Source organism: Variovorax dokdonensis (genome assembly GCF_030316895.1).
In the GTDB taxonomy this organism is placed as follows: Bacteria; Pseudomonadota; Gammaproteobacteria; order Burkholderiales; family Burkholderiaceae_C; genus Variovorax; species Variovorax dokdonensis.
This window is the reverse complement of record NZ_JASZYV010000002.1, coordinates 343,113-1,121,229: the sequence shown is the minus strand read 5'-3', so window position 1 is coordinate 1,121,229 and position 778,117 is coordinate 343,113. Positions and strand designations below refer to the sequence as shown.

Sequence of the window (778,117 nt, the reverse complement as noted above, 5' to 3'; positions counted from 1 at the left end):
CCGGGCCGACCTGGGCGCCAGCCGCAGCGACCCGCGCCCCACCGGGCAGGCCGACGCCGAGGTCTACCAATGGCACGGCGCCCAAGGAGCCAGCCACTACGCGCAGCCCCAAGCTGGCTCCGGCTCCGGCAGCGGTACCAGCACCGACACCGACAGCACCCAGAACGACAGCGCACAAGAAAGCCGCCTGATCGCCTTGCTGCGCATGCAGGAGCTTCGCAATGCCGGCGCCCGCGCCCAGGCCAGCGGCAACCTGCGCGCCATGGTGCCCGGCCACACCTTCCACCTGAGCGGCCACCCCCGGCAAGGCGCCAACGCCGAATACCTGATCCTGCAGACCCAGTTCCTGATCGAGGACACCGGCCAGCACAGCCAGATCCAAGGCGCCACCTCAGCCGGCCGCGGCCAGCAGTGGCGCGTGCAGGTGGACTTCACCACCCACCCGGTGGGCGAGCAGTTGCGCCCCGCGCACACCCGCATCAAACCCCACACCCACGGGCCGCAGACGGCACTGGTGGTCGGCCCCGAGGATCAGAACCTGTGGACCGACGAGCTCGGGCGCATCAAGGTGCAGTTCCCCTGGGACCGCATCGGTCAGAAGAACCAGCACAGCTCATGCTGGGTGCGCGTGTCCGGCGCCTGGGCGGGCAACCAGTTGGGGAGCATCCACATCCCGCGCATTGGCCAAGAGGTGGTGATCGACTTCATCGGGGGCGATCCGGACCTGCCGCTGTGCACCGGGCGGGTGGCCAACGCGGTGAACCTGCCGCCGTGGAAGCTGCCCGAGCAAAGTGCGCTCAGTGGCTTTCGAAGCCGCGAACTCGATGAGGGGGGCGGCAACAGCGCTGCCGGGCGCAGCAACCACCTGGTGATGGACGACACGGCCGGGCAGATTCAGGTGCAGCTCAAGAGCGATCACCAGCATTCGAGCCTGAGCCTGGGGCACATCACGCGCATCGAGGACCACCAGGGGCGCAAGGACCAACGGGGCGACGGCTTCGAGCTTCGCACCGATGGGCACGGGGTGGCGCGGGCGGCCGAGGGCTTGCTGATCAGCACGGAAGGACACGAGCAGGCCCAGGCGCATGCGAAGGACATGGGAGAGACGGTGCAGCGGCTGGAGCAGGCCCAGCAACAGCACGAGATGCTCGAAGACCTGGCGGTGACGCACGGGGCGTGGGATGAACTGGAGCAGTCCCAGAGCCATGCATCGATCAGTCAAAGCCTCAAGGCGCAGAACGACGCCTTGCGAGGCAACGGCCAAGCCGATCGCGCCAAAGGCACATTCCCCGAGCTCGACGATCCGCACCTGCTGCTGGCCAGTGCAGCGGGCATCCAGGCCAGTGCCAGCGGCAACATTGCGCTGGACGCGCAAGAGCACATCGCCATCACCAGCGGTGGGCACGCCAGCGTGGCGGCAAAGAAAAGCGTCCTGATGAGCGCCCTGAAGGGGCTGCGCCTGTTTGCCTACCAAGGTGGCGTTCGGATGTTCGCGCGCAAGGGCGCCGTGCAGATCCAGTCGCACGACGACAAGGTCCAACTGGTGGCCCAGCGGATGCTGCAGATGCTCACCCACGGCGAGGCCACGCTCAAGGCCAGGAAAGGCATCGTGCTGCAGGCCCAGGGCAGCACGCTGTACATCGACCAGCAGGGCTTCAGGTTTTACACGCCCAACGGGCATCAGGTTTGGGCGGCGGGGCATGGGACGCATGGGCCGCAAACACGTGCTGCCGATCTGCCAGATCTGCCGCGCTCGGTGTCTCCGGGCAGCAAGTTCCCGCCGTCGTTCTGAAGGGGAGCCAGCGACATGATCATCAGCCCCCCATTCCTGCCGGAACAAGGCAATGCCGCCCACGCGGACGACGAAGCCTATGTCGAATCGGCCATGCTCGACTCCATGGACAAGGTGATCGCGACGGGCGGCGCCCCAGCAGGCTCGTACCCGCTCGGCGCGGCACTGACCTGGCACAACGGATTGCACTTGCGGGCGCCCAGTGACGCCACGCAGCAAGGCCGCCTGCCCGTGCGAGCCATTGCAGACGGCACCGTCATCTTCAAACGCGCACCAAAGCCTGCCAACACCGACGCGACGGACCCGCAGAACTACAACCCGTCCGGAAGCGAGGCAAGCTGGACCGACAACGGCATCGTGATCGTGCGCCACACCACCGACATCGGCGCAACTGACAGCACGCCCACCAGCGTGACCTACCTCAGCGTGTACATGCACCTGTCGAGCATTGAGAGCACGGTGCTGGAAAGCAAGCCCATCTGGCGCAAGGACAAGATCGGCAAGGCCGGACAGATCTTCGGACAGGACAACCAGATCCACTTCGAGATCTGCATGGACGCGGCCAACCTGCAAAAGCTTGTGGGCGCATCACGACCGATTAGCTGGACTGACCCGAGCGTGCCGCCCACGGCGCATGGTCGAACGGATGCAGTGTTTGGCAGCGTCTACATCTACCTGCCCAAAGACACACCCACAAGTGCGACGGCGCCGACCAGTCATTTGCAGCCCCAAAAGGGCGCAGCATCCATTGCCTCTGGCAAGTTGGCCGAGGCGCAATGGGTGGAGATCCGCTACAGCAAGGGCCAAGGCATCGTCCGCAGCTACCGCGCCACTGACGTCAAAGATGGCGCCAAAGCGGGCACCCTGATCGGCAAGTCTCTTGCCGAACCGGACTTCGAATACAACCTCTACACCGAAGCCAACAAGCGACACAACAGTCTGGATACGGCAAACCAAATATCAAGCAGCCCCAGTGGATGGTATGAACTGCTTCGATTCGGCCGCAATCTTGGACCCGATAACTTGCCACGCAACGCGGCGCATTGGCGGCAGATTCCGACGGCAGGTGGAACCGTATGGGCCGATCTGAATGCGGATAACACGTTCAAGTTCAGCGATGCAGACTTCCCCGCTTTCAAGGGCTGGCAGTTCTTCGACGACGACACCAGCCAGGAAGATCAGCGCTGTGACTCCGTGGAACTCAAGCGAGTCATTCGCGACCCAAAGGCGGCGCCCGAAAGCATCCGCGCGCGAGTGGCGTTAACCAAGAGATTGAGCAACACCGACGTCCGCGAGAAGCTCAAACGCGCGATCTGCAAATTTCCCACCGAGTGGGACAGGAGCACCATTGCCCAGCGCTACGGATGGCTGAAGGTTGACGAAGAATTCAAAGTTGAGCAAGGCAAACCTTGGGATGACTTCAGTGCTCACTGCGAGGCAATTTCTTTTGAGAGACTACCGCAAGAATACAAGGATGCCATTTGGCATATTCATCCCAGGACGTTTATCTCGCATATGCGCAATTGCCCATGGCTCAGCGCGTTCGAGTTAAAAACAATCTACCCAAACGTCAAGAAGGACAGCTCAATCGAATTTCTGGCTCCCTTGAATAGTGGAATGAGAAAATATGGAATCAATACTCCATTGCGAAAGACGCTATTTCTGGGACAAGGGGCGGTTGAAGCAAGCGAACTTAACAGAATGGCAGAAGGCGGAAACACCCGTGGAAGTTACACTCGAGAAACGACCACTTGGTACGATAATCCGGATGAACATTACTTCGATGGCTATGCCCATCGAAACGGAAACATTGACACTCGAGATCACATCAAATTCCGCGGACGCGGTTTGAAGCAACTCACAGGTCGCTATAACTACGCCTATTATTGGGTATTTCGGGGATGGTTATCGCTTTCTGATTTTGACGATAGATGGTGGTCCCCACCGGTCGGCAGCAGAAGAGCTCCGGTCATCGTCAATCCTCAATTTATTAGCGTCGATCTACATAGCACCATCGATGCAGGCGGATGGTATTGGGAAGCAACACCGATTCGCGGAACTGGGAAAAATGGGCTGGGTCGATCTCGAAGCACCATCAACGTTATTGATGGCACACCATACTCCCACGCGCTTGTGGAGATGGTCACTCGCCTCATCAACGGCGGGACTATTGGCCTGCCTTCACGTTTGGCTGCTTGCGACAGAGCATTCAAATTACTAGGAGATACAACGTGATCAACTGGGCAATTCCATTCTTGTTGCTTCTCCTTTCCTTTAGTTCAATTGCGCAACCTTATTCGCAAGAAATTCAAACTCCCAATGAATTCAGTTTGACAGCAACTCAAAACAGAGGAGTGCTGACAGCAAGAATTTACATGAAAAGCAATGGGGAATCAATTCTCGTCTCAACGCTCACCAAGGCAAACAATGAAACACCGTTTGCCAACTACGCGCTTATCGACATCGAAAACGATGGCACACCCGAGGTAGAGTTCACGGGGGCATGCGACAAAGCGTGCTATCACGAAATATACAAGTACTCTAATGGGAGTTATAGACTTGCCTTCAAACGTTGGTACTCTGAAATAACAGTGGAGAACGGATACTATTTAGTCAGTGAGCGCGGGGGGTGCTGCACCGAAGAAATTCACATATTCAGCACCCCGCTTCACATGAATTCGAAGCCTCTACTTACAATAGAAAAAGAACGGTCGAACGAGGGCATTCGATGCACGAGAAATCAAGAGGCCTTAGAACCAAAATTGGATGAAATATCAGCACTCGTTTGCTCTCGATGAAGACTTGAAATCTATTCCAGATATTGAATTCGTTATTTTGACTTGAGCGCTGTGCTTCAAGCGTCGTCGGCGCCCTTCGACCAGACTCCACCCGCGACGCCCAGCATGGCAGCATCAACAGTTGCTCCCAATCCCTCGCCAGCTGTGTGAAGCCCGTCCATGCGCATGCGTGCCACCAGCGCGTGGTGTCCAAAGCCTTGGAGTTATGCATTCGGCGGCAGCCCAGAAGGTTGCCCGAAATGGGAATTGCCGACGAAGATGCTCACTGAGCAAGTCTAGTTGCACGGCGATCTCAATCCCTACTTAACGTGTTGATGTTGCTCGACGAACCCTCGTCTCTCTCGCAAGCACGCAATCGCCGCTATGGCTGGAAAACTGCCGAACTCAAAGCTTCTCATTGCCCTACTCCTAGTGTTATTGGCCTCCAATTTAAATGCACAAGTTGTGATGTGCTTTCAAGAAGACAACCAAAATCCCAGGAACCCAATTCGACTGAAAATGACTCTCTCAGCGTCTGATCCATTGACTGCGACAGTTCAATACAACAAATCTGAGAACGAAATTTTACTTTCGAAAATCTCAGAAAAAAAGTTGTCTACCGATGTTCCCGTAACAACGGAGAGCAAATGGCTCGAAAAAATTGGTGAGAAAGCAAACGGAATTTATGCATTGACAACCCGAGGGGCGGCGGTCGGCGCATTGAGTTACACCCGAAAAGACGGCAAGCGTTTTCTATTCTTCGACGATCCTGATTGCGTCGCATCCTCGGGAGGCAAATAGGTTGGCTTCAGGCGTCACCGCTCCAGAGTACCCCGCCCTTCCCTCCCCCCCAATACATCCTCCACCCTCAACGACTGCAACGGCGCCTTGGACCAAACCCCCGCCAGCGACGCGTCGCGTGGCAGCATCAATTGCCGCACCAACGGTTCGAGCATCGTGGTCGCGGGGTTGGCCAACAGGACCAAGCGGGGGTCTTCATCGTCACGGTCTTCGGCCAGGCGGCCGATCCAATCCAGCGCCAGCAGCGTCTCGACCACCGGCACCAGTTGAAGTGCGTCGATGCGCATGCGGGCGACCAGCGCGGCGTTGCCCAAACCTTTGGTCGGTGTGCCTTGAGCAGCAGCCAGGTGCTGCAGGACTTCCACCGCCAACTGGAATGACCACCCAGGCACCCCACCGCGGCGCGCCACCCCGGCGAGCAAACTCGGCAGGTAAGCCGCGATCACCGCGCCGAATAGCACGATCACCCAGGCCACATAGATCCACACCAGCAGGATCGGGAACGTGGCGAAGGCGCCATACATCACCGAGTAGGTCGGCACGAAGTTGAAGTAGATGGCCAGCAGGCGCTTGGCGACTTCCAACGTCACCGCCACGAACAGGCCACCGGCCCATGCGTGCGACCACTTCACCTCGGTGTTGGGCACGTAGTGATACAGCAGCGCCATGCCGCCGGCCAACACACTGAACTCGACAAGGTCCAGGAGCACCTTGAGCCCCTCGGCCCGGAGCAGGCCCGAGGAATTGGAGAACACGTACGACGTGGTGCTCAGGCTCAGCGCCAGCAGCAATGGACCCAGCGTGGCGGCCGACCAATAGATCAATACGCGCTGCGCTAGCGGCCGCTTGGTGCGCACCCGCCATATGTTGTTGAAGGTCTGGTCCATCGTGAGGACCAGCGCCACGGCCGTCACCAGCAGCACCAGCAGGCCCAGCACGCCCAGGCCACTGGCTTTGCTGGCGAACTGCGTCAGGTAGCCCAGCACCTGGCGCGCGATGTTGTCCGGAATCAGGCTCTGCACCAGCCACTGCTGCACCATGCCCTGCATGCGCGCAAAGATCGGGAATGCCGTGAACAACGCCAGTGCCACGGTAAAGAACGGCACCATCGCGATGGTGGTGGTGAAGGTCAGGCTGGCCGCCGACAGTCCCAGCTGGTCTTCGCGGAAGCGCTCGCGCAACACGGTCGCCGTGCCATGCCACGGGAATTCGGAAAGCTCCCTCCAAAGCGAACGGCGATTCATGGGCCGCTATCATGCCACCGGGTCCTTTCGCGCCATGTCTACTTCAAGCCCATCTGCCCCCTCTACATCGCACACCACGGGCTTCGATCCCGTGGCCGCTACACGCGTTCTGGCGGTGGGCAGCCTCGCGGGCCTGATCGCACTCGGCCTGGCCTGGGAGCTTTGGCTGGCGCCGCTTCGCCCGGGCGGCTCGCTGATGGCGCTGAAGGTGTTGCCGTTGGTGGTGCCGCTGGCAGGCCTGCTCAAGCGCCGCATGTACACCTACCGCTGGGTCAGCCTGCTCATCTGGATCTATTTCACCGAAGGCGTGGTGCGCGCATGGAGCGACACACAGCTTGCCGGCCGCGTCTGCGCTGGCATCGAAATCGTGCTGTGTCTGATGCTCTTCGTCGCCTGCGCCTGGCATGTGCGTACGCGCCTCGCACGCGCCGACGCCTTGAAGGCCGAGGCGCCTGAGCAACCAGCTACCAACCCGACCCCATGAACGAACAACTCATCGCGCGGCTGCGCGGCATCGTCGGCAACACGCAGGTGCTCGACCAGGGCGACCTCACGGCCTACGAATTGGATTGGCGCAAGCGCTCACGGGGCAAGGCTCTGGCCGTCGTCCGCCCCGGCAGCACGGCCGAAGTGGCTGAAGTGGTCAAGGCATGCGCAGCGGCCGGCGTTTCCATCGTCCCGCAGGGCGGCAACACCGGCCTGGCGGTGGGCTCGGTGCCTGACGAAAGCGGCACGCAAGTCGTGCTGAGCCTGTCGCGCATGAATGCCGTGCGCGGCATCGACCCGGCCAACCTGACGATGACGGTCGAAGCAGGGTGCGTGCTGCAAACGCTGCAAGACGCGGCCGAGCAGGCCGGTTTTCTCTTTCCGCTGAGCCTGGCTGCCGAGGGCAGCTGCACCATCGGCGGCAACCTGGCCACCAACGCCGGTGGCACCCAGGTGCTGCGCTATGGCAATGCGCGCGAGTTGTGCCTGGGCGTCGAAGTGGTCACGGCGCAGGGCGAAGTGTGGGAAGGCACCAGCGGCCTGCGCAAGGACAACACCGGCTATGACCTGCGAGACCTGCTGGTGGGCAGCGAGGGCACGCTGGGCATCATCACCGCCGCGACGATGAAGCTGTACCCACTGCCGGCGGCGCAACTCACCGCCTGGGCGGCCGTGCCCTCGCTGGAACATGCGGTGCAGCTGCTGGGCCTCGCGCACAAGCAATTGGGAGCGGGCCTTACCGGCTTCGAGGTCATGGGGCGCTTTGCGCTCAGTCTGGTGACCAAGCACTTTCCCCAGCAGCGGGTGCCCTTCGTCGACGCCGACAACGACACACCCTGGTGCGTGCTGCTCGAGAACTCCGACAGCGAATCCGAGGAACATGCGCGCGCGCGCTTCGAGGCGCTGCTGGAACAAGCCTTTGAACTCGGCTGCGCCACCGACGCGGTCGTGGCCGAGAACATCGCGCAGGCGCGCGCCCTGTGGCATGTGCGCGAAAGCATTCCAATGGCTCAAGCGGAAGAAGGGCTGAACATCAAGCACGACATCTCGGTGGCCGTCTCGCGCATTCCCGAGTTCGTGTCGGAAACCGATGCGCTGCTGCGAAAAGAGATTGCCGGCGTCCGCCTGGTCAACTTCGGCCACCTGGGCGACGGCAACCTGCACTACAACGTGCAAGCGCCAGAAGGCGGCGATGCCCGGCGCTTTCTGGAAGAGCAGGAAGAGCGCGTCAACACGCTCGTCTACGACCAGGTCGAGCGCTTTGGCGGTTCGTTCTCGGCCGAGCACGGCATCGGCTCGCTCAAGGTCCACAAGCTGCAAAAGCACAAGTCGCCAGTGGCGCTTGGCATGATGCGCGCCATCAAGCAGGCGCTGGACCCCAAGGGCACGCTCAACCCAGGTCGGGTGCTGGGCGACATCGCTTCTTAGCCCGCAACAGCAGGCGCTTGAAGCAGGTTTAGAAAAGCTTGCCCACGTTGAGCAGCGTCAGCACGCCCAACACGCCGAAGATGAACGCCGCGATGCCGTGGACCAGCGTCATCGATACCTTGCTGGCGATCTTTTCGCCCAGGAACACGGCGGGCACGTTGGCGATCATCATGCCCAGCGTGGTGCCAAGCACGACCGGCACCACGTCGGCATAGCGGGCCGCCAGCGCCACGGTGGCGATCTGGGTCTTGTCGCCCATCTCCGCCAGGAAGAAAGAGACGACGGTCGTTCCGAACACACCCAGGCGCGAGCGCGTCTGCGATTCGTCTTCGTCGATCTTGTCGGGAATCAACATCCACCCTGCCATGAGCAGGAAGGAAACGCCGATCACCCAGCGCAACACATCCGGCCCCAGCGCGCTGGCGACCCAGCCACCGACGGCGCCGGCCGCCGCGTGATTGACGAGGGTCGCGACGAAGATGCCGCCAATGATCGGTAGCGGCTTGCGAAACGCCGCCGCAAGCACGATGGCGAGCAACTGCGTCTTGTCGCCCATTTCGCCGAGCGCGACGATGCCGGTGGATACGAGAAAGGCTTCCATGAGATTCGTGGGTGCGAGAGGGCCGGACCAAACAATGACCACGCCGCTCCCCGGCCCGATCCGGAGGCAGTGTGGTCAAAGGTCTTGCCAGGCTCGAAAGCTGCGCACGCCATGGCCATTTGGCCAAGTCTGTTGACGTGAGCCCCTGCATTGCGCAGGGCAGCTACTCCCCAATGACTGAGTGCGCGATCTTAGTCGACGCGCATTTCAATGCATGAAACGCCGGCGGCGCCTAGACCGCCATGGGTGCCGTCAGTGGCGGATGGTGCTCGTAGCCCACCAGCGAGAAGTCCGAAGGCTCCACCTTCTCCAGCCACTCGGGTTCGTAGCGACCGGTGACGGCGTAGTCCGGGATGCGGTCGGACAACTGGAGTTGCGGCGCAGGCAATGGCGTGCGCTTGAGTTGCTCTTGCAGCATGTCCACGTGGTTCTCGTAGATGTGGGCGTCGCCGATGAAGTAGGTGAACCACCGAGGCGTGTAACCCGTCAGGCGTCCGACAAGGTGAAGCAGCGCCGCGCCTTCGGTCAGATTGAATGGCGTGCCCAGTCCGATGTCATTGCTGCGCACATACAGGCACAGCGAGATCTCGCGCTTGCTGGCGTTGACCAGGAACTGATAGAGCAGATGGCACGGCGGCAATGCCATTTCCTCGAGCTGCGCCCAGTTCCAGCCGTGGAAGAGGATGCGGCGATCGGACGGATTCTTGATGATGGTGTCCAGGCACTGGCGCAGTTGGTCCACCGCCTTGTAGAGCAAGACTTGCGGCGCAGCGCCCTGCTCGCCGGCCAGTTCGCCAATGCGGCTGTAGCCGCGCGCCAGGGCGTCTTCCACTTGCCGCTGAGCCTGCGCCTGGCTCATGTCAACGAGCTTGTAGGCTGGCCACTGGCGCCATTGCACGCCGTAAACCGGGCCGAGGTCATCCATCTGAAGGCGATACGGATTGGCCAGCCATTGGGCGTTCTCGTTCGCATTCTGGTCCCACACCTTGCAGCCCAGGGCGCGGAATTCGGCCGCGCTTCGCGACGCCCTCAAGAAGCCCACCATCTCGCCGACCGCCGACTTGAAGGCCAGCTTCTTCGTCGTCACCGCCGGAAACCCCTGCTGCAAGTCGAAGCGCAGCATCGCGCCCGGGATGCTCAGCGTACGGATGCCGGTGCGGTTGTCCTGCCAGCTGCCTTGATCGAAGACGTTGCGGACGAGGTCGAGGTATTGCTGCATGGCGAAAAACGCTGGGGTCGAATGGCGTGGAAAGGTCGCGCGGCGGCTGTGGCCGAGCCGGTCGGCATTGTCTCATCCTGCTGCCCGGCGCGTCGGGGCGCCTGTCAGGTCGCCTTGCTAGAAGCGGCCCAGGGCGCCCATCCGCCACGCCAGGTAGAGGCCGGTCACCGCCAGCGTCGACAGCGTGACCGGAATGCCGACCCGCGCATGCCGCCGCCAGTCGATCACCACGCCGCGCCGGGCCGCGGCATCCACCACGATCAGGTTGGCGATGCTGCCGACGATGAACAGGTTGCCGGCGAACGTGCTCGCCAGCGCCAGCAGCGGCCCGGCCATCGGGTCCTTGGCAACGGGCAGCAAGAGCATGACAGCAGGCACGTTCGAGACGATGTTCGACAGCACGAAGGCCGCGCCGAACAGCGTGGCCGGGTGCTCCAGATGCAAGCCCAGCGCCGCCATGTCCTGCACGGCCCGGGCTGGCAGCCCGGTTCGCTGCAGCGCTGCATTGACGACGAACAGGCCCACGAACAGCACCAGCAGCTCCCAATCCACGAGCCCGAGCATTCGGCTCGATTGCAGCTTGCGGCTCATCAACAAGACGCCCGCACCCGTGAGCGCCACGACCTCGTGCGGCCACGGCGCGAACAGGAAGGCCAGCAGGATGATCAGCGCCACGCCCAGACCTTTGACCGTCTGCCAGCGATCCAGCGCGATCTGCGCTGCCTGCGGCGCCGCGACGCGCGCGCCCAGGTCCGGCAACAGCCAACGCCCGCGCGAGCCAAAGGCGATGATGGCCCAGGTGAGGATCAACCCGGCCAGCACGGGCAACGCCGCCTCGGCCGCATAGCCGGCGAACGGCAGACCCAGCGTCTGGCCGATCAGCATGTTCTGGGGATTGCCGATGAGCGTGGCCGCCGACCCGATGTTGGCCGCGCACGCCAGCCCCAGCAGGAAGGGAACCGGGTCGAGCCTGCGGCGCAGGCAGGCGTCCAGCAGCAGCGGTGTCATGGCCAGGCAGACGATGTCGTTGGAGAAAACAGCGGACAAAAGTGCCGCCGCCGCGATCAGCACAGCCAGCAACGCGCCCGGGGGAATCGACAGCCCAGCCAGTCTCAGCGTCACCCAGTCGTAAAAGCCGCCCAGGCGGATCTGCGCAGACACCACCATGAACGAGAACAGCAGCAGGACCGTCGGCAAGTGAATGGACTTCGCCGCCTGCTCCACGGTGAGCGCCTCGGTCGCGATCATCGCGATGGCGCCCAGCAGCGCGACCCCCGTGCGATCGAGCTGCAGGAAGGGCAGTCCGCCCAGGATCATCCCGAGGTAGACGAGGCCGAAAATGGTCAGGACGGTGAGAGTCACTCAGCCCCGAACAAGCAATGAACGTGCGACGAAGAAGCCAATGGCCGTCAGCGAAAGCGAGCCCGCCAGATGCAGACCCGCGGTGCCGAGTGCCCAGGCGTACTGCTGGCGGACGACCAGGCCCACCACTTCGAGCGAGAACGTCGAAAACGTGGTCAGCCCGCCCAGAAAGCCGGTGATGACCAGCAGCCGCCATTCGGACGCCAGCCCGACGCGGTGGCCGAAGTAGGCACTGGCCACGCCGATCAGCAGACCACCGACCAGGTTGGCTGCCACCGTGCCCATGGGCACCAGCGGAAACACCGGGTTGAGCCAAAGGCCCAGCCCCCAGCGCAACAAGGCGCCGAAACCGGCGCCGCAGAACACTGCAAGAAAGGGAAGAGCGCTCATCTTTGATGTGGGATGGCGTAGTGCACGCCGATGGCGCATCAGTTTAGCGGGCGACTGCCGTACTCGAAGGTGCCAGGCCATGGCGGTAGACTGGTGTGCATTCACTTCACGCACTGCCATGTCCGCCCCGTCCGCCGCCTCTGCCCCTGGTCCGCGCATTCACCTGATCTTCGCGCGGGCGCGCAACGGCGTGATCGGCAAGGGCGGCCAGATGCCCTGGCACCTTCCCGAAGACCTGGCCCACTTCAAGCGCCAGACCCAAGGCGCACCGGTGCTGATGGGGCGCAAGACCTGGGATTCGCTGCCGGCGCGCTTTCGGCCCCTGCCCGGCCGCCGCAACATCGTCATCACACGTCAGGCCGAATGGCAAGGCGAAGGCGCCGAACGCGCCTCGAGCCTGCATGACGCCATCGCCCTTTGCGCCGCAGCACCGCAGTTGTGGGTGATCGGCGGCGGCGAAATCTACGCGCAGGCCCTTCCGCTGGCCGCCAGCGTGGTCGTGACCGAGATCGAACGCGACTTCGACGGCGACACTTTCGCGCCGCAGCTCGATGCCTCCTGGCAAGAGGCGGCCCGCAGCGAACCGCAGATTGCCGCAAGCGACGGCCTGCCTTTTTCCTTCGTCACCTATGAGCGGCATCGGCCGTCCGGCGCTGCCTGAGGCACGCCTGCCCGACCCGCGGCGGCGCCGGCTCGCGCGCCTGCCGCTTCACCTCGCAGTGCTTGCCCTGGCGGCAGCGGCCTATCCGCAACGCACGCTCGCCAAGACCTCCGGCCTGGACGACGACGAGGATGTTCTCTTTCTGCCCGCGATAGCGCGCCTTCTCGACAACGGCCAGATCGAGGTCGACCTTCAGGCGTGGATCTTCGAGCGCGAGCGGATCCGCCTGCTCGATGCCGGGCTGGCACGCTACCTCGGTATCCAGCTGGAAAAGCTGTCGGCGACCGATCGCCTTCGCTACCTGCGACGCACCGAGATGTTTCATGCCGAACCCGAAGAGGGCAAGTCGCTGACGGTCGAGTTCGGACACGGCACGCCCACGATCAAGATGCCTGCGAGCAATGCTTCCGGACGCACCGGCCTGCGCGCCGTGGTGGAGCACCTGCCACTCAGGCCCATGTCGATGCAGAGCCAGCTGGACAAGTCGATGAGCTGGGTGCACTTCCACACCGTGCTGGGCGGCTCCCCGCCCCGGCGCATCGAAGGCCGCGCGTTGCTGGTGCCCAGCGAGGGCTTGTCGGTGGTCTCGGACATCGACGACACCGTCAAGAGAACCGACGTGCGCAACCAGCATCAGATGATGCTCAACACGTTTGCACGTCTCTTCGAGGCGGTGCCTGGAATGGCCAGGCGCTATCGGGAGCTCGCCCGGGAACCGAACACCTGCTTTCACTACCTGTCATCGAGCCCGCTGCAACTGCTGCCCTCACTCAAGCGCTTTCTCAACGAGGCCAAGTTTCCGCCCGGCAGCATGCACCTGCGCGAGAGCACGCGCATGCGCGACTGGGTGCCCGCGGACGGCGACTCCCGGGCGCACAAGCTGGGCGTCCTGCAGCGGCTCGTGGCTGACTTTCCCAACCGGCGCTTCCTGCTGGTGGGCGATTCCGGCGAAGTGGATCCCGAGGTCTATGGCGAGATGGCACGCACGCGAACCGACCGCATCGAAGCCGTGCTGATCCGCGACGTGACCAGCGAAGGCCGCAATGCCGAACGCTACCGCCAGGCCTTCGCCGGCGTGGATGAATCGCGCTGGCACATCTTCAAGGATGGCGAGGACTGGCCGCTGGGCTGAGCATGCCCGCCCTGGAGTCAGTCGAGCGCGACGAACACCCGGCCGTTTTCGATCTTCACCGGGTAGGTGCGCACATCGTCGATGAGCGGTGCGCACATTGCCTTGCCGCTGCGCACGTCGAAGCGACCTTGATGCAATGGGCATTCGATTTCGTAGCCTTCGAGAAAGCCTTCGCACAGGCGTGCGTGGGCGTGGGTGCACAAGTCGTCCGTTGCGAAAACCTCGGCGCCGACGCGATAGAGCGCCAGTTCCAGCCCCTCGACCTGGACGCCCTTGACGTCTTCGGCCGGCAACTCGTCGAGGGCCGCGGCGTCGACCCAGAAGTCGTGGTTCGCCGGCTGTGCGCCGCCCACGGAAGGTGAATCAGGTTGCTGGCTCATGTCAGATCGGATAGATGATGGAGTTGGGCACCAGTTCGGTGTCGTACACCGCCAGGCGTGATGCGAACTTCAAGCCGGTGTCGGTGCGGACGACGATGTCGATGTAGCGGCCCACGTTGAAGACGGTGCTGGGTTCGCTCAGCTTGGTGCGAAATACGGCGTAGTTGGCTTCGCTATGGATGGTGCCGTCGGCGTCGACACGATGCACGAGCGGCATACCGACCACATGCCGCTGGTAGTACGGGTCGTGGAACAACGTCTCGCGGATGCCGTAGACGCGGTCTTCCAGCATGCCCCTGCTTTCGAAGGAGAGCGTGGCCAGCGGCAAGCCCTGCTCGTGGTTCTCGCGCGGCTGTAGGCGGTAGCTGCACGTCTCGGTGAAGAAGGCGGGCCACGCATCCCACTGGCCGGAATCGACGGCGCGTGCGTAGTCGGCGTAGAGCTGCGCCAGGGCAAGGTAGTCCTTGGGATCGATCATCTCAGCGCTCCATCACTTCACGCCAGTAGCGGTACATGCCGCGGATGAGCGTCTCGGTGACCATGTGCTCGGTGTTCTCCACCTCGCGCCCGCCCAGTTCGGCCATGGCACGGTGAAAGGGCTTCTGCTCGAAGCCCTGCTGGGAAAACTCGATCACCTCGCCATCGTCCGCCGACACGAATCCGGCCGGGCCGAACAGGTTGGCCTGGCGCAGGCGACGCTGCGTCATTTCCTCGGTGTCGTCCTCGAAGCCGAAATGCGTCCACACGAAGTCGAAGGTGTCCGGGCCCACGGGCTGGATGTGCCGCGTCGACACGCTGTTGACCTGCTGCTGGAGGATCACGCTGGGAAACAGCGTCGTCATCACCGCAGTCGGCCCACCCCACCAAGGTTCGGGGACGATGTCCAGGAAGCGCGGGTCCTTGAGCTGCATGCTTTGCTTGAAGCTCGACACCTGCGTCACCTGACTGGCCTGCGACGCGTCGCCGCCTGTGCCGCGCGTCGAGATCATCGCCGCGTGCCGCCCATGAGCGTCCATCCTGAGCTGCGACTTGTTGTCCGCGCGCCAGAGCCCGAAGGTGACGAACCAGGTGTGCAGCAACCCAGGGTGGTAGGGGTCCTTGATGTTCTCCTGCATCAACTTCCAGTTGCCCGGGATTCGCTGGCGGTTGTAGCCGAGGATCTTGAGTTTTCGGCCATTGAACAGGCGGTCGAAGTAGTGCAGCACCTCAGGACCGATGAACTCCTCCAGCGACGGAACGTCCGGATCGAACGAAGCGAACACCACGCCGCCCCGGCAAGCCACCTTCAGCTTGTTGAGGCTGTTGTCTTCCAGTTTGAAGTCGGCCGGCATGCCGCCATGCACCTGGCCGTCCTGCTTCACGCCGCGGCGAAACGGCACCCCTTGCAGATCGCCCGAAAGCGAATAGTTCCATTGGTGATAAGGGCAGGTGAAATCCTTGCGGTTGCCGCTGCGCTCGCGGCAAAACCGCATTCCGCGGTGGGCGCAGACGTTTTCCACCACATGCACCCGGCCCTCCATGTCGCGCACCATGATGACGGAGCGCTCGCCGATCACGCTGCGACGAAAGTCGCCAGGCTCGGGGATCTCCGCTTCCAGGCCCACGTAGCACCAGTGGCCCTTGTAGAAGAAGCGCTCCAGTTCCTTGCGATGCTGGCTCTCGCCCTGGTAGACCATGAATGGAATGCGGCTGGTCTTGTCCGATTCCCAGCGAGGCTCGGCCGGAAAGACGGGCACGCCGTCGATTGGACTGTTCATGGGGTGTCTCCTGATCAAGCTTCGGACCCGCGAGCAGGTCCTGAATACGCATGATCGGAAGCTCGAAGACATTTGCCAATAGAATTTTGTGAATTCACGAAATCACGGATGTGAATACCGCAACGACCGAAGACCGATGAACCTGCGCGACATCGACTTGAACCTGCTGCTGGTGTTCGATCGCATGCTGGCCGAAAGGCGCGTGTCGGCGGTGGCTCAAAGCCTCGGCCTTTCGCAGCCGGCGGTAAGCAATGCATTGGCACGACTGCGGCGCGCGTTGGGCGATGAGCTGTTCCTGCGCACTGCCCAGGGCATGGTCCCCACCCCTTTGGCCATGCAGTTGGCCGAGCCGGTGGCCGCCGCCATGAGCGCACTGCACGGGGCGCTCAACCAGAGCACGGCCTTCGATCCGGCGACCAGCACGCGCAGCTTCACACTGGCGATGACCGACATCGGAGAGGTCTACTTCACACCACGCCTCATGGAGCGGCTGAACCAGGTGGCGCCCGGCATTCGCATCAGCACGGTGCGCAACACCGCCGTGAACCTGCGCGACGAGATGGAAGCGGGCCAGGTGGACATCGCCATCGGCCTGTTGCCGCAACTCAAGGCGGGCTTTTATCAGCGGCGCCTTTTCATGCAGCGCTACGTCTGCCTCTTCGGCAAGCAGCATCCACTTGCGGCGAAGTCACGCTTGACGCTGAAGGACTTCGCGTCGGCCGATCATGTCCTGATCCAGGCCGCTGGCACCGGGCATGGCCAGGTGGACGAACAGATGGCCGCGCAGGGCATCGCGCGGAAGGTGCGGCTGGTGGTGCCGCATTTCGTGGCGGTGGGCCACATCCTTCAGAGCCAGCCGATGATCGCCACCGTGCCTGAAAAGCTGGCGCGCGCACTCGCCGAGCCTTTCGGGCTGGCGGTGCGCGCGCATCCTGCAGATCTGCCGCAGGTGGCCATCAATGCCTTCTGGCACGCGCGCTTTCATCGCGAGCCCGGCAATCGATGGCTTCGAGAGCTGCTGACCGAGACCTTCGCCGAAGGCTGATCGGACCAGCAGCCCGACGATCAGGCCGGCAGCAGGACCTTGTCGATGATGTGGATCACGCCGTTGGTGTTGAACACATCGGGCGTCGTGATGTTGGCCACGCGGTTCTTCACGTCGGTGATCTGATAGCTGTCGCTGATCCGCACCACGCCACCTTGCAGCGTCGTGCGCGAGCTGTCGCGGCGCAGTTCCACCTTGGTCAGGCGCGCCTGCAGCACGTGATAACTCAGGATCTTCTTCAGGTTCTCAGTGTCGGCGAGCATCGCTGCTTCGGTCAGGTTGAGTTCGACCAGCAGCGCGGCGAAGGCGGCGTTGCTCGGTGCGAGCACGGTGAACGGGCCGGCGCCTTCCAGGGTCTGGGTCATTCCTGCTGCAGCCAGAGCGGCCGTGAAGCTGGTCAGCTCAGAGTTGGTTGCAGCCGTCTGCGAGATGTTCTTGTTCTCGGGCAACATGACACGGTCGAGCGTGTGCAGCACGCCGTTCGCCGCGAGCGAATCGGTGCTGATGACGCGGCCGGTGCGGCTGCGGCCGTCCGTGAACTGCAGCGTGTTGTTGCCCACGTCGTCGATCTTGAAGAAGCCGCCGCCGATCGGCTCGATTGCCTCGCCTTCCGGGATGGTTTCGCGAAGCATCGTCTTGCCCAGGATGTGGAAGTTCAGCACGGCCGTCAGCGTCTGCTTGTCTGCAAACAACTGATCCTTGCTCACGCCCAGTTCGCCCAGAAGCGCGTTGAAGGCATCGTTGGTCGGCGCGAAGGCGGTGTTGCTGCCCGACTGGCTCAGGCGCTCGCGCAGCCCGGCGGTGTTGATGGCTTCGACCCAGACGCTCAGCTCGGGCTTGGACTCGCTCAACTGCATCAGGTTCTTGCGATCGTTGATCTCCGAGCTGATGCTGTCGCCACCGCCCCCGCCGCAGGCTTGCAGCAGAGCAGCGCCACCAAAGGCAGCGAAGGACAGCAGCACCTGGCGGCGGCGCTTGAAGGGGGCAGTTGCGTTTTGCATTGTTGGACTCCTGGTCTCGGGCAGTTGAAAACTTCGCATGCACTCAATCGATGCAGCGCATAAAACTTGGTGGCCGAAGTTTCTGCGTCACATCCACGCCGATCGGCAAGCCAGTGGCGCGACCGGGCGTAGGACGACCCGGGGGTAATGAAGGACAGCGCAAGTCCTGTCCGACACGCTTTTGTCAGCCGTCACGCTGCGGCTTAAGACGAAGTTCTGCACTGCCGCCTGGGCGACTGCGGCGCCCGGCCGTCGCCGGCTATGCTTGCGCCGAGACATCCGCAACCGAAAAGGACACGCTCCATGAAGACACGCATCACCGAACTCTTCGGCATCGAACACCCCATCATTCAGGGCGGCATGCACTTCGTCGGCCTGGCCGAACTGGCGGCGGCCGTCTCCAATGCGGGCGGGCTGGGCATCATCACCGGCCTGACGCAGAAGACCCCGGAACTGCTGGCCCGCGAAATCGCCCGCTGCCGCGAGATGACGGACAAGCCCTTCGGCGTGAACCTCACATTCCTGCCGACCGTGTCGTCGCCGGACTATCCGGGCTACATCAAGGCGATCATCGATGGCGGCGTGAAGGCGGTCGAGACGGCCGGCAACAACCCGCAGAAGTGGCTGCCCGTGCTCAAGGAGGCCGGCATCAAGGTGATCCACAAGTGCACGTCGGTGCGCCATTCGCTCAAGGCGGAGGCGATCGGCTGCGACGCGGTGAGCGTCGACGGCTTCGAATGCGGCGGCCATCCTGGCGAGGACGACATTCCCAACTTCATCCTGCTGCCCAGGGCGGCCGAAGAACTCAAGATCCCCTTCGTCGCCTCCGGCGGCATGGCCGATGGCCGTTCGCTGGTGGCTGCCCTGGCGCTGGGCGCCGAGGGCATGAACATGGGCACGCGCTTCATCGCCACCAAGGAGGCGCCAGTGCACGAGAACGTCAAGCAGGCCATCGTCGCCGCCAGCGAACTCGACACGCGCCTGGTCATGCGGCCGCTGCGCAATACCGAGCGGGTGCTGACCAACGAAGCGGTGGAGCGCCTGCTGCAGAAGGAGCGCGAACTCGGTGCCTCGATCAAGTTCGAGGACATCATCGAGGAGGTGGCCGGCGTCTACCCGCGCATCATGCAAAAGGGCGAGATGGAAGCCGGCGCCTGGTCGTGCGGCATGGTGGCTGGCCTGATCCACGACGTGCCGACGGTCAAGGAACTGATCGACGGCATCATGGCGCAAGCCGAAGGCCTGATCCGCCAGCGCCTCGCTGGCATGCTGGGCTGACGCGACGGCCCCGGGCGGCGCGGCCGGGCAGGCTGACAATACGGGCCATGCCCACCAGACGCTCCCGGGATCAAGCCATCGACCAGCAGGTGCCGCTGCCCACGGCGCCTGAAGTGCGGCGACGGCCGCGCCAGTCACGGGCTCAGCAGAGCGAGAAGGCGTTGCGGGATGCCTTCGTCCGCGTGTTGCTCGAACGCGGCTACGCCAAGACCACCATCCGGGAAGTCGCCGCGGTGGCTGGCGTCGGGGTAGGCACCTTCTACGAGTATTTCGGGAACATGCGCGCGCTGGCCGCCAAGTGGATCAGCGACACCGTCAAGGACGCCGAACGCCAGTTGCGGCAGACCTTCGACGCCCGGTGCGGGCAGCCGGCAACCAGCATCGTGGACGCCATGATCGACACGCAGGTGCGCACGATCCTCGATCAAGCGCAGACCTGGACGCTGCTCTTCACCCTGGAGCGCCAGATCTCCACGCCCAGCGCGTTTCGACGCCACTACGACGCATGGGTCCAGACGTGGGGCGACGCGCTGGCATGCGCGTCGGACCCGCCACCTGCCGATCGCCTGCCGATGGTCGCGCGCATGGTCCATGCCGTCACCTATGGCTGGATCTCGCAATGCCTGCTGACGGCCGAGCCGCCGCTTTCCGAACAGACGCTGCGTGACGAGCTCAAGCTGGCGGTGCATGGCTACATGCAGCATTCGCGCACAATGCCCTGATCATTTTCGCCAAGCCGACCGAAGCTTCCATCGTCATGAGAATCGCCACCTGGAACGTCAACTCCCTCACCGCCCGACTGCAGCACGTGCTGGATTGGCTTGCGGCCAATCCGGTCGACGTGCTGTGCCTGCAAGAGCTCAAGCTCACGGACGACAAGTTCCCGCTGGACGCCCTCGCCGCTGCCGGCTACGAGGCGGCCGTGTTCGGCCAGAAAACCTACAACGGCGTGGCCATCCTGAGCCGCGCCCCCGTGCAAGACGTGGTGCGTAACATCGTGGGCTTCACGGATGAGCATTCGCGCGTGATCAGCGCCACCATCGAAACCCCTCTGGGCAGCGCGCGCCTTGTCAACGGCTACTTCGTCAACGGCCAGGCGCCGGGCACGGACAAGTTCGACTACAAGATGCGCTGGCTTGAGGCATTGCGCGACTGGCTCCAGAAGGAACTGCAGGCCAACCCCCGGCTGGTTCTAGTGGGTGACTTCAACATCGCGCCGGAAGATCGCGACAGCTTCGACCCCGTGGGCTTGCGCGAGACCATCCATCACACGACCCAGGAACGCGATCATTTCCGGGCCTTGCTGCAATTGGGGCTTGTCGACAGCTTTCGCCTGTTCGACCAGCCCGAGAAGAGCTATTCGTGGTGGGACTACCGCATGCTGGGCTACCAGAAGAACCGCGGCCTGCGCATCGATCACATCCTGGTCAGTCAGGACCTGGTACCGGCGGTCAAGGCCTGCACCATCGACCGCGTGCCGCGCAAGTGGGCCAAGCCGAGCGACCACGCACCGGTGATCCTGGAGCTTTGAACGCGCACAAGGTCGGGCACAATGCCGCGACCATGCGAAGCTCCACCTCGTCCTTTCGCGGCGGGATCCATGCCCTGGCGTTGATCCTGTTTCTCTCCGGCTGTGCCCAGTCGCCTTTTGGCTCCAAAGACGAACAACCGCCTTCGAGTCAGGCTGTGGACGAGACCACCATCTCCGTTCAGACGCCCCAGATCAAGGCCTACCGCAAAGTGGCTGCGCGCCACGTCTACAGCAAGTACGCCAAGCGCATCTACCCGAGCAAGATTCCACCGCTGGTCTACGCCGTGGTGGTGGTCGAGACTCACCTGGATGCCAACGGCAACGTGACGCGCGTTGCCTTCAGCCGCACGCCCGAGCATGCGCCGGAAGTGCCGCCGCAGATTGCCGAGATGATTCGTTCGGCCTCGCCGTTTCCCAATCCCGGCTCGGTCGGCGCGCACACCTACGTCGACACCTGGCTTTGGGACAAGAGCGAGCGCTTCCAGCTCGATACGCTGACCAAAGGCCAGCTGAGCCGCTGACGGCCGGGCGCGGGCGCCCTACTCTTCGCCTTCGCCAGCGCGGTCCAGGTGCAGCTCCGCGATCTTGCGGGTGATGGTGTTGCGCCCGATGCCGAGCTTTTGCGCAGCCTCGATGCGGCGTCCCCGCGTGTTGGCCAGGGCCGTGAGGATGAGCCGCGATTCGAAGCGGCGGGTCAGCGCCTCCCAGACATCGTGATGACCGGCAGCCAGCAAGGCCTGCGCCTCTTGTTCGAGCCCTGCTTCCCAAGAGGCCGAACTCGATGCAGGCACGGATGGCGCCGCTGGCGACGCCAACGCAGGAGTCCCAGCCATCGTCGACGCAGTCGCAGTGGTCACCGCGATGGCCGCGGCAGGGTCCGCGCCGGCATCGGAAGCGGACGCTGGCGTGGCGATCGCGCCAGCGAAGGCCGGCATCGCCGCCTCGCCAGACGCACCTGCGGCCAGGCCAGCCGAAGCGCCCGCATTGCCCACCAGCACTTCGGGCGGAAGATCCTTGGGTTCGATCAACTGCGCGGGCGCCATCACCGTCAGCCAATGGCAGATGTTCTCCAGTTGCCGCACGTTGCCCGGGAAGCCGAAGAACGACAGCTGCGACAACGCCGCATCCGAGATCCGCTTCGGGTCGACGCCCAACTGCTTGGCGCTTTGCTGCAGGAAGTGGCGGGTCAGCGAAGGGACATCTTCGCGCCGCTCGCGCAGCGCCGGCAGACGCAGGCGAATGACGTTGAGCCGATGGAACAAGTCTTCGCGGAACACGCCCTGCTTGACGCGCTGCTCCAGGTCCTGATGGGTGGCGGCGATCACGCGCACATTGGCCTTGACGGCATTGTGGCCACCGACGCGATAGAAGTGGCCATCGCTCAGCACGCGCAGCAGGCGCGTCTGCAGGTCGAACGGCATGTCGCCGATTTCGTCCAAGAACAGGGTACCGCCCTCGGCCTGCTCGAAGCGGCCGCGACGCATGGTCTGTGCGCCGGTGAACGCGCCGCGTTCATGGCCGAAGAGTTCGCTTTCCAGCAGGTCCTTGGGAATCGCCGCCGTGTTGATGGCCACGAAAGGCCCGCTGGCGCGCGGCGAATGCTTGTGCAGCGCGCGCGCCACGAGTTCCTTGCCCGAGCCCGATTCGCCGGTGATGAGCACCGTCACATTGCTTTGCGACAGGCGGCCAATGGCGCGGAACACGTCCTGCATCGCAGGTGCCTGGCCCAGCATTTCGGGCGCCGCCACCATGCGTTCTTCGGCCACTTCCTCGCGTTGGCTCTCGTCCACGGCGCGGCGGATGAGCTCGACGGCGCGGGGCAGGTCGAATGGCTTGGGCAGGTATTCGAAGGCGCCACCCTGGAAGGCCGATACGGCACTGTCCAGGTCGGAATAGGCGGTCATGATGATGACGGGCAGCCCTGGCAGCTTCTCCTTGATCTTTTCGAGCAGGTCCAGGCCCGAGCCGCCGGGCATACGGATGTCGCTGACCAGCACCTGCGGCCCCTGGCTTTCGTCGTCGGCGGCGTCCTCGAGTGCCGCGAGTACTTCGCGCGTGTTGGTGAAGCTGCGCGTGGGCAGTTCTTCGCGCAGCAGCGCCTTCTCGAGTACGAAGCGGATCGATTGGTCGTCGTCAACTATCCAGATCGGCTTCATGCAGTTCCTTGTGGCTTGCTGTTCATGGCAGCGGTATCAGTATCTTGAAATCGGTTCGGCCCGGCTTGCTCTCGCATTCGATCACGCCATGGTGTTGTTGTACGAAAGTCTGCGCCAGCGTGAGCCCCAGTCCGGTACCGCCTTCACGCCCCGATACAAGGGGCAGAAAGATGCGGTCCTTGATCGTGTCCTGCACGCCGGGGCCGTTGTCGATGACATGCAATTCCAGTGCCAATCGATACCACTGCTTGTTGAAGATCACCTGGCGCACGACGCGCGTCTTGAACGTGATGACGGCGTCGCCCGCCGCGCGGCGTTCGGCCAAAGCCTGCGCGGCGTTGTGCGCGATGTTGAGCGTGGCCTGGATGAGCTGCTCGCGATCGCCGCGGAATTCGGGAATCGACGGATCGAAGTCGCGCTCCACCGTGAGACCGGTCGGAAACTCGGCCATGAGCACCGAGCGCACTCGCTCGCAGACCTCGTGAATATTCACGTCGCCCACCACATGCGGACGACGATGCGGCGCAAGCAAGCGATCGACCAGGGTCTGCAGTCGATCAGCCTCGTGGATGATGACCTGCGTGTACTCGATCAGGTCGCGCGATTCCACTTCCATTTGCAGCAGCTGTGCGGCGCCGCGAATGCCGCCCAGCGGATTCTTGATCTCGTGCGCGAGGTTGCGGATGAGTTCCTTGTTGGCCCGCGCCTGTTCCAGAAGACGCTCCTCGCGATCGGCGCGCACCTGCTGATCGAGCGGCGTCATCTCGATCACCAGTTCGCCTTTTCGCTCGGCCATGGCCAGCGTGACTTGCACGGCCATGGGCTCGTGGCTCGCGCGACGCAGTTGGGCCTCGTAGCGCAAAGTGGCGAAGTCGTTGGCGCGAGCGCCTTCGATGGCGGTGGCCAGCACATGCGGCTCGAAGAAGAAGGCGCCGAAGTTCAGCCCTTCGAGCGTTCGGCGCGAGCTGCCCAACGCGTCTTCGAGCGCTGCGTTGGCAAAGATCAGCGTGCCGTCATCCTTGATGACGGCAATCAGCGTGGCCAGCAGGTCGAAGGCCAGGAAGCGCTTGGCGGGAAGGATGGGTTTGCCGAAGGCCATGATGCGTCAGGCCTTCCTGCAGTCCCGCGCACGGCCCGTTGGCCGCGCGTTGGATGCGATCAGTTGGAGGTTGGCGGCAGGCGCTGGAGTTCGCGGCGAATGCCCGCGATGTCGCTCTCGTTGCGCTCGACCTGCGCCTTCATCTCGGCCACGCGGTCCAGGTACTTCTGGTAGTTGCGTGATTCGGAGCCCTGCTTCTCGGGCTCGCCATTGTTGTATTCCTTGAGCAGCTCGGCCTGTCGCGCCTCGGCCTTGCGCAGTTCGGACTCGAGCACGGTGCGAGCCTCGCCGTCGCGCTGGCGCTGCAGCGTGTCTTCCACACGCGGGCTGCCCGCCGGGGAACGCGCGGCGCTGGCCGTGCTGGTGGACGAGCCGCCGCTGTAGCGCGGCGTCTGCACCACCGTCACATTGCCGCCTTCGATGGGCTTGCAGTTGCGCTTCTGCGCTGACACCGCATCGTTCGTGTATTCGTTGCCGCAGCGCCAGACGCGGGTCTGCGCATTGGCAGACAGGGCAAGAAAGGTCAACGTGGCGGCCAGCAGGCATGGGATGTGGCGAAGCTTCATGATCTTGGCGAGGTGGCTGGCAATTGACGCATTTTGAAGCAAATTGCGGTCAACGCACACGGGCATCACCCCACTAACAAAAAGGGACGGCACTGCCGTCCCTTGCGCTTTGGAACCAAAGGCCTCAGGTCCAACGACCATGAGGCCGCATGGCTTACAGCGAGTAGTACATGTCGAATTCGACCGGGTGCGGCGCCATGCGGAAGCGCGTCACTTCCTGCATCTTCAGTTCGATGTACGCATCGATGAAGGCGTCGGTGAACACGCCACCCTTGGTCAGGAAGCCGCGGCCCTTGTCCAGGTATTCGAGCGCCTGGTCGAGGCTGTGGCAGACGGTCGGGATCTTCGCGTCTTCTTCCGGCGGCAGGTGGTACAGATCCTTGGTGGCGGCTTCGCCCGGATGGATCTTGTTCTCGATGCCGTCGAGGCCAGCCATCAGCAGGGCCGAGAAGCACAGGTACGGGTTGGCCAGTGGATCGGGGAAGCGCGCTTCGATGCGGCGGCCCTTGGGGTTGCTCACGAACGGGATGCGGATCGAGGCCGAGCGGTTCTTGGCCGAGTAGGCCAGCTTGACCGGGGCTTCGAAGCCGGGCACCAGGCGCTTGTAGCTGTTGGTGCCGGGGTTGGTGATGGCGTTGAGCGCGCGAGCGTGCTTGATGATGCCGCCGATGTAGTACAGCGCGGTGTCGGACAGGCCGGCATAGCCGTCGCCGGCGAACAGGTTCTTGCCGTCCTTCCAGATCGACTGGTGCACGTGCATGCCGGAGCCGTTGTCGCCCTGGATGGGCTTGGGCATGAAGGTGGCCGTCTTGCCGTAGGCGTGGCAGACATTCCAGATCACGTACTTGAGCTTCTGCGTCCAGTCGGCGCGCTCGACCAGCGTGCTGAACTTGGTGCCGATTTCGTTTTGGCCAGCGCCAGCGACTTCGTGGTGGAACACTTCGACCGGGATGCCCAGGCTCTCGAGCACCAGCGAGATTTCGGCGCGGATGTCTTGCGTGCTGTCGACCGGGGGAACCGGGAAGTAGCCGCCCTTGACGGTGGGACGGTGGCCGGAGTTGCCGCTTTCGTACTTCTTGCCGGTGTTCCACGGTGCTTCGTCCACGTCGACTTCGACGAAGCTGCCCGACATGTCGGCCTTCCAGCGCACGTCGTCGAAGATGAAGAACTCTGGCTCGGGACCGAAGAAGGCGGTGTCGCCCAGGCCCGTGGACTTCAGGTAGGCCTCGGCCTTCTTGGCGATGGAGCGCGGATCGCGATCGTAGGGCTTGCCGTCGGCGGGCTCGAGCACGTCGCAGGTCAGGTTGAGGGTGGTTTCCTCGAAGAACGGATCGATGACGGCCGAGTTGGGATCGGGCATCAGCAGCATGTCGGACGCTTCGATACCCTTCCAGCCGGCGATGGAGGAGCCGTCGAAGGCGTGGCCAGCCGAGAACTTGTCTTCGTCAAAAGCCGAAACAGGCACGGTCACGTGCTGTTCCTTGCCGCGGGTATCGGTGAAGCGGAAGTCGACGAACTTGACCTCGTTTTCCTTGACGAGTTTGAGTACATCGGCGACGGACTTGGCCATCAATTTCTCCTGATTGGACGGGTTGTGAAGATTTGCTGTGAGCAAGGATGCAGGTTCTGTGCCACTTGCCGGCGCATGAGCGCCCCACAATTGGATCAGTGGATTGCACCATTATGGTGCCTACTGAGATTGGACGAAAAAGACTCTCGTTAGCGCACCAATTCGGGGCCAAGGCGCGCATCAAAGCTGTGCAAGCCCTGCAGGAGCGAAGTGTAGGCCTCGTCGAGGCGTTCCGGGTCGCCTTTGACGCCGAGTTCGATGTGACGACCGTATTGCGGGTGGTCGACGCTGGGGAGACTGAAGACCTTGATGCCCGCGAACCGGGCTTCGATGGCCTGCATGAGGGGCGTCAGCGTCGCTTCCATGGCGCCGAAGACGATCACCGACTTCTCGCGCACCGTGCTCGCCGCAAAAAGGTGCGCGTACTGTTGGTCGAGCACCTGCTCGATCATGGGCCAGGCCATGACGGGAAAGCCCGGGACGAAGTGCACGTCCGCCACGCTGAAGCCGGGAATCTTGTTGTACGGATTGAGGATCAGGCGTGCGCCCTGCGGAAACACGCCCATGTTCAGCCGGTGGACGTTGTCGGCGCGGTCGGGCTCGTAGGGCACGCCCTGTTCACGCGCCGTGTCCTGCATGCGCTCCCGGATCAGCGCTTCGGCCTGGGGATGCAGCTCGAGCGGCAATCCCAAGGCCGCAGCGGCGCACTGGCGCGTGTGGTCGTCCGGCGTGGCGCCAATGCCGCCGGTGGAGAACACCACGTCGCCACTTTCGAATGCGTGGCGCAAGGCCGCCGTGATGCGCGCCGGCTCGTCGCCGACGTATTGCGCCCACGACAGCGAAAGCCCGCGTGCGGCGAGCAGTTCGATCACCTTGGGCATGTGCTTGTCCAGGCGCTTGCCCGACAGGATTTCGTCGCCGACGATGATGAGGCCGAAGCTGCGTGGTTCTGAGGTGGTCATGTCAGGGAGCTTTCCATTGACTGGTCGCGGCCGCCGTGACGTCGGTCGTGGCGCTTTCGGGCAGCGCCGGGACTGCCGCCGCTTGTTCGGCGGCGCGCTCGGCGCGTTGCCGGGCCAGCGCGTCCAGGCAGTAGTGTGCGAACCAGAGCGCTGAGAAGGCGAACACCAGGGTGTAGATCCAGATGGCCAGCGGAATGAGCACGAAGAACGCCGCCGCGAACACCACCCCCGAAGCCCAGACAATGCTCGGCGCCGCCCCCAGGTATCCGCACAGCACGCCGATCCCCATCAGCGGCCAGCGGTGCGCACGCAGCAGTTGCCGCCGTTCGTCCGCACTGGCGTGCTCGGCCAGGGCATCGAAGCTCATCACCTGGTAGGTGAGCCAGCCCCAGATGATGGGTGGCAGAACGATCACCAGCGGGGGAACCAGCCACAAGGGAATGGAAACCACCAGGGCCAGCATGGCCAGCAACGTCAAGCCGAGCGAGCGGAACACGCTCAGAAAGAACGATGCACCATGCTTTTCCTGCAGGACAGGAAATCGCCGCTTAGCCACCAGTCCCGTCAGCGCCGGCGCCATCATGCCGGCCACGATCAGCAGCGAAACAACCACGACGACCGGCGTGGCCAGGAAGATGACGCCCATGGGGGCCAGCACGTCCTTGAAGTTGGCGGCGTCGGCGCCGATCCAGCCCCAGAAGGTCGACAGGATGGGCCAGGCGTCGAGCGCCTCGCGCATCCAGGCCACGGCGGGCGTCCAGTAGAAGTAGCCCAGCCCAACGCCCACGATCGCCATCAACGCCAGCGGCGCCAATGAAAGGACGATGACGCGCGGATGCAGGCAGTAGGCGACGGCGCGCCAGAAGGAATCGAGTAGGAGTCGCATCGGTGCCCGAGCATAGCGCGGGCGGCCCCCGCCTCAGCCCTGTCCGGCCAAGCGCTTCAGGCCCAGCCACTGCTGCGCCCAGAACCCGCGCCCGTAGTCGCGCAGACGGCCCTGGTCGTCGGGCTCGACCTGGTCGCGAATGCCGGTCGGGTCGTAGCGGTGACTGAAGTCGCCGCTGCGAAAGAGCATGTCCCACCAGGGCAGGAGCACGCCGAAGTTGTGTCCGCCCAGGCGCGGTATGGCCTTCTCGGCAAACTCGCCGTCGCGCACCGGCGCCTCGTGGCCCAGCCCGATCGAGTGATGCAGGCGGTGGAAACGTGGGCTGACCCACAGCCGCTCGCCCAGCGTGCCGAAGTGCAGGCGCAGGTTGGCGTGCTGCAGGCTTTCGCTAAGTTGCGTCAGCGCCACCAGCGCAATGAATTGGCCGGGCGCCACGCCGATCAACTGTGCAACGACCACGAAGATGAGGTCTCGCAACGCATCGTCGAGCAGATGGTTGCGGTTGTCGGACCACATCGTCATCTGGCGTTGCGAGTGATGCAGCGAATGCAGGCTCCACCACCAGCTCAGTCCATGCTGGCCGCGGTGGATCCAGTAGTCGACGAAATCCATCACGACCAGGTACAGCAGGAACGAGACCCACGCCACGTCGGTCACGCCCGGCCAGATGGCATCGAGCTGCCAACCATTCCATCCGGCGGCGTGAAGCGGCCCCACCACGCCATCGAAGAAAGGCTGCAGCAGGAAGAACATCACCAGACGGAACAACCCCAGCCGATGCAGCAGCGTGTAGAGCACGTCGGTGCGCACGGCGGCGCGGTCGGTCACCCGATACACCGGCCGAAGCCGCTCCAGCGGACCGATGATCGCGAGCATCACGGCAAGCTGGACGACACCGACCAGCAGCCAGCCCGTGGCATCGAAGGCGTCTTCCACCCAGCCGCCCAGCCCGACCGCGAAGACGACCGGCTGCACGACCGTCTCGAACAGCCAGACCTGGGCTGCCGAGAAGACATCGGACAAGGCGTCGAAGATCATTCCAATCCCTCGATCAGGCCATCAAGGCTGCCGAGCCGGCGTGGGCGTGGCGGCCGCGGCGGGCTGATCATGCGCGGCGATCCATTCCTTGTATTTCGGATGCTCGCGCAGCGTGCGAAAGCAGAAGCCTTCGCGCTTGAGGCCGACGATCAGGGGCTCCAGGACCGCCGGCGCCCAAGGGTCCTGGCGGGAGCGAATGCCCAGGTGTGCCAGGAGGATGTCGCCCGCACGGATGTTCTGCAGGGCCTGCGCCAGCAGCTTGTCGTTCGGATACTTGTCGCTGGGCAGCTCATCCCCCAGGAAGCCGGCGGGCGACCAGCCCACATGCTCGTAGCCGCATTTGCGGGCCTCGGCCAGCAGCTTGGGCGACGTCTTGCCGCCCGGGGCGCGGAACAGCGGCAAGGGTTTCTTTCCGGTCAGGTCGACGATGCGCTGCGAGGCCTGTTCGATGTTGGCGCAGTACTCGGCCGCCGTCCAGGTGAACTGCCGGCCCGCCAGCGCACCGGCGCTGGGTTGCACGCGAAAGCGCGGAGCGACGCTCTTCTCGTCACCGCGCCAATACACGTGGTCGTACGTGTGCGAGGCAAACTCGTCGCCCGCCGCAGCGCGCGCCTTCCACCATGCGCGCCAATGGTTGTCCAGGCTGTCGCCGCCTTCCACCGTGCGCTCGGCCGCGGCGAAGAAGGTGACATTCACCTTCTGCCGGTCCAGCACTTCGGCCACCAGCGGGGCGACGCTCATGGTGCCGGTGTCCAGGGTCAGGTAGACCGGCTTGTCGCACGCCGGCGCAGCCGCGCTGGCCGCGACGGTCCACAGAGAAAGTGCGGCCAGTCCGATCCTGGCCATGTTCAATGCCTTATCGCCGCGCATGTTCGAGCGTCCAGACGCCATGTGGAGAACGACCGACCTTGACCTGGCGCACCACCTGCAGGCTGGCCAGATCCACGACGCTGAGTTTCTTGGCCCAGCGCGAGGTCACGAGAAGCGTCTTGCCATCGGCCGAGACGTCCATGCAATCCGGGCCGCCCGGCACCGGAAAGCTGGCAAGCACGCGCAGGGTTTCGGTGTCGATGCGGCTGATGCTGTTGGCCACGCGGTTGCTCACAAGCACCGTGCGGCCGTCGCCCATGGCGCGAAAGGCGTGGGCGCCCTTGCCGGTGGGAATGATGCCGACGGCGCGCGGCGCGGGTCCGGCCACGTCGAAGACCTGCACGCCGTCACCACCGGTCAGGCCCACGAGCAAGGTGCGGTCCTGGTGGACGCCGTAGATGTCGGCCGGCATGGGGCCGGTGGGCACGCGCCAGCGGATGGTCTGGCTGGCCAGGTCGACCGCGATGAGCTCGTCGCTGTCCTGCATCGTCACATAGGCGGTGGTGCTCTTGCCGTCGATCCAGATGTGGCTGGGGGTCTTGCCGGTGGCGATGCGCTTGGCGAGCGTCAGGTCGCGTCCATCCCAACGGTAAAGGTCGACGTGGTTCAGGCGGTTGCCCGCCGTCACGAACCACTTCATGTCGGGCGAGAACCGCAGGTGATACGGATCGATGATGCCGGTCACCGTCCGCTGGATCTGCGCCGTGCGCGGGTCGAAGAAGGTGAGCGAATCGCTGGCCGAGTTGGCCACGATCACGGAACGCTCGTCGGGCGTGAGGTAGAGGTGATGCGGCTCTTTGCCGGTGGGAATGCGGGCTTTTTCTTCCCAGGTCTTGGGGTCGATCACGCTGACCGACGCATCCAGCGAGTTCAGCACGAACACTGGCGTCGACAGTTGGCTTTCAGCAGCGGTGGCGCCCGCCATGCTCGCCGACAACAAGGACGCCGCACAAATGAAAACGGCCGCAACGCGGCTCGAAAGGAATACGGAAAGTTGCAACTCGCGGCTCCGGGAAGGTTTCCCGATATTAACGAGCCAGCGGTGCATCCGGCCGACATCCCAGACGCCGCGGCAGGGGCTTGCCGAACGAAAGTGCGGCGCCTGTCAGTCCCGCGCAACGCGCCCGGCCTGCTATGGCGCCTTGCGCGAGGCCGGGCTTCTGAGCTTGGCGAGATCGTCGGCATCGAGCCAGCGCCACTGTCCCGGCGCCAGATCGTCGGGCAGTTCCAGTTCGCCGATCCGCGAGCGGTGCAAAGTCTCCACGCGATTACCCACCGCCGCCAGCATGCGCTTGACCTGGTGGTATTTGCCTTCGGTGAGTGTCAGGCGCAGCGCGGTCTCGCCGGTGGCCTCGCACGCGGCGGCGCGCACCGGCTTCGGGTCGTCATCCAGCACCACGCCGGCCAACAGGCGCTCGATCTGGCGAGCATCGACCGCATGCTTGGTGCCCACTTCGTACACCTTGGGCACGTGATGGCGCGGAGAGTTCATTCGGTGAATGAACGGCCCGTCGTCGGTGAGCAGCAACAAGCCCGTCGTGTCCTGATCCAACCGCCCGATGGCCTGCACCCCCTGCACCGCACCCTTGTTCGGCCGCAGGCGCAGCGGCGACGGCAGCAAGGTATAGACGCTCGGATAGGTCGAAGGTTTTTGCGAGCATTCCGTCCCTGCCGGCTTGTGCAGCATCAAGTAGGCCTTCTCGTGGTATTGCCAGGCCTGGCCCTGCACGGTGAACGGGAGGCCGTCAGCGGCCTCGAACTCGGCAAGGGAATCGCTAACCGGCTTGCCCTCGACCGTCACGTGGCCTTGCTGAACCAGGCCCGCGCACACGCGCCGCGTGCCGAAGCCCTGGGTGAAAAGAATCTCCTGGATCTGCATCGGTTTCAGTAGCCCATGGCCAGGCCGGTATTGCGGCGCGGATCGTTGGCGCCGTAGAAGCGGTTCGTGCCCATCGGCTTGCCCCCGAGCGATGGCGCCCCGACAAGGATCGCCGCCATGTGGTTGGCCGGTTGCGGCACGCCCAGGTTGTGGCCCATGTCCCGAAGGATCTTCGCCGTGTCGGGGCTCAACGCGAACATCTCGACGTTGGTCACGTCGGGCAGCCATTGCTGGTGGAAGCGCGGTGCATCCACCGCCTCTTGCACCGTCATGCCGTAGTCGATCACGTTGAGGATGGTGTGCAGCACCGCCGTGATGATGCGGCTGCCGCCGGGCGTGCCGACCACCATGACCGGCTTGCCGTCTTGCGAGACGATGGTCGGGCTCATGGAGGACAGCGGGCGCTTGCCCGGCGCGATGGCATTGGCCTCGCCCTGCACCAGGCCATAGAGATTGGGCACGCCCACCTTGGAAGTGAAGTCGTCCATCTCGTTGTTGAGCAGCACGCCCGTGCCCGGCACTGTCAGGCGCACGCCGAACCAGTCATTGAGCGTGTAGGTGACCGAGGCGGCATTGCCCCACTTGTCCACGATCGAATAGTGCGTGGTGTTGATGCCCTCGTGCGGCGGCACGCCCGGCTTGATGTCCTTGGAAACGCCGGCCTTGTTCGGATCGATGGCCGCGCGGATGCTGGCGGCATACGCCTTGTCGGTCAGACGTTCGACCGGGTTCTTGACGAAGTCCGGATCGCCCAGGTAGCTGTTGCGGTCCACGTAGGCGTGCCGCATGGCCTCAATCTGGTAGTGCACGGCCTGCGCGGAGCGAAAGCCGAGGTCCTTGAGCGGATAGCCCTCCAGGATGTTGAGCATCTCGCAGATGATCACGCCGCCGGAGCTGGGCGGCGGTGCCGACACCACGCGATAGCCGCGGTAGTCGCATTCGATGGGCGCAAGTTCGCGCGTGCGGTATTGGTCGAGGTCGGCTTGCGTGATGATGCCCTTGCCGGCCGTGCTGGCGGCAACCAGCGAGCGAGCGGTCGCGCCCTTGTAGAACCCGTCGACGCCATTGCGGCCAATGGCGCGCAGGGTCTTGGCCAGGTCTTTCTGCACCAGGCGTTGGCCGGCAACATAGGGCTGGCCCTTGTTCAGGAAGATCGCGGCGGAGGGCGCGTCCTTGCGGAAGTCGTCCGTCGCCGTCGAAAGCAGATCGACATCGCCTTGCTGCAGGACGAAGCCCTTGTCGGCCAACGCGATCGCAGGGCCGATCAGCTCCGCTCGCTTGAGTGTTCCGTATTTCTCGCGCGCGTACTCCATCCCCGACACGGTGCCGGGCACGCCCACCGCCAGGAAGCTGCGCGTGCTCAGGCCCTTGACGACGTTGCCGTCCTTGTCCAGGTACATGTTGGCCGTGGCTGCCAAAGGTGCCTTTTCGCGAAAGTCGAGGAAGGTCTTGCGGCCATCGGCCAGTTGCAGCGTCATGAAGCCACCGCCGCCCAGATTGCCTGCCGCCGGGTAGACCACCGCCAACGCATAGCCGACGGCCACCGCCGCATCGACCGCGTTGCCGCCGCGTTTGAGCACGTCCACGCCGACCTGGGTCGCCAGGTGCTGCGCCGTGACGACCATGCCGTTCTCGGCCGCCGCGGGCGCCGCCGATGCGGCATGCGCACCCGGCGCGTTGAGCACGAATGCGAGGCCAAGGCCCACTGAGATGGCCTTGAGGCGAATCGATGGCATCCATTGCATGATTTGTCTTCCTTCCTGTTCGATGATGGTCAGTGTCGCGTGCACCCACCGGCCCGCGACATGCGCTTATGCCTGCAGCATGGCTTTCTGGCGCAGGTCGCGCAGTGCCATCGCCACCTGCTCGGCGGCAAACGCGCGCAGTGTATCGGCGTCGGTGAGTGCCTGCTCGTGCTTGAAGAAGCGAAGACGTTGCGCGCGAGCCTCCTCCACCAGGAAGTCGACGAGGTCTTCTGCCGAGTGTTCGCCATCGAGCAAGGGCAGCAGGCAGCGTTCGAGCACCGAAAGCTCGACCATCTCGTGCCACAGGTTGCAGGCATAGGCCTGCGGGCCCTCGCTCAACGCGAGCGCCGGAAGACTCCTGACAAACGATGGCGCTTGCGGACGCGCACCGACCGAAGCAGCCGCAGCGACGGGCGTTCGCCGCACGCGCACCGCGTTCAGGATGAACAGCTCTTCGAGCATCGTCATCACGACGCCGTCGACGGCCGCTCGGGACGCCCCGAGTCGCTCGGCCACGGCCGTCATCAAGGCGTCGACCGAAAGCGCGGCAGGGTAGAACTCGCTCAACACCTGGGCCACCGCCTTATGCGCCGGAAGGCGCAGCGTAAAGCGGGCACCGGACAACGCATGACACGGCTGCTCCTGCGCGTCGAGCGCGAACGCGGCCCCGTCATCGCTTCGGATCGATCCGGCATAGAAAAGCTGACGCAGGCGACCGGCGTCCAGGCGATAGCGAACGCGCGACGCCGTGGCCGCGGGCACCAGCAGCGTGTGGCGAAAGCTGCGGTTGACCAGGAAGTCCAGATACTGCTCCATCATCACCTGGCTGCCGCCGCACTCGCGCAGCAAGGGTTCTCGCACGTCTTCGCCGTAGTTCTGGACGAACATGGCGGCGGTCTCTGCGTCGGCCAGGTAGCCCAGGCCCGCGCCCTCGGCGTTTGCCACGAAGTCGCGCAAGTAGCACGGCGCGTTGCACGTCTCGAGAAACTCGTGAAGAAGGTAGGACGGCCTGGCCTGGCGGACCGTGGGCATCATCTCGTCCAGCGCCGCCTTGATCGGGGTGCCAGGCCGAACGAAGCGATCGAGAAACTCCATCATTCCCCGTGCGTACGCCAACTGCTCCTGCGCCGAAGCGCGGGAGCCTCCGCGCAGCAGCATCGCATCGCGCACGATCTCGCGCGACTTCCAGCCGGGATAGACGTTGTAGCTGACACACGCGATGCCATTGGGCGCAAGTTGGGTGGCACACACCCGCATGATGGCCTCCTGCACCGATGGCGGCACCCAGCTGTAGACGCCGTGGCAGACGATGTAGTCGAACTGGCCCAGGCTCGCGTCGATGTCGGCGATGTCCATGGTTCGCAACTGCACGTTCGACAGGCCTGCGTGGCGCAATGCCTGTACGCCCTGGCTGACCTGCACGGCCGACAGGTCGACGCCGACGGCCGTGGCCTGCGGATGCCGCGCCGCGAATGGAATCAGGTTGCCACCCGACGCACACCCCAACTCCAGTACGCGTGCCATGGAAGGCGGCGGCGCGTCGACTCCGAAGACGTAGGCCACTGCCTCCAGATGCTCCGGTGACGTCAGTGGATAGGGATGGGAGTCGTAGGGCGTCGCGTCGTAGGACTGGCCGATGAGGCGATTGACAGGATCTTGCATGGGGCGATCGTCAGCAAGGTGAAGGGCGTGTCGCCGCCTGCCTGTGCTGCGTCTGCGCGATGCGCTCAGGCGGCCTCAACGCCTTTCACTATACGGGCTGGCGACGCCGGGCTGGAAATGCGCCAATCGTCGAGCGCTCTTCTCAGACGCTCACCGCATTCTCGCGGTGGGCAATCTGGCGCAAGGTCTCGAAGATCAGCCGGCGCGGCTCGATGCGCAAGCCGAGCGATCGATGGGCTTCGGCCACCATTCGCATCGCGAGCAGGGAGTGGCCGCCGAGATCGAAGAAGTTGTCTTGCGCTTCCACGGCATCGATCCCGAGCAGATCCGCCCAGATGGCGCCCACCGCGCGCTCGTCCTGCGTCTCCAGGGGCTGGTGGATGGGGTGCCGCGCACGCTCGGATTCGAGCAGCGGCGCGGGCAAGGCGCTCCGGTCGACCTTGCCGTTGGGCAACACGGGCATCGACTGCAGCGTGACGAAGTGCTGCGGCACCATGTAGTCGGGAAGCGATTCATGCAGATGCGAACGGATCGTCGCCATGCATACGTCGTCGCCCGAAGGCACCACGTGACCCACGAGTCGGACATCATGCGCATTGACCGCGTGGGTAGCGACCACACACTCGGCCACCTGCGGATGATCGAGCAATGCGGATTCGATCTCGCCGAGTTCGATTCGAAACCCTCGAATCTTGACCTGGTGATCGAGCCGACCGAGGTGCTCGAGCAAGCCGTCATGACGCCAGCGGCAGAGGTCTCCCGTCCGGTAAAGCCGCGCGCCTGGCTCGTCGCTCAAGTGGTCGGCGATGAAACGTTCTGCCGTCAGTTCGCTGCGCTGGTGATAGCCCAGTGCCACACCGGTGCCCCCGATGCACAACTCTCCGGGCACGCCGATGGGGCATGGCAGCCCATGCGGATCGAGCACCCACGCGCTTGTGTTGGCAATGGGCCTGCCGATCGAAACGCCGTTGCGTGGCTCGCGCACTGGCCACGTGGTCGACCAGACGGTCGTTTCCGTGGGGCCGTACATGTTCCAGAGCTCGGCGCCATGCGCGAGCAACTGCTCTGCCAGAGCCGCGTGCAGCGGCTCGCCGCCCACCAGGCAGCGCAGTCCCGGCTCGGCGCTCCAGCCTGTGTCCAACAAGGCTCGCCAAGTGGATGGGGTGGCCTGCATCACCGTCGCCCGGTGCTCCTGGAGCAGCATGCGCAATTCGTTCGGGTCGCGGGCCTGGTCGGCGCTCGCGATGATCACCTGCCCCCCCACCGACAGCGGCAGCAGCAGTTCGAGCACGGCGATGTCGAACGACAGGGTGGTCACCGCGAGCAGTCGATCCTTCGGTCCCAGTCCGGGCTCCCGCGCCATCGCATCCAGGAAGTTCACCACCGCGATGTGCGGCACGGCCACGGCCTTCGGACGGCCCGTGGAACCGGAGGTGAAGATGTAGTAGGCCGCATCTTGCGCCTGAGCATCCAACGCCGGATCAGACACAAGGATGCTGGCGGCCTCCCTCGCTTCTTGCACGAGCGCTTGCGGATCGAGCAAGGCAACCTGTGCGCCCTTCAGGTGACCGGCACGATTTGCCGGCGCCAGCACGGCAGAGAGGTCCGCGTCACGCACCATGAAATCAAGGCGCTCCTGCGGGAACTCCGGGTCGAGCGGGACATAGGCCGCGCCCGACTTGAGCACGCCGATCAAGGCGATCAGCATGTCGTTGTTGCGCGGCATGCTCAGGCCCACTCGGTGGCCACGCCCGATGCCGCGTGCACGCAGCGCAGCGGCAAGCCAGTCAGACGCCGTATGCAGTTCGCCATGGCTGAGCCGGCGCCCGCTCGCATCGATGGCGGCGACGCGCTCCGCCAAGCGGGTGTGCGCGCAGCTCAGGTGACGATGGATGAGCGGCTCCTTGGGCAGCGCGTTGCGCGTCGCATTCCATGCGTCCCGGATCATCGCGAGCTGGGCCGGTGCCAGCACCGAAAAGTCCGCGATCTGTCGATGCTCATCCGCAAGAACCTGCTCGACCAGTGCCACGTAGTTTTCGAGCATCCGCCGTGCCGAGACGCCCGCGAACAAGTCGGTCGAATACTCCAGATGGATGCAATGCCCGAACTCCGTATCGACATGGATCGAGAGGTCGAACTGCGCGGCATTGCGTTCGAGGTCGAAGGGCTCGTACACGAAGTTCGTCTGACAAGGTTTCCCGAGTGGCGCATTCGGCACGTTGAACAAGGTGCGCACCAACCCTTCCGGATGGACCTTGCGGTCCATAGCCAGCGCTTCGACGATTTCGTCGAAGGGCGCGTCCTGATGCGCATAGGCTTCAAGCGCCGTATTGCGCACCCGTTGCACGAGCTGCGAAAAGTCAGGGTTGCCGCCCAGATCGGTGCGCATCACGAGCGTGTTGACCAGCGACCCCACCAGTTGTTCCGTGACCAGGTGGTGGCGATTGGCGATGGGCGTGCCCACCGCAATATCCTGACTTGCGCAGTAGCGCGACAACATCAGCTTGTAGGCCGCCAGCAGGACCACGAACGGCGTGACCGCATGACGCCCGCAGAAGCTGCGCAAGGCGCTGCGCAACGTCGGTGACAGGGCGGCGGACACCTTGGCACCCTGGAAAGTCGGCTTGGCCGGCCTCGCGAAGTCGGTCGGCAGGTTCAGCGGCGCGAGCCCCGCCAGCCTGCGAACCCAGAACTGGATCTGCGCCTCGCGGCGCGAAGTGGCCTCGGCAGAGCGCTGCCAAGCCGCGTAGTCCGCAAACTCGACGCCGAGCGCCGGAAGATCGGTGGGCTCGCCCGTTTCCAATGACGAATACAGCGCCAGCAGATCACGCATCAGGATCGTGACCGACCAGTTGTCGGTGATGGCGTGATGCATCACCCACAGAAACACGTAGTCGCCCTCAGCCAGCGTGGCAAGCGTGGGCCGATGCAGCGGTGCTACCTTGAGATCGAAAGGCATGCATGCGCGCTCGCCCAGAATGGCGCGGGCCCGAGCGAGCCTGTGCATGGCCGTCAGACTGCGCAGGTCGATACGCTCGATGGGCACGGACATCTCGGCCGCGACCCACTGTACCGGCTCACCGTTTTCGAGCGAGAAGCGCGTTCTGAGTCCTTCGTGCCGCGCCACCAGGAGATCGAAGGCGCTCTGAAGCAACTCGGGGTCCGCCGAGCCACGCAGGCGCAGCGACACCGAGACGTTGTACGCCACGGAATCCGGATCGAACTGCTGGATGACCCACATGCGCCTTTGAGAAAGCGAAACGGGCAAGGGCCCGTCGCGGGACACGCGTGGAATCGTCGCCGACATGCTGGCCCACGTGCGCGGCAACTCCTCGTCGAGACGCGCCGCCAATGCCGCAATGGTCGGATGCTCGAACAAGAGCGCCAACGGCGGCTCGATGCCCATGCGCTGGCGAATGCGCGAAACCACCTGCATCGTCAGCAGCGAATGGCCGCCAAGCTCGAAGAAGCTGTCCTCGATGCCGAACGCCTCGATGTGCAGCACGTCGCGCCAGATCTGCCAGAGCAGGCGCTCGGTATCGCTGCGCGGCATCACGCTGTCGGCGCCTTCGCGGCCACGCGCGGGCGGCGCGAGCGCGCGCCGGTCCACCTTGCCGCTCGGCGTGAGCGGCAGTCGATCGACTAGCACGAAGTCCGCCGGCACCATGTATTCGGGCAGCATGGCCGCAAGGTGGCGCTTGAGCCCCGCGATCGTCCACGACGCTGGCGCATCCTTTGACAATGCGACGTAGGCGGCGAGCCGCTTTTGACCGGGAATGTCCTCGCGCACCATGACGGTGGCGCCGGCGACGCCCGCAAATTGGCCGATGTGCGCCTCGATTTCGCCCGGCTCGATCCGAAAGCCTCGCAGCTTGACCTGATCGTCGCGGCGAGCCACATAGTCGATGCAGCCGTCGCTGCGCCAGCGGCCGATGTCGCCCGTCTTGTAGAGGCGTTCGCCCTGTCCTGCTCCCCAGCGGTCGTCGACGAACGCCGGCCCCTCATGCGCCGGATGCCCCATGTAGCCCAGCGCCATGCCTGCGCCGCCCAAATGGATTTCTCCATGGACGCCGATCGGGACCAGCTGCCCTTGGCCATCCAGGATGCGCACCACGGTGTTGTCGATCGGTTGACCAATGGAAGGCAGGTGCGGCCAATCGTCCGGATCGCCCTCCAGGTCGAGCGCGGTGGCGACAGGGTATTCGCTGGGGCCGTATTGGTTCTGCAGCCGCACGCCGCCCAGCCTCTTGAAGAACTCGCGGATGTCGTGGCCGATCCGGAGTTGCTCGGCCCCGGTCACGATCTGCTTCAGTTCGGGCAATGCTGCGGCCGACAGCACGGCCTGCTCGGCCAGCTGCTGCAAGGCGACAAATGGGAGGATCAGCCTTTCGACCTTCTGCGCCTGCATGACCTGGATGAGGCCCGCCATATCGCGCCGCACCCCCTCGTGGATCAACACCAGGGTGCCGCCTGCGCAAAGCGTGCTGAAGATCTCCTGGAAAGCGACGTCGAATCCGATCGCCACGTATTGCAGCGTGCGCGGCGCTGGCGCACCCGATCGCTGTCGCCGCTGCCAGCCAATGACGTTCGCCAGAGCGACATGAGACACCACGACACCCTTGGGACGCCCCGTCGAACCCGAGGTGTAGACGACATAGGCCGGCTGCAAAGGATCGACCTCGGGCAGATCGCCCTGCCCTGCCGGCGCGTCCACCTTTTCGTACTCGTCGACCGTCACAACCTGGCTCGTCCATGCATCGGGCACGCGATGACGAAGCCTCGATTCGATCAGCACCAGCCGTGGCGCGGCGTCGGCGAGCATTTGTTCGGTCCGCTCCTGCGGATCAGCAGCATCCAGCGGAACACAGGCTGCGCCGCACTTGAGCACGGCCATCATGCTCGCGACCAGATGAGCACCGCGTCCCATGAACAGCGCTGCGCGTGTGCCTGGCGCCAATCCCTCTTCGCGCAACTTGAACGCCAGGCTCGTCGCCTGCGCTTCCAGTTCCGCGAAGCGCCAGCGTCGGCGGTCGGTCGCCAGGGCAATCGCCTCTGGTGTCCGCGCGGCCTGGGCTTCGAACAACGCGTGGATGGCCGTCGATGGGCCATGCGAGAAGCGCGTGTCGTTGAACCGGTGCAGCAACGTCGCTTGCTCGACCTCATCGAGCATCGGCAGCATGCCGATCCGTTGCGTTCCGTCTGCAGCCATCGCACCGAGCAAGCGCACGAAGCAGCGCCCCCAGCGCTCGATGGTCGAACGTTCGAACAACGCACGCGAATACGCGAGTCGGCCCACCATGCCGTCGCCCGCCTGGCGAAAGAGCACCATCAAATCGGTCGCGACGCTCTGCGGTGGCAGTTCGACCAGACGCAGGACGGCACCCGGCAAGGCAATGGGCTCTGTGTCGAAGTTCTGGATGACCATCAGCACCTGTGCCAGCGGGCTGTGGCTCGCATTTCTGGTCGGGTGAACCAGTTCGACGATCTGCTCGAACGGAACGTCCTGGCGCAGATAGGCCGCTTGCCCAACGCTGCGCACGCGATCCAGAACATCGTTGGCGGACGGATCGCCGCTCAGGTCGGTGCGCAAGGCCAGCGTGTTGACGAAGAAACCCATCGTCTCCCGATATGCAGGTCGACGCCGGTTTGCAGCGGGCATGCCGATCACGATGTCCTGCTGACCACTCAAGCGTGCCAGCAGCACATTCAGGCAGGCGTGCAGGGCCATGGGCACGGTCGCATTCCGGCTGCGCGCCCATTCACGCGCGGCGCCGAGCAGTTGCGGTGAAAGGCGGAGGTCAACCGCATCCCCGGCATGCCCCTGCACTGGCGGCCGAGGGCGGTCGGTGGGCAGTTCGAGGAGCGCCGGGGCCCCCGCCAACTGACGCTGCCAATACTCAAGGCGCCTGCGACGGACCGGCGAATCTGCCAATGCCGATTCTTCGGAAACGTGGTCCGCGTACTGCGCCTCCAGCGGCTTCAAAGGATTGGGCAAGCCCTGGGCAAACGCCGAATACAGCGTCGCAACCTCCTTCATGAAGATGGCGATCGATTGACCGTCGCAGACCATGTGGTGCGCACTCATGACGAGCAGGTGCTGCGCTTCAGCCAAACGCAGGAGGCGCGCCCGGACCATGGGCCCGTTTTCGAGATCGAACGGCGCCGAACACGCTTGTCGCACGAGGTCCGCCTCGTGCTTGTCCCTTGCGGAAGCGCTGAAGTGGCTCAGATCGTCCAGTTGCAGCGAAAACGGACCGGGCACCGCAATGCGCTGTGTCAGTTTTCCGTGGGTCTCGCAGAAGGTCGCCCGCAGGATTTCGTGGCGTTCCAAGAGCGCCTGCAGCGTGTGCTCCAGAACCCTCTGATCGAGCTCCCCCTCGAACATCAAGGCGCCCGAAAGGTTGTATGCATCGCCGACGCTTGCCTCGACGCGGCTCAGGAACCACAACCGCGCCTGGGCCGAGGAAACTGGCATGAGAATCTGCGTCGATTCGTTACAAGCGTGCATCGGAAAACTATAGCAACACTTAATACGAAGGTTTGATCACTGGCGCTTGTTACATTTCAGGGTTTCAAAACGTGTTGAAAAGTTGCGAAATCCGCGAAAAACGTCTCCACAGTTTGGGTGACGGCGTTGATTTATCCGGACGCATCAAGATAGGAGATGACCGCTTGAGGATGTCATCGCGCCGGGGTCTGGACTTGCGATGAGAACGAAGCAGGCCCGCGCGCTCGAGCCGTGCGAACTGATCGATGCGAGGGCCACCTCCGTCAATATGATCCGGCTTTTCTAACCGGTGGAAATAGTGAAGAGGCGAAAATTCTCCGTCGCAGTGGCATGCGCCGCTCTTGGTTCTGGTGCGATCTACTCCAAGAAAGGCTTTGCACTGGCTCAGCAAACTCAGATGACGGAGTCGTTGCAGCAGCTTGAGGTCAAGGCCCAGGGTCGGCTCGGCGTGCATGTGGTGGACACAGCGAGTGGTCGCGAATTTGGTTATCGCTCGGACGAACGTTTCATGATGCTCAGCTCGTTCAAGCTGCTGGCGAGTGCGTTGGTGCTGGCGCGCGTTGATCGCGGAGACGAGTCGCTGGATCGGCGCATTCGCTTCCGCAAACAGGACTTGGTGCCTTGGTCCCCCGTGACGGAGGCACATGCCGGTGGCGAAGGGCTGACGTTGGCCCAGCTTTGTCATGCCACGATCACGACCAGTGACAACACAGCGGGCAACCTGATTCTGGCCAGTTACGGCGGCCCGCAAGCGCTCACACAGTTTGCACGTCAGATCGGCGACAGGGTCACGAGACTCGATCGCAATGAGCCCGACCTCAATACGCGGGTCGAAGGCGGCGCCCTGGACACGACCTCGCCGCGAGCCATGGCAGTCACCATGAGCAAGCTGCTCGTGGGCGACGTTCTCGCTCACTCGTCACGTGATCAGCTCCGTCGATGGCTGCTCGCCAACACGACTGGCACGAAGCGCCTCAGGGCTGGCGTGCCTGTTGATTGGGCCGTCGGAGACAAGACGGGCACCAACAACACCGATGCCAACGACATTGGAATATTGCTTCCCCCGCAAGGCGCCCCGATTCTCGTGACTGCCTACCTCTCAGACAGTGTGGCAAGCAGTCAGATCAAGGATGCAACGCTTGCAGAAGTAGGCAGGCTCGCTGCGACGCGTAGATGATCTGAAACCGCTGCCTCCAAGGCGCCACGCGCGGACATGCCCGGAAAGCTCTTCAACAGTGGAGAAGCAGGCGAAAAAAAACCAACCGGGGACCGGTTGGTTTTTCTGAATGGTGGTGGAGCTGGGGGGATTCGAACCCCCGTCCGCAAACCTTCCTCGCGCAGTTCTACATGTTTAGCGATCTGATTTGGATCTCGCCGCCAATGTCGCGCAGTCGCACGCTACACCAGCCGCCAGTGCCCTATTTTCTCGCCCTGAACCAAGGCACCCGGTTCAAGACCAGCCCATGTAGATTCCCTCGCAGCCTGGACGCCTTGCGGCCCCCTTGCCCAGCCCATCGGCCAACTGTTGCGAGGCTCACCGGTGTTTAAGCGGCGAGTGCGAAACGTTCGTCGTTTGCAGTTAGTTTGTTTGAATCGGTTTTACGAGCGAATCCAGCTCGACATGCCCTACTGCGATTCCGAGCCTACGTCGAAACCAATGCAGCCCCTTGGAAAGCGTATTTTAGGCGCCTGGGGCCGATTTAAAGGGTGCGGCAAAAAATTCATTGGAATGGAGCAGGGCCAAGAGCGCCGATGGCGCGTCGATGCTGGCATCCGCCTCCCAGCGAGCGGTGTCGACATGCTCGCCAAGGTAGCCGTACTCGGCCGCCACGGTGCGCATGCCGGCTGCACGACCGGCCAGGATGTCGCGTTCGTCGTCGCCAACATAGATGCATCGCGCCGGGTCGACTGCGAGACGCCGAGCTGCTTCGAGCAAAGGTTCGGGATGCGGCTTGGCATATGGCGTTGTGTCCCCGCACACCAACGCGGCCATTTGGGCAAAAAGCGGCATCGAAGCCGTCAACGGAGCGGCAAAACGCACCGACTTGTTGGTGACGACGCCCCAGGGCAAGCCAAGTTGAGACAGTCCCGCCAACAATTCCGGAATGCCGTCGAAGGCGCAGGTGCGAACCGCCATGGCATTTTCATAGTTGACAAAGAACTCTTCTCGCATAGCGGGAAAGTCGGGATGGTCGACTGACATGTCGAACGCCACCCCCAACATGCCGCGTGCCCCTGCGCCCGCCATGGGACGGTAGCGTTCCAGCGGCAAGGAGGGCAGGCCACGGGCGACGCGCATCTTGTCTGCGGCTGCGCCCAAGTCGGGCGCGCTATCGATCAAAGTCCCGTCCAGATCGAACAGAACGGCATCAACGAAAGAGAGCTTCATTCGACGACGGAATCCGCCTTGCGGGTGGCAAAAAGATAGTTGACGCTCACATCGCTGCTCAGCCTGTAGCGGCGAGTCAGCGGGTTGAACTCGAGTCCACGAGTCTGCTGAACGTCAAGCCCGGCGGCACGACAGAAGCCGGCGAGTTCGCTTGGCCGAATGAGCTTGCGGTATTCGTGAGTGCCTTTGGGCAGCATGTTGAGCACGTATTCGGCGCCGACGATGGCCAGCGCAAACGCCTTGGCATTCCGATTGATGGTCGAAAAGAAGACCCAGCCTCCCGGCTTGACCAGGGTCGAGCAAGCCCGTACGACAGAACTCGGATCGGGCACGTGCTCCAGCATTTCCATGCACGTCACGACGTCGAAACTGCCAGGTTGCTCCGCCGCCAAGCCTTCGGCGCTCACATGCCGGTAGTTGATATTGGGCGTGGCCGCCTCTAGCGCATGAAGCTGCGCAACCTTGAGTGCCTTCTCGGCAAGATCGATACCCAGGACCTCGGCGCCCTTGCGAGCCATGGAATCAGCCAGGATCCCGCCTCCGCAACCGACGTCCAAAGTGCGCTTGCCAGCCAACGGCGACAGGCCATCAATCCATTCCAGCCGCAGAGGATTGATGTCGTGCAGAGGACGAAACTCGCTTTCCATGTCCCACCAGCGGTGAGCCAGTTCGGAGAACTTGGCCAATTCGGCCGCGTCCGCATTCAGAATCTCAGTCATTTCTCGATTATCGGCAGGCTCGGCCCAAAGCCTGCAAATGCAGCTTCAAAAAAGAAAAAACCCCGCCGAGGCGGGGTTTGATGGCAATCCCTGAGGATTACTTGGCTTGCGTGCCGACCACTTCGATCTCCACGCGACGGTTCTTGGCGCGGCCTTCCTTGGTGCGGTTGTCCGCAACAGGCTGCTTCTCGCCCTTGCCTTCGGTGTAGACGCGGTTGCGTTCGATGCCCTTGCTGACCAGGTAAGCCTTGACAGCTTCTGCACGGCGAACCGACAGCTTCTGGTTGTAGGCGTCGGTACCGATCGAGTCGGTGTGGCCCACTGCGATGATCACTTCGAGGTTGATGCCACGGATCTTCTGCACCAGATCGTCCAGCTTGGCACGGCCTTCAGGCTTGAGCACCGACTTGTCGAAGTCGAAGAATGCATCAGCAGCGAAGGTCACCTTGGAAGCCACAGGAGCCGGGCGAACGGCAGGCGGAGGCGTCACGGCAGGAGCGGCGGGAACCAGAGCGCCGTCGCAACCGACAGCGGCGGTGGCCGGGGTCCAGTTGGCATCGCGCCAGCACAGTTCGTTCGTACCGTTCTTCCAGACCAGTTCGCCGGTGCCGTTTTGCCAGTTGTCGATCACAGGACCGCCATTGGCAGCGGTGACACGGGTCTGGGCGCCAGCGGCAGTGGCGAGCGCAGCGACCGCAAACACCATCGCCACTTTATTCAGTTTCTTCATGGTTCTCCTCTTGGGGAAAAAGCCGCAGCCGCGCTGCGAATCAAGGGGACGCTTCAAGTGACCACCACCCAAAACGCTGAAGATGATTGTGCCATAGGGACTTTGGCAAACAGGGCGTAACGCCCCCCCCAAAAGCCAGTCAGAGCCTTGAATCCGTCCCATGTGTTGCGGCTTTGCGACAACGCCATGGGCGTAAAATTCACGGCTTCGCTCTCGGCCGGCCCCCTTCATGACCTCGTTCGCCAAAGAAACGCTACCCATCAGTCTCGAAGAGGAGATGCGGCGCAGTTACCTCGACTACGCCATGAGCGTCATCGTCGGGCGCGCCCTCCCCGACGCGCGCGACGGCCTCAAGCCGGTCCACCGGCGCGTGCTCTTTGCGATGCACGAGCTCAACAACGATTGGAACCGGGCCTACAAGAAGTCGGCCCGTATCGTCGGCGACGTCATTGGTAAATACCACCCGCACGGCGATCAATCGGTCTACGACACGATCGTTCGTCTAGCCCAGGATTTCTCCATGCGCCACATGCTGGTGGATGGGCAGGGCAATTTCGGCTCGGTCGACGGCGACAGCGCGGCTGCAATGCGCTATACGGAAATTCGCCTGGCCAAGATTGCGCATGAAATGCTTGCCGATATCGACAAGGAAACCGTCGATTTCGGGCCGAATTACGATGGCAGCGAAAAAGAGCCGCTGGTATTGCCCAGCCGCCTTCCGAATTTGCTGGTCAATGGGTCTGGCGGTATTGCGGTCGGTATGGCGACCAATATTCCACCGCACAACATCAATGAAGTGGTGGATGCCTGCCTGCATCTTCTGGCGCACCCCGAGGCGACCATTGATCAACTGATGGAAATCGTGCCGGCACCCGACTTCCCGACCGCCGGCATCATCTACGGCATCGAAGGCATCCGCGAAGGCTATCGGACCGGTCGAGGCAAGGTGGTCATGCGGGCGAAGGTCCACTTCGAGGACATCGACCGCGGGCAGCGCCAGGCCATCGTGGTGGACGAACTGCCCTACCAGGTCAACAAGAAGACGCTTCAAGAGCGAATGGCGGAGCTCTGGCGCGAGAAGAAGCTCGAAGGCATCAGCCACATCCAGGACGAATCCGACAAATCGGGCATGCGTCTGGTGATCGAGCTCAAGCGCGGCGAAGTGCCCGAAGTCGTGCTGAACAACCTGTACAAGCAGACGCAGATGCAGGACACCTTCGGGATCAACATGGTCGCCCTGGTGGACGGCCAGCCGAAGCTGTGCAACCTCAAGGATCTGGTGCAGGTTTTCCTGCAGCATCGCCGGGAAGTGGTCACACGCCGTACGGTGTACAACCTGCGCAAGGCACGCGATCGCGGCCACGTGCTGGAAGGCCTGGCCGTTGCACTGGCCAACATCGACGAATTCATCGCCATCATCCGCAACGCGCCCACGCCGCCAGTCGCCAAAGCCGAACTGATGGCACGAAGCTGGGACAGCAAGCTCGTGCGCGAGATGCTTACCCGCACTCGCGCCGATGGCGGCGTGGTCAATGCCGACGACTACCGCCCCGAGGGGCTGGACCGCATCTACGGCATGGGCGGTGACGGCCTGTATCGCCTGTCGGACACCCAGGCGCAGGAAATCCTGCAGATGCGTCTGCAACGCCTGACCGGCCTGGAGCAGGACAAGATCGTCGCTGAATACAAGGATGTGATGGCCGAGATCGAGGATCTGCTGGACATCCTGGCTCATCCGGCTCGCGTGTCCGTGATCATCGGCGACGAGCTCAAGGCGCTCAAGCAGGAGTTCGGCCAGACGAAGCTGGGCGCTCGCCGCAGCCAGGTCGAGCACAGCGCTTTCGACCTTTCGACCGAAGACCTCATCACCCCCACCGACATGGTGGTGACCCTATCGCACAGCGGCTACATCAAGAGTCAGCCCCTGGGCGAATATCGCGCGCAGCGGCGCGGCGGACGCGGCAAGCAGGCCACCGCCACCAAGGAAGACGACTGGATCGACCAGTTGTTCATCGCCAACACGCACGATTACATCCTTTGCTTCTCCAACCGTGGCCGCCTCTACTGGCTCAAGGTCTGGGAAGTGCCGGCCGGCTCGCGCAATTCGCGCGGGCGCCCGATCGTCAACATGTTCCCGTTGCAAGAAGGCGAGAAGATCAACGTCGTGCTGCCCCTCACCGGCGAGGCGCGAACCTTCCCGTCCAATCGCTACGTGTTCATGGGAACGTCGATGGGCACCGTCAAGAAGACCGCGCTCGACGAATTCAGCAACCCGCGAAAGGCCGGCATCATCGCTGTCGACCTGGATGCAGGCGACTACCTCATCGGCGCCGCGCTGACCGATGGCGTCCACGACGTCATGCTGTTCTCGGACGGCGGCAAGGCCGTTCGTTTCGACGAGAACGATGTTCGACCCATGGGCCGCAATGCCCGCGGCGTGCGCGGCATGTCACTCGAAGAAGGCCAGCGGGTCATCGCCATGCTGGTGGCCGAGGACGAGCAGCAGAGTGTGCTGACCGCCACCGAAAACGGTTACGGAAAGCGCACTTCGATTACCGAATACACGCGCCACGGCCGCGGAACCAAAGGCATGATTGCCATCTCTCAAAGCGAGCGCAACGGCAAGGTCGTGGCTGCCACGTTGGTGCATGCCGACGACGAGATCATGCTGATCACCGATACTGGCGTGCTCGTCCGCACCCGCGTAGCAGAAATCCGCGAGCTTGGACGTGCCACGCAAGGCGTGACCTTGATCGGCCTGGACGATGACGCCAAGCTCAGCGGGCTTCAGCGCATCGTCGAGAATGACGCCAATGGCGAGCCCGAACCAGGCGCCGCCGACGATCCAAACTCTTCTTCGGAGAACCTCTAAGTGAAACGAATCAAACTTGCCGTGCTGGCCGCGGCGATGTCGGCCTCTTCCTTCGTGTGGGCACAAGGCAAGGCCGATCTCATCAAGCAGTTCCTCGAATTCCAGCGGCCGGGCATCGAAGCGCTGGCGCGCGGCCTCGTCACCCAGGCAAGCGATCCGATCGCCATGGCTGGCTCTGAATACCTGCGCACACAAGTGCCAGCCGAAAAGCGTGAATCGCTGGCCAAGGCCGCCGATGCCGAGTTGAAGAAGTACTTCGACGACGCCTATCCCTATGTTCGCGACAAGGCGGTGCAAGCCGCGCCGGGTGCCATTGGCCCCGTACTCGAGAACAACTTCAGCGAAGAAGAGCTGCGCCAGCTGATCGCCTGGATCAGTTCGCCCTTGGCCAAGAAGTACCAGGAACTCAATCCTCAGATGCAGGCAGCGCTGATGAAGCAGGTGGTGGCCGACACCCGCAGCAGCATCGAACCGAAGATCCGCGCCCTGGACACCAGCGTTGCCAAGGCCCTGGGTGCCCCGACCGGCCCTGCGCCGAGCAATTCCGGCGGCAAGTCCTCATCCGGCAGCAAGTCCCAGCAGCAGCAGAAAAAGTGACGGCAAGCGTGGCTGCGGGCCGGCGCCCCTACAACTTCTCGGCCGGCCCGGCGGCCATGCCGCAAGCGGTGCTCGAACGCGCCGCGGCCGACATGCTCAGCTGGCAGGGCTGTGGCATGGGCGTGATGGAAATGAGCCATCGCGGCAAGGAATTCGGCATCATCCTGGCGAAAGCCGAGGCCGACCTGCGCAAGCTGTTGTCCATCCCTGCGCAGTTCCATGTGCTGTTCATGCAGGGTGGGGGCATTGGCGAGAACGCCATCGTTCCGCTGAACCTCTCGCGCGGTGCGGCCGTGGACTTCGTCATCAGCGGCAGTTGGAGCCAGAAATCCTTCAAGGAAGCTCAGCGTTACTGTGCCCCGCACCAAGCCGCCAGCAACGCAGCGAACGGGCACACCCGCTTGCCTGACCCTGCCCAGTGGCAGTTGAGCGCAGATGCCGCCTACGTGCACGTTTGCAGCAACGAGACCATCCACGGTGTCGAATTCCAAGAGTTGCCCGATCTCGCAGCCCTCGGAAGCCGCGCCCCACTGGTGATCGACTTCTCGTCTCACGTCGCGTCGAGGCCGGTCGACTGGTCACGTGTCGGCCTGGCTTTCGGCGGTGCCCAGAAGAACCTGGGGCCTGCGGGGTTGACACTCGTGGTGGTTCGCGAAGATCTGCTTGGTCACGCGCTGGAGATCTGTCCCAGCGCGTTCAACTACAAGACGGTGGCCGACAACCAATCCATGTACAACACCCCGCCGACCTGGGGCATCTACATGGCTGGTCTCACTTTTTCCTGGCTGCTCGAACAGGAAGAGGGTGACCTGCAGGGCATTGCCGCCATCGAGGCGCGCAACATCGCCAAGGCCGCCTTGCTCTACGGCTTCATCGACAGCTCCGACTTCTATTCGAACAAGGTCGCTCCCGATTGCCGCTCGCGCATGAACGTTCCGTTCTTCCTGGCCGACGAAAGCCGCAATGCGGCCTTCCTGGCCGGCGCCAATGAGCGCGGCCTGCTGCAACTGAAGGGACACAAGTCGGTAGGCGGCATGCGGGCGAGCATCTACAACGCCATGCCGCTGGCGGGCGTACAGGCGCTCGTGGACTACATGCGAGAATTCGAGCGCTCTTCCGCTTGATCTGCATGACCGTTCCAGCCGCACCCACTCCCTCCGACAACTCCTCCAGCCTTTCGGACCTGCGCGTCCAGATCGATTCGCTGGACGCGCAGCTGCTGCAGTTGCTCAACGACCGCGCGCGCGTCGCCGAGAAGGTCGGCGAGGTCAAAAAGCGCGAAGGCACGCCCTTCTTCCGTCCGGACCGCGTCGCACAGGTGATCGCCAAGGTGCAGCAGGCCAACCCGGGGCCGCTCAAGGGCTCGCACGTGGCCGCCATCTGGCGCGAGATCACCTCGGCATGCCTAGCGCTCGAGTCACCGCAGCGCGTTGCGGTGCTTGGCCCCGAGGGGACTTTCTGCGAACAGGCAGCCATTGAATATTTCGGCGGGGCAGCCGACCTGATCTATTGCGCAAGCTTCGACGAGGTCTTCCACGCGACGGCGTCCGGAAGCGCCCAATACGGCGTGGTCGGTGTCGAGAACTCCAATGAGGGCGTCGTCACCCGCTCGCTCGACAATTTCCTGCACACGCCGACACACGTGGTGGGCGAAGTCAGCCTGTTGATCCGGCACAACCTTCTGCGGCGAGAAAACTCCCTGGTCGGCATCGAAGCCGTGCTGGCTCACCCACAAGCGCTGGCCCAGTGCCAGGGCTGGCTGGCAAAGCACCTGCCCCATGCAGAGCGCCGGGCCGTATCGAGCAACGCCGAAGGCGCGCGCCTGGCAGCTGAAAACCCCGCCTGGGCTGGCCTTGCCAGTGAGCGCGCCGCCACCCAGTACGGACTGCACATCGTTGCCCACGCCGTCCAGGACGACGCCTACAACCGCACACGGTTCGCCGTGATTGCGCTGCCGCAAACGCTCGACATGCCGCCGGCCTCTGGACACGACTGCACTAGCCTCGTGGTGTCCGTTCCCAACAAGCCCGGTGCCGTGCACGACCTGCTGGTCCCGCTGAAAACCAACAAGGTTTCCATGACGCGGTTCGAATCCCGGCCCGCCCGTACCGGCCAGTGGGAGTATTACTTCTACATCGATCTCGACGGTCACCCTTCCCAGCCGCACGTCGCGGCGGCGCTGGCCGAACTGCGCCAGCTGTGCGCGTTCTACAAGGTTCTGGGCGCCTACCCAGTCAAGGCCTGAGGACGGCGCACGGATGTTCGAGCAACTCGGACTGATTGGCTGCGGCCTGATGGGCGGCTCGTTTGCCCTGGCGCTCAAGCGCGCCAAATTGGTCAAGCGCGTGGTCGGGTACAGCAAGTCGCCGTCGACCACCGAGCGGGCCAGGCAACTGGGCGTGATCGATGTGGCAGCGCCTTCGGCGTTGCTCGCGGTCTCGGGTGCCGACCTCGTTCTGCTCGCCGTGCCCGTTGCCGCCTCCGAAGGGACCTTCAAGGCGATTCGCCACGGCATCGGCGCGCAAACGCTGGTGATGGACGTGGGCTCCACCAAGGGTGACGTCATTGCCGCTGCTCGCCTGGGCCTGCAGGGCAAGCTCGGGTGCTTCGTCCCGGCGCACCCCATCGCCGGCAAGGAACTGGCCGGCGTCGAGCATGCCGAGGCCAGTCTTTTCGACGGCCGCCAAGTGGTGTTGACACCCATCAAGCCCACGCTGCGGTCCAATGTCCAACGTGCCACGCAGGTGTGGGCAGGTGTGGGCGCCCGGGTGACCACCATGACGCCCGAGGCCCACGACAGCGCCTTCGCCGCCGTCAGCCACCTGCCACACCTTCTGGCCTTCGCCTTCATCAACGGCCTGACCGAGCAACCCGAGGGCGCCGCGTTCCTCGAGCTTGCCGGCCCAGGGTTTCGCGACTTCTCCCGCATCGCCGCGGCCGATCCGACCATGTGGCGCGACGTGCTGATGGCCAACAGCGAACAGGTGCTGCGCCAGTCGCACGCCTTCCGCCAGGCCCTTCAGCAGTTCGAATCGCTCATGATCAAGGGCGACGCTCAGGCGCTGGAACAAGCCATTGCGGCCGCCAGCCGTTCGCGCGCCGGATGGCAGCTGGGCAGCAGCACCGAATCGGACGCCTGAGTCTTCCTATGTTCGATACCGAATTCCTCGACCTGCCGCCCTTGGTCGAAGCCGGCGGCACGGTTCGCCTGCCAGGTTCCAAGAGCATTTCAAACCGCGTCCTGCTGCTCGCCGCACTGGCGGAGGGCGAAACGCTGGTTCAGGACCTGCTCGACTCGGATGACACGCGCGTCATGCTGGCAGCCCTGGCGCAACTGGGCTGCAGGGTTGAACTCCCTGCCTCAACCGGCAATACGGACGGCGCCACCCGCATTACCGGGCTCGGCGGCGCATTGAAGGACATCCGTCAGGCCGAACTGTTCCTTGGCAATGCCGGCACGGCGATGCGCCCCCTCACGGCGGCACTGAGTCTTCTCGGTGGCGAGTTCGAGCTGCGCGGCGTGCCCCGCATGCACGAGAGGCCCATCGGCGACCTGGTCGATGCGCTCGTTCAACTGGGCTGCGAGATCGACTACCTCGGCAACCCCGGCTACCCACCACTGCGCATCCATCCCGTTGCGCAGGAAGACTTGCACCTGGACGCCCCCATTCGAGTGCGGGGCGATGTGTCGAGCCAGTTCCTCACGGCCCTGCTCTTGGCGCTGCCGCTGGCCGCGCGGGAACAAACCATCACCATCGAGGTGGTGGGTGAGCTGATCTCCAAGCCATACGTCGAAATCACGCTGAACCTGCTTGCGCGCTTCGGCATCGCCATTGAGCGCGACGGCTGGAGCCGCTTCACAATTCCGGCCGGCAGCCGCTACCGATCGCCCGGCAGCATCCACGTCGAGGCCGATGCCTCGTCGGCGAGCTATTTCATTGCCCTGGGCGCCATCGCGCCCGCCATGACTGGCACGGATGGCATCCGCATCGAAGGCGTCGGCGGGGACTCGATCCAGGGCGACATCCGCTTCGTCGAAGCTGCCCGGGCCATGGGCGCTCAGATCGTGAGTGGCCCCAACTGGCTGCAGATTCGCCGCGGCGCCTGGCCGCTGACAGCCATCGACCTGGATGCCAACCACATCCCCGACGCCGCGATGACGCTGGGCGTCATGGCGCTCTACGCCGATGGCCCCAGCACCTTGCGCAACATTGCCAGTTGGCGGGTCAAGGAAACCGATCGGATCGATGCCATGGCGGCCGAGTTGCGCAAGCTCGGTGCCGAGGTCGAGACCGGCCCCGATTTCATCCGCATTCAGCCGCTTGCCGCAGGTACCTGGCGCGCCGCTTCCATCCACACTTACGACGACCATCGCGTCGCCATGTGCTTTTCGCTGGCCGCCTTCAATCCGGATGCCCGGCCGGTGCGCATCCTTGATCCGAAGTGCGTGGCGAAGACGTTCCCCGATTATTTCGAGACGCTGTTCGCGGTGTGCAAACCGGCCACCGTGCCGGTGATCAGCATCGACGGTCCGACCGCCTCCGGCAAGGGAACCCTGGCGGCCGAGGTCGCCCGGCAACTGGGGTACCACTACCTGGATTCAGGCGCGCTCTACCGTGTCACCGGTCTGGCGGCGCGGAGGGCGGGGCTTGAGCCCAACGAGTCGAATGAAACGGAAATTGCCCGCATTGCGTTGCATTTGCCGCTCGAGTTCATCCGTGGCCAGGTCCTGCTCGACGGCGAAGATGTCGGCGACGACATTCGCACCGAAGCAGCCGGCATGGACGCTTCGCGCGTATCGGCGCTTCCCGCGGTGCGCGCCGCGTTGGTCGACCTTCAAAAACGCTTTCGCCGTCTGCCAGGACTGGTCGCCGACGGGCGTGACATGGGCACCGTGATCTTCCCCGACGCTCCCCTGAAAGTGTTCCTGACCGCGAGTGCCGCCCATCGCGCGGAGCGGCGCTATAAGCAGTTGATTTCAAAGGGTATTTCGGTTACACTCGACAGTCTTCGCCTGGACTTGGAAGCACGCGACGCTCGCGACATGAATCGCAGCACCGCGCCTCTCAAACCAGCGGAAGATGCCAAGCTGCTGGACAACTCTGAGCAATCGGTCGTGCAATCGGTCGATCAGGTTCTGCAGTGGTGGCACCAAGCGCAGCCTTTCAAGTCATCTTGAAAGACTGGCCTTCGGACACAGATCGAAGGCACACCGTCCACCGGGCCCCCTCCGCGCGTCAGCGCACCGGCTCAGGTGGGTTGTTCAACCAACCCGGGCCCACAGCCCAAAACCCAACCACCGTCGCCAGTCCTAGAAACAGCCGTTCCGCAATCTTGCATTTGCGGCTGGAAACCTGCGTGACGGAAGGAAACTCAATGTCTGAATCTTTTGCCGCCCTATTCGAAGAATCCCTGAAGCGCTCCGAGATGCGCGCGGGCGAAGTCATCACCGCCGAGGTCGTGCGCGTCGAGCACAACCACGTGGTGGTCAACGCCGGCCTCAAGTCCGAAGCCTACGTGCCGATCGAAGAGTTCAAGAACGATCAGGGTGAGATCGAAGTCGAGGCTGGCGATTTCGTCTCCGTGGCCATCGGCTCCGTCGAGAACGGCTACGGCGACACCATCCTCTCGCGCGACACCGCCAAGCGTCTGGCTTCGTGGATGGCGCTGGAGAAGGCCCTGGAATCCGGCGACTTCGTCACCGGCACCACCAGTGGCAAGGTCAAGGGTGGCCTGACCGTTCTGGTCAACGGCATCCGCGCCTTCCTGCCCGGTTCGCTGATCGACACGCGTCCGGTCAAGGACCTGGCTCCCTACGAGAACAAGACCCTCGAGTTCAAGGTCATCAAGCTCGACCGCAAGCGCAACAACGTGGTGCTGAGCCGCCGCGCCGTGGTCGAAGCCAGCATGGGCGAAGAGCGCGCCAAGCTGATGGAGACCCTCAAGGAAGGCGCGATCGTGCGCGGCGTGGTCAAGAACATCACCGAATACGGTGCGTTCGTCGACCTCGGCGGCATCGATGGTCTGCTGCACATCACCGACATGGCATGGCGCCGCGTGCGTCACCCCAGCGAAGTGGTGCAGGCCGGCCAGGAAATCACTGCCAAGATCCTCAAGTTCGACACCGAGAAGAACCGCGTCTCGCTGGGCCTCAAGCAGATGGGCGACGATCCGTGGCTGGGCGTCTCGCGTCGCTACCCGCAAGGCACGCGCCTGTTCGGCCGCGTCACCAACATCGCCGACTACGGCGCGTTTGTCGAGCTCGAGCCCGGCATCGAAGGCCTGGTGCACGTTTCCGAAATGGACTGGACCAACAAGAACGTTGCGCCCAACAAGATCGTGTCGCTGGGTGACGAAGTCGAAGTCATGGTCCTGGAGATCGACGAAGACAAGCGCCGCATCAGCCTGGGCATGAAGCAGTGCAAGGCCAACCCCTGGCAAGAGTTCGCGCAAAACACCAAGCGCGGCGACCGCGTCAAGGGCCCGATCAAGTCGATCACCGACTTCGGCGTGTTCGTCGGCCTGGCTGCCGGCATCGACGGCCTGGTTCACCTGTCCGACCTGTCGTGGTCCGAGCCCGGCGAAACCGCCGTGCGCGCCTACAAGAAGGGCCAGGAAGTCGACGCCATCGTGTTGGCAGTCGATGTCGACCGCGAGCGCATCAGCCTGGGCATCAAGCAACTCGACGGCGACCCGTTCACCACCTTCACTTCGGTGAACGACAAGGGTCAGGTCGTGACCGGCAAGGTCAAGACCGTTGACGCTCGTGGCGCCGAGATCGATCTGGGCAACGACGTGATCGGCTACCTGCGCGCCAGCGAAATCTCGCGTGACCGCGTGGAAGACGCTCGCAACGTGCTCAAGGAAGGCGACGAAGTCACCGCCGTGGTGATCAACGTCGACCGCAAGACCCGCAACATCCAGTTGTCGGTCAAGCAAAAGGACATGGTCGACGAGCAAGGCGCCATGGCCAACCTGCAACAGCAATCGGCTCGCGAAAACGCCGGCACCACCAGCCTGGGCGCCCTGCTGCGCGCCAAGCTGGACGGCAGCAGCGACAAGTAAGCCGCTGCAGCCAAGGGACAGGGTCGGCCCGGGGGGCCCCCTGTCCCTTTTCTTTTGTATGCTGGCAGCCGCTTCCCATATTTCTCCAAATTCTTGACATGACCCGTTCCGACATCGTCGAAGAACTCGCCGCTCGATTCGCGCAACTCACCCACCGCGACGCAGAGTCCGCAGTCAAGACCATCCTGGACGCCATGAGCGACGCCTTGGTGCGTGGGAATCGCATTGAGATTCGCGGCTTCGGCAGCTTTTCGGTCAGCCGCCGCCCGCCTCGCATCGGACGCAACCCACGCTCGGGCGAACGCGTGCAGGTGCCCGAGAAGCGCGTACCGCATTTCAAGCCTGGCAAGGCCTTGCGCGAATCGGTCGATGAACAGGGCCTGGGCAACGCAGAAGCGCCCGCCCCGTAGAATCTTTCCGGCCCAGTCGGAAAGCGACCATGAAATACCTGCTGTGGCTGCTCAAGGCAGCCATTTTTTTTACGCTCTTCGCCTTCGCGCTGAACAATCAGCACGACGCTACCGTCAATTTCTTCTTTGGCACCTACTGGCGCGCGCCGCTCGTGCTCGTGGTGCTCGTGGCCTTTGCCGGCGGCATGGTGGTCGGTGCGCTGGGCATGCTGCCCGGCTGGTGGCGGCATCGACAGAAAGTGACCCTGGCTCCGCTGCAGCCCACCGACGCCGCGACGGCCTCTGCCACTGCGCCGGCGTCACCCACCTCCAACGACAACGACCTTCCGATCCCGCGCCATGGACTTTGACCTCAGCTGGTTGCTGCTCGGCCTGCCGTTGGCCTTCATCCTGGGATGGCTGGCCTCGCGCTTCGATCTTCGGCAACTGCGCCTTGAAAATCGCCAGGCGCCAAAGGCTTACTTTCGCGGCCTGAACTTCCTGCTCAACGAACAGCAGGATCAGGCCATCGATGCCTTCATCGAGGCGGTGCAGAACGATCCCGACACGCAGGAACTCCACTTCGCACTGGGGAACCTGTTTCGCCGCCGAGGCGAATACCAGCGTGCCGTGCGGGTGCATGAGCATCTGCTGTCTCGCGCAGACCTGAGCCGTGCCGACCGCAACCGCGCGCAGCATGCGCTGGCCCAGGACTTCCTGCGCGCGGGTCTGCTCGATCGTGCCGAGGCCGCACTTCAGAAGCTCGAAGGCACCATCTACGAGAACGATGCACGCATGGCCCTTCTGGGCATCTACGAGCGATCGCGCGAATGGACGCAAGCCGAGGCCGTGGCCCGCAAGCTGGATGAATCGGAACAAGCCAGTTACGGCACCCGGCGCGGCCACTACCTCTGCGAACAAGCTTCGGAGCTTGCCGCTCGCGGCGATGCCGACGGCGCCATCGCCTTGCTGCAGCAAGCTGCGCAGGTCGCCCCCGCGGCGCCGCGGCCCGCCATCGATCTGGCCGCGTTGCAGTTGCAGCAAGGCGCACCTGCGCAGGCCTTTGCCACGCTGAAGGCGCTGGCTGAAACTGCGCCGCTTGCATTGCCGCTGTATGCCACGCTCATGCAGCAGGCCGCGGCGGCATCGCAGCATTCCGGCGAAGCGCTCGCATTGCTGCAGCGGCGCTACGCGGCGGCGCCATCCATCGACGTGCTCGACGCGATCGTCGCCCTGGGTGGCAGCACCAGCCTTGAAGAAATCGACGACGCCGGTAGTTCCGACACCGTGACAGTGGCGAATCCGCGCGACAGCTACGTGGCACACCTGCAGCACCATCCCTCCCTGGTCGCCGCCAGTCGCTGGCTTGCCGGAGAGCGCTTCGAACGCGAGGCCTTGCACCCGCCGGTGCAACGCGCCCTCGACCAGGCTGTGAGGCCCTTGATGCGCTATCGCTGCGCGGCCTGCGGCTTCGAGGCGCACCAGTACTTCTGGCACTGCCCCGGCTGCCAGGCCTGGGACAGCTACCCGCCGCGCCGCGTCGAAGAGCTCTGAGGCACTGGCTCGTCAACGTTCGAGCCTGCTGCATCGTTGAGTTGGAGCCGACGCAAACACTGCGCCGGTAGCGTCTTTTGAATTGACGCTTAATCAAAACCATCTCAGGGAGAAAACCAATGTTCAAGAAAATCCTGGCCTGCATGGCCATGCTCGCGGCTGCCAGCTGCTTTGCCGCCGTCGATGCCAACAAGGCCAGCGTCGCCGAACTCGACGACGTCAAGGGCGTCGGCCCCGCCATGTCGCAGCGCATCGTGGATGCACGCAAACAGGGCGAGTTCAAGAGCTGGGATGACTTCATGGCCCGCGTCAAGGGCGTGAAGACCAAGAGCGCCGAGCGTCTTTCTTCGAACGGGCTGACCATCAACGGCCAGGCTTTCAAGACAGCGGCTGCGCCCGCCGCCACGGCACCCTCGGCCGCCCCCTCGAAGGCCGCCAAGCCTGCAGCCAGCAGCACGGCCAAGTAGAGCGACAGAGCGCAAGCCACTGATCACAAAGGCGCCGGCGCGGCATGCGTTCGGCGCCTTTTCCATTGGGCCGCCTTGTCACGCGCGAAAAGGCGATGCAGGGAAATGCCTCACAGATGGCCTGATATTTGCACGTAAGCTCGTCTGCTCACATTCCTAGTCCAGTTCTGGAGAACACATGACACCTAAGCTCAGCGTTGCTCTCGCCGCCTTTGCATTCACCGCCGCCGCATCCGCCCAAACCAAATGGGATCTGCCGACGGCTTATCCGGCCAACAACTTCCACACCGAGAACATCACGCAATTCGCTGCGGACGTGGACAAGGCCACGGGCGGCAAGCTCAAAATCACGGTGCATTCGAACGCCTCCCTGTTCAAGGCCCCCGAGATCAAGCGCGCTGTGCAGGGCGGGCAAGCCCAGGCTGGCGAAGTGCTGCTGGTCAACTTCCAGAACGAATGGCCGCTGTTCGGCCTGGACGGCCAACCGTTCCTCGCCGACAGCTACGAAAGCGCCTGGAAGCTTTACCAGGCCCAGAAGCCGGTCCTCGAAAAGAAGCTGGCCGAGCAGGGAATGATGCTGCTGTACACCGTGGCCTGGCCGCCGCAGGGCATCTTCGTCAAGAAGGAAATCAACAGCGCTGCCGACCTCAAGGGCGTGAAGTGGCGCGCTTACAGCCCGGCCACGGCACGCATCGGCGAACTGGTGGGCGCACAGCCCGTCACGGTGCAGCAGGCCGAGTTGTCGCAGGCCATGGCCACCGGCGTGATCGAGGCGTACATGTCTTCCGGCTCCACCGGCTATGACACCAAGACCTACGAATACATCAAGAACTTCTACGACACCCAGGCCTGGCTGCCCAAGAACGCGGTGCTCGTGAACAAGAAGGCCTTCGACGCGCTGTCCAAGCCAGAACAGGACGCCGTGCTCAAGGCTGGCGCCGACGCCGAGAAGCGCGGCTGGGAAACCTCGCGGAAGAAAACGGCCGAATACCTCGATCTGCTCAAGAAGAACGGCATGGCCATCCATGCGCCTTCGACCCAGCTGAAGACCGACATGAAGAAGGTCGGCGACACCATGCTCAAGGAGTACCTGGAAAAGGCTGGCCCCGAAGGCCAGGCCGTGGTGGACGCCTACCGCAAGATGTAAGGCGCCTCGCATGAGAAAGATCCTCGACTGGATCTACGACAGCGCCGCCGTCCTGGCGGCGCTTTGCATGATCGGCCTGCTCGTGATGGTGCTGCTGTCCATCCTCGGACGGCAGTTGCACTTCAACGTTCCGGGCGTCGACGCGTACGCGGGCTACCTGATGGCTGGCGCTGGCTTCCTCGCACTCGCCCATACCCTCAAGAAGGGCGAGCACATCCGGGTGACGCTGATCCTGTCGCGGCTGACGGCAAAGCCTCGCCGCTGGATGGAGCGCTGGGCTGCCGGCGCCGCCACCTTCTTGGCCTTGCTGTTCGCCTGGTTCAGCGTTCGGCTGGTCATGCAGTCGCTGGAATTCAACGACATCTCCACCGGCAACGACGCCACGCCGCTGTGGATCCCGCAACTGGCGATGGCCGTGGGCACCGTGGTGCTGGCCATCGCCACCGTCGACGAGTTCGTGTTGGAGTGGCGCGGGCAATCGCAGGCGCGTGCCAAGGAGGCCGCTTTCCATGAATGAACTGGCGGTCGCCGGCCTGCTGATCCTGGTCCTTTTCCTGATGCTGGGCAGCGGCGTCTGGATCGGGCTGACACTCTCGGGCGTCGCCTGGATCGGTATGGAGCTTTTTTCCTCGCGGCCTGCGGGCGATGCCATGTCCGTCACGATCTGGGGTGCTGCCTCGAGCTGGACACTGACGGCGCTGCCGCTGTTCGTTTGGATGGGCGAGATCCTGTTCCGCACACGGCTGTCGCAGGACATGTTCAAAGGCCTGGCCCCATGGATGCAGGCGCTCCCGGGCCGGCTGCTTCATACCAACGTGGCGGGCTGCGCGATCTTCGCGGCCGTCTCCGGCTCCAGCGCGGCCACCTGCGCCACGATCGGCAAGATGACCCTGCCGGAGCTCGGCCGGCGCGGCTACCCCGAGCGGATGGTGGTGGGCACGCTGGCCGGCGCGGGCACGCTTGGTCTGCTCATTCCACCGTCGATCATCATGATCGTCTATGGCGTGAGCGCGGACGTTTCCATTGCCAAGCTGTTCATCGCCGGCATCCTGCCGGGGATCATGCTGGGGCTGCTCTTTTCGGGCTACATCGCCGTCTGGGCGTTGCGCCATCCTGACCAGGTGCCGCCCGCGGACGCCCGCATGAGCTTCTTGAACAAGCTGAAGGCCTCGGGGAGCCTCATTCCGGTCGCGCTGCTGATCCTGGCCGTGCTGGGTTCGATCTATTCCGGCGTGGCCACCGCGACCGAGGCCGCGGCCGTGGGCGTGGTGGGCGCGCTGGTCATCTCGGCCACGCAGGGTTCCCTGAACTGGCAGACGTTCAAGGATTCGCTGCTCGGCGCCACGCGGCTGTACTGCATGATGGCACTCATCCTTGCGGGCGCAGCCTTTCTCACGCTGGCCATGGGCTACATCGGGCTGCCGCGCCATCTGGCGGAATGGATCGGCTCGCTGGGCCTGACCCAGTTCCAGCTGATCGCGATGCTGGCGGTGTTCTACATCGTGCTGGGTTGCTTCCTCGACGGCATCTCGATGGTGGTCCTCACGATGGGCGTCATCATGCCGACGGTGACCGCCGCGGGCATCGACCCGCTGTGGTTCGGCATCTACATCGTGCTGGTGGTCGAGATGGCGCAGATCACGCCGCCCGTGGGCTTCAACCTCTTCGTGCTGCAAAGCATGACGGGCCGCGAGCTGACCTACATCGCCCGCGCCACGCTGCCGATGTTCGCGCTCATGGTCGTGGCGGTGCTGATCATCTACTTCGTGCCGGGCATCGTGACCTGGCTGCCTCAGCATATGAAGCTGTAGCCACCGCAAAGCGGCGGCGGCCCTGGCAGGCAATGCCCTTCCGGGGCCGCCGGTGGAACGACGATGGCACAGGGTCGGTCGATAGAATCGACCGCAATGGCCCTGCTCCTGATCGTCGTCCTCCCATTTGTCGCAAGCCTGTTCGCGGCTCTCATGCCGCACGACGCACGCAACCGGGAATCGACGTTGGCGGGCCTCGTGGCGCTGGGGCTCACGGTGCAGATGGCGCTGCTGTTCCCGCAGGTCTCGGGCGGCCAAATCATCGACATGCGCGTCGAGTGGATCCCGGTGCTGGGACTCGAATTCCACCTGCGCCTGGACGGCTTCGCATGGATGTTCGCGATGCTGGTGCTCGGCATCGGCTCGCTGGTGGTGCTGTATGCGCGCTACTACATGTCACCGTCCGATCCGGTGCCCCGCTTCTTCAGCTTCTTCCTGGCATTCATGGGAGCAATGCTCGGAGTGGTGCTTTCGGGCAACCTGATCCAGATGGTGGTGTTCTGGGAACTCACCAGCCTGTTCTCGTTCCTGCTGATCGGCTACTGGCACCACCGCCGCGACGCACGGCGCGGCGCACGCATGGCGCTCACCGTGACGGGCGCCGGTGGACTGTGCCTCTTGGGCGGCGTGCTGCTGCTCGGGCGGATCACGGGCAGCTACGAGCTCGAAGCAGTGCTGGCCGCCGGCGAGAAGATCCGCGCCAGCACGCTGTACCTGCCTGCGCTGGGGCTCGTGCTGCTGGGCGCCTTCACCAAGAGCGCCCAGTTCCCCTTCCATTTCTGGCTTCCGCGCGCCATGGCTGCGCCGACGCCCGTGTCGGCCTACCTGCACTCGGCCACGATGGTCAAGCTGGGCGTGTTTCTACTGGCGCGGCTGTGGCCATCGCTTTCCGGTACCGAGGCGTGGTTCAGGGCAGTCAGCGGCGCGGGCGTCTGCACGATGCTGCTGGGCGGCTATGCCGCCATGTACCAGCGCGACCTGAAGGGCCTCCTGGCCTATTCGACGATTTCGCACCTGGGCCTGATCGTGCTGCTGCTGGGCCTGAACAGCCCGCTGGCCGCCGTGGCGGCCGTGTTCCACGTGATGAACCATGCGACCTTCAAGGCCTCGCTGTTCATGGCCGCCGGCATCATCGACCACGAGACCGGAACGCGGGACATCAACAAGCTCAGCGGCCTGATCGGCCCGATGCCCATCACGGCCACGCTGGCCATCATCGCCAGCGCGGCCATGGCGGGCGTGCCGCTTCTCAATGGCTTCATCTCCAAGGAGATGTTCTTCGCCGAGACCACCTTCATCCAGGCCTCGCGCTGGGTCGAACTGGGCCTGCCGCTGGCCGCCACGGTGGCGGGCATGTTCAGCGTGGCCTATTCGCTGCGCCTTGTGGTCGACGTGTTCTTCGGTCCGCCCTGCAATGACCAGGTGCCCCGTCCGCCGCACGAGCCGCCGCACTGGATGCGCGTGCCGTCCGAGATCCTGGTGGTGCTGTGCCTGGTGGTCGGCATCGTCCCGGCTTGGTCGGTCGGTCCGTTGCTGGCCGCCGCCGCTGCGCCCGTCGTTGGTGGAACGCTGCCCGAATACGAACTGGCCCTGTGGCATGGCTTCAACATGGCGCTCCTGATGAGCGTGCTCGCGCTGGTGGGCGGCACCCTCATCTACCTGGTGCAGCGCGCACTGCGGGCCCGCGGCCACCTGGACACCGCACCGCTGCTGCGGCACTTCGACGGGCAACGGATCTTCGAGAACGCCCTGGCGCGCCTGAGCGAAGCCGGCAGGCGCAGCCGGCGCATTTTGGGCACGCGCCGCCTGCAGCCCCAGCTGACGGTCATGGCCGCGCTGGCGGTGCTCGGGCCGTTGGCCGTCCTTTGGTACATGCCGCCTTTTGGCGAGAAGGCCGCGCTGCTGCCCTTCTCGCCGATGTTCGCCATGCTCTGGGTCATCGGCGGCACCTGCGCCGTGATGGCCGCGGTCCAGGCCAAGTTCCACCGCCTCGCCGCCATCATGCTCGCCTCCGGCGCCGGCCTCATCTGCTGCGTGACCTTCATCTGGTTCTCGGCGCCGGACCTCGCGCTCACCCAACTCATCGCGGAAGTCGTCACCACTGTGCTGCTGCTGCTGGGCCTGCGCTGGCTGCCGCTGCGGCGCGAGACGGCACCGCCGGCCGGCACGCCCTGGCGTCGCTTTGGCCGGCGCACGCGCGACCTCGTCATCGCGGTCTCGGCTGGCACCGGCCTGGCGGCCTTGTCGTGGACGATGATGACGCGCCCCTTTCCGCAAAGCATCTCCGGCTTCTTCCTGGACAACGCACTCACGCAAGGGGGCGGCACCAACGTGGTCAACGTGATGCTGGTGGACTTCCGCGGCTTCGACACCTTCGGCGAAATCTGCGTGCTGGGGATCGTCGCGCTGACGGTCTACGCCTTGCTGCGACGCTTCCGTCCCGCCGTCGAATCGATGGCCCTGCCACCCCAGCAACTCGCCGCGCCGGACGACGGCGCCACCGATCTGCTCAACCCGCGACTGGCCCACGACACCGCCGTCGGCTACCTGATGGTGCCGGCCGTGCTGGTGCGCCTGCTGCTTCCCTTGTCGGTGCTGGTGTCGGTGTACTTCTTCATGCGCGGCCACAACCAGCCCGGCGGCGGTTTCGTCGCGGGGCTGGTGATGTCGGTCGCGCTGCTTCTGCAGTACATCGTCTCCGGCGCCGAGTGGGTCGAGGAGCACCTGCGCATCTTCCCGCGCCGCTGGATCGCCACGGGCCTGCTGCTTGCCCTGGCCACCGGCGGCGGCGCCGTGGTGCTGGGCTTCCCCTTCATGACCACGCACACCGCGCACTTCTCTCTTCCTGTACTGGGCGACATCCATGTTCCCAGCGCGCTGTTCTTCGACATCGGCGTCTTCTCGCTGGTGCTCGGGGCCACGATGCTGATCCTCACCGCACTGGCCCACCAATCCATCCGCAGCCACCGGTGGGCCGAAGAGCAGGCCGAGCGCGCCGAGCGCGAAGCGGCCGAAGGAGCGAGCGCCTGATGGAAGCCGTGCTTGCCATTGCCATCGGCGTGCTGTGCGGCTCCGGCGTCTACCTGCTGCTGCGCCCGCGCACCTTCCAGGTCATCATGGGCCTGACGCTGCTTTCCTACGCGGTCAACATGTTCATCTTCAGCATGGGCCGGCTGAAGGTCGACAGCGAGCCCATCCTCAACCCGGCGATCAGCGCCACGCTGGCCAACACGGCCGATCCGATGCCGCAGGCACTCGTGCTCACCGCCATCGTGATCGGCTTTGCGATGACCGCGCTTTTCCTGGTGGTGCTGCTCGCCTCGCGCGGCCTGCACGGCACCGATCACGTCGATGCTGAAGAGCGTCCCGCCGGCGAGGACGACGAGCGATGATGGATCAGCTCTTTCGCCTCCTCGACCGGCTGCTCGAGGCCACCATGCCCCACCTGGTGGCGGCGCCGATCCTGCTGCCCCTGCTCACGGCTGCGCTGATGCTCATGCTTGGCGAGCAGCGCCGGCAGCTCAAGGCCATCCTGAGCGTGGTTTCCGGCCTGGCCGGGCTTCTGGTGGCGCTGGCGCTGCTGCGCTGGGTGAATGCGCCCGACACGGGCACCGGTCCGGGATCGGTGGGTGTGTACCTGCCGGGCAACTGGCCGGCGCCTTTCGGCATCGTGCTGGTGGCAGACCGCCTTTCGAGCATGATGGTCGCGCTTACGGGCGTGGTGGCCTTCGCCGTATCGCTGTATTCCACGTCGCGCTGGGACCGCGCCGGCGTGCATTTCCATCCTCTGCTGCAGTTGCAGTTGATGGGCCTCAATGGCGCTTTCCTCACCGGCGACCTGTTCAACCTCTTCGTGTTCTTCGAAGTGATGCTCGCCGCCTCGTACGGCCTGCTGCTCCACGGCTCGGGCAAGCACCGGGTTCGTGCCGGTCTGCACTACATCGCGATCAACCTGGCGGCATCGGCGCTGTTCCTTGTGGGCGCGGCACTGATGTACGGCGTGACCGGCACGCTCAACATGGCCGACCTGAGCGCGCGCATCGCCGAACTGCCGCCAGGCGACCTGGGTCTGGCGCGGGCCGCCGGCGCCATCCTGGCCGTCGCCTTCTTCGCCAAGGCCGGCGCCTGGCCGCTCAACTTCTGGCTGGTGCCCGCCTACACCGCTGCCGTGTCGCCGGTGGGTGCCGTCTTCACGCTGCTCACCAAACTGGGCGTCTACACATTGCTGCGCGTGTGGTCGCTGTTCTATGCCTTCGACGGCTTCGGCGAAAACGTGCTGACGGGCATCGGGCTGTCGACCTTGTTCCTGGCGGCCTGGGGGCTCATCGGCACGCAGCGGCTGTCGAACATCGCGGGCTTTTCGGTGCTCATTTCCGCCGGCACGCTGATCGCGGCGATCGGGCTGGGCCTGCCCGGGATCTGGGCCGGCGCCCTTTACTACATGCTCAGCTCCACGCTGGCGGCTGCCGCTTTCTTCCTGCTGATCGACATGATCGAGCGCTGGCGCAACGCGGGCGCCAGCATCGCCGCCTACGAGTCGGGCGACGCCGCACCCTTCCTGGCCGAAGACCTGCGCCCCATGACCGAAGTCAACCTCGACGACGACGCGCAGGCGCTGTACGGGCGTGCCATTCCGGCCGGCGTGGCCTTCCTCGGCCTGGCCTTCACCGCCAGCGCGGTGCTGCTGGCGGGCCTGCCGCCGCTGTCGGGCTTCCTGGGCAAGTTCGCCATGCTTTCGGCCGTCATGGCGGCGCCGTGGGTCTATCCCTCGGGCTGGATCTTCGTCGCCCTCATGCTCGTCGCGGGCTTTTTCATGCTGGTGGCGTTCAGCCGTGCCGGCATTCGCCATTTCTGGACCCTGCCCGAGGGCACGCAGCCGACGTTGCGCGCTCTCGAAGTTGGGCCGGTGGTGCTCCTGCTGGGCGTCTGCCTGGCCTTGACCGTGGGCGCCGGACGCGTGATGGAACACGCCCGCGCCACCGCCAAGGACCTGCGCTCGCCGGAGGTGTACCGCGATGCCGTGATGTCCGCCGAGCAGAAGCCCGCCCCGGCCAAAGCAACGGAGGACAAGCCATGAAGCGATGGTTCCCCGCGCCTGCGCTCTCGTTCGTCCTGTTCGTGGTGTGGATCCTGCTCAACCAGTCGGTGGCTGCGGGCACGCTGCTGCTGGGCCTGATCCTGGCCGTCGTGGTGCCGGTGCTCACGCGCAGCCTGCGGCCGGCCAATGCGGTGGTGCGCCGTCCGCTCGTCATGCTGCGCCTGGGCGCCCATGTGATCTACGACCTGCTCATCTCCGCCCGCGATGTGGCGCGCCTGCTGCTCACCCATCGCACCGAAGACATCGCCTCGCATTTCGTGACCGTGCCGCTCGACATGCGCGATCCCAGCGGCTTGGCCGTGCTGGCCATGATCTTCTGCCTGACGCCGGGCACCGCGTGGGCCGAACTGTCTCGTGACCGCAGCCAGCTGCGGGTGCACATGTTCGACCTGCGCGACGACCAGGCCTTCATCAACATGGTCAAGTCGCGCTACGAGCGTCCTCTGATGGAGATTTTCGGATCATGACTCCCGTCCTCTTCTGGGCCCTCAAGGTGGGCATCTTCCTGCTGTCGGTGGCGATGCTTTGCGCATTCGCACGCCTGCTCATGGGCCCCTCGGCGCAAGACCGGATCATGGCGCTGGACTGCCTCTACATCAACGGCATGCTGATGATGCTGGTGCTGGGGATCAACTACACCAGCGCGGTGTACTTCGAGGCCGCGATGCTCATCGCGCTCTTCGGCTTCGTCAGCTCTACCGCCCTGGCCAAGTTCCTGCTGCGCGGCGAGGTGATCGAATGACGGAAGACATGATCTTCGGGCCCCTGCCCTACTGGGCGGAGATCCTCACGGGCGTGCTGGTGGTGATCGGCGCGGCCTTCGCTGCCATCGGCTCGTTCGGCCTGGTGCGCCTGCCGAGCTTCTACCGCCGCATCCACGCGCCCACGCTGGGCGCGACGGTGGGCGTGTGGGCCATGATGCTGGCCACCATCACGTACTTCTCGGTGCAGGGCAACAGCCTGTTCCTGCATGCGGTGCTCATCGCATTCTTCGTGGCGGTGACGGCGCCGGTCACGACCATCTTCCTGATGCGCGCGGCGCTGTTCCGCGCGCGCGGCGGCCCCGGGCCGGACGCACACGTTACCCGCCCGGCAAAGCGCCCACCGCGCTGAGCAATGAACCTCAGCCTGCGCCAGCTGCGCGCCTTTACGGCCGTGGCCGACAGCGGCAGCTTCACCGGGGCAGCGCGCCAGTTGCACCTGACGCAGGCGGCCGTGAGCGTGCTGGTGCGCGAACTCGAATCGGAACTCGGCGTGCGCCTGTTCGATCGCAGCACCCGCAAGGTGGCGCTGTCGGATGCCGGTCGGGAATTCCATCCCCAGGCGCAGCGCGTGTTGCGCGAACTCGAAAACGCCGTGGCCAGCATCGGCGAGCTGCGCGACAAGAAGCGCGGACTCTTGCGCGTGGCCGCACCGCAGCTCATGGCCTGCACGCTGATGCCGCGCGTCATCGCCGCCTATGGCCTGCGCTTTCCGGACGTACGTGTGCATTTGGTCGACACCCTGCCCGAGCAGATGCATGGCCTGGTGCATGCGTGCGATGTGGAACTCGCCATCGGTCCGGATCAGCCCGAAGCCGCCGAGCCATCTGCCGCCGAACCGCTGGCCCGCCGCCCACTGCTGCGCGACCGCCACGACCTCATCTGTCCGCCCGACCATCCACTGGCAAGGCGCCGGCAGGTGCGCTGGAGCGACTTGGCCCAGGTCCCGTTCATCGCGCCCACGCTCGACTTCATGCGCCGGCTGCAGCCTGAACTGATCGGCGCAGGGCTTGCGCCCATCGTGCCCGTCCGGCAGGTGTCGTACATGACGACCGCGCTGGGGCTGGTGGCCGCTGGCCTGGGCGTATCGGCGGTGCCGACTTACGCGCAGGCGCTGGTGCAGGGGCATGGACTGGTAATGCGTCCGCTCGTCGCGCCGGTGTTCTTCCGCGAGGTGTGCGTCTTCACGAGCCGCGCCCGGTCGCTCTCTCCGGCGGCACAGAGCTTCGTGGACTTCATGGCCGAATTCGTCGAGCCGGCAACGGCGGACTGAGCCCCGCGCCCTGCTCCCGGTTCAATCGGCCCGCAGGCTCTTGGCGCGTGCCACTTCGGTCTCAGGCGGCAGCTGCACGGCGTTCTTCACCGCGAGGATCTCGGCCATCACGCTGACCGCAATCTCCGGCGGCGTCTTGCTGCCGATGTAGATGCCGATCGGGCCGCGCAGGCGCGCCAGCGACGCCTCGGTCTGATCGAAGTGCTCGATCATGCGATCCCTGCGTGCCTGCGCATTGCGCCGCGAGCCGATGGCCCCCACGTAGAAGGCGTCGGTCTCCAGCGCCTCCAGCAACGCCAGGTCGTCCAGCTTGGGGTCGTGGGTGAGCGCGACCACGCAGCTGCGCCGATCGGGCTTGAAGGTCTTGACCGCGTCGTCCGGCATCTCGGTGCTGACGCTCACGCCAGGAATGTCGGATGCCGTACGGTATTCGGCGCGCGGGTCGCACAGCGTGACGGCAAAGCCCGAAAAGCGCGCCATCGTCGCCAGGTATTCGCTCAACTGGCCGGCGCCGATGAGCAGCATGCGGTACTCGGGGCCGAAGGTGTTCACCAGGTGCTCGCCATTCACTTCGAGCGCGGCGGGTGAAGCGGCGGGCGCGATGGTCACGGCGCCGTCGGCCAGCCGCACCGTGCGCTGCATCAGCTGGCCCTGCTCCAGTTGTGCCACCAGCGCCTGCAGCGATTCGGGATCAGGATCGAATTCGAGCAGCAGTTCGAGCGTGCCGCCGCACGGCAGGCCGAAGCGATGGGCCTCGTCGGCGGTGATGCCGTACTTGACGAAGGCCGGCGCGCCGCCCGGCATGTGTTGATCGCCACCGTGCGCCTGCGTGTAGCGGGCAACCAGGTCGTCCTCGATGCAGCCGCCCGAGACGGAGCCCACCACCGCGCCTTTTTCGGCCAGCGCCATGATCGAGCCGATGGGCCGAGGCGAAGAGCCCCAGGTCCGCACCACCGTGGCCAACATCGCCCGTTCGCCCGCCTGGCGCCAGTCGCGCAGGGTGCGCAGCACCATCACATCCAGGTTTTCCATCGCTCGCTTTCCGTCGCCTCGATCAGCTCTTGCCGCGCAGGCGCGCCCACAGGCCGGGCTTGGCGCCTTCGTCGGTGGCGGCCTCGCCGCCCTCCGCTGGCGCCACAGCGGCATCGGCCTCTGCATCGGCCGGTGGCGGCGCATGGCGCAGCTGCATCTCGTTGTCGAAGCGCTTGAAGAAGTCATCGGCCATCGACTTCGCGGCGCCGTCGATCAAGCGCTGGCCCAACTGCGCGATCTTGCCGCCCACCTGCGCCGAGACGGTGTAGCCCAATTCGCACCCCGCGTCGTTGGGCGTGAGGGTGACGGCGGAAGAGCCCTTGCCGAAGCCCGCCACGCCGCCCTGCCCTTCGAAGGCGAGCCGGTAGCCCGAAGGCGGCGTCATCTCGCTGATGGTGACCTTGCCGCTGAACTTGGCCGACACCGGCCCCACCTTGACCGCCATGCCGACGTTGTAGGTGTCGTCGCCAGTCGGCTCGAATCGATCGCAACCGGCCAGGCACTTCTTCAGGACCTCCGGGTCGTTGAGCGCGTCCCAGGCCAGCTGCTGGGTGATGGCCAGTTGCCGGGTGCCTTGCATGTCCATGATGTCGGTTCCTTGGTTGTGTGCGGCTGCGGCCGCAGCGTGTTCAACGCCTCGCGCTGCGCATCAGCGCCGCCAGGCTGCGGGCCAGTTGTTCCAGCGCGTTCAGATTGTGGACCGCCAGCATCGCGTCCGCATGGCGATGCAGCATTGCCGCACCACGCGCCAGGGGCGCATAGCCCTCGAAGCGCAGCAGCGGATTGAGCCACAGCACCTGACGCGCATGGCGCTTGAGCCAGCGCAGCTGATCGTCCAGATGCTCCGGATCGCCCGTGTCGAGGCCATCGCTGACCAGCAGCACCAGGGTGCGGCGCCCGATCAGACGCCTGGCATGCAGTTGGCGCAACTGGGCCAGCGAATCGCCCAGGCGCGTGCCACCGGCGAAGTCGTCGATGGCCGCCCCGGCGCGCAAAAGCATCTCGTCGGTGTCGGCCAGGCGGAAGGCTGGCGTCAGGTCGGTCAGATGGGTGCCGAACGCGAACACATCGCGCCGCCCGGCACGATGCGTCGCCGCATGCAGGAAGGCGAGCAGCAGGCGCGCATAGCGCTCCATCGATCCGGAAACATCCACCAGCACCAGCAGGGGCAGCGGCTCCTCGCGCCGCGTCAGGCGCGGCAGGCGAACGATCTCCGCGCCGGTGCGGCCGGCCTCGTGCATCACACCGGGCCAATGCATGCGCGAATGCGGACGGCCGCTGGAAGCACGCAGACGCCTTGCCGGCAATGTCGGCAGCGGCAGTGTCACGTCTCGCGCCAGGCGCTCCACCAGCCGGTATTCGGACGCGCCCAGCGCGTTGAAGTCAGCATGATGAAGGCGCTGGCGTTCGCTTGCGGTCATGGCGGCGTCGAACTGGACTTCCTGCTCGCCCTTGTTTTCAGGCCGGGGCGCCTTGGGTGCGGCCAGCGCTTCGCGCACGCGCGGCCTGCGCTGCACGGGCTGGGCCTTTCCTTCGGCACTGGGCAGCATCTGCGCGAGCATCTTGTGAGCGAGGTCCGGGTCCTGGAACCAGGCATCGAAGAGTTCACGAAACACCATGCGATCCTGCTCGCGACTGACCATCACCGATTCGATGGCCGCCGACAAGTCCAGCTTGCGCTCCACGCCCACGAGCATGGCGGCCTGGGTGGCCAGCGCGATGCGCGTGGCGTCGGTGCGCACGCCGGCTCGGCGCAAGGCGCGGCCGAATGCGGCGATGTTGCCGGCGAGCTTGCCGCGTCGCGCGTCGCCCAGTTGGTGGATGCGCGTGGGCTGCTGGCCCGAAGCATTGCCGGGCGCCGGATTGGCTGGCGTGCCTGGCGTCGTCATGCTCTTTCGCATCGAAAAGGCAGGCCCTGCGCTCAGGACCCGCCGGGCGCTGCTGCGGCAGGCGCGGGCTGCAGCAGTTCCTCGGCCAAGGTGTTCGTCAGCGCGGCCACGTCGTCACGCTGCTTGAACAGGATGCCCGCCGTGTCGACAACGACTTCGGGGTCGAGTTCGAGCGTATCGAGCGCGACCAGCGCACGCGCCCATTCGACACTTTCGGCGATACCGGGCACGCGCTGGAAGGCACTCGGCTGCGGCATCGAACGCAGGCGCCCCACGAAGTCAGCCACCTGGTCCGACAGCCGCTCGCTGGCTTGCGGCACCTGGGCCCGCACGATGGCCAACTCGCGCTCGCGCTCGGGATAGTCGAGCCAGTGGTAGAGGCAGCGCCGCTTGACGGCGTCGTTCAGGTCGCGCGTCCGGTTGCTGGTGAGGATGGTCACCGGCGGCGAAAAAGCCTGGATGGTGCCCAGCTCCGGAATGCTGACCTGGTACTCGCCGAGGTATTCGAGCAGGAAGGCCTCGAAGGGCTCGTCGGCACGGTCGACCTCGTCGATGAGCAGCACGGCGCCGGGCGGCGGCGCCTCCAGCGCTTGCAGCAAAGGGCGGCGGACCAGGTAGCGCGGTTGGTAGACCTCGGATTCGACATCGGTCGCCACGCCTTGCGCCTCTGCTGCGCGCATGTGCAGCAATTGCGCGGCGTAGTTCCACTCGTACAGCGCCTCGCGCTGCTCCAGACCGTCGTAGCACTGCAGGCGCAGCATCTGGCGGCCGAGCGCCTGCGCCAGCGCCTTGGCGAGTTCGGTCTTGCCCACGCCGGGCTCGCCTTCGAGCAGCAAGGGCCGCTGCAGCCGCAATGCCAGGAAGACGGCGGTGGCGAGCCGACGATCGGCAAAGTAGCCCGCGCCCTGCAGCGCCTGCACCACCGCGTCGATCGAGGAGAAGGGCGTCGTGGTGGCTTCAGGCGTTGCAGTCATCGCGAGAGACTATCCCATCGCCTTCGTGACCGCGCGCTGCGTCAGCACCCCGATCAGGTTGGCGCGGTACGCCGCCGAGCCATGCAGGTCGCTGTTGAGGTCGCTGGCGTCGATCTTCACGCCGGCGGCCGCCTGGGGCGTGAAGCTCTTGGACAGCGCGTCCTCCAGACCCTTGTGCCGGAACACGCCGTTGCCCGCGCCGGTGACGGCCACGCGCACGCCGCTGTCGTACTTCGCAACGAACACGCCCACGAGCGGAAAGTGCGAGGCGCGCTGGATGAGCTTTTCGTAAGCCGCCTGCCGGGGCACGGGAAAGCGCACGGCGGTGATGAGTTCGCCGTCTTCCAGCGCCGTGGTGAACAGCCCCTGGAAAAAGTCGTCCGCCGCGATCTCGCGCTTGTTGGTAACCACCGTGGCGCCGGTGGCCAGGACCGCGCTGGGGTAGCAGGCGGCCGGGTCGTTGTTCGCCAGCGATCCGCCGATGGTGCCCATCGCCCGCACCTGACGGTCGCCGATGTGGGCCGCCAGCCAGGCCAGCGCAGGGAATGCCGACTTCACATCGGCACTTCTGGCTACTTGCGCATGGCGGGTCATGGCACCGATGACGAGCTGGTCGCCATCCTTGCGCACGCCCGACAGCTCGGCGATGCCGCCCAGATCGACCAGTTGCTCGGGCGCCGACAGGCGCAGCTTCATCGAAGCCAGCAGGGTCTGCCCGCCTGCCAGAGGCTTGCCGCCGGCACCGGCGAGCTTGACGGCATCGGCCAGCGAGGCGGGGCGTTCAAATGTGAATGCGTACATGGTGTGTCCTTCCGTTCAGCTCAGGCCTTGCCGGCGCCGTGCAGGGCTTCCCACACGCGATTGGGCGTGACGGGCATGTCGATGTCCTTGATGCCCAGCGGTGCCAGCGCGTCGAGCACCGCGTTGATGACCGCGGGCGGCGAGCCGATGGCCCCGGCCTCGCCGCAGCCCTTGGTGCCCAGCGGGTTGTGCGTGCAGGGCGTGCAGACGGTATCGAGCTTGAACTGCGGGAAGTCGCGGGCTCGCGGCATGGCGTAGTCCATAAAGCTGCCGGTGAGCAGCTGGCCGGTCTCGCTGTCGTAGACGCAGTTCTCGAGCAGCGCCTGGCCGATGCCCTGGACGATGCCGCCCTGGACCTGGCCTTCCACGATCATCGGGTTGATGATGGTGCCGAAGTCGTCCACCGCGGTGAACTTGTCCACCTTCACCTCGCCGGTCGATGCGTCGACCTCCACCTCGCAGATGTAGGTGCCACCAGGGAAGGTGAAATTGGTCGGGTCGTAGAAGGCCGTCTCGTTCAGGCCCGGCTCCAGCTTGTCGAGCGGATAGTTGTGCGGCACATAGGCCGTGAGCGCCACCTGTCCGAAGGGGATCTTCTTGTCGGTGCCCTTGACGCTGAACTCGCCGCCGGCGAATTCGATGTCGGCATCGCTGGCTTCCATCAGGTGCGCGGCGATCTTCTTGGCCTTGGTCTCGATCTTGTCCAGCGCCTTCATGATGGCCGCGCCGCCCACCGAGATGGAACGCGAGCCATAGGTGCCCATGCCGAAGGGCACCCGGCCGGTGTCGCCGTGGACCACGTCGACGTTCTCGACCGGGATGCCCAGGCGCGCCGCCACCACCTGCGCGAAGGTGGTCTCGTGGCCCTGGCCGTGGCTGTGCGAGCCGGTGAAGACCGTCACGCTGCCGGTGGGATGCACGCGGATCTCGCCGCATTCGAACAGACCCGCCCGCGCGCCCAGCGCCCCGGCGATGTTCGACGGCGCGATGCCGCAGGCCTCGATGTAGCTCGAATAACCGATGCCGCGCAGCTTGCCCTTCTTTTCGCTTTCGGCCTTGCGTGCTGCAAAGCCGTCGACCTCGGCCAGCGTCTTGGCCTTGTCCATCGCAGCGTGGAAGTCGCCCGTGTCGTACTGCAGCGCCACCGGCGTCTGGTAGGGGAACTGGGTGATGAAGTTGCGCTTGCGGATCTCGTCCTGGCCCAGCTTCATCTCCCAGGCACAGCGAGTGACGAGGCGTTCGAGCAGGTAGGTGGCTTCGGGCCGGCCGGCGCCACGGTAGGCATCGACCGGCGCGGTGTTGGTGAACCAGGCATCCACTTCGACGTAGATCTGCGGGGTCAGGTACTGGCCCGCCAGCAGCGTCGCATACAGGATGGTGGGCACCGCGGTGGAGAAGGTGGACAGGTAGGCGCCCAGGTTGGCGTCGGTGTGCACGCGCAGCGCGAGGAACTTGCCGTCCTTGTCCATCGCCATCTCGGCATGGCTGACGTGGTCGCGGCCGTGGGCGTCGGTCAGGAAGGATTCGGACCGGTCGGCCACCCACTTGATGTTGCGGTTGATCTGCTTGGACGCCCAGGTGAGCGCCACGTCTTCGGCATACAGGAAGATCTTGGAGCCGAAGCCGCCGCCCACATCCGGCGCGATCACGCGGACCTTGTGTTCGGGAAGGCCGAGCACGAAGGCGGTCATCAGCAGCCGCTCGACGTGCGGATTCTGGTTGGCCACGTAGAGCACGTATTCGTCGGTGGCGCGGCTGAAGCTCGCGACGGCCACGCGCGGCTCGATGGCGTTGGGCACCAGGCGGTTGTTGACAAGGTCGAGCTTGGTGACATGGGCCGCGCTGGCAAAAGCGGCGTCCACCGCGGCCTTGTCGCCCAGCACCCACTTGTAGCACTGGTTGTCGGGCGCCGCATCGTGCAGCGTCACGCCGCCCTTCTTGGCGGCTGCATCCGACACCTTGACCAGCGCGGGCAGCGGTTCGTAGTCGACCTGCACGGCTTCGGCGGCATTGCGCGCCTGCTCCTGCGTCTCGGCCACCACCATCGCCACCTGGTCGCCCACATAGCGCACCTTGCCGATGGCCAGGATGGGGTGCGGCGGCTCCTTCATCGGCGTGCCGTCGGGGTTATTGATGAGCCAGCCGCAAGGCAGGCCACCCATCTTGCCGTCGATGTCCTTGCCCGAGAAGACGCTGATCACGCCGGGCATGGCGAGCGCCGCGGTGGCGTCCACCGACTTGATGTTGGCGTGCGCGTGCGGCGAACGCACGAACACCGCATGCGCCTGGCGATCCAGCACCACGTCGGCCGTGTACTGGCCGCTGCCGGTGATGAAGCGATAGTCTTCCTTGCGCTTGTACGCCTCGCCGATGTGCGGGAGGTTCGCGAAATCGGATGCACCCATTTGCTGTCTCCTGATCGTTGTTCTGCGGACCGCTCAGGCCGGGGCGGCCATGTTCTTGCCACCCAGCATCACCGCCTTGACGATGTTCTGGTAGCCGGTGCAGCGGCACAGGTTGCCGTCGAGCAGTTCGCGAACCTCGGCCTCGTTCGCGTTCGGATGGTTCTTGCACAGGTCGATGGCGCTCATGACCATGCCGGGGGTGCAGAAGCCGCACTGGAGGCCGTGGCACTCCTTGAACGCCGCCTGCATGGGATGCAGAGTGCCATCAGGCTGGGCAATGCCTTCGATGGTGGTGATCTCGGCGCCCTGCACCTGCGCCAGCAGCACGTTGCAGGACTTGATCGCCTGCCCGTTCACATGGACCGTGCAGGCGCCGCACTGGGCCGTATCGCAGCCCACATGGGTGCCCGTCAACCGCAGATGCTCGCGGATGGCCTGGACCAGCAAGGTGTTGGGGGGAGCGTCGACCGTGGTCGCCTGGCCGTTGACTTTCAGGGATACCTGCATGTGGCTGTCTCCAAACTTGGTGATGGCTGATGGGCGAAGCGATATTGGACGCGGTGCCCCTACGGGGTGCTAGGCAAAACCCTAGACGGATTGCGGCCCGGCTCGGAAATTCTCAAAATGAAACAGGGCGCTTTGGATGCACCGTTTTGTGGATTGCGCGGACGCTTGCTTCTGGCAGCATCCCCGGGCCCCCATCCGGTGCCAGCCCGCCGCCGGATCGCATTCCCGAAAGCACATGCTCACCTCCGCCATCCAGACCGAGCGCCCCGAACGCGGCGCCCTCATCGCGCAGGCCCGCCGCCAGTGGATCGAAGGCGATGACGGCGCAGGCCGGCTGCCCGCCCCGATCGAGCCCTGGATCACCCGGTCCTGGCAGCGATGCCTCGGCGCTGGCCGACGACCGCACGATTCGGTCGATTTCGACCCGGTGTCGCGTGCCCGGCTGCGCGAAGTGCGCGATCGCAATCACCGACTGGTGGAAGCGGCCCAACCCGTCATGGCGCACCTGTCGCGCACGCTGGCCGACACGCGGTATTTCCCCATCCTCACCGATGCACAAGGGCTGGTGGTCGATGTCGGCACCCTGCCCGATCTGACGCAAAGCGATGAGCGCCGCGCACTCGACCTGGCGCGGGTGGGCGTGGACCTGTCGGAGTCCCGCGTGGGCACCACCGCCATCGGCGCCGCACTGGCCGAGCAGCAGCCGGTGTGGCTGCACCGCGGCGAACACTTCTTCGACGTCACCAGCGTCTACAGCTGCGCCGGCGCTCCATTGTTCGGGCCGCAGGGCGAATGCGTGGGCATGCTCGACCTCACCGGCGTGAACGAGCAGGAGCGCCCGGAGCTGGTCCATCTGGCGGCGATGTCGGCGCGCAGCATCGAGAACGCGCTGGTCCAGCAGCATCGATGCGCCCTCCTGCTGCACCTGGCATGGCCCGGCTACAGCGTCGGCCCCGAAGCCATGGGCCTCGTGGCGCTGGATGCCGAAGGCCACGTGACCGGCACCAACGCCTGCGCGCGCCAGATGCTGCACCGCCCGCTGCTGCGAGAGCCGGGGCCGCTGCATGCGAGCGACCTGTTCGCAGTGCCCTTGAACATGCTCTTCGACGCTGCGCGTCGGGACGACGTCGCGATCGAAGTGCCGCTGTGGTCCGGCCTGCGCGTTCGCGCGCGCGTCCAGCGGGGTGGACGCGCCGTGACTGACGATGGCGAGCAGGCCGCCCGTCCGAGCCTTCGCGAGGTCGAAGGCGAAATGATCCGCCGGGCCGTGGACGATGCCATGGGCAACGTGGCGGAAGCCGCACGCGCCCTGGGCATCAGCCGCGCGACCGTATATCGCAAGCTCTGGCAGGCGCGGCGGCAGCCGCCCGGCTGAAAGGCGCCTGCAAGCGAAGCCGAGCGCTCAAGCCCCGAGCGCCACCACCACCGCCGCCTCGTCCACCCATGCGACCACGCGCTGGCGCGCACGCAGCCCGCTGTGGGCTTCTGCGAATCCGACCAGTTGCAGCCCCGGCGACAGCGTCACGCTGACCTCGTCGCCGCTTTCGCTGCGATCCAGGCGGCCCACCGTGCCTTGCAGGACGTTGCCGCCCAGCGTCGCCAGTTCGCTCTCGGCGGGTCGCGACACCCGCACCGCCGTCGCCTTGCACAGGGCGATCACCGCCATGCCGGGCTCCAGGCCCAGCAGCTGCGCACTCTCGCGCGTGATGCGCGCCGCGATCTGCCCATCGCCCAGCGACAGGATGACGCGAACAACGTGGCCGCTGCCCTCCAGCGACCGCACCAGCGCCGGCAGTTGGTTGCGCATGCTGGTGCGCAAGGCGAGGCCGGACAAACCAGCCAGCGCGTGCGCGCCGAGGTGGGCCTTTCCGCCATTGCCGCCCGCGCCGCCGGCCATGTCGCGACGCGCATGCAGGGCGCGCCTGGCCTCGCCCAGTTCTTCGGCCAGCGACAGCAGTTGCAACCCCTGTGGCGTGAGGCGCGCACCGCCGCCGCCCGCGCCGCCGACCACCCGCTCGACCAGCGCGACGCCGGCCAGGTTGCTCAAGGTATCGATGGCCTGCCAGGCCGCCTTGTAGCTGACCGCTGCCTCGCGCGCCGCCTGCGAAATGCTGCCTGTGCGCCCGATGCCGCGCAGGATGTCGATGCGCTTGTCCGTCAGGCCATGGCCCAGGGCGTCGCTGTAGCGGGGTTCAACCATGGCGGCGATTGTCATGGCAGCGGCGCTACACTTGCGCTATTCCTTTTTTGAATAGCGACCGGACAGAGCGACCATGAAACTCAAGTCGAAGCGCCTGCGCGCAAGCCTCGCGCCGCTCACCGCCCTGCTCCTTTGCCTTCCAGCCCATGCCGAGGATCTGGTGGTCTCGGCAGCCGCTAGCCTGACCCAGGCCTTCAACGCAGTGGGCGAAGCGTATGAAAAGCACCACCCCGGACAGAAGGTCATCTTCAATTTCGCGGCCTCGGGCGCGTTGCTGTCACAGATGCGGCAAGGCGCGCCGGTCGACGTGTTCGCCTCGGCCGACCAGGCCACGATGGACCGCGCGGCCGATGCCAGGCTGCTCGCCCCGGGCAGCCGCGTCGATTTCGCGCGCAACACGTTGGTAGCGGTGGTGCCTGCCGGCAGCGCTCGCCATCCGAAGTCCCTGAAGGACCTGACGGACCCTGGCTATGCACGCATCGCCGCCGGCACGCCCGCCTCGGTGCCGGCCGGCAAGTACACCGCCGACGCCGTTGCGGCCGCGGGCCTCGATGGCGCGCTGCAGACGCGCTGGGTCTATGGCGAAAGCGTGCGCCAGGTGCTGAACTACGTGGCGCGCGCCGAGGTGGACGCCGGCCTCGTCTACCGCACCGACGCCTTGCTCGATCCCGACAAGACCCGCGTCGCTTTCACCGTGCCGACTTCGACCGCGGTGACCTACCCGATCGCGCGCGTGGCGGCCAGCAACAGGTCGAAGGCAGCCGGCGAATTCATCGAGTTCGTGCGCGGCAGCGAAGGCCAGGCCATCCTGCAGCGCTTCGGCTTCTCGCCGCCGTGAGTCTGTTCGGCCCCTTCACGCCGGCCATGCTGCAGCCCCTGCTGCTCACGCTGCAGGTGGCCTTGCTGGCTACGCTGATCGCCGGCGCCCTGGGCATCGGAGCCGGCCATTGGATGGCGCGACACCGCTTTGCCGGCCAGGGCACGCTCGACGCCATCCTGGTGCTGCCCATGGTGTTGCCCCCCACCGTGCTGGGCTACTACCTCATCGTGCTCATCGGCCGCAATGGGCCGATCGGCCGTTGGCTGGATGCGGCCTTCGGCATTCAGTTGCTGTTCACGTGGCAGGGCGCCGTTCTGGCATCGGCGGTGGTGGGCTTTCCGCTGGCCTACAAGGCTGCGCGGGCCGCGTTCGAAGAGATCGACCCGCGCCTGCTGCAGGCCGCACGCACGCTCGGCTCCAGCGAGCGCGAGGTGTTCTGGCGCATCGCCCTGCCGCTGGCAAAGCGCGGCATCGGCGCCGGTCTGGCGCTGACGCTGGCGCGTTGCATTGGCGAGTTCGGCGCCACGCTCATGGTGGCGGGCAACCTGCCGGGGCGCACCCAGACGCTGTCGGTGGCCATCTACAGCGCGGTGCAGGCGGGCGACGATCCGCTGGCGCTCACGCTGACGGTGATCGTCTCGGTGCTGTGCATCGTGCTGCTCGTGCTGGCCAACCGGCTGCTGCAAAGTCCCAGGAGCTGAAGTCGTGAGCACCATCGACATCGCCATCCAGCTCGAGCTGCACTCGCCCGGCCGCAGCTTCGACATCGACGTGGCCTTGAACTCCACGAGCCCGCGCACCGCCCTGCTCGGCCCGTCCGGCGCCGGCAAGTCGACGGTGCTGCAGGCCATCGCGGGGTTGCTGCCCGGTGTGCGCGGGCACGTGCGCGTCGACGGCAGCACGCTTCTCGACAGCGAACGCGGCATCGACCTGCCGGCGCGCGAACGCGGCATCGGCCTGGTGTTCCAGGACTACGCGCTGTTCCCGCATCTCGATGTGGAGCGCAATCTGCTGTATGGCCTTCGACGCCTGGGCCGCCCCTTGCCCACCGGCGCGCGCGAGCGTGTCGATGCGCTGCTGGCGCAGTTCGGGCTCGACGGCGTGCGGCATGCGCTGCCGCGTCACCTGTCCGGCGGGCAGCGGCAGCGGGTTGCGCTGGCCCGCGCCATCGCCCCCGGGCCCCGGCTGTTGCTGCTCGACGAACCGCTCTCGGCGCTGGACCCCGATCTGCGGATCCGCCTGCGCGACGAGTTGGCCGAGATGCTCGAACGCGTGCGCATGCCGACCTTGCTCGTGAGCCACGACCAGGAAGACGTTCGCGCTCTGGCGCAGGCGGTGGTTCGCATCGAGCACGGGCGGGTGGTGAGCGCCTAGCCCAGGCGCGACCTCATGCCCTTCACGCGCCTTCGGGCACCTTGTCGAGAAAACCGGTCACGCTGCGCAGCCGTCCATCGCTCAACTGCGCGAAGTCGGTGCCTTGGATCATGTCCCCGGCATGCTGTGGACCCAGCTCCCAAGAAAAGCGAAGGTGCTCGCCGTGCGAATCGGGCTGCCCGAGCAGCCGGAACCGAAAGCCCGGAAAGCGCGCCTGCACCGCGCCGATCAGCGTGCTGATGCCTTCGCGGCCGCTGGCCTGGGCCAGCGGGTCCACATAGCGCGCGTCGTCAGTCCAGCTCTGCGCAAGCAGCGCCAGGCGGCGCTGCGGATCGGTTTCGTTCCACAGGGCGATGTAGTCGTTGGCGACGTCCATGGCGTCGGCGGCGTTCACGGTGTTCATGGCTTGTCCTTTCGTTGGCGTTGCATGGGCGCCAACCAAAGATCGGGTGGCGTGACCAGATGCTCTGCGCAAGCGCGCCGCGAAGCCATGACCCGGGAGGTCATGGGGCGCGCGCCGGCGACGCTACAACGCGCAGGTGCGAAAGCCGAAGAAGCCGTCGTCGGCGTCAGGCAGCGCGAAGGCTCGTCCGCGCAACGTGCGCAGTCGGGCGCGGGTGGCGAAGGACGCGCCGCGCAGCACGCGCGCTTGACCGAAGAGCGGCTGCGGATCGAATTCGGTTCCGGCGCTCCAAGGATCGGGACGGAAACCATCGAAGGGCCGCAGGGTGCCAGCCGTCCACTCGCGCACTTCGCCCCAGCGAAAGCCTCGCCGCGCCGCATGCGTTGCCGCGATCTCCCACTCGGCTTCGGTCGCCACGCGCCGGCCTGCCCAGCGCGCCCAGGCATCGGCCTCCCACCACGCGACGTGCATCGCGCTGTGGTGGCCCGACACGCGCAGGGTGGCGCCGAAGCGCTGCTGCAGCACCGATCCGCCACTGCCACGGTGGGCTGCGCCGATCTGCTCGACATACCGTGGTGCGCGTCGACCCTCCTGCTGAAGCCAGCGCCAGCCTTCGCCGGCCCAGAGTTCCTCGCGGTCGTAGCCGCCATCGTCGACGAACTCGACGTACTGCTGCCAGGTGACGGGTTGGGCGTCGATCTCGAATTCGGGAACCGACAGCGTTTCGTGACCAGCCTCCTGCGCGAACACGAAGCCGTTGCCCTCGCCGGCGTCCAGGCCCAGGCGCCAACGCGTGGCGGGCAGCAACAGGGGCGCAGCCGATGTGGATGGGGGCGGCAGCTCGGCACCGATGGGCAGGCCCAGCGCCTGAGCCATCACCACGAGTTGCTCGCCGCGCAGGTCTTCGTGGAACAGCGCCAATCGATAGAAGTACAAGGCAGCGTCGGTCTCGCCGGCGCGCTCGAGCAGATCGAGCGTGGCTTCGAGGGTCTCGAGCAGGTAGGCCTTGGTGGCGGAGAGGTCCGGCAGGTCGGGCGCCCAGCGGTCGGCGGGCGGGCGTTGCGTCGGATTCCACCAGAGATCGGCATGCGGTTCGATGGAAGCCAGCCGCGTGGGCCGCACCGGGCAATCCATGCCGTAGGCCCGCTGCGTATTGCGCGCGATCCACCATTCCGCGAACCAGCCGATGTGGCCGGCCAGCCAGATCGGCGGCGTGACCTGCGCTGTCGGCGCAATGCGCGCCTGACCGGCCTGTTCGAGCGCCTGTTCGTACAGCGACAACAGGTGCAGCGTGTGATTGCGCGCGTCGATCAGGGCCAGCGAGAGCAGTTCGCGGTCGGCGCGGCGCATGTCCGGCGAATCGATGGACGTCGGCTTGGCGGCCGCGCCCGGTCCCGCACCAAAAGAGGGAGGTGACATCGCGGCCATTATGGGCGTTGGGCTTCAGCCCGAAAATCGAGATTGCCCGGCCTCATCCGCAAGCTCACGTAGGGGAATCCACGTAGATTCACAAACCGGGCGCCTCTTGGGCGACCGATAGAATCCTCGCACCCTAGACACACCCGGCCGACCTGTCCACAAGGCAGGTCCCGGGTGTGCTTGCATGGGCCGCACCCTCTACCAGGAGCCACGGGACAAATGAGTGCTTTATTGAAGATATGCAGGGCCATCGACTGGCTCAATACGCAGGTGGGCAAGTGGTCCATCTGGCTGATCCTGGCATCGACGCTGATCAGCGCCATCAACGCCATCGTGCGAAAGGTGTTCGACATGGGCTCGAACGCCTACCTCGAACTGCAGTGGTATCTGTTCGCCGCCAGCTTCCTGCTCGCCGCCGGCTACACCTTCCTGCAGGGCGAGCACGTTCGCATCGATGTGATCGCCGGACGCTTCACGCGTCGTACGCAGGTCAAGATGGAGATCTTCGGCGGGTTGGTGTTCCTGCTCCCGGTGTGCCTGGCAGTGATCTACTTCAGCTGGCCCTTCTTCATGAACGCCTGGGTCTCGGGCGAGATGTCGAACAACTCGGGCGGCTTGATCCGCTGGCCGGTCTATCTGCTGATTCCGGCCGGCTTCGCCCTCTTGCTGCTGCAGTGCCTGTCCGAAGTCATCAAGCGCTTCGCTTACCTGTCGGGCAAGGCGCCCGATCCAGGCGTCAAGAGCGAGAAGAAGAGCGCAGAGGAAGAGCTCGCGGAGGAGATTCGCCGCCTGGCCGAGCAGAATCCCGCGCCTGCGACCAAGTGACCGCCTGACAAGAACAAGAGACGCATCACATGGACTTCGTCATCGCCAATTTCGCCCCCATCATGTTCGTGGGGCTCATCTGCTTTCTGCTGTTCGGCTTTCCCGTGGCGTTCAGCCTGGGTGCCTGCGGCCTGTTCTTTGCCTTCATCGGCATCGAACTGGGCGTGCTGCCCGAGCCACTGCTCCAGGCACTGCCGCTGCGCATCTTCGGCATCATGCAGAACGAGACACTGCTCGCCATTCCCTTCTTCACCCTGATGGGGCTCATATTGGAGCGAAGCGGAATGGCCGAGGACCTGCTCGAGACCATCGGTCAGCTGTTCGGCCCCATCCGCGGTGGCCTGGCACTGGCCGTGATCTTCGTGGGCGCGCTGCTGGCCGCAACCACCGGCGTGGTGGCCGCATCGGTCATCTCGATGGGCCTGATCTCGCTGCCCATCATGATGCGCTACGGCTACGACCGCCGCCTGGCGACCGGCGTGATCGCCGCCTCCGGCACGCTCGCGCAGATCATCCCGCCTTCGCTGGTGCTCATCATCCTGGCCGACCAGTTGGGCCGCAGCGTGGGCGACATGTACAAGGGCGCCTTCATTCCGGGCTTCGTGCTGACCGCGTTCTACGCCGGCTACGTGATCCTGATGGCGATCCTGCGCCCGCAGATGGCCCCGGCCATGCCGCCCGAGGCGCGCACCCTGCGCGAACCCAATGGTTCCAGCGGCCTCACGTCGCTGGGCATCCTGACCGCCTTGTGCGCCGCCCTGGGCATCTGGGTCGGCGAGAACTACGACCTGGTGATGGAAACGATCACCGGCAAGGAGGTGACGCACGCGCCCACGGACGAGGTGATCGTGGTGTCGATGTGCGGCGCGGTGATCCTGGCTTTCGTGATCGCCGTGATCAACCGCGTCACTCGCATGGGCCTGCTTTCGCGCATGGCTGAACGGGTGACCTTCGTGCTGATCCCGCCGCTGCTGCTGATCTTCCTGGTGCTGGGCACCATCTTCCTGGGCGTGGCCACGCCTACCGAAGGCGGCGCCATGGGTGCGCTGGGCGCCTTCATCCTGGCGCTGGCGCGCGGGCGCATCACCTTCTCGCTGCTGCGCCAGGCCCTGTTCTCGACCACCAAGCTGTCGTGCTTCGTGGTGTTCATCCTCTTGGGCTCGACCATCTTCAGCCTGACCTTCCAGGGCGCCGACGGGCCGCGCTGGGTGGAGCACCTGCTGTCCGGCCTGCCCGGCGGTCAGATCGGCTTCCTGATCCTGGTCAACATCCTGATCTTTGTCCTGGCCTTCTTCCTGGACTTCTTCGAGCTGTCGTTCATCGTCATCCCGCTGCTGGCGCCGGTGGCCGACAAGCTGGGCATCGACCTGATCTGGTTCGGCGTCCTGCTGGGCGTGAACATGCAGACCTCGTTCATGCACCCGCCCTTCGGCTTCGCGCTGTTCTACCTGCGCAGCGTCGCGGCCGACAAGCCCTACACCGACAAGGTGACGGGCAAGACGATCGAGCCGATCAAGACCACGCAGATCTACTGGGGCGCCGTGCCCTTCGTGATCATCCAGATCATCATGGTGGGTCTGATCATCTCCTTCCCTGGCATCGTCTCTTCGGGCCTGGGCAAGAAGGAAGCCGTCGACATGGAAAAGGCGACGCAGCAGCTCGACTCGCTGCTGCCCGATGCGACCTACAGCGCCCCGTCCGCGCCTTCGCTGGGCGGCAGCGCGCCGGCGACGCCCGCGGCACCCTCCACCGAAGCCGCCGATCCGATGAAGGCGCTGGAGGAGTCCACCGGAGGTTCGGCCGCGGACAACGATCCCGCCAAGGCGCTCGAAAACGCTGCCCCTTCCAACGACAACGACCCGATGAAGGCGTTGCAGGATTCGCTCCAAACCGAGCCCAAGAAGTAGGTGGTGCATACCGTTGCCTGACGAATGCGCAGGCAACGGCCAATGAAAAAGCCCCGCGATGCGGGGCTTTTTTTTGCCTGACCCGCAAGGCGGGTCGGACTGAACTCGATCAGAGCTTGACGGTCGCCATGAACGAGTCGTAGGTCTGCTCGGCGAAGCGGAACCACAGCACCTGGTCGCGCTGGAAGTTGCGCATGTCGGCAATGATCTTCTTCCAGGCCTGGCTCTTCTCGCTGTTGGTTTCGTAGACTTCCTGCGAAGCCTTGAAAGCAGCGTCCATCACCGACTTGGGGAAGGCCAGAACCTTGGTCTTGGCAGCAGCCAGTTGCTTCAGGGCGATCGGGTTCAGCGCGTCGTACTTCGCCAGCATGTCCTGCGCGGCGTAGGCCGAGGCGGCGTTGACGATCGCCTTGTTCTCGGGCGAGAGAGCGTCGAAAGCCTTCTGGTTGATGAAGAAGTCGACCTCAGGGCCGCCTTCCCACCAGCCGGGGTAGTAGTAGAACGGAGCGACCTTGTTGAAGCCCAGCTTCTGGTCGTCGTAGGGGCCGACCCACTCGGCGGCATCCAGCGTGCCCTTCTCGAGCGCCTGGTAGACCTCGCCACCGGGGATGCTTTGCGGCACGGCGCCCATCTTGGTCATCACGTCGCCGACCAGGCCGCCGCCCAGACGCATCTTCAGGCCCTTGATGTCGGCCACGCCCTTGATTTCCTTGCGGAACCAGCCGCCCATCTGCGTGCCGGTGTTGCCGCCGTTGAAGCTCAGCATGCCGTAGTTGGCATAGAACTCGTTCATCAGCTTGCGGCCGTTGCCGTGCATCATCCAGGCATTCATCTGGCGAGCGTTGAAGCCGAAGGGAATGGCCGAGCCGATGGCGAAGGCGGGGTCCTTGCCGTAAAAGTAGTAGGGCACGGTGTGGCAGGCTTCGATCGAGCCTTGCTGCACGCCGTCCACCACGCCGAAGGCGGGCATCAGTTCACCAGCAGCGTGGACCGAGATCTCGAACTTGCCGCCCGACATGTCCTTGACGGCCTTGGAGAACACTTCGGCGCCACCGTAGATGGTGTCGAGCGATTTCGGGAAGCTGGAAGCCAGGCGCCAGCGGACGGCTGCTTGCGCATGGACAGCAGGTGCAATGCCAGCCGCCAGGACGCCGGCGATGCCAGCGTTTTTGATTAGGGAACGACGATCCATCAGGTTCACTCCGAATGCATGAAAAAAACAAACGCGGCTCTTGGCCGCGCATGCGCTTTGGTTTTAGCGAGACGATTGTAAAAAAGCACTTACACCGCGCTCGCCCGGGTTTTCCCTGCGGAATGCTCTTCACCGGTCAAATAGGCGAAGCGCTCGCGTATCGATTTCTCGATGCCGGCCGCATCCAGACCCACTGCGGCGAGCAACTTGGCGGGATCACCGTGCTCGATGAAGCGGTCCGGCAGCCCCAACTGAAGAATGGGCCGCTGAAGACCGGCCTCTTGCAGGGCTTCCGAGACGGCGCTGCCTGCACCGCCCATGACGGCGCCCTCTTCCACCGTGACGATCGCCTCGTGGGTGCGGGCGATTTCGAGTAGCAGTTCGCGGTCCAGTGGCTTGACCCACCGCATGTTGGCCACCGTGGCACCCAGCGCCTCGCCGGCAGTGAGCGCAGGATAAAGCAGTGTGCCGAAAGCGAGGATGGCGATGCGCGCGCCCTGAGCGCGGATCTCGCCCTTCCCCAGCGGCAGCGAGTCGAGGGTCAGGTGCGGGACCTTGCCAACACCGGCTCCACGCGGATATCGCACCGCCACCGGATGATCCTGTTCGTACGCGCTGGTCAGCAATTGCCGGCACTCGGCTTCGTCGGCCGGAGCCGCAATGCTCATGTTGGGAATGCAGCGCAGGAAGGGAATGTCGTACGCGCCGGCATGCGTCGCGCCATCGGCGCCGACCAAGCCAGCGCGATCCAGCGCGAAGACCACCGGCAGATTCTGGATCGCGACGTCGTGCACCAGCTGGTCGTAGGCGCGCTGCAGGAACGTCGAATAGATCGCCACCACCGGCTTGAGGCCTTCGCAGGCAAGACCGGCGGCAAAGGTCACTGCATGCTGCTCGGCGATGCCGACGTCGTGGTAGCGGCCCGGGAAGCGCTTCTCGAACTCCACCATGCCGGAGCCTTCGCGCATGGCTGGGGTGATGCCCACCAGGCGGCCGTCTTGCGCGGCCATGTCGCACAGCCACTGGCCGAAGACCTGCGTGAAGGTGGTCTTGGGCGCGGTGGTCGGCTTGACCAACCCCACCAAGGGGTCGAACTTGCCAGGCCCGTGGTAGGCCACGGGGTCGGCCTCGGCCAGCTTGTAGCCCTGCCCTTTCTTGGTGACCACGTGCAGGAACTGCGGGCCATCCAGATGCTTGAGGTTTTCAAGCGTCGGAATGAGCGATTCGAGATCGTGCCCGTCGATCGGGCCGACGTAGTTGAAGCCGAACTTCTCGAACAGCGTGGCCGGGACCACCATGCCCTTGGCGTGTTCCTCGAGCCGCTTTGCCAGCTCGAACAGCGGCGGCGCCTTCGACAGCACGTTCTTGCCCACGGTCTTGGCCTTGGCGTAGAACTGGCCGCTCATCAACTGCGCCAGGTAGCGGTTGAGCGCTCCCACGGGCGGGCTGATCGACATGTCGTTGTCGTTCAGGATGACGAGCAGCTTGCACTCGGCAACGCCCGCGTTGTTCAAGGCCTCGAAAGCCATGCCCGCCGTCATCGCGCCGTCGCCGATCACTGCGATGCAGTGGCGGTCCTCGCCCTTTTGCTTGGCGGCCACCGCCATGCCCAGCGCAGCCGAAATGCTGGTGGACGAATGCGCGGTGCCGAACGTGTCGTATTCGCTCTCGCCGCGCTGCGGAAATCCGGAAAGGCCGCCCAACTGCCGCAGCGTGGCCATGCGCTCGCGCCGGCCGGTGAGGATCTTGTGGGGATAGGTCTGGTGCCCGACGTCCCAGACGATGCGGTCTTCCGGCGTATCGAACACGTAGTGCAACGCAACGGTGAGTTCGACCGTACCCAGGTTGGAGCTCAGGTGCCCGCCGGTGCGCGAGACGTTGTCCAGCACGCAGGCGCGCACTTCGTCGGCCAACTGCGGCAATTGCGTTCGGTCCAGGCGGCGCAGGTCCTGCGGCGAGGAAATGGAGGGAAGAATCGGAACCATCGAGAGCCTTGTCGTTATCGGTCGCGCTCGACGACCATGCGAGCCAATGCCCGCAGCGCCCCGGTGTCGGGCAGATGACTGCGATCGAGCGCCGACAGCGCCTCGCCCAGCAGGTGCGCGGCTTCGGCGCGAGCGGCATCCAGCCCGAGCAGTGAAACATAGGTGGGCTTGTCGCTGGCGGCGTCCTTGCCTGCGGTCTTGCCCAGCGTCTGGGAGTCGGCGGTCACGTCGAGGATATCGTCGACGACCTGGAATGCCAGGCCAAGCGCGGCGCCGTATTCGCGCAATGCCTTCATCACCGCGGCCGGCACCTGCGGCGCGCATGCCGCGCCCATCTCGACGCTGCCTTGCAGGAGAGCGCCCGTCTTGAGCCGGTGCATTCGGCGCAGGCTGGCTTCGTCCAGGGCCTTGCCGACGCTGGCAAGGTCGATGGCCTGGCCGCCTGCCATCCCTTCCGAGCCGGCGGCGCGTGCCAGCAGACGGCACAGGCTCGCCTGCACGGCCGGAGCGATGTCGGTCTCGTCGGGCACCAGCAGTTCGAAGGCCAGAGCTTGCAGCGCATCGCCGGCCAGGAGCGCGTCGGCCTCGCCGTACTTCACATGGACGGTGGGCTTGCCGCGACGCAGGACATCGTTGTCCATGCAGGGCAAGTCGTCATGGACCAGCGAGTAGGCGTGAATGAGTTCGGTGGCACAGGCGGCACGCAGCATCGCGTCCTGGTGGCCGCCGACTGCTTCGCCGGCCGCCAGCACCAGCAGCGGGCGCAGGCGCTTGCCGCCGTCGAGCACCGCATAGCGCATCGCATCGCCCAGTTCCACCGGCGCGTTGACGCCCACCCAACGCGACAGCGCGGCCTCGACGCGATCGAGATGCGGCGTCATCCAACCGGCCAGCCGGGCCTGGTCCCAGTCGTTCTCGAATGTGGGGTTGAGCGTCATTCAGTCGTCCATGCTTTCAGATTGCCTGCATCGAGGACCTTGATCTGGTCCTCGACCGCCTGCAGCTTGCCTCGGCAGAACTCCAGCAGCGCAGCGCCCCGCCGATAGCTGCCCAGCAATTCGTCGAGAGGCAACTGGCCGGACTCCAGCGCCCCCACCAGTTGCTCCAACTCCTGCAAGGCGGCCTCGTAAGTGGCGGGCATCGCCTGGGCGACGGACACTTCGCGGTCCTCCTGGAAGAGCGCATCGGTGGGGGGAACGGGGGCAGCCTTGGGCATGTACTTGTCGGTGAAACATGTCATTTTAGGGGCCGACCCGGAAGCAGCATCGCCGGGGTACAATTGACGGTTCTCCGCCTGCGACTTGGCGAGTGCTGCCGATGGTCGGTTCTGCACTCAGGGAAGGCCACCAGCAGTGCCCGTGCAGATCGCCCATCAGAGGTGAGCATGGCACCGCAATTTGGGCTGCAACGGGCCAAGTCGTGTGATTTCGCGTTTCTATCTCCCTGTGGGGAGCTTGGTCAGGTCACCCATGTCTGATTTAAGTCTTCAACTGCAGCAGGCCACGAGCCAACTCCACGTTTCCTCCTATTTCGACGAAGCGCTCTTCGCGCAGGAAATGGCGCACCTGTTTGCCAAGGGGCCCCGCTACGTGGGCCATCGGCTGTCGGTGCCGGAGCGTGGCGACTACTTCGCCTTGCCTCAGGAGCACGAAGGCCGGGCGCTGCTGAACACGCCCAACGGCGTCGAACTGGTCTCGAACGTCTGCCGCCACCGCCAGGCGGTCATGCTTCGCGGCCGAGGTGCGCTGCCGGCGCAATCGGGGGGCAACATCATCTGCCCCCTGCACCGCTGGACCTACTCCGCCTCCGACCCCTCCAGGCCCTCGGGAACGCTGATCGGCGCGCCGCATTTCGCGCAAGACCCCTGCCTGAACCTGCGCAACTATCCGCTCACCGAGTGGAACGGGATGCTGTTCGAGGACAACGGCCGCAACATCGCCGCCGACCTGGCACGCCTGGGCCCGCGCGCGGAACTCGACTTCGACGGCTACGTGCTCGACCACGTCGAGATGCACGAGTGCGACTACAACTGGAAGACCTTCATCGAGGTCTATCTGGAGGACTACCACGTGGGCCCGTTCCATCCGGGCTTGGGCAATTTCGTCACCTGCGACGATCTGCGCTGGGAGTTCGGCAAGCACTACTCGGTCCAGACGGTGGGGGTGGCCAATCGGCTCGGCCGCGCCGGCAGCCCGATCTACGAACGCTGGCATGAGCAACTGCTGGCCTATCGCCAGGGCAAGCCGCCCAAGCACGGCGCCATCTGGCTCACCTACTACCCGCACATCATGGTCGAGTGGTATCCGCACGTGCTCACCGTCTCGACGCTGCATCCGATCTCGCCGCAGAAGACGATGAACATGGTCGAGTTCTACTATCCCGAGGAAATCACCGCCTTCGAACGCGAGTTCGTCGAGGCCCAGCGCGCCGCGTACATGGAAACCTGCGTGGAAGACGACGAGATCGCCTTGCGCATGGATGCCGGCCGGCGCGCGCTGCTGCAGCGCGGCGACGACGAGCGCGGCCCCTACCAGAGCCCGATGGAAGACGGCATGCAGCACTTCCACGAGTGGTACCGGGAACAGATGGCGCCTTCCGGCCTCGAGCCCTGATCCTCCTGCGACAATCCACATTCCTGCCCCGGTGCCTGTTCTCAGCGCCGGGGCTTTTTCCTGCCAGCTCCACACGTTCGACATGCAAGCGCTCTGGATGATTCTTGCCGCCTTCCTCTTCGCCTCGATGGGGGTGTGCGTGAAGATCGCTTCCAACTGGTTCACGATGACCGAACTGGTGTTCTGGCGCGGCGTGATCGGCATGATCTTCCTCGCGCTGCTGGCGCGGCGCCAGGGCGTTCGGCTGGGCACCCAGTATCCGGGCATGCACGTCTGGCGCAGCGTCATCGGCGTGTTTTCGTTGGGCGCCTGGTTCTATGCGATCGCCGGCATGCCGCTGGCCACGGCCATGACGCTGAACTACATGAGCAGTGTGTGGATCGCCGCCTTCCTCGTCGGCGGCGCATTGCTGGCCTGGGTGCCGCTGCGAGGGCGGGATGGGCGCGTCGCTCCGCCACCGCTGCAGGTTCCGCTGGTGATGACCGTGCTGGTGGGTTTCGGCGGCGTGGTGCTCGTCCTGCGGCCAAGTGTGGGCGCAGACCAGGGACTGGCGGGCTTGTCGGGACTGCTTTCAGGCATGACCGCCGCGTTTGCCTACATGCAGGTGATCGCGCTGTCGCGCATTGGTGAGCCCGAGACCCGCACCGTCTTCTATTTCGCGATGGGTTCGGCCGTGTTCGGCGGCCTGGGGACGCTGATCACCGGCATGTCCCCATGGGACTGGGGCCATGCACTCTGGCTACTGCCGGTCGGCCTGCTGGCTGCCGGAGGGCAGTTGTGCATGACGCGCGCCTATTCCAGCGCTAGAACCTCGGCGGCGACGCTGGTCGTGGCCAACCTGCAATATTCGGGGATCATCTTTGCCGCCCTCTACAGCCTGCTGCTGTTCAAGGACCCGATCGATGGCCTTGCCTGGGCCGGCATGGCCCTGATCATCGTCAGCGGCATTGCCGCCACCGTGCTGCGGCAGCGGGCAGTTCCCAAGGCACCGGCGGAAGAACACTGAGCACGTTGTGCGCAAGAGGCGAGACAATGCGCCTCATGGCCTACGACACACTCATTTCCGTCGAGCAACTACGTGACCTGCAATCCCGCCCAGACAGCGCGACCGCGCTGATGGTCTTCGACTGCAGTTTCGACCTGATGAAGCCCGATGCGGGCGAGCATGCCTATCGCGAGGCGCACATCCCGGGCGCGGTCTATGCCCATCTCGACACCGCGCTGAGCGCCAAGCACGGCGCGCCTGGCAAGGACGGCAACGTGATCACGCAGCGTGAAGCCGACGCACCGGCCTCAGGCGGTCGCCATCCGCTGCCCAGCCGGGAACGCTTCGCGGCCTGGCTCAGCAGCGTCGGATTCTCCAATTCGATGCAGGCCGTGGTCTACGACCGCAATGGCTGCAACTACTGCGGCCGCCTGTGGTGGATGCTGCGGTGGATGGGCCACGAGGCCGTCGCCGTGCTCGACGGCGGCTTGCAGGCCTGGACGGCGGCTGGCTACGAGGTCACCAGCCGCGAGGAGCCGGCGCACTTCCAGTCGAATTACGTGATCGGCGAGCCGTTGGCCCGACTGGTCGGCACTTCGGAGGTCGTCGCTGCGCTCGAGAGCCCCGCACAGACCATGATCGACGCGCGCGCCGCGGCGCGATACCGGGGCGAAGTCGAGCCACTGGACCCGGTGGCCGGCCACATCCCCGGCGCGCTCAACCGCCCCTTTGCCGACAACCTGGGCCCGGATGGCAAGTTCAAGCCAGCCGCTCAGTTGCGCTCGGAGTTCGAATCCCTGCTGGGCGACCGCGACCCCGCCACGGTGGTGCATCAGTGCGGCAGCGGCGTGAGCGCCGTGCCCAATCTGCTGGCCATGCGCATTGCCGGCTTCGCGCCCACGGCGCTCTATGCCGGCAGCTGGAGCGAATGGAGCAACACCCCCGGAACGCCAAAGCGCCAAGGCGCCGAGCCTTGAAGGCTGGGCGCTCGCGCTGATCCCGCGGCGCCGCTAGTCCGGCGCGCGCAGGACCCGATCTGACTCCTCGTCAGCCGGCACGTTGTCGGCGTCGAGATCGCTGGCATCGTGCAGATCCAGGCCTGTTTCCTCGGCCAGTTCATCCGGCACGTCGGAATCGTCCTCCTCCTCGTTCTCCGGAGGCTCGAAAAGGTGGGCGCCGGGCTTCGGTTTGTCCCGTGCAGTCTTGGCCGCCGCGACGGGCGCGGCCTTGCTTGGCTGACGCTTCATGGTCGGATTCCTGATGCTCGAAGAATCATCTTCGGAAGTCGGACCCCCAATGTTGCGCGCGTTCGCGCCTCAACGCCAGCCCAGGCTACTACTCAGTGCGCATGATTTTCATGGCCGGCCGCCGATCCGTGCTCGTGATCGTGGTCGTGGCTTCCCTCGTGCACCAGGTGGCTCACCAGCGTGACCAGCACAATGCCGGCCAGCAGCCAGGCGACCTGCGCGGCCGTCTGGCGCGCGCTGAGTCGGCGCTGCAGCTGCGGAATCAAGTCCGCCAGCGCCACGTAGATGAAGCTGCTGGCGGCCAGGACCAGGAAATAGGGCAAGAGACCGTGCAGGCGATCGACCAGCCACCAACCGAGCACTCCGCCAAGGGCCGTCACCGTGCCGGCCAACGACACCTTGATCAGCGCAGCACGCGCATCCGACGACGATTGGCGAAGCACGGCCAGGTCGCCGATGTGGTGGGGCACTTCGTGCGCCAGCACTGCCAGGGCGGCCACCGCCCCCAGCTTGATGTCGGCCATGAAGGCCGATGCGATCAGCACCCCATCGCCGAAACAGTGGACGCTGTCTCCCGCCAGCACCGCCCATCCGCCGGGGCGATGCCCATCGTCGTGGTGATGCGCGTGGTGGGCATGCCCATGATGGTCATGCGAGTGCGCTGGAGCTTCCCCTCCGTGATGGTGCTCGTGGCCGTGGTGCCAAAGCTCCGCCTTGTCGAGCAGGAAAAAGAGCACCAGCCCGCCCAGCAGGACGGCAAACAGCAGTTCCGGACGGACGCCGGCCTCGAAGGCTTCCGGCAGCAGATGCATGAAGGCCGTGGCGAGCAGCGCGCCCGCCGCCAGGCTGAGCAGCGACTGAGCGCCAGACGAGCCGCCGTCCGCGCCAGGACGACCCAGGCGGATCAGCAGGGCCGCGATCCAGACACTGCCGATGCCGGCGATCAGCGTCGCCAGCAAGATTGCGAAGAGTTGCATGGTGTGAGAACAATGAAGCCGGCGGTGGGCCGGCTTGCGAAGTGAGACGGGCCATGTGTCTTTCGCGAAAAGCCGCGACAAGCACAAGCGCTTTTTGATCTTAGCAATCGCGTCAAGCCCCCCCGCGCGATCCGGCGCCTGCCCGGCGGGACACCGCCCCACTGGCGCGGTTCATGCGATGCTCGAAGGCATGAATTCGAAACACGTCTGCGTCCTGGGGGCGGGCATTGTCGGACTGGCCACGGCCTGGCAATTGCAGCGCGACGGCTACAGCGTCACCATCGTCGACCGGGCAGCGCCAGGCAGCGGAACCAGCAGCGGCAATGGGGCGCAACTGAGCTATTCGTACGTCCAGCCGCTGGCCGACCCGTCGATCTGGGCGCAGTTGCCCAAGCTCCTGCTGGCACCGGATTCACCCTTGAAGCTGCGCCCTCGGCTCGATCCCGCGCAGTGGCGCTGGGGCTTGAGCTTTCTGGGCGCTTGCAACGCCGTCCAATCGCGCGAGACCACTGCCCGACTGCTGGCACTGGCGGCCGCCAGCCGCACCGCGCTCGAAGGCGCCTTGTCCGAGCTGTCGACCCACTGCGACTTCTCTCAGACCGGCAAGCTGGTCCTGCAACCGACGTTGGCCGCCTTGGAAGGCGCCCGCCAACAGGTGCTGCTGCAAAGTCAGTTGGGCGGAGCGCCGCAGGAGGTTCTCGACGCCGCCCAGTGCGTGGCCATCGAGCCCGCGCTCGACGGCTATCGCCAGCATTTCGCGGGCGCCGTCTACACCCCCAGCGAGTGCGCCATCGACAGCCTGAAGCTCTGCCAGTCGTTGGCAGAAGCCCTCGTGCGCAAGGGCGCGCAGGTGCACCTGAACTGCGAGGTGCAGGGCTTTCGTCGCGAGCGCGGTCTCGTGACGGCACTGCGCACCAGTGCGGGCGACCTGCAGGCGGATGCCTTCGTGATGGCGCTTGGCAGCGACTCTCCGCGGCTCGCTCGGATGTTGGGCGTCGGGCTTGCGGTCTACCCGCTCAAGGGGTACAGCATCACGCTCGACGTCGACCCTGGAGCAGGCGCTCACTCGGCGCCCCGCGTGAGCGTCACCGACACCAGGCGCAAGGTGGTCTTCGCCCGTCTGGGCGATCGGCTGCGGGTCGCAGGCATGGCGGAACTGGTCGGCCATGACCGGACCGTGGCGCCGGAGCGCATCCAGTCGCTGGCCGATGCCGCGCGAGCCTTGTTTCCAGCGTGCAGCCGCTTCGAAACGCTGAACCCCTGGGCCGGCTTGCGGCCCGCCACGCCCACGGGGCAGCCGATCATCGGCAGGATCGAGGGGGCGCCGACCAACCTGCTGTTCAACACCGGGCACGGCGCGCTGGGACTGACGCTGGCGTTCGGATCGGCCGTGCAGGTCGTCAACGAACTGGGCTGAGACAGACGGCGCAGACGCCGGCCTTTCGCCTCAGTGAGCCTTGTCCCAGTTGGGCCCCATGCCCACTTCCGCCAGCAGAGGAACCTTCAACGCCGCCACGCCAGCCATCAGGCGAGGCACTTCGGCGCGCACCCATTGGACCTCGTCTTCGGGCACCTCGAACACCAGTTCGTCATGCACCTGCATGATCATCCGCGTGCCGCGTGCCTCCTCGTCGAGCACACGCTGGACCTTGACCATGCTCAGCTTGATGAGATCGGCGGCGGTGCCCTGCATGGGCGCATTGATCGCGGCTCGCTCGGCGCCGCCACGGCGCGGGCCATTGGGTGAATTGATCTCGGGCAGATAGAGCCGCCGGCCGAATACGGTCTCGACATAACCCTTCGACTTGGCCGACAGCCGGGTCTCGTCCATGTAGGCCTTCACCCCTGGATAGCGCGCAAAGTAGCGGTCGATGTAGGACTTGGCGGCCGCATTCTGGATGCCCAGGTTGCGCGCGAGCCCGAAGCTGCTCATGCCGTAGATCAGCCCGAAGTTGATCACCTTGGCGTAGCGGCGCTGCTCGCTGCTCACTTCTTCCGGCGGTACACCGAAGACTTCGCCAGCGGTGGCGCGATGCACGTCCATGCCTTCGGTGAAGGCACGCAGCAGTGCTTCGTCACCGCTGATGTGCGCCATGATGCGCAATTCGATCTGCGAATAGTCGGCGCTGGCGATCACATGACCCGGCGGGGCGATGAACGCCTCCCGGACCCGCCGCCCTTCGGCCGTGCGGATCGGGATGTTCTGGAGATTGGGGTCGTTGCTCGACAAGCGGCCGGTCACGGCCACTGCTTGCGCGTAATGCGTGTGGACCCGGCCCGTCCTCGGCAGGGCCAGTTGGCCCAGCTTGTCGGTGTAGGTGCCCTTGAGCTTCGAGAGGCCGCGATGCTCCAGGATGCGCGCGGGCAATGGATAGTCTTCGGCAAGCTTCTCGAGCACTTCCTCGTCGGTGCTCGGCGCGCCGCTCGGCGTCTTCTTCACCACGGGCAAGCCCAGCTTGCCGAAGAAGATCTCGCCGATCTGCTTGGGGCTGCCCAGGTTGAAAGGCTGGCCCGCCAGTTCGTGCGCCTCTTTCTCGAGCGCCAGCATCCGCGCGCCCAGTTCCTGGCTCTGCTGCGCCAGCACGGGCGCGTCGATCAGCACGCCGTGCCGCTCCACGCGACAGAGCGTCTCGCTGCTGTCCATCTCCAGTTGATAGATGAAGCGCAACTTCTCGTCCGCCTCGATCTGAGGCCACAGCACACGGTGCACGTCCAGCGTGAGGTCGGAGTCTTCACACGAATATTCGGCGGCGCGGGCGATGTCCACCTGGGCAAACGGGATCTGGTGCGCACCCTTGCCGCACAGGTCTTCGTAGTCGATGCCGCTGCGCCCCACATGCCGCTCGGCCAGGCTCGACAAGCCATGCGGACGATGCGCTTCGAGCACGTAGCTTTGGAGCATCGTGTCGTGCGCATAACCGCGCACTTCGATGCCGTGATTGGCAAAGACGTGCCGGTCGTACTTGATGTGCTGGCCGAGTTTCTTGCGGCCCTCGTCTTCCAGCCACGGCCGCAGGCGCGCCAGCACCTCGTCGCGCGGCAACTGGGCTGGGGCACCGGGGTAGTTGTGGCCCAGCGGGATGTAGGCCGCCTCGCCGGGCTCCACCGAGAGCGAAATGCCGACGATCTGAGCGACCATTTCGTCGAGCGAGTCGGTCTCGGTGTCGATCGCGACAAGGTCGGCCGCCATGGCCCGCGCCAACCAGCGATCGAAGTCGGGCCATTCGAAGATCGTGTCGTAGCGCAGGTTGCTGGCGACCGATGCGGCCGCATCGCTGGCGGCATCGAACAGTCCCGGTCCCGCCTGGGGCCCGGCCTTGGCGCCCTGCCCCGCCTTTCGCACCGCGTCTTCGAGCAGTTCGGGCGGCACCTCCTGCGCCTCCAGCGCCTTGACCAGGGACTTGAAGCCGAAGCGGTCGTAAAAGGCCTTGAGTTCCTCGACCTGCTGCGGGCCGATGGCAAGGGCATCCAGCGCCGGCAAGCCCGGCACGTGGCCGTCCAGATCGCAGTCGGTGCGGATGGTGACGAGACGGCGCCCCTGCGGCAGCCAATCCAGCGCCTTGCGCAGGTTCTCACCAGCGGCACCCTTGATCTCGCCCGCGTGGGCGATCAGCGCATCGAGCGATCCATACTGCGTGAGCCACTTGGCGGCGGTCTTGGGCCCGACCTTCTCCACGCCCGGCACGTTGTCCACGGTGTCGCCGACCAGCGTCTGGTAGTCGACCATCAGCGCGGGGGGCACGCCGAACTCGGCCGTCACGCCGGCAACATCGCGCTTCTTGCCGTTCATCGTGTCGATGATGGTGATGTGCTCCGTCACCAGTTGGCTCAGGTCCTTGTCGCCGCTGGAGACGATCACCTCCACGCCCTGGGACTGCCCGGTGCGCGCCAGGGTGCCGATCACGTCATCGGCCTCGACGTCGGGAACGCAAAGCACCGGCCAGCCAAGCAGGCGGACCACCTGATGGATGGGGTCGATCTGGCTGCGCAGATCGTCCGGCATGGGGGAGCGGTTGGCCTTGTACTGGGGGTACCAGTCGTCGCGAAAGGTCTTGCCTGGCGCGTCGAAGATGCAGGCGGCGTAGTCGGCTCGGACCTCGCGGCGCAGCGCCGTCATCATGTTGATCATGCCGCGGATGGCGCCGGTGGCGGCGCTGGTCGGGTCGCCAGGCACGGCGCGCAGGTCCGGCATGGCGTGAAATGCGCGGTAGAGATAGCTCGATCCGTCCACCAGCAGCAGGGTCTTGTTGTCGCTCATCCAGGCATTTTGCCTGCCGCGGTCGACCTGCCCGGGGCGTGCCCACTGCGTTCGAGTACCTGTGCGAGGCACCCGGCCATGGCGCGCACGCACGGGGCAGCAGACCTACAATAGCCGCCATCATGCCCCGCCCGAACCTTCCTTCCCTTCCCGCCACGCTGCTGACGCTCGCCTGCGCGGCGCTGGCCGGCTCTGCACTGGCCCAGGCCCCCGCAACCTCGGCGCCTCCCGCGGCCGAGTCCATCCCGGGCAAGGATCTGCAGCGCGAAGAGGGACGACAGAACCAGAAGATCGAGCGCATCCACATCGATGACGGCGGCACCAAGGTCGACGAACTCCGTGTCGGCGGCGAAACCAAGGACATCACGGTAACGCCCAAGGGCAATATGCCTCAGTACGAAGTCAAGCCGACCAACCCGTCGCGCACCAACTCGCAGGGGCAAGGCGAGGCGACCGGCGGCACCGGGCCGGCCGTCTGGAATGTCCTGAAGTTCTGACCGCCCTGTGGCTGTCTTTACGGAAGTCGGCTTCGATGAAGCCCGCGAGTTGATGGCGCGCCTGGGCCTTGGATCGCTGCATGCGCTCAAGGGCATCGAAGGCGGCATCGAGAACACCAACTACTTCGCCAGCACCGACCAAGGCGAATACGTGCTCACGCTTTTCGAGCGCCTGGGTGCCGAACAGTTGCCGTACTACCTTTGCCTGATGAAGCATCTGGCAAGCAAGGGCATCGAGGTGCCCGAGCCATTTGCCGATCCGGCCATCGTGCCACCAGAAGGGCACGCGCTCGAGATTCCTGCCAACGCGCCGTGCGAGTTCATCCACATGGTGGCCGGCAAGCCTGCCGCGGTGGTCCATCGCCTGGCCGGACGCAGCGAACTCGCCCCCACCGAGGCCCATTGCGCCGAGTTGGGCGTCGCGCTTGCGCGCATGCACATCGCCGCGCGCGACTTTCCGCGCATCCAGCCGAACCTGCGTGGTTTGACCTGGTGGAACGAAACCGCGCCGGTGGTCATGCCTTACCTGGATGAAGCGCAGTCCACGCTGCTCGCCAGCGAACTGGCCTACCAGAACCATGTGGCCCAGACGCCCGCCTTTGCGGCCATGCCGCGCGGTCCGGTGCATGCCGATCTGTTCCGCGACAACGTGATGTTCGCCGTCCGCGAGGATGAACCGGGGCATCCGCCCCATCTGTCCGGCGTGTTCGACTTCTACTTTGCGGGCACCGACCACTGGGCGTTCGATCTGGCGGTGTGCCTGAACGACTGGGCGATCGACCTGCCGACGGGCGAAGCGCACGAAGGCCGCACGGCTGCGCTGCTCTCGGCCTACGAATCGGTCCGGCCCCTGACGGCCGCCGAACGCACGCTGCTGCCCGCCATGCTGCGCGCGGCGGCGTTGCGTTTCTGGATCTCCCGACTGTGGGACTTCTACCTCCCGCGCGAAGCAGCCATGCTCAAGCCGCATGATCCGCGCCATTTCGAGCGTGTGCTGCGGCATCGCTCCCGCGCCCTGCATCCCTTCGACACCGCAGCGCAGGCCGATGCGCCGGCCTGCGCCGCCTAGGCCCCCGGTGCCGCGGGGTCAGATTCCATGAAACTGCAAATCGTCTCCGCCCGCACGGGCATCCTCTGGGTGCGCCAAGGCCTGTCCACGTTCTGGCGCCAGCCGCTGGCGTTCATCTCGTTGTTCTTCTTCTTCATGGCCATCATGTCGATCGCCTCGCAGTTGCCGTTTGTCGGCAGCGCGGTGGCGTTGGCCTTGCTCCCCACCATGACGCTGGCCCTGCTGGCCGCCACTGCCGCTGCGGCCAGCGCAGCGCCGGGCAGGCCGCCCGCGGGCAGTGTGTTCATGGCAGCCTTGAACGCCGTGCGTCGCGACCTCAAGCCCCTGGCGGTGCTGGGCGTCATCTATGCCGTGGGCTTCCTGGCGGTCATGGCCGTGTCCGCGCTGGCCGACGGCGGGCAGTTTGCATCCATCTACCTGTTCGGCGGCGAGCTCACGCAGGAGATCGCGCAGCAGGACAGCTTCCGGATGGCGGTGTGGATCGCCATGGCGCTTTACCTGCCACTGTCGCTGGCCTTCTGGCATGCGCCGGCGCTGCTGCACTGGCACGGCGTGCCCCCGGTCAAGAGCATCTTCTTCAGCCTGGTGGCCTGCTTTCGCAATTTCGGAGCGTTGACGGTATTCGGCATCGTCTGGTTTGGCGTGTTCATCGGCGCGGGCATCGTGATCAGCCTCCTGACTGGCCTCTTGATGGCCGTGGGCGCCATGGCAGGCGGCGCCACGGCGATGGGCAGCGTGCTGATGATCGGCGGCGCGCTGGTTCTGGCCGCGATGTTCTTCAGCTCGGTCTGGTTCACCTTCCGCGACAGCTTCTCCGAATAGCGGCGCGCCGCCCCGGCAGCATCAGATCGGCGTCAGCTTCGCCACGGCCAAAGCCAGCCACTTGACGCCGTGGCGTCCGAACTTGACCTGGGCTCTGGCGTCGTCTCCGGTGCCCTCCAGCGCCAGCACCGTGCCTTCGCCAAACTTGTTGTGAAACACCTGCATGCCTGAGCGCAGGCCATGTGCGGGAGCCGCTTTCTGCGGTGGCACCGGCGCCCCGGCCAGGCTGTCGCGGTCGTAGTTCCAGCCTCCTGCGCCACCGGCGCGTTGGCCGCCCCAGCTTGACCGCTCGTAGGAAGACGATCCGGCGCCAAAGCCAGCGCGCGCAGGCGTGAGCCACTTGAGCGCGCTTTCAGGCAACTCCTCGAAGAAGCGGCTGCGAAGGTTGTAGCGCGTCTTGCCATGCAGGAGCCGAGTCTGCGAATGGGTCAGGTACAGGCGCTGGCGAGCCCGCGTGATGGCCACGTACATCAGGCGGCGCTCTTCCTCCAGGCTTTCACGGTCACTCATCGAGTTCTCGTGCGGGAAGATGCCGTCCTCCAGTCCGGTGATGAAGACGCAGTCGAATTCCAGGCCCTTGGCAGCGTGCACCGTCATGAGTTGCACCGCGTCCTGGCCGGGCTGCGCCTGGTTGTCGCCTGATTCCAGGGCGGCGTGGGTCAGGAATGCCGCCAGCGGGCTGAGCGTCTCGCCCGTCTCGGCGTCTGGCGCCACCAGCGCCTCGTCGATGAGCGGCTGGCTGGTATCGATGCCCTGGCTGGCCGCGGACTGCCGCAGTTCGTCGACCGGCAGCGCCACGGCATCGCGGCCGAAGCCTTCCTGGGTCACGAAGCTCTCGGCCGCATTGACCAGTTCCTCCAGGTTCTCGACCCGATCGGCGCCTTCGCGCTCCGCGCGGTAGTGCTCGACCAGGCCGCTGTGCTGCAGCACCAATTCGATGATCTCGCGCAGGCTGATGCCTTGCGTCTGCTCTCGCAGAACATCCAGACGTGCAACGAAGGCGGCCAGGTTGGCGCCGGCCTTGCCGCTCACCGCGCCAACCGCCGCATGCAGCGACGTGCCCGCGCTGCGCGCCGCATCCTGAAGCTGCTCGATCGTTCGCGCGCCGATGCCCCGCGGCGGGAAGTTGACCACGCGCAGAAAGCTCGTGTCGTCTTCCTTGTTCTCGAGCAGGCGCAGGTAGGCCAGCGCATGCTTGATCTCGGCACGCTCGAAGAAGCGCAGGCCGCCATACACGCGATACGGCACGCCGGCATTGAAAAGCGCGGTCTCGAGTACCCGGCTCTGCGCGTTGCTGCGATAGAGCACCGCAATCTCCTTGCGCTCGATGCCGTTTTCTCGCACGAGTTGCCGCATTTCCTCGACCACCCACTGCGCCTCGGCGAAATCGGTCGGCGACTCGTAGACGCGAACCGGCTCGCCCGGCCCCTGGTCGGTTCGCAGGTTCTTGCCCAGTCGCTGCGTGTTGTGGTCGATGAGGTGATTGGCCGAGTCCAGGATGTTGCTGAAGCTGCGGTAGTTCTGCTCCAGCTTGATCTGGTGGTCGACGTGGAACTCGCGCACGAAGTCGGCCATGTTGCCCACGCGTGCGCCGCGAAAGGCGTAGATGCTCTGGTCGTCGTCGCCCACCGCCAGGACGCTGTTGCCGCCCGGGACGAAGCGCCCATCAACCGTGTTGCCGGCCAGCATCTTGAGCCAGGCGTATTGCAGGCGGTTGGTGTCCTGGAACTCGTCGACCAGCAGATGCCGGAAGCGCCGCTGGTAGTGCTCGCGCACAGCATCGTTGTCGCGAAGCAATTCGTAGCTGCGCAGCATGAGTTCGCCGAAGTCGACCACGCCTTCGCGCTGGCACTGCTCCTCATACAGCTGATACAGCTCCACACGCTTGCGGTCGTCATCGCGGCGAATCTCGACGTCACGCGGTCGCAGGCCATCTTCCTTGGCGCCGGCGATGAACCACTGGGTCTCCTTGGCAGGGAAGCGTTCGTCGTCGACGTTGTGTTGCTTCATCAGCCGCTTGATGGCCGACAACTGGTCTTGCGTATCCAGGATCTGGAACGTGGCGGGCAAGCCGGCCAGCTTCCAGTGCGCGCGCAGGAAGCGGTTGCACAGGCCGTGGAAGGTGCCGATCCACATGCCGCGCACGTTGATCGGCAGCATGGCGGACAGGCGCGTGAGCATCTCCTTGGCGGCCTTGTTGGTAAAGGTCACAGCAAGGATCCCTCCCGGGCTCACCTGCCCGGTCTGCAGCAACCACGCAATCCGGGTCGTCAACACGCGCGTCTTGCCCGACCCTGCGCCCGCAAGGATCAGCGCGTGGCCCTCGGGCAAGGTAACGGCGGCACGCTGTTCGGGGTTGAGGTTCGCGAGCAGCGGGGAATAAGCGGCAACCGCCGGAAGTTCGAGGGACATTCTCTCGATTGTAGAAAGCACCGCGTATGCGCCCTATACAAATTCCCCAGGCAGCAGCAAGGGGCGTGATGGCGTAGAATCAATCACCGGGCCCAAGTTTCTTGCGCCCGGTTTTTTGTGGCCGAATCGTCCGGGTGCTACTCGTCGCGTCCCGCGAATTCGCTCCAGCCGCCACAAGAAGACCGGCCAAGCCAAGCGCTCATCCGTTTGTGCTTTTTCGACATCCTTTCATAGGACTTGGCCATGCAAATCTTCGACTACGACAACATCCTCCTGCTTCCCCGCAAGTGCCGCGTGGAAAGCCGCTCCGAATGCGACGCCAGCGTCGAGCTGGGCGGGCGCAGCTTCCGCATCCCGGTCGTTCCGGCCAACATGAAGACGGTGGTCGACGAGACCATCTGCACGTGGCTGGCCAAGAACGGCTACTTCTACGTCATGCACCGCTTCGACCTCGACAACGTCAAGTTCGTCAAGGACATGCATGCCCAAGGCGTTTTCGCCTCGATCTCGCTGGGTGTGAAGAAGGCCGACTACGAGACCGTCGACCAACTGGTCGAGCAAGGCCTGGTGCCCGAATACATCACCATCGACATCGCGCACGGCCATGCGGACAGCGTGAAGAACATGATCGGCTACCTGAAGCAGAAGCTGCCGAAGTCCTTCGTCATTGCCGGCAACGTCGGGACGCCCGAGGCCGTGATCGACCTCGAAAACTGGGGAGCCGACGCCACGAAGGTGGGCATCGGTCCGGGCAAGGTCTGCATCACCAAGCTCAAGACCGGCTTCGGCACAGGCGGCTGGCAGCTGTCGGCGCTCAAGTGGTGCGCACGCGTGGCCACCAAGCCCATCATTGCCGACGGCGGCATCCGCGACCACGGCGACATTGCCAAGAGCATCCGCTTCGGCGCATCGATGGTCATGATCGGCTCCTTGTTTGCCGGGCATGAGGAATCGCCCGGCAAGACGGTCGAGGTCGACGGGATGCTCTACAAGGAGTACTACGGCTCGGCGAGCGACTTCAACAAGGGCGAATACAAGCACGTGGAAGGCAAGCGCATCCTCGAGCCGATCAAGGGCAAGCTGGCCAATACGCTCATCGAAATGGAGCAGGACGTGCAAAGCTCAATCAGCTACGCGGGCGGCCGCAAGCTGATGGACATCCGCAAGGTCAACTACGTGACGCTGGGCGGCGACAACGCAGGCGAGCATTTGCTGATGTAACTGGCCGAGCCATCGCGCATCGATGGCCTCGCAAATGCCCGCAGAACATGGCCGCCCCAGGGCGGCCATTTCGCTTTTCAGGCTTGCAGCAGTTGAAACGCCTGTTGATTCAGCGAATGGCCGGGTTCGGCCAGCGCATCGAGCACGCTGAAGTGCTGCATGCCGGGTACGGCTTCGCACACGGGAACGGTCGCCTTGCCCCACGCCTTCCTGATCAGCTTGTTCTGGCGCAGGAACTCCGGGCTTTCGTCACCACCGACCACAGCGTAGAGCTGGCCGCGTTGAGGCCGGGGCCACATCGCCGGGCTCACGAGTCGCACCTCGTCGGGCGTCAGCTTGAGCGACTGCTGGAACGACGGCGCTCGCCGCAACGGTTCCAGATCGAACAGACCCGATACCGACAACGCATTGCGCGCCAGATCAGGCGGCAGGTCGGGTGCAACGCGCGACCAGTCGCAGCCGAGCAACATGGCCGCCAGATGGCCGCCCGCGGAGTGGCCCGCCACTGTGATCCGGCGCGGATCGCCGCCGTAGGCGGAGATATGGCGCCAGGTCCAGGCCAGCGCGCGGGTCATCTGCAGCGCGATGTGCGAGATCGAAACAGGCGCCTGTTCACTGCCTGGGCACAGAGCGTAGTTCGGGACCACCACGCACACCTTTCGGCTTGTGAATGCAGGGGCAATGAAAGAATGCTGGCTCTTGTCCAGCGAGCGCCAGTAGCCACCGTGGATGAACACCAGCACTGGCGCGCCCGCGGCGTCGGTGGGAAACACATCGAGCTTCTCGCCCTCGCCATCGCCGAAGGGAAGATCGATGCTGCAGGTTTGCGTGGCGCGCACTTTCTCGGACTGCAGGGTCCAGCGCTCGAAGTAGTCGCCGAAGTCAGGCACCAGGGCGCGGTTGTTGTACATGCGCTCCAGCCAGTCGGGATCCTTCAGCCGGGGCTTGCTCGAAGTCTTCTTGTGTGAATCCATGCCGGCGATGATGGCATGGTCAGCGGGGGCCGCGACGCCGATGTGCCGATCGCGGGCTTTCACGCTAGACTTGCGATCTGCGTTGGGGGGGTAGCTCAGCTGGGAGAGCGCCGCGTTCGCAATGCGGAGGTCGGGAGTTCGATCCTCCTCCTCTCCACCAAAGTCCCAAAAGCCAGGCCCTCGGTTCGCGATGGCCTGGCTTTTCTTTTGGGGTGACGCGCGACTCCCGCCGCGCGCCACCAGTTGGTCAATCCGCCTCGACGAAGGCCTCTTCGCGCTTGCTGCGCACAGACGGGCTCAGCACCACGATCAGCAGCAGCACCGCGCCGATCAAGAGGCCCGCGGAGATCGGCCTGGTGACCAACACCCCCCAGTCTCCACGCGACAGGAGCAGCGCCCGCCGCAGGTTCTCTTCCATCATCGGCCCGAGGATCAGGCCAAGCAGCAGCGGCGCCGGCTCGCATTCGAGCTTGTGAAAGATATAGCCGACGATGCCGAACAGGCCAACCATCCAGACGTCGAAAGTGTTGTTGTTGGTCGAGTACACGCCAATGGCACAGAACAGCACGATCGCGGGAAACAGCCACCGGTACGGGATCGTCAGCAGCTTGATCCAGATGCTGATGAGCGGAAGGTTCAGGATGATCAGCATCAGGTTGCCGATCCACATCGAAGCGATGAGGCCCCAGAACAACTCGGGGTTGCTCGACATGACCTGAGGGCCAGGCTGGATGTTGTGGATGGTCATCGCGCCAACCATGAGCGCCATGACCGGGTTGCCCGGGATGCCCAGCGTCAGCAGCGGGATGAAGGACGTCTGCGCGCCCGCATTGTTGGCCGACTCCGGCCCGGCAACGCCTCGGATGTTGCCCGTTCCCAGGGGCTTCTCGCCAGCTCGCAGGGGCATCTTCTTCTCGAGCGTGTACGAGGCAAATGAAGACAGCAGCGAGCCGCCGCCCGGCAGGATGCCCAGCGTGCAACCGAGTGCCGTCCCGCGCAGGACTGCGGGGGTCATGTCGCGGAAGTCTTGTGCTGTCGGCCACAGGTGGGTCACGCTCGCCACGCCGACGTCGCGCTCCTGTTCGGGCTTGGACAGGTTGGCGATGATCTCGCCGTAGCCGAAGATGCCCATCGCGATGGCGATGAAGCTGATGCCGTCGGTCAATTCGGGAATGTCGAAGGAATAGCGGGCAACGCCCGAATTCACGTCGGTGCCGATCAGCCCGATGAGCAAGCCCAGGAAGATCATGCAGATGGCCTTGAGCAGCGAGCCCGAAGCCAGCACCACGGCGCCGATGAGGCCCAGCACCATCAGCGAGAAATACTCAGCCGGCCCGAACTTGAATGCAAGCTCAGTGAGCGGCGGCGCGAAAGCTGCCAGGATCAAGGTGCCGACGCACCCCGCAAAGAACGATCCAAGGCCGGCGGCGGCAAGCGCAGGGCCACCGCGTCCCTGCTTGGCCATCTGGTGCCCATCGAGCGTTGTCACGACCGACGCCGATTCGCCTGGCAGATTGACCAGGATGGCCGTGGTCGACCCCCCGTATTGCGATCCGTAGTAGATGCCCGCCAGGGCGATCAGCGCAGCCACCGGCGGCAGTGCGTAGGTGGCCGGCAGAAGCATGGCGATCGTTGCCACGGGTCCGATGCCCGGAAGCACACCGATCAGCGTGCCAAGCAGGCAGCCGACGAAGGCGTACATCAGGTTCTGGATGGTGAATGCGTGCTCGAAACCGAGCGCCAGGTGTTGGAACAGTTCCATCGTCGTACCCCTGGGTCAACCCGAAATGAAAGTGGGCCAGACCTGGAATTGCAGACTCAGGCCAACGATGAAAGTGAGGTAGCTGCCAATCGCCAGCACTGTCGCCAGGACCAGCGCTGACTTGAGCGAAAACTTCGTTCCCGCCATGGCCGCCACGACCACGAGCGCATAGATGGCGACGATCAAGCCCATGGCGGGCAAGTCGATGGTGGGCATTCCGCCGAGCAGGATGCCGAAGACCAAGTTGGCACCGATCACCAGCAACAGGGGCTTCCACGCAATCGAACCGATGGTGTTGGGCTCCTCGGACGAGCGCAGCGACAGCGCCGCGACCACCAGTCCCAGAAGGCTCAGGATCCCACCGAGCAGCAGCGGAAAGTAGCCCGGGCCCATGCGCGCAGCACTGCCGATGTTGTAGTTGCCGGCACCAATGGCAAAGCTGGCGCCGGCAATGGCGAACATGAGTCCTGAATAGAAGTCCTTCTGGCGCTTGATCTTCATCTGATGAGCGGTCCTTTTAGTCCCGGGAAAATTGAAGAGAGAGATATGCCCGCACGGCAGAAGCCATGCGGTTTCGCAACCGCATGGCATGACCAGGGGGAATCAGTACGGGCCAACGCCGATCGAGTGAGTGGCCGGCCGCAGTCGATTACTTCATGATATGAATAACTTTACATCATGTCGTGAGTAATATCCCTGAGAGATTGAAAGCGCGCTGAAATTGCGCCTTCGACCGCACTGTTACAGTGCGCGCACATTTCAAAACACCGGTATTTGGCGATGTCTGGGGACCCCATGAGCGACAAGCAGCGCTTCGAGGCGTTGTCGGAGTTTCGCTACCACCTGCGCAGCTTTCTGCGCTTCAGCGAAGACGCGGCGCGAGTTCAAGGCGTGACAGCACTGCAGTACCAGTTGATGCTTCACACCCAAGGCTTCGAGGGGCGAGACTGGGCCACGGTGAGCGAGCTGGCCGAGCGCCTGCAGGCGCAGCTGCATGGCGTCGTGGCTCTGGTTTCACGATGCGAAGACCTGGACTTGGTGCGCCGGCAACCCAGTCAGACCGATCGCCGTTCCGTTGAAGTCCATCTGACGCCCAAAGGCCGCCGCACGCTCGGCAGCCTTGCGATCCAGCATGCGGACCAGCTTTCAAACCTCGCCGAGGCTGTCCGCAAGGCCAGCTTGATCGCCGACGCCTGACCGGGCTTGCCGGCCGACGTCGCGCAATCACGGCGCGCGGAGGGTCTGTTATTTCGGAGCGGGTTGTGCCGAACGTGTCGGTCGGCCATCTCGCTCGGGAATGAATGCGTAGGCCGCATCGGCGTCGCGCAAGCGCACGGCCGCCATCTGGGGCGCGGCGATTCGACTCGCCACGGCATCGGAGGACCCTTGCTGCGAGCCTTGCATCGATGGATTGGCTTCGCACGGCCGATCCGAGATCACCAGTTGACCGCTTTCATCCTTGCAGCGATGAATTTGCGCTGCAACGCCAAGGCTTGCACCGGAGAGCACAAGCAGCACAGTTGCGCGACGCGCGTAAGAGTGAAAGAGGGCCGGCATGTGCAATGGAGTGCTTGTTGCGGATGGGTCATCGTAGGTCCACAAAGCACGCGCATGGGCGATTCGCACTGCCCGAAGACCGGCACTATTTGGCAGTTTTGCGAACCAGCAACACATTGAAACATTTGTTTTGTGCCGCTGAATACCTCCGGTCTATCCATCGATAGTCTTTCAACATTGCCAGCGCTCGTTGGACTCCACGCTAAAAAGTGGGCTATAATCGACGGATTGCCTGAAATCAAACAACAAAGTTTATTCGGGCACGCCAAAAGCCTACGAGGCAGCATTGAGTCAGTGCACCCCTTCGTCAGGCGCCTTGAGCGAACAGTTCAAGGGCTCTTAGCTCAGTTGGTAGAGCAGCGGACTCTTAATCCGTAGGTCGAGTGTTCGAGTCACTCAGGGCCCACCAACATTGAAGGCACCCAGGTCTCCAGACCCGGGTGCCTTTTTCATTTCCGCCCGGCGAAGACATTCGAGCGACCCCGTGGCCTTTGCCAGCCGCGATGCGAACTCCAGGACTAAGCACTTCGCACTAGGTCTGCGAGTCGGCGTGGCAAGAAATAGACACACAACTCGAGGCGACAGCGATCGTGAGCACCCGCTACCGGCATTGCGCTATCCTTCGCCGACTGTGCCGGCGAACGGTCCGCCAGAGGGGAAACATGCCATGGCGCCCCTTGAGACTTTGGGCCGAGTAATGCCAAATGCTGCGCAGCACTCGCCCATCATCACGATTTACACCGCCGGTGCGATCGGCGATGATGAAGAATCATTTTGTGACGACTTCTAACAACAGTTGATGGCTGCCGCAGCAGATCCGCTCGCAAGAGACAGCACCCCCGTGGCATTGCCGGGGCTGGCTCGTGCACTCATTGCCGCCGGCAACCTGCAGGCCCGGACTGCAGAAGACATCTATCGCAAATCCAAGGCATCGCGCAACAGCTTCATTGCAGAACTGACGGGCAGTGGCGCGGTTTCCGCGTCCGACCTTGCACATACCCTGTCCAGCGCATTTGGTGCACCGCTGCTGGACCTCGATGCCGTCGACCCGCAACGCCTTCCCAAGGACCTCCTAGATCCAAAGTTGTGCGTCGACTATCGCGTCGTCGTCCTCAGCAAGCGCAACAATCGGTTGATCGTGGCCACGGCCGATCCGTCGGACCAACAGGCCGTCGAGAAGATCAAGTTCGCCTCGCAAATGGGCGTCGACCTGGTCATCGCCGAATACGACAAGCTGACCCGCCTGATCGAGGCTGCCGCTGTCAGCGCTTCGGAGACCATCGACAGCATCGTCGGCACGGAATTCGAGTTCGACGAGAGCTCAGATTCGCAGGAATCGAACGATCAGGCGGTGGCCGCCGAGGTCGAGGACGCGCCAGTCGTGCGCTTTCTTCACAAGATGCTGCTGGATGCCTTCAGCATGCGGGCATCGGACATTCACTTCGAACCGTACGAGCACAGCTACCGGGTGCGCTTCCGGGTCGATGGGGAACTGCGCGAAATCGCAACCCCACCGGTCGTCATCAAGGAAAAGCTGGCGTCTCGCATCAAGGTCATCTCTCGCCTCGACATCTCGGAAAAGCGGATTCCGCAAGACGGCCGGATGAAGCTCAAGGTGGGCCCCGACCGCGTGATCGACTTCCGCGTCAGCACGCTGCCCACCCTGTTCGGCGAAAAGATCGTGATCCGTATTCTCGATCCCAGCAGCGCTCGGCTGGGCATCGACGCTCTCGGCTACGACGCTCAGGAAAAGGAACGCCTGCTCAACGCCATTGGCCGTCCTTACGGCATGGTGCTGGTAACGGGGCCGACGGGCTCGGGCAAGACGGTGTCGCTGTACACCTGCCTGAACCTGCTCAACAAGCCCGGCGTGAACATCGCGACCGCTGAGGACCCATCCGAAATCAACCTGCCCGGCGTCAACCAGGTCAACGTCAACGACAAGGCGGGGCTGACGTTTGCGGCAGCGCTGCGCGCCTTCCTGCGCCAGGATCCCGACATCATCATGGTCGGCGAAATCCGCGACCTCGAAACGGCCGATATCGCCATCAAGGCGGCGCAGACCGGTCACTTGGTGCTGTCGACGCTGCACACCAACGACGCGCCAACCACGCTCACACGGATGCGCAACATGGGCATCGCGCCCTTCAACATCGCGTCCAGCGTGATCTTGATCACCGCTCAGCGCCTGGCGCGGCGCCTTTGCGTGGTCTGCCGCGAGCCGCACGACGTACCGACCGAGGCCCTGATCGATGCGGGCTTCAAGCCGAGCGAACTCGGCGGGTGGAAGCCCTATCGACCTGTCGGCTGCAACGCCTGCAATGGCGGCTACAAGGGTCGCGTCGGCATCTACCAGGTGATGCCGATCAGCGAAGAGATCCAGAAGATCATCCTGCGCGATGGAAGTGCTCTCGAAATCTCGCAGCAAGCCGAGACCGAGGGCGTCCGCACGCTGCGGCAATCTGGCCTGCAGAAGGTCATGCAGGGCCTGACATCACTCGAGGAAGTGGTGGCAGTCACCAACGAATAACAGCCGATTTCCGGAGAATCCATGGCCACCGCCGCATCTGCTCGCACTCACAAGGAATTCGTCTTCGAATGGGAAGGCAAGGACCGCAACGGCAAAGTCGTTCGCGGCGAAACGCGGGCCGCGGGCGAGAACCAGGTCATGGCTTCGCTGCGCCGACAAGGCGTTCTGACGACCAAGATCAAGAAGAAGCGGATGAGCTCCGGCAAGGCCATCAAGCCGAAGGACATCGCGATCTTCACCCGGCAGTTGGCCACCATGATGAAGGCCGGCGTGCCTTTGCTGCAGGCATTCGACATCGTGGGTCGGGGCAACGCCAACGCCAGCGTGAGCAGGTTGCTCAACGACATCCGCGCGGATGTCGAGACCGGCACGTCCCTGTCGTCGGCCTTCCGCAAGTACCCCAAGTACTTCGACAGCCTCTACTGCAACCTGGTCGAGGCCGGTGAAGCGGCCGGTATCCTGGAAGACTTGCTCGACCGGCTGGCCACTTACATGGAAAAGACCGAGGCGATCAAGGGCAAGATCAAGTCGGCCCTGATGTATCCGACCTCCGTGATCGTGGTGGCCTTCGTGGTCGTGTCGATCATCATGATCTTCGTGATTCCGGCCTTCAAGCAGGTGTTCACCTCGTTTGGCGCAGACCTCCCGGCCCCTACCCTCTTCGTGATGGGAATGAGCGAGTTCTTCGTGTCCTACTGGTGGTTGATCTTCGGCGTCATCGGCGGCGGCCTGTATTTCTTCATGCAGGCCTGGAAGCGCAACGAGCGCGTGCAGCAGGTCATGGACCGACTGCTGCTGCGCATGCCGATCTTCGGCGACCTGATCAACAAGTCCTGCATCGCGCGCTGGACGCGCACCCTGGCCACCATGTTCGCCGCCGGCGTTCCGCTGGTGGAGGCTTTGGATTCGGTCGGCGGTGCGTCGGGCAACTCGGTGTACGCAGACGCGACGACCAAGATCCAGCAAGAGGTATCGACCGGCACGAGCCTGACCAGCGCGATGACCAATGCCAACCTGTTCCCCTCGATGGTGATTCAGATGACGGCAATCGGCGAGGAATCCGGTTCGATCGATCACATGCTGGGCAAGGCCGCCGACTTCTACGAGCAAGAGGTCGACGACATGGTGGCGGGCCTGTCCAGCCTGATGGAGCCGATCATCATCGTCTTCCTGGGTGTGATCATCGGCGGCATCGTGGTGTCGATGTATCTGCCCATCTTCAAGCTCGGCCAGGTCGTCTGATGCTCGGTTCGCAAGGGCTGGACGCCGTCTTCGGCGGCGTTCTCGGTTTGCTCGTCGGCAGCTTTCTCAATGTGGTGGTCTACCGCGTCCCGGTGATGATGTATCGCCAGTGGCTGAACGACGCGATCGGCAACCTCATGAAGGTCGATGGCGTTCCCTCGCTGTGGAGCCTGGTCTTCGGACCGAACGCCAACACCCCGCCTGCCCTCGAGAAGGCGGCCACGGCAGCGGCCGAGCAAGTCGACGCCCTGCCCGCGTTCAACCTGATGCGGCCGGCGTCGCGCTGCGGACATTGCGGGGCACCGGTGCGCTTCTATCAGAACGTTCCGGTGATCAGTTACTTGTTCCTGCGCGGCCGCTGCGCGTCGTGCAAGGCGCGCATCAGCCTGCGCTATCCAGTCGTCGAACTCGTGACGGGCGCACTGTTTGCTCTTTGCGCCTGGCGCTTCGGTCTGACAATGACCGGCGCGCTTTGGGCTGCCTTTGCCGCGTTGCTGGTGTGCCAGTTCCTGATCGATCTGGACACGCAATATCTGCCCGATTCGCTCAACTACGCATTGCTGTGGTTGGGCTTGATCGGCGCGGCGCTGGGTCTGACCGGCGTTCCGCTTGCGTCCGCGATCTGGGGAGCCGTTTTCGGCTACCTCGGACTTTGGTTGATCTACCACGCCTACCGCTTGGCCACGGGCAAGCAAGGCATGGGCTACGGCGACTTCAAGCTGTTGGCCGCGCTCGGCGCATGGCTGGGTTCGGGTTATCTGATTGCCATCGTGCTGGTCTCGTCTCTCGTAGGCGCTGTGCTCGGCAGCATCCTGCTGCTAGCGGGCAAGCTGGCGCACAAGGACATTCCCATCTCCTTCGGGCCGTTCCTGGCAGGCGCGGGCCTGGTTTGCCTCGTCGCCGGGCCGGATACAGTTCGGCAATGGATTCCGTTCGCCTTTCCGCTGGGTTGACCCCCGGACAGCAGACGCGCGTGCATCGAATCGGCCTGACCGGCGGCATCGGAAGCGGCAAGAGCACCGTCGCCCGGATGCTGGTTGGCCTGGGGGCCACGCTGGTGGACACCGATGCCATCGCGCGCTCCATGACGCTCGCACACGGGGCCGCCATGCCAGCCATCGCGGCCGAGTTCGGCACGCAGATGGTTGCCCCGGACGGCAGCCTCGATCGGGACAGGATGCGATCCCTGGTGTTTGCCGACGCGCAGGCGAAGCGCCGGCTCGAAGCCATTCTTCACCCCCTCATCGGGCAGGAATGCGAGCGTCAGGCCGCCGCGGCGAGCGGCAATGCCGTCGTCTTTGATGTGCCACTTCTTGTGGAATCGCAGCGATGGCGCAGAATTGTCGATTTCGTCCTCGTCATCGATGCAAGCGAAGCGCATCAAATGCAACGAGTCGTCGACCGATCCGGCTGGTCCCCCGAGGCGGTAAGGGCTGTGATCGCTCAGCAAGCATCAAGAGCACAACGACGCGCTGCTGCCGACGCCATCATTTGCAACGAAAATCTGACTTTCGCGCAACTCGAAGACGAAGTACGCAAACTGTGGCGACAATGGGCGCTACCTGCCGTCTGAGCGCTGCGGCCCTTGCCGAATCCTGCAATCTGACGATCCCGACTGGAAACCAACCCGCGTGATCCTCTACGAATACCCTTTCAACGAACGCATCCGCACCTACCTGCGGCTCGAACACCTGTTTCGCCGTCTTGGCGAACTGGTGCCTAGCGATTCGCCCCTGCTTCACCACTACGCGCTGGTGACCATCTTCGAAATCATGGATGTCTCGGCGCGTGCCGATCTCAAGTCCGACGTGATGCGCGACCTGGACAAGCACAAGAGCGTGTTCGCCAGCTATCGCGGCAATCCCGCCATCTCGGAGGAGGTGCTGGAGCAAGTCATCGGACAGTTGGAGCGCAACTTCAACACGCTCAACGCCGCTACAGGCAAGGCGGGACAAGGACTGACCGAGAACGAATGGCTGATGAGCATTCGCAGTCGGGCCAACATACCCGGCGGCACCTGTGAGTTCGACCTGCCTGCTTACTATGCCTGGCAACATCACTCACCCGCGGAGCGACGCGCCGACATCGAGCGCTGGGCTTCCACCCTGGCGCCGATGGCCGAGTCGATCTATCTGCTGCTCAAACTGCTGCGCGAAGCGGACGTGCCCTACAAGGTCATGTCGTCCGGCGGGCAGTACCAGCAAACCTTGCCGCAGGGGCGCAGCTTTCAACTGCTGCGGCTTCGCATCGACCCGGCACTCGGGCTGATTCCGGAGATCAGCGGGAATCGACTGATGGTGTCGGTGCGGCTGATGCGCCATGGCTCCGACGATCGACTCCACGCCACCAACGACGACGCGAGCTTCGAACTGACGCTTTGCGCCTGACCTTGCTGCGCATTCTTCTGCCGATCTCGCCCCGATGGCCCGCATGACAGACACCAAGCCAAAGTTCAGCGCCCGCACAGTCCGCTGCCCAGCCTGCGGACGCGACAGTGTGTACAGCCCAGAGAATCCCTACCGACCTTTTTGCAGCGCGCGCTGCAAGGGGGTGGACCTGGGCGCTTGGGCGAATGAGGAGTTCAAATTGCCCGCGGAGGCTCCTCCCGACGACGAGCCTTTTGGCGATCCGCGCTTGCAATAGCGCCGCAGCAGTCGGCGGGCGATCTGCAAGTGAGATATCGCTTCAGGTCTGCGCCTGACCGCGTTCCTCTGCCATCCAAGCCAGCACCGGCAATGCCCCTGGCAAAACGGGCGTGACCGTCAGCGGCAATTGCTGCCAGCACATCGCTTGGCCTTCCCGCATCTCGAATTCGCCTTGCCATTCGCGCACCTTGCACCAGTGGAGGCGAACCAGTGCATGGGGATAGTCGTGCTCGGTGGTCTTCCAGACCTCGGCGGCGCCGATGGTGATGCCCAGTTCTTCGTGCAGTTCGCGCCGCAAGGCCTGCTCGACCGTTTCTCCGGCTTCGATCTTGCCGCCCGGAAACTCCCAATACCCGGCGTAAGGTTTGCCGTCGGGCCGCGTGGAGAGCAAGAGCGCGTCGTCTTCGCTGCGAATCAGGATGCCGACGGCGACCTCGGTGTGCTTGCGAGCGCCCGCCATCGTCATGCGCCCGCGCGCCCCGTGAAGTCACGGGCGAACTGGTAGGCCACGCGCCCGCTGCGAGAGCCGCGCTCCAACGCCCACACCAAGGCCTCTGGTCTGGCCGCCTCGATGGCGTTCGCGTCGGCGCCAAAGTGCGACAGCCATTGCGCGACGATCGCCAGATACTCGCTCTGGCTGAATGGATAGAAGCTCACCCACAAGCCGAAGCGCTCGGAAAGAGAAATCTTCTCTTCAATGACCTCGCCCGGATGCACCTCGCCATCCTCGGTGTGGGTATAGGTGAGGTTTTCCTTCATGTACTCGGGAAGGAGGTGGCGTCGGTTGCTGGTCGCGTAGATCAGCACATTCGGCGTGGCCGCGGCCACCGAGCCGTCCAGGATGCTCTTGAGCGCCTTGTAGCCCGGCTCGCCCTCGTCGAAGCTCAGATCGTCGCTGAAGATGATGAACTTCTCGGGCCGGTTGGAGACCACCTCGATGATGTCGGGAAGATCGGTCAGCTCAGCCTTGTCGACCTCGATCAGGCGCAAGCCCTGCGGCGCAAAGGCATGCAGGCACGCACGGATGAGCGAAGACTTGCCGGTCCCGCGCGCACCGGTCAGCAGCACGTTGTTGGCCGGCTTGCCCTGCACGAACTGGCGCGTGTTGCGCTCGATCTTTTCTTTCTGCGCGTCGATCTCTTTCAGATCCTCCAGCGCCATCTGGGCCACATGGCGGACGGGCTCCAGCGTGCCATGCCCCGAACTGCGGCGGCGGTAGCGCCACGCAATGGAAGCGTTCCAGTCTGCAGGCGCCGTCAGCGGCTGAGGCAGCACCGCCTGGACGCGATCGATGAGTTGCTCGACGCGCTCGATCAGGCGTTCGAATTTGTCGTTCATCGGAAAATCAGCTGCGGTAGTCCGCATTGATGGACACATAGTCGTAGCTGAGGTCGCAGGTCCAGACGGTGTCCGATGCCTGACCACGGCCGAGCACCACGCGCACCGTGATCTCGCTCCTGGCCATGACGCGCTGTCCGTCTTCCTCTCTGTAGGCGGGATTGCGTCCGCCCTTGACGGCCACATGCACATCGTCCAGGAAGAGGTCGATGCCGGTCTGGTCAAGGTCTGCGATCCCTGCATAGCCCACCGCCGCCAGGATGCGGCCCAGGTTCGGGTCACTCGCGAAGAACGCCGTCTTGACCAGCGGCGAGTGGGCAATCGCGTACGCCACCTGCCGGCACTCGGCAGCGTCGCGGCCGCCTTCCACCTTGACGGTGATGAACTTGGTCGCGCCTTCGCCGTCGCGCACGATCGCCTGCGCCAGCAGACGCGCCACTTCCTGCATCGCCTCCAGGAGCGCTTGCCCCTCGGCGGAGTCGAGCGTACGAATGACCGCATGCGACGCCTTGCCCGTGGCGATGACCACGAAGGAATCATTGGTGGATGTATCGCCATCCACCGTCACGCGATTGAAGGAGCCCTCGGCCAACTGGCGAGCCAATGGCTGCATCAACTCAGGCGCGACACACGCGTCAGTCGCCATGAAGCCCAGCATCGTGGCCATGTTCGGGCGAATCATGCCGGCGCCCTTGCTGACACCTGTGATATTGATGGTAGCTCCGCCGACTTGCACCTGGCGGCTGAAGGCCTTGGGTACGGTGTCGGTCGTCATGATGCCCTCGGCGGCGCGCGCCCAATGCTCTGGTTTGGCATCGTCGATGGCTGCGGGCAGGCCGGCCTCGATGCGGTCCAGTGGCAACGGCTCCATGATCACGCCGGTGGAGAACGGCAGCACCTGCTCCGGTGCGACGTCCAGCAACCGCGCCGCCGCAATGCACGTGGCGCGCGCGCGAGTGAGGCCGTCTTCGCCGGTACCGGCATTGGCGTTACCCGTGTTGATCACGAGCGCGCGAATGCCGAAATTTGCGGCCAGATGGTCGCGGCAAACCTGGACGGGCGCCGCACAGAAGCGATTCTGGGTAAAGACGCCACCGACGCTGGCGCCCTCGTCCAGCAGCACGACGGTCAGGTCCTTGCGACCGGCCTTGCGTACGCCGGCTTCGGTCACACCGATGCGCACGCCACTGACGGAATGCAGAGCCTTCGGGTCGGGAGCTGAAAGGTTGACGGGCATGAGACGACTCTCCTGAAACTGATGGATCCGCGTTGAGACAGCCTGCGCAGGCCGGACCATGCACCTCAGCGCATCGCCCGGCGCAGCATCAAGTCAGCTTGCCGTGGCACTGCTTGAACTTCTTGCCGCTGCCGCATGGGCAAGGATCGTTGCGGCCAACGCGAGCGAATTCGCCGGCCGGCAGTGCGCCTGCAGCCGCCGAGGCAATCCGGCGCTGGCTCGCCTCGTCGGTCCGAGTCTCGGGCTCACCGGTTTCATTGGGCGCGCTGTACGTGATGTTGGAAATGCTTTCGCCGCGGTCTTCCATGACCTGCGCTGCCTCTTCCAACTGCTCGCTGGATTGGATTCGCACCGTCATGAGCTGGCGCGTCACTTCGTTCTTGACGGCGTCCAGCAGTTGCCCAAACAGCTCGAAGGCTTCGCGCTTGTACTCCTGCTTGGGTTGCTTCTGCGCATAGCCCCGCAGATGAATGCCTTGACGAAGATAGTCCAGTGCGGCCAGGTGCTCGCGCCAATGAACGTCGATACTCTGCAGCAGCACCATGCGCTCGAACTGGGTGAAGTTTTCCTGTCCGATCAGCTGGACCTTCGCATCGAAGGCGGCATTTGCGGCCTCCAGCACCTTCTCGACGACGTCTTCGTCCGCAATGGCGCTGGACTGCTCAACGATCTGCGTGAGCGGCAACTGGATATCCCAGTCGTTGGCGAGCGCCTTCTCCAGCCCCGCCAGATCCCACTGCTCCTCCACCGACTCGGCCGGAACGTATTGGCGAACGAGGTCAATAAAGCAGCCTTCGCGCAAGGCCTGAATCTGAGCGCCCAGGTCGGCCGCGTCGAGGATGTCGTTGCGCTGCTGGTAGATGACCTTGCGTTGATCGTTCGACACGTCGTCGTATTCGAGCAGCTGCTTGCGCACATCGAAGTTGCGCGCCTCGACCTTGCGCTGCGCACTCTCGATGCTGCGAGTGACGATGCCGGCCTCGATGGCCTCGCCCTCGGGCATCTTCAGGCGATCCATGATGGCGCGCACCCGGTCGCCAGCAAAAATGCGCATGAGCGGATCGTCCAGGCTCAGGTAGAAGCGCGACGAACCCCTGTCACCCTGCCGGCCCGAGCGGCCGCGCAACTGGTTGTCGATGCGCCGCGACTCGTGACGCTCCGTCGCAATGATGCGCAAGCCGCCCTGCTCCGTGACGAATGCATGGTCCTTGGCCCATTGCTCCCGCAATTGTTCGATCTGTACCCGGCGAGTCGCATCGTCCACTTCAGGATCGAGTTCGAGCGCCTCGATGGCCTTCTCGACGTTGCCACCCAGCACGATATCGGTGCCGCGGCCGGCCATGTTGGTGGCGATCGTGATCATCTTGGGCCGACCGGCCTGAGCCACGATGTCGGCTTCGCGCGCGTGCTGCTTGGCATTGAGCACCTGATGCGGCAGTTGCGCCTGCGTCAGCAGCGCAGAGATGATTTCCGAGTTTTCGATGGAAGACGTGCCCACCAAGACAGGCTGGCCGCGCTCGTAGCATTCGCGGATATCGTCGATCGCTGCCTGATATTTTTCAGGCGTGGTCTTGTAGACCCGGTCGAGCTGATCGTCGCGGCTGCTTTTCTTGTTCGGGGGAATGATGACGGTCTCGAGACCGTAGATTTCCTGAAACTCGTACGCTTCGGTGTCGGCGGTGCCGGTCATGCCGGCGAGCTTGCCGTACAGGCGGAAGTAGTTCTGGAAAGTGATGGAGGCCAGGGTCTGATTCTCGGCCTGGATGTTCACGCCTTCCTTGGCTTCCACGGCCTGGTGCAAACCGTCGCTCCAGCGGCGGCCCGACATCAATCGCCCGGTGAACTCGTCGACGATGATCACCTCGCCCTGCTGGACCACGTAGTGCTGGTCACGGTGGTACAGATGCTGCGCCCGCAGTGCCGCATTCAAGTGGTGCATCAGCGTGATGTTGGCGGGGTCGTACAGCGACGCGCCTTCCGGCAGCAGCTTGAACTGCGACAACAGTTGCTCGGCCTTTTCGTGACCGTCTTCCGTGAGATGGACCTGATGGGTCTTTTCATCGACGGTGAAGTCGCCGGGCTTGGTCACCCCCTCGCCGGTACGCGGATCGGCTTCGCCTTCCTGCCGCACCAGCAAAGGCACCACCTTGCGCATGGCAAGGTACAGCTCCGTGTGATCCTCGGCTTGCCCACTGATGATGAGCGGCGTGCGCGCCTCGTCGATCAGGATGGAGTCCACCTCGTCCACGATGGCGTAGTTCAGGCCACGCTGCACGCGGTCGCGCGTCTCGTAGACCATGTTGTCGCGCAGGTAGTCGAAGCCGTATTCGTTGTTCGTGCCGTAGGTGATGTCGGCCCCGTAGGCGGCCTGCTTCTCCTCGCGCGGCATGTTCGGCAGGTTGACGCCCACCGTCAGGCCCAGGAAGTTGTACAGACGGCCCATCCACTGAGCGTCGCGATTGGCCAGGTAGTCGTTGACCGTGACCACGTGCACACCCTTGCCGGCCAGTGCATTCAGGTAGACCGGCAGTGTGGCCGTCAGCGTCTTGCCCTCGCCGGTGCGCATTTCGGCGATCTTGCCGAAGTGCAGTGCCATGCCGCCGAGCATCTGCACATCGAAGTGCCGCATCTTCATGATGCGCTTGGAAGCTTCGCGAACGACGGCAAAAGCCTCGGGGAGAAGGTCGTCGGGCGTTTCACCCTTGGCCAGGCGATCCTTGAACTCCTGCGTCATGGCGCGCAGCGCGTCGTCGTCGAGCTTCTCGAACTGCGCCTCGAGTCCGTTGATGCGCGTCACCGTCTTGCGGTATTGCTTCAAGAGACGGTCGTTGCGACTGCCGAAGATCTGGGTCAGGAAATTGGTGGCCATGCGTGCTGGTCGGACACCGTGCCTTTTCAGAAAGACACGGAGCGGGACCGGAATCCTAGGATTGACAATATCGGCACTTGGGATCGCCCCCCTACCATTGCAAGGTCTTGCAAGGCCTGTGGGTGGTCCCGTGTACCACGCAGGTGACAAAAAAGCCCGCATTGGCAGGCCGCTTCCATCGCCGGCAAACCCTTCATTCTACGCATCTTGTCTTCCAGCAACCGCCGCAATACCTCGTTCACGCTCCAGCAGGCCGCGGACGCGTCCCCCGCGCTGGCCGGCCTGGCCGAGCGTGCTCGGGACGCGGCCGAGCGGCTCAAGGCCATCGAGGATCTGATTCCCCTGCCCTTGCGCTCTTCACTCGCGGCCGGGCCAGCCGACGGCGAAGAATGGTGCCTGCTCGTACAGGGCAATGCCGCGGCTGCCAAGCTGCGGCAAATGACGCCGATGCTGGTCAACCGCCTGCGGCAACGCGGCTGGAATGTGACGACGCTGCGCCTGAAAATTCGGTCGCATCGGTAGAAACGGCGTTCTCTCGGGTCTGCCAGTGCCGCAAGCACCCCGTGGCGACGCGATACCGCGTACTTGCAGACATTTAATAAGCATCTTTATAATATGCATGCTTATGAAAAAAGATTTCAGCCAGCGCCTGGGTTTCCTGGTCAATGACGTTGCGCGCATGTTCGGGGCGCAGTTCGATCGCTTGGCTCGCGAACGCATCGGCCTGTCGCGAGCCCAATGCCGCGTCCTTGGTGAGTTGGCGCGAGACGAAGAGCCACTTTCGCAAGCCGACCTGGCCCAACGGATGGAACTGACGCCGATGGCCATCGGCGGCTTGTGCGAGCGCCTGGAAGCAGGCGGGTGGATCGAGCGTCGTCCAAGCGCGGCCGACCGACGGGCCTACGAAGTTCATCTGGCGCCCAATGCCACGAAAGCCTTGGAAGACGCGATGGCCATCAGCGACGACATCCAGGCCGTGGCGCTGGCCGATCTGAATGCGGCTGAGAAGACTCAACTGATGGCCCTGCTCGGCCGCGTACGGCGCACGCTACTCGAAAGCCCCGGCAACGTCGCGACGAAGAGGCAAGACAGATGAGCCGCGCAGCCTCCGCTCCGGTACAGCACCGCGGCATGATCACCGTGGCCATCATGTTGGCCACCATCATGCAGGCGCTCGACACGACCATCGCCAATGTGGCTCTGCCGCACATGCAGGGCAGTCTGCAAGCCTCGCAGGACCAGATCACATGGGTGCTCACCTCCTACATCGTCGCGGCCGCTATCGCGCTTCCACTCACAGGCTGGCTCTGTGGCCAGTTCGGACGACGCAAGGTCTTTCTGGTTTCGGTTGTCGGCTTCACCATCGCTTCAGCGTTGTGCGGTCTGGCCGCATCAATGCCACAGATCGTGGCGGCCAGATTGCTGCAGGGGATCTTCGGCGCGGCCCTGGTCCCCTTGTCGCAGGCTGTGCTGCTGGACATCAATCCGCCTGAAAAAGTCGGACAGGCCATGGCCATCTGGGGCGCGGGGATCATGGTCGGCCCCATCCTGGGCCCTCTGCTGGGCGGATGGCTGACGGACAACTTCGATTGGCGATGGGTCTTCTTCATCAATCTCCCAGTGGGCATCGTGGCCTGGTGGGGCATCGCCCGCTTCCTTCCGGAAAATCGTCCCAAGGGCGAAAAGCTCGACGTCTTCGGCTTCGTGACGCTCAGCCTTTCCATCGGGATGTTGCAGCTCTTTCTAGACCGCGGCGAACAACTCGATTGGTTCGATTCCTGGGAGATCCGTCTTGAGGCTGCGACGGCCCTGGTGGCGTTCTGCTTCTTCGCGGTACACACTTGGACGGTCCAGGGCGTTTCCTTCTTCGATCGGCGGCTGCTCAAGGATCGCAACTTCGTCACCGGGCTGTTCTTTGCTTTCGTGGTCGGGATGATCCTGTATGCCACGATGGCGCTGCTGCCCAACTTCCTTCAAGGGCTGATGGGCTATCCCGTGGTCTACACCGGAGAAGTGACGGCGCCCCGAGGCATCGGGACCATGATCGCCATGATCATCGTTGGCCGGTTGGTGCAGCGCTTCGACGTCCGCGCCATCATGGCGGTGGGCTTCGGACTTACCGCCTTCTCGCTGTGGCAAATGACCCGCTTGACGCTGCAGATGGACAGCACCTTGATCGTCCTGTCCGGCTTCATCCAGGGCCTGGGTATCGGCTTCACGTTCGTGCCCCTGTCGACTGCAGCTTTCGCAACGCTGGCCCCCGAACTGCGCAATCAAGGCACGCCGGTGTTCAGCCTGCTGCGCAATATCGGCAGCAGCGTGGGCATCTCCATCGTGCAATCCATGCTCACCCAGGGCAGCGGCCGCGCTCATGCGCAAATCGCCGCCACTGTCGGCCCGGGCAACCACGCCTTGGCCAGCTTTCCGGCACTCGACAGTGCCACCAACTCGATGGCTGGGCTCGCGATGCTCAATAGCGAGGTGACGCGTCAGGGCGCGATGATCGGCTATCTGGACGATTTCGCCGTCATGATGATCATCACGTTGGTGACGATCCCGCTGCTGCTGCTCATCCGAAGCCCGAAACGCAAGGCATCGGGATCCGCCGTCGAGTTACCGCACTGAGCGGACTCTTCGCGGACCTTGCGTGCTCCGTGGCGAAGCGCGAATGGAATGGGGTGGTGCCGCTTGTCGGAATCGAACTGACGACCTACCGCTTACAAGGCGGTTGCTCTACCAACTGAGCTAAAGCGGCGCGGAAAGGATTCTACGATCGCCGACGCCCCGGCCGGGCGCGGCGCTGCTAATTACTTGACCCGCTTGAGCGAGGGCCTCGCACCACCGCCCGCAGGTGGCTTGGGCGGTGTTTCGTCGTCCCTGCTCGGCTTGGCACCTGTTGGCGAGCCTTCGGCATCCGCGCCGTCGGCAGGAACCAGATGGACCACGCGAGCGGGGTCCGAGTCGGCGCCACGACTCGCACCCTTGGTCTTTGCGGCGACCGGCGCGGCACCTTTGTCCGCCGGGACCGGTTGCGGCAGATCCTGCACCGAGGCGGGCTGAACTGGCGGAAACGCCATGCCTTGCCCGTTTTCGCGGGCATAGATGGCGATCACGCGGTTGACGGGCACCATGATGTCGCGTGCCACGCCAGCGAACCGGGCCTTGAACTCGATGTAGTCGTTGCCAAGCTTGAGTGCGCTGGTGGCGTCGAAGCTGATGTTCAGCACGATCTCGCCGTTCTTCACGTATTCGCGCGGGACTTGGACACTCTCGTCGACCTGCACCGCGACGTACGGCGTGAAGCCGTTGTCAGTGCACCATTCGTACAGAGCCCGGATCAAATAGGGCCGGGTGGAAGATGACTCGATCGCGCTGATCATTGATTGCTTGTCGTGCCGGTGTGTTGCCAGGCGTTAGCCTGCTCACCACTCTACTACCTGTGCGATTACGGCTCGCGCTTACTTGCGCATGACCTTCTCGGACGGCGTCAACGCCTCGATGTAGGCAGGCCGCGAGAAGATTCGCTCTGCGTACTTCAGGAGCGGAGCGGCGTTCTTGCTGAGGTCGATGCCGTAGTAGTCGAGTCGCCACAGCAGCGGAGCGATCGCCACGTCAAGCATCGAGAAGTTGTCGCCCAGCATGTACTTGTTCTTCAGGAACACGGGCGCAAGCTGAGTCAGGCGGTCGCGGATGTGCGAGCGGGCCTTTTCCAGTGCCTTGTCGTTGCCCTTGGTGCCACGATTTTCCAGAGCGGCAACGTGGACGAACAGTTCCTTCTCGAAATTGAGCAGAAACAGGCGGACGCGAGCACGGTCGACCGGATCGCCAGGCATCAGTTGCGGATGCGGGAAGCGCTCGTCGATGTATTCGTTGATGATGTTGGACTCATACAGGATGAGATCGCGCTCGACCAGGATCGGAACCTGGCCGTAGGGGTTCATTACACCGATGTCTTCGGGCTTGTTGTACAGATCGACGTCGCGAATCTCGAAATCCATGCCTTTCTCGAACAACACGAAGCGGCAACGGTGAGAGAAGGGGCAGGTGGTTCCTGAATAAAGCACCATCATGGCGAGAGACTCCTAAAAATCAAAAAGAGTGGGTCGCTCTACGCAACCCACTCTGAGGGACCGGCGGGCGCAGTCAGCGCGCCCTTTTCGACACCTTCGGACTTACTTGATGTCCTTCCAGTAAGCGGCATTGAGCCGCCACACGAATACCAGCAGAACGGACAGGAACAACAGCACCCATACGCCAAGGCGGATCCTGGTGTTCTGGGCCGGCTCGGCCATCCACTGCATGTAGCCAACCAGATCGCCGACCGCTTGGTCGAACTGAACCGGCGTCAACTTGCCAGGCTTGACCTGTTCCCACCCGGCAAAGGCATGAACCTTGTGGCCATGCTCTTCGACTTCCTTGTAGACGGGTCGGCGCTCGCCTTGCAGTTCCCAAAGCGCATTCGGCATAGCCACACTCGGAAACACCAAGTTGTCCCAACCCGTGGCTTTGCTCGAATCACGATAGAACGTACGAAGGTAGGTGTAGAGGTAATCAGCACCCGTGCCACCGTGTCCGGCCCGCGAACGCGCCACCAGCGTGAGGTCGGGAGGAACCGTGCCAAACCAGCCCTTTGCGTCGCGCGCATTGAAGTTGGCCTGCATGGTTTCGCCCACCTTGTCGGTGGTGAACAGCAGATTATCCTTGATCTGCTGTTCGGTGATTCCGATGTCCTTCAGGCGGTTGTAGCGCATGAACGCTGCCGAGTGGCAGTTGAGGCAGTAGTTGACGAACAACTTGGCCCCATTTTGCAATGCGCCCATATCGGTCGTCCGGTCGGGTGCCTTGTCCCATGCGATGCCGCCTTCGGAAGCATGCGCACCTACAGCAATGCCCAGGGCCGCAACGATCGTGAGGATGATCTTCTTCATTGTTCTACGCTCCCGCCATCAGTGGGCCGAATAGGTCACGCGATCGGGCACCACCTTGAACTCACCCAGGCGACTCCACCAGGGCATCAGCAGGAAGAAACCGAAATAGAAGAGCGTGCCGACCTGCGAAACCCGCTCGCCGGTGGGCGACGGAGGCTGCACGCCCAGGTAGGCCAGCACCACGAAGTTGATGACAAAAACGCCGTAGACGTACTTGTGCCAATCGGGGCGGTAGCGGATCGACTTGACCGGGCTGTGATCGAGCCAGGGCAGGAAGAAGAGGATGATCACGGCGCCACCCATGACGACCACACCCCAGAACTTGGCGTCGATGGTCAACATCATTGCAGCCACCGCCACCGCGGCGATCACGATGAGCACCTTGAAAGCAGTGATCAGCCGAGCCTTCCAGACCCCGAGCGCAGCGGCAGCGACGACGCAAGCGATGAGCGCGTACATCATCTCGCCGGTGATCGCACGCAACATCGAATAGAAGGGCGTGAAATACCAGACCGGAGCGATGTGGTTGGGCGTCTTGAGCGAGTCGGCCGGGATGAAGTTGTTGTACTCCAGGAAATAGCCGCCTGCCTCGGGGGCAAAAAAGATTACCGCCGAGAAGATCATCAAGAAGACCACCACGCCGAAGATGTCGTGCACCGTGTAGTACGGATGGAACGGAATCCCGTCGATGGGGCGGCCCTTTGCGTCCTTGTTGGCCTTGATCTCCACACCATCAGGATTGTTGGAGCCGACTTCGTGCAGCGCGATCAGGTGCGCTACCACCAGGCCCAGCAGCACCAGCGGCACCGCAATCACGTGGAAGCTGAAGAAGCGATTGAGCGTAGCGTCGCTCACCACGTAATCGCCGCGGATCAGCAGAGCCAGGTCCGGGCCGATGAAGGGAATGGCGGAGAACAGGTTCACGATCACCTGTGCACCCCAGTAGCTCATCTGGCCCCAAGGCAGCAGGTAACCCATGAAGGCCTCGGCCATAAGGCACAGGAAGATGGCGCAACCGAAGATCCACACGAGTTCACGCGGCTTGCGGTAACTGCCGTACAGCAGCCCGCGGAACATGTGCAGATACACCACCACGAAGAACGCCGAGGCGCCAGTGGAGTGCATGTAGCGGATGAGCCAACCCCACGGCACGTCCCGCATGATGTACTCGACGGACGCGAAGGCAAGGTTCGCGTCGGGCTTGTAGTGCATCACGAGGAAGATGCCGGTAACGATCTGGATGACCAGCACCAGCAATGCCAACGAGCCGAAGATGTACCAAAAATTGAAGTTCTTCGGCGCGTAGTACTCGCCCATGTGCTCGTTGTAGAGCTTGGACAGGGGAAAGCGGTTGTCGACCCAGTTCAGCAGCTTCTGGCTGGCGGCGGCGTTGGGAGAGATTTCCTTGTATTCAGCCATGTTCCTGTCCTCAAGCCTTCTTGTCTTCGCCAATCAGAAGGCGCGTGTCGGACAGATACATGTGCGGCGGCACCGGGAGGTTGTCCGGCGCCGGCTTGTTCTTGAAGACCCGCCCCGCCAGGTCGAAGGTCGATCCGTGGCATGGGCAGAGAAAGCCCCCTTGCCAGTCCGCCGGCAACGAAGGCTGCGGGCCCGCTTGAAGCTTGTCGATGGGGGAGCAGCCCAAGTGCGTGCAGATCCCGACCACGACCAGGACGTCGGGCTTGATCGAGCGATGCTCGTTCTGGGCGTACTTGGGCGTGAATTCGTCCGGATGGCGCTTGGACTGGGGATCCGCCAATTCGCCGTCGTGCTTGGGCAACTCGGCGATCTGCTCCGGCGTGCGCTTGAGGATCCACACCGGCTTGCCACGCCATTCGACGGTGACCTTTTCACCCGGCTTGAGGGCGCCGATGTCCACCTCGACCGGAGCGCCAGCAGCCTTGGCCCGTTCGGAGGGCTCGAATGTGCTCACAAAGGGAACGGCAGTGGCCACTCCTCCCACCACACCCGCACAACTGGATGCGATCAACCATGTCCTCTTGCTACTGTCGATCCGGCCCGGGCCGACGGATGTCTCACTCATGGGTTCCTCAATCTTTTGCGTTGGGGTACTACTGGGAGGGTCAGCGGACGATTGTAGCGGAGCGTAATTGTTGAACTCAACGATCAAGCCGGGTAGAACTGTCCCTGTGTTGTGGGCACGCGTCCCTATACTGGCGCTTCTTGTAACCAAACATCGGAATCACCATGGGTTTCATGACCGAGTTTCGCGAATTTGCCGTCAGGGGCAACGTGGTCGACCTCGCCGTGGGCGTCATCATCGGCGGCGCATTCGGCAAGATCGTCGACTCGCTGGTCAAGGACATCATCATGCCGTTGGTCGGCCTGGTCTTTGGCAAGCTGGATTTCTCCAATCTGTATGTCGTCCTGGGCAACGTTCCCGCCGGGGTCAACAACAATCTGCCCGAGCTGCAGAAGGCGGGCGTGCCGGTCCTGGCCTATGGCAACTTCATCACCATCGCAGTCAACTTCATCATCCTGGCCTTTGTCATCTTCTTGATGATCAAGCAGATCAATCGACTGCGGGCCGAGCCGGATCCGAAGCCTGCCGAGGCGCCTCCGCCGCCCGAAGACATCGCGCTGCTGCGCGAGATCCGCGACAGTCTCAAGCGCCCCTGAGCATCCGGCGCGCCATGCGGATGGCCTCGATCAGACTCGAGGCATCCGCGCGGCCTGTGCCCGCGAGGTCGAAGGCCGTGCCGTGATCAGGGCTGGTGCGCACCAGCGGCAGCCCAAGGGTGACGTTCACGCCCTGCTCCACACCGAGGTACTTGACCGGAATCAGACCCTGGTCGTGATACATCGCGATAACGGCATCGAACTCACCCTGCCGTGCACGCATGAAAACGGTGTCCGGGGCATGGGGGCCGCTGGCGTCGATGCCTCGAGCGCGCGCCGCGGCGACAGCGGGCTCGATGACCTCCCGCTCCTCCGAACCGAAAAGCCCACCCTCTCCCGCATGCGGGTTCAGGCCAGCGACGCCCAGACGCGGCGAGCGGCCGAGCAGGCGTTGCAGAGAGGCCTCGGCAATGTCCAGCGTCTGAGAAATGCCTTCGAAGGTCACCGCGTCGATCGCATGACGCAGTGACATGTGAATGCTCACCAGCACCGTGCGCAACTCCTGATTGGCCAGCATCATGCGCACCGGCATCTGGGTTGGCGAAACGCCTGCATGCCGAGCCGCCTCGTACTGCAGCAGTTCCGTATGGCCGGGAAACTCGAACCCGGCTGCGGACAGTGCTTCCTTGTGCAGCGGCGCCGTCACCAGGCCCGCCACATCGCCGGCCAGTGCGGCCCTGGCGGCCCACTGCACCGACTCACCTGCTGCGCGTCCCGCCGATGCGCTCACTTCGCCCCAGCGGACGCCTGTCGGCACCGCCGCCGCCTGCAATACCGGCAGACAACCAGGCGGCACTTGCATGACCTGCAGCGGAGATTCGATCAGGGCGACGGGGATCGGAGGAGTTCCGGGCGCTGCGACGGCGACCGCCGCCTTGCGCATGCAGCCCAGGTCGCCGGCCACGAAGGCCGCGCGAGTCAATTCGGGCTGATCACGAAACGCCTTGACGACGATCTCGGGCCCGATGCCGGCCGGATCGCCCATCGTGATGGCCAGCGGTGCGGTGGAGTCCATCAAAAGCTTCGCTCGCTCATGCGGGATTGTCGATATCGATGAACTCATGCTGAAGGCCCAACTGGGCCGCGACATGCCCGGCAACGGCAGGCGCGCCGTAGCGCTCGGACGCGTGGTGTCCACAGGCGATGAACGTGACGCCCATCTCACGCGCGTAGTGAGCCTGCGGCTCCGAGATCTCGCCGGTGATGAACGCATCTGCACCGGCCGCGATCGCCGCCTCGAAGTACCCCTGTGCACCGCCAGTGCACCAGGCAATCTGCCGGATGGGACGATCCGCGCCTTCAACCGTCACGACATGGCGCCCCAGCGCCTTTTCCACATGCGCGGCAAGTTCGCCACTCGAGGCAAAAGCCTCGCCGTTCACTGGCGAGCCGAGAAACCCCAGTTCCTGGTCACCGAAACGGCCTGAAGTGCCGGCGTGGGCGGACAAGCCCAGCTTGACGCCCAGCTGGGCATTGTTGCCAAGCTCCGGATGCGCGTCCAACGGCAGGTGATAGGCAAAGAGGTTCACATCGTCGCCAAGCAGAAGCCCCAGCCGCTGGCGCATCCAGCCCGTGACACGCCCGTCCTGGCCGCGCCAGAACAAGCCGTGATGCACGAAGATGGCATCCGCCTGCGCCTGAATGGCCGCCTCGATCAGGTCCCGGCTTGCCGTCACGCCGGAGACGATCTTTCGGACGGTCGTACGCCCTTCCACCTGCAGGCCGTTGGGTCCGTAGTCCCGGAAGCGCTCAGGCGCAAGCAGCAGGTCGAAGGCGTGGAGAAGTTCGTGCCGTGTCGTGCTCATCGCGGCATTGTCGCGCCGGCGGCTGCCTCGCGCATGCCGTGGCCGCGGTGCGCCAGCGGCAAAAGCGCCAGCAGCGCGCCGAGGATGGCCACCGCGCCTACATAGTGGGCCGGGGCCAGAGGAGCGCGCTGCAACCACACCGTAAGAACGATGGGCGTCAAGCCACCGAAGATGGCATAGGACATGTTGTAGGCGAATGACAGCCCAGAAAAGCGCACTGCCGCCGGGAATGCGCGCACGCCGGCGATCGGCACCGTGGCGATCGTTCCCACGAACAGACCGACCAGACCGTATTGCCATACCAGCGAAGCGCTGTTGCCAGGCAGGCTGGTGTAGAAAAGATAAGAGCTGGCAAACAGGCCAGCCCAACCCACCAGCATGACGGCGCGCGTGCCGAAGCGATCGGTGGCCCAACCGACCAGAATGCAACCGAGCGTCAGCGTGAGTGTTGCCAGGCAGTTGGCTTGAAGCGCCAGTGTTGCCGGTACGTGATGCACCTTCTGCAAATAGGTCGGCGTGTACAGGACAACCACGACAATCGCCGCCGACAGGACCCAGGTCAACAGACCCACGTAGAGCGCCGCCCCTCGGTGATCGCGCAGCACGGTCTTGATCGGCAGTTCAGCGTCCTGCCGGCGACGCTGTGCCAGTTCCTTGAACACCGGGGTCTCGTGCAGGAAGCGACGCAGGTAGACCGACACCAAGCCGAACACACCGCCGAGGATGAACGGAATGCGCCATGCGTGGTCATGGATCTGCTCCGCCGAGAAATGGGCGTTGATCGCCACCGCCACCAGCGAGCCGAGCAGGATGCCGCCAGTGATGCCCGCGGTCAGTGTCCCCACACCCAGTCCATAGCGCTGAGACGGCACGTGCTCGGCCACGAAGACCCATGCACCCGGCATCTCTCCGCCAATGGCCGCGCCCTGCAGGATGCGCATCGCCAACAACAGCAACGGCGCCGCCACGCCGATCGCGGCATAAGTCGGGAGCAAGCCGATCACGAGGGTGGGCGCAGCCATGAGGAAGATGCTGAGGCTGAACATGCGCTTGCGGCCCAGTCGGTCACCAAAGTGCGCAATGACGATGCCGCCGAGCGGCCGCGCCAGATAGCCTGCCGCAAAGATGCCGAAGGTCTGCAATTGCCGCAGCCAGTCGGGCATGTCGACCGGGAAAAACAGGGCGCTGAGTACCGTGGCAAAGAAGACGTAGATGACGAAGTCGTAGAACTCGAGCGTGCCGCCGAGTGCAGACAGGGCAAGGGTCTTGTAGTCGCGAGCGTCGAGCAGGCGCTGCGGCGCCTCGGCCGCATTTGAATTGGCTTGGGAGATCATGTCGTTCTGTCGAGCTGGAAAAGGTCGTACGCGCTGTCCCCGGGGTGCGGGACAGAAAGACGCCAGACGAAGAAGCGAGGGTGTTTGCCTTGCCGGCGGGGATGCGGCCCGTTTTGAGACACGCATGCCAATGCTAAGGGTTAACCCTCTATAGCGCCTGACGACCGACGCATAGTCGACCGATGCACCGGTGATTGAGGCTTTCGGGCAAATGGGACAATGCGGCGCATCATTACCCTCAACTTTCAATGAAGCGCTTCTGGTTGCTCTTTTCGCAGGCCGTCACGGTCCTGTTGGCCGGCTACTTCGTCGTCTCGACGCTCAAACCCGAATGGGTGCGCCAGGGACCAACCTCGCTGGGCGGCGTGGTCTCCGTGATCCAGGCGCCGTCGAGCGGCGTGAGTCAGCCAGCTGCCGGCAGCTTGGCGGCCGCGGCCCAGCGTGCTTCGCCGGCGGTCGTGAGCATCAATACCAGCAAAGCCGCATCGCGCGACCCTCGCAGTGACGATCCGTGGTTTCGCTTCTTCTTCGGCGACCAGGACAATCAGCCGCAAATGGGCCTGGGCAGCGGGGTGATCGTCAGCCCACAGGGCTACATCCTCACGAACAACCACGTCGTCGCTGGAGCCGACGAGATCGAAGTCACGCTCAATGACGCTCGCCGCGCCGATGCGAAGATCATCGGGACCGATCCCGACACCGATCTGGCGGTCCTCAAGATCGAACTGGACCGCCTGCCTACCATCTCGCTGGGCAACTCCGATTCGCTGCAGGTGGGCGATCAGGTCCTTGCCATCGGCAACCCCTTCGGCGTAGGTCAGACCGTCACCAGTGGGATCGTCTCGGCATTGGGGCGCAACCAGCTGGGCATCAATACCTTCGAGAATTTCATCCAGACCGATGCGGCCATCAACCCGGGCAATTCAGGTGGGGCGCTGGTCGATGTGAACGGGAATCTCGAAGGCATCAATACCGCCATCTATTCGCGCTCCGGGGGAAGCATGGGCATCGGGTTTGCCATTCCCGTCTCGACGGCAAAGCAGGTGCTGCAGGACATCGTCAAGGATGGCAAGGTCACCCGGGGCTGGATCGGCGTCGAGCCGAACGACCTGTCCACCGAACTGGCCGAGACGTTTGGCGTCAAGGCAGACCGGGGCGTGATCATCACAGGCGTTCTTCAAAACGGCCCGGCCGCACGCGCCGGCCTGCGACCCGGTGACGTCATCACCAAAGTGGCGGACACGGAAATCGGGAACGTGCAGCAGCTTCTGACAACCGTGGCTGCGCTGAAACCGGGCACGGCCACTCGGTTCGACCTTCAGCGCGGGAGTTCATCGCTCCAAGTGGACGTCACGCCGGTACCGCGTCCGAGCACGCCGCTGCGCAGGCTGCCGGAACGCGAATAGCGTCTCGGTTACGAGGAAGACGGGGTGGAGTCCGCCTTGTCGCCGCCCTCTCGCTCTTCCGGCGACCTGGAGAAGCGCACGTAGTAGCGTGCGCCCCAGATGCCCACCTCGTAGAGCAGGATCATCGGCACCGCCAGCGCCAGTTGCGAGATCACATCCGGCGGCGTGAGCACGGCTGCGACGATGAAGGCGCCGACGACGAAATAGCCCCGCATCGCCTTGAGCTTTTCGATGGTCACCATCTCGAAGCGCACCAGCAGCATCACGACGATCGGGACCTGAAAAGCCACGCCGAAGGCCAGATACAGCGACAGAATCGACTCGACGTAAGACGCGATGTCCGGCGTGGCCGCCACGCTGGCCGGCGTGAAGTGCTGAATAAAGTTGAACATCTTGTCCAGCACGAAGAACTGCACGAAGGCAATGCCAGCGTAGGCAAGAAGGCTGCCGAAGATGATGAGCGGCAACGCGAATTTCTTTTCGTGGCTGTAAAGGCCAGGCGCCACGAACATCCAGATCTGGTACATCAACCAGGGCAGAGACAGCAGCACCGCCGCCATCATCAGCACCTTGACCGGCACGAAGAAGGGCGAGAACACACCCACAGCGATCAGCTTGGCGTCCGGAGGCATGTGCGCGCGGATCGGGGTGGCGACCCAGTCGATGAGCCCGGAGGGCCCGGGCCAGATCGCCAGCAGCACTCCGGCGATAACCAGGCCGTAAATGCAATAGATCAGCCTGTCGCGCAACTCCATCAGGTGCGCAACGAAAGGCTGCTCGGTGCCCTCGAGCTCGTCTTCCTTGTTCTTGTCGGTATCGGATTTGGCCATGGAGTGGGGCGCAATCAGCCGGGATTCGGCTCGGGTTCGAGTTGATCAGGATGTGGCGCGCAAGGCGCCACCGCGCGGCTGTTGCTAGTCGATCCTGTGGGGGCGAAAGCGCGCGACACGCGCCGCACCGGACTGCGCCCGGGTACGCACGCCGCTGCGGGACTTGTACCACTGGGGCGTGGCGCCACGCTTGAGGCGCCAGTTCTTGCGCGGGTTTTTGTACTCCGGATAGCTCACCGGCGTTTCCAGCGGTGTGTTCCAGGCGCCGTCGGACGCGGCCGCCTCGGCGCCGACACCCTCGAGCTGCTGCTGCACGTCGCGCGCATTGTCGCGCACGCTCTGCTCGGCTTCGCGGGCAGCGTCTTCGAAGCTGTCCTTCATCTTGCGCAGCTCGTCCAACTCCATCGACCGATTGACCTCGGCCTTGACGTCGTTGACGTAGCGCTGCGCCTTGCCGAGCAGCGTGCCCACCGTGCGGGCTACGCGCGGCAGCTTTTCCGGACCAATGACGATCAGCGCAACGACGCCGATCAACGCCAGCTTGGAGATGCCAAGGTCAAGCACGTCGAATTCTTCGGACCGTCAACCGCAGCTCAGGACTTGTGACGCGCTTCGACATCAATGGTCGGCTTCTCGGCCTGCGCATTGTTGTTGGTCACTTGCTGCGCCGGGGCTTCCGGTGCGTCGGCCGAACCGTCCTTCATGCCGTCCTTGAATCCCTTGACGGCGCCACCGAGATCGGAGCCGATGTTCTTCAACTTCTTGGTGCCGAAGACGAGCAAGACGATCACCAGCACGACCAGCCAATGCCAGATGGAAAACGAACCCATGGAAATGCTCCTGAAATGTTGCTTGAATTTTACGCGGCGTGGGGCATCAGCCCTTCAACCAGGGTCTGGGGCCGCCCATGACGTGCACATGGAGATGATGCACCTCCTGTCCGCCCTCGACACCCGTATTGACCACCACACGATAACCGCCATCCGGATAGGGCCGGCAGCCATTCTCCACGGCCAGGCTCGGCGCCAGCGTCATGATCTTGCCCATGAGGGCAGCATCTTCCTGGGTCAACTGAGCCATCGAGGCGATGTGTCTTTTGGGCACCAGCAAAAAGTGCACCGGCGCCCAGGGCGCAATGTCGTGGAAGCCGATCAGCTCGTCATCTTCGTAGATTTTGCGCGCAGGAATCTTGCCGTCGACGATCTTGCAGAAGATGCAGTTGGGATCAGACGACATTCGCGGGCTCCATGGGTTGGTTGGCGTTCATGCGCACCATGCCTTTGACAATGCGGTAGAGGAACCAAAGAGAGATCAATCCCCAGGCGATCCAGCCGGGCACCAGGAACAGAAGCCAAAGCGGCGCCGTCACCAGGTAGAGCACGCCCGCCCAAAGCACCGAGCGGATGCGCCAGCTGAAATGCGAGGCTTGCCAGGTTCCGGTGGCATCGTCTCGCTTGACCAGATCGATGACCAGGGCCAGCAGCAGCAGCGCAATCGAAGCCTGTGCCATTGGCAAGACGGCCCGATGGCCACGACCAGATGGAGCAGATAGCTCACCCACCCCCAGGTCTTGAGGGAATCGTTGTCCGGTACGGGGACGAGTTCTTGGCTCATGGGAACCTCCTTGAAGCGATCAGGGGCATGCGGCCGATTGGGGAAACAGCAAAGCTCAGTCTTCATTGGCCTCACGGGCCTGGGCCTTGCGCAGCGCTTTTTCCTCGATGCCACTGGTGCCTTCTCGGCGAGCCAGCTCGGCGACGACGTCTGCGGGCGACAGGCCGAAGTGGGCCAGAGCAATCATGCTGTGGAACCACAGATCAGCCACTTCGTTGACCAGCTTGATGCGGTCGCCACCATGTTCAGCATCCTTGGCGGCCATGACCACCTCGGTCGCTTCCTCGCCCACCTTCTTTAGAAACGCATCGGGCCCCTTGTGCAGCAGCCGCGCCACGTAGCTGGCGTCGGGGTTGCCACCATGGGCGGGCAGCCTGCTCTCGATCACGGCGGCGAGGCGGTTGAGGGTATCGGTGCTGCTCATCATCGGTTCGGGCCTATTTGTAGATGCTTTCCGGGTCTTTCAAGACAGGCTCGGTCGCAACCCACTGCCCATTGTCGTACTTGCTGAAGAAGCAACTGTGGCGGCCGGTGTGGCAGGCAATGCCGGGCTCGTGGCCCAGTTGCGTGACCTTGAGCAGCACCACGTCGTTGTCGCAATCGATGCGGATTTCGTGCACCGACTGCATGTGGCCGGACTCCTCGCCCTTGAACCACAACTTGCCGCGCGAGCGGCTGAAATACACGGCGCGGCCCAACTCGGCCGTCTTGGCGAGCGCCTCGCGGTTCATCCAGGCGAACATCAGCACATCGCCGGATCCGGCTTCCTGCGCGATCACGGGCACGAGGCCGTTCGCATCCCACTTCACTTCATCGAGCCAGTTCATCGGAACATTGTCCCATCCCGGCAATACCCGGTGTGGCGCATGCTCACAGCCGGACCGGAATGCCGCGCGCGGCCATGCAGGCCTTGGCCTCACCCACCGTGAATTCGCCGTAGTGGAAGATGCTGGCCGCCAGGACCGCATCGGCGCCACCGGCCTGGATGCCGTCGGCCAGATGGTCCAAGTTGCCGACCCCGCCGGATGCGATGACGGGCACGCTGACCGCATCGCTCACCTGACGCGTCAATTCGAGGTCGAAGCCGCTCTTGGTGCCATCGCGATCCATGCTGGTCAGGAGGATCTCACCAGCACCTCGACGCGCCATTTCAACTGCCCATCGGACAGCGTCCAGGCCAGTGTTCTTGCGCCCGCCATGGCTGTAGACATCCCAGCCGGGGCCGACCGGCCGCCCGTCCGCGCCGATGCGCTGCGCATCGTCGGCGGTGCGACGCTTGGCGTCGATGGCTACCACGATGCATTGCGCGCCGTACTTGGCCGACGCGTCCGATATCACTTGCGGATTGGCAATTGCCGCAGAGTTGAAGCTGGTCTTGTCCGCTCCCGCATTGAGCAGGCGACGCACATCGGCCACCGTGCGCACGCCGCCGCCCACCGTCAGCGGAATGAAGACCTGCGACGCGACAGCCTCGATGATCGGCAGGATGAGGTCGCGCTCGTCACTGGTGGCGGTGATGTCGAGGAAGGTCAGTTCGTCGGCGCCCTGGGCGTTGTAGCGGGCGGCAATTTCTACCGGGTCGCCGGCATCGCGCAACTCCACGAAATTGACGCCTTTGACGACGCGACCGCCGGTCACGTCCAGGCAAGGGATGATTCGCTTGGCAAGCATGGGGTTTGATGAGGTAGATCGCGTTCTGCGCGTTGGGGCTGGCTCAATCGAGGCTCAGTTCCTGCCAGCCGGTCCACTGCCCGCCGCCTGTCAGCATCACGGGCTCGTCGATGCGGGCTGCCTCGACGCACAGCATGTGGCGAAACCCGTCATCCGGCATGTCGGCCAGGCGGGCCGAAAGGTCCACACCGGGGTTCCAGACCACGGTTTCGGACAGGCTCGCGCTTTGCGTGACGCTCAAGGCGCCCGCGGGCTGCGTCACCCGTACGCCTTGGGCCGGCGCCGCATAGACGCTGTCGAACTCGCTGGTGAAACGCAGGACAGCCGCCGTCTCGACGTGCCGGTCGTCACGGACCGCATCCCAGCGACGGGCGCCTTGGAGCCCCTCGAGAGCAACGTCCGAGATGTCGTCCACGCGCAGATACGTGTGCAGCGCAGCAGCGAACGTCCAGGGCTCGCCACCCGTGTTGGCAACCTCGAGTTCGACGCGCAACCGCCGGGGCAGCAGGCGGACCCGGAGGCGCACGCTGAACGAATGAGGCCACCATTCGCGTGTCGCGGCATCATCGTGCAGCACCAGCGAAAGCACGTCATCCCCCGCCGCGTCGCCGTCGGACTGCCAGACGACATTGCGGGCGAACCCGTGCTTGGGCAATGGTCCACGCAGATTGAACTGGGGAAAGCAGATCGGAATGCCGCCGCGAATCGCGCTGTGGCCATCGAGCAACGCACGCGGGCTGAGATACAGGCGCTCCTTGCCCTCGCAAACCCAGGACAGCACCTGGGCCCCCTGGAGCGCGACCACGACGCTGTCACCTGAATGCAGTTCGAGCCGCAACGCCGGAAGTCCGTGGAAATTGATGGTTTGGACAGTCATGGCGGCCGGCTCGTCAACCGGTGGATGCGGGTGGTGGATGAACGTCGCGATCAGTCGCTTGCGCCAGCCAGTGCATCGGCACGTTGCTGCGCGGCGGCGAAGTCGAGGTCGCCCGTGTAGATGGCGCGCCCGCAGATCACACCTTCGACGCCTTCGCGCTCGACGGCGCACAACTGCTCGATGTCCGCCATGCCGGACAAGCCACCGGAGGCGATGACCGAAATGCTCAGTGCCTGCGCCAGGCGAACCGTGGCGTCGATGTTGATGCCCGAGAGCATGCCGTCGCGACCGATGTCGGTATAGATGATCGACTCGACACCATAGTCTTCGAACTTCTTGCCCAGGTCGGCCACCTCGTGGCCGGTGAGCTTGCTCCAGCCATCGGTGGCCACCTTGCCGTCCTTGGCATCCAGGCCCACGATGATGTGACCGCCAAAGGCACTGCACGCATCCTTGAGAAAACCGGGGCTCTTAACCGCCGCGGTCCCGATGATGACGTAACGCAGGCCGTCGTCGATGTAGCGCTCGATCGTGTCTAGGTCGCGGATGCCGCCGCCCAGTTGGACGGGGATCTCGTCACCCACTTCTCGCAAGATGGCCTTGATGGCCGCATGGTTCTGCGGCTTGCCGGCAAACGCACCATTGAGGTCGACCAGATGCAACCGGCGCGCGCCGGCCTCCACCCACTTGCGCGCCATGGCGGCGGGGTCTTCGCCAAAGGTGGTGGATTGGTCCATGTCGCCTTGCTTCAGGCGAACGCAACGGCCGTCCTTGAGATCGATAGCGGGAATCAGCAGCATGGCAAGGGCACCCCGAAATGGGGGCTCAGGGGGTCCAGTGGAGAAAGTTTTGATACAGGCGCAACCCGAAGTCCGCGCTCTTTTCTGGGTGGAACTGGGTCGCAAAAATATTATCGCGGGCCACGGCGGCGGTAAAGCTGCCACCGTAATCCGCCTCGCCCACGCTGTGGAGGGGATCGTCCGGCCGAGCATAGAAGCTGTGGACGAAGTAGAACCACGCGTCATCTGGCACGCCGCCCCAGATCGGATGGGGTCGGGCCTGCCGCACCTGGTTCCAACCCATCTGAGGCACTTTGTAACGGCTGCCGTCCGGCTGCAGCCTGCCGTCGAGCTCGAAGCGCACGACGCGGCCGGGAATCAGGTCCAGGCCATCCGTACCACCTTCTTCGCTGTGCGAAAGCAGCATCTGCATGCCCACACACACGCCGAAAAGTGGCTTGCTGGCCGCCGCCTCGAGCACCGACTCGAGCAAGCCGGACTCACGAAGCTCGCGCATGCAGTCGGGCATCGCCCCCTGCCCGGGAAGGACCACGCGTGTGGCGTCACGCACCACCTGCGGATCGGAGGTGACAAAAACCTGAACCCCGGCCCGATCGGCCGCATGCATGACCGCCTGCGATACCGATCGCAGGTTGCCCATGCCGTAGTCGACCACGGCCACCGTATCAGCCATGGCGAGGGCTCCCGAAAGACTGGAACATCAAGGATTGCACGAGAAAGGGCGACGGATCAGAGCGATCCCTTGGTCGACGGAATGATGCCGGCTGCGCGAGGATCGAGCTCCAGCGCGGCGCGCAGTGCGCGGGCGAAAGCCTTGAAGATGGTCTCGCACTGATGGTGCGCATTGACGCCCTTGAGGTTGTCGATGTGCAGGGTGACCAGCGCGTGATTGGCAAAGCCCTGGAAGAATTCGAAGGCCAGCTGCGTGTCGAAACCGCCGATGGCGCCGCTCGTGAACTTGACGTCCATCTCGAGGCCAGGCCGGCCCGAAAAATCGATGACCACGCGCGACAGGGCCTCGTCCAGCGGAACGTAGGCATGGCCGTAGCGGCGGATGCCGCGCTTGTCGCCCACGGCCTTGGCCACCGCCTGGCCGAGCGTGATGCCAACATCTTCCACCGTGTGGTGGCCGTCGATGTGCAAGTCGCCCTCGCAATCGATGGCCAGGTCGATCAGGCCGTGGCGGGCGATCTGGTCGAGCATGTGGTCGAAAAAGCCGATGCCTGTGGCCAGTTGCGCCTTGCCGCTCCCGTCCAGGTTCAGGCTGACTTTGATTTTGGTCTCGGCCGTGTTGCGCTGCACCTGCGCGGTGCGCGCCTCAGCAACAGCGGTGACGGATTCGGGGGCCGTGGGGGTATTCATAGTGATTGCTCGAGCGCCGCCAGCATCTGCCTGTTCTCGTCGGTCGTCCCGACCGTCAGGCGCAGACAATTGGCCAGCAACGGGTGCATTTTAGAAACGTTCTTGATGAGTACGCCGCGTTCCTTCATGCCTTCGAAGGTCTTGCCGGCGTCCCGCACGCGGATGAGCACCATGTTGGCCTGGCTTGGCCAGCGCTGCACGCCCAGCCGATCGAGTGCCGATTCGACCACGTCTCGTTCCTTGCGGATGGCCGCCGCCTGCTCGGCGAAGACGTCCGCATGCTCCAGGGCAAAGAGCGCAGTCTCGCAATTGAGGACGCTGACGTTGTAGGGCGGCCGCACCTTGTCCACCTCGGCGATCAGCGCCTGCGGCCCCATCAGGTAGCCCAGGCGAATCCCGGCCAGGCCGAACTTGCTGAGCGTGCGCATGAGCAAGACGTGCTGATGCCGTGCCATGCGCTCGATGTAGCTCTTGGAGGCAAAGGGTTGGTAGGCCTCGTCGATCACCACCAGTCCGCCCTGCCGGCCCTGGGCCATGACGATGCGCTCGATCGACTCGTCATCCCAGAGATTCGCGGTGGGGTTGTTCGGATAGGCCAGGTAGACGATGGCTGGGTTTTCCTTCTCGATGGCAGCGAGCATGGCCGCCTCGTCCAGTTCGAAGTCGGCGCTCAGAGGTACGCCGACGAAGCGCAGACCCTGCAACTGGGCGCTCATCGCGTACATGACAAACCCCGGGACCGGAGCCAGGATGGCGGCGCCCGGCAGGTCGCAGGCCATCGCCAGAAGCGAAATGAGTTCGTCCGAGCCATTGCCCAACATGAGCGAAAAGCCCTCGGGCAGTCCCGCATGGTTTGCCAGCGCACGCACCAGGTCAGCGCCGCGATCGCCCGGATATCGGTTGATCGCAAGCTGGCCCAGGCGCCGGCCCAGGGCTTCCTGGAGCATCGGCGGCAGGGCGTACGGATTCTCCATCGCGTCGAGCTTGATCAGGCCGCGCGCGTCCTGGACGGCATAGGCGTGCATGGATTGCACGTCATCGCGGATGCGCTGCAATGCGGGGATGTCGGATTTCGTACTCTGGGCGGTCATCGCATGAATTCGGGTGGTTCGGGACACGGCAACGGCGTCAGCGAGTGCAGCGGTAGCTGCCCTGAAGCGCTGCCTCCATGACCAGTTGGACCGGCATGTCGGCCTCGTACAGGTCGGCATGACGACTGATCTCGCCCTGATAGAGCAGGCGCGCCATTGAAGGCTCCAGGCGGCGACCCTCGACGCAGAACGACGGTTTCTGGCCACGGCGCTGCGCACTCTCGTTCGCATAACGGATGCCCTCCATCACGCCCACGAGGTAATAGCTGGCCAGCAGCTTGCCGTTGTCCTTGTCGTCGGCCTCCAGGGTGCGCAGTTCGCGGATGCTCATAGCTTGGGCGGCCTCCGCGCCGAGCAGCAGGAGCCCGCCCAGCACAAGAATCGGCATGGCACGCAACAGACGCATGTCTAGCCCAGGCGCAGGCGAGCGGCCTCGGCGTGAGCCTGAAGGCCCTCGCCTTCGGCCAGGATGACCGCCACCGGGCCTAGTACCTGAGCCCCCGCCGCGCTGACTTCGATCAGGCTGCTGCGCTTCTGGAAGTCGTAGACACCGAGCGGACTCGAGAAGCGCGCCGTCCCGCTGGTGGGCAGCACGTGGTTGGGCCCGGCGCAGTAGTCGCCCAGGCTCTCGCTGGTATAGCTGCCAAGGAAGATGGCACCGGCGTGACGCAACAGCGGTTCCCAACGATGGGGTTCGTTGCTGCTCACCTCGAGGTGTTCCGGCGCAATGCGGTTGCTGATCTCACAGGCCTCCTGCATGGTGCGCGTATGAATCAAGGCACCGCGGCCATTGAGGCTCGCCGCGATGATTTCGGCGCGGGGCATGGTGGGCAGGAGTCGGTCGATTTCAGCTTGCACGCGATCGATGTAGGCGGGCTCGGGGCACAGAAGAATGCTTTGCGCCAATTCGTCGTGCTCCGCCTGGCTGAACAGGTCCATCGCCACCCAGTCGGGCGGCGTGGTTCCATCGGCCAGAACCAGGATTTCGCTTGGACCGGCGATCATGTCGATGCCCACCGTACCGAACACCCGGCGCTTGGCGGCCGCCACGTAAGCATTGCCGGGGCCGGTGATCTTGTCGACCGCCGGCACCGTTGCCGTGCCGTACGCGAGCGCACCTATCGCCTGCGCCCCGCCGATGGTGAAGGCGCGGCTGACGCCGGCCACATGGGCCGCGGCGAGCACCAGCGGATTGCGCTCGCCTCCGGGTGTCGGGACGACCATGATGATTTCAGAAACGCCAGCCACATGCGCAGGAATGGCGTTCATGAGCACGCTGGACGGATACGCGGCCTTGCCGCCCGGCACATAGATGCCCACGCGGTCCAGGGGCGTCACTTTCTGCCCGAGCAGACTGCCATCCGCGTCCCTGTAGCTCCAGCTTTCGCCGCAGGCCTTTTTCTGCGCTTCGTGATAGCTGCGTACGCGCTGCGCGGCGTTTTCGAGGGCGCTTCGCTGCGCAGGCGGCAACGACTCGAAGGCGGCGCGCAGTTCGTCGGCGCCCAGTTCGAGCGCCTGCATGTTCTTCGCATCCAGACGGTCGAAACGCGCGGTGTACGCCATCACAGCCTCGTCGCCGCGTGACTGGACATCGGCCAGGATCTCGGCGACGCGCTGCTCGATGGCCGCGTCGGTATCCGCCGACCAATGCAGCCGCGCCTTGAACTGGGCCTCGAAGTCCGGCGAGTCCGTGGACAGTCTCAGGGGCTTGGCTTGCAAATTCATGGTTCAGGCTTGCGGCGTGGCCGACGCGAAAGCGTCGATGATTCGGCGGATGGGCTCGCGCTTGAGCTTGAGCGCGGCCTGGTTGACAACCAGTCTCGCGCTGATGTCCATGATGCGCTCCACCTCCACCAATTGGTTGGCGCGCAAGGTGTTGCCCGTGGAAACGAGGTCGACGATGGCGTCGGCCAGTCCAGTCAGCGGGGCAAGCTCCATGCTGCCGTAGAGTTTGATCAGGTCGACGTGAACGCCCTTGGTGGCGAAGAATTCGCGCGCCAGGCCGACGTATTTGGTGGCCACCTTGATGCGCGCGCCCTGGCGCACGGCCGAGGCGTAGTCGTAGTCCGCCCGCACCGCCACGCTCAGGCGGCAAGCGGCAATCTTCAGGTCGAGCGGCGAATACAGCCCCTGATTGCCATGCTCGAGCAGCACGTCCAACCCTGTCACGCCGAGGTCGGCGCCGCCATACTGCACGTAGGTCGGCACGTCGGAGGCGCGCACCAGAACCACCTGCACATCGGGCCGGTTGGTCGGGAGGATGAGCTTGCGTGACTTGTCCGGGTCTTCGCTCACCTCGATGCCGGCCGCAGCAAGCAGCGGGATGGTCTCCTCGAAGATGCGTCCCTTGGAGAGAGCAAGCGTGATCACGCGGCCACCCCTTTCACGCGCTCGATGTCGGCGCCCAGCAGCCGCAGCTTGTGTTCCATGCGTTCGTAGCCGCGGTCGAGGTGGTAGATGCGGTCGACCAGGGTCTCTCCGTCGGCCACCAGGCCGGCGATGACCAGGCTGGCGGAGGCGCGCAGGTCCGTGGCCATGACGGTCGCGCCCGACAACTGCTGCACACCCTTGATGACGGCCACCTTGCCGTCGGTCTGAATGTCGGCGCCCAGCCGCATCATCTCGTCGACGTGCATGAAGCGATTCTCGAAGATGGTTTCGGTGACCGTGGACGTGCCTTGCGCAATGACGTTGAGCGCCATGAACTGCGCCTGCATGTCGGTCGGGAACCCGGGGTATTCGGTGGTGCGAAAGCTCTGCGCACGCAGCCGGCCGGAAGCCTTGACGCGCACGCCATCGGGCGTGGCCGTCACCTCGGCGCCCGCCTCCCGCAGCTTCTCGATCACGGCGTCCATGTGGTCGGCGCGGGCGTGGCGCAGTAGCACGTCACCCCCCGCCGCCGCGACGGCACACAGGAAGGTGCCTGCCTCGATACGGTCGGCCACCACCTGATGCGTGCAGCCGGACAAGCGCTCGACGCCCTGGATCCGAATTCGGCTGGTGCCGTGGCCCTCGATACGTGCGCCCATTGCGATCAGCATCTCTGCCAGATCGGTGATCTCGGGTTCTTGAGCGGCGTTCTCCAGAACGGTCTCGCCTTCGGCCAGCGCGGCAGCCATCAGGAAGTTCTCGGTGCCTGTGACGGTCACCATGTCGGTGGTGATGCGCGCACCGTGAAGGCGACGGCGACCACCGCCGATTCGCGCCATCATGTAGCCGTGCTCGACCGTGATGTCGGCGCCCATGGCGTGCAGGCCCTTGATGTGCTGGTCGACCGGGCGCGAACCGATGGCACATCCGCCAGGCAGCGACACCTTCGCCTGTCCGAACCGAGCGACGAGCGGCCCCAGGGCCAGCACCGACGCACGCATGGTCTTGACCAACTCATACGGCGCCTCGGGATTGCCGAGGTCGCTGGCGTTCAAGGTGACGGTGCCATCGTCCTGGCGGTCGACGGCAACGCCCATGTTGCGCACCAGCTTGAGCATGGTGGACACGTCCTGCAAGGCCGGCACATTGCGCAGCACGACTTCCTGATCGGTCAGGAGTGCCGCGCACAGTTCGGGCAAGGCGGCATTCTTGGCGCCGGAGACGGAAACTTCGCCGTGGAGCTGGCGCCCACCGCGAATCAGCAGTTTGTCCATGATGTTCTCAGGAGGATTGGCGCGGCTGGGATGCCCACTCGGCCGGCGTGAAGGTTTTCATCGACAGGGCATGGACTTCGTCCGTATGCATTTTGTCACCCAGCGTCCTGTACACGCGCTGATGGCGCCATACGGCGCGCTTGCCTTCGAACTCGGGCGAGACGATGGTGGCAAACCAGTGCCGGCCGTCGCCTTCGAGTTCGATGTGCTCGCAAGGCAGTCCGGCGGCGATGATGGTCTTGAGTTCGTCTGCGGTCATGGGTTGGCTCTTTGGATGCGCGCCCGCGCTCAGCCCCGGATCTTGTAGCCGATGCGCAGCAGGTGGACCGCAACGGCGCTCACGATCAACCATGCGCTGCCGACAATGGCCAGGCTCAGCCAGGGCGAGACGTCGCTCACGCCGAAGAAGCCGAAGCGAAAGCCGTCGATCATGTAGAAAAAGGGATTGAGGTGGCTCACCTGCTGCCAGAAGGGCGGCAGCGAGTGGATGGAATAGAACACGCCCGACAGGAAGGTCATGGGCATGATCAGGAAGTTCTGGAACACCGCCATCTGGTCGAACTTCTCCGCCCAAAGCCCGGCGATCAGCCCCAGCGTACCGAGGAGCGCAGCGCCCAAAACGCCGAATGCCAGAGCCCACAGCGGCGACGCAAACCCGGTGCGCGCAAAGAACAGCGTGACGATGAAAACACCCGCCCCCACCACCAGGCCGCGCACCACCGAGGACCCCACGTAGGCCAGGAACCAGCCCCAGTGCGACAACGGCGTGAGCAGGATGAACACGAGGTTCCCCATGATCTTGCTCTGAATGATCGACGAGGAACTGTTGGCGAAGGCGTTCTGCAGCACGCTCATCATGACCAGGCCGGGCACGAGGAACGCGGTATAGCTGACGGTGCCGTAGACCTTGACCCGATCTTCGAGCACGTGGCCGAAGACCATGAGGTAGAGCACGGCGGTCAACACAGGCGCGCCGACCGTCTGGAAGCCGACCTTCCAGAAGCGAAGCACTTCCTTGTACAAAAGCGCCTGCCAGCCGATGGCGTTGACTCTCATCGCGCCACCTCCAGCGGCGTCTGCTCGCCGGCCATGAGGTCAATGAAGACATCCTCCAAGTCGGCCTTGCGCATCTCGACGTCTTCCACGGCCAGGCCTGCCTGCCGCACCGCGGCCAGAAGTTGCTCGACCTCATGGGCATTGTGAGCCGGCAACTGGACGATCCGTCCGGTCACGCGGGCCTGGCCGGCCAGCGCCGCAGGCAGCGCGCCGTCGGTCTTGAACCGCAGTACGTTGCTGGCGGCAGCGCGCAGCAATTCGCTGGTGCGATCCAGCGCAATCACCCGGCCTTGCTTGAGCATGGCGATGCGATTGCACAGTGCCTCGGCTTCTTCCAGGTAGTGGGTGGTCAGCAACACGGTGCTGCCTTGCTTGTTGAGCTTGGCGACGAAGTGCCACAGCGTCTGGCGCAACTCCACATCCACACCGGCGGTGGGCTCGTCCAGCACGATCACCGGTGGCTTGTGCACCAGCGCCTGCGCCACCAGCACGCGTCGCTTCATGCCGCCGGACAGCTGGCGCATGTTGGCCTCGGCCTTGTCCGCCAGGCCCAGGCTCTGCAGCAGTTCATCGATCCAGGCATCGTTGTTGCGAATGCCGAAGTAGCCCGACTGGATGCGCAGTGACTCGCGCACGTTGAAGAAGGGATCGAACACGAGTTCCTGCGGGACCACACCCAGTTTCCGCCGCGCCTGGGCGAAGTCGGCCTGAACGTCGAAGCCGTGCACGCGCACGCTGCCGCTGCTCGGTCGGGAAAGGCCGGCAAGAATGCTGATAAGAGTGGTTTTTCCGGCCCCGTTGGGGCCCAGGAGGCCGAAGAACTCGCCCTCTTCGATGTCGAAAGTGACCTGGTCCAGGGCACGTAGGCCGGCGCTGCCTTGAGCGCGCTGCTGACGGGACGCGGGATAGGTCTTGGTGACGGATTGGAAGGAGACGGCGGGCATGGGAACCCGGCATTTTACGAGGCCCGGGAAGATTCCTGCCGAGCGACCGACAGCAGCCCTTCGCCGGCTCCGGATCCCGACGCGCTTAGGGTGCCGCCGGAAGTAGCGCCGCTACGCCATAGAGAGTGGCCAGCTCGCGCAGTCGCAATGGCAAGCCGCGGACCGCAAAGCCTCTTCCCAGCGCGATCACTTCGCGCCTGCACTCCAGCAGGACGGCCAATGCTGACGAATCGAACTGGGCCAGGGCGCTGGCATCGACCACCGTCGACGAGCCCTGCTGGGCGCCTGCGCCCTGGCTTAGCATGCGCATGCAGGCAGGCGCCTCCTGGTGGGTCAGTTTGGCAGGCAGGACCAGCATTTGGCTCATTGGAGTAGGGCTTTGCGGGCTCGCGAGATCAGCTCTTGGCCTTGTCCGCGGCCATCGAGCGGTTGCGCGTCTCCAGGGACGAAATCAGCCCGTCGATGCCCTTGCTGTTGATCTCTTGCGCAAATTGGGAGCGGTAGGTGTCGACCAGCCAGATGCCCAGCACATTCAGGTTGTAGATCTTCCAGCCGCCAGCTTCGCCGGGCGTCTTTTCGAGGCGGTAGTCGATTTGGATGGGGTCACCCGTACCGCGAACTTCGGTGCGCACCAGAACTTCCTTGTCATCGGCAGAGCCGCGGAAAGGCTTGACCACCACTTCCTGATTGGTCACCTGCGACAAGGCGCCGGCATAGGTGCGAACCAGCAACACCTTGAATTGCTCCTGCAGACGCTGCTTCTGCTCCGGCGAAGCCTCGCGCCACTTGGGGCCGACGGTCGAAGCCGTCATGCGCTGGAAGTCGACGTTCGGCATGATCCGGGCATCGACCAGCGCCATCATCTTGTCCATGTCGCCACTCTTGAGTGCGCTGTCGGAGCGGATCTGCTGCAGGGTTTCGCTCGTCAGTCGCTTGACCAGCGCGTCCGGCGCCTCATCGGCAGCAAACGCCTTAGATGCCAAGCCAACGGCGGCCCCGGCCAGCAGCAAGCCGGCCAACATGAAGCGCCCGAGCTGACGCCGACCGACGTGCGCCACCAAGGACGCGGACTCTTGCAATTTTTTCTGCATGGTGAAAATCCCTTTTTTGATTCTTGATGCACAGATCGCGACTGTGCGCGAGCTCTTTGGCCCCACACAGTACGCGAGGTTCCCCCGTGCGTGTCAGCGCATGTGCCGACGACCCTGCGCAGTCATGGGTTGTCTGGCGGATTGCCGTCGTAGACGTCGTTGAGCCGTCGCTGCAGGAACACGTCACGCGTGAAGCTGTAGCGGTCCAGCGCCATCTGGTCCAGCAGTTTGTCGACCTTGAGCAGATCGGCCCGCGCGTCGATCAAGCGCATGCCATACATGGTGTTGCGGATCGGGATGTTGTCGACGTTTGAAATCAGCCCGCCCATGTAGTCCACAGGCAGTGCGGCCGTGTCGCGGACCGTGGACGGCCCCAGGATGGGCAGCATCAGGTAAGGGCCCGACGGCACACCCCAGCGGCCCAACGTCTGGCCGAAATCTTCGCGGTGACGCTCCAGCCCGACTTCGGTCGCGACGTCCAGCAGGCCACCGAGGCCGAAGAACGTGTTGACGTTGACGCGCATGAAAGTCTGCGCACTTTGCTGGGCGCGCGCCTGCATGACGCTGTTCGCAAAGCTCCAGACATCCACAAGATTGTTGAAGAAGTTGTTCACGCCGTTGCGAACCGGTTCGGGCACGACGTCGACGTAGGCCACAGCCACCGGCCGCATCACCGCGCGGTCGACCACATCGTTGAACTTGTAGACGCCGCGGTTGAACGATTCGTAAGGGTCGGCCGGGTTCTTCTCCACCGGAGCGCTGGCGCAGCCGAGCAGTCCGAGGCTCAGGAATACGGTGCCCAGCCACCGCGCTGCGCGGCCGAATGCGGAATTTCGAAGAAGGGGCGAGCTCATTTTTTGTTGGCGGAATCGGCGGTATTGCCTTCCGCCGCCTTGCTGTAGAGGAATTGGCTGATGAGATTCTCCAGCACCACCGCCGACTGGGTGGCGGTGATGACGTCGCCCGCCTGCAGCGTCTTCTCTTCGGCGCCGGGTTCGATGCCGATGTATTGCTCGCCGAGCAGGCCGCTCGTCAGGATCTTGAGCGAACTGTCCTTGGGAAAGGCGTAGCGCGTTTGCATGTCGATGGCGACATCGGCCTGGAAGCGCTTGTCGTCGAAGCTGATCGAGGCCACGCGGCCGACCACCACGCCGGCGCTCTTGATGGCCGTCTGCGGCTTCAGACCTCCGATGTTGTCGAAGCGCGCGTGCACGCGGTAGGTGCTTTGCAGGCTCAGGCCCAGCAGATTGGCCGACTGCAGGGCCAGGAACAGCACCGCCGCGGCGCCGATCAGCACGAACAGGCCGACCCACACATCATTCTTGGAGCGTTGCATATGTCGTACTCCGGTCCCTTCAAATACTGAACATCATGGCGGTGAGCAGGAAGTCCAGGCCCAGCACCGACAGCGACGCCACCACCACAGTGCGGGTGGTAGCGCGCGAAACACCTTCCGGCGTCGGCCGCGCCTCGAAACCCTGCAGCAGGGCCACAAAAGTCACGGTGACGCCGAACACCAGGCTCTTGATCACCCCATTGCCCACGTCCGCCCACACGTCGACGCCGGATTGCATCTGGCCCCAGAAGGCGCCGCTGTCCAGTCCTAGCAGCAACACGCCCACCACGTAGCCACCCAGGATCCCGACAGCACTGAAGACGGCGGCAAGGATCGGCATCGTGATCACGCCCGCCCAGAAGCGCGGCGCAAGAATGCGCTGCACCGGATCGACCGCCATCATCTCCATTGCGCTGAGTTGCTCACCCGCCTTCATCAAGCCGATCTCTGCCGTGAGCGAAGTGCCGGCACGCCCGGCAAACAGCAGCGCCGCCACGACCGGACCGAGCTCGCGCACCAGGCTGAGCGCCACCAGCAGGCCCAGGGCGTCGGCCGAACCATAGCGCTGGAGCGTGTAGTAGCCCTGCAGTCCCAGCACAAAGCCTACAAACAGCCCGGACACCGCAATGATGGCCAGCGAATAGTTGCCCAGAAAATGGATCTGGTCGCGCACCAGCCCGAAACGGCGCAGGCTGGACGCACCGCGCAGCAGAAGCTGCAGAAACAGGCGCAATCCCCAACCGAGGCCGGCCAGCTTGCTGCGCACGGCGAAGCCGACGTCGGACGGATGCCACCACCTCATGCGCGTGCGCCTCCGTCCTGGCCGAAATCCTCGTCGACGGTCGGACCGGGATAGTGAAACTGCACCGGTCCGTCGGCCAACGCATGTACGAACTGGTGAACCAGCGGATCTGTGCTGGCCCGCACCTCGGCGGGCGCTCCTTGCGCCGCGACCTTGCCGTTGGCAAGGATGACGACGTGATCGGCGATCGCAAACGTTTCTTGCAAATCGTGAGAGACCACCACGCTCGTCAGCGCCAGGCTGTCGTTCAGGCGGCGGATCAACTGGGCGGCCGTGCCCAGCGAGATGGGGTCGAGCCCGGCGAAGGGCTCGTCGTACATGATGAGTTCGGGGTCGAGCGCAATTGCCCGCGCCAGGGCCACGCGACGAGCCATCCCTCCTGACACCTCGGAAGGCATCAGGTCGCGGGCGCCACGCAAACCTACAGCGTCGAGTTTCATGAGCACGATGTCGCGCACGAGCGACTCCGGCAACTGGGTATGTTCACGCAGCGGGAAGGCGACGTTGTCGAACACGCTCATGTCGGTGAACAACGCGCCGAACTGGAACAGCATCCCCATGCGACGGCGGGCACGGTAGAGCTCCGCCGTATCCATGTTTGCGACCGACTTGCCATCGAACAGCACCTCGCCTGCCAAGGGCCGCTGTTGGCCACCGATGAGGCGCAGCAGCGTCGTCTTGCCACCGCCGGACGCCCCCATGACTGCCGTGACCTTGCCGCGCGGCACCGACAGCGAAACGCCATCCAGCACGCGACGCGTGTCGTAGCCGAAGACGACGTTCCTGAATTCAACGAGGGCGGTGGGAGCAGTCAAATGCGTGATGGCAAAAAAAGAAGCCGGGCACTCCAGAACGGAGCCCCGGCTCACGGTAACAAGATGATATCGGATGCCGCTCAGCGCGGCAGATCGCTGAAACCCATCAAGAATTCGTCCACCGCACGGGCTGCCTGACGGCCTTCGCGGATGGCCCACACCACGAGCGACTGGCCGCGGCGCATGTCACCCGCAGCGAAAACCTTCGGCACGCTGGTCGCATAGCCACCACTGAAGTCGACGCTGGCCTTGGCATTGCCCCGGGCATCCTTCTCGACGCCGAAGGCTTCCAGAATGGGCGACACCGGGCTGACGAAGCCCATGGCCAGCAGCACCAGGTCGGCCTTGAGCGTCTGCTCGGAGCCAGGCACTTCGACCATCTTGCCGTCCTTCCATTCGACGCGAACCGTCTTCAGGCCGGTGACCTTGCCCTTCTCGCCGATGAATTCCTTGGTCGCGATCGCGAACTCGCGCTCGCAGCCTTCTTCGTGGCTGGAGCTGGTGCGCAGCTTGATCGGCCAGTAGGGCCACGTCAGCGGGCGGTTTTCCTCTTCCGGCGGCTGTGGCATCAGCTCGAACTGGGTGACGCTGGCGGCGCCATGGCGGTTGCTCGTACCCACGCAATCGGAGCCGGTGTCGCCGCCGCCGATCACGATGACATGCCTGCCCTCGGCGCGCAGTTGGCCCTTGACCTTGTCGCCGGCATTGACGCGGTTCTGCTGAGGCAGGAACTCCATCGCGAAGTGAATGCCGTCCAGTTCACGCCCCGGCACCGGCAGGTCGCGCGATTGCTCGGCGCCACCGGCCAGGACGACTGCGTCGAACTCGGCCTGCAGTTGCTCGGGCGTGACGGTTTCCTTGGCCAGGTTGGTGACCTTCGATCCTTTGCCCAGTGGATCCTTGGCGCTGCCCACGACAACGCCAGTGCGAAACACCACGCCCTCGGCCGTCATCTGCTCGATGCGGCGATCGATGTGCGACTTCTCCATCTTGAAGTCGGGAATGCCGTAACGCAGCAGCCCGCCGATACGGTCATTCTTCTCGAAAAGCGTGACATCGTGACCGGCGCGGGCCAGTTGCTGGGCTGCCGCCAAGCCCGCGGGGCCCGAGCCAACGACAGCTACCTTCTTGCCAGTCTTGTGACGCGCGGGGCGTGCTTGCACCCAGCCAGCGTCCCAAGCGCGGTCGATGATGGCGTGTTCCAGCGACTTGATGCCGACCGGATCGTCGTTCACGTTGAGCACGCAGGCCGCCTCGCAAGGCGCGGGGCAGATGCGGCCGGTGAACTCCGGAAAGTTATTGGTCGAATCCAGCACCGCGAAGGCGTTCTGCCAGTCGTCGCGATAGACCAGGTCGTTGAAATCCGGAATGATGTTGTTGACCGGGCAGCCGTTGTTGCAGAACGGCGTGCCGCAGTCCATGCAGCGGGCGCCCTGCACCTTGGCCTGAGCGTCGTCGAGGCCGATGACGAATTCCTTGTAGTGCTTGACGCGCTCATCGACGGGCTTGTAGCCCTCCTCGACGCGCTCGTACTCCATGAAGCCGGTGATCTTTCCCATCGTGCAATCCTTGTATTTCGTTCTCGAGCGCGCTCGTTCAAACCTTGGCCGGCTGGCGCGTGGCGTGCGGCTCCAGGCCGACGTGGGCGTTGTTGCCGGTGCTCGTCTGCTCCACCTTGCGATCGTGGATTTCCTGCAGCGCACGCTTGTATTCGTTCGGGAACACCTTCACGAAGCGTGTGCGGGCCGAGGCCCAGTTGTCCAACAGCTCGCGAGCGCGCTTGCTGCCTGTCCAGCGGTGATGGTCTTCGAGCAGTTTGCGCAGCAGGGCTTCATCGGTCTGGCCGCCGTGCCAGATGGCGCGGTTGACGCTGGCCGTCTGCTCGGCGCTCGTGAGCACCTTGTCCAGCGACACCATGGCCATGTTGCAGCGTGAGGCGAACTGGCCGTCTTCGTCATAGACGAAGGCAACGCCGCCGCTCATGCCCGCGGCAAAGTTGCGGCCGGTCTTGCCCAGCACCGCGACGGTGCCGCCGGTCATGTATTCGCAACCGTGGTCGCCCGTGCCTTCGACCACTGCGGTCGCGCCCGAAAGACGCACCGCAAAGCGCTCGCCGGCGACGCCGCAAAGGTACGCTTCGCCCGTCGTCGCTCCGTACAGCGCGGTGTTGCCCACCACGATGTTCTTGACCGCCTCGCCACCGAAATCGAGGCTCGGCCGCACGACCACTCGACCGCCCGAGAGGCCCTTGCCCGTGTAGTCGTTGGCGTCGCCGATCAGATAGAGCGTGATGCCACGCTGCAGGAAAGCGCCGAACGACTGGCCGCCCGTGCCTTCGAGCTGGATGCGGATGGAATCATCGGGCAGTCCCTGCGGATGCACCTTGGTCAGCGCCCCCGAGAGCATGGCGCCCACGGAACGATTGACGTTGCGCGCCACCTCGATGAACTGCACCTTCTCGCCGCGGTCGATGGCGGGACGGGACTTCTCGATCAGTCGCATGTCGAGGGCCTTGTCCAGGCCGTGATCCTGCGCGTCCACATGGAAGCGCGGCACGTCGGCTGGCACCGTCGGTTGCGCAAACAGGCGCGAGAAGTCGAGGCCACGGGCCTTCCAATGGGCCAAGCCCTTGCGCATGTCGAGCAGGTCGGCGCGGCCGATCAGGTCGTCGAACTTGCGGATGCCCAGCTGGGCCATGATCTGACGCACTTCCTCGGCAACGAAGAAGAAGTAGTTGACGACATGCTCGGGCTTGCCCGAAAACTTCTTGCGCAGCACCGGGTCTTGCGTCGCCACGCCCACCGGGCAGGTGTTCAGGTGGCACTTGCGCATCATGATGCAACCTTCGACGACCAGCGGCGCGGTGGCGAAGCCGAATTCGTCGGCGCCCAGAAGCGCGCCGATGGCAACGTCGCGGCCGGTCTTCATCTGGCCGTCGGCCTGCACGCGGATGCGGCCGCGCAAGCGGTTGAGCACCAGCGTCTGCTGGGTCTCGGCCAAGCCGATCTCCCACGGGCTGCCGGCGTGCTTGATGGACGACCACGGCGAGGCGCCAGTGCCGCCGTCGTGCCCGGCGATCACGACGTGGTCGCTCTTGCACTTGGCCACGCCCGCGGCAATGGTGCCCACGCCCACTTCGGACACCAGCTTGACGCTGATGGAAGCATGCGGCGCCACGTTCTTCAGGTCGTGGATGAGTTGCGCCAGGTCCTCGATTGAATAGATGTCGTGGTGCGGCGGGGGGCTGATGAGGCCCACGCCCGGGACCGAGTAGCGCAGCAAGCCGATGTAGTTGCTGACCTTGCCGCCCGGCAGTTGGCCGCCCTCGCCGGGCTTGGCGCCCTGCGCCATCTTGATCTGGATCTGGTCTGCCGATGCGAGGTACTCGGCGGTGACGCCGAAGCGGCCCGACGCGACCTGCTTGATGCGCGAGCGCAGCGAATCGCCGTCCTTCAACGGCAGATCGACCTCGACGTTCTCGGCACCGATCACGCTCTTGAGCGTGTCGCCCTGCTTGATCGGAATGCCCTTGAGCTCGTTGCGGTAGCGCATGGGATCTTCGCCGCCCTCGCCCGTGTTGCTCTTGCCGCCGATGCGGTTCATGGCAATGGCCAGCGTCGAGTGGGCCTCGGTGCTGATGGAGCCGAGCGACATGGCGCCGGTGGCGAATCGCTTGACGATCTCGGCCGCCGGTTCGACCTCGTCGACCGAGATGGCCTTGGCGGGATCGAACTTGAACTCGAACAGGCCGCGCAGCGTGAGATGGCGGCGGCTCTGGTCGTTGATGAGCTGCGCGTACTCCTTGTACGTGCTGAAGTTGTTCGCACGCGTGCTGTGCTGCAGCTTGGCGATGGCGTCGGGCGTCCACATGTGGTCTTCGCCACGGGTGCGCCAGGCGTATTCACCGCCTGCATCGAGCATGTTGGCCAGCACCGGGTCGTCGCCGAAGGCGGCCTTGTGCATGCGGATCGCTTCCTTGGCGATCTCGAACACGCCGATGCCCTCGACGCGGCTGGCGGTGCCGGTGAAGTACTTTTCGACCGTCTCGGTGTTCAGGCCGATGGCCTCGAACAACTGGGCGCCGCAATAGCTCATGTAGGTGCTCACGCCCATCTTGGACATGATCTTCGACAAGCCCTTGCCGATCGCCTTGACGTAGTTGTAGATGGCCTTCTCGGCCGACAGTTCGCCGGGCAGGTCCTCGTGCATGGCCGCCAGGGTTTCCATCGCCAGGTAGGGATGGACCGCCTCGGCACCGTAGCCGGCCAGCACTGCGAAGTGGTGCACTTCGCGCGCAGATCCGGTCTCGACCACCAGACCGGCCGTGGTGCGCAGCCCTTCGCGCACCAGGTACTGGTGCACTGCGGACAGCGCCAGCGCGGCCGGAATGGCAACCTGCTGGGCATTCACAGCGCGGTCGCTCAGGATGAGGATGTTGTGGCCGCCCTTGATGGCGTCCACGGCTTCTGCGCACAGCGATGCCAGCTTGGCCTCGACGCCCTCCTCGCCCCACGACACCGGATAGCAGATGTCGAGCGTGTGGCTCTTGAACTTGCCCTGGGTCACGGTGGCGATGTCGCGCACCTTGGCCATGTCGTTGAAGTCGAGGATCGGCTGGCTCACTTCGAGCCGCATCGGCGGGTTGACCTGGTTGATGTCCAGCAGGTTGGGCTTGGGGCCCACGAAGCTGACCAGCGACATCACGATCGCTTCGCGGATCGGGTCGATCGGCGGGTTGGTCACTTGCGCGAACAACTGCTTGAAGTAGTTGTACAGCGGCTTGTTCTTGTCCGACAGCACGGCCAGGGGCGAGTCGTTGCCCATGGAGCCGATGCCTTCTTCGCCGGCCTGGGCCATCGGGCTCATCAGGAACTTGATGTCTTCCTGGGTGTAGCCGAAGGACTGCTGGCGGTCGAGCAGCGAGACTTGGCTGGCCGGGGCTTCGCCGGCGCCTTCCACGTCATCGAGCTTGATGCGCAGGTTCTCGATCCACTGCTTGTAGGGCTTGCTGTTGGCGAGGCTGGCCTTGACCTCCTCGTCGTCGATCATGCGGCCTTGCTCCAGGTCGATCAGGAACATCTTGCCGGGCTGCAGCCGCCACTTGCGCACGATCTTGCTCTCGGGCACGGGCAGGACGCCCGACTCGGAGGCCATGATGACCAGGTCGTCATCGGTCACGCAGTAGCGCGACGGGCGCAGGCCGTTCCGGTCCAGCGTGGCGCCGATCTGGCGTCCGTCGGTGAAGACGATGGAAGCAGGGCCGTCCCACGGCTCGAGCATCGCGGCGTGATATTCGTAGAAGGCCCGGCGGCGCGGGTCCATGGTGGCGTGCTGCTCCCACGGCTCGGGGATCATCATCATCACGGCCTGGCTGATCGGGTAGCCGGCCATGGTGAGCAGTTCGAGGCAGTTGTCGAAGGTCGCGGTGTCGGACTGGCCGGCAAAGCTGATCGGGTACAGCTTGGCCAGGTCGGCGCCCAGCACCGGCGAGGACATCACGCCTTCGCGTGCCTTCATCCAGTTGTAGTTGCCCTTGACCGTGTTGATTTCGCCGTTGTGCGCGACATAGCGGTACGGGTGCGCCAGCGGCCATTCGGGGAAGGTGTTGGTCGAGAAGCGCTGGTGCACCAGGCCCAGGGCCGAAACGCAGCGCTTGTCCTGCAGATCCAGGTAGTAGGTGCCCACTTGATCGGCCAACAGCAGGCCCTTGTAGACCACCGTCCGGCTCGACATCGACGGAACGTAGTATTCCTTGCTGTGCTTGAGCTTCAGGCGCTGGATGTTGGCGCTGGCAGTCTTGCGGATGACGTACAGCTTGCGCTCCAGGGCGTCTTGCACGATCACGTCCGCGCCGCGGCCGATGAAGACCTGGCGAAGAATCGGTTCCTTTTCGCGCACGGTCGGCGACATGGGCATGTCGCGGTTGACGGGCACATCGCGCCAGCCGAGCAGCACCTGACCTTCGGCCTTGATGGCGCGCTCCATCTCCTGCTCGCAAGCCAGGCGCGAAGCGTGCTCCTTGGGCAGGAAGATCATGCCCACGCCGTATTCGCCGAGCGGCGGCAGCGCGACGCCCTGCTTGGCCATTTCCTCGCGGTAGAGCGTGTCGGGCAGCTGGATCAGAATGCCGGCGCCGTCGCCCATCAGCTTGTCCGCGCCCACGGCGCCGCGATGGTCGAGGTTTTCAAGAATCTTGAGGGCCTGGCCAACGATCGCGTGGCTCTTTTCGCCCTTGATGTGGGCCACGAAGCCGACGCCGCAGGCGTCGTGCTCGTCGGCGCCCGAATACAGGCCGTGTTCTTGCAGGTGTTGGATTTCGGCAGCCGTCGTCATGGCGCACTCCTTCTAGCTAGCTCTTCGCAGGGACCGTAAGGATATTGCGTTGCACAAACAATGCCAAATGGTTTAAATGGGGTCAGATGCGATTTTTAAACTCCACCAAGGCATCGCCATTAATTCGGGGACACATCAATTTTCATAGCGCTCCAAGCTGATGAATCGGGCGCTGTCAGTCGATTCAGGCGTCTGGCACAGGTGCTTTTGGTGGCCTGCCGGGCCGCATCTTCACAGCTCGACGATCGGTGCTCCCCTGAATCCGAGCCGCAAACTCTTCGTCGCCCGCCGCCCATCCCAGCAGTGCGGAGTCAGTCAGAAGGTTCACGTCGGCCTGCGAAATGCCCGTGCGCACCATTTCGGCATACGCCGCCTCGCGCGAAAAAGGCGTGTTGCCCAGTTCCCAGTAAAGAGGGTGAGGCGTGATGAGCTTGTCCACACGGGTGCCAGCGTAGTGCCCGTAGCTCGACCATGGGAAATCGCGCGAGTCGGCGACCAAGCCGGCTCTCACGGGATTGAGGTCGATGTAGACCATGCAGCGGATCAGGTGTCGGTCCGGCTGGATGAGCGTGGAGCGGTAGCGCCCCTCCCACAACGTGCCGCTTCGGCCATGCCGGTCATTGAAGTAGCGCACGTACTGTCGCCCCACCGACTGCATCCACTGCGGAAGGGCGGTGGCGGTCGACGGCGTCGCCAGGAGATGAAAATGGTTGTCCATCAGGACATAAGCGTGGACGGCGACCCCTTGGCGCGTCGCATGCTCGGCCAGCAGCGACAGCATCTTTTCGCGGTCGGCGCGGTCGACAAAGATGAACTGCCGGTTGTTCCCCCGCTGAATCACGTGGTGCGGAAGTCCGGGCAGCGTCAGTCGCGGAAGGCGTGCCATGACGAATCCAATGCGCAGCAGCCAGGGATCAGGCGGGCAGCGGGAAGCGGCTTGCGCCGAGCGATTCCAGACCGAATTGCGCCAGCAGTTCCTTCATCCTTTCTGCGGCGCTCGCCTTGCGCTGACCTGTGTGGCGCGCAATGATGAGTTCGTTCTTCATGCTGTGCTCCCAACCGACCAGTTCGGTGACGGTGACCTGGTAGCCCTGCGCCTCCAGGTACAGACAACGAAGCACATTGGTCAACTGACTGCCCATCTCGCGGGTGTGCAGCGGATGGCGCCACAGTTCGGCCAGCGGCGTGCGCGACAAGGCCAGCGCCTTTCCCATACGCAAATTTGCCGCGACCTCGGCCTGGCAACACGGCACCAGCGCCATGAATCGCGCGTTCTTGGCCAAGCCGAAGGCGATGGCGTCATCGGTCGCGGTGTCGCAGGCATGCAGCGCAGTCACGAGGTCGATGCGTTCGGGCAGATCCGGCGACGTGCGTGCCTGTGCGGCGCTCACGTTGAGGAAGCTCATGCGCGAAAAGCCCAGCCTGCTGGCCAGTTCCCGCGAGCGCTCGACGAGTTCCGGACGGGTCTCGATTCCGTACACATGGCCCGCGCCACGCTCGCGGAAGAACAGGTCGTAAATGATGAAGCCCAGATAGGACTTGCCAGCCCCATGATCGGCGAGCGTGGCGTTTGCGCCGCCCTCGGGCAGCTCTAGCAAGAGCTTCTCGATGAACTGGAACAGGTGATAGACCTGCTTGAGCTTGCGCCTCGAATCCTGGTTGAGACGACCTTCGCTCGTGAGGATGTGCAGGTCTTTCAGCAGTTCGACGGACTGCCCAGGACGCAGTTCGGCAAGAACATCGGCGCGGGCCTTTTCGGCCTTGGACGCCCGCGCCGCAGGCTGTTCGCGACGCTGCTTGGCCACTTGCGACTTGCGTTCGGCTTGATCGATCTGCTGGCTCATTCGTTTGCTCCGTGTCGACCGACATCCAGCGCGTGCCAACCCGCCTCGCCCAATGCGCGCAGCGTATCGATGTTGCGTTCGTAGATGCTCGCAGCGTCCGGAAACGCTGCCACGGCCTTGTCGATGCTTTCTTCCCTAAGCAGATGCAAGGTGGGGTACGGGGCTTGGTTGGTTGCGTTGGTGATGTCGCTCTCCTCGCAGCCGGCGAACTGGAATCGCGGATGAAAGCTTGCCAATTGCAGCACGCCTTCGAACCCCGCGCGCGCCAGGCGGCGCTCGGCGCGGGCAATGAAATCGTTGAAATCAAGAAAGTCGGCGAGCATGCGCGGCGCTATCAGCAGGGTCGTGTCCCTCTCCTGTGCCGGCAGGTTCGTCAATGCATTCGCCTCGTCCAGCATCAGAGCCAGCAGATCGCCTTCGTCCTCCGACATGCAGACCGCGTAGTGGATCTGTCCGCGCACATGAACGGCCTTGGCGAACGGGCAAAGGTTCAGGCCGATGACGGCTCGCTCCAACCAGCGTACCGTATCGGAAACGACAGCGTCCGGTACCGACGGGGCGTGCGACACGTGAGCATGGGTCGGTCCTGCGCTCATCGTGCGGCCTCCTCCTGCCTGCGCTGCTGCAGGGCGAGTTGCCCTGCCACCAGCATCCCCAGAACCGAAAGCGCTGCCGTAGCGGCCCATGTCCAATGCCATCCACCCACGCGCGATGCCAGCCAGGCCACAAACGGCGGTGCAAGGAACTGACCGAGCGAAGAGGTCTGCTGCATCAGGCCGACCGTGGTCGACACCGTGGCTGGCGACGGAGCCAAGCGGACGGAAAGCATGAACAATGTGGCAGGCACCATTCCTCCAGCCAACGAAAACACGCACACAGCCGCATAGCGGACCATCGGCGGCAGGCCGACCGCCGCTTCGCCGTGGCCCCACTGGGCAAAGGCCGCGACGCTGCCCAACAGCATGGCGCCAAAGCCCCATCGCAGCAGCCGTTCTGGCGCAACACCATGATGCAGCAGGCGCCCGCCGCTCACATTGCCCACGATGTTGGCAGCGGCAGCCAGCGAAGTCATCAGGCCCGCCCACGATGCCGCAACCCCTGCGCTTTCGTACACCGTGGGCAAGAAACCGATCACGGCCATCCACTGCGCCGAGTAGACGGCAAATGCGAGACCAAGGGTGCGCGGCGCACTGGCCCGCAACGTCAATTGAAGCCGTGCGGGAATCCCACTTCCAAGCGTAGGCGAGTTCGCCTCGGGTTTGGATCTACGCAGAGCATCGGGAGGGATCACTGCCCACACCAGAAAGAGCGCAACCAGCGAAATGGCGGACATGACCAGCCACCACGAATGCCAGCCCCAAGCCTGGATGATCGTGGGCCCGCCCAGCAGCGCAAGCGCCACCCCCAGCGGCATGTAGGCACCCCACAACCCCATGGCGGCCTTGTCGGCGCCCTTCGGCACCAGGGCGCGAACCAGGCCGGGCCCGGGCATGACCACCATCAGAAAGCCGATCCCTTCGACCGCTCGCAGCAAGAGCAGCCACGTCAGCGCGTGCGGCCCAGGAGTCACCATGCCTCCCAGTGCGCTCGCCAGCGTCAGCGTCGCAAGTCCGATGAGCATGCTGCGGCGCAAACCCACCGCGTCGGCCAGCAAGCCAGCCAGCAGCCCCAGCGTCATGCCGGCCACCTGAACGAGCGAGAGCAGGAAGCCAGCTTCGACCAAATCGATGCCCAGCGCGTCGCGCAACGCCGGCACCGCTGGCGGCAGCTTGCCCAAGTGCAGGGCTGCGCTCACCCCAGCCGCGACGACCACGAGCGCGGCGCCACGGACCGCCGGTACAGCCGTTGCACCATCGAGACGGTCGATCCGGCCGGGCGGCATCACGCCGGGATCTTGCTTGTCCATACGACTGCCATTCATTGCACCCAGGGCCGGCCGGTCAAGCGCTCATGCTCGCGCATCGCGAAGCGATCCGTCATCCCCGCGATGTAGTCGGCAACGGCACGCTCACGATGTGGGTTGGCTGCATAGTCATGCGGCATCTCAGAAGGACGGTCGCAATAGGCGCGGAAGAGTTCGCGCACGACGTCTTGGGCTTGCTCCGTGGTCTGGCACACCTGAGGGTGGCGATAGAGGTTCGAGAAAAGGAACTGCTTGAGCACATGAGACTGCTCGCGCATCGCCGTGCCGAATCCCACCAGCGGTGGGCTGCGGCGAACGTCGTGCGAGTCGGCCGGGCGAGCGCTCGCAATGGCTGCGCGAGTGGCGTCGATCACGTCATAGACCTGCGCGCTCAACATTCGGCGGATGCTCTCGTACAGAAGCCGGCGCCCAGCCAGATCGGGATGCTCGTCCACAGCCTCGCGCCGGAATCGCTCGAACAGCGCCACCTCGGCCAGTTGATCGGTATCGATCAGGCCCGAGCGAACGCCATCGTCGATATCGTGGGCGTTGTAGGCGATCTCGTCGGCCAGGTTGCACAGTTGAGCTTCAAGGCTTGGCTGCGTGCGATCCAGAAAGCGTCGGCCGACACCGGCAGGCTCCTGCAATTCGAGGCGTTGTGCGTTGACGCGCGAACAATGCTTGAGGATCCCTTCGCGTGTCTCGAAACTGAGGTTGAGGCCGTCGTACCTGGGATAGCGATGCTCCAGCTCGTCCACCACGCGCAGGCTCTGAAGGTTGTGCTCGAAGCCGCCGTGGCCGGACATGCATTCGTTCAACGTGTCCTGCCCAGCGTGGCCGAACGGCGTGTGACCCAGATCATGCGCAAGGGCCACGGCTTCGACGAGATCTTCGTTGAGGCCCAGAGGGCGTGCGATGGACCGGCCAAGCTGCGCCACTTCCAGCGAGTGCGTCAACCGGGTGCGAAACAGGTCGCCCTCGTGATTGAGAAAGACCTGGGTCTTGTAGACCAGGCGACGAAAGGCCGTCGAATGGACGATGCGGTCTCGGTCGCGCTGATAGTCGTCGCGGGTGGGCGCGGGCGGCTCGGCGTGACGGCGCCCACGCGACGCCGCCGGATGACTGGCATAAGTGGCCAGAGCCATCTCAGCCGCCCCTTGAACAGCCGCTGCCGTACGCGGCCTGACACCTTGCGGCCACGTCAGGCCCCACAGCTTTCTTCGATGACGGCGCGCACCATGTCGTCGGGCGCACTGCGCAGTGACGCATGCCCCGGCGAGTCGATCACGATGAAACGGATCTCGCCGGCCTCTGACTTCTTGTCGACTTGCATCAGGTCGACGTAGCGTTGAGCGCCGAGCGGCGGTGCCTGCACAGGAAGACCTGCTGCAGCGATGAGACGCATCAGGCGCTCGACAAAAGCCGCGTCGATTCCGCCCAGGCGTTGTGACAGGCGCGCCGCCATCACCATGCCGCAACCGACGGCCTCGCCGTGCAGCCATTCTCCGTAGCCCAGCCCGGACTCGATGGCATGGCCGAAGGTGTGGCCGAAATTGAGAATGGCGCGAAGGCCCGATTCGCGTTCATCCTGCCCGACGACCATGGCCTTGATTTCGCAACTGCGGCGCACGGCATGCGCAAGCGCAGCGGGCTCTCGCGCCAGCAGGGCCGCCAGGTTGCTCTCGATCCAGTCGAGGAACGCCATGTCGTGGATCGGCCCGTACTTGATCACCTCTGCCAAGCCGGCACTCAACTCGCGCGCCGGGAGGCTCTGGATCGTCGACAGGTCGCACAACACCCGCTGCGGCTGGTAGAAGGCGCCGATCATGTTCTTGCCCAGCGGATGATTGATGGCCGTCTTGCCGCCCACGGAAGAGTCCACTTGCGCCAGCAGGGTCGTCGGCACCTGCACGAAGGGCACGCCACGCATGTAGCAGGCAGCTGCAAAGCCCGTCATGTCTCCGATCACGCCGCCGCCCAATGCGTACAGCACGCACTTGCGATCGCTGCCGTGGCCCAGCAGCGCGTCGAAGATGAGGTTCAGCATCGACCAATCCTTGAACTGCTCGCCATCAGGCAGTTCGAGCACATGCACCCGAGCGTAGCGGGCCGCAAGCTGCTCGCGAAGCGCCTGCGCATACAGCGGACCGACCGTCGTATTGGTGACGATGAGCGCGCTCGTCGCGCCCGGAATCCCATCGAATGCCCTGGCGTCTGACAGCAGGTCGTTGCCGATCAGGATGGAATAGCTGCGGTCGTCGAGATTGATCTCGACGCGCTCGAATAGTGCGGGGACGGACATGCCTCAAGTGTAGGCGTTGACCGCACAGGGCTGCGCCGGTTCGCGGGCAACCCTCCTGGCTGCGGGTGCTGCTCAGGCTGAGCCTGCGCGCTCAGTGGGGCGACGGCGGCATGACGGCGACACCGGCCGCCTGCAAGCGATCGAGGATTTCGACAACCAAGGCCTGGATGCTGGGGCGGCCCGTCTCGACGCTTTCATGGGCGACCTCCCGGTAGAGCGGATCCCTGGCGGAAAAGAGTTCGCGCAGTCGGCCCAGTGGATCTGCCACCTGAAGAAGTGGCCGCTTCACGTCGTGGCGAAGGCGCCGATACAGATCCTCGGGCGAGGATCGCAAGTACACGACGTGGAAACTCTGGCGCAACTGACGGCGGTTCTCCTCCCGAAGGACGGCTCCGCCGCCGGTCGAAAGCACCGTGTTCGCAGTTCGGCCCTGTTCGCCGATCACCTGGGCCTCGATGTCGCGAAAGCGGCCTTCGCCTTCGCGCTCGAAGAATTCCCGGATGGTGCAGCCGATGCGCTCTTCAATCAGCTGGTCGGTGTCGACGAAGTCCCACTGCAGGCGCTGGGCCAGGCGCCGCCCGACGGCGGTTTTACCCGAACCTGGAAGACCAACCAGCGCTACCGGCACTACGCTCCATTTTCACGCGGGCGCTCCTCAGCGCGCCGCGTTGCGGTCGGTGATCATCTTCGGCGTGATGAAGACAAGCATCTCGGTCTTGTTGTAGGTACGGTTACGTGTACGGAACAGGCCGCCGAGGTAGGGGATTTCTCCCAGAACCGGGATCCGCGACTCGTCGTTCTGTTCGGTGAGTTCGAAGATACCACCGATCACGACCGTGCCGCCGTTTTCCACCAGCACTTCGGTCTGCACGTGCTTGGTGTTGATGGCGAAGCCCGCCAGCGTCTGTTGGCCCACCGTGTCCTTGTTGACGTCCAGCGTCAGGATGATGTTGCCCTCAGGCGTGATCTGCGGCGTGACTTCCAGCTTCAGGTTGGCCTTGCGGAACGCGATGGACGTCGCGCCGCTCGAGGTCGCCACCTGGTAGGGCAGTTCGGTACCCTGCTCGATCAACGCCTTGGTCTGGTCGGCCGTCACGACGCGGGGGCTCGAGACCACCCGGCCCTTGCCGTCGGCTTCCAACGCGGAGATTTCCAGGTTCAACAGGCGCGTCAGCGAAGAATTGAACAGCGAGATCGCGAAGGCCCCCGGCGTATTGCCCGTGCCGCTCGGACTGACCGCCGGCAAGCTGACGAAGTTGCCCGCGCTGGCCGACCCGAAGGTTGCCCCGCCGTTGCTGATCGTCGGCTGCACGCCGATGGAGCTGTTGCTGTTGATGGCCTGGCCGCCCAATCGCACACCGAGCGATTTACCGAAGGTGTCGGCCGCTTCGACGATGCGCGCTTCGATCAGCACCTGCCGCACGGGGATGTCCAGCTTGCGGATCAGCTCGGCCACGTCGGCCAGCTTCGACGGAATATCCGACACGAAGATCTGGTTGGTCCGAGTCTCGGCAATCACGCTGCCACGCGGGCTCAGGATGCGGGTGGCCGTGCTGCCACCACCACCGCCGCCGCCCAGGCCTTGTCCTGCGAGGCCCTGAGCAATGACCTGTGCCTTGGTGTAGTTGAGCTGGAATGCCTGCGTGCGCACCGGCTCCAGGTTGGCGATAGCGGCCTGCGCCTCGAACTCGCGCTTTTCCTTGGCGTCGATCTCATCCTTCGGCGCGATCCACAGCACGGAGCCGTTCTTGCGCATGCCCAGGTTCTTGGCCTGCAAGATGATGTCCAGGGCTTGATCCCACGGCACGTCCTTCAGGCGCAAGGTCAGCGAACCCGTGACGGAGTCGGAAGTGACGATGTTGAAGTTCGTGAAGTCGGCAATGACCTGCAGCAGCGAACGAATTTCGATGTTCTGGAAGTTCAACGACAGCTTTTCGCCGTTGTAGCCCACGCCTTGCGTCAGCTTGGTCGGGTCGACCTTGCGTGGGCGCACTTCCACCACGAACTGGTTGTCGCTCTGGTAGGCGCTGTGCTCCCACTCGCCGGTCGGCTCGATGGTCATGCGGACGCGATCGCCCACCTGCTGCGAACTGATGATGCGCACCGGCGTGCCGAAGTCGGCCACGTCGAGGCGGCGGCGCAAGCCTTCCGGCAAGGTCGACTTCGTGAAGTCGACGACCAGGTTCTTGCCCTGCGGCCGGATGTCCACGCCCACCTGGTTGTTGGCCAGGTCGACGATCACGCGGCCGGTCTTGTCCGGTCCGAGACGGAAATCGATGTCGCGGATCGGTTGCGAGTCGCGATTGAGGTTTTCGGCAAACGCCGAAGTGGTCGTCTGCGGCGGGGCTGCGGCCACCGTCTGCCCCAGCGAGACGAGCACGGACTTGCCTTGCAGCTCCGCCTTGTACGTCGTGGGCTCTTTCAGGTTCAGCACCAGGCGCGTACGGTCGCCGGCCTGGACCACATTGATCGAACGCAGGTTGCCCTGGTTCACGTCGACCGTCGAACGGCCCATTGAGTTGGTGACACCGGGGAAGTCGAGCGCGATGCGCGCCGGCGACTGAACCACGAAGCCGTTGGGCGTCGCGCTCAGCGGTTGGCTGAGATCGATGCGAATCAGTTCGGAGCCCGACTGCGTCGAAGTGGTCACCGACTCGATCGCGTTCTGCGCATAGGCACCGACCGTAGCGCATAGCGCCAACATGCCGGCTCCGAACGCACGCAACCACCTGCCGGCGGCGAATTGTTCTCTTCTCATTTCTTCGACCTCTCTTGCAACACCAGCGTCGCCGGGCGTTCGATCCACTCACCTGCAGCGTCTTGCACGATCTCGCGCAGCGTGAGTTCGGTTTCGGTGATACGGGTGATTCGCCCGTAGTTCTGACCCAGGTAGTTGCCCACCCGAACTTGATAGAGCAACTTGTCGACGGTCACCAGTGCCACCGGCTGGCCATTGCGGGCAAGGCTGCCGACCATCGCCATGGCGTCGAGCGGATAGGCCTCCAGGGCCTCCTTGCGACGTGCCAGCTCAGGTGCGATCAGGCCCGACAGACTCGGGACATTCGATTCGCGACGCAGCGCCTGCGTGAGCTTCAGGCTGTTGAACGGCTCCATGGCAGCACGCTCGGTGTAGGCCTGGGGCGTGAACTTCTTGGGCTCGGAGATCGGCGGCACGTTGGGCTTGACCTGCGCACGCTGCTGATTCATCCAGGCCTGCAGTTCGTCGATGTTCGAACCCGAGCAACCGGCCAGGCTCGCGAGGCCCAGCGCCATGGCGGTGATGCTGACCAGGCGCTTCATTTCCTCTTGCCCTTCTGTGCGGCCGCTGCAGCACGCTTTTGAGCCGCTTGCTCTTCCGGATCCAGGTAGCGGAAGGTCTTGGCCGTGGCGTCCATCGTCAACGTACCGTCCTTGCCCGGCGCGATCGACAGGTTGTTCAAGGTCACGATTCGCGAGAGGTTGGCGACATCCGCCGCAAAGGAACCCATGTCGTGGAAGGCGCCAGTGACGCGCACCGCGATCGGCAATTCGGCGTAGTAATCCTTGACCGAGGTCTGGCCCGGCCGGAACAACTCGAACTGAAGGCTGCGACCCAGGCCCGCCTGGTTGATGTCAGACAGCAGTGCGTCCATTTCGGCCTTGCTGGGCAACTGCTTTTCCAGAAGGATCACGTATTGCTGGACCTGCTCGCGCTGCTTCTTCAGCAGATCGAGCGTGGCAGCCTGGGCGACCTTCTTGGTGTAGTCGGCGCGCAGCGCGACTTCCTTGGAGCGAGCCGCCTCCAACTCGTCATTGGAGTTGGTGAGCCAGACGAACCAGAGCGCAACCACGACGGCTGCAGCCACCAGCACGAACAGACACCAGCGCGGCAGCGGTGGCCAGACCGATGGATCGTTCGGATTGAGACCGCGGAACTGGTCGCCCAACCGCTGGAACGAAGCACCGATGTTGAGCTTTCGAGAAGCGCGTTTGCGTGCCATGCGCCTTCTCCTAACCCTTGACCGCGGCAGCGGCTGGCTTGGCACCAGGCGCGGCAGCAGCCGGCTTGTTGACGTCAGTGGGTCGCTTGAGCGCGACACGCACCGTGAAGTTGGCCACCCGCCGCACGTCGCGTGGGCTCAGCGTGACGGTGGCTGCCGTGATCTCGATCAGATCGGCCTTGTCCAGCCAGGGGCTGTTGTTGCCCAGGTTACGCAGGAGTTCGGACACGCGCTCGTTCGACTGAGCCATACCGCGCATCGTGACGATCTGATTCTCCTGCTTCATGTTGGTCAGGTAGACGCCATCGGGCATCTGCTTGACGAGTTCATTGAGCAGGTAGACGGGCATGTTCCGATCGGCCTGCAGGTCTTCGACCGCCTGCTGGCGTGCGCGCAGCGCGGCGATCTCGGCCTGGAGCGTGGAGATCTCGCGAATCTCGGCGTCGAGCTTGGTGATGGCGGACTGCAGATACTGGTTGCGCGATGTCTGGGCGGAGATCTGCATCTCGAACCACACGTAGGCAATACCGGCGAGCAACAGCCCCACCAGCGCCGACGCGCCCAGCGCCGCATAGAAATTCTCGCGGCGACGCTTTCGCGCCGCCTCGCGATGCGGGAGCAGGTTGATGAGAATCACTGCGCAAACCTCCGCATGGCCAGGCCGCAGGATGTGAGATAGGACGGCGCCTCACGACGCACCTTCTTTTCCCGGATACCACCGGCCATGCCCATGCCCTCGAAGGGATTGATGAGCGAGCAGGCAAACGAGGTCTGGCGAGTCACGGCGCTCGTCAACCCAGGCAAAGAGGCCGAACCACCCGCCAGCAGAACGTAGTCCACGCGGTTGTACGGCGTACTGGTGAAGAAGAATTGCAGCGCGCGCGCAATCTCCTGAGCGATGCTGGCCACGAACGGCTTGAGCACGCCCGTGCCATAGTCATCCGGCAGGTCGCCGTTGCGCTTCTTCGTTTCGGCTTCCTCGATCGAGAAGCCATACTGGCGCACGATGAGTTGAGTGAGCTGCGCGCCGCCGAACGCCTGATCACGGTCGTACAGGACTTCCTGATTGCGCAAGACCTGCATGCTGGTGGTTGATGCGCCCACTTCGAAGAGCGCGACCACCGCATCCTGACCCTGGCCAGGCAGTTGCTCGATCAGTCTCGACGCCGCCAAGCGCGAGGCGTAAGACTCGACATCCAGGATCACGGCCTTCAGGCCAGCGGCTTCGGCCAGACCTTGGCGATCCTGAACCTTTTCCTTGCGGGATGCCGCGATCAGCACCTCGACGTCGCCGGCCGACTGATTGCTCGGGCCGATGACGCAAAAGTCCAGGCTGACCTCATCGAGGGAAAACGGAATGTACTGATTGGCCTCGGATTCGACTTGAATCTCGAGTTCCTGCTCGCTCATGCCACCCGGAAGAATGATCTTCTTGCTGATGACGGCCGAAGGCGGTAAAGCCAGCGCGACATTCTTGGTGCGCGTGCCGCTCTTTCGGACAACGCGCCGCACCGCCTCGGCCACTTCGTCGAACTTCTCGACGTTGCCGTCCGTGATCCAGCCGCGTTCCAGGGGTTCGATCGCGCAACGCTCGAGCACCATCTGGCCCGACGCATCGCGTCCGAGTTCCACCAACTTCACGCTGGAGGAACTGACGTCCAACCCAAGCAGAGGCGCGGGTTGACGGCGAAGGAGCGATCCAAATGCAGCCAAGATTGATCCCGAGGTTTAAATGTAACTAACTGAAAGAAATGCGTGAAATTTCGGGTGCTGGCACATGCTATTCCAAAGCTTCACGCCCCACCAAGCGACAAACTGCACTGTTCGCAACAATCGTTGTCAAAAGCTGACGTAAATGTGGCTCAATGCAACCTGACTCAACGGTACCGAGTACTTGGGTCTTACCCTCCTCCAAACGCCCGGGGATCAGCGCACTTTTTATAATGTGCACTGACTCTGCCCGACGAAATGCCAGATAAAAAACGCCCGTCCGGGCCTCCAAACTCCCCCAATTCCAACGCCAACCCGGCACCGCCTCGTCGCCCGACCTGGTTGACCTGGATCGTGCGCATCGTTCTTTGGTGCCTCGGCCTGGCGGCTGCGGGAGTGGTGGCCGTGGCTTCGATCATCGCCGTGGCCCTGGCGGTGGCCTATCCAAATTTGCCCGATGTGTCGGATTTGTCCGACTATCGCCCGAAACTGCCTTTGCGCGTCTTTTCTGCCGACGGCGTGCTGATCGGCGAGTTCGGTGAAGAGCGGCGCAACATGACGCCGATCGCCACCGTCCCCCAAGTGATGAAGGACGCCGTGCTGGCGGCCGAGGACGCACGTTTCTATTCGCACGGTGGCCTTGACTACAAGGGCGTGATGCGCGCTGCCATCGCCAACCTGAACCGCGTCAAGAGCCAAGGTGCCTCCACGATTTCGATGCAGGTGGCCCGCAACGTCTACCTCAGTTCGGAAAAGACCTTCACACGGAAGATCTACGAAATCCTTCTGACGTTCAAGCTCGAGCACCAACTCAGCAAGGACCAGATTTTCGAGATCTACCTCAATCAGATCTACCTGGGCAACCGTGCCTATGGCTTTGCCGCGGCCAGCGAAGCCTATTTCGGCAAGCCGCTTCAGGAGATCACGATCGCCGAAGCCGCCATGCTGGCGGGTCTTCCCAAGGCCCCCGGCGCCAACAACCCGGTGAGCAACCCGACCCGTGCCCGCGCCCGTCAGCTCTATGTCATCGACCGGATGGTCGAGGCGGGCTTCATCACCGAAGCCCAGGCGCAGACAGCCAGGGCCGAACAACTGCACCTGCGCGAACGCAACAACCCGGACCGCCTGCATGCGGAATATGTGGCCGAGATGGCCCGCCAACTGGTGTACGCCAACTATGGCGACGAGACCTACACCAGTGGCCTGGAGGTCTACACCTCCATCAATTCAGCAGACCAGGCGGTGGCCTACCAGGCGCTGCGCTCGGGCATCATGGATTACGAGCGCAAGCAGATCTATCGCGGCCCCGAGAAGTTCATCGAACTGCCGAAAGACCCGCAGGAGTTGGACGAGGCCGTCGATGACGCGCTGGCCGAGCACCCTGACAACGGTGACGTCTTGGCCGCGGTGGTGACGTCTGCCTCGCCCAAGGAAGTGGTTGCGGTGCGCGGCAATGGCGAAACCATCCGCATCGAAGGCGACGGACTGCGCCCTGCCCGATCGGGCCTTTCGCCCAAGGCGCAACCCAAGGTGCGCATCCAGCCAGGTGCGGTGATCCGCGTGGCGCGCACTGCCAAGGACGGCTGGGAAATCACGCAACTGCCCGAAGTCGAAGGCGCCTTCGTCGCCATGGACCCGCGTGACGGTGCCATCAAGGCGTTGGTTGGAGGCTTCGATTTCGGCAAGAACAAGTTCAACCACGTCACGCAGGCATGGCGCCAACCTGGATCGAGCTTCAAGCCCTTCATCTATTCGGCAGCCCTGGAAAAGGGCTTCACCCCGGCCACGGTGATCAACGACGGCCCGCTTTTCTTCGATGCCGGCACAACGGGCGGACAGCCCTGGGAGCCGAAGAACTACGGCGGTGGATTCGACGGCCCCATGCCGATGCGACGCGCGCTGGCCAAGTCGAAAAACATGGTGTCGATCCGCATCCTGCAGTCGATCGGCACGCACTACGCACAAGACTGGATCACCAATTTCGGCTTCGATCGCGAAAAGCACCCGGCCTACCTTCCCATGGCGCTCGGCGCCGGCGCCGTCACACCCATGCAGCTGGCAGTGGGCTACTCGGTGTTCGCCAATGGCGGCTATCGCGTCAAGCCGCAACTGATCACTCGGGTGACCGACTATCGCGGCAAGGTGCTCGTGGATGCGCAGCCACCCTTGCTGAACGAGACCATGCGCGCCATCCCCGCGCGCAATGCCTTCATCATGGACAGCCTCTTGCAGGAAGTGGCTCGCTCCGGCACGGCAGCCAACGCGCAGCGCCAGCTCAAGCGCCCCGACCTGTATGGCAAGACTGGCACGACCAACGACTCGCTCGACGCCTGGTTCGCCGGCTTTCAGCCCACGATGACTGCCATCGCCTGGATGGGCTACGACACGCCGCGCAGCCTTGGCGATCGCGAGACCGGCGGCGGGCTGAGCCTGCCGATCTGGATCAACTTCATGCAAAGCGCCCTCAAGGGCGTCCAGGTGGCTGAACTTGCACCGCCGCCGGGTGTTGTTCGGGTGGGCGGCGAATGGTTCTTCGATGACTACGCCCCTGGGCGCGGCATCGAGAGCCTGGGCGTCGAGCCGACGCCGGCAACGGCGCCCGATCCGGCCTTGGGCGGCCTGGAAAATGCCCCCGTGGCACCGCCGCGCGAGGAGCGCAATCGCATCCTCGATATGTTCCGCAACTGACGGCGCTCAGGGGGTCTCTTCAAAGACGTGGGCGTCAGTTCCCGCTGAAGCTCAACGTCATCCCGGCCTGCGCTGTCGCCTCGCGCGACAGCTGGGCAAAGAACTCCTCTCCCGTCTTGGTGTCGACCCACGCCTTGCCGTCGAAGCGGTAGTGGTAGCCACCCGAGCGCGCCGCCAGCCAGATCTCATGCAGGGGCTTCTGCAGGTTCACGATAAGCTGGCTGCCGTTGACGAAGGTGATGGTGATCATCCCGCCGACGCGCTGGTTGTCGAGGTCGGCGTCGGTGCGGTCGTTGAGTTGGTCGCAACAACGTTCGATCGCCGCCAATGCCTCCTCGGCGTGGTCCATGTACTCAAGGTCGGTCATTACAATTTCGTCAATGTTGAATGCTTGTCAAATTCTAGTGAGCAGCGTAGCCCTTGCCACGCTCGTGGTCGGTCTGCAGGGCTGTGGCCAGCGCGGGCCACTTTATCTGCCCACCGAGCCGGAGGCCGCCAACCGCGCCACGCTGCCCCAGCTCATCATCCCCGGCGGGGCACCAGGCAATGCGGATGCCGCCAAGCCGGCGAGCGCCGCCTCGCCAAGCAGCCAGAGCACGGATTCGGGCGCGCGCAAGACCACTGAAGGATCGAAATGAGCAAGCCCGACCACGCCCTCCCCGGCGAGCCCCATGTGGCCCGCCGAGATGGCCAACTCTGGATGGAAGGCGCCTCGCTGCAGGCGCTGGCGCGTGAACACGGCACGCCACTGTTCGCGTATTCGAGGCAATGGATGCTCGACGCGCTGGCGGCCTACCAGCGAGGCTTTGCCGGCCGTGATGCGCTGGTTTGCTATGCGATGAAAGCCAATTCTTCGCTGGGCATTCTGAACGTGTTCGCACAGGCTGGTTGCGGCTTCGACATCGTGTCGGGCGGCGAACTCGAGCGTGCGCTCGCCGTCGGAGCCGACCCGGCCAAGATCATCTTCAGCGGCGTCGGAAAGACCCGCGCTGAGATGCGCCAGGCCCTGTCTGCCAGCATCGGCTGCTTCAACGTCGAAAGCGAAGAAGAACTGGACGTCCTGAATGAGGTGGCGCTGGCCCAAGGTCAGCGCGCCAAGGTCAGCATCCGCATCAATCCCGATGTCGATCCGAAGACGCACCCTTACATCTCTACGGGCCTGAAAGGCAACAAGTTCGGCATCGCGCACAGCCGCGCGCTGCACGCCTACCGTCATGCGGCGTCGCTGCCGGGCCTGGACGTCAAAGGCATCGATTGCCACATCGGCTCGCAGATCACCGAGACCGCACCGTACCTCGACGCGATGGAACGCGTGCTGGACCTCGTCGAGTCGATCGAGGCGGCCGGTATTCCGCTGTCGCACATCGACTTCGGAGGCGGACTTGGCATCGACTACAACGGCGACACGCCGCCAGCGGCCGATGATCTGTGGCGCCAATTGCTGGCGCGCCTGGACGCGCGCGGGTTCGGCGACCGCAAGCTGATCATCGAGCCGGGCCGCTCCCTGGTCGGCAACGCCGGTGTCTGCGTGACCGAAGTGCTGTTCACCAAGCCGGGCGAAGACCGCAACTTCTGCATCGTCGATGCCGCCATGAACGACCTGCCGCGGCCCGCGATGTATCAGGCGTTCCATCGCATCGAAGCCGTGGATGCCAATCGCGAGGGTGCGCCGCTTCGTTACGACGTGGTCGGGCCGGTGTGCGAAAGCGGTGACTGGATCGGGCGCGATCGCGATCTGAATGTCCGTGCCGGCGACCTGCTGGCCGTCTTGTCTGCCGGCGCCTACTGCATGAGCATGGCCAGCAACTACAACACCCGCAACCGCGCGGCTGAAGTGCTGGTTGGCGGCGAGAAAGCCACGTTGATCCGCAAGCGCGAAACGATTGCCGACCAGCTGCGCAGCGAGTCGGTCGGCGACTGAACCTACTTGCCTGGCTGGACGCGCGAAGCGGGGGCAGCCGGCATGGTCCGTGTGCGCTGCCGACTGGCAAGCGCGCGCCACAGGCGCCACGCCAAGAGCGCCCCGATGATGGCGGCATACACGAACACTTCACCGAAGTTGTTCTTGCCGGCACGCATCCAGAAGAAGTGAAGCAGCCCCAGGCCTGCGGTCACATAGACCAGCCTGTGCAGCCACTGCCAGCGCCTTGCGCCCAGCGCCTTGATCGCGCGGTTGAACGAAGTGGCGGCCAGCGGCGTCAACAGCACGAAGGCGGCAAAGCCCACCAGGATGAACGGCCGCTTGGGGATGTCCTTCACGATCGCATCGAAGTCGAGCCCCATGTCGAACCAGGCATAGGCCAGGAAGTGCAGGCAGACGTAGAAGTACACGTAGAGCCCCAGCATGCGCCGATAGCGCGCCATCGCAGGCGTGCCCGTCATCACTCGCAACGGCGTCACCGCCAGGACGATGCACAGAAAGCGCAGCGTCCAGTCCCCGGTGGCGCGCAACAGGTACTCGGCAGGATTGGCGCCCAGCCCATCCGTGAAGGCGCCCCACACCAGCCAGGCAAAGGGCAGCAGGCAAGCGATAAAAACGACCGGCTTGCCCGCCTTGTGCAGCAGGAACTTGTTCATGCGACGGGCCCGCGTCCGCTCAGTAGAACTTCTTGAGGTCCATGCCGGCGTAAAGCTGGCCGACCTGGGGTTCGTAGCCGTTGAACATCAACGTCTTGCGCCGCTTGGCGAACAAGCCGCCAGGCTCTCCGATGCGTCGCTCCGTGGCCTGGCTCCAGCGCGGGTGGTCGACCTCGGGATTCACGTTGGAATAGAAGCCATATTCATTGGCCGCAGCCTTGTTCCAGGCCGTGCCCGGCTCCTTCTCGACGAACCGGATCTTGACGATCGACTTGGCCGACTTAAAGCCGTATTTCCACGGCACCACCAAGCGCACAGGCGCACCGTTCTGGTTGGGCAGCACTTCGCCATACATGCCGAAGCTCAGCAGGGTCAACGGATGCATGGCCTCGTCCATGCGCAGGCCTTCGGCATACGGCCAGTCGAGCACGCGCGAGCCGACGAAGGGCATGGTCTTGGGATCGGCGAGCGTCAGGAACTCGACGTACTTGGCGCTGCCCTGTGGCTCGACCTTCTTGATCAGTTCGGACAGCGAATAGCCGATCCACGGAATGACCATCGACCAGCCTTCGACGCAGCGAAGGCGGTAGATACGCTCTTCCTGCGCGCTCAGCTTGAGCAGATCCTCGATGCCGAACTTGCCCGGCTTGTTCACCAGGCCCTCGACCTCGACCGTCCAGGGGCGCGTCTTCAGCGTGTGGGCATTGCGGGCGGGATCGCTCTTGTCCGTGCCGAATTCGTAGAAGTTGTTGTAGCTGGCCGCATCCTTGTAGTCGGTCACGACCTCCATGGTCTGCGCACCCGCCACCTTCGACGGCACCGAAGCCAGCGCGGGCAGCTTGCCCGGCGCAGTGGCTGCCCAGGCGTCGCGGCCCACCCAGCCCGCCAGGGTCGCGCCCGCAGCGCCGCCGGCAAGCATGCGCAGGAAGTCGCGCCGGCCTTCATAGAGATGCCGGCTGGTGATTTCGCTGGAATGAGGATGCAGGAAACCAGCGTCTTTGGATCGGATCAGCATTCGTCGCCTCGGTCGTATTGGGGTGTAGGACTCTCGCCGCGCGTGCGCGATCGAAGAGTGTCGCCCAATAGTTCGCGTCGCGCTTGAGGTTGGTTACAGCGCCTGCACACGAAGTTCCGTCCAGGCGGACGGCGAGGCTTACAACGTGCCGTAGCTGTGCAGGCCGCTCAGGAACATGTTGACCCCCAGGAAGGCGAAGGTCGTCACGCCCAGGCCCACCAACGCCCACCAGGCCGCCACCGTGCCGCGCAAGCCCTTGACCAGGCGCATGTGCAGCCACGTGGCGTAGTTCAGCCAGACGATCAGTGCCCAGGTCTCCTTGGGGTCCCAGCTCCAGTAGCCACCCCAGGCATCGGCCGCCCACAGCGCACCAAGCACCGTGGCGATGGTGAAGAAGGCAAAACCGACCGTGATCGCCTTGTACATGACGTCGTCCAGCACCTCCAGCGAGGGCAGCCGCTGCGCGATGCGCCGGCGTCCGATCAGGATGGCCGCCATGATCACCGCGGAGATGGCGGCATAGACGAGCCAATAGCTGCCCCCCGCTTCCTGCGCGCGCTGCCTGAAGGCCACCGGCACGAAACACAGCGCAATGCCCAGCAGCCAGATCGGCGCCAGCTTGTACCAGCGAGCCTCGTCAGCCTGCGACTTGATCAGGTAGGCGAAGGCCACCATGGCCGACAGCGAGAAGGTGCCATAGCCGATGAAATTGGCCGGCACATGCAGCTTCATCCACCAACTCTGCAAGGCCGGTACCAGCGGCTGGATCTGCTGGGCGTCGCGCACCAGCGTGTACCAGAGCAGGAAACCCACCGCCGCGCTGACCACCAGCATCACGAAGGCCCCGAGCGCGCGAGTGCGGTAGCGCGCTTCGTAGTAGAGATAGAACACCGTGGTGATCCAGCAGAACAGCACGAACACTTCGTAGAGGTTGCTGACCGGGATGTGGCCGATGTCCGGGCCCAGCTGATGGCTTTCGTACCACCGCACCATCGTGCCGATCAGCGCCATCGTGACCGCCGCCCAGGCGACTCGCGAGCCGATCAGTTCCATGGTGGCCGATTGCGATGTGGCCATGAAGCCCAGCCAGTAGAACAACGTGCTCATGAAGAACAGCACGCTCATCCAGAGAATGGCCGATTGGCTCGACAGGAAGTACTTGAGCCAGAACACCGTGTCGGCGCGCGACAGATCGCCGCCATACGACGCAATGGCCAGCAGCGAGGCCGCAGCCACCACGAGCCCCAGCACGGCCAGCGGCCGCCAGAACCAGCCCAGCCAGACCACGGCCGGAATGGCTGCGAGCAGGATCACCCGCTCGTAGATGTCCATGTGCGCCAGATAGCGCGCAAAGGCCCACAAGCCACCGGCCACCACCAGGGCCGCGAAACCCCAGTCGAAGGCGTTGCGACGGGAAAGCCAGCTGTCGTTTAGGGTCAGGGTGGTGGTGCTCGTGGTCATGACGCCGTTTCCTTCCGTATGCCGAGCAGGCGCTGCTTGAGCTGCTCGAACTCGCGATCGTTGTCGAGGGTCTTGCGATTGACCGACAAGGCCATCGTGGCCGAACTGCCTGCCTGCGGGCCGACGGCCGGCGCCAGCCAGACCCACAGCCGGCGCTCGCGCACATAGAGCATGGCAAAGATGCCGATGATCAGCAACAGGCAGCCCAGGTAGACGATGCCCTTGCCCGGGGCGCGCGCCACTTGGAAGACACTGGCCTGCACCTGCTTGAAGTCCTGCAGCATCATGGCCACCGGGGCAGCATAGAAGTAGGCGTCGCTCAGCGCCAGCACCGACTGGGTGAGATAAGCCTGCGTCTTCTCGTCGGCAGGCATGGCGGCCAGGCCCGCACGCTCACGGCTGAGGTTGAGCAGATCGAACAGCACGTCGTTCAGGATGCGCACCAGCACGCCGCCGGCGCGTTCGCGCTCGGCCTCGGGCACGTTGGCCTCCATGAATTCGGCAATGGCCTGCCAACCGCCACGCGCCTTGGCATCCTGCCGCGCACGCTCGCTGCCGGCGAACAGCGCCAGCGCCCGCATCGTCGATGCACGCAATTGCGCAGCCAGTTCAGGACGCTTTTCATCCGTGCTGCGGGCGATGTAGCGGTCCACCGCCGCCTGCCGCAGTGCGGGATCATCAAGGGCGGCTCGAAGCCGCACGAAGCCGTCCATCGAACCGCTGTCGTCGGCGGGAATGCGCAGATAGCGGAACGCCTCGTTGGGCGCGTCGCGCATGCCCAGCAGGAACACGGGCAGTCCGTCTCCGGTGTCGACCGGCAGCATGTAGTTCTGGAACTCGCGCGCCTGACCCGACGCGTCGCGCAGCTTGTAGCCGATGCTCGGGCCCACGTTGCGCAGTTCCAGGGGATTGGCGCTCTTATTGGCAGCGCCCAGTTTCGATTCCACCGAACTGGCCAGATCCACCTTGCGCACGTCGACCGCGCTGCCTCCGGTGGGCGAGCCCATGTTCTCGACGTTGATCACGCGCAGCGCCGTCAACTCCAGCGTCAATTGCTCGTTGCCGTTGGTCAGCTGCTTGGTCGTGCCGATCGTGCCTTCCACCTCGAAGGGCTTGGCCGCGGCGTTGATCGGCACGGCCTTGAGCTTGACGCTCGAGCCGCCGTCATCGAAGCTGGACTGGTAGATCTCCACGCCCTTGTAGCTTGCCGGGTGATTGACCTCGATGCGCGCCGGCACCTGCTCGCCGGTGGCCAGGTCGTGCAGCACCACCTCGCTGGCAAAGAGCTTGGGCATGCCGGTGGAGTAGTAGTCGACGATGAACTTCTTGAGCTCGATCGAAAATGGCAGCTCCTGCAGCAGCACACCATCGGACTGATTCAGGATGGCGACACTGGCACGCTGCCCTTCCGGCACCAGGATGTTGCCGCGGAACGTCGGGTTGGACGACGACAGCCGATGCTCCGGTGCCACTTCGGAGATGAGGCCGCCACCCGAGTAGACGCTCTTGCCGTTCAGCCAGGTCTGGGCGCGCACGATCAGGTCGCCGTCAAGCAGTCCCCCCACGCACACCAGCACCACCGCACCATGCGCGGCCAGGTACCCGAGCTTGTGGGCACCGCCTGCGCGAGCGGCCACCATCCATCCGCCGTCGGCGCCATCCGTTTCACGCCGTTGCAACTTCACCTTCCAGCCACCGCCGGCGAGCATGCCGCCGATGCGCTGCGCTGCTGCTTCGGGCGTCTCGCCGAGCAAATCCGCCTGCGCCCGGTGCCCGAAGGCACGCAGGCTGGCGGCTCGGATGTCTTCCTTGACGGTACGCAATTCGCGCACGATGTGCGGCGCGTTGCGCGCGATGCACAGCGACGTGCTGATCACCAGGAACAACAGGATCAGCAGGAACCACCACGCGCTGTAGATCGAGTCCAGCTGGGCCTTCAGGAACACCTGCGCCCAGAACGGGCCGAACTGATTGACGTAGTTGCCAATGGGTTCGTGCTGCTTGAGCACGGTGCCGATGATCGACGCAATGCAGATGACGGTCAGCAGCGCGATGGCAAATCGCATCGACGACAGCAGCTCCACCGCAAGCCGCCATGCGTGGGGCCCGCGGTGAACGCGAATGCCGTGGGTAGAGACCGACATGAAGAAAGGTAGAAGAAAGAAAAGGGGCTGAACGCTGTCTGAATGACGAAAGGCGGGCGATCCGCTGAGAGGATCGGCCCGCCTTCTTGGGTTTGTTGTGCGGCGGTTGGTTCAGCGGCGAGTTGCCGCGACCGGATCAGCGCAAGCCGGCGATGTAGTCCGCCAGGGCCTTGACCTCGCGGTCATTGAGCTTGGCGGCCACGGAGTTCATGACAGGATTGTTCAGCCGCACGCCGTCACGGAAGGCCACCAGTTGCGCGGAGGTGTAGTCGGCGTGCTGGCCACCCAGGCGCGGATACTGGGCGGGAATGCCGGCGCCGTTGGGGCTGTGGCAGCCTGCGCAAGCGGGAACCTGGCGGTCGGCAATGCCGCCGCGGTAGATGCGCTCGCCCAGCGAGACCAGATCCTTTTCCTTGGCGAACCCTGGCTTGACCGTCTTGCTGCCGACGAACCAGGCGATGTTGCGCATGTCTTCCTCGCTCAGCGCGGAAGCGAGCGGCTTCATGATCGCGCTCTTGCGCTTGCCCGACTTGAAGTCTTCGAGCTGCTTGAGGATGTACTCGGGATGTTGCTCGGCCAGCTTCGGATTGGCCGCGATGGCGGAGTTGCCATCGGCGTTGTGGCACGAAGCGCAGCTCTGGCTGTTGGGCGGCGTGGCGTTGAAAATGGTGTCACCCTTGGCCGGATCCGGCTTGGCAACCTTGGGCTGCGCTGCGGCGTGAGTGGCCTCTTGGGCCCCAAAACTGACACTGACACTGGCAAGGGCGGTTGCAGCCAGCAAGGCCGCACGCAAGACGTTGACAAGCTTCATATCGAGGGGTTGGTTTTAGGGCGCAAAACCTCGCGATTCTACAATGTGGCCTCCTATGGAAAACCCTCAATGAACGCTTCGCCTCCCCCGCCGGCCTCTGGTCGCAACCCTGATGCCGGTCGAGCACGCGAAGCCATGGGATGGCTTCACACCGCCCATTTCCTGCTCAGCGCCCCTCAACTGGATCTGCTTCCCACCCTCGACCTTCCCGAAATCGCCTTCGTCGGCCGCTCGAACGCCGGCAAATCCACGGCGATCAATACGCTCACCCAGCAAAAGCGCTTGGCCTACGCCTCCAAGACGCCTGGACGAACCCAGCACATCAACCTCTTCGGCGTGGGCAAGGGCCAGGTGGACGACGCGGTGCTGGCCGACCTCCCGGGCTACGGCTATGCCGCCGTGCCCCAGGAAGCCAAGCACCGCTGGCAGCGCGTGATGGGCAACTACCTCGCCACCCGCCCCGCCTTGCGCGGCGTGGTGCTGATGTGCGACCCGCGCCTGGGCCTGACCGAACTGGACGAACTCCTGCTGGAACTCATCCGCCCGCGCGTCGAGGAGGGGCTGAAATTCCTGGTGCTGCTCACTAAAGCGGACAAGCTCTCCCGCGCCGAAGCCAACAAGGTGCTGTCGATCACGCGACTGCAGGCCGGCGGCGGCGAGGTCAAACTCTTCTCCGCCCTCAAGCGTCAGGGTGTGGATGCGGTGGCCGAACTGCTCTGGCAGTGGACACACGCCGCACCCGAGACCCCCGAAACCACCGAAGCGCCCGCCGCACCCGAGTCCTGACGAGTTCGCTGGACACGCGGACGGGCACCAGGAGACGACCGCATGATCCAGACCTTCGAACGCGCCCTGCCCCACGGCATCACGCTGAGTTGCCGCGCTGCCGGCGAACCCGGCCGCCCGCTGATGATGTTCCTGCACGGGTTCCCCGAGGCGGCGTTCATCTGGGACACGCTGCTCGAACACTTCGCGCAGCCACAGCACGGTGGCTTTCGCTGCGTGGCGCCCAATCTGCGCGGCTTTGAAAAGTCCAGCGCGCCGACGGAGGTCGAAGCCTACCGAGCCCATCACCTGATCAAGGACATCCTCGCCCTGGCCGACATCGAATCGCCGTCGGGCGGCCACATCCACACGCTGGTCGCGCACGACTGGGGCGGTGCCTTCGGCTGGGGCCTGGCCAATGCGGCGCCGGACCGGCTGGACCGCCTCGTCATCATCAACTCGCCGCATCCAGGCACCTTCCTGCGCGAGTTGCAGCGAAGCCCGGAACAGCAAGCCGCCAGCGCCTACATGACCTTCCTGGCCCGCCCCGACGCGGAACAGCTTCTGGCAGAAGACGACTATCGCCGCATGTGGCCGTTCTTCCTCAACATGGGCGCCGGCGCTGACCGCTACGGCTGGCTCACCGAAGCGGTGAAGGCGCAGTATCGCGAGGTGTGGGATGCGGGGCTGACCGGCGCACTCAATCTCTATCGCGTCACCCCGCTCAAGCCCGCAGCGCCGGGCGAGCCTGCGCCGAACTATCCCGACATTCCGCGCGAACGCCTGATGGTGAACATGCCGACGCTGGTGCTCTGGGCGATGGACGATGTCGCGCTGCGGCCAGGTCTCATCGAGGGACTGCAGGACTTCGTACCGCAGCTCCAGCTCGAGCAAGTGCCCGATGCCACACACTGGGTGATCCACGAACGGCCGGGGTTCGTGGCCGAGCGCATCGAGCGCTTCGTCTCGGCTCAGTAGACCGGCGGCGCGCCTTCGGGCCGCGTCTTGAATCGGCGGTGCACCCAGTAGTACTGCTCCGGCATCTTGCGGATGTGCTCTTCCAGCACCTGGTTCATGCGCAGCGTATCGGCCTGCACGTCGCCTGTCGGGAAGTTTTCCCAACGCGGCAGGAGCTCGACCTCGTAACCATCGTCCGTCACCTTGGAGATGGCAGGCATGACGATGGCGCGACCGAGCTGCGCAAAGCGCGACAGGGATGGCACCGTCGCAGACGGCACGCCGAAGAACGGGACGAAGATCGATTGGCTCGGACCGAAGTCCATGTCCGGGAGCAGGTACAGCACTTCGCCCCGGCGAAGGCGTTGCAGCACGGGCTTGACGCCGTCCTGGCGCTCCAGCGCGGTCACGTTCCCGAAGCGGGTGCGCCCCTCGCGAGCCCATTCGTTGATCATCGGGTCGCGCGGCGTGGTGTAGATCGTCATCGACGGCCGCGACATGTGCATGGTCAGCGCGGTGGCAGCGGCGTCCAGGCCGTGGAAGTGCGGCGCGAACAGGATCAGCGCCTGCTGGCCATTGGCCAGTTCCTGCAGGTCCTGCGGCGCACCACGGATGGTGAGCCGCTTTTCCACGACTGCGCGCGGGGCATGCCACAGCCAGCTGCGGTCCAGCCAGGACTGCGCCACGTAGGTGAAGGTCTGGCGGGCAATGTCCGCCCGCTCGCGAGCGGACATCTCGGGAAAGCAAAGCGCCAGGTTGGCGTCCACCACCTTGCGCCGCGGCCGCGCGATGTGAAAGAGCAAGCGGCCCATCACGGCGCCAAAGCCGCGCAGCACCGGAAGCGGCAGATGCGCGATCACCTTCATGAAGCCAATGCCCAGACGTGCCGACAAGCTCAACTTCCCACCTCCAGCTCGGCGCGCGGGTCCTTGTATCGCGCATAGTCCCAGATGTACTGGCCGGGCAGCTCGCGGATGAGACCCTCGATGCCACGGTTCATCGCCGCAGCCGCTTCTTCCACAGGTGCCTTCGGATCGCGCAAAGCCGGCTCGTCGAGCGGCGCGAAGCGGATCGCATAGCCCTCACCCGGCGCCAGTCGCTCGCACACGGCCGTGAACACCTTGGCGCCCGTCTGCTGTGCGAGTCGTGGCACCAGCGTCATCGTGTAGGCCTGTCGCCCGAAGAACGGCGCCCACACGCCCTGTCCTCGGGGTGGCACCTGGTCCGGAAGGATGCCGGTGTAGCCGCCGGACTTGAGCGCGCGCATGAGGCCACGCACGCCGGACGTGTTGGTGGGCAGCATCTTCAGGCCGCGGCGATCGCGCGAGCCATCGACCAGTTCGGTCATCCAGGCCTTCCGCGCGGGGCGGTAAAGCGCGGTCATCGGACCGAAGTCATCGACGAAGCGCTCGGCCATCGCCTGGCCCAGCAGTTCCCAGCTTCCGACGTGGGGAGCCAGGAAGATGACGCCGCGGCGCTCGGCCAGCGCCGCTTCCACGGTATCGACACCGCTCCAGCTGACCACCTTGGGCAGCACGCTCTCGCCCTGGGGCCGGCCCCACAGCCAGGGCAACTCGGCCAGCGCAGCGCCAGCGGCGGCAATGGCGGGACGGTATTGCTCTTTGGTGAAGCCTGCCGCCTCGGCATTGGTCCGGAACCGACGGCGATAGCCCGATGAACCCCACCACGCCAGCCAGCCCAGCAAGGTGCCCAATCGGTGCATGAGCGGAAGTGGCAAACGCGCAAGAAGGCGAAAGAGGGCAAGCATCCGAACCAGAGGCGAAGCAATGAACGAAAAGAACGGGAGGAAATGACCCGACACACATCGCCCGAAGGCCCACCAGTGCGGTGCAGCTTGGACGCGGCTCCTATAGAATGTAAATTGTCGCCGAGTTATGGAACTACTTGCAGGGCGACGTTAAACAAGGACTGCTAAAGCGTTCGCCAGTGCTCCCCAAGGCCGGCAACGCGCCGATCAACTGCCTCGGGTCAACAAGGAGCAATCAAGCAAATGGCGAGCGACTTCCTCTTCACTTCCGAATCCGTTTCCGAAGGCCATCCGGACAAGGTGGCCGATCAGGTTTCCGATGCCATCCTCGACGCGATCTTCGAGCAGGATCCCCGCTCGCGCGTGGCCGCCGAGACGCTGTGCAACACCGGCCTGGTCGTGCTCGCTGGCGAAATCACGACCAACGCGCACGTCGACTACATCCAGGTCGCGCGAGACACCATCAAGCGCATCGGCTACGACAACACCGACTACGGCATCGATTACAAGGGCTGCGCGGTGCTGGTCGCTTACGACAAGCAGAGCAACGACATCGCGCAGGGCGTGGACCACGCCAGCGACGACCACCTGAACACCGGCGCCGGCGACCAGGGCCTGATGTTCGGCTACGCCTGCGACGAAACGCCCGAGCTGATGCCCGCGCCCATCTATTACGCGCACCGCCTGGTGGAGCGCCAGGCCCAACTGCGCAAGGACGGCCGACTGCCCTTCCTGCGTCCGGATGCCAAGAGCCAGGTGACCATGCGCTATGTGGACGGCAAGCCCCACAGCATCGACACGGTGGTGCTGTCGACGCAGCACAGCCCCGACCAGAGCGAATCGCCCACCAAGATGAAGGCCAGCTTCAACGAAGCCATCATCGAGGAGATCATCAAGCCGGTGCTGCCCAGCGAATGGCTCAAGGACACCAAGTACCTGATCAACCCGACCGGCCGCTTCGTCATCGGCGGCCCGCAGGGTGACTGCGGCCTCACCGGCCGCAAGATCATCGTCGACACCTACGGCGGCGCCTGCCCGCACGGCGGCGGCGCGTTCTCAGGCAAGGACCCGAGCAAGGTCGACCGCTCGGCGGCGTACGCCGCGCGCTACGTGGCCAAGAACATCGTGGCGGCCGGCCTGGCTCGCCAGTGCCAGATCCAGGTCGCCTACGCGATTGGCGTCGCGCGCCCGATGAACATCACCGTCTATACCGAGGGCACCGGCGTCATGCCCGACGCCAAGCTGGCCGAACTGGTGCAGGAACACTTCGACCTGCGTCCCAAGGGCATCATCCAGATGCTCGACCTGCTGCGCCCCATCTACAGCAAGACCGCGGCCTACGGCCATTTCGGCCGCGACGAGCCCGAGTTCACCTGGGAACGCACCGACAAGGCTGCCGCGCTGCGTGCGGCCGCGGGCCTGTAAGAAGGTCCTCAGCCCAGCAGCCTGAGCACCTCCTCGTCGGAGGTCTGATCGAAGTCGCGATACCAGAGCCCGACCGCATGGAAGGGCTCGGGCGTGCTCAGGCAGATCACCTCGTCGGCCAGGGCTGAAACGGCGGCGAGGGCCTCTTGCGAGGCCACCGGCACCGCCACGGTGATGCGCTGGGCACCGCCGGCGCGTGCAGCGCGCACTGCGGCCTGCATGGTTGCGCCAGTGGCCAGACCGTCGTCCACCAGCACGACGTGACGGCCTTGCAGGCGCAACGCGGGGCGCTCGCCGCGATAGGCGCGTTCGCGCCGGGCCAGTTCGGCTTCCTCTCGCTTCAACACCGCTTCGAGCTCCCGCGTCGAGACAGGCCACTGACCGCCGGCTTGAGCCATGACGCGCACGCCACCTGGCGCGATGGCGCCCATGGCGAACTCCTCCTGTCCCGGGTGCCCGAGCTTGCGCACCACCAGCACGTCGAGTGGCGCGCCCAGCGCGCGAGCCAAAGGTGCCGCGACCGGCACGCCACCGCGTGGCAGCGCCAGCACCAGCAGATCGCCACTGGCCCGAAGTGACTCGCACCGCTTCGCCAGGAGCTGCCCGGCCTGCGCACGATCGGCAAAGCGCTCGTCCATGACGCACCCCCCTTCTTGCGAACGTGAACGCCGCGGGGTTGGGCCGCTCGGCGCTCAGAACTGGTAGGTCGCCGACAGGCCCGCCATCCAGGCACGCCCAGGCGCCGGCTCGATGTATCGCCCGTTGGACTCGTTGACGATCACCGAGCCGATATACCCCTTGTCGAAGACGTTGTCGACGCGGGCGAAGGCATTGAGCGTCCAGCGGTCGAGCCGGAGCAGGTAGCCACCGTAGAGGGAAGCGACCGCATAACCCGGCACGCTGACCGTGTTCTGGTCGTTGGCCTGGATGCGCGCCGCCGCACGCAACTCGACGCCCGCACGCCAGCCTTGCGCTGGCTGATAGCCGAAACCGGCGTAGAAGAACTGAGGCGCCACGCCGGGAATCTGGTTGCCGTCCGCCACCAGATTGCTGCCGCTGCAGGGCAGGGGCGCGCAGAACGCATCGGCGTAGCGCGCCCGCGTATAGGTGTAGGCCAGTTGCGTGCGCCAGTTGCTGACCGTTTCGTGCAGCCAGCTCAGCTCGACACCGTCCCGTTCGGTGCTGGGCGCGTTGCGGAAGGTGGAGCGCCCGCCGCTGCTGCTGTTGGTCACGATTTCGTCGGCGGTCCGGGTGTGGAACACGGCGGCAGTGAGAAAGCCGTTGGCCAGCAGTGTCTTGGCCCCCAACTCGAAGTTGTCGCTGGTCGATGGCTTGAGCGCGAAGTTGAAGCCGCTCTGTCCGTCCGGGCGGTAGGACAGTTCGTTGAGCGTCGGCGTCTCGTAGCCGCGGCCCCAGGCGCCATACAACGAGAGGTCCGACGATGGCGCGTAGCGGAGCGACAGCACCGGCAACGCCTTCTCGTAGCTGGCCGATCCGCTGTCGTTGCCGTTGCCCGGGGCGATGTAGTGATCGGTCGAATCGAAGCTCACCGTGCTGTAGCGAAGCCCCGCCTCCAAAGTCCACTGCTCGGCAAACTGCCACTTGCCCTGCACATAGGGGTCGACGTTGTGGACGTTGTTGGACTCGTCGCGCCGCAAGCGGCCCTGCACCCCCAGCGTTGGCGATGCGGGGCTGCCGATGAAGTTGTTGTAGCCCAGCCGGTCCTCGTCCATGTTGTCGTAGGCGATGCCGCTCGCAAGCTCGAAGGGGCGCCCCGCCAGTTGGCCGCGCGTCGTCCAGCGTGCGTCCATGCCGGCGTAGTTGCGCTTCAGATCGATCACGCCGCCCGCGCTCGAAGCCGCCAGCTGGGCGCTGGGCGGTATGGATTGGTATTGGGTGGTGCTGCGCTCGCCGGCATAGACCATCAGCCGCAGATCGTTGTCGGCATTGATCCGGCGCTCGTAGATGGCGCCGGCCTGCATCTGATCGACGGTCTTGCGCGTGTTGTATTGCTCGGCCAGCGCGGCGCTGCGCGGGTCCTGCGCGTACTGCTGGGGCGTCAGGCCCAGCGGGTCTTGCGCGCGCACCCGCACGCCGTTCATCACCACCGTCAGCTTGCTGTCGTCATCGAGCTGGATGCCCAGCTTGCCATTGAGGATGCTGCGCTCGGCGGCACTGTGGTCGCGATAGCCGTCGGTTTCGAAGTGGCTTGCGCCCAGCATGTAGCTGAATGGCCCCGTGGAGCCGCCCAGTTGCAGGCTTTCGCGCCAGCTGCCGAAACTGCCGCCACTCACGCCGAAGCCCAGTTGCGGCGCGCCCTGCCCGTCCTGGGTGAAAACCTGCATCACACCGCCGGATGAATTGCCATAGAGCGCCGAGAACGGTCCGCGCAGCACTTCCACGCGATCGGCGGTGCCGATGTCGATGTTCGACGTCTGGCCCTGGCCGTCGGGCATGGTGGCCGGCACGCCGTCGACATAGATGCGAACGCCGCGCACACCGAAGGTGGCGCGAGCACCGAAGCCGCGCACCGACAACTGCAGGTCTTGCGCATAGTTCTGTCGGTTCTGGATCTGAAGGCCAGGCACGCTGCCCATGGCCTCGGACAGGTTGACCTGCATCTGCGCGTTGCGCAACTGGTCGCCAGGCACCGAATCCACCGAGCCTGCCACCGACAGCGGCGGCGTTGCGCCCAGCGGCGTGGTGACGGTGATGGCGGGCAAGGTGCCGACCGAGCTTTGCGCGAGTGCCGGCGCCGCGATCGCGGCACCGATGAAGGCCAGGCTTGTCTTGTTCATCGAGCGCGATTCTGCTGTGCGTGGTTGCGGAGGGCCACCCGCCGCAAACCCTATGTGATGGGTGCGGCGTCGTAAATAATAGGCGCGCGGCGCCGACCCCGACAACGGCCGGACACCCACGGCGCGCATCCTTCCCCTGTTCCAGGGCGGCTCCACCGACCACTGCATTCCCATGAAGCGACGATTTCTCCAGAGCCTGCTGGCTCTCCTGCTCGCCCCGACCCTCGGCCTGTCGGCTCACGCGCAATCCACGCCGGCCACGGTCCTGCGCGTGTCCGCCATCCCCGACGAAGCGCCGACCGAACTGCAGCGAAAGTTCAAGCCGCTGGGCGAATACCTGCAGAAGGCGACCGGCTTGCCGGTGCAGTTCACGCCGGTCACCGACTACGCTGCCGTGGTCGAAGGCCTGGCGACGAACAAGATCGACCTGGCCTGGCTGGGCGGCTTTACCTTCGTGCAGGCCCGCAAGCGCACCGATGGCGGTGCCGTGCCGATCGTCCAACGCGCCGAGGACGCCGTGTTCACCAGCAAGTTCATCGTGCCGGCCGACAGCACGGCCAAGACGCTGAAGGACCTCAAGGGCGCCACCTTCGCCTTCGGTGCGCCCTCCTCCACATCGGGCAGCCTGATGCCGCGCTACTTCCTGATGCAGGACGGCATCAACCCCGAGCGCGATTTCAAGACCGTGGCCTTCTCCGGCGCCCACGACGCGACCGTCGCCTTCGTCGCCTCGGGGCGGGCCGAAGCGGGCGTGCTCAACGCATCGGTGTGGGACAAGCTGGTCGAGCAGAAGAACCCCAACGCGCTCAAGGTCCGGGTGCTGGCCACCACACCCACCTACTACGACTACAACTGGACCGTGCGGCCCGGACTCGATCCGGCCATCACGCGCAAGTTGACCGAGGCTTTTCTCGCCCTCGATCCGGCCAATCCGGCGCACAAGGAAATCCTGGGCCTGCAACGCGCCAGCCGCTTCATTCCCACCCAGGCCTCGAACTACGACGGCATCGAGGCGGCAGGCAAGTCGGCCGGGCTGATCAAGTAAACATGCTCGATCTGCGCGGTCTCAGACTGGTGCATCCGAATGGCCAGCGCGCGCTCGACGGCGTCAGCCTTCACGTCAAGCGCGGCGAGCGCCTGGCAGTGATCGGACCATCAGGCGCCGGCAAGACCACGCTGCTGCGCATCGCCGGCACCTCGCTTCGGCCGAACACGGGCGATGTGCAAGTGCTGGGCGAGGCGCCCTGGGGCCTGGCCGCGCGTCAGCTGCGCACATTGCGCGCGCGCATCGGAACGATCCACCAGGCGGCACCGATTCCGCCGCGCTTGCGCGTGGTTTCCGCCGTGCTCGCCGGCAGGCTGGGCCGGTGGGGCACCTGGCGCGCGCTGGCCTCGCTCGCACACCCGGCCGACGCGGCAGGCGCGCACGCGGCGCTCGCCCGCCTCGACCTGGGCGATCGCCTGTTCGATCGCTGCGACCGCCTTTCGGGCGGGCAATTGCAACGTGTCGGCATTGCGCGGGTGCTTTACCAGGCGCCCGACCTGATCCTGGCCGACGAGCCCGTCTCCGCGCTCGACCCCACCAGCGCAGACGCCGCGCTTCGCGCGTTGGTGGCCCAGTGCGAAGGCACCGGCGTCACGCTGGTCGCGTCGTTGCACGCGCTGGACCTTGCGCTGCGCTGGTTCGATCGCATCGTCGGCATGCGGGAGGGACGCATCGAGTTCGATCTGCCACGCGAGCAGGTGACTCAGGCCATGCTCCAGCAACTCTATGCCGGCGATCCGCTGCTGCCGATTCAGCCGCCCGTGGATGCAGATTCCGCGCTCGACGGCGAAGCGCGCGCTCCCGTGCTCATGTGCCGATGAACCCGGCGGCTGGCTTCTCGCCTGAAACGAGCGCCTCGCTGCGCGATCCGCTCGCGCGACGGCGCCTGACCTTGCTGGTGTTGGCCCTCGTGCTGCTCTGGCCGGCGCTGCACGTGGCGCAGTTCCGGCCGGCCGCGCTCTTCGATGCCAACAGCCTGCGCGTGATGGGCGGCTTCCTGGCCGGGTTCGTGCCGCCGTCGACCGACTCCGAGTTCCTGAAGCTGCTGGGCCGCGCCACGCTGGAGACCCTGGCCATGGCCACGGCCGGCATGGCCCTGGCGTTTGTGTTGGCGGTGCCGCTGTCGCTGGTGGTCACGCGGTCCTTGTCCGTCTCTCGCATCGGGCCAGGCCCCGGCCGCTGGCCGGCAGCGGCGGTGCGCGCCGCCGCACGAAGCTTGCTCATGGTGCTGCGCGCCTGTCCGGAAGTCGTGTGGGCGCTGCTCTTCGTGCGCGCTTTCGGCCTGGGCCCGGCGGCCGGCGTGCTGGCACTGGCCATCACCTACGGGGGCATGCTGGGCAAGGTCTATTCCGAGATTCTCGAATCGGTCGACACGCGGCCCGCCCGCGCGCTGCTCGAAGCCGGCAGCGGACGCCTTGCCGCCCTGGGCTACGGCCTGCTGCCCGCCGCGGCGCAAGAGTTGGCGTCGTACACCGTCTACCGCTGGGAATGCGCCGTGCGCGCCTCGGTGGTGATGGGCTTCGTCGGCGCCGGCGGCCTGGGCCAGTTGATGGACCAGTCGATGAAGATGCTCAACGGTGGCGAAGCCAGTTCCATCCTCATCGTCTTCCTGCTGCTCGTGCTGCTGGCCGATGGCGTCAGCATGCTCTTGCGCAAGGTGCTGGCATGAGCGCTCGCGACGCGACGCTTCCGGCGCAGCCCAAGCCTTGCGTGCCGTGCCTGTTGGTGTGGGCAGGCCTCGTGGCGGCCGTGGTGGCCAGCTTCGCATGGCTGTCGCTCGACCTGCGCACACTGTTCAGCGCGGAGTCGCTGGCATCCATGGGGCGCTTCATTCGCGAATTCTTTCCCCCCGACTTGAGCGCGTCGTTCCTCGCCAGGACAGCCGAGGGCATGCTTCAGACGCTGGCCGTGTCTGCATTGGGCACGCTGCTGGCGTTCGGCTCCGGTGCGCTGCTCGCGCTTCCCGCCGCGGGGCGATGGGGTGCGCTCACTCGGGCGGGCGCCCGCTTCTTCCTCAATCTGTTGCGCAGCGTGCCTGAACTGGTGTGGGGCGTGCTGACGGTCTTGCTGGTCGGACTGGGCCCGTTCGCCGGCGTGCTGGCGCTCGCTCTTCATACGGCGGGCGTGCTGGGCCGTCTGTTTGCCGAGGCGCTGGAAAACGCGCCGCCTGCGCCCGAGCGCGCCCTGCGCGAAGCCGGTGCCGCGGCCGCCCCCGCCTTTGCCTATGGCTGCCTTCCGCTCGTATGGCCGCAATGGCTGGCCTACGGGCTGTACCGTTGGGAGATGAACATCCGCATGGCCGCCGCCCTGGGCTTCGTCGGTGCCGGCGGTCTTGGGCAGATGCTGTACTTTCACCTGTCGTTGTTCCAGCAGGCGCAGGCGGCCACCGTGATCGCCGCGATGTTCGTGCTGGTGGCAGCGGTGGACGGCGCCAGCGCCCGACTGAGAAGGGCGCTCGTTCCCGCGCACGCCTGAGCACGCGAGCACGCGAGCACGCGCTGTCGGTCTGCGCCTACGCGAACTTCGGAGCGCATCGGCGGCCCCGGGCGGCGCCGGCGGGCTACGCTCCTTCCGAGCCCGGAGGATGTCTTCCGGTACGCGCCCCGCGCGCCTTCTAGCTGGACTCGTACCCATGTCTGCGCCCCGCCCCTACGCCTTCTCGCGCCTCGATTTCGTGGATAGCGATTTCGATCCTTTGGCCTCGCACCTGCAGGACTGCACCAACGACCGGTCGTTCATGCGCCAAGGGCCGACCATTCGCAACGCGCTGATCCTGGCCGCCGGCCTGCTCGCGTTGGCAGCGCTGTTGACGGTGCTCTAGGCACCGCCGCTCCCTTTCCAGCCTCATCCTCCCGTCTTGGGCAGGGCGTAGGCAATCACCGAGTCGCCGGGCTTGGTCCCGGTGGAGCCGTGGCCTCCCGCCACCACCAGCAGGTATTGCCGGCCGTCTTCGCCGGAGTAGGTCATCGGCGTCGCCTGGCCGCCGGCGGGCAGGCGGCTTTCCCAAAGCTGGCGACCGTTGGCCATCGCATAGGCCCTCGCGTAGTTGTCGAGGTTGCCCGAATAGAACGCGACGCCGCCAGCCGTGACGATCGGACCGCCGATGCCCGGCACGCCCATGTGGAAGGGCAGCGGCACTGGCGACAGATCTCGCACCGTGCCATTGCGGTGCTGCCACACGATCTTGCCGGTGCGCAGGTCCGCGCCTGCCACGTATCCCCAAGGCGGCTGCTGGCACGGAATGCCCAGCGGGGAAAGGAAAGGCTTCATCTTGGCGCCATAGGGAGCGCCGAAGTTCTCGTTGATGGCGGGCAGGCTGCCCTTGGGCGGCTCGTCGTTGACCACCAGCGCGTGGTCATTGGGCCTCGGAACCAGGCGCGAGACGAATGCCAGGTACGCCGGCGTTGCAAACACCACCTGATGCACCGGGTCGACCGCCACCGCACCCCAGTTGAACACGCCGAAGTTGCCGGGATAGACGATGGTCCCCTGCTCGCTCGGCGGGGTGAAACGCCCGTCGTACTTGAGCTTGTGGAATGCAATGCGGCACGCCAACTGGTCCGCCAGGGTCGCACCCCACATGCGCTTGCCGGACAACGGCTCGGGCGCGAACGACAGCGCCGATACCGGCTGTGTCGGCGCCGTGTGATCGCCAGGCGCTGCGCCACCCGGTGCCGGCGTTTCCGTCACCGGAAGCACCGGCTCGCCAGTGCGACGGTCGAGCACGAACAACTCGCCCTGCTTGGTCGGCTGCACCAGCGCCGGAATGGTCTGGCCGTTGCGGCGGATGTCCACGAGCGAGGGCTGAGCGGGCACGTCGTAGTCCCACAGGTCATGATGCGCACCCTGGAAAACCCAGCGCACTTGCCCGGTGGCGAGATCGAGCGCCACCACGGACGAGGAATAGCGCTCCACCGCGGCCGATCGGTTCGCGCCCCACTGGTCAGGCGGCTGATTGCCCATGGGCAGGTAGACCAGCCCCAGGCTCTCGTCCACGCTGGCGGCCGACCAACTGTTGGGCGAATTGGCGGTGTAGGTCTTGCCGGGCTCAATCGGCGTGGTCACATCGGGGTTGCCGGAATCCCAGTTCCACAGCAGCTTGCCGCTGTCGATGTCGAAGGCCCTCACGACGCCCGATTCTTCCTTCGTCGAAACGTTGTCCAAAACCGTTCCGCCGACGATCAGCGCATGCTGCGTCACCACCACCGGCGATGTCGAGTAATACGAGCCAGGGTTCGAGTTCGGCATGTTGGCCTTCAGGTCGATGGCGCCATCCTTGCCAAAACCGGGGCAGGCATGGCCATCCTGCGCGCTCATGGCAAGAAGGCGACCATCGGGCGTGGCCATGAACAGGCGTGCGCCGCAGGCCTTCGATGCGTCCACGCCGCCAGTGGATGACGTTGGCGCAGCGTTGGCGGCAGCCGCTGCTGGTGCATACGACAGCCCCCTGCAGGTCAGATGCTGCAAGGCCAGCCCTTGCGGCAGGCCCAGTTCTCGCCGCCACACCTGCGCACCCGTGGTCGCGTCGAGCGCAATCACGGACTGATGCGGCGTGCACAGGTACAGCCGATTGCCCACCTTCAGCGGCGTGACTTCATAGGTCGTCTCTTCCGGATCGCCAGGACGACCGCGCACGTCGCCGGTGTGGAACTCCCAGGCCTTCTGCAACTGGCCGACGTTGGCCGGCGTGATCTGTGCCAGCGGCGAATAGCGCTGGCCAAAGGCCGTGCGTCCGTAGGCGTGCCATTCACCCGCTGGAACTGCGTCGCCCGCAGCGGATTCGGGCAACGGCGATGCCGCCGAGGATTCAAAGTCGAACTGCCCCGCCACGCGATGCTGGTCCCTCGCCACGGAAAGCCCCGCCACGCCGACGCACGCAATCGCGGCGATGCCGAGCGCCAGCGTGCCGGAGCGGGTCGCCGCACGCCACGTCGGCGTGGCGGTCGAGGCATCGGCACCGGTCGCGGTCGAGACGACGAGGCCGCGACGCACCCACGGCGTGAGCAGCAGCAGCGCTAGCACGAACAGCACGTCCAAGCGCGCCGCCAGCGGCCACCAGTCCATGCCGGCCTCCCAGATGGCCCACGCCAAGGTGCCGCCCAGCAGGATGGCGAAGAGCCAGAGCGCCGATGGGCGACGTTGCAGGAGCAGGATGCCGTCGACAAGCATCAACACACCCGCGACCGTGTAGTAGGCGCTGCCGCCCAGCACGAGCAGCCACGCACCGAAGCCGGCCAATGCCAGACCGCCAACAAGAAAGAGGACGCCGAGCGGCGCGCGTAGCCAGCCGCTGCCGGCCGGCTGAGGGTTGTGATGAGCGAGAGTCATGGCGATGCCGGGAAAGGGTGAAAGCGATCACCTGACCCTATGACTCGCAGCGGGACACGCATGTCGGTCGATCGCTGACAGGACTGTGCGCGATCGTCCTCCTTAGCTTGCGGTCCGCTATCAACTTAAGCGAAAGCCCCGCCGGAGGCGACCCCAAAAAAGACGCCATGGGGGCCCTTGAAAGTCGCGCGAGCAACTCTAAATCCCTGTCCGAAGGCCGGGACAGGCCCGGCGCTTCATCCTTTATTTCACGGAGGTTTCGCCATGTACCGATCTTTATTTCCGCGCGACATGTTCGCCGAGATGGATCGCCTGCAGCGCGAAATGCAGCAGGCCTTCGATCTCTCTCCCACCATCCGCGGCTTCGGCCGCTCGGGCTTCCCGGCACTGAATGTCGGCAGTACGCCGGGCGCGTTCGAGATTTATGCCTTCGCGCCCGGAATCGACCCCGCGACGCTGGACGTTCAACTCGAGCGCAACCTGCTGACCATCGCCGGCGAGCGCAAGCTTGCCCTGGACGATGCCAGCAAGGCGACGGTCGTCCACATCCATGAGCGCTTCGAGGGCCCGTTCCGCCGCGTCGTCACGCTGCCGGAAGACGCCGATCCAGACGCCGTGCAGGCCCGTTACCGCGACGGGATTCTTCGCATCACCGTGCAACGCCAGGCAGCGGCCCAACCGCGCCGCATCGCCGTGAACTAAGGAGAGCAGCCATGAACGCCTACGAAAGCCTGAACACGCGACGCGCGCCTGCGACCCGACCTCAAGAAGGTCCGCGCTACGACCCATCGGCGCTGACGCCGCCGGTCGATGTCACTGAAGACCCGGCCGGCATCACCTTGCATGCCGACTTGCCGGGCGTTTCGAGCGACAAGCTCCAACTGCAGGTCGAGGCCGACACCTTGACCATCGCCGCCGATGTGGGCCTGACCCTGCCTGAGGGCCTGCAGACCACGCACACCGAAGTCGGTATCGGTCGATTCCATCGGTCCTTCACGCTCAGCAAGGAGCTGGATACCGAGAAGATCAGCGCCCAACTGGTCAACGGTGTGCTGACGCTGCGCATCCCGAAGGCGCAGCACGCTCAGCCGCGCCGGATTTCGATCGACGTGAATTCGGACTAGCTGGCGCCGCGGCACGACCTCGCCTGAAACACCGGCGAGGGTCGTGCGGATCGCTGACGCCATCGACGAGGCGGCCACCGACACGCCAAGTCGAAGCCGGTCGACAAACGAGCGGCGCAGCGGAACGTACCGTTGCAGCCGCCGATTCTTGGAAAGGAGTGCGTCATGTCCGTTGAATTTCTGAGGCAGATTGCTGCCACACCACTGCCCAAGTCGTTCACTGCCAAGAAAGAGCTCGACGCCATCAAGATCCTGCGCCAGGCGGGTTTGGTCCTTGCCATGTTCGACGAACCACCAGAGTTCGGTGCGCGGGTGCTGGCCATCACCGAAAAAGGGCGGGCCGAGCTGCTGCAATTGCACTACCCGACCCATGCGCACGGCTGCGGCTCCACCTCTTTCTGGTTGCCGCGCGTGGCGAAACGTGCCAAGGACGTCCTGAAAAGAAGCATCGGCGTCGGCTAGGCGCGGCCGTCTTTCAGCAGATCCTCGGGATCGCCGGCGCTGCGGAGGCTCTTGAAAGGCGCTCAAAAGGCCTTATCATTAGCACTCGCTGGGGATGAGTGCTAACAAGCCTGTCCCCGCGTCGGATCCAGACCCGACCGCACGTCGGCGGGTCACGAATCAAAACCCCGTTTCAAATCCAGGAGATGCAATTGAAACTTCGTCCTTTGGCCGATCGCGTGATCGTCAAGCGCATTGAAAGCGAAACCAAGACCGCCTCGGGCATCGTCATTCCCGACAATGCCGCCGAGAAGCCCGATCAGGGCGAAGTCCTGGCCGTCGGCCCGGGCAAGCGGAACGACAAGGGCGACCTGACCGCACTGACCGTCAAGGTCGGCGACCGCGTCCTGTTCGGCAAGTACAGCGGCCAGACCGTCAAGGTCGATGGCGACGAACTGCTGGTCATGAAGGAAGACGACCTGTTCGCAGTCGTCGAAGCGAAGTAATCCTTCGTCGTCCAACATTCATTGAATTTTTTCGGAGTTAACTGAAAATGGCAGCAAAAGACGTAGTGTTTGGCGGCGATGCCCGCGCACGCATGGTTGAAGGCGTGAACATCCTGGCCAACGCGGTCAAGGTCACGCTGGGCCCGAAGGGTCGCAACGTGGTGCTGGAGCGTTCGTTCGGCGCCCCCACGGTGACCAAGGACGGCGTGTCCGTCGCCAAGGAAATCGAACTGAAGGACAAGCTGCAGAACATGGGCGCCCAACTCGTGAAGGAAGTGGCTTCCAAGACCAGCGACAACGCTGGTGACGGCACCACCACCGCCACCGTGCTGGCACAAGCCATCGTTCGCGAAGGCAGCAAGTACGTGGCCGCCGGCCTGAACCCCATGGACCTCAAGCGCGGCATCGACAAGGCCGTGGCTGCCCTGGTGGAAGAGCTGAAGAAGGCTTCGAAGGCCACCACCACCAGCAAGGAAATCGCGCAAGTCGGCTCGATCTCGGCCAACAGCGACGAAACCATCGGCAAGATCATCGCTGACGCGATGGACAAGGTCGGCAAGGAAGGCGTGATCACCGTCGAAGACGGCAAGTCGCTCGAGAGCGAACTGGACGTCGTCGAAGGCATGCAGTTCGACCGCGGCTACCTGTCGCCCTACTTCATCAACAGCCCCGAAAAGCAAGTTGCCCTGCTGGACAACCCCTTCGTGCTGTTGTTCGACAAGAAGATCAGCAACATCCGCGACCTGCTGCCCACGCTGGAGCAAGTGGCCAAGGCCAGCCGTCCGCTGCTGATCATCGCCGAGGAAGTCGAAGGCGAAGCCCTGGCGACCCTGGTGGTCAACACCATCCGCGGCATCCTGAAGGTCGTGGCCGTCAAGGCGCCTGGCTTCGGCGACCGCCGCAAGGCCATGCTGGAAGACATCGCCATCCTGACCGGCGGCAAGGTCATCGCTGAAGAAGTGGGCCTGTCGCTCGAGAAGGTGACGCTGGCCGACCTGGGCCAAGCCAAGCGCATCGAAGTGGGCAAGGAAAACACCATCGTCATCGACGGCGCTGGTGCCGCTGCCGACATCGAAGCTCGCGTCAAGCAGATCCGCATCCAGATCGAAGAAGCGACCAGCGACTACGACCGTGAGAAGCTGCAAGAGCGCGTGGCCAAGCTGGCCGGCGGTGTTGCCGTGATCAAGGTTGGCGCTGCCACCGAAGTCGAGATGAAGGAAAAGAAGGCTCGCGTCGAAGACGCCCTGCACGCCACCCGCGCTGCAGTGGAAGAAGGCGTTGTGGCTGGTGGCGGCGTTGCGCTGCTGCGTGCCAAGCAAGCCGTGGGCGACCGGGTCAAGGGCGACAACGTCGACCAGGACGCTGGCATCAAGCTGGTCCTGAAGGCCATCGAAGCCCCGCTGCGCGAGATCGTGGCCAACGCCGGTGGCGAGCCGTCGGTCGTCGTGAACAAGGTGCTGGAAGGCAAGGGCAACTTCGGCTTCAACGCTGCCAACGACAGCTACGGCGACATGCTCGAGCTGGGCATCCTGGACCCGACCAAGGTGACCCGCACTGCCCTGCAGAACGCCGCTTCCGTGGCTTCGCTGCTGCTGACGACCGAAGCCATGGTGGCCGAGGCTCCGAAGGAAGATGCTCCTGCCGGCGGCATGCCTGGCGGCATGGGCGGCATGGGTGGCATGGGCGGCATGGACATGTAATGTCCGCCGGCTGAGCCTTCCGGTTCATCCAGAAAAAAACCCCGCGGCTTGCAAAAGCCGCGGGGTTTTTTCTTGCATTCAACCGCAAGGATCAGGACGTCGCCGGCTGCGTGCGACCTTGGATCACTCTCGTCACGAAATACATGATCACCGACACCGCGAACGCCAGCAGGCTCAGGTAGAGCTGCGACGCGGTTTCCGGATTGGTGCCCATCTGCACCAGCAGCGTCACCAATGCCGCAATGGTGGCCATCGTGAGCCACGGGAAGAGCCACATCTTCACGAGGCGCGTCTTCTGGGGCTCACGCAAGCGAAGCACGAGTTGCGTGACGGCGATGAACAGATAGACGAACAGAATCACGGCGCCCGAGGAGTTGAGCAGGAACATGAAGACGGTTTCTGGCGAGATGTAGGCGGCCACGACGCACGCGAAGCCACCCACGCTCGACACCAGAATGGCCGTGACCGGCACGCCCTTGGCGCTCAGCGCCGTGAAGCTCGCGGGCGCCTGCCTGCGTTCGGCCAGCACGAACAACATGCGCGAAGCCGTATAGATGCCCGAGTTGAGGCACGACAGCACCGCTGTGAGCACGACGGCATTCATGATGTGATCGGCCCCCGGAATGCCCATGACCTTGAACGCGCTCACGAACGGCGAGTCGCCAAGCACGAACGAGTTCCACGGCAGGATCAGCGTCAGCAGCAGAATCGCCAGGACGTAGAAGACGCCCAGGCGCATCACCACCGAGCGCGTCGCGTGCGTGATGGCCTTGACCGGGTCGTCGGATTCAGCCGCCGCAATGGTGGCAATCTCGGCGCCGACCATCGAGAACACCACCACGACGATGCTGCTGAAGATGGCCATCCCTCCCTTGGGCAGGAAGCCGCCATTGCCGAGGAAGCCGCTGAAGTCCATCGCATGGCCGCGCCAGAGGCCGAACACGTAGAGCCCGCCCAGCACGATGAACACCACGATCGCCATGACCTTGATGCCGGCGAACCAGAACTCGAACTCGCCGAAGGAGCCCACCGAAAACAGGTTGCTGCCCACCATCAGCACCATGAGTCCGAACGCGAGCGGCCACAGCGGCACGTCGCCCAACCAGTAGGTGAGGATCTTCGCGCCCGCCACCGCCTCGAAGCCGACGACCACGACCCAGAAGTACCAATACAGCCAGGCGACCGAGAAGCCGGCCCAGTTGCCCAGCGCGTCGCTGGCGTACGCTGCGAATGAACCGGTGGTGGGTCGCGTGGTTGCCATTTCACCCAGCATGCGCATCACCAGCACGATGAGCACGCCGGTCACGGCATAGGTGAGAAACGAGGCGGGGCCGGTATTGAGAATGACCGCCGCCGAGCCGACGAACAAGCCGGCTCCGATCACGCCGCCAAGGGCGATCATGGTCAGATGGCGTTGCTTCAGGCCCTTCTTGAGCTCAGTTTGGCACGTGGGTGTGCTCATGTTTTGTCTCCCTGTACTTGTAGACCACGGCACCCGCGTGCCGCGGCCTTCGGGAGACTAGCACCGCGAACTGGCGCGCAGTTCGCTCTTCACTGACGCGTTGTTTTTGACCTTTGACGCAGAGGTTTTCGGTACGCCGGCACACGCCGCGGCGTACACCTTGCGTTGCAACCTGCTCGTGCTTAGAAAGTCTTGTAGGGCAGGAACTTGCCCGAAAGAACGACGTTCACGCGGTCACCCTTGGGGTCGGATTCGCGGCTGATGTCCATCTTGAAGTCAATGGCGCTCATGATGCCGTCGCCGAACTCCTCGTGGATCAGCTCCTTGATGGTGGTGCCATAGACGTTGACGACTTCGTACCAACGGTAGATCAGCGGATCGGTCGGAATGGCGGTCGGCAGCGAGCCCTTGTAGGGCACGATCTGCAGCCACTTCTGCTCCTCGCCGGTCAGCTCGAAGATCTCGCCGAGTACGGCTGCCTGCTCCGAGGTGGCGGTCATCTGGCCCAGGCACAGCGCCGTCGTCCATTCCTTCGACTGACCGACCTTGGCGGCAATGGATTCCCAGGTCAGGCCATTGGCAACCTTGGCGGTGATGATCTTTTCGGTGACGTCGTTGCGATTCATGAGTTGCTCCTTCTGAAATGGTGCATGGCGGAAGAGAGTTGAAGAAAGTCAGGCCGAAGGCGGCGCACCCAGCGCGCGGCTGACGAGAAAATCGACGATGTGGTTGCGCAGCTCGTAGTAGCCGTCCAGGTGGTGCAGGCCACGCCGGGTGCGCTCGCGCGGGAGCGGATTGACCACGACTTCGGCAATGCGGCCGGGCACGTATCGCCCATCCGGTGCGTCGTGGCCATTGCTCATGAGCAGGATGCGATCGGCCAGCAGGATGGCTTCGTCCACGTCGTGCGTGATCATGAAGACCGTCTGCGCCGTCTCGCGCACGATGGCCATGAGTTCGTCCTGGATCGTGCCGCGCGTCAACGCGTCAAGCGCGCCGAAGGGTTCGTCGAGCAGCAGCATGCGCGGCTGGATCGAGAAGGCGCGTGCGATGCCCACACGCTGCTTCATGCCGCCGGACAGCTGCGCCGGCTTCTTGTCGATGGCGGCGCTCAAGCCCACCAGGTCGACAAAACGCCGCACCTGCGCATCGACCTGCTCACGGCTCCATTGCGGCCAGCGCGATTCCACGGCGAACGCGATGTTGCGCCGTACGGTCAGCCAGGGCATGAGGGCATGGCCCTGGAAGACAACGCCACGCTCCAGGCCTGGGCTGTCGATCTCGCGACCGCTCATCAGCACATGGCCGGCGCTGGCCTGCTCCAGGCCGGCCAGCACGTTCAGGATGGTCGTCTTGCCGCAGCCGGAATGGCCGATCACGCAGACGAACTCGCCCGCATTCAGCGCGAAGTCGACACCGGCGAATACCGGGCGCCCCGGCACGAAGGCCTTGCCCAGCCCTTCCACGCGCAGCAGCGGTGCATCGACCGAAGGCGGTGTTGAAAGGTCCGGTGGTGGCGCGGCAACGGCCGCTGGCGGATAGGTGGGGCTGAGCATTTCACTCCACATAGGTCACCAGCTTCTGCAAAGACGCGAACATGCGGTCCAGCAACATGCCCACCACGCCGATCAGCACGATCGCCAGGATCACATGCGTGAGCGACAGGTTGTTCCACTCGTTCCAGACGAAGTAGCCGATACCGGTGCCGCCCACCAGCATCTCGGCCGCCACGATCACCAGCCAGGCGATGCTCATGCTGATGCGCATGCCCGTCAGGATGGTGGGCGCCGCAGCCGGCAGGATCACCCGCAGTGCCTTGCGCATGGGCGTCACCTCCAGCGTGCGCGCCACGTTCAGCCACTCGCGCCGTACCGATGCCACGCCGAAAGCCGTGTTGAGCAGCATGGGCCAGACCGAGCAGATGAAGATCACGAACACCCCCGAGACCGAGCTGTCCTTGATGGTGTAGAGCGCCAGCGGCATCCACGCCAGCGGACTGATCGGCTTGAGCACCTGGATGAACGGATCCAATGCCTTGTGCAGAAGCGGACTCATGCCGATCAGGAAGCCCAGCGGCACCGCCACCACGCAGGCGAGCAGAAAGCCCAGCGCGACGCGGCCGAGCGAATAGGCCAATTGCACGGCAATGCCCTTGTCGTTGGGCCCGTTGTCGTAGAAGGGATTCGACAACTGGCGCCACGCCGCCTCGGCCATCTGCGCCGGCGTCGGAAAGCCGCTGCTCTTCTCGGCACCGGGGTCCTTGCCCATCAGCTTGGCGTATTCGAGCTGCTCCGGCGTCATGGACGCCGGAGCACCCGAGCCTGCTTCGGGCAAGGTGACGACATGCCACAGCGCCAGCAGCGACAAGGCAATGCAAAGCGACAGCAGCGTCGCCTGCCACTGGGTTCGCGTCATGCCGCGGCGGCCTTCTGGATCGCGAAGCTGTTCAAGTACTCGTCAGGACGTGCCGGATCGAACTCCTTGCCCATCACCTTGAACTTGCGATAGGCGCCCTCTGGCGGGCGGAAGCCCACCTGCGACATGTACTTCTTGGCGTCGGTCAGCAGGAACACCTGCTCCGCGATGGTGCGGTAGTCCACCTCGCCCTTGACGTAGCCCCAGCGCTTCATCTGCGTGAGCATCCACACCGCCATGCTCTGCCAGGGCATGGGATCGAAGGTTGCGCGATCGGGCACGTCGCGGATGTTGCCCAGCCCGTCGGCGAACTTGCCGGTGAGCACCTGTGCCACCACGGTTTCGGGCTGGTTGAGGTACTGGGTGGGCGAGATCACCTTGGCGATCAACGCCCGGTCCTTCGTCTGATTGGCCATGTAGCTGGCCGTCAGGACCGCGCGATAGAGGGCCGCAAAAGTGTTGGGGTTCTGCTGGATGAACGCTTCGCTCATGCCGAAGGCGCAACAGGGGTGGCCGTCCCAGATCTCCTTCGAAAGGATATGGATGAAGCCCACCTCGTCGTACACGGCGCGTTGGTTGAACGGATCCGGCCCCAGAAAGCCATCGATGTTGCCGGCGCGCAGGTTGGCCACCATCTCCGGCGGTGGCGTCACGCGGATCTGCACGTCGGTGTCGGGGTTCACGCCATGCTCGGCCAGGTAGTAGCGCAGCAGGAAGTTGTGCATGCTGTACTCGAACGGAACGGCGAACTTGAAGCCCTTCCACTGCTTGGGGTCGCGCTTGTCCTTGTGCTTGACGTGCAGCGTGATGGCCTGGCCGTTGGTGTTCTGGATGCTGGCGACTTTCATCGCCGACCGGTTCGAGCCCATGCCCATCGAGATGGCCAACGGCATGGGCGACAGGAAGTGGCTCGCGTCGTACTCCTTGTTGAGCATCTTGTCGCGGATCAGCGCCCAGCCTGCCGTCTTGTTGAGCTGGACGTTCAGCCCTTCCTTGCGATAGAAGCCCAGCGGGTCGGCCATGATCAGCGGACTGGCGCAGGTGATGGCGATGAAGCCGATTTTGAGGTCCTTCTTTTCCAGCGGACCGCGCTCTTGCGCCATGGCTTGCAGCGCGCCCACGGGCAGCAGCGAGGCGATGGCCGCCCGTGCCGTGCCCGCGCCCACCGCCTTCAGGAAACGCCGGCGCACGCCATCGTGCGGAAAGATCGCCTTGACCAGCGTCGCCTCGACGAAGTCACGCGAAAGCTCTTCCTCGCTCTGGCGGGCCACGGCAAGTTCCTTGCCGGCGGACGGCGTGAACAGCGCATGCTGGTCAGGCGCATGGTCCTCGCCACAGGCGCAACGCATCAGCAGCGGGCGGTCGGCGTCGTAGGCGTCGTAGCTCGGGCTTGGGCTCGTGGCCTTGTCGGTCGGAGTGGTCATGGGCAGTCACCTGTTTGCGAATGAACGTGCATCGCTCATCGCAAACGCCGCGCCAGGAACGCCCGCCACAAGTCTCGATGCAGGAAATCGCGCCGCGCAGCGCTACGCCGTGTAAGGCCAGCCCTACAAGTTCAGGCCGCTGGATCGCCGCGAGCGTGCCGCTCGGCGTAGAGCGCGAGCTCCACATCGTTTCGCGTCCCCGTCTTTTCCAGGATGCGGGCGCGGTAGGTGCTGACGGTATTGGGCGCCAATTGAAGCCTTGCACCAATCTCGGTCACGTTGTGCCCCGTCGTGAGCAGGCGGAACACCTGGTACTCGCGGTGCGACAGGGCTTCGTGGCCGACGCGCGCCCGATCCCGGTCGAGCGCGCCGGCCAGTTGTTCGGCCGTCGCCGGGGTGATGTAGCGCCCACCCGCCGCCACCTTGCGCACTGCCGCGATCATGTCGTCCGGGTCCGCGCCCTTGTTGAGGTAGCCAGCCGCGCCCAGGCGGATGCAGCGCACGGCGTACTGCCGCTCGGGGTAGGTGCTGAGCATGAGCACCGGCAGCATGGGCCAACCCTTGCGCAGGGCCTGCAGCACGTCCAGCCCGTCGCCCTCAGGCATGGCGATGTCCAGCAGCACGACATGCAGCGCCGGCGGGCCGCCTGACGCCTGCACCGCGGCCAGCGCCTCCGCGCCACTGGTGGCCTCGGCGGCGATCTCGATCTCCGGCGCATCGGCCAGCACCTGCTTGAGGCCCTCGCGCACGATGCGATGGTCGTCTGCGAGCAGGACTCGGATCGGAGCGCTCATGGGCGTTCCGCCGCCTGGGCAGCGATTGGCAGCCGCAAGTCGAATGCGCACCCCTGCCCGAGGCGGCTCTCGATGGTCAGCGTGCCGCCCAGGTGCAGTGCGCGCTCACGCATGCCCATCACGCCGTAGGCATCAGGCGCGTCGAAGGCCTCCGGCAATGCGCCGCGGCCGTCGTCCTGCACGCGCAGGGCCAGCAACCCCGGCGTGCATTCGATGCGCACCCGAACCCGCCGAGCCTGCGCATGCCGGCCGATGTTCGACAGCATCTCCTGGAAGATGCGGAACACCGCCATCGCCGCCGGCTCGGGCAGTTCGGGCAACGGCGCATCCGGCACATCCCAATCCAGCGCCAGTTCGCCAGCCTGGGCGAATTCCTGCGCCTGCCATTCGAGCGCTGCCCACAGGCCCTGATGGTCAAGGATGCTGGGACGCAGGTCGGTGATGATGCGGCCCACGTTGTCCACCGCGCTTTCGATCAAGCGGCTCATGTTTCCGCACTTGCAGCGCATGCGATCGCGCATGGCCTGCGCCTCCCCCGGCTCGCGCGCCTGCTGCTCTCCCAGGCGCTTGTCCAGCCAGTTGACGTCCATGCGCAGTGCGACCAGCAGACTGCCCAGTTCATCGTGGACCTCTCTGGCGATGCGGGTCCGCTCTTCCTCACGCACCGATTCGAGATAGGCGGACAGTTCGCGCAACTGGCCCAGCGCAGCGGAAAGCTCGCGGGTGCGCTCGTTCACGCGTTGCTCCAATTCGTCCTTGGCGCGCTGGAGCGCCTGCTCCGCCCGCTTGCGCTCGGTGATGTCCAAGAACGTGATGACGGCGCCACGCACCTGTTCGCCATCCAGGATCGGGTGGCTCGAATACTCCACGGCGAAGGCGCTGCCATCGCGCCGCCAGAACACCTCCGTGTCGATGCGGCAAGGCAAACCCTGCCGGAAGGCGTTGAAGATGGGGCACTCGCTGTCCGGGTAGGCGCTGCCGTCGGCATGCGAATGGTGCGTCAGCCAGTGCATGTTGCGGCCGAGCACTGCATCCGCCTCCCAACCGAGCATGCGCGCGCCGGCAGGATTGATGAACATGCAGTGGCCTGCAAGGTCGATGCCGAAGATGCCCTCCCCGGTCGACTCGAGCAGCAGGCCGAGTTGCCGCTGCCAGAGCGGATCGGCCGCGACGCTGGGGGCGCAGGGGGAAAGGGTGGCAAGGGCCGGGGACATGGCCAGCCGGCATGCAACCGCCGTGCCGGGTCAGTGCGACCGCCCCCGCTGGTTCAGCCTTGCTTCAGACGGGCCAACAGGCCTGCGGTGGAGGCGTCCAGGCCGGTCACGTCGCCCGATGAGAGCCGCGGCTCGAGGTCCTTGGCCAGCACCTTGCCCAGTTCCACGCCCCATTGGTCGAAGCTGTTGAGCCCCCACAAAGCGCCGCTGGTGAACACACGGTGCTCGTACATCGCGATGAAGGCACCCAGCGATTCGGGCGTGAGCCGCTCCAGCACAAAGAAGGTGCTGGGCCGGTTGCCCGGGAAGTCGCGGTGTCCGCCTGCATCGGCGCGCCCCTGCATCAGCGCCTGGGCCTGGGCCAAGGCGTTGGCCAGCAACGCCGGATGATGGCCCGACAAGTCGTGATCAGCATCGCGCACCGCGAGGAATTCCAGCGGGACGACGTCGGTGCCCTGGTGCAGCATCTGGAAGTAGGCATGCTGGCCGTTCGTGCCCGGCTCGCCCCACAGCACGGGCGACGTGCCAAACGGCAGCGCGGCGCCCTGCAGGTCCACGCGCTTGCCATTGCTTTCCATCTCCAGTTGCTGCAAGTAGGCGGGCAGCCGGCGCAGCGCGCTGTGATAAGGAGCGATGCAGCGGCTGGTAAAGCCTAGGAAGTTGCGATACCAGACATCGAGCAGGCCCAGGCGCACCGGCAGGTTCTTCGCCAGCGGCGCGGTGCGAAAGTGCTCGTCCATCGCATGCGCGCCTGCCAGTAGCTTTCGGAAGCCGTCCGAGCCGATGGCCAGCGCGATGGGCAGGCCGATCGCCGACCACAGCGAATAGCGGCCGCCCACCCAGTCCCAGAAGCCGAAGGTGGTCTCGATGCCGAATTCGCGCGCCGCCGCCACATTGGTGGTCAGCGCCGCGAAGTGGCGCGCCACGTCCTTGCCGCCGGACTGCTCGAACCAGCGTCGCGCGGATCGGGCATTGGCCATCGTCTCGGCGGTGGTGAACGTCTTCGACGCGACCAGGAACAAGGTGTGCTCCGGGGCCAGTCCCTTGAGCACACCCGCAAGTTCATGGCCGTCGACGTTCGAGACGAAATGAAAGCGCTTGCCCGGCGCCACGAATTCGGCCAGCGCCAGCACCACCATCTGCGGGCCAAGGTCGGAGCCGCCGATGCCGATGTTGACCACATCGGTGATCGTGTGATCGGCGCGGATGGTCTCGGCGTATTCCAGCATCGCGTCGAGCGTCTCGTGGACCTTCGCCAGCTCGCCGGCCACGCCGCTCCTGCTGCCGGGCGGCACCGCGCCCTGCGCGCGCAGGAGCGTGTGCATCACGGCCCGGTCTTCGGTGCTGTTGATGTGTTCGCCCGCGAACATGGCGTCGCGCCGCGCCTGCAGCCCGCATTGCTGGGCCAGGTCCAGCAGCAGCTCCTGCGTGCGCTGGTCGATGAGGTTCTTCGACAGGTCGGCGAAGACATGCGGCGCCTCCTGACTGAAGCTGGCGAAGCGACCGGCATCGGCCGCGAAGGCCTGGCGCAGATCGAAGCCGCGGCCGACCTTGTCGGCGTGCTGCTGCAGTGCTTGCCAGGCGGGGGTTCGGTCGCAGCGAACGGTCATGCAGCCTCCGTCATCAGCTTTTCGAGCTTGACCGCATCGGCCGCAAATGCGCGGATGCCCTCGGCCAGCTTCTCGGTGGCCATGGCGTCTTCGTTGAGCGCCAGGCGGAAGGCCGCTTCGTCCAGCGTGACGCGCGCGATGTCGCGCGTGCCCGCGGCCTGCGGGTCGAGCGCACGGACCAGGGGAGCGTCGCTGTTCGGACGGCTCGACAACTCGGCGAGCAGCTCCGGGCTGATTGTCAGCAGGTCGCAGCCCGCCAAGGCGGCGATCTGGCCGACGTTGCGGAAACTCGCGCCCATCACTTCGGTCTCGATGCCGTGGCGCTTGTAGTAGTCGTAGATTTGCCGCACCGACTTCACACCGGGATCGTTGGGGCCGGCATTCGCCGCTTCGTCCCAGCTTGCACCGGCAGATTTCTTGTACCAGTCGTAGATCCGCCCCACGAAAGGCGAGATCAACTTGACCCCGGCATCACCGCATGCCGCAGCCTGGCAGAAGGAAAAGAGAAGCGTCAGGTTGGTATGGATGCCTTTCTGCTCCAGCCGACGGGCCGCCTCGATACCTTCCCAGGTCGACGCCACCTTGATCAGCAGGCGAGATGCGGTGTCGATCCCTTCGGCCCGATACAAGCCGACGATGCGCTCCGCGCGCGCCACCGTGGCATCAGCATCGAAACTGAGCCGGGCGTCGACCTCGGTCGACACGCGGCCGGGAATGATCGAAAGGATCTCGCAGCCGAAGCGCACCAGCAGTCGATCGATCTTTTCGTCCATCGGCAGGCCGTCGTGCTTGCGCAGCACGTCGTCGAGCAAAGGGCGATAGTCGCTCTTCTGCACTGCCTTGAGGATCAGCGACGGATTGGTGGTCGCATCCTGCGGCTTGAAGGCGTCGAGCTGGCGAAAGTCGCCGGTGTCGGCAACCACGGTGGTCCATTGGCGAAGGGCGTCGAGCTGGTTCATGCGGTCATTATCTCGCCGGCTCACTACAGCACGTGTGCGCCCTGTCCGACGCTGCCGCCGCGCCTCGGTGGGTACCGTGGGAGTCGACACAACGAAACCTCGGGAGCCATCCTCATGAAACCTCGTCGCCATTACCGCGCCGACGTAGACAACTACGCGCCTGCCCGGCGCCCCGGCCCGCGTGGGCCTTCCGCCGGAACCACGGCCCTGGCTTTTGCGCTGGGCGGTGTGCTGGCGCTTGCAGCCATCGGCGGCGCCAAGGCAGTGCGAGCGCAAGCTGCCACCGCAGGCCCGGCGGACGGCGCGCCATTGATGCGCGCCGGTCTTCAGGCCGTGGCGCCCGTCGATCTGCAGCGCTATGCCGGCCTGTGGCACGAGCAGGCCCGACTGCCCAACCGTTTCGAAAAGGACTGCACCGGCGCAGTCACCGCCGAATACACGCCGATGCCCGATGGCACGGTGCAGGTCGTCAATCGCTGCGTGCGGGACGACGGGCGCGTGGACGAGGCGATGGGCATCGCACGGCCCGTTCAGGTCTCCGGCCAACCGGGTGCCGGCCGGCTCAAGGTGCGCTTCGCCCCGAGTTGGCTCGGCTGGTTGCCGTTCGTCTGGGGCGACTACTGGATCCTCAAACTCGATCGCGACTACGAAGTCTCGCTGGTCGGCACGCCTGACCGCGAGTACCTCTGGGTGCTATCGCGCGCTCCTCGGCTCGACGAGGCCGTGTTGCAGGCCCATCTGGACTACGCCCGCAGCCTCGGCTTCGATGTCGATCGTGTGATCCGCGTCGCTCAATGACTTGAACAACCGTTAAAGTCGGGCCGAACAACAGCGGCCTGGCACGAAATCGGCTCGTGGCCGCCTGAAGAGCAACTTCCAGGTGACTGCGGCCCATGAGCTTTGATCTCGTACTTTTCGGTGGCACCGGCGACCTGGCATGGCGAAAGCTCATGCCGGCGCTTTTCCAGGCATTCAGGCACGGCAGCCTGCCGGACGGAGGCCGCATCATCGGCGTGGCCCGTGACGAGCTGTCGGACGACGACTATCGCGAGCTGATCCGCTCCCGCTTCAAGGCCGTGGAAGGCGCCAAGCGGCCGACCGAGGAGGAGTTCAAGGCCTTCGCGTCGATGCTCTACTTTCTGCGTATGGATCTGTCGCGTCCCGAAGACTATGCGCGGCTCGCGGAAATGATCAGCGGACGCGGGGCGGATACGGTGGTGATGTACCTCGCCACCGCACCTAACCTGTTCACCGCAGTGGTCAAGCAGATTGCGGCTGCGGGCTTGAACACCCCTCGCACCCGCATGGTGCTCGAAAAGCCTCTTGGCCATGACCTGGCCTCGAACCGGGCCATCAACGATGCGGTGCAGGAAGTGCTGAGCGAGAACCAGATCTTCCGCATCGACCACTACCTCGGCAAGCCGTCGGTGCAGAACCTGTTCGCGATGCGGTTCGGCAACGCCTTGTTCGAGCCCATCTGGCGGCGTGAACACGTGGCCAACATCCAGATCACCATCGCCGAGGACCTCGGCGTCGAAAAGCGCGGCAGCTTCTACGACCAGACGGGTGCCTTGCGTGACATGGTGCAAAACCATGCGCTGCAGCTGGTGTGCGCGCTTGCGATGGAGCCGCCGATCAACGCGCATGCCGACGCCATCCGAGACGAAAAGCTCAAGGTGCTTCGATCGCTCAAGCCTTGGACAGCCGAATCGATCGGCCTGCATGCCGTGCGCGGTCAATACGCGGCCGGAACGGCGTACGGAGAACGGGTTGGCGGCTACCTGGATGAGCCCGGTGTCGATCCTGACAGCCGCACCGAAACTTTCGTCGCGCTTCGCACCGAGATCGCCAACTGGCGCTGGGCCGGCGTTCCGATCTATCTGCGCACGGGCAAGCGGCTGTCGTCGCGCGATGCGCGCATCGAGATCAACTTCCGCGCCGTGCCGCACGCGATCTTCCGTGTGCCCGCTGGCAATGCGAACAAGCTGGTGATCAACCTTCAGCCCAAGGACGGGTTGGAGTTGCATCTGCTCGCGCAAGGCCAGGATCAGCGCGCCCGCACGAATGGCCACAGCGCCCGCGCCGCGCAGTCGCTTGCGCCGGTGCAACTGGACCTCGACTTCGACAAGCGCTTCGGCTCCGAGCGGGTGGGTGCCTATGAGCGCTTGCTGCTGGACGTGATCGACGGTCGCTTGAATCTCTTCGTGCGCCGCGACGAACAGGAAGAAGCCTGGCGCTGGGTCGAACCGCTGCTCGACAGCTGGGGTGCGGATGGGCGCCCGCGAAGCTACGCTGCCGGCACGTGGGGGCCAAGCACATCCAGCGCGATGATCGCGCGCGACGGCTTCGCCTGGGGCGAAGAACAGTAGCCTGACAGCGCCCGCCGTGGCGAGCCGGGCCGCCGGTCGCTGCGGTGCTAGATGCGGCCTTCTTCGACCGCGTGGCAGGCCACACGAATCCCACCGATCTGCAGCAGCTTGGGCCGCTCGACCTTGCAGCGCTCGTTCGCGTGCGGGCATCGTGGGTGGAAGGTGCACCCTGGCGGCGGCGACAAGGGATTGGGCACCTCGCCCTGCACCGGCGTGCGCGCACGACCGACCGCATGCATCTGCGGGATCGCGTCGAGCAGCATGCGGGTGTACGGATGGCGCGGCGACTCGAACAGCTCCCGCTTCTCGGCGATCTCGACGATGCGGCCCAGATACATCACGCCCACGCTGTCGCTCACATGGCGCACCACGGCAAGGTTGTGCGAGATGAACAGGTAGGTCAGCCCGCGCTCGCGCTGCAGGTCCTTCATGATGTTGAGCACCTGCGCCTGCACGCTGACGTCGAGCGCAGACGTGGGCTCGTCGCACACCAGGAACTCCGGCGCCGTGGCGAGCGCCCGCGCAATGGAGATGCGCTGGCGCTGCCCGCCCGAGAACTGGTGCGGATACTTCACGCGATCCAGTGGACTCAGGCCCACCGACTGAAGCAATTCGCCCACCCGGTCGAGCAGCGCATCGCCATCGGTGACGAGGCCATGCTCAAGCAAGGGCTCTGCAACGATGTCCTGGACCTTCCAGCGGGGGTTGAGACTCGCGTAAGGATCCTGGAAGATCATCTGGATGCGCTTGCGCAAAGCCCGACCTTGGCCCGATGCAAAGGTGGCGTGGGCGTCCTGTCCGTCGAAGGTCACGGAGCCTCGGCTGGGCGCATAGAGGCCGACCAGCAGGCGCGCCACGGTGCTCTTGCCGCATCCGGATTCACCGACGAGGGCCAGCGTCTTGCCACGCTCGATGGAAAAGCTCACGCCATCAACGGCATGCAGCAGTGTTCGCGGCCTGCGTTCCAGCACTCGATTGAGCCACGGGGCCGAGACGTCGAACGTCTTGGCCAGGTCGTGAACCTCGACCAGCGTGCGCGTTTCCACAGCGGCTTCGGTACTCATGCGCCTACCTCCGCCGCGCTGTGCGCATCGTGGAGCCAGCAGGCCGCGCGTGTGGCGCCTGCGGCCATCAGCTCAGGCCGTTCGCGAGAGCATCGGTCAAAGGCCTGCGGGCAGCGCGGATGGTAGGCGCAGCCGCTGGGAATGGCATTGAGCCGAGGCATGGCGCCATCGATCTGGTTGAGGCGCTCGCGGTCTTGGCTCATGTCGGGAATGGAGGCCATCAGGCCCGCGGTGTAGGGATGCGCCGGCTCGTGGATGACCTGGGCAACCGGGCCGATCTCGGCAATGCGTCCGGCATACATCACGGCCACACGGTCGCAGGTCTCGGCAATCACGCCCATGTCATGCGTGATGAGCATGACGGCCGCGCCGCGCTCATGGCACAGGCGCTTGAGCAGCGAAATGATCTGCGCCTGGATCGAGACGTCGAGCGCGGTGGTCGGTTCGTCGGCCACGATCAGCGTCGGCTCCGCCGCCAGCGCCAGCGCGATGACCACACGCTGGCGCATGCCGCCGGAGAACTGATGCGGGTAGTGGTCGATACGCTGGGCCGCTGCCGGAATGCCGGTGTCCTCAAGAAGGCCGATGGCACGGCGTCGCGCCTCGGCGGACGTGACCGGCAGGTGCGCACGGATGGTCTCTTCGATTTGCTGTCCCACCGTGTACAGCGGGTTGAGCGAGGTCAGCGGGTCCTGGAAGATCGCGCCAATGCGCCGCCCGCGGATGTGCTGCATGCGAGCATGGCCGAGGTGATCGATGCGTTCGCCCTGCAGGATGATCTCGCCGCCAGCCACTCGCGCCGGGGGTTCCAGCAGTCCGATGATGGAAGCGCCCGTGAGCGACTTGCCGGCGCCGGATTCGCCGACCACGCCCAGGATCTCGCCGGGTTCGATCGAAAACGAGATGTCGTTCAGCGCGCGCAGCGAGCCGCGCCGGTTGGGAATCTCGACCACGAGGTTCTTGACTTCAAGCAATGCCATGGGTGCGTGCCGATCAGCGCAGTCGTGGGTTGAGCGCGTCGCGCAGCCAATCGCCCAGCAGGTTCACCGACAAGGCGATCAGCACCAGGGTGATGCCAGGAAAGACGGTCATCCACCATTCGCCGGAATAGAGAAACTGGTTGCCGTTGCTGATCAGAGTGCCGAGCGACGGCGAAGTGGGCGGGACACCCACGCCCAGGAAGGACAAGGTGGCCTCGGTGATGATGGCCGTTGCCACCTGGATCGTCGAGATGACGAACACCGGCCCCAGCACGTTGGGCAGCACATGCTTGCGCATGATCCGCAGCGGCGAGACACCGGTGACGCGTGCGGCCTGAACGTATTCCTTGTTGCGCTCCACCAGCGTGGATCCGCGGACGGTGCGCGCGTAGTCCACCCACTTGGTCAGGGCGATGGCCAGGATCAGCACGCCGAAGGCGACGGTGTTGTGCGCATCCGGAAAGAGTGCGCGTCCGACGCCGGCGATCAGCAAAGCAATGAGGATGGCCGGGAACGAAAGCATCACGTCGCAAAGCCGCATGAGGAACGCATCGATCCAGCCGCCCCGAAAACCGGCGATGAGCCCCAGCGTCACGCCCACGATCATCGACAGGATGACCGAGGCGATGCCCACCACCAGCGAGATGCGTGCGCCATACATCAGTGTCGAGACGATGTCGCGCCCCTGTTCATCGGTACCGAGCAGGTACTTGGTGGAGCCATCCGCCATCCATGCCGGTGGCAGGCGCGCATCCGACAGTTCGAGCGTGGACAGGTCGTACGGATTGTGAGGTGCGAGCCACGGCGCGAAGATGGCGCAGAACACGCAGAAGAAGCCGACCACCGCCGCGGCGATGGCCACCGGCGAAGTGCGGAAGCTGTAGCCGACGTCGCCGTCGAACCAGCGCTTGAGAAGACTGATCATCCGTGGGATTGTGGGGAACCGCGTAAGAGGCCGACAGCGACACCGGTTCGGGTGTCGCTGTCGCAGGTCAGGCCAACGCCGCTATGGCGATGGCCATCGTCTTCGATCACTTGTCGCTGATCGACATCCACTTGAAGAGCATGAAGTTGTCGGCCAGCTGAACGAGCTTGACCTTCTTGCTCACGCCCCAAGCCAGCGACTGCTGGTGCAGGGGCAGGTGGCCGATGTCTGCGGTGTGCAGTTCAAACGCTTCCTTGATCATCTGGTCGCGCTTGGACTTGTCGGTCTCGGCCTGGATCTTCTTGGTCAGCTCGTCGAGCTTGGGGTTGCTGTAGGCGCCCAGGTTGAACTGGCCCGTACCGCTATCGTCGGGCGTGGCCATCAACGCGTTGAGCGCGTTGTGCGCGTCATAGGTCGATGGCGTCCAGCCGAGCATGTAGAAGCTGGTGTCGCGGCGCAGGATCTTCGGGAAGTAGGTGCCCTTCGTTTCGGCAACCAGGTTGATCTTCACGTTGATCTTGGCCAGGTTGGCGGCAACGGCCTGGCAGATCTGGGCGTCGTTCACATAGCGATCGTTCGGGCAGTTCATCGACACTTCGAAGCCCTGCGGATAGCCCGCATCGGCCAGCAGCTTCTTGGCGGCTTCCACGTCGTAAGGCAGGCGCTTGTCCTGGGCTTCGTTCCAGCCGTTGATGCCGGGGCCCACCATGAGCGCGGTGGGCCGCGAAGCGCCGCGCATCACGGTGCGCTTGATGCCCTCGATGTCGATGGCCTGGTAGAAGGCCTGGCGCACCCGCTTGTCCTTGAACGGGTTCTTTCCCTTGACGCTCGAGTAGAGCAATTCGTCGCGCTTCTGGTCCATGCCCAGGAAGATGGTGCGCAATTCGGGGCCGACGACCACGGTGGCGTTGGGCGTGGCGTTGACGCGCGCAACGTCCTGCACCGGCACCGGCTCCATCACATCGACCTCGCCCGACAGCAGTGCAGCGACGCGCGTCGAGGGGTTGCCGATCTTGGTGAAGATGACTTCCTGCACGTTGCCTTCGATCTTGCCCCAGTAGTTGGGGTTGCGCTGGAAGGTGGTGCGTACGTCAGGCTGGCGCTCGCGCACGATGAACGGACCCGTGCCGTTGGCCTTGAACGATGCGGTGTTCTCGATGCCCTTGCGGCGATCCACCGGTTGCGTGGCCTTGTTTTCCTCGCACCACTTCTTGCTCATGATGGCCACTTGCGAGACCACGTCGGGGAGGATCGGGAACGGCACCTTGGTCTCGATTTCCACGGTGTGGTCGTCGATCTTGCGCACTTCCTTGAAGTCGTTGGTGTAGCTCTTCATGTCAGAGCCTTCACCAGCGGCGCGCGCCATGCTGAACACCACGTCGTCGGCCGTGAACGGCGTGCCGTCGTGGAACTTGACGCCCTTGCGCAGTTCGAAGCGCCACACCGTCGGGCTGGTCTGCTTCCAGCTGGTCGCCAGCAGCGGCGCAAGGCTGAGATCCTTGTTGCGGCCGGTGAGCGTCTCGTAAACGTTTTGCGTCACGCTCAACTGCAGCGACTCGTTGAGCGAATGCGGGTCCATCGAAAGGGCATCGCCCTGGTTGGCGATGCGGATGGTCTGGGCATTTGCCGCCAGGCTGGCCACCGAAAGCGCGACAGCCACCGACGCCGCAAGCATGGTCCGCTTAAAACTCATGAATCACTCCTCGAAAATGGTAAATAGCTAGACGGTGGATGATGCTTGCAATTCCGATGCCCGAACCTTGGCGTTTTCCATTGCCTGTCCGCCGGCCGAAAGCGGCATTCCCTGCTCGATCAGACCAGCGTGCATCGCCGCGCCCAGAGGCAGGATCTCGTCGTTGAAGTCGTAGCGGCTGTTGTGCAGGTACGCGCCCTCCTTCACGCCCTGGCCGATGCGCAGGTAGGCGCCAGGCTTGACGCCCAACATGAATGAGAAGTCTTCGGCGCCCATGCTCGGCTCCATGTTGCGCTCCAGGTTGCGCGCCCCCACGAGGGCCTGGGCCACGTCGCCGGCAAACAGCGCTTCCGCGGCGGTATTGATCGTGGCTGGGTAGATCTTCTCGAACTTCACCTGAGCGCTCGCGCCGAATCCCCGCGCCACCGAACTGCACAGTTCGACTAGACGCCATTCGACCTCCGCCTGGACCTTCGGGTTGAACGTGCGAACGGTACCCACCAGCGTCGCCCTACCCGGAACAACGCTGAACGCACCCAGGTCGCCGGCCTGCATCGCACACAAGCTGACCACGGCAGTGTCCAGCGGCCGGACGTTGCGCGACACGATGGTCTGGATGGCGGTAATGAGGTGCGCCGTGACCACCACCGGATCCACCGTCTGGTAGGCGTGCGCGCCATGGCCGCCTTTGCCCGTCACGTCGATGGTGATCCGGTCCGCCGCCGCCATCATCGGCCCGGAATTGATGCCGACTGTACCGGGCGCCATGCCCGGCCAGTTGTGCATGGCGTACACGGAGTCGACTGGAAAGCGTTCGAACAAGCCTTCTTCGACCATCACGCGCGCACCGGCAAACCCTTCTTCGCCCGGCTGGAAGATCAACACGGCCGTGCCGTCGAAGTGTCGGGTGGCGGCCAGATAGCGCGCGGCGCCCACGAGCATGGCGGTGTGGCCATCGTGCCCACAACCGTGCATCAAGCCGCCTTTGGCGGATCGCCAGGCAAAGTCGTTGTCCTCGCACATGGGCAGTGCGTCCATGTCGGCACGAAGTCCGATCATGCGGCCACTTCCCGTGGACTGACCGCGGATAACCGCCACGACGCCTGTCTTTCCAATGCCCGTGTGAATCTCGTCGACGCCTGCTGCCCGCAGGGCCTCCTCGACGCGGGCGGAGGTGTAGACCTCCTCGAATCCCAGCTCTGGATGGGCATGGAGGTCACGCCGCAGCGCGGTCAATTCGGGATGGAAGCGCGCAATGTGGGCGAAGGCGCGCCCATTGGCCTGGTAGCGAATCGTGCTCATGTTCAATGCCCTGCCTGCGTCGACACGCGCAGGCGGGGATCCACAACGAAGTAAAGCATGTCCACCACCAAGTTGATGGTGACAAAGATCAGGGCGATGAGGCAGAGATACGCCGCCATGATCGGAATGTCGGCATAGGTGACGGCCTGGATGAAGAGCAGGCCCATGCCCGGCCACTGGAACACCGTCTCGGTAATGATGGCGAAGGCGATCAACTGTCCGAGTTGCAGGCCGGTGATGGTCAGCACAGGCACCAGAGTGTTGCGCAGCGCATGGCCGAAATGAATGGCGCGGTCGGAAAGGCCCCGAGCCCGGGCGAACTTGATGTAGTCCGTGCGAAGCACTTCCAGCATCTCGGAACGCACGAGGCGCATGATCAGCGTGAGCTGGAAAACGGCCAGCGTGATCGCCGGCAGGATCATGTGCGCCCAACCGTCCATCGTCAGAAGGCCTGTGGTCCATCGGCCAATGCTCACCGTCTCGCCGCGTCCGAAGCTTGGCAGCCAGCCCAACCAGACGGAAAACACCAGGATGAGAAGAATGCCGATCAGGAAGGTCGGCAAAGACACGCCGAGCAGCGACAGCGACATGAACATCTGCGTGGTGAAGGTGCCGCGGCGAAGCGCCGCATAGACGCCCATTGGCACACCGATCACGACTGCGAGGATCGCGGCGACGATCGACAGTTCCAGCGTTGCCGGCAGACGTTCGATGATCAGGCGCGACACCTTGGCGCCCTGGCGCAGACTCAGCCCGAATTCGCCTTGGGCGGCATTGACCAGAAAGTGCCAGAACTGCACGAAGAAGGGGCGATCCAGTCCCAGGTCGGCGCGCATCTGGCGAATCTGTTCTGGCTTGGCATCTTGCCCCAGAAGAAAAACGACGGGGTCACCCACGTACTGGAACAGCAGGAAGGCGAAGAAGGCCACAACCACCATGACGATGATCGCCTGGGCCAGTCGGCGAAGCACAAAAGCAAGCATGTAGTCAGTATCCGAATTTCATTCAATACCGTGCAAGGCACGTGCCCGCGCACCCTTGGTGGATGGCCAGCGTCCACGAAACAAAAAAGGCCACCCGACTTGCGTCGAGTGGCCTTTTACGTCTTTCGATCAGAACTGGCCTAAGCCAGCGCTAGATCAGAACGAGTGACGGATACCGAAGTCGTAGCCGTACGAGCTGTCAGGCGTACCAGCCGTCACAGCACCGTTCAGGCCCAGGGGCATGCCGTTCTTGTTGTCGACGTAGGCGACGGTAGCGTACAGAGCGGTGCGCTTCGACAGGTTGTGCACGTAACCCAGGGCGAACTTCTGAGCCGACGGATCGTTGGCAACAGGGAAGTCTTCCAGGCGAGCGTACGAGTACGAAGCGCGGATCAGGCCAGGACCAACCGGGAAGGTTGCGCCAACCAGGCCGCCCCAAGCGGTGCGCTTGACATCAGCCAGGTAGGACGGATCGTAGGTGCGCTTGAGTTCGTACGAACCATACTCACCGAACAGCTTCATGAAACCGAAGTCCCAGGAAATGCCCGCGTTCCAGGTGAAGTTTTCGTCGTTGTAGCCAGCGTAGTACGACGAACCGATCGTGCCTTGACCAGCCGACAGAGCCACGTCGAGCGGGCCATTGGCGTAGCCGATACGGCCGCCGACGTAGTCGCCGCTGCGGGTGTCAGCGCCAGCCGGGGGCAGGCCGTCGGTGTACTTGGTCTTCTCGTCAAAGCCGTACTGGACTTGACCGTAGAAGCCGCCCAGGTTCGGGGGCAGGAAGTAGCCAACGGTGTTGCTCTGACGGACGTTGTCGCTATCGAAAGCCAGTGCGCCGACGCCGGTGGTGGTGCCCACGACGTTTTGCAGCACGTTGGTGCCTTGGCCGTTGGTGCCGAAGGGGTCGAACACGGTGTTGTTCCAGAAGGTCGGCTTGTAGTCACGACCCAGGCGGATTTCACCGAAACCACCCGACAGGCTGACCGTCGAACGACGGTTGAACAGCTGACCGGTCACCGAGCCCGAACCAGCACCGCCGGCGTCGTTGCTCAGACCAGCTTCCAGCCAGAAGCTAGCAGCCAGACCGCCACCCAGATCTTCCGTGCCACGGAAGCCCAGACGGCTGGAGTTGTAGCCCGAGTTGTCCAGGCGGGTCGACGAAGCCTTCGAGCCATCGGCGAACTTGGTGGTCGTGCCGCTGATGGAAGCGTCAACGATACCGAACAGCGTCACCGACGACTGAGCCGAGGCAACACCTGCGACAGCCAGGGCAGCCAGAGCAACGAGAGATTTTTTCATTGCAAGTTTCTCCAAGGTTAAACATAGGGCACCGGTGCAGAGGGTTCACACACCGTGACGGGCACTGTCGTGCTCCCACCGGACCCCGGGCCAACCTCCTTTTGGGAAGTTGTTGCTATTGCACCAGACGCCCCGCCCGGGGCAAAGCAAATCAGCCGAAATATCTACGCTGTGTTGGCGTTTCGTTGCAGTGACACAACAAAGCTTCGAATGCCCTCCAAAGTTCACAATGCGCAATAAAAACATGCGCCAGCACTCTTGCGCTGGGAGGTTTCACAATGCTGGATATGAATCGATCGATGGATCCCTTCGTCGCCCTGGCCGACGACGCCCTGCGTACCTTGTTCGCGCGCCCACCGGCTGCCCGGGAAACGCCAAAGGCGGCACAGCCTGCACCTCCCTTGACCGACAGCGAGCGCCGGGAAGCGGGCGCATTGATGCGCGTGAACCATGTGGGCGAGGTGTGCGCCCAGGCGCTGTACACGGCGCAAGCGGCCTCCACACGCGACCCTGCGCTGCGAGAGCACTTTCTGGAAGCAGCGCGCGAGGAAACCGATCACCTCGCCTGGATCCGGGAGCGCCTGCAGGAACTGGGCGCGCGACCCTCCCTGCTCAATCCCCTCTGGTACGCCGGAGCCTTCGGGCTTGGGCTTGTCGCTGGCCGCCTGGGCGACAAAATCAGCCTGGGCTTCGTGGCTGAAACCGAACGGCAGGTCGAGGCCCACCTGGATGGCCACCTGGGCCGCCTGCCACCGGGCGATGCAAGTTCACGGGCTGTCGTCACCCAGATGAAACTGGACGAAGCCAGGCACGCTGCTCATGCCTGGAGCGCCGGGGCGGTCGAGTTGCCCGCGCCAGCCCGGGCGCTCATGCGCGCCGCCGCCAAGGTGATGACCACCGTGGCGCACCGCGTCTGACGCTCCTCGGCACCTGCGCCAACGGCGCTGCGGCGCACACGTCAAGCAATAGAGGGGCGTTTCAGACTTCGATCAGTTCGAAACTTGTCGTGATTTCGGCCGTCTTGGCCAGCATGATGGTCGCCGAACAATAGGTTTCGTGACTGAGCGCAATCGCTCGCTCGACCGCGGCGGCGGGAATGCCCGTGCCCGCGACCGTGAAGTGAAGATGGATCTTCGTGAAAACCTTCGGATCCTTTTCAGCACGCTCGCTGGTGAGCTTGACGCTGCATCGCTGTACCTTGTGGCGGCCGCGCTTCAAGATCAGGACCACGTCATAGGCCGTACAACCGCCGGCGCCAGCCAACAGTGTCTCCATGGGCCGCGGCGCCAGATTGCGCCCCCCGTTTTCCGGCCGGACAGCATCCGCAGCGCCATCCATGACGAGGACATGGCCGCTTCCGGTTTCGGCCAAGAAGCCCATGGGCGACTCGGTGCCGGCCCCGCCGGTCCAACTGACAGTGCATTCCATTGCTGAAAATAGACCCAGGTTCAGGGCAAAGTTCTGACGCAGTAGCGAGAAACTTCACGCAAGTGTTGCAAAAATGCTGCTGGCGACGTGTTGCATCGCAGCAAGAGGTAGGTATACTTTATTTCAACGCACGTTACGACGTGCACCGGTTGTCTCCTCCACCCTCCCAATTGGTGGATTTAGCCCCGAGTCGCAAGACTCGGGGCTTTTTTCTTGGGCGAATCGGCCCTAAGCGAGGCCGATGGTGCAGCGCCGTATCATTGCCGGCCCCCTTCAGTGCGCCGCCATCGTCTGCGCGGACCGCCAGCGATCTGGCCAAGGGATACGAGCCGCCAATCATGAAATCCAGCCCCAAGCCATCCGATGCCGCTCCAACCGGCACCACGTCGCTCACGCCTGCCGATTACCTGCGCAAGATCCTCACGGCGCGTGTCTACGACGTGGCAGTTGAATCGGCCTTGGAGCCGGCGCGCGCTCTGGGAGCCCGGCTCGGCAACACTGTTCTGCTCAAGCGCGAAGATCAGCAACCGGTGTTCAGCTTCAAGCTGCGCGGCGCCTACAACAAGATGGCCCACCTGACCGCCGAACAGCTGGCGCGTGGCGTCATCTGCGCATCGGCGGGCAATCATGCGCAAGGCGTCGCATTGGGGGCTCGCAAACTGGGAACGCGCGCGGTCATCGTCATGCCGGTGACCACTCCTCAACTCAAGATCGACGCGGTGCGCGCCCTTGGCGGAGACGTCCACCTGCACGGCGACAGCTACTCCGATGCCCATGTTTACGCGCTCGAGCAACAGAAGCTTCATGGGCTGACCTTCGTCCATCCATTCGACGATCCTGACGTCATCGCTGGCCAGGGCACCATTGCGATGGAGATCCTGCGCCAGCACCAGGGGCCGCTGGACGCAGTGTTCGTGGCTATTGGCGGCGGCGGGCTCATCTCGGGCGTGGCCAACTACATCAAGGCTTTGCGTCCAGAGATTCGCGTGATCGGCGTGCAGATGAACGATTCCGACGCAATGGCGCAATCGGTAGATGCACACGAGCGCGTCACGCTGCCCGACGTCGGACTGTTCTCGGACGGCACCGCCGTCAAGCTGGTGGGCGCCGAAACCTTCCGCATTGCAAGCGAACTGGTGGACGAGTTCATCACGGTCGACACCGACGCCGTGTGCGCGGCGATCAAGGACGTCTTCGTCGACACCCGCAGCATCGTCGAGCCAGCAGGCGCATTGGCCGTCGCCGCCATCAAGCAATACGTGGAGCAGCGTGGCACACGTGGCGAAACGTACGCAGCCATCCTGTGCGGCGCCAACATGAACTTCGATCGCCTGCGGTTCGTGGCCGAGCGCGCCGAAGTTGGCGAGGAACGCGAAGCCTTGTTTGCCGTGACCATCCCGGAGGAGCGCGGCAGCTTCCGGCGTTTCTGCGAGCTGGTAGGGCAATTGCCCGGCGCGTCCCGCAACGTGACCGAGTTCAACTACCGCATCAGCGACGCACGAAGCGCGCATGTGTTTGTCGGTCTGACGACCACTGCGCGCGGCGAATCCGAGACCATCGCACGGACCTTTACCGAGCACGGCTTCGACGCCATCGACCTCACGCACGACGAACTGGCCAAGGAGCACCTGCGCCACATGGTGGGAGGGCGCACCAGCCTGGCCCACGACGAACGGTTGCTGCGCTTCGTGTTTCCCGAGCGTCCTGGCGCCTTGCTCAAGTTCCTGAGCCTGATGCGGCCCACGTGGAACATCAGCCTGTTCCATTACCGCAATCAAGGGGCGGACTACGGGCGAATCCTGGTTGGTCTTCAGGTGCCGGAATCGGACAGCGAAAGCTTCTCGGCCTTCCTCGACACCTTGGGCTACCCCTGCGTGGAAGAGACTGCGAATCCTGCCTATCGCTTGTTCCTGCAAGCCTGAAGGCGGGCGGGCGAGACGCGCAGCCGGCCCAGGGCCTAGACCTCGGGCCTACTGCGTCTGACTGCCGCGGATGACGATACCCGGCGCGGTCGGCGGATCAGGCAGGCGAAGGGTCAGCAGCGTCGGTGTGTCCAGACGCGCACCCAAGGCGGCAGCGCGCTTGTCCAGCGACTGAAGCACGTAGCCGCTGCCCAATTCCTGACCGACGCGAAACGGTCTTGGCGGCTGGCCATCGATCTGAATGAGGGCCGCGCCCTGCTGGTCGACGTCTGCCACCACGCCGAGCAGAACAAAGCGACTGCCTGCATCAGGACCGGGGGCCACCGCCGGTGCGGCACCCGTCGCACCCAGCACACGCGAAACGTCGTCCGTATCGACCGCGAGCGCTGCTGCCACCGGTGTTGCCGGCGGCATCGAATCGGGCGGCGCCGCCAGCTTGAGTCCCCAATAGACGAGGCAGGCCGCAGCCAAGGTCCACACTGCGGTGGTACCGAGGGCGACCGGCCAACGTGCTGGCGTGTGGGAAAGTGCTGACATGGGCGCGCATTATCATTGAACGCAACGTCGCGCAGCCCGCGCGATACCAGTTTTCAATGGCTTGACATTCATGAACGCAACCCCCATCCGGACCCTTCGCCGGGCCGCCGTGCGAGGCTTCACCCTGATCGAACTCATGGTGGTGCTGGTGATCATCGGTGTGCTGGCCGCGCTCATCGTGCCCAACGTCATCGATCGCGCGGACGATGCCCGCGTCACTGCTGCACGCACCGACGTCAACAACCTGATGCAGGCTCTCAAGCTCTACCGACTGGACAACCAGCGTTACCCAACGGCGGAGCAAGGCCTGCAAGCCCTGCTCACACGCCCGTCCACCGGGCCCGCCGCACCCAATTGGAAGCCCTACGTCGAAAAGCTGCCCAAGGATCCCTGGGGACAGTCGTACCAATACCTCAACCCCGGCGTGAAGGGCGAGATCGACGTGTTCTCTTTCGGCGCCGATGGCCAACCCGGCGGCGAGGGCCGCGATGCCGACATCGGCAGTTGGCAATAGCCGTTCCGTGGCGCTGCGCATGGGCGGCGGCGCCTCGCGGAGCAAGGCTTCGAGGGGTTTCACGCTCATCGAACTGCTGGTCGTGATCGCCATCGTCGCCATGGCGATGGCAGGTGTGGGGCTCGCGCTGCGCGACACGCGCCAGGCTGCGCTGGACCGCGAAGCCGAGCGGCTGGCCGCATTGTTCGAATCGGCGCGTGCGCAATCGCGCGCCAGTGGCTCGCCGGTGCGCTGGCGCGTCACGGAGCGGGGCTTTGTGTTCGATGGACTCGAACCCGATGCGCTACCCGATCATTGGCTGGCCGCCGACGTCCGGGTGCTCGCCCTCGCAGCCAATGGGCGACGCGTGCCCGCGTTGGTGCTCGGCCCAGAGCCCATCATCGCAGCACAGCAGGTGGTGCTCTCCGATGCGCAAGAGCCCACGCGCAGCCTCATCGTCGGCAGCGACGGGCTTCGGCCGTTTTCGGTGATCACGCCATGAAGCGCGCAAGCCGGCGCGGATTCATGCGCGGATTCACGCTGATCGAAGTGCTGGTGGCGCTGTCCATCGTCGCACTCGCGCTGGCAGCGGGAACGCAAGCGACCTCTGCGCTGGTGCGAAACGGGCAGCGCGAGGCCGACCTCGTACTGGCTCAGCTTTGCGCCGAGAACCAGTTCGCAAAACTGAGGCTGGCGCGCGTCATGCCTGCCATCGGCGACGCCGGCTTGAGCTGCGAGCAGGCTGGCCGGGTGCTCAACCTCACCGTGTCGACCACGGCAACGCTCAATCCCAATTTCCGACGAGTCGACGTGCAGGTTCGCGACGAGGAAAACTGGCCGATCATCCGGCTGTCGACGGTGGTGGGGCGCTACTGATGCGTGCAGACCTTCCCCGTCGCAGAGCGCGCGGCTTCACGCTCATCGAACTGCTGGTGGCCATCGCCCTGCTCGCCTTGCTGTCGCTGATGAGCTGGCGCGGCATCGACGGCATGGCCCGCGCACAGAGCCAGATGCGCGAGCGCGGCGACGCCATGCTCGCGCTGCAAGGCGCATTGGCGCAATGGCAGACCGACCTCGATTCGGTCGTGACCACCGCACCGATGACGGCCATCGACTGGAACGGCGCGGTGCTTCGCATCACGCGGCGCGGCAGTTCCGCCGAAGACCCCGCCGTACGAGTCGTCGCCTGGGCCCTGCGCACGGATCCGGACGGCAGGCGCTGGCACCGTTGGCAGTCCCCACCCGTGGCCACTCGCGGTGACTGGCAGCAGGCCTGGCAGCAAGCGGCCACGTGGGCCGAAGGCGCCAGCAGCCCAGACCCGACAGGCAGCGACGTTCCGCTCGTTCCCTCGCTCGGCTGGCGACTGCTCTACTTCACGAACAACGCCTGGACGCCGGCCATGCCCGCCGATTCGCTGGGCACCAATACGCCCGTGCCAGATGGCGTGCGCCTGGTGATCGAACTCGCGCCCGGGCCGGGTCTGGCGGGCACGATCGTGCGCGACTGGGTGCGGCCCGACCTCACGGTGACTCGTTCATGAACGGCCTGCGTTTCACCGCGGGCAAGCTGGCGTCGCGCAATCGAAGCGCGCAGCGTGGTGCAGCCTTGCTGGCCGCCATGCTCATCGTCACGCTGGTCGCCACGTTTTCCGCCGCAGCGCTTTGGCGCCAATGGCGTTCGGTCGAGATCGAATCGGCGGAACGTTCTCGCGTGCAGTCCGCGTGGGTGCTGGTGGGCGCGCTGGACTGGTCGCGCCTCATCCTGCGCGAAGACGGACGGGCTGGCGGCGCCGACCACCTCGCCGAGCCGTGGGCCGTGCCGCTCGCCGAAGCGCGGCTGTCCAGCTTCCTTGCCGCCGACAAGAACATCGCCAGCGATGCGATCGAGGGCTTGCCCGACGCCTTCATGTCCGGCGGCATCACCGATGCGCAATCCAAGCTCAACGTCCGCAATCTGGTGGTTGGCAATCGCAAGGTCGATACGGCCGTGGAGGCCTTTACCCGTCTGTTCGACCTGCTTGGTCTGCCGACCCAGGAAGTGGACGTATTGGCCAACAACCTGCAACGCGCCGGCACAGGTGTGGCCCAGACCGCGAGCGCGTCGACGGGAACAAGCACGAGCACCACGGGAACCGGCAACTCCAACACATCCACCGCCGCCCTGGTCACAGCCGCAACGAATAGCACCACCGGCAGTACGCCCGGTAGCGCGACCGGCACTGCGAACAGCGACCCGTTCTCCGACGGCGGCGCTCCGCTCATGCCGCAGACCGAAGCGGAGCTGGTGTGGCTGGGCTTGTCCCCCAGCACCGTTGCTGCGCTCGAGCCCTACGTCACCATCCTGCCCAGAAGCACCGCCCTCAACATCAACACCGCGAGCGCCGAAGCCATGGCTGCCAGCATTCCGGGGCTGGACCTGGCCGGCGCGCGTCGTCTGGTGCAACAGCGCAGCCAGCGCTTTTTCTCGACGCTGGACGACGCGCGCCAGGCGCTGCCGGGCAGCAATGCCAAGTTCACGGAAGGCCAGCAAAGTGTCTCGACAAACTACTTCGAGGTGATCGGCCGCCTTCGGCTCGATCGCATCTGGGTGCAGGAGCATTCGATGCTGGAGCGCCAGGGCACGCAGGTGACCATCGTCTGGCGCCATCGTGGTGCAGGCGCAACAAATGCGGGCATGCGGCCTTGATTGCCATGGCTGTGCGGCGCGCCTCGGGTGAAATCGGTGCTTGCCTTGTCCTTGACCTCGCACGTGTGCAGAAAAGCTCGCGGCACTTGCGAATCAAGCTATCAAATTTGTAGCGAAAACCCGGTGCCGCCTTAGAATGGCCGGCCCCTGCGCACCTCGCCATACATGTCTGTGCTCCTCGTCGCCCCGCCCTTCGCCCCCACGCCGCCCAATGCCGAGAGCCATTGGGTGCGTGGCAATGACGACGACAGCGCCGTGGCCGACCAAGGCAGCGCACCGCTGGCCCTGCTGCCCACTGGCAACGACGTCGTTCTGATGGTGCCAGGCCATGCCATTTCGTGGCACCACCTGGTTGTCCCGCCGGGCGGCATGGCTAGCGGCAGGCTGCGGCCGGTGCTGGAGGGCCTGCTCGAAGATCGCCTGCTCGACGACGCAGCCGACACGCACTTTGCAGTGCAGCCCGGCGCCAAGGCGGGCGCAGCCATCTGGATCGCCGTGTGCAACCGGGCCGCCCTGCGCGCAGCGGTGGACGCGGTGGAAGCTACCGGCCGGCGCGTGGTGCGCATCGTTCCCGAATTCGCGCCGCAGCCAGAAGGCGCACCGCCTCTTCTCTTTGCCACCGGGGAGTCGCAGTCGCCACAGCTCACCGTCTGCGACGCCAGCGGCGTGCTGACCCTGCCGCTTACCAGCCTGCACCTGCAGGCCGTGCTCCAGTCGCCGATCGACACCATGGTGGTCACCGGCGAACCCGCGGTCGCGGCACAGGCCGAGGAACTGCTGGGCGTGCAACTGCCCATCGTGCAGCGTGCGCAGCGCTGGCTCCAGGCCGCGCGCGGTCCTTGGGATCTGGCCCAATTCGACCTGGCCAGCAGCAACCGCGCGCGCGCTGGCAAGAAGCTTGCCGCATGGTGGCAGGAACTGCGCCATGCACCACAGTGGCGTGCCGCGCGCTGGGGGGTTGTGCTGCTGATACTCGCCCAATTGATCGGCCTGAACGCCTGGGCCTGGAAAGAGCGCCGCGCGCTCGAGGCCAAGCGAGAGGCCGTCCGAAACGTGCTCACCCGCACATTCCCATCGGTCAAGCTGGTGGTCGATGCGCCGGTGCAAATGGCACGAGAAGTTGCCATGTTGCGCCAGGCGACGGGCGGCACTGCGGCATCCGATCTCGAACCCATGCTTGCGGCATTGGGCAGCGCCCTGCCGGCGGGGCGTGTGCCCACTGCCATCGACTTCAGCGGTGGGCAATTGCGGCTGCGTGGGTTGCGCCTGTCACAGGCCGAACTGACGCAGGTGAGCGGTCAACTCGTGCCGCGCGGTTACCAGGCGCGCAGCGAAGGCGACCTGTTGCTGGTGCAAGCGGAGGCTGCGCGATGAATCCAGTCATGCAACAGCTGCGTGCCCGCTGGGCTGCCCTGGCGCCACGCGAACGTCAACTCGTCGCCGTCGCCGTCGGCCTGGTTGCCTTGGGCATCGTGTGGTGGGTGGCACTGGCACCGGCCCTGCGCGTCCTGCGCGCGGCGCCCGCCGAACATGCCAGGCTCGATACGCAACTGCAGCAGATGAACGCATTGGCTCAGCAAGCCAAGGCGCTGCAATCGCAGGCGCGCCCCAATTCCGCAGACGCCACGCGTGCATTGGAGACGGCAGTCCAGGATCAACTCGGCGCCGGCGCTCAGATGCAATCGCAAGGCGCCGGAGACGGTGTCCGGGTGTCGATGAAAGGCGTCAGTGCAGAAGCGCTGGCCCGTTGGCTGGCCCAAGCACGCAACAACGCGCGTGCGCTTCCGCGCGAAGCCCACCTGACGCGCGCCGCCGACTCATCAGGCGCCGTCGCTCGCCCGGCACCGTCCGCGGCGCGGCCTGCATCTGGCGCAATCGGCGGATCCCTTCTTGGGCGCGGCGGCGCCCCCTTCGTGGCGGGCTCGCCCACCGCACCGTCGACCAGAAACGAAGCCGACAGCAACGGCGCGCGTTGGGACGGCAACATCGTCCTCGGCTTGCCCGCCGAACGTTGAGCATGGCCAAGCGATCGCTTCGACCGCTCATCCCCGCAGAGCGCCGCCAGGGCTGGCGCTGGGCGCTTCTCGGCGTGTTGCTGGGCGGCTTGGTCACGTTGACGCTTTCTGCGCCGGCGCGCTGGCTGGCTCAATTGCTGCGCGTGCAGACCCAAGGACACCTGCTGATCCTCAATCCGCGAGGCACCGTCTGGAACGGCTCGGGCAACGTCGTGTTCGCCAGCGGCGTGGGCGGCGCCGATGCCATCTCGCTGCCTGGCGTGGTGGGCTGGCGCCTTCGCCCTGACTGGCGTGGACTGTCGGCGCAACTTGACCTTTCCTGCTGCACGTCGACTCCGATGGGCGTCAAGATTCGGCCGGGCGCCGACGGCATTCACCTGCAACTGGTCGATGGCAGCTCCCGCTGGCCTGCGGGGTTGCTGACGGGCTTCGGGGCTCCGTTCAATACGCTCAGGCTTGAAGGCGTGCTCGACCTGAGCACCCAGAACCTGTCGCTGGCGTTTCGAGGTCGAACGCTTTCCTTCGACGGGCGAGCCACGCTCGACGCCACCGACATCTCATCGAGCCTGTCGACGTTGCGCCCCATGGGCAGCTATCGCGTCGTGCTCGATGGCGGCAACGCCTCCAGCATGATCGTCACCACGCGCGACGGCAGCTTGCGGCTGTCGGGCACCGGCCGCTGGAACGGACAGGCAATGCGCTTTTCCGGCGAAGCAAGTGCCGCCCCTGGGCGCGAAGACGCCCTGTCCAATCTCTTGAACATCATCGGGCGGCGCGACGGCGCGCGCTCGATCATCACCCTGGGTTGATCCACATGAAGCTTTCCTCCACATCGAACCGCATGCGCCTGGCCACGCTGACCATTGCCGCGCAGATGGTGATGCTCGCTGCGCTGGGCACGGTGCCGGCCCAGGCGCAAAATCCGGCCCCGCGACGCGGCGAGCCGATCACATTGAACTTCACCAATGCCGAGATCGAAGCCGTCGCCCGCACCATGGCCGTGGTGACCGGACGGGACGTGGTGGTCGATCCAAGGGTGAAGGGCAACATCACCCTGATCACCGACCGCGCGGTGTCGCCGGCTGCAGCATTCAACCAGTTCGCCTCCACGCTGCGCCTTCAGGGCTTTGCGATCGTCGAATCGGAAGGCCTCTACAAGATCGTTCCCGAGGCCGAGGCCAAGCTGCAGTCCAACACGGTCACCACCTCCACCAGCGCCACCGAGCGAGTGGGTGGCAGCCAGATCATCACGCAGGTGTTCAAGCTCAACTACGAGTCGCCCAACAACCTGCTGCCAGTGCTGCGGCCGCTGATCGCTCCCAACAACACCATCAACGTCAACCCGGGCAACAACTCGCTGGTCATCACCGACTACGCGACCAACATGAACCGGCTGGCCCGCATCATTGCCGCGCTCGACGTGCCCAATGCATCCGAGGTCGAGGTGATCCAATTGCGTCACTCGATCGCGTCGGACCTGGTGCCGCTGGTCTACCAGTTGATCGAAGGCGGCAGCAGCGGCGCTGTCCCAGGTGGCCCTGGCGGAGGCCGCCCGGGCGGTGCACCAGGACAGGTCGACGCCTCGTTCCGCACCACGCTGATGGCCGATCCGCGCAGCAACGCCATCATCATGCGCGCCGCCAATCCTGCTCGCGCGCAACTGGTTCGCACGCTGATCGACAAGCTCGACCGTCCCCCCGTCGAGACGGGCAACGGCGAAGCCGGCAACATCTACGTGGTCTACCTGAAGAACGCGGACGCCGTCAGATTGGCACAGACGCTGCGCGCCGCCATCGCCGCAGATCCGAAGAATTCGCAGTCCGGATCGATGGGAGTGGCCGGCGGCGGCGCGGCTTCGGCCTCGTCGACCCAAGGACAATCGTCGATGCTCAACTCTGCCTTGCAGGGCATGAGCGGCAATTCCTCCTCCTCGTTTGGCGCAAGCTCGGCGGCCACTTCACCGCTCAACAACGCCAACCAACCGTCGACCGGCGGCCAGGTGCAGGCAGACCCGTCCACCAACTCGCTGATCATCACCGCGTCGGAGCCGCAATACCGGCAGCTGCGCGCCGTGATCGATCGCCTCGACAGCCGGCGCGCGCAAGTGATGGTGGAGGCACTGATCGCCGAAGTCCGGGCCGACAAGGCCGCCCAGTTCGGCATCCAGTGGCAAGGGCTGCTTGGTGGCAAGGACAACCAGTACGCCGGCTTCAATTCGAGCGTGACGGGCGCCAACATCCTCAACCTGAGTCTGGGCAATGGCACGGCTTCCGGCGCGCCGTCGCAGGGCCTGAACATTGGCATCGGCGCCACGATCAATGGACAGAATGTGCTTGGCTTCCTGGCGAACTTCCTGCAATCCAACGATGAGGCCAACATCCTCTCGACACCGAATCTGATCACGCTGGACAACGAGGAGGCGAAGATCGTCGTCGGCCAGAACGCGCCGTTTCCGACCGGCACGTACACGAACACCAGCGGGATCGGCAACACGGTCAACCCATTCACGACGGTGGAGCGCAAGGACGTGGGCCTGACCCTCAGAGTGCGCCCGACCATCAACGAGGACAACACCGTCAAGCTGCAGATATTCCAGGAGGTCTCGACCATCCAGGGCGGCACCCTGAACAACGCCTATGGCCCCACCACGAACAAGCGCGCGATCGAATCGAGCGTCGTCGTAGACGACGGTAACGTCATTTTGCTGGGCGGTCTGCTGCAGGACGAATACTCCAACACGACCGACAAGGTTCCGCTGGCAGGCGACATTCCGGTCGTTGGCGCGCTGTTCCGCAACGAGGCGCGCACACGCACCAAGACCAACCTGATGGTGTTCCTGCGCCCCGTCGTGATCCGCGAAAACAACACCAGCAACGTGCTCGCCTACGACCGCTACGAAGCGCTGCGCTCCATCCAGTCGCGCGTGCAGCCGGATGCGGATCAGATCTTCCTGCGCAACGTGAAGGACGCGCCGATGCTGCCGCCCATGCCGTTGCCGCCGCCCACGCCGGCACCGACGCAGTCGAATGCCGCCAAGTCAAGCAACAACGACCGCCGCATCGAAGGCACGCGCCTGGTGCCGCCGCCCATCGCGCCGCTGGAGCCGTCGCTGGGCCCAAGCCCGCTCAAGGGCGCGCTGCCCCCGACGGCCGACCCGGCCAGCGCGCGCGAGCTGCCCTGACGCCGAACCGACCTCGCCCACTGCCATGCGCTACCCGCTTCCCTACGCCTTCGCCCGCAGCCAGCAGCTGCTGCTGGAAGAAACCGACAGCGGCGAACTGCTGCTGCGCATGCCCACCGTGCCGGCCAGGAGCGGCCTGGGCGAGGTCATGCGCAAGTACCACGTCAGCGCCGTCGAAGTGATGCCGCCGGCCGAACTGGCGCATCGCATCAGCGTGGCTTACGCCCAGGGCGAATCGAATGCCGCCGCCATCGTGAGCGAAGTGCAAAGCGATGCCGACCTCTCGCGCATGATGCAAGAGCTTCCCGCGGTGGAAGACCTGCTCGAATCCGCAGGCGACGCGCCCATCATCCGCATGCTCAATGCCTTGCTCACGCAGGCGGCGCGCGATGGTGCGAGCGATATTCACATCGAACCCTACGAACGCACATCGTGCGTGCGCTTTCGCATCGACGGCGACCTGCGCGAAATCGTCCGGCCAAACCGCGCACTGCATGCAGCCCTGATCTCGCGGCTGAAGATCATGGCCGACCTCGACATCGCCGAGAAGCGCCTGCCCCAGGACGGGCGCATCTCGCTGCGCATCGGCACGCGGGCGGTCGACGTGCGCGTCTCCACCCTGCCCTCGGCCCACGGCGAGCGCGCGGTGCTGCGCCTGCTGGACAAGAACGAGGACCGTCTCACGCTGGAAGCAGTGGGCATGCTCGGCGACACGCTGACGCGCTTCGAGCGCCTGATCGCCCAGCCGCACGGCATCATCCTCGTGACCGGCCCCACCGGCTCCGGCAAGACCACCACGCTGTATGCGGCGCTGGCCCGGCTCGATTCCAGCCACAGCAACATCATGACGGTGGAAGACCCCATCGAATACGAGTTGCCGGGCATCGGCCAGACTCAGGTCAACCCGAAGATCGACCTGACGTTCGCCAAGGCCCTGCGCGCGATCCTGCGCCAGGATCCGGACGTGATCATGATCGGCGAGATCCGAGATTTCGAGACCGCGCAGATCGCCATCCAGGCCTCGCTCACGGGCCACCTGGTGCTGGCCACGCTGCACACGAACGATTCGGTGAGCGCCATCACGCGACTGACCGACATGGGCGTCGAGCCCTTCCTGCTCAGCTCTTCTCTTCTTGGTGTGCTGGCGCAGCGCCTGGTGCGCAAGATCTGCCCCGTCTGCCAAGGCAGCGGCTGCGAGACCTGCGGCAGTTCGGGCTATCAGGGCCGCACCGGCATCTTCGAATTGCTGGTGGCCGACGCCACGGTGCAGTCGCTGGTGCACAGCGGCGCGCCCGAAACCCAGATCTTCGCCGCCGCGGAAAAGGGCGGACTGCGTTCGATGCGCGAGGACGGCGAGCGGCTGGTGCAGGAAGGCATCACCTCGCGCGCCGAACTGCTGCGCGTAACGCGCGACTAGACCCTGCCCGCACGCACCCATGCCCGCCTATTCCTTCGAAGCCATCGACGCCCGGGGCCAGCCGCGCAAGGGCGTCCTGGAAGCCGACACTGCGCGCGCCGCACGCGGTCTGTTGCGCGCTCAGGCGCTGATTCCGCTGTCGGTGACGCCAGTTGCAGGCGACGCCAAGCACGCACCATCCGGCAGCGGCTGGCGACGCTGGATGGGCGGCAGCCGCGCCTTCAACAGCACCATGCTGGCCGTCTGGACGCGCCAGCTCGCCGGCCTCATGGCTGCAGGGCTGCCGTTGGAGCGCGCGCTCACCGCCCTGACCGATGAAGCCGAGGACGAGGCGCAGCGCAACCTGGTGGCCTCGCTGCGTGCCGAAGTCAATGCCGGCTCGTCCTTTGCGCGCGCCTTGTCCAGCCATCCGCGCGAGTTCTCGACCATCTACACCGCCGTGGTCGGTGCTGGCGAGCAAAGCGGCAACCTCTCGCTGGTGCTGGAGCGCCTGGCCGACGACCTGGAACAACGTCAGGCCCTGCAACAGAAGCTCGTCGGCGCCGCGCTCTATCCGGCGATCGTCACGGTGGTGGCCATTGCCATCGTCATCTTCCTGATGAGCTACGTGGTGCCGCAGGTGGCCAACGTCTTTGCCGGCACCAAGCGGGCCCTGCCCACCATCACGGCCGTGATGCTGTCGCTCAGCGCCATGATCCGCGAACACGGCTGGTTGATGCTTGGCGGCATCATCATCGCCGTCATCGGCGCGCGCGTCGCGCTGGCGCAGGAGTCCATCGCGCTCAAGTTCGACGCATTCTGGTTGCGCCTGCCGATGGTGGGGCGACTGGCGCGCGGCTACAACGCGGCGCGCTTTTCCAGCACCCTGGCCATGCTGGCCGCCGCCGGCGTGCCCATCCTGCGCGCGTTGCAGGCCGCGTCCGAGACGCTGAGCAACCGCCAGCTTCGTGCCGACGCGATGGACGCGCTGGTGCTGGTGCGCGAGGGTGCGCCCCTGGCATCGGCCCTGGCGCAGAAGAAGCGCTTCCCGGGCCTGGTCGCGATGTTCGCGCGTCTGGGCGAGCAGACGGGCCAACTGCCCGAGATGCTGCAGCGCGCCGCCAACCAGCTGGGCGCCGAAGTGCAGCGCCGCGCGATGCACCTGGCCACCATCCTCGAGCCGCTGCTCATCGTCGCGATGGGCGTGGTGGTGATGATGATCGTGCTGGCCGTGCTGCTGCCCATCATCCAGCTCAACCAGTTCGTCAAATAAGGCGCCGGCGGCTTCTGCGGGTCAACGCCCCCGGAACACCGGTTCGCGCTTGTCGACGAAGGCGCGAGCCGCTTCCTTGTGGTCCTCGGTCTGGCCGCAATGGATGTGATGGGTGGCCTCCAGGTCCATGCAGTCCTCCACATCGCCTGCCATCGCGCGGTTCAGGTTTTCCTTCATGTAGCGATAGGCGACGGTGGGGCCGGCGGCCAGGCGTTTGGCAACGGTGCGGGTGCGCTCGGCCAGTTCCTCCGGCGGGCAGACCCAGTTGGCCAAGCCCAGGCGCAGGGCCTCGTCGGCACTGACGCGCTCGGAAAGAAAGTACAGCTCGCGCGCCTTGGCTGAGCCCACCAGCTGCGTCATGAAGTAGGTGCCACCGTAGTCGCCGGAGAAGCCGACACGCGCGAAGGCGGTCGTCATGATCGCGTGGCTGGCCATGATGCGCAGGTCGCAGGCGAGCGCGAGCGACAGGCCGGCACCAGCCGCCGGGCCTGGCAGCGCCGCCAGCGTCGGCTTGGGCATGCGAAACAGGCGGCCTGCCGTCTCGCGCTGATTCAGGCGTTGCAGGTGGATCGCCTCGTCGATGGTGCGCGGCCCCACCGTGCCGTCACCCGCGGCGGCCATGCCCTTCACGTCGCCGCCCGCGCAAAAGCCCTGGCCAGCGCCGGTGAGTACGATGCAGCGCACCTCGGGGTCGAGTTCCGCCGACGCCAACTGGCGTGCCAGGGCCATGTTCATGGCGCGCGACATCGCATTGCGCGCCTGGGGTCGGTTCAACGTCAGGGTAAGCACTCCCTCCTCGAGTTCGGCGACGAGTTCTGGCGTGCCGGTGTCCAGGCTTCGGGCTTGGGCGGTCATTCGGTCTCCTTGGCTGTGACGGCGATGGCAGCCCCGTGTCGAAGAGCCGCTCGCCACGATGTTGACCCAAGGTGAGCGCCCCCGCTGTCACCTTCGAGCCTCGACGGCGGCGCGCTGCGCCCCGGTTCACGGGCGACAATGCGCGTCGGTACCGGATTCCTTTCGCAGCGCATTCACCTCAGCCGTAGCCATGCCCGTCACCCTGGACGACAAGCTCGTGGTCGCGATCTCCTCGCGCGCCCTGTTCAACCTCGAGGAAGAGAACCGCCTGTTCGAGGCTGGCGACCCCGAGGCCTACATGCGCCTGCAGTTCGAGCGACTCGACCAGCCCGCGCAGCCAGGCATCGCCTACTCGCTGGTGCAAAAGCTCCTGCGCTTCAACGATGACGGGGTGCAGCGCGTCGAGGTCGTCATCCTCTCGCGCAACGACCCGGTCTCGGGCATGCGCATCTTCCGTTCCAGCAACGCCGCCGGCATCAAGCTGCAGCGCGGCGTCTTTACTCAGGGGCGTCCACCCTTCGGCTACCTGCGCGCCTTGCGCGCGCACCTGTTCCTTTCCGTCAACGCCGCCGACGTGCGCGAGGCGCTGCTCGCGGGTTTCCCGGCCGCGCGCGTCCTGGTCGAATCGGTGAAGGCGAGCGACGCCTTTCCCAACGAGGTCCGCATCGCCTTCGACGGCGACGCCGTGCTGTTCAGCGACGAAGCCGAGCGCATCTTCCAGAGCGAAGGCCTCGACGCTTTCCAGGCGCACGAGCAGAGCAAGGCCGAACTGCCGCTGCCCGAAGGTCCGTTCAAGCCTTTGCTGATGGCATTGCATCGTCTGCAGATGGCGGGCAACTCGTCCATGCGCATCCGCACCGCACTGGTCACGGCGCGCAGCGCGCCGGCGCACGAGCGCGCCATCCGCACGCTGATGGCCTGGAACATCCGCGTCGACGAAGCCATGTTCCTGGGCGGGCTGCCCAAGGGCGAGTTCCTGCGCGAGTTCGAGCCCGATTTCTTCTTCGACGACCAGACCGGCCACGTGGACGCAGCGGCACGCCACGTGCCCGCCGGACACGTCGCCAGCGGCATCAGCAACCCGTAAGCGCAAGCGCCCTATGGCGGCGCGCCGCTAAGTCCCGCTTAAGCCCCACCCGGCTACGATGCGCGGCTGAACGCCGCTCCTGGCGCAACCCTTGCGAGCACACACGGCATGGCCACATCTGCTTCCACCACGTCCTCCAACCCCTCGCTGATGCAGACGATGCGCCGCATCGGCCGCTTGGCGGCACCCTACTTCCGCTCCGAGGAACGATGGATGGCGCGCGGGCTGCTGCTGGCGGTGGTGGCGCTCAACCTGGGCACGGTCTACATGCTGGTGCTCAACAACCAGTGGTTCGCGCGCTTCTACGACGCGCTGCAGGAAAAGAACGAGACCGTGTTCTGGCGCGAGATCGTCGTCTTCTGCTGGATCGCCGCCGGCTTCATCGTGATGGCGATCCTCAAGTTCTACCTGACACAGCTGCTTCAATTGAAATGGCGCGCCTGGATGACGCGCAACTACCTCCAGCGCTGGATGTCCAACAACACCTTCTACCGGCTCGAACTGGCCCGCTACGCGCAGCACCTCGACGCGCCGCCCGACAACCCGGACCAGCGCATCCAGGAAGACATGCAGCTGTTCACCGACTACACGATGAACCTGTCGATGGGCCTGCTCAATGCGGTGGTCACCCTGGTGAGCTTCGTCGGCATCCTGTGGGGCTTGTCGGGCGACTTCAGCTTCACGCTGGGCGGCCGTGAGTTCACCGTGGCCGGCTCGATGGTCTGGCTGGCACTGGTGTACTGCATTGCCGGCACCATCATCACCCACTACATCGGCCGGCCGCTGATCGGCCTGAACTTCCGGCAGCAGCGCTACGAGGCCGACTTCCGGCATCACCTCGTCCGCGTGCGCGAGTACAGCGAGGCGATCGCGCTCGACCGCGGCGCGCAGGTGGAGCATGGCCAACTGGGCAAGCGATTCGGCGCGGTGCTCGGCAACTACCTGCAGCTCATCAAGAAGCAGAAGAACCTTGTGGCCTTCACGGCTTCGTTCAGCCAGGCCTCGGTCATCTTCGCCTTCATCGTGCAGGCGCCGCGCTTCTTCTCCGGCGCCATCCAGTTGGGGCAGCTGATGCAGGTCAACTCGGCCTTCGGGCGCGTTCAGGATTCGCTGAGCTGGTTCGTCGACAACTACGACCGCGTGGCCGTCTGGCGCGCCACCGCCGATCGACTGACCAGCTTCGAAGCCGCGATGCAGGCGCACGCAAACACCGCCGGCGCGCTGGAACAGATGCCCGCAACCGGCGGCGCTCCCGCGCTGCAGGCCGACAGCCTTTCAATCGCCCTGCCCGATGGCAGCACCTTGCTCGACAACGCCGCCCTGTCCGTGCAACCCGGTGACAGCGTGCTGCTGCAGGGGCCTTCCGGAAGCGGCAAGTCCACGCTCTTCCGCGCCCTGGCCGGGATCTGGCCTTTTGCCAAAGGACGGGCCCAGGTGCCCGAGAACGCGATGTTCATTCCGCAGCGCCCCTACGTGCCCGACGGAACGCTGCGCGACGCGTTGGCCTATCCAGAGCCTGCCGATCACTACAGCGACGCGCTATTGCGCCAAGCCCTCGAAGATGCGTTGCTGCCCGACCTTGCGCTGCGGCTGGACGACAGCGACGCCTGGAGCCAGAAGCTGTCCGGCGGCGAGCAGCAACGCCTGGCCATCGCCCGCGTGTTGTTGAAGAAGCCGGCCTGGTTGTTCGCCGACGAAGCGACCAGTGCGCTCGACGCGCAAGCGGAGCGCACGCTCTATCAGCGCCTGGCCGCCCAGGTGCATGCCGCCGGTGGCGCGATGGTGTCGATCGCGCATCGGGCTGCGGTGGGCGATCACCACCAGCGTCGCTGGACGCTCACGCCCGAGCCCGAAGGCGCAGGCGCGCGCTACCGGATCGTGCAGAGCGCGGCCTGACGCCTGTCGGCGACGACGCCGACGCCGACGCCGATAGCGCGGCTTCGGTGTCGGCCGTCTCGCGCGCTCCAGCCTTCCTTTCTCTCAGTCAGCCCCGTCGTGCCGATGCGCGCCGGTGGCTTTACATGACACATAGAGATACGACAACTGATGACTAAGCACGACAGTCATCTTGTCAGGGCCGACCGTAAAGCTGCGCTCTGAAAACCGAAGTCCTCGTTGTCCTACGCGTTTCTGAGAGTGAAGCGTGGCTTGGAGCAGGACATCATCCAAAACGTGGAGGCCAGCCCCCGGGTTCTTCCCGATCTTTCATTTTCCTTTCTCAGTTGTACGATGACTGATGATTAGTCGTGCTTTTGCACCTTGCTCATCCACCAACAAAAGGAGACTGAATCCATGCAACGCCGTGCATTTCTTTCTGCCAGCCTGAGCCCCATTGCTCTTGCCGCGTGTGGCGGCAGCAGCGACGATCCGCCCCCCGGGCCGGCACCGGCGCCGCCCCCGGCGCCCGCCACCCCGCAGGCCAAGGCAGCAGATGCCATGAAGCGCGCCGTCAGCTACTTGGACGAAGTGGTCTCGTATCGGGGCGGCTACGTGTGGTCGTATTCGCCCGACCTGACGCAGACCTTCGGCGAAATGGAAGCCAAGCGCACCATGTGCTGGATCCAGCCGCCGGGCACGCCGTCGATGGGGCACATCTTCCTGGACGCCTATCACGCCACCGGAGACGAGCGCTTCTACCAGGCTGCAGAGCGCACTGCCTTGGCCGTGGTCGCCGCGCAGCACGCCTCGGGAGGCTGGAACTACATCTACGATTTCGCCGGCGAAGAATCGCTCAAGCATTGGTACGAGACCATCGGCCGCAACGGCTGGCGGCTCGAGGAATTCCAGAACTACTACGGCAATGCCACGTTCGACGATGCCGGCACCGCCGTCGCATCGCAGTTCATGCTGCGCATGTGGATGGAAAAGAAAGACCCGCGCTTCGAAGCGCCCGTCAACAAGGCCATCGACTTCATCCGCAACGCCCAATTCGGCCCCGAATACGGCATCGCTTCAGGCGGATGGCCGCAGCGGTTTCCGCACTATGCCGGCTCCAAGGCGAGCATGCCGCAGCCCAACATCGACCAGATGCCCACCGGTGCGCGCTACGGCATGGAAGACGGCGACTACACGCTGCACGTGACCTTCAACGACGACGTGATGGGCGAGAACATCAAGTTCCTCACCTTGTGCGTGATGACGCTGGGCCGTACCGACCTGATCGACACCATCACGCGGGCGATGGAATGCATGCGCTCCTTGCAGAACCCCGGCGCACAGGCGGGTTGGAGCCTGCAGCATCTGTCGCGAGAGACGAATGGCCGCCCTGCTGGATCACCCGCCGGAGCACGCACCTACGAACCGCGCTCGCTGGCCACACACACCACGCAGACCAACATCCAGCAGTTGTTCAACTACTTCACGCTGACCGGCGACCGAAAGTTTCTCGCGCGCATTCCCGAGGCCATCGCCTGGCTCAAGTCCGTGCCGCTGCCTGCCGATGCCGTGCAGAAGAACCCCCTGCTGGGCGGCGGCAGAACGCATCCGACCTTCATCGAGCTGGATACCAACGAGCCGCTGTACGTGCACCGCTACGGCTCCAACATCAACAACGGCGCCTATTTCTTCGACAAGGACATTACCAACACCATCAGCCACTATTCGGCCGGCCGCGCACTGAACATCGCCAGCCTGGAAAAGCGCTACGCCGAACTGAATGGCATGAGCGACACCGACGTGGCAGCCATGGTGGCGCGTTCGCCGCTCAAGGTGACTCAGCCCACGGCGCTGCCAAAGTACTTCGGCATCCGCGAGGTGGACTTTCCCGACCTGTTCGTCGGCGCAAAGATGACCACGCCGACCGTGCCCGAAACCGAGGTGAATCAACTCATCGACGAACTGGGTACCAAGAACTACTGGACGTCGGCGGTGCCTGAGATCGTGAATCCCTTCCGCGGCCCCGGGCCGGTCACGCCCTACACCGGCACTGCCTATCGCAGCAAGCATGTGGGCGATGTCTACGACACCTCGCCCTATCCGGCCGACAATCCCCCGGAGATCGCGCCATATGTGAAGCGCGACAAGCCGCAGTTCATCGTCACGTCCGACGTGATCCGCCGGCTCGGTCGACTGATCGCCTACGTCGCGCCGGTGGTGTAGTTCAGGCCGCCTGCACGTAGCGCTCCCAGCCCCGAGCCCGCAACTCGCAGGCCGGGCAGGCGCCGCAGCCATAGCCCCAGTCGTGCAGCACGCCTCGCTCCCCTTGGTAGCAGGTGTGCGTCTCCTCCACGATCAGGCGCACCAGCGCATCGCCGCCCAGGCGATTCGCCATGCGCCAGGTGTCGGCCTTGTCGATCCACATGAGCGGCGTCTCGATCACCAGGCGCCGGTCCATGCCCAGCGACAGCGCGAGCTGCATGGCCTTCATGGTGTCGTCGCGGCAATCGGGATAGCCGGAATAGTCGGTCTCGCACACGCCCGTGACGATCACGTCCAGCCCGCGCCGATAGGCCAGCGCGCCGGCAAGCGTGAGGAACAGCAGGTTCCGTCCCGGCACGAAGGTGTTGGGCAGCCCATTGGCTTGCATGGCGAACGCGATGTCCTGCGTGAGCGACGAACTGCTGACCTGCGCCAGCACGTCGACCTGCAGCACATGGTCATCGCCCAGACGCGCCGCCCATTGCGGAAACGCGCTGCAAAGCCGATCTCGGACGGTCGAACGCACATCCATCTCGATGCGATGGCGCTGGCCGTAGTCGAAGCCCAGCGTCTCTACACGCTCGTAGCGCGACAGTGCGTCGGCCAGGCAGGTGGTCGAGTCCTGCCCGCCGGAGAAAAGCACGAGTGCGGATCGATGCATGGTCATTCCTGATTACAAGAAGCGTTCCAGCAGCTTGCGGGAATGCCGGTCCAGCGCGCCGGGATCGGGCACGCGGAACTGCACGCCGTCGCCGCTGGCGATCAAGAGCGCACCGCCTTCGAGCCGGCGGATGTCTTCCTCGGCCTTGAGCACGAAGCGTGTCTCGCCGCGGTCGGTGCTCACGGTCCAGGTGCTGGGCACGCCGAAGCTCGACACCGAATGCAATCGCTGCAGGCAGGGCGCGAAGTCGCGCACCGCCAGGGCTTCGCGCAGCAACTGCCGCACCGGTTCGGCCAGGTCGTGCAAGGTGTCGATCCAGGCGCGCTCGCGACCGTCTTCGCCGACGAGCGAAACGCCCTCATCGGCCGCGGACAGCGGAAAGGCACGCACCGGCTGCACCACTTCGGCGCGCCCTTCGACGCTCTTGAGCAGCAGGCGACCGAAGGGGTCCCGCTCGATATCGATGTGCGTCATGGTTCAGGCGCTCCCTGCCGGATGGGCGGCGTGTTCGTTGGCGGGCATGGCTGCGGGCGGATCGCCCTCGTCGTCCACCTGGCGAGCCTGCGCCTGGTAGAGCCGCCAATAAGCGCCCTGGCGTTCCATCAGTTCGTCGTGTGGGCCGACCTCGACGATCTCGCCACGGTCCATCACCACCAGCCGGTCGGCCTTGCGCAGCGTCGACAGGCGGTGGGCAATGGCGATGGTGGTGCGGCCCTGCACCAGGTTGTCGAGCGCCTTCTGGATTTCCTTCTCGGTCTCGGTGTCCACCGCCGAGGTCGCTTCGTCCAGGATCAGGATGCGCGGATCGATCAGGAGCGCCCGCGCGATGGAGATGCGCTGGCGCTCGCCGCCCGACAGGCCCTGCCCGCGTTCGCCCACGATCGAGTCGTAGCCGTGCGGCAGCCGCAGGATGAATTCATGCGCGTGCGCCGCGCGGGCCGCCGCCACGATTTCGGCGCGCGTGGCGTTCGGCTTGCCATAGGCGATGTTCTGCGCCACCGTGCCGAAGAACAGGAAGGGCTCCTGCAGCACCAGGCCTACATGCCTGCGATAGTCGGCCACGGCAAATCGACGGATGTCGGTGCCATCCACCAGGATGGCGCCCTCGGTCACGTCGTAGAAGCGGCAGATGAGGTTGACCAGCGTGCTCTTGCCCGAACCGCTGTGGCCCACCAGGCCGATCATTTCGCCGGGGCGAATGGAAAGATCGAGGTTGCGGATGACGGAGCGGCTGCCGTAGCGAAAGCCCAGCCCGCGCATCTCGATGCGGCCCGACACGCTGGACGGCCGCACCGGATCGGCCGGCTCGGGCACATTGCTCACGTGGTCCAGGATGTCGAAGATGCGCTTGGCGCCCGCCGCCGCCTTCTGCGTGACGGAGACGATGCGGCTCATCGAATCGAGCCGGATGTAGAAGCGGCCGATGTAGGCGATGAATGCGGTAAGCACACCCACGGTGATTCGGCCGCGCGCCACCTGCCAGATGCCGAAGGCCCAGACCACCAGCAGGCCGACTTCCGTCAGCAGCGAAACGGTGGGCGTGAACAGCGACCAGGTGCGGTTGAGCTTGTCGTTCACCTTGAGGTTGTACGCATTGGCCAACCGGAAGCGCTCGGCCTCGCGCGCCTCTTGCGCGAAGGCCTTCACCACGCGGATGCCGGGAATGGTGTCGGCCAGCACGTTGGTCACTTCGCCCCACACGCGGTCGATTTTCTCGAAGCCGGTGCGCAGCCGGTCGCGCACCACGTGGATCAGCCATGCGATGAAGGGCAGCGGCACGAGCGTGACCAGCGCCAGCAGCGGATTGATCGACACGAGGATGACGGCCGTCATCGCGATCATCAGCACGTCGTTGATGAAGTCCAGCGCGTGCAGCGACAGGAACACGTTGATGCGGTCGGTCTCGGAGCCGATGCGCGCCATCAGGTCGCCGGTCCGCTTGTTGCCGAAGTAATCCAGCGGCAGCGTCAGCAGGTGCTCGTAGGTGGTGGTGCGCAGGTCCGCGCCCATGCGCTCGGACACCAGCGCCAGCAAGTAGGTGCGCGCCCAGCCCAGGCCCCAGCCGGCAAGTGCAGCCGCCAGCAGCGCGCCCAGGTAGACCAGCACCTTGTTCGCCTCGATGGCCTGCCCGTTCTGGAACGGAATCAGGATGTCGTCCATCAGCGGAATGGTGAGGTAGGGCGGCACCAGCGTCGCCGCGGTGGACGCCAACGTCAGCAAAAACCCGATGATCAGTTGCCGCCGATAGGGCCGGGCGAATCGGCCCAGCCGCAAGAGGACCCAGGTGGAAGGCGGACTTTGCGTCTCCGATTCCGGATCGATGGCAGCGGCAGGCTCGATGGCCGCGGCCGGCGCCTCGCCGTGTGCCGCGTTGATGCACTGCTCGAACAGGCGCACCAGACGCAGCGCTGCTGCTTGTTGCGACAGCGTGTAGTGCCAGCGTTGCAGCAGGCCTCGTCCATCTGCCAGGTCCAGCATGCCCACGCCGGCATGGTCGGACATGGTCAGGGTAATCCCGGGCGTGGTGAGCGGCCACTCGCGCCATTGGCCAGCGCCATCCTTCGACAGAAGCCGGCGCCCAGTCAATGCCACGACGCCGCTGACGAAACGCAGGTCGGCATCGAGGTCAACCGCGAAGGTTTCCAAAACGTTTTCGTCGGAAGCCAATCGGCTTCGTGGCACTTGGACGAGTGCGGCGGCGTCGAGGGAATCTGGATGTTGCATGGAGTGCTTGGTGTCGGAGCAAGAATGCAGAGGCCGAAACCCACGCCTGGCGATCGCGCCGGGCACCGATTCTGACCGAATGCCCGCGTGCCCGATCTCGGATATCGGAACCAGGGCCGTCCACACCTCGCTCTCTGAAACCTTACAAACGTATTCATGACCCGTTTCGACGACATCCGCCTGCTCCGTGTCAACTACCTGCGGGGACCGAACATCTGGACTTACCGTCCGGTGCTGGAGGTCTGGCTGGACCTGGGCGAGTTGGAGGAATTCCCGTCCAACAAGATCGATGGGTTCACCACGCGCCTCACCGCACTGCTGCCGGCGCTGATCGAGCACCACTGCGGCGTGGGCGAGCGAGGCGGCTTCATCCAGCGCCTGGAGGAAGGCACCTGGTCCGGCCATGTGCTCGAGCATGTGGTGATCGAACTGCTCAACCTCGCGGGCATGCCCACCGGTTTCGGCCAGACGCGCAGCACCTCGCGCCACGGTGTCTATCGCATGGTGTTCCGGGCGCGTGACGAGCAGGTCGCGCGCGCGGCCCTCGCCGAAGGCCACAAGCTGCTGATGGCGAGCATCAACAACGACCCGTTCGGCGCGTCCGATGTCCAGGCCGCCGTCGACGCGGTGCGTGCCAAGCTCGACGCCTGCTACCTCGGCCCGTCCACCGCCAGCATCGTCGGCGCCGCTGCCGACCGCGGCATTCCCCACATCCGCCTGAACGACGGCAACCTCGTCCAGCTGGGCTATGGCGCCACGCAGCGACGCATCTGGACGGCCGAGACCGACTACACCAGCGCGATTGCCGAATCCATCGCCAGCGACAAGGAACTGACCAAGTCCCTGCTGCAAAGCTGCGGCGTGCCGGTGCCCGAAGGCCAGGTCGTCGCCGACGCCGAGGAAGCCTGGGAGGCCGCCCAAGACATCGGCCTGCCGGTGGCGGTGAAGCCGTCGGACGCCAACCACGGGCGCGGCGTGTCGCTCGAACTGCACACGCGTGACGAGGTCATGGCCGCCTTCGCGGTGGCCGAGCCCGAAGGCAGCGACGTGATGGTCGAGCGCTTCGTGCCCGGCTCGGAGCACCGCCTGCTGGTGGTGGGCGGCCGCGTGGTGGCGGCTGCCCGCGGCGAAGTGATCACCGTGACCGGCGACGGCCGCCAGAGCGTGGCCCAGCTCATCGACAGCCAACTCAACAGCGACCCGCGCCGCGGCGTCGAGGAAGAATTTCCGCTCGACTTCATCGACCTCCCGAACGATGCCAAGCTCCAGCTCGAACTCAAGCGCCAGCAGCTCGACGGCGAATCGGTGCCGGCGGCCGGGCGCGTGGTGACCATCCAGCGTAACGGCAACCTCGGCACCGACTGCACCGACCTCGTCCACCCCGAAGTGGCGTATGCGGCGGTGCTCGCCGCCCGAACGGTGGGCCTGGACATCGCCGGCATCGACCTGGTGGCGCGCGACATCTCGCGGCCCCTGCAGGCCCAAGGCGGCGCCATCGTCGAAGTCAACGCCGGACCGGGGCTGCTGATGCACCTGAAGCCTGGCGTGGGCTCGCCCAGACCGGTGGGCCGCGCCATCTGCGACCACCTGTTCCCCGACAGCGACGAAGAAGGCAGCGCGCCGGGGCGCATCCCCATCGTCGGCGTCGCGGGCTCGCACAACACCGCCGCCTTGGCGCGGCTGGTGGCCTGGCTGGTCAGCCTGGGCGGGCAGCACACGGGCCTGGCCTGCCGCGACGGCCTGTTCCTCGAACGCCGGCGCATCGATTCGCGCGACAGCGCCAACTTCGAGGCCGGCCATCGCCTGCTGGTCAACAGCACGGTGCAGGCAGTGGTCATCGAAACGAGTGCCGAGGCCATCCTGCTCGACGGCCTGCCCTACGACCGCTGCAAGGTCGGCATCGTCACCGACCTCGAAGGCGCGGACCGGCTGGGCCAGTTCGACATCACCGAAAGCGACCAGATGGTGAAGGTGCTGCGCACCCAGGTCGACGTGGTGCTGGCCGAAGGCACGGCTGTGCTCAACGCCGCCGATCCGCGCGTCGCCGGCATGGCGCCGCTTTGCGATGGCGATGTGATCCTCTACAGCACCGACCCGCATGCCGATTCGCTGTCCAGTCACCAGCGCGAGGGCGGCAAGGCCGTGCTGGTGCGGCAGGACCGCGTGGTGCTGGCCACCGGCAGCAGCGAGAGCTTCCTGCCCGGCCTGGGTCGCCTGACCGTATGGCGCGCCACGCATGCGGGCATCGAACTAGAAAGCCTGCTCGCCGCTGTGGCCGCAGGCTGGGCGATGGGCATTCCGTTCAACCTGATCGGTGCCGGCGCGCAGGCCTTCGAAGCCGACCTGGGCACGGCCCTGTCGTCGCTCCAGCTGTCGCAAGGCCACCTTCCCATCGAGGCCGCACCGACCGTGCCGCAGCAGCTGGCCTGACGAGCCGATTCGCCCCACGACAAGACAACACGACAAGTAGACGAGCGACCATGGACATCATCCGCACACGCGCCTTGCGCGGCCCCAACCTGTGGAGCAGGCACACCTCCATCGAGTCTGTGGTGCACTGCAAGGGCGCCGAGCAGAGCATCGAGCAGTTGCCCGGTTTCGAGCAGCACCTGCGTGCGCTGTTCCCCGGCATCGGAGAGCTCCATCCGGTCGTGCTCGGCCAACCGCTATCTCTGGCCCATGTGTTGGAAGCGGCTGCTCTGGCGCTGCAGGTGCAGGCCGGCATCGCCGTCACGTTCGGCCACACCGCGGGCACCGCCGAGGAAGGCGTGTACCAGGTGGTGGTGCAGTACGTCGAAGAACCGGTCGGCCGCCTGGCCGTGAAGCTGGCACACCAGCTGATCGAGGCCGCGCTGAGCGAGGCCGGCAGCTTCGACGCCGCCGCCGCCATCGCGCAGTTGCGCGAGCTGGACGAAGACGAGCGCCTGGGCCCGAGCACCGGCGCCATCGTCGATGCCGCCGTGGCGCGCGGCATTCCGTTCCGGCGCCTGACGCGCGGCAGCCTCGTGCAGTTCGGCTGGGGCGTGCGCCAGCGGCGCATCCAGGCGGCGGAAGTCGATTCGACGTCCGGCGTGGCCGAGTCGATTGCGCAGGACAAGGAACTGACCAAGCAGCTGCTCAATGCCGCCGGCGTTCCGGTGCCGCGCGGCCGCCCCGTCACCAGCCTGGACGATGCCTGGGAGGCCGCCCACGAGATCGGCCTGCCCGTTGTGGTCAAGCCGCAGGACGGCAACCAGGGCAAGGGCGTCACCGTCAACATCGTCAGCCGCGAACAGCTCGCGGCGGCCTACGCCTCCGCAGCCGAATACGGAGAGGTGATGGTCGAGAAGTACCTGCCCGGCTTCGACTTCCGGCTGCTCGTGGTGGGCGACCGCCTGGTGGCCGCCGCGCGGCGCGATCCGCCCAACGTGGTGGGCGACGGCACGAGCACGGTGCGCCAGCTGGTCGACGCCATCAATCTCGATCCGCGCCGTGGCGAAGGCCATGCCACGTCGCTCACCAAGATCCGGCTGGACGACATCGCCATCGGCCGCCTGGAGGCGCAGGGGCTCACCGCCGACAGCGTGCCCGAGCCCGGCCAGCGCGTGGTGCTTCGCAACAACGCCAATCTGTCCACCGGCGGGACCGCCACCGACGTGACCGACACCGTGCATCCTGAAGTGGCCGCGCGCGCCGTGGATGCCGCGCAGATGGTGGGCCTGCACATCTGCGGCGTCGACCTCGTCTGCGAAAGCGTGCAGGTGCCGTTGGAAGAGCAGTCGGGCGGCGTGGTCGAAGTCAATGCGGCTCCCGGGCTGCGCATGCACATCTCGCCATCGTTCGGCCGCGGCCGCGCGGTGGGCGAGGCGGTGGTCGACCAGCTGTTCGCCGACGGCGACGACGGCCGCATCCCGGTGGTGGCCGTGACCGGCACCAACGGCAAGACCACCACCGCGCGCCTCATCAACCACCTGCTGGCTTCCAGCGGCCGGGTGACCGGCATGACCAATACCGACGGCGTCTACATCGACGGCCGCCAGACCGACAGCGGCGACTGCAGCGGGCCCAAGAGCGCGCGCAACGTGCTGCTGCACCCCGACGTCGAAGCGGCCGTGTTCGAGGTGGCGCGCGGCGGCATCCTGCGCGAGGGCCTGGGCTTCGACCGCTGCGAGGTGGCGGTGGTCACCAACCTCGGCGAAGGCGATCACCTGGGGCTGAACTACATCAACTCGGTGGAAGAACTGGCGGTGCTCAAGCGCGTGATCGTGCGCAACGTGGCGCCGCAAGGTTTTGCCGTGCTCAACGCGGCCGACCCCAACGTGGCGGCCATGGCGCCCACCTGCCCGGGCAGCGTCATCTTCTTCGCCGCCGACCGCACCCATCCCGTGATGGCCACGCACCGCGCGCAAGGCCGCCGCACCGTGTATGTGGACCAGGACGCCGTCATAGCCGCCGAAGGCGCCTGGCGCGAACGCGTGCCACTGCGCGACGTGCCGATCACACGCGGCGGCACCATCGGCTTTCAGGTGGACAACGTCATGGCGGCGGTGGCCTCGGCCTGGGCCCTGGGCCTGGACTGGGACACCATCCGCAGTGGTCTGGCGAGCTTCAAGAGCGACGCCGCCGGCGTGCCCGGCCGCTTCAACGTGATGGACTATCGCGGCGCGACGGTCATCGCTGACTATGGCCACAACACGGACGCGATGCGCGCGCTGGTGGCCGCCGTCGACAGCATGCCGGCCAGGCGCAGGCAGGTGGTCATCAGCGGCGCAGGCGACCGGCGCGACCAGGACATCCGCGAGCAGACCGCCATCCTTGGCAAGGCTTTCGACGAAGTCATCCTGTACCAGGACGCGGCCCAGCGTGGCCGCGCCGACGGCGAGGTGATGGCGCTGCTGCGCCAGGGCCTGCACGGAGCCACTCGCACCCACCACATCGAGGAGATCCGTGGCGAGTTCGCCGCCATCGACCATGCGCTGGATCGCCTGGAGCCCGGCGACCTGTCGTTGATCCTGGTGGACCAGGTGGAAGAAGCACTGGCGCATCTGGCCCGGCGCATGACCGAGGCCGCGGCCTGAGCGGACTTTGAGCGGCCCGCGCGGCGTAGGACAGCACCTCCGCCCACGCGGCCACCGGCTCCGACATGGCCGTGCCGCCTGTGCCCACAGGCGCGGCGCGACCAGCCGGCCAAACTGGCGACTCCGAAGATCGAGCCGCACACCGGCGCCACACGGCGATCCGCTGCGGCACTTTCGCGAACAGAGGAGTCCGACCATGAATGCCATTTTGAGAACGACCTGTGCCTCCGCGCTGCTGGCCGTGGGCAGCCTTGCCATGCTGCCTGCCCATGCACAGAAAAACCAATTCCAGGCCGAACGCGCCACCTGCGACGGTGTGATGCAAGACAAGCAGGCCTGCCTGCGCGAGGCCGGTGCCGCCGCCCAGGCGTCCAGCCGCGGCAACCTGACGCACGCCTCGCCCGACGTCTATCGCCAGAACGCCCTGGCGCGTTGCAGTGCGCAGCCGCCGGCCGACAAGCTGGCCTGCGAGCAGCGTGTGCTCGGCACCGGCGACACCACCATCGAAGGCAGCGTGATGGGCGGCGGCGCGATCCGTGAAACCGTGACCACCGTGCCGCTGACCAGCGTCACGCCCACCTCGGGCATGCCGCCGCCGCGGCCCATGCCGCCGCCGGCGACGATGCCGCCCGCCCGCACTTACAACACGATGCCTGCGCCCGCCGTCTCGCCGCCGCCCCCGCCGATGCCGATGCAAAGCGCGCCCATCGCGCCGATGACGCCGGCCACGCCGCGCTGATCGGCAAAAGCGCGCAGCGCCTAGTGACTGCCTGAGCGCGCCGTCAAAAGGCGCTGCATCAGGCAGAACACGAACAGCAGCGCGCCCACGGCGATGCGCGTCCACCACGAGCTGAGCGTGCCGTCGAAGGCAATCAGCGTCTGGATGATTCCGAGCATCATCACGCCGAACAACGTTCCGACCACGTAGCCGACGCCGCCGGTGAGTAGCGTCCCGCCGATCACCACGGCGGCGATGGCGTCTAGCTCCAGCCCCAGGGCATGGAGCCCGTAGCCGGAGAGCATGTAGAAGGTGAACAGCACGCCGCCAAGCGCCGAGCAGAAGCCCGACAGCGCATAGACGCCGACAACCGTGGCGCGCACCGGCAAGCCCATCAACAACGCCGACTGCTCGTTGCCACCAACCGCATAGACCGTGCGCCCGAACTGGGTGTAGTGCGCGAGGTAGGCGCCTGCCGCAACCACCACCAGCGCGATGACCGCGCTCAGGGTGACGGTGGCCCCGCCACCAACCGGTATGCGGATGAACGACAGATCCGAGTAGAACTCGTTCGAAATGCTGATCGAGTCGATGCTGATCACATAGCAAAGGCCGCGCGCCAGGAACATGCCAGCCAGCGTGACGATGAAGGGCTGCAGCCGGAAGCGCTCGATCAAGAAGCCCATCAGCGCGCCGAAGCCCGTGCCCATTACAAGCACCAGCGGCATGGCTGCGAGCGGATGCCACCCGTGGTGCTCCACCAGCGACGCGCACACCATCGTCGTGAGCGCGATGACCGACCCCACCGACAGGTCGATGCCGCCGGACAGGATCACGAAGGTCATGCCCACAGCCACCACGCACAGGAAGGCGTTGTCGATCAGCAGGTTGAGGAACACCTGCGCCGAGAAAAAGCCCGGATAGGCCACGGAGCCGAGCGTGGCCATGATGGCGAACAGCGCCATCGTCACCATGAGTGGCAGCGAGCGACGCTGCAAACGCGCTCCGGCGAATGCGGGCGTGCCGGCATGGACGGCTGAGCCGGCCGATGCCGCGTCGGCGCCCTCGCGATCGGTGGCGAGTGCGCTCACGGGCGCGCTCCCTTGCGCGCAGGCCTGAACGCCAGGTCACGCATCTGCGCCCGGAATTCTGGCGACTGCAGCAGCATCACGGTGAAGACCACCACGGCCTTGACGACCAGGTTGATCTCGGGCGGCACGCCCATGGAATAGATGGCGTAGGTCAGTGTCTGGATGATGAGCGCGCCGATCACGCTGCCCACCAGGCTGAATCGCCCCCCGTTGAGCGACGTGCCACCGAGCGTGACGGCCAGGATCGCATCGAGCTCCAGCAGCAGCCCCGCGTTGTTGCCGTCGGCGCTCTTCACGTTCGAGCTGATGATCAGGCCCGCCAGTCCGGCGCAGAAGGCACACAGCATGTAGACGCCAACGGTCAGGCTGCGCGCCCGCACGCCGGCCAGTCGCGCCGCGGCCGGGTTGATGCCCACCGACTGGATGAACAGCCCGAGCGCGCTGCGCGACACGGCCAGGTGCAGCAGCGCGAACACCGCCGCCGCGATGAAGAGCGCAAATGGCAGGCCCAGCAGGTAACCACCCCCCATGAAGAAATAGGGCGCGTAGTAGATCGTGATGATCTGGCCCTCGGTGATGAGCTGCGCGATGCCACGGCCCGCCACCATCAGAATGAGCGTGGCAATGATCGGCTGCATGCCGATGCGCGCCACCAGCAGGCCATTCCACAGACCGCAGGCCAGGGCCACGCCCAGTGCCGCAGCGATGGCCAGCCACATCGGGAAGCGGCTGACATCGGCGGCCGCGCCATCCTTCACCACCAGCGAGCCTCCGATCATCGAGGCCGCCAGCGCCGCGGCGATCGCCACCACCGCGCCCACCGAGATGTCGATGCCGCGCGTGGCGATCACCAGCGTCATGCCCAGCGCCACCAGCACCAGCGGCGCGGCCCGATTGAGGATGTCGATCAGGCTGCCGTACAAGTGGCCGTCGCGCCACTCGATGTGCAGGAAGGTCGGATTGAACGCGGCATTGAGCGCAAGCAGCAGACACAGCGTGACCACCGGCCACATGAGCCGATGCCGCAAGGCCGCGGCGACGAGCGAAGCGCCTGGTTGTCGGGCCTGGGTCATGTCCTTGCGATCATTTCGTAGACGTCTTCCTCGCTGCACCCCGCGGGCAACTCGCCCACCTTGCGCCGGTCGCGCAGCACGGCCACTCGGTGCGACAGGCGCACCACCTCGTCCATCTCCGAGGAGATGAACAGCACCGACATGCCCTCGCCGGCCAGGCGAAGGATCTCCTGCAGGATCTCCTGCTTGGCGGCAACGTCGATGCCCCGCGTGGGCTCGTCGAGCAGCAGCAGGCGGGGCTGAGTGGCCAGCCAGCGTGCGAGCACCGCCTTCTGCTGGTTGCCGCCCGACAGCAGGCCGATGGGCGTCTCCACGCTGGCAGTCTTGATGCCCAGCGCTTTCACGAACGCTTCGGCCAGGCGGGTCTGCTCGGCGCGCGAGAGGTTGCGCTTGAGCCCCAGGCTGGCCTGCAACGCCAGCGCAATGTTCTCGCGCACCGACAGTTCGGCCACGATGCCGTCCGTCTTGCGCTCCTCGGGACACATCGCCAGGCCCTGCGCCACCGCATCGGCCGGCGCCTGGAAGCGCACCGCCTTGCCGTCGATGCGCAGCTCGCCGCTGTCCGGACGCGCCAGGCCGAACAGCAGGCGCGCCAGCTCCGTGCGGCCCGAGCCGAGCAGCCCGGCCAGGCCGACCACCTCGCCCTGGCGCAGGCCGATGTCCAGAGGCTGCAACTGCCCGCGCTGCCCCAGGCCACTGGCCTGCAGCAACACCGGCGCGCCCTCGGGCACCGGTGGACGGGCCGCATCCGAGCCGGCCGCCATGTCGAACTCGCGCCCCACCATGGCCGAGATGAGCGCCTGCGGCCCCAGGTCGGCCGCGGCCCATTCGCCCACCCAGGCCCCGTTGCGCAGAACGGTGATGCGATCGGACACCGCATACACCTGGTTCAGAAAGTGCGTCACGAACAGGATGGCCAGCCCCTCGGCGCGCAACCGGCGCAGCACGTCGAACAGCTTGTTCACCTCTTCCTCGTCGAGGCTGGACGTCGGCTCGTCGAGGATCAGCACCTTCGCCTGCACCCCCAGCGCGCGGGCGATGGCCACCATCTGCTGCACCGCCACCGGGTAGCTCGACAGCAGCCGCGATACGTCGAGCCGCACATCGAGGCGAGCCAGCAGCTCCTCCGCGCCGCGCCTGGCCGCGGGCCAGTCGATGCGTTGCAGCAGGCCACGACGCGGATAGCGCCCGGCGAAGATGTTCTCGGCCACCGACAGATTGGGGCAGAGGTTCACTTCCTGGTAGACCGTGCTGATGCCCAGCTGCTGGGCCGCCAGCGGAGACGCGGGGCGGATGGCCGACCCGTCCAGCCGCATCTCGCCGGCGTCGAACGGGTAGACGCCGGTCAGCACCTTGATCAGCGTGGACTTGCCGGCGCCGTTCTGGCCCATCAGCGTGTGGATCTCGCCGGCCCGCAGCGTGAGCCGCACATCCGCCAACGCAGGAATGCCGTTGAACTGCTTGTGGATGCCCGAGAGTTCGAGCACCGGCCGGGACGGTGCGGGCGCGCTCATGCCTTGTTCTTGTTGTAGACATCGACGAAGACGGCCGCCAGCAACACCAGTCCCTTGATCACCTGCTGGTAGTCGATGCCCACGCCGAGGATCGACATGCCGTTGTTCATGACGCCCATGATGAAGGCGCCGATCACGGCGCCCATGACCTTGCCCACGCCGCCCGACGCGGAGGCCCCGCCGATGAAGCAGGCGGCGATGACGTCCAGCTCGAACCCGAGTCCGGCCTTGGGGGTTGCCGTGTTCAGGCGCGCCGCGAAGACCAGGCCCGCCAGCGCCGCCAGCATGCCCATGTTGACGAAGGCCAGGAAGGTCAGGCGCTGCGTGCGGATGCCCGACAGGCGCGCCGCCTTCTCGTTGCCGCCCAGGGCGTAGATGCGCCGTCCCACCGTGGTCTGGTTGGTCAGGAACTCGTAGGCGACGATCAGTATCGCCATGATCACCAGCACATTGGGCAGCCCCTTGTAGGTGGAAAGCAGGTAGCTCAGCAGCAGGATGGCAGCGGCAAACAGGATGTTGCGCGCCAGGAAGAAACCCAGCGGTTCGGTGGTCATGGCGTCGCGCGCCAGCTTGTTGCGCCCGCGCAGCTTGAAGAACACCAGCGCGGCGGCCGCCAGGGCGCCCAGCAGGAGCGAGGTGAGGCGCAATCCCTGCCCGGGCGCGGCGCCGGTCAACTCGGGCACGAAGCCCGAACTCAGCCGCTGGAAAGTCTCGGGAAAGGGCCCGACCGACTGACCGGCCAGAAGCGCCAGCGTCAGCCCCTTGAACACCAGCATGCCCGCCAGCGTGACGATGAACGACGGCACCCGGAAGTACGCGACGAACCAGCCCTGCGACGCGCCGATCAGCCCGCCCGCCACCAGGCAGGCGAGCAGCGCGGGCAGGTAGTGCCAGTGGTACTCCACCATGAGCACCGCAGCCAGCGCGCCGATGAAGCCGCAAACCGAACCGACCGACAGGTCGATGTGGCCGCTGACGATGACCAGCAGCATGCCCAGCGCCATGATGACGATGTAGCTGTTCTGCAGCACCAGGTTGGTCAGGTTGAGCGGACGCATCAGCGTGCCGTCCGTCAGCACCTGGAACAGCACCATGATCGCCACCAGCGAGATCAGCATGCCGTACTCGCGCAGGTTGCTCTTCAGGAAGCCGGCATGCGCGCGCGGCTTGCCGGGCACGCGCGCGTCAGGCGCCGCGCGCACGCTCATGTCGACCTTGGCGGTGCTGTCAGGCATGGACGCTGCTCCCCGATGCGACGATGGCATGCATGATGCGCTCCTGCGAGGCTTCATGCACCGGCATCTGCGCCACGAAGCGCCCTTCGTTCATCACGTAGATGCGATCGCACATGCCCAGCAGTTCGGGCAATTCCGATGAAATCATCAATACTCCCTTGCCCTCGCCGGCCAGCCGGTCGATGAGCGTGTAGATCTCGTACTTGGCGCCCACGTCGATGCCGCGCGTGGGCTCATCCAGGATCAGCAGTTCCGGCTGCGCGAACAGCCACTTGCCGAGCACCACCTTCTGCTGGTTGCCGCCCGACAGGTTCAGCACGCGCTGGTCGACGCTGGAACAGCGGATGGCCAGCGATTCGCGCAGTTGCTGCGCCGTGCGGTAGTCCAGCGCATCGTCGATCACGCCATGCCGCGCAATGCCCGAAAGACGCGCCAGGCTCAGGTTGCGGCGGATGTCCTGCTCCAGGACCAGGCCGGCGTCCTTGCGGTCTTCGGTGGCATAGGCAATGCCGTGCGCGATGGCCTTGCCCACCGTGCTCACGTCCACTTCGCGCCCGTGCATGTGCACGCTGCCGCTGATGCGGCGGCCCCAGGAGCGGCCGAACACGCTCATGGCGAACTCCGTGCGGCCCGCGCCCATCAGCCCGGCAATGCCGACGATCTCGCCGCGCCGCACCGACAGGCCGACGCCCATGATGTGCTCGCGCTCCGGATGCTGCGGGTGATGCACACGCCAGTCGCGCACCTCGAACAGCACGTCCCCGATGCGCGGGCTGCGCTGCGGATAGCGGTGCGCCATGTCGCGGCCGACCATGCCGCGCACGATGCGCTCCTCGCTCGCCGCGTGCTCGCGGCAATCCATGGTCTCGACGGTCGTGCCGTCGCGCAGCACGGTGATGGCATCGGCCACGCGGGTGATCTCGCCCAGCTTGTGAGAGATCAGGATCGAGGCGATGCCTTGCGCCTTCAGCTCCAGCAGCAGGTTCAGCAGTGCATCGCTGTCGCTCTCGTTGAGGCTGGCCGTCGGCTCGTCGAGAATCAGCAGGCGCACCTTCTTCGACAGTGCCTTGGCGATCTCCACCAGCTGTTGCTTGCCCATGCCCAGCTCGCCCACCAGCGCCGTGGGCGGCTCGTGGAGGCCCACCTTGGCCAGCAGCTCGCGCGTGCGCGCGAAAGTCCTGCCCCAGTCGATCACACCGCCCTGGGCGATCTCGTTGCCCAGGAAAATGTTCTCGGCGATGGACAGTTGCGGCACCAGCGCCAGCTCCTGGTGGATGATGATGATGCCCACCGCCTCGCTGTCCGCGATGCCGCGAAACCGGCGCGGCTGGCCGTCGAAGCGGATCTCTCCCTCGTAGTCGCCCGTCGGATAGACGCCGCTGAGCACCTTCATCAACGTGGACTTGCCGGCGCCGTTCTCGCCCACCACCGCATGGATCGTGTCGGCGCCCACGTCGAGGTTGACGTTGTCCAGCGCATTGACGCCCGGAAAGCGCTTGATGATGCCGCGCATCTCCAGCAGGGGTCCACTCATTCGTTGTCGTCCTTCCTGCAAGGGCCGCGCCTTCCGGCTCAGCGGATCTGGCTTTCCTTGTAGTAGCCGCTGTCGACCAGCACCTGCTTCCAGTTGCCGGCATCCACCGTCACCGGCTTGAGCAGGTACGAAGGCACGACCTTCACGCCGTTGTTGTAGGTCTTGGTGTCGTTCACCTCCGGCGCCTTGCCGGCCATCATGGCGTCCACCATCGCCACCGTCACCTTGGCCAGTTCGCGGGTGTCCTTGAAGACGGTTGAGGTCTGCTCCTTCTTCAGGATGGACTTGATCGAAGGCACCTCGGCGTCCTGGCCCGTCACCACCGGCATCGGCGACTGCGCCGAGCCATAGCCCACGCCCTTGAGCGACGAGATGATGCCGATCGACAGGCCGTCGTAGGGCGAGAGCACCGCATCGACGTGGGCATTGCTGTAGAAGGCCGACAGCAGGTTGTCCATGCGCGCCTGCGCCACCGCGCCGTCCCAGCGCAGGGTGGAGACCTTGTCCATGCCCAGCTGCTTGCTGCGCACCACCAGCTTGCCCTTGTCGATGTAGGGCTGCAGCACCGACATCGCGCCGTTGTAGAAGAAGAATGCGTTGTTGTCGTCCGGCGAGCCGCCGAACAGCTCGATGTTGAACGGCCCCTTGCCATCCTTGAGGCCCAGGGCCTTCTCGATGTACTGCGCCTGCAGCATGCCCACCTGGAAGTTGTCGAAGGTCGCGTAGTAGTCGACGTTCTTGCTGCCGCGGATCAGGCGGTCGTAGGCGATCACCTTCACGCCGCGATCCGCTGCCTTCTGCAGCACGTCGGAAAGCGTGGTGCCGTCGATCGCCGCGATGACCAGCACCTTCGGCCCCTTGGTCACCATGTTCTCGATCTGCGCCAGCTGGTTGGGAATGTCGTCCTCGGCGTACTGCAGGTCGGTCTTGTAGCCCTTCTCCTGGAAGAACTTGACCATGTTGTTGCCGTCGGCGATCCAGCGCGCAGAGGACTTGGTGGGCATCGAGATCGCGACCAGGCCCTTGTCCTGCGCATGCACTTGCGTCAAGCCGACCGCAAGCGCCGCGCCCACCAGCAATGTCTTCAGGAATGCTCTTTTCATGTTGTCTTTTCTTTCATGTGACGCCACGCCGAACCGTCGTGGCAAGCGGTGCGAATTCCCTTTGGCGAACACCCGGGAAGCCGGCTTGGCCGGGCCCGAGGATGTGGCCCCTTGAAGGGGCAGCCGGGCCTGCGAGGCAGGCCGGCCTGGGGGTCAGTACTTTCTGGACGGGAACTCGGCCTTGGCGGTCTCCATCGGGAAGATGCCCTCCTTGGTGATGATCCGCTTGGGCACCGGCTTGCCGGCGACGATGTCCTTCACCGCACTCATCAGTTGCGGCCCGAGCAGCGGGCTGCATTCGACCGACACGTTGAGCTTGCCGGCCATCATGGCCTCGAAGGCGCCCTTCACCGCGTCGATCGAGATGATGGTGATGTCCTTGGCCGGCTTCATGCCCGCTTCCTCGATCGCCTGGATGGCGCCGATGGCCATGTCGTCGTTGTGCGCGAACAGCACATTGATGTTCTTGCCCTCGGCCTTCAGGAAGGCTTCCATCACCTCCTTGCCCTTGGCGCGGGTGAAGTCGCCGGTCTGCGAGCGGATGATCTTGAACTTGGGATCGGCCTTGATGATTTCCTCGAAGCCCTTCTTGCGGTCGATGGCCGGCGCCGAGCCCACCGTGCCCTGCAGTTCGACGATGTTGACGGGGCCCTTGTTGCCCTTCTGGTTCTCGACCAGCCAGCGTCCGGCCTTGCGGCCTTCTTCCACGAAGTCCGAGCCCATGAAGGTCACATAGAGGCTGTCGTCCTTGACCTTCACCGAGCGGTCGGTCAGCACGACGGGGATCTTGGCCGCCTTGGCCTCGCGCAGCACGTTCTCGAAGCCGGTCTCCACCACCGGCGAGAAGGCGATCACGTCCACCTTCTGCGCGATGTACGAGCGGATGGCCTTGATCTGGTTCTCCTGCTTCTGCTGCGCGTCGGAGAACTTGAGGTCGATGCCCGCCTCCTGCGCGGCCGACTTGATGGATTCGGTGTTGGCGGTGCGCCACTCGCTCTCGGCGCCGACCTGGGCGAAGCCCAGCACGATCTTCTTTTGCGCAAAGGCCGACGTCATCGGCAATGCGCCTGCCACGCAAGCGGCCGCCGCAGCGGCGGAGAAGGTACGACGGTTCATGCTCATGGATGTCTCCTTGGTAGGTCTTGGTTGAGCGTCGAGGGAAACGGATGGATGGGATGAAAGTGCCTAGGCCTGCAGATAGCTCGTCTTGAGGGTGGTGAAGAACTCGGCCGCCTGCCGCCCCTGGGCGCGTGCGCCATCGCCGGACGCCTTTCGCGCGCCGTAGGGCACGTGGTAGTCCTCGGCCACGGTCGGCAGGTTGACCAGCGTCATGCCCACGCGCGCATGCCTGCGAAAGTGGGTCGCATGCGCCAGCGAGCGCGTGCAGATGCCGGCGCACAGGCCGTAGGCCGAATCGTTGGCGAGCGCCAGCGCGTGGTCGTAGTCCAGCGCCTCCAGCACGCAGGCCACCGGGCCGAACAATGCATCGCGCGCGACCTTCTGGCCCGGCAGTGCCAGCAGCAGGGCCGGGCTCATGTAGTGACCACGGCTCGGACGTTCGATCGCCTCGCCGCCATGGACCAGTTCAGCGCCCTCCTCGCACGCGATGCGCACCGCCTCGAGATTGCGCACGAGTTGTTCGGCGTCCACCACCGGCCCCATGACCACGCCTTTTTCCAAAGCGTGACCCACGCGCATGGCGGCAAGCCGCTGGCGCAGACGCGCGACGAAGGCGGCATGCACCGGTGCTTCGACGATCAGTCGGCTCGATGCGGTGCAACGCTGTCCGCTGCAGGAATAGGCCCCCTGCACGGCACATTCCACCGCTCGCTCGAGATCGGCATCGGCCATGACGACGAGCGCGTTGCGCGCGCCCATCTCCAGGTGCACGCGGGCGCGCCGCTTGGCCGCCGCCTGCACGATGCGGGCGCCCACCGACTCGGGGCCGGTGAAGCTGATGGCGTCCACCAGGCCGCCATCGACCAGGGCCGCACCCAATTCCCGGCCGCTGCCCATCAGGAGGTTGAACGCGCCCGCCGGCAGCGCTGCGCGGCTGATGATCTCGGCCAACGCCCAGCCGCAGCCCGGCACGCGCTCCGAGGGCTTGAACACCACGCTGTTGCCGAAGGCCAATGCGGCGGCAATCTTGCGGGCAGGCACGGCCAGCGGCGAACTCCACGGCGTCATCAGCGCCACCACGCCCACGGGTTCGCGCGTCACGTCCACCTGCACCCCTGGTCGCACCGAGGCCAGCGTCTCGCCATGGGCGCGCAGCGCTTCTCCGGCGAAGTACTTGAACAGTTGCCCGGCGCGCTGCGCCTCGGCCACCGCATCGGCCAGCGGCTTGCCTTGCTCGCGCGCCAGCAGCAGCCCGAGTTCGTCCTGTCGCAACAGGATCTCGCTGCCGATGGCGTCCAGCGCGTCCGCGCGGCGCTGCGGCGTGCTGTGGCTCCAGGCGGGAAAAGCGTCGGCGGCTGCGCGCACCGCGCGTTCGGCCTGGCGGCGATCTGCACGGGCGTACTCGACGACCACCTCGGCGGTGTCGGACGGATTGCGCCGCACGCCGGTGGTCGCGCCCGTCTCCCACCGGCCATTGATGTACTGGCGGGCGTTGTGTTGCTGATGCAGGTCGCTTCGCTTCAAGGTGCCGCGCAGTGTAGGGATGCGACCGATAGCTTTCCAATAGAGATTTGGGCTCAATCGATACCCGAATCGAGATTCATGGAAACCCTGTAACTCCAAGGCATGACGCACTACACCCACTGGTTCATCCGAGCCCGGCTCAAGACGCGACAGCTCCTTCTGTTGGTCGCCCTGGCGGAGGAAGGCAACATCCACCGCGCCGCGCAGGTGCTCAACATGACGCAGCCGGCCGCCTCCAAGTTGCTCAAGGATCTGGAGGACGTGCTGGAGGTGCCCCTGTTCGAACGCCTGCCGCGCGGCATGCGGCCCACCTGGTACGGCGAGACCATGATCCGCCACGCCCGGGTGGCGCTGGCCAGCCTGAACCAGGCACACGACGAGTTGGCGGGCCTCAAGGCCGGCCGCTTCGGTCAGGTGGCGGTGGGGTGCATCACCGCGCCGGGGCTGGCGCTTCTTCCGACGGCTGTGGCGCAAGTGAAGCGCGAACATCCGAGCCTGCAGGTCGCCGTCGACATCGAGACCAGCCCGGTGCTGATGGAGCGGCTGGCTCAGGGCAAGCTGGACATCCTGGTCGCGCGCCTGTTTGCCGAGCACGACAAGTCGCAGTTGCGCTACGAGGCGCTGGTGGAAGAGCCGATCAGCGCCATCGTGCGCCCCGGCCATCCGCTGCTCGACCTTCAGGGCTTGACGCTGCGCGACCTGCTGTCGACCGGCTGGATCGTTCCGCCAAGCGGCAGCGTGCTGCGCCACCGCTTCGAGCTCATGTTCCAGGAAGAAGGACTGGCCCCGCCCATCAACCTGATCGAAAGCTCTGCGCTCCTGTTCATCACGCGCATGCTGCAAAGCAGCGACATGCTGGCGATCGTGGCCACCGACGTGGCTCGCTACTACGCGGCGCACAACATCGTCTCGATCCTGCCGGTGGCCATGGATTGCCACATGGACGCCTTCGGCCTCATCACCCGCACCGACCGGCTGCTCTCTCCGGCCGCGCAGGTCATGATGCGGGCGCTGAAGGCGGTCAGCCTGGATGTCTATGGGCGGCGCCTCGATCCTGTCTGAACGGACAGCCGAACTGACATTGCAATTTCAGCATGGCTTCATGCCGCAATTGACTCTTTCGTACATCTCGGCTCGTTGTTAGCATCGGTCGGCCAAAGCGCTGCTGCCCCGATTGCAGCCAAGAAGGAGACTCCCCTGCTGCCCGCTTCCCTCCCCGCGCCCCGCCTGCTGGATGCGCCCGCCTGCGTGTGGGACGCACAGGCCGAACTCGGCGAGGGCACGCTCTGGTCCACGCGCGAGTCCGCGCTGTACTGGGTCGACATCCTAGGCCGGCGTCTGCATCGATGGCGCCCGGAGGACGGCCAGCGGCGCAGCTGGACCTTCGACGAGCAGATCAGCGCCGTGGCCGAACGCGCCAACGGCCAAGGGCTGCTCGTCACCCTGCGTCGCGGCTTCGCGGTGTTCGACCCATGCAGCCCCGGCACGCCGCCGCGCTACCTGCACCAGCCCGACGAGCCCGCCGGGAACCGCTTCAACGACGGCAAGTGCGATCCGCAAGGCCGCTTCTGGGGTGGCACGATGGACGACGACTGTCAGGCGCCCGCCGGCACCCTGTACCGCTTCGATGCCGACGGCCGCTGCAGCCCGCAAGAAGCCGGCATCACCGTCAGCAACGGCCCGACCTGGTCCGCCGACGGACGCACTTTCTATTTCAGCGACACGGCGATCGGCCGTACCTATGCTTACGACTTCGACCCCGACAAAGGCAGCCTTTCGAACCGCCGCGAGTGGCTGCGACTGCCAAAATCGCAGGGCTTTCCGGACGGCATGACGACCGACGCCGCGGGCCGCATCTGGATCTGCCATTGGGCCGGTCATTGCGTGAGTTGCCACGACCCGATCAGCGCGCAGGAGCTGTGCCGCATCGAGTTGCCGGTGGCCAACGTCACCGACTGCGCCTTCGGCGGCCCTGACCTGTGCACGCTCTACATCAGCACCGCATGGAGCGGCCTGGACGAGGCGCAGCGCGCGCGGCAGCCGCTTGCCGGCGGCCTTTTCGCGGTCACGCTCGACAGTCCAGGCGTCGCGTCGCCGCAGTTCGAAGGCTAGAAGCGCGGCGTTGCACCCTGCTCCGGCGCGCGCGCATTGTTCACGTACCACCCAATCTCATGACGACACCCAATCCCAACGCCCGTTATCCCAGTCTGGTCGACCGCAGCGTCTTCATCACCGGCGGCGCCAGCGGCATCGGCGCCACGCTGGTCGAGCGCTTCGTCGAGCAAGGCGCCCGCGTGGGCTTCATCGACATCGACGAAGCCGCCGGGCAAGCGCTGGCCGCGCAGCTGACCAGCGCCGGCGCCCGGAACGCGCCGCTCTTTGTGAAGGCGGACGTGACCGACATCGACGCCCTGTTCGCCGCCATCGACCGCGTGCGCGCCGCAAACGGCCCGATCACCGCGCTGCTCAACAACGCGGCGAACGACATGCGCCACAGCATCGAAGAAACCACGCCGCAGTCCTGGGACAAGGGCGTGGCCGTGAACCTGCGCCACCAGTTCTTCTGCGCGCAGAAGGTCGCGCCCGACATGCGCGAAGCCGGCGGCGGTTCGATCATCAACTTCGGCTCGGTGAGCTGGATGCTCAAGCAAGGCGGCATGCCCGTCTACACGACGTCCAAGTCCGCGGTGCAGGGCCTCACGCGCAGCCTGGCGCGCGACCTCGGCCACGCCAACATCCGCGTCAACACGCTGGTGCCCGGCTGGGTGATGACCGAAAAGCAGATCCGGATGTGGGTCAAGGAAGACTCCTACGAAGAGATCGCGCGCGGCCAGTGCATCAACAAGAAGCTGATGCCCGAGCACATCGCCGCGATGGCCCTGTTCCTGGCGGCGGACGACAGCGCGATGTGCACCGCACAGGACTTCGTCGTGGACGGCGGGTGGACCTGAAGCACGACGCGGACGCCGGCGCGGCGCGCGTCGAACGCCGCCCCTACGGCCGGCTCGCCGACGGCCGCGAGGTGCACGAATACACGCTGGCTGCGGGCGGACTGACGCTCTGCGCCATCGAGTTCGGCGGCATCGTGACGGCGCTGCGTGTGCCGGACCGGCGCGGCCGCATGGACAACATCGTGCTGGGCCTGCCCACGCTGCATGACTATGAAAGCCGCAACCCGCACCTGGGCACGATCGTCGGACGCTATGCGAACCGCATCGCCGGCGGGCGCTTCATGCTAGACGCGCACACCGCCGAATTGAACCGGAACGAAGGCGCCAACACGCTGCACGGAGGCACCCGCGGATTCGGCCAGCGCTGGTGGGACATCGAAGCAAACCCGCCCGCCGGCGACGGCAGCGTGTCGATCACCCTGCGCCGGACCAGCAACGATGGCGAGGAAGGTTTTCCGGGCACGATGGCTGTCGAGGTGGTCTACACCCTGGGCCCCGGGCCGCAATGGCGCATCGACTACCGGGCCACCTGCGATCGGCCCACGGTGGTCAACCTCAGCCACCACGACTACTTCAACCTGCGCGGCCATGGCGACGCGATGGATCACCGCCTGTGGCTGCCCGCGAGCCGCTATTGCCCGGTCGACGAAGGCCTGATTCCGCTGGGCATCGCGCCCGTCGCGGGAACGCCATTCGACTTTCGCGACACGACCCGCATCGGCGAGCGCATCCGACAGCCGCACGAGCAACTCCTGCGCGCACGCGGCTACGACCACAACTGGGTGCTGGACGCCGATCGGCCGGCGCAAGCCGACGGCCTGCGTCTGTCGGCACGGCTGGAAGACCCGCACTCCGGACGCACGATGGACGTGCTGAGCACCGAGCCCGGCGTGCAGTTCTATTCCGGCAACTTCCTCGACGGCTCGCTGACCGGCAGCGCCGGGCAGACGCTGCGCCAAGGCGATGGCCTGTGCCTGGAGACGCAGCACTTTCCCGACTCGCCCAACCGCCCGGCGAGCGAGTTTCCGAGCACCCGGCTCGAACCCGGCCAGACCTTCCGCAGCCGCACCGTGCACCGCTTCGGCTGCCTGCCCGAATCGACATCCAACTGAGGAGACCGACCGCATGACCCAACGCCAGCGCCGCTACCAGGGCGTGTTCCCCGTGGTGCCCACCATCTTTGCCGAGAACGGCGAACTGGACATGCCCGGCCAGAAACGCTGCATCGACTTCATGATCGACGCCGGCTCCGACGGCCTGTGCGTCCTGGCCAACTTCTCGGAGCAGTTCGCGCTGTCGGACGGCGAGCGCGAGCGGCTGACCTCCGAGTTGCTCGCCCACGTGGCCGGCCGAGTGCCGGTCATCGTCACCACCACCCACTTCAGCACCGCGGTGTGCGCCGAACGCAGCCGCAGCGCGCAGGCCGAGGGTGCCGCCATGGTCATGGTGATGCCGCCCTACCACGGCGCCACCATCCGCGTCTCGGAGGCGCAGGTCCACGCCTTCTACGCGGGCGTGTCGGCCGCCATCGACATCCCCATCATGATCCAGGACGCCCCGGTCGCCGGCACGCCGCTGTCGGCCGAGTTCCTGGCGCGCATGGCGCGAGAGATCGAACAGGTGTCGTACTTCAAGATCGAGACCGCCGGCGCCGCCAGCAAGCTGCGCGAGTTGATCCGGCTGGGCGGCGACGCGATCGAAGGCCCGTGGGACGGCGAGGAAGGCATCACGCTCATGCCCGACCTGGAAGCCGGCGCCACCGGCGCCATGACCGGCGGCGGCTACCCCGACGGCATGCGGCGGATCGTCGATGCCTGGCGCCAGGGCCGGCAGGACGAGGCCGCCGAGCTCTACCAGCAGTGGCTGCCGCTCATCAACTACGAGAACCGGCAGACCGGCCTGCTGGCGGCCAAGGCGCTGATGAAGGCGGGCGGCATCATCGACTGCGAGGCGCCTCGGCACCCCTTCCCGCCCATGAATCCGGCCGTGCGCGAAGGCCTGCTGCGCACCGCGCGCCGGCTCGATCCGATGGTGCTGCGCTGGGGGCGCTGAAGCCCTGAGGGCCATGGGCCGGACCGGGGCCCTGTCGCACAATGGCGGCCACATGCCCCAAGTGATCCTTCTTCCCGGCCTGGCCTGCGACGCGCGCCTGTGGCAGTCGCAGATGAGCGTCGTTCCCGATCGGCTTTCGCCCGTGGCGAGCGATGCCCATATGCGCCACGAGCGCATCGAGGACATGGCCGCCGCCGTCCTGCGTGAGCATGCGGGCCCGCTCGTGCTCGTGGGTGCGTCGATGGGCGGCATGGTGGCCATGGAAGCGGCCAGGCAGGAGCCGTCGCGCATCGCCGGACTGGCGCTGCTGGGCACCAACGCCCAGCCGGAGAGCGCCGAGACTTATGCCCTGCGCGAGTCGGCCATCGAGCTGTTCGCCGCCGGCGAAGTGCGCGAAGTGCTGGAGCCGAACCTGGTCTTCGCCTTCCACCCCAAGCGCGCGGACGACCCCGCCCTGGTGCAGCGCTACATGGCCATGATGCTCGATGCCGGCGCCGGGCAGTTGATCCGCCAGAACCGGGCGCTGATGCAGCGCCCCGATGCGCGGCCGCATCTGCGGTCCGTTCTATGCCCGACGCTCGTGATGTGCGGCGAGCAAGACCTGCTCACGCCCCCAGCCTGCTCGCGCGAGATTGCCGCCCTCATCCCCGGCTCGGCGATGCGCTGGGTGCCCGAATGCGGGCACATGCTGACGATGGAAAAACCCCGCTTCGTCAATGCGGTGCTGGGGGAGTGGCTGCAGCAGTTCGCGTCTTGATGCGGCGGCCCCGCGCGGGCTGCTAGTGCAGCGCGCCGCCGGTTTCTCGCAAGTCCGTCTGGACCGTCAGCGAAGTGCGCACCGAGATCCGCAGTCCTTCGACCAGCGTATCGAGCGCGAGGCTGGGCAAGGCGCCGGGCAATCGCGCGGCCTGCTCGGGCAACAGCGGCACATGGATGAACCCGCCGCGCATGCCGGGCCTGGATGGCCGCGTCGCCATGCGATGCATCAGGCCGAAGAAGAGGTGGTTGCACACGAAGGTGCCCGCACTGTTCGAGACGGACGCCGGTATGCCCGCCGCGCGCAGCGCATTCACCACGGCCTTGATCGGCAGGCTCGAGAAATAGCCGGCCGGTGCGCCGGGAACGACCGGCTGGTCGATCGGCTGGCAGCCGGCGTTGTCGCAGATGCGCCCATCGTCCACGTTGATGGCCACGCGTTCGGGCGTGATTTCGCTGCGCCCGCCGGCAAGGCCCAGGCAGAGCACCAGGTCCGGCTGGAGTTCGTCGATGGCCGCATCCAGCGCCGTCAGCGCGGCGCCGAAGACGCACGGCATCCGCCGCGCATGGACCACGGCAGCGCCCTTTCCTTCGCCAAGATCGCACTGCCAGCCATCGAGCCGGCGCGCGGCCTCCCAGGACGGGTTGATGCGATCGGCGTCGAAGGGTTCGAAGCCGGTGACGAGGACTTGCAGCACGGGTTGGGAATTCGGGGCCATCGACTCGGTCCTGGTGTGGGCGCGGGATGGATCGGTGGGTCGATCCGCTCCGGCCTCAGGTGAGTCGCTAGCTTACAGCGAGCGCTTCGGCCGTGATCTGGTGCCAACGCGACTGCGCGAAGGGCAGCAGGGTGCACACCGCCGCCCAGTAGTCGGGCAGAGCCCGAAGGCTGCAATGCCAGTTGGCGGGCACAGCCGCGGGCGCTTCGGCAGCCTCCACGGCAACGGTGCGCACGTGCCGAAAGCCGGTGCGCTGGAACGTGAAGCCGCCCAGCCCGCCCGGAAGACCCGCGCCCTGCATCTTCAGGCAAGCCTCCTTCAAAGCCCACAGTGCGCCGAAGCGCTGGCTGATCCTGGGCCCGCCGCTTTCGATCCATTGCGCCTCGGCCGGCGCGAAGAAGCGCCGGGCCAGGGCCGGCGCATCGATGTCGGGCGCACGCCGTTCGATGTCGATGCCGACCTCGCATTCCGCCAGCGCCAGGGCCACGCGTTCCCCGCTGTGGCTGATGTTGAAGTGCACGGAGATCGCCGCACCATCGAGCAGGGCGTAAGGCTTTCCGGATGGCGCCGAAGCGAAGCTGACGCGCCGTGGCGCCACGCCGAGCCGATGGGCCAGACGCGTGCGGGCCAGGACCCGGCCCATGAGATGCTGACGGCGAATGAGCGGATGGCGCAGCCCGCGTGCGCCATCCCACTCGCTCGCGCTCAGCCAGCCCGCCATCAGCCACGAAAGTTCGTCCGGTGGTCTGTCGCCCTCATCGGCGCGCTGTGCGATGTCGACGATCCAGACTTCTGTGTGTGCATTTGGCATGTTCGTCTGCCCTTGTCCTAGTTCGCAACCTGGGCTGCCCCGGCGCCTGCAGTCCGCGTGACCTGCGCCGCATGCAAGGCCAGCGGCACACCGGCCCTGCGCAAACGGTCCCGTGCACACTGGCGCATGGCGCATGCATCGAGCGGACGCCCGGCGTTCGCGGGCCATGTGGCTCGCAACATCTGCTCCGCGCATTCCAGCCAACCGAGCACAGCGGCGAACTCCGAGGGCGCCATGTAGCCGCTGCCGCCACAGATCTGCTGGGCGTCGACACGAAGCGCATCGGCCAGTTCCAGCAAGGCGGCGCCAGGCTCGCAGGTCTCGTCCGCGAAAGCGGCATCGGCCAGTTCTTCTGCCGTCAACAGTTGGAGATGCAGCCGCAGCAGGCGCAGCTGGACCGTGGGGAAGTCGATCAATCGGCGGCCGAACATCGGACGGTTGGCCGCATGCGCCCGCGTGACATCCAGAAGCCGCCACAGCAGCCCGCTGACCAGCGCGAGTGCGTTGTGGTGGCGCCAGCGCCTGATCTGCTGCCCGACGGGCGCACACGATTCGGCCCCGTGCATCGGGAAGATCGAAAGCCAGGCACCGCACGCCTGCAGCGAAGCGTCTTGCGCCAAGGCCGAATCGATGACGTGCACGTCGTCGCCGATCAAGAAGCGCCAACGCGAATGGCGCTCCGGTGGCTCGGGCGACCAGAGCTGGAGCCAGCCGTCGGTCATGCTGGCATGCAGTGCCCAGCCCTGCCCATCCATGTCGCCGATGCCGCTTCGCACGCGCGTGCCCAGCGCGGCCAGCGTGACCGCGAGGTCTGGCCGGCGACTGGCCATGCCCCGCAAGAGGATGAACCAATCCGCCGGGTTCAACGTGTTCCAGGGCGCCGCGTCCGGGTCGTCGCCGACCAGGCCAAGGCTGCGAAGCTGAGCCTCGGCCGTCCTGCAGCCTCGGTGCGAGTCGTGGTCGCCATCTGGGGACGCCACGTCCGCCGATGGCACCGGCAAGGCCTCGATCTGCGCCAGGAAAGGCGCCAGATCGCCGGCCTCGAACCAAGGCGCACTGCCGCGGGCAAGCATGTGCGGGCCTCAGGCGTGTGTTTGTGGCGCGTCGTGGCCCGCGTCATGGCGCGACAGCCGCAGGCCGAGCTCTTCGGCCGTCTCGCGCACGATGCCGACCGCGGTGTCGATGTCGGCCTGCGTGTGACGAGCCATGAGCGAGAAGCGCAGGCGCTCCGCCCCCGGCGACACCATGGGGTACTCCATGACGTTGACGAACAGGCCACGTTCGTCGAGCCTGCGGTTGAAGCGCCCTGCCATGCCGTCCGGAAGATAGACGGGCACGATGCCCGTTTCCGACGGGCCGACCTGGAAGCCCGAGCGGGTCAGTGCGTCGGCCAGGGCTGCGCGGTTGTCATGCAATTGCCTGCGCAGCGAGGGTTCGTTGGCCAGCACGTCGAGGCCGTAGTCGATGTACGCAAGGCGCTCGACAGTGGGCAGCGCCTCTGCGCGGTAGAGCGCATCGAGCTCGTCCAGCCATTGCATCAGCGTGACGCCGTCGGCGATGGCGTGATGCACGCACAGCGCCAGGGCGCAAGACTCGGTGTCGCGCCGCGTGACCAGCGCGATGCGCCACAAGGGGCCGGTCTCCGGCTCGAAGGCTTCGCACTGGAGCGCCTCGATGGCGCGCGCCGCCTCGGTCTCGTCTTCCACGTGGAGATGACGAAGCGCTGGTGCATCCGCGTCGTAGCGCACGCGCAGGCCTTCCGGCGTTGCCATGAACCGGCTGCGCAGTTCGGGATGACAATCCACCAGCCGGTCAGCCGCCAGACTCAGGCGCGCAGGATCGATGGGACCGGCCAGCGCCAGGCTCAGCGGGATGTTGTTCATGGCCGAGCCGGCGTGCTGGCGCTGAAGGAACACCATCCGCGCCTGCGCTTCGGAGGCAGGCCCTTCAACGCGCGATTCGCCGCGCGTCGGCACCGCCTCCGCGGCAGGCGCTGCCTGGTCGATGCAAGCCGCCATCTCGGCCAGAACCGGCGTCTGCATGATCGTGGTCAACGCGATGCGGCAGCCGAAGCGCTCGCGGATGCGATTGGCCAACTGTGCGGCGGTGAGCGAGCTGCCGCCAAGCAGGAAGAAGTGCGCGTCGCGCCCGATCTGGCCCGCGCCCAGCAACCCGCTCCACAGCAAGGCCAGCGCCTGTTCGGTGGCGCTTTCCGGTCGCGCATGGCCGGCGTCGGCGACCTCGTCCTCCCATTCGGGCGGCGGCAACTGCTGGCGGTCGACCTTGCGGTTCGCCGCCCATGATCAAAAGCCGCAGGCTGCCTAGCGCGCGGGCACAGGCCTCGGGCGTTTCGTTGATGACGGCCAGATAGGCAGGCGTCAGCGTGGCCACCCAGGGGCTCCTGCCGCCTTGAAGCTTCGTTCATCGCGCGCTGCAGGCCATCGACGCTGGCGCCCTGCCAACGGCCGGCCCATTCACTTGGCGTGAGTCCGCCGCCGTTGTAGTCGTATTCGAGAGTCAGCGTCTGGCGCGTCTCGGTGGTGTAGCTCAGCGCGAGGGCAGCCTGGCCATAGCGCTCGGTCGATGGCGATGCGCTCTGCGCAAGATCGGCGAAGCGGCTGCGCCGCGTGCTCGCCATTTCAAGGCTGGCGACCCAGGCCTGCCCGAGGTTCTTGCTGACATTCAAGCCGAAGGTGCTGTTGCCGTCCTGCTGCTGATGGGCAAGCACATTGGCGTAGATGCCTTCCAGACCGGGCGGCGTGTACATCACATAGGCCTGCGACTGCCCGCCGTTGACGGCGCCCCATTGGGGGTCGTACCAATGCGGCGTCGACGACGTATCCAGGTGCGGCACCAGCATCGCCGACAACGAACCGCCGCCCAGAGCCGTCTGCGCGCGCAGCCCCACCACGCCCAGGCGGCTTTCCTTGAGGCGGGTCGGGTTCTCGGTGCGCCGTGCGGTCAGGGCTCCGGTGCGAAAGACATCGGAAGGGTTGAAATTGGGCGAAACGCCATCTCGAACGTTGATCCGGCCGACATTCAGACCCAACGCGCCGACTTGCCTGCTGGCATAGAGCTCGCGCAGCGTGAGGCTGCGGCTCTGATGGCGACGACCCTCGGTGGAAACACCATCCACGTCGACACGCCCGCCAAGCTGCAAGTTCCAACCGGCGCCGAGCGTCTCCGTCGCCTGCACGTCCAGACCGAGGTTGCCCCGGTATTCGTGAGACGCAGGCGCGTCGTGGCTGAGGCGATAGGCGCTGCTCTCGACGAACCAGCGCTGGCGCCTCGGCGACTCGGTCGATGGCACCGGCGCGGCGGCGACGCGGTCGGACCCATCGCCATCCACCTTGTCCAGCCATTCGGGCAATTCGTCGGCCAGAACGACGGAACCGCCCGGCCCGATGAGAAGCACGCCCGCAACGGCCAGCGCAAGCCGGGCGCCAAATCCGGCGCCACGGCGACGCCACGGCACCTGTAAGTTCAAGCGGCGAAGGGGTGCTTGACCAAGCGATGCCGAGAAGCTCGCCAAAAGCCAGCGCACATTCATTTCTTGATCGCCGGGAATAAAAAACAGATTTGCCCATTCCATTCAGAATGAACAAAGATGCCATCCGACATCCCGGAATATCCAGGCGCGCAATTTTCAGTAATTGGCCATGAAGGCACCTGGAGCGCGAATACCGAATTGTCCCTTCTCCGGTAATAATTTTCACGTCCTATATATGAATAGGAGAAAGGCGTGACTGGGCGTCCTCGTTTGCGAGAAAGCCGACGTTGCCAGTGACACGGGGCGCCTCTCACGCCTGTACACCATCGCTTGGCTGGCGCGACGCCTATAAAAAACTGTATCTCCCAATCCCATTGGCGGACACATTCTTTTAGGCAACGCTCATTCCCACTCACCAAGGGAAATGTCAATTCCCTTGAAACTCCCGCAGCAACACAATGCACGTGTCACCTCTCCCTTTTTCTGATGGGAGGCAATTTATCACGGAATTCAGAAGGCCGTCAAAAGATCGACCCTATCAAGTGGATTTAGTTGCCAAACGAAACCAATCAACAATGCAAATTAAAACCAATGACTTACTATTCGTAGATCTTTTGCAAATACAAAAGTTTTTGAATTTAAATTTTTGACTGTTAATCTCAATTCAAATTAAAGGCAAATATTTGCGTAAAGACGACGTACTTGCTCATGGCTCAGGTGAGTGACGGAATCCGGAAACGCCGCCCGCCCAGGCAGGCCGGGTTGCAGGCGATCCGTCCAAGGCCAGCCTTGGATCAGAAAGCCATGGCGCGCAGGGGGAAGCTGCCCGCGTGCGAACTGCACCGGGAACCGCGGTCGACTGACCTGGGTGGGACTGAAAGCTGGGCGGGAGGCGGCGACGAAGCAGCCGCAGACCCATCAGCGCGGTCGGATGGCGATGCCCTCGTTCGTCAGCCGCTCGCGGATGCGCCTTGCGAAAGCCAGCGCATGGGCGCCGTCGCCATGCAGGCAAACACTTTGGGCATTGACGCTGACTTGGGTGCCGTCGATCGCACGTACAGAATGATCGCGGACCAGCGACATCGTCTGCGCCAGCGATTGCTCTTCGTCGTCGATCAACGCGCCCGGCTGGCTGCGGGGCACCAGACTGCCGTCGGGCATGTAGCCGCGATCGGCGAACACTTCTTCCACGGGTGTCAGGCCGGCGCGGCGCGCTGCCTCGATCATGCCGCTTCCCGCCAGTCCGAAGAACTTCAGGCCGGGATCGAAGCGGCGCACGGCCTCGACGATGGCCTGCGCCAGTTGGGGCTCCTTCACCGCCTGGTTGTAGAGCTGACCATGCGGCTTGACGTGCGAGAGCACCCCGCCCTCGGCCTTGACGATCGCGGCCAGCGCGCCGATCTGGTAGAGCACGTTGGCCGTGATCTCTTCCGGCGGCAGGTGCATGGTGCTGCGGCCGAAGTTCTCGCGGTCCGGAAAACTCGGATGCGCGCCGATGGCCACACCGTGGTCGAGCGCCCAGCGCACGCATTGCTGCATCGTCTTCGCGTCGCCCGCGTGCCAGCCGCAGGCGATGTTGGCCGAGCTGACCAATGCCAGCAGTTCTTCGTCGCTGCCTGCGCCCTCGCCGAGGTCGGCGTTCAGATCAATTTCCATCTTGCGGATCTCCTGGAGTGCTGCCTGGCCAGCCCAGCAAGGCCAGCCCCGTCGCCACCGATGAAAGATAGCGCTGTTGCGCATCCCATGCCGCCAGTGCGGCCGCGGCGTCGACCGGCTGAAGTCGCAGCAGCCCGCCCAGAGGCGCCTGCGCCAACTTGCACAGATCGGCGCGGATCACGACCGCGATGCGCGGGTAGCCGCCGGTGGTTTGCGAGTCGCCCATGAGGATGATCGGCTGACCCGAGGGCGGCACCTGCACGGTACCGGGGATGACGCCCGCCGAAAGCATGTCGCCCACACCGCGCTTGCGCTTGAGCTCCGGCCCCGACAGACGGCTGCCCATCCGGTTGCTCTGCGGCGTGATGCGCCAGGGCGCAGCATGCAGATCCTTGAGAGATGCGAGCGTGAATTGCGCGGACTCCGGCCCGGCCATCACGCGCAGCACCGTGGCGTCGTCTTCGGCGGGTGCGTCTTCGGGCAGACGCACGCCGAAGGCGCGCCGCGCGCGCTGTGCGTCGGTCAGGCGCGACTCGCCGACCGGCAACCGATCGCCCTTGCGCAGGGCACGTCCTTCCAGGCCGCCGAAGCCGGCCTTGAGATCGGTGCTGCGCGAGCCCAGCATGGGCTCGACATCGATGCCGCCAGCCACTGCCAGCCAGGTGCGCAAGCCCGGTCGATCGCCACTCGCCTGTCCTTGCAGGCGCAGCACGTCGCCGGCTTCGACCGGCACGCTCCAACCGGCGCGCACATCTCTCGTCCCCAGGCGCGCACCAAACGCTTCGCCCGTCAAGGCGATGCGCGTCGGCGTGTGAAAGCGGATCTCGGCATTGCCCAGGGTGAGTTCCAGTCCGGCGGCGCCGTCCGGGTTGCCGACGAGCCGATTGGCCACCGTGAGCGAAAGCGTGTCTAGCGCGCCGCCGGGGCAGATGCCCAACTGCCGATGACCGTGGCGGCCAAGGTCTTGTACCGACGCCAGCGGTCCGGGCTTGACGATCTCGATCATGCGTTCACGCTTTCGGCGACGAAGCGGACCCGGTCGCCAGGACGCAGCAATGTCGCCGGGTCAGCCTTGGGGTCGAACAGTTCGAGCCGCGTGCGGCCGATGAGCTGCCATCCCCCCGGCGACTGCAGCGGATAGATGCCGGTTTGCTCGCCGCCGATGCCCACCGAGCGCGCCGGCACGGCCACGCGCGGCTCGCTGCGGCGCGGCGTGGCCAGTTCGGGCGGCAGACCGCCCATGAACGCGAACCCAGGCAGAAAGCCCAGGAAATACACAACGTACTCGGCCTGGCTGTGGCGGCGAACCACTTCTTGCGCAGTCAATCCGGTGTGGCGCGCCACGTCGTGCAGGTCGGGCCCGTCTTCACCGCCATAAGCGACAGGGATCTCCACTTGACGGCCGGCAGAGCCCGTCGGTTTGAGCTTGGGCCATGCCTCGGCCACCTGCGCTTCGAGCTGCTGCTGGTCGACGCGCCCCGGGTCGAAGCACAGGGTCAGGTTGTTCATGCCGGGCAGCAGTTCGACCACACCCGGCCATTGAGCAGCCTCGGCCGCCAGCGCCCACCATTTCTGCTGGTCGGCCAGCAAGGCAGGCGGGGGCAGTTCGCACAGCAGGGCGGCCTCGCCCAGCGCATGCATGCGGGGAAGGCGGTTCGCCGCGCTCATCGACAAAACCACGGGCTTTGCGCCGCGGCGCAAGCCCACGCGGAGGCCCGGCGACAGCGCGTCATTCGCGCCCGAGGCTGCGCACCTTGGCGGCCAGGCGGTCCTGTACGTCGGCCGAGACGAACTTGTCGGTCTCCCCGCCCAGCATGGCAATCTCGCGCACGAAGGTGCTGGATATGAACTGGTACTTGTCGCTCGGCGTGAGGAACACCGTCTCGACCTCGGGCATGAGCGAACGGTTCATGCCGGCCAGCTGGAACTCGTAGTCGAAATCGGTCACCGCGCGCAGCCCGCGCACCATGGCCTTGCCGCCACGGGCCACCACGAAGTCCCGCAGAAGGCCGGAAAAGCTTTCGACGGTCACGCGGTCGCCGAATGGCGCCGCCACGGTGCGCGCCATGTCGATGCGCTCCTGCAGCGAGAACAGCGTCTTCTTGTGGTGGCCGGCGGCGACCGCCACGATCACCCTGGAAAACAGTTGAGTGGCACGTCGAACCACGTCTTCATGGCCCAACGTCATGGGGTCGAAGGTGCCGGGGTAGACCGCAATCACTTCGGACATCGTGTTCCTCCTCAATGCGGGGTATGCCTCGGACGATTATGTACGCAGCAGGTGCGCATGGACCGCACCCGCCCGAAGGTGGCGCAGAAGTTGGAGTCCGACGGCGGCCAGTTCGTCCTCGGTCCAGGCTCGGGACGCCTCCAGGTAGATCACGCCGCCCGGGCGCAACGCAGGCACAGCGGCGCCAAGCGCAGCCGGGTAGAGATCGGCGCGATCGAAAGGCGGATCGAGAAACACCGCATGAAGGCTTGCCGGCGCCGCACGCTTGAGTGCAGCCACGCCATCGCCCCGCTCGATGCGGACCGCCGTCGCCTCGAGCTTGGCCTGGGTGGTGCGCATCTGCGCGATGAGCGCCGGATCCTGCTCGCACAGCAGGACCGAGGCGGCGCCGCGCGAGGCAGCCTCGAATCCGAGCGCGCCTGTGCCCGCGAAGGCATCGAGACAGTGCCAACCCGGCAGCTCGCCTCCACTGGCGCCCGCCAGGCTGGCCAGCCAGTTGAAGAGCGTCTCGCGCACGCGGTCGGGCGTGGGCCGCAGTCCGGGTCGATCGGCCACGGGCAATCGCGTGCGCTTCCATCGGCCGCCGATGATGCGCACCTCGTGCGCGCGCCGCGACGGCGGTGGCGGCGAGGGCGAGGCCCTCAAGGCTTGGCTCCGACGATCACGGTCACCATGTCGGCCGGCCTCAGCTTGTGCCGGAATGCGTCCTTGACCTGCGCCACCGTGACCGCGTTCATGCGCTCGATCCAGGTGTCGAGGTAGTCGAGCGGCAGATCGTTCCAGGCGATGTTGGCCACGTTCCCCAGCAGCTTGCGGTTGCTGTCGAGCAGCAGCGGAAAACCACCGATCAGGTTGTCCTTGGCCGCTTGCAACTCGGCTTCGGTCGGGCCGTCGGCGACGAACTTTTCCAGCACCTCGCGCGACACCTTGACCGCCGCATCGGCCTGGTCGGGCCGGGTCTGGAAGCCGATGGCGAAGGCGCCCGCGTGCAGGCCCGGCGAGAAGCCGCTGTAGACGCTGTAGGCCAGGCCGCGCTTCTCGCGCACCTGCTCGGTCAGGCGCGACACGAAGCCTCCGCCGCCGAGCACGTAGTTGCCCAGCGTGAGCGCGAAATGGTCCGGATCGCGGCGCGGATAGCCCGGCTGGCCGATCAGCACATGCGCCTGCGCGGAGGCGAAGGGGATTCGGTCCACTTTCGGCGCGGCCAGCGGCGCGATTTCGGACACCGGCGGCAATGCGCTGCAATCGGATTGCGCGGGCAGGCGAGCGAGCAAGGCCGTGGCCACACGGTCGGCCTGCTCGCGGCTGAGCGCGCCGACGATGCTGACCTTGGCGCGGCAAGGCGCGATGTAGCGCGCGTGGAACGCACGCATGTCTTCCACGCCGATCGCATTCAGGCTTTGCTCGTCGGGGTCGTAGCCATAGGGATGGGTGCCGTACACGTCCTTCGAGAACGCGCGATTGGCCACCGTGCCCGGTCGCGTATTGGCTTCCTTGATGGCGGCGATGTAGCGTTCGCGTTCACGCTTCCAGACGTCTGGTGCCAGCGTGGGCTGTCCGATCTCGCGGGCCGCCAGCGCAACGGCCTTGTCCAGCAGATCGGGGCGCGCCAGCGTGCGCAGCGTGAAACTCATGCGATCGCTGCCGGCGCCGGCATCGAAGCTCGCGCCCAGGTCCGCCCAGGCTTCGCCAAGCTCGTTCTCGTCAAGCGCCGGCCGATCACCCTGGGCCTGCACGCCCTTTTCGCTCATCTCGGCCGTGGTATCGGCCAGGCCCGCCTGGCGGCCCGGATCGCGGCGGCTTCCGGCGTCGAAGTCGATCTGCGCATCAACGATGGGCAGCGCATCGACCGCGACGAAATAGATCTTGGCGCCCGAAGGCTGCGTCCAATGCTGGATCGGCAAGGCAGCGCTCGCGCCGAGGCTGGCCAGGGCCCATGTGGCGAACGTAACAAGTCGAAGGGCGGCGCCGCGGTGCATCACAGGTTTGTGTTTGAGGTTCGTGGTCATCAGCGCATCTCCCCATCGTGCACGGTGGCGGCGGGCTTGCGCTTGTTGGGGTCGAGGGGCAGCGGGCGGAGCGTGGCCACGGTCAATTGGTCGTCTCCGAAATAGCGGCCCGCGACCGCCTTGACCTGCTCGGGCGTGACGGCGTTCAGCCGCGCCATGATGCGATCGCTGGCGTCCAGCGGCAGTCCCTGGATCCAGTTGGCGCCCAGTTCGCGAGCCTGTGCCATCACCGAATCGCGCTTGTAGGTCTCGCTCGCTTCCCATTGGGTTTTCACGCGTGCGAGCTCGGATGGTGAGACACCCTCGCGCGCGATGCGGGCCACCTCCGCGCGCAGGGCGGCCTCGACGGCTTCGGGGGTCTTGCCCGAGGCTGGCACGCCTTGCAGCCCGAAGAGCTGAGGGCCACGCCCCGTGAAGCCCGAATAGGCACCCACGGAATCGGCCACCCGGTCGGGCCCCTGCGTCAGGCCCCGTTCGAGCCGGGCGCCCGAATAGCCGTCGAGCACGGCGGACAGGACCACCAGCGCCCAGACATCGCTGTCCTCATCGACCGATCGAAGCTGCGGCATGCGAAAGGCGAGCGACACGAAGGCCTGCTCGGCAGGCGCCTTGAACTCGATGCGGCGCAGGCCGCGCTGCTCGGGCTCGGTGCGCGGCTTGCGTTCGGGCACGGGGCGCGCCGCGATGGCGCCATAGTATTTGTCGGCCAGCCGCCGAACGGCATCGACGTCGACGTCGCCGGCCACCACCAGCGCGGCATTGGCGGGGACGTACCAGCGCTGGTGGAAGTCACGCACGTCCTGCGCGGTCATGGCGTCCAGGTCGCTCATCCAGCCCACCACCGGGCGCCGGTAGGGCGATGCGATGAAGGTGACGGCGTTCTGCTGCTCGCCCAGCAAGGAACGCGGCTGGTCCTCGGTGCGCATGCGGCGCTCTTCCTTGACCACCTCGATCTCGCGCTTGAACTCGTCGTCCGGCCACTGGTTGGTGGCAAAGCGGTCGGACTCGAGTTTCATCACCTCTTCCAGCTTGCCAACGGGAATCTGCTGGTAGTAGCCGGTGTAGTCGCGCGTGGTGAAGGCATTCTCGCGCCCGCCCAGCGCCGCCACCTTGCGGGAGAACTCGCCCGGCCGGGTGTGGGCGCTGCCCTTGAACATCATGTGCTCGAGCGCATGTGCCACGCCGCTGGTGCCGTCCACCTCTTCCACCGATCCTGCGCGCACCCACACCATCTGGACAGCCACCGGCGCGCGACGATCGGGCAGCACGATGAGCGTCATGCCATTGGCAAGGGTGAACTGCTGGGCACGAGCGGCGGCCGAAGTCGCGGGCGCCGCAGGCTGGCCCTCCACCGCGTTCTGCGCAGACCACGCAACGGGCATCGCGAGCAAGGACAGCGTCATGGCCACAGGCCCGAACGCCCGACGCCAGGATGGCGGTCGCCCGGACTTGGCCTGGCGAGATGGTTCGGCCGCGAACGGGCGATGGGGGCTGAAGGGCTGTTTCATAGAATCGCTGTGATTCTAGAAACCCTTCAATGTTCAGCTTCTTCAAGAGAAACAAATCGACCGAGGTGCCTGCCGAGGACGCGCGGTCGCCGGACGTGGCGCCCCCGCCTGCTCCGGCCGATGCGCCGGCAGGCGCGGACACCGCCGCGGCCGACGGCGGTGGCGCCGTGAACGCGGCGCGCTCGGTGTTCTCTCCCTCGACCTGGTTTGGCCGAGGCAACAAGGAAGCACCGACGGCCGCTCCCGCGCCTTCGCCAGAACCTCAGCCTGTCGCCCTCGAGCCGGTGGTGACGCCCGCACCGGCACCGGCACCGGCACCGGCGCCGACACCTGCACCTGCACCTGCACCTGCACCTGCACCGACACCGACACCGACACCGGCTCCGGCTCCGCCTCCGGCTCCGGAAGCTGAACCCGCGCCGCCCGAGCCCGCGGCTGAGCCCGTCGCGGCGCCCACGCCAAGCATCCCGACTTATTCGGTCCCGATACAAACATCGGCACCCGTCAAGCCCGCGCCAGCGAAGCCCGCCGCCGAGACCACGGCTCCAGAGCGCCAAGGGTGGATGTCTCGCCTGAAGTCCGGCCTTCGCAAGACCGGCACCAACATCCAGGCCGTCTTCGTCAATGCACAGATCGACGACGCACTCTATGAAGAACTCGAGGCCGCCCTGCTCATGTCGGACGCAGGCGTCAAAGCCACGGAGTTCCTGCTGGACGACTTGCGCGCTCGCGTGCGCGCCAACATGGCGACCAACGCCGTCCAGGTGCGCAAGCTCCTGGGCGATGCCATCGCCGATCTGCTGAAGCCATTGGAAAAGCCGCTGGAGATCGGCCGCTTCACGCCCACCGTCATCATGGTGGCCGGCGTCAATGGCGCTGGCAAGACCACCTCCATTGGCAAACTGACCAAGCACCTGGCGACCGAGGGTTGTTCCGTCCTGCTGGCGGCAGCCGACACCTTCCGCGCCGCGGCTCGCGAGCAATTGGGCGTCTGGGCCGATCGCAACACGGTGGAGATCATCAGCCAGGAAGGGGGCGATCCTTCCGCCGTCAGCTTCGACGCCGTCAATGCCGGGCGTGCCCGCGGGCGCGACGTGGTCCTGGTCGATACCGCGGGCAGGCTGCCTACCCAACTGCACCTGATGGACGAGCTCAAGAAGATCAAGCGCGTCATCGGCAAGGCGGACGCAGGCGCCCCGCACGAAGTGCTGCTGGTCATCGACGGCAACACCGGCCAGAATGCGCTGGCACAAGTGCGAGCCTTCGATGATGCACTGGGCCTGACAGGCCTGGTCGTCACCAAGCTCGACGGCACGGCCAAGGGTGGCGTGCTGTGCGCCATCGCCCGCGAAAAGCCCATTCCGGTCTATTTCATCGGCGTTGGCGAGAAGCTGGAAGACCTCGAGACCTTCGACGCCCGAGAGTTTGCGCAAGCGCTGCTCGGCTGAAGGCTCGGAGCCTGAATCGAGACTTAGAAGCAACGCGCCGCAATGACGGCCAGGAGGACGACACGATGAGCGACACCGCATTTCACGGACTTGGCGACGAACCCACTGGCCAACGGCCTACCAGTCGATTGGACCGCCTGCTCGCACACTATGGGGAAAGCCATCGGCATCCCACCAACGAACTGATCCACCTGATCGCCATCCCGGCGATCATGGTGAGCATCGTCGGTCTGCTGTATGCGCTGCATCCCTGGGTGGCCTACGCGTTCGTGGCAGCCAGCATGGTCTATTACGCGATGCTGCGGGCGCCGCTGCTCCTGGCCATCATGGCGGTGTGGACGGTCGCTGTGTTCGCGCTCGTCCATGCCATGGGCGAGCGTGTGTTGTCGATCTCGGCCGGAATCTTCATCGTCGGCTGGATCTTCCAGTTCATCGGCCACAAGATCGAAGGGAAGAAGCCTTCTTTCTTCGAGGATCTGCAGTACCTGTATGTGGGTCCGCTGTTCGTCGTGGTGCAACTGCTGGGGCGCATGGGGTTCAAGCAAGGAACCGCCGCTAACAGGCACTGAAAGCCATTTTTTTACCCGGTCAAAACTACAAAGAAAACACCTATCACAGTTTTCAAGACCATTTGGGAACTCTTTCCTTAGCACTCCCTCCAACCGAGTGCTAACATGACCGCAATGAAGGAGTCATCCCCTATGACCGCTTTGACCGCAGCCCCCGCCAACCAGCTCGCCGTCGCCAATCCCTGGTCGATGGTGCCGCCGCTTGGCAATCTGGACGCCTACATTTCGGCGGCCAACAGGCTGCCGATGCTGAGCGCCGAAGACGAGCAGAAGTTCGCCCGTCGTCTGCGCGACAACAACGATCTCGAGGCCGCCGGTGCCCTGATCCTGTCGCACTTGCGCCTGGTGGTTTCCATTTCTCGCCAATACCTGGGCTATGGCCTGCCGCACGGCGACCTCATCCAGGAGGGCAACGTGGGCCTGATGAAGGCCGTTCGTCGCTTCGATCCCGACCAGGGCGTTCGCCTGGTCAGCTACGCCATGCACTGGATCAAGGCCGAGATCCACGAATACATCCTGAAGAACTGGCGCATGGTCAAGGTCGCCACGACCAAGGCCCAACGCAAGCTGTTCTTCAATCTGCGATCGCTCAAGCAAGGTTTCAAGGCCGACGCTGCGGCGCAGGACGCCAGCGCCAGCCATCGCGACACGCTGAGCGAGTCCGAAGTCGACCGCATGGCCAGCCAGCTCAACGTCAAGCGCGAAGAGGTGCTGGAAATGGAAACCCGCCTGTCGGGCGGCGACGTGGTGCTCGATCCCGGCCCGGCCGACGATGGCGACGAAGGCTTCGGCCCGATCGCCTATCTGGCCGATGCTGGCATGGAGCCGACGGCGCAGCTCGAATCGCGTGAACGCGATCGGTTGTCAAGCGACGGCATCTCTACGGCGCTGGACGCTCTTGACGAACGCAGCCGCCGCATCGTGGAAGAGCGCTGGCTCAAGGTCAACGACGACGGTTCGGGTGGCATGACGCTGCATGAGCTGGCTGCCGTCTACGGCGTCAGCGCCGAGCGGATCCGCCAGATCGAAGTGGCCGCCATGAAGAAGATGCGCAAGTCGCTGGCCGAATACGCCTGAACTCGAACTTGCGCAGCCGCAAGACGCAGCACACTGCGCACAGCAAAAAGCCCGGCCGAGCCGGGCTTTTTTGTTGGCCAAGAGCGCTGGATCCGCAGATACCGCGCCCGGCCGACGCGTCAGAAGCGCGGCATGCCGCCGCCACCGCCGCCCAGGCCGGGGAAGCCACCGCCGCCCTTCATGCCGCCCATGCGCTTCATCATCTTCATGAGACCGCCACCCTTCATCTTCTTCATCATGCCCTGCATCTGCTCGAACTCATTGAGCAGGCGGTTGACTTCCTGCACCTGAACGCCGGCACCGGCGGCGATGCGACGCTTGCGCGTGGCCTTGAGCAGTTCGGGCTTGCGTCGCTCCAGCGGCGTCATGCTGTTGATGATGCCTTCCTTGCGACGGATGTCGCGCTCGGCGCGGGACAGGTCGGCCTCGCTGGCCTTGGCGGCCATCTGCGCGGGCAGCTTGTCCATGAGGCTGGACAAGCCTCCCATCTGCTTCATCTGCTGCAACTGAGCCAGGAAGTCGTTGAGATCGAAGCCGCCGCTCTTGACCTTGGCAGCCAGTTTCTGCGCCGCAGCCACGTCCACATTGGAAGTGACCTGCTCCACCAGCGCCACGATGTCGCCCATGCCCAGGATGCGGCCGGCATGGCGTTCGGCGTCGAAGACCTCGAGACCGTCGATCTTCTCGCTCGTGCCAGCGAACTTGATCGGCACGCCGGTGACTTGGCGGACCGACAGCGCCGCGCCGCCGCGGGAATCACCGTCGGTCTTGGTCAGGATGATGCCGGTCAGCGGCAACGCGTCCTTGAAGGCCTTGGCCGTGTTCACCGCGTCCTGGCCCTGCATGGCATCGACCACGAACAGCGTTTCGACGGGATTGATGGCGGCGTGCAGCTCGCGGATTTCGTTCATCAGCACTTCGTCGATCGCAAGGCGGCCGGCCGTGTCGACCAGCAGCACGTCGAAGAAATGGCGACGGGCGTGATCGAGCGCCGCGCGCGCGATGTCCAGTGGCTTCTGGTCCGGCGTGCTGGGGAACCATTCGGCGCCAGCCTGCTTGGTCACCGTCTTGAGCTGTTCGATGGCGGCCGGACGGTACACGTCGCCCGACACGGTCAGGACCTTCTTCTTGCGCTTCTCGATCAGGTGCTTGGCCAGCTTGGCGGTCGTGGTGGTCTTGCCGGCGCCCTGCAGACCGGCCATGAGGATGACGGCGGGCGGTTGGGCGACCAGGTTGATGTCCGAAACCCCCTCGCCCATCGTCGCGGCCAGTTCGCGATTGACGATGCCCACCAGCGCCTGGCCCGGCTTGAGCGAGCCCAGCACCTCCTGCCCCATGGCCTTTTCCTTGACCCGGGCGACGAAGTCCCGCACGACCGGCAGGGCAACGTCCGCTTCGAGCAAGGCCATGCGCACCTCGCGCAGCATGTCCTGCACGTTGCTTTCGGTGATGCGGGCCTGCCCGCTCATCTGCTTGACGAGACGGGAGAATTTTTCGGTAAGGGCGCTGGCCATGATGCGGCCCGACAACACAGGCCGGGTGAGAGAGGTGCGGGACACGCCCCGGCAGGCAGGGCGCAGCAAGTCGAGAAGCTAAACTCCGATCGATGATTCTAGCGAGCCCCTCCCCACTCGGTGTGGCACTGGGCATCGCCACCGCGCTTGCCTACGGCAGCACCGCCGCCGCGGCCTCCAGGCTTGACCGCAAGGCGTCTCAGATTCTGCTGGGCCTGGCCTGGCTGCTCCATGCCGCGACCCTCATCCATGGCTTGGCCACGGGGCACGCGCGTTTCGGATTTGCGCCCGCGCTTTCCGTGACCGCCTGGCTGGTGCTCACGGTGTACGCGGTCGAAAGCCGCATGTATCCCCACCTGAACGTGCGCCGCGTCCTGGCGCTGATGGGCGGCGCCGCAGTGTTGCTGGCCCTGGTCTTTCCCGGCAGCCCGCTCCATGTCTCCGCGTCGCCCTGGCTGCCGCTGCACCTTGCATTGGGCATTGCGTCCTATGGCTTGTTCGCCGCCGCGGTGATCCACGCCTGGCTGATGGGCCGGGCCGAAACCCAGATGCGACAAGCCACCGCGCCCGAGGGTGGATTGCCGCTGCTGACCCTGGAGCGACTCACGTTCCGGTTCGTCACCGGCGGCTTCGTCCTGCTGACGGCCACGCTGGTCGCCGGCCTGCTTTTCTCCGAGCAGCTCTACGGCACGTCCGTGCGCGCGTGGAAGTGGGATCACAAATCGGTGTTCTCAGTGCTCGCATGGCTGACCTTCGGCGTGCTGCTCATCGGCCGCGCGCGTTTCGGTTGGCGCGGGCGCGCGGCAACCCGCGTGCTTTACGCCGGCAGCTTGCTGCTCCTGCTGGCCTACGTCGGCTCCCGCTTCGTGCTCGAGGTCATCCTTCACCGCACCATTGCCTGATGAAATACCTGTTGGTTATCGCGGTCGTCTGGATCGCCTTCATGATCTGGCGGGCAAATCGTCGCGACGAGATTGCGCGCAAGCAGCCGCCAGCCGGCCTGCCGCGCAATCGCACGCCGGGCGAGCCCCAGTCCATGCTGCGCTGCGCCCACTGCGGGCTGCATCTGCCTGCGGCAGACGCGCTGCCGGGCCCGGACGGCAAGGTCTATTGCAGTCCCGCGCACCGCAGCGCCGGGCCCGCATGACGAACCGAGCGGCCGCCTGCGCGAGTCGACCATGCTCAAGAGCCCGGCGGACGGAGACTCACGCATGAGCCCGCTGCTCTGGTCGCGTGGCGAAGGCGCCACCGATTGGGGCGGGCTCGAACTGCGTCCCGGCCTGGATGGCCGCAGCAGCGCCCTGAGGCGCCTGTTGCGCGGTTTCATGACCGCCCGCTGCTTCGTCGCCGTGGTGCTGGTGGTGTTGCAGGCGCTCACCTGGGGGATGGGCTCCACGGCGCCCATGTTGCCGCTTGTGATCGCCACGCTCTATATGGTGGCCACCGTTCTGGGCTGGCGCTACGGGCAGTTCTCGCCTCCGTTCCGTGGCTTCGGCGCGGCTTGGTTGAGCACCGTCGCGGTCGATCTGGCGGCGTTCACCGTGCTGCAACTGCTGCAGCAGACCAACATCAACTACACGCCGCTCTTCGCGTTGCCGGTGCTCATGGCGGCCGTGCTCGGCAGCGTTTCGGTGGGCCTGGGCACGACGGCGGCGGCCACGCTCCTCCTGCTTTTCGACGCCGGCTGGCACTGGTTCAACACTGGCGGCGACTCGCCCACGCGCTTCGTCCAGGCGGCGCTGACGGGCACCGGCCTCTTCGTCGTGGCATTGCTGGCGCACGAACTGGCCCTGCGCCTGGCGCGCGAGGAATCCATTGCATTGCACAACCGCAGCACCGCGCATCTGCATGCCTTGGTCAACGACCTGGTCATCGAAGCCTTGAGCGAAGGGGTGCTGGTGATCGACGCGCGTGGTCGAGTTCATGCCGCCAATCCGGCGGCCGACGAGATCCTCGGCGATGGACTGGCCCATCTGGCCACGCCATTCCCCCTGGAGATGCGCCCCGCCTGGCACGTACTTGCAGCGCTGGCCCGCGAAACCTTCGCGCTCGGGCGGGGCCTTTCGCAGGAAGTGCCTGTCGCACAACCACAAGGCTCGGCCCGCGAAGTGCGGGTGCGCACTCGCCTGACGCCGGCCGCGGCGCCGGGCGAAGGCCTGTGCGTGATGTTCCTGCAGGACCTGCGTGAACTTGAGGCGCGGATCCGCACCGAGAAGCTCGCGGCGATGGGGCGCATGTCGGCGGCGGTGGCGCACGAGATCCGCAACCCGCTGGCGGCGATCACGCAGGCCAGCGATCTGCTGGCGGAAGATCTTCAGGAACCGGGGCAAAGGCGCCTGACCGAGATGGTGCAGCACAACGCGCAGCGCCTGGCGCGAATCGTGGACGACGTGCTGGACGTTGCGCGGGCACGGCAGCAGCGCGCGTTGCCACTGGCCGAGCAGGTGGCCCTGGACAGCAGCGTGCGTTCCCTGGCCGAGGAATGGGTGCGCCAAAGCCGCCGGCAGGGCGTGTTGCTGCAGCTGGACGCGAAAGGTGCGGTGGTGCCTTTCGACGGCGAACACCTGCGCCGCATCCTGGTCAACCTGCTGGACAACGCTGCGCGCTACGCGGGCGAGCGCGAAGGCGCCATACAGATCGCGACACGCGTCGAGGACAAAGGGCGTGCCTTCCTGCAAGTGTGGAGCGACGGGGCACCGCTGGAGGCAGCCGTTCGCCTGCATCTGTTCGAGCCGTTCTTCTCGTCGGAAAGCCGCTCTTCCGGGCTCGGCCTGTTCATTTGCCGCGAACTGTGCGAGCGGCATGGCGCCAGCATCGGCTACGAACGCCGGGCGCTGGCGGCCAATGGCCCAGAGGGCAACGAGTTCTACATCTGCTTCGCGCGCAACAGCGGGGCGCTGACACAATAGGCGCGTGACCCAAGCCACCGCCCCCTCCCAGTCCGCGCGCATCCTGGTCGTCGACGACGAGCCGGATCTGCGCACGCTGTACGAACTGACGTTGCTGCGCGAAGGCTACCGCGTCGAGGCGGCAGGCACGGTGTCCGAGGCTTGGGAGTTGCTGCGTGCCCGCCAGTTCGATGCGGTGATCACCGACATGCGACTGCCGGACGGTCTTGGCATGGACCTTCTGCAGCGCATCCAGCTCGCACAACGCAGCGAGCGCTGCGTTGTGATGACCGCCTACGGCTCGGCCGAGAACGCCGTCGAAGCCCTCAAGGCCGGTGCCTTCGACTACCTGACCAAGCCGGTCGACCTCAAGCAGTTCCGCGCCGTGGTGGCCTCGGCACTGCACGCTCAGACGGCCCATGTGACCAACAGGGACAACGCCGCCGCCAGCGTTCCGTTGGCCAACACTCCCCCGGTCGGCACCTTGGATGCGGCGGCCGAGACGCGCATGGCCACGGGCACGGGCGAAGTCGCTCTGGCTCGGCTGGTCGGACAGTCCGAGGCCATGCGGCAGGTCAAGGCACGCATCGCCAAAGTCGCGCGGGGTATGGCCCCGATCCACGTGCGCGGCGAGTCCGGCACCGGCAAGGAACTGGTGGCGCAAGCCGTGCACGCGTGCAGCCAGCGCAGCGACGGGCCCTTCATCGCGGTCAACTGCGGCGCCATTCCCGAGAACCTGCTCGAAGCCGAGTTCTTCGGCGCCCGCAAGGGCTCTTACACAGGTTCGTCCGCCGATCGCGACGGCTACTTCCAAGCGGCGCGAGGCGGCACACTGTTTCTCGACGAGATCGGCGACCTTCCACTGGCCATGCAGTCCAAGCTGCTTCGCGCCATCCAGGAGCGCATCGTGCGTCCCATCGGCTCGACCCAGGAAGACGCGGTCGACGTGCGCATCGTCAGCGCGACCCACAAGGATCTGCAGGCGGAGGTGGCTGCGGGCCGCTTCCGGCAGGATCTTTTCTATCGCCTGAACGTCATCGAGATTCCCGTGCCGGCGCTGCGCGATCGCCGAGAGGACCTGCCCGCCCTGTGCGCCGCCTTGCTGGATCGCATCAGCCGCGAAAGTGGCCTTCCAACCGTGCGCCTGTCCACCACGGCACTGTCGCAACTGGCTGCGCATCCGCTGCATGGCAACGTGCGCGAACTCGAAAACCTCCTGCATCGCGCGGTCGCGCTGGCCGACGGCGACGAACTCCACCTCGACTTCGACGGAACGGGCGAGATGGCGCGTCATGGCGATGCCGCCACGACAGACATCCCCGAACCTTCCATGTCGTCGATCGCCGAGGCCTCCGCAACAGAAACTGGCACAGGCAGCGACGCGTCGACCATTGCGGCGCCTGAAGCGTTCGCGCCCCGCCTGGGCGTCCTGCCTTCCGATCTGCAGAGCTACCTGGATCGACACGAGCGCGACATCCTCGTCAAGGCGCTGAACGAAAGCGGATTCAACCGCACCGCCGCCGCCGCCCGATTGGGCCTGAGCCTGCGCCAGATGCGCTATCGCATCGCGCGCCTGGGCATCAGCACGCCGCATGGCGACGACGGAACGGTCAACGGCGGCGATGAGTGAGACGTCGTCCGCCCTGTGGCATCAGGGCTGGTATGCACCTGCGCATGCATTGCCCTCACCCAACTTCGGCTCGCGGCCGGTAGGCGCGCAGATCGACCTGGTGGTGCTGCATTCCATCAGCCTGCCGCCGGGCCAATACGGCGGCGACGAGGTATTGCGCCTCTTTACCAACCAGCTCGACTGGGACGCGCACCCTTATTTCCAATCCATTCGCGGCATCGAGGTTTCGGCCCATTTCTTCGTGCGGCGCGATGGCATGTTGTGGCAATTCGTGGATTGCGACGCCCGCGCCTGGCATGCAGGCGCATCGTGCTGGCGCGGGCGCGACAACTGCAACGACGACTCCATCGGCATCGAACTCGAAGGACTGGAAGGCGAGCGATTCGAGCCTGCCCAGTACGACGCGCTCACGCGCCTGATTCACGCCATTTCGCAGCGCTATCCGATTCGCCATGTGGCCGGGCATGAGCACATCGCGCCGGGCCGCAAGCTCGATCCGGGGCCGGGCTTCGACTGGCATCGGCTGCAAGCTTCACTGGCTTGGCCCGCGGCCATGTTTCCACCCGGCAGCGGCCGCTAAATTTTCTCAATCGCCGCGCTGCCTTCGATGGGGTGGGTTCAGCGCGCCATCTTTTCCGGCGGCGCAAGCGGCATCTCCAGCAACCATGCGGCCTGTAGCGGCGAATGCGCCGGAAAACCGCATCAATGCTGCCTTTGTGTTGAAGTGATGAGTTCGGATGGGAGCGCAACGCCGACTGCGCGCGCGACATACGTGTTGGCAACTGTCAACGACACTGGAAAACACCATATCTAGTAGATTGCGACCCCCTCGCACCCCATATATAGTGTGTGCACCGCGGGCCGCCGAATGAGGCGGCAGCCCGCGATGACGGCAACGGCCGACCTCCGCACAACAAAAGTCATCCCAAAAGGACATATCGAATGCAGACTGCCCTGAACCCTTCGTCCTCCGCACTTCAGCGCCCCATGCCGGCCAGTTCGGCTGCCCCGCGCGACGTGGCCGGCCAGCCCAACGGCGTGGCCCTTGCCAACTACCAGATCATTCGACGCAACGGGGCAGTGGTGCCCTTCGAGCCGAACAAGATCGCCATTGCGATGATGAAGGCCTTCCTGGCAGTGCACGGCACCCAAGGCGCGGCTTCGGCCAGCGTGCGCGAAACCGTGGACGAGCTCACGCAGGCTGTCGTTCGCGCCCTGCTGCGCTCGCGTCCGGGCGGCGGCACCTTCCACATCGAGGACGTGCAGGACCAGGTCGAGCTGGGCCTGATGCGCGGCAGCCACCATGAAGTGGCGCGCGCCTACGTGCTTTATCGCGAGCGGCGCACCCAGGAGCGCGCGCGCCAGGGCGTGGTCGAGCAACCCGCCGCCGCGCCCCAGCTGTACGTGCTGGACGGTGGCGAGCGCGTGGCGCTCGACCTGGCGGAGCTGAAGTCGCTGATGGAATCGGCCTGCGCCGGCCTGGGAGACGGCGTCAGCGCCGACCCGATCGTGGCCGAGACGATGCGCAACCTGTACGACGGCGTGCCGCTGGACGAGGTGTACAAGGCGTCGATCCTGGCCGCACGCACGCTGATCGAGAAGGATCCCGACTACACCTTCGCGACCGCGCGTCTGCTGCTGCACACGATCTTCAAGGAGATCATCGGCCGCGAAGTGGCGCCTGCCGAGCGCGCCACCACCTACGCCGACTATTTCCCGCAGTTCATCAAGAAGGGCGTCGAGAACGAACTGCTTGATGAGAAGCTGCTGCAGTACGACCTCGCCCGCCTGGGCGGCGCGCTCAAGGCCGACCGCGACCTGAAGTTCGACTACCTCGGCCTGCAGACCCTGTACGACCGCTACTTCCTGCACGTGCGCAAGGCGCGCATCGAACTGCCCCAAGCGTTCTTCATGCGTGTGGCAATGGGCTTGGCCCTCAACGAAATCGACCGCGAGGCGCGTGCCATCGAGTTCTACGAAGTGCTCTCGTCCTTCGATTTCATGTCGAGCACGCCCACCCTGTTCAACAGCGGCACGCTTCGCTCGCAGTTGTCGAGCTGCTACCTGACGACGGTGCCGGACGACCTGGACGGCATCTACGAATCGATCAAGGAAAACGCGCTGCTGTCGAAGTTCGCGGGCGGCCTGGGCAACGACTGGACTCGCGTCCGGGCGCTCGGCAGCCACATCAAGGGCACCAACGGCGAATCGCAAGGTGTCGTGCCCTTCCTGAAGGTGGTCAATGACACGGCGGTCGCCGTGAACCAGGGCGGCAAGCGCAAGGGCGCAGTCTGCACCTACCTGGAGACCTGGCACCTCGACATCGAGGAATTCCTCGAACTGCGCAAGAACACGGGCGACGACCGCCGCCGCACGCACGACATGAACACGGCGAACTGGATTCCCGACCTGTTCATGCGCCGCGTGATGGAAAAGGGCAACTGGACGCTGTTCTCGCCCTCCAACGTGCCGGACCTGCACGACAAGTTCGGCGCCGACTTCGAGGCCGCCTACACGGCCTACGAGGAAAAGGCCGCGCGTGGCGAAATCAAGCCCAGCCGCACCGTGCAAGCCACCGACCTGTGGCGCAAGATGCTCACGATGCTGTTCGAAACCGGGCATCCCTGGATCACCTTCAAGGACGCCTGCAACGTGCGCTCGCCCCAGCAGCATGCCGGCGTGGTCCATTCGTCGAACCTCTGCACCGAGATCACGCTGAACACCAGCGACACCGAAACCGCCGTGTGCAACCTCGGCTCGGTCAACCTGCTTCAGCACTTGAAGGATGGCGGCGTCGACCAGGAAAAGCTGGCACGCACCGTGGCCACCGCCATGCGGATGCTCGACAACGTGATCGACATCAACTACTACGCGGTCAAGAAGGCGCGCGACTCCAACCTGCGCCACCGTCCGGTCGGCCTCGGCCTCATGGGCTTCCAGGATGCGCTGTACGAACTGCGCATTCCCTACGCCAGTCAGGATGCCGTGGAGTTTGCCGATCGCTCGATGGAAGCGATCTGCTATCACGCCTACTGGGCTTCGACCGAACTGGCCAAGGAACGCGGCCGCTATTCCAGCTACAAGGGTTCGCTGTGGGACAAGGGCGTCCTGCCCCCCGACACGCTCGACATGCTGGAGAAGGCGCGCGGCGGTTTTGTCGAGGTCGACCGTTCCTCCACGCTCGACTGGGACCAACTGCGCGCCAAGATCAAGCAGGACGGCATGCGCAACTCCAACTGCGTGGCCATCGCACCGACGGCGACGATCTCCAACATCATCGGCGTCGATGCGTCGATCGAGCCCTGCTTCGGCAACCTGTCTGTCAAGTCGAACCTGTCTGGCGAATTCACCGTCATCAACCACTACCTGGTGCGCGATCTCAAGCGTCTGGGCCTGTGGGACGACGTGATGGTGATGGACCTCAAGCACTTCGACGGCTCGCTGCGCCCCATCGATCGCGTGCCGCAGGACGTCAAGGCGCTGTACGCCACCGCCTTCGAGGTGGAGACGCACTGGCTGGTCGAAGCGGCCGCGCGCCGTCAGAAATGGATCGACCAGGCGCAGTCGCTCAACATCTACATGGCTGGCGCTTCGGGCAAGAAGCTCGACGAGACCTACAAGCTCGCCTGGCTGCGCGGCCTGAAGACCACGTACTACCTGCGCACCATCAGCGCCACGCACGCCGAGAAGTCGACCGTGCAATCGGGCAGGCTCAACGCCGTGTCTTCGGGCGCCGACAACGGTGGCATGAGCGCACTGGAGGCAGCGGCCGCTGCCGCGCAGCAGCAGATGAATTCGGTGCCTGCCACCGACATCAAGTTCTGCGCGATCGACGATCCGACCTGCGAAGCCTGCCAGTAAGAACGCGCGTGCATGCGTCGTCGAAGTGCTCACAAGCATGTACGGCGCAGCGATATCGCGATGCATGCGAGCAACATGAACGCGTGATCGAAGCACGCGGTGAGGATGAGCACTTTGCAACTCACCGCGTTGCTCACATAATTTGAGTATTGGAATTTCTATGTTGACCTGGGACGAAGAAGTCAAGCACAACGCAGCGCCCCCGAACCCGATGGGCCGCGCGATGGATCTGTCGACTTCGCAGCACGCCGAGCCGTCGCTGCAGCCCGTGGCTTCCCGCCAGAGCCCCGCATCTGCCACGAGCGCAACGCCAGTGGCGAGCGCACGCCGCGTCGTCGCGGCCGACAAGCGCATCATCAACGGCCAGACCGACGTCAACCAGCTGGTGCCGTTCAAGTACAAGTGGGCTTGGGAAAAGTATCTCGCCACCTGCGCCAACCACTGGATGCCGCAGGAAGTGAACATGACGCGCGACATCGCGTTGTGGAAAGACCCGAACGGCCTGACCGAAGACGAGCGCCGCATCGTCAAGCGCAATCTGGGTTTCTTCGTCACCGCCGACTCGCTGGCCGCCAACAACATCGTGCTGGGCACCTATCGCCACATCACGGCGCCCGAATGCCGCCAGTTCCTGCTGCGCCAGGCATTCGAGGAAGCGATCCACACCCACGCCTACCAGTACATCGTCGAGTCGCTGGGTCTGGACGAATCGGAAATCTTCAACGCCTACAACGAAGTCGCCTCCATCCGCGACAAGGACCAGTTCCTGATCCCCTTCATCGAGGCGATCATGGATCCGGACTTCCACACCGGCACGCCGGAAAACGACCAGACGCTGCTCAAGAGCCTGATCGTCTTCGCCTGCCTGATGGAAGGCCTGTTCTTCTACGTCGGCTTCACCCAGATCCTGGCGCTGGGTCGCCAGAACAAGATGACCGGCGCGGCTGAGCAGTACCAGTACATCCTGCGCGACGAGTCGATGCACTGCAACTTCGGCATCGACCTGATCAACCAGCTCAAGCTCGAGAATCCGCACTTGTGGACCGCCGACTTCAAGGCCGAGATCAAGGCTTTGTTCCTCAAGGCCGTTGAGCTCGAATATCGCTATGCCGAAGACACCATGCCGCGCGGCGTGCTCGGCATGAATGCCTCCATGTTCAAGGGCTACCTGCGCTATATCGCGAATCGTCGCGCCACGCAGATCGGCCTGGAAGCGCTCTTCCCGAACGAGGAAAACCCGTTCCCATGGATGAGCGAGATGATTGACCTGAAGAAAGAGCGCAACTTTTTCGAAACCCGCGTGATCGAGTATCAGTCGGGTGGCGCGCTTTCCTGGGATTGAGTTCGCTTCGCTGAAACGTAAAACAAGATCGGTTTTGCCCTTGGCGCCAGATGCACCGGTAGAGTGCGGCGCCCGGGGTACAGGTGTTCATGGCGCTGGGCAGTTCCCAACGCCATGGATCGCTTCAAGGACTCGATGAGAGATCCTGAAGTGCTTCAAGAGGTTGATTCTTCAACTTGATCAAGGAGAAAGTAATGGCAACTGCAAAGAAAGCGCCGGCCAAGAAAGCCGTCGCCAAGAAGGTAGCGAAGACCGCGGCCAAGAAGGCTGTGGCAAAGAAGGTCGCCAAGACCGCTGTGAAGAAGGCCGTCGCCAAGAAGGTCATGAAGACTGCAGCGAAGAAGGCCGTCGCCAAGAAGGTCGTGAAGACCGCAGCGAAGAAGGCCGTCGCCAAGAAGGTCGTGAAGACCGCAGCGAAGAAGGCCGTCGCCAAGAAGGTCGCCAAGACCGCGGCGAAGAAAGCCGTCGCCAAGAAGGCGGTGAAGGCAACGGCGAAGAAGGCCGTCGCCAAGAAAGTAGCGAAGAAGGCCGTCGCCAAGAAGGCCGTCAAGACCGCTGCGAAGAAGGCTGTTGCGAAAAAGGCCGCGAAAAAGCCCGCTGCCAAGAAAGCCGCGAAAGCACCCGCTGCCGCTGCCCCTGCGCCTGCCCCTGCGGCTCAGACAACGCTGAACCCGCAAGCTGCTTGGCCGTTCCCGACGGCTGGCAAGCCCTGAAAGCGTAGGCTCTCCAAGGCAAAGGCCCGACGCCGCAAGGTGTCGGGCCTTTTTTTGTTCTAAACGCTCGCGCCTGGCCTCAGCCGACGAGACCCAGCGCGGATCGATCGACCTCGTAGTTCTGCGGACCACGCTGCGCGATCTTGAGTGCTCCCAGTTGGTTGCCCAGTGCGGCACATCGCTCCAGGGGCCAGCCTTGCTCCAGGCCGAAGAGCAAGGCCCCACGCCACGCATCACCGCATCCGGTCGGATCGATCACCGCTGACGGCGTGACCGCCGGCACATGGGACTTGTTGCCGTCCTTCCAGACGTCGCAACCTTGCGCTCCCAAGGTCACCACCAGACCGCGCACGCGTCGCGAAATCTCTTCTTCGCTCAGGCCGGTGCGTTCGCTGAGCATGCGTGCTTCGTAGTCGTTGACCGTGACCCAGTCGGCCAAATCGATGAAGCGCGTCAACTCTTCGCCATTGAACATCGGCAGGCCCTGGCCGGGATCGAACACGAATGGAATGCCAGCCGCGTGGAACTGCTCGGCATGCTCGAGCATGGCATTGCGCCCGTCCGGAGAAATGATGCCAAGGCGAATGTCCGGGCGCGCCTCGATACGGGTGACGTGCGCCTGCTGCATGGCGCCAGGGTGGAAGGCCGTGATCTGATTGTTGTCGCGGTCCGTCATGATCATCGCCTGAGCGGTGTAGGTGTCAGGCAGCTCGCGGACGAATTCGGTAGAGATGCCCAGCTCGCGCAAGCGCTTGACGTAGTCGGCCCCGTCACTCCCCACGGTGGCCATCGGCAATGCGACGCCACCTAGCGCATTCAGGCTGTAGGCCACGTTGCCCGCGCAACCGCCGAAGTCGCGCCTCAAGGCCGGCACGAGGAACGACACGTTGAGAATGTGCAACTGATCCGGAAGAATCTGGTCGGCAAAGCGCCCTTCGAAACTCATGATGGTGTCGAAGGCAAGGGAGCCGCAGATGACGGTAGCCATATGGAGTGATCCAGGTTGAGTCGGTGAAGATGGTGGCGCGAAGATGCGCTCAAGGATAAAACGCCACGAGCCGATAGCCCGCCACAGGTGGCAGCCCCGCCGCGTCAGGTCCGGCAAGGCGCAACGGCAACGAGGCAGTGCGCTCGGCACCGGCGCCGAGCACAGTTGGCGCCCCGTAATCAGTGGGCAGCAGTACACGGCGGAGTAGCGCGCGCTCCTGCGTATCGAGCAAGGTCAGTTCGACCGCGGGCATGGCCAACGGCGTGCGCGCACGGTTTCGCAAACTGAAGTCCAGGCGATAGCCCTCGGCTTCACGCGAGAACGACGCCCCTTCAATGCTGATGTCCGCAATGCTGCGCGGTGGCGACAAGGTGCAGCGCGTCCAATCGCAAAGCGTTTGCAGCATTGGGCGCAGCGCAGGCTCGCGAGCGGCGAGCACGTCGCGCTCGTGCCTTGCGTATTGCAAGCCGAGCAAGACCAGCGCCACCAGACAGGCCAGCGCCCACAGCCAACCCGTGCGACGCGCTGGCCCCGACGGCGAGTCCAGGCCGATGAAGCTGGGCACCGAGGCGGCATCGGGCATCGGTTCGATGCCCTCCGCAGACGGCGCGGGCGACGCAACATCGAGTGGTGCGCGAGCGTCGAGGGCCTGATCGCTCGCCGGCGCTTTCGGGCCGGCGGCGTCCTCTTTGGCCTCGGGCAAAGCGCCAAACAATGGATCTGCGGTGCTGGCACCTGTTCGTTCGCGTTCGCGCTTTTGGGCTCGCTCCTCGCGCAGGGCCTTGACACGCTCGCGCCGCAGCGCTTTCTTCAACTGCGCGTTCACCGCTTCCTCGATGGGCGACATCACCGGCGAAGGCGCGGTCAACTGCGGCGAAAAGGCGGGCTCGCGTCGTTGCACTTCGGGCTCGGCGAACGAAGGCGCACCGATATCCAACGAGGGAAGCGCATCGAAGCGTGGCTCCTGGATCGAGTACCCCGACCGAGACGATGCGCCAGTGACAAGCGCAGATGCATCCAATTGCCGGGGTGCCGCGACTGGCACGGCGCCAGGCATGGGGCGGGCCGCGGCCAGGTCGAGCATGTCGGCGCTGGGCCATGACGACAGGGCCGAAGGAGGAAGGCCTGTCGACAAGGGCGGCGGATCGGGCCCGAGGTCGAAGGGTTCTTCTGTCCCGAGTTCGTCGTGGAATTCTGGCGCAGTGATCGGAGGTGGCGTCAGCGCGGCGGGAACTGCGGGCGGCGTTGAAGCCTGTGGAGCAGGCATCGGGGCAGCAGGCGTACCGTCGTCGTTCGCCTCCCAAAGCGCCTGGGTGGCGTCAAAGACTTCGCTGCATCGGCCGCAACGGACCCACCCATCCGAGATGCGAAGCTGGTCCCGGACGACCTTGAAAGTGGTCGAGCAAGCCGGGCAGCGGGTCACAAGTCTCATTTGTCGCAAATTGTAGGGGCGCACCTTCGCGCGAAGCGCGGGCGCGAGCCTCGCGCCGTGCCCGGTGTGGCGTGCGCGCTCAGGCGCGCGCCGTCATCAGGATCCAGCCGTCTTCGCTGTCGCTCACCGACAGCGCCAAGTAGGGCGCGTAGGCTTCTTGCAACTCCTGCGCCTGACGCTCGAGGATCCCGGCGAGCACCAACGATCCGCCCGCGGCGACATGCTGGCACAGCAGCGGCGCCAACACCTTGAGCGGGGTGGCCAGGATGTTGGCCAGCACGACGCCGTATTGGCCCCGCGCGGCGTCTGGCAGGCCGGCCTTCAATTGCACATGGTTGGCCTGCGCGTTCAGGCGCGTGGACTCGACGGCCGCCTCGTCGATGTCGACCGCGTCGATGTCAGTCGCTCCGAACTTGGCGGCGCCGATGGCCAGGATGCCTGAACCGCACCCATAGTCCAGCACGCGATGCCCCGACAGGTCGCCCGCGCCAGCGATCCAGCGCAGACACATGCGCGTCGTCGGATGGGTGCCGGTGCCAAAGGCGAGTCCGGGATCGAGACGGATCACCTGGCGCGCTGCAGATGGTGGCTCGTGCCAAGTCGGCACGATCCAGAATTCGGGCGTGATCTCGACCGGCGCAAACTGCGATTGCGTGAGACGCACCCAATCCTGCTCTGGCACCTCGGCCACGCCGACCAGTTCGCAGCCCTCGAAAAAGTCCTGAGCGGACAGCACCAGCGCCGCCTCGCGCGCAGCGGCTTCGTCAGGGAATTGCGCGATCACACGGGAACGTTCCCAGCCCGCCTTGGGCGGCGGCATGCCAGGTTCGCCGAACAGGGCCTGCTCGGCTTCGGTCTGGGCATCGGCATCCTCCACCGAGATGCTCAGTGCATCCAAGGCGTCCAGCGCCTCGCCGAGGATCTCGATTTTTGTCTCCGGGGCCAGCAGGCGCAGTTCGAACATGATGCCTTTGAAGGCTGGCTCAACGCGCGTGCGTGCCGAGCCACTCTTCCAGATAGTGGATGTTGGTGCCGCCGTTCATGAACTTGGCGTCGACCATCAGTTCGCGATGCAGCGGAATGTTGGTCTGGATGCCTTCGATCACCGTCTCGTTCAGCGCCTGGCGCATGCGGGCCAGCGCCTGCTCACGCGTGTCGCCGTGCGCGATGATCTTGCCGATCATCGAGTCGTAGTTCGGCGGCACGAAGTAGTTGGTGTAGGCATGCGAATCCACCCGCACGCCTGGACCACCAGGCGGGTGCCACATGGTCACGCGGCCCGGTGAGGGGGTGAACTTGTAGGGATGCTCGGCATTGATGCGGCATTCGATGGCATGGCCCCGAATCTCGATCTGGCGCTGGGTGAACGGCAGCTTTTCACCAGCCGCCACCATGATCTGCGTCTTCACGATGTCGATGCCGGTGACCATTTCCGTGACCGGATGCTCCACCTGCACGCGCGTGTTCATCTCGATGAAATAGAACTCGCCGTCTTCATACAGGAACTCGAAGGTGCCTGCACCGCGGTAGCCGATCTTCTTGCACGCAGCAGCGCAACGTTCGCCGATGCGCTCGATCAGCTTGCGTGGAATGCCCGGCGCCGGGGATTCCTCGATGACCTTCTGGTGCCGCCGCTGCATGGAGCAATCGCGCTCGCCGAGGTAGACCGCGTTCTTGTGCTTGTCGGCCAGGATCTGGATTTCGACGTGACGGGGGTTCTGGAGGAACTTCTCCATGTACACCGCGCCGTTGTTGAAGGCGGCCTGAGCCTCCGCCTTCGTCATCTGGATGGCATTGACCAGCGCAGCCTCGGTGTGGACCACGCGCATGCCGCGTCCGCCGCCGCCGCCGGCGGCCTTGATGATCACCGGGTAGCCAATGGCGCGCGCGATGCGCTTGTTGGTTGCCGGATCGTCCGAGAGTTCGCCTTCGGACCCGGGCACGCAGGGCACGCCCGCCTTGATCATGGCCTGCTTGGCCGACACCTTGTCGCCCATGATGCGGATCGACTCGGGCGATGGACCGATGAACTGGAACCCACTTTGCTCGACGCGCTCGGCAAAGTCTGCGTTCTCGCTCAGGAACCCGTAGCCGGGGTGGATGGCTTCGGAATCCGTCACCTCGGCCGCCGAGATGATGGCAGGCATGTTGAGGTAGCTCTGGCCCGATGGCGCCGGGCCGATGCACACGGCCTCCTGGGCCAGCTTGACGTACTTGGCGTCGCGATCGGCCTCGGAATACACCATGACGGCCTTGATGCCCATCTCGGCGCACGCTCGCTGAACCCGCAGGGCAATCTCGCCCCGGTTGGCCACTAGGATCTTCTTAAACATCGTTTCTCCCGCGGCCAACAGTCGCCCGCGCTCGAGCGCGGCAAGAGGGCCGGGTTTCGCCCGCGGAAGCCACGGCACATGCGCCGCGATCCGCCCCGAGCTTCATTGGCATGCTTATTCGATGATGAACAGCGGCTGGCCATATTCGACCGCCTGACCGTTCTCGCCGAGGATCTGGGTGATGGTGCCGCTCTTGTCGGCTTCGATCTCGTTGAGGATCTTCATCGCCTCGACGATGCAGATCGTGTCGCCCTCCTTGACCTGCGAGCCGATCTCCACAAAGGGCGCGGCGCCGGGGCTGGAGGCGCGATAGAAGGTGCCTACCATCGGCGACTTGACTACGTGGCCGGACTGGGCCGGAGCCGCGGCGGGCGCAGGCTGCGCCGACGCTGCTGGCGCCGCAGCGGCAGGCGCCGTGGCTGCGCCGGGGGCTGCCAAGGCTTGCACGTACTGAATGGGAGCGGCTTCGGCGCCCGCCTTCACGATTCGCACCTTGCCTTCGGCTTCGGTGATTTCCAGTTCGGAAATATTGGATTCGGACACCAGGTCGATCAGTGTCTTGAGCTTGCGCAGGTCCATGAGCCTCCAAACGCCGGCATCGCCGGTCTTCGAGCGCTCAATGAGCGCCCAATTAGTGTCAAGTTGGTATCAAACCAAAATAAGTTCGGCCAACTCCGGCGTACTTGCGCCAAAGAACCGAAAGCAACCGGCGATTCTAACCGTGAAAAAGTTCGCGGCGCCAGCCTTCGAGATCAGGAGGCTCTAGCTTGCCCATTTTACGAGCGAGCACTTCGCCGCCCGCAGATATGGACACCGTGAAGGGCAAGCCGCCTTGTGCATTGCCGAGCTGCCGGACCATTTCGGTCCCACCCATTCCTGCAAGCCCGATCTCATAGCCAACCGGCGTCCGTTGCAGGAACTTGCGCACGGCGCTTGGCTGATCGATGGCCAATCCAAGCACTTGCAAGCCGTTCGCAGCATTTTGCTTGAAGAATGCATCGATCATCGGCATTTCCTCAACGCACGGCGCGCACCAGGTCGCCCAGAAATTCAACAGCATGGGTTTGCCACGAAATGCTTCCATGCGCACCTCGCCGCCGTCGGGGCGCTCGAAAGTGCGCGCCCAGAAATCCGCTCCAACGGCGTCGCCACTGCCGCCCCGCGCCTGCCACCATGCGGCACCAGCTCCCGCCGTCGCAGCCGCTGCAGCAGCGGCGACGAACAGAAAATTGCGCCGCGAGGCGGCGGATGCGGATGTCGCAGAAGCAGAAGAAGCGGGATCAGTCATCGTCATGTATCGGCCAGCAGCCTGCGAAGCGTGGCCAGATCGGCCCTGGGGACGCGCCCTTGCGAGTCGGGTTTGAGCGCGCCGCGCATATCGTCCAGATCGTAGACCAGCAGGTGCACACCCACTTCCTCCCCGAGCTCAAGACATTTGGCATGGATGCTCAACGCCTCGACCTGCTCGCCGTGAAAGCCCGTGACCATCCGCGGCTCATAGTCCACATGATGGTCGATGAGGCTGATTTCAGCGGATTTGGAGTCATCGCAGAACAACTGGATGTAAATATCCGACAGACGCGTGGCTGTGCCATGCCAGACCGCTCCGCCCAGATGGGGTCGGAAAGGTGCCATTCGATCCATCCATTCCAGAGCCAGGCGCCGCAGCGCCAGGAGTTCGCGCGGCTGCGTGTCCGCACAGAAGAGGTCGATGTATTCGCGAACTGCCGCTTCGACCTCGTCGTTGTTCGGCAAGGCAGCCCGCGCGGGCAACCCGAGTTCCCGCACGGCTCGCCGTTTGGCGGGGCCGTACTCCAGCCCCTCCTCGACCACGAGCCGGGCGGCGCTTGCAGCGATTTCTCGCTTTGCGGAGAAAGAGTTGTCCATCGACCCATTGTGCCCTTGGCAAGACGATGCACGAAGAGGCCGGACATGTCGCGGGGACAGCGCGCCTGCAAAAGCGCGGGGGCGTGGTGGCGCCTCAGCAGTCAGGCGAAAGTGGCGAGATGGGTGTTGCGGCGCTTTTCCCTGACCGCCTTGAAGGCCAGGAACGCCTCCAGGCTGCTCTTCGCCGGCGCATATCCGAACTCGGTCTTGAGCCGGTGGTTCGACAACACGGGCCTATAGCGCAGGAAGTCGAGTTGCTCCGGTCCGTATCGGGAGACGCGCAAGCGTGAACCCACGCGCAATGCCAGGCGCAGCAGTGGGGCCGGCAGCGCCAGCAGGGGTTTGCGCAAGAGTGCGGCAATCTGCGCGAGCGTGAGCGCGCCGTCGCCGGCCACGTTGAAGCAGCCCGCGTGCCCGGTGCGAATGGCGTGCACGATGCAGCCGATCACGTCCTCGTCCCAGATGAAGACGAACGGGCTGTCGCTCCCGCGCACGGCCAGGATCTGGGGTTTGTCGAACAACGCGGTGATCTGGTTGTTGACCCGCTCGCCCAGGATGGTGCCGATGCGCAGAACGGTCTGCTGCAACTGGGGATGGCGCTGGCGATAGGTGGCCAGCATCTCTTCCACCAGGCGCTTGTGATGCGAATAGGCGAAGCTCTCGTTGCCCCGAAGCGCGTGGTCTTCGTCGATCCATGCGGGGTTGTCGGCGTGATAGCCGTAGGCGGCACCGCTCGACGAGACGACCAGATGCCGGACGCCTGCCGCGACGCAGCCCTTGAGGACGTTGCGCGTGCCGAGCACATCGACGGAATACTCGAGTTCGCGGTTGCTCTCGGCGCCTGGCGTGACGATGGCTGCCAGGTGAATCACGGCGTCCACGGCATGGCGTTGCATGACGCCCTGGAGTTCGGCCCCGCGCACATCCTGCACTTCATAGATGACGCCCGGCACGCGGCGGGTGGCCGGTACCTCGCGGACATCCAGCGCGACGACGGTATCGATGTCCGGCAGTTGGGCCAGCGCGGCCACGACGCCGCGTCCGAGGAAGCCGTCCGCGCCGGTGATGAGCACGCGGCGCAAGGGAAGATTCAGAGTGTTGTCCATCGATTAGCAAGGAAAGGAGAAATGACTCAGGCGGATGGACCCACTGAGGTGGCAGGCGCTGCAGGCGGGTTCAAGGGTCGTCTTGCCCACCAGCCTGCCAGTGCGAGGCCGGCAATGATGTCCCAAAAACCCCATACCCCTGCCACCACGGCCATGCCACCCAGGCCACCGAAGAAGCTGAAGATCAGAACCAGACCCAACCCGGCGTTGCGGATGCCCACTTCGAAGCTCACAGCCCGCCGGTCGAACTCCGCCAGCCGCAACGCACTCGCGCAGGCGTAGCCAGTGCCGAAGGCCAGCGCATCGTGCAGCGCCACCGCCAACAGCACCAGGCCTACGTATTCGAGGAAGTACCGCCAGTTGCCGGCCACTGCGCCCACGATGAACCCGATGAGGCACAGGAAGCTGAGCAGCCTTACCGGCTTTTTCACGCGCTCCGTCATGCGCGGAAACCGGTGGGCCAGCGCAACGCCGACTACGAAGGGCAAGCCGATGATCGCCACGATGTGCCCGACCATCTCGACCGGGTCGAGGGCGATCGTTTGCAGCAGTCCAGAGGCCGTCGGATGAATGCCCCCCCAGAAGGCGAAGTTCAGCGGCATGATGAAGATCGAAAGCAGGTTCGAAACCGCCGTCATCGACACCGACAACGCCACGTTGCCGCCTGCGCGGTGCGTCAGGATGTTCGACACGTTGCCCGGCGGACAGCAAGCCACCAGGATCATGCCCAGTGCAATGCTGGGCGCCGGCTTGAGCAGCAGCGTCAGGCAGAACGTGACGGCTGGCAGCACGAGGAACTGGGCAGCGATGCCGACGCCCATGGCCAGCGGCATGCGCGCGACGCGCCGGAAGTCGGACACGCGGGTGTCCAGCGCAATGCCGAACATCAGGAAGCCGAGCACCGCATTGAGCAGCACCAGCGATGCGGGGTTGAAGTTCAGCCTTATCTCGTCAACGGGGACCATGCGGTTCCTTTGCGCTATTGATCAGAGGAAATCGGGACTGCGCGAGAGCGCTCAGGCCAGCGCCGCCGAGGCTTCGCGCACCGCGCGGCGGTACGCATCCTTGTTGACGTAGTAGGACATCCGCTCGAGCTTGAGGTAGCTGTAGCCGCCCGAAAGATCGGGCGTCGGACCTGACTTGGCCGACTTGAACTGCGCAGCCTGCGGCTTCCGGTCGGCCATGGCCTTGAAGTAGCGCGCCACGAGTTCGGCTTGCTCGTAACGACCCTGCCAACCGATCCCGCTGGCCTCGATCATGCCGAGCACCGCCAGGTTGTCGAAGCCGGGGGCGAAGATGTTCAGGTAAAGCTGCGGCGCCATGCCTTGCCAGTTGAGCCAGGTCCGATCGATGAACGGATAGTGCAGCTTGTAGCCGGTGGCGCAGAGGATCAGGTCGTATTCGCGCGTGCTGCCATCCTTGAAGTGGACGGCATGCCCCTCCAGACGCTTGATGTCCGCTCGAACGCCGATGTCGCCGTGACCGATGTGGTGCAGGATGAGCGAGTTGACCACCGGATGCGACTCATACATCCGGTAGTCAGGCTTGGGAAAGCCGAAGCGAACCGGGTCGCCCGTGAACCACTTCAGAACCTTCGCATCCACGCGCTGCTTGATCCAAGCCGGCAGCGGCCGTTTTCCGCCCAGGGTGTCGGCAGGCTTGCCGAAGATGTACTTGGGCACGAAGTAGTAGCCGCGTCGCACAGAGATGTCGACGCTTTGCGCCCGGTGCACCGCGTCCACGGCGATGTCGCAGCCACTGTTGCCTGCCCCAACGATCAGCACGCGCTTGCCCGCGAACAGCTCGGCCGACTTGTAGGCGCTGGTGTGCAGCAGCTCGCCGTCGAAGTGGCCATCGAAGCGGGGCATGCTGGGCTCTGAAAGGGTGCCGTTGGCGATCACGACGCCTCGATAGTCGGCCGTCTCGATGCGCCCGTCTCCGGCATCCACACTCACGCGCCACAAGGTGGACGCGGACTCGGCGACCGGCTCGACACGCAGGACGCGCGTGTTGAAGCGGAAGTGCCGACGCAGATCGAAGTGGTCGGCAAAGTCGCTGAAGTAGCGGCGCAGTTCGGCGTGGCTGGGGTAGTCGGCCACGCGGTCGGCCATCGGAAACTCCGCGAATTCCGTCGTGCGCTTGGAAGAGATCAGGTGCGCCGATTGGTAGACAGTGCTGCGCGGGTTGTCGATGTTCCAAAGCCCCCCGACATCTGCGAATGCCTCGAAGCCCTGGAAGGGAATGCCAAGCTTTTGAAGATTGCGCGCGCCAGCAAGGCCCGAGGGGCCGGCGCCGATCAGGGCGATCTGTTGATGGGTCGGGACGAATACAGACTCGGGAACGGACACGAACAGGACTCCAGGGGAAATGTCGAATGCAGGCGAGGTGGTCAGCGGCTCAATGCCGGCTTTCCTGAACGGCCGGCGAAGCGGGTGGTGGGCTGACCGAATCGGGCTGCGCCGATCCGTGCGGATGAGTCGACAGGCCCGGGATCGGCGTGTCGCCGGCTTCGCCGGGCCGCGGCTTGCGAGGCTGTCGCCGTAGCAACGAATCGTGCCAGCGGTCGGGCAGCAGCGCCAGCGCGCGGGACAGCCATCCGACCTGCCGAGGCAGGACCATCTTTTCCCGGCCACGCTCCAAGCCACGAAGGATGGCCTCGGCGGCGTCCTGCGGCTCCATCAGGCCGGGCATGGCGAACCGGTTCCCGGCCGTGAGCGCGGTGCGCAGGTAGCCGGGGCTGATGGTGCAGACCGTCAGCCCCGTGCCACGCATCTCAGCCCGCAGGCTTTGCAAATATCGGATCAGCCCGCCCTTGCTGGCGCAGTAGGCGCCGTTTCCGGGCATGCCCCGCCAGCCCGCGATGCTGGCCACGCCAGCGAGCGTGCCGCTGCCGCGCTCGCGCATCGGCGCCAGAAACGGTTGGAAGGTGGTGGCCACGCCGATCAGATTGATCTCCAGCATCCGGCGCAGCACCTGCAGGTCAGAGGCGATGGCGGTGTCGAATCCGCCGGCGACACCTGCGTTGGCGATCACGGCATCCGGCACGCCGAAGCGCGTCATCCAGTCCTGCGCCATGGCCGACATGGCGGCGGCGTCGCTCACATCGGGTGTGTATATCGCGCAACGATAGGGGGCCGTTTCTGAAACTTTTTGAAGCACTTGGGCGTTCAATCCAACCAGTGCAACCCGCGAACCCCGGGCCAACGCAGCCGTTGCCAGCGCCTGCCCCAGCCCGCCACACGCCCCGGTGATCACCAAATTGTTGACAAAATGCTTCATGGAAACTGCTTTAGAACTCACGCAGTTTACCTGCTTTGAGGCAAAATCTCACAATTGCTAGCGTAATAGTCTCGTTATTCGAGATATCTTTCCGATGACCCCCTACGAAATTGCCGCCGCCCAACAAGAACAAGCTCACACACCAGGCCTGCGGCTCTTGCAGCTTCTCGAACTGGTCGCATCGACCGGCGAAGCTCAGTCGCTGGCCGACGTGGTTCGGTTGAGCGGCCAACCCAAGCCTTCCGTTCACCGCATGCTCCAGCAGATGGAAGTCGGTGGCCTGCTTTCGCGCGGCGCGGATGGCCGCCGCTATGCCGTCACCCCTCGCCTGGCGCGGTTCGCCGAAACAGTGTTGCGAGCAAGCAGCACCACCGGCCTTCGCCATACGCTCCTGCGCCAACTCGTGGACGACGTCGGCGAGAGCTGCAACCTGACCGCGCTGTCCGGCGCAGAGGTGGTCTACCTGGACCGCGTGGAGACCAACTTTCCACTGCGGCTCGAACTGCGCGCCGGTTCGCGCGTCCCGCTGCACTGCTCGGCAAGCGGCAAGCTGCTGCTGGCCCATCTGCCCGCCGGAGCGCGCGAGCGCATGCTCGATTCACTGACCTTCAAGCGCCACACGGCTCACACCATCGACAGCCGCGAGCGCATGCTGCAAGAACTCGATCGAATTCGCGAGGCGGGCCATTCCGTGGACGCAGAGGAATTCGTCGACGGTCTGGTTTGCGTTGCCGTGCCCGTGCGTGACCATCCCCAAGGCCCGGTGCGCTGCGCCGTCGCTTTGCAGGCGCCGGTGGCGCGCATGACGATGCAGGAGGCCTTGTCGCAAGTGGGCAAGCTGCACGCCGCTGCAGAAAGCATGGCGCGCGCCTGAGCGCCATGCTGGGCTGCCGCGCGACCGTGGGTCTCGTGCGCGGCTCCTAGAATCGCCCGATGCATATTCACATCCTCGGCATCTGCGGCACCTTCATGGGCGGTCTGGCCGCCCTGGCACGCGAAGCCGGTCATCGGGTGACCGGCTGCGACGCCGGCGTCTATCCGCCGATGAGCGATCAGTTGCGCGCATTGGGCATTGACCTGATCGAAGGCTTCGGCGCCGACCAACTGGCAATGGCGCCAGACATTTATGTGGTGGGCAACGTGGTCTCGCGCGCCCGCGGCCCGGACGGCAAGCCCAAGTTCCCCCTGATGGAGGCCATCCTCGAGTCCGGCGCCCGCTACACGAGCGGTCCGCAATGGCTGGCCGAAACCTTGCTGCCCGGTCGCCATGTGCTGGCCGTCGCCGGCACGCACGGCAAGACCACCACCACCTCGATGCTGGCCTGGATCCTGGACAGCGCGGGCCGCACGCCCGGCTTTCTGGTCGGCGGCGTGCCCTTGGATTTCGGCGTGTCGGCCCGGCTGGACTCGACCAACCATGCACAACAACGGCCGCTCTTCGTGATCGAGGCGGACGAGTACGACACGGCGTTCTTCGACAAGCGCAGCAAGTTCGTTCACTACCGTCCGAGAACGGCAGTGCTCAACAACCTCGAGTTCGATCACGCGGACATCTTCGACGACCTGGCAGCCATCGAAAGGCAGTTCCACCACCTGGTGCGCACCGTCCCGGGCTCCGGACGGCTGGTCGTCAACGGGACCGAAGCCAGCCTGCGGCGTGTGCTGGAGCAAGGCTGCTGGAGCGAAACCGCCACCTTCGGCGGCAGCGGCGACTGGCGTTCGACCGGTCCGGACGACGCCTTCGACGTCCTGCTGCGCGGTGAACGCGTTGGACATGTCGACTGGGCCCTGTCGGGCGAGCACAACCGGATGAATGCGCTCGCCGCCATCGCGGCAGCCGAGCATGTGGGCGTCGATCCGGCGCAGGCGTGCGAAGCGCTCGGGCGCTTTCAGAACGTGCGTCGCCGCATGGAATTGCGCGGCACCGTCGAACTTGCCGATGGTCCGGTTCGGGTCTACGACGATTTCGCCCATCACCCGACCGCCATACGCACCACGCTCGATGGTCTTCGTCGCAAGCTCGATGCAGGCGGACATCAAGCCGAGCGCATCCTGGCCGTGTTCGAGCCGCGCAGCAACACCATGAAGCTGGGGGCCATGGCGGCGCAGTTGCCCTGGAGCCTGGAGAACGCCGCCCTTTCCTTCTGCCATGCCGCCGGGCTCGGCTGGGATGCTGCGGCCGCGCTCGCTCCACTCGGCGACAGAGTGCAGGTGGCGCAGGATATCGATTCACTCGTGCGACAGGTCCTGGCCTCGGCGCGGCCGGGCGACCACATCGTCTGCATGAGCAACGGCGGCTTCGGCGGCATTCACCAGAAGCTGCTCGACGCGCTGGCAAACGCCACTTAAAGTGCGGACATGCGCTCGCGCGAACTGATCGACAGCTTGGGCCTGCAGCCGCACCCGGAAGGCGGCTGGTACCGCGAAGTCTTCCGGTCCAGCGCCCGCGTCGCTCCTGCCGATGGGCGACCGCGTCGCGATGCACTCACGACCATCTACTTCCTGCTCGAGGCGGGCCAGCATTCGCGCTGGCACCGCGTGAGCTCGGACGAAGTTTGGGTGCACGTGGGGGGCGATGCACTGGCTCTCTACACCTGCGACGCCGCGCTGCGCACCGCACCGGCCCACATCAAGCTGGGTCCGGTCGACATGCCTGGTTTTCATCCACAGCACGTGGTGCCGGCCGGCCAATGGCAGGCAGCTCGCCCAATCACCAAGCCCGACAGCCTCGGCTATTGCCTCACAACCTGCACCGTGGGCCCGGGATTCGACTTTGACGATTTCTCGTTCATGGCGCAGGACAGCGACGAGGCCGCCGCCATGCGCCACCATTGGCCCGAACTTGCGGACCTGATCTGAGCGAGTTGTTTAGCCGCGGCGCTGCTTGACAGCGCGCGACAGCGTCTCGAGCACAGCCACGGAATCATCCCAGCCGATGCAGGCATCGGTGATGCTCTTGCCGTACTCCAGGGCATCGACCTTGTCCTTGCCGGGGCTGAACTTCTGCGCGCCGGCATGCAGATGGCTTTCGACCATCACCCCGAACACGCTGGTGGATCCGCCGGCGATCTGTGAAGCCACATCCGCCACCACCTCGATCTGTTTCTGATGCTGCTTGGAACTGTTGGCATGGCTGCAGTCCACCATCAGCGTCGGCGGCAACTTGGCCGCGACGAGGTCCTTGCAGGCTAGAGCGACGCTGCTCTCGTCGTAGTTCGGCGCCTTGCCGCCACGCAGGATCACATGGCAATCCGGATTGCCCTGCGTCTGCACGATGGCGACCTGGCCATTCTTGTGCACCGACAGGAAGTGATGGCCGCGCGCCGCAGCCTGGATGGCATCGGTCGCGATCCGGATGTTGCCGTCGGTGCCGTTCTTGAATCCGATCGGGGCCGACAGGCCAGAGGCCAGCTCGCGATGCACCTGGCTCTCGGTCGTGCGAGCGCCGATCGCGCCCCAGGAAATCAGGTCACCGATGTATTGCGGCGAGATCACGTCGAGGAACTCGCTGCCCGCCGGCAAGCCCATGCGGTTGATCTCGATGAGCAGTTGCCTGGCCATGCGAAGGCCTTCGTCGATGCGGAAGCTCTCATCCAGGTAGGGATCGTTGATCAATCCCTTCCACCCGACGGTCGTGCGGGGCTTCTCGAAATAGACGCGCATGACGACCTCCAGCGTGTCCGAGAAGCGTTCGCGCATGGCCTTGAGCCGGCGTGCGTAGTCCATGGCCGCCACCGGATCGTGGATGGAGCACGGCCCCATGACAACCAGCACCCGGTCGTCCTTGCCGGCCATGATCCTGTGGATCGACTTTCGCGTATGGCTGATCAGCGATTCCACAGGCGTTCCCCGGATCGGGAAGAAGCGGATCAGATGTTCGGGAGGAGGCAGCACGTTGATGTCCTTGATGCGTTCGTCGTCGGTCTTGCTGGTTTTTTCGACGCGCGCATACCAGGCATCGCTGGCGTTGGCAGTGTTGGGACTCATCGTTGTCTTCCTTCGAAAGTTATTGCTGGTGGATGTGCTGGGACGAAAAAAAACCGCCGGGCTTTTGGCACCGGCGGTTTCTTCGAGGATTCTGTCTAGTCTGCTTGCCCTTTAGGCGCGCACCCCTCGTCCGCCGGAAACCGGGAACCAAAAGTACGCAAAATAAAAGGCGCGGATGGCGGACATAGGCGCGAACTCTAGCACAGGCTTGAAGGAGGCGGCAACACCGGGCGTCAGGCAGTGCCGCCGACCGTCAGACCATCGATGCGCAACGTGGGCTGGCCGACGCCGACCGGGACGCTCTGCCCTTCCTTGCCGCAGGTGCCGACGCCCGAATCAAGTGCCATGTCGTTGCCGATCAGTTTGACGCGCTTGAGCGCCTCCGGGCCGTTGCCCACGATGGTCGCGCCCTTGACCGGATAAAGGACCTTGCCCTTCTCGACCCAGTAGGCTTCGCTGGCCGAGAACACGAACTTGCCGCTGGTGATGTCCACCTGCCCGCCGCCGAAGTTCGTGGCGTACAGGCCTCGCTCGATGCTGGCGACGATTTCCTTCGGGTCTCGGTCCCCGCCGAGCATGTAGGTGTTGGTCATGCGCGGCATGGGCACATGCGCATAGCTTTCGCGCCGCCCGTTACCAGTCGGCTTGACGCCCATCAGGCGAGCATTGAGGGAGTCCTGGATATAGGCCTTGAGAATGCCGTCCTCGATCAACACGTTGCGCTGGCTGGCATGGCCTTCATCGTCGATGTTGAGCGAGCCGCGGCGATCGGCAAGGGTGCCGTCGTCGAGCACCGTGACGCCCTTGGCCGCCACACGCTGGCCGATGCGCCCAGAAAACGCGCTGGAGCCCTTGCGGTTGAAGTCGCCCTCCAGCCCGTGGCCCACCGCCTCGTGCAGGAGGATGCCGGGCCAGCCCGGGCCCAGCACCACCGTCATCTCGCCGGCAGGCGCCGGGCGCGACTCGAGGTTGACCAGGGCAGTGCTGACCGCCTGTTCCACGTAGGTCCGAACCTGCTCATCGTCGAAGTAGGCCAATCCGAAGCGGCCGCCGCCGCCACCGGAGCCCACTTCCCGGCGCCCGTTCTGCTCCGCGATGACGGTGATGGACAGCCGTACCAGCGGACGCACATCGGCAGCCAGGGTGCCATCCAGGCGGGCAACCAGGACCACGTCGTACTCGGCGGCCAGACCGGCCATCACCTGGACGATTCGCGGATCGCGCGCGCGCGCCAGACGCTCGGCCTTTTCCAGCAGTTGCACCTTGGCCGTACTGTCGAGGGTGGCGATGGGATCGATGCCGCCATACAGCGCACGGCTGGCCGCCACGCGCCGAGCCGGCGTCTTCACCTTGGCCGATCGGCCGGCGGACGAAATGGCCCGCACCGTGCGCGCGGCATCGAGCAGGGAACTTTCGGAAATGTCGTCGGAGTAGGCGAACGCCGTTTTTTCGCCGCTGACGGCGCGCACGCCCACACCCTGGTCGATGCTGAAGCTGCCCGTCTTGACGATGCCTTCTTCCAGGCTCCAGCCTTCGCTGCGGGTGTACTGGAAATAGAGGTCGGCGTCATCCACCCAGTGCGCAGCCATTTCAGACAGCGCCCGCGTGAGATGCGATTCGTCGAGTCCGAAAGGCGCCAGCAGCAGTTCTTGGGCCGTGGCCAGGCGTTCGATGGTGGGTTCGCGCGAGATCATCGAAGGATTATGAGCCTGTCGGCAAAACCCCTTCAGCCGATCTCCATGCGCTCGGCGTTCTTGATGGCCAGGGCCTTGGCGCGCGAGATCGACATCAGGATGCCCAGTCCCAGGCCGAGCGTCACCATCGCCGTGCCGCCGTAGCTGATGAAAGGCAGCGGCACGCCCACAACCGGCAGGATGCCGCTGACCATGCCCATGTTCACGAAGGCATAGGTAAAGAAGATCATCGACACGGCGCCAGCCATCAGGCGCGAGAAAAGCGTCGGCGCGCTGGCCGCGATCATCAGCCCCCGGAAGATGAGGAACACGAAGCAGAAGACCAAAAACAGGTTGCCCATCAAGCCGAACTCCTCGGAATAGGCGGCGAAGATGAAGTCGGTCGTGCGCTCGGGAATGAATTCCAGGTGCGTCTGCGTGCCTTGCATGAAGCCTTTTCCATTCAAGCCGCCGGAGCCGATCGCGATCATGCCCTGGATGATGTGGAAGCCCTTGCCCAGCGGATCCTTGGTCGGATCGAGCAAAGTGCACACGCGCTGCTTCTGGTAGTCGTGCAGCACGCGCCAGTCGAAACCGTCGGCGCACAGGGTGGGCTCATAGATCACGATGAGCACGATGGCGATGACGCCGATGATCACCGGCGGCACGATCAACTTCCACGGCAGCCCGGCAAAGAAGATCACGGCCAGACCAGCCGCCATGACCAGCAACGCCGTTCCCAGGTCGGGCTGCTTCATGATCAGTCCCACCGGCACGGCCAGCAAGGCGGCCGCAACCACGAAATCGAGCGCGCGCAACTGGCCTTCGCGACGCTGGAACCACCAGGCCAGCATGAGCGGCATGGCGATCTTGAGGATCTCGCTGGGCTGGATGACGACGCCCACGTTCAGCCAGCGCGTCGCTCCCTTCTTGGTCAGGCCGAACATCGCGACGGCCACCAGCAGGCCGACGCCCAGCAGATAAAGAGGCACCGCAAAGTGCATGATTCGCTGCGGCGGCACCTGGGCCACCACTAGCATGATGCCGCCGGCCAGCATCATGTTTCGTGCATGGTCGAAAAAGCGCGTGCCGTGGTCGTAGCCGGACGAATACATCGTCACCAGACCCGCCGCGCACAGCAGCAGCACGGCAAGGATCAGAAAGGCGTCGTAGCCCTGAAAGACGGGCAGGAGGCGGCGTGCAAGTGGGGGCTGGTTGAAGACGGCGGCCATGAGGGCGCGATTATCCCGCGCGCGGCCGCCACGACGGCTGGTGCCAAGCGGATAGCATGCGGTTCATGTCAACCACGCACCTGCTGTACCTCCACGGTTTCCGCTCTTCGCCCCAGTCGGCCAAGGCAAGGGTCATGGCGCGGCACGTGGCACAACGGCACCCGGGCGTCACATGGTGGGCGCCGCAACTGCCGCCGTCGCCGCGCGCGGCCATGGACGGCATCCTGGCTGGCATTCGCGACTGGCCGCGCGACAGGATCGCGGTGGTGGGTTCGTCGCTCGGCGGCTTCTATGCCACCCACGTCGCTGCGGCCACGGGCTGCCGGGCCGTGCTGCTCAATCCGGCGGTGCATCCTGAACGAGACCTGGCGCGCTACGTGGGCGACCAGACCCTGTGGCACTCGCCCGAGGACCACTTCTTCTTTCGCCCCGAATACATCGAAGAATTGCGCCTGCTGCAGGCCGGGCCGTTGCCGCATCCGGAGCGCTGCATGGCCGTCGTCGCCAAGGGCGACGAGGTGCTCGATTGGCGCGAAATGACGGCACGCTATCCGGGAAGCCCGCTTCGCCTGATCGAGGGCGGCGACCATGCGCTCTCCGATTTCGAGACTGCACACCTCGACGCGGTGGTCGCCTTCTTGCAACTGACCGGCTGAACCCTGACCGACAGCGCGCCGGGCTGAGGGACAATCGCCGGATGTTCGTATTGTTTGAAGAAGCCGGGAAATTCCTGGGTGGGCGGGTGATGTCGGAGGCCGAGTCCTCAGCCCAGGTGGAACTCGACACCGGCAAGCGGGTCAAGGTCAAGGCCGCCAACATCGTGCTTCGCTTCGACCAGACCGCGCCAGCGCGATTGCTGGAAGACGCCCGCGCGCTTGCAGCGACGATTGAACTCGACCTGGCGTGGGAGTTCGCGCCCGAGGGCGAGTTTGCCTTTGCCGAGTTGGCGTCCGACTATTTCAATGCCAACCCGACGACCGTGCAACAGGCAGCGGCCCTGCTCGCGCTGTACGAGGCGCCGCACTACTTCCGGCGCGCAGGCAAAGGACGCTTCAAGAAAGCCCCGGCCGAAATTCTTCAACAGGCGCTGGCCGCCATCGAGAAGAAGAAGGCCATCCAGGCGCAGATCGACGAATGGGCTGCCGAACTTGCGGCTGGCCGATGCCCGGCGCCGGTGCGCGAGCAGCTCTACCGAATCCTGTTCAAGCCCGACAAGAACGCGCCCGAATACAAGGCCGTTGTCGATGCGGCGCGTGCCACCCATCGGGCGCCCCTTGCGCTGCTCGAGGCGGCAGGCGCCATCGACTCGCCCTACGAGTTCCACTGGAAGCGTTTCCTGTTCGAGAACTTCCCCAAGGGCACCGGCTTTGCGTCGTTGCAGGCGCCAGCCATCGCCGACGAACTGCCGCTGGCCTCCGTGCGCGCCTTTTCGATCGACGACTCGCACACGACCGAAATCGACGATGCGCTGTCGGTGCAAGGCCTTGGCAGCGGGTCCGTGACGCTGGGCATCCACATTGCCGCGCCCGGCCTTGCATTGACGCCTGACAGCCCGTTGGACCAGGTGGCGCGCAGCCGTCTTTCCACCGTCTACATGCCGGGCCACAAGATCACGATGCTGCCGGACGAGGTGGTGAACGCCTACACGCTGGAAGAAGGCCGCGATTGCCCCGCCGTTTCGCTGTACGTGCGCTTCGACGAGGCATCGCTGGAGTTGCAGGGAAGCGAAACCCGCCTGGAGCGCGTGCCGATCGTCAGCAACCTGCGCCACGACAAGCTCGACGCCTTCATCAGCCGCGACTGGCTTGAAAGCGCCGAAGCCGCGCCGCCGCAACCCGTGCCTGAACCCGCTGCCAGCCTGCGGCCGGAACTGTCGTTCCTGTGGCGACTCGCGCAGCATCTGAAGGCCCAGCGAGAAGTCGCGCGCGGCAAGCCCGAGAACTTCAACCGGCCCGACTACACCTTCCGCCTGGAAGGCAACGACGGCGAGCCGGACGGCAGTGAAAAGGTCCGCATCTCGACCCGCCAACGTGGGGCGCCGCTGGACCTGATCGTTTCCGAGGCGATGATCCTGGCCAACAGCACCTGGGGCAGTTGGCTGGGTGACCTGGGCGTGCCCGCGCTGTATCGCAGCCAGGCCAGCCTGGCGCCGGGCATCAAGGTGCGCATGGGCACCAAATCGCTGCCGCATGCGGGCCTGGGCGTGAAGAGCTATGCCTGGAGCACCTCGCCCCTGCGCCGCTATACCGACCTGGTCAACCAGTGGCAGATCATCGCTGCGGCTAGACACGGCAAGACCGCCGCGCTGGCCGCGCACTTCAAGCCCAAGGACGCCGCGCTCTTTTCCATCCTCTCCGCCTTCGACGCGGCCTACAGCACCTACAACGGCTATCAGGCGGCGATGGAGCGCTTCTGGACGCTGCGCTACCTCGCGCAGGAAGGAATCACCGAGATCGAGGCGACGATCATCAAGGACATGCCCAATGGCGCCCTGGCCCGCGCCGAGACACTGCCGCTGGTCTTCGGCCTGACCGGCACCCAGGGCCTGGCGCGCGGTGCCCGCGTTCGCGCCCGGCTGGAGTCCGTCGACGAGATCTCGCTGGACGTTCACGCCGCCGTGCTCGAACGCCTGGATGCGCCGGAGGCCGGTTCGGACGCCGAAGACGACGAAGAAGAAGTCGTCGCCGGCCCGCTGGCGATCGCGGTCGATGTGGACGAGCAAGGCGATGGCCCTGCCGACACCGCAGCGCCGGCCACTCCTTCGTAAGACGCTTGCCATGTCCCGCCACTCCAACGCCAAGAAGAAGCCGCAGCGCCAGTACAGCACCTTGCAGATCGCGCTGGTCATTTCGGTGCTGGCGCATGCCGCCCTGCTGGCCGTGCGCTTCGTCGATCCGCAGACCTTCAACCGGGTGTTCCAGGACAACGCGCTCGAGGTGATCCTGGTCAATGCCAGGACCAACGAGCGGGCGGACGAAGCCAAGGCCATCGCGCAGACGTCGCTGGCCGGCGGCGGCGATCTGGACAAGGGACGTGCGACGAGCCCGCTGCCCCCTTCGGCATTCACGGCGATCGGAGACTCCATCGAGGACGCGCAGCGGCAGATCGAATCCCTGCAGACGCAGCAGATGATGCTGCTCGCGCAGATCAAGCAGCAACTGGCCAACATGCCGGTGCCGGATCCGCGCGCGGCGGGCGCGCCCAACCAGGACAGCGCACAGGAAGAAAAGCGCAAGCAACTGCTCGACTTGCTGGCCGAGATCGAACGGCGCGTGAACGAAGAAAATGCGCGCCCACGCAAACGCTACGTGAGCCCCGCCACGCGCGAGGCGGCCTACGCGGTCTACGTCGATGCGCTTCGCCGGCGCATCGAGGCACGCGGCACCGAGAACTTCCCGACCAGCAACGGCAAGAAACTGTATGGCGAGCTGACCATGCTGGTCACCGTCAACTTCGACGGCAACCTGCTGGGAACCGAGGTCGTCGAAAGCTCTGGCGATGCGCAACTCGACCGGCGTGCACAGGCCATCGTGCGCAGCGCCGGCAACTTCGGTAGCTTCAACCCGGAGATGCGCAAGACCACCGACCAGATCGTGCTACCTTCGCGATTCAAGTTCACGCGCGACCAGACGCTCGAGGCGCAGGTCACCTCGACGCGCTAGCCGCGCCGCGCCAGAAGAAGTCAGACACAGGAAGGAGACGGCCATGGATCTTTATTGCGTGATGGGCAATCCCGTCGAGCACAGCCGCTCCCCCTGGATTCATGCCCGCTTTGCGGAACTCACCGGCCAGACGCTCCAGTACGGGCGCTTGCTGGCCCCGGTCGATGGTTTTGCACAGGCGCTGGCCCAGTTCCGGTCCAGTGCGGAAGGCACCGCACGCGGCTGCAACGTCACGGTCCCCTTCAAGTTCGACGCTGGGGCCTCCGCCCAATTCCTCACGCCCCGCGCGCAATTGGCCCAGGCGGTCAATTGCCTGTCCTTCCGCGAAGACGGCATCCACGGCGACAACACCGATGGCGCAGGCCTGGTGAACGACATCGTTCAGAACGCAGGCGTTGCGCTGGAAGGCAAGGACGTGCTGCTGCTGGGCGCAGGGGGTGCCGCTGCCGGCGTGCTCGGCCCCTTGCTGGCATCCGGCGCCCGGCGCGTGGTCGTGGCCAACCGCACGCTGGGCAAGGCCATTGCACTGGTGCAACGCCATGCGGCCGTCGCCCTGCCCCATCACGCGGACGTCGAGGCGCGCAGCCTCGGAGACGTTTCGGGCAGCTTCGACGTGCTGGTCAATGCGACGGCGTCTAGCCTGGCCGGCGACGAGGTCCCGGTCGATGCACGCGTGCTCAAGCCCGGCGCCCTGGCCATGGACATGATGTACGGCCCCGCCGCCGCCGGCTTTCTCGACTGGGCTGCAAGGCATGGCGCCGCGCCGCGCGACGGATTGGGCATGCTGGTGGAGCAAGCGGCCGAAGCCTTCGAGATCTGGCGCGGGGTGCGCCCGCCATCGGCGCAGGTGCTGTCCGAATTGCGGGCCATCGTCGGCTGAAGCAGCGGATGCGTTCGCTCCTGCGTTGGCTGGGCTTCCTGGTGCTTGGGGGTTTGGCGCTTCAATTGTTCTTCCTGGTGCGCATTGCTGCGATGAGCGTGGTCGATCCCCAGTCCACGGCCTTCCAGCGTTCGGAAGCGTGGCAGTTGACCACGCACGGGCGACGAAATGGCGACAAGGATTGGGCCCAGGAATGGGTGCCCGACAGCCGCATTTCCGCCAATCTCAAGCGTGCGGTGGTGGCCAGCGAAGACGGCGGCTTCATGACGCACCACGGTGTCGAGTGGGAAGCCATCGAGCGCGCCTACGAGCGCAACGAACGCGCCGAAGCTCAAGCCGCCCGACGGGCTGCGCAGGCGGCACGGCGCGGCAAGGCCGCCCGGCCCGCGCAATTGCGTGGCGGATCCACCATCACCCAGCAACTGGCCAAGAACCTTTTCCTCTCGGGCGAGCGGAACTTGCTGCGCAAAGGGCAAGAGCTGGTGATCGCCGTCGCGCTCGAAATGCTGCTGGACAAGCGCCGGATCCTCGAGATCTATCTGAACAGCGTCGAGTGGGGCGAAGGGGTCTTCGGTGCCGAAGCCGCGGCGCAACGCTACTTCGACAGGAGTGCCGCGCGCCTTTCGGCCAGCCAGGCCGCGCGTCTGGCCGTGATGCTGCCCAGCCCCAAGTACTACGAGACGCGCCAAGGCTCGGGCTACCTCGCCAGCCGCACCAACACCATCGTGGCGCGCATGCCATCGGCGGACATTCCATGATCCAGCGCCTGCACTGCGCCGCTTCCTATCATTGACAACATGCTTGCACGCTTGATCGGCTGGGTACTTCTGGCGCTGGTGCGTCTGCTCACCGGTGCGCAGGCCCGCTGGCTGGGCTGCCCGCCCAAGGCGGAGCAGCGCATCTATTTCGCCAACCACCAGAGCCACCTCGACCTGGTCATGATCTGGGCCGCGCTGCCCGAGGAACTTCGTTCCACCACGCGGCCGATTGCTGCGCGCGACTACTGGGCCAACACCCCGCTCAAGCGCTGGATCACCACCGAGGTGTTCAATGCCATCTACGTGGAGCGTGGCGGCAGCGCCGCTCAACCGGCCGAGCCCGGGAGTGCGGCGGCCATGGAACCGTTGCTGCCGCTGATCGAGGCGCTCAAGAGCGGAGACTCGATCATCATCTTTCCGGAGGGAACGCGCGGCCACACGGGCGAGCCGCAGAAGTTCAAGTCGGGCCTCTACACGTTGGCCACGCTGTTTCCCGACGTGGTTTTGGTGCCCGCCTGGATCGACAACGTGCAGCGCGTGATGCCCAAGGGCGAAGTCGTGCCAGTTCCGATTCTTTGCTCGGTGACCTTCGGTGCGCCCATCCGGTTGGCGCCTTCCGAAGAGCGTCGCAGCTTCCTGGACCGCGCCCGTGCCGCCGTGCTGGCACTGCGCGACGAATAGGCGAAGACGCTCATGATGAACTTTCTTCGCGGACTCAGCCCCACTCAGCAGGTGGCGATGCTCTTCGTCATCGTGTTCGGGATCCTGACGGTGGCCAGCGTGACGGCGCTGTTGCTGTCCATGCGCGAACGGCGCCATCCGGTGCACGGCGAGCGCTGGCAGGCGGAACTGGCTCACTGGCAGACACTGTTGGGCACCACCTGGTTCATGGTGGTCGTGTTCTGGATCGGCTGGGCGCTGGGCGAGACCGTGGCAACGGTGCTGTTCGCGCTGCTCTCGTTCTTCGCGCTGCGCGAATTCATCACCTTGTCGCCCACCCGGCGCGGTGACCACAGGAGCCTGATCCTGGCGTTCTTCGTCGTGCTGCCGCTTCAGTATGTGCTGGTCGGAACGGCCCGCTTCGATCTCTTCTCGGTGCTGATCCCGGTCTATGTGTTTCTGGCCATTCCGGTGGTGAGCGCGCTGTCCAACGATCCGCGCCACTTTCTGGAGCGCAACGCCAAGCTGCAGTGGGGCATCATGGTCTGCGTTTACGGGCTGAGCCATGTGCCCGCGCTGCTGCTGCTGAAGTTCCCGGGCTACGAGGGCAAGAACGCGTTCCTGGTGTTCTTCCTGGTGGGTGTGGTGCAGACCAGCATGCTGGTGCAGCACGCGGTGGCCCGCAACGTGGAGCGCCCCCCTGTCGCCCCCGAAGTCAGCCGCAGCTTCAACTGGACCACATGGGCGATCGGGCTGGCACCTGGCGTGGTGCTCGGTGCGGTACTTTCATTCATCACGCCCTTCAAGATCGGGCAGTCGATGGTCATGGCCCTGATTGCCTGCGTGGCGGGCTCCATGGGCCATCTAGTGATGAAGGCGCTCAAGCGCGATCGCGGTATCCCGAACTGGGGAAAGCGCGGCGTCGGCGTGACCGGCGCCAACGGCCTGCTGGACCGCATCGACGCGCTGTGCTTCGCGGCGCCGATCTTCTTCCATTCGGTCCGCTGGTACTTCGGTGTCTAAGCCCATGCGTATCCTCGGCATCGACCCAGGCTTGCAGACCACCGGCTTCGGCGTGGTCGATGCCCAAGGCCAGAAGCTGGCCTACGTGGCCAGTGGCACCATCAGCACCCGGCACATGGTCGGACAGCCGTTGGCGCTGCGGCTGAAGGTGCTGTTCGACGGCATCGGCGAGATCATCGGCCGCTATCAGCCGGATTCGGCGGCGGTCGAGATCATTTTCGTCAACGTCAATCCGCAGTCCACGCTCATGCTGGGCCAGGCGCGCGGCGCCTGCATGACCGCGCTCGTGACGCGCGAACTCGACGTGGCCGAATACACCGCCCTACAGATGAAGCAGGCGGTGGCTGGCCACGGAAATGCAGCCAAGGCGCAGGTGCAGGAAATGGTCAAGCGGCTGCTCAACCTGCCTGGCCTTCCCGGAGCGGATGCGGCCGACGCCTTGGGCATCGCCATCACGCACGCCCATGCGGGCACATCGCTGGCGCGTCTGGGCGAAGCGGCACGGCGCGGAGCCGGCAGCGCCTATCGCCAGGGACGCACGCGCTGATTTCGCAAAGAGCCAGCGCGGAGAAAGGACTTTAGAAACCGCGCTCCGCGATGAGCACCGCGAAGAAGCCCAGCGCCGCGATCAATGTCCACTTGAGCACGATCCAGCCGAAGCGCCGGTACTTGGCCTGGCCTGTGCCCGCATAGAAAGCGAATGAAGCGCCGGCCACGAGCAAGAGCAGGATGATGGCCCAGCGGAAGATCAGCATCGAGGCTCGTGCTTGTTTTTGGAGGGGCCTGGCCTACCAGGCCCGAGCCACTTCAGCAAAGCCTTCGGGCGCATCCGACTCGCGATCGAAGGTGACGACCTCGTACGCGTCGCGATGTGCCAGCAGTTCGCGCAGCAGCTTGTTGTTGAGCGCGTGGCCCGAACGGAATGCGGTGTAGGCAGCCAGCAGCGGCTTGCCGATGATGTACAGGTCGCCCATCGCATCGAGCATCTTGTGCTTGACGAACTCGTCGTCGTAGCGCAACCCGCCGGAATTGAGGACCTTGGTGTCGTCCACGACGATCGCGTTGTCCATGCCGCCGCCCAGAGCCAACCCCTTGGAGCGCATGTATTCGACTTCCTTGGTGAAGCCGAAGGTGCGGGCGCGCGCGATGTCGCGACTGTAGGAGTCGCGGCCGAGGTCGAACTCGACGCGCTGGCCGGTGGAACTGACCACCCTGTGCGCGAAGTCGATCTCGAAGACCAGCTTGAAGCCGTGATAGGGCTCAAGGCGCGCCCACTTCAGGTTGGCGCCCTCGCCTTCGCGGACTTCCACCGGACGAGTCACGCGGATGAAGCGGCGAGGCGCCTTCTGCTGCACGATGCCCGCGCTTTGCAGAAGGAACACGAACGACGAGGCCGAGCCGTCGAGGATCGGAACCTCGTCGGCGGTGATGTCGATGTAAAGGTTGTCGATGCCCAGCCCAGCGCAGGCGGACATGATGTGCTCCACCGTCTGGACCTTGGCATTGCCATTGGAGACCGTGGATGCCAGGCGCGTATCGGTGACGAACTCGGCCTCCATCGGGATCTCGACGGGTTCCGGCAGGTCCACGCGCCGGAACACGATGCCCGTATCCGGCGGCGCCGGCCGCAACGTCAGTTCCACCCGCTGTCCGCTGTGGAGCCCCACGCCGACGGCGTGACTGATGGAGCGGAGGGTTCTTTGTTGCAGCACACCCGGGATTTTAGGTGTCGCCGCCCCATCCCGCATCAGCCGCCTGCCTATCAGCCCAATAGCCGACACGGTTTACGCTCGCCCCGTGGGGACGTCGATGGATGTGCCAGAAGGCGTCGCGAGCGCCCCGATCTCGCGCCGGGCAGGCGCGAGATCGGAAGACGCAGCGGCCTGGTGGCTCATCAATCGGCCTGGCGGCGCAGGAACGCGGGGATCTCGAAGTCGTCCATGCCGCCCGACGACAGCGCATCCACCTTGGCCGCCGCCATCGTGCGGTTGGTACGCCAGACGCTGGGCACCGACATGCCGTCGTAGTTCGTCTTCTGCATGCCGGCGCCGGCCGCGGCAGCGCCCATCCCGCCCAGGGTCGGCACGGTGAAGGGCACGTTGTCGGTACCGGTGCGGATGACTTCCAGCTGCGGCTTGCTGCTGTTGGCGGCATTGCGCGACAGGCCGGTGGCCACCACGGTGACGCGCATCTCGTCGCCCAGCTTCTCGTCGTACGCAGCGCCGTAGATCACGTGCGCTTCGGGCGAGGCATAGGCGCGGATGGTGTTCATGGCCAGCTTCGATTCCGACAGCTTGAGCGAAGCCTTGGACGCGGTGACCAGCACCAGCACGCCCTTGGCACCCGACAGGTCGACGCCTTCGAGCAGCGGGCAGGCCACGGCCTGCTCTGCGGCGATGCGTGCGCGGTCCGGGCCGGAGGCGGCGGCCGTCCCCATCATGGCCTTGCCGGGCTCGCCCATCACCGTGCGCACGTCTTCGAAGTCGACGTTGACGTTGCCGTACTCGTTGATGATCTCGGCAATGCCGCCCACGGCGTTCTTCAGCACGTCGTTGGCGTGGCCGAAGGCTTCTTCCTGGGTGACGTCGTCGCCCAGCACTTCGAGCAGCTTCTCGTTGAGGATCACGATCAGCGAATCGACGTTCGCCTCGAGCTCGGCCAGGCCGTTCTCTGCGTTGGTCATGCGCTTGCCGCCTTCCCAGTCGAACGGCTTGGTCACCACGCCGACCGTCAGGATGCCCATCTCCTTGGCCACGCGGGCAATGACGGGTGCAGCGCCGGTGCCGGTGCCGCCGCCCATGCCGGCCGTGATGAACAGCATGTGCGCGCCGTCGATCGCGGCGCGGATGTCGTCCAACGCCATCTCTGCCGACTCACGGCCCACGTCGGGCTTGCTGCCGGCGCCGCGGCCGGTCATGCCCAGCTGGATGGTCTTGTGCGCATTGCTGCGCGTCAGTGCCTGCGCGTCAGTGTTCGCGCAGACGAACTCCACGCCCTGCACGCTGCGCTCGATCATGTGGGCCACGGCGTTGCCGCCGCCACCGCCGACGCCGATCACCTTGATCTGCGTGCCCTGGTTGAATTCTTCGACTTCGATCATTTCGATGGTCATCGTTAGCTCCTTGAAAATTTGCAGTTGCCGTTTGCTGTTGCTGTATGAATCTGATTCGAGTTCTGTTCGGACATGCCGATGGCGCTCAACAGGAAGGTGGTCCTGTGCGCCGCCATCGCTCGTTGAAGTGACGTGGCGGCCCGGTGGACGATGCTAGGTGCAAGAGGCCTGTTCTCATGTCGGAGAACCTCCCGCATCGTCTTGAATGACGTGTGCCACTTGCATCAGAAGTTCCCCACGATAAAGTCCTTGAAGCGACCGAAGGCCGACTTGACCGAGCCGCTCTGCTGCGCGACCTTGTAGCCGCGCATGCGCGCATGACGTGCCTCTTCGAGCAAGCCCATCACGGTCGCGGCCCGAGGCTGCGCCACCATGTCCGACAACGCGCTGGCGTACTTGGGAATGCCGCGTCGCACGGGCTTGAGGAAGATGTCCTCGCCCAGCTCGACCATCCCCGGCATCACGGCGCTGCCGCCGGTGAGCACCACGCCTGACGAAAGCACTTCCTCGTAGCCCGATTCGCGGATCACCTGCTGCACGAGCGAGAAGATCTCTTCGATGCGCGGCTCGATCACGCCGGCCAGCGCCTGTTTGCTCAAGAGGCGAGGGCCGCGATCGCCCAGGCCCGGCACTTCGAGTTGCGTCTCGGGGTCTGCCAGCAGTTGCTTGGCGAAGCCGTGCTCGACCTTGATGTCCTCGGCATCCTTGGTCGGCGTGCGCAATGCCATCGCGATGTCGCTGGTCACCAGGTCGCCCGCGATCGGAATCACCGCCGTGTGACGGATGGCGCCGTTGGTGAAGATGGCCACGTCGGTCGTGCCCGCACCGATGTCCACCAGCGCCACGCCGAGCTCGCGCTCGTCCTCGGTCAGCACCGCCTGGCTGGATGCCAGCGGATTGAGCATGAGCTGATCCACTTCCAGCCCACAGCGGCGCACGCACTTGATGATGTTCTCGGCCGCGCTCTGGGCACCGGTCACGATGTGCACCTTGGCTTCCAGGCGCATGCCGCTCATCCCGATCGGCTCCTTCACGTCCTGGCCGTCGATGACGAATTCCTGCGGCTCCACCAGCAGCAGGCGCTGGTCGCTGGAGATGTTGATGGCGCGCGCCGTTTCGACCACGCGCGCCACATCGGCCGGCGTGACCTCCTTGTCCTTCACCGCCACCATGCCGCTGGAGTTGATGCCGCGAATATGGCTGCCGGTGATGCCGGTGTAGACGCGGCCAATCTTGCAGTCGGCCATGAGCTCTGCTTCCTTGAGCGCCTGCTGGATGCTCTGCACCGTGGCGTCGATGTTCACCACCACGCCGCGCTTGAGCCCGTTGCTCGGCGCGATGCCCAGTCCGGCGAGCTTGAGGTCGCCGCTGGGCAGCACTTCGGCCACCACCGCCATCACCTTGGCGGTGCCGATGTCGAGGCCGACGACCAGGTCCTTGTAGTCTTTGGGCATGAATGAATGTCCTCGTGTTCGCTATCTCTTTTTGGCTTCGTCCGGCCCGACCGTGCTCACCCCGCGCATGCGCAGGGCGTAGGCGTCCTTGTGGCGCATGTCCGCGCCTTGCACCGACTCGATGGATCGCCCGTAGTGCGCGGCGACCTGCCGAACCGACGTCAGGAATCGCTTGGTCCGCCCAGCCAGTTCATCGGCATTTCCGCGTCCAAGTTCAATGTGCGCACCGGTGTCGAGATCGATGGACCAGCTCCCGCGCGACGACAGCGTCAGCTGCTCGACGGTGAGATCGTCCGCATGGAACATCGGCGCCAGTTCGCGGTACATGCCCAGCACGAGGCTGGCGTCGCTGGCCGGCCCCTTCAGTCGCGGCAGCGGATGCTCGACCTCGGCCACGTTCGCCTCGAAGACCTCGCCGAAGCCATTGATCAGCTGCGAACCCGTGTCGTCGCCCCAATAGGCGACCGGGTCCTGCTCGGTGAGTGTCACGCGCAGGCGGTTGGGGAACTCGCGCCGCACCACCGCCTTGCGCACCCAGGGCACCGACTCGAAGGCGGTCCGGGTGCGTGCCAGGTCGACGGTGAAGAAGTTGCCCGCCAGTTGCGGCACGACGTTGGCGCGCAGCGAGACGTCGCTGACATGCGCCACCTGCCCGTCCACCCGGATGCCGGCAAGCGGGAAGAAGGGTTGACGCAGCACCCACCAGACACCGCCGGCCAGCAGCATGAATCCGCACGACGCAAACAACAGCGTCGCGACGATGTTCATGAGCTTGACGTCCAGCGGCACTGGGATGCTTTCGGCCATGGTCAGTCCGTGGCTCCCCCGGCCAGCGGCCGGTCGGCGTCGAGCGCGGCGTGCGACAGCACGCGCACGCACAGTTCCTCGTAGTCGATGCCGGCTGCTCGCGCGGCCATCGGCACCAGCGAATGGCTGGTCATCCCCGGCGACGTGTTCATCTCCAGCAGGAAGGGCTTGCGATCGCTGGCGCGGATCATCAGGTCCGCCCGGCCCCAGCCACGGCAACCCAAGGTTCGGTAGGCGGCCAGCGACAGGTGCTGGATCTCGGCCTCCAGTTCGGGCGACAGGCCGCTCGGGCAGTGGTACTTCACGTCGTCGGTGAAGTACTTGTTCTGGTAGTCGTAGGCGCCATCGGGCGCGGCGATGCGCACCACCGGCAGCGCCTGGGCGTATTGGCCGGTACCGAGGATGGCGCAGGTCACTTCCTCGCCTTCGATGAACTCCTCGCACAGCACGTCGGGGTCGTAGCGCGCGGCCAGTTCCACCGCCTCCTGCATCTGCGAATAGCCCTGCACCTTGGTCACGCCGATGGAGGAGCCCTCCCGCGGCGGCTTGACGATCAGCGGCAGGCCGAGCACGTCCGGCACCGCACGCACCTGCTCGCGCGATTGCTGGTCGAAGGCCAGTCGCGCATAGCGCGGGGTCGAGAGGCCATCGGCCAGCCAGAGGCGCTTGGTCATGACCTTGTCCATCGCCAGGCTCGAGGCCAGAACGCCGGAGCCGGTATAGGGAATGCCCATCAACTCCAGTGCGCCTTGCACCGTGCCGTCTTCGCCATGCCGGCCATGCAGCACGATGAAGCAGCGATCGAAGCCGTCGCTCTTGAGTTCACCCAGGGCGCGGGTCGAAGGGTCGAAGGCATGGGCATCGACGCCGCGGGCACGCAATGCCCCCAGCACGCCGTCGCCTGACATCAAGGAGACCTCGCGCTCGGCGGAATCGCCACCCATCAGGACGGCCACCTTGCCCAAAGAGGATGCGTCAATCGCGCTCACAGCTTCGCTCCCATGTCAGTGCCGGCGGCGCCGCGCAGCCCCACCACCTTGGCTGGCACACCGCCGATCGAGCCGGCGCCCATGCAAATGACGACATCGCCCGCCTTGGCGTTGTCGAGAATGGTCTGCGGCATCGCCACGATGTCGTCCACGAAGACCGGCTCCACCTTGCCCGCCACACGCAGCGCACGGGTCAGGGTCCGTCCGTCGGCGGCGACGATCGGCGCCTCGCCTGCTGCATAGACCTCTGCGAGCAACACGGCGTCGGCCTGGCCGATGACCTTGACGAAATCCTCGAAGCAGTCGCGCGTGCGGGTGTAGCGGTGCGGCTGGAACGCCAGCACCAGCCGACGGCCGGGAAAGGCGCCGCGCGCAGCGGCGATGGTGGCCGCCATCTCGACCGGATGGTGGCCATAGTCGTCGATCAGCGTGAAGCTCTGGCCATCCGCCAGTGGCACTTCGCCGTAGCGCTGGAAGCGCCGGCCGACACCCTTGAACTCGGCCAGGCCGCGCTGGACGGCCTCGTCCGCGATACCGAGCTCGACGCCCATCGCGATGACCGACAGCGCGTTGCGCACGTTGTGCTCGCCGGGCAGGTTGAGCGTGATCTCCAGGTCCGGCAGCGTGACGCCGTTGCGGCGCTGCACGGTGAAATGCATCTGACCACCCACTGCGCGCACGTTCACGGCGCGCACCTGGGCGTCCTCGTTGAAGCCGTAGCTGGTCACCGGGCAGGACACCTGGGGCACGATCTCGCGCACGGCTTCGTCGTCGGTGCACAGGATGGCAACGCCGTAGAAGGGCATGCGGTGCAGGAAGTCGACAAAGGTGCTCTTGAGCTTTCCGAAGTCGTGCCCGTAGGTCTCCATGTGGTCGGCATCGATGTTCGTCACCACGGCCATGATCGGCAGCAGGTTCAGGAACGACGCGTCCGATTCGTCGGCTTCGACCACGATGTAGTCGCCCTGCCCCAGCCGCGCGTTGGTGCCGGCGCTGTTGAGGCGCCCGCCGATGACGAAGGTCGGATCGAGCCCGGCAGCAGCCAGCACGCTGGCGGCCAGGCTGGTGGTGGTGGTCTTGCCGTGGGTGCCGGCGATCGCGATGCCCTGCTTGAGGCGCATCAGCTCGGCCAGCATGAGGGCGCGCGGCACCACCGGAATCTTCTTCTCGCGCGCGGCCAGGACTTCGGGGTTGTCGGCGCGCACGGCGGTGGACGTGACCACCGCATCGGCCCCGTCGATGTTGGACGCCTGGTGGCCAACCTGTGTGGCGATGCCCAGTTGCGCCAAGCGGTGCAGCGTGGCGCTGTCGGCCAGATCGGAGCCGGAGATCTTGTAGCCCAGGTTGAACAGCACTTCGGCAATGCCGCTCATCCCGGAGCCGCCGACTCCGACAAAGTGAATGTGGCGAATGGCGTGCTTCATTTCGCAAGCTCCTCGCAGGCGTGGACAACCTCGGCCACCGCATCGGTCTTTTGCAGGCTCTTGGCCTTCTGGGCGCGCTCGAGCAGCGCCTCTCGTGTGATCTTCTGTAGCAAGTCGGACAGCAATTCAGGGGTCAGGTCGGACTGGGCGACGAGCCAGCCGGCGCCCGCATCGACGAGGAAGCGGGCGTTGGTGGTCTGGTGGTCGTCGACCGCCGATGGAAATGGAACGAACAGCGCAGCCGCACCCACCGCCGCGATCTCGGTCACGGTGCTGGCGCCGGCGCGCGCGATGACGAGATCGGCCTCGGCAAAAGCCTGGGCCGTGTCGTCGATGAAAGGTGTGAGCTCGGCCTGCACGCCGGCCGCCGTGTAGTTGGCCCGCAACTCGTCGATCTGCTTGGCACCGCTTTGATGCAACGTGATGGGCCGCTCCGCCGGCGCAATTCGCGCCAGCGCCTGCGGCACGATGGCATTGAGCGCCTTGGCACCCAGGCTGCCACCGACGACCAGCAGCTTCAGCGGACCGCTGCGCTGCGCGAAGCGGGTCGCGGGATCGGGCTGCGTCACGAAGGCCTCGCGCAGCGGGTTGCCCACCCAGCGCGCATTCTTGAGCACGTCGGGGAACGCGCTGAACACGCGGTCGGCCACGCCGGCCAGCACCTTGTTGGCCATGCCGGCCACCGAGTTCTGCTCGTGCAACACCAGCGGCTTGCCCAGCAGCACGCTCATCATGCCGCCCGGAAACGTGATGTAGCCACCCAGGCCCACCACCACGTCGGGCTTGACGCGCCGCACCACCTGGATGCTTTGCCAGAACGCGCGCAGCAGCTTGAGCGGCAGCAGCGCCAGCGTCAGCGGTCCCTTGCCGCGCACGCCGCCGAACTGCACCGGCTCGAACGGAAAGCCGCGGGCAGGCACGAGGTCATGCTCCATGCCCGTGGGTGCTCCCAGCCAATGGACACGCCAGCCGCGCGCACGCAGCGCCTCGGCGACCGCCAGACCAGGAAAGATGTGGCCGCCGGTGCCGCCCGCCATGACGAGGGCAGTCCTCATACGCGGCCTCCACGCATCAGCACGCGGTTCTCGTAGTCGATGCGCAGCACGATGGCCAGGGCCGCCATGTTCATGATGATGGCCGAGCCGCCATAGCTCATCAGCGGCAGCGTGAGCCCCTTGGTGGGCAGCGCGCCGAGATTGACGCCCATGTTGATGAAGGTCTGGAAGCCGATCCAGACGCCGATGCCCTGCGCCACCAGTCCCGAGAACACACGGTCCAGGGCGATGGCTTGCCGGCCGATGTGCATGATGCGGCGGGTGAGCCACAGGAACAGCACGATCGCCACGAGCACGCCGATCAGGCCGAACTCCTCGCCGATCACCGCCAGCAGAAAGTCGGTGTGCGCTTCGGGCAGCCAGTGCAGCTTCTCGACGCTGCCGCCCAGGCCGACGCCGAAGACCTCGCCGCGCCCGATGGCAATGAGCGAGTGCGACAGCTGATATCCCTTGCCCAGCGCGTTGGTTTCGCTCCACGGATCGAGATAGGCAAAGATGCGCTCGCGCCGCCAGGGCGAGGACGCCACCATCATCGCGAAGGCCACCACCACCAGCACAGTGATGACGAAGAACATGCGCGCGTTGACGCCGCCCAGGAACAGGATGCCCATCGCGATCACCGCGATCACCATGAAGGCGCCCATGTCGGGCTCGGCCAGGAGCAGCATGCCCACCACCACGACCGCGATGCCCATCGGCAGCACGGCGCGGAAGAAGCGCTCCTTGATCTCCATCTTGCGCACCATGTAGCTGGCCGCATACATCACCATGGCCAGCTTGGCCAACTCCGAAGGCTGGAAATTGGTGAAGCCCAGAGGAATCCAGCGCCGCGCACCGTTCACGCTGCGGCCGATGTGGGGAATGAGCACCAGCACCAACAGGATGATCGATGCGACGAACAGCCAGGGCGCGGCGCGTTCCCAGGTGCGCATCGGCACCTGGAAGGACAGCAGCGCCACCACGAAAGCCACCACCAGGGCGAAGGCGTGGCGCATCAGGAAGTAGGTCTCCTGATAGTTGGCACGGGCAAAGCGCGGGTTGTCGCCGATGGCGATCGAGGCCGAATAGACCATCACCAGGCCCCATGCCAGCAGCGCAACCGTGACCCAGAGCAATGCCTGGTCGAAGCCCAGCACGCGCACCGGCGCCGCCTTGGTCTGGGTGACGCCGGCCCCGCCCAGATGCACCGGCAGGTGCATGGGCAACGCATCGCCCGCGCTGCTGCGCAGACGTCCGAACAGACTGCGCCAGCCCCCGCGGCTTTCCGGTGCGTCGTTCATCTCGTTGGCCTTGGCGGCGCGTGCACTGCTCATGCGGCACCTCCGTGCTCGCCGGATTCGTCCAGATCTGCGCCGGGCCGATCAGGGGAGTCGGCCAGTTCCTGCACCGCGGCGCAGAAGACCTCGGCGCGGTGCGGATAGTTGCGGAACATGTCGAAGCTCGCGCAGGCCGGCGACAGCAGCACCGCATCGCCACGGTGCGCCCGGTGCGCGCAAGCCATGACGGCCTGATGCATGTCGCTCGCATGGTGCATCGGCACGCCGGTGGCGGACAGGGCCTCTTCGATCAGCGGCGCGTCGCGGCCGAGCAGCACCACGGCGCGCGCATATCGCGCCACAGGTTCGGCCAACGGTGAAAAGTCCTGCCCCTTGCCGTCGCCGCCGAGGATGACGACGACCTTGCGCTCCTCGCCCAGCCCGGTGAGCGCGGCGGCCGTGGCCCCGACGTTGGTGCCCTTGCTGTCGTCGAAATATTCGACGTCGTCGATGATCGCCACCGGTTGAACGCGGTGCGGCTCGCCGTGATATTCGCGAAGGCCGTAGAGCATGGGTGCGAGCGCACAGCCAGCGGCAGTTGCCAGCGCCAAAGCCGCCAGCGCATTGAGCGCGTTGTGCTGCCCACGGATGCGCAGCGCGTCGGCCGGCATGAATCGCTGCAGGTGGATTTCCTCTTCTTCCTGCACGGCGCCGCGCTTGCGCTTGATGGTTTCGTCCGCCTCGTGGGCACGCACCAGCCAGGCCATGCCGTTCACGCGTTCGATGCCGTAGTCGCCGGGGCGCCTGGGCAATTGGGCGCCGAAGGTGACGTGCGTGCGCACCTGCGGGCGCTGCAACTTCACACGCACCGGCGGCGGCAGCATCTGCATGACCTGCGGGTCGTCACGGTTGAGCAGCATCAGACCGCGCTGGCCGAAGATGCGGGCCTTGGCAGCCGCGTAGGCGGCCATGTCGCCGTGCCAGTCCAGGTGGTCCTGGCTGATGTTGAGCACCGTGGCGGCGGTCGGCTCGAAGCCGTGCGAGGTGTCGAGCTGGAAGCTCGACAGTTCGAGCACCCAGACATCGGGCAGGTCTTGCGCATCCATGCGCTCGGCCAGCGTGTCGAGCAGGGTTGGGCCGATGTTGCCGGCCACCGCGACGCTCTTGCCCGCGCGCTCAACCAGGATGCCGGTGAGCGATGTGACGGTCGTCTTGCCGTTGGTGCCGGTCACGGCCAGCACTGCCGGCTGGTAGCCGCGCTTTGCGGGCGGAACCTGGACGACGATGGGTGTGGGCTCGTCTTCCGATTCGGATGCGGCGCCTTCGGCGTCGGCCGGGAGGGCATCGACCACGGATTCCGGCAACGCGTTCGGCTCCGACTCCGGCTGCAGGTCGTCAGCATCCTGTGCAGGCTCGGGGGCTTCAGCCTCGGATTCCAGGGCTACCGTTGCCTCGACCTGATTCGATTGCGCTTGTTCAACGCCGTCGTCGCCGTCTTGCGAGGATTCATCTTCCTGCGGCGGTTGCGCGAGGTCGGCCAGCGCCAGCGTGAACAGGTCCAGTTCGCCGCCCACCGGCAGGCCGATGGCGCGGGCTGCGTCCACCACCGGCGCACGCTCGGCTGGGGCGATGCCTGGCGAGCAGTAGACCGCCCGGATCGGCGTACCCTCGACCAGCGAAGCCGAAAACGGACCAGCGACGAAGCGCACGTCTGGCAGTTGCTGGCGCAGCACGGCCAACTGTGGCGGGGCCTCGCGCGTGTCGGCCACGGTCACCACCGCGCCGTGGCGCGCGCACCAGCGCGCCATGGCCAGGCCGGAGGCGCCCAGGCCCAGGACCAGCACGGGGAGTTGGTTGAGATGCTTCACCTGGCCGGCTTCCCTATCTCAGCTTGAGGGTGGACAGGCCCACCATGCAAAGCAGCATGGTGATGATCCAGAAGCGCACGACCACCTGGGTCTCGCGCCAGCCGCTTTTCTCGAAGTGATGGTGCAGCGGTGCCATCTTGAGGACGCGCCGACCCTCGCCATAGCGACGCTTGGTGTACTTGAAGTAAGTCACCTGGGCCATGACCGAGATGGCCTCGACCACGAAGATGCCGCCCATCACGAAGAACACGATCTCCTGGCGCACGATCACCGCGATGGTGCCCAGCGCGCCACCCAGCGCCAATGCGCCGACGTCGCCCATGAACACCTGTGCCGGATGCGTGTTGAACCACAGGAACGCCAGCCCCGCGCCGGCCATGGCCGAGCAGAACACCAGCAACTCGCCCGAGCCGGGAATGTGCGGGAAGAGCAGGTAGCGGGAATACACGGCGCTGCCCGTCACATAGGCGAAAACGCCCAGCGAAGAGCCGACCATCACGACCGGCATGATCGCCAGGCCGTCCAGCCCGTCGGTGAGGTTGACCGCGTTGCTCGCGCCCACGATCACGAGGTAGGTCAGCACCACGAAACCGATGCCGCCCAGCGGGTACGAGATCTCCTTGAAGAAGGGCAGCAGCAGGTGGGTCTTGGGCGGGAAGTCGAGGTCGAACCCGGACTTGACCCAGGCATAGAACAGTTCGAGCACGCGCCAGTTCGACACTTCCGAGATCGCGAACAGCAGGTAGAAGGCCGCCATCAACCCGATGAGCGACTGCCACATGTACTTCTCGCGCGAGCGCATGCCTTCCGGATCCTTCTTGACGACCTTGCGCCAGTCGTCGACCCAGCCGATGGCGCCGAATCCCAGGGTGACCCAAAGCACGATCCAGACAAAGCGATTCGACAGGTCGAACCACATCAGCGTGGCGAAGGCGATCGAGAACAGCACCAGCACGCCGCCCATGGTGGGCGTGCCGCTCTTGATCAGGTGCGTGTCCATCGCATAGCCACGGACGGGCTGGCCGATCTTGAGAGCCGTCAGACGCCGGATCACCCAGGGCCCGGCCAGCAAGCCCATGAGCAGCGCGGTCACCGATGCCATGAGGGCACGGAAAGTCAGGTACTGGAAGACGCGCAGGAACCCGGCATCCGGGTACAGCGTCTGCAGCCATTGGGCCAGGCTCATCAGCATGGGGCGATTTCCGGTTGCTCAATGCGCATGACCGGCCTCCTCTTTCTTGTTGCCAAGGTGTGCATCGATGGCCTGCACCACGCGCTCCATCTTCATGAAGCGCGAACCCTTGACGAGCACGCTCGCCACCTGCGGCAGACGCGCCAGCACGGCGGCATCGAGCGCGTCGATGTCGTTGTTGTCGAAATGCCGGCCATCGGCAGAAGGCGCGGCCCGCGAATAAGCCCCGACGGCGTGCCCGGATTGCTCGCCCAGCGCATACACCGATTCGATGCCGCGCGTAGCGGCCCAAGCGCCCACCTCCGCATGGAACTGGGGGCCCTGATCGCCCACTTCGCCCATGTCGCCGAGCACCAGCAGGTGCGGTCCCGGCAGCGCCGCCAGCACGTCGATGGCGGCGCGTACCGAATCGGGATTGGCGTTGTAGCTGTCGTCGACCAGCGTGAGCGGATCGGCGCTTGCACGCGGCAGCACGCGCGCGTTGGAGCGCCCGCTCACCGGACGGAAGGCTTCCAGCCCCTGCCCGATCTGGGACAGCGACACACCGGCCGCCAGCGCGCACGCGATGGCCGCCATGGCGTTGTCCAGGTTGTGCCTGCCGGCGATCTGCAAGCGGCACGCCAGACGGCCCAGCGGCGTATCGACCGCCAATACCCACGCCTCGCCCAGCCACTGCGCCGAAGCGAGGCGCACGTCGGCGCCAGGGTGGTCGCCAAAGCGCAGGCAGCGCCGGGCGCCACCGCAGGCGGCCAACTCGGACCACAGGGCCGTGAACGGGTCGCCCGCGGGAAACACAGCCGTACCGTCCGAAGGCAGTGCGTCGAACACCTGCGCGTTTTCTCGCGCCACGGCCTCCACGCTCTGCATGAATTCCTGATGCTCGCGTTGGGCGTTGTTGACCAGGGCGATCGTCGGGCAGGCGATCTGGGCCAGGCGAGCGATCTCGCCAGGATGGTTCATGCCAAGCTCGACCACGCCCCGCAGGTGCTCGGGGCGCAGACGCAGCAGCGTGAGCGGCAGGCCGATCTCGTTGTTGAAGTTGCCGCGAGTGGCCAGCGAACGCGCTTCGCCACCCTGGGCCGCGAGGATCGCCGCCAGCATCTGGGTGACGGTGGTCTTGCCGTTGCTGCCGGTCACGGCAATCAGCGGCAGCGAATATTGCGCGCGCCATCCGGCCGCCAGCTGCCCCAGCGCGGCCAGCGTGTCCGGCACCTGCAGGCCCGGCAAGCCGGCCTCCTGCAAACCATCATGGGCGATGGCAGCGACCGCGCCGGCTGCCTTGGCCTGGCCCAGGAAGGCATGGGCATCGAAGCGCTCGCCCTTGAGGGCGACGAAGAGATCACCCGGCTGCAGGCTTCGCGTGTCGGTGTGAACGCGCGCGATCGGCGTCTGCGGATCGCCGACGAGGCGGGCATCCGCGATCCAGGACTGAGCCTGGGCCAGCGTCATCATCATCGTCATGCAGACCTCCTCGCCGCCAGGGCGTTGGCCGCATGCTCGCGGTCGGAGAAGGCGATGCGCTTGCCTTGCGCCAGTTCCTGCCACGCCTCGTGGCCACGGCCCGCCAGCAACACGATGTCGTTCGCATCCGCCTGCGCGATCACGTCGACGATCGCGCGTGCCCGGTCGGGCTCGACCTGCGCCTGCTCGGGCCGGCTCAGTCCCCTGAGGATCTGGCTGATGATGGCGTCCGGCGACTCGCCGCGGGGGTTGTCGCTCGTGACCATGATCCGGTCGGCCTGCGCCTCGGCCACGGCGCCCATCATCGGGCGCTTGATCGGATCGCGATCGCCGCCGCAACCGAACAGGCACCACAGCCGACCGCCGCGCTGACGCGCCAGTGGCCGCAGGCCAGCCAAGGCCTTGTCGATGGCGTCGGGCGTGTGCGCGTAGTCGACCACCACCAGCGGCGCGCCGGAGACCGCATCCACGCGCTCCATCCGACCCGGAACCGGGCCGAGGCTGCGGCAGGCATTCACGGCCTGGGCCAGGTCCATTCCCAGGGCACGCAAGGCGCCGAGCACACCCAGAAGGTTGGCCACGTTGTACTGGCCGATGAGGCCGGTCGACAGCGTCTGCGCGGGCTGCCCGTCTTCGACGACGGTGAAGCACAGGCCTTGCGCGTCGTAGCCGACATCGTGCGCCGACAGGCGTGCCGGCGCGCCGGCAGCGGATACGGTCCACAGCTGCGGGCGCTCCGCTTCAGGCTGATCGGCCAGGCTGGCCGCCAGGCTCGCGCCATGCACGTCGTCCACGTTGACCACGGCAGCTTGCAGGCCGGGCCAGCGGAACAGCTCGGCCTTGGCGGCCCAGTAGGCCTCCATGCTGCCGTGATAGTCCAGGTGGTCCTGGGTGAAATTGGTGAACACGGCCACTGCGATGCGCGTGCCATCGAGCCGACGTTCTGCAATTCCGATGGACGAAGCCTCGATCGCGCAGGCGCGCAGGCCCTGGTCCGCAATCTCGCGGAAGTAGCCTTGCAACATGACCGGATCGGGGGTGGTCAGGCCGGTGTAGCGCAGGTTCGGGGGCACGCCCATGCCCAGCGTGCCGACCACGGCGCATGCGCCCGGACCGGAGGCGACGTCGCGCGACAGCGCCTGCGCCAGCCACCAGGCGGTCGAGGTCTTGCCGTTCGTGCCCGTGACGGCCAGCACCGACAAGTGCTGGGACGGCGCGTCGTAGAACTCGGCGGCGATGGGACCGGTCGCCGCTTTCAGGCCTGCGTAGCGGGCCACTTCCTCCTGCGTGAAGCCGAATGCCTCCACGCCTTCGCGTTCGACGAGGCATGCCGCCGCGCCTTGGGAGATGGCCGCGGCCACATGCCGGCGCCCATCGGTCGCCGCGCCAGGCCATGCGATGAACCCGTCACCCATCTGCACGGCGCGGCTGTCGGCCCGCAGTTGGCCGCGCACATTCAGGCGCAGCCACTGGGCGGCCTGTTGCGGGGTGTGGAGATCGACGCTGCTCATCAGAAGCTCTCATCCACCGATTCGGTCACCACCAGCGGCTTGACGGCGAGGTCCGGCGGCACGTTCATCACGCGCAGGGTTTCCTGCACGACCTTGCTGAACACCGGCGCGGCCACGAGGCCGCCGAAGTACTTGCCGGCACTGGGCTCGTCGATCATCACGCCGACGATGATTCGCGGGCTGTTGATCGGCGCCATGCCGGTGAACCAGGATCGGTACTTGTTCGATGCGTAGCCCTTGCCCACCTGCTTGTGCGCGGTGCCGGACTTGCCGCCCACCGAATAGCCGACGGTCTGCGCCAGCGGGCCCGTGCCGCCGGGGCCGGCGGCCATCTGCAGCATCTTGCGCACCTGAGCGGCCACCTGCGGCGAGAACACACGCACGCCCTCGGCGCGGTCGGCATGCTTGACGATGCTCACCGGGATGATCTCGCCGTCATGCGCGAGCGCGGTGTACGAATGCGCCATCTGGAACAGCGAAGCCGAAAGCCCATAGCCGTAGGCCATGGTGGCCTGTTCCACCGGCTTCCAGCTCTTCCAGGGGCGCAGGCGCCCCGTCACCGCCCCGGGGAACTGAACCTGCGGCTTGCTGCCGTAGCCCAGCGCGGTGTAGGTGTTCCACATTTCCTGCGGCGACATCTTCTGCGCGATCTTGAGCGCGCCGATGTTGCTGGACTTCTGGATCACGCCTTCGACCGTCAGCGCGCCGTAGTTGTGCGTGTCGCTGATGGTGAAGCCGCCCATGCTCATGCGGCCGGGGCTCGTGTCGATCAAGGTCTGGGGCGTGATGCGCCCGGCCTGCAGCGCCATGGCGACGGTGATCGGCTTCATGGTCGAGCCGGGCTCGAACACGTCGGTCAGCGCGCGGTTGCGCAACTGGTCGCCGGTGAGGTTGCGGCGGTTGTCCGGCTGATAGCTGGGGTAGTTGGCCAGCGCCAGGATTTCGCCGGTCAGCGAATCCAGCACCACGACACTGCCCGCCTTGGCCTTGTTGGCCGTGACCGCATCGCGCAACTGCTGATAGGCGAAGAACTGCACCTTGCTGTCGATCGACAGCTGGATGTCCTTGCCATCCTCCGGCGGCGTGATCTCGCCAACACCCTCGACGACGCGGCCGAGCCGGTCCTTGATGACGCGGCGCGACCCAGGCTTGCCCGCAAGCTCGCCGTCGAAGGCCAGCTCGATGCCTTCCTGGCCCAGGTTCTCGATGTTGGTGAAGCCGACGATGTGCGCCGCCGACTCGCCCTCGGGGTACTCGCGCCGATATTCGCGGCGCTGGTAGATGCCCTTGATGCCCAGATCGGCAATCTGCTTGGCCACCGGCTCGTCGACCTGGCGCTTGATCCAGACGAAGGTCTTGTCCTCGTCCTGCAGCTTCTTGTCGAAGGCCTGTCTGGGCATGTCCAGCAGCTTGGCCACCTGCTTGAGCTTGGCCTGAACAGCCGGGTCGTCGCGCTCGATGTCTTCGGGAATCGCCCAGATGCTCGGCGCCACCACGCTGGAGGCCAGCAGAACGCCGTTGCGGTCCACGATGCGGCCCCGGTTGGCCGGGAGTTCGAGCGTGCGCGCGAAGCGAACCTCGCCCTGGCGCAGGAAGAAGTCGTTGCCGATCACCTGCACGTAGGCTGCGCGCCCGGCCAGCACCGCAAAGCCCAGCGCAATGCCGGCCACGATGAACTTGCTGCGCCAGACCGGCGTCTTGCTCGCCAGCAGCGGACTTTGGGTGTAGCGGACGCTGCGGCTCATGGACGCCTCCCTGCCGAACCGGATGCGGCGCCGGCCGCAGGCTTTGCACCGGGCTTGGGCGGTGGTGGCGGCGGCTCGATCGCCGGGATCACGCTGCCGTCGGCGCGCACGTACACCGTGATCGCCGGCGTGGCCGTTCGCATCTTCAGTTGCTCGCGCGCCAGCTTCTCGACGCGTAGCGGTGTCGCCTGGGCGCGCTTTTCCACTTCGAGCCGGTCCGATTCAAGATCGAGCCGGCGCGCCTCCAGCTCCTGGCGGTGCATCTCGGTGTAGATGTTGCGCGCGGTGTACTTGAGGTGGACCATGTACAGGGCCGAGCCGATCACCGCGATCAAGAGCAACAGGTTGAGGCGCGTCAGCACGGCGCCTCCGTGCGCTCTGCCACGCGAAGGATGGCGCTGCGGGCGCGCGGGTTCGCGCGGACCTCGGCCTCGGACGGCTTGATGCGCCCCACCGAATGCAAGAGCGTGGGCGCGGGTTCCGCAAAGGGTGCGCGGCGATCCACCACCGTGCGCGAATGCGCGGCGATGAACTGCTTGACGATGCGGTCCTCCAGCGAATGGAAGCTGATGACCGCCAGGCGCCCCTGTGGCTTGAGCACGGCCAGACTCGCTTTTAGCGCCTGTTGCAGCTCTTCAAGCTCGGCGTTGATGAAAATCCGAAGAGCCTGAAATGTGCGCGTTGCAGGGTTCTGGCCCGGCTCGCGGGTTTTGACCGCGCCAGCCACGAGTTCGGCCAGCTCGGCGGTGGTTGAAAGCGGGCCCCGTTCTTGTCGGCGAGCAGCAATCGCCTTTGCAATCTGAACAGCAAACCGTTCTTCGCCATAGTCACGGATGACCTCCGCAATCTGTTTGGGTTCGGCCGTCGCCAGCCAATCGGCCACGCTCTGGCCGCGCGTGGGATCCATGCGCATGTCGAGCGGGCCGTCGAAACGAAAAGAAAAACCCCGTGCGGGGTTGTCGATCTGGGGGGAGCTGATGCCGAGGTCCATCAAGAGGCCGCCCACACTGGAAGGCGGCAATTGCCCCAGGTCTGCGAAGCCTTGGTGCCGGATGGAAAAGCGCGCATCCTCGATGCGCCCCGCCTCTGCCACTGCCTCCGGATCCTTGTCGAAGGCAATCAGCCTGCCCTGCGGGCCCAGCTGCGCCAGGATCGCCCGCGAATGGCCGCCCCGCCCGAAGGTCGCGTCGACGAACGTGTCGCGCGAGCCTGCCGCCTGGAGCGCGTCGACCGCTTCTTCCAGGAGGACGGTGGTGTGATTCCATGCGGTGTCCAACGCCGGCTCTTCTTCGGTCAGAAAGCAAGGTCCTGCAGGGCCTCGGACGCCAGGCCGGCCGCGATGGCCTCGGCCTCCTTGGCGTCGTGCGTGGCCTTGTCCCACAGCTCGAAGTGGCTGCCCATGCCCAACAGGAGCGTCTCGCGCGAGATGTTGGTCGCGGCGCGCAACTCCGGGGAGATCAGGATACGACCAGTCGAATCCATCTCCACGTCCATGGCATTGCCCAGGAAAAGACGCTTGAGCCACTGGTCCTTGAGCGGCATGGCAGCGATGCGCTCGCGAAACTGCTCCCAGGCGGGCCGGGGAAAGATCATCAAACAGCCGTGCGGATGGCGCGTGACCGTCAACTGGCCGCCAGCGGTTGCGCTCAGGACGTCACGATGCCGGGTCGGCACCGAAAGCCGCCCCTTGGCATCCAAACTCAGCGATGACGCGCCCTGGAACACGAACAAATGACCCCGTATTGACGCCGGTTTACGCCAATTCGAGGCGTCGACCGACACTTTTTCCCACTTAACTGCACTTTTTTGCACTGTAGCAGGAATCACCTACCGCGCAATGGGGCCAGGAAGCTATTTTTTCCAATGGAATCAATGACTTAGCGAGAATTCCGGAGGTCGGTTCGCCGAAAAAGTCCTTTGTATCTAAGTACTTAGCCAAAGCACTGAATGTTGTTTGTGAACGCAAGCCTCGTCGCAGGCGTCACAAACTCTTTCTTGGCGGCTGCTCGAAGCGGCAGTTGAAACTGCGCAAAACAGCACGACCAAACAAGCACGGCGCCCAGGAGGCGCCGTGCTTGTTCGATCGGACCTGCAACGGCCCGTGGGGCTCTGCAACTACAGGATGTAGCGCGACAGGTCCTCGTCGTGGCTGAGGGCCTTGAGGCGTTCATCGACAAAGGCACCATCGATGCGCAGTGTCTGGCCCGCGAAGCGCGTGGCCTCGAAGCTCACCTCGTCGAGCAGCCGCTCCATGACCGTCGAAAGGCGCCGGGCACCGATGTTCTCCGTGCGCTCGTTGACCTCGTAGGCGATGCTCGCCAGGCGCGTGATGCCATCGGGCGTGAATTCGAGCGTCACGCCTTCGGTCGCGAGCAGTGCCTGGTATTGCTTGACCAGCGAGGCGCGCGTTTGCGTCAGGATGCTCTCGAAGTCCGCCACCGACAGCGACTGCAGTTCGACCCGGATCGGAAAGCGGCCCTGCAGTTCCGGGATCAGGTCGCTCGGCTTGGCAAGGTGGAACGCGCCACTGGCCACGAACAGGATGTGGTCGGTGCGCACGATGCCGTACTTGGTGCTGACCGAGGTGCCTTCCACCAAGGGCAGCAGGTCGCGCTGCACGCCCTGGCGCGAGACATCGCTGCCCTGCCCTTCGTTGCGTACCGCCACCTTGTCGATCTCATCGATGAAAACGATGCCGTTCTGCTCGGCGTTGGCAATCGCCTGCGCGCGCACGTCGTCCTCGTTGAGCAGCTTGGCCGCTTCCTCGTCGATCAGCAGCGACATCGCCTCGCCGATCTTGATCTTGCGGGACTTGCGCTTGTTCTGGCCCAACTGGCCAAACATGCCGCGCAACTGCTCGGCCATCTCTTCCATGCCGGCCGGACCCATGATCTCGAGCGGCGCCCGAGTCTCGGCCAGATCGATCTCGATCTCCTTGTCGTCCAGCGCATGCTCGCGCAGCTTCTTGCGAAAGGCCTGGCGCGTGGTGTTGCCGGAATCGCCGGAGGTGGTTCCGTCGGCAGCTCGTGCCGCCGGCAGCAGCACATCGAGGATGCGCTCTTCCGCGGCATCTTCGGCACGCATGCGCACCTTGGCCGCCTCGGCCTCGCGCGTCTGCTTGACGGCCACCTCGGCCAGGTCGCGGATGATGGAGTCGACGTCCTTGCCGACATAACCCACCTCGGTGAACTTGGTGGCTTCGACCTTGATGAACGGCGCATCCGCCAGACGCGCCAGCCGGCGCGCGATCTCGGTCTTGCCCACGCCAGTGGGGCCGATCATGAGGATGTTCTTGGGCGTGATCTCGGAGCGGAGCTTTTCGTCCACCTGCTGGCGGCGCCACCGGTTGCGCAGCGCGATCGCCACCGCGCGCTTGGCGTCGAGCTGTCCGACGATGTGGCTGTCGAGTTCGGAGACGATCTCCTGCGGGGTCATCGTCATGAACGGTCCTCCAGGCGGGCAAAAAGAAGAACGTGGAGGCTCATGTCTAGAGGGTTTCGATGGTGTGGTTCATGTTCGTGTAGATGCACAGTTCGCCGGCAATGGCCAGCGACTTGCGCACGATGTCTTCGGCCGACAGATCGGTGTTCTCGAGCAGTGCCTTGGCCGCCGACTGGGCATAGACGCCACCCGATCCGATGGCCACGATGCCCTGCTCGGGCTCCAGCACGTCGCCGTTGCCGGTGATGATGAGCGAGTTGTGAGCGTCGGCGACGGCAAGCATCGCCTCCAGACGGCGCAGCACGCGATCGGTGCGCCAGTCCTTGGTCAGCTCGATGGCAGCTCGCGTCAATTGACCCTGGTGCTTCTCGAGCTTGGCCTCGAAGCGCTCGAACAGCGTGAAGGCATCTGCTGTGGCGCCGGCGAATCCCGCCAGCACCTTGCCGCTGTACAAGCGCCTCACCTTGCGAGCCGAGCCCTTGATGACGACGTTGCCCAGCGTGACTTGACCGTCGCCGCCGATGGCGACCTGGTCTCCGTGAGGCGTCTTGCGACGCACGCTGACGATGGTGGTTCCGTGAAATTGCTCCATCGGAGCAATTTGGGGCTGGACGGGAGGAATTTCAAGGGCGCTTTCGCCCTGATACCTATTTGGCGCGCAGGCTGACGTCGGCGTGGTCGGTCACCCCGACCACCTGCAGGAACGTGGCGACCAGGCGATGCGCATCGACAAACTCGACGCGGCGCCCTGACATTTCATGCTGGGCAACCCAGTCGATCAGCGTCCTCGCGGCCTCAAGGTCGACCCGCAGCAGCGCGGCGCACGAGACCAACGTCGACCCGGAGCGGGCCATGGCCGCGTCCAGTCTTTGCAGTTCCGACTGGCAATCGCCGGAGACGTTGCCGATCAACCCCTGCTGGCTGCGCCCGGCCTCTTCCAGCGCCGGCAAGGGCGGTGGCTCCGGCGCATCCACGGCGGTGAACGACCCGCGAGGGTCTGCCCAAGGCGGGGGCGACACCTCATAGGTGATGCAGTAGTTGAGCGCGGCCAGCTCGTACTGGTCGCTTTCGTGGGTAGCACGCAGCACCGCGAGGCGAAGCTGCCACCACATCACGTCCATGTTGCGATTGCCGACGGGCGTGGCCTTGGCCAGCACGTCGAGCAGGCGGCCCGCGCCGAGGAAGCGCAACTGAACCGGCGATTCGGCCCAATGGTTGAACAGGGCCCGCAGGGGGGCCACGGTGTCGGGCTCGATCTGCGTCAACCCGCGCCAGTCCATGGTCCAGACCGGGCCGGCCGCTCCAAGGGCACGGGTCAGTTCAGCCAGGTTCTCTCGCCGCAGTTGCGCAGGGCTGGACCAATCCGCCGGTCGCCCAGCCACGGCAAGCGGCGCCGGCTGCGACTCGCTGGCCTGGGCGCGTGCCGCTTGCGCATCGTGCGCCAGTTGGCGCAACGACACCCATTCCGGGCCGGGCCGGCGCAGGCGCTGGGCGAAGCGCATGCTTGCCGCGCTGAATTTCTCGGCGTCGCCGGTGACGCGGTAGAAGTCGAGCAGGGTCCGCCAGACTTCCGCGTCTTCGGCTTGCGCGCCGTCGATCGAAGTCATCTGCAGCAGCACTTTCTCGGCGCCGACGTCGTCGCTCTGCGCAAAACGGATCGCGGCATCTTCCAGGCCCACGGGAGCAGGGCTCATGCGGCCGACCGGCGCCTCTTCGGCAAGAGCAGCTTCGACCTGCTTCGAGGGCGGCGGCACGCCAGGCTGGGTTTCGGCGTAAGCGGGAGAGACGTCAGACCCGTTTTGCGGCACGGCAGCGTCGGCGGCGGGAGGAACCGCGGCCTCGCCCGCGCGCCCCTTCCACCATTGCTGCGACATCTGCTCCTCGATCTCGTCGATCTTCTTGAGCGTGAGCGCGCGGCCTTCTGTCTTGTCGGACGTGACGTTGAACGACGACGACACCGCCGCCACACCGTCGGCCTCAGCGCCGCCGCCGGCAGCTTCGCGCTGGCGCAGCTTGCGCAGCATGTCGAATTCGCGTCGGCGCACGAAGTCGTTGCGCTGGCGCCGCTCGATCATCTCCTTGAGCATTTCCCGGCTGTAGCCGGCCTCGGGCGAAGCGGAATCGCCCGCATCGAGCTCCGACCAATCCTTGAGCGGATTGCGGACGAACTTCGCCACCTTGGACAGAAGCCGGCCGCCAGTTTCTTCCTTGCCCATTGGTCAGGGAGATGCGAAGGTTTTCAGCTCAGTCGCCAAACATCTTCTGCTTGAGCTCGCGGCGCTGCTGTGCCTCAAGCGAGAGCGTGGCGGTGGGGCGAGCCAAAAGGCGACCGACGCCGATGGGTTCGCCCGTCTCGTCGCAGTAGCCATAGTCGCCGGCATCGATGCGGGCGATGGACTGCTCGATCTTCTTGAGAAGCTTGCGCTCGCGATCGCGGGTGCGCAGTTCGAGCGCGTGCTCTTCCTCGATGGTGGCGCGATCAGCCGGATCCGGCACGACGACGGTGTCTTCGCGCAGGTGCTCGGTGGTTTCTCCGGCGTTGTCGAGGATGCCGCGCTTGAGCTCGACCAGCTTGAGGCGGAAGAACGCCATCTGCTTGTCGTTCATGTATTCCGATTCGGGCATCGCGATGACTTCGTCGTCGGTGAGCTCCTCGGCCGATTTGGTCTTCCAGGCGTTGGCCAACTTGGGGTCTTTTTTGATCACAGAGGGAGAAGCTAGGACTGAGGACATGTTCTGCGTGGGACTCGGCTTGGCGGCAGCTGCCGCCGGGGAAGGCATGGAGGCAGGCGCAGCAGCATGGCCGGTCGAGCCCTTTGGGGGCTCCGGCTTCGCAGCAGGCTTGGCCTTGGCGGCAACTTTGCTCAAGGTGACAGCTCCTTCATGCCATGGGCATATGACGCGACTCTTGTCACCGGCTCTGCTGCATGGCAACCTGGGCCGGAACCCGAGGTTACTTTTGCAAGCAAGAATTGTTCGCCGGCGGCAACCGTGGGGTTATACCCCCGAATGCAAACCACGAACGCGTCTTCTTTCATGCCGAAAGTCACGCAACGCCATCAAACGTGACGTAGTGTGCCTCCGAACAGGGGCGCGATTGTATAGAGAACCGAGGCGGGGTGATCCAAGGGCTTCTCCCGCCATTCGATTTCGGCGTTCCGGTTTCCTGAACGCTCAGACCAGACACTGCTCCAGGCCCTGCTCGAGGATGTCGCGAGGCAGGTCGATGCCGATGAAAACCATCCGGCTCTGGCGCGCTTCGCCTTCGGCCCACTGCGGCCCGAGGTCGCTGCCCATCAACTGGTGCACGCCCTGGAAGATGACTTTGCGCTCCGTGCCCTGCATGTGCAGCACGCCCTTGTAGCGCAACATGCGCGGGCCGTAGATGTTGACGATCGCGCCCAGGAAGTCCTCGAGCCGGGCCGGATCGAACGGCCGGTCGGCCTTGTAGACGAAGCTCTTGACGTCGTCGTCGACATGGTGATGGTGGCCATGGCCCTCGTGCGCATGCGAGGGATGATCGCAATGCTCGCCGTGCTCGTGATCATGGTCGTGGTGATGGTGGTCGTCTTCCTTCAGGAAGTCCGGATCGATGTCGAGCTTGGCGTTGAGGTTGAAGCCGCGCAGATCGAACACGTCGGCGATCGGCACTTCGCCAAAGTGCACCTTGTGCTGGGGCGCCCGCGGGTTCATGTGCTTGAGGCGGTGGATCAGCGCTTCGGTTTCCTCGGCGGCAACCAGGTCGGTCTTGCTGATGAAGATCTGGTCGGCAAAGCCCACCTGGCGGCGCGCTTCCTGCCGATCGTTGAGCTGTTGGGGCGCGTGCTTGGCATCGACCAGGGTCAGGATCGAGTCGAGCAGGTAGGTTTCGGCGATCTCGTCGTCCATGAAGAAGGTCTGCGCCACAGGGCCGGGGTCGGCCAGACCAGTGGTCTCGATGACGACACGGTCGAAGTCCAGCAGGCCCTTGCGCTTCTTGGCGGCCAGCAGTTGCAGCGTCTCGCGCAGGTCTTCGCGGATGGTGCAGCAGATGCAGCCATTGCTCATCTGCACGATCTGCTCCTTGGATTCGGTGACGAGGATGTCGCTGTCGATGTTTTCTTCGCCGAATTCGTTCTCGATGACCGCGATCTTCTGGCCGTGCGATTCGCCCAGCACGCGCTTGAGCAGCGTCGTCTTGCCCGAGCCGAGGAAGCCGGTAAGGATGGTGGCGGGAATGAGGGCCATGGCGTGCTCCGGGTACGGGGAAAACCCGAAAGTTTAGCCAGCGCGGCAAAGTCGTGCCTGAGCGGGCCCTTGGCCAGCGGCGGGCGGGACCGCCCGGCGCCCCTGCCCGCCTACTTGCGCACCACCACCAGCCCCTTGAGGTACTCGCCTTCCGGGAACTCGATGGTCATGGGGTGGTCCGGGGCGCCGCCCAGGCGTTCGCTGATGTAGCCGTCCACGCCGGCGTCGATCCCGGCCGATGCGACGATCTTGTGGAACAGGTCGGCGCTGATGCCGCCGGAACAGGAGAAGGTCAGCAGCACGCCGCCGGGCTGCAAGAGCTTGAATGCCAGGCGATTGATGTCCTTGTAGGCGCGGGCAGCGCGCTCGGCATGGGCCACCGTGGGCGCGAACTTCGGCGGATCCAGCACGATGGCGTCGAACGTTTGGCCTTCTTCGATGAAGCGGCGCAAGGTGGCATTGACGTCGGCATCCAGGAACCGGGTCGTGGCGGACTCGAAGCCATTGAGGGCCACGTGCGCGCGAGCGCGCTCCAGCGCGGGCAGCGACGAGTCGACCGACACGACCTCCGCCCCGTCCAGCGCCCCAGCCGCATCCAATCCGGCCAGCGCGGCGACGGTGAATCCGCCTGTGTAGCAATAGCAATTGAGCACGCGCCGGAAGCGCCGATGCCGCGCCAACTCGGCAAAACGGTGTCGGCTGTCGCGCTGGTCCAGGTAGAAACCGGTCTTGTGGCCGGTGGCCACGTCGAGCGTGAGCTGCCAGTCGTGTTCGCGGATGGTGCGCTCGGTCGGCTCGCCCTCGCCACCGGCCAGCCAGCCGGTGACGGGCTTCAGGCCCTCGCGCTCACGCCCGCTGGCGTCCGAGCGCTCGAAAAAATGCGCGAGCCCGGTCTCGGCGAGCAGCGCTTCGACCAGCACGCTCTTCCAGCGCTCGGCGCCGCACGACAGGAACTGGCCGACCAGCAGGTCACCGTAGCGATCGACGATCAGTCCAGGCAGCCCGTCGGCCTCGCCGTGCACCAGGCGAACGCCGTCGCTTCGGATGTCGAACAGCGAGCGCGCCTGCACCGCCCGCGCCACCCGGCGGCGAAAGAAAGCAGCGTCGATGCGCTCGCCCTCGTCGAAGCTCCAGACCCGCGCGCGGATCTTCGATTCCGGGCTGAAGGCAGCCCATGCCAGGAACCGGCCGTCATCGGCCTGCACGCGGACCAGTTCGCCAGCATCGGCAGCGCCCTTGGCGACGGCGGCCTCGAAGATCCAGGGATGCCGGCGCAGGAGCGAGCGCTCCTTGCCGGGTCGAAGTCGCAATGTCTTCATGACTTGTTCTTGTCGGGTGCAGGCGAAGCAGGCGCGTCGCCGCGAAGGTGCGCGCGCGGATGCGCCGCGTCGTAGGCGCGCGCCAGATGTTGGAAGTCCAGCCGGGTGTAGACCTGGGTGGTGCCGATGTTGGCGTGGCCCAGCAGTTCCTGCACGGCACGAAGGTCGCCGCTGGACTGGAGCACGTGGCTGGCAAACGAATGGCGCAGCATGTGCGGATGCACTGGCGCGGCCAGACCGGCCGCATGGCTTCGGCGACGCAGCAGCGCCCAGATGGCCTGAGGCGTCATGCGCGTGCCGCGCGCTCCGATGAACAGCGCCGCGCTGCTCGCCGGATCGCGCAGACGGGCGGCCGGCAGCGCCGCGCACGAATCGCGCACTTCGAGCCAGGCCCGCACGGCCGCCAGCGCCTGACGCCCGACCGGCACGCTGCGCCGCTTGCTGCCCTTGCCCATCACATGGGCCTCGGCGCCGTCCAGGTCGAGCCAGCCCCGTGCGTCCTTGCCGGGCTGCGCATCCAGGCCGACCAGCTCGCTCACGCGCAGACCGCAGCTGTAGAGCAGCTCGACCACGGCGCGGTCGCGTGACTCGGTCCACGGGTCGGCGTCGGCGTTTTTCAGCTCGGCCAGGCGCACCGCGTCATCCACCGACAGGGCCTTGGGCAACGGGCGTCCGGCCTTGGGGGCGTGGACGTCCTGGACCGGATTGGCCGGCACGGCCAACTGATGGCCGAGCCAACGGTAGAAGCTGCGCCAGCACGACAGGACGAGCGCGATGCCGCGTGGCTCCCGGCCGGCACCATGCATCTGCGCCATCCAGCGCCTGACATGCGCGGGCTGCACCTGCAGCAGGTCGAGCCCCGCTTCGCCGGCCCGGCGGGCCAGGTCGGCGAGATGTGTGCTGTAGAGCTCCAGCGTGCGCGGTGCAAGGCGCCGTTCGACCCGAACGTGCTCCAGGTATTTCTCGACCCAGGATGAATCGGCCGCGGCGCCTTCGTCGGAGCTAGAGGTAGCCATGGAGGGCATTGTTCACGATGGCCAGCGGCTCGCGCAACGCGGCCTTCCATCGCCGCCAGACCGAGGGGCTGCATTCGGTGGGCGAGGCCACGTACTGCACGTCTAAGTCCTGCTCGAAGCCGCTGGCGCGGGCCAGCAGGCGAACGCGCCAGAGGTGGCGGGCGTCCGAGACGACGATGACGCTACGGACGCCCGCCGCCTGCAAGATGGGACGCGACAGCAGCAGGTTCTCGCGCGTGGATTCGGACCGGGGCTCCAGCAGCAGCGGCCCGCCGTAGCCGGCGGCACGCGCCGTGGCCGCCATGACATCTGCTTCGATGCGACCGTCTTCCTGGTCGACGCCACCCGACATCAACATCCCGCTGACCAGCCCCTGGCGCGCCAATTCGACGCCGCGCTCGACACGGCTGGACAGGCAAGGATTGACCTGCCCATCGACATAGGCACGGTTGCCCAGAACCAGCGCATATTGCGCGCCGCGTTCGGGCTGCCGCACGTCAGCCTGGGCCTGCTGGTGCCAGAGCATGACCATCAGCGCGGCCACGACCAGCACCGGCGCGGCCAGCAGCACCAGCGCCAATCGCCACCGGGGTCGCCGTCGCAGTGCCAAGCGAATGCCTTTCGGGTTCAGGGGCGCAGGCGCGACAGCGCAGCGGATGCGAGGTCGGCGATCCGCTCGAGGAAGTCGGTGCCCATGTCGGGATGAAAGCGCTGCGCATCCGGCGAGGCGAGGATCAGCAGGCCGAAGGCCGGTTCCTGCGGATCGGCGCGCAGCGGGATCATGGCGACCGACACCGCGGCGCGCGCATCGCCCAGCCAGTTGACGGCGTCGAAGCCGGCATTGGCGCCGCAGTACGGCGTGGTGAGCGAGGTCGCCAGCGCCCGCACATCGTCGGGAACGCCCTGCGCATAGCCTTCGGAGGCGAAGTCCGGATGCACATCCCACACCTTGATCGCCGCCTGCGGAACCAGGAACAGCGTCTGCAGGTCGCCAGCGATCTGCCAGGGCAGGCCGCGCGCATCTCGGGTCGTGAGCAGGCCGCGCGTCCAGCGATGCAGCCTGTCGGCCGTTACCACGTTCTCGGTGCCATGGCGGACCATGTCCATGAGGCGGTGCTCCAGCGCCTTGATCTTCTCGCGCAGCATCTCGGCCTGGCGTTCCTGCAGGCTGACGGCTCGATTGCCGTGCGGGCTGGTCAGTTGCACCTGGCCCAGCAGTTGGGCGTGCCGCTCGAAGAAGTCGGGCGTGTTGGCCAGGTAGTTGGCGATGTCGTCCTCGGTGATGGGGTTCATGGCGTTCGTCATGGCGTGCGTCGTAATGGAGGAACGTGGGAAATGGGAGCTCGGCGGATCGTCAGGGCCGAGCCTTGGAGGGTTGGCGCTGGGTCGTACACCGGCAGGCGCCGGATCATGCCAGTTCGATCTCGCCGGCGAACACCGTGACGGCCGGACCGGTCATCAGCACGGGATGGCCAAGGCCCGCCCATTCAATGGTGAGCAAACCGCCTCGGGTCTGGACATCGACGCGCGCGTCGAGCAAACCCAGCCGGATGCCGGCCACCACCGCAGCGCAGGCGCCGGTCCCGCAGGCCAGCGTTTCGCCGGACCCGCGCTCGAACACGCGCAGCCGGATGCGGCCCCGATCGACGATCTGCATGAAGCCGGCGTTGACGCGCTGCGGAAAGCGCGGATGGTTCTCGATGAGCGGACCCTGGCGCGCGACGGGCGCGGTGTCCACGTCCTCGACGATCTGCACCGCATGCGGATTGCCCATCGACAGCACGCCCACCGAAATTACATCGCCTTCCGCGCGCGAACCGAGGACCAGGTGCCATTGCTCCCAGTCGCCGCGCGCCAAGGGGTGCAGGCCATCGGCATCGAAGGGCACGCGCGCCGTCTCGAAAATCGGTGCGCCCATATCGACCGTCACACGGCCGTCTGCATTCAAGCGGGGCTCGATCACGCCCGAAAGGGTCTGCACGCGCACGGTGTCGCGCGAGGTGAGGCCGCGCTCGTGCACGAAGCGCATGAAGCAGCGCGCACCATTGCCGCACTGCTCCACCTCGCCGCCATCGGCGTTGTGAATCACGTATTGGAAGTCGATGCCCGGCGCGGGCGACGGGCGCACGCTCAGAATCTGATCGGCGCCGACACCGAAGTGCCGGTCGGCGAGGAAGCGGTATTGATCGGGCGTCAGGCCGAGGTCGGCGGAGGTCTCGTCCAGCACGACGAAATCATTGCCGGCGCCCTGCATCTTGGTGAAGTGCACTCGCATGGGGCGTGATTATCCGCGTGCCTTGCGCACAGAAGGCATGCCTGCTTCACAAGCCCTTCTCGACCATGTCGAGAAGGCGCTCGCCGAGTGCGTCGATCCGCGCGGCAGGCAGGTTGCGCAACGGCCCGTCGATCACGAGCAACGCAAGGCCATGCACCGCCGACCACGCGAGGAACTCGGCACCCGGTCGGCGCTCGGGCGGCATCAGGCCGGCCTCCTGCATCCGGTCGATGGCCGCGCCCAGCAGCTGGAACGGATTGAGCCCGCTGTCGCCGGCCTTGGCGGGATCCGGGCTGACCTCTTCCACGGGCTCGGGTGGCGCAAACGCGGCACGGAACAGCCCGCTGTGCTCGCGCGCGAAGCGCATGTAGCCGCGTCCCACCGCGCGCAGGGCGTCGCTCGCGGCGGCCTTGGCATCCTTGCCCGGCGGGATCGCCGCCAGTTGTGCCTCCATCGATCGCGCCACGGCGGCAAGGCCCGCCTTGCGCACTGCTTCCAGCAACGCCTGGCGACTTTCGAAATGTCGGTAGGCCGCATTGGGCGCAACGCCGGCACGACGCGTGGCTTCGCGAAGCACCACCGCTTGCGGCCCGCCTTCGGTGGCCAGCTGGATGCCGGCATCGAGCAAGGCGCGATACAGGTCGCCGTGGCGGTAGGTGTCGCGCAAGGGTGCACTCTGACGTGCGGCGGACTTCTTCATGAGATGGAGGATATGGTCATGCGATTCGTCGAATCGACATGGTCATATGTGGACAGCGTTCATTTTATGGATTATCGTTTGTGGACGGTGTACACAAATGCCGTGATTCCAACACTGACCCCTTCCATTTCCAAAGGAGTGCCATCCATGCAAGTCCAGCCCTACCTCATGTTCGACGGTCGCACCGACGAGGCTCTTGCCTTCTACAAGAAGGTGCTTTCGGCCGAAGTGACCATGCTCATGCGCTTCAAGGAGAACCCAGACGCCGGCAAGCCGGGCGCCGAAGGTTGCGGGCCTGGCGGCATGGACATCGATCCCGAAAAGGTCATGCACTGCGAGTTCAAGATCGGCTCGACCGCGTTGCTGGCTTCCGACGGCATGTGCACCGGCAAGCCCCAGTTCCAGGGCGTTTCATTCGCGCTTTCGGCGCCCGACGTCGCCAAGGCCGAGCAATGGTTCGGCGCCCTGGGCGAGGGCGGCCAGGTGCAGATGCCCATGGCGCAGACTTTCTTCTCGGAGCGCTTCGGCATGGTGGCCGACAAGTTCGGCGTCAGCTGGATGGTGCTGGTCGAGAGCAAGCGCTGACCCACCTGCGCCGCGGGCGGCGGCGCTACGAACCATCGTCTACATCCGTCTCGGCACCGCACGTTGGTGAATTGCGACGCGGCGATCGCCGCCTGCACACCGCGTACACACGTGGTTGCAATCGCGGGTATAACCGTCCGCTCGACATTCCTCCCATGGTCCGCCCTTCCCAACAGCTCCACGCCCATCGCGAGCCGGCGCCGACGCGCGCGGCTGCGACGCTGTTGCTGCTTCGCGACGGGCCTGAGGGCATCGAGGTGCTGATGACGCGGCGCTCCGAAAAGGCCAGCTTCGCGCCCGGCGCCTATGTCTTTCCCGGCGGCGCCATCGACGAAGCCGACCTGCAAGGGCGCGCCATCGCCATGCGCCGGCGTACCCAGAGCCGGGTGCAACTGACCCAGTCGATCGCCGCCGTGCGCGAAACGTTCGAGGAGCTCGGCGTGCTGCTCGCCCACCGGGTCGAAGGGGGAGCGCCGGTCACCGCGGCCGAAGTCGCGGCCATGGACCGCACGGGCGAGAACGCGTTCTTCTTCTTCGAACAATGTGCCGCGCGCGGCCTGCGCCTGTCGACCGACCAGGTCTATACGCTGGCGCACTGGATCACCGACCGCGATCTGCCCAAGCGCTTCGACGTGCCGTTTCTCGTGGCGCGCATGCCCGAAGGCCAGGTGCCCGTGTCCGATGATGCCGAGCAGTTCGAGCCCGTGTGGGTGCGCCCGGCCGACGCGCTGGCGCGGAACGCCAAGGGGCGTTTCTTCATGATCTTTCCGACGGTGCGCACGCTCAAGCGGCTGACCGTCTTTGCGGATGTCGATTCGGTCCTGCGGCACTGCGCGCATGAAAAGCCCCTGTGGACCAGTTGCCCGCGCGGCGGCCTGCAGGAAGGCAAGGACGTGCGTTTCATGGAGCATGAGGCGCCCTTTGGCGAACTCGCGCTCGTCTGCCCCGACGGCCAGATGCTGCACAAGCTGGACTGGCAATACACCGAGCCGGTGCCCCTCCTGAAGAACGTGCAGCGGCTGACCGCGCCCAACGCGTCCCTCATGACCGGCCCCGGCACCAACAGCTATGTGATCGGCGATCGGCATACCGGCTACATCGTCATCGACCCCGGCCCGGCGGACTTCGAGCATGTGGGGCGCCTGTGGCGTGCCACCAATGGCGACATCCGCATGATCGTGTGCACCCATTCGCACTCCGACCACTCCCCCGGCGCCCAGCCCCTGCAGGCGCTGTGCCCGCACAAGCCTCCCATCCTCGGCCTGCCTTCCGCGCCCACGGCACGGCCTCCTGCGCGATTCACGCCGGAGCGCGCCCTGGGCGACGGCGAGCGGCTGGTGCTGGAAGGCTTCGACGCCGAATCCGGCGAGGCCATCACCCACACGCTGCGCGTGATCCACACACCCGGCCACGCGGCCAACCATCTCTGCCTGGTCCTGGAAGAAGACGGCCTGCTCTTCTCGGGCGACCACATCCTGAACGGCAGCACCACCGTCGTCGACCCACCAGACGGCAACATGACCGAGTACCTCGACTCGCTCGACTCGCTCGATGAAGCCTGCGCGGCAGGCAGCATCGAATTCATACTGCCCGCACATGGCCATGTGCTGGCGGACGCACGCGGCGCCATCGGCCGACTCAAGTCGCACCGTCTGCAGCGCGAGTCCAAGATTGCGCGCGCCATGCGCAAGGCGCCGGCAGGCAGCATGGAAGACTGGCTCGCCATCGCCTATGACGACGTGCCGCAGCAGTTGTGGCCGGTGGCCGCCCGTTCATTGGCCGCGCATGTCGAACGCATCCGCGACCTGGCTTCGCGCCCCGGCGCCCTGCCCTCCGCACTTTCGACCCTATGAACTCTGAAGACCCGCAAGGGGTGCGCCTCGCCAAGCGCGTGGCAGCCCTGGCGGGCTGCTCGCGTCGCGATGCCGAACTGCTGATCGAGGGCGGTGCGGTGCGCGTGAACGGCAACATCACCTTGCTGCCGCAAGCACGCGTGCTGCCCGGCGACGACGTCGCCATCGAGGCCGGCGCCAAGCCCCTTTCCGTACCGCCGGTGACTTTGCTCTTGCACAAGCCGGCGGGCATGCGGTGGGAAGACGCCGCCGCCCTGCTCGTGCCGGCCAACCAGCTTTCGCCTTCCGATGACCCGGGCAAGGCGGCGACGCTGCGACGGCATCTTCATGGGCAGACCTGCTTCACGCCGCTGGATGCGCTGGCCAGCGGCCTCATGATCTACACGCAGGAATGGCGCGTCGAGCGCAAGCTGACCGAGGACGCGGCCTTCATCGAACACGAATTGATGGTGGACGTGGCCGGCGAAGTCAGTCCGCAGGCGCTGGCAAGGCTCAAGCAGTTGCCGTTTGCGCGGGTGAGCATCAGCCGGCAGACACCCGGCACGACCGGCCTGCGATTTGCAATCAAGGGCTTGCAGCCGGGCCAGGTCGAAGCTTGCTGCGAGCGCGCCGGCCTGACGCTCCAGGCCGTGCGCCGAATCCGCATCGGACCGTTGGCGCTGGCCGCGCTGCCCGCGGGACAGTGGCGCCTGCTGCGGCCCGACGAGCGGGTTTGAAGAAAGTGTGAAGCGCGCCTGTAAGCCGGATTCTGTGCACCGGGGTTGCCCCCGGCGTGACCGCCATTACTCTGGGCCGCCGGTCACCCGGACGGCTCGATGCCACCTACCCGCCAGCTCGGCGGAACCACCTCGACGCTGGCCTACTTGGTGTTGCTGCGCGCAGAGATTGCCCGTTTCACCCAACCTGCCGCTAGGCGGCAAGCTGACTCGTCTCTGTTGCTCTGATCCTCACCTCACGGTGGGGAGCCGTTAGCTCCTGCGCTGTCCTATGCAGTCCGGACGTTCCTCCAGTGCGGCCTTTCGGCACTTGCACCAGCGGCGGTCCGGCGCGCTTCACGGGTGGGATTATCGGTGCTTTGATCGGATCCGCTCGCTCACCAGTGTTTCTCTGGCTTGGCTGGAGGGCGCATGAACCCGGCAGTTCCGAGGGCTGCGCCCATCGAGAGGCGAAACCGCTCGTCGGAGCCAGCGAGGTTCTCGTAGATCAGCGCTCAAGGGCCTGCATAGAGGTCGACCTCCGCCTCGGCGACGCCAGCGGATTGCCTTGCAGTTCGGCAATCGTGTCGCCTATCAAGTCGGCGCATCGGGTCGCGCGGACTTGGCGGGCTGCGCCTTTTCTTGCTTAAACGCGGGCGCCTGGGTGCTCTCCGGCACGCCCACCATTTCCCGCTGCTGGATGCTGGCCCGCTCGAAGGACGGTCGCTGGAACTGGGGTCGCGGCGGGCTGCTCGAGCAGCCCACCAGCAGGGTCAGCGCCGCGGCGCTGGACGTGACGGCCAACGCCGCGCGCACCGCTTTCGATGCAATTGCTTCTCTCATGATTTCTCCCTGAATGTCTTTTTTGGTTGTTCGCGCAAAAAAAGCGCGAGGCGCGATGCTATGCCGCGAAGACATTCGTCACCAGCCGAACTCTTCACGCCTCCGGCATGACCCGGCAACCCGATCGCGGGCCCGTGACAAAATTGCTCGTGCCGCCACAATGGCGGCCCGGCGCGACCGTCCAACAGGAGATTCCATGAAGGCCCAGAACATCCTCCAGACCATCGGCAACACGCCCCACATCCGCGTCCAGCGTCTGTTCGGCAACGGCGCGCAGCAGGTGTGGATCAAGTCGGAGCGCGCCAACCCCGGCGGCTCGATCAAGGACCGCATCGCGCTGTCGATGGTCGAGGACGCCGAACGCTCGGGCAAGCTCAAGCCCGGCGGCACCATCGTCGAGCCCACCTCGGGCAACACCGGTGTCGGGCTCGCCATGGTGGCGGCCGTGAAGGGCTACAAGCTCGTGCTGGTGATGCCCGACAGCATGTCGGTCGAGCGCCGCCGCCTCATGCTGGCGTATGGCGCCACCTTCGAGTTGACGCCGCGCGAAAAGGGCATGAAGGGTTCCATCGCCCGCGCCGAAGAGATCGTGGCCAGCACGCCCGGCGCCTGGATGCCGCAGCAGTTCAACAACCCGGCCAACATCGATGTGCATGTGCGCACCACGGCCGAAGAAATCGCCGCCGACTTCCCTGATGGCCTGGACGCGCTGATCACCGGCGTGGGCACGGGCGGCCACATCACCGGTTGCGCGCGTGTTCTGAAGCAGAAGTGGCCCAAGCTCAAGGTGTTCGCCGTGGAGCCGACGGCATCGCCGGTGATCTCGGGCGGCGCGCCCTCGCCGCACCCCATCCAGGGCATCGGCGCCGGCTTCATTCCCAACAACCTCGACACCGCCGTGCTCGACGGCGTCATCCAGGTCGATGCCGAAGCCGCACGTGAAATGGCCCGCCGCAGCGCGCGCGAGGAAGGCATCCTGGTGGGCATCTCCTCGGGCGCCACGTTGCAGGCGATTGCGCAGAAGCTGCCCGAACTGGCGCCCAACGCGGTGGTGCTGGGCTTCAACTACGACACGGGCGAGCGCTATCTGTCGGTGGACGGCTTCCTGCCGGCCTGACGCGCCAGCCCCGATGCGCCAGCCGGGCCGTCGCCCGTCTGGGTTGGCGGCCCATTCCGACGCGTTCGGGCGGCCGGCGGAGGCATTTCCGTAAAATCCCGGCTTTGCCCGATCGATACGGGCCCTTGCCATGATCCGCATCTCTGAACTCAAGCTCCCGCTGGAGCATTCTCCCGAGGCTTTGTCGCAGGCCATTGCCCAAGCGCTCGGCCTTCATCCGGCAGACATCGCCAGCCACACCGTCCACAAGCGCAGCTTCGATGCGCGCAAGGCGGATCTGCTTCAGGTCTACATCGTCGACGTGACGCTCGCGAACCCCGAGCAGGACGCAGCCGTGGTCGCTCGCGCCGCCAGTGCACACGTGCAGCCTTCTCCCGACATGACGTATCGCCCGGTGTTCCAGGCCAGCGATGCCGCGGACCTGCCGCGTCCGGTGGTCGTGGGATTCGGCCCTTGCGGCATCTTTGCGGCGCTCCTGCTGGCGCAGATGGGGCTGAAGCCCATCGTGCTCGAACGCGGCAAGAAGGTGCGCGAACGCACCAAGGACACCTGGGGCCTTTGGCGCAAGAACACGCTTCAGCCCGAATCGAACGTGCAGTTCGGCGAAGGCGGCGCCGGCACTTTCTCCGACGGCAAGCTCTACAGCCAGATCAAGGATCCGCGCTTTCTGGGCCGCAAGGTCATGCAGGAATTGGTGAAGGCGGGCGCGCCGGAAGAGATACTCTGGGAGGCGCATCCGCACATCGGGACCTTCAAGCTGGTCAAGGTGGTCGAGAACATCCGCGAGCAGATTACGCAACTGGGCGGCGAGATCCGCTTTCAGCACCGCGTGACCGACATTCATGTCGAAGGCGGCCATGTTCGCGGCCTGACGGTGCTCGATCAGGCCAGCGGCCAATCCCATGACCTGCGCGCCGACCATGTGGTGATGGCGCTGGGCCACAGCTCGCGCGACACTTTTTCCATGCTGCACGCGCGCGGCGCGCCGATCGAGGCAAAGCCTTTTTCCATCGGCTTTCGCGTCGAGCATCCGCAGGGCCTGATCGACCGCGCACGCTGGGGCCGGCACGCGGGTCACCCGATGCTGGGCGCGGCCGAATACCGTCTGGTGCATCACGCCAGCAACGGGCGGTCGGTCTACAGCTTCTGCATGTGCCCGGGCGGTACCGTGGTGGCCGCCACCAGCGAGCCGAACCGCGTCGTCACCAACGGCATGAGCCAATACTCGCGCAACGAGCGCAATGCCAATGCCGGCATCGTGGTGGCCATCGAGCCGCGCGACTACCCCACCGACTACCAGCACATCGACGTGCCCGAGAGCGCCCAGGGCAAGCCGCATCCGCTGGCGGGCATCGAGCTGCAGAGGCGGCTCGAATCCAACGCTTTCGTGCTGGGCGGCAGCGACTACTGCGCGCCCGGCCAACTGGTGGGCGACTTCGTGGCGGGCAAGCCGTCGACCGAGTTCGGCGAGGTGCTGCCCAGCTACAAGCCCGGTGTCCATCTCACCGACCTGCATGCCGCCCTGCCCGACTACGCGATCGCGGCATTGCGCGAAGCCTTTCCGGCCTTCGGCAAGAAGATCCGAGGCTTCGACCGACACGATGCGGTGCTGACCGGCGTTGAAACACGCACCTCGTCGCCGATCCGCATTGCGCGCGACGGCGAAACCCTGCAGTGCCCGGGCCTGGCAGGCCTGTACCCTGCCGGAGAAGGCGCGGGCTATGCGGGCGGAATTCTTTCAGCCGGTGTCGACGGCATCAAGGTTGCCGAGGCGGTGGCGCGGCAGATCGCGCCCCACGCCGATGCGTCCGCCCTGGCCGCCTGATCGGCCGCAGACGCCTTCGCCACAGATCTCGATATTCATGACGACAAGCAAAGACATGGCGCGCTTTCCGCGCCCGCCCGCATCGCAATTCACCCAGGGCGTGCTCGCCATGGTGGCGGTGGTGCTGGCCTCCAACTACCTCGTGCAGTTCAGCATCAACGACTGGCTGACCTGGGGGGCCTTCAGCTATCCGGTGGCCTTCCTGGTCAGCGACCTGATCAACCGCCGCTTCGGCCCCGGCCAGGCGCGCCGCGTGGCGTGGCTGGGTTTCGCGGTTGCCGTCGCCGCTTCGGTGGCGGTGGCGCCGGTGCGCATTGCCGCGGCATCGGGGCTGGCCTTCATCGCCTCGCAGTTGCTGGACATCGGCGTGTTCCACCGCTTGCGGCAGGGCCGCTGGTGGAAAGCGCCGCTGGTGGCCACCGTGATCGCCGCCGTGCTCGACAGCATCGTGTTCTGGGGCATCGCCTTTGCCGGCACCGAAGGACCCTGGATCACCTGGGCGCTGGGCGACCTTGGCGTGAAGCTCGCCGTGGGCGTGTTCATGCTGCTGCCCTTTCGCCTGCTCATCGGCCAGTCGCTGGCCCGAGCCGCCTCCAACCAGGCGGGCGCCGCCTGAGCTTCGCCTTTCTCTTCACCGAACCTGATTTCCGCGACCACGCCATGACCGACGCCACCGACAACATCGTTCCCACCACCGTCCCGCAAGCGCCTGCTTCTGAACCGGAAGTCACCGCTGCTGCTGCCGCCGAAGTCGTCGCCGCGGCAGAGGGCGACAGCAACGCCGAGCCCAATCGCCGCCGCCGCTCGCGCCGGGGCGGCAAGGGCCGGAACCGGGCGGCCGGGCAGGATGCCGGCGCCGCACAGGGCAAGGACGCATCCGCCCCTGCAGCCGCCGCGGCTCCGTCCGGCAAGCCACGCGAACAACGCCAGGCCCGCGCGGGCGCCAAGCCCAACCCGGTGCTGGAGCGTCTGTTCCAGTTGTATCCCGGGCTGTTCGGCGCACGCTTTCTGCCACTCAAGCGCGGCGTCTACGAGGACATCGTGGCGCGCCACGGCAGCGAATTCGAGCCCGAGGCGCTGAAGGCTGCCATGGGCATCCATGCCCGCTCCACCCGCTATCTGGAATGCGTGGCCGCCGGACTGCCGCGGCACGACCTGGAAGGCCAGGTCGTGGAACCCATGGCGCCCGAACACGTTCACCATGCGCTGATGGAGGTCTACAAGCGCCGCCGCCTGCGCAACGGCCAGGACGTGTCGGACGAACTGCGCGCCCGCCTGGTGAAGGCGATCGAGGCTTCCGGCCTGCGCCGCGACGAGTACCAGTTGCGCATGCGCACGCGCGACGAAGCCGCCAATGCGCTGCTGGACGACGCCGTGGCCGAGGCTGGCCGCCTGGCCGCACGTCGCGAAGCCATGCTGCGCGCCTTCGAGGCCAGCGGCAAGGACGAAGCCCAGTTCGCCGACATGTATGGCATGACGCACAAGGACGCCGCCCGTCTCCTGGCCGGCGCCCGCCGCGACCGCGCCATGGCGGCCACACCCTCCGAGGCGCCCACCGAAGCACCCTCCTCGCCCGCCGACGACGCTGACGCCGCGGCAAGTTCGCCGGTGCCCGACCAGGCCGCCTGATTCCCACACGGGCCGTCGATCCGGGCGGCCTGCATTAGTCTTGTCTTCTTTTGCCCGGCGCGCCGGGCCGAGGAAACGCACGCATGGCAGACAAGATCCTGGTGTTCTACGGCTCCTACCGCTCAGACCGGATGGGCATCCGGCTGGCGCACTACCTCATGGACAAACTGGCGGCGCGGGGCGCGCAGCCAGAGTTGATCGACGCCAAGGCGATCGGCCTGCCCATGCTGGACCGCATGTACAAGGAGTACCCGAAGGGCAGCGCGCCAAAGCCCCTCGAAGACCTGGCCGAGAAGATCCGGACGGCCGATGCCTTCATCTTCGTCACTGGCGAATACAACTGGGGCCCGCAACCCGGCCTGAAGAATCTCACCGACCACTTCCTGGAGGAGTTCTTCTGGCGGCCCGCCGCCGTGGCCAGCTATTCGGCCGGACGCTTCTCGGGCGTGCGCTCGGGCACGGTGTGGCATTCGATCCTGTCGGAGATGGGGATGGTCGTTGTCTCCAGCACACTGGCCGTCGGCCCGATTTCGCAGACGCTGGACGAGCACGGCAAGGCCACCGGCCCGGCGGGCGAAGCGCTGGAGCGATCGTTCGGCCGCTTTGCCGACGATCTGGCCTGGTGGACCGAGGCCACGCGCGAGCAAAAGGCGCGAAAGGCGCCACCATACTGAGCAGGCTTGGCACAAGAAAAAAGCGGGCAGCCGCCTTGGCGACTGCCCGCTTTTCTTGAAGGACGAGCCTGGCGTCAGGCGCGGTTTTGCAGCGCTGCGATGCGCTCCTCGATCGGCGGGTGCGTGGCAAACAGCTTGCCGATGCTGCCGGTGATGCCCATGGCTTCGACCGCCTTGGGCAGTTCGCCCGCCGGCAGGCCACCCAGGCGCGCCAGCGCGTTCATCATCGGCTGCTTGCGGCCCATGAGTTCGGCGGCGCCCGCGTCGGCGCGGAACTCGCGCTGGCGCGAGAACCAGGCCACCACGATGGCGGCGGCAAAGCCCAGAACGATGTCCAGCACGATCGTCGTGATCATGTAGCCGATGCCGGGGCCGGAGTTGTTGTCGCTGCCGCGGCGCAGGAACGAGTCGACCGCATAGCCGATCACGCGCGACAGGAACACCACGAAGGTGTTCATCACGCCCTGGATCAGCGTCATCGTGACCATGTCGCCGTTGGCGATGTGCGCCACCTCGTGGCCGATGACGGCCTCGACTTCCTCGCGCGTCATGTTCTGCAGGAGGCCGGTGGAAACGGCGACCAGCGACGAGTTCTTGAACGCACCCGTGGCGAAGGCATTGGGTTCGCCTTCGAAGATGCCGACCTCCGGCATGCCGATGCCCGCCTTGTCGGCGAACTTGCGCACGGTGTCGACGATCCAGGCTTCATCCGCCGATTGCGGGTTCTCGTGGATCATGTGGAGCTTGGTCGACCACTTGGCCATGGGCTTGCTGATCAGCAGCGAAATGATCGCGCCGCCGAAACCCATGATGAGGGCGAAGCCGAGCAGCGCCCCGAGGTTGAGCCCGTTCGCCGTCAAGTAACGGTTGACGCCGAGCAGGCTGGCAACGATGCCCAGCACCGCCACCACCAGGACGTTGGTCAGGACAAACAGAAGAATGCGTTTCAAGGTTTGGACTCCGTGGGAGAGGAAACCCCACTCAGATGGGGGCCAGGCGGCCCGCTTCAAGCTGGGTGAGGGGCTGCAGGCACATGGGTTGTTCTTGATTCTGGCGACCTGCGTGGACGGAAAACGTCGGAGTCATCATAAAAGCAAAAGTTCTGGTTTTGAGCGCACCAACCGGGCACGCCAAGCACCGGCAGCGGGGTGAAAGGCTTGGACGCCAGCCAGTCGGGATCGAGCGCGGCGGCCAGTGCCCTGTCGTCGCCCATTGCCAGCGAAGGGCCGTGCGGTTCGGGCGCCAGCAGCACGTGTGCGGTGAGCGATTTGCGCGGCGCCACGAGCAATTGCTCCAGCAGTGCGTGGCCAACGATCTGCAATCGGGCCTGCGACCAGAGCGAGCGCTCGCCCACGAAAAGGCGGCGCCAATCGCGCTGGCGCAACGCATCCCACAACGGCGGCGGCGCCTGCAGGATGGCGCCGTTCTCGTCGAGCAGCGTCAGCGCATCGCGCACCCGGCCGCGCCGTGAGCCGACGCCCAGGCGACGGATCTCCGTGGCCTGCAACCGATTCATCCGGCGTTTGGCCTGCGGCAGATGGAGCCAGACGAGGGCGTTGAAGAAGTCGTGCGCGTTCTCGCGCGTGGGGATGGCGGCCGCTTCGTCGATGAACTGCTCGTAGGCCGTGTCGGGCGCAAGGGCCTGCTGAGGCACGAATCGGCGTTCGGCCGGCTGCTCGTCAGCCAGCGCGCTCACCACGCCGATGTCTGCCGCGCGCTTGGCCAGCAGGCGGCCCCGGGCGGCGTACGGCTGGAGCCATGGGACCGACCAATCGATCCGGCTGGCCGCCGGCCAACCGGACGCGGCGGGATCAGCGCAAGGCGCTTCCACCACGCGTCAGCCGCTTGTCGCGCACCGCCACGCGCGAGCTGCCTTCGTCGCGCATCTCGAATGCCTCGGTCGCAGCCAGGAGCTTGGTCAGGGTCGCGTAGCCGTAGTTGCGCGAATCGAACGAAGCCTTGTTGCCGATCTGCGAGCCCACGGCGCCCACCAGGGCCCAGCCGGTTTCGTCCTGCACGGCCTGGGCCGCATCGCGCAGCAAGGTCATCAGCCGCGAGTCCTGCCGCAGCTCGGCACTGGGTACGCGCAGCCGCGCCGGACGTCCGGGCACACCGGGGGCGGCCGCCTCTCCACCTTCGCGGCCGGCTGCCGTGGCGGGCTCGGTGCCGCCCGCCGCCCCGGAACTCGCCTCCGCATCTTGCTCCGTGGATCCGAGTGCTTCGAGATAGAGGAAGCGCGAACAGGCGTTGACGAAAGGCTTGGGCGTCTGCGCCATGCCGAAGCCGAACACGGCGGCGCCCTTGGCACGCAGGTGCATGACCAGCGGCGTGAAGTCCGCATCGGACGAGACGATGCCGAATGCGTCGGGCCGGTCGTTGTAGAGCAGCTCCATCGCATCGACCGTCATCGCCATGTCGCTGGCGTTCTTGCGCTTGGAATAGTCGAACTGCTGGACCGGCTTGATGGCGAACTCCAGCAGCCGCTCCTGCCAGCCCGACAACGCGCCCTTGGTCCAGTTGCCGTAGGCGCGCCGCACGTTGATCACCCCCAGCGTTGACAGCTCCGTCAAGACCTCGTCGATCTTGTCGGCCGGCGCGTTGTCCGCGTCGATGATGAGCGCGATGCGCAGTTGCTTTTCGGCGATGAGGGGCATGTCGATCCTTGGTTGCGAGCTTCGGTCAGTCGGCTTTCAGCTTCCATTGCACCTGCTCGCCGCCGCGCAGGGGCTTGAGGGTGGCTTCGCCGTAGGGCACCGTCTCGGGCACGGTCCAGCTCTCGCGCACCAGCGTGACGGTGCCGCTGTTGCGCGGCAGGCCGTAGAAATCGGCGCCGTTGAAGCTGGTGAAGGCTTCGAGCTTGTCGAGCCGGTCGACGTTGTCGAAGGCCTCGGCGTACAACTCCAGCGCCGTGAGCGCCGTATAGCAGCCGGCGCAGCCCAAGGCGTGTTCCTTGAGGTGCGCCGGGTGCGGGGCGCTGTCGGTGCCCGCGAAGAATCGCGTGCTGCCGCTCGTGGCCGCTTCCACCAGCGCCAGGCGGTGCGTCTCGCGCTTGAGCACCGGCAGGCAGTAGTAGTGCGGCCTGATGCCGCCCGTGAAGATGGCATTGCGGTTGTAGAGCAGATGGTGCGCGGTGATGGTGGCGCCGGTGAACTCGTCAGCCTGCTGCACGTACTGGGCACCTTCCTTGGTCGTCAGGTGCTCGAACACGATCTTCAGTTCGGGAAAGTCGCGCCGCAGGGGAATGAGCACGCGGTCGATGAACACGGCCTCGCGGTCGAACAGGTCGACGGCCGGATCGGTGACCTCGCCATGCACCAGCAGCAGCAGGCCGTGCTTCTGCATGGCTTCCAGCGTCTTGTAGGTGTGGCGGATGTCGGTGACGCCTGCATCGCTGTTGGTGGTGGCGCCGGCCGGGTAGAGCTTGAGGGCGCGCACGCCGGCCCGGGCGGCCAGAGCGATCTCTTCCGGAGGCAACTTGTCGGTGAGGTAGAGCGACATCACCGGCTCGAAGGCGCTGCCGGCCGGGAGCGCGGCCATGATGCGGTCGCGATAGTCGATGGCCTGCTGCGCGGTGGTCACGGGCGGGCGCAGGTTCGGCATGATCAGCGCGCGGCCGAACTGGGCGGCGCTGTGCGGCACCACGGCCTGGAGGGCGGCGCCGTCGCGAACATGCAGGTGCCAGTCGTCGGGGCGGGTCAGGGTGATCTGTGAGAGGCGGGTCATGAACGGGATTGTCACCGCTCGCCGCACACCGCGTCGATGATCGTCCCCAGGGCCTTGACGGCCGCTTCCGGGGTTTCGCCGAACTGCGCCTGCACGATGGCGCCATCCACTGCCAAGGCGATGGCGGCCGCCTGCTTGGCGCGTTGTCGCGACGCAGGCAGCAAGCCGGCGATGGCGGCGGCCATGTCGGCCTTGTGGTTGCGCGAGACGGCGCAAACCTCGGGCAGCGCCCCACCCAGCTCGCTCACGCTGTTGAGGAACGCGCAGCCGCGAAACTCTTCGTCGCCTAGCCATTCGGCCAGCGCCGGCACCAGCGCGCGGATGCCCTTGCGGGCGCTGCCATTGCGCTCGAGCGCCGAGTGCAGCCACTGCATCCAGTGCTCGTGCCGGTGATCGAGGTACGCCAGCACCAGCTCGTTCTTGCTCGGAAAGTGCCGGTAGAAGGTGACTTTGGTGACACCCGATTCGGCAATCACCCGGTCGATGCCGGTGGCGCGCACGCCGTCGCGGTAGAACAGTGCGTGAGCGGTGTGGAGGATTCGCGCGCGGGCGGGAAGCCCTTCAAGCGTTGAAACGGATGCGGATGCGGTCTTCGGCATGGCGCATTGTAGACAGATCTGTCTACATGCATCTATAGTGCGGCTTCCAGAAGTAGACAGACCTGTCTACCCACCCTTCATGCTTGCCATTCGAAAGGACCACCGTGCAAGAAAATCAGCCCCGCCCGCCGCTGCCCCCGTTCACCCGCGAGACGGCCATCCAGAAGGTTCGACTGGCCGAGGACGCGTGGAACAGCCGCGATCCGGAGCGGGTCGCCCTCGCCTACACGCCAGACACGCGCTGGCGCAACCGCGCCGAGTTCCCTGTCGGCCGCGAGCAAGTCCAGGCATTCCTGCAGCGCAAGTGGGCGCGCGAGCTGGACTATCGCCTCATCAAGGAACTGTGGGCTTTCGACGGCCACCGGATTGCCGTGCGCTTTGCCTACGAATGGCATGACGAAGCCGGCAACTGGTTGCGCAGCTACGGCAACGAGAACTGGGAATTCGACGATGCCGGCCTGATGGCGGTGCGCCACGCCAGCATCAACGACCTGCCCATTGCCGAACACGAGCGCAGGTTCCACTGGCCGCAAGGACGGCGGCCCGACGAGCATCCCGGCCTGAGCGCGCTCGGCCTGTAACCCCGCCTGCCCCCGGCAGAGGGCCTGTCGCGCAGGCGCCCGCCCTAAGGAAAGACCCGATGGGTCCGATAGTTATCGATCGTTACGATCGGTCGCTGGCCGAATCCCGGCCGCCGACGTGTCCAGTTCTCGATGTCTGCATCCAAAGAGTCCGGCCGCCCATTGCCGGATGATCCACCGACCGCCCACGCGGCCAGCGTGCCATCTTCCCCGGAGTTTCCCGCCGTCGATGAGCCCGACGAGCAGACCCGCATGCCGCTGGCCGTCGAGGACTGGGCCACGGTGGTCATCATGGGCCTGCTGGCGTGCATCACTTTCGCCAACGTGCTGGTGCGCTACTTCACCGATTCGTCGTTCGCCTGGACGGAAGAGTTCTCGGTGTTCCTGATGATCCTGCTGGCGCTGGTGGGCGGCTCGGCCGCCGTGGCGCGCGACCGGCACATCCGCATCGAATACTTTGCCGAGCGCGGCTCGCCCCGGCGCAGGCGCGCCCTGGCCATGCTGGGCGCCGGCACCGTGGCGCTGCTCTTCGCGCTCATGACGGTGCTCAGCGTGCGGCTGGTGTGGGACGACTACCGCTTCGGCGAGACCTCGCCCGGCATCGGCGTGCCGCAGTGGTGGTATTCGATCTGGCTGCCGGTCGTCTGCGCGGGCATCTGCCTGCGCGCCTTGGGTTTGCTGGTGCGCCGCGCACGCCAGGGCGTGCCGACATGATCGCGACGCTGCTGTTCGTCGCCTTCCTGGTGTTGATGGTCGCGGGCGTGCCGATCGGCGCGGCCATGGGCCTGGCCGGCGCCGCCTGCATTGCGCTGGCCAATGGCGACGCCCAATGGTTCGGTTTGCTGGCCGTGCCTCAGAACTTCTACGCTGGCCTGGGCAAGTACCCGCTGCTGGCCATTCCCATGTTCGTGCTGGTCGGCGCGATCTTCGACCGCTCCGGCGTGGCCGCGCGGTTGGTGAACTTCGCCATCTCCATCGTGGGCCGCGGCCCCGGCATGCTGCCGCTGGTCGCCATCGGTGTGGCGATGTTCATGGGCGGCATTTCCGGCTCGGGTCCGGCCACGGCGGCCGCGGTGGGTGGCGTGATGATTGCCGCGATGGCCCGCGCCGGATATCCGATGGCCTTCTCGGCCACCGTGGTCGGCGCGGCGGCGGCGACCGACATCCTGATCCCGCCGTCGATTGCCTTCATCGTCTATTCGGTGCTGGTGCCCGGTGCCTCGGTGCCGGCGCTGTTCGCCGCCGGCATGATTCCGGGCGTGATGGTCGGCCTGGCGCTGATGGTTCCGTCGGTGTGGCTGGCCAGGCGCCACGGCATGGGCGCCGGCGAGGCGCAGCAGCCGCGCCCGCCCTTCTGGCGCAGCCTGCGCGAAGCCAGTTGGGGCCTTGCGGCGCCGGTGCTCATCCTCGGCGGCATGCGGCTGGGCTGGTTCACGCCCACCGAAGCGGCCGTGGTGGCGGTGTTCTACGGCCTGTTCGTGGGCATGGTGGTCTACCGCACGATCGGTGTGCGAGACCTGTTCGCCATCCTGCGCGACTCGGGCGAACTCTCGGGCGTGATCCTGGTGGTGGTGTCGCTCGCCGGGATCTTCGCCTACTCGCTGTCCACCCTCGGCGTGATCGACCCGGTGGCCAAGGCCGTGGCCAATTCGGGCCTGGGCGAATTCGGCGTGCTGCTGCTGATCATGGCGATGCTGGTGGCCATCGGCATGGTGCTCGACGGCGTGTCCATCTTCCTGATCTTCGTTCCGCTGCTGTGGCCCATCGTGCAGCACTTCCAGTGGGACCCGGTGTGGTTCGGGGTGATCCTCACGCTGCTGGTGGCGCTGGGGCAGTTCACGCCGCCCATGGCGGTCAATCTGATGGTGTCCTGCCGGATCGCCGGCGTGGGCATGGAAGACACGGTGCGCTGGGTCCGATGGCTGGTCGCCTCGATGGTGCTGGTCATCCTGGCGGTCAGCGCATGGCCGCAACTGGCCCTCTGGCTGCCCGAGCGACTGGGCTACTGAATCCAGATCCAACCCGAAACCAAGAAGCCATTTCAACCAAGGAGACGAGATCCCATGAAACCCCGCCGTCATTTCTTCGCATCGCTGGTGGCCACCGCCGCCGCTGCCGCATCGCTGGCCATGCTGCCGGCCGCCGCGCAGGCGCAGGCCGCCAATGCCAGCAACTACAAGTCCGAATACAAGATGTCGCTGGTGGTGGGCACCGCCTTCCCCTGGGGCAAGGGCGGCGAGATCTGGGCCAACCTGGTCAAGGAACGCACCCAGGGCCGCATCAACATCAAGCTCTATCCCGGCGTATCGCTGATCCAGGGCGACCAGACGCGCGAGTTCAGCGCGCTGCGCCAGGGCGTGATCGACATGGCCGTCGGATCGACCATCAACTGGTCGCCGCAGGTCAAGGAGCTGAACCTGTTCTCCCTGCCCTTCCTGATGCCCGACTACAAGTCCATCGACGCGCTCACGCAAGGCGAAGTGGGCAAGGACATCTTCAAGGTGCTCGACAAGGCCGGCGTGGTGCCGCTCGCGTGGGGCGAGAACGGCTATCGCGAGATCACCAACTCCAAGCGCCCGATCCGCACGCCCGAGGACCTCAAGGGCCTGAAGATCCGCGTCGTGGGCTCGCCGCTGTTCCTCGACACCTTCACCGCCCTGGGTGCCAATCCCACGCAGATGAGCTGGGCCGACGCGCAGCCCGCCTTTGCCAGCGGCGCCGTCGACGGGCAGGAAAATCCGATGTCCATCTTCACCGCCGCCAAGTTGCAGAACGTGGGCCAGAAGAACGTGACGATGTGGGGCTACGTGGCCGATCCGCTGGTGTTCGTGGTGAACAAGGACGTGTGGGATTCCTGGACCCGTGCCGACCAGGACATCGTGCGCCAGGCGGCCATCGATGCCGGCAAGCAGGAGATCGAGATCGCTCGCAAGGGCCTGGCGCAGCCCGGCCAGCCGCTGCTCAAGGACATCGCCGCGCTGGGCGTGAACATCGTGCAACTGACGCCGGCCGAGCGCGAGGCCTTCGTGAAGGCCACCCGCCCGGTCTACACCAAGTGGAAGCCGCGCATCGGCGACGCGCTGGTGACCAAGGCCGAGAAGGCCATCGCCGCGCGCTGAGCCGAGTCTAGCCCCAGCCGCCGCCCAGGGCCCGCACCAGCGCCACCGTGGCCTGGTACTGCTGGGCCTTGATGAGCAGGGCCTGGCGGCTGTTGCGCAGTTCGCTGCGGCGGGTGTCCAGCAGGTCGATCTGGCTGATGGCGCCCTCGCGGTAGCGAACGTCCGACAGGCGCGTCGCGCGCCGCGCCGAATCGACGGCCTGGGCCTGCACCCGCGACTGCTGGGCCAGCAGCCTCAGTGCCGACAACTGGTCTTCCACGTCCTTGAACGCTCCGAGCACCTGCGCGCGGTACTCGGCCATGGCGCCATCGAACTCGGCGTTGGCACTCTGCACGCCTGCTTCCCTGCGGCCGCCGTCGAAAAGCGGCAGCGAGAACAAGGCGCCCACGCCCCATGAACGCGCTGACCACTTGAGCAACTCGCCGAGGTCGGTGGAGGCATAGCCGCCGTCCGCGGTGAGTGCGATGGCCGGGAACCACGCCGCCTGCGCCACGCCGATGCGCTCCTGCGCCGCCTGCACACGCCACTGCGCCGCCTGCACGTCGGGGCGGCGCGCGAGCATCTCGGAAGGCAGGCCGGCCGGAATCTTCGGCAGTGCCGTGCGCCATGCAGTGCTGTCCAGCGAGAAGTTGGTGGGCAACTCGCCGAGCACTACGGCCAGCGCATGCTCCACCTGCGCCCGCTGGCGCTGCACCGCGAGGGCGTCGGATTCGGTGGCCGCCAGTTCGGTGCGCACGCGCTCCACGTCCAGATCGCCGACGTCGCCCGCGCGCTGGCGGCGCTCGGTCAGGTCGAGCGTGTCGCGATAGGCATCGACGGTCTCTCGCACGATGCGCGCCTCGTCGTCAAGCGCACGCACGGCCAGGTAGAGCTGCGCGGTTTCAGACTGCACGGCCAGGCGCGTGCTTTGCAGCAGCATCTCGCGCGAACGCGCGTCCAGCGACGCGGCGCGGCTGGCGCCGGCCAGGCGGCCGAACAGATCCAGTTCCCAGGAAGCGCCCAGGCCGGCCGAGAACAGGCTGGCCGGACGCGCGCCCTGCGCCTTGTCGATGCCGGCGCCGCGCGCCGCCGACGCGTTCAGGCCGACCTGCGGCGCGCGCGCCGAGTCGACCTCACGCGCCAGCGCTCTTGCCTGTGCCAGACGCGCCGCGGCCTGCTGGACGTCGGTGTTGCGATCGGCCGCGCGGGCGACCAGCGCTTCGAGTTGCGGATCCTGGAACACCGTCCACCACTGGGCGCTGTCCTGAGCGGGCGCCAGATCGCCGGGCGCACCGGCGCGGTCGGAGGTGGGCTTGACGCTTTCCTTGTACTGCGCCGGCGTGTCGAGTTGCAGGTCGATCGGCGGCGGCGTGGCGCAGCCGGCCAGAACGAGCGCGGCGAAAAGTGCCGCCAGTGGTGTGGCAAGGCGGCGCATGCCGCGCGAGGCCAGTGTCGAAGTCATGAGGTTTTCTCCTTGCAGGGCCGGCGCGTCATTCGCCCGGCCGGTGAGGTGCAGCGGGCAGCGGACGCGCAGCAGCGCCGCCTGAGATGGATGGAGGTGTGCGGCCCAGGTCGCCAGCCGGCGCGAAGGCCTCGGCCTCGTGCACTTCCTTGCCGTGCAGCTTGAGCGGGCGATTGCCCGCCAGCCGGCGCATCACCACGTAGAACACCGGCGTGAGGAACAGGCCGAAGGCCGTCACACCGATCATCCCGGCGAACACCGCCACGCCCATGGCGCTGCGCATCTCGGCGCCGGCACCGCTCGACAGCACCAGGGGCAGCACGCCCATGATGAACGCGGCGGAGGTCATCAGGATAGGGCGCAGGCGCAGCCGCGCTGCCTCGATGGCGGCCTGCACCGGCGAGCGTCCGGCAAATTCAAGCTCGCGCGCGAACTCCACGATCAGGATGGCGTTCTTGGCCGATAGCCCCACCAGCACCACCAGCCCGATCTGGGTGAACACGTTGCTGTCGCCGTCGGTGAGCCACACCCCAGTCATCGCCGCCAGGATGCCCATGGGCACGATCAGGATGATGGCCAGCGGCAGGGTCAGGCTCTCGTACTGCGCGGCCAGCACCAGGAACACCAGCAGGATCGCCAGCGGGAACACGATCGCCGCAGAATTGCCGGCCAGGATCTCCTGGTAGGTCAGGTCGGTCCATTCGAAGTCGATGCCCTTGGGCAGCGTCTCCGCGGCAATGCGCTTGATGGCGTCCTGTGCCTCGCCGGTCGAGTAGCCCGGCGCCGCGCCGCCATTGATGTCGGCGGTCAGATAGCCGTTGTAGCGCATGGCGCGCTCCGGTCCGAACGTGGAATTGACCTTCATGAGCGCCGACAGCGGCACCATCTCGCCGGTGTTGGAGCGCACCTTCAGCAGGCCCACGTCTTCGGCCCGTGCGCGATAGGGGGCGTCGGCCTGCACGCGCACGCTGTAGGTGCGCCCGAACTTGTTGAAGTCGTTCGCATACAGGCTGCCCAGGTAGATCTGCATGGTGTCGAAGATGTCCTGCACCGGCACGCCGAGCTGGCGCGCCTTGGTGCGGTCGATGTCGGCATACAGCTGCGGCACGTTGACCTGCCAGCTGGTGAACATGCCGGTCAGCTCCGGCGCCTGCATGGCCTTGCCCATGAAAGCCTTGACGGCCGCATCCATCGCCTCGTAGCCCACCGAGCCACGGTCTTCCAGCTGCAGCTTGAAGCCGCCCGTGGTGCCCAGCCCTTCCACCGGCGGCGGCGGGAACATCACGATGAACGCGTCCTGGATCTTGGCGAACTCGGCATTGAGCTGCTGCGCCACCGCACCGCCGCTCTGGTCGGCGCGCTTGCGTTCGTCGAAGGGCTTGAGCATGGCGAAGGCGATGCCCGCGTTCGAGCTGTTGGTGAAGCCGTTGATCGACAGGCCAGGGAAGGACAGCGAAGTCTCGATGTTCGGGTTCTTGGCCATCACGTCGCTCATGCGGCGGATGACTTCCTCGGTGCGGTCGAGCGTGGCGCCGTCGGGCAGCTGCGCAAAGCCGATCAGGTATTGCTTGTCCTGCCCCGGCACGAAGCCGCTGGGCACGGCCTTGAACAAGCCGGCCGTCAGGGCGATCAGGGCGAGGTAGATCGCGAACATGATCGCCTTGCGGGACAGCACGCGGCGCACGCCGCCACCGTAGGCTTCGGAGCCGCGATGGAACACACGGTTGAAGCCGCGGAACAGCCAGCCGAAGGCGCGGTCCATGCCGCGCGTGAGCGCGTCCTTGGGCTCGTCATGCCCCTTGAGCAGCAGCGCAGCCAGCGCCGGCGACAGGGTGAGCGAGTTGATGGCCGAGATCACCGTCGAGATGGCGATCGTCACCGCGAACTGCCGGTAGAACTGGCCCGTCAGCCCGGAGATGAAGGCCAGCGGCACGAACACGGCCACCAGCGTCAGCGCGATGGCGATGATCGGCCCCGACACCTCGCGCATGGCGCGGTAGGTGGCCTCGCGCGGGGTGGCGCCGGCCTCGATGTTGCGCTCCACGTTTTCGACCACCACGATCGCGTCGTCCACCACGATGCCGATGGCCAGCACCAGGCCGAACAGCGTGAGCGCGTTGATGGAAAAGCCCAGCAGGTGCAGCACCGCGAACGTGCCCACCACCGACACCGGCACCGCCAGCAGAGGAATGATGGACGCGCGCCAGGTCTGCAGGAACAGGATCACCACCAGCACCACGAGCGCGATGGCCTCGAGCAGCGTGTGCACCACCGAATCGATGGAGGCGCGCACGAACTGCGTCGGGTCGTAGGCGATGCGGTATTCCAGCCCCTCGGGCATGAAATGCGAAAGCTCGTCCATCGCCTTGCGAACGTCGGCGGAGATCTGCAGCGAGTTGGAGCCCGGCGACTGGAAGACGCCGATGCCCACCGCCGCCTTGTTGTCCAGCAGCGAGCGCAGCGAGTATTCCGACGCGCCCAGCTCGATGCGGCCCAGGTCGCGCAGGCGCGTCACCGCGCCGTCGGCACCGGTCTTGACGATGATGTCGCCGAACTCTTCCTCGCTCGACAGCCGGCCTTGCGCATTGATCGACAGTTGCAGGTCCACGCCCGGCAGGCCCGGCGACGCACCCACCACCCCAGCGGCCGCCTGGATGTTCTGCCCCCGGATGGCGGCCACCACGTCGCTGGCCGACAGCCCGCGCTGCGCCACCTTCTGCGGGTCGAGCCAGACACGCATGGCGTATTCGCCGCCGCCCCAGGCCTGCACCTGCCCCACGCCTTCGATGCGCGCCAGGCGATCCTTGACGTTGAGCACCGCGTAGTTGCGCAGGTAGTCGATGTCGTAGCGGCCGTTGGGCGACACCAGGTGCACCACCATCGTGATGTTGGGCGCGCTCTTGACGGTGGTGATGCCCAGGCGGCGCACCTCTTCCGGCAGGCGCGGCTCGGCCTGAGACACGCGGTTTTGCACCAGCTGCTGCGCCTTGTCCGGATCGGTGCCGAGCTTGAAGGTGACGGTGAGCGTCATCACGCCGTCCGTGGTGGCCTGGCTGCCCATGTAGAGCATGCCTTCCACGCCGTTGATCGACTCTTCGAGCGGCATGGCCACCGTCTCGGCGATCACCTTGGGGTTGGCGCCCGGATACTGCGCGCGCACCACGACCGAAGGCGGTGCCACTTCCGGGTATTCGGAGATCGGCAGCCCGCGCAGCGCGATCAGGCCGGCCAGGAAGATGAGCAGCGACAGCACGCCGGCAAAGATCGGCCGGTCGATGAAGAATTTCGACAAGTTCATGGCGAGTCCCTCCAGCCGGCGCCAAGGCCGGCACGGATACATCGGTATTTGGTTTGGAGTGCGGGGCGCCCGCGCCTGGTCTTCAGGCGAGGCGCGCGCCCATCAGTTGGTGGCGACGCGTGTCGTGTCGGGGGTGGCGGCCTTGGCCAGGGTGGCATCCATCGCCACCATCTGCGGCGCCACCTTCATGCCGGGGCGCACATGCTGCAGGCCGTTGACCACGACCCGCTCGCCCGCCGAAAGCCCGCTCTGCACGGCCCGCAGTCCGCGCACCGGCGCACCGAGGCTCACCTCGCGGTATTCGGCCTTGTCGCCCTGGCCCACCACCAGCACGTATTTCTTGTCCTGGTCGGTGCCGATGGCGCGCTCGCTGACCAGCAGCAGTTCGTTGCTGCGGGCCTGCCCCATCCGGATGCGCGCGAACTGGCCGGGGATGAGCTCGCCCTGAGCGTTGTCGAAGGCGGCGCGAACCCGCACCGTGCCGCTGCGCGCGTCGACCTGGTTGTCGATGAGCTGCAGCTTGCCCTGGAATGGGGTGCCGTCACTGGCGGCGGTGCCCATCTGCACGGGGATCTGGCCGATCGCCGAGCGCGAGCCGGCGCCGCCAGGCAGTTCCTTCAGCGCCTTGCCGATGGCTCGCTCGTCGACGTCGAAGCTGGCATAGATCGGGCTGACCGAAACGAGCGTGGTCAGCACCGGTGCCGCCGCGCCGGCGCCGACGAGGTTGCCCACCGTCACCTCGAGCCGGCCGATGCGGCCGGCCACCGGGGCGCGCACCTGGGTGTAGTCGAGGTTCAGGCGGGCGCTGCTCAGGGCAGCCTGGGCGGCCCGCAGATTGGCTTCTGCCTCGCGCAGCGCGTTGCTGCGCTCGTCCAGTTCACGCTGCGCGATGGCCCGTTCGTCCCAGAGGCGGGCGGCGCGGGCCTGTTCGCTGCGGCTGTAGCCGAGCCGGGCGCGAGCGGCGGCGACCTGGGCCTCGGCCCGATCGACCTCGGCCGCGTAGGGCGCCGGATCGATGGTGACGAGCAGGTCGCCCTGGCGCACCAGGGCGCCTTCGGTGAAATGCGCCTGCAGCACGGCGCCAGCCACGCGGGGGCGAACGTCCACGCGCTGCACGGCTTCCAGGCGGCCGGAGAATTCATCCCACGTCCGCACCGATTCGGCCTGCACGGTGGCCACCGACACGGGCACGGCCGGCGCTTCGGCCGGCATGTTGCTCGCCTGGGCCTTGCGGGCGTCCAGGCCAATGATCGCGGCGGCCAGGGCGGCAATGGCCGTCATGGCGGTCAAGGTGGGCCACAGGCCCTTGCGGACAGACGTCGATAGCTGTTGGCGGGTCATGAAGAGGTTCCTTTTGGGTCCGAAGGGATGCAACAGGCCAACCGGCGCGGGTGGCGCCAGTGGCAATACGAAAGGCTTGGCAGAAAGTAGAGGGGGGCGGCGGCCCGAACGCGAGGGCTCGCCGCGGCGCTCAGTCGGCCGGAGGCGGCGCTGCGCTGAGGAATGTGCGCAGATGCTGCTTCACGGCCAGACCACAGGGACATTCGCCGCTGGCGCCCTGGGCCAGCGAATCTTCCCAGCCGGCGGAGCTGGGCAGCACGACCTCGGTCACCGCATTGCCGGCACTGCGAAGTCGATGGGCATAGGCCAGCCCCTCGTCGCGCAGCGCATCGTCCTGGCCCACCATCACCAGCGTGGGCGCCAGGCGCGACAGGCGCAGCGACGTACCGGGCACCGCATAGGGGTGCATCGCATCGGCCAGCTTGCCGAGGTACTTGGCCCAGCCGGCGGCCCATTTGCAAGGCGAGTCGGCATCCGCATCACGCGCCTCGCGCAGGGATGCCGAGCCGGTGCACGGATCGAGCATGGGCGACAGCAGGAGCTGCCCGGCCAGCGGCGGATGGCCACGGTCGCGGGCGATCATCGCCACCGCCGCCGCGAGGTTGCCGCCGGCTTCCTCGCCCGCCAGGTACATGTGCGAATCCTTGCCCGCCAGCTTCACGCGGCTCTTGTAGAGCCAGGCCAGCATGTCGTAGCCCACCTCGATGGGCTCCGGGAAGGGCTTTTGCGGATAGGCCAGCGAGGCAACCACCGCGCCGCTTTCCGCCAGAAGACGGGCCACCATGCGGCCATCGTCCAGGTCGCCGCAAGCAAAGGTGCCGCCATGGAAATGCAGCACCAGCGGCCCACCGGCGGCCTTGCGCTCGCCGTACAGGCGCACCAGCACAGGCTCGTGGCCCGGCAGCTTGACCTCCATCTCGCGCTCGCCTTCCCCCAGCTCCTGCGAGGGGTTGGCGGACGACGCGATGCGGTCGTCGGTGGCGGTGGCGGGCGTTCGGGGCGACATGGCTAGACCTTGTAGTTCGGCATGGGGGAATGCGTGTTGATGGTTCCGATATTAGGCCCTGGGGCTTTTGTCGGAAGTGCCCCTGCACACGCAAGTCTGTTTCCGATGGACGAACAATCGCGGCTTGGCTGCATGTGAGAATCCCGCTCCCCGGCACTGCCGGGCCATGAGGAGAAGCACAAAGCATGGACCCCATCCTTGCCATGCGCACATTCGTGCGTGTCGTCGAATCCGGCAACTTCACCCGCGCCGCGGAGTCGCTGAACCTGCCCAAGGGCACGGTGACCAAGCAGATCCAATCGCTGGAAGAGCGGGTGCGCTCCAAGCTGCTCAACCGCACCACGCGCCGCGTGTCGGTCACGCCGGACGGTGCGGCCTACTACGAGCGCGCCGCCCGACTGCTGAGCGACTTCGACGAGCTGGAGTCGAGCATGACCAACGCGCAGTCCAGCCCCAAGGGCCAACTGCGGATCGACATCGGCTCTTCCACGGCGCAGCTTCTTGTCATTCCGCGGCTCAAGGAATTCTGCGACCTGTACCCCGAGATCCAGGTCGACATGGGCGTGACCGATCGGCCGGTGGACCTGCTGGGCGAAAACGTGGACTGCGTGATCCGCGTGGGCCAGCTCAAGGACCAGTCGCTGGTGGCGCGGCGCATCGGCACGCTGCCCTTCGTGACGGTGGCCTCGCCGGACTACATCAAGCGCTACGGCATGCCGCAGCACCCCAGCGAGCTGGAAAAGCGCCATCACGTGGTGGCCTACTTCACGCAGCGTTCGCGCGGGCCGTATCCGCTGCAGTTCAGGAAGGACGACGAGGAGCTGGAGATCATGGTGACCTACCGGGTGGCCGTGAACGAGGCCAACGCGCACTTCTCGTCGGTGCTGGCGGGCTTCGGCATCTCGCAGTGCGTCACCTTCCAGGCGGCGCCGCACCTGGAGCGCGGCGAACTGGTCCAGGTGCTGCCCGAGTGGACCTGCGACCCGCTGCCGATGTACGTGGTCTATCCGCCCAACCGGCATCTGAGCCCCAAGGTGCGCGCCTTCGTCGACTGGGCGGCGCAGCTTTTTTCGGAGCACCCGCACCTGCAGGGGCGCTAGTGGCGCGGCGCGGTGGCGGCAGAGCGCCCTCGCGCATCAACGCCGGCAGATGCCCAGCACCAGTTCCTGCTCGGTACAGGGACGCACCGGCGCACCGGGCACGCCCACGGAGCCGGCGGGGCTCGCCGCAGGCATGGCGCTGGCCGCGATGCAGGCGCGCAGCTTCTTTTCCACCGGCGGGTAGTAGCGCCAGCCCTGCCCAAGCGAGGGCAGTTCCAACTTCACCTGTTTCCACTTGGGATGGCCGCTCGCCTGCAGCTTGTCGAAGTTGCTGCACAGCGATTCGGCAAAGCGGCTCAGATGGCCGACGGTGGCCTTCAGGCCGTAGTCGTAGGTGACGAGGTAGGCCTTGACCGACCAGGTGGGCACATCGCTTTCGAGCCATGACGCATAGCTGGCCGAGCGGATGGTGGCCGGAAAGTAGGTCTTGCGCGCCCGCGCGGCCTCGGGCACCCCTTCGTCGAGCTTGAGCAGCTTGATGTATTTGCGGGCCTCGGGCTTCATGTCGGTGAACAGCTTGGCCGGTTGGCCGGCCACGATGATCGCCACGTCGATGGTCTTGTCGACCGTCAGCTTGGCCAGCGCCTCCTCGTTCGTCAGGTACTGGGCGCTGCCTTCGGGCAACGGCTCCTGGAACATCAATTGATAGAGCGTGCGCGAGGTCAGCGCCGTGCCGCTGCCCAAGGGGCCCACGCCGATCTTCTTGTTCTTGATTTCGTGGATGCCGGTCATCAGCGAATCGGCGCGCACGACGAAATAGATCTCCTCGTCGTAAAGGGGAAGGATGAGCCGCAGCGGCCGGATGATGTTGCCCGCTTCGGCGTTGCCCGTCTTCGCCTCGTCCAGGTAGGCCTGGAACACGTCGGACTGCACCAGCGCCAGCTTGACGCCGGGCTCGAAGCGCATGCGCCGCACGTTCTCCGCGGAGCCCTTGGATTCGAGCACCTCCAGCTCGATGTCCGCGGGCGCCGCGACCCATTTGGCAAGGTCGCGGCCGATCTGGATGTAGGTACCGCTCGGCGATGCGGTGACGATCTTGTATTGCGCCGGTTGGGCGGCCGCGCCATGCATCGACATCAGCATGGCCAGGCCGATGCACGCGAAGAGGGATCGGATCGTCATGGGACGCTCTCCTGCTCAGGGTTGGACGCACAAGGACATGGCGGCAAGCGCATCGCTGCAGCCAGGTGCGGGGGTGGGCGCGGCGCTGGTTGCTGCATCGGAAATCGGAGCGGGCGCGGTGTCTGCCGGTGCCGGGGCCGCGGCCGGGGCCGGGGCACTTTCAGCTTGGGCGATCGACGGCGCGAGGTCCGGGGCAGGCGCGACGATCGCAGGGGCGGGGCTCGTAAGGCTCGGGGAGGTCGCGGGGCTCGCGGGGCTCGCTGGAGCATCGTTCCCGGCAAGCGATGGCGCAGGGGCTGGCACCGTGACGCCCGCCGGCGCGACTTCCGCCAGGGCGGGTTGTATTGGCGTGGGCGTCGGCTTCGGCGTGGGGGTCGCCGTCGCCGCCGGAGCGAGCGTCGGCGCTGGAGTCGGCGTCGGCGCGGGCGTCGGAGCCGGGTCAGGTGGCACTGCCGCCTGTTGCGAGCGATCGGCGCGCGCAGGCGTCCGGGCGGGAGGGGTCGGCACGGCGACCTCTTCCACTGGCGCCCGCATAGCCTCTTGCTGTTGCCGGAGGGTGCTCTTGAGCGCGGCGACGCGCGGGTCGGCGCTGGCGGCGTCCCCCAGGCTTCTCATGATCCGCTCGACAGCGCCCAATTCGCCCTGGTCGAGGGCACGCTGCATCTGCTCCACCTGCTCCCCAAGCTGCGTCAGTCGCTCGGCATCGCGCTGGCGCTCCGCATAGAGGTCGTAGACCAGCATCACGCCGAACAGCAGCAGCAGGAGCATGGCAATGCCCATCATCACCGGGCTGCCGCTGCGCCCGTTGCGCTCCCACCTCTCGGGCACGTCGGATGCGGGGGGTGGGCGCTCGATCATTCGCTGGCGGGCCATCGGCCGACCCAGGGCCGTGCCGGTCGCGAGGGCGGACTTGCCGAGCATCGGCAACCGGGCGTCGAGCCTGGCGGGAATGCTCACGTCGATGACTTCGCCGTCCCACTGGTCGAGGCCGCAAAAACGGCAAAAGCGATCCCCATCCTGCAGCAGCTCGGCGCAATGCCTGCAGGGCACCAGGGACTGCGTGTCGGAGAAGTCCACAGGTTCGTCTTGGAGCAGGAGCGATGCCTGGACACCCCAGGCTTGAGTTCATTGTGAACCTGCGGATGCTCAGAGAACACTGTCGCCTTGGCATACGCCAAAAGCAGAGCGCCCCGCCAAGGCGGGGCGCTTCGGAAAGGCCGATCGGCGAAGGATCAGTGCTGCAGGATCTTGTTCAGGAAGTCCTTGGTGCGCGCCTGGCGGTTCTCGGGATGGCCGAAGAACTCTTCCTTGGAGCAATCTTCCAGGATGCGCCCACCCACGTCGATGAAGATCACGCGATTGGCCACCTTGCGGGCAAAGCCCATCTCGTGCGTCACGACCATCATGGTCATGCCTTCATTGGCCAGGCCGACCATCACGTCGAGCACCTCGCCCACCATCTCGGGATCGAGCGCGGACGTCGGCTCGTCGAACAGCATGACGATCGGGTCCATGCTCAGCGCCCGGGCGATCGCCACGCGCTGCTGCTGGCCACCCGACAACTGGCCGGGAAACTTGTCCTTGTGGGCCATGAGGCCGACGCGATCGAGCATCTTCAGGCCGCGCGTCTTGGCTTCGTCGAGCGAGCGGCCAAGCACCTTCACCTGCGCGATGGTCAGGTTCTCGGTGACCGACAGGTGCGGAAAGAGCTCGAAGTGCTGGAACACCATGCCCACCTTGGAGCGCAGCTTGGGCAGGTCGGTCTTGGGATTGTTGACATGGATGCCGTTGACGACGATGTCGCCCTTCTGGATGGGCTCCAGCGCGTTCACGGTCTTGATGAGCGTGGACTTGCCCGAACCCGACGGGCCGCACACGACGACGACGTCGCCCTTGTTGATGCTCACGTTGCAGTCGTTGAGCACCTGGACCGGGCCATACCACTTGGAAACGTTCTTGATATCGATCATGGAGTCAGACATGGCTGTACCTCGGTTCGGTCAACGGATGATGGCGATCTTCTTGTGCAGGCGCTTGACCAGCCAAGACAGAGCAAAGCAGATGACAAAGTAGACGACGGCCGCAAGCAGGTACGACTCGACCGGTCGGCCCATGTTCTTGCCGGCGGTCTCGAAGCCCTTGAGCAGGTCGTAGGCGCCGATGGCGTACACCAGCGACGTGTCCTGGAAAAGGATGATGGTCTGCGTGAGCAGCACCGGCAGCATGTTGCGGAAGGCCTGCGGCAGGATGACCAGCGTCATGTTCTGCTTGTAGGTCATGCCCACTGCCTGCCCGGCGAAGACCTGGCCGCGCGGGATCGACTGGATGCCCGCGCGCATGATCTCGCTGAAGTAGGCCGCCTCGAAGGCGATGAAGGTGATGATGGCCGAGTATTCCGCGCCGATGGGCCGCCCGATGATGTAGGGCACGATCAGGAAGAAACCCAGGATCACCATCACCAACGGGATGGACCGCATGCCGTTGACGTAGATGGCGGCCGGGATGTCCAGCCACTTCTTGCCCGACAGGCGCATCAGCGCCAGCAGGGTGCCGAAGAACACGCCGCCGGCCGTGGCCACCGCCGTGAGGAACAGGCTGAAGTAGAAGCCCTTGAGGATGAAACTGGTGACGAGGTCCCAGTTGTAGAAGGAAAAATCAAGGTTCGTCATGTCAGTGGCCTCCTCCGGTACCGGCAGCGACAAAGCCCGGCACGCGCGACCTCTTCTCGATGAAGGCCATGATGCGGTTGATCACCAGCGCGGAGAAGATGTACAGCAGCACCACGCCGATGTAGATCTCCATGTTGCGCGAGGTTTCCTCGCCCGCCTGCAGATAGAACTGCGTCAGCTCCGCGATCGACACCGCGAAGGCCACCGACGAGTTCTTGAAGATGTTCATGGATTCGGACGTGAGCGGCGGCAGGATGATCCGGTAGGCCATCGGCAGGATGACGTAGCGGTAGTACTGCGGCGTGGTAAAGCCCATCGCCATGCCCGCGTAGCGCTGGCCCTTGGGCAGCGCCTGGATGCCCGAGCGCACCTGCTCGGCGATGCGCGCCGACGTGAACAGGCCCAGCGCGATCACCACGAGGATGAAAGGCGGGAAATCGCGCATGACGGGGAACAACGACGGCACGACGTGATACCAGAGGAAGATCTGGACCAGCAATGGAACGTTGCGGAAAAGCTCGACCCAGACATTGCCCAGGCGAACCAGCCAGGGGTTGTCGGGCAGCGTGCGGATGATGCCGATGATGGAGCCCACGATGAGCGCCAGCGCCAGCGCGCAAAGCGACACCGAAACCGTCCAGCCCCAGGCCGACATCATCCAGTTCAGATAGGTGTAGGCGTCGCCGGTGCCGAAGCAGCCGGGCACGATTTCACCGTCGATCGTGTCCTTGCAGAAGACCTGCCAATCCCATGCCATCTCAGGCTCCTCGCTGTTGTTGTGTTGTTGCCGGATAGACAAACGCCCGCCTGGAAGCGGGCGCTTGTCATTCAATCATGCCAAATCACTTCTTGGCAAAGTCTTCCGCCGGCTTGTTGTTCGGATTGGCCCAGGCAGCCTTGGTGGCTTCGGACAGCGGCAGGCCCAGTGCGACGTTGTTCGGCGGCACGGGCTGGACCATCCACTTGTCGTACAGCTTGGCGAGCGAGCCGTCCTTCATCTGACGGGCGATGCTCTCGTTGACCGCCTTGGCGAAGGCCGGGTCGTCCTTGCGCATCATGCAGGCGATGGGCTCGACCGACAACTCGGGACCGACGATGGCGAAGTCCTTGGGGTTCTTGGCCGTCGAGATGTTCTTGGCCAAGATGGAGGCGTCCATCACGAAAGCGTCGGCACGGCCCGATTCGAGCAGCAGGAAGCTGTCGGAGTGGTCCTTGCCCATGACTTCCTTGAAGTCGATGCCCTGGGCGCGCTCGTTCTTGCGCAGGATCTGGACGGACGTGGTGCCGGTGGTGGTGGCCACGGTCTTGCCGCTCAGGTCCTTCAGGTCCTTGATGCCGGAATTGGCCTTGACGGCGATTCGCACCACTTCCATGTAGGTGTTGTAGGCGAACTCGACATCCTTGGCGCGGGTGGCGTTGTTCGTGGTGGAGCCGCATTCGAGGTCCACGGTGCCGTTTTGCACCAGCGGGATGCGGTTCTGCGAGGTCACCAGCACGTAGTTGACGCTGAGCTTCTTGCCCACGGCCTTGCTCAGGTCGTCGACGATGCGCTCGCCCATTTCGGTGTGGAAGCCCACGTACTTGCCGTTGCCCAGGGTATAGGACAGAGCGGACGAATCCCGCACGCCCAGTGCGATGGTGCCGCTGGCCTTGATCTTGGCGAGCGTGTCGTTCGCCTGCGCCATGGCGCTGCCGGTGGCAAGCGCGACGACGGCGAGTGCGACGAGTTGTTTCTTCATGCGGGTGACTCCTAGGTTACGTATGGAAACGAGAGAGCAAATTCTAGTCAAGCATTTGCCTTGTGCCACGGGACCAACCCGGTGCGTGCGGCACCCGGTTGGCGCAGACCTGCTCCGGACTCGCTCCGGGACGGTGCGCTGGCCGATGCGGCCTGCCCGCGGTGGTGCCTTCTTCAAGCACCCTTTGTGCCCGCACCGTCTTTCTTGCCCGCCGACAGCCGCACGGGCCGCGTGAGCGTCTCGGGAACCAGAAGGGCCTCCATCTCCGCGCGGGTCATGATGCCCAGCGATTCGGCCACTTCGTCGATGCCCCCGCCGGTGGCCAGGGCAGTCTTGGCGATCAAGGCCGCCTTCTCGTAGCCGATGATGGGGTTCAGGGCGGTCACCAGGGTCACCGACTCGCGCACCCGCCTGGCGAGGAAATCGCGGTTGGCCTCGATGCCTTCCACGCAGTTGACCCGAAGCGTCTGGCAGGCGCGCGCGAGGTGGTCGATGCTCTTGAACAGGCTCCAACCCATGATGGGCTCGAAGGCATTGAGCTGCAACTGCCCCGCCTCCGACGCCATGGTCACCGTCACGTCGTTGCCGATCACCTCGAAGGCGACCTGGTTCATCACCTCCGGAATCACCGGATTCACCTTGCCGGGCATGATCGAAGAGCCAGCCTGCCGCGCCGGCAGGCGAATCTCGCCGAAGCCCGCCTGCGGCCCGCTGGAAAGCAGGCGCAGGTCGTTGCAGGTCTTGCTGAGCTTGGCCGCCACCCGCTTGAGCACGCCCGACAGCTGCACGAATGCGCCGGTGTCCTGCGTGGCCTCGACCAGGTTGACCGCCGGCTTGAGCGGCACGCCGCTGTCCTCGGCCAGATGGCGGCAGGCCAGCGCGGCATAGCCCTCGGGCGCGTTGATGCCGGTGCCGATGGCGGTGGCGCCCAGGTTGATCTCCTCGATCAATGCCCTGGCTTCGCTCAGGCGCGCCTCGTCCTCGCCAATCATCACCGCGTAGGTCTGGAACTCCTGGCCGAGCGTCATGGGCACGGCATCCTGCAGCTGGGTGCGGCCGATCTTCAGGATGTCGGCGAATTCCGCTGCCTTGGCCTCGAAGGCGCCGCGCAGCTGCGCCATGGCTTCGAGCAGCGCCACGATGGCGAACCACAACGCAAGGCGCACCGCCGTCGGGTAGACGTCGTTGGTGCTCTGCGAGGCGTTGACGTGGTCGTTGGGATGCAGCACGTCATAGCGGCCCTTGGGCTGGCCCAGCTTTTCGAGGGCCAGGTTGCAGATCACCTCGTTGGCGTTCATGTTGGTCGACGTTCCGGCACCGCCCTGGATCACGTCGACCACGAACTGCTCCAGATGGCGCCCGGCGATGAGTTCGTCGCAGGCGGCTTCGATGGCCCTGCAGTGCGCCACGCCGATCACGCCCAGTTCGGCATTGGCGCGGGCAGCCGCCTTCTTGACGAAACCCAGGGCCCGGATCAGGTCGGGCATGGCCGATATCGGGGTCCCTGAGATGGGAAAGTTCTCGATGGCGCGGGCAGTGTGAACGCCCCAGTAGGCGCTGGCAGGAATCTGCCGCTCGCCCAGGAAGTCGTGTTCGGTCCTGAAATTGGAATCCATGATGGTTGGGGCGCGGAGGCCCTTTGGGATGGCGACGAAGAGTGGGCGGGACTGTAGACGCGGCCCGCCAGACAGGCCAATGCCCAATGTTCATGCAGACCATGCATAGTTTGTGCAGTGCACAAACCAGCAGGCCGTTTGCCGTTCAGGTGACGGCGTCGGGTGGCATGGCCACCAGGTAGTCCCAGAGCGCGGCCGCCGCATGCTTGGGTTGCGACGGCTCGCCCGCCAAGGCGGCTGCCGACGGCCGTTGGCGGTAGGCGCGAATTTCCATCGAGGCTTCCAGCCGATCGATTTCCGGTGGCAAGGCGCTCACCAGCGTTCGGGACTTGACCTCCTTGCGCACCGAGCTGAAGGGCAGGAAGGCAATGCCGTGCCCCTCCATGGCCATCGCCTTGAGGCTTTCCGCCATGTCGGTCTCGTAGACACGATCGAGGTGCATGGCTTGCGGGGCGGCGTGCAGCAACTGGTCGACGATGCGGCTGAGGTAGGCGTCCGGCGAATAGGCCAGGTAGGGCAAGGGGCGGCCCAGGCTGCCCGGCAGGCAGAAACGAGGCGCACCATCGGCATCCGGCTTCACCCAAGGCGCCACGACCTCGTGGCCCAGGGTGACCATCTCGTAGCGGTTGGTGTCCAGCTCCAGCGGCAGTGCGGGATGGTGGTAGACGATGAGCAGGTCGCAGCCGCCCTCCATCAGCCGATGCACCGCATCGTGGACGTTCAGCGCGAGCAGTCTGCTCTTGATGGGGCCGAAGCCCTGGCGCAGCCGCGAGACCCAGGAGGGAAAGAACGTGAAGGCCAGCGTGTGCGGCACGGCAAATTCGATCACGTCATGCCCGGCAGAGGCATGACCGCGCAGCATGGCCCGGGCCGTGTGCAGGCCCTGCAGGGTCTCGATGGCCTGCGGGTACAGCGTCTGCCCGGCGGCGGTCAGACGCGTGGGGTAGGAGCTGCGGTCCACCAGGTCGGTGCCGGCCCAGGCTTCGAGCGCCTGGATGCGACGCGAAAACGCCGGCTGGGTCACGTGCCGAAGCTGGGCCGAGCGGCTGAAGCTGCGCGTCTCGGCCAGGCTGACGAAATCCTCAAGCCACTTGGTTTCCATCGCGCGGATTATGGCGATCCGCGCCGACCTTTCTCAGGCCTTGCGCTTGCGTTGCAGATCGATCTTGCCGACCCGGTCGGTCAGCACGGCCAGGGTGCGCTCGAACGCCTCGATCTCTTCGGGCGCGAGTTCGGCCAACCAGAGGTTCTGCATCTTTCGCCCCATGCGGTTGCAGTGCTGAACGGTCTCGCGGCCTTCAGGGGTCAGGAAAAGCCGCACCCAGCGCGCATCTTCCTCGCCGATCTCCCGGCGAATCAGGCCTCGCTTGACCAGCGAGGTGACGAGCTTGGAGACGAGTGTCTTTTCCAGGTACGCCGCCTCCACCACCTGCGACTGCGTGATGCCGGGGTGGGCATAGGCCAGGCGAAGGACGCGCAGGTCGCGCACGGTCACGCCGCGAGCCTCTTCGTAGGCGACGGAAGAGATGCGCTTGGCCTGTTCGTTCAGGACGTCGAGGCGAAAGGTCAGATAGTCGATGGCCGGCCGAGACAAGCGAAGACCCCCGATGAGTGAAGATGGCGGTGAGTCTCGCCTCACCGAATGCGCAGACAACGATAGCAGGCGTCGACGACCGTTGCCTCCATGTTTGCTCTCACCGCCGATCTTCATTGCCCGTCGACCAGGTACGTTTCCGTCAGCATGGCCCAGTACGCCGCCCCGATGGGCAGGTTGCCGTCGTTGAAGTCGTACCCCGGGTTGTGGACCATGCAGGCGCCGTGCTCTTCGCCCCGGCCATTGCCGATGTTGAGGTAGCAGCCCGGCCGCTTTTCCAGCATGAATGCGAAGTCTTCGCTGGCTGGCACGGCGGGCGCCTGCGCCACCACGTGCGCGTCGCCCACCAGGGCGCGGGCGACGTTGCGGGCGAACTCGGTTTCGTCCGGCGTGTTGACCAGCACCGCGTAGCCGGGCCGGAAGTCGATCTCGCCGCGCACGCCGTAGCTTTCGGCCTGGGCCGCCACCACCGCCTTGAGCCGCTGCTCCAGCAGCACCCGCGTCTCTCGCTGCAGCGCGCGCATGCTGATTTCCAGCGTAGCCGTCTGCGGAATGACGTTGTTGGCCTGGCCGGCGTGGATCGCGCCGACGGTGATGATGGCCATTTCCAATGGATCGACATTGCGCGCGACGATCGTCTGCAACGCCATCACGATGCTGGCTGCCGCAACGATCGGGTCCTTGGCGTGATGCGGCATGGCGCCGTGCCCGCCCACGCCGTGCAGCGTGACGGTCGCGTAGTCGGACGATGCCATCGCCGAGCCGGTGCGAAACAGCAGTTCGCCCTGCGGCCGCCCGGGGGCGTTGTGCATGGCGTAGATCGAGTCGCAAGGGAATTTCTCGAACAGGCCGTCTTCCATCATGCGGACCGCGCCGCCCAGGCCTTCCTCGGCCGGCTGGAAGATCAGGTTGAGCGTGCCGGAGAAGTCGCCCTGCTCGGCCAGATACTTGGCCGCGCCCAGCAGCATGGCGGTGTGGCCGTCGTGGCCGCAGGCGTGCATGATCCCGGGCCGGTTGCTGCGGTAGGCCAGGCCGGTTTTCTCCTCGATGGGCAGCGCGTCCATGTCCGCGCGCAGGCCGATCTTGCGCGCGCCGTTGCCGCGCTTGAGCTGCCCGACCACGCCGGTACCGCCCAGGCCGCGATGCACGTCGTAGCCCCACGCCGCAAGGCGCTCGGCCACCAGCGCGCTGGTCTGGTGTTCCTCGAACCCCATCTCGGGGTTCTGGTGGATCGTGTGGCGCACGGTCAGGAATTCCTTGCCGTGCTCGCGCATGTAGTTCAGATAGGTTTCGGCACTCTTGGGCATCTTGATGATCGGTTTTGAACGGGTGGTTGGCTGAAATGGCTGGGCCGGCGAATCAGGGGCGCAGCGCCATCGTGGCGGGCAGGCGAGTCCACGGCAGGTCCGCCGGGTCCGCGGCCATGGGACCCGCGGCTTTGGCCACCAGGATGTGGCTGGCGATGGGGGCGAAGTCGGCGCGGAAATGCACCGAGCTCTTGTTGACCAGCAACTTCATCTGCTCGGGCTCGATGCCGACGAAGCGGAAGAACTCGCGATCCAGCATCTGGGTCTTGAGGCTGGACACGGCCACCAGCACGCCCTGGATGTCCAGGCAGGCGCTGGGGCCCAGGGTGACGGTGCCGCCCATGCCCATCGGGCCCTTGAGCGTGACCTTGCCGTCCGACAACTGGCGCACGATGGCGGTGGCCTTGACCGGCGCATCGCTGAATTGCCCACCCCAGGTGGGCACCGATTCGCCCAGCGTGATGTCGATGCTCGCGCCGACGCCGGCCGCATGGGCCTGCGCGGCAACTTCCGCATCGGCCATCACGCCCAGCGCCACCTTGCCGGGGTAGCGCGCACCCGCCTCCAGGGCGAGCAGCGCGTGGAGCATGCCGGTCGTGTTGGCGTCGCCGCCGGCGCCGGGGTTGTCCTGCGTGTCCGCGATGACCACCGGCCTGTCGGTCGTGGCCGCCACGGAAAGCGCCTCGCGAACGGCAGCCTCGGGGCTGCGCAGGTCCAGTCGCCATTGGTCGCGCGGCTGGTCGACGCGCGCGAACAGGGCATCGACCGCCACCTCGGCGCCATCGCCATAGCCCCAGATGACCGGACCGCATTCGGCAATGTCGGCAGCCGGGAATCCCATGGCGAAGTTCAGGACGCCATCGTGGCGGGTGTCGAGCGCCTTGAGTTCGTCGTAGACGGCGTCGGCCGGCGCCATCATCGTGCACTGCGCGTTGAGCGACAGCAGGAAGGACAAGCGCCGGATGGCGATGGGCTCGCGCTCGCCACGCGCCAGGCGCCGCTCGAGCAAGCGACCGGCCAGGCGGCCGGTATCGGCCATGTCGACGTGCGGGTACGTGCGGTAGGCGGCAAGCCCGTCGGCCTGCGCCAGCATCTGCGCCGTCACGTTGGCGTGCAGGTCCAGGCTGGCGACGATGGGCACCTCCGGGCCGACCACGGCACGGATGCGCGCGAGCAGTTCGCCTTCCGGATCTTCCAGGTGCTCGGTCACGGCGGCGCCGTGCAGGTCCAGGTAGACGGCATCGACGCCGCCGTTGGCGCGCGCCGCCTGCAGGTCTTCGATCATCTCGCGGGCGATGCGCTCGAACGCGTCTTCGGTGACGTGTGCCGACGGATTGGCCCCCGCCCAGACCGAGCCCACCAGCGACCAGCCGCGCTCGTCCGCCAGATCGATGAAGCCGCCGATGGGAATGCCGCGGCCTCGGTAGGCCTCGACGATCACAGGGCCGCGGCGGTAAGGCGGAAAGCCCGAACCGGCCTCGAAGGCGGCCCAGTCGGCCTTGGTCGGCGCGAAGGTGTTGGTTTCATGCTGGAAACCGGCAACGAAGATTCTCATGGGTTGTTCTCTTTTGAGACGCGAATGAAATGACGCTCGGGACGCAGGCGGTTCACCCGCGCCCGAATGCAAAGCCCTGGCCGGGCGCCGCGGCCAGAAGCGCGCGTGTGTAGTCCTCGCGAGGCGACAGCAGCACCTCGTGCGCACTGCCCTGCTCGACGATGCGCCCGTGCTGCATGACGATCACGCGGTCGCAGATCTGGCTGGCCACCCGCAGGTCGTGCGTGATGAACAGAATGCCGACGCCCGTGGTCTGCTGGATCTCGTCGAGCAGCCTCAGGATCTGCGCCTGCACCGACACATCGAGGGCAGACACCGCCTCGTCCGCAATGAGCACCTTGGGCTCGCATGCCAGGGCGCGTGCGATGGAGATGCGCTGGCGCTGTCCGCCCGAAAACTCGCTCGGGTAGCGGTGCAGCACCTCGGGCTTGAGCCGCACGAGGCGCATCAGCTCTTCTGCCCGCTTCCAGGCCTGTTCGCGTGGCACGCCGAAGTTGAGCGGGCCTTCGATGATCGATGCGCCCACCGTCTGGCGCGGGTTGAGCGAGCGGTACGGGTCCTGGAAGATCACCTGCACATCGCGGCGAAACGGCGACAGGCCGCGCCCGCGCAGGTGCGCCACCGAACGGCCGTTGGCGTGGATCTCGCCGCCCGTCGGCTCGATCAGCCGTGCGATACAGCGTGCCAGCGTCGACTTGCCGGAGCCCGATTCACCCACAATGCCGACCGTCTCCCTCGGACGCACGACCAGGGTGGCTTCCTTGACGGCCTGGACCTCGCGCCGTTTGCCGGGCCAGCTGCCGCTCACGTAGGTCTTGACGATGTTGCGCGCGTCGAGCAGCGGGAAGGTATCGGTGATCGGCGGCCGGTTGTGCGGCGCCAGTTCAGGCACGGCATCCAGCAGCATCCGCGTGTACGGCTGGGTCGGCTGGGTGAGCACGGTACGCGCTGGGCCGCGTTCGATCATCTTTCCCAGCTCCAGCACGACCACTTCGTCGGCGATCTCGGCCACGACGCCGAAGTCGTGGGTGATGAACAGAACGGCCGTGCCGCTGTCGTTTTGCAGTTCGCGGATGAGGCCGAGGATCTCCGCCTGCGTCGTCACGTCCAGCGCCGTCGTCGGTTCGTCGCAGATGAGCAGTGCCGGCTTGAGGATGAGCGCAATGGCGATCACGATGCGCTGGCGTTGCCCGCCCGAGAGCTGGTGCGGGTACGCCGCAAAGATGCGTTCCGGATCCGGCAGTCGCACCCGCTGCATGATCTCCAGGATCATGCGCCGACGCTGCGCGCGGTCGAGCGTGACGTGCTGGGCCAGCATCTCGTCGATCTGCTCGCCGCAGGTCATGACCGGGTTGAGGGCGGTCATCGGCTCCTGGAAGACCATCGACATCGCGGGCCCACGCAGCGCGCGGAACTCCGTCTGCGGTGCGCCCACGAGCTCGCGCCCCAGCAGTTGGATGGAACCGGCGGTGGGCGCCAGGCCCTCTGGCAGAAGCCCCATCACCGCGCTCGCGATGACCGACTTGCCGGAGCCGGATTCGCCCAGCAGGCACACGATCTTTCCGGGGCGCACCTCGAACGAGATGTTCTGCACCGCATACGGACGGTCGCCGCCGCGCGGCAGCGATATGGCCAGGTTGCTCACCGCCAGGACGGGGTCGTGCACCTGGGCCGCGTTGGCATTGAGGTTTGCGTTCATGGTCGGCCTACTCGCCTCGCTTGTTGAACTTGGGGTCGAGCGCATCGCGCAAGCCGTCACCCAGCACGTTGATGGACAGCACCGTCAAGGCCAGCAGCGCGCCAGGGAACAGCACGTTGTGCGGATACTGGTTGAACTGCGCCCGCCCCTCGGCCATGATGTTTCCCCACGTCGCGGTCTCGGCTGGCAAGCCCACGCCCAGGAAGGAAAGAATGGCTTCCACCAGGATGGCGGAGGCGCAGACGTAAGTGGCCTGGATGACCAGCGGGGCCACCGCGTTCGGCAGGATGTGCCGCAGCATGATCTTCCACGTGGGCGTGTCGAGCGCGACGGCCGCTTCCACGTAGGGCTCCTCGCGCACGCTCAGCACCACCGAGCGCACCAACCTGGCCACGCGCGGAATCTCCGGCACGGCAATGGCCAGGATCACGGTGGTCATGCTGCCGCCGAACATCGCGACCAGGCTCACCGCGAAGAGGATGCCCGGAATGGCCATCACGCCATCCATGAGCCGCATGATCACGCCATCCAGCCGACGGAAGTAGCCCGCCACCAGTCCGATCGAAAGGCCGAAGACCAGCGTGATCGCCGCCACCGCCACGCCGACCACCAGCGAGACGCGGGCGCCATAGACCACGCGGCTCCAGATGTCACGCCCCAGGCTGTCGGTGCCCATGACGAACAGGTGCTGGAAGGTCTCGCCGCTCAGGCTGTTGAATTCGCCGAACGTGCCGGGCAGCAGATTGCCGCTGGCCGGATCCATTTCGGTCGGATCGATGGTGCCCAGCCAAGGCGCAGCCAGCGCCATCAGCATGAGCAACGCCAGGAAGCCGCCGCCCAGTCGCACCGACCAGTTGGACAGCACCTTGGAGAGCAAGGTACGGCGCTTTCGCGGCGGCGGCGCCGCTTCGGCTTCGGCCGCCGGGCCGCTGTCGAGAGTCAAAGATTCAGACATCGAGGTCATCCCGTCATGCTTTGCTTGTTGCGGGTCGGTGGTCATCAGTACCTGATGCGTGGGTCGAACACGAGGTAGCTGATGTCCACCAGCAGGTTGATCAGCACGTAGATCACCGAGAAGAACAGGGTGATGCCCTGGATCAACGGAAAGTCGCGCGAGAGCACGGCGTCCACCGTCAGGCTGCCCAGCCCGGGAATGTTGAAGACCGACTCGGTGACCACCACGCCGCCGATGAGCAGCGCGATGCCGATCCCGATCACCGTGACGATGGGCACCGCAGCGTTGGCCAGCGCGTGGCGCACCAGCACCTGTCTCTCGCCGATGCCCTTGGCGCGTGCCGTGCGGATGTAGTCCTCGGTCATGGCCTCCGCCACCGAGGCGCGGGTGACACGGGCGATGAGTGCGATGTAGATCACCGACAGCGCCAGCGCCGGCAGCAACAGGTGGCTGAGCCAGGGCCAGAGGCCGTCGGCAATGCGGTCGTAGCCTTGCACCGGCAGCCACTGCAGCTTGAGCGCAAAGAGCCAGATCAGCACGTAGCCGACGACGAAGATGGGAATCGAGAAGCCCAGCGACGAGAAGCCCATGAGCATGCGGTCGAGCCAGCCGCCATGGCGCCATGCGGCCAGCACCCCCAGCGGAATGGCCAGCACCAGCGTGAACACCAGCGTCAGCGCCGCCAGCGACACCGTGGGCTCGATGCGCTGGGCGATCAGCTGAGTGACCGGGATCTTCATGAAGTAGGACTCGCCCAGGTTGCCCTGCAACACCTTCCAGCCCCAGCGCGCGAACTGCACGGGCATGGCCTGGTCGAGGCCCAGGTTGGCACGAACCTTGGCAACGTTCTCGGCGCTGGCGTTGTCGCCCAGGATGACGGCGGCCGGATCGCCGGGCGCCAGCCGCGTCATCAGGAAGACGATGAGCGCCACGACGATCAGAACGGGCAGCGTGGCGACGAGGCGTCGAAGCAGAAAAGCAAACATGGCGATGCCCCGGTGGTCAGTTCTTCTTCAGGCCCCAGTAGACATTGACGGGCGACTTGACCAGGCCCGTCACCGCGTCCTTGCGATAGGCAAGCAGCGGCTTGTATTCGCCGATCGGCGCGAAGCCCGCCGCGTCGTACGACCGTTCCTGGATGGCCGTCGCGATCTTCTTGCGGTCGGCATCGGTGGCGGCTTTCATGAAGTCGGCCTTGAGCTGCTCGAGCTTCTCGTCCGTGGTCCAGCCGAACCACCCCTTCTCGCCGTTGCCGGTCATGGGCGCGTAGTACATCGGGTTGAAGTTGTCGGCGTAGAACCAACCGGTGATGAAGGCGTTCCATCCGCCCTGGTCGGCCGGGACCTTCAGTGCGCGTCGGGTGACCAGCGTCGGCCAGTCCATCGATTGCAGGTCGACCGTGAAGCCAGCCTGGCGCAGCAGCGCAGCCATGACGGCCGGGAACTTGTTGAGCACCGGGAAGGTGCTGGGGTTCATGAGCACGATCGGCTCGCCCTTGTAGCCCGCCTCCTTCAGCAAGGCCTTGGCCTTCTCGAACTGGGGCTTACCGGTGAAGTACGAGGTGTGGGCCGTGTCGTGATACGGCGAGCCGGTGGGATAGACCGATGTGTTGGCGTTGTAGAGCTCCTTGTGGTTCATCCCGGCGCGCATCAGCGCTTCCTGGTTGATGGCCATCAAGGCGGCCTGCGCGATCTTGGTGTTGTTGAACGGCGGCACCAGGCGGTTCAGGTGCAGCGCATAGGAGCCCGCGGGCACCTGGCTGTCCACCACGACCTTGGGATTCTCGGCCAGGCTCTTGTACTGCTCGGGCGGCAGGAACTCGATCATGTCGACCTCGCCGTTGGACAGCGAATTGGCGGCCGTCTGCGGGTCGTTCTGCACCACCCATTCCATGCGGTCGACGTTGACCACCTTGCCGCCCGCAGTGCCGTCCGCCGGCTCCTTGCGCGGCACGTACTTGGTGTTCTTGACGAACACGATGCGCTCGCCGGGCCGGTACTCATCGGCCTTGAAGACGAAGGGGCCGGAGCCGATGGTGCCCTTGACCTGCTGGTCCGCCGGCGTCTCGGCGGATGCCTTGGGCATGATGAACGGCGGGTTCGACGAGGGCTTGGACAGCGCCTGCAGCACCATCGGGAAGGGCTCCTTGAAGGTCATGACGAAGGTCTTGTCGTCCTTGGCCGTGAAGCTGTCCAGCGCGGCCATCATGCGCTGGCCGAGTGCATCGCGCTGGCCCCAGCGCTTGACCGAGGGAATGACGTCGTTCGAGGTAACGGGCGTGCCGTCGTGGAAAGCCAGGCCGTCGCGCAGCGTGAAGGTCCAGACCTTGCCGTCGTCGCTGGACTTGTACTCGCCCACCATCTGCGGCTGGACGTTGCCCTTCATGTCCACGCCGAACAAGGTGTCGTAGACCGAGTAGCCGAAGTCGCGCGTGATGAACGCGGTGGTCCAGATGGGATCGAGGATCTTCAGGTCGCTTTGCGGCACGACGCGCAGCACCGATTCGGCTTGCGCCTGGGCGCCCAGCGCCAACGCACCACCGAGCATCATGGAAAGAAGGGTCTTCTTGAACAGCACAGGCAAACTCCTTGAAGGTCTGGAAAGGGAAAAAACGAAGATCAGGCAACAGCCTGAAACACTTTGATCTTCAGCAGCAACTGTTGTCGTTTGCAACTAGTTTGCCGTAAAGCAGCAATCGTGCCCAATGGGACGAACCCGGGGTTGACGCTGACGGACTTGAAAGGAAAGTGATTTCTGGAAAGGCACGCGGACGGGTCTTCGCAAGGCAATGCGAAGAAAGTTGATCCCGGCGCTGTCCTTTTTGCCTGAGAGATTCACCAGCTCGGTGCGTCGTGCACCAAGCGGCTTGCCCCTTCGGCGGTCATCCGCCTATGGGCGATGACGCTCTCCAGCGTGCAGATGCATCCAGTCCTGGAACCTGAGCGTTCGTGGGAACTCGCCTTCGGTAATGCACCAGGCCGGAACGGCGACGGTGCATTTCTCCTGGATGCGCAGAGTGTTTTGCAACATGCGTGCCAGCGGAAGGCGGCGCATGGCGCGCCATGTCGTCAAGCGCAGGCCCGTGCGCTTGGGCCCTGCCTTGTGCGATCAGATCGGCGAGACGACGCCCAAGCCAGCGAAGTGGCCCGCGGCATTGGCCATGAAGCGATCCACGCTCGCCTGCGTGGCTTCGGGCGACCAGCCGGCCATGTGCGGCGTGATCAGCAGGTTGTCCAGGCCGATCAATGCCTCCGGCCGGTGCGGCTCGCTTTCGTACACGTCGAGGCCGGCGCCGGCGATGCGCCTGTCGCGCAGGGCCGCGGCCAGCGCATCGGTGTCGACCACGCTTCCGCGCGAGATGTTGATCAGATAGCCGCGCGGCCCCAAAGCGTCCAGCACCTGCGCGTTCACCGCGTGGCGCGTTGCAGGGCCGCCCGGCGTGGCGCAGACCAGCACGTCGCACCACTTGGCCAGCTCGATCAGGCTGCCGGCGTAGCGGTACTGCACGCCCTCCTTCGGCTTGCGATTGTGGTAGCCCACCGGCATGTCGAAGCCACCCGCGCGCTTGGCGATCTTCTGACCGATGGTGCCCAGACCGAAGATGCCCAGCTTCTTGCCCGACACGTTGGGCGGCTGCGGAATTTCCTCGCGCCAGATGCCGGCGCGGCATTGCGCGTCCAGCGTGCGCATGCCGCGGATGATGCCGATGATGAGGCCGAACGCGTGGTCGGCCACGCAGTCGTCGTTCGTCCCGGCGCCATTGGCCGTGGCGATGCCGCGCTGCTTGAGCATCTCCAGCGGCAGGCCCTCGTAGCCCGCCCCCATGCAGCACACGAGTTCCAGGGCCGGCATGGCGTCAACCTCGGCCGCAGTCAGGCCGACCACGCCGATGGTGAGCACCACGCGGATGCGAGCGCCGTGCGTGGCAACCGCCTCGGCGCGCGCCTGCGGCGTGATGGCGTAGATCAGTTCGTACTGCGCGCCGATCTGGGCTTGATGCTCAGGCAGCAGGCTGTTGAGGACCAGAAGGGGAATTCGATCGTTCATCGTTGAAGAAACAAGGCAAGGAAGGCTACGCGACATCCAGCGGGCGCACTTCCATCACGCCGTTCTGGGTCGCCGCGTCGTAGGCGTTGGGATCGCGCAGGGCCAGGTGCAGGGCGATCTTGCCAGCCTGGTACATCAGTGCGCGGTTGATGATCACGCCCAGCGCCACCATGCCGCCGCCCAGCCACAGCTTGCCCGCCAGGGCGAGCACGACGCCGACGCCGATCAACGGCAGCAGGAACACCATGAGCAGAAGGCGCTGGGAGACGAATCGCCGCGCCAGCTTGGGGTTGATGATCACCCGCATGCGACCGGCGGCCATTCCGGCCTGAAAGTCCTCGTGGCTCACGTAATCGGCAAACGCCTGCGGACTGGGCGATGGGCTCATGTCACTTTCCGACGATTTCGTTGGTGGGTTCAGCTTCCGCACTGCGCTGCAGCGCCCACATCTGGGCGTAGCGCGCACCGCGCTCGAGCAACTGGGCATGGGTGCCGCGCTCGATGATGACACCGTTGTCCAGCACCAGGATCTCGTGCGCGTCCACCACGGTCGACAGGCGGTGCGCAATCACCAGCGTGGTCTTGCCCTGGGCTGCCCTGCGCAGTTCGGCCTGGATCGCGCGCTCGTTGGCCGAGTCCAGCGCCGAGGTCGCTTCGTCGAAGATCAGCACCGGCGGGTTCTTGAGCAGCGTGCGCGCGATGGCCACGCGCTGCTTTTCCCCGCCCGACAGCTTCAGCCCGCGCTCGCCCACCATCGTCTCGTAGCCCTGAGGCGTGGACACGATGAAGTCGTGGATGCGCGCCGCCTGCGCCGCTGCCACCACTTCTTCGTGCGAGGCGCCGGGGCGACCGTAGGCAATGTTGTATTCGATGGTGTCGTTGAACAGCACCGTGTCCTGGGGGACGATGCCGATGGCTTGGCGCAGGCTGGCCTGCGTGACGTCCCGCGTGTCCTGCCCACCGATGGTGATGCGGCCCTGCTGCACGTCATAGAAGCGGTACAGCAGGCGCGCCAGCGTCGACTTGCCCGAGCCCGAGGGGCCGACCACCGCCACCGTCTTGCCGCTGGGAACCTCAAAGCTCACGCCGTGCAGAATGGTGCGGGCCGGCTCGTAGGCGAAGGCCACGTGCTCGAAGCGCACCGTCGCGTCTCCGTCCGGCAGCATCAGGGGACGAGCGCCGGGCGCGTCGGCGATCTCGCGCTCGCGCTCCATCAACGCGAACATCCGGTCCAGGTCGGTCAGGTTCTGCTTGATCTCGCGGTAGAGCACGCCCAGGAAGTTGAGCGGGATGTAGAGCTGGATCATGAAGGCGTTGACCATGACCAGGTCGCCCAATGTCATGCGCCCGTCCACCACGCCCTGCGTGGCGCGCCACAGCATCGCCACCAGGCTCACGGCAATGAGCAACTGCTGGCCGGTGTTGAGCATCGACAGCGTGGTCTGGCTCTTGATCGCCGCGCGGCGGTAGCGCTCCAGGTTCTCGTCGTAGCGGCGGGCCTCGAAATCTTCGTTGTTGAAGTACTTGACCGTCTCGTAGTTCAACAGCGAATCGATGGCCCGGCTCTGCGCGCGCGATCCCAGCTCGTTCATGGTGCGCCGGAAGGTGGTGCGCCACTCCGTCACCGTGACGGTGAAGAAGATGTAGATGACCAGCGCCAAGCCGGTAATGACCGCAAACCATGGATCGAATTTGGCAGCCAGGATGGTCAGCACCAGGGTCAGCTCGATCAGCGTGGGCACGATGCTGTAGAGCGAGTACGAGATGAGCGAGTGCACGGCCTGCGTGCCGCGCTCGATGTCGCGCGTCAGGCCGCCCGTCTGGCGCTCCAGGTGAAAGCGCAGGCTGAGGCTGTGCAGGTGCCGGAACACCTCCAGCGCAATGCTGCGCGAGGCACCCTCCGTCGCCTTGGCGAACACCAGTTCGCGAAGCTCGGTAAAGAGCGAGGTGGAAAAGCGCAGCAGCCCGTAGCCCAGCAGCAGCGCCGCCGGCACCACGAGCAGCGCCCGCGGATCGCCCGGCTTGAGCGTCATGGCGTCCACCAGGTGCTTGAGCAGGATGGGCACGCCCACGTTGGCCACCTTGGCGACCACCATGAAAGCCAGCGCGGCGATCACCCGCCACTTGTAGCGCCACAGATAGGGGAACAGGCGCGACAGGGTGGCGGCGTCTGAACGCGGGCCGGATGCGGGCGCCGCGACGCCCGCGTGAGGAGAGGATGCAAGAGCTTCGCCGCTGCGACGCATGAGAGACAATCGTGGGAACTTGTTTGCCCGGGATTGTGCCCATGTCCATCGAAACCAGCCCCGGCGTGCCGCCGACACCCCCATTGCGCAGTTTGCCGGCCGACATGGAACTGGTGCTCAAGGTCATCCCGATGCCTGGCGACACCAACGGCAACGGCGACATCTTCGGCGGCTGGGTGATGGCGCAGGTCGACCTCGCCGGTTCGGTGATTCCGGCGCGCTACACCAAGGGCCGCATGGCCACGGTGGCCGTCAACGAGTTCATCTTCAAGCAGCCGGTGAAGGTCGGCGACCTGCTTTCCTTCTATGCGTCCGTCACCCGCGTGGGCCGCACGTCGGTCACGGTGAAGGTCGAGGTGTTCGCCGAACGCATCATGGCGCAGGGCGAGTTCGTCAAGGTGACCGAAGCCACCCTGACCTACGTGGCCATCGACGACAACGGCAAGCCGAGAGCCTTGCCGAAGGAATGACCGGGCGCGCCGGCGTCAGACCTTGCTGAAGTCGGGCTTGCGCTTTTCCATGAAGGCGGTGAAGGCTTCGCGGGCCGCTGGCTCGCGAAGCATGCGGCGGAAGCTATCGCCTTCTTCGGCGATCCGCTCGGGCAACTGCGCCAGCTGGGACTTGCGCAGCAGGCGCTTGGTTTCGACCAATGCCGACAATGGCTTGGCAGCGAGCCGGCCTGCCAGGGTCGCGGCGATCGCATTGCATTCGGTGGGCGGCACCACGCGGTTGACCAGACCGACCTCTTGCGCCGCCTCGGCCATGAAGGGCTCGCCCAGCAGCAGCGCCTCGGCCGCTCGGTGATAGCCGAACATCTGGGGCACCAGCATGCTGGAGCCGAATTCCGGGCACAGACCGAGGTTCACGAAAGGCATGGAGAAGGCGGCGTTGTCGCCGGCGACGACCAGGTCGCAGTGGAACAACAGCGTCGTGCCGATGCCCACCGCCGGACCGCACACCGCCGCCACCACTGGCTTGGGAAAGGTGGACAGCGCGCGCATGAAGCGGAACACCGGCGAGTCCTGGCCGCCCGGCGGCGCATTCAGAAAGTCGCCCAGGTCATTGCCGGCGCTGAAGATGGTGGCATCGCCCTGGATCAGGAGCACCCGCACCGTGGCGTCGGCGCTGGCCTGCTCCACGGCGTCCGCCATGGCGGCGTACATGGCCGAGGTGATGGAGTTCTTCTTCTCCAGGCGATTGAAGGTCAGCGTGCTCACGCCGCCTTCGGTATGGACGAGGATGTCGCTCATGGTGCGGTTCTCTTGGTCAATGTGTTGAATGGAAATGGAAGCTTCAGGCGGCCAGCGCCTCGCGCACGAAGTCCAGGCGGTCCTGCCCCCAGAACATCTGGTCGCCCACGAACATGGTCGGCGCACCGAACGCGCCACGCTCGATCGCCTCCTGCGTGACGGCCTTGAGCCGGTCCTTGACGTCCGGCTGCGCGGTGAGCGCCAACAGCTTGCCGGCATCGAGGCCGGCCTCCTGCAGCACGGCACCCACGGTGGCAGGATCGTTCATGTTGCGGCCGTCGATCCACATGGCGCGGAAGATGGCGTCCACATACCGCTCGAACAGGTCGGGCGCGTGCATCTGAAGCCCGATGGCGCCACGCATGAGCATCAGCGTGTTGATCGGGAAGTGCGGGTTGTGCCTGTGCGTCACGCCATAACGGGCGGCGTATCGCATCAGGTCGTTGATCATGTAGACACCCTTGGCGGGCACCTCCACCGGCGAGCGATTGCCCGTCGCCTGGAACACGCCGCCCAGCAGAAACGGACGCCACACCAGCTCGGCGCCCGTCTCCTGCGCGATGCGCGGCATCTGGGTATAGGCCAGGTAGGCGGCGGGGCTGCCGAAGTCGAAGAAAAACTCGACGGTCTTGTTCGTCACGGGGGCGTCTCCTTGTGCGTGGCTTCTTGCGGATGCCGGATTGTCAGAACTTCTCGGACCAAGGCCGCAGGTCGAGTTCGTGCGTCCAGGCGTCGCGCGGCTGGCGGTGCAGCATGGCGTAAGTGTCGGCGATGTGCTCAGGGTTGAGGATTCCGTCCTGCGCCTTGAGCGCATAGCGATCCGGGAAATTGCTGCGGATGAATTCGGTGTCGATGGCGCCGTCGACCACCACGTGGGCGACGTGAATGCCTTCGGGCCCCAGTTCGCGCGCCATGCTTTGCGCCAGGGCACGCAGGGCCATCTTGGCACCCGAGAAGGCTGCGAAATTGGCGCCGCCCCGCAACGACGCGGTGGCGCCGGTAAAGAGGATGGTGCCCCGGTGGCCATTGGCAGGCATCGGCCGCGCCACCATGCGGCGGGCGACTTCGCGCGCATTCAGGAAGCCTCCGAAGCAGGCCATCTCCCAGACCTTGAAGTATTTCCTGGCGGTTTCGGTGAGGATGCTTTCGGGCACGTTCGCGCCGATGTTGAACACCATCAACTCGATGGGGCCCACGTCGCGCTCGATCCGCTCGATGAGCTCGACCACCTCTTCTTCCTTGCGCGCGTCGCTGGCAAAAGCGTGGGCGCGTCCGCCCTCGGCCTCGATCTGGGCCACCAGGGGCGCGAGCTTGTCGAGGCTTCGGCGCGTGACGCAGGTCGCATAGCCTTCGCGAGCGAAGCGTCGGGCGATGGCGCCGCCGGTGGCGTCTCCGGCCCCGATGATCAAGGCAGCCGCGCTCATGACAGTTTCTCCAGGAAAGCCATATGCATCACTCCTTGTAGTAGACGATCTGGTTGCTTGTTGCCAGCAGGTGCCCGGCCTCGCTCCACAGGTGCGCGCTCTGGTCGAAGTAACCGTTGAAGAAGCGCTGGGCGCGTGCCCGTCCCAACAAGAAGCCGGTGCCGACGTTGGCCAGCACGGCCGCGTCGGCATGGAAGTAGGTGGTGATCGACACGGTGCCCGCCGGCACGCGGTGGGCGCGTCGCAGCCACACCCGCGGGAAGAACACATCGCTCATGGCTGCGAGCGAAGCGAAGTCCAACGCCCGTTGCGGATGCTCGCGCACCCACAACAGGCTTTCGCTGTGCGTCCCGCTTCCGTCCCAGACCGAGGGCGGCTGGCCGCTGACCGGGCGCATCTCGTATTGGCCCAGCCAAGCCACACCTTCGGGACCGATGCGGATCGGCGTGACGTCGTCCGGGCGCTGCACCTCGGGCATGGGCACATCGCTTTCGCTCCAGGTCTCGCGGCGCAAGGCCGTGAAGACCGTGGCGGTGGTGTTGACCTGCCCGTTTTGCGAGATGACGACGGTCCAATGCTGCGTGGAGCGATTGGTTCTCACCGGGGTGGCCAGCACCTCGAACTGACCGGCCTCGACCGCGGCGGCGAAGTTGACGGTCAGCGCCACCGGCTCGCCGAGCAGGTCCGGGTGTCGCAGCACGGCCTGCAGCGCCAGCGCGGCGGTGGTGCCGCCGAACGGCCCCACCATGTTCCAGTAATCGGGGCTCGTGGCACCCGTGAAAAGACCGGAACGCAGGTCGCTGTGGTGCAGCGCCATGGCCTGGTCGAAGGGATGAAGGGTAGACATGGGGCCGCAGTTTGCATTCAGGCCATGCGGTGCGCAGTCGTGTGCGTGACGTCTGGCTGCTGCGCCGCCGCAAGATCGCGCAGTTGCTGCAGCTGGCCGATCAGGCGTGGCCACAGGCTCTGGCTGAACTGTTCGCGAAAGAACCCGAAATGACCGATCCGCCTGGCCTGCACATCGGCCGGCGCGATGCGCTGCAGCGATTGCGGCGCGGCCGGGTAGAGCGACAGCAGGCTGCGGGTTCCCTCGAAGGTCATCAGTTCGTCGTCGGTCATCGACAGCGCGAGCACCGGAAAGCGCACGCGGGCATAGCTGCGCGCCGCCGCCTCGCCTTCCGCGCCAACGCTGTAGCGCGGGTCGAGGCACCAGCGGCGCCATTGCAGGATCACGCCGCGCGGCAGGTCGCCCACCTTGCGCAGCCTGCGTCCCGGAAAGTAGCCCCACAGGCGCGTGGCCAGCGGCACCAGCACGAACCAGAAATACAGGATGCTGCGCTTCAGGCGCGGCGCATTCTCGCGCCAATAGCCGCTGCCGGCGGCGATGCTGATGAGCCCGTCCACCTGCTGCGGGCGCTCCAGGAAACCTGGCAGTTGCGCACCCAGGCTGTGGCCGAGCAAATAGAGCGGCGCCTGCGGCAAAGCGGCCTTGGCGGCGTCGATGACGGCCTCATAGTCGCGCGCCCAGTCCATCAGGTCGGCATCCACGTCCCGCAGCGAGGTGGCCGCAAGCGAGTCGCCCACCCCGCGATAGTCGAAGGTCCAGACCGACACGCCCTGCCCCGCCAGCCAGCGGGCAAACGGCTCGTAGAAGGCCTGCCGCACCCCCATCGCCCCGCCGATCACCACGCTGGCGTGAGGCGTGCCTTCAGGCAGGTAACGGCGAACGGCGATGGAAGCGCCCTCTTCGACCGGCAACCGAAGTGACTGCATTTCAGCTCCTTGTGTCCAACGTCCGCCGAGGCATGGCGCGCGTGCCGGTGTGGGCCCGCAACGCCGCTGATCAACCGCGCAGCAGCGGTCAGACGCGCTCGAAGATGCCGGCGGCGCCTTGCCCCATGCCCACGCACATCGTGACCATGCCGTACTTGAGCTGCTTGCGGCGCAGCGCATGCACCACTGTTGCCGAGCGGATCGCACCGGTCGCGCCCAGCGGGTGGCCCAGCGCAATGGCGCCGCCCATCGGGTTGACCTTGGCGGGATCCAGGCCCAGCGTGTTCATCACGGCCAGCGACTGGGCGGCAAAGGCTTCGTTCAGCTCGAACCAGTCGATGTCGTCCTGCTTGAGTCCGGCATAGCGCAGCGCCGCGGGGATGGCCTCGATCGGGCCGATGCCCATGATCTCCGGCGGCACGCCCTTGCTGGCAAAGCTGACGAAGCGCGCCAGCGGCGTCAGGCCGAATTGCTTGACCGCCTTCTCGCTCGCGATGATCAGCGCGCCGGCGCCGTCGGATGTCTGCGAGCTGTTGCCAGCGGTGACGCTGCCGCGCGCCGCGAAAACCGCGCGCAGCTTGGCCAGGCCTTCGAGGCTGGTGTCGGGGCGCGGACCTTCGTCCAGGTTGACGGTGCGCGTCCTGGCGACGGATTCGCCCGTTTCCAGGTTGGCGGTGCGGTCGGTCACCTCGATCGGCGTGATCTCGTCGGAGAACTCGCCGGCCTTCTGCGCAGCCATGGCGCGCTGGTGCGACTGCAGTGCGAACGCGTCCTGCGCTTCGCGGCTCACGTTCCACTGGCGTGCCACCTTCTCGGCAGTCAGGCCCATGCCGTAGGCGATGCCCACGTCGCCTTCGCGCTCGAAGATCGAAGGCGACAGCGAAGGCGAGTTGCCCATCATGGGCACCATGCTCATGCTTTCGACGCCGGCGGCGATCATCACCTCCGCCTCGCCGACGCGGACGCGATCGGCAGCCATCTGCACGGCGGAAAGACCCGAGGCGCAGAAGCGGTTGACGGTGATGCCACCCACCGAGGTGGGCAGGCCGGCGAGCACGGCGCCGATTCGCGCCACGTTCAGGCCCTGCTGCGCCTCGGGGATGGCGCAGCCGCAGATGATGTCTTCGATGGCCTTCGGGTCGAGGCCCGGCGCCTGGGCCAGCGCCGCCTTGAGCGTGGTGGCCAGCAGATCGTCGGGGCGGGTGTTGCGGAAGTAACCGCGGTGCGAACGGCCGATCGGCGTGCGGGTCGCGGCAACGATGTAGGCGTCTTGAACTTGTTTCATGAAGAGACTCCGGTTGGGGCTCTAGCTGATGGTGATTCGTTTCGGGGGCTCCTGCGGGACCGGCTCTGCCGGACCGCTGGGAGCGCCCCTCGAGGGGGTCGACAGACCTGCCAGGCAAGCCCGCCTTGGGGCGAACTCAGTTGCGCACCGGCTTTCCGGTGTTGAGCATGCCCATGATTCGCTCCTGCGTCTTCGGATGCAGGATGAGCGAGCAGAACGCCTTGCGCTCCAGCGTCATGAGGTACTCCTCGGTCACCAGCGTGCCGGCATCGACGTCGCCGCCCGTCACCACGCCGGCGATGAGGCTGGCGATGTGGAAGTCGTGCGCGCTGATGAAGCCGCCGTCGCGCATGTTCACCAGCTGGCCCTTGATGGTCGCGGCGCCGGATCGGCCAGCCACCTTGAACTTGCGCCGGGCGGGTGCGCGCCAGCCGGCCTCGTGCATCGACTTGACCTGCTGCAGCGCCACATAGAGCAGCTCGTCCTTGTTGGGCACGATCACGTCGCTGTCGAGCAGGTAGCCCAGTTGGCGCGACTCCAGGGCGCTGGTGCCCACCTTGGCCATCGCGGCGGCGGTGAAGCCTTCCGTCAGGAACGGCAGGAGGTCGTTGCCGGTAGAGGCCTCGGCGCGCTCGGCGGCGCGTCGGGCGATGTAGGTCAGCCCGCCCGCGCCGGGGATCAGGCCCACGCCCACTTCCACCAGGCCGATGTAGCTTTCCATCGCGGCCACGCGGGCGGCCGAGTGGATCGCCAGCTCGCAGCCACCGCCCAGCGCCATGCCGCGCACGGCGGAAACCACCGGAACGCCGGCATAGCGGATGCGCAGCATCACGTCCTGCAGCGCCTGCTCGGCGCCTTCGACAGCGCTGATGCCAGCCAGCGCGAAGGCGGGCAGCATGGCCTGCAGGTCGGCGCCGACGGAGAACTTGTCGTCCGGCGACCAGATCACCAGGCCCTTGTATTCACGCTCGGCCAAGGCGACCGCCTCGGCCAATGCCTCGGCCACATCGGGGCTGATGGCGTTCATCTTGGAGTGGATGGAGGCGATGAGCACCTCGTTGTCCAGCGTCCAGACGCGCACATCGCCTTCATCGCTGAGGGTGGTGCCGGCGTCTTGCGCCTGCGGTGCGTTGGCACCCAGCACGCTTTCGGGGAACAGCTGGCGCTCATGCACCGGCAGGCGGCGCAGCGGCACGAAGCGCTGTTCGGACGGGCTCCACGAGCCTTCGGGCGTGTGCACGCCGCCGGCCTTGGCCACCGGGCCTTCGAACACCCACTTGGGCAGCGGCGCATTCGACAGCGCCTTGCCGGCGTCGATGTCTTCCTGGATCCAGGTGGCAACCTGGGTCCAGCCCGCCTGCTGCCACAGCTCGAACGGGCCTTGCTGCATGCCGAAGCCCCAGCGCATGGCGAAGTCCACGTCGCGCGCGCTCTCGGCAATGTCACCCAGGTGCACGGCGGCGTAGTGGAATCCGTCGCGCAGGATGGCCCACAGGAACTGACCCTGCGGCCCTTCGCTTTCGCGCAGCAGCTTCAGACGCTGCGCGGCAGGCTTCTTGAGCATGCGGCCGTAGACCTCGTCGGCCTTCGCGCCAGCGGGGACGTACTCGTCCTGCGCCAGGTCGTAGCGAAGGATGTCGCGGCCGGCCTTCTTGTAGAAGCCCGCCTTGGCCTTCTGGCCGAGGTGGCCCTTCTCGATCAGCTTGGCCAGCACCGGCGGCGTGGCGAAGTTCGGATAGAACGGATCGGACTTCTCGTCCAGGTTGTCCTGCAGCGTCTTGACCACGTGGGCCATCGTGTCCAGGCCCACCACGTCCGCCGTGCGGAAGGTGCCCGAGCTGGCGCGCCCCAGCTTCTTGCCGGTCAGGTCGTCCACCACGTCCGGCGTCAGGCCAAACTTCTCGACCTCCTTCATCGTCGCCAGCATGCCGGCGATGCCGATGCGGTTGGCGATGAAGTTGGGCGTGTCCTTGGCGCGCACCACGCCCTTGCCGAGCGTGCTGGTGACGAAAGCTTCGAGCTTGTCGAGCACGTCGGCTTCGGTGGTCGGCGTGCCGATCAGCTCCACCAGGAACATGTAGCGCGGCGGGTTGAAGAAGTGGATGCCGCAAAAGCGCGGCTTCATCTCGGCGGGAAGCGCCTCGCTCAGCTTGGTGATCGACAGGCCAGAGGTGTTGGACGCAAGAATTGCGGTCGGCGAGACGTGGGGCGCAATCTTCCTGTACAGGTCGAGCTTCCAGTCCATGCGCTCGGCAATGGCCTCGATGACGAGGTCGCATTCACCCAGGAGGGCGAGGTCGTCCTCGTAGTTGGCCTGTTCGATCAGTTCGGCGTCGCGCGCCACGCCCAGCGGCGAGGGCTTGAGCTTCTTGAGGTTGTCGACGGCGCGGGAGACGATGCCGTTCTTCGGGCCTTCCTTGGCGGGAAGGTCGAACAGCACCACCGGCACGCGCACGTTGGCCAGGTGCGCGGCGATCTGCGCTCCCATCACGCCAGCGCCCAGGACGGCGACTTTCTTGACTTGGAATCGGGACATATCAATGGGCCCTTGGTAGAAAAGTTTCATGTCGGGGTGCATCGCAGTACCGGCTGTGCCGGGCCGCGTGGGGCATCCCCTCGAGATGCCTTGGCCACATGACGTGGACGAGGCGGTGGGTGGTCATGGCTGGGCGCGTTGCCAGGTCTGTGTGCGCCAGAAGGGGCCGAGATAGCCGCGCACTTCGAGCTTGCTGCCGCCGTCGATCGGGGTGAAGCTGGCGCGGTACTCCTTGCCGTTCTCGGGGTCGAGGATCTTGCCGCCCTCCCAGACTTCCTTGCCTTCGGCCTTCTTGCCGCCGCGGATGATCTCCATGCCGACGACGGGCTTGCCCTTGCGATCGTCCGTGCATTCGTCGCAGCGTGCATCGGGCTTGGCGTCCTTGCGCAGCGTCTTCTCGATGCGGCCCGACAGGCCGGCGCCCTGCTCGACGATGCGGATCTCGGCCTTGGCCTCTCCCGTCTTGTCGTCAATGCTGCGCCAGGTGCCGACCGGCGACATCTGCGCAAGCGCCGGGGCACTCGCCAGCAACGCCATCGCCGCGGCAAGCGCAGCGAAGCCAGTTCGGGAGCATCCGCGGAACCGGCTTTGCCGGCCCGCAGGATTAGCGCCCTCGAGGGCGTCGGCAGAGCTGCAAAGCACGGTGGCCTGGGGGCGGTTCATCTTCAGGCCAGTGCCGCGTCGGTGTCCATGAGCGACTTGGCGCCCGCGCGCGCGGTACGCATCAGGGCGGCCGTCTCGGGGAACAGCTTGGCGAAGTAGAAGCGCGCCGTCTGCAGCTTGGCAACATAGAACGGGTCGGTGTTGCCGGCCGCGATCTCACGCAGCGCCACCTGTGCCATGCGAGCGAACAGGTAGCCGAACACGAAGTGGCCCGCCACGCGCAGGTAGTCCACCGCGGCCGCGCCGACTTCATCGGGGTTCTGCAAGCCCTTGAAGCCGATCTCGGTCGTGAACTTGGTGAACTGGTCGCCCAGGCCCGCGATCGGGTTGATGAACTCGGCCATCTTCTCGTTCACGCCTTCTTCTTCCACCAGCTTGGCCACCAGCTTGCCGAACTTGCGCAGCGACGCGCCGTTGTTGGCCAGCACCTTGCGACCCAGCAGATCCAGCGACTGCACGGTGTTCGTGCCTTCGTAGATCATGTTGATGCGGTTGTCGCGCACGAACTGCTCCATGCCCGACTCTTTGATGAAGCCGTGGCCGCCGAACACCTGCATGCAGGCATTGGTGGCGATGTGGCCGTTGTCGGTGATGAACGCCTTGACGATCGGCGTAAGCAGCGCAACGAGTTCACCCGATTCCTTGCGGACCTTCTCGTCGGGGTGGTTGTGTTCCTTGTCCAGCAGCAGCGTGCAGAAGATCTGCAACGCACGACCGCCCTCGGCGAAAGCCTTGGCCGTGAGCAGCATCTTGCGCACGTCGGGGTGCACGATGATCGGATCGGCTTCCTTGTCCTTGGCCTTCACGCCCGACAGCGAGCGCATCTGGATGCGGTCCTTGGCGTAGGCCAGTGCATTCTGGAAGGCGACTTCGGTCAAGCCCAGCGACTGATTGCCCACGCCCAGGCGGGCCGCGTTCATCATCACGAACATGGCTTGCAGGCCCTTGTTGGGCTCGCCCACCATGGTGCCGATGGCTCCTTCGATCACGATCTGCGCCGTGGCATTGCCGTGGATGCCCATCTTGTGCTCCAGGCCCGAGCAGAAGATCGGGTTGCGCTCGCCGAGCGAGCCATCGGCCTTCACGTGGTACTTGGGCACGGCGAACAGGCTGATGCCCTTGCTGCCCTTGGGCGCGTCCGGCAGGCGGGCCAGCACCAGGTGGACGATGTTGGGCGCCATGTCGTGCTCGCCGGCCGAGATGAAGATCTTGTTGCCGGTGATTCTGTAGGTGCCGTCGGCCTGCGGTTCGGCCTTGGTGCGCAGCATGCCCAGGTCGGTGCCGCAGTGCGGTTCGGTCAGGCACATGGTGCCGGTCCATTCGCCGCTGGTCAGCTTGCCCAGGTAGGTCTTCTTCTGCTCGTCGGTGCCATAGGCATGCAGCGCTTCGTACGCGCCGTGCGACAGGCCGGGATACATCGTCCAGGCCTGGTTGGCGCTGTTGAGCATTTCGTACAGGCACTGGTTGAGCACGAACGGCAGCCCCTGGCCGCCATATTCCGGATCGCACGACAGCGCCGGCCAGCCGCCCTCGACGAACTTTTCATAGGCCTGCTTGAAGCCCTTGGGCGCGGTCACCTCGTGCGTGGTCTTGTCGAGCGTGCAACCCTCTTCGTCGCCGGACATGTTCAGCGGGAAGGTCACTTCGGCGGCGAACTTGCCGGCCTCGTCGATCACCGCGTTGATGGTGTCGACGTCGACCTCGGCATGCTTGGGCATGGCCTTGAATTCGTCGGCGACGTTGAAGACTTCGTGCAAGACGAACTGCATGTCGCGAAGGGGCGGGGTATAGGCTGGCATGCGTGCTCCTGATTTCTGAAGGGACGTGTTACTGAGAAAAGGGAAGTGGAATTCGGTGCGCGGTCAGACGACCGCCTTGAGCGCATTGCGGGCCGCCGACGTGGCAGGCTTGGCCCTGGCCTTTGCCGGCTCAGGCGCGGCGCTGCGCGAGATGATGTTGTCGAAGCCGGTGTGGGCGCGCGCCAGCGATTGCGGGCTGCGCAGAAAGCGCGCCTCGTAGTGCAGCGCCAGAATCAGCGCGTGAATCTCGAAGGCGATCTGCTGCGCGTCGGCGTCGGCGCGCAGGTGGCCTTCTTCTTTGGCCTGCTCCACCGCTCGCAGCATGGCGGCGAGCCAGATGTTGACCGATTCGGCCAGCGCATCGCGCACCGGACCGGGCCGGTCGTCGAACTCGACGGCGCCGCTGATGTAGATGCAGCCCGAATCGATCTCGGCAGAGGTGCGCTTCATCCAGTTGCCGAAGAGCGCCGTCAAGCGCGGCAAGCCGCGGGCGGCCGAAAGCGCCGGGTAGAACACCTCTTGCTCGAAGCGGGCGTGATATTCGCGCACCACCGAGATCTGCAGCTCTTCGCGCGAGCCGAAGTGGGCGAAGACGCCCGACTTGCTCATCTGGGTGACCTCGGCAATGGCGCCGATCGACAGTCCCTCCAGCCCGATCTGTGCGGCCAGGTTCAGCGCGGCGTCGATGATGACGGCCTTGGTCTGCTGGCCCTTTTGCGGGGCGCGCGACGCTTTGGCGGGAGCAGTTCGGCTGGACATGGGCGGCGACACAAAATAAAACGAACGATCGTTCTATTTTGCAGGAGCCGGGCCGTGCCGACAACTCCAAAGACCCAGGATCCTTGAGGGCCATTGGCAGTCGGCCCTGTTCCAGCAGGTCGACAAGGCCCAGCCGCGGGGCCTCGTCGCAGGGGATCGAGCGGCCTCAGGCCTTGAACGCGATCACTTCCTGCCGCTGATCGCCCAGGCCCTCGATGCCCAGGGTCATCACGTCACCCTTCTTCAGGTACAGCGGCGGCTTCATGCCCAGGCCGACACCCGGCGGCGTGCCGGTGGTGATCACGTCTCCGGGTTCGAGCGTCATGAACTGGCTCACGTAGGCCACCAGTTTGGCCACGCTGAAGATCATGGTCTTGGTACTGCCGGTCTGCATGCGCTTGCCATTGAGGTCCAGCCACATCGACAGCTTCTGCGGGTTGGGGACTTCGTCGCGTGTGACCAGCCAGGGGCCGATAGGGCCGAAGGTGTCGCAGCCCTTGCCCTTGTCCCAGGTGCCGCCGCGTTCGATCTGGAACTCGCGCTCGCTCACGTCGTTGATGGTGCAGTAGCCCGCCACGTACGACAACGCGTCCTTCTGCGGCACGTAGCGCGCGGTCTTGCCGATCACCACGCCCAGCTCCACCTCCCAGTCGGTCTTCTTCGAGCCCTTGGGCAGCATGACCGGATCGTTCGGCCCCTGGATGCAGGAGATCGCCTTGGTGAAGACCACCGGCTCGGCCGGAATCGGCAGGCCGGACTCGGCCGCGTGGTCTGCGTAGTTCAGGCCGATCGCGATGAACTTGCCGACCCCCGCCACCGGACAGCCCATGCGAGGCTTGCCCTTGACCAACGGCAGCTTGTCGGTCTTGGCCTTGGCGATCTTGGCCAGCACGGCGTCGCCGAGTTGCTCCGGACCGATGTCCTTGACCAAGGCGCTCAGGTCGCGCAGTTGGCCATTCGCGTCGATCAGGCCCGGCTTTTCCTTGCCAGGGTTGCCATAGCGGACGAGTTTCATGTTGTTCCTTTTCCAGGTTTGACGGGTTCTTGGTCTGCGATCAATAGGTACTGCGACCGCCGGAGAGGTCGAAGGTGGCGCCGGTGGCGAAAGAGCACTCTTCCGTGCACAGCCACGCCACGGTCGCAGCCACCTCCTCGACGGTACCAAAGCGCCCCATGGGAATCTTGGAGAGCATGAAGCTGATGTGCTCGGGGGTCATCTGGTCGAAGATGGCCGTCTTGACGGCCGCAGGCGTCACACAGTTGACGCGCACGCCGGTGTCTGCCAGTTCCTTGCCCAGCGACTTGGTCAACGCGATGACGCCGGCCTTGCTGGCGCTGTAGGCGCTGGCGTTGGGGTTGCCCTCCTTGCCGGCCACCGAGGCGATGTTGACGATGCGACCCCACTTCTGCGTCCGCATCTGCGGCACCACCTCCCGGCAGCAGATGAACAGACCGGTGAGGTTGACGTCCATGACCTGTCGCCAGGCGTCGACCGGGTAGTCCCACAGCTTGGTATTCGGGCCAGTGATCCCGGCGCTGTTGACCAACGCGTCGATGCGGCCCGCATGCGCCACCGTGGCGGCCACCGCCTTGGCCACCGAAGGCTGCTGCGCGACGTCCACCGCCAGCGCATGCGCCTGCGGCCCAAGACTGGCCGCCGCGCGCTCGGCGGTTGCGCCATCCAGGTCCCAGAGCGTGACGCTGCCGCCGGACGCGATCAGGCGCTGCGCGATGCCCAGGCCCAACCCCGAGGCACCGCCGGTCACGACCGCATGCCGGCCCTTGAAGTCGAGCTGGTTCATATGGTGATGCCTCCGTCGGCCGCGTAGGCCTGGCCGGTGACGAACTGCGCTTCGTCGCTGGCGAGGAACACGATCAACGGTGCGATCTCTTCGGGCTGTGCCAGCCGGCCCATGGGCTGACGCGCAATGAAAGCCTTGCGCGCGGCATCGGGATCGGCATTGGCATTGATGCGGTCGGCCAGCGAAGGCGTGTCGACCGTGCCGGGACACACGGCGTTGCAGCGCACGCCGCGCATGACGTAGTCGGCGGCCACGCTCTTGGTCAGCCCCAGCACCGCCGCCTTGGTGGTGCCGTACACGCAGCGGTTCGGAAGGCCCTTGATGCTGGAACACACGCTGGCCATGTTGATGATGCTGCCCGCGCCCTTGTCGAGCATGCGCGGCAGCACGGCCTGGATGGCCCAGAACTGCGCCCGTACGTTCAGGTGGAATGCGAATTCCAGGTCCTCGTCGCTGGCCTCGTCGATGGCGCCGTTGTGCACCACGCCGGCGCAGTTGAACAGCACGTCCACCGCCGGCATGCGCGCCACCAATGCGCCGATGGCGGCCTTGTCCAGCACGTCGAGCCGGGCCGTGGTGATGTTGGGCACGCCGGCGTAACTGGCGAGCAGCGATTCGTTGACATCGGTGGCCCACACTTGGGCACCCTGGGCGGCCAGCGCCAGTGCGCTGGCCCGGCCGATGCCCTGTCCGGCGGCGGTGACGAGTGCCGTCTTGCCTTGCAGTCTCATGCGTTGTTCTCCTGGATTGATGCGCCGGAATCCACCATGCGGGTTTGGCCCGATGGGTGCCACTGAACGCATCTCGTATTCTGAACTGGTCTGACCACTTGTCCAATTCAGTACAAGCCCCTAGTTCTTCCCGAACACATCCTTCGTCGTGCCGCTGCAAACCGTCGAGCCCCAGCGCCTGTACCGCCAAATTGCGGAACAGCTGCGCGCCCTGATCGCCAAGGGCGAGTTCGCCGTGGGCGCGCGTCTACCGGCCGAGCGCGATCTGTCCCGCCAGTTGGGCGTGAGCCGCCCTTCCGTGCGCGAGGCACTGATCGCCCTGGAGGTGGAGGGTTGGGTCGAAGTGCGGACCGGCTCGGGCGTCTATGTGCTCGACCGCAAGGCGCGTCGCACTGCGGCGCCAGCCGCGCAGGAAGCCTCGGAATGGGGGCCGCTGGAACTCATCCGCGCGCGCCGGGTGATCGAAGGCGAGACGGCGGCCATCGCCGCCGCGCAGCGAAAGGCACGCGACGTGGCCGCCATGACGAGCGCCATCGAGACCATGCGCGAGCTGGCCGATCGCGGCGTGATGCCGCTGGAGGGCGATCGCGCATTCCACCTGGCCATCGTCGCCGCCTGCGGCAACGTGGTGCTGACCGAGACGGTGATCAACTACTGGGACTCGCGAAACGGCCCCATCTTCACGCGGCTGGGCGGCTACTTCGAGACCGTGCAGTCCTGGCGCCGCGCCATCGCCGAGCACGAGGCCATCCGCGATGCCATCGAGGCGCGCGACGTGCCGGGTGCCCGCCTGGCGATGCACGAACACATGGACAAGTCACATCAGCGCTTCAGCACGAGCTGGCGGCGCGCAGGGAAGGTTTAGGGCCGGTCAACAGGCTCACGATTTTCATCAACCACCCAAAGACGGAGACAAGCACATGATGAACAAGCGCGATGCACTCAAGACCCTCGGCGCCGCCGCCCTCGCCGCCAGCGGCCTGCCGGCCGCGCGTGCCCAAGGCACCAAGCTGAAGTGGGCGCACGTCTACGAGACCTCGGAGCCCTTCCACAAGTATTCGGTATGGGCAGGCGAAGAGATCGCCAAGCGCACCAACGGCAAGTACGTGATCGAGGTGTTTCCTGCCTCCACGCTGGGCAAGGAGTCGGACATCAACCAGGGCCTGACGCTGGGCACGGTGGACATCATCCTGACCGGCGCCAGCTTTGCGGGCCGCAGCTATCCGCCGCTGGCCGTGTCGTACTTCCCGTTCATCTTCCGCGACGCCGAGCACCAGCTCAAGTACGCGAAGAGCGACGTGTTCAAGGAGCTGGCCAAGGGCTACGACGACAAAACCGGCAACCACATCACGGCGCTCAACTACTACGGCGCGCGGCACGTCACCTCGAACGCGGCGCACCCGGTAGCCAAGCCCGAGGACATGAAGGGCCTGAAGATCCGCGTGCCGGATGCACCGGCCTACCTGGCCTTCCCGAAGGCACTGGGCGCCAATCCGACGCCCATCGCATTCGCCGAGGTGTACCTCGCGCTGCAGAACAACACGGTGGACGCACAGGAAAACCCGCTGCCCACGATCGAGGCCAAGAAGTTCTATGAAGTGCAGAAGAACATCTCGCTGACCGGCCACATCGTCGATTCGCTGCTGACGGTGGTGTCGGGCACCTTGTGGGGCAAGCTGAGTGCCGACGAGAAGAAGATCTTCACCGAGGTCATGCAGGAGGCCGCAGAGAAGACCGGGCGCGACATCATCGCCTCCGAGGCACGCCTGGCGGACGAGTTCAAGAAGCGCGGGCTGAACGTCATCACCGTCGACAAGAAGGCCTTCAGCGAAGCGGTGCTCAAGAGCACGAAGCCGACGGACCATGGATATCGGCAGCAGGACTACGACCGCATCGTGAAGCTTTGACCACCCCCAGGCTGCCCTGCTTCGCAGGTCCGCCTACCCCCTCGAGGGGGCACACCCTGCGGCCCGGCAAAGCCGGTTCCGCGGGTGTTCACGAAGGGGCTTCGCTGCGCTTGCCACGGAGCCCACTTGAAAAGGAGACTGTCTTGAACGAGCAGACATTGCGGGCCGGGGTTGTGGCCGAGCAGAAGATCATCGATGACGAAGGGCATTTCCATGCCGAGGACGAGGCGGTCGATCTGTCCGACACGATCGCCGAAGGCTGGATCGCGCTGGCGCTCTTCTGGATGCTGGGGCTGACGGTGTTCTACCAGTTCATCACGCGCTACGTGATGAACGATTCGGCCGCCTGGACCGAAGAAGTGGCGCGCTACATGCTCATCGGCGTCGTGTTCGTCGGCGCGGCGATCGGCGTGTCGAAGAACAACCAGATCCAGGTGGACTTCTTCTATCGCCACATGCCCGCCGCCATGGGCCGCTGGCTGTCGCGCGTGGTCGACGTGCTTCGCATCGGCTTCTTCGGCGCCGCCGTGATCATGACGGCGCAGATGATGGCCAAGGTGGGCAACACATCGCGCATGACCATCATCGATGCGCCGATGAACCTGGTCTACGGGCTTTGCCTGTTCGGCTTCGCCGCGATGACCTTCCGCTCGATCCAGGTAGCGCGCCTGCACTGGAAGCGCGGCTACAGCGTCCTCGAACGCCCCGAGACCACCCTGGCCGACCGCTGAGCCAACGAACCGCTAGCCCCATGCTGAAAATCATCTTCCTCTTCTTCATGATGGGCGGCATTCCGGTCGCCATCGCGATGGCCGGCGCCTCGCTGGTCTACATCCTGGGCACCGGCAACCTGCCGCCCTTCGTCGTCATTCACCGCATGGTGGGCGGCATCGACAGCTTTCCACTGCTGGCGGTGCCTTTCTTCATCCTGGCCGGCAATCTGATGAACAACGCCGGCATCACCACCCGCATCTACAACTTCGCGCTGTCCCTGGTGGGCTGGCTCAAGGGCGGTCTGGGGCATGTGAACATCGTGGGCTCGGTGGTGTTCGCCGGCATGAGCGGCACCGCCATCGCCGACGCGGCAGGCCTGGGCACCATCGAGATCAAGGCGATGAAGGAGCACGGCTATTCGCCCGAATTCGCCGTGGGCGTCACGGCCGCCTCGGCCACGCTCGGGCCGATCATTCCGCCGAGCCTGCCCTTCGTGATCTACGGAATGATGGCGAACGTGTCGATCGGCGCCCTGTTCCTGGCCGGCCTGATCCCTGGCGTGCTGCTGGCCGTGCTGATGATGCTCACCGTGGCCTACTACGCCCACAAGAACAACTGGGGCGCCGACTTCAAGTTCTCCAGCGCGCGCCTGGTCAAGGCCCTGACCGAACTGGCGCTGGTGATCGCCTGGCCGCTCTTGCTGTGGCTGGCCGTGGACAAGGTCGGCCTGCCAGCGCAACCGACGGTGATCGTCGGACTGGTGCTGCTGTTCGTGCTCGACAAGATCTTCCGCTTCGAGGCGCTGCTGCCCATCATGACTCCGGTGCTGCTGATCGGCGGCATGACCACCGGGCTGTTCACGCCCACCGAGGGCGCCATCGCCGCCTGCGTGTGGGCGATGGTGCTGGGCTTTGCCTGGTACGGCACGCTGAGCTGGAAGCGCTTCGTCAAGGTCTGCCTGGAAACCATCGAAACCACCGCCACCGTGCTGTTCATCGTCGCCGCGGCCTCCATCTTCGGCTGGATGCTGACCGCCACCGGCGTGACCACCAGCATCGCGGCCTGGGTGCTGGGCTTCACGAAGGACGCCTGGGTGTTCCTTCTGCTGGCCAACCTGCTGATGCTGTTCGTGGGTTGCTTCCTGGAGCCGACCGCAGCCATCACCATCCTGGTGCCGATCCTGCTGCCCATTGCGACGCAACTGGGCGTGGACCCGGTTCACTTCGGCCTCGTCATGGTGCTCAACCTGATGATCGGCCTGCTGCATCCACCCATGGGCCTGGTGCTGTTCGTGCTGGCGCGGGTGGCCAACCTGAGCTTCGAGCGCACGACCATGGCCATCCTGCCCTGGCTGGTGCCGCTGCTGGGCAGCCTGGTGGTGATCACCTACTGGCCGGCGCTGGTACTGTGGCTGCCCAAGCAATTCTTCTAGCCAGAACCTACGTTCGAGCCATGAACCCGTACATCCGACTTCATCCCGACGACGATGTCGTCATCGCCCGCAGCCAACTGGTGGGCGGCACCTCCATCGAAGGCGTGACCTCGCGCGGCCTGATTCCCGCCGGCCACAAGATGGCCACTCGCCAGATTGCCGCCGGCTCACCGGTGCGGCGCTACAACCAGATCATCGGCTTCGCCAGCCGGCCGATCGAGCCTGGCGAACACGTGCACACGCACAACCTCGACATGGGCCCCGCCAAGGGCGACTTCGAGCGCGACTATGCCTTTGGGGCCGATGTGAAGCCAACCCCGGCAAAGCGCGAGGCGAGCTTCATGGGCATTCGCCGCGCCGACGGACGCGTGGCCACTCGCAACTACATCGGCGTGCTGACCAGCGTGAACTGCTCGGCCACCGCGGCCCGGGCGATCGCTGATCATTTCTCGCGCCAGGCCAATCCGGGCGCGCTGGCCGATTTCCCGAACGTGGACGGCGTGGTCGCCTTGACCCACGGCACCGGCTGCGGCATGGACACGCAAGGCATGGGCATGCAGCTCCTCAACCGCACGCTCACCGGCTATGCCACGCACGCCAACTTCGCCGGTGTGCTGGTGGTGGGCCTGGGTTGCGAAGCCAACCAGATCAACGCCTGGCTGTCGACCGGCAATCTGCGTGAAGGCGACAACCTTCGCGTGTTCAACATCCAGGACACGGGCGGAACCCGCAAGACGGTCGAGCGCGGTATCGCGCTCATCAACGAGATGCTCCCCAGGGCCAACGCGGTGAAGCGCGAGCCCTGCCCGGCGTCGCACATCACCATCGGGCTGCAATGCGGCGGCTCCGACGGCTACAGCGGAATCAGCGCCAACCCAGCGCTGGGCGCCGCGGTCGATCTGCTGGTGGCGCACGGAGGCACCGCCATCCTGAGCGAGACACCCGAGATCTACGGCGCCGAGCACCTGCTGACGCGACGCGCGGTGCGGCGCGAAGTGGGCGAGAAGCTGGTGCAGCGCATCAAGTGGTGGGAGCACTACACCGCGATCAACGAAGGCGAGATGAACAACAACCCGTCGCCGGGCAACAAGGCTGGCGGACTCACCACCATCCTGGAGAAGTCGCTCGGCGCGGTGGCCAAGGGCGGCACCAGCAACCTGGAGGCGGTGTACGAATACGCCGAACCGGTGGACGCGCACGGCTTCGTCTACATGGACACCCCCGGCTACGACCCGGTCAGCGCGACGGGCCAGGTGGCAGGCGGCGCCAACATGATCTGCTTTACCACCGGGCGCGGCTCGGCCTATGGCTGCGCGCCCTCGCCTTCGCTCAAGCTGGCGACCAACTCCGCGCTGTGGCAGCGGCAGGAAGACGACATGGACATCAACTGCGGCGAGATCGTCGACGGCAGCGCCAGCATCCAGGAGATGGGCCAGCGCATCTTCGAACTGGTGCTGGCCACCGCTTCCGGCCAGCACAGCAAGAGCGAACAGCACGGCTACGGCCAGAACGAATTCGTGCCCTGGCAAGTCGGCGCGGTCATGTGAAGCCAGCCGGACCCTCTTGAACCAACCTGATTGCCCATGCCAAGAACTCTTGCAGCCACCGAACTGCGTGCGCAGGTCGCATCCATCATCGAACACGCCGGCAGCGCGCCGGAAGAAGCGCGGGCCGTCGCCGAAAACCTGGTGCTGGCCAACCTGAGCGGCCATGACTCGCACGGCGTCGGCATGGTGCCGCGCTATGTGGATGCGGTGGCCGAAGGCGGCCTGAAGCCCAACACCTCGATGCGCGTGCAACTCGACGCCGGCACGCTGCTCGCGCTGGACGGGCAGCGCGGCTACGGGCAGATCGTCGGCGTGCAGGCCATGCAGATGGGCATGGCGCGCGCCAAGGAACTGGGCAGTTGCATCATGACGCTGGGCCAAGCCCATCACCTGGGACGCATCGGCCACTTCGCCGAGATGGCGGTGGCGCAGGGGCTGGTGTCCATCCATTTCGTCAACGTGCTGTCGCGCCCCGTGGTGGCGCCATGGGGCGGCGGCGATGGTCGCTTCGGCACCAACCCCTGTTGCATCGGCGTTCCGCTGGAAGATGGCGCTCCGTTTCTCCTCGATTTCGCCACCAGCCGTGTGGCGCAAGGCAAGATGCGCGTCGCCCACAACAAGGGCGAGAAGGTGCCGCCCGGCTACCTGATCGACGAGCACGGCCGCCCCACCGACAACCCGGGCGTGGTGGTGGTGCCGCAATCCAACGGCCTGCTGGGCGCACTGATGACGTTCGGCGAGCACAAGGGCTACGGCATGGCCATCGCCTGCGAACTGCTGGGCGGTGCGCTCAGCGGTGGCGGGACGTGGCACCGGCCGGCCGACAGCGCCCGCTCCGTCTACAACGGCATGCTCACCATCCTGATCGATCCGGCCAGGCTGGGCACACAGGCGAGCTTCGCATCCGAAGCGCGCGCCTTCGTCGACTGGCTGCGTCAGAGCCCGCCGGGCGAAGGCTTCGACGGCGTACAGATCGCCGGCGAGCCCGAGCGAAAGGCGCGCCTGGCGCGCGAACGCGATGGCGTGACGGTGGATGACGGAACGTGGACGGAACTGGTCGCCGCGGGCGCCAAGGTCGGCGTGGCGCTGTCGTAGATCGTCAGTGAACGGGGTCGAATGTCGGTCCCGCTTCACAGAGGAACTGTTTCATCTCGCATCACGACGGCGTCGCCGCATTGCGCTAAGGTGGACCGTACTCACCCAACCAAGGAGTACACAACCATGCGCAAGATGAACCTTCACTCCCTGCCTCGTGCCGCCCTGCTGGTGGCCTTGCTCGGCGGCGCCGCCGTTGGTGCGCACGCACAAAGCCTGGACTCCCTCAAGGGCGCGGCCAGCAGCGCCATGGGCGGCGGATCGAGCAGCAGCGGCATGGCCGGGATGGCTGGCATGGCAGGCGGCATGGGGGGCATGAGCGCCGGCACCATGGGCAATGCTGCCGGCGTGATCGAGTACTGCTTCAAGAACAACTACCTGAGCGGCGATGGCGTGTCGGCCGTCAAGGATGGCCTTCTGGGCAAGATGGGCGGCGAATCCAAGGCGAAGACCGACACCGGCTACATGGACGGTGCCAAGGGCATGCTCACCGGCGGCAATGGCAAGTCCATGGACCTGAGTGCCGGTGGCCTGCAGAAGGAAGCCACCAAGAAGGCCTGCGAGTTCGTGCTGGACCAGGGCAAGTCGATGCTCTGAGCCAGCATCGCCTTGCCCCTGGACTTCAGCGCAGGTCGTAGCGGTCGAGGTTCATCACCTTGGTCCAGGCCGCGACGAAGTCATTGACGAACTTCTGCTTCGCATCGGCGCTGGCGTAGACCTCGGCCAGCGCGCGCAGGATCGAGTTGGAGCCGAAGACCAGGTCAACGCGCGAGGCCGTCCACTTGACCTGGCCGGTCTTGCGATCGGTGCCTTCGAATTCATTCTTGGCGTCGCTGGTGGCCTTCCACTGCGTATCCATGCTCAGCAGGTTGACGAAGAAGTCGTTGGTCAGCGTCTCGGGCTTGTCGGTGAACACGCCGTGCTTGCTGGCGCCGACATTGGCGCCCAGTACGCGCAGCCCGCCGACGAGCGCCGTCATCTCCGGCGCGCTGAGGTTGAGCAGCTGCGCCCTGTCGATGAGAGCGGCCTCGTCCGGCACGGGCGTCTTCACCTTGACGAAGTTGCGGAAGCCATCCGACAGAGGCTCGAGCACCGCCATCGCCTCCACATCGGTCTGCTCTTGCGACGCGTCCATGCGGCCTGGCGAGAAAGGCACGGTCACATCCACGCCGCCCTTCTTGGCCGCCTGCTCCACGCCGGCGTTGCCGGCCAATACGATCAGGTCGGCCAGCGAGACCTTCTTGCCGCCCGGTGCCGTGCCGTTGAACTCGGCCTGGATGCCTTCCAGCGTCTTGAGCACCTTGGCCAGCTGATCGGGCTGGTTGGCGGGCCAGTCCTTCTGCGGCGCCAGGCGGATGCGCGCGCCATTGGCACCGCCGCGCTTGTCGGAGCCGCGGAAGGTGGAGGCCGAGGCCCATGCGGTCGACACCAGCTGCGACACCGTGAGGCCCGAAGCCAGGACCTTGGCCTTGAGCGCGGCCACGTCCTTGTCGTCGACCAGCGGATGGTTGACGGCGGGAATCGGGTCTTGCCAGATCAGTTCCTCCGAGGGCACTTCGGGGCCGAGGTAGCGCGCCTTGGGGCCCATGTCGCGGTGGGTGAGCTTGAACCATGCGCGGGCGAAAGCGTCCGCGAACTGATCCGGATGCTCCAGAAAGCGTCGCGAGATCTTCTCGTAGGCCGGATCGAAGCGCAGCGACAGGTCGGTCGTGAGCATGGTCGGCTTGCGCTTCTTCGATGGATCGTGCGCATCCGGGATGATTGCCTCGGCGTTCTTGGCCACCCATTGGTTGGCGCCGGCCGGGCTCTTCGTCAGTTCCCATTCGAAATTGAACAGGTTCTCGAAGAAGTTGTTGCCCCACTTGGTGGGCGTGGTGGTCCATGTGACTTCCAGGCCGCTGGTGATGGCGTCGCCTGCAAAGCCGGTGCCGAAGCTGCTGGACCAGCCAAGGCCCTGAGTTTCGAGCTCCGATCCTTCGGGGTCCTTGCCCACGTGGGTGGCCGGGCCGGCACCGTGCGTCTTGCCGAAGGTGTGGCCGCCGGCGATGAGCGCCACCGTTTCTTCGTCATTCATCGCCATCCGGGCGAAGGTCTCGCGGATGTCCCGTGCGGCCGCCTTGGGGTCGGGGTTGCCGTTGGGGCCTTCGGGGTTGACGTAGATCAGGCCCATCTGAACGGCGGCCAAGGGGTTGGCCAGCTCGCGATCGCCGGAGTAGCGCTTGTCTTCCAGCCAGACCTTCTCGTTGCCCCAGTTCACGTCGTGGTCGGGCTCCCAGGTGTCTTCACGGCCGCCTGCGAAACCGAAGGTCTTGAACCCCATCGATTCGAGCGCGACGTTGCCGGTCAGGATCATCAGGTCGGCCCAGGAGATCTTGTTGCCGTATTTCTGCTTGATGGGCCACAAGAGGCGCCGCGCCTTGTCCAGGCTGACGTTGTCGGGCCAGCTGTTGAGCGGGGCGAATCGTTGCTGGCCGCGGCCGCCGCCACCGCGTCCATCGGCGGTGCGGTAGGTGCCTGCGCTGTGCCAGGCCATGCGGACGAACAAGGGGCCGTAGTGGCCGAAGTCGGCGGGCCACCAGGGCTGCGAATCGGTCATCAGCGCGGTCAGGTCTTTTTTCAGCGCCGCCAGGTCGAGGCTCTTGAAGGCCTTGGCGTAGTTGAAGTCCTTGTCCATCGGGTTGGACTTGGCACAGTGCTGATTGAGCACATCCACCGGCAGTTGGCTGGGCCACCAGTCACGAATGCTGGTGGCGCCCTGGTGGAACGGGCACTTGGCTTCGGTCTCGCTGCTCATCGTTTGCTCCTTGGTTATCGCCTTGGGACGGGAGCAGACATTTTGCGATTCCATGCCGGGCTCGTGAATGGCATTTGCCTATGCACGGCATAGCCGGCCGCTTAGGGCCGGCTCAGGGCTTGGCGATGACGCGGGCAGCCCGGTGAGGGCCCGGCCTCAGATCATCAGCGCGAGCGCAGCGTCGAGGTGCTCGGACGGGGCCCGCCGGAAGCCCGAGCGCGCAAAGCGCTGCAGGCGCCCCACGGCAAAAGCAGTCAGAGCGCTGGCGCGCACCTGCGCATCGACCGTGGGCGTTCCGGATCCTTCAGCCAGCGCTGCCGGGCGCAGAGCCTGGCGAAGCGTGGATTCGAGCTTGTCGAAGAAGTTGTTCATTCGCTGCTGGAGGCGCTCGTTCTCGAACACCAGCGCGTCGCCCACCATCACCCGGGTCATGCCGGGATTCTTCTCGGCGAACTGCATGAGCATGATGATGATGCGCGCAGCCTTGTGAGCACCCACTCTGGCCGCATCGCCAGCTTCCTCAGCCTGAGCCTGCTCCAGGATTTGGTTGACCAGGGTGAAGACGCTTTGCTCGATGAAGTCGATCAGGCCCTCGAACATCTGGGCCTTGCTGGCGAAGTGGCGGTAGAGCGCGGCTTCGCTCACCTCCAGCTTGGCCGCCAGCGCCGCGGTCGTCACACGTTCGGCGCCGGGTTGCTCCAGCATGGCGGCCAGGGCCTGCAGGATCTGCACGCGCCGCTCGCCCGGCTTGGGGCGCTTGCGAACAGGCGCAGACGGGCGGTCGTCCGCCGGCGCCGCGAGGGCAGGGTCACGCGTCTCATCGTTCATGGGAGACCACAAAAATGTAATTAATTGATTCTCGCACGGCGCAGTAAGTGCGCGCCTTTCGGGTCAACCCCGTGGTATCGCGCAGAATCATCGGCATTCCAGGCTTATTCACAGATCCGAAGATGAAAAATTACGTACTGGTAACGGGCGGCGCAGGCTACATCGGAAGCCACACCTGCGTGGCACTGGCCGCTGCGGGTTATACGCCGCTCATCCTCGACAACCTGTGCAACAGCAGTCCCAAGGTGTTCGAGCGTTTAGCCCGTATCGTCGGTGGCCCTCCACCTCGGGCAATCGAGGGGGACATTCGGGACCGACAGTTCCTCGACCGCCTCTTCGCCGAGAACGCAATTGACGCGGTAATTCACTTTGCGGGCCTTAAGGCCGTCGGCGATTCCGTCGCTGACCCGTTGTCGTACTACGACAACAATGTGAACGGCAGCATGGTCTTGGCGGCTGCGATGCAGTCCGCCGGTGTCAAGACCCTAGTCTTCTCATCTTCCGCTACCGTCTACGGCGAGCCGGAGCGCACGCCGATCCCTGAAGCCGCGCCATGCTGGGCTACCAACCCATACGGGCGCACAAAATTGATGGTTGAGCAGATGCTCACCGATCTGCATAGCGCGGATCCGGGTTGGAACATTGGCCTTTTGCGATATTTCAATCCTGCTGGTGCGCATGAAAGCGGCCTAATTGGCGAACACCCCAAGGGCAAGCCGAACAACCTGATGCCGTTCGTAAGCCAAGTCGCAGTCGGCACTCGAGAATATTTGACCGTACACGGCAATGACTATCCGACGATCGATGGCACCGGCGTACGAGACTACATCCACGTTTTAGACCTTGCAGAAGGCCATGTTGCGGCGCTACGCCACGCGAAAGCCCGAGCAGGGCTATTTGCGGTCAACCTCGGAACGGGAGCTGGAGCCTCTGTGCTTGAAGTGATCACGGCCTTCGAGAAAGCGAGCGGACGCAAGGTGGCCTATAAGATCGGCCCGAGACGCACCGGAGATGTGCCGGCATCGGTAGCGGACACATCCTTGGCGCGCTCGCTTTTGGGCTGGCAGGCACAGCGAGGCCTGAATCAAATGTGCGTCGATAGTTGGCGCTGGCAGCAAGCTAACCCGAACGGCTACGACGACTGAACCCATGTAGTCGGGAGGAACGCTCGGCCTTTCAGCGCGCCCGGATCATCGTGCCATACGCCTGGTCCGAAAGGATTTCCAGCAGCATGGCGTGCGGCACGCGGCCGTCGATGATGTGCACGGCATTGACGCCGCTCTTGGCAGCGTCGAGCGCGCCTTCGATCTTGGGCAGCATGCCGCCGGAGATGGTGCCGTCGGCAAAAAGCTCGTCGATCTCGCGGGCCGACAGGTTGGTCAGCAGATTGCCGTTCTTGTCGAGCACGCCGGGCGTGTTGGTCAGCAGCATGAGCTTCTCGGCCTTGAGCACGGTGGCCAGCTTGCCCGCCACCACGTCGGCGTTGATGTTGTAGCTCTCGTTGTCTTCGCCGAAGCCGATCGGGCTGACGACGGGAATGAACGCGTCGTCCTGCAGCGCCTTGACCACGCCGGGGTCGATGGCGACGATGTCGCCCACCTGGCCGACGTCGTGCTCCACCTTGGGATCGTTGCGGTCGGCCATCTTGAGCTTCTGGGCGCGGATCAGACCGCCGTCACGGCCGGTGAGGCCCACCGCCTTCCCGCCAGCCTGGTTGATCAGGCCCACGATGTCCTGCTGCACCTCGCCAGCCAGCACCCATTCGACCACTTCCATCGTCTCGGCGTCGGTCACCCGCATGCCCTGGATGAACTGACCGGTCTTGCCCAGGCGCTTGAGCGCGGATTCGATCTGCGGCCCCCCGCCGTGAACCACCACCGGGTTCATGCCCACCAGCTTGAGCAGCACCACGTCTTCGGCGAAGTCGGCCTGCAGGGCCGGATCGGTCATGGCATTGCCGCCGTACTTGATGACGATGGTCTTTCCATGAAACTTGCGGATGTAGGGCAGCGCCTGCGCCAGGATCTCGGCCTTGTCGCGCGGCGGGATGTTCAGGACGGTGTCGGTCATGGGCGTGGTCCGTGAATGAAGATGGACGGGAGGTGCGTACGGTGAATCAGATCAATCGTGCCCGGCAATGTCGCGCAACCAACGCGGCACCTTGAAGCGCACGATCATCAGGTAAGCCGTCACGTAGGTGGCAATGAACAGCAAGGTGAAGATCATCAGGATGCCGGTGCGGTTCCAGAACAGAACCGCCGGCACCACCGACAACGCCGCCAGCGTCCACAGATAAGGCGAGGTGCGATTGTTGCGCGACAGCAGTTGCTTGGCCTCGTTGTCGTGCACCACCTGGCGCACGATGCGACGGAACACCAACTGGTGGAAGTGCAGCGCATCCGCGGTGCCGGGCGACTGGCCGCGGGCCACCTTTCGGTAGATGGAGAACATGGTCTCCCACACCGGATAGATGAGCAGCAGCATCGGGAACCAGGGCGACACGAGAGGATGACGCTGCACCAGCATCACGCTGGCCACCGCGATCACCATGCCCCAGACGTACGCCCCACCGTCGCCGGCAAAGATCTTGCCGCGCGGGTAGTTCCACAGCAGGAAGCCGCCCGTGGCCCCCAGCAGACACAGCACCATGCCGGCCAACTGCCGGTCGCCCAGCTGCAGCGAGACGTGCGAGATGGCCAGGCAGACCAGCACCGCCACCGTGCCGGCCAGGCCGTTGTAGCCGTCGATGATGTTGAACGCGTGCGGCAAGCCACCAATGGCGATGGCCGCGAAGATCAGCCCCGCGAAAGGCAGCGTCAACACCCAGACGTCGATCACGTCGATGCCCACATGATCGAGCTTGAGCCCGAAAACGAAGCACAACAGCAGTGCCGAACCGATCGTCAAACCCAGTCGATAGCGCACCGACACGCGCTGCGTCACGTCTTCGACAATGCCGCCCAGCACCGCGGGCGCCAGGCAAAGCAGCATGAGCACCGAACTCTTGAACGTGGCGGGCACATTGACCACGTCGGCCAACGGCCAGGCTGCCAGCCAGCCCGCGCCCGTTCCCAGGAACACGCCGGCGCCGCCCAGGCGCGGCACATGGCCCGCATGGAAGCGCTGCGGCATGTCGATCGAGTAGCGACGCGCATGACGACGCGCGCGCCGCATGAAGAACAGCACGGCGACGGCCGAAACGAGAAAGCTGATGACGATCAGAGCGAGCATTGGGGTGGTATTGGCAAACCCTAGAATTCCCGGGCGAAATTAGACCATGACCAGCCCCATTTCCACCCACCCGAAGCCCGTCACCGTGTCGATCGTCAGTCACGGGCAGTTGGGGATGATCGTGCCCCTGCTGGAACAGCTGGACCGGCTTTGTGCAGGCAGCATCGAGCGCGTGGTGCTGACACACAACCTGCCGGAGGCGGACTTGCTGGCCGGCCGCGAGTGGTCTTTTGCCTTGGATCGGGTTCACAACTCCGTGCGGCAGGGGTTTGGTGCGAACCACAACGAGGCATTCAAGCGCTGCCAGACGGAGTGGTACCTTGTGCTGAACCCGGACATTCGGCTGGACAGCGACGTGATCGCGCCGCTGGTCGCCCTGGCTGACACTGATGCCGGGCTGCTGGCGCCGCGGATCATGGAGCCGGGGAAGACGGAGCCGGAGCAGCACCGGCGGATCATCACGCCGCTGGAGATCCTGACGCGCCGCAAACCCGGCTACCCGATCCCCGACAAGCCCGACTGGATCCCCGGACTGTTCATGCTGTTTCGCAGCGAGGCGTATCGGCAGATCGAAGGGTTCGATGCGAAGCGCTACTTCATGTATGGGGAGGATTTCGACATCTGCGCCCGGCTGCGGCTGGCGGGGTGGCAAATCCAGATCGGGGAAGCGCTACGGGCGCGGCATGAGGCGCAGAGGGCTAGCCGCAGGAGTGGGCGGCATTTGTGGTGGCATGTGACGAGTTTGGGGAAGGTTTGGACTTCCGGGCCGTTTTGGGGCGTGCGGCGGATAGTGCGCTGAGCAGTCAAGCGGCGCGTCCACCTGTCCGGCGAAGCAACTGCCGCAAATGACGAATGCCCGGCAGGTGAACCACTGCCGACGCGAAGCGAACAGCGCTACGGGGACTGCTGCGCAACAACCACTCCGCAAAGCTCAGCTTGCGCTTGTAGCGCCTAGGCACATAGGGATTGGCGTCGACGATGCGGGTGAACTCCGCAAGCATCTCGCCCAACTCAGCCTTGTTGTCGCGATCAAATTTGATGGACTGGAAGACCTCTTCGACAAATACCCGGCCGAAGCGTGGTAACAGGTAGTCGCGCAAGTAGAAGCGTCCGCGATGTGGCTCATCCGGAAACATGGCCACCAACTTCTTGAAGTATCGGAAGCGGCTACGCAGCATGCGCATGCTGTATGACGTGCTTTCCGTATGGATGCACCAGACCGTCACCGCCTTGTCGATGAAGTAGTTGGTGTAGCCAGCGCGAAAAATGCGCAGGAACAGGTCATCGTCTTCGAAGCCCATGAACTGCTCGTCGAAGCCGCCCACCGCCTCGAAAGCAACGCGGCTGGTCAGGGAAGCTGATGGCAACACATACATGTCGCGGCGAAGCAGATCCACGATCTTCTTCTTCGGATGCTCCGCAAGGTCGCGAATCATCGACGTCGTGATGACGTTGCCCGTACCGTCCGCCTCATAGAGGTCTGCGTAGACAAATCCAAACCTGGGCTCGTCGACGGGTATGCCCTCGACCAGCGCTTCGATATGGTTGTCCAGATAGAAGTCGTCCTGGTCGAGAAAGCAGATGTAGTTCGACGAGGATGCAGCGACGCCGGCATTGCGAGCCGAACCTTGCCCGCCGTTCTGTTTGTCGACGATACGAAACGGGTAGCGTTTCGCCAACTCGCCCAATGCCTCCCGCTCCTCGGGGGCCGATCCATCGTTGACCACGATGACCTCGTCGGACGGTACTGACTGAGAGAACACGCTGGCGATCGCTCGCTCAATGAACCGAGCGCCGTTGTAGAAGGGGATGATGACAACAACAGTCGGCGGCGGCGACTTGTACTTCTTGTGTAGGGCGTGCATCGTTTGTTCTTCTTCGAATGGCGTTCAGACGGACTCGAAAAGATCCCGGACGACGCCCCGAAACCCGCGCCCGAACTGGTTGTAGCGGCCGGTCATCGCTTCACGCAGTACCGGCACGCATCGCGCCAAGCGGGACGCGGGCAGCGCGGCTCTGAAGCGCTGGTGGACAAGCTTGCCTTGCACCTGTCTCACCCTCTCGACGGGGACGGTGGGCTGGCCGATCGACTCCAGACGCTCCAGCAGCAACTCCGCCTTGCGAGCTCGCATGACATGCGTATTGCCACGGGACGCGAGCGCCTTCTGAACCTTGCGAGCAAACGTGTCGCGCTCGGCACCGATCTGGTTGCCACCGTGCTGCCGATAGCCGATGAGGGGTTGCTCCAGCACGTCGACCCGCCCCACCGCCGCAGCGACGATGGCAAGCCATTCGTCATGCAACCACTCCACCGGAAACGGCGCGGCGCGAGAAAGCAATGAGCGTCGAAAAACCGTCGTCGCGCCAGTTACGAGGTTGCGGCGCAAGAAGACGCTGAACGCATCACCTCGATGGATGCGATCCATTTCCCACGGCTCCACTTCGAGCGCATGGAACAGGGTGTCGCCGAGCGGCTCTGCGCCCGCGCCGATGAGTGTGGCATCGGTATGAAGCAGCAAAAGGTCTGGCCGGCGTTCGAACTCAGCTGCCAGGCTTTCCAGCCGATCGGCCGGCCATGTGTCGTCCTGGTCGCTCAATGCGATCAAGTCGCCAGTGCACGCCATGCACGCTTGCTCGAAGTTACGCGTCACCCTGAGCGCGGGCCGGTTCTCGAAAACGCGCAGGGCAATCTTCAAACCAGGCCGGTCTACCTCACATTGCGCGACGGTTGCGCGAACCAATGCAACCGTGTCGTCGGAGGAGTCATCATCAGAGAGAACAATTTCGGCTGGCGGACGCGTCTGCATGCAAATGCTGCGGACTTGCTCAGCGATGAAGCGCACACCATTGTGGGTGCAAAGGGCGACGGAGATTGAGGCTGACACGATTTTTAGGCCGGCATCTTACTGTCTGGCAAACTTATCGACCTGGTCCGGATGCGCTCCAAATGGCATCGGCGACAATGTCGCCCCATAACGCAAACGGCGTGGCGTCCGGCCGATCAGTCAGCGAGGTTGCGCGTCCAGCGGCCACTTGTGTTGCGTCGCCAGCATATGCCAACTTGTGGCAACCAGAATCGAAGAATTCATGAGTCAAGCACATTCGAATTTGCATCGCACCCCTTGGGGCGATTGGTGGGAAGGAACCCGCCGCACGGATATCTGGTGGACGCTTGCATGGTTCGACATCGTGCTGCGCTACCGCCGCTCGATGCTGGGACCGTTGTGGCTCACGCTGAGTATGGGCGCGATGATCGGAGGAATGGGGCCGCTCTACAGTTCGCTGTTTGGGACGGAATTATCCAAGTTCTTCCCGCATCTGGCGCTTGGGATCATTTTTTGGACCTTCTTCAATAGCATGGTCAATGATTCCTGTAACGCATTCATTGGTTCAGGAAACTATCTCAAGCAAGGGTACTTTCCGATCAGCCTGTTCGTCTGGCGCAGCATGGCGCGCAACTCCATACAGTTCGCTCACCAGATCGTGCTCTATATACCTGTAGCGCTATGGGCGGGCATTTCGCTCAAGGCGCATGCGCTGCTCTTCATTCCCGCGTTCGTGCTTTTCCTGATCAATGCGCATTTGCTGGGTTTGGTGCTTGGCCTGGTCTGCACGCGATTCAGAGATGTTGCGCAGATCGTCACGAGCGTCATGCAGATGGCGATGTTCTTGACGCCAGTTTTCTGGTTGCCCGAGAGCTTGCCCGGCCGCGCCCAGTACATCTTGTGGAACCCCCTTGCTCAAATGCTGGATCTGTTGCGTGCGCCTCTGATGGGCAATGTCTCTGATGCCCACAACTGGCATGGCATCTTTTTCTGGACGGCCGTCAATCTCGCCATCGCCAGTTGGCTGTTTACCAAATATCGTCGTCGCGTCGTTTACTGGCTGTAACCCATGCCCTATATCTCGCTCAAAGACGTCGCCGTCAACTTCCCAATCTACGGAGCAGGCGCCAATTCACTCAAGAAAACACTGGCGTCATCAGTGACCGGCGGCCGTTTCGGAAAGGAAACCGGCGTCAACGTGGTCCAAGCGCTCAGCGGCATCAACCTCGAATTGAAGGCGGGAGACCGCCTTGGGCTCATCGGCCACAACGGTGCCGGAAAGTCGACGCTACTGCGAACGCTGGCCGGGGTCTATGAGCCCTCGTCGGGAGACTTTGTCCGCAAGGGGACTGTTTCGAGCCTGATCGATCCGTCGCTCGGCATCGAGCCCGATGCGACCGGGATTGAGAACATCATGCTTCGCGGTCTGGTCATGGGCATGAGCAAGAAGCAGATCGATTCGCTGACCCCCGAAATTTGCGAGTTCAGCGGCCTGGGCGAATACGTCAACATGCCGGTGCGGACCTACTCAACCGGCATGCTGATGCGATTGGCCTTCTCGATCTCGACGAGCGTGAAAGCCGATATTTTGCTGATGGACGAGTGGCTGTCTGTGGGTGATGCGGAATTCACCGAGAAGGCCGAGCAGCGAATGAAGGATGTCGTTTCAAACGCCGGCATCTTGGTTTTGGCATCGCACTCACCGGAGTTGATTGCCAAGGAGTGCAATCGGGTGATACATCTGGAGCACGGGCGCATCGTCGGATAGGCAATTGCGCCTAACGGAACTCAACTGTCTTCCGAGAACCCTAGGGCTTGAAGGATGGTTGGCACCTGCACCTGCCAGCCAAATTTGTTTAGTGCGTCCGCTCGAGCGGCATCTGCCATTGAAGCGTAGTCGACACTTCGGTCCAAGGCGTGCATCATCATGTCGACCCATTCATGCGCCTTTGACAGATAGCCTGTCGCATCATGTTGGATCGCGCGACTGTAGGTGAAGCTCGGTGAAGCGATGCTCAGCGTGCCGACAGCAGCAGCTTCGAAGTACTTCAGCTCTGATTTGCAATCGGTGAACGAGTTGGACTGTAGCGGCATCAGGTTGAATTCCACTTGGCCGACCAGTCGCTGCAGATTCACGTAGTCTTGAAACGGGAAGTACTTGATACGCTCCGAAAAGCTCGAAAGCAGCACTCCCTTTTCGATATAGCCCACGACGGCAACCTCCACGTCATCGCGCTCGGCCAGCACCGTGGCCAAGGCATGTTCGACGATGGCGAAATCATGCTGGTGCGAGGGCGATCCACTGAAATAGCCAAAGCACTTTCGCCCCTGCGATTGGAACGCCTGATGCTGCTTTGCCTCGAACACCGCAGAAGAGACCGCGAGTTGCTCCTGATTCATGAAATTAGGAACGACGTGGACGGGAAGCCCTGAGAACTCCTTGATCTTTCCAGCAAGGTAGGCGTTCGTGGTGATAGCGCCGTCACAGAGCCTTAGCGTTTGACCCATTCGGGAGATCATCGCGAACCAATCATTCAGGACCTGCTCCTGCGATAGGTTGACGCCTAGGGTGTCCATGATGAGATGCGCATAATCAGTGTCGAACACCAGATCATCGACATCAAAAAGGACTCTCTTTCCACGGGCCCGGAATTTCATGACCAGAGCGGCAAGCCGGGCACAGTAGCGCGACCGGCATATCACAAGCACGTCCGCGGTCTTGGCGATCTCGTCGAAGTGGAGCGCATCAGTCAGGAAAAAGTAGCCCCCTGACACTCCGTACTCTGGAGCGCCGTTAAGCACTTGGACCATGTTGTAGGCCCGGTAGCGGAAAGTGCTGTTGTTGGCCTCTTCGTAGAAGTAGGCAACTCGGGTCTTGGATTTGGTCAGCATATGCATGCGCTGCGCATAGCCTTTGTTCCAGGGATCGACGTAGTCGACAGGCGATATCTTGTGCAGCAACATCAACGACCCTGCACCAGCGCATCCAGGATGTTCGCAAAGGCAGGCTCCCACCCGGGGCCAATGCCATTCTGATTCTGATAGTGCGTCCCATCGGTCGCACTTCGGAGTTCAACACGCGCTACGCCTTCGCGAAGAGCCGCGACGAGAGCTTCAATCGTCAGATCAGCGCAGATGATGTTTGGCGAATATGCGCTGAGGTCTTGCTTGACACCGAACTTGTTGGTGACCACCACTGCGCCACTAGCGGCAAGATCCAAAGGCGGATAGCTGGGGTGCGGCGTATACATAAGGCTCAGCCCCAAGTCCACCTTCCCGATCAGGTCTGCATAGTCCCTCCACCCCATCGACTCAATCCGCTCGGGCTCATAGTCGTCGCCCAACTGCAGGCGCGGGATATCCTTGCCGACGAAGCAAATCTGCCATTGGCGCAAGTCCAAGATCCCTTCATTGACTGCTCGCTCGATTGCCAAGACTCCCATATGAAAGAGGTTTCGGGGATTGTTGGGGCGTGCGTAGAAGAAGAACTTGCGCTTGGCTCCGTGCTCAACCGGACGCCGATGAAACAAGGATGCGGGAAACGTGGGCTCGAACCAGATACCGGTCTGAGAGAGATGCGCCATTCCGGACGCGCGGAGATGCTCAAAAAGCAGGCGTGTATTGATGATGTAGCGAATATCCTGGCGTGCCAAGACACCCTCGCAACGTAGACGCTCGTCTCCAAATGCGTAGAACATTCGCTCATCTTCCTGAAGCAAGTACAGGATCGAGCTTGGCTCAATGCCGGCGAGTGTCGCTTCCGTAGTCCACCATGATGTTGTGAGGAACAGTTCGCCGTGGTACGTATCTACCGACAACCGTCCCTTGGATCGAGATTCGGTGATCAGCGGCGCGAACGCAAATTGAAGCTCTCTATCAGGCGCTATGTCATAGGCCTTGAGAACACTGCTCACCTGGTCTGCTTGAGGCCACTCCGTACGCGTAAGAATGCGCAACGTGCCTCGCATACGGTTGGCGATGAGCACACCGAGAATCAAGGCAGTGCCAACCCCGCCGAAAAGGCTGCCAGGCCCAATGCTGTCGGTCACCAGTGTGATGCGGGGCTCGCTTGCTTGCGGGATCTGGTGGAACTCAATGGGGCACGTGTTCGGGAATCGCCGCACATTGAGCACACTTGCGGATGTTGGACCGTAGGAAGGATTTGCTCCAGCCGCTCGCGGCGGATGCACGTCATCGATTGGCAGTCCAAGACCGCGCCTGACCTTTCTCGAGATCAACTTCAACGTCGATCGAGTGCCGGTGTCCCGCCAAAACTGGAAGAACAATCGAGCGCGCGTATAGAGATTCTTATTCATGGCTTATATGGCGCCCTGCCGCATCGATGATGTAGTCAATGCAGCACTTCAGCCTGCGCGAATATTTGATCCGGCAGACAGAGACACCCAGGGTGCAGAAAGGGCGATTACTCGAATACGTCGGCGTCTGCAAGGCTCAAGGCCGCAGCATCCTTGGCCGAAAGGATCGGCTGCATGCCCATGTCCGGCCAGGCAATGCCCAATGTCGTGTCGTTCCAAGCGATAGCGCGCTCATGCTCTGGGGCGTAGTACTCGGTGGTCTTGTACAGAAAGTCCGCCGACTCGCTGAGGACCACGAATCCATGCGCAAATCCTGCAGGCACCCAGAACTGCTTTTTGTTCTCTTCGCTGAGTTCGACACCGACCCAGCGACCGAACGTGGGCGACGACTTGCGGATGTCGACGGCAACATCGAAGACGACCCCACGAGTCACACGAACCAATTTCCCCTGCGGCCGCCGGATCTGATAGTGCAGCCCCCTTAGAACGCCTTTGGCGGACCGGGAGTGGTTGTCTTGTACAAAGTCAACGTGATGCCCGATTGCCTCATCAAACGCGCTTTGGTTGAAGCTCTCGAAAAAGAATCCCCGTTGATCGCCGAAGACCTTGGATTCGATGACCTTCACGTCCGGGATGGCAGTTGCTGTCGCCTTCATGCACCAACTCCGTCTGCCAAAAGGTGATTCAAGTACTTGCCGTAGCCATTCTTTTGAAGTGGCGCTGCGAGCTTGGCAAGTTGCTCCCGATCAATGAATCCGTTTCGCCAAGCGATTTCCTCGGGACATGCAATCTTCAGCCCCTGCCGGTGCTCAAGCGTTGCAATGAATTGGCCTGCCTCAAGCAAGCTCTCGTGCGTGCCCGTGTCGAGCCATGCGTAACCACGCTGCATGATCTGCACATTCAGTCGGCCGCGATCGAGATAGGCCTGATTGACGGCCGTGATTTCAAGTTCGCCTCGAGCACTTGGCTTGACGGCCTTGGCGATCTCGACAACCTCGTTGTCGTAGAAGTACAGGCCAGTGACCGCGTAGTTGCTCTTTGGCTGCGCAGGCTTTTCTTCGATGCTTTGTGCTTTGCCGTTTCCGTCAAACGACACGACACCATAGCGTTCCGGATCATGCACGTGATAAGCGAAGACCGTGGCGCCGGATTCCTGAGCATCCGCCCCGCTCAGCAGATGCTGGAAGTCATGCCCATAGAAGATGTTGTCACCCAACACCAACGCGCTTGGGGAGTTGCCAATGAACTTGTCCCCAATGATGAAAGCCTGCGCCAGCCCGTCCGGACTCGGTTGCACCGCGTACTGCAGATTGATTCCCCATTGGCTGCCGTCGCCCAGCAATTGCTGAAAGCGCGGTGTGTCTTGCGGGGTGCTGATGATCAAGATGTCGCGCATGCCCCCGAGCATCAACGTGCTCAGCGGGTAATAGATCATCGGTTTGTCATAGACGGGCAGAAGCTGCTTGCTGATTGCCAGCGTGGCGGGATGCAGCCGGGTTCCGGATCCGCCCGCAAGAATGATGCCTTTGCGTTGGGTCATGGGGTTTCGTTCTAGTTGGTTTAAAGAATCTCGCGCAGCATGCGCGCCACACCGACCTGCCAATGAGGCAGATTCACGCCGAAGGCACTCTTGACCTTTGCGGTGTTCAACCTCGAGTTGTGGGGTCGCTTGGCGGGTGTCGGGAACGCTGAGGTGGGCACTGGCGCTACCGCACTCGAAGCGGCCTTCAGCTCAACGCCTGCCGCTCGGGCCTGATCCAGAACAAAGCGGGCGTATCTATTCCAGGTCGTCTCGCCGTCGGCCACCAAGTGATAGAGCCCGGCCTTTTCTGGCTCACGCAGGGTCTGCGCAATGGCATGGGCCGTGACGTCCGCGATCAGTTCGGCACCCGTTGGCGCACCAAATTGGTCGTCGATGACGGTCAATTGCTCGCGCTCCTTGGCCAGGCGCAGCATGGTCTTGGCAAAGTTGCCACCCCGGGCGGCGTAAACCCAACTCGTCCGAAAGATGAGGTGACGGGCGCAGTGCCGCGCTACCAGCTCTTCGCCTTCAAGCTTGGTCGATCCATAGACGCTCAGCGGCCCGGTGGCGTCTGCTTCCGTCCAGGGTCGGGTTCCGCCGCCGTCGAAGACATAGTCGGTCGAGTAGTGGACCATGAGCGCGCCAATGTCGTTGGCCGCCTGGGCCAGGACGCCAGGCGCCGTCGCGTTGAGCCGACGCGCCAAGTCCGCCTCGCTCTCGGCCTTGTCGACCGCGGTATGCGCACCGGCGTTGACGATCACGTCAGGGCGAATGGCGTGCACCGTTTCGGCCAAACGCTCCGGCTGGCTGAAGTCAGCGTGAAACTCCGTGCTGCCAGAAGACAGGGCCACCAGTTCACCAAGTGGCGCCAGGCTACGCTGAAGCTCCCAGCCGACCTGCCCGCCCTTGCCCAGCAGGAGCAGTTTCATGGGGCCGCCTTGTACTGCTTTTCCACCCACTCGCGGTACGCACCACTTTGCACATTGCGCACCCATTCGCCGTGGACCAGGTACCACTCGACCGTCTTGCGGATTCCGGTCTCGAAGGTCTCGGCTGGCTTCCAGCCCAGTTCGCGTTCGAGCTTGCGCGCATCGATGGCATAGCGCCGGTCGTGTCCGGGGCGGTCGGTGACGTAGGTGATCTGCTCGGCATACGGCTTGCCGTCCGCTCGGGGCTTGAGTTCGTCAAGCAGCGCGCAAACAGTCTTCACAATCTCGATGTTTGGCTTTTCGTTCCAGCCGCCCACGTTGTAGGTCTCGCCCAGCTTGCCTGCCTCGAGCACGCGACGGATCGCGCTGCAGTGATCCTTCACATAGAGCCAGTCGCGCACCTGCATGCCGTCGCCGTAGACCGGCAGCGGCTTTCCGGCCAGCGCGTTGACGATCATCAGCGGGATGAGCTTCTCGGGAAAGTGGTAGGGCCCGTAGTTGTTGGAGCAATTGGTGGTCAGCACCGGCAGGCCATAGGTGTGGTGCCACGCACGCACCAGATGGTCGCTGGCCGCCTTGCTGGCCGAGTACGGACTATTTGGCTCGTACTTGTTTTCTTCGGTGAAGGCGGGGTCTTCCTTCTTCAAGGAGCCATAGACCTCGTCGGTCGAGACGTGCAAGAAGCGAAAAGCGGCCTTTTCGGCTTCGGGCAGTGCGCTCCAGTAGCCCCGTACCGACTCCAGAAGGCGGAAGGTGCCTACGACATTGGTTTCGATGAAGTCGCCCGGCCCGTGGATCGACCGGTCGACATGAGACTCGGCCGCAAAATTAACCACGGCCCGCGGCTTGTGCTCGGCGAGCAACTTGCCGAGCAACTGGCTGTCGCCGATATCGCCTTGAACAAAGACGTGGCGGGTGTTGCCATTGAGGGACGCCAAGGTCTCAAGGTTGCCGGCGTACGTCAGCTTGTCCAGGTTGAGCACAGGCTCATCGCTGCCCGCCACCCAATCCAGCACGAAATTTGCGCCAATGAAACCTGCGCCACCAGTTACGAGGATCATGGCCCTCCGTCCTTTTTTAAGTTTCTTAACGGCCACCGTGGCACGCTTGCTGCTCAGAATTATCACATCGACAAATGCGTCAAATTGATACTTGAGGCACGAGATATAGCGATCAGACCTCCCCAAAAGAAGGGTGGACTACCACTTCCCTTCGAGTCGCCAAAACATCTACACAATGCGAAACTTAGATACACATATCGGAAAGTGAGTGAATCTTGAGTCCAGACAAGCCCATTTCCCCGGTCGTCCTGTGCGGCGGGAGCGGCACCCGACTTTGGCCGTTGTCCCGCAAGGCATGGCCAAAGCAGTTTGTTCCGCTCATTGGCGGCAAGAGCCTGCTGGAACTCACGCTCGAGCGCCTTAGGCATCTCAACACAGAAGTGACTTGCGTCGCGTCGGACGAACACCGATTTTTCGTCCAGGAAGCCGGTGCGAAGGCGGGGGTGACTGGCAAGCAGCTGTTGGAACCCGTGGGCCGCAACACTGCCGCCGCGATGGCCTGCGCCGCGTTGACGGCTGACCCGGAAGCCTTGCTCCTATTTGCGCCCTCTGACCATCACGTGCCTGACGCCAAGCTGTTTGCCGAAACCGTGCGCAAGGGCATGCCGGCGGCGCTGGCGGGCTACATCGTGACCTTTGGGGTGGTGCCGACCTTCCCGAGCACTGCTTACGGCTACATACAACCTGGCCCGGCACTGCCCGACGACCAGGGGCGCCAAGTGGCTCGTTTCATTGAAAAACCGCCAGCCGATGTCGCCCAACAACTGTTGTTGGAAGGCGGCCATCTTTGGAACGCCGGGATATTCCTGGTTCAAGCCAAGACTCTCCTTGAAGCATTGCGCAAGTACGCCCCCGACATCCTTGAAGCCTGCGAGCGGGCCGCGTCCGACAGCCAGTGCGACGGCTCGTTCCAGCGCTTGGACCGCAGCGCATTCGAACAATGCCGCAGCGAAAGCATCGACTACGCGGTACTTGAGAAGCACGATCGCGTCGCCGTGATCCCATTTGCCGGAACGTGGAGCGACGTGGGAAGTTGGAATGCTGTCGCAGGCCTGCACGAAGCAGACGCCGATGGAAATCGAGTGAGCGGCAAAGGCTTTGCGGCCCAAGCTACAAACACGTTCATCCACGGCCAAACTCGCCCCGTGGTCGCCCTGGGTACGAGCGACTTGGTGATCGTCGACACGCAGGACGCACTTCTGGTCGCGAGCGCCAACTGCGTCGAGTCGGTGAAGGATGTTGTTGCCCGCCTGACGCAAGAAGGCTTTACCGAGGCCACTGAACACCGGCGCGTCGCCCGCCCTTGGGGCGCCTATGACAGCGTGGACTCGGGTGGTCGATTCCAAGTCAAGCACTTGACCGTCAAGCCGGGCGCGAAACTTTCCCTTCAGATGCACCACCATCGCGCCGAGCACTGGGTCGTCGTCAGCGGCACGGCCAGGGTCACGCGTGGTGAGGACATCCTGATGGTCCACGAGAACGAATCGGTCTACATCCCTATGGGCACGACCCACCGATTGGAGAACCCCGGGAAGATCATGCTGGAAGTGATCGAGGTGCAGTCGGGAAGCTATCTGGGCGAAGACGACATCGTCCGGTTTGAAGATACCTACGGACGACTCCCAGCAGCGGAGCAAAAAAAGGGCTGACCCAACTCATGACCAAGCGCGCACTCATCACTGGAATCACCGGCCAAGATGGCTCCTATCTGGCAGAGCTGCTTCTGGAAAAAGGCTACGAAGTCCACGGCATCAAGCGCCGGGCGTCTCTGTTCAACACCGATCGCATCGATCACCTCTACCAGGACCCGCACGAAACCGAGCGCAAGCTGCACCTGCATTACGGCGACCTGACAGACACCAGCAACCTGACGCGCATCGTGCAGCAGGTGCAGCCTGACGAGATCTACAACCTGGGTGCACAGAGCCATGTGGCTGTGAGCTTCGAGTCGCCCGAATACACGGCAGATGTGGATGCCATCGGCCCGCTACGCCTGCTCGAAGCAATCCGACTGCTTGGCCTGCAAGACAAGACGCGCTTCTATCAGGCCAGCACCAGCGAGTTGTATGGCCTGGTGCAAGAAACGCCGCAAACCGAAAGCACGCCGTTCTATCCGCGAAGCCCCTACGGCGTGGCCAAGCTCTACGCCTTCTGGATCACCAAGAACTACCGCGAGGCGTACGGCATGTATGCCTGCAACGGCATCTTGTTCAACCACGAGAGCCCACGGCGCGGCGAGACCTTCGTCACCCGCAAGATCACGCGCGGCCTGTGCAACATCGCCCAGGGCATCGATAAGCGCCTGTACATGGGCAATCTGGACGCGCTGCGCGACTGGGGCCACGCCCAGGACTACGTGCGCATGCAATGGATGATGCTGCAGCAGGACGAGCCCAAGGACTACGTGATTGCCACGGGCGTCCAATGGAGCGTGCGTGACTTCATTGCGAAGACAGCGGCAGCCCTGGGCATTACCTTGCGCTTTGAGGGCAAGGGCGTGAACGAACAGGCGATCGTCGAAGCGGTGACCGGAGACGCCGCACCTGCAGTCAAGCCAGGCGATGTTTTGGTCTCGATCGACCCACGCTACTTCCGCCCCGCGGAGGTCGAAACACTGTTGGGGGACCCGGCTCTTGCGAAGAATGATCTGGGATGGATCCCCGATATCACTTTGGACGAGATGATCCAGAGCATGGTCGAGAGTGACCTCGATGCTGCGCGACAGCATTCACTTTTGAGTCAGCACGGCTACAAAAGACAAGTCAGTATGGAAGGTTGACTACAACACCGCCCGCTCGCCCCGTGGGTCGGTGGTTCTCTAGAAGGTATACCTTACAGCGGAGAACGATCGCTCAGGCTTATCTCGGCAAAGCAAATTCGACAGGCTCCTTGTAATGTGCCTACCAGAGATCAATTGCACACCTCAATCCATCTTCGCCGTCAGAGTTACACCCGGTTCCATGTCGTCACCACACATTCACCATCGACGAAACGTCAAGATCGACTAAGCAAGAAAGCCATCCCGCGATGGCTGCCGCCCTTGTCTAGGGCATGCAAAGCAGACCACCTTCTGCAAGCCAAAGAACGTAGTTCCGCGCAGTTATCTTAATCTATATTGAGATTCCGCAAGATCACCCAGGATCGCAAAATATGAATACTCATGATCAGCAGTTTACCGAAAACATCATCGAGACCATAGGATGGGGGAGAACCCTCGTTTTCGGGGTCGATGAGTATCAAACAAATTCTATTGCCACGTATTTAAGAATCTCAGGATTGGAAGCCACGGTTGGCAGCATAAGGGACGACCTTGAGGCTGAGCCATCAGCTGGCGGCACTGAAATTAAATCGGGAAGGGTGCGCTTTGAATCCGTTGTCTGTGACGACTATCTCGATTCACTATCCCTCTCCGCGCTTGACAACGCATTATCAAATCTGGTCGATTTGGTTGGAAAAAATCTGATTCTCCGAGTCGGGCATCGCTCCCAGAGAGTTGGCGAGGCCGCGGAACGGGATCGTTCATATTGGGAGAAGCGCCTCATAAAACTCGGGCTGCGCAAGCATCCGCGCTATTATTATGCAATTGACTATAACGCCCTCGAGTTGGAGTCGAAAGGAAGTTCAATAACTATTGTCATGGAACGTCCTCCTTCTAGGTTGACGGAAGAGTTTCCGCTTGCTGCGCTTGCGGAAGAACGCGATCTGCACATGGATATGATGCGTGAACAAGGCCGCCGTTCTGATGCGCACATGATTCGCTACCATAAAGCCGCAGCCTTTATTCGCGAAGGGGACAGGGTTCTAGATGCTGCGTGTGGGCTAGGCTATGGAAGCCATATCCTCGCAGCAAACTCGTTGGCTGGCAGTATTATTGGAATCGACGGGAGCGACTATGCCATCCGTTATGCACGAACTGCATTCCCCGGGGAGGATGCCCCGACCTTTCAAGTTGGATTTTTACCGCAAGCTCTGAAGCAATTCGATGATGGAACCATCGATTTCATTGTGAGCTTCGAGACGCTAGAGCATTTGGAAGATCCTTTATCATTCTTGAAAGAGTGCCACAGAGTTCTTTCACCAAGCGGCCGCATCATGACGTGCGTGCCAAATGATTGGAGCGAGGCCGATGGGGTTGACCCCAATCCGTTTCACTTTCACGTATATGACTGGGGAAAGTTCCACGCACAACTGAGCTCGTATTTCTTATTAGAGAGAGCGTTCTTGCAAACGGCAAGTCGGAAGAAAATTGCAGGCCGATGGCATGTTAGCCCTCGGGAATGGACTGAAGTCCAAACATCGCTACAACCAGACTCTGAGTGGTGTGTGTCTTTGGCCATGAAGTCACCGGTGCTTAGCTCTCGAAGCACAGTCGACCGCGCGATATCGCCCTATACCTTAAATAAGCACCTTCCCCCTTATGTTGATTTCAACGGTCAATATAAGAATCCCTGGCTTATCCGCGGCATGGTATCAATCGGCCTACGCATGGGTAATGAGGAGGTCTTGTGCCAAGTGGCCAAAGATATTGAGCTCGCAGATTCGGACAAGGCTGACGGGGACGCCGCAGCTTGCATACTTGCATACGCTTGGCTATCAGACGAAAATTACCAGGAGACGCCAACATCACTCATCGGTATGATTAACGGCCATTTGGCTCGTCTACAACGTGAGCCAAGCACCCCTATCAATATTCGATGGAAGGTCTCTCTCCTCTACGTTAGCGCGCAAATTCACATTGCAACAGGCAATCGCGGCGAAGCTGCCCAGTTTCTAGCCAAGTGCATTGGCGAGCCCTATCAGGATTACTCAATACTTCTCGGTGTAAAGGTTGCCAGCGCGGCACTACAGCTAGGCGTAATGCGCGCAAGTGACGGAGACCTGAACGGCGCGCGCGACGCGTGGCGCGAGGGTCTAATGGTAGGTCGAGCTGCAACTTCCTTAGATTGGTTGCGCGAGTTTGGCGAAGAGCTTCAACTACCGGATTTTGTCCTGCGCGAATTAACTTCACTGTTTGATGTAGTCACTCAATGTGCGACTGCGCTGAACACAATTAACAAGCTTCCCGCGAGACCTTATGCGATAGAGCGGATCAAAGAAAACAAAAGCAATCGGATTATTGAGCTCACACGCTCCGATCTCAACAACACCCGCTCACTAAATTCAATGAGAATCGAACTCCAAGAAGTCCGCGCGTCTCTGGAGCAAGAACGACAAGAGGTCCAGAAATTAAAGTATTGTATTCATCGAATGAAGCAAATTTTGGGTGATTCAGCAAAAAATTCGATTCACGAATAACTCTCGAGCAAGATGGTCACAACAATTCGCTTCAAAGCAAAGCAACTAGCAACCAAATTCGTAAGAAGTCTCAGGACTCTGAATGGGGCTCGACTACTGAAACGTTCGCCATTTTTCGATCGGGGTTGGTACCTACTTCAGAATCCCGATGTTAACCCTAAACGCGCTCTCTTTCATTACCTTAGGCATGGAGGCTTTGAGGGGCGCTCTGCCAGTCCCTATTTTGATTCGAGCTGGTATTTGGCGCAGTATCCGGATGTCCGATCCGCAGAAATCAACCCTCTTGTGCACTACTTGGTGAGCGGGAAAAATGAGGGTCGATTTCCTTCCGCCTTCGCCGCTGCAGCATTTGCGACCATTTCGCGCGGCGGCGTGGAATTGCATAACGACGACTCAAGCAAGAGCAATCTGCATGCCGATGACGGTCAAACTCAGGCACGCGCGCGCCGGGCTAGCGACATAGATTTGCTCGTGTCTTCGGAATTATTTGATCCCGTTTGGTATGTGCAAAATCACCCGGAAGCAATGGGGCAAAATCCCTATTCACACTTTCTTCTAAATGGCGGCCCCCTCGGTCTGAAAGCGAGCGTCGATTTCGATTGTGAATCGTATCTTCGCACCTATCCAGACGTCGCGGCATCGGGCATGAACCCTCTTATTCACTATCTGCGATATGGGATACAAGAAGGCAGGAACCCGGGCCTTTCGGCCGGACAACGATGGTCTATAAAGCAGACTATCCTTGATGCGAAGTCACTAGATCCTGAATTTGAGGCAGCCCATGACTTTTTTGCCCAAGATGTTTCTGGGCTTCCGCTAAATACCAGCATTCCAGTTACTAGAGCGGCAATTGCATGGCAAGCGATGTTTGCTGATTTGCCTCCGCAAATTGAACATATAGTTTTCGCACCCTGGCTCGTGCGCGGCGGAGCGGATTTGGCCTGCGCAAACATAGTTCGAGCGGCTCAAGAAGTTAGCAGTGAAGATAAAGTACTCCTGGTCGTTACCGACCACGAGAGGCTAGATGCACTTGAGTGGCTGCCAAATGGGACACGGCTATTAGTTTTCTCGGACTATGACGCCACACTTAACAACGACGAAAGAACGCAGATTGTTGAATCATTGATATTTGCACTTCGCCCCGTTTCTGTCTGCAATGTCAACAGCCTGGCCATGTGGGACGCCATAGCCAAGAAGGGGCTCGCGCTTAGGTCTGTTACGAGAATCTTTGCCGCATTGTTCTGCCGCGACTTCACCCTCGACGGTCGAGGAGCAGGCTACTCAGATACGCATTTCCGGGCTTGCGTGGAAAACATTGAAGCCATCTATTTTGATACCCATTCGTTCATAGCCGAGATGAATGAAAGGTACGGTCTCACCGCTGGGCTTCAAGCTAAGCTTGCCTTTTTAGCCCAACCGGTCTTGCAAGCAATCAACGTAAGTGAATCTGTCGATGGGCGATCTGTTCCACACATGCCAAGGGTGCTTTGGGCTGGGCGATTCTGTCATCAGAAGAATCCAGAACTCCTCGCGCGTATTGCGCGGCGGTTGCCCGGTGTTTCGTTCGATGTATGGGGAAGTGGAGACAGCGAATTGGAAGATCTAATGCGTAACCTCGCGAAAGAGGTTCCTTCCGTTAGGCTGTGCGGCACATTCAGGTCTTTTTCTGACCTGCCATTGTCCACTTATTCGGCATTCTTGTTTACGTCCAGGTTTGAGGGGATGCCGACGGTTCTGATAAATGCCGCAGCCGCAAATCTACCAATTGTGGCGAGCAGCGTCGGGGGGGTTTCCGAGTTAGTTACAAATGAAACTGGCTGGCCGATAGAAGAGATCGAAAATGAGGCTCAATATTGCAATGCATTGAATGAAGTACTTGAAAATTCAAATCTTGTTGCAACACGCCTTTTCCACATGCGGAAATTGATTCAGACACAGAGATCTTGGGATTCATTTGTCAGCGCCCTTACGTTGCCTGGCGGCTTCCTTGAGCGAAGAAATTTGACATGAAAAGATTTGACGTTACTGCGGTCGTGACTGCTCACCGCGAAGGTTTGCTGCTAAAACCTGCGCTAGACAGCGTTGAACTTTGCGTTAAGGATGCTGAATGCAAGGGAATCAGCGTACAAACGGTGATCTCACTTGATAGACCAAATGAATTGACATGCAGCATCGCTGAGCGCTATTGCAATAGCCACTCAAACGTAAGCATAATATTTCCTGACGCAGGAGATCTAGGGATCTCCCGAAACGTTGCCGTCGAGGCAGCCGCCGGAAACTACGTGGCGTTTCTCGATGGAGACGATCTTTGGGGAGGGAATTGGCTGTCTACTGCATTTACGACTGCAGAAACTGAAAGGCGAGCCTTAGTACTTCATCCGGAGGTTAACGTCTACTTTGGCCGCCATAATCACGTCTTCTTGCATGTAGACATGGAAGCCAATCACTTCAATATTGCAGGCTTGGCGATAACCAATTACTGGACATCGCTTTGCTTTGCGCCAAAGAAGCTGCTCGTTCAGTGCCCTTATCCCGCTTCAAACCTTAAACAGCAGATTGGGTTTGAAGACTGGGGCTGGAATCTTTCCGTCTTATCTGCTGGAGTTATTCACAAGGTGGTGCCTGGTACTGGCCACGCGATACGCATGAAGCGCAATGCATCCCTCCTAAGCGAAACATCCTCGGCAGGATGCATGCCTCGTTCGAGCGATTTTTTTGTCAAGACTTTGCAGAACATGTCGCGACGCCCACTGAGTCGGTTGCGAATTGTCGGTACGTGAATCTCGCAAGCAGTCCATGAGAGTCTGTTCATCGAAAACAGGTCTGAGCCTTCATCCAACTCAAAGTGAGTTTCAAGCCTTGCTCCAAATCGACTTTAGGCTCCCAACCCAAATTAAGCCGAGCTCTATCAGTGTTCAACCGACTTACAGGAGTATCAAGCTTTCGTCCATGGCCAAACTGGATGCTGATTTTTTCACCAAGTAAGTTTTCTATGAGCTCGATGACTTCCAAGAGGGTGCGACTAGTGGCACTTCCTATGTTGAATATCCTTTCCTCTCCCTGATCAATTGCGGCCATCTCAAGTGCTGCGACAACGTCACTTACATAGACATAGTCCCGCGCAACGGAACCATCTCCCCAAACCTCAATACTCTTCCCCATGAGGGCACGCGTCAAAAATGCCGCGATAGCGCCTTGGTTTCGCAGCGCTGTTTGATAGGGGCCGTAGGGGTTCGATACCCTTAGGATTCGGTAGTCCAATCCATAAAGATGGTTGTAAAGATTCAGATACTTTTCAATGGCAAGTTTTGAAATACCGTAGGAATTAAGGGGGTTTGTCGGCGCATCCTCGGGCGTTGGAATCATTTGCGAGGCGCCATAAATAGCACCTCCTGAAGAGACGAAAACCACTCGCTTTACCGATTGCATACGACACGCCTCGAGCATGCGCAAAGTTCCGATGAGATTCGCCTCAATGTCGGCAACTTTGTCAACATTACTGCTTGCTGGTGTAGTTGCGCTGATTAAATGAAATACAACATCCATTCCAGCGACGGCTGCAGCCACAGAACTGGAATCGGAAAAGTCACCAGGAATCCAAGTCGTACTCGCAGGAATGGCGCCGGGAAAACCTTGACGCCGGCCGAAGCCACGCAATTCTGCTACTTTAGGCGCCAGCGATTGACACAAGTTGGTACCCACAAAGCCGCCTCCGCCCATTACTACACAGCGAAGTTCGGATAGATTTGTTTGCATTGTGGCGATTGTCGCTGATGCCGAGTTGACACTGCAAATCCGACGACACCTGCGTAGGAGCGGTTAGGCTGTGGGACTTTTGCATCTGCCCCAGCGCGGGAGCGCTGAAACACCCATGTCCACCCTCCAATCCCAATTCGAATCCGCCGAAGCCAACTCCAAGCTGCTGAGCGAGAAGCCCGACAACCCCACCCTGCTGAAGATCTACGGCCTCTACAAGCAGGCCACGCAAGGCGACAACACCGAGAAGAAGCCCTCCTTCAGCGACATCGTCGCCCGTGCCAAGTGGGACGCCTGGACCTCCCGCAAGGGCCTGTCTACCGATCAGGCCAAGCAGCAGTACATCGACCTGATCGAGCAACTGCGCAACGGCTGATCCTGTAGCGCCGCCTGCCTCCGCAAGGCAGGTTCAGCGCACCACGCCCCGCGCCCTGAGGGCGGCGATCTGCTCGTCACTCACCCCCACTTCGCGCAGCACCGACTCGCTGTCCCGCCCCAGCGCGGGTGCATCCAAGCGATGCCCGCCGGGCGTTTCCGACAGCTTGGGCACAAAGCCAGGCAGCAGCAACTCGCTCCCGTCGGGCCGCATCAGTTTCTGCAGCATGCCGCGCGCCGCAAAGTGCGGGTCGGCGGCGATGTCGGCCACGGTGTAGATACGCCCCGCCGGCACATCCGCCGCTGCCAAGGCAGCCAGCACATCGGCCACGGTGCGCGTTGCCGTCCATTCGCCAATCGCGCCGTCGATCTTCTCCACCTGCTTCACCCGCCCCGCGTTATCCGCCAGCGCCGGGTCGCCCGCCAGATCAGGCCGACCGACGCACTGCATCAACCGCTTGAAGATGCTGTCGCCGTTGCCCGCGACGATGGCGTAGCCGTCGGCGCAACGGTACGCATTGCTCGGCGCGATGCCAGGCAGCGCGCTGCCGGCCGCCTCCCGCACTGCGCCAAACGCGCTGTATTCCGGCAGCAGGCTTTCCATGCAGTTGAACACGGCTTCGTACAGCGCCACGTCGATGACCTGGCCGCGCCCCTTGGGCGCATCGGCGCTCACGGTGGCGTGGCGATGGTGCAGCGCCATCAATATGCCGATCACGCCATGCAAAGACGCCAGCGTGTCGCCGATCGAGACGCCCACCCGCACAGGCACACGACCAGGCTCCGCCGTCAGGTGGCGCAGGCCGCCCATCGCTTCGGCCACCACGCCGAAGCCGGGGCGGTCCTTGTACGGTCCGGTCTGGCCGTAGCCGCTGATGCGCAGCACGATCAAGCCCGGGTTGCGCCCGCGCAGCCCATCGGGCCCCAGGCCCCAGCCCTCCATCGCGCCCGGGCGGAAGTTCTCGATGAGGACGTCCGCCTCGTCTGCCAGTCGGCGCACGATGTCCTGCGCTTCGGGCTCGCGCAGATCCAGCGCCAGCGATCGCTTGTTGCGCGACTGCGCCTGCCACCACACCGACGTACCCTCGGCATCGAGCAGTCGCCACTTGCGCAAGGGGTCGCCGCCAGCCGGTGGCTCGATCTTGATGACGTCGGCGCCAAAGTCCGCCAACGTGCGCGCCGCGAACGGGCCGGCAATGAGCTGACCCATCTCCAGCACTTTCAGGCCCGACAGCGGGCCTGCAGCGGTTGCAGGATTGTGGTTGTCAGCAGGTCGGTCTTGTCCGGTGGGTGCGTTCATCGTCTTGAATCTGGTTGATCAACTCGGCAGGCGTGGTTCCGGGTTCACGGCGAGCGGGTGCGTGCAGCCTGCAGCGTGGTCGCGGCAGCAGCAGCCTCGCTCAAGACCCGGTCGCGCTCGGCCTTGGGCTGGTCTGCGAGCCGCTTGATCCGCTCGAAAAAGCGCGGCCACGGATCGCCACCCTCGCGGCGTGCTTGCTCGAACAGCGCCTCGAATCCGGGCACCTGCGCGTCGTAAGCGGCCTGGGTGGCGAACAGGGCGTTGTTGGCGCGCTCCACCCATCCGTCGTAGGCATGCTGACGGGGGCCCGCCCAGCCGGCCCGCAGCTGCGCGTAGCGGGCGCGAAAGTCGGCCATGGCCGCCTGCTTCTGCTCCGCCATCCGGCCGTCACCGGCATCGCTCTTCTGCGCGTAGATCGCCTCCAGCCGCTTTCGCGTCTCGAGCGCCAGCGCACGAAACTGCTGACGCTGGGCATCGAACTGCGCATAGGTTTCGCGTGCGGCGGCGTCAGCGTGTGTCTTCAACCAACGCTCGCCGCCCAGACGCTCCACGCTGGTCGCAAACGACTCGTTGAACATCGTGTCGCCCTGCACGTAGAGCACCTGGTGCGCCAGTTCGTGGAACAGCAAACGCGCCAGTTCGCCTTCCGGATAGCCGATGAAGGACGACAGCAGCGGATCGCCGCCGGCCCAGTTCAGCCAGCCCAGGGTGGAATAGGCCGGCACGGGGTACACCGCGACTTCCAGGCCCTGCTCCTTCAGCCGCTTGGCCTCGGCCTGAGCATCCGCCAGCGCGTAGTAGCCGCGATAGCCCACGCACCCCGCCACCGGAAAGCACCAGGTATTGAGGGTGAGCGAATACGCCGGTGCCGCCACCACGTTCCACAACGCGGCGGGGCGCTTCAGGTCGGCATAGCGGGTGTAGCTGGCGTTGTCGGGCAGATCGAGTTCGTCGCTGGCATAGCGGCGGATGCGCTGTGCCAGCGCCAGCTTCTGCCTGATCGCGTCCGGCGTTGCAGGGTCTGCCACCACCTCCGACACCGGACGTGCGGCGCGCATGATCTGCACATGGCCGTCGGCCGCCTGCCAGTAGTAGCCCAGCGTGGTGCAGCCGCTGCAGCCCGCGAGCAATGCCGCGCCCACGACGGCGGCCAACGCCAGCCGGATCGCGCCGCGCGTCACGCCCCAGCCGCCGCCTCGGGTTGCGGCAGCGCCTCCACCTGCACCAGGCAGTCGTAGAAGGTGGGGCCGCGGCCGATGTCGGTCAGCCGCTGGCTGGTCAATTGATTGACGTTGGTGCCGTCCAGCCCCAGCTTGCGCCACCAGATGCCCAGGCCATGCACCACCCCCGGCCTGGCCCGGCGCGAGACCTCGGCGCGGCAGCGGTGCTCGCCCCGTCCGTTGAACACGCGCACCACCTGTCCGCTTTCGATGCCGCGTGCGTTGGCGTCGTCGGCGTGGATCTCCAACAGGGGCTCGCCCTCGATGGCGCGCAGGCTGGTCACGTTGACGAAACTGGAATTGAGGAAGTTGCGCGCCGGCGGCGAGATCATCGCCAGCGGATAGTCGGCCGACGTGCCAGCCGCCTCGTAGTTGGGCACATGGTCCGGCAGGCCGTCCTGACCCTGATCGGCCAGGCGCTGGCTGAAGAATTCGCACTTGCCCGACGGCGTGGGAAAGCCACCTTCGGCAAAGGGCGCATCCGGCAGGCGCAGCGTGGCAAAGCCTTGCTCGCGCAAGGCGGCGTAGTCCACGGCTTCGGGCGCAAAGGCCTGTGCGCACAGCGCCTCGTCGTCATCAGCAAAGCAAGGTTCATCGAAGCCCATGCGCCGCGCAAGCTCGCGGAATACCCAAGCGTTGGACCGTGCCTGCCCGCGCGGCGCCAACGCTGGCGTGTTCAACAGCACGTCGGTGTGGCCGTAGCTGAAATGGATGTCCCAGTGCTCCAGCTGCGTGGTGGCGGGCAGCAGGTAGTCGGCGTAGTCGGCGGTGTCGGTCTGGAACTGCTCCATCACCACGGTGAAGAGGTCTTTGCGCGCGAAGCCGGCCACCACCTTGCCCGATTCGGGCGCGACGGCCACCGGGTTGCTGTTGTAGACCACCACGGCGCGCACGGGCCTGGCTTGGTCGAGCAAGGCGTCGCCAACCGTGCTCATGTTGATGGTCCGCGGCTGGCGGCCGGCCAGCAGGTCGGGCCGTTGCAGCGCAGCGCGGTCGACCGGATACAGGCCCGAGCTGCTGAGCAGCACGCCACCGGCCCGATGGCGCCACGCGCCGGTCAGCGCCGGCAGGCAGGCCACGGCCCGGGCGGCATTGCCGCCGCCACGCACGCGCTGCATGCCGTAGTTCAGGCGGATCGCGGCCGGCTGGGTGGTCCCGTAGGCACGAGCGAGTTCCACGATCTGCGCCTCAGGCACGCCGCACACCGCGGCCGCGCGCGACGGGGGCCATTGCATCGCCCGTTCGCGCAGTTGCGGCCAACCGACCGTGTGGCGGTCGATGTAGTCGTGGTCCAGCCAGTCGTTGACGATCAGCTCATGCATCAGCGACAGGGCCAGCGCCGCATCGGTACCAGGCAGCAGCGCGACGTGCTCATCGCACTTGTCGGCCGTCTCGGTCTTGCGCGGATCGATGCACACCAGCCTGGCGCCCGCGCGCTTGGCGGCCTGTGCGTGGCGCCAGAAGTGCAGGTTGCTGGCGATCGAATTGCTGCCCCAGATGAGGATCAGCTTGGCCTCGCTGAAGAACTCCACCCGCATGCCGACCTTGCCGCCCAGCGTGTAGCCGAAGGCTTCGCCGCCGGCGGTCGAGCAGATGGTGCGATCGAGCAGCGAGGCGCCCAGCTTGTGGAAGAAGCGCCGGTCCATCGATTCACCCTGCACCAGGCCCATCGTGCCGGCATAGCTGTAAGGAAGGATGGATTCGGCATCGCTGGCTGCCAACTCGCCCAGGCGGCGGGCGATGTCGTCCAGCGCAGCATCCCAGCTCACCGGCTCGAACTGCCCGCTGCCCTTGGCGCCCACGCGCTTCATTGGCTGCACGATGCGCCCGGCATGGTCGTTGCGCTCGATGTAGCGCGACACCTTGGTGCACAGCACCCCGGCGGTGTGCTTGTGATCGGGGTTGCCCTGCAGCTTGACGGCCACGCCGTCCTTCACGGTGGTGACCAACGCGCAGGTGTCGGGGCAGTCGTGCGGGCAGGCGCCGCGCACGGTGTGGGTCTCGGTGGTCGCCTCAGGCGCGAGCGAAGCGGTGTCCATGGTGGTTCGCAGTTCGTCCATCGTGGGAAAACAGTTAGCGCGTCATTGTCCTCCGCGCCGCGGCCGCGTGCAGCGCGCCGGCCCTTCGGCCCCTCAGCCCTTCAGCCAGGCCGTCAGCGCGTGGATCCCCAGGCCCACCAGTCCGCCCACCAAGGTCCCGTTGATGCGGATGAACTGCAGGTCGCGCCCCACGTTGCGCTCCAGCTCGCGAGTCATTTCGTCCGTGTTCCAGGCGTCCACCCGTTCGACGATGTAGCGGCGGATGTCCTCGCGGTAGCGGTCGATGGCCAGCGGCGCGGCGGCGGTGATCTGCTCGTTGATCCAGCGGCGCATGTCCTCGTCGGCGCGCAGGCGCTCGCCGAGCTTGCCGGCCAGTTGCGCGATGCGCTGGCCGATGGACGATTCGGGCCGCTCCAGGTCGGCGTGCAGCCAGGCCAGCACTTCGTCCCACAGGCCATGCAGGTATTCGCCCAGCGACGGGTGGGCCAGCAAGTCGGCGCGCAACTGCTCGCCCCGCGCCTGGAAGGCCGGGTCGTGCTGCAGGCGCTCGATGAATTCGCGCGTGTGGATGTCGAAGCGCAGCCGCAGCGGGTGATCCGGCTGCGCCGCCAGGTCGGCCAGCGTGCGGGCCACCACGGCCACCACCTTGCGCGTGGCCAGGCGGGCCGCCATCTGGTCCAGGCCCACATAGCGCAGGGCCTTGATCTCGCGGGCGATCGCGTCCGTGATGTGCTCCTGCACCGAATCGCCCTCCACCAGCGAAGACACCTGGCCCAGCACCTCGTCCAGCAGGGCCTGGTGCCGATTGCCTTCGGTCAGCGCATGGAGCACCTGGCCGGCGGCGCGCGACACGTCCAGCCGCGCCAGCCCGGACGCCGCCGCCTGGCCCAGAAAGGCCCGCACCCGCGCATCGTCGAAGGCCGAGAGGCCGTAGCGCACCAGCATCACGCCAAGCCGCCCCAGTTGCTGCCCCTGTTCGGGCCGCGCCAACCAGTCGGCCAGCCGGCCCGCCGGGTCGAACTGCGCGAGCTTGGCCAGCACCTGCGGCGTCGACAGGAAGTTGTTGCAGATGAAGCCGGCCAGGTTGGCGCCGATGCGCGACTTGTTCTCCGGAATGATGGCCGTGTGCGGAATGGGCAGACCCAGCGGATGCCGAAACAGCGCCACCACCGCAAACCAGTCGGCCATCGCGCCGACCATGGCCGCCTCGGCAAAAGCGGCCAGATAGCCCCAGGCGGGATGCCGCGGCTCCATGACCGTGGCCAGCGCGTAGGTGAGCGCCGCGGCGCCGAGCAGCGCCAGCGCCAGCCGCTTCATGTGCGCCAGCCGGCGCTCCTGCAGGTCAGCCGGCGCCGCCATCGCGCGGGGTAGGCGTCAAGGCGGGCTCAGCCCACCGTTCGCGCCAGGGCCAGGCCGCGCATGAACAGTTCGCAGCGGGCCAGTTGGTCGAGGGTCACGTATTCATCCGGCTGGTGCGCCTGCGTGATGCTGCCCGGCCCGCACACCACGGTGGGAATGCCGGCGTTCTTGAAAAGGCCCGCCTCCGTGCCGAAGGCCACCAGCGTCGTTTCGGAATGGCCGGCCAGCCGCTGGGCCAGGCGCGTGACCGGGTCGCGCTCCGAGCCCAGGAAGCTGGGCACCTCGCAGATGGTCTCGAAGCTCACGCCCGTATCGGGCGCCACCTTCTGCATGCCGGTCTCGAGTTTGCGGGCGTAGGCGATCACCTCATCCTGCATGGCCATGGCGTCGGCGGTGGGCAGGTTGCGGAATTCGTAGCGGAACTCCGCGTCGCGCGGCACCACGTTGTCGGCAATGCCGCCGTGGAACTGGCCCACGCTGGCGGTGCTGAAAGGCACATCGAAGCCGTCGAAGCGCTTTTCCTTGGCCTCGAAGTCCTCGGCCATGTCGCGCACCTTGCCGACCAGCCGCGCCGCCATCTCGATGGCATTGACCGACTGCGGCGTGAGCGAAGAATGCGCCTCCTTGCCGCGCACGCAGCAGCGCCAGCGGTAAACGCCCTTGTGCGCGATGGCCGGCACCATGTTGGTGGGCTCGCCGATGATGCAGGCCATGGGGGTGATGCCGGCATCCTTCATGTCGGCGATGAGTTCGCGCACGCCGATGCAGCCGGTTTCCTCATCAAAACTGAGGGCTAGGTGCACCGCGAAGGGCGACTCGCTGTCCAGGAAATGCTGCGCATTGGCCAGCGCGATGGCAATGAAGGCCTTCATGTCGGCACTGCCGCGGCCGTACAGCCGGGGGCCGATGCCGTCGTCGGAGCCGCTGGGCCAGTCCTGCACGCTGCCCGAAAGCGGGTCGACGCTCCAGTCCTGGTTGTCCCACGGCACCGTGTCGGTGTGGCCGGACAGGATGACGCCGGCAGGCTTGTGCTCGCCCAGCGTGGCGAAGAGGTTGGCCTTGGTCTTGTCGGCGTTCCAGGTCAGCCGGCTGCGAACGCCCAGGCTGCGAAGATGGTCGCGGGCGAACTCGATCAGTTCCAGATTGCTGTTCGCACTGACGGTGTTCATCCGGACAAGGCTCTGGGCCATTTCCAGGGCGCGGCTAGAGAGGGCGTGAGGCATGGCAACGATTGTCGGTCAAACCTGCCAGCCGGCGTGTCGGTAGTCCTCGCGCCCCGTCGTCGGTCGTTGCGCGACCGGCCTCGACGCAAAAGTGTCCGACTGCGTAGACTGCGGGGATGAAGCTCATTGACTCCCTCGTCCAGCAGGCGCCGGGCATCGCCGCGCTGCGACGTGAAATCCATTCCCATCCCGAACTGTGCTTCGAGGAGGTGCGCACCGCCGACCTGGTGGCGCGCAAGCTCACCGAATGGGGCATTCCCATCCATCGCGGCCTGGGCACGACCGGCGTGGTGGGCATCGTCAAGAACGGCACCAGCGACCGCGCCGTCGGGCTGCGGGCCGACATGGACGCCCTGCCCGTCACCGAGCTCAATACCTTCGCCCATGCAAGCAAGATCCGCGGAAAGATGCACGCCTGCGGCCACGACGGCCATACCGCCATGCTGCTGGCGGCAGCGCAGCACCTGTCCAAGCATCGCAACTTCGACGGCACGGTCTACCTGATCTTCCAGCCGGCCGAGGAAGGCGGCGGCGGCGCGCGCGAGATGATCAAGGAAGGGCTGTTCGAGCAGTTCCCCATGGAGGCCGTGTTCGGCATGCACAACTGGCCGGGCCTGAAGGCCGGGCAGTTCGCCGTCAGCCCGGGGCCGGTGATGGCATCTTCCAACCAGTTTCACATCGTCATTCGCGGCAAGGGCGGCCATGCCGCGCTGCCGCATACCAGCATCGATCCCGTGCCGATCGGCGCTGAGATGGTGCAGGCCTTCCAGACCATCCTCACCCGCAACATGAAGCCGATCGACGCCGGCGTGATCTCGGTCACCATGTTCCACGCGGGAGAAGCACCGACCGTCACGCCCGACAACTGCGAGCTGCGCGGCACGGTGCGCACCTTCACGCTGGAGGTGCTGGACCTGATCGAGGAGCGCATGCGCGAGATCGCCCACGGCGTATGCGCCATGCACGGCGCGAAGTGCGACTTCGAGTTCATGCGCACCTACCCGCCCACCATCAACACCGAGGCCGAGGCGAACTTCGCCCGCGAGGTGATGGCCAGCGTGGTCGGCGCCGACAACGTGCTCAAGCAGGAACCCGCCATGACCGCCGAAGACTTCTCGTTCATGCTGCAGGCCAAGCCTGGCGCCTACGCCTTTATCGGCAATGGCGACGGCGCGCACCGCGACATGCACCATGGCGCCGGCCCCTGCACGCTGCACAACGCCAGCTACGACTTCAACGACGACCTCATCCCGCTGGGCGGATCGATGTGGGTGCAATTGGCCGAGCGCTTCCTGGCCTCCCCGCGAAAGGCAGCAGCATGATCGGCGTGGTCGAAGCTTTTTCCCACAGCTATGCCCAGGCGCGGGACAAGTTCCTGCAGGCCTGCGCGGCGGCGGGGCTTGCCGTGAAGTCGCATGCGCATCCGCTGCCTGGCCGCGATGGCGAAGCGCTGGCCATGGACGTGGCCCTGGACGGCCCGGCGGATGCCCGCGAGTTGCTGCTCGTCACCAGCGCCTGCCACGGCGTCGAAGGCCACTGCGGCAGCGGTGTGCAGGTGTTCGCCCTGCACGATGCCGAATGGCGCGAGAAGGCGCGCGCCGCCGGCGTTTCGGTGCTCTACGTGCATGCGCTCAATCCGCACGGCTACTCGTGGGGCCGACGCGTCACGCACGAGAACGTCGACATCAACCGCAACTTCGCGGATTTCAATGCGCCCTTGCCGGTCAACGAAGGCTATGCGCAGTTGCACGAACTGCTGCTGCCCGAGCAATGGCCGCCCACGCCCGAGAACAATGCAGCCATCCAGAACTGGATCGAGACGCATGGCATCAAGGCCTACCAGGCGGCCGTGACGGCAGGCCAGTACCAATTTGCGGACGGCATGTTCTTCGGCGGCCAGGCGCCCACCTGGAGCAACCGCACGCTGCGCGAAGTGCTGCGAACGCATGGCGCCAAGGCAGCCAGCATCGCCTGGATCGACATCCACACGGGGCTTGGGCCCAACGGGCACGGCGAACGCATCTTTGCGGCGCGCGACGACAAGCCTGCCTACGCCCGCGCCAACGACTGGTGGGGCCGCGAGCACGCCGTCACCTCGGTCTACGACGGCAGTTCAACGTCCGCCAGGCTCAACGGGCTGATGTGCAACGCGGTCTATGAAGAATGCCCGCAGGCCCAGTACACCGGCATCGCGCTCGAATACGGCACCCTGCCCATGCTGGAGGTGACGGGCGCGTTGCGCGCCGACCATTGGCTGCACAGCAAGGGCCAGCAGGCCAGCGCGCAACAGGCAGCGGCAATCCGCCAGGGCATGCTCGACGCCTTCTACACCGACACCGATGCCTGGAAGGGTCAGATCATCAGCCAGGCACGCCAGGCGATGTTCCAGGCAGTCGACGGCCTGGCCGGAGCGAAGTCGTAGCGCGGCTCAGGCGGCCTGCTCGCGCAATTGCGCAATGACGAGCAGGCCATCCATGATCAGGCTATCGACCAGCTCGAATTCGCTGGACATCGACGGCGCCATCTTCCAGCCCGCCCCGCCGGTCATGTAGCGGGCCGGCTCCGCCCCGCAATGCTGGCGCACGTGCTGCACCATGCGCTCGACGGCCCCGGCAATCGCGTAGGTGCCGCCGCTGGTGAGCGCGTCGCTCGTGTTGGTGGGAAATTCAACCACCTCGCCCGTGGGCACATGCAGGCCGGCGGTGCCGGACTCCAATGCCCGCAGCATGATCCCGTGGCCAGGCAGGATCAGCCCGCCCAGGAACTTGCCGTGCTGGTCCACGGCCTCCACAGTGACTGCCGTGCCAACCAGCACGACCACCATCGGCCGCGGCTCGCCGGCCGCAAGCATGCGGTGGCGCGCACCGATCATCGCGACAAAGCGGTCCGCGCCCAGACGGGTGGGATGGTCGTAGCCATTGACGATGCCGGCCTCGCCCAGCGAAGGGACCACCCAGCGCGTGGCGCAATCGAAGCGTTCGCGCACTTGCTCTTCGGCGCGGCGCCGCAATGCATCGCCAGCCACCACGCACCCGAGCATGGAGGTGGCGTCGGGCAATTCGCTCCAGGGACCTTCGGCCAGACGCTCGATGTGATCGAGGAACTCCGCGCCATGTGCCAGCACGCGGGCACCGGGCCGAGGTGCCTCATACATCGCCCACTTCAGCCGCGTGTTGCCGATGTCGATTGCTAGGAAAGCCATGCGCGGCATTATGGGTGAAGGCCCTGCTCCTCTTCAGTTCTGCCGCCAGGGCAGCCCGCGCAGGCGCCAGCCGCCCTTGTGTCCGCGGTGCCCGGCCTCGTCGGCGTCACCCTCGAAGCCCTCCAGGATGTTGTAGGCCTCGACACCCAGCTCCGTGGCACGCCGGGCCGCCGCGATGGAACGTACGCCGCTGCGGCAGAGCAGCACGGCCTTGGTGCCGGCAGGCACGGCACTGCGCACCGCATCGTCGAAGCCAGGATTCATGACCATGCCCGGCCATTGCTTCCAGGCCAGTGGCAGCGCACCGGGCACGTAGCCCACCCATTCGCGCTCGGCGTCCGAGCGAACGTCCACCAGCACGGCCTCGCCGGCTTCGACCCAGGCGGCCGCCTGCTCGGGCGTGACGTCGCCGGCATAGCCCTGTGCCGGTCGAACGCCCATGCGGGGGTTGTTGTCTTCGGGCTTTTGCATGTCCATTCGTCCTTCCAGAAAATGAGATTCGCACGGAGCGCAGCGCGCGGAGGCTGCACCAACGGGGTCCAATTTTCGTTTCCTCTCGTAAACCCCGCTTGTCACCGAGGGCCAACTGTCAAACATTGCGCCCTGGATTACCTTCCAATCGGCTTCCAAATTCGGAGACAAGCAATGACAGTGAGCAAGTCAACCCGCCGCCGCAATCTTCTCAAGGGCGCGGCCGTCGCGGCGGGGGCGATGTCGGCTCCCATGGTGAGCATGGCGCAGACGGCGACGCTGCGCTTCCAGAGCACCTGGCCGGCCAAGGACATCTTCCATGAGTACGCGCAGGACTTCGCCAAGAAGGTCAATGACATGGCCGGCAACCGGCTGAAGATCGAGGTGCTGCCCGCGGGCTCGGTGGTGCCGGCCTTCCAGTTGCTCGATGCGGTGGCCAAGGGCACGCTCGATGGCGGTCACGGCGTGGTCGCCTACTGGTACGGCAAGAACTCCGCCCTGGCACTTTGGGGCTCGGGCCCGGGCTACGGCATGGACGCGAACATGGTCCTGGCCTGGCATTACTACGGTGGCGGCAAGGCCATGCTGGAAGAGATCTACAAAAGCCTGAACCTCGACGTGGTCTCGTACCTCTACGGCCCCATGCCCACGCAGCCGCTGGGCTGGTTCAAGAAGCCGGTGGCGCGCGCCGAGGAAATCAAGGGACTGAAGTTCCGCACCGTGGGCCTGGCGGTGGATGTGTTCACCGACATGGGCGCCGCGGTGAACCCGCTGCCCGGCGGCGAGATCGTGCCGGCGCTGGACCGTGGCCTGATCGATGCGGCAGAGTTCAACAACGCATCGAGCGACCGCGTGCTGGGTTTTCCCGATGTGGCCAAGAACTGCATGCTGCAAAGCTTCCACCAGTCGGGCGAGCAGTTCGAGATCCTGTTCAACAAGGCCAAGCTCGATGCGCTGCCGCCTGAGCTTCGGGCCATCATCGACTATGGCGTGCAGGCTGCCAGCGCCGACATGAGCTGGAAGGCCATCGCGCGCAACTCGCAGGACTATCAGGAACTGAAAAAGGCCGGCATCAAGTTCTACAAGACGCCCGATGCCATCCTGAAGGCACAGCTGGCATCGTGGGACAAGACCACCGCCAAGAAGGCCGGCGAGAACGCGATGTTCAAGAAGGTGATGGACTCGCAGAAGGCCTTTGCCGAGCGCGCCACGCAATGGCAGAACGACTACACGGTCGACTTCAAGATGGCTGCCGGCCACTACTTCGGCAAGAAGACCTGATGGCAGCCCGAACCGCCTGAATCGCCGGGGCACCGAAAGGTGCCCCTTTTCATTGCCTCCGGCCGCATCTTTTCGCGTTTCTCCGCCATGCAATCCCTTCTCCTGTCGGTCGACCGCCTGTCGACCTGGATCGGCAAGACCTTCGCCTGGTCCTCCGTTGCACTGACCCTGCTCATCAGCTGGGAGGTGTTCTGCCGCTATGTCCTCAACCGTCCGCACGCCTGGGTGCTGGACGCGCAGATCATGCTCTACGGCGCACTGTTCATGACCGCAGGCGCCTACACGCTGAGCAAGAACGGCCATGTGCGAGGGGATGTGCTCTACGGCTTCTTCCGTCCGCGTACGCAGGCCATCTTCGATCTGGTTCTCTACCTCCTGTTCTTCCTTCCGGGCATCGTGGCGCTCACCTGGGCCGGCTGGAACTACGCCAACGAGTCGCTGGCGATTCGCGAGCAGACCTTCTCGGCGGAGCCACTACCGCTGTACCCCTTCAAGTACATCATTCCGCTGTCGGGCTTCGTGCTGCTGCTGCAGGGCCTGGTGGAAATCGTCCGCTGCATCCTGTGCATCCGCGACGGCCAATGGCCCAAGCGCGAGGAGGATGTGGAGGAAGTCGACGTCGACAAGCTCAAGGACATGGTCAACGTGCATGACGCCGACATCGCCGAACTGGACAAGGTCGTGACGGCCAAGGGAGGCCGCTCATGAAGATCCGCAAGGAACTCTGGTTCGGCCTGACGTTCATGGCCTTGCTGGTCACGGGTGCGTCCGCACTCATGCTCAGCGCCGAGACCATCACCAATGGCCACCTTGGCTTGCTCATGCTGTGCCTGGTCGTGGTGGCGATCATGCTGGGCTTCCCGACAGCGTTCACGCTGATGGGCATGGGGATGATCTTCACCTGGTTCGCCTACGACCGGAACACCACCCACACGCTCGACCTGATGGTCCAGGCCGCCTACAAGACGATGGCCAACGACGTGCTGATCGCCGTTCCGTTGTTCGTCTTCATGGGCTACCTGGTGGAACGCGCCAACCTCATCGAGACGCTCTTCAAGAGCCTGCACCTGGCGCTGGCGCGGCTGCCCGGCGCATTGGCGGTGGCCACGCTCGTCACCTGCACCATCTTTGCCACGGCCACCGGCATCGTTGGCGCGGTGGTCACGCTGATGGGCCTGCTTGCACTGCCGGCCATGCTGCGCGCCGGCTACAGCGTGCCGCTGGCGGCCGGCTCGATCACCGCAGGGGGCTGCCTCGGCATCCTGATCCCGCCTTCGGTGCTGCTGATCGTCTATGGCGCCACGGCCGGCGTCTCGGTGGTGCAACTCTATGCCGGAGCGTTCTTCCCCGGCGTGATGCTGGCGTCGATGTACGTGGTCTACGTCATCATCGTCGCCAACCTCAAGCCGGCATGGGCGCCGCCGCTGTCCGCGGCCGAGCGGGCGGTGCCGCTGCCCGCGCCGCTGCGCGAAGTGACGCCCGACGGCCGAGGCCATGCGCTGAGCCGCCTGGTGGGCGCGCTCAAGGGGCCGCGCAATGCGAAGGTGCCCACGCGCTACCTGCTCGGCCAACTGGCCATCGTGCTGATGCCGGGCGTGATCTTCGCGGTACTGGCACTGATCAGCTGGGAAGCCGTCACCACCGTGCCGGTGCAGGAACGCTACGAGATCCAGGAGATCGGCGCCTCGCGCGGCGCGGGTTCAGGCGGTGGCGGCAGTCTGCAGGAGCCGCCCTCCGCCGGCGGGCTGGCCGAGCCGCCCTCCTCTCCGGGCGGTTTGTCCGAGCCGCCATCGTCGGGCGGCCTGGCCGAGCCCCCGTCTTCCGGCGGGCTGGCCGAACCGCCTGGGTCCGGCGGCCTGCAGGAACCGCCGGGCACGGCGTCCGGCAGCTCGTCGACGCCTTCCGCAGGTTCGCAGGCACCCGCCAAGGCCGGCGCTGCAAGCGCGGCCCAAAGCCCCACCACCCAGCCCGCGCCGACCTGGTGGTGGGTGGTGTTCGCCATCTTCGGCGCCATGGTCACGCTGTTCTATCTCTTCCTGAGCTTCGCGCGGCTTGAGATCTTCAAGATGCTGCTGGCCTCGTTCTTCCCGCTCATGCTGCTGATCGTGTCGGTGCTCGGCTCCATCGTGCTGGGGCTGGCCACGCCGACGGAGGCGGCGGCGATGGGCGCGCTGGGCGGCTTCCTGCTGGCCGCGGCCTATCGCCGGCTGACGCTGGGCGTGCTCAAGGAATCGGTGTTCCTGACAGCCAAGACGTCGGCCATGGTCTGCTGGCTGTTCGTCGGCTCGGCCATCTTCTCGGCCGCCTTCGCCCTCCTGGGCGGACAGGCGCTGGTCGAGGAGTGGGTGCTCAGCATGAACCTGACGAAGATCCAGTTCCTGGTGCTCAGCCAGGTGATCATCTTCATACTGGGCTGGCCGCTGGAGTGGACCGAGATCATCGTGATCTTCATGCCGATCTTCATTCCCTTGCTGGACAACTTCGGCGTGGACCCGCTGTTCTTCGGGCTGCTGGTGGCACTGAACCTGCAGACCGCCTTCCTGTCGCCGCCGGTGGCGATGGCGGCGTTCTACCTCAAGGGCGTGAGCCCGCCGCACGTGACGCTCAACCAGATCTTCCTGGGCATGCTGCCGTTCATGGGCATCCAGATTCTGGCGATCCTGATGCTCTACATGTGGCCGCAGATCGGACTCTGGCTGCCGGCATTGCTCTACCGCTGACGCCTGCTTGAGCAGGCGGCTCGTCGCAGGTCGGAACCGGTCCGGGGTCCGGCCTGCATCGAGACGCACTTGCCGCTAAAGTGCCCGCACAAGGAGCGACGGCATGGACGGCAACAGAGCAGGCGAGCAGGTGGATCTTTTCGTCATCGGCGGCGGCAGCGGCGGCGTTCGCGCTGCACGGATGGCGGCGGCGCGCGGTGCACGAGTGGCGCTCGCCGAAATGGCGGAGTTCGGTGGCACCTGCGTCAACGTGGGTTGCATTCCCAAGAAGCTCTACAGCTACGCGGCCGGCTATGGCGAGGCTTTCGAGGAAGCCACCGGCTTCGGCTGGCAGCTGGATTCGCCCCCCAGGCTCGACTGGGGCAAGCTCAAGGCGGCACGCGCCGGCGAAATCCACCGCCTGAACAGCATCTACCAGCAACTGCTGGAAGGCCCGGGCGTCACCATCCTGCGCGAACGCGCGTGCCTGCTCGACGCGCACACGGTGCAGGCAGGCGGCCGCCACTGGCGCGCCAAGAACATCCTCATCGCCACCGGCGGGCGGCCCTTCGTGCCGAAGATGCCGGGCCAGGAGCACGCCGTGGTCTCGGACGACATGTTCGACATCGATCCGCTGCCCAAGCGGCTGGTGATCGTGGGCGGCGGCTACATCGCTTGCGAGATGGCCTCCATCTTCAACGGCCTGGGCAGCCAGGTGACGCTGCTGCAGCGCGGCGCGCATCTGCTCAATGCCTTCGACGAGGACATCCGCAGCTTCGTGGCGGCCGAGATGGGCAAGGCGGGCATCGACATCCGGCTCAACACCCAGATTTCCGCGATCCGGCGCGATGGCGGCGAATGCCGCCTGATGCTCGACCGCGGCCAGGACCTTCGCGCCGATGCCGTGCTGATGGCCACCGGACGCGCCCCGAACTCGGAAGACCTGGGCCTGGAGCTTGCCGGCGTGAAGCAGGACGACAAGGGCGCCGTGGTGGTCGACGCGCAGTTCCGCACCTCGGTGCCGCACATCTTCGCGGTCGGCGACGTATCGACCCGTCTGCAACTCACGCCGGTGGCGCTGGCCGAGGCCATGGTGGTGGTGGATGCGCTGTTTCCGGAGCCAGGCCGCGCACCGCGCGAGGCGCCGGACTACGACTTCGTGCCGACCGCCGTTTTCACCCATCCGTCCATCGGGACCTGCGGCTTTACCGAAGCGCAGGCCCGCGCCCGGTTCGGCGCGGACAACATCACCGTGTTCTGCACCGAGTTCAAGCCCCTGCGGCACACGCTTTCGGGACGTGGCGAGCGCTGCTTCATGAAGCTGCTGGTGGCCAAGGACACCGACCGCGTGGTCGGGCTGCACATGGTCGGCGCCGAGGCGGGCGAGATCGTCCAGGGCTTCGCGGTGGCCATGCAGGCGGGCGCCACCAAGGCGCATTTCGACCGCACGATTGGCATCCATCCCACGACGGCCGAGGAGTTCGTGACGATGCGCGTGCCCAACATGGGCTGAATCGCGGCCGCTGGGCATTGCACAATGAGCCATGTCGCACATGCCCGAATTCATCGCCCCCGCCCGGTTCAACGATGCCGCGGCGGCTCTCGCACAGGTTGAACTCATCTACAAGAGCGGCTTGGCGCACCTGCGCGGCGCCATGGCGCGGTTCGTGGCCGGCGAGCCGTTCTCCGGCCGGGTTCGTGCCTGCTATCCGTTCGTGCGGGTTCACACGCACACCACCTCGCGCCTGACGCCGCCGCTCAACGCCGGCCTGAGCTACGGCTTCGTCGCCGGCCCCGGCCGCTACGAAACCACCCTCACCCGGCCAGACCTGTTCGCCCACTACTACGCCGACCAGTTCCGCCTGCTGCTCGAGAACCACGGCGTCGACCTGGAGGTGGGCACCAGCACGCAGCCGATCCCGGTTCACTTTTCCTTTGCCGAAAACGATCACATCGAGGGCACGCTCAGCCCCGAACGCCGCGCGCTGATGCGCGACGTGTTCGACCTGCCCGACCTCGGCGCGATGGACGACGGCATCGCCAACGGCACGCACGAGGCCCGTTCCGGCGAAGCGCAGCCGCTGTCGCTGTTCACCGCCGCGCGGGTGGATTACTCCCTGCACCGGCTGCGCCACTACACCGGCACCGCGCCGGACTGGTGCCAGAACTTCGTGCTGTTCACCAACTACCAGTTCTACATCGACGAATTCGTGCGCCTGGGCCGCGAGGCGATGGCCGACGAGAACAGCGACTACGTGGCATTCGTGGAGCCGGGCAATGTCGTGACGCGTCGGCGCGGCCTGGCGCCCGGCGCCTGCAGTGGCAGTCTGGGCACGCTGCTGGACGGCAGCCAGGGCACGCCGCCGCCACGCCTGCCGCAGATGCCGGCCTACCACCTCGCGCGCGAGGACCACAGCGGCATCACCATGGTCAACATCGGCGTCGGCCCGGCCAATGCCAAGACCATCACCGACCACATCGCCGTGCTGCGCCCGCATGCCTGGCTGATGCTGGGCCACTGCGCCGGACTACGCCAGGGGCAGCACCTGGGCGACTATGTGCTGGCCCACGCCTATGTTCGCGAAGACCATGTGCTGGACGAGGAGCTGCCGCTTTGGGTGCCGATTCCGGCGCTGGCCGAGATCCAGCTCGCGCTGGAAGAAGCGGTGGCGCAGGTCACGCAGGTGAGCGGCCCGGACCTCAAGCGCGTGATGCGTACCGGCACCGTGGCCAGCACCGACAACCGCAACTGGGAACTGCTGCCGGGCAACCAGCCGCAGCGTCGCTTCAGCCAGAGCCGCGCCATCGCGCTGGACATGGAAAGCGCCACCATCGCCGCCAACGGCTTCCGCTTCCGCGTGCCCTACGGCACCTTGCTGTGCGTGAGCGACAAGCCGCTGCACGGCGAGATCAAGCTGCCGGGCATGGCCGATCACTTCTATCGCCAACGGGTGGAGCAGCACCTTCGCATCGGCATGGCCGCCATCGACATTCTTCGGCGCGAGGGGTCGAGCCGTCTGCACAGCCGCAAGCTGCGCAGCTTCGCCGAAGTCGCCTTCCAGTAAAGCCCTTCAGCCCAGGGCCTGGGCGAAATGCTCGCGGAAGGCCTCGGCAAACGTGCGGGTGCCGGTGATCGACAGGGCGTAGGTGCGGCGGCCGTCCTGCTCGCGCGATACCTGCAGGTCAGCATCCCATTCCCCGCCTTCCTCGATGGGCCCACGCCGCCCCGGGAAGCTGCGCTCGGCCCATGCAATGACGGTCGCTATCTCGGCCTCGACCCGGGCTTCGTGCTCGGGCACGACGCAGGCCATGGCATCGAACAGGGCGGTCTCGTCATCACCCTCGCTGTCGTCGAAAAGAAGAAAGTCCAGGCTCATGCGGCCTCGCCCCCGCCTTGCCCGGCCAGGGCCGCCGCAGCGGCGGCGCGCAGCTTGTCCTTCTTGCTCGGGCGCTTGCCCTTGATGCCGCCGTTCGGATCTCCGGCCGCCGGGCGGACAGGATCGATCGGCGCAGTGTCCTGCGGCTCGAAGCCGGCCATCGTCTCGCGCGGTACGGCGATGCCCTGGCGCTTCTCGATGAGGCGGAAATGCGCTTCGCTCGTGGCGGGAACGAAGCTCACTGCCAATCCCGCCTCGCCCGCGCGGCCGGTACGGCCGATGCGGTGCACGTAGTCGTCGGCCGACCTGGGAAGGTCGTAGTTCACCACCACCGGCAGCCGGGCAATGTCGATGCCGCGCGCGGCCAGGTCGGTCGCGATCACCACCTGCAGGCGCCCTGCCTTGAAGTCGAGCAGCACCTGCGAGCGCTTGCCCTGCCCCAGCAGGCCATGGAAAGGCTCGGCCGTGATGCCGGCCTTGCGCAGCTTGTCGGCCACGGTCTCCGCGCGGTGCTTGGTCGCGACGAAAACCAGCGTGCGCGGCCAGCCCAAGGTGTCGACCAGGTGGCGCAGCAGGTGCGTGCGCCGCGCCTCGTCCACGCGCAGGGCACGCTGGGTGATCAGGGCCACGCCTTGCGTCGGCGCGGCCTCGACCCGCAGCGGCGCATGCAGCCATTGCTCGGCCAGCGCCTGGACGTCGGCCGGAAAGGTGGCGGAAAAGAGCAGGTTCTGCCGACGCGCCGGCAACAGCTTGAGGATGCGCGCCAGTTCCTGCGAAAAGCCGAGGTCGAGCAGGCGGTCGGCCTCGTCAAGCACCAGCATCGACACCTGCCCGATGCGCAGGCCGTTGTGCTCGATCACGTCGATCAGACGGCCCGGCGTGGCCACCACGATGTCGGCGCCGCCGCGAAGGCGCATCAGCTGCGGATTGATGGAGACACCCCCCGTCAGCACGACCACCTTGGGCGACGGCACCAGCCCCTCGCCCAACGCCTGCAGCACGCCGGCCACCTGCTGCGCCAGTTCGCGCGTGGGCACCAGCACCAGCGCGAACAGCTGGCGCGGCGCCGTTCGCGGGGCGGTGGCCCAACGCTGGAGCAGCGGCAGCGAAAATGCGGCCGTCTTGCCCGAGCCGGTCTGCGCCATGCCCAGCACGTCCTGTCCTTCCAGAATGGCCGGAATCGCGTCGCGCTGGATCGCCGTGGGCTCGGTGTAGCCGCGCGCCTCGACGGCGGGCAGAAGATCGGCGGCAAGGCCGAGAGATTGGAATGACGACATGAAGGCGAAGGGTACGCTGTGAAACAGCCAGCAGGGAAACGAGCAGTGACGGAAAGGACGCCCAGGTGAAGCGCAACGACGGCGGCGCAAGCCGACTGGTCTATTCGACCGAAACCGGGCGCGTCTGCCCCGATTGCGGGCAGCCCATGGCGCAATGCGCCTGCAAGGCCCTGGCCAGCAGGCGCCCCGCGGGAGACGGCATTGTCCGCGTTTCGCTCGACACCAAGGGACGCAAGGGCAAGGGCGTCACGCTGATCCAGGGCGTGCCCCTGGATGACGACGCACTGGTCCAGCTGGGCAAGCAGCTCAAAGCAACCTGCGGCAGCGGCGGCACCACCAAGGACGGTGTCATCGAGATCCAGGGCGACCACCGATCGACGGTGATCGCCGCCCTCGAAAAGCTCGGCATGACCGTCAAGCGAAGCGGCGGCTGACGGCGTTCTGAGTTTCCCAGGGGCCAACAATGGCACGCGCATCGTGGGCCACAATGCGCCGGTGCCCAACGACACGCCCCCGATCTTTTCCGCCACCGCCTTGCGCAAGCACTATGGTGAGCAGTTGGTGGTGGACGACCTGTCCTTCCACATCGCGCCGGGCGAATGCCTGGGCGTGATCGGCCCCAACGGCGCCGGCAAGACCACCACCATCCGCATGTGCCTGGGCCTGACCACCCCCGATGCCGGCAGCATCGAGGCGATGGGCTTGTCCATGCCGCGGGATGCGCGGGCCATCAAGGCGCAGCTCGGGGTGGTGACGCAGTTCGACACGCTCGACCCCGACTTCAGCTGCGCCGAGAACCTCATGGTGTATGCGCGCTATTTCGGCATCGGCCGCAAGGTGATGCAGGTGCGCACGCCCCAGTTGCTGGAGTTCGCAGCCTTGTCGCACAAGGCGCAGGCCAAGCCGGGCGAACTGTCCGGCGGCATGCGGCGGCGGCTGTCGCTGGCTCGCGCTCTGGTCAACAACCCACGGCTGCTGATGCTGGACGAGCCCACCACCGGCCTGGACCCGCAGGCGCGGCACCTGATGTGGGAACGCCTTCAGCTGCTGCTGGCTGAAGGCAAGTCGATCCTGCTGACCACCCACTTCATGGACGAGGCCGAGCGCCTGTGTTCGCGCCTGCTGGTGCTGGACCATGGCCGCAAGATCGCCGAAGGCCGGCCACGCGAGCTGATCGCGCAGCACCTCGAGCCCGACGTGGTGGAGGTCTACGGCAACGGCGCCATGCAACTGGCGCAGTCGCCGCTCAAGGACCTAGCGGCACGCGTCGAGGTGAGCGGCGAGACCGTGTTCTTCTACACGCAGGACGCTCGACGCCTGCTCGACGCGCTGGGCCAGCATGCGGGCCTGCGCACCTTTCACCGCCCGGCCAACCTGGAAGACCTGTTTCTCAAGCTGACTGGCCGGCAGATCCGGGAGGACGGATGAACACCCTCGCCGCGCAAGCCGCCCCATCGCATTGGCGCCCGCCGCAACTGACGGCGCGCTGGTGGCCCGTGTTCCTGCGCAACCTGCTGGTGTGGCGCAAGCTCGCCATTCCAAGCCTGATCGGCAACATCGCCGAGCCGCTGATCTGGCTGGTGGCCTTCGGCTACGGCATGGGCGCGCTGGTGGGCCAGGTGGCCGTGGACGGCAGGCAGGTGCCCTACATCCTGTTCCTGGCCTCGGGGTCGATCTGCATGAGCGCGATGAATGCGGCGTCGTTCGAGGCGCTCTATTCCGCCTTCTCGCGCATGCATGTGCAAAAGACCTGGGACGGCATCATGAACGCGCCGGTGGGTCTGGACGACGTGGTGCTGGCCGAGATGCTGTGGGCCGGCTTCAAGGCCATCTTCACCACCACCGCCATCCTGTTCGTCATGCTGGCGCTGAACATCAGCCACAGCCCCAAGCTGATCGTCGCGTGGTTCGTGCTGGTGGGCGTGGGCATCACCTTCTCGTGCATCGCGCTGATCTTCAACGCGCTGGCCAAGGGCTACGACTTCTTCACCTACTACTTCACGCTGTTCATGACACCGATGATGTTCCTGTCGGGCGTGTTCTTCCCGCTGGAACAATTGCCCGGCGTGGTGCAGGCGGTGGCGCGCTGGCTGCCGCTGGCCAATGCGGTGGCGCTGGTGCGGCCTCTTTTCATGGACCAGTGGCCGAGCGACTGGCTGTTGCACCTGGGCGTGCTGGTGGCCTACACGGCGGTGGCCTTCTGGGTCGCGCTCGCCCTGACGCGCAAGCGATTCGCCAAGTAGCATGTGCAGCAAAACATCAAACACAACACGCACATGTTCCAGAACCTCACCTCCTTCCTGGCCCAATGGGCCGTCACCGGCGTCTCGCTCTGGATCGCGAGCCTGGTCTTCACCAAGAGCATCCGCTTCGACAGCACCGGGGCCCTGATCGGTTCCGCGTTGCTGCTGGGCCTGGCCAACGCGCTGGTCAAGCCGCTGCTCATCGTGCTGACGCTGCCGCTCACGGTGCTGACATTCGGCCTGTTCCTGCTGGTGGTCAATGCGCTGGTGCTGCTGCTGGTGTCGGCGCTGGTCAAGGGCTTCCGGGTGTCGGGCTTCTGGATGGCCGTGTTTGCCAGCCTGTTCATCTCCATCGTCAGCATCATCATCGGCGGCTTCGTCTTCGGCGGCTCGCCGGAGATGCAGATCCACATGCCGACCGACGGCGGCACCTGGCTCTAGGCCTCTCGGCGCCCAGGCGGACCACCCCGCCTGATTTCCCGCGCCTTTTCCAACCTGCGCACCTCCAGCGGCACCGAAACGGGGTGCGTCGCACGCGCTTCGCACCAAAGTTAAGTGTTTACTCCAATTTAATGGAGAAAATACTTACTTAACATCTGGCACGAGTTCTGCAAGAACGTCTCCGCGGCCTCCCTTCACGAACGAAAGCGGCGCCGCAACCTGGATATGGAGCCTGCACGATGAATGCCGCCTTTGCGTACGACGCGTGGTACCCCCTGGCCTGGTCGCGGGACGTTGGCCGCGAACTGACCACCCGCCGCGTGCTGGAAGAAGATCTCGTGGTCTACCGCACCGAAGGCGGCAGCGTGGCCGCGCTGGACGATGCCTGCCCTCACCGACTCGCGCCGCTGTCCCTGGGCACGCTGCGAGGCGACGCGGTCGAATGCGGCTATCACGGCCTGACTTTCGATTGCAGCGGCAGCTGCGTATCGGCGCCCGGCATGCCACGCCCGCCGCTGAGCGCACAGGTGCGCAGCTATCCGACCAGCGAAAGCATGGGCATGGTGTGGGTGTGGATGGGCGACCCGCGGCGCGCCGACCCGGCACAGGTCTTTCGGCTTCCGCAATACGACGACCCCACCTACAGCGTCGTCGAGGGCGACGCGCTGCCGGTGCAGGCCAATTACCTCAGCCTGGCCGACAACCTCTGCGACCCGACGCATGTGGTGTACGTCCACAAGACCACCCTGGCCAGCGCCGGGCGCGAAGAAACGCGCGTCCAGCACGAACGCCAGGGCAACAAGGTCGTGACGTGGCGGTGGGTGATCGATGGCCCGCTCATCCCGGTGTTCCAGGGCCTGAAGGACTTCGGGGGGGCGAACGTGGACCGTTGGCACTACTACCACTATCACGCGCCCTGCATCGCCGTCATCGATTTCGGCTCGGCCCGCACCGGCACCGGCGCGCCCGAAGGCAATCGCGACGACTGCATCCAGATGTACGCGTGCCACTTCATCACGCCGATCGACCAGCGCAGCTGCATGCAGCACTGGCTGGTGCTGAAGAACTCGCCGGCGGACCCCGCCGTGGATGCGCGTTTGCGCGACAGCCTGCGCCTGGCCTTCAACGAGGACAAGCGCGTGCTGGAGGCCATCCAGCGCAACGAAGACAAGCCGCGCGAATGGAAGCGTGTGCATCTCGCGCTCGACGGCTCGTCCATCAAGATGCGCCGCATCGTCGAAGAGATGGCCGCCTCTTCCAGCGCCTGATCGCCCGCAGCGCCCGCATTTCGCCCCTCCCCCCGCACACCCCACTGGAGCTTGCCCATGACCGCTCGAACCTTCGCTGCCGCACGCCTGGCGGCGGCCACCCTCGCCCTTGCGGCCGGCTCTGCCGGCGCGCAGGACACCCTCAAGATCGGCGAGATCAACAGCTACAAGGCGCTGCCGCAGAACCTGGTGCCCTACAAGCAGGGCTGGCTGCTGGCCCAGGACGAAATCAATGCTGCCGGCGGACTGCTCGGCCGCAAGATGGAAACCGTCTTCCGCGACGACAACGCCAACCCGGGCGATGCGGTGCGCGTGGCGGACGAACTCATCACCCGCGAGAAGGTCGAGGTCATCAGCGGCGTGACGCTGTCGCACGTCGGCCTGGCGCTGACCGACTTCGCCCGCCAGCGCAAGGTCTTCTTCCTGGCATCGGGCCCCTTGAGCGACAAGGTCGTGTGGGACAACGGCAACCGCTACACCTACCGGCTGCGGTCCGGCACCTACGCGCTCGCGGCCTCCGTCGTTCCGGAAGCGGCCAAGCTCAACAAGAAGCGCTGGGCGCTCATCTACCCCAACTACGAGTACGGCCAGGCCGCCATCGCCGCCTTCAAGGAAAACCTCAAGAAGGCCCAGCCCGATGTGGAATTCGTGGCAGAGCAGGCGCCGCCGCTCGGCAAACTCGACGCCGGCGCGGTGGTGCAAGCCATCGCCGATGCCAAGCCGGACGCCATCTTCAACGTCCTGTTCGGCAGCGACTTGACCAAGCTGGCGCGGGAGGGCAAGACGCGCGGCCTGTTCGAGGGTCGCGAAGTGGTCAGCCTGCTGACCGGAGAGCCCGAGTACCTCGACCCACTCAAGGATGACGCGCCCGCCGGCTGGATCGTGACCGGCTACCCCTACGCGAACATCGACACGCCCGAGCACAAGGCCTTCCTCGCTGCCTACGAGAAGAAGTACAGCGACTATCCGCGTCTGAACTCGGTGGTCGGGTACTCGGCGGCCAAGGCGCTTGCGGCCGGCATCCAGAAGGCCGGATCGACCGACACCGAGAAGCTCATCGCTGCCTTCAAGGGGCTTCAGTTCGGCTCGCCATTCGGCCCGGTGACCTTCCGTCCGCAGGACAACCAGTCCACGCTGGGCATCTACGTCGGCCGCACGGCGGTGAAAGACGGCAAGGGCGTCATGCCATCGGGCACCTACGTGGACGGCAGCAAGCTGCAGCCTTCCGACGAGCAGATCCGCAAGCTGCGCGCCAACGCCTCGTGAGCGGCATGCCATCGCCCAAAGCGGCGGCGCTCCCGCCGATCGGCTGCAACGGGCGCGGGGCGCAGGCCTCGTCGCCCGCAGCACCCGTTTCGCTTGTCGAGCCGTCGATCGAGGAGCAGTTTCGTCTGGTGAGCGAGGCCGGCGTCTTCGACAGCTTCGACCGGCTGCCGATGCCCGACCAGGTCGACACCTACCTCGCCTGCATCGAACGCTGGAAGCTGCCGGTCGGCACGGCCAGTTGGTTCTATGCCCTCGGTCGTGACGAACCCCTGCTGTCCCAGAAGCTGCAATTGGCGGCGAAGGTGGGTGCAACGCTGCACAACATCATGGTGCATTGGCACGATGCGAAGGGGCGGCCGATCGACGACGAGGAAGTGGTCGACTTCTACCTGCGCGCCTACGACCTGGGCATGCCGCTGGGCGTGGAGCCGACGCTGGAGTTGCACGTCAACATGTGGAGCGAAGACCCGCGCCGGGTGGCACCCGTGGCCGAAGCGGTCCGCCGTCGCGGCGTGCCGTTCAACTTCACGCTGGACTACAGCCACGTGATCTTCAAGATGGGCAACGAAGAGGAGTTGCGCATCTGCGGCCTGACCGATGACGTCGCGTCCGGCAAGGTCGAACTCGATCCGCGCCGCCCTGGCAGTCTGGTGGATCAATGGCTGGACATGGGCATCGTGCGCTGGCTGCAGGTGCGTTCCGTGGCGCCCAACGGGCCACGCAACCGCTGGTCGGTGCTCGACCCCACTCAACCCGTGGCGGCCGTGCCCACGCATTCGATCTTCGAGTACCGGGCCGGTGAGCCGGGCCGCGGCATCCTCTATCCCTTCGAGAAGCCGATGCCCGGCGAGTGGCATTCAAGCTGGGACGATTCGGCGCTCGACTGCACGCGCGCAGTCGTGAGAAAGGTTCTCGCGCACCATGCGCGCCGAGCCGATTCGCGCCTGGCGGCCATCACCACCGAGATGATCAACCTGCCCGACTATGCGCACAACGCGCGCTTCTCGCTCATCGGGCAGAACGCCGCGATCGCACGGCATGTGCGCCAGGTCTGGGCGGAAGAAAGCGCCACCGCCCCGGCGCGCTAGGCCAGCGGGCTAAGCCGGCCGGCGACGCCCCGCAGCCTTGCGCGGCGCTGCAGCCGTGGCCTTCTTCGGTGCAGTCGGCGCAGTCGATGCGGTCGGCGCCAGGGCGCTGAGCACCACGTCGCAGATGTGCTCGCGCCATGCCTTCCGGCGCGCAGGCGACATGAGGTCGCCGCCCATCCAGGTGGAGCAGGTGTGCTGGTTGGAGATGTAGAAAAAGCCCAGCGACATGATGGTCATCAGCACGTGCTCTGCCGATACATCGCGCCGGAACAGGCCTTGCGCCTGCCCGGCATCGAGCAGGCTCGTCACCGTTTCGACCAGCGGGAAGGACGTCCGCGTCACCTGGCTGGATTGGCGAATGTGCTTGCCGCGCAGCAGGTTCTCGTTCATCAGCACCCGCACCAGGTGGGGGTGCGACTCGTAGTGGTCCCAGGAGTGCTGCACCAGGCGGCGCATGCCTTCCACAGGATCGTCGGGCGTGACGAAGGCCCGCTGCTCGCCGATCATGTCGGCGTAGATCTTCTCCAGCACGGCCTGGTAGAGGCGTTCCTTGTTGCCGTAGTAGTAGTAAAGCATCCGGTCCACCGTGCCGGCGCGCTGGCTGATGCGCTCGATGCGCGCGCCTGCAAAGCCGTACTCCGAGAACTCCTCGATGGCGGAGGCCAGGATGCGTGCCTCCATCTGCTCCGAGCGCTCGCGCGGCGCACCGCGACGCGTCGGGCCTCCCTCGCTGGGTGGAGGGGCCGTGCGCTCGAGGCTGCCCGAGGCGCGACGGGCGGGGGGTGGCGATCGGTCGGACAAGCGGCGAGTCGGTTTGGATGAGTCGGCAGGCATTGTCTGCCATTGTCGACGCTGCCGACGACGCCCCTCGGCCGCGCGACAAGGCAGCGTCCGACAAGCGCCCGCGCGATCTTCCTCCACTTCGGACTTGCCCGCAGCCTTACCTTCAAGGCTCCGATCGAGGAGCCCGCCATGACTGAACATCCACACCGCAAAACGCTCGCCACTGGACAGCCGACGGCAAGCCGGCCCGTGCGCTGGATGACCGTGCTGTTGGCCGTCCTCGTCGCAGGTGGCGCCGCGCTCGCGCTGCTTTGGGCGGACCAGGCCGATGCGCAGTCCGGCACGCTCCTTCCGGACGCGGCGGGCATTCTGGCCGCAGGGCCGGTCACCGACTCCCTGCGATGCGAGATGGTGCGGATCTGGCCCCTGCCTGCCGACTGCCAGTTCGTTTTCGGCCCCGCGCCAACGCGCTGAGCGATTGAGACTGCAGGGTCAGCCCTGCCACACGCCGTAGCCTTTGGCGCGAAGCGCGATGCCAAGCTCAACTTCCATGTCTCGCGCCTCGTCGTAGCGCATGGGGTTGTAGCGCTCGTACAGCGCCGGCAGCAAATGCAGGCCGTAGTCCCGCACATAGCTGTTGGCCTGAATGCCCGCCTTGTGCTTGTCGAAGCGGACATCCGGGTCCAGTCCCGTCATGCCGACGTAGACAAAGGGCTTGCCCAATTGCCAGAGCGGATTGGCGCGCCGGAACCGCGCGCTGTTCCACACGCGGTCGTCCAGTTCGACCACGTAGACGAAATAGTGCGGCTTGCGCGGCAGTTCAACCCTCTGGGCTGAAATAGCCGGTTTGAGGCCCGTTTCGCTCGGCGCTGCTGCGTTGACTCGGGCTGTGCTTTTGCATGGCGCGCAGGCTCAAGCCGAGCCAGAGCATCCAGAGCAGACCGGCGAACAACAGCACGGACGTGGTCGAGCGCGCGTGGATCTCGGCCAGCCACCATGGATCGATCCGCAGCGTCACGACCGGCGCCGCGCAGGCCACGAGCGCCAGCCAGCCCAGTCCGCGCCATGGACGCGACGGCGCGGCAGGCTGCTGCAACGACCGCAGGAAGAAGGCAGCGGGCAGCAGGAACCAGCAGTAGTAGTGCGACCAGGACAGTGGGCTCGTCACGCAGGCCAGGGCCATGACGAGCATGAATTCGGCATCGCTGGCCAGCATACCGTTCTGGCCGGGCGCCCCAGCCGCTGTCGCGCCACTCAGGCGCCGCGCATGCCAGAGAAACACCAGCACACCTGCATAGGTCAGCGCCACCAGAAGCTTGGACAGCATGGGCGCCCATCCGTGCAACGGCACCACCTTCCACTGGAACAGCCCCGACGCGCCCAACTGCAAGCGGCTGATGTAAGCCTGCACCGACTGGACGTTGAAGGCCGGCATCGGGTCATTCGCATAGGGCTGGATGCAGGCCTCGTACCAACGCACGTGCATGTCCCAGCCGAACACGGCAAGCGAAGCCAGCACAGCCGCGACGCAAGTCAAGGCCCCGCCCAGCGCCACGCGCCAGCGTCCGAAGAAGAGGTAATACACGCCGAACAGCAGCAGTGGCAGCTTGACCAGCGCTGCCAGGCCCAGAAGCACACCGGCACGGAAGTCCTCGCCCCGGCGAAGCATCAGCATTGACGCAGCCAATGGCCAAAGCAGGAAGTGGGTCAGGTTGGCTTCCCTGACGCTGTAGGCCAGCGGCCCCCAGCATGCGAACACGAACAGCAGCGCAAGCGACGAAGTGCGGTCGAGGCTCAACCCGCGCACCAGCGCCAGCCACGCCGCCAGGACGCACACCACGCCGGCCAACGAGAAGATCACCATCGCCGCGTGCAGCGACAGCGCGCCCAGGGGCCAGAACGCATACGCGATGATCGGCAGATTGACGAAGCCGTCGGTGCCCTTGTCGATCATGGGGCCCAGCGCCGCCGGCCCCTGCTGCAGGGCGACGCCAGCGCCGAAATAGGCGTCGCGGAAGTCCTCGAAAAGGCCCGGCGGATCGGAGACGGCGAACAGGCCGACACCCATCAGCGCGCACGCGCCGAGAACCGGCAGGATCGGCACGGTGCGCCCCGTCGCTCGCCAGCGCAGGAACACGGCCAGGCCGATCAACAGCCCGATCAGCGGCAGCACCTGCGCCAGCAATGCCTTCATGGCAGGCGTTCCTCGCCGCGCAATGCGCCGACCAGCGCCGGATGCGAAAACGCCGAACCGGCGATGCCGCCGAACACGTCGGGCACGTTGTCGGCGCCGCGGTCCGAAGGCCAGGCTTCCTTGAGCATGTACAAAGGCCGGCCCTTGGTCTCGTCGAACATGCGTCCCACATACTCGCCGAGCACGCCGATGGTCACGAGCTGGATGCCGCCCAGGAACAGCATGACGGCCATCAGCGAGGGGTAGCCTTGTACCGGCTCACCCCAGAGCAGCGTCTTGCCGACGATCCAGATCAGATAGGCGAATGCGGCAGCCGCCGTCAGAAAGCCCACATAGGTCGCCACCTTGAGCGGCGCGGTCGTGAAGGATGTGATGCCTTCCAGCGCGAAGTTCCACAGCTTCCAGTAGTTGAACTTGGTGGTTCCGGCGGCACGGGCATCACGCCGATAGCGCAAGGCGAACTGCTTGTAGCCCACCCAGGCGAAAAGGCCCTTCATGAACCGGTGATGTTCACGGCATTTCTTGAGCGCATCGACGACCCGCCGGCTCATCAGCCGGAAATCGCCGGTGTCTTCGGGAATGTTCACGCGGGTCAGCTTTCGCATCACGCGGTAGAAGAGGTAGGCGGTCAGCTTCTTGGCCGCCGACTCGCCATCGCGCTGCATGCGCTGGCCGTAGACGACGTCGTAGCCCTCCCGCCACTTCTCCACGAACTGCTTGACCAGCTCGGGCGGGTCCTGCAGGTCGACGTCGATCACCACGATCGCGTCGCCCGCGGCATGGTCCAGGCCGGCCGAGAGCGCGATCTCCTTGCCGAAGTTGCGGCTGAGGCTGAGCACTGCGATGCGCGCATCACGCTCGCGCAAGGCCTGCAATGCCGGCAGCGTGGCGTCGGTGCTGCCGTCGTCGATGAACACGATCTCCGACGGCAAACCGATCTCGTCGAGCACCTGGCTCATCCGGGCGTGGAAGGCTTCGACAACCTCTTCCTCGTTGAACACCGGCACCACCACCGAGATGAGGGGCGCGCGCTTGTCTTCGGAAGACGATTGCATGAGCGCGGTGTGCTCGAGGCTGGTACGGCTGTTCATGGCTTTCCCCTGAAGGTCCAATTCGCGTTGAGCAGGAATCCCATGCCAAGCACGAGCAGCGTTGCGAGCACCTGCGCAAGCAGGTAGTGCAAGGCCGCCACGGACACCAGCAGGTACATGGCCAAGGCATTCACGCCGAGCCCGACGGCCGCCACCGCGAAGAAGCGCGGCAACGCATGCCGGTGGCCCGGGCGGGTGGCAAACACCCAGAAGTAGTTGATGAGGTAGTTCACCAGCGCGCCCAGCAAAGAGCCGGCCACCGATGCGCCAAAAGCCGATGCCCCCAGGCCCGACACCAGCGTCACGAGCAGCAGGTAATGCGCTGTCGTGCCCACGGCACCGGCACTTGCGAAACGCAGGAACACTCGCCACACGTTCGGACTTTCCTCCACCGCGGCGACTTGCAACGTCTTGGTCATCGGCATTGCTGTCGCCCCTTACTGAAATCGAACCTTGAGCTTGAGGAACTGGCTTTCCATCAGGTGCCAGCTTCCCATGACGAAGACCAGGAGCAGGCCGATGGCCGCCGCCAGCGAGATCAGCATCGCCTCGGTCTCGTTGCTGCCGCGGAGCGATCGCGCCCAGTTCGAATGGAAGATGATCATCCAGAGAATCGGGTGCCAGACATAGAGGCCATAGCTGTACTTTCCGAACCAGCGCAGCACCCCATGCTCAAAGAATCGCTTGACGGGCGACGCGAGCGACAGAACGATCAGCGACACGCCGATCATCGACACGGCCGACAGCCCGAAGGTCTCCATCGCCCACGAGTGCGCCGAGAGGTCGCGCGTTGCCAGCACGATCGCCGCCACCACCACCGTTGCGCTGACCACCGTCCACAGTGCCGGCCGCACGAGCCGGCCCGGATCCACCGCGTCGGGCCCGCGAATGGCCAACGACAACAGCGCGCCCATGGCCAGCGAATCCATGCGCATCGGGCTGAGCACGTAGATGGCAGGCGAGTTGTCGGTGGTCACGGCCAGCATCGTTCTGAGCAACGGCGCTGCCAGGCACATGGCCAATGCGACACGCATGGCCCCACGGCGGTCCAGCGCGTAGACCACGAACGGCCACATCAGGTAGAACTGCTCTTCGATCGCAAGCGACCAGAAGTGATCCATCAGCCCGAAGGCGCCGAATCCCTGCACCGCAATCACGACATTTGCCAGGTACACCCACAACCAGCCGTCGCTGGCCTGCCCGTACAGGCCCAGGCTCGGCCAAGCGGTGCGCAACAGCAAAAGGAAGATCAGCGCGCTGAAATACAAAGGGAATATCCGCAGCGCGCGGCGCATGTAGAAGTTCTTGAAGAAGTGCGAATGGCTCTTGCTGTCGTAGAGGATGCCGGTGATCAGAAAGCCCGACAGCACGAAGAACAGGTCGACCCCCACCCATCCGAACGCCGCCAGCCTGAAGATGCGCGGCAACCCGAACTCGCCGCCCACGCTGTTGCCCAGGTGATAGATCAGCACCAGCAGGATGGCCACGCCACGGATGCCGTCGAGCGCGCGCACATGCGAGCTTCCGTGCACCACCGCCTCGTGCGCCGGAATGCGCGGGATCGAGACCTGCCGGCCGCCGCTGCTCAGTTCAGTCATACGCCACCTTGTACAAGGCACCGTTCGCTGACACGTACGCCAGCGCGCGCTGCGGGTCGAGCACGATGCTTCTCAGCCAGGGGCCGAGGTAGATGCTCCTGAGGTGCTCACCGGTCTTGAGGCTGCGGACCTCGATCTGCCCGGTCGTCAGGCTGCCCGAGACCATCCAACCCCGCGCATCGTCGATCGCCATGACGCGCACGCCGAACATGCCGGGAATCTGCCCGCGCGGCTTGAGCGTGTCGGCATCGAAGCGCAGCACCGCCGAGCGCAGCGGCGAAGCCAGCAGAACCTCGGAGCGCGAGGCATCGAAGGCCATTCGGTCGACACGTGCATCCGTCACCACCTCGGCAACGAAATCACGCTTGCGAAAGTCGTAGAGCATGAGCCGGTTGATGTTGCGGAAGAAGCTCAGATAGACCCGTCCCCCCTGGGGATGCATCAGGACATTGCCGGCATCCTCGTCGCGGCGGTCAAGCACCTTGCCGGTTCGCCGGTCGACCACCAGCAGTGCGGAGCCCGTGCGTTCGTCCGCCTCGGAGGCCACCATCAAGGTGTCGGTGACCGGATCGGTGGCCACCCACGGGTCGCCCGGCGCCAGATCCGGCAAGGGCATCTCGCGGCGCAGCGCCAACGTACCGGCATCGAACACCTGCAACGAACGCGTCTTCACATTGAACAGGTAGAGCTCCCCCGCGGCCGGGTCGAAGTTCACGCCTTGGGCGCCACCGGTCGATGCGTCCGATTCGATGAAGGGGTGCTTGGGATCGAGCACATCGATGCGCCGAAGTTGCGCGAGGCCATGGCCGGTCACGTAGAGGTGGCGGCCCGAAGGATCGAGGGCAAGCCCGTTGATGTTCTCCTGCAGCAGGATCTCGACCTTCGACGGCATGCGGATGGCGCGCTCGAGACCGAGCAGTCCGGATGCGGACAACAGCGCCACGGCCAACCCTGCGGCAAACGCAATCCCGACGAGATCCGGCCAGCGAGCGGCCTGCGTGCCAGGCCGCACCTCGCGCAGGTTGTGGTCACGAAGGCCTCGGAACCAATCGACGTAGCGGCGAAAGAAGAATGTCTCGGCCACGCCGACCCCGATGGCCATGAAGGCCGACCAGCGTCGATCGACACGCTGGGCGGGCGTCACGGGCAGCAGGTTGCCCGCCAGGCACAGCAACGGCAGCACGGCTTTCCACAGGGCGGTGCCACTGTGGTGGAAGAGCGCGAGGATGAGCAATGCGCCGGCGGCCATCCGCACGAAATACGCGCGCCAAGGGTTCAGCTTGCGCCCCGACCAGGCGCAGACTGCCCCAAGCGCCAGCACGAGCCCCACCCACAGGATGGCGCGCACCAGGGGCGTGCTCATCAGCGAAATGGCGAAATGCGTGATTCGCTCGATGCCCAGGTATTGCTCGGTCAGGTCCAGCAACGGGCGGCGGGCGAGGAACAGCAGGAAAAGAGCGAGCGGTAGGCGGCCAAGCGCCCACAGCGTTGCGAACAAGCCCCCCGTCGAGCCAAAAAAGGCGCGCGAATCCACCCTAGCCGACATGGCTCACCACCGAGAACGCTGGAAAGGAGAACGCGCCCATCGCAACAATTCAAGTACCAGGGTGAAAAAAGGTAAGAATTTCAGCTTACGGGTCGCAGTGTATCGATCGCTCCCGGAACTGCCACTACCTTGTGCGCCTAGGCTGAAAGGTCAGTTGACACGCAAGTTCCGTTCACACTTTTGGGTCAGTATGTCGCATGGGCGCAACAATCTGGCCGACCCACTCCCTGGGTTGGCATTTGGCGAGACGGGGCGCGGGCGAGGCCGCGTTCCTGTGGCTACCTGGCGAAGACTCTTCGCAGTTCGTGGACGCACAGTGCGATGGCCGCATCGGCCTCGTCGAGCGCCCTGCCCATGAGGATGAAGCCGTGCACCATGCGCTCGAAGTTGACCAGCACGGCGTGGTTGCCTGATTCGGTCAATCGCTGCGCGTATTGCAGGCCCTCGTCGCGCAGCGGGTCATAGCCCGCCGTGATGACGAGCGCTGGCGGCAGCCTCGACAGGTCTTGGTGCAACAGCGGCGATGCCCTCCAGTCGGTGTCGCTGCGCGCATCGACCAGATAGTGGTCGTGGTAGTAGTCCATCGACTGTCGGGTCAGCAAATAGCCTTCCCCATTGGCGGCGTGGGAAGGAGCGCCGCGCCGTTGGTCGGTGGCCGGGTAGATCAGCAATTGCAGGGCGATCGGCGGCAGTCCGCCCTGGTCGCGCGCATGCAGTGCCACCACGGCGGCCAGGTTGCCGCCGGCGCTGTCGCCGCCCACCGCGACGCGCGCGGGATCCAGCCCCAGCCTGTCGGCCTGCTCGCAGACCCAGGCCGTCGCCGCGACGCAGTCATCGACCGCCACCGGGAACCGGTGCTCAGGCGCCAGTCGGTAATCGACCGACACGACGGCGCAACCCGCGCCCAACGCCAGCTGGCGGCACAGTACGTCGTGCGTGTCCAGATCGCCGATCACCCAGCCACCGCCGTGGTAATAGACCAGGACCGGCAACGCGCCCGCACTCGCGGGTTGGGGCGCATACAGCCGCAATGCAATGTCGCCATGCGGTCCGGGCGCCACGAGTTCCTCGACCCGAGCCAGGTCTGGCGGATCGGGCTGGGTGAAGCTTCGGCGCTCGCGGTACAGGCGGCGCGCCTCCTCCGGACTGAGGGTGTGCGTGGGCGGCACGCCGCGCGCGGCCATCAGGTCGATCAGGGCACGGGCCTGGGGATGAAGCATGGGCGATGTCTCCTGGTGCGAAGAAGGCAGCTTAAAGCCAAGCACGTCGGAACGCCTCGGTGCCACCTTGCTTGACAAGACCGACCGGGCACTGATGATGGGCCCGCTCTTCGACGCGCCCTGCCCGGCCGGCCTCGGCCATTCCCCACGCCCCACGCCCATGCTCCTCGTTCATCTGCTCCTGCTTGTTCTGCACCTGCTTGCCGCCGCCTTCTGGGTGGGCGGGATGGCGACCATGCATTTCTGCGTGCGTCCAGCCGCCGTGCAGTTGCTGGAGCCGCCGCTGCGGCTGCCGCTGCTGGCTGGCGTGCTGGCCCGCTTTTTCCGGGGCGTCACGGTCGCGATCGTGGTCCTGCTCGTCACCGGCTTCGCGATGATCATGGGCATGGGCGGCATGGCCGCCGTGGGCTGGCCGGTGCATGCGATGCTGGGCATCGGCGTGGTGATGATGCTGATCTTCGGGCGCATTCGCCTGGGCCTTTATCCACGACTGGCCTCGGCCGTCGCTGCCAGGCAATGGCCAGATGCCGGCGCGGCGATGAGCGGCATCCGGCAACTGGTGTTCGTCAACCTCTTGCTGGGCGTCGCGGTGTTTCTGGTGGTGCTGCTCGCGCGCGTGCTCTGAATGAGCGGGGCCGCCGCCCCAGCCAGTTCCCGCAAGCGTTCGCGCTGCCTCATGCCTACAGTGCCCGCTGGAGACAAGCCTCATGCACTACACCCACGAACATCTCGAGATCCAGAAGACCCTGCGGCGCTTCATCGATGCCGAGATCAACCCGCGCGTGGACGAATGGGAAGCGGCCGAAATCTTCCCGGCGCACGAGGTCTTCAAGAAGCTGGGCGGACTGGGCCTCCTGGGCCTGAACAAGCCTGAGGCGTACGGTGGCGCGGGGCTCGACTACTCCTATGCCATGGCGATGGCCGAGGCGCTGGGCCACGTCAGCTGCGGCGGCGTGCCCATGGCCATCGGCGTCCAGACCGACATGTGCACCCCCGCTCTCGCACGCTTTGGCAGCGACGAGCTCAAGCGCGAATTCCTGGCACCGGCCATCGCCGGAGACGTGGTTGGCTGCATCGGCGTGAGCGAGCCCGGTGCCGGCAGCGACGTGGCCGGCCTGAAGAGCCACGCGCGCAAGGATGGCGACGACTACCTCATCTCCGGACAGAAGATGTGGATCACCAACAGCCTGCAGGCCGACTGGATGTGCATGCTGGTCAACACCGGCGACGGCCCGGTGCACCGCAACAAGTCGCTGGTGATCGTGCCGATGAACCTGCCCGGCATCGAGAAGGCCAGGAAGATCCGCAAGATCGGCATGCATTCGAGCGACACCGGCCTCATTTACTTCGACAACGTGCGCGTGCCACAGCGCTACCGCGTCGGCGAGGAAGGCCAGGGCTTCGTCTACCAGATGCAGCAGTTCCAGGAAGAACGGCTGTGGTGCGCCGCCAGTTCGCTGGTGCCGCTCGAAGATTGCATCGCCCAGACGATCGAATGGGCGCAGCAGCGGCAGATGTTCGGCGGCACGCTGGCGGACCAGCAGTGGGTGCAATTCAAGCTGGCCGAACTCAAGACCGAGGTCGAGGCCCTGCGCGCCCTCACCTACCGCGCGTGCGACCTGTACCTGGAAGGGCAGGACGTCACGGAACTCGCCTCGATGGCCAAGCTCAAGGCCGGGCGGCTCACCCGCGAGGTGGCCGACACCTGTCTCCAGTTCTGGGGGGGGATGGGATACACGCTCGAGAACCGCGTCTCGCGCTTGTATCGCGACGGGCGCCTGGCCTCGATCGGCGGCGGCGCCGACGAAGTCATGCTAGGCATCCTGGCCAAGACCATGGGCATTGCCAAGCGGCCGCCGAGGCCGTAGGCAGGCGCAAGGTGCGCGCGCCCGATCGGGCGCTCAGGCCGCGGCGCGGGTGCGTGCTGCGGACCGGCGGGCGCCGCCCACGTACTCGAGGCGCGCTTCATGGGTGCGCAGTTGCAGCAGGCATTCGACGGCTTCGTCGTCGGCGCACGCGGCGTTCAATGCGCGGTCGGCCTGCGCATTGCCGAGCGCGAACAGCGCGGCGATGGCGGTGTGCTGGGATGCAGGGAGGCGCTCGCCTTGAACCATCTGGTTCAGGAGCTGTTGCGCCTGGGTGGGGCTTTCGGCGTGAAGTTCGAGCAACTCGATCACGCGACGCATCTGGGCGCCGTCGAGCGAGAGATTGGACCGGCCAGTGACCGCATTCATGAGAAACCTGTTTGGGAAAAGGACAGGCAAAAAAGTTTGCGGGCACGCACTTAAGAGAAACTGAAGGCGCGTTCAAGAACGCTTCCGTCTGTGAATTGCGACACGGAACGGGCGTAGCGCCAAGGCAACGCGCGCGGCGTCAGGCCGGCTCGCAGCGCAAAACCCTGCCGCTATCGGCAGACCACCGTCGTGCCCACGGGCCTGCAGGTCTTGTTGTCCAGGCTCTGGTAGCGGTCGAGCTGGCCCTGCCGGTTGTAGGTATTGCCGCGGGTGTCGTGGCAACCGGTGGCGTCGCAACCGCGAATGCGCGGACGCTGGTCTCGCGGCGGGGGTGGCGGACGTCCGCCGCCGGCATAAGGATATGGGTAAGCGCCGCCCCAGCTTTCCTCGACCACCAGTGGATCGCCGGTCTGCCGACTCCAGCGCTCGGCCTCTTCGGCCCGCTCCTGCTCACGCGTGGTGGCGGCGGCCGAAGGATTGCCGCGACCGTCGATGACCACCGGGCCGGCCGGCGCAGCGCGCGCGGCCTCTGCCTGCCGGGCAGCCAGGCGCTCGTCTTCCGCCACAGAGCGGGCGGCCTCTCGCCTGGCTGCGGCGTCGGCAGCCGGGTCTGGCAGGACCTCGACCGCCGACTGGGTCGTCACCGGTCGATCGACGCGGGATCCCGCAGGACATTTGCCATCGGTATAGGCCACCTTGCCGGCGCCATCGATGCAGCGCAAAACCTCGGCCATGGCCACAGGCGCGCTACCGAGCAGCGCCAGAACAACCACGACGACCGGACTTATCCAAGAGGAGTGCATCGCGCCATTTTGCGCCGGCCCCGGCGTTCCAGGTGCAGGACGGCAGCGCATGCAAGTCGGGTGTGGCCAGCGGCCCACGCCATGGCTGGCCGCATCAGTCCGCGTCGCGTCAGTCCGCGCTGGCCAGTGCGCGCAGCCAGTCGGGCAGCGGCAGGGCCTTCTGCCTGGGAAAGTCGACCCAGATGGTGGTCGCGCCGCCGGCGGCGCAAATGACGTCCGGCGCGTCGGCGCGCGCCATCGTTGCCCAGGTTTCGAAGGTGGTTCGCGCCGGGTCGCTGACGTACATCTTCATCAGCACGTCTCCCGGGTATTCGAGCTGGCGGTAGAAGTTGCAGAAGGCATTGACGATGACCATGCCGTGTCCTTCCGGCGAGGGCGGCGTGTTCAGCGAGTTCATCCAGTCGATGCGGGCCACCTCCAGGTAGCGGAAGTAGCTGGTGTTGTTCAGATGCCCCATCGCGTCCATGTCGCCCCAGCGGATGGGGATGCTCATCTCGAACACCAGCTTCTTCTTCTCGGGAATTTCGATGCGCATAAGCGATCCTGTTTGCAATGCGTTTGGCGGCAGGGCCGCAGTTCTTTGCGATGTTGCCAGCCTGACGGCGCTTGCGGCCACATCGGGCTGGCGCGCTGGCGACCGCCGCGGGGCGGGAATTTGTCACACGCCCTATGATGTGAGGCTCGACGCCCTGCTGGCGGACTCGAGCCCACAACCTCCCATTCGTTCCCCTTCGCACGCGATGAAGCCGGAAGATCTCCAGCGCCTGGTGACCCTGCCCATGCCTTTCGGCAAGCACAAGGGCTGCCTGATCGCCGATCTGCCCGGCAACTACCTGAACTGGTTTGCGCGCGAAGGTTTTCCCGAAGGGGAGATCGGCCGGCTGTTGCATCTGATGCACGAGATCGACCACAACGGGCTCAAACCGCTGCTCGCGCCCCTGCGCGCCGGACGAGGCATACCGCCGGTCCCGCGCTGAGCGGACCGCGCCTGACGCCACCTTTCGCTTTCTCTTTCATCTCGAGGATTCAAGGCATGACAAGCACCACCGAAACGACCACCTCCTACCCCGATACCCGCCTGCTCATCAACAACGAGTGGTGCGATGCCCAAGGCGGCAAGACGCTGGATGTGGTCAACCCGGCCACCGGCAAGGTCATCGGCAAGGTGGCCCATGCCAGCATCGCGGACCTGGACCGCGCCCTGGCCGCCGCACAGGACGGCTTCCAGAAGTGGCGCAAGACGCCCGCCAACGAGCGCGCCGCCGTGATGCGCAAGGCCGCCGGCCTGCTGCGCGACCGCGCCGACGCCATCGGCCGCATCCTGACGATGGAGCAGGGCAAGCCGTTCCCCGAGGCCCGCCTCGAAGCGGTGGCCGGCGCCGACATCATCGAATGGTTCGCCGACGAGGGTCGCCGCACCTATGGCCGCATCATTCCCTCGCGCAACCTGGCCGCGCAGTCGATGGTGCTCAAGGAGCCGGTCGGTCCGGTCGCCGCCTTCACGCCCTGGAACTTCCCCATCAACCAGATCGTGCGCAAGCTCGGTGCCGCGCTGGCCAGCGGCTGCTCCTTCCTGGTCAAGGCGCCCGAGGAAACGCCTGCCTCGCCAGCCGCGCTGCTGCAGTGCTTCGTCGATGCGGGCATTCCGGCCGGCGTGGTGGGCCTGATCTACGGCAACCCGGCGGAGATCTCGAACTACCTGATCCCGCATCCCGTCATCCGCAAGGTGACCTTCACCGGCTCCACCCCGGTGGGCAAGCAGCTGGCGGCATTGGCCGGCCAGCACATGAAGCGCGCCACGATGGAGCTGGGCGGCCACGCGCCGGTCATCGTCTGCGACGACGCCGACCTGCAGTTGGCCGTCAAGGCTGCCGGCGCTGCCAAGTTCCGCAATGCCGGGCAGGTCTGCATCTCGCCGACGCGCTTCCTGGTCCACAACAGCGTGCGTGCCGAATTCGCCAAGCTGCTGGCTGCACACGCCGAAAGCCTGAAGGTCGGCGACGGCCTGGATGCCGCCACCAAGATGGGCCCCTTGGCCAATTCGCGCCGCCTCGACGCCATGGCCAAGATCCTGGAAGACGCGCGAGCCACCGGTGCCAAGGTCCTGACCGGCGGCGAACGCATCGGCAGCAGCGGCAACTTCTTCGCGCCGACGGTGCTCGACGAGGTGTCGCTCAAGGCGGACGTGTTCAACAACGAACCTTTTGGCCCGATCGCCGCGATCCGCGGCTTCGACAGCCTGGACGAAGCGATCGCCGAAGCCAACCGCCTGCCATTCGGCCTGTCCGGCTATGCCTATACCCGTTCGATCAAGAACTCCCATGCGCTGATGCACAACATGGAAGTGGGCATGCTGTGGATCAACCAGCCTGCCACACCCACGCCGGAAGCGCCCTTCGGCGGCGTGAAGGATTCGGGCTACGGTTCGGAAGGCGGCCCAGAAGCCATGGAGGCCTACCTGGTGGCCAAGGCCGTGATGATGACCGCGGCCTGATTCCCAAGCCGCCGCCAATCTAAAAGGCCTCCACGCCCCTTGCGGGCGGGAGGCCTTTTTCGTTGATGGAGGTGCGCTTTGCGGCGCCCGGCTACTTGGCCATGGCCGTCATCACCGCCACGCTCATGGCCTGCACGCCCGTCTTGATCGACTGCTCGGGCACGGGGGCGAAGAAGGGCGAGTGATTGAACGGCAGCGGCTTGCCGCCCGGCTTGCGCGACGCTGCAATGTCGTCGGGCGAGTAGACGCCCACGAAGAAGAACATGGCCGGCACGCCGGCGTTGGCGAACTCCGAGAAGTCTTCGCTGGCTGAAATGGGCGGCACTTCCACCACGTTCTTGTCGCCCAGCACCGCTTTCAGCGCTGGCACGGTGCGCGACACCAGGGCGGCGTCGTTCACGATGGCGGCGCCACCGGCCTTCAGGTCGACCGAAGGTTCGGGCGCGCCGGCCATCATGGCCGATGCGTTGGCGGTGCGGCGCACGCCATCGAGCAGCTTCTCGCGCACCTCTGGCGTATAGGAGCGGATGGTGCCGCGCAGCACCGCCTGATCCGGAATGATGTTGCCCACGGTGCCGGCCTGCACGGCCCCGACGGTGACGACGCCGAACTGCGCCGGATCCTTCTCGCGGCTGACCACCGATTGCACATTGGTGATGAAGTGCGCGGCAATGACGATCGGATCGATGGTCTTGTCCGGCGCCGAGCCGTGCCCGCCGCGGCCCTTGAAGGTGATGTCCAGCGCATCGGAGTTGGAGCTGACCGGGCCGGCCCGGTAGCCGACCACGCCATACGGGCCGGGCGAGGTGTGCAGGCCGAAGGCCAGGTCGGGCTTGCCGAACCGGGTGTACAGGCCGTCGTCGAGCATCGCCTTGGCACCGGAGACGATCTCTTCGGCCGGCTGGGCGACGAACATCAGCGTGCCCTTCCATTGATCCTTCATGCCCAGCAGCGTGCGTGCGGTACCGACCCAGGTGGCCATGTGAATGTCGTGGCCGCAGCTGTGCGCGACGAAGGTCTCGCGGCCGTTCGATTCGGTCTTGACCTTGCTGGCGTAGGGCAGGCCCGTTTTTTCTTCCATCGGCAGCGCATCCATGTCGGTGCGCACCAGCACCGTGGGGCCTGCGCCATTCTTGTAGATGGCGACGACGCCCGTGCGTCCGACTTTCTCCGTCACTTCGAAGCCGAGCTTGCGCATCTCATCGGCCAGGCGAGCCGAGGTCTTGACCTCCTGGAATGCGATCTCGGGGTGCGAGTGCAGGTCCTTGTAAAGGCTTTCGAGTGACGGATACATGCCGTCGACGAGCGGGGCGAGCTGGGCCTTGGCGGCCGGCTCGCCGGCGGCTTGGGCCGGCAGCGTGGTCGCTGCCGCAAGCAGGCAGGCGACGGCGGCAGCGGCGAATGTCTTGCGGTGGGTGTGCGGTTTCCCGATCCTCATGATGGCTCCTTGTGCGTTCTGGCGAGGTCTCGCCAGTGTGTCATCGGAGCCACGTATGTGCAGTCGCGTCACGGACTGTTTCCAAAGCGCGTCGACCTCTACAAAGTCGGCGTGCAGCGTCAAGGTTTCTGCTATGTTGCGCGCACCATGATCAAACACAAATTCGTTCTCGCCCTTGGTCTCTCGAGCCTTCTTCTGGGTCTTGGCGGCTGCGCCGCCACCACCCCGCCGCCGGGCGGCTACGGCGTCTGCGCCGAGAAGCCCGGAAGCTACGAGTGCCAGATCGAGAGATACCGGATCGCCGGCTGAGGCCAGGACGCCTCTGGCGGTACGAGCAGGCCGCCGCTCATGCGGCCCGGTGCACTGCTCGCGCCAACTATTCGAGCCGGCGCCCGGGTGCCGGCTCACCGGCATCGACCGAGGCGGCTTGCCGCTGATGGCGGTAGATGTAGACCAGCGAAACCACGCACAGCAGGGCAAGCATCCCCGCCACAATTCCGATTGCAACTTGCATCTGAGCGCCTTTCTTTTTGTTGGGGCGACGTGTCAGTTGTCTCCAAGACTAGGTGAACACGCGCCGCGAACGACGCGGGTTCACCCGCAATAGTGGCGTGCCCGCCTCAGGGGATTTCCCTGAAAGCGATGTGGCTCAAGGCGCCACGTAGTCCGACACCACCTTCCACTTGCCGTCCTGGATCTGCGACAGCCTCGACAGGTCGCTGCCCAGCCGCTTGGTGGCCGTGTAGGTGGCCTTGGCGCTGCCGAACATGTCCGGCTCGTAGGTCATGCTGTCCATCACCTTGATAAAGCTGTCGGTGTTCAGGTTGGTGCCAGCCTTCTGCGCCGCCTTCGCGAACGACTGGATGATGGTGTAGCCATACACCGAGAACACGGTCGGGTCCTCGTTGAACTTGGTCTTGTACTTGTTGGCCCAGAAGCGGATGGGCTGCGACTGCTCATCGGTATAGGGGTTCTGCACCGTCATGGTGGCGTAGACGCCATCCATGGCCTTGCCGCCGAGCTTGTGGATGAGGTCGGTGTAGGCCGCGCTCGAGCCCAGAAAGGTCGGGTTGAAGCCGGTCTTGCGCGCCTCGCCGACGGCGCCGATGGTCTCGCGGATGATGGTACCCAACACCACGAAGTCGCAGTCGGCGGCCTTCATGCGCGCCACCTGCGACGAGAAATCGGTGGCGCCGCGCTTGAACGAGGTCTTTTCGACCAGTTCCATGTTCATCGTCTTGAGCCCCGCCTCGGCGCCGCGCATCACCTCCAGGCCGAATTCGTCGTCCTGGTAGATCGCGCATATCTTCTTCGCGCCCTTGTCCTTCGCCAGCTTGGGCAGGGCCAGGCGGATCTGGTCGTAGTAGGTGGCGGCGAACGAATACTTGAGCTTGTGGAAGGGCTCGTACATCTCGCGCGCCGCAGTGATCGGCATGAAGTTGACGACGTTCTTCGAGAACTGCACCGGCATCGCCGCCATGTTCTGCGCAGTGCCGATGTGGCCGGCCATGATGAAGATCTTGTCCTGGTTGACCAGCTTCTGCGCCGCCAGCACCGCCTTCTTGGGGTCGTAGCCGGAGTCCTCGACCAGCAGCTTGAGCTTGCGGCCGTTGATGCCCCCCTGCTCGTTGATCTCGTCCACGGCCAGCTGCATGCCATTGCGCGATTGCTTGCCGAAGCCCGCCAGCGGCCCGGAAAGGTCCTGGATGGTGCCGATGCGGATCTCGTCCTTGTCCACGCCCTGCTGGGCATGGGCCGAGCCACCGGCGGCCAGTGCGGCGACCAGGGCTGGTGCCCAGAATCTGTTTAGCTTGACCTTCATGCTCGTCTCCTTCGGTTGAAATTCGAATGCGGGCTGGGTTCAGGCCCGGTACATGGCATCGATGCGCTGCGCATACTTGGTCTGCACCAGCTTGCGCTTGAGCTTCATGGTCGGCGTGAGCTCCTCGTCCTCGGCCGACAACTGCGTCTCGAGCAGGAAAAACTTCTTGATCTGCTCGACCCGCGCGAACTTGGCATTGACCCGGTCGATCTCGGCCTGGATCAGCGCCTGCACCTCGGCCGCGCGCGTCAGGCTTTCGTAGCTGGAGAAAGGCACGTCGTTGTCCTGCGCGTACTTCTCGACGTTCTCCTGGTCGATCATCACGATCACGGTCAGGTAGGGCCGCGCATCGCCGATGACGACCGCATCGGTGATGTAGGGACTGAACTTGAGCTCGTTCTCCAGCTCGCTGGGCGTCACGTTCTTTCCGCCTGCGGTGATGATGATGTCCTTCATCCGGTCGGTGATTCGGAAGAACCCTTCATCGTCCACGCCACCGACGTCGCCGGTGTGCAGCCAGCCATCGGCGTCGATGGTCTCGGCGGTCTTCTCGGGAAGATGCAGGTAGCCCATGAAGACGTTGGGGCCGCGCACCAGGATCTCTCCGGTGTCCGGGTCGATGCGCACTTCGTTGTAGCCGGCCGCCTGTCCGATCGAGCCGGGCTTGATGCGTGCGGCCGGCATGCCGGTGGAGGCGCCGCAGGTTTCGGTCATGCCCCATACCTCGAGCATGGGCACGCCCAGCGCCAGGTACCAGCGCACGAGGTCGGGCGAGATGGGCGCCGCGCCAGTGACCAGGAAGCGCGCGCGATGGATGCCGATCAGCGTGCGCACGTTGTCCAGCGCCAGCGCGCGGGCGATCCGGAACTGCAGCCTGAGCCAGCCGCCGACCGGCTCGCCGGCCATCACGCGGGCGGCGATCTTCTCGCCCACGCCGATGCTCCATGCATAGGCGGCCTGCTGCACGGGGCCGGCCTCTTTCAGGGCGATCATCACCGCGGAATAGAACTTCTCCCACACGCGCGGCACGGCGGTGAACACCGTGGGCGCGATCTCGCGCACGTTCTCGGGCACGGTCTCCGGGTTCTCGACGAAGTTGAGCACCGAGCCGGTGTAGAGCGCGAAGTATTCGCCGCCCATGCGCTCCGCGATGTGGCAAAGCGGCAGGAAGCACATGCGCTCGTCGCGCTCGTCCTGCGCGATGAGCGTGTTGTAGCCACGAACCGTATAGACCAGCCCATGGTGGCTGTGCATGGCGCCCTTGGGCTTGCCGGTGGTGCCGGAGGTGTAGACCAGGATGGCCAGGTCGTCGGGCTTGCACAGCGCCGCGCGTTCGCGCACCGCGCCCGGCGATGCCTGCAGATGCTGGCGGCCCAGCGCGCGCAGTTGGTCGAGGCTCATGACGCCAGGATCCTGGAAGTCGCGCAGGCCCTCCATGTCGAAGACGACGATCCTGTCCAGCATGGGCAGGCGATCGCGCACTTCCAGCGCCTTGTCGAGTTGCTCGTCGTCCTCGACGAACAGCACGCGGGTTCGCGAGTCCTCGCACAGGTAGTGGACCTGCACCGGCGCGTCGGTGGGATAGATGCCGCTGCACACGCCGCCGCAGCTGAGCACGGCCAAGTCTGCCAGCACCCATTCGACGACGGTGTTCGAGAGGATGGACACGCACTCGCCCGCGGCCAGGCCCAGGGCGATGAGTCCAGCGGATATTTCGGCAACGGCATCGCCGGTCTGGCGCCAGGTCCAGGTGCGCCAGATGCCCAGTTCCTTCTGCCGCATCCACACCTGGTCGGCGCGGGCGTCCACTGCATTCCAGAACACTTCGGGAATGGTTTCGCCGGGCACGGCGATGTCGGTGCGCGGCTGGATGCCAGCGGTATCCCAGAGGCCGGCGGCGCGGTAGGGGCGCTGTGGAGTGGTCCGGGAGTTCATCGCCAGTTCTTCTTTTTCTTCCAGCGCCGCTCGCCGCGCACGCCTTCCTCTTTCATGCCGAGGTAGAACTCCTTGATGTCCTCCTTCTCGCGAAGGCGCTCGCAGGTGTCTTCCAGCACGATGCGGCCGTTTTCCAGAACGTAGCCGTAGTCGGCGGCATTGAGGGCCATGTTGGCGTTCTGCTCGACGAGCAGGATGGTGGTGCCCCGCTCGCGATTGATGCGCACCACGATCTCGAAGATCTCTTTCGTGAGCTTGGGCGAGAGCCCCAGGCTGGGCTCGTCGAGCAGGATGAGTTGCGGTGCGGCCATGAGCGCACGTGAGATGGCGAGCATCTGCTGCTGGCCGCCTGACAACAGCCCTGCCTCCTGGCCCGCGCGTTCGCGAAGAATGGGGAAGTAGCCGAACACCGCCTCCACGTCGCGTGCCACGCCGTCGCGGTCCTTGCGGGTGTAGGCGCCCATGAGCAGGTTGTCGCGCACCGAGAGCAGCGGAAACACCTCGCGGCCTTCGGGCACATGGCTCAAGCCCTGCTGGACGATGAAGGCAGGATCCTTGGCGGTGATGTCGCTGCCCTTGAATTCGATGCTGCCCTTGCGCGGGTCGATGATGCCGGAGATGGTCTTGAGGATGGTGGTCTTGCCGGCGCCGTTGGAGCCGAGCACGGTGGCAATCTCGCCTTGCCTGACTTTCAGGCTGACGCCGCGGATGGCCTTGATCGGGCCATACGCGCTTTCGACGTTCTGCAGTTGCAGGATGGGGGTGTCGGCGCTCATCTTGTTGCTGGCTCTGGAGCGAATTTGGCTGCCACTGCGTGGGTGGGCGATGCGTGCCGGAGGGCGCCACTGGGTCGGTCGGCGCACAGCGCCGACTTCCCTGCGGTGCTCGCGCGGCGGGCCCGCGCGGCAGAACTCGCTGCGTTCACTCCGTTCACTGCGCTCAGACAACTGCCGCGAGCCAGATGTTGAAGCGCGCACACCCGTGCGCGCAGGCCCACCCCACTGCGCTCCTCGGCGACCCAGAGGCGCCCCCCGACACACACCGCCCACCCACGCAGAGGATGCGTCGTGCCATGCTTCTGTGCGCATCGCGCAACTACGCTCACCGGGGCAACACCGCCTCCGATGGACCCCCAAGCCCGGGCTGCGCCGCCCGCCGCCGGCTGCCTCTGTGCCGCCGAGGCGCGCAGTGCAGCCGGCCAAGCTCGCACGGGTGTGCGAGCGTCAACTTCCAGCTTGCCGTGGATGTTCGAGCGCAGTGAACGAAGTGAACGCAGCGAGTTCCACGGCGTGGCCGGTTGCACGAGCACCGCAGGGCAGTCGGCGCTGTGCGCCGACCGGCGCAGTGGCGGCCGGCGGCGGGCGGCGCAGCCCGGGCGCCCCCCGACAAAGCCAAAGCAGCAAGCCACAGCACCAAACATCAAGCCACCCTCCGCAAGCTGCTCACATCGTCCACGGAGCCGAGATAAGCCTCCACCACCTTCGCATCCGTCTGCACCTCGCGCGGCGTCCCGGTCGCCAGCACCTCGCCCTGGTTCATCGCCAGCACGCGGTCCGACACCTTGGAGACCAGCGACATGTCGTGCTCCACCATCAGCACGGACACGCCCAGTTCCTTCTGGATGTCCTGGATCCAGAACGCCATGTCCGCCGTCTCTTCCACATTCAACCCGGACGATGGCTCGTCCAGCAGCAACAGCTTCGGCTCCGTGCAAAGCGCACGGGCGAGCTCCACCACCTTGCGCACGCCGTACGGCAGTCCGGCCACCAGCGAATCGCGGTGATGCTGGAGATCGAGCAACTCGATCACCCGCTCCGCCGTCTCGCGCGCATGCACCTCGGCGCGGCGCGTTGCGCCGGTGAAGAGCATCTCGCGCCAGAACCCCGTGCGGCGATGCACATGCCGACCGACCAGCAGGTTCTGCAGCACCGTCGCATGTTCGAAAAGCTCGATGTTCTGGAACGTGCGCGCGATGCCCAGCGCGGCCATGGCGTGCGGCGGCTGCTGCGTAAGCTTCAGCGGTGCATCGCCGCCATGCCAGGTGATTTCGCCGGTGCTCGGCGTGTAGATGCGGCTGATGAGGTTGAAGACCGTCGTCTTGCCGGCCCCGTTGGGCCCGATCAGCGTGAACACCTCGCCGCGCCGCACGTCGAAGCTCACGCCGTTGACGGCCAGAACACCGCCAAAGCGCACGCTCAGGTTGCTCGCGGAAAGGAGCAGGTCGCCCTGCGCTTGCACCGTCGCGCTCATCGGAGTCGATCCGACTTGGTGAAGGACTTCTGGCGCTTGAACATGCCGCGCCGGTAGAAGGGGAAGAGCTGCAGCCAGGTGCGGATCTTGAGCCAGCGGCCATAGATGCCCAATGGCTCGAACAGCACGAAGGCAATCAGCACCAGGCCGTACACCAGGCCCTGCAGCCCCGTGGCCTCGCCGATCACCGGCGGCAGCCAGTCCTTGGACATCGCGATCAGCTGCGGCATGGTGATGAGGAAGATCGCGCCCAGGAAGGCCCCGTGCACCGAGCCCAGCCCGCCGATCACGACCAGCAGCAACAGATCGATGGACTGCAAGATGCCGAACTGGTCCGGAGAAATGAAGCTCAGCTTGTGCGCATAGAGCGCGCCGCCCAGGCCCGCCAGCGCCGCCGAGATGGCGAACGAAAGCGTCTTGTAGCGCGCCAGGTGGATGCCCATGCTCTGCGCGGAGATCTCCGAATCGCGAATGGCGACGAAGGCCCGCCCTGTGGGCGCCCGCAGCAGATTCAGAATGGCCAACGTGCTCAGGACCGCCACCACCAGGCACAGGAAATAGAAGCCCGTGCCCGACTCCAGCTGCGCGCCGAAGAACTGCGGTGGCTGCACATGAAGGCCCGAATTGCCGCCCGTCACGCTCTCCCAGCGCGCGAACACCTCTTCGACGATGAACCCGAACGCCAGGGTCGCGATGCCCAGGTAGATGCCCTTGAGCCGCAGGGCCGGCAGGCCCACCACCACGCCCACCAGTGCCGACAACGCGGCGGCGCCGGCCATCGCCAGGGGAAAGGGAACGCCCATGTTGCCCAGCACCGCCTGCGTGTAGGCACCGGTTCCAAGGAACGCGGCATGGCCGATCGAGAACTGCCCGGTGAAGCCCGCCAGCAGCATGAGCCCCAGGCCCACCACACCGTAGATCAGCACGAAGGTGAGTTGCGCCAGCCAGTACTCGTCGATGATCCAGGGCGCCACCGCCAGCAGTACGGCGAGCAGGCCATACCAGAAGACATGGCCGCCGTGCTTGGCCAGGCGGATGTCCTGCTCGTAGCTGGTCTTGAAGATGAAGCGCATGCGTGGAGCTCAGACCTTTTTGCGCAGCTTTTCGCCGAACAAGCCGTTGGGCTTGATCATCAGCATCAGCAGCACCAGGATGTAGGGGGCCGTGTCCTTGAAACCGTCAGGCAGGTAGAAGCCCGCAAAGGACTCCGCCACGCCGATCACCAAGCCACCGACGATGGCGCCAGGCAGGCTGCCGAAGCCGCCCACCACCGCCGCCGGAAAGGCCTTGAGCCCGATGAAGCCCATGTTCGCGTGCACGAAGGTGATGGGCGCCAGCAGCATGCCGGCAATGGCGGCCACGGCCGCCGCCAGCCCCCACACCAGGCTGTTGAGCCGCTTGACCGGGATGCCCATGTAGTAGGCGGCCAGCTGGTTCTGCGACGAAGCCTGCATGGCGATGCCCAGCTTGCTGTAGCGGAACATCAGGTACAGCAGCAGACACAGAACCGCCGTGGCTGCCACCACCACGGCCTGCTCGACGTTGATTACCAGACCGCCCAGCTTCCAGGTCTGGTCCTTGTAGGGCACGGCCAGCGCATGCGTGTCGGTGCCGATGCCCGGCACCATCGTGATCACCCCCCGCATGACGTAGCCGATGCCGATGGTCAGCATCACGATCGCGAACTGCGGCTGGCCGAGCACCGGCCGGATCACCGCCAGTTCGAGCAGCACGCCGAAGGCTGCCATCGCCAACACCGCCAACAGCGCCGCCATCCAGAACGGCAGGCCGAATGCGCTCATGCCGGCGAAGGCGCAAAACGCGCCGAGCATCATCAACTCGCCCTGGGCGAAGCTGACGGTCTCGGTGGCCTTGTAGATCAGCACGAAACCCAGCGCGATCAGGCCGTAGATGCAGCCTTGCGAGATGCCCGAGAGAAGAAGCTGGAGAACCTGCACCGCGCGACCTAGTGCATGGCGACGCGCGCGGCGCGGGCAAGATTGACGTCGTCATGCAGCGCCAGTCGGCGCGAGCCGGCAAGGATCTCGCTCGGCCGCAGGCCGTAGACCTGGCGGATCGAATGGCTGAAGTGCGTCGAATCGGGGTAGCCGGTGTCCAGCGCGATGTCCGTCAGCCGCGCCGGTTGGCGCACGTGGCGCAGCAGGCTGCGAGCCCGCTTCCAAGCCCGAAAGGCCCGGAACGTGACGCCCGTCTCATCCTTGAACAGATGCAGGAAGCGCGAGAACGACAGGCTCACCGATCGCGCGAACTCTTCCGCCGAGGCCGTAGCGGCCGGATCGGCATTGATGCGATCGACGACGGTGGCGATGCGCGCATCGAGCGGCCTCGGGGCCAGTCGCTGGCCGAAGAACACGTCATCGAAATCGAACTGCTCGAACGACTCGCGGCCCGATGCGGCCAGCAATCGCCGATGCGCTACGCGCACCTGTTCGACGAAGACCGGCGCATGGACGAAGCCGCAGCTTTGCAGGAAAAGCGGCAGCCGTGCCGGCTCGACGGATTCGGATTCGATGAGCAGGTTGAGCACCAGCGGGCCGCTGCTGGCGACCCGGCAGGGCACATGCGGGGGAACAACCAGCAGTTCGCCCTCTTGCCAGGCACCGCCGCCGATGCACACGCGAAGCGGCTCGCCCGCACGCGCCGAAACGTAAATGCTCCAGCCACCCAGAACGCGCTCCCGCACGGGCCCGAGCAGCCCTGCATAGAACACGCGATGCGTGGTCAACCACATCAGGCGATCTCCGCGCTGCTTCCGCGCGAGAGTGTCGTCGTCCATGAACTCGTCTCCTCTCGCCACTGGGCGGCGCGTGTCCCCGGTACTACCTGTCGCTTTGCTTTCGCGGCCGATGGTAGCGGCGCAACGCAGTTTGTTGCACGTTGCCCCCGGCGGGACTTTCCCTATGTGTGGCGTGCGCGCGAGTCATCGCCGCGCGCCAACTCGGTGCGGCGCGGGTCGAACTTGCGTTAAGTGGCTACGAAGGCGCCTGCGCGATCAGCTCGCCGCGCGCGGCTTGACCGCCGCCGCGGCTTCGCGCGCCAGATGGCGGGCGGTGTCGATGTCCTTGGCGTGCACCAGCGCGACGCCCATGCGGCGGCGCTCGAAGCTTTCGGGCTTGCCGAACAGGCGGATGTCGCAGCCCGCGATGCGCAGCGCTTCGGCCACGCCGTCGAACACGATGCCCTGCGCGTCCACGCCGCCGTAGATCACGGCGCTGGCGCCGGGGCTCTTGAGCGACGTGTCCACCGGCAGCCCCAGAATGGCCCGCGCATGCAGCTCGAACTCGTTCTGCCACTGCGTCGCCATGGTGACCATGCCCGTGTCGTGCGGACGCGGGCTCACCTCGCTGAACCAGACCTGCTCGCCCTTGACGAACAGTTCCACGCCGAACAGCCCCTGCCCGCCCAGGTCGGCGGTGACGGCGCGCGCGATCTCCTGCGCCTTGGCCAGTGCGGCCGGGGCCATCGGATGCGGTTGCCAGCTTTCGACATAGTCGCCGCTCACCTGGCGATGGCCGATCGGTTCGCAGAAGGTGCATTCGACCTCGCCGCGCTCGCCCTTTGCGCGCACGGTCAGCAGCGTGATCTCGTAGTCGAAGTCGATGAAGCCCTCGACGATGACGCGACCGTGGCTGACGCGCCCGCCGGCCATGGCGTAGTCCCAGGCCTTGCGCACGTCCTGCGGTCCGTCGATCTTGCTCTGGCCCTTGCCGGAACTGCTCATCACGGGCTTGACCACGCAGGGGTAGCCGATGGCCGGGCCGTCCTTGCCGTCGATGGCCGCTTGCAGCTCATCCAGCGAGTCGCAGAACTTGTAGGGGCTGGTCGGCAGGCCCAGTGTCTCGGCCGCCAGGCGGCGGATGCCTTCGCGGTCCATCGTGAGCCGCGCGGCCCGAGCCGTGGGAATGACGCGCACGACGCCAGCGGCTTCCAGTTCCTCGAGCATCGGCGTGGCGATCGCTTCGATCTCGGGCACGACCAGCATGGGCTTTTCGGCTTCGATCAGCGCCTTGAGCTGCGCCGGATCGCTCATGGTGATGGTGCGCGCATGGTGCGCAACCTGCTGCCCGGGGGCGTTCGGGTAGCGGTCCACCGCGATCGTCTCGACACCCAGGCGCTGCAGCGCGATGAGCACTTCCTTGCCCAGCTCTCCGGAGCCCAGGAGCATGACGCGGGTGGCAGAAGGGGAAAGGGGAGTTCCGAGCGTGGTCATGCAAGCGACTGTAATCCAGCGCGGCTTGGCGACAATGCCATTCGTGCAGGCGCCGCGCCCGGTTGCGGCGCTTGCTTCCCTTGCTTATCACCAGGAGAGAAAACATGAGCATCCAGACCGTCGGCATCATCGGCGCAGGCACCATGGGCAACGGCATCGCGCAGGCCTGCGCGGTATCCGGCATCAACGTCGTCATGGTCGACATCGCGCAGGCCGCCGTCGACAAGGGCGTGGCCACCGTCGCCGGCAGCCTCGACCGTCTCATCAAGAAGGAAAAGCTGACCGAGGCGCAGAAGACGTCCGCCCTGGCGCTGATCAAGGGCTCGACCAACTACGACGAACTGAAGGCCGCGCAGCTGGTGATCGAGGCCGCCACCGAGAACGAAGAGCTCAAGGTCAAGATCCTCAAACAGGTCGACGGCCTGCTCGCGCCGGAAGTCATCGTCGCGACCAACACCTCGTCGATCTCCATCACCAAGCTCGCCGCGGCCACGGGGCGCGCGGACCGCTTCGTCGGCATGCACTTCTTCAATCCGGTGCCGATGATGGCGCTGGTGGAGATCATCCGTGGCCTGCAGACCAGCGACGCCACCCACGACGCGGTGAAGGACCTGGCCAAGCGTCTGGGCAAGTCGCCCATCACGGTGAAGAACGCGCCGGGCTTCGTGGTCAACCGCATCCTGGTGCCGATGATCAACGAGGCCTTCTTCGTGCTCGCGGACGGCATCGCTTCGGCCGAGGACATCGACAACGGCATGAAGCTGGGCTGCAACCAGCCCATCGGCCCGCTCGCACTGGCCGACATGATCGGGCTGGACGTGTGCCTGGCGGTGATGGAGGTCTACCTGAAGGAATTCGGCGATTCCAAGTACCGCCCCTGCCCGCTGCTGCGCGAGATGGTCGCGGCGGGCCGCCTGGGCCGCAAGACCAAGCAAGGCGTCTACACGTACTGAGAACCCGGCAAGAGGAGACAAGACGAATGACCCAAGCCACCCCCACCACGCCACCCGCGGAAGGTTGCATCGACACCGAGGTGCGCGGCCATGTGCTGCTGATCGGCATCAACCGGCCGGCCAAGCGCAACGGCTGGACGGCCCCGATGTTCCGCCAACTGGCCGAGGCCTATACGCGGCTGGACGACGACCCCGAACTGCGCGTGGGCGTGCTGCATGCCTTCGGCGACCACTTCACGGCCGGGCTGGACCTGCCGGCCATCACCGAATACATGAAGCGCGGCGAAAAGGCGGTGCCCTACGGGCTGGTGGAGCCGCACGACCTGGGCATGCCGGGCTACCGTCGGCGCACCAAGCCGATGCTGGCGGCCGTCAAGGGCATCTGCTTCACCGTCGGCATCGAGCTCATGCTGGGTGCCGACATCGTGGTGGCGGGCGACGACTGCCGCTTCTCGCAACTCGAAGTGCAGCGCGGCATCATGGCCACGGGCGGCGCCACGCTGCGCATGGCCGAGCGCGCCGGCCTGGGCAATGCCATGTTGCACCTGCTCACGGCCGATGAATTCGGCAGCGAAGAGGCGCTTCGCCTGAACTTCGTGCAGAAGGTGGTGCCTTCGGCGCAGGTGCTGGACGAAGCCCTGCGAATCGCCGAGCGCATCGCGGCGCAGGCACCGTTGGCCGTGGTCGCCACGCGGCAGAACGTGCTCAAGGCCATCGAGCAAGGCCCGCTGGCGGCGATGGCAGATTTCATCGAGACGCAAAAGCGCCTGTCCAACAGCGAAGACGCGGCCGAAGGCGTGCGCTCGTTCGTCGAGCGGCGCCCGGCACGCTTCTCGGGTCGATAGCGAAACCGGCGGGGCTTGACCCCGCTTGCCGCAGGGTCGCTCTCGCCATTTAAATTGCACGCAATTCAATTGCCAGCTAGACTTCAGCCATGCCCAGCCAGCTGCACACCGACCAAGCCTCCAACGATGCCATGTTGCGCCTGGATAACCAGCTGTGCTTTGCGGTGTATTCGGCATCCCTGGCCATGACGCGGTTGTACAAGCCCCTGCTTGACCAGCTCGGCCTCACCTACCCCCAATACCTCGTCATGCTCGCGCTGTGGGAGCACGACGGCCCCATGGTCTCCGAACTCGGCCAGCGGCTGTCGTTGGATTCGGGCACGCTCACGCCGCTGCTCAAGCGGCTCGAAGCGTCGGGCTATGTCAGCCGCGTTCGCAACGACCAGGACGAGCGCCGCGTGCACATTCACCTCACCACCGCCGGCAAGCGCCTGAAGTCGCGTGCCGCCCGCGTGCCGGCCTGCCTGTTGGCAGCCAGCCAGTGTTCCCCCGGCGAGATCGTGGCGCTCACCCGCGAGGTGCAGCAGCTGCGCGACCGCATCCAGGCAGCGGCATAGAACGCCGCTCGCTTTTCGTTCGCTCCCTTCCCTCCAACCCAACTGCTCAAAGGAATCCACCATGACCACATCTCTGGACAAAGTGCTCTACACCGCCGAAGCCCACGTCATCGGCGGCCGCGAAGGCTCCGGCAAGACCAGCGACGGCAACCTCGACGTCAAGCTCGTCTCGCCCGGCAGCAACAAGGCCGGCACCAACCCCGAGCAGCTGTTCGCGGTCGGCTATGCCGCCTGCTTCATCGGCGCCATGAAGGCCGTGGGCCCCAAGATCGGTGTGAAGGTGCCGGACGACGTGTCCATCGACTCCAGCGTCTCGCTCGGCCCGATCCGCGAAGGTGCCGCCTACGGCATCGCCGTCAAGCTGGCCGTGAGCCTGCCTGGCCTCGATGACGAACAGAAGAAGAAGCTGGTCGACACGGCCCACCAGGTGTGCCCGTACTCGAACGCCACCCGCGGCAACATCGACGTCGACCTGAGCATCGCCTGATCGCACCCAACGGCCGCCTGCCGTGCTAAAGCTTCTGGCGCAGATCGCGGTGCTGGTCATCGCGATCGAGCACGTCTACATCCTCGTGCTCGAAATGTTCCTGTGGAACAAGCCCGCCGGCCTGAAGGCATTCGGGCAGTCGCAGCAGATGGCCGACGCCACCAAGGTGCTGGCGGCCAACCAGGGCCTCTACAACGGCTTCCTGGCGGCCGGCCTCTTGTGGGGCCTGGCCACGGACAACCGGGAATTCATGCTGTTCTTCCTGGTGTGCGTGCTGGTGGCGGGCATCTACGGCGGACTCACGTCCGCTCGCAAGATCCTCTTCATCCAGGCACTGCCGGCCGCCGTCGCGTTGGCGCTGGTGCTCGCCGCCGGTTGACCTGCGCCCGTGCCGGCGTCACCTTCGTGACGCTGGTCGCGGCGCCGTCATCGCGCCGGCCGGTCTTCTGGGTTAACTTGCGCGCCGGACACTCCGGAGCGCAAGCATGGCCACCACCGACCTTCTCATCGCCCACGGCGAGCTCACGCAGACCCGACTTCGCACAAGAGACGACACGCCCTTGGCGCCCGGCCAGGTGCGCGTGCGCGTCGACCGACTCGCGCTCACCAGCAACAACGTCACCTATGCCGGCTTCGGCCAGGCCATGCACTACTGGGACTTCTATCCCAGCGGCGAAGACGGATGGGGCATCGTGCCCGTCTGGGGCTTTGGCGACGTGGTGCAGTCGCTGCATCCGGGCGTGGCGGTCGGCGAGCGCCTGTATGGCTTCTGGCCTTCTTCGACGCATGCGGTGCTCACGCCGGACCGGCTGTCGCCGCAGCGCTTTGCCGATGCGGCCCCTCATCGGTCGGGCCTGGCGGGGGTCTACAACCAGTACTTCCGCACCGCACTCGATCCGCTCTATCGGGCCGACGACGAAGACGTGCAGGCGTTGATGCGCCCGCTGTTCATCACCTCGTGGCTAATCGCCGATCACCTGGCGGACAACGACTTCTTCGGCGCGCGCGATGCCAATGGTCGCGCCACGGTGCTGCTGTCGAGCGCATCCAGCAAGACCGCCTACGGCACGGCGTGGGCCCTGTCGCGGCATCCGGGCGTCGAGGTGGTGGGCCTGACTTCGCCGGCCAACGAAGCCTTCTGCCGCGAGCTGGGCTGCTATCAGCGCATGCTGAGCTACGACTCGGTCGAACAACTCGCCGCGGACACACCCTGCGTGTTCGTGGACTTCGCCGGCAATGGACAGTTGCGGCGCACGGTCCACACGCACTTTGCCGGCCTGGCACACAGCCTGGCCATCGGCAGCACACATCTGAGCGAAGTTGCTCTGCCCGGAAGCGGCAAGCAGCTTCCCGGCCCGCGCATGGTCTTCTTCTTTGCACCCGACCAGATCAGGAAGCGCACGCAGGAATGGGGTGCGCAGGCATTCGGCGAGCGCATGGCCGATGCCTGGCGAGCATTCTCGGAGCGCGTGACCGATGCCGGATCGCCCTGGCTCAGGGTGGAACACACGCGGGGGATGGCGTCCATGCCGCAGGTGTGGACGAGCCTTGCCGCAGGCCGGCTCGATCCGCGCGTGGGGCACGTGATCGAGCTCTGAAGCGCGACGCACCGCCGCGCCGCCATGGCGCCGGCAACGCGTCGAAATCTGCGCCGAGGCGACAATGTCGGCATGACCTCTTCGCCGGTATCCGCGCACCCTTATGAATCGCTCACGCCCGACGTGGTGCTCGATGCCTTGGCGACGCTGGGCCTGTTCGGCGATGGCCGGCTGCAGGCGCTGAGCTCCTACGAGAATCGCGTCTACCAGATCCATCTCGAAGACCGCCAGATCGTGGTGGCCAAGTTCTACCGTCCGGGACGCTGGAGCCGCGATCAGATCCTGGAAGAGCACGCCTTCGCCCAAGAACTCGTCCAGGCCGAAGTGCCCGCCGTGGCGCCGCTGGAGCTGGGCGGTGCCACCTTGCATGCGCATGGCGGTTTCGACTTCTGCGTGAGCCCGTATCGCGGCGGACGCTCGCCGGAGCTGGACGACTTCGAGGTGCTCGAATGGATCGGGCGCTTCCTTGCCCGCATTCACGCCGTCGGCGCATCGAAGCCATTTGCGCACCGGCCGGCGCTCGACCTGCATGCCTTCGGCACCAGCACGCGCGACTGGCTGCTGCGCAACGACAAGATCCCGCTGGACGTGCAGCGCGAGTGGGAAGCCGCCTGCAACGAGGCCCTGCAGCTGATCGCCGCCACGGCGCTGGCTGGCGACGACGGCAAGGACGATGCCAGCGGCATGCGCCGCCTGCGCACCCATGGCGACTGCCATCCCGGCAACATCCTCTGGACGCCGACCGACCGCCCCGGCGGCGGCCCGCACTTCGTCGATCTGGACGACGCGCGCACCTGCTTTGCGGTTCAGGACTTGTGGATGCTGCTATCGGGCGACCGCGCCCAACGCACGGGGCAACTGTCCGGCCTGCTCGACGGCTACGAACAGTTCCGCGAATTCGACCGCCGCGAGCTCGCATTGATCGAGCCGTTGCGCACCCTGCGCCTGATCCACTACAGCGCCTGGCTCGCGCGCCGCTGGGAAGACCCGATCTTTCCGATCAACTTCCCCTGGTTCGGCAGCAGCGATTACTGGAAGGGCCAGATCCAGATGCTGCAGGACCAGTGCGAGGCGATGGCAGAAGAGCCGCTCTACGCCTGAACGGCCTGGATCCGGGCCGCGGTATGCGCAACATGCGCAGCATGCGACCTGCTAGGCTCGAGCGGCTATGGACAACAACCTTCGATTTGACGACGCCCCCGACCAACTCTTCGGCCTGCCGATGCCGATGGTTCAGGTCTTCGGGCTCAAGGGCGAGGCGATCGGCAACGATCGCGCCCAGGTGCGCATGCCGCGCAACGTCGCGCACAGCAACAGCCGCGGCGACGTTCACGGCGGCGCGCTGGCCGTGCTCATGGATTGCGCCCTGGCTTCGGCGGCACGCTCGCCTGCGCCCACGCAATTCGGCGTGATCACGGTCGACATGACCTTGCACTTCGTCGCACCCTGCGATGGCGACGTGATCGCCACCACCCATTGCGAGCGGCGCGGCCGATCGCTGTGCTTCGTGCGCGGCGAGGCGCGCAGCGAACAGGGCGAACTCCTCGCCCTGGCCACCGGCACCTTCAAGCTGGTCGAGCGCAAGAACGCCGCCGAATAGCGGCGGCCGCTTTCAGGCGAGCAGCGAATTGACGCGGCGCACGTAGGCCGCCGGGTCTTCGGGCATGCCGCCCTCGGCCAGCAAGGCCTGGTCGAACAGCACGTTGGCCAGGTCGTCGAAGTGCTCGCTGCCCTCGAGCTTCATGACCAGCGGATGCTGCGCATTCACCTCGAGCACCGGCTTGGTCTCGGGCACCGGCTGGCCGGCTTGCTTGAGCATGCGGGCCAGTTGCGTGCTCATGCCGCCGTCCTGGACGACCAGGCAGGCGGGTGAGTCGACCAGGCGCGTCGTCACGCGCACGTCGGCCGCCTTGTCCTTGAGCGCTTCCTTGAGCTTTTCGAGCAGCGGCTTGAAGGTTTCGGCGGCCTCTTCGGCGGCCTTCTTCTCTTCCTCGTCCTGCAGCTTGCCCAGGTCGACGGCGCCCTTGGCCACGCTTTGCAGCGGCGTGCCATCGAACTCGTGCAGGTGCGACAGCGCCCACTCGTCCACGCGGTCGGCCATCAGCAGCACCTCGATGCCCTTCTTGCGGAAGATCTCGAGCTGCGGGCTGCTCTTGGCCGCTGCCAGCGTGTCGGCGGTGATGTAGTAGATGGCCTCCTGGCCTTCCTTCATGCGCGCCTTGTAGTCGGCCAGGCTCACGTCCGCGACGTCGGAAGTGCTGCTCGCGAAGCGCAGCAGCTTGGCGATGCGATCGCGATTGGCGAAGTCCTCGCCCAGGCCTTCCTTGAGCACGGCGCCGAACTCGGCGTAGAACTTGCCGTACTTGGCCTTGGCCTCGTCGGTTTCGCCTTCCTTCTGCTGGCGCGCCAGGTCTTCGAGCATCGACAGGACACGCTTGGTGCTGCCTTCGCGGATGGCCTTCACGTCGCGGCTTTCCTGCAGCAGTTCGCGGCTGACATTGAGCGGCAGGTCGGCCGAGTCGATCACGCCCTTGACGAAGCGCAGGTAGCTCGGCAGCAGCGCCTCGGCATCGTCCATGATGAACACGCGCTTGACGTAGAGCTTGACGCCGCCCGAGCGCTCGCGGTTCCACAGGTCCATCGGCGCCTTGGCCGGCACGTACAGCAGCTGCGTGTATTCGGTGCTGCCTTCCACGCGGTTGTGGCTCCAGGCCAGCGGCGCCTCGAAGTCGTGGCCGATGGCCTTGTAGAACTCGATGTACTGCTCTTCGGTGATGTCCTTCTTGGGGCGCGTCCAAAGGGCGCTGGCCTTGTTGATCGGCTCCCACTCGCCGGTCTTGACCATGCCGCCGGGCTGATCGTTCTCGCCGTCTTTCCACTCTTCCTTTTCCATCAGGATGGGCAGCGAGATGTGGTCGGAATACTTGCCGATGACCGACTTGAGCTTCCAGCCGTTGAGGTACTCGGACGCGTCTTCGCGCAAGTGCAGGATGACGCTGGTGCCGCGTTCGGCCCGCTCGATGTCTTCCACGTCGAAGTCGCCGGCGCCGGTGCTGGTCCAGCGAACGCCCTGGTCGGCCGGCAGCCCCGCGCGGCGGGACTCGACCGTGATCTTGTCGGCCACGATGAAGCCGGAATAGAAGCCCACGCCAAACTGCCCGATGAGCTGCGCGTCCGCCTTCTGGTCGCCGGTCAGCCGGCTCATGAATTCGCGCGTGCCGCTCTTGGCGATGGTGCCCAGGTGGTCGATCGCCTCCTGGCGCGACATGCCGATCCCGGTGTCGCGGATGGTGAGCGTGCGCGCCTTCTCGTCGAAGCTGACGAACACCTTCAGCTCCGGCTGGTCTTCGTACAGGCCATCGTTGTTGATGGCCTCGAAGCGCAGCTTGTCGCAGGCGTCGGACGCGTTGGAAACCAGCTCGCGAAGGAAGATTTCCTTGTTCGAGTAGAGCGAGTGGGTGACGAGGTGCAGAAGTTGGGCGACTTCGGCCTGGAACGAATGCTTGCTGGTTGCGCTGGTCATGGCTGGTTGATCTTTATCCCTTGAAAACGGTCGGCTTTTTTGGCGCCAAGAAAGCTGCATCGGAAGCAGATGGCGGCCGAACCAAGGGGCCAGATGGTAGCGGGTGTGCGGTTTTCAACACTTCTGCAACCAGGGGACGCATTGACAACGTTTGCTAACAACAACAAACAACACGTCTCGAAATCCGGACGTGCCGTTTTTAACGTTTCGTATTCGTTTGCGTCAGAAGGTCCCCACAAATGACTAGGAAGATTCCTACACTTCAACCCGTGCACACACACTTTCGTTTCAATTTCTGACCTAACCGTTGCGAGTCAACAAATGAACAAGCTCTTCGTCGTTTCCGTCCTGGCTGGCCTGACCTCGTTTGCCGGTTTGGCCAACGCTGTTACCAAATCCGCTACTTTCGAAGTCAACCTGACGGTCGTGAAGACCTGCTCGGTCAGCGCCAGCGCCCTGAGCTTCGGTAGCGCCGACGCCGGCACGACGACCGACCTGACCGGCACCAGCACGATCAGCGTCAAGTGCTCCAAGGGCACCCCCTACACCGTCGCCCTGCAATCGACGAACAAGACCGGCGACATCAACGGCGCCGGCGTGCTGAAGGGCCAGACTTCCGGCAACAACGACACCGTGGCCTACCAGCTGACGCGTGGCAGCGGCAACGTTGGCGCGACCGTCTGGGGCACGGGCACGAACTCCTGGACGCCGTCCAACACCGCCGGCAATACCGAAACCGTGACGGTCTACGGCCGCGTCACCGGTGGCTCGCTGAACGTCCAGCCTGACACCTACAAGGACACGGTGACCGTTTCCGTCGAATATTGATCTGCGGCTTGTCCGCAAGCCCCAGCGGTTGCACCATCGCCCCATGTCGTTGAAAAAGCTCGCTTCTCTCGGCCTGGGGTGGTCGCTTGCTCTGCTGGCGCACGCCAGCGGCCTGCAGGTAGCACCCACTTCGCTCACCCTGCCGGCCACGCAGAACGCGGACGGCCTGTGGCTCAGCAACACCGGCGACGCCGTGGTGCACGCCCAGGTCCGCGTCTTCAAATGGACCCAGGACAAGGACGGCGACCAGCTCACGCCCTCGCGCGAAGTGCTGGTGAGCCCGCCCATGATCGAGCTGGCCGCCTCCGACCGCCAGCTAATCCGCGTGATCCGCACCGGTGCACCGCCTGCCGACGCCGAGGCCACGTACCGGGTCGTGATCGACGAACTGCCCGTGGCCGCCGGCCCGGACAAGGGCGTCCAGTTCGTCCTGCGCTATTCGGTGCCGGTGTTCATGGCACCGGCAGGCGCTGTGGCGCCGCAGCTCGACTGGAAGATGGTGCGAGAGGGCAGCCAGGCCGTGCTGGAAGTCGGCAACTCGGGCAGCATGCACGCCCAGCTGGCCGACCTGAAATTCACCAACGCCCAGGGCAAGAGCACCGATGTGCATCCCGGCTTGCTGGGCTACGTTTTGCCAGGTGCCAAGCGGCGCTGGCCGCTCAAGACCCCACCCAACACATTCGGCGGCGGAGGGGGCTCGATGGATGCCCTGATCAATGGCAGCGCAACGCAGCAGACACTCCCGCCGATCGAGCCCGCGCGCTGACCAAGCCCTCCCCCTGCTTCTGTTCGCTCTTGCCTCCCACCCGCTCGGGGCGGTGGCCGGAGCGGACTCCGCCCAGGGCAAGGTCTTGTTGGCCCAGGCGGTGACTCAGGCACCGGCCGCGCGAGGCACCGAGTTGTTCCTGGACGTCACGATCAACGGCAACCCCAAGGAGCTCGTCCAGTTCCTGCTGCGAGACCGCGAGCTGTGGGCGAGCGCAGCCACCCTGTCGGAGCTTGGCTTTGCGTTGCCCGCCGGCGCCAACGACCCGGTGCGCCTGAACAGCCTGCCCGGCGTCACGGCGGTCTACAACGCCCAGCGCCAGACGGCCGAGATCACCGCCAGCGCCGCGGCACTGCCGCAGGCCCGCACGGTGATCAACACCAACGACATTCCAGTGCCCGACGCCAATGCCTCGCCCGGCGTCGCACTCAACTACGACCTGTACGGCACACAGGGCGACCATGGCACGACCGGCCTGAATGCCTTTGCCGAAGTGCGGGCCTTCAGCGGCAAGTCTGTCCTGAGCAGCACGTTCCTGACGCAGGGCTCCAAGTCGGAGGACTTGGCGTGGCAACAGAATTCGGTGCGCCTGGACACCACCTGGAGCCGGTCGTTCCCCGACGAGATGGTGACGCTTCGCCTGGGCGACACCACCACCGGCGCGCTGGCCTGGTCGCGCTCCACCCTCATCGGCGGCGTCCAGCTGTCGCGCAACTTCGCCCTGCAGCCCTACCGGACGACGACGCCCATCCCCGCCTTCCTCGGATCGGCGGCACTGCCGTCGCAGGTGGAGGTGTACGTCAACGGCATGAAGCAGTACACCGGCCAGCTTCCATCGGGCCCGTTCCAGCTCAACACGGTGCCCGGCATCAGCGGCGCGGGCAATGCGCAGGTCGTCCTGACCGACGCGTTCGGGCGCGCCACCACGCTGGACTATTCGCTCTACGACGTTCAGCAGCGGATGCTGCAGGCCGGCCTGTCCGACTGGTCCGTCGACCTCGGCGCCGTGCGCCAGAACTACGGCTATCGCTCGTTCGACTACGGCAGCGACCCCGCCGGCAGCGGCACCTGGCGATACGGCTGGAGCAACAACCTGACGATCGAGACGCATGCCGAAAGCACGCGCGACCTCGTGGCCGGCGGCGCTGGCGCGGTCTACCTGCTGGGCCGGCAGTTCGGTGTCGTCACCGCGGCCGCTGCCCACAGCCGCAACGAGTCGCTCGAAGGGTCGCTCTTCAACCTCGGCTATTCGTGGCGCAGCAACGAGTTCAACCTTTCGCTCGAAGGCACGCGCACCGATGGCGACTACCGCGACGTGGCATCGCTCAACGGCGCGCCGGTGCCCGATCGTTCGGGGCGTGTCTCGGTGGGATGGGGCTCCGAGCTGCTGGGCAGCTTCGGCCTGAGCTACCTGTATCTGCGCTATCCGAGCGAACAGGCCTCGCGCTACGTCAGCGCCACCTGGTCGCGCTCGATCGGCGCGCGCAGCATGTTCAGCGTCAGCGTCAACCAGGACCTGGTGGACAGCCGCAACAGCAACGTCTACCTGGGCTTCACCCTGGCGCTGGACGGCAACATCTCCACCGGCGTGGGCGTGCAGCACGACCGCAACCGCACGATCTACACCGCCAACGCGCAGCAGCCAGCGCCCTACGAAGGCGGCGTCGGCTGGCGTGCGGCGGGCCAGTATGGCGACTCGTCGCTCAACGGCGGATCGGCGGAAGTCGAATACCTGGGCCGCTACGGTCGCGCCGTCGCAGGCGCCACGTCATTGGGCGAGACGCGCTATGCATACGCGGGCGCCACGGGTTCGCTCATCTTCATGGCTGGCAGGCCGTTCGCCGCGCGTCGCGTGGACGACGGCTTCGCGGTGGTGTCGACCCAGGGTGTTCCGGACGTGCCCGTGAAGCTCGAGAACCGACTGGTCGGCGTGACCGACAAGAACGGCATGCTGCTCGTGACGCCGCTGAACGCCTACCAGAACAACCAGCTGGCCATCGACCCGATGCAACTGCCGGCCGATGTGCGCATCGAGCGCGTCAAGACCGTCGCAGCGCCCACCGACCGCGCCGGCACACTGGTGGAATTCGGCATCCAACCCATCCGTGCCGCCACACTGATCCTGGTGGACGAACAGGGACAATTTCTGCCGGTCGGCTCGCAGGTGCGCGCCAACGGCCAGGCCTCGTCGCTGGTGGGTTTCGATGGGCAGACCTATCTCGATTCGCTGGAAGAGAAGAACACGCTGCTCGTGCAGACGCCGAAGGGGCGCTGCACCACCCGGTTCGACTACGTGAAAAATGGCCAGGCGCTGCCGCAGTTCGGCCCGCTGCGCTGCATCAAGGAGAGTGCGCGATGAATGCTCGATCAAGCCGTTGGTGGCGCCACTGTCTGGCGCTGGCGATGCTGGCTGCCCTCTTTGTGCTGCCGGCGCGCGAGGCCGCTGCCGCGCCCTACTGCACCGCCACCATGAGCACGCTCAGCTTCGGCAGTGTGGACCTGGTGAACGGCGGCACGCTGTCGGCCACCGCCACGCTCAACTACACCTGCACCAACGACCAGAACGGCTCACGCTCGGCATTCGTGTGCTTCAACATCGGCGACGGCTCGGCCTCGATCGCCTCCGGGGGCGGACACTGGACGCCGCGCATCCTGCGCAATGCCGCAGGCAACGAGATGAACGTGCAGCTCTACCAGGGCAGCACCCAGACCATCTGGGGTTCGCGCACACAGGTCATTCCCGATCCGTACGACGCGCGGGTCATCAACATCGCGCGCAACTCGTCGCTATCGGGCAGCTACACCATGCGCGGAGAAATCCAGGCCGGCCAGGCCGGCCTGACGCCTGGCACCTACACCAGCGATTTCAACGCCAACCACACGGCCCTGCGCTACACCTTCGCCACCAACGCCAATCAGCTGCCGAGCGATTGCAATTCGGCCACCACGGACGGCGGAATCTTTCCCTTCAGCGTGAACGCCACGGTGGTCAAGAGCTGCCTGGTGTCGGCCGACCCGATGAACTTCGGCTCCGTGGATGGCATCGCCTCCAGCGCGAACATCGACGCCGTGACCACCATCCGCGTTCTGTGCTCGCGCCCGACCGCCTACAACGTGACGCTGATTCCTTCGAGCAATGCAACCGATGGCTCGTCCGCGATGAAAGGCACGACGTCGGGCAACGCCGACACGGTGCCCTACCGCCTGTACAGCAATGCGGCCCGTACCGCGCAGTGGGGAAGCCTGTCGTCCAACGATGTCGAGGGAACCGGCAACGGCGCGACGCAATCCCTGACCGTCTACGGTCGCGTGCCCGGCCTGCCCAACGTCCGACCGGACAACTACAAGGACACCGTGACGGTCAACGTCGTGTATTGAGCGACCACGGAGCCTGTGAGGGGTCGCGTCAATGCGGCCACGTCAATGCGGCCACGTCAATGCGGCCAATTGAGCCGAAATTGCTTCGCTGATCCACGCAATGGCGCCTGGGCGTCGCGGGCATCATGGGCGGCACCATGTCGTCCAGATGCGCTGCCCCTGTCGAGCCACCCGTTGCCTGCGCCCGGGCCCAAGCGCCGGGCGCGCAGCCGCCTTGCCACGACTCCGTCCCAACCCTCGCAACCACGGATGGCCGCGGCGGCGAAGAGAGCGGCAAAATGGCGGACATGCCGCCAGACAGCGCCCGCCTTGGCCGCCAGTGCATGCACGCAGCCTTGACTGCGAGCCTGCTCCTGCCGCTGGCAGGCGCTGCCCAGGCGCCGACCCCTCATTCGCGCAGCGGGTCATCGTCGTTCCCGGTGACGCTGATCGTCCGCCCCACGTTCCGGATTCTCGAGTCGCGCGCGGTGCCCGGCGGCCATGAATACCGCGTCTGGACCAACCTCAAGAACGCCCGCCTCAACGGGCGGGACTATCGGTTCGACCGCGTGGGCGAGACGACGCTCGTCGTGCCCGGCGGCCCCATCGAATCGCCGGTGAAGCCCGGCTTTTGAACGGGCCGGATGACGAACTCAGCGCTGGTAGACGGCCGTCAGCTTGGCTTCTGCGATCTTCGCGAAATGGATGTTGAAGCCCACGTAGGCGGCGGTGGCATCTGCAGGCACGTCGAGCTTGTCGGTCTTGAGCGCATACAGCGTGAAGATGTAGCGATGGGGGCCGTGTCCCGGCGGCGGGGCCGCGCCGCCGTAGCCGGCCGTGCCGAAATCTGTGCGTCCCTGCTTGGCTCCGCCCGGAAGGGCTGCGCCGTCGCCGTTGCCCGCGCCTTGCGGCAGGCTGGTCGCGGTGGCCGGGATGTCGTAGACCACCCAGTGCCACCAACCCGACCCCGTGGGCGCATCCGGGTCGTACATGGTGAGCGCGAAGCTCTTCGTGCCTTCCGGTGCGCCTTCCCAGACCAGTTCGGGCGAGATGTTGTCGCCACCAGCGCCCATGGCCTGGTGAACGAATTGCAGCGGCAGCGTGTCCTGTTCGCCGAAGCTCGGGCTGCGCAAGGTGAATGCCATAAGGGTGCTCTCCTGCAAAAGCAATCATTCTGACCCAATGCCAGCGCCCATGCCCGCTAACATCGAAACCCGAAGCCGCGGCATTGGCGCCGGCGGCAAGCCCCATGAATCTTGTCTGACATGAACCCCCTGTACGACAACGACTATGCGCCCGACGCCTTCGAGGTGCGCGTCTCCGACCTGCTGGTGGCCACCCCCGACCAGAGCGACGACCTGATCAGCAACGCCGTGCCCGAAGTGCTGCGCCAGTTGCGCGAGCACCTGCGCATGGACGTGGTGTTCGTATCGGAATTCGTCGATGGCCGCAGGGTCTTCCGGCGCGTCGACACCGCGCCTGGCGCGCGCGTGATCGAGGTGGGCGAATCGGCAGCCCTGGAGCACAGCTTCTGCCAGCGCGTGGTGGATGGGCGGCTGCCGCAGCTCGTGCACGACGTTGCGGCCCTGCCCGATGCGGCCGAACTGCCGGCCACGCCTTTTCCCATCGGCGCGCACTTGAGTACGCCCGTGGTGCTCAACGACGGACGGGTCTACGGCACCCTGTGCTGCTTCAGCTTCGCACCCAACTCCGAACTGAAGGAGCGCGACCTGAACAAGCTGCGCATGTCCGCACGCCTGACCGCCAAGCGCATCGACGAACAGCGCGCACGCGAGGCGGAACAGGCGATGGCCAACTGGTCCATCGAGCAGACGCCGCCGCAACGGCGCCACTGAGCCGCCCGCGGCACGAGGTGCCGAAAGACGTCATCGACTCGCGTGCCGCGGATGGTCATCCATCTGGATTGCAGCGCGCTCTTCGGGGGTCAGCGGCTCCACAGCGGCAGCCAGGCGCCGCAGCACGAAGGCGTCGGCCTCCGAGGCATCCGCCTTGCGGCTTGCCAGGCGTTGTCGCAGTGTGGCCTCCGGCGCCTCGCAAGCCAGGATCTCGAAGCCGACGCCGCGTCGGCGGGCCAACTCGCGGGCCGCATCGCGCTCGCTGCGTCGAAGGAAGGCGGCGTCGATCACGGCGCTGAATCCCGCATCGAGCACCTGACCGGCCAGTTCGAACAGGCGCGCGTAGGTCTTCTCGGTGGCGGGCCCTGAATAGATATCCACGCCGCGGGCACGCGAGCTTTCGAGTGCGCCCATCCCGAACAGGCGCTTGCGCTCCACGTCCGATCTGACGCGAATGGCGCCCTGCTGCTCGATCAGCGCTTGGGACTGGAACGTCTTGCCGGAGCCCGGAAGCCCATGCGTGATGACGAGCCTGGGCACCGCAGGCCGCGACCAGTCGAGCGCCGCTGCTGCGTAGGCCGCTGCCGGGCCGGCGCCTTCCGTGCGCAACCGCTCGACCTGCGCACGCACCAGCGCGCGGTAGACGAGCGCATAGCGCAACACGCCCGCTGACGCATGTTCGCCAGTGGCGTCGAGCCAGGCGTTCAGGAAGCGCCAGCACAGGTCAGGCCGGCCGCGCGCCGCGAAATCCATGGCCGGGAACGCGGCGTCCTCCGCGACGTCGATCCACCGCAGGGCCGGATCGAATTCCACCGCGTCGAAAGCCGCCGGCCGGCCATCGAGCATCAGCACGTTGGCCAGATGCAGATCGCCATGGCATTCGCGGACATGCCCGCCGCGTCGGCGCTCGCGCCACGCTGGCAGGAGCATGCGGGCACCTTCGTCCAACCATTGCCTCAGGTGCTGCGCCTGAGCTTCCGAGAAAAGCGGCCCAGCCCCTTCGAGCGCGGCCAAGGCGCGCCGATGCGTGGGTGCGCGTTGGCCGCCTCCACCGCGCTGCAGGCGGGGAGAACGTGAATGCACGGCCGCCAGCATGGCCGCGAAGGCATCGACGTCGGTCGCCGTCAGCGTGTCGGCGGCCATCCGCTCGCTGAACAGGGCGCCGTCTGGAAACCGCCGCATGCTGACCGCGTGGTCCAGCACCGGCCCCGGGCCGTCGATCTCCGGTGCAGCAGCGCTGCCGGTGATGCGCACCACGCCCAGGTACAGCGAAGGCGCCATGGCCTGGTTCACCCGCACCTCCTCCTTGCAAAAGCGCTCGCGCAGCTCCGGCGTGGAATAGTCCAGGAACGCAGTACGCAGCGGCTTCTTGAGCTTGTAGACGCGATCGGCGCACACGATCACCCACGAGATGTGGGTCTCGATGACGCGCGCGCCGAAGCGTCGCGCCAAGGCGTCCACCAGTGCTTTGCCCTCGTGCATTCGATTGCCCATGCCTTGCCTTCTGTCGGGCTTGTTGCCGGCGCCTTGGCGCCATCGCCCGATGGCCGATTTAAGCATTCGCCATGGGTCGCTTCTTGATATGGCGCAATGCCTTGGCAAGCCACGGCGGAACAATGGGTCGCATCATGCAGATCCAGTTCCTGGGTGCATCGGGCACCGTCACCGGCTCGCGCTACCTGCTGACCCACCGGGGCCGCCGGCTGCTGGTGGACTGCGGGCTCTTCCAGGGCGTGAAGGAGCTTCGCCTTCGCAATTGGCAGCCCTTGCCAGTGGAACCAGAAGACATCCACGCCGTGCTGCTCACACACGCGCACCTGGACCACAGCGGCTTCGTGCCGCGACTGATCGCCAGCGGCTTCAAGGGCCCGGTGTTCTGCACCAGCGGAACACGAGCGCTGTGCGAGCTCTTGCTGCCCGACTCCGGCCACCTGCTGGAAGAAGAAGCTGCGTTCGCCAATCGCCACGGCTTCAGCAAGCACCAGCCCGCCCTGCCCCTCTATACGGAAAAGGACGCGCGGGCAGCGCTGGTGCGAATGGAACCGCTCGGCTTCGACGACCCCTTCAGCCCCTGGCCCGGGTGGAACATCCGACTCACGCGCGCCGGGCACATCATCGGCGCGGCCAGCGCACGGATCGAATGGGAAAAGGGCAGCATCCTGTTCTCCGGCGACGTGGGTCGCAGCGACGATGTGCTGATGCGCCCGCCAGCGCCTTGCGCGCCGGCCGACTACGTGGTCGTCGAATCGACGTACGGCGACCGAAGCCATCCACCGATCGACCCGCTCGACGAACTCGCCCAGGTCGTCAGCCGCACGGCCGCTCGCGGGGGCGTCCTCGTCGTCCCTTCTTTTGCGGTGGGGCGGGCGCAGTCGCTGCTGCATTGCCTTCAGCTTCTGAAGTCGTCGGGCCGAATCCCGGACGTGCGGGTCTACCTGAACAGCCCCATGGCGGCGGACACGACGGCCATTTACGGCCAGCATCTGGACGAGCATCGCCTGAGCGCGCACGACTGCACCGCCCTGCGCAAGGGCGCCACCATCGTCAACACGGTGGAAGAGTCCAAACGCCTCAATGCGCTGCACATGCCCTCGATCATCATTTCCGCCAGCGGCATGGCCACTGGCGGCCGGGTGCTGCATCACCTGAAGGCCTACGCACCGGGCGAGCGCAACACCATCCTCTTCACCGGATTCCAGGCCGCCGGCACGCGCGGCGCGGCCCTGGTCGCGGGCGCGAAGAAGATCAAGATCCACGGCGACTACGTTCCGGTGCGCGCGGAGGTGTGCCAACTGAGCAGCCTTTCGGCCCATGCGGACCGCGAGCAACTGCTGAGCTGGCTGGCGCCTCAAAAGAGCGCAAGGAAAATTTTCGTGACGCACGGCGAACCCGTGGCTTCGGACGCGCTGCGCCTTGCGATCGAGGAGCGCGACGGCTTGCCGGTCACGGTGCCGACCTACCGCGACATCTTTGTCCTGTGAAGCGAGATGGCCATGAAGTTTTCCATCCTGATTGCGTCGGTGGTGCTGCTGGTGGCGGCGGCGGCATGGCTGGCCTTCGGCCTGGTCATCGCCCTGCTGACGCGCGATTGACCACCGTGCCGCTCGTCGAAGCGAAGCGCTCTGGCGGGCCGGGCAGGCTGGCCTTCGCTTTGCTCGCTGTCGCCGCGGGGCTCGCCTGTGCCACGACGCCGACGCCCGCGGCGGCGGCCTGCCGGGCCAACCTGGCTTTGCCTTGGGCCGACGCCGTCGCCGCCCGCCAGGCCAGCGTCGTCGAGATCCGCACGCTGCGCCTGGGTCGCACGCTGGGCGAAAGCGATTTCGAGCCGGAGATCCAACCAGACGCCGACTTCAGCGATCGCCTGTCCTGGCCCATTCCCGCCGCGATGGCATTGAGCGAACAACGCGACCTGGCTTCCGGCGTCATCGTCGGCAGCGACGGACTGATCTTGTCCAGCGCGCACGTGGTGGCCGGCGTCGACGAGATCCGCGTGCACCTGGCCGACGGCCGCCATTTCGCGGGCCGGCTCGTCGGCAGCGATGCGCCGACAGACACGGCCATCCTGAAGATCGATGCGCGCGGCCTGCCCGTGGCGACCATCGGCGACTCGTCGCAACTGCGCACCGGCGACGAGGTGGCCGCGATCGGCTCGCCTTTCGGCTTCAGCGGCAGCCTGTCGAGCGGCGTGGTCAGCGCCATCGACCGCTTCATCCCGGGCGCCGGCGAGGCGCCCTTCATCCAGACCGACGTGGCCATCAACCCCGGCAGTTCGGGCAGCCCCTTGTTCAACCGCTGCGGCGAGGTCGTGGCCATCAACTCGCTCATCTACTCGGGCAATGGCGCCTACATGGGCATCGCCTTTGCCGTGCCGATCAACGTGGCGATGCGCGCCTTCGCGCAGCTGCGCCGCGATGGGTTGGTGCATCGCGCGCGGCTCGGCGCGCAGTTGCAGGCGCTCACCCCGGCACTGGCCGCTTCGTTCGGACTCGATCGCGCCAACGGCGTGCTGGTGGCCGGCGTCGAGCCCGACTCGCCTGCCGCCCGTGCCGGCATCGCCATCGGCGATGTGCTTGTGTCGCTGGACGATCAGGCGGTGAACGGCCTGCCCCAACTCCTGCGCCAGATCTCCGGCTATCGCGCCGGCGACGTGAGCCGATTGACGCTCTGGCGCCGGGGCGAGCAAAAGAGCGCGCGCTTGACCTGGGCGGAAGAGCCCGACCCGTCGCGCCGCTTCGCTGCCTCCCCAGCCGTGGCCGACGAATGGTTCGATGGCCTGGGCCTGCGGCTGGCGGAGCCCAGCCCCGCCGCGCAGCGCCAGTTGCGCACCGACGGTGGCCTGCTGGTGCGCGAGACCAGCGGCGCGGCGCGCACCGAAGGGCTTCGCCCTGGCGATGTGGTGATGGCGGTGAACGACGAGCGCGTGACGCGCGTGGAACAGTACCGGCAGGCGGTCGAACGGCTCCCAGTTGACCGGCCCGCCGCGCTGCTGATCCTGCGGGACCAGCGTCTGATCTACGTGCCGGTCGCCCGTGCGCGCGCCGCCACGGCGCGCTGAGGACCGCCCGCGCAGCGCATCGCTCGGTGGATCAGTGCGCCATCAGCACCGGCACCGTCATCGATTGAAGGATCCTGCGCGTGGCGCCGCCGAGCACCAGTTCGCGGATGCGCGAATGCCCGTAGCCGCCCATGACCAGCAGGTCGGCGCCCAGGTCCGCCAGCCGCGACAGCAGTGCGTCGCCCACGCCGATGTCGGTCACTTCGCGATGCGCGCTGGCATGCACGTCGTGCCGGCGCAGGTAGTTCAGCAACTGGGGCGTCATCAGGCGGTCTTCATCGTCCGCGCCGGCAGCGCCAAGGCTGAGCACGGTGACCTTGTTGGCCAGCCGGAGTGCGGGCAGGGCCGCGCGGATCGCTACCGAGGCTTCGCGCGTGCCGTCCCAGGCCAGCACGGCGCTGCGCGGCACGTCGTCGAACCGGCCCGCATAGGGAACGACCAGGATCGGGCAGCCCGCCTCCATCAGCACCCGTTGCGTGATGTCGCCGGCGCCCGAGGCGTTGTCCGGATCCTCCGGGTCGTGCTGGCCGAGGACGATCAGGTCGGCGGCGCGGCCATGCTCAGTCAGCGCCTCGGTGGTCATCGCATCGACCACTCGAACCTCGCTGGGGACGCCGTCGCCGATCCGTTCGCGGAACTCGCGGCTGATGCGCTCGGCCCGCCGGCGCAGAAAGTCCGCCGATTCGACGATGAAGTCAGCACCTCGCCCGACGTCGCCACCGGGAATCACGCCGTCGTACAGGCCGGTGGGCACCAGCCCGACGAGCAATCCGCCGTGCGCCTTCGCCAAGCGCGCCGCCAATTCGGCATTGGCGCCGCAGCGCCGGGATGCGTCGAGATGCACAAGGATGGTCTTGTAGGTCATGTGAAGCTCCGGCCATGGATGGTGAACGTGCCGACATCCTGCTTCCTGCGGCGCGCGCGAGGCTTGATGCGGATCAAGGCGCGGTGGGCTTGATCCAACGCAAGGCACTGCGGCACAGCCGCTCCTAGATTGCAGGCTGCACCCTCGCCGCGAGACGGGCGCGTGCCACCTGCCTTCCTCAAGGAGATTCGAGATGAAATCCGATTCGACACTCAAGTCCGAGGTGCTGGCCGAATTGAGCTGGGACCCGATCGTCAAGGACGCCCCGGTCGGCGTCATCGTGAAGGACGGCGTGGTGACGCTCACCGGCCACCTGAGCAGCCATGCGCAACTGAGCGCGCTGGAGCATGCGGTGCGCCGCGTGCACGGCGTCCGGGCCCTGGCCGTGGAAGCCGATGTCCGCCTTCCCACCGAGCACGAACGCAACGACACCGACATCGCCCTGGCGGCGGAACGCGCGCTCGAATGGAACGTGCTGATTCCGCACGAGAAGATCAGCGTGCGCGTCGAGAAAGCGTGCGTCACGCTGGGCGGGCAGGTGGAGTGGCAATACCAGCGCCGGGCCTCCGAGGAAGCCGTCCGGCACCTGTTCGGCGTGCGCAAGGTGGTCAACCAGATCGTGGTCCTGCCCAAGTTCACGCCCGTCGACGTTCGCAACAAGATCGAGGAGGCGCTGAGGCGCCAGGCGCAGCGCGAAGCCCATCACATCGAGGTGTTGGTCGACGGCGCCGAGGTGACGCTGCGCGGCCAGGTTCATTCCTGGGCCGAACGGCGCGCGGCCGAAGGCGCCGCATGGTCGGCGCCAGGCGTGAAGCAGGTCGTCAACAACCTCCTGGTGGGGCTGAACTGAGCGCTGGCGAACGCGCTACGCGAACTCGGGCTTGACGCGCACGACGGGCAACTGCGCGGCCATGAAGTCCAACGCGTAGCGCAACGCGCCTTCGCTGCGCGCATGCAGCGTCAACAGCGGCTGCCTCACTTCGACCCGCTCGCCGAGTTGCACATGAAGTCGCGCGCCGGCAGACAGGTCGCGCGGCGCGCCGGCGAGCTTGGCCACGCGAGCGACAAGGCGCAGGTCGATGCCGTCCACCACGCCTGCGGCGGGCGCGGTCACCACATGCGAGCGCGTGGCGACCGGCGGAATCCTCAGCCCGCCCTGCGCCTCGCAGATGGCGATGAACTTGGACAACGCCCGACCTTCGTCCAGCGTCCTGCGTGCGAGTTCGCGACCAGCGCCAGACACCGCCTTGCCCACCATCTCGAGGATCAAGCCGGCGAGCATCAACGCACGTTCGCGAAGATCGCTGGGCGCGTCGGCCGCGCGCTCCAGCACGGCCATCACGTCCATCGCCTCCAGGGCCGGGCCGATGCCGCGTCCGACCGGCCGGGTGCCGTCCGTCAGGACGGTCTGCACCTGCAAGCCGAGCGCCGTGCCAGTTGCCACCAACCCTCTGGAAAGAGCTTGCGCCGCGGCGACGCTTCGCACTTTGGCCGAAGGCCCGACAGGCAGGTCGATCAGCACCTGACGGGCGCCGGCGGCCGCCTTCTTCGAAAGAATGGAGGCGATCAGCAGGCCGTCGCTGTCGAGGTTCAAGGGGCGCTCGACGCGGATCAGCACGTCGTCCGCCGGGCTGATGCGCGTGTTGCCGCCCCAGACGATGCAGCCGCCTTCCTGCGCCACCACCCTCCTCATTGCCGGCACGTCCAGATCGACGGGCGCCAGCGTTTCCATGGCGTCGGCCGTGCCCGCCGCCGAGGTGATGGCCCGCGACGACGTCTTGGGAATGGCAATGCCGCAAGCAGCGACGATGGGCACGACGAGCAGTGTGGTCCGGTTGCCCGGAATGCCGCCGATGCAATGCTTGTCGGCCATCGGCTCGATGTTCCAGACGATGCGTTCGCCCACATCGACCATCGCGCGTGTCAGGGCCACCGTCTCCTGATCGTCCAGGCCCTGGCCCGCGCACAGCGTGACCAGCGAAGCCAGGTGGATGTCCGGCACCCGGCCATGGGTCACGTCCTCCATCACGCTGCGCAGGGCCTCGTAGGTGAAAGGCTGGCCATGAACCTTGGCGCGAAGGTGCGCCATGGATTCCAGCACCGGCGGATGGCGCACCTGCACCCTGTCGCCTTCCGCCGCGCCCAGCATCGTCCAGGCGACATCCGAGAACGCGATCTCGTCGGCCCCCAGCCAATCGCCGTTGACGTGATTGAGGATGGCCAGCACATGGCGGTGCCCGGCAATGACTTCCACCTGGGCCTGGGCTTCGAAGCCCTCAGCCCGGCAGACCCGGCAGTCGGCGCGCACATAGACCACCGGCTGCTGGTAGGTGTCGATGCCGGCTCGCCGCGCGGCAAGTCCATGGGCATTCATGGCGGAAATGGGCAACGGATCCATGGTGCCGACATGTTCCTCGCCTTTGGGCGATGTGTATCGGCGATTCATCGACATTGTTGATTCATCGCAAACACCGCATGCCACACGACGCCTACATTGGCAACACGGGGTCGCCACATCGAGCTTGCCCCGGCGGTTGGAAGTTTTGATTCCCATTGTTTCGACAGGAGCAAACCATGAATCCACTGACTCGCATCGACCGACTGGATTCGATGTTTCCCGAGCTGCTGCGCCGCTGGGCGCGGCCCATGCAGATGTTCGAAGACGTCGCGCTGCCCACCGACATCCGCATCGACGTCACCGAGAACGACAAGGAATTCCTGGTCACGGCCGACCTGCCCGGCGCCAGGAAGGACGACGTGCGCGTCGCCATCGACGGCAGCTACGTCTCGATCTCCGCCGAGGTGAAGAAGGACGACGAGAAGAAGGAAGGCCGCTCGGTGGTCAGGGAGACCTACCGCGGCAGCCTCTCGCGAGGCTTCTCGCTGGCCTGCGAGATCGATGAAAAGGGCGCCGTTGCCAAGATGGAAGACGGCGTTCTCAGGCTCACGCTGCCCAAGCGGCAGGGCGAAAGCGGCAGCAAGCTGCTGAACATCCAGTAGCGCCACGACTGGCCGCACGTCGGCGAAGGAGCACTGCGATGAGCAACATCCTGGTCGTCAGCTACTCGTGGACAGGCACCTGCACCCAGGTTGGCCGGCGTCTGTGTGCCCAACGGCCAGGCTGGCAGCACGCCGAGATCGCGCTCGAGAAGCCGCGCAGCGGCCGCGCAGGCTACTGGCGCTGCGTGCTCGACTCGCTTCTGCGCCGCAGGCCCGCCATCGTCTACCACGGCCCGTTTCCCACGCAGTTCGATGCGGTGGTGCTGGTCTCGCCCATCTGGGCATTCAGCCTGGCCAGCCCCATGCGCAGCTTCGTGCGCACCCGCCGGGACCACCTGCCCGATGTGGCGGTGGTCTCGGTCATGGGGGGCGCGGGTGCCAGCAATGCCGAGCGGGAGGTGGAGCGGCTGTTGGGGCGGACCTGCGTGCGCGCCGCCGCCTTCACCATGCAGGATGTTCAGGAAGGCAAGGCGAACGCACGGATCGACCAGTTCGCCGATGCGCTGCAGGCGCTGGAAGATGGCCGCCAGCGCTCGGCGCCGCACATATCGCCACAGGCGGCATAGGCCGCCGTCACAACCCGAGGTATTCCGATGAAGCATCTCAGCGGCGCCGACCGCATCTCCATCAGCCAGCAACTCGAATCCATGCGCCTTCATGCCTTGGCGGAGCTGAACGACGCGGCGCAGGTTGCCGCCAACCCGCCTGACAGCACGCAGGAAGTGCACACCAATGCCGACGACGCGGAGGCAGAGCGCGAAGACGAGGTGCGCCTGGCCGAGAGGGCGGTCGATCGCCAGCGGCTCGACGACATCGAGCGGGCGCAGCAGCGCCTGTCCGAAGGCCGCTATGGCATCTGCGTCGACTGTGGCCAGGACATTCCGGCGGCCCGCCTGTTTGCGCAGCCGATCGCCATTCGATGCGCCAGCTGCCAGGCTCGGCACGAAGAGCTGCCGCACAGACGCTGAAAGGCCCGGCACCCGCGTTCAGGCGCACCACTCGGCCCACTGGTGGCCGATGTCCATCCAAAGCGCATCGAGCGCCAGCAGAACGAGCATGGCGCCGGCCGCGCGCGCGAACCAGCGTTCGTGGCCCGGCGCCATCCGCGCCCGCAGACGCTGGTAGAGCCAGCCGGACGACGCCAGCGCCAGCGCGCCGGGCACCCCGAAAGCCAGCATCACCATGCCGCCCTGCGCCGGCCCGTTGCCCAGGCTGGCGAGCGCCAGGGCCGAATAGAGCAGTCCGCAAGGCATGAGCACCCAGGCGCCGCCGGCCACCAGGGCGTTGCGCACTGGCGCTTGTTGCGCTTGCAGCCGGCGCATCAAGCTGTGGCCGATGCCGTGCGCCCAGGCAGGTTGCCGCGCCTTCACCAGCAGTATCAGGCCCCAGGCCAGCACCGTGGCATGCAGCAGCACCATGAGCGGTTGCAACGCCGACACGCGTTGGCCGGCCAGGTCGAGCGCCTGCATGACGCCAGCGACCGCCGCGCCCGCGGCTGCATAGGAAGCCAGGCGCCCCGCATGGAAAAGCAGCGCGGTATGCGACGCGGCGCCGGCATGCACAGCACCCGCAGCACCCGCTTGCGAGGGCGCCCTGACCAGCCGGATGACCCCCGCCGCAGGCGCGCCGCACATCGCCACGCAATGCGGCCCGCCGGCCAGGCCCATCAAGAGGGCGGCGCCCACGAGGCCGGCCTGCTCCAGCATCACACCAACTGCGAGTAGCGTCCGCGCCGGTGGTCGGCCTGCAGGTAGCGGTCGAACACCATCGCGATCGCGCGGACGAAGAACCAGCCGGCCTCGGTGACCTCCAGCTCATGGTCGCGCAGCTTGACCAGCCCCTGGGCCACCAGCGGACCGAGGGCGGCCAGTTCGGGTGCGAACCGGTCGACGAAGTTCACCAGGTGCGCCTGGCCGATGGCTTCGAAGTCCACCTTGCCCTGGCACATGATCGCCATGATCACGGCGCGGCGCAGCAGGTCGTCGCGCGTCAGCGCCAGGCCGCGCTCGATCGGCAGGCGCCCCTGATCCAGGTGGTCGTAGTAGTCATCGAGCACCTTGGCGTTCTGGCTGTAGGTCGCGCCCACATGGCCGATGGCCGATACGCCCAGACCGATCACGTCGCAGTCCGGCTGCGTGCTGTAGCCCTGGAAGTTGCGGTGCAGCAGCCCTTGCCGCTTGGCCACGGCCAGCGCGTCGTCCGGCAGGGCGAAGTGATCCATGCCGATGTAGACGTAGCCCTCGGCACCCAGGCGGTCGATGGCGTGCGCCAGCATCTGCGCACGCGCTTGCGGGGTTGGCAACTCCTCGGTCGAGATGCGCCGCTGCGCCTTGAAGCGCTCGGGCAGATGGGCATAGGCATAGAGGGCGATGCGATCGGGCCGCAAGCGGCAAACCTCATCCAGCGTGCGGTCGAAGCTCATCAGCGTCTGGCATGGCAGGCCGTGGATCAGGTCCATGTTGATGGACGCGAAGCCCAGTGCGCGCGCTTCGGTCATCAACTTCTCGACCATTGCGACCGGCTGGGCGCGGTGGATGGCCTGCTGCACGCGGGCGTCGAAATCCTGCACGCCCAGGCTGAGCCGGTTGAAGCCGAGCCATGCCAGATGGCGCAGCCGGTCGCCATCCACCGTCCGCGGATCGACTTCGATCGAGCGCTCGGCTTCGGGAAGGAAGACGAAGGCCTCTTGCAGCAGCGCCATGAGCCGATCGAGTTGCGCATCGTCCAGGAAGGTTGGCGAGCCGCCGCCCAGATGCAGCTGGCTGACCGCCTGCTGGCGGCCCAGGTGCGCCGTCTGCAGCTCGATTTCCTTGGCCAGGTGGTCGAGATAGCGATCCGCGCGTTCGTGATGGCGCGTCACGACCTTGTTGCAGGCGCAGTAGTAGCACAGCGATTCGCAGAACGGGATGTGCACATAGACCGACAGCGCGCTGGCACCTTGCGCCCCGATGGTGCGACGCTGGCGAAGCGCGTGGATGTAGTCGGTGTCGTCGAAGGCTTCCACGAAGCGATCGGCCGTCGGATATGACGTATAGCGCGGCCCGCCGCCGCCAAGACGCTTGACGAGCGCCGGGGCGACCGGGGCAGTCGGGGGCCGCACGGGCGCCGACAAAGCGCCCTGCGAGGGCGCCTGACTGTGGGTCTGGACTTGCATGCGGCTCAATGTGCCAAGCGCCGGCCGCGGCGTATTGATGTAGATCAACCGGGCGCTGCGGCGACTGGCCACAATCAAAGGAACATGATCTGCAACAAGACTTCCAACCAGGTCGCCTGCTCCGCCTGCAACTTGCGCGAGCTTTGCATGCCCGTCGGGCTGCAGTCCGACGAACTGGAGCGCATCGATGGGCTGGTCTCGACACGCCGTCGCCTGCGGCGGCGCGAGACGCTCTTTCACAACGGCGAGAAGTTCAGCGCGCTGTTCGCCATCCGCTCAGGAACGTTCAAGACGCGCGTGGCCAGCGAGGATGGGCGCGACCAGGTCACCGGCTTTCAGATGGCGGGCGAGATCCTGGGCCTGGACGGCATCGTGAGCGACCAGTACAGCTGCGACGCCGTGGCGCTCGAAGATGCGCAGGTCTGCGTGATTCCGTTCGACCGCGTCGAGACCCTGTCGCGCGAGGTGCCTGCGCTGCAGCGGCACGTGCACCAGATCATGAGCCGCGAGATCGTCCGCGACCATGGCGTGATGCTCTTGCTGGGCAGCATGCGGGCCGAGGAGCGGCTGGCGGTGTTCCTGCTCAACCTGCTGCAGCGGCTGCATGCCCGCGGCTTCTCGCGCTCCGAAGTGCTGCTGCGCATGTCCCGCGAGGAGATCGGCAGCTACCTCGGGCTGAAGCTCGAAACGGTGAGCCGCACGCTGTCGAAGTTCATGGAAGACGGCATCCTCGACGTTCAGCAGCGGCAGCTGCGGGTGCTGGACGAGCAGGCCCTGCACCGCATGGTCAATTCCTGAGGAGCGCGGGCACGTCCTTGTCGGGCGTCATCGCGTGGTTGCGTCCCATCTGTGCGGGAATGTGGGCCTTGTCGGGCGACTTGGCACGTTCGCCGAGCGCGATGCCCTTGGCGTAGTAGTCGGGGTCGACCACCGCATCGGGTCGAGCCAGGGCGATCCACAGGGTCAGGAATCCGGCGACGACCACCGCCGCCGGCAGCCCCAGCACCAGCCACATCGCACCGGTGCGCCACCAGGGCAGGCCGGGCGTCGAATGCATTTCCTCGATCGTTTTCATCGTGGCACCAGGAAGATGGATTTCTCGGAAACGCGCAGGCTGCCTGCGGCGTCGGTGATGTCGAAGTGGATGGGGTGGGAGCCGGACTGCGCGCTCTCGGCCGGCATCTGGACCCGCACCGCCACCCAGCGGGCCTGCGCCGGCCCCACGGCGAAGACATCGTCGGATGCGAGTGCCAGGCCCGGCAGGCCGTGCACGCCGATGCGCAGCACTTGCTCATGCTCGGTGGCGTTCATGATCTGCAGGCTGTAGACGTTTTCCAGCCGGCCGCCCGCGACGATGCGCGCGAGCGCCGCGCGGTCGCGCACCACGTCGACCTTCAGCGGCATGCGCATCGCCAGACTGACCGCCAGTCCCACGGTCAACGCCAGCAGGACCACGCTGTAGAGCAGCACGCGCGGCCGCGCGACGCGGCGCAGCATTCCCGCGCGGTCCCAGCCTTGCGCCAGGCCGTTCTCGGTCGCGTAGCGCACCAGGTTGGGCAAGCGGCCGACCTTGACCATGACCTGGTTGCAGGCGTCGACACAGAGGCCGCAGCCGATGCATTCGTACTGCTGCCCTTGCCGGATGTCGATGCCGGTGGGACAGACCTGCACGCACAGGCTGCAGTCGATGCAGTCGCCAGCGCGCCGCTCGGCCGCCACCGGCTTCTTCGCGAGCGGCGCGCGCGGCTCTCCGCGCTGTCCGTCGTAGCTGACGATGAGGGTGTCTCTGTCGAACATGGCACCCTGGAACCGGGCATAAGGGCACATGTACTTGCACACCTGCTCGCGCATGAAGCCGGCATTGCCGTAGGTGGCCAGCCCATAGAAGATGACCCAGAACACTTCCCATCCGCTCATGCGCGTCTGCAGGAAGGCCATGGCCAGTTCGCGGATGGGCGTGAAGTAGCCCACGAAGGTGAAGCCGGTCCACAGGGCGATGGCGAGCCAGACCAGGTGCTTGAACCACTTCTTGACCAGCTTCTCGAGCGAAAAGGCTTCGCCGTCGAGCCGGATGCGCGCGCTGCGCTCGCCCTCGATGCGGCGCTCCACCCACAGGAAGATCTCGGAGTACACGGTCTGTGGGCAGGCATAGCCGCACCACAAGCGCCCCGCCACCGCGGTGAACAGGAACAGCGACAGCGCGGAGACCACCAACAGGCCCGAGAGATAGATCAGATCCTGCGGGTAGAGCACCAGGCCCAGGATGTAGAAGCGCCGAGAGGCCAGGTCGAACAGCAGCGCCTGCCGGCCGCCCCACTCCAGCCACGGCATGCCGTAGAAGAACAGCTGGGTGGCAAACACCATGGCCCAGCGCCAGCGGTTGAAGAGCCCGCTGATGGCGCGCGGATAGACCTTCTTCGAGCGCGCGTACAGGCGCACCTCCGACGCCTCTTGCAGCGCGATCGGGATGATCCTGGACGGTTGGCCTGAAGACGGCTTGTTCATCACGTTGCCCCGGCCCTTCAGTGCGCAGCCTTGTTGGACAGCCCCCAGACATAGGCGCCCACCACGCGGATCTGCGCCTCCGTCAACCGGCCTTCCTGCGCGGGCATGGTGTTGTGCTTGCCGTTGTTGATGATCGACACGATGGCCTCTTCACCGAAGCCGTGCAGCCAGACCTCGTCGTTCAGGCGCGGTGCGCCCAGCGCCGGGTTGCCGACGCCGCCGATGCCATGGCAGGCGGCGCAGGCCGAGAACTTGGACCGCCCGAGCTGAGCGCGCACCGAATCCGTCGACCGGCCCGAGAGGCTCAGCACGTACTGCGCCAGGTTGCGGACTTCGTCCGAGGTGCCTACGGCTGCGGCCATGGGCGGCATGACGCCTTCGCGGCCCTTGGTGATCGTCTGCAGGATGGCCTCCGGCGAGCCGCCGTGCAGCCAGTCGTCGTCGGTCAGGTTGGGAAAACCGCGGCTGCCGCGCGCGTCGGAGGCGTGGCATTGCGCGCAGTTGTTCATGAAGATCCGCTCGCCCACGCCGCGCGCAGCAGGATCGTGCGCGATCTTCTCGATCGGCAGGTCGCGCCAGGCGGCGTAGACCGGCTCCATGGCCGTCTGCGCCTGGGTGCGTTCGGCCTGGTACTGGCCCTGTGCGCTCCAACCGAGGCGCCCGTCGCTGCGGCCCAGGCCCGGGTACAGCGCGAGGTAGATCAGGCCGAAGACGATGGTGATCACGAACAGCCCCACCCACCACATCGGCAGCGGATTGTTGGCCTCTCGCAGGTCTTCGTCCCACACGTGACCGGTGGTGTTGTCCGCACGCACCGGCACCTTCTTGCGCGCGGTGATCCACAGCAGCAGCGCACATGCGGCGATGCTGGCCAGGGTGATCCAGGTCACGTAGTCGGCCCAGAACTGGTTGATGAAGTCGCTCATGGCAAAGGGTCCGGCCCCAGGTTGTTGGATGTCATTCCTCGCCGTCGAAGGGCAGCCGGGCTGCCTCCTCGAAGCGACGAAGGTTGCGGCGGGAATAGGCCCACAGCACGATGCCGGCGAACAGCACGAAGCAGGCTACGGTCGCTGCGGCGCGAATGTCGTTGAGGTCCATGTTCGGGTCTCCTGCGAGTGGCGCTACCGCAGGGCCAGGCCCAGCGATTGCAGATAGGCGATGGTGGCTTCCATCTCGGTCTTGCCCTCCACCTGCTTGCTGGCGGCAGCGATCTCCTCGTCGGTGTAAGGCACCCCTACACGGCGCAGTGCGCGCATGTGGGCGGGCAACGCTTCGGCGTCGACGAGGCGCGTGGCCAGCCAGGGGTAAGCAGGCATGTTCGACTCGGGCACGAGGTCGCGCGGATTCATCAGGTGAATGCGATGCCACTCGTCGCTGTAGCGGCCGCCGACGCGGTGCAGGTCGGGCCCGGTGCGCTTGCTGCCCCACTGGAAGGGATGGTCGTAGACGAACTCGCCCGCCACCGAATAGTGGCCGTAGCGAAGCGTCTCGGAGCGGAAGGGCCGCACCATCTGCGAGTGGCAGCCGTAGCAGCCTTCTCGCAGGTAGATGTCGCGCCCTGCGAGTTGCAGCGCGCTGTACGGCTTGACGCCTTCGATGGGCTGCGTGGTCGAGCGCTGGAAGAACAGCGGCACGATCTCCACCGCCCCGCCGATGGCGATGACGATGAGGATCAGGACGATCATCAGGAAGTTGTTGGTCTCCACCTTTTCGTGGGTGAAGCCGCGTGGGGTGTCGGCAGGCGTGCTCATGGGTCAGCGCTTCTCTTTCTTCGATCAGGCGTGCGAGGGGGCCAGCTCCGGCACCGGTGCACGCACCGACCGGCCGGACATCACCGTCATCCACACGTTCCAGGCCATGAGCAGCATGCCGCTCAGGTACAACAGGCCGCCGCCCAGGCGAACCAGGTAGAAGGGGAAGGTGGCCTTCACGCCCTCCACGAAGGTGTAAGCCAGCGTGCCGTCGGGGTTGACCGATCGCCACATCAGGCCCTGCATGACGCCCGCGATCCACATGGCCGCGATGTAGAGCACCACGCCGATGGTGGAGATCCAGAAGTGCAGTTCGATGGCCGGCACGCTGTACATGCTGGTGCGGCCATAGATGCGCGGGATGAGGTAGTAGAGCGACCCCATCGAGATGAAGCCCACCCAGCCGAGCGCACCCGAATGCACGTGGGCGATGCCCCAGTCGGTGTAGTGGCTGAGCGAGTTGACCGTCTTGATGGACATCATCGGCCCCTCGAACGTGGACATGCCGTAGAACGACAGGGCAACGATGAGGAAGCGCAGCACGGGGTCGGTGCGCAGCTTGTGCCAGGCGCCCGACAGCGTCATCACGCCGTTGATCATTCCGCCCCAGCTCGGCGCCAGGAGGATGAGCGAGAACACCATGCCGAGCGACTGGGTCCAGTCGGGCAGCGCGGTGTAGTGCAGGTGGTGCGGCCCCGCCCACATGTAGGTGAAGATGAGCGCCCAGAAGTGAACGATCGACAGCCGGTACGAATAGACCGGCCGGCCCGCCTGCTTGGGGATGTAGTAATACATCATCCCCAGGAAGCCGGCGGTGAGGAAGAAGCCCACCGCGTTGTGCCCGTACCACCACTGCACCATGGCGTCCTGCACGCCGGCGTAGACCGAGTAGCTCTTCATCCAGCCGGCCGGCATCGAAGCGCCGTTGACGATGTGCAGCAGCGCCACGGCGATGATGAACGCGCCGTAGAACCAGTTGGCCACATAGATGTGGCGCACCTTGCGCTTGGCGATGGTGCCGAAGAAGACGATCGCGTAGGCCACCCACACCACCGCGATGGCGATGGTGATGGGCCATTCGAGCTCCGCGTATTCCTTGCCGCGAGTGAAGCCCATGGGCAGGCTGATGGCCGCCGCGACGATGATCGCCTGCCAGCCCCAGAACACGAACGACGCCAGCCCGGGCGCGAACAGCGGCACCTGGCAGGTGCGCTGCACGACGTGGAAGCTGGTGGCCATCAGCGCACAACCACCGAACGCGAAGATCACCGCGTTGGTGTGCAGCGGCCGCAGTCGGCCATAGCTGAGCCACGGAATATCGAGGTTGAGCTGCGGCCAGGTCAGTTGCGCGGCGATCACCACGCCGACCAGCATGCCCACCACGCCCCACACCACCGCCATGATGGCGAACTGGCGCACCACCGAGTCTTCGTAGATTGCCCTCGCGGGGGAATCCGTTTCGTACGTCTGCTGCATGAGGCCTCTTCTCTCCGAGCTTTTTCTCTGTGGCGCCAGTGTGTTGCGCGCAAGAGGACGGCCTTTTGATTCAGATCAATCGTTGTGCAGGATGCGCTCGCCTTCTCGGTCGACGTCGTCGAACTGGCCACGCTCCACCGCCCAATAGAGCGCCGCCAGCACCAGCAGCACCAGGCCGACTGACAAGGGAATGAGCAGCAGCAGGATGTTCATGATGGGTCAGCCCACGGAAGGCGCCGGCCTCGACAGGCGTGCGGCATTGGCCACCACGACCAGCGAACTGAGCGCCATGCCCAGCCCCGCCAGCCAGGCGGGCAACCATCCGGCCAATGCGATGGGCACGCACACGAAGTTGTAGGCCGCGGCCCAGCCCAGGTTCTGGCGGATCACGCTCAGTGTCTTGCGCGCCTGCAACCAGGAACTTTCAACGGTAGCCAGACGCTCGCCCAGCACGATCAGGTCGGCGCGTTGTTGTGCGAGTGGCGCGGCCTGCCGGCCGAAAGCCATCGACACATCGGCGCGGGCCAGCACCGGGCCGTCGTTGATGCCGTCGCCCACCATGAGCACGCGCCGGCCCTGGGCTTGCAGGGCGCGCAGGTGGTCGAGCTTGTCTTCAGGCCGGCAACCGCCGCGGACGTGTTCGATGCCGATGCGCTGCGCCAGCGCGGCCGCGGCTTCGACGCGGTCGCCGGAAAGCAGGTGCACCTGCAAGCCCTGCGCGCGCAGCCGCGCGACAGTGTCTGCGGCGTCAGGGCGCAGATCTTCCACCAGCACGAAGCTGGCTGCCCAGCCCTGTTCATCGGACAGGTGCACCTGGATCGATGCAACGTCCAGCGGCGACACACCGCACCAGGCCGCCGAGCCGAGCCGCATCGAATGCGGCCGCGCCGTCGCGTCGCCATGCAGCCGCAGGCTTGCCTGCAGGCCTTGGCCGCCGTGCTCGTTGCAATGGACAAGGCGCCAGCGGTCCAGCGCCGGCTCTGCCACGGCATGCCAGGCCTCGGCGAGGCCGCGTGCGGCCGGGTGCAGCGAAGCCGCAGCCATGACCGCCGCGCGCTCCAGCGCTTCGCGCGGGCGCAAGCCACGACGGCAGTAGATGCGATCCAGCCGCGCCGGCTCGCGGGTGAGCGTGCCGGTCTTGTCGAAGACCACCGTGTCGATGCCCGCCAGCGCCTCCAGCGACTGCAGTTCACGCACCAGCACGCCCTCGCGCGCCATGGCACCCGCGCTGGCCAGCATGCTCGACGGCGCGGCCAGGGAGAGCGCACACGGGCAGGTGACGATCAACACCGACACCGCCACCATCAGCGCCTGGCCGTGGCCTTCGGGCCACCACAGCGCAGCAGCCAACGCGGCCGCAACCACGACGAACAGGAGAAAGGGCCGCGCCACCCGATCGGCAAGCTGGACCAGACGCGGCTTGTCGAAGGCGGCGCTGTCCATCAATGCGGCAATGCCGGCCAGGCGCGTGTCGGCGCCGAGTGCCTTCACCTGCATCTGCACGGCGGCGCTCAGGTTGTGCGAGCCGGCCAGCACGAGCTCGCCTCGCGCGCGAGGCAGGGGGTGCGACTCGCCGGTGAGCAATGCCTCGTCGACGAGCGTGTCGCCATCGATCAGGCGGCCGTCCGCCGGAAAGCGCTCGCCGGGCAGAACCTGCAGCACATCGCCCAGGGCAAGTTGCCCGATGGCCACGCGCTCGAAGCTCAGGCCATCCGCCCGGCGACGGCGCGCATCCTGGGGTGCATCGGCGGTCAATCCCTGCAGGGCGATGGCGGTTCGCTCTTTCAGGCGCGCCTCGATCAGCCGGCCACTGAGCAGGAAGAACACGAACATCGAAAGTGAATCGAAGTAGACCTCCTGCCCCAGCGGACCGCCGGGGTCGAAGGTGGCCACGCTGCTGACCACGAACGTGATGCCGATGCCCAGCGCTACGGGCAGGTCCATGCCGATGCTTCGGCGACGCAGATCGCGCAAGGCGCCCCGGAAGAACGGGCCGCTGGAAAAGAAGAGCACCGGCAGGCAGAGCACCCACGACGCCCAGCGCAGCAACTGGGCGCTGTCCGCACTCAGCTCGCCCGGCCGGGCCGTGTACGCGGGGTAGGCGTACATCATCACCTGCATCATGCAAAGCCCGGCCACCAGCCATCGCCAGAGTGCGGTGCGGGCATCGCGCCGCCGTTGCTCGCGCGCCTGCAGATCGCCCGCCGGCGCGAGCCCGTAGCCCGCTGCGGCAGCCGCCCTCACCCACTGCGATGGCCGCGTTGCGCCCGACACCCAGCGCACGCGGGCGCGTTCGTGGCGCGCATCCACATCCACGCGCTCCACGCCTGGCAAGCCGGCCAGCGCCGACTCCAACTGGAACGCGCAAGCCGCGCAATGCATGCCCCGCACCACGAAGTGCGACTCCCAGCGCTGCGGCGGCGCATGGCCTGCCGCCGCCACGGCAGCCGAACCCAGCGGGCGGCTGAACGACGACCAGTGCTGCGGATCGTCGATGGCTTGTGAAAGGTCGGAGGCGTGATCACGCGCGCGCTGAGGTGCAGCCGCCGCGCCACCCATCGCGTCGGCCAGCGGCGGACCGACTGCCAGCGAAACGTCCATGCTCGGCTGGACGATCAACGCACCAGCATCACCGGCGTACTGCAGCGGGCCAGCACCTGCGTGGCGACCGAACCGAGCACGAGGTTGCCCAACGCGCCATGGCCGTGGGAACCCATGACGATCAAATCAAACCCACCTTGCTCGGCAAACGCACAGATCTCGTCGGCGGGCCGCCCGACGCGGTGCGCGTACTCGGCCGCGAAGCCATGTTGGCCGAGGTACGCGCGGATCGGATCAAGCACCTTGCGCGCCTCGTCGTCGTAGTAGCCGCGCAAGACGGGGCCGCTGAGAAACGAGGCCGGATGCGGCGGCACGGGGAACACCGCGGTCAGCACCACATAGCTGCTGTTGGCGCCCAGCGACTCCTTGTGGGTGCCCAGGTAGTCCAGCATGCGCTGCGTGTATTCGCTGCCGTCGACGGCGAGAAGGATTTTCATGAGGCTGCTCCTGGGGTTGGGATCGGTGTCTGCTGTGGGTCAGCGGCTGTGCGCGCGAAATGCGCGGGGCCGATGGCGGGCGAACACGTGAGGAGCAGCTTAGAAGGCGTGAGGGATGGGGGGTTGATGCAGATCAAAGGGCTCGCTAGGGCGAGCGAATGACGGCACGACGTGGCGCGCGAGGCTGCGGGCCAGAAAACAAAAAGCCCCTGATTCCGTTAGGAATCAAGGGCTTGGAATTTTGGTGGCCTGGGGCTCTCCCACAAGATGTCCGCCAACCCGCATGAAATCTAGGTTTCCTCGGTTCAACGCGTCACAGTTACTGCAACAGTTACTGCGCCACTCGTTCGGAAGGAAACCTGCATCCCGCCACGGCCAAGCGTCGCCAGAATAGCAGGAACCACGCAGACGTCCCAGGATGCGCACCATAGATCCACGCGGGTTCAAAGACGGTCAACCCTTCTACTATTAGTCGCCGAGGGATGCGGCAGTTTGCGGAGGCTATGCAACAGGTCCTCGTGCAGACGCGAAAACGCGCGACCAAAAATGGCGGTGCCTTAACGTCCGATTCGGCATGCTGCGGCTGAGCCATGCGAGAAGCCTCGCCAGCTTGCTCGCCGTCAATCTGGATGACCAGAACGATGAAGGCCAAGACCTTTCTGCGAGCACGCCGCTGAGGGCTTGCCGGTCCTTTCAGCGGAGGCTTGGCACGCATTGCCTTTTGACGCGGCAGTGAACTCCCACTTGAGCGAAGTCGAACTCGCAGAACGGTCGGATCGCGCCCGTCGGCTTGTGCGGCAAAGCTAAGTGCAGGAGGTAGAGGCGCTTCTGGCCCGGGCCAGCGGATGCCGAAATGCTTGGTGCCATCGTCGCGTTTGGCGAAGCGACTGTCCGCAGCACGAAATATGTCCAGCTCGATCTCCAATTGAAGGGAGTACGGCTCGACCTCGGTGCGACTGATCACCAAGCTGCCCGGAAATGAATATGAGTGGCGCTCTTCTGGTCATGAGCTCAACCCTGGCCCACTAAACCTGATTCGCACTTGCAATGCCGGGCGCTTCCGCCGCGTACATCTGGCGCGCCGCTCGCGCATTTAGGTCATTCGTGCGGCGAACGGCACGCGCCGCCACTTCAACTACACCTCGCAACAGGGCTAATTTGGCAAGCATAGCGCCCATCCGCGAGAGTTGCTCCGCGTATCGGGTGCACCGAATCTCAAGAGCCCTAGCGTTTAGCACCTCGCATAGCGTGCCAGCCCTATTGCAACCAGCCGTAAATTAAATCGTAGACGATGCATCAAGAGTGGCGGGCATATTGCCTGCTCAACAGGCCAACCTAAGACCGCACCCTACCTTGCCTTGCTCTTCTGCAAATTCCATGCGATCTGGCAAGCGATCATATAGTTGCAGATGGGTCTGAGCTTTCAAAATATGGCCAAGTCGACCTTCACAGCGCAGGGCTCGCGCCTTTGACAAATCACGTCATTGACGCATCCCGGGTGCCCACAATTATCCACGCCCTGCACCGCGCTCAGGCACGAAGTGCATTGCGACCGACGAGACTCAATGATGGCATATGCATTCAATTATTGCGATGCGGCAGCAGTGATTTTAATTTTGACGTCCGACGACCGTCATCGACGACTGTAAGCGCAAATCAACTCCGTGGAATTGGGTGAGCTTCGAAAGCTCTCGATGGCTTGTGAGTCGGATCTTTTTGCGAGATTCCTTCATTGCCGCTTTTTTTGATTCGACTCAAAACCGAACGCCATCCTTGATTTTTCGTCCAGATCAAATTTAGGCAAACCTCGCCCCAGGCAATTTCGCCATGCAAATTTCAGAGGCCGGCCGGTGTGAGCGTTATCTGGTGGTGTTATTGCAAGGTTCGCGAGGGCGTTATCCGCACTCATTTTCCGATCCAAGTTTCGGCCCCATCCCCACGTTACTGCAAGAAATCGATGCAGGCCTTGATCGGTTCGAAGTTCGTCCCCCATGGAAAGGGCAGGATGCGGACGATGAAGTCGTTCGCATAAGAGAGCAAACGCCCATTTCTGGCCACAGCTGCTGGATCACTGTGCGATGAGGAAGCCCACTTAGCACACTTCCCGGTGCATCCCAAACTTGTCAGATCTGACGCGACTCCTTCGTTGCCTTTTGGGGAATGCTGATTTATTTGAATCAGCGGCGCTTGTCCGTCCAATTTAACTGCCGATTTGCGATGCGCCTCTTCAAAATGCCTCCGGTGGGCCCGTTCTGACTTGAAATTGGTGAGCGCGCTAGAGATCTCGACGCTGCGAGCCGGCGGCGCTGGTCAAGCGCCTTTGACTCATGGCGAAGGCAAGAATGTTCCACGGGCAATAACGTCAAAGGGCGACCGACGGATTTGAAGCCTCTGCCGTGAGGCGCCGTTGGTGTTTCCTCGACCCTGCCGTCAACCGTCAACCGTCAACCGTCAACCGTCAAACTTCGAACGCGAATTGGCCGCGTCGGCGCAGCATCGAACCCGAAGTTTCGCAAGCGAAGCGCTCGGCAACGAAGTTGACCGTGGGCTGTTCTTCGCGTGCAGAGCCCACGGCAGGCGTCCGAGGAACTACGTGCACGAAAGGCGTCGCAAGCGAAACGTTCGTGAGCGTATGCACCCGATTCCGGAGACTAGTTCGACAACGTATTCGCGCTTCGCATTCGGAACTTGTTGGATGCCGTAGCTGCAGCTTGGTCGATCTGAAAAGCTTCGTACGCGAGCGCTTCCCAGCCTCGATCGCGAAACTTCGCCCCCGCAATCGATGACTGCGAAGAGGAGGGAAACAGGTGACAAGACGCCGATGGGACTTTCGCGAGCGACGCCTTCGCAGGCGCATGTTCCGCTGACGAGAATTTTCGTGTTCGGAGCTTGGCGAGACGGCAGGATGGCAGCACCCCACTAGACGCCTTGCTGACCCTGCTCACCAATATCGTTTGCTTTGACCGTCTGCAGATTGACCACGCGTTCGTGGATGCCTGGAAGCGAGACACGGGCCGGCTGTCTCCTCTTGAGAACCTCGAGGTACTCGAAGTCGTCGACTACTCGCCGAGCGGTGGTCAAGTCGGTCAGTTCCGCAAAGTGATGCTCGGGGAGTTGTGCGTCACGCCATCGTTAAGCTCGTCAATGCAAAGGATCCAAGACGAATGGTCAGAGAGCCGCGGAGCGTCTGATCCGCATCTATCTGCGTTAGTTTGGGGGACTGCGGGCATGCTTGCACGAAGTCACGTGACGGCTACCCCCTACTACGGTCATCCTCTTCGGCGGCGATTGATAGCCGAGACGCGAATGTTTTTGCCAAGGAACAGCGCTGTGGAGCAGTTCGAGGCGTTTGTCCGAACGAAGCGCACAAAGATGTTTAGGTATCGAGCGGAGCAACTCACTGGAACTCTAAGCCATTTGGTGCTGCCACCGATCGCTGTGAACGTGATCGAGGAATCGTCCAGCATTGAAGACTTGATTCCGACCGCATTGCAAGTGCGCGATCAAAATGTACGAGAACATTCTCGGCATCATTCGAGGCGCCGGTCGCAGCATTGAGCAGAGCTCATCGCGCACACGTGCATTAGACGAAGAGACATTGCGTGACATGTTTCTTGTGCCTTTGAACGCACACTTCGGAAACGCAACGGGAGAGGCCTTCAACGTCAACGGTAAGACCGACATATTGATTCGACACGAGGCGGGGAACCTTTTCGTCGCAGAGTTCAAGATCTGGGGCGGGGACAAACACTTTCTCGCGACGATTGATCAGCTTTTGAGCTACTTGTCGTGGCGTGATACCAAAACGGCCATCGTTGTATTCAATCGGAACGTCGGATTCTCAGCAGTCGTCGCTAAGATGCGTGAGCTTGTCAGGACGCACCCATGCTATGTGAGCGGTCCCACGCGACTCGACGAGACGAGCGACAGCTTTGTCTTTTCGTTGCCGCAGGACCAGGACCGTCGAGTAAACATTGCGCTGTTAGCTTTCGACATGGGGGCTAAGACATGAGCCCTTGCTTTCGACTCTGGGTGGCGATCTACGGCTAGCTTTTGAGCGGTCCGTGGTTTCGCCGACCACCTGAGCCCTTCGAAAGACTTGGCGCTCGCGCGCGAACACGATCCATCTTCGTGACTCCCGCGGTCACATGGCTCCCGTTCGATCTCTGACGTTGCCAAACCGAGGGCGACTGGGATGACGGAGAAGCGCCGAAATGCGGCCGCTCGCGTCGCAAGCGGGGAGCGTCGGCTTTCGCTGCACAACGGTCTTCGCCGGTTCATCTACCGAAGCGACGGGGCTCCTTTTGCGGTCGTCGCGAACTGCTCAAAGTGACGCTTGGATGAGCTCGATAAAAACTCGGCCCTCCTTCATCCCAAGCCGTGCGCTGCAAACATCTTGTCCATCCACGACTGGCGAACGTTCCCTGTCAGGATCTCGTCGCGGATGGCACGCTCCGCCGCGGCCGTGCGCTCCGCCGCACTCATCAGGCGATCCGCTTCGGAGGGCGCGAAGACAACGAGACCATCTTCGTCACCCACGATCACGTCGCCAGGCTGCACCACCTGACCACCGATGCTCACCGGAACGTTGATCGATCCTGGGCCGGTCTTGAACGGTCCGCGGTGCGTTGCCTCCCGCGCATAGCAAGGAAAGTCGGCCTCAAGGAATGCGGCGGAATCCCGAATGGCGCCATCGACGACGAATCCGGCGCAACCCCGTTGTTGTGCGTAGGTCATCAACAACTCGCCGACGATCGCGTTATTCGTAACCCCACCTGCGTCCACCACCAGCACGTGACCGGGCGAGATCATGGAGAGCGCCTTGTACGTCAGCAGATTGTCGCCTGCGCGTACCTTGACGGTCACGGCAGTACCGATCAGCTTTCGTGACCGATGGAAACGACGCAAGCCAAGGATGCCCTCGAGGCGCCTCTGGTTGTCGCTGATGTGGGACGTGGGGACGCCGAGAAAGGCATCGACCAATTCCTTGCGGGGTGCTGGTGAAACCTCGTTGATCGTGAAGTTTTCGTTCATGGCGTTGGGCCTCAATGTGCTCGGAGGTCTGACAGGAATTTGCGGGCGCGATCCGTCTGCGGTGCGGAGAAGAAGCGCTCGGGTTCGGCGGTTTCGACGATGCGCCCCTGGTCCATGAACCACACCCGGTCGGCGACTTCGCGTGCGAAGTTCATTTCGTGGGTCACGCACATCATGGTCATCCCATCGCGCGCGAGCGCCTTCATGACCTGCAGCACCTCGCCGACCATTTCCGGATCGAGCGCGCTGGTGGGTTCGTCGAACAGCATGGCCGGAGGATCCATGGCGAGCGCTCGGGCAATCGCGACACGCTGCTGCTGACCACCAGACAACTGGGTGGGAAACGCATCAATCTTGGCGGCCAAGCCGACGCGAGCGAGAAGTTGCTCTGCCCGCTCCCTCGCCTCCGTTTTGCTGCGCTTCAAAACGATCGTCGGCGCAAGCATGATGTTCTCGGCCACCGACAGATGAGGGAACAGGTTGAAACTCTGGAACACGAATCCGACGTGGCTGCGGAACTTGTTGAGATCGAGCGACCGCGCATGGATGTCCTGCCCGTCGAACGTGATCCGCCCCTTCTGGATTTCCTCGAGGCGATTGACGGTGCGAATGAGCGTCGACTTGCCCGACCCCGAAGGCCCGCAGACCACCACCACCTCGCCTTTGCCGATCTCGGCATCGATGTCGTTGAGGGCGTGGTAGTCCGAATACCACTTGTTGACGCGCTCGAAACGGATCATGGAAGAAGCAGATGTCATGGCATCACTCCGCGATTGCGGGAACGGCAATGGGTAGGGATGGCGTCGCCGCAGCAGCCGGCGCGCCCATGCGCCGGCGGGCGACCCGTCGCTCCAGGTGGCGCGCGAGTTGTGTCAGCGTGAAGCACAGCACGAAATAGATCGCGGCCAGGATCGCGAAGACCTGGAACGGCTTGGTCATCAGGGAACTGTTGATCTGGTTCGCCGCGAAGGTCAGTTCGTTGACGCTGATGACGTAGCCCAGCGACGTTTCCTTGATGGTCGAGACGAACTGGCTCAGCATCGAGGGGACCATGTTGTAGAGCGCCTGCGGAAGGACGACCCTGCGCATCGCCTGCATGTAGCTCAGACCCACAGCGCGCGCGGCTTCGGTCTGGCCTTTCGGAAGCGAATCGATGCCGGCACGCACGATCTCCGCGATGTATGCGGCCTGGTAGACCACCAGCGTCACGAGCATCGTGCTGAAGCCGCTGACCGGGCGGCCCAACAAGGCCGGCAGGAAGAAATACACCCAGAAGATCAGCATGAGCAGCGGCACGCCGCGCATCACGTAGACAAGAGCGGTGGCGGGCCAGTACAGCCACCTGAACGGGCTGATGCGGGCGAGCGCCAGGACCACCCCGAGCGGAAACGCGAGAGCGACGCCGAGCACGGAGAGGATGAAGGTGATCGCGAGGCCGCCCAGCGGCCCGTTGGGGTACTGCCCCACGAGCAACAGGGGCCCGTGCTCACGCAGGATGCTCAGGATGTCGTTCATGGCTATCTCGCCGCAAGGGCCCAGCGACGCTCGGCCAGATTGCCGGCGAGCATGATTAGGAGCGAGAACCCGAGATAGACGACTGTGGTGAAGAGATAGATCTCCACGGTCTTGAAGGTCTGGGTTTCGATCTCTCGCGTGGCATAGGTCAGTTCCGCGACGCCGATCGTCATCGCCAGCGCCGTGCCCTTGAACAGCAGCACCGTGTGGTTGACGAGCGTCGGCAGCGCGATCCGAAGCGCCTGCGGCAGGACAACGAGGCGGAAGGACTGCAGATAGCTCAATCCCAATGCCCGGGCGGCCTCGAGTTGCGACTTGGGGATCGCGCGGATGCCGCCGCGCAGGTCTTCGGACACGTAGGCCGACATGGCGAGCGAGATGGAGATCGTGGCGAAGATGAACTCGCCGCCGTGGCGATTGATCCAGACCTGCAGCTCGGCCGGAAGCAACGCGGCAATGCCGAAGTACCACAGGAAGACCTGCACCAGCATCGGCACGTTCTGGTGGTACTCCACCCAGGCGGCCACCAGGCCGCGCGCCACGCGGCTCGTGGTCATGCGCGCAAGGGCGAGCAAGGTCCCGATGAGCATGGCCAGCAACCACGCGAGAGCCGTCAGCTCCAGCATCGTGACCAGTCCGTTCGCGATCATCCGCGGGTAGTCGCCGCGCAGAAGCACCGAGAAATCGACGGGATTCATGGGGACGGTATCGCCGGGCGCTAGCCCTTGATCGGCTCGATCTTGAAGCCGCGACGCATGTCGTACGTCGTGCCGGTGCCCAGCCACCTGTCGAAGATCCTCGTGGCTTCACCCGACTTCTCCATGGACTCCAGCACCTCGTTGACCTGCTTGAGCATCGCCGGTTCGCTCTTGCGAACGCCGATGCCCCAAGGTTCGGAGAACAGTTCCGGCTCCAGGATGTCGATCGGCGCCGTTGCCTGGACTTCCTTCTGCCACTTCACTAGCACCAGTTCCGAGACCGCGATGCCGTCCGCCTTGCCCTGCTGCAGGGCCAGGAAGACGGCAGGCGGGTCCTGGTAGGTGACGGTCGTGACATTGGGGATCACCTTGCGGGCGCCGGCCTCCGACGTGGAGCCCTTGGCGGCGGCGACGCGCTTGCCCGAAAGGTCTGCCGGCTTCTTGTAACCGTCGACCCGCCGTGTCGCCACCTTCGTCAGGCTCACGTAGTAGCCGTCGCTAAACGCGATCTCCTGCGCCCGTTCCGGCGTCCAGCCCAGGTTCGCCGCGAGGACATCCACGCGACCCTGCTGCAACTCGGGGATCCGGGCGGGCACGGCCACCATCTTCACTTCGAGCTTCACGCCCAGGCTCTTAGCCAGGGCGGCGCAGAAATCGACGTCGTAGCCCTGGATTTCGCGCGTCTGCGGATTCGGGAAGCTGAACGGCTCGGCGATGCCCAGGGTGCCGCAAACCAGCGAGCCTCTTTGCTTGATGTCGGCCAGTTGATCGGCATGAGCCAATCCAGCGGAAAGCGCGGCCACTGCGGCAAGGGCAAGCGATGGGATGGAAAGCTTATGCATGGTTGGTTTCCTTCAAAGTGGTCGGAGCGGTCACGAGGGACGAAATGGCCTGGGCAAGCGCGGAACAGCCCGCCTCAATCTGTTCGATCGACGTCGCGAAGGACATTCGCACATAGCCGGGCGCACCGTACGAGCTGCCGTCGATGGCGGCCACGCCGGCTTCGTCGAGAAAGAACATGATGACGTCCAAGTCGTCGGCGAGCGTCTTTCCGGATGTCGTCCTGGCGCCAATGAGGCCGGCCACCGACACGAAGGCATAGAAGGCACCGTCCGGTCGGGGGCAACGAATGCCGGGAATCTTGTCGAGCAACTCGACCATCCGGTCACGCCGCGCCTGAAACAAGGCCTTGGCCTCGGCCACGCAATCCTGCGGACCTTGCAGTGCAGTGACGGCGGCGACCTGGCTGACCGTGGTGGCGCACGACACGCTTTGCGTGAGCAAGAGCGTGATGGCTTTGATGAGCGGCACAGGCCCGGCGCCGTAGCCGATCCGCCAACCCGTCATCGCATAGGCTTTCGATACGCCGTTGACGATGAGAAGACGGTCTTTCAGCTTCGGCTCGACCGCTGCGATCGAGACGTGACGCACGTCCCCGTACGAGAAATGCTCATAGATTTCATCGGTCATCAGCCAGACATGGGGGTGGCGCAACAGAACGTCGGCCAGCGCCTTCAGCTCCTCGGGCGAGTAGATCGCACCGGTCGGATTGTTCGGAGAATTCAGGATCAACCAGCGCGTGCGAGGTGTGATCGCCTGATCCAGCGCATCGGCGGACAGCTTGAATCCGGCGCTCTCGTCGCACTGCACGATCACGGGCGTTCCCCCGTGCAACGCAACCATGTCCGGGTAGGACACCCAGTACGGCGCGGGAACGATGACGTCGTCCCCGTCGCCGACCGTGGCTGCAAGCGCGCTATAGATAATGTTCTTGGCGCCGCACCCCACCACCAACTGCTCGGGCCCGTAGGTCAGGCCGTTCTCCCGCTCCAGTTTCTCGGCAATGGCCCGGCGAAGCGCCGGGATGCCGGCCGAAGCCGTGTATCGCGTCTGACCGGAGGTCAGGGCGGACACCCCCGCCTCCACGATATGCGAAGGCGTGGGGAAGTCTGGCTCCCCAATGGTGAAGTCGATGATGGTGCGACCCGCGGCGCGCAGTTGATCGACGCGGAGCTTGGCGCCCATGCTCGGGGATGGCTTCACGGAATCGAGGCGGCTTGCGAGCGGGTAGGTCATGGGAGGCTTTGCGTTCGGTGTGAGCGCAATTCTTCATGGACATCCGATTCGAAAAAAGCGATATTTTTGAATTCAAAGCAATCACTTTTTTCGATGCATATCGGGTTAGCCCCAGGACCACGCACCATGATGACGTTCAAGCAACTAGAGGCGATCTACTGGGTCGTGCGGCTCGGAGGCTTTGCCAAGGCGGCGGAGAAGTTGCACACCACGCAGTCCGCCGTCTCCAAGCGCATCCAGGAACTGGAAGCCTTGTTCGATACGCCCCTGTTCGACCGCACCCTGAGGACCTCGCGATTGACGGAAAAGGGAGAGGAGATGGTGGCCGTCGCCAAGCGGCTGCTAGAGCAGCGCGACTTGGCCGTCGAGCAGTTCCAGAAGCCCGAGATCGTGGAGCGCCAGTTCAGGCTCGGGATCACCGAACTGACGGCAATGACATGGCTGCCCAAGCTGGTGGCGAGGATCCAGGCCTTCTATCCCAGGGTCACCATCCGGCCTGCGGTGGAGACCGGCCTCGCGCTGCGCGACAAACTCCTGGCCGACGAACTGGACCTCGCCATCGTTCCCGATGCGTTCCAAGAGCCGCGCTTCACCGCCCACCCGGTCGGCACCGTGGAGGTGGTCTGGATGTGCAAGCCGGGCTTCGTGGAAACACGAAGGCCGCTGAGGCTGCATGAACTGGGCAGGTACCCCTTGCTCCTGCAGACCCAGTCCGCGACGAACATGGTGCTCGACCGCTGGCTCGACTCGCAGGGCGTGAGGCTGACGAGTTCGATCAGCAGCAACAACATGCTGGCGCAGATCGGCATGACGGTCTCGGGATTGGGTATCACCTACCTGCCGCTGCAATGCCTCAACCCGATGATCGAGAGCGGCATGCTTGCAACCATCAAGGTGACGCCTTCCGCGCCGGAAATGGCGTATGTGGCCATGTACCGTTCAGAGCAGCGAAGCTCGCTCGTCAAATCGATAGCCATGCTGGCGCAGGAATGCTGCGACTTCTCCAGCATGTTCCAAACAGAGGAATCGGTTGCCAGAGGGACGTAGTCGCTTTTCGACAAAACTCTGGATCAAGACGTCGATTGGTCGGCTATCAGGCGATTGGACCTCCTCCACCAAGGCCCGCCCTTGGCCGCGATACGGCGCTCGCACGGTAAGACCGCAACGGGCACTGACGGGCATGTCGCGGTGCGCCGCGGAACTTCGGCTTTCGCTGCAGAGCAGCCTACCCCTCAGAACCCGGTCAAAACCCGAAGAGGTCTGGGCGTTGCCCATCCAACCACTCAATGGGGCCCTCGCTCCACCCGATCAAATGCGCCCCGAAGCCGCTCTTCATGTAGACGTTCGCGTCCGGTTCGATCACGCAAAAGCCCCCCGCAAGAACCAGTTGGCCATTGACCTGGATGCCACCTCCGAGCACGAAGATTTCAATGAGGCTGCGTGCACGGAACGCCGGTACGCACGTCCCCGGTATGAGCGTGAGCGCGGCATTGCGGAAGTCATGCCGCGTTCCGCGGTAGTCGCAGATCAGCTGTCGCGACATGCCTGCCACCGCCGTCGGCCACGCTGGTAGCTTGGCGAGCGTCAGACTGACGTCTGGCGACTCTTCCGGGCGCGGATTCAGAAAGGTTTCGGTCCTTCCGCCCGCGTGCAAGTGCGGCGCTTCCTGCTCCCCGACACCTGGCGCATAGAGAACCGGGCCATCCAGTCGTGATGCCATCATCGTCGGCACGTAGGCGATCGCGTCGTGCGTGGCGGCCGGCATGTTGATGCCCATCTGACCCGCGACGGTAGTGCCGGCGTAATCGGTCAGCCCGCCGCTGAGCATGTAGCTGAAGGCGATGTCGACGTGGTGATGCAGGCCGGAGGAGCTCATGGTTTCAAACCCGAGCAGGCCAAGGAAGCGGCCCGTCTCGCGGTTTTCATGAACGGCGGCCATGCGCAGCCCGGGGCGGGACGCATCGACCCAGCGCAACTGTTCACGGTGCGTGGCATAAACGCGATCGGCTCGTGTGGAAATCAGGGGAGCGAGGGACATGGAGTTCTCCGTGGGAAGTCAATCGGCGTGCCCGCCCCCTGGGACAGGAAGGTCGGAGCAACAATGGAAGGCCGGTGTGGGCGCGAATGAACGAGACTCGCCAGCGCTACAGCGCGACCGTGGAAAGCCAAGGCACGGCAGCGATCACGATCACCCCCACCAGCAAGGCCGCCAGGTAAGGCCAGATCGCCCGCACCACGTCGTCCGGACGTGCGTCGCCGATGCGGCACGCAATGAAGAAGCCAACGCCAATCGGCGGCACCATCAGCCCGACGTTCATCGCACAGACGATCACCATGGCGTACTGCACGTCGTTGATGCCGAGCTTCTTCGCGATCGGGAACATGATCGGTGCCAGCAACAGGACCGCGGGAAGCCCTTCGAGCAGGCATCCCAGCAGCAGAAACACCAGAATCGACACGGCCATGAAAGCAATTGCGCCACCGGGCAATGTCGTGAGGAACACCGACAACTGCTGCACCACGCCGCTTTGCGTGATCGCCCAAGCCATCGCGGAGGCCGCACCCAACACCAGCAACACGGCACCCGACAGCGCGGCAGTGTCCACCAGCATGTCGTAGAACTTGCGCACGCCAATGCCGCCGTACATCAGCTGTCCGATCAGCAGCGCATAGGCCACGGCCACGCTGGAGACCTCGGTGGCCGTCGCGACCCCCTCCCCCACGGCACTGCGAATCAGGAAGGGCAGTACCAGCGCAGGCGCAGCCACCAGTAGCAGGCGCCCGACCACTCGAAGCGGCGATCGTACGGCGCCGCGCATGTCCTCGTGCCGCGCTTTCCAGCGCGCGAGGGCCACCAACGCCACAAGCAGCACCCCTGCCACGACAAAGCCCGCGTTGAACAAGCCCGCAATTGACACGCCGGCCACCGCGCCCAGCACGATCAGCACGATGCTCGGCGGCACGGTGTCGGCCATGGCCGCGCCGGTGGCCAACAGCGCCACCATCTCGCCGGGCTTGTGACCGCGGCGCTTCATCTCGGGGAAGAGCGCCGGCGCCACGGTGGCCATATCGGACACCTTGGAACCCGAAATGCCCGAGACGATGAACAGCGAACCCAGCAGCACATAGGACATGCCAGCCTTCACGTGTCCGATCAGCGACGCGAGGAAGTTGATGATCGCCTTGCCCATGCCGGTGTGGTCGAGCACGCAGCCCAGCAACACGAAGATCGGGACCGACACCAGCACCAGCGAGGACATCCCTTCGTCCATGCGCCCCACCACCACCTGCAGCGGGATATGGGTCGAGAAGGCCAGGTAGCTTACCGCGCCCACCGCAAAGCAGAACGCGATCGGCACCCCTGCGGCCAGGCAGACCGCAACGAATCCGACCAGGAAGATGAGGATGTTGAAGGTCCCCAACTGCGCGAGCTGGGGCGACATCAGCCAGCAGGTGCCGGCGACGGCCATGGCCACGACCGCCGCCACCGCCAGTGCCTGGAAAGATACGCTGCGACGGGCATAGAACAGCACCAGCACCAGCATCCCGACGAAACCAAAGGCCAGCGCCCCGACCCGGAAGGCGTTGGGAATGTCCAGCGCCGGCGTGCGAATGAACCACTCCTCCTGGGCATAGCTCAGGGCGGGCTCGATCAATGCCAGCAGCACGGCCGCCACCGCAACCAACGCAAAGGCATGGACGAACTCGCGGGCGCGAGGCGGCAGCTTTTCCGCAAAGAGCGTCAGGCGCAGGTGTTCGTTGCGGTGCACGGCGATGATCGCGCCGATCATGGCCAGCCAGATGAAAGCGATCGACACCGCCTCGTCCATCCAGGTCACCGGCAGTGTGAAGAGGTAGCGCGAGGTCACGCCGGCAAGCAGCAGCAAGGTGATGGCCGCGACCAGGCCCGCACCCGCGATTTCCAGCGGCCGCATCCAGCGCGTGCCCAACCGGGCGGCGCTTGGTTCCATGCTCTCGCCGTCGGAACCCCATGCCGGCACTTCGGCCACCGGCTGACCCATTGGCACGCTCATGACTTCAGCCCAGCTTGCCGGCCGATCGTTCGAGCAGACCCCAGGCCTCGTCGCCGAGCTTGCCCTTCCATTCGGCGTAGAAGCCACCGGCGCGCAGCTTCTCGCGGAAAGCATCGGGCTTGGGCGCGCTGAAAGTCATGCCCTTGGACGCCAGTTCCTTCTGCATCGACTCGGCCTGCTCGGCAAGATCGGTACGCTCTGCAAGTGCGGCCGCATTGATGTTGCGCGCGACGATCTCGCGCAGGTTGGTGGGCAGGCGTTCCCATGCACGCCGGTTGCCCAGGAACCAGAAGCCGTCCCACATGTGGTTGGTCAGAGCGCAGAACTTCTGCACCTCGTACATCTTCAGCGCCATGACGCCGGTGAGCGCGTTCTCCTGGCCGTCCACCACCCGGGTCTGCAGCGCCGTGTACAACTCGGAGGCGTTGATGCCGACCGGTGCCGCATCAAAGGACTTGAACATCGAGGTCCACAGGGGCGACACCGGCACGCGGATCTTGAAGCCCTTGAGGTCGTCCGGCGATTTGATCTGCCGGGTGCCCGAGGTCACCTGGCGGAAGCCGTTGTCGAAGATCCTGTCCATCGCCACCAGGTTGGCCTTGCCGATCTGTCCCCGGATGTACGCACCCAGATCACCATCCATCGCCTTCCAGACCGTCGGGTAGTCGCTGAAGGCAAAGCCGATGCCGCTGATGGCCGCGTGAGGCACCAGCGTGGCCAGGATCAGCCCCGACAAGGTCATGAACTCGATGCCGCCCGCGCGCAACTGGCTCAGCATGTCGGTGTCGGACCCCAACTGGCTCGCGGGGAACACCTGGATGTCGACCCTGCCGTTGGTCTCGGCCTTCACCTTCTCGGCCATCTCCTTCGTGCGAATGTTGAGCGGATGCGCCGGTGGCAGGTTGTTGCCGTACTTGTAGGTGAACTCGGCCTGCTGGGCCATGGCAAAGCGGGCGGGCAGCGCGACGCCCAGGGTGCTGGCGGCGGCGACCTTCACGAGGCTGCGTCGTGTGATGGACATGGTTGTCTCCTGTCTTCTGGTGAGGTGGGGATGGAGTGCCGCAGCCCTCAGGCTGCGAGTGCCGGAGCTGGCTCAAACAGGTTGCGAACGAGCACGCCGCTCGCGAGAAAGCCGCCGTCGACGGCCAGGGTGTGACCAGTGATGTAGTCGCTGCGCGCCGAGGCCAGGAACAGAACCGCCTCGGCGATGTCCTCCGGCGTGCCGAAGCGCCGCATCGGGATCATGTCGGCGTAGGAAGACTGGTGGCCGTTGCCGCTCACGCTGCGCACCATCGGCGTGTCGATGGGGCCGGGCGCGATCGCATTGACGGTCACTCCGGATTCGGCGACCTCGATCGCGAATTGCCGCGTCAGTGCGATGAGCGCCGCCTTGGAGGTGCCGTAGGCGAGCCGTCCGGTGCCTGCCCGCACGCCACTGATCGAGGCGATGTTGACGATGCGCCCCCAGCCCTTCTTGCGCATGTGCGGCAGCGCGTGCTGGATCAGCAGCATCGGCGCCGTGACATTCACCGCCATCGTCGTGTTCCAGTGGTCGACGGGGTAGTCCGCAGCCGGAATGGTGCGGGCGATGCCGGCGTTGTTCACCACGATGTCCGGTGGGCCATAGGTGTTCGTCATGGCGCGCAACGCGTCCGGCAAGTTGGCAATTTCGGCCAAGTCGACCACGACCGCCTGCGCTCGCCCCCCGGCCTGGCAGATGGCATCCGCCGCATCGGCTGCGCCGGCGGCATCGCGGTCAGCGACATAGACGCGTGCGCCCTCCTGGAGCGCGAGCTGCAACGCGACCTGCCGACCGATGCCACTGGCCGCTCCGGTGACCAGGGCAACGCGCTCGTTGTGCTGTGAGGTGCTCATGAATATGGTTCAAAATGTGATTCGATTACTGAATCGTCACACCCCATTACCCGGAAATAAAGGGCTTTTATGCGAGTGAATATGCAAATGGGTTCATCATTTGAACCTGAGATTCAGGGTAAACCAGCATCCGAAAGCGGGTCTACGGCCGCCGAAGAAACGCCCGGCGCCCAGACACTGCGCCGCGGCCTGGCGATCCTCAAGCTACTCGCGCGCTACCAGCCCGCCGGCCTGCGCATGAGCGAGATCGGCCGCAAGCTCGAACTGAACAAGGCGACGGCGGTGCGCCTGACGCGCACGCTGGTCGAAGAACGCTTCGTGAGCCAGGACCCCGGCACCCGCAGCTACCGACTGGGACCGGAATCCTTTGCCGTCGGGCTGGCGGCTGAGCCCGCCTACGAATTGCAGCGCATGGCGGCGCCGGTGCTGCGCTCATTGGCCATCGAAACCGGCGAGTGGGTGTTCTTCGCGGTGCGTCAGGGCTTCGATGCGATCTGCCTGTCCCGCGAGAGTGGCGACATCGCCTACCCCGGGTCGGCGATGAAGGTCGGAGACCATTTCCCGATTTGCGTCGGTTCCGGCGGCATTGCCATGTTGGCCGCGCTGGGCGACGACGAGATCGAACAAGCCATCTCGCAACGGGCGGAAGTCACCGCGCGCGACTATCCGAGCATCACTCCGACCGTCGTTCGCGAACTGGTGCGCGAGACGCGAGAGAAGGGCTACTGCGTCATCCCGGGCATCATGGTTCGGGGCTATTGGGGCTTGAGCGTGCCCTTGCTGCGGCAAGATGGAAGTCCCGTGGCCTCCATGATCCTCGTGACGACGGAGGCGCGCTTGAGCACGACCCGCAGGGTGGTGCTGGGCGAGCGCATGCGACGGCTGGCGCACGACCTGATGGTTCGAGCTGAGCACAAAGATACTGGCGACCGTTGACGCGCGGAGAGCGTCGAATTGAACATTGATCTGGAGAATAGCCCCCATCAACAGGCTGCTCCAGGTTGCAGCCCTTCGTCCGAGGGCCGGAGAGCGACTGCAACCCGCCCCATGACTGTTATTCGCGTGCGTGAGTCGGCGGACTGGAATCGCTGCAAGCCGCCCTACTACGCCTTCACGTAGTGGCGTGCATCAAGGCTTCCTCCCGCAGGCGATAGCCTCTTCGACACAAGCCGGCCCGGGCACAGCCCGTCAAACGTCCAGCACCTGGAAAGTGCGCACCCCTCACCGGAGCAGTTTCCAGCCACCATCGACGACGAACTCGGCGCCGGTGATGTACCCCGCATCATCGGACGCCAGGAAGGCGATCAGGTTCGCAACGTCCTGGGGCGTGCCCGCCGGGCCGAGCGGAATGCGATCGGCCGAGGCCCGCGCTTCGCCGCTGCCCGTGTTGCCGCTTCGCTGCGCACGTTGCGCCACGATGCTGTCCAGCATGGCCGTGTCCGTGCGGCCGGGATGCACCGAGTTGCAGCGGATGCGCTTGCCGCCTTGGCTCCCGAACAAGGCGACTGACTTGGTCAGCTGGGTGACGCCGCCCTTGCTCGCACCGTACGCGACGCTTTGCGTCGTTGGGTAGTACGTTCCCACAGAGGACAAGTTGACGATTGCACCCGCCCCCCGTCGAGCCATCGCCTTCATCGCCTCGCGACAGCCGAGGAAGGTGCCGTCGAGATTGACCGCCATCACGCGGCGCCATTCCTCCAGAGTGGTGAGTTCCAGCGTGCCGGACACCACGTCGCCCACGATGCCCGCCGCGTTCACCAGCACATCCAGCTTGCTGTGCCGCTCGAGGATGTGCGCGAAGACGGAACTCCAGCTCGCCTCCGACGTGACGTCGAGCATGACGGACTCCACCGTCGAGGTTCTTGCTCCGAGGTCCTCCGACTCGCGAAGATCGGCAGCAATGACGGTACCGCCTTTTTCGGTGAACAAACGGGCCGTCGCGGCGCCAATCCCGCCTGAAGCACCGGTGACCAGGACAACGCGGGCGTCGAACTTTCCCATGTCGCTCTCTTGGCCTCAGTCGAACTTCATGCCGGCATCGACGGCGATCTTTCGCCACGCCTGGATGTCCTTGGCATTGTCCGCATTGCGTTGCTCACCTGGAATGAACTCGGCCGTGATGCCCCAGTCCAGCAGCTTTGCCGATACGGCGGGATCGGTGATCGTCTGCTTCACGGCATTAGCCAGCTTGTCGAGGATCGGCTTGGGCATGTTTGGAGGCGCGAACATGGCCCAGCCCGTCCACTGGTCGAAGTCGACGCCTTGCGCCTTGTAGGTCTCCACATCCGGGAAGCCCGCGGTGGGCCGAGAGCACAGCGCCACCGGATGGATCTTTCCGCTCCGAACCGCGGCCGTACCGGTCGCCATGTCGAGCCAGGCGGCCTTGATCTCGCCGCCCAGCATCGCCGTCATAACCGGCGCCGAACCTTTGTACGGAACGTGGCTAAGCTTGACACCGGTCTTCTGGCTCAGCACCTCCGCACAGAAGTGCCCCGTCGAACCAAGCCCCCAGCTTCCGTACTGCAGAGGCTCCGGACTCTTGCGCGCATAGTCCAGAAACTCCTTCAGGTTCTTCACTGGAACATCGTTTCTCACCAGGAGCACGATGGGCGAGGTTCCAATGCCGGCGATGGTGGTCAGGTCCTTCACGGGGTCGTAGGGAAGCTTCGGATACACGGTCGGGGCCAGCGTCGTGGATGTCATGGTGCCCAGGCCGATCGTGTATCCATCAGGCGCTGCCTTGGACAACTGGGTGATGGCGATCGTCCCCGAAGCACCCGCGTTGTTGTCGATGATCACCGGCTGCCCGAGCCGCTTGGACAGACCGTCCCCGATCAGCCGCCCGACCATGTCGCCACCGCCACCCGGAGACGACGGCAGAATGAATTTGATGGGCTTGCTGGGGTAGGCGGCGTCAGGTTGCGCGTAGGTGGCTGCGGCGCCGATCAACATGGCAGCGACGAGTCCGAGTTTGGCGAATGCTTTCATGGGGTGTCTCCTGGATCCGAATTCGTTGTCTATGACTGGGTGAGCACGATCTTTCCGAAGTGCCCGTTGGTTTTCATGAGGTCGAAGGCTTCGTTCACGCGCCCGATCGGCAAGGTGGCGTCGATCGGCACGCCGAGCCGTCCGGCTTCCAGCGCCGGCCAGAGATCGGCTTGCACCTGGTGCTGGATCTCCTGGACTTCGTCGGCACTCCTCGTGCGGAACGTGGTGCCCAGGTACTGGATCCGCCGCATCGAGTGCAGGTCGAAGTCGAAGTGCCCCGACTCGCCCGCCATGCGTCCTACGTTGACGATCCGCCCGCCCACCTTCACGGCCCGCATGCTGTCGTTGATCAAAGGACCGGCCAGGAAGTCGATCAGCAAGTCGACGCCCTGGCCAGCGGTGTGCTCCAGCACCTGCTCGACCCAGTTGGCGTCGTTGCTGTCGATGGCGACGTCCGCCCCAAATTCGCCGAGCCGCGCACGCCGATCCGCCTTGGTCGACGTGCCGATGACCCGGCCCGCGCCCAACAGCTTGGCAACTTGCAGACTCATCAGGCCGACGCCGGATGAGGCGCCCAGGACCAGAACGGACTCGCCCTTCTCAAGCTTGCCGGTCGTTGCGATGGCGACGTGTGTGGTGCGCAACGACACCGGCAGGCACGCGGCGGCCTCGTACCCGAGGTTGCGCTGCGGAAACGCGAAGGTGCGCCGCCAGTCGGCGACCGCGTATTCGGAGAGCCCGCCGATGCCGGAGCACATCACCCGATCGCCCACCTTGAAGGCGGTGACATCGCCGCCCGTGGCGACCACGTCCCCAGACCACTCTAGCCCCAGCGGTGTTCCGGCGCCCCCGTGGCCACCGTGTACCCGGCCTTCGGCCAGGAACAGGTCGGCGCGATTCAGCGAACTCGCCCGCACCTTGACTAGCAGTTCCGTGCTGCCTACCTGGGGCACCGGCAACTCGCGGATCGCGATACCCTGCGGCGTCAGCACCGCACCCTTCATTCGATCCGGAAGCGCCTGCATGGAGGATGGCGTGACACTCATTTGGGAGCACCGACGCGGCGGATGGGGTCCTTGCCGTCCCAGTCCTGGGCCGCCCGCCTGACCTCTTTAAAGTACTCGGCCTTGCCTCCGCTCGAGTCGGAGATCTCGAACATGGCGCTCGGCAGATCTGGGTGGACAAAGTAGGCATAAGGGCCGCGGTTGGCGCCCATGCGACCGCTGTGGCCCTCCACGTAGCCCTGCTCCAGCAGGTGTTTGCAGATCTGGTCAAAGCGATCGGGCGTCCAGTAGGCCACGTGCTGGGCTCCCTCGCCGTTCTTCTTCAGCGAGTCGAGGTACAGCGAAGGAGCATCATCGCGCTGCTCGATCAGTTCGATCTGCAGATCACCCGAATTGGCCAGCGCGATGGACAGTTTCGGGATCCGAGAGTCCTTGCCGTAGTAGCGGAACTCGGTCGATCCGACGTCCTCTTTGTAGAACCACGGGCCGACACCGAGCTTCACCCAGTGCTGCATCGCCTTTTCGATGTCCTTGACCACATAGCCGATCTGGCGCACGCCACCGAAGATTGAACTCATGATGAAATCCTTTCAGGTCTGTGTCTAAGAATGAATTGCGTGGGATGCTTCGCGGTGCGGCAGATTCGGAGGCGACGTCACCCCGCCCGGCCGATCGCGAAGACGCCGGAGCTGCCACGTTCGAATGCGCGACTACCCTTTCTGGTCTGTCTTTTGCGCCTGCTTCTGACGTCCCGCATCGAGCACTTTCGCTTTCGAGAGGCGTGCAGATGCGCACGATTCGCGCAGCACCATCTGCGTCGTCAGCACGATCCTCTCGGGCTCCGGCTTGTGATCCCGGTCGAGCCGCTTCAGGAGCAACTGGGCCAGCGCCGTGCCCACCGCCTCGAAGTCCCAAGTCAGCGATGTGATGGCCGGCGTGAAGAGTTGCGACAGGTCGGTGTCGCCGATGCTGACCACGCTTGCGTCCTCCGGAATCGATCGCCCCGAGTGCTTCAATGCCTGCAGGACGCCTGACAAGATGCGAGTTCCCAAACACATGAAGGCAGTCGGGGCCTGCGGCGCCGACAGCAAGCCCAGTGCTTCGCTGAAGGCGTAGTCCATCGCGGACTTCTCTGCCCGGATCAGCTTCGGGTTGGGCGTCAGTCCGCGCTCTCGGAACGCATCCTCGAAGCCCGCGATGCGATCCCGCCCCGGCCGCAGGATGCTGCCGGGCGTCATCAGCGCGATCTCGGTGTGACCCAGGTTCAGCAGGTAGCGCGTCGCCTGGAGCGCGCCGTGGTAGTGGTCGACATGCACGCCCGTGCCGGCCGCCGAGAAATCACGATCCATGGCCACCACGGGCAGATCGGCATCGACGCGCTCGAGGAATTCCGCCGACTCGATCTCGCAAGGCCCAAGAATGAGCCCATCAACCCTGCGTCCACGGAATGTGTCGATCAGGCTCTTCTCGCGCTTGCGGTCGTTGTGGGTGTTCGCAATCAGAAGCGTGTAGCCCGCCGCCTGCATGCTCGCCTCCACCGAAGTAATGATCCGCGCGTACAGCGGATTGGCGAAATCCGACACCAGCAAGCCGATCACACCTGTGGAGCGCGTGCGCATGCTCTGCGCAACGGCATCGGGTTCGTAGCCAAGCCGACGAGCCGCCTTCGTGACCGCAGCGATGGCTTCTTCGCTCACTCGGCCGGCGCGATTGAGCGCACGAGAAGCTGTGCCCAGGGACACACCCGCGGCCTGTGCGACGTCTTTGATCGTTGGTCGCTGCTTCATGGACGGACCTCTCGCAGGAATCGTGGGTGCGGTATCGACATGGCTGCAATGTATTGCGAGAATGGAAACGTTTCTACCTAGGGGAATTACCGAGTCCGGCATTGAAGCGGGCTCGCCGCACGAGCATTGCCTTCTGGATGGCGCCAAATTGGCCGCTAGGCGCGATCCCCGATAGTACAAACCCTAGTTTTTGAGCTTAAGCAATCCAATCAGAATTGTGGAAACGTTTCTACCAAGATCACAGGAGCTTCACATGAGCAACGAGGAACTGAGACAGGCCCGGCTGCAGACGGTCCGCGACCACATGGCGCTCGAATGCACGCAGGACTGGGACGGTGTCATCGACACCTTCGAGCACCCGCGCTACGAGATGTATGGAAACGGCCAGGTTCACGACGGCGAAGAGGAGGTCCGGAGGTACTTCGACGCCTCGCGCCAATCCTTCCCCGACCAGAAGAACGAAATCATCTCGCTGGCAGTCGACGACGCATCGAACACTGTGCTGGTGGAGTTCTACCTGCTGGGCACCCACCTCGGCGAGCTCAAGGTCCGCGACAAGACCTATGCACCGACCGGGCGGCAGTTCAAGGTCCGCATGGCCGCGAGTTTCCAGTTCGGCCCCGGGTCTTCCAAGATCATCTGCGAGCGCCCATACACCTCGCCCGACCTGAAGCTGCAGCAGCTTGGCCTCCTGTAAGTTGCAAGGACTCATCCAATGACACTTCCCTCTTCCATCACGAAGCAAGACGAGCTTCTGACGGTCAACATTCATGAGGCGGCCTTCATCCCCGGTGCGGCACCCGGCTACGAAATCATTCCCCTCTTCCTGGATCGCGAGAACGGGATCTGGGTGCTGTACGGCAAGTTCGCACCGGGCACGACGTTGCCGACCCACTTTCACACCGGCACGGTGCACTTTTTCACCACCAAGGGCGAGTGGAACTACAAGGAATATCCTCAGAACCCTCAGACCGAGGGCAGCTATCTGTACGAGCCCGCCGGCTCCATTCATACCTTCTCCGTGCCAGCCAACGCGAAAGGTCCGGCCGAAGGCTTCATGGTGGTTCATGGTGCCAACGTGAATTTCGACGGAGAGAAATTCCTCGGCATTCGCGATGCCAACGCGATCGAGGACGGCATCCTGGACCATGTACGGGAACACGGTCTGCCGATTCCGGCCTACATCTCGCCACTGGCTTCCAGCTTCAAGGATCGGGCTCCCACATGAGCGCGCACCTTCCTCGGCGCGAGCTCGGCAGAACGGGGCGGCTCGTGAACCCCATGTCCCTGGGGTGCTACTCGATGAGCAACGCCTACGGAACGCGCTCCGACGCCGAATCAGTGCAAGTCATCCGACGCGCGGTCGATGAAGGCATCAACGTCATCGACACAGCGGACTTCTACGGGTGGGGCCACAACGAGCAGTTGGTCGAAACGGCGCTGCACGGGCGGCGCAATGAAGTCATCCTGTCGTCCAAGTTCGGCTACGTGCCGGCGGACAACGGCACTTTCGGTGTCCGCGGTGACCCGGCGTACGTACGCACCGCTTGCGAGGCATCGCTAAAGCGCCTGGACACCGACCACTTGGATCTCTACTTCCAGCATCGGCTCGATCCCGCCGTGCCCATCGAGGAGACGGTCGGTGCCATGGCTGAACTCGTCAAGGCGGGGAAGGTCCGACATCTCGGCTTGTGTGAGGTGTCCGAGACCACGCTGCGCCGCGCGTGTGCAGTTCACCCCATCACAGCGGTCCAGGCCGAGTACTCGCTGTGGACCCGTGACCTGGAAGAACGCATGCTCGGCGTTTACGACGAGCTGAGGGTGACGCTCATGGCCTTCTCTCCCCTCGCGCGGGGCATGCTGTCGGGCAAGGTCCGCAGCCTAGCCCAGCTGGCATCCGATGATGTGCGCAGAAAGTACCCCCGGTTCTCGCCGGAAAACTTCCCGAGGAACCTGGCACTCGTGGATCGACTGGATGAGATCGCGCAGAAGTTGCACTGCAGCCTGTCTCAACTGGCACTCTCGTGGCTGTTCAACAGGAATCCGCGAATGATCGCCATCTGCGGCTGCGACACGCTCGAGTTTCTCGAGGAAAACCTCGGCTCGTTGCGCATTCCGCTGAACGACGACACGGTCGGCCAAATTGACCGGATGTTCGCTGTTGGCCAAGTCAGCGGTGATCGTTACCACGCTTCCATGATGAAGATGCTGGATCGGTAGTCGAATACACGCTCTTCAATAGCTGGAATGGCACGGAGCCGGCGAACTAGGGGCACGCCATATGACTGTTATGTGACGGTTTCCCGACGCGGAGTGTGCCGCCCGCGAAATTCCGCTGGTGGCCGTGTCCCGCCGCCGCCCTTGCGGCGGCAGCGCGCCCGTTGCGGTCGTCTCGTTAGCTCAATCGAGGGGCCGCTGTCCGCCGGTTGCGGTCGAGAGAGCGAGTCGAGCCATTGTCCGCACTCGCTGCAATGCGGCAGTAGCTCTCGGGAGGCGGTCAAAAGTTCATCCCCGAGGCGTTGGGACCTCGCCCAATAGGCGCTTTGCTCCTGGGCCGCTTAGCAATCCCCGCTGAATCAATCGACAGACGCGCCAGATTGCTCCATCAGAACCTTCATCCGCGTGCCTTCCTGGGCCGCCCACGCAGCGAAGTCGTCCGCCGACTTCGTGGCCGAAACCTCGTTGCCGCCTGCAGCTAGGCGCTCTTGCAAGGACGTGTCGGCCAACACTTTAGAGCTGGCGGTTGCCAGCTTGGTAACCGCGTCTCTAGGCAGACCAGTTGGACCATACAGGCCGAACCAGAAGGTGTAGTCGAATCCCTTCACACCCGACTCGTCGATTGTCGGCAGCTTGGGCAGACCACGTGATCTTTCCATCGAGGTCACTGCCAGCATCTTTACTCTCCCAGTCTGCGCCAGGGGAATCACCGAAGGCGGGGTGCCAAAAGTCAAATCGACATCACCGGACGCAAGCGCATTCACGGCAAGCGCACCGCCTTTGAAAGGAACATGCGTCATCTTGATGCCGGCCGCCTGCTCAAACTGCACGGCAGCGAGATGCGGTGCGACGCCGCTACCTGACGACGCGTAGGTGAGCTTGCCGGGTTGGGCCTTGCCTCGCTCGATCAGTTCCTGTACTGATTGGATGCCACTGGCCGCACTAACTGCAAGAACGAGCGGTGTCTTGGTCCATCGAGCAATAGGGGTGAAGCTCTTGCCGTCGTAGTTGACGCTCTTCTTGTACAGGACTTTGTCAGCACCATAGTGGCTTCCGCTGGTCATGTAGAGCGTGTAGCCGTCGGGTGCGGCCTTCGCAACGTAGTTCGACGCCAGGGTCATCCCTGCGCCAGGCTTGTATTCCATGATCACAGGCTGCCCAAGCTCCTTCCCAAGCGCATCCGACACCTGGCGAGCAACAGCATCCGCGCCACCGCCTGGCGGGAAGCCCACTACAAGCGTGACAGGACGGGTCGGATAGTCCGATGCATAGCTAGCGGCCGCAGCCAGGACGGCCGCAGAGACCAGAATGCGATTGAATTTCATGTTGTCTCCGTTGTTTATTTGAGTGAAGTCTTTGACGGCCTAGAGCAGGCCGAGCTCCGTCAAGAGCGCATCGCGATGCTGATCGAGGCGGGGCGCAGGTTGTGCGTCACCAAGGATCTCCCCTTGGAACTTGATGGGTGAGCCAGCGATGGTGAGCGACCGGTCGTTGGAGACCGGCAGCTCCATGAGCATGTGACGCGCCCGGACCTGCGGATCCTTCATTACCGCCGCCACATCGTTCATGGGACCGCAGGGCACGCCTGCGGCCGTGAAGATCTTCAGCCATTCCGGCGTCGACTTCGCGGCCAGGGCGAGCTCGATCTCCAGGCGCAGCTCATCGGGGTGCGCACATCGCGCGGCGTTGTCGATAAATCTCGGATCGGTGCTCAGGCGCTCAAGCCCAAGAATGTCGAGCAGTCGAGTGAATAGGCGGTCATTGCCCGCGGCGAGCACGATGTGGCCTTCGCCGGTGCGAAAAACTCCAAAGGGTGTGATGGAGGGATGGCGCGACCCAATAGGCCCGGGCACGACCCCATCAACTTGGTACCGGACCAGGGCGTTCTCGAGCAGCGCCACCTGCGAGTCGAGCATGGCGACATCGACGTGCTTCCCTTCATGCGAACGTGCCCGCTCGAGTAACGCCGCCTGAATGCCAATCACCCCGAACATGCCTGCCGCAATGTCACCGATCGAGACCCCCACTCGCGTGGGCCGGTTGGGGGCATCACCGGTGAGGCTGAGCACTCCACCCATCGCCTGAACGACCATGTCGTAGGCCGGAAGCGTTCGATATGGACCCGTCTGTCCAAAGCCGGAGATCGACGCCAGGATGAGCCGGGGCCAGCGAGCATGCAGCATGTCCCAGCCATAGCCCAGTCGGTCCATGGTGCCTGGGGAATAGTTTTCGACCAACACGTCGGCGCTGTCGAGCAGTTTCTCGAGGACTGCCTTGTCCCTGTCCAGTTTCAGGTCCAGCGCAATCGACTCCTTGTTGCGGTTGACCGAAAAGAAATAGCCGGACGTTTGCTCCCCGTCAGCGCCTTCTACGAAGGGGCCGATGTGGCGGGCATCATCGCCTTGGCCGGGCATCTCGACCTTCACGACGCGTGCACCCAAGTCGCCAAGCGTCATGGTGCAGTACGGCCCCGCCAGTACCCGGGTCAGGTCGATCACGACCAAACCGGCAAGGGGTCCTTGTGTCTTTGGCGCGAGCATCAACATCAGCCCTTGCGTCGTGCCGCTTGGCTGGCCGCGATGTTTTGAAGGATCGCCTCGGGATCGAAAGCTCGAGCGAGCACTTCGCGTTGACTCACGGCTGTACCTTCGCCGAGTGCCGACGCATTGAGGACTTGCTTAAGTGCGGCCATGTTCTTCGGCGGCATGGTGGCCAAATGGGCCGCCTGGGACAGAGCCATTGCCATCACCTCACTTGGCCGGACGAGGGCTGTCAGAAATCCCATGTCGAGCATTTCCTGTGCGCCAACGCGCTCGGCCATGAACACCAGGCGCTTGGCGTGGTTCAGGCCCATCCGGCTGACGTAACGCTGAAGAGCACCGGCATACAAAGGCAAGCCGAACTTGGCCGCAGGCATCTGCATGAAAACCTCGGACGAGCCCATACGGAAATCGCATGCCAACGCCAGATCGGTGGCGCCGCCCAACACGGGGCCATTGAGCGCGGCAATCGAAATCAGCTTCGAGCTATCCAGTCGGTTGGCCACCGCTTCGAAGGCGCTATCGGCCCCATCGAATCGCACGCCCGAACGCAGGCCGTCTGCAAGAGCTCGCAGGTCAAAGCCAGCGCTGAAGTAGTTGCCACGGCCAGCGAGGACCAGTACGCGCACATCTGCCGAGCTCTCACATTCATCAATGTGACTACGCAGCACTTCTAGGTCCTGCGGCTCCAAGCGATTGGCACTTTGAGGCCGGTTCAGCTCAATCAGCGCAACGTGCGCACTTGGCCTGCTAAATACAGGTCCAGATTCCGCCTCACTCATCTCGTCTCCATGGTTGGTATTCCAAATACTAGCTTTGGTATGCCACAACTGTAATCTAGAATACCAAGCATGGGCAAGCCTCAATCCCCTGAAAGTCTCTCGGACACGGTTCGTGCAGAGATGGAACGCGACCTCCTGAACGGGCAACTGATACCCGGCACAGTGCTCGACGAACGCTCCCTCGCAGAGCGCTTTGGCGTATCGCGCACGCCTGTTCGTGAAGCTGTGCTCTTCATGGCGGCGCAGGGTTTGCTCAATGTGATCCCCAGGGTTGGCGTCGTGGTGCCCAAGTTGGGGATCAAGGAACTGCTGGGGCTGTTGGAGATGCTGGCCGAGATGGAAGGCGTATGCGCCAAATTCGCCGCCAAGCGCATGGATGCCGGCCAGCGCGAGGAATTCCGCTCGGCCCTCAAGGCATGCCGTTCGGCCGCCAAGTCGGGCAACCGCCAGGGCTATGCCGAGGCCAACGCGCGCTTTCACGCCGCCATCTACTCGGGCGCGCGCAACGAGTGGGCCGCTCGCCAAGTCATGGCGCTGCGGTTGAGGTGCGCTGCCTATCAGCAGTCACGATTTGATCTGCCAGGTCGACTGCTCAAGTCGCTGGGTGAGCACGAGAAGATCGCAGCCGCGATCGAGTCTGGAGACGCCGAAGCGGCGCGAGCAGCCATGCAAGAGCACATTTCAGTGGGTGGGCAGGACTTCGCTGAGTTCGTGAGCTCGCTCAACCCGAACCTGCTGGCCGATCCTCATTGAGAGGAGGTGCGCCGAGGTGCGCGCGCCAGGGATCAAGTCCCGTCCGACAGGACGAAGTGCTCCATCTGCGGCGGCTGTACGAAGAATGGAGAGATGACGGCGCGCCAGTCGGCAAATGTCGGGCCGCCCCGAAAGCCTTCCATGTGATCCTCGAGGCTCTCCCACTGCACAACCAACAGGTAGCGCCCTGGTGATTCGATTCCGCCCAGGATGCGGTGCGACCTATAGCCGCGAGACTTCGACAGGAACTTCTCAACACCTGCCGTTAGCGCCTTGCCAAATTCGGCGTGATCCTCGGCTTTCACCCGGAACTCAGCCACTTCCACGATCATTGCGTACTCCTTTCATTCTGCGCGATGGCCGCCGCTTTCCGCCGGGGACCAGTCATCCAAGATCCACGTTGCCTAGGAGACCGTTCGGGTCGAAGCGGCTCTTGAGCAGGGTTGCCAGCTGCCGCGTCTGCGGATCAGCGTAGCGCCTGTAGTAGGTTTCGTTGTAAGGCCCAATGCCATGCTCGGCGCTATAGCTGCCTTCAAACCGCAGCACGGTCAGGTCGTAGATGGCGTCACGAAGTTCGGCGATCTGTTCGGGCGCCGTCTCAGCGGGCACGACAAGATTGAGGTGCGCCCCCCCATCACCTAGGTGTCCAAAGTCACAGAGCATCGCGGCCGGTACGATCTTCGCGACTGCCTCGAGGGCGGCATCCCGAAACTCGGCAAAACGAGAGCGACTGACCGCCAGATCGAATGCCACCATCTTGCCGAGCGACTGGACGGCCTCGCTTACCGAATGGCGGATCCGCCACAGCTGGGCGGGTTTGTCGACGACAGCGTCCTCGAGGTCGCCTTCCTCCATGCGCCGCTCCAGCCAGGCCATCATCATGGCCTCCAGGTCCAGCCCACGACCCGGAGGGATCGCACTCGAAACCTCCACGAGCACCGCATAGGGCGGCGTGGTTGCGAAGGGCACTGTCACGTTCTTTTGGTGCTGTCTCACCGCATCGAGCGCACCAGCCGACAAACCTTCGAAAGCACTGATCATCTCGCCGAACTCAGCCTCGAGTTCGCACATGAGGTGCACGGCGGCCTTTGCGTCTGAAACTGCCACGAGAGCGGTTGCGCTCTGCCGCTGGATCGGATGAAGTTTCAAGGTTGCCCGGGTGACGACGCCGAATGCGCCGAACGTGCCGCACAGGAGCTGGGGCCAATTCAAGCCCGTGTTGTCCTTGCGCAGCGCTCGATCGGAACCCACCACTACCGCTGCAGGCTCAAGCAAGGCAGCTCGCACATCCAAGAGGTTCTCTCTCACGCCCCCATACCTGATCAGTCGTGCACCACCCGTGTTCGTCGCGATCATTCCGCCGATCGTGGGATCGGCCCCGAGGTCGATGGGGAACGCCAGTCCGACCTCCGCAGCCGCGCGGTTGACATCCGACAGTCGATAGCCCGCGGAAACCCGAACAGATCGATTGATGGGGTCCACTTCCAGAACATCCCGAACTCTCTGCGTAGACAACACCCACTGGCGTCCGTCCGCGGTAGGGGTAGCTGCGGAGACCAGCCCGGTGGCGGCGCCTTGCACTACCACTAACACGCCCAACTGGGACGCCATTCCGACCGTCCAGGCTAGCTCCTTCTCCGAGCCAGGACGCAGGACACCAACGGCGTCTCCCCCTCCATGCCTGGCCGATCGCTCATAGGGCTCCTTGTCCGCTGCATCGACAAAGACACCTTGCACGCCCAACCCCGATCGGAAGACTTCAGCAGGGGCAATCGCACCAGTGCTCATGTCTCCACCTGAACCGTCGCGACACGCGAAAGAGCCTTCAGGGCCTCCGCAAGCGATCGCTTGGACGTCTGCTCGTACAGGGAGATCTCATCGAGCACCTTGGCGCCCAGCGCTGCCTCGAACTGACTTCGATTGCCCTGACTCTGGTACTCAGGCTGCGCACTGTCGCCCAGATTGGAGCGAAAAATGCCGGCCGCGCTCACCGGCAGGAAATCCTCATAGGTGAGCGGCTTGAGCGTCAGCCAGCCGCTCTCCACCAGTTCGAACACCGATGCACTCTCCGGCGCAACCTGCTGCTGCGCCACCCGAAGATTCGGCTCGTAGGAGAAGAAGGCCAAGCCCTCCTTGTGCAATTCCGCCTCGCTGTCCGGAAACTCGCCGAACGCATTGCGCATGGCTTGCTCGATGGGCACACCTGATCTCGATTGCTCCGTCGCCTTGCCCAGCAGTAGGTCATAGAGAGCCCGGCCCTTGCGCGTCAGAGCGCAACCGCGCTGCTCGATTTCACCGAAACGGGCGGTATGGGTGCCTTCGTCGCCCCCTTCGCCCAGGAAGCGGATAGGCTCCTCCAGGGCGAGGAAGCTGGTCTGACGCAAGAGGATCGGAACGGCACGTGTAGGTGGACCTTCGATCGAGTTTTTGGCCTGGATGCCCATCGCCGGCATGCCAGCCTGCGCCGCATCGATGTCCAGAGTCCTCGGCGTCAGGTGGTTGATGTGCGGCCCCTTGAAGCAGACGATGTCCGCGACCAAAGGATGAGCCGCCCGCAGCTGCTGGTATGTCTTCAGGTCGACTGTTGCTTCGGCGTGCCAGCGGAACGTCTCAAGCGCTTCGCGCACGAACTCGTGGGCCTCGTCCTCACTCAATCCACGCTGGCCCTCGGCCCGATCGATCAGGGCCAGACAGCCCGCGGTAAAGATCTGACGACGCTCGATGATGCTTTTGGCCGTGCGCCGCAGGCGCTCATCGGCGATCAGCTCAGTACGAAGCAGCGACGTGAAGACCCGAAAGGGGTTTCGATCCAACGAAGCGTCGTCCACCGGACGGAAGGCAGTTGCATGCACCGGTACGCCGGCGACCGACAAGTCGTAGTAGCCCACGGCCTGCATTCCCATCACGGCGAACAGCCGCCCCATTGTCGCGAGCTCCTGAGCCGTGCCAACGCGGACGGCGCCGTGGCGCTCCACATCCAGCCGGTCCATCTGCCCCTCTTCCCGCATGCGCTGCGCCATGGCCGAATCGCCCGCCAGAACCCCGGTGTTCACCTGGCCAACGAGAGAGCACAGGGCTCCGTATTGCGGCACTTCCGCGCGGTACATGTCCGACATAGCGCGGGAGAACAGACTCCGGATGACATCCGGGTTCAACAGCGCTTTCATTCGAGCTCGATCCCCGTATCTGCGGCGAGCTTGCGGAACTTCGCCATGTCTGCCTGGATGCGCTTTTCCACCTGGGCCGGCGCAACATATTCGGGCACGAAGCCTGAATCGAACACGACCGTCTTGGTCGAAGGATCTTCCGCCGCCTTGCGCACTGCAGCGGCAAGCTTGACCATCACGTTGGGCGGTGTTCCCGCTGGAGCAAACACGCCTTGCCACCAGGTAGCGTCGAATCCCTTCAGACCCTGTTCGTCGACCGTCCGCACATTCGGGAAGCGGGGGTCTCGCGCCTTGCCAGTCGTGCCGAGGGCTTTCAGGCGTCCGGCATCAAGATAGCTCTTGGCCTCGCTCAGCTGGATGCAGTCGGCAGCTCCGCCCATCACGTCCTGAACAGCGGGAGCGTTTCCCTTGTATGGAACGTGGGTGACCTTGATACCTGCCATCTGCGACATCAGTTCACTGCTGAAGTGGTTGCCACTCCCAAGACCAGCAGTTGCGATGTTGAGCTTGCCAGGGTTGACTTTGGCATAGGCGATGTAGCCGGCCACGTCCCCAAACGGAAGTTTGGGATTGCAAACCAGCAAGGTCGAATACCAGAAGACGTTTCCAGCGGGTGCGAAGCTCTTCAACGGATCGTAGTTGACGGACTTGCTGGTGGCCGGGAGCAGCGCATGCGTGATCGAGTTGCCATAGATGAGCGTGTAGCCATCGGGCGTCGCACGGGCAGCCTCCTGCGCACCCAGCCGCCCGCCGGCTCCGCCCTTGTTGTCAACGACCACGGGTTGACCCAGTTCGGCTGCCATCACCTTGGCAACCTGCCGCGCACCAATGTCCGTGCTCCCCCCGGCCGCAGCCGGAACGATCATGCGAATCGGGTGGGTTGGCCAATCCTGCGCCGAAGCCGATTGACTCAGGAAGCTGCCGACCGCAAGCACCAGGGCGCCGCCGACAGCGGCCTTGCCGTTCGAGCCGGTCATCACGCACCCAGCCTTTCTTCGGCGTCGAAAGTCATGCGGATGTCGGCGTACTTCGCGATGATGTCCTCGCCGAATCGGGTCTTGAACTCCTCGCCGATGCTGCGTGAGAAGGAGACCGTATCCTGCATGCGGTCCGGCCCCTGGATGATGACCAGCAGGCGTGCGGGCTTGCCACTGGTGTTCCTGAACGTGCGCATCACCTTGTTGGGCACGGCAAACAGGTCATTTGGCCGCGCAGGAACCATGCTTTCGTTGTCGAAGCCGGTGCAGATCTCGAAGCTGCCGTCTAGCACGTAGAAGGACTCCTGCGTGTCCGAGTGCGCGTGCGGCGGCGGGCCATCGTCGCCGGCCGTGCATTCGGCGATGGAGATGTACAGTCCCTGATTGCCATACATGGGCGCAGTGCGAGAGCGGCCGATGTGACCCTCGGGCACGATCAGAGGAAAGACCGAGCCGGCCGACAGCCGCATGGTGGCTTCGGGAGGAAGTCCACTGGTGCGATTGAGGTCCTTCTTGTACGGTACCAGCGTCGCAAAGCGCGTGACGCGGCCCGCGATGGTGGCCGCGTCTACCGGGCTACCCTTGCTGGAGTCGAAGCTCACACGGAGTTTTTCGTTCGCTTGAGCGCTGACATTCGAGGCAACTGCGTGGTCGAACACTGCGTCAAAGGAACCCTCAGGCGAAATGCTGAGAATCGAAACCAGTCGAGAAGCAGCTTCACCCGGGTTCCGCACCTGATGGCGCACATCCTGCGGAATGGACACCATGTCCCACAGGCCTAGCGTCAACTTTTCGGCCAGTTCCGGGCCGTAGGTAACTTCGATCTCACCCTCGACGCATACGAGGTTCTCGATCGCCAACGGATTGCGCCAAGCGTGGGAGGCTGCCGCAGGCGCGAACTCCATCGAACCTGTGCATGCAGTTGGCGGGCAGGAGAGTGCCGCCTTTGAGAAGTGCCCCTTGGCGCCTGCGCTCGCCATCATCGGCGTGAGGGGGCCGCCCCAGAGGGCGCGCGCATCGGCGTCGAACCTCTTGGCGGGAGCCTCGTCGCTGCTGTTGTACTCGGGAAAGCGAGCCAGTTGCTGGGACATGACTTGGGCGCTGAGGGCTCCCGGGCGAGCAACGTGGGAAGTGGTCATTGGCAGTCTCCTTGAAAGTGACTCCATTGGACCGACTCGGTAGCTTGATCGCCATGTCGGCGCCTCAATGCAACATTCCACCCCATCAATGATCCGTGGCCAGCGCGGGCCGCAGGCTGACTTGGCGCTTCATTGGCTCATGACAATTGCGCCCCCTGGCCCGCAGGCGATCTGGGACAGCCCTACGACTCAGCAACTAGATGGGCCGGCGCGCCGCTCCGCTGCGTTCATGAGCCACGTAATGAGCAAGCCGGGGACCAGGAATCCAAGAGCCACGAGCGCTCCGTGCGCCACGTGCGCTGCCGGCTCGTCCAAAGTGGCAATGACCTTCATGGGAGACAGCCACGGCGACAGATTGAGCATCAATACCGCCAGGACCACACACGGCCAAACCAAGCTGACGCCACGGCCTGCCGACTTCACCCATGCATAGCTGCACAGAGCCGCCACGAATAGGCCTTCGGCAGCCCAGGAAAGCGTACCCCACCTGCCCCACAGGCCCCATCCCAGGTGCTCACTCGAATGTGGGTGCAGCGCCAGGTCGCCGTTGTGCATGGGCCAGTCCGCGATGAAATGGGAAAAGGCAGCCAAGGCGGCGACCAGCGCCACTTTGGGTGTGCGCAAGAAAAGTGCACCCCACACCAATGACCAGAGTAGCGCCATGAGAAGTGAATGATCCCAATCTATGAATGTGAGATCGAAGAACAGGTACGGTCCGGCAAGCAAATTGGGCGTCACCCTGTCGAATCCCGCGATGATGAACAGGCCATCAAGGATGTCCAGGAAGCCGACCCCGAGCATGATCGGCAGGGTAGGGACATCGGGCATCCGCGCCTTGATGGCCAGGCCAATGGCAAAGTGACCGACATACATGTGTACTTCTCCTCCCTATTGCCGAGCGCTTGCGCGTCGAATTCACTGAACCTTGATGCCTCGGCTCTTGACCAGGTCTCCGAACTTCTCGTACTCGTCCCGCATGGACCGAGTTGCGTCGTCAATGGAAGAGTCCTTCATGGGTTCAAAGCCCACGTCGCGAATCCTCTGAACAACTATCGGATCGGCGAGCACCTTCGACCAGTCACTACGCAACTTTTCGACAATAGGCTTGGGTGTAGAGGCGGGTGCATAGATCGCCTGCCAGCCCAGCACGGTCGCCGCGGGATAGACCTTCCCAATTGGGACAGCGTCCGGATACAGGGCAATTGGTGCGTTGCCGGTATGGGCGATAGCGCGCACTTGGCCCGACTTCACGTACTGATCCTGGCCAAGGGGAGGAGCGATCGAGCAGTCGACCGTCCCCGCCACCGTGTCTGGCAATGAATTGGTGGTGCTGTAGGGGACATGCAAGATGTTCACTCCTGCCTCCCGATTGAGCAACTCCAGCGCGATGTGAGGTGGCGACCCAATCCCGTAGGTAGCGCAGGATAGCTGTCCAGGGTGCTTCTTTGCATAGTCGATGAACTCGTCAAAGGTCTTTATCGGCAATTTGCCGGAGGTCAAGATCAGGTAGGGCGTGTAGGCCGTACGGATCAAGGGCACCAGGTCCTTGAATACGTCGAAGCGGGTTTTGAGTAGCCAGGGGCTGATCATCAAGCCGCTGGAGTTGAGAAGCAGCGTGTAGCCATCGGCGGGTGCCCGCGCCACAAGTTCAGCGCCCACCGTGCCGGTGGCGCCTGGCCGCGGCTCTACCAGCAGTGGCTGTCCGTGCCAGAGCTCCTTGATTTTCTCGGCATAGACGCGCGCCATCACGTCCGGCACCGTACCACCTGGAAATGCTACGACCAGCCGAACCGGCTTTTCCGGGTATTCGGCGTATGCGTGGGAGACCGTGACTAGCAGCGCGGCCAGTACGAAACTAGGGATTCGGTTCTTCATGGTCATCCCCTTCATCAGTTCTTGTAGCTGGCGTCGATGCGATCCAGGCGCCGCAGTAGGGCTGGCCACGCGAGCGCCCCGCCCGCTCCTCGCGTGACTTCACGGGATTGCTGGATCGCGGTCGCCACGATCTCGGGATGGATGCCCACCAGCTTTCCGCCGCCTGCCTGCGCCTTCACCTGGATCTCGCACGTGCGCTCGAAGGTGTAGAGCGCCTGGAAGGCGTTGGCGACGTTGCCTGCCACCGTCAGAAGGCCATGATTTCTGAGCATCAGAAACTGCTTTCCACCCAGGTCTGCGACCAGCCGTGGCTTTTCGTCATCGCGCAGGGCGACTCCCTCGTAGCCGTGGTACCCCAGCGAAGCGAGCACGAAGATGGACTGCTGGGAAATGGGCAGCACCCCCGCCTCTTGCGCCGAGACGGCAACGCCGTTGGCGCTATGAACATGGAACACGCACTGCGCATCCTCGCGTGCCGCGTGAATTGCGCTGTGGATGGTGAACCCGGCCGGATTGATTTCATAGGCCGAAGGCATCATCTTGCGCCCCTGCAAGTCGACCTTGACCAGGCTGGAGGCCGTCACCTCGTCAAAGGTCATGCCATAGGGGTTGATCAGGAAGTGATGTTCGGGACCGGGGACGCGCGCCGACAGATGGGTGAACACGAGATCGTCCCATCTATGAAGGGCCACCAGCCGATAAGCGGCAGCCAGCGCAACCCGCTGCTCCCACTCCTCGGGTGATACCAACTGGCGAACCGAATCCTGCATGCTTGTCTCCATTTGCTTCTCTGCTCCTGTTGAAGTTTCAATTTCGGCTCAAGAACCAGAGAGCCAACTCGTTGACCTTGTCCGCCTGCTCCCAGTACGGCAGGTGACCGCATTCGCCCAAGATCACAGCGTCCTGGCGCGGAATTGCCGAGAAGCTTTGTAGGCACGACACGGGCTGCACTTCGTCGTTCGCGCCCCACATGAACAGCACCGACGAGCGCATTTGTGCAAGGCGCGGGTCGTTGCACAGGGCTTGGGCAGGCTGCGGCACATAGCCTGGTGGAAGACGAAGCGGTGGATTCGCAGTGATTTCCTTATCCAGACTGGCCTTGTAGCGCTCCTGTAGCCAGGCCTGGCTGATGCGAGACTTGTCGAAGACCAAGTCGTGGGCTAGGCCTGCAAACTTCGCCAGACTCGGCCCCTCGCCTGCGTAATAGCCAAAGAGTTTGCTCAGGGCAGGGCCCGCTGTGCCGGGCCTCGGGATACCTCCGCCCGGTGCCATCAGGACCAGGCGATCAACTGAATCGGGGCGAAGCATAGCCGCGTGCAGCGCAGCCGCTCCCCCGAAGGAACTGCCCATCAAATGAGCCTTGTCGATGCCGACCGCCTGCATGAATGCGAGCACCGCCTTCCCGCCTGCTTCCAGCGGATTGCCCCAAGTTCCAGCCGAGACCAGGTTCTTGGACGACGCGCCCCAGCCGGGAAAGTCCATCACATAGGTCGTGAAGCGCTTGGCCAGCACCTGGACGTTTGCGTGGAAGTTGCTTGCGCCACTGGCGCCGGGCGACCCTCCATGCAGAAGCACGAGTGCCGGCCCTTCTCCTTGGACGGTAAAGCTGATCTCCCAGTCCCCACAGGAGACCGAATTTCTCGCAGCAGTCATGTTCAAGCCTCGACTGCCAGCACGGCACCCAGTGCTGCTGCAAGCGCGTCTTTGCCACCCTCGTTCCAGGCCTGCGCTCGCCAGGCCACCCATCCGTCGGGGCGAACAAGCACCGCCCCGGAGGACTGCAGGCCGTAGCGCTGCTCGAACGTGCCCTCGACATCTTGGTAGCCTCCCGAGGCACCAATGCATTGGCAGCCCATGTCCAGGCCAAAGCGTTGGCGAAGGCGATCTACGACTGTGCACCAGGCGGCGCCTTCTGCCCCACAAATCAAGGTGAACTCAGGCCCGACAAGGTCCAAGGTCGATAGGGTGTCATCCCCTTTGCGCAACCACACGTGCGGCGCGCGATGCCCGGGACGACCCGTGGGCGCATAGTCGGTGTATGGATCCTGCACCTCAGGTGCCGACGTGCCATCAGAGACGACCGCCGGGGAGGCGTAGATGGCACCCAGCTCCAAACCAAGCTGGTTCCCGTAGCGCCGCGTTTCCTTCAGGACTTCCTGCGTCGATAGGGTCGGCTGTGCCTGGCCGCGCGAGATCAAACCGATCTGCGCCACCTGTCGTGCGTTGTGATACGACTGTTCGGCCACCCACTGGGAAACAGGCTTTCGCTCCGTGGTGTAGGTCTCAAGCAAGCCGCGGCCTGCCTTGCCACGCAGGAACAAGGCCAGCTTCCACACGGCGTTGTGCATCCCCTGCAAACCCGTATTCACTCCCAATCCACCCGTTGGGGGGAACATGTGAGCTGCATCACCCATGAGTAGGATGCGGCCTACCTGGAGTTGGTCGCACACCACCGCATTCATTTGCCACTTGCCGACAGAGACAATCTCGATAGGCAAGTCTGCGACGCCCACTGCGTCACGGATCCACTGGGCCGCCCGCTCCTTCGTGAATGTTTCCGTCGACCATTCGCTCTCGGGTACGGTGATCTGGCACAGCCAGCGACCGCGAGAGTCCAACGGCTGCAAGACACCTTGGGCCTTCTCGTTAGCCACGAACAGGAGGATGCCAGGCCTCTCCCGTGCGTACTTTTCAACGTCCGCACGGAAATAGCAGTTCATGAAATGGTTGATCTTGAGGGTGCCCTCCAAGGTTCGCCCCAGGATCGTCCGCATGCTGCTGGCCGCACCGTCCGCGGCGATCATGGCTGACCCGAGTACTGTGCTCTCCTCTCCGGTCGTCCCATCTCGGACTCGGATCTCCACTTCATCCGCACCCTCCTCATTTCCGCGGACGAACTGGAGCATCTCGTGGTTGAACCGCACGTCGACCATGCCGCTTCGGCGGATCTCCCGCAGCATCACCGGTTCAAGCATGTCCTGGGACGAGAGGACGGAGTTGACCGGACTGAGCAGCGGTCCCGCGCCCATGAAGCCATTGGAGACGATGTGCCCGGTTTCCGGCCCCGTGATCGTCCCGCTGAATCGAATCGGGCTTTTCCACTCCGGCGGCAAGTCCAACTTCCGCAGCTCGTCGTAGATTTCGCGACCCCACCCCCGCGCGATCTCCATCGTTCGTGTATTGAAGTTGCGTGTTTTGGGATGCCAGCTGGTGCGGTCGTTCCGCTCGATGAGGATCGACCGAATCCCGCAGCGCGCGAGTTCCAGCGCGGCACCGAGGCCAACAGGGCCTGCGCCCAAGACGATGACAGGTCTCACATCAGTAGAAGCTTTCATGCGGTCTCCGAGGAATGGCAAATTCTGCTTTAATCCGAATTCGATTCGGATTCGCTTATTAGCGCATGAGTAGAAACCCGAGCATGAGGACGCCCATGCGACCGCCCTACGCACGAGCGCTGCACGCAGATAATCAGAGGTCACTTCGAGGAGCAAATGACTTGACTGAGTCGCGCCAAAACGTGCGCACCCGAACCACGCGCCGGGCGCCGAGCTATGACATTGATGTCGTAGGACGGCTTGACCGAGTCACGGCGCCGAAACAGCAACGCAGTGAACAGAGCCTGCAGCGCGTTCTGGGTGCCCTCGAGAGCCTGCTTCAGTCCAAGGCCTTCGCAGACATCTCAATCCCCGAAATCGCCTCGGGCGCCGGTTGCAGCGCCGCGACCATCTACGGTCGCTTCAAAGACAAGGCAAGCATCCTGGCTGCGCTGCATGAGTCGCTGCGCGAAAAGATGATCGAAGACGTCGATCGCGAACTTGATCCGAACCGTTGGGCAGGACGCGACTTCGGTGAACTCGCAACTCACTATTGCGGCACTACCGTCGCCTTCTATCGCCGAAATCGCAATCTACTGGCCGCAGTCCTTCTGATCCAGGACCGGGAGGTGTACGAACGGGCGGGGTCGACGGTGCAACACATTGCAGCTCGTCTAGCTGAAACCTCGCGAGTAGCGATGTCTACTTCGCAGCACTCGGACCTGGACTCTCGCGTCGACTTGGGCATCCGCGCGGTGTTTGCGCTGCTGCAGCAGCGCCTCTTGTTCGAACCCGTGCGCCTCAGCAGCATCAACAAGGGTGACGACGCCACTTTCAGTGACGAGTTGGCAAGGCTTCTGATCCTGATGGTTCAAAGACCTTAGGAGCGCATCGCAGCCGTGCGCGCTCAACCCATTGATGCGCTGGATCGCAACATTCAGAGTTACTACAAGGAGCCGCAATGCCCACGGGGACTCGGCAGGGGACAACCACCTCTTTCCCGCATCGTCTCACCTTCCAGCACCTGCAGTATCTGCAGGCGCTCGTCGAAGAGCGGCATGTGACGCGTGCTGCGGAGCGCATGGGCATCGGCCAGCCCGCCATGTCCACCGCACTCGCCCGGTTGCGGGAGGTCTTCAAAGACGTTTTGCTCGTCAAGACCACAACCGGCATGGAGCCTACGCCTCGCGCGCTGGACCTGGTGCGACGGGTGAGGGAGATTGCCGACATGTTGGAGGGCCGCGGATTCGAGGCGGAACACTTCGAGCCTGCTACCTCTCAGGCACGCTGGCGAATCATGGCGTCGGACGGAATATCCCGGACGCTGCTGCCCGAGATGATGGCGCTCGTGATGCGCGAGGCGCCGCACATGCGCTTCACGGTACAGCCTGGCGACCCCCGCAGACTGTCGGAGTATCTGCGAGACGGAGATTTCGATCTGGCCCTATCGTTTGTGCGTTCGCCCCCTTCGGAGTTGCGCCAGACGGTGCTTTACCCACAACGGCTGCTGTGCATCGCCCGCCAGAATCATCCTCTTATCAAGGGCAAGGTTAGCCTGGAGGATTTCGTGTCGTGTCAGCACGCACGGTGGGGTGCACCGCCCGTGGCTCATGCCACTATGGAAGCCATGGTTGACGAGGCGCTGGATGCACTTGGCCATGCACGCCCGATCACGCTGCTGGTGTCCAGCCTCACATTGTTGCCTGACGTGGTTGCGGGCTCCGACCTCCTGGCGGTGGTGCCCGAGCATATGGCACGGGCCGCGGCGCAGGCACTGCCCATCCAGTTGCTACCGCTTCCCTTCAAAGTCGCGAGCGTGGACGTGAGCATGGTGTGGCACGAGCGGCTGCACCATGATCCCGCCCACAAGTGGATGCGCGAGTCACTGCGAGACATTGGAAAGAAGCTCTCGAAGCGGCCTTCAATGTAGGAGTGGCGAGCCAGCGCTCTAGCTCAGCCCTTTAGGCGCTCGGCAACGAACGCAACCGCATCCTTCAGCCGCTCGCCCTCCAGTTCGCGATGCGGCCCGGGATAGGCGACCAGGCGCTTGTCTGCCGAGCCGATGGCATCGAACAGCGCGAACGTTCCGTCCCTATCGAAGAACTCATCATTCCACTGTTGGGTGAACCAAACGTCACATCGGATCTGCTTTGCGTGTTCTGCCAAGTGCTCGCTGGCAGCATATGTGGTGCTCCACAGGCCGATGGCGGCGGCACGTATGCGCGGCTCGGCCGCCAGCATAGGAATGCCATATGCAGTGCCCATAGACACGCCGATGTAGCCAATGGGCAGTCCAGCGAACTCAGGTTGGCGCATCAATGCGTCCAGTGCGTAGCGCATGTCTTCGCCCATCTCAGTGCGGCCCACGCCAGCGCGCCACGCTTCGCGAAAAGCCTGCCGCGCCGTCCCGGGCTCGAGGTCGCCATCTGCTCGGCGCTCACCATGAACCGGGCCATCGATCGCCAGCACTGCCAGGCCGAGCGGAAGGCACGCCTGGGCGATCAAGAGAATAGCGTTGGACTTCTTGTGTCCGCTGCCACCGTGGCACGCGAGCACCACGCCTTTTGCGCCTCCTGCTGGCTGCCAGAACACTGCCGGGATCGCTTGCCCTTTGCGTTCAAGCGCGAGCGACTGCGGCGCGGGAAGTGCATTGATCTGTCCTTGAGTCATCGATTCAGTCCAACCGAAGGTCGTTGTCCTTGATCACGCGGCCGAACTTCTGGTAGTCCGCGTCAATCTCCTTGCTGAAGTCATCCAGCGTCCCCTTGGATGGCTGGAAGCCGGCATCACGGATGGTCTTTTGGACTGCGTCGCTCGCGAGCGCCTTCTGCCATTCGACACGAAGCTTCGACAACACTGGCGCAGGCGTCGCTGCGGGGGCGTAGATTGCCTGCCAACCCACCACCGTCGCTACGGGGAACCGCTTGCCGATCGGGTCCACCTTCGGGAACGCATCCATCGGGGCATTGCCAGTCTGCGCCACCGCGCGGATGGCGCCTGCGGCCACATGCGGAGCGGGCGACGTGGGCGGGTCGATACTGCAGGACAACTGACCGGAGACGAGATCGGGCAAGGCCTGGCCGAAGGTCTTGTATGGCACGTGAATCACGTCGATCCCGGCCTCCTTCTTCAGAAGCTCCAGAGCAAGGTGCGGCGGAGAGGCGATGCCATAGGTCGCGCACATGAGCTTGCCCGGGTTCTTCTTGGCGTAGTCGACGAATTCCGCGAGGTTGTGGATGGGCAGCTTGGGATTCACCGTCACCAGGTACGGCGTGTCCGCGGTGCGCGCCACAGGCACAAGGTCCTTGCGGAAATCGAAGGGCTGCTTCTTCACCCAAGGGTTGATGACCATCGCGCTGGAATTCAGCAGCAGCGTGTAACCATCGGCCGGTGCCTTGGCTACCAGGTCCGCGCCGATGGCGCCGGTGGCTCCAGGGCGGTTGTCGACAACGATGGGCTGCCCCATCTGTTCCTTGAGCTTTTCGCCGTAGACGCGGGACATGATGTCCGGGGCGCTGCCGGGCGCGAAGGCCACGATGAGCTTGATGGGGCGCTCAGGATAGTTGCCCTGTGCATGACCAGCGCCGCTGACGAGCAACGCCGTTAGGGTGAGCAGGAAATGCCGGCGCATTTCAAGCAACCTCGCTGACTTTGCTGCCCAGCACTGCGTCGAAGCGCCAACCCATATCCTCGATGCGCTGCCGCACGTCGGAGCCGAAGTTCTGCTCAATTTTCTCCCCAGTCGCCGGCGCGTACTGCACGTCGGCAGCCATGTCCTTGTTCTCGCCCTGGATCAGCACCAGCAGAACGGCCTCGGGGGTCTTGCCCGTATTTCGGAAGGCGCGCATCACGTTCGGCGGCACCGAGATCATGTCGTGCTCGTCCAGCACCGTCTTGTACTGACCATCATCGCCCCAGATGACTTCGAACTGGCCGCCCAGGCACATGAAGGTCTCCAGGGTACGAGCGTGAGCATGCAGGTCGGGACCCTGGCCCACCGGGCAGCGGCAGAGATTGACCGTGAGGCCGGGAAAACCAACGATGCCCGGGTTCTGGCTGCTCGCGCCCACGCCTTCGCCGGGCGCCATGTAGAGATAGATCGAATCGGCGGCGATCGATTCCAGCGCCTTTGCGGGAATTCCGCCGTTGGCCTCAAAGCGACGCTTCTTGGGCTGGATGGTCTTGGCGCGGACGATGCGGCTTTCCATTTCCGCAGGGGTGGGGTTCAGCGTGGGCATGGGCGGGTCTCCTTTGAAGTTGGAAGTGGTCTGGCGTGCCGACGTGGCCAGCCGGTGAGTGGAATCTAGGCCTGGACGTGGTTGCACGCCATGCCTGCTGGCTGATACCACCATCAACGAATCTCATGCGCTTGGCGAGTCCAGCCGTGCTTCAATTCCTGCACTTTCTCGCCGTGCGCACGACGCACGCCCCAAGATCAGGAGATATGAATGAACGGCGCTGAATCGCTGGTGCACACCTTGCTCGATGCTGGGGTAGACACATGCTTCGCAAACCCTGGGACGTCCGAGATGCACTTCGTCTCCGCGCTCGACCGAATTCCTGGTATGCGCTGCGTGCTTGGACTCTTCGAGGGCGTTGTCACCGGCGCGGCCGACGGGTACTACCGCATCGCCGATCGCCCAGCAGCGACGCTGCTGCACCTTGGCCCAGGCCTGGCAAACGGGCTGGCAAACCTGCACAACGCCCGTAAGGCGAGGTCAGGGATCGTCAATGTGGTAGGAGAGCACGCAACCAATCACCTGGCACTCGATGCACCGTTGACTTCCGACATCGAAGGCCTGGCGCGTCCCATGTCCCACTGGGTCCGGACCGTGCGCGACGCCAATTCCATCGCACAGGATGGCCGCGAGGCAGTCGCTCAAGCTGCGGGCCGACCAGGACAGATTGCTACGCTGGCCCTCCCCGCAGACATGGCGTGGTCTTCGGTCAGCGGAACGCCCGGGCAGCTAGGTGCAATTCATGAGCCTGCCCCGGCGGCTACCGAGCAAGCCGCAGTCATCTCCGCCGCACAGGCGCTGCGCAATAGCGGTGACACCACTTTGCTGCTGCTCGGCGGCCGCGCCGTACGCGCCCGTGCTACCGAGTGGGCCGGGCGCATCTCCGCCGCGACCGGATGCAGCGTGATGTCCGAGTTCTACGCTGAACGCATTGAACGAGGTGCTGGCCGGGTGCCAATTCCCCGGCTGCCGTACGCGGTACAGCCTGCGGTTGATGCGCTTTCGCGCTTCGATCACATCGTGTTGGTGGGGGCTGTCGAGCCGGTGGCATTCTTCGGCTATCCCGACAAGCCGGGACGACTGGCTCGGCCTGGAACGACCTTCACAACGCTTTCAACCCATGCCCAGGATCCGGCCGAAGCCCTGCAGATGCTGTGCGAAGAACTGGGGGCCTTGAGGCTGCAACCGCAGCGGTGCCCGATGGTCGTACCCACCGCAGCGCATGAGGAAGGTCCGCTGACTCCCGCATCCATCGGAGCCCTGCTGGCAACGTTGATTCCCGAGAACGCGATCGTGGTGGACGAAGCGATCAGCACCGGGCGCGCCTTCGATCAAACCACACGCGACGCTGCGCCGCACGATTGGCTTACCAACATGGGCGGCTCCATCGGGTTCGGATTGCCAGTGGCCGTCGGAGCGGCTATTGCCGCACCAGATCGGCGAGTGATCGCTCTGGAAGGCGATGGAAGCGCCATGTACACGCTGCAGTCGCTGTGGACCATGGCGCGTGAGAGCCTCAATGTCACCGTGGTGGTCTTCGCAAACGGCAACTACCAGATTCTGAAGGGTGAATATGCGCAAGTGGGGGCCGGCACCCCCGGCCGAAGGGCAAGCGACATGCTCAGCATCGATCGGCCCGCATTGAACTGGACGGAACTGGCGGCGGGCCACGGTGTCCCGGCCTGTCGGGTCTCCACGCTGGGTCAGTTCGCGGATGCGATGCGACGAGCGCAGGCGGCCGAAGGGCCATCGCTGATTGAATTGCTGCTTTGACAGAGGAGGCTGATCCGAATACCGGAGCCCTACAAGCATCGGGTCGCACTACTGCTTTGGGCACTAGGGCGTCCTAGGTCATGCAAATTGCAGCGACCGGTCACTGCCATCAAGCGGTCTAGGCGCCTAAGTCGGCTAACTCTGCAGGCCCGCAGCATGATCAGGCCGGCAGTTAGCGTCCATCGCGTGAAACTGTGCTCCGCACGGTTGCGCACGTGATTTGGCGGTCGTCAATCCGCGATGAGTTGTCCGGTGCATACCGAAGGGGTGGGCCACAAACGATGCCTGAACGGGACAATGTCGCCTCCATCGGAGAAGTGCATAAGTCCCTTCTCAAGCTGCGCCACATTGGGTGCAGCCATCTCCTGGAAGTCATCGGTACGACATCTCTGCAGAAGTCAGAGCGGTTCACCAGGGCGATGCCAACACTGGTCATGGCGACCTGCTACGTCAGCTCGTTCTACTTTTTGGCGCTGGTGCTTAAGACGATCCCCGTCGGATTGGCCTACGCGATCTGGAGCGGAATGTGCATCGTACTGATCTCGGCTATCGGATACTTTGTCTTCCGACAGACCTGAATGCAGCGGCGATCGTTGGGCTTGGGTTCACCAAGTGTGTTGCTCACTGACCGCCGAAGGGCTCCCAGTACCGATGATTCAATGATTCACGGGGCGATGGGCCCAACTCGGCCGACTAGCTGGCCAGGTCGGGTCAGGCGCTGAAGACGTCAGGAATGGCCAGACTACTGGCGCTCGCGTCGCGGGATAGGAATGGCGGTCTCTAGCGGCCAGGCCAATCGGCCACCCCAGATCTGCTTGAAACCGTGCCTATCGAACGAGCCAAACTCTTGTTCCGAGCGCCTAGTCCTCCAGCGGGAATCTCTTTACCAACGCGCCGAGTCTGGCGCTGTCTTGCTTGATCATCTCGGTGAACTCCGCTGGGCTGGTGAACGCCGGCTCGGCCCCGGCTACTGTCAGCGCCTCGCGCACGTGGACATCTTTGCCCGCTTCGCGCGTTGCGTCAGCGATGCCCCGAGTCACTGCTTCAGGGGTGCCCTTGGGGGCGAACATGCCATACCAAGTGACCGAGTACGAATCCAGCCATCCAGCCTCCATGCTGGTGGGAACATCGGGCAGCGCGTGGGCGCGCTGATTTCCGTTGGTCACTAGGATGCGTACGCGGCCGCTCTTGTGCAGTGGTATCGCTGCAGTAATGCCTGTAAAGGCCATGGTCAAGTTGCCGGAAACTAGATCGGACACGATCGGTGAAGTGCCCTTGTAATTGACGACCGCCATGTCCTTGAGTTCGTAGTCGGCGGAAAACTTCTGGGCGCGTATCTTGGAACTATTCTCGCCACTGCCAACGTTGCACGGGCGCGCCTTGCAGTACGCAATGAGCTCGGGTAGCGTCTTGAATGGCAGGCTTGCACTCATGACGAGTGCCGTCGGTGAAGTGGCTACTGCCGTAACCGGCGTGAGCTGCGACACCGGGTCGATCCCCTTGAGGCTGCGCTGATACTTCATGAGCAGAATCGAAGGCACCTGAAAGAGAAGGGTGTAGCCGTCAGGTGCGGCCTCGATCACGCGGCGCGTACCGATCAAACCATCCGCTCCCCCGATGTTCTCGACGACGACTGGCTGATTCCAAAGCGTTGTCAACCGGCTCGCCACGGCTCGCGCAGTAGCATCGGTACCGCCCCCAGGGTTGTAGGGCACGACCAACGTGACTTGCCGATCCGGCTTCCAGGTGGTTTGGGCAAAGGCGCCTCCGGCACAAAGAACACTGGTTGCGATAAGGGCCCGGCCCAGACGAATTGCGAGAACTCCAAAGCGGGGAAGCTGCGGATTGGTCTGTGCGAAGTGCTTGGTGAAGGTCATCTTCATGTCTCTCATGGTTGGGGTGTGGGTCAGGAGCGCTACTCGCCGTTGTGGTGGCGCAGGCCAGCTTCGGTGATGTCCGAAGAAGGCCACGCCCACGGACGGGTCGCCCTGTCGTTTTCCTGCCAGCGTTCAATCTCTTCGCTCAGCTTCAAGGTCCGGCCGATGTCGTCCAGGCCCTCGAGGAGCGCCGCTCGTCGCAACGGATCGACTTCGAACGGCAACACGGTGGAGTCGGGAAGCATCAGCCGCTGAGTGCGCAGATCCACCTCCCAGTTCGCCGATGGTGAGCAGGCGTTTTTCACCTGGGCAAGCGCTGGAACTTCCAGTCGGATGGGCAAGACGCCGTTTTGAAAGCAATTGGCCTGAAAGATGTCACCGAAGCTCGCTGCAATGACACAGCGGATCCCGCGGGCCAACAAGGCCCAGACCGCGCCTTCGCGTGAAGAGCCGCAACCGAAGTTGCGGCCCGCGACAAGGATCGGTGCCTCCCTCCAGCCCGCCTGATTGAGCGCGAACGCGGGGTCTTCACTGCCGTCGGCGCGATAGCGCAACGACTCGAAGGCCCATGGGCCCAACTCGCCGCGTGCCAAGCTGGTGAGTCGTTCAATGCGGATGATTAGGTCGGTATCGACGTTGTCCAAAGGAAGGAGCGCGGCCGTTCCCCGCAAAAGTGTGAAGGGCTGCATCTCAAAGACTCCGAGGGTCTGCAATCGCGCCGAACAAAGCGGCTGCCACTGCGCTGGCAGGACTGGCCAGATGGGTGCGTACGCCCGGTCCCTGGCGGCCGACGAAGTTCCGGTTGGACGTGGACACCACACGTTCGCCGGGGGAGGCTTGCTCGCCGTTCGCCGCAACACACATGCTGCACCCGGGTTCGCGCCATTCGAAGCCCGCCGACCGAAAGACTTCGTCCAGCCCTTCGGCCTGTGCTGCCCGCTTCACATTCTCTGAGCCGGGTACGACCCAGGCGCGCACATGCGATGCAACGCTGCGTCCGCGGATGAGCGAGGCGGCCTCGCGCAAGTCTGACAGGCGGGAGTTGGTGCATGAGCCGATGAACACGCGATCAACCCTGGTGCCGGCAAGTGAAGCCCCCGCCTGTAGTCCCATGTAGTCGATCGCTACCTGCCAGGCTTGTTGCTGTGCTTCGTCTCTTGCCTGAGCAGGGTCTGGCACGCACCCATCCACCGACACGGCATGCTCCGGGCTGATGCCCCACGTTAAGGTAGGCGCGACGTCAGCAATCTGGATGCGTTCTTCGCGATCGTGGTGAGCACCTGCGTCGCTAGCCAGTGTGCGCCACCACGAGGCTGCCTTGGCAAATTGCTCGCCATCTGGCGCATAGGGCCGCCCGCGCACATACGACTCCGTCGCCTGATCTGGTGCGACCAACCCGATGCGGGCGCCCAATTCGATCGACATGTTGCACAGCGTCATACGCTGCTCAACGGACATTGCCGAGACAGCGTCGCCGGCGTATTCCACGGCAAAGCCATTGCCAACACTGGCACCCAGACGGGCTATCAGGGTGAGCGCCAGATCCTTCGCGCCAACGCCTGGCCCGGGCAGGCCCTCGAACACCACGCGCAGTGTTCGAGGCCGCCGTAGAACGAGGGTCTGGCTGGCCAGTGCGTGGGTGAGTTCAGACGATCCGACGCCGAACGCTATCGCGCCCAACGCACCGTTGGTGCACGTATGACTGTCGCCGCAGATCAGCGTCATGCCTGGCTGCACGATGCCCAGTTCTGGCCCGATGACATGGACGATGCCTTGTCCCGGCTCACCCAGGTCGAACAGCCGTACTCCGCTGCGCTCGGACAACAATTTCAGCCCGTGGTAGAGGCGGGCGCCGCCGGCAAAGGTGTCTCCCGTTCGGCCAGGGGCGCTGGAAACTGCGTGGTCGGGCGTGGAAAAGGCCAACTCGGGGTTGCGCACCCGCATCCCGCGCTCAGCGAGGTCACGTAGTCCCGCCGTCCCCGAAAGGTCATGCAGCAAATGACGGTCGATGTGCAGCAGGTCCCAACCCTCGCCCAGATCCTGCACGACATGCGCATCCCAAATCTTGTCGAACAGGGTGCGCGGTTTTGATTCGCTCATGCGTGTCATGGCCTTTTCACCGAGGCTCGGCGAAGCGCGTCCGCAGGGCATCCCAATCAGCGGCGCCAAGGCGGCGGAAACGCTCCGCCACCCCTGGGCTGCCCGTGGATGCTGGAGGCTGTCCAGACGACTTCAAAGCCGACAAGGCCATCTCGCACGCTGAGGCGGCGGCGCCGAGCAGCAGGCTGGGCAAGATCGCGAGGCGGTAACCCATGTCCTGCGCCTGCGCGAGCCCCAGATCCGGCGTCTTGCCGCCGCGCACTATGTTCAACAGGCACGGCCCCTCGACGCGCCTCGGAATCGAAGCCAGTTCTTCCAGGGACTGGGCTGCTTCAACAAAAACCATGTCGGCGCCAGCGGCGAGTGCTTCTCGGGCACGCGCGATGGCCTCGTCCATGCCCAGCATCGCGCGCGCGTCTGTGCGTGCAATGATCAGAAAGTCTGGGTTTCTCCGGGCGTGAAGTGCCGCCCGAATCTTTGCGACAAACTGTTCACGAGGGATGACTTCCTTGCCGTCGAGGTGGCCGCAACGCTTGGGCGCGACCTGGTCTTCGATGTGCAGGCCGGCGACTCCTCGCAGTTCGTACTCGCGCACGGTGCGTGTCACGTTCAGCTCGTTGCCATAGCCGGTGTCTGCGTCGGCGACGACTGGAACCTCTACTGATCGCGACAGTACGCCAGCCGCATCAGCCATCTCGCTCATCGACAGCAGACCGTAGTCAGGGAAGCCTCGAGCCGCGGAAGCACCGGCCCCAGTCATATAGACGCAGGGAAAGCCAGCAGCCTCCACCATCTTGGCGGTCATGCCATCGTAAGCGCCGGGCGCGACGATGAGTTCGGGGCGCGCGAGTAGTTCGCGCAAGGTTCGGGCGGGTGTTGAAAGAGTCATGGCCATGTGAATTTGGAATGTGAACTGCAAGCTGATCAAAGTCCCATATGTACATCATAACTATATAACCTTATTTTGTCGGCAGGGTATGTATGGATGACGGGCACAATCTGCCTAGACAAAGCCCATGCCCACTCCATTGATTCCAATGTCGACCTCTTCTTCTGCACCATTGCGCCGAGAGCCCGGAACAGCCTTGCACCGGCAACTCTTCATGGTGCTGAGAGATCAGATTGCGCAGGGTGTCTACCCGGTAGGCGAGTTGATCCCGCCTGAGGACGCACTGTGCGAACGCTTTGCCGTCTCGCGCATTACCGTTCGCCGGGCCGTCTCGGACCTGGAGCACCTTGGCTTGGTCGAAAAACGCCCTGGCCGAGGAACATTCGTTCGAGCGGCGCCGCGCCCAATGCGGCCCCACCCGAGCTTCGGGTTGCTGGAGTCCTTGGATAAGCAGGCGCGAGAGACTGAGGTGACGGTACTCGGTGTGGAGACCATACCGGCGCCAGCGTTGGTCGCCCAGCAACTAGCACTGGAGCCTGGCGAGTCGGCTGTGCATGCGGTTCGCTTGCGTTCAGTGCGCGGTACACCGGTCATGTTCACTGACGCATGGGTACCTCGCGAGGTTGGCGGTCATGTGACACCGGCTGAACTGAAGAAGCGCGCGCTATTTGAGATTCTGCTTAGCGAAGGCGTGAAGTTCGGTCGAGTGATTCAGGAAGTTAGCGCTGTCGCTGCCGATCCGGTGCTGGCGGGCTTACTCAATGTCGAGATCGGCGCGCCCCTGGTGCGGTTGGTTCGACTGCTACATGATCGTCGCCGGCGGCCAGTGCAGTACATCGTCATTCACATTGCTGGCGACCGCAGCCGCATATTGATGGATGTGCCTGCTGACGCAGTGAATACGACCGGTGCAGGGCAGATTGCTCACGACCCAGCGTTCCTCTAGATGGCAAGTGCGGTTAATTCGCTGAGCCCCAAGAATTTGAACTCTTCGAGGAAAGGCCGCCCAGGGCATCAAGCGGCCGGCTTGAAGCGCCCTGCTCTACTTCGGCTGGACCAAATCCAAACCGCGCTTGAGATCCAGCGCCAACGCCGCCGGTGACACAAGGCCACATCACGCCACAAACTAATGCTTTGGAACTACTCAAGAGGAATCGCCGGGTCGCGAGGCCCCCGAGTTGGCGACTATTTGCAGTGTTTTCGACAAAGTCGGCAAAAACCGTGATTAGCATTGGGCTGGTTCAAACTACATGGACCACCACTTGGCTCTACCCATTTCTCAGCTCAATTCGCAGCAAGACCACGCCTACGACGCCACCCAACGCGATGAACGATCGTTGACCATTCCGTCGGAAGCGCCAGCGCATGTAGACAAGCTACTCCGAATCGACGAGGTCCTCCGCAGGATTCCAGTGAGCAAATCGTCGTGGTACGCCGGCATCAAGCAAGGCATCTACCCGGAACCTGGGAAGCTAGGGCGGCGTAGATCAGTGTGGCGCGATTCCGCCATCAGGGCATTGGAAGCCAGTCTGTAACGCGAGGGCTGAACAACATGACGAAAAGCAAGCCCACCACGAGGACAGATGTGGTTTCGAGTGGCGCTCAGATTGACGCGCCTCAAGTAGACCTCCATACCGAACGCCCTCCACTGGACGGCGAGTTCGGGCAGGTGCAAATCAACGAGGCGCAGGATGGTCTCCCTGCCCGCCCAAACTGGACGATCTCGGCGGAGAGCGGGAAAACGATGTCGGACGATACAAAGCCCCGTTTTTCAGCGTGGAACAAGCAGGCGGGCAATGGGAGCCGCCTCTACCTGAAACCCGCTACAAAGGGTCGCGCCCGTGCATGGCGCATGGACTACCGCTTTAAGGGTCGTCGCAAAACGTTGAGTCTTGGCACCGTCGCCAATGTAGACGAGGGAGCAGCTATTGAGAAGGCCGGCGAACTTCTAGCCCTCTTGGCACAAGGCACTGATCCAAGCGCCTACCGAAAAGCCACTAAGCGAGCCGGAGCTCGCCAAGAGTGTTTTGAATCCGTGGCACGACGGTGGCTGGATGTATCGGCTGATCGCCGATCGGAAGGGACGCAGGACAAGATTCTCACTAGGCTGGCAAAAGACATCTTCCCGAAGCTCGGCCGCAAAGCGATCAACGAGGTCGACGCCCCCATGCTCTTGCATGCCCTACGCAACGTCGAAGACCGCGGCGCCAGGGAAACCGCTCACCGAATTTACGGCGATCTCGTCGCCATCTTCGACTTCACTATTGGTGAAGGATTGGTGGACATCAATCCCGCCATCCGCCTGAAAAAGGCACTCAAAACTCCGGTGTCGTCCAACTTAGCCGCCATCACGGAACCTGCGTTGCTTTCGCCGCTGCTCACCGCAATCGACGGCTACCATGGCACCCTTGTCGTGCGCTCCGCGCTACAACTGCTCCCGATGCTTGCCGTCAGGCCGGGGCAGTTGCGCCGCGCCGAATGGCGTCATATCGATTTGGAGGGCGCTTGCTGGCAAATGCCCCCTGAGCTTCGGAAGGCGTCGCAAGACATCAAGCGCCGACGCAATAAACAAGGGCCCTGGATCCCTCTTCCTCGCCAAGCAGTCGAACTCCTCAGGAAGTTGCACGCGCTGACGGGACACGGCCGCTACTTGTTCCCCGGCCAACGCTCGAGGGATCGGCCCATGTCCGAAAACACCATCAACAAGGCACTGCGCATCCTCGGCTACTCGAAGGACGAGATGACAGGACACGGTTTTCGCGCAAGCCTGCAAACGATTTGCGAGAACGAACTGTTCGTCGACAAGAATCTGATCGAGGTGCAATTGCAGCACACAGTGCCAGGCCCTCTGGCCGACATCTACCTTCGCGCTGACTACCGCGAGTTTCGCCGAACTACGATGCAGACTTGGGCCGACTATCTAGACGCGCTTCGTCAAGGTCACGGGAAGGAGTTCACAGAAAGGATTCGCCGTGCTTTTGGCAGCCAACGCATCGAAATCGACAAACAGCAAGCCCTCGACGAATTCGGCCCAGTCACCAAGCAAGCCCCGGCTGCGGAGACTGTCGCACCGAGTCTTCCTCTGCCGGCTGCGGGCGCTCAGCAAAGCTTCAGCTGGAAGCCCCAAGGCTGGGCGATGGCGCAGTATCGGATGAAGGCATAAGTCGCTCCTTGCGGGTGAGACCGTCACCAAGAAGGGGCGGTCTCATTTCTCAGGGGCACGCCCTTGATCTCTCGTCAGGAGGCCTCGAACGATTTCACTCATTCAGAGCCGCGACGTTTTCGATGTTGATCCGTCTAGCGGCGATCGGCGCACGGCATCGGGCCACAAATGTATCGCCCTCTCCCTTGCGCAATGCATCGAGATAGTCTGCCCACAACTGCATGGCAACCGCCCGAAACTCCCGATAGTCGGAGCGGTTGTAGCAATCGGCCAGTGGCCCCGGCACCTTGTGCGCCAGCTGCACCTCCAGCACCATCGGGTCGACGTGCAGCACCTGGTCCATGATCGTTCTCGCGGTCGCACGAAATCCGTGGCCCGTCACAACGTCACTCGGATAGCCAAGTGTACGGAAGGCCATGTTGATCGTGTTTTCCGACATAGGTCGCTCTTTCGAGCGCTCACTCGGAAAGACATATCTGGAGTGCCCCGTCACCGAACGAAGCTCCTCGAGCACATGCCGCGCCTGCACAGGCAGCGGAACCCAGTGCGGTGCCCCATTGAGCTTTCTCTCACGCGAGCCCTTCATCCGTGCAGGCGGAATTCGCCACCAGCCGCCTTCGAGGTCGAATTCATCCCATGTCGCGAAGCGCAGCTCCCCAGGCCGCACAGTCATCATGGGTAGCAACTTCAGGGCGCCGCGCACGACGTTCGTGCCCTTGTAGCCGTCCATGGCGCGCAGCATCGGCGCCAACTCCTCGGGCGTCGTGACGGCCGCATAGCGCTTCGGGATGACTGGCTTGAGTGCTCTCTTGAGCCCTGTGGCCGGATTGCTCTGGATCGCACCCTCGGCGATGGCAAAAGCAAAAACCGCGAAGCAGTTCTCGAGTGCTCGGTGCGTGGTTTCCATCACACCTCGCGCCTCGATGCGCCGAAGCACCTTGAGAACACCTGGCGCATCGATCTCGCCAATTGGTTCGCCGCCGAGGAACGGAAAGACATCGCGCTTCAATCGCTGCAATACCCTTGTTGCGTGACCCGGCGACCAATCGCACATTCTCGTCTGGTGCCATCGAAGCGCCACGTCCTCGAAGGACCCGGATGCAGGCTCACCGACGGCCGCGCGCCGACGATCCTCAGTTGCCTGTACCTTGGCGACCTTGGCCTTCTTGCGAAGGTCGCTCGGATCGACACCGCTGGCCACCATCTCACGGCACTTCACGGCGGCCTCGCGCGCGGCTTTCAAGCCCACGGCCGGATAGGTCCCAAGGCTCAGTGTGTTGCGCCGCCCTGCGAAGGTGTAGTCCAGCCGCCACCCGTGCGCGCCCCCTTTGAAAAAGGGCAGGAGGTACAGGCCCTCGCCGTCGCTGAGTCGTTTGGCGCCGGGTTTCAGCGCCCGGATCGTTCGGTCACCGCCGATCAGATTTCTAGCCATTCTCTGTCACTTCCAACATGCCACATCGCCCTCTCGCGAGGGCGGAACGCAGGAACTTTTCGGCAGAACCGGCCCGCGCTGGCCGGTTACTGCAGGAGTTACTGCACGGATGCTTGGAAGTGGCTGGACTTCGTTGGAACAACCTGGACAAAAAAAAGCCCAAGAGCGTTGATTCTCTTGGGCTTTTGGACGTCCCTGGACAAACCTGGAACTGAATGTGGTGGCCTGGGGCGGAATCGAACCACCGACACGCGGATTTTCAATCCGCTGCTCTACCAACTGAGCTACCGGGCCATTTCTGGCTTCGATACCGGTTCGGCTGAACAGTATCGAAGCCCACGATTATACAGCGCTTCTGCGCCCTCTGGAGAGATCGACGCCCAACTGCTTCAACTTTCTGTAAAGGTGGGTGCGCTCCAGGCCCGTCTTCTCGGCCACGCGGGTCATGGAGCCGTTCTCCATGGCGAGGTGGAACTCGAAGTAGGCCTTCTCGAATCCGTCGCGCGCATCGCGCAGCGGCCGGTCGAGGTCGAAGCTCTGCGTGGATTGCGGGCCAGGATCGGGCAGCGGCATGGCGGCAATGGGCGGCAGCAAGGCACTGTCGCCAGTCGTCGTGACCACGGTGGCGTAGTTGTTGGTGGGCGGCACCACTGCCGCAGCTGCACGACGCGCGTTTTCTCGCGCGAGGCCCTGCTCCACAGCTTTGAGGAGCTTTTGCAGCGTGATCGGCTTTTCCAGGAATGCGAAGGCACCGATGCGGGTGGCCTCGACGGCGGTGTCGATGGTGGCGTGGCCGCTCATCATGATGACCGGCATGGTCAGCAGATTGGCGGTGGACCACTCCTTGAGCAAGGTAACGCCATCGGTGTCGGGCATCCAGATGTCGAGCAGGACGAGGTCCGGCCGCGCACGCTGGCGCGCGGCACGGGCCTCTGCGGCGTTTTCCGCCAATTCGACGTTGTGACCTTCGTCGTTGAGGATTTCAAAGAGCAGGTCGCGAATGCCCAGTTCATCGTCGACCACGAGAATATTTGCCATGTATACGTTCTAGCGTCGGCGCTCAGGTGACGGGATGTTCTTCGGAAGGTGTCGTTGCGGCCACGGAATGCCGTTCCGGCGACAGCGCAAATGATAACGAGACTTGAGCCCCTACCACAGCCCCGTCTTGGATGCGATTGGAAAGCTCGATTCTGGCACCGTGTTCGTCAGCTATTTTCTTGACGACCGCGAGGCCCAGACCCGTGCCCTTGGTCTTGGTGGTGACGTAGGGCTCAAAGGCGCGTTTGAGGATGTTCTCTGCAAATCCCGTTCCATGGTCTTGAACGGTCAGGCGCACGCGCTCGCCGGATTCGCCAAGCCGGGTGCGAACCAACACCGGCGCCGCCGGCGCGGCTGCGCCATCGGGTGCTGCGGCATGGCGGGCCACTGCTGCGGCCTCGGTGGCGTCCAGTGCGTTTTGCAAGAGGTTGTGGATCACCTGGCGCAACTGCTGCGCATCACCGCGAATCATGGGGCAGCGCGGATCGAGTTCGGCCAGCACCTGCCCATGGATGGTTTCGTTCTCGTAGAGGTGCAGGATGTCCGCCACCAAGGCGTTCAGGTCGACGGCCTTCAGCTCGGCCGCAGGCAGCCTTGCGTAGTCGCGGAACTCGTTGACAAGCCGCTTCATCGCGTCCACCTGATCGACGATGGTCTTGACCGACTTGGCCAGCACCGCCTGTTCGCTGCCTTCGAGCTTGCCCGACAGCTTGAGTTCAAGCCGCTCGGCCGAAAGCTGGATGGGCGTGAGCGGGTTCTTGATCTCGTGGGCCAGGCGCCGCGCCACTTCGCCCCAGGCCTGCGCGCGCTGCGCAGAAACGATTTCGGAGATGTCGTCGAACACCAGGAGCCGCGCTGCGCCCGGAAGCTCTGCGCCACGCGCAACAAGGTTCACCATGTCGTCCGCCGCGCCGCCCGGGTGCAGTTCGAAAGCATGCTGCCAATGGTCCAGGCCGTGCTGTGCGCGCTCGACTTCAAATTCGGCGAACTGCTGTTCGACATCAAGCCCGAAGGCTTCGAGCCCGGGCACGTCCGTCAGCTTGCGGCCTTCGTAAGCCGCCAGGGGCATGCGCAGCACCCGCGTGGCGCCTGGATTGGTGGAGACGACCGTGCCATCCGCCTTGAGCACGATCACGCCGGAGGTGAGGTTGTCCAGGATGGTCTGCAGGTTGTCCCGGGCGGCGTCGAGTTCGCCCAGTGTCTTCTCGACCGCACCGCGCGCTTCGCTGAGTTGTTGCGTCATCAGCGCGAAAGAGCGTGTCAGCCCTCCCAGTTCGTCCTTGCCGGGCAAGACCACCGTCGGCCGCAGGTCGCCTCCGGCCACCTGGCGCACGCCGTCGGCCAGCACCAGCAGCGGTCGGGCCAGTTGATTTCCGAACAGCACCGCGAGCAGGACCGCGCCGAACACCGCCAGGAACAGGCTCAGGGTCAGCGTGCCGATGTACATGCGCAAGAGGCCGCCTCGCGCCAGGGCTCGCTCCTGGTATTCGCGGTTGGCTTCCTGGACCGCCAGCGCATTGGCGACCACTGCAGGAGGCAGCGGCACGGTCAATTCGATGAAGCGCGTCTCGCCGCCCAGGTCGAAGCCTGGCCGGCGCACCAATGCCAGGGCACGAACCGTTGCGGCGGGAGGGGGGCCATTTGCGCCCGCGGGCACTTCGTCCAGGCCTTCGATATGGGCCACCGACCCGGTGGTGCGCGCCTGGCGCATGAACTGCGCCGAGGGCCGCTCGGGATTGAGCTGGAAGCGCGAAGCGCCCGCGCTGCCGATCAGCTGACCAGTGCCCGTCCAGAGCAGCACGTCGGTGGCGCCGAACTGCTCGCGCACACGCTCCAGCGCCAGGCCGGCAGCCGCGTCGGGCACTTCGGAGATCAGGGCGCCACCCGCACGGGCCTTGTTGGAGACGTCCTGCGACAGTGAATCCAGCGTGGCGCGCCCCAGGTTCAGGCCGGCGTCCAGGGCGCCTTCGACCTTGACGTCGAACCAGCTTTCGATGGAGCGAGAGACGAACTGGTACGACACCACATAGATGAGCAGCCCAGGCATGACGCCGACGAGCGCAAAGATGGCCGCCAGCTTGATCAGCAGGCGGCTGCCGAACTTGCCCTGGCGCAGCCGCTTGATGAGCCGGAAGGCCACCCATCCCAGGACCAGCGTCAGCATCACCGCCACCACGACGTTGATGCCGAACAGCCGGGCGTAGTTGCGCTCGTACAGCTCGCTGTTGTTGGTAGCCTGGGCGAGCAGGAACATCAGCACCAGGCCGACGGCGGTCACCAGCGCGGCGACGACGCTGAGCGTCCAGCGCCGGGCACGTGCACGGCGCGCCTCGGGCGAAGCCGGCGTGCGGGCGGGCTTGTCGCTCAACGGTTGTTCTCCAGGGGAAGCTTCACGTTGCGCTCGATCGAAATGTTCCAGTCCGACTGCCCGACGGCCCCGATCTGGAAGGGCCTGGGCAACTGCGAAGTATCGAGGCGGAAGCGAAACATCACCAGGTGCTCGGGATCGTCGCCGACGGCAGAGGCGTCGGCCAGACGCAGCCGCCCGACGCGCTTGACGGCCTCCAGCGCATCTTCGAGCGAGTCGAAGTTCTGCGCCACCGAGTTGCCGAAGCCGGCATTGGTGATGGGCACGGGCGAGACGTTCAGGCGCCAGCGGCGGGTGAGCGGCTGGTAGGCCAGGCGCATGTGCCGCGAAACGCTCGCGATGCGGCTGTTCCACCAGTACCAGCGCTCGCGGTAAAGCTCGGCATCCGCGACGAAATAGACGGCGATTCCCTTGTCCAGCACTTCGCCCACCAACTCGGGCAGGCTGAACTGGACGGTGGCGCTCAGGTAGACGCCGTCGTCGACGCGTTCGAGGCGAAGCTGCGTGAGCTCCGCCTCGGCCTCGGCTCGAGCCGCCGGCGACGCCAGGAGCAGCACGACCGCCATCAGCCAGGCGGCTGCGACCACGAGCAGAACGCCGAAGCCGGCCGGGCGGCGGGCTTCAGTCAGGGCGTTTCTCGAGCAAGGCGTAGAAGAAGCCGTCGTGGTCACCCAAGGGATTTTCCGGGACGGCGCCAGCGTTGCGCCCGATTTGGGGCAGCAAATGACCTGGCGAGGCCATCAATCGACCGTCTTTGTTGTGCGCAAGAAACGCATCAATCTGGTGCGCGCCCTCCATCCGGAAGACCGAGCACGTGCAATACAGCAGGCGCCCACCCGGCCGAACCAGGGGCCAAAGCGCGGCCAAAAGGCTGGCCTGTTCGACCGCGAGCTGCTCGATGTCGCTCTCCCGCCGCAGCCAACGCACGTCCGGATGGCGACGCACGATGCCGGAAGCGGTGCACGGTGCATCCAGCAAGATGGCATCGAAAGGACGTTTGTCCCACCACTCCTGGGGCCGTCCCGCATCGGCGACCTTGACCTGCGCCTTGCCGGCCAGACGCAGGCGGCGCAGGTTTTCCTCGATGCGCCCGCTGCGCTTGCCGTCGATTTCGAGGGCAGTGACTTCGATCGGGCGCTCTCCGGCGCGTTCGATCAGGTGCGCCGTCTTGCCGCCCGGGGCCGCGCAGGCGTCCAGTACCCGCAGCGGTGTGGCATCTGGCCAAGCCAGCCCGTCAAGGAGCAATGGCGCGGCAAGCTGGGCCGCCGCGTCCTGCACGGAGAACTCGCCCTGGTCGTAGCCGGGCAACTGCCGCACCGGCTTGGCACGGGCCAGTTGAAGGCCACAGTCGCCGACCGGTTTGGATTCGACGCCCGCCAACTGCTCGAGCGCCTGGCGGTACGGGCCCACGCCCGTTTGCAACAGATTGACGCGCAAGGTCATCGGCGCCTGCACATTGTTGGCTTGCAGGATGCGCTGCCAGTCACGTGGGTGATCGCGCTTGAGGCGCTCGATCCACCAGCGCGGATGGTTCCAATGCGCCACCGGTTCGCTGTCGGTCGCGGCCACCAATTCGTCGCGCTCTCGCAAGAAGCGGCGCAGGCAGGCATTGATGAAGCTGGCCTGGGCCCGCGTGCCAGCATTGCGCTTGGCGGCCTCCACCGCCTGGTCAACCAGCGTGAAAGGCTCGAAGGGCGCTTGATCCCGATCCCAGGCCAAGGCCAAAGCGGTGCAGAGCAACGCGTCGGCCGCGGGCGGCGGCGTGCGCTTTGCGAGATGCCTGCGCAAGGCTTCGCCGCGCCCAAGGCTGCGCAGTACCTGGTAGCCCAGCGCTTGAACGCCCGGGCGCAGGGCGGACTCGACCGCCTCGAACGCAGCGGTGCCGGACTGCCCCGCGCGGATGGCCGCAATGACAGCCCCGCAGGCCTGCAATTGGCGCCAAAGGGGAGGCTGTTCGGATGGCGTGGAATCGGTAGTCAAGGAGAAAGGAAAGGAAGAGATCGGAAAGCAGGATTTCGACCGATGGTAAGGCCAGCACCTTTACCGGCGCGGCCCGCACCGGACCGGTCGACTACAGAAGCGGCGCGGCTCGATGGAGGCGGAAGGCCCAGGCGATCAGCATCGCCGGAAACTGCGAGATGGCACGGTTGTAGCGCGATACCGCCAGATTGAACTGGGCGCGGGCGATTTCCGCGGCAGCGGACGGCTCGGGCCAAGCCAGCGGCGGCGAGGTCGCGCTGAACTCGAGCGGGTCGCCGGGCAATGTTCCAACCTCGCGAACCGACGAGGCCAGGGACGCGGGCCGCGAGAGCGTGCCTTCCGCATCGAAGCTCACCGCCTCGCCCGGAAAGATTCTCTCCCACGCGTCGAGCAGGACCGTCAGCGCGGTGCCAAGTGCCTCGACGCCATTGGGCTCCAGCGGCTTCTGACGCGCCGCGGACATCATGGCGGAGGTCTGTGCGGCGGCGGCCACGAGTGCGCTCCCCGCATCCAGGTTCGCGTCGTCGGCCACGCGCGAGCGCGCATAGTCGACCTGGCGAGCCAGCGCCGCATCGAGTGCCCCGTAGGCCACCAACGCGGCAGAACGCAGACGCACCAATCGGTTGTGCGCGCCCACGAACCAGAAAATCAGGACGGCGCCGGCCAGCCACCAGCCGAAAGACGCCGGAATCAACTCACGCAAATCCGACATGCCATGGCCTTCTGGCTTTGGCGGCCTCGTCGCCAGACAGGCGAGCGGGCCGGACGCGCATGAAAAACGCCCCCCGGCCTCGGTGGGCAGGGGGGCGTCGGGTGCCGGCCAGAAGCGCGGTCATCGAACGAAGGGGGCGCTTTTCAGCACGCTGCCTTATTCGCTGGCTGCGCCTTCGCTGGCAGCGTCCACGGTGACGTCGCTCGCTTCGGCTTCAGCGCTGGCAGCTTGCGATGCGTCCAGTTCCGCCGCCTCGGCTTCCGCAATGGCGCGGCGCTCGGCTTCGTCCATGGCGTCCTTGGCCTTGCGTGCCTGGTGGTACGCCATGCCGGTGCCTGCGGGAATCAGGCGGCCGACGATGACGTTTTCCTTCAGGCCACGCAGTTCGTCGCGCTTGCCCATGATGGCGGCTTCGGTCAGCACGCGCGTGGTCTCCTGGAAGGAGGCGGCACTGATGAAGCTGTCGGTGGACAGCGAAGCCTTCGTGATGCCCAGCAGCAGGTTGGTGTACGTCGCGGGGATCTTGCCATCGGTGCGCAGCGCATCGTTGGTGTTGAGCATTTCCGAACGCTCGACCTGCTCACCCACGATGTAGCTGGAGTCACCCGTGCTTTCGACCACGACGCGGCGCAGCATCTGGCGAACGATCACCTCGATGTGCTTGTCGTTGATCTTCACGCCTTGCAAGCGATACACGTCCTGCACTTCGTCCACGATGTAGCGCGCCAGTTCTTCCGAGCCCAGCAGGCGCAGGATGTCCTGCGGGTCGGCCGGGCCGTCCACCACCACTTCGCCCTTGTTGACCACCTGGCCTTCGTGCACCAGGATGTTCTTTTCCTTCGGCACGAGTTCTTCCCAGACCTTGCCTTCGGGGTCGGTGATCTGCAGGCGGATCTTGCCCTTGGTCTCCTTGCCGAAGGAAATGGTGCCGGTCATTTCGGCCAGCAGGCCCTTGTCCTTGGGCGAGCGAGCCTCGAAGAGCTCGGCCACGCGCGGCAGACCGCCGGTGATGTCGCGGGTCTTCTGACCTTCGACCGGAATGCGGGCAAGCACTTCGCCGGGGCCCACGTCCTGGCCGTCGCGCACCTGGATCAGGGCGCCGATCGGGAAGCCGATGGTCACCGAGTGATCGGTGCCCGGGATCTTCACTTCGCTGCCCGAGGCGTCCACCAGCTTGACCTGCGGACGCACGACCTTGGCGGCGCCGCGGCGCTTCGGATCGATCACGACCAGCGTGGACAGGCCGGTGACTTCGTCCACCTGCTTGGCCACGGTCAGGCCTTCCTCGACGTTCTCGAACTTCACCGAACCGGCGAACTCCGTGATGATCGGGCGGGTCAGCGGGTCCCAGGTGGCCAGGATCAGGCCAGCCTTGATCTGCTGGTCGGCCTTCACCGACAGCACCGCGCCGTACGGCACCTTGTGACGCTCGCGCTCACGGCCGTGCTCGTCGTGGATGATCACTTCGCCGGAACGCGCGATCACCACCAGCTCGCCCTTGGAGTTGGTCACGTAGCGCATCGTGGCGTTGAAGCCGATCACGCCGTTGCTCTTGGCTTCCACGCTCGATGCGATGGCGGCACGCGAAGCGGCACCACCGATGTGGAAGGTACGCATCGTCAGCTGCGTGCCCGGTTCGCCGATCGACTGGGCAGCGATCACACCGACGGCTTCGCCGATGTTGATCAGGCCACCGCGGCCGAGATCGCGGCCATAGCACTTGGCGCAAATGCCGAAACGGGTTTCGCAGGTCAGCGCCGTGCGCACGCGCACCTCGTCGACGCCGGCGGCTTCCAGTTCTTCGATGTTGTCTTCGTCGAACATCTCAGCGGCCGGGACCAGCACTGCGCGGGTCTCGGGGTGAAGCACGTCGTCCGCGGCGCTGCGGCCGAGGATACGGTCGCGCAGCGATTCGATGACTTCACCGCCCTCGACGATGGCGCGCATCGTCGAGCCGTTGCTGGTGCCGCAATCCTGCTCCGTCACCACCAGATCCTGGGTCACGTCGACCAGGCGGCGCGTCAGGTAACCGGAGTTGGCGGTCTTCAGTGCCGTGTCGGCCAGGCCCTTACGGGCACCGTGCGTGGAGATGAAGTACTCCAACACGTTCAGGCCTTCACGGAAGTTCGCGGTGATGGGCGTTTCGATGATCGAGCCGTCCGGCTTGGCCATCAGGCCGCGCATGCCGGCCACCTGGCGGATCTGTGCGGCGGAGCCACGGGCACCGGAGTCGGCCATCATGTAGATGGAGTTGAAGGACTCCTGGTCCACTTCCTTGCCGTTGCGATCGGTGACCTTCTGCTTGGACAGCTTGGCCATCATCACCTTGGACACGGCGTCGCCGGCCTTGCCCCAGATGTCCACGACCTTGTTGTAGCGCTCGCCCGCCGTGACCAGACCGGACACGTACTGCTGCTCGATCTCCTTCACTTCCTTGGAAGCGGTCTCGATGATGTCGTGTTTCTCCGAAGGCACGAGCATGTCATCGATGGCGATCGAGATGCCAGCCTTGGTCGCCAGGCGGAAGCCGTTTTGCAGCAGCTTGTCGGCGAAGACCACGGTCTCCTTCAGGCCGCACTTGCGGAACGAGGCGTTGATGAGCTTGGAGATCTCCTTCTTCTTCAGCGCCTTGTTGATGTTCGAGAAGGCCAGGCCCTTGGGCAGGATCTCGGACAGCAGTGCGCGGCCGACGGTGGTATCGACCAGCGAAGTCGACGGCACGAACTCGCCCGTCTCCTTGTTCTTGTTCCACTCGGTGATGCGAACGCTGACCTTGGTGGTCAGTTCGACCACGTTGGCGTCCAGGGCGCGCTGCACTTCGCCGATGTCCGAGAACACCAAGCCTTCACCCTTGCCGTTGATGCGGTCGCGGGTGGTGTAGTACAGGCCCAGCACCACGTCTTGCGACGGCACGATCGAGGGCTCGCCCGAAGCCGGGAACAGCACGTTGTTGGAGGCCAGCATCAGCGTGCGGGCTTCCATCTGCGCTTCCACCGACAGCGGCACGTGAACGGCCATCTGGTCACCGTCGAAGTCGGCGTTGAATGCCGCGCAGACGAGCGGGTGCAGTTGGATGGCCTTGCCCTCGATCAGGATCGGCTCGAAGGCCTGGATGCCCAAGCGGTGCAGCGTGGGGGCGCGGTTCAGCAGAACCGGGTGCTCCTTGATCACCTCTTCCAGGATGTCCCAGACCACCGGCGTGCCGCTTTCGACTTCCTTCTTCGCCGCCTTGATGGTGGTGGCGATGCCCATGGCTTCGAGGCGCGAGAAGATAAAAGGCTTGAACAGCTCGAGCGCCATCAGCTTCGGCAGGCCGCACTGGTGCAGCTTGAGCGTCGGACCAACCACGATGACCGAACGGCCCGAGTAGTCGACACGCTTGCCCAGCAGGTTCTGGCGGAAGCGACCGCTCTTGCCCTTGATCATGTCGGCCAGCGACTTGAGGGCGCGCTTGTTCGCACCCGTCATCGCCTTGCCGCGACGGCCGTTGTCCAGCAGCGAATCGACCGCCTCTTGCAGCATCCGCTTTTCGTTGCGGGCGATGATCTCGGGCGCCTTCAGCTCGAGCAGGCGGCGCAGGCGGCTGTTGCGGTTGATGACCCGGCGATACAGGTCGTTCAGGTCGGAGGTCGCGAAGCGGCCCCCGTCCAGCGGCACCAGCGGACGCAGGTCCGGCGGCAGCACAGGCAGAACGTCCAGCACCATCCACTCGGGCTTGATGCCCGACTTGCGGAAGGCTTCCAGCACCTTCAGGCGCTTGGAGTTCTTCTTGACCTTGACTTCGGAGCCGGTGAGGTCGCCGCGCAGCTTCTCGATCTCGACGTCGAGTTCGATGCCCTGCAGCAGATCCTTGATGCCCTCGGCGCCCATCTTGGCGACGAACTCGTCACCGTATTCCTTGCGCTTGTTGTCGTAGTCGTCCTCGCTCATGATGCTGAACTTCTTCAGCGGGGTCATGCCGGGGTCGGTGACGACATAGGCTTCGAAGTACAGCACGCGTTCGATGTCGCGCAGGGTCATGTCGAGCACGAGGCCCAGACGCGACGGCAGCGACTTCAGGAACCAGATATGGGCGCAGGGCGCGGCCAGGTCGATGTGACCCATGCGCTCGCGACGCACCTTGGTCTGCGTGACTTCAACGCCGCACTTCTCGCAGATCACGCCGCGATGCTTCAGGCGCTTGTACTTGCCGCACAGGCACTCGTAGTCCTTGATGGGCCCGAAGATCTTGGCGCAGAAGAGGCCGTCCCGCTCGGGCTTGAAGGTGCGGTAGTTGATCGTCTCGGGCTTCTTCACTTCGCCGAAAGACCACGAACGGATCTTTTCGGGCGAGGCCAGGCCGATCTTGATGGCATCGAAATGCTCATCCGGGGTGAACTGCTTGAACAGGTCGAGTAGCGATTTCATATGACTCTATCCCCCAAGAATTAAGAACGCTCGAGCTCGATGTCGAGGCCCAGCGAACGGATTTCCTTGACCAGCACGTTGAACGACTCCGGCATGCCGGCTTCGATGGCGTGCTCGCCCTTGACGATGTTCTCGTAGACCTTGGTACGGCCTTGAACGTCGTCGGACTTGACGGTGAGCATTTCCTGCAGGACGTAGGAAGCGCCATACGCTTCGAGCGCCCACACTTCCATTTCACCGAAGCGCTGTCCGCCGAACTGGGCCTTGCCGCCCAGCGGTTGCTGCGTGACCAGCGAGTACGGACCAGTCGAGCGGGCGTGCATCTTGTCGTCCACCAGGTGGTGAAGCTTCAGGAAGTGCATGTAGCCGACAGTCACCGGACGCTCGAACTGCTCGCCGGTACGACCGTCGAACAGGTGAGCCTGCGTGCGGGTCTCGGTCAGGCCCTTGAGCTTGGCCAGGTTGTCCGGGTAGGCGAGCTTGAGCATGCCGCGGATCTCTTCTTCAGACGCGCCGTCGAACACCGGCGTGGCGAACGGCACGCCGCTGGCCAGGCTGTGGGCCATCTCGACCACTTCTGCATCGCTGAACTGCTCGAGCTGCTCCTTGCGGCCCGAGCCGTTGTAGAGCTCGTCGAAGAACTTGCGCAGCTCGGCCACCTGGGCCTGCTCCTGCAGCATGTCGCCGATGCGCTGGCCGATGCCCTTCGCAGCCCAGCCAAGGTGCACTTCGAGCACCTGACCCACGTTCATCCGCGAGGGCACGCCCAGCGGATTCAGGCAGATGTCGCACGGCGTGCCGTCGGCCATGTGGGGCATGTCTTCGACCGGAACGATCTTGGAGACCACGCCCTTGTTGCCATGACGGCCGGCCATTTTGTCGCCAGGCTGCAGGCGGCGCTTGACAGCCAGGTAGACCTTGACCATCTTGAGCACGCCCGCGGGCAGCTCGTCGCCTTGCGTCAACTTCTTGCGCTTCTCTTCGAAAGCCAGGTCGAAGCTGTGGCGCGTCTGCTCCAGCGAGTTCTTGATCGACTCCAACTGCATGGCGATGTCGTCATCGGCCGGGCGGATGTCGAACCAGTGGAACTTCTCGATCGAGGCCAGGTAGGCCTTGTCGAGCTTGCTGCCCTTGGCCAGCTTGTTCGGGCCGCCGTTGGCGACCTTGCCCACCAGCAGCTTCTCGATACGGTCGAACGCGTCGGCCTCGACGATGCGAAGCTGGTCGTTCAGGTCCAGGCGGAAGCGCTTGAGTTCATCGTCGATGATCTGCTGGGCGCGCTTGTCGCGCTGGATGCCTTCGCGGGTGAACACCTGCACGTCGATGACGGTGCCGGAGCTGCCCTGGTCCACGCGCAGCGAGGTGTCCTTCACGTCGGACGCCTTCTCGCCGAAGATCGCACGCAGCAGCTTTTCTTCCGGCGTCAGCGTGGTCTCGCCCTTCGGCGTGACCTTGCCCACCAGCACGTCGCCCGGCTGGACCTCGGCACCCACGTAGATGATCCCGGATTCGTCCAGGCGGTTGAGCTGCTGCTCGGCCAGGTTCGGGATGTCGCGGGTGATTTCTTCGGCGCCCAGCTTGGTGTCGCGCGCCATCACCACCAGCTCTTCGATGTGAATGCTGGTGTAGCGGTCTTCGGCCACCACGCGCTCGCTGATCAGGATCGAGTCCTCGAAGTTGTAGCCGTTCCACGGCATGAACGCGATCAGCATGTTCTGGCCAAGCGCCAGTTCACCCAGATCGGTCGATGCGCCGTCGGCCACCACGTCACCCTTGGCGATCTTGTCGCCGCGCTTGACGATCGGACGCTGGTGGATGTTGGTGTTCTGGTTCGAACGCTGGTACTTGATCAGGTTGTAGATGTCCACGCCGACTTCGCCGGCTTGCGCTTCGGCGTCGTTGACGCGCACCACGATGCGGGTCGCGTCGACATAGTCGACCACGCCGCCGCGCATGGCGGTGACCACCGTGCCGGAGTCGACAGCCGAGACGCGCTCGATGCCGGTACCCACGAACGGCTTTTCCGGGCGCAGCACAGGCACGGCCTGACGCTGCATGTTGGCGCCCATCAATGCGCGGTTGGCGTCGTCGTGCTCAAGGAACGGAACGAGCGAAGCAGCGACCGACACGATCTGTGCGGGCGACACGTCCATGTACTGGATGCGCTCGGCGCCGACCAGGATCGACTCGCCCTTTTCGCGCGCCGACACGAGGTCGCCGGTCAGGCGGCCGTCGGCGTCCAGCGCAGCGTTGGCCTGGGCGATGACGTACTTGCCTTCCTCGATGGCCGAGAGGTAGTCGATCTCGGTGGTCACCTTGCCGTCGGCCACGCGACGATAGGGCGTCTCGATGAAGCCGAACTCGTTCAGCCGCGCATACAGTGCCAGCGAGTTGATCAGACCGATGTTCGGGCCTTCCGGCGTTTCGATCGGGCAGACGCGGCCATAGTGGGTGACGTGCACGTCGCGCACTTCGAAGCCGGCACGCTCGCGCGTCAGACCACCCGGGCCAAGGGCCGACACGCGGCGCTTGTGGGTGATCTCGGACAGCGGGTTGGTCTGGTCCATGAACTGCGACAACTGCGAGGCACCGAAGAATTCCTTCAGTGCAGCCGAAATCGGCTTGCTGTTGATCAGGTCATGCGGCATGAGCGGTTCTTGCTCGGCCTGGCCCAGACGCTCCTTGACGGCCTTCTCGATACGCGCCAGACCGGTGCGGTACTGGTTCTCGGCCAGTTCACCCACGCAACGCACGCGACGGTTGCCCAGGTGGTCGATGTCGTCGACTTCGCCATTGCCGTTGCGCAGATCCACCAGGATCTTCACGACCGCGAGGATGTCCTCGTTGGTCAGGACCATCGGACCGGTCGATTCATCACGCCCCACGCGGGCGTTGAACTTCATGCGACCGACGCGCGACAGATCGTAGGTATCGGGGTTGTAGAACAAGCGCTGGAACAAGGCTTGAACCGCGTCTTCGGTCGGCGGCTCGCCGGGGCGCATCATGCGGTAGATGGCGACGCGGGCAGCGAACTCGTCCACCGTCTCGTCCGTACGCAGGGTTTGAGAGATGTACGCGCCCTGGTCCAACTCGTTGGTGTAGATGCACTGGATGTCCAGCACACCTGCCGCGCGCAGCTTCTTGAGCAGCGCCTCGGTCAGTTCGTCGTTGGCCTTGGCCAGGATCTCGCCGGAATCGGGATCGACGATGTTGCGGGCCAGCACGCGGCCGACCAGGAAATCTTCGGGCACGCTGATGTGCGTGGTGCCCGACTGTTCGAGCTCACGCGTATGGCGCGCCGTAACGCGCTTGTCCTTAGCCACGACGACCTTGCCCGACTTGTCGGTCACGTCGAAACGTGCCACTTCGCCGCGCAGGCGATCGGAGACCAGCTCCATCTGCGCGCCACTGTCCATCAGGCGGAAGTTGTCGTTGACGAAGAAGTTGGCCAGGATCGATTCCGGCGTCAGGCCGATGGCCTTGAGCAGGATGGTGACCGGCATCTTGCGGCGGCGATCGACGCGGAAGTACAGCATGTCCTTCGGGTCGAACTCGAAGTCCAGCCAAGAACCGCGGTAGGGAATCACACGCGCCGAGAACAACAGCTTGCCCGAGCTGTGGGTCTTGCCCTTGTCGTGCTCGAAAAACACGCCGGGAGAGCGGTGCAACTGCGAGACGATCACACGCTCGGTGCCGTTGATGATGAACGAACCCTTATCGGTCATGAGCGGCACTTCGCCCATGTAGACCTCTTGTTCCTTCACTTCCTTGACGACCTTCGACTGAGAAGTCGACGACTCGCGGTCATAGATGATCAACTGAACCTTGGCACGGACAGCCGAGGAAAAGGTCAGACCACGGGTCTGGCATTCGCGTACATCGAAGGCCGGTTTGGCCAGGTTGTACTCGAGGAACTTCATTTCCACGAAGCCGTTGTGCGAAACGATCGGGAAGGCGGAGTTGAACGCGGCTTGCAGGCCATCGAGCGAACGCTTCTGCGGCGCGACGCCGGCTTGCAGGAAAGCGGTGTACGCATCCTTCTGCATCTGAAGCAGGTAAGGAATCTCGACAACACTGTCGCGGCTGCCGAAACTTTTTCGGATGCGCTTGCGTTCGGTATAACTGTACGTGGACGATTGGGCCATGAGAGCTCCGGACATGAGGTCTTGCGCGACTTGTCTCAGCGCTTGCGCGCCGCTTGGCGGCTGGCCACTACCAGCCGATGGCGGACGATGGCGCGTTGCACGCCACCCGAACCAAGGGGTCTTCTGCAGTCGGGGTCAGAAGACACTCAAAAATAGCCCGAGTCCCGGGCGATTTTTGGGTGCGCTCTGAAAGCGGCAAAGGCTGGAGGGCCTTTCCAAGCCCTCCAGCCCCATGCAGGGAACGAATTACTTCAGTTCGACCTTTGCGCCGGCGTCTTCCAGCTTCTTCTTGGCAGCTTCAGCGTCAGCCTTCGACAGGCCTTCCTTGACGGCCTTCGGAGCGGCTTCGACCAGGTCCTTGGCTTCCTTGAGGCCCAGGCCGGTGATTTCACGCACGGCCTTGATGGCGCCGACCTTGTTCGAGCCAGCGTCGGTCAGAACGACGTTGAACTCGGTCTTCTCTTCAGCAGCCGGAGCAGCAGCACCGCCACCAGCGGCGGGAGCAGCCATCGCGGCGGCGCTCACGCCGAACTTCTCTTCGATGGCCTTGACCAGGTCGTTGAGTTCCATGACCGACATGCTGTCCAGTGCGGTCAAAAATGCGTCTTTATCGAATGCCATTTTGGTTTCCTAACAATTGGGTTGAATTTCTCGAACGCAAGGCTTGGCCGATCAGGCCGCCTGCGCTTCCGCCGGTGCTTCGGCAGGTGCGGCTTCGCCACCGCCACGCTTCTCGGCGAGCGCGGCCAGAACACGGGCCGTGCGCGAGATCGGGGATTGCATCAAGCCCAGCAGCTGGGCCAACAGCACTTCCTTCGTAGGGATGCTGGCCAGTTGCTTAACGCCGTCGACGTCCAGGGCCTTGCCACCGTAGGCGCCACCGCGGATGACCAGCTTGTCGTTGGTCTTCGCGAAATCGGCCACCACCTTAGCGGCAGCCACAGCGTCTTCAGAGAAGCCATAGATCAGCGGACCGGTCATCTGGTCACCGACAACTTCGAATGCGCTTCCAGCCACGGCACGGCGGGCAAGGGTGTTCTTCAGAACACTCAGGCTCACACCCTGCTCGCGGGCTTGGATACGCAGACGGGTCATGTCGGCCACCGTGATGCCACGGTACTCCGCAATCACGAGCGTTTGAGCTTTTGCGGCGAGGCCGGTCACTTCTGCGATGACCGCTTCCTTCTCACTGCGATTCAGACTCAAGGTCTACTCCTTTCAATGCGCTCTTGAGGCCCAAGGGCTTTGGGAGCGCGCTTCATGCAGCGACCAACTGTTCGGATTCGATAAAGATCAATTCCTTGCAGCGGGATCGCCATCTGCGCTGGCTGTCGGGCGACGAGGGCCGCGTCGACGATTAAGCGCAGCGGACTGCGCACCAGCGGTCTTGGATGGCCCGTCGCATTCGATTGCCTGCGACGGCCCACCACATCACCGCACCATTTCTTGTCAGAAGCGGCGCGGCGCATTCTTTACATCAGGACTGCGCGATGGACTGGGTGTCGACGCGAACGCCCAAACCCATGGTCGACGACACTGCGACCTTGCGCAGGTAAACACCCTTGCTCGATGCGGGCTTCGCCTTGACCAACGCGTCGATCAGGGCAGCCAGGTTGCCACGCAGCTTCTCGTCGTCGAACGAGCGACGGCCGATCGTGCCGTGGATGATGCCGGCCTTGTCAACACGGAACTGGACCTGGCCAGCCTTCGCATTCTTCACGGCGGTCGCGACGTCCGGCGTCACGGTGCCGACCTTGGGGTTCGGCATCAGGCCACGCGGACCGAGGATCTGACCCAACGTACCCACGACGCGCATCGCGTCCGGAGCGGCAATCACGACGTCGAAAGGCATGTCGCCAGCCTTGACCATGGCAGCCAGGTCATCCATGCCAACGATGTCTGCGCCAGCCGCCTTGGCTTCGTCTGCCTTGGCGCCCTGAGCGAAAACGGCCACGCGCTTGGTCTTGCCAGTGCCGTTGGGCATCACGACAGCGCCGCGAACCACTTGGTCCGACTTCTTGGCATCGATGCCGAGCTGCACTGCAACGTCGATCGACTCGTCGAACTTGGCGGTAGCCGCCTCTTTGACCAGCGCCAGGGCGTCAGCCAGGGGATACAGCTTGGTCGTGTCGACCTTGCCTTCGAGCGCCTTTTGCTTCTTGGTGATCTTGGCCATGTCTTACACCCCTTCCACGGTCACGCCCATCGAGCGGGCGGAGCCGGCGATGGTGCGAACGGCGGCGTCCAGATCGGCAGCCGTCAGGTCCTTCATCTTGGTCTTGGCGATTTCCTCGAGCTGAGCGCGAGTGATCTTGCCGACCTTGTCGGTATGCGGCTTGGCAGAGCCCTTGTCGAGCTTGATGGCCTTCTTGATCAACGTGATCGCCGGAGGCGTCTTGATGATGAAGGTGAAGCTCTTGTCCGCGAACGCGGTGATCACCACCGGCAGCGGCAGACCCGGCTCGACGCCCTGGGTCTGGGCGTTGAACGCCTTGCAGAACTCCATGATGTTGAGACCGCGTTGACCCAGTGCCGGGCCGATCGGCGGCGACGGATTGGCTTTACCAGCTGGCACTTGCAGCTTGATGAAGCCGACGATTTTCTTCGCCATGCTTTAGTACTCCTTGCGGGTGATAGCGCCACGGTCTTGGCCGCGGCTCCCCGGGGTTAAGGCTCTGATTGACGAGCTTCGCACCGAGCCGAGATGTGCGAAGCCCCAGTTATTTGCGAGAGGCGAGCGCTCAGGTCTTCTCGACCTGCGCAAACTCCAACTCCACCGGCGTGGCTCGACCAAAAATCATGACCGACACCCGCACCTTGTTCTTTTCGTAGTTGACTTCTTCAACCGTGCCATTGAAGTCGGTGAACGGACCTTCCTTGACACGAACGAACTCGCCCACCATGAACTCGACCTTGTGGCGAGGCTTCTCGGTGCCCTGTTGCATCTGGCTGACGATGTCTTCGACTTCCTTCTGCGAAATGGGAGCGGGCCGATTCTTCGCACCGCCAACAAAGCCAGTCACCTTGTTGGTGTGCTTGACCAGATGCCAGGACTCGTCATCCATGATCATCTCAACCAGGACATAACCCGGGAAAAAGCGACGTTCGGTGGTGCGCTTCTGCCCGTTCTTCACCTCGACCACCTCTTCGGTGGGAACCAGGATGCGGCCGAACTTGTCCTGCATGCCGGCGCGGTTGATGCGCTCGAGAATGTTGCGCTCGACCGCTTTTTCCATGCCGGAGTAGGCATGCACCACATACCAGCGGAAATCCGGGTTCGTGGGCGGCGCCAGGACAGGCGACACACTCTCGACGGCTTCAGTCATTACTTTCTCCAGCCCAGGATGAGATCAAAGAACACCCATTCCAAGGTCTTGTCGGTCACCCACAGGAAAATCGACATGAGCAGCACGAAGGCAAACACATAGGCCGTCATCTGCATCGCCTCTTTGCGAGCAGGCCACACGACCTTCTTGACCTCGCGCCAAGAATCGCGGCCAAACGCCCACAACTGCCGCCCATGCTCGGACGTGGCAAAAGCACCCACTGCAGCAGCCAAGCCAACCAGCAAGGCCGCCCACTGCACCAATGCGCCCTGGCGCGTCAACAGATAGAACGCCACGATAGCGCCCACCGCCAATACGACGGCCACAGCCAACTTGGCCTTGTCGGCCGTCGTCGTGACGGTTTCGATTTGAGTAGTGGCCATCTTGGGCAAATATCCAACAGCCTTTCGGCCAACATGCAATGCTCGTGCGCAAGACGCGCAAGCCCGTCACGCGGGACGGGCTCTTTTTGGGGCCACCGCTTCAGGTGGCAGGGGCAGTAGGAATCGAACCTACAACCTTCGGTTTTGGAGACCGACGCTCTGCCAATTGAGCTATACCCCTACGAACTCTTTAGACGTCCAGGATCTTGGCCACGACGCCCGAACCCACGGTGCGGCCGCCTTCGCGGATGGCGAAGCGCAGACCCTCTTCCATGGCGATCGGAGCGATCAGCTTGACGGTGATCGACACGTTGTCGCCAGGCATCACCATTTCCTTGTCCTTGGGCAGCTCGATCGAGCCCGTGACGTCGGTGGTGCGGAAGTAGAACTGCGGACGATAGTTGTTGAAGAACGGCGTGTGACGGCCACCTTCGTCCTTGGACAGCACATACACCTCAGCGGTGAAGTGCGTGTGCGGCTTGATCGAACCGGGCTTGCACAGCACTTGGCCGCGCTCGACTTCTTCACGCTTGGTGCCGCGCAGCAGCACGCCAACGTTGTCGCCAGCCTGGCCTTGATCCAGCAGCTTGCGGAACATTTCCACGCCGGTGCAGGTGGTCTTGAGCGTGGGCTTCAGACCCACGATCTCGATTTCGTCGCCCACCTTGATGATGCCGCGCTCGACAGCGCCAGTCACCACCGTGCCACGGCCAGAGATCGAGAAGACGTCTTCCACAGGCATCAGGAAGGCGCCGTCCACCGCGCGGTCAGGCGTGGGGATGTAGCTGTCCAGCGCTTCGGCCAGCTTCATGATGGCCTCTTCGCCCAGCTTGCCCTTGTCGCCTTCCAGGGCGAGCTTGGCCGAGCCATGGATGATCGGAGTGGCATCGCCAGGGAACTCGTACTTGTCGAGCAGTTCGCGAACTTCCATCTCGACCAGCTCGAGCAATTCGGCGTCGTCCACCATGTCGCACTTGTTCAGGAAGACGATGATGTAGCCCACGCCCACCTGGCGAGCCAGCAGGATGTGCTCACGCGTCTGGGGCATCGGGCCGTCGGCGGCCGAGCACACCAGAATGGCGCCGTCCATCTGGGCGGCGCCGGTAATCATGTTCTTGACGTAGTCAGCGTGGCCGGGGCAATCAACGTGCGCGTAGTGGCGGTTGGCCGTCTCGTACTCGACGTGCGCGGTGTTGATGGTGATGCCGCGCGCCTTCTCTTCGGGCGCCGCGTCGATTTCGTCGTACTTCTTGGCCATGCCACCGAACTTGGACGACAGCACCGTGGCGATCGCCGCCGTCAGCGTGGTCTTGCCGTGGTCAACGTGACCGATCGTGCCCACGTTCACGTGCGGCTTGGTGCGCTGGAACTTGTCTTTTGCCATGTCATCGACTCCGAAAACTGATCAGTACAACCACAGGTGCGCGGAGCGCGGCACCCCGGCCTCAACACAAAAAGGTGGTGCCCATGGCGGGAATCGGACCCGCGACCTCTCCCTTACCAAGGGAGTGCTCTACCACTGAGCCACATGGGCAAATTTCCAGACAAGTGCCTCGTTTTGCTATCGAGCGCTCCGCGCAGTGAACCAGACCCGTGGAGCGGGAGACGGGAATCGAACCCGCGTCATCAGCTTGGAAGGCTGGGGTTCTACCATTGAACTACTCCCGCCTTGCTCGCGCAAAAACTTGGCAATTGCCTCAAACCATTCAAATCGCATCGCTGGTGGAGAGGGCTGGATTCGAACCAGCGTAGGTATAAACCGGCAGATTTACAGTCTGCTGCCATTAACCACTCGGCCACCTCTCCGGCGAACCTCGAAATATAGCACGGTTTAAGTGCACATTCCAGCCCGACGCCACAAAAACTCGTGGCGGCTGGGCCGGCGCAGATTCTACCCGGGCTTGGGGCCCTCCTCGGTCGACAGGCGCTCATCGTTTCGTTCAAGGGCATCCGGGCCGGAATGCCGCAGTCGGTGTTCCCGCGCCAGCCCGAAATGTCCGCAGCCGATGAACGGTAGGGGCGGCCGGAGAGCAGAAAGGGGCGAAGGATGGTTGGCCACCAGAACTTGGTGGCGTCCGGCGTCGATCAGAGCGCGTTTGCCCTGCGCGTGCGAGCCCCAGAGCATGAAGACCACGGGTTGCGGGCTCTCCGCCACATGGCGGATGACGGCATCGGTGAGGGCCTCCCAGCCCTTGCCGGAATGGCTGGCTGGCCGCCCCTCCTCCACCGTCAGGCAGGTGTTGAGCAGGAGAACGCCGTGCGTCGCCCACTTCACCAGACTGCCGCCGGGGTCGGGAAAAGGCGGCGGCGCCACGCCCAGGTCGCGCTGCAGTTCCTTGAAGATGTTGCGCAGCGAAGGCGGCAAGGCAATACCCGGCGCGACTGAGAACGCCAGACCTTCGGCCTGCCCGCGCCCGTGATACGGGTCCTGACCCAGGATCACGATACGCACCGATTCAGGCGGCGTGAGTTGCAGGGCCCGCAAAGGCTGGGGCGGGAAGATCGTTGCACCTGCTTCAAGTCGCCCTTGGAGAAAGCGAAGCAGGCCCGTCCCGGTTTCGCTGGCGAAGAAAGCATCTACGAGCGGCTGCCACCCGGCCGCCACCGGCCATTGGGTCGGGTCGGCGCTGACGAGTTGAGTGGATGCTGGGGCGCCTGGGCTCATTGGAACAAGCGGGCCAGTGCCTCGCCTGGCTCTTCGGCACGCATGAAGGCCTCGCCCACCAGAAAAGCATGGACGCCGGCGGCGCGCAGGCGGGCCACGTCGTCGCGCGTGGCAATGCCTGACTCGGTGACCAGCAAACGCCCTTCCGGCACCTTGGCCTGCAACGCCAGCGTGGTATCGAGCGAGACCTCGAACGTCCGCAAGTTGCGGTTGTTCACGCCGATGAGCGGCGTCTTGAGGCGCAAAGCGCGATCCATCTCAGCCTCATCGTGAACCTCGACCAGCACGGCCATGCCCAGTTCACTGGCGATGCTCTCGAAATCGCGCATCTGGGCATCGTCCAGGCAGGCGGCAATCAAGAGGATGGCATCGGCACCGATCGCCCGCGCTTCGTAGACCTGGTATGGATCGACCATGAAGTCCTTGCGCAAGACCGGCAGATCGCACGAGGCTCGCGCCTGCTTGAGGAAATCGATGCTTCCCTGGAAGAACTGACGATCGGTCAGCACCGAAAGGCATGCAGCGCTGACCTTCCCGTCGCCTTCGGCATAGCTTTGGGCGATGTCCGCGGGGATGAACTCTTCGCGCAGCACACCCTTGCTCGGGCTGGCCTTCTTCACTTCGGCGATGACGGCTGCTTGGCCGCGCTCGATCTTCCGGCGCAGCGCGCCCACGAAGTCGCGTGTCAGGACCCGGGACTCAGCATCTTGCCGTATGGCAGCCAGCGACGTGCGGCCTTGGGCTGCTTTAACTTCTTCCCGCTTGACTGCGACGATCTTGTCAAGGATGTCTGCCATGCTCATGCCTCCGTGCCGACGCGCTGCGTGAAGTCCACCAGCGCCTGCAATTTCTGCCTGGCCGCGCCGCTGTCGATGGCTTTGCGGGCGAGTTCGATGCCTTGTGCCACCGACTCGGCCACGTTCGCGGAATACAGCGCCGCGCCGGCATTGAGCAGCACGATGTCGCGTGCCGCGCCTGCCTGGCCTTGGAGCACGTCAATCAGCAGCGCGCGCGATTGCTCAGGCGTTTCGACCCGCAGCGCACGATTGCTGGACATGGCAAAGCCAAAGTCCTCGGGATGCAGTTCGTACTCGCGGATTTCGCCATTGCGAAGCTCACCCACCATCGTGGCGGCGCCCAGCGAGATTTCGTCCATCCCGTCGCGGCCGTAGACCACCAGCGCATGTTCGGCGCCCAGACGCTGAAGTGCGCGCACCTGGATGCCGACCAGGTCCGGATGAAACACGCCCATCAGGATGTTGGGCGCGCTCGCTGGATTGGTGAGCGGACCGAGGATGTTGAAGATCGTCTTGATGCCCAACTCCTTGCGCACCGGTGCCACGTTCTTCATGGCTGGATGGTGATTGGGCGCGAACATGAATCCGATGCCGACCTCGGACACGCTCGCGGCGATCTGCTCGGGCTTGAGGTTGATGTTGACGCCCAGCGCCTCCAGCACGTCCGCGCTGCCCGACTTGCTGCTGACGCTGCGACCGCCGTGCTTGCTCACCTTGGCGCCGGCGGCCGCGGCCACGAACATCGAGCAGGTCGAGATGTTGAAGGTGTGCGAACCATCGCCGCCGGTGCCCACGATGTCCACGAGATTGCGGGTGTCCGACACGGGCACCTTGGTGGCCACTTCGCGCATCACTTGCGCAGCAGCGGTGATCTCGCCGATGGTTTCCTTCTTGACCCGCAGGCCGGTGATGAAGGCGGCCATCAGCACGGGCGAACATTCGCCGCTCATGATGAGCCGCATGATGTGCAGCATCTCGTCGTGGAACACCTCCCGGTGCTCGATGGTGCGCTGAAGCGCTTCTTGGGGGGTGATGGACATGATGTGTCTCCGCTAGAAATATGGTCCGCCGATCCGATCAACGGGAAGCCGGCTCCGCAGGTGAGTCCGCCAGCGCGAGCCGAAGGCCGAAGCCGATGAAGATCGCGCCCGCACCGCGCTCGAGCCAATGCATGGCGCGTCGCATGGCACCCGCGCGGCGCGCCAGCCAAGCCGCACCGAAAGCCCAGCCGAAGTTGACCCACAAGGCGTTGAAGTTGAACAGGAGCCCCAGCAACAGAAACACCTGCGATGGATGCTCCGTGCCTGGCGCAATGAACTGCGGCACGAACGCAAGAAAGAAAAGCGCGACCTTGGGGTTGAGCGCATTGGTCAGGAAGCCGCGCCGAAATACCTGCCACAGGGGCGCCGAGGGGCCATCATCGACGCGCCCGCCGCCCTGGACCAACCCGGTCGCAGGCGATGGGGTGCGCGCAAAAAGCATCGTCAGGCCCACATAGACGAGGTAGGCCGCGCCCACCCACTTGAGCACCGCGAACGCCGCGGCCGAAGCCGCCACCAGGGCGCTGACGCCGACGGCAGCGGCGACGATGTGCACGCAACATCCCGCCGTGATGCCCAAAGCCGCCACCGCGCCCGCCCGCGCTCCCTGTCGCATGGCCTGGGAAATGATGAAGAAGACGTCGGGTCCGGGCGTGAGGTTGAGCAGAAGACCGGCGCCGATGAACGCTAGAAGATGGGGCGTGTCGGGCATCGGACGGGCTCCAGTTGCGTCAGGCCTTGAAGAACGTCCGGATTGCGCCGATGGCCCGATCCACGCCCGCCTCATCCACGTCCAGATGCGTGACGAAGCGCAGCCGGTACAAGCCAGTGGCCAGGATGTCCTGCGACTTCAGGTGCGCGATCAGATCGTTGCCACGCTCGCGAAGCTCGCCATGCAGGTCGACGAACACGATGTTGGTCTGCGGCGCCTCGAAGGTCAGCCCTTCGATACCGGCCAGCCCCTGGGCCAGCCGTTGCGCGAGTGCGTGGTCATCGCCAAGGCGGTCGACATGCTCGTCGAGCGCGTGAATGGCGGCCGCGGCCAAAAGGCCCGCCTGTCGCATGCCGCCGCCAGCCATCTTGCGGATGCGGTGCGCGCGATTGATGAAGTCGCGCGAGCCGCACAGCGCCGATCCGACGGGCGCTCCGAGGCCCTTGCTGAAGCACACGGACACGCTGTCGAAGCACTGGGCAATCCGCCGAGCTTCGGCCCTCGCCTTGCCCCCAGACCGGGCAGCCTGCGCCACCGCGGCGTTGAACAGGCGCGCACCATCCAGATGCCGCGCCAGGCCCTTGTCTGCAGCCAGGCGCGTCGCCGCCTCGACATACTCGAAAGGCAGAACCTTGCCGCCGATCGTGTTCTCCAGCGCCATCATGCGGGTCCGCGCGAAGTGCGCGTCGTCCGGCTTGATCGTCGCCTCGATGTCGGACAGGCGGATGCTTCCATCGGCCTGATTGTCCAGCGGCTGTGGCTGCACGCTGCCGAAGACCGCCGCGCCGCCGCCCTCCCAGCGATAGCAGTGCGCCTGCTGGCCGACGATGTATTCGTCGCCACGCTGGCAGTGCGCAAGGATGCCGCACAGGTTGCTTTGGGTCCCGGTGGGTACGAACAGCGCCGCCTCGAAGCCCAGCAGATCGGCGATCTTTTCCTGCAGGAGATTGACACTCGGGTCGGAGGCAAACACGTCGTCGCCCAGCGGCGCGGCCATCATGGCCGCTCGCATCGCGGGCGTGGGTTGCGTCACCGTGTCGCTGCGCAAGTCCACCACGGTCATGCTCAAGCCTCCAGAAAGTTCTTGAGCATGGCATGGCCGTGCTCGGTGAGGATGGACTCCGGATGGAACTGAACGCCCTCGATGCGCACCGCGCGCTCGAAGCCGGCGTGCCTCACACCCATGATCTCGCCGTCGTCGGTCCAGGCGGTAATGGCCAGCTCATTCGGACACGTGGCGCGATCGATGGAAAGCGAGTGGTACCGGTTCACCGTGAACCGCTCGGGCAGGCCGGCGAAAACGCCTTCTTGCGTCGTCTGGATGTCGCTGGTCTTGCCATGCATCAACTGCTGCGCACGCACGATCTTGCCGCCGAAAGCCGCGCCGATGGACTGATGGCCCAGGCAAACGCCCAGGATGGGCAGCTTGCCGGCAAACGCCTTGATGGCGGGCACCGACACGCCCGCTTCGGCCGGGGAACAAGGGCCCGGCGAGATCACCAGGCGCGAGACGCCAGCTGCAATGCGCTCACCGATCTCGTCGAGCGTGATCTCGTCGTTGCGCACCGTCTCCACCTGCGCGCCCAGTTCCCCGAAGTACTGGACCAGGTTGAAGGTGAAGGAATCGTAGTTGTCGATCATCAGGAGCTTGGTCATGTCGATCACTCCAGTCCTTCCTCGACCAGTTCGGCCGCACGCAGGATGGCACGCGCCTTGGCTTCGGTTTCCTTCCACTCCAACTCGGGAACGGAATCAGCCACCACGCCTGCAGCGGCCTGCACGTGCAGGGTCTGGTCCTTGATGATCGCGGTGCGGATGGCGATGGCCACATCCATGTCGCCCGCATAGCTGATGTAGCCACAGGCGCCGCCGTAGAGGCCGCGCTTGACCGGTTCCAGCTGATCGATCAGCTCCATCGCATGGACCTTCGGAGCGCCGGTGAGCGTGCCGGCCGGGAACGTGGCGCGCAGCACGTCGATGGCGGTCATGCCATCCTTCAGCGTGCCTTCCACATTGCTAACGATGTGCATGACGTGGCTGTAGCGCTCCACCGCGAAGGCCTCGGTCACCTTCACGGTGCCCGTCTTGGCAATGCGGCCGATGTCGTTGCGCGCCAGATCGATCAGCATGACGTGCTCGGCGCGCTCCTTGGGATCGTTGACGAGCTCCTGCTCGGCGGCCTTGTCCAGGTCTGGCGAAGCACCCCGCGGGCGCGTGCCTGCCAAGGGGCGGATGGTGATCTTCTGCTCGCCCTCGTTGGTGTGCTCCTGGCGCACCAGGATCTCCGGCGACGCGCCCACCACGTGGAAGTCGCCCAGGTTGTAGAAGTACATGTACGGCGACGGATTGAGCGAGCGCAGTGCGCGATAGAGCGACAGGGGTGACTCGGTGTAGCGCTTGCTGATGCGCTGGCCAACCTGCACCTGCATGAAGTCGCCTGCTGCAATCAGATCCTTGGCGCGCTCGACAGCCGCCAGATAGTCGGCCTTGGCGAAGCTGCGCTGCGGCGGGTGCGCCTGGGATGGCTTGACCACCGGCGCGCTGACCGAATACTTGAGCAGCTCTCGCAGATCGCGCAGCCGGCGCTTGGCCTTGGCATAGGCCTCGGGCTGGGCCGGGTCGGCGTAGACGATGAGATAGAGCTTGCCCGACAGGTTGTCGATGACCGCCAGTTCCTCGCACTGGAGCAGGAGGATGTCCGGGCAGCCCAGGTTGTCCGGCGGGCAGGTCTTTTCAAGCTTGCGCTCGATGTGGCGCACGGTGTCGTAGCCGAAGTAGCCAGCCAGGCCGCCGCAGAACCGCGGCAAGCCCGGGCGCAACGCGACCTTGAATCGCTTCTGGTAAGCCGCCACGAAATCCAGCGGATTGCCGCGGGCGGTTTCGACCACCTGACCGTCGGTGACGACCTCGGTCAGGGCGTCTTCGCCAAAACCGCTGGCGCGCAGCAAGGTGCGCGCGGGCAAGCCGATGAAGCTGTAGCGCCCGAAGCGCTCGCCGCCCACCACGGACTCCAGCAGGAAGCTGTATCGGCCGCCCTCCTTGGCGTTGGCCAGCTTGAGATACAGCGACAGCGGAGTTTCGAGGTCGGCGAACGCCTCGACCATCAAGGGAATGCGGTTGAAACCCTGGCTGACAAGGCTCTTGAATTCGAGTTCGGTGATCACGGGGAGCTCTCCATGGACCCGGCGGCGCCAGATGGCCGGCGGGAAATCATTCTTGGGTTGGCCGCGCCACGATTGTCGGACACGGGCCACGAGCGCGCGGCGACAGCCGCGCGGGTCAAACAGGCAATGACTTTGGCGTACGCCAGGGCCAGGCTCCCCGGCCTTGACCTGTCTGAATGACGTGATGAATGAACATGGAAGTGGGAGTTTATACGAGTGAAAAGACGACTACAAATTGATACATTGCCCGTCGTTGGTTTGAAATTCCGGAGAAAAAAGCATGACTCGCCCCTTCCGCTGGCTACTCGCCGCCGCCTTGATGGTTGCATTGACCAGCGCCAACGCCGCAGCCATCGAGCTTGCCGGCGTCAAGATCGAAGACCAGCTGAATCTGGAGGGCAATGCCCTGCAGCTCAACGGCGCCGGTGTGCGCTACAAGACCGTGATCCGCGTGTACACGGCCGGCCTCTACCTCAGCCGCAAGGCTCAGAGCATGGAAGAGGCGCTGGCCGCGCCGGGCGCCAAGCGCATGGCCATCACCATGCTGCGGGACATCGACGCCAATGAACTGGGCAAGCTGTTCATGCGCGGGGTGGAAGACAACTCGCCCAAGAGCGAGTTTTCGCGCCTCATCCCCGGCCTGCTGCGCATGGGCCAGCTCTTTGCCGATAAGAAGAACCTGAAGGCCGGCGACTCGTTCACCATCGACTGGGTTCCGGGCAAGGGCACGTTGATTGCCATCAACGGCCAACAGCAAGGCGCACCCATCGCGGAACAGGCCTTCTTCAACGCGCTGATGCGCATCTGGCTGGGTCAGGTGCCGGCTGACTTCAAGCTCAAGGACGCGCTGCTGGGACTGCCCGCGACCTGATTTCCGGGCCGCAGCGCAATCAGGCGCCGGCGCGCAGCATCGGCGCCAGTTCGGCCAGCGAATCGAGCAGACCATCGGCGTCCACGGCCTCGACCGGCTCGCCGTGGTTGTAGCCATAGCGCATCAGCACGACGGGGCAGCCCGCGGCGCGCGCCGCCAGCGCGTCGTTGCTGGAATCCCCGACCATCAGCGTGCGTTGCGGCTGCGTGCCCAGCACCTCGCAGGTCTTGCGCAGGGGAAGCGGATCGGGCTTCTTGCGCTCGAAAGCGTCGCCCCCGAAGACGACGTCGAAATACCTGGCCAAGCCCTTGGCCGCGAGCAACGGGCGGGCGAAGTCACCGGGTTTGTTGGTCAGGCAAGCTAGGCGCAGGCCCGCCTCTCGAAGCGAATGCAAGCCGTCGACCACTCCGGCATAGACGCTGGCGTGCTGGCCGTTGATTTCCAGATAGTGGCGCGAATAGCGTCGCCAGGCCTCGCTCTGCAATGCGCCATCGGGCTCCTGGCCGCGCACATGCCGCAACACGGAGCGGATGAGGTGCTCCGAACCCTTGCCCACCATCGACTCGATGCGCGATGCGGCAATGGCCGGCAAGTCCAGGTCGGCCAGCATGCTGTTCACAGCGACCGTGAAATCGCCAAGGGTGTCGACCATCGTTCCGTCGAGATCAACGATCACGGCTTCGATGGGGAAATCGCGGGACAGTAGGGAAGACTTCAACAACGACAAGCAAGGGCTCCGGGGCAAGCGAGGCCCAGAGCCTATCCGCAGGCATCGAAGCAGGCGCGCGCGGCTGTCAAAAGCCTGACATCTGGTGCGCCCAACATTGTGGCAATTCGTGCGTATGTGCTGTTTTGTGCAAATCAGAAAGCATGTCGCCCGTCGTCCGTCGCCCGCCGTCTTGATCGTCTGCCCCATTTCCCATGCCGACTCCTCATTCGAAACTCATGCTCCGTCCGCATCTGCTGGCGGCGTTGTGCCTATCTGCCTCTTTTCTGACCGGATGCGGCGGAAGTGACGTTGCCGCATCGTCCTCCTCGCCCCCCTCGACGGCGTCCAACGCCCCTGCCACCGTCACGACGCCGGGCGCGCCCGAAACCCCGCAGGCCGACCCTGCCGCCGTCAACGAGGGCGCGCCGGGCCCGCGCGTGCTGTTGGTGGTGGTGGACGGCATCTCCTACGACACCCTTCGACAGAAGTTGGCTGCGCCCGAACTGCTCGACGCTTCGCACATGCTCGGGTCGATGCGCATCGCGCCAGCGTTCACCGGCGGGCGCAACGGCACCCTGACCGCACAGCGCACCACATTCGCGCCGGGATGGGCCAGCCTGATGACCGGCGTCTGGGTCGATCGCCACGGCGTGGCCTACGACAGCGACGATCAACGCATCGACACCACGCGTGCGCCGAGCATGTTCACGGTGCTGCACGCAAGCCAACCCGCCATGAAGAGCGGTGTGGTCGTCAGCAGCCCGCTCGACCTCGCCCTGCTTGCCAGCGATGTCGCGTCGGGCGCCATCACGAGCGCCGCGGATTGCAGTGGCGAGTCGACCTGCGTGACGGAGAAGGCCAGCGTGTTGGTCAGCACGGGCTATCAGTTCACCGTTGCCCAGTACTCGGCGCCCGCCGCGGCCGCGCTGACGGACGGGCCTGGCAGCGGCGGCTATGCCCAGGCGGTCGCCGACACATTGGCACAGATTGGACAACTGACCTCGACCGTGGCTCGACGCCAGGCCATCGACGCCGACGAGGACTGGCTGGTGATCCTGACCACCAGCGCCGGCATGGACGCGTTCGGGACCGCCAGCGGCGTCCAGGCCACGCCCAATCGAACCATCTTCATCGCTGGCAACAAGACATTGCCAGGCCTTCCCGGCGTGGAAGGCGCCACACCGGAAGACGAATCGCAACTGCAAGTGCTCGCCGCCGCCACCGACATCGCACCCACGGTGTTGCGCCAGTTGGGCGTCCAGACCAAACCCGCGGATTACGGCTTTGCCGGCATGGCACTTCAATCGAGCACCGAGTTGCGCCAGCTCGGCGCCATGGCAGGCGCCGACAAGCGCAGCATCGAGCTGGCATGGACCCTGGTAGGCAATGACACCGACGTGCAGGTCTTCCGCGACGGCCAACCCCTTGCCGCGCTGCCCGCAGGCACGACGCACTACACCGATGCGCTCGACGAGGCAGCCGACGGCGACTACACCCATCGCTACACGGTCGCGGCAGGCGAAGCAGCCAGCGCGCTGACCGCACAGATCGCCTACGTCAAGCCGACGCCGCTCGCGCCGACGCTGGCCAATGGGCTGGAGGTGTACTACCCGCTGGACAGCCTGCCTGCCCTCGATGCAAAAGGCGGCTCCACCTTGACGCCGTGGGCAGCCGATGCCGACGGCGCCACCCAGGTCGACGATGGCTTCGTGTCGCCGTGGAAAGCCCATGCCCTGCGCATCGACAGCCGTCTGCGCGGCGCCGATGGAAAGGGCGGCTACCGCCTTCAGATGAACCACGATGTGACGACCGACAGTGCGCTCGGCGCATTCACGCTGGGCTTCTGGGTGCGAAGCGACGAATCCTGCAGCCAGGGCACGAGCTTTGGCGGCACCTTGCTCGCCAACAAGAACTACGACAGCGGCAGCAACGCCGGCCTGGCCATCGGCATCTTCGGCAACTGCGAATTGCGCTTCGTGCTGGGCAGCGGTAGCGCACGCGCCGAGAACAAGGGCGCACGCCTGAGCGCTGGGCAGTGGGCCTACGTCGCCATGGTGGTCGACCGCAGCGCGAAGACCATGAAGAGCTTCACCCTCGATCCCGTGCTGGGCACCCAGACCGGATCGGTGGCGCTGACGGACGCCATCATCGCCAAGATCGGGGGGCTCGGAACGGGCCTTGCGATCAACGAAGACGCCACTGCTCTGTACTACCAGCGCAACGCGGCAAAGGCGCCCCCCGGCGCGCTGGACTTCAACGAATTCGCCGTCTGGAACCGCGCGCTCACGAGTGCCGAGATCACCAGCATCTTCAAGTCGGGGCAGCCGCTTTCGGTGCTGCAGCCCTGAATCCACGAATCTCTCCCGAGGCCTTTCCATGACTCTTTCGAGCACCCTTCCGCGTGCCCGTCGCCTGCTGGCCTGTGCCGCGCTGGCGCTGGCCTGCGCCACGCTGGCCGCATGCGGCGGCAGCACCGCCCCAACCTCTGCGCAGGCGAACCCTTCGGCACCAGCCGCCGGCACCGGCAACACGTCGACACCAGGCGATCCGCAAGCCCCGGTCGATCCGGCGAACCCCGGCATCCCTGAGAACCCCGGAACCCCGAACAAGCCGCAGCTGCGCTGCGCACCCTGAAACCCATTCCGACCCCATCCAGTCATGAACTCACGACGCAATTTCCTGCGTGGCCCGGCAAGCACCGGGATCGCCGCGGCAACGCTCGCCGCCTTTCCGCCCAGCATCCGGCGTGCCCTTGCCATCGAGGCGAACAACGTCACCGGCACCATCGCCGATGTCGAACACATCGTGGTCCTGATGCAGGAAAACCGGTCGTTCGACCACTACTTCGGCACCCTCAAGGGTGTGCGCGGCTTCGGTGACCGCTTTCCCATCCCCCTGCCCGGCAACAAGGTGGTCTGGGAGCAAGGCGATGCGGCGGGCAACGTGCTGATGCCCTTCCACCTCGACGGCAGCGTCGGCAATGCGCAGCGCACCGGCGGCACACCCCACACCTGGGTGGACGGACAAAATGCCTGGGCCAATGGGCGCCTGGTCGAATGGCCTCGCTACAAGACGGCCAAATCCATGGGCTACCTCAAGGAGGCCGAACTGCCCTTCCAGTTCGCCCTGGCCAATGCCTTCACGCTGTGCGATGCCTACCACTGCAGCATGCACACCGGGACCGGTTCGAACCGGATGTTCCTGTGGACCGGCAGCAACGGGCCAAGCGCCGGCAGCGGCTCCACGGTCAACAACGAATGGACCGCGATTGCGCCGTCCACGAACGGCTTCAACTGGACCACGTATCCCGAGCGGCTGGAAGCCGCCGGCATCAGCTGGCTCGTCTACCAGAACATGCCGGACAACTACACCGACAACCCGCTTGCCGGGTTCAAGCAATACAGGGCCGCCAACGAGGCCTCCGGAAAGCCGGTGAAGGCGTCGGGTGCGTCGCCTGCCTACGATCCCGCCAGCGACGACGTCGGCAACCCGCTCTACAAGGGCATTGCCAACACCATGCCCGACGGCGGCTTCCTGCAGACCTTCAAGGACGACGTGAAGAACGGCAAGCTTCGCCAGGTCACCTGGATCGTGGCGCCGGCCAACTACTCAGAGCACCCTGGCCCCTCCAGCCCGGTCCAGGGCGCCTGGTACACACAGGAAGTGCTGGATGCCCTGACGGCCGTGCCCGAGGTCTGGAGCAAGACAGTCCTGTTCGTCAACTTCGACGAGAACGACGGATTCTTCGATCACGTCCCTTCGCCGAGCCCACCCACGCGTGACGCGAGCGGCCAGGCTGCAGGCAAGACCACCCTGCCCGAATCCGCATTGGACGTCGAGTACTACACCCAGCCCCCCGCGGCCGGCACGAGCAACCAGCCTGCGCGCGACGGCCGTGTGTATGGACCCGGCATGCGCGTGCCCATGTACGTCGTTTCACCCTGGAGCCGCGGCGGGTGGGTCAATTCGCAAGCCTTCGACCACACCTCGGTGATCCGCTTCATCGAGGCGCGCTTCGGTGTCGGCGAGCCCAACATCAGCCCATTCCGTCGGGCCGTGTGCGGCGACCTCACCAGCGCATTCAATTTCGCCACGCCCAACAGCGAGCTGCTGCCGACCTTGAACGGACGCAAGCTGCGCAGCGAGGCCGATGCGCTGCGCACCGAGCAGCAGGGCATGGCGGCCATCACGCCGCCCAGCGATCAGTCGTTTCCCCGGCAGGAGACCGGCACGCGACCATCGCGTGCATTGCCCTACGAACTGCACACCAGCGCCCGTGCCGATGCGGTGGGCGGCGTGGTTCGCCTGCTGTTCGCCAACACGGGCAGGCAGGCCGCGGTGTTTCACGTCTACGACCGCCTCAATCTCGATCGTGTGCCGCGCCGCTACATGGTGGAGGCCGGCAAGTCGCTCGACGATGTGTGGAACGCCGCCACCGACAACGCCGGCTTGTACGACCTGTGGGTGCTCGGACCCAATGGCTACCACCGGCAGTTCAAGGGCGACCTCAATGCGCTTCGCACGTCCGATGCCCCCAACGCCGAAGTGCGGGTTTGCTACGACGTGGCCAACGGCAACGTCTACCTGTCGATGATGAACGCCGGGCGGCGAGCTCTGGCTTTCTCGATCCGCGCCAAAGCCTATCGCGCCGACGGCCCTTGGACCGTCCAGGTCGCGCCTGCTGGCCAGCAGGAGCTGCACTGGTCACTGGCCGACAGTGGCCGCTGGTACGACTTCGAAGTGACCTGCGACTCCGATCCGAACTGGATGCGGCGCTTTGCCGGGCGCGTGGAGACCGGCGCAGCATCGGTGAGCGACCCGGCCATGGGCACGATCTCCCCGTAGGATCATCTTCGCCTGCCTGGCGCCGCGGCTAACATCGCCCGGCGGTAGGCCGCCGCCTGAAACCACCGGACCATTGCCTATGCTCCAGGAAGAACGCCACGCCCGAATTCGCAGCCTGGTCAACACCTTTTCAAGCGTGAGCACCGAGAGGGTCGCGCGGGATCTGAACGTCTCGCGCGAAACCGTGCGGCGCGATCTCCTGAACCTCGAAACCCTGGGCGCCCTGCGCCGGGTGCATGGCGGCGCCGTGACGGTGGCCATCGAACCGGAGCCGCCGCTGGCCGTGCGTCAACGCAAGCAGGCGGCAGAGAAGCAGCGCATGGCCAAGGCCGCGCTCGGCCTGGTTCGGCCCGGGCAGACGCTGCTGATCGACGCCGGCACGACCACCGCAGCGCTGGCGCTCGAACTGGGCACCCTGTCGGGCTTGACCGTCATCACCAACAGCATTGCGGTCGCGGTCAGCCTGGGTGCAGCCAATGCGTCGCGCGACGCCGGCAACGAGGTCGTGCTTCTGGGTGGCCACATCCACAGCGACGGCGCGGCCGTCTTCGGAGACATCACGATCGGGGAGATCGGCCGCTACCGTGCCGACATGGCCATGCTTTCGCCCGTGGCACTCGACGCGCAGCATGGCGCCACCAGCTTCGAGCGCCATGAATGCGAGGTCGCCCGAGCCATGTGCGCCGCGGCTCAAAAGACCGTGCTGCTCGCGGACCACAGCAAGCTCGGGCTACGCAGCCGGGTGCGCTATGCGCGCATCGCCGACATCGACGTGGTCGTCACCGACAAGGGCGCGCAAGCGCTTTCCGCGCTGGCCGACCTGCGGGCTGCCCGTTGCGAGGTCCTGATCGCCTGACGCCGCCGCTGGCCCGTCTGTCCGTCCAGCCAGCGCCCCGAAATTTGACGCAGAGGGGATGCGCAGCAGCATGTTCAAGCGGTAAAGTCCACGGCGCTTTCAGACTGTCCGGCCATCCATGGGCCGACCCAATCCCTCATCCATTTTTTGGAGAACCTTGAATGCACAAGCTTTCTAGCCGCCACCAGGCATTCCTCGCGATGACCGCGGCCGTATCGCTCGCCTTGGGCGCCGCGAGCACCGCGCAGGCGCAAACCACGCCGGAGCGCAAGACGGTGGAACTGGTCGACGCGAAGGGCGGTGCGCAATCGGTCACCGTGGTGGGTGAGATCACGCAGGTCGATGCGGCTCAACGGGTCGTTTCCATCAAGGGCCCGCGCGGCAACATCGCCGACTTGCGCGTCGATCCGAAGGTCAAGAACCTGGATCAGGTCAAGGTGGGCGACCGCGTCCGCCTGACCTACCGGGTGGGCGTGGCACTCGCGCTGCTCAAGGGCGGCGACGAGATCCGGCAACGTGTCGAATCCGAAGGCTCCACCGCTGCCGCGCCCGGCGAGAAGCCCGGCGGCATGGCGGTTTCCGTCACCACGATCGTGGCCAACGTGGTGTCCATCGATCGCAAGAAGAACATCGCCACCCTCAAGGGTCCGAGCGGCAACCTGGTGGACGTTCGCGTGCGCGACCCCAAGGTACTCAAGGAAGTGAAGGTGGGCGACCAGGTCGCCGCGCGCGTGACCGAATCGCTGGCCGTGGAAGTGCGGCCCGCGCCTGCCAAGGCCGCGCCCAAGAAGTAAGGCGCGCCCGACCGGCGGGATCAGCCTTCGGTCGGCGCCTCGGTCAGGCTCTGCGCAGCCACCACCGCCTCGGTGCGGTTGCGTACGTTCAGCGCACGGAAGATCGCGGCCAGGTGAATCTTGACCGTTCCCTCGCTGATGCCGAGGCTGCGCCCGATGAGCTTGTTGGGCTTGCCCTGCGACAGCAGTTGCAGCACCTCGACCTGGCGCTCGGTCAGCACCTTGCGCAAGCCGTCGAGCGTGGCGGTGGGGTTGGCCGGCCGCGCACCGAGCATGCCGCCGCCTGCCGGCGCGTCGCCGCCGCTGGAGGCCACCACCCCGGGCGGCACCGCGGAAAGCATCATCGGGGGCACATACACCCCGCCGGCCAGCACCAGACGGACGGCGGAAAGCATCACCTCCGGCGAATAGGCCTTCGGAATGAAACCCAGCGCGCCGCGCTCGAGGGCGCCGCGCATCAGTTGCGGGTCTTCGTAGCCCGACAGCACGATCACCGGAACACTGGGGAAGCGCCGACGCAGTTCGTCGATGTGGGAATACCCGTCGGCCCCCGGCATGTTGAGGTCGATCACGGCCAGGTCGACGTCGTCGGAGACCATGGCCAGCAGTTCTTCGACGCTCAGCGCAACACAGAACTCGATACCGTCTTCCAGCTCGGACAATTTGGACTTGACCGCCTCGGTGACGAGCCGGTGGTCGTCAGCGATCAGGATCTTCATGGCAATCCCTAGGACAATCTTCGGAACATCCGAAGATAGCCGCGAATGCGCGCCACAGCAAGGCGGGCGGCTGATCGAAGGACATAGCTCACTTGCGGTATGGTGCGCCGCGCCATGGCTGCAAGAATCGGCGTCCATTCACTCCAACGCGGTGCGACGATGAGCGTCTGCCAAAGCTGCCGGCGCCAAGCCAAACGCCACCGCGGCCCGAGGGGTTGACGGGCGGCGCGGCATGACTCGCCTCATCGACTCGTTCTCCCTCCTGATCGAGCACGGCCTCTCACTGGCCGCGCAGCAGGGGCGCGCCGACGCGGCCATGCTGCCCCAACACGCCGAACGCGCCTTCGAGTTGCTGGAGCAGGCGCGTGCCGCGGCGCGCAAGGCGGGCTACGCGCCCGGCGCCATCGAATCGGCCAGTTTCGCCATGGCCGCATGGATCGACGAGATGCTGATGCGCGGCGCGGGCCTTGGCCCCGGCACGGATGCTCCGATCCAACAGCGGCTGTTCAATTCGAACAATGCCCGCACCGAGTTCTTTCATCATCTGTCGGCGCTTCAACCCGAGGACGACGAGGTACGCGAGGTCTACTGGAACGCCCTGGCGCTGGGCTTCACCGGCCAGTACTACTTCGAAGGCGACGACGAAGGCGAACTGGGCAAGCTCAAGGACCTCCACGGGCAACAGCTCGCCACGCCGCCGCTGCAGCCCCTGGCGGACGGCTACGTCACACCCCAGCCCTATTCCGTGGCCGAGCCGCCTCGGCCGCGGCCGGCGCTCAGCCGCGAGCGGAACACGCTGGTGGGCGGGTCGCTGCTGGCCGTGGCACTGCCCGCTGCCGCACTGGCATGGCTGCTTCTGACCGGCGGACCCGAACGGCCACCCACGCTCGCCGAGCGCGTGGACGCACGACTGCAGCACTTCGCCTGCGCAGACCTGAGTGCCGAGGCCGATGACGGCGCCCTCCACGTGCGCGGCTTTGTCTCGCGCGCCGAAGACGTGCAGGCGGTGCGGCAGGAGGTGCTGGCCGTGCCCGGCGTCGGCGAGCCGAAGTTCGATCTGGGGCTGCGGATCTGGCCGCATTGCGAAGTGATCACCGTGCTCAAGCCCTACCGGGCGCGAAACCGGAGCAAGGACCTGGGCCTGCAGCTCAGCGCCCCTTCCGCACGCGACGGCTGGCTGCGCGAAGGCGACGCGGTCCGCCTGCAACTGCATCAGGCGAACTTCAAGGGCAACGTCTGGGTCGACTACTACACCGCCGACGGATCGGTCTTTCACCTGCTGTCGGACGGCTCGCCACAGTTGCTGACCCCGGGCCAGGAGATCGAGATGGGCAGGGACATCCCCGCAAGCTGGCTGGTGAGCCCACCGTTCGGCGCGGTGCTGGTGACGGCGCTCGCTTCGCCGGCCCCTTTCGCGGGAACGGCGGAGCGTCCGCCTTTCGAACTGGCCTCCGACTACCTGCTGCGGCTGCGCGAAATGCTGGCGGCCAACCGTGGCGGCGACCTGCTGGTGGCCGACATCCTCGAACTTCGCACCCGGGAGCGCGAGTGAGCACCGCGTTGACCGATGCAGTGGCAACGCCATGGCTGTGGCAACTGGCGTTGGCCTGCATGATCGGCCTGGCGCTGCTGTGGTGGTCGGTTCGCGGCGCACAGCGCTGGCGCCGCAGCCGATCTCTTCGCCGGGTGCTGGACCGGGTGGACGGCGCATCGGAAATCCAGGCGCTGGAAGGCGCGCTCGAAGGCGCCTGCGGCGAGATGCAGCAGATGCAGCCAGGCGCCGGCCGCATGGCCTTCTACAGCCGACCCTGGGTACTCTTCCTTGCCGAGTCCGGCAGCCGGGTGGGCGACCTGCTGCATGACGCCGCACCCGGCGCGTCCGTGCATGGGCAACTGCCGCAAGGCTTCTGGCGCTGGCACCTGCTGCCCCAGTTGGTGGCCATCGAAGTCGACCCGATGCTGGTCGAAGCGCCCACCGAGCCGCAGGCATCGGCCGAGGGCAACGCGCTGCTGGCGCGCTGGTACCAGGCCATGCTGCTGCTGTCCCAGCGGCGCAGCGCCCTGCCGCTCGACGGCATCGTGCTGTGCGTCGATGCGCAGGCCCTCCTCCATGGCCCCGACGAGGCCGATGCACTGGCGGCGCGTCTGCGGCGCCGCGCCGACGAGCTGTCCCAGCACCTGCACCTTCGACTGCCGACCCAGGTGCTGGTGACCGGCATCGATCGCCTGAGTGGCTTCGAACCCGTCCGATCCTTGCTGCCGGCGCCGATGCTCGATCAAGCCGTGGGCATCCGCGTGCCACCGGGTCGCCTGCTGGTGATCGACGACGTGCTCGACGACCTGGCCAACCGGATGCGTGCCCTGCGCATGGCACTGGTGCGCAAGGATGCGGATGTTGGGCGGCAACTGGCCGTGCATCGCTTCTTCTGGCAATGCCTGGGCATGCAGGAGAGCTTGAGCGCGCTGCTCAAGCGCCTGTTCGCGCCAGGGAAGTCGCCTTATCGGATGAGGGGCCGTGGCCTGTACTTCGTGGCGGCGCCATCGCCGGGCGACCTTCCGGCCCCCGCCTTTTTGCGCGACCTCTTCGAACGCTTCCTGCCGGCCGAGCGCGCCTTCCCCAGACTGCGGCGTTGAGCCGCGAACGTGCTTACGGGTTCAGGCTGACCTGACGCGCGCCCAGCTCGAGCTTGAAGGTGTTGGGCTTGCCCACGTCCAGCGGCTTCAGGTCGCGCCAGCGGGCGCGCTCCAGGTCGCGGTAGGCCGCCATCACGGCCACGCTCTTGGCTTCGGGCGGCAAGGTGAACTGCAGCGATTTCTTCTGGCCCGGCGCAAGTTGAAACTCTTCGCGCTTGACCAGTTCAGCGCCCAGCGTGGCCGTGTCCTTGTCGTAGAGGGAAAAGAAGTCGGCGGTCTGAAAGGGCCCCGGCGTCTTGAGTGCATACACCCGAACGGTCAAAGGCGAAGCGCGTCCGCGAGCATCCGGATTCAGATCGGCCGCGGCTGCCACATCCAGCGTGAGCTGCGTGACGACCGGCGGCTTGTCGCCCGCGCAGCCGGCCAGCAGCGCGAGCCCGCCCCACAGTACGGTGCGGCGCAGCATGCCCACTGCGGCTGGCGATGGGCCCGCATAGGGCGAATGGCTTGTTCCGGTGGCGTGCATGCTATTGCCTTCGTTGCATTGACCGTGTTGGGTGCATCTTTGATTATCCCCAGTCAACGCCAAGCGACAACCATGCTGAACCCCGAACGTGTAGCCGCACTGCAGGCGCCCATCAGCGAAGCATCGCCGGCGGGCGACAACCTTGAATACGACAGCGCCTTCATCGCGCTGGCCACCGCATCTCAAGGGAAAGCCGAGCAGCAGTTTGGCGACACCGTCATCGCGGCCGTCGAGCCGGAATGGCGCGAAGTCGACGAGCAGGCGCAGTCGCTGCTCGAACGCACCAAGGACGCGCGAGTGGCCCTGCTGCTGCTGCGTGCCAACACGCGCCTTCAGGGCATCGAGGGCTTCTCCCAAGGCCTCGCGCTCCTGCATGGCCTGCTCGATCGGTATTGGGATGTGCTGCATCCGCAGCTCGACGCCGACGACGACAACGACCCCACCATGCGCCTGAATGCGCTGGCTCCGCTGGCCGACGAGACCACGGTGCTGCGCGAGCTTTATGACGCGCAGATCGGCGTGGCACGCGGCTCCGGCCCATTGCGCATCCGCGACGTTGCGATGGCCTATGGGCAGCTCGCACCACCTTCCGGCGAGGCACCACCTTCCACCGCGCAGGTCGACGGCGCGCTCGCCGCGATCCACTCGCAGGAGCCTCAGCGCGTCCAGACGCTGGCTGCGCTGTCCAAACAGGTGAACGCCCTGCAAAGCCTGCTTTCGGACAAGACGGGCCGCGGAGATGCGGTCGACCTCGCGCCATTGCGCGCCCTGTGCAACGTGCTGGCCAAGGCCAGTGCGCCGCTGCTCGATGCCGGCGATGCGCATGCCGCGGACGCGGGCACGGACTCGAATGCCGAAAGCCCCTCGGAAGGCCAGGCGGCCACGTCGGCCGGCGCCCCGGCCATTCGCGGCGACATCCGCAGCCGGCAGGACGCGCTGGCCGCGCTCGATCGCGTCATCCACTACCTGCAGCAGGCGGAGCCTGGCAATCCGGCGCCGCTGCTGATCTCGCGTGCCAAGAAGCTGATCGGCGTGAGCTTCATGGAAATCATGGCGGACCTGGCGCCCAGCGCCATCGAGACCATCGAAGGCGTCACCGGAAGGCAGCAGCAAGCCTCCGACGACGAATAGCGCCCCGCGCCCCTGCCCTCACATTTGCCCTCGCAAAAGGAGAAGAGACCATGGCCCAGAGCAGTCAGAAGTTCATTGCCCGCAACCGGGCACCGCGCGTGCAGATCGAATACGACGTCGAGCTGTACGGTGCCGAGAAGAAGGTCCAGTTGCCCTTCGTGATGGGCGTGTTGGCGGACCTCTCTGGCAAGCCGGCCGAGCCCGACAAGGTCACGCCCGTGGCGGACCGCAAGTTCCTCGAATTCGACATCGACAACTTCGATTCGCGCATGAAGGCCATGAAGCCGCGCGCCGCCTTCGAGGTGCCCAACACCCTGACCGGCGAGGGCAACCTCAAGGTCGAGCTGAACTTCGAGAGCATGGACGACTTCTCGCCGGCCGCCGTGGCGCGAAAGGTGGACGCGCTGAACAAGCTGCTCGAAGCGCGCAACCAGCTGTCCAACCTCGTCACCTACATGGATGGCAAGGGCGGCGCCGAAGAGCTGCTGGCCAAGGTTTTGGACGACCCCGAGTTGCTCAAGTCCCTGGCGGCCACCGCCAAGGCCGCCGACGAGCCCCCGGCCGCCGCCTGAGCCGCCGCCCCATAGACCCACAGGAGAACGCTCATGGCCGACGCCGCCGAACAGCAGCAAAGCGCACTGAAGGAAGTTGAATACGCAGGCAGCGATTTCTCGTCGCTGCTCACCAAGGAGTTCAAGCCCCGAAGCGACGAGGCGCGCAGCGCCGTCGAGGCGGCGGTGCAGACGCTGGCGCAGCAGGCGCTGGCCAACACCAAGGTCATCGGCAAGGACGTGACCCAGTCGATCCAGGCCATGATCGCCGCGATCGACGCCAAGCTCACCGAGCAGGTCAACAAGATCATCCACCACGAGGACTATCAGAAGCTCGAAAGCGCCTGGCGCGGCCTGGCCTACATGGTGAACAACACCGAGACGGACGAGAACCTCAAGATCCGGGTGATGGACATCAGCAAGAAGGAGCTGCACAAGCAGCTCAAGAAGTTCAAGGGCACGGCCTGGGACCAAAGCCCGATGTTCAAGAAGGTCTACGAGCAGGAGTACGGCCAGTTCGGCGGCGAACCCTTCGGTGCCATCGTGGGCGACTACCACTTCGACCAGAGTCCGCCCGACGTGGAACTGCTGGGCGAGATGGCCAAGATCGCGGCCTCTGCCCATGCGCCCTTCATCACCGGCGCAAGCCCGAACCTGATGCAGATGGAGTCGTGGCAGGAACTGGCCAACCCGCGAGACCTGACCAAGATCTTCTCGACGCCCGAATACGCCGCGTGGCGCTCGCTGCGCGATTCGGACGACTCGAAGTACATCGGCCTGTGCATGCCGCGCTTTCTGGCGCGCACGCCCTACGGCGCCAAGACCAACCCGGTGGAAGAGTTCGACTTCGAGGAAGACACCGCCGGCGCAGACCACAGCAAGTACGCCTGGGCCAATGCGGCCTACGCCATGGCCACCAACATCAACCGCTCGTACAAGCTGTACGGCTGGGGCTCGCGCATTCGCGGCATCGAGTCGGGCGGCGCGGTGGAGAACCTGCCGCTGCACACCTTCCCGAGCGATGACGGCGGCGTCGACCAGAAGTGCCCGACCGAGATCGCCATCAGCGACCGGCGCGAGGCCGAGTTGTCGAAGGCCGGGCTGCTGTCGCTCATCCACCGCAAGAACTCGGACTTTGCCGCCTTCATCGGGGCGCAATCGCTGCACAAGCCCGCCGAGTACGACGACCCCGACGCCACCGCCAATGCCAACCTGGCGGCGCGCCTGCCCTACCTGTTCGCCTGCAACCGCTTCGCGCACTACCTCAAGTGCATCGTGCGCGACAAGGTCGGCAGCTTCAAGGAACGGGCCGAGATGGAGCGCTGGCTCAACAAATGGATCATGAATTACGTGGACGGCGATCCAGCCAATTCCTCTGAAAGCACCAAGGCGCGCAAGCCACTCGCGGCCGCCGAAGTGGTGGTGGAGGAAGTGGAAGGCAACCCCGGCTACTACACGTCCAAGTTCTTCCTGCGCCCGCACTATCAGCTCGAGGGCCTGACGGTGTCGCTGCGCCTGGTTTCCAAGCTGCCCTCGGCCAAGGGCGCGGGCTGACGTCCACTTGAAAAAAGTCTGACCCGAAGCGCCAGACTTTTTTCAATCGCCGCGTTTCGTTCGTTCTCCAGATAGCTCCAGGTCCGAACAAGACACCACGGCCCGGGAAGCGCTTCTTTTCCGATCAACCACACATCCCAAAGGTGAGCACCATGGCTGTTGACATCTTCATCAAGATCAAGGACATCGACGGCGAATCCGCCGACTCGAAGCACAAGAAGGAAATCGATGTTCTGGCCTGGAGCTGGGGCATGAGCCAGTCGGGCACGGCCCACCTGGGCGGCGGCGCCGGCGCGGGCAAGGTCAACGTGCAGGACCTGTCGTTCACCAAATACATCGACGCTTCGTCGCATGCGTTGATGCTGCACTGCTGCAACGGCAAACACATCCCCGAGGCGACGCTGGTGGTGCGCAAGGCCGGAGAAACGCCCCTGGAGTACGTCAAGATCACCCTGTCGGACCTGATCGTCTCATCGGTGAGCACCGGCGGCAGCGGCGGTGAGGATCGGCTGACCGAGAACGTGACGCTCAACTTCGCCAAGTTCAAGTACGAGTACGTTCCGCAGAAGAAGGACGGCACGGGCGATGCGGCCAAGGAACTCGTCTGGGACATCGCGGGCAACGAAAAGGGCTGATCTCGGACGGCCCTTGCTCCAAGGCCGACAGGTGTGCATGCCGCACCCGTCGGCCTTGCTTTTTTGCCGCTTCGCTCAGGCTTCGGGGCTGCCGATGTCGAGCCCGCCGCGGTCGATCTCGCCGCGCGCTTCCTTGGCGAGCGCCTGATAGCGCTGCCTGAAGGCTTCCAGCTCCTCTTCCTCCAGCTCTTCCAGATCGAGCAGCGCGTTGTGGGCGCCCTGGGTGGCGCGGATCAATTCGTCCAGCTTGATCTGCATGGCCTCGGTGTCGCGGTTCTGCGTGTTCTGGATCAGGAACACCATCAGGAACGTGATGATGGTGGTGCTCGTGTTGATCACCAACTGCCAGGTGTCGCTGAAGCCGAACAGCGGCCCGCTGACGGCCCACAGCACGATGATCGCCACGGCGAAGGTGAACACGCGCGGGCGGCCGCAGAAGCGCGACGCCACCTTGGCGAAGGTCGAATACCAGCTGCTCTTGCCGCTCATGGTCGATGGCTCATGGCAACGGGCCGATGCGCGAGATCAACGACCGGCGGCTGCGCTGCGCCGGCCATCCGGAACGTCGTGCGGCGGGCACGTCATCGACAGCGCCGGAAGAAGTTGGTTCTTGCATGGAGCGGGACTGTGCCTCTTGCCGGCGCCCGCGGCAATAGGCGCTGGCGCTGGCGCCTTGTCTCACGCGTTCGCTGTCTCCAGCACATAGACTTGCGGGGCTTGTCCACCCACGCACCACCCATTTCCGTCGAACCTGCAGCGCGGATCAGCCTGTCGCTGCTGGTCTGCCTGGGCTTGTCCCAGGTGGTCGGCTGGGGCACCCTGCACTATCTGATCGGCCTGTTCGCCGCGCCCATCGAACGCGAACTGGGCTGGAGCCCCACCTTCGTCCAAGGTGGCTTCTCGTTGGCGCTGGTGATCATGGGGCTGGCCTCGTACCGCGTGGGCGCCTGGATCGATCGCCACGGCGGCCGGGCCGCGATGATGATGGGCTGCTGGCTTGGCGCCGCGGGCTGCCTGCTGCTGGCCGGCGCGCATGGCAAGACCCAGTTCGTGGTGGCCTGGGTCTTCATCGGCTTGGCCATGCGACTGGCCCTGTACGACTCCGCCTTCGCCTCGCTGGCCCACGTGGCCGGCACTGGCGCCAAGCGGCACATCGCCTTCATCACGCTGTTCGGCGGGTTCGCGTCCACCGTGTTCTGGCCGCTGGGGCAGGCCATGGCCGACGCCTGGGGCTGGCGCGGCGCGCTGGTGGCCTATGCCGTGCTGCTGGCGCTTTCATCGCTCCTGCACCTGGCGCTTCCGGCGAGCCGCCATCGCCGCGAGAACGACAAGGCCAGCGCACAGGATGCAAGCGGTGCTCGCGCAGGCACGGCCGGCACGCCGACAGCGCCCGTGCAGGGTGCGTACCTTCTGTTCGCGGTGATTGCGCTGACGGTGCTGTTCCTGCAGACCGCCATGGCGGCGCAGTTCCTCGAATTGCTGCGCGGACGTGGCTGGGATGCGGCCACTGCCGTCACCCTCTCGATGCTGCTGGGCCTGGGCCAGTTCGCGGGTCGCTTCAGCGTCGCGCTGTGGGCGCACCGGGTGGATGCCGTGCGCCTGAACCTGATGCCCGGCGCCTACCTGTGCCTGGCGTTCGCCTGCTACCTCACCGTCGGCCGCACGCTGTGGGGAGCGGGCGCCTTTGCCTTTCTCTACGGCGCCGGCAACGGCCTGGCGACCATCACACGCGGCGCGATGCCGCTGGTGATCTTCGATGCCAGCGCCTATGGCCGCACGGTCGGCGCCGTGCTGCGTCCTGCCTTCGCGCTGGCGGCCACCGCGCCCATGGTGTTCGCCTTCGTCGTGGCGCAGGCCGGCCACACGGTGGCGGCGGTGGCGGCCCTCGCCATCAGCGCAACGACGCTGGCGGCTTCAGTGCTGCTCTACCTGAGGGTGCGGCCGGGGCGCGTCGCGCATTGACCGGGGCGCGTCACAGCAGCCGCGTGGCCTCTTCGTCCTCGCGCGCCCAGAGCACCAGCGCGGTGTAGTTGTCGTGGCCGGGCTTGGCGCGGGCGCGCACCTGGGCGTCGAGCGTCTCGACCCATCGGCTCGCGTCGCGCGAGGCAGCCAGCGTCTCGCACAGCAATTCGTCGCCCAGCGGCTCCCACAGGCCATCGGTGCAAAGCAGCAGCACGTCGTCGGCCTGCAGCGGCACCGCGTCGATCACCGCAATCTCGGGCGGCGGATCGAGCGAGCCGAGTGCGGACAGCAGCAGATTGCGCTGGGGATGGGCGCGAGCCCCCTCGTCGTCGAGCATGCCGCCGGCCACCAGTTGCTGCACCAGGCTGTGGTCGACGGTGCGCGTGACCACCTTGCCGCCGCGAATAAGATAGGCACGGCTGTCGCCGCTGTGCGCGAACGCGACGCGGTGCTCATGCAGGTCGATGGCTGCCACCACCACGGTCGAGCGCATCGACGCCAGCTTGCCGCCTTCGGCCTGGCGCGCCACCACATCGGCGTTGGCCCGCTCGAGCAAACCGCGCAGATCCTGGGCCGCCAACGCGGGATGTTCGGAAAAGCCGCGCAGCACGCTCGCGCGCACCACCTGTGCAGCCACGTCGCCGCCGCCATGGCCACCGGCGCCATCGGCCACCACGCACAACACGTGGCGATCGTCGTTCCAGTGGCCGAAGGCGTCTTCGTTGTAGTCGCGCCCGCCCTGGCGCGACAGGGTGACGATTTCGATTTCGAGTTCCACCCTGTGCCCCTTTGCTGGCTGGTTCAACGGTTGTGGCTGCTGCCGCCGCCTTCGCCACCGCCCGACTTCAGGCGACGCATCTGCTCTTCGTAGGCCTGCACGAAGGCCTTGCCGAACAGGCTGTGGAAGTCGTCTTCGGCCTCCGACGCGATGCTGCCGTAGAGCGCGACGAACTGATCCCACAGCTTGGCCTTGCGGTTGGCGGCAAAGAGCGAATCCAGCGCGCTCTTGCTGGTGATCTTCTTCTCCAGCTCTTCGGGCGTGAAGCGCGACAGCACGTGGGCGAGCGCCGCGCGCATGCCGACCATGACGCCGAACTCATGCGCGCGCAGGTCCTGATAAGCGTCGCGCATCGCCTCTTCGGCGCCCATGAAGCCACGCATGCCCGGACCGAGCAAGTGGCCCAGCGCCACCTCGACGGTGGGCGAGAACTTGAGCGGGTTGTTGGCCTGCGCCGCGATCATGGTCACTTCGGCATGCACGCCCTTCTTCACTTCCTGGCGGGCGTGCAGCAGGTGCAGCGTGCCTTCGGCCGAGGTGCGAAGCAGCACGCCGATGCGCTCCATCAACTCGGGCGTGAGGCGCTGGGGCATCTGGTGGGTACTGGCGAGGCCGCGCAGGAGTGCGGCGAGAAGCTCGGCGTTGTCGCCGGTGTCGTGCATGGCTGACACGGCATGCGTTGCCGAGTGCGATGGCGCTTGAACTGGCGTGTGGGCCGGCGCGTGAACTGGCGCGTGGACCTGAGCCAGCGCCGGTGCGGCCTGCGGCGCCGGAGCGATGGCAGGCGCCTGTGCTGGCGGCGGTGCGGGCGAAGGGATCAGCGCCTCGGGCAGCAGATCGGCAAAGGGATCATCCGCCGCTGCGGACGAGGCGGCCGGGGGCGCGTTGGGCGCGACGACCTTGGGCACATCGAAGCCGAAGCGATCGATGGGAACGTGATCGGCTCGCGGCGCTGCCGGCGGCGGCGCCGGGCCTCGCCCCAACGCCGCAAACGGATCGACGTCACCGGCGGTATTGGGCTGCAGCAGCGGATCGGCAAATGGCGAAAGCGCCAGCGGATCGGCGCCGGGCTTGCCCTTCGAAGGCGGATCGCCGAACAGGTGATCGATGCCGGCGGCCGCGTCGGGGGCGCGCAGGCCCAGGTCCGAGAAGTCTTCGATGGCGCCGGGCTTGGGTGCGGGGGTGTCGGTGCCGAGGAGGTCGGCGAAGGGGTCGGCGTCTGACGACGGCGCAGACGCAACTTGCCGGGCACCGCTGCCTGACGGCAAGCCGAACGGGTCGGGGAACGGTCCGTCATCGGGAGCCGGGCGCTGCGCCAGCCCTGGCGCGGGCGCGACGCTAGGTGCTCCCAGGCCCGAAAGCAGATCGGCAAACGGATCGTCCGGCGTCACCTGCATTCGCGCGCCACCATCCGCTTGCACCTCCGGAACCGCCTGCGCCACCAGTTCGAATCCACCGATACCAAGGCGGTCGCCCGGATTCAAGCGAGCCTCGTTGCCGGCGCCCAACGGCCGACCGTTGAGCTGAAGCGGATTGCTGCCGCGATCGATGATCACGAATTGACCCTCGCGCATCTCCACCTGGGCGTGGATGCGCGAGACGGTTCGGTCCGGGTCGTCCAGCACGAGCGTGTTGGACGGCGCGCGGCCGATGGTGCCGCCGCCAGGACCGAAGCTGCGCGCGAGCGCCTGGGGCACAGGTGCGCCACGCAAGCTGAGCACCACCAGTTCAATCACGGCCAAGTTCTCCTCGTGTTTTCGTTCACCCGGCGGCGCTCGTTCCCGACCACCAGAGCCAGCCGGAGACAAGACCGAATATCACTGCCACCAACAGCCAGGTTCGGCTGGCAGGGCCCGGCTTGAAATTCTCGCGCGACATACGCCAGACCGAAGCCGCGAGAAAGACCGCGGCCAAAAGGGCAAGGATGTACTTGGCTGCCATGACGGGTCAAGCAGACACGCCCGATAGCCAGCGCTTCTGTCGCCAGCTGGGAGCTTCGGTGGGAAAGAGCTTGCGGCCAGGCTGAAGCAGGCATAGATGCTTTGCCGCCGCCGAGCGCTGGCGCTGGTAACCCTTGTGCAGCACGTCCAGACAATGCCCGCTCGAGGGTGGCGCACCGAGAAAATGCCGCACCCCTTCCGGATATCGATGGGCGTGGCTTGCCCACCAGCCCCGAACCTTTTCCACGTTTGGCCATGGCAAGCCTTCGTCGTCGTCGAACTCAACGGCATCAGCGCCATCGGCGTCGGGTTCGAAGTCAGCCGGTCGAACGCACTCGAAGTCGCCTCTTGCCAAGTCGATGCCCGTGATGGAGGAAATGGCTTCGCCGGCAATACGTGCGGTGAGCGGGTCTTCCATCTGGTCGATGAGCCAGGCGACGTACCTCGGATCTCCGCTGATCCCAGTGCCACGAATCAACGCGCGCCGCTGGTCAGGCATGTCTCGAAGCGGCCCCAGCAACGCGACTGATTCCCGAGGGGAACTGATCCTAAGCAGCCATGTGCGAGCGGCGCTGCCAATGGCATCCGCGGCCTGCGCACCGTCCCTCAAGGCACGCACGCACACTGTCCGATCTCCCAGAAGCAGCGCGGAAACGCCCGCCCAAAGGCGACACATCGCGTCGCCATCGGTCGCCGCTGCATCTAGACAAGTTTGCAGCAGGTCCCCTCGCCCCCACTCTCCCGCACATCGGAATGCGCAAGCTCGCAGCGTCGAATCCCGATCCACCAGCAGAGGGGCCAGCGCAGCGCCCATGTCGACCATGTGCGCAGAGCACGCCGACAGGGCCAGCCGCCTGCGAAACGGCTCCGGCGTCGTCAGCATCGCCTTCACTGGATCCCGAACGTCGTGAGCCGACGCCCAACCGAAGGCGGCCATGACGCCCGCCTCGCAGTCATGCGTTGCTTCGGCCAAGGCCACCAGCGCTTCGACACCTTTGGCGTTTCCCTTTTCAAGCGCATTGGCCATTGCAACGAACATGGGGCCATTTCCCGTTGTCCGCAAAGCTTCTTCTGCGATCTGCTGCCCGGCGTCGTCTGCAACCGAGATCCCGTCCAAGTGCGCAACGAGCCGTCCGTCAAGTCGGCTCAGTTGCTCCAGCCTCATGTGGGGGGCCGTCTGCAACCTGACGCGCAGCACGTGCAGGTGCGCAGCCTCTTCGACGTGCTGATGAACGACATGGGCCAGCACCCTCGAAAGGCCCGGCGCGAGCGCGTTCGCAGTCAGCATGACGTGCGTCTCATGGCGTGCGAGGAGGAGCACCGGCGCCACCCGCCCCCGCCGCACCACCGATGGGCGGATTGTCCGGATGATGGAACCGCTCCCACTGGGTGCCGTCGAAGCGCGCGAGATCCTTTGTTCCCATGGACCAGAGCACGCCGTCGACAGCCTGGGCGATGTTCGCATCCTGCAGTTCCGGTTGGAGACGTGTGCGCACCTTTCGAAATGCGCGTGTCGCAAGTCTTGGGTCGAACTGGAATAGCCCGACGTTCGAACCGAGGTAGTAGAGATCCTGAAACCTCGTGACCGACGTGAACAGCTGCGAAGCGCCCAGCGGACCAATCGTCTGAAATCCGACGCGGGCATTGCCCGCGAGCAAGGTCCCGTTGTCGCCGCACATCAGGATCCGGTCCTCCGAGTCAACGTGAATGTTGGTGATGCGTCCGGCCGTCACCGGAAGTTGAAGCCTGGTCCAGCGCGATCCGTCCCAGAAGTCGGCGCGCGCCGGGTAGCCATCGGTGACATCGCAGCCGGCCAGATAGATGGCTCGCTCGTGCGGGCCATTGATGACCTGCGCGAAATACTGCCCCTGGCCGGGCGGCTCCAGAATGCCGTGGTCCATGTGCACCCAGTTGTCGGGACCGTCGCGACGGTAGACCTGCCCCGCGAAGCCGCAAGCGTAGAGGCGATCCCCGATCTGCTGGATATCGTTGAGATAGCCGTAGCCCTTGGCGAGATCGTGGTTGAGGCCCGCGTCCGGGATGCGTTCATGCACGAGTTCAGGCTGCAGGATGACCACTTCCCCATGCTCGGAAAGGGCGACGAAGTAGCGCAATGATCCGGGCGCGGGGTCGTGCCAGAGGCAGATCGACGGGATCGAGAAATCGTGCTCGTTGAAGGTCCAGAGGTTGGAGTGGCGCTGATTGAAGATGTAGATGCGCGAATAGGGCTCGGTAGGCTCCAATGCGTCCATGGAGCCCGACAGGCAGATCGCCGACTTCGACGCCGCGAAGCCCGTTCTGAATGTTGCAACCGGGGCCAGTTTTTCCATTCGTGGATCCTGTTTTCTATCAAACGGCCATACCGCCGCCGGGGGCACAGCCGCCGGCGCTCAAGTGCGTGGATGCAGGCCCGGTGGACGGCATCTGCGTCGTTCTCATGGACTGGTTGTCCGGGACGTTGGCGTAAGACTTGTCGACCTGTTCCTTGATCTTCTTCTTGCACTCTTCTGAACTCACCGCATTCTGCGCAGCCTGGGTTGCTGCCGGAACAACCTCCGACTTGGGGGCGGTTCCGGCGGGCCCGTTGCTGCTGCTTTGGCCAAAGCCGGCGATCTTTGCATCGCACTGATGCGCCACATTGTGCGCGGAGCCGGTCGTGCGAGCGTGCCCCTTCAAGCACACCGAAGGTCCGTCACCGAAGCTGGGACAGTTAGGGATGCGTCCGATGCCGGCAATGCCATCTTTGCGATTGCCGGTACGTGCGCAATAGTCTGGGACGATGTGGTGAGCCTGGTGGCCGTCCGGGCATTTGTCCTTGATCTCGTCGTAAGTGCCGACGATGCAGTCGTCGTCTGTTCCTTGCGTCGTCACAGGCGGCCCGACAGCGCCCATCAGATCCGCCGTGTTCTCGTGGTTCTGCATCTTCTTGTCCGACAGTCGGCAAGCGTTCTGGCCGTCCATCTTGACGTCGAAGGAATACAGGATCCAGGTCGACTCCTTCATGAAGGTACTGGACTTCACGCCGCCCGCAACCCCTGCGTTGTCGCCGTTGGATAGAGAGAACTCCGATCCCTTGGTGGCGATCATCATCCCGCCATCGGCTTTGACAGTGGTCGTGCCCTTGTCCAGCGTCGCGGACTGGGAGATGTTGGGATAGGGCATCGGCACAGGGCCACCCGGCGAGGGCGTCTTGCACACATCCGGGATCGTTGCCGTGGAAATATGGTTGCTGCCCTTGTGAACCAGCGAGTTGGCAGCGCCGTTGACCTTGACAGTGACTGGCATCGCGTCACCCAGCCTTCCGGGTTGCCAGGAGCGCAGCAGCACGCTCGCCGGCTTCAGCGCTGGCCCAAGTCAAGGCCAACTCGCCGCGCGAATAGCCCTTGGCACCCGCGATCGCCGCCAGCATGAGATGCAGCGGAGCGCCGGCGGCGCCCACATCCCCCCAACAGTCGGCAGGAGCCACGAATTCGGACAATGAATCGAAGCGTTCCTTGGTGCGCAGCCCCGCGAAGCCGTACTCATCCGCACGGTAGGGTTCGCCATTCATGTCGCAGTACACGTCGGTCACCTTGGCACCATCGGCAAGGGGGACGAGTGCGTCGCGCAAGGCGGCCGTCAGACCCTCGCCGAGGCAGACCGATTCCGTCTTGCAGCGATTGACTTCTTCCGCCGCGCCAATGGCCAGGATGCGCGCGATGGCGTCCCGGTTCGCGTCGCGGGCAATCTCCTCGCGTACGACGAGAACGGCGCCGGCGGCCTCCCCGGGGATGAATCCCCACGCATTGTTCATCGCCCCGGCGCTGTGCAACTGGTCGCAGGCCTCCAGCCATTCCAGCGCATCGGGGTCGATATAGGAGTCGACGCCGGCAATGACAAATGCATCAAATTGGCCTTGCCGCAACTTTTGAGCGGCCGCTTGCAAACCGATCAAGCCCGCCGCGTGACCCTGCGGAAATGCTGCGGCCGCGGAAAACACGCCATGAAAATGCGCGGCCACGGCACCCAGCAGAACCCTCGAGATATCTGGCGGAACTCCGGGCCGCATGCCCGGCACGCCAAGCGCCAAGCCAACGCGCAGCGCTCGACTGGGCTGCGACGGCAAAGCCGCCAGTGCCTGGCCCACGGCGGGAATCAGGAGCAACTCGAACCGGTCCGATACGACGACGTCGATATCCAGCCAGGGCGCGATCGCGGCTCTGACGGGCTGACCGATGGAGTCCAACTGATATGGGTGTTCAACGAACCCGCTGATGCCGGCACGCACCGCCGCAGCGCTGGACCACGCATCTCGCCCCACCGGCGTGCTGGCGCCGAAGCCGACGATGTAACCGAGAGTGCCGCTCACTTCAGTCCACCATGAATTCGGCGGCATCGTCGATGGGCTCACCCGTGCTTTGGTTGGTCTTGAGCCTCACGATCGTGCGTTGCAGTTTGTGCCCCTTGAAATGGCACGGGAGCGCGGAATGCCAAACGAGAGATACACGGGGATAGTCCGGCTCAAGGATCACGCTATGGAGCTTGCGGACCTTATGGTTTTCGTTGCTGCCATCGTAGAAGCGGGTCTCGAAGCCAAGGTACAACCTAGGCAACCTGAAGCGCAGAACACCGCGCGGCGACAGATTCAGCGCGACGACGCTCTCTCCCCCGATCAGGAACTCAGGCGACTGCTGGTCTGCGGGCGCGTACTGGAAGAATCGTTCGTCGAAATCCACCGGAAGCAAGGGCTGGCGCGTCTTCATCCAGTCTTCGCCGTAGGTTCCGGCGAACGAGGCGCGTGGTTGCCAATGGCTGCCGATGGCGCCGAAGCCAGCTGGAGCAGGACGGTCGTCCCATGCGCGAATCAGACGGTCGGGCGCTTCGATGTTGGGAAGGGTCGATCCGTCGAGGTGGTCCTTGCGAATCGAATAGCCGCAGCCCACGGGATTGCGCCACTCCCAGTCGCGCTCCGGATCCGAAGACATGGCATCGACGCCGCCGAACGCACGCTCGTACACCAAGGGCATCTTCGTGAACGGCAACGGGGAAGTCGCCCCGACAAGCCCCCAGCGCCGATCGCCAAACACGCGAAGCATCTTCTGGACGGGGCCGACGCGAAAGCCTGCGTCCAGTTGTTCGACGGGACGCCCGCTCGGTGCGTGCGCGTGGCCGACCACGATGATGTCCGTCGTCGCCTTGGTGAGCACCAGGTCCGCTTCGTACTTGATGCTGCTCTTGCCGGGCTCGCCGTGGTACGCCGGCTCGCGCAGAACGGGCGGCTGTACCTGCGCGACCTCGGTCGATCCATCCGGCAGAACGTCGAACGTGGCCTTGACCGCCACGAGCCAGATCTCCACGCCGTTTCGGTCGCGGACCCATCCGCGTTCGACGGCAAAGGGAGTTCGGTTATCGACGAGCCACATCGCAGCGCCTAGTTGATGTCGATCGCCGCGCCCTTGATCTTGTTGTAGCCGGTCGATCGGGACATGACGTAGTTCCCCTCGATGAGCACCTTGCCGGCACGTGTGAGCGTGATGCTTGCCGCACCGCACTTCAGGACAATCTCCCTTTGCGCGCTGAGCACCAGGCGATCGTCGTCTGCATGCACCTCGACCTGGACCGGGCGCGCGATCGGCGCCGCGGTCGACGCGGGGTCCTGGACAACGCCCACGATGATGGCCCGAGTCCAGTCGCCATCCTCACACAGCACCAGGACTGTGCTGCCGACGGTCTCGGTCCGAAGCGTCACGGTGGTCCGAGCCCGGACCAACTCGCCGGGAAAGTGACGCAGCCCTGAGAGCAGCGGTACGCCCTGCAGGTCGAACCCATGGAATCGAGCGGTGGTCGGCAATCCGTCGGACGACCTGGGCAAGTAGGTCTGTGCCGCATGCGGCCGCTCGAGGAGCGACTGGAGTTCGCTGCCCGCATCCCTCGCTGGGAGCGGTTTGAACAAGACTTCGCTGGCACCCATGGATTGCTCCCGTTCCGTCGTCAATTCAGTCCCACCTTGCTGCCCTTGATGACCACGTCGCTGCTGGCCTTGACGTTGATCTTTCCGGACCCTTCGACGGTGACGTTCTTGCCCTTGATCACAATCGTCCCGTCTTTCTTCATCGAGATGCTGGCGTCGCCGGTCACGATCGATATGGAATCTCCGGCGCTGATGCTGAGGTTCTTGGAAACCGTCAGCGTCTCATCCTTGCCGACAGTCGTCGAGCGGCCACCTGCGACCGAGCGCGACTCGTCAGCGCCCACATCGGTCGAAAGCTTGGCACCCACCGAAACCGACCGATCTGCGCCAATGTTGCTGGACTGGTTGGCACCGACACTGACCGTCTGATCCGCCCCCACCGTGATCGCCTGCGCCGCGCCCACCGTCACCTCCTGCGCGGCACCGATGGTGATGGTCTCGTTGGCGCCCACCGTGTGCGTGCGCTGCACGGCCACCGTCTTGGTTTCGTTCGAGCCGACGGTCACGCTGCGGTTCGCGCCGATGGTGATGCTCTCGTTCGCACCCACGCTCTCGGTGCGGTTCGCGCCGATGGTGATGTCCTCGTTCGCACCCACGCTCTCGGTGCGGTTCACGCCGATGGTGATGCTCTCGTTGTTGCCTACGCTTTCCGTGCGGTCCACGCCGATGGTGATGGTCTCGTTGTTGTCCACCGTCTCGGTGCGGTCGTGCTTGACGTGCGTGGTCTCGTCGTGATCGATGGTCTTGGTGCGGTCGTGGCCCACCGTGTGGGTCTCGTCGTTCTCGACCGAGATGTCCTGGTTCTTCTCTGCGTGCAGGTAGACCTGCTCGCTACCTTTCTTGTCGTCGAAGCGGAACTCGTTGCAGTTGGCAGCGCTGCCGCCCGGCGTGGAGCGCGTGCGAAAGCCGCTCTGGGTGTGCGAATCGAAGGGCTTGGGCTGGTCGTCGTTGTAGACGCGGCCGATGATGATGGGCCGGTCCGGGTCGCCGTTGAGAAAGTCGACGATCACCTCCTGCCCGATGCGCGGGATGAAGTAGCCGCCCCAACCCTTGCCCGCCCAGGGCTGCGACACGCGCACCCAACAGGTGGACTTCTCGTTGCTCTCGTCGTAGCGGTCCCAGTGGAAGTGCACCTTCACGCGCCCGAAGTCGTCGGCGTGGATCTCTTCGCCGGCCGGCCCGACGACGATGGCGCTCTGCGGCCCGGGCATCGTCACGCGCTGGGTGACGCGCGGCGGCCGGAACGGCGCCTGCGCCGGCAGCACCGTGAGCAGGAAGGTGCTGACGCCGCGCATCGGCGCGATGAGGTTGGGCTCGCCGTAGACCATGTCGCGCAGCTGGCCGCGCCAGTCTGCGTTGAGCGGGTCTTCCTGCATCATCTCGAGCAGCACGCGGCCCTGGCGCTGCACGTTGGCACCGTGCTCGTCCATGCCTTCATAGCCTTCGTGCACCAGCACGAAGCTGCAGCCAGCCACGAGGAAGTCGGCATCCGCGTCGCCCATGGGGTGGCCATGGAAGGTGAAGGTGCTGCCCACCGCCACGTCGGGCCAGCGGGTGACGGCCCAGCTCAGTTGCCGGCGCGCCACCAGCTCTTCCATGCGAACCTTGGCGGCGTCCTCGGTGTCGTCGTTGCGAAAGTACCCGCCGGCAAATTCGAAGAACTCCAGGTCGGCCAGCTCGTGCGTGTCGGGGTCGTCCTTGTCGGCGACGAGCTTCTTCTTGATGGCCTTGAAGTCGCTGTCGCGCGAGGCGAACTTGCCGCTTTGCAGACGATGCGAATCCACCCAGCGGGTGATCTCGCCGAAGCGCGCCTCGGTGCTGCCGAAGGGGATGTAGTCCATCTGCGCCAGCACCGGCAGCTTCTCGTGGGCCACGGCGGCATCGTCGGCCAGCCGCATGGTGCCGGGTGCGGTGTGCGCGTCGAACCAGTAATAGACGCCCTCGTCCTCCAGCAGGCGCGAGAGGTAGTCGTAGTCGCTTTCCTGGTGCTGCACGCTGTAGCGTCGCGGCTCGTGCTTGCCGATCAGGTTGACCTTCGTCTTCTTGAAGCGGCCGACCGGGCTGTCGTCCACCACCGCGTCGAAGATCTCCATGGCCGCCTTGTCCTGCAGGATGCGCGAGTTCATCCGCTTGGTGAGCAGCCAGAACCACGATCGCAGCGTGATGCGGTATTCGAAGTAGCGGCCGGCCTGGCCGCGTCGCATGAAGCGCACCGCGTGGCCCTGGCAATGGCGCTCGTGCGGGCTGTCGTCCGCATCGTGGAACTTCACGATCACATCGAAGGCATGGCCCAGCACATCCTTCGCGGCGATGTCGTCTCGGGTGGACAGCACCGTCAGCTCGTAGTGCGCTGGCCGCGACAGGCACTCCTGCCCGACGATGCTCCAGAACATCAGGTCGCCATTGGCGGGCGAGTCACTCTCGATGCTGAAGTTCTTGTCGGCCATGCGCCTTGCCTCTGGTTCCTTTTTTGCCCGGGTTTGCGTGCACTCAGGAAGACGAACGAGCCGGCTCGGATTTGCAGGCCGAGACCAGATATCCCGCCACCGGCTTGCCGCCCTCGGTGCGCAGGTGCACCTGTTGCAGGCTGTGCGGCCGAAGTCCGGCTGCGCCGAGCACCCCGTCGACGTAGTCCATCCGGTGGCTGTAGCGCCCGTGCGGATTGAGGTGGAACGGGTTCGCCGCATCCTGGGGCAGCGCCTCCACGGTGAACATGAGCCAGCCATCCGGCGCAAGCGCCTTGGCGCTGGCCTGAACGACCTCCGACAGGTCGCCGAAGTAGCACAGCGTGTCGGCAGACACGATGAGATCGGTGCCTTCAGCTGGCAGGGCCTGGATGTACGCGGTCAACTCGGCCTTGGCCAGCTTGTCGTACACGCCGCGCGGCTCGGCCCGGGCCAGCATGCCGGCCGACAGGTCCACGCCCAGCAGTTCGCGCGCCCACGGTTTGAGCAGCGGCCCGCACAGGCCGGTGCCGCAGCCGGCGTCGAGCACGATGCGGTCGGCGCGCGGCTCGCCCAGGCGATCGCGCACCTCCTGCGCGAGCAGGTGCGGCGCCCGGTAGTGCAGGTTGGCCAGCTTGGCGTCGAAGCTGCCGGCAAAGCCGTCGAACACCTTCTCGACGTAGTCGTCGGCAGCGCGGCCGGGAACGTCGCGGCCGGAACAGGCGGCCAGGTGGTGGCGCGCCTCTGGGCTGTCGGGCTCGTCGCGCAGCCAGTCGGCATACACGCGCGTCGCCTCCTCGAAGCGGCCCAGCGTGTAGTAGGCCATGCCCAGCGCCTGCCTCGCGCGCACGTTCTGCGGGCGCAGGGCCAGCGCCTCGCAATAGCTGTGCAGCGCTTCTTCGTCCCGGCGCTGGCTGTGCAGCAGGTTGCCCAGGTTGGTGTGTGCGTCGACGAACTGCGCGTCCAGCGCGATCGCGCGACGGTAGGCGGCCTCGGATTCATCCAGCCGCCTTTGCTCGCGGCGCAGCACGCCCAGGTTGTTCTGCACGTCGGCCCTGTCGGGCGCGAGGCGCGCCGCTTCTTCGTAGGCGGTGGCTGCCTCGTCCACGCGGCCGGTTTCGAGCAACACGTTGCCGAGGTTGTTGTGCCAGTCGGGCACCGTCGGGTCGGCCGCGAGCGAGCGCATCATCAGCGTGCAAGCCTCGTCGCTGCGCCCGCGCTGGTGCATGAGCAGGCCGAGAAAGTGAAGGACGTTGGCGTCGACCGGCTTGCGCTTCATCAGGCTGCGGTAGATCTGCTCCGCTGCATCCAGGCGCCCTTCGCGATGCCAGACCATGGCCAGGCGAACCGCAGCCTCGGGCTCCAGCTCCATGAGCGGTTCCTGCGGCGTGCCGGGTGCGTTCATTCCCGTCTGCGAAGCGGCCATCATCTTGTGCGTTGCCCTTACGTGTCGTGCGAATGAGTTGGCAGGCTGCCCGAGTCGAGCACCTTCTTCGCGCTGATGGACATCGCCGCATAGGCCAGGCTGTCGGCGTTGTTCTTCATGGCCTGCGGCGTCTGATGGTCGTAGTTGGCGTCCCAGCAGTACTTCACGTCGGCCGTCTTGCAGAACTTGTGGGTCGCCTCGTGAATGATGATGCGGGCCATCATTTCCGGCGAATAGCCGAATTCGTCGAACAGCGAGAACCCCACGTGGATGCCGCCCGAGGACGAAACGCCGAACTTCTCCTTCAATCCGGTGCGGCCCTGCACATAGCCCTCGATATTGCGGCTCACCACCTTCTTGCCCGCGTCGTCCAGTTCCGCCCAGCCGGCGCCCATGTTGTCGATGTGGAAGTCTCCGACGCTCATGCGGTGCTTGGCATCCACGTCGAGGAGGTACATGCCGGTGTTGAGGTGAAACGAAGTCGAGAGCATCGCCGTACGAACGTCTGCCAGGTACTTGCGCCGCGCCTTCGCGTTCTTGAGCTTCTTGCCCGAGAGTTCGCTGGACAACGAGTTGTCGCGGTTCAGGCAGAAGTGACGATCGAGAATGGGCACCATCCAGTCCGGCTCGTCGGCACCGAACAGAACGATCTTGTCGATCTGCCACACGGTGCTTCGCATGGCGCTGCGAGAGATCGAGGCCGACTTGCACAGCCTCGTCTTGGTGCTCATGCCAGGCGGCCGGTCGGAGTGATATTTGATGACCAGGCCCGCAGCGATCACGGCTCGGGTGTCGAGATGGTCGCTCTGCTTCTTGTCACTCATCGTCGTTGCTCCAATCCGATCGATACGAAGCGTGGGTGCCGCGGTTGCACGGCGCCCGGCGGTTCAGAAGTCGTAGGCAAACTCGCCGTCGGCCACCCGGACCGCGACGCGCTCGATCGGCTTGCCTTCCATCATCCGATTGAGAAACTCCCGGCTGATGTCCGGCAGCATGGTGTTGGTGAGGATGGCGTCGATCATCCGGCCGCCCGATTCGCTCTCGGTGCAGCGACTCACCACCAGCTTGACCACGTCGTCGCCGTACTCGAAGGGGATCTGGTAGCGCGCCTCGATCCGCTTCTTGATGCGGTTGAGCTGCAGCACGACGATCTTGCCGAGCATCTCGTCGGAGAGCGGGTAATAGGGAATCGTGACCAGCCGCCCCAGCAGCGCCGGCGGGAAGATCTTGAGCAGCGGATCGCGCAGCGCCTTGGCCATGCCTTCGGGGTCGGGCATCAGCTCCGGGTCCTTGCACATGCTGGCGATCAGGTCGGTGCCGGCGTTGGTGGTCAGCAGGATCAAGGTGTTCTTGAAGTCGATGCTGCGCCCCTCGCCGTCTTCCATGAAGCCCTTGTCGAAGACCTGGAAGAAGAGCTCGTGCACATCCGGGTGCGCCTTCTCCACTTCGTCGAGCAGCACCACGCTGTAGGGCCTGCGGCGCACGGCCTCGGTCAGCACGCCGCCTTCGCCGTAGCCCACGTAGCCGGGCGGCGCGCCTTTGAGCGACGAGACGGTGTGCGCCTCTTGGTATTCGCTCATGTTGATGACGATCATGTTCTGCTCACCGCCGTAAAGCGCCTCGGCCAGCCCAATGGCGGTCTCGGTCTTGCCGACGCCCGAGGTGCCGGCCAGCATGAACACGCCGATCGGCTTTTGCGGGTTGTCCAGCCCAGCGCGCGATGTCTGGATGCGCTTGGCGATCATCTCCATCGCATGGTCCTGGCCGATCACGCGCTGGCCCAGCAGCACGGGCAGCTTGAGCACCGTCTCGATCTCGTTGCGCTGCATGCGGCCGACGGGGATGCCCGTCCAGTCCGCCACCACCGACGACACGGCCTGTGCGTCGACCGAAGGCAGGATCAGCGGCGACTCGCCCTGCACGGCACTGATGCTGGCCTGCAGTTCGTGCAGCTCGGCCAGCAGCGCGGCGCGATCGGGCGCATCGGTGGCGCCGCCAGCCGGCGCCTGCGTGGCGGCGCCCCCATCTGCACCCGCATCGACCGCTGCCGGCACATCCACCGGCTTGTTGCCGTCGCGCAGCTTGGCGCGCAGCGCCAGCAGTCGATCGACCAAGCCCTTCTCTTCCTGCCAGCGGACGTTGAGCTTTTCCAGCTCGCCCTGCGCGTCGGCCAGCAGCGTGTCGACCTGCGCGGCGCGCTTGGTCACATCGATGCCAATGGCCGCCTCGCGGCCGATGATCTCGCGCTCCACCGTCAGTGCCTCGATGCGGCGCGTGCAGTCTTCCACCTCCGCCGGCATGGCGTGCTGGCTCACCGCGACGCGGGCGCAGGCGGTGTCGAGCAGGCTCACCGCCTTGTCGGGCAACTGGCGCGCCGGGATGTAGCGATGGCTGAGCTTGACGGCCGCCTCGATCGCCTCGTCCAGCAACTGCACGCGGTGGTGCTTCTCCAGCACGCTCGCCACGCCGCGCAGCATGAGGATGGCTTTCAGCTCATCGGGCTCGGGCACCTGCACCACCTGGAAGCGCCGCGTGAGTGCCGGATCCTTCTCGATGTATTTCTTGTATTCGGCCCAGGTGGTGGCGCCGATGGTGCGCAGGTTGCCGCGCGCCAGCGCGGGCTTGAGCAGGTTGGCTGCATCGCCCGTGCCAGCGGCGCCGCCCGCGCCCACCAGCGTGTGGATCTCGTCGATGAACAGGATGATCGGCGTGGGCGATGCCTGCACCTCGTCGATCACTTGGCGCAGCCGCTGCTCGAACTCGCCCTTCATGCTGGCGCCGGCCTGCAGCAGCCCGATGTCGAGCGTGAGCAGCCGCACGTCCTTCAATTGCGGTGGCACATCGCCGCGCGCCAGGCGCTGCGCGAAGCCTTCCACCACCGCCGTCTTGCCGACGCCCGCCTCACCCGTCAGGAGCGGGTTGTTCTGGCGGCGTCGCATCAGGATGTCGACGATCTGGCGGATTTCCTCGTCCCGCCCGGTCACCGGATCCATCTCCCCTTTCTTCGCCTTCTCCGTGAGGTCGACAGCAAACTTCTTGAGCGCATCGCCCTTGCCCATGGCAGCTGGGGCGATGGCGCCGCTATCTTCACCCGGCGCGCCGGAACCCATGCCGGTGCCGTCCTGCGCGCGCATTTTCGATTCGGGCGACGCATCGCAGATCTTTGCGAAGTTGTCGGCCAGGTCCTCGACCTTGATCTTCTCGAACTGCCGGGAGATGCCCAGCAGCGGATTGCGCAGGCCCTGCGTCTTGAGCATGCCCACCAGCAGGTAGCCGGTGCGCACCTGCGCCTCGCCGAACTGCAGGGTGGCATAGGTCCATCCGCGCTCGACGGCGTTCTCGATGTGCGGCGAAAAGTCGCTGATGGCGGTGGCGCCGCGCGGCAGGCGGTCGAGCGCGGCCGTCATGTCCTTGGCCAGCACCGAAACGTCCAGCCCGTAGTGCTGGATCACCCGGCCCAGGTCGGAATCCGGCAGTTGCAGCAACTGGGCAAACCAGTGCTCCAGCTCGACGTACGGATTGCCACGCATCTTGCAAAAGACGGTGGCGCCTTCGATGGCCTTGTAGGCCAGCGGGTTGAGCTTGCCGAACAGGGCGGCGCGTGAGATCTCTGACATTTTTTCCTCTCCTTATGTGCTTGCCGCGAAGCGCGCATCGCCGTCGATGCGGACATCGGCCGCATCGTGGTCGCGCGGCTTCGTGCCGAGCCAGCATACCCAACCCAGCCGGGCCGAATTGCCCTTGTGCTGACCCAGGCGGGTGGGGGGAACTTCGTCCTTGCGCAGAGTGAGCTGTGCATCCCAGAACAATTCGTCGCCCAGCAGTTGCTGCATCCAGCGCTGCAGTTCGGGGCGGGCGTTCCCGACCGGCAGGAAGCGTCGATAAGCCGCCAGCGACAGGGGGCCCACATGCAGGCGGATGCGGTGCTGCCGGTCCCAGGCGCGACGGCCGAGCAGCGCGCCGCCACCGAGCGCGCATGCGGCGCCGCCGCGTCCCAGGCGGGTGAGGTCGCTCGCGGGCAGATTCATCCAATGGCCCACCCAGCGCTCCAGGCGGAAGGGCACATCGAAATAGCGCTGCAGCACGCGTTCCACGCCTTCGGCGTTGTGCACGCGGCGCGCCAGCCAGCCGGAAAAGTAAAGGCGCGCGTCGTCCGCGATTTCGTCGCGGCTCGATCGCGCTGGCGTGCCCACGCCGACCAGCGAGCCCAGGCGGTTGCGAAAGCCGTCTTCCTCCGGCCGATCCATGCCCACGGCAGGGCGGGCCTGTGCCCATGCGCGATAGAAGAAGAGCGAGAAGCGGTGCGCAAATCCGTCCAGAAAGGCCAGCCAGGTCGGGTCGCCATGATTGATCGAGCGTTCGCGGATGAAGTCGCTCAGGTGCACCGGCAGCGGGCCATTCGGCCCCACGTACCCGAAGAACATCTGCCGGATGCGAGGCGCGTGCCGCGCGCCGGGCTCGAAGCGGCTCAGGCTCGACGGCGCGAACGACAGCGACGGCTCCTGGCCGATGCGCACGGGCTCGGCGCTGGGCAACAGCGCATGGCCCCAGCGCGGCGCGGGCATGGCCAGCGCCTCGACGCGGCGCATGACGGCGAAGTAGTCGTAGTCCCAGGGCGTATCGACGCGCGCCTGCAGCCAGCCGGCCACGCGCTCGCGCGGTGAGCCTGGCACGTCGGTGCGCTCGACCACGGCCTCCGGTACCGGAGGCATCACGGATTCGGCGAGGGCGGCCTCGTCCTGGCCTAGAGAATCGGTCGGGTTCCGCACAGCGGTCTCCAGCGCATGACCTCGCCGCGTCCGGACAGCACCAGCGCGGTTTCGACAAAGTGATTGACTTCCACATGCCGCGCCAGAAAGCGCGCGAGCACAGCCCCGAACAGAAAGGCGCTGTGGCCATGGAAGGCCGCGCCATCGACCTCCAACGCCACCTCCAGGCCGCGTCCGAATGCGATCGGGCCGGGCAAGGGCAGGCGGCGCACCACCGGCCTGGACTTGACCGACAACAGGCCACGCACCTGGGATTGCCGCGCCTCGTCGCCATGCGCGGTGTAAAGCGTCAGCATCTCCCGCAAGGCCGCGGCGCCCTGCTGCGCGGAACTGTCGGCGAGCGACAGGTAGTTGAGCGCCAGATGATCCAGAACGCGCCAGCCCAGCCCTTGGCTCACCACCGGCGACACCGGCCGTGACGGGCCGCGCACCACGCGCACGCGCTGCACCGGATGCGAATCCGTGCATTCGAAATCGTTGCCCTGCCCCAGCGACATCAGAAGCGGCAGGTCGCGGTTCGTGACCAGCGCACCGACCGCCAGCTGGCGCAGCGACGCCGCATAGGGCGCCTGCTGCGGATCGACGATCTGCAGGAACACCTCGGAGCCGATGTGGCTGCTGCGATGCCCTTCGCTGCGCTGCCTTTGCGAGTGCATGCGCGGCTCGCGCGTGGTGGTGAAGTAGGCGGGATGCCCGGACCGCGAGCCGTGGAAGGCGGCATAGAACGGCAGGAAGGTGGTCTCCGCCGCGTCGCCGTCGTTCGGGCTGCCGTGGCCCACCACGCTGGTGACGCTGTGCACCTCGAAATCCTGCGGCCTCGTGCGGTCGGCCAGCAGGTGGAACTGGCTCACGCCCTCGTTCACCATCACCCGGTCGAGGCGCTTGGCGAACAGGTTGATGGCCGGCACGCAATGCAGGCGCAGGTTGTCGGCCGTGACCAGCTTTTCCAGCGAGGGCTCGCCGCGCGAGAACAGCACCACGATCTCGGCGTCACTGCTGTCCATGCGGGCCAGCGCCTTCGCGAGGCCGGCGAGGCGGACGAACTGGAAGCGCGGCGCGAAGGCAAAGTATTCCTGCACCAGCCGATGCCCGGAGAACCCCGTCGCCGTAACCGGCAGCAGCGCCTCGTCGTCCTCGAAACCGACGGGCTGCACGCACTCGGGCGGCAGGTGGCAGATCGCCCCTGCGCTGCCGGCCGCCGGTTGCCCGGTGGACGACAAGGGCTGCACCATCACGCCCAGCGGCTTGCCCAGCAGGCACGCATGCAGTTGCCAGGCCACGTCTTCGGCGCCGCCGAGGTGAAAGCTCAGTTCGTCGATCGGCAGTTGCGAGAACTTCAGGCCGCCGCCCGCCTGCAATGCGATGCGCAGGCCGCCTCGAATGTCGCGGCCCGCAGGATGCTGGGCCAGCGGCAGGTCGGGCGCATAGCTGAAGTACTGGGCCCGCCGCACCTGCACCGGCCACAGGCGTACCGCATGGCCGGTGCGGAACTCGCAATGCGTGTTCTGGCCCGCCGCATGGCGCGCGCGCAACCCGCTGCCGCGCGGCACCGTCGGGCCGGTGGCCAGGCTGGCGTCCTGCGCATCGACTTCCAGGTTGACCACCACCATCGACGGCGTGGGCGCGAGGAAGTTGGGATAAACAATGTCCAGCAGATGTCCCGTGAAGCGCGGGTATTCGGCATCGAGCTTGAGGCTCACCCGCGCCGACAGGAAGGCTGTGGCTTCGATCAGCCGCTCCACATAAGGATCGGCCACCTCGTGACCATCCATGCCCAGGCGGTTCGCGATCTTGGGAAAGGCCTGCGCGAACTCCGCGCCGCTTTCGCGGAAGTAGCGAAGCTCCTGTTCGTAGAGCGTGAGCAGGCGCGGGTCCATCGAACTACCGCCCTTCCTCGATCTCGATGCGCCCTTCTTCCAGGTCGATGCGGCTGCGCATCAGAAATTCGAGCGGTACTGGCTGGGCCCACAACATGCCGCGGATGGTCAGGCCGATGCGGTTGTGCGATTCGATGGCCGAGCCTTCCATGACGAGTTCCACTTCAAGGGTGCGGGGCAGGATGCGCGGCTCGAACTGCGTGATCGCACTCTTGAGCGCCTGTTCCATGCTGACACGCTGCACCGAGGAGGTGAACTGGCCGGACAGCATAGGCAATCCGTAGTTCAGCACCGACTTCGCCGCATGGGGATGGCGCCGCTCGTCGATGACGGCCGGGCCCAGTTGCGTCGCATTGAACAGCCAGCTGAGATCGCGCAGCACCGCCTGTCGCAATGCCTGGCGCGTCAGGACTCGCTGCTCGTCGGCTTCGCGCGTTTCGCCGGGTGCGTGGTCCACCAGGCGATCGAGCAGCGAAGGCTGCAGCCGCTCCTGGGCGGTGAGTTCAGGCACCTCTGTCCTCGTTGCCGGCGACCGGAGCACCCGTGTCGTCCATCGAGTCGAAGTTGATCTCGCGCACTTCCAGGATCGGATGCTCCGAGCCTTCCTCGCCGATGTTGCTGCTCCACATGCGCTGGCCCCAGCCGGCCCAGACGTCGGGGCGAAGCTCGCGCCATTCGGTCTTGCGCGCCAGTTGCAGTGCGCCGTCCTGGCAGCGCTCGCTGCCTTCATAGCGGGTTGGCACCATCGCCAGCGCTTCGCCGCCGTTCTGGAAGGCGAGGTGCGCAGGCTGCCAGACGAAGTCGCGCAGGTCCTCGGGTGCATCGAGCTTGATCTGCGCAAGGCGCGAGAAAGGCACCCAGTAGTAGCGACCGTTGACGAACGCCTCCAGCACCGGGCCGATGCGCATGTCGGCGTCGGCCAGCCAGTCGAAGGCCTGGCCGTCCAGCGTGCCGGGGCTGGCAGGGGCGGCGTCGAAGGCGCGTGCGCGCAAGTCTTCGGCCAGATCCGCCTCGCCCGCGCCCTGGCGCAAAAGGGATTCGATCAACAGAGCCAGCCACTGGTCGGGCTCGCCGAAGATCATGGGCGTGCGTTTGCCGGCGAACACGTCGGCGCGCAGGCTCTCGCAGCGGATCGCCTCGCTGTAGACCTGCTTCATCGGCACGGCCAGCGCGTCCATCTCTGCCGCAACGGTGAGCTGATTGAGCGCGCGCTCCCATTGCCCCACCACGCACAGCAGTTGAGCCATGAACACGCGCAACTTGGAATCGGCCGGCCTGGCGCGGATCTCGTCGGTCAGGGCCTTGAGTGCACCGGCAGGGTCGGACGCCTGAAGCAGTTCTGCAGAGCGGGTCATGGCGGGCCTTTGCAAGGACGTTCGAAGAAGCACGCAGGCGCGCGGGCAGCCGCTCATGCGTCGGCAACGGGCACGGGCAGCCAGCGATCGAGGGAGCTTACGCAGGCAAGCGGCCCACGCCATCCACCGGGCGGCGTATGCCGTTGAGGCATGGCAATGCGCGACTCGTGGTTGCCGATGAACGAAGGCGTCCCCGCCTAGGCCGCAAGAGACGGCCGTTACCAGTACGAACCCTTCAGAGCGATCCTGTTGCTGCGAGGCTGAACAACTCGCCGAAGACGAAGTAACGCTCGTCGCTCCATTGCGCGCCAGGATAGTTGGTCCAGACGTCTACGAAAGTGGCACGCACGGCGGCTGCGCCCTGCGCCCCTTTGGCTGCAGACTTCGGGACCGGCAGACTCTTCGAGTACCCAGTCCTCCGTCATGAGGGCCATGAGCTCATTTGCGTCATGAGCATGAGCACGAGTTCAAGTAGTTGAAGCGTTTGACACACGATCATTCCATATCGCGAGACATTTGGTTGCTTTCATCAACTTTGATGAAATAGAACTCAAACGCGCCGAGACAAATTTCCTTTGGCATTGCGTCGAGCCCACCCAGAATCGGTTCGGTAAATAGCTCCAGCCAAGAGGAAAAGTTGAGTCAGTTGCAAACAGTGAATTTGGGGACGAAGGATCGTTCACAAACACGAGGGTTGAAAAGAATTGCGAGCGCGCTAGCGTGCTCCATCGCCATCACAGGTTGCTCGACAGTCGTGTCTTACGGACCCAAGCAAAGCAGTTCAGATCAAGTTCTGCGATATGCACAAGGGGTGGGGACACTGACGCAGAGGTCGGAGGCTCAAGAAATCTTCATGTACCCGGCATTCAAGAAGCAGGGCACGAAAGATCCGACCTTCATCATCGGCTTCGCAAACAATTCGTCCGAGCCGGTGAGCTTCGACACCACAAACGTCAAGGCGTTTTTCCGTGGTCAAGAGGTCCCGATCTACACCTATCTCGAACGTTCGGCCGAGATTGAATCCAACAAGCGTGCTCAACAGATTGCCCTTGCAATCGTTGGGGGTCTTGCCGCCGGCGCAGCGGCCTACGGTGCTTCACATCGAACGTATTCCGGAAGCTATTCGGGCTATGTTTCTGGCCGCGGCGGCATGACGACATTTGCGGGCTCGAACAGCGTCCGCGTTTACGATCCGATGAGCGGAATTCTTGCGGGCGGAGCCGTCGCGGGCGGGACCGCATTGGGAATTCAGCAGATCGAGTACACCGCTCAGGCTCTCGAACAAGCTGCAGGTTCGATACTGCAGATGAATACGGTCGACCCATTGAAGCTGGTATCCGGCACACTGATCCTGAAGGGCTGCTGCGATCCTTACCCAAACAAGGATGATCTGATTCGATTCGAGGTCACCGTGAACGGAAAGATGTCGGTCTTTGAGTTCAACCGCACGGTCATGACCCAATAGAGGTCGATCGCGGCGCGCCCCGCTAGGGCTGCGTCAACATGCAGGTCCTGACCGCACCGCGCAAGCCGGTCTGCTGCTGCGGCGCGGATCGGATTTCCATCTTGCGCGGCATGAAGTAGATGATCTCGCAAGGGCGTCGAGGGTTGCCGCCGGTGAGAATGGCCTGGGTGTCGATGCGCGCTTCTTCGAGCATGAACTCCAGCATCGGCTGCTGCTCCGAAGAGCTGTCGCCACCGGCCTTGAAGATCGAGATCTGCACCTTCAGGTCGCTCTCCTGGTTCTTCAGCAAGCTCGCGATGGTGGCGGTGGCGGCATCGCATTCGCGCACCACGATCATGGCGCTCATCGCGACCTGGCCCTTGGTGCTGCCGGGCGGCCGGCGGATCTCCGACAGGTAGCTGTAGCCGGCAATGCGCATGCGCTGCTTGCCGTCTTCGAACTTGCGCTTCGAGTCGCCTTCCACCGGACTTCCCTTGCTCTCGATGAGCATGAGGAAGTCGTTGCCCGATTCGCCCGACATGTGATCGAGCAGGCGAAGCGCCTCGTCGGGATCCAGGGTTCCGTCAAGTTTCCAGCTCATGGGGTGCTCCGTCGGGTCGATGGGATGGGTTCGGTGGAGGGTGCGCCGGGTGGCCACACGGCCAGGGCGCCATAGGCTTGCCGCTCGTCGTCGCGCTGGAGCGCGCCGCGCAGCCGCAAGCCGGGCAGTGCATCGGGCGGCGCGGAGCCGAACAGGCGCGGCGCGGAAAACGGCGCGGCGGGCGCCGCCACCACCAGCAAGCGACCACCACGCGCCGGTTCGAGCCAGGACAGATCGAAGCGCTGCTGCGCCGGTTGCTCGCGCGTGCCGCGTTCGAAACGATTGCTCTCGCTGATGGCCTGCGGATACACCTGCCGGACGGCGCCGTCCGCCTCGATGCCGACGACCACCAGATCGATCGACTGCCCGCTGGTGTTGCGCACGTTGAGTGCCACGCGTTCGCCGGCGGCAAGGGGCTGGCCATCGGCCCGCAACGCGGGCTGGCTGCGCACCAGGCGGTCGCCCGCCCAGGTTTCCAGCATGGCCTCGAAGCCCGCCAGCCCATTGCCTTGAGCCAATTGCCGCAGCCGGCCCAGCCATTTGAGCTCGGCCAGCGCCGCGAGGTAATCGCGCAGTTCGCCCTCGTCCCGCAACGCGGGGGGCTGTGCGCTCGTCAACGCGGCCAGCTCGGCCGAAAGGATGCGCAGCCGAGTGCCGCCGCCTTCTGCCATGAGCTGCACGTCGGCGGCCTCGGCGCCGCCTTCCGGCACCACGCGAATGGCCGCCGGATACGCAAGGCTGATGGCATCGGGCAACGGCCGGGGCGCTTGCACGCGCAGCAATGCCGAAGGCGGATCGGCCAGCGGCGTGACACCCCACAACGCCGCATCGCCCGCGTCGGCCAGCGCAGAGGGCACCGGCAGATGCGCGCTGCCGCCATCCACCCGCTCCAGCCGTGCGTTGGCAGAACGCTGCGTGCCGTCGTCGAGCGTGGCGAGCACGCGCACCGACTGACCCGGCTCCAGCCCGTCGAGCAGGCCGACGCTCATCGCCAACTGGCCGCCTGCGCGGCGTGCCGGCCAGACCGGCCGCGTCGACAGCGGCGCAGGCGCATTGCGCAGGACCGGCAGGTCGAGGTTGCCCTCGGCCACCGGCGAAGGCAGATCGCGTGCCGGAAAGCGCGACTCCAGTTCGGCGACCACGGGTGCATAGAGCGAGACGACGTCGTTGTACAAGGCGCGGTAGCTGGCGGGCCGGCGGGCCAGCGCCTGCGCCAGCGCCCAGGTCAGCAGCCCCTGCGGCCGCGCCGATCGATCGCCGCGCGGCAGGCGAAGCTCGGGGGTGACCTGGTGGCTCTCGGACGCGAAGAAGGCGACGTAACGCGCGCGCGGCAGCGGCGGCGCGTCGGGCGGCGCCAGGTCGGCGGGCAGCGCCGTTCCGGCCGGCGCCTGCGCGAGCTGGTCAACACGGATGCCTCGAAACCGCACCGGGTCGTCGTCGGACTGAGGATCGTTGCGCTGCGCGTCGCCGCCGAGGCTTCGCACGCCGCGCGTCATGGAGGCCGCCGCGCAGGTGTCGAACACCGACCACACGAAGACGCCCCGGGCGAGGAAGGCGCGGATCCAGCCGTCGAAATCCACGTCGCGCAGGCCGCCGGCCAGCGGCATGTCGCCGCCGCCGGGGCCAAGCTGGGCGTCGCGGGCCAGGAAGTTCTCGGCCAGGCCATCGGGCTCGGCGTAACGCTTGGCCCGGTCGCGCACGCGCGTGCCATGGCCGGAAAAGTAAAGCAGCACGAAGTCACCGCTGCGCGAGCGCGCCAGCAGCGCGGCCAACGCGTCGTGGATGCCCTGCGCATCGGGCGGCCGGGCGCCGGCCACGCCATCGGCCAGCATCGAGATGTCGGCCTGCGAGACGCCTTGCTGCTGCAGCGTGTTGCGCATGAGCAGCACGTCGTTGCGCGGCGCCTGCAGCCACAGCGACGGGCTCTGGTTGGCCAGTTCGGACACGCCGACCAGCAACGCCCGAGCAGTGGCCGATGCGGGCAGCGCGGCCGTCAACGCCAGCCACAGCACCAGCAGGTGCGGCAGGCGGCGAAGCAGCGGTGAACGCATGGTTGACCTTGCGTGGGCTCAGGGCAGCCCGACGGATTCGACCAGCGGCGAGGCGGCCAGCGCGGCTCGCGCGGCCGCCGGGTCGGGCACACGCACAAACCACATTCCGCGCGCATCAGGGCCGGCCACGATGTCGGCCTGCTGGGTTTGCAGAAGGCGCTGCGCTTCTTCGATGCGCACGCCGGCTTTCCACTGGAGCACCAGGTCGGCGGAGGGGTCGCCATGCAATTGCGGCGCACCGCGAAAGCGCACCTCGTCCTCGGCCGGATCCACGCGCATGCCCATGGGCACGATGTTCTGCACGACCACCACCAGCGCGAGCGCGGCGAATGCCGGCCGCACCCAGCCGTCGGCACCGAGCCAGCGGCGCAGGCGGGACCAGGCGGACTGCGCGTCGTCGTCCGCGGTGGCGGTGCGCGTGCCGGAAGAGCCCGCGGCTGCGCCCGTGTCTGGCGCCGCCGGCGCGGCCGCGGCGAAGCGGGCATTCGAAGGCATGTCCGCGCCCTTGCCGCTGGCAACCAGGCGAGCGGCCACATCGCGATAGAGATGCTGATAGGCCGCGCGCTCGTCGCGCGCGCCCAGGGGCGTGCCACTGAGCACGCTGAAGGCGCCGCCGCCGGTGGCGCGAAGCGCGATGCGGCCGGGCTGAGGTTCGATGTCCGTCGCCTGGCCGGCGGCGAATTCGTCATGCACGGCGCGCACGGCCGCCAGCCGGGTCGCCGACAGCTCGCCCTGCACCCGCGCCACCCACTGCGGCGAGGGCATGAGCGTCACGACGTTCCAGGCCTGGACCATGCCGAACAGCGGTTCGAAGGGTTCGTCATCGGGCTCCAGCAGCACGTCGTGCACGCCGGCCCAGTCGGCTTCGCCGGCGGCCATGAAGCCTTGCCAGGCACCGTCCGGAAGCTGGCGATCGAGCAGCACGCCCAGCAGGCGCCCTTCGTGCAGCACGCTGACGATGCGGCCAGGCGCCCAGCGCGCGCCGAAGTTGCGCGCCGCCAGCGCCTCGCGGCGTCGCGCCAGCTCGGTGATGGGCAGCAACAGGTCGGCGCCGGCATCGGCCGGGGCGCCTTGCGCATCCGGCGTATCGCCCGGCGGCGGATGGCCGCCGGCAGCGGGCGCACCCGGCTCCAGGTGGGCACGGATGACTTGGAGCGGTGGCCATAGTTCATTGGGCATAGGGGGTCCTCTAGACCCAAGACGCTTCAGCACCCAGGATTTTGAAGACCCGCAAGATGGCCGCCATGTTGTCGGGCACGATGGCGATGCCCAAGGTGTTCTGGATCCACCCGCCCAACTGGGTGCGGGCGTAGTCGGCCGGAAGGCTCTGGCGCTTGTGCACCAGCCCCAGCCGGCCGGCCCGATAGTGGTAGGACGCAATGGCATGTCTGGCGGCCACGCCCGACAGTCCGCCGGCCGCTTCCTGGCCAAAGCCCTCGCACAGCAGCAGGCGTTCGGGTTCGGGCAGGCCCTGGATGAACTCGCGCGCGGCCTGCTGCACCCGGGCGTCGGACAGGCCGTGCTCGGCCAGGCTGTCGTCTTCGTGTGCATCCTGGCTGCCCAGTTGAGCGTCGAGTTGCGCATCGCTCACCTGGTCGCCCAGCGACAACTTGCGCCTGAAGCTGCTGGCGCGGGTGCAGTCGATCAGGTAGCGGCGGAAGTAGGCGCACAGGGCGTAGGCGGTCGAGGGCGCGCTGCCCGAGCCGGCCTCGTCGTCCTGCACGGCGGCGCCGTTGCCCTCCTCGCCCTCGTCCGGATCGGCATCCAGCCGCAGCACTTTCACATAGATGAACTGCGCGACCAGTTCCTGGCGGCCTTCGCCGAGCACCTTGAGCTCCGGCGGATTGCAGTGGCGCAGGGCGTCGCCGACGATGCGGTACATGCGCCCCATCTCGTCGGGCGACAACTGCTGCCGGCGCCGCCAGAGGCGGACCAGTTCAGTGCTTTCGCCGGAAGTGAGCGTGTCTTGCATGGCTGGGCAATGTCTGTCGATGGCTCAATGTCGCCAAGGCTCAGTCATCCACGCACAGGCCTTCTTCTTCCACCAGGCACTGCGGCAAACCGTCGCCAACCGCCCCGCCCCGGGTTCGGATGGCACCGCCGGAGGCGGCCGCAACCGGCAGGCCGCGCGGGAGCAGCACCCACAGCTGGCCGCGCTCTTTCATCCGCCGGGCCTGCGATGCCGCCTGCGTGCCGTTGCCGAAGAAGTAGTCGGCGCGCACCGCGCCGCGGATCGCACCGCCGGTGTCCTGCGCCACGGTCAGGCGCTGCATCGGCTTGTTGCCCACCGGCTCGGTGGTCGACACGAACACCGGATAACCCAAAGGCGTGGCGCGCGGGTCCACCGCAATCGATCGCCCCGGCTCCAGCGGCACGCCGAAGGCGCCCACCGGACCGCCGGCGGTGGATGTCGATTCCTTGAAGAACACATAACTCGGATCCTGGATGCCGCTGCCCTTGGCGGACGCCGATGTGCGCTGTCCGGGCACCGCCACCGCCCCCATGACGGTCGGCTTGGCCAGCGTGAAACCGCGGACGCGGATCACGCTGGTGTCGAACCCACCGTCGTCGTCTTCCTCGTCGAGCACCAGTTCGACCGCACCGCCGCGTGTGCGCACGGCCGTCTGCGTCTTACCCTTGCTGTTCTTGGCCAGCGTGGGCCGGAAGGGCTGGCCGTTCTGCTCCGCATACGACAGGCGGATGACTTCGCCATCGTTGAGGCGGATGCGGCCCGAGCCCTGGATCTGCATCTCGTACAGCGCCATCGCGTTGTCGACGAAGGCCAGCACCTTGGCATTGGGCGCCCCGCGCGACTCGATCTCCTGGCGCGTGTAGTAGGGCAGAAGCCGGCGCCCCTCGGCGCGAAGGCGGATCTTGCGGTCCAGCGTATCGCGCGTGATGTCGGACAGCTCGAGCACGTAGATGCCCGCCGCGCCCAGGTCCCGCGTGGAAAGTCCCGCCTGAGGAATCACCTGGTTGCCCTGGATGCGCGCCGGCACGCTGGTCGAGCCGGCCGGGATCTTGCGCCCGTCGAGGAACAGCATGTCCTGCGGCTGGCCGTACACCGGGTAGATGAAAGGCGGCGCGTAGTTGCGGCTGCCCGCGATCTCGGGTTCGAAGTAGCCGGTGACCACGCCGTCGGGACGGCGGTCGTCGTCGCGGATCTGGTAGGCCGAGAACTCGGCCTCGAAGAAGTTGCGGATCGCCGCGTTGCTGCGACCGTCGACGGTGCTTGCCCGGTCGCAGATCTGCTTCCATTCGGCGCCACGCCGGTTCATGACCTTGCAGCTGGTAAGGAATGCCGGCCAGGTTTCGGAAAAGTCATCCTGCACCCAACCCGGCACCTTGTCGTAGCCGACCGAGGTGTAAGTGGCCAACTGGGTCGAGAAGGTGCGCGATTCGCCCGCCACGTTGGCGCCCGGGCCCGCCGCGCTCGAGCTCGTGCGCCCCGCCGGGCGCGACGCGCCCCCGAGGCTGATGGGCGCGGGCGGCGGTGGCCTCGTCGCGGCCGAAGGCGCGGGTCGTGCGCCCATGGTCGAATCGGCGGGCGCGGGCGAGACAGGCGTCGTCGTGCTCGTGGTGGCGCGCGAACCGGCGGCGTTCGAAGTACTTGCAGGCGCCGCCTCGTCAGATGCGGACGGCATCAGCGTGCAGCCGGCCAGCAGCGCGGCAAGCGCGCCGGTGGCCACGGCCGTGCCTGCACGCGCCGCGCGGCCAGGCTGCGGCCGAAGGGGGGAATGGGTGTTCATCTCTGAGCCTCCTTGATTTCCGACGAGGGTTCCCGCGCGGGCACCCCTGTCTTCGCAAACGATCACTTCTCGACGATCCTGAAATAGCCAACGCCATAGGCATCTCGGCAGGGGGTGTCTGGCGCGCACACCACACGGCCGAGCAAGGGTGCCGGGCCTGTGCCGCGCGAAGCCTCCAGCGCCGCGACGGCGGGCAGCGAGAACTGCTGGAAGATGTTGTTGCCGTCCTGCACGCCGGCACCGGAGAAATCTCGCTCGTGCTCGCTCACGAGCACGGCGAACTCGTTGGCGCCAGGCGGGCCGCCGGAGTTCATGGGCCAGGAAGCGCGCGGCAGAGAAATCGGCGCGCCCGGCGCGATCTTGTTGTACTTGTCGAGCTGGTTCGGAAAGAGCATGAACATCTCGTTGCCCGAAGTCAGCAGGTACACGTAGACGAAGCCCGCGCGGTTGCTGCGCACCTCGAAGCCCAGCGCGTCCTTGCCGATGCTGACCTCGGCCTTCGACGGCTTGGCCACCACGTCGAAGCCCGGCGTGGCGCCGCGCGCCAGCAAGCGCAGCGATTCGACCGGCGTCACCGCCTTGGCCGCAGCCGGCGCGGGGGGCGGCGGCACGGGGTTCGTCGTTGGCTGCGCGACCGTCGATGGCGGCGCAGCCGGAGCCGGTGCGGACGGCGTAGCGGCGCTGACGGCTGGCGCAGGCGTCGGCGCAGCAGGAACAGGCGGCGTTGGGCTTGCCGCTGGCGACGGGCCGGATTGCGCGGCCACGTTGTCATCGGTCGCCGTCGGCGATGTCGCCTTCTGCTGCTGCATCCACCACCAGCCGCCACCGCCCGCGAGCGCGAGGACGACCGCTGCCGCAATGCCGATGCGGGCGCCACCGCCGCTCGGGCGGCCGGTGCCCGCGGGCATCGAGTGGGACGACGCGCTGCCCGCCGGGACGATGACGGTGCGCTCGTCGCCCTCATCGACCATGCGTCGCGACGCGGGCGGGGCCCCACCGCCGGACAGGCCCAGCAACCCGCGCAGTTCGGCCATGGACTGCGGACGCTGTTCCGGCCGCACGCCCAGCCCCGCGTCGATGGCCGACAGCAACCGGGCGCTGTAGCGCGTGCGCAAGGTGTCGTCGCTCGCCAGCGGGACGTAGCTGTCGTTGAGCATGCGCGCCACCGAGGGCGGCGGGGCCCGGCCCGTCACCGCCACATGCATGACGGCGGCCAGCGCGTAGACGTCGGTCCAGGCGCCTTGCACCATGTCCGGCATCTCGGCGTACTGCTCGATCGGCGCATAGCCGGGCTTGAGGATGACGGTGATGGCCTGCGTCTTGTCGGTGATGACGCGGCGCGCCGCGCCGAAGTCCAGCAGCACCGGACGGCCCGAGTCTTCCAGCAAGATGATGTTGTCGGGCGCGATGTCGCGGTGGTAGCAGTTGGCCGCATGCATCACGGCCAGCGCCTGGGTCACGCCATCGAGGATGTCCATGAGCCAGTCTTCGGGCACACCGGCGCTGCCACGCGCGTTGAGTGCCTGGCGCAGCGTCTCGCCGCGATAGAAGGGCATGGCCATGTAGGCCGTGCCCTTTTCCTGCCAGAAGCGCAGCACCTTCAGCAGCGAGGGGTGGTCGAACTGCGCCAGCAGGCGCGCCTCGTTGATGAAGCTGCGCATGCCCAGGTCGAAGGTCTCGCGGGTGCGCTCCGACAGCGGCGCGACGGTGCCGCTCGTCTGCCGCGTGGACAGCGAGACCGGCAGGTATTCCTTGATGGCGACCACGCGTTCCAGGTCGGTGTCCCAGGCTTCATAGACCACGCCGAAGCCGCCCTGGCCGACAACGCGGGTCAGCTCGAACTCCGCCAGGCGGCTGCCCACGGGCAGCAGGCCGGCTTCGGAAGGCGTGGCGCCGCCATCGGCTGGCGTGCCCGGCGCAGGCGCATCCGCCTGGGCGCCGATCACCCGGGTGGTGTCCTGCGGATCGTCGGGGGGCATCTGGCTGCTCATGGCGCGGGCCCCTCCTCGGCCAGCCCCTCGCCCGTCGGAAAGCCGAAGAGCGCATCGAACTGCTCGTCCTGCGGCAGCCCGAGCGTGCTCATGCCCTGGCCGCTTTGTGCCTGCGGATCGGTGAACCAGAGCGACTGGCCGTACTCGGGCAGGGCCAGCGCATCGGCGGCGTCCTGGCCGGGCACCGGGTCTTCGATCGCGCCCGGGGCGAAGCGCTGGTGCAGCAGCGCCTCGAATCGCGGCGCGTCCAAGTCCTGCTCCAAGCCGTCGATGGCGCATTGCGCAGCCAGTTCGAACCAACGAAGCGCATGCAGCATCCACTGCCCATGCAGTTCCGCCGGTACCGGCTTGAGGCTGTCGACCACGGTGAACGGAAAGTACCGGCCGACGGCATCCACCGACGGCATCAGCACGCCGATCCAGGCGCCTTCGCCGATCACGCCGTCACCCAGGATGAAGCACCACAGCGGCGCTTGCAGGTAGCGCTCGTTCCAGTTGGCATGCCGGGCACGCAATTGCTGCAGGCCACCCTGCAGCCAGCGGTCCCAGTCGTGGCGAAACGCATCGGGCAGGCGCCGATGGGCAAAGTCGCCCATACCCGGCAGCTTGCCCCACCAGCCCGGCAGCGCGTGCGCTTCGATGCGGGAGGTGTCGGTGTCGCTCATAGGCCTTCCGGGCAAGCGAACTCGCGCAGTTCCTTCAGGCGGATGGGATGCTGAACGCTGTTGGTGGTGACCTCGAAGCGGGCCCGGCGTGCGCCCACCTGGAAGGTCATGAAGAATTTCTCGGGCGCGTCGCTGGCTTCGAGTTGCCCATCGTCGAGCAGGCGGAACAGCGCCCAGGGCCCGTCGGTGGTGGCGCCCGAGGGGCCGGACGTCGACGGCGGGCTCAACTCCAGGCGAACCTGGTTGCTGCCCTTGGGGCCGGGCCACTGCACGGCCATCGGCACCACGGGGCCATGCGCGTACTTCACGAGCTGGCCATCGACGTCGAGCACGAACTGCGAGATGCTGGCGTCCATCTCGACGGGCCGGAAGTCCAGCCGCATGGCCGGGCCTCGCCCGCCGCCACGGAAGAAGATGTCCTTGATGCGCGCCGCGCGTTCGAACTGCGCCAGTGCCTGCGTGGTCACGCCGGCACGCTCGGCCACCGGCTTGTAGCGCCACGGATGGGTGCTGGTGTCCACCGACTGGGCCAGCCGCTTCTGGAAGAAGTCGTCCATCATGCCGCCCGGGCCGAAGAACTGGCCGAAGTCCTCGGGCAGCACATCGCGCTTGGATTTCTGCACGAACGGGTAGCGACCCGCGATGGCGCGCTGGCAGAACTCGTTGACCGGCTTGAGGTCCTGGTTGAGGTTGCCGCGCTCGGCCACGCTGGCCTGCGTGGCGCCGGCCTGGCTCAAGTCCTCGATCATCGAGCGGACGGGCTCGGGCAGCCGACCCGCATCGCTCTTGAGCTTGCCCGCGACGTCGCCCGGTGGCGGCGAGCTGCGCGAGTTGACCGCCGTCTGCACCGCCGTGAGGTAGACGTACACCTCGTTGAAGAGTTTGAGCGCCTCGTCGATGGGCGCGGGCGTGCCGGGCGTCATCGGCGTGACCAGCCGGCGCAGCGATTCGAAGTGGTCGTCGACGATGCTTTCGACGCGCTTGCCCGGCGGCGCGATGGCAGCGCCACCGCCGCTGCCGCCACCACCGCCGAGCAAGGCCTCCAGCCCCTGGCGCGCGCTGCGCACGGTGTCGCTGGCCTTGCTGACGACGTCCTTGCCGTTGTCGGGCGGGATGAGCGTGGTCTCCTTGACCACGCCGCGCAGGAACAGCGCGAGCGGCGAGACGGCACCGGAAAGAATGCGCGCCTCCTCGATGCTCTTGTCCAGCGTCGGGGCGCGGATCAGGCGCACGTCGGCCAGGAAGGCATCCCACACCTTCACGTATTCCTGCAGGTACAGGCGCCGGACGCGGTCGGTGAGGTCGCCGAGCGCACTCGCATCGCGCAGCCGGTCGGCCACGTTGCGCTGCTGCCCCAGCACCCACGGATCTTCCTGCGCCAGCAAGGTCGTCACGACCACCACCTCGCGCTGGAACCGCTTGTGATAGCCATCGAAGGTGAACAGGCCCGGCACGCCTTCGGTCAGCGGCTTGCCGCTCACGCGCTCGAACACCAGCGGCGCCGAGGCGCCGGCTGCCGATGCCACCGTGAAAGCCGGCACGTCGGCGCCGAGCTTCTGGCGCTTGAGTCGGCTGAACACGCGCTGCTCCAGCGGGTAGCTGGCGAGCAGCGCGCGCACGTTGGCCACCAGCGCTTCGTCGGTGGGCAGCGGCGAGCGTGGGGGACCTTGCGCAATGAGCTGGTCGAACTGGTCTTCGAGCATGCGCCGCTGGTCTTCGGAGATGCCCCGGTCCAGGTTGCGCTGCCAGTCGAGCGTGACCCAGGCCTTGAGCGCGTCGGCATCGAAGTGCTCGGGCTGATGCAGCATCAGGTAGGTCTTGAGCGCCTCGTAGGTGTATTCGAGGTTGTCCTTCTGGGCCGTGCGCAACTGGTCTTCGATGCGCTTGGCGATCTGCGGCAGAAAGGCTTCGTTGAGTGCGCGCTGGTGCGCGAGCCGGGCCGCGGCGTCCAGCTTGTCGCCCTGGTACAGGCCCAGCGTCATGCCCAGCGGCGGATCGCCCTCGCGGTTGGCGGGCGTGCGCCAGATGTTGCGCAGGCCGTCGAGCATCGGCGCAACCTGCACCAGGTTGCTCACCGTCTTCGGCAGGGCAGCCAGCGTTTCGCGTGCGGGCGCGACGCGTGCCTCCACCGATTGCAGGTAGTCGAGATTGCGCCAGGCGCTCCACCCCCAGCCTGCGAGCAGCGCCAGCGTGACCAGCGCCATCGCCGAGATGCCGGCCAGTCGCAGCGCGTGGCGCTTGCGTTCGAGCTTGACGTCCGCGCCCGCGAGGTTCTGCTCGGGAAACACCACCTGCTTGAGCAAGGTGGTGATGAAGTAGCTTCGCCCGCTGTTCTTCTGCGGCGGCAGCATCGCCCGGTCGAGCCCGAAGCCGCGCGCCATGCCGCCCATGACGCGATCGATCGGGCTGCCCTCTTGCGTGCCGCTGGTGAAGTACACGCCGCGCACCCACGGCGTGCGGGCGAAGCGCGAGCCGGTGAACACCTGCTCCAGCAGATCGGCCACCAGCGGCCCGATGGTGCCGAACTGCGCAGGAAAGCCGAAGATCGCACTGCGGCGCGCGCCGTCGGTCTCGCGCTGCATGCGATCGATCACGCCGTCGTTCAGGCGGCGATGCAGCAGCACGAATTCGCGCTGGAATGCGGCGCCGATGCCTTGCGATGCCTGCTGCGCCACCTGCTCGCCTTCTGCCAGCGACAGCGTGAAGCCGAACACCTGCGCGCGCTGGTCCTTGTTCAGATCGTCGAAGTAGTCGGAGAAGCCGTAGAGCAGGTCCGTCTTGGTGACCAGCACATAGACGGGCAGCCGCGTGGCCAGGTGGGTGTCGAGTTCAAGCAGGCGTGCGCGCAGCGCGGCCGCAAGATTGGCTCGCTGCTCGGGGCTGTGGGTGAGCAGATCGCCCACGCTGATGCTCAGGAAGACGCCATTGAGCGGGCGGCGCGGTCGCACCTTCTTGAGCAGGCCCAGGAAGCCATCCCACGCGCTCTTGTCTTCGGACTGATGGCTGTCCTGCGTGGTGTAGCGGCCGGCGGTGTCGATCAGCACCGCGTCGTCGGTGAACCACCAGTCGCAATTGCGGGTGCCGCCCACGCCACGGATGGCGCCCGGGCCGAACTTTTCGGCCAGCGGAAATGACAGGCCCGAGTTGATGAGCGCGGTGGTCTTGCCGGCGCCCGGCGCACCGATGAAGACATACCAGGGCAGGTCGTACAGATAGCTGCCGCCCGAGAGCGACAGCCAGTCGCGCAGACCCGGCTTCTTGCCGGCGGCGGAAAGCCGCATCTGCTTGAGCGTGGCCACCGCCTCGGTGAAGCGCTCGTCCAGCACCTTCTGTTCGGGATTCTGCGGCTCGGCCGGCCGCGCGGCGGGCGCCTGCATGAGGCTGTCGCTCAACTGCCGGCTGGCGCTGCGAACGCGCAGTCGGCGCCAGAGCGCGCGCAGCAGCACCAGGAGCACGACGGCGCCGATCACGATGGCGCGCGCCATCTCGCTGGCCAGCGGAACGTGTTCGCCCACGCGAATGAGCGGCCCGACCCACCAGATCAGCACGGCCAGCACCAACAGTGCCACCAGCGTCAGCACCAGCGGATTGAAGATCGTGCGAAGGAGCTTGCGGATCATCGCTTCGTCTCCGTCAGCTGCGCGGCCACGCGCTCGGGCGGTGCCATGAGCACGATCTCGACGCGCCGGTTCTTGGCGCGGTTGGCAGGCGTGTCATTGGGCGCGAGGGGTTCGGAATCGGCCCGGCCTTCGGCACGCATGCGGATCGGATCGACGCGCGTGGACAACGCGCCCTTGACGGACTCGGCACGCGCGTTCGACAGGTTCCAGTTGGACGGATAGCGCAATGAGCGGATCGGCACGTTGTCCGAGTGGCCGGTGATGAGCACCTCGCCCTTGACCTCGGCCAATGCGTCTCCGATGCGCCCGAGCACTGGCAGCGAGGACGCCATCGGGTCGGCGCTGCCGGACGCGAAGAGAGTGTCGCCACGCAGGCGCACGGTGCTGCGGTCGGCCTCGTCGGTCACCGTGACCAGGCCCTGCTTGATCTCGGCCTCGAGGAACTTCGCCAGGCGCGGCGCCTTGGCGGGAATGACGACCGCCGGTGGCGCGATCTGCAACTGCGGCACGCGCAGGCTGGCCACGTCGGTGTAGGTCTGGTCGGATCGGTTGTTCATCCACAGGCGCAGGCCGAACCAGGACAGCGCCAGCACCAGCAGGAAGAGCGCGCCAATGATCCAAAGGGGCAGCGAGTCGCGCAACCGCACGGTGCCGGCCCCCTCGCCCTTCCAGTGCGCCGACAAGGCCGGCTCCAGCGCGGGACGATCCTTGGCGATCAGGTCGGCCAGGCGCTGGCGCACGCTGTCGAGCTGGGCGCGGCCGTTGTCCTGCACGCGGTAGCGGCCCTCGAAGCCGAGCGCCAGCGTGCAGTAGATGAGTTCGAGCAGGTCGCGGTGCTTGGGCACGTCCTGGGCCAGCTTGCCCAGCAGTTGGAAGACCTTCTCCCCGCCCCAGGCCTCGTTGTGGAACTGCACGAGCAGGCTCTGGTTGTTCCAGCCCGCCTGCGCGCCCCAGGGCGTGTTGGCCACGGCTTCGTCCAGCGCGGTGCACAAGACGTAGCGCGCGGCCAGCACCGTCTCGTTGCCAATGCCCGCGCGGCGCGCGTCGGCATCGAACTGATGGACGGCATCGCCTGCCGCGGCGCGCAGCGACGTGACATCGCGCGGCTGCACCATGCCGCGCAGCTTGCCGATGAGCACGAGCAACTTGCCGGCGGCCGAAACGAGCGGATTGACCAGACCGAGTTCGCCGACATCGGGCGTGCCGGCCGGAGCGGCGCCAGACGCGGGCTGCACAGGCGCCGGGCCGCCAGCGGACGCGCGCGGGCGGGGCTTGATGACCGTGCGTTCGGATTCGTAGCCGGCGAAGGGGTCAGGTGTGCTCGTCATGGCGAGTGCATCTCCTTCCTCCGGTCCGGTGTTCTTGCCAACTCATTCGCCGCGCTCCGTCCTTCGACAACCGTCGAGACAGGGAGTGTCGGACCCGATCCACCACAGGCAAATCCGCCTTACGGACTAGCGCGTTTGCTCAGCCCGTTGGTTCGCTCCCACGACCCATGGCTTTCCATGGGACTTTGCTGAAACTGCGGCGGAAACTTCTTATTCGGCGTCGGGTTGGGCCGTGCCGGGCAACGGCTTCGCTAGTCTGCGCCGTGCGTCCAGCCGGAATATTTCACGCAATCAAAACACGCGCCGGCAAATCACAAAGGGAGCATCAATGAACAGGCAACTTAGGGGCATGGGTCTGGTTTTTTCCTCACTCATCTGGGGCACCGCGTCCGCAGTCACGCCGGCGGGCAGCTGGGTACTCAAAGACGCATCGCCCGACGTTCGCGACTATTTCTTCCGGGTGGACGTCGATCCCGGCGACGCGTATTCGCAATCCAGCGGGGCGCCGTCATCGGTGAACTTTTCGCAGTACATCGTCTTCGAAAGCGGCGACGGCGGCATCCTGGGGCTGAAGCGCGAGAACGGCGTCAAGCAGGCCGTCATCACCCTGTGGCACGACAAGAAGAACCCTGCCAACGCGGCCTACAGCAATGCGTTCATGGGCGCCCTTCCCGTCGTGGAATGCCGGGAAGACGCTCCCTGCACGTCGCTGCAGGGGCCCTTGGATTGGAAAGTGGGGCACCAGTACCGGTTCCGCTTCGAGCGCAGCCCCATCAACCCGACCGGGTGGTGGCGGATCATCCTCACCGACCTGACCACCAGCCGGGCGGAACTGCTGGGAGAAATGCAGACGCCGGCGTCATGGGGCGGACTGGCGCGGCAAAGCGATCTCTTCCTCGAGTACTTCGCTGGCCCCTACCAATGCGACACCCTGCGTTACTCGAAGGTCACCTACATGCCGCCGCAGGGCAACTTCGGCAAGACGACGGCCATCCAGCAAGCCAGCGGCAGCAGCTACCAGAACGATACCCTCATGCCCTGCGCGCCCGGGCTGCGCTCGCCGGACATGACGCAGAAGGACATCGATTCGAGCTCATCCCTCGATGCCAAGAAGAACGTCGTGGCCGAAGGCAACGCCTATCGCGGCGTCCATCGCTGGCCCAACTCGTCGCTCAAGTCCGTGGCCGGCCTGATCTATTCGCTCGATGCGGACTCGCCCACGCCGGTGCTCTACTCGGCGCTGAAGACCGGCACGCCGACACCCGAGGACGCCTACAACCTCGGCATGGGCTACCCCGTGATCAACGACCTGGTTCAGATGCGCCGCCGCCTGTATGAGTGGGATGAGCGCAATGCCGGCGAGGCGATGGTCGGCGACATCTTCATCTATCGCAACCCGAGCAACGGCGACATCGAGTATTTCCGCAAGGCAACGGCCGTCTCGGGCAAGTTCCCGACCGACAAGACCAGCAATGCCGACTGGAGGTATCTCGGTCGCCATGCCATCAAGGGCGAGGCCCTGAAGACCGAGAAGCTGCGGACGAACTGGGGCGCCAACGACCGCTATGGCCAACCAGGAGATCTCTACAGCTACGGCAACATGGTCTTCCGCCTGAAGACCGCCGATCAATATTGGTACTTCCCCACCGTCGCGACCGACAACGAGTGGTGGCAGTTCGTCGACTACACGCACTAGAAGTAGTCATCGCGATCACGGCAAGACGAGCCTTCGGGCGCGGCTTGCCGTGATGCGCATTTTTCTTAAAACAAAGCAGTTTAGGGAGCTTGCATGAGAAGAGTATTGACAACCGCCGGGTTGTTGTTTTTGTTAGTCTTGAACACGGCCTTTGCGGTCACACCCTCCGGGGGATGGACCTTGGCGGATCCATCGCCTGACGTTCGCGACTTCTTCTTCCGCATCGACGTGGACCCTGGTGAAACGTACCCGCAGTCCAACGGGTCGTCCCCATCGTCGGTCTACTTTGCGCAGTACGTGACATTTCAAGGCGCGTCCGGCGGCTATCTGGGCCTGCAGCGCTCGGGCGGCACCAAGCGGGCGATCGTCAGCCTCTGGCAGGACAACGTGCCGGCCAACGCTCCATATTTCAACGCCGTCAGTGGCGCCATACCTGCCATCAACTGCTACGAGTTCGGCAAGTGCAGCTCCATCCAGGGCACTTACGACTGGAAGGTCGGGCACGAGTACCGCTTCCGCTTCGAGCGCAGCCCGACCAAGCCGACCGGCTGGTGGCAAATCATCCTCACCGACCTGACCACCAGCCGCGCGGACATTCTGGGCGAACTGCAGACGCCGCCGTCGTGGGGTGGACTCACTCAGTCAAACGGCCTGTTCCTCGAATACTTCTGGGGGCCCTATCAGTGCGACACGCTGCGTCATTCGTTGACCACCTACATGCCGCCACAAGGCAACTACGGCAAGACAACGGCGATCAAATCGGCCAGCGGCGAGAGCTACCACAACGACAACCCGATGCCTTGCACGCCCGCTCTGGTCACCTCGAACATGACGCAGGCCGACATCGATTCACGCTCGTACCTCGACGGCAAGAACAACGTGATCGGCGTGGGCAATGGTTACCGGGGTATCCAACCGTGGCCCAACTCGTCGAACAAGACCGTCAAGGGCCTGATGTATGCCGCCAATCCGAAGGGCGACACGCCTGAACTCTATCGGGCACTGAAGACCGGCGCGGCCGGCAGCTTCCCGGCCATTGGGCAGACGAACGCCGACTGGCAGTACATCGGCAGGGGTTACCCGGTCATCAATGACCTCTACCACTCCGGCCGCCGCCTCTATACGTGGGAAGAGCGACATGCAGCCGGCGTGGTGATCGGCGACATCTTCGTCTATGACAACCCGTACAACGGCGACGTCGAGTACTTCCGCAAGGCGTCAAACTCCCCCTGGTACTTCCCCATCGACAAGACCAGCAATGGAGATTGGACGTATCTCGGCCGCCACTCCAAGAAGGACGAACCCCGCAAGAGCGAAAGCCTTCGCGCATGGGGCACCAACAACCGGTTCGGAAAACCTGGCGATCTGTTCAACGCCGGCAACATGGTCTTCCGCCTGAAGACCGCCAACCAGTACTGGTACTTCCCGACCACCCCGGTCGACAACGAGTGGTGGCAGTTCGTGGACTACATGCGCTGAAGCACAGCCGGGCGGTCAGGCCGGCCTGATCGCCCAGAATGCAAGCTCGAGGCCGGGAAAGTCGCCGGCGACATGCATCGCCATGCCGCCAGACTGCTCGAGCTGGCGCCACAGATCGCTGTTTCGGGTTTCGAGTTCGAAATAGCTCGCACCCGCATGGAACGGGATCTGGCGCGGTGCTACCGGCATCGCGGTGAGCGCCACGCCCGGCAACGCCAGCGTCACCAGGTCCCGGATTCGCTCGACTGGCCCGATGGTGACTTGCGTCGGAAACCGCGCCCGCAACGCCTCGCCCGGCATCTGGGCATTGACCGCCAGCACGAAGGTCGCCTTGCGCTGAAGCTCCACATCCTTGACCAGCGCCACATGAACGTTGTTCTTGCGTTCATGCAGTTCGATGCGGATGGCCGCACGCTCGATCACCACCGAGAAGCTGCGCCGCAGATCCTCCATCACCGGCCGAAAGCACATTGCGAGATCGTCATGCACGTAGGGGCCGAAGCGCGTGGTTCGGCGCCCGTCGCGAAAACTGATCAGGTCGCCCGCGAGCGCCACAGCATGCTCGAAGAAACGCTCCGGGTGCAGCAGCCCCGGCTGTGCCAGATGAGCGAACACCGCCTCGTTGCGATTGACGGTCTGCAACATGAGAAAGTCGGCGATCTCCGCCACACCTCCGGTGCCACCCGCTGTCAGCGATGAGGCCAGTTCGTCGCCACGCTGGCGCAAGAGACCCAACAGCTCATCGAGCCATGCCCGGGGCAACGCATGCGCCGCCACATCGAGCACCGGCGGGACAATGCTGCGGTCCAGGCTGACCTGGTTGTCCACGCGCCGCTCCACCACGCGCCCGACGCGCAAGGTGGACCAGGCGTCGGTGGCATCGCCCGCACGCATCAGTCGGGTGTTCAGCGCGCCCAGTTGCAAGGTGGCGCTGCGCTCGCCGGCGGTATTGGCGTCTGGCACGTCGACCTCGGTCACGCGGTGGCGCACCAGGTCTTCGTAGGCTTCGGCATCAGACTCGCGCGCGCCGGCACGTCGCAGGGGCAGCGCCAGGACGATGTCCTCGCTCTTGGCGGTATCGGGAATGTCCAGCGCCTCGGGCAGCGGATCGACCGACGGCATGTCAAAGGGCGTGCCATCGCCGAACACACCCACCGCACGAACCAGCGCGAGCTTGCCCAGCAGCAGTGCGGCGCTGTCGATTTCCAGCTCGGTGAAGCCCCAGCAATGTGGCGTGGTGCTTCTCAGCAGCAGATGACGAGCATGGTCTGCGTGGCGTTCGCTTTGCTGTAGGTGCTGGGGCTGCAGCAGCATGCCCTCGCTCCAAACCACTTTTGTTCGCCAGCTCATCCGCGCTCCGTCCTTCGGCACGTGTGCCGGAAACGTCAAGTTTCCAGTGCCGTGCGCGCCGGGCAAATCCGCCCAACGGAATAGCTGCTCGGGTGAGCCCCTAGATCGAACGCTCTAACTCGGGCGCGACCGACGCCGTCAATCCCGCACCCTGGCCTCTTGCTGCTTGCGGTTGGCGGCGCGCAATTCCAGCGCACCTGTCAGGCGCAGTTGCTCTTCGGGGCTGAAGAGCTGATCGCGCATCCGCGCCTGCTGCTCGGCGCCGGCATGGGCGTATTGGTCGAGGCGCTGCTGCCAACTGGTCTCCTGCTCGTCCAGTTCGGCCAGCCGAAGCGCCGCTTGGGGTCCATGGACCCGGGCACGTTGGGCAAAGCGCTCTTGCGGCGTGGCGCCATGCTCGATCAGGGCCTCGGTCTGGCGGCCCACCTGATCGGCCAGTGTCGCCTCTTGCCGCCATTGACGTTGCTCGGTCGACAGGTGGTGCGTCTGCTCCAACTTGGCGATCGCCTCCTGCTTCTGGGCGGCTTCGAGCCGTTCATCGCGAAGGATGTCCATCTTGTCGAGCGCGAAACGGTCCAGTCTCATGTCGGCGCCGAAGAGGCCTTCCACTTCTTCCGCAGTGAAGTAGCGGCGCCGCAATTCATCGCGAATGTCCATGGCTCTGCGGAGCGCGTCCGGATCGTTGGGGTCCGGACGGGCGATGGACGCCATTGCAGCGCGCATGTCGATGTAGCGGTCCAGCAAGCCCAGGGCGCGCTCGTGCCAGCCGGGCGGCAGGCGTTCAATCAGCTTGCCACGCAGTTCCTTCAGCAGGCTCGCCTTGTCCCTGGACCTTGCCTCGCCCAGCAACTGCTCGAACAGGCGCAGGAGATCGGGCTGAAGCAGCACGTCGGGCAAAGCCGCCTCGGTCGCCGAAGTCGGCGATCGAGGCGCCGGCATCGGTGCAGGCGGGGGCATGGGCGCCGGCGTCGCAGGTTGGTTGGCCGCGAGCAAGGCATTGGCATCATTGCCGCCGTCCCACACGGCCAATGCCACGCTTCCCAGGAGGAGCGCGGCCAGCACGCCCCACAGGGGCATCCTCGATGCACGCCCCATGACTCACAGCCCCAGCGTCTTGAGCCGATTCGCTTGTTCGAGGTAAAGCGTGACGGGACTGACCGAGAACGGATCGCGCATGCCGAAGAACTGGTTGATCTCGTCCAGGTGGTTCTGAGGGTAGTCGCCCAGATGGCGACCCAGGCGCGAACTGCAGACGGTCACCAGCCCGTCGTTTGGTTCTCCATGCACGAGGGAGAGCAGGCCCAGCGGCGCGTCGCTCGGGTCGACGATCGACGTCAACGGCTGCGTGCCGGTCCAGGAAAAGTAGCGCACGCCTTGCACCAGTTCGGGGCCATTTCCGCAATCGCGCGACAGGCCTTGAGGAAAGCGCTCGTTGAAGGCAACGCTGCCCAGCGTGGACAACGCCAGGCCGGATGCGTCGGCCTTCTCGGGCAGTCCGACTTTGCCCGACAGCTTGCCGATGATCTCGGCGACGGCCTGGAATGCGCCCAGGACCACCGACCGCAATGGGCCTTCCGGTGTGGACACGATCAGATCGGCCACTTTCGAAGGCCCGTTGGCGCCGCCCACCGACGTGACGGAGGCGACGAGTTGAGGCGCGACGGCGGCCACGTAGCGGCTGGTGGGCGAGCCGTGCGAATGACCGATCAAGTTGACCTTGGCGGCGCCCGTGGTTGCGAGCACCTGGCGAACTTGCGTGAGCAGTTGCTCGCCGCGCGCCTCGCTGCTGTTCAACGCCGAGACCTGGGCGACGAAGACCTGTGCGCCGCTGGCGCGCAATGCGTCCGGTATGCCGTAGAAGTAGTCATAGCCGCCAATGTCACCCCAGCCCAGCGCGCCATGCACCAGCATGATGGGATAGCGGGTGCGGGCGTAGGCGTCGTCGGCATGAGCCGGAAGGGCAGCAAGTGCCACAGCCAAGCCACAGAAGATGCTGCGGATGGCCACGCGGACCAGCCGTTGAATGACTTTCATGATTTTCCCCCCTGAGTCGCTGACACAAGAACGAGCATGAAGCGCTCGTCCATTTCTTTTAATAGTGAAGTCAGTTTGCGTGCATTTGCACCAACCGCGCGGATTCTATGGGGACCGCGACGGCGCGCAAGCCGGCACGCCAGGAAACTCGTATCCGCAGGTCAGCGCTAGAGCGCGATGTCCCAGACGTTGGCGCATCCCCGGCAACGCACACGCATCCGCGGCGCCTCGTCGGCCGCGGGCACGCTCTCGCGCTCCACGTCCCAGCGTGCCCATGCCTGGCAGGCCGTGCACACCGCCTGCGCGGCCACCTGCTGCGCATGCGCCAGCCGCCAAAGGTAGCGGCGCAGCGCCCACAGCCCCACGGCGCCGCTCGCCAGCGCGCAGACCAGCGGCGTCAAACGCGCCATGCCGTGACGGTCGCCCGCCAGTTCCAGCGCACCGAGCAGGCCGACCAGCGAAAGCACCAGCAGCACCAGTTGCACATGGCTGAACAGCAGTTCGCGCTCGTACCACTTGCGAAAGCCAAGGCGCGCGATAACGGTCTGCTCGTCCATGCGGGACTCCTGCATGCGGCGCACGACAACTCTGCAGGAAGCACCGCGCCGCAGGTGCATCGCGCCCGGGATGAGGGAAAGCCCCGAGCGTGATAGCCCGCATGACGCCCCACTACGTAAGAAAGCAGTAAGGCAAAGCGTAACAATCGCGCCACAAAGATCCAAGCCCGGAGATATCGTGCTGCTGCTCGCGTCGTCCGTCAAATTGATCGCCGAGATTGCCCTGTTGGCCCTGATCGGCCAATGGCTTCTGGGCCTTCTGGCCGGGCGCAAGCGCGAAGAGAACTTCTTCTATCGCCTGCTGCAGGTGCTCACGCAGCCCTTCACGCGGGTGGTGCGCGCCATCACGCCCCGCATCGTTCTCGACCGGCACGTTCCGCTGGCCACGCTGCTGCTGCTGGCCGTGGTCTGGCTCGTGGCCACGCTGGCCAAGGTAAACATCTGCATGCAGATCGGAGTGCAGGCATGCCGCTGAACCACTGGCGCCTTCGCCTGCAGGCCATGGCCTGGCTGTTGGCCGGCCGCCGCGAAAAAGCCGAAGCGGTCTTCGGCCGCATGCTCGAAATCTGGCCCACCGATGCCTATGCCCTGTCGAGCCGCAGCTTCCTGCGGGCCCAATCGGGCCGCGGCGATGCCGCCATCGAAGACGCTCAGCGGCTGGTGGCTGCGCATCCTGCGCGGGGCGCGGGCGACTGGTTCAACCTCGGCTTCCTGCTCGACGCCGCGCGGCGCGATGCGGAAGCGGTGGCCGCATTCGAGCGGGCGCTGGCGCTCGATCCCAAATTCGATCGCGCCTGGTACGGCATGGGCCTGGCCCTGCAGCGCCAAGGCCGCCAGGAAGAGGCGCTGGCCGCGCTCAAGCGCAACACCGAACTGCAACCGATGAGCCCCTACGGCTGGTATCACCTGGCGCGCGTGCACGCCGACTGCCAGCACCCGGACGAGGCTCGCCGGATCATCCGACACCTGCGCGGCTTCGAGCCCCGCATTGCCGAACAACTGGAACGCGAGACCGGGCTGCTCGCTTCCTGAACCGAACGGAATCGGATGCCGAGGAGGCACCGAGTTCCTTCCCGCCACACAACTCCAAGAAGCGGGCCGAAAGCGTACGCATCCGACCAGCCAGACCGGCGGGGCGGCGGCGTGCATGTGCAAGTCGGCAAGAACGCTCGCATCGCGCCGCGATGCAGGAGACACAGCAAATGGATGACTTGACGGAAACGCAGCGCGACTACTGGCGCAAGAACCTGCGGATGACCGGGATCCTCCTGGCGATCTGGTTCTTCGTGACCTTCGTGATCGGCTATTTCGCCCGCGACCTGAGCTTCAATTTCTTCGGCTGGCCGTTCAGCTTCTGGGTGGCTGCGCAAGGGGCACTGGTCGTGTATGTGGTGATCATCTGGTTCTACGCGCGCTACATGGCGCGCCTGGACATCGAACACGGCGTTGCCGAGGAGGGCTGAAATGGCTGGAACATTCGGATCAAGCGCCAGCGCCTCGAGCGCCAGCGACCGGCGCGCCTTCAAGCAGCAGCTCAACAAGGTGTATGGCTGGTACACCGGCGGCTTCATCGCCTTCATCATCGTCCTGGCGGTGCTGGAGCAGATGGGCCTGCCGCGCAACTGGATCGGCTTCATCTTCCTGCTGGCCACCGTGCTGCTCTATGCGGGCATCGGGATCATGAGCCGCACCACGGACGCGGCCGAGTACTACGTGGCGGGGCGTCGCGTGCCGGCCATCTACAACGGCATGGCCACGGGCGCCGACTGGATGAGCGCGGCCTCGTTCATCGGCATGGCGGGAACGCTGTACCTGACGGGCTACGGCGGCCTGGCCTTCATCCTGGGCTGGACGGGCGGCTACTGCCTCGTCGCACTGCTGCTGGCGCCCTACCTGCGCAAGTTCGGGCAGTTCACCATCCCGGACTTCCTGGGCGCGCGCTACGAAGGCAACCTGCCTCGCCTGATCGGCATCGGGGCGGCGATCCTGTGCTCCTTCACGTATGTGGTGGCGCAGATCTACGGCGTGGGCCTGATTACCGCGCGGCTGTCGGGACTGGCCTTCGAGGTCGGGATCTTCGTGGGCCTGGCCGGCATCCTGGTGTGCTCGTTCCTCGGCGGCATGCGCGCCGTCACGTGGACGCAGGTGGCGCAATACATCATCCTGATCATTGCCTACATGATCCCGGTGGTGTGGCTGTCGGTGAAGCAGACCGGCGTGCCGGTGCCGCAGGCCATCTATGGCTATCAGCTCGAGAAGGTGTCGAAGCGCGGCGACGAACTGCGCACCGACCCGAAGGAGCTGGAGGTGGTCAACATCTTCAAGGCCCGCGCCGCGGAGTTCGACGCCAAGATCAAGGGCCTGCCCGAATCGCTCAACGCGGAGCGTGCGGCGGCGCAGCGCAAGGTCACCGAGTTGCAGGCATCCGGCGGCACGGCCGAGCAGATCGATGCCGCACGCCAGGCGCTGGCTGCCGTGCCTGCCGACGAAGCGGCCGCACGCAAGGCCTGGACAGCGGCACGCGCTGCCAACACGGCCCAGGCCAGGCCGCTGGGCGGCATGCCCAACCATGCGCAGATCTATGCGGGCGACCCCAACGGCGATGCAGCGGCTCAAAAGGCGTTCGACACCTCCAGGCGCAACTTCCTGGCGCTGGTGTTCTGCCTGATGGTCGGCACGGCCGCGCTGCCGCACATCCTGATGCGCTACTACACGACGCCTTCGGTCAGGGAGGCGCGCGAGTCGGTGTCGTGGTCGCTGTTCTTCATCTTCCTGCTCTACTTCACGGCACCTGCCCTGGCGGTGCTGGTGAAGTTCGAGGTCTTCAACGTGCTGGTGGGAACGCCATTCGACAAGTTACCGGCATGGATCGCGAACTGGTCCGCGGTCGATCCATCGCTGCTGTCGGTCACGGACGTGAACAAGGACGGCATCTTCCAGCTGTCGGAGATGAAGATCGGCGGCGACATCATCGTGCTGGCCACGCCTGAGATCGGAGGGTTGCCCTACGTGATCTCCGGCATGGTGGCCGCAGGCGGCCTCGCGGCGGCGCTGTCGACCGCCGACGGCCTGCTGCTGACGATCGCCAACGCGCTCAGCCATGACCTCTACTACAAGATGATCGACCCGAACGCTCCGGCCTCGCGCCGCGTGGCGGTGTCGAAGGCGCTGCTGCTCGTGGTGGCGTTGTGCGCGGCGGCGGTAGCGGTGCAGAAACCGGCGGACATCCTGTTCCTGGTATCGGCCGCCTTCTCGTTCGCCGCGGCGTCCTTCTTCCCGGCACTCGTGCTGGGCATCTTCTGGAAACGGGCCAACAAATGGGGCGCCTCGCTCGGCATGCTGTGCGGGCTGGGCGTCACCTTCTACTACATGGCCACCACGCAGCCGTGGATGCGCTCCATCTTCGGCGTGACCAGCCCGGTGCAGTTGTGGTGGGACATCCAGCCCATCTCGGCCGGTCTGTTCGGCGTGCCGGTCGGCTTCGCGGTCATCATCATCGTGAGCCTGCTGACCGGAGCACCCAAGCGCGAGACGCAGGAACTGGTGACGCACGTGCGCTATCCGGACCTCAAGCGCGCCTGACGCCTGACAGCAAACACGACGCGGGCGCGCCAATGCGCCCACAATGAAAGGCCCGGCCCGCGCCGGGCCTTTTCCATTTCACGCGGCCAACGGAGACACACCATGCAACCCATGCCCGACGACGGCAAGGCACAACACTTCGCCATCAGCCATCACGACGAAGCTGCGTTCAAGCGCGACGGCCTGCGCGACTATTCGTCGTACCGCGACCTGGGCGTCGCGGCGGCCACGGGCGGCCTGGCGCAGGCGCAGGTGATCCGCATGACGGCGCCCTTCCATCCGAGCCTGAGCCGCAAGCACCACCACAACGTGCAGTTCCAGATGGTGTATTGCCTCAAGGGTTGGTTCGAGACCGACTTCGAAGGGATCGGCCGCCAGCGCCTGGTGGCCGGCTCGTCGTGGGTTCAGCCGCCCGGCATCCGCCACACGGTGGTAGGCTGGTCCGACGATTGCGAACTGCTCGAAGTCCTGGTGCCGGCGGAGCCGGAGACGGTGAACGACGAGTGATACGGAGGGCATTGCATGTATTCCCGCTTCATCGTCCTTGCGGCAGTTGTCTTGACCGCTTCGGGCTGCTCGATCACGCAACAGGTGTCGCCCTACACGTTGGGGCAAGCCTCGCAAGATCTCTGTGTCGTCCGGAACAGCGAAGTGGTTCAGGACGGTTTTCACGATGTCTACGTAGGCGTGCTCGAGCGCAAGGGCTTCCTAGTCCGCAGCCTTCCTGACAAGGCCCCGGTGGATTCGTGCCCACTGCTCAGTACCTACGAGGCCATCTACCGTTGGGACCTTGCCATCTATCTGGCCCGCGCTGACCTGCGCGTATACGCGGAGGGAAAGGAAGCCGGTCGAGCCATCTACGACTCGCTATCGGGCGGCGCGAACTTGAACAAGTTCGTGCGCACCGAACCCAAGCTCACCGAACTGGTCGACCAGCTGTTTGCCAAGCCGGCGGCCCGGTAACTTTCACCGCCTCAACGCATGTCAGCCAGCCAGCCGCTGCCATGCCCCGCCTGCGTGGGCGTGCCCGGCTCGCTGATGACGCCGATCACCCGAGCGAGTTCGCGGCTCACGCTCATGTAGGCATGGCCGATGCGGCTGTCGAAGTAGAGCGAATCGCCGCGCGACAGTTTGACCACCTCGCCCGTGTCGAAATGCACCTCGATCGCGCCTGACAGCACCAGCGCGAACTCCTCGCCCGGATGGCGCACGAAGTCTTCCGGACCGACCGAGCGCGCATGCACCTTGACCAGCGCCGGCGTCATGCGCTTGCCGACCGATTCGGTGCCCAGGAACTCGTACGTCATCGACGCGCCGCGATACACCACGCCTTCGCCGCTGCGCGTGACCACCGGCCCCGCAAAGGGCTTGTTCTTGCGGCCTGCTTCGGCGAACAGCGCCCCCATGTCCATCTGCAGCGCCTGGCCGAGCGCGGCGAAGTTCTCGTAGCCCAGCGCCAACTGGCCGCGCTCGGCGCGCGAGATGGTGGTGATCGACACCCCCGATCGCTCCGAAAGCTGCATCAGCGTCCACCCGAAGTGCTTGCGCGCGGCGCGCAGCCGCTTGCCGAAGGTCTCGCGATCGAGCGTGTGCGCTTCGGCGTTCGGCTTGGCGGCGGGTGCAGGTGAAGGGTTCTTCACGGATGTGTTCCTGTTCTTACCGTGCTGGATTCTGCCAGCAGCGCTCGGATGGCATGCGAGCTCGCCATTTCGGACCTGGCTCGCATTTTGCGTGAATGCAAATTGCTTGAACGCAAATTGCACCATGAAGATGCACCCGTGTTTACCCGGAAAGCCCTGCCATTGATTTGCTTATGCGCAAATTTGTCAATAGACTTGCCGCCGCGATATAGAACGATCCCCTGACCGATGAGCCCACAGACAGCCCCCGCCGCACGCACTGCCGACTACCTGGTCGTGGGAGGCGGCATTGCCGGCGCATCGGTGGCGCACAGCCTGGCCGCGCATGGCCGCGTCATCCTGCTCGAACGCGAGAGCCAGCCGGGCTATCACTCCACGGGCCGCTCCGCCGCCGTCTTCATGGAAAGCTATGGCACGCCCCAGGTGCGCGCGCTCACCATGGCAAGCCGGGCCTTTTTCACCAGCCCGCCGGCTCACTTCGGCGACGATCCGTTGCTCACGCCGCGCGGCGCGGTGTTCGTCGCCAACTTCGAGCAGGCGGCGCAGCTCGACGCGCATTGGCAGGTGCTGCAGTCCGTCGCGCCGCAAGCCCGTCGCCTCAGCGCCGCCGAAGCGCAGGCCATGGTGCCGGTCCTGCGACCGGAACGCGTGCTCGGCGCCGTGTTCGAGCCCGACGCGTCCGACATGGACGTCCACGCCATCCACCAGGGCTTCCTGCGCGGCATGCGCCGCCAGGGCGGTGAACTGGTGTGCGACGCCGAAGTCACCGCCATGCACCGCGAGGGCGACCAATGGCAGGTGCATGCCGGCGGCGCCGTCTACCAGGCACCGGTGGTCGTCAACGCCGCCGGCGCGTGGGCCGATGCACTCGCGGCGCTGGCGGGCGCTCAGCCGATAGGCCTGGAGCCGCGCCGCCGCTCCGCCTTCATCTTCGCGCCGCCGGAAGGCGTCGATGCCAGCGGATGGCCGATGGTCATCGGCGCCGACGAAGACTGGTACATGAAGCCCGACGCCGGCATGTTGCTGGGCTCGCCCGCCAATGCCGACCCGGTCGATCCGCAGGACGTGCAGCCCGAAGAGATGGACATCGCCATCGCCATCCATCGGCTGGAAGAGGCGTGCGACCTGAGCATCCGCCGGCCCACGCGCACCTGGGCCGGGCTGCGCTCGTTCGTGGCCGATGGCGATCTGGTCGGCGGCTATGACGACGCAGTGCCCGGGTTCTTCTGGGTGGCCGCCCAGGGCGGCTATGGCATCCAGACCTCGCCCGCGATGGGCGAGACCTGCGCGGCGCTGGTGCGCGGCCTGCCGGTGCCGGCGCATGTGGCGAGCTTCGGACTCACGGCCGAGATGCTTTCGCCGGCGCGCCTGCGCGCACGAACCGCCAGCCTGGCGGCCTGATCGCACAGCAACCCCATTGACCTTCAATCTCCAGGAGCGACCCACGATGCGCGTGTTCAGCGGCTCACTCGCCACCGAAACCAACACCTTCGGCCCCATGCCCACCGGCCTGGCATCGTTTCGCGACCGCGGCTACTTTCCGGCCGGCCAGCATCCGGACGCGATGACCTTCTTCTCGGGCCCGCTGTGGGCCGCCCGCCTGCGCGGCAAGGACCAGGGCTGGGACCTGGTCGAAGGCATGGTGGCCGGCGCGCAGCCCAGCGGCACGACCACGCGCCACGCCTACGAGACGCTGCGCGAGGAACTGCTGGCCGACCTGCGCAAGGCGCTGCCGGTCGACATGGTGGTGCTCGGCCTGCACGGTGCGATGGTGGCCGACGGCTACGACGACTGCGAGGGCGACCTGCTCGCGCGGGTTCGCGACATCGTCGGGCCCGACGTGGTGGTGGGTGCCGAGCTCGATCCGCACAGCCACCTCACGCCGCTGATGGTCGAGAAGTCCGACCTGCTGATCGCATTCAAGGAATACCCGCACACCGACGTGCTCGAACGCGGACTCGAACTGGTCGACCTGTGCGCCGCCATGGTGCAGAAGAAGATCAAGCCGGTGGCGGCGATGGTCGACTGCGACATGATCGTGACCATGCACACCTCGCGCGAACCAGCGCGTGGCTTCGTCGACCGCATCCAGGCCATGGAGGGCAAGAACGGGGTGCTGTCGATCTCGGTGGCTCACGGCTTCTCGTGGGGCGACGTGCCGGAGATGGGCACCAAGCTGCTGGTCTACACGGATGGCGATGCCTCCCAGGCCAACACGCTGGCGCGACGCCTGGCGGACGAGCTGATCGGCATGCGCGACGCATTGACGGTGCGCTACCCCGGCATCGACGAATCGCTCGACCAGGCGCTTGCCTTCGACGGCGGGCCGGTCGTGCTGGCCGACGGCGCCGACAACCCAGGCGGTGGCGCCGCCAGCGACAGCACCTTCATCCTGCGCCGCATGGTGGAGCGCGGTATCCGCAACGCGGCGCTCGGCCCGCTGTGGGACCCGATCGCCGTGCGCATTGCCTTCGAGGCCGGCGAGGGCGCACGCCTGGCGATGCGCGTGGGCGGCAAGATCAGCCCCCTGTCGGGCCAGCCGATGGACCTCATGTGCACCGTCAAGGCGCTGCATCCGGACATGGTGATGACCGGCCTGGCCAACACGCCGGTGCCGCTGGGCGACTGCGCGTTGCTCGATGCCGACGGCATCGAGATCGTGCTCATCACCCTGCGCAACCAGGCCATGGGCACCGACCTGTTCACGCAGCTGGGCTGCGATCTGGCGGCCAAGAAGATCATCGTGGTCAAGTCGTCGCAGCACTTCTACGCGTCCTTCTCGAAAGTGGCCGCGCATGTCATCTACGCCGGTGCGCCCGGTGCCGTCACGCTCGACCTGAACACCCTGCCCTATCGCAAGGCGCGCCTGCCCAAGTGGCCCATCGGCGCTGCCACCTGATTCCGACCTTCTTCGTTTTCGACCACCCAGAGGAGAACTCCAGATGAACCGACGCAAACTCGCCGCCCTTGCCCTGGGCGTCATTGGCCTGGCGGGGATCAGCCTCCCCGTGCTGGCCCAGACCAAGACGCTCAAGGTCGTGGCCCATGCGGATCTGAAGATCCTCGACCCGACGTTCACCACCGCCTACATCTCGCGCAACTTCGGCTACATGGTCTACGACACGCTGTTCGCGCAAGACGCCAACAGCAAGCCGCAGCCGCAGATGGTCGAGAAGTACACGACCTCGAAGGACGGCAAGGAGTGGAGCTTCACGCTGCGCCCCGGGCTCAAGTTCTCCGACGGCACGCCGGTCACCTCGGCCGATGCCGTCGCCTCGCTGCAGCGCTGGGGTGCCAAGGACAGCCTTGGCCGCGCCATGGGCGCTGCCGGCGCGCAATGGAAGGCGGTGGACGAACGCAACTTCACGCTCACGCTCAACGAGCCCTTCGGCATGGTGCTCGACGCACTGGCCAAGCCCTCGGGCTTTCCGCCGGTGATCCTGCCCGAGCGCCTGGCCAAGCTGCCGACCACTTCGCCGATGACCGAAGTGCTGGGCTCCGGCCCCTACATCTTCAAGCGCGACGAATGGGTGCCCGGAAACAAGGTGGTGTTCGTTCGCAACCCGAACTACGTGCCGCGCAGCGAAGCGCCGAGCGGCCTTTCGGGAAGCAAGAAGAGCCACGTCGATCGCGTCGAATGGCTCTACATTCCCGACGCCAACAGCGCGGTGGCCGCCCTCAAGCGCGGCGAAGTCGATTTCGTCGAACAACTGCCGGCCGACTACATCGCGCCGCTGCGCACCGACACCAGCGTGAAGATCGGCTCGGGTGGTGCCTACCAGGGCTTCCTGGTCTTCAATCACATGTTCCCGCCCTTCAACAACGCCAAGGCGCGGCAGGCGGTGGCGATGGCGACCAACCAGGAGAAGTTCACGGCCGCCATGGGCTATCCGCTCGACATGCGCGTGACCTACTGCGCCACGTTCTTCATCTGCGGTGGCCCCAACGAGACGGCCGCCGGCGCGGAGCCATTCCGCAAGCCCGACATCGCCAAGGCCAAGGCGCTGCTGGCGGAATCGGGCTACAAGGGCGAGAAGGTGGTGCTGCTGGTGCCGACCGACATCACCTACCTCAACGCCGAGGCGCTAATGGCGGCGCAGACCATGCGCAGCATCGGCATCAACGTCGACATGCAGAACTCCGACTGGGCCTCCATCGGCGCACGCCGCGCCAAGAAGGATGCGCCCGAATCCGGCGGCTGGAACATGTACGTCACGGTGGCTGGCGAGTTCGACGCCAACTCGCCCATCGCCAATGCCTACCTCGGCGCGGCCTGCGGCACCAGCCTGCCGGGCTGGCCCTGCGACAAGCCACTGGACGAACTGCGCACCGCCTGGATCAAGGAGACGAACCCTGCCAAACGCAAGGAGCTGCTCGACGCCTTCCAGAAGCGCGCCTACGAAGCCATGCCCTACGTGAACGCCGGTCAGTACTCGGCAGCCTATGCCGCCAGCGCCAACCTGAAGGGCCTGGACAAGCTGTGGTCGGGCATGCCCGTCTTCTGGGCGCTCGACAAGTAAGCGGGCCAAGGCGAACTACCACGAGACGACGACCATGGGCTACGTATTGAGACGACTGGCGGCAACGCTTCCGGTGATGGCCGTGGTCGCCGTCGTGGTGTTCCTGCTGATCCACCTGTCGCCCGGCGACCCGGCCGCCCTGATCGCCGGCGACCTGGCGACCGGCGAAGACATCGCCAAGCTGCATGCCGCGCTGGGCCTGGACAAGCCGCTGTGGCAGCAGTTCATGCTCTGGCTCGCCAGGCTGGCGAGCGGCGATCTGGGCACCTCGATCTTCACGCAGGTCCCCGTTTCGCAACTGCTCGCGCAGCGGCTGGAGCCCACGCTGTCCATCGCCGCGCTGACCATGGTGCTGACGATGCTGGTCGCGGTGCCGCTGGGCACGCTGGCCGCCTACCGGGCCGGCACCTGGATCGACCGCCTGGTGATGATCTTCGCGGTGCTCGCCTTCTCGCTGCCGGTGTTCCTCGTGGGCTACCTGCTGGTCTACGTGTTCGCGGTCCAGCTGCCCTGGTTCCCGGTGCAGGGCTACTCGCGCTTCGCCGACGGGGCGGGCGCATGGCTGCGCGGCCTGGTGCTGCCTTGCGTGAACCTGGCGCTGGTCTACATCGCGCTCGTCACCCGGATGACGCGCGCCACCGTGCTCGAAGTGCTCCACGAAGACTACATCCGCACCGCGCGCGCCAAGGGACTGGGTGTGCTGCCGGTGCTGGGGCATGCGCTTCGCAACGCGGCCATCCCCATCGCCACCACCATCGGCGTGGGCATCGCGCTGCTGATCGGCGGCGTGGTGGTCACCGAAACCGTGTTCGCCATTCCCGGCGTCGGCCGCCTGGTCATCGACTCGGTGCAACGGCACGACTATCCGGTGATCCAGAGCGTGCTGCTCATCTCCGCCGGCGTGTACGTGCTGATCAATCTGCTGATCGACCTGAGCTACAAGCTGTTCGACCCGCGCATCCAATACTGACGATGGCCGCCCTGCCCACAACCTCCGAAGCTGCGCCGGCCACCGCGGACGAAGCCCCTTTCGTGCTGCCCCGCTTTCGCTGGGCGCGCAAGCACCCGACGCTGATCATCGGCGGCGTGTTGCTGGTCGCCATGGCGGCGCTGGCGATCTTCGCGCCATGGATCGCGACCCACGACCCGCAGGACATGGATGTCCTGTCGCGCATGCAGACCGCATCGGCCGACCACTGGTTCGGCACCGATGCGCTGGGGCGCGACGTGTTCAGCCGCGCGGTGTGGGGCGGTCGCGTGTCGATGATCGTCGGCCTGTCCGTCGGCGTGCTCGCCACCGTCCTGGGGCTGCTGCTGGGCCTGATGGCCGGCTTCGTGCGCTGGGCAGATTCTTTCATCATGCGCGTGATGGACGGGCTGATGGCCATTCCCGGCATCCTGCTGGCCATCGCGTTGATGGCCGTGACGCGGGCCAGCCTGACGACGGTCATCATCGCCATCACCATTCCCGAGATTCCCCGCGTCGTGCGGCTGGTGCGCTCGCTGGCGCTGACGCTGCGCGAGCAGCTTTTCGTGGAGGCGGCGCATGCGGTGGGCACGCGGCTGCCGGTGATCCTGTTGCGGCATGTGGTGCCCAACATGATCGCCCCGCTGATCGTGCAGGCCACCTTCGTCGCCGCCGCCGCGGTGCTGACCGAGGCGGCGCTTTCGTTCCTGGGCGTGGGCGTGCCGCCGCAGACGCCGAGCTGGGGGAACATGATGGCCGAGGGCCGCAACTTCGTGGCCGTGGCCTTCCACATCATCCTGTACCCCGGCATCCTGCTGGCCGCGACCGTGCTGGCCATCAACATGCTCGGCGACGGCCTGCGCGATGCGCTCGATCCGCGCCTGGCACGACAACTCTGAGCGGCGGCGCCCCATGACGAACCCCCTGGCATCCCAAGCCCCCGCCACTGGCGAGCCGCTGCTCGAAGTGGACGACCTGCGCACCCATTTCGACACGCTCTCCGGCCCCGCCCGTTCGGTCGACGGCGTGAGCTACACCGTGCGCGCCGGCCAGACGCTCGGCGTGGTCGGCGAATCGGGCTGCGGCAAGAGCGTGACGGCGCTGTCCATCCTGCGTCTGCTGCCGACGCCGCCCGCGCGCATCAGCGGCGCGGTGCGGCTGCGCGGCACCGACCTGCTGCGACTGAGCGAACGCGAGATGCGCCACATCCGCGGCAATCGCATCTCGATGATCTTCCAGGAGCCGATGACCTCGCTCAACCCGGTGCTCACCGTCGGCCGACAGATCGCCGAGACGGTGCAGCTGCACCAGAAGCTCGGACGTGCCGAGGCGCTTCAGCGGGCCACCGACATGCTGCGCGTGGTGCAGATCCCCGAGCCGGAGCGGCGCGTCAACGAATACCCGCACCAGCTCTCCGGCGGCATGCGCCAGCGCGTGATGATCGCGCTGGCCCTGGCGTGCAACCCCGAAGTGCTGATCGCCGACGAGCCGACCACCGCGCTGGACGTGACCATCCAGGCGCAGATCCTCGAGCTGATCCGCCGGTTGCAGAAGGAGCGCGGCATGGGCGTGGTGATGATCACGCACGACCTGGGCGTGGTGGCAGAAACCTGCGACCGCGTGGTGGTGATGTATGCCGGCCGCAAGGTCGAGGAGGCCAGCGTGCTCGACCTGTTCGATCGGCCGCTACATCCCTACACCCGCGCGCTGATGGCATCGATGCCCTCGATGAACACCCGCAGCGCCCGCCTCACCGAGATCCCCGGACTGGTGCCGTCGCCCCAGGAGCCGCGGCGCGGCTGCGCCTTTGCGGCGCGCTGCAGCCATGCCGAGGCACGCTGCCGCGGCGAGGTGCCGCAGCTCACGGCGCAGGGCCAGGACCATGTGGTCGCCTGCTTCGCGGTCGAGGAAGGCCGCATCGAGTCCGCGCCGGAAGGAGCGGCCGCAGCATGAACGCCACCGATACCGCGCCCGCCCTGCTGCAGGTGCGCGACCTCAAGAAGCATTACCACTCGCCCCGGCGCTGGCTGGCGCCCGCCCGGCCCGCCGTGCAGGCCGTCGACGGCGTGTCGTTCGACGTCGCGCGCGGCGAGACGCTGTCGCTGGTAGGCGAGTCGGGCTGCGGCAAGACGACCACGGCCAAGTCGGTGATGCGGCTCATCGAGCCGACCTCCGGCTCGGTCAAGCTCGACGGCGAGGAACTGCTCTCGCTGCCCCCCGAACAGATGCGCCTGCGTCGGCGCGACGTGCAGATCATCTTCCAGGACCCGTACGCCTCGCTCAGCCCGCGCCAGCTGGCCGGCGAGATCGTGGCCGAGCCGCTGCGCAACTTCGGCATGAATTCGGCCGCCGAGCGCCGCGAGCGCGTGCGCTGGCTGTTCGAGAAGGTGGGGCTGCGCCCCGAGGCGGTCGACAAGTACCCGCACGAGTTCTCCGGCGGCCAGCGCCAGCGCCTGGGCATCGCGCGCGCACTGGCGCTCAACCCGAAGCTCATCGTGTGCGACGAGCCGGTCTCGGCCCTCGACGTGTCGGTGCAGGCCCAGGTCGTCAACCTGCTGATGGACCTGCAGGCGGAGTTCGGCATCGCCTACCTTTTCGTGGCTCACGACCTGGCGGTGGTTCGGCACATCAGCCACCGGGTCGCGGTGATGTACCTCGGGCACATCGTCGAGATCGCGGATCGCGACACGCTGTTCGCGTCGCCGCGCCATCCGTACACCGAGATCCTGCTGTCGGCCGCGCCGGTGCCCAACCCGCGCACGCCGGCCAAGCGCATGCTGCTGCAAGGCGATCCACCCAGCCCGGCGAATCCGCCGTCAGGTTGCCGGTTCCATACCCGCTGCCCGCTGGCCCAGGACATCTGCAAGACGCAGGCACCCGCCTTGAGCGCCCGGCCCGGCAACACGGCCGTCGAACACCAGGTGGCCTGCCACTTCCGTTGAAACGAGGACCCTTCCAGACATGACCATCCACTACGACCTGCTGATCCGTGGCGGCACCGTGATCGACGGCAGCAAGGCGCCGCGCTTCGACGCGGATGTCGGCGTGACGGCCGGACGCATCGTCGCCATTGGCGACCTGGCCAGCCACACGGCGACACGGACCATCGATGCGAAAGGCCGCACCGTCGCACCCGGCTTCATCGACTCGCACACGCACGACGACCAGGCGGTGCTGTCGCAGGCGACGGTGCCCTTCAAAGTCTCGCAGGGTGTGACCACGGTGGTGACCGGCAACTGCGGCATCAGCGCCGCGCCGCTGCGCGACGACATGGAACTGCCCATGCCGCTCAGCCTGCTCGATTCGCCACACGAAGGCCGCTACACCACCTTCCGCGCCTACCTCGACGCGCTGCGCGCCGCGCCAGCTTCCGTGAACGTCGCGGCGATGGTCGGCCACTCGACCCTGCGCGCAGTGACCATGGACTCGCTCGACCGGGTGGCCGACGAACGCGAGATCGCCGCCATGCAGGCCCTGGTCGAGGAGGCCATGCAAGCCGGCGCCATCGGACTTTCGACCGGCACCTTCTATCCGCCGGCCGTCAAGGCCAGCACCGAGGAGATCATCGAAGTCAGCCGTCCGCTGAGCGCGCGCAAGGCCATCTACGCCACCCACATGCGCGACGAGAGCGACGCAGTCATGCAGGCGCTGGAAGAGACCTTCCACATCGGCCGCGAACTCGACGTGCCCGTGGTGGTGTCGCATCACAAGGTGCAGAACACGCAGAACTTCGGCAAGACGCGCGTCACGCTGCCCTTCATCAAGAACGCGATGCAGCACCAGTGCGTCTCGCTCGACTGCTATCCGTACACGGCCGGCTCGACCATGATCCGCACCGACCGCGGCCTGCTCGACGGTCGCGTGCTCATCGCCAGCAGCGAGCCGCATCCGGAATGCGCCGGCCGCGACCTGGCCGACATCGCGAAGGAATGGGGCGTGCCCAACGAGGAGGCCGCGCGGCGGCTCCAGCCCGGCAGCGCCATCTATTTCATGATGGACGAGGACGACGTGCAGCGTGTGCTGGCGTTCGAGGAAACCATGGTCGGTTCGGACGGCATCCCCCTGGGCGACAAGCCGCATCCTCGGCTTTGGGGCACCTTCCCGCGCGTGCTCGGCCACTACAGCCGCGACGTCGGCCTGTTCCCGCTGGAAACGGCCGTCTGGAAGATGACCGGCCTGACGGCGCGCAACTTCGGCCTGCACGAACGCGGCCTGATCAAGGTCGGCCACCATGCCGACATCGTGATTTTCGACGCGGCCACCGTGCGCGACGCCGCGAACTACGAAGCCCCGACCCGCCCCGCCGAAGGCATCGATACCGTCATCGTCAACGGCGCCATCACCTGGAACCTGGGCGCGCACACCGGTGCGCGCAGTGGGCAAGTCATCACCCGAAAAGACATCGAGGAACACGCATGAGCAACGCCGACATCGAACGCATTCCCAGCCCGCTGCCCGTTCCGTTCTCGAAGGCGGTGCGCGCCGGTGGCTTCGTCTTTCTTTCCGGCGTCCTGGCCATGGACGCGCAGGCCAACATCATCGAAGGTGGCATCCAGGCGCAGACCAAGGCCGTGCTCGAACGCATCGCGCTGACCCTGTCCGAATGCGGCCTGGGCATGAGCGATGTGGTGCGCGCCACCATCTGGCTGGCCGACCTGAACGAGTTCGGCGCCTTCAACGAGGAATACAGCAAGCACTTCGCCGGCGCCCTGCCGGCGCGCTCGACCGTCGAGGCCAAGCTCTACAAGGGCGCGCGCGTGGAGATCGAAGTGCAGGCGCTGGATCGTCGCTGAGCGACTGGGGCTCGCCCATCGGAGCGAGCCAAGAGCAATGCGGTGTTGACCGCGATTCCATATTTCGATTATGCTCGAATTATGGAATCCAAAGACGTTGTCCAATGCCTGGCCGCGCTGGCCCATCCCGTGCGCCTGGAGGTTTTCAGGGCGCTGGTGGTTTCAGGGCAGGACGGCCTCACGCCTGGCGTGATGCAGGAGGCCTTGGGCATCCCGCCGGCCACGCTGTCGTTTCATCTCAAGGAGCTGGTGAGCTCCGGCCTCGTTACCCAGGAAAGGGCGAGCCGCTACCTCATCTACCGCGCCGCCTACGAGAACATGAACGCGCTGCTCGGCTATCTCACCGACAACTGCTGCCAGGGCGCCGGCTGCGCGGTCGAGCCCACTGCCAAGGCCTGTCCCTGCTGATCCTCTTTTCCCATAGGAGACCAAGATGAAGCGCTTTCATGTTCACGCTCATGTCATCGATCTGCAAGCCAGCATCGCTTTCTATTCGAGGCTGTTCGGGGCTGAACCGACGCGCATCGAGTCCGACTACGCGAAGTGGATGATCGAAGATCCGCGCATCAACTTCGCCATTTCTACGCGCGGCCAGGCTGTCGGCATCGATCACCTCGGATTTCAGACGGACGACGCCCAGGAACTCGCCGAACTCAAGACCCGCGCGCAAGAGGCGGACATGAGCCTTCTCGACCAGGGCGAAACCAGCTGTTGCTACGCCCGCAGCGACAAGTACTGGATCACGGACCCGCAAGGCATCGCGTGGGAGCACTTCCGCACGCTGGACAACATCCCCGTCTTCGGAGAAAGCGCACAGGAAGCTCAGCCGCAGGCTGCCGCCTGCTGCACGGCCCTCTCGCGCGGCAAGCCCGTCGACGCGGCGGGTAAGCCGGTGTCCTCCTGCTGCTGAAGGAAAAGTCTTGGCAAAGAAAATCTTCAACGTGCTGTTCATCTGCACGGGCAATTCCGCGCGTTCCATCATGGCCGAAGGACTCTTGAACGAACTCGGGCATGACCGCTTTCGCGCCTACTCCGCCGGCAGCCATCCCAACGCAATGGTCAACCCTTTGGCACTGGACACCCTCCGGTCCATGCGCATTCCGACCGATGGATTCCGTAGCAAGAGCTGGGATGAGTTCGCGCAATCTGACGCACCACAACTCGACTTCGTGCTTACCGTCTGCGACAAGGCTGCCGGCGAGGTCTGCCCTGTATGGCCAGGTCACCCCGTGACTGCGCATTGGGGTGTCGCCGATCCGGCAAGCTTCGAGGGAACGGAAGTAGAGAAGCGCATGCAATTTCGCGATGCTGCCGTCACGCTCAAGCGTCGCATCGAGTTGATGCTGGCCCTGCCACTCGAACGCCTCGATGCAATGGCCATCCATCGCGAAGTCAAGGACATCGGAAAGCGCTGACCCGTGACCACCCATGTACTGATCCTCTGCACGCACAACTCCGCCCGCAGCGTGCTGAGCGAGGGCATGCTCAACCATTGGGCCCGCGTGCTGGGCAAGGACGTGCGAGCGTTCAGCGCGGGCAGTGCGCCCAGTGGACGAATCAACCCGCTTGCATTGGAGGCGCTCGCCAACGCGGGCGTCGATACGGCGGGCTACCGAAGCAAGAGCTGGGACGAGTTCACCGAGCCCGGTGCGCCCGAGATGCGGATCGTCATCACCGTGTGCGACAGCGCGGCCGCCGAACAATGCCCCTACTGGCCGGGCAGCCCGGTCAAGGTCCATTGGGGATACGCGGACCCGTCCAATGCGCCGGAGCCGGGCAGGCAAGCCGCCTTCGACCTCACCCGCCAGGCCATTGGCTACCGGATGCTGCAACTGCTGGCGCTGCCGCTGCAGCATCTTTCCAACGCCGAGCTGCAAGCCGAGCTCACGCGCATCTCGTCCAACTAGCGCCCTGCAACGCATGACCACCATCGCCGCGACCAAGCCCTCGCCGCCCGCCATCGGCTTCTTCGAGCGCTACCTGACCGTCTGGGTCGGCCTGTGCATCGTCGCCGGAATCGCACTGGGGCAACTGCTGCCGGGCCTGTCGAAGGCCGTCGGCGGCATGGAGGTCGCCCGGGTGAACGTTCCGGTCGGCCTGCTCATCTGGGTGATGATCATCCCGATGCTGCTGAAGATCGACTTCGGCGCACTGGGCCAGGTGGCTTCGCATTGGCGCGGCATCGGCGTCACGCTGTTCATCAACTGGGCGGTCAAGCCCTTCTCGATGGCGTTGCTGGGGTGGATCTTCATTCGCCACTTCTTCGCACCGCTGCTGCCCGCGGACCAGCTCGACAGCTATGTCGCCGGCCTCATCCTGCTGGCGGCCGCGCCGTGCACGGCGATGGTCTTCGTCTGGAGCCAGCTCTGCAAGGGCGACCCGTACTTCACGCTGTCGCAGGTCGCGCTCAATGACGCGATCATGGTGATCGCCTTCGCCCCGGTGGTGGCGCTGCTGCTGGGCTTGTCTTCCATCGCGGTGCCCTGGGACACCCTCCTGGTGTCCGTGGGCCTGTACATCGTGGTGCCGGTCATCCTCTCCCAGCTCTGGCGCAAGGCTCTGCTGCGCCAGGGCACTGCACACTTCGAGCGCGTGGCCGCGCGGCTCGGGCCTTTCTCGATCGTGGCGCTCCTCATGACGCTGGTGCTGCTGTTCGCCTTCCAGGGGCAGGCCATCCTCGAGCAGCCGATCGTCATCGCGCTGCTGGCGGTGCCGATCTTCATCCAGGTGGTGCTCAACTCGGGACTTGCCTATGTGCTCAATCGCAAGCTGGGCGTGAAGCACTGCGTTGCCGGCCCTTCCGCCTTGATCGGCGCCAGCAACTTCTTCGAGCTCGCCGTGGCGACCGCCATCAGTCTGTTCGGCTTCGAGTCCGGCGCCGCGCTCGCAACGGTCGTCGGGGTCCTCATCGAAGTGCCCGTGATGCTTGCGGTGGTGGCGGTGGTGAACCGCACGCAAGGCTGGTATGAAGCCGGCCAACCGATGCGCACCGATTGAGGCGGATCGGCCCAAAATGAAAACGGCCCCGAAGGGCCGTTTCTGCTTTCCTGCGCACTGACGTGCGGCGAGGTGCTTACTTCTTCTTGGCAGCAGCCTTCTTCGGCGCAGCGGCCTTCTTGGCCACTGGCTTGGTGGCAGCCTTTTCGGCCTGGCGCTTGGCGAACTTGGCGTCCACGGCGGCCTTGAAGGCAGCGCCCGGCACGAACTTCGGCACCTTTTGCGCAGCGATCTTGATCTTGGCGCCGGCCTGGGGGTTGAAGCCGGTGCGAGCGGCGCGAGCCACTTGCTTGAAGGTGCCGAAGCCGATCAGCTGGACGGGGTCGCCCTTCTTCACGGCAGCCACGATGCTGCTGGTCACGGTTTCCAGGATGCGACCGGCTTCAGCCTTGCTGACGTTGTGGGTCGTGGCGATTTTCTCGACGAGTTCGATGCGATTCACTGAATGGTTCCTTGAGGTTATTCACCATGTTGCCGATGGTGGCGCAGGCATGGGCTCGAAATGCCCACCTGCAAGCGGCGCGAGTTTAGCCGAGCGCTGCGGACCCCACGCACAAGCACCTGAAACGGCTACTTCGTCGGCGCGTTGTCATCCACCGTGCCGCCGCGCAGCACACGCACCTGCAAGGCATGTTCTTTTTCCAGCCTGGCCAGCCGCGCATCGCGCGATGCGGTGTCGACCCACTGGGCTTCCATCGCGCTTTGCCGGCCCAGCTGGTAGGCCAGGTCGGCGGCGGGAAGCAACGATGTGTCGTCCGCGGCGACGAAGCCGGCCAGGTCATGCAGCGACTTGAGCAAGACGCGCTGCGCATCGCGCTCCGGGCCCATGCCGCGGCCGTAGGCCACCAGGAAGTCCTGCACCTCTTTCTGGAACTGCGCCGGGTAACTGCGGCGAACCACGATCTGCGCATGGGGGATCAGCTCGGACTGCCACAGCACCCGCAGCCGAGCCGCCTCGGCCGGAAACTGCACGCGAAAGCGCTCCAGGTCAGCCGTGTTGTTGGTGGCGACGTCGGCGTCGCCGTTGGCAACGGCCAGCGCCGTCACCTGATGCGTGCCGACCAACTCGCTTCGAAAGCGCGTTTCCATCTGGATGTGGCGCGGCAAGAAGAGCTGCAGTTGCGGCACGATGTAGCCGGACACCGACCTGCGCTCACCCCGCGCGAGACGCCAGCGCTCGGGCTCTGACAACACGGCCTCGAGCTTGTCGGGCTGCGAATCCTTGCGGCCCAGCAGCAGCGCGCGATAGCCGGGCAGTCCGTCATGGCGAGTCACCTGGGCAACCACGCGCATGCCGTGCAGCGTGACGGCGTCGAGCGCCATGCGGCCGGAAAGAAAGGCCATGTCCACCTCGTTGCGCTGGATGGCCTGCTCCAGCGCGCTGTACGACGTGACCGACAGGATGCTCACCGGCCGGTTCATGGCCCGGCTGAAGTCGGCCAGCACGGGCTCCCAGTCGTTGCGCGACTCGAAGGCGCCACCCAGCGGCAGGATGCCGAAACGCAGGGCGGGCTCCGAAGAGTTGGCCACCGAAGGCGGCGTCACCGGGGTGATGACGGGCGGGGCCGGACTCTGCGCCAGAGCGAGCCATGGCGCCGCGGCGAGCACGACCACGGCCGCCTTGGCCCTGCGAAGTGCGGCCACCCAGCGCGGGGGGCCTTGGGGAATCGGCCGGGAAGGTCGTGTCGGGGAGCATTCGAGCAGCATCGCGATTCCAAAAAATTCGGGGCCTTTCGCAGGCAGTCCCAAAGTCAGATGGTCAAGGGCCGGAAGCAGGAACACAATTAGATACCATCCCAACGACAACGGACTCAATGCCCTCCACTTCGCTCGCGCCGCCAATCCTGAAGAACAGGGGCTGGCTGCGACGCCTTCTGCAGTTGTCGCTCGCGCAGCAGTTGGTGCTGCTGGCGGTGCTGCCGGCGGTCCTGGCCACCGTCAGCGCCATGTTCGTGCTGACGCGCCAGCATCTGGACAGCGTGACTCAGTTGATGCGCACCAGTGCCCAGGCGGTGGCGTTGCAGGTGTCGTCGCTGGCGCAGGCGCCCATGGCCCATCTGGACCGCCGGGCACTGATGCGCACGGCCCAGGCCGGCGCCTCGCAGCCGCACATCCACCAGGTCCAGATCGTGAGCGAGGACGGCGAGATCCTGGCCGATGCCGTGACCACCGACCTGCAGCGCGGCCGCGGCCTGATCGTGTCGGCGCCCATTCCCGGTGAAGGCGGGCGCAGCCGTGGCTCGGTGATCGTCGAGATCAGCCTGGCCGAGGTGGCGGCGGCGCGGAAGGCCATCTTCTTCAACGTCCTGCTGGTCCTGGCCGCCATCGTGGCGGGCGTGGGGCTCGCCGGATGGTGGGCGGCGCGGCGCATCAGCGCGCCGATCCAGGCCCTTGGCGAGGCGGTGGACCGTCTGGGCGCCGGCGAAGACGCGCGCGTGCAGGTCGCAGGCACATCGGAAGTGCGGCGACTCCAGCGTGGCTTCAACCAGGCCGCCGAGGCACTGGCCGAAAGCCGCCGCCTGCTTCAAAGCCGCATCGGCGAAGCCACGGCCGAGCTGGCGCGCAAGAACCAGCAGCTGGAAGTGGCCAGCCAGTCCAAGACCCGCCTGCTGGCTGCCGCCAGCCACGACCTGCGCCAGCCGCTGCATGCGCTCACCCTCTTTTCCGACGGGCTGTCCAGTGGCGAGACGGACCCGGCCCGCCTGGCGCGCATCGGCCACATCCGCGAATGCGTGGATTCGCTGGACCGGCTTTTCTCGGAGCTGCTGAACCTGTCGCAGCTCGACGCGGGCGTGCTGCAGCCGCAATGGAGCGACTTTGCGCTGGACCGCCTGTTCGACGAGGTCAGCCGCAACTTCCGCAACGTGGCCGAGCAGCAGGGCTTGCGCCTGGTGGTGCGCAAGACCGACCTGTGGGTGCGCTGCGACTACGTGATGCTTTCGCGCATCCTCAACAACCTGGTGTCGAACGCGCTGCGCCACACGCACCAGGGCGGCGTGCTGGTCGGCGCGCGCAGGCGCGGACGCGGCGTGCGCATCGAGGTGTGGGACACCGGCGTCGGCATCGATGCGCAGCACCACGAACGGGTGTTCGAGGAGTTCTTCCAGATCGATCCGCAGCGCAAGAACGGCGCGACGCGCGGCATGGGCCTGGGCCTGTCCACCGTCAAGCGCCTGGCAGCCCTGCTGAACACGCGCGTGGAGCTCAATTCCGAGCCGGGCCGCGGCACCGGCATTCGCTTGCTCGTCCGCGCGGCCGAGCCAGTGGCCGAAGCCATCCCTTCCGAGCCGATCCCGCTGGAGTCCGGCGGCGCGGCCGCCGAGAGCCTGGAGGGCGTGCGGGTGCTGGTGATCGACGACGAGCGCACCATTCTCGAAGGGCTACAGGTGGTGCTGTCCAACTGGGGCATGCAGGTCATGGCTGCGCAAACCCGCGCCGAGGCGCTGGCACTGGCCGACCGCTGGGACTCGCCGCCGGATGCGGTGGTTTCGGACCTGCTCCTGCAAGGCGGCGACAACGGCCTGGACGTGCTGGGCGCGCTGGAGCGCCACCCGAACGGGATTCACGCGGGAACCGCGCGCCTGCTGGTGACGGGTGAAACCAAACCCGACCGCCTGCGCGAAGTCGCGCGCGCCGGCGTGATGGTGCTCTACAAACCCGTCTCGCCACGGGCGCTGCGCCAGGCGATCGCGACGCAACTGTCGATGCTGCGCGTCACCACTTGATTCACAAATCGAGACGCCGTTGCTTCACGGGCGGCCTCGGGCTATGTCAATCGACATAGCGACGGCACGCCGACTGCGTCCGCGTGCGCGGCCATAAGCCCTCTGCCTTATCGCGCGGATGCAAGCCCATCTCTACAGTGGCAGGACATTCTTCGCGGTGAATATTCACATGAATTTCGAGACATGCGGGGCCGGGACCATGCGGGTCCTGGTGGCCGCTTCGCTCCTGCTCAGCTTGCTGCCGACCCTGGCGCATGCGGCGTCGGTGCGCATGACCGTGCTTGCCACGGGCAGCCAGGCCGAGGGCGAATTCGTTCAGCAGCTGCGTGACCTGCAGGAGCCGGGTACCAGCTTCGAGGTGGTGCGCCTGGGCGCTGGCGGCCAGGCAGAAGGTGCCCAGTCCGGCAAGTCGCAACCGGCCGTGGCGCTGGTGGCGGAACCCGAGGACGAGCAAGGCGTCAACGCCGGCGTGCGCACGCGCGGCGCGCCCATCAGCGCCGGCACGGCGTCATCGACGGGCCGCGTCACGGTGGCGGTGGGACCGCAGGCAGCGCGCTCCGCCGTGGAGCGTCAAGGCAGCGGGCCGCTGGTCCTGGCGATGTTGAGCCGCACGGAATACGAACAGATCAGGTCCGCGTCGACGTGGCCGGCCGGCCGGCGCGTCGGCGTGCTGCTGCGCGAGCCGCCCATGGCCGCACAGCTCGCGCTGGTGGGTGCGACGCTTCCCGATCGGCGCCGGCTCGGCGTGCTGGCCGCGGCCCAATCCGAGGCGCTGGTGCATGAACTGGAGCGCGCGGCCGGATCGGACTGGACCTTGCGAGTCTCCACCGTCGCCGACGTCCAATCCATCGGGCCTGCCTTGCATGTGGTGCTCAAGGACTGCGATGCGGTGATGCTGTTGCCCGACGCGATCGGCAACGACCCCACGGCCACCGCCGCGGTGCTGCGCGCCGCCGCGACCGCAGGGGTGCCGGTGTTCGGCTCGACCGATGCCATCGTGCGTTCGGGTGCGCTGGCAGCGGCGCTGTCGAGCCCGGCGCAGATGGCCGCGCAGACGCAGGAAATCGGGGAGCGCCTGTCGACCGGCGCCTCGGGCGCCACGGTCGAAGCGGCCCGCCCCACGCTCGTCAGTGTCAACAGCAACGTCGCGCGCAGCCTGGGCCTGCGCCTGCCGAGCGAGGACGAACTGGCACGGCGAATCGGTGGTGCGAGATGACCTGGTCGACAAGATGCGGCACGGAGGCGCGCTGATGTTCCCCGCCGCGCACGCCGCGCCCGGACGCGCCGCGCCCGCGGCGTCGTCGTCCGCTGCATCGCCTGATCTGCCGGAAGAATCGTCGGCGCAGGAACCCGCATCCGCCTTCGTTCCCGCCGCGCAGACGCAGGACCCCGCAACGGCCGGCCACCACGCGATCGTGATGACCGGCAGCCTGAGGCGCGATCTGCGGCGCCTGGGCGTGGCGCCATGCGCGGCGGCGGCGCTGGCGCTCACCGCCTGGTTCACGCACGAAAGGCTGGATGCGCTCGACCGCTCCTTCAATGCCGAAGGACAGGCCATCGCACGCCAGGTCGCCTCGATGTCCGACCTGAGCCTGTATGCCGGCGACCTCCCCGCCCTGCAGAACCTGGCCAACTCGGCGCTGCGCGCGAGCCAGGTGCGGCGGGTGGAGATCAGCAACAACGCCGGCGTCTTCGTGAGCGCCGGCCAGGCTGCCGACAACCTGGAGCAGCTGCGCGTGTTCACCGCGCCGGTGCAACTGCGCGATGTCTCGGGTGCCAGCACCTTCGCGCCACCGGGCAATGGCGCCGGCGCCAACAGCTTCACCCCTGCCGGCGCCAAAGCACCGATCGGCCTGGTGCAGACCTTCCGCGACACCGCCAGCCTGGACCGGGAGCGCGATCGCTCCCTGCTCGCCGGCATCGGCATCGCGCTGATCGCGCTGCTGGTGGCCTGGGCGTCGGTGCGGCACATGGCGCGCACCGTGTCGCGGCCGCTGCGCCGCATCTCGCAGGCCGTGGCAGCGTTGGAAGCCGGTCACTTCGACGCGCGCTGCGACGTCACGGCACCGCCTCCCAAGGCCGGCGCCGAAGGCGGCCAGGTGCATGAGTTGGCCAGCCTCGCGCACGACATCAACCGCCTGGCCGAGCGGCTGGCCCACAACCACCAGGCCAGCGAACAACGCGTTCGCGAGGCGACCGCCGTCGCGCTGCAGCGAATGGCCGAGGCCGAACAGGCTGCGTTGTCGCGCGCCCGCTTCCTGGCCGCCGCCAGCCACGACTTGCGACAGCCGCTGCACGCCATGGGCCTGTTCATCGACGGCTTGCTGCCGGGCGCCAGCGATGCGCAACGCCCCTCGGTGCTTCGCCTGCAGGAAAGCACGCAATTCATGAGCGTGCTGCTCGACGACCTGCTGGAAGTCTCGCGCCTCGATGCGCAGGTGCTCACGCCCCAGTTGAGCGCCGTGTCGCTCGACGCGCTGTTCGAGCAACTGGCCGCGCAGCATGGCGCGTCGGCGGCGCAATCGCAGGTGCGCATGGTCTGGCGGCCGGCGGGTCGCGTGGTGCACACCGATCCGGCGCTCCTGCTTCGCATCGTGAGCAACCTGATCGGCAATGCCATCCGCCATGCGCCACCCGAAGGCACGGTGCTGGTGGCAGCCCGCCGTGGCGCGCGGCCGGGCACCGTGCGCATCGAGGTGCGCGACAACGGCATCGGCATCGCGCCCATCCACCAGCAGCGCATCTTCGAAGAGTTCTACCAGGTGGCCAACACCGAGCGCGATCGGCGCCAGGGCTTCGGACTGGGCCTGTCCATCTGTGCCCGAGCTGCGGCGCTGCTGGACACGCGGATCGAACTGCGCTCCGCCCTGCTCGAGGGCAGCGTCTTTTCGGTCACGCTGCCGCACGCGCGGCAAGCGCCCGCCATCCGGCCGCCAGCGCCGGCGCCGGCGGGCGCACCGCTCAATGGCCTGCGTTGCCTGGTGGTGGACGACGACGACGCCATCCTGCAGGCCACGCACCAGATGCTCTACCAATGGGGCTGCCAGCCGGTGTGTACCGAAACGGTGGCCGACGCGATCGCGTTGATGGCCGACCCGGGAACCGTCTTCGACGTGATCCTGTGCGATCTTCAGTTGGCCGGCGCCGACGACGGCCTGGCCGTCATCGAGTCCGCGCGCAGCCTGCAGCCCGCCGCGTTGGCGGTGCTCATCTCCGGCGCCACCGGGCCGGAATCGTTGAAGCAGTTGCGCGAACACGGGGTGCGCCTTCTGACCAAGCCGGTGGCGCCGGCCAAGTTGCGCGCGCTGCTGACCACCTTGCGGCAAGGCACGCCGCCCGCACCCGCGCATGCCTGACGCCCAGGCCCTGGCGAAGGTCCGCCCCTGGATCGCCACGCCCAGCTACACCGGCGGACTGACGACCGGCTACGTGCGCAGCCTGCTGGGGCTGGTGGGCCAGGCCTATGCGCATGGCTTTGCGATGAACACGCGCTTCCTGGATGGCGACAGCCTCGTGCCGAGGGCGCGCAATCGGATGGCGGCCGAGTTCCTGGCCGACGCGCGCTGGACCCATCTGTTCTGGATCGATGCCGACATCGGCTTCGAGCCCGAGTCCGCGCTGCGACTGCTGAGCTCCGGGCACGATGTGGTGGCCGGCGTGTATCCGCACAAGATCGATGGCTGGCCCGCGCAAGGGCTCGAAGCGCCTCTGCCCGCCGGCAGCCACCGCGAAGACTTCGAGGCGCGCTACGCGAGCTTTCCGGCCAACCTGTTGCGCCACTCGCCGGCCGAGGTGGATGCCGACGGATTTCTCGAAGTCCTGGATGCGCCCACCGGCTTCATGCTGATCGCCCGCCACGTGCTGGAACGCATGGCGCGCGAGTTGCCAGAGCTGCGCTACACGCCCGATACCAGCGGCCATCCTTCCCTGGCAGGCAGTCAGCCGGCGAGCCTGGCACACCATCGCTTCTTCGACGTGATGGCCGAGCCCGCCAACGGCCGCTACCTGAGCGAGGACTACGCCTTCTGCCGTCGCTGGCAGTCCATCGGCGGCAAGGTGCACGTCGATACCCGGTCGCGCCTGACGCACCAGGGTCACAAGGTCTACACCGGCGACTTCGGACTCGCGCTGGGCGTTCGCGGGGGCTGAATCCCGCAGCGCCGGCCCCGCTTGCGCCCGACGGCGCGCCGCAGTTCAGAAGTCGCCGCAGGAATTGGAGCGTTGCGTGTCCAGGCAGCTGGTGAGATTGGGCCGCGTGCGCACGATCGACCATTCGCGCGCCAGCACGTCGTTGCCCTGCAGTGCCCGACCGCCGTCCAGCGGCCCAGTGGCCAGACAGATGGGCGCGACGCCGATGTTGCGGTCGTACACCCAGGTGTTGGGCTCGTCGCGCAGCACGTCGACGAAGCGCGCCAGCGCAGGCGGCGCCACCGTCCCCGTCGGCGACTGGCTCACGATGGTCTGCAGCGCTTGCAGCACCTGCAGCCTGCCCGGCACCACGTTGACGGCATAGCCCGCGGCCGACGCCGCCGTGGCGTCGATGGCATAGAGGCCGGGCGGACTGCCGGCGTCGGCCAGCGTGCTGTACGTGGCGGTGATGCCGTTGTCGCCGTCGCCCAGGATCAGCCCCGCCAGGGTGTAGCCGAAGGCGGGATTGGCGGTGCCGACCGTGCGCACGAAGTCGCCGACCGTCAGCGTCAGGGTGGGCTGCTGCCGATAGATGAAGTGGTTGTCGCCCGGCGTGATGGTGACCCCGCAGGTGCCCAGGAAGGCGCAGTTGTAGTAGTTGGGGAAGAGCCCGGAGCCGGCGAGGCCGCCGCGCGTTTCGCCCACCCAGGTGTCGGCCCAGATGCGCCAGGGCGCGCCGGACAGGCTGCCGCCGCCTACGTTCTGGAAAGTGTTGGCCGCCACCAGGTCGGCGCCGTTGACGCTGCTCACCGCCGTATCGAGCAGCAGGTCGCCGGTGAGCGTGCGCACGAGCACGGTGTCCGCCGCCATGGAGTTGGCGGTGACGGGCAACGGCGCCTCGCTTGCCGCGTTCCAGCCGGTTATAGAGACCGCGCCCACGCGCAGCGTGCCGGCGTTGACGAACTCGAAACGCCCTGCGGCGCCGCCACCCAGCGTGGTCGCGCTGACGTTGTTCTGCGCATCCGACAGGATGACGTCGCCGCCATAGGACTGCGCGAGCAGCGTGCCGGCCGTGACATTCGCGCCCGCTGCCTGCGTGATGCTGCCGCCGCTGATGAGGCCCAACTGCGGCGCCGACACGGGCGCCAGCAGCGAGATGCCGCCACCGCCACCGTTTTGCAGCGTCAGCGGCACGCTCGATGCGATGGGCGTCTCGACGCTGATCGCGCCGGCGTGGACATCGCTGCCGAAGACCATCGAAGCCGCAGAGATGCGGGTGAGTTCGTCGGCTGAGATGTCGAAGCCGGTGCCGCCGAGCGGAGAAAGCACGATCGGATTGGCCAGGCGATCGACGCCTGCGCCGCTGGCGGCATCGACCCCACCGGGCCGCAGGTTGAGCACGCCGCCCGCGCGGACTGTGCCGCCCACGGCCAGCGCATCGCTGCTGCCATCGTTGGCGGCACGCAGCACGACGTTGCCATTGCCGTCGATGCTCGACGCCGGCGTCAGCAGGGAACCTGCGGTTTCGAGCGCCGTCACGAGCACGCCGGCACCGTTGCCTTGCGTCTCGCCGGTCACCTCGATCCGCCCGGTGCCGGTGGCGCTGACCAGCGCGCCGTTCGACAGCGAAACGCCAGCGCCGCGATTGCTCACGTCCGGGCCCGGAACCGCCAGCGCGACCAGGGGCGGCAACGGGTCCGGACCGCCGGTGCGCAGGCCCCGCACCGCGATGTTGCCGGTGGCCGTCTGCACGCTGGCGCCGTTGATGCTCACGCCGTGGCTGGCGCCGTCGCCGCTGTTGCTGCTGTAGGCGCCGATGCCGGTAATGGTGACGTTGCCGCTGGTGGTCTGGATACCGCCGATGCCCTGCGGCGCGTACACGCGCACGCCGCTTCCGATGTTGGTCCGGCCCAGGACGTCCACGTTGCCGGTCGACGTGGCGATGGTGCTGCCGTTGATGTCGACCGCCGCGGTGGTGAAGACGGAGCCTTCGCCGACCAGCGCGGTGATCTGCGGCACCTGCAGGCTCACATTGCCGCCGGCATTGGCATCGCTGCCGCCCGCTCGCGTGTCGATCTTGCTGTTGACCAGGCAGATCGTGCAGTTGTTGAAGTTGCCGCCCAGCGCCGTCATGCTGACGTTGCCGCCATTGGTGAGGATGCTGCCGCCGTAGTAGATGCCGCCCGTGCTGCCGCTCAGCCCGGCGGCGAATTCGACGCCCAGGGGCGCGCTGGTGGCGCGGATCTGCGTATCGCCGTTGTTCGCCACGATGTCGCGCTGCGCTTCCAGGCGCAGCGTGACCGGCGCCGTGCCCGTGTCGACGTTGATGTCCACCGCCGGATTGAAGAAGATGGACCCGGCGAACGATGACGGATCGGGCGCGCCGGTAGTGATGGTGACGCTGGTGCCGCTGTTGAGCGCGGCGTTGATGTCGCCGTCCTGGATGACCGAGTTCGCCAGCGGCACGAAGGGCAGCGAAGGCAGCGTGCCTGCCGCGGTGCCGTTCGCGATGGTGATGTCGAACGGGTCGATCAGCCAAAGGCCCGACGTGCCGGCCGGAGCCGATGCGTCGACGCGGATGCCCGACAGGTCCACGTTGGTGCCGGAGGTTTCGACGAAGCCGCCGTTGCCGCCCGTCTCGCCGCCACGGGCGCTGTAGGCGCCGTAGGCCCGAAGGTCGCCCTGCGCCACCGCGACGATGCTTCCGCCGTTGCCGCTCGCTCCCGTGGTGTCGGCGCGGATGCTGCTGTTCTGGCCGATGCCCATCGAGCCCGAGGCGCGCAGCTGCACGTTGCCGCCGCCCGTGGCGCCGCTGGCGTTGATGAAGGCGGGCGTCGGCTCGTCGGTGAAGTCGTTGGACACGCGGATGTTGCGGCCCGTGACCGAGATGCTTCCGCCCTGGCCGGTGGTGGAGGACACGTCGAGCATCGAGATGGGGCCGCCTTCGGAGTCGTCGACATAACTCATGCCGATGTCCGAGCCCCTGCCGTCGATGTTGACCCGCCCGCCGGCCGTCGAGATGGCGCCGTTGCCGAAGGTGCCTGCGACGTTCACGCCGTACGAAGGATAGGTGTCCGGCGATACCGTGATCGCGCCGCTCGACGGATCGAGGTTCACGGTGAAGGCATTGCTGCCCGCCGTCCCGGCGATGTCGATCTGCCGGCCGGCCCCGGCGGTCACGTTGGTGTCGAACAGCGCGACGCCGTGCGAGCCGCCCATGATGGCCGAGTTGCTGCCCGACAGCAGGAAGTTCTGGAACGTGGGGTTGTTGCCCAGTTCGGTCAGGTCCGAGCCCTGGCCGTCGATGCGCACGTTGCCGCCGGTCGCGATATTGGTGCCGACCAGCACCACGCCGCCACCGCCGCCTGCGTCGCCGTTGGTGGTCGACAAGTCCAGGCCCACCTCCGGGAACACCGCCGGATCGGCACTCGTCCAGCCGCGCGTGCTGCCGGTGAGCGTGATGTTGCCGCTGCTCGATTCGATGCTGGGGTTGTAGAAGCGCCCGCTGTTGTCCATATAGACGCCCGAAGCGGCAAGGCCGCCGCGTCCGTCCAATTCGATGTTCCCGCTGCCCGTGCGAAGCACACTGCTTTGCAGGCCCACACCGACGCCGCTTCTGGCGATCGCGCCTTCGGTGAACACCGTTGTGCCCTGCCCGCGCAGGATGATGTCGCCCGCGCCGCTGCATGCCGTCTGCCCGGCCGCGCAGGTCGACAGGAGCGAATCTCTCACCCTGACGCCGGCGCTGTCCGAGCCGCGGCCCTCGTCGAGCGAGAAGCCGACGGCACGCCCCTTGTCGGGGTCGCTCTGCCCATAGACACGGATGCGGCCGCCATTGGTCTCGACCGTCGACTGGATGATCAGGACCGTACCGCCGCTCGTCGTGCCCCCTTGCTGGATCGGCAGGGTGTCCGGCAGCGCGGCGCCCACGGCATCGGCGTTCATGTCGATGTTCAGCGCGCCGCTGCTCGACCCGACCGTGGCCAGACCCAGTAGCAGGTTGCGCGAAGAATTGAGCGTCAGCGTGGTGTCCCCGCCCTCGGTCTTGGCAACGTTCGCAGCCTCGAACACGAGTCCGGTCCCGACGGAGCTGCGCCCCTGGTCGACTTCCGCCGCCTGCGCATCCGTGGTGAGCACGACATCCGTGTTGCGGCCGAGCGCACGACCCAGGGCGCCCGAATTGACGATGCTGCCGCCCGTGCCGGACGCGTAGCTGCCACTGCCCTCCTCGACGGCGGGTGGAAGGTCGCTCACCGTCAGGTCCTGGCGCGAATTGACGGTCCACGTGCCGTTGGCGCCCCCATTGCCGCCGGCATTGATCTGCGCGGTGGCGTCGACGTCCACGCGCGGGGCGGAGGTGTTGATCCTGCCGCCCGGCCCGGTGCCGCTGGCGCTCACGTCCAGGGTCCCGGCGACGAGCATGCTGTTGTTTCGCTCGGGCAATTGCTGGAAGTTGGCGGCGGTGGGATCGGGGCCGGCGCCCAGGATGATCTCGCCGCCGCGGCTTTGCAGCGAGCGCGCCTGCAGCAGGCCCTGCTGGTTCACCACCTGCGCCCTGGCCGTCGACGCCGCCTGCATGGCAACGCGCCCGCCGTCCGCCGTGATGCTGCCCAGGTTCTCCACCAGCGCCTGCGTGGCTTGCGAATCGGCCGGGATCGTGAACCGGGTGAGCCCGTCGCCCTCGAAATCGACCGTGACCTTTCGTGCCGACACCAGCGCGCCCGTACCGCGCGCCACGTTGATGGCGCCCTGGTTGCTGACCGACGCGCCCATGAGCGCAGCCACGCCGCCTTCGCCGACGTTGATCGTGCCCTGGTTGATCACCGACGCGTTGTTGCCGTCGTCACGCTCGAACACGAGCTGCTTGCTGCCGTTCATGAACGCGCTGTCGCTGGCGATGTTGAGCGTCGATGCGACAAAGCCGCCGACATTGATCGACGAATTGGGACCGAAGACGGCGCCGCTGGGGTTGATCAGGTACACATGCCCGTTGGCATTGATGGCGCCGTCGATCTGCGAGGTGGGGCCACCCACCAGCACCCGATTGAGCAGCACGCTGGCCGCGCTCGGCTGGGCCACGTTGACCTGGTTGCCCGTACCCACATTGAAGCTCTGCCATTCCATGATGGCGCGCGGCGTGTCCTGCTGGATCCTCATCACGTTCGGCGGCGAGCCAGGCTGCACCGCCGCCGTGCCCTGCACCGCCACGCCGCTGCCCACGGGCAGCGTCTGTGCCAACGCCGGCGTCAGGCCCAGGCAGATCAGGCTCAGCGCCAGCGGGCGCAGGCGAAGGGGCGGCATGGCCGTCGCGCGCCGGCTGCGCAGGGTGCCGGTCGCCAGCGAACGGGTACGGGATGAGCTTTGGGGGGATTGCATGACCGTCGGCCTAGAAGAACTTCTGGAACTGCACGAACAGGCGCGGGTTGTGGCCACCGCCATCGGTGATCGCCTCGCGCGTGCCGGCGCGCCATGCCAGGGTGGCGTTGAGCAGGAAGTTGTTGGGGCGCGCCCATGACACGCCCAGACCTGCGCCGCGCAGGCTCTGGGTGTTGTCCAGGCCGGGAATGGCCAGCGGGTCGTGCGACACCTTGCCGCGTGCCGCGTCGTAGAAGACGAAGGGCGTCCATTCGTCGTTGAGCGACCAGCGCCATTCGATGGTGCCCAGCAAGCCTTCGTCCACCAGCAGCTCGCCCGACGGGTAGGCGCGCACCGCGCGAGCGCCGCCGAGCGACAGCTTCTGCGATGCATCGAGGTTCTTGTCGGCCATCTGCCCGCCCAGGCTCAGGTACAGCGAATGGCGCGGGAACATCGACTGCAGGCGCGAGAAGCGGAAGGTCAGCTTGTCGAAGCTGCCTTCGGTGCCCAGGCCGAAGGCGCTCTGGTCGAACTGCTCCGAGGCCTGGTCCCGCAAGTCCAGCTTGCCGTGATAGAGCGTGCCCGAGCTCGACCAGTAGCCGCCGCCGAAAAGATCGTCGCGCAGCTCCCAGGCCCATCCCAGCCCGAGTCCGTAGACGCGTTTCTTCGGGTTGAAGTTGACGGCGTCGTAGTGGTCCGACAGATCCTGCATGTCCGCGCCCAGGCGCATGAACAGGTTGTGGCGGCGCGAGCGGATCACCGGATAGTTGAGCGAGGCGTCGACGATGTCCGCCGTGCCGTGCGCGTCCAGGTTGACGAAGTCGCCGCCCAGTTCGTACTGCACATGCGCCGCGCCGATGCCTGCACGCAGGCCGGAACTGCCGATCGGCGCCTCGTACGAAGCCCGGCCGAACACCATGCCGCTGCTGTCGGCGCCGATCAGGCGCAAGTCGATGTTGTCGCCGATGCCGAAGGGGCTGAGCCAGCGCGCCGTCGCACCCAGGCGATAGCGGCCGGTCTCCTCGGTGCCGTGGTTGTCCGCATCCACGGCGAACTCCCAGCGGCGTGCGGCCACCACATCGACGGTGAGGTCGGTGGTGCCTGGCTGCGCGCCCTCCTGCAGCGTGGAGCTGACGCGCAGGCCCGGCTGGTCCGACAGCAGCAGCATGGCGCGTTCGTAGCGCTGCGTGTCCAGTGCGCCGCCGACGGGGATGGCCTGGAGGAAGGCACGCACGCGTTCTTCCTTGATCGGCGCATCGGGCGCGACGTTGACGTTGACCTGGCCAAGCCGGCCTTCGATCACGCTGATCTCGACCACGCCCCCCTCGACCTTCTGGACGGGCACCAGGGCCTGCGCCAGGAAATAGCCGCGGTCGCGATAGATCTGGGTAATGGCGCCGGCCATCGTCTGCAGATCGGTGAGCGTCACGTCGCGGCCGATGTAGGGCTGCAGCGCCGGACGAAGCTCGTCCGCGCCGAGCGCGTTGGCGCCCTTGAGCCGCACGTCGTTCAGGCGGAAGCTCGCCTGCGGCCCAGTGGGCGCAGCCGGCAGCGCCTGCGTGGGCGCGCCAGGCGAGCCCTGGGACAGCACATCGTCTTCACGCCGGCATTGCGTGCACGGGTTCTGCGTCGGCGTGAGCGTGGTGCTTTCGATGCGCTGGGTCTGGGCTTGCGCCTGCGGCAGCGCGGCAGCCCAGCACAGGCTGGCGACTCCGGCAATCTGCAAGGCCCGGGTCAAGGGCGAAGCATGTGCATTCATGCGGCGCCTCCGCCGACGGTCATGCGCCAGTTGCCGATCAGATTGAACGGCGCCCAATAGAAGGGATGCGCCAGCTTGGGATTGCGCAGCACTGCGGTCTGCGCCGCCTGCATCGCGCGTTGGGCATCGCGGCCCTTGGCCAGTTCTCCGTAGAACGTGCTCATCAGCAACTCGGTGGCGTCGTCCGACACCGGCCACAGCGAGGCGATCATGGCGTTGGCGCCGGCCATCAGGAACGAACGCGGAAAGCCCAGCACCTCGTCGCCGCGTGCGATGCGGCCAAGGCCGGATTCGCAGGCCGAGAGCGTGACCAGCGATGTGTTGCCCATCTTCATGTCCAGGATCTCGTGTGCTTCGAGGAAGTTCTGGCGGCCGCCTTCGTTGGCCAGCAGGATGCGCGAATAGAGCGGGTCGACCTGGTCGGCCTCCGCATGCGCCGCCACATGCACCACGGGAGCGTCGGCCACCGCCTTGCGGAACTGCGTCTTGTTGGCGGCGGCGCCCAGGAAGACCTCGTTGCGCGGGAACAGCGTGGCCAGTTGCTTGACCTCGACCTCGGCGCCGGGCAGCTCGTATTTCTCGGCGATCTTCGGGTTGCCGAAAGCCACCAGGTCGGCCGGCGTCTGCGAGCCGCGCTGGGCCAACTGCAAGGCGATGCCCATCGACGGGACCACCGAGACGGGGTGCGTCTCGATCAGGTAGCGGCCGTTGACGCGAAGCGCCTGGAAAGGCAGGTAGTGCAACGGACCATGGGGGACGACCACCAGCCGCTGGCCGTCCGCCAGGCCCAGCGGACCGATGATCGCGGCGCCCAGCCGCTCGGCATTGGTGACGGCGCCGCGGCGCCCGCGCACCACCGAATTGCGAAAGCCCTCCACCAGTTCGCCCAGCTCGTCGCGCTTGATCGGCACGGCATGCGAGCGCACGCCGCTGGCGCTGATGACCCAGACCTGGAGCCGATCGGGCAGCGCATGGAATTCCACCACGCGCTCGTCGGGACGCAGGGCGCGCTGCATGGCGGTCAGATCGGGCGCGTCGGCCGACAGCGTGCCGGTGCTGGCTCGGCCGCGCACGGCGTCGAGCAGCGCGCGCGAGCGGCTGCGCTCGCTCACTTCCAGGGCGCGCCCGTCGTCGCCCAGTTCGCTGTACAGGCCGATGGCTCGGTCGAAGATGGACTGCACGTCGGAGAACAGCCCCATCTTGAATTCTTCGCTGCGGAAACGCGCACGCACCGTGTCGATGGCGGCCAGGGCCTTGCCGGCCGCATCGGCAGCGGCCTGCTTGTTGCCCAGGGACTGCTCGGCGCGCGAGACGCCGTCCCAGGCCCACATGCGGTAGTAGGAGGCGTCGATGCCTGTCTTCTGGGTGGCTTGCTCGCGATACAACTCGCGCGCCATCTCGGCGTTGCCTTCGGCCAGCAACAGTTTGGCCTGCGTGCGGTCGAGTTGCGCGGCCAGCGATGCGTCCTTCGGCCGGGTGATCGAGTCGATCACTTCACGCGCACGCTTGAGCTGTCCAGCATCCACCAGGGCATTGGCGAGCGAGGCCTGGACCAGCGGCTTGTAGCGCTCGGAGCTGCCGGCCAGCGCCGTGTCGTAGCTGAGCACGGCCGCCGCATAGTCGCCCCGGCGGGTCTGCACGTCGCCGACCACCTTGTTGGCGGGGCCGACGACCTGGGTGGGGTTCTTGACCGGAAGCCGGAGCGCGTCGCGCGCAAACTGCTCGGCCTTTTCCAATTGCCCCGAATAGCTGTAGGTGATGGCCAGGTCGCGATTGGCGTAGGCCAGTAGCTCCGGATCGCGTGTGGTGTTGGCCAGGTGCAGCGCCTTGCTTGCCGCCCGCACGCTTTGGCGGAAGTTGCCGCCTTCGGCCAGCGCGATGGCCTGGCTGCAGTACTGGTAGCCCGAGAGCTTGAGATCGTCCTGCGAGTAGAGGATGGCGCCGTCGTTGGTGAGCGCGAAGACGGTGTCGACGTCTTCCAGCCTCGCCTTCTCCATGCGTGCGGCAGCGGCTTCGGCGTCGGGCGCGCCGGCCTGCGCAAGCGCAGCGGCTGGCCCGGCGAGCGCTGCCGCCACGGTCAGCATTCCAAAGGTACCGCGCCATCGCACCTTGAATTCACGGGTGACGGTGTCGGTGCTAGTCCGGCAAGAATTCATGGAACCCCCAGGCACAGGCCTGGGCGGTGTCCTCGATCGACCCCTCAATCGACGCGCGGCAGCGCGCGCCGTTCCCAAAAAACCTGTGCGGCGCAGTCTAGGTGGGGGGTAGTGGAGCGAACATTCTCAAGACGGTCTAGCGCTAAAGGCTTAGCGGGCGCACGCTCACATCGGCACCACCCGAATTTCGAGCGCAAGGGCACCCGGACTCGATGCATTTCGTAACGCATCGATCGAGCGCCAGGGCTGCCGGCCTGCTCGCGAGGTTCGCTGCGAGCGGGGCTGTTCAGTTGGCCTTGGCCTTGGCTTCGGCTTTGTCCTTTGCGGTCGGCGCAGGGGGCACATACCCGAGCTTGCGCATCGCCGAGGCCAGGCCGTTGCGGCTTTTCTCCATTTCGGTCCAAGGTCCATTGCCCACGCTGCGCCTCGCGTCGACGTCCGCCAACGTCCAATGCGCGCCCGACTCCAACGACGAGAGCTCGCTCCAATCCACCGGCACCGAAACGCCCAGCCCCGGCCGCGCGCGCACCGACCATGCCGACACGGTGGTGGCGCCGAAGCCGTTGCGCAGGTAGTCGACAAAAATCTTGCCGACACGATTTCGCGGGCCGCTGATCGCCACGAAGCGGTCGGGAAGATGCTGGGCCAAATGCTGAACGATGGCCTGCGAGAAGCCTTTGACCGCATCCCAGTCGTAGTGACGGCGCACGGGCACGACCACATGCAGGCCCTTGCCGCCGCTGGTCTTGAGGAACGCGGCCAGGCCCAACTCGTCCAGCAGCGCATGCACCAGTTGCGCAGCCTCGATCACGCGCGGCCAGCCCAGGCCCTCCCCGGGATCGAGATCGAGGCAGAAGCGGTCCGGCCGGTCGATGGCGCGCGACGTCGCGTTCCAGGTGTGCAGCTCGATGGTGTTCATCTGCGCGACAGACAACAGCGCCTCGGCCTGGTCGATCTGCAACAGGCTGGGATGACCCGGGTCCAGCGCCCGATCGAGTTGCGTGACGTGCGGCAACTCGCGTCCCTGCGCATGCTTCTGGAAGAACAACTCGCCGCCCACGCCGTCGGGCGCGCGCACCAGCGACACCGGCCGGCCTTTCAGGTGCGGCAGGATGAGCGGCGCGACGCGCGCGTAGTAGTCGACCAATGCGCCCTTGGTGCTGCCGCTGGCGCTGTCGATCACGCGGTCGGCGTTGGTGATGCGGATCGAGGGCGGCGCGGTGCGGGCTGCCTGGCTCGCTCCGGCCTTTTGGGCGGGCAAAGGGGCAGGCGCAGCGGCAAGCTCGGTCGCTCGTTCCCGTCGAACCTGGCGGGCGGGCTTGTCGTCACGCAGGCCCTGGAAGACAGGATGACGCAGGTGGCTGTCGCGCGTCCAGCCCGCGAACGCGATCTCGGCCACCAGGCTGGGCTTGGCGAACTGCTTGACCTTCACCGTGCCGGGCAAGGGGTCGGCGAAGGGCGACTTGGGGCTGGCCAGCTTGTCGAGTCGCTCGCGAACGTCGGCCAAACGTGCCTGGTCGAACCCCGTACCCACGCTGCCGCAATACCGGAGCTGTCCAGCGTCGTCGTGCACGCCCAGGAGCAGCGCGCCGAAGTCGGTGCGCCCGCCCTGGGGCCGCGTGTAGCCGCCCACCACGAACTCCTGGCGCGAGCCGCCCTTGAGCTTGATCCAATGCGGCGAGCGCGTCGAGACATAGTGTGCGTCGCGCCGCTTGCCCACGATGCCCTCGAAGCCCAGGCGCGTGGCCGCCACCAGCATGTCGCGCGGATCGGCATCGAAGGCTTCGCTCACCCGCAGCATGGGCGGCGAATCGGCCCCCAGCAGCCCTGGCAACAGCACGCTGCGCTGCTCGAAGGGCAGGCCACGCAGATCGCGCCCGTCGAGAAACGGCACATCGAAGATCCAGTAGACGATGTTGGCCGTGGAGCCGCTGTCGAATGCGTTCTGCAGCGCCTGGAAGTCGGGCGCGCCGTCTTCGTCCTCCACCACGATTTCGCCGTCGATCCAGCCCGACTTGAGCGACAGCGTGCGCAGGGCCTTGGCCAATTGCGGCAGCTTGTCGGTCCAATCGTGGCCGTTGCGAGTGAAGCATTTGACCGATCGGCCGTCGATGCGGCACAGCAGCCGGTAGCCGTCGTACTTGAGTTCGTAGAGCCAATCGCCCGGGGTCGGCGGCGGGCCGGCAGCGAGCGTGGCGAGTTGGGGCGAGAGCTTGGCAGGCAGCGCGGCGCGCGGCGGTTCGAGCACGGGCGGATCGGCTTCGGATGGCGTTGCTGCGGCCGCGGGCGCAGCCGGCGCCGATGTCGTCTTGCCGGCCTTCGCCCTGGGCGTGGCCAGGACGCTGCCTGGCTCGGCCACCAGCACGTCGTAGTCGTCCAGTGGCCGGGCTTGCCCATCGCGTTCCTTGATGAGCAGCCAAGGCTGCTTGCCGTTGGCGCCTTCGCCGTCACGGCCACGGATGCGCACCAGCACCCAGCGCCCGTGCAGCTTGTGGCCCTGCAGGTCGAACTTGAGGTCGCCCTTGGCCAAGCCTTCGTGCGGATCACCCACCGGCAGCCATGTGCCGTTGTCCCAGACGATGACGGTGCCAGCGCCATAGTTGCCCGGCGGGATGGTGCCCTCGAACCCGCCGTAGGTCAGCGGATGGTCTTCCACCTCCACCGCCATGCGCTTCACCTTGGGGTCGAGGCAGGGGCCTTTGGGCACGGCCCAGCTCAGAAGGCGGCCATCCAGTTCCAGCCTGAAGTCGTAGTGCAATTGCCGCGCGTGGTGCTTCTGAACGACGAAGGACAGCGCCTTGCTCGAAGCGCTCGCCTTGCCGCCGCGCGGCTCCGGGCTGCGCGTGAAGTCGCGCTTGCGATCGTAGGTGTCGAGGGTCGATGCGCGCTTGGCCATGCTGGCTTCAGGCAGCGCGCCGTTCCTGCTCGGCGGCCTTGGACTTTCTGGGCGGCGCCTTCTTCCGCGCAGCCGTCCCGGTGGCGGAACGCTTGGAAGCGCGCTTGGTCGAGGTCTTGGCTGCTGCCTTTGTCGAAGTCTTGCCTGCGGCCTTCGTCGAAGACTTGGCTGCGCCTTTGCCCTGCCGTAGGCTGCGCTGCAGCAACTGCGTCAAGTCGACCACGTTGCTTTCTTCAGGGGCGGATTCTTCTTCCTGCGACTCCGTCACCGGACGCGCCTTGCCCGCAGCGGCCTTGCGCTTGACCAGTTCCTCGATGCGTTCGGTAAAGGCGTCGTGGTATTGCCCGGGCTCGAAGTCGTCGGCCATTTCCTCGATCAGTCGCTCGGCCATCTGCAGCTCCTTGCCACTGATGCCGGCCTTGCGTGCGCCTTCGGGGGGAAGTTCCAGCGCGCTCCAGGGGCGGATGTCCTCGCTCCAGCGCAGGAGGTTCAGCACCAGTCCGGCGCCTGAGGGAATGAGCATGGCCAGATGCTCGCGGGTCTGGATGACGACCCGGGCCACGCCCACCCGCTGGGACTTGAGCAATGCCTCGCGCAGCAGCGCATACACCTTGGCGCCGCGATCGATCGGCGCCAGGTAGTACGGCCGGTCCATGTAGATGAATGGAATGCCCTGTGCCGGCACGAACGACTCGATCTCGATCGTGCGCGTCGTGGTGGGATAGGCCTTGCCGATCTCATCGTCGCCAAGCAGCACGTAGTTGCCGCCGCCCGTGTCCACGCCCTTGGCGATGTGCTCCTTGCTCACTTCGCGGCCGGTCCGCTTGTTGATGCGCTTGTAGCCCACCGGGTCCATGGAGCGCTTGTCCAGCCAGTCGAAGTCGACGCCATGATCTCGCGTGGCCGGATACAGCGCCACCGGCACATGAACGAGGCCGAAACTGATGGCGCCCTTCCACAGGGCGCGCGGCGCACCCTTGGCGTGGGAACTCTTCTTGGGCGCTGTTCGCTTCTTGGCTGGCATCGGTCCTCCGGTCGGCAGCGCCTGCATCGGGCGCGGGTACGGCGGGCGTTCCGCAAATCCGCGAAAGCGCGCCGCTGGTGGGCTCAACACATTAGTACCGCCGATGCCGCATCGATGTAGGAATGCGGCGCCAAGCGCCCGAGGCACCTGCTCGCAGCCGGCGTCAGTCAGTCCAGCCTGCGATCGCTCAAGTGCGCGAAATAGAACCATTCGGCCCCCGCAAGCGCCTTGTCGTTCGGAAAGACGATGAAGCCATCGCGCTGCGCCTTCAGCACCTCGCCGTCGGCGCGATGGCCGATGACCTGGCCCGCCTGCACGGAGTCGAAGGTGGCCCATTCGCGCTCGAAACGGTCTCCGGCGCTCAAACGCAGCACCACGCCAGCCAGGCGCAGGACCTGCGGCGCTGGCGGCGTCTCGGCACCGGCTTCGGCGTCGATCATGCCCAGATGCCGCAGCGTGGCCAGGATGGCGCGATAGCCCACCTCTGGCGCGGCCGGGTCGCGGTGCTGTCCGCATTCCAGCGTCACGCCGTAGCCGCCGCGGCTGCGCATGTATTCGTTGGTGCCGCGGCCGAAGTCGATGGCGTCCGTGGCCAGCACTTCGCCGGCGGCGGCACGTTGCGCCAGTCCGTCGGCATAGATGTCGAGCCAGCCTTCCACGACGCGGGCCGTGCCGAGTTGCGCCGCGAGGCGGCCCTCTTCCTCCGCGCGGGAGAAGGGCTCGAGCGTGCCGGTGTTGTTGCGCGGGCCGATCATGGCAAAGGCCTCGCCCGCGCTTTCGAAGGAGTGCAGGTCGAGCAGTGCATCGTGCTGCTCGATGATCGGGCAGAGCACGTCGACGATGCGCGCCTCGTAGTCGGCGGGAGACTGCCCAGGCAGCGTCGGCCTGAAATTGCGATTGAGGTTGCGCTCGCCTTCTCGCTGTCCGCGCCGGCGCGCCAGTGGATTGGCAACCGGAACCATCGTCAACTGCCCGCTGCGCAGCACCTGCCAGCCGGCATCCAGTTCGAGGCGCAGGCGCTCGATGGCCAGCGTGCCGCAAGTTTCGTCGCCATGCACGCCCCCGATGACCAGCAGGCGCGGGCCCGGTTGCAGCGCCTTGTAGCCAAGCACCCGCAGAAGGTCGGGCACCTCGGCGACCGGCTGCGATGGATCGGGGGCGGTATCCCCCTCGAGCAGGGCACTGAATGGCGAAGTCGACATGGCGGGCAATCCTACAGGGGTGCGCACGCGCCTCCTACCCCCATCGGCCCGATGGCATGGGACAACGTTTCACCGATCAAGGCATCGATCCACGGAGAAATCAAAATGGCCCGCCCTGCAACCCAGGGGCCGTCGAACGCGCAGCAAGACGACGTGAAGACGCCCGACGAAGGAAACACCCGATCCACGCGCGGCCCCCGCCTGCCGCACGAGCATGACGAATCGGCAGACAGCCAGAAGAGCAACGCCAAGCCAGACGCCAAGGCCCGGCGCGCCCATGACGACGTGGAGCGTGGCGTGGTCGACACCGACCGGGGCCCGATGATGGACCGCCTCTACAGGGAAAAGCTCAAGCGCTGAGGCCGCAGACCTGCCGGCATGACGGCGATGGCGTTGGAAGGCGGTGTGGTCTCTTCGACGCCTCGGCCGGCTTCAGCCGAGCTTGACCTCGGCCAGGTTGCTGCGCATCTGGCTGATCACCTGGCCATAGTCCGCGGCGCCGAAGATGGCGCTGCCCGCCACGAAGGTGTCTGCGCCGGCGCTTGCCACGCGGGCGATGTTGTCGGCCTTGATGCCGCCATCCACCTCCAGCCGAATGTCGCGCCCGGTCTGCTCGATCCGCTTGCGCGCCTGCTCGACCTTGCGCAGCGCCGAATCGATGAAGCTCTGGCCGCCGAAGCCTGGGTTGACGCTCATGATGAGGATGAGGTCGATGTCGTCGATCAGCCAGTCCAGCGGCTCCAGGCCGGCGCCCGGGTTGAAGACCAGGCCGGGCTTGCTGCCCGCCGCGCGGATGGCCTGGACGCTGCGGTGCGCATGGGGCGATGCGTCCGGATGAAAGCTGATGTAGTCAGCCCCCGCCTTGGCAAAGGCACCGGCAAGGGCATCGACCGGCTCGATCATCAGGTGCACGTCGATGGGCACCGGCGTTCCGTCGGCTTTCTTCGAGTGGGGCTTGAGGGCCTGACACACCATGGGGCCGAAGGTGAGGTTCGGCACGTAGTGGTTGTCCATCACGTCGAAGTGGATCCAGTCGGCCCCGGCTGCGATCACGTCGGTGAGCTCGGCGCCCAGGCGCGCGAAATCGGCCGACAGGAGCGATGGGGCAATGCGATAGGTGGGGGCGCTGCGGGTCATGATGCTCGGGATTGTCGCAGGGTCGGTGTCGCAGGCGTCGGCTACCATGCGGGCCATGTCCCTGCCCAACTCGATCCGGGTCCTTGTGGAACCTCGCTATCTGCCCGAGCAATCGGCGCCGCGCGAGCGCATCTACACCTTCGCCTATGTCGTCACCGTCATGAACGAAGGCAAGGAGGCCGCGCAGTTGATTTCCCGACATTGGAAAATCGAGGATGCCGCCGGTCAAGCCCAAGAGGTGCAGGGGCTCGGTGTGGTCGGCCAGCAGCCGCTCATCCCGGCAGGAGAAACGTATCGTTACACAAGCGGCTGCAGACTGCAGGCAGCCACCGGAACGATGCGGGGGAGTTTCTTTTTCGTGACCGAGTCGGGACAGCGCTTCGACGTGCCCATTCCCGCCTTCGTCCTCGACGCCGGGGCGGGCGAGGAACCGCCGGTGCCGCGCGTCCTGCACTAGGCCGGCAGGCCCTAGACTCCGCGCGCCGGCTTCGGCGGCTCCCGTCGGCAAGGCATGTCGCCACCAGTGGCGACCCTGCACAAGTGCGCTTGCGCAAGATTGAATTTGGATGACACCTTTTTTCAGCAATCTCCTGGGCTTCTGGTCCCAATGGGTCCACCCCTCGGCAGGACTGCCGATGATCGTCTGGTCGCTGCTGTTGGCGGCTGCGGCCGTCGCAGGTCACTTGGTACAGCGCTACACGGGCATGCCCAAGCTGGTCGGCTACACCGCCGTGGGCGCCGTCGTGGGCTTCGCGGGCTTCGAAGGCGCGACCTGGCCGCTGCAGGGCACGGGGCTCTTCCTGCTGGAGCTGGGCGTTGCCATCGTGCTGTTCGAAGCGGGCGGACGACTGCCGTTGCGCTGGTTCCGGCACAACCCGATGGTGCTGGTGCAAAGCCTGCTCGAATCCACGCTGACCTACTTCGCCGTGTACTGGGTGCTGGTGTGGCTGACGCTGCCCCACGCGATCGCCGTGCCGCTGGCCTTGATGTCGCTGATGGCCTCGCCCGCCGTGCTGGGCAGGGTGACCATCGACACGCGCGCCACCGGCCCGGTCACCGAGCGCGCGCTGGCCCTGTCGGCGCTCAACACCTTCTATGCACTCACGCTCAGCCACGCGCACACGAGCCTGCTCGTGGCGGGCAGCGCTCCGGTGAGCTGGATGGCGCGGCTCTACCCGGTTGGGGTGGTGCTGGGCTTGTCCTTCGTGGTCGGCGCCTTGATGGCGCTGGCGCTGCGCTCCGCGCTGCGCGTCATGAACCCCACCAGCGAGAACACGTCGATCCTGCTGCTGGCCATCATCGGCGCCGGCGCTGCCACGGCGGCCTACATCGGCGCCTCGGCGCCGCTGGCCGCGCTGATCGGTGGCGTGCTGCTCAAGCAGCTCAACCCCAAGCCTTGGGTCTGGCCGCGACAGCTCGGCACGGCTTCTTCGCTGATCACCATGATGATGTTCGTGCTGGTTTCCAGCGTGGCGGCGCAAGCCGACTGGAGCCTGCCTGTGGCCGGGCTGGTCCTGGCCCTCATCGGCGTTCGGCTGCTGGCCAAGGTGACCGGGGTGGCGATCGCCAATCCGGGCAGCGGCGCCAGCTGGTCGCAGGCGCTCTGGCTCGGGCTGGCGATGTCGCCGCTTTCGGCGGTGGCGCTGTTGATCATCTCGTCGTTCGTGCGCGCTTCCCCGGTGGTGGGCGGCATGGCCGCGCAGATCGCCCTTCCGGCCATCCTGCTGATGGAAGTGCTGGGTGCGGTAATCGCCACCGTGGCCATCCACGCCGCTGGCGAGAGTTCTCAGCGCTGGCTGCCCGACATCCTCACGCGGCGCGATGGCGCCGGCACACGCAATACCGAGGAGACCAAGTCATGAAGGCGCATGCAGATCGCGTGGTGGCGCTGGAGCCTTTCTCTCGATCCGAGGCGTTGTCGCTCGGCGTCGAGCTCGAGCTGCAGCTGGTCAACACCCACGACTTCGACCTGACCCCGTTCGCCCAGGACATGCTGCGCCTGATGGCGCAGACGCCGCTGCCCGGCAGCGTGGTGCCAGAAATGACGTCGAGCATGATCGAGATCTCGACCGGCATCTGCCACTCGGCGAAAGACGTGATCGCGCAGCTCACGCCGATTCGCGATGCGCTGGTCCGGTGCGCGGACAAGCTCAACATCGCCGTGGTCGGCGGCGGCACGCACGCCTTCCAGCAATGGCACGAACAGCGCATCTACGACAAGCCGCGCTTTCGGGAGCTGTCGGAGCTCTACGGCTACCTGTCGAAGCAGTTCACCATCTTCGGGCAGCACGTGCACATCGGCTGCCCCAGCGCCGACGGCGCGCTGCTCATGCTGCACCGCATGTCGCGCTACATCCCGCACTTCATCGCGTTGTCGGCATCGTCGCCATTCGTGCAGGGACAAGACACGCAGTTCGACTCCGCGCGGCTCAACTCGGTGTTCGCGTTCCCGCTGTCGGGCCGCGCGCCCTTCATGTTGAGCTGGAATGAATTCGGTCACTACTTCGAACGCATGACGCGCACCGGCGTCGTGCGCAGCATGAAGGACTTCTACTGGGACATCCGGCCCAAGCCGGAGTTCGGCACCATCGAGATCCGCGTGTTCGACACGCCGCTCACGGTTCAGCGGGCCGCGGCGCTGGCCGGCTACGTCCAGTCGCTGGCCGCATGGTTCCTGCAGGAGCAGCCCTTCACGCCCAGCGAGGACGACTACCTCGTCTACACCTACAACCGCTTCCAGGCCTGCCGCTTCGGCATGGATGCGGTGTATGTCGACCCCGCCACCGGCGACCATATGCCGCTGCGCGAACACATCCTGATGACCATGTCGCAGCTCGAATGGCATGCCGAAGCGCTGGACGCCACCGAGGGCATGGCGCAGCTTCGCACCGACGTGGAGGCCAGCCACAACGACGCGCGCTGGCTGCGCGAGCGCCAGGGGCAGGAGCGCCTGCTGGCAGAAGTGGTGCGCCAGGCCGCGCTGCGCTTCCGGGGCGAGCATGGGTGAGTTCGATCTCATCGCGCGCTACTTCAAGCGGCCCGCGAAGCGATCACCCCTGGGCGTGGGCGACGACTGCGCACTGCTCGCTCCCGCGCCGGGCATGCAACTGGCCGTGTCGAGCGACATGCTGGTCGAAGGGCGCCACTTTCTTTCGACGGTCGACCCGCTGCGCCTGGGCCACAAGGCGCTGGCGGTCAACCTGAGCGATCTGGCCGCCTGTGGCGCCAAGCCGCTGGCCTTCACGCTGGCGCTGGCGCTGCCTTCGGTGGACGAAGCCTGGCTGGAAGGCTTTTCGCGCGGGCTGCTGGCCTTGGCCGATGCGCACGAATGCGAACTGGTGGGCGGCGACACCACGCGCGGACCGCTCAACATCTGCATCACCGTGTTCGGCGAAGTGCCGACAGGCCAGGCCTTGCTGCGCAGCGGCGCCAAGCCCGGCGACGACATCTGGGTGAGCGGCACGCTGGGCGATGCCCGCATGGCACTCGAGATGTTCCGCGGCAAGCTGACCTTGCCGCCGGGGCTTGCGCAACTGGCGCGCGATCGAATGGAAATGCCCACGCCGCGCGTGGCACTTGGCCTGGCACTGCGCGGCATCGCCACCGCCGCGCTCGATCTGAGCGACGGCCTTGCCGGCGATCTGCGCCACGTTCTCGAAGCGAGCGGGGTGGGCGCAACGTTGGACGCGGACGCAGCGGCTGCATGCATGGCCGCATCGCGTCATTCGGAGTTTGCCGCGCTCGCCTTGAGCGCGGACGCTCGTCGTGCGCTGGTACTGTCCGGCGGCGATGACTACGAATTGGCGTTCTGCGCGCCCACCTCGGCTCGCGCGCGGGTCGAGCAGGCCGGGCATGCGACCGGAACGGCCGTCACACGCATCGGCAGCATCGACGTGCAGCCCGGCTTGCGATGGGTGGACGCCAACGGCCAGGCACTGACGCAGCAACAGTTCTTGTCATTCGATCACTTCGGGTGACATCAAAAGGGCACATGTGCGGGCATAAGACATGCGCGCCTTGACTTCCTCTCGCTAACATCTTCCCGGCGACTCGCCAACCCGAAACCGTGATCGAACTGTCACTCGATCGTTTCGGCGTTTGCGACTGAATCGCAGGGAGCTTGAACAAGTGATTGATGCGTTGGCCTATCGGGGCCGAACGGTGCACGCCCTCCGTCGGATGAGCAGGGGGCACCGATGAATGTCTACTGTCTGTTGGATGGCGCCATGGCCGCGGGTGTGCTTGGCGACTCCAAGATCTTCAACGACCCCGACATCTCCTGGCTGACGCCGATCTATCCAAGGGACAAGCTGCGGCTGGTCGGCCCCTTCCTGGTGGAGTCGCGGGCATTGCCACGTGAAAGCCCGGAACGCAAAGAACTCGATCGAGTTCTCGAGGCTTTTCCGCATCGCTTGCATGCGGCATTGATCAGCACCACCCTGACGGGAAAGGCGCTGGCCCAGCATCTGCTGGGCTTTTGCTTGTTCAGGGACAGGCATGGCGACACCTACGGCGTGCGCATCGCCGATGCACGCGTGATGAGCTACCTGCCACGCATCCTGACCGAACGGCAATGGCGCGCGATGTCGGCGCCCATCGCCAGGTGGCAGATCAACGATCGCCGTGGCAACACGTTGACGATCCACGAGTCGGACAGCAAGGGCCAGCCTTTGGAGGGAGAGCCCGAAATCTTCCGGCTGAGCGAGGAGCAGATCGAACAGCTCATCGAGGCAAGCGAGCCGGATTCGCTGCTCAGCGCCATCAACAAGCATCCGACTCTTCAGCAAGAGCGTCTGACGCAACTGCACTACGACGCGGCGCGAGCGTGCTTTGACTATTGGAAGAGCACAGGCAATCCCAGCCGGGGGCCCTTGCTTCAGTTTGCGAGCCTGGTGTTCGAGCGCGAGCCGGGGCGCTTCAAGGATCGCGAGTGGCTGAAAGAGAAGTATCAGCAGGCGCTCAGGACGACGGCTTGAGCGCGATGGGGATTTGGTCTTGAGTCGAAGCGAATTCGCCGCGCTCAAGACCGACAAAGACAGGGAGCAAGAGATGAAAAGCCATGAAGATTCTGCAATGCGCCGGCCAGCGCGTCTGATAACGACCGGTCATGTAAGACAAAGCTGGCGAAGCTGGGTGCAACGCAGTTGGGTCAATGCGCGCGCGGTGCTGGCGGCGATCGCCCTCGCGGCGCTCGCGACAGGCTGTGACAGCCAATCCAAGGACCTGTTTCCAGACAAGTCAACGATTGGCGTGGCGGTTGCGGGCGTAACCCACTACGGCACCGGCATCGAAGTGGCGCAAGTTTCCATCGATGAATTCCGAGCCGGGCTCTATCGTGGATGGGGCGAAACCAATGCAGGCGATTGCTGCGTGCTCCTGCCTCGGAACATCCCTAAGGAACCCGTAGTCGTCACGGTCCGATGGAAGACCAATCGCCTGAATGTCGATGAGTCACTTTGGCACGAAGCGAGAGCGCCAATCCACTTTGCAGTAGCCCCGGAAAACAGTTCCGGCCTCCGAGTGCACTTTCTGCCCGGCCACCGAGTGGAGCTCTGGGTGACCCGAACCGGCACACAACACCCTAACTACCCGGGGCCAAGGCTCGAGGGCTTGCCCCCAGCCTACCAGCCACTCCCGGGCGAACAGCCGGAGCCTGCGCCTGCTCCGTCCGCTCGATCAGAGTCAGCTTCGACATCAAACAAGTAGTCCAAGAAGGGAGAGAAAAGATGCAAGGGAAATTCCTAGACGTACTTCAACCTGCAGCCATCAAGGCCATACCGCAATTGGCATGGCCCAACGGTCTCCAATGCGGGACCGTTCTGAATATCGGCCTCTTCTTCGATGGCACAGGCAACAACCACTACCACTACCTACCTACAGAAGACACCAATGTATGGAAGCTGAGCAGGGCGTACGCAACCGACAACAAGCAGACGTTTGGCTTTTACATCTCAGGTGTCGGCACGCCATTCAAGGAGATCGGCAAGACTGCGGGGGAATTTCAAGGAGGATCAACCGGCAACGGAGGGGAGGCACGCATCGTTCTCGGTTTGCTTCAGATCTGCAACGCTGTTCACCAGGTGCTGAACAGCAGCACGGAGCGCTACGACCAAGGGCAACTCGCAGCGCTTTGTTCCACCACGTCGGTCGCACACCTACAGTCGCCTTTCCCCATGCTCTCGCCATCTGTCCACAAGGACGCAATCGCACTTGAGAAGATGGGGCTGAAATGCGGCCTGGTCGATGCCCCTAAGGTCAGAGACGAATTCTTCAGGAAGACCCGCGACGAGCTATGGGCGGCCGTGACTTCACGAAAGGCACGCCCCTCGATTCAAGCCATCTATCTGGATGTGTTCGGCTTCAGTCGCGGCGCCGCACAGGCGCGCGTATTCGTCAACTGGTTGTTCAAGTACCTGCTTCACGGCGACAAGCTGTTTGGCGCGCCCAGTTGCGTGCGGATGCTGGGGCTGTTCGACACGGTGTCGTCGGTGGGCTTATCGGACTCCACGATCGTGGGCACCGGCCACAACGACTGGGGCAACGCCGAAGACCTGCGCATCCATCCCAAGGTGAAGAACTGCGTGCACTACGTGGCGCTGCATGAGTTGCGCACCAGCTTCCCCAGCGACAGCGTGATGCAGGGCAACAGCTTGCCGGAGAACTGCCAGGAACATGTCTGCCCCGGCGTGCACAGCGACGTGGGCGGCGGCTATGCCGCAGGCGTACAGGGCAAGGGGGTGCGCATCGAGTACGACCGCCGCTATGTCACGCCCAAGGCCATTCCCATCAAGAGCGACGGGATGAGGCTTTCCAACGTGCCGCTCAACGCGATGTACGAAGCCGCTGTGCTGTCGACCCATGGGCATGCACCGAGCCCTTGGCTCGACCTTCGCAGTTCTAAAGATCTGATTGAAAGCTTCGGCCTCGCCGACCTCCCCACCGCCCGGGCAGCAGTCCAAAGCTACATCGACCACTGCGGCATCGCCAAAGGCCTGAGCACCTACAAGGCACTGCGCGAGCACGGCGAGGTCTACCTGGCCTGGCGCTATCAAGTGAACGAACGCAAGGGGTTCGAGCAGCTCAAGAGCGTGGGCTATGCAAGGGACGTCGACCCTGCTGGATTGAAGTACTACCGCCAAGGCCAGGATATCTTTGCCGCGCAAGTGGCGAAGTTGAGCGGCTCTCAGGAATTCCTGGATCAGTTCAAGTTCGTGTTCGGATTGAAAAGCCCATCCGCCGGCCTGACGCAATGGCTCAACTCGACAACGGAACACGCCAAGGCTCGCGAGATCTTCTCGAGAATCCAGAAGATCAAGGTCGCGCAAGAGGTAGGGGAGTTCTTCGACGGCTGGGTCCACGACTCCTATGCCGGCTTCATCGGCAAGATGGCCGAAGACAGCTCCTTCAAGACGGCCATGCGGGCCATTCACATTACCGTCGAGCGAGAGGGCTACATCCGCTGGCGGCAGGCCTATCAAGGCAGCACTTCAGGCGTCAACACGAGCCTTGCGCCTGCCAACGACGACATGCAGAACAGGACGGCTTGAGCAAGCCATCAACACGAACACAAACAGGGAGCCAAGCATGAAAGACGAAAAAGGCCGCGGCGTGATCCGCAAAGGCGACAAGACCGACCACGGCGGCGTGGTGACGACATCGCTGCCCGGGCTCGATGCCATGGGCATCGAAGTGGCAGGCGAGGACTGCATTGCCAAGTGCCCCAAGTGCAAAGGCGAATTCCGCCTCGTTCCGGCGGGCCCGCGTCGCCACATGGGCAAGCTGCTGGCCTATGACGGCGACAAGACCGAGTGCGGCGCGAAGTTGATTTCTTCCATCTGAGGCGCGGGGCGACACTGCGCGGCGCGGGCAGCTAACATCACCCGAGATGCCCGCCGACACGCCCTCCACCACGCCGCCACCTTCGGCCTCCTTCCCGGATTCACCGGATTCTTCGAGCCGCGCCAGCGCCGCCTCCGCCGCACCCGCGCGCCCGACCGTCAAGTTCCTATTCGCCCATCCGGCGCACTTCATCGCGCTGGGCGCTGGATCGGGCCTGGCAAGGCGGGCACCGGGCACGGTGGGCACGCTGTGGGCCTGGGCGGCGTTCCTGGTCATGCAGAGCTGGCTTCCGCCGGCCACGATCGGCTGGATCATCCTGGCCGGCCTGCCGATCGGCTGGTGGGCCTGCACCGTCACGGCGCGGCACATGGGCATCGCCGACCCGGGCAGCATCGTGTGGGATGAAGTGGTCGCTTTCTGGATCGTGCTTTGGCTGGTGCTGCCGGCCGGGCTGCTGGCACAGGTGATTGCGTTTGCGCTGTTCCGCTATTTCGACGCGGCCAAGCCCGGACCGGTGCGCTGGGCCGACCAGCTCTTCAAGCAACGCAGCGCAGCGCCGCAAGCCACGCGCTGGCGCGCGGCCGGCTTTGGCATCCTTCTCGATGACCTGGTCGCCGCCTTCTGCACGCTGCTGGTGATCGCGCTTTGGCGGGCCTTCGTTTCCTCTTGATGGACGGGCAGCAATCAACATGAGCACCACTTCCTCCACGGAACCGACCACGGCCGACCTGGTCGCCCGGCTGGCAGACACGCTGCGCCAGCGCGGCTCGATGATGGCCACCGCCGAAAGCTGCACCGGCGGCCTGATCGCCGGCGCGTGCACCGACCTGGCCGGCTCCAGCGATTGGTTCGAGCGCGGCTTCGTCACCTACTCGAATGCGGCGAAGACCGAATTGCTGGGCGTCGACGCCGCGTTGATCGATGCAAACGGCGCCGTCAGCGAGCCCGTGGCGCGCGCCATGGCCGAAGGCGCGATCGCCCGCTCGAAAGCGCAGGTGTCGGTCGCGGTGACCGGCGTGGCCGGGCCGACGGGCGGAAGCCCCACCAAGCCAGTGGGCACCGTCTGGTTCGGCTGGTCGGTCGCTGGCCAGACGCGCACCGAGCGCCGCCGCTTCGACGGCGACCGCGCCGCCGTCCGCGCCGCCACCGTGCATTTCGCCCTGCAGAACCTTCTTCACATGATCGAGGCCTCATGAGCAACACCGCTTCCGCATCGCCCCTGGTCTATTCCGACAACGTGCAGCAGCACCGCTTCGAGGCCCATCGGGACGGCCAGTTGACCGGCTTTGCCGAATACAACGTGCACCCGGATGCGCTGATGTTCACGCACACCGAAGTGCTGCCCGCCTTCGAAGGCCAGGGCGTCGGCTCCGGGTTGGCGCGCCACGTGCTGGACGAGGCCAGGGCACGTGGCAAGTTCGTGATTCCGGTTTGCCAGTTCATTGCCGGGTACATCCGCAAGCACCCCGAATACCTGGATCTGGTCAAGCCCGAGACCCGGGCTGCCTTCAAGCTCTGAGCCGGGGCCGGCTGGCGGGCGTCAGCCCGCGCCGTGGCACTTCTTGAACTTCTTGCCGCTGCCGCAGGGGCACGGGTCGTTGCGGCCCGGCTCCGCTTCCTTGCGCACCGTCACCGCGCGCGGCCCCATGCTGCGCCAGAACTTGCGCAAGTCATAGACCGCCCAGACGGCCAGGTCGATCTGCTCCAGGCGCTGACGACTCACGCTCGGCGGGCCATCCTCGGCAAACATCGAAAACTCAGGCGCGGCGCGGTCGTCTTCGGTCAGCGTCTCGATGTCATCCAGCGCTGATTGCAGCAGCGACGCGGCCTCCTTGTCGCGCGGAGCGGCCCATTCCTCGGGCCAGGTTTCGACCACCGTCATGAAGCCCAGCGCCCACAGCTGTCCATAGGAGGGAATGGCGCCGCTGTTCTCGATGTCCAGTTCCTCTTCCACCTTCTGGTCGGGCGGCAGGGCAGCAAGCGCACCGCGCACGTCGAGCATTTCGGGCTGGTAGGCGCGATCGTCATCGAGCGCCTGCACAGGCGCGTCCAGCGCGGCTTCGATCTCCGCCTGGCGACGCTTCCAACGCCAGGTGAATTCCATGTGCCGCATTGCCACGAAATCGCCACCCAGGAGCTCTGGCCAATACTCGGAAGGCTCGATCGGGCGCCGGGTACAGACCAGCGCGGCCAGGAAGCCTTCGCAGAACTCCCATTCGGGGACCTCCGGATTCGCCTCGCGCATGGCGTCGAGCTCGCCGTCGAGGAAATCGAAATCCTCGGGCTTCAAGGGGTCCGGCGCAGCGCCGGCAGCGGCGCCGGAGGGGCCGTCGGGATCGGAGGGTTGGTTCTGATTCATGGCGTCACGTCAACCCTCTATGATGCAGCAGGGCGAAGCCTCCTGCGAGCACTGCGATTTTTCTTCTCATTTCTTCCCCTCCGACTGCGCGCCGCCCACGTCGGCGCATCCCATGAAAGTGCCCTTGCGATCCGGCGGCGGCTCGGCGCGGCTGTTCTCGCGTCGGGGCACGGCCTCCGCCCCCGCGCCGCTCGAAATGGACGGCGGCGATTCGCAGGCAGCCCTGGACTATGCCGGCTTCCTCAAGCTCGCACTGCCCCAGCAGGTCAAGCTGATCGACCGTCATCGCTTGGGCGACGAACGCGTCTGGCTCAAGAAGGCCGGGCCACGCCACAGCATGGCACGCTACCGCCTTCTTGGCCTGGCCGCCGGAATGTTCCGGCTCGACGTGCTCAAGCCCGTGCCCAATCCGGGCGGCGAAGCAGCCATTGCCATCGAAGCGAAACGCCTGCGCAAGCTTGCCCAGGCTGGCTTGCGCGTGCCCCAGGTGCTGGCCGAGCAGGCGGATGGACTGCTCATCTCCGACCTGGGCGAAAGCGGCGTCGGCGCCCAGATGATGCAAGAGCGCCTGGAGCAAGCCGCCGCCGCCGGGCCAGCCACCTTGCTGGCCACTTGGCGCGAAGGGTTGGAGGCCATTGCCCGCGTCCACCGGGCAGGCTGCTACCTCAGCCAGGCGTTTGCCCGCAACCTGGTTCGATGCCCCGACGGGGTGATCGGCTACATCGATTTCGAAGATGACCCGGGTGAAACACTGAGCCTGGACGAATGCCAGGCGCGCGACTGGCTCAGCTACCTGCATTCGACCGGGGCGCTGGTCCATGCTTCCGCGCCCCATGCCGCCGGCCACCATTGGCATGCCGTGCTGGCAGAAGCGCAGGAGGAAGTGCGCGCTCGCCTTTCGACGGCCGCCCGCCGGATGCGCTGGCTGCGGCGCTTGCCCGCTGGCCGACGCTGGGGCCGCGATACCCAGCGGGTGAGAGCCGCGGCCCGCCTCCTGGCGCGCTGGTACAGCGCCGATCCGGCGCATTGCGAACCCACACGCTATTGATCGGGCTCAGGCACCGCGCGTCGAACAAGGCGCACGGCCTACGCCGACCGGCGCGTTTCTCCCACTTTTGGCGGATTGCGTCATGGCGGCACTGCGGCGACGATATGTTTGCTTTATGTCTACATCGTCGAATTTCTGCGCATGCCAAAGCTGATCCTGATGGATGCCGCCGGGAACATTCGGCAGCTGCCCGTGCAGCCGCCGTGCGTCACCCTGGGTCGCAGCGCCACCAATGACCTGCCGCTCGATTCGCGCCGGGTCAGCCGCACCCATGCGGTCATTGAATTCGATGGCCCCCGGGCATTTCTGGTCGACCTGCACAGCCTCAACGGCACGATCGTGAATGGCGAGTTGATCGATCGCCACCTGCTCGCGCACGGCGATTGCATCGAGATCGGCAACTTCGAATTGCGTTACGCAGCGCTGGATGAGGTGCTCAGCACCGAGGAGGCGTTGCGCCTGCTGACCGCGCCGCTGCCGCAGACGTCCGCCCCGGCGGACTGGGACCACGCCACCATGCCGGCAGAAGCCGAAAGCGGCAAGGACAAGGAAAAGTGGTGGTACTGAAAGGGCGGGCCTGAGCTCACGCCGGCCACTGCGTCATCACCGGCACCCCGCACGCCTCCAGCTGGCGCCGCAACTGCAGCACCGCACGGTCTTTGCTGAGCAGAAATGCTCGATGCGCCACGGCCAGGTCGATGAACATCTGATCGTCGGGATCTTCGCAAGCCGGGCTGCCAGCTGGCCCCGGATCCGGCACGTCAACCTGGCTGACCTGCGCGTCGAACGCGTCCAACACCTGCTGCGCGGTGCGCTCGATGCGAGCCAGCCGAGCCTGGATCAGCGGATAGCCCAGGACGCGCGCCATTTCTGCGCGCATCGGCGCGGTGGCGATCCACCGCACACGGCCGTCATCCAAGGCAGCACGCAATGGCCGACAGGCGGGATCTTCGAACACCAGCAGATCGAGCCCGATGTTGGTATCGAGAACGACGTCGACGTTCACAGGCTCACAGCGCTTCAGGCGGCATCGCTTGGCGTTGCACCTGCACCCGGCGCCCGGAACGACCCGGCCTGCAGTTGGAACTTGAACAGCCGGCATTCGATCGGCCCGTTCCACATGGGCACCCGGCGTGATTCCTTCAGGCGCATGCGCGAAGGCAGCTTGAGATCGGGCGTCAGCACCCAAGCCGTCCAGCCCGGGTAGTTCTTCTTCCAGTGCGTCGCCAGTTTGGCGAAGAAGTCCGCGCCCGCGTCGTCCGGGCCTGCGGAGCCATCCGCCGCTTGGGCGGTCTCGGTCATCTGCGCCCGCTCGCGGCCGACGCGTGGGCCGCGCCTGCTAGCGCCAGCGCCGGCCACGCCGCCCACCTCAATGCGCTCGCCGTAGGGCGGATTGAGCATGATCACGCCCCCGTCGGCCGGCGGCATCCGCTGCAGCGCATCGCCACCGCGCAACGAAACGAGGCCGGACACGCCGGCACGCTCGGCATTGCGCTCGGCAAAGTCCACCATCCGGTGCGCCACGTCCGAGCCGAAGACTTGCACCACGGCCGCGCCGGCCGGCTTGTCCTGCGCCATGGCCTGGGCGCGCAGGGCCTGCCAATCGGCCGCCTTGAACGGCAGCAGCTTTTCGAAACCGAAGCGCCGCTGCGCCCCTGCGGCCATGCCGGCGGCAATCTGAGCCGCCTCGATGACGATGGTGCCGCTGCCACAGCAAGGGTCGTACAGCGGCTGATCAGCCGACACCTGGCCGGTTTCCGGATTCCACCAACCGCTGGCGGCCAGCATGGCGGCGGCCAGCGTCTCCTTGAGCGGCGCATCGCCCTTGTCCACCCGCCAGCCACGCTTGAACAGCGGCTCGCCGCTCGTGTCGACATAGAGGCTCAGGAATTCGGCATCAAGGTGGGCGAACACGCGAACGTCGGGTCGCTGGGTCTCGATGCTGGGCCGAACGCCGCCCGCGCGCTCACGAAAGCGGTCGGCGATCGCGTCCTTGATGCGCAAGGTGGCGAAGTTCAAGCTCTTGAGCGGGCTGGCCTGGGAGGTTGTCTCGATCTTGAAGCTCTGGCGCGGTGTGAACCACTCCTCCCAGGGCACGTCGTGCGCGGCGCGGTAGAGGTCGTCCTCGGCACGATAGGGCGTGCGCGAAACCTGCACCAGCACGCGCTGGGCCAATCGCAGGTGAAGGTTGAGCTTCATGGCGTCCGCCCAGCCGGCGCGGACGCTGACGCCGCCACGCGCGACCATCAGCGACTCGCCGGCCAGGCCTGTGAGACGGTGGACCTCCTGGGCCAGGAAATCCTCGACGCCGGCGGCGCAAGGCAAGAACAATTGCATGGATCGCATGCCGCGATTGTCGCCCCTCCTCTATATTCACCCCAGCGATGACCTCATCCAGCCCGACTGAGCCCGAGGAAGCCGGCCCATCTGCCCATGTGGCGGATGCGCGGACGGTCATCGATGCCCAGTTGCTGCGACTGAGCACGCAGCCCAGCAATGCCGTGCTGGCGGTCCAGTTCCTGCTCGACCTCGCCATCGCCGCACTCTTCGCCTGGCTGTATTCGCCCGGCATGGCACTGCTGTGGATCGCACTGATTGCGGCCAGCACCGCCTGGCGCGCCTTTTTCCCACAGCGCCTGCCCGAGACGCTGGATGCCACCAACCTGTCCAGGCAGTTGCGTCTGCACAGCACACGCGTTGCGGTCCACGAAGGCGTGCACGGGCTCGCCGGTGTGCTGCTCTTCGACACGGCCGACACGGTCGCCCAGTTGATGCTGGGGCTGGTGATGATGGGCATGACGCTGTCGTCGTCGTTCTCCGTTTCCTACGTGGCGCGCACGATGCAGATGGCCATCGTGCTGCTGCTGGGGCCGTTGATCCTGATGGCGCTGCTCTTTGGCGCGCCGCCGATGATGGGCCTGGCCGCGCTTGGCGCGGGGCTGATCGTGCTGATGTGGGGCCAGGTGGCCGAACGTTCGCGCAAGCTGGAAGACTCCATCGGCCAACGACACGACGAAAGCGAACGCCGCGCGCAAGCGCTGATCGGTCTGCAGGCGGCCGAACTGGCTCAGGCCGAGCGCCTGCGCTTCTTCTCGGCGGCCAACCACGACCTGCGTCAACCGGTGATGGCCATCGGCCTGCAGGCGGAAGTGCTGCAGCATCAGGTGAAAGAAGGCGCCGCCCCGGCGACGCTGCAGTCAACGCTCGACGCGCTGGCGCGTGCCCAGTCCGCACTCGAAGGCCTGACGCAGCAACTGCTGGAGATCGGCCGCATCGAAGCCGGGGCCGACCCGCTTCATTTTTCTGCCGTGCGACTTGGGCCTTTGCTCGATCAGTTTGCCCAGGCGCAGGATGGCCGGGTGGTGCGTATCCACTGCCCTGTGCATGCCGTCGGCTGGAGCGACGCGGTGGCGTTGCGCCGCATCGTCGCCAACCTGGTCGACAACGCCATCAAGTTCACGCCGCGCAACGGCCGCGTTCTGGTGGCCTGCCGCCGAAGTGGCGAAGGTTGGCGCATCGAGGTGCGCGACAACGGCATCGGCATCGCGGTCGAAGAGCACGAGCGTGTGTTCGGCGACTTCGAGCAGGTGGGCAACGCGGCGCGCAATCTGCGGCACGGGCATGGATTGGGCCTGGCGATCGTGCGGCGGCTGGCGCAAAGAATGGGCACGTGCATCACCTTGCGCTCCTCGCCGGGGCGCGGCGCGACCTTCGCGTTCGAAGTGGCGAAGCCAAGCGGACAGCAGACGGACCTGCCGCTCGGCGCGTCCGTGGACCCCGGTGCGTCAGAAGTGCCGGATACCGACATCGACACGGACGCGCCGATGCCCTCGGGCCTTTCCGTCCTGGTGGTGGAAGACAACGCCGTGGTTGCGGAAAGCCTGGCGGCGCTGCTGCGCCACTGGCAAGTGGACGTTCAGATCTTCGGCAGCGCCGACGAACTGCTGGACAGCGGCATCGACCTGAACCTGGTGGATCTGGCCCTGTGCGACATCCGCCTGCCCGGTGGCATGGATGGCGTGCGCCTTGCCCACTGGCTGCATCGCAAGCGGCCAAAGCTGAAGATTGCGCTGGTGTCAGCGGACATCGACGAGCCCGCGCGCGCACTGGCGCGCGACCGGGGCTGGTTTGCCTTGCGCAAGCCGATGCAGCCGCGGGCCCTGCGCGCGTTGCTGCTGGCGACGCAGGCCGGCGAAAGCTAGCCTAGAGCGCCTTGCGCAGGTTCGCCGGCGCAATGCGCAGCGCCTCGCGGTACTTGGCCACGGTCCGCCGAGCGCATTCGATGCCCTGCTCCTTGAGCATCTCCGACAACTGGCTGTCCGACAGCGGCTTGCCGGCATCCTCGGAACCGACGAACTGCTTGATCAGGGCCCGCACCGCCGTGCTGGATGCGTTGCCGCCGGTCTCGGTGCCCAGGGCCGAACCGAAGAAATACTTGAGCTCCACCGTGCCATAGGGCGTGGCCATGTACTTGGCGGTGGTCACGCGAGAGATGGTCGATTCATGCAGCCCCAGTTCGTCCGCGATCTCGCGCAGCACCAGCGGGCGCATCGCCAGCTCGCCATGCATGAAGAAGTTCTTCTGCCGCTCGACGATGGCATTGGACACGCGCAGGATGGTGTCGAAGCGCTGCTGGATGTTCTTGATGAACCAGCGCGCCTCTTGCAGTCGCTGGCTCAGCGCCTGGCTGCCGTCGCCCTTGTGGCCCTTGAGCGCACCCGCGTAGATGTCATGCACCCGAAGGCGCGGCATCACGTCCGGATTGAGCTGCACCCGCAACTTCGCCTGCGTGCCGTTGCCCACCCGAGTGACGATCACGTCGGGAATCACCACGTTGCGCTCCACATTCGCGAAACGTCGGCCGGGCTTGGGCTCGAGCTTGGCGATGACCTGCATGGCCGTACGGACCTTGTCCTCGTTGCTGCGGGTGAGTGTGGCCAGGCGCTTGAAGTCGCGGCGCGCGAGCAACGTCATCTGCTGCTTGCAGATGGCCTGGGCCACGGTCAGCACCTCGGGCTCGATCCGTCCATCCTGCCCCAGGGCACGCAACTGGATCGACAGGCATTCGGCCAGATCACGCGCCCCCACTCCGACGGGCTCCAGGCTTTGCAGCAGGCCCAGCGCCACCTGGAAGCGGTGCACCAGGTCGTCGAACTGGTCGTTGTCGTCGCCTGCCAGCCCGGAGGCCAGGGCGGGCAGCGAATCTTCGAGATAGCCGTCGTCGTTGAGCGACTCGATCAGAAAACGCAAGGCAGCGCGATCGACCTCGTCCAGGCGCAAGGCGAGCGCCTGGCGGTGCAGGAAGTCCTGCAGCGACTCGTGGCCGCGTGCCAACTCGGTGGCGTCGGCATGCTCGTCGCTGTCGATGTTGCTCTTGCGGGGCAAGGCATCTCCGCCCCATTCGCTGTCGTCCGGAGAAAACTCGATGCTGCCGTCGCCTTCCCAGTCGGGGGTGCTGTCCGCGGTGTCGACGGGCAGTTCGGCAATGCCCAGGTCGGACTCCGTCGTGGTCGCCGTGCCCGTGTCGCTGCCGTTGGCCAGCGCCATGCCCGCCGAATCCTCGTCGCGCACGTCGCGAGCACTGGGCGCATCCTCGCTGTCCAGCCCGAATTCCTCGCGCGGCGCTTCTTCGCCGTTGCGTTCCAGGAACGGGTTTTCGTCGAGCATCTGCTCGACCTCCTGGCTCAACTCCAGCGTCGACAATTGCAACAGCCGGATCGACTGCTGCAGTTGAGGAGTGAGGGCGAGATGCTGCGAGACCCGCAGCGACAGACTTTGCTTCATCGACTCATGCGCTCACATGCGGAAGTGTTCGCCCAGATACACCCTGCGTACGTCCGCGTTGTCGACGATTTCGGAGGGCGTGCCCTGTGCCAGCACATGCCCGTCGCTGATGATGTAAGCGTGATCGCAGATGCCCAGCGTCTCACGCACGTTGTGATCGGTGATCAAGACGCCGATGCCACGATCACGAAGGAACCCGATGATGCGCTGGATCTCGATCACGGCGATCGGATCGATGCCGGCAAACGGCTCGTCCAGCAGGATGAAGCGAGGTTGCGTGGCCAGCGCGCGCGCAATCTCCACCCGCCGGCGCTCGCCGCCCGACAGGGCCAGCGCAGGCGATTCGCGCAAATGGTCGACGCGCAGGTCGGCCAGCAGTTCGCTCAGGCGCTCTTCGATGCGCTGGCGAGACAGCGGCTGCAAGCGCCCCTTGTCGTCGGGCTCCATCTGAAGCTCGAGCACGGCACGCACGTTGTCGGCCACGTTGAGCTTGCGAAAGATCGATGCTTCCTGCGGCAGGTAGCTCAGGCCCATGCGCGCACGGCGGTGGATGGGCATGTGCTCGATGGCCTCGCCGTCGATGCTGATCTGCCCATCGTCGGCTCGAACGAGCCCGACGATCATGTAGAACGACGTGGTCTTGCCGGCGCCGTTCGGGCCCAGCAAGCCGACCACCTCGCCCTTTTGCACTTCGAGCGACACATCCTTGACCACCATGCGGCTGCCGTAGCTTTTCTGCAGGCTGCGGGCCTGCAGCCGACTGGAGCCGTTGCGATCGCCGTTGTTGGCGGTGGCGTCCGCGCGGTCGATCATTGCTTCGGTCCCCCGAGCGTGGTGCTCGGGCGCAGGCCCGAGCCTGCCGGCGGCGCCGACTGTGCGGGCGCGGCTGGCTTTTCTTCGGAGCGCGGCGCAATCACGGCGCGCACTCGACCGTTCGAGGCCGGCTGGCTGCCCTGCTGCTCGGCGACGCCGCTGACGCTGTAGGTGTCGTTGACCTGGTCGTAGGTGATCATCGCGCCGCGGGTCTCATCGTTGACCTTGGTGCCCACCAGGCGACGCATGACCGCCTGCCGGATGAACTTCACCGTTTCGGCGCGCCCGTCATATTCGATGAGCTCGGACTCGCCCTCCACCCATTCGTCGCTGCCTGGCGCGCCATCGCGCTTCTGCTTGAAATAGGCCCGCTTGCCCGGCGCGGCGGTGACGACGCCGTGCTGATAGCCCTCCGGATCCTGCTGAACGTCGATGCGCGCGCCGCGCAGCACGATCGTGCCCTTGGTGACGACGACGTTGCCAGTGAAGACGCTGGTCTGCTTCAGGTCGTCGTAGCGCATCGCGTCGGCCTCGATGTTCATCGGCTTGTCGCGATCGGCCTTTTCAGCCTGCGCCAGGCCCGTGCCAAAGGCCAGGGCGAGGGCGACCAGACCGCCGGCCGCGCTGGACAGCCACGGCTGGCGCACGGACGCATCGGTGTTGCGGCTTTGGGGGAGTGCGTTACAGAACGTCATAGGGCACGAAACTTGCTCTGGTCATTGTAGAGGGCAATCCGGTCTGCTCCATGAAAAAAGCCCGCAAAGCGCGGGCTTCGAACTTGCCGGCAGCAGGATAACAGCCTGGTCTGGCCTGGGACTTGCTCTGCCGGCTCAGCTCTTGCGAGCCTGGCCGACCAGGAATTCGACCACCTGCAGGGCACGCGGCAGGCCGCGAGCGGTTTCGCCGTCGACGTACCACTTTCCGGCGACGCCCAACGCGGGCACCCCGCCGACCTTGTAGTCCTCGGTCAGCTGCGTGGCGCGCTTGACCTTGCTGGCCACGGTGAAGGAATTGAACACCTCGGCAAACTTGGTGCCCAGGTCGGGCTGCTTGGCCGCCCAGGCCAGGACGGCGGCATCGCCGGTGAGGGGCTGGCGATCACGATGGATCGTCTTGAAGATGATGGGCTGATAGGTGTCCACCTTGCCCATGGCCTCGAGCGCGTAGTACAGCTTGGCCTTGGTGGCGACGTCGCTGCCCACGAAAGGCACCGGCACGCGACGGAACGCCGCGTAGGGCGGCAGCTTCTTGAGCCAATCCTCGAGCATGGGCTCGAACTCGGCACAGTGCGGGCAGTTGTACGAGAAGAACTCGACCACCTCCACCTTGTCCGCCGGCGCGTCGACCGACACGGTGCGCGGAAGCACCAGATAGTCGGTGCCTGCCTTGAAGGCAGCTTGCGCATGTGCGCTCGGTGCGGCAATCCACGGGGCCAGCCCGACCGCGGTGGCGGCGAGCGAAAAATCACGACGTTTCATCAGTTCTCCTTGATCGACTTCAGAGCCGCCTTCCGTTCCCGAAGTTCCGGCTCGAGATGCGCCTAGGCGCTCAACGTTGCACGCGCACCAGCGCCGCTTCCATGCCGGAGCCGTCCAGGCGCTCCTTCATGCGGTCTGCTTCTTCCTTCTTGCCGAATGGCCCGGTGCGAACGCGATAGACGGTGCGTCCGGATTGCTCGCGCTCGGTCACCCTCGCCTGCACGCCCATGAGCGAAAGCTTGGCGCGTTGCGCCTCGGCATCTTCAGGCGTGCGGAATGCGCCGGCCTGGACGAAGTAGATGAAGGGATCGGGGCCCGCGTCGGCCGAAGGCGTGGCACTGGCGACGGCCGTGCCGCTCGACGCCCCGCCGGCGCCCATGCGCGAGCGAGCCAGGTCGCCGATGGGGTCGGACGAGTCGGGGCTGACGCCGGAAACGCTGCGCGGCGGGCGCGTCGGCGCGACGGGCGCCGTGCCGGCACCGCCGACCACGGCTGGCGCACTGAGCCCGCTACCGGCAGCAGGCGCGCCGACGACTCCGCCGACCGCCGGGGCGGACGACGCGCCCGGCACGTTGGTGGTCGTCACCGTCGAGGCAGGCGGACGCTGGCCAGCCTTGCCCGCCAGCGGCGCATTGGGGTCCCAATCGCGGTTGCGCTGGGCTTCGGACTCGTCCGACGGGCCGAGGCGCTGCGTCTTGGCGATGAACGGAATCGGCACCTTGGTCACGTAGACCGCGACGCCAAGGGCGATGCCCAAGCCCAGCACCAGCCCGATGACCAGGCCGATGAAGGTATTGCCCGACTGCTTCTTTCTTTTCGTACTTGCCATGAAGAACTCTTGCTGCCTCACATCGAGCGCGGCGCGCTCACACCTAGAACTGCCAAGCCATTGTGCAGCACCTGCGCAGCGGCGGCGACGAGCGCCAGACGCGCGCGCTTGAGGGCCTCGTCGTCCACCAGGATGCGCTCGCTGTCGTAGTAGCTGTGATAGCTCGCCGCCAGTTCGCGCAAGTAGAAGGTGACATCGTGGGGCGCGAAGTCGGCGGCGGCGCCGGTCAGCATCTCGGGATACTTGGCCAACATCAGCATCAGCGACTGGGCCGCGGGGCTGTCGAGCAGCGACAGGTCGGCGTCGCCGAGCGAAGCCACGTCGCCGCCCCAGGCCTTGAGCACCGAGCAGATGCGCGCATGGGCGTATTGAACGTAGTAGACCGGGTTGTCGTTGTTCTGCGCCAGCGCCAGGTCGATGTCGAAGGTGTATTCGGTATCGGGCTTGCGCGAGAGCAGGAAGAACCGAACCGCATCGGTGCTGGTCCACTCGATCAGGTCGCGCAGGGTGACGTAACTACCGGCGCGCTTGCTGATCTTGACTTCCTGCCCACCGCGCATCACGCGCACCATGGTGTGCAGGACATAGTCGGGATAGCCGGCGGGAATGCCCACGCCGCTGGCTTGCAAGCCAGCGCGCACGCGGGCGATGGTGCCGTGGTGGTCGGTGCCCTGGATGTTCACGACCTTGTGGAAACCGCGCTCCCACTTGGCGATGTGATATGCGACGTCAGGCACGAAGTAGGTGTAGCCGCCGTCGGACTTGCGCATCACGCGGTCCTTGTCGTCGCCGTAGTCGGTGCTGCGCAGCCAAAGGGCGCCGTCCTGCTCGTAGGTCTTGCCGGCGTCGACCAGTTTCTTGACGGTGGCCTCGACGCGGCCGCTCGTGTACAGGCTCGATTCGAGGTAGTAGTGATCGAAGCGAACGCGGAAGGCCTGAAGGTCCAGATCCTGCTCGTGTCGGAGGTAGGCCACGGCGAACTGGCGGATGCCATCGAGGTCGTCGATGTCGCCGCTGGCGGTGAACTCGCGGTCGTCGGCCTTGACCGTCTTGCGGGCGAGAAAGTCAGCGGCGATATCGGCGATGTAGTCGCCGTTGTAGGCCGCCTCGGGCCAGCCATCGTCGCCGGGCTTCAGCCCCTTGGCGCGAAGCTGCACGCTGTTGGCCAGCGTCTGGATCTGTACACCGGCGTCGTTGTAATAGAACTCGCGCCAGACGCTCAGGCCCTGGGTGTCCAGCAGGTTGCAGATCGCATCGCCGAGCGCCGCCTGGCGCCCATGGCCGACGTGCAGCGGGCCGGTCGGATTGGCCGAGACGAACTCGACCAGCACGCGCTCGCCGCCATCGGCGGGTGCTGCCCGGCGGCCGAAGGCCTCGCCGGCCTGAAGCACCTCGCGCACCACCTGCTGCTTCGCCGCAGGCTTGAGGCGGATGTTGAGAAAGCCAGGGCCTGCGATTTCGATGGCCTCGACCCATTGACGGTAAGAGGGCGTCGCCATCAGCGCATCGCTGATGTCCTGGGCCAGATCGCGGGGCTTGCGCGACAGCGGCTTGGCCAGCTGCATGGCCGCCGTGCTTGCGTAATCACCATGTGCCGCCACCTTGGGCGATTCGAAGGCCGCCTTGGCGCCGGCGCCAGGCGAGAGGGATTCGAGCGTGTCCGCCAACTGGGCGAGCAGCTCCTGTTTGACCAATAGCATCGGCGGATTTTACCGGGCGGCCCCGGTTTCACCCGCCACCTCGAACATGGACACCCGCATGCGATCAGGCCCATCGCCGGTCATCCGTCCGGCGCCTTCGACCGTTAGGATGGGCAGCCCGACATTCGGGCAACGTTTCTGTTCAACCATTGCGAAGGTCTACGTCATCATGAAAAAGCTCCTTTCCTTTGTTGTTCTGGGCACCTGCCTCCTCGCCGGTGCCGCGCAGGCACAGAGCTGCGATGCCAAGGCGGTCGACAAGAACGGCAAGCCCCTGAGCGGCGCAGCCAAGTCCAGCTTCGTCAAGAAGTGCGAGAAGGACGCGATGGACGGTGCGGCGGCGGCCTGCGCGGCCAAGGCCGTCGACAAGAACGGCAAGGCGCTGGCCGGCGCCGCCAAGTCGAGCTTCATGAAGAAGTGCGAGCAGGAAGCGGTCAAGGGTTGATGCACTGACCGCCGCCCGAAACGCGGGCGCACAACGAACAAGGCCCGCAGATGCGGGCCTTTTGTTTTTCCTGGCGTGGCCCGGGCTACTTGCCGAAGCCGCGTGCGAGAAAGACCGCGAACAGCGGGATGACCGCAATCAGATGTGCCTGGATCATGACCAGGCGGCGAGTCTTGCGCACCTCGGCCTCGGCCGGCAGTGCACCGCCGGCGCGCACCGCCTTGCGCCAGCGCATGTAAGTGAGCGTCGGGAAGATGGAGATGATGCCGACGATGACGAACAGCGTGAGCTTCACGTGCAGCAACGGGTTCGTCCAATACCAGGCAGAGCCCTTCACGCCCCAGACCGTCCGGATGATGCCTGTGGCAAGCACCATGACGGCGGCGATCCCGTAGACCATGTCGACCCTCGCCAGACGCTCGACCACCGCCTTGTTGATCCACTCCACGCGGCACAGCGCGGCTTCGCTGGCAATGAACACCACCATGGTCAGGATGGCAAGGATGTGAACGTAGGCAAGGATGGCTTCGAGGGTCATCAGGCGCGCTTTCGGTGGATCGTGGTGGACGGGGCCGGTGGCATCGCCCTGCGCGAAGCCGGTGCGATTGTGCCGCCCCAATAGTCGGGCCGACCATACTCGCTCTTGAGGAAATCCAGCCACAGGCGCACGCGCAGCGGCAAGTGCTTGCGCTGCGGAAAGACGGCGTAGATGCCGTTGGGCGGCGCGGCGAACTCGTCGAGCACAGGCACCAACAGGCCGGCATCGATTTCGGCTTCCACTTCCCAGGTGCTGCGCCAGGCGATGCCCAGGCCCGCCAGGCACCAGTCATGAAGCACCTGTCCGTCGGAGCAGTCCAGCGGCCCGGTGGGCTTGAGGTGGATGACTTCGTGGTCGCCACCCGGCTGACCGGCGTCGTCACGGTGAGCGTCCGCATGGCCGCGTTCGTGATCGCGTCCCTGCGCGGCGCGCGGCACTCGGAATGCCCATCCGCGCGTCTGCGAAGCGTCGCTGGACAAGGTCAGGCAGTTGAAGCGCGCCAGATCCGAAGGATGCTGCGGCCGGCCATGTTGCCGCAGAAACTCCGGCGTGGCGACGCAGCGGCGTCGGTTGTCGGCCAGCCGCATGCTGATGAGGGAGGAATCGGGCAGATCGCCCACCCGCACTGCGCAATCGAAGTTCTCGCCGGCCACGTCGATCACCCGGTCGCTGAGATTCAGCGAGATGGTGACTTCGGGGTGCAGCGCATGAAAGCGCGGCACCAGGGGCGCCACGTGGCGGCGTCCGAAGCCGGCAGGTGCCGTGACGCGCAGATGGCCGCTCGCCTTGACCCGGCCGGCGCTGACGCTGGCCTCGGCATTGGCAAGCTCCACCAGCACGCGCTGGCAGTCTTCGAGGAAGGCACTGCCTTCGTGGGTGAGCGAGACGCGTCGCGTCGTGCGGATGAGCAGCTTCACCCCCAGCCGTTCCTCCAGCGCATCGAGCCGGCGACCGACGACCGCCGGCGCCACGCCCTCGACCTTGGCGGCCGCCGTGAGCCCGCCGCGCGTGGCGACCGCGACGAAGGTCTCCAGCTGGCGCAGGCGGTCTGTGCGGCTGCCCGCGCTGCTCATGGCGCCCCTTCCGCGGTCGAAGACGGCTGCGCGCCTTGCGCTGCGCGTACCACGCCTGCGTCTTGCATTCGCGCGATCTGGTCAGGCGTGTAGCCCAGTTGGCCCAGCAGATCGCCCGTGTGCTCCCCGATGGCTGGCGGCTGCAGGCGCACGCCAGGGCGATCGCCGTTCATCGTGAACGGCAATAGGGGTACCGGCGCCATGTGTCCGTCGTTCATGCGCACCGGCGCCAGGCCGCCGGTGGCGATCAGGTGCGGATCTTCGAACAGATCCTGCGGGCGGGTGATGGGCGCAAATGGCAGTTCGTGACGTTCGAAGAGCGTGGCCAGTTCGGCTGCTTCGTGGACAGCCAGGCGCTCGCGCAGCAGCGGAATGAGCCACTCACGCGCACGCACGCGGTCGTTGTTGGTGGCCAGGCGCGGGTCGTCGCGCCACTCGGACCAGCCCATGGCCTGGCAAAAGGTCTTCCATTGGCCATCGCTCACGGCCGCAAGGAAGATCTGCTCGCCATTCTTAACGGTGAACACGTCGTAGATGCCCCAGGCCGAGATGCGGGCGGGCATCGGATCGGCCGGCTGGCCGGTGGCCGCGAACTGCATCATGTGCTGGGCCACCAGCAAGACGTTGTTCTCGAACAGGGCAGACTGGACCTCACAGCCCTTGCCAGTCTGGTCACGCTGGCGCAACGCGGCCATGGCCCCGATGGCACCGAACAAGCCGCCCATGATGTCGTTGACACTGCTGCCCGCGCGCAGCGGGTCGCCCGGGCGACCGGTCATGTAGGCCAGCCCGCCCATCATCTGCACCACTTCATCCAGCGCGGTTCGATGGTCGTAGGGGCCGGGCAGGAAGCCCTTGAGGCTGACGTAGATGAGCCGCGGGTTGAGCGCACGCAAGGTCTCGTAGTCCAGGCCGAGCTTCTTCATCGTGCCGGGCTTGAAGTTTTCGCTGACGATGTCCGCGCTCGCCACCAGACGCAGCGCCACTTCACGGCCTTGCGCCGACTTCAGGTCCAGTGCAATGCTCTTCTTGTTGCGGTTGAATGCGGGAAAGAAGCCCGATCCGGAGCCGAGCAGGCGCCGGGTGCTGTCGCCTTCCAGCGGTTCGACCTTGATGACTTCGGCGCCCAGGTCGCCCAACAGAAGCCCGCAGGTGGGGCCCATGACCATGTGGGTGAATTCCACCACCCGGATGCCTTCGTAGGGCATTACCTTCATTTTCGTCATCAATTATTGGATTTTGCGAAGATTAATCTTCTGCCAAGTATCAAATAAAGTACAGGGTTGACGCTTGTCGGCCCTCTTCTTGCGGCGCCGCAGGCCCCGTCTTCCCCAAGTAATCGTTCAGCCAGAGAGGTTCAGAAAACATGACCGAACGCACCCAAGCCCACGGCCTTCAGGTGGCCACCGAGTTGTACCGCTTCGTCGAAGACCAGGTGCTGCCGGGCACCGGCATTGCCAGCGACGTCTTCTGGAAAGGCTTTTCAGACATCGTCGACGAGTTCGCGCCCCAGAACGCCCAGTTGCTGGCCGAGCGCGACCGCCTGCAATCCGAGCTCGATGCCTGGCACAAGGCCAACCCCGGCCCGATCAAGAACATGCCGGGCTACCGCGCTTTCCTGGAAAAGATCGGCTACCTGCAGCCGCATCCGACCAACGTCAAGGCCAGCACGACCAACGTCGACGCCGAACTGGCCCTGCAGGCCGGCCCCCAGCTGGTGGTCCCGATCCTGAACGCGCGCTACGCGCTCAACGCCGCCAACGCACGCTGGGGTTCGCTCTACGACGCGCTCTACGGCACCGATGCCATTCCCGAGTCCGACGGCGCCGAAAAGGGCAAGGGCTACAACCCGGTGCGCGGTGCCAAAGTCATCGCCTTCGCCCGACAGTTTCTCGACCAGTCGGCACCGCTGGCGCAGGGCTCGCACAAGGATGCACAGGGCTACAGCGTCACCGGCGGCAAGCTGATCGTCGCCATGCCCGGCGGCACCACTGGCCTGGCCGACCCGGCTCAGTTCATCGGCTTCCAAGGTGACGCGGCGGCGCCCAGCGCGGTGCTGCTCAAGCACAACGGCATCCACATCGACATCCAGATCGACCGCAGCACGCCGATCGGCAAGACCGATGCGGCCGGCGTGAGCGACGTGGTTCTCGAAGCCGCCCTGTCGACCATCCTCGACCTGGAAGACTCGGTGGCTGTGGTCGACGCGGCCGACAAGGTGGTCGCCTATTCGAACTGGCTGGGCATCCAGCTGGGCACCTTGACCGAGGAAGTCGCCAAGGGCGGCTCCACCTTCACCCGCCGCCTCAATCCCGATCGCGTCTATACCGGCGCCGACGGCAAGCCGGTGTCCCTGCACGGCCGCTCGCTCATGTTCGTGCGCAACGTGGGCCACCTGATGACCAATCCCGCCATCCTCTGGGACGGCGGCAAGGAAATTCCCGAAGGCATCATGGATGCCGTCATCACGACGACCATCGCCACCTACGACCTGAAGGGCCAGGGCGCCAACGGCATCCGCAACTCGCGCACCGGCAGCGTCTACATCGTCAAGCCCAAGATGCACGGCCCCCAGGAAGTGGCCTTCGCCTCCGCGCTGTTTGCGCGCGTCGAGAAACTGCTGGGCCTGCCCGAAAACACGGTCAAGCTGGGCATCATGGACGAGGAGCGCCGCACCAGCGTCAACCTGAAGGCCTGCATCGCCGCGGCCGAAGCTCGCGTGGCCTTCATCAACACCGGCTTCCTGGACCGCACCGGCGACGAGATGCACACCGCCATGCAGGGCGGCCCGATGCTGCGCAAGGGCGACATGAAGACCACGCCCTGGATCACCGCCTACGAGAAGAACAACGTACTCGTCGGCCTGGGCTGCGGCCTGCGCGGCCGCGCGCAGATCGGCAAGGGCATGTGGGCCATGCCTGATCTGATGGCCGCCATGCTCGAGCAGAAGATCGGCCACCCCAAGGCCGGCGCCAACACCGCATGGGTCCCCTCGCCGACCGCCGCCACATTGCACGCGCTGCACTACCACCAGGTCAACGTTGCGGACGTGCAGAAGGAACTCGAGAAGATCGACGACAACGCCGAGCGCGACAACCTGCTCGGCGGCCTGCTGCAGGTGCCGATCGCGCCCGAAGCCAAGTGGAGCGACGCCGAGAAGCAGCAGGAACTGGACAACAACGTCCAGGGCATCCTGGGCTACGTCGTGCGCTGGATCGACCAGGGTGTGGGCTGCTCCAAGGTGCCCGACATCCACGACGTGGGCCTGATGGAAGATCGCGCGACGCTTCGCATCTCCAGCCAGCACATTGCCAACTGGCTGCTGCACGGCGTGGTGACGAAGGAGCAGGTCAACGCCACGTTCGAGCGCATGGCCGCCGTGGTGGACAAGCAGAACGCAGGCGATCCGCTCTACAAGAACATGGCGGGCAACTTCAAGACCAGTGCTGCCTACCAGGCTGCACAGGACCTCGTGTTCAAGGGCATCGAGCAACCCAGCGGCTACACCGAGCCCTTGCTGCATGCCTGGCGCCTGAAGGTCAAGGCCAGCTGAACCGCCGCCAAGCATGAAAAGGGCGCCTGACGAGGGCGCCCTTTTTCTTTGGGCAAGCGTCTCGGATTTGCCAACACCCAGAGGAGTCCTAATCAAATGGGATGACACGCATGTAACACATTAGGTTACACTCCTTGCATCCCTGCAAACACCTGCTGATCGCAAGGCACGATCCATGGCCCGACTTCTTCTGATGCGCAAGAACAGTTCTGCAAGACAGATCGAACTCTCAGGGGACCGCACATTGATCGGGCGCAACGCGGACAACGATGTCCAGATCGACCACCCGCGGGCCAGCCGCCATCACGCGGAGCTCCGCGTGGAAGGGCAGACCACCTGGCTCATCGACCTGGGCAGCCGCAACGGCACGCTCGTCAACGGCCGCTTGATCAAGCAGGTGGAGTTGCGGCACGGCGACGTCATCACCATCGGCGACTGCGACATCCGGTTCCTGACGCGTCACACGAACTTCGAATTGCCCAAAGACCTGTCCCTGTCCGCCTGAGGCATCCGCCGGCCGCCTCGCCTTCGAACCTCAGCTCTTCGGCATCAATGCCGCCTCGGTGCGCAACCAGCGGATGAAGTCCTGCGCATCGGCATTCGCGGCGCCGCGACGCGACACCTCGACGAATTGGCCGCGCTGCGTAGCGGCGCCCGCGCCCAGTGGTGCGACCAAGCGGCCGTCGCGCACCAATTCGCCCAGCAACGGCAGGCGACCAATCACCACCCCCTGACCAGCCACCGCAGCCGCCACCGCATCGGTGTAGTGGGTAAAGCGCAGCGTGCTCTTCATGCGCAGGTCGGTCAGGCCCATGATCTCCAGCCAAGGCTCCCAGTCGATGGTCGGCGTCTCATGATTGCCGGCAGGCGAATCGATGGTCAGCAGCGTTTGTTCGGCCAGGTCGGAGGGCGCGCGCACGCGCTGCGCCACGCTCGGCGAGCACAGCGGCACGACCGTTTCCTCGAACAGGGCCGGCCCGGTGCCGATGGCGGTCGAAACGAAGCGAACCGCCAGGTCCAGCCGCGCACGATCCAGGTCGTCGATGACTTCCAGCGTTGCGGAGATGCGCACATCCACGCCCGGGTGGCTGCCGGTGAAATGCGAAAGGCGCGGGATCAGCCACAGCGAGGCGAAGCCCGGCGTGCATGTGATGGCCACTTGGCGCAGCATCGGCGCAGCATGCAGGCGCGCGGTGGCATCGCGCAGCCGCTCCAGGCATTCGGACGTGGCCCGCTGCAGGATGCGCCCGGATTCGGTCAGCCCCAGGGCACGGTGGCGCCGTTCGAACAGCAGCACGCCCAGGCTTTGCTCCAACTGCTGGATCTGCCGGCTGACGGCCGACTGCGTGAGGCTCAGCTCATCCGCCGCCCGCGTGAAGCTGAGCAGCCGGGCCGCCGATTCGAAGCTGCGCAGCAGTTCGAGCGGCGGCAGGTCGCGCCAAGGTCTTGCATTCTCTGGGCGCATGTGACGAGTTCCAAATGGTCGTGCCAGACAGGTGGGCCGCCCAATATATTCATTCGCATGTCGAATGTGAAGGAGCACGCCATGTCGAACGACGACCCTGTTGCCCATTTCCGCGTGGACCTGCCGCGCCGCGCCCTGTTCACCGTGCAGGACATCGCCGGCGTCAGCATCGCCTGCCGCAGCGGTTGTGTCTGGCTCACGCTCGACGACGATCCGCGCGATCTCGTGCTGGAAGCCGGCGAGCAATTCGAAGGCGACATCCACCGCCGGGTGCTGGTGTCGGCCTTCGAGGATTCGAACATCGAGGTTCGGCACGCGCTGCCGGCGGCCCTGCCGGCACCCGTCTTCTCCAGGCCGGACGCGAAGCATCGTCGCCGCGCGCAGCCGCAGGCTGATGGCCTGACGCCCGCCTGCACCTAGGCAGGCCTGACCCGCCCCGGATTGCCGACCACGGTGGCGCCGGCGGGAACGTCGCGCGTGACCACGCAGCCGGCCCCGACGATCGCGCCGTCGCCGATGACGACGCCGGGCAGGATGAGCGCCCCTGCCCCGATCCAGGCATCGCGGCCGATGAGCACGGGCCGGCCGAACTCCAGTCCCATGCTTCGCTCCTGCGCGCTGCGGGGATGGTCGGCGCTCAGGATCTGCACGCCCGGGCCGACCTGCGTGCGGTCCCCGATGCGCACCGGCACCACGTCCAGCACCGTGCAGTTGAAGTTCAGGAAGACACCTTCGCCCAGGAAGATGTTGTAGCCGTAGTCGCAGTGGAACGGCGGGCGGATCACTGCCGAGGCACCTACGGCGCCCAGGCGCTCCTGCAGCAGCACGCGCCATCTTTGCGCGCCGTCGCCCAGCGACGAGTTGAAGCGCGCCAGCCACGCATGGCAGGCTGCCTGGTCGGCCTGGATTTCCGGATCGCTGGGGTCATACATCTCGCCGGCCAGCATCCGGTCTTTCTGTGATTGCATGGCGCGACCTTACACGCTTGGCCGCCCGACACCCATGACGCAGGCGAGTGGATGACAATGCGAGCCATGCCTGCCGCTGCCGACGTCGACCCGACCCGCTGCCCCCTGTGCGGTGGCGACAACCGCTGCGCGGTCGAAGTCGAACGCGCCACCGGGCAGGCGCAACCCCCGTGCTGGTGCATGAGCACGCCGATCGACGCCGCCCTCATCGAACAGGTCGCGCGGCAAGCGCCTCAGGCCAGCGGCAAGGCCTGCATCTGCGCACGCTGCGCATTGGCTGGCGCGTTGGTCCCGGCCACATCCGAACTTGCATCCCAGGAGCAGCCCTCATGACGATGACCAACGCCTTCTATGCGCAATCCGGCGGGGTCACCTCGGTGATCAACGCGTCGGCCTGCGGCGTCATCCAGACCGCGCGCGAACACCCCGACCGCATCGGAACTGTGTTCGCCGGGCGCAACGGCATCCTCGGCGCCTTGGCCGAGGATCTGATCGATACCAGCCACGAAAGTGCCGAGGCCATCGCCGCCTTGCGCAGCACGCCGGCCGGCGCCTTCGGGTCGTGCCGCTACAAGCTGGGATCGCTGGAAAAGAACCGCCACCAATACGAGCGGCTGATTGAGGTCTTTCGCGCGCACGGCATCGGCTACTTCTTCTACAACGGCGGCGGCGACTCGGCCGACACCTGCCACAAGGTGAGCCAGTTGTCGGACGTGCTGGGTTACCCGTTGCAGGCCATCCACGTGCCCAAGACCATCGACAACGACCTCCCGCTGACCGATTGCTGCCCGGGATTCGGCTCGGTTGCCAAGTACGTGGCGGTGTCGACGCTCGAGGCCTCGCTCGACGTGCGCTCGATGTGCGCCACCTCCACCCGCGTGTTCGTGCTCGAGGTGATGGGCCGGCACGCTGGCTGGATTGCGGCCGCGGGCGCCCTGGCCGCCAGCCACGGCATTCCGGTGGTGGTGCTGTTTCCCGAGGTTCCTTTCGACCAGCCCGCCTTCCTCGCGCGGGTCGATGCCCTGGTCAAGCAACACGGCTACTGCACGGTGGTGGTGTCGGAGGGCGCGCACCACCCTGACGGCACCTTCCTGGCCGAGCAAGGCACGCGCGATGCCTTCGGGCATGCGCAACTGGGCGGCGCGGCGCCGGTGGTGGCGCAGATGATCAAGGAAGGTCTTGGCCACAAGTACCACTGGGCAGTGGCCGACTATCTCCAGCGCTCGGCGCGGCATATCGCATCGGCCACGGACGTCCGGCAGGCCTACGAACTCGGACAACGCGCCGTCGAGATGGCACTGGCGGGCCACAACGCGGAGATGCCCACCATCGAGCGCATCTCCGATTCACCCTACGCCTACCGGATCGGCAGCGCGCCGCTCGACCAGGTGGCCAACCACGAGAAGATGATGCCGCGCGATTTCATCTCCGAAGACGGCTGGGGCATCACCGAGGCATGCCGCCGCTACCTGCTGCCGCTGATCGAGGGCGAGGACTACCCGGCCTATCGGCACGGCCTGCCCGTCTACGCCACGCTGCGCAACGTGGCAGTCGACAGAAAGCTACCCGCCTTCGACCTGGGCTGAAGGCGCCTGCGTCGCCGCAGGCCCCTTGCGCTGGTCGGCGATCAGCACATGGATGAACTGCAGTTTGGGCACCACCGCATGCGGCAGCACGAAGGGGTAGGTGTCGGGCTGGCCCATGCTGCGCGAGAACTCGTTGAGCACGTGCGTCAGGCGCACCCAGGCGTTCAGGAATTCGAGAAAGCTCGCGGCATCGGGATGCTGCGGTTGCCATAGATCTTCGGCATGGAAAAGATCGTCGGCACCGATTTCGGCCCTGGCGGCGTTCACGCCGAAGCTGATCGCGGTGTCCACCGTGTCGGCCATGTGAAGGTAGTGGGCCCAGGTCTCGGCCCAGTCTTCCCAGGGGTGTGAGCCGGCATAGCTGCTGACGTAGTGCGTCACCCAGTCCGGGCGCGGCCCGTTCGCATAGTGCGTCTGCAAAGCCGCGCCATAGTCGGCGCGCTCGTCGCCGAACACGGCGCGAAATCCGTCCAGCCAATCCGCTTGCGGCGCGACCAGCACGTCCCAGTAGTAGTGGCCGATCTCGTGGCGAAAGTGGCCCAGCAGCGTGCGATACGGTTCGTGCATCTGCGCGCGGACCTGCTCGCGCACGGCGTCTTCGGCCTCGGCGATGTTGAGCGTGATGACACCTTCGGAATGGCCGGTCATCACGCGTTGCTGGGCCTGGTCGGAAAGCAGGTCGAACGCCAACCCATGCACGGGATCGGCGATGCGGGTTCGAACCGGAAGGCCCAGGGCCAGCAGTTGCGACATCAGGCGGCGCTTGGCCTGTTCAAGCAGGTTCCAGCGACCCGGGTTCTCGGGCACGGAAAGGTCCGGAATCGTGCGTGTCGTGCTGCAAGCCAGGCAAAGCCCCGGCAGCAAGCCTTCGGCCTCGTCTGCATCGGCGGAGGCCGGCCGCATCCAGTTGCAGCCGATGGCGCTGTCGAAATTGCCGCAACGGCGCAGGCGGGGTCCCTGGGGCTCGCCGAAGACGGTGAATTCTTCCTGTGCATCGTCGGACTCGATGGGAGCCAGGGGCATGACGCCGAGCCGCTCGACCACGAAGCCGAGCGGCGTGCTGCAAGCCAGGCAGCGGCTGTTGCGCAGGAAGACAGGCCGGCCGCATTGACACAGGTACGCCCGGCTGATGCTGGGCGCAGCGATGCTCTCCTCTGCATGTTGCCGCTCGGCGGTCGAAACTTCCTCGGGCATGTGGCCTACCTCGGCAAATTGATGATGGCGGACATTGTGCTGCCGCCGGTGGCGCGAGACTGTCAGAGCAAAGGCCGATATCCTTGTGTGCCGTTGCCTGATCACGGCGCCGTCTGCTCATTGATGAATCCCGAATCGAATCCCCCCGCCGCGCCGGCGATGTCTGCCCTGCGCCAGCGCTATGGAGAGCGCTATCGCTGGTATCTGCTCATTTCGGTCATGGTGGGGACGATGGCGTCCATCATGTCCTCGACCGTCGTCAACGTGGCCATTCCTGGCCTCAGCCATCATTTCGCGCTGGACCAGGGCCGCGCGCAGTGGGTAAGTTCGGGCTTCATGGTGGCGATGACGGTGTCGATGCTGACCACGCCCTGGATGCTGGGGCGCTTCGGCTACCGCAAGACCTACGTCGGCACGATGGTGCTGCTGCTTGGCGGCGGCATCGTGGGCGGCATGGCGACCAACTTCTCGCTGGTGCTGCTGGCTCGCGTGGCCGAAGGGTTGGCGGCCGGCGTGGTGCAACCGATCCCGGCAATCATCATCCTGCGCGCCTTCGAGCCGCATGAGCAAGGCCGGGCCAGCGGCCTGTTCGGCATGGGCGTGGTGCTTGCGCCGGCGATCGGCCCCAGCATCGGTGGCGTGCTGGTCGACCTGTTCGGCTGGCGCTCGATCTTCTTCATGGTCGTGCCCTTCTGCCTGGCCTCGTTGTGGCTGGCCTACAAATTCGTGCCCACCACCGCGCCGGGCGGCATCGCGGCCACGCGCAGCACTCGGCTCGACTGGGGCGGGCTCCTGTTGGCGACGTTGGGCACGCTGTGCCTGCTCAACGGCCTGGTCGAATTGCGCGCTGGCGTGCCGTGGCAAAGCGCGCTGCTGCTGATGGGCGCACTGTCCTCGCTGGTGGCGTTCATCGCCTGGCAACGCAAGCTGGCGTCCGCAGGCGGCTCGCCGCTGATGAACCTGTCGCTCTTCGGCTATCGCCAGTTCGCCATGGGCAGCGTGGTCGCGTTCATCTACGGCACGGCACTGTTCGGCTCGACCTACCTTCTGCCGGTGTACATGCAGGTGGCGTTGCAGCTGTCGGCCTCGTATGTCGGCAGCATCCTGCTTCCGGCCGGTATCGTGCTGGCCGTCACCATCGCAGGCGTCGGGCGGCTCGCCGACCGGCAACCGACCTGGGCGCTGGTGAGCATCGGCCTGGCGCTGCTGGCCGCTTCATTCGCGCTGATGCTGGTGCTGCGGCTGGACAGCGCCATATGGCTGCTGGTGGTGTTCGCCGTGATCGGGCGGATCGGACTGGGTTTCATCCTGCCCTCGCTCAACCTCGGCTCGATGCGGCCTTTGGCCAAGCCACTGATTCCGCAAGGCGCCAGTTCGATCAACTTCCTGCGCATGCTGGGCGGCGCGGCAGGCGTGAGCCTGTGCGCGGTGGTGCTGGAATGGCGTCTTGCCGCTCACGGCGATTCGCTGACCAATCCGACCACGAGCGCGGCGCGCCTCGCCGCCTTCGATGAAGTGTTCGCCATGCTCGCCGGCATTTGCGCCCTGGCCATCCTGGCCGCCTGGCAGTTGCGCGAAACCAGGCCGGCGCCAGCGAGTGCGGCCACCCCCGACGCCTGAGCACCCGCTGCATCCCCAAACGCTGTGTAATCCGGACATGTGCCAGCTTCTCGGAATGAACTGCAACACGCCCACCGACGTGACCTTCAGCTTCACGGGCTTTGCGCAGCGCGGTGGACGTACCGACCATCACTCCGATGGCTGGGGCATTGCCTTCTTCGAGGACCGGGGGCTGCGCCATTTCGTCGACCACCTCCCCGCCTGCGAATCGCCCGTGGCTGAGCTGATCCGGCGCTACCCGATCCGCAGCCGCAACGTGATCTCGCACATCCGCAAGGCGACGCAGGGCGAAGTCAACCTGCAGAACTGCCATCCGTTCGTGCGGGAACTGTGGGGGCGTTACTGGGTTTTCGCGCACAACGGCGACCTCAAGGATTTCAGGCCGCGCCTGCACGGCAGCTTCCATCCGGTCGGAAATACCGACAGCGAACACGCCTTCTGCTGGCTGATGCAGGAACTGAGCAAATCGCATGCGGATGTGCCCAGCATCTCGGAACTGACGCTCACCCTGAAGGAACTGGCGCCGCGCGCGGCCAGGCATGGCACCTTCAACTTCATGCTCAGCAACGGGCAGGCGTTGTGGGCGCATGCATCCACCCATCTTTGTTCCGTGGAGCGCCAACACCCCTTCGCGACCGCGCAGCTGGCCGACGAAGACCTGTCGATGGATTTCGCCGAACACACCACGCCGCAAGACAGGGTGGCGGTGGTGGTCACCACGCCGCTCACGACCAATGAGGAATGGTCGACATTCGCGCCGGGTGAGTTGCGGGTGTTCGTGGACGGCCGACGCGTGATCGACTGAGGTCAAAGCCACGGACCTCCACGGACCGGGCGCCGATTTTGGCCGTCCGCGGCCCGCCCATTCGGCCGTCTCTGTGTGGTGTATTCCAGACACACGGCGCGCCATCCACGTCAAGTCTCGCCATCGGCGTTCAACAGGGTACAACGGTGTGGCGCGGCACATCCAAAGCACCAATAATAGTCATTCCTATTTGTATTCAGGGAGTGGCTGCATGTCTTCTCGTTCACACCGTGTGCCGCTTCGGCGGGTTTCCCTGGTCGCCTTTGGACTCGTTCAGGCCGTCTGGGCAAATGCCCAAGGCGTCTCGCCGACGACCACCCCGGCGCCGGCGGCGCTGCCCACGATGACCGTCGAGGCCAGCGCAGACGCCTCCGCCGCCGGTCTGGCCAAGCCATTTGCGGGCGGGCAAGTGGCCACTGGGGGCCGCGTCGGCATCCTCGGCACGCAGGACAACCTGTCCACGCCGTTCACCGTCACCAGTTTCACCAACGAGTTGATTCAGAACCAGCAAGCCAGGAGCGTGGGCGACGTGCTGGAGAACGACCCGTCGGTGCGCGTGGCGCGCGGCTTCGGCAACTTCCAGGAAAGCTACTTCATCCGAGGCTTCATCCTCAGCTCGGACAACGTGGCGTACAACGGCCTGTACAGCCTGCTGCCGCGCCAGTACATCTCCTCCGAACTGTTCGAGCGCGTCGAAGTGCTGCGCGGCCCGAGCGCCTTCCTCAACGGCGCGTCGCCCGACGGCGATGCCATCGGCGGCGCCATCAACCTCCTGCCCAAGCGTGCCGGCAACGAGCCGCTGACCGCCATCACGCTGGGCGCTTCCAGCGGGTCGCAGTTCTATGGCGCGGTGGACATCGGCCGCCGATTCGGGCCCGATCAGAGCCTGGGTGTCCGCGTCAACGCCGCCCGCCGCGACGGCGGCACGGGCGTGGACAACGAAGACGTGGAGCTCAGCGTCGCCTCCGTCGGCCTGGACTGGCGCAGCCGCAACGTGCGCCTGTCGGCCGACGTCGGCTACCAGGACCATCGCCTGAAGCAGACGCGCACCAACGTCACGCCGCCCACTTCCGGGGCGACTGCCGGGGTGCCATCGCCCGCCGATGCTTCCAGCAACTGGGCGCAACCCTGGAGCTATTCGAACGAAAGCGACACCTTCGGCACCGTTCGCGGCGAAGTCGACTTCAGTGACAACGTCACCGGCTGGTTCGCCGGGGGCATGCGCAAGAACTTCGAGGCCAACACCCTGGCCAACCTGACGGTGAGCGATGCCGCCAGCGGCGCCGCAAGCACCTACCGCTTCGACAACACCGGCCGGGACGACGTGAAGACGGGCGAACTGGGCGTGCGCGGCAAGTTCAACACCGGCTCCGTCTCCCACAAGCTCGTGGGTTCGTACTCGTACTTCAAGTCCGAGCGCGACAACGCCTACGGCTTCGACTTCCTCAATACGCTGAGCACCAACCTGTATCAGCCGATCCTCACATCGTCCCGGCCCTGGAGCGCCGACGCTATCTTCGGCAACGACCTGAACAATCCGGCGCTCAACCAGGAAAGCAAGCTCACCAGCTACGCGATCGGCGACACGCTGGGATTCATGAACGACAGCGTGCTGTTGACGCTCGGCGCGCGCTACCAGGAACTGAACTCCCGCACCTACGCCTACAACACGGGCGCGCCGTCGCTGCCGTATGAAGACAGTCACGTCAGTCCGCTGGCCGGCGTGGTGTGGAGGGCGACCAACGCTCTGTCCGTCTACGGCAACTACGTGGAAGCGCTGACGCCCGGCGACACGGCGCCCACGCTTTCAAGCAACCTGCCGGTGCGCAATGCCGGCGAAATGCTTGCCCCCTACGTGTCCAAGCAGAAGGAAGTGGGCGTCAAGTACGAGGCGAACGGCATCGGCGCCAGCGCCGCCTACTTCACCATCGACAAGCCGCGCGCCTTCGTCAATGCCGACCGTGACTACGTGGCCGGCGGCGAAGACCGTCACCAAGGCCTGGAGTTCAACGTCTATGGCGAGCCGGTGCGCGGCTTGCGCGTGCTCGGCGGCGTGACCTTCATGGACGCCAAGCAACAAGAGACCGGCAACCCGGCGCTGGACGGCAACCGCGTGATCGGCGTGCCCAAGCAGCAAGGCACGCTGGGCGTGGAGTGGGACGTCGCCGGCGTCACTGGCCTCACGCTGGAAGGCCGCATGGTCGCCAGCGGCGGCAGCTATGCCGATGCAGCCAACAATCTGCGCGTTGCGGGCTGGGCACGCTTCGACGCCGGTGTGCGCTACGTGACCGATGTGGGCGGCAAACTGCTCACGCTGCGCGGCCGCGTCGAGAACATTGCCGACCGCGACTACTGGGCATCGGTGGGCGGCTACCCGGACAACGGCTACCTGGTGCTGGGCAACCCGCGCACCTTCACGCTCACGGCGACGATGGAGTTCTGACGCCATAGGATGCGGCCACCCGGCCGCGCCCTTTTCAGTCAGCGGGCAGCAGCCATTCGCCCGTCTTCAGCAGGTGCTCCAGCGCGTCGATGAACATCGCCGGCACGTCGAAGCCGGTCTGATCGGTGATTTCCTGGAAGCAGGTCGGGCTGGTAACGTTGATTTCGGTCAGCGATCCGCCAATCACGTCCAGCCCGATCAGAAGCAAGCCGCGCGCCGCCAGCACCGGGCCAAGGGCTTTGGCGATCTTGAGGTCTTCCGGCGTGAGTGGCTGGGCCACACCCTTGCCGCCCGCCGCCAGGTTGCCGCGCACTTCGCTGCCTTGGGGAATGCGCGCCAGGCTGAACGGCACCGGCTTGCCGCCGATCACCAGCACCCGCTTGTCGCCCTTGACGATGTCGGGCACGAAGCGCTGCACCATGATCGTCTGCGCGCCGTTGTCGTTCAGCGTCTCGATGATGGAGCCCAGGTTGAGCCCATCAGCCTTGACGCGAAAGATGCCCATGCCGCCCATGCCGTCCAGTGGCTTGAGGATGATGTCCTGATGCTCGGCATGGAAGTCGCGCACGGCCTGCGCCTCGCGCGTCACCAGCGTGGGGGTGGTGTGGTCGGCGAACTCCATGATCGCCAGCTTTTCCGGATGGTCGCGCAGGGCACGCGGCTTGTTGACCACCTTCGCGCCCTCTCGCTCGGCCTGTTCCAGCAGGTGCGTGGCATAGATGTACTCTGCGTCGAAGGGCGGGTCCTTGCGCATCAACACGGCGTCGAACTCGCTCAGGGCTCGCTCGGTGGTGGCCTCGGTGCGGAACCAGTCGTCCGCTTCGCCGGTGAGCACGATCTCGCGCACCGTGGCGGTCACCGGCCGGCCTCGCTGCCAGCGCAGTTGGCTCGGCTCGCAGGCAGCGATGCGATGGCCGCGACGCTGAGCCTCGCGCATCATCGAGAAGGTGGTGTCCTTGTAGGTCTTGAACACCTCGAGCGGGTCGGCGACGAAAAGCAGGTTCATGGCGTCGATGTCTTTCCGGTGGATGCAGAGTTCTTGTCTTGGGCCTTTGCGCCTTCGCGTCGGCCCAGGCTTTGGATGGCGAGCGCCGCAGCGCCCGCGACGACTCCCCAGAAGGCCGAGCCCACGCCAGCCAGCGTGACGCCCGAAAGGGTGACCAGGAAGGTGATGAGCGCGGCCTCGCGATGCGATTCACCGCGCACGGCCATGGCCAGTCCGCTGCCGATCGTGCCCAACAGCGCGAGGCCGGCGATGGCCGCGACCAGTTCCTTTGGGAACGCGGTGAGCAAGCCGGCGACTGCGGCGCCGAAGATGCCGATAAGCACATAGAGCACGCCGCAGCTCACCGCCGCGGTGTAGCGCCGCGCAGGGTCTTCGTGCGCCTCGCGCCCCATGCAGATGGCCGCGGTGATGGCACTCAGGTTGAGCGCGAAAGCGCCGAACGGTGCCAGCACCAGCGTCATGAAACCAGAGAAGCTGATCAGCCGCGACACCGGCATGTCGTAGCCGGAAGCGCGGATGGCCGCCACGCCCGGCAGGTTCTGCGACGCCATCGTCACCACAAAGAGCGGCAGTGCCAGGCTCACCGCCGCCTGCCAGGTGAACTGCGGCATCGTGAACACGGGCCGAGCCAGGTCGAAGTGCACCGCCTGCCAGGCCATCTCGCCGCGCGCCGCGACAAAAGCGATGGCCACCGCCAGCGTGATCGGCACCGCGTAGCGCGGCAGCACGCGCCGCGCCACCAGGTAGCTGCCGAGCATCAGCAGCACCAGCGGCAACGCCGTCTGCGCCGCCTGGAAAGCCTGCAGGCCGAAGCGTGCGAGCACCCCGGCCAGCAGGGCCGAGGCGATCTCCATCGGGATGCGGTTCATCAACCGCTCGAACCAGCCGGTCGCGCCGCAAAGGATGATGAGCAACGCGCACACGATGAAGGCGCCGACCGCCTCATTCATGCTGAAGCCGGCGCCGGCCACCGCCAGCACCGCCGCGCCCGGCGTGCTCCAGGCGATCATCACGGGCTTTTTCCACAGCAGCGATGGCAACGCCGACGACAGCCCCATGCCGAGGCCCAACGCCCACATCCATGAAGCAATCAGCTCCGGCGTGGCGCCGAAGGCCTGCGCAGCCTGGAACACGATCGCCACCGAACTGGTGAACCCCACCAGCACCGCGACGAACCCGGCCACGAAGGCCGACAGGCTCAGATCCTTGAAGAAACGCATGGCCGCGATTGTGCAACCCCGGCCCGCTCCCCGCCGCGGCAGGGGCAAGCCCGCCTCGGCGATGCGGGCTAGATCTCGATCTTGGAGCCCAACTCCACCACCGCGTTGTTCGGCAGGCTCAGGAAGTGCGCCACGCCACTGGCGTTGTGGTGCATCTGCGCGAACAGCTTCTCGCGCCACGGCGCCATGCCACTGCCCAGTGTCGGGATGACCACGTCGCGCGACAGGAAGTAGCTGGTCGTCATGTTGTCGAGCTGACAGCCGCGAAGGCGCGCACCTTCGAGTGCGCTGGGCAGGTCGATGTCGTTCTTGAAGCCATAGTTGACCTTGACCTGCCAGCAGTGGTGGCCCAGCGGCTCCATCTCGATGCGCTTGTCCATCGGGATCCAGGGCACCTCGTGGTTCTTGACCGTGACGAACAGGTTCTGCTCGTGCAGCACCTTGTTGTGCTTGAGGTTGTGGAGCAGCGCATTGGGCACGATGCCCGGATCGGCCGTGAGGAACACCGCCGTGCCTTCCACCCGCGCCGGCGGGTTGACGAAGACCGAATCGAGGAAGGCCCGCAGATCGATGGCATCGTTGCGCTGGGCATCGTGCATGAGGCGGCGGCCCTCTTTCCAGGTGATCATCAGCGTGAAGACCACGCCGCCGATGAGCAGCGGGAACCAGCCGCCCTCGAAGAGCTTGAGCAGGTTCGACGCCCAGAACGCGAAGTCGACCACGAAGAACGCAGAGGTCGCGACCACGCACAGAAAAAGCGGCAGCTTCCAGGCGTAGCGGATCACGAAGAAGGTCAGCACCGTCGTGATCATCATGTCGGTGGTCACGGCGATGCCGTAGGCCGCGGCCAGGTTGCTCGAGCTGCGGAACATGACCACTGCCAGCACGATCGCCGCGAACAGTCCCCAGTTGACGAACGGAATGTAGATCTGCCCGGTCGAGCGCACGCTGGTGTGCTCGATGTTCAGGCGCGGCAGGAATCCCAGCTGGATCACCTGGCGCGTGACGCTGAATGCGCCGGTGATCAGCGCCTGCGACGCGATCACCGTGGCCATGGTGGCCATCACCACCATCGGCATGACGGCCCACTCGGGCATCATCATGTAGAAGGGATTCTTCACCGCCGCCGGATCGCGCAGCAGCAGTGCGCCCTGCCCGAAGTAGTTGAGGGTGAGCGCAGGCATCACGATGGAAAACCACGCAATGCGGATCGGCCCCTTGCCGAAGTGGCCGAGGTCGGCATAGAGCGCCTCCGCCCCGGTCACGCACAGCACCGTCGCGCCCAGGATGAGGAAGCTCGTGCCCGGGTTCTCCCAGATGAAGCGCAGCGCGTAGTGCGGGCTCAGCGCCCACAGGATCTCGGGGTGCGTGACGATCTGCAACACGCCCAGCACGGCGATCGAGATGAACCACACGAGCGTGATCGGCCCGAAGAACTTGCCGATGCCGCTGGTGCCGTGCTTCTGGACCGCGAAAAGGCAGAACAGAACCACCAAGGTGATCGGCACCACGTATTCGGTGAAGTGGGGCGAGACGACTTCCAGGCCCTCCACGGCAGAGAGCACCGAAATGGCCGGGGTGATGACGCCATCGCCATAGAACAGCGAAGTGCCGAAGATGCCCATCACCAGAAGGACGTGGCGCAGGCGGGGGCGGTCGGCCACCGCGCGCGAGGCCAGGGCCAGCATCGCCACGAGGCCGCCTTCGCCTTCGTTGTCGGCGCGCAGCACCAGGACGACGTACTTGAGCGAGACGATGATCGTCAGCGTCCAGAAGAACATCGACAGGATGCCGTAGACGTTGTCGACGGTGAACATCACCCGATCGTGGCTGAAGACCTCCTTGGTCGCATACAGCACGCTGGTGCCGATGTCGCCATAGACGACGCCGATGGCCGCCAGGATCAGCGCGGCGGATGGGACGGATTTGGTGCTGGAAGAAGACACGTGCGTGCGAATTTCAAGGGCGGCACGCAGGCCCGCGGGTCCATGCGTTCGACTTTTTGTCCGCGGGTAGTACTGAGATGCCGGCTATTGTGCCGCGTTGCAAAGGCCGCGCCAACGCCGCCCGGCCGGAGCTCAGCTCAGGCGTAGACCTCGGCTTCGGGGTCGGTGGCCTCGAGCTCGTAGCTGGCCGCCACCATCGCCAGGCGTCCGATCACGCCATACATGTAGAAGCGATTCGGTGCGCTCGCGCCGGGCTTCGCACCAGGTTGCGGTAAGTGCACACTCTCCGAAAACGCCAGTGGCACATAGCTCGCGGCCGGCGAATCGAGGCTTTCGTCTTCGTCGCGGCCGGCGTGGACGCGGTAGAAGCCGCCCACCACGTAGCGATCCATCATGTAGACGACCGGCTCGGCCACGCTGTTGTGCACCCGTTCGCGGGTGAGCACGCCTTCCTGGACGATCACTTCGTCGATCTGCGGCGGGCCGTCCGCGGCCTCGGCGCGAGGCTTGCGCGCCAGCGTCTTGAGGTCCTTCACGTCGCGCACCGTCACCACGCCCACGCCGTTCGTGCCGTTATCGGGCTTGACGATGACGAACGGCTTTTCGTTGATGCCGTATTCCTTGTACTTGCGCCTGATCTTCGTCAGCAGCGCATCGCAGTGGCTTTCAAGCTCTTCCAGGCCCTTGCCGGCCGCCAGGTTGACACCTTCGGCGTGGCTGAACAGCGGGTGGATCAGCCAGGGATCGATGCCCAGCAGCTTGCCGAAGCGCTTGGAGACTTCTTCGTAGCTGCGAAAGTGCTTGCTCTTGCGGCGCACCGACCAGCCCGCATGCAGCGGCGGCAGCAGGTATTGTTCGTACAGATCCTCAAGAATGCCCGGGGCACCGGCCGACAGATCGCTGTTGAGCAGGATGGTGCACGGATCGAAGTTCTTCAGGCCCAGGCGACGACGGCTGCGAACCACGGGTTCCAGGCACACGGTTTCGCCGTGCGGCAGCTCGATCTTCTTGGGCGACTTGATGGCCGGGTCGATGGAGCCGACCCGCACATTCAAGCCCGCCATCTGGAAGATGCGCACCAGTTGCGCCACGTTGGCCAGATAGAAGGTGCTGTTGGCGTTGTTTTCGGGAATGACGAGCAGGTTGCGCGCTTCCGGACAGATCTTCTCGATCGCTGCCTGTGCGGCCTGCACCGCCAGGGGCAGGGTCTCGCGCGTCAGGTTGTTCCAGCCGTTGGGATACAGGTTGGTGTCCACCGGCGCCAGCTTGAAGCCGGCATTGCGGATGTCGGCCGAGCTGTAGAACGGGGGGGTGTGCTCCATCCACTCCAGACGGAACCAGCGCTCGATGGCAGGCATCGAATCCAGGATGCGCTGCTCGAGTTCGTTGATCGGTCCGGTCAGGGCGGTGACGAGATGGGGAACCATGCGGCGGCCTTGTGAGCTTGTTGTGTGGAGTGTGCGGCAGGAAACCGGGGGGCCATTGTAGGATTTGGGGATGACCGGCTCCATGGCAAGAGGGCGCGCCGGCCGGGTGGCGCCCCCGGGCGCAAAAGCGGGGTCAGCGCCGCCAGAACGACGGTGTCAGCAAGGCGATGAAGCTCAGCAGTTCCAGTCGGCCCAGCACCATCGCCAGGGTGCACACCCACAGTTGGGCGTCGGTCAGCACGCCGTAGTGCGCCGCAGGGCCGACCGACCCCAGGCCCGGCCCCATGCAGTTCACGCTCGCGATCACGGCGCTGAAGGCGGTCACCGGATCGACGTCGGCCAGCACCAGCAGCATGGCCAGCGAAATGATGGTCACGCCATAGACCAGCATGAACGCCAGCACGGCGAAGATCACGCGATCGTCCACCACCTTGTCGCCCAGCTTGACGGGCTGAACCGCGCGCGGATGTACCAGTCGCCTCATCTCGCGCCCGGCCTGCTTGAGCAGGATCAGCACCCGCACCATCTTGATGCCACAGCCGGTGGAGCCTGCGCTGGTGGCGATGCCCGACAGCAGCAGCATGAACATCGGCGCAAACACCGGCCAGGCCAGATAGTCCACCGTGGCATAGCCGGTGGTGCTGCCGATCGAAACCGCATGGAAGAAGCCCAGGCGCAGCGCTTCGAGCAGGCCATAGACATTCTTGAACCACAGCACGGCAGAGACCACCAAGCCTCCGCCGATCAGCGCTACCAGCGTTGCGCGCATTTCGGGATCGCGCCAGAAGCCCCGCCAGTGACCCTTGCGCATGGCGGTGAAGTACAGCGCGAAGTTGCAGCTGGCCACCAGCATGAAGCCCACCGAGATCGCCTCGAGTAAGGGGGATCCGAAATGGCCGAAGCTGGTGTCGTGCGATGAAAGCCCACCCAGGCTCACCGTGCTGAACATGTGCATGACGGCATCGATGGGCGTCATGCCGCCTGCCCAGTAGGCCAGTGCGCAGGCCAGCGAGAGGGCGGCGTAGATGCCCCACAGGCCCTTGGCCGTGTCGGTGATGCGCGGAGTGAGGCGGTTGTCCTTGATCGGGCCAGCCACTTCGGCCTTGAACAGCTGGCTGCCGCCCACGCCCAGCAAGGGCAGGATGGCCACCGCCAGCACCAGGATGCCCATGCCGCCCAGCCACTGCATGAAGGTGCGCCAGACATTGATGGACACCGGCAGCGTGTCGAGCCCGGTCAGCACTGTGGCGCCCGTGGTGGTCAGGCCCGATACCGCCTCGAAGTAGGCGCCGCTGAAAGAGATCGGCCGGCCGACCGCGGCGAGCGCTTCGCGGATGGGCCACGATGCGAACAACGGCAGCACCACCCACACCAGCGATACCAGGATGATGCCGTGGCGCGGATGCAGCTCGCGCTTGTGGCGCCGCAGGCCGACCCAAAGCAGCACGCCGCACAGCAGCGTGCCAGCGCCCGCTTGCGCCCAGATCGCGTGCAGCCCGTCCGAATGCGTCCACGAGATGCCCAGCGGCAATGCCACGCCAAGCGCAAAGAAGGTCAGCAGCACACCCATGACCCGAAGGACCGGCAGGAAGTGGGTCGTCAACGCACTCATTTCGCGGCTCGGCCTCAGAAGAAGGTGGCGCTGACGCGGAACAGCTTTTCCACCTCCCGCACCTGGCGCTTGCGCGGAATGAAGATCACGACGTGGTCATTGCTTTCGATGACGGTGTTGCCACGCGGGATGATGACTTGAGGCGCGGCCTGCTCGCCGACGGGCTCGGCATCGGCCAGTGCATCGGCATCTGGCAGGCCTCGCATGATCAGGCCGAACTGCGCCCCCTTGGGCAGGTCGATCTCGTCGATGGAGCGCCCCACGACGCGTGAGGTCTTGCGATCGCCTCGCGCCACGATCTCCAGCGCCTCTGCCAGTCCGCGGCGCAGGCTGTGCACCGCCTGTACATCGCCGCGCCGAACGTAGGTGAGCAACTCGCCCAGCATCGTCTGCGCGGGCGACAGCGCGATGTCGATCTGCGTGCCGTGCATCAGGTCGGCATAGCTGCGGCGATTGATCAGTGCCAGCACGCGCGATGCGCCCAGTCGCTTGGCCAGCAGGCTGGCCATGATGTTGTTCTCGTCGTCGTTGGTCAGCGCGAGGAACAGGTCGATCTGCTCGATGCCTTCGTCATCCAGGAGGTCTTCGTCGGTACCGTCCGCATGAAGCACCAGCACGCTCGAAGGCAACTCGGACGCGAGCGTCACGCAGCGCTGGGCGTCGCGCTCCAGGACCTTGAGCTGGATATCGCGACCGCTTTCCACGAGTTGCCGCGCCAGGCGCATGCCCACGCGCCCCCCGCCGGCGATCATGATGCGCGTGACCTCGCGCCGCGTGTCGTCCTGGTGCCGGTGCAATGCAGAGAGCACCGACTTGAGGTGCTCGCGTGCCGCCAGCACGAAGACTTCGTCGCCGGGCTCGATCCGCGTGCTGCCTTCGCAGACGATGAAGCGGTCGGGCTGGTCGAGCAGCCGGCGATAGATGGCCACGATGCGCATGTCGGCGTCGGGCACTCGGTCGCGCAACTCGGCAATGCTGTGGCGAACCAGCGGCGCGCCGGCCACGGCCCGCACGGACACCAGGCATGCCAGGCCGCCCGCGAACTCGCGCACCTGAAGCGCCTCGGGATACTCGACCAGCTTGCCGATGTAGCGCGTGAGCGATTCCTCGGGGCAGATGACGCGATCGACCGCAAAACCTTCCTTGCCCAGCAGCGCATCGTCGGCGCGGTAGCTGGGGGAACGCACGCGGGCGATGCGCGTCGGAACGTTGAACAACTGGTGTGCCAGCTTGCAGCACACGAGGTTGGTCTCGTCCAGCGCGGCGCAGGCGATCAGCATGTCCGCATCGCGTGCGCCCGCCTCGGCGAGCACGTCGGGCTCGATGCCGCTGCCGCGCACGCCGCGCAGCTCGAAGCGCTCCTCCAACTCGCGCAGGCGCTGCGGGTCGGTGTCGATGACGGTGATTTCGTTGCGCTCCGAGACCAGCGTACCGGCCACGCTCTCCCCGATGCGGCCCGCCCCCAGGATGATGATCTTCATGACTGACGGGCCTCCCTGGCCCTGTTTCTTATCGCTTGCACGTATGTCGGCGGCTGTTTGCCGGCCGACGCCGGCCGGTCATCGCCTCAGCTCGCCGTTGCCCAGCACGACGTACTTGAGCGAAGTCAGCCCCTCGATGCCCACGGGACCGCGGGCGTGGAACTTGTCGGTGCTGATGCCGATCTCGGCGCCCAGTCCGAACTCGAAGCCGTCGGCAAACCGGGTGCTGGCATTGACCATCACGCTGGCCGAATCGACTTCGCGCAGGAACCGTTGGGCATGCATGTGGTCGCGCGTGACGATGGCGTCCGTGTGGTGGCTCGAATAGTGGTTGATGTGCGCGATGGCCTCGTCCACGCCCTCGACCACCTTGATGCTGATCACGGCGGCCAGGTACTCCTCGAACCAGTCGGACTCCTGGGCGGGCACGACGCTCGCACCCTCGGGCAGAGCGCCGGGCGCGCGCAGGATGGCGCTTGCCGCCTCGTCACAGCGCATCTCGACGCCCTTGGCAGCGAACACGGCGCCGATCTTCGGCAGAAACTCGGCGGCGACGCTTCGCGCCACCAGCAGGCCTTCGGCCGCATTGCAGGGGCTGTACTTCTGCGTCTTGGCGTTGTCGACGATGGCCTGGGCCATGTCCAGATCGGCACCGGCATCCACGAACACATGGCAGTTGCCGTCCAGGTGCTTGATGACCGGCACCTTCGCATCGCGGCTGATGCGCTCGATCAGCCCCTTGCCGCCGCGCGGGATGATCACGTCCACGTATTGCGGCATGGCGATCAGGCGGCCCACCGCCTCGCGGTCGGTGGTCTGCACCAGTTGCACCGCCTCGGGCGGCAGGCCGGCCTCGGCCAATGCGTCGGCCACCATTTGCGCCAGGGCCCGGTTGGATTCGATGGCCTCCGAGCCGCCACGCAGGATGGCGGCGTTGCCGCTCTTGATGGCCAGGCTGGCGGCTTCGATGGTCACGTTGGGACGGCTCTCGTAGATCATGCCGAACACGCCGATCGGCACGCGCATCTGGCCGACGCGGATGCCGGTGGGCTGCTGGCGCATGCCGATGATCTCGCCGATCACGTCCGGCATGGCGGCCAGCTGCAGGCAGCCTTGGATCAGCGTGTCGATCACCTTGCTGGACAGGCGCAGACGGTCGACCATCGGCGCCGCCAGGCCGGCGGCCTGCGCGCGCTCGACATCGCGCGCGTTGGCCTCGGCCAGTTCCGGTCCGGCGTCGCCCAGGCGGCGCGCCAGCGCCTTGAGCGCGGCGTTCTTGGTGGCGGCATCGGCGCGGGCCATGCGGGCGGCGGCCTGCCTGGCCTGCGCGCCCAGGGCCTGCATGTGTTCGTCGACGTTGAAGGCGTTCATGGCCGTCATTTTCCCACCGGCTGGGGGTGGATGCTCGCCAGGGGAGAAATGGGCGCGCCGATCAGGCCCGGCGCGGCCGCCGGTCCGCCTTGCACAGCATGCACAGGCGAAATGCCAGGCGATGCAGCGCCTGCCAGCCGTCGGCCGGCCAGTCCGGCCGGCGCAGGCCCTTGACGATGCCGTCCACCACATGGGCATCGCCCAACAGACGGGTCAGCACCCGGCCGTCGAGCATCGGCAGCACGCGCTCGAAGGCCCGCTCTCGCGGCCCCCAGACGCGGTTCTCGCGCAGCGCCATGGGCAGCGGCCGGCCGCCGTCCACGGCGTCGCGCACCCGCTTGAGCGCACGGATGTCCTCGGCCAATGTGTAGTGCACCAGCACCTCGGCTTCGCCCTCGGCCCGCAGCCCTTCCAGCATTCGGGCAACCCGTTGGGGCTGCCCGCCGAGCACCGCGTGCGAGAGCTTGAACACGTCGTAGCGCGCGACGTTGTTGACAGCCGCCTCGACCTGGTCGAACGAGAGTTCGCCCTGGGGATGAAGCAGGCCGAGTTTCTGGATCTCCTGGTGCGCGGCCAGCAGGTTGCCTTCGACCCGATCGGCGAAGAACTGCAGCGTGCGCTGGCCTTCCTCGCCCGCCATCACGCGTTGGCCCTGGCGGGACAGGCGCAGGGCGATCCATTCGGGCAGCGCGCCCCGCTCCACGCTGTCCACCTGGACGACGGCGCCGTTTTGCGAAAGGGCGGTGAACCAGGCGCTCTTGCGGGTGGTCATATCCAGGCGCGGCAGCAGCACCAGGGTCAGCGTGTCCTCGTTGGCGGGCGCCGACTCGGCAATCTTCTGCAAGGCCTCGCTGCCGTCCTTGCCCGGCTTGCCCGAAGGAATGCGCAGTTCCACCAGTTGGCGGTCGGCGAAAAGGCTCATCGCGCCGCCGGCAGCGAGCACCGCGCTCCAGTCGAAGCGCGCGCCTTCCACGTTGTAGACCGACCGCTCGGTGTGGCCACGGGCGCGCGCCGCGCTGCGGATGGCATCGGCCGCCTCCTGGATGAGGAGCGGCTCGTCGCCATGCAGGGTGTAAAGCGGCCTGGGCGTGTCCTTCTCGAGGTGCGCGGCCAGCCGGTTGAGCGGCAAATCCATGGCGCGGAGTTTACGCAGCGCCCGCCGCAACGGGCAGTCGCCTGCGGATCGGAGGGTAGCGCCTCAGGCGACCAGGCGTTGCAGCGGCGCCGTGGACGATGGCGTCGCAGCGTCCAGCAGCGCGAACGATGCCAGCGCGGTACGGCCATCGACGTCGTGCGCCGGGTTGTATTCGACCAACTCCAGCGCCGCGCATCCGGGCTGGCGCGCACAGTCGCGAAGCGCGTCCAGCGCCGCCTGCAGCCCGATGCCCGATTCGACCGGCGTGCCGGTACCCGGCGCATCGACCGGATCGAGCGCGTCCAGGTCGAAGCTCAGGCCCCAGGCCGAAGTGGCGCGTCGCACGCGCTGCATGGCCTCTTCCATGCAGGCGCCGAATCCGCGGCGCTGAACTTCGGGCATGTACATGATCCGCACGCCCAGGCGCTCCAGCAGCGCCTTCTCGCCAGCCTCGTAGCTGCGAGCGCCGACGATGACCAGGTGTTCAGGCCGGATCTTGCCGAGCCAGCCGTACAGGCCCGCCAGCGCCGATGCGCCGTGGCCCAGCAGCGCCGCCACCGGCATGCCGTGCGGCGCCTGCGTGTGCGAAGTGGCGGGCGTGTGTGCGTCGAGGTGCGCGTCGACCCAGATCAGGCCGATCGGGCCGCCCGGGCGATGCGCCTGGGCGACCGCGCTCCAAGTGCCCACGGCGCAGGAATGGTCGCCGCCGATCACGACGGGCAGGTCTCCACGCCGCAGCGCGCGCGTCACGGCCTGGGCCAGCCGACTGCTGAAGGCCGCGACGGCGTCGAGCCGTTCCGCCGCGCTTTGGGCCGATCGGGCACGCACCATCGATGACCAGCCCGCCGGCCGCTCGGGACGGGCGAGAAACTCCGCCAGGCCGCGCTCGCGCAGGGCACGGGCACCCCACTTGCAGCCAGGGTCGCTCGCGCCTTCGCCGACTTCGGCGCCGATCAGGGCCAGTGCTTTGTCTTGCATGTGCATTCTTCCCTTCCAATTGCCGTCAGGCGGCCAGCCGTGCGGCGTCATGGCCGCGCATCGCCAAGCCGTAAAGGTCCTTCGGATCGTCCATGGTGGGGACGAGATCGATGTCGCGCCCCACGCCGTGTTCCCGCGCCAGTTGGTTCACGCATCGAAGCGCGGACAAGTCTTCCAGCGCGAACCCGACCGAGTCGAACAGCGTGATCTGGTTCGCATCCTTGCGGCCAGCGCGGCGCTCCGCCAGGACTTCCCACAGTTCGGTGACCGCGAAATCGGCCGGCATCTGCTGAAGCTCGCCCTCGGCACGGGTCTGCGGCTCGTATTCGACGAAGACATCGGCACATCGGACCAGTTCGGCCGAAAGCTCCGTCTTGCCGGGGCAGTCTCCGCCCACGGCGTTGATGTGCGTTCCCGGCGCGACGAGGCCCTCGCCGAGAACGGTCGCGCGCCGCTTGTCCGCCGTGATGGTGGTAACGATGTCGGCACCCCGCACTGCCTCGGCCACGCTGGCACAGCGGCGTGCGCGCAGGCCGCCGCTGCCCAGGTGTGGCGCCAGGTTGCGCAGCAGCTTGTCGGTGGCTCGCGCGTCCACGTCGAACAGGCGCAAGTCGCGGATGCCAAGCACGTCCATGAAGGCCAGCGCCTGGAACTCGGCCTGCGCGCCATTGCCGATCAACGCCATCGAATTCGCGCCGGGCCGGGCCAACACGCCGGCGGCAAGTACCGAGGTCGCGGCCGTGCGCAGCGCGGTGGTGAGCGTCAGTTCGCTGAGCAGGACCGGGCGGCCAGTGGCGACATCGGCCAGCAGGCCGAAGGCCATCACGGTCGGCAGGTTGAGGGCAGGATTGCCCGGGTGCCCGTTGACGTACTTGAAGGCGTAGTGCGATTCGTCGGCCACCGGCATCAGTTCGATCACGCCGCTCGGCGAGTGATGGGCAACGCGGGCGCTCTTGTGGAAATCACCCCAGCGCAGGAAGTCCTCGCGGATGTATCGGCCCATCTCGCGGCAAACGCGCGGCACGCCCAGTTGCCGCACCAGATGCGCCATGTCGTGAAAGTCGATGAAGCGGGTCATGAAAGCCTCTCCTGCAAGTCCGGGCCATTGCAGGCCCTGTGCAGAAAAGTCTAGGGATCCGCGCGCGTCGCGACGGACGTTGTGCGCCAGCGCCGATGCGGGCAACGCCGGTCGATGGCGCCTGCCGCTTCCGATTCGGAAGTCGCCTCAGGTGGCCAGCGGAAAGCCGGTGAATTCCTTGACCGTCTGGAGTTCGGTGCTGGTGACGATCCGGTCGATGCCCAGCGCGACGTCGTCCAGCCAGGCGTTGGTCAGGTGGCGGTAGTGCGCCAGGTCCTGGCAAGCCAGGCGCAGCAGGTAGTCGTAGCGCCCGCTGACCAGCCAGCAGCCGACGACCTCGCGGCATTCGACGACATGCCGCTCGAAGCGTTGCACCGTGGCCTGGCGCTGGTCCTTGAGGGTGACCTCGGCAAAGACCGCCACCTGTTGCGCCGCCGAGCGCGACACCTGCGCCCGGTAGCCCTCGATCACGCCGGTCTCCTCCAGCCGACGGATGCGGTTGAGCGTGGCGCGCGGCGACAGGTGGACCAGCTCGGACAAAGCCTGTGCGCTCATGCGGCCGTCTTGCTGCAGCCGCTCGAGCAGGATGCGGTCGATGCGGTCGAGTGGCTGCATCGGCCTCGCTAGAGCGACTTGGCGGCCGCCAGCCGGCGCACCGTCTGCTGGACCACGTCGGTCGTCATGTCGCGATACAGCAGCGCCACTTCGTTTTCTTTGGCGAGCGCCGCCGTCTCGTTGTAGGTGATGTCACGGAACTGCGTGATCTCCGACGGCGGGATGATCTCCTTGCCCGCTGGCGTGCGCACCTTGAAGCGCACCTTCAGGAACAACTGCATCTCGCGAACCTGGCCGGCCGAGTTGGTCGACAGCACCACCTGGTCGCGCGATTCGCCCAGCATGTCGAAGATCGCCTCGGCATCGTTGGCCTGTGTCATCGGCAGCGTGGTCAGCGTGCCGGTCACTTCGATGGCGCGCTTGAGTTGCTTCAGGTAGGCGCTGCTGTCGGGCATGGCCAGGGTGCGGAAGGCAAAGTTGGGCGCCTCGCGCAGCTTGAAGCCGCAACCGGCCAACACAAGCGCCGCGCCGCCGCCTGCCAGGAGCAGGCGACGCGAAGGATCGAAGCAGCGGCTCGCCATCGTCAGACCACCACGTTGACCAGGCGGCCAGGCACGACGATCACGCGCTTGGGTTTGGCGCCCTCGGCATGCTTGGCGAAGGCCTCGCTGGCCAGCACCATCGCCTCGATCTCTTCCTTGGACGCGGTGGCCGGCACTAGCACCGAACCGCGCAGCTTGCCGTTGATCTGCAGCATCAGCTCGACTTCGTCGCGCGCCAGCGCGGCTTCGTCCACCTTCGGCCATGGCGCGTCGAGCAGGGTGCCTTCGAGCGCGTCGTAGCCCAGCATCTGCCAGAGCTCGCAACCGATGTGCGGCGTGACGGGGTACAGGCAGCGCAACAGGATGCCGAAGCCTTCGCGCAGCGCGGCCACGTCGCCGTCGTCGGCCGGCTTGAAGGCCTCGAGCGCGTTGAGCAGCTTCATCGCGCCCGACACCACCGTGTTGTATTGCATGCGCTGGTAGTCGTAGTCGACCTGGCGCAAGACGGTGTGCACCTCGTGGCGCAAGGCCTTGGCAGCCTTGCCGTACGCCGGGGCGGCACCGGTCGCGGCCGGCAGATCCTTGACCACCAGGCCGAAGTTCCACACCCGCCGCAGGAAGCGGAACGAGCCTTCCACCGCGGCGTCGTTCCACTCCAGCGTGGCTTCGGGCGGCGCGGTGAACATGGTGTAGAGCCGGGCCGTATCGGCGCCGTACTTCTCGATCAGGTCCTGCGGGTCGACGCCGTTGCGCTCGCTCTTGCCCATCTTGCCGACGCCGCCGTACTCGACGACCGTGCCGTCCGCCAGCGTGCCGCCGACGATGTGGCCTTGATCGTCGAGCTTGGCCGTCACCTCGAGCGGCGGGTGGTAGTCCTTGCCGCCCTTCGCGTTGCGGGTGAAGTAGATGTGGTTGAGCACCATGCCCTGGGTCAGCAGGCGCTCGAAGGGCTCGTCGATGTCCACGAGGCCCAGGTCGCGCATCACCTTGGTCCAGAAGCGGGCGTACAGCAGGTGCAGGATGGCGTGCTCGATGCCGCCGATGTACTGGTCCATCGGCATCCAGTACTTGGCGCCATCGGCCACCATCGCGCCCTCGTTCTTCGGGTCGCAATAGCGCATGAAGTACCAGCTGCTGTCCACGAAGGTATCCATCGTGTCCGTCTCGCGGCGGGCGGGCGCGCCGCACACCGGGCAGGTCACGCCGGCATGGAAGCCTTCGTGCTTGTTCAGCGGGTTGCCGCTGCCATCGGGCACGCAGTCGGTCGGCAGCACGACCGGCAGGTCCTTCTCGGGCACCGGCACCGCGCCGTGCTCGGCGCAATGGATGATCGGGATCGGCGTGCCCCAGTAGCGCTGGCGGCTCACACCCCAGTCGCGCAGTCGCCAGGTGGTCTGCAGGCCGCCCAGGCCCTTCTGCTCCAGCGCGTGGGCCACGGCCCGCACGGCTTCTTCGTGGCGCATGCCGCTGAAGTTGTCGGAGTTGATGGTGATGCCGCGGGTCTTGTCGCCGTACCAGTCCTGCCAGCGGTGGTAGTCGAAGTGCGGCTCGTCTTCCACCAGCACCACCTGCACGATGTCGATGTTGTACTTGTTGGCAAAGGCGAAGTCGCGCTCGTCATGCGCCGGCACCCCCATCACGGCGCCGTCGCCGTAGCTCATGAGCACGTAGTTGCCCACCCACACCGGAATCTGCTCGTCGGTGATGGGATGCGTCACGGTCAGGCCGGTGGGCACGCCCTTCTTTTCCTGCGTGGCCAGCTCCGCCTCGGTGGTGCCGCCGGCCTTGCATTCCTCGATGAAGTCGGCGACCTTGCGGTTGGTGCTGGCGGCAAAGGCGGCCAGCGGATGCTCGGGCGCGACGGCGCAGAAGGTCACGCCCATGATGGTGTCCGCCCGGGTGGTGAACACGTACATGCGGCCGTCCTGGATCAGGTTGCCGCTGGCGTCCTTGATGTCGTGGGTGAAGGCGAAGCGCACACCCTCGCTCTTGCCGATCCAGTTCTCCTGCATCAGCCGCACCCGCTCCGGCCAGCCCGGCAGCTTGTTCTGGGTGAACTCGAGCAGCTCGGGCGCGTAGTCGCTGATCTTGAGGTAGTAGCCCGGGATCTCGCGGCGCTCCACCGGTGCGCCGGTGCGCCAGCCCTTGCCGTCGACCACCTGCTCGTTGGCGAGCACCGTCTGGTCGACCGGGTCCCAGTTGACCACCTGGGTCTTGCGGTAGGCGATGCCTTTTTCCAGCATCTTGAGGAACAGCCACTGGTTCCACTTGTAGTAGTCGGGCTGGCAGGTGGTGACCTCGCGGCTCCAGTCGATGGCCAGACCGATCGCCTTCAACTGGCTCTTCATGTCGGCGATGTTGTTCATCGTCCAGGCATGTGGCGGCACGCCGTTCTTCAGCGCCGCGTTCTCCGCGGGCAGGCCGAAGGCGTCCCAACCCATGGGCATCAGCACGTTGTAGCCGTTCATGCGCAGGTAGCGCGTGAGCATGTCGTTGATCGTGTAGTTGCGCACGTGGCCCATGTGCAGCTTGCCGCTGGGGTAGGGCAGCATGGAGCAGGCGTAGTACTTCTTCTTGTTCGCGTCCTCGATGACGCGATAGGCGTCGGCGGCGGCCCATTTGCCTTGGGCGGCGGCCTCGACGTCGGCGGGTTTGTAGGTGGGATTCATGGATCTGGACGGGATTTGCCGCTCTCGACGGGAGCTGCAACGTGCGGGAGTCGAAGATTATCGCGGCTTGGCCGGATTCCACGCCGCGCACGGTCCTTGGCCCGGTTTTCGCATGTCACAATGAAATTCGAACCTGCGGGGGGGCGGCATGGGCACGGACTGGTGGCGCGGAGCGGTGATCTATCAGATCTACCCGCGCAGCTTCAAGGACAGCAACGGCGACGGCATCGGCGACCTGCCAGGCATCACCGCCGGCCTCGACCATGTGGCGAGCCTCGGTGTGGATGCGATCTGGGTCTCGCCCTTCTTCCGCTCGCCCATGAAGGACTTCGGCTACGACGTGGCCGACTATCGATCGGTCGACCCCCTGTTCGGCACGCTGGAAGACTTCGACGCCCTGCTGGCCCGCGCGCATTCGCTCGGTCTGAAGGTCATCATCGACCAGGTGCTCTCGCACACCTCCGACCAGCACGCCTGGTTCGCCGAGAGCCGGCGCGCGCGGCCCGACGCGCAAGGCGATGCGGCCAACGACAAGGCCGACTGGTACGTCTGGGCCAACGCCAAGCCGGACGGCAGCGTTCCCAACAACTGGCTGTCGGTGTTCGGCGGCTCGGCCTGGCAATGGGACTCGCGCCGCAAGCAGTACTACTTCCACAGCTTCCTGGCCGAGCAGCCGGACCTGAACTTCCACTGCGAGGCGGTGCAGGAGGCCCTGCTGGCGGAGGTGCGCTTCTGGTGCGAGCGCGGCGTGGACGGTTTTCGCTTCGACGCCTGCAACCACCAGTTCCACGACGCGCTGCTGCGCGACAACCCGCCGGCGGACCCGGGCCAGAACGTCAGCACGGTGAAGGCCGACAACCCTTACGCGATGCAGCGGCACCTCTACGACAAGAGCCGGCCGGAGAACCTCGCTTTCCTGGAGCGGCTGCGCGCATTGCTGGACGAGTACGGCGCCGTCGGCCTGGGCGAAGTGGGCGACGAGGACGCCCCGCCCCTGATGGCGGCCTACACCGAGCGCGGCAAGCGCCTGCACCTGGCCTACAGCTTTGCGTTGCTGACCGACGAGCACAGCGCGCACCATCTGCGCGGGCAGGTCAAGGCCCTGGAAGACGCCATGGATCGGGTCGACGGATGGGGATGCTGGGCCGTCTCCAACCACGATTCCGTGCGGGTGGCCAGCCGTTGGAACGCCAACGGATCGGCGGACGCGCGGCGCGACCGCCTCTGGCTTTCGCTGCTCGTCATGCTGCGCGGCAGCGCCTGCATCTACCAGGGCGAAGAACTGGGCCTGCCTGAGGCCGAAGTGCCCTTCGAGCGCCTTCAGGACCCGTACGGCCGTGCCTTCTGGCCCGAGTTCAAGGGGCGCGATGGCGCGCGCACGCCGCTGCCGTGGAGCGCCGCCGCGCTGCACGGCGGCTTCAGCCACGGGTCGGCCGAGCCCTGGCTTCCGGTGTCCCCATTGCACCTGCCGCTGGCCATCGACAGGCAGGAGGGCGACCCGCATTCGATGCTCACATTCAGCCGCGCCCTGCTGCGCTGGCGCCGCCGTCACCCCGTGCTGCGCGAGGGCGCCATGCGCTTCATCGATCTGCCCGAGCCGTTGCTGGGCCTCGAACGCTTCGACGGAACGCACCGTTTGCAGGCGCTGTTCAACCTGTCCGACCAGAAGGTGACGGTGGAAGTGCCGCACATGCCCATTCCCGCTTCCGGCTCGCCCTTTTTCGGTGCGCGCGTGGACGACGACCGCCTGCACCTGCCTCCGTACGGTGTCTTTGTGGGGGCGCCCATCGGTGCTGCCTGAACTCTTGCCCCAATCCGTCGTGCAGGCCCTGATGCGGGCCGATCACGGCGACGCCTTTGCCGTGCTCGGACCCCACCAGACCGACGCGGGCCTGGTGGTGCGCGCGCTGCTGCCGGGTGCCAGGCGCGTGACCGTGCTGCAGGCCGACTCGGGCTGGCCCCTGGCCGATCTGGCGCGCCAAGGCCAAAGCGAGGTGTTCGCCGCGCTGGTGCCGGCGGCCGAGGCGCGCCTTGGCTATCGCTTCGAGGTCGACTGGGGCACGCACTTCTCGCACCTCGAAGACCCCTATCGCTTTCCGCCGGTGCTGGGCGACACCGACGTCTGGCTGCTGGCCGAGGGCACCCATCTGCGTCCTTTCGAGCAGCTTGGCGCACATCTGCACGAGATGGCCGGCGTGCGCGGCGTGCGCTTCGCGGTCTGGGCACCCCATGCGCGGCGCGTGTCGGTGGTGGGCGACTTCAACCAATGGGACGGCCGCCGCCACCTGATGCGACTGCGGCGCGAGTGCGGGGTGTGGGAGATCTTCGCCCCGCATGTGACGGCCGGCGACGCCTACGAGTTCGAGATCCTGTCGGCCCAGGGCCAGGTGCTGCGCAAGTCCGACCCCTACGGCTTCGCCGCCCGCCTGCGGCCCGGGACAGCCAGCGTGGTGCAGCCGCTGCCCGAGCCGGCGGTGCTGCCGGCGCAGCGGGCGGCGGCCAACCGGCGCGACGCGCCGATCAGCATCTACGAGGTCCATCCCGGCTCCTGGCGACGCAAGAACGGCCACGAATGGCTGACCTGGCGCGAACTGGCCGACTCGCTGGTGCCTTACGCGAAGGACCTGGGCTTCACCCATCTCGAACTGATGCCGGTGAGCGAGTTCCCCTTCGACGGCTCCTGGGGCTATCAGCCCATCGGCCTGTATGCGCCGACGTCGCGCTTCGGCACGCCGGCGGACTTCCGCCATTTCGTCCAGACCGCCCATGCGGCCGGGCTGGGCGTCATCCTCGACTGGGTGCCTGCGCATTTCCCGACCGACCCGCACGGCCTCGGCCAGTTCGACGGCACCGCGCTGTATGAATACGCCGACCCCCGCGAAGGCTTCCACCACGACTGGAACACGCTCATCTTCAACTACGCCCGCACGGAAGTGCGCAACTACCTCGTGGGCAATGCGCTCTACTGGCTCGAACGCTACGGCGTGGACGGGTTGCGCGTCGATGCGGTGGCCTCGATGCTGTATCGCGACTACAGCCGAAAGAGCGGCGAGTGGGTGCCCAATGCCCAGGGCGGCCGCGAGAACCTCGAAGCGATCGACTTTCTAAGGCGCACCAACCGCGTGGTGGGCGTGGAGCGGCCGGGCGCCATCACCATGGCCGAGGAATCGACCAGCTTCCCCGGCGTGACCCGCCCGCCCGAGCATGGCGGCCTGGGCTTTCACTTCAAGTGGAACATGGGCTGGATGAACGACACGCTGGCCTACACCGGCATCGACCCGGTCTTTCGCCCGCACCATCACCAGCAGGTCACGTTCGGGCTGATGTATGCGCACACCGAGAACTTCGTGCTGCCGCTCTCGCACGACGAGGTGGTCCACGGCAAGGGCTCGATGATCGGCCGCATGCCCGGCGACATGTGGCAGAAGTTTGCCGGGCTGCGCAACCTCTACGGCTACCTGTGGGCCTACCCGGGCAAGAAGCTGCTCTTCATGGGCGGCGAGTTCGCGCAGTGGGCCGAATGGAACCACGACCGGAGCCTGGACTGGCATCTGCCGGAGCAGCATGCGCAGCATCGCGGCATGCAGCACCTGGTGCGCGACCTGAACCAGGTCTACCGCCATTTCCCCGCCTTGCACGAACTCGACTGCGAGAGCGAGGGCTTTCGCTGGATCTGCCACGACGACCGCGATCACTCGGTGTTTGCGTTCGAGCGTCGTGCGCGCGATGGCTCGGTGGTGCTGGTGGTGTGCAACTTCACGCCGGTGGCGCGGCACGGCTGGCGCATCGGGGCACCGGCGCCGGGCGCCTGGCGCGAGATCATCAACACCGACCAGCCCGGCTACGGCGGCAGCGGTGTCGGCAACGGCGTGCTGCCGACCGAGCCCATCGCCTGGCACGAGCGCGATCAATCGCTGGTCATGAACCTGCCGCCGCTGGCGACCCTCATGTGGGTGCTGGCCTGATGCTCGGGCACGGCACGCCTTACCCGCTGGGCGCCAGCGTTGCGCTCGAAGGCGGCATCAACTTCGCCATCGCCGCGCCGCGGGCGGATGCGGTCTACCTGTGCCTGTTCGACGGCCTCGGTCTGCATGAGCAGCAGCGCCTGCGGCTGCCGGCCTGCACCGACGGCGTCTGGCATGGCCGCCTGCCGAGCGCGCGGGCCGGCCTGGTCTACGGCTACCGCGTCCACGGCCCCTGGGCACCGGCGCAAGGCGATCGCTTCAACCCCGCCAAGCTGCTGCTCGACCCCTATGCGCGCGAGGTCGTCGGGCGCTACGACGGCAGCGACATCTTCCTGGGCCACGACCCGGCCGACCCGAGCCGGCGCGACACGCGCGACAACGCCTCCGTGGCGCTCAAGGCTCGAGTGGTCGCCGACGCCCCGCCGCTGGCCGAGCCGTGTTCGCGCATTGCCGCATCGAACCGCGTGTTGTACGAGCTGCACGTGGGCAGCCAGACGCGGCTGCACCCGGGCGTGCCGCCCGAGCTGCGCGGCAGCTTCGCCGGGCTGGCGCACCCCAGCGTGCTGGATCATCTGCAAGGCCTGGGCGTGACCACGCTGAGCCTGATGCCGGTTCAGTTCCGCGCCGACGAGGCGCGCCTGCAGAAGCTGGGCCTGTCCAACCACTGGGGCTACACGCCCATCGGCTGGTTCGCGCCCGAGCAACGGTATGCCAGCGGCCGCGCGGGCGTCTCGCCGACGCAGGAATTCCGCGCCCTGGCCGACGCGATCCATGCGCGCGGCATGGAGCTCGTCATCGACGTGGTCTACAACCACAGCGCCGAAACCGACGAGGCCGGGCCCACGCTGAGCCTGCGCGGCATTGACAACGCGCTGTACTACCACCTGCGCCCGGACGAACCGTCCCTCTATGAGAACTGGACCGGCTGCGGCAATTGCCTGAACCTGTCCGAGCCGCGCGTGGTCCAACTGGTGATGGACAGCCTGCGCCATTGGGCAACGCAGATGGGCGTGGACGGCTTTCGTTTCGACCTGGCGCCTGTGCTGGCCCGCGGCCCGGCCCGCAGCGGCGGCGAGTTCGACCCGCATGCGCCGCTTCTGGCGGCCATCGCGCAGGATCCGGTGCTGTCGCAATGCCTGCTCATCGCCGAGCCCTGGGACATCGGTCCGGGCGGCTACCGGCTCGGCGAATTCCCGCCCGGCTGGCTGGAATGGAACGACCGCTTCCGCGACACCCAGCGCGCCTTCTGGCTGCACCGCGCCGTGGGCCGCGGTGCGCTGGCGCAGCGGCTGGCCGGCTCCAGCGACGCCTTCCAGCGCAACGGTCGCGCGCCTACCGCCAGCGTCAACTTCGTCACCGCGCACGACGGCTTCACCCTGCGCGACCTCGTCTCCTACGATGAGCGGCACAACGAAGCCAACGGCGAGCACAATCGCGACGGCCATGGCCACAACCTCAGCCGCAACTGCGGCGTGGAAGGCGACACCGATGATCCGCACGTGCTGGCCGAACGCGCGCGCCTTGCCCGCACGCTGCTTGCGGCGCTGCTGCTGTCGCAGGGCACGCCCATGCTGCTGGCCGGCGACGAGATCGGCCATACGCAGCGCGGCAACAACAACGCCTACTGCCAGGACAACGACATCACCTGGCTGGACTGGACACGTGCCGATTTGCGCTTGGCCGGCTACGTCGCCCGCGTGCTGGCGCTGCGGCGCGAGGCCAGGCCGCTCGCCCGCGCGCACTGGTGGCCGGCCCGGGCCGAACCAGGGGAGCCCGCGCTGCATTGGCTCGATCCGCAGGGACGTCCCATGACCGGCTCCGACTGGGACGACGCCGAAAGCCACGCCCTGGCGATGCTCTTCGACGCACCCTCGCGCGAGCCGCGCTGGCTGCTGCTGATCAATGCGCAGGCCGCGCCGGTGCGCTTTGCGCTGCCGCCCGGTGTCTGGCGGTTGCGGCTGGCCAGCGACGCCGAACCCGATTCGCAGCCCCAGTCCTCACCGTTGGCCGACGCCGTCGACGTTCCTGGCGGCAGCCTGTGGCTCGCCTGCGCATCTCCCGATCCGAATGCATGACTTCACACATAAGGAGGCACACATGAGACAAGACACCGTCCCCCAGACCCTGCAGGCGCATCAGCTGGTCCGCCGCACCGTGGCCCTCGTCCTGGCCGGCGGCCGCGGTTCGCGCCTGAAGCAACTGACCGATCGGCGCGCCAAGCCGGCCGTCTACTTCGGCGGCAAGTTCCGCATCATCGACTTCGCCCTGTCGAACTGCCTGAACTCCGGCATCCGGCGCATGGCGGTGGTGACGCAGTACAAGTCGCATTCGCTCATGCGCCACCTGCAGCGCGGCTGGAGCTTCCTGCGCGCCGAGTTGAACGAGATGGTCGATGTGCTGCCGGCGCAGCAGCGCATGGGTGACGAACGCTGGTACCGGGGCACCGCCGATGCGGTGTATCAGAACCTGGACATCATCGCCTCCAAGTCCACGCCGCACGACTACGTGGTGGTGCTGGCCGGCGACCACATCTACAAGATGGACTACTCGATCATGCTGATGGACCACGTGGCCCACGGACGGGGCTGCACCGTCGGCTGCATCGAGGTGCCGCGCATGGACGCGACCGCCTTCGGCGTGATGGCGGTGGACGAGCAGCGCACCATCACCGAGTTCCTGGAAAAGCCGGCCGACCCGCCGGCCATGCCCGGAAAGCCCGCCGTGGCGCTGGCCAGCATGGGCATCTACATCTTCGACTCGCAGTACCTCTACCGCCTCCTGGAAGAAGACAACGCCAACCCCGATTCGTCGCACGACTTTGGCAAGGACATCATTCCGCGCGCCGTGGCCGAGGGCCGCGCGGCGGCGCACCCCTTCGGCATGTCCTGCGTGACGCGGGCCCGTCGCGGCGGCGATGCACCGGCCTACTGGCGCGACGTCGGCACGATTGATGCATTCTGGGCAGCCAACCTCGACCTGGCCTCCATCACGCCCGAGCTCGACATCTATGACACCGATTGGCCCATCTGGACCTACCAGCGGCAACTGCCGCCGGCCAAGTTCGTGCTCGACCGCGACGGCAAGCACGGCATGACGGTCAACACCATCGTCTCGGGCGGCTGCATCGTTTCGGGCTCGAAAGTCAGCAGTTCGGTGCTGTTCTCCGGCGTGCGCGTGCATTCCTATTGCGACATCCACGAGGCCGTGCTCATGCCCGATGTGGAGGTCGGCCGCAGCTGCCGCCTGAGCAAGGTCGTGATCGACCGCGGCTGCGTGCTGCCCGACGGCATGGTGATCGGCGAGGACGCCGCCGCCGACGCGGCACGCTTCGAGCGCACCGAAGGCGGCGTGGTGCTGGTCACGCGCGAAATGCTGGCACGGCTGGCTGCCCAGGAAGGTGCGTCGCCGGACGCGGTCCCGGCCGCCAAGGGATGAGCGGCCCGATGCGCATCCTGCAAGTCAGCGCCGAACTCTTTCCCCTGCTCAAGACCGGCGGGCTGGCCGACGTGACCGGCGCGCTGCCGACGGCGCTTCAAGCGGCCGGCCACGACGTGCGGGCCCTGCTGCCCGGCTTTCCGGCCATCGTGGCGGGCGTGCGCGACTCCGCGCCCCAGGCCGAGTTCGATACCCCCTGGGGAGAGCGCGTGCGGCTGCAGCGCGGGCGCATTCCGGGTTCCGCGCCCGGCGTGCCCGATCTGCCAACCTACTGGATCGACGCCCCGCGCCTCTACGACCGCCCCGGCAATCCGTACGAGGACGAGCACCGCCAGCCCTACGGCGACAACCACCTGCGCTTCGCCCTGCTCGGCTGGGCCGCGGCGCGCCTGGCACATGGCATGGATGCGAAGTGGCAACCCCAGGTCGTGCATGCCCACGACTGGCATGCGGCGCTGGCGCCCACCTACCTGGCCTGCGTCCCGCAGCCTGCAGGCCTGCCTCGAGCCGCCACGGTGTACACGGTGCACAACCTGGCCTACCAGGGCCTGTTCGCGCCCTGGCACCTGCAGGAACTCGGGCTGCCGCCCGCCGCCTTCCACATGAACGGGCTCGAATACCACGGCCAGATCTCCTTCATGAAAGGCGGGCTGTGCTTCGCCGACCGGATCACCACCGTGAGCCCCACATACGCGCGCGAGATCCAGACGCCCGAGCAGGGCTTCGGCCTGGACGGCGTCCTGCGCAGCCGCGCCCATGTGCTGTCGGGCATCCTCAACGGCGTCGACGACCGGGTCTGGAACCCCGCCACCGACACGCTGCTCGGCGCTCGCTTCGATCGGAAGAAGATGCCCGGCAAGGCGCGCTGCAAGGCGGCGCTGCAAGCCGAACTCGGGTTGACCGAGCAAGCCGATGCGCCGCTGTTCATCCTGGTCAGCCGCCTGACCGAGCAGAAGGGACTGCCCCTGGTGCTGGAGGGCCTCGATGCGATCGTGGGCCAGGGCGGCCAACTGGCGCTGCTGGGCAGCGGCGACGGCTGGCTCGAAGCGGCCTTCCGCGAGCGTGCGGCCGCCAGCCCCGCGCAGGTCAGCGTCACGCTCGGCTACAGCGAAGCGCTGGCCCATCGCCTGTTCGGCGGCGGCGACGTGACGCTGGTGCCGTCGCTGTTCGAACCCTGCGGCCTCACGCAGATGTACGGCCTCAAGTACGGCAGCCTGCCGCTGGTGCACCGCGTCGGCGGCCTGGCCGACACGGTGGTCGACAGCTCGCTCGAGAACATCGCCGACGGCACCGCGACCGGCTTCGTGTTCGACCGCTTCGACGGCGAAGCCTTTGCGCGCGCCGTGCGCCGTGCCATCGCACTCTTTCGCCGCCCCACCGACTGGCGAGCCGTGCGCGCCGCCGCCATGAACCGGCCCGCCGACTGGGGCCTGGCCGCCAACCAATACGTCTCGGTCTACGAACAGGCACTGGCTGCCTGAGACCGCGCCAAAGATCCGCACTTGCTCATCGCCCCACCATGACCATCGAAGACTTCAAGTACGACCATCCGGACCGCGATGTCGCGGCCTTCAAGCGCGCCGTGGCCAACAAGCTCATCTACGCCGTCGGCAAGGACCCGGTGGCCGCCAGCCAGGACGACTGGCTGCATGCCACCGCCCTGGCCGTGCGCGACCAGCTGGTGGAGCGCTGGATGAGCACGACCCGCGCGCAGTACGCGCAGCGGCTCAAGCGCACCTATTACCTGTCGATGGAATTCCTGATCGGCCGCACCTTCACCAACGCACTGCTGGCGCTGGAGCTTTACGACACGGTCAAGCATGCGCTGGCCGATTTCGGCGTGGACATGGAGCAAGTGGCCGAGCGCGAACCCGACGCCGCGCTGGGCAACGGCGGCCTGGGACGCCTGGCCGCCTGCTTCCTCGATTCGATGGCCACGCTGGGCGTGCCCGGACTGGGCTACGGCATCCGCTACGAGTACGGCATGTTCCGCCAGAACATCGTCGACGGCCAGCAGGTGGAAACGCCCGACTACTGGCTCACGCGCGGCAACCCCTGGGAGTTCGCCCGGCCCGAGGTGCGCTTTCGCGTGCGCTTCGGCGGTCACGTGCAGAAGCGCGAAGGCAAGGGCGTGCCCTACGGCGCCGCCCGCTGGGTCGACACGCACGACGTTCTGGCCGTGGCCTACGACACCATCATCCCCGGCTACGGCACGCAGGCCACCAACACGCTGCGCCTATGGTCTGCGCGCGCCACCGAGGAGATCGACCTGTCAGCCTTCAACCGCGGCCAGTACATGGACGCGGTGGAAAGCAAGAACCATTCGGAGAACGTCTCGCGCGTGCTCTACCCCGACGACTCCACGCCCTCCGGCCGTGAACTGCGGCTGCACCAGGAGTACTTCTTCGTCAGCGCCAGCGTGCAGGACATGCTGCACCGCTACCTGCGCAACCACGACGACTTCGATGCGCTGCCCGAACAGATCAGCATCCACCTGAACGACACGCACCCGGTGCTGGCGGTGCCCGAGCTGATGCGCCTGTTGATCGACGAGCACGACCTGCCTTGGGACACGGCCTGGGGGCACACCCAGAAGATCTTCAGCTACACCAACCACACGTTGATGCACGAGGCGCTGGAGACCTGGCCGGTGGAGATGTTCGGCCGCATCCTGCCGCGCCACCTCCAGATCGTGTTCGACCTGAACGCCAGGTTCCTGGCCGGCATCACGCAGAAGCACGGCCACGACGCCGAACTGATGCGCCGCCTCTCGCTGATCGACGAGAACGGCGAGCGGCGCGTGCGCATGGCCTACGTTGCGGTGCTGGCCAGCCATTCGATCAACGGCGTCTCGGAGCTGCACTCGGAGCTGATGAAGCAATCCATCTTCGCCGACTTTGCCCGGCTGTTTCCCGAGCGCTTCAACAACAAGACCAACGGCGTCACGCCCAGGCGCTGGCTCGCCCAGGCCAATCCGCCGCTGGCCAAGCTGCTGGACCAGCGCATCGGCCGCGGCTGGCGGCGCGACCTCGATCAGCTCGTCGCCCTGCGTCCGATGGCGCAGCAGCCTGCGTTCGTGCGCGCCTTCCGCCATGCCAAGCGCGAGAACAAGCTGCGCCTTTGCAACTGGATCGAGCAGCACATGGGCCTGACGGTCGACACCGACGCCATGTTCGACGTGCAGGTCAAGCGCATCCACGAATACAAGCGTCAGCTGCTCAACGTGCTGCACGTGGTGACGCGCTACCTGCGCATCCTGGACGAGCCCGAAGGCAACCATGTGCCGCGCGTGGTGGTGTTCGCCGGCAAGGCCGCGTCGGCCTACCAGATGGCCAAGCTGGTCATCCGGCTCATCAACGACGTGGCGGCGGTGATCAACAACGACGATCGGGCGAACAAGCTGCTCAAGGTGGTGTTCGTGCCCAACTACAGCGTGAGCCTGGCCGAGCTGATCATCCCGGCCGCCGACTTGTCGGAGCAGATCTCCACCGCCGGCACCGAGGCATCCGGCACCGGCAACATGAAGTTCGCGATCAACGGCGCGCTGACCATCGGCACGCTGGACGGCGCCAACGTGGAGATGCGCGATGCGGTCGGACCGGAAAACTTCTTCATCTTCGGCAACACCACCGAGCAGGTGGCCGACATCCGCGCCAGCGGCTATCGGCCCGCCGATTACTACGAGGCCAACCTGGAGTTGCAGCGCGCACTCGACGCCATCCGCGACGGCATGTTCTCGCACGGCGAGACGGCGCGTTACCACGCCATCTTCGACGCGCTGGTGAACTGGGGCGACCACTACCAGCTGCTGGCCGACTACGCCAGCTACATCGAGACGCAGGAGCGCGTCGATGCGCTCTATCGCGACCCCGATGCCTGGGCCCGCATGGCCATCCTGAACGTGGCGGGCATGGGCAAGTTCTCGTCGGACCGGACCATCGCCGAGTACGCGCACGACATCTGGAAGACCAAACCGGTGAGCCTGGGCTGACCGCGCACCGGAAAGGTCTTTCCGCGCAGCAATGGTTCAGAAATGTTGCGGCCGTTACAATGATGGACCTCGATCGCTTGCCGCACTCACGGTGCGGCGCACTTTGAACAAGGAAGAACGGTTGCGGAATTCCGCCCCCATTCGCGCCTCCCACGGCGTCCGCCACGGACGCGTTGCACACGGGGGCGCGCTCGCCACATTGCCCACCTGGCTGAGTGATTCGCTCAGCTGCGGGATGCTGCGCTCGCGCAATTGCCTGTCGCCGCTGCTTCGCGACGAGCTGCCTTTTCATCTGCTGATCTCCGAACTCTCCGCCAAGCCTCCGGCGGCCTGAGTCTTCACGCGACCGCGCACACCGCCCGCATCGCGGCGGCAGTGCGCTTGTCTTCCCGTCGCAACGTTCCTCGACGCAGCCGCGCGTTCGCTCGCCCGCACCTGCGCTTCGCCCATCGGCCCATCCTGCGGCCGGTGCTTCGACCCCACACAACGAAGAGGAGTCCACATGGCACGGATCACCCGTCCTTCCCCCACCCCCAACCATTCGCCTCGCAAGGCATCCGGCCTCGCGGACGTGCCCGAGCGCATCGCCGTCGTCGGCGGTGGCGCCTGGGGCACCGCGTTGGCCATCAGCGCCGCACGCGCAGGCCGCAGCACCACGCTGTGGGTGCGCGAAGCCGACCTGGCCCAGCGCATGCGCACCACGCGCGAGAACGATGTGTTCCTGCCCGGCCATCGCCTGCCGCCGCATGTCACCGTGCACGAGGCGCTGGGCGACGCGGTCCGCGGCGCCGATGCCGCCTTGCTCGTCGTGCCTTCGCAGCACCTGCGCGCCACATGCAAGGCGCTCGCGAGGGTCGCGCCCAAAAAGCTGCCGCTGGTCATCTGCGCCAAGGGCATCGAACACACCAGTGGCCTGTTGATGGCGCAGGTGGTCGAGCAATGCTTGCCCGATCATCCGCTGGCCGTCCTGTCGGGGCCCACCTTCGCGAGCGAAGTGGCACAGGGCCAGCCGACCGCCGTCACGCTGGCTTCGGAAGATGCGGCGAGCGATCAGGAGCACTCGCTGGCCGCACGCCTGGCCGCCGCCCTGGGCACACCCACCTTCCGCCCCTATGTGACCGACGACCTGCGCGGCGTGGAAGTGGGCGGTGCGGTGAAGAACGTGCTGGCCATCGCCAGCGGCATTGCGCAGGGCCTGGGCTTCGGTGCGAATGCGCGCGCCGCCCTCATCACGCGCGGGCTGGAGGAAGTGCGCCAGTTGACGCTGGCCCTCGGCGGGCGCAGCGACACCGTCTACGGCCTTGCAGGGCTGGGCGACCTGTCGCTCACCTGCTCGAGCGAACAGTCGCGCAACATGCGATTCGGCATGGGCCTGGCGGCGGGGCGCTCCGAGCTCGACATCTTCGACGGCCGCCCCGTGGTGGTCGAGGGCCGCGACAACGTGGTGCCGGTGACCGACCTGGCACGACGGCTCGAAGTCGAGATGCCCATCTGCGAAGCCGTGCGCGCCGTCGTCGCTGAAGGCGCGCCGATCGGCGACGTGATGGTGCAACTGCTCTCCCGGCCATTCCGCGCCGAGGCCAGAGGGCTGTCGCTGCAGATCGCGCAGCCCGACCAACCCGTGGAGATGCGCCTGTGAGCTTGCCCGACCACCACCTGCTCCACACCGCGCCGCAGCGCCCCCTGGTGCTGGCCACCGACCTGGACGGCACCTTCCTGGGCGGCAGCGACGAGCAGCGCGCGCACCTGTACCGCTGGATCGACGACCACCGCGAGCACGTGACGCTGGTCTTCGTGACCGGCCGCGACCTGCCCTTCATCCGCAACCTGGTGCGCGCCACGAACGTGCCCGCGCCCGACTACGTGATCGGCGACGTCGGTACCACCATCGCCGGCGGATTGGACATCGAGCCGATCGAAGAACTCGAGCGCCCGATCGCGCAGCTCTGGGGCGATGCCGGCGCGCGCATGCAGGCCCTGCTCAAGGACGAGCCGGGCCTGCGCCTGCAGGACACGCCCTTCCGCTATCGCCTGAGCTACTACTACGAGCCGGACAAGCTGTCGCCCGACACCGCGCGCAAGGTGCGC

706 protein-coding genes, 8 tRNA genes, 2 other RNA genes, 3 pseudogenes and 2 riboswitches (1 of these 721 running past the window's edge) are annotated in these 778,117 nt (G+C 65.4%); of the genes and pseudogenes, 287 read left to right on the top strand and 432 right to left on the bottom strand.

Features of this window, described 5'->3' with window-relative positions:
• From QTH91_RS13735 to QTH91_RS13720, 4 genes are all read left to right on the top strand, one after another.
• A partial coding sequence (locus tag QTH91_RS13735; RefSeq protein WP_286660617.1) for a type VI secretion system Vgr family protein occupies window positions 1-1,792 on the top strand: 1,792 nt, incomplete at its 5' end.
• A gap of 15 nt (window positions 1,793-1,807) precedes the next feature.
• Window positions 1,808-4,027, top strand: coding sequence for a hypothetical protein (locus QTH91_RS13730; protein WP_286660616.1), 2,220 nt, complete (start codon window positions 1,808-1,810; stop codon window positions 4,025-4,027).
• Complete coding sequence (locus QTH91_RS13725; RefSeq protein WP_286660615.1) at window positions 4,024-4,590, top strand: hypothetical protein; 567 nt, start codon at window positions 4,024-4,026, stop codon at window positions 4,588-4,590. Before QTH91_RS13730 ends, QTH91_RS13725 begins: the two co-directional genes overlap by 4 nt.
• Window positions 4,591-4,953: 363 nt before the next feature.
• Window positions 4,954-5,370: a hypothetical protein gene (locus QTH91_RS13720; RefSeq protein ID WP_286660614.1), complete on the top strand. Its 417-nt coding sequence runs from the start codon at window positions 4,954-4,956 to the stop codon at window positions 5,368-5,370.
• A 14-nt stretch (window positions 5,371-5,384) separates the two neighbouring features.
• Here the strand turns inward: QTH91_RS13720 and QTH91_RS13715 are convergent, their stop codons facing one another.
• A complete protein-coding gene (locus QTH91_RS13715; RefSeq protein WP_286660613.1) occupies window positions 5,385-6,614 on the bottom strand; it encodes a YihY family inner membrane protein in 1,230 nt (409 codons plus the stop codon).
• A gap of 34 nt (window positions 6,615-6,648) precedes the next feature.
• Here QTH91_RS13715 and QTH91_RS13710 point away from each other — a divergent pair, with 34 nt between their 5' ends.
• Window positions 6,649-7,098 carry a DUF2069 domain-containing protein gene (locus QTH91_RS13710; protein ID WP_286660612.1) on the top strand — a complete coding sequence of 150 codons (450 nt, stop codon included), beginning with the start codon at window positions 6,649-6,651 and terminating at the stop codon, window positions 7,096-7,098.
• Window positions 7,095-8,528 (top strand): FAD-binding oxidoreductase, encoded by a 1,434-nt coding sequence (locus QTH91_RS13705; RefSeq protein WP_286660611.1) that lies wholly within the window; start codon window positions 7,095-7,097, stop codon window positions 8,526-8,528. The genes QTH91_RS13710 and QTH91_RS13705 overlap by 4 nt, the downstream gene beginning before the upstream one ends.
• Window positions 8,529-8,556: 28 nt before the next feature.
• On the opposite strand, the gene QTH91_RS13700 is transcribed toward QTH91_RS13705, so the two are convergent.
• From QTH91_RS13700 to crcB, 4 genes are all read right to left on the bottom strand, one after another.
• The gene (locus tag QTH91_RS13700) at window positions 8,557-9,129 is read right to left on the bottom strand and encodes a TMEM165/GDT1 family protein (RefSeq protein WP_286660610.1); all 573 of its coding nucleotides are present in this window, start codon (window positions 9,127-9,129) and stop codon (window positions 8,557-8,559) included.
• 15 nt (window positions 9,130-9,144) lie between these two features.
• A riboswitch (yybP-ykoY riboswitch) is annotated at window positions 9,145-9,313 on the bottom strand.
• 48 nt (window positions 9,314-9,361) lie between these two features.
• Window positions 9,362-10,348 carry a thymidylate synthase gene (locus QTH91_RS13695; protein WP_286660609.1) on the bottom strand — a complete coding sequence of 329 codons (987 nt, stop codon included), beginning with the start codon at window positions 10,346-10,348 and terminating at the stop codon, window positions 9,362-9,364.
• A 117-nt stretch (window positions 10,349-10,465) separates the two neighbouring features.
• Complete coding sequence (locus QTH91_RS13690; protein WP_286660608.1) at window positions 10,466-11,710, bottom strand: anion transporter; 1,245 nt, start codon at window positions 11,708-11,710, stop codon at window positions 10,466-10,468.
• Window positions 11,711-12,100 carry a fluoride efflux transporter CrcB gene (gene crcB / locus QTH91_RS13685; protein ID WP_286660607.1) on the bottom strand — a complete coding sequence of 130 codons (390 nt, stop codon included), beginning with the start codon at window positions 12,098-12,100 and terminating at the stop codon, window positions 11,711-11,713. It lies immediately after the preceding gene.
• A gap of 118 nt (window positions 12,101-12,218) precedes the next feature.
• Between crcB and QTH91_RS13680 the strand changes: the two genes are divergently transcribed.
• Both QTH91_RS13680 and QTH91_RS13675 read left to right on the top strand, forming a co-directional pair.
• A complete protein-coding gene (locus QTH91_RS13680; RefSeq protein WP_286660606.1) occupies window positions 12,219-12,761 on the top strand; it encodes a dihydrofolate reductase in 543 nt (180 codons plus the stop codon).
• Window positions 12,730-13,893, top strand: a complete 1,164-nt coding sequence (locus tag QTH91_RS13675; RefSeq protein ID WP_286660605.1) for a phosphatidate phosphatase App1 family protein — start codon at window positions 12,730-12,732, stop codon at window positions 13,891-13,893. Before QTH91_RS13680 ends, QTH91_RS13675 begins: the two co-directional genes overlap by 32 nt.
• A 17-nt stretch (window positions 13,894-13,910) precedes the next feature.
• Here the strand turns inward: QTH91_RS13675 and QTH91_RS13670 are convergent, their stop codons facing one another.
• Genes QTH91_RS13670 through QTH91_RS13660 form a run of 3 tightly spaced genes read right to left on the bottom strand, consistent with a single transcriptional unit; the run spans window position 13,911 to window position 16,030 of the window.
• Window positions 13,911-14,273: a non-heme iron oxygenase ferredoxin subunit gene (locus tag QTH91_RS13670; protein ID WP_286660604.1), complete on the bottom strand. Its 363-nt coding sequence runs from the start codon at window positions 14,271-14,273 to the stop codon at window positions 13,911-13,913.
• Window position 14,274: 1 nt separating this feature from the next.
• The gene (locus QTH91_RS13665) at window positions 14,275-14,751 is read right to left on the bottom strand and encodes an aromatic-ring-hydroxylating dioxygenase subunit beta (RefSeq protein ID WP_286660603.1); all 477 of its coding nucleotides are present in this window, start codon (window positions 14,749-14,751) and stop codon (window positions 14,275-14,277) included.
• A gap of 1 nt (window position 14,752) precedes the next feature.
• Window positions 14,753-16,030, bottom strand: coding sequence for an aromatic ring-hydroxylating dioxygenase subunit alpha (locus tag QTH91_RS13660; protein ID WP_286660602.1), 1,278 nt, complete (start codon window positions 16,028-16,030; stop codon window positions 14,753-14,755).
• A 136-nt stretch (window positions 16,031-16,166) separates the two neighbouring features.
• Between QTH91_RS13660 and QTH91_RS13655 the strand changes: the two genes are divergently transcribed.
• Window positions 16,167-17,075 (top strand): LysR family transcriptional regulator, encoded by a 909-nt coding sequence (locus QTH91_RS13655; RefSeq protein WP_286660601.1) that lies wholly within the window; start codon window positions 16,167-16,169, stop codon window positions 17,073-17,075.
• A gap of 20 nt (window positions 17,076-17,095) precedes the next feature.
• Here QTH91_RS13655 and QTH91_RS13650 read toward each other — a convergent pair whose 3' ends face one another.
• On the bottom strand, window positions 17,096-18,076 hold the full coding sequence (locus QTH91_RS13650; protein WP_286660600.1) for a fasciclin domain-containing protein: 981 nt from the start codon (window positions 18,074-18,076) through the stop codon (window positions 17,096-17,098).
• 303 nt (window positions 18,077-18,379) lie between these two features.
• Between QTH91_RS13650 and QTH91_RS13645 the strand changes: the two genes are divergently transcribed.
• The 4 genes from QTH91_RS13645 to QTH91_RS13630 are packed head-to-tail and all read left to right on the top strand — an operon-like array spanning window position 18,380 to window position 21,406.
• Window positions 18,380-19,354 carry an NAD(P)H-dependent flavin oxidoreductase gene (locus tag QTH91_RS13645; RefSeq protein ID WP_286660599.1) on the top strand — a complete coding sequence of 325 codons (975 nt, stop codon included), beginning with the start codon at window positions 18,380-18,382 and terminating at the stop codon, window positions 19,352-19,354.
• 47 nt (window positions 19,355-19,401) lie between these two features.
• Window positions 19,402-20,076: a TetR/AcrR family transcriptional regulator gene (locus QTH91_RS13640; protein WP_286660598.1), complete on the top strand. Its 675-nt coding sequence runs from the start codon at window positions 19,402-19,404 to the stop codon at window positions 20,074-20,076.
• Between the two features lie 35 nt (window positions 20,077-20,111).
• Complete coding sequence (gene xth / locus QTH91_RS13635) at window positions 20,112-20,885, top strand: exodeoxyribonuclease III (protein ID WP_286660597.1); 774 nt, start codon at window positions 20,112-20,114, stop codon at window positions 20,883-20,885.
• Between the two features lie 32 nt (window positions 20,886-20,917).
• Entirely contained in the window at window positions 20,918-21,406 is a 489-nt protein-coding gene (locus QTH91_RS13630) for a hypothetical protein (RefSeq protein WP_286660596.1), read from the top strand.
• A gap of 18 nt (window positions 21,407-21,424) precedes the next feature.
• Here the strand turns inward: QTH91_RS13630 and ntrC are convergent, their stop codons facing one another.
• From ntrC to QTH91_RS13565, 13 genes are all read right to left on the bottom strand, one after another.
• Entirely contained in the window at window positions 21,425-23,041 is a 1,617-nt protein-coding gene (ntrC, locus tag QTH91_RS13625) for a nitrogen regulation protein NR(I) (protein WP_286660595.1), read from the bottom strand.
• A 22-nt stretch (window positions 23,042-23,063) separates the two neighbouring features.
• Window positions 23,064-24,140, bottom strand: coding sequence for a nitrogen regulation protein NR(II) (glnL, locus tag QTH91_RS13620; RefSeq protein WP_286660594.1), 1,077 nt, complete (start codon window positions 24,138-24,140; stop codon window positions 23,064-23,066).
• Window positions 24,141-24,199: 59 nt separating this feature from the next.
• Window positions 24,200-24,706, bottom strand: a complete 507-nt coding sequence (locus tag QTH91_RS13615) for a hypothetical protein (protein WP_286660593.1) — start codon at window positions 24,704-24,706, stop codon at window positions 24,200-24,202.
• Window positions 24,707-24,860: 154 nt separating this feature from the next.
• Window positions 24,861-26,276 (bottom strand): type I glutamate--ammonia ligase, encoded by a 1,416-nt coding sequence (gene glnA / locus QTH91_RS13610; RefSeq protein ID WP_286660592.1) that lies wholly within the window; start codon window positions 26,274-26,276, stop codon window positions 24,861-24,863.
• Between the two features lie 149 nt (window positions 26,277-26,425).
• A complete protein-coding gene (locus QTH91_RS13605; protein WP_286660591.1) occupies window positions 26,426-27,238 on the bottom strand; it encodes a competence/damage-inducible protein A in 813 nt (270 codons plus the stop codon).
• Between the two features lies 1 nt (window position 27,239).
• Entirely contained in the window at window positions 27,240-28,124 is an 885-nt protein-coding gene (locus QTH91_RS13600) for an EI24 domain-containing protein (RefSeq protein ID WP_286660590.1), read from the bottom strand.
• Window positions 28,125-28,157: 33 nt separating this feature from the next.
• Window positions 28,158-29,159: a sterol desaturase family protein gene (locus tag QTH91_RS13595; protein WP_390367978.1), complete on the bottom strand. Its 1,002-nt coding sequence runs from the start codon at window positions 29,157-29,159 to the stop codon at window positions 28,158-28,160.
• A gap of 24 nt (window positions 29,160-29,183) precedes the next feature.
• Window positions 29,184-30,008 carry a polysaccharide deacetylase family protein gene (locus QTH91_RS13590; protein ID WP_286660588.1) on the bottom strand — a complete coding sequence of 275 codons (825 nt, stop codon included), beginning with the start codon at window positions 30,006-30,008 and terminating at the stop codon, window positions 29,184-29,186.
• 10 nt (window positions 30,009-30,018) lie between these two features.
• Complete coding sequence (locus QTH91_RS13585; protein WP_286660587.1) at window positions 30,019-30,957, bottom strand: YVTN family beta-propeller repeat protein; 939 nt, start codon at window positions 30,955-30,957, stop codon at window positions 30,019-30,021.
• 207 nt (window positions 30,958-31,164) lie between these two features.
• Window positions 31,165-31,911 carry a pseudouridine synthase gene (locus QTH91_RS13580; protein WP_286660586.1) on the bottom strand — a complete coding sequence of 249 codons (747 nt, stop codon included), beginning with the start codon at window positions 31,909-31,911 and terminating at the stop codon, window positions 31,165-31,167.
• Between the two features lie 5 nt (window positions 31,912-31,916).
• Window positions 31,917-33,647 (bottom strand): gamma-glutamyltransferase, encoded by a 1,731-nt coding sequence (gene ggt / locus QTH91_RS13575; protein WP_390367977.1) that lies wholly within the window; start codon window positions 33,645-33,647, stop codon window positions 31,917-31,919.
• A gap of 75 nt (window positions 33,648-33,722) precedes the next feature.
• Complete coding sequence (locus tag QTH91_RS13570; RefSeq protein WP_286660584.1) at window positions 33,723-35,318, bottom strand: class I SAM-dependent methyltransferase; 1,596 nt, start codon at window positions 35,316-35,318, stop codon at window positions 33,723-33,725.
• A gap of 142 nt (window positions 35,319-35,460) precedes the next feature.
• Entirely contained in the window at window positions 35,461-41,793 is a 6,333-nt protein-coding gene (locus QTH91_RS13565; protein ID WP_286660583.1) for a non-ribosomal peptide synthetase, read from the bottom strand.
• A gap of 331 nt (window positions 41,794-42,124) precedes the next feature.
• On the opposite strand from QTH91_RS13565, the gene bla reads away from it, so the two are divergent.
• The gene (bla, locus tag QTH91_RS13560; RefSeq protein ID WP_497032850.1) at window positions 42,125-43,003 is read left to right on the top strand and encodes a class A beta-lactamase; all 879 of its coding nucleotides are present in this window, start codon (window positions 42,125-42,127) and stop codon (window positions 43,001-43,003) included.
• Window positions 43,004-43,116: 113 nt separating this feature from the next.
• Here bla and ssrA read toward each other — a convergent pair.
• The 4 genes from ssrA to ompA form a co-directional block, all read right to left on the bottom strand.
• Window positions 43,117-43,493, bottom strand: a transfer-messenger RNA (tmRNA) gene (gene ssrA, locus QTH91_RS13555).
• A 14-nt stretch (window positions 43,494-43,507) separates the two neighbouring features.
• Complete coding sequence (locus QTH91_RS13550) at window positions 43,508-44,215, bottom strand: HAD-IA family hydrolase (protein WP_286660581.1); 708 nt, start codon at window positions 44,213-44,215, stop codon at window positions 43,508-43,510.
• Window positions 44,212-44,934 carry a bifunctional 2-polyprenyl-6-hydroxyphenol methylase/3-demethylubiquinol 3-O-methyltransferase UbiG gene (gene ubiG / locus QTH91_RS13545; protein WP_286660580.1) on the bottom strand — a complete coding sequence of 241 codons (723 nt, stop codon included), beginning with the start codon at window positions 44,932-44,934 and terminating at the stop codon, window positions 44,212-44,214. The genes QTH91_RS13550 and ubiG overlap by 4 nt, the downstream gene beginning before the upstream one ends.
• 97 nt (window positions 44,935-45,031) lie before the next feature.
• Window positions 45,032-45,664 (bottom strand): outer membrane protein OmpA, encoded by a 633-nt coding sequence (gene ompA, locus QTH91_RS13540; protein WP_286660579.1) that lies wholly within the window; start codon window positions 45,662-45,664, stop codon window positions 45,032-45,034.
• Between the two features lie 229 nt (window positions 45,665-45,893).
• On the opposite strand from ompA, the gene gyrA reads away from it, so the two are divergent.
• The 21 genes from gyrA (at window position 45,894) to QTH91_RS13435 (ending at window position 68,698) form a co-directional block, all read left to right on the top strand.
• Window positions 45,894-48,536: a DNA gyrase subunit A gene (gene gyrA / locus QTH91_RS13535; RefSeq protein ID WP_286660578.1), complete on the top strand. Its 2,643-nt coding sequence runs from the start codon at window positions 45,894-45,896 to the stop codon at window positions 48,534-48,536.
• Entirely contained in the window at window positions 48,537-49,133 is a 597-nt protein-coding gene (locus QTH91_RS13530; RefSeq protein WP_286660577.1) for a DUF2059 domain-containing protein, read from the top strand. It abuts the gene before it with no gap.
• A gap of 56 nt (window positions 49,134-49,189) precedes the next feature.
• Window positions 49,190-50,257, top strand: coding sequence for a 3-phosphoserine/phosphohydroxythreonine transaminase (gene serC / locus QTH91_RS13525; protein WP_286660677.1), 1,068 nt, complete (start codon window positions 49,190-49,192; stop codon window positions 50,255-50,257).
• A 5-nt stretch (window positions 50,258-50,262) separates the two neighbouring features.
• Entirely contained in the window at window positions 50,263-51,378 is a 1,116-nt protein-coding gene (pheA, locus tag QTH91_RS13520; protein WP_286660576.1) for a prephenate dehydratase, read from the top strand.
• A 13-nt stretch (window positions 51,379-51,391) separates the two neighbouring features.
• The gene (locus QTH91_RS13515) at window positions 51,392-52,273 is read left to right on the top strand and encodes a prephenate dehydrogenase (protein ID WP_286660575.1); all 882 of its coding nucleotides are present in this window, start codon (window positions 51,392-51,394) and stop codon (window positions 52,271-52,273) included.
• Window positions 52,274-52,281: 8 nt separating this feature from the next.
• A complete protein-coding gene (locus QTH91_RS13510) occupies window positions 52,282-54,312 on the top strand; it encodes a bifunctional 3-phosphoshikimate 1-carboxyvinyltransferase/cytidylate kinase (protein WP_286660574.1) in 2,031 nt (676 codons plus the stop codon).
• An 80-nt stretch (window positions 54,313-54,392) separates the two neighbouring features.
• On the top strand, window positions 54,393-56,198 hold the full coding sequence (gene rpsA / locus QTH91_RS13505) for a 30S ribosomal protein S1 (protein ID WP_390367921.1): 1,806 nt from the start codon (window positions 54,393-54,395) through the stop codon (window positions 56,196-56,198).
• A gap of 98 nt (window positions 56,199-56,296) precedes the next feature.
• Entirely contained in the window at window positions 56,297-56,608 is a 312-nt protein-coding gene (locus QTH91_RS13500) for an integration host factor subunit beta (RefSeq protein ID WP_286660572.1), read from the top strand.
• A gap of 29 nt (window positions 56,609-56,637) precedes the next feature.
• Window positions 56,638-56,958 carry a LapA family protein gene (locus QTH91_RS13495; RefSeq protein WP_286660571.1) on the top strand — a complete coding sequence of 107 codons (321 nt, stop codon included), beginning with the start codon at window positions 56,638-56,640 and terminating at the stop codon, window positions 56,956-56,958.
• On the top strand, window positions 56,948-58,141 hold the full coding sequence (gene lapB, locus QTH91_RS13490) for a lipopolysaccharide assembly protein LapB (protein ID WP_286660570.1): 1,194 nt from the start codon (window positions 56,948-56,950) through the stop codon (window positions 58,139-58,141). Before QTH91_RS13495 ends, lapB begins: the two co-directional genes overlap by 11 nt.
• A gap of 119 nt (window positions 58,142-58,260) precedes the next feature.
• Complete coding sequence (locus tag QTH91_RS13485; protein ID WP_286660569.1) at window positions 58,261-58,608, top strand: ComEA family DNA-binding protein; 348 nt, start codon at window positions 58,261-58,263, stop codon at window positions 58,606-58,608.
• A 178-nt stretch (window positions 58,609-58,786) separates the two neighbouring features.
• Window positions 58,787-59,755, top strand: a complete 969-nt coding sequence (locus QTH91_RS13480) for a TRAP transporter substrate-binding protein (protein ID WP_286660568.1) — start codon at window positions 58,787-58,789, stop codon at window positions 59,753-59,755.
• A 10-nt stretch (window positions 59,756-59,765) separates the two neighbouring features.
• Window positions 59,766-60,272 (top strand): TRAP transporter small permease, encoded by a 507-nt coding sequence (locus QTH91_RS13475; RefSeq protein ID WP_286660567.1) that lies wholly within the window; start codon window positions 59,766-59,768, stop codon window positions 60,270-60,272.
• Window positions 60,265-61,566 carry a TRAP transporter large permease gene (locus tag QTH91_RS13470; RefSeq protein ID WP_286660566.1) on the top strand — a complete coding sequence of 434 codons (1,302 nt, stop codon included), beginning with the start codon at window positions 60,265-60,267 and terminating at the stop codon, window positions 61,564-61,566. The genes QTH91_RS13475 and QTH91_RS13470 overlap by 8 nt, the downstream gene beginning before the upstream one ends.
• Before the next feature lie 96 nt (window positions 61,567-61,662).
• The gene (locus QTH91_RS13465) at window positions 61,663-64,596 is read left to right on the top strand and encodes a monovalent cation/H+ antiporter subunit A (protein WP_286660565.1); all 2,934 of its coding nucleotides are present in this window, start codon (window positions 61,663-61,665) and stop codon (window positions 64,594-64,596) included.
• On the top strand, window positions 64,596-64,958 hold the full coding sequence (locus QTH91_RS13460; RefSeq protein ID WP_286660564.1) for a Na+/H+ antiporter subunit C: 363 nt from the start codon (window positions 64,596-64,598) through the stop codon (window positions 64,956-64,958). The genes QTH91_RS13465 and QTH91_RS13460 overlap by 1 nt, the downstream gene beginning before the upstream one ends.
• Entirely contained in the window at window positions 64,955-66,643 is a 1,689-nt protein-coding gene (locus tag QTH91_RS13455; RefSeq protein WP_390367917.1) for a monovalent cation/H+ antiporter subunit D, read from the top strand. Before QTH91_RS13460 ends, QTH91_RS13455 begins: the two co-directional genes overlap by 4 nt.
• Complete coding sequence (locus QTH91_RS13450; RefSeq protein ID WP_286660563.1) at window positions 66,640-67,131, top strand: Na+/H+ antiporter subunit E; 492 nt, start codon at window positions 66,640-66,642, stop codon at window positions 67,129-67,131. Before QTH91_RS13455 ends, QTH91_RS13450 begins: the two co-directional genes overlap by 4 nt.
• Window positions 67,128-67,406, top strand: coding sequence for a K+/H+ antiporter subunit F (locus QTH91_RS13445; RefSeq protein WP_286660562.1), 279 nt, complete (start codon window positions 67,128-67,130; stop codon window positions 67,404-67,406). The genes QTH91_RS13450 and QTH91_RS13445 overlap by 4 nt, the downstream gene beginning before the upstream one ends.
• The gene (gene mnhG / locus QTH91_RS13440) at window positions 67,403-67,777 is read left to right on the top strand and encodes a monovalent cation/H(+) antiporter subunit G (RefSeq protein WP_286660561.1); all 375 of its coding nucleotides are present in this window, start codon (window positions 67,403-67,405) and stop codon (window positions 67,775-67,777) included. The genes QTH91_RS13445 and mnhG overlap by 4 nt, the downstream gene beginning before the upstream one ends.
• Window positions 67,778-67,780: 3 nt before the next feature.
• Window positions 67,781-68,698 carry a LysR family transcriptional regulator gene (locus QTH91_RS13435; RefSeq protein WP_286660560.1) on the top strand — a complete coding sequence of 306 codons (918 nt, stop codon included), beginning with the start codon at window positions 67,781-67,783 and terminating at the stop codon, window positions 68,696-68,698.
• Window positions 68,699-68,719: 21 nt separating this feature from the next.
• Here QTH91_RS13435 and QTH91_RS13430 read toward each other — a convergent pair whose 3' ends face one another.
• The 7 genes from QTH91_RS13430 to QTH91_RS13400 are packed head-to-tail and all read right to left on the bottom strand — an operon-like array spanning window position 68,720 to window position 76,306.
• The gene (locus QTH91_RS13430; RefSeq protein WP_286660559.1) at window positions 68,720-69,730 is read right to left on the bottom strand and encodes an XdhC family protein; all 1,011 of its coding nucleotides are present in this window, start codon (window positions 69,728-69,730) and stop codon (window positions 68,720-68,722) included.
• 22 nt (window positions 69,731-69,752) lie between these two features.
• On the bottom strand, window positions 69,753-70,316 hold the full coding sequence (locus tag QTH91_RS13425) for an SRPBCC family protein (protein WP_286660558.1): 564 nt from the start codon (window positions 70,314-70,316) through the stop codon (window positions 69,753-69,755).
• A gap of 43 nt (window positions 70,317-70,359) precedes the next feature.
• Window positions 70,360-71,619, bottom strand: a complete 1,260-nt coding sequence (locus QTH91_RS13420) for a vWA domain-containing protein (RefSeq protein WP_286660557.1) — start codon at window positions 71,617-71,619, stop codon at window positions 70,360-70,362.
• Window positions 71,620-71,651: 32 nt separating this feature from the next.
• Entirely contained in the window at window positions 71,652-72,593 is a 942-nt protein-coding gene (locus QTH91_RS13415; protein ID WP_286660556.1) for an AAA family ATPase, read from the bottom strand.
• Window positions 72,594-72,602: 9 nt separating this feature from the next.
• Complete coding sequence (locus QTH91_RS13410; RefSeq protein ID WP_286660555.1) at window positions 72,603-73,394, bottom strand: FAD binding domain-containing protein; 792 nt, start codon at window positions 73,392-73,394, stop codon at window positions 72,603-72,605.
• A 20-nt stretch (window positions 73,395-73,414) separates the two neighbouring features.
• Complete coding sequence (locus QTH91_RS13405) at window positions 73,415-75,799, bottom strand: xanthine dehydrogenase family protein molybdopterin-binding subunit (protein ID WP_286660554.1); 2,385 nt, start codon at window positions 75,797-75,799, stop codon at window positions 73,415-73,417.
• 33 nt (window positions 75,800-75,832) lie between these two features.
• The gene (locus QTH91_RS13400) at window positions 75,833-76,306 is read right to left on the bottom strand and encodes a (2Fe-2S)-binding protein (RefSeq protein WP_286660553.1); all 474 of its coding nucleotides are present in this window, start codon (window positions 76,304-76,306) and stop codon (window positions 75,833-75,835) included.
• Between the two features lie 235 nt (window positions 76,307-76,541).
• On the opposite strand from QTH91_RS13400, the gene QTH91_RS13395 reads away from it, so the two are divergent.
• Complete coding sequence (locus QTH91_RS13395; protein ID WP_286660552.1) at window positions 76,542-77,681, top strand: helix-turn-helix domain-containing protein; 1,140 nt, start codon at window positions 76,542-76,544, stop codon at window positions 77,679-77,681.
• Window positions 77,682-77,708: 27 nt separating this feature from the next.
• On the opposite strand, the gene QTH91_RS13390 is transcribed toward QTH91_RS13395, so the two are convergent.
• On the bottom strand, window positions 77,709-78,506 hold the full coding sequence (locus QTH91_RS13390; protein ID WP_286660551.1) for a TOBE domain-containing protein: 798 nt from the start codon (window positions 78,504-78,506) through the stop codon (window positions 77,709-77,711).
• Window positions 78,507-78,579: 73 nt separating this feature from the next.
• On the opposite strand from QTH91_RS13390, the gene modA reads away from it, so the two are divergent.
• The 3 genes and pseudogenes from modA to QTH91_RS13375 form a co-directional block, all read left to right on the top strand.
• Complete coding sequence (modA, locus tag QTH91_RS13385; RefSeq protein WP_286660550.1) at window positions 78,580-79,344, top strand: molybdate ABC transporter substrate-binding protein; 765 nt, start codon at window positions 78,580-78,582, stop codon at window positions 79,342-79,344.
• A gap of 26 nt (window positions 79,345-79,370) precedes the next feature.
• Window positions 79,371-80,027 (top strand): molybdate ABC transporter permease subunit, encoded by a 657-nt coding sequence (gene modB, locus QTH91_RS13380; protein WP_286660675.1) that lies wholly within the window; start codon window positions 79,371-79,373, stop codon window positions 80,025-80,027.
• A 4-nt stretch (window positions 80,028-80,031) separates the two neighbouring features.
• Window positions 80,032-80,560: pseudogene (locus QTH91_RS13375) on the top strand (ABC transporter ATP-binding protein); the annotation flags it as partial.
• 162 nt (window positions 80,561-80,722) lie between these two features.
• Here QTH91_RS13375 and QTH91_RS13370 read toward each other — a convergent pair.
• Complete coding sequence (locus QTH91_RS13370) at window positions 80,723-81,103, bottom strand: nuclear transport factor 2 family protein (protein WP_286660548.1); 381 nt, start codon at window positions 81,101-81,103, stop codon at window positions 80,723-80,725.
• Window positions 81,104-81,226: 123 nt separating this feature from the next.
• Window positions 81,227-82,531 (bottom strand): SUMF1/EgtB/PvdO family nonheme iron enzyme, encoded by a 1,305-nt coding sequence (locus tag QTH91_RS13365; protein ID WP_390367909.1) that lies wholly within the window; start codon window positions 82,529-82,531, stop codon window positions 81,227-81,229.
• A gap of 210 nt (window positions 82,532-82,741) precedes the next feature.
• Between QTH91_RS13365 and QTH91_RS13360 the strand changes: the two genes are divergently transcribed.
• Together QTH91_RS13360 and QTH91_RS13355 are read left to right on the top strand one after the other, a co-directional pair.
• Window positions 82,742-83,347, top strand: coding sequence for a TRAP transporter small permease subunit (locus QTH91_RS13360; protein ID WP_286660546.1), 606 nt, complete (start codon window positions 82,742-82,744; stop codon window positions 83,345-83,347).
• 29 nt (window positions 83,348-83,376) lie between these two features.
• Window positions 83,377-85,254 (top strand): TRAP transporter large permease subunit, encoded by a 1,878-nt coding sequence (locus tag QTH91_RS13355; RefSeq protein ID WP_286660545.1) that lies wholly within the window; start codon window positions 83,377-83,379, stop codon window positions 85,252-85,254.
• Window positions 85,255-85,363: 109 nt separating this feature from the next.
• Here QTH91_RS13355 and QTH91_RS13350 read toward each other — a convergent pair whose 3' ends face one another.
• The 4 genes from QTH91_RS13350 to xseB all read right to left on the bottom strand — a co-directional run bounded on the left by QTH91_RS13350 (window position 85,364) and on the right by xseB (window position 89,647).
• Window positions 85,364-86,446 (bottom strand): TRAP transporter substrate-binding protein, encoded by a 1,083-nt coding sequence (locus QTH91_RS13350; protein WP_286660544.1) that lies wholly within the window; start codon window positions 86,444-86,446, stop codon window positions 85,364-85,366.
• A gap of 89 nt (window positions 86,447-86,535) precedes the next feature.
• Window positions 86,536-88,431: a 1-deoxy-D-xylulose-5-phosphate synthase gene (gene dxs / locus QTH91_RS13345; RefSeq protein ID WP_286660543.1), complete on the bottom strand. Its 1,896-nt coding sequence runs from the start codon at window positions 88,429-88,431 to the stop codon at window positions 86,536-86,538.
• 14 nt (window positions 88,432-88,445) lie between these two features.
• Window positions 88,446-89,369 carry a polyprenyl synthetase family protein gene (locus tag QTH91_RS13340; protein WP_390367905.1) on the bottom strand — a complete coding sequence of 308 codons (924 nt, stop codon included), beginning with the start codon at window positions 89,367-89,369 and terminating at the stop codon, window positions 88,446-88,448.
• Entirely contained in the window at window positions 89,366-89,647 is a 282-nt protein-coding gene (gene xseB / locus QTH91_RS13335) for an exodeoxyribonuclease VII small subunit (RefSeq protein ID WP_390367973.1), read from the bottom strand. The genes QTH91_RS13340 and xseB overlap by 4 nt, the downstream gene beginning before the upstream one ends.
• A 253-nt stretch (window positions 89,648-89,900) precedes the next feature.
• Here xseB and QTH91_RS13330 point away from each other — a divergent pair, with 253 nt between their 5' ends.
• The 3 genes from QTH91_RS13330 to QTH91_RS13320 all read left to right on the top strand — a co-directional run bounded on the left by QTH91_RS13330 (window position 89,901) and on the right by QTH91_RS13320 (window position 93,005).
• Window positions 89,901-91,043 carry an aromatic ring-hydroxylating oxygenase subunit alpha gene (locus tag QTH91_RS13330; RefSeq protein ID WP_286660542.1) on the top strand — a complete coding sequence of 381 codons (1,143 nt, stop codon included), beginning with the start codon at window positions 89,901-89,903 and terminating at the stop codon, window positions 91,041-91,043.
• A gap of 82 nt (window positions 91,044-91,125) precedes the next feature.
• Window positions 91,126-92,049, top strand: coding sequence for a DMT family transporter (locus QTH91_RS13325; RefSeq protein WP_286660541.1), 924 nt, complete (start codon window positions 91,126-91,128; stop codon window positions 92,047-92,049).
• Between the two features lie 35 nt (window positions 92,050-92,084).
• Window positions 92,085-93,005: a sulfurtransferase gene (locus QTH91_RS13320; RefSeq protein WP_286660540.1), complete on the top strand. Its 921-nt coding sequence runs from the start codon at window positions 92,085-92,087 to the stop codon at window positions 93,003-93,005.
• 33 nt (window positions 93,006-93,038) lie between these two features.
• Here QTH91_RS13320 and QTH91_RS13315 read toward each other — a convergent pair whose 3' ends face one another.
• Entirely contained in the window at window positions 93,039-93,275 is a 237-nt protein-coding gene (locus QTH91_RS13315; protein WP_286660539.1) for a hypothetical protein, read from the bottom strand.
• 92 nt (window positions 93,276-93,367) lie between these two features.
• Window positions 93,368-94,252 (bottom strand): ZIP family metal transporter, encoded by an 885-nt coding sequence (locus QTH91_RS13310; RefSeq protein ID WP_286660538.1) that lies wholly within the window; start codon window positions 94,250-94,252, stop codon window positions 93,368-93,370.
• A gap of 190 nt (window positions 94,253-94,442) precedes the next feature.
• Here QTH91_RS13310 and QTH91_RS13305 point away from each other — a divergent pair, with 190 nt between their 5' ends.
• Window positions 94,443-95,669 carry a D-amino acid dehydrogenase gene (locus tag QTH91_RS13305; protein WP_286660537.1) on the top strand — a complete coding sequence of 409 codons (1,227 nt, stop codon included), beginning with the start codon at window positions 94,443-94,445 and terminating at the stop codon, window positions 95,667-95,669.
• A gap of 30 nt (window positions 95,670-95,699) precedes the next feature.
• On the opposite strand, the gene polA is transcribed toward QTH91_RS13305, so the two are convergent.
• Window positions 95,700-98,510: a DNA polymerase I gene (gene polA / locus QTH91_RS13300; protein WP_286660536.1), complete on the bottom strand. Its 2,811-nt coding sequence runs from the start codon at window positions 98,508-98,510 to the stop codon at window positions 95,700-95,702.
• Between the two features lie 122 nt (window positions 98,511-98,632).
• Here polA and QTH91_RS13295 point away from each other — a divergent pair, with 122 nt between their 5' ends.
• From QTH91_RS13295 to QTH91_RS13285, 3 genes are read left to right on the top strand one after another with little or no spacing between them, the layout of a single operon-like run.
• Window positions 98,633-99,007 (top strand): PepSY domain-containing protein, encoded by a 375-nt coding sequence (locus QTH91_RS13295; RefSeq protein ID WP_286660535.1) that lies wholly within the window; start codon window positions 98,633-98,635, stop codon window positions 99,005-99,007.
• A 7-nt stretch (window positions 99,008-99,014) separates the two neighbouring features.
• On the top strand, window positions 99,015-100,076 hold the full coding sequence (locus tag QTH91_RS13290) for a homoserine kinase (RefSeq protein WP_286660534.1): 1,062 nt from the start codon (window positions 99,015-99,017) through the stop codon (window positions 100,074-100,076).
• A 27-nt stretch (window positions 100,077-100,103) separates the two neighbouring features.
• The gene (locus QTH91_RS13285; protein WP_286660533.1) at window positions 100,104-100,898 is read left to right on the top strand and encodes a BPSS1780 family membrane protein; all 795 of its coding nucleotides are present in this window, start codon (window positions 100,104-100,106) and stop codon (window positions 100,896-100,898) included.
• Between the two features lie 21 nt (window positions 100,899-100,919).
• Here the strand turns inward: QTH91_RS13285 and QTH91_RS13280 are convergent, their stop codons facing one another.
• Complete coding sequence (locus QTH91_RS13280) at window positions 100,920-103,310, bottom strand: UvrD-helicase domain-containing protein (RefSeq protein ID WP_286660532.1); 2,391 nt, start codon at window positions 103,308-103,310, stop codon at window positions 100,920-100,922.
• Window positions 103,311-103,553: 243 nt separating this feature from the next.
• On the opposite strand from QTH91_RS13280, the gene QTH91_RS13275 reads away from it, so the two are divergent.
• Window positions 103,554-104,531, top strand: a complete 978-nt coding sequence (locus QTH91_RS13275; protein ID WP_286660531.1) for a GMP reductase — start codon at window positions 103,554-103,556, stop codon at window positions 104,529-104,531.
• 77 nt (window positions 104,532-104,608) lie between these two features.
• Here the strand turns inward: QTH91_RS13275 and QTH91_RS13270 are convergent, their stop codons facing one another.
• Window positions 104,609-105,568, bottom strand: a complete 960-nt coding sequence (locus QTH91_RS13270; protein WP_286660530.1) for an alpha/beta hydrolase — start codon at window positions 105,566-105,568, stop codon at window positions 104,609-104,611.
• Between the two features lie 21 nt (window positions 105,569-105,589).
• Here QTH91_RS13270 and QTH91_RS13265 point away from each other — a divergent pair.
• A tRNA-Ala gene (locus QTH91_RS13265) sits at window positions 105,590-105,665 on the top strand.
• 87 nt (window positions 105,666-105,752) lie between these two features.
• Here QTH91_RS13265 and QTH91_RS13260 read toward each other — a convergent pair.
• Together QTH91_RS13260 and QTH91_RS13255 are read right to left on the bottom strand one after the other, a co-directional pair.
• Window positions 105,753-107,267 carry a tripartite tricarboxylate transporter permease gene (locus QTH91_RS13260; RefSeq protein ID WP_286660529.1) on the bottom strand — a complete coding sequence of 505 codons (1,515 nt, stop codon included), beginning with the start codon at window positions 107,265-107,267 and terminating at the stop codon, window positions 105,753-105,755.
• Window positions 107,268-107,282: 15 nt separating this feature from the next.
• On the bottom strand, window positions 107,283-107,768 hold the full coding sequence (locus tag QTH91_RS13255; protein ID WP_286660528.1) for a tripartite tricarboxylate transporter TctB family protein: 486 nt from the start codon (window positions 107,766-107,768) through the stop codon (window positions 107,283-107,285).
• A 294-nt stretch (window positions 107,769-108,062) separates the two neighbouring features.
• On the opposite strand from QTH91_RS13255, the gene QTH91_RS13250 reads away from it, so the two are divergent.
• On the top strand, window positions 108,063-108,464 hold the full coding sequence (locus QTH91_RS13250; protein ID WP_286660527.1) for a MarR family winged helix-turn-helix transcriptional regulator: 402 nt from the start codon (window positions 108,063-108,065) through the stop codon (window positions 108,462-108,464).
• Window positions 108,465-108,512: 48 nt separating this feature from the next.
• Here the strand turns inward: QTH91_RS13250 and QTH91_RS13245 are convergent, their stop codons facing one another.
• Entirely contained in the window at window positions 108,513-108,824 is a 312-nt protein-coding gene (locus QTH91_RS13245; RefSeq protein WP_286660526.1) for a DUF4124 domain-containing protein, read from the bottom strand.
• Between the two features lie 333 nt (window positions 108,825-109,157).
• On the opposite strand from QTH91_RS13245, the gene QTH91_RS13240 reads away from it, so the two are divergent.
• From QTH91_RS13240 to QTH91_RS13210, 7 genes are all read left to right on the top strand, one after another.
• Window positions 109,158-109,233, top strand: a tRNA-Lys gene (locus tag QTH91_RS13240).
• Window positions 109,234-109,623: 390 nt separating this feature from the next.
• Window positions 109,624-111,354, top strand: coding sequence for a type IV-A pilus assembly ATPase PilB (gene pilB / locus QTH91_RS13235; RefSeq protein WP_286660525.1), 1,731 nt, complete (start codon window positions 109,624-109,626; stop codon window positions 111,352-111,354).
• Window positions 111,355-111,375: 21 nt separating this feature from the next.
• Window positions 111,376-112,596, top strand: coding sequence for a type II secretion system F family protein (locus QTH91_RS13230; RefSeq protein WP_286660524.1), 1,221 nt, complete (start codon window positions 111,376-111,378; stop codon window positions 112,594-112,596).
• On the top strand, window positions 112,596-113,549 hold the full coding sequence (locus QTH91_RS13225; RefSeq protein WP_286660523.1) for a prepilin peptidase: 954 nt from the start codon (window positions 112,596-112,598) through the stop codon (window positions 113,547-113,549). The genes QTH91_RS13230 and QTH91_RS13225 overlap by 1 nt, the downstream gene beginning before the upstream one ends.
• On the top strand, window positions 113,519-114,169 hold the full coding sequence (gene coaE / locus QTH91_RS13220) for a dephospho-CoA kinase (protein ID WP_286660522.1): 651 nt from the start codon (window positions 113,519-113,521) through the stop codon (window positions 114,167-114,169). The genes QTH91_RS13225 and coaE overlap by 31 nt, the downstream gene beginning before the upstream one ends.
• A 58-nt stretch (window positions 114,170-114,227) precedes the next feature.
• Entirely contained in the window at window positions 114,228-114,983 is a 756-nt protein-coding gene (gene zapD, locus QTH91_RS13215) for a cell division protein ZapD (RefSeq protein ID WP_286660521.1), read from the top strand.
• A 34-nt stretch (window positions 114,984-115,017) separates the two neighbouring features.
• Complete coding sequence (locus QTH91_RS13210; protein ID WP_286660520.1) at window positions 115,018-115,239, top strand: DNA gyrase inhibitor YacG; 222 nt, start codon at window positions 115,018-115,020, stop codon at window positions 115,237-115,239.
• A 42-nt stretch (window positions 115,240-115,281) separates the two neighbouring features.
• On the opposite strand, the gene mutT is transcribed toward QTH91_RS13210, so the two are convergent.
• The 4 genes from mutT to secA all read right to left on the bottom strand — a co-directional run bounded on the left by mutT (window position 115,282) and on the right by secA (window position 120,685).
• Window positions 115,282-115,701 (bottom strand): 8-oxo-dGTP diphosphatase MutT, encoded by a 420-nt coding sequence (gene mutT / locus QTH91_RS13205; RefSeq protein WP_286660672.1) that lies wholly within the window; start codon window positions 115,699-115,701, stop codon window positions 115,282-115,284.
• 2 nt (window positions 115,702-115,703) lie between these two features.
• The gene (locus QTH91_RS13200; RefSeq protein WP_286660519.1) at window positions 115,704-116,579 is read right to left on the bottom strand and encodes an ATP-binding protein; all 876 of its coding nucleotides are present in this window, start codon (window positions 116,577-116,579) and stop codon (window positions 115,704-115,706) included.
• 7 nt (window positions 116,580-116,586) lie between these two features.
• A complete protein-coding gene (gene argJ / locus QTH91_RS13195; protein WP_286660518.1) occupies window positions 116,587-117,816 on the bottom strand; it encodes a bifunctional glutamate N-acetyltransferase/amino-acid acetyltransferase ArgJ in 1,230 nt (409 codons plus the stop codon).
• An 88-nt stretch (window positions 117,817-117,904) separates the two neighbouring features.
• Window positions 117,905-120,685: a preprotein translocase subunit SecA gene (gene secA, locus QTH91_RS13190; RefSeq protein ID WP_286660517.1), complete on the bottom strand. Its 2,781-nt coding sequence runs from the start codon at window positions 120,683-120,685 to the stop codon at window positions 117,905-117,907.
• 207 nt (window positions 120,686-120,892) lie between these two features.
• Here secA and QTH91_RS13185 point away from each other — a divergent pair, with 207 nt between their 5' ends.
• The 3 genes from QTH91_RS13185 to QTH91_RS13175 all read left to right on the top strand — a co-directional run bounded on the left by QTH91_RS13185 (window position 120,893) and on the right by QTH91_RS13175 (window position 123,310).
• Window positions 120,893-121,207: a hypothetical protein gene (locus QTH91_RS13185; RefSeq protein ID WP_286660516.1), complete on the top strand. Its 315-nt coding sequence runs from the start codon at window positions 120,893-120,895 to the stop codon at window positions 121,205-121,207.
• A 103-nt stretch (window positions 121,208-121,310) separates the two neighbouring features.
• Window positions 121,311-121,781 (top strand): MarR family winged helix-turn-helix transcriptional regulator, encoded by a 471-nt coding sequence (locus QTH91_RS13180; RefSeq protein ID WP_286660515.1) that lies wholly within the window; start codon window positions 121,311-121,313, stop codon window positions 121,779-121,781.
• Window positions 121,778-123,310, top strand: a complete 1,533-nt coding sequence (locus tag QTH91_RS13175; RefSeq protein ID WP_286660514.1) for a DHA2 family efflux MFS transporter permease subunit — start codon at window positions 121,778-121,780, stop codon at window positions 123,308-123,310. Before QTH91_RS13180 ends, QTH91_RS13175 begins: the two co-directional genes overlap by 4 nt.
• Window positions 123,311-123,364: 54 nt before the next feature.
• Here QTH91_RS13175 and QTH91_RS13170 read toward each other — a convergent pair.
• The 6 genes from QTH91_RS13170 to petA form a co-directional block, all read right to left on the bottom strand.
• Window positions 123,365-123,440, bottom strand: a tRNA-Thr gene (locus tag QTH91_RS13170).
• A gap of 52 nt (window positions 123,441-123,492) precedes the next feature.
• Entirely contained in the window at window positions 123,493-124,065 is a 573-nt protein-coding gene (locus QTH91_RS13165; RefSeq protein WP_286660513.1) for a ClpXP protease specificity-enhancing factor, read from the bottom strand.
• Window positions 124,066-124,143: 78 nt separating this feature from the next.
• Window positions 124,144-124,755 (bottom strand): glutathione S-transferase N-terminal domain-containing protein, encoded by a 612-nt coding sequence (locus tag QTH91_RS13160; RefSeq protein WP_286660512.1) that lies wholly within the window; start codon window positions 124,753-124,755, stop codon window positions 124,144-124,146.
• Between the two features lie 102 nt (window positions 124,756-124,857).
• The gene (locus QTH91_RS13155; RefSeq protein ID WP_286660511.1) at window positions 124,858-125,613 is read right to left on the bottom strand and encodes a cytochrome c1; all 756 of its coding nucleotides are present in this window, start codon (window positions 125,611-125,613) and stop codon (window positions 124,858-124,860) included.
• 18 nt (window positions 125,614-125,631) lie between these two features.
• Window positions 125,632-127,032, bottom strand: coding sequence for a cytochrome b (locus QTH91_RS13150; protein WP_286660510.1), 1,401 nt, complete (start codon window positions 127,030-127,032; stop codon window positions 125,632-125,634).
• Between the two features lie 10 nt (window positions 127,033-127,042).
• Window positions 127,043-127,657 carry a ubiquinol-cytochrome c reductase iron-sulfur subunit gene (petA, locus tag QTH91_RS13145; protein WP_286660509.1) on the bottom strand — a complete coding sequence of 205 codons (615 nt, stop codon included), beginning with the start codon at window positions 127,655-127,657 and terminating at the stop codon, window positions 127,043-127,045.
• A gap of 164 nt (window positions 127,658-127,821) precedes the next feature.
• On the opposite strand from petA, the gene mscL reads away from it, so the two are divergent.
• Window positions 127,822-128,253: a large conductance mechanosensitive channel protein MscL gene (mscL, locus tag QTH91_RS13140; protein WP_286660508.1), complete on the top strand. Its 432-nt coding sequence runs from the start codon at window positions 127,822-127,824 to the stop codon at window positions 128,251-128,253.
• Here mscL and pdxA read toward each other — a convergent pair.
• Genes pdxA through QTH91_RS13125 form a run of 3 tightly spaced genes read right to left on the bottom strand, consistent with a single transcriptional unit; the run spans window position 128,240 to window position 131,392 of the window.
• The gene (gene pdxA, locus QTH91_RS13135; RefSeq protein ID WP_286660507.1) at window positions 128,240-129,268 is read right to left on the bottom strand and encodes a 4-hydroxythreonine-4-phosphate dehydrogenase PdxA; all 1,029 of its coding nucleotides are present in this window, start codon (window positions 129,266-129,268) and stop codon (window positions 128,240-128,242) included. The two genes, mscL and pdxA, sit on opposite strands and share 14 nt — an antisense overlap.
• 16 nt (window positions 129,269-129,284) lie before the next feature.
• Window positions 129,285-130,058, bottom strand: a complete 774-nt coding sequence (locus QTH91_RS13130) for a Nif3-like dinuclear metal center hexameric protein (RefSeq protein WP_286660506.1) — start codon at window positions 130,056-130,058, stop codon at window positions 129,285-129,287.
• Window positions 130,055-131,392, bottom strand: coding sequence for an MFS transporter (locus QTH91_RS13125; protein WP_286660505.1), 1,338 nt, complete (start codon window positions 131,390-131,392; stop codon window positions 130,055-130,057). The genes QTH91_RS13130 and QTH91_RS13125 overlap by 4 nt, the downstream gene beginning before the upstream one ends.
• A gap of 248 nt (window positions 131,393-131,640) precedes the next feature.
• On the opposite strand from QTH91_RS13125, the gene QTH91_RS13120 reads away from it, so the two are divergent.
• A complete protein-coding gene (locus QTH91_RS13120; protein ID WP_286660504.1) occupies window positions 131,641-132,798 on the top strand; it encodes a S1C family serine protease in 1,158 nt (385 codons plus the stop codon).
• Window positions 132,799-132,806: 8 nt separating this feature from the next.
• Here QTH91_RS13120 and tatC read toward each other — a convergent pair whose 3' ends face one another.
• The 40 genes and pseudogenes from tatC to QTH91_RS12920 form a co-directional block, all read right to left on the bottom strand.
• Window positions 132,807-133,628 carry a twin-arginine translocase subunit TatC gene (gene tatC / locus QTH91_RS13115; RefSeq protein WP_286660503.1) on the bottom strand — a complete coding sequence of 274 codons (822 nt, stop codon included), beginning with the start codon at window positions 133,626-133,628 and terminating at the stop codon, window positions 132,807-132,809.
• Window positions 133,629-133,712: 84 nt separating this feature from the next.
• Window positions 133,713-134,192 carry a Sec-independent protein translocase protein TatB gene (gene tatB, locus QTH91_RS13110; protein ID WP_286660502.1) on the bottom strand — a complete coding sequence of 160 codons (480 nt, stop codon included), beginning with the start codon at window positions 134,190-134,192 and terminating at the stop codon, window positions 133,713-133,715.
• Between the two features lie 29 nt (window positions 134,193-134,221).
• On the bottom strand, window positions 134,222-134,458 hold the full coding sequence (gene tatA / locus QTH91_RS13105) for a Sec-independent protein translocase subunit TatA (RefSeq protein ID WP_286660501.1): 237 nt from the start codon (window positions 134,456-134,458) through the stop codon (window positions 134,222-134,224).
• A 46-nt stretch (window positions 134,459-134,504) separates the two neighbouring features.
• A complete protein-coding gene (locus tag QTH91_RS13100) occupies window positions 134,505-134,864 on the bottom strand; it encodes a histidine triad nucleotide-binding protein (RefSeq protein WP_286660500.1) in 360 nt (119 codons plus the stop codon).
• Window positions 134,854-135,242 (bottom strand): annotated as a pseudogene (locus tag QTH91_RS13095) (DUF4870 family protein). Before QTH91_RS13095 ends, QTH91_RS13100 begins: the two are co-directional and overlap by 11 nt.
• A 55-nt stretch (window positions 135,243-135,297) precedes the next feature.
• Window positions 135,298-135,666, bottom strand: coding sequence for a phosphoribosyl-ATP diphosphatase (locus tag QTH91_RS13090; RefSeq protein WP_286660499.1), 369 nt, complete (start codon window positions 135,664-135,666; stop codon window positions 135,298-135,300).
• Between the two features lie 13 nt (window positions 135,667-135,679).
• Window positions 135,680-136,069 (bottom strand): phosphoribosyl-AMP cyclohydrolase, encoded by a 390-nt coding sequence (hisI, locus tag QTH91_RS13085; protein ID WP_286660498.1) that lies wholly within the window; start codon window positions 136,067-136,069, stop codon window positions 135,680-135,682.
• 43 nt (window positions 136,070-136,112) lie between these two features.
• Complete coding sequence (gene hisF, locus QTH91_RS13080) at window positions 136,113-136,913, bottom strand: imidazole glycerol phosphate synthase subunit HisF (protein ID WP_286660497.1); 801 nt, start codon at window positions 136,911-136,913, stop codon at window positions 136,113-136,115.
• 43 nt (window positions 136,914-136,956) lie between these two features.
• Window positions 136,957-137,790: a D-hexose-6-phosphate mutarotase gene (locus QTH91_RS13075; RefSeq protein ID WP_286660496.1), complete on the bottom strand. Its 834-nt coding sequence runs from the start codon at window positions 137,788-137,790 to the stop codon at window positions 136,957-136,959.
• Window positions 137,791-137,840: 50 nt separating this feature from the next.
• Window positions 137,841-138,590 (bottom strand): 1-(5-phosphoribosyl)-5-[(5-phosphoribosylamino)methylideneamino]imidazole-4-carboxamide isomerase, encoded by a 750-nt coding sequence (hisA, locus tag QTH91_RS13070; RefSeq protein WP_286660495.1) that lies wholly within the window; start codon window positions 138,588-138,590, stop codon window positions 137,841-137,843.
• Window positions 138,591-138,615: 25 nt separating this feature from the next.
• On the bottom strand, window positions 138,616-139,263 hold the full coding sequence (hisH, locus tag QTH91_RS13065; protein ID WP_286660494.1) for an imidazole glycerol phosphate synthase subunit HisH: 648 nt from the start codon (window positions 139,261-139,263) through the stop codon (window positions 138,616-138,618).
• A gap of 56 nt (window positions 139,264-139,319) precedes the next feature.
• Complete coding sequence (gene hisB, locus QTH91_RS13060; RefSeq protein ID WP_286660493.1) at window positions 139,320-139,952, bottom strand: imidazoleglycerol-phosphate dehydratase HisB; 633 nt, start codon at window positions 139,950-139,952, stop codon at window positions 139,320-139,322.
• Complete coding sequence (hisC, locus tag QTH91_RS13055; protein WP_286660492.1) at window positions 139,949-141,043, bottom strand: histidinol-phosphate transaminase; 1,095 nt, start codon at window positions 141,041-141,043, stop codon at window positions 139,949-139,951. Before hisC ends, hisB begins: the two co-directional genes overlap by 4 nt.
• A 37-nt stretch (window positions 141,044-141,080) precedes the next feature.
• On the bottom strand, window positions 141,081-141,449 hold the full coding sequence (locus QTH91_RS13050; RefSeq protein WP_286660491.1) for a hypothetical protein: 369 nt from the start codon (window positions 141,447-141,449) through the stop codon (window positions 141,081-141,083).
• 2 nt (window positions 141,450-141,451) lie between these two features.
• The gene (hisD, locus tag QTH91_RS13045) at window positions 141,452-142,768 is read right to left on the bottom strand and encodes a histidinol dehydrogenase (RefSeq protein ID WP_286660490.1); all 1,317 of its coding nucleotides are present in this window, start codon (window positions 142,766-142,768) and stop codon (window positions 141,452-141,454) included.
• 3 nt (window positions 142,769-142,771) lie between these two features.
• Window positions 142,772-143,413 carry an ATP phosphoribosyltransferase gene (hisG, locus tag QTH91_RS13040; protein ID WP_286660489.1) on the bottom strand — a complete coding sequence of 214 codons (642 nt, stop codon included), beginning with the start codon at window positions 143,411-143,413 and terminating at the stop codon, window positions 142,772-142,774.
• Window positions 143,410-144,687: a UDP-N-acetylglucosamine 1-carboxyvinyltransferase gene (gene murA, locus QTH91_RS13035; protein WP_286660488.1), complete on the bottom strand. Its 1,278-nt coding sequence runs from the start codon at window positions 144,685-144,687 to the stop codon at window positions 143,410-143,412. The genes hisG and murA overlap by 4 nt, the downstream gene beginning before the upstream one ends.
• 7 nt (window positions 144,688-144,694) lie before the next feature.
• Window positions 144,695-144,946 (bottom strand): BolA family protein, encoded by a 252-nt coding sequence (locus QTH91_RS13030; RefSeq protein WP_286660487.1) that lies wholly within the window; start codon window positions 144,944-144,946, stop codon window positions 144,695-144,697.
• Window positions 144,947-144,975: 29 nt separating this feature from the next.
• Entirely contained in the window at window positions 144,976-145,743 is a 768-nt protein-coding gene (locus QTH91_RS13025) for an ABC transporter permease (RefSeq protein ID WP_286660486.1), read from the bottom strand.
• Window positions 145,740-146,687 carry an ABC transporter ATP-binding protein gene (locus QTH91_RS13020; RefSeq protein ID WP_286660485.1) on the bottom strand — a complete coding sequence of 316 codons (948 nt, stop codon included), beginning with the start codon at window positions 146,685-146,687 and terminating at the stop codon, window positions 145,740-145,742. Before QTH91_RS13020 ends, QTH91_RS13025 begins: the two co-directional genes overlap by 4 nt.
• A gap of 85 nt (window positions 146,688-146,772) precedes the next feature.
• Window positions 146,773-147,045 (bottom strand): STAS domain-containing protein, encoded by a 273-nt coding sequence (locus QTH91_RS13015; RefSeq protein WP_286660671.1) that lies wholly within the window; start codon window positions 147,043-147,045, stop codon window positions 146,773-146,775.
• A 37-nt stretch (window positions 147,046-147,082) separates the two neighbouring features.
• Complete coding sequence (locus tag QTH91_RS13010) at window positions 147,083-147,778, bottom strand: MlaC/ttg2D family ABC transporter substrate-binding protein (protein WP_390367884.1); 696 nt, start codon at window positions 147,776-147,778, stop codon at window positions 147,083-147,085.
• 122 nt (window positions 147,779-147,900) lie between these two features.
• Entirely contained in the window at window positions 147,901-148,632 is a 732-nt protein-coding gene (locus QTH91_RS13005) for an MlaA family lipoprotein (RefSeq protein WP_286660484.1), read from the bottom strand.
• Window positions 148,629-149,114 (bottom strand): outer membrane lipid asymmetry maintenance protein MlaD, encoded by a 486-nt coding sequence (gene mlaD / locus QTH91_RS13000; protein ID WP_286660483.1) that lies wholly within the window; start codon window positions 149,112-149,114, stop codon window positions 148,629-148,631. The genes QTH91_RS13005 and mlaD overlap by 4 nt, the downstream gene beginning before the upstream one ends.
• Window positions 149,115-149,133: 19 nt before the next feature.
• Window positions 149,134-149,916, bottom strand: coding sequence for a lipid asymmetry maintenance ABC transporter permease subunit MlaE (mlaE, locus tag QTH91_RS12995; RefSeq protein ID WP_286660482.1), 783 nt, complete (start codon window positions 149,914-149,916; stop codon window positions 149,134-149,136).
• Window positions 149,913-150,740 (bottom strand): ABC transporter ATP-binding protein, encoded by an 828-nt coding sequence (locus tag QTH91_RS12990; RefSeq protein WP_286660669.1) that lies wholly within the window; start codon window positions 150,738-150,740, stop codon window positions 149,913-149,915. Before QTH91_RS12990 ends, mlaE begins: the two co-directional genes overlap by 4 nt.
• A 71-nt stretch (window positions 150,741-150,811) precedes the next feature.
• On the bottom strand, window positions 150,812-152,290 hold the full coding sequence (locus QTH91_RS12985) for a glutamate synthase subunit beta (RefSeq protein WP_286660481.1): 1,479 nt from the start codon (window positions 152,288-152,290) through the stop codon (window positions 150,812-150,814).
• A 37-nt stretch (window positions 152,291-152,327) separates the two neighbouring features.
• Window positions 152,328-157,064, bottom strand: a complete 4,737-nt coding sequence (locus tag QTH91_RS12980) for a glutamate synthase-related protein (RefSeq protein ID WP_286660480.1) — start codon at window positions 157,062-157,064, stop codon at window positions 152,328-152,330.
• A gap of 184 nt (window positions 157,065-157,248) precedes the next feature.
• Window positions 157,249-157,950, bottom strand: a complete 702-nt coding sequence (locus tag QTH91_RS12975) for a transposase (RefSeq protein WP_286660479.1) — start codon at window positions 157,948-157,950, stop codon at window positions 157,249-157,251.
• A gap of 28 nt (window positions 157,951-157,978) precedes the next feature.
• Window positions 157,979-158,908: a class I SAM-dependent methyltransferase gene (locus QTH91_RS12970; protein WP_286660478.1), complete on the bottom strand. Its 930-nt coding sequence runs from the start codon at window positions 158,906-158,908 to the stop codon at window positions 157,979-157,981.
• A complete protein-coding gene (locus QTH91_RS12965; RefSeq protein WP_286660477.1) occupies window positions 158,905-159,504 on the bottom strand; it encodes a DUF1415 domain-containing protein in 600 nt (199 codons plus the stop codon). Before QTH91_RS12965 ends, QTH91_RS12970 begins: the two co-directional genes overlap by 4 nt.
• Complete coding sequence (locus QTH91_RS12960) at window positions 159,501-160,814, bottom strand: MFS transporter (protein ID WP_286660476.1); 1,314 nt, start codon at window positions 160,812-160,814, stop codon at window positions 159,501-159,503. The genes QTH91_RS12965 and QTH91_RS12960 overlap by 4 nt, the downstream gene beginning before the upstream one ends.
• A gap of 11 nt (window positions 160,815-160,825) precedes the next feature.
• On the bottom strand, window positions 160,826-161,956 hold the full coding sequence (locus QTH91_RS12955; protein WP_286660475.1) for a deoxyguanosinetriphosphate triphosphohydrolase: 1,131 nt from the start codon (window positions 161,954-161,956) through the stop codon (window positions 160,826-160,828).
• Between the two features lie 56 nt (window positions 161,957-162,012).
• Window positions 162,013-163,113, bottom strand: coding sequence for a 3-dehydroquinate synthase (gene aroB / locus QTH91_RS12950; protein WP_286660474.1), 1,101 nt, complete (start codon window positions 163,111-163,113; stop codon window positions 162,013-162,015).
• Window positions 163,114-163,204: 91 nt separating this feature from the next.
• The gene (locus QTH91_RS12945) at window positions 163,205-163,741 is read right to left on the bottom strand and encodes a shikimate kinase (RefSeq protein ID WP_286660473.1); all 537 of its coding nucleotides are present in this window, start codon (window positions 163,739-163,741) and stop codon (window positions 163,205-163,207) included.
• Window positions 163,742-163,768: 27 nt separating this feature from the next.
• A complete protein-coding gene (locus QTH91_RS12940; RefSeq protein ID WP_286660472.1) occupies window positions 163,769-165,871 on the bottom strand; it encodes a type IV pilus secretin PilQ in 2,103 nt (700 codons plus the stop codon).
• Entirely contained in the window at window positions 165,868-166,413 is a 546-nt protein-coding gene (locus QTH91_RS12935; RefSeq protein WP_286660471.1) for a pilus assembly protein PilP, read from the bottom strand. Before QTH91_RS12935 ends, QTH91_RS12940 begins: the two co-directional genes overlap by 4 nt.
• Window positions 166,410-167,093 carry a type IV pilus inner membrane component PilO gene (locus tag QTH91_RS12930; RefSeq protein WP_286660470.1) on the bottom strand — a complete coding sequence of 228 codons (684 nt, stop codon included), beginning with the start codon at window positions 167,091-167,093 and terminating at the stop codon, window positions 166,410-166,412. The genes QTH91_RS12935 and QTH91_RS12930 overlap by 4 nt, the downstream gene beginning before the upstream one ends.
• A 10-nt stretch (window positions 167,094-167,103) precedes the next feature.
• Entirely contained in the window at window positions 167,104-167,730 is a 627-nt protein-coding gene (locus QTH91_RS12925; RefSeq protein ID WP_286660469.1) for a PilN domain-containing protein, read from the bottom strand.
• Window positions 167,727-168,806 (bottom strand): pilus assembly protein PilM, encoded by a 1,080-nt coding sequence (locus QTH91_RS12920; protein ID WP_286660468.1) that lies wholly within the window; start codon window positions 168,804-168,806, stop codon window positions 167,727-167,729. The genes QTH91_RS12925 and QTH91_RS12920 overlap by 4 nt, the downstream gene beginning before the upstream one ends.
• Window positions 168,807-169,061: 255 nt before the next feature.
• On the opposite strand from QTH91_RS12920, the gene QTH91_RS12915 reads away from it, so the two are divergent.
• Window positions 169,062-171,491, top strand: a complete 2,430-nt coding sequence (locus QTH91_RS12915; protein ID WP_286660467.1) for a penicillin-binding protein 1A — start codon at window positions 169,062-169,064, stop codon at window positions 171,489-171,491.
• A 34-nt stretch (window positions 171,492-171,525) separates the two neighbouring features.
• Here QTH91_RS12915 and cyaY read toward each other — a convergent pair whose 3' ends face one another.
• The gene (gene cyaY / locus QTH91_RS12910) at window positions 171,526-171,858 is read right to left on the bottom strand and encodes an iron donor protein CyaY (protein WP_286660466.1); all 333 of its coding nucleotides are present in this window, start codon (window positions 171,856-171,858) and stop codon (window positions 171,526-171,528) included.
• Between the two features lie 37 nt (window positions 171,859-171,895).
• On the opposite strand from cyaY, the gene lptM reads away from it, so the two are divergent.
• Both lptM and lysA read left to right on the top strand, forming a co-directional pair.
• A complete protein-coding gene (gene lptM / locus QTH91_RS12905) occupies window positions 171,896-172,129 on the top strand; it encodes an LPS translocon maturation chaperone LptM (RefSeq protein ID WP_368389465.1) in 234 nt (77 codons plus the stop codon).
• Window positions 172,126-173,412: a diaminopimelate decarboxylase gene (gene lysA, locus QTH91_RS12900; RefSeq protein WP_286660464.1), complete on the top strand. Its 1,287-nt coding sequence runs from the start codon at window positions 172,126-172,128 to the stop codon at window positions 173,410-173,412. Before lptM ends, lysA begins: the two co-directional genes overlap by 4 nt.
• 2 nt (window positions 173,413-173,414) lie before the next feature.
• Here lysA and msrQ read toward each other — a convergent pair whose 3' ends face one another.
• The 5 genes from msrQ to QTH91_RS12875 form a co-directional block, all read right to left on the bottom strand.
• On the bottom strand, window positions 173,415-174,068 hold the full coding sequence (msrQ, locus tag QTH91_RS12895; protein ID WP_286660463.1) for a protein-methionine-sulfoxide reductase heme-binding subunit MsrQ: 654 nt from the start codon (window positions 174,066-174,068) through the stop codon (window positions 173,415-173,417).
• A 19-nt stretch (window positions 174,069-174,087) separates the two neighbouring features.
• Complete coding sequence (gene msrP, locus QTH91_RS12890) at window positions 174,088-175,083, bottom strand: protein-methionine-sulfoxide reductase catalytic subunit MsrP (protein WP_286660462.1); 996 nt, start codon at window positions 175,081-175,083, stop codon at window positions 174,088-174,090.
• A gap of 138 nt (window positions 175,084-175,221) precedes the next feature.
• Complete coding sequence (gene ccsB / locus QTH91_RS12885) at window positions 175,222-176,544, bottom strand: c-type cytochrome biogenesis protein CcsB (protein WP_286660461.1); 1,323 nt, start codon at window positions 176,542-176,544, stop codon at window positions 175,222-175,224.
• A complete protein-coding gene (locus tag QTH91_RS12880; RefSeq protein ID WP_286660460.1) occupies window positions 176,541-178,688 on the bottom strand; it encodes a cytochrome c biogenesis protein ResB in 2,148 nt (715 codons plus the stop codon). Before QTH91_RS12880 ends, ccsB begins: the two co-directional genes overlap by 4 nt.
• Before the next feature lie 136 nt (window positions 178,689-178,824).
• A complete protein-coding gene (locus QTH91_RS12875) occupies window positions 178,825-179,499 on the bottom strand; it encodes a c-type cytochrome (RefSeq protein WP_286660459.1) in 675 nt (224 codons plus the stop codon).
• A gap of 69 nt (window positions 179,500-179,568) precedes the next feature.
• Here QTH91_RS12875 and yihA point away from each other — a divergent pair, with 69 nt between their 5' ends.
• A complete protein-coding gene (gene yihA / locus QTH91_RS12870) occupies window positions 179,569-180,285 on the top strand; it encodes a ribosome biogenesis GTP-binding protein YihA/YsxC (protein ID WP_286660458.1) in 717 nt (238 codons plus the stop codon).
• 42 nt (window positions 180,286-180,327) lie between these two features.
• Window positions 180,328-181,242 (top strand): alpha/beta fold hydrolase, encoded by a 915-nt coding sequence (locus QTH91_RS12865; protein WP_286660457.1) that lies wholly within the window; start codon window positions 180,328-180,330, stop codon window positions 181,240-181,242.
• Here QTH91_RS12865 and QTH91_RS12860 read toward each other — a convergent pair.
• Window positions 181,236-182,120, bottom strand: coding sequence for a lysophospholipid acyltransferase family protein (locus tag QTH91_RS12860; RefSeq protein WP_286660456.1), 885 nt, complete (start codon window positions 182,118-182,120; stop codon window positions 181,236-181,238). The genes QTH91_RS12865 and QTH91_RS12860 overlap by 7 nt on opposite strands.
• A complete protein-coding gene (locus tag QTH91_RS12855; protein WP_286660455.1) occupies window positions 182,117-182,989 on the bottom strand; it encodes a lysophospholipid acyltransferase family protein in 873 nt (290 codons plus the stop codon). Before QTH91_RS12855 ends, QTH91_RS12860 begins: the two co-directional genes overlap by 4 nt.
• A gap of 243 nt (window positions 182,990-183,232) precedes the next feature.
• On the opposite strand from QTH91_RS12855, the gene metK reads away from it, so the two are divergent.
• Window positions 183,233-184,414 carry a methionine adenosyltransferase gene (gene metK / locus QTH91_RS12850; RefSeq protein ID WP_286660454.1) on the top strand — a complete coding sequence of 394 codons (1,182 nt, stop codon included), beginning with the start codon at window positions 183,233-183,235 and terminating at the stop codon, window positions 184,412-184,414.
• 8 nt (window positions 184,415-184,422) lie between these two features.
• On the opposite strand, the gene QTH91_RS12845 is transcribed toward metK, so the two are convergent.
• Window positions 184,423-185,052, bottom strand: a complete 630-nt coding sequence (locus QTH91_RS12845) for a phosphoribosyltransferase (protein WP_286660453.1) — start codon at window positions 185,050-185,052, stop codon at window positions 184,423-184,425.
• 54 nt (window positions 185,053-185,106) lie between these two features.
• A complete protein-coding gene (locus QTH91_RS12840; protein ID WP_286660452.1) occupies window positions 185,107-187,212 on the bottom strand; it encodes a TonB-dependent receptor in 2,106 nt (701 codons plus the stop codon).
• Between the two features lie 172 nt (window positions 187,213-187,384).
• Between QTH91_RS12840 and QTH91_RS12835 the strand changes: the two genes are divergently transcribed.
• From QTH91_RS12835 to QTH91_RS12815, 5 genes are all read left to right on the top strand, one after another.
• The gene (locus tag QTH91_RS12835; protein ID WP_286660451.1) at window positions 187,385-188,257 is read left to right on the top strand and encodes a putative selenate ABC transporter substrate-binding protein; all 873 of its coding nucleotides are present in this window, start codon (window positions 187,385-187,387) and stop codon (window positions 188,255-188,257) included.
• 2 nt (window positions 188,258-188,259) lie between these two features.
• Window positions 188,260-189,078 (top strand): phosphonate ABC transporter ATP-binding protein, encoded by an 819-nt coding sequence (locus QTH91_RS12830; protein ID WP_286660450.1) that lies wholly within the window; start codon window positions 188,260-188,262, stop codon window positions 189,076-189,078.
• Window positions 189,075-189,926 carry a PhnE/PtxC family ABC transporter permease gene (locus QTH91_RS12825; protein WP_286660449.1) on the top strand — a complete coding sequence of 284 codons (852 nt, stop codon included), beginning with the start codon at window positions 189,075-189,077 and terminating at the stop codon, window positions 189,924-189,926. Before QTH91_RS12830 ends, QTH91_RS12825 begins: the two co-directional genes overlap by 4 nt.
• Window positions 189,923-190,732: a phosphonate ABC transporter, permease protein PhnE gene (gene phnE, locus QTH91_RS12820; RefSeq protein WP_286660448.1), complete on the top strand. Its 810-nt coding sequence runs from the start codon at window positions 189,923-189,925 to the stop codon at window positions 190,730-190,732. Before QTH91_RS12825 ends, phnE begins: the two co-directional genes overlap by 4 nt.
• A 157-nt stretch (window positions 190,733-190,889) precedes the next feature.
• A complete protein-coding gene (locus QTH91_RS12815; protein WP_286660447.1) occupies window positions 190,890-191,078 on the top strand; it encodes a hypothetical protein in 189 nt (62 codons plus the stop codon).
• Window positions 191,079-191,101: 23 nt separating this feature from the next.
• Here QTH91_RS12815 and QTH91_RS12810 read toward each other — a convergent pair whose 3' ends face one another.
• A complete protein-coding gene (locus QTH91_RS12810; RefSeq protein ID WP_286660446.1) occupies window positions 191,102-193,585 on the bottom strand; it encodes a membrane-bound PQQ-dependent dehydrogenase, glucose/quinate/shikimate family in 2,484 nt (827 codons plus the stop codon).
• 264 nt (window positions 193,586-193,849) lie between these two features.
• Between QTH91_RS12810 and QTH91_RS12805 the strand changes: the two genes are divergently transcribed.
• From QTH91_RS12805 to groL, 5 genes are all read left to right on the top strand, one after another.
• Window positions 193,850-194,287 (top strand): Hsp20/alpha crystallin family protein, encoded by a 438-nt coding sequence (locus QTH91_RS12805; protein WP_286660445.1) that lies wholly within the window; start codon window positions 193,850-193,852, stop codon window positions 194,285-194,287.
• A gap of 11 nt (window positions 194,288-194,298) precedes the next feature.
• Complete coding sequence (locus tag QTH91_RS12800; RefSeq protein WP_286660444.1) at window positions 194,299-194,709, top strand: Hsp20/alpha crystallin family protein; 411 nt, start codon at window positions 194,299-194,301, stop codon at window positions 194,707-194,709.
• Window positions 194,710-194,874: 165 nt separating this feature from the next.
• Entirely contained in the window at window positions 194,875-195,171 is a 297-nt protein-coding gene (locus QTH91_RS12795; protein ID WP_286660443.1) for a hypothetical protein, read from the top strand.
• 191 nt (window positions 195,172-195,362) lie between these two features.
• Window positions 195,363-195,656, top strand: a complete 294-nt coding sequence (groES, locus tag QTH91_RS12790) for a co-chaperone GroES (protein WP_286660442.1) — start codon at window positions 195,363-195,365, stop codon at window positions 195,654-195,656.
• A 47-nt stretch (window positions 195,657-195,703) separates the two neighbouring features.
• Window positions 195,704-197,356 (top strand): chaperonin GroEL, encoded by a 1,653-nt coding sequence (groL, locus tag QTH91_RS12785; protein WP_286660441.1) that lies wholly within the window; start codon window positions 195,704-195,706, stop codon window positions 197,354-197,356.
• Between the two features lie 91 nt (window positions 197,357-197,447).
• Here the strand turns inward: groL and QTH91_RS12780 are convergent, their stop codons facing one another.
• The 9 genes from QTH91_RS12780 to tal all read right to left on the bottom strand — a co-directional run bounded on the left by QTH91_RS12780 (window position 197,448) and on the right by tal (window position 207,234).
• A complete protein-coding gene (locus QTH91_RS12780; RefSeq protein WP_286660440.1) occupies window positions 197,448-198,818 on the bottom strand; it encodes an amino acid permease in 1,371 nt (456 codons plus the stop codon).
• Window positions 198,819-199,000: 182 nt separating this feature from the next.
• Window positions 199,001-199,444, bottom strand: coding sequence for a cyanase (cynS, locus tag QTH91_RS12775; RefSeq protein WP_286660439.1), 444 nt, complete (start codon window positions 199,442-199,444; stop codon window positions 199,001-199,003).
• Window positions 199,445-199,492: 48 nt separating this feature from the next.
• Window positions 199,493-200,374: an ABC transporter ATP-binding protein gene (locus QTH91_RS12770; protein WP_286660438.1), complete on the bottom strand. Its 882-nt coding sequence runs from the start codon at window positions 200,372-200,374 to the stop codon at window positions 199,493-199,495.
• Window position 200,375: 1 nt separating this feature from the next.
• Entirely contained in the window at window positions 200,376-201,233 is an 858-nt protein-coding gene (gene ntrB / locus QTH91_RS12765) for a nitrate ABC transporter permease (protein ID WP_286660437.1), read from the bottom strand.
• Window positions 201,230-202,657 carry a CmpA/NrtA family ABC transporter substrate-binding protein gene (locus QTH91_RS12760; RefSeq protein WP_286660436.1) on the bottom strand — a complete coding sequence of 476 codons (1,428 nt, stop codon included), beginning with the start codon at window positions 202,655-202,657 and terminating at the stop codon, window positions 201,230-201,232. Before QTH91_RS12760 ends, ntrB begins: the two co-directional genes overlap by 4 nt.
• 131 nt (window positions 202,658-202,788) lie before the next feature.
• Window positions 202,789-203,451, bottom strand: a complete 663-nt coding sequence (locus QTH91_RS12755; RefSeq protein WP_286660435.1) for a response regulator — start codon at window positions 203,449-203,451, stop codon at window positions 202,789-202,791.
• Window positions 203,448-204,665: a PAS domain-containing sensor histidine kinase gene (locus tag QTH91_RS12750; protein ID WP_286660434.1), complete on the bottom strand. Its 1,218-nt coding sequence runs from the start codon at window positions 204,663-204,665 to the stop codon at window positions 203,448-203,450. The genes QTH91_RS12755 and QTH91_RS12750 overlap by 4 nt, the downstream gene beginning before the upstream one ends.
• A 53-nt stretch (window positions 204,666-204,718) precedes the next feature.
• Entirely contained in the window at window positions 204,719-206,275 is a 1,557-nt protein-coding gene (pgi, locus tag QTH91_RS12745; RefSeq protein ID WP_286660433.1) for a glucose-6-phosphate isomerase, read from the bottom strand.
• The gene (gene tal, locus QTH91_RS12740; RefSeq protein ID WP_286660432.1) at window positions 206,272-207,234 is read right to left on the bottom strand and encodes a transaldolase; all 963 of its coding nucleotides are present in this window, start codon (window positions 207,232-207,234) and stop codon (window positions 206,272-206,274) included. Before tal ends, pgi begins: the two co-directional genes overlap by 4 nt.
• 114 nt (window positions 207,235-207,348) lie before the next feature.
• On the opposite strand from tal, the gene QTH91_RS12735 reads away from it, so the two are divergent.
• Complete coding sequence (locus tag QTH91_RS12735) at window positions 207,349-208,032, top strand: lipocalin family protein (RefSeq protein ID WP_286660431.1); 684 nt, start codon at window positions 207,349-207,351, stop codon at window positions 208,030-208,032.
• Window positions 208,033-208,127: 95 nt separating this feature from the next.
• A complete protein-coding gene (zwf, locus tag QTH91_RS12730; protein WP_286660430.1) occupies window positions 208,128-209,603 on the top strand; it encodes a glucose-6-phosphate dehydrogenase in 1,476 nt (491 codons plus the stop codon).
• A gap of 47 nt (window positions 209,604-209,650) precedes the next feature.
• Here the strand turns inward: zwf and QTH91_RS12725 are convergent, their stop codons facing one another.
• From QTH91_RS12725 to QTH91_RS12695, 7 genes are all read right to left on the bottom strand, one after another.
• Window positions 209,651-210,667, bottom strand: coding sequence for an ABC transporter ATP-binding protein (locus QTH91_RS12725; RefSeq protein WP_286660429.1), 1,017 nt, complete (start codon window positions 210,665-210,667; stop codon window positions 209,651-209,653).
• On the bottom strand, window positions 210,664-211,647 hold the full coding sequence (locus tag QTH91_RS12720) for an ABC transporter ATP-binding protein (RefSeq protein WP_286660428.1): 984 nt from the start codon (window positions 211,645-211,647) through the stop codon (window positions 210,664-210,666). Before QTH91_RS12720 ends, QTH91_RS12725 begins: the two co-directional genes overlap by 4 nt.
• 13 nt (window positions 211,648-211,660) lie before the next feature.
• Window positions 211,661-212,572 carry an ABC transporter permease gene (locus QTH91_RS12715; RefSeq protein ID WP_286660427.1) on the bottom strand — a complete coding sequence of 304 codons (912 nt, stop codon included), beginning with the start codon at window positions 212,570-212,572 and terminating at the stop codon, window positions 211,661-211,663.
• 106 nt (window positions 212,573-212,678) lie between these two features.
• Window positions 212,679-214,265 (bottom strand): ABC transporter substrate-binding protein, encoded by a 1,587-nt coding sequence (locus tag QTH91_RS12710; RefSeq protein WP_286660426.1) that lies wholly within the window; start codon window positions 214,263-214,265, stop codon window positions 212,679-212,681.
• A 27-nt stretch (window positions 214,266-214,292) separates the two neighbouring features.
• Complete coding sequence (locus tag QTH91_RS12705; RefSeq protein ID WP_286660425.1) at window positions 214,293-215,567, bottom strand: M20 aminoacylase family protein; 1,275 nt, start codon at window positions 215,565-215,567, stop codon at window positions 214,293-214,295.
• 2 nt (window positions 215,568-215,569) lie between these two features.
• Window positions 215,570-216,550, bottom strand: coding sequence for an ABC transporter permease (locus tag QTH91_RS12700; RefSeq protein WP_286660424.1), 981 nt, complete (start codon window positions 216,548-216,550; stop codon window positions 215,570-215,572).
• A 156-nt stretch (window positions 216,551-216,706) separates the two neighbouring features.
• A complete protein-coding gene (locus tag QTH91_RS12695; protein WP_286660423.1) occupies window positions 216,707-217,849 on the bottom strand; it encodes a porin in 1,143 nt (380 codons plus the stop codon).
• Between the two features lie 299 nt (window positions 217,850-218,148).
• Between QTH91_RS12695 and coq7 the strand changes: the two genes are divergently transcribed.
• A complete protein-coding gene (gene coq7 / locus QTH91_RS12690; protein ID WP_390367859.1) occupies window positions 218,149-218,766 on the top strand; it encodes a 2-polyprenyl-3-methyl-6-methoxy-1,4-benzoquinone monooxygenase in 618 nt (205 codons plus the stop codon).
• A gap of 61 nt (window positions 218,767-218,827) precedes the next feature.
• Here coq7 and QTH91_RS12685 read toward each other — a convergent pair whose 3' ends face one another.
• Window positions 218,828-219,277, bottom strand: a complete 450-nt coding sequence (locus QTH91_RS12685) for an OsmC family protein (RefSeq protein WP_286660421.1) — start codon at window positions 219,275-219,277, stop codon at window positions 218,828-218,830.
• A gap of 338 nt (window positions 219,278-219,615) precedes the next feature.
• Between QTH91_RS12685 and ilvA the strand changes: the two genes are divergently transcribed.
• Window positions 219,616-221,199 (top strand): threonine ammonia-lyase, biosynthetic, encoded by a 1,584-nt coding sequence (gene ilvA, locus QTH91_RS12680; protein ID WP_286660420.1) that lies wholly within the window; start codon window positions 219,616-219,618, stop codon window positions 221,197-221,199.
• A gap of 48 nt (window positions 221,200-221,247) precedes the next feature.
• Here ilvA and QTH91_RS12675 read toward each other — a convergent pair whose 3' ends face one another.
• Complete coding sequence (locus QTH91_RS12675) at window positions 221,248-221,736, bottom strand: general secretion pathway protein C (RefSeq protein ID WP_286660419.1); 489 nt, start codon at window positions 221,734-221,736, stop codon at window positions 221,248-221,250.
• Between the two features lie 70 nt (window positions 221,737-221,806).
• On the opposite strand from QTH91_RS12675, the gene gspG reads away from it, so the two are divergent.
• The 11 genes from gspG to gspF all read left to right on the top strand — a co-directional run bounded on the left by gspG (window position 221,807) and on the right by gspF (window position 232,780).
• Window positions 221,807-222,250 (top strand): type II secretion system major pseudopilin GspG, encoded by a 444-nt coding sequence (gspG, locus tag QTH91_RS12670; protein WP_286660418.1) that lies wholly within the window; start codon window positions 221,807-221,809, stop codon window positions 222,248-222,250.
• Complete coding sequence (locus QTH91_RS12665; RefSeq protein ID WP_390367856.1) at window positions 222,225-222,731, top strand: prepilin-type N-terminal cleavage/methylation domain-containing protein; 507 nt, start codon at window positions 222,225-222,227, stop codon at window positions 222,729-222,731. Before gspG ends, QTH91_RS12665 begins: the two co-directional genes overlap by 26 nt.
• Complete coding sequence (gene gspI / locus QTH91_RS12660; protein WP_286660417.1) at window positions 222,728-223,105, top strand: type II secretion system minor pseudopilin GspI; 378 nt, start codon at window positions 222,728-222,730, stop codon at window positions 223,103-223,105. The genes QTH91_RS12665 and gspI overlap by 4 nt, the downstream gene beginning before the upstream one ends.
• Entirely contained in the window at window positions 223,105-223,770 is a 666-nt protein-coding gene (locus QTH91_RS12655; RefSeq protein ID WP_286660416.1) for a PulJ/GspJ family protein, read from the top strand. The genes gspI and QTH91_RS12655 overlap by 1 nt, the downstream gene beginning before the upstream one ends.
• A complete protein-coding gene (gspK, locus tag QTH91_RS12650) occupies window positions 223,767-224,915 on the top strand; it encodes a type II secretion system minor pseudopilin GspK (protein ID WP_286660415.1) in 1,149 nt (382 codons plus the stop codon). The genes QTH91_RS12655 and gspK overlap by 4 nt, the downstream gene beginning before the upstream one ends.
• Before the next feature lie 165 nt (window positions 224,916-225,080).
• Window positions 225,081-226,289: a type II secretion system protein GspL gene (gene gspL, locus QTH91_RS12645; RefSeq protein ID WP_286660414.1), complete on the top strand. Its 1,209-nt coding sequence runs from the start codon at window positions 225,081-225,083 to the stop codon at window positions 226,287-226,289.
• Between the two features lie 8 nt (window positions 226,290-226,297).
• On the top strand, window positions 226,298-226,930 hold the full coding sequence (locus QTH91_RS12640) for a type II secretion system protein M (RefSeq protein WP_286660413.1): 633 nt from the start codon (window positions 226,298-226,300) through the stop codon (window positions 226,928-226,930).
• Between the two features lie 2 nt (window positions 226,931-226,932).
• Window positions 226,933-227,739, top strand: coding sequence for a type II secretion system protein N (gene gspN, locus QTH91_RS12635; RefSeq protein ID WP_286660412.1), 807 nt, complete (start codon window positions 226,933-226,935; stop codon window positions 227,737-227,739).
• Between the two features lie 5 nt (window positions 227,740-227,744).
• Window positions 227,745-230,111 carry a type II secretion system secretin GspD gene (gspD, locus tag QTH91_RS12630; RefSeq protein ID WP_286660411.1) on the top strand — a complete coding sequence of 789 codons (2,367 nt, stop codon included), beginning with the start codon at window positions 227,745-227,747 and terminating at the stop codon, window positions 230,109-230,111.
• Between the two features lie 25 nt (window positions 230,112-230,136).
• Window positions 230,137-231,528 carry a GspE/PulE family protein gene (locus QTH91_RS12625; RefSeq protein ID WP_286660410.1) on the top strand — a complete coding sequence of 464 codons (1,392 nt, stop codon included), beginning with the start codon at window positions 230,137-230,139 and terminating at the stop codon, window positions 231,526-231,528.
• Between the two features lie 19 nt (window positions 231,529-231,547).
• Window positions 231,548-232,780 (top strand): type II secretion system inner membrane protein GspF, encoded by a 1,233-nt coding sequence (gspF, locus tag QTH91_RS12620; protein ID WP_286660409.1) that lies wholly within the window; start codon window positions 231,548-231,550, stop codon window positions 232,778-232,780.
• Between the two features lie 21 nt (window positions 232,781-232,801).
• Here the strand turns inward: gspF and QTH91_RS12615 are convergent, their stop codons facing one another.
• On the bottom strand, window positions 232,802-233,635 hold the full coding sequence (locus QTH91_RS12615) for an enoyl-CoA hydratase (RefSeq protein ID WP_286660408.1): 834 nt from the start codon (window positions 233,633-233,635) through the stop codon (window positions 232,802-232,804).
• Between the two features lie 190 nt (window positions 233,636-233,825).
• Between QTH91_RS12615 and QTH91_RS12610 the strand changes: the two genes are divergently transcribed.
• From QTH91_RS12610 to QTH91_RS12600, 3 genes are all read left to right on the top strand, one after another.
• Window positions 233,826-234,722 carry a 5'-nucleotidase gene (locus QTH91_RS12610; protein ID WP_286660407.1) on the top strand — a complete coding sequence of 299 codons (897 nt, stop codon included), beginning with the start codon at window positions 233,826-233,828 and terminating at the stop codon, window positions 234,720-234,722.
• A gap of 108 nt (window positions 234,723-234,830) precedes the next feature.
• Window positions 234,831-236,618, top strand: coding sequence for an ABC transporter ATP-binding protein/permease (locus QTH91_RS12605; protein WP_286660406.1), 1,788 nt, complete (start codon window positions 234,831-234,833; stop codon window positions 236,616-236,618).
• A gap of 396 nt (window positions 236,619-237,014) precedes the next feature.
• A complete protein-coding gene (locus QTH91_RS12600) occupies window positions 237,015-238,820 on the top strand; it encodes a pectate lyase (RefSeq protein WP_286660405.1) in 1,806 nt (601 codons plus the stop codon).
• A gap of 1 nt (window position 238,821) precedes the next feature.
• Here QTH91_RS12600 and queC read toward each other — a convergent pair whose 3' ends face one another.
• From queC to QTH91_RS12585, 3 genes are read right to left on the bottom strand one after another with little or no spacing between them, the layout of a single operon-like run.
• Window positions 238,822-239,526: a 7-cyano-7-deazaguanine synthase QueC gene (queC, locus tag QTH91_RS12595; protein WP_286660404.1), complete on the bottom strand. Its 705-nt coding sequence runs from the start codon at window positions 239,524-239,526 to the stop codon at window positions 238,822-238,824.
• Between the two features lie 6 nt (window positions 239,527-239,532).
• Entirely contained in the window at window positions 239,533-239,994 is a 462-nt protein-coding gene (locus QTH91_RS12590; RefSeq protein WP_286660403.1) for a cyanophycin metabolism-associated DUF1854 family protein, read from the bottom strand.
• 3 nt (window positions 239,995-239,997) lie between these two features.
• Window positions 239,998-242,244 carry a cyanophycin metabolism-associated ABC transporter gene (locus tag QTH91_RS12585; protein ID WP_286660402.1) on the bottom strand — a complete coding sequence of 749 codons (2,247 nt, stop codon included), beginning with the start codon at window positions 242,242-242,244 and terminating at the stop codon, window positions 239,998-240,000.
• A gap of 156 nt (window positions 242,245-242,400) precedes the next feature.
• On the opposite strand from QTH91_RS12585, the gene QTH91_RS12580 reads away from it, so the two are divergent.
• The 3 genes from QTH91_RS12580 (at window position 242,401) to QTH91_RS12570 (ending at window position 248,040) form a co-directional block, all read left to right on the top strand.
• Window positions 242,401-244,674 carry a cyanophycin synthetase gene (locus QTH91_RS12580; protein ID WP_286660401.1) on the top strand — a complete coding sequence of 758 codons (2,274 nt, stop codon included), beginning with the start codon at window positions 242,401-242,403 and terminating at the stop codon, window positions 244,672-244,674.
• Between the two features lie 50 nt (window positions 244,675-244,724).
• Entirely contained in the window at window positions 244,725-247,301 is a 2,577-nt protein-coding gene (gene cphA / locus QTH91_RS12575) for a cyanophycin synthetase (RefSeq protein WP_286660400.1), read from the top strand.
• Window positions 247,302-247,497: 196 nt separating this feature from the next.
• Complete coding sequence (locus QTH91_RS12570; RefSeq protein WP_286660399.1) at window positions 247,498-248,040, top strand: hypothetical protein; 543 nt, start codon at window positions 247,498-247,500, stop codon at window positions 248,038-248,040.
• Window positions 248,041-248,060: 20 nt separating this feature from the next.
• Here QTH91_RS12570 and yjfF read toward each other — a convergent pair whose 3' ends face one another.
• From yjfF to QTH91_RS12530, 8 genes are all read right to left on the bottom strand, one after another.
• Window positions 248,061-249,017 (bottom strand): galactofuranose ABC transporter, permease protein YjfF, encoded by a 957-nt coding sequence (yjfF, locus tag QTH91_RS12565; RefSeq protein WP_286660667.1) that lies wholly within the window; start codon window positions 249,015-249,017, stop codon window positions 248,061-248,063.
• A gap of 89 nt (window positions 249,018-249,106) precedes the next feature.
• Complete coding sequence (locus QTH91_RS12560; RefSeq protein WP_286660398.1) at window positions 249,107-250,183, bottom strand: ABC transporter permease; 1,077 nt, start codon at window positions 250,181-250,183, stop codon at window positions 249,107-249,109.
• The gene (locus QTH91_RS12555; protein ID WP_286660397.1) at window positions 250,180-251,697 is read right to left on the bottom strand and encodes a sugar ABC transporter ATP-binding protein; all 1,518 of its coding nucleotides are present in this window, start codon (window positions 251,695-251,697) and stop codon (window positions 250,180-250,182) included. Before QTH91_RS12555 ends, QTH91_RS12560 begins: the two co-directional genes overlap by 4 nt.
• Window positions 251,694-252,905 carry a multiple monosaccharide ABC transporter permease gene (gene mmsB, locus QTH91_RS12550; protein WP_286660666.1) on the bottom strand — a complete coding sequence of 404 codons (1,212 nt, stop codon included), beginning with the start codon at window positions 252,903-252,905 and terminating at the stop codon, window positions 251,694-251,696. Before mmsB ends, QTH91_RS12555 begins: the two co-directional genes overlap by 4 nt.
• A gap of 19 nt (window positions 252,906-252,924) precedes the next feature.
• Window positions 252,925-254,466 (bottom strand): multiple monosaccharide ABC transporter ATP-binding protein, encoded by a 1,542-nt coding sequence (mmsA, locus tag QTH91_RS12545; RefSeq protein ID WP_286660396.1) that lies wholly within the window; start codon window positions 254,464-254,466, stop codon window positions 252,925-252,927.
• 38 nt (window positions 254,467-254,504) lie between these two features.
• Window positions 254,505-255,569: a multiple monosaccharide ABC transporter substrate-binding protein gene (chvE, locus tag QTH91_RS12540; RefSeq protein WP_286660395.1), complete on the bottom strand. Its 1,065-nt coding sequence runs from the start codon at window positions 255,567-255,569 to the stop codon at window positions 254,505-254,507.
• A gap of 153 nt (window positions 255,570-255,722) precedes the next feature.
• Window positions 255,723-256,691 (bottom strand): ABC transporter substrate-binding protein, encoded by a 969-nt coding sequence (locus QTH91_RS12535; RefSeq protein ID WP_286660394.1) that lies wholly within the window; start codon window positions 256,689-256,691, stop codon window positions 255,723-255,725.
• Window positions 256,692-256,754: 63 nt separating this feature from the next.
• Window positions 256,755-258,212, bottom strand: coding sequence for an aldehyde dehydrogenase family protein (locus tag QTH91_RS12530; protein ID WP_286660393.1), 1,458 nt, complete (start codon window positions 258,210-258,212; stop codon window positions 256,755-256,757).
• A 102-nt stretch (window positions 258,213-258,314) separates the two neighbouring features.
• Here QTH91_RS12530 and QTH91_RS12525 point away from each other — a divergent pair, with 102 nt between their 5' ends.
• From QTH91_RS12525 to QTH91_RS12500, 6 genes are all read left to right on the top strand, one after another.
• Entirely contained in the window at window positions 258,315-259,274 is a 960-nt protein-coding gene (locus tag QTH91_RS12525; RefSeq protein WP_286660392.1) for a LysR family transcriptional regulator, read from the top strand.
• A gap of 75 nt (window positions 259,275-259,349) precedes the next feature.
• The gene (locus QTH91_RS12520; protein WP_390367842.1) at window positions 259,350-260,324 is read left to right on the top strand and encodes an SMP-30/gluconolactonase/LRE family protein; all 975 of its coding nucleotides are present in this window, start codon (window positions 259,350-259,352) and stop codon (window positions 260,322-260,324) included.
• A 59-nt stretch (window positions 260,325-260,383) separates the two neighbouring features.
• Window positions 260,384-261,163 carry an SDR family NAD(P)-dependent oxidoreductase gene (locus QTH91_RS12515; RefSeq protein ID WP_286660391.1) on the top strand — a complete coding sequence of 260 codons (780 nt, stop codon included), beginning with the start codon at window positions 260,384-260,386 and terminating at the stop codon, window positions 261,161-261,163.
• Window positions 261,154-262,275 carry an aldose epimerase family protein gene (locus tag QTH91_RS12510; protein ID WP_286660390.1) on the top strand — a complete coding sequence of 374 codons (1,122 nt, stop codon included), beginning with the start codon at window positions 261,154-261,156 and terminating at the stop codon, window positions 262,273-262,275. Before QTH91_RS12515 ends, QTH91_RS12510 begins: the two co-directional genes overlap by 10 nt.
• 13 nt (window positions 262,276-262,288) lie before the next feature.
• Window positions 262,289-263,215 (top strand): dihydrodipicolinate synthase family protein, encoded by a 927-nt coding sequence (locus tag QTH91_RS12505; protein WP_286660389.1) that lies wholly within the window; start codon window positions 262,289-262,291, stop codon window positions 263,213-263,215.
• 52 nt (window positions 263,216-263,267) lie between these two features.
• Window positions 263,268-263,972, top strand: coding sequence for an alpha/beta fold hydrolase (locus QTH91_RS12500; RefSeq protein WP_286660388.1), 705 nt, complete (start codon window positions 263,268-263,270; stop codon window positions 263,970-263,972).
• 22 nt (window positions 263,973-263,994) lie between these two features.
• On the opposite strand, the gene pcp is transcribed toward QTH91_RS12500, so the two are convergent.
• The 12 genes from pcp to QTH91_RS12440 all read right to left on the bottom strand — a co-directional run bounded on the left by pcp (window position 263,995) and on the right by QTH91_RS12440 (window position 276,289).
• Window positions 263,995-264,690, bottom strand: a complete 696-nt coding sequence (pcp, locus tag QTH91_RS12495; RefSeq protein ID WP_286660387.1) for a pyroglutamyl-peptidase I — start codon at window positions 264,688-264,690, stop codon at window positions 263,995-263,997.
• A 67-nt stretch (window positions 264,691-264,757) separates the two neighbouring features.
• Window positions 264,758-265,501: a 4'-phosphopantetheinyl transferase family protein gene (locus QTH91_RS12490; RefSeq protein WP_286660386.1), complete on the bottom strand. Its 744-nt coding sequence runs from the start codon at window positions 265,499-265,501 to the stop codon at window positions 264,758-264,760.
• A gap of 17 nt (window positions 265,502-265,518) precedes the next feature.
• Entirely contained in the window at window positions 265,519-266,574 is a 1,056-nt protein-coding gene (locus QTH91_RS12485) for an acyl-CoA dehydrogenase family protein (RefSeq protein WP_286660385.1), read from the bottom strand.
• Window positions 266,575-266,583: 9 nt separating this feature from the next.
• Window positions 266,584-267,654 (bottom strand): aminotransferase class I/II-fold pyridoxal phosphate-dependent enzyme, encoded by a 1,071-nt coding sequence (locus tag QTH91_RS12480; protein ID WP_286660664.1) that lies wholly within the window; start codon window positions 267,652-267,654, stop codon window positions 266,584-266,586.
• Complete coding sequence (locus tag QTH91_RS12475; RefSeq protein WP_286660384.1) at window positions 267,552-268,988, bottom strand: hypothetical protein; 1,437 nt, start codon at window positions 268,986-268,988, stop codon at window positions 267,552-267,554. Before QTH91_RS12475 ends, QTH91_RS12480 begins: the two co-directional genes overlap by 103 nt.
• Before the next feature lie 921 nt (window positions 268,989-269,909).
• Window positions 269,910-270,647, bottom strand: coding sequence for a 5-oxoprolinase subunit PxpA (pxpA, locus tag QTH91_RS12470; protein WP_286660383.1), 738 nt, complete (start codon window positions 270,645-270,647; stop codon window positions 269,910-269,912).
• Window positions 270,637-271,653, bottom strand: coding sequence for a 5-oxoprolinase subunit C family protein (locus QTH91_RS12465; RefSeq protein WP_286660382.1), 1,017 nt, complete (start codon window positions 271,651-271,653; stop codon window positions 270,637-270,639). Before QTH91_RS12465 ends, pxpA begins: the two co-directional genes overlap by 11 nt.
• Entirely contained in the window at window positions 271,650-272,315 is a 666-nt protein-coding gene (pxpB, locus tag QTH91_RS12460; protein WP_286660381.1) for a 5-oxoprolinase subunit PxpB, read from the bottom strand. The genes QTH91_RS12465 and pxpB overlap by 4 nt, the downstream gene beginning before the upstream one ends.
• A gap of 61 nt (window positions 272,316-272,376) precedes the next feature.
• Window positions 272,377-272,877, bottom strand: coding sequence for a pantetheine-phosphate adenylyltransferase (gene coaD / locus QTH91_RS12455; RefSeq protein WP_286660380.1), 501 nt, complete (start codon window positions 272,875-272,877; stop codon window positions 272,377-272,379).
• A gap of 36 nt (window positions 272,878-272,913) precedes the next feature.
• On the bottom strand, window positions 272,914-273,522 hold the full coding sequence (locus QTH91_RS12450) for an RsmD family RNA methyltransferase (RefSeq protein ID WP_286660379.1): 609 nt from the start codon (window positions 273,520-273,522) through the stop codon (window positions 272,914-272,916).
• The gene (locus QTH91_RS12445) at window positions 273,519-274,856 is read right to left on the bottom strand and encodes a M16 family metallopeptidase (RefSeq protein WP_286660663.1); all 1,338 of its coding nucleotides are present in this window, start codon (window positions 274,854-274,856) and stop codon (window positions 273,519-273,521) included. The genes QTH91_RS12450 and QTH91_RS12445 overlap by 4 nt, the downstream gene beginning before the upstream one ends.
• 29 nt (window positions 274,857-274,885) lie before the next feature.
• On the bottom strand, window positions 274,886-276,289 hold the full coding sequence (locus tag QTH91_RS12440) for a M16 family metallopeptidase (RefSeq protein WP_390367832.1): 1,404 nt from the start codon (window positions 276,287-276,289) through the stop codon (window positions 274,886-274,888).
• Between the two features lie 134 nt (window positions 276,290-276,423).
• Between QTH91_RS12440 and ftsY the strand changes: the two genes are divergently transcribed.
• The 3 genes from ftsY to rpoH all read left to right on the top strand — a co-directional run bounded on the left by ftsY (window position 276,424) and on the right by rpoH (window position 279,488).
• Window positions 276,424-277,842 carry a signal recognition particle-docking protein FtsY gene (gene ftsY / locus QTH91_RS12435; RefSeq protein ID WP_286660378.1) on the top strand — a complete coding sequence of 473 codons (1,419 nt, stop codon included), beginning with the start codon at window positions 276,424-276,426 and terminating at the stop codon, window positions 277,840-277,842.
• A gap of 65 nt (window positions 277,843-277,907) precedes the next feature.
• Complete coding sequence (locus QTH91_RS12430; RefSeq protein WP_286660377.1) at window positions 277,908-278,411, top strand: Mpo1 family 2-hydroxy fatty acid dioxygenase; 504 nt, start codon at window positions 277,908-277,910, stop codon at window positions 278,409-278,411.
• 132 nt (window positions 278,412-278,543) lie between these two features.
• Window positions 278,544-279,488 carry an RNA polymerase sigma factor RpoH gene (gene rpoH, locus QTH91_RS12425; protein WP_286660376.1) on the top strand — a complete coding sequence of 315 codons (945 nt, stop codon included), beginning with the start codon at window positions 278,544-278,546 and terminating at the stop codon, window positions 279,486-279,488.
• 119 nt (window positions 279,489-279,607) lie between these two features.
• On the opposite strand, the gene ffh is transcribed toward rpoH, so the two are convergent.
• The gene (gene ffh, locus QTH91_RS12420) at window positions 279,608-281,002 is read right to left on the bottom strand and encodes a signal recognition particle protein (RefSeq protein ID WP_286660661.1); all 1,395 of its coding nucleotides are present in this window, start codon (window positions 281,000-281,002) and stop codon (window positions 279,608-279,610) included.
• A gap of 92 nt (window positions 281,003-281,094) precedes the next feature.
• Here ffh and QTH91_RS12415 point away from each other — a divergent pair, with 92 nt between their 5' ends.
• The 8 genes from QTH91_RS12415 to QTH91_RS12380 all read left to right on the top strand — a co-directional run bounded on the left by QTH91_RS12415 (window position 281,095) and on the right by QTH91_RS12380 (window position 291,436).
• On the top strand, window positions 281,095-281,904 hold the full coding sequence (locus QTH91_RS12415) for a cytochrome C assembly family protein (protein WP_286660375.1): 810 nt from the start codon (window positions 281,095-281,097) through the stop codon (window positions 281,902-281,904).
• Window positions 281,904-282,149: a PP0621 family protein gene (locus QTH91_RS12410; protein ID WP_286660374.1), complete on the top strand. Its 246-nt coding sequence runs from the start codon at window positions 281,904-281,906 to the stop codon at window positions 282,147-282,149. The genes QTH91_RS12415 and QTH91_RS12410 overlap by 1 nt, the downstream gene beginning before the upstream one ends.
• Before the next feature lie 64 nt (window positions 282,150-282,213).
• A complete protein-coding gene (locus QTH91_RS12405; RefSeq protein ID WP_286660373.1) occupies window positions 282,214-283,911 on the top strand; it encodes a sensor histidine kinase in 1,698 nt (565 codons plus the stop codon).
• 4 nt (window positions 283,912-283,915) lie between these two features.
• A complete protein-coding gene (locus QTH91_RS12400) occupies window positions 283,916-285,520 on the top strand; it encodes a sigma-54-dependent transcriptional regulator (protein ID WP_286660372.1) in 1,605 nt (534 codons plus the stop codon).
• Entirely contained in the window at window positions 285,483-286,100 is a 618-nt protein-coding gene (gene ampD, locus QTH91_RS12395; RefSeq protein WP_390367827.1) for a 1,6-anhydro-N-acetylmuramyl-L-alanine amidase AmpD, read from the top strand. The genes QTH91_RS12400 and ampD overlap by 38 nt, the downstream gene beginning before the upstream one ends.
• Before the next feature lie 362 nt (window positions 286,101-286,462).
• Entirely contained in the window at window positions 286,463-289,381 is a 2,919-nt protein-coding gene (locus tag QTH91_RS12390) for a ribonucleoside-diphosphate reductase subunit alpha (RefSeq protein WP_286660370.1), read from the top strand.
• Between the two features lie 160 nt (window positions 289,382-289,541).
• Window positions 289,542-290,723, top strand: a complete 1,182-nt coding sequence (locus QTH91_RS12385; protein WP_286660369.1) for a ribonucleotide-diphosphate reductase subunit beta — start codon at window positions 289,542-289,544, stop codon at window positions 290,721-290,723.
• 194 nt (window positions 290,724-290,917) lie between these two features.
• A complete protein-coding gene (locus QTH91_RS12380; RefSeq protein WP_286660660.1) occupies window positions 290,918-291,436 on the top strand; it encodes a histone in 519 nt (172 codons plus the stop codon).
• A 79-nt stretch (window positions 291,437-291,515) separates the two neighbouring features.
• On the opposite strand, the gene QTH91_RS12375 is transcribed toward QTH91_RS12380, so the two are convergent.
• The 12 genes and pseudogenes from QTH91_RS12375 to QTH91_RS12320 all read right to left on the bottom strand — a co-directional run bounded on the left by QTH91_RS12375 (window position 291,516) and on the right by QTH91_RS12320 (window position 302,461).
• Complete coding sequence (locus QTH91_RS12375) at window positions 291,516-292,424, bottom strand: carbohydrate kinase family protein (protein ID WP_286660368.1); 909 nt, start codon at window positions 292,422-292,424, stop codon at window positions 291,516-291,518.
• A 49-nt stretch (window positions 292,425-292,473) separates the two neighbouring features.
• Complete coding sequence (locus QTH91_RS23060) at window positions 292,474-293,250, bottom strand: DUF3426 domain-containing protein (RefSeq protein WP_286660659.1); 777 nt, start codon at window positions 293,248-293,250, stop codon at window positions 292,474-292,476.
• 501 nt (window positions 293,251-293,751) lie between these two features.
• Window positions 293,752-293,856 (bottom strand): annotated as a pseudogene (locus QTH91_RS23055) (zinc-ribbon domain-containing protein); the annotation flags it as partial.
• Window positions 293,857-293,935: 79 nt separating this feature from the next.
• Window positions 293,936-294,820 (bottom strand): 50S ribosomal protein L11 methyltransferase, encoded by an 885-nt coding sequence (gene prmA, locus QTH91_RS12360; protein ID WP_286660367.1) that lies wholly within the window; start codon window positions 294,818-294,820, stop codon window positions 293,936-293,938.
• Between the two features lie 19 nt (window positions 294,821-294,839).
• Window positions 294,840-296,189 carry an acetyl-CoA carboxylase biotin carboxylase subunit gene (gene accC / locus QTH91_RS12355; protein WP_286660366.1) on the bottom strand — a complete coding sequence of 450 codons (1,350 nt, stop codon included), beginning with the start codon at window positions 296,187-296,189 and terminating at the stop codon, window positions 294,840-294,842.
• Window positions 296,190-296,303: 114 nt separating this feature from the next.
• Window positions 296,304-296,768, bottom strand: coding sequence for an acetyl-CoA carboxylase biotin carboxyl carrier protein (accB, locus tag QTH91_RS12350; protein WP_286660365.1), 465 nt, complete (start codon window positions 296,766-296,768; stop codon window positions 296,304-296,306).
• Between the two features lie 136 nt (window positions 296,769-296,904).
• Entirely contained in the window at window positions 296,905-297,477 is a 573-nt protein-coding gene (locus tag QTH91_RS12345; protein ID WP_286660658.1) for a TlpA family protein disulfide reductase, read from the bottom strand.
• Between the two features lie 2 nt (window positions 297,478-297,479).
• Window positions 297,480-298,076 carry a hypothetical protein gene (locus tag QTH91_RS12340; protein ID WP_286660364.1) on the bottom strand — a complete coding sequence of 199 codons (597 nt, stop codon included), beginning with the start codon at window positions 298,074-298,076 and terminating at the stop codon, window positions 297,480-297,482.
• 101 nt (window positions 298,077-298,177) lie between these two features.
• Window positions 298,178-299,182 carry an SDR family oxidoreductase gene (locus tag QTH91_RS12335; protein WP_286660363.1) on the bottom strand — a complete coding sequence of 335 codons (1,005 nt, stop codon included), beginning with the start codon at window positions 299,180-299,182 and terminating at the stop codon, window positions 298,178-298,180.
• A gap of 26 nt (window positions 299,183-299,208) precedes the next feature.
• Window positions 299,209-300,147, bottom strand: a complete 939-nt coding sequence (locus QTH91_RS12330) for a bile acid:sodium symporter family protein (RefSeq protein ID WP_286660362.1) — start codon at window positions 300,145-300,147, stop codon at window positions 299,209-299,211.
• Window positions 300,148-300,198: 51 nt separating this feature from the next.
• A complete protein-coding gene (locus QTH91_RS12325) occupies window positions 300,199-301,530 on the bottom strand; it encodes a flavin-containing monooxygenase (protein WP_286660361.1) in 1,332 nt (443 codons plus the stop codon).
• Between the two features lie 49 nt (window positions 301,531-301,579).
• Window positions 301,580-302,461, bottom strand: coding sequence for an SDR family oxidoreductase (locus QTH91_RS12320; protein ID WP_286660360.1), 882 nt, complete (start codon window positions 302,459-302,461; stop codon window positions 301,580-301,582).
• A 94-nt stretch (window positions 302,462-302,555) separates the two neighbouring features.
• Between QTH91_RS12320 and QTH91_RS12315 the strand changes: the two genes are divergently transcribed.
• From QTH91_RS12315 to QTH91_RS12305, 3 genes are read left to right on the top strand one after another with little or no spacing between them, the layout of a single operon-like run.
• Complete coding sequence (locus tag QTH91_RS12315) at window positions 302,556-303,335, top strand: IclR family transcriptional regulator (protein ID WP_286660359.1); 780 nt, start codon at window positions 302,556-302,558, stop codon at window positions 303,333-303,335.
• Window positions 303,336-303,394: 59 nt separating this feature from the next.
• Entirely contained in the window at window positions 303,395-304,810 is a 1,416-nt protein-coding gene (gene mpl, locus QTH91_RS12310) for a UDP-N-acetylmuramate:L-alanyl-gamma-D-glutamyl-meso-diaminopimelate ligase (RefSeq protein ID WP_286660358.1), read from the top strand.
• Window positions 304,811-304,819: 9 nt separating this feature from the next.
• Window positions 304,820-305,320 (top strand): cupin domain-containing protein, encoded by a 501-nt coding sequence (locus QTH91_RS12305; protein WP_286660357.1) that lies wholly within the window; start codon window positions 304,820-304,822, stop codon window positions 305,318-305,320.
• Window positions 305,321-305,329: 9 nt separating this feature from the next.
• Here QTH91_RS12305 and QTH91_RS12300 read toward each other — a convergent pair whose 3' ends face one another.
• From QTH91_RS12300 to rodA, 3 genes are all read right to left on the bottom strand, one after another.
• Complete coding sequence (locus QTH91_RS12300) at window positions 305,330-306,448, bottom strand: 3-deoxy-7-phosphoheptulonate synthase (RefSeq protein ID WP_286660356.1); 1,119 nt, start codon at window positions 306,446-306,448, stop codon at window positions 305,330-305,332.
• Between the two features lie 233 nt (window positions 306,449-306,681).
• Window positions 306,682-308,142, bottom strand: coding sequence for a metalloprotease TldD (gene tldD / locus QTH91_RS12295; protein WP_286660355.1), 1,461 nt, complete (start codon window positions 308,140-308,142; stop codon window positions 306,682-306,684).
• Window positions 308,143-308,174: 32 nt separating this feature from the next.
• Window positions 308,175-309,353 (bottom strand): rod shape-determining protein RodA, encoded by a 1,179-nt coding sequence (rodA, locus tag QTH91_RS12290; protein WP_286660354.1) that lies wholly within the window; start codon window positions 309,351-309,353, stop codon window positions 308,175-308,177.
• 65 nt (window positions 309,354-309,418) lie between these two features.
• Between rodA and QTH91_RS12285 the strand changes: the two genes are divergently transcribed.
• The 8 genes from QTH91_RS12285 to ruvC are packed head-to-tail and all read left to right on the top strand — an operon-like array spanning window position 309,419 to window position 316,883.
• Window positions 309,419-310,009, top strand: coding sequence for a YqiA/YcfP family alpha/beta fold hydrolase (locus tag QTH91_RS12285; protein WP_286660353.1), 591 nt, complete (start codon window positions 309,419-309,421; stop codon window positions 310,007-310,009).
• 41 nt (window positions 310,010-310,050) lie between these two features.
• Window positions 310,051-312,120, top strand: coding sequence for a ribonuclease catalytic domain-containing protein (locus QTH91_RS12280; protein ID WP_286660352.1), 2,070 nt, complete (start codon window positions 310,051-310,053; stop codon window positions 312,118-312,120).
• A gap of 10 nt (window positions 312,121-312,130) precedes the next feature.
• On the top strand, window positions 312,131-313,015 hold the full coding sequence (locus QTH91_RS12275; RefSeq protein WP_286660351.1) for an energy transducer TonB: 885 nt from the start codon (window positions 312,131-312,133) through the stop codon (window positions 313,013-313,015).
• A 43-nt stretch (window positions 313,016-313,058) separates the two neighbouring features.
• Window positions 313,059-313,895: a shikimate dehydrogenase gene (gene aroE / locus QTH91_RS12270; RefSeq protein ID WP_286660350.1), complete on the top strand. Its 837-nt coding sequence runs from the start codon at window positions 313,059-313,061 to the stop codon at window positions 313,893-313,895.
• A gap of 8 nt (window positions 313,896-313,903) precedes the next feature.
• On the top strand, window positions 313,904-314,653 hold the full coding sequence (gene mtgA / locus QTH91_RS12265; protein WP_286660349.1) for a monofunctional biosynthetic peptidoglycan transglycosylase: 750 nt from the start codon (window positions 313,904-313,906) through the stop codon (window positions 314,651-314,653).
• 39 nt (window positions 314,654-314,692) lie between these two features.
• Complete coding sequence (locus QTH91_RS12260) at window positions 314,693-315,334, top strand: lysophospholipid acyltransferase family protein (protein WP_286660348.1); 642 nt, start codon at window positions 314,693-314,695, stop codon at window positions 315,332-315,334.
• Between the two features lie 12 nt (window positions 315,335-315,346).
• Complete coding sequence (locus QTH91_RS12255) at window positions 315,347-316,336, top strand: phosphatidate cytidylyltransferase (RefSeq protein WP_286660347.1); 990 nt, start codon at window positions 315,347-315,349, stop codon at window positions 316,334-316,336.
• 4 nt (window positions 316,337-316,340) lie between these two features.
• Window positions 316,341-316,883, top strand: coding sequence for a crossover junction endodeoxyribonuclease RuvC (ruvC, locus tag QTH91_RS12250; RefSeq protein WP_286660657.1), 543 nt, complete (start codon window positions 316,341-316,343; stop codon window positions 316,881-316,883).
• Between the two features lie 31 nt (window positions 316,884-316,914).
• On the opposite strand, the gene QTH91_RS12245 is transcribed toward ruvC, so the two are convergent.
• The 28 genes from QTH91_RS12245 to QTH91_RS12110 all read right to left on the bottom strand — a co-directional run bounded on the left by QTH91_RS12245 (window position 316,915) and on the right by QTH91_RS12110 (window position 347,188).
• Window positions 316,915-317,091 carry a hypothetical protein gene (locus tag QTH91_RS12245; protein ID WP_286660346.1) on the bottom strand — a complete coding sequence of 59 codons (177 nt, stop codon included), beginning with the start codon at window positions 317,089-317,091 and terminating at the stop codon, window positions 316,915-316,917.
• A 33-nt stretch (window positions 317,092-317,124) separates the two neighbouring features.
• A complete protein-coding gene (gene lpxC, locus QTH91_RS12240; RefSeq protein WP_286660345.1) occupies window positions 317,125-318,048 on the bottom strand; it encodes a UDP-3-O-acyl-N-acetylglucosamine deacetylase in 924 nt (307 codons plus the stop codon).
• Between the two features lie 182 nt (window positions 318,049-318,230).
• Window positions 318,231-319,448 (bottom strand): cell division protein FtsZ, encoded by a 1,218-nt coding sequence (gene ftsZ, locus QTH91_RS12235; RefSeq protein WP_286660344.1) that lies wholly within the window; start codon window positions 319,446-319,448, stop codon window positions 318,231-318,233.
• Between the two features lie 224 nt (window positions 319,449-319,672).
• On the bottom strand, window positions 319,673-320,902 hold the full coding sequence (gene ftsA, locus QTH91_RS12230) for a cell division protein FtsA (RefSeq protein ID WP_286660343.1): 1,230 nt from the start codon (window positions 320,900-320,902) through the stop codon (window positions 319,673-319,675).
• Between the two features lie 21 nt (window positions 320,903-320,923).
• Window positions 320,924-321,709 (bottom strand): cell division protein FtsQ/DivIB, encoded by a 786-nt coding sequence (locus QTH91_RS12225; protein ID WP_286660342.1) that lies wholly within the window; start codon window positions 321,707-321,709, stop codon window positions 320,924-320,926.
• Window positions 321,710-321,711: 2 nt separating this feature from the next.
• Complete coding sequence (locus tag QTH91_RS12220) at window positions 321,712-322,698, bottom strand: D-alanine--D-alanine ligase (protein WP_286660341.1); 987 nt, start codon at window positions 322,696-322,698, stop codon at window positions 321,712-321,714.
• Window positions 322,695-324,122 (bottom strand): UDP-N-acetylmuramate--L-alanine ligase, encoded by a 1,428-nt coding sequence (murC, locus tag QTH91_RS12215; RefSeq protein WP_286660340.1) that lies wholly within the window; start codon window positions 324,120-324,122, stop codon window positions 322,695-322,697. The genes QTH91_RS12220 and murC overlap by 4 nt, the downstream gene beginning before the upstream one ends.
• Window positions 324,119-325,177 (bottom strand): undecaprenyldiphospho-muramoylpentapeptide beta-N-acetylglucosaminyltransferase, encoded by a 1,059-nt coding sequence (gene murG / locus QTH91_RS12210; protein WP_286660339.1) that lies wholly within the window; start codon window positions 325,175-325,177, stop codon window positions 324,119-324,121. Before murG ends, murC begins: the two co-directional genes overlap by 4 nt.
• Window positions 325,174-326,457, bottom strand: a complete 1,284-nt coding sequence (gene ftsW / locus QTH91_RS12205; protein ID WP_390367968.1) for a putative lipid II flippase FtsW — start codon at window positions 326,455-326,457, stop codon at window positions 325,174-325,176. The genes murG and ftsW overlap by 4 nt, the downstream gene beginning before the upstream one ends.
• Window positions 326,458-326,486: 29 nt before the next feature.
• On the bottom strand, window positions 326,487-328,301 hold the full coding sequence (murD, locus tag QTH91_RS12200; RefSeq protein WP_286660338.1) for a UDP-N-acetylmuramoyl-L-alanine--D-glutamate ligase: 1,815 nt from the start codon (window positions 328,299-328,301) through the stop codon (window positions 326,487-326,489).
• Window positions 328,302-328,314: 13 nt separating this feature from the next.
• The gene (mraY, locus tag QTH91_RS12195) at window positions 328,315-329,493 is read right to left on the bottom strand and encodes a phospho-N-acetylmuramoyl-pentapeptide-transferase (protein WP_286660337.1); all 1,179 of its coding nucleotides are present in this window, start codon (window positions 329,491-329,493) and stop codon (window positions 328,315-328,317) included.
• Window positions 329,494-329,511: 18 nt separating this feature from the next.
• Window positions 329,512-330,948, bottom strand: coding sequence for a UDP-N-acetylmuramoyl-tripeptide--D-alanyl-D-alanine ligase (locus QTH91_RS12190; protein WP_390367966.1), 1,437 nt, complete (start codon window positions 330,946-330,948; stop codon window positions 329,512-329,514).
• A gap of 2 nt (window positions 330,949-330,950) precedes the next feature.
• Window positions 330,951-332,465, bottom strand: a complete 1,515-nt coding sequence (locus tag QTH91_RS12185) for a UDP-N-acetylmuramoyl-L-alanyl-D-glutamate--2,6-diaminopimelate ligase (RefSeq protein ID WP_286660335.1) — start codon at window positions 332,463-332,465, stop codon at window positions 330,951-330,953.
• Window positions 332,465-334,210, bottom strand: coding sequence for a peptidoglycan D,D-transpeptidase FtsI family protein (locus tag QTH91_RS12180; RefSeq protein ID WP_286660334.1), 1,746 nt, complete (start codon window positions 334,208-334,210; stop codon window positions 332,465-332,467). Before QTH91_RS12180 ends, QTH91_RS12185 begins: the two co-directional genes overlap by 1 nt.
• Window positions 334,207-334,569, bottom strand: a complete 363-nt coding sequence (gene ftsL / locus QTH91_RS12175) for a cell division protein FtsL (RefSeq protein ID WP_286660655.1) — start codon at window positions 334,567-334,569, stop codon at window positions 334,207-334,209. The genes QTH91_RS12180 and ftsL overlap by 4 nt, the downstream gene beginning before the upstream one ends.
• Window positions 334,566-335,486 carry a 16S rRNA (cytosine(1402)-N(4))-methyltransferase RsmH gene (rsmH, locus tag QTH91_RS12170; RefSeq protein ID WP_286660333.1) on the bottom strand — a complete coding sequence of 307 codons (921 nt, stop codon included), beginning with the start codon at window positions 335,484-335,486 and terminating at the stop codon, window positions 334,566-334,568. The genes ftsL and rsmH overlap by 4 nt, the downstream gene beginning before the upstream one ends.
• Window positions 335,487-335,503: 17 nt before the next feature.
• Entirely contained in the window at window positions 335,504-335,935 is a 432-nt protein-coding gene (mraZ, locus tag QTH91_RS12165; protein ID WP_286660654.1) for a division/cell wall cluster transcriptional repressor MraZ, read from the bottom strand.
• 390 nt (window positions 335,936-336,325) lie between these two features.
• Window positions 336,326-337,651: an ATP-dependent protease ATPase subunit HslU gene (hslU, locus tag QTH91_RS12160; RefSeq protein ID WP_286660332.1), complete on the bottom strand. Its 1,326-nt coding sequence runs from the start codon at window positions 337,649-337,651 to the stop codon at window positions 336,326-336,328.
• A gap of 46 nt (window positions 337,652-337,697) precedes the next feature.
• Window positions 337,698-338,243, bottom strand: coding sequence for an ATP-dependent protease subunit HslV (gene hslV / locus QTH91_RS12155; protein ID WP_286660331.1), 546 nt, complete (start codon window positions 338,241-338,243; stop codon window positions 337,698-337,700).
• A gap of 55 nt (window positions 338,244-338,298) precedes the next feature.
• Window positions 338,299-339,867 carry an STAS domain-containing protein gene (locus tag QTH91_RS12150; RefSeq protein WP_286660330.1) on the bottom strand — a complete coding sequence of 523 codons (1,569 nt, stop codon included), beginning with the start codon at window positions 339,865-339,867 and terminating at the stop codon, window positions 338,299-338,301.
• A 28-nt stretch (window positions 339,868-339,895) separates the two neighbouring features.
• Window positions 339,896-340,519, bottom strand: coding sequence for an RNA polymerase-binding protein DksA (gene dksA / locus QTH91_RS12145; protein ID WP_286660329.1), 624 nt, complete (start codon window positions 340,517-340,519; stop codon window positions 339,896-339,898).
• A 306-nt stretch (window positions 340,520-340,825) separates the two neighbouring features.
• Window positions 340,826-341,878, bottom strand: coding sequence for a CobW family GTP-binding protein (locus QTH91_RS12140; RefSeq protein WP_286660328.1), 1,053 nt, complete (start codon window positions 341,876-341,878; stop codon window positions 340,826-340,828).
• A gap of 110 nt (window positions 341,879-341,988) precedes the next feature.
• Entirely contained in the window at window positions 341,989-343,197 is a 1,209-nt protein-coding gene (locus QTH91_RS12135; RefSeq protein ID WP_286660327.1) for a class I SAM-dependent rRNA methyltransferase, read from the bottom strand.
• On the bottom strand, window positions 343,194-344,213 hold the full coding sequence (locus QTH91_RS12130; RefSeq protein WP_286660326.1) for a tyrosine recombinase XerC: 1,020 nt from the start codon (window positions 344,211-344,213) through the stop codon (window positions 343,194-343,196). Before QTH91_RS12130 ends, QTH91_RS12135 begins: the two co-directional genes overlap by 4 nt.
• Window positions 344,200-344,823 carry a YdcF family protein gene (locus QTH91_RS12125; RefSeq protein ID WP_286660325.1) on the bottom strand — a complete coding sequence of 208 codons (624 nt, stop codon included), beginning with the start codon at window positions 344,821-344,823 and terminating at the stop codon, window positions 344,200-344,202. Before QTH91_RS12125 ends, QTH91_RS12130 begins: the two co-directional genes overlap by 14 nt.
• A 17-nt stretch (window positions 344,824-344,840) precedes the next feature.
• The gene (locus QTH91_RS12120; RefSeq protein WP_286660324.1) at window positions 344,841-345,518 is read right to left on the bottom strand and encodes a DUF484 family protein; all 678 of its coding nucleotides are present in this window, start codon (window positions 345,516-345,518) and stop codon (window positions 344,841-344,843) included.
• Window positions 345,519-345,621: 103 nt separating this feature from the next.
• A complete protein-coding gene (gene dapF / locus QTH91_RS12115) occupies window positions 345,622-346,488 on the bottom strand; it encodes a diaminopimelate epimerase (protein WP_286660323.1) in 867 nt (288 codons plus the stop codon).
• Between the two features lie 46 nt (window positions 346,489-346,534).
• Window positions 346,535-347,188 (bottom strand): TetR/AcrR family transcriptional regulator, encoded by a 654-nt coding sequence (locus tag QTH91_RS12110; protein WP_286660322.1) that lies wholly within the window; start codon window positions 347,186-347,188, stop codon window positions 346,535-346,537.
• Window positions 347,189-347,335: 147 nt separating this feature from the next.
• On the opposite strand from QTH91_RS12110, the gene QTH91_RS12105 reads away from it, so the two are divergent.
• The 3 genes from QTH91_RS12105 (at window position 347,336) to QTH91_RS12095 (ending at window position 350,342) form a co-directional block, all read left to right on the top strand.
• Window positions 347,336-347,773 (top strand): VOC family protein, encoded by a 438-nt coding sequence (locus QTH91_RS12105; RefSeq protein ID WP_286660321.1) that lies wholly within the window; start codon window positions 347,336-347,338, stop codon window positions 347,771-347,773.
• A gap of 155 nt (window positions 347,774-347,928) precedes the next feature.
• Window positions 347,929-349,626: an MBL fold metallo-hydrolase gene (locus QTH91_RS12100; RefSeq protein ID WP_286660320.1), complete on the top strand. Its 1,698-nt coding sequence runs from the start codon at window positions 347,929-347,931 to the stop codon at window positions 349,624-349,626.
• The gene (locus QTH91_RS12095) at window positions 349,623-350,342 is read left to right on the top strand and encodes an RNA pseudouridine synthase (RefSeq protein WP_286660319.1); all 720 of its coding nucleotides are present in this window, start codon (window positions 349,623-349,625) and stop codon (window positions 350,340-350,342) included. The genes QTH91_RS12100 and QTH91_RS12095 overlap by 4 nt, the downstream gene beginning before the upstream one ends.
• Window positions 350,343-350,347: 5 nt before the next feature.
• Here the strand turns inward: QTH91_RS12095 and rnpB are convergent.
• An RNA gene (gene rnpB / locus QTH91_RS12090) (RNase P RNA component class A) lies at window positions 350,348-350,680 on the bottom strand.
• A gap of 235 nt (window positions 350,681-350,915) precedes the next feature.
• Window positions 350,916-351,164 (bottom strand): hypothetical protein, encoded by a 249-nt coding sequence (locus tag QTH91_RS12085; RefSeq protein ID WP_286660318.1) that lies wholly within the window; start codon window positions 351,162-351,164, stop codon window positions 350,916-350,918.
• Window positions 351,165-351,360: 196 nt separating this feature from the next.
• On the opposite strand from QTH91_RS12085, the gene cysK reads away from it, so the two are divergent.
• The 5 genes from cysK to QTH91_RS12060 all read left to right on the top strand — a co-directional run bounded on the left by cysK (window position 351,361) and on the right by QTH91_RS12060 (window position 356,409).
• Window positions 351,361-352,281 (top strand): cysteine synthase A, encoded by a 921-nt coding sequence (cysK, locus tag QTH91_RS12080; protein WP_286660317.1) that lies wholly within the window; start codon window positions 351,361-351,363, stop codon window positions 352,279-352,281.
• Between the two features lie 130 nt (window positions 352,282-352,411).
• Window positions 352,412-354,106: an NAD(P)/FAD-dependent oxidoreductase gene (locus QTH91_RS12075; protein ID WP_286660316.1), complete on the top strand. Its 1,695-nt coding sequence runs from the start codon at window positions 352,412-352,414 to the stop codon at window positions 354,104-354,106.
• A 37-nt stretch (window positions 354,107-354,143) separates the two neighbouring features.
• Window positions 354,144-354,722, top strand: coding sequence for a VUT family protein (locus QTH91_RS12070; protein WP_390367795.1), 579 nt, complete (start codon window positions 354,144-354,146; stop codon window positions 354,720-354,722).
• 44 nt (window positions 354,723-354,766) lie between these two features.
• On the top strand, window positions 354,767-355,735 hold the full coding sequence (locus QTH91_RS12065) for a ProQ/FINO family protein (protein ID WP_286660315.1): 969 nt from the start codon (window positions 354,767-354,769) through the stop codon (window positions 355,733-355,735).
• Between the two features lie 83 nt (window positions 355,736-355,818).
• Window positions 355,819-356,409 (top strand): NADPH-dependent FMN reductase, encoded by a 591-nt coding sequence (locus QTH91_RS12060; RefSeq protein WP_286660314.1) that lies wholly within the window; start codon window positions 355,819-355,821, stop codon window positions 356,407-356,409.
• 74 nt (window positions 356,410-356,483) lie between these two features.
• On the opposite strand, the gene htpX is transcribed toward QTH91_RS12060, so the two are convergent.
• From htpX to QTH91_RS12035, 5 genes are read right to left on the bottom strand one after another with little or no spacing between them, the layout of a single operon-like run.
• Complete coding sequence (htpX, locus tag QTH91_RS12055; RefSeq protein WP_286660313.1) at window positions 356,484-357,359, bottom strand: protease HtpX; 876 nt, start codon at window positions 357,357-357,359, stop codon at window positions 356,484-356,486.
• Between the two features lie 56 nt (window positions 357,360-357,415).
• The gene (locus QTH91_RS12050) at window positions 357,416-358,240 is read right to left on the bottom strand and encodes a DUF3025 domain-containing protein (RefSeq protein ID WP_286660312.1); all 825 of its coding nucleotides are present in this window, start codon (window positions 358,238-358,240) and stop codon (window positions 357,416-357,418) included.
• The gene (locus QTH91_RS12045) at window positions 358,221-359,063 is read right to left on the bottom strand and encodes an NYN domain-containing protein (protein ID WP_286660311.1); all 843 of its coding nucleotides are present in this window, start codon (window positions 359,061-359,063) and stop codon (window positions 358,221-358,223) included. The genes QTH91_RS12050 and QTH91_RS12045 overlap by 20 nt, the downstream gene beginning before the upstream one ends.
• 25 nt (window positions 359,064-359,088) lie before the next feature.
• Window positions 359,089-360,132, bottom strand: coding sequence for a dihydroorotase (gene pyrC, locus QTH91_RS12040; protein ID WP_286660310.1), 1,044 nt, complete (start codon window positions 360,130-360,132; stop codon window positions 359,089-359,091).
• 11 nt (window positions 360,133-360,143) lie between these two features.
• Window positions 360,144-360,731 carry a TetR/AcrR family transcriptional regulator gene (locus tag QTH91_RS12035; protein ID WP_286660309.1) on the bottom strand — a complete coding sequence of 196 codons (588 nt, stop codon included), beginning with the start codon at window positions 360,729-360,731 and terminating at the stop codon, window positions 360,144-360,146.
• A 104-nt stretch (window positions 360,732-360,835) separates the two neighbouring features.
• Here QTH91_RS12035 and QTH91_RS12030 point away from each other — a divergent pair, with 104 nt between their 5' ends.
• The 4 genes from QTH91_RS12030 (at window position 360,836) to QTH91_RS12015 (ending at window position 364,431) form a co-directional block, all read left to right on the top strand.
• Entirely contained in the window at window positions 360,836-361,312 is a 477-nt protein-coding gene (locus QTH91_RS12030; RefSeq protein WP_286660308.1) for a nuclear transport factor 2 family protein, read from the top strand.
• A gap of 132 nt (window positions 361,313-361,444) precedes the next feature.
• Window positions 361,445-362,026: a TRAP transporter small permease gene (locus QTH91_RS12025; RefSeq protein ID WP_286660307.1), complete on the top strand. Its 582-nt coding sequence runs from the start codon at window positions 361,445-361,447 to the stop codon at window positions 362,024-362,026.
• Window positions 362,023-363,321 carry a TRAP transporter large permease gene (locus QTH91_RS12020; protein WP_286660306.1) on the top strand — a complete coding sequence of 433 codons (1,299 nt, stop codon included), beginning with the start codon at window positions 362,023-362,025 and terminating at the stop codon, window positions 363,319-363,321. Before QTH91_RS12025 ends, QTH91_RS12020 begins: the two co-directional genes overlap by 4 nt.
• A 54-nt stretch (window positions 363,322-363,375) precedes the next feature.
• Window positions 363,376-364,431, top strand: a complete 1,056-nt coding sequence (locus tag QTH91_RS12015; RefSeq protein ID WP_286660305.1) for a DctP family TRAP transporter solute-binding subunit — start codon at window positions 363,376-363,378, stop codon at window positions 364,429-364,431.
• 7 nt (window positions 364,432-364,438) lie between these two features.
• Here QTH91_RS12015 and QTH91_RS12010 read toward each other — a convergent pair whose 3' ends face one another.
• From QTH91_RS12010 to QTH91_RS11995, 4 genes are all read right to left on the bottom strand, one after another.
• Window positions 364,439-365,872 carry an efflux transporter outer membrane subunit gene (locus QTH91_RS12010; RefSeq protein WP_286660304.1) on the bottom strand — a complete coding sequence of 478 codons (1,434 nt, stop codon included), beginning with the start codon at window positions 365,870-365,872 and terminating at the stop codon, window positions 364,439-364,441.
• A 28-nt stretch (window positions 365,873-365,900) separates the two neighbouring features.
• A complete protein-coding gene (locus QTH91_RS12005) occupies window positions 365,901-369,170 on the bottom strand; it encodes an efflux RND transporter permease subunit (protein ID WP_286660303.1) in 3,270 nt (1,089 codons plus the stop codon).
• A gap of 102 nt (window positions 369,171-369,272) precedes the next feature.
• On the bottom strand, window positions 369,273-370,511 hold the full coding sequence (locus QTH91_RS12000) for an efflux RND transporter periplasmic adaptor subunit (protein ID WP_390367788.1): 1,239 nt from the start codon (window positions 370,509-370,511) through the stop codon (window positions 369,273-369,275).
• A 130-nt stretch (window positions 370,512-370,641) separates the two neighbouring features.
• Complete coding sequence (locus tag QTH91_RS11995) at window positions 370,642-371,517, bottom strand: alpha/beta hydrolase (RefSeq protein WP_286660302.1); 876 nt, start codon at window positions 371,515-371,517, stop codon at window positions 370,642-370,644.
• 185 nt (window positions 371,518-371,702) lie between these two features.
• Between QTH91_RS11995 and QTH91_RS11990 the strand changes: the two genes are divergently transcribed.
• Window positions 371,703-372,617, top strand: coding sequence for a LysR family transcriptional regulator (locus QTH91_RS11990; RefSeq protein WP_286660301.1), 915 nt, complete (start codon window positions 371,703-371,705; stop codon window positions 372,615-372,617).
• A gap of 36 nt (window positions 372,618-372,653) precedes the next feature.
• Here the strand turns inward: QTH91_RS11990 and QTH91_RS11985 are convergent, their stop codons facing one another.
• From QTH91_RS11985 to QTH91_RS11900, 18 genes are all read right to left on the bottom strand, one after another.
• Complete coding sequence (locus QTH91_RS11985) at window positions 372,654-373,739, bottom strand: TAXI family TRAP transporter solute-binding subunit (RefSeq protein WP_286660300.1); 1,086 nt, start codon at window positions 373,737-373,739, stop codon at window positions 372,654-372,656.
• Window positions 373,740-373,754: 15 nt separating this feature from the next.
• Entirely contained in the window at window positions 373,755-374,816 is a 1,062-nt protein-coding gene (locus tag QTH91_RS11980) for a hypothetical protein (RefSeq protein ID WP_286660299.1), read from the bottom strand.
• Window positions 374,817-374,971: 155 nt separating this feature from the next.
• Window positions 374,972-375,709, bottom strand: a complete 738-nt coding sequence (locus tag QTH91_RS11975; protein WP_286660651.1) for an amino acid ABC transporter ATP-binding protein — start codon at window positions 375,707-375,709, stop codon at window positions 374,972-374,974.
• A 30-nt stretch (window positions 375,710-375,739) separates the two neighbouring features.
• Window positions 375,740-376,408 (bottom strand): amino acid ABC transporter permease, encoded by a 669-nt coding sequence (locus QTH91_RS11970; RefSeq protein WP_286660298.1) that lies wholly within the window; start codon window positions 376,406-376,408, stop codon window positions 375,740-375,742.
• A gap of 1 nt (window position 376,409) precedes the next feature.
• Entirely contained in the window at window positions 376,410-377,165 is a 756-nt protein-coding gene (locus QTH91_RS11965) for an amino acid ABC transporter permease (RefSeq protein WP_286660297.1), read from the bottom strand.
• Between the two features lie 85 nt (window positions 377,166-377,250).
• The gene (locus tag QTH91_RS11960; protein ID WP_286660296.1) at window positions 377,251-378,147 is read right to left on the bottom strand and encodes a transporter substrate-binding domain-containing protein; all 897 of its coding nucleotides are present in this window, start codon (window positions 378,145-378,147) and stop codon (window positions 377,251-377,253) included.
• A gap of 173 nt (window positions 378,148-378,320) precedes the next feature.
• A complete protein-coding gene (locus QTH91_RS11955) occupies window positions 378,321-379,763 on the bottom strand; it encodes an aspartate ammonia-lyase (RefSeq protein WP_286660295.1) in 1,443 nt (480 codons plus the stop codon).
• Between the two features lie 145 nt (window positions 379,764-379,908).
• On the bottom strand, window positions 379,909-380,865 hold the full coding sequence (locus QTH91_RS11950) for a LysR substrate-binding domain-containing protein (RefSeq protein ID WP_286660294.1): 957 nt from the start codon (window positions 380,863-380,865) through the stop codon (window positions 379,909-379,911).
• Between the two features lie 33 nt (window positions 380,866-380,898).
• On the bottom strand, window positions 380,899-381,357 hold the full coding sequence (locus tag QTH91_RS11945) for a MarR family winged helix-turn-helix transcriptional regulator (RefSeq protein WP_286660293.1): 459 nt from the start codon (window positions 381,355-381,357) through the stop codon (window positions 380,899-380,901).
• A gap of 113 nt (window positions 381,358-381,470) precedes the next feature.
• Window positions 381,471-382,664 carry a M20 aminoacylase family protein gene (locus QTH91_RS11940; protein ID WP_286660292.1) on the bottom strand — a complete coding sequence of 398 codons (1,194 nt, stop codon included), beginning with the start codon at window positions 382,662-382,664 and terminating at the stop codon, window positions 381,471-381,473.
• A 52-nt stretch (window positions 382,665-382,716) separates the two neighbouring features.
• Window positions 382,717-384,219, bottom strand: coding sequence for a M81 family metallopeptidase (locus QTH91_RS11935; RefSeq protein ID WP_286660291.1), 1,503 nt, complete (start codon window positions 384,217-384,219; stop codon window positions 382,717-382,719).
• Window positions 384,220-384,271: 52 nt separating this feature from the next.
• Window positions 384,272-385,918 (bottom strand): dipeptide ABC transporter ATP-binding protein, encoded by a 1,647-nt coding sequence (locus QTH91_RS11930; RefSeq protein ID WP_286660290.1) that lies wholly within the window; start codon window positions 385,916-385,918, stop codon window positions 384,272-384,274.
• 7 nt (window positions 385,919-385,925) lie between these two features.
• On the bottom strand, window positions 385,926-386,873 hold the full coding sequence (locus QTH91_RS11925) for an ABC transporter permease (protein WP_286660289.1): 948 nt from the start codon (window positions 386,871-386,873) through the stop codon (window positions 385,926-385,928).
• 44 nt (window positions 386,874-386,917) lie between these two features.
• The gene (locus QTH91_RS11920) at window positions 386,918-387,859 is read right to left on the bottom strand and encodes an ABC transporter permease (protein ID WP_286660288.1); all 942 of its coding nucleotides are present in this window, start codon (window positions 387,857-387,859) and stop codon (window positions 386,918-386,920) included.
• A 16-nt stretch (window positions 387,860-387,875) separates the two neighbouring features.
• Window positions 387,876-389,450 carry an ABC transporter substrate-binding protein gene (locus tag QTH91_RS11915; RefSeq protein ID WP_368389464.1) on the bottom strand — a complete coding sequence of 525 codons (1,575 nt, stop codon included), beginning with the start codon at window positions 389,448-389,450 and terminating at the stop codon, window positions 387,876-387,878.
• A 225-nt stretch (window positions 389,451-389,675) separates the two neighbouring features.
• Window positions 389,676-389,795, bottom strand: a riboswitch (glycine riboswitch).
• 186 nt (window positions 389,796-389,981) lie between these two features.
• Window positions 389,982-390,920 carry a 2-hydroxyacid dehydrogenase gene (locus QTH91_RS11910; RefSeq protein WP_286660287.1) on the bottom strand — a complete coding sequence of 313 codons (939 nt, stop codon included), beginning with the start codon at window positions 390,918-390,920 and terminating at the stop codon, window positions 389,982-389,984.
• A 25-nt stretch (window positions 390,921-390,945) separates the two neighbouring features.
• Window positions 390,946-391,308 (bottom strand): hypothetical protein, encoded by a 363-nt coding sequence (locus tag QTH91_RS11905; RefSeq protein ID WP_286660286.1) that lies wholly within the window; start codon window positions 391,306-391,308, stop codon window positions 390,946-390,948.
• Between the two features lies 1 nt (window position 391,309).
• Window positions 391,310-393,166: an ABCB family ABC transporter ATP-binding protein/permease gene (locus QTH91_RS11900; protein ID WP_286660285.1), complete on the bottom strand. Its 1,857-nt coding sequence runs from the start codon at window positions 393,164-393,166 to the stop codon at window positions 391,310-391,312.
• Between the two features lie 41 nt (window positions 393,167-393,207).
• Here QTH91_RS11900 and QTH91_RS11895 point away from each other — a divergent pair, with 41 nt between their 5' ends.
• Window positions 393,208-393,636, top strand: coding sequence for an acyl-CoA thioesterase (locus QTH91_RS11895; RefSeq protein WP_286660284.1), 429 nt, complete (start codon window positions 393,208-393,210; stop codon window positions 393,634-393,636).
• A 15-nt stretch (window positions 393,637-393,651) separates the two neighbouring features.
• On the opposite strand, the gene QTH91_RS11890 is transcribed toward QTH91_RS11895, so the two are convergent.
• From QTH91_RS11890 to QTH91_RS11830, 13 genes are all read right to left on the bottom strand, one after another.
• Window positions 393,652-394,416 carry an enoyl-CoA hydratase gene (locus QTH91_RS11890; RefSeq protein WP_286660283.1) on the bottom strand — a complete coding sequence of 255 codons (765 nt, stop codon included), beginning with the start codon at window positions 394,414-394,416 and terminating at the stop codon, window positions 393,652-393,654.
• A 43-nt stretch (window positions 394,417-394,459) separates the two neighbouring features.
• Window positions 394,460-395,056, bottom strand: coding sequence for a 2-hydroxychromene-2-carboxylate isomerase (locus QTH91_RS11885; protein ID WP_286660282.1), 597 nt, complete (start codon window positions 395,054-395,056; stop codon window positions 394,460-394,462).
• Window positions 395,057-395,099: 43 nt separating this feature from the next.
• Window positions 395,100-395,840: an SDR family oxidoreductase gene (locus QTH91_RS11880; protein WP_286660281.1), complete on the bottom strand. Its 741-nt coding sequence runs from the start codon at window positions 395,838-395,840 to the stop codon at window positions 395,100-395,102.
• A gap of 28 nt (window positions 395,841-395,868) precedes the next feature.
• Window positions 395,869-396,687: an acyl-CoA thioesterase gene (locus QTH91_RS11875; RefSeq protein WP_286660280.1), complete on the bottom strand. Its 819-nt coding sequence runs from the start codon at window positions 396,685-396,687 to the stop codon at window positions 395,869-395,871.
• 17 nt (window positions 396,688-396,704) lie between these two features.
• Window positions 396,705-397,613, bottom strand: a complete 909-nt coding sequence (locus QTH91_RS11870; RefSeq protein WP_286660279.1) for an alpha/beta hydrolase family protein — start codon at window positions 397,611-397,613, stop codon at window positions 396,705-396,707.
• Between the two features lie 88 nt (window positions 397,614-397,701).
• Window positions 397,702-398,898, bottom strand: coding sequence for an acetyl-CoA C-acyltransferase (locus QTH91_RS11865; RefSeq protein ID WP_286660278.1), 1,197 nt, complete (start codon window positions 398,896-398,898; stop codon window positions 397,702-397,704).
• A gap of 136 nt (window positions 398,899-399,034) precedes the next feature.
• Window positions 399,035-401,434 carry a 3-hydroxyacyl-CoA dehydrogenase/enoyl-CoA hydratase family protein gene (locus QTH91_RS11860; protein WP_286660277.1) on the bottom strand — a complete coding sequence of 800 codons (2,400 nt, stop codon included), beginning with the start codon at window positions 401,432-401,434 and terminating at the stop codon, window positions 399,035-399,037.
• A 123-nt stretch (window positions 401,435-401,557) separates the two neighbouring features.
• Window positions 401,558-401,971 carry a DUF2147 domain-containing protein gene (locus QTH91_RS11855; protein ID WP_286660649.1) on the bottom strand — a complete coding sequence of 138 codons (414 nt, stop codon included), beginning with the start codon at window positions 401,969-401,971 and terminating at the stop codon, window positions 401,558-401,560.
• 128 nt (window positions 401,972-402,099) lie between these two features.
• Window positions 402,100-403,896: an acyl-CoA dehydrogenase C-terminal domain-containing protein gene (locus QTH91_RS11850; RefSeq protein WP_286660276.1), complete on the bottom strand. Its 1,797-nt coding sequence runs from the start codon at window positions 403,894-403,896 to the stop codon at window positions 402,100-402,102.
• A gap of 63 nt (window positions 403,897-403,959) precedes the next feature.
• Complete coding sequence (locus QTH91_RS11845) at window positions 403,960-404,655, bottom strand: TetR/AcrR family transcriptional regulator (protein ID WP_286660275.1); 696 nt, start codon at window positions 404,653-404,655, stop codon at window positions 403,960-403,962.
• Between the two features lie 166 nt (window positions 404,656-404,821).
• Window positions 404,822-405,670 (bottom strand): fumarylacetoacetate hydrolase family protein, encoded by an 849-nt coding sequence (locus tag QTH91_RS11840; protein WP_286660274.1) that lies wholly within the window; start codon window positions 405,668-405,670, stop codon window positions 404,822-404,824.
• A 40-nt stretch (window positions 405,671-405,710) separates the two neighbouring features.
• Entirely contained in the window at window positions 405,711-406,457 is a 747-nt protein-coding gene (locus tag QTH91_RS11835; protein ID WP_286660273.1) for an SDR family NAD(P)-dependent oxidoreductase, read from the bottom strand.
• A complete protein-coding gene (locus QTH91_RS11830) occupies window positions 406,454-407,188 on the bottom strand; it encodes an SDR family oxidoreductase (protein WP_286660272.1) in 735 nt (244 codons plus the stop codon). The genes QTH91_RS11835 and QTH91_RS11830 overlap by 4 nt, the downstream gene beginning before the upstream one ends.
• A gap of 148 nt (window positions 407,189-407,336) precedes the next feature.
• On the opposite strand from QTH91_RS11830, the gene QTH91_RS11825 reads away from it, so the two are divergent.
• The 7 genes from QTH91_RS11825 (at window position 407,337) to QTH91_RS11795 (ending at window position 414,480) form a co-directional block, all read left to right on the top strand.
• Entirely contained in the window at window positions 407,337-408,053 is a 717-nt protein-coding gene (locus QTH91_RS11825; protein ID WP_286660271.1) for a FadR/GntR family transcriptional regulator, read from the top strand.
• Window positions 408,054-408,108: 55 nt separating this feature from the next.
• Window positions 408,109-409,095: a sialic acid TRAP transporter substrate-binding protein SiaP gene (locus tag QTH91_RS11820; RefSeq protein WP_286660270.1), complete on the top strand. Its 987-nt coding sequence runs from the start codon at window positions 408,109-408,111 to the stop codon at window positions 409,093-409,095.
• A 143-nt stretch (window positions 409,096-409,238) separates the two neighbouring features.
• Window positions 409,239-409,826: a TRAP transporter small permease gene (locus QTH91_RS11815; RefSeq protein WP_286660269.1), complete on the top strand. Its 588-nt coding sequence runs from the start codon at window positions 409,239-409,241 to the stop codon at window positions 409,824-409,826.
• A 20-nt stretch (window positions 409,827-409,846) separates the two neighbouring features.
• Window positions 409,847-411,241 carry a TRAP transporter large permease gene (locus QTH91_RS11810; protein ID WP_286660268.1) on the top strand — a complete coding sequence of 465 codons (1,395 nt, stop codon included), beginning with the start codon at window positions 409,847-409,849 and terminating at the stop codon, window positions 411,239-411,241.
• Between the two features lie 20 nt (window positions 411,242-411,261).
• Window positions 411,262-412,788 (top strand): UxaA family hydrolase, encoded by a 1,527-nt coding sequence (locus QTH91_RS11805; protein WP_286660267.1) that lies wholly within the window; start codon window positions 411,262-411,264, stop codon window positions 412,786-412,788.
• Window positions 412,789-412,824: 36 nt separating this feature from the next.
• Window positions 412,825-413,883: a malate/lactate/ureidoglycolate dehydrogenase gene (locus QTH91_RS11800; protein ID WP_286660266.1), complete on the top strand. Its 1,059-nt coding sequence runs from the start codon at window positions 412,825-412,827 to the stop codon at window positions 413,881-413,883.
• Between the two features lie 126 nt (window positions 413,884-414,009).
• A complete protein-coding gene (locus QTH91_RS11795; protein WP_286660265.1) occupies window positions 414,010-414,480 on the top strand; it encodes a DUF2501 domain-containing protein in 471 nt (156 codons plus the stop codon).
• Window positions 414,481-414,505: 25 nt separating this feature from the next.
• Here the strand turns inward: QTH91_RS11795 and katG are convergent, their stop codons facing one another.
• Together katG and slmA are read right to left on the bottom strand one after the other, a co-directional pair.
• Complete coding sequence (katG, locus tag QTH91_RS11790; RefSeq protein ID WP_286660264.1) at window positions 414,506-416,677, bottom strand: catalase/peroxidase HPI; 2,172 nt, start codon at window positions 416,675-416,677, stop codon at window positions 414,506-414,508.
• Window positions 416,678-416,833: 156 nt separating this feature from the next.
• Window positions 416,834-417,505 carry a nucleoid occlusion factor SlmA gene (slmA, locus tag QTH91_RS11785; protein ID WP_286660263.1) on the bottom strand — a complete coding sequence of 224 codons (672 nt, stop codon included), beginning with the start codon at window positions 417,503-417,505 and terminating at the stop codon, window positions 416,834-416,836.
• Between the two features lie 122 nt (window positions 417,506-417,627).
• On the opposite strand from slmA, the gene galE reads away from it, so the two are divergent.
• A complete protein-coding gene (gene galE / locus QTH91_RS11780) occupies window positions 417,628-418,650 on the top strand; it encodes a UDP-glucose 4-epimerase GalE (protein ID WP_286660262.1) in 1,023 nt (340 codons plus the stop codon).
• Between the two features lie 31 nt (window positions 418,651-418,681).
• On the opposite strand, the gene argB is transcribed toward galE, so the two are convergent.
• On the bottom strand, window positions 418,682-419,575 hold the full coding sequence (gene argB / locus QTH91_RS11775) for an acetylglutamate kinase (RefSeq protein ID WP_286660261.1): 894 nt from the start codon (window positions 419,573-419,575) through the stop codon (window positions 418,682-418,684).
• A 51-nt stretch (window positions 419,576-419,626) separates the two neighbouring features.
• Window positions 419,627-420,736, bottom strand: coding sequence for an MraY family glycosyltransferase (locus QTH91_RS11770; RefSeq protein ID WP_286660260.1), 1,110 nt, complete (start codon window positions 420,734-420,736; stop codon window positions 419,627-419,629).
• A 46-nt stretch (window positions 420,737-420,782) separates the two neighbouring features.
• Between QTH91_RS11770 and QTH91_RS11765 the strand changes: the two genes are divergently transcribed.
• On the top strand, window positions 420,783-421,535 hold the full coding sequence (locus tag QTH91_RS11765) for a glycosyltransferase (protein WP_286660259.1): 753 nt from the start codon (window positions 420,783-420,785) through the stop codon (window positions 421,533-421,535).
• A gap of 4 nt (window positions 421,536-421,539) precedes the next feature.
• Here QTH91_RS11765 and QTH91_RS11760 read toward each other — a convergent pair whose 3' ends face one another.
• Window positions 421,540-422,601: a glycosyltransferase family 2 protein gene (locus QTH91_RS11760; protein WP_286660258.1), complete on the bottom strand. Its 1,062-nt coding sequence runs from the start codon at window positions 422,599-422,601 to the stop codon at window positions 421,540-421,542.
• Window positions 422,602-422,625: 24 nt separating this feature from the next.
• Window positions 422,626-423,621 carry a glycosyltransferase gene (locus QTH91_RS11755; protein WP_286660257.1) on the bottom strand — a complete coding sequence of 332 codons (996 nt, stop codon included), beginning with the start codon at window positions 423,619-423,621 and terminating at the stop codon, window positions 422,626-422,628.
• Between the two features lie 202 nt (window positions 423,622-423,823).
• Here QTH91_RS11755 and QTH91_RS11750 point away from each other — a divergent pair, with 202 nt between their 5' ends.
• On the top strand, window positions 423,824-424,627 hold the full coding sequence (locus tag QTH91_RS11750; RefSeq protein ID WP_286660256.1) for an ABC transporter permease: 804 nt from the start codon (window positions 423,824-423,826) through the stop codon (window positions 424,625-424,627).
• 3 nt (window positions 424,628-424,630) lie between these two features.
• A complete protein-coding gene (locus tag QTH91_RS11745) occupies window positions 424,631-425,329 on the top strand; it encodes an ABC transporter ATP-binding protein (protein WP_286660255.1) in 699 nt (232 codons plus the stop codon).
• 20 nt (window positions 425,330-425,349) lie between these two features.
• Here the strand turns inward: QTH91_RS11745 and QTH91_RS11740 are convergent, their stop codons facing one another.
• From QTH91_RS11740 to rfbB, 6 genes are all read right to left on the bottom strand, one after another.
• A complete protein-coding gene (locus tag QTH91_RS11740; protein ID WP_286660254.1) occupies window positions 425,350-426,525 on the bottom strand; it encodes a glycosyltransferase family protein in 1,176 nt (391 codons plus the stop codon).
• On the bottom strand, window positions 426,525-427,877 hold the full coding sequence (locus tag QTH91_RS11735; protein WP_286660253.1) for a rhamnosyltransferase WsaF family glycosyltransferase: 1,353 nt from the start codon (window positions 427,875-427,877) through the stop codon (window positions 426,525-426,527). The genes QTH91_RS11740 and QTH91_RS11735 overlap by 1 nt, the downstream gene beginning before the upstream one ends.
• Window positions 427,878-427,984: 107 nt before the next feature.
• Window positions 427,985-428,533 carry a dTDP-4-dehydrorhamnose 3,5-epimerase gene (rfbC, locus tag QTH91_RS11730; protein WP_286660252.1) on the bottom strand — a complete coding sequence of 183 codons (549 nt, stop codon included), beginning with the start codon at window positions 428,531-428,533 and terminating at the stop codon, window positions 427,985-427,987.
• Window positions 428,530-429,417, bottom strand: coding sequence for a glucose-1-phosphate thymidylyltransferase RfbA (gene rfbA / locus QTH91_RS11725; RefSeq protein WP_286660251.1), 888 nt, complete (start codon window positions 429,415-429,417; stop codon window positions 428,530-428,532). The genes rfbC and rfbA overlap by 4 nt, the downstream gene beginning before the upstream one ends.
• 20 nt (window positions 429,418-429,437) lie before the next feature.
• Complete coding sequence (gene rfbD, locus QTH91_RS11720; protein WP_286660250.1) at window positions 429,438-430,328, bottom strand: dTDP-4-dehydrorhamnose reductase; 891 nt, start codon at window positions 430,326-430,328, stop codon at window positions 429,438-429,440.
• Entirely contained in the window at window positions 430,325-431,389 is a 1,065-nt protein-coding gene (gene rfbB / locus QTH91_RS11715) for a dTDP-glucose 4,6-dehydratase (protein ID WP_286660249.1), read from the bottom strand. The genes rfbD and rfbB overlap by 4 nt, the downstream gene beginning before the upstream one ends.
• A gap of 215 nt (window positions 431,390-431,604) precedes the next feature.
• On the opposite strand from rfbB, the gene QTH91_RS11710 reads away from it, so the two are divergent.
• The 5 genes from QTH91_RS11710 (at window position 431,605) to QTH91_RS11690 (ending at window position 439,464) form a co-directional block, all read left to right on the top strand.
• Window positions 431,605-433,038: a mannose-1-phosphate guanylyltransferase/mannose-6-phosphate isomerase gene (locus tag QTH91_RS11710; protein WP_286660248.1), complete on the top strand. Its 1,434-nt coding sequence runs from the start codon at window positions 431,605-431,607 to the stop codon at window positions 433,036-433,038.
• An 8-nt stretch (window positions 433,039-433,046) separates the two neighbouring features.
• Window positions 433,047-434,168 carry a GDP-mannose 4,6-dehydratase gene (gene gmd / locus QTH91_RS11705; protein ID WP_286660247.1) on the top strand — a complete coding sequence of 374 codons (1,122 nt, stop codon included), beginning with the start codon at window positions 433,047-433,049 and terminating at the stop codon, window positions 434,166-434,168.
• A 371-nt stretch (window positions 434,169-434,539) separates the two neighbouring features.
• Window positions 434,540-436,684 carry a class I SAM-dependent methyltransferase gene (locus QTH91_RS11700; RefSeq protein ID WP_286660246.1) on the top strand — a complete coding sequence of 715 codons (2,145 nt, stop codon included), beginning with the start codon at window positions 434,540-434,542 and terminating at the stop codon, window positions 436,682-436,684.
• Between the two features lie 240 nt (window positions 436,685-436,924).
• Entirely contained in the window at window positions 436,925-438,694 is a 1,770-nt protein-coding gene (locus QTH91_RS11695) for a glycosyltransferase family 4 protein (protein WP_286660245.1), read from the top strand.
• Window positions 438,691-439,464, top strand: coding sequence for a glycosyltransferase family 2 protein (locus tag QTH91_RS11690; RefSeq protein ID WP_286660244.1), 774 nt, complete (start codon window positions 438,691-438,693; stop codon window positions 439,462-439,464). Before QTH91_RS11695 ends, QTH91_RS11690 begins: the two co-directional genes overlap by 4 nt.
• A 28-nt stretch (window positions 439,465-439,492) precedes the next feature.
• Here the strand turns inward: QTH91_RS11690 and QTH91_RS11685 are convergent, their stop codons facing one another.
• Window positions 439,493-440,440, bottom strand: a complete 948-nt coding sequence (locus QTH91_RS11685; RefSeq protein WP_286660243.1) for an NAD-dependent epimerase/dehydratase family protein — start codon at window positions 440,438-440,440, stop codon at window positions 439,493-439,495.
• 115 nt (window positions 440,441-440,555) lie between these two features.
• On the opposite strand from QTH91_RS11685, the gene QTH91_RS11680 reads away from it, so the two are divergent.
• Window positions 440,556-440,816, top strand: coding sequence for an acyl-CoA-binding protein (locus tag QTH91_RS11680; RefSeq protein ID WP_286660242.1), 261 nt, complete (start codon window positions 440,556-440,558; stop codon window positions 440,814-440,816).
• 33 nt (window positions 440,817-440,849) lie between these two features.
• On the opposite strand, the gene QTH91_RS11675 is transcribed toward QTH91_RS11680, so the two are convergent.
• From QTH91_RS11675 to argE, 5 genes are all read right to left on the bottom strand, one after another.
• Complete coding sequence (locus QTH91_RS11675; protein WP_286660241.1) at window positions 440,850-442,115, bottom strand: CaiB/BaiF CoA transferase family protein; 1,266 nt, start codon at window positions 442,113-442,115, stop codon at window positions 440,850-440,852.
• Window positions 442,116-442,159: 44 nt separating this feature from the next.
• A complete protein-coding gene (locus QTH91_RS11670) occupies window positions 442,160-443,296 on the bottom strand; it encodes an aminopeptidase (protein WP_390367766.1) in 1,137 nt (378 codons plus the stop codon).
• Window positions 443,293-445,374: a molybdopterin-containing oxidoreductase family protein gene (locus QTH91_RS11665; RefSeq protein ID WP_286660647.1), complete on the bottom strand. Its 2,082-nt coding sequence runs from the start codon at window positions 445,372-445,374 to the stop codon at window positions 443,293-443,295. The genes QTH91_RS11670 and QTH91_RS11665 overlap by 4 nt, the downstream gene beginning before the upstream one ends.
• Window positions 445,375-445,467: 93 nt before the next feature.
• Window positions 445,468-446,733: a DUF445 domain-containing protein gene (locus tag QTH91_RS11660; RefSeq protein WP_286660240.1), complete on the bottom strand. Its 1,266-nt coding sequence runs from the start codon at window positions 446,731-446,733 to the stop codon at window positions 445,468-445,470.
• 26 nt (window positions 446,734-446,759) lie between these two features.
• The gene (gene argE, locus QTH91_RS11655; protein WP_286660239.1) at window positions 446,760-447,956 is read right to left on the bottom strand and encodes an acetylornithine deacetylase; all 1,197 of its coding nucleotides are present in this window, start codon (window positions 447,954-447,956) and stop codon (window positions 446,760-446,762) included.
• A gap of 116 nt (window positions 447,957-448,072) precedes the next feature.
• Here argE and QTH91_RS11650 point away from each other — a divergent pair, with 116 nt between their 5' ends.
• Complete coding sequence (locus QTH91_RS11650; protein WP_286660238.1) at window positions 448,073-449,278, top strand: M20 aminoacylase family protein; 1,206 nt, start codon at window positions 448,073-448,075, stop codon at window positions 449,276-449,278.
• Window positions 449,275-450,378, top strand: a complete 1,104-nt coding sequence (locus QTH91_RS11645) for a M14 family metallopeptidase (RefSeq protein ID WP_286660237.1) — start codon at window positions 449,275-449,277, stop codon at window positions 450,376-450,378. Before QTH91_RS11650 ends, QTH91_RS11645 begins: the two co-directional genes overlap by 4 nt.
• A 6-nt stretch (window positions 450,379-450,384) precedes the next feature.
• Here QTH91_RS11645 and QTH91_RS11640 read toward each other — a convergent pair whose 3' ends face one another.
• A complete protein-coding gene (locus tag QTH91_RS11640) occupies window positions 450,385-451,158 on the bottom strand; it encodes a type III pantothenate kinase (protein WP_286660236.1) in 774 nt (257 codons plus the stop codon).
• Window positions 451,159-451,191: 33 nt separating this feature from the next.
• Window positions 451,192-451,629, bottom strand: coding sequence for a rhodanese-like domain-containing protein (locus tag QTH91_RS11635; protein ID WP_286660235.1), 438 nt, complete (start codon window positions 451,627-451,629; stop codon window positions 451,192-451,194).
• Window positions 451,630-451,803: 174 nt separating this feature from the next.
• On the opposite strand from QTH91_RS11635, the gene QTH91_RS11630 reads away from it, so the two are divergent.
• From QTH91_RS11630 to QTH91_RS11610, 5 genes are all read left to right on the top strand, one after another.
• On the top strand, window positions 451,804-452,910 hold the full coding sequence (locus QTH91_RS11630; RefSeq protein WP_286660234.1) for a TRAP transporter substrate-binding protein: 1,107 nt from the start codon (window positions 451,804-451,806) through the stop codon (window positions 452,908-452,910).
• 87 nt (window positions 452,911-452,997) lie between these two features.
• A complete protein-coding gene (locus tag QTH91_RS11625; protein WP_286660233.1) occupies window positions 452,998-453,618 on the top strand; it encodes a TRAP transporter small permease subunit in 621 nt (206 codons plus the stop codon).
• A complete protein-coding gene (locus QTH91_RS11620) occupies window positions 453,615-455,630 on the top strand; it encodes a TRAP transporter large permease (RefSeq protein ID WP_286660232.1) in 2,016 nt (671 codons plus the stop codon). The genes QTH91_RS11625 and QTH91_RS11620 overlap by 4 nt, the downstream gene beginning before the upstream one ends.
• Before the next feature lie 103 nt (window positions 455,631-455,733).
• A complete protein-coding gene (gene gorA, locus QTH91_RS11615) occupies window positions 455,734-457,122 on the top strand; it encodes a glutathione-disulfide reductase (RefSeq protein WP_286660231.1) in 1,389 nt (462 codons plus the stop codon).
• Between the two features lie 31 nt (window positions 457,123-457,153).
• Window positions 457,154-458,674 carry an AMP nucleosidase gene (locus tag QTH91_RS11610; protein WP_286660230.1) on the top strand — a complete coding sequence of 507 codons (1,521 nt, stop codon included), beginning with the start codon at window positions 457,154-457,156 and terminating at the stop codon, window positions 458,672-458,674.
• A gap of 6 nt (window positions 458,675-458,680) precedes the next feature.
• Here QTH91_RS11610 and QTH91_RS11605 read toward each other — a convergent pair whose 3' ends face one another.
• Complete coding sequence (locus QTH91_RS11605) at window positions 458,681-458,986, bottom strand: hypothetical protein (protein ID WP_286660229.1); 306 nt, start codon at window positions 458,984-458,986, stop codon at window positions 458,681-458,683.
• On the bottom strand, window positions 458,983-460,263 hold the full coding sequence (locus QTH91_RS11600; protein ID WP_286660228.1) for a DEAD/DEAH box helicase: 1,281 nt from the start codon (window positions 460,261-460,263) through the stop codon (window positions 458,983-458,985). The genes QTH91_RS11605 and QTH91_RS11600 overlap by 4 nt, the downstream gene beginning before the upstream one ends.
• Before the next feature lie 65 nt (window positions 460,264-460,328).
• On the opposite strand from QTH91_RS11600, the gene QTH91_RS11595 reads away from it, so the two are divergent.
• The 7 genes from QTH91_RS11595 (at window position 460,329) to QTH91_RS11565 (ending at window position 466,569) form a co-directional block, all read left to right on the top strand.
• On the top strand, window positions 460,329-460,697 hold the full coding sequence (locus QTH91_RS11595; RefSeq protein ID WP_286660227.1) for a translation initiation factor Sui1: 369 nt from the start codon (window positions 460,329-460,331) through the stop codon (window positions 460,695-460,697).
• A gap of 43 nt (window positions 460,698-460,740) precedes the next feature.
• Window positions 460,741-461,691, top strand: coding sequence for an ATP-binding cassette domain-containing protein (locus QTH91_RS11590; protein ID WP_286660226.1), 951 nt, complete (start codon window positions 460,741-460,743; stop codon window positions 461,689-461,691).
• The gene (locus QTH91_RS11585) at window positions 461,688-462,506 is read left to right on the top strand and encodes an ABC transporter permease (RefSeq protein WP_286660225.1); all 819 of its coding nucleotides are present in this window, start codon (window positions 461,688-461,690) and stop codon (window positions 462,504-462,506) included. Before QTH91_RS11590 ends, QTH91_RS11585 begins: the two co-directional genes overlap by 4 nt.
• 33 nt (window positions 462,507-462,539) lie before the next feature.
• The gene (locus QTH91_RS11580) at window positions 462,540-462,947 is read left to right on the top strand and encodes a phage holin family protein (protein WP_286660224.1); all 408 of its coding nucleotides are present in this window, start codon (window positions 462,540-462,542) and stop codon (window positions 462,945-462,947) included.
• Window positions 462,948-463,186: 239 nt separating this feature from the next.
• Window positions 463,187-464,215 (top strand): aromatic ring-hydroxylating dioxygenase subunit alpha, encoded by a 1,029-nt coding sequence (locus tag QTH91_RS11575; protein WP_286660223.1) that lies wholly within the window; start codon window positions 463,187-463,189, stop codon window positions 464,213-464,215.
• A gap of 57 nt (window positions 464,216-464,272) precedes the next feature.
• Complete coding sequence (locus tag QTH91_RS11570) at window positions 464,273-465,481, top strand: ABC transporter substrate-binding protein (RefSeq protein ID WP_286660222.1); 1,209 nt, start codon at window positions 464,273-464,275, stop codon at window positions 465,479-465,481.
• 5 nt (window positions 465,482-465,486) lie between these two features.
• On the top strand, window positions 465,487-466,569 hold the full coding sequence (locus tag QTH91_RS11565) for a xylose isomerase (RefSeq protein ID WP_286660221.1): 1,083 nt from the start codon (window positions 465,487-465,489) through the stop codon (window positions 466,567-466,569).
• A gap of 9 nt (window positions 466,570-466,578) precedes the next feature.
• On the opposite strand, the gene QTH91_RS11560 is transcribed toward QTH91_RS11565, so the two are convergent.
• Complete coding sequence (locus tag QTH91_RS11560; protein WP_286660220.1) at window positions 466,579-467,370, bottom strand: TetR/AcrR family transcriptional regulator; 792 nt, start codon at window positions 467,368-467,370, stop codon at window positions 466,579-466,581.
• Between the two features lie 171 nt (window positions 467,371-467,541).
• Here QTH91_RS11560 and QTH91_RS11555 point away from each other — a divergent pair, with 171 nt between their 5' ends.
• The gene (locus QTH91_RS11555) at window positions 467,542-467,826 is read left to right on the top strand and encodes a hypothetical protein (RefSeq protein ID WP_286660219.1); all 285 of its coding nucleotides are present in this window, start codon (window positions 467,542-467,544) and stop codon (window positions 467,824-467,826) included.
• An 18-nt stretch (window positions 467,827-467,844) separates the two neighbouring features.
• Here QTH91_RS11555 and QTH91_RS11550 read toward each other — a convergent pair whose 3' ends face one another.
• From QTH91_RS11550 to lipP1, 7 genes are all read right to left on the bottom strand, one after another.
• Window positions 467,845-468,171 carry a hypothetical protein gene (locus tag QTH91_RS11550; RefSeq protein ID WP_286660646.1) on the bottom strand — a complete coding sequence of 109 codons (327 nt, stop codon included), beginning with the start codon at window positions 468,169-468,171 and terminating at the stop codon, window positions 467,845-467,847.
• 1 nt (window position 468,172) lies between these two features.
• Window positions 468,173-469,546: a glycosyltransferase family 87 protein gene (locus QTH91_RS11545; RefSeq protein WP_286660218.1), complete on the bottom strand. Its 1,374-nt coding sequence runs from the start codon at window positions 469,544-469,546 to the stop codon at window positions 468,173-468,175.
• Entirely contained in the window at window positions 469,543-470,601 is a 1,059-nt protein-coding gene (locus tag QTH91_RS11540; protein WP_390367963.1) for a glycosyltransferase family 2 protein, read from the bottom strand. Before QTH91_RS11540 ends, QTH91_RS11545 begins: the two co-directional genes overlap by 4 nt.
• A 32-nt stretch (window positions 470,602-470,633) precedes the next feature.
• Window positions 470,634-471,056, bottom strand: a complete 423-nt coding sequence (locus QTH91_RS11535) for a GtrA family protein (protein WP_286660216.1) — start codon at window positions 471,054-471,056, stop codon at window positions 470,634-470,636.
• Window positions 471,057-471,074: 18 nt separating this feature from the next.
• On the bottom strand, window positions 471,075-472,235 hold the full coding sequence (locus QTH91_RS11530) for an acyltransferase family protein (RefSeq protein ID WP_286660215.1): 1,161 nt from the start codon (window positions 472,233-472,235) through the stop codon (window positions 471,075-471,077).
• Complete coding sequence (locus tag QTH91_RS11525) at window positions 472,228-473,733, bottom strand: YncE family protein (protein ID WP_286660214.1); 1,506 nt, start codon at window positions 473,731-473,733, stop codon at window positions 472,228-472,230. Before QTH91_RS11525 ends, QTH91_RS11530 begins: the two co-directional genes overlap by 8 nt.
• A 326-nt stretch (window positions 473,734-474,059) precedes the next feature.
• On the bottom strand, window positions 474,060-475,001 hold the full coding sequence (gene lipP1 / locus QTH91_RS11520) for a LipP1 family hormone-sensitive lipase (protein ID WP_286660213.1): 942 nt from the start codon (window positions 474,999-475,001) through the stop codon (window positions 474,060-474,062).
• Between the two features lie 160 nt (window positions 475,002-475,161).
• Here lipP1 and QTH91_RS11515 point away from each other — a divergent pair, with 160 nt between their 5' ends.
• The gene (locus QTH91_RS11515) at window positions 475,162-475,626 is read left to right on the top strand and encodes a CopD family protein (RefSeq protein ID WP_286660645.1); all 465 of its coding nucleotides are present in this window, start codon (window positions 475,162-475,164) and stop codon (window positions 475,624-475,626) included.
• A gap of 82 nt (window positions 475,627-475,708) precedes the next feature.
• A complete protein-coding gene (locus QTH91_RS11510; protein ID WP_286660212.1) occupies window positions 475,709-476,869 on the top strand; it encodes an acyl-CoA dehydrogenase family protein in 1,161 nt (386 codons plus the stop codon).
• 33 nt (window positions 476,870-476,902) lie between these two features.
• Here the strand turns inward: QTH91_RS11510 and QTH91_RS11505 are convergent, their stop codons facing one another.
• From QTH91_RS11505 to QTH91_RS11495, 3 genes are all read right to left on the bottom strand, one after another.
• On the bottom strand, window positions 476,903-477,235 hold the full coding sequence (locus QTH91_RS11505) for a hypothetical protein (protein ID WP_286660211.1): 333 nt from the start codon (window positions 477,233-477,235) through the stop codon (window positions 476,903-476,905).
• Window positions 477,236-477,405: 170 nt separating this feature from the next.
• Window positions 477,406-478,038: a DUF4124 domain-containing protein gene (locus QTH91_RS11500; RefSeq protein WP_286660210.1), complete on the bottom strand. Its 633-nt coding sequence runs from the start codon at window positions 478,036-478,038 to the stop codon at window positions 477,406-477,408.
• A gap of 109 nt (window positions 478,039-478,147) precedes the next feature.
• Window positions 478,148-478,573, bottom strand: coding sequence for an acyl-CoA thioesterase (locus QTH91_RS11495; RefSeq protein WP_286660209.1), 426 nt, complete (start codon window positions 478,571-478,573; stop codon window positions 478,148-478,150).
• Between the two features lie 205 nt (window positions 478,574-478,778).
• Here QTH91_RS11495 and QTH91_RS11490 point away from each other — a divergent pair, with 205 nt between their 5' ends.
• A complete protein-coding gene (locus QTH91_RS11490; RefSeq protein WP_286660644.1) occupies window positions 478,779-479,015 on the top strand; it encodes a DUF3820 family protein in 237 nt (78 codons plus the stop codon).
• Window positions 479,016-479,071: 56 nt separating this feature from the next.
• Window positions 479,072-480,532: an NAD-dependent succinate-semialdehyde dehydrogenase gene (locus QTH91_RS11485; RefSeq protein WP_286660208.1), complete on the top strand. Its 1,461-nt coding sequence runs from the start codon at window positions 479,072-479,074 to the stop codon at window positions 480,530-480,532.
• Window positions 480,533-480,623: 91 nt separating this feature from the next.
• Here the strand turns inward: QTH91_RS11485 and QTH91_RS11480 are convergent, their stop codons facing one another.
• Window positions 480,624-481,970, bottom strand: coding sequence for an amidohydrolase (locus QTH91_RS11480; protein WP_286660207.1), 1,347 nt, complete (start codon window positions 481,968-481,970; stop codon window positions 480,624-480,626).
• A 57-nt stretch (window positions 481,971-482,027) separates the two neighbouring features.
• Here QTH91_RS11480 and QTH91_RS11475 point away from each other — a divergent pair, with 57 nt between their 5' ends.
• Window positions 482,028-482,279, top strand: coding sequence for a hypothetical protein (locus tag QTH91_RS11475; RefSeq protein WP_286660206.1), 252 nt, complete (start codon window positions 482,028-482,030; stop codon window positions 482,277-482,279).
• A gap of 340 nt (window positions 482,280-482,619) precedes the next feature.
• Here QTH91_RS11475 and QTH91_RS11470 read toward each other — a convergent pair whose 3' ends face one another.
• The 8 genes from QTH91_RS11470 to purT form a co-directional block, all read right to left on the bottom strand.
• On the bottom strand, window positions 482,620-483,792 hold the full coding sequence (locus tag QTH91_RS11470; protein WP_286660205.1) for an ABC transporter substrate-binding protein: 1,173 nt from the start codon (window positions 483,790-483,792) through the stop codon (window positions 482,620-482,622).
• Between the two features lie 39 nt (window positions 483,793-483,831).
• Window positions 483,832-485,727, bottom strand: coding sequence for an AMP-dependent synthetase/ligase (locus QTH91_RS11465; protein ID WP_286660204.1), 1,896 nt, complete (start codon window positions 485,725-485,727; stop codon window positions 483,832-483,834).
• Window positions 485,724-486,503: an ABC transporter ATP-binding protein gene (locus QTH91_RS11460; protein ID WP_286660203.1), complete on the bottom strand. Its 780-nt coding sequence runs from the start codon at window positions 486,501-486,503 to the stop codon at window positions 485,724-485,726. Before QTH91_RS11460 ends, QTH91_RS11465 begins: the two co-directional genes overlap by 4 nt.
• A 643-nt stretch (window positions 486,504-487,146) precedes the next feature.
• The gene (locus QTH91_RS11455) at window positions 487,147-487,977 is read right to left on the bottom strand and encodes an ABC transporter ATP-binding protein (protein WP_286660202.1); all 831 of its coding nucleotides are present in this window, start codon (window positions 487,975-487,977) and stop codon (window positions 487,147-487,149) included.
• Window positions 487,974-489,050: a branched-chain amino acid ABC transporter permease gene (locus QTH91_RS11450; protein WP_286660201.1), complete on the bottom strand. Its 1,077-nt coding sequence runs from the start codon at window positions 489,048-489,050 to the stop codon at window positions 487,974-487,976. Before QTH91_RS11450 ends, QTH91_RS11455 begins: the two co-directional genes overlap by 4 nt.
• 9 nt (window positions 489,051-489,059) lie before the next feature.
• Complete coding sequence (locus tag QTH91_RS11445) at window positions 489,060-489,935, bottom strand: branched-chain amino acid ABC transporter permease (protein ID WP_286660200.1); 876 nt, start codon at window positions 489,933-489,935, stop codon at window positions 489,060-489,062.
• A gap of 8 nt (window positions 489,936-489,943) precedes the next feature.
• Window positions 489,944-490,774, bottom strand: a complete 831-nt coding sequence (locus QTH91_RS11440; protein ID WP_286660199.1) for a helix-turn-helix domain-containing protein — start codon at window positions 490,772-490,774, stop codon at window positions 489,944-489,946.
• 216 nt (window positions 490,775-490,990) lie between these two features.
• Window positions 490,991-492,208, bottom strand: a complete 1,218-nt coding sequence (gene purT, locus QTH91_RS11435; protein WP_286660198.1) for a formate-dependent phosphoribosylglycinamide formyltransferase — start codon at window positions 492,206-492,208, stop codon at window positions 490,991-490,993.
• 104 nt (window positions 492,209-492,312) lie between these two features.
• Here purT and QTH91_RS11430 point away from each other — a divergent pair, with 104 nt between their 5' ends.
• The 8 genes from QTH91_RS11430 to QTH91_RS11395 all read left to right on the top strand — a co-directional run bounded on the left by QTH91_RS11430 (window position 492,313) and on the right by QTH91_RS11395 (window position 498,248).
• Window positions 492,313-493,161, top strand: coding sequence for a 3-hydroxybutyryl-CoA dehydrogenase (locus QTH91_RS11430; protein ID WP_286660197.1), 849 nt, complete (start codon window positions 492,313-492,315; stop codon window positions 493,159-493,161).
• Between the two features lie 26 nt (window positions 493,162-493,187).
• Window positions 493,188-494,006, top strand: coding sequence for a crotonase/enoyl-CoA hydratase family protein (locus tag QTH91_RS11425; RefSeq protein WP_286660196.1), 819 nt, complete (start codon window positions 493,188-493,190; stop codon window positions 494,004-494,006).
• A gap of 89 nt (window positions 494,007-494,095) precedes the next feature.
• A complete protein-coding gene (locus tag QTH91_RS11420) occupies window positions 494,096-494,563 on the top strand; it encodes a MarR family winged helix-turn-helix transcriptional regulator (RefSeq protein ID WP_286660195.1) in 468 nt (155 codons plus the stop codon).
• Between the two features lie 61 nt (window positions 494,564-494,624).
• Window positions 494,625-495,050, top strand: a complete 426-nt coding sequence (locus QTH91_RS11415; RefSeq protein WP_286660194.1) for an organic hydroperoxide resistance protein — start codon at window positions 494,625-494,627, stop codon at window positions 495,048-495,050.
• Between the two features lie 22 nt (window positions 495,051-495,072).
• Complete coding sequence (locus tag QTH91_RS11410) at window positions 495,073-495,429, top strand: DUF1304 domain-containing protein (RefSeq protein ID WP_286660193.1); 357 nt, start codon at window positions 495,073-495,075, stop codon at window positions 495,427-495,429.
• Between the two features lie 106 nt (window positions 495,430-495,535).
• Complete coding sequence (locus QTH91_RS11405; protein ID WP_286660192.1) at window positions 495,536-496,648, top strand: DUF2855 family protein; 1,113 nt, start codon at window positions 495,536-495,538, stop codon at window positions 496,646-496,648.
• Between the two features lie 72 nt (window positions 496,649-496,720).
• A complete protein-coding gene (locus QTH91_RS11400; protein ID WP_286660191.1) occupies window positions 496,721-497,749 on the top strand; it encodes a serine/threonine protein kinase in 1,029 nt (342 codons plus the stop codon).
• 67 nt (window positions 497,750-497,816) lie between these two features.
• Entirely contained in the window at window positions 497,817-498,248 is a 432-nt protein-coding gene (locus tag QTH91_RS11395; RefSeq protein WP_286660190.1) for a PaaI family thioesterase, read from the top strand.
• Window positions 498,249-498,260: 12 nt separating this feature from the next.
• Here QTH91_RS11395 and htpG read toward each other — a convergent pair whose 3' ends face one another.
• Window positions 498,261-500,171, bottom strand: a complete 1,911-nt coding sequence (htpG, locus tag QTH91_RS11390; protein WP_286660189.1) for a molecular chaperone HtpG — start codon at window positions 500,169-500,171, stop codon at window positions 498,261-498,263.
• Between the two features lie 321 nt (window positions 500,172-500,492).
• Here htpG and QTH91_RS11385 point away from each other — a divergent pair, with 321 nt between their 5' ends.
• The 5 genes from QTH91_RS11385 to QTH91_RS11365 all read left to right on the top strand — a co-directional run bounded on the left by QTH91_RS11385 (window position 500,493) and on the right by QTH91_RS11365 (window position 505,757).
• Window positions 500,493-500,999 carry a Csu type fimbrial protein gene (locus QTH91_RS11385; RefSeq protein WP_286660188.1) on the top strand — a complete coding sequence of 169 codons (507 nt, stop codon included), beginning with the start codon at window positions 500,493-500,495 and terminating at the stop codon, window positions 500,997-500,999.
• Window positions 501,000-501,042: 43 nt separating this feature from the next.
• The gene (locus tag QTH91_RS11380; RefSeq protein WP_286660187.1) at window positions 501,043-501,765 is read left to right on the top strand and encodes a fimbrial biogenesis chaperone; all 723 of its coding nucleotides are present in this window, start codon (window positions 501,043-501,045) and stop codon (window positions 501,763-501,765) included.
• 52 nt (window positions 501,766-501,817) lie between these two features.
• Window positions 501,818-504,124: a fimbria/pilus outer membrane usher protein gene (locus QTH91_RS11375; RefSeq protein WP_286660186.1), complete on the top strand. Its 2,307-nt coding sequence runs from the start codon at window positions 501,818-501,820 to the stop codon at window positions 504,122-504,124.
• Window positions 504,121-505,143, top strand: a complete 1,023-nt coding sequence (locus QTH91_RS11370; protein WP_286660185.1) for a Csu type fimbrial protein — start codon at window positions 504,121-504,123, stop codon at window positions 505,141-505,143. Before QTH91_RS11375 ends, QTH91_RS11370 begins: the two co-directional genes overlap by 4 nt.
• A 335-nt stretch (window positions 505,144-505,478) precedes the next feature.
• Window positions 505,479-505,757, top strand: a complete 279-nt coding sequence (locus tag QTH91_RS11365) for a hypothetical protein (protein ID WP_286660184.1) — start codon at window positions 505,479-505,481, stop codon at window positions 505,755-505,757.
• Window positions 505,758-505,775: 18 nt separating this feature from the next.
• Here the strand turns inward: QTH91_RS11365 and QTH91_RS11360 are convergent, their stop codons facing one another.
• Window positions 505,776-506,267 carry a YbhB/YbcL family Raf kinase inhibitor-like protein gene (locus tag QTH91_RS11360; protein WP_286660183.1) on the bottom strand — a complete coding sequence of 164 codons (492 nt, stop codon included), beginning with the start codon at window positions 506,265-506,267 and terminating at the stop codon, window positions 505,776-505,778.
• A gap of 120 nt (window positions 506,268-506,387) precedes the next feature.
• On the opposite strand from QTH91_RS11360, the gene QTH91_RS11355 reads away from it, so the two are divergent.
• Window positions 506,388-506,978: a GAF domain-containing protein gene (locus QTH91_RS11355; protein ID WP_286660182.1), complete on the top strand. Its 591-nt coding sequence runs from the start codon at window positions 506,388-506,390 to the stop codon at window positions 506,976-506,978.
• 30 nt (window positions 506,979-507,008) lie between these two features.
• Here QTH91_RS11355 and QTH91_RS11350 read toward each other — a convergent pair whose 3' ends face one another.
• Window positions 507,009-508,472, bottom strand: coding sequence for a bifunctional aminoglycoside phosphotransferase/ATP-binding protein (locus QTH91_RS11350; RefSeq protein WP_286660181.1), 1,464 nt, complete (start codon window positions 508,470-508,472; stop codon window positions 507,009-507,011).
• A 134-nt stretch (window positions 508,473-508,606) separates the two neighbouring features.
• Between QTH91_RS11350 and QTH91_RS11345 the strand changes: the two genes are divergently transcribed.
• Window positions 508,607-509,959, top strand: a complete 1,353-nt coding sequence (locus tag QTH91_RS11345; RefSeq protein WP_286660643.1) for an MBL fold metallo-hydrolase RNA specificity domain-containing protein — start codon at window positions 508,607-508,609, stop codon at window positions 509,957-509,959.
• 116 nt (window positions 509,960-510,075) lie between these two features.
• The gene (locus QTH91_RS11340; RefSeq protein ID WP_286660180.1) at window positions 510,076-511,533 is read left to right on the top strand and encodes a trypsin-like peptidase domain-containing protein; all 1,458 of its coding nucleotides are present in this window, start codon (window positions 510,076-510,078) and stop codon (window positions 511,531-511,533) included.
• 31 nt (window positions 511,534-511,564) lie between these two features.
• Here the strand turns inward: QTH91_RS11340 and QTH91_RS11335 are convergent, their stop codons facing one another.
• Entirely contained in the window at window positions 511,565-512,398 is an 834-nt protein-coding gene (locus tag QTH91_RS11335; RefSeq protein ID WP_286660179.1) for a universal stress protein, read from the bottom strand.
• Between the two features lie 193 nt (window positions 512,399-512,591).
• Here QTH91_RS11335 and QTH91_RS11330 point away from each other — a divergent pair, with 193 nt between their 5' ends.
• A complete protein-coding gene (locus QTH91_RS11330) occupies window positions 512,592-513,248 on the top strand; it encodes a BON domain-containing protein (RefSeq protein ID WP_286660178.1) in 657 nt (218 codons plus the stop codon).
• A gap of 15 nt (window positions 513,249-513,263) precedes the next feature.
• Here the strand turns inward: QTH91_RS11330 and QTH91_RS11325 are convergent, their stop codons facing one another.
• Window positions 513,264-514,796, bottom strand: a complete 1,533-nt coding sequence (locus QTH91_RS11325) for a thymidine phosphorylase family protein (RefSeq protein WP_390367960.1) — start codon at window positions 514,794-514,796, stop codon at window positions 513,264-513,266.
• A 176-nt stretch (window positions 514,797-514,972) separates the two neighbouring features.
• Here QTH91_RS11325 and QTH91_RS11320 point away from each other — a divergent pair, with 176 nt between their 5' ends.
• From QTH91_RS11320 to QTH91_RS11310, 3 genes are read left to right on the top strand one after another with little or no spacing between them, the layout of a single operon-like run.
• A complete protein-coding gene (locus tag QTH91_RS11320) occupies window positions 514,973-515,398 on the top strand; it encodes an Hsp20/alpha crystallin family protein (RefSeq protein ID WP_286660177.1) in 426 nt (141 codons plus the stop codon).
• A 38-nt stretch (window positions 515,399-515,436) separates the two neighbouring features.
• Window positions 515,437-515,964, top strand: coding sequence for an NADPH-dependent FMN reductase family protein (locus tag QTH91_RS11315; protein ID WP_286660176.1), 528 nt, complete (start codon window positions 515,437-515,439; stop codon window positions 515,962-515,964).
• A gap of 27 nt (window positions 515,965-515,991) precedes the next feature.
• Window positions 515,992-516,366, top strand: coding sequence for a TraR/DksA family transcriptional regulator (locus QTH91_RS11310; RefSeq protein ID WP_286660175.1), 375 nt, complete (start codon window positions 515,992-515,994; stop codon window positions 516,364-516,366).
• 18 nt (window positions 516,367-516,384) lie between these two features.
• Here the strand turns inward: QTH91_RS11310 and QTH91_RS11305 are convergent, their stop codons facing one another.
• Both QTH91_RS11305 and hemN read right to left on the bottom strand, forming a co-directional pair.
• The gene (locus QTH91_RS11305; RefSeq protein ID WP_286660174.1) at window positions 516,385-517,104 is read right to left on the bottom strand and encodes a sulfite exporter TauE/SafE family protein; all 720 of its coding nucleotides are present in this window, start codon (window positions 517,102-517,104) and stop codon (window positions 516,385-516,387) included.
• Complete coding sequence (gene hemN, locus QTH91_RS11300; RefSeq protein ID WP_286660173.1) at window positions 517,104-518,552, bottom strand: oxygen-independent coproporphyrinogen III oxidase; 1,449 nt, start codon at window positions 518,550-518,552, stop codon at window positions 517,104-517,106. The genes QTH91_RS11305 and hemN overlap by 1 nt, the downstream gene beginning before the upstream one ends.
• A gap of 84 nt (window positions 518,553-518,636) precedes the next feature.
• Here hemN and QTH91_RS11295 point away from each other — a divergent pair, with 84 nt between their 5' ends.
• Entirely contained in the window at window positions 518,637-519,350 is a 714-nt protein-coding gene (locus QTH91_RS11295) for a cyclic nucleotide-binding domain-containing protein (protein ID WP_286660172.1), read from the top strand.
• Here QTH91_RS11295 and QTH91_RS11290 read toward each other — a convergent pair.
• The 9 genes from QTH91_RS11290 to QTH91_RS11250 all read right to left on the bottom strand — a co-directional run bounded on the left by QTH91_RS11290 (window position 519,340) and on the right by QTH91_RS11250 (window position 527,322).
• A complete protein-coding gene (locus QTH91_RS11290; protein WP_286660171.1) occupies window positions 519,340-519,627 on the bottom strand; it encodes a FixH family protein in 288 nt (95 codons plus the stop codon). The genes QTH91_RS11295 and QTH91_RS11290 overlap by 11 nt on opposite strands.
• Entirely contained in the window at window positions 519,624-521,057 is a 1,434-nt protein-coding gene (gene ccoG / locus QTH91_RS11285) for a cytochrome c oxidase accessory protein CcoG (RefSeq protein WP_286660170.1), read from the bottom strand. The genes QTH91_RS11290 and ccoG overlap by 4 nt, the downstream gene beginning before the upstream one ends.
• A gap of 17 nt (window positions 521,058-521,074) precedes the next feature.
• Window positions 521,075-521,983, bottom strand: a complete 909-nt coding sequence (gene ccoP / locus QTH91_RS11280) for a cytochrome-c oxidase, cbb3-type subunit III (protein WP_286660169.1) — start codon at window positions 521,981-521,983, stop codon at window positions 521,075-521,077.
• Between the two features lie 31 nt (window positions 521,984-522,014).
• Entirely contained in the window at window positions 522,015-522,155 is a 141-nt protein-coding gene (locus tag QTH91_RS11275; protein ID WP_286660168.1) for a cbb3-type cytochrome oxidase subunit 3, read from the bottom strand.
• A 23-nt stretch (window positions 522,156-522,178) separates the two neighbouring features.
• Entirely contained in the window at window positions 522,179-522,808 is a 630-nt protein-coding gene (ccoO, locus tag QTH91_RS11270) for a cytochrome-c oxidase, cbb3-type subunit II (protein WP_286660167.1), read from the bottom strand.
• 24 nt (window positions 522,809-522,832) lie between these two features.
• Complete coding sequence (gene ccoN / locus QTH91_RS11265; RefSeq protein WP_286660166.1) at window positions 522,833-524,284, bottom strand: cytochrome-c oxidase, cbb3-type subunit I; 1,452 nt, start codon at window positions 524,282-524,284, stop codon at window positions 522,833-522,835.
• A gap of 75 nt (window positions 524,285-524,359) precedes the next feature.
• Complete coding sequence (ccoS, locus tag QTH91_RS11260; RefSeq protein WP_286660165.1) at window positions 524,360-524,497, bottom strand: cbb3-type cytochrome oxidase assembly protein CcoS; 138 nt, start codon at window positions 524,495-524,497, stop codon at window positions 524,360-524,362.
• A 6-nt stretch (window positions 524,498-524,503) separates the two neighbouring features.
• The gene (locus QTH91_RS11255) at window positions 524,504-526,885 is read right to left on the bottom strand and encodes a heavy metal translocating P-type ATPase (protein ID WP_286660164.1); all 2,382 of its coding nucleotides are present in this window, start codon (window positions 526,883-526,885) and stop codon (window positions 524,504-524,506) included.
• A 14-nt stretch (window positions 526,886-526,899) separates the two neighbouring features.
• On the bottom strand, window positions 526,900-527,322 hold the full coding sequence (locus QTH91_RS11250) for a universal stress protein (RefSeq protein ID WP_286660163.1): 423 nt from the start codon (window positions 527,320-527,322) through the stop codon (window positions 526,900-526,902).
• 3,508 nt (window positions 527,323-530,830) lie between these two features.
• On the opposite strand from QTH91_RS11250, the gene QTH91_RS11245 reads away from it, so the two are divergent.
• Window positions 530,831-531,334, top strand: coding sequence for a hypothetical protein (locus QTH91_RS11245; protein WP_286660162.1), 504 nt, complete (start codon window positions 530,831-530,833; stop codon window positions 531,332-531,334).
• A gap of 356 nt (window positions 531,335-531,690) precedes the next feature.
• Here the strand turns inward: QTH91_RS11245 and QTH91_RS11240 are convergent, their stop codons facing one another.
• The 6 genes from QTH91_RS11240 to QTH91_RS11215 are packed head-to-tail and all read right to left on the bottom strand — an operon-like array spanning window position 531,691 to window position 536,645.
• On the bottom strand, window positions 531,691-532,356 hold the full coding sequence (locus QTH91_RS11240) for an RraA family protein (protein ID WP_286660161.1): 666 nt from the start codon (window positions 532,354-532,356) through the stop codon (window positions 531,691-531,693).
• A gap of 11 nt (window positions 532,357-532,367) precedes the next feature.
• Window positions 532,368-533,096, bottom strand: coding sequence for an amino acid ABC transporter ATP-binding protein (locus QTH91_RS11235; protein ID WP_286660160.1), 729 nt, complete (start codon window positions 533,094-533,096; stop codon window positions 532,368-532,370).
• Window positions 533,097-533,118: 22 nt separating this feature from the next.
• Complete coding sequence (locus QTH91_RS11230; protein ID WP_286660159.1) at window positions 533,119-533,871, bottom strand: amino acid ABC transporter permease; 753 nt, start codon at window positions 533,869-533,871, stop codon at window positions 533,119-533,121.
• Window positions 533,872-533,873: 2 nt separating this feature from the next.
• Window positions 533,874-534,569, bottom strand: coding sequence for an amino acid ABC transporter permease (locus QTH91_RS11225; protein WP_286660158.1), 696 nt, complete (start codon window positions 534,567-534,569; stop codon window positions 533,874-533,876).
• A 20-nt stretch (window positions 534,570-534,589) separates the two neighbouring features.
• Window positions 534,590-535,411 (bottom strand): ABC transporter substrate-binding protein, encoded by an 822-nt coding sequence (locus QTH91_RS11220; RefSeq protein WP_286660157.1) that lies wholly within the window; start codon window positions 535,409-535,411, stop codon window positions 534,590-534,592.
• Window positions 535,404-536,645: a pyridoxal phosphate-dependent aminotransferase gene (locus QTH91_RS11215; RefSeq protein ID WP_286660156.1), complete on the bottom strand. Its 1,242-nt coding sequence runs from the start codon at window positions 536,643-536,645 to the stop codon at window positions 535,404-535,406. The genes QTH91_RS11220 and QTH91_RS11215 overlap by 8 nt, the downstream gene beginning before the upstream one ends.
• A gap of 66 nt (window positions 536,646-536,711) precedes the next feature.
• Between QTH91_RS11215 and QTH91_RS11210 the strand changes: the two genes are divergently transcribed.
• The gene (locus tag QTH91_RS11210; protein ID WP_368389463.1) at window positions 536,712-537,692 is read left to right on the top strand and encodes a LysR family transcriptional regulator; all 981 of its coding nucleotides are present in this window, start codon (window positions 536,712-536,714) and stop codon (window positions 537,690-537,692) included.
• 196 nt (window positions 537,693-537,888) lie between these two features.
• On the opposite strand, the gene QTH91_RS11205 is transcribed toward QTH91_RS11210, so the two are convergent.
• From QTH91_RS11205 to QTH91_RS11190, 4 genes are all read right to left on the bottom strand, one after another.
• Window positions 537,889-538,683: a cupin domain-containing protein gene (locus tag QTH91_RS11205; RefSeq protein WP_286660155.1), complete on the bottom strand. Its 795-nt coding sequence runs from the start codon at window positions 538,681-538,683 to the stop codon at window positions 537,889-537,891.
• A gap of 106 nt (window positions 538,684-538,789) precedes the next feature.
• Window positions 538,790-540,679, bottom strand: a complete 1,890-nt coding sequence (locus QTH91_RS11200; protein WP_286660154.1) for a TRAP transporter large permease — start codon at window positions 540,677-540,679, stop codon at window positions 538,790-538,792.
• 4 nt (window positions 540,680-540,683) lie between these two features.
• A complete protein-coding gene (locus tag QTH91_RS11195; protein WP_286660153.1) occupies window positions 540,684-541,700 on the bottom strand; it encodes a TRAP transporter substrate-binding protein in 1,017 nt (338 codons plus the stop codon).
• 47 nt (window positions 541,701-541,747) lie between these two features.
• Entirely contained in the window at window positions 541,748-542,554 is an 807-nt protein-coding gene (locus QTH91_RS11190; protein ID WP_286660152.1) for an SDR family NAD(P)-dependent oxidoreductase, read from the bottom strand.
• A gap of 87 nt (window positions 542,555-542,641) precedes the next feature.
• Here QTH91_RS11190 and QTH91_RS11185 point away from each other — a divergent pair, with 87 nt between their 5' ends.
• The gene (locus tag QTH91_RS11185) at window positions 542,642-543,490 is read left to right on the top strand and encodes an IclR family transcriptional regulator (RefSeq protein WP_286660151.1); all 849 of its coding nucleotides are present in this window, start codon (window positions 542,642-542,644) and stop codon (window positions 543,488-543,490) included.
• 285 nt (window positions 543,491-543,775) lie between these two features.
• Here the strand turns inward: QTH91_RS11185 and QTH91_RS11180 are convergent, their stop codons facing one another.
• From QTH91_RS11180 to QTH91_RS11160, 5 genes are all read right to left on the bottom strand, one after another.
• Window positions 543,776-544,555: an SDR family NAD(P)-dependent oxidoreductase gene (locus QTH91_RS11180; RefSeq protein ID WP_286660150.1), complete on the bottom strand. Its 780-nt coding sequence runs from the start codon at window positions 544,553-544,555 to the stop codon at window positions 543,776-543,778.
• Between the two features lie 15 nt (window positions 544,556-544,570).
• A complete protein-coding gene (locus QTH91_RS11175; RefSeq protein WP_286660149.1) occupies window positions 544,571-545,542 on the bottom strand; it encodes a Bug family tripartite tricarboxylate transporter substrate binding protein in 972 nt (323 codons plus the stop codon).
• A 29-nt stretch (window positions 545,543-545,571) separates the two neighbouring features.
• Window positions 545,572-546,588: a zinc-binding dehydrogenase gene (locus QTH91_RS11170; protein ID WP_286660148.1), complete on the bottom strand. Its 1,017-nt coding sequence runs from the start codon at window positions 546,586-546,588 to the stop codon at window positions 545,572-545,574.
• Window positions 546,585-547,124 carry a VOC family protein gene (locus QTH91_RS11165; RefSeq protein WP_286660147.1) on the bottom strand — a complete coding sequence of 180 codons (540 nt, stop codon included), beginning with the start codon at window positions 547,122-547,124 and terminating at the stop codon, window positions 546,585-546,587. The genes QTH91_RS11170 and QTH91_RS11165 overlap by 4 nt, the downstream gene beginning before the upstream one ends.
• Before the next feature lie 132 nt (window positions 547,125-547,256).
• Complete coding sequence (locus tag QTH91_RS11160; protein WP_286660146.1) at window positions 547,257-548,333, bottom strand: LacI family DNA-binding transcriptional regulator; 1,077 nt, start codon at window positions 548,331-548,333, stop codon at window positions 547,257-547,259.
• A gap of 253 nt (window positions 548,334-548,586) precedes the next feature.
• Here QTH91_RS11160 and QTH91_RS11155 point away from each other — a divergent pair, with 253 nt between their 5' ends.
• Genes QTH91_RS11155 through QTH91_RS11145 form a run of 3 tightly spaced genes read left to right on the top strand, consistent with a single transcriptional unit; the run spans window position 548,587 to window position 550,553 of the window.
• The gene (locus tag QTH91_RS11155) at window positions 548,587-549,030 is read left to right on the top strand and encodes a nuclear transport factor 2 family protein (protein WP_286660145.1); all 444 of its coding nucleotides are present in this window, start codon (window positions 548,587-548,589) and stop codon (window positions 549,028-549,030) included.
• A gap of 18 nt (window positions 549,031-549,048) precedes the next feature.
• A complete protein-coding gene (locus QTH91_RS11150; RefSeq protein ID WP_286660144.1) occupies window positions 549,049-549,561 on the top strand; it encodes a 2,4'-dihydroxyacetophenone dioxygenase family protein in 513 nt (170 codons plus the stop codon).
• Entirely contained in the window at window positions 549,558-550,553 is a 996-nt protein-coding gene (locus QTH91_RS11145) for an aldo/keto reductase (RefSeq protein WP_286660143.1), read from the top strand. The genes QTH91_RS11150 and QTH91_RS11145 overlap by 4 nt, the downstream gene beginning before the upstream one ends.
• A gap of 356 nt (window positions 550,554-550,909) precedes the next feature.
• Here the strand turns inward: QTH91_RS11145 and QTH91_RS11140 are convergent, their stop codons facing one another.
• Genes QTH91_RS11140 through QTH91_RS11130 form a run of 3 tightly spaced genes read right to left on the bottom strand, consistent with a single transcriptional unit; the run spans window position 550,910 to window position 553,872 of the window.
• Window positions 550,910-551,875 carry a Bug family tripartite tricarboxylate transporter substrate binding protein gene (locus QTH91_RS11140; RefSeq protein ID WP_286660142.1) on the bottom strand — a complete coding sequence of 322 codons (966 nt, stop codon included), beginning with the start codon at window positions 551,873-551,875 and terminating at the stop codon, window positions 550,910-550,912.
• A 39-nt stretch (window positions 551,876-551,914) separates the two neighbouring features.
• Window positions 551,915-553,090 (bottom strand): CaiB/BaiF CoA transferase family protein, encoded by a 1,176-nt coding sequence (locus QTH91_RS11135; protein ID WP_286660640.1) that lies wholly within the window; start codon window positions 553,088-553,090, stop codon window positions 551,915-551,917.
• A 5-nt stretch (window positions 553,091-553,095) separates the two neighbouring features.
• Window positions 553,096-553,872: an enoyl-CoA hydratase/isomerase family protein gene (locus QTH91_RS11130; protein WP_286660141.1), complete on the bottom strand. Its 777-nt coding sequence runs from the start codon at window positions 553,870-553,872 to the stop codon at window positions 553,096-553,098.
• Window positions 553,873-553,941: 69 nt separating this feature from the next.
• On the opposite strand from QTH91_RS11130, the gene QTH91_RS11125 reads away from it, so the two are divergent.
• Window positions 553,942-554,625: a GntR family transcriptional regulator gene (locus QTH91_RS11125; RefSeq protein WP_286660140.1), complete on the top strand. Its 684-nt coding sequence runs from the start codon at window positions 553,942-553,944 to the stop codon at window positions 554,623-554,625.
• Between the two features lie 32 nt (window positions 554,626-554,657).
• Here QTH91_RS11125 and QTH91_RS11120 read toward each other — a convergent pair whose 3' ends face one another.
• The 10 genes from QTH91_RS11120 to QTH91_RS11075 form a co-directional block, all read right to left on the bottom strand.
• Window positions 554,658-554,957, bottom strand: a complete 300-nt coding sequence (locus QTH91_RS11120; protein WP_286660139.1) for an antibiotic biosynthesis monooxygenase family protein — start codon at window positions 554,955-554,957, stop codon at window positions 554,658-554,660.
• A gap of 52 nt (window positions 554,958-555,009) precedes the next feature.
• Window positions 555,010-556,413, bottom strand: coding sequence for an FAD-binding oxidoreductase (locus QTH91_RS11115; protein ID WP_286660138.1), 1,404 nt, complete (start codon window positions 556,411-556,413; stop codon window positions 555,010-555,012).
• Complete coding sequence (hglS, locus tag QTH91_RS11110) at window positions 556,410-557,792, bottom strand: 2-oxoadipate dioxygenase/decarboxylase HglS (RefSeq protein WP_286660137.1); 1,383 nt, start codon at window positions 557,790-557,792, stop codon at window positions 556,410-556,412. Before hglS ends, QTH91_RS11115 begins: the two co-directional genes overlap by 4 nt.
• Window positions 557,789-558,769, bottom strand: a complete 981-nt coding sequence (locus QTH91_RS11105) for a Bug family tripartite tricarboxylate transporter substrate binding protein (protein ID WP_286660136.1) — start codon at window positions 558,767-558,769, stop codon at window positions 557,789-557,791. Before QTH91_RS11105 ends, hglS begins: the two co-directional genes overlap by 4 nt.
• Window positions 558,769-559,629 carry a cupin domain-containing protein gene (locus tag QTH91_RS11100; RefSeq protein ID WP_286660135.1) on the bottom strand — a complete coding sequence of 287 codons (861 nt, stop codon included), beginning with the start codon at window positions 559,627-559,629 and terminating at the stop codon, window positions 558,769-558,771. Before QTH91_RS11100 ends, QTH91_RS11105 begins: the two co-directional genes overlap by 1 nt.
• 468 nt (window positions 559,630-560,097) lie before the next feature.
• Entirely contained in the window at window positions 560,098-560,781 is a 684-nt protein-coding gene (locus tag QTH91_RS11095) for a hypothetical protein (RefSeq protein ID WP_286660134.1), read from the bottom strand.
• A 42-nt stretch (window positions 560,782-560,823) separates the two neighbouring features.
• A complete protein-coding gene (locus tag QTH91_RS11090; RefSeq protein ID WP_286660133.1) occupies window positions 560,824-561,783 on the bottom strand; it encodes a Bug family tripartite tricarboxylate transporter substrate binding protein in 960 nt (319 codons plus the stop codon).
• Between the two features lie 14 nt (window positions 561,784-561,797).
• The gene (locus QTH91_RS11085) at window positions 561,798-562,565 is read right to left on the bottom strand and encodes a class II aldolase/adducin family protein (protein WP_390367718.1); all 768 of its coding nucleotides are present in this window, start codon (window positions 562,563-562,565) and stop codon (window positions 561,798-561,800) included.
• Between the two features lie 25 nt (window positions 562,566-562,590).
• Complete coding sequence (locus tag QTH91_RS11080) at window positions 562,591-563,436, bottom strand: alpha/beta fold hydrolase (protein WP_286660131.1); 846 nt, start codon at window positions 563,434-563,436, stop codon at window positions 562,591-562,593.
• Window positions 563,437-563,438: 2 nt separating this feature from the next.
• Window positions 563,439-565,118: an FAD-dependent monooxygenase gene (locus tag QTH91_RS11075; protein WP_286660130.1), complete on the bottom strand. Its 1,680-nt coding sequence runs from the start codon at window positions 565,116-565,118 to the stop codon at window positions 563,439-563,441.
• Window positions 565,119-565,279: 161 nt separating this feature from the next.
• Between QTH91_RS11075 and QTH91_RS11070 the strand changes: the two genes are divergently transcribed.
• Together QTH91_RS11070 and QTH91_RS11065 are read left to right on the top strand one after the other, a co-directional pair.
• Entirely contained in the window at window positions 565,280-565,981 is a 702-nt protein-coding gene (locus QTH91_RS11070) for a TetR/AcrR family transcriptional regulator (protein ID WP_286660129.1), read from the top strand.
• A gap of 77 nt (window positions 565,982-566,058) precedes the next feature.
• Window positions 566,059-567,027, top strand: coding sequence for a LysR family transcriptional regulator (locus QTH91_RS11065; protein ID WP_286660128.1), 969 nt, complete (start codon window positions 566,059-566,061; stop codon window positions 567,025-567,027).
• Window positions 567,028-567,050: 23 nt separating this feature from the next.
• On the opposite strand, the gene QTH91_RS11060 is transcribed toward QTH91_RS11065, so the two are convergent.
• The 3 genes from QTH91_RS11060 to QTH91_RS11050 are packed head-to-tail and all read right to left on the bottom strand — an operon-like array spanning window position 567,051 to window position 569,335.
• On the bottom strand, window positions 567,051-567,767 hold the full coding sequence (locus QTH91_RS11060; RefSeq protein WP_286660127.1) for an alpha/beta hydrolase: 717 nt from the start codon (window positions 567,765-567,767) through the stop codon (window positions 567,051-567,053).
• Window positions 567,768-567,771: 4 nt separating this feature from the next.
• The gene (locus QTH91_RS11055) at window positions 567,772-568,728 is read right to left on the bottom strand and encodes a Bug family tripartite tricarboxylate transporter substrate binding protein (protein ID WP_286660126.1); all 957 of its coding nucleotides are present in this window, start codon (window positions 568,726-568,728) and stop codon (window positions 567,772-567,774) included.
• 1 nt (window position 568,729) lies between these two features.
• Window positions 568,730-569,335: a cupin domain-containing protein gene (locus QTH91_RS11050; RefSeq protein ID WP_286660125.1), complete on the bottom strand. Its 606-nt coding sequence runs from the start codon at window positions 569,333-569,335 to the stop codon at window positions 568,730-568,732.
• Window positions 569,336-569,545: 210 nt separating this feature from the next.
• Here QTH91_RS11050 and QTH91_RS11045 point away from each other — a divergent pair, with 210 nt between their 5' ends.
• Together QTH91_RS11045 and QTH91_RS11040 are read left to right on the top strand one after the other, a co-directional pair.
• A complete protein-coding gene (locus QTH91_RS11045) occupies window positions 569,546-571,108 on the top strand; it encodes an acetolactate synthase large subunit (protein ID WP_286660124.1) in 1,563 nt (520 codons plus the stop codon).
• 281 nt (window positions 571,109-571,389) lie between these two features.
• Window positions 571,390-571,686 carry a DMT family transporter gene (locus tag QTH91_RS11040; protein WP_368389461.1) on the top strand — a complete coding sequence of 99 codons (297 nt, stop codon included), beginning with the start codon at window positions 571,390-571,392 and terminating at the stop codon, window positions 571,684-571,686.
• A 282-nt stretch (window positions 571,687-571,968) separates the two neighbouring features.
• On the opposite strand, the gene QTH91_RS11035 is transcribed toward QTH91_RS11040, so the two are convergent.
• From QTH91_RS11035 to QTH91_RS11020, 4 genes are read right to left on the bottom strand one after another with little or no spacing between them, the layout of a single operon-like run.
• Window positions 571,969-572,985, bottom strand: a complete 1,017-nt coding sequence (locus tag QTH91_RS11035) for a Bug family tripartite tricarboxylate transporter substrate binding protein (protein WP_286660123.1) — start codon at window positions 572,983-572,985, stop codon at window positions 571,969-571,971.
• 38 nt (window positions 572,986-573,023) lie between these two features.
• On the bottom strand, window positions 573,024-573,674 hold the full coding sequence (gene leuD, locus QTH91_RS11030) for a 3-isopropylmalate dehydratase small subunit (RefSeq protein WP_286660122.1): 651 nt from the start codon (window positions 573,672-573,674) through the stop codon (window positions 573,024-573,026).
• 1 nt (window position 573,675) lies between these two features.
• The gene (locus QTH91_RS11025) at window positions 573,676-575,085 is read right to left on the bottom strand and encodes a 3-isopropylmalate dehydratase large subunit (RefSeq protein WP_286660121.1); all 1,410 of its coding nucleotides are present in this window, start codon (window positions 575,083-575,085) and stop codon (window positions 573,676-573,678) included.
• A gap of 16 nt (window positions 575,086-575,101) precedes the next feature.
• Window positions 575,102-575,980 (bottom strand): isocitrate lyase/PEP mutase family protein, encoded by an 879-nt coding sequence (locus tag QTH91_RS11020; RefSeq protein ID WP_286660120.1) that lies wholly within the window; start codon window positions 575,978-575,980, stop codon window positions 575,102-575,104.
• Between the two features lie 121 nt (window positions 575,981-576,101).
• Here QTH91_RS11020 and QTH91_RS11015 point away from each other — a divergent pair, with 121 nt between their 5' ends.
• The 3 genes from QTH91_RS11015 (at window position 576,102) to QTH91_RS11005 (ending at window position 579,137) form a co-directional block, all read left to right on the top strand.
• The gene (locus tag QTH91_RS11015; protein ID WP_286660119.1) at window positions 576,102-576,920 is read left to right on the top strand and encodes a GntR family transcriptional regulator; all 819 of its coding nucleotides are present in this window, start codon (window positions 576,102-576,104) and stop codon (window positions 576,918-576,920) included.
• A 304-nt stretch (window positions 576,921-577,224) separates the two neighbouring features.
• Window positions 577,225-577,509 (top strand): helix-turn-helix transcriptional regulator, encoded by a 285-nt coding sequence (locus tag QTH91_RS11010; RefSeq protein ID WP_286660118.1) that lies wholly within the window; start codon window positions 577,225-577,227, stop codon window positions 577,507-577,509.
• A gap of 17 nt (window positions 577,510-577,526) precedes the next feature.
• Window positions 577,527-579,137, top strand: a complete 1,611-nt coding sequence (locus QTH91_RS11005; protein WP_286660117.1) for a tyrosine-type recombinase/integrase — start codon at window positions 577,527-577,529, stop codon at window positions 579,135-579,137.
• A 94-nt stretch (window positions 579,138-579,231) separates the two neighbouring features.
• On the opposite strand, the gene QTH91_RS11000 is transcribed toward QTH91_RS11005, so the two are convergent.
• The 27 genes from QTH91_RS11000 to trpE form a co-directional block, all read right to left on the bottom strand.
• Window positions 579,232-580,569: a tyrosine-type recombinase/integrase gene (locus QTH91_RS11000; RefSeq protein WP_286660116.1), complete on the bottom strand. Its 1,338-nt coding sequence runs from the start codon at window positions 580,567-580,569 to the stop codon at window positions 579,232-579,234.
• A 218-nt stretch (window positions 580,570-580,787) separates the two neighbouring features.
• A tRNA-Phe gene (locus QTH91_RS10995) sits at window positions 580,788-580,863 on the bottom strand.
• Between the two features lie 48 nt (window positions 580,864-580,911).
• Complete coding sequence (locus QTH91_RS10990) at window positions 580,912-581,607, bottom strand: response regulator (protein WP_286660115.1); 696 nt, start codon at window positions 581,605-581,607, stop codon at window positions 580,912-580,914.
• Between the two features lie 22 nt (window positions 581,608-581,629).
• Complete coding sequence (locus tag QTH91_RS10985; protein ID WP_286660114.1) at window positions 581,630-583,975, bottom strand: sensor histidine kinase; 2,346 nt, start codon at window positions 583,973-583,975, stop codon at window positions 581,630-581,632.
• A complete protein-coding gene (locus QTH91_RS10980) occupies window positions 583,972-584,541 on the bottom strand; it encodes a DUF4390 domain-containing protein (RefSeq protein ID WP_286660639.1) in 570 nt (189 codons plus the stop codon). The genes QTH91_RS10985 and QTH91_RS10980 overlap by 4 nt, the downstream gene beginning before the upstream one ends.
• Window positions 584,542-584,596: 55 nt before the next feature.
• Window positions 584,597-585,955 (bottom strand): 16S rRNA (cytosine(967)-C(5))-methyltransferase RsmB, encoded by a 1,359-nt coding sequence (gene rsmB, locus QTH91_RS10975; RefSeq protein WP_286660113.1) that lies wholly within the window; start codon window positions 585,953-585,955, stop codon window positions 584,597-584,599.
• Between the two features lie 91 nt (window positions 585,956-586,046).
• Window positions 586,047-586,667, bottom strand: a complete 621-nt coding sequence (locus QTH91_RS10970; protein WP_286660112.1) for a lema family protein — start codon at window positions 586,665-586,667, stop codon at window positions 586,047-586,049.
• 156 nt (window positions 586,668-586,823) lie between these two features.
• Entirely contained in the window at window positions 586,824-591,074 is a 4,251-nt protein-coding gene (gene rpoC, locus QTH91_RS10965) for a DNA-directed RNA polymerase subunit beta' (protein WP_286660111.1), read from the bottom strand.
• A gap of 20 nt (window positions 591,075-591,094) precedes the next feature.
• Window positions 591,095-595,219, bottom strand: a complete 4,125-nt coding sequence (gene rpoB, locus QTH91_RS10960; RefSeq protein WP_286660110.1) for a DNA-directed RNA polymerase subunit beta — start codon at window positions 595,217-595,219, stop codon at window positions 591,095-591,097.
• 246 nt (window positions 595,220-595,465) lie between these two features.
• Window positions 595,466-595,840, bottom strand: a complete 375-nt coding sequence (gene rplL / locus QTH91_RS10955; protein ID WP_286660109.1) for a 50S ribosomal protein L7/L12 — start codon at window positions 595,838-595,840, stop codon at window positions 595,466-595,468.
• A gap of 51 nt (window positions 595,841-595,891) precedes the next feature.
• Entirely contained in the window at window positions 595,892-596,425 is a 534-nt protein-coding gene (gene rplJ / locus QTH91_RS10950; RefSeq protein ID WP_286660108.1) for a 50S ribosomal protein L10, read from the bottom strand.
• A gap of 271 nt (window positions 596,426-596,696) precedes the next feature.
• Window positions 596,697-597,395, bottom strand: coding sequence for a 50S ribosomal protein L1 (rplA, locus tag QTH91_RS10945; protein WP_286660107.1), 699 nt, complete (start codon window positions 597,393-597,395; stop codon window positions 596,697-596,699).
• Window positions 597,396-597,398: 3 nt separating this feature from the next.
• Entirely contained in the window at window positions 597,399-597,830 is a 432-nt protein-coding gene (gene rplK, locus QTH91_RS10940) for a 50S ribosomal protein L11 (RefSeq protein WP_286660106.1), read from the bottom strand.
• A 130-nt stretch (window positions 597,831-597,960) separates the two neighbouring features.
• Window positions 597,961-598,545, bottom strand: coding sequence for a transcription termination/antitermination protein NusG (gene nusG, locus QTH91_RS10935; RefSeq protein WP_286660105.1), 585 nt, complete (start codon window positions 598,543-598,545; stop codon window positions 597,961-597,963).
• Complete coding sequence (gene secE, locus QTH91_RS10930; protein ID WP_286660638.1) at window positions 598,545-598,928, bottom strand: preprotein translocase subunit SecE; 384 nt, start codon at window positions 598,926-598,928, stop codon at window positions 598,545-598,547. Before secE ends, nusG begins: the two co-directional genes overlap by 1 nt.
• 105 nt (window positions 598,929-599,033) lie before the next feature.
• Window positions 599,034-599,109 (bottom strand) — tRNA-Trp (locus QTH91_RS10925).
• A gap of 9 nt (window positions 599,110-599,118) precedes the next feature.
• Entirely contained in the window at window positions 599,119-600,312 is a 1,194-nt protein-coding gene (tuf, locus tag QTH91_RS10920; RefSeq protein ID WP_286660104.1) for an elongation factor Tu, read from the bottom strand.
• A gap of 75 nt (window positions 600,313-600,387) precedes the next feature.
• Window positions 600,388-600,462 (bottom strand) — tRNA-Thr (locus QTH91_RS10915).
• Between the two features lie 60 nt (window positions 600,463-600,522).
• Window positions 600,523-600,596, bottom strand: a tRNA-Gly gene (locus QTH91_RS10910).
• 52 nt (window positions 600,597-600,648) lie between these two features.
• A tRNA-Tyr gene (locus QTH91_RS10905) sits at window positions 600,649-600,734 on the bottom strand.
• A gap of 85 nt (window positions 600,735-600,819) precedes the next feature.
• A complete protein-coding gene (locus QTH91_RS10900; protein WP_286660103.1) occupies window positions 600,820-601,593 on the bottom strand; it encodes a uracil-DNA glycosylase in 774 nt (257 codons plus the stop codon).
• The gene (trpC, locus tag QTH91_RS10895; RefSeq protein ID WP_286660102.1) at window positions 601,590-602,390 is read right to left on the bottom strand and encodes an indole-3-glycerol phosphate synthase TrpC; all 801 of its coding nucleotides are present in this window, start codon (window positions 602,388-602,390) and stop codon (window positions 601,590-601,592) included. The genes QTH91_RS10900 and trpC overlap by 4 nt, the downstream gene beginning before the upstream one ends.
• 2 nt (window positions 602,391-602,392) lie before the next feature.
• Complete coding sequence (trpD, locus tag QTH91_RS10890) at window positions 602,393-603,430, bottom strand: anthranilate phosphoribosyltransferase (RefSeq protein WP_286660101.1); 1,038 nt, start codon at window positions 603,428-603,430, stop codon at window positions 602,393-602,395.
• A 37-nt stretch (window positions 603,431-603,467) separates the two neighbouring features.
• Window positions 603,468-604,142, bottom strand: a complete 675-nt coding sequence (locus tag QTH91_RS10885; protein ID WP_286660100.1) for a LysE family translocator — start codon at window positions 604,140-604,142, stop codon at window positions 603,468-603,470.
• A 19-nt stretch (window positions 604,143-604,161) separates the two neighbouring features.
• Entirely contained in the window at window positions 604,162-605,205 is a 1,044-nt protein-coding gene (gene ltaE, locus QTH91_RS10880) for a low-specificity L-threonine aldolase (protein ID WP_286660099.1), read from the bottom strand.
• 2 nt (window positions 605,206-605,207) lie between these two features.
• On the bottom strand, window positions 605,208-605,798 hold the full coding sequence (locus QTH91_RS10875; protein ID WP_286660098.1) for an anthranilate synthase component II: 591 nt from the start codon (window positions 605,796-605,798) through the stop codon (window positions 605,208-605,210).
• Between the two features lie 5 nt (window positions 605,799-605,803).
• Window positions 605,804-607,306, bottom strand: coding sequence for an anthranilate synthase component I (trpE, locus tag QTH91_RS10870; RefSeq protein ID WP_286660097.1), 1,503 nt, complete (start codon window positions 607,304-607,306; stop codon window positions 605,804-605,806).
• Window positions 607,307-607,586: 280 nt separating this feature from the next.
• On the opposite strand from trpE, the gene QTH91_RS10865 reads away from it, so the two are divergent.
• Window positions 607,587-608,177, top strand: coding sequence for a chalcone isomerase family protein (locus QTH91_RS10865; protein ID WP_286660096.1), 591 nt, complete (start codon window positions 607,587-607,589; stop codon window positions 608,175-608,177).
• 19 nt (window positions 608,178-608,196) lie between these two features.
• On the opposite strand, the gene QTH91_RS10860 is transcribed toward QTH91_RS10865, so the two are convergent.
• Window positions 608,197-608,862: a phosphoglycolate phosphatase gene (locus QTH91_RS10860; protein WP_368389466.1), complete on the bottom strand. Its 666-nt coding sequence runs from the start codon at window positions 608,860-608,862 to the stop codon at window positions 608,197-608,199.
• Window positions 608,863-609,122: 260 nt separating this feature from the next.
• Here QTH91_RS10860 and QTH91_RS10855 point away from each other — a divergent pair, with 260 nt between their 5' ends.
• The 5 genes from QTH91_RS10855 to QTH91_RS10835 all read left to right on the top strand — a co-directional run bounded on the left by QTH91_RS10855 (window position 609,123) and on the right by QTH91_RS10835 (window position 615,381).
• Complete coding sequence (locus QTH91_RS10855; RefSeq protein WP_286660094.1) at window positions 609,123-611,234, top strand: LamG-like jellyroll fold domain-containing protein; 2,112 nt, start codon at window positions 609,123-609,125, stop codon at window positions 611,232-611,234.
• A gap of 28 nt (window positions 611,235-611,262) precedes the next feature.
• Entirely contained in the window at window positions 611,263-611,520 is a 258-nt protein-coding gene (locus QTH91_RS10850; RefSeq protein ID WP_286660093.1) for a hypothetical protein, read from the top strand.
• Between the two features lie 24 nt (window positions 611,521-611,544).
• The gene (locus tag QTH91_RS10845; RefSeq protein WP_286660092.1) at window positions 611,545-613,731 is read left to right on the top strand and encodes a phosphocholine-specific phospholipase C; all 2,187 of its coding nucleotides are present in this window, start codon (window positions 611,545-611,547) and stop codon (window positions 613,729-613,731) included.
• Window positions 613,732-613,810: 79 nt separating this feature from the next.
• Window positions 613,811-614,587 (top strand): DeoR/GlpR family DNA-binding transcription regulator, encoded by a 777-nt coding sequence (locus QTH91_RS10840; RefSeq protein ID WP_286660091.1) that lies wholly within the window; start codon window positions 613,811-613,813, stop codon window positions 614,585-614,587.
• A 161-nt stretch (window positions 614,588-614,748) separates the two neighbouring features.
• On the top strand, window positions 614,749-615,381 hold the full coding sequence (locus QTH91_RS10835) for a hypothetical protein (protein ID WP_286660090.1): 633 nt from the start codon (window positions 614,749-614,751) through the stop codon (window positions 615,379-615,381).
• 20 nt (window positions 615,382-615,401) lie between these two features.
• Here the strand turns inward: QTH91_RS10835 and QTH91_RS10830 are convergent, their stop codons facing one another.
• Window positions 615,402-616,100 (bottom strand): response regulator, encoded by a 699-nt coding sequence (locus QTH91_RS10830; protein WP_286660089.1) that lies wholly within the window; start codon window positions 616,098-616,100, stop codon window positions 615,402-615,404.
• Window positions 616,101-616,332: 232 nt separating this feature from the next.
• On the opposite strand from QTH91_RS10830, the gene QTH91_RS10825 reads away from it, so the two are divergent.
• Window positions 616,333-617,652, top strand: a complete 1,320-nt coding sequence (locus tag QTH91_RS10825; RefSeq protein ID WP_286660088.1) for a DotU family type IV/VI secretion system protein — start codon at window positions 616,333-616,335, stop codon at window positions 617,650-617,652.
• Window positions 617,649-618,734 carry a type VI secretion protein IcmF/TssM N-terminal domain-containing protein gene (locus tag QTH91_RS23050; RefSeq protein ID WP_286660087.1) on the top strand — a complete coding sequence of 362 codons (1,086 nt, stop codon included), beginning with the start codon at window positions 617,649-617,651 and terminating at the stop codon, window positions 618,732-618,734. The genes QTH91_RS10825 and QTH91_RS23050 overlap by 4 nt, the downstream gene beginning before the upstream one ends.
• Window positions 618,735-618,747: 13 nt before the next feature.
• Here the strand turns inward: QTH91_RS23050 and tssJ are convergent, their stop codons facing one another.
• Entirely contained in the window at window positions 618,748-619,260 is a 513-nt protein-coding gene (gene tssJ / locus QTH91_RS10815; RefSeq protein ID WP_286660086.1) for a type VI secretion system lipoprotein TssJ, read from the bottom strand.
• 72 nt (window positions 619,261-619,332) lie between these two features.
• Between tssJ and tssA the strand changes: the two genes are divergently transcribed.
• The 4 genes from tssA to QTH91_RS10795 all read left to right on the top strand — a co-directional run bounded on the left by tssA (window position 619,333) and on the right by QTH91_RS10795 (window position 623,131).
• Window positions 619,333-620,391: a type VI secretion system protein TssA gene (gene tssA, locus QTH91_RS10810; RefSeq protein WP_286660085.1), complete on the top strand. Its 1,059-nt coding sequence runs from the start codon at window positions 619,333-619,335 to the stop codon at window positions 620,389-620,391.
• A gap of 50 nt (window positions 620,392-620,441) precedes the next feature.
• Window positions 620,442-620,963, top strand: coding sequence for a type VI secretion system contractile sheath small subunit (gene tssB, locus QTH91_RS10805; RefSeq protein ID WP_286660084.1), 522 nt, complete (start codon window positions 620,442-620,444; stop codon window positions 620,961-620,963).
• 33 nt (window positions 620,964-620,996) lie between these two features.
• A complete protein-coding gene (gene tssC / locus QTH91_RS10800) occupies window positions 620,997-622,496 on the top strand; it encodes a type VI secretion system contractile sheath large subunit (RefSeq protein ID WP_286660083.1) in 1,500 nt (499 codons plus the stop codon).
• Window positions 622,497-622,648: 152 nt separating this feature from the next.
• Window positions 622,649-623,131 carry an Hcp family type VI secretion system effector gene (locus QTH91_RS10795; protein ID WP_286660082.1) on the top strand — a complete coding sequence of 161 codons (483 nt, stop codon included), beginning with the start codon at window positions 622,649-622,651 and terminating at the stop codon, window positions 623,129-623,131.
• Between the two features lie 75 nt (window positions 623,132-623,206).
• Here QTH91_RS10795 and QTH91_RS10790 read toward each other — a convergent pair whose 3' ends face one another.
• Window positions 623,207-623,620, bottom strand: coding sequence for a low affinity iron permease family protein (locus QTH91_RS10790; RefSeq protein WP_286660081.1), 414 nt, complete (start codon window positions 623,618-623,620; stop codon window positions 623,207-623,209).
• Window positions 623,621-623,848: 228 nt separating this feature from the next.
• Here QTH91_RS10790 and QTH91_RS10785 point away from each other — a divergent pair, with 228 nt between their 5' ends.
• The gene (locus tag QTH91_RS10785; protein WP_286660080.1) at window positions 623,849-625,093 is read left to right on the top strand and encodes an MFS transporter; all 1,245 of its coding nucleotides are present in this window, start codon (window positions 623,849-623,851) and stop codon (window positions 625,091-625,093) included.
• Window positions 625,094-625,103: 10 nt separating this feature from the next.
• Here QTH91_RS10785 and QTH91_RS10780 read toward each other — a convergent pair whose 3' ends face one another.
• The 17 genes from QTH91_RS10780 to QTH91_RS10700 all read right to left on the bottom strand — a co-directional run bounded on the left by QTH91_RS10780 (window position 625,104) and on the right by QTH91_RS10700 (window position 645,632).
• Window positions 625,104-625,898, bottom strand: coding sequence for a PP2C family protein-serine/threonine phosphatase (locus QTH91_RS10780; protein ID WP_286660079.1), 795 nt, complete (start codon window positions 625,896-625,898; stop codon window positions 625,104-625,106).
• Window positions 625,895-627,607, bottom strand: a complete 1,713-nt coding sequence (gene tagH / locus QTH91_RS10775; protein ID WP_286660637.1) for a type VI secretion system-associated FHA domain protein TagH — start codon at window positions 627,605-627,607, stop codon at window positions 625,895-625,897. The genes QTH91_RS10780 and tagH overlap by 4 nt, the downstream gene beginning before the upstream one ends.
• A 25-nt stretch (window positions 627,608-627,632) precedes the next feature.
• On the bottom strand, window positions 627,633-627,812 hold the full coding sequence (locus tag QTH91_RS10770; RefSeq protein WP_286660078.1) for a hypothetical protein: 180 nt from the start codon (window positions 627,810-627,812) through the stop codon (window positions 627,633-627,635).
• Between the two features lie 6 nt (window positions 627,813-627,818).
• On the bottom strand, window positions 627,819-629,099 hold the full coding sequence (locus QTH91_RS10765; protein WP_286660077.1) for a TIGR02270 family protein: 1,281 nt from the start codon (window positions 629,097-629,099) through the stop codon (window positions 627,819-627,821).
• 10 nt (window positions 629,100-629,109) lie between these two features.
• A complete protein-coding gene (locus tag QTH91_RS10760; protein ID WP_286660076.1) occupies window positions 629,110-630,141 on the bottom strand; it encodes a hypothetical protein in 1,032 nt (343 codons plus the stop codon).
• A 19-nt stretch (window positions 630,142-630,160) separates the two neighbouring features.
• On the bottom strand, window positions 630,161-631,138 hold the full coding sequence (locus tag QTH91_RS10755; RefSeq protein WP_286660075.1) for a DUF4150 domain-containing protein: 978 nt from the start codon (window positions 631,136-631,138) through the stop codon (window positions 630,161-630,163).
• Window positions 631,101-632,159, bottom strand: a complete 1,059-nt coding sequence (locus tag QTH91_RS10750; RefSeq protein WP_286660074.1) for a beta-ketoacyl synthase N-terminal-like domain-containing protein — start codon at window positions 632,157-632,159, stop codon at window positions 631,101-631,103. Before QTH91_RS10750 ends, QTH91_RS10755 begins: the two co-directional genes overlap by 38 nt.
• Before the next feature lies 1 nt (window position 632,160).
• Window positions 632,161-633,147, bottom strand: coding sequence for a DUF2169 family type VI secretion system accessory protein (locus QTH91_RS10745; protein ID WP_286660073.1), 987 nt, complete (start codon window positions 633,145-633,147; stop codon window positions 632,161-632,163).
• A 74-nt stretch (window positions 633,148-633,221) separates the two neighbouring features.
• On the bottom strand, window positions 633,222-633,761 hold the full coding sequence (locus tag QTH91_RS10740) for a DUF6484 domain-containing protein (RefSeq protein ID WP_286660072.1): 540 nt from the start codon (window positions 633,759-633,761) through the stop codon (window positions 633,222-633,224).
• 20 nt (window positions 633,762-633,781) lie between these two features.
• The gene (locus QTH91_RS10735; protein ID WP_286660071.1) at window positions 633,782-636,208 is read right to left on the bottom strand and encodes a type VI secretion system Vgr family protein; all 2,427 of its coding nucleotides are present in this window, start codon (window positions 636,206-636,208) and stop codon (window positions 633,782-633,784) included.
• Window positions 636,209-636,251: 43 nt separating this feature from the next.
• The gene (locus QTH91_RS10730) at window positions 636,252-637,634 is read right to left on the bottom strand and encodes a tetratricopeptide repeat protein (RefSeq protein ID WP_497032803.1); all 1,383 of its coding nucleotides are present in this window, start codon (window positions 637,632-637,634) and stop codon (window positions 636,252-636,254) included.
• Between the two features lie 14 nt (window positions 637,635-637,648).
• On the bottom strand, window positions 637,649-638,455 hold the full coding sequence (locus QTH91_RS10725; protein WP_286660069.1) for a hypothetical protein: 807 nt from the start codon (window positions 638,453-638,455) through the stop codon (window positions 637,649-637,651).
• Between the two features lie 63 nt (window positions 638,456-638,518).
• A complete protein-coding gene (gene tssH / locus QTH91_RS10720) occupies window positions 638,519-641,248 on the bottom strand; it encodes a type VI secretion system ATPase TssH (protein ID WP_286660068.1) in 2,730 nt (909 codons plus the stop codon).
• A 12-nt stretch (window positions 641,249-641,260) separates the two neighbouring features.
• A complete protein-coding gene (gene tssG / locus QTH91_RS10715) occupies window positions 641,261-642,400 on the bottom strand; it encodes a type VI secretion system baseplate subunit TssG (protein ID WP_286660067.1) in 1,140 nt (379 codons plus the stop codon).
• Window positions 642,376-644,277: a type VI secretion system baseplate subunit TssF gene (tssF, locus tag QTH91_RS10710; protein WP_286660066.1), complete on the bottom strand. Its 1,902-nt coding sequence runs from the start codon at window positions 644,275-644,277 to the stop codon at window positions 642,376-642,378. Before tssF ends, tssG begins: the two co-directional genes overlap by 25 nt.
• Before the next feature lie 4 nt (window positions 644,278-644,281).
• Window positions 644,282-644,788, bottom strand: coding sequence for a type VI secretion system baseplate subunit TssE (gene tssE / locus QTH91_RS10705; RefSeq protein ID WP_286660065.1), 507 nt, complete (start codon window positions 644,786-644,788; stop codon window positions 644,282-644,284).
• Entirely contained in the window at window positions 644,781-645,632 is an 852-nt protein-coding gene (locus QTH91_RS10700; protein ID WP_286660064.1) for a type VI secretion system accessory protein TagJ, read from the bottom strand. Before QTH91_RS10700 ends, tssE begins: the two co-directional genes overlap by 8 nt.
• A gap of 853 nt (window positions 645,633-646,485) precedes the next feature.
• Here QTH91_RS10700 and QTH91_RS10695 point away from each other — a divergent pair.
• Complete coding sequence (locus tag QTH91_RS10695; RefSeq protein ID WP_286660063.1) at window positions 646,486-647,097, top strand: hypothetical protein; 612 nt, start codon at window positions 646,486-646,488, stop codon at window positions 647,095-647,097.
• Window positions 647,098-647,119: 22 nt separating this feature from the next.
• Here the strand turns inward: QTH91_RS10695 and QTH91_RS10690 are convergent, their stop codons facing one another.
• From QTH91_RS10690 to QTH91_RS10650, 9 genes are all read right to left on the bottom strand, one after another.
• A complete protein-coding gene (locus tag QTH91_RS10690; RefSeq protein ID WP_286660062.1) occupies window positions 647,120-647,677 on the bottom strand; it encodes a type VI secretion system tube protein Hcp in 558 nt (185 codons plus the stop codon).
• Window positions 647,674-649,728 (bottom strand): caspase family protein, encoded by a 2,055-nt coding sequence (locus tag QTH91_RS10685; RefSeq protein ID WP_286660061.1) that lies wholly within the window; start codon window positions 649,726-649,728, stop codon window positions 647,674-647,676. Before QTH91_RS10685 ends, QTH91_RS10690 begins: the two co-directional genes overlap by 4 nt.
• Window positions 649,729-649,746: 18 nt before the next feature.
• Window positions 649,747-650,907: a hypothetical protein gene (locus tag QTH91_RS10680; protein WP_286660060.1), complete on the bottom strand. Its 1,161-nt coding sequence runs from the start codon at window positions 650,905-650,907 to the stop codon at window positions 649,747-649,749.
• 10 nt (window positions 650,908-650,917) lie between these two features.
• The gene (locus QTH91_RS10675) at window positions 650,918-651,700 is read right to left on the bottom strand and encodes a hypothetical protein (protein WP_286660059.1); all 783 of its coding nucleotides are present in this window, start codon (window positions 651,698-651,700) and stop codon (window positions 650,918-650,920) included.
• 40 nt (window positions 651,701-651,740) lie between these two features.
• Complete coding sequence (mltA, locus tag QTH91_RS10670; protein WP_286660058.1) at window positions 651,741-653,477, bottom strand: murein transglycosylase A; 1,737 nt, start codon at window positions 653,475-653,477, stop codon at window positions 651,741-651,743.
• A gap of 62 nt (window positions 653,478-653,539) precedes the next feature.
• Window positions 653,540-655,468, bottom strand: coding sequence for a serine/threonine-protein kinase (locus QTH91_RS10665; protein ID WP_286660057.1), 1,929 nt, complete (start codon window positions 655,466-655,468; stop codon window positions 653,540-653,542).
• Window positions 655,465-656,133 carry a type VI secretion system-associated protein TagF gene (gene tagF, locus QTH91_RS10660; RefSeq protein ID WP_286660056.1) on the bottom strand — a complete coding sequence of 223 codons (669 nt, stop codon included), beginning with the start codon at window positions 656,131-656,133 and terminating at the stop codon, window positions 655,465-655,467. The genes QTH91_RS10665 and tagF overlap by 4 nt, the downstream gene beginning before the upstream one ends.
• Complete coding sequence (gene tssM, locus QTH91_RS10655) at window positions 656,130-659,753, bottom strand: type VI secretion system membrane subunit TssM (protein ID WP_286660055.1); 3,624 nt, start codon at window positions 659,751-659,753, stop codon at window positions 656,130-656,132. Before tssM ends, tagF begins: the two co-directional genes overlap by 4 nt.
• A complete protein-coding gene (locus QTH91_RS10650) occupies window positions 659,750-661,081 on the bottom strand; it encodes a DotU family type VI secretion system protein (RefSeq protein ID WP_286660054.1) in 1,332 nt (443 codons plus the stop codon). The genes tssM and QTH91_RS10650 overlap by 4 nt, the downstream gene beginning before the upstream one ends.
• A 328-nt stretch (window positions 661,082-661,409) precedes the next feature.
• Between QTH91_RS10650 and QTH91_RS10645 the strand changes: the two genes are divergently transcribed.
• On the top strand, window positions 661,410-662,777 hold the full coding sequence (locus QTH91_RS10645; protein ID WP_286660053.1) for a hypothetical protein: 1,368 nt from the start codon (window positions 661,410-661,412) through the stop codon (window positions 662,775-662,777).
• A gap of 180 nt (window positions 662,778-662,957) precedes the next feature.
• Window positions 662,958-664,256, top strand: coding sequence for a DUF3472 domain-containing protein (locus QTH91_RS10640; protein ID WP_286660052.1), 1,299 nt, complete (start codon window positions 662,958-662,960; stop codon window positions 664,254-664,256).
• Window positions 664,257-664,271: 15 nt separating this feature from the next.
• On the opposite strand, the gene tssK is transcribed toward QTH91_RS10640, so the two are convergent.
• From tssK to QTH91_RS10620, 4 genes are all read right to left on the bottom strand, one after another.
• Window positions 664,272-665,606 carry a type VI secretion system baseplate subunit TssK gene (gene tssK / locus QTH91_RS10635; RefSeq protein WP_286660051.1) on the bottom strand — a complete coding sequence of 445 codons (1,335 nt, stop codon included), beginning with the start codon at window positions 665,604-665,606 and terminating at the stop codon, window positions 664,272-664,274.
• A 138-nt stretch (window positions 665,607-665,744) separates the two neighbouring features.
• Window positions 665,745-666,683: a lipase secretion chaperone gene (locus QTH91_RS10630; protein ID WP_286660050.1), complete on the bottom strand. Its 939-nt coding sequence runs from the start codon at window positions 666,681-666,683 to the stop codon at window positions 665,745-665,747.
• 21 nt (window positions 666,684-666,704) lie between these two features.
• Window positions 666,705-667,640, bottom strand: a complete 936-nt coding sequence (locus QTH91_RS10625; RefSeq protein ID WP_286660049.1) for an esterase/lipase family protein — start codon at window positions 667,638-667,640, stop codon at window positions 666,705-666,707.
• Between the two features lie 167 nt (window positions 667,641-667,807).
• Entirely contained in the window at window positions 667,808-668,197 is a 390-nt protein-coding gene (locus QTH91_RS10620) for a hypothetical protein (RefSeq protein ID WP_286660048.1), read from the bottom strand.
• Between the two features lie 178 nt (window positions 668,198-668,375).
• Here QTH91_RS10620 and QTH91_RS10615 point away from each other — a divergent pair, with 178 nt between their 5' ends.
• From QTH91_RS10615 to QTH91_RS10590, 6 genes are all read left to right on the top strand, one after another.
• Window positions 668,376-668,672 (top strand): YggT family protein, encoded by a 297-nt coding sequence (locus QTH91_RS10615; protein ID WP_286660047.1) that lies wholly within the window; start codon window positions 668,376-668,378, stop codon window positions 668,670-668,672.
• Window positions 668,663-669,229 carry a tetratricopeptide repeat protein gene (locus QTH91_RS10610; protein ID WP_286660046.1) on the top strand — a complete coding sequence of 189 codons (567 nt, stop codon included), beginning with the start codon at window positions 668,663-668,665 and terminating at the stop codon, window positions 669,227-669,229. The genes QTH91_RS10615 and QTH91_RS10610 overlap by 10 nt, the downstream gene beginning before the upstream one ends.
• Window positions 669,230-669,399: 170 nt before the next feature.
• Complete coding sequence (locus tag QTH91_RS10605; RefSeq protein ID WP_286660045.1) at window positions 669,400-669,660, top strand: DUF4212 domain-containing protein; 261 nt, start codon at window positions 669,400-669,402, stop codon at window positions 669,658-669,660.
• 1 nt (window position 669,661) lies between these two features.
• The gene (locus QTH91_RS10600) at window positions 669,662-671,779 is read left to right on the top strand and encodes a sodium:solute symporter family protein (RefSeq protein ID WP_286660044.1); all 2,118 of its coding nucleotides are present in this window, start codon (window positions 669,662-669,664) and stop codon (window positions 671,777-671,779) included.
• 102 nt (window positions 671,780-671,881) lie between these two features.
• A complete protein-coding gene (locus QTH91_RS10595) occupies window positions 671,882-672,286 on the top strand; it encodes a cupin domain-containing protein (RefSeq protein ID WP_286660043.1) in 405 nt (134 codons plus the stop codon).
• 15 nt (window positions 672,287-672,301) lie between these two features.
• Window positions 672,302-672,742 (top strand): Sbal_3080 family lipoprotein, encoded by a 441-nt coding sequence (locus QTH91_RS10590; protein ID WP_286660042.1) that lies wholly within the window; start codon window positions 672,302-672,304, stop codon window positions 672,740-672,742.
• Window positions 672,743-672,753: 11 nt separating this feature from the next.
• Here the strand turns inward: QTH91_RS10590 and QTH91_RS10585 are convergent, their stop codons facing one another.
• Complete coding sequence (locus QTH91_RS10585) at window positions 672,754-673,419, bottom strand: helix-turn-helix domain-containing protein (protein WP_286660041.1); 666 nt, start codon at window positions 673,417-673,419, stop codon at window positions 672,754-672,756.
• A 228-nt stretch (window positions 673,420-673,647) separates the two neighbouring features.
• On the opposite strand from QTH91_RS10585, the gene QTH91_RS10580 reads away from it, so the two are divergent.
• From QTH91_RS10580 to arsB, 14 genes are all read left to right on the top strand, one after another.
• Complete coding sequence (locus QTH91_RS10580) at window positions 673,648-674,820, top strand: NAD(P)/FAD-dependent oxidoreductase (RefSeq protein ID WP_286660040.1); 1,173 nt, start codon at window positions 673,648-673,650, stop codon at window positions 674,818-674,820.
• 46 nt (window positions 674,821-674,866) lie between these two features.
• Window positions 674,867-676,318: a M81 family metallopeptidase gene (locus QTH91_RS10575; RefSeq protein WP_286660636.1), complete on the top strand. Its 1,452-nt coding sequence runs from the start codon at window positions 674,867-674,869 to the stop codon at window positions 676,316-676,318.
• Between the two features lie 43 nt (window positions 676,319-676,361).
• On the top strand, window positions 676,362-677,939 hold the full coding sequence (locus QTH91_RS10570) for an ABC transporter substrate-binding protein (RefSeq protein WP_286660039.1): 1,578 nt from the start codon (window positions 676,362-676,364) through the stop codon (window positions 677,937-677,939).
• Window positions 677,940-677,973: 34 nt separating this feature from the next.
• Window positions 677,974-678,909, top strand: a complete 936-nt coding sequence (locus tag QTH91_RS10565; protein ID WP_286660038.1) for an ABC transporter permease — start codon at window positions 677,974-677,976, stop codon at window positions 678,907-678,909.
• A gap of 2 nt (window positions 678,910-678,911) precedes the next feature.
• Complete coding sequence (locus tag QTH91_RS10560; RefSeq protein WP_286660037.1) at window positions 678,912-679,805, top strand: ABC transporter permease; 894 nt, start codon at window positions 678,912-678,914, stop codon at window positions 679,803-679,805.
• A 13-nt stretch (window positions 679,806-679,818) separates the two neighbouring features.
• A complete protein-coding gene (locus QTH91_RS10555; protein ID WP_286660036.1) occupies window positions 679,819-680,859 on the top strand; it encodes an ABC transporter ATP-binding protein in 1,041 nt (346 codons plus the stop codon).
• Window positions 680,856-681,848 carry an ABC transporter ATP-binding protein gene (locus QTH91_RS10550; RefSeq protein ID WP_286660035.1) on the top strand — a complete coding sequence of 331 codons (993 nt, stop codon included), beginning with the start codon at window positions 680,856-680,858 and terminating at the stop codon, window positions 681,846-681,848. The genes QTH91_RS10555 and QTH91_RS10550 overlap by 4 nt, the downstream gene beginning before the upstream one ends.
• Before the next feature lie 19 nt (window positions 681,849-681,867).
• On the top strand, window positions 681,868-683,325 hold the full coding sequence (locus QTH91_RS10545; protein ID WP_286660034.1) for an N-acyl-D-amino-acid deacylase family protein: 1,458 nt from the start codon (window positions 681,868-681,870) through the stop codon (window positions 683,323-683,325).
• Window positions 683,322-683,699, top strand: coding sequence for a RidA family protein (locus tag QTH91_RS10540; RefSeq protein WP_286660033.1), 378 nt, complete (start codon window positions 683,322-683,324; stop codon window positions 683,697-683,699). The genes QTH91_RS10545 and QTH91_RS10540 overlap by 4 nt, the downstream gene beginning before the upstream one ends.
• Before the next feature lie 81 nt (window positions 683,700-683,780).
• The gene (locus tag QTH91_RS10535; protein ID WP_286660032.1) at window positions 683,781-684,107 is read left to right on the top strand and encodes an ArsR/SmtB family transcription factor; all 327 of its coding nucleotides are present in this window, start codon (window positions 683,781-683,783) and stop codon (window positions 684,105-684,107) included.
• Between the two features lie 25 nt (window positions 684,108-684,132).
• A complete protein-coding gene (locus QTH91_RS10530) occupies window positions 684,133-684,609 on the top strand; it encodes an ArsI/CadI family heavy metal resistance metalloenzyme (RefSeq protein WP_286660031.1) in 477 nt (158 codons plus the stop codon).
• Window positions 684,610-684,619: 10 nt separating this feature from the next.
• Window positions 684,620-685,114: an arsenate reductase ArsC gene (locus QTH91_RS10525; protein ID WP_286660030.1), complete on the top strand. Its 495-nt coding sequence runs from the start codon at window positions 684,620-684,622 to the stop codon at window positions 685,112-685,114.
• A 3-nt stretch (window positions 685,115-685,117) separates the two neighbouring features.
• Entirely contained in the window at window positions 685,118-685,606 is a 489-nt protein-coding gene (locus QTH91_RS10520) for an arsenate reductase ArsC (RefSeq protein ID WP_286660029.1), read from the top strand.
• 13 nt (window positions 685,607-685,619) lie between these two features.
• Window positions 685,620-686,696 carry an ACR3 family arsenite efflux transporter gene (gene arsB, locus QTH91_RS10515; protein WP_286660028.1) on the top strand — a complete coding sequence of 359 codons (1,077 nt, stop codon included), beginning with the start codon at window positions 685,620-685,622 and terminating at the stop codon, window positions 686,694-686,696.
• Between the two features lie 76 nt (window positions 686,697-686,772).
• On the opposite strand, the gene QTH91_RS10510 is transcribed toward arsB, so the two are convergent.
• Both QTH91_RS10510 and phnD read right to left on the bottom strand, forming a co-directional pair.
• Window positions 686,773-687,138 carry an HU family DNA-binding protein gene (locus tag QTH91_RS10510; RefSeq protein WP_286660027.1) on the bottom strand — a complete coding sequence of 122 codons (366 nt, stop codon included), beginning with the start codon at window positions 687,136-687,138 and terminating at the stop codon, window positions 686,773-686,775.
• Between the two features lie 128 nt (window positions 687,139-687,266).
• The gene (gene phnD, locus QTH91_RS10505; protein WP_286660026.1) at window positions 687,267-688,340 is read right to left on the bottom strand and encodes a phosphate/phosphite/phosphonate ABC transporter substrate-binding protein; all 1,074 of its coding nucleotides are present in this window, start codon (window positions 688,338-688,340) and stop codon (window positions 687,267-687,269) included.
• 170 nt (window positions 688,341-688,510) lie between these two features.
• Between phnD and QTH91_RS10500 the strand changes: the two genes are divergently transcribed.
• The 4 genes from QTH91_RS10500 (at window position 688,511) to QTH91_RS10485 (ending at window position 694,570) form a co-directional block, all read left to right on the top strand.
• Window positions 688,511-690,421: an ATP-binding response regulator gene (locus tag QTH91_RS10500; RefSeq protein WP_286660025.1), complete on the top strand. Its 1,911-nt coding sequence runs from the start codon at window positions 688,511-688,513 to the stop codon at window positions 690,419-690,421.
• A gap of 169 nt (window positions 690,422-690,590) precedes the next feature.
• Window positions 690,591-691,637, top strand: a complete 1,047-nt coding sequence (locus QTH91_RS10495; protein WP_286660024.1) for an ABC transporter substrate binding protein — start codon at window positions 690,591-690,593, stop codon at window positions 691,635-691,637.
• Entirely contained in the window at window positions 691,624-693,777 is a 2,154-nt protein-coding gene (locus QTH91_RS10490) for a hybrid sensor histidine kinase/response regulator (RefSeq protein ID WP_286660023.1), read from the top strand. Before QTH91_RS10495 ends, QTH91_RS10490 begins: the two co-directional genes overlap by 14 nt.
• Window positions 693,770-694,570: a hypothetical protein gene (locus tag QTH91_RS10485; RefSeq protein WP_286660022.1), complete on the top strand. Its 801-nt coding sequence runs from the start codon at window positions 693,770-693,772 to the stop codon at window positions 694,568-694,570. Before QTH91_RS10490 ends, QTH91_RS10485 begins: the two co-directional genes overlap by 8 nt.
• Window positions 694,571-694,615: 45 nt before the next feature.
• Here the strand turns inward: QTH91_RS10485 and QTH91_RS10480 are convergent, their stop codons facing one another.
• The 6 genes from QTH91_RS10480 to QTH91_RS10455 all read right to left on the bottom strand — a co-directional run bounded on the left by QTH91_RS10480 (window position 694,616) and on the right by QTH91_RS10455 (window position 708,941).
• On the bottom strand, window positions 694,616-699,925 hold the full coding sequence (locus tag QTH91_RS10480) for a beta strand repeat-containing protein (protein WP_286660021.1): 5,310 nt from the start codon (window positions 699,923-699,925) through the stop codon (window positions 694,616-694,618).
• A 10-nt stretch (window positions 699,926-699,935) separates the two neighbouring features.
• Complete coding sequence (locus QTH91_RS10475) at window positions 699,936-701,663, bottom strand: ShlB/FhaC/HecB family hemolysin secretion/activation protein (protein WP_286660020.1); 1,728 nt, start codon at window positions 701,661-701,663, stop codon at window positions 699,936-699,938.
• Window positions 701,660-703,747 carry a CHAT domain-containing protein gene (locus QTH91_RS10470; protein ID WP_390367956.1) on the bottom strand — a complete coding sequence of 696 codons (2,088 nt, stop codon included), beginning with the start codon at window positions 703,745-703,747 and terminating at the stop codon, window positions 701,660-701,662. Before QTH91_RS10470 ends, QTH91_RS10475 begins: the two co-directional genes overlap by 4 nt.
• Window positions 703,748-704,105: 358 nt before the next feature.
• Window positions 704,106-706,715 carry a DNA ligase D gene (gene ligD, locus QTH91_RS10465; RefSeq protein WP_286660018.1) on the bottom strand — a complete coding sequence of 870 codons (2,610 nt, stop codon included), beginning with the start codon at window positions 706,713-706,715 and terminating at the stop codon, window positions 704,106-704,108.
• 7 nt (window positions 706,716-706,722) lie between these two features.
• Window positions 706,723-707,739 (bottom strand): non-homologous end joining protein Ku, encoded by a 1,017-nt coding sequence (gene ku / locus QTH91_RS10460; protein ID WP_286660017.1) that lies wholly within the window; start codon window positions 707,737-707,739, stop codon window positions 706,723-706,725.
• Window positions 707,740-707,906: 167 nt separating this feature from the next.
• Window positions 707,907-708,941, bottom strand: a complete 1,035-nt coding sequence (locus QTH91_RS10455) for a succinylglutamate desuccinylase/aspartoacylase family protein (protein ID WP_286660016.1) — start codon at window positions 708,939-708,941, stop codon at window positions 707,907-707,909.
• 105 nt (window positions 708,942-709,046) lie between these two features.
• Between QTH91_RS10455 and QTH91_RS10450 the strand changes: the two genes are divergently transcribed.
• Complete coding sequence (locus QTH91_RS10450; protein WP_286660015.1) at window positions 709,047-709,301, top strand: hypothetical protein; 255 nt, start codon at window positions 709,047-709,049, stop codon at window positions 709,299-709,301.
• Window positions 709,302-709,373: 72 nt separating this feature from the next.
• On the opposite strand, the gene rpe is transcribed toward QTH91_RS10450, so the two are convergent.
• Window positions 709,374-710,078: a ribulose-phosphate 3-epimerase gene (gene rpe, locus QTH91_RS10445; RefSeq protein ID WP_286660014.1), complete on the bottom strand. Its 705-nt coding sequence runs from the start codon at window positions 710,076-710,078 to the stop codon at window positions 709,374-709,376.
• A gap of 55 nt (window positions 710,079-710,133) precedes the next feature.
• Between rpe and apaG the strand changes: the two genes are divergently transcribed.
• The 11 genes from apaG (at window position 710,134) to QTH91_RS10390 (ending at window position 719,436) form a co-directional block, all read left to right on the top strand.
• Window positions 710,134-710,535: a Co2+/Mg2+ efflux facilitator ApaG/CorD gene (gene apaG / locus QTH91_RS10440; protein WP_286660013.1), complete on the top strand. Its 402-nt coding sequence runs from the start codon at window positions 710,134-710,136 to the stop codon at window positions 710,533-710,535.
• A gap of 109 nt (window positions 710,536-710,644) precedes the next feature.
• Window positions 710,645-711,940: a cation:proton antiporter gene (locus QTH91_RS10435; protein WP_286660012.1), complete on the top strand. Its 1,296-nt coding sequence runs from the start codon at window positions 710,645-710,647 to the stop codon at window positions 711,938-711,940.
• Window positions 711,941-711,960: 20 nt separating this feature from the next.
• Window positions 711,961-713,085, top strand: a complete 1,125-nt coding sequence (locus QTH91_RS10430; protein WP_286660635.1) for a YbdK family carboxylate-amine ligase — start codon at window positions 711,961-711,963, stop codon at window positions 713,083-713,085.
• The gene (thiL, locus tag QTH91_RS10425; protein WP_286660011.1) at window positions 713,078-714,055 is read left to right on the top strand and encodes a thiamine-phosphate kinase; all 978 of its coding nucleotides are present in this window, start codon (window positions 713,078-713,080) and stop codon (window positions 714,053-714,055) included. Before QTH91_RS10430 ends, thiL begins: the two co-directional genes overlap by 8 nt.
• A 219-nt stretch (window positions 714,056-714,274) precedes the next feature.
• Window positions 714,275-715,054, top strand: coding sequence for a DUF4123 domain-containing protein (locus QTH91_RS10420; RefSeq protein ID WP_286660010.1), 780 nt, complete (start codon window positions 714,275-714,277; stop codon window positions 715,052-715,054).
• Window positions 715,055-715,073: 19 nt separating this feature from the next.
• Window positions 715,074-715,784 (top strand): DUF3304 domain-containing protein, encoded by a 711-nt coding sequence (locus QTH91_RS10415; RefSeq protein ID WP_286660009.1) that lies wholly within the window; start codon window positions 715,074-715,076, stop codon window positions 715,782-715,784.
• A 20-nt stretch (window positions 715,785-715,804) separates the two neighbouring features.
• Window positions 715,805-717,625 carry a T6SS phospholipase effector Tle1-like catalytic domain-containing protein gene (locus QTH91_RS10410; RefSeq protein ID WP_286660008.1) on the top strand — a complete coding sequence of 607 codons (1,821 nt, stop codon included), beginning with the start codon at window positions 715,805-715,807 and terminating at the stop codon, window positions 717,623-717,625.
• Window positions 717,626-717,662: 37 nt separating this feature from the next.
• Window positions 717,663-717,917, top strand: a complete 255-nt coding sequence (locus tag QTH91_RS10405; protein WP_286660007.1) for a PAAR domain-containing protein — start codon at window positions 717,663-717,665, stop codon at window positions 717,915-717,917.
• A gap of 46 nt (window positions 717,918-717,963) precedes the next feature.
• Window positions 717,964-718,587, top strand: a complete 624-nt coding sequence (locus QTH91_RS10400; RefSeq protein WP_286660006.1) for a phosphatidylglycerophosphatase A family protein — start codon at window positions 717,964-717,966, stop codon at window positions 718,585-718,587.
• A 19-nt stretch (window positions 718,588-718,606) separates the two neighbouring features.
• The gene (locus tag QTH91_RS10395; protein ID WP_286660005.1) at window positions 718,607-719,113 is read left to right on the top strand and encodes a CinA family protein; all 507 of its coding nucleotides are present in this window, start codon (window positions 718,607-718,609) and stop codon (window positions 719,111-719,113) included.
• Window positions 719,110-719,436 (top strand): GNAT family N-acetyltransferase, encoded by a 327-nt coding sequence (locus QTH91_RS10390; protein WP_286660004.1) that lies wholly within the window; start codon window positions 719,110-719,112, stop codon window positions 719,434-719,436. Before QTH91_RS10395 ends, QTH91_RS10390 begins: the two co-directional genes overlap by 4 nt.
• A gap of 21 nt (window positions 719,437-719,457) precedes the next feature.
• Here QTH91_RS10390 and QTH91_RS10385 read toward each other — a convergent pair whose 3' ends face one another.
• The gene (locus QTH91_RS10385) at window positions 719,458-720,276 is read right to left on the bottom strand and encodes a UPF0149 family protein (protein ID WP_286660003.1); all 819 of its coding nucleotides are present in this window, start codon (window positions 720,274-720,276) and stop codon (window positions 719,458-719,460) included.
• A gap of 112 nt (window positions 720,277-720,388) precedes the next feature.
• Between QTH91_RS10385 and QTH91_RS10380 the strand changes: the two genes are divergently transcribed.
• Both QTH91_RS10380 and QTH91_RS10375 read left to right on the top strand, forming a co-directional pair.
• Window positions 720,389-721,324, top strand: coding sequence for a BUD32 family EKC/KEOPS complex subunit (locus QTH91_RS10380; RefSeq protein ID WP_286660002.1), 936 nt, complete (start codon window positions 720,389-720,391; stop codon window positions 721,322-721,324).
• Window positions 721,325-721,399: 75 nt separating this feature from the next.
• Window positions 721,400-721,891 (top strand): FHA domain-containing protein, encoded by a 492-nt coding sequence (locus tag QTH91_RS10375; RefSeq protein WP_286660001.1) that lies wholly within the window; start codon window positions 721,400-721,402, stop codon window positions 721,889-721,891.
• Window positions 721,892-721,907: 16 nt separating this feature from the next.
• On the opposite strand, the gene QTH91_RS10370 is transcribed toward QTH91_RS10375, so the two are convergent.
• Window positions 721,908-722,330 (bottom strand): putative toxin-antitoxin system toxin component, PIN family, encoded by a 423-nt coding sequence (locus tag QTH91_RS10370; protein ID WP_286660000.1) that lies wholly within the window; start codon window positions 722,328-722,330, stop codon window positions 721,908-721,910.
• 14 nt (window positions 722,331-722,344) lie between these two features.
• Window positions 722,345-723,670, bottom strand: coding sequence for a THUMP domain-containing class I SAM-dependent RNA methyltransferase (locus QTH91_RS10365; protein ID WP_286659999.1), 1,326 nt, complete (start codon window positions 723,668-723,670; stop codon window positions 722,345-722,347).
• A 38-nt stretch (window positions 723,671-723,708) separates the two neighbouring features.
• Between QTH91_RS10365 and QTH91_RS10360 the strand changes: the two genes are divergently transcribed.
• A complete protein-coding gene (locus tag QTH91_RS10360; RefSeq protein ID WP_286659998.1) occupies window positions 723,709-725,526 on the top strand; it encodes a hybrid sensor histidine kinase/response regulator in 1,818 nt (605 codons plus the stop codon).
• Between the two features lies 1 nt (window position 725,527).
• Here the strand turns inward: QTH91_RS10360 and QTH91_RS10355 are convergent, their stop codons facing one another.
• The 6 genes from QTH91_RS10355 to argS form a co-directional block, all read right to left on the bottom strand.
• Entirely contained in the window at window positions 725,528-727,108 is a 1,581-nt protein-coding gene (locus tag QTH91_RS10355; protein WP_286659997.1) for an RNA polymerase factor sigma-54, read from the bottom strand.
• Between the two features lie 12 nt (window positions 727,109-727,120).
• Complete coding sequence (gene lptB / locus QTH91_RS10350; RefSeq protein WP_286659996.1) at window positions 727,121-727,921, bottom strand: LPS export ABC transporter ATP-binding protein; 801 nt, start codon at window positions 727,919-727,921, stop codon at window positions 727,121-727,123.
• Window positions 727,918-728,616, bottom strand: coding sequence for a lipopolysaccharide transport periplasmic protein LptA (lptA, locus tag QTH91_RS10345; protein ID WP_286659995.1), 699 nt, complete (start codon window positions 728,614-728,616; stop codon window positions 727,918-727,920). The genes lptB and lptA overlap by 4 nt, the downstream gene beginning before the upstream one ends.
• 135 nt (window positions 728,617-728,751) lie before the next feature.
• Complete coding sequence (locus tag QTH91_RS10340; protein ID WP_286659994.1) at window positions 728,752-729,399, bottom strand: thiol:disulfide interchange protein DsbA/DsbL; 648 nt, start codon at window positions 729,397-729,399, stop codon at window positions 728,752-728,754.
• A 70-nt stretch (window positions 729,400-729,469) separates the two neighbouring features.
• The gene (locus tag QTH91_RS10335; RefSeq protein WP_286659993.1) at window positions 729,470-730,228 is read right to left on the bottom strand and encodes an SPOR domain-containing protein; all 759 of its coding nucleotides are present in this window, start codon (window positions 730,226-730,228) and stop codon (window positions 729,470-729,472) included.
• 17 nt (window positions 730,229-730,245) lie between these two features.
• The gene (gene argS, locus QTH91_RS10330; RefSeq protein ID WP_286659992.1) at window positions 730,246-731,928 is read right to left on the bottom strand and encodes an arginine--tRNA ligase; all 1,683 of its coding nucleotides are present in this window, start codon (window positions 731,926-731,928) and stop codon (window positions 730,246-730,248) included.
• Between the two features lie 169 nt (window positions 731,929-732,097).
• On the opposite strand from argS, the gene QTH91_RS10325 reads away from it, so the two are divergent.
• Window positions 732,098-732,373 (top strand): hypothetical protein, encoded by a 276-nt coding sequence (locus QTH91_RS10325; RefSeq protein WP_286659991.1) that lies wholly within the window; start codon window positions 732,098-732,100, stop codon window positions 732,371-732,373.
• 85 nt (window positions 732,374-732,458) lie between these two features.
• Here the strand turns inward: QTH91_RS10325 and QTH91_RS10320 are convergent, their stop codons facing one another.
• From QTH91_RS10320 to QTH91_RS10310, 3 genes are read right to left on the bottom strand one after another with little or no spacing between them, the layout of a single operon-like run.
• Window positions 732,459-732,911, bottom strand: coding sequence for a DUF2214 family protein (locus QTH91_RS10320; protein ID WP_286659990.1), 453 nt, complete (start codon window positions 732,909-732,911; stop codon window positions 732,459-732,461).
• On the bottom strand, window positions 732,911-733,984 hold the full coding sequence (locus QTH91_RS10315) for a LysR family transcriptional regulator (protein WP_286659989.1): 1,074 nt from the start codon (window positions 733,982-733,984) through the stop codon (window positions 732,911-732,913). The genes QTH91_RS10320 and QTH91_RS10315 overlap by 1 nt, the downstream gene beginning before the upstream one ends.
• A complete protein-coding gene (locus QTH91_RS10310; RefSeq protein WP_286659988.1) occupies window positions 733,981-735,210 on the bottom strand; it encodes a CaiB/BaiF CoA transferase family protein in 1,230 nt (409 codons plus the stop codon). Before QTH91_RS10310 ends, QTH91_RS10315 begins: the two co-directional genes overlap by 4 nt.
• A 140-nt stretch (window positions 735,211-735,350) precedes the next feature.
• On the opposite strand from QTH91_RS10310, the gene QTH91_RS10305 reads away from it, so the two are divergent.
• Together QTH91_RS10305 and QTH91_RS10300 are read left to right on the top strand one after the other, a co-directional pair.
• Window positions 735,351-737,537, top strand: a complete 2,187-nt coding sequence (locus QTH91_RS10305; protein WP_286659987.1) for a malate synthase G — start codon at window positions 735,351-735,353, stop codon at window positions 737,535-737,537.
• Between the two features lie 175 nt (window positions 737,538-737,712).
• Window positions 737,713-738,042 (top strand): FHA domain-containing protein, encoded by a 330-nt coding sequence (locus QTH91_RS10300; protein WP_286659986.1) that lies wholly within the window; start codon window positions 737,713-737,715, stop codon window positions 738,040-738,042.
• 30 nt (window positions 738,043-738,072) lie between these two features.
• Here the strand turns inward: QTH91_RS10300 and QTH91_RS10295 are convergent, their stop codons facing one another.
• Complete coding sequence (locus QTH91_RS10295; RefSeq protein ID WP_286659985.1) at window positions 738,073-739,002, bottom strand: LysR substrate-binding domain-containing protein; 930 nt, start codon at window positions 739,000-739,002, stop codon at window positions 738,073-738,075.
• A gap of 81 nt (window positions 739,003-739,083) precedes the next feature.
• Between QTH91_RS10295 and QTH91_RS10290 the strand changes: the two genes are divergently transcribed.
• Window positions 739,084-739,422, top strand: a complete 339-nt coding sequence (locus QTH91_RS10290) for a DUF2917 domain-containing protein (protein WP_286659984.1) — start codon at window positions 739,084-739,086, stop codon at window positions 739,420-739,422.
• Here the strand turns inward: QTH91_RS10290 and QTH91_RS10285 are convergent.
• Window positions 739,419-739,970, bottom strand: coding sequence for a sugar O-acetyltransferase (locus QTH91_RS10285; RefSeq protein ID WP_286659983.1), 552 nt, complete (start codon window positions 739,968-739,970; stop codon window positions 739,419-739,421). The two genes, QTH91_RS10290 and QTH91_RS10285, sit on opposite strands and share 4 nt — an antisense overlap.
• A 66-nt stretch (window positions 739,971-740,036) precedes the next feature.
• Between QTH91_RS10285 and QTH91_RS10280 the strand changes: the two genes are divergently transcribed.
• Complete coding sequence (locus tag QTH91_RS10280; protein ID WP_286659982.1) at window positions 740,037-740,303, top strand: cysteine-rich CWC family protein; 267 nt, start codon at window positions 740,037-740,039, stop codon at window positions 740,301-740,303.
• On the top strand, window positions 740,300-741,556 hold the full coding sequence (locus tag QTH91_RS10275) for a 6-phosphofructokinase (protein ID WP_286659981.1): 1,257 nt from the start codon (window positions 740,300-740,302) through the stop codon (window positions 741,554-741,556). The genes QTH91_RS10280 and QTH91_RS10275 overlap by 4 nt, the downstream gene beginning before the upstream one ends.
• Here QTH91_RS10275 and QTH91_RS10270 read toward each other — a convergent pair.
• Window positions 741,533-742,750, bottom strand: coding sequence for a zinc-binding metallopeptidase family protein (locus QTH91_RS10270; RefSeq protein WP_286659980.1), 1,218 nt, complete (start codon window positions 742,748-742,750; stop codon window positions 741,533-741,535). The genes QTH91_RS10275 and QTH91_RS10270 overlap by 24 nt on opposite strands.
• A gap of 123 nt (window positions 742,751-742,873) precedes the next feature.
• Here QTH91_RS10270 and QTH91_RS10265 point away from each other — a divergent pair, with 123 nt between their 5' ends.
• The 3 genes from QTH91_RS10265 (at window position 742,874) to QTH91_RS10255 (ending at window position 747,618) form a co-directional block, all read left to right on the top strand.
• Complete coding sequence (locus tag QTH91_RS10265) at window positions 742,874-744,370, top strand: MFS transporter (RefSeq protein WP_286659979.1); 1,497 nt, start codon at window positions 742,874-742,876, stop codon at window positions 744,368-744,370.
• Window positions 744,371-744,407: 37 nt separating this feature from the next.
• Entirely contained in the window at window positions 744,408-745,175 is a 768-nt protein-coding gene (locus QTH91_RS10260) for a class II glutamine amidotransferase (RefSeq protein WP_286659978.1), read from the top strand.
• A 211-nt stretch (window positions 745,176-745,386) separates the two neighbouring features.
• Complete coding sequence (locus QTH91_RS10255) at window positions 745,387-747,618, top strand: TonB-dependent receptor (RefSeq protein ID WP_286659977.1); 2,232 nt, start codon at window positions 745,387-745,389, stop codon at window positions 747,616-747,618.
• A gap of 34 nt (window positions 747,619-747,652) precedes the next feature.
• On the opposite strand, the gene gshB is transcribed toward QTH91_RS10255, so the two are convergent.
• The 13 genes from gshB to leuS all read right to left on the bottom strand — a co-directional run bounded on the left by gshB (window position 747,653) and on the right by leuS (window position 764,638).
• Window positions 747,653-748,624 (bottom strand): glutathione synthase, encoded by a 972-nt coding sequence (gene gshB / locus QTH91_RS10250; RefSeq protein ID WP_286659976.1) that lies wholly within the window; start codon window positions 748,622-748,624, stop codon window positions 747,653-747,655.
• Window positions 748,621-749,844, bottom strand: coding sequence for a benzoate/H(+) symporter BenE family transporter (locus tag QTH91_RS10245; RefSeq protein WP_286659975.1), 1,224 nt, complete (start codon window positions 749,842-749,844; stop codon window positions 748,621-748,623). The genes gshB and QTH91_RS10245 overlap by 4 nt, the downstream gene beginning before the upstream one ends.
• Before the next feature lie 68 nt (window positions 749,845-749,912).
• Window positions 749,913-751,790, bottom strand: a complete 1,878-nt coding sequence (locus QTH91_RS10240) for a potassium transporter Kup (RefSeq protein WP_286659974.1) — start codon at window positions 751,788-751,790, stop codon at window positions 749,913-749,915.
• 137 nt (window positions 751,791-751,927) lie between these two features.
• Window positions 751,928-753,217, bottom strand: coding sequence for a glutamate--cysteine ligase (gene gshA / locus QTH91_RS10235; protein ID WP_286659973.1), 1,290 nt, complete (start codon window positions 753,215-753,217; stop codon window positions 751,928-751,930).
• A gap of 133 nt (window positions 753,218-753,350) precedes the next feature.
• Window positions 753,351-754,829, bottom strand: a complete 1,479-nt coding sequence (locus QTH91_RS10230) for a TrkH family potassium uptake protein (RefSeq protein WP_286659972.1) — start codon at window positions 754,827-754,829, stop codon at window positions 753,351-753,353.
• A 14-nt stretch (window positions 754,830-754,843) separates the two neighbouring features.
• Entirely contained in the window at window positions 754,844-756,310 is a 1,467-nt protein-coding gene (gene trkA, locus QTH91_RS10225; RefSeq protein WP_286659971.1) for a Trk system potassium transporter TrkA, read from the bottom strand.
• Window positions 756,311-756,388: 78 nt separating this feature from the next.
• On the bottom strand, window positions 756,389-757,681 hold the full coding sequence (locus QTH91_RS10220) for a glutamate-5-semialdehyde dehydrogenase (RefSeq protein ID WP_286659970.1): 1,293 nt from the start codon (window positions 757,679-757,681) through the stop codon (window positions 756,389-756,391).
• 61 nt (window positions 757,682-757,742) lie between these two features.
• On the bottom strand, window positions 757,743-758,816 hold the full coding sequence (gene holA, locus QTH91_RS10215) for a DNA polymerase III subunit delta (protein WP_286659969.1): 1,074 nt from the start codon (window positions 758,814-758,816) through the stop codon (window positions 757,743-757,745).
• A gap of 63 nt (window positions 758,817-758,879) precedes the next feature.
• Entirely contained in the window at window positions 758,880-759,794 is a 915-nt protein-coding gene (locus QTH91_RS10210; RefSeq protein ID WP_286659968.1) for an arginase, read from the bottom strand.
• A gap of 25 nt (window positions 759,795-759,819) precedes the next feature.
• Entirely contained in the window at window positions 759,820-760,872 is a 1,053-nt protein-coding gene (gene ocd / locus QTH91_RS10205; RefSeq protein WP_286659967.1) for an ornithine cyclodeaminase, read from the bottom strand.
• A 147-nt stretch (window positions 760,873-761,019) separates the two neighbouring features.
• A complete protein-coding gene (locus tag QTH91_RS10200) occupies window positions 761,020-761,487 on the bottom strand; it encodes an Lrp/AsnC family transcriptional regulator (RefSeq protein WP_286659966.1) in 468 nt (155 codons plus the stop codon).
• Between the two features lie 8 nt (window positions 761,488-761,495).
• Window positions 761,496-762,008, bottom strand: coding sequence for an LPS-assembly lipoprotein LptE (locus QTH91_RS10195; protein ID WP_286659965.1), 513 nt, complete (start codon window positions 762,006-762,008; stop codon window positions 761,496-761,498).
• Between the two features lie 2 nt (window positions 762,009-762,010).
• On the bottom strand, window positions 762,011-764,638 hold the full coding sequence (gene leuS, locus QTH91_RS10190) for a leucine--tRNA ligase (RefSeq protein ID WP_286659964.1): 2,628 nt from the start codon (window positions 764,636-764,638) through the stop codon (window positions 762,011-762,013).
• 148 nt (window positions 764,639-764,786) lie between these two features.
• Between leuS and QTH91_RS10185 the strand changes: the two genes are divergently transcribed.
• From QTH91_RS10185 to QTH91_RS10145, 9 genes are all read left to right on the top strand, one after another.
• Window positions 764,787-766,439, top strand: a complete 1,653-nt coding sequence (locus QTH91_RS10185) for an alpha-glucosidase (RefSeq protein ID WP_286659963.1) — start codon at window positions 764,787-764,789, stop codon at window positions 766,437-766,439.
• Window positions 766,440-766,443: 4 nt separating this feature from the next.
• Entirely contained in the window at window positions 766,444-768,603 is a 2,160-nt protein-coding gene (gene glgB, locus QTH91_RS10180; RefSeq protein ID WP_390367652.1) for a 1,4-alpha-glucan branching protein GlgB, read from the top strand.
• Window positions 768,603-770,678 (top strand): glycogen debranching protein GlgX, encoded by a 2,076-nt coding sequence (gene glgX, locus QTH91_RS10175; RefSeq protein ID WP_286660633.1) that lies wholly within the window; start codon window positions 768,603-768,605, stop codon window positions 770,676-770,678. The genes glgB and glgX overlap by 1 nt, the downstream gene beginning before the upstream one ends.
• A 22-nt stretch (window positions 770,679-770,700) precedes the next feature.
• Complete coding sequence (gene glgC, locus QTH91_RS10170) at window positions 770,701-772,038, top strand: glucose-1-phosphate adenylyltransferase (protein ID WP_286659962.1); 1,338 nt, start codon at window positions 770,701-770,703, stop codon at window positions 772,036-772,038.
• An 8-nt stretch (window positions 772,039-772,046) separates the two neighbouring features.
• Window positions 772,047-773,519, top strand: coding sequence for a glycogen synthase GlgA (gene glgA, locus QTH91_RS10165; RefSeq protein WP_286659961.1), 1,473 nt, complete (start codon window positions 772,047-772,049; stop codon window positions 773,517-773,519).
• A 38-nt stretch (window positions 773,520-773,557) separates the two neighbouring features.
• On the top strand, window positions 773,558-776,029 hold the full coding sequence (locus QTH91_RS10160; protein ID WP_286659960.1) for a glycogen/starch/alpha-glucan phosphorylase: 2,472 nt from the start codon (window positions 773,558-773,560) through the stop codon (window positions 776,027-776,029).
• 103 nt (window positions 776,030-776,132) lie between these two features.
• Window positions 776,133-776,363 carry a hypothetical protein gene (locus tag QTH91_RS10155; protein ID WP_286659959.1) on the top strand — a complete coding sequence of 77 codons (231 nt, stop codon included), beginning with the start codon at window positions 776,133-776,135 and terminating at the stop codon, window positions 776,361-776,363.
• A 168-nt stretch (window positions 776,364-776,531) separates the two neighbouring features.
• On the top strand, window positions 776,532-777,668 hold the full coding sequence (locus tag QTH91_RS10150; RefSeq protein ID WP_286659958.1) for an NAD(P)H-dependent glycerol-3-phosphate dehydrogenase: 1,137 nt from the start codon (window positions 776,532-776,534) through the stop codon (window positions 777,666-777,668).
• Window positions 777,665-778,117, top strand: the 5' portion of a protein-coding gene (locus tag QTH91_RS10145; RefSeq protein ID WP_286659957.1) for an HAD-IIB family hydrolase. The gene runs 315 nt beyond the window's last position; only the first 453 of its 768 coding nucleotides appear in the window; its start codon is at window positions 777,665-777,667; its stop codon lies off the right edge, out of view. The genes QTH91_RS10150 and QTH91_RS10145 overlap by 4 nt, the downstream gene beginning before the upstream one ends.

Coding starts and splice junctions, on each gene's coding strand:
- rfbD (WP_286660250.1), bottom strand. CDS start 430,328: ATGAAACTGCTCCTGCTGGGCAAGGGCGGGCAGGTCGGCTGGGAGCTT.
- QTH91_RS12975 (WP_286660479.1), bottom strand. CDS start 157,950: ATGGCACGCCTTCCGCGACTGACGCTGCCCGGACTTCCGCACCACGTG.
- QTH91_RS10385 (WP_286660003.1), bottom strand. CDS start 720,276: ATGAATCAGAACCAACCCTCCGATCCCGACGGCCCCTCCGGCGCCGCT.
- gspF (WP_286660409.1), top strand. CDS start 231,548: ATGCCCGCCTATTCCTTCGAAGCCATCGACGCCCGGGGCCAGCCGCGC.
- mscL (WP_286660508.1), top strand. CDS start 127,822: ATGGGTTTCATGACCGAGTTTCGCGAATTTGCCGTCAGGGGCAACGTG.
- QTH91_RS13455 (WP_390367917.1), top strand. CDS start 64,955: ATGATGGATCAGCTCTTTCGCCTCCTCGACCGGCTGCTCGAGGCCACC.
- QTH91_RS11400 (WP_286660191.1), top strand. CDS start 496,721: ATGACCTCTTCGCCGGTATCCGCGCACCCTTATGAATCGCTCACGCCC.
- lptB (WP_286659996.1), bottom strand. CDS start 727,921: ATGATCGACCGCGCGGACGCCACCGCCAACAACGGCGATCGCAACGGC.
- QTH91_RS11325 (WP_390367960.1), bottom strand. CDS start 514,796: ATGGATCCGTTGCCCATTTCCGCCATGAATGCCCATGGACTTGCCGCG.
- rfbC (WP_286660252.1), bottom strand. CDS start 428,533: ATGAAGGCGACAGCAACTGCCATCCCGGACGTGAAGGTCATCGAATCC.
- QTH91_RS13650 (WP_286660600.1), bottom strand. CDS start 18,076: ATGCAAAACGCAACTGCCCCCTTCAAGCGCCGCCGCCAGGTGCTGCTG.
- QTH91_RS11505 (WP_286660211.1), bottom strand. CDS start 477,235: ATGAATGCGGTCACTGGCCGGTCCAATCTCTCGCTCGACGGCGCCCAG.
- rfbA (WP_286660251.1), bottom strand. CDS start 429,417: ATGACCCAACGCAAAGGCATCATTCTTGCGGGCGGATCCGGAACCCGG.
- QTH91_RS10395 (WP_286660005.1), top strand. CDS start 718,607: ATGAGCACCACTTCCTCCACGGAACCGACCACGGCCGACCTGGTCGCC.
- QTH91_RS13600 (WP_286660590.1), bottom strand. CDS start 28,124: ATGCGACTCCTACTCGATTCCTTCTGGCGCGCCGTCGCCTACTGCCTG.
- QTH91_RS12980 (WP_286660480.1), bottom strand. CDS start 157,064: ATGACGACGGCTGCCGAAATCCAACACCTGCAAGAACACGGCCTGTAT.
- hisD (WP_286660490.1), bottom strand. CDS start 142,768: ATGAATTTGCAAGCCAAGCCCCTGAGACTGTCCACGGACTCGCCGGAC.
- cyaY (WP_286660466.1), bottom strand. CDS start 171,858: ATGACCGACCTTGAGTACATGGACCACGCCGAGGAGGCATTGGCGGCG.
- QTH91_RS13130 (WP_286660506.1), bottom strand. CDS start 130,058: ATGAGCACGACACGGCACGAACTTCTCCACGCCTTCGACCTGCTGCTT.
- QTH91_RS10570 (WP_286660039.1), top strand. CDS start 676,362: ATGAACCGACGCAAACTCGCCGCCCTTGCCCTGGGCGTCATTGGCCTG.
- QTH91_RS11920 (WP_286660288.1), bottom strand. CDS start 387,859: ATGTTTGCTTTTCTGCTTCGACGCCTCGTCGCCACGCTGCCCGTTCTG.
- QTH91_RS13680 (WP_286660606.1), top strand. CDS start 12,219: ATGTCCGCCCCGTCCGCCGCCTCTGCCCCTGGTCCGCGCATTCACCTG.
- QTH91_RS10325 (WP_286659991.1), top strand. CDS start 732,098: ATGAAAAAGCTCCTTTCCTTTGTTGTTCTGGGCACCTGCCTCCTCGCC.
- QTH91_RS11150 (WP_286660144.1), top strand. CDS start 549,049: ATGACACTTCCCTCTTCCATCACGAAGCAAGACGAGCTTCTGACGGTC.
- QTH91_RS11440 (WP_286660199.1), bottom strand. CDS start 490,774: ATGGACGACGACACTCTCGCGCGGAAGCAGCGCGGAGATCGCCTGATG.
- QTH91_RS10980 (WP_286660639.1), bottom strand. CDS start 584,541: ATGGCGGTCGTGCTGCTCCTGGCGTCGCCGGCGGCTCGAGCCGAGGCC.
- QTH91_RS12580 (WP_286660401.1), top strand. CDS start 242,401: ATGACCCGTTTCGACGACATCCGCCTGCTCCGTGTCAACTACCTGCGG.
- QTH91_RS11330 (WP_286660178.1), top strand. CDS start 512,592: ATGAAATCCGATTCGACACTCAAGTCCGAGGTGCTGGCCGAATTGAGC.
- QTH91_RS10555 (WP_286660036.1), top strand. CDS start 679,819: ATGACGAACCCCCTGGCATCCCAAGCCCCCGCCACTGGCGAGCCGCTG.
- QTH91_RS12025 (WP_286660307.1), top strand. CDS start 361,445: ATGTCTGCATCCAAAGAGTCCGGCCGCCCATTGCCGGATGATCCACCG.
- QTH91_RS12070 (WP_390367795.1), top strand. CDS start 354,144: ATGACGACAAGCAAAGACATGGCGCGCTTTCCGCGCCCGCCCGCATCG.
- QTH91_RS10770 (WP_286660078.1), bottom strand. CDS start 627,812: ATGGCAGCCAAGTACATCCTTGCCCTTTTGGCCGCGGTCTTTCTCGCG.
- QTH91_RS10590 (WP_286660042.1), top strand. CDS start 672,302: ATGTATTCCCGCTTCATCGTCCTTGCGGCAGTTGTCTTGACCGCTTCG.
- tssJ (WP_286660086.1), bottom strand. CDS start 619,260: ATGCACGCCACCGGAACAAGCCATTCGCCCTATGCGGGCCCATCGCCA.
- pheA (WP_286660576.1), top strand. CDS start 50,263: ATGACCGTTCCAGCCGCACCCACTCCCTCCGACAACTCCTCCAGCCTT.
- ntrB (WP_286660437.1), bottom strand. CDS start 201,233: ATGACGCGAACCCAGTGGCAGGCGACGCTGCTGTCGCTTTGCATTGCC.
- QTH91_RS10685 (WP_286660061.1), bottom strand. CDS start 649,728: ATGCGTTCACCGCTGCTTCGCCGCCTGCCGCACCTGCTGGTGCTGTGG.
- QTH91_RS12150 (WP_286660330.1), bottom strand. CDS start 339,867: ATGGGCAAGGAAGAAACTGGCGGCCGGCTTCTGTCCAAGGTGGCGAAG.
- QTH91_RS11635 (WP_286660235.1), bottom strand. CDS start 451,629: ATGCAAAAGCCCGAAGACAACAACCCCCGCATGGGCGTTCGACCGGCA.
- yihA (WP_286660458.1), top strand. CDS start 179,569: ATGAACGCTTCGCCTCCCCCGCCGGCCTCTGGTCGCAACCCTGATGCC.
- QTH91_RS10185 (WP_286659963.1), top strand. CDS start 764,787: ATGGGCACGGACTGGTGGCGCGGAGCGGTGATCTATCAGATCTACCCG.
- mmsA (WP_286660396.1), bottom strand. CDS start 254,466: ATGAGTGGACCCCTGCTGGAGATGCGCGGCATCATCAAGCGCTTTCCG.
- QTH91_RS13370 (WP_286660548.1), bottom strand. CDS start 81,103: ATGAACACCGTGAACGCCGCCGACGCCATGGACGTCGCCAACGACTAC.
- QTH91_RS11140 (WP_286660142.1), bottom strand. CDS start 551,875: ATGAAATTCAATCGCATTCTGGTCTCTGCGGCCGTCCTGGCTGCGGCC.
- QTH91_RS13450 (WP_286660563.1), top strand. CDS start 66,640: ATGAAGCGATGGTTCCCCGCGCCTGCGCTCTCGTTCGTCCTGTTCGTG.
- katG (WP_286660264.1), bottom strand. CDS start 416,677: ATGAGCAGCGAGACCGAAGCCAAGTGCCCGTTCCACCAGGGCGCCACC.
- QTH91_RS10675 (WP_286660059.1), bottom strand. CDS start 651,700: ATGCAAGACACGCTCACTTCCGGCGAAAGCACTGAACTGGTCCGCCTC.
- QTH91_RS12140 (WP_286660328.1), bottom strand. CDS start 341,878: ATGGCCCTCATTCCCGCCACCATCCTTACCGGCTTCCTCGGCTCGGGC.
- rpoB (WP_286660110.1), bottom strand. CDS start 595,219: ATGGCCCAATCGTCCACGTACAGTTATACCGAACGCAAGCGCATCCGA.
- QTH91_RS12535 (WP_286660394.1), bottom strand. CDS start 256,691: ATGAGCATGAACCGTCGTACCTTCTCCGCCGCTGCGGCGGCCGCTTGC.
- QTH91_RS10990 (WP_286660115.1), bottom strand. CDS start 581,607: ATGGCAAATATTCTCGTGGTCGACGATGAACTGGGCATTCGCGACCTG.
- gspL (WP_286660414.1), top strand. CDS start 225,081: ATGTCTGTGCTCCTCGTCGCCCCGCCCTTCGCCCCCACGCCGCCCAAT.
- msrP (WP_286660462.1), bottom strand. CDS start 175,083: ATGCTGATCCGATCCAAAGACGCTGGTTTCCTGCATCCTCATTCCAGC.
- QTH91_RS11000 (WP_286660116.1), bottom strand. CDS start 580,569: ATGGCTAGAAATCTGATCGGCGGTGACCGAACGATCCGGGCGCTGAAA.
- QTH91_RS11405 (WP_286660192.1), top strand. CDS start 495,536: ATGGCCACCACCGACCTTCTCATCGCCCACGGCGAGCTCACGCAGACC.
- QTH91_RS12525 (WP_286660392.1), top strand. CDS start 258,315: ATGACGCACTACACCCACTGGTTCATCCGAGCCCGGCTCAAGACGCGA.
- QTH91_RS11975 (WP_286660651.1), bottom strand. CDS start 375,709: ATGATCGATATCAAGAACGTTTCCAAGTGGTATGGCCCGGTCCAGGTG.
- QTH91_RS12830 (WP_286660450.1), top strand. CDS start 188,260: ATGCTCGATCTGCGCGGTCTCAGACTGGTGCATCCGAATGGCCAGCGC.
- QTH91_RS13250 (WP_286660527.1), top strand. CDS start 108,063: ATGAGCGACAAGCAGCGCTTCGAGGCGTTGTCGGAGTTTCGCTACCAC.
- QTH91_RS12075 (WP_286660316.1), top strand. CDS start 352,412: ATGATCCGCATCTCTGAACTCAAGCTCCCGCTGGAGCATTCTCCCGAG.
- QTH91_RS11925 (WP_286660289.1), bottom strand. CDS start 386,873: ATGTCTGAATCTTTGACTCTCGACAGCGGCCCGGCGGCCGAAGCCGAA.
- QTH91_RS11910 (WP_286660287.1), bottom strand. CDS start 390,920: ATGAACGATCGAATTCCCCTTCTGGTCCTCAACAGCCTGCTGCCTGAG.
- QTH91_RS13670 (WP_286660604.1), bottom strand. CDS start 14,273: ATGAGCCAGCAACCTGATTCACCTTCCGTGGGCGGCGCACAGCCGGCG.
- QTH91_RS13580 (WP_286660586.1), bottom strand. CDS start 31,911: ATGCAGATCCAGGAGATTCTTTTCACCCAGGGCTTCGGCACGCGGCGC.
- QTH91_RS13695 (WP_286660609.1), bottom strand. CDS start 10,348: ATGCAGCAATACCTCGACCTCGTCCGCAACGTCTTCGATCAAGGCAGC.
- chvE (WP_286660395.1), bottom strand. CDS start 255,569: ATGAAAAGAGCATTCCTGAAGACATTGCTGGTGGGCGCGGCGCTTGCG.
- mutT (WP_286660672.1), bottom strand. CDS start 115,701: ATGGCGGGCGCTCGCAAGCACACCGAGGTCGCCGTCGGCATCCTGATT.
- QTH91_RS11075 (WP_286660130.1), bottom strand. CDS start 565,118: ATGAAAGCTTCTACTGATGTGAGACCTGTCATCGTCTTGGGCGCAGGC.
- QTH91_RS11465 (WP_286660204.1), bottom strand. CDS start 485,727: ATGAACTCCCGGACCACTCCACAGCGCCCCTACCGCGCCGCCGGCCTC.
- QTH91_RS11645 (WP_286660237.1), top strand. CDS start 449,275: ATGATCGGCGTGGTCGAAGCTTTTTCCCACAGCTATGCCCAGGCGCGG.
- QTH91_RS10825 (WP_286660088.1), top strand. CDS start 616,333: ATGACTCGCCTCATCGACTCGTTCTCCCTCCTGATCGAGCACGGCCTC.
- QTH91_RS10970 (WP_286660112.1), bottom strand. CDS start 586,667: ATGTCGGATTTGCGTGAGTTGATTCCGGCGTCTTTCGGCTGGTGGCTG.
- QTH91_RS11480 (WP_286660207.1), bottom strand. CDS start 481,970: ATGAGGATCGGGAAACCGCACACCCACCGCAAGACATTCGCCGCTGCC.
- QTH91_RS11460 (WP_286660203.1), bottom strand. CDS start 486,503: ATGAGCGCCGACACCCCCATCCTGCAACTGCAGAACGTCGAAAGCGCG.
- QTH91_RS11660 (WP_286660240.1), bottom strand. CDS start 446,733: ATGGCGGCGCCGGCTGACCTGCAGGAGCGCCGGCTGGCGCACATGAAG.
- QTH91_RS12345 (WP_286660658.1), bottom strand. CDS start 297,477: ATGACTGATCCCGCTTCTTCTGCTTCTGCGACATCCGCATCCGCCGCC.
- slmA (WP_286660263.1), bottom strand. CDS start 417,505: ATGAACGATGAGACGCGTGACCCTGCCCTCGCGGCGCCGGCGGACGAC.
- QTH91_RS10740 (WP_286660072.1), bottom strand. CDS start 633,761: ATGGGTGCCAGCGAAGTCTTGTTCAAACCGCTCCCAGCGAGGGATGCG.
- QTH91_RS12695 (WP_286660423.1), bottom strand. CDS start 217,849: ATGAAAAAATCTCTCGTTGCTCTGGCTGCCCTGGCTGTCGCAGGTGTT.
- QTH91_RS13640 (WP_286660598.1), top strand. CDS start 19,402: ATGCCCACCAGACGCTCCCGGGATCAAGCCATCGACCAGCAGGTGCCG.
- tssK (WP_286660051.1), bottom strand. CDS start 665,606: ATGAGCTGGCGAACAAAAGTGGTTTGGAGCGAGGGCATGCTGCTGCAG.
- apaG (WP_286660013.1), top strand. CDS start 710,134: ATGTCCCTGCCCAACTCGATCCGGGTCCTTGTGGAACCTCGCTATCTG.
- QTH91_RS10380 (WP_286660002.1), top strand. CDS start 720,389: ATGAAAGTGCCCTTGCGATCCGGCGGCGGCTCGGCGCGGCTGTTCTCG.
- tatC (WP_286660503.1), bottom strand. CDS start 133,628: ATGGCCAAATCCGATACCGACAAGAACAAGGAAGACGAGCTCGAGGGC.
- QTH91_RS12300 (WP_286660356.1), bottom strand. CDS start 306,448: ATGAGTCCCAACACTGCCAACGCCAGCGATGCCTGGTATGCGCGCGTC.
- tssH (WP_286660068.1), bottom strand. CDS start 641,248: ATGTCAGAGATCTCACGCGCCGCCCTGTTCGGCAAGCTCAACCCGCTG.
- QTH91_RS11035 (WP_286660123.1), bottom strand. CDS start 572,985: ATGACCTTCACCAAGCACTTCGCACAGACCAATCCGCAGCTTCCCCGC.
- QTH91_RS13210 (WP_286660520.1), top strand. CDS start 115,018: ATGGCCCGCATGACAGACACCAAGCCAAAGTTCAGCGCCCGCACAGTC.
- QTH91_RS10230 (WP_286659972.1), bottom strand. CDS start 754,829: ATGAGTGCGTTGACGACCCACTTCCTGCCGGTCCTTCGGGTCATGGGT.
- QTH91_RS12800 (WP_286660444.1), top strand. CDS start 194,299: ATGAACGCCTACGAAAGCCTGAACACGCGACGCGCGCCTGCGACCCGA.
- QTH91_RS11680 (WP_286660242.1), top strand. CDS start 440,556: ATGTCCACCCTCCAATCCCAATTCGAATCCGCCGAAGCCAACTCCAAG.
- hemN (WP_286660173.1), bottom strand. CDS start 518,552: ATGCAAGTCCAGACCCACAGTCAGGCGCCCTCGCAGGGCGCTTTGTCG.
- QTH91_RS12780 (WP_286660440.1), bottom strand. CDS start 198,818: ATGAGCACACCCACGTGCCAAACTGAGCTCAAGAAGGGCCTGAAGCAA.
- QTH91_RS12060 (WP_286660314.1), top strand. CDS start 355,819: ATGGCAGACAAGATCCTGGTGTTCTACGGCTCCTACCGCTCAGACCGG.
- QTH91_RS11860 (WP_286660277.1), bottom strand. CDS start 401,434: ATGTCCCGATTCCAAGTCAAGAAAGTCGCCGTCCTGGGCGCTGGCGTG.
- QTH91_RS12085 (WP_286660318.1), bottom strand. CDS start 351,164: ATGAGAGAAGCAATTGCATCGAAAGCGGTGCGCGCGGCGTTGGCCGTC.
- gshA (WP_286659973.1), bottom strand. CDS start 753,217: ATGGTTCCCCATCTCGTCACCGCCCTGACCGGACCGATCAACGAACTC.
- QTH91_RS11155 (WP_286660145.1), top strand. CDS start 548,587: ATGAGCAACGAGGAACTGAGACAGGCCCGGCTGCAGACGGTCCGCGAC.
- QTH91_RS11220 (WP_286660157.1), bottom strand. CDS start 535,411: ATGCATAAGCTTTCCATCCCATCGCTTGCCCTTGCCGCAGTGGCCGCG.
- lysA (WP_286660464.1), top strand. CDS start 172,126: ATGAGCAAGCCCGACCACGCCCTCCCCGGCGAGCCCCATGTGGCCCGC.
- phnE (WP_286660448.1), top strand. CDS start 189,923: ATGAGCGCTCGCGACGCGACGCTTCCGGCGCAGCCCAAGCCTTGCGTG.
- QTH91_RS11765 (WP_286660259.1), top strand. CDS start 420,783: ATGACCAGCCCCATTTCCACCCACCCGAAGCCCGTCACCGTGTCGATC.
- QTH91_RS11090 (WP_286660133.1), bottom strand. CDS start 561,783: ATGAAGAACCGAATCCCTAGTTTCGTACTGGCCGCGCTGCTAGTCACG.
- QTH91_RS11060 (WP_286660127.1), bottom strand. CDS start 567,767: ATGACTCAAGGACAGATCAATGCACTTCCCGCGCCGCAGTCGCTCGCG.
- QTH91_RS12275 (WP_286660351.1), top strand. CDS start 312,131: ATGTCCCGCCACTCCAACGCCAAGAAGAAGCCGCAGCGCCAGTACAGC.
- QTH91_RS11995 (WP_286660302.1), bottom strand. CDS start 371,517: ATGTCGCCCCGAACGCCCGCCACCGCCACCGACGACCGCATCGCGTCG.
- QTH91_RS11205 (WP_286660155.1), bottom strand. CDS start 538,683: ATGTCCCTCGCTCCCCTGATTTCCACACGAGCCGATCGCGTTTATGCC.
- QTH91_RS13465 (WP_286660565.1), top strand. CDS start 61,663: ATGGCCCTGCTCCTGATCGTCGTCCTCCCATTTGTCGCAAGCCTGTTC.
- gorA (WP_286660231.1), top strand. CDS start 455,734: ATGGACGGCAACAGAGCAGGCGAGCAGGTGGATCTTTTCGTCATCGGC.
- QTH91_RS10680 (WP_286660060.1), bottom strand. CDS start 650,907: ATGCCCAATGAACTATGGCCACCGCTCCAAGTCATCCGTGCCCACCTG.
- QTH91_RS11605 (WP_286660229.1), bottom strand. CDS start 458,986: ATGAGCCTGGACTTTCTTCTTTTCGACGACAGCGAGGGTGATGACGAG.
- QTH91_RS13155 (WP_286660511.1), bottom strand. CDS start 125,613: ATGAAGAAGATCATCCTCACGATCGTTGCGGCCCTGGGCATTGCTGTA.
- QTH91_RS11115 (WP_286660138.1), bottom strand. CDS start 556,413: ATGAGCACTGGTGCGATTGCCCCTGCTGAAGTCTTCCGATCGGGGTTG.
- aroB (WP_286660474.1), bottom strand. CDS start 163,113: ATGTCCGTCCCCGCACTATTCGAGCGCGTCGAGATCAATCTCGACGAC.
- QTH91_RS11145 (WP_286660143.1), top strand. CDS start 549,558: ATGAGCGCGCACCTTCCTCGGCGCGAGCTCGGCAGAACGGGGCGGCTC.
- tssF (WP_286660066.1), bottom strand. CDS start 644,277: ATGGACCCGCGCCTGCTCACGCTCTACGAACAGGAGCTTCGCTACTTC.
- QTH91_RS13630 (WP_286660596.1), top strand. CDS start 20,918: ATGCGAAGCTCCACCTCGTCCTTTCGCGGCGGGATCCATGCCCTGGCG.
- QTH91_RS13010 (WP_390367884.1), bottom strand. CDS start 147,778: ATGCAGAAAAAATTGCAAGAGTCCGCGTCCTTGGTGGCGCACGTCGGT.
- QTH91_RS13305 (WP_286660537.1), top strand. CDS start 94,443: ATGAATTCGAAACACGTCTGCGTCCTGGGGGCGGGCATTGTCGGACTG.
- QTH91_RS11345 (WP_286660643.1), top strand. CDS start 508,607: ATGCAGATCCAGTTCCTGGGTGCATCGGGCACCGTCACCGGCTCGCGC.
- QTH91_RS12415 (WP_286660375.1), top strand. CDS start 281,095: ATGATTCTAGCGAGCCCCTCCCCACTCGGTGTGGCACTGGGCATCGCC.
- accC (WP_286660366.1), bottom strand. CDS start 296,189: ATGTTTAAGAAGATCCTAGTGGCCAACCGGGGCGAGATTGCCCTGCGG.
- QTH91_RS11040 (WP_368389461.1), top strand. CDS start 571,390: ATGCCTGAACGGGACAATGTCGCCTCCATCGGAGAAGTGCATAAGTCC.
- htpG (WP_286660189.1), bottom strand. CDS start 500,171: ATGACCAGCGCAACCAGCAAGCATTCGTTCCAGGCCGAAGTCGCCCAA.
- QTH91_RS13475 (WP_286660567.1), top strand. CDS start 59,766: ATGAGAAAGATCCTCGACTGGATCTACGACAGCGCCGCCGTCCTGGCG.
- tuf (WP_286660104.1), bottom strand. CDS start 600,312: ATGGCAAAAGACAAGTTCCAGCGCACCAAGCCGCACGTGAACGTGGGC.
- QTH91_RS11200 (WP_286660154.1), bottom strand. CDS start 540,679: ATGAGCGTGCCAATGGGTCAGCCGGTGGCCGAAGTGCCGGCATGGGGT.
- argE (WP_286660239.1), bottom strand. CDS start 447,956: ATGCCTCACGCCCTCTCTAGCCGCGCCCTGGAAATGGCCCAGAGCCTT.
- QTH91_RS11770 (WP_286660260.1), bottom strand. CDS start 420,736: ATGCTCGCTCTGATCGTCATCAGCTTTCTCGTTTCGGCCGTCGCCGTG.
- QTH91_RS13605 (WP_286660591.1), bottom strand. CDS start 27,238: ATGACCACCTCAGAACCACGCAGCTTCGGCCTCATCATCGTCGGCGAC.
- QTH91_RS12045 (WP_286660311.1), bottom strand. CDS start 359,063: ATGCCCCTCATCGCCGAAAAGCAACTGCGCATCGCGCTCATCATCGAC.
- QTH91_RS10630 (WP_286660050.1), bottom strand. CDS start 666,683: ATGCCCCTGTGGGGCGTGCTGGCCGCGCTCCTCCTGGGAAGCGTGGCA.
- QTH91_RS12105 (WP_286660321.1), top strand. CDS start 347,336: ATGCAAGTCCAGCCCTACCTCATGTTCGACGGTCGCACCGACGAGGCT.
- QTH91_RS11020 (WP_286660120.1), bottom strand. CDS start 575,980: ATGGCCATGACTCTTTCAACACCCGCCCGAACCTTGCGCGAACTACTC.
- QTH91_RS11470 (WP_286660205.1), bottom strand. CDS start 483,792: ATGAAGGTCAAGCTAAACAGATTCTGGGCACCAGCCCTGGTCGCCGCA.
- QTH91_RS13160 (WP_286660512.1), bottom strand. CDS start 124,755: ATGATGGTGCTTTATTCAGGAACCACCTGCCCCTTCTCTCACCGTTGC.
- QTH91_RS11415 (WP_286660194.1), top strand. CDS start 494,625: ATGACCACATCTCTGGACAAAGTGCTCTACACCGCCGAAGCCCACGTC.
- lapB (WP_286660570.1), top strand. CDS start 56,948: ATGGACTTTGACCTCAGCTGGTTGCTGCTCGGCCTGCCGTTGGCCTTC.
- QTH91_RS13285 (WP_286660533.1), top strand. CDS start 100,104: ATGAAACTGCAAATCGTCTCCGCCCGCACGGGCATCCTCTGGGTGCGC.
- QTH91_RS10600 (WP_286660044.1), top strand. CDS start 669,662: ATGGCTGGAACATTCGGATCAAGCGCCAGCGCCTCGAGCGCCAGCGAC.
- QTH91_RS11240 (WP_286660161.1), bottom strand. CDS start 532,356: ATGAACGAAAACTTCACGATCAACGAGGTTTCACCAGCACCCCGCAAG.
- QTH91_RS11315 (WP_286660176.1), top strand. CDS start 515,437: ATGAGCAACATCCTGGTCGTCAGCTACTCGTGGACAGGCACCTGCACC.
- hisC (WP_286660492.1), bottom strand. CDS start 141,043: ATGACCGCCCAGAGTACGAAATCCGACATCCCCGCATTGCAGCGCATC.
- hisF (WP_286660497.1), bottom strand. CDS start 136,913: ATGCTTGCCAAGCGAATCATCCCTTGCCTGGACGTGACCGGCGGTCGC.
- QTH91_RS10610 (WP_286660046.1), top strand. CDS start 668,663: ATGCCGCTGAACCACTGGCGCCTTCGCCTGCAGGCCATGGCCTGGCTG.
- QTH91_RS12515 (WP_286660391.1), top strand. CDS start 260,384: ATGACGACACCCAATCCCAACGCCCGTTATCCCAGTCTGGTCGACCGC.
- QTH91_RS11855 (WP_286660649.1), bottom strand. CDS start 401,971: ATGGCGTTGCTGGCGAGTGCCCCGGCGCTTGCGCAGATGTCGCCGGTC.
- QTH91_RS13150 (WP_286660510.1), bottom strand. CDS start 127,032: ATGGCTGAATACAAGGAAATCTCTCCCAACGCCGCCGCCAGCCAGAAG.
- QTH91_RS12445 (WP_286660663.1), bottom strand. CDS start 274,856: ATGCACCGCGGCGCCGCCCTTCGACTTGTTACGTTCGCCACATGGGCC.
- QTH91_RS11255 (WP_286660164.1), bottom strand. CDS start 526,885: ATGGACGTTTCGCTGGCAGTCGGTCCGCCGCTGGCCGACGCGATGGGT.
- QTH91_RS13400 (WP_286660553.1), bottom strand. CDS start 76,306: ATGCAGGTATCCCTGAAAGTCAACGGCCAGGCGACCACGGTCGACGCT.
- QTH91_RS11735 (WP_286660253.1), bottom strand. CDS start 427,877: ATGAATAAGAATCTCTATACGCGCGCTCGATTGTTCTTCCAGTTTTGG.
- QTH91_RS11175 (WP_286660149.1), bottom strand. CDS start 545,542: ATGAAAGCATTCGCCAAACTCGGACTCGTCGCTGCCATGTTGATCGGC.
- QTH91_RS13245 (WP_286660526.1), bottom strand. CDS start 108,824: ATGCCGGCCCTCTTTCACTCTTACGCGCGTCGCGCAACTGTGCTGCTT.
- ilvA (WP_286660420.1), top strand. CDS start 219,616: ATGAAATCCAGCCCCAAGCCATCCGATGCCGCTCCAACCGGCACCACG.
- QTH91_RS11420 (WP_286660195.1), top strand. CDS start 494,096: ATGCCCAGCCAGCTGCACACCGACCAAGCCTCCAACGATGCCATGTTG.
- QTH91_RS13675 (WP_286660605.1), top strand. CDS start 12,730: ATGAGCGGCATCGGCCGTCCGGCGCTGCCTGAGGCACGCCTGCCCGAC.
- QTH91_RS10580 (WP_286660040.1), top strand. CDS start 673,648: ATGAGCCCACAGACAGCCCCCGCCGCACGCACTGCCGACTACCTGGTC.
- tssC (WP_286660083.1), top strand. CDS start 620,997: ATGGCCGACGCCGCCGAACAGCAGCAAAGCGCACTGAAGGAAGTTGAA.
- QTH91_RS10840 (WP_286660091.1), top strand. CDS start 613,811: ATGCTCCAGGAAGAACGCCACGCCCGAATTCGCAGCCTGGTCAACACC.
- QTH91_RS13660 (WP_286660602.1), bottom strand. CDS start 16,030: ATGAACAGTCCAATCGACGGCGTGCCCGTCTTTCCGGCCGAGCCTCGC.
- QTH91_RS12720 (WP_286660428.1), bottom strand. CDS start 211,647: ATGGCATTGCTTGAAGTCAAGAACCTCGTGGTCGAGATTCCCAACCGG.
- QTH91_RS12405 (WP_286660373.1), top strand. CDS start 282,214: ATGAGCCCGCTGCTCTGGTCGCGTGGCGAAGGCGCCACCGATTGGGGC.
- QTH91_RS13365 (WP_390367909.1), bottom strand. CDS start 82,531: ATGGCCGCGATGTCACCTCCCTCTTTTGGTGCGGGACCGGGCGCGGCC.
- QTH91_RS10885 (WP_286660100.1), bottom strand. CDS start 604,142: ATGCCCGACACGCCCCATCTTCTAGCGTTCATCGGCGCCGGTCTTCTG.
- QTH91_RS11170 (WP_286660148.1), bottom strand. CDS start 546,588: ATGAGTGTCACGCCATCCTCCATGCAGGCGCTTCCGGATCGAATGAAG.
- QTH91_RS10150 (WP_286659958.1), top strand. CDS start 776,532: ATGGCACGGATCACCCGTCCTTCCCCCACCCCCAACCATTCGCCTCGC.
- QTH91_RS11585 (WP_286660225.1), top strand. CDS start 461,688: ATGAACACCCTCGCCGCGCAAGCCGCCCCATCGCATTGGCGCCCGCCG.
- hslU (WP_286660332.1), bottom strand. CDS start 337,651: ATGACGATGACCCCGCAGGAGATCGTCTCCGAACTCGACAGCCACATC.
- QTH91_RS13340 (WP_390367905.1), bottom strand. CDS start 89,369: ATGACGCTCAACCCCACATTCGAGAACGACTGGGACCAGGCCCGGCTG.
- QTH91_RS10455 (WP_286660016.1), bottom strand. CDS start 708,941: ATGTCGACTTCGCCATTCAGTGCCCTGCTCGAGGGGGATACCGCCCCC.
- QTH91_RS11870 (WP_286660279.1), bottom strand. CDS start 397,613: ATGCAGTCACTTCGGTTGCCGGTCGAAGAGGGCGCTTCCATCGCCGTT.
- mpl (WP_286660358.1), top strand. CDS start 303,395: ATGCATATTCACATCCTCGGCATCTGCGGCACCTTCATGGGCGGTCTG.
- QTH91_RS10160 (WP_286659960.1), top strand. CDS start 773,558: ATGACCATCGAAGACTTCAAGTACGACCATCCGGACCGCGATGTCGCG.
- QTH91_RS11225 (WP_286660158.1), bottom strand. CDS start 534,569: ATGAATCCCGTCGATTTCTCGGTGCTTCTGCGCGGCGACTACCCGCGG.
- QTH91_RS11685 (WP_286660243.1), bottom strand. CDS start 440,440: ATGCAAACAAATCTATCCGAACTTCGCTGTGTAGTAATGGGCGGAGGC.
- QTH91_RS11535 (WP_286660216.1), bottom strand. CDS start 471,056: ATGACCAAGACGTTGCAAGTCGCCGCGGTGGAGGAAAGTCCGAACGTG.
- QTH91_RS12320 (WP_286660360.1), bottom strand. CDS start 302,461: ATGAAGCATTTTGTCAACAATTTGGTGATCACCGGGGCGTGTGGCGGG.
- QTH91_RS13315 (WP_286660539.1), bottom strand. CDS start 93,275: ATGAAGCGTCAGCCAAGCAAGGCCGCGCCCGTCGCGGCGGCCAAGACT.
- QTH91_RS13165 (WP_286660513.1), bottom strand. CDS start 124,065: ATGATCAGCGCGATCGAGTCATCTTCCACCCGGCCCTATTTGATCCGG.
- accB (WP_286660365.1), bottom strand. CDS start 296,768: ATGGACCTGCGCAAGCTCAAGACACTGATCGACCTGGTGTCCGAATCC.
- mlaE (WP_286660482.1), bottom strand. CDS start 149,916: ATGAGGTGGTGGCATCCGTCCGACGTCGGCTTCGCCGTGCGCAGCAAG.
- QTH91_RS12795 (WP_286660443.1), top strand. CDS start 194,875: ATGTCCGTTGAATTTCTGAGGCAGATTGCTGCCACACCACTGCCCAAG.
- glnL (WP_286660594.1), bottom strand. CDS start 24,140: ATGGCCTTCGGCAAACCCATCCTTCCCGCCAAGCGCTTCCTGGCCTTC.
- QTH91_RS11160 (WP_286660146.1), bottom strand. CDS start 548,333: ATGAAGCAGCGACCAACGATCAAAGACGTCGCACAGGCCGCGGGTGTG.
- QTH91_RS10390 (WP_286660004.1), top strand. CDS start 719,110: ATGAGCAACACCGCTTCCGCATCGCCCCTGGTCTATTCCGACAACGTG.
- QTH91_RS11930 (WP_286660290.1), bottom strand. CDS start 385,918: ATGAACGCAAACCTCAATGCCAACGCGGCCCAGGTGCACGACCCCGTC.
- QTH91_RS11230 (WP_286660159.1), bottom strand. CDS start 533,871: ATGAACGACATCCTGAGCATCCTGCGTGAGCACGGGCCCCTGTTGCTC.
- QTH91_RS13495 (WP_286660571.1), top strand. CDS start 56,638: ATGAAATACCTGCTGTGGCTGCTCAAGGCAGCCATTTTTTTTACGCTC.
- QTH91_RS12770 (WP_286660438.1), bottom strand. CDS start 200,374: ATGCTCAGCCCCACCTATCCGCCAGCGGCCGTTGCCGCGCCACCACCG.
- QTH91_RS12505 (WP_286660389.1), top strand. CDS start 262,289: ATGACCCAACGCCAGCGCCGCTACCAGGGCGTGTTCCCCGTGGTGCCC.
- QTH91_RS11085 (WP_390367718.1), bottom strand. CDS start 562,565: ATGGAGACAAGCATGCAGGATTCGGTTCGCCAGTTGGTATCACCCGAG.
- gspD (WP_286660411.1), top strand. CDS start 227,745: ATGAAGCTTTCCTCCACATCGAACCGCATGCGCCTGGCCACGCTGACC.
- QTH91_RS11950 (WP_286660294.1), bottom strand. CDS start 380,865: ATGGAAACCAAGTGGCTTGAGGATTTCGTCAGCCTGGCCGAGACGCGC.
- QTH91_RS10220 (WP_286659970.1), bottom strand. CDS start 757,681: ATGAACGCCTTCAACGTCGACGAACACATGCAGGCCCTGGGCGCGCAG.
- QTH91_RS12665 (WP_390367856.1), top strand. CDS start 222,225: ATGCCGACATCGGCAGTTGGCAATAGCCGTTCCGTGGCGCTGCGCATG.
- QTH91_RS13020 (WP_286660485.1), bottom strand. CDS start 146,687: ATGCCCGCCGTCTCCTTCCAATCCGTCACCAAGACCTATCCCGCGTCC.
- QTH91_RS11625 (WP_286660233.1), top strand. CDS start 452,998: ATGCAATCCCTTCTCCTGTCGGTCGACCGCCTGTCGACCTGGATCGGC.
- QTH91_RS10695 (WP_286660063.1), top strand. CDS start 646,486: ATGTACCCGGCATTCAAGAAGCAGGGCACGAAAGATCCGACCTTCATC.
- QTH91_RS11335 (WP_286660179.1), bottom strand. CDS start 512,398: ATGACCTACAAGACCATCCTTGTGCATCTCGACGCATCCCGGCGCTGC.
- ruvC (WP_286660657.1), top strand. CDS start 316,341: ATGCGTATCCTCGGCATCGACCCAGGCTTGCAGACCACCGGCTTCGGC.
- QTH91_RS12570 (WP_286660399.1), top strand. CDS start 247,498: ATGAATGCCATTTTGAGAACGACCTGTGCCTCCGCGCTGCTGGCCGTG.
- rplA (WP_286660107.1), bottom strand. CDS start 597,395: ATGGCCAAGATCACCAAGAAGCAAAAGGCGCTCGAAGGCAAGGTCGAC.
- QTH91_RS10875 (WP_286660098.1), bottom strand. CDS start 605,798: ATGACCAAGCTCCTGATGATCGACAACTACGATTCCTTCACCTTCAAC.
- ccoS (WP_286660165.1), bottom strand. CDS start 524,497: ATGAACATCCTGCTGCTGCTCATTCCCTTGTCAGTCGGCCTGGTGCTG.
- msrQ (WP_286660463.1), bottom strand. CDS start 174,068: ATGAACAAGTTCCTGCTGCACAAGGCGGGCAAGCCGGTCGTTTTTATC.
- ampD (WP_390367827.1), top strand. CDS start 285,483: ATGGCGACGACGGAACGGTCAACGGCGGCGATGAGTGAGACGTCGTCC.
- QTH91_RS12835 (WP_286660451.1), top strand. CDS start 187,385: ATGAAGCGACGATTTCTCCAGAGCCTGCTGGCTCTCCTGCTCGCCCCG.
- QTH91_RS12845 (WP_286660453.1), bottom strand. CDS start 185,052: ATGGACGAGCGCTTTGCCGATCGTGCGCAGGCCGGGCAGCTCCTGGCG.
- QTH91_RS11355 (WP_286660182.1), top strand. CDS start 506,388: ATGAACCCCCTGTACGACAACGACTATGCGCCCGACGCCTTCGAGGTG.
- QTH91_RS12285 (WP_286660353.1), top strand. CDS start 309,419: ATGTCAACCACGCACCTGCTGTACCTCCACGGTTTCCGCTCTTCGCCC.
- QTH91_RS11080 (WP_286660131.1), bottom strand. CDS start 563,436: ATGACTGCTGCGAGAAATTCGGTCTCCTGTGGGGACTGGGAGATCAGC.
- QTH91_RS11810 (WP_286660268.1), top strand. CDS start 409,847: ATGCTGAAAATCATCTTCCTCTTCTTCATGATGGGCGGCATTCCGGTC.
- QTH91_RS12560 (WP_286660398.1), bottom strand. CDS start 250,183: ATGACCCAGGCCCGACAACCAGGCGCTTCGCTCGTCGCCGCGGCCTTG.
- QTH91_RS11130 (WP_286660141.1), bottom strand. CDS start 553,872: ATGAGTGAGGCGGAATCTGGACCTGTATTTAGCAGGCCAAGTGCGCAC.
- QTH91_RS11835 (WP_286660273.1), bottom strand. CDS start 406,457: ATGAACCAGCTCGACTTCAAGGGCCGGCATGCGGTCGTGACCGGCGGT.
- ccoN (WP_286660166.1), bottom strand. CDS start 524,284: ATGCAGCAGACGTACGAAACGGATTCCCCCGCGAGGGCAATCTACGAA.
- QTH91_RS12490 (WP_286660386.1), bottom strand. CDS start 265,501: ATGCCAAATGCACACACAGAAGTCTGGATCGTCGACATCGCACAGCGC.
- cynS (WP_286660439.1), bottom strand. CDS start 199,444: ATGAATCGCAACGACGTCACCGAAAAGATCATCACCGCCAAGGTTGCC.
- QTH91_RS11990 (WP_286660301.1), top strand. CDS start 371,703: ATGGACCCCATCCTTGCCATGCGCACATTCGTGCGTGTCGTCGAATCC.
- QTH91_RS13360 (WP_286660546.1), top strand. CDS start 82,742: ATGAGTGCTTTATTGAAGATATGCAGGGCCATCGACTGGCTCAATACG.
- QTH91_RS10735 (WP_286660071.1), bottom strand. CDS start 636,208: ATGGCCGACAAGAACTTCAGCATCGAGAGTGACTCGCCCGCCAATGGC.
- QTH91_RS13390 (WP_286660551.1), bottom strand. CDS start 78,506: ATGGTTGAACCCCGCTACAGCGACGCCCTGGGCCATGGCCTGACGGAC.
- QTH91_RS13125 (WP_286660505.1), bottom strand. CDS start 131,392: ATGATCTCCCAAGCCAATTCAAATGCGGCCGAGGCGCCGCAGCGCCTG.
- QTH91_RS10285 (WP_286659983.1), bottom strand. CDS start 739,970: ATGCAATCACAGAAAGACCGGATGCTGGCCGGCGAGATGTATGACCCC.
- galE (WP_286660262.1), top strand. CDS start 417,628: ATGAAAAATTACGTACTGGTAACGGGCGGCGCAGGCTACATCGGAAGC.
- QTH91_RS11310 (WP_286660175.1), top strand. CDS start 515,992: ATGAAGCATCTCAGCGGCGCCGACCGCATCTCCATCAGCCAGCAACTC.
- QTH91_RS12760 (WP_286660436.1), bottom strand. CDS start 202,657: ATGACCACTCCGACCGACAAGGCCACGAGCCCAAGCCCGAGCTACGAC.
- QTH91_RS11045 (WP_286660124.1), top strand. CDS start 569,546: ATGAACGGCGCTGAATCGCTGGTGCACACCTTGCTCGATGCTGGGGTA.
- QTH91_RS12865 (WP_286660457.1), top strand. CDS start 180,328: ATGATCCAGACCTTCGAACGCGCCCTGCCCCACGGCATCACGCTGAGT.
- crcB (WP_286660607.1), bottom strand. CDS start 12,100: ATGAGCGCTCTTCCCTTTCTTGCAGTGTTCTGCGGCGCCGGTTTCGGC.
- glgC (WP_286659962.1), top strand. CDS start 770,701: ATGAGACAAGACACCGTCCCCCAGACCCTGCAGGCGCATCAGCTGGTC.
- QTH91_RS10765 (WP_286660077.1), bottom strand. CDS start 629,099: ATGCTGACTGCGAACGCGCTCGCGCCGGGCCTTTCGAGGGTGCTGGCC.
- hslV (WP_286660331.1), bottom strand. CDS start 338,243: ATGGAGCAATTTCACGGAACCACCATCGTCAGCGTGCGTCGCAAGACG.
- mnhG (WP_286660561.1), top strand. CDS start 67,403: ATGACGGAAGACATGATCTTCGGGCCCCTGCCCTACTGGGCGGAGATC.
- gspI (WP_286660417.1), top strand. CDS start 222,728: ATGAAGCGCGCAAGCCGGCGCGGATTCATGCGCGGATTCACGCTGATC.
- QTH91_RS11955 (WP_286660295.1), bottom strand. CDS start 379,763: ATGGATTCCAATTTCAGGACCGAACACGACTTCCTGGGCGAGCGGCAG.
- murC (WP_286660340.1), bottom strand. CDS start 324,122: ATGAAGCACGCCATTCGCCACATTCACTTTGTCGGAGTCGGCGGCTCC.
- QTH91_RS11360 (WP_286660183.1), bottom strand. CDS start 506,267: ATGGCATTCACCTTGCGCAGCCCGAGCTTCGGCGAACAGGACACGCTG.
- serC (WP_286660677.1), top strand. CDS start 49,190: ATGCCGCAAGCGGTGCTCGAACGCGCCGCGGCCGACATGCTCAGCTGG.
- QTH91_RS11295 (WP_286660172.1), top strand. CDS start 518,637: ATGATCTGCAACAAGACTTCCAACCAGGTCGCCTGCTCCGCCTGCAAC.
- QTH91_RS13295 (WP_286660535.1), top strand. CDS start 98,633: ATGCCCCGCCCGAACCTTCCTTCCCTTCCCGCCACGCTGCTGACGCTC.
- QTH91_RS12065 (WP_286660315.1), top strand. CDS start 354,767: ATGACCGACGCCACCGACAACATCGTTCCCACCACCGTCCCGCAAGCG.
- QTH91_RS12015 (WP_286660305.1), top strand. CDS start 363,376: ATGAAACCCCGCCGTCATTTCTTCGCATCGCTGGTGGCCACCGCCGCC.
- QTH91_RS10200 (WP_286659966.1), bottom strand. CDS start 761,487: ATGCAGCCACTCGACCGCATCGACCGCATCCTGCTCGAGCGGCTGCAG.
- QTH91_RS12340 (WP_286660364.1), bottom strand. CDS start 298,076: ATGGACAACTCTTTCTCCGCAAAGCGAGAAATCGCTGCAAGCGCCGCC.
- QTH91_RS10355 (WP_286659997.1), bottom strand. CDS start 727,108: ATGAAGCAAAGTCTGTCGCTGCGGGTCTCGCAGCATCTCGCCCTCACT.
- glgA (WP_286659961.1), top strand. CDS start 772,047: ATGCGCATCCTGCAAGTCAGCGCCGAACTCTTTCCCCTGCTCAAGACC.
- modA (WP_286660550.1), top strand. CDS start 78,580: ATGAAACTCAAGTCGAAGCGCCTGCGCGCAAGCCTCGCGCCGCTCACC.
- QTH91_RS12440 (WP_390367832.1), bottom strand. CDS start 276,289: ATGACGCTGTCCTTGCTCGCGATGCCCGTTGCGTGGTCTGCGCAGAAC.
- QTH91_RS12245 (WP_286660346.1), bottom strand. CDS start 317,091: ATGCTGATCTTCCGCTGGGCCATCATCCTGCTCTTGCTCGTGGCCGGC.
- holA (WP_286659969.1), bottom strand. CDS start 758,816: ATGGATTTGCCGCTCAACCGGCTGGCCGCGCACCTCGAGAAGGACACG.
- mltA (WP_286660058.1), bottom strand. CDS start 653,477: ATGAACACCCATTCCCCCCTTCGGCCGCAGCCTGGCCGCGCGGCGCGT.
- QTH91_RS13005 (WP_286660484.1), bottom strand. CDS start 148,632: ATGAGCTCGCCCCTTCTTCGAAATTCCGCATTCGGCCGCGCAGCGCGG.
- QTH91_RS11845 (WP_286660275.1), bottom strand. CDS start 404,655: ATGTCCAGCCGAACTGCTCCCGCCAAAGCGTCGCGCGCCCCGCAAAAG.
- QTH91_RS10855 (WP_286660094.1), top strand. CDS start 609,123: ATGCTCCGTCCGCATCTGCTGGCGGCGTTGTGCCTATCTGCCTCTTTT.
- QTH91_RS10900 (WP_286660103.1), bottom strand. CDS start 601,593: ATGAGCCCAGGCGCCCCAGCATCCACTCAACTCGTCAGCGCCGACCCG.
- QTH91_RS11700 (WP_286660246.1), top strand. CDS start 434,540: ATGAATACTCATGATCAGCAGTTTACCGAAAACATCATCGAGACCATA.
- QTH91_RS10410 (WP_286660008.1), top strand. CDS start 715,805: ATGCAAGGGAAATTCCTAGACGTACTTCAACCTGCAGCCATCAAGGCC.
- QTH91_RS12335 (WP_286660363.1), bottom strand. CDS start 299,182: ATGGACAACACTCTGAATCTTCCCTTGCGCCGCGTGCTCATCACCGGC.
- murA (WP_286660488.1), bottom strand. CDS start 144,687: ATGGACAAACTGCTGATTCGCGGTGGGCGCCAGCTCCACGGCGAAGTT.
- QTH91_RS11455 (WP_286660202.1), bottom strand. CDS start 487,977: ATGAGCGCGACGGTGCAAGCGCAGGGCGACCTGCTCCTTTCCGCGAGC.
- QTH91_RS13445 (WP_286660562.1), top strand. CDS start 67,128: ATGACTCCCGTCCTCTTCTGGGCCCTCAAGGTGGGCATCTTCCTGCTG.
- pyrC (WP_286660310.1), bottom strand. CDS start 360,132: ATGACCCGCCTCTCACAGATCACCCTGACCCGCCCCGACGACTGGCAC.
- QTH91_RS13255 (WP_286660528.1), bottom strand. CDS start 107,768: ATGAAGATCAAGCGCCAGAAGGACTTCTATTCAGGACTCATGTTCGCC.
- arsB (WP_286660028.1), top strand. CDS start 685,620: ATGACCACCATCGCCGCGACCAAGCCCTCGCCGCCCGCCATCGGCTTC.
- QTH91_RS13225 (WP_286660523.1), top strand. CDS start 112,596: ATGCTCGGTTCGCAAGGGCTGGACGCCGTCTTCGGCGGCGTTCTCGGT.
- QTH91_RS13350 (WP_286660544.1), bottom strand. CDS start 86,446: ATGGATCGTCGTTCCCTAATCAAAAACGCTGGCATCGCCGGCGTCCTG.
- rpoC (WP_286660111.1), bottom strand. CDS start 591,074: ATGAAATCGCTACTCGACCTGTTCAAGCAGTTCACCCCGGATGAGCAT.
- aroE (WP_286660350.1), top strand. CDS start 313,059: ATGGATCTTTATTGCGTGATGGGCAATCCCGTCGAGCACAGCCGCTCC.
- dxs (WP_286660543.1), bottom strand. CDS start 88,431: ATGGTTCCGATTCTTCCCTCCATTTCCTCGCCGCAGGACCTGCGCCGC.
- QTH91_RS10725 (WP_286660069.1), bottom strand. CDS start 638,455: ATGAGTGACAAGAAGCAGAGCGACCATCTCGACACCCGAGCCGTGATC.
- QTH91_RS11350 (WP_286660181.1), bottom strand. CDS start 508,472: ATGGGCAATCGAATGCACGAGGGCAAAGCACTGGTGGACGCCTTGGCG.
- QTH91_RS12255 (WP_286660347.1), top strand. CDS start 315,347: ATGATGAACTTTCTTCGCGGACTCAGCCCCACTCAGCAGGTGGCGATG.
- QTH91_RS13435 (WP_286660560.1), top strand. CDS start 67,781: ATGAACCTCAGCCTGCGCCAGCTGCGCGCCTTTACGGCCGTGGCCGAC.
- QTH91_RS11630 (WP_286660234.1), top strand. CDS start 451,804: ATGACAGTGAGCAAGTCAACCCGCCGCCGCAATCTTCTCAAGGGCGCG.
- QTH91_RS11895 (WP_286660284.1), top strand. CDS start 393,208: ATGTCCATCGAAACCAGCCCCGGCGTGCCGCCGACACCCCCATTGCGC.
- tssM (WP_286660055.1), bottom strand. CDS start 659,753: ATGATCCGCAAGCTCCTTCGCACGATCTTCAATCCGCTGGTGCTGACG.
- QTH91_RS11430 (WP_286660197.1), top strand. CDS start 492,313: ATGAGCATCCAGACCGTCGGCATCATCGGCGCAGGCACCATGGGCAAC.
- tagF (WP_286660056.1), bottom strand. CDS start 656,133: ATGAGCGACACCGACACCTCCCGCATCGAAGCGCACGCGCTGCCGGGC.
- argJ (WP_286660518.1), bottom strand. CDS start 117,816: ATGCCCGTCAACCTTTCAGCTCCCGACCCGAAGGCTCTGCATTCCGTC.
- ftsW (WP_390367968.1), bottom strand. CDS start 326,457: ATGAACGACGCACCGGAAAGCCGCGGGGGCTGGCGCAGTCTGTTCGGA.
- QTH91_RS10255 (WP_286659977.1), top strand. CDS start 745,387: ATGTCTTCTCGTTCACACCGTGTGCCGCTTCGGCGGGTTTCCCTGGTC.
- QTH91_RS10195 (WP_286659965.1), bottom strand. CDS start 762,008: ATGGCGAGCCGCTGCTTCGATCCTTCGCGTCGCCTGCTCCTGGCAGGC.
- QTH91_RS13590 (WP_286660588.1), bottom strand. CDS start 30,008: ATGGCCAGGATCGGACTGGCCGCACTTTCTCTGTGGACCGTCGCGGCC.
- QTH91_RS11650 (WP_286660238.1), top strand. CDS start 448,073: ATGAAGCTCATTGACTCCCTCGTCCAGCAGGCGCCGGGCATCGCCGCG.
- QTH91_RS11065 (WP_286660128.1), top strand. CDS start 566,059: ATGCCCACGGGGACTCGGCAGGGGACAACCACCTCTTTCCCGCATCGT.
- QTH91_RS12875 (WP_286660459.1), bottom strand. CDS start 179,499: ATGAAGCTTGTCAACGTCTTGCGTGCGGCCTTGCTGGCTGCAACCGCC.
- QTH91_RS12805 (WP_286660445.1), top strand. CDS start 193,850: ATGTACCGATCTTTATTTCCGCGCGACATGTTCGCCGAGATGGATCGC.
- QTH91_RS11880 (WP_286660281.1), bottom strand. CDS start 395,840: ATGAGCGCGGCTGCCTTGATCATCGGGGCCGGAGACGCCACCGGCGGC.
- QTH91_RS10280 (WP_286659982.1), top strand. CDS start 740,037: ATGCCTGCCGCTGCCGACGTCGACCCGACCCGCTGCCCCCTGTGCGGT.
- QTH91_RS11555 (WP_286660219.1), top strand. CDS start 467,542: ATGACTGAACATCCACACCGCAAAACGCTCGCCACTGGACAGCCGACG.
- QTH91_RS12685 (WP_286660421.1), bottom strand. CDS start 219,277: ATGGAATGCACTGTCAGTTGGACCGGCGGGGCCGGCACCGAGTCGCCC.
- QTH91_RS13515 (WP_286660575.1), top strand. CDS start 51,392: ATGTTCGAGCAACTCGGACTGATTGGCTGCGGCCTGATGGGCGGCTCG.
- QTH91_RS12725 (WP_286660429.1), bottom strand. CDS start 210,667: ATGAGTACCGAAGCCGCTGTGGAAACGCGCACGCTGGTCGAGGTTCAC.
- ubiG (WP_286660580.1), bottom strand. CDS start 44,934: ATGACTGAGATTCTGAATGCGGACGCGGCCGAATTGGCCAAGTTCTCC.
- secE (WP_286660638.1), bottom strand. CDS start 598,928: ATGGCCACTACTCAAATCGAAACCGTCACGACGACGGCCGACAAGGCC.
- QTH91_RS13565 (WP_286660583.1), bottom strand. CDS start 41,793: ATGCCAGTTTCCTCGGCCCAGGCGCGGTTGTGGTTCCTGAGCCGCGTC.
- QTH91_RS12410 (WP_286660374.1), top strand. CDS start 281,904: ATGAAATACCTGTTGGTTATCGCGGTCGTCTGGATCGCCTTCATGATC.
- QTH91_RS11610 (WP_286660230.1), top strand. CDS start 457,154: ATGTCGCACATGCCCGAATTCATCGCCCCCGCCCGGTTCAACGATGCC.
- QTH91_RS12840 (WP_286660452.1), bottom strand. CDS start 187,212: ATGAACAAGACAAGCCTGGCCTTCATCGGTGCCGCGATCGCGGCGCCG.
- QTH91_RS13100 (WP_286660500.1), bottom strand. CDS start 134,864: ATGTCGTCTGATCCCAACTGCATCTTCTGCAAGATCGTCGACGGCAAG.
- QTH91_RS12715 (WP_286660427.1), bottom strand. CDS start 212,572: ATGATCAGTCTTCTCAAGCGCTGGTTCGACGGCGACGTCGGCTACAGC.
- glgX (WP_286660633.1), top strand. CDS start 768,603: ATGCTCGGGCACGGCACGCCTTACCCGCTGGGCGCCAGCGTTGCGCTC.
- QTH91_RS10435 (WP_286660012.1), top strand. CDS start 710,645: ATGACACCTTTTTTCAGCAATCTCCTGGGCTTCTGGTCCCAATGGGTC.
- QTH91_RS11050 (WP_286660125.1), bottom strand. CDS start 569,335: ATGCCCACGCTGAACCCCACCCCTGCGGAAATGGAAAGCCGCATCGTC.
- cphA (WP_286660400.1), top strand. CDS start 244,725: ATGGACATCATCCGCACACGCGCCTTGCGCGGCCCCAACCTGTGGAGC.
- QTH91_RS11010 (WP_286660118.1), top strand. CDS start 577,225: ATGGACCACCACTTGGCTCTACCCATTTCTCAGCTCAATTCGCAGCAA.
- ftsY (WP_286660378.1), top strand. CDS start 276,424: ATGTTCAGCTTCTTCAAGAGAAACAAATCGACCGAGGTGCCTGCCGAG.
- QTH91_RS11905 (WP_286660286.1), bottom strand. CDS start 391,308: ATGAGCCCATCGCCCAGTCCGCAGGCGTTTGCCGATTACGTGAGCCAC.
- QTH91_RS12280 (WP_286660352.1), top strand. CDS start 310,051: ATGTTCGTATTGTTTGAAGAAGCCGGGAAATTCCTGGGTGGGCGGGTG.
- secA (WP_286660517.1), bottom strand. CDS start 120,685: ATGGCCACCAATTTCCTGACCCAGATCTTCGGCAGTCGCAACGACCGT.
- QTH91_RS12640 (WP_286660413.1), top strand. CDS start 226,298: ATGCAACAGCTGCGTGCCCGCTGGGCTGCCCTGGCGCCACGCGAACGT.
- QTH91_RS10620 (WP_286660048.1), bottom strand. CDS start 668,197: ATGGACGAGCAGACCGTTATCGCGCGCCTTGGCTTTCGCAAGTGGTAC.
- QTH91_RS12915 (WP_286660467.1), top strand. CDS start 169,062: ATGCCAGATAAAAAACGCCCGTCCGGGCCTCCAAACTCCCCCAATTCC.
- QTH91_RS13030 (WP_286660487.1), bottom strand. CDS start 144,946: ATGACCGCAGACGAACTCAAGACCATCATCGCCGCCGGACTGCCTTGC.
- QTH91_RS11190 (WP_286660152.1), bottom strand. CDS start 542,554: ATGAGCACCTCACAGCACAACGAGCGCGTTGCCCTGGTCACCGGAGCG.
- ccsB (WP_286660461.1), bottom strand. CDS start 176,544: ATGACCACGAGCACCACCACCCTGACCCTAAACGACAGCTGGCTTTCC.
- QTH91_RS12485 (WP_286660385.1), bottom strand. CDS start 266,574: ATGCTTGCCCGCGGCAGTGCGCCTTGGTTCGAGGCCGGCGATCTGGCG.
- dapF (WP_286660323.1), bottom strand. CDS start 346,488: ATGCGAGTGCACTTCACCAAGATGCAGGGCGCCGGCAATGATTTCGTC.
- QTH91_RS13425 (WP_286660558.1), bottom strand. CDS start 70,316: ATGGACATGCAAGGCACCCGGCAACTGGCCATCACCCAGCAGCTGGCC.
- petA (WP_286660509.1), bottom strand. CDS start 127,657: ATGAGTGAGACATCCGTCGGCCCGGGCCGGATCGACAGTAGCAAGAGG.
- QTH91_RS12600 (WP_286660405.1), top strand. CDS start 237,015: ATGCAACGCCGTGCATTTCTTTCTGCCAGCCTGAGCCCCATTGCTCTT.
- QTH91_RS11005 (WP_286660117.1), top strand. CDS start 577,527: ATGACGAAAAGCAAGCCCACCACGAGGACAGATGTGGTTTCGAGTGGC.
- trpD (WP_286660101.1), bottom strand. CDS start 603,430: ATGTCCATCACCCCCCAAGAAGCGCTTCAGCGCACCATCGAGCACCGG.
- hisH (WP_286660494.1), bottom strand. CDS start 139,263: ATGGCTGATACGGTGGCCGTGGTCGACTACGGCATGGGCAACCTGCGA.
- QTH91_RS11105 (WP_286660136.1), bottom strand. CDS start 558,769: ATGACCGGCTCGAACGGCAAGGCCGCTGTCGGCGGCGCCCTGGTGCTT.
- QTH91_RS11690 (WP_286660244.1), top strand. CDS start 438,691: ATGAAAAGATTTGACGTTACTGCGGTCGTGACTGCTCACCGCGAAGGT.
- QTH91_RS12315 (WP_286660359.1), top strand. CDS start 302,556: ATGACCCCCTACGAAATTGCCGCCGCCCAACAAGAACAAGCTCACACA.
- queC (WP_286660404.1), bottom strand. CDS start 239,526: ATGACCATGCATCGATCCGCACTCGTGCTTTTCTCCGGCGGGCAGGAC.
- QTH91_RS13415 (WP_286660556.1), bottom strand. CDS start 72,593: ATGACTGCAACGCCTGAAGCCACCACGACGCCCTTCTCCTCGATCGAC.
- QTH91_RS13485 (WP_286660569.1), top strand. CDS start 58,261: ATGTTCAAGAAAATCCTGGCCTGCATGGCCATGCTCGCGGCTGCCAGC.
- QTH91_RS12110 (WP_286660322.1), bottom strand. CDS start 347,188: ATGAAGAAGTCCGCCGCACGTCAGAGTGCACCCTTGCGCGACACCTAC.
- QTH91_RS10690 (WP_286660062.1), bottom strand. CDS start 647,677: ATGAGCTGGAAACTTGACGGAACCCTGGATCCCGACGAGGCGCTTCGC.
- pilB (WP_286660525.1), top strand. CDS start 109,624: ATGGCTGCCGCAGCAGATCCGCTCGCAAGAGACAGCACCCCCGTGGCA.
- QTH91_RS11985 (WP_286660300.1), bottom strand. CDS start 373,739: ATGACGATCCGATCCCTCTTCGCGTGCATCGGCCTGGCCATGCTGATG.
- QTH91_RS10495 (WP_286660024.1), top strand. CDS start 690,591: ATGAATTTCGAGACATGCGGGGCCGGGACCATGCGGGTCCTGGTGGCC.
- QTH91_RS13705 (WP_286660611.1), top strand. CDS start 7,095: ATGAACGAACAACTCATCGCGCGGCTGCGCGGCATCGTCGGCAACACG.
- QTH91_RS11180 (WP_286660150.1), bottom strand. CDS start 544,555: ATGGGAAAGTTCGACGCCCGCGTTGTCCTGGTCACCGGTGCTTCAGGC.
- QTH91_RS12020 (WP_286660306.1), top strand. CDS start 362,023: ATGATCGCGACGCTGCTGTTCGTCGCCTTCCTGGTGTTGATGGTCGCG.
- ku (WP_286660017.1), bottom strand. CDS start 707,739: ATGCCAGCCAAGAAGCGAACAGCGCCCAAGAAGAGTTCCCACGCCAAG.
- QTH91_RS11275 (WP_286660168.1), bottom strand. CDS start 522,155: ATGGACCTCAACGACATTCGCGCCGCAGCGACCGTAGCCTGCTTCGTG.
- QTH91_RS13665 (WP_286660603.1), bottom strand. CDS start 14,751: ATGATCGATCCCAAGGACTACCTTGCCCTGGCGCAGCTCTACGCCGAC.
- hisB (WP_286660493.1), bottom strand. CDS start 139,952: ATGAATACCCCCACGGCCCCCGAATCCGTCACCGCTGTTGCTGAGGCG.
- QTH91_RS12855 (WP_286660455.1), bottom strand. CDS start 182,989: ATGCTTGCCCTCTTTCGCCTTCTTGCGCGTTTGCCACTTCCGCTCATG.
- QTH91_RS12000 (WP_390367788.1), bottom strand. CDS start 370,511: ATGACCCGCCAACAGCTATCGACGTCTGTCCGCAAGGGCCTGTGGCCC.
- QTH91_RS12970 (WP_286660478.1), bottom strand. CDS start 158,908: ATGAGCCAGCAGATCGATCAAGCCGAACGCAAGTCGCAAGTGGCCAAG.
- QTH91_RS10480 (WP_286660021.1), bottom strand. CDS start 699,925: ATGCAATCCCCCCAAAGCTCATCCCGTACCCGTTCGCTGGCGACCGGC.
- QTH91_RS11095 (WP_286660134.1), bottom strand. CDS start 560,781: ATGTATGTCGGTCACTTTGCCATTGGCCTGGCCATCAAGGCGCGGATG.
- QTH91_RS11450 (WP_286660201.1), bottom strand. CDS start 489,050: ATGCGCTTCATCTTCAAGACCAGCTACGAGCAGGACATCCGCCTGGCC.
- QTH91_RS10320 (WP_286659990.1), bottom strand. CDS start 732,911: ATGACCCTCGAAGCCATCCTTGCCTACGTTCACATCCTTGCCATCCTG.
- gmd (WP_286660247.1), top strand. CDS start 433,047: ATGACCAAGCGCGCACTCATCACTGGAATCACCGGCCAAGATGGCTCC.
- QTH91_RS10550 (WP_286660035.1), top strand. CDS start 680,856: ATGAACGCCACCGATACCGCGCCCGCCCTGCTGCAGGTGCGCGACCTC.
- QTH91_RS11490 (WP_286660644.1), top strand. CDS start 478,779: ATGAAGCCGGAAGATCTCCAGCGCCTGGTGACCCTGCCCATGCCTTTC.
- pxpB (WP_286660381.1), bottom strand. CDS start 272,315: ATGAGCGCGGCGAACCGCCTTCCCCGCATGCATGCGCTGGGCGAGGCC.
- QTH91_RS12135 (WP_286660327.1), bottom strand. CDS start 343,197: ATGAAGACATTGCGACTTCGACCCGGCAAGGAGCGCTCGCTCCTGCGC.
- QTH91_RS11620 (WP_286660232.1), top strand. CDS start 453,615: ATGAAGATCCGCAAGGAACTCTGGTTCGGCCTGACGTTCATGGCCTTG.
- QTH91_RS11540 (WP_390367963.1), bottom strand. CDS start 470,601: ATGCAATCGTCTTCCGAAGACAAGCGCGCGCCCCTCATCTCGGTGGTG.
- QTH91_RS11850 (WP_286660276.1), bottom strand. CDS start 403,896: ATGCCAGCCTATACCCCGCCCCTTCGCGACATGCAGTTCGTCTTGCAC.
- QTH91_RS10450 (WP_286660015.1), top strand. CDS start 709,047: ATGGCCCGCCCTGCAACCCAGGGGCCGTCGAACGCGCAGCAAGACGAC.
- QTH91_RS11640 (WP_286660236.1), bottom strand. CDS start 451,158: ATGGCTTTCCTAGCAATCGACATCGGCAACACGCGGCTGAAGTGGGCG.
- tldD (WP_286660355.1), bottom strand. CDS start 308,142: ATGATCTCGCGCGAACCCACCATCGAACGCCTGGCCACGGCCCAAGAA.
- QTH91_RS10830 (WP_286660089.1), bottom strand. CDS start 616,100: ATGAAGATCCTGATCGCTGACGACCACCGGCTCGTCACCGAGGCGGTC.
- QTH91_RS12755 (WP_286660435.1), bottom strand. CDS start 203,451: ATGAGCGCTCCGATCCGAGTCCTGCTCGCAGACGACCATCGCATCGTG.
- QTH91_RS10730 (WP_497032803.1), bottom strand. CDS start 637,634: ATGATGGCCGCTTCGCAGACGGGAATGAACGCACCCGGCACGCCGCAG.
- QTH91_RS11500 (WP_286660210.1), bottom strand. CDS start 478,038: ATGCACTCCTCTTGGATAAGTCCGGTCGTCGTGGTTGTTCTGGCGCTG.
- QTH91_RS11565 (WP_286660221.1), top strand. CDS start 465,487: ATGCCATCGCCCAAAGCGGCGGCGCTCCCGCCGATCGGCTGCAACGGG.
- QTH91_RS11125 (WP_286660140.1), top strand. CDS start 553,942: ATGGGCAAGCCTCAATCCCCTGAAAGTCTCTCGGACACGGTTCGTGCA.
- QTH91_RS13645 (WP_286660599.1), top strand. CDS start 18,380: ATGAAGACACGCATCACCGAACTCTTCGGCATCGAACACCCCATCATT.
- QTH91_RS13430 (WP_286660559.1), bottom strand. CDS start 69,730: ATGGAAAACCTGGATGTGATGGTGCTGCGCACCCTGCGCGACTGGCGC.
- QTH91_RS12610 (WP_286660407.1), top strand. CDS start 233,826: ATGCCCGTCACCCTGGACGACAAGCTCGTGGTCGCGATCTCCTCGCGC.
- ccoG (WP_286660170.1), bottom strand. CDS start 521,057: ATGAACAAGCCGTCTTCAGGCCAACCGTCCAGGATCATCCCGATCGCG.
- QTH91_RS10500 (WP_286660025.1), top strand. CDS start 688,511: ATGCCCTCCACTTCGCTCGCGCCGCCAATCCTGAAGAACAGGGGCTGG.
- QTH91_RS13550 (WP_286660581.1), bottom strand. CDS start 44,215: ATGAAGCTCTCTTTCGTTGATGCCGTTCTGTTCGATCTGGACGGGACT.
- QTH91_RS13325 (WP_286660541.1), top strand. CDS start 91,126: ATGCAAGCGCTCTGGATGATTCTTGCCGCCTTCCTCTTCGCCTCGATG.
- QTH91_RS10365 (WP_286659999.1), bottom strand. CDS start 723,670: ATGCGATCCATGCAATTGTTCTTGCCTTGCGCCGCCGGCGTCGAGGAT.
- QTH91_RS12585 (WP_286660402.1), bottom strand. CDS start 242,244: ATGCAACATCCAGATTCCCTCGACGCCGCCGCACTCGTCCAAGTGCCA.
- QTH91_RS13700 (WP_286660610.1), bottom strand. CDS start 9,129: ATGGAAGCCTTTCTCGTATCCACCGGCATCGTCGCGCTCGGCGAAATG.
- mtgA (WP_286660349.1), top strand. CDS start 313,904: ATGCGTTCGCTCCTGCGTTGGCTGGGCTTCCTGGTGCTTGGGGGTTTG.
- QTH91_RS12825 (WP_286660449.1), top strand. CDS start 189,075: ATGAACCCGGCGGCTGGCTTCTCGCCTGAAACGAGCGCCTCGCTGCGC.
- coaE (WP_286660522.1), top strand. CDS start 113,519: ATGGATTCCGTTCGCCTTTCCGCTGGGTTGACCCCCGGACAGCAGACG.
- coaD (WP_286660380.1), bottom strand. CDS start 272,877: ATGTCCGAAGTGATTGCGGTCTACCCCGGCACCTTCGACCCCATGACG.
- rpoH (WP_286660376.1), top strand. CDS start 278,544: ATGACCGCTTTGACCGCAGCCCCCGCCAACCAGCTCGCCGTCGCCAAT.
- QTH91_RS11545 (WP_286660218.1), bottom strand. CDS start 469,546: ATGAAGGCATTGCTGGCGCAGGTGCTGCCGCTGATCGGGCTGTTGATC.
- QTH91_RS10605 (WP_286660045.1), top strand. CDS start 669,400: ATGGATGACTTGACGGAAACGCAGCGCGACTACTGGCGCAAGAACCTG.
- QTH91_RS11185 (WP_286660151.1), top strand. CDS start 542,642: ATGGGTTCATCATTTGAACCTGAGATTCAGGGTAAACCAGCATCCGAA.
- QTH91_RS10470 (WP_390367956.1), bottom strand. CDS start 703,747: ATGCTGACCGTGGCGGCAGCGCTCGCCGGGCCAGCCGCTGCGCTTGCG.
- QTH91_RS12985 (WP_286660481.1), bottom strand. CDS start 152,290: ATGGGAAAGATCACCGGCTTCATGGAGTACGAGCGCGTCGAGGAGGGC.
- QTH91_RS10790 (WP_286660081.1), bottom strand. CDS start 623,620: ATGAGCGGCAAGAGCAGCTGGTATTCGACCTTCGCCAAGGTGGCGTCG.
- QTH91_RS11960 (WP_286660296.1), bottom strand. CDS start 378,147: ATGAAGAAACAACTCGTCGCACTCGCCGTCGTCGCGCTTGCCACCGGC.
- rplL (WP_286660109.1), bottom strand. CDS start 595,840: ATGGCATTCGATAAAGACGCATTTTTGACCGCACTGGACAGCATGTCG.
- QTH91_RS11740 (WP_286660254.1), bottom strand. CDS start 426,525: ATGTTGCTGCACAAGATATCGCCTGTCGACTACGTCGATCCCTGGAAC.
- QTH91_RS10595 (WP_286660043.1), top strand. CDS start 671,882: ATGCAACCCATGCCCGACGACGGCAAGGCACAACACTTCGCCATCAGC.
- QTH91_RS12615 (WP_286660408.1), bottom strand. CDS start 233,635: ATGACCGCCCAAGCCCGAAGCCTGGACACCGGCACGCCAGAACTCGTC.
- QTH91_RS11510 (WP_286660212.1), top strand. CDS start 475,709: ATGCACTACACCCACGAACATCTCGAGATCCAGAAGACCCTGCGGCGC.
- QTH91_RS11970 (WP_286660298.1), bottom strand. CDS start 376,408: ATGACGAACCTTGATTTTTCCTTCTACAACTGGGACCTCGTCACCAGT.
- QTH91_RS13615 (WP_286660593.1), bottom strand. CDS start 24,706: ATGAAGCTTCGCCACATCCCATGCCTGCTGGCCGCCACGTTGACCTTT.
- QTH91_RS10650 (WP_286660054.1), bottom strand. CDS start 661,081: ATGACGAGCACACCTGACCCCTTCGCCGGCTACGAATCCGAACGCACG.
- QTH91_RS13420 (WP_286660557.1), bottom strand. CDS start 71,619: ATGACGACGCCAGGCACGCCAGCCAATCCGGCGCCCGGCAATGCTTCG.
- mlaD (WP_286660483.1), bottom strand. CDS start 149,114: ATGCAACGCTCCAAGAATGATGTGTGGGTCGGCCTGTTCGTGCTGATC.
- mraY (WP_286660337.1), bottom strand. CDS start 329,493: ATGCTGATGAGCCTGGCCCAATGGCTGCAGACGCTGTACCCGGATGCC.
- QTH91_RS12375 (WP_286660368.1), bottom strand. CDS start 292,424: ATGGCTACCGTCATCTGCGGCTCCCTTGCCTTCGACACCATCATGAGT.
- QTH91_RS11495 (WP_286660209.1), bottom strand. CDS start 478,573: ATGCGCATCGAAATTCCCGAGAAGAAGAAGCTGGTGTTCGAGATGAGC.
- QTH91_RS10795 (WP_286660082.1), top strand. CDS start 622,649: ATGGCTGTTGACATCTTCATCAAGATCAAGGACATCGACGGCGAATCC.
- QTH91_RS10335 (WP_286659993.1), bottom strand. CDS start 730,228: ATGGCAAGTACGAAAAGAAAGAAGCAGTCGGGCAATACCTTCATCGGC.
- QTH91_RS10295 (WP_286659985.1), bottom strand. CDS start 739,002: ATGCGCCCAGAGAATGCAAGACCTTGGCGCGACCTGCCGCCGCTCGAA.
- QTH91_RS10270 (WP_286659980.1), bottom strand. CDS start 742,750: ATGCCCGAGGAAGTTTCGACCGCCGAGCGGCAACATGCAGAGGAGAGC.
- QTH91_RS10245 (WP_286659975.1), bottom strand. CDS start 749,844: ATGCGTTTCTTCAAGGATCTGAGCCTGTCGGCCTTCGTGGCCGGGTTC.
- QTH91_RS11665 (WP_286660647.1), bottom strand. CDS start 445,374: ATGGACACCGCTTCGCTCGCGCCTGAGGCGACCACCGAGACCCACACC.
- QTH91_RS13280 (WP_286660532.1), bottom strand. CDS start 103,310: ATGTCCCTCGAACTTCCGGCGGTTGCCGCTTATTCCCCGCTGCTCGCG.
- QTH91_RS13470 (WP_286660566.1), top strand. CDS start 60,265: ATGAATGAACTGGCGGTCGCCGGCCTGCTGATCCTGGTCCTTTTCCTG.
- QTH91_RS12555 (WP_286660397.1), bottom strand. CDS start 251,697: ATGAGCGCGCCCGCACCGTCCCGGCCGGTGCTCGAACTCTCGGGCATC.
- ggt (WP_390367977.1), bottom strand. CDS start 33,647: ATGCCATCGATTCGCCTCAAGGCCATCTCAGTGGGCCTTGGCCTCGCA.
- QTH91_RS11900 (WP_286660285.1), bottom strand. CDS start 393,166: ATGCGTCGCAGCGGCGAAGCTCTTGCATCCTCTCCTCACGCGGGCGTC.
- QTH91_RS12185 (WP_286660335.1), bottom strand. CDS start 332,465: ATGAGCAGCGTCGATCTCCACACCCCGCAACAGGCCGCCCAGTGGCTG.
- ftsZ (WP_286660344.1), bottom strand. CDS start 319,448: ATGACCATCGAAATGATCGAAGTCGAAGAATTCAACCAGGGCACGCAG.
- rodA (WP_286660354.1), bottom strand. CDS start 309,353: ATGGCCGCCGTCTTCAACCAGCCCCCACTTGCACGCCGCCTCCTGCCC.
- metK (WP_286660454.1), top strand. CDS start 183,233: ATGGCGAGCGACTTCCTCTTCACTTCCGAATCCGTTTCCGAAGGCCAT.
- QTH91_RS13585 (WP_286660587.1), bottom strand. CDS start 30,957: ATGGCGGGCGCCACCGCTGCTGAAAGCCAACTGTCGACGCCAGTGTTC.
- QTH91_RS12190 (WP_390367966.1), bottom strand. CDS start 330,948: ATGATGATGACGCTGGCCCAGGCTCAGTCCTGGATCGCGGATGCCCGC.
- QTH91_RS13075 (WP_286660496.1), bottom strand. CDS start 137,790: ATGACTGTCCAAACCATCAATTTCCACGGACTTCCGGCGTTGCGGCTC.
- rplK (WP_286660106.1), bottom strand. CDS start 597,830: ATGGCGAAGAAAATCGTCGGCTTCATCAAGCTGCAAGTGCCAGCTGGT.
- lptA (WP_286659995.1), bottom strand. CDS start 728,616: ATGACGTTCTGTAACGCACTCCCCCAAAGCCGCAACACCGATGCGTCC.
- purT (WP_286660198.1), bottom strand. CDS start 492,208: ATGACCACGCTCGGAACTCCCCTTTCCCCTTCTGCCACCCGCGTCATG.
- QTH91_RS13395 (WP_286660552.1), top strand. CDS start 76,542: ATGCTCACCTCCGCCATCCAGACCGAGCGCCCCGAACGCGGCGCCCTC.
- QTH91_RS12390 (WP_286660370.1), top strand. CDS start 286,463: ATGCAGACTGCCCTGAACCCTTCGTCCTCCGCACTTCAGCGCCCCATG.
- QTH91_RS12180 (WP_286660334.1), bottom strand. CDS start 334,210: ATGAGCCGCAGCGTCCGCTACACCCAAAGTCCGCTGCTGGCGAGCAAG.
- ffh (WP_286660661.1), bottom strand. CDS start 281,002: ATGGCCAGCGCCCTTACCGAAAAATTCTCCCGTCTCGTCAAGCAGATG.
- zwf (WP_286660430.1), top strand. CDS start 208,128: ATGAGCTTTGATCTCGTACTTTTCGGTGGCACCGGCGACCTGGCATGG.
- QTH91_RS10340 (WP_286659994.1), bottom strand. CDS start 729,399: ATGAAACGTCGTGATTTTTCGCTCGCCGCCACCGCGGTCGGGCTGGCC.
- pcp (WP_286660387.1), bottom strand. CDS start 264,690: ATGGCCCCGAATTCCCAACCCGTGCTGCAAGTCCTCGTCACCGGCTTC.
- QTH91_RS13570 (WP_286660584.1), bottom strand. CDS start 35,318: ATGCAAGATCCTGTCAATCGCCTCATCGGCCAGTCCTACGACGCGACG.
- QTH91_RS11370 (WP_286660185.1), top strand. CDS start 504,121: ATGAATGCTCGATCAAGCCGTTGGTGGCGCCACTGTCTGGCGCTGGCG.
- thiL (WP_286660011.1), top strand. CDS start 713,078: ATGGGTGAGTTCGATCTCATCGCGCGCTACTTCAAGCGGCCCGCGAAG.
- QTH91_RS13330 (WP_286660542.1), top strand. CDS start 89,901: ATGTCTGATTTAAGTCTTCAACTGCAGCAGGCCACGAGCCAACTCCAC.
- QTH91_RS11865 (WP_286660278.1), bottom strand. CDS start 398,898: ATGAAACAAGTTCAAGACGCCTACATCGTTGCCGCGACCCGCACGCCG.
- QTH91_RS12130 (WP_286660326.1), bottom strand. CDS start 344,213: ATGGCTACCTCTAGCTCCGACGAAGGCGCCGCGGCCGATTCATCCTGG.
- pxpA (WP_286660383.1), bottom strand. CDS start 270,647: ATGGAAATTGATCTGAACGCCGACCTCGGCGAGGGCGCAGGCAGCGAC.
- QTH91_RS10865 (WP_286660096.1), top strand. CDS start 607,587: ATGACTCGCCCCTTCCGCTGGCTACTCGCCGCCGCCTTGATGGTTGCA.
- QTH91_RS10260 (WP_286659978.1), top strand. CDS start 744,408: ATGTGCCAGCTTCTCGGAATGAACTGCAACACGCCCACCGACGTGACC.
- QTH91_RS10315 (WP_286659989.1), bottom strand. CDS start 733,984: ATGAGCAGCGCGGGCAGCCGCACAGACCGCCTGCGCCAGCTGGAGACC.
- QTH91_RS12675 (WP_286660419.1), bottom strand. CDS start 221,736: ATGTCAGCACTTTCCCACACGCCAGCACGTTGGCCGGTCGCCCTCGGT.
- gspN (WP_286660412.1), top strand. CDS start 226,933: ATGGCCAAGCGATCGCTTCGACCGCTCATCCCCGCAGAGCGCCGCCAG.
- QTH91_RS11830 (WP_286660272.1), bottom strand. CDS start 407,188: ATGAGACTGCAAGGCAAGACGGCACTCGTCACCGCCGCCGGACAGGGC.
- QTH91_RS10420 (WP_286660010.1), top strand. CDS start 714,275: ATGAATGTCTACTGTCTGTTGGATGGCGCCATGGCCGCGGGTGTGCTT.
- QTH91_RS13180 (WP_286660515.1), top strand. CDS start 121,311: ATGAAAAAAGATTTCAGCCAGCGCCTGGGTTTCCTGGTCAATGACGTT.
- cysK (WP_286660317.1), top strand. CDS start 351,361: ATGAAGGCCCAGAACATCCTCCAGACCATCGGCAACACGCCCCACATC.
- QTH91_RS11305 (WP_286660174.1), bottom strand. CDS start 517,104: ATGCTGGAGCAGGCCGGCCTCGTGGGCGCCGCCCTCTTGATGGGCCTG.
- QTH91_RS12940 (WP_286660472.1), bottom strand. CDS start 165,871: ATGAGAAGAGAACAATTCGCCGCCGGCAGGTGGTTGCGTGCGTTCGGA.
- polA (WP_286660536.1), bottom strand. CDS start 98,510: ATGAGCGACAACAAGACCCTGCTGCTGGTGGACGGATCGAGCTATCTC.
- QTH91_RS10210 (WP_286659968.1), bottom strand. CDS start 759,794: ATGCAAGACAAAGCACTGGCCCTGATCGGCGCCGAAGTCGGCGAAGGC.
- QTH91_RS10275 (WP_286659981.1), top strand. CDS start 740,300: ATGACGATGACCAACGCCTTCTATGCGCAATCCGGCGGGGTCACCTCG.
- hisA (WP_286660495.1), bottom strand. CDS start 138,590: ATGCTGCTGATTCCCGCTATCGATCTCAAGGACGGCCGTTGCGTTCGC.
- QTH91_RS10310 (WP_286659988.1), bottom strand. CDS start 735,210: ATGACGAAAATGAAGGTAATGCCCTACGAAGGCATCCGGGTGGTGGAA.
- QTH91_RS12500 (WP_286660388.1), top strand. CDS start 263,268: ATGCCCCAAGTGATCCTTCTTCCCGGCCTGGCCTGCGACGCGCGCCTG.
- QTH91_RS11025 (WP_286660121.1), bottom strand. CDS start 575,085: ATGAGCGAATCAAAACCGCGCACCCTGTTCGACAAGATTTGGGATGCG.
- QTH91_RS11530 (WP_286660215.1), bottom strand. CDS start 472,235: ATGACTGAACTGAGCAGCGGCGGCCGGCAGGTCTCGATCCCGCGCATT.
- pgi (WP_286660433.1), bottom strand. CDS start 206,275: ATGACCGTTCGCTGCGACCGAACCCCCGCCTGGCAAGCACTGCAGCAG.
- tal (WP_286660432.1), bottom strand. CDS start 207,234: ATGAACCAGCTCGACGCCCTTCGCCAATGGACCACCGTGGTTGCCGAC.
- QTH91_RS11235 (WP_286660160.1), bottom strand. CDS start 533,096: ATGATCCGTTTCGAGCGCGTCAACAAGTGGTATTCGGACTACCACGCC.
- prmA (WP_286660367.1), bottom strand. CDS start 294,820: ATGTTCGAACTGCGCCTGCTGGCCCCGGAGACAAAAATCGAGATCCTC.
- QTH91_RS11120 (WP_286660139.1), bottom strand. CDS start 554,957: ATGATCGTGGAAGTGGCTGAGTTCCGGGTGAAAGCCGAGGATCACGCC.
- QTH91_RS10360 (WP_286659998.1), top strand. CDS start 723,709: ATGACCTCATCCAGCCCGACTGAGCCCGAGGAAGCCGGCCCATCTGCC.
- QTH91_RS12810 (WP_286660446.1), bottom strand. CDS start 193,585: ATGACTCTCGCTCATCACAACCCTCAGCCGGCCGGCAGCGGCTGGCTA.
- xseB (WP_390367973.1), bottom strand. CDS start 89,647: ATGCCCAAGGCTGCCCCCGTTCCCCCCACCGATGCGCTCTTCCAGGAG.
- QTH91_RS11750 (WP_286660256.1), top strand. CDS start 423,824: ATGAGTCAAGCACATTCGAATTTGCATCGCACCCCTTGGGGCGATTGG.
- QTH91_RS12955 (WP_286660475.1), bottom strand. CDS start 161,956: ATGGCTCTGGCCACTTATGCCAGTCATCCGGCGGCGTCGCGTGGGCGC.
- trkA (WP_286659971.1), bottom strand. CDS start 756,310: ATGAAGATCATCATCCTGGGGGCGGGCCGCATCGGGGAGAGCGTGGCC.
- QTH91_RS12120 (WP_286660324.1), bottom strand. CDS start 345,518: ATGACGAACGCCATGAACCCCATCACCGAGGACGACATCGCCAACTAC.
- QTH91_RS13480 (WP_286660568.1), top strand. CDS start 58,787: ATGACACCTAAGCTCAGCGTTGCTCTCGCCGCCTTTGCATTCACCGCC.
- modB (WP_286660675.1), top strand. CDS start 79,371: ATGCTGCAGCCCCTGCTGCTCACGCTGCAGGTGGCCTTGCTGGCTACG.
- ompA (WP_286660579.1), bottom strand. CDS start 45,664: ATGAAGAAACTGAATAAAGTGGCGATGGTGTTTGCGGTCGCTGCGCTC.
- QTH91_RS12935 (WP_286660471.1), bottom strand. CDS start 166,413: ATGAAGCGCCTGGTCAGCATCACCGCCATGGCGCTGGGCCTCGCGAGC.
- QTH91_RS11195 (WP_286660153.1), bottom strand. CDS start 541,700: ATGTCCATCACACGACGCAGCCTCGTGAAGGTCGCCGCCGCCAGCACC.
- QTH91_RS13720 (WP_286660614.1), top strand. CDS start 4,954: ATGGCTGGAAAACTGCCGAACTCAAAGCTTCTCATTGCCCTACTCCTA.
- ltaE (WP_286660099.1), bottom strand. CDS start 605,205: ATGACCGTGGTGGACTTGCGCAGCGACACGGTGACGCAACCCACGCCC.
- QTH91_RS11515 (WP_286660645.1), top strand. CDS start 475,162: ATGCTCCTCGTTCATCTGCTCCTGCTTGTTCTGCACCTGCTTGCCGCC.
- argB (WP_286660261.1), bottom strand. CDS start 419,575: ATGACCGACACCGTCCTGAACATCCCGCCGCGCGACAAGGCCGAGATC.
- tatA (WP_286660501.1), bottom strand. CDS start 134,458: ATGGGTTCGTTTTCCATCTGGCATTGGCTGGTCGTGCTGGTGATCGTC.
- QTH91_RS10400 (WP_286660006.1), top strand. CDS start 717,964: ATGCCCGCCGACACGCCCTCCACCACGCCGCCACCTTCGGCCTCCTTC.
- leuS (WP_286659964.1), bottom strand. CDS start 764,638: ATGAATCCCACCTACAAACCCGCCGACGTCGAGGCCGCCGCCCAAGGC.
- QTH91_RS10405 (WP_286660007.1), top strand. CDS start 717,663: ATGAAAGACGAAAAAGGCCGCGGCGTGATCCGCAAAGGCGACAAGACC.
- mmsB (WP_286660666.1), bottom strand. CDS start 252,905: ATGAGCGTGCGCGCGGCGCCTGACGCGCGCGTGCCCGGCAAGCCGCGC.
- QTH91_RS11015 (WP_286660119.1), top strand. CDS start 576,102: ATGCCCACTCCATTGATTCCAATGTCGACCTCTTCTTCTGCACCATTG.
- QTH91_RS10560 (WP_286660037.1), top strand. CDS start 678,912: ATGGCCGCCCTGCCCACAACCTCCGAAGCTGCGCCGGCCACCGCGGAC.
- QTH91_RS11675 (WP_286660241.1), bottom strand. CDS start 442,115: ATGAACGCACCCACCGGACAAGACCGACCTGCTGACAACCACAATCCT.
- QTH91_RS11320 (WP_286660177.1), top strand. CDS start 514,973: ATGAATCCACTGACTCGCATCGACCGACTGGATTCGATGTTTCCCGAG.
- QTH91_RS11485 (WP_286660208.1), top strand. CDS start 479,072: ATGACAAGCACCACCGAAACGACCACCTCCTACCCCGATACCCGCCTG.
- rfbB (WP_286660249.1), bottom strand. CDS start 431,389: ATGATCCTCGTAACTGGTGGCGCAGGTTTCATTGGCGCAAATTTCGTG.
- QTH91_RS10290 (WP_286659984.1), top strand. CDS start 739,084: ATGTCGAACGACGACCCTGTTGCCCATTTCCGCGTGGACCTGCCGCGC.
- QTH91_RS10540 (WP_286660033.1), top strand. CDS start 683,322: ATGAGCAACGCCGACATCGAACGCATTCCCAGCCCGCTGCCCGTTCCG.
- gshB (WP_286659976.1), bottom strand. CDS start 748,624: ATGAACCTGCTTTTCGTCGCCGACCCGCTCGAGGTGTTCAAGACCTAC.
- QTH91_RS11395 (WP_286660190.1), top strand. CDS start 497,817: ATGGACAACAACCTTCGATTTGACGACGCCCCCGACCAACTCTTCGGC.
- QTH91_RS13260 (WP_286660529.1), bottom strand. CDS start 107,267: ATGGAACTGTTCCAACACCTGGCGCTCGGTTTCGAGCACGCATTCACC.
- ftsA (WP_286660343.1), bottom strand. CDS start 320,902: ATGCCCAAAGACTACAAGGACCTGGTCGTCGGCCTCGACATCGGCACC.
- QTH91_RS12930 (WP_286660470.1), bottom strand. CDS start 167,093: ATGGCACGCAAACGCGCTTCTCGAAAGCTCAACATCGGTGCTTCGTTC.
- QTH91_RS11380 (WP_286660187.1), top strand. CDS start 501,043: ATGTCGTTGAAAAAGCTCGCTTCTCTCGGCCTGGGGTGGTCGCTTGCT.
- xth (WP_286660597.1), top strand. CDS start 20,112: ATGAGAATCGCCACCTGGAACGTCAACTCCCTCACCGCCCGACTGCAG.
- QTH91_RS12225 (WP_286660342.1), bottom strand. CDS start 321,709: ATGGCCGAAAGCATCCCAGTGCCGCTGGACGTCAAGCTCATGAACATC.
- QTH91_RS11965 (WP_286660297.1), bottom strand. CDS start 377,165: ATGGCATGGGATTGGCAGGTCTTCTGCAAGGACACGATCGACGGTGAA.
- QTH91_RS11940 (WP_286660292.1), bottom strand. CDS start 382,664: ATGCCCAAGAGTGCCGAAACCTATCTGAACTACATGCGCGAGCACGGC.
- QTH91_RS13310 (WP_286660538.1), bottom strand. CDS start 94,252: ATGCAACTCTTCGCAATCTTGCTGGCGACGCTGATCGCCGGCATCGGC.
- QTH91_RS13275 (WP_286660531.1), top strand. CDS start 103,554: ATGCAAATCTTCGACTACGACAACATCCTCCTGCTTCCCCGCAAGTGC.
- QTH91_RS10760 (WP_286660076.1), bottom strand. CDS start 630,141: ATGGAAAAACTGGCCCCGGTTGCAACATTCAGAACGGGCTTCGCGGCG.
- QTH91_RS10545 (WP_286660034.1), top strand. CDS start 681,868: ATGACCATCCACTACGACCTGCTGATCCGTGGCGGCACCGTGATCGAC.
- QTH91_RS12005 (WP_286660303.1), bottom strand. CDS start 369,170: ATGAACTTGTCGAAATTCTTCATCGACCGGCCGATCTTTGCCGGCGTG.
- gspG (WP_286660418.1), top strand. CDS start 221,807: ATGAACGCAACCCCCATCCGGACCCTTCGCCGGGCCGCCGTGCGAGGC.
- QTH91_RS10850 (WP_286660093.1), top strand. CDS start 611,263: ATGACTCTTTCGAGCACCCTTCCGCGTGCCCGTCGCCTGCTGGCCTGT.
- QTH91_RS10665 (WP_286660057.1), bottom strand. CDS start 655,468: ATGAGCAGCCAGATGCCCCCCGACGATCCGCAGGACACCACCCGGGTG.
- tssA (WP_286660085.1), top strand. CDS start 619,333: ATGCTGAACCCCGAACGTGTAGCCGCACTGCAGGCGCCCATCAGCGAA.
- ligD (WP_286660018.1), bottom strand. CDS start 706,715: ATGGCCAAGCGCGCATCGACCCTCGACACCTACGATCGCAAGCGCGAC.
- QTH91_RS10565 (WP_286660038.1), top strand. CDS start 677,974: ATGGGCTACGTATTGAGACGACTGGCGGCAACGCTTCCGGTGATGGCC.
- QTH91_RS13500 (WP_286660572.1), top strand. CDS start 56,297: ATGACCCGTTCCGACATCGTCGAAGAACTCGCCGCTCGATTCGCGCAA.
- QTH91_RS12095 (WP_286660319.1), top strand. CDS start 349,623: ATGAACTCTGAAGACCCGCAAGGGGTGCGCCTCGCCAAGCGCGTGGCA.
- QTH91_RS11575 (WP_286660223.1), top strand. CDS start 463,187: ATGAATGCCGCCTTTGCGTACGACGCGTGGTACCCCCTGGCCTGGTCG.
- rpe (WP_286660014.1), bottom strand. CDS start 710,078: ATGACCCGCAGCGCCCCCACCTATCGCATTGCCCCATCGCTCCTGTCG.
- pdxA (WP_286660507.1), bottom strand. CDS start 129,268: ATGGACTCCACCGCACCGCTGGCCATCACGATGGGCGATCCGGCCGGC.
- QTH91_RS11215 (WP_286660156.1), bottom strand. CDS start 536,645: ATGACCTACCCGCTCGCAAGCCGCCTCGATTCCGTGAAGCCATCCCCG.
- QTH91_RS13655 (WP_286660601.1), top strand. CDS start 16,167: ATGAACCTGCGCGACATCGACTTGAACCTGCTGCTGGTGTTCGATCGC.
- QTH91_RS11055 (WP_286660126.1), bottom strand. CDS start 568,728: ATGCGCCGGCATTTCCTGCTCACCCTAACGGCGTTGCTCGTCAGCGGC.
- QTH91_RS13410 (WP_286660555.1), bottom strand. CDS start 73,394: ATGTACGCATTCACATTTGAACGCCCCGCCTCGCTGGCCGATGCCGTC.
- QTH91_RS12735 (WP_286660431.1), top strand. CDS start 207,349: ATGAAACCTCGTCGCCATTACCGCGCCGACGTAGACAACTACGCGCCT.
- hglS (WP_286660137.1), bottom strand. CDS start 557,792: ATGAAAGCGCTGTTGAACCCGGATGTCATCCGGAGTCTGTTCTCCCGC.
- lipP1 (WP_286660213.1), bottom strand. CDS start 475,001: ATGCTTCATCCCCAGGCCCGTGCCCTGATCGACCTGATGGCCGCGCGC.
- QTH91_RS12330 (WP_286660362.1), bottom strand. CDS start 300,147: ATGGTCCCCGTTGACGAGATAAGGCTGAACTTCAACCCCGCATCGCTG.
- QTH91_RS11570 (WP_286660222.1), top strand. CDS start 464,273: ATGACCGCTCGAACCTTCGCTGCCGCACGCCTGGCGGCGGCCACCCTC.
- QTH91_RS10265 (WP_286659979.1), top strand. CDS start 742,874: ATGAATCCCGAATCGAATCCCCCCGCCGCGCCGGCGATGTCTGCCCTG.
- QTH91_RS11760 (WP_286660258.1), bottom strand. CDS start 422,601: ATGCACGCCCTACACAAGAAGTACAAGTCGCCGCCGCCGACTGTTGTT.
- QTH91_RS13025 (WP_286660486.1), bottom strand. CDS start 145,743: ATGAGAGTCAACGCCATCGGCTGGCAGGCGCTTTTGTACAAGGAAGTG.
- ccoO (WP_286660167.1), bottom strand. CDS start 522,808: ATGAGCACGCCTGCCGACACCCCACGCGGCTTCACCCACGAAAAGGTG.
- murG (WP_286660339.1), bottom strand. CDS start 325,177: ATGAGGACTGCCCTCGTCATGGCGGGCGGCACCGGCGGCCACATCTTT.
- QTH91_RS13015 (WP_286660671.1), bottom strand. CDS start 147,045: ATGCTGGTCCTGCCTGCCAAACTGACCCACCAGGAGGCGCCTGCCTGC.
- QTH91_RS12305 (WP_286660357.1), top strand. CDS start 304,820: ATGCGCTCGCGCGAACTGATCGACAGCTTGGGCCTGCAGCCGCACCCG.
- QTH91_RS11875 (WP_286660280.1), bottom strand. CDS start 396,687: ATGTCTACCCTTCATCCCTTCGACCAGGCCATGGCGCTGCACCACAGC.
- QTH91_RS13230 (WP_286660524.1), top strand. CDS start 111,376: ATGGCCACCGCCGCATCTGCTCGCACTCACAAGGAATTCGTCTTCGAA.
- QTH91_RS11820 (WP_286660270.1), top strand. CDS start 408,109: ATGATGAACAAGCGCGATGCACTCAAGACCCTCGGCGCCGCCGCCCTC.
- tssB (WP_286660084.1), top strand. CDS start 620,442: ATGGCCCAGAGCAGTCAGAAGTTCATTGCCCGCAACCGGGCACCGCGC.
- QTH91_RS13200 (WP_286660519.1), bottom strand. CDS start 116,579: ATGAACGACAAATTCGAACGCCTGATCGAGCGCGTCGAGCAACTCATC.
- QTH91_RS12430 (WP_286660377.1), top strand. CDS start 277,908: ATGAGCGACACCGCATTTCACGGACTTGGCGACGAACCCACTGGCCAA.
- QTH91_RS13510 (WP_286660574.1), top strand. CDS start 52,282: ATGTTCGATACCGAATTCCTCGACCTGCCGCCCTTGGTCGAAGCCGGC.
- QTH91_RS11805 (WP_286660267.1), top strand. CDS start 411,262: ATGAACCCGTACATCCGACTTCATCCCGACGACGATGTCGTCATCGCC.
- QTH91_RS13050 (WP_286660491.1), bottom strand. CDS start 141,449: ATGCGTCTGTTGCGTGCCATGCCGATTCTTGTGCTGGGCGGGCTCCTG.
- QTH91_RS10845 (WP_286660092.1), top strand. CDS start 611,545: ATGAACTCACGACGCAATTTCCTGCGTGGCCCGGCAAGCACCGGGATC.
- QTH91_RS10535 (WP_286660032.1), top strand. CDS start 683,781: ATGGAATCCAAAGACGTTGTCCAATGCCTGGCCGCGCTGGCCCATCCC.
- ntrC (WP_286660595.1), bottom strand. CDS start 23,041: ATGAAGCCGATCTGGATAGTTGACGACGACCAATCGATCCGCTTCGTA.
- QTH91_RS12260 (WP_286660348.1), top strand. CDS start 314,693: ATGCTTGCACGCTTGATCGGCTGGGTACTTCTGGCGCTGGTGCGTCTG.
- argS (WP_286659992.1), bottom strand. CDS start 731,928: ATGCTATTGGTCAAACAGGAGCTGCTCGCCCAGTTGGCGGACACGCTC.
- QTH91_RS10300 (WP_286659986.1), top strand. CDS start 737,713: ATGGCCCGACTTCTTCTGATGCGCAAGAACAGTTCTGCAAGACAGATC.
- QTH91_RS12960 (WP_286660476.1), bottom strand. CDS start 160,814: ATGGACAAGCAAGATCCCGGCGTGATGCCGCCCGGCCGGATCGACCGT.
- trpC (WP_286660102.1), bottom strand. CDS start 602,390: ATGGCAGACATCCTTGACAAGATCGTCGCAGTCAAGCGGGAAGAAGTT.
- QTH91_RS13320 (WP_286660540.1), top strand. CDS start 92,085: ATGGCCTACGACACACTCATTTCCGTCGAGCAACTACGTGACCTGCAA.
- QTH91_RS12010 (WP_286660304.1), bottom strand. CDS start 365,872: ATGACTTCGACACTGGCCTCGCGCGGCATGCGCCGCCTTGCCACACCA.
- QTH91_RS11290 (WP_286660171.1), bottom strand. CDS start 519,627: ATGAAAACGATCGAGGAAATGCATTCGACGCCCGGCCTGCCCTGGTGG.
- QTH91_RS13175 (WP_286660514.1), top strand. CDS start 121,778: ATGAGCCGCGCAGCCTCCGCTCCGGTACAGCACCGCGGCATGATCACC.
- QTH91_RS13730 (WP_286660616.1), top strand. CDS start 1,808: ATGATCATCAGCCCCCCATTCCTGCCGGAACAAGGCAATGCCGCCCAC.
- ocd (WP_286659967.1), bottom strand. CDS start 760,872: ATGACCCGCTTCATCGACTTTCACGACATGGCGCATCTGGTGCGGCAA.
- gspK (WP_286660415.1), top strand. CDS start 223,767: ATGAACGGCCTGCGTTTCACCGCGGGCAAGCTGGCGTCGCGCAATCGA.
- QTH91_RS12465 (WP_286660382.1), bottom strand. CDS start 271,653: ATGATCGAGATCGTCAAGCCCGGACCGCTGGCGTCGGTACAAGACCTT.
- QTH91_RS12655 (WP_286660416.1), top strand. CDS start 223,105: ATGCGTGCAGACCTTCCCCGTCGCAGAGCGCGCGGCTTCACGCTCATC.
- QTH91_RS11580 (WP_286660224.1), top strand. CDS start 462,540: ATGTTCCAGAACCTCACCTCCTTCCTGGCCCAATGGGCCGTCACCGGC.
- groL (WP_286660441.1), top strand. CDS start 195,704: ATGGCAGCAAAAGACGTAGTGTTTGGCGGCGATGCCCGCGCACGCATG.
- QTH91_RS11745 (WP_286660255.1), top strand. CDS start 424,631: ATGCCCTATATCTCGCTCAAAGACGTCGCCGTCAACTTCCCAATCTAC.
- QTH91_RS12880 (WP_286660460.1), bottom strand. CDS start 178,688: ATGTCGGTCTCTACCCACGGCATTCGCGTTCACCGCGGGCCCCACGCA.
- QTH91_RS13090 (WP_286660499.1), bottom strand. CDS start 135,666: ATGAGCAGCACCGATACCCTCAACCGCCTCGCCGCCGTGATCGAGAGC.
- QTH91_RS11135 (WP_286660640.1), bottom strand. CDS start 553,090: ATGCTCGCGCCAAAGACACAAGGACCCCTTGCCGGTTTGGTCGTGATC.
- QTH91_RS10645 (WP_286660053.1), top strand. CDS start 661,410: ATGAACAGGCAACTTAGGGGCATGGGTCTGGTTTTTTCCTCACTCATC.
- leuD (WP_286660122.1), bottom strand. CDS start 573,674: ATGCAGCCCTTCACACTTTTGCGGGGAACGGCCGCGCTCCTTCCTTTG.
- coq7 (WP_390367859.1), top strand. CDS start 218,149: ATGGATCCCTTCGTCGCCCTGGCCGACGACGCCCTGCGTACCTTGTTC.
- QTH91_RS10485 (WP_286660022.1), top strand. CDS start 693,770: ATGCCTGACGCCCAGGCCCTGGCGAAGGTCCGCCCCTGGATCGCCACG.
- QTH91_RS12380 (WP_286660660.1), top strand. CDS start 290,918: ATGGCAACTGCAAAGAAAGCGCCGGCCAAGAAAGCCGTCGCCAAGAAG.
- QTH91_RS11840 (WP_286660274.1), bottom strand. CDS start 405,670: ATGAAACTCGTCCGCTATGGCAACCCTGGCAAGGAAAAGCCGGGCCTG.
- QTH91_RS11245 (WP_286660162.1), top strand. CDS start 530,831: ATGTACGAGAACATTCTCGGCATCATTCGAGGCGCCGGTCGCAGCATT.
- QTH91_RS13460 (WP_286660564.1), top strand. CDS start 64,596: ATGGAAGCCGTGCTTGCCATTGCCATCGGCGTGCTGTGCGGCTCCGGC.
- QTH91_RS12705 (WP_286660425.1), bottom strand. CDS start 215,567: ATGAGCACGATTCGCTACCAGGCCAATGGGCGCGCCTTCGCCCACATT.
- QTH91_RS11935 (WP_286660291.1), bottom strand. CDS start 384,219: ATGAGAATCTTCGTTGCCGGTTTCCAGCATGAAACCAACACCTTCGCG.
- QTH91_RS11250 (WP_286660163.1), bottom strand. CDS start 527,322: ATGAAAATCCTTCTCGCCGTCGACGGCAGCGAATACACGCAGCGCATG.
- QTH91_RS10530 (WP_286660031.1), top strand. CDS start 684,133: ATGAAGCGCTTTCATGTTCACGCTCATGTCATCGATCTGCAAGCCAGC.
- QTH91_RS11795 (WP_286660265.1), top strand. CDS start 414,010: ATGCGCAAGATGAACCTTCACTCCCTGCCTCGTGCCGCCCTGCTGGTG.
- QTH91_RS12590 (WP_286660403.1), bottom strand. CDS start 239,994: ATGACGCACATCGATATCGAGCGGGACCCCTTCGGTCGCCTGCTGCTC.
- QTH91_RS12100 (WP_286660320.1), top strand. CDS start 347,929: ATGGTCCGCCCTTCCCAACAGCTCCACGCCCATCGCGAGCCGGCGCCG.
- QTH91_RS13120 (WP_286660504.1), top strand. CDS start 131,641: ATGAAGCGCTTCTGGTTGCTCTTTTCGCAGGCCGTCACGGTCCTGTTG.
- ccoP (WP_286660169.1), bottom strand. CDS start 521,983: ATGAGCGACTTCATCAACCAGTTCTGGGCCGACTACGTGACCTGGATC.
- glnA (WP_286660592.1), bottom strand. CDS start 26,276: ATGGCCAAGTCCGTCGCCGATGTACTCAAACTCGTCAAGGAAAACGAG.
- QTH91_RS12815 (WP_286660447.1), top strand. CDS start 190,890: ATGTCTGCGCCCCGCCCCTACGCCTTCTCGCGCCTCGATTTCGTGGAT.
- QTH91_RS13715 (WP_286660613.1), bottom strand. CDS start 6,614: ATGAATCGCCGTTCGCTTTGGAGGGAGCTTTCCGAATTCCCGTGGCAT.
- QTH91_RS10625 (WP_286660049.1), bottom strand. CDS start 667,640: ATGAAAGTCATTCAACGGCTGGTCCGCGTGGCCATCCGCAGCATCTTC.
- QTH91_RS12700 (WP_286660424.1), bottom strand. CDS start 216,550: ATGCTTGCTTTTGTGCTTCGCCGACTGGCCCAGGCGATCATCGTCATG.
- QTH91_RS11425 (WP_286660196.1), top strand. CDS start 493,188: ATGACCCAAGCCACCCCCACCACGCCACCCGCGGAAGGTTGCATCGAC.
- QTH91_RS11385 (WP_286660188.1), top strand. CDS start 500,493: ATGAACAAGCTCTTCGTCGTTTCCGTCCTGGCTGGCCTGACCTCGTTT.
- QTH91_RS12625 (WP_286660410.1), top strand. CDS start 230,137: ATGCGCTACCCGCTTCCCTACGCCTTCGCCCGCAGCCAGCAGCTGCTG.
- QTH91_RS11800 (WP_286660266.1), top strand. CDS start 412,825: ATGCCAAGAACTCTTGCAGCCACCGAACTGCGTGCGCAGGTCGCATCC.
- QTH91_RS11165 (WP_286660147.1), bottom strand. CDS start 547,124: ATGAGTTCAATCTTCGGTGGCGTGCGCCAGATCGGCTATGTGGTCAAG.
- QTH91_RS10305 (WP_286659987.1), top strand. CDS start 735,351: ATGACCGAACGCACCCAAGCCCACGGCCTTCAGGTGGCCACCGAGTTG.
- QTH91_RS12710 (WP_286660426.1), bottom strand. CDS start 214,265: ATGAGTTTTAAGCGGACCATGCTTGCGGCGTCGGTGGCTGTCGCGCTT.
- QTH91_RS12385 (WP_286660369.1), top strand. CDS start 289,542: ATGTTGACCTGGGACGAAGAAGTCAAGCACAACGCAGCGCCCCCGAAC.
- gyrA (WP_286660578.1), top strand. CDS start 45,894: ATGACCTCGTTCGCCAAAGAAACGCTACCCATCAGTCTCGAAGAGGAG.
- QTH91_RS13405 (WP_286660554.1), bottom strand. CDS start 75,799: ATGGGTGCATCCGATTTCGCGAACCTCCCGCACATCGGCGAGGCGTAC.
- nusG (WP_286660105.1), bottom strand. CDS start 598,545: ATGACTGAAGCCGTCGAGAGTGTGTCGCCTGTCCTGGCGCCGCCCACG.
- hisI (WP_286660498.1), bottom strand. CDS start 136,069: ATGAACTGGCTCGATGAAGTGAAGTGGGATGCGAACGGCCTCGTGCCC.
- QTH91_RS12605 (WP_286660406.1), top strand. CDS start 234,831: ATGGCCACATCTGCTTCCACCACGTCCTCCAACCCCTCGCTGATGCAG.
- QTH91_RS13355 (WP_286660545.1), top strand. CDS start 83,377: ATGGACTTCGTCATCGCCAATTTCGCCCCCATCATGTTCGTGGGGCTC.
- QTH91_RS10475 (WP_286660020.1), bottom strand. CDS start 701,663: ATGAATGCACATGCTTCGCCCTTGACCCGGGCCTTGCAGATTGCCGGA.
- QTH91_RS12965 (WP_286660477.1), bottom strand. CDS start 159,504: ATGAGCGCAGGACCGACCCATGCTCACGTGTCGCACGCCCCGTCGGTA.
- QTH91_RS13710 (WP_286660612.1), top strand. CDS start 6,649: ATGTCTACTTCAAGCCCATCTGCCCCCTCTACATCGCACACCACGGGC.
- QTH91_RS10835 (WP_286660090.1), top strand. CDS start 614,749: ATGCACAAGCTTTCTAGCCGCCACCAGGCATTCCTCGCGATGACCGCG.
- QTH91_RS12750 (WP_286660434.1), bottom strand. CDS start 204,665: ATGTCCCCGGCCCTTGCCACCCTTTCCCCCTGCGCCCCCAGCGTCGCG.
- QTH91_RS10575 (WP_286660636.1), top strand. CDS start 674,867: ATGCGCGTGTTCAGCGGCTCACTCGCCACCGAAACCAACACCTTCGGC.
- QTH91_RS12035 (WP_286660309.1), bottom strand. CDS start 360,731: ATGCCGAAGACCGCATCCGCATCCGTTTCAACGCTTGAAGGGCTTCCC.
- QTH91_RS10700 (WP_286660064.1), bottom strand. CDS start 645,632: ATGACCCGCTCTGCAGAACTGCTTCAGGCGTCCGACCCTGCCGGTGCA.
- QTH91_RS11600 (WP_286660228.1), bottom strand. CDS start 460,263: ATGTCGTCATTCCAATCTCTCGGCCTTGCCGCCGATCTTCTGCCCGCC.
- QTH91_RS11890 (WP_286660283.1), bottom strand. CDS start 394,416: ATGAGCGACATCCTCGTCCATACCGAAGGCGGCGTGAGCACGCTGACC.